Origin of the sequence: Salinibacter grassmerensis, assembly GCF_947077765.1 — a bacterium.
GTDB classification, from domain to species: Bacteria; Bacteroidota; Rhodothermia; order Rhodothermales; family Salinibacteraceae; genus Salinibacter; species Salinibacter grassmerensis.
In genome coordinates, this window is record NZ_CAMTTF010000002.1 from 1 (window position 1) to 752931 (window position 752931).

Annotated in this window: 593 protein-coding genes, 8 tRNA genes, 1 other RNA gene and 4 pseudogenes; 362 read left to right on the forward strand and 244 right to left on the reverse strand. The window is 64.9% G+C overall.

The features are described 5' to 3' along the window. The 18 genes and pseudogenes from OJB03_RS04280 to OJB03_RS04365 all read left to right on the forward strand — a co-directional run. Positions 1–228, forward strand: a pseudogene (locus OJB03_RS04280) (methyl-accepting chemotaxis protein); the annotation flags it as partial. A gap of 153 nt (positions 229–381) precedes the next feature. Further along, positions 382–1026, forward strand: coding sequence for a thioredoxin domain-containing protein (locus tag OJB03_RS04285; protein WP_263785538.1), 645 nt, complete (start codon positions 382–384; stop codon positions 1024–1026). 47 nt (positions 1027–1073) lie between these two features. After that, entirely contained in the window at positions 1074–3032 is a 1959-nt protein-coding gene (locus OJB03_RS04290) for a methyl-accepting chemotaxis protein (RefSeq protein ID WP_263785539.1), read from the forward strand. Between the two features lie 126 nt (positions 3033–3158). Then, the gene (locus OJB03_RS04295; RefSeq protein WP_263785540.1) at positions 3159–3980 is read left to right on the forward strand and encodes a motility protein A; all 822 of its coding nucleotides are present in this window, start codon (positions 3159–3161) and stop codon (positions 3978–3980) included. Between the two features lie 24 nt (positions 3981–4004). Next, positions 4005–4775 (forward strand): OmpA/MotB family protein, encoded by a 771-nt coding sequence (locus tag OJB03_RS04300; protein ID WP_263785541.1) that lies wholly within the window; start codon positions 4005–4007, stop codon positions 4773–4775. Further along, positions 4718–5329 (forward strand): flagellar basal body-associated FliL family protein, encoded by a 612-nt coding sequence (locus tag OJB03_RS04305; RefSeq protein WP_263785543.1) that lies wholly within the window; start codon positions 4718–4720, stop codon positions 5327–5329. Before OJB03_RS04300 ends, OJB03_RS04305 begins: the two co-directional genes overlap by 58 nt. A gap of 59 nt (positions 5330–5388) precedes the next feature. Beyond that, positions 5389–6507, forward strand: a complete 1119-nt coding sequence (gene fliM, locus OJB03_RS04310; protein ID WP_263785545.1) for a flagellar motor switch protein FliM — start codon at positions 5389–5391, stop codon at positions 6505–6507. Then, a complete protein-coding gene (gene fliN / locus OJB03_RS04315) occupies positions 6425–7360 on the forward strand; it encodes a flagellar motor switch protein FliN (protein WP_263785547.1) in 936 nt (311 codons plus the stop codon). The genes fliM and fliN overlap by 83 nt, the downstream gene beginning before the upstream one ends. Positions 7361–7488: 128 nt before the next feature. Next, complete coding sequence (locus OJB03_RS04320; protein WP_263785548.1) at positions 7489–8061, forward strand: FliO/MopB family protein; 573 nt, start codon at positions 7489–7491, stop codon at positions 8059–8061. 68 nt (positions 8062–8129) lie between these two features. Further along, the gene (fliP, locus tag OJB03_RS04325) at positions 8130–8912 is read left to right on the forward strand and encodes a flagellar type III secretion system pore protein FliP (protein ID WP_423816361.1); all 783 of its coding nucleotides are present in this window, start codon (positions 8130–8132) and stop codon (positions 8910–8912) included. 53 nt (positions 8913–8965) lie between these two features. Then, on the forward strand, positions 8966–9235 hold the full coding sequence (fliQ, locus tag OJB03_RS04330; RefSeq protein ID WP_011405299.1) for a flagellar biosynthesis protein FliQ: 270 nt from the start codon (positions 8966–8968) through the stop codon (positions 9233–9235). 71 nt (positions 9236–9306) lie between these two features. Next, a complete protein-coding gene (gene fliR / locus OJB03_RS04335) occupies positions 9307–10083 on the forward strand; it encodes a flagellar biosynthetic protein FliR (RefSeq protein WP_263785551.1) in 777 nt (258 codons plus the stop codon). 107 nt (positions 10084–10190) lie between these two features. Beyond that, a complete protein-coding gene (locus OJB03_RS04340; RefSeq protein WP_263785552.1) occupies positions 10191–11252 on the forward strand; it encodes an EscU/YscU/HrcU family type III secretion system export apparatus switch protein in 1062 nt (353 codons plus the stop codon). Between the two features lie 35 nt (positions 11253–11287). Further along, positions 11288–13450 carry a flagellar biosynthesis protein FlhA gene (gene flhA, locus OJB03_RS04345; RefSeq protein ID WP_263785553.1) on the forward strand — a complete coding sequence of 721 codons (2163 nt, stop codon included), beginning with the start codon at positions 11288–11290 and terminating at the stop codon, positions 13448–13450. Between the two features lie 27 nt (positions 13451–13477). After that, positions 13478–14812, forward strand: a complete 1335-nt coding sequence (locus OJB03_RS04350; RefSeq protein WP_263785554.1) for a flagellar biosynthesis protein FlhF — start codon at positions 13478–13480, stop codon at positions 14810–14812. A gap of 38 nt (positions 14813–14850) precedes the next feature. Next, positions 14851–15621 carry a nucleotide-binding protein gene (locus tag OJB03_RS04355; protein WP_272507114.1) on the forward strand — a complete coding sequence of 257 codons (771 nt, stop codon included), beginning with the start codon at positions 14851–14853 and terminating at the stop codon, positions 15619–15621. A 47-nt stretch (positions 15622–15668) separates the two neighbouring features. Beyond that, positions 15669–15992, forward strand: a complete 324-nt coding sequence (locus OJB03_RS04360) for a hypothetical protein (protein ID WP_263785556.1) — start codon at positions 15669–15671, stop codon at positions 15990–15992. Between the two features lie 40 nt (positions 15993–16032). Next, positions 16033–16779: a sigma-70 family RNA polymerase sigma factor gene (locus tag OJB03_RS04365; RefSeq protein WP_263785557.1), complete on the forward strand. Its 747-nt coding sequence runs from the start codon at positions 16033–16035 to the stop codon at positions 16777–16779. A 164-nt stretch (positions 16780–16943) separates the two neighbouring features. On the opposite strand, the gene OJB03_RS04370 is transcribed toward OJB03_RS04365, so the two are convergent. The 4 genes from OJB03_RS04370 to miaB all read right to left on the reverse strand — a co-directional run bounded on the left by OJB03_RS04370 (position 16944) and on the right by miaB (position 21280). Continuing rightward, a complete protein-coding gene (locus OJB03_RS04370) occupies positions 16944–17858 on the reverse strand; it encodes an HDOD domain-containing protein (RefSeq protein WP_263785558.1) in 915 nt (304 codons plus the stop codon). A gap of 198 nt (positions 17859–18056) precedes the next feature. Continuing rightward, positions 18057–18392 carry a DUF4286 family protein gene (locus OJB03_RS04375; RefSeq protein ID WP_263785559.1) on the reverse strand — a complete coding sequence of 112 codons (336 nt, stop codon included), beginning with the start codon at positions 18390–18392 and terminating at the stop codon, positions 18057–18059. Between the two features lie 120 nt (positions 18393–18512). Next, complete coding sequence (locus OJB03_RS04380; protein ID WP_263785560.1) at positions 18513–19445, reverse strand: CapA family protein; 933 nt, start codon at positions 19443–19445, stop codon at positions 18513–18515. 323 nt (positions 19446–19768) lie between these two features. Beyond that, entirely contained in the window at positions 19769–21280 is a 1512-nt protein-coding gene (gene miaB, locus OJB03_RS04385; protein WP_263785561.1) for a tRNA (N6-isopentenyl adenosine(37)-C2)-methylthiotransferase MiaB, read from the reverse strand. Positions 21281–21922: 642 nt separating this feature from the next. Between miaB and OJB03_RS04390 the strand changes: the two genes are divergently transcribed. The 11 genes from OJB03_RS04390 to OJB03_RS04440 all read left to right on the forward strand — a co-directional run bounded on the left by OJB03_RS04390 (position 21923) and on the right by OJB03_RS04440 (position 34247). Beyond that, positions 21923–24166, forward strand: a complete 2244-nt coding sequence (locus OJB03_RS04390) for a PAS domain-containing sensor histidine kinase (protein WP_263785562.1) — start codon at positions 21923–21925, stop codon at positions 24164–24166. A gap of 176 nt (positions 24167–24342) precedes the next feature. Then, positions 24343–25218: a DUF58 domain-containing protein gene (locus OJB03_RS04395; protein WP_263785563.1), complete on the forward strand. Its 876-nt coding sequence runs from the start codon at positions 24343–24345 to the stop codon at positions 25216–25218. Positions 25219–25256: 38 nt separating this feature from the next. After that, positions 25257–26255 (forward strand): hypothetical protein, encoded by a 999-nt coding sequence (locus OJB03_RS04400; RefSeq protein ID WP_263785564.1) that lies wholly within the window; start codon positions 25257–25259, stop codon positions 26253–26255. Between the two features lie 92 nt (positions 26256–26347). Continuing rightward, the gene (locus tag OJB03_RS04405; protein WP_263785565.1) at positions 26348–27106 is read left to right on the forward strand and encodes an SIR2 family NAD-dependent protein deacylase; all 759 of its coding nucleotides are present in this window, start codon (positions 26348–26350) and stop codon (positions 27104–27106) included. A 68-nt stretch (positions 27107–27174) separates the two neighbouring features. Further along, positions 27175–28152: a vWA domain-containing protein gene (locus OJB03_RS04410; RefSeq protein ID WP_263785566.1), complete on the forward strand. Its 978-nt coding sequence runs from the start codon at positions 27175–27177 to the stop codon at positions 28150–28152. A 66-nt stretch (positions 28153–28218) separates the two neighbouring features. Next, on the forward strand, positions 28219–29295 hold the full coding sequence (locus OJB03_RS04415) for a VWA domain-containing protein (protein ID WP_263785567.1): 1077 nt from the start codon (positions 28219–28221) through the stop codon (positions 29293–29295). Positions 29296–29366: 71 nt separating this feature from the next. Beyond that, complete coding sequence (locus OJB03_RS04420) at positions 29367–30008, forward strand: hypothetical protein (protein WP_263785569.1); 642 nt, start codon at positions 29367–29369, stop codon at positions 30006–30008. Further along, the gene (locus tag OJB03_RS04425; protein WP_263785570.1) at positions 30008–30610 is read left to right on the forward strand and encodes a hypothetical protein; all 603 of its coding nucleotides are present in this window, start codon (positions 30008–30010) and stop codon (positions 30608–30610) included. Before OJB03_RS04420 ends, OJB03_RS04425 begins: the two co-directional genes overlap by 1 nt. Before the next feature lie 84 nt (positions 30611–30694). Next, the gene (locus tag OJB03_RS04430) at positions 30695–32548 is read left to right on the forward strand and encodes a BatD family protein (protein WP_263785571.1); all 1854 of its coding nucleotides are present in this window, start codon (positions 30695–30697) and stop codon (positions 32546–32548) included. Positions 32549–32583: 35 nt separating this feature from the next. Then, positions 32584–33333, forward strand: a complete 750-nt coding sequence (locus tag OJB03_RS04435; protein WP_263785572.1) for an SH3 domain-containing protein — start codon at positions 32584–32586, stop codon at positions 33331–33333. 128 nt (positions 33334–33461) lie between these two features. Further along, the gene (locus tag OJB03_RS04440; protein ID WP_263785574.1) at positions 33462–34247 is read left to right on the forward strand and encodes a hypothetical protein; all 786 of its coding nucleotides are present in this window, start codon (positions 33462–33464) and stop codon (positions 34245–34247) included. A gap of 173 nt (positions 34248–34420) precedes the next feature. On the opposite strand, the gene OJB03_RS04445 is transcribed toward OJB03_RS04440, so the two are convergent. Next, positions 34421–35326 (reverse strand): LysR family transcriptional regulator, encoded by a 906-nt coding sequence (locus OJB03_RS04445; RefSeq protein WP_263785576.1) that lies wholly within the window; start codon positions 35324–35326, stop codon positions 34421–34423. A 240-nt stretch (positions 35327–35566) separates the two neighbouring features. On the opposite strand from OJB03_RS04445, the gene OJB03_RS04450 reads away from it, so the two are divergent. The 3 genes from OJB03_RS04450 (at position 35567) to OJB03_RS04460 (ending at position 38111) form a co-directional block, all read left to right on the forward strand. Continuing rightward, the gene (locus OJB03_RS04450; protein ID WP_263785578.1) at positions 35567–36163 is read left to right on the forward strand and encodes a MarC family protein; all 597 of its coding nucleotides are present in this window, start codon (positions 35567–35569) and stop codon (positions 36161–36163) included. 63 nt (positions 36164–36226) lie between these two features. Then, positions 36227–37429, forward strand: coding sequence for an MFS transporter (locus OJB03_RS04455; protein ID WP_263785579.1), 1203 nt, complete (start codon positions 36227–36229; stop codon positions 37427–37429). Positions 37430–37460: 31 nt separating this feature from the next. Next, complete coding sequence (locus OJB03_RS04460; RefSeq protein WP_263785580.1) at positions 37461–38111, forward strand: trimeric intracellular cation channel family protein; 651 nt, start codon at positions 37461–37463, stop codon at positions 38109–38111. Positions 38112–38146: 35 nt separating this feature from the next. Here the strand turns inward: OJB03_RS04460 and OJB03_RS04465 are convergent, their stop codons facing one another. Both OJB03_RS04465 and OJB03_RS04470 read right to left on the reverse strand, forming a co-directional pair. Then, positions 38147–39727 (reverse strand): ABC transporter permease, encoded by a 1581-nt coding sequence (locus OJB03_RS04465; RefSeq protein ID WP_263785581.1) that lies wholly within the window; start codon positions 39725–39727, stop codon positions 38147–38149. Next, complete coding sequence (locus tag OJB03_RS04470; RefSeq protein ID WP_263785582.1) at positions 39724–40605, reverse strand: ABC transporter ATP-binding protein; 882 nt, start codon at positions 40603–40605, stop codon at positions 39724–39726. The genes OJB03_RS04465 and OJB03_RS04470 overlap by 4 nt, the downstream gene beginning before the upstream one ends. A 297-nt stretch (positions 40606–40902) precedes the next feature. Between OJB03_RS04470 and OJB03_RS04475 the strand changes: the two genes are divergently transcribed. From OJB03_RS04475 to OJB03_RS04520, 10 genes are all read left to right on the forward strand, one after another. Continuing rightward, the gene (locus tag OJB03_RS04475) at positions 40903–41610 is read left to right on the forward strand and encodes a thymidine kinase (protein ID WP_263785583.1); all 708 of its coding nucleotides are present in this window, start codon (positions 40903–40905) and stop codon (positions 41608–41610) included. A gap of 80 nt (positions 41611–41690) precedes the next feature. Then, positions 41691–41900 (forward strand): hypothetical protein, encoded by a 210-nt coding sequence (locus OJB03_RS04480; protein WP_263785584.1) that lies wholly within the window; start codon positions 41691–41693, stop codon positions 41898–41900. A gap of 51 nt (positions 41901–41951) precedes the next feature. Further along, a complete protein-coding gene (locus OJB03_RS04485) occupies positions 41952–42428 on the forward strand; it encodes an RDD family protein (protein ID WP_263785586.1) in 477 nt (158 codons plus the stop codon). Between the two features lie 170 nt (positions 42429–42598). Then, on the forward strand, positions 42599–44764 hold the full coding sequence (gene dnaX, locus OJB03_RS04490; RefSeq protein ID WP_263785587.1) for a DNA polymerase III subunit gamma/tau: 2166 nt from the start codon (positions 42599–42601) through the stop codon (positions 44762–44764). A gap of 166 nt (positions 44765–44930) precedes the next feature. Continuing rightward, entirely contained in the window at positions 44931–45275 is a 345-nt protein-coding gene (locus OJB03_RS04495) for a YbaB/EbfC family nucleoid-associated protein (protein WP_263785589.1), read from the forward strand. A gap of 95 nt (positions 45276–45370) precedes the next feature. After that, on the forward strand, positions 45371–46084 hold the full coding sequence (locus tag OJB03_RS04500; protein WP_263785590.1) for a recombination mediator RecR: 714 nt from the start codon (positions 45371–45373) through the stop codon (positions 46082–46084). Positions 46085–46145: 61 nt separating this feature from the next. Further along, on the forward strand, positions 46146–47348 hold the full coding sequence (locus tag OJB03_RS04505) for a saccharopine dehydrogenase family protein (protein ID WP_263785591.1): 1203 nt from the start codon (positions 46146–46148) through the stop codon (positions 47346–47348). A gap of 361 nt (positions 47349–47709) precedes the next feature. Continuing rightward, positions 47710–55431, forward strand: a complete 7722-nt coding sequence (sov, locus tag OJB03_RS04510) for a T9SS outer membrane translocon Sov/SprA (RefSeq protein WP_263785593.1) — start codon at positions 47710–47712, stop codon at positions 55429–55431. Between the two features lie 81 nt (positions 55432–55512). Then, positions 55513–56283: a lipoyl(octanoyl) transferase LipB gene (gene lipB / locus OJB03_RS04515; RefSeq protein WP_263785594.1), complete on the forward strand. Its 771-nt coding sequence runs from the start codon at positions 55513–55515 to the stop codon at positions 56281–56283. 547 nt (positions 56284–56830) lie between these two features. Next, the gene (locus OJB03_RS04520) at positions 56831–57190 is read left to right on the forward strand and encodes a hypothetical protein (protein ID WP_263785595.1); all 360 of its coding nucleotides are present in this window, start codon (positions 56831–56833) and stop codon (positions 57188–57190) included. 36 nt (positions 57191–57226) lie between these two features. Here OJB03_RS04520 and OJB03_RS04525 read toward each other — a convergent pair whose 3' ends face one another. The 4 genes from OJB03_RS04525 to OJB03_RS04540 form a co-directional block, all read right to left on the reverse strand. Beyond that, positions 57227–57598 (reverse strand): DUF423 domain-containing protein, encoded by a 372-nt coding sequence (locus tag OJB03_RS04525; RefSeq protein WP_263785597.1) that lies wholly within the window; start codon positions 57596–57598, stop codon positions 57227–57229. 38 nt (positions 57599–57636) lie between these two features. After that, the gene (rsfS, locus tag OJB03_RS04530) at positions 57637–58104 is read right to left on the reverse strand and encodes a ribosome silencing factor (protein ID WP_263785598.1); all 468 of its coding nucleotides are present in this window, start codon (positions 58102–58104) and stop codon (positions 57637–57639) included. Between the two features lie 59 nt (positions 58105–58163). Then, entirely contained in the window at positions 58164–58631 is a 468-nt protein-coding gene (locus tag OJB03_RS04535; protein WP_263785599.1) for a LytR C-terminal domain-containing protein, read from the reverse strand. 87 nt (positions 58632–58718) lie between these two features. Next, positions 58719–59228, reverse strand: a complete 510-nt coding sequence (locus tag OJB03_RS04540; protein ID WP_263785600.1) for a hypothetical protein — start codon at positions 59226–59228, stop codon at positions 58719–58721. Positions 59229–59413: 185 nt separating this feature from the next. Between OJB03_RS04540 and tsaD the strand changes: the two genes are divergently transcribed. Both tsaD and mltG read left to right on the forward strand, forming a co-directional pair. Beyond that, a complete protein-coding gene (tsaD, locus tag OJB03_RS04545; RefSeq protein ID WP_263785601.1) occupies positions 59414–60418 on the forward strand; it encodes a tRNA (adenosine(37)-N6)-threonylcarbamoyltransferase complex transferase subunit TsaD in 1005 nt (334 codons plus the stop codon). Between the two features lie 116 nt (positions 60419–60534). Further along, positions 60535–61575 carry an endolytic transglycosylase MltG gene (gene mltG, locus OJB03_RS04550; protein ID WP_263785602.1) on the forward strand — a complete coding sequence of 347 codons (1041 nt, stop codon included), beginning with the start codon at positions 60535–60537 and terminating at the stop codon, positions 61573–61575. Positions 61576–61607: 32 nt separating this feature from the next. Here mltG and OJB03_RS04555 read toward each other — a convergent pair whose 3' ends face one another. Together OJB03_RS04555 and OJB03_RS04560 are read right to left on the reverse strand one after the other, a co-directional pair. Continuing rightward, complete coding sequence (locus tag OJB03_RS04555) at positions 61608–63206, reverse strand: OmpP1/FadL family transporter (RefSeq protein WP_263785605.1); 1599 nt, start codon at positions 63204–63206, stop codon at positions 61608–61610. Between the two features lie 83 nt (positions 63207–63289). Continuing rightward, a complete protein-coding gene (locus OJB03_RS04560; protein ID WP_263785607.1) occupies positions 63290–64684 on the reverse strand; it encodes a hypothetical protein in 1395 nt (464 codons plus the stop codon). A 455-nt stretch (positions 64685–65139) separates the two neighbouring features. On the opposite strand from OJB03_RS04560, the gene proS reads away from it, so the two are divergent. The 5 genes from proS to OJB03_RS04585 all read left to right on the forward strand — a co-directional run bounded on the left by proS (position 65140) and on the right by OJB03_RS04585 (position 71739). Continuing rightward, entirely contained in the window at positions 65140–66612 is a 1473-nt protein-coding gene (proS, locus tag OJB03_RS04565; RefSeq protein ID WP_263785609.1) for a proline--tRNA ligase, read from the forward strand. A gap of 150 nt (positions 66613–66762) precedes the next feature. Beyond that, the gene (locus tag OJB03_RS04570) at positions 66763–67974 is read left to right on the forward strand and encodes a DUF3667 domain-containing protein (protein ID WP_263785611.1); all 1212 of its coding nucleotides are present in this window, start codon (positions 66763–66765) and stop codon (positions 67972–67974) included. A gap of 36 nt (positions 67975–68010) precedes the next feature. Continuing rightward, positions 68011–68712: a hypothetical protein gene (locus OJB03_RS04575; RefSeq protein ID WP_263785614.1), complete on the forward strand. Its 702-nt coding sequence runs from the start codon at positions 68011–68013 to the stop codon at positions 68710–68712. A gap of 161 nt (positions 68713–68873) precedes the next feature. Further along, complete coding sequence (locus tag OJB03_RS04580; protein ID WP_263785616.1) at positions 68874–71384, forward strand: TonB-dependent receptor; 2511 nt, start codon at positions 68874–68876, stop codon at positions 71382–71384. A gap of 43 nt (positions 71385–71427) precedes the next feature. Then, on the forward strand, positions 71428–71739 hold the full coding sequence (locus OJB03_RS04585; RefSeq protein WP_263785618.1) for an ArsR/SmtB family transcription factor: 312 nt from the start codon (positions 71428–71430) through the stop codon (positions 71737–71739). A gap of 37 nt (positions 71740–71776) precedes the next feature. Here OJB03_RS04585 and OJB03_RS04590 read toward each other — a convergent pair whose 3' ends face one another. From OJB03_RS04590 to nagB, 6 genes are all read right to left on the reverse strand, one after another. Further along, a complete protein-coding gene (locus tag OJB03_RS04590; protein WP_263785620.1) occupies positions 71777–72781 on the reverse strand; it encodes a sugar phosphate isomerase/epimerase family protein in 1005 nt (334 codons plus the stop codon). Positions 72782–72831: 50 nt separating this feature from the next. After that, the gene (locus OJB03_RS04595; protein ID WP_263785622.1) at positions 72832–74244 is read right to left on the reverse strand and encodes a Gfo/Idh/MocA family protein; all 1413 of its coding nucleotides are present in this window, start codon (positions 74242–74244) and stop codon (positions 72832–72834) included. A gap of 104 nt (positions 74245–74348) precedes the next feature. Then, positions 74349–75104, reverse strand: a complete 756-nt coding sequence (locus OJB03_RS04600; protein WP_263785623.1) for a 3-keto-disaccharide hydrolase — start codon at positions 75102–75104, stop codon at positions 74349–74351. Positions 75105–75204: 100 nt separating this feature from the next. Next, entirely contained in the window at positions 75205–76512 is a 1308-nt protein-coding gene (locus OJB03_RS04605; protein WP_263785624.1) for a Gfo/Idh/MocA family protein, read from the reverse strand. Between the two features lie 224 nt (positions 76513–76736). After that, positions 76737–77720, reverse strand: coding sequence for a sugar phosphate isomerase/epimerase family protein (locus OJB03_RS04610; protein WP_263785625.1), 984 nt, complete (start codon positions 77718–77720; stop codon positions 76737–76739). Between the two features lie 130 nt (positions 77721–77850). Then, complete coding sequence (gene nagB / locus OJB03_RS04615) at positions 77851–79818, reverse strand: glucosamine-6-phosphate deaminase (protein ID WP_263785626.1); 1968 nt, start codon at positions 79816–79818, stop codon at positions 77851–77853. A 256-nt stretch (positions 79819–80074) separates the two neighbouring features. Between nagB and OJB03_RS04620 the strand changes: the two genes are divergently transcribed. Together OJB03_RS04620 and OJB03_RS04625 are read left to right on the forward strand one after the other, a co-directional pair. Then, entirely contained in the window at positions 80075–81808 is a 1734-nt protein-coding gene (locus OJB03_RS04620) for a GMC family oxidoreductase (RefSeq protein ID WP_263785627.1), read from the forward strand. Between the two features lie 99 nt (positions 81809–81907). Then, the gene (locus tag OJB03_RS04625) at positions 81908–82534 is read left to right on the forward strand and encodes a gluconate 2-dehydrogenase subunit 3 family protein (protein ID WP_263785628.1); all 627 of its coding nucleotides are present in this window, start codon (positions 81908–81910) and stop codon (positions 82532–82534) included. Positions 82535–82630: 96 nt separating this feature from the next. On the opposite strand, the gene OJB03_RS04630 is transcribed toward OJB03_RS04625, so the two are convergent. From OJB03_RS04630 to OJB03_RS04640, 3 genes are all read right to left on the reverse strand, one after another. Continuing rightward, entirely contained in the window at positions 82631–83980 is a 1350-nt protein-coding gene (locus tag OJB03_RS04630) for a hypothetical protein (protein ID WP_263785629.1), read from the reverse strand. Between the two features lie 126 nt (positions 83981–84106). After that, entirely contained in the window at positions 84107–84655 is a 549-nt protein-coding gene (locus OJB03_RS04635) for a hypothetical protein (protein WP_263785630.1), read from the reverse strand. Positions 84656–84711: 56 nt separating this feature from the next. Beyond that, entirely contained in the window at positions 84712–85221 is a 510-nt protein-coding gene (locus tag OJB03_RS04640; RefSeq protein WP_263785631.1) for an RNA polymerase sigma factor, read from the reverse strand. 235 nt (positions 85222–85456) lie between these two features. Between OJB03_RS04640 and OJB03_RS04645 the strand changes: the two genes are divergently transcribed. Beyond that, on the forward strand, positions 85457–86719 hold the full coding sequence (locus OJB03_RS04645) for a hypothetical protein (RefSeq protein WP_263785632.1): 1263 nt from the start codon (positions 85457–85459) through the stop codon (positions 86717–86719). Positions 86720–86790: 71 nt separating this feature from the next. Beyond that, on the forward strand, positions 86791–87447 hold the full coding sequence (locus tag OJB03_RS04650) for an ATP-binding cassette domain-containing protein (RefSeq protein ID WP_263785634.1): 657 nt from the start codon (positions 86791–86793) through the stop codon (positions 87445–87447). 26 nt (positions 87448–87473) lie between these two features. Here the strand turns inward: OJB03_RS04650 and OJB03_RS04655 are convergent, their stop codons facing one another. The 3 genes from OJB03_RS04655 to OJB03_RS04665 all read right to left on the reverse strand — a co-directional run bounded on the left by OJB03_RS04655 (position 87474) and on the right by OJB03_RS04665 (position 89911). Beyond that, complete coding sequence (locus tag OJB03_RS04655) at positions 87474–88757, reverse strand: alkaline phosphatase family protein (protein WP_263785635.1); 1284 nt, start codon at positions 88755–88757, stop codon at positions 87474–87476. A gap of 88 nt (positions 88758–88845) precedes the next feature. After that, a complete protein-coding gene (locus tag OJB03_RS04660) occupies positions 88846–89619 on the reverse strand; it encodes a hypothetical protein (protein WP_263785636.1) in 774 nt (257 codons plus the stop codon). A gap of 4 nt (positions 89620–89623) precedes the next feature. Then, positions 89624–89911 (reverse strand): PLDc N-terminal domain-containing protein, encoded by a 288-nt coding sequence (locus OJB03_RS04665; RefSeq protein WP_263785637.1) that lies wholly within the window; start codon positions 89909–89911, stop codon positions 89624–89626. Positions 89912–90136: 225 nt separating this feature from the next. On the opposite strand from OJB03_RS04665, the gene dusB reads away from it, so the two are divergent. Further along, positions 90137–91276, forward strand: coding sequence for a tRNA dihydrouridine synthase DusB (gene dusB / locus OJB03_RS04670; protein ID WP_263785638.1), 1140 nt, complete (start codon positions 90137–90139; stop codon positions 91274–91276). A 224-nt stretch (positions 91277–91500) separates the two neighbouring features. Here the strand turns inward: dusB and OJB03_RS04675 are convergent, their stop codons facing one another. Beyond that, positions 91501–91974, reverse strand: a complete 474-nt coding sequence (locus tag OJB03_RS04675) for a nucleoside deaminase (RefSeq protein ID WP_263785639.1) — start codon at positions 91972–91974, stop codon at positions 91501–91503. A 751-nt stretch (positions 91975–92725) separates the two neighbouring features. Between OJB03_RS04675 and OJB03_RS04680 the strand changes: the two genes are divergently transcribed. Both OJB03_RS04680 and OJB03_RS04685 read left to right on the forward strand, forming a co-directional pair. Next, positions 92726–94414: a hypothetical protein gene (locus OJB03_RS04680; RefSeq protein WP_263785640.1), complete on the forward strand. Its 1689-nt coding sequence runs from the start codon at positions 92726–92728 to the stop codon at positions 94412–94414. A gap of 60 nt (positions 94415–94474) precedes the next feature. Beyond that, positions 94475–95830, forward strand: a complete 1356-nt coding sequence (locus tag OJB03_RS04685; RefSeq protein ID WP_263785641.1) for an SPFH domain-containing protein — start codon at positions 94475–94477, stop codon at positions 95828–95830. Between the two features lie 83 nt (positions 95831–95913). Here the strand turns inward: OJB03_RS04685 and OJB03_RS04690 are convergent, their stop codons facing one another. After that, positions 95914–96747: an HDOD domain-containing protein gene (locus tag OJB03_RS04690; protein ID WP_263785642.1), complete on the reverse strand. Its 834-nt coding sequence runs from the start codon at positions 96745–96747 to the stop codon at positions 95914–95916. A 55-nt stretch (positions 96748–96802) separates the two neighbouring features. Continuing rightward, positions 96803–98572 (reverse strand): sensor histidine kinase, encoded by a 1770-nt coding sequence (locus tag OJB03_RS04695; protein WP_263786242.1) that lies wholly within the window; start codon positions 98570–98572, stop codon positions 96803–96805. 664 nt (positions 98573–99236) lie between these two features. On the opposite strand from OJB03_RS04695, the gene OJB03_RS04700 reads away from it, so the two are divergent. The 3 genes from OJB03_RS04700 (at position 99237) to OJB03_RS04710 (ending at position 104255) form a co-directional block, all read left to right on the forward strand. After that, on the forward strand, positions 99237–101531 hold the full coding sequence (locus OJB03_RS04700) for a sensor histidine kinase (RefSeq protein ID WP_263785643.1): 2295 nt from the start codon (positions 99237–99239) through the stop codon (positions 101529–101531). A gap of 386 nt (positions 101532–101917) precedes the next feature. Further along, on the forward strand, positions 101918–102637 hold the full coding sequence (locus OJB03_RS04705) for a bacteriorhodopsin (RefSeq protein ID WP_263785644.1): 720 nt from the start codon (positions 101918–101920) through the stop codon (positions 102635–102637). A gap of 61 nt (positions 102638–102698) precedes the next feature. Further along, positions 102699–104255, forward strand: coding sequence for a methyl-accepting chemotaxis protein (locus tag OJB03_RS04710; RefSeq protein WP_263785645.1), 1557 nt, complete (start codon positions 102699–102701; stop codon positions 104253–104255). A gap of 334 nt (positions 104256–104589) precedes the next feature. Here OJB03_RS04710 and OJB03_RS04715 read toward each other — a convergent pair whose 3' ends face one another. After that, a complete protein-coding gene (locus tag OJB03_RS04715; RefSeq protein ID WP_263785646.1) occupies positions 104590–107439 on the reverse strand; it encodes a PAS domain S-box protein in 2850 nt (949 codons plus the stop codon). Positions 107440–107942: 503 nt separating this feature from the next. Continuing rightward, positions 107943–108425 (reverse strand): CBS domain-containing protein, encoded by a 483-nt coding sequence (locus tag OJB03_RS04720; RefSeq protein ID WP_263785647.1) that lies wholly within the window; start codon positions 108423–108425, stop codon positions 107943–107945. A gap of 744 nt (positions 108426–109169) precedes the next feature. Between OJB03_RS04720 and OJB03_RS04725 the strand changes: the two genes are divergently transcribed. From OJB03_RS04725 to OJB03_RS04735, 3 genes are all read left to right on the forward strand, one after another. Beyond that, positions 109170–109487, forward strand: coding sequence for a hypothetical protein (locus tag OJB03_RS04725; RefSeq protein ID WP_263785648.1), 318 nt, complete (start codon positions 109170–109172; stop codon positions 109485–109487). Positions 109488–110075: 588 nt separating this feature from the next. Beyond that, on the forward strand, positions 110076–110519 hold the full coding sequence (locus OJB03_RS04730; RefSeq protein ID WP_263785649.1) for an SCP2 sterol-binding domain-containing protein: 444 nt from the start codon (positions 110076–110078) through the stop codon (positions 110517–110519). Between the two features lie 52 nt (positions 110520–110571). Then, positions 110572–111051 carry a phasin family protein gene (locus OJB03_RS04735; protein WP_263785650.1) on the forward strand — a complete coding sequence of 160 codons (480 nt, stop codon included), beginning with the start codon at positions 110572–110574 and terminating at the stop codon, positions 111049–111051. On the opposite strand, the gene OJB03_RS04740 is transcribed toward OJB03_RS04735, so the two are convergent. The 5 genes from OJB03_RS04740 to OJB03_RS04760 all read right to left on the reverse strand — a co-directional run bounded on the left by OJB03_RS04740 (position 111048) and on the right by OJB03_RS04760 (position 116351). Next, complete coding sequence (locus OJB03_RS04740; protein WP_263785651.1) at positions 111048–112457, reverse strand: WS/DGAT/MGAT family O-acyltransferase; 1410 nt, start codon at positions 112455–112457, stop codon at positions 111048–111050. The two genes, OJB03_RS04735 and OJB03_RS04740, sit on opposite strands and share 4 nt — an antisense overlap. 62 nt (positions 112458–112519) lie before the next feature. Continuing rightward, complete coding sequence (locus OJB03_RS04745) at positions 112520–113722, reverse strand: DUF445 domain-containing protein (RefSeq protein ID WP_263785652.1); 1203 nt, start codon at positions 113720–113722, stop codon at positions 112520–112522. Between the two features lie 48 nt (positions 113723–113770). Next, positions 113771–114703 carry an MlaD family protein gene (locus OJB03_RS04750; RefSeq protein ID WP_263785653.1) on the reverse strand — a complete coding sequence of 311 codons (933 nt, stop codon included), beginning with the start codon at positions 114701–114703 and terminating at the stop codon, positions 113771–113773. 55 nt (positions 114704–114758) lie between these two features. Beyond that, positions 114759–115529, reverse strand: coding sequence for an ABC transporter ATP-binding protein (locus tag OJB03_RS04755; RefSeq protein WP_263785654.1), 771 nt, complete (start codon positions 115527–115529; stop codon positions 114759–114761). A gap of 69 nt (positions 115530–115598) precedes the next feature. Further along, positions 115599–116351 carry an MlaE family ABC transporter permease gene (locus OJB03_RS04760; protein ID WP_263785655.1) on the reverse strand — a complete coding sequence of 251 codons (753 nt, stop codon included), beginning with the start codon at positions 116349–116351 and terminating at the stop codon, positions 115599–115601. 233 nt (positions 116352–116584) lie between these two features. Between OJB03_RS04760 and radA the strand changes: the two genes are divergently transcribed. The 6 genes from radA (at position 116585) to OJB03_RS04790 (ending at position 122198) form a co-directional block, all read left to right on the forward strand. After that, the gene (radA, locus tag OJB03_RS04765; protein ID WP_423816362.1) at positions 116585–117964 is read left to right on the forward strand and encodes a DNA repair protein RadA; all 1380 of its coding nucleotides are present in this window, start codon (positions 116585–116587) and stop codon (positions 117962–117964) included. Between the two features lie 141 nt (positions 117965–118105). After that, complete coding sequence (locus OJB03_RS04770) at positions 118106–118711, forward strand: RNA polymerase sigma factor (RefSeq protein WP_263785657.1); 606 nt, start codon at positions 118106–118108, stop codon at positions 118709–118711. A gap of 48 nt (positions 118712–118759) precedes the next feature. Next, positions 118760–119329 (forward strand): hypothetical protein, encoded by a 570-nt coding sequence (locus OJB03_RS04775; protein ID WP_263785658.1) that lies wholly within the window; start codon positions 118760–118762, stop codon positions 119327–119329. Positions 119330–119383: 54 nt separating this feature from the next. Continuing rightward, complete coding sequence (locus OJB03_RS04780) at positions 119384–120127, forward strand: hypothetical protein (protein ID WP_263785659.1); 744 nt, start codon at positions 119384–119386, stop codon at positions 120125–120127. A gap of 150 nt (positions 120128–120277) precedes the next feature. Continuing rightward, positions 120278–121564, forward strand: coding sequence for an N-acetylmuramoyl-L-alanine amidase family protein (locus OJB03_RS04785; RefSeq protein WP_263785660.1), 1287 nt, complete (start codon positions 120278–120280; stop codon positions 121562–121564). Between the two features lie 82 nt (positions 121565–121646). After that, entirely contained in the window at positions 121647–122198 is a 552-nt protein-coding gene (locus OJB03_RS04790) for a hypothetical protein (protein ID WP_263785661.1), read from the forward strand. A 16-nt stretch (positions 122199–122214) separates the two neighbouring features. On the opposite strand, the gene OJB03_RS04795 is transcribed toward OJB03_RS04790, so the two are convergent. Further along, positions 122215–122613 (reverse strand): RidA family protein, encoded by a 399-nt coding sequence (locus OJB03_RS04795; RefSeq protein ID WP_263785662.1) that lies wholly within the window; start codon positions 122611–122613, stop codon positions 122215–122217. A 243-nt stretch (positions 122614–122856) separates the two neighbouring features. On the opposite strand from OJB03_RS04795, the gene mnmA reads away from it, so the two are divergent. From mnmA to OJB03_RS04810, 3 genes are all read left to right on the forward strand, one after another. Then, on the forward strand, positions 122857–124008 hold the full coding sequence (gene mnmA, locus OJB03_RS04800) for a tRNA 2-thiouridine(34) synthase MnmA (RefSeq protein ID WP_272507211.1): 1152 nt from the start codon (positions 122857–122859) through the stop codon (positions 124006–124008). 224 nt (positions 124009–124232) lie between these two features. Next, positions 124233–125663, forward strand: a complete 1431-nt coding sequence (locus OJB03_RS04805) for an RtcB family protein (protein ID WP_263785664.1) — start codon at positions 124233–124235, stop codon at positions 125661–125663. A 240-nt stretch (positions 125664–125903) separates the two neighbouring features. Beyond that, positions 125904–126644 (forward strand): response regulator transcription factor, encoded by a 741-nt coding sequence (locus OJB03_RS04810; RefSeq protein ID WP_263785665.1) that lies wholly within the window; start codon positions 125904–125906, stop codon positions 126642–126644. A 30-nt stretch (positions 126645–126674) separates the two neighbouring features. Here OJB03_RS04810 and OJB03_RS04815 read toward each other — a convergent pair whose 3' ends face one another. After that, positions 126675–127385 carry a response regulator transcription factor gene (locus OJB03_RS04815; RefSeq protein WP_263785666.1) on the reverse strand — a complete coding sequence of 237 codons (711 nt, stop codon included), beginning with the start codon at positions 127383–127385 and terminating at the stop codon, positions 126675–126677. 245 nt (positions 127386–127630) lie between these two features. On the opposite strand from OJB03_RS04815, the gene OJB03_RS04820 reads away from it, so the two are divergent. Next, positions 127631–128701, forward strand: coding sequence for a M42 family metallopeptidase (locus OJB03_RS04820; protein WP_263785667.1), 1071 nt, complete (start codon positions 127631–127633; stop codon positions 128699–128701). A 16-nt stretch (positions 128702–128717) separates the two neighbouring features. On the opposite strand, the gene OJB03_RS04825 is transcribed toward OJB03_RS04820, so the two are convergent. After that, the gene (locus OJB03_RS04825) at positions 128718–130076 is read right to left on the reverse strand and encodes a class II 3-deoxy-7-phosphoheptulonate synthase (RefSeq protein WP_263785668.1); all 1359 of its coding nucleotides are present in this window, start codon (positions 130074–130076) and stop codon (positions 128718–128720) included. A 198-nt stretch (positions 130077–130274) separates the two neighbouring features. On the opposite strand from OJB03_RS04825, the gene OJB03_RS04830 reads away from it, so the two are divergent. From OJB03_RS04830 to OJB03_RS04840, 3 genes are all read left to right on the forward strand, one after another. After that, the gene (locus OJB03_RS04830) at positions 130275–131012 is read left to right on the forward strand and encodes a response regulator transcription factor (RefSeq protein WP_263785669.1); all 738 of its coding nucleotides are present in this window, start codon (positions 130275–130277) and stop codon (positions 131010–131012) included. A gap of 142 nt (positions 131013–131154) precedes the next feature. Beyond that, positions 131155–132627: a sensor histidine kinase gene (locus OJB03_RS04835; protein WP_263785670.1), complete on the forward strand. Its 1473-nt coding sequence runs from the start codon at positions 131155–131157 to the stop codon at positions 132625–132627. A gap of 207 nt (positions 132628–132834) precedes the next feature. Continuing rightward, positions 132835–134682: a spondin domain-containing protein gene (locus tag OJB03_RS04840; RefSeq protein WP_263785671.1), complete on the forward strand. Its 1848-nt coding sequence runs from the start codon at positions 132835–132837 to the stop codon at positions 134680–134682. Positions 134683–134785: 103 nt separating this feature from the next. On the opposite strand, the gene OJB03_RS04845 is transcribed toward OJB03_RS04840, so the two are convergent. Continuing rightward, complete coding sequence (locus OJB03_RS04845; RefSeq protein WP_263785672.1) at positions 134786–136291, reverse strand: carboxypeptidase M32; 1506 nt, start codon at positions 136289–136291, stop codon at positions 134786–134788. A 219-nt stretch (positions 136292–136510) separates the two neighbouring features. Between OJB03_RS04845 and OJB03_RS04850 the strand changes: the two genes are divergently transcribed. The 10 genes from OJB03_RS04850 (at position 136511) to OJB03_RS04895 (ending at position 148438) form a co-directional block, all read left to right on the forward strand. After that, entirely contained in the window at positions 136511–136807 is a 297-nt protein-coding gene (locus OJB03_RS04850) for a hypothetical protein (protein WP_263785673.1), read from the forward strand. 584 nt (positions 136808–137391) lie between these two features. Continuing rightward, complete coding sequence (locus OJB03_RS04855; protein ID WP_263785674.1) at positions 137392–138324, forward strand: CPBP family intramembrane glutamic endopeptidase; 933 nt, start codon at positions 137392–137394, stop codon at positions 138322–138324. 140 nt (positions 138325–138464) lie between these two features. Continuing rightward, positions 138465–140033 (forward strand): DUF5687 family protein, encoded by a 1569-nt coding sequence (locus tag OJB03_RS04860; RefSeq protein WP_263785675.1) that lies wholly within the window; start codon positions 138465–138467, stop codon positions 140031–140033. A 229-nt stretch (positions 140034–140262) separates the two neighbouring features. Beyond that, positions 140263–140793, forward strand: a complete 531-nt coding sequence (locus OJB03_RS04865; protein ID WP_263785676.1) for a hypothetical protein — start codon at positions 140263–140265, stop codon at positions 140791–140793. Between the two features lie 88 nt (positions 140794–140881). Beyond that, on the forward strand, positions 140882–142402 hold the full coding sequence (locus OJB03_RS04870) for a DUF5687 family protein (protein ID WP_263785677.1): 1521 nt from the start codon (positions 140882–140884) through the stop codon (positions 142400–142402). A gap of 203 nt (positions 142403–142605) precedes the next feature. Next, positions 142606–143328 (forward strand): ABC transporter ATP-binding protein, encoded by a 723-nt coding sequence (locus OJB03_RS04875; protein ID WP_263785678.1) that lies wholly within the window; start codon positions 142606–142608, stop codon positions 143326–143328. Positions 143329–143345: 17 nt separating this feature from the next. Next, a complete protein-coding gene (locus OJB03_RS04880) occupies positions 143346–144833 on the forward strand; it encodes a DUF5687 family protein (protein WP_263785679.1) in 1488 nt (495 codons plus the stop codon). 60 nt (positions 144834–144893) lie between these two features. After that, the gene (locus tag OJB03_RS04885; protein ID WP_263785680.1) at positions 144894–146402 is read left to right on the forward strand and encodes a DUF5687 family protein; all 1509 of its coding nucleotides are present in this window, start codon (positions 144894–144896) and stop codon (positions 146400–146402) included. Positions 146403–146461: 59 nt separating this feature from the next. After that, positions 146462–147961: a DUF5687 family protein gene (locus OJB03_RS04890; RefSeq protein WP_263785681.1), complete on the forward strand. Its 1500-nt coding sequence runs from the start codon at positions 146462–146464 to the stop codon at positions 147959–147961. Between the two features lie 48 nt (positions 147962–148009). Then, positions 148010–148438, forward strand: a complete 429-nt coding sequence (locus OJB03_RS04895) for a CHY zinc finger protein (protein ID WP_263785682.1) — start codon at positions 148010–148012, stop codon at positions 148436–148438. A gap of 11 nt (positions 148439–148449) precedes the next feature. Here OJB03_RS04895 and OJB03_RS04900 read toward each other — a convergent pair whose 3' ends face one another. After that, positions 148450–149973, reverse strand: coding sequence for an ABC transporter permease/substrate-binding protein (locus OJB03_RS04900; protein WP_263785683.1), 1524 nt, complete (start codon positions 149971–149973; stop codon positions 148450–148452). Positions 149974–149988: 15 nt separating this feature from the next. Beyond that, positions 149989–150744 carry an ATP-binding cassette domain-containing protein gene (locus tag OJB03_RS04905; RefSeq protein WP_263785684.1) on the reverse strand — a complete coding sequence of 252 codons (756 nt, stop codon included), beginning with the start codon at positions 150742–150744 and terminating at the stop codon, positions 149989–149991. 133 nt (positions 150745–150877) lie between these two features. Here OJB03_RS04905 and OJB03_RS04910 point away from each other — a divergent pair. Then, positions 150878–150950, forward strand: a tRNA-Thr gene (locus OJB03_RS04910). Positions 150951–151033: 83 nt separating this feature from the next. Here the strand turns inward: OJB03_RS04910 and OJB03_RS04915 are convergent. Both OJB03_RS04915 and OJB03_RS04920 read right to left on the reverse strand, forming a co-directional pair. After that, complete coding sequence (locus OJB03_RS04915; protein WP_263785685.1) at positions 151034–151255, reverse strand: helix-turn-helix domain-containing protein; 222 nt, start codon at positions 151253–151255, stop codon at positions 151034–151036. 30 nt (positions 151256–151285) lie between these two features. After that, positions 151286–151714, reverse strand: a complete 429-nt coding sequence (locus tag OJB03_RS04920) for a SpoIIAA family protein (protein WP_263785686.1) — start codon at positions 151712–151714, stop codon at positions 151286–151288. Positions 151715–151934: 220 nt separating this feature from the next. On the opposite strand from OJB03_RS04920, the gene OJB03_RS04925 reads away from it, so the two are divergent. The 3 genes from OJB03_RS04925 to OJB03_RS04935 are packed head-to-tail and all read left to right on the forward strand — an operon-like array spanning position 151935 to position 153646. Further along, a complete protein-coding gene (locus tag OJB03_RS04925; protein ID WP_263785687.1) occupies positions 151935–152159 on the forward strand; it encodes a hypothetical protein in 225 nt (74 codons plus the stop codon). Further along, positions 152110–152337, forward strand: a complete 228-nt coding sequence (locus OJB03_RS04930) for a DinB family protein (protein WP_263785688.1) — start codon at positions 152110–152112, stop codon at positions 152335–152337. The genes OJB03_RS04925 and OJB03_RS04930 overlap by 50 nt, the downstream gene beginning before the upstream one ends. 46 nt (positions 152338–152383) lie before the next feature. Continuing rightward, positions 152384–153646: a hypothetical protein gene (locus OJB03_RS04935; RefSeq protein ID WP_263785689.1), complete on the forward strand. Its 1263-nt coding sequence runs from the start codon at positions 152384–152386 to the stop codon at positions 153644–153646. Between the two features lie 37 nt (positions 153647–153683). Here the strand turns inward: OJB03_RS04935 and OJB03_RS04940 are convergent, their stop codons facing one another. The 4 genes from OJB03_RS04940 to OJB03_RS04955 all read right to left on the reverse strand — a co-directional run bounded on the left by OJB03_RS04940 (position 153684) and on the right by OJB03_RS04955 (position 156421). Continuing rightward, entirely contained in the window at positions 153684–154445 is a 762-nt protein-coding gene (locus OJB03_RS04940; protein WP_263785690.1) for a hypothetical protein, read from the reverse strand. Positions 154446–154643: 198 nt separating this feature from the next. Beyond that, positions 154644–154823, reverse strand: coding sequence for a YqaE/Pmp3 family membrane protein (locus tag OJB03_RS04945; protein WP_263785691.1), 180 nt, complete (start codon positions 154821–154823; stop codon positions 154644–154646). A gap of 89 nt (positions 154824–154912) precedes the next feature. After that, complete coding sequence (locus tag OJB03_RS04950; RefSeq protein WP_263785692.1) at positions 154913–155485, reverse strand: hypothetical protein; 573 nt, start codon at positions 155483–155485, stop codon at positions 154913–154915. A gap of 237 nt (positions 155486–155722) precedes the next feature. Then, positions 155723–156421, reverse strand: coding sequence for a hypothetical protein (locus OJB03_RS04955; RefSeq protein ID WP_263785693.1), 699 nt, complete (start codon positions 156419–156421; stop codon positions 155723–155725). Positions 156422–156704: 283 nt separating this feature from the next. On the opposite strand from OJB03_RS04955, the gene arsN2 reads away from it, so the two are divergent. The 8 genes from arsN2 to OJB03_RS04995 all read left to right on the forward strand — a co-directional run bounded on the left by arsN2 (position 156705) and on the right by OJB03_RS04995 (position 163546). Next, positions 156705–157157, forward strand: coding sequence for an arsenic resistance N-acetyltransferase ArsN2 (gene arsN2 / locus OJB03_RS04960; RefSeq protein ID WP_263785694.1), 453 nt, complete (start codon positions 156705–156707; stop codon positions 157155–157157). 226 nt (positions 157158–157383) lie between these two features. Beyond that, complete coding sequence (gene crcB / locus OJB03_RS04965; RefSeq protein WP_263785695.1) at positions 157384–157785, forward strand: fluoride efflux transporter CrcB; 402 nt, start codon at positions 157384–157386, stop codon at positions 157783–157785. 76 nt (positions 157786–157861) lie between these two features. Continuing rightward, a complete protein-coding gene (locus OJB03_RS04970) occupies positions 157862–158332 on the forward strand; it encodes a DoxX family protein (RefSeq protein WP_423816363.1) in 471 nt (156 codons plus the stop codon). Between the two features lie 63 nt (positions 158333–158395). After that, positions 158396–159076: an ABC transporter ATP-binding protein gene (locus OJB03_RS04975; RefSeq protein ID WP_263785697.1), complete on the forward strand. Its 681-nt coding sequence runs from the start codon at positions 158396–158398 to the stop codon at positions 159074–159076. Positions 159077–159100: 24 nt separating this feature from the next. Next, the gene (locus OJB03_RS04980; protein WP_263785698.1) at positions 159101–159907 is read left to right on the forward strand and encodes an ABC transporter permease; all 807 of its coding nucleotides are present in this window, start codon (positions 159101–159103) and stop codon (positions 159905–159907) included. A gap of 114 nt (positions 159908–160021) precedes the next feature. Continuing rightward, positions 160022–161503, forward strand: a complete 1482-nt coding sequence (locus tag OJB03_RS04985) for an alkaline phosphatase (RefSeq protein ID WP_263785699.1) — start codon at positions 160022–160024, stop codon at positions 161501–161503. A 203-nt stretch (positions 161504–161706) separates the two neighbouring features. Further along, entirely contained in the window at positions 161707–161934 is a 228-nt protein-coding gene (locus OJB03_RS04990) for a cold-shock protein (RefSeq protein WP_011405166.1), read from the forward strand. 190 nt (positions 161935–162124) lie between these two features. Beyond that, positions 162125–163546, forward strand: a complete 1422-nt coding sequence (locus OJB03_RS04995; protein ID WP_263785700.1) for an amidohydrolase family protein — start codon at positions 162125–162127, stop codon at positions 163544–163546. Positions 163547–163587: 41 nt separating this feature from the next. On the opposite strand, the gene OJB03_RS05000 is transcribed toward OJB03_RS04995, so the two are convergent. The 3 genes from OJB03_RS05000 to OJB03_RS05010 form a co-directional block, all read right to left on the reverse strand. Beyond that, positions 163588–164409 carry a DUF3108 domain-containing protein gene (locus OJB03_RS05000; protein WP_263785701.1) on the reverse strand — a complete coding sequence of 274 codons (822 nt, stop codon included), beginning with the start codon at positions 164407–164409 and terminating at the stop codon, positions 163588–163590. A 154-nt stretch (positions 164410–164563) separates the two neighbouring features. Continuing rightward, on the reverse strand, positions 164564–165616 hold the full coding sequence (locus tag OJB03_RS05005; protein ID WP_263785702.1) for a TlpA family protein disulfide reductase: 1053 nt from the start codon (positions 165614–165616) through the stop codon (positions 164564–164566). Positions 165617–165995: 379 nt separating this feature from the next. Continuing rightward, a complete protein-coding gene (locus OJB03_RS05010) occupies positions 165996–166214 on the reverse strand; it encodes a hypothetical protein (RefSeq protein ID WP_263785703.1) in 219 nt (72 codons plus the stop codon). A gap of 414 nt (positions 166215–166628) precedes the next feature. Here OJB03_RS05010 and OJB03_RS05015 point away from each other — a divergent pair, with 414 nt between their 5' ends. The 8 genes from OJB03_RS05015 to OJB03_RS05050 all read left to right on the forward strand — a co-directional run bounded on the left by OJB03_RS05015 (position 166629) and on the right by OJB03_RS05050 (position 175536). Further along, positions 166629–166982, forward strand: a complete 354-nt coding sequence (locus tag OJB03_RS05015; protein WP_263785704.1) for a hypothetical protein — start codon at positions 166629–166631, stop codon at positions 166980–166982. Between the two features lie 261 nt (positions 166983–167243). Next, complete coding sequence (locus OJB03_RS05020; protein ID WP_263785705.1) at positions 167244–168041, forward strand: metallophosphoesterase; 798 nt, start codon at positions 167244–167246, stop codon at positions 168039–168041. A 205-nt stretch (positions 168042–168246) separates the two neighbouring features. Next, positions 168247–169992 (forward strand): L-aspartate oxidase, encoded by a 1746-nt coding sequence (locus OJB03_RS05025; RefSeq protein WP_263785706.1) that lies wholly within the window; start codon positions 168247–168249, stop codon positions 169990–169992. Positions 169993–170000: 8 nt separating this feature from the next. Continuing rightward, positions 170001–170606, forward strand: coding sequence for a hypothetical protein (locus tag OJB03_RS05030; protein ID WP_263785707.1), 606 nt, complete (start codon positions 170001–170003; stop codon positions 170604–170606). A gap of 48 nt (positions 170607–170654) precedes the next feature. Then, positions 170655–172745 (forward strand): ATP-binding protein, encoded by a 2091-nt coding sequence (locus OJB03_RS05035; protein WP_263785708.1) that lies wholly within the window; start codon positions 170655–170657, stop codon positions 172743–172745. A 33-nt stretch (positions 172746–172778) separates the two neighbouring features. Next, complete coding sequence (locus OJB03_RS05040) at positions 172779–174155, forward strand: hypothetical protein (RefSeq protein ID WP_263785709.1); 1377 nt, start codon at positions 172779–172781, stop codon at positions 174153–174155. A 70-nt stretch (positions 174156–174225) separates the two neighbouring features. Beyond that, positions 174226–174555 carry a hypothetical protein gene (locus OJB03_RS05045; protein ID WP_263785710.1) on the forward strand — a complete coding sequence of 110 codons (330 nt, stop codon included), beginning with the start codon at positions 174226–174228 and terminating at the stop codon, positions 174553–174555. 48 nt (positions 174556–174603) lie between these two features. Beyond that, positions 174604–175536, forward strand: a complete 933-nt coding sequence (locus OJB03_RS05050; RefSeq protein WP_263785711.1) for an SDR family NAD(P)-dependent oxidoreductase — start codon at positions 174604–174606, stop codon at positions 175534–175536. Positions 175537–175609: 73 nt separating this feature from the next. Here the strand turns inward: OJB03_RS05050 and OJB03_RS05055 are convergent, their stop codons facing one another. Further along, entirely contained in the window at positions 175610–176104 is a 495-nt protein-coding gene (locus tag OJB03_RS05055; RefSeq protein ID WP_263785712.1) for a CBS domain-containing protein, read from the reverse strand. 587 nt (positions 176105–176691) lie between these two features. On the opposite strand from OJB03_RS05055, the gene OJB03_RS05060 reads away from it, so the two are divergent. Next, the gene (locus OJB03_RS05060) at positions 176692–177915 is read left to right on the forward strand and encodes an FAD-dependent oxidoreductase (RefSeq protein WP_263785713.1); all 1224 of its coding nucleotides are present in this window, start codon (positions 176692–176694) and stop codon (positions 177913–177915) included. A gap of 129 nt (positions 177916–178044) precedes the next feature. Here OJB03_RS05060 and OJB03_RS05065 read toward each other — a convergent pair whose 3' ends face one another. From OJB03_RS05065 to OJB03_RS05080, 4 genes are all read right to left on the reverse strand, one after another. After that, positions 178045–179733 (reverse strand): CCA tRNA nucleotidyltransferase, encoded by a 1689-nt coding sequence (locus OJB03_RS05065; protein WP_263785714.1) that lies wholly within the window; start codon positions 179731–179733, stop codon positions 178045–178047. Positions 179734–179902: 169 nt separating this feature from the next. After that, a complete protein-coding gene (locus tag OJB03_RS05070) occupies positions 179903–180622 on the reverse strand; it encodes a bactofilin family protein (RefSeq protein ID WP_263785715.1) in 720 nt (239 codons plus the stop codon). A 45-nt stretch (positions 180623–180667) separates the two neighbouring features. Next, a complete protein-coding gene (locus OJB03_RS05075; protein ID WP_263785716.1) occupies positions 180668–181696 on the reverse strand; it encodes a ParM/StbA family protein in 1029 nt (342 codons plus the stop codon). A 214-nt stretch (positions 181697–181910) separates the two neighbouring features. Then, complete coding sequence (locus tag OJB03_RS05080) at positions 181911–183077, reverse strand: D-TA family PLP-dependent enzyme (protein ID WP_263785717.1); 1167 nt, start codon at positions 183075–183077, stop codon at positions 181911–181913. A gap of 139 nt (positions 183078–183216) precedes the next feature. Between OJB03_RS05080 and OJB03_RS05085 the strand changes: the two genes are divergently transcribed. Further along, complete coding sequence (locus tag OJB03_RS05085) at positions 183217–183726, forward strand: thioredoxin family protein (RefSeq protein ID WP_263785718.1); 510 nt, start codon at positions 183217–183219, stop codon at positions 183724–183726. 43 nt (positions 183727–183769) lie between these two features. On the opposite strand, the gene OJB03_RS05090 is transcribed toward OJB03_RS05085, so the two are convergent. The 3 genes from OJB03_RS05090 to atpD form a co-directional block, all read right to left on the reverse strand. Next, positions 183770–185800: a peptidylprolyl isomerase gene (locus OJB03_RS05090; protein WP_263785719.1), complete on the reverse strand. Its 2031-nt coding sequence runs from the start codon at positions 185798–185800 to the stop codon at positions 183770–183772. Positions 185801–186120: 320 nt separating this feature from the next. Continuing rightward, positions 186121–186570, reverse strand: coding sequence for an ATP synthase F1 subunit epsilon (atpC, locus tag OJB03_RS05095; RefSeq protein ID WP_263785720.1), 450 nt, complete (start codon positions 186568–186570; stop codon positions 186121–186123). Between the two features lie 92 nt (positions 186571–186662). After that, complete coding sequence (gene atpD, locus OJB03_RS05100; RefSeq protein ID WP_263785721.1) at positions 186663–188165, reverse strand: F0F1 ATP synthase subunit beta; 1503 nt, start codon at positions 188163–188165, stop codon at positions 186663–186665. Between the two features lie 275 nt (positions 188166–188440). Between atpD and OJB03_RS05105 the strand changes: the two genes are divergently transcribed. Both OJB03_RS05105 and OJB03_RS05110 read left to right on the forward strand, forming a co-directional pair. Then, positions 188441–191029: a zinc-dependent metalloprotease gene (locus tag OJB03_RS05105; protein ID WP_263785722.1), complete on the forward strand. Its 2589-nt coding sequence runs from the start codon at positions 188441–188443 to the stop codon at positions 191027–191029. Between the two features lie 243 nt (positions 191030–191272). Beyond that, positions 191273–191644, forward strand: coding sequence for an Hpt domain-containing protein (locus OJB03_RS05110; protein WP_263785723.1), 372 nt, complete (start codon positions 191273–191275; stop codon positions 191642–191644). A gap of 164 nt (positions 191645–191808) precedes the next feature. Here OJB03_RS05110 and thiL read toward each other — a convergent pair whose 3' ends face one another. The 9 genes from thiL to porX all read right to left on the reverse strand — a co-directional run bounded on the left by thiL (position 191809) and on the right by porX (position 203405). Continuing rightward, positions 191809–192891: a thiamine-phosphate kinase gene (gene thiL / locus OJB03_RS05115; RefSeq protein WP_263785724.1), complete on the reverse strand. Its 1083-nt coding sequence runs from the start codon at positions 192889–192891 to the stop codon at positions 191809–191811. A 145-nt stretch (positions 192892–193036) separates the two neighbouring features. Next, on the reverse strand, positions 193037–194230 hold the full coding sequence (locus OJB03_RS05120) for an anhydro-N-acetylmuramic acid kinase (protein ID WP_263785725.1): 1194 nt from the start codon (positions 194228–194230) through the stop codon (positions 193037–193039). 78 nt (positions 194231–194308) lie between these two features. Next, positions 194309–195166 carry a tetratricopeptide repeat protein gene (locus OJB03_RS05125; protein ID WP_263785726.1) on the reverse strand — a complete coding sequence of 286 codons (858 nt, stop codon included), beginning with the start codon at positions 195164–195166 and terminating at the stop codon, positions 194309–194311. A gap of 118 nt (positions 195167–195284) precedes the next feature. Next, positions 195285–196817, reverse strand: coding sequence for a glycosyltransferase (locus OJB03_RS05130; protein ID WP_263785727.1), 1533 nt, complete (start codon positions 196815–196817; stop codon positions 195285–195287). 102 nt (positions 196818–196919) lie between these two features. Next, on the reverse strand, positions 196920–198464 hold the full coding sequence (locus OJB03_RS05135) for a hydroxymethylglutaryl-CoA reductase (protein WP_263785728.1): 1545 nt from the start codon (positions 198462–198464) through the stop codon (positions 196920–196922). A 144-nt stretch (positions 198465–198608) separates the two neighbouring features. Next, positions 198609–199838 carry an ArsA family ATPase gene (locus OJB03_RS05140; RefSeq protein ID WP_263785729.1) on the reverse strand — a complete coding sequence of 410 codons (1230 nt, stop codon included), beginning with the start codon at positions 199836–199838 and terminating at the stop codon, positions 198609–198611. Between the two features lie 38 nt (positions 199839–199876). Beyond that, on the reverse strand, positions 199877–201184 hold the full coding sequence (locus OJB03_RS05145; RefSeq protein ID WP_263785730.1) for a bifunctional folylpolyglutamate synthase/dihydrofolate synthase: 1308 nt from the start codon (positions 201182–201184) through the stop codon (positions 199877–199879). Between the two features lie 68 nt (positions 201185–201252). Further along, positions 201253–201735 carry a tRNA (adenosine(37)-N6)-threonylcarbamoyltransferase complex ATPase subunit type 1 TsaE gene (gene tsaE / locus OJB03_RS05150; protein ID WP_263785731.1) on the reverse strand — a complete coding sequence of 161 codons (483 nt, stop codon included), beginning with the start codon at positions 201733–201735 and terminating at the stop codon, positions 201253–201255. 107 nt (positions 201736–201842) lie between these two features. Continuing rightward, positions 201843–203405, reverse strand: coding sequence for a T9SS response regulator signal transducer PorX (gene porX, locus OJB03_RS05155; protein WP_263785732.1), 1563 nt, complete (start codon positions 203403–203405; stop codon positions 201843–201845). Positions 203406–203721: 316 nt separating this feature from the next. Between porX and OJB03_RS05160 the strand changes: the two genes are divergently transcribed. From OJB03_RS05160 to OJB03_RS05170, 3 genes are all read left to right on the forward strand, one after another. Beyond that, positions 203722–204567 carry a hypothetical protein gene (locus OJB03_RS05160; RefSeq protein ID WP_263785733.1) on the forward strand — a complete coding sequence of 282 codons (846 nt, stop codon included), beginning with the start codon at positions 203722–203724 and terminating at the stop codon, positions 204565–204567. A gap of 50 nt (positions 204568–204617) precedes the next feature. After that, the gene (locus OJB03_RS05165) at positions 204618–205430 is read left to right on the forward strand and encodes a hypothetical protein (RefSeq protein WP_263785734.1); all 813 of its coding nucleotides are present in this window, start codon (positions 204618–204620) and stop codon (positions 205428–205430) included. A 99-nt stretch (positions 205431–205529) separates the two neighbouring features. Continuing rightward, positions 205530–206192, forward strand: a complete 663-nt coding sequence (locus tag OJB03_RS05170) for an O-methyltransferase (protein WP_263785735.1) — start codon at positions 205530–205532, stop codon at positions 206190–206192. Positions 206193–206289: 97 nt separating this feature from the next. Here the strand turns inward: OJB03_RS05170 and OJB03_RS05175 are convergent, their stop codons facing one another. Then, the gene (locus OJB03_RS05175) at positions 206290–207579 is read right to left on the reverse strand and encodes a class II D-tagatose-bisphosphate aldolase non-catalytic subunit (protein WP_263785736.1); all 1290 of its coding nucleotides are present in this window, start codon (positions 207577–207579) and stop codon (positions 206290–206292) included. Between the two features lie 258 nt (positions 207580–207837). Here OJB03_RS05175 and OJB03_RS05180 point away from each other — a divergent pair, with 258 nt between their 5' ends. The 6 genes from OJB03_RS05180 to OJB03_RS05205 all read left to right on the forward strand — a co-directional run bounded on the left by OJB03_RS05180 (position 207838) and on the right by OJB03_RS05205 (position 216981). Then, positions 207838–210609, forward strand: a complete 2772-nt coding sequence (locus tag OJB03_RS05180; RefSeq protein WP_263785737.1) for a TonB-dependent receptor — start codon at positions 207838–207840, stop codon at positions 210607–210609. Between the two features lie 89 nt (positions 210610–210698). Further along, complete coding sequence (locus OJB03_RS05185; RefSeq protein WP_263785738.1) at positions 210699–211679, forward strand: fasciclin domain-containing protein; 981 nt, start codon at positions 210699–210701, stop codon at positions 211677–211679. Between the two features lie 180 nt (positions 211680–211859). Then, complete coding sequence (locus OJB03_RS05190) at positions 211860–213974, forward strand: BatA domain-containing protein (RefSeq protein ID WP_263785739.1); 2115 nt, start codon at positions 211860–211862, stop codon at positions 213972–213974. A gap of 217 nt (positions 213975–214191) precedes the next feature. Beyond that, positions 214192–215559, forward strand: coding sequence for a GTPase HflX (hflX, locus tag OJB03_RS05195; RefSeq protein WP_263785740.1), 1368 nt, complete (start codon positions 214192–214194; stop codon positions 215557–215559). A 140-nt stretch (positions 215560–215699) separates the two neighbouring features. After that, positions 215700–216359, forward strand: a complete 660-nt coding sequence (locus OJB03_RS05200; RefSeq protein ID WP_263785741.1) for a CBS domain-containing protein — start codon at positions 215700–215702, stop codon at positions 216357–216359. Positions 216360–216462: 103 nt separating this feature from the next. Continuing rightward, on the forward strand, positions 216463–216981 hold the full coding sequence (locus OJB03_RS05205) for a hypothetical protein (RefSeq protein ID WP_263785742.1): 519 nt from the start codon (positions 216463–216465) through the stop codon (positions 216979–216981). A gap of 17 nt (positions 216982–216998) precedes the next feature. Here OJB03_RS05205 and OJB03_RS05210 read toward each other — a convergent pair whose 3' ends face one another. Further along, positions 216999–218849: a glycoside hydrolase family 13 protein gene (locus tag OJB03_RS05210; protein ID WP_263785743.1), complete on the reverse strand. Its 1851-nt coding sequence runs from the start codon at positions 218847–218849 to the stop codon at positions 216999–217001. A gap of 278 nt (positions 218850–219127) precedes the next feature. Between OJB03_RS05210 and gyrB the strand changes: the two genes are divergently transcribed. Further along, positions 219128–221086: a DNA topoisomerase (ATP-hydrolyzing) subunit B gene (gyrB, locus tag OJB03_RS05215; protein WP_263785744.1), complete on the forward strand. Its 1959-nt coding sequence runs from the start codon at positions 219128–219130 to the stop codon at positions 221084–221086. Positions 221087–221188: 102 nt separating this feature from the next. After that, positions 221189–222202: a glycosyltransferase family 2 protein gene (locus tag OJB03_RS05220; RefSeq protein WP_263785745.1), complete on the forward strand. Its 1014-nt coding sequence runs from the start codon at positions 221189–221191 to the stop codon at positions 222200–222202. Positions 222203–222212: 10 nt separating this feature from the next. Here the strand turns inward: OJB03_RS05220 and OJB03_RS05225 are convergent, their stop codons facing one another. Continuing rightward, positions 222213–223121, reverse strand: coding sequence for a hydrogen peroxide-inducible genes activator (locus OJB03_RS05225; protein WP_263785746.1), 909 nt, complete (start codon positions 223119–223121; stop codon positions 222213–222215). 183 nt (positions 223122–223304) lie between these two features. On the opposite strand from OJB03_RS05225, the gene katG reads away from it, so the two are divergent. The 4 genes from katG (at position 223305) to OJB03_RS05245 (ending at position 228584) form a co-directional block, all read left to right on the forward strand. After that, entirely contained in the window at positions 223305–225494 is a 2190-nt protein-coding gene (gene katG / locus OJB03_RS05230; RefSeq protein ID WP_272507214.1) for a catalase/peroxidase HPI, read from the forward strand. Between the two features lie 135 nt (positions 225495–225629). Continuing rightward, on the forward strand, positions 225630–226181 hold the full coding sequence (locus OJB03_RS05235) for an ankyrin repeat domain-containing protein (protein ID WP_263785748.1): 552 nt from the start codon (positions 225630–225632) through the stop codon (positions 226179–226181). Between the two features lie 187 nt (positions 226182–226368). After that, on the forward strand, positions 226369–227349 hold the full coding sequence (locus OJB03_RS05240) for an aldo/keto reductase (RefSeq protein WP_263785749.1): 981 nt from the start codon (positions 226369–226371) through the stop codon (positions 227347–227349). A gap of 62 nt (positions 227350–227411) precedes the next feature. Then, a complete protein-coding gene (locus OJB03_RS05245; protein ID WP_263785750.1) occupies positions 227412–228584 on the forward strand; it encodes a glycosyltransferase family 4 protein in 1173 nt (390 codons plus the stop codon). A gap of 27 nt (positions 228585–228611) precedes the next feature. On the opposite strand, the gene OJB03_RS05250 is transcribed toward OJB03_RS05245, so the two are convergent. After that, positions 228612–230645 carry a S9 family peptidase gene (locus tag OJB03_RS05250; RefSeq protein WP_263785751.1) on the reverse strand — a complete coding sequence of 678 codons (2034 nt, stop codon included), beginning with the start codon at positions 230643–230645 and terminating at the stop codon, positions 228612–228614. 271 nt (positions 230646–230916) lie between these two features. Here OJB03_RS05250 and OJB03_RS05255 point away from each other — a divergent pair, with 271 nt between their 5' ends. The 4 genes from OJB03_RS05255 (at position 230917) to OJB03_RS05270 (ending at position 235517) form a co-directional block, all read left to right on the forward strand. Next, positions 230917–231999: an iron ABC transporter substrate-binding protein gene (locus OJB03_RS05255; protein WP_263785752.1), complete on the forward strand. Its 1083-nt coding sequence runs from the start codon at positions 230917–230919 to the stop codon at positions 231997–231999. A 38-nt stretch (positions 232000–232037) separates the two neighbouring features. Beyond that, complete coding sequence (locus tag OJB03_RS05260) at positions 232038–233717, forward strand: ABC transporter permease (protein ID WP_423816358.1); 1680 nt, start codon at positions 232038–232040, stop codon at positions 233715–233717. 74 nt (positions 233718–233791) lie between these two features. Continuing rightward, positions 233792–234883, forward strand: coding sequence for an ABC transporter ATP-binding protein (locus tag OJB03_RS05265; RefSeq protein ID WP_263785754.1), 1092 nt, complete (start codon positions 233792–233794; stop codon positions 234881–234883). Positions 234884–234998: 115 nt separating this feature from the next. Next, on the forward strand, positions 234999–235517 hold the full coding sequence (locus OJB03_RS05270) for a DUF1648 domain-containing protein (protein WP_263785755.1): 519 nt from the start codon (positions 234999–235001) through the stop codon (positions 235515–235517). A 55-nt stretch (positions 235518–235572) separates the two neighbouring features. Here OJB03_RS05270 and OJB03_RS05275 read toward each other — a convergent pair whose 3' ends face one another. From OJB03_RS05275 to OJB03_RS05290, 4 genes are all read right to left on the reverse strand, one after another. Beyond that, a complete protein-coding gene (locus tag OJB03_RS05275; protein WP_263785756.1) occupies positions 235573–236181 on the reverse strand; it encodes a CIA30 family protein in 609 nt (202 codons plus the stop codon). 141 nt (positions 236182–236322) lie between these two features. Beyond that, positions 236323–237003 carry a hypothetical protein gene (locus OJB03_RS05280; protein WP_263785757.1) on the reverse strand — a complete coding sequence of 227 codons (681 nt, stop codon included), beginning with the start codon at positions 237001–237003 and terminating at the stop codon, positions 236323–236325. A 185-nt stretch (positions 237004–237188) separates the two neighbouring features. Beyond that, a complete protein-coding gene (gene lepB, locus OJB03_RS05285) occupies positions 237189–238214 on the reverse strand; it encodes a signal peptidase I (protein WP_263785758.1) in 1026 nt (341 codons plus the stop codon). A 153-nt stretch (positions 238215–238367) separates the two neighbouring features. Further along, a complete protein-coding gene (locus tag OJB03_RS05290; protein ID WP_263785759.1) occupies positions 238368–238799 on the reverse strand; it encodes a hypothetical protein in 432 nt (143 codons plus the stop codon). Positions 238800–239485: 686 nt separating this feature from the next. Between OJB03_RS05290 and OJB03_RS05295 the strand changes: the two genes are divergently transcribed. From OJB03_RS05295 to OJB03_RS05305, 3 genes are all read left to right on the forward strand, one after another. Continuing rightward, positions 239486–240646, forward strand: a complete 1161-nt coding sequence (locus OJB03_RS05295; RefSeq protein WP_263785760.1) for a BtaA family protein — start codon at positions 239486–239488, stop codon at positions 240644–240646. 15 nt (positions 240647–240661) lie between these two features. Next, a complete protein-coding gene (locus OJB03_RS05300) occupies positions 240662–241375 on the forward strand; it encodes a class I SAM-dependent methyltransferase (RefSeq protein WP_263785761.1) in 714 nt (237 codons plus the stop codon). Between the two features lie 241 nt (positions 241376–241616). Then, the gene (locus OJB03_RS05305; RefSeq protein ID WP_423816364.1) at positions 241617–242282 is read left to right on the forward strand and encodes a UDP-2,3-diacylglucosamine diphosphatase; all 666 of its coding nucleotides are present in this window, start codon (positions 241617–241619) and stop codon (positions 242280–242282) included. 56 nt (positions 242283–242338) lie between these two features. Here OJB03_RS05305 and OJB03_RS05310 read toward each other — a convergent pair whose 3' ends face one another. Further along, the gene (locus OJB03_RS05310; protein ID WP_263785762.1) at positions 242339–244312 is read right to left on the reverse strand and encodes a PAS domain-containing sensor histidine kinase; all 1974 of its coding nucleotides are present in this window, start codon (positions 244310–244312) and stop codon (positions 242339–242341) included. A 310-nt stretch (positions 244313–244622) separates the two neighbouring features. On the opposite strand from OJB03_RS05310, the gene OJB03_RS05315 reads away from it, so the two are divergent. From OJB03_RS05315 to OJB03_RS05330, 4 genes are all read left to right on the forward strand, one after another. Then, entirely contained in the window at positions 244623–246089 is a 1467-nt protein-coding gene (locus OJB03_RS05315; protein ID WP_263785763.1) for a dihydrolipoyl dehydrogenase family protein, read from the forward strand. Between the two features lie 149 nt (positions 246090–246238). Next, the gene (locus OJB03_RS05320; RefSeq protein WP_263785764.1) at positions 246239–248206 is read left to right on the forward strand and encodes an Ig-like domain-containing protein; all 1968 of its coding nucleotides are present in this window, start codon (positions 246239–246241) and stop codon (positions 248204–248206) included. A gap of 82 nt (positions 248207–248288) precedes the next feature. Beyond that, positions 248289–249365: a YncE family protein gene (locus OJB03_RS05325; RefSeq protein ID WP_263785765.1), complete on the forward strand. Its 1077-nt coding sequence runs from the start codon at positions 248289–248291 to the stop codon at positions 249363–249365. Continuing rightward, entirely contained in the window at positions 249362–249823 is a 462-nt protein-coding gene (locus OJB03_RS05330; RefSeq protein WP_263785766.1) for a GIY-YIG nuclease family protein, read from the forward strand. Before OJB03_RS05325 ends, OJB03_RS05330 begins: the two co-directional genes overlap by 4 nt. Positions 249824–249830: 7 nt before the next feature. Here the strand turns inward: OJB03_RS05330 and OJB03_RS05335 are convergent, their stop codons facing one another. Continuing rightward, positions 249831–250661 carry a hypothetical protein gene (locus tag OJB03_RS05335; RefSeq protein ID WP_263785767.1) on the reverse strand — a complete coding sequence of 277 codons (831 nt, stop codon included), beginning with the start codon at positions 250659–250661 and terminating at the stop codon, positions 249831–249833. 119 nt (positions 250662–250780) lie between these two features. Between OJB03_RS05335 and OJB03_RS05340 the strand changes: the two genes are divergently transcribed. After that, a complete protein-coding gene (locus tag OJB03_RS05340; protein WP_263785768.1) occupies positions 250781–251203 on the forward strand; it encodes a YccF domain-containing protein in 423 nt (140 codons plus the stop codon). A gap of 91 nt (positions 251204–251294) precedes the next feature. Here OJB03_RS05340 and OJB03_RS05345 read toward each other — a convergent pair whose 3' ends face one another. Beyond that, a complete protein-coding gene (locus OJB03_RS05345) occupies positions 251295–254150 on the reverse strand; it encodes a glycosyltransferase family 117 protein (RefSeq protein ID WP_263785769.1) in 2856 nt (951 codons plus the stop codon). A 458-nt stretch (positions 254151–254608) separates the two neighbouring features. On the opposite strand from OJB03_RS05345, the gene OJB03_RS05350 reads away from it, so the two are divergent. Then, positions 254609–257659, forward strand: a complete 3051-nt coding sequence (locus OJB03_RS05350; protein WP_263785770.1) for an excinuclease ABC subunit UvrA — start codon at positions 254609–254611, stop codon at positions 257657–257659. A 194-nt stretch (positions 257660–257853) separates the two neighbouring features. Further along, a complete protein-coding gene (locus OJB03_RS05355; protein WP_263785771.1) occupies positions 257854–259227 on the forward strand; it encodes an ammonium transporter in 1374 nt (457 codons plus the stop codon). Positions 259228–259418: 191 nt separating this feature from the next. Here the strand turns inward: OJB03_RS05355 and rodA are convergent, their stop codons facing one another. Beyond that, entirely contained in the window at positions 259419–260681 is a 1263-nt protein-coding gene (rodA, locus tag OJB03_RS05360; RefSeq protein ID WP_263785772.1) for a rod shape-determining protein RodA, read from the reverse strand. Then, entirely contained in the window at positions 260678–262612 is a 1935-nt protein-coding gene (gene mrdA / locus OJB03_RS05365) for a penicillin-binding protein 2 (RefSeq protein ID WP_263785773.1), read from the reverse strand. The genes rodA and mrdA overlap by 4 nt, the downstream gene beginning before the upstream one ends. Positions 262613–263014: 402 nt before the next feature. Between mrdA and OJB03_RS05370 the strand changes: the two genes are divergently transcribed. Further along, positions 263015–266119, forward strand: a complete 3105-nt coding sequence (locus OJB03_RS05370) for a basic secretory protein-like protein (RefSeq protein ID WP_263785774.1) — start codon at positions 263015–263017, stop codon at positions 266117–266119. Between the two features lie 12 nt (positions 266120–266131). Here the strand turns inward: OJB03_RS05370 and OJB03_RS05375 are convergent, their stop codons facing one another. Continuing rightward, a complete protein-coding gene (locus OJB03_RS05375) occupies positions 266132–266944 on the reverse strand; it encodes a PhzF family phenazine biosynthesis protein (RefSeq protein WP_263785775.1) in 813 nt (270 codons plus the stop codon). Positions 266945–267068: 124 nt separating this feature from the next. On the opposite strand from OJB03_RS05375, the gene OJB03_RS05380 reads away from it, so the two are divergent. From OJB03_RS05380 to OJB03_RS05415, 8 genes are all read left to right on the forward strand, one after another. Beyond that, positions 267069–268169, forward strand: a complete 1101-nt coding sequence (locus tag OJB03_RS05380) for a quinone-dependent dihydroorotate dehydrogenase (RefSeq protein WP_263785776.1) — start codon at positions 267069–267071, stop codon at positions 268167–268169. 85 nt (positions 268170–268254) lie between these two features. Continuing rightward, a complete protein-coding gene (locus tag OJB03_RS05385; protein WP_263785777.1) occupies positions 268255–270153 on the forward strand; it encodes an AMP-dependent synthetase/ligase in 1899 nt (632 codons plus the stop codon). A gap of 207 nt (positions 270154–270360) precedes the next feature. Beyond that, positions 270361–270434, forward strand: a tRNA-Pro gene (locus OJB03_RS05390). A 283-nt stretch (positions 270435–270717) separates the two neighbouring features. Beyond that, positions 270718–271209, forward strand: coding sequence for a hypothetical protein (locus tag OJB03_RS05395; RefSeq protein ID WP_263785778.1), 492 nt, complete (start codon positions 270718–270720; stop codon positions 271207–271209). Positions 271210–271443: 234 nt separating this feature from the next. Then, positions 271444–272769, forward strand: coding sequence for a threonine synthase (gene thrC, locus OJB03_RS05400; protein WP_263785779.1), 1326 nt, complete (start codon positions 271444–271446; stop codon positions 272767–272769). Between the two features lie 78 nt (positions 272770–272847). Next, entirely contained in the window at positions 272848–273567 is a 720-nt protein-coding gene (locus tag OJB03_RS05405; RefSeq protein ID WP_263785780.1) for an MliC family protein, read from the forward strand. Between the two features lie 174 nt (positions 273568–273741). Beyond that, positions 273742–275379 (forward strand): adenine deaminase, encoded by a 1638-nt coding sequence (gene ade, locus OJB03_RS05410; RefSeq protein WP_263785781.1) that lies wholly within the window; start codon positions 273742–273744, stop codon positions 275377–275379. A 49-nt stretch (positions 275380–275428) separates the two neighbouring features. Beyond that, on the forward strand, positions 275429–276874 hold the full coding sequence (locus tag OJB03_RS05415) for a phytoene desaturase family protein (protein ID WP_263785782.1): 1446 nt from the start codon (positions 275429–275431) through the stop codon (positions 276872–276874). Positions 276875–276914: 40 nt separating this feature from the next. On the opposite strand, the gene pckA is transcribed toward OJB03_RS05415, so the two are convergent. Next, positions 276915–278507 (reverse strand): phosphoenolpyruvate carboxykinase (ATP), encoded by a 1593-nt coding sequence (gene pckA / locus OJB03_RS05420; protein ID WP_263785783.1) that lies wholly within the window; start codon positions 278505–278507, stop codon positions 276915–276917. Between the two features lie 221 nt (positions 278508–278728). Between pckA and OJB03_RS05425 the strand changes: the two genes are divergently transcribed. Beyond that, positions 278729–279331 carry a ribonuclease HII gene (locus OJB03_RS05425; protein ID WP_263785784.1) on the forward strand — a complete coding sequence of 201 codons (603 nt, stop codon included), beginning with the start codon at positions 278729–278731 and terminating at the stop codon, positions 279329–279331. Positions 279332–279370: 39 nt separating this feature from the next. Here OJB03_RS05425 and OJB03_RS05430 read toward each other — a convergent pair whose 3' ends face one another. From OJB03_RS05430 to OJB03_RS05445, 4 genes are all read right to left on the reverse strand, one after another. After that, on the reverse strand, positions 279371–280153 hold the full coding sequence (locus OJB03_RS05430; RefSeq protein ID WP_263785785.1) for an ABC transporter permease: 783 nt from the start codon (positions 280151–280153) through the stop codon (positions 279371–279373). 46 nt (positions 280154–280199) lie between these two features. Continuing rightward, a complete protein-coding gene (locus OJB03_RS05435; protein ID WP_263785786.1) occupies positions 280200–281165 on the reverse strand; it encodes an ABC transporter ATP-binding protein in 966 nt (321 codons plus the stop codon). 70 nt (positions 281166–281235) lie between these two features. Beyond that, the gene (cyoE, locus tag OJB03_RS05440) at positions 281236–282186 is read right to left on the reverse strand and encodes a heme o synthase (protein ID WP_263785787.1); all 951 of its coding nucleotides are present in this window, start codon (positions 282184–282186) and stop codon (positions 281236–281238) included. A gap of 53 nt (positions 282187–282239) precedes the next feature. After that, positions 282240–283232 carry a COX15/CtaA family protein gene (locus tag OJB03_RS05445; protein ID WP_263785788.1) on the reverse strand — a complete coding sequence of 331 codons (993 nt, stop codon included), beginning with the start codon at positions 283230–283232 and terminating at the stop codon, positions 282240–282242. A 224-nt stretch (positions 283233–283456) separates the two neighbouring features. On the opposite strand from OJB03_RS05445, the gene glmM reads away from it, so the two are divergent. From glmM to OJB03_RS05465, 4 genes are all read left to right on the forward strand, one after another. After that, entirely contained in the window at positions 283457–284866 is a 1410-nt protein-coding gene (glmM, locus tag OJB03_RS05450; RefSeq protein ID WP_263785789.1) for a phosphoglucosamine mutase, read from the forward strand. A 169-nt stretch (positions 284867–285035) separates the two neighbouring features. Continuing rightward, positions 285036–285329 (forward strand): hypothetical protein, encoded by a 294-nt coding sequence (locus tag OJB03_RS05455; RefSeq protein ID WP_263785790.1) that lies wholly within the window; start codon positions 285036–285038, stop codon positions 285327–285329. A 60-nt stretch (positions 285330–285389) separates the two neighbouring features. Continuing rightward, entirely contained in the window at positions 285390–286922 is a 1533-nt protein-coding gene (locus OJB03_RS05460) for an AMP-binding protein (RefSeq protein WP_263785791.1), read from the forward strand. A 69-nt stretch (positions 286923–286991) separates the two neighbouring features. Further along, complete coding sequence (locus OJB03_RS05465) at positions 286992–287483, forward strand: DUF427 domain-containing protein (RefSeq protein ID WP_263785792.1); 492 nt, start codon at positions 286992–286994, stop codon at positions 287481–287483. Positions 287484–287499: 16 nt separating this feature from the next. Here OJB03_RS05465 and OJB03_RS05470 read toward each other — a convergent pair whose 3' ends face one another. Together OJB03_RS05470 and OJB03_RS05475 are read right to left on the reverse strand one after the other, a co-directional pair. Further along, positions 287500–288702, reverse strand: coding sequence for a cystathionine gamma-synthase (locus OJB03_RS05470; protein ID WP_263785793.1), 1203 nt, complete (start codon positions 288700–288702; stop codon positions 287500–287502). A gap of 159 nt (positions 288703–288861) precedes the next feature. After that, the gene (locus OJB03_RS05475) at positions 288862–290406 is read right to left on the reverse strand and encodes a tetratricopeptide repeat protein (protein WP_263785794.1); all 1545 of its coding nucleotides are present in this window, start codon (positions 290404–290406) and stop codon (positions 288862–288864) included. 377 nt (positions 290407–290783) lie between these two features. Between OJB03_RS05475 and OJB03_RS05480 the strand changes: the two genes are divergently transcribed. From OJB03_RS05480 to OJB03_RS05495, 4 genes are all read left to right on the forward strand, one after another. Then, positions 290784–291788 carry a hypothetical protein gene (locus OJB03_RS05480; protein WP_263785795.1) on the forward strand — a complete coding sequence of 335 codons (1005 nt, stop codon included), beginning with the start codon at positions 290784–290786 and terminating at the stop codon, positions 291786–291788. A gap of 55 nt (positions 291789–291843) precedes the next feature. After that, entirely contained in the window at positions 291844–293133 is a 1290-nt protein-coding gene (gene fahA, locus OJB03_RS05485) for a fumarylacetoacetase (protein WP_263785796.1), read from the forward strand. Positions 293134–293431: 298 nt separating this feature from the next. Then, positions 293432–293878 (forward strand): Hsp20/alpha crystallin family protein, encoded by a 447-nt coding sequence (locus tag OJB03_RS05490; protein ID WP_263785798.1) that lies wholly within the window; start codon positions 293432–293434, stop codon positions 293876–293878. 248 nt (positions 293879–294126) lie between these two features. Further along, the gene (locus tag OJB03_RS05495; RefSeq protein ID WP_263785800.1) at positions 294127–294576 is read left to right on the forward strand and encodes a hypothetical protein; all 450 of its coding nucleotides are present in this window, start codon (positions 294127–294129) and stop codon (positions 294574–294576) included. Positions 294577–294678: 102 nt separating this feature from the next. Here the strand turns inward: OJB03_RS05495 and OJB03_RS05500 are convergent, their stop codons facing one another. Then, positions 294679–295914 carry an Lnb N-terminal periplasmic domain-containing protein gene (locus tag OJB03_RS05500; RefSeq protein WP_263785803.1) on the reverse strand — a complete coding sequence of 412 codons (1236 nt, stop codon included), beginning with the start codon at positions 295912–295914 and terminating at the stop codon, positions 294679–294681. A gap of 105 nt (positions 295915–296019) precedes the next feature. Here OJB03_RS05500 and nth point away from each other — a divergent pair, with 105 nt between their 5' ends. Beyond that, complete coding sequence (gene nth, locus OJB03_RS05505; RefSeq protein WP_263785805.1) at positions 296020–296868, forward strand: endonuclease III; 849 nt, start codon at positions 296020–296022, stop codon at positions 296866–296868. A 108-nt stretch (positions 296869–296976) separates the two neighbouring features. Continuing rightward, entirely contained in the window at positions 296977–298548 is a 1572-nt protein-coding gene (gene gpmI / locus OJB03_RS05510; protein ID WP_263785807.1) for a 2,3-bisphosphoglycerate-independent phosphoglycerate mutase, read from the forward strand. 35 nt (positions 298549–298583) lie between these two features. Here gpmI and sppA read toward each other — a convergent pair whose 3' ends face one another. Further along, positions 298584–300389 carry a signal peptide peptidase SppA gene (gene sppA, locus OJB03_RS05515; RefSeq protein ID WP_263785809.1) on the reverse strand — a complete coding sequence of 602 codons (1806 nt, stop codon included), beginning with the start codon at positions 300387–300389 and terminating at the stop codon, positions 298584–298586. 328 nt (positions 300390–300717) lie between these two features. Here sppA and hrcA point away from each other — a divergent pair, with 328 nt between their 5' ends. The 4 genes from hrcA (at position 300718) to OJB03_RS05535 (ending at position 304530) form a co-directional block, all read left to right on the forward strand. Further along, entirely contained in the window at positions 300718–301809 is a 1092-nt protein-coding gene (gene hrcA, locus OJB03_RS05520; protein WP_263785810.1) for a heat-inducible transcriptional repressor HrcA, read from the forward strand. Positions 301810–301921: 112 nt separating this feature from the next. Continuing rightward, entirely contained in the window at positions 301922–302581 is a 660-nt protein-coding gene (locus tag OJB03_RS05525) for a nucleotide exchange factor GrpE (RefSeq protein ID WP_263785811.1), read from the forward strand. Positions 302582–302680: 99 nt separating this feature from the next. Then, entirely contained in the window at positions 302681–303847 is a 1167-nt protein-coding gene (gene dnaJ, locus OJB03_RS05530) for a molecular chaperone DnaJ (RefSeq protein ID WP_263785813.1), read from the forward strand. Positions 303848–303987: 140 nt separating this feature from the next. After that, positions 303988–304530: a flavin reductase family protein gene (locus OJB03_RS05535; protein WP_263785815.1), complete on the forward strand. Its 543-nt coding sequence runs from the start codon at positions 303988–303990 to the stop codon at positions 304528–304530. Here OJB03_RS05535 and OJB03_RS05540 read toward each other — a convergent pair. Next, on the reverse strand, positions 304455–305297 hold the full coding sequence (locus tag OJB03_RS05540; protein WP_263785817.1) for a TIGR02757 family protein: 843 nt from the start codon (positions 305295–305297) through the stop codon (positions 304455–304457). The two genes, OJB03_RS05535 and OJB03_RS05540, sit on opposite strands and share 76 nt — an antisense overlap. 218 nt (positions 305298–305515) lie before the next feature. Between OJB03_RS05540 and OJB03_RS05545 the strand changes: the two genes are divergently transcribed. Then, entirely contained in the window at positions 305516–306523 is a 1008-nt protein-coding gene (locus OJB03_RS05545) for an acetyl-CoA carboxylase carboxyltransferase subunit alpha (RefSeq protein ID WP_263785819.1), read from the forward strand. A gap of 23 nt (positions 306524–306546) precedes the next feature. Beyond that, positions 306547–306963, forward strand: coding sequence for an acyl-CoA thioesterase (locus OJB03_RS05550; RefSeq protein ID WP_263785821.1), 417 nt, complete (start codon positions 306547–306549; stop codon positions 306961–306963). A gap of 35 nt (positions 306964–306998) precedes the next feature. Here the strand turns inward: OJB03_RS05550 and OJB03_RS05555 are convergent, their stop codons facing one another. Next, entirely contained in the window at positions 306999–308201 is a 1203-nt protein-coding gene (locus OJB03_RS05555) for a serpin family protein (protein ID WP_263786244.1), read from the reverse strand. 116 nt (positions 308202–308317) lie between these two features. On the opposite strand from OJB03_RS05555, the gene OJB03_RS05560 reads away from it, so the two are divergent. The 3 genes from OJB03_RS05560 to OJB03_RS05570 all read left to right on the forward strand — a co-directional run bounded on the left by OJB03_RS05560 (position 308318) and on the right by OJB03_RS05570 (position 311704). Next, entirely contained in the window at positions 308318–309454 is a 1137-nt protein-coding gene (locus tag OJB03_RS05560) for an acetoin utilization protein AcuC (RefSeq protein WP_263785823.1), read from the forward strand. Positions 309455–310266: 812 nt separating this feature from the next. Continuing rightward, positions 310267–310659 carry a VOC family protein gene (locus tag OJB03_RS05565; protein ID WP_263785825.1) on the forward strand — a complete coding sequence of 131 codons (393 nt, stop codon included), beginning with the start codon at positions 310267–310269 and terminating at the stop codon, positions 310657–310659. Positions 310660–311008: 349 nt separating this feature from the next. Next, positions 311009–311704, forward strand: coding sequence for a cell wall hydrolase (locus OJB03_RS05570; protein ID WP_263785826.1), 696 nt, complete (start codon positions 311009–311011; stop codon positions 311702–311704). Positions 311705–311718: 14 nt separating this feature from the next. Here the strand turns inward: OJB03_RS05570 and OJB03_RS05575 are convergent, their stop codons facing one another. Together OJB03_RS05575 and OJB03_RS05580 are read right to left on the reverse strand one after the other, a co-directional pair. Further along, positions 311719–313350: a UDP-N-acetylmuramoyl-tripeptide--D-alanyl-D-alanine ligase gene (locus OJB03_RS05575; protein ID WP_263785827.1), complete on the reverse strand. Its 1632-nt coding sequence runs from the start codon at positions 313348–313350 to the stop codon at positions 311719–311721. 107 nt (positions 313351–313457) lie between these two features. Beyond that, positions 313458–314234, reverse strand: a complete 777-nt coding sequence (locus OJB03_RS05580; RefSeq protein ID WP_263785828.1) for an alpha/beta fold hydrolase — start codon at positions 314232–314234, stop codon at positions 313458–313460. A 681-nt stretch (positions 314235–314915) separates the two neighbouring features. Here OJB03_RS05580 and rho (OJB03_RS05585) point away from each other — a divergent pair. From rho (OJB03_RS05585) to OJB03_RS05605, 5 genes are all read left to right on the forward strand, one after another. After that, on the forward strand, positions 314916–316037 hold the full coding sequence (gene rho / locus OJB03_RS05585; protein WP_263785829.1) for a transcription termination factor Rho: 1122 nt from the start codon (positions 314916–314918) through the stop codon (positions 316035–316037). A 130-nt stretch (positions 316038–316167) separates the two neighbouring features. Then, on the forward strand, positions 316168–316944 hold the full coding sequence (gene radC / locus OJB03_RS05590; protein ID WP_263785831.1) for a RadC family protein: 777 nt from the start codon (positions 316168–316170) through the stop codon (positions 316942–316944). A gap of 73 nt (positions 316945–317017) precedes the next feature. Next, on the forward strand, positions 317018–317206 hold the full coding sequence (locus OJB03_RS05595; protein ID WP_263785833.1) for a hypothetical protein: 189 nt from the start codon (positions 317018–317020) through the stop codon (positions 317204–317206). Position 317207: 1 nt separating this feature from the next. Next, entirely contained in the window at positions 317208–317405 is a 198-nt protein-coding gene (locus OJB03_RS05600) for a four helix bundle protein (RefSeq protein ID WP_263785835.1), read from the forward strand. A 92-nt stretch (positions 317406–317497) separates the two neighbouring features. Continuing rightward, positions 317498–318937, forward strand: coding sequence for a glycine--tRNA ligase (locus OJB03_RS05605; protein ID WP_263785837.1), 1440 nt, complete (start codon positions 317498–317500; stop codon positions 318935–318937). 25 nt (positions 318938–318962) lie between these two features. Here the strand turns inward: OJB03_RS05605 and OJB03_RS05610 are convergent, their stop codons facing one another. Continuing rightward, positions 318963–320150, reverse strand: coding sequence for a CaiB/BaiF CoA transferase family protein (locus OJB03_RS05610; RefSeq protein WP_263785840.1), 1188 nt, complete (start codon positions 320148–320150; stop codon positions 318963–318965). A 115-nt stretch (positions 320151–320265) separates the two neighbouring features. Here OJB03_RS05610 and OJB03_RS05615 point away from each other — a divergent pair, with 115 nt between their 5' ends. Then, positions 320266–320922, forward strand: a complete 657-nt coding sequence (locus OJB03_RS05615; RefSeq protein WP_263785842.1) for a class I SAM-dependent methyltransferase — start codon at positions 320266–320268, stop codon at positions 320920–320922. 211 nt (positions 320923–321133) lie between these two features. On the opposite strand, the gene OJB03_RS05620 is transcribed toward OJB03_RS05615, so the two are convergent. After that, positions 321134–321577 carry an Hsp20/alpha crystallin family protein gene (locus OJB03_RS05620; RefSeq protein ID WP_263785844.1) on the reverse strand — a complete coding sequence of 148 codons (444 nt, stop codon included), beginning with the start codon at positions 321575–321577 and terminating at the stop codon, positions 321134–321136. 374 nt (positions 321578–321951) lie between these two features. Here OJB03_RS05620 and OJB03_RS05625 point away from each other — a divergent pair, with 374 nt between their 5' ends. From OJB03_RS05625 to OJB03_RS05635, 3 genes are all read left to right on the forward strand, one after another. Further along, a complete protein-coding gene (locus OJB03_RS05625) occupies positions 321952–323433 on the forward strand; it encodes an FAD-binding domain-containing protein (RefSeq protein WP_263785846.1) in 1482 nt (493 codons plus the stop codon). Positions 323434–323720: 287 nt separating this feature from the next. After that, positions 323721–324668, forward strand: a complete 948-nt coding sequence (locus OJB03_RS05630; protein WP_263785848.1) for an ATP-grasp domain-containing protein — start codon at positions 323721–323723, stop codon at positions 324666–324668. A 53-nt stretch (positions 324669–324721) separates the two neighbouring features. Then, on the forward strand, positions 324722–325771 hold the full coding sequence (locus tag OJB03_RS05635) for an LLM class flavin-dependent oxidoreductase (protein WP_272507216.1): 1050 nt from the start codon (positions 324722–324724) through the stop codon (positions 325769–325771). Between the two features lie 165 nt (positions 325772–325936). Here OJB03_RS05635 and OJB03_RS05640 read toward each other — a convergent pair whose 3' ends face one another. The 3 genes from OJB03_RS05640 to OJB03_RS05650 form a co-directional block, all read right to left on the reverse strand. Next, positions 325937–326773 carry a LytR/AlgR family response regulator transcription factor gene (locus OJB03_RS05640; RefSeq protein WP_263785851.1) on the reverse strand — a complete coding sequence of 279 codons (837 nt, stop codon included), beginning with the start codon at positions 326771–326773 and terminating at the stop codon, positions 325937–325939. A 15-nt stretch (positions 326774–326788) separates the two neighbouring features. Then, the gene (locus tag OJB03_RS05645; protein ID WP_263785853.1) at positions 326789–327949 is read right to left on the reverse strand and encodes a sensor histidine kinase; all 1161 of its coding nucleotides are present in this window, start codon (positions 327947–327949) and stop codon (positions 326789–326791) included. Positions 327950–328108: 159 nt separating this feature from the next. Further along, positions 328109–330580 carry a TonB-dependent receptor domain-containing protein gene (locus OJB03_RS05650; protein ID WP_263785855.1) on the reverse strand — a complete coding sequence of 824 codons (2472 nt, stop codon included), beginning with the start codon at positions 330578–330580 and terminating at the stop codon, positions 328109–328111. Positions 330581–330921: 341 nt separating this feature from the next. Between OJB03_RS05650 and OJB03_RS05655 the strand changes: the two genes are divergently transcribed. Beyond that, entirely contained in the window at positions 330922–331968 is a 1047-nt protein-coding gene (locus OJB03_RS05655) for an NHL repeat-containing protein (RefSeq protein WP_263785858.1), read from the forward strand. 69 nt (positions 331969–332037) lie between these two features. On the opposite strand, the gene OJB03_RS05660 is transcribed toward OJB03_RS05655, so the two are convergent. Further along, the gene (locus OJB03_RS05660; RefSeq protein WP_263785860.1) at positions 332038–332511 is read right to left on the reverse strand and encodes a hypothetical protein; all 474 of its coding nucleotides are present in this window, start codon (positions 332509–332511) and stop codon (positions 332038–332040) included. Between the two features lie 577 nt (positions 332512–333088). On the opposite strand from OJB03_RS05660, the gene OJB03_RS05665 reads away from it, so the two are divergent. From OJB03_RS05665 to OJB03_RS05690, 6 genes are all read left to right on the forward strand, one after another. Then, positions 333089–333502, forward strand: a complete 414-nt coding sequence (locus OJB03_RS05665; protein ID WP_263785861.1) for a hypothetical protein — start codon at positions 333089–333091, stop codon at positions 333500–333502. A 24-nt stretch (positions 333503–333526) separates the two neighbouring features. Further along, positions 333527–334036 carry a hypothetical protein gene (locus tag OJB03_RS05670; RefSeq protein ID WP_263785864.1) on the forward strand — a complete coding sequence of 170 codons (510 nt, stop codon included), beginning with the start codon at positions 333527–333529 and terminating at the stop codon, positions 334034–334036. 254 nt (positions 334037–334290) lie between these two features. Continuing rightward, positions 334291–335847, forward strand: coding sequence for a magnesium chelatase ATPase subunit I (locus OJB03_RS05675; RefSeq protein ID WP_263785866.1), 1557 nt, complete (start codon positions 334291–334293; stop codon positions 335845–335847). A gap of 50 nt (positions 335848–335897) precedes the next feature. Continuing rightward, positions 335898–336407 (forward strand): GNAT family N-acetyltransferase, encoded by a 510-nt coding sequence (locus OJB03_RS05680; RefSeq protein WP_263785868.1) that lies wholly within the window; start codon positions 335898–335900, stop codon positions 336405–336407. A 69-nt stretch (positions 336408–336476) separates the two neighbouring features. Next, entirely contained in the window at positions 336477–337238 is a 762-nt protein-coding gene (locus tag OJB03_RS05685) for a glycosyltransferase family 2 protein (RefSeq protein WP_263785870.1), read from the forward strand. Between the two features lie 73 nt (positions 337239–337311). After that, positions 337312–338253, forward strand: coding sequence for a branched-chain amino acid transaminase (locus OJB03_RS05690; RefSeq protein ID WP_263785872.1), 942 nt, complete (start codon positions 337312–337314; stop codon positions 338251–338253). 76 nt (positions 338254–338329) lie between these two features. Here OJB03_RS05690 and OJB03_RS05695 read toward each other — a convergent pair whose 3' ends face one another. The 3 genes from OJB03_RS05695 to OJB03_RS05705 all read right to left on the reverse strand — a co-directional run bounded on the left by OJB03_RS05695 (position 338330) and on the right by OJB03_RS05705 (position 345377). Further along, the gene (locus OJB03_RS05695) at positions 338330–339112 is read right to left on the reverse strand and encodes a queuosine precursor transporter (protein WP_263785874.1); all 783 of its coding nucleotides are present in this window, start codon (positions 339110–339112) and stop codon (positions 338330–338332) included. A gap of 103 nt (positions 339113–339215) precedes the next feature. Further along, on the reverse strand, positions 339216–342473 hold the full coding sequence (locus OJB03_RS05700; protein ID WP_263785876.1) for a UvrD-helicase domain-containing protein: 3258 nt from the start codon (positions 342471–342473) through the stop codon (positions 339216–339218). Between the two features lie 63 nt (positions 342474–342536). Further along, positions 342537–345377: an alpha/beta hydrolase family protein gene (locus OJB03_RS05705; RefSeq protein ID WP_263785878.1), complete on the reverse strand. Its 2841-nt coding sequence runs from the start codon at positions 345375–345377 to the stop codon at positions 342537–342539. Between the two features lie 349 nt (positions 345378–345726). Between OJB03_RS05705 and OJB03_RS05710 the strand changes: the two genes are divergently transcribed. Further along, entirely contained in the window at positions 345727–348558 is a 2832-nt protein-coding gene (locus OJB03_RS05710; protein WP_263785880.1) for a TonB-dependent receptor, read from the forward strand. Between the two features lie 30 nt (positions 348559–348588). Here the strand turns inward: OJB03_RS05710 and OJB03_RS05715 are convergent, their stop codons facing one another. The 3 genes from OJB03_RS05715 to OJB03_RS05725 form a co-directional block, all read right to left on the reverse strand. Further along, positions 348589–349926 carry an APC family permease gene (locus tag OJB03_RS05715; protein ID WP_263785882.1) on the reverse strand — a complete coding sequence of 446 codons (1338 nt, stop codon included), beginning with the start codon at positions 349924–349926 and terminating at the stop codon, positions 348589–348591. Positions 349927–350063: 137 nt separating this feature from the next. Then, a tRNA-Leu gene (locus OJB03_RS05720) sits at positions 350064–350149 on the reverse strand. A gap of 91 nt (positions 350150–350240) precedes the next feature. Continuing rightward, positions 350241–350314: transfer RNA gene (locus tag OJB03_RS05725), tRNA-Lys, on the reverse strand. Positions 350315–350689: 375 nt separating this feature from the next. On the opposite strand from OJB03_RS05725, the pseudogene OJB03_RS05730 reads away from it, so the two are divergent. From OJB03_RS05730 to OJB03_RS05745, 4 genes and pseudogenes are all read left to right on the forward strand, one after another. After that, positions 350690–351498 (forward strand): annotated as a pseudogene (locus OJB03_RS05730) (SMP-30/gluconolactonase/LRE family protein). Positions 351499–351562: 64 nt separating this feature from the next. After that, a complete protein-coding gene (locus tag OJB03_RS05735) occupies positions 351563–352168 on the forward strand; it encodes a short chain dehydrogenase (RefSeq protein WP_263785886.1) in 606 nt (201 codons plus the stop codon). A 262-nt stretch (positions 352169–352430) separates the two neighbouring features. After that, positions 352431–353822: an alpha-amylase family glycosyl hydrolase gene (locus OJB03_RS05740; protein WP_263785888.1), complete on the forward strand. Its 1392-nt coding sequence runs from the start codon at positions 352431–352433 to the stop codon at positions 353820–353822. Between the two features lie 81 nt (positions 353823–353903). Next, positions 353904–355127, forward strand: a complete 1224-nt coding sequence (locus OJB03_RS05745) for an MFS transporter (protein ID WP_263785890.1) — start codon at positions 353904–353906, stop codon at positions 355125–355127. Between the two features lie 69 nt (positions 355128–355196). Here OJB03_RS05745 and OJB03_RS05750 read toward each other — a convergent pair whose 3' ends face one another. Then, positions 355197–356207 carry an alcohol dehydrogenase gene (locus OJB03_RS05750; protein ID WP_272507217.1) on the reverse strand — a complete coding sequence of 337 codons (1011 nt, stop codon included), beginning with the start codon at positions 356205–356207 and terminating at the stop codon, positions 355197–355199. A gap of 243 nt (positions 356208–356450) precedes the next feature. On the opposite strand from OJB03_RS05750, the gene OJB03_RS05755 reads away from it, so the two are divergent. The 3 genes from OJB03_RS05755 to OJB03_RS05765 all read left to right on the forward strand — a co-directional run bounded on the left by OJB03_RS05755 (position 356451) and on the right by OJB03_RS05765 (position 360119). Next, positions 356451–358085: a DUF2207 domain-containing protein gene (locus OJB03_RS05755; RefSeq protein ID WP_263785894.1), complete on the forward strand. Its 1635-nt coding sequence runs from the start codon at positions 356451–356453 to the stop codon at positions 358083–358085. Positions 358086–358279: 194 nt separating this feature from the next. After that, positions 358280–358903, forward strand: a complete 624-nt coding sequence (locus OJB03_RS05760) for a TetR/AcrR family transcriptional regulator (RefSeq protein WP_263785896.1) — start codon at positions 358280–358282, stop codon at positions 358901–358903. 76 nt (positions 358904–358979) lie between these two features. Further along, complete coding sequence (locus OJB03_RS05765) at positions 358980–360119, forward strand: major royal jelly family protein (protein ID WP_263785898.1); 1140 nt, start codon at positions 358980–358982, stop codon at positions 360117–360119. A 77-nt stretch (positions 360120–360196) separates the two neighbouring features. On the opposite strand, the gene OJB03_RS05770 is transcribed toward OJB03_RS05765, so the two are convergent. The 3 genes from OJB03_RS05770 to ribD form a co-directional block, all read right to left on the reverse strand. After that, positions 360197–360415: a DUF2007 domain-containing protein gene (locus OJB03_RS05770; RefSeq protein ID WP_263785900.1), complete on the reverse strand. Its 219-nt coding sequence runs from the start codon at positions 360413–360415 to the stop codon at positions 360197–360199. A gap of 42 nt (positions 360416–360457) precedes the next feature. Next, on the reverse strand, positions 360458–361111 hold the full coding sequence (locus OJB03_RS05775) for a riboflavin synthase (RefSeq protein ID WP_263785902.1): 654 nt from the start codon (positions 361109–361111) through the stop codon (positions 360458–360460). A gap of 61 nt (positions 361112–361172) precedes the next feature. Further along, positions 361173–362312, reverse strand: a complete 1140-nt coding sequence (gene ribD / locus OJB03_RS05780) for a bifunctional diaminohydroxyphosphoribosylaminopyrimidine deaminase/5-amino-6-(5-phosphoribosylamino)uracil reductase RibD (RefSeq protein ID WP_263785905.1) — start codon at positions 362310–362312, stop codon at positions 361173–361175. A gap of 700 nt (positions 362313–363012) precedes the next feature. On the opposite strand from ribD, the gene OJB03_RS05785 reads away from it, so the two are divergent. The 4 genes from OJB03_RS05785 (at position 363013) to OJB03_RS05800 (ending at position 373777) form a co-directional block, all read left to right on the forward strand. Continuing rightward, a complete protein-coding gene (locus OJB03_RS05785) occupies positions 363013–363903 on the forward strand; it encodes a lysophospholipid acyltransferase family protein (protein WP_263785907.1) in 891 nt (296 codons plus the stop codon). Between the two features lie 45 nt (positions 363904–363948). Continuing rightward, positions 363949–364021 (forward strand) — tRNA-Gln (locus tag OJB03_RS05790). Between the two features lie 882 nt (positions 364022–364903). Next, positions 364904–371962, forward strand: coding sequence for a S8 family serine peptidase (locus OJB03_RS05795; protein WP_263785909.1), 7059 nt, complete (start codon positions 364904–364906; stop codon positions 371960–371962). A gap of 558 nt (positions 371963–372520) precedes the next feature. Continuing rightward, positions 372521–373777: a T9SS type A sorting domain-containing protein gene (locus tag OJB03_RS05800; RefSeq protein ID WP_263785911.1), complete on the forward strand. Its 1257-nt coding sequence runs from the start codon at positions 372521–372523 to the stop codon at positions 373775–373777. Positions 373778–373794: 17 nt separating this feature from the next. Here the strand turns inward: OJB03_RS05800 and phoU are convergent, their stop codons facing one another. From phoU to OJB03_RS05830, 6 genes are all read right to left on the reverse strand, one after another. Then, positions 373795–374532 carry a phosphate signaling complex protein PhoU gene (phoU, locus tag OJB03_RS05805; RefSeq protein ID WP_263785913.1) on the reverse strand — a complete coding sequence of 246 codons (738 nt, stop codon included), beginning with the start codon at positions 374530–374532 and terminating at the stop codon, positions 373795–373797. Positions 374533–374579: 47 nt separating this feature from the next. Further along, entirely contained in the window at positions 374580–375461 is an 882-nt protein-coding gene (pstB, locus tag OJB03_RS05810) for a phosphate ABC transporter ATP-binding protein PstB (protein ID WP_272507123.1), read from the reverse strand. Between the two features lie 49 nt (positions 375462–375510). Further along, positions 375511–376398, reverse strand: a complete 888-nt coding sequence (gene pstA, locus OJB03_RS05815; RefSeq protein ID WP_263785914.1) for a phosphate ABC transporter permease PstA — start codon at positions 376396–376398, stop codon at positions 375511–375513. 82 nt (positions 376399–376480) lie between these two features. Further along, the gene (pstC, locus tag OJB03_RS05820; protein WP_263785915.1) at positions 376481–377443 is read right to left on the reverse strand and encodes a phosphate ABC transporter permease subunit PstC; all 963 of its coding nucleotides are present in this window, start codon (positions 377441–377443) and stop codon (positions 376481–376483) included. A gap of 42 nt (positions 377444–377485) precedes the next feature. Next, on the reverse strand, positions 377486–378553 hold the full coding sequence (locus tag OJB03_RS05825; RefSeq protein ID WP_263785916.1) for a PstS family phosphate ABC transporter substrate-binding protein: 1068 nt from the start codon (positions 378551–378553) through the stop codon (positions 377486–377488). A gap of 102 nt (positions 378554–378655) precedes the next feature. Continuing rightward, the gene (locus OJB03_RS05830; RefSeq protein WP_263785917.1) at positions 378656–379366 is read right to left on the reverse strand and encodes a response regulator; all 711 of its coding nucleotides are present in this window, start codon (positions 379364–379366) and stop codon (positions 378656–378658) included. Positions 379367–379932: 566 nt separating this feature from the next. On the opposite strand from OJB03_RS05830, the gene OJB03_RS05835 reads away from it, so the two are divergent. Further along, on the forward strand, positions 379933–381264 hold the full coding sequence (locus tag OJB03_RS05835) for an MATE family efflux transporter (protein WP_263785918.1): 1332 nt from the start codon (positions 379933–379935) through the stop codon (positions 381262–381264). Positions 381265–381280: 16 nt separating this feature from the next. Here OJB03_RS05835 and OJB03_RS05840 read toward each other — a convergent pair whose 3' ends face one another. From OJB03_RS05840 to ilvA, 4 genes are all read right to left on the reverse strand, one after another. Beyond that, positions 381281–382057, reverse strand: coding sequence for a porin family protein (locus OJB03_RS05840; RefSeq protein WP_263785919.1), 777 nt, complete (start codon positions 382055–382057; stop codon positions 381281–381283). Between the two features lie 99 nt (positions 382058–382156). Further along, a complete protein-coding gene (locus OJB03_RS05845; protein WP_263785920.1) occupies positions 382157–384463 on the reverse strand; it encodes a DEAD/DEAH box helicase family protein in 2307 nt (768 codons plus the stop codon). A gap of 62 nt (positions 384464–384525) precedes the next feature. Beyond that, the gene (locus OJB03_RS05850; protein WP_263785921.1) at positions 384526–384810 is read right to left on the reverse strand and encodes a hypothetical protein; all 285 of its coding nucleotides are present in this window, start codon (positions 384808–384810) and stop codon (positions 384526–384528) included. Positions 384811–385179: 369 nt separating this feature from the next. Beyond that, positions 385180–386394: a threonine ammonia-lyase gene (gene ilvA / locus OJB03_RS05855; protein ID WP_263785925.1), complete on the reverse strand. Its 1215-nt coding sequence runs from the start codon at positions 386392–386394 to the stop codon at positions 385180–385182. Between the two features lie 269 nt (positions 386395–386663). Here ilvA and OJB03_RS05860 point away from each other — a divergent pair, with 269 nt between their 5' ends. From OJB03_RS05860 to OJB03_RS05875, 4 genes are all read left to right on the forward strand, one after another. Beyond that, positions 386664–387263: a TetR/AcrR family transcriptional regulator gene (locus OJB03_RS05860; protein ID WP_263785927.1), complete on the forward strand. Its 600-nt coding sequence runs from the start codon at positions 386664–386666 to the stop codon at positions 387261–387263. A gap of 171 nt (positions 387264–387434) precedes the next feature. Beyond that, the gene (locus tag OJB03_RS05865; protein ID WP_263785929.1) at positions 387435–388079 is read left to right on the forward strand and encodes a nitroreductase family protein; all 645 of its coding nucleotides are present in this window, start codon (positions 387435–387437) and stop codon (positions 388077–388079) included. Between the two features lie 456 nt (positions 388080–388535). Beyond that, entirely contained in the window at positions 388536–388811 is a 276-nt protein-coding gene (locus OJB03_RS05870; RefSeq protein WP_263785931.1) for a hypothetical protein, read from the forward strand. A 105-nt stretch (positions 388812–388916) separates the two neighbouring features. Further along, positions 388917–390758 carry an ABC transporter ATP-binding protein gene (locus tag OJB03_RS05875; protein ID WP_263785932.1) on the forward strand — a complete coding sequence of 614 codons (1842 nt, stop codon included), beginning with the start codon at positions 388917–388919 and terminating at the stop codon, positions 390756–390758. 168 nt (positions 390759–390926) lie between these two features. Here OJB03_RS05875 and OJB03_RS05880 read toward each other — a convergent pair whose 3' ends face one another. Next, the gene (locus tag OJB03_RS05880) at positions 390927–391409 is read right to left on the reverse strand and encodes a CBS domain-containing protein (protein WP_263785934.1); all 483 of its coding nucleotides are present in this window, start codon (positions 391407–391409) and stop codon (positions 390927–390929) included. Positions 391410–391705: 296 nt separating this feature from the next. Here OJB03_RS05880 and OJB03_RS05885 point away from each other — a divergent pair, with 296 nt between their 5' ends. The 3 genes from OJB03_RS05885 to OJB03_RS05895 all read left to right on the forward strand — a co-directional run bounded on the left by OJB03_RS05885 (position 391706) and on the right by OJB03_RS05895 (position 393486). Further along, positions 391706–392410, forward strand: a complete 705-nt coding sequence (locus OJB03_RS05885) for an SDR family NAD(P)-dependent oxidoreductase (protein ID WP_263785936.1) — start codon at positions 391706–391708, stop codon at positions 392408–392410. A gap of 100 nt (positions 392411–392510) precedes the next feature. Beyond that, positions 392511–392954 carry a hypothetical protein gene (locus OJB03_RS05890; RefSeq protein WP_263785937.1) on the forward strand — a complete coding sequence of 148 codons (444 nt, stop codon included), beginning with the start codon at positions 392511–392513 and terminating at the stop codon, positions 392952–392954. Positions 392955–393063: 109 nt separating this feature from the next. Then, on the forward strand, positions 393064–393486 hold the full coding sequence (locus OJB03_RS05895) for an OsmC family protein (protein WP_263785939.1): 423 nt from the start codon (positions 393064–393066) through the stop codon (positions 393484–393486). 58 nt (positions 393487–393544) lie between these two features. Here OJB03_RS05895 and OJB03_RS05900 read toward each other — a convergent pair whose 3' ends face one another. The 7 genes from OJB03_RS05900 to trkA (OJB03_RS05930) form a co-directional block, all read right to left on the reverse strand. Further along, complete coding sequence (locus OJB03_RS05900; protein WP_263785941.1) at positions 393545–393931, reverse strand: hypothetical protein; 387 nt, start codon at positions 393929–393931, stop codon at positions 393545–393547. 166 nt (positions 393932–394097) lie between these two features. Beyond that, the gene (locus OJB03_RS05905) at positions 394098–394955 is read right to left on the reverse strand and encodes a shikimate dehydrogenase (protein WP_263786246.1); all 858 of its coding nucleotides are present in this window, start codon (positions 394953–394955) and stop codon (positions 394098–394100) included. 163 nt (positions 394956–395118) lie between these two features. Beyond that, positions 395119–398586 carry a PAS domain S-box protein gene (locus OJB03_RS05910; RefSeq protein WP_263785943.1) on the reverse strand — a complete coding sequence of 1156 codons (3468 nt, stop codon included), beginning with the start codon at positions 398584–398586 and terminating at the stop codon, positions 395119–395121. A gap of 493 nt (positions 398587–399079) precedes the next feature. Further along, positions 399080–401215: an amino acid permease gene (locus tag OJB03_RS05915; RefSeq protein WP_263785945.1), complete on the reverse strand. Its 2136-nt coding sequence runs from the start codon at positions 401213–401215 to the stop codon at positions 399080–399082. Positions 401216–401326: 111 nt separating this feature from the next. After that, positions 401327–401812, reverse strand: a complete 486-nt coding sequence (locus OJB03_RS05920) for a hypothetical protein (protein ID WP_263785947.1) — start codon at positions 401810–401812, stop codon at positions 401327–401329. A 39-nt stretch (positions 401813–401851) separates the two neighbouring features. Beyond that, entirely contained in the window at positions 401852–403351 is a 1500-nt protein-coding gene (locus OJB03_RS05925; RefSeq protein WP_263785949.1) for a TrkH family potassium uptake protein, read from the reverse strand. Further along, positions 403348–404688 (reverse strand): Trk system potassium transporter TrkA, encoded by a 1341-nt coding sequence (gene trkA / locus OJB03_RS05930; RefSeq protein ID WP_263785951.1) that lies wholly within the window; start codon positions 404686–404688, stop codon positions 403348–403350. The genes OJB03_RS05925 and trkA (OJB03_RS05930) overlap by 4 nt, the downstream gene beginning before the upstream one ends. A gap of 349 nt (positions 404689–405037) precedes the next feature. On the opposite strand from trkA (OJB03_RS05930), the gene OJB03_RS05935 reads away from it, so the two are divergent. The 5 genes from OJB03_RS05935 (at position 405038) to OJB03_RS05955 (ending at position 411502) form a co-directional block, all read left to right on the forward strand. Next, positions 405038–406465, forward strand: coding sequence for a TrkH family potassium uptake protein (locus OJB03_RS05935; RefSeq protein ID WP_263785953.1), 1428 nt, complete (start codon positions 405038–405040; stop codon positions 406463–406465). Positions 406466–406503: 38 nt separating this feature from the next. Then, positions 406504–407184, forward strand: a complete 681-nt coding sequence (locus OJB03_RS05940; RefSeq protein WP_263785955.1) for a potassium channel family protein — start codon at positions 406504–406506, stop codon at positions 407182–407184. A gap of 251 nt (positions 407185–407435) precedes the next feature. After that, complete coding sequence (locus OJB03_RS05945; RefSeq protein ID WP_263785957.1) at positions 407436–409070, forward strand: potassium channel family protein; 1635 nt, start codon at positions 407436–407438, stop codon at positions 409068–409070. A gap of 370 nt (positions 409071–409440) precedes the next feature. Continuing rightward, a complete protein-coding gene (locus OJB03_RS05950) occupies positions 409441–410802 on the forward strand; it encodes an APC family permease (protein ID WP_263785959.1) in 1362 nt (453 codons plus the stop codon). A gap of 37 nt (positions 410803–410839) precedes the next feature. After that, on the forward strand, positions 410840–411502 hold the full coding sequence (locus tag OJB03_RS05955; RefSeq protein WP_263785961.1) for a potassium channel family protein: 663 nt from the start codon (positions 410840–410842) through the stop codon (positions 411500–411502). 26 nt (positions 411503–411528) lie between these two features. On the opposite strand, the gene OJB03_RS05960 is transcribed toward OJB03_RS05955, so the two are convergent. The 7 genes from OJB03_RS05960 to OJB03_RS05990 all read right to left on the reverse strand — a co-directional run bounded on the left by OJB03_RS05960 (position 411529) and on the right by OJB03_RS05990 (position 424455). Beyond that, positions 411529–413019 (reverse strand): TrkH family potassium uptake protein, encoded by a 1491-nt coding sequence (locus tag OJB03_RS05960; RefSeq protein WP_263785963.1) that lies wholly within the window; start codon positions 413017–413019, stop codon positions 411529–411531. A gap of 59 nt (positions 413020–413078) precedes the next feature. Further along, positions 413079–414422 carry a Trk system potassium transporter TrkA gene (gene trkA / locus OJB03_RS05965; RefSeq protein ID WP_263785965.1) on the reverse strand — a complete coding sequence of 448 codons (1344 nt, stop codon included), beginning with the start codon at positions 414420–414422 and terminating at the stop codon, positions 413079–413081. A 69-nt stretch (positions 414423–414491) separates the two neighbouring features. After that, positions 414492–415259 (reverse strand): universal stress protein, encoded by a 768-nt coding sequence (locus OJB03_RS05970; protein ID WP_263785967.1) that lies wholly within the window; start codon positions 415257–415259, stop codon positions 414492–414494. After that, positions 415256–416617 (reverse strand): APC family permease, encoded by a 1362-nt coding sequence (locus tag OJB03_RS05975; protein ID WP_263785969.1) that lies wholly within the window; start codon positions 416615–416617, stop codon positions 415256–415258. The genes OJB03_RS05970 and OJB03_RS05975 overlap by 4 nt, the downstream gene beginning before the upstream one ends. Positions 416618–416705: 88 nt before the next feature. Continuing rightward, positions 416706–418976, reverse strand: a complete 2271-nt coding sequence (locus OJB03_RS05980; RefSeq protein ID WP_263785972.1) for an amino acid permease — start codon at positions 418974–418976, stop codon at positions 416706–416708. Between the two features lie 954 nt (positions 418977–419930). Further along, positions 419931–422234, reverse strand: a complete 2304-nt coding sequence (locus OJB03_RS05985; RefSeq protein WP_263785974.1) for an amino acid permease — start codon at positions 422232–422234, stop codon at positions 419931–419933. A gap of 247 nt (positions 422235–422481) precedes the next feature. Further along, complete coding sequence (locus OJB03_RS05990) at positions 422482–424455, reverse strand: cation:proton antiporter (protein WP_263785976.1); 1974 nt, start codon at positions 424453–424455, stop codon at positions 422482–422484. A gap of 360 nt (positions 424456–424815) precedes the next feature. Between OJB03_RS05990 and OJB03_RS05995 the strand changes: the two genes are divergently transcribed. Both OJB03_RS05995 and OJB03_RS06000 read left to right on the forward strand, forming a co-directional pair. Beyond that, on the forward strand, positions 424816–426276 hold the full coding sequence (locus tag OJB03_RS05995) for a Glu/Leu/Phe/Val family dehydrogenase (protein WP_263785978.1): 1461 nt from the start codon (positions 424816–424818) through the stop codon (positions 426274–426276). Between the two features lie 132 nt (positions 426277–426408). Beyond that, a complete protein-coding gene (locus OJB03_RS06000) occupies positions 426409–426912 on the forward strand; it encodes a hypothetical protein (RefSeq protein ID WP_263785980.1) in 504 nt (167 codons plus the stop codon). A gap of 19 nt (positions 426913–426931) precedes the next feature. Here OJB03_RS06000 and OJB03_RS06005 read toward each other — a convergent pair whose 3' ends face one another. Beyond that, positions 426932–427183: a hypothetical protein gene (locus OJB03_RS06005; RefSeq protein ID WP_263785982.1), complete on the reverse strand. Its 252-nt coding sequence runs from the start codon at positions 427181–427183 to the stop codon at positions 426932–426934. A gap of 543 nt (positions 427184–427726) precedes the next feature. Here OJB03_RS06005 and OJB03_RS06010 point away from each other — a divergent pair. The 3 genes from OJB03_RS06010 to OJB03_RS06020 all read left to right on the forward strand — a co-directional run bounded on the left by OJB03_RS06010 (position 427727) and on the right by OJB03_RS06020 (position 434612). After that, the gene (locus OJB03_RS06010; protein ID WP_263785984.1) at positions 427727–429853 is read left to right on the forward strand and encodes a glycoside hydrolase family 97 protein; all 2127 of its coding nucleotides are present in this window, start codon (positions 427727–427729) and stop codon (positions 429851–429853) included. 192 nt (positions 429854–430045) lie between these two features. Further along, positions 430046–431629: an acyl-CoA carboxylase subunit beta gene (locus OJB03_RS06015; RefSeq protein ID WP_263785987.1), complete on the forward strand. Its 1584-nt coding sequence runs from the start codon at positions 430046–430048 to the stop codon at positions 431627–431629. Between the two features lie 388 nt (positions 431630–432017). Continuing rightward, positions 432018–434612, forward strand: coding sequence for a TonB-dependent receptor (locus tag OJB03_RS06020; protein WP_263785989.1), 2595 nt, complete (start codon positions 432018–432020; stop codon positions 434610–434612). A gap of 44 nt (positions 434613–434656) precedes the next feature. Here the strand turns inward: OJB03_RS06020 and OJB03_RS06025 are convergent, their stop codons facing one another. Then, on the reverse strand, positions 434657–434953 hold the full coding sequence (locus OJB03_RS06025) for a GIY-YIG nuclease family protein (RefSeq protein ID WP_263785991.1): 297 nt from the start codon (positions 434951–434953) through the stop codon (positions 434657–434659). A gap of 110 nt (positions 434954–435063) precedes the next feature. Here OJB03_RS06025 and OJB03_RS06030 point away from each other — a divergent pair, with 110 nt between their 5' ends. Then, positions 435064–435342, forward strand: coding sequence for an Lrp/AsnC family transcriptional regulator (locus tag OJB03_RS06030; protein ID WP_263785993.1), 279 nt, complete (start codon positions 435064–435066; stop codon positions 435340–435342). Between the two features lie 40 nt (positions 435343–435382). On the opposite strand, the gene OJB03_RS06035 is transcribed toward OJB03_RS06030, so the two are convergent. Beyond that, positions 435383–437932: a M14 family metallopeptidase gene (locus tag OJB03_RS06035; RefSeq protein ID WP_263785995.1), complete on the reverse strand. Its 2550-nt coding sequence runs from the start codon at positions 437930–437932 to the stop codon at positions 435383–435385. 167 nt (positions 437933–438099) lie between these two features. On the opposite strand from OJB03_RS06035, the gene OJB03_RS06040 reads away from it, so the two are divergent. Continuing rightward, complete coding sequence (locus OJB03_RS06040; RefSeq protein ID WP_263785997.1) at positions 438100–438384, forward strand: polyhydroxyalkanoic acid system family protein; 285 nt, start codon at positions 438100–438102, stop codon at positions 438382–438384. A 9-nt stretch (positions 438385–438393) separates the two neighbouring features. Here the strand turns inward: OJB03_RS06040 and OJB03_RS06045 are convergent, their stop codons facing one another. After that, complete coding sequence (locus OJB03_RS06045) at positions 438394–438888, reverse strand: DinB family protein (RefSeq protein WP_263785998.1); 495 nt, start codon at positions 438886–438888, stop codon at positions 438394–438396. 186 nt (positions 438889–439074) lie between these two features. On the opposite strand from OJB03_RS06045, the gene OJB03_RS06050 reads away from it, so the two are divergent. Next, the gene (locus OJB03_RS06050; RefSeq protein ID WP_263785999.1) at positions 439075–439752 is read left to right on the forward strand and encodes a DUF2459 domain-containing protein; all 678 of its coding nucleotides are present in this window, start codon (positions 439075–439077) and stop codon (positions 439750–439752) included. Between the two features lie 36 nt (positions 439753–439788). On the opposite strand, the gene OJB03_RS06055 is transcribed toward OJB03_RS06050, so the two are convergent. Further along, on the reverse strand, positions 439789–441567 hold the full coding sequence (locus OJB03_RS06055; RefSeq protein ID WP_263786000.1) for a SulP family inorganic anion transporter: 1779 nt from the start codon (positions 441565–441567) through the stop codon (positions 439789–439791). A gap of 773 nt (positions 441568–442340) precedes the next feature. On the opposite strand from OJB03_RS06055, the gene OJB03_RS06060 reads away from it, so the two are divergent. Next, entirely contained in the window at positions 442341–442886 is a 546-nt protein-coding gene (locus OJB03_RS06060; protein WP_263786001.1) for an OmpA/MotB family protein, read from the forward strand. A 104-nt stretch (positions 442887–442990) separates the two neighbouring features. Here OJB03_RS06060 and OJB03_RS06065 read toward each other — a convergent pair whose 3' ends face one another. The 3 genes from OJB03_RS06065 to rho (OJB03_RS06075) all read right to left on the reverse strand — a co-directional run bounded on the left by OJB03_RS06065 (position 442991) and on the right by rho (OJB03_RS06075) (position 448667). Beyond that, complete coding sequence (locus OJB03_RS06065; RefSeq protein WP_263786002.1) at positions 442991–443737, reverse strand: HAD family hydrolase; 747 nt, start codon at positions 443735–443737, stop codon at positions 442991–442993. A 191-nt stretch (positions 443738–443928) separates the two neighbouring features. Further along, on the reverse strand, positions 443929–447171 hold the full coding sequence (locus OJB03_RS06070) for a S41 family peptidase (protein WP_263786003.1): 3243 nt from the start codon (positions 447169–447171) through the stop codon (positions 443929–443931). A gap of 89 nt (positions 447172–447260) precedes the next feature. Further along, entirely contained in the window at positions 447261–448667 is a 1407-nt protein-coding gene (gene rho / locus OJB03_RS06075; protein WP_263786004.1) for a transcription termination factor Rho, read from the reverse strand. Positions 448668–449250: 583 nt separating this feature from the next. Here rho (OJB03_RS06075) and recJ point away from each other — a divergent pair. Further along, on the forward strand, positions 449251–450999 hold the full coding sequence (gene recJ, locus OJB03_RS06080) for a single-stranded-DNA-specific exonuclease RecJ (RefSeq protein ID WP_263786005.1): 1749 nt from the start codon (positions 449251–449253) through the stop codon (positions 450997–450999). Positions 451000–451050: 51 nt separating this feature from the next. Here the strand turns inward: recJ and OJB03_RS06085 are convergent, their stop codons facing one another. Both OJB03_RS06085 and pgeF read right to left on the reverse strand, forming a co-directional pair. After that, positions 451051–452019, reverse strand: a complete 969-nt coding sequence (locus tag OJB03_RS06085) for a YheT family hydrolase (RefSeq protein WP_263786006.1) — start codon at positions 452017–452019, stop codon at positions 451051–451053. A gap of 81 nt (positions 452020–452100) precedes the next feature. Beyond that, the gene (pgeF, locus tag OJB03_RS06090) at positions 452101–452868 is read right to left on the reverse strand and encodes a peptidoglycan editing factor PgeF (RefSeq protein WP_263786007.1); all 768 of its coding nucleotides are present in this window, start codon (positions 452866–452868) and stop codon (positions 452101–452103) included. A 189-nt stretch (positions 452869–453057) separates the two neighbouring features. Between pgeF and OJB03_RS06095 the strand changes: the two genes are divergently transcribed. From OJB03_RS06095 to OJB03_RS06105, 3 genes are read left to right on the forward strand one after another with little or no spacing between them, the layout of a single operon-like run. After that, on the forward strand, positions 453058–453654 hold the full coding sequence (locus OJB03_RS06095; RefSeq protein ID WP_263786008.1) for an NfeD family protein: 597 nt from the start codon (positions 453058–453060) through the stop codon (positions 453652–453654). 42 nt (positions 453655–453696) lie between these two features. After that, positions 453697–454611 (forward strand): SPFH domain-containing protein, encoded by a 915-nt coding sequence (locus OJB03_RS06100; RefSeq protein ID WP_263786009.1) that lies wholly within the window; start codon positions 453697–453699, stop codon positions 454609–454611. A 47-nt stretch (positions 454612–454658) separates the two neighbouring features. Beyond that, on the forward strand, positions 454659–455669 hold the full coding sequence (locus tag OJB03_RS06105; RefSeq protein WP_263786010.1) for an SPFH domain-containing protein: 1011 nt from the start codon (positions 454659–454661) through the stop codon (positions 455667–455669). Positions 455670–455699: 30 nt separating this feature from the next. On the opposite strand, the gene OJB03_RS06110 is transcribed toward OJB03_RS06105, so the two are convergent. Further along, positions 455700–456476: a class I SAM-dependent methyltransferase gene (locus OJB03_RS06110; protein ID WP_263786011.1), complete on the reverse strand. Its 777-nt coding sequence runs from the start codon at positions 456474–456476 to the stop codon at positions 455700–455702. Positions 456477–456626: 150 nt separating this feature from the next. Then, positions 456627–456878, reverse strand: coding sequence for a hypothetical protein (locus OJB03_RS06115; RefSeq protein ID WP_263786012.1), 252 nt, complete (start codon positions 456876–456878; stop codon positions 456627–456629). Between the two features lie 542 nt (positions 456879–457420). Here OJB03_RS06115 and OJB03_RS06120 point away from each other — a divergent pair. Then, on the forward strand, positions 457421–460279 hold the full coding sequence (locus tag OJB03_RS06120; RefSeq protein WP_263786013.1) for a UPF0182 family membrane protein: 2859 nt from the start codon (positions 457421–457423) through the stop codon (positions 460277–460279). A gap of 11 nt (positions 460280–460290) precedes the next feature. Here the strand turns inward: OJB03_RS06120 and OJB03_RS06125 are convergent, their stop codons facing one another. Continuing rightward, on the reverse strand, positions 460291–460761 hold the full coding sequence (locus tag OJB03_RS06125) for a PAS domain-containing protein (protein ID WP_263786014.1): 471 nt from the start codon (positions 460759–460761) through the stop codon (positions 460291–460293). 359 nt (positions 460762–461120) lie between these two features. Here OJB03_RS06125 and OJB03_RS06130 point away from each other — a divergent pair, with 359 nt between their 5' ends. Both OJB03_RS06130 and OJB03_RS06135 read left to right on the forward strand, forming a co-directional pair. Next, positions 461121–461564 carry a hypothetical protein gene (locus tag OJB03_RS06130; protein ID WP_263786015.1) on the forward strand — a complete coding sequence of 148 codons (444 nt, stop codon included), beginning with the start codon at positions 461121–461123 and terminating at the stop codon, positions 461562–461564. Positions 461565–461754: 190 nt separating this feature from the next. Beyond that, positions 461755–462540 (forward strand): TerC family protein, encoded by a 786-nt coding sequence (locus tag OJB03_RS06135; protein ID WP_263786016.1) that lies wholly within the window; start codon positions 461755–461757, stop codon positions 462538–462540. A 31-nt stretch (positions 462541–462571) separates the two neighbouring features. Here OJB03_RS06135 and argH read toward each other — a convergent pair whose 3' ends face one another. The 10 genes from argH to OJB03_RS06185 form a co-directional block, all read right to left on the reverse strand. Further along, positions 462572–463891: an argininosuccinate lyase gene (argH, locus tag OJB03_RS06140; RefSeq protein WP_263786017.1), complete on the reverse strand. Its 1320-nt coding sequence runs from the start codon at positions 463889–463891 to the stop codon at positions 462572–462574. Between the two features lie 114 nt (positions 463892–464005). Further along, positions 464006–465106 carry a M20/M25/M40 family metallo-hydrolase gene (locus OJB03_RS06145; RefSeq protein WP_263786018.1) on the reverse strand — a complete coding sequence of 367 codons (1101 nt, stop codon included), beginning with the start codon at positions 465104–465106 and terminating at the stop codon, positions 464006–464008. A gap of 112 nt (positions 465107–465218) precedes the next feature. Further along, a complete protein-coding gene (gene argB, locus OJB03_RS06150) occupies positions 465219–466022 on the reverse strand; it encodes an acetylglutamate kinase (protein ID WP_263786019.1) in 804 nt (267 codons plus the stop codon). 113 nt (positions 466023–466135) lie between these two features. Beyond that, the gene (locus OJB03_RS06155) at positions 466136–467197 is read right to left on the reverse strand and encodes an N-acetylornithine carbamoyltransferase (protein WP_263786020.1); all 1062 of its coding nucleotides are present in this window, start codon (positions 467195–467197) and stop codon (positions 466136–466138) included. Between the two features lie 64 nt (positions 467198–467261). Continuing rightward, on the reverse strand, positions 467262–468449 hold the full coding sequence (locus OJB03_RS06160; protein ID WP_263786021.1) for an aspartate aminotransferase family protein: 1188 nt from the start codon (positions 468447–468449) through the stop codon (positions 467262–467264). Positions 468450–468541: 92 nt separating this feature from the next. After that, positions 468542–469573 (reverse strand): N-acetyl-gamma-glutamyl-phosphate reductase, encoded by a 1032-nt coding sequence (gene argC, locus OJB03_RS06165; protein WP_263786022.1) that lies wholly within the window; start codon positions 469571–469573, stop codon positions 468542–468544. 93 nt (positions 469574–469666) lie between these two features. Next, positions 469667–470809, reverse strand: a complete 1143-nt coding sequence (locus OJB03_RS06170; RefSeq protein ID WP_263786023.1) for a P-loop NTPase family protein — start codon at positions 470807–470809, stop codon at positions 469667–469669. 47 nt (positions 470810–470856) lie between these two features. After that, positions 470857–472098 carry an argininosuccinate synthase gene (locus OJB03_RS06175; RefSeq protein ID WP_263786024.1) on the reverse strand — a complete coding sequence of 414 codons (1242 nt, stop codon included), beginning with the start codon at positions 472096–472098 and terminating at the stop codon, positions 470857–470859. Positions 472099–472500: 402 nt separating this feature from the next. Continuing rightward, positions 472501–473022, reverse strand: coding sequence for a hypothetical protein (locus OJB03_RS06180; protein ID WP_263786025.1), 522 nt, complete (start codon positions 473020–473022; stop codon positions 472501–472503). A gap of 77 nt (positions 473023–473099) precedes the next feature. Next, positions 473100–474458, reverse strand: a complete 1359-nt coding sequence (locus tag OJB03_RS06185) for an NAD(P)/FAD-dependent oxidoreductase (protein ID WP_263786026.1) — start codon at positions 474456–474458, stop codon at positions 473100–473102. A gap of 689 nt (positions 474459–475147) precedes the next feature. Between OJB03_RS06185 and OJB03_RS06190 the strand changes: the two genes are divergently transcribed. Beyond that, positions 475148–476116, forward strand: a complete 969-nt coding sequence (locus OJB03_RS06190; protein WP_263786027.1) for a Brp/Blh family beta-carotene 15,15'-dioxygenase — start codon at positions 475148–475150, stop codon at positions 476114–476116. 67 nt (positions 476117–476183) lie between these two features. On the opposite strand, the gene OJB03_RS06195 is transcribed toward OJB03_RS06190, so the two are convergent. Then, the gene (locus tag OJB03_RS06195) at positions 476184–476723 is read right to left on the reverse strand and encodes a fasciclin domain-containing protein (protein ID WP_263786028.1); all 540 of its coding nucleotides are present in this window, start codon (positions 476721–476723) and stop codon (positions 476184–476186) included. 272 nt (positions 476724–476995) lie between these two features. On the opposite strand from OJB03_RS06195, the gene OJB03_RS06200 reads away from it, so the two are divergent. The 5 genes from OJB03_RS06200 to OJB03_RS06220 all read left to right on the forward strand — a co-directional run bounded on the left by OJB03_RS06200 (position 476996) and on the right by OJB03_RS06220 (position 482206). Beyond that, positions 476996–477481 carry an FKBP-type peptidyl-prolyl cis-trans isomerase gene (locus OJB03_RS06200; RefSeq protein ID WP_263786029.1) on the forward strand — a complete coding sequence of 162 codons (486 nt, stop codon included), beginning with the start codon at positions 476996–476998 and terminating at the stop codon, positions 477479–477481. Positions 477482–477834: 353 nt separating this feature from the next. Beyond that, positions 477835–478944, forward strand: coding sequence for a 3-phosphoserine/phosphohydroxythreonine transaminase (serC, locus tag OJB03_RS06205; RefSeq protein WP_263786030.1), 1110 nt, complete (start codon positions 477835–477837; stop codon positions 478942–478944). 97 nt (positions 478945–479041) lie between these two features. Then, complete coding sequence (locus OJB03_RS06210) at positions 479042–480199, forward strand: Re/Si-specific NAD(P)(+) transhydrogenase subunit alpha (protein ID WP_263786031.1); 1158 nt, start codon at positions 479042–479044, stop codon at positions 480197–480199. Between the two features lie 151 nt (positions 480200–480350). Further along, entirely contained in the window at positions 480351–480683 is a 333-nt protein-coding gene (locus OJB03_RS06215) for an NAD(P) transhydrogenase subunit alpha part 2 (RefSeq protein WP_263786032.1), read from the forward strand. 95 nt (positions 480684–480778) lie between these two features. Beyond that, positions 480779–482206 (forward strand): NAD(P)(+) transhydrogenase (Re/Si-specific) subunit beta, encoded by a 1428-nt coding sequence (locus OJB03_RS06220; protein ID WP_263786033.1) that lies wholly within the window; start codon positions 480779–480781, stop codon positions 482204–482206. Between the two features lie 45 nt (positions 482207–482251). Here the strand turns inward: OJB03_RS06220 and OJB03_RS06225 are convergent, their stop codons facing one another. Next, on the reverse strand, positions 482252–482983 hold the full coding sequence (locus OJB03_RS06225) for an arylesterase (RefSeq protein ID WP_263786034.1): 732 nt from the start codon (positions 482981–482983) through the stop codon (positions 482252–482254). Positions 482984–483120: 137 nt separating this feature from the next. On the opposite strand from OJB03_RS06225, the gene OJB03_RS06230 reads away from it, so the two are divergent. Further along, positions 483121–483828, forward strand: coding sequence for an ABC transporter ATP-binding protein (locus OJB03_RS06230; RefSeq protein WP_263786035.1), 708 nt, complete (start codon positions 483121–483123; stop codon positions 483826–483828). A 193-nt stretch (positions 483829–484021) separates the two neighbouring features. Here OJB03_RS06230 and OJB03_RS06235 read toward each other — a convergent pair whose 3' ends face one another. Then, positions 484022–485440 (reverse strand): phosphoglucomutase/phosphomannomutase family protein, encoded by a 1419-nt coding sequence (locus OJB03_RS06235; protein ID WP_263786036.1) that lies wholly within the window; start codon positions 485438–485440, stop codon positions 484022–484024. Positions 485441–485695: 255 nt separating this feature from the next. Here OJB03_RS06235 and OJB03_RS06240 point away from each other — a divergent pair, with 255 nt between their 5' ends. Together OJB03_RS06240 and OJB03_RS06245 are read left to right on the forward strand one after the other, a co-directional pair. After that, the gene (locus OJB03_RS06240) at positions 485696–486355 is read left to right on the forward strand and encodes an outer membrane protein (protein WP_263786037.1); all 660 of its coding nucleotides are present in this window, start codon (positions 485696–485698) and stop codon (positions 486353–486355) included. Between the two features lie 315 nt (positions 486356–486670). Beyond that, positions 486671–488128 carry a T9SS type A sorting domain-containing protein gene (locus tag OJB03_RS06245; RefSeq protein WP_263786038.1) on the forward strand — a complete coding sequence of 486 codons (1458 nt, stop codon included), beginning with the start codon at positions 486671–486673 and terminating at the stop codon, positions 488126–488128. A gap of 58 nt (positions 488129–488186) precedes the next feature. Here OJB03_RS06245 and gyrA read toward each other — a convergent pair whose 3' ends face one another. Continuing rightward, a complete protein-coding gene (gene gyrA, locus OJB03_RS06250) occupies positions 488187–490901 on the reverse strand; it encodes a DNA gyrase subunit A (RefSeq protein WP_263786039.1) in 2715 nt (904 codons plus the stop codon). Between the two features lie 238 nt (positions 490902–491139). Here gyrA and OJB03_RS06255 point away from each other — a divergent pair, with 238 nt between their 5' ends. The 6 genes from OJB03_RS06255 (at position 491140) to mgtE (ending at position 498874) form a co-directional block, all read left to right on the forward strand. Beyond that, on the forward strand, positions 491140–492432 hold the full coding sequence (locus OJB03_RS06255) for a dihydroorotase (RefSeq protein ID WP_263786040.1): 1293 nt from the start codon (positions 491140–491142) through the stop codon (positions 492430–492432). Positions 492433–492552: 120 nt separating this feature from the next. Beyond that, positions 492553–493806, forward strand: coding sequence for a D-alanine--D-alanine ligase family protein (locus tag OJB03_RS06260; RefSeq protein WP_263786041.1), 1254 nt, complete (start codon positions 492553–492555; stop codon positions 493804–493806). Positions 493807–494027: 221 nt separating this feature from the next. Next, complete coding sequence (locus OJB03_RS06265) at positions 494028–495266, forward strand: tetratricopeptide repeat protein (RefSeq protein ID WP_263786042.1); 1239 nt, start codon at positions 494028–494030, stop codon at positions 495264–495266. Between the two features lie 134 nt (positions 495267–495400). Then, complete coding sequence (locus OJB03_RS06270) at positions 495401–496507, forward strand: vWA domain-containing protein (RefSeq protein WP_263786043.1); 1107 nt, start codon at positions 495401–495403, stop codon at positions 496505–496507. A gap of 76 nt (positions 496508–496583) precedes the next feature. Beyond that, positions 496584–497387: a 16S rRNA (adenine(1518)-N(6)/adenine(1519)-N(6))-dimethyltransferase RsmA gene (rsmA, locus tag OJB03_RS06275; RefSeq protein WP_263786044.1), complete on the forward strand. Its 804-nt coding sequence runs from the start codon at positions 496584–496586 to the stop codon at positions 497385–497387. Between the two features lie 68 nt (positions 497388–497455). Beyond that, the gene (gene mgtE / locus OJB03_RS06280; RefSeq protein ID WP_263786045.1) at positions 497456–498874 is read left to right on the forward strand and encodes a magnesium transporter; all 1419 of its coding nucleotides are present in this window, start codon (positions 497456–497458) and stop codon (positions 498872–498874) included. 25 nt (positions 498875–498899) lie between these two features. Here the strand turns inward: mgtE and OJB03_RS06285 are convergent, their stop codons facing one another. The 5 genes from OJB03_RS06285 to OJB03_RS06305 form a co-directional block, all read right to left on the reverse strand. Beyond that, positions 498900–499286 carry a DUF1499 domain-containing protein gene (locus OJB03_RS06285; protein ID WP_263786046.1) on the reverse strand — a complete coding sequence of 129 codons (387 nt, stop codon included), beginning with the start codon at positions 499284–499286 and terminating at the stop codon, positions 498900–498902. A 62-nt stretch (positions 499287–499348) separates the two neighbouring features. Then, on the reverse strand, positions 499349–499780 hold the full coding sequence (locus tag OJB03_RS06290) for a cytochrome c maturation protein CcmE (RefSeq protein WP_263786047.1): 432 nt from the start codon (positions 499778–499780) through the stop codon (positions 499349–499351). Positions 499781–499806: 26 nt separating this feature from the next. Next, positions 499807–500088, reverse strand: coding sequence for a CcmD family protein (locus tag OJB03_RS06295; protein WP_263786048.1), 282 nt, complete (start codon positions 500086–500088; stop codon positions 499807–499809). A gap of 58 nt (positions 500089–500146) precedes the next feature. Further along, positions 500147–500899: a cytochrome c biogenesis protein gene (locus OJB03_RS06300; RefSeq protein ID WP_263786049.1), complete on the reverse strand. Its 753-nt coding sequence runs from the start codon at positions 500897–500899 to the stop codon at positions 500147–500149. Between the two features lie 179 nt (positions 500900–501078). Then, entirely contained in the window at positions 501079–501747 is a 669-nt protein-coding gene (locus tag OJB03_RS06305) for a heme exporter protein CcmB (protein WP_263786050.1), read from the reverse strand. Between the two features lie 153 nt (positions 501748–501900). On the opposite strand from OJB03_RS06305, the gene OJB03_RS06310 reads away from it, so the two are divergent. Further along, positions 501901–502878, forward strand: a complete 978-nt coding sequence (locus OJB03_RS06310; RefSeq protein WP_263786051.1) for an ADP-ribosylglycohydrolase family protein — start codon at positions 501901–501903, stop codon at positions 502876–502878. Between the two features lie 49 nt (positions 502879–502927). Here OJB03_RS06310 and murB read toward each other — a convergent pair whose 3' ends face one another. Beyond that, complete coding sequence (gene murB, locus OJB03_RS06315; RefSeq protein WP_263786052.1) at positions 502928–503959, reverse strand: UDP-N-acetylmuramate dehydrogenase; 1032 nt, start codon at positions 503957–503959, stop codon at positions 502928–502930. Positions 503960–504564: 605 nt separating this feature from the next. Here murB and OJB03_RS06320 point away from each other — a divergent pair. From OJB03_RS06320 to OJB03_RS06450, 27 genes are all read left to right on the forward strand, one after another. Beyond that, positions 504565–504903 (forward strand): MGMT family protein, encoded by a 339-nt coding sequence (locus OJB03_RS06320; protein WP_263786053.1) that lies wholly within the window; start codon positions 504565–504567, stop codon positions 504901–504903. 769 nt (positions 504904–505672) lie between these two features. After that, a complete protein-coding gene (locus tag OJB03_RS06325) occupies positions 505673–508708 on the forward strand; it encodes a SusC/RagA family TonB-linked outer membrane protein (protein WP_263786054.1) in 3036 nt (1011 codons plus the stop codon). A 160-nt stretch (positions 508709–508868) separates the two neighbouring features. Next, positions 508869–510302, forward strand: coding sequence for a RagB/SusD family nutrient uptake outer membrane protein (locus OJB03_RS06330; RefSeq protein WP_263786055.1), 1434 nt, complete (start codon positions 508869–508871; stop codon positions 510300–510302). A 169-nt stretch (positions 510303–510471) separates the two neighbouring features. Continuing rightward, positions 510472–511284, forward strand: a complete 813-nt coding sequence (locus OJB03_RS06335) for a hypothetical protein (RefSeq protein WP_263786056.1) — start codon at positions 510472–510474, stop codon at positions 511282–511284. A 1626-nt stretch (positions 511285–512910) separates the two neighbouring features. Beyond that, positions 512911–516042, forward strand: coding sequence for a SusC/RagA family TonB-linked outer membrane protein (locus OJB03_RS06340; RefSeq protein WP_263786057.1), 3132 nt, complete (start codon positions 512911–512913; stop codon positions 516040–516042). A gap of 105 nt (positions 516043–516147) precedes the next feature. Continuing rightward, entirely contained in the window at positions 516148–517962 is a 1815-nt protein-coding gene (locus tag OJB03_RS06345) for a RagB/SusD family nutrient uptake outer membrane protein (RefSeq protein WP_263786058.1), read from the forward strand. A 4311-nt stretch (positions 517963–522273) separates the two neighbouring features. Beyond that, complete coding sequence (locus OJB03_RS06350) at positions 522274–525555, forward strand: SusC/RagA family TonB-linked outer membrane protein (RefSeq protein WP_263786059.1); 3282 nt, start codon at positions 522274–522276, stop codon at positions 525553–525555. 99 nt (positions 525556–525654) lie between these two features. Beyond that, the gene (locus tag OJB03_RS06355) at positions 525655–527292 is read left to right on the forward strand and encodes a SusD/RagB family nutrient-binding outer membrane lipoprotein (RefSeq protein ID WP_263786060.1); all 1638 of its coding nucleotides are present in this window, start codon (positions 525655–525657) and stop codon (positions 527290–527292) included. Positions 527293–527403: 111 nt separating this feature from the next. Beyond that, entirely contained in the window at positions 527404–528657 is a 1254-nt protein-coding gene (locus OJB03_RS06360; RefSeq protein ID WP_263786061.1) for a fasciclin domain-containing protein, read from the forward strand. A gap of 451 nt (positions 528658–529108) precedes the next feature. Continuing rightward, complete coding sequence (locus OJB03_RS06365) at positions 529109–529570, forward strand: hypothetical protein (RefSeq protein ID WP_263786062.1); 462 nt, start codon at positions 529109–529111, stop codon at positions 529568–529570. 301 nt (positions 529571–529871) lie between these two features. After that, complete coding sequence (locus OJB03_RS06370) at positions 529872–532079, forward strand: TonB-dependent receptor (protein ID WP_263786063.1); 2208 nt, start codon at positions 529872–529874, stop codon at positions 532077–532079. A gap of 54 nt (positions 532080–532133) precedes the next feature. Then, complete coding sequence (locus OJB03_RS06375; RefSeq protein ID WP_263786064.1) at positions 532134–533045, forward strand: hypothetical protein; 912 nt, start codon at positions 532134–532136, stop codon at positions 533043–533045. Positions 533046–533287: 242 nt separating this feature from the next. Further along, positions 533288–533890 carry a CDP-alcohol phosphatidyltransferase family protein gene (locus tag OJB03_RS06380; protein ID WP_263786065.1) on the forward strand — a complete coding sequence of 201 codons (603 nt, stop codon included), beginning with the start codon at positions 533288–533290 and terminating at the stop codon, positions 533888–533890. 45 nt (positions 533891–533935) lie between these two features. Continuing rightward, on the forward strand, positions 533936–534910 hold the full coding sequence (ftsY, locus tag OJB03_RS06385) for a signal recognition particle-docking protein FtsY (RefSeq protein WP_263786066.1): 975 nt from the start codon (positions 533936–533938) through the stop codon (positions 534908–534910). 84 nt (positions 534911–534994) lie between these two features. Further along, on the forward strand, positions 534995–535918 hold the full coding sequence (gene fmt / locus OJB03_RS06390) for a methionyl-tRNA formyltransferase (RefSeq protein WP_263786067.1): 924 nt from the start codon (positions 534995–534997) through the stop codon (positions 535916–535918). Positions 535919–535962: 44 nt separating this feature from the next. Further along, a complete protein-coding gene (locus OJB03_RS06395; RefSeq protein WP_263786068.1) occupies positions 535963–536958 on the forward strand; it encodes an AAA family ATPase in 996 nt (331 codons plus the stop codon). Between the two features lie 37 nt (positions 536959–536995). After that, positions 536996–538012 (forward strand): HPr(Ser) kinase/phosphatase, encoded by a 1017-nt coding sequence (gene hprK / locus OJB03_RS06400; RefSeq protein ID WP_263786069.1) that lies wholly within the window; start codon positions 536996–536998, stop codon positions 538010–538012. Positions 538013–538359: 347 nt separating this feature from the next. Then, positions 538360–539367 (forward strand): M23 family metallopeptidase, encoded by a 1008-nt coding sequence (locus tag OJB03_RS06405; protein ID WP_263786070.1) that lies wholly within the window; start codon positions 538360–538362, stop codon positions 539365–539367. A gap of 180 nt (positions 539368–539547) precedes the next feature. Continuing rightward, entirely contained in the window at positions 539548–542127 is a 2580-nt protein-coding gene (locus tag OJB03_RS06410) for a BamA/TamA family outer membrane protein (RefSeq protein WP_263786071.1), read from the forward strand. Positions 542128–542249: 122 nt separating this feature from the next. Then, positions 542250–542849 carry a Crp/Fnr family transcriptional regulator gene (locus tag OJB03_RS06415; RefSeq protein ID WP_263786072.1) on the forward strand — a complete coding sequence of 200 codons (600 nt, stop codon included), beginning with the start codon at positions 542250–542252 and terminating at the stop codon, positions 542847–542849. 201 nt (positions 542850–543050) lie between these two features. Continuing rightward, the gene (locus OJB03_RS06420) at positions 543051–544850 is read left to right on the forward strand and encodes an ABC transporter ATP-binding protein (RefSeq protein WP_263786073.1); all 1800 of its coding nucleotides are present in this window, start codon (positions 543051–543053) and stop codon (positions 544848–544850) included. Between the two features lie 220 nt (positions 544851–545070). Then, entirely contained in the window at positions 545071–546039 is a 969-nt protein-coding gene (rnz, locus tag OJB03_RS06425) for a ribonuclease Z (protein ID WP_263786074.1), read from the forward strand. Positions 546040–546153: 114 nt separating this feature from the next. Next, positions 546154–548013, forward strand: coding sequence for an ABC transporter ATP-binding protein (locus tag OJB03_RS06430; protein WP_263786075.1), 1860 nt, complete (start codon positions 546154–546156; stop codon positions 548011–548013). Between the two features lie 244 nt (positions 548014–548257). Further along, positions 548258–548881, forward strand: a complete 624-nt coding sequence (locus tag OJB03_RS06435; RefSeq protein WP_263786076.1) for a DUF2064 domain-containing protein — start codon at positions 548258–548260, stop codon at positions 548879–548881. Between the two features lie 217 nt (positions 548882–549098). Further along, the gene (locus OJB03_RS06440; RefSeq protein ID WP_263786077.1) at positions 549099–552134 is read left to right on the forward strand and encodes a TonB-dependent receptor; all 3036 of its coding nucleotides are present in this window, start codon (positions 549099–549101) and stop codon (positions 552132–552134) included. Positions 552135–552200: 66 nt separating this feature from the next. Further along, positions 552201–552998: a phosphorylase family protein gene (locus OJB03_RS06445; RefSeq protein ID WP_263786078.1), complete on the forward strand. Its 798-nt coding sequence runs from the start codon at positions 552201–552203 to the stop codon at positions 552996–552998. Then, entirely contained in the window at positions 552991–554082 is a 1092-nt protein-coding gene (locus tag OJB03_RS06450) for a phosphotransferase family protein (RefSeq protein WP_263786079.1), read from the forward strand. The genes OJB03_RS06445 and OJB03_RS06450 overlap by 8 nt, the downstream gene beginning before the upstream one ends. Position 554083: 1 nt before the next feature. On the opposite strand, the gene OJB03_RS06455 is transcribed toward OJB03_RS06450, so the two are convergent. Continuing rightward, complete coding sequence (locus OJB03_RS06455; protein WP_263786080.1) at positions 554084–554500, reverse strand: acyl-CoA thioesterase; 417 nt, start codon at positions 554498–554500, stop codon at positions 554084–554086. A 30-nt stretch (positions 554501–554530) separates the two neighbouring features. Beyond that, positions 554531–555343 carry a tetratricopeptide repeat protein gene (locus OJB03_RS06460; protein ID WP_263786081.1) on the reverse strand — a complete coding sequence of 271 codons (813 nt, stop codon included), beginning with the start codon at positions 555341–555343 and terminating at the stop codon, positions 554531–554533. 178 nt (positions 555344–555521) lie between these two features. On the opposite strand from OJB03_RS06460, the gene OJB03_RS06465 reads away from it, so the two are divergent. Next, a complete protein-coding gene (locus OJB03_RS06465) occupies positions 555522–555812 on the forward strand; it encodes a DUF2470 domain-containing protein (protein ID WP_263786082.1) in 291 nt (96 codons plus the stop codon). 100 nt (positions 555813–555912) lie between these two features. Next, positions 555913–556386: a hypothetical protein gene (locus OJB03_RS06470; protein WP_263786083.1), complete on the forward strand. Its 474-nt coding sequence runs from the start codon at positions 555913–555915 to the stop codon at positions 556384–556386. A 2-nt stretch (positions 556387–556388) separates the two neighbouring features. On the opposite strand, the gene cimA is transcribed toward OJB03_RS06470, so the two are convergent. The 11 genes from cimA to OJB03_RS06525 form a co-directional block, all read right to left on the reverse strand. Next, on the reverse strand, positions 556389–557993 hold the full coding sequence (gene cimA, locus OJB03_RS06475) for a citramalate synthase (RefSeq protein ID WP_263786084.1): 1605 nt from the start codon (positions 557991–557993) through the stop codon (positions 556389–556391). A 60-nt stretch (positions 557994–558053) separates the two neighbouring features. After that, positions 558054–559766 (reverse strand): dihydroxy-acid dehydratase, encoded by a 1713-nt coding sequence (ilvD, locus tag OJB03_RS06480; protein ID WP_263786085.1) that lies wholly within the window; start codon positions 559764–559766, stop codon positions 558054–558056. 109 nt (positions 559767–559875) lie between these two features. Then, a complete protein-coding gene (leuD, locus tag OJB03_RS06485; RefSeq protein ID WP_263786086.1) occupies positions 559876–560499 on the reverse strand; it encodes a 3-isopropylmalate dehydratase small subunit in 624 nt (207 codons plus the stop codon). Positions 560500–560558: 59 nt separating this feature from the next. Beyond that, positions 560559–561968 carry a 3-isopropylmalate dehydratase large subunit gene (gene leuC, locus OJB03_RS06490; RefSeq protein WP_263786087.1) on the reverse strand — a complete coding sequence of 470 codons (1410 nt, stop codon included), beginning with the start codon at positions 561966–561968 and terminating at the stop codon, positions 560559–560561. Positions 561969–562061: 93 nt separating this feature from the next. Further along, positions 562062–563702, reverse strand: a complete 1641-nt coding sequence (locus tag OJB03_RS06495) for a 2-isopropylmalate synthase (RefSeq protein ID WP_263786088.1) — start codon at positions 563700–563702, stop codon at positions 562062–562064. A gap of 174 nt (positions 563703–563876) precedes the next feature. After that, the gene (leuB, locus tag OJB03_RS06500; RefSeq protein ID WP_263786089.1) at positions 563877–564974 is read right to left on the reverse strand and encodes a 3-isopropylmalate dehydrogenase; all 1098 of its coding nucleotides are present in this window, start codon (positions 564972–564974) and stop codon (positions 563877–563879) included. A 64-nt stretch (positions 564975–565038) separates the two neighbouring features. Continuing rightward, positions 565039–566085: a ketol-acid reductoisomerase gene (gene ilvC, locus OJB03_RS06505; protein WP_263786090.1), complete on the reverse strand. Its 1047-nt coding sequence runs from the start codon at positions 566083–566085 to the stop codon at positions 565039–565041. Between the two features lie 77 nt (positions 566086–566162). Beyond that, positions 566163–566810 carry an acetolactate synthase small subunit gene (gene ilvN / locus OJB03_RS06510; RefSeq protein ID WP_263786091.1) on the reverse strand — a complete coding sequence of 216 codons (648 nt, stop codon included), beginning with the start codon at positions 566808–566810 and terminating at the stop codon, positions 566163–566165. Positions 566811–566908: 98 nt separating this feature from the next. Continuing rightward, a complete protein-coding gene (gene ilvB, locus OJB03_RS06515; protein ID WP_263786092.1) occupies positions 566909–568699 on the reverse strand; it encodes a biosynthetic-type acetolactate synthase large subunit in 1791 nt (596 codons plus the stop codon). Positions 568700–569466: 767 nt separating this feature from the next. Further along, positions 569467–569901, reverse strand: coding sequence for an SRPBCC family protein (locus OJB03_RS06520; RefSeq protein ID WP_263786093.1), 435 nt, complete (start codon positions 569899–569901; stop codon positions 569467–569469). A 21-nt stretch (positions 569902–569922) separates the two neighbouring features. After that, complete coding sequence (locus OJB03_RS06525) at positions 569923–572427, reverse strand: heme lyase CcmF/NrfE family subunit (protein WP_263786094.1); 2505 nt, start codon at positions 572425–572427, stop codon at positions 569923–569925. Positions 572428–572713: 286 nt separating this feature from the next. Here OJB03_RS06525 and OJB03_RS06530 point away from each other — a divergent pair. Next, a pseudogene (locus OJB03_RS06530) lies at positions 572714–573127 on the forward strand (septal ring lytic transglycosylase RlpA family protein); the annotation flags it as partial. 206 nt (positions 573128–573333) lie between these two features. Here OJB03_RS06530 and OJB03_RS06535 read toward each other — a convergent pair. After that, entirely contained in the window at positions 573334–573618 is a 285-nt protein-coding gene (locus tag OJB03_RS06535) for a hypothetical protein (RefSeq protein ID WP_263786096.1), read from the reverse strand. Between the two features lie 292 nt (positions 573619–573910). On the opposite strand from OJB03_RS06535, the gene OJB03_RS06540 reads away from it, so the two are divergent. From OJB03_RS06540 to OJB03_RS06570, 7 genes are all read left to right on the forward strand, one after another. Further along, positions 573911–574465, forward strand: coding sequence for an RNA polymerase sigma factor (locus OJB03_RS06540; RefSeq protein WP_251979944.1), 555 nt, complete (start codon positions 573911–573913; stop codon positions 574463–574465). A 140-nt stretch (positions 574466–574605) separates the two neighbouring features. Further along, positions 574606–575808, forward strand: coding sequence for a FecR family protein (locus OJB03_RS06545; protein ID WP_263786097.1), 1203 nt, complete (start codon positions 574606–574608; stop codon positions 575806–575808). A gap of 135 nt (positions 575809–575943) precedes the next feature. Then, complete coding sequence (locus tag OJB03_RS06550) at positions 575944–578589, forward strand: TonB-dependent receptor (RefSeq protein ID WP_263786098.1); 2646 nt, start codon at positions 575944–575946, stop codon at positions 578587–578589. A 66-nt stretch (positions 578590–578655) separates the two neighbouring features. Beyond that, positions 578656–579603: a hypothetical protein gene (locus OJB03_RS06555; RefSeq protein WP_263786099.1), complete on the forward strand. Its 948-nt coding sequence runs from the start codon at positions 578656–578658 to the stop codon at positions 579601–579603. A 114-nt stretch (positions 579604–579717) separates the two neighbouring features. After that, complete coding sequence (locus OJB03_RS06560; RefSeq protein ID WP_263786100.1) at positions 579718–580386, forward strand: RecX family transcriptional regulator; 669 nt, start codon at positions 579718–579720, stop codon at positions 580384–580386. A gap of 82 nt (positions 580387–580468) precedes the next feature. After that, positions 580469–581710 (forward strand): AI-2E family transporter, encoded by a 1242-nt coding sequence (locus OJB03_RS06565; protein WP_263786101.1) that lies wholly within the window; start codon positions 580469–580471, stop codon positions 581708–581710. A gap of 93 nt (positions 581711–581803) precedes the next feature. Then, positions 581804–582673 (forward strand): purine-nucleoside phosphorylase, encoded by an 870-nt coding sequence (locus OJB03_RS06570; protein WP_263786102.1) that lies wholly within the window; start codon positions 581804–581806, stop codon positions 582671–582673. 48 nt (positions 582674–582721) lie between these two features. On the opposite strand, the gene OJB03_RS06575 is transcribed toward OJB03_RS06570, so the two are convergent. The 5 genes from OJB03_RS06575 to hisD form a co-directional block, all read right to left on the reverse strand. Beyond that, the gene (locus OJB03_RS06575; protein ID WP_263786103.1) at positions 582722–583387 is read right to left on the reverse strand and encodes an HD domain-containing protein; all 666 of its coding nucleotides are present in this window, start codon (positions 583385–583387) and stop codon (positions 582722–582724) included. Between the two features lie 62 nt (positions 583388–583449). Then, positions 583450–585093 (reverse strand): bacillithiol biosynthesis cysteine-adding enzyme BshC, encoded by a 1644-nt coding sequence (gene bshC, locus OJB03_RS06580; protein ID WP_263786104.1) that lies wholly within the window; start codon positions 585091–585093, stop codon positions 583450–583452. 169 nt (positions 585094–585262) lie between these two features. Continuing rightward, positions 585263–585865 (reverse strand): bifunctional nuclease family protein, encoded by a 603-nt coding sequence (locus OJB03_RS06585; RefSeq protein ID WP_263786105.1) that lies wholly within the window; start codon positions 585863–585865, stop codon positions 585263–585265. A gap of 81 nt (positions 585866–585946) precedes the next feature. Beyond that, positions 585947–587071 carry a histidinol-phosphate transaminase gene (gene hisC, locus OJB03_RS06590; protein ID WP_263786106.1) on the reverse strand — a complete coding sequence of 375 codons (1125 nt, stop codon included), beginning with the start codon at positions 587069–587071 and terminating at the stop codon, positions 585947–585949. A gap of 81 nt (positions 587072–587152) precedes the next feature. After that, positions 587153–588460 (reverse strand): histidinol dehydrogenase, encoded by a 1308-nt coding sequence (gene hisD, locus OJB03_RS06595; RefSeq protein ID WP_263786107.1) that lies wholly within the window; start codon positions 588458–588460, stop codon positions 587153–587155. Positions 588461–588642: 182 nt separating this feature from the next. Between hisD and rlmN the strand changes: the two genes are divergently transcribed. The 3 genes from rlmN to OJB03_RS06610 all read left to right on the forward strand — a co-directional run bounded on the left by rlmN (position 588643) and on the right by OJB03_RS06610 (position 591918). Next, entirely contained in the window at positions 588643–589749 is a 1107-nt protein-coding gene (rlmN, locus tag OJB03_RS06600; RefSeq protein ID WP_263786108.1) for a dual-specificity RNA methyltransferase RlmN, read from the forward strand. 127 nt (positions 589750–589876) lie between these two features. Beyond that, on the forward strand, positions 589877–590119 hold the full coding sequence (locus OJB03_RS06605) for a hypothetical protein (protein ID WP_263786109.1): 243 nt from the start codon (positions 589877–589879) through the stop codon (positions 590117–590119). A 113-nt stretch (positions 590120–590232) separates the two neighbouring features. After that, a complete protein-coding gene (locus OJB03_RS06610; RefSeq protein WP_263786110.1) occupies positions 590233–591918 on the forward strand; it encodes an ATP-binding protein in 1686 nt (561 codons plus the stop codon). Between the two features lie 187 nt (positions 591919–592105). Here OJB03_RS06610 and OJB03_RS06615 read toward each other — a convergent pair whose 3' ends face one another. After that, on the reverse strand, positions 592106–592318 hold the full coding sequence (locus OJB03_RS06615; RefSeq protein ID WP_263786111.1) for a hypothetical protein: 213 nt from the start codon (positions 592316–592318) through the stop codon (positions 592106–592108). 283 nt (positions 592319–592601) lie between these two features. Here OJB03_RS06615 and OJB03_RS06620 point away from each other — a divergent pair, with 283 nt between their 5' ends. Continuing rightward, positions 592602–595352, forward strand: a complete 2751-nt coding sequence (locus OJB03_RS06620) for a bifunctional acetate--CoA ligase family protein/GNAT family N-acetyltransferase (protein ID WP_263786112.1) — start codon at positions 592602–592604, stop codon at positions 595350–595352. A gap of 150 nt (positions 595353–595502) precedes the next feature. Here OJB03_RS06620 and groL read toward each other — a convergent pair whose 3' ends face one another. Both groL and groES read right to left on the reverse strand, forming a co-directional pair. Beyond that, positions 595503–597191 (reverse strand): chaperonin GroEL, encoded by a 1689-nt coding sequence (gene groL, locus OJB03_RS06625; RefSeq protein ID WP_263786113.1) that lies wholly within the window; start codon positions 597189–597191, stop codon positions 595503–595505. Between the two features lie 95 nt (positions 597192–597286). Next, entirely contained in the window at positions 597287–597577 is a 291-nt protein-coding gene (gene groES / locus OJB03_RS06630; RefSeq protein WP_263786114.1) for a co-chaperone GroES, read from the reverse strand. A 293-nt stretch (positions 597578–597870) separates the two neighbouring features. Here groES and OJB03_RS06635 point away from each other — a divergent pair, with 293 nt between their 5' ends. Together OJB03_RS06635 and OJB03_RS06640 are read left to right on the forward strand one after the other, a co-directional pair. Further along, a complete protein-coding gene (locus OJB03_RS06635) occupies positions 597871–598350 on the forward strand; it encodes a DUF2085 domain-containing protein (protein WP_263786115.1) in 480 nt (159 codons plus the stop codon). Between the two features lie 120 nt (positions 598351–598470). Beyond that, a complete protein-coding gene (locus OJB03_RS06640) occupies positions 598471–598992 on the forward strand; it encodes a hypothetical protein (RefSeq protein ID WP_263786116.1) in 522 nt (173 codons plus the stop codon). 11 nt (positions 598993–599003) lie between these two features. Here the strand turns inward: OJB03_RS06640 and mutY are convergent, their stop codons facing one another. Further along, entirely contained in the window at positions 599004–600068 is a 1065-nt protein-coding gene (gene mutY, locus OJB03_RS06645) for an A/G-specific adenine glycosylase (RefSeq protein WP_263786117.1), read from the reverse strand. A gap of 122 nt (positions 600069–600190) precedes the next feature. Continuing rightward, the gene (locus tag OJB03_RS06650) at positions 600191–600577 is read right to left on the reverse strand and encodes a hypothetical protein (RefSeq protein ID WP_263786118.1); all 387 of its coding nucleotides are present in this window, start codon (positions 600575–600577) and stop codon (positions 600191–600193) included. Between OJB03_RS06650 and OJB03_RS06655 the strand changes: the two genes are divergently transcribed. The 4 genes from OJB03_RS06655 (at position 600576) to secG (ending at position 604443) form a co-directional block, all read left to right on the forward strand. Further along, positions 600576–602405 (forward strand): BamA/OMP85 family outer membrane protein, encoded by a 1830-nt coding sequence (locus OJB03_RS06655; protein WP_263786119.1) that lies wholly within the window; start codon positions 600576–600578, stop codon positions 602403–602405. The genes OJB03_RS06650 and OJB03_RS06655 overlap by 2 nt on opposite strands. Before the next feature lie 105 nt (positions 602406–602510). After that, a complete protein-coding gene (locus OJB03_RS06660; protein WP_263786120.1) occupies positions 602511–603269 on the forward strand; it encodes an RsmE family RNA methyltransferase in 759 nt (252 codons plus the stop codon). 159 nt (positions 603270–603428) lie between these two features. Next, the gene (locus OJB03_RS06665) at positions 603429–603986 is read left to right on the forward strand and encodes an NUDIX domain-containing protein (RefSeq protein WP_263786121.1); all 558 of its coding nucleotides are present in this window, start codon (positions 603429–603431) and stop codon (positions 603984–603986) included. Between the two features lie 70 nt (positions 603987–604056). Beyond that, positions 604057–604443, forward strand: a complete 387-nt coding sequence (secG, locus tag OJB03_RS06670) for a preprotein translocase subunit SecG (protein ID WP_263786122.1) — start codon at positions 604057–604059, stop codon at positions 604441–604443. A gap of 141 nt (positions 604444–604584) precedes the next feature. Here the strand turns inward: secG and rnpB are convergent. The 4 genes from rnpB to OJB03_RS06690 all read right to left on the reverse strand — a co-directional run bounded on the left by rnpB (position 604585) and on the right by OJB03_RS06690 (position 608456). After that, positions 604585–605012: RNase P RNA component class A (gene rnpB, locus OJB03_RS06675), an RNA gene on the reverse strand. A 99-nt stretch (positions 605013–605111) separates the two neighbouring features. After that, positions 605112–605888 carry a zinc ribbon domain-containing protein gene (locus OJB03_RS06680; protein ID WP_263786123.1) on the reverse strand — a complete coding sequence of 259 codons (777 nt, stop codon included), beginning with the start codon at positions 605886–605888 and terminating at the stop codon, positions 605112–605114. A gap of 240 nt (positions 605889–606128) precedes the next feature. Continuing rightward, the gene (locus tag OJB03_RS06685; RefSeq protein WP_263786124.1) at positions 606129–607286 is read right to left on the reverse strand and encodes a Nif3-like dinuclear metal center hexameric protein; all 1158 of its coding nucleotides are present in this window, start codon (positions 607284–607286) and stop codon (positions 606129–606131) included. Between the two features lie 39 nt (positions 607287–607325). After that, positions 607326–608456 carry a 6-phosphofructokinase gene (locus OJB03_RS06690; protein WP_263786125.1) on the reverse strand — a complete coding sequence of 377 codons (1131 nt, stop codon included), beginning with the start codon at positions 608454–608456 and terminating at the stop codon, positions 607326–607328. Between the two features lie 289 nt (positions 608457–608745). On the opposite strand from OJB03_RS06690, the gene OJB03_RS06695 reads away from it, so the two are divergent. Beyond that, entirely contained in the window at positions 608746–609153 is a 408-nt protein-coding gene (locus OJB03_RS06695) for a DUF2237 family protein (RefSeq protein ID WP_263786126.1), read from the forward strand. 173 nt (positions 609154–609326) lie between these two features. On the opposite strand, the gene msrB is transcribed toward OJB03_RS06695, so the two are convergent. Continuing rightward, a complete protein-coding gene (gene msrB, locus OJB03_RS06700) occupies positions 609327–609884 on the reverse strand; it encodes a peptide-methionine (R)-S-oxide reductase MsrB (protein WP_263786127.1) in 558 nt (185 codons plus the stop codon). 710 nt (positions 609885–610594) lie between these two features. Here msrB and OJB03_RS06705 point away from each other — a divergent pair. Next, the gene (locus OJB03_RS06705; protein ID WP_263786128.1) at positions 610595–612976 is read left to right on the forward strand and encodes a TonB-dependent receptor; all 2382 of its coding nucleotides are present in this window, start codon (positions 610595–610597) and stop codon (positions 612974–612976) included. A gap of 357 nt (positions 612977–613333) precedes the next feature. On the opposite strand, the gene OJB03_RS06710 is transcribed toward OJB03_RS06705, so the two are convergent. Beyond that, complete coding sequence (locus OJB03_RS06710) at positions 613334–614446, reverse strand: hypothetical protein (protein ID WP_263786129.1); 1113 nt, start codon at positions 614444–614446, stop codon at positions 613334–613336. A gap of 643 nt (positions 614447–615089) precedes the next feature. On the opposite strand from OJB03_RS06710, the gene OJB03_RS06715 reads away from it, so the two are divergent. The 12 genes from OJB03_RS06715 to OJB03_RS06770 all read left to right on the forward strand — a co-directional run bounded on the left by OJB03_RS06715 (position 615090) and on the right by OJB03_RS06770 (position 629048). Beyond that, the gene (locus OJB03_RS06715) at positions 615090–615743 is read left to right on the forward strand and encodes a cytochrome c3 family protein (RefSeq protein ID WP_263786130.1); all 654 of its coding nucleotides are present in this window, start codon (positions 615090–615092) and stop codon (positions 615741–615743) included. A gap of 114 nt (positions 615744–615857) precedes the next feature. Continuing rightward, complete coding sequence (locus OJB03_RS06720) at positions 615858–619265, forward strand: 4Fe-4S dicluster domain-containing protein (RefSeq protein ID WP_263786131.1); 3408 nt, start codon at positions 615858–615860, stop codon at positions 619263–619265. 172 nt (positions 619266–619437) lie between these two features. After that, a complete protein-coding gene (nrfD, locus tag OJB03_RS06725; protein ID WP_423816365.1) occupies positions 619438–620835 on the forward strand; it encodes an NrfD/PsrC family molybdoenzyme membrane anchor subunit in 1398 nt (465 codons plus the stop codon). Between the two features lie 59 nt (positions 620836–620894). Further along, a complete protein-coding gene (locus OJB03_RS06730; RefSeq protein WP_263786133.1) occupies positions 620895–621500 on the forward strand; it encodes a DUF3341 domain-containing protein in 606 nt (201 codons plus the stop codon). 53 nt (positions 621501–621553) lie between these two features. Next, positions 621554–622204 carry a c-type cytochrome gene (locus OJB03_RS06735; RefSeq protein WP_263786134.1) on the forward strand — a complete coding sequence of 217 codons (651 nt, stop codon included), beginning with the start codon at positions 621554–621556 and terminating at the stop codon, positions 622202–622204. A 93-nt stretch (positions 622205–622297) separates the two neighbouring features. Beyond that, entirely contained in the window at positions 622298–623560 is a 1263-nt protein-coding gene (locus OJB03_RS06740; protein ID WP_263786135.1) for a hypothetical protein, read from the forward strand. Between the two features lie 133 nt (positions 623561–623693). Continuing rightward, the gene (locus tag OJB03_RS06745) at positions 623694–624440 is read left to right on the forward strand and encodes a hypothetical protein (RefSeq protein WP_263786136.1); all 747 of its coding nucleotides are present in this window, start codon (positions 623694–623696) and stop codon (positions 624438–624440) included. A 116-nt stretch (positions 624441–624556) separates the two neighbouring features. Next, positions 624557–625504: a cytochrome c oxidase subunit II gene (gene coxB, locus OJB03_RS06750; RefSeq protein ID WP_263786137.1), complete on the forward strand. Its 948-nt coding sequence runs from the start codon at positions 624557–624559 to the stop codon at positions 625502–625504. Positions 625505–625586: 82 nt separating this feature from the next. Next, positions 625587–627332, forward strand: a complete 1746-nt coding sequence (ctaD, locus tag OJB03_RS06755) for a cytochrome c oxidase subunit I (RefSeq protein WP_263786138.1) — start codon at positions 625587–625589, stop codon at positions 627330–627332. A gap of 40 nt (positions 627333–627372) precedes the next feature. Then, positions 627373–628074, forward strand: a complete 702-nt coding sequence (locus OJB03_RS06760) for a cytochrome c oxidase subunit 3 family protein (protein WP_263786139.1) — start codon at positions 627373–627375, stop codon at positions 628072–628074. A gap of 69 nt (positions 628075–628143) precedes the next feature. Continuing rightward, positions 628144–628593, forward strand: coding sequence for a cytochrome C oxidase subunit IV family protein (locus OJB03_RS06765; protein WP_263786140.1), 450 nt, complete (start codon positions 628144–628146; stop codon positions 628591–628593). Between the two features lie 155 nt (positions 628594–628748). After that, positions 628749–629048, forward strand: coding sequence for a hypothetical protein (locus OJB03_RS06770; RefSeq protein ID WP_263786141.1), 300 nt, complete (start codon positions 628749–628751; stop codon positions 629046–629048). 19 nt (positions 629049–629067) lie between these two features. On the opposite strand, the gene OJB03_RS06775 is transcribed toward OJB03_RS06770, so the two are convergent. Then, positions 629068–629679, reverse strand: a complete 612-nt coding sequence (locus tag OJB03_RS06775) for a nucleoside phosphorylase-I family protein (protein WP_263786142.1) — start codon at positions 629677–629679, stop codon at positions 629068–629070. 93 nt (positions 629680–629772) lie between these two features. On the opposite strand from OJB03_RS06775, the gene metF reads away from it, so the two are divergent. Beyond that, complete coding sequence (gene metF / locus OJB03_RS06780) at positions 629773–630732, forward strand: methylenetetrahydrofolate reductase [NAD(P)H] (protein WP_263786143.1); 960 nt, start codon at positions 629773–629775, stop codon at positions 630730–630732. Positions 630733–630817: 85 nt separating this feature from the next. Here metF and hpf read toward each other — a convergent pair whose 3' ends face one another. From hpf to OJB03_RS06815, 7 genes are all read right to left on the reverse strand, one after another. Continuing rightward, a complete protein-coding gene (gene hpf / locus OJB03_RS06785; protein WP_263786144.1) occupies positions 630818–631138 on the reverse strand; it encodes a ribosome hibernation-promoting factor, HPF/YfiA family in 321 nt (106 codons plus the stop codon). Positions 631139–631303: 165 nt separating this feature from the next. Then, positions 631304–631774, reverse strand: coding sequence for an rRNA maturation RNase YbeY (ybeY, locus tag OJB03_RS06790; protein ID WP_263786145.1), 471 nt, complete (start codon positions 631772–631774; stop codon positions 631304–631306). 39 nt (positions 631775–631813) lie between these two features. Next, positions 631814–632146: a cold-shock protein gene (locus OJB03_RS15740; RefSeq protein ID WP_272507193.1), complete on the reverse strand. Its 333-nt coding sequence runs from the start codon at positions 632144–632146 to the stop codon at positions 631814–631816. A 423-nt stretch (positions 632147–632569) separates the two neighbouring features. Then, positions 632570–635503, reverse strand: a complete 2934-nt coding sequence (locus tag OJB03_RS06800) for a glycosyltransferase family 117 protein (protein ID WP_263786146.1) — start codon at positions 635501–635503, stop codon at positions 632570–632572. A gap of 74 nt (positions 635504–635577) precedes the next feature. Beyond that, positions 635578–636219 carry a TlpA family protein disulfide reductase gene (locus OJB03_RS06805; RefSeq protein WP_263786147.1) on the reverse strand — a complete coding sequence of 214 codons (642 nt, stop codon included), beginning with the start codon at positions 636217–636219 and terminating at the stop codon, positions 635578–635580. Between the two features lie 92 nt (positions 636220–636311). Further along, positions 636312–636980, reverse strand: a complete 669-nt coding sequence (rsmI, locus tag OJB03_RS06810) for a 16S rRNA (cytidine(1402)-2'-O)-methyltransferase (protein ID WP_263786148.1) — start codon at positions 636978–636980, stop codon at positions 636312–636314. 47 nt (positions 636981–637027) lie between these two features. Further along, on the reverse strand, positions 637028–638461 hold the full coding sequence (locus OJB03_RS06815; RefSeq protein WP_263786149.1) for an LptF/LptG family permease: 1434 nt from the start codon (positions 638459–638461) through the stop codon (positions 637028–637030). 175 nt (positions 638462–638636) lie between these two features. Here OJB03_RS06815 and OJB03_RS06820 point away from each other — a divergent pair, with 175 nt between their 5' ends. Then, a complete protein-coding gene (locus OJB03_RS06820) occupies positions 638637–639287 on the forward strand; it encodes an MBL fold metallo-hydrolase (RefSeq protein WP_263786150.1) in 651 nt (216 codons plus the stop codon). A gap of 10 nt (positions 639288–639297) precedes the next feature. On the opposite strand, the gene bshA is transcribed toward OJB03_RS06820, so the two are convergent. After that, positions 639298–640446: an N-acetyl-alpha-D-glucosaminyl L-malate synthase BshA gene (gene bshA, locus OJB03_RS06825; RefSeq protein ID WP_263786151.1), complete on the reverse strand. Its 1149-nt coding sequence runs from the start codon at positions 640444–640446 to the stop codon at positions 639298–639300. A 368-nt stretch (positions 640447–640814) separates the two neighbouring features. On the opposite strand from bshA, the gene OJB03_RS06830 reads away from it, so the two are divergent. Continuing rightward, a complete protein-coding gene (locus OJB03_RS06830; RefSeq protein ID WP_263786152.1) occupies positions 640815–641453 on the forward strand; it encodes a porin family protein in 639 nt (212 codons plus the stop codon). Positions 641454–641547: 94 nt separating this feature from the next. Here the strand turns inward: OJB03_RS06830 and OJB03_RS06835 are convergent, their stop codons facing one another. Beyond that, positions 641548–642276: a cell wall hydrolase gene (locus OJB03_RS06835; RefSeq protein WP_263786153.1), complete on the reverse strand. Its 729-nt coding sequence runs from the start codon at positions 642274–642276 to the stop codon at positions 641548–641550. A gap of 347 nt (positions 642277–642623) precedes the next feature. On the opposite strand from OJB03_RS06835, the gene OJB03_RS06840 reads away from it, so the two are divergent. Further along, a complete protein-coding gene (locus OJB03_RS06840; RefSeq protein ID WP_263786154.1) occupies positions 642624–643802 on the forward strand; it encodes a 4-phosphoerythronate dehydrogenase in 1179 nt (392 codons plus the stop codon). 12 nt (positions 643803–643814) lie between these two features. On the opposite strand, the gene era is transcribed toward OJB03_RS06840, so the two are convergent. Further along, entirely contained in the window at positions 643815–644729 is a 915-nt protein-coding gene (gene era, locus OJB03_RS06845; RefSeq protein WP_263786155.1) for a GTPase Era, read from the reverse strand. Between the two features lie 39 nt (positions 644730–644768). Further along, positions 644769–645500, reverse strand: a complete 732-nt coding sequence (locus tag OJB03_RS06850; protein ID WP_263786156.1) for a pyridoxine 5'-phosphate synthase — start codon at positions 645498–645500, stop codon at positions 644769–644771. 217 nt (positions 645501–645717) lie between these two features. On the opposite strand from OJB03_RS06850, the gene OJB03_RS06855 reads away from it, so the two are divergent. The 14 genes from OJB03_RS06855 (at position 645718) to prmC (ending at position 657580) form a co-directional block, all read left to right on the forward strand. Then, complete coding sequence (locus OJB03_RS06855) at positions 645718–646179, forward strand: hypothetical protein (RefSeq protein ID WP_263786157.1); 462 nt, start codon at positions 645718–645720, stop codon at positions 646177–646179. An 84-nt stretch (positions 646180–646263) separates the two neighbouring features. Continuing rightward, positions 646264–647199: a hypothetical protein gene (locus tag OJB03_RS06860; RefSeq protein ID WP_263786158.1), complete on the forward strand. Its 936-nt coding sequence runs from the start codon at positions 646264–646266 to the stop codon at positions 647197–647199. 142 nt (positions 647200–647341) lie between these two features. Then, positions 647342–647950 carry an RsmD family RNA methyltransferase gene (locus tag OJB03_RS06865; RefSeq protein WP_263786159.1) on the forward strand — a complete coding sequence of 203 codons (609 nt, stop codon included), beginning with the start codon at positions 647342–647344 and terminating at the stop codon, positions 647948–647950. 36 nt (positions 647951–647986) lie between these two features. Next, positions 647987–648481 (forward strand): pantetheine-phosphate adenylyltransferase, encoded by a 495-nt coding sequence (coaD, locus tag OJB03_RS06870; RefSeq protein WP_263786160.1) that lies wholly within the window; start codon positions 647987–647989, stop codon positions 648479–648481. Positions 648482–648642: 161 nt separating this feature from the next. Continuing rightward, positions 648643–649017: a glycine cleavage system protein GcvH gene (gcvH, locus tag OJB03_RS06875; RefSeq protein WP_263786161.1), complete on the forward strand. Its 375-nt coding sequence runs from the start codon at positions 648643–648645 to the stop codon at positions 649015–649017. A 115-nt stretch (positions 649018–649132) separates the two neighbouring features. After that, positions 649133–650713 (forward strand): glutamine-hydrolyzing GMP synthase, encoded by a 1581-nt coding sequence (guaA, locus tag OJB03_RS06880; RefSeq protein ID WP_263786162.1) that lies wholly within the window; start codon positions 649133–649135, stop codon positions 650711–650713. An 83-nt stretch (positions 650714–650796) separates the two neighbouring features. Further along, the gene (locus OJB03_RS06885) at positions 650797–652491 is read left to right on the forward strand and encodes an ABC transporter substrate-binding protein (protein WP_263786163.1); all 1695 of its coding nucleotides are present in this window, start codon (positions 650797–650799) and stop codon (positions 652489–652491) included. Positions 652492–652659: 168 nt separating this feature from the next. Further along, on the forward strand, positions 652660–653514 hold the full coding sequence (locus tag OJB03_RS06890) for an outer membrane protein assembly factor BamD (RefSeq protein WP_263786164.1): 855 nt from the start codon (positions 652660–652662) through the stop codon (positions 653512–653514). Between the two features lie 29 nt (positions 653515–653543). After that, positions 653544–654131, forward strand: coding sequence for a nicotinate (nicotinamide) nucleotide adenylyltransferase (nadD, locus tag OJB03_RS06895; protein ID WP_263786165.1), 588 nt, complete (start codon positions 653544–653546; stop codon positions 654129–654131). A 144-nt stretch (positions 654132–654275) separates the two neighbouring features. Beyond that, a complete protein-coding gene (locus OJB03_RS06900) occupies positions 654276–654872 on the forward strand; it encodes a thioredoxin family protein (protein WP_263786166.1) in 597 nt (198 codons plus the stop codon). Between the two features lie 80 nt (positions 654873–654952). Further along, positions 654953–655165, forward strand: a complete 213-nt coding sequence (locus OJB03_RS06905) for an ABC transporter permease (protein WP_263786167.1) — start codon at positions 654953–654955, stop codon at positions 655163–655165. Positions 655166–655338: 173 nt separating this feature from the next. Then, complete coding sequence (locus OJB03_RS06910; protein ID WP_263786168.1) at positions 655339–656175, forward strand: phenylalanine 4-monooxygenase; 837 nt, start codon at positions 655339–655341, stop codon at positions 656173–656175. 166 nt (positions 656176–656341) lie between these two features. Next, positions 656342–656629 (forward strand): acylphosphatase, encoded by a 288-nt coding sequence (locus OJB03_RS06915; RefSeq protein ID WP_263786169.1) that lies wholly within the window; start codon positions 656342–656344, stop codon positions 656627–656629. A gap of 39 nt (positions 656630–656668) precedes the next feature. Further along, positions 656669–657580 carry a peptide chain release factor N(5)-glutamine methyltransferase gene (gene prmC / locus OJB03_RS06920; protein WP_263786170.1) on the forward strand — a complete coding sequence of 304 codons (912 nt, stop codon included), beginning with the start codon at positions 656669–656671 and terminating at the stop codon, positions 657578–657580. On the opposite strand, the gene OJB03_RS06925 is transcribed toward prmC, so the two are convergent. The 3 genes from OJB03_RS06925 to OJB03_RS06935 form a co-directional block, all read right to left on the reverse strand. Further along, positions 657573–658496 (reverse strand): histone deacetylase family protein, encoded by a 924-nt coding sequence (locus OJB03_RS06925; RefSeq protein ID WP_263786171.1) that lies wholly within the window; start codon positions 658494–658496, stop codon positions 657573–657575. The two genes, prmC and OJB03_RS06925, sit on opposite strands and share 8 nt — an antisense overlap. 321 nt (positions 658497–658817) lie before the next feature. Then, positions 658818–659036 carry a hypothetical protein gene (locus OJB03_RS06930; RefSeq protein WP_263786172.1) on the reverse strand — a complete coding sequence of 73 codons (219 nt, stop codon included), beginning with the start codon at positions 659034–659036 and terminating at the stop codon, positions 658818–658820. A 985-nt stretch (positions 659037–660021) separates the two neighbouring features. Next, positions 660022–660213 (reverse strand): hypothetical protein, encoded by a 192-nt coding sequence (locus OJB03_RS06935; protein ID WP_263786173.1) that lies wholly within the window; start codon positions 660211–660213, stop codon positions 660022–660024. Positions 660214–660903: 690 nt separating this feature from the next. Here OJB03_RS06935 and OJB03_RS06940 point away from each other — a divergent pair. The 14 genes from OJB03_RS06940 (at position 660904) to OJB03_RS07005 (ending at position 679373) form a co-directional block, all read left to right on the forward strand. After that, on the forward strand, positions 660904–662373 hold the full coding sequence (locus tag OJB03_RS06940; protein ID WP_263786174.1) for a sensor histidine kinase: 1470 nt from the start codon (positions 660904–660906) through the stop codon (positions 662371–662373). Positions 662374–662575: 202 nt separating this feature from the next. Next, complete coding sequence (locus OJB03_RS06945; RefSeq protein ID WP_263786175.1) at positions 662576–664120, forward strand: trypsin-like peptidase domain-containing protein; 1545 nt, start codon at positions 662576–662578, stop codon at positions 664118–664120. Between the two features lie 80 nt (positions 664121–664200). After that, the gene (gene aroC / locus OJB03_RS06950) at positions 664201–665415 is read left to right on the forward strand and encodes a chorismate synthase (RefSeq protein ID WP_263786176.1); all 1215 of its coding nucleotides are present in this window, start codon (positions 664201–664203) and stop codon (positions 665413–665415) included. 108 nt (positions 665416–665523) lie between these two features. After that, a complete protein-coding gene (locus OJB03_RS06955; RefSeq protein ID WP_263786177.1) occupies positions 665524–668352 on the forward strand; it encodes a hybrid sensor histidine kinase/response regulator in 2829 nt (942 codons plus the stop codon). Positions 668353–668598: 246 nt separating this feature from the next. Further along, positions 668599–669402, forward strand: a complete 804-nt coding sequence (locus tag OJB03_RS06960) for a T9SS type A sorting domain-containing protein (RefSeq protein ID WP_263786178.1) — start codon at positions 668599–668601, stop codon at positions 669400–669402. 206 nt (positions 669403–669608) lie between these two features. After that, positions 669609–671219 (forward strand): phytoene desaturase, encoded by a 1611-nt coding sequence (locus OJB03_RS06965; RefSeq protein WP_263786179.1) that lies wholly within the window; start codon positions 669609–669611, stop codon positions 671217–671219. A 9-nt stretch (positions 671220–671228) separates the two neighbouring features. Next, positions 671229–671999 carry a J domain-containing protein gene (locus OJB03_RS06970; RefSeq protein ID WP_263786180.1) on the forward strand — a complete coding sequence of 257 codons (771 nt, stop codon included), beginning with the start codon at positions 671229–671231 and terminating at the stop codon, positions 671997–671999. Between the two features lie 110 nt (positions 672000–672109). Then, positions 672110–672502 (forward strand): Na-translocating system protein MpsC family protein, encoded by a 393-nt coding sequence (locus tag OJB03_RS06975; RefSeq protein WP_263786181.1) that lies wholly within the window; start codon positions 672110–672112, stop codon positions 672500–672502. Positions 672503–672809: 307 nt separating this feature from the next. Continuing rightward, positions 672810–674249, forward strand: a complete 1440-nt coding sequence (locus OJB03_RS06980) for a proton-conducting transporter transmembrane domain-containing protein (RefSeq protein ID WP_263786182.1) — start codon at positions 672810–672812, stop codon at positions 674247–674249. Next, positions 674239–676728, forward strand: coding sequence for a DUF2309 domain-containing protein (locus tag OJB03_RS06985; protein ID WP_263786183.1), 2490 nt, complete (start codon positions 674239–674241; stop codon positions 676726–676728). The genes OJB03_RS06980 and OJB03_RS06985 overlap by 11 nt, the downstream gene beginning before the upstream one ends. A gap of 14 nt (positions 676729–676742) precedes the next feature. Next, entirely contained in the window at positions 676743–677099 is a 357-nt protein-coding gene (locus OJB03_RS06990; RefSeq protein ID WP_263786184.1) for a P-II family nitrogen regulator, read from the forward strand. 183 nt (positions 677100–677282) lie between these two features. Then, the gene (locus tag OJB03_RS06995; protein WP_263786185.1) at positions 677283–677840 is read left to right on the forward strand and encodes an iron transporter; all 558 of its coding nucleotides are present in this window, start codon (positions 677283–677285) and stop codon (positions 677838–677840) included. 87 nt (positions 677841–677927) lie between these two features. Further along, positions 677928–678731 (forward strand): VOC family protein, encoded by an 804-nt coding sequence (locus OJB03_RS07000; RefSeq protein ID WP_263786186.1) that lies wholly within the window; start codon positions 677928–677930, stop codon positions 678729–678731. Positions 678732–678794: 63 nt separating this feature from the next. Further along, positions 678795–679373 (forward strand): DUF2585 domain-containing protein, encoded by a 579-nt coding sequence (locus tag OJB03_RS07005; protein ID WP_263786187.1) that lies wholly within the window; start codon positions 678795–678797, stop codon positions 679371–679373. Positions 679374–679411: 38 nt separating this feature from the next. Here OJB03_RS07005 and OJB03_RS07010 read toward each other — a convergent pair whose 3' ends face one another. Next, entirely contained in the window at positions 679412–680020 is a 609-nt protein-coding gene (locus tag OJB03_RS07010; protein WP_263786188.1) for a YceI family protein, read from the reverse strand. 434 nt (positions 680021–680454) lie between these two features. Between OJB03_RS07010 and OJB03_RS07015 the strand changes: the two genes are divergently transcribed. The 3 genes from OJB03_RS07015 (at position 680455) to OJB03_RS07025 (ending at position 682300) form a co-directional block, all read left to right on the forward strand. Further along, positions 680455–681258: a hypothetical protein gene (locus OJB03_RS07015; RefSeq protein ID WP_263786189.1), complete on the forward strand. Its 804-nt coding sequence runs from the start codon at positions 680455–680457 to the stop codon at positions 681256–681258. A gap of 108 nt (positions 681259–681366) precedes the next feature. Then, positions 681367–681639 carry a hypothetical protein gene (locus tag OJB03_RS07020; protein WP_263786190.1) on the forward strand — a complete coding sequence of 91 codons (273 nt, stop codon included), beginning with the start codon at positions 681367–681369 and terminating at the stop codon, positions 681637–681639. A gap of 343 nt (positions 681640–681982) precedes the next feature. Then, positions 681983–682300, forward strand: coding sequence for a DUF971 domain-containing protein (locus OJB03_RS07025; RefSeq protein ID WP_263786191.1), 318 nt, complete (start codon positions 681983–681985; stop codon positions 682298–682300). A gap of 12 nt (positions 682301–682312) precedes the next feature. On the opposite strand, the gene OJB03_RS07030 is transcribed toward OJB03_RS07025, so the two are convergent. Then, the gene (locus OJB03_RS07030; protein WP_263786192.1) at positions 682313–683671 is read right to left on the reverse strand and encodes a putative manganese transporter; all 1359 of its coding nucleotides are present in this window, start codon (positions 683669–683671) and stop codon (positions 682313–682315) included. Between the two features lie 190 nt (positions 683672–683861). Beyond that, complete coding sequence (locus OJB03_RS07035; RefSeq protein ID WP_263786193.1) at positions 683862–684515, reverse strand: metal-dependent transcriptional regulator; 654 nt, start codon at positions 684513–684515, stop codon at positions 683862–683864. A 289-nt stretch (positions 684516–684804) separates the two neighbouring features. Here OJB03_RS07035 and OJB03_RS07040 point away from each other — a divergent pair, with 289 nt between their 5' ends. From OJB03_RS07040 to OJB03_RS07050, 3 genes are all read left to right on the forward strand, one after another. Then, positions 684805–687498: a valine--tRNA ligase gene (locus tag OJB03_RS07040; protein ID WP_263786194.1), complete on the forward strand. Its 2694-nt coding sequence runs from the start codon at positions 684805–684807 to the stop codon at positions 687496–687498. A 156-nt stretch (positions 687499–687654) separates the two neighbouring features. Continuing rightward, positions 687655–688029, forward strand: a complete 375-nt coding sequence (locus OJB03_RS07045) for an FxLYD domain-containing protein (RefSeq protein WP_263786195.1) — start codon at positions 687655–687657, stop codon at positions 688027–688029. Positions 688030–688422: 393 nt separating this feature from the next. Then, entirely contained in the window at positions 688423–689700 is a 1278-nt protein-coding gene (locus tag OJB03_RS07050; RefSeq protein WP_263786196.1) for a hypothetical protein, read from the forward strand. A gap of 229 nt (positions 689701–689929) precedes the next feature. On the opposite strand, the gene moeB is transcribed toward OJB03_RS07050, so the two are convergent. From moeB to OJB03_RS07095, 9 genes are all read right to left on the reverse strand, one after another. After that, entirely contained in the window at positions 689930–691147 is a 1218-nt protein-coding gene (gene moeB / locus OJB03_RS07055; protein WP_263786197.1) for a molybdopterin-synthase adenylyltransferase MoeB, read from the reverse strand. A 56-nt stretch (positions 691148–691203) separates the two neighbouring features. After that, a complete protein-coding gene (locus tag OJB03_RS07060) occupies positions 691204–691497 on the reverse strand; it encodes a ubiquitin-like small modifier protein 1 (protein ID WP_263786198.1) in 294 nt (97 codons plus the stop codon). 60 nt (positions 691498–691557) lie between these two features. Next, positions 691558–691995, reverse strand: a complete 438-nt coding sequence (locus OJB03_RS07065) for a M67 family metallopeptidase (RefSeq protein ID WP_263786199.1) — start codon at positions 691993–691995, stop codon at positions 691558–691560. A 74-nt stretch (positions 691996–692069) separates the two neighbouring features. Beyond that, positions 692070–693020: a PLP-dependent cysteine synthase family protein gene (locus OJB03_RS07070; protein WP_263786200.1), complete on the reverse strand. Its 951-nt coding sequence runs from the start codon at positions 693018–693020 to the stop codon at positions 692070–692072. A gap of 375 nt (positions 693021–693395) precedes the next feature. Continuing rightward, the gene (locus tag OJB03_RS07075) at positions 693396–694940 is read right to left on the reverse strand and encodes a cryptochrome/photolyase family protein (RefSeq protein WP_263786201.1); all 1545 of its coding nucleotides are present in this window, start codon (positions 694938–694940) and stop codon (positions 693396–693398) included. 117 nt (positions 694941–695057) lie between these two features. Further along, positions 695058–695816, reverse strand: a complete 759-nt coding sequence (locus tag OJB03_RS07080; protein WP_263786202.1) for an SDR family NAD(P)-dependent oxidoreductase — start codon at positions 695814–695816, stop codon at positions 695058–695060. Positions 695817–695934: 118 nt separating this feature from the next. After that, a complete protein-coding gene (locus OJB03_RS07085; RefSeq protein ID WP_263786203.1) occupies positions 695935–696516 on the reverse strand; it encodes a fasciclin domain-containing protein in 582 nt (193 codons plus the stop codon). A 257-nt stretch (positions 696517–696773) separates the two neighbouring features. Then, positions 696774–696845, reverse strand: a tRNA-Asn gene (locus OJB03_RS07090). Positions 696846–697057: 212 nt separating this feature from the next. Next, entirely contained in the window at positions 697058–699127 is a 2070-nt protein-coding gene (locus tag OJB03_RS07095; RefSeq protein WP_263786204.1) for an alpha/beta hydrolase family protein, read from the reverse strand. Positions 699128–699284: 157 nt separating this feature from the next. On the opposite strand from OJB03_RS07095, the gene OJB03_RS07100 reads away from it, so the two are divergent. Next, positions 699285–699372 (forward strand) — tRNA-Leu (locus tag OJB03_RS07100). Between the two features lie 138 nt (positions 699373–699510). Here OJB03_RS07100 and OJB03_RS15745 read toward each other — a convergent pair. Both OJB03_RS15745 and OJB03_RS07105 read right to left on the reverse strand, forming a co-directional pair. After that, on the reverse strand, positions 699511–699735 hold the full coding sequence (locus OJB03_RS15745; protein ID WP_423816359.1) for a tyrosine-type recombinase/integrase: 225 nt from the start codon (positions 699733–699735) through the stop codon (positions 699511–699513). Continuing rightward, a complete protein-coding gene (locus OJB03_RS07105; RefSeq protein WP_263786205.1) occupies positions 699732–700148 on the reverse strand; it encodes a helix-turn-helix domain-containing protein in 417 nt (138 codons plus the stop codon). The genes OJB03_RS15745 and OJB03_RS07105 overlap by 4 nt, the downstream gene beginning before the upstream one ends. A 465-nt stretch (positions 700149–700613) precedes the next feature. Between OJB03_RS07105 and OJB03_RS07110 the strand changes: the two genes are divergently transcribed. After that, positions 700614–702569 (forward strand): PAS domain-containing sensor histidine kinase, encoded by a 1956-nt coding sequence (locus OJB03_RS07110; RefSeq protein WP_263786206.1) that lies wholly within the window; start codon positions 700614–700616, stop codon positions 702567–702569. Between the two features lie 946 nt (positions 702570–703515). Here OJB03_RS07110 and OJB03_RS07115 read toward each other — a convergent pair. Continuing rightward, positions 703516–707253 (reverse strand): PAS domain S-box protein, encoded by a 3738-nt coding sequence (locus OJB03_RS07115; RefSeq protein ID WP_263786207.1) that lies wholly within the window; start codon positions 707251–707253, stop codon positions 703516–703518. A gap of 963 nt (positions 707254–708216) precedes the next feature. Here OJB03_RS07115 and OJB03_RS07120 point away from each other — a divergent pair. From OJB03_RS07120 to OJB03_RS07155, 8 genes are all read left to right on the forward strand, one after another. After that, the gene (locus OJB03_RS07120; protein WP_263786208.1) at positions 708217–709533 is read left to right on the forward strand and encodes a metallophosphoesterase family protein; all 1317 of its coding nucleotides are present in this window, start codon (positions 708217–708219) and stop codon (positions 709531–709533) included. Further along, positions 709530–713102 carry an AAA family ATPase gene (locus OJB03_RS07125; RefSeq protein ID WP_263786209.1) on the forward strand — a complete coding sequence of 1191 codons (3573 nt, stop codon included), beginning with the start codon at positions 709530–709532 and terminating at the stop codon, positions 713100–713102. Before OJB03_RS07120 ends, OJB03_RS07125 begins: the two co-directional genes overlap by 4 nt. Positions 713103–713146: 44 nt before the next feature. Further along, positions 713147–714259: an alpha/beta hydrolase gene (locus tag OJB03_RS07130; RefSeq protein WP_263786210.1), complete on the forward strand. Its 1113-nt coding sequence runs from the start codon at positions 713147–713149 to the stop codon at positions 714257–714259. Positions 714260–714445: 186 nt separating this feature from the next. Next, positions 714446–714787 (forward strand): hypothetical protein, encoded by a 342-nt coding sequence (locus OJB03_RS07135; protein WP_263786211.1) that lies wholly within the window; start codon positions 714446–714448, stop codon positions 714785–714787. Positions 714788–714923: 136 nt separating this feature from the next. Then, positions 714924–715775 carry an SDR family oxidoreductase gene (locus tag OJB03_RS07140; protein WP_263786212.1) on the forward strand — a complete coding sequence of 284 codons (852 nt, stop codon included), beginning with the start codon at positions 714924–714926 and terminating at the stop codon, positions 715773–715775. Positions 715776–715948: 173 nt separating this feature from the next. Further along, positions 715949–716935, forward strand: a complete 987-nt coding sequence (gene egtD / locus OJB03_RS07145) for an L-histidine N(alpha)-methyltransferase (RefSeq protein ID WP_263786213.1) — start codon at positions 715949–715951, stop codon at positions 716933–716935. A 113-nt stretch (positions 716936–717048) separates the two neighbouring features. Continuing rightward, positions 717049–717729, forward strand: a complete 681-nt coding sequence (locus tag OJB03_RS07150; protein ID WP_263786214.1) for a hypothetical protein — start codon at positions 717049–717051, stop codon at positions 717727–717729. A gap of 105 nt (positions 717730–717834) precedes the next feature. After that, positions 717835–718380, forward strand: a complete 546-nt coding sequence (locus OJB03_RS07155) for an inorganic diphosphatase (RefSeq protein ID WP_263786215.1) — start codon at positions 717835–717837, stop codon at positions 718378–718380. Between the two features lie 206 nt (positions 718381–718586). Here the strand turns inward: OJB03_RS07155 and OJB03_RS07160 are convergent, their stop codons facing one another. Beyond that, positions 718587–720005, reverse strand: coding sequence for an ATP-binding protein (locus tag OJB03_RS07160; protein ID WP_263786216.1), 1419 nt, complete (start codon positions 720003–720005; stop codon positions 718587–718589). 201 nt (positions 720006–720206) lie between these two features. Next, a complete protein-coding gene (locus OJB03_RS07165; protein ID WP_263786217.1) occupies positions 720207–720983 on the reverse strand; it encodes a response regulator transcription factor in 777 nt (258 codons plus the stop codon). 306 nt (positions 720984–721289) lie between these two features. Here OJB03_RS07165 and OJB03_RS07170 point away from each other — a divergent pair, with 306 nt between their 5' ends. The 4 genes from OJB03_RS07170 to OJB03_RS07185 all read left to right on the forward strand — a co-directional run bounded on the left by OJB03_RS07170 (position 721290) and on the right by OJB03_RS07185 (position 727844). Further along, complete coding sequence (locus OJB03_RS07170) at positions 721290–722633, forward strand: TolC family protein (protein WP_263786218.1); 1344 nt, start codon at positions 721290–721292, stop codon at positions 722631–722633. A gap of 47 nt (positions 722634–722680) precedes the next feature. Further along, positions 722681–722974 (forward strand): hypothetical protein, encoded by a 294-nt coding sequence (locus OJB03_RS07175; RefSeq protein ID WP_263786219.1) that lies wholly within the window; start codon positions 722681–722683, stop codon positions 722972–722974. Positions 722975–723025: 51 nt separating this feature from the next. After that, entirely contained in the window at positions 723026–724600 is a 1575-nt protein-coding gene (locus OJB03_RS07180) for an efflux RND transporter periplasmic adaptor subunit (protein WP_263786220.1), read from the forward strand. A 118-nt stretch (positions 724601–724718) separates the two neighbouring features. Next, positions 724719–727844 (forward strand): efflux RND transporter permease subunit, encoded by a 3126-nt coding sequence (locus OJB03_RS07185; protein WP_263786221.1) that lies wholly within the window; start codon positions 724719–724721, stop codon positions 727842–727844. A 173-nt stretch (positions 727845–728017) separates the two neighbouring features. On the opposite strand, the gene OJB03_RS07190 is transcribed toward OJB03_RS07185, so the two are convergent. From OJB03_RS07190 to OJB03_RS07210, 5 genes are all read right to left on the reverse strand, one after another. Next, positions 728018–729016: a DUF6588 family protein gene (locus tag OJB03_RS07190; RefSeq protein WP_263786222.1), complete on the reverse strand. Its 999-nt coding sequence runs from the start codon at positions 729014–729016 to the stop codon at positions 728018–728020. Between the two features lie 71 nt (positions 729017–729087). Further along, complete coding sequence (locus OJB03_RS07195) at positions 729088–730590, reverse strand: sodium:solute symporter family protein (RefSeq protein ID WP_263786223.1); 1503 nt, start codon at positions 730588–730590, stop codon at positions 729088–729090. Positions 730591–730629: 39 nt separating this feature from the next. Beyond that, on the reverse strand, positions 730630–730899 hold the full coding sequence (locus OJB03_RS07200) for a hypothetical protein (protein WP_263786224.1): 270 nt from the start codon (positions 730897–730899) through the stop codon (positions 730630–730632). Positions 730900–730938: 39 nt separating this feature from the next. Continuing rightward, complete coding sequence (locus tag OJB03_RS07205) at positions 730939–731172, reverse strand: hypothetical protein (RefSeq protein ID WP_263786225.1); 234 nt, start codon at positions 731170–731172, stop codon at positions 730939–730941. 49 nt (positions 731173–731221) lie between these two features. After that, positions 731222–733636, reverse strand: coding sequence for a DNA polymerase domain-containing protein (locus OJB03_RS07210; protein WP_263786226.1), 2415 nt, complete (start codon positions 733634–733636; stop codon positions 731222–731224). Between the two features lie 451 nt (positions 733637–734087). Between OJB03_RS07210 and OJB03_RS07215 the strand changes: the two genes are divergently transcribed. Then, positions 734088–734432 (forward strand): nucleotide pyrophosphohydrolase, encoded by a 345-nt coding sequence (locus OJB03_RS07215; protein WP_263786227.1) that lies wholly within the window; start codon positions 734088–734090, stop codon positions 734430–734432. A gap of 29 nt (positions 734433–734461) precedes the next feature. Here OJB03_RS07215 and OJB03_RS07220 read toward each other — a convergent pair whose 3' ends face one another. Beyond that, positions 734462–734800, reverse strand: a complete 339-nt coding sequence (locus OJB03_RS07220) for a DUF5067 domain-containing protein (RefSeq protein ID WP_263786228.1) — start codon at positions 734798–734800, stop codon at positions 734462–734464. A 483-nt stretch (positions 734801–735283) separates the two neighbouring features. Here OJB03_RS07220 and OJB03_RS07225 point away from each other — a divergent pair, with 483 nt between their 5' ends. Continuing rightward, positions 735284–735721 carry a PAS domain-containing protein gene (locus OJB03_RS07225; RefSeq protein ID WP_263786229.1) on the forward strand — a complete coding sequence of 146 codons (438 nt, stop codon included), beginning with the start codon at positions 735284–735286 and terminating at the stop codon, positions 735719–735721. 35 nt (positions 735722–735756) lie between these two features. Here OJB03_RS07225 and OJB03_RS07230 read toward each other — a convergent pair whose 3' ends face one another. Further along, positions 735757–736467 carry a hypothetical protein gene (locus tag OJB03_RS07230; RefSeq protein ID WP_263786230.1) on the reverse strand — a complete coding sequence of 237 codons (711 nt, stop codon included), beginning with the start codon at positions 736465–736467 and terminating at the stop codon, positions 735757–735759. A 247-nt stretch (positions 736468–736714) separates the two neighbouring features. Here OJB03_RS07230 and OJB03_RS07235 point away from each other — a divergent pair, with 247 nt between their 5' ends. The 4 genes and pseudogenes from OJB03_RS07235 (at position 736715) to OJB03_RS07245 (ending at position 738274) form a co-directional block, all read left to right on the forward strand. Beyond that, a complete protein-coding gene (locus tag OJB03_RS07235) occupies positions 736715–737233 on the forward strand; it encodes a hypothetical protein (RefSeq protein ID WP_263786231.1) in 519 nt (172 codons plus the stop codon). A gap of 26 nt (positions 737234–737259) precedes the next feature. Beyond that, positions 737260–737511, forward strand: coding sequence for a PH domain-containing protein (locus OJB03_RS07240; RefSeq protein ID WP_263786232.1), 252 nt, complete (start codon positions 737260–737262; stop codon positions 737509–737511). A 310-nt stretch (positions 737512–737821) separates the two neighbouring features. Next, positions 737822–738091: pseudogene (locus OJB03_RS15750) on the forward strand (Bor/Iss family lipoprotein); the annotation flags it as partial. 36 nt (positions 738092–738127) lie between these two features. Further along, positions 738128–738274, forward strand: coding sequence for a hypothetical protein (locus OJB03_RS07245; RefSeq protein ID WP_263786233.1), 147 nt, complete (start codon positions 738128–738130; stop codon positions 738272–738274). A gap of 679 nt (positions 738275–738953) precedes the next feature. Here the strand turns inward: OJB03_RS07245 and OJB03_RS07250 are convergent. Beyond that, positions 738954–739038, reverse strand: a tRNA-Leu gene (locus tag OJB03_RS07250). A 351-nt stretch (positions 739039–739389) separates the two neighbouring features. Next, positions 739390–740529, reverse strand: coding sequence for a tyrosine-type recombinase/integrase (locus tag OJB03_RS07255; protein ID WP_263786234.1), 1140 nt, complete (start codon positions 740527–740529; stop codon positions 739390–739392). 608 nt (positions 740530–741137) lie between these two features. Between OJB03_RS07255 and OJB03_RS07260 the strand changes: the two genes are divergently transcribed. Then, complete coding sequence (locus OJB03_RS07260) at positions 741138–741347, forward strand: helix-turn-helix domain-containing protein (RefSeq protein WP_263786235.1); 210 nt, start codon at positions 741138–741140, stop codon at positions 741345–741347. Positions 741348–741429: 82 nt separating this feature from the next. Here the strand turns inward: OJB03_RS07260 and cas3 are convergent, their stop codons facing one another. Continuing rightward, a complete protein-coding gene (gene cas3 / locus OJB03_RS07265) occupies positions 741430–743610 on the reverse strand; it encodes a CRISPR-associated helicase Cas3' (RefSeq protein WP_263786236.1) in 2181 nt (726 codons plus the stop codon). 2763 nt (positions 743611–746373) lie between these two features. On the opposite strand from cas3, the gene OJB03_RS15755 reads away from it, so the two are divergent. Continuing rightward, entirely contained in the window at positions 746374–746505 is a 132-nt protein-coding gene (locus OJB03_RS15755; protein ID WP_423816360.1) for a hypothetical protein, read from the forward strand. Between the two features lie 210 nt (positions 746506–746715). Here OJB03_RS15755 and OJB03_RS07270 read toward each other — a convergent pair whose 3' ends face one another. The 4 genes from OJB03_RS07270 to OJB03_RS07285 all read right to left on the reverse strand — a co-directional run bounded on the left by OJB03_RS07270 (position 746716) and on the right by OJB03_RS07285 (position 750705). Beyond that, the gene (locus tag OJB03_RS07270; RefSeq protein ID WP_263786237.1) at positions 746716–747672 is read right to left on the reverse strand and encodes a DevR family CRISPR-associated autoregulator; all 957 of its coding nucleotides are present in this window, start codon (positions 747670–747672) and stop codon (positions 746716–746718) included. Between the two features lie 77 nt (positions 747673–747749). Further along, a complete protein-coding gene (locus tag OJB03_RS07275; protein WP_263786238.1) occupies positions 747750–749297 on the reverse strand; it encodes a hypothetical protein in 1548 nt (515 codons plus the stop codon). A gap of 53 nt (positions 749298–749350) precedes the next feature. Beyond that, on the reverse strand, positions 749351–749992 hold the full coding sequence (locus OJB03_RS07280) for a hypothetical protein (protein ID WP_263786239.1): 642 nt from the start codon (positions 749990–749992) through the stop codon (positions 749351–749353). 41 nt (positions 749993–750033) lie between these two features. Then, complete coding sequence (locus OJB03_RS07285) at positions 750034–750705, reverse strand: CRISPR-associated endoribonuclease Cas6 (RefSeq protein ID WP_263786240.1); 672 nt, start codon at positions 750703–750705, stop codon at positions 750034–750036. A gap of 347 nt (positions 750706–751052) precedes the next feature. On the opposite strand from OJB03_RS07285, the gene OJB03_RS07290 reads away from it, so the two are divergent. Further along, positions 751053–752063 (forward strand): helix-turn-helix transcriptional regulator, encoded by a 1011-nt coding sequence (locus OJB03_RS07290; RefSeq protein ID WP_263786241.1) that lies wholly within the window; start codon positions 751053–751055, stop codon positions 752061–752063. Positions 752064–752931: the final 868 nt, after the last annotated feature.

The window sequence follows — 752931 nt, forward strand, 5'->3', positions numbered from 1 at the left end:
GAGTCGATCTCCGGCGTGGCGGACAGCGTGTCGGACTCGACGAACCAGTTGGCAGAGATGGCCGACGACATGTCCCGCCAGGCCGAAGACCTGGGCGATCTCATCGAGCAGTTCGATGTCTCGGCGGCCGGGAAGGGCGCCCGGGCGCGGCAGGGCGACGCGGCGCCGGAGCCGACCCCGAACGTGTCGGCGTCCGGCTCCAACGGGGCGGCGGTAGGGGCCGCCTAGCCGCGGGGCACGCACGCTGTCTTTGGGAGCCATTCAACCCTGACGGTCATTCCCGAACGGTGGGAGAAAGAAGAGGACTGGACACTTAAGGTCCGCTCCGGCGTGCCGATAATCATGGGTGCGCCGGATTTCTCTTTCCCGTCGTCTCGCATCATGCAGCGCCCTGCTTCCGACATCTGGACGACCCTCCCAGTGGGATGGATTGCTGTGATCCTCTGGGCGGCGGCGGTCGGGAGCGGATTCGTGCTGTTGACGAGCTACCAGAACGCGCCCGGGACGCCCGCCCAGCCCCCTTCCGAATGGCCGGCTGAGAGCCGCATCGAGCTGGCTGATCGAGGGGCGACGCTGCTCGTATTCGTCCATCCGCACTGTCCGTGCACCGACGCGACGATGGAGGAGCTGGCGCGCCTCATGCGCCATGTGCGGGACACCGTGCGGGCTCATGCCGTCTTTTTGCGGCCGGAGCAGGTCGAGCCGGGCTGGGTAACGACGTCCCTCTGGCGCCGGGCCGAGTCGGTAACCGGCGTTCGTCCGCGCCGGGACCCCGAAGGACGTGAGACCGACCGGTTTGGGGTGGAGACGTCGGGCCAGGTGTTGCTCTACGGGCCCGATGGCGCGCTCCGGTTTCAGGGCGGCATCACGGCGGGCCGAGGACACGAAGGCGACAATGCGGGACGTGCTGCCCTCCGGGCCCTCCTCACGGGCGACCGGCCGGCCGAGACCGAGACGTTTGTTTTCGGCTGTTCGATGCACGAAGACGGAACGACCGGATGCATCGGAGGGGTGTGCCTCCGGTGAGGATCCGTTCCGCCACCGTCTCATGAACGCGTAGCGCTCTATCTGCCATGCCTGCCTCTACAACAGTATCTTCGGAAGCGCCCAATTCGCCGCCCAGCGACGCTGAGGCGTCGGCCGAGACGGTCGCGCCGGATGAGGTCCACCGTCGCTTCATGGACTACGTGACGGAAAACTACCGCAACGTCGATTTCCGGTTCGCGGTGTTGATGACGGTGCAGTGGGCCGCGGCGATCGTTGCTGCTGTCCTCATCTCCCCGAACACATGGGCCGGGACCGAGAGCACGATGCACGTGCACGTCTACGCGGCCATCCTGCTGGGGGGGCTCATCAGTGCCCCACCGGCCATCCTGGCGTGGGCGCGGCCGGGGACGACCCTCACCCGCCACCTCATTGCCGGGGCTCAGCTGCTGATGTCGGGGCTGCTCATTCACCTGTCGGGCGGACGCATTGAGACGCACTTTCACATTTTTGCGTCGCTGGCCTTCCTCTCGTTGTACCACGACTGGCGGGTGCTCTTTACCGGTGCGGCGGTGACGGGGGTGGATCACGTCGCCCGGGGCATCATCTGGCCGGAGTCGATCTACGGCGTGCTCACGGCCAGTCCGTGGCGCACCGTCGAGCATGTTGCCTGGGTCGTGTTTTCTGTTTCCTTCCTGGCCGTGGGGTGTGTACAGGCCGTGCGGATGTACCGCCGGCGGGCGAAGCAGGAGGCCGAGGCGGCACAGAAAAACGACCGGCTGGACGCCCTTCTCCAAGACGTCAAGGCGGCCAAGACCGAGGCGGAGGAGAAGCGCGAACAGGCCGACCGGCTGGCCGACCAGTCGCGCGTCGTGCGGGACTACCTGGAGGGGGAGGTGGAGCGCATGCTCGGGGCGATGAATCGCCTGTCGGAGGGGGACCTGACGGTTGAGTTTGAGCCGAGCCGCGTTGAGGACACCCTCAACGAGGACCTCAGCGAAACGGAGGCCCTCGTGGACCGGCTCGGCGACGGGTTTAACCAGACGGTGGAGCAGATGCGTGAGACGCTCACGGAGGTCGATGCCGCCGTGAGTGAGACGGCCACGGCCACGCGGCAGGTCGGAGCGGTCACGGACCAGTTGGCCGACGGCGCCGATCGGCAGCACGCCCAGGCCGACGAGGCGGCCACCGCGGTGGAGGAGATGAGTCGGACCATCTCGTCGAATGCCGGCAGCGCCACCCGGGCGGCCGAGGCGGCTCAGCAAAACGGGCAGCAGGCCGAGACCGGCGCGGAGGTGGTCGGGGAGGCCGTGGAGAAAATGCACGAGATTGCCGATACGGTCCAGGACTCGGCCCAGACGGTCAAGGAGTTGGGAGCGTCCAGCGAAGAGATTGAGGAGGCCGTGTCCATCATCAACGACATCGCCGACCAGACGAACCTGCTGGCCCTCAACGCGGCCATCGAGGCGGCCCGGACCGGCGAAGAGGGACACGGCTTTGCGGTCGTGGCCGAGGAGGTCCGTGAACTGGCCGAGCGCACCGCCGAGGCGACCGACGACATTGCCGAGATGGTCGGTGAGATCCGCGACAAAGCGGACGAGGCGGTGTCGGCCATGCAGCAGGGAGAGGAGCAGGTGCAGGACGGCATGGCCCTCGCCGACGAAGCGGGGAAGGCTCTCGACAAGATCGTCGACGGGACGCAGGAGGCGGCCGACACTGTCAGTGAGATTGCATCGGCCACCGAAGAGCAGTCGGCCACCAGCGAACAGATCGCGAAGAGCGTACAGGGAATTTCGGAGGTATCGAGGGAGGCGGTCACGGGCATCCAGCAGATTGCAGATACCGTGGAGGACATGGAGGCGCGGACCGACCGCCTCAGGCGACTGGTCGGCCACTTTGCGCTCGAAGAGGCGCAGGCAGCGGAGCAGCGTCCAGGGGCGGTAGCGGCCCCGGACGATGCTCCACGTGGCCCGTCGACGCAGTCGCTGGATCAGGCCGAGAACCTGCCGTCGGACCCGTCGGCACTGGGAGACGGAGCGCCCGACTAAGGAGACTCGCACGCGGGGAGAGAGACAGAGCGGAAGTCGTGTGGGCGGCACGATTTTCCGTGGTGGCGCCCTGGGTTTTTTCCGGGCCGTCGTGTTTTCACCTTGTTATCCTGAATGGACGTAACCATGAGGAAATCGACCTCGATTGGCCTGATCAGTGGCTTTGCCCTCATCACCGGGGCCATCCTGCTGGGCAACACGTGGGGGAAGTTTTTCGACCCGGCCTCGCTGCTGATGGTGGTTGGGGGCACGGCGGCGGCCGTGGTGGTTAATTACTCCTTCGAGGACCTGAAGCGCGTGATCGAGATGACGCAGGACATCTTCACGTTCGACCCTCCATCGTTCCAGAGTCGCCTCGACCAGATTACCAACATGGCCCGCACCGCCCGCCGGGAAGGGGTGCTTGCCCTCGACCGACACATCGACGACGTCGACGATGACCTTCTGCAGTTTGGGCTCGAAATGGCCGTCGACGGGATGGGGGAGGACGAGATTGCCGAGATGCTCGACCAGCGGATCGCGGAGATGAAGAGCAAGCGCCAAGTCGTGGCGGACTTCTTTACCCAGGCGGGGACCTACGCCCCGGCGTTCGGCATGATTGGCACCCTCATCGGGCTCATTCAGATGCTGAACAACCTCAGCGACCCGAGCAAGATCGGTGCGGGCATGGCGACGGCCCTGGTGACCACCTTCTACGGGGCGCTGCTGGCCAACTTGGCGTTTCTCCCGCTGGGCGACCGGGCGCGAAAGCAGAACGAGCTCCGGGGAAAGGCCCGCTATATTACACGGGAGGGTATCCTCGCCATCGCCCGGGGGGACAGCCCGCGCATGATTGAGCAACGCCTCGGCTTCCTCGCAGAAGGAGAGGGGGAAGAAGAGCCGGAGGCTGCGGGGGCGGAGTCGACGGAAGACGCCACCGACGCCCAGCCCGCTACGGCCGCGGCATAGTCCCATCACTTGTTCTACACCCTTATGAGCAGCAACCAAGTGGGTCCCGATGCCGACGAGGACGACGGCGACGACATGCCGACGGCGCCGTTCTGGATGACGACCTACGGCGACATCATGACGCTGCTCGTCACCTTCTTCGTCCTCCTGATTTCCATGTCGGAGATTCGGATGAAGAAGTTCCGGGACGCGATCAGCAACTTTCAGCGGCAGCCCGGCATGTTTTCCGGGAGCAAGTCCGTCGTGCCCGCCGACTACTCGTCGGGCTCCAGTCAGTCTCGGGCGCGAAAGCGGGCCGAGCAGTACGAGGAGTTCCTCAAAAGGATTGAGGAGCGCGGGCTCGGCGACAAGATCCAGGCGGACCTGAAGAAGGAGGGCATCCACGTTGTCATCGCCGACTCGTTGATGTTTCGCACCGGACAGGCACGTCTCCTCGAGCCTTCTCAGACAGTGTTGCGCGAGCTGGCGAATCTGCTCAGCCGGGACGTCGGGTCGGTGGTCGTAGAGGGGCATACTGACAACCGCCCAATCGAGACCCGAAGATTCCCGTCGAACTGGGAGCTGTCGACCGCCCGGGCCGCGTCGTCGGTACGCTTTCTGCAGAATACGGCCCCTGAGTACGACTCCTCGCGCTTCAAGGCCGTGGGGCACGCCTCCACGGATCCGCGTGCCTCCAACAAGACGGACGAAGGGCGGGCCCGAAATCGTCGTGTAGAAATTATGTTCAACTGGCGCTCATGGAACAACAACAAGACGACATCGACCCGTCCGGAGTCGACGGCGACGGGGCCGTGACGGAGAGTGAAGAGCCGCTCGTCAAACGGCATTTTCTCCTGCTTCTATCCCTGGCGCTTGGCGTGGCGGGCGTGGCCGGGGTAGGGGTGACGTACGCGCAGTACGACCGGGTCGGAGAGACGATTCAGTCGATCCCGTACGTCGGGCAGATTGCCCAGAATCCCGGGAAGGTCCCGTATGCCAATCAGATTGCGGGGATGATTCCCTTTGTGGGGGGCGGCGACTCCGGTGAGGATGGCGAGTCCAACAAGGTCGGCTCTCTGTCGAAGATGGAGGGGCTCGTGGTCAATCCCGCAGGCTCCCGGGGCAACCGGTATCTGGCCGTCAGTGTCGCCTTCGAGATGGGGGCGCCCACGGTGAAGAAGGAGATGAAGAAAAAGAAGGTCATCGTCAAAGACGCCGTGCTGCGGCTCCTGTCGGAGCAGACGGTCGAAGAACTCTCCAATCCCAACCGACGCGACAGCCTGAAAGCATCCCTGCGCAACGAGGCGAACGGAATCCTCAGCAAGGGAGAGGTGGATCGGCTATACTTTACGGAATTCGTTTTGCAGTGACCAGGACCCGTGGGCGCGGGGACGTTCACTGATCTTCTCGACGGCATCGCAGCACTGGCATGTCGAAGCCCCTTAGTCAGGAGGAAATTGACGTCCTTCTCGGCGACGCCGAGGCGGAAGAACAGGACGAGCCTACCGGAAAAGCAGGCGACGAGCCAGACGCGCAGGCGGAGAAGGAAGCGCAGGCCCAGCCGTACAATTTCAAGCGGCCGCGCCTGTTCTCGCAGACACAGAAGCGCATCCTGAACCAGGTGCACGAGTCGTTCGCCCGCGACCTCTCGGTGTACCTGTCCGCCCAGCTCCGCACCATCGTCGACATTTCGCTGACGGCCGTCGACCAGGTGCTCTACTCGGAGTTCGTGATGTCGAGTGCTCCGCCCTCGGCCCTGTACGTTCTGCACGAGAACGAGCTCGAATACCGGTCGATTTTCGAAATCGACCCGCGGCTGGTGGTGTACACCATCGAAAAGCTCATGGGGGGCGACGGGCACCTAATGGACGATTCCCGCGAGGTGTCTCCGATCGAGCAGCGTATCATGAGCCGGGTGATGAAGCGGGCATACCGGAAGCTGGAAGAATCCTGGGAAAAGGCCTACGAGCTGTCGGTCGAGGAGGTCGCGTTCGAGTCGAACGCCGAATTTGTGCAGATCATCCCGGCGGCCGAGCCGGCGCTCGTGGCCTCGTTCGACGTGCGCGTCTACGACGAGCCGTCGTTTATCAACATCTGCTACCCGTACCTCATGCTGGAGCAGATGCTGGGGCGCGCCGGCATGGAGCAGTGGATTTCCAGCTCCACGACGGCTGTCGAGCCTGAGGTGCGGGACCGGTACGAGGACACCCTGCGAGAGACGGAGGTGAACCTGAGTGCCGAGCTGGGGCGCACCGTCCTGCCCGTGACCGAGCTGGCCCAGCTGCAGGAGGGCGACGTCATTCCCCTCGACCGCGAGACCGACGATCCCATTAAGGTATTTGTGAACGGCGAGCAGAAGTTTGAGGCCGTGCCGGGCCGTTCGGGACGGCAGCGTGCCCTACGGATTACGGCGGCGGAATCCCCTGAGAACGTCGAGTTCGATTCTCTGACCCCTTCCCCTGATCATGAACCAGAACACGCTCGAGACGCACATACAAACGGCACTAACGGCGCTGGAAGCACTGCTGGAGCAGCTGAGCGGGAATGAAATCCCGCTCAACACGTCGGCCCCGAAGAATATCGCCGACCGGTCGCCCACGGAGGCGCTCCAGAACGACTTGGAGGAGCGCTTCGTCCTGCACGCCGCCGACAAGGACACGATTGTGGCCCTGGACCCGGACTGGGTCCCCCTCTTCTCGGAGGCCATGTTCGGGGAAGAGATGGAACCCAATGCGGACGGGGCCCTCGACCTCATGCAGGAGATTTCTTCTCAGGGCTTCGGAACCGTACAGAGCACCCTCTCGGAGAAGGGCCTGACCCTCCCCGAGGTGCAGTTCGACACGGCCGCTCCGGGCCAGGCGCCTCCGTCCCCCGGCGGGGCCTCGTGGCTCGTGCCGTTCAAGGCGCAGGGGGGCGGGGGTGAACTGGACGGGCTTGTGCTCCTGCCGGACGGCGGCGAGGAGGCGTCGGACGAGTCGACCCAGACGGAGAGCGCTTCCCAGCAGGCTTCCACGGGGTCTGCTCAGCCGTCGGGCGCGTCGGGCGGCGGTGCACCGTCGTCGTCGGAGTCAGAAAGCGTCGAGGTGTCGCCCGCCGCCTTCAGCGAGCTGGGCGACGAGGAAATCAGCGGAGACGGGGGCTCGGGCACCTTCAAGCTGCTGGCGGACGTGGACCTGGAGGTGCGGGTGGAACTGGGCCGCCGCGAGTTGCCCCTCGCGGACGTGCTGAAGCTCACGACGGGGAGCGTGGTCGAACTGGAGAAAATGGTCGGGGAGCCGCTGTCGGTGTACGCCAACGGGCGCCTGATTGCCGAGGGGGAGGCCGTAGTGATTGACGAGCAGTTTGGGGTGCGTATCACAAATCTCGCCTCGGAAGGACATCGCGAGAAGGCATTTTTCTAACCCGGAACGGGACCCACGACGGGAGAGCCCCGGAGGATTTTCCGGCTGGCATCGTTTTCGCAAAACAAGAGAGCGAATATTGCGCCCTCTTGTTCTGCCGCTCTCATCCGTGTTGCCGTCTGCCGACCATGGTCCCCTCCGCCCCAGACTCGCCCGGAGTATCCACACGTCGCCTGGCCTGGTATGCGCTGTACGCGCTGGGGGCGCTGGTGGCCCTCTGGGTGCTGGTGCAGGCCGCCGCGCTGGTCCCGCCCGCCGAGGGGGCCGAGTCCGCCGACGGGGCCGAACGGGAGGCTCCCGCCTCTCCGTCCGTATCGTCGGACGCCGGTGTCGATCTCTTCACCTGGGGCAACCTGTCGGCCCTTCTGGTGCTCGTGGGGGGCGGAGGATACGCGCTCTACGTGCGCCGCCGTGTCTCGTCCGAGGAGGGCTCCGTCGCCCTCCGCCCAATCGGGCAGCTGGCCCTCGGGCAGTCGCAGCACCTCCGCCTTGTTGCGTGTGGGGACGAGGTGCTCCTGGTAGGGGCGACCGAAGAGACGGTCGAGCTCCTGAAGACATATCCCCGCGAGGCGTTTGACGAGTCGATTCTCGACGCGGCGGAGGGCGACGAGGCCCCGCCGGGCGGAAGCGGGCCCTCGCCCCAGTCGGCACACTTCGCCGACGTGCTGAAGCAGTTCGCCCGCCAAAACTCCCTGTCGTGACGCCGCACGCCGTGCCTACACGTCTCTCTACGCCGTGTCCCTCGCCCGTTCGACGGACCGGGGGACTCATCGTACTGGTTGTGCTTCTGCTGGCGAGTGGGCCCCTCGTGGGGTCGACCGCGTTTGCGCAGGAGGCCGGAGCGACGGCCGCGCAGGTCGATACGTCCGGGTCGTCGCTCGGGGGGCTCCCCCAGGTCGACCTGAACCCTTCGGAGGACGGGTACGAGCTGCCGATCCAGCTTCTCCTCCTGCTGACGGTCCTCACGCTCGCCCCGGCCATCATCATTCTGATGACCAGCTTCACGCGCCTGGTCGTCGTCTTCAGCATCCTACGCCGGGCGCTGGGGCTGCAGCAATCCCCGCCCCGTCAGGTCGTCATCGGCCTCTCGCTCTTTCTGTCCATCTTTATCATGCAGCCGGTGCTGGAGACGGTCCACCAGGACGCGCTCCGGCCGTACCTGGACAACGAGATTACCCAGCAGGAGGCATTCGACCGGGCGTCTACGCCGATGAAGCGGTTCATGCTCACTCACACGCGGGACAAGGACCTCATGCTCTTCATGGACATGGGGGAGATTGAGAGCTTCGAGAGCCCGGACGAGGCCCCGCTCTACGTGGTCGTGCCGTCGTTCGTCATCAGCGAGCTCCGGATTGCGTTCCAGATCGGCTTCATGATCTTCCTGCCGTTCCTCATCGTGGACCTCGTCGTGGCAAGCATCCTGATGAGCATGGGCATGATGATGCTGCCGCCCGTTATGATTTCGCTGCCCATCAAGCTGCTCCTCTTTGTGCTGACCGACGGCTGGTACCTCATCGTCGAGTCGCTCATGCAGGGCTATGCGGTGGGGTAGTGCCCCCCCGCAGGCCCCTTCGCAATCGCCGTACATCAACCGCCTCCCCCCCAATGAACGCAGATGTTGCTGTCTACTGGCTCAAAGAATCGCTCCGAACGGGATTTATGGTGCTCGGGCCCATGCTGGGCATGGCGCTGCTGGCTGGAATTGTCGTGAGCCTCTTCCAGGCCGTCACCTCCATGCAGGAGATGACGCTCAGCTTTATCCCCAAGCTCATCGCAATTGCCGTTGTCTTCTTCTTTATGATGCCGTGGATGATTCAGATGATGACCGACTTCACGGCCGAGATCTTCGCCGCCATCCCCAGCGTGTCGAAGTGACCGGCGGCCCGCGGCCGGACGTTCTTCTCCCATGCCCGTGACGACCGACGTCGTGACAGACGGCGTGTCCCATGTCGCTGCTCGATACCGAGTACATTTTGCGGGTGCTGCTCGTGTTTGTGCGGGTCAGTGGCCTGATGCTGGCGGCCCCGGTCTTCCAGCAGCAAACCATCCCCGTGCGGGTGCGGGTGCTAGCCAGCGTGGTGCTGGCCTACAGCCTGGCGGGGTTTGCCACGGGGCCCCTGCCCGACCACGTGACCCACGATGTCGGGTTTATACTGGTCGTGCTGGTGGAGGCGGGCACGGGGCTTGTCATGGGCTTTACGGCGCGCATCATCTTCTGGGCGGTGAGCTTCGCGGGAACGATCATGGGATATCAGATGGCGCTGAGCCTCGCGCAGACCTACAACCCGATCAGCGGCACGTCGAGCAACCCGCTCGGCCAGATTCTCTCGTACACGTTTCTCCTCGCGTTTCTCCTCGCCGACGGGCACCACTTCCTCCTGCGGGCACTCGCCCAGTCGTTTGAGGTGGTGCCGCTGGGCGGCGCCGAGCTGGCCGGGGCCGGGCCGTCGATGCTGGAGTGGATGGGGGACTTCTTCCGCCTCGCCGTCCGGCTGGCGGCGCCGTTCCTGGTGATCCTCTTCCTGACTGACATCGCGCTGGGCATCTTCGCGCGCCTCGTCCCCCAGGCCAACCTGTTCACGCTCAGCCTGCCCACAAAGCTGCTCGTGGGCATTGGAATCTTCCTTGTCTTTATACAGGGGGCCGTCCCGTTCTTCCCGTCGCTCTTTGGGCAGATTGAGCAGATGGTGCACGAGGTCCTCCGGATCATTGCGCCCGGGTAGCCGGCGACGGCGGGCCGGGAAAAGTTTTCCGTTGCGTCCCACGCAGTCCTTTCCCCGTGCTGGGACGCCGAGAATCTCGATCGCGTGATCACTTTCCAGTGCCACCGATGAGTGAGACGCAGGAAAAACAGTACGACCCAACGCCCCGGCGCCTCGAGAAAGCGCGCGAAGAGGGAAATGTGCTTCGGGCAACCGAGCCCGTCTCCGTGGGGCTCCTGCTGACGGCGATGGCGCTCTTTTCGGTGGGGGGCGCCTCGGCGTTTCAGTCCCTCCAGGACATGGCGGCGCGCATATTTCTCCGGTCGGCGCGCATGTCCCTCACCGTAAAGTCGATCCAGAGCCTCGTCGCGGAGATTGGGGTGCAGGTCGCCGAGATGCTAGCCCCCCTCTTCATCGTGCTCGTGGTCGCGGCGGTGGGACTCAACATGGTCCAGTCCGGATGGAACGTGTCGTTCACCCCCATCCAGCCGCAGCTCAGCCGCGTGAACCCGTTGGAGGGGCTGAAGCAGATCTTTTCCTCGGAGGGCGCCTTCGGCTTCGCGAAAACCCTCCTCAAGATCGGCGTGGTGGGGCCCATCGCGTATTTTGCCATGCGGCCGCTTATCCCGGAGATGGTGCAGGTCTACACGCTGCCGCTGCCAGCTCTGCTCGACCAGGCGGCCGACTGGTTCTTTGCACTGATGTGGCGGGTTCTGATGGGCCTCGTCGTGATTGCGGCGCTCGACTTTGCGTTCGAGCGTTGGAAGTACTACGAGGATCTCAAGATGAGCAAAAAAGAAATGGAGGACGAACAGAAAGAAACGGAGGGGGACCCGGAGTTTGAGGAGAAACGGCGGGAGAAGGCCAAAGAGCTGGCCGAGCAGCCGCGCATGGACCACGCCGTCATGAAGTCGGACGCGGTCGTTACAAATCCGACGCACTACGCCATTGCCCTGCGCTACGACCCCGACGAGGCGCCGGCTCCGCGGGTGTTGCTGAAGGGCGTTCGCAAGCGCGCGCTCCGCATCAAGGAGCTCGCCGCCGAATTTGACGTGCCCACGTTCGAAAATCGGTCCCTGGCACACGCCTTGTACGACAATGTGCCAGAGGAAGAGGAAATTCCGGAGGAACTCTACCCCGCCGTCGCCGCCATCCTCGCCGAAGTGTACGAACAGCGCGGCGACGTCTGATCCGTTGTGCTCTGTCATCCACCCCCGCAGGTGCTTTGTCCCGCGCTGCTGATTCCCGCACGTCGTCGTCGCCCACTGGGTCGCTGGGGGTTGGAGGGTTTGACAGCGAGATTGTCGTAGCCGGTGCCATCGTGGCGATTTTGTTCATGATGGTGGTGCCCCTGCCCAGCTACCTGCTGGACCTCTTCCTGGCCACGGACATCGCTCTGAGCCTTGGGGTGCTCCTGACGTCGTTCTACGCCGAGCGGCCCCTGGAATTTGCGATCTTTCCGGGCCTGCTACTCACGACGACTCTCTTCCGGCTCTCGCTGAACGTCGCGTCGACCCGGCTCATCCTGGGCAACGCGGAGGCCGGGGCCCTCATCAACGCGTTTGGGAGCTTCGTCGTGGCGGGCAACTACGTGGTGGGGGCCATCATTTTCCTCGTGCTCGTCATTATCAACTTCGTGGTCATCACGAAGGGCACCGAGCGCATCTCGGAGGTGGCCGCGCGGTTTACGCTCGACGCGATGCCGGGAAAGCAGATGGCCATCGACGCGGACCTCAACTCGGGCCTCATCGACGAGCGGGAGGCGCGCGAGCGGCGGGACGAGGTGACGGAGGAGGCCGATTTCTACGGCGCCATGGACGGTGCGACGAAGTTCGTGCGGGGCGAGGCCGTCGCGGGCATTCTCATCACGGCCATCAACGTCGTGGGGGGGCTGGTAATCGGCGTGACCCAGCAGGCGATGGGGGTTGGGGAGGCGGCGAGCACCTTTGCCCTGCTCTCGATCGGGGACGGGCTCGTGTCGCAAATCCCTGCGCTCATGGTGTCGACGGCGGCCGGCATCATTGTCTCGCGGGCCAGCGGAGAGGAGGGGTCGCTGGCCAGCGAAATGAAAGGTCAGCTCCTCGACAAGCCGCCCCCGCTGCTGATCACGGGGTGCTTCCTGGGGCTCATGGGCTTTGTGCCGGGGCTGCCCATCATTCCGTTCTGGCTGCTGAGCGCAGGGGTGCTCCTGTTGTGGTACCTACGCAGCAAAGAGAAGAAGGCGGAGGAGGAGGCAGAGGCGGAGCGCCAGCGCGAGGCGGAGGAGCAGCAGGCCGAGGAGGAGTCTGAAGAAGACCCCTCCGACCTGTTGCTGGTGGACCCGCTCGAATTGGAGATCGGCTACGGGCTCATCTCCCTGGTGGACCCGGACCAGGGCGGAGACCTTCTGGAGCGCGTCAAGATGCTGCGGAAGCAGCTGGCCGAGGAGATGGGGCTCGTCATCCCGCCGGTGCGCATCCGAGACAACGTCGACATGGACTCGAACAAATACGTGATTCGGCTCCGGGGGAATCCCATCGGAGAGGGGCAGGTGATGCCGGGCTACAAGCTCGCGCTGCTCCCCGACGACGTCGACGAGGCGCCGTCGGGCATCCGGGTGGAAGACCCCACGTTCGGGCTTCCGGCCGTCTGGGTGGCGGAGCGCAACCTGCCAGAAGCGGAGCAGATGGGGCTGACCGTCATCGAGTCGCCGGCCGTGATCTCGACCCACCTGCTGGAGGAGCTGCGGAAGAACGCCTATCGGCTCCTCGACCGGCAGGAGGTCCGGGAGATGCTGGACAAGGTCGAAGAATCGGCGCCGGCCCTGGTTGACGAACTGGTGCCGGATCTCCTCTCGCTGGGCAGCATCCGCAAGGTGCTCCAGCGGCTGCTGGAGGAGCGGATTCCGATCCGCGACCTCGTGACGATCCTTGAGACGCTGGCCGACCACGCGTCGCAGACGCAGACGGTGGAGGTGCTGACCGAACATTGCCGGGCGGCGCTGGCGCCCACCATCACCCGTGAGTTTTCGGGGCCCGAGGGGCGCATCAAGGCCTTCGTGATGGATCCAGCCCTGGAGCAGCACCTGCTCGAAAGGGCCGAGGCCGGGGGCCTCGACGCCAACACCCTCGGGCTCCAGCCCGAACGGGCCGACGCCCTCGTGAAGGCGATCGACGAGCAGGCGACCCAGCTCATCAGCAATGACCGGGCGCCGATCTTGCTGATCTCCCCCGTGCTGCGGGCGACGGTCTACCAGTTCCTAGACCCAATGGTCTCGGACATTACCGTCCTCTCCTACAACGACCTCACGCCCGACGCCCCGGTCGACATCGTCGATCAGGTCAGCATCCCGCAGGGATCGTCGTCCTCCGACCTGTCCGCCGCGACTGCCGGAATCTCCAACACATAACCTCACCCGTCTCACGCGCGCACCGCCATGGACGTCCAGACCTTTACCGATTCGAGCATTCAGGCGGCCCTCGAAAAGGCGCGGCACAAGCTGGGCGACCAGGTTGTGCTGGTCGAGTCGGAGCCGTCCACCGACGAGGCGCCCGCGCAGGTCACTGTGATGGTGGACGAGTCGGCTCAACAGACCGCCGCGCAGGGCGAGCAATCGTGGGGCCACGTGCCGAAGCCATCGGAAGCCCCCGTGTCGACGCCGAGCGCATCGCCCGCCCCGGACCGCGGGGGGGCGGACGACGAGACGTCCTTCGAATATGAGGGAAACGACGAGGCGGAATCGGCCGGGTCGGGAATGGCGTCGCGTTTCCAGTCGGAGTTGGAGGCACAGTCCTGGCCCGGCGGCGACGCGTCGCAGCAGAGACAGGGGCGGGGGCGGGTGTTTCCGTCCTCGGATTCGGAGGAAAACGCGTCCCCGACGACCGGGGACCACGAAGCCTGGGTCGAGTCGCGCCTGGAGGAGCTTCGCGCCCGCTCCGGAGACAGGCACGACCAGAACGCGCGCCTCGCCGGAACGGAGACCGGCGAGTGGGCGACCCATCCCCTCTACGGGCGGCTGCTGCAAGACGGCCTTCGTCCCAAGACCGCGACCGCCCTCTTCGGTGACCTGACGGAGCGGGGCGTGGACCCGAGGGAGAGTCCCCGAGACGAGCTGCACTGGGCCCTCGCGCAGGTGGTGTGTCGCCGCATCCAGACCGACCCCTTGGCCGCAGAGACGGGCGTGATTGCTCTGGTGGGGCCCAGCGGCGCCGGGAAGACGTCGCTCGCCCTCAAGCTCGCGGTCCACGACCGCATGCTCGCCGGACAGGACACCGCCGTGATTCATCTGCTTCCGGAGGAGGGGCGCAACGCGTCCTACCAGAACCCGACCGCCCTGTACCGGCGCTTCGGGCTGCCGGTGCGGAGCGTGCGCACGAGGGAAGACATGGCGAAGGCGCTCCGGTGCGTCGGCGACTTCGAGCAGGTGCTCATCGATACGCCACCGCTCCCCATGCCCCTGTCGGAGGCCCGCCCGGTTCTCCGGCGGTACCGGCGCCTCCTGCGCCCCCTGCCGCGGCCCGCCGTCCACTTCGTGGTCGACGCCACCCGGGCGCTGGGGGGAATCGACGAAGAGACGTTCGCCCGGCTGCCCCTTCGTCCCACGGCGGCCGCCGTTACCCACCTGGACGAGGTGCACGACTGGGGACAGGTAGCCGAGTGGCTGATCCACGTCGACCTGCCTGTACAGATCGTCTCGGAGGGGCCCGAGGTGCCGGACGGGGCCCGGGCTTTCTCCCTGCGGTGGTTTGTAGAAGACATCATGGACCTCTAACTGCCTTGCTTCCTCCCGCTGCCTGATCTTTTTGACCGATGGAAGTGACCTCCAACGTTTTAACATTTGCCAGTGGCAAGGGGGGCGTCGGAAAGAGCGTCGTGACGGCCAACCTCGCCGAGATGCTCGCGCGAGAGGGGCACCATGTCGCCCTCGTCGACGCGGACCTGGGCCAGAGCGACACGGCTGTGCTCCTCAATGAGGCCCCCGCCACGACGGTGCTGGACGCCGTGCAGGAGGACGCCGCGCTGCGTACGGTGCCGCACGAGACGGAGAGCGGGATGACCCTCGTGCAGGCCGCCAATCGCCCGACGTCCGGGGACTCGGGGGAGCGCGAGGCTCTGTACGCCGCCCTCGATACGCTGCTCGGACGCCTCCGCACGACCCACGATTACGTGCTCGTCGACGCGTCGGCCGGGACCGACGGGCCCGTGCAGTGGGCCCTGGACCGGGCCGACCTGGGGGTGCTCGTCGTCGTGGGCGAGCCCACCGCCGTTGCCGACGCCTACCGACTCGCCAAGCAGCTGTGGACCGCCGACCCCGATTACCCACTGGGCCTCGTCGTCAACTTCGCCGAGGACGAGGACGACGCCCGAAGCATTGCGGAACGGTTCAAGGCAGTCACGACCCGCTTCCTGGGACAGGCCCCGAAGACCCTCGGGTGGATTCCGTTCTCGCACGCCGTGCGCCGCTCGGTGTCGGACCAGACGCCGGTGGTGCGGAGTGAGGGACCTGCCCGGGACGCCTTCGCCGACCTGGCCGATACGACGGCTCGGGGGCAGTACGTCCTCTCGCCCGCCCTCTCGTGAGCCGCGTTCCGCCCGACCCACTACGCCCCACAATCATCCCCTCAATTATGCCGTCTTCCGACACTGCCTCTGTCTCCGTGTCTCTGTCCTACCACACAATCATTGCCGACGTGAGTGTGCTGTTCGGGACCGGCATTTTTCTGGCGCAGATGTGGGGCGGGGCGCCCCTGGAGCACACCGTCGTCACCGCGGCGGGAGGGGGAGTGGCGACCTACCTCATCCTGGCAGTCGGCTACGCGGCGGCCCGCAGAATCGTCCAAAACGGGGTGCCCTTCGAGGACGCCGGGGAGGATGGTGCGTCGGACGAAGAGGGATCCGCGGAGTCGGAGCCTGAGCCGTCCGAGAACGTTCCGGAAGCCCAGGCCGCCTAAATCCCCGCGACTCGTTGCGACGTCCTAACGCAGTAGTGCTATGTCCCGTGACCTACAGCCCCTTGTCGAACAGTACCTCGACGACCCCACCCCGTCGAACCGAGAGGCCGTCGTAATGGCGGCGCTCCCCCTCGTGCGCTCCATCATCGGCAAGATTAGTGTGCCCGATCACCTGCTTGCCTCGCATGAGGACCTAGAGAGCGTCGGGATTGTCGGGCTTCTTGAGGCCCTCGACAACTACGACCCGGAGCAGGCCCAGTTTGCGACCCACGCGTACCGGCGGGTCCGGGGCAACATCATCGACTACCTCCGCTCGATCGATGTGCTCTCGCGGGAGAAGCGCAAGAAGATGGGCGCGGTGCAGGAGGCGCTCTCCTCGCTCCGGCAGATGCTGGGGGAGGAGCCGTCGGACGAGGATGTATCCGACTACATGGGAATGTCCGTGGAGGAGTATCACGACCTCCTCCGGGACGCGCAGTGCCGTTTCTCCCTCTCGCTCTCGCGGCCCAGCGAGGACGACGACCATACGATGCTCGACGTGCTCCCAAGCGACGACGGGACGGAGGGGTTCGAGCGGTTCGAAAAGGCCTCTACGCAGAAGCACCTCGAGGACCTCATCCAGACCCTTCCGGAGCGCCAACAGACGATTCTGGGCCTGTACTACACGGAAGACCTGACCCTGCAAGAAATTGGGGAGGTGCTCGACCTCAGCGCCGCCCGCATCTCGCAGCTCCTCGGGAAGATTCAGCTCACCCTGCAGGCGAAGTTTGAAGAGCACGCGCACTGATGGCACCGTCTGCGGTATGCAGAGGGTGAAGGGATGCGTCTCTTCTGGGGGTTGTGGGGCTCGCTAGCGTATCGGGAGCCGAGAGCACCCGGTCAGGGCGCGAGAGGCACTCGGCCTGCCCTCCCGGATGAGCGGCTGGACGGGTCCGTGGGGCAGAAGATCCGTTAGAAGTGGCCCACCTCCGAGGCATATGTCGATGCGTCCTGGGCGACCGTCATCATGAGATCGTCGACCCTCGACGCAGAAGAGTCCTCAGAGGTCCCCAGCGACGCGGCGAAGTCTTCGGCGAGGTCCCGGCGGGCAAGGTCGCCCCCGTTCCGGATGGACACCCCAAGCATCTTGCTGGCCGACTCCGGCTCGTCATCCGGGTTGGCGGCGATCTGGAGCACCGAGCAAACCCGCTCCGGCAGTTCCCAGTGGTCGGCTGCCTGCGGGGCGAGGGTGCGGTAGTTCTCGCCGAAGGCGTGGGCCTCGGCCTCGGTGTCGGGAAGGGGCATCGTACCCGCCTCGGCCAGCGTTGCGTATCGGTCCGGCTGGACGTGGAGCAGGACGAGGCGCCCCATCGCGTGAATGAAACCGGCCGAGAAGGCAAGCCGGGTCCAGTCCTCCTCCACGTCCAGGGCTTTCGTAAGCCCCTGTGCGAACCGACCGGTGAAGACGGCCGAGTGGGCGATTTGGCGGAGCAGGGCGGAATGGGAGTCGAAGTGATCCCGGAGCTCCTCAACCCCCTCAATCATGACGATCGAGGAGACCTCGACGAACCCGAGGAGGCGAACCGCACGGTCGATGCTCTCGACCTCCCGGCGGAGGCCGTGGTACGGGGAGTTGACGCGCCGGAGCACGTTGAGGGAGACGGACGGATCGCGTTCCACGATGTCAATGAGTGGACCAGGGTCCGTCTGGCCAGAGGCGATGAATTCTTCCACCTTCGAAATGGTGGACGGGAGGGTCGGAAACGTGAGCGTAAGGCCCTGTTTTTGCACGGACTGAGTGCGGAATTGATGAACCGACTGGGCGGAAAGGAGCCTGTGGTGCCCATCCAGATCAGCCGCCGGCATGAGCGCGGATGGCGCCGGCATCTGGAGCAGATGGACGAAATAAAAGCTCCTTTGTAATCGGTTATCGACACGTGCCGGCCCATCTTAAACCTGCACTTCTAGGGTCTCAGATGAAGCGGCTTTCCGTGTCCGTGCAGTCGGCCGTGTGCCCCCTCCGTGCCGAATCCGAATCAGTGTGCCCCCACGATCAAGTCGTTGTACTGTAGAGCCGGGCATGCGTCATCCCTGAAAAAGACGCTTCTGCTCAAGCACGCGACGGTCGGCGGTCACGTGGTCGCCGTGTTCGGGGCCTGCCTCCTGCAACGCATCGGCATGCTCGTCAAAGTATGCCTGCAGGGCGTCGCGGTCGCGCACCTGATACTGTACGGTCCAGGCGCGCTCACCGGTCGGCTCGTCGGGGGCCGGCGCCGTGCTGCCGTCGTCGCTGGTGGCGTACCAGACGGCCGCCTCAAACCCGTCGAGCTCGAGCATCTCCCGAATGTGCTCGCGCAGCCACGAGCTGTAGCGTGGTGCGGTCTCGCCGTCGACGGTCAGGTTTACTTCGTAGAGGAGCATGGTGGGGGACGTGAGATGAAAGAAAACCAATTGGAAGTGGGGAGTGTCAGTGCTTTAACCTAAGGGCCAGGTGGGGAAATGGCAGGTGGATCGAGCACGAAGACGGGAGCAGAGCAAGGGTCAGGCTTCACTGTCGAGGGTGATGCGCTGGGGCGCTGGGGGCGCGGAATGATGGAGCGTAACGTGGCACGTCTGACGGTCGCGGTCGAGGGTAATTGCACGGAACTGGGCCTGCACGACCGTGGGGGGGGTTGTCCCGGAACGGGTGAGGTCCACCTTGAGGAGGGCGCCTTCGCCGAGAACGGGAAGCTGCTTGCCGGTAACGAAGTTGCCCAGCGAGTACGCCACCAGCCGCCCGTCGTCGCGGGCCTCGAGCGGCTGGGGGAGATGCGTATGGTGACCGGTCGTCAGCGTGTAGCCTGCGGGCGGCGTCTGCTCGGGACGAGGCTCTCGCTCGTGCTCGTAGCCCCAGTGCGGGAGGGCAATGTGAAGCCCCGGCGCGTCCGGCGCTCCGGGATCGGTGCGGGCCACCCCGTCGCCCTCGTGGTTGAGCCACCAGGTCCAGGCCGTCACCGTGAGGCCGTCTGCGATCTGGAGGCGGGGGCGGTCGGTGGTGCCAAGCCAGCGCAGGCCGTGATCTTCCAGCCGCTGACAAGTTCGCCGGAGGGCGTCCGGGCCGTAGTCGGTGGCGTGGTTGTTGGCGACCGAGACGACCCATCGATCGAGGGGGCAGAGCTGAGCCAGCGCCGGGAAGATGTCCGCCTCGTGCTTCATGAGGAACGGCTTCCAGGCGCGCTCCGAGAAAATGCCCTCGAAGTTGCCCACCACGATGTCACAGTCGCCCAGGAAGCCTTGCACACCTGCCCCGAAGCGCGCCTCGCGCCCAAACAGCGGGCAAATGTCGCCGACGAAGCCCAGCGTACAGTCCGAATCTCCCTCTCGAAGCCGCAGGTCCCGGTCGATGGACTCGGGGCGGGGCGACGGGCCGGTGAAGCGCCGCCACACCATCGGAAAAAATTCGCCCCAGGAGTACGGGCCGAAGGGATTGTCCATAAAGGGAGCGATCCGAGAAGAGAGGTGGATGTGCTTCTGGTTGCTGGTGGAGAACGCCAGCAGCAACGACGTGAGAGAGTACGCTGGGGGGCGGCCCGAAGAGGCCCGCGCCCCCGACCGTAGTCTCTACACCGGGGCGAGCGGATTACGTGGGGGGGTGGGCTCGCCCAGGCGACAGGCCGGTGTCCCGGCGTGGATATCGGTCTTCTAAGGCCGGTGGCGGTCGAACAGAGCCCGCCCGCTTGGCCGCGCGCTGGGGAGGGGGACTGGCCGGCACTGGTGAGGCGCCGGAGTGACGAGATTCGGGAGGCAACAGCCCCCGTCTACGCGACGGCCGGGGTCGTCGTGATCGAGTTGGTCCGCGCCGCTGCCTCCAGTGTGGTCGTTTCGAGGGCGGTGCCCAGGAGCGTGCTGGAGGTGCAGTCGTCGATGCGGACCTTCACATAGTCGCCCTTCTCATAGTCCTCGCGGTCGAAGACGACGCCCTTGTTCGTGTCCGCCCGCCCGAAGAACTGCTCGTCGCTCTTCTTGCTGGTGCCCTCCACGAGCACAGTGTGCACGCGCCCAATCTCCGCCTCGTTGCTCTCCTTCGCGTGCTGGTTCTGCAGCTCGATGATCTCCTCCAGGCGACGCTGCTTCGTGTCTTCGGGCACGTCGTCCTCGTACTTGCGCGCAGCGTAGGTCTGGGGCCGCTCGCTGTACTTGAACATGTAGGCGTGGTCGTAGCGCACCTGCTCCATCAGCGAGAGGGTGTCCTCGTGCTGCGCCTCCGTCTCGCCGCAGAAGCCGGCGATGAGGTCGGTCGAGAGGGAGACGCCGGGGCACAGCTCCTTCGCCCGCTCCGTGAGTGCCAGGTACTCCTCGCGGGTGTAGGTGCGGCGCATGCGATCGAGCACCTCCGTGTTGCCGTGCTGCACCGGCAGGTGGATGTAGTTGCAGACATTGGGACGGTCGCGGTGCACCCTCAGCAGCTCGTCGGTGCAGTCCTTCGGGTGGCTCGTGGAGTAGCGGACGCGCATCTCCGGCGAGACGCGGCTGACGCGGTCGACGAGCTCGGCGAAGCTGACGGACGTGCCGTCCTCGTCGGTGTAGTGGTAGGAGTTGACGTTCTGGCCGAGGAGCGTCACTTCCTTGTAGCCCTCTTCGACCAACTGAGCAACTTCGGAGAGGATGGTTGTCACTGGCCGGCTCTCCTCGCGGCCCCGCGTGAAGGGCACCACGCAGAAGGTGCACATGTTGTCGCAGCCGCGCATGATGGAGACGTAGGCGCTGACGCCGTTGGAGTCGTAGCGCACCGGCTGGATGTCCTCGTACGTCTCCTGCTTGGACAGCTCCACGTTGACGGCGGCCTGGCCGGTGGCGTCTGCCTCGTAGAGGAGCCGCGGCAGGTCGCGGTACGCGTCGGGGCCCACCACCACGTCCACCAGGTCCTCCTGCTCCAGCAGCTTCTCGCGGAGGCGCTCGGCCATGCAGCCGAGCACCCCCAGCATGAGTTCGTCGTCGCGCTTTTCCTTCTCCGAGCGCAACATGCTGAGGCGCGCGCGAATCTTCCGCTCGGCGTTTTCGCGGATGGCGCACGTGTTCAGCAGGACGACGTCCGCCGCCTCCTGGTCCCGCGTGAGGCCGTAGCCGCTGTCCTCCAGCACCGAGGCCACGATCCCGGAGTCGTTCACGTTCATCTGGCAGCCGTAGGTCTCGATGTAGACCTGCTTGTCGCCGGCGGTGGCGTCGTAGCCGTGCTTTACGCGATCGAGGTCCTCGTCGACCTCCCCGTCGGCCTCGCGCTGCCGCACGCGCTCCTCGTCGAGGACATCGAGGTCTTCAATCGGCTCCATGGGAAAACAGGGGTTGGTGGGCGAGTGGCCGAAAAAGGGAAGAATGTTGCATTCGGGGTCCGGGCGAACGTTCCCACGAATCATCCTCGCCGGGGGAGGTCGGCTCCCCGAGGCGAGCGTGAGTGGGACCGACGAGCACGGGAGGCCCCTCGACAGGGGCGGTCGCGATCCGCCACGGCACTGAGCCATCCGGGGCCTCGGACGAGCAGTGAGGTCTTGAGCGAGCAGCCAAGCTGGTTTTCAGTAGGCCCCTCGGGGATGCAACGCCGTCCGGCCCGGTTCACTCATGTTGGGATGTTATCGAATGGGAGACGCCCCGGACGGGAAAAAGACGAACGCGTCGGGTCGGACCTATCGTGCCGATGCGCGGAGCGTGCCGGGTTGGTAGGCTCGAATCAACGGTGTCGGACCTGCACCGCACTTGCACCGGAACGCCCCCTGGTCGCAACAATCTCGCACTGAGCTTCGCCCTGACCTGGGCTGGTGGGCCTCTGGAAGAGAATTTGCGTTGTCTCGTCCCGACCACGCCGCTTCGAACCGGTTGTTCGAGACACGGCGACTTCCCTTTAATCGACGTTAATAAGAAACCTACAGTCCCGCCATAAATTTCAGGAATATATTCTTATTGTACGATCTAATTTAATGTGTGTCATAGCTCTCCGGCTCTACGAGCTTTTTCGGCCCGAAGATGAGTTTTTCTCGCGGCGGCACAGGTCGCAGGTACAGATATACCGCCTGCTGTCCCTGCTCGGGCCGATATTGCTTCTCGTACACGGAGCGGTTCACCGGACCGCGAATCCGGGGACCCATGATCCCCTGTGGCTTCGGCTCTCCTTCGTGGGGGTCCTGCTCCTTCTTTTTTTCGCATCTACCTTCTCCGCGTCGGTCCGCCGCTGGTACGTCGAAGTGTCCTGGGGGGTATTGGGAACGGTCATGGCCTGGACCGTCACGCTTGCCACACTGAACCAATTCAGTGGGGAGTATTCACTGAGTGTCCTGTTCGTCTACGCTCTCTTCGGAGGGATCGTGATTCTCGGCGCCGACTCGATGGCCCCGGTCCTTTCGTTTCTGGCGGTGGGTCTTGCTCTGCTCGGCGCAGGGGTGTGGGCCGCACCCGTCCTCGAAACAAGCCCGCTCGTGCTGGGGAGCGGCATGGTCGACCTGGCCCTTTTCGAAACGGCGGCCCACTGGTGGGGGCTGTCGATGCGCGAGAGCCTCAAGACACAACAGGACGACCTGCGTCGGTCTCGGGATCAGCAGCGACAAATGATCGAGCAGCTCCCGATGGAAATGGCCATCTTCGACCCGGAGGCGCGGTTCCAGTACGTCAACGAGCAAGCCGTCGGGGACCCGGCGGTGCGAGAGCAGTTGGTCGGTCACACCAACGAGGAGTACTATCGTCGGCGCAACCTGGACGTGGAAGTGGGCCGGAAGCGGGACGAATCGATCCGGGAAGTGGTCCAGACCAAGGAGGTCGACCGGGTGCAGGAGACCATGCACACGGAACAGGGCCCCCGGCACTACCTCCGCATCCATGTCCCGATCACGGACTCGGACGGGGAGGTGAGAAAGGTTGTAGGGTGTGGCGTAGATATCACCGAGCGTAAAGAGCGGGAGCAGGCTTCCCGTAGGCGGCAAGAGAAGGTTCGGGCCCTCTACGAAGCCACTGGTCAGCTTCTCCGGTCTGGCTCTCAGAAAGAGGTCTCCGATCGGATCCACTGGGTGCTGAAAAAGGTCTTCGACTACCCGTTCGCCCATACCGGATTCTTGGAGGACGGAATGATCGTTCCGGAGCGCACGGAGTCTGCGTCGGGGCTGTCGCTACCGGTGCCCGAAGCCCGTTCGCCGAGTAGTAACATGGTGGCTGGGCGGGCCTTGCAGTCCGGAGAGGCCGTCGTCACTGAAAACATTCAGTCGCTGGAGAACCCCATTGACTACGGAGATCTGCGCTCGGCCGCATCTGTCCCGATTGGTGGACACGGGGCCATCGTGGTGGGGAAGGCGGAGGAGGCCACGTATGGCCAGTTTGACCTTCACCTTCTGGAGATGTTGGGCGGATACGCCGCACTCATTCTCGACCGGCTCCGTCGTGAGGCCGACCTTCGAGACACGAAGGAGGAGGCCGAAGAGGCCAGTCGGCTCAAGTCAACGATGCTGGCGAACATGAGCCACGAGATCCGCACTCCCCTCACGTCGATTATTGGATTCTCCGAGGCGATCGAAGAAAAGGCGGATCTTCTTGAGAGCAGCCCTCAAGACACAAATCTGTCTACCCTGAGCCGGTTTGCGTACCTCATCGGAAAGAACGGGCGTCGTCTCCTCAACACGCTGGACAGCGTCCTGAACCTCTCGAGGCTGGAGGCGGACCGGATGGATTTGGCTACGGAACGAGTTTCGCTGGACGAACTGGCGACGAGTCTCGTCGAGGAGCTTTATCCGCAGGCCGACGAGGCGGGGGTCCACTGTGAAGTAGAGGTGGCCTCCTGCCCTGTTGTTGCCCAGGTTGACCAGGGAGGAATGCAGGTTGCCCTGCAGAACCTGATTAGCAACGCCATCACGTACACGGAGGAAGGCGGTCGTGTGCGGGTCCGGTCCTACCGGGCAGAGGGCGACGCCGTGGTCGAGGTGGAAGATACCGGCATCGGGATGGACGAGGACACTGTTGAGCGCGTCTTCGAGCCGTTTCGGCAGGCCTCTGAAGGCCTCAACCGAGAGTACGAGGGCACCGGGCTCGGTCTTTCCATCACCAAGCAGATTGTCGAAAAAATGAGCGGGGACATTGAGGTAGATACAGAAGAGGACGCCGGAACATGTATCCGCCTACGGCTTCCCCAAGCGGACCCGGAGGAGGATGCCGCCGGCTCGCCCCCCGGCGATGGGCAGTAGCATTGTGGCGGTCGCGCTGGCCGGCCGCGCCCACGAGAGGCGTCTGAGCCGGGGTGAGGTGGGGGCGCCGCGAACGATTCTCGCGGGGAAAAGCTACAACAGAGTGTTGCTTGACGTCTCCCGGACGTGGCCTCGCCGCCCCGGCGTCGTGTGTGTCCCCTGACGTGCCCTCCGCCATGATTCCCGACGAGCTCTTTGAAAAGATCCGTCGCCTGGAGGTGCGCACCCGCGGCCGGGTCGAAAGCATTTTCCGGGGCGAGTACCAGTCGGCCTTTCAGGGACGTGGAATTGAGTTTGCGGAGGTGCGGCCCTACCAGGTGGGCGACGACATCCGCAACATCGACTGGAACGTGTCGGCCCGGATGGACGACACCTACGTGAAGGTGTACGAGGAGGAGCGGGAGCAGACCGTCATGTTGTGCGTCGACGTGTCGGGGTCGGAGAACTTCGGCTCGCACGGCAAACTGAAGCGGGAGGTGGCCGCAGAAATCTGCGCGGTGATTGCCTTCAGCGCCATCCAGAACAACGACACGGTGGGCCTGCTTCTGTTTTCCGACGAAACGGAGCGGTTTGTGCGGCCGGGGTCGGGGCGGCGTCACGTGCTTCGGTGCGTCCGCGAGCTGTTTACGGCCGAGCCGGCCTCCATCGGGACGGACATCGGCGGGGCCCTCCGGCGTGTGCTCCGCATTCTACAGCGCCGGTCGATCCTCGTACTGGTGAGCGACTTCTTTGACGCCGACTACGACTCGATGCTGCGGGCCGCCGGACAGCGCCACGATACCATCGGAATTGAGCTCCAGGACCCCCGCGAAGAGGAACTGCCCCCGGTGGGCTTAGTTGATCTGACCGACGCCGAGACCGGGGAGACGGTGACGGTAGACACCCGCGATCCGGCGGCGCGAAAGGCCATTGAGGCCTCGGCGCGGGCGCGCCGGGAGCGTACCCGCGAGATCCTTCGGCGGGCCGGGGTTGGGCACGTCATCGTGCAGACCGACGCCGACTACCTGGAGCCCCTTATCGCATTCTTTCGGGGGCGTGCCCGACGGGGATAGCAATGGGGCGCGCCCGTCCGTTGACCGACTCGGGACGTATGCAGCGACGGATGCGAGGGTGGACACGGACCGGGCCCCAGCTTCTTTTGCTTTTGAGTCTGCTCTGCGCGTGTGCGCGTTCCGTGGGGGCCCAGCCTGAGCCCCGCGTCGAGGTCCGCGTGTCGGCCGACAGCGTAAAAGTCGGCGAGCGATTCACGCTGACTCTGGCGGCCACGCGCGCCGCGGACCGTGACGTGACGTTTCCGAGCGTGGACGCCGGGCCGGCCGTCTTCGGAGACCTGCATCCGGTTCGACGGCAGGCGGTCCGGACGCGCCGCTCGTCGAGCGCCCGTCGGGTCGACAGCGTGGCCTACGAGGTGACCACCTTTGCCCTCAACTCGGCCCGCGTGCCCGTCCTGCCCGTTCGTCTTGTGTCGGGGGGCGACACGACGGTCGTCGGCAGCCCGCCCCGCACGGTGCCGGTCGTGTCGGTCGTGGGGCCCGACGCGAAGGCGCTGCGTACCCCGGCCGCGCTCGCACACTTTCCGCGGCCGGCCTGGGTGTGGGGGCTGCTTGGTCTCTTCACTGCGGCCGTCCTCGGCGGGGGGGCGTACGGATGGTGGCGCTGGCGAACCCAGGACGCGACTGGAACCGACGATCCCGAGCCGGAGCGTGCCTACGAGGCGGCGTCGGCGCAGCTCCGGCGTCTGGAGCGGCGCCACCCGTCCGGGCACGAGGCCGCCAAGGCCTTCTACGTGGACCTCACTGAGGCCCTGCGCGTCTATTTGGTGCGTCGCGTCGGCGTCCCGGCCCTGGAGCAAACCACCGCCGAGGTGGTGGCGGCGCTCCGCCGTCGGCCCGAGGTGCAAGAGGAAACCATTCAGCGCCTCCAGGCCGTGCTGGAGCAGGCCGACCTCGTCAAGTTCGCCGATGCCCAGCCCCCACCGGCGGAGAGCCGGTCCGTCCTCGGCGACGCGCAGGACGCGCTCGACGCCCTCGAAGCCACACGGCGTCGGGAAGAAGCGCGGGCAACAGACGACGCATCGTCCTCCGCGTAAGCGCCCGACGTGTCATTTCCGCGCGATGCCTACCCTTTGCTCGTGCGGAGCGCTCCCTGAGCTGGTTCTCTGCATTCCCCCTTGCGCCGCCCATGCCCGACTTTAGTGACACGCTCGTCAACCGACTCGCCGAGGCCGACCACGTGGCCGTGCTGACAGGGGCGGGGATCAGTGCCGAGAGCGGCATTCCCACCTTCCGCGACCCCGGTGGGCTCTGGGACGAGTTCGACCCGCAGGAGCTTGCGAACGTGGAGGCGTTCCTCGACAACCCCGAGTTGGTCCAGGGCTGGTACCGGCACCGCCGCGAGGTGGTGGTGGACGCCGAGCCCAACGCGGGCCACCACGCCCTGGCAGACCTGGAGGCGCATGTGCCGTCAATGGCCGTCATGACCCAAAACGTCGACGATCTGCACAACCGCGCCGAGAACAGCACCGTCATCGAGCTGCACGGCAACATCACGGACAACTACTGCATGGACTGTGAGCAGGCGGTCGGGGCGGAGGCCGTCGACGCCGCCATCCAGGACGGTGAGCCGGCCCGCTGTCCGGACTGCGAGGGACTCGTTCGCCCCGACGTGGTCTGGTTCGGGGAGATGCTTCCGCCCGACGCGATGGAGCAGGCGGATGCGACCACCGAGCACGCCGACGTGTTTCTGAGCGTGGGAACGAGCGCCGTCGTGTACCCGGCGGCGCGTCTCCCCGTCGCGGCGCGAGAGCAGGGCGCCTACGTGGCCGAGGTCAACCCGGACACGACCGGCGTCACCGACGACGTCCACGAAACGATCCGGGGGCCTGCCGGGGACGTGCTGCCCGCCCTCGTCGACGCCGTGGCCGTCCGGCAAACGGCGTAACGCCCGGTCGTGGCGCGCTCTTTGCCCCTGTGTGCTGAATCCGCTGGACCCGCCCGATCCGTCCCACCGTGAGCTTCGTCAATCCTCAATTGCTGTGGCTACTCCTCGCCGTGCCGGCGGTGGGGGCCTGGACGTGGTGGCGACGGCGGCGGACGACGGGGCTCCGCTACAGTGATGTGGGGCCGGTGCAGGGAGCGCCGATCGCGTGGACCGTGCGTCTCCGATGGCTTCCGGTAGGGCTCCGCATGGGGGCGCTCGCGCTTGGCGTTCTGGCTCTGGCCCGTCCCCAGACCGAAGAGACCACGCGGACCCGGACGGCCGAGGGCATCGACATCATGATGGTCCTCGACGCTTCCACGTCGATGCAGGCCGAGGACTTCCAGCCGACCCGCTTCGAGGCCGCACGTGAGGCAGCGGGGGCGTTCGTGGAGGGACGCGTGTCCGACCGGGTGGGTCTCATCGTGTTTGCTGCCGAGGCGTACACGCAGGCCCCCCTCACGCTCGATTATTCGTTCCTCCAGCGCATGCTGGATGACGTAGAGATTGGGGCCGTGGAGGACGGCACCGCCGTGGGAACGGCCCTGGCGACGGCTGTCAATCGGCTCAAGGACAGCGAAGCGGAGAGCAAGGTGGCCATTCTCCTTACCGACGGCCGCAACAACCGGGGCCAGATTGACCCCCGCACGGCGGCGGAGGTTGCCCAGACAATGGGTGTGCGGGTCTACGCGATCGGGGTCGGGTCGTCGGACGGCACGGACACCTCGGAAGAGCCGCTGTCTCGGGGCCCGCAAGACGAGTCGGCGGGCGTGGACGCGGAGATGCTCCGGTCCGTCTCCACGTCGACCGGAGGACAGTACTTCTCCGCGACGAACCGCGACGCACTGGAGCGCATCTACGCTGAGATCGACGCCATGGAGGCCACGCCGGTCGACGAGCGCGTCTACACGGACCGGACGGAGCGGTATCCGTGGTTCCTCCTGCCGGCCCTGGGACTCATCCTCCTGGAGGTCGGGCTCTCCGCGACCCTGTTTCGGCGTTTCCCGTAGCCCGCGTTGAGGGATCCGCGAGGCGCTCCCAAAGCCAGTGCTCCTTCCTGCAATTACACCCCAGACATGGATTGGCTCCACCCCGGATACATGTGGACGCTTCTCCTCGTCCCTTTGGCCGTGGGGATCTACGGCTGGGTGGTGCGTCGGCGCCGGGCGGACCGGGAGCGGTTTGGGCACCCGGCGACCGTGCAGCGGCTCGCGACGACCCTTCGCCCGCGCCGTCGGATGTGGAAGGCGGGCCTCGTGGTGGGGGCGCTACTTCTCGGGGCCGTCGCCCTGATGGGGCCGCGGTGGGGCACGGAGGTGCGCACGGTGGAGCGTCGAGGGCTCGATCTGGTCGTGGCGCTGGACGTCTCGGCGTCGATGCGGGCCCAAGACGTGCCCCCGAGCCGCCTCCGACGGGCGAAGAACGAGATCCGCACGCTGGTGGATGATCTGTCGGGCGACCGGGTTGGGCTCGTCCTCTTTGCCGGAAGCGGGTTCGTGCAGTCGCCCCTCACGACCGACTACGGCGCCTTCCGTCTCTTCCTCGACGCAGCGGCGCCCGACCAGATCTCGACGCCGGGCACCGACGTGAGCATGGCCGTCGACGCGGGCCTGCAGGCCTTCGGCGCGTCCCGTCCGGCGGACGACACGACGGCGGCGCCCGACGAGACACGCCCCCGCGCGCTGCTCGTCGTCTCGGACGGGGAGAACCACGCCGGCGATCTCGACGCCGCCCGCCAGCGAGCAGAAGAGGCCGGGGTGACGCTCCTGACCGCCGGCGTTGGCACCGAGGACGGCGCCCGGATTCCGGTCTACGAAAACGGGCGGCGTGTCAACTACAAGCGGAACCGGCAGGGCGAGGTCGTGCGGAGCCGTCTGCGCGAGGCCCCCCTGACGAGCCTGGCCCGGTCCGGGGCGTACTTTCGCGTCGGGGCGGCCTCTAGTGCCCTCTCGGACGTGCCGGCGGCGCTCCGGCAGGTCGGGGCCACGACATACGGTGCCGAACGGTTTGCCGACTACGAGGAGATGTACCAGTGGCCCCTGGCGGCGGCCCTGTTGCTGCTACTCGCCGCAAGCGTCCTCCCGACGCGGCGCCGGGACGCCTCGGCCCTGGGTTTTGAGGGGTGGCTCGGCGGGGCTCGGGATGGCGAGTAGTCGCGTCGGAATCGACAGACGAGACCACACGTACAGCACCACCATTGCACTTGCAATGAGACCCTAAACGCATGTTCGCCCGAGCGGCACTTATTTTGCTCCTCTTCGGTCTCCTCGGCGACAGCGGAGCGGGGCAGGGCCGAGACGGCAACGTCCTCTTCGAACAGGGACGGCACGTCGCCGCGGCGGAGACCTACCGGGCGGGCCTGGACGCCCTCGACGACACGACCGGCTCCGTGTACATGGGCCTCCAGAACAACCTGGGACTGGCCCTTCACCGCCAGGAGCGCTTCGGGGCCGCCCGAACCGCGCTCCGGAAGGCCCGTCGCGCCGCCACGACCGACGAGGAGCGTGTCCGGGTGCTCTTCAACGCCGCCACCGTCGCGGCCGAGATGAAGGATCGAACCGAGGCCCTGACTCACTACCGGACGGTGCTCCTCCTCGACCCCACGCACGAGGCCGCCCGGTTCAACTACGAGTACCTGAAGCGGCAGGCAGGCGAGGACTCCGGGGGCGAACCGCCTACCATCGAGCCCTCATCCTTCGCGCAAACGCTGAAGGAAAGGGCGGACGCCCTGGTGGCGCAGACCCAGTACACCACCGCCGCGGCCCTGCTGCGGGACGGGATGCAGAAAGACTCGACGGTTCGCGCGTACCGCGACTTTGTCACCCGCATCGAAGAAATTGCGCAAATAGCCCGCTCGGACTCGTAATGCTCATGCGTCTGTACGTGATTGGAGCCGTTTTGGGTCTACTGGTCGGGCTCGCGGGCACGCCGGCCCTGGGCCAATCCTCTGCCGACGCCCTGTTCCACGCCGCCGCGCAACGGTATGTGGCCGGCAATACAGAGGCCGCCCGGCGGGCGGTGGAAAAGGGGCTGGAAATGGCTCCGTCGGACCCCCGCTTGCGGGCCCTTCGGAAAAAACTGCAGCAGCAAGAGAAGCGGCGCGGGGGAGGACGACAGTCCCAGCAAGGCCAGCAGTCTCAGAGCCAGCGCGACCCTTCGAGGGGAAACGAGGGGGCGCAGGAGCAGTCCGACGCGGCGGAGCAGGCGTCTCGGTCCCAATCCGACGACCCGTCCCGTTCGGAGTCGTCCCGACCGGAGGGGGCGGACCCATCGTCGGCGGAATCGCCCGGGGAGAAGGCCCAGGGGCAACAGGGAGGCCGCCAAGCCGGCGCCCGCCGGTCGGCCCGTTCCCTGAGTCAGGCACAGGCGGCCCGCCTCCTCCAGGCCCTCGAAAACCAGGAGCAGAGGCTGTTGCGTGAGGTGCAGGGCGAGTCGGGGGAGCCCAACCGGGTCGAGAAAGACTGGTAACGACGCAGACGATGTGGCCCACTGCCGGACGGGAGGCTGGCACCCGGGGCCGGAACAGTTTTCTCCATCAGTGGCGCACTGCCCATGTGGACCGCACAGTCCATGCCTATCCGAATCGCGGTCTTCGTGTTCGTGTTGGGGGCGGCGTGTGCCGGGATAAGCCGGGCCCAGTCCAGCGGTTCGGTGCGGGTCACGGCTGAGGCTGACCCTACGGACGTGAGGGTCGGCGAAACGGTCCAGTTGACGGTGCGGGTCGATGGGGTTCCCGCTACCGTCGTGCGGACGCCGGATCCCCCCGCGACGACCAACCTTGCCCCCCGGCAGCGCACGCCCCGGACGAAACAGATCCGGGCATCGAGGGGCGGGCGGCTCCGTCAGGGGGTCGTCTTCTCGTGGCGGTTGCGCCCGCGGCAGCAGGGGGCCGCACTCATTCAGCCTCTCACCGTGGTGGTGCAGGGGAAAGAGTACACGACGGCCCCCATTCGCGTCCGAGTGTCCCCACGGACAGGAGAGCCCGATGCCCCAACGCTGACGCGCCCCGACGGCACGTCCCGGAATGAATCCCTGAACGCCCGGGATCTCTTCATCCGTGCATGGGCAACCAATGACTCGGCGTACCAGAATGAGCAGGTGGTTGTCGAGTACAGCCTGTTCTATCGCCCGGGCATCCGGCTCCGGCACAGCCGCCTGGCCGGCTCGTGGGACGCGCCGGGCTTCTGGCGCGAGGAGCTCAACGTGGCCGCCCGCCCCACCCCTCAGCGGCGGCGGGCCCACGGACAGGCGTACGAGACCGTGGTCCTAAAGCGGGTGGCCCTGTTTCCCACGCGCCCGGGCACCCTGCAGGTCGATCCCCTCCGCATCGAGACGGAAGCGCAGGGAACGATGCGCATGCGCGAGGGCGGCCCGTCCCTGCGAGGGCGCTTTGAGCCTGTGCAGCTTGCCTCCGAGGGGCTCTCGCTGGATGTGCGATCCCTTCCGTCGGGGGCGCCACCCGCCTTCGACGGGGCCGTGGGGCAGTTTTCGATGACGGCCAGGACCGACGCGGACAGCACATCGGTGGGGGAGCCGGTGACCCTGATGGTAGAGGTGGAAGGCGCAGGAAATCTGGCGACGCTCTCTCCACCGTCCGTGGAGCCGCCCCCGGACATGGAGGTCTACGATCCATCTGTCGAGACGGACATCGAGCGCAACGAGTCCCGAATCCGCGGTACCAAGACGTTTGCCTACACGCTCGTGCCTCAGTCCGCGGGGCGCTACGACCTTCCAGCCGTCACGCTCTCCTACTTCGATCCGGACGCGGGACAGTACGAGACGCGCCAGGCCACGCCCTCAGCGCTACAGGTGTCGGGGGAGGCAGCCCCGCGAGCGGTGGGCCGGACGGGAGACGGCCTGCCGGTGGGCGACGTGGCGGAGCCGATGGCGGCGAGCGAGGCACAGTGGGCACGAACAGACCGGCGCCCTCTCTACCGCAGTCCCTGGGCGTACCTTGCCCTCTTGGTGCCAGCCCTGGTCGTCGGCGCCGGCGTCGCCTACCGGCGCTGGAGGTCCGAGGCTGCGCCGTCGTCGGACGAAACGGCTGCCCTCGATGAAGAAACGAACCGCCTCCAGGTGGCGCGTCGCCGCCTGCAAGCGGGGCCCGACGCGGCGTTCTATGATGCCGTGACGCGTGCGCTCCGGGCCTTCCTCGCGGAACGGCTGGGGCGGGACGGTCCCAACGACGTAACCCGGACGATACTGGATCGCCACCTGCCCCGACACGACGTTCCGCCGGACCTTCAGGACGCCCTCTACGATGTGCTCGACCGCTGTGACGAGGCCCAGTACGCGCCCCGTGCCGGCTCCGCAGCGCCCGAAGACGTGCTGGCCAACGCCCACGCCGTGCTCCGGCGACTCGACACCACACTACCACGGTCGGAGTCCACGGCCTCTCGCTCGTAGCCCCACCGTCGTCCCTGGCTAAGACCGCCCCTCCCATGCGCCTTCTCGCGGTTGTTCTCGGCGGACTTGGATTGATCATCGTCTCCCCGGTCTGCGCGCAGCCGTCGTCTGTCTCCCAACAATTTGAGGCCGCCAACGAGGCCTACGCCCAGGGCCAGTACGAGGACGCCGTAGGGGAATACCGGGCCGTTCTCGACGCCGGTCACGAGAGCGCAGCGCTCTACCACAACTTGGGCAACGCCTTCGTGCGCCTCGACCGCACGGGGCCGGCCGTCTGGGCCTACGAACGAGGACGTCGCCTCCAGCCTAGGAACCCGCGCCTGCAGCATAACCTGGAATACGTCCGTCGGCGTGCCGAGCTTCCGCGGCGTGGGGGGACGTCCAGTGGCCTCGCGGCCCTCGTGGTGGGATGGTCGCCCCTGCTGCTGTTCAGCATTGGGGTGCTGGCCCTGTGTGCCGGAGGGCTCGGGGCCGTGGTGCGGTGGGGCACGAGCCGGGCGGGCGCATGGCGGGGCCCAGCCATAAGGGGGCTGATCGGGGGGGGAGTGCTGCTCGCCGCCATTGCGCTAGGCACTTCGTACGTGCAGGCTCAAGAGCGTCGGGCCGTCGTGGTGGATGAGGGGGCGGCGCTCCGCTCCGCTCCCGCCGACACGGCGGCCTCCGATTCGACCCTTCGTTCGGGGACGCTCGTGAAGCCCGAGGCCGAGCGAAATGGGTGGACCCGCGTACGGCTTGGGGAGCGAACCGAGGGCTGGATTGCGCCCGGTACGCTGGCGGAAATATAACACAAAGCGGGATCTGAAGCGGGGCCGACCCGTTCGTTTGGTAGATATAATTCGCACATGTGTCGGGCCCATCTTTTGGGCTTCGGACCGGGTCCGGCCGGCACTCCCCTGACCAGCGTTCTCACGCCATGCCGACGGGCCACTTTGCCATTGGCGACCTTTCTTTCTCGTTCGAGGGCTCCCTCGAGGAACTGGCGCACTGCCAGGAGATTGTCCGCGAAATCGAGCGCGCGGAGCATCGGCTTCGTCGGGCGTCGGGGGCGGAAGAGGTGGTCGTGATCTATGATCAGGACCTCGAAGGCGAGCGCGGCACGTTCGACAAGATGCGGCTCCGCGCGTACGACGACGAGCACAACTACACGCTCGACCTGGGGGTGACGGACACCAATCCGCTCGGCATTTACGTCGGGTACGATCAGAACATCGAGGTTTACAACCGGGACACCGGAGAGACGTGGCAGATTACCCCGGAGGGCGACCCGGTCAAATCGGATGAGGACGGGTCCGGGGCGGACCCGCGAGAGGAGCCGACCGCCCGAGATGCGGACACGTCGCGGCGGCCCTCTTCTTCCTCTACACGATCCACGGAGCCGGCATCGTCCGAGGGGCCGTCCCAGGCTGAAATTGACCGGGCCGCGGAGGTGCTTGTCAACCGCGTGCGACAACAGCCGCCCGAACAACGGGTGGGCGATACCACCATTCCGGATGGGCCGCTCGGGGAGAAGCTCATCGGGTTCGCCACGTACTGTGGGCGCGGCGAGGGGTACCTAAACCGCGTGCTCGACGTGAAGAGCGTCTCCGCGGTCGATGCGTTGACCGTGGGGCAGGTGCCGGACGTGCTCGCCATGATCAAGGACGAAGAGACGCTTCGCCAGAACGAGAGCTTCGAGCCGGATAATGACCTTCCCTTCTAAAAAGGAACGGTCAGGTGTCGTCCTGGGTCAGTCGTGGCCTTGACAGTGTGACCGGCGGGTCCTCGCCGTTTTCTCCTGCAGGCGGGGCCTGGCTGCTTCCCGCTGGGCCCTTCCACACGAAGACGCGTCTCGCACCGAGGCAGCCCCGACTGGGATCCACGAGCCAACCTCAGTTAGATTGGGCTCTGCTGGGTGAACGCGTCTTGCTCCTCCGTCACGGTCTCGAGAAACCGGTCGAGGAGCGGCGAGTCGTTGTCGGGGCGGTGGACGAGACCCAGGGTGAGGGGCACGGTCGGCTCCACGATCTTCGCGTACCGCACCCCGGGGCGCTGAATTTGTACGTTCGAGGCATGGGCGATGGACACCCCCAGCCCGGCCTCTACGAGCCCCAAAAAGCTCTCTCCCCGCTCAATCTCTTGAAGAATCTGCGGGGTGAACCCGGCCTCGTGGCAGGCGCGCACGTAGGCGTCATGAATGCGGGGCGCCCCGCTCCGTGCCCAGATCACGTGCGGCTCGCCCTCAAGTTCACGGAGGGGCACGGACGCCCGCTCGGCGAGGCGATGGCCTGCTGGCACCACCACCACCATCGGGGCCGTGAAGAGGGGCTGCACCCGCAGGCCACGCTCGTTAATCGGTAGAAACAGGAACCCGGCGTCCGTCTCCTCGCCCCGGAGGGCGTTCACCTGTTCGCGGGTCGTCTGCTCCACCAGGTCGAGCTCCCCGTGGGGGCGTTCGGACCGAAAGGTCTTGATAATGGCGGGGAGCCCGCTCCGCATTGCGGTCGCCTCGTAGGTGATGGTGAGCAGGCCCGCCAGTCCGTCCCGCGCCGCGCGTGCCACGGACTCTGCACGCCGCGCCTCGCGGAGCACCCGCTTCGCGTAGGGGAGGAAGGTGCGGCCTGCTTCGGTCAACTCCACGCCCCCGGAGGCCCGGTCGAAGAGGGCGACCCCGATCTCCTCCTCAAACGCCTTGATCTGCTGGCTCAGGGTGGACTGGGCGACGAAGACGGCGTCGGCGGCGCGGCCGAAGTGTAGTTCGTCGGCGAGGGCTGTGAAGTATCGCAGGTGACGAAGTTCCATTACGCAGGATCCCGGGGGAGCCGAGGGGAAAGTACGGGAGAGAGCTGGTCAAAAGGGCTCATACGAACGATCGATAGCGTCGATCGGTCCGAGCGAAAAACTCCATGAAACGGCATCAAGGAGGCGCTCCTATCACCTCATGGAGAAAAAAGAGACGGACCACTGCGCGTTACATTGCCGTAATCCGCTCTTTTCCACGTCTTCGCCGTTCTCCAAAACCCAATCGACCACCACGAATAGATGACGGTATTTTCGGCCGCCCTCTTGCTCTTTCTGGTCATGGATCCGTTCGGAAATGTCCCGGTGTTCCTCTCGGTCTTGCGTCCAGTGAAGCAGGGACGTCGACGGTGGGTCATCGCCCGAGAGTTGTTGATTGCACTGGGGTTCCTAGTGGTTTTTCTGTTCGGCGGCCAGTATTTACTCGCGGCCATTGGCATCTCGGAGTCGTCCGTGACGGTGGCGGGGGGCATCATCCTCTTTCTGATTGCGCTCCGCATGGTGTTTCCGTCGCCCGGCGGCGTGTTTGCGGAGGATGCGGAGCAGGCAAGTGACGCCCCGATCCTCGTGCCGCTCGCCGTCCCGCTCGTGGCGGGTCCGTCGGCTCTGGCGTCGGTGCTATTCATCATGAGCAAGGACCCGACACGTTGGCTGGAGTGGCTGGCCGCGCTCGTCGGGGCGTGGGCGGCCACCGGTGCTGTTCTGCTTCTGGCCCCCAATCTGTCGCGTCTCCTCGGCAACCGTGGGCTGGTGGCGACGGAGCGGCTCATGGGAATGGTGCTCACCGCGATTGCATCGAAAATGGTACTGGGCGGCGTCGCGGAGTTCTTTGGGATCTAGCCTCTGCTGTCCCACGCTCGTCTCCGCCCTCGTTCTGTTCTCCTCACTACTCCCCCTACGCCTGTGACACTGTGGTCACGTCAAGGAGCCGTCCTTGGGACGTGCACCCTGGCCTTCTTTGCGACGATGGTCGCGCGACTCGTCATCAGTCCGGTCGTTCCCTCCATCAGCGACGCATTTTCGGTGCCCAACGGCGCGATTGGGCTTGCCCTGACGGGGATGTGGCTGGGGTACGCCCTGTCGCAGTTTCCGAGTGGCCTGCTGGCCGACCGCTACGGGGAGCGGCGCATCATCCTCGTGGCGGTGGGTGGCACGGCAGTTGCGAGTACGCTTCTGGCCTTCGCCTCGTCCTACGCAATGTTTCTGCTGGGGACGGCCGTGCTGGGGACCGTGGCGGGGCTGCACTACAGCGTGGCCACGTCGCTCCTGACGCGCACCACCGATCAGATCGGGACGGCTATCGGCATTCACACGGCCGGGGCGCCCGTGGCGGGGGTGTTGGCGCCGGTGGCCGCCGGGGCCGTCGGTGCGTGGATGGGGTGGCGGTGGGCCGTCGCCCTGGGGACCGTGTTTGCCATTCCCGTCGTGGCCCTCGTGGTCTATGTGGTGCGGGCACGGCCACCGGTGCGTCCGGACCAGTCGGTGTGGAGCCGGTTCAAGATCGGCCCCCTCACTGAGCTTCTACGCCGTCCGCCAATTGGCCGCACGGTCATCCTCTCGGCCGTAGGCATGTTTGTGTGGCAGGCCACGGCGTCGTTCCTGCCCACATTCTTCGTGGCGTACCACGGCTACACGGAAGCAACCGCCGGGGCGCTCTTCTCGGCGTACTTTCTGGTCCAGGGCGCGACCCAGCCCGGCCTCGGGGCGTTGTCGGACCGCATCGGGCGGGACCCGGCCGCCAGTCTTGCCATCGGGGTGGGCATCGTGGGGTATGGACTCCTGGTCGTGGGGACGGGCCTGAGCATGGCCATCGTATCGGTGGTGTGTGCGGGGCTCTCGATGGGATGGGGGGCTGCCCTCATGCCCAAGTTCATGGATCACCTGGACGAGCACGAGCGCAGTGCTGGGTTTGGGCTCGTCCGAACCGTCTACATGGTGCTGGGGGCGAGCGGGAGCGTCGTGACGGGGTTCGTAGCCGACGTCTTTGGGTGGGGCGTCGCGTTTCTGGTCCTCGTGCTGATGCTGGTGGGGATGATGGGAGCGCTGGTCCGGTCCACATGGCGGAACCGGACGGCACGACGGGCTCAGGCCCACGCTACATCCTAGGATTTCTCAACGCGTCCCGCGTCCTCTTTCTATGGAGTCGCTGCGTCCGATTCCCGTTTCGCCCGGCACCATTCTGTATGTTCTGGATCTGTTTGGCACGGCGGTCTTCGCGGTGTCCGGGGCGCTGGCGGCCGGCCAGCGGCGCATGGATCTCTTCGGGGCCTTGGTGATTGCGGCGGTGACGGCCGTCGGGGGCGGCACGATTCGCGACTTGATTCTGGACCGACACCCGGTCTTCTGGATCCAGGACCTGCGGTACCTCGCGGTGATCGCCGGGGCGGGAGGGCTCACCTTCGCCTACACGTCCGTCTTCCGGCCCCCCCGGCAGTCGTTGGAGGTGGCCGACGCGTTCGGGCTGGCGGTGTTCTCGGTCGTTGGGGCCCGTGTTGCGCTCGGCGTGGGGGCGCCGCCGGTCGTGGTCGTGATCATGAGTGCCGTCACGGCCACGGTGGGCGGGATGGTGCGGGACGTGCTCTGCGACGAAACGCCCCTCATTCTGCGAGAAGAGATCTACGCGACGGCGGCCCTGTCCGGGGGCGTGCTCTATCTGGGCCTCCGGGCCGCGGCGCTTCCGGAGGCGGCGGTGGCGGGCCTCACGATCGTCACGGTGTCGGCCGTGCGCCTGGCCGCGCTCCGGTGGGAAGTGCACCTTCCCTCGTTTCGTGTGGAGGAGGCGGGGTAGGCCGGCATGAAGTCCCCCCGTGGCGGGGGGGCAGGTCAGTGTTTCTGGTAGCGGTTCGTCACTGCTCCCGCCAGCAGTCCTGCCGTAAGGAGGCCGTAGCCGAGAAGCGTTGCCGCTGAGGCCTGGGCTACGCCCCCGAAGTCGAGTACCGCCTGCTGGTTGGCCAACCCCACGTACCAGAGCACGAGGTAGACGACCTCAAAGAGACGAGGGGTTCCGGACAGGCGTCCGGCGGCCAGGCCGAGCGCCGGCACGAAGAGGACGCCCACGAGCGCCGCCCACTGCCCGCCCAGCAGGACGGGGCCGATCACCAGGGCGACGGCGGTTGCGGCCCCCACCGCCCATGCCGCGACGCGCTGGGCCCGCGGATAGACCGAGGTGGCCACCAGCGGCGCCACGCGACAGACCGTCTCGCGCACCCCGAGGTCCGACCATAGTGGCATGGGCCAGAGCCATGCGACCACGAGCAGGCCGGTGCTGGTGGGCCACCACAGCCCGGCGCCGACGAGGCCCAGCGCTCCTAGTTTCCAGGTCCACGACCGCCGCCGAAGGGCCCGTCGGCCCTCGGCGAGGAAAAGGCGGAGGGGCCGCAGTGAGCGGGCGGCCGAGAAGCGCCCGAGAGACGCGGAGCGAGGAGACGAGTCTGCGGTCGAGGGGGCCGGGGAAGCTGTCGGAGTGGAGGAGGGAGCCGTCCCCGTTGCGTTGGACGCATCCTCGTTTGGGTCGGGCAGGCCGGTGCCCATCTGTGCCCACCAGGCCGGGCTCGGGTCGAAGCGGCTGAACGGGAGGGCCGCTCCCGCAACGAGCACCGCGCTGCCCAGAATGAGCCCGGCGCGGTGGGCAACGAGGCGGGCGGTGGGGGCCACGCCGTCCCAGCGGAACGTTTTCAGCTGCTCGGCGGCATCCCGGTAGTACCCGAAGCTAAACATCGTCCCGATGTCGGCCTCCGGGTACTGCTCGAGCAGGGCCTGGGCCATGCTGTTATGGATTGTGCCCATGCCCAGCAGGTCTACTGGGGGGGAGCCAGAGAGGGGGGCAGTGACCGCCGCCATGGCGCCCATGAAGTAGAGAATGCCGCCGACGGTGCCCCGGAGGCCCGGCAGGCACTCAAACGCGAGGGCGAGAGCCGTTACGGCCGTCGCTGTAGGCACGACGAACAGGAAGAAGGGCGTCAGGAGCGGCCCGGGTGCCGGAAGGCCGTTGCCCCGTAGTACGAACAGAACCGCCAGGCTCAGGGCCATGCTGCCGGCCAAGAGCAGCAAAAACAACGTCCCGCTCGCCCACTTGCCGAGCAGAAACGTGACCGAGCGGACCGGGGCAGACGCCACGAGGGGCGCTGTACGAGCCTGTCGGTCGCGGGCGAGTGCACCTCGAACCAGGTAGAACCCGAAGAAGGTGAGCAGAAAGGCCGCGGTGAGGGCCAGCATCGTGCCCATCCAGGCGGCGTTCTCGACCCCGCGGTGCGAGCGGTCCGCGAGGGTGAGCTCGATCTGGCCGGTTAGGACCAAGTGGCCAATATAGATACAGGCCGCCACCATCATCAGAAGGCGGCGGTCCCGGAGGCGTGCCCGCAGGTCGGCCGCGGCGGTGTAGAGCCAGGCGCGTAGGATTGTCATCGGGGGGAGCCGGAGGCGTCGCTCAGAAGCGAGAGGTATGCGTCTTCCAGGGTGGGGGTGGCGGGCGATGCGTCCGCAGCGGGCTGGTGGTCCGCCACCGCGTGAACGCGGACGCCGTCCGGCTGGTGAGCCGCCTTCGTCACCGGATATTGATCCCGCACCGCTCCCAGTTCGCTCCGAGGCACGGCCCACTCCCAGACGTGATCGCGCACCCGGTCGATGAGGGCCTCCGGCGAAGAGGTAGCGGTCAGCCGCCCGTCGTTCATGATGGCGAGGCGCGTGGCCGTGGCCTCTACGTCCGACACGATGTGTGTGGACAGGAGCACGACCCGATCCTCGGCCAGGTCGGTGAGTAGGGTCCGGAAGCGCACGCGCTCCTCCGGGTCGAGGCCCACCGTCGGCTCGTCGGCCACCAGCAGGTCGGGGTCGTTCAGAAGAGCACAGGCGATGCCCACGCGCTGGGTCATCCCCCCTGAGAAGTCGCCGAGGGCCCGGTCGCGAGCGTCCTTCAGGCCCACGACTTCCACGAGCGTGTCGATCCGGGCCCGCGCCGCATCGCCCGGCAGTCCTTTGAGCGCCGCCATGTAATTCAAAAATTCCGTGGCGGTCAGTTCGGGGTATACCCCAAAATCCTGGGGGAGGTAGCCCAGGACGCGTCGCATCGCCGTGGGGTGTTTCGCGATGTCGGTCCCGTTCCAGTAAAGGGCCCCCGCCGTGGGCGTCGTGATGGTCGCGATAAGCTGCATAAGGGTCGACTTGCCCGCCCCGTTTGGACCAAGCAGCCCGATGAGACCCTCCGATACGGTCAGGGATACGTCCCGCACAGCCTGGGTGCCGTCGGCATAGGTTTTCGACACGTCGTCAATCTGGAGCTCCATCCGAAGGAGAGAGTAAGGCCCGAAAAAGACAAGTGGCGTAGCATCCGAAGTCCCCCACGGCTCTCTATATGATGAACCCCCGCGTGGGTTGGCTGGCACGCGACGAGCAGGAGGGCTCGTGCGATGGATGGAAGGTGCGGGCCCCCAAACTCCTGCCGGCCCCCTTCTTTTTCAGTCGCCGCGCGTGTCGGTCAGCGGCCTTCCCCGCTTCCATACAGAATCGGTCTGGACTTCCTCCTCGGAGTGCAGTTATTTTGGAGAGCCTAAGTACACCCTCGCACTGTGCAGGCCCCATTCATGTCCGCCCTGGAGCCCCACATTGTTGACCGCGACCGCACCACCGGCTGGATGGAGGTCATCTGCGGGTCGATGTTCAGCGGCAAGACCGAAGAGCTGATTCGTCGGCTACGCCGGGCCCGCATCGCGCGCCAGCACACCCGCGTCTTCAAACCGGCCCTCGACGAGCGCTACAGTGAGGACGAGGTGGTGTCGCACAACGAGAACTCCGTGACCACTACGCCAGTGGAGGGCCCGTCGCAGATCCGAGAGCTGGTTCAGGAGGCGGACGTCGTGGGCGTCGACGAGGCGCAATTCTTCGACGACGCCCTCGTGCCGACGTGTCAGTCGCTAGCCGAAGAAGGGCACCGCGTGATTGTGGTGGGGCTTGACACGGACTACCGCGCGGAGCCGTTCGACCCGATGCCCCAGCTTATGGCGGTGGCCGAGCATGTAACCAAGCTACACGCCGTCTGCGTGGTCTGTGGGGCGCCCGCCAACCACTCCCAGCGCATTGTGCCGGGTGAAGACCGGGTGCTGGTCGGCGCCACGGAGGCCTACGAGCCGCGGTGCCGGGCGTGCTTTGAGCCGGAGCCCGTCACGGTGACGCACCCCCGCCCCCACACGGAGGCGCTGCGGGAGGTGTCCACCGACGACGCGGAGGCGTTGACGAGCGAGGCGAGCCCGGAGGCAGTGGACGCGGCCTCGTCCGACGGAACGGCGGCCTGAGGAGCAGTGCCAACAACCGCCTGAGAGGCACGTATGAGTGCACCCTCAGTGTAATGCGGACGAACTCTGGCTTCGGTCCCATGCCCAACGCTCGCCCCCAGACGGTCCCGACCAATCCTCGTCGCCGCCGCACGCCGCAGCGCACCCCCCAACGGACCCCACAGCGCTCGCCCCAGCGGCAGCCCAAACAGCCGCCCAAGGTGCCGAGCCCGACGCGCCGAGAGCCGTCGACCCCGGACCCGCAGCGCCGGGAACCGAACTCCCCGGATCCGTCGTCGAACGTGGCCTAGCCGCCGCGGGCCGTGACCGGACCCGTTCCCTCTTTCTAGACACGCCTCCTCATGAACGGGTCCCCCGCAGACGCCTCTTCGCCTTCGCAACACGAACGGTTTGTTGCGGCCCTCCTCGACGGCATCATCGCGACGGGGCTGACTGCCCTGTTCGGGGGAGCCCCCTTGCTGGGCGGGCTCATGGGCGGACTCTATCTGGTCGCGCGGGATGGGTTCGAGGTTGGACCGCTGCGGTTCCGATCACCGGGAAAGTACGTGATGGGACTGGACCTCGTGCGCCTCGACGGGCGGCCGGTCTCCCTCGAAACGTCGGTCCAGCGCAACTGGATGCTTGGGCTCAGCTCTGTCGCCGGGGCATTCATCGTCATCCCCATCGTTGGTGGGGCCCTGGCGTCGCTCCTTTCGCTCGCGGGGCTCGGGCTCATCCTGCTCGAGGTCTACAACGTCTTTGCCGACCCCGTCGGCCGGCGGTGGGGCGACCGGCTGGGCAACACCAAGGTCGTGGCCGTCGGTGATGGGCTGGTGTGAGACGGGTCTCGCGGCGGTCGAGCAGCCCGTTTGCACGTCGACGTACAATTGACTTCCCCGAGGCAGCGCCGGTATATTAAGCGGGACGTCACCTGACGCCCGCGCTCCCTCTCAGGAAGAGGTCCGGTGCTGCTCCCCACTGTTTTTTCTTCATCCGTCCCCGCGTTCTTATGGACGAACAGCGATATCTGGTTACGGCGCGCAAGTATCGGCCCTCCCTCTTCAAGGAGGTCGTTGCGCAGGAGCACGTCACCGAGACGCTCAAGAACGCGATCCGGATGGAGCGGCTCGCACACGCCTACCTGTTTAGTGGCCCACGGGGGGTGGGAAAGACCACGGCGGCCCGTATTCTGGCAAAGGCCATCAACTGCGAGACCCCGAGAGAGGAACGCGAGGACGGCGCCGAGCCGTGTTGCGAGTGCGACTCGTGTGCATCGTTCGAGGAGGGCCGCAGCCTCAACGTCTTCGAGATGGACGCGGCCTCCAACAACAAGGTCGACGACATCCGCGAGCTGCGCGAGAAGGTCCGAATCCCCCCGCAGGGAGACCAGAAGAAGGTCTACATCCTCGACGAGGTGCACATGCTGTCGAAGCAGGCGTTCAACGCCCTGCTGAAGACGCTGGAGGAGCCGCCCGCCCACGCCCTCTTCATCTTCGCGACCACCGAGCCGCACAAGGTGCTGCCCACCATCCTCTCGCGGTGCCAGCGGTTCGACTTCCGCCGCATTCCGGTGCCGGAGATTGTACAGCGCCTGCGTGAGATCTGCGAGACGGAGGGTGTGGAGTCCGATGAGGAGAGCCTCATGCTGCTGGCCCGCAAGGGCAATGGGGCGCTCCGCGATGCCCTCTCGGCGTTCGACCAGGCCCTCTCGCTCTGTGGGGCCACGCTGGAGTACGGCGAGCTGACCCAGGCCCTCGGCGTGGTGGACCAGGACCTGTTCTTTCGCCTTACCGACCACGTCGCCGCGCAGGACACGGCGGGGATGATCGAGCTTGTGCGCCATGTGGTGCGCAGCGGGTACGACCTGCAAGAGATGCTGGTGGGGCTGGCCGAGCACCTGCGCAACCTACTGGTGGCCCACTCGCTGGGGGGAGAGGCGCTAGAGGAGGTTGCGGAGTCGACCCGCACCCGCTACGCCGACGAGGCCGAGCGTTTCGACGAGGCCGACCTGCTGCGCCTGCTCACCATGGCCGCGGACACGGAAGACGACATCAAGCAGAGCCCGCAGCCGCGCCTCACGCTGGAGACGACACTCCTCAAGATGGCACAGCTCCGCCGCTCGGCCGACCTCCGGGCGGTGCTCGAAAAGATCGACCGCCTGGAGCAGATGGCCGAGGACGGCGAGCTCCCCGAGGCCGTGCCGGGCGACGGGGCGACCGCGCCCGAAACGCCGTCGTCCCCGGCGGCGTCTCCTGAGTCCGCGGAGGCCGACGCGAGTGCGGAGGCCGAACGAGAGCAGTCCCCCGACGCGGCCGCCGAGCCCCTTCCCGACTACGGTCCCGATTCGGGAGACGCGACGGGCGTGTCGGACGACGCTTCCGCAGAGAACGAGACGTCCGGCGGTGCGCCGGCCGAAGATCATGAGGGGGAGGACGAGAGCTCGCGTGCGTCGGGGGAGGACGCCCCAAGCGAGGATGCTACGAGCGAGGATGCTACAAGCGAGGACGCCCCGGACTTCGGTGAGGAGGACCCCGACAACCAGGAGGACCCCGACGACCAGGACCAGCCGCCGTCTCCGGACGCCTCGTCCGGTGAGACGGGCGCGTCGGGGCCAGATCCGTCTGTCGAATACAACGACCTATTTGGCGCCCCGGCGCTGGGGGAAGGAGAGTCGTCGGACGGGGAAACGGCGTCGGGCACCACGGATGCTCAGGCCTCCACATCGGAGTCGATGTCGGGCGGGTCGGACGCCTCGCCCGCCGCGGTGGCGGAGCCGGCCGTGGCGTCCGGGGCCGGCGCCGATGGGGTGGCCACCGAGTGGCCCCAGGTCGTGCAGTCCGTGAAGGAAACCCACATCAGCCTCGGATCCTTGCTGGGCGAGGCCGAGCCCGTCGAGTACGTCGATGGCACGCTCACCGTCGCCGTCCCCCGAGCACTTCACCGCGACACCCTACGTGACCGGCGGCGCGTGCTGCTGCGCCACGTCACCGACACGGTGGCCCACACAGTTGACGACCTGCGGTTCGTCGTCGAGGCCACGAGCGAAGAGGACTCCACCGACACCGACGCGTCGGATGAGCCCCTCAGCCCCCGTGAACAGTTGACCCGGCTCCGCGACACCTACCCGGCGCTCGACGTGCTCTTCGGTGAGTTTGGGGCCGAGCCGGTCTGGTAGCGGCACGGCGCCCCAGCCCTCACCCAAAAAGAGGGTGCGTCCACGATCAGGGATCGGTTGCGATCGATGTCCGTTGCACCCCTTTGTACAGACTTGAGGTCGTTCCCACTTCCGGCGAACGGCCTTCCCTCCCCACGAGTCTTCGAATTGAGATTACCCCTTAGCTATGGCTAACCCAGGAGGAATGAACATGCAGGACATGTTCGGGAAGATGATGGAGATGCAGGAAAAGATGAACGCCGCGCAGGACGAACTCGCGGACAAGACGGTGACCGCAGAGGCCGGCGGTGGCATGGTGAAAGTGACCGCCAACGGCGCGCAGGAAATTACGGGCATCGAGATTGACCGGGAGGCCGTCGACCCGGACGATCTGGAGCTTCTGGAGGACCTCGTCATCGCGGGCGTCAACAAGGCCCTCGAAGACGCGTCCGACATGGCCCAGGAAGAGATGAAGGACTCCATGGGCGGCATGCTGCCGCAGGGCATGGACCTCAGCCAGCTTGGCCTCTAGGCAGGTGCGGATGGCGAGTTGCGGGTGTCGAGTGATCCTGAAAGACCCCGCCATCCATAGTCGAACCTCGACATTCGAAATTCGAGATTGTCGCGATGCAGTACACCTCGGAGTCCGTCGAAACCCTGGTGGAGCAGTTCACGAAGCTGCCCACGATCGGGAAGAAGACGGCACGGCGACTGGCCAACTACGTCCTGAAGATGCCTCAGGAAGAGGTTGAGACCATCGCGAACGCGCTGACGTCCGTGAAGGAGGATGTGCAACGCTGCTCGACCTGCTACGTCGTGGCGGACCAGGACCCGTGTCCCATCTGCGGCTCGGACAAGCGCGACGCCTCAACGATCTGTGTCGTAGAGGAGTCGAGCGACCTGACCGCCATCGAGCAGACGAACGAGTACCGGGGTGTGTACCACGTGCTCGGCGGGGTTATCTCGCCGCTCGACGGCGTCGGCCCCGACGACCTCCGGGTGCACGAACTGGCCACACGCATCGACCCGTCCTTCGAAGACACGGCGGCCAACGCGGCCCCGGACTCCGAAGCCACGTCCGACGACGAAGCGGACGCGGACGAGTCTCCCCCGGAAAACGGGCAGGCGGACGAGTCGGGGTCGTCGGTCGATGAGGTGATTCTCGCCGTCAATCCCAACGTCGAGGGCGACACGACGGCGTACTACATCTCCCAGCTCCTCGAGCCGTTCGACGTCCGTGTCACACGCATTGCGCGTGGGTTGCCCATCGGCGGGGATTTGGAGTACGCCGACGAGGCAACCCTCTCGCGGGCGCTGGAGGGGCGCGGGCACGTCGATTAGTGTTCCTGGGCCTGCCCGACGCGCTCGTACCGTCCGGACCCTGCCAAGCCGACGACTGCACATGACGATTACGGTTCTCGGTGCTGGATCAATCGGAGCCCCCGTCGTCCGCGAGCTCTGCGCCCGAAGCGGCGAGGTGGACCAGGTGCAGGTCTGCGACACCCGGTCGCAGGCGCTGGAGCGCCTCCACGAACAGGTCGACGCCGACCAGTTTCTTCGCTCCTTCCAGGTTGACGTGCGCGACACTGGCGTGCTGTCCCAGATTGTGCAGGGCAGCGACTGCGTCATTAGTTGTGTGCCGGCGGAGTTCAACCCCGAATTGGCGGAGCTATGCCTCGACGCGGGAGTGCACTTCTGTGATCTTGGGGGGGACGACACCCTCGTGGATAAAGAGTTGGCACTCGACGAGCAGGCCCGTGAGAAGGGCGTCTGGATCGTCCCCAACTGCGGACTGGCCCCCGGCCTCGTGAACGTCGTGTGTCTGCACGGCATCGATCAGCTCGACCGGGCCGAGGCGGCCCATCTCCGCGTGGGCGACGTTCCCCTGCACCCGGAGCCCCCCTTCAACTTTCGCATCTCGTGGTCGGCCGAGCGCATCCTCGCGGACTATACAAACCCGGCGCAGTTGATCGAGAACGGGCAGGTCGTGGAGGCGGACGCCCTCTCGCGTGAGGAGGAAATTCAGTTTGAGAAGCCCTTCGGCACGATGGAGGCGTTCTGCACGCAGGGCGGGCTTTCCACCCTCACCGACACGCTGGCCGGGCGCGTAGAGGCCCTCGACCACAAGACGATCCGGTGGCCGGGCCACGCCCATCAGATGCGCTTTGTGCTCGGCCTCGGGCTTGCCGAAGAGCGGAAGATTGGGGTGCGCACGCATCTCACCTACCGCGACCTCTTGGTGCGCCGCATGCGAAAGCGTCTCGGCGGCGACTACGAGGACGCGGTGCTCATGCGGGTGTTGCTGCGGGGCGAGCAGGAAGGACGGCCCACGACGCTCGTCTACGAGATGATGGAGAAGTACGACGCGAAGACGGAGCAGACGGCCGTGATGCGCTGTACGGCCATCCCGACGGTCGTCTCGGCCCTGTTCCTGGCCCGCGAGGAGGCCGTCTCCACCGGCGGGGCCGACGTGCCGGAAAATGTGATCCCGCGCGATCAGTTTCTGCGGAAGGTGGCCGATCGCGGGCTTAACATTCAGAAGGAGCGGCACGACGATTTCCGAGAGGTCACCGCCAAGCGCCCCCTCGACGGCCGGCGGGCCTGACAGGCAGACTGCCCCAAACGGGGCACAGGATTTGCGGCATGTCGTTGCCCAGGACGGGTGATCGGCTCCCGTGCTTGACGAAAAAAACAGCACATCTTACATTCGAAGTGAAGACCGGTCAAGGCGGCACTCGGTCGCACACATCCAGTCCGCTACTCTTGCTCCCAGACGCAACGTCGCGCATCGGTAGGAACCGCTACAAGTCCCTTCAGACACGCACCGGGGCCTTCGCCCGAGTTTGGCCGGAGCACCGGTGCATGCCGTAGCATCTTGGAGCGTTCCTGAACCTGTGCCGTTGATCTCGTCAATACTGCCGTCTCCGGTCCTCTGCGTGGGTGTGCTGAGGGAGGGGCGCGTGTGCATGCTGACGACGGTGCTCTTCCTGATCGGGGGTCTTTTTGGGGACGGGCCGTCGGCACGAGCGCAGGAGGGGCCGCCGCCCGACACGACGGCCCCCGATACGGCCCGCCGCGTCCCGGTCCTGGATTCGGAGCGGCCGTCCCCTCTGTCCGAAGACAGTACGACGACTCTGGATCGGGCGGGCGGTGTCCGGGGAACCGAGAGTAGGTCCCTCTCGGCACCGTCCCCACCCCCCGATACAGGCGTCGTCGGCCGGTACCTGCCGGCGCGGCGCGAGCGGTCCGTCCGCCTGTTTGCGCGGACGTCCCCGTTTTTGGGGCCGCGCGCCCCCACCGCCGACGCACGCTCCGTCACGCTTGATTCCACTCAAAACCGATATGTCCTCACGGGCAGCACACATCGCCCGGAAAGCGTGGGGATGGACGAAGACGCGTACCGGCGTGAGCGCTACCGTGCCAACCTGCGTGAGAACTGGCGCACGCTCGCTGAGCAGCGCCAGCAGGAGGACACACGCGGTGGGTTTGGGGTGAACATGGTGGTCCCCGGTGGGCGAGAGAGTGCCTTCTCCACCGTCTTCGGCAAGCCGCAGGTGGACCTTCGGGTAAATGGCCAGGCCGACATCAATGCCGGGTTTAAGTACCGCAAGAGCGACCAGCAGGTCAATGTCACGGGAAACGCCAGTCAACTCAACCCGGACTTTAAGCAGGACCTGCGGCTCGGCATCACGGGCACGATCGGCGACAAGCTCCAGATCAACGTCGACTGGGACACGCAGAGCCAGTTTGACTACCAGAATCAGGTCAAGCTCGACTATACCGGCTACGAGGACGAAATCCTCCAGAGCGTCGAGGCGGGCAACGTGTCGATGCAGACGCCGTCGCAGCTCATCAGCGGGGGACAGAGTCTCTTCGGTATCAAGAGCGAGTTTCAGTTTGGCAACCTGAGCCTTACGACGATTGCGAGTCAGCAAGAGGGCCAGTCCAACAGCCTCAGCATTGAAGGGGGGGCCCAAGAGACGGAGTTTGACCTCAAGCCCACGGACTACGACGAGAACCGCCATTTCTTCCTCGGCTACTACTTCCGCAACAATTGGAACCGGGCCCACGAGGACCCGACGACGATCCGGACATTTGAGGGGTTCGACGAGATTACCGAGGTGGAGGTGTGGAAAATTACGCAGCGGGTGGGGAGCCAGGCAAATACCCGGCAGGCGGTGGCGGTGGTTGACCTAGGAGAAAGCGCCCAGCTGGTGAGCCAGGCGAACGGGTACACGGAGACCCTACTGCCTGTACCGGACGAAGATCAGTACGGCGAGGCCGACCTGGAGGCCCTCCGTGATGGAGAGCAACGGGCCTCATCCTATCTGAGCGACCCCGCCGCCATGGAGCAGCCCTTAGACACCCAGCAAGACCTCCACTCGGGCGAGTTCAAGCGGCTTACGCGGGGACAAGACTACCGGATTGATAGTCGGCTGGGTTTCCTGTCCCTCCAGCAACGGCTGCGGCCCGACGAGGCCCTGGCGGTGGCGTTTCGGTACCGGACGAACGACGGGACTGTGCGCACGGTCGGGGACTTCACGCAGGGGGGAACGACGGGCGGCATCAACGCCGACCGCCTCGTGGTGAAGCTGCTCCGCCCCACTGATCCGGTCGCGCCGGGACAGGACGGGACCGTGAACCCCGCCGCCTGGTTCCTGCAGCTCCGGAACGTGTACGACCTCTCGGGGCGGGACTTCAGTCCTGAGAATTTCGAGCTCGACGTGGAGTACCAGGCCTCCGGGCAGGGGGCACGGACCACGCTGCCGGACGTGGCCGGGCAAACCACGCTGCTTCAGGTGCTCGGGTTGGACCGGGTGGACCAGAACGGCGCGCCCAGTCCGGACGATCAGTTCGACTTCCTCCCGCAGACGATCAATGCGGACCAGGGGCTCCTCTATTTTCCCTACCTCCAGCCGTTTGGGGGGCGCATCCTGGACGCCGCGTCCCAGAACGGGAGTCAGGCGGCCGGGGAGCCCTTTGCGTTCGAGAACCTCTACACCAAGAAAAAAGCAAACGCCCGGAAAGAGGACACTCAGAAAGACGTCTACCGGATTCGGGGCGCGTACACGGGGGGCGCACAGCAATTCTACGACCTGGAGGCCTTCACCGGGCTGGTGGAGGGTTCGGTCGAGGTCACCTCGGGCGGCCAGACCCTGCAGGAGGGCGTCGATTACCGGGTGGACTACCAGGGTGGGACGGTCAACATCACCAACGAGTCGTACCTCACCGCCGGGCGGGACATCAAGATTGACTACGAAGAGAACAGCCTCACCAACATTCAGAAGAAAACCCTGCTCGGTGCGCGGGCCGACTGGTCGATGCGGGATCAGTTTTCGCTCGGGGGCACCGTCATGCGGCTGAGCCAGCAATCGCCCGTCGATAAGTTTCGCATCGGGCAGGAGCCGATCCAGAACACCATCTGGGGCCTGAACGGCTCGATGGACCTGCAGCCGCAATGGATCACGGAGGCGGTCGACGCCCTGCCGCTCGTCCAGACGCGGGCCGAAAGCCAGCTTTCGGTCTCCGGTGAGTTCGCACAGCTCCGCCCCGGACACACCACCACCGACGCGTACGAGCGGACCGTAGACCGGGTGGAGGGCAGCGAGACGGATCAGTACGCGTCGGACGAGCGCAACGGGGTCTCCTACATTGACGACTTCGAGGGCTTCGAGAACACCTTCTCCCTCCGCGAGCAGCCGGGCGCCTGGCAGGTAAGCGCGGCGCCCGACTCGACGGCCGATGCCGCCCCGCTCGACGGCGAGGTGCCGGGAACCTACGAAGACAACCGGCGGCGCACCCACTGGCGGGGCCGCCTCGGATGGTACCGGCTCAACGAAAACGTGCTGGAGTCCATCGGCACGGCGGGCGGAGGAGAGGCCACCGAGCTCATCGACACCGACGAGGTCTTCGTGGGGCGCGACACGCGGGGGGAAGCAAACCCGACCCTCCGCACACTCGACCTCCACTTCAATCCCTGGCAGCGCGGGCCCTACAACTACACGGAGAGGCTGGCGGACTTCTTTCGGGAGCCACAGAAGGTGTGGGGGGGCATCACACGCTCGCTCCCGGAGGGCTACACCGACTTTTCGGTGCAGAACGTCGAGTTCGTCGAGCTCATCGTGAAGGTGTACCCGGAGAACGGCGAGGTGACCGATGGGGCGCGTCTGTTCGTCGACCTCGGGACGATCTCGGAGGACGTGGTGCCGAACCAGCGCATCGACATGGAGGACGGGCTCTCCCTCAACTTCAACGAGGCGGATCTTGGGGATCTGAGTCGCATCCCCAATGCCGAGCCGGGAGGAGGTATCGACCTCCGCGGACGCCGGACCCAGGACCTGGGGCTGGACGGGCTCGTCTCTTACACCGATGGCACCTACGACGAGCGCCTGCTCGAACGGAGCTTCTATGCGGGCTTCGTCGAGTACGCGGACAGCCTGCGGGGGAGCATCGGGCAGCTTGGCCTGACTCCCGCCCAGCGGCAACGCCTGCGGGCAGAGATTGCACGCACCGCCGAGGACCCCTCGGCCGACGACTACCACTTCTACGAGAACGACCGCTTCTTCGAGGCCTCGGAGTTTTTTCCGGACGGGGCCTCGGTGCAGCAGCGCCTGAGCTGGTACCAGTCAGGGCACGAGCTCAATGGCTTTGAGTCGCAGAATGAGCTGGCCGAGGACGCGAGCGTGAAGCGGGGTGTGTCCCGCTCCCCGGACCGGGAGGCCCTCGATGGCGTGGGCAGCCAGATCAACATCGACAACAACTACTTCCAGTACGCCGTCCCGCTCGGCAACCTCGACCAGCGTGCCAGCACCGACCAGGGGCCGACGGACTACGTGGTGAGTCGGGTCGGGCAGGAGGAGGACTGGTACAAGGTTCGGATTCCAGTGCAGGACTTCACGCGTCAGGTGGGCTCCATCGAGAACTTCGACGACATCAAGTCCATCCGCCTGTGGACGACCGGGCACAAGGCCCCCGTGACGATGCGGTTTGCGTCTCTGGAGCTGGTGGGCAGCCAGTGGCGCGCCTCAGAGCCGGTGGCACAGCAGCCCGTGCAGGAGAACAGTGTCGTGGATGCGGGCGCGGGCGAGCTTCGGGTGGCCAGCATCAACAACGAGGAGGACCTCAGCTACGAGCCGCCCGCCGGGGCCGTGGTGGGGCAGAACCGCACGTCCCGCGGCGTGCAGCAGCAAAACCGCGAGCAGGCCCTCCTGCTGAACGTGGATCAGCTGGCCCCCGGGCGGCAGCGGGGCGTTTTCAAGACGTTCGGGCAGGGCCTCGACCTGCTCAAGTACTCAAACCTGCGCATGTACACCCACCTGCACGGGTCGTCGAGCAGTGGGCAGGTGAAGGACCGGCTCCGCGAGCACCTGCGGCTGTTTGTGCGCCTCGGGTCCGGGGAGACGGGCAACTACTACGAGTACGAGCAGCCCCTGGACCCGGGGGACGTGCCAATGGCGGAAGGGTCCCAAAACCTGTGGCCGGAGGAGTTCGAGATGAACCTCGTCCTCGAACGACTCAACCGACTCAAGCTCCTCCGCGACCAGAGCGGCGTTGCGACGGACTCGTCGTTCTCGAGCAACGACGTGAATCTAGACGTTGGCGACTTTGCACCGCCGGAAACGGTGCTTCGGGTGCGGGGCACGCCCTCCCTGCAAAACGTACAAACGGTTGTCGTCGGCGTGCGGCATGCGACGGCCCCCGAAGAGAATCCGCCGGTGCTGCAGGATTTTGAGGTGTGGCTGAATGAGCTGCGCGTGAGCGGGTTCGACGAGCAGAAGGGGTGGGCCGCCAACGCCAGCGCGAGCCTCGACCTTGCGGACTTTGCCTCGGTCGAGGGCAGCTTCCAGCGCCGGACGGACGGGTTCGGGGCGTTGTCCAGCACGCTGAGCGAGCGGGAGCAGTCCGACAACACGAGTTGGAACGTCCGTGCCAACCTCAACCTCGACTCGTTTTTGCCCGCGGACCAGGGCTGGCGCATCCCGGTCACCATGCAGGTGCAGTCGAACCGCACCACCCCTCGCTTCGACCCCAACCGCGGAGACGTGGAGATCCAGAGCGTGGTCCGGCAGTTCGACGCCGTCCCGGACAGTACGCTGGAGAGTCGGTACAGCAGTCAGTACGGGGACCTTGGGACTGAAGAGATTCGCCGCCGGTTAAAGGACAGCGTGCGCACGGCGGCCGAGACGCGCAGCCTGCGCCGCACGATGACGGCCGACGTATCGAAACAGGGGTCCGATTCGTGGTGGCTCCAAAAGACCGTCGACGGCCTCTCGCTGAGCTTCTCCTACCTCGACCAGTCGCGGCGCAACCCGCAGAGTCAACTCAACGATCGGTGGAGCTGGACGGGAGACGTGCAGTACCAACTTAGCTTCGGGCAACCCCGGACCGTGGATCCCTTTGGCTTCCTCCCCGACGCGCCAGTGCTCGGCACGCTGGCGGGACTCTCGTTCAACTATGTGCCCCGGTCACTCTCGTTTTCGATGAGTGCGGATCGGGAGGCCCGGACGACCCGAAGCCGCCCGTCGGGCCTCCGGAGCACGCGCAGCCAGCCATATCGAATTGCCTATCCCCTTCGGGAGCAGCAGCAATTCGACCACCGTCGCAATTTCAGTCTCCAGTACGACCCCTTCGGCTTTCTGAGCCTGAGCTTCGACACCAACACGCGCCAGAACTTCGACGATGCCGCCTCGCGGAACCAGACGAACGTCATCATCAACGGCGAGAGTGTCCGGGACACGGTGCTCACCGACATTGGCATTCCCCGCGACAGCACCGCGGACTTCTTCGACAGTCTAGGGGACTACGGGCTGGACGGCCGCGACATCACCGCGGCCGATGAGGGCGAGACGGTGTTTTTCGAGAGCCGGCTGTTCCGCCGGTCGGAGCTCGACGTGTTTCGGGACCTGCTGGTGGGGCGGGTGAGTCCGCGCACGAACAACTACCAGCACCGGTTCTCGGCCACCCTGAGCATGGGATGGACCGACCGGCCGTGGCTCAACTGGGTCGACCTGCAGGACGTCTCCTACCAATCGTCGTTTCAGTGGTCGAACGGGCCGCAGGAAAGCCTGCAGGGCGCCAGCGTCCGGAACTCCCTCACGCTGCGCACGGGGGCGACCCTGCGGCCCAACCGGGTGTGGGAGCGGTTTGGGTTCTTTGAGCGGCTGAAGGAGGCGCAGCGCCAGTCGGGCCAAGATGATCGTGGGGACGGTGGCGATGGACGGTCCGCCGGGGCGAACGGGGACGAGCGGGACGAGGGAGGGGACGGAGAGGCGTCGGAGGACGACGGCCTAGATTGGGAGGACGTCCCCCTCCCGAGTCCCACGGGGGTACTGCGGGGACTGGCCCTCATGGTGCTCGATATCAACGACTTTAGCGTCAACTACAACGGCGACTGGAGCGCCCGCTCCTCCAACATAGGAAGCTTGAATTCGGACTCGACGGACGTAGATGTGCACTACCGCCTGTTTGACGCGGTGCGAGGAGACGGACCGTCGGTCGGCTACCGGCTCGGGCTCGAACGCTCCATCGGCCCGGGAGAGCGTGTGCTGGACTCGCGGTTTCAGGTGTCGGACGCCCTCAGCAACACCCACCGCTTGGAGGGGCGCACTGCCCTGAGCCCGAGCCCGTCCTTCCAGATCGACCTGAGCTGGAACGTGGAGTGGCGCACCCAGACCGATCGGACCTTCCGAACAGGCAACGGCGAAGACGGCGGCGGAGGGCAAGACGGGCCCTTCACGACCGAGAGCGGCGACAATTCGGCGTCGGTGTGGGGCTTCGGGTCCGTGGTGTCGCTTGTGGAAGAGCAGGCTCGTCGACTGTCGGAGGGGAGTGGATCCGGAGAGGCGCTCCCCGCCGACGAGGTGCCCCTTACCAACGCCTCCGTCGCGGATGACTTCAAATCGGCCTACCTGACCGGGGGCGGGAGCGTGGGGGCACACGGGTTCGCGCCGTTTCCCCTGCCCGGCTGGAATGTCCGCTACTCGGGGCTGGCCGACTGGCCCCTGCTCGGCCGCATTATGGAAAGCGCGTCCCTCCGCCACAGCTATAACGCGGAGTATCGATCCAGCTATTCGACCGACACGCGGGCCGGCGGCGAAGAAGAGGCCCCGAGTGGACAGACGTTTCTGAATCCGGAGTTCAAGGTCGGGTCGTCCCGCGTCAGTGAGCAGTTTCGGCCGCTCCTCGGGGTCAGCATCACCTGGCCCGGCAACCTGGAGACGAGCGTCGAGTGGAGCAAGCAGACCGAGACGTACCTTCGCACGGCGAACCTGAAGGTCGAAGAGGTGCAGACGAATCAGCTCTCCGGGAGCGTCTCCTACCGGAAGCAGGGGATACGCATTCCTGTACTCGGGCTTGGGCGCCTCGAAAACCAGATCCGGTTTTCGCTTACCGTGTCCCGGTCGGTCAACGACGAGCGGAGCTACAACCTGCGCGGGGCGCTCGCAGACGTTGACGCAGGGGGATCGGTCGATCCGAGCCAGGTGACCGATCCGACCAACGACTACGTTCAGGTCCGAAAGCAGACGACCCGCATCCAGGTGACCCCCGAGCTCACCTATAGGCTTAGCGACCGGGTCACGGGGGAGCTGCTGGTCGAGTACGAACGGTTCAACGGCGACAACCGGCAGCCCTCTTACACACGCGTCAATGGGGGCTTCAACGTTAGCGTAAGCATCTCACAAAACTAAGTCCCTCAACAAAACCAGGCCGGGTGTGCCAAGTACGGTTGGGGCCTACGAAGCGTCCCATATACTGCCCTGTCCGCAGAGATGTCGTCGTCCGCTCAGAACGAGATTGTTGCGTGCCACCTTGGCCGGGTCTCCTACGAGCAGGCGCAGGCCCTGCAGGGGCGGGTCCAAGAGCGCCTCATCGCGGCGAAACGGGCCGATCCGCCGGAGTCGGAGCCTCACGTGCTACTTCTGCTGGAGCATCCCCCGGTCTATACCCTCGGCAAGAGTGGGGAGGCAGAGAACCTGCTCGTGTCACAGGAACGGCTCGAAGAAGTCGGGGCCACGTTTCACCGCATCGGGCGTGGGGGCGATGTCACCTTCCACGGTCCCGGTCAGCTGGTGGGGTATCCACTGTTCGACCTCGATCGTTTCTTTACCGACCTGGGCCGGTACCTGCGTACGCTTGAGGAGGCGATCATCCGTACCTGTGCCGAGTATGGCGTGACGGGCACGCGAGTGGACGGGCGGACCGGGGTATGGGTTGGGCCCGACGAGCGGGGACTGGAGCGCAAAATCTGCGCGATGGGGGTCCGCTGCAGCCGGTGGGTAACGATGCACGGCTTCGCTCTCAACGTGACCACCGACCTCGACTACTTCGACCACATCGTGCCGTGTGGCATCGACGACCGCGGCGTCACGTCGCTGGCGGCGGAGACCGACGCGTCGGGGACGGTAGACGATGTGTGTGGACCCGTGACGGAGCATTTTTCTGCCCTGTTCGACGCGGAGGTGACGACGCGTCACGGTGCCGATGCCCGGTCGTTTCTGAGGGAGCTTACAGGAGAACGCGTCGAAGCACCTCGGCAGTAGGAGGTTATTCCACCGCAGAGGCCCCATCCACCGCCTGGGGCCCGTGTGGGGTCCCTCAGCCGCGCAGCTGCGACCCGCGATGTTCTCATTCCGTCGGGGCCGCCTCTTTGCCCTCGGTTATTGCGTCCACGTCTACGGGCGGCAGGTCGTGGTACCAGTCGTGGTGGGGGGACCACTCACCACATGCGTGGCATTGCGTTTCGCGCCACACCGTGCCGCACTCGGGGCACTGGCCCTGCGTGTCGAACGTGTGCCAGGAATGCCCACACTCACAGATCCACGTTGCACTCGACGGGGGCTCCCATTCGCACTTGGGGCAGTAAATCTCCATGGCGCGGGGGATGTGGAACGGAAATGAGGAAGCGGGTTCTGGTTGACAAGGCCGTCGCCGGTGAATACCCTACTGCCGATGTACGCCGTGAGCCGTGCGCTGTGAAGCGCCCTCAAGGGCGGCGTACTGCAGGGCGCACGCGTCGCTCCTCACGCGTCACGGTCCGCGGCGCACGCATCCATCGCCTTACTTCTCTCCTTGCTTCGCTCCTCCACCATGCCGATGTTTGATGCCGACAACTTCACCACGCGTCTTCTCGCCGAGTCGCTGTTCTACGATATCGAGTACGGCCTCGTGGGGAGCGTAAGCCTCGTCGATGCGGAGGCGGAGCGGGAGCTCTACCTTGCATCCTTCATGCCGGACGACGGGACGTACCTGGTGGAGGAGGCGACGGCGTGGGAGAGCGAGCCGACGCTGGACGAGGACACGGACGTGGCCTACGCCCTCGCCGTCGACAGCGACGTGCATGGGCGCTACGAGGTGCCGGAGGCCGCGGCGCAGTCGCTCCTGGAGCTGGCCCGTGAGCACGACCTCCTGCCGAGCGTCACCGTGCTGTTCGAAGACGAAGAACTGTGATGGTGGGCGGGCGCACGGATGCGGAGTTCAGTTCCGCTATCCCCCCGTGAGCGTCGCCCACGCCAGCAGGGTCCAGCCCATGATGAAGGCAACGCCCCCGAGCGGGGTAATTGCGCCGAGCCAGCCCGTGTCGCTGAGGACGAGCACGTACAGGCTGCCCGAGAAGACCACGATGCCGGCGACGAAGCAGTAGCCGGCCCAGTGTAGGGATGGCCCCCAGCCCTGCGCGGCGGCCCAGCCCACGAAGAGGAGGGCCAGGGCGTGGTACATCTGATACTGCACCCCCGTCCGGAAGGTCTCGATTCGCTCCGGCGACACCCGCCCTTCGAGGCCATGCGCACCGAAGGCCCCGAGAACAACGGCCATGCCGGCCGCGATGGCACCAAGTCCAAAAAACACACGGGGCATTGTCGATCGGGGCGTCACGGATGGACAGGATGGACAGGTTACGCCGGGTCCGAGGACTTCTGCAGAAGGTCTTGCAGGAGGTCGAGGTCCGAGGCGTCGCCGTCCTCGGGCACGATCTCCGAGTCGGCCTCCCCCCAGAGGCGATCGATGCGGTAGTGCTCCCGTTTCTCGGGGAGGAAGACGTGCGCGACCACGTCCACGTAATCGAGCACGACCCACTGGAGGTGATCCGTGCCTTCCCGCTTCCAGGGCCGCTCCCCACATGTTGCCTCCACCTGGTCTGCGATGCCGTTGGCGATGGCCTTCACCTGGAGGTCCGACTCGCCGGTGCCGAGGACGAAGAAATCCGCCATGCTACTCACCTCCCGCAGATCGATTACACTGATGTCCATCGCCCGCTTGTCGGCCATGGCGTCCACGATCCGTGCGGCGAGCACAGGGCTGGGGTTCTCGGGGGTTCGGCGGAGAGAGGGGTCTGCGGAGGATGTCTGGTCGGGGGAAGCCATATGGTCAGGACATTAGTGTAGGGAGTCGTGAGGGAAAACGGGTACACGCCGAATGCAGGCTAGGGCGTCTCCTGAAACGGACGAAGTTGTGCGTAGTCGCGGCCGAGGATCACAGAAGCATCGAGATAATATTCCGGCTTGATGTTCTGACGCACACGGGACGACGGAATACCAAGCGCCTCCGCCACGTTCCGTGCGGCCTCAGGGTTGCCGACCCGGTCGATCACGACCGACTGGTCCTGATCGAACGACGAGTGGTTGCCCACGTCGACCACGTCGAAGCCCTGGTCGCGGAGGTACTGCGTGGTCCGCTCGGCAAGGTGATCGACCCCGGCGCCGTTGCGCACCTCCACCTGAATGATCCGGCCCACCAATTGCGAGGTGTCGGAGGCGGGGCGCTCCGGGCTCGGGCCCGTAAAGACGGCTCGACTCGCAAAGGCGTACAGCAGGACCGCCGCGCCCAGTCCGGCCGCCACGAGCGCCGCGTTCAGCAGTCCGTTGGTGAAGCGGGAGGACCATTGGGCCATGAGCGCCGGGGCAACCAGGCCGATCCGGTGGGAGGCCTACGTGTAGGCCGCCGTGCGCACCGATCGGCACCGAGGGGAGAGTGTAGCTCAGTTCGGCAGCAGGGGAGCGGTAGAGGAAAAGGCGCTCCGCCGGTGCCGGTATCCGTACGGGCTTGCGTACCGTCCGTGCGGACTCTGCTGCACCTGGAAGTGGATTTTCATGTTGTCGGACGGCTTGTAGGCCACCTCCGCGTTGCGGAGAAAGACCTTCGCCTCCTGATTGCCAAAGGCATTGTTGCTGGCGAGCGGGTGGGACACGCCCACGTCCACTCGGGCGGCCAGATCGGAGTTGAACTGCCACATCATGGAGTTGGTGTACATGCCCGCCGAGGACGTATTGCCGCCAAACGAGGAGAACGACATCTGGTAGCTGTGGCTCATCCGGAAGTCCTCAGCCCCGAACAGGTTGCCAAGGGCATCGGTCGCGTCCGAGCCCGTGTCGTACAGCTGGGTGACGACCGAGGAGTTTTTCTGGGCCGTTTCGCGAAGCTGAGCGTGCGCCGGAGCGGTGGCGCTCAGCACAAACACGAGACACAAGAGGGGCAGAATCGTGCGCATGAGAACTTCGTCCGTCGGTGTGGAGACGTTGCGAAGGGTAGCTCGAAGATACCCATGTGTAGTACCTCAGGGCAGCCGGTTTGTTCGCGCTTCATTCTGGGGGAGGATCCAGGCCCAGGACGGTTCGTGCGAGGGAGACAGTCAAATGCCCATGTCGATTCGGTATTGAACCCCAAAACGGCCCCATGCTTGTGCTCGGGATTGAATCGTCGTGTGATGACACGGCCGCGGCCGTGTGGGACGATGGCACGGTGCGGTCAAACGTCGTGTCGTCGCAGGCGGACCTTCACGAGGACTATGGCGGTGTGGTGCCGGAGTTGGCCTCCCGCAACCACCAGCGGCTCATCGTGCCCGTCGTGCAGCGGGCCCTTGCCGAGGCGGACACGGACGCCGGTGCACTCGACGCCATTGCGGGCACCTACGGACCGGGACTGCCGGGCTCTCTTCTAGTGGGGCTCAGCTTTGCGAAGGCGTTTGCGCAGGGGCTCGACGTGCCCCTGATTGGGGTGAACCATCTGGAAGGGCACGTCCACTCGGTCGACCTGGGGCCGATCCCCCCGGACCGTCCGTTCTTGTGTCTGGTCGTATCCGGCGGCCACACCGAGCTCGTGCACGTCGGCGAGCCCTTTCAGTATGAGGTGCTCGGACGTACCCGGGATGATGCGGCCGGCGAGGCGTTTGACAAGGTCGCGCAGCTGTTTGGGCTTGGGTACCCCGGCGGCCCCGACATTGATCGGCACGCCGAGTCCGGAGACCCAGCCTTCCACGACTTTCCCCGGAGCCGGCTCGACGACTTTGACTTTTCGTTCAGCGGCCTGAAGACCTCGGTCCTCTACTACCTCCGCGACCGGTCCGACGCGGAGCGCGAGCGCCTGCTCGACGACCACCTTGATGACCTGTGCGCGTCGGTGCAGGCGGCGGTGGTGGATGTGCTCGTCGATGGCCTGCGGCGCGCCGTCGCGGAGACGGGGGTTGAGCACGTGGCCGTGGTGGGGGGCGTGGCGGCCAACGGGGCGCTGCGGCGGCGGGTGGAGGCGCTTGGGCGCGACGAGGGGGGCGATGTGTCAGTGCCCAGCCTGGCGTACTGCATGGACAACGCGGCCATGATCGCGCAGGCTGGGGCCCAGCGCCTTGCGGCCGGCCACACGAGCCCGCCAACGCTGGACGTGCAGTCGAGCCTCCAGCTGTAGCCGGGGGCGATTCGTCGGGCCCGAAACGAGGCGACGAAGGGGAAGTATCTCTGGTTTGCCACTGCTGCCCTGGACGGTGGATCCTCGTCTGATCTGTCATTTCCTCACTGTTTTCCGTGCACGCTCGTCGTCGCTTTGGGCTCATCGTCGCCGTCCTCTTTATCGGGGGGCTCGCCGTCGGTGTGGGGGGCGCACTGGTCTTTGGGCCCAACACGGGTGGGTACGACGCGCCCCGCAGCGTGTACATTGCGCGTGGGGCGACGCTCGACGCGGCCATCGATTCGCTGGAGCAGGCCGACGTGCTCGTCGTGCCCGCCGCGTTTCGTCTCGTTGCCCAGGCGACCGGATGGGGGCAGCAGATCAAGCCGGGACACTACCGCATCGCCCCCCGTCGCTCCAACTACGCCCTGCTCGACAAGCTGCGACGGGGCCTGCAGGATCCGGTGCGCATCACGATTCCGCCCGGCGTGCAGCCCGACGATCTCACGTCGGTGTTGGGCCGGCGGCTCGAACGAGACGCCGACGCGTTCCGCACGGCCCTTCGCGACACGAGTCTCGCGGAGGAGCTAGACAGCACCCCCGCGCGGCTGTTCGGGTACATGCTCCCCGAGACGTACGAATTCTATTGGCAGACGCCCCCCGAGGCCGTCATCCAGCGCGTCAAGAAGGGGTTTGATCGCTTCTATGAACGGGAGCTCGCCGCCCGGGCCGACAGCCTCGGCCTCACCAAACGGGAGGTCGTCACGCTCGCCTCCATTGTGGAGTGGGAGGCCCTCGTCGACGCCGAGAAGCCGGCGATTGCGGGGGTCTACCTGAATCGCCTCGACCGCGGGTGGCCCCTCCAGGCCGACCCGACGATCCAGTACGTTCTGCTCGACACGAAGGGGGATCGCGTGGGGCGGGTGCTCTACAAGCATCTCGAGATCGACCACCCGTACAACACCTATCAGGTTCAGGGCCTGCCCCCCGGGCCCATCACGAACCCGTCGCCCTCCAGCCTGCGGGCCGCGGCCCATCCCGAGCAGCACGAGTACCTCTACTTTGCGGCCGACGGGACCGGCGGGCACACCTTCAGCCGCACGCTGCGAGAGCACAACCGGGCGGCGGAGAAGTACCAGCGGATGCTCGACGAACGGCGGTCAGACGGCACACCGTAAACACGGCGTCTCGCACGGATGGCGTAGGGCGCTTAGAACGAATAGCGAAAGCCCACCCGAACTTGGTTCCGGATGACATCTTCGTCGATGAACGGAACGTCAATCGCTTCGGACTCGTCGGGGGGCGTCACGCTCGAGTAGGGGACAAACTGGTCCTTCGAGCGCTCCTGCATCCAGGCGGCATTTAGGGAAAGCCGCTCGCTCAACGGGACACCAGCCCCTGCCGATAAGAACAAGCGTGAACGATCGGTTTCTTCTCCACTGGCGAGGGTGAAGTCAAACCCACGAGCCCCCGGACGGTACGCGATCCCGGTCCGCAGGGAGAGGCCGTTTTCCGAACGGTACTCGATGCCGCCCCGCCAGTTAACCACGTAGTCGTATTCCTCAAGATTCTCGTTCGTCACGTCGAACTCCGTCTCGTCGGCATCGAGACTTGTCTGTGACCAGTCAACGAACTCTACGTCGGCCGAGATCAGAAACGGGTCGCGCGTGTAGCTCACGCCCGTGCTGAGGCGCCACGGAGTTTGCAACTCGTACTGAAATTCCCCCCGGGCGGCGTCTTCGTCGGAATCGTCGCCGTAGGTCAGCGACCCATTTCCGAACTCGGTACGAATAAACGCGTCCGTGAACGTCTCGTCAATGGAGTACCAGGTGGGGGTCTCTACCGTGAACCCGAGCCGAACGTGCTTGGCTGCACTAGCCGAGAGGCCGAGACGAAGGTTGAAGCCCGTAAGGTCGGAGGTGAATCGCTCTCGGAAGAGCATGCTCCGGAAGCCCTCCAGTAGTCTGTTGCCCACGACGACGGAGTACCCGTCGCTGGAGCCGGGATTGGTCGCCGTCTCCGTCAGTTCATTCTCGAAAACGTACGTGCCGTACGAGATATTGGCGGATCCTCCAATCATTACGTCTGGGGCTACTTCAGCAGCGCCGGCGAAGCTGAATTCGTTCATGGAACCGCCCCGTGTCACCGTCCCGTCTTGCTGGATGCTTCGGCCTGGGGCAACGGCCTGAAGAAATGGATACTGGTCGTTCTGAAATCGAGAGTTGAAAAATTCAATGGCCCCTGCTTGGAAGGCGACGAAGGGGATGACGGGAAAGACATCAATGTTGATGGTGCCGTTGTCCTCTGAGGCGTCGAATTCCTCTCCGAACGGCAGAAACGTATCTGTGATCGAGCTGGCAGAACTTTCGCCGCTGTACGTCAGCTCCCGGTCGAACGCAGATGTCCGGTTGAAGCCGAGCGCAAAGACGAGCGATCCCTGTTTCGTATCCACATTGTAGATTCCCGTGAGGTGGCCGAGCCGCGTAGTCGCATTATTGCCGGTGTTCTGGGAGGAAGGCTGATAGGTGGATTCATCTCGACTGAGCAGTCCGCTGAGGCTCCCACTGATCTCCGACGCCTGGTAGTATCCAAGGCCCGCCGGGTTGGTGTAGGGCGCACTCGGGTCGGCCCACCCGCCTACGCCGCCAGCGCCGCTCATCCCGGTCGCACGTGTGCCCACCGCCGGAAATCGATTTGAGAAGCGGTACGCATCATCCGCTGTTTGTGCGGCGGCGATCGACGGAAACCACCCGAGAACGCCAACGAGGAGGAGCAGGGAGAGTCGAGAGCAAAACGACCGCGAAGGCATAGAACGGGTGTTGCTGTGTGACAGGGTGGGTCTGAGAGCCAGAGAGATGAAAGGCGGCTTCCGTCCCGAATGCGACGTGAGCGCTACTGATCGTCCTCATCACTCCGGCTGTTGCGATCCGACCCTCCTCGATCCGACCGGGACGACCGCGAGCCCCGGGAGGCCGAAGACGAGCGGTCCGAGCGCGATGACTCCGCACGGGAGGAAGACCGCGACGACCGAGAGGTTGACTGTGAGCGCGAGCGGCTCGAGGAACGAGATCGCTCGAACGAGAAGGGATCGGTCCGATCGGCGAAACCAGCGGCCTCGGACTGGGAGTGTCTCCAGTTCAGGGTGCGACGGGACGCCCGCTGCTCCTGCCGAAGGCGTTTTCGCTGCTGCTCGTAGCGGTCGATATCGAGGCGATCCGGGGTATAACGATCCAGGAGAAGCCGCTCGCCGCCGTCCTCGTTGGAGCGGGAGCCGCGGCTTGACCGAGAGCCCTCATGGTCCGACTGCTGGCCCGACCGTGCTCGTCTGTCGTTTGAATCCGAAGACCGCCGTCGCGCCTGTCGACGAGCGTCTCGGTCTGAGGAGCGACTGGACCGCCGCACCTCCGAGTCGCCGGCCCGGCGGTTTCGCCGGGTGCCGCGTGAGCGCGATCGGTTTCGAAGGGGGCGGTTCACCACCGTGCGGTCTCGGTCCACGGTGCGGCGGCCGATGCGTCCGCTTGACGACCGGGGCCGTTCACTCCGTGCCGAGCGGGCGCGTCGGCTTCGGTCGGTGCGTCTCGACCTTGACCGCCGTGCTGCCTCGCGCCTGTCCGACGAGCGCGGACCAATACGCCCGTCCGATTCGGCCTGGCGGGTCGCCACCGCCCGGTTATCGCTTCGAGACCGTGTCCCACGACGGTCGCCATTCGGGACGCCTTGGCCCACCGTTCCACCCCGCGGGCGATAGTCCCGCCCTTGTGTCTCATCCTCTAGGGTTCCCACGTAATACGAACTGCCGTAGCCGAACCCGTAGGCGGACCCGACGGGAGAGACGACCCCATACCGGTACCCGTAAAGCGGTCGCCCGAACGGGTCAACGTAGAGGGACCGATGGTACCGCGGCCGTACGGAAACGTACGGCGTTCCGAAGCGGAAAGAGAACGAAAACTGTGAGCCGTACGGGCGGTGGTAGAACGGATCGTGAAAGAACGGGTCGTGAAAGAACGGGTCGTGAAAGAACGGATCGTAATCCAACCGGCTATACGTCACGCCCCGGTCGTAAAAGTGGTAGTTGTATTCGTGCTGCGCGGTCTTTTTCAGCTTGGTTTGCCGACGAGTCTCCCGGCGGTACTCGCGCCGATACTCGTCGGCGTACTCCTCAGCGTACGGCTCCTCAGATTTCTGCTGCTCCACCTGCCGGTCCGTAGACGTGTCGGCGACCTTCAGCTGGGTGTAACAGCCCGTGAGGCCAAAAGCCAAAGCGCCGAGGACGAGAATGAATCCCATGTAGCGTGGTGAGGAGGGGCGAAACCAGTCAACGTATGCCATAGTGGGACACCTTCAGCCGCAGGTAGTTGTTAGAGCATTTGGGACTAGTGACACGCCGCGGAATGCCAAAAGTTGCAGCGGTGCAGCGTGGTCGTACTACCGGATGGAAACATGGAACGCAGATGGTTCTGTCTACACCTTCTGATCTTTGTAGCCGCTGGAACCGACCCGAAAGTAACAAGAATGGCGAAGACAGGCCGGTGATATGGGAAGACGCATGGTCGACGGACGTTGAGTTGCTCGCTGGCCCGAAATGCGATCGCCGTGAACACCGCCCCGGCCCGTTGATATCTGCGGGATAGGATTCCTATATTCAAATTTGTGTCACTAAACCCCAAGGCGACGTCCAACGTGCGTTGCCTCAGGGCCTCGTCCCTCGCTCGCTTCTCATCGGTCCTCAACGCCCCGAAAACATGGCAGACGCAGTCACGCCCCGTGATGAAGACTACTCGCAGTGGTACCAGGACGTCGTGCGCAACGGCCAACTGGCCGAAAACTCCCCCGCCCGTGGGTGCATGATCATCAAGCCCAACGGCATGGCCCTCTGGGAGAACATGCGCGACCAGCTGGACCAGATGTTCAAGGACACGGGCCACGAAAACTACTACTTCCCGCTCTTCATCCCGGAGCGCTACATGGAACGGGAGGCCGAGCACGTGGAGGGGTTCGCGAAGGAGTGCGCCGTGGTGACCCACTCCCGCCTCACGGAGGACGAGGACGGCGACCTGATTCCCGACCCGGAGTCGGAGCTGGGCGAGAACTACATTGTGCGCCCCACCTCCGAGACCATCATCTGGGATACGTACTCGAAGTGGATCCAGTCGTACCGCGACCTGCCGCTCCTGTACAATCAGTGGGCCAATGTCGTCCGGTGGGAGATGCGGCCGCGCCTCTTCCTGCGCACCGCCGAGTTCCTGTGGCAGGAGGGGCACACCGCCCACGCCACGGAGACGGGGGCGGTCGAGGAGGCCGAGCGGATGCTCGACGTCTACACCACCTTCGCCGAAGAGTACATGGCGATGCCGGTGCTTCAGGGGCGGAAGACGGAGAGTGAGCGCTTTCCCGGGGCAGTGGACACCTACTGCATCGAGGCGATGATGCAGGACGGCAAGGCGCTACAGGCCGGCACGAGCCACTTTCTGGGCCAGAACTTCGCGAAGGCCTTCGATTGCACCTTCACCAACGAGAACAACGAGGAGGAGCACGTGTGGGCCACCTCGTGGGGCGTGTCGACCCGCCTGATCGGCGGCCTTATCATGACCCACTCCGATGATCAGGGCCTCGTCTTGCCCCCTAAGCTGGCGCCGCATCAGGTCGTGATCGTGCCCCTCTTCTTCGACGACGACCAGGAGGGGCCGGTGATGGAGAAGTGCGAGCGCCTGCAGGAGATGTTGGAGGACCACGGCATCCGCGTGAAGATGGACCAGAATCACACGCAGAGTCCGGGCTGGCGCTTCAGCGAACACGAACTGCGCGGCGTGCCGCTCCGTCTCGCCATCGGGCCGCGCGACCTGGAAAACGACAACGTGGAGATGGCCCGCCGCGACACGCAGGAGAAGGAGGTGGTGCCACAGGCCGGCATCGCGGAGCGCGTGTCCGACGCGCTCGACGACATTCAGCATTCCCTCTACGAACGGGCACAGGACCGACAGGCAGACAACACCCGCGTCGCTGAGGACTACGACGAGTTCCGGGAGGTCATTGGGCGTGGGGGCTTCGCGTGGGCCCACTGGGACGGCACGCCGGAGACCGAAGAGCGGATCCAGGAGGAGACCTCCGCGACCATCCGCCTCATTCCCTTCGACCGTGAGGACCACGAGGAGGGAGAAGACATGCTCACGGGCGAGCCCTCGGACGGCCGCGTGCTGTTCGCGCAGGCATACTAGCGGCGTCCTGATTGTGCACGGCGGAGGAGGGGAGCCCTCTGAGACGCTCCAGAAATATGCACCGCCGTAACATTTTCTGGTGCTGTGCGTGGTTGAAAGGGACGAAGGGAGCGCCCGTCCGTCAATCACCGCCTACTGCCTTCGGTCACGATGAGCACTCCGCCGCTCGGCTCTGAGTCCGGCCGCCCCGAAGACGATCCTTCGGGAGGTCTCGGCGACGAGGGCCCGTCTGGACAGTCTGCGTCGGACCCGGACGAGGCCCGGGCCGCGGCCGAGGACGCCCTGGCGCAGATTGAAGCGATGGCCGACCTCGACGAAGAGCCGGACGTCGAGGCCGAGGATGAGCGAGAGACACCGCCCTCCGATTCGTCGTCCGACCCGACTGACCCGGGCGCATCCTCCTCGTCGGGTCCCCTCGAAGACCAGTGCGAGAACTGCGGTGCACTCCTGCACGGGCCGTACTGTTCAAAGTGCGGGCAGCGGGCCGCCGAACGGGTCGTTCCCATCTGGCACATGCTTAATGAGGCACTGGAGGCCGTCATTGAGCTCGACATGCGGGTGCTCTGGACCCTGCCCAAGTTCCTGTTTCTGCCCGGTCGGCTCACGAAAGAGTACATCAACGGGCGGCGCAAGCGCTACATCCGGCCCTTCCGGCTGTACCTGTTTACGACATTCGTCCTGTTCACCGTTCTTGCCCTCACCGCCGGAGGGGGCTTCCAGGTGCCCTTCAACCCGCAGATGTCCCCTGCGCAGGCGGACACGCTCCAGGCGGGGACGGTAGCGGCCGGAATGGACACGACCGCAGTGGCCTCGGCGCCCTGGTTCATGGGCAATCCGGAGCAGCGAGAGCGATGGGCGCGGTCGTTTCGTCAGAACCCAGGCACAGTGGATGTGCTGTTTGGGGACTCGGAGACACAGGCACGCCTGGAGCCACTCCTCCGGGCGAAGATCGCCGACGCCATTCGGAACCCCCGAGACCTGATCGGAAGCATGATTGACCGGGGGCCCTACGTCATGTTCTTGATGCTGCCCGTCTTTGCCTTTCTGCTCAAGCTGCTCTACATCCGGCGGGGGCGTCTCTACGTGGAGCATCTTATCTTCAGCCTCCACCTGCACGCATTTGCCTTTTTCGCCTTTACCGTCGGAATTCTTCTCGGCGAGATTGAGGCCCCGTGGGTCCAGACCGCGGCGACCTGGGTTGAGTTGGCGCCCCTCTTGTACCTCGTCGTCGCGATGGGACACGTCTACGATCAGGGCCTTATCAAATCGACGATCAAGGCATTCCTCCTGCTGTTCGTGTACTCGATCATGCTGTTGATCGGGTTCATCGTGCTCGCCCTCGCGGCCGTGGTGCTGATGTAGCGCCCCGGCAGACTGGAATCCCGCCAATGTAGATCCATGGCGTTTCCCAACCTGTCCCCCGATCCCACTGTGTCCCAGACCGATGCGTCCGGCGGGGTTGGCCTGTGGGCGGCTGTGGCCGTGAGCTACGTGGTGAGTCCCCTCGCCCTGCCCCCGCTGGTGTACGGATTGGTGCTGGCCCATGTGGGGGCGCCCTGGGCCGACGTGGCGTGGGGGGCAGGAATTGGATTCGTGTTTCTGTCCGTCGTGCCGCTCGCATACGTGGGAGGGATGCGCCTGCAGGGGCGGATCGAGTCGCTGGAGATCCGGGACCGGACGAAGCGCACCGAGCCGTTCCTGGTGGCGCTCGGGGCCAGCGGGACGGCACTGGCCACGGTGCTGGGCGTCGACGTTGCGGGGCGTTGGCTACTGGCGGCGCTGGTGGCGTGCCACGCCCTCAACACGACTTTCCTCTTTCTCATTACCACCCGCTGGAAAATCTCGGTGCACTGTGCGTCGGTGGCCGGGGCCGTCTCAACCCTTGCCTTCGTCCAGGGGCACGTGCCCGGGCAGCTTCTCACGGCCGCCCCCGCAGGGCCTGCGGTGCTGGTCGGGGGGGTGGGGCTGGCCGGACTCATCCTCTGGGCGCGCGTTCGGAGCCGGGCGCACACCCTGGCCCAGGCCGTGGCGGGAACGGGGATGGGGCTCGTGGCGCCCTACCTGGAACTGGTTGCCGTGTCGGGCGTGATCGGGGTGTAAGCGGAAAAATGCAGGGAGTTGGATCACACTGCATTGTTTCGTTTCTTAACAAACGCGCCTACCGGCCCACGGCTCGTTCGTCGCTCTGTCCCATCATCTCCCCGTGCCCTCTGACGGACTGATACGGCACTCCCTAGATCACCGACCGTACTCCATCGCCCATGCGCCTGCACCGCGTTTTCATCCTTGCGGCCTGCTGTTGGCTCCTGGGGGCCACGCCCGTCCACGCCCAGACCTGGGGCACCGTCACGGGCACCGTCACGGACTCGGTACAGGGGGCGCCCCTGCCGAGCGTGACGGTTCTGGTAGAGGGCACCGACTTCGGCACGGCCACCGGGGCCAACGGCCGGTACCGCCTGGAGCTTCCCACGGGCCGCTACACGCTCCGCTTCTCGGCGATCGGCTTTGCCACGCGCGTCGACTCGGTGACGGTGGTGGAGGGGACGACGCGGCTCGACGCAACCTTGGCCTCCACCATCTTGAAAATGGACGAGCTGACGGTGACGGAGGGGGCCGTTCCCGATCGGCCCGGCGTGTACGAGGTGGATCCGGCCGATGTGCAGAACATGCCCACGCCCTTCAAGGATGGTTTCCGGGCCCTCAAGACCACACCAGGAGTGGCAACCAACAGCGAGCTGACCCAGCAGTATTCGGTGCGCGGCGGGGGGTACAACGAGAACCTCGTCTTTATCAACGGCTTCGAGATTTTCTTTCCCTTCCGGCCCCGGCAGGGTGAGCAGGAGGGGATGGGGCTGTTGAACCCGGCCCTCGCGTCGGACATCACGTTCTACACGGGCGGCTTTCCGCCCGAGTACGGGGGCAAGCTCTCCTCCGCACTGGACGTGCAGTATGCGCAGCCGAAGGCCGAGCCCCTGAGCGGGTCGGTCGACCTCTCCACGCTCGACGCCAGTGCGCATCTTCAGTCGTCGGCCTTGGGGGGCGACCTCGGGTGGGCCTTCGGGATGCGGCGGGCACAGCCCGGCCGGTTCTTTGGGACGCAGGACCTAAAGGGCGACTACAGCCCCCGCTTTACCGACCTGCAGGGCACGGTGTCCTACCGGTTCTCCGATCGCGTCTCGGTGGAGGCCCTTGGCATCTGGGCCGACAACACCTTTGAACTGGAGCCTGAGGAGCGGACCACCTACTTCGGGGTCATCAGTCTCGACCCGGAGCGGCCCTCCGACTTCAAGGCGCTTCGGGCCAGCCTAAACGGGGCCCGCACGGACGGGTACACCACCACGTTTGGGGGCGTGCGGCTCCACACGGACCTCTCCGACCGGCTCTCGATGGAGCACGACGTGGCCTACTTCGGGACGCGGGAGACTGAGGCCTTCAATATCCAAAGCCGGCGGCGGGTCTGTCAGGTCGATCCGACGGCGGGGGACAATCCGTCAAACTGTACCAGTGTGCTTCAAGGAGAGTCTACGGTGACCCGGTTTGCCGACAATTCCGTAGAGGTGCAGCGTCGAACCGGGCGGGGGCGTTACGAATGGGATCTCGACCGACAGACGCTGAAGGGCGGCTGGCACCTACGGGGCCTCCACTTCGACGACAACCTCAACGAGCGGACCACGATCGACGGGCGATTGGACGGTCAGGACTCCACGCTGGTCGACCAGCTCGACGACAGTGCGATATTCGACGAGCATCAGTTTGGGGCTCACCTTCAGGACGCCGTGGATGTGCTCCCCACCGACGGCCGGCTCACCGTTACGGGCGGAGTGCGGGCCGACTACTTCTCGTTCAACGACGAGTGGACCATCTCCCCACGTCTGTCGGGCCGCTTCGTAGCCACCGACCGTCTCACCCTCACGGGGGCGTGGGGGATTTATCACCAGAAGCCGACCTACCGGGAGCTTCGCGGCACCCCGTCGGACAGCTCGTCGATTCGGGACGCGCTGGACCAAAATCGGGACATCCGGTCGCAGCGGTCGGTGCAGTACGTATTTGGCGGGGAGTACTTCTTCCCCGATCGGCGGCTGTATCTGCGGGCCGAGGCGTACTACAAGGACCTCGACGACTTGATTTCCTACACCATTGAGGATGTGCGGGTGAACTATTCCGGGCAGAACGATACCTACGGGTACACCTACGGGCTGGACTTCCAGCTTCGGGGAGAGCTCGTGCCCGGCCTGGAGAGCTGGTTCAACTACAGCTATCTGGTATCCCGCGAGCGGTTCACGGACGCGGCGCTGGAGCGGTACGCGGCGCAGGCCCCGGGGGGCTTCTCCGAAGAGTTTCGGGGGAACCGAACGGGGCTCTTGCCCCGCCCCGCCGATCAGCGCCACACCTTCTCGGCGTTCGTGCAGGACTACGTGCCGGGGGATCAGTCCTGGAAGGTACACATGCGCCTGCTGTACGGCAGTGGACTGCCGTACACCCCCACCAGTCCGGGCCCAGAGACCCCGGGCGGGGCCGAAACCCGCATTCCGGGCGACCGGATGAGCGGGCGGCTCCCGGCCTACCGGCGCGTGGACGTGGGGGCGACGAAGCGCATCGAGCTCGCCCAAAGCGGAATCGGCGGGCCCGTCCACCTGGAGCTCACGCTCGAGGTCCTCAATCTCTTCGACATGGACAACACCGTCGACTACAGCTGGACGAACAACTTCCAGCGCGTCCCCAAGCGCCTTACCCCGCGGACCCTGAACGCGCGCCTCCACCTCACTTTTTAGCCCTCCGCCTGAGGCGCGTCCGTTGCGCCCCTGCACTCGCCCCATGGATCGTTCCTTGCTTCCGCCCGACGAGATTGAGGCCGTGGCGCGCCGTTTCGGCGTGCTCGGCGTGCCGGCTCGGCTCCGGTTGCTCAACGCGTTGCACGCAGAGGGAGAGCAGCCGGTTGGCGAGCTGGTGGAGGCGACCGGCATCCGGCAGTCCAACGTCAGCAAGCACCTCGGCCTGATGGCGGAGGAGGGGCTACTGACGCGGCGGCGCGACGGCGTGCACGTCTACTACGCGCTCGACGACCCCACGCTGGGGGCCCTTTGCATGCTCGTGTCCCGTCGCCTGCGTGACGAGGGCGAGAGGTAGCGCAGTGTGGCTGCCGCGTGGAGGGCCAGGCGGAGTGCTACTCCTCCCCGAACGCCGCCTCGAAGCCGGCGTCGGGGGGCGGAAAGTCGACGGCGCGGACCCGCCCGAGGGCGTCCGCGGCCCCGTGCTCCCGCTCCATGCCACTGTCTTCCCACTCGACGGAGAGGGGGCCGTCGTAGCCGATCCGGTTGAGGCGGCGGGTGATCGCCTCGAAGTCAATCTTGCCGCGGCCGATGGAGCGAAAGTCCCAGTAGCGATCCTCGTGTCCGAACGGCAGGTGGCCGCCGAAGACCCCGGCCTCCCGCCGCCCGTCGGCCCACCAGACGTCCTTCATGTGGACGTGGTCGATGCGGTCGGCAAACCGGTCCAGAAAGGCGAGGTAATCGACGCCCTGGTAGCCGAGGTGGCTGGGATCGTAGTTGAAGCCAAACGCCGAGTGCCCGTCAAGGGCGGCGAGGGTACGCTGGGCCGTGCTGAGATCGAACGCAATTTCGGTGGGGTGCACCTCCAGGGCGAACTGCACGCCCTCGTCCGCGAAGGCATCGAGGATGGGCATCCACTGGTCGGCGAACGCCTCGTACCCCTCGTCGATCATCGACTGCGGGGTGGGCGGAAAGGCGTACAGCAGGTGCCAGACGGGGGAGCCGGTGAAGCCGGTTACCACGTCGATCCCGAGCGTGCGCGCCGCGGTGGCGGTGCGCTTCAGTTCCTCGATGGCGCGCCGCGTTACGCCGTCGGGATCGCCGTCGCCCCACACGCGCTCCGGCAGTACGGCCTCGTGGCGCGCGTCGATGCGGTCGCTCACGGCCTGGCCCACCAGGTGCTGACTGAGGGCCCAGGCGTCCAGGTCGTGCGCCTCTAGTTGGTTGCGCTTGTTGCGGACGTAGCCGTCTTCGTTCACGGCCCGTGCGGCATCGAAGTGGTCGCCCGCGCAGGCCAGTTCCAGGCCGTCGTAGCCCCAGCCCGCAGCCTTTTCGGCGAGGGTGCGGAGGGGCAGGTCGGCCCACTGTCCGGTGAAGAGGGTGACGGGCCGGTAGGACATTGGGGCGGGGGCATGAGTGAGGACAAACGACGACAGAATTCGCCTGGGCGCTACAGCGACCACTCCCCACGGTAGTCCCGGCGCAGGTAATGCTCCGCCTCCGGCGCGTTGGGAATGCTCATGGAGCGCGGGTCGTACCGTACCGGGGTTCCGGCCTGGAGGGACACCACTCCCAGAAGGAGCGTCTCCGTCAGCGGGGCTGCGTAGTCGAAGGGACACGTCGCCTCGGCCTGCCCCTTGCAGGCCTCCACCCAGTTCATCTGATGGCCCGTGCCGACACGGGGAAGCTGCCGGGGGGCGGTGCTGTACTGGGCCTCCAGTTCCGTGGGGTAGAGGCGAGGGTTCCGGCCGTAGGTGTCGTGCATCAAAATGCCCTCGTCTCCCACCCAGATCGCGCCGCCCCAGGACGGCGGGGGCCCCTCCTCGTCCGCGCCGAGCTCCCGCACCAGGGGCACGTCGTTCGGGAGGGCCTGCGGGCGTGGCGGCAGCAGGCCGCCGTCGTACCAGGTCAGGTGGACTGGGTCCCGGCCGCCCCGGCCAAATGTGTAGTGCATCGTCTCGGCGGTGGGCCAGGAGACACGCTCATCCCCGTGCATGCCAAAGGCGTTCGACGAGCCCCATACCTCCGTCGGGGAGCCCAGGTCGAGGGCCCACATCGCGTGGTCGATGAGGTGCGCCCCCATGTCGCCCAGGGCGCCGGTGCCGTAGTCGACCCATCCACGCCAGTCGAACGGGTGGTAGGCCTCGTGGTAGGAGACCTCCGGGGCCGGGCCCAGGAAGAGGTCCCAGTTGACCGCGTCGGGGGGCGACATCGAGTCCTCCGGGCGGGAGACGCCCTGCGGCCACCACCTGGCCGGGCGGTCGGTCCAGGCGTGAATCTCCTGCACCGAGCCGATGGCTCCGTCCCACACCCACTCGATCGCGCGGCGCCCGTCGGGGTGGGTGTGGCCCTGATTGCCCATCTGGGTCACGACATCCATCTCGTCGGCCGTCTCCATCAGCGTCCGTGCTTCCCGAACGGTCCGGGTCAGTGGCTTCTCGACGTAGACGTGCAGCCCGCGCTGCATCGCCTCCTGCGCGGCGACGGCGTGGAGGTGGTCCGGGGTCGAGATGACGACCCCGTCGATCTCATCCCCCAGGTCGTCAAACATGCGGCGGTAGTCGGCGTAGCGCTCGGCCTGCTCGTACGCCTCGTGCAGGGCCTCAAGCCCGTCTGCAACATTGCCGTCTCCGTCGCGAAGCGACTGGTCGACGTGGTCGAAGTCGATGTCGCAGACGGCAACGATGTTCTCGCTCGTCATCGCGTTCATGTTGCTGGTGCCCCGCCCCCCAACGCCAATGCCGGCGATGTTGAGGGTGTCGCTCGGGGGCTGGTGGCCGGCGCCGCCCAGCACGTGGCGGGGCACCACGCTAAGGCCTGCGGCGGTCAGGGCGGACCCTTTCAAAAACGTGCGTCGATCCATCGTGTCGGTGTCTGTGATTGAACGGTCGCGGGAAGCGCAATACCGAAGCGCCGCAGCCGAGAAGGCAGACGGCAGGGCGCCACGTGCACACGGCCGCCGTGCGGCTAGAGCTCCTTGATCTTGATGTTGCGGAAGTGAGCCGTCGTTCCGTGGTCCTGAAGACCAATGTAGCCCTCGCGCGCATCTCCAAACTCCGGGTGGTCCCGGAACTTGCTGTCGCGAATCATCCGGTACCAGTCGGGGGTCCACGTCTCGTACGCCAGCACCTTCTGGCCGTTGAGCCAGTGCTCCACGTGGCTGCCCTCGACGACGATCATGACGTCCTGCCACTCGCCGTGGCCGGAGAACGGCTGGGGATCGGCCGGAATCAGATCGTAGAGCGACCCGGACTTTCGGTTGCCGTCCTCGCCCCGGGTCGCGTCCGGGTGGTTGGCGTTGTCTAGGACCTGCATCTCCGGGGCCGACCAGTAGATGGGCTGGTCCGGCTGTTCGATTGCGCGGTAGAAGATGCCGCTGTTGCCGCCCTCAGAGATCTTCCACTCCAGCTTGAGGACGAAGTCCTCGTACGTCTCGGTCGTGATAATATCGCCCCCCGATCCGCCCACGCCGCCGTCGGAGCCCTCGATGGTGAGGACGCCGTCCTCAACCCTCCATCCGGTCTCGGGGAAGGCCTCATCGTTGTATCCGCGCCATCCCTCGGTCGTCTCCCCATCGAACAACAGCGTCCAGCCGTCGGCCCGTTCCTCCGGCGTCAGTGTGTTGGGGGCGTCCATGTTCTGGGCGCTTGCGGGCGCAACCAGAAGCAGGGCGGACGAAAGTGCAACAAGAATCGTGGCCGCTAGCATCGTGTGTTTGGTCATGGTGGTACAGGGGGGTGACAAAGAAACCGTGTATGCGTTTGGGCGTCGATCCGTAACGGATGATCGACAGCCACAGGGATGTGATGCGGAACGAAAAGCGTCAGGCATGCGGGGCCGTGTAGGCGGCGTCGACCCAGGCCTCCTGCTCGCTGCTTTCGAGTGCGGTGTGGATGAAGTGGACGCCGGCGGCCCCGTCCTGCACCGTCGGGAAGTCTCGGGCCCACGGCTCAGGCTCCACGCCGGCCTCGTGGGCCGCGATGGCGTGAGCCGCGCTCCGGTAGATGTTGGCGAAGGCCTCAATGAAGCCTTCGGGGTGGCCCTGCGGGGTGCGGATGAACGGCTGCACCGAGTCGGCGAGGGAGGCGCGGCCGTGGCTGAAGATTTGTTGGGGGGCCTCGCCGTTGATGTCGGTGAGGAGGGTCAACCGATGCGGGTCCTCCTGGCGCCAGTCGAGCCCGGCCTCGGTTCCGTAGACGCGCAGGCGAAGGTTGTTTTCCTCCCCGGCCGAGATCTGTGAGAAGTGGAGGAGGCCGCGCACTCCCCCCTCGTAGCGGGCAAGGATGCTGGCATCGTCGTCGACGGGGCGCCCCTCCACGACCGTCCCCACGTCGGCACACATGCGCTCCAGGGACAGGCCCGTCACGTAGCGGGCCAGGTGCTCGGCGTGGGTGCCGATGTCGCCCAGCGCGCCGGCACCGGCCTTCTCCGGGTCGGTCCGCCACGAGGCCTGCTTGTTGCCCTCTTCCTCGAGTCGGCGGTTCAGCCAGCCCTGTGGGTACTCCACCACGATCTTGCGTAGGTCGCCGAGGCGGCCCTGTTCTACGAGTGCCCGGGCCTGCTTCACCAGCGGGTAGCCGGCGTAGTTGTGCGTGAGGCAGAAGACCACGTCCTGCTCGTCGACACGCCGGCACAGGTCTTCGGCGTCCTCGAGGGTGGTCGTCATCGGCTTGTCACAGATGACGTGAAAGCCCCGGTCGATGAAGGTGCGGGCCACGTCGTGGTGCAGGAAGTTGGGCGTGACGATGGAGACGACGTCGATGCCGTCGGGCCGCTCGGCCTCCGCGTCGGCCATCTCCTCGTAGGTGTCGTAAACCCGGTCGGGGTCGAGGTGCAGGCTGTCGCCCTGGTCCTGGGACTTCTCGGGATCGGAGGAGAAGGCCCCGGCGACGAGGTCCATCTCGCCGTCCAGGGCGGCGGCGGAGCGGTGCACGGCGCCAATGAAGGCCCCCGGCCCGCCCCCTACCATGCCGTAGCGAATTGTTCGGTCGAGCGCCATGAAGAGCTTTGGGGTGGGTGAAACGAGTGTTCGGAAGAAGAGGGCGAAAGGCCGGGTCGCGACGAGGAGACGAGAAACCGCTTCCAAAGCGCCCCCAAATAGGAACGCGAGCACCGAGGTGCGGATGGACATCTGCCGTGCAGTCAAACATCGTGCGCTGTCCCGTCGATCTCAAACGCCGGGTGCTTCTCGACGAGGCGGGGAGGTGTTGGGCGGACGGCCGGCACGGGGGCTGTCCCCTGCGCGAGCGACTGAAATCGGCCCACACGCGTGCCGTGAACGTCGATTATCAATCGTCGCCTCCCGCGGCTGTGCCCCCCGACCCACGGGGCCGGCGACTGGCCCGCCGGATTCCTCTACTCCTCAGTTGATCGGGCGTACTCACGCTCAAGTCGACTGCGCACGTCGACGAGGAGCTGCTTCGTGGCCCGGATGCCGGCCCGCTCGCTCAGGTCGTCGCCCTCGTACTCGATCCCCACGTGGCCCCGGTACCCTGCGTCGAGCACGACGCGCATCAGCTTCGTGTAGTCGAGGCCTGTCGCCCGCCCCTGGTCGTCGAAGGCATGCGTCTTCGCGCTGATGGCCTTCGCGTGGGGCATGAGGTCGCGGACACCCTCGTACGGGTCGTAGGATTCCCCCTCGCGGATCTGCCAGTTGCCGAAGTCCGGGAGCGTGCCGCAGTGCTTACGGTCCACCTCGTTCATGACGCCGGCGAGCCACTCGCCATCGGACGAGAGGCCGCCGTGGTTCTCCACGAGTACATTGATGTCCCGCTCGGCGGCAAACGCGGTGAGGCGACGAAGCCCATCGGCCGCCCGCTTCTGCTGCTCGGTGGGGGATCCCGCTTCCATCGTCCGGGCGTTCACGCGAACGGCGTGGCATCCCAGCGTCGCGGCCGCCTCGACCCACTTGTGGTGGTTCTCCACGGCGGTCGTTCGCTCCGCCGCGTCCGGGTGTCCGAGCGCGCCCTCCCCATCGCACATGATGAGCAGGCTCTGCACGCCCGCGTCCTCGGCACGCGTCTTCATTGTCTGTAGGTACTGTGCGTCCGTCGCCCGGTCCATGAAGAACTGGTTGACGTACTCGATGGCCCCGATGTCAAACTCCTCGCGGGCCGTGCGGGCGAAGTCGAGATTGTCGAGGTCGCCGTCGAAGAGGGCTCGATGAAGGGACCACTGCGCGAGGGAGATTCGGTAGAGGGGCGCATTTCCCGTGGCGCCCCCCTCGCTTCGGGCGGGGGCGGGGTTGTGATCGGAAGCATAGCCCCCCGCGGGAAAGGCGGTGCCGAGGGCAAGGGCGGCGGAGGTCTTCAGAAAAGTGCGTCGGGTCGAAGCAGGCATGGGGGCGCGATGATGATCGAAGTAGCACCGGGAGCGGCGTCGCCGCGCATGGTGGAAGGGCTGCGTGGTGTCCCTTCCTGGTCTCCTGGCTAGATGGCCGGGCTACCAGAGGCGTGTGGACTCAGGGGCATCAGGGCATGTCGTAGGTCGTTACGAACGCCTCGGCGGCGTAGAATTCCGGAAGCCCCAGGCCGTTCAGGGCGTCGGCGGTGTCGCGGTTTCGGTCGCGAGCCCGTTCCCAAAATTCACGGTCGTCGTAGGCCCCCGGAAACATCGCCCGGTCCTTCTGGCTCTCGTGCTTGAAGATGGCCTCGACCTTGCGGTCGAGATCCGCCTTGGAGAGTGGGGTGAACACGTCGGCCTCGTGGAGCGGCCACTCCTGCCAGGCCCCCCGGTAGAGCCACACGAGGGGTTGGGGACGGGCCGTCTCGTTCGTCGTGGAGGCCTCCCCGTTCGCGCCGGCCGGCACGGTGGCGTCGTCGTTGTACCGGTGGAGCGCCTCCTTGATGGCCTTATAGCACATCCGGTGCGTGCCGTGGGGGTCCGAGAGGTCGCCGGCGACGAAAATGTGGGTGGGCTCGACCTCCGTAAGCAGGTTGTGCACGACCTCCACGTCCGCCTCCGTAATGGGGTCCTTGCGCACGCGTCCGGTCTTGTAGAAGGGCATGTCCAGGAACTCGGCGTGGTCGGCGTCCAGGCCCATCACCTCGATCGCCGCGATGGCCTCGCCGTACCGGATGTGGGACTTGAGGGTTTGCACCTCCGGCGGATCCACCTCCGCCGGGTCCTTCTCGGCGAAAAAGGTCTCGATCTCCTCACGCCGGTCGCGGAAACCCGACAGATCCTCGGCGCTCATGTTGAGCGCATCGCTGCTGAGGCCGACGAAGCGGAGGTAGCGGCGCACATCGGCATCGAAGACGGCCACCGACCCGTTCGTCATGTACGAGACGGTGATGTCGTTGCCGTTCGACACGAGTTTGTCGAACATGCCCCCCATCGAGATTACGTCGTCGTCCGGGTGGGGGCTGAAGATGAGGACGCGCTCGTCGGAGAGGAGGTTTTCGCGGTACGTGATGCGCTGGCGTAGGTCCTCGAAGACCTCCCGGGCCAGATCGTCGACGTCGTCGTAGCGGTGAACCAGGCTATGAAGCTGATTCTGGTAGTAGTCGGACGCCTCGAGGCGAGGGATTGGGGTGTCGAGCGTCTCGGACAGCCAAATGACGGCGCGCTTGGCCTTCTGGTCGGTCCAGTCGACCTCGCGGACGCGCCACGGCATCTTTTCCCGCGTGAGCTCGCCCGCGGCCGCCCGGTCGAGATAAAAGGTGGCGTTGGGATGGTCCTGCAGGTAACTGGCCGTCACCTCGCGGGACGGGGGCTCCTCCACCGCCCGCTTCACGATGGGGGCCTTGTGCTCCCCCGTGGCCATGAGCACAATCTCGTCGCAGTCGAGAATGGTGCCCACGCCCATCGTGATCGCCTCCTGAGGCACGTTGGATTCCCCGAAAAAGTCGCTCGCAGCGTCCTTGCGCGTGATTTCGTCGAGGATGACCTGGCGGGTGCGCGTCTGGTGCCCGGAGCCCGGCTCGTTGAAGCCCACGTGGCCGGAGCGCCCGATGCCGAGCAGCATGAGATCGATCCCGCCGGCCTTCTCGATCTCGTGCTCGTACTCCACGCAGTGACGCTCCACGGCGTCCGGGGGAATGTCGCCGCGGGGAATGTGGATCTGGTCCGTCGGGATGTTGACGTGGTTGAAGAGGTTCTCCTGCATGAACCGGTGGTAGCTCTGCAGGCTATTCGGATCCATGGGGTAGTACTCGTCGAGGTTGAACGTCACCACGTTCGAGAGATCAAGCCCATCCTCCTGGTGCATCCGAACGAGCTCCTGGTATACGCCAATGGGGGTAGACCCGGTCGGCAGGCCCAAGACCGCCTGCTGGTCGACGGCCTGTCGCTCTTCGATCAGGGTGGCGATGCGCCGGGCCACGCGATGGGCCATCTCGGCCGGGTCATCAAAGATGAGGGTTTCGACCCGCTCGTGTTGTGTGTCGGGCCGGGTGGCGTGTTCGGAGGCGTTGGCCGGGGGGGAGTACGAGTCCATGGCTCGGGAGACGGCGGTGGTTTGGGGAGGGAGGAACGCGCAGTGAGACGCAGCGCTCGGATCCTGTATGATAGAAGACGGGGATCGCCGTAACAATATCGAGAGAAGTTCGGGACCGCTTCCAGATCGCAAAACACCCGGAACCGGTTCCAAATTTCGATGCACCGCTCTAAAACGGGGCATTTGGTTGCGTCTGAATCCACCCCGTAATTACCTTCTTTCAGATGCGCTACTTATCTCACGTCCCGTCCTCTACATGCCTTTTGTTCAGGAGACCCCCGACACCTACGATGTTTGCATTGTTGGCTCCGGCGCGGGGGGCAGCATGGCCGCGAAGGTGCTGGCGGAGGCCGGGGCCGATGTCGTGGTTCTGGAGGCCGGCCCGGAATGGAGCGTCGAGGAGGACGGGGCGATGTTCGACTGGAACTACTCCTCGCCCCGCCGGGGGGCGTCGACGAAGGCGCGGCCCTTCGGAGAGATGGACGCGTGTCTTGGGGGGTGGGACATCGAGGGAGAGCCGTACACGACCGCCGAGGACACCAGCTGGAACTGGTTCCGGGCTCGGATGCTGGGGGGGCGCACGCACCACTGGGGCCGCATTTCTCTCCGCTTCGGACCGGACGACTTCAACGGACGGAGCGTCGACGGCCACGGGCAGAACTGGCCCATCGACTACCAGGACCTGAAGCCCTACTACGACCGGGTCGACCGGCTGATTGGCCTCTTCGGGTCGGAGGAAGGATTTTACAACTCCCCCGACGGGATTTTTATGAAGCCGCCCGAGCCTCGCTGCTACGAGAAGTTCATCAAGCAAGGAGCGGAGGACGTCGGCGTGCCGGTCATTCCGTCCCGCCTCTCGATCCTCACCGAGCAACACAACGGACGGGCGCCCTGCCACTACTGCGCGCAGTGCAACCGGGGCTGCACGACGCACTCGAACTTCTCAGCGCCGCCGGTGCTGCTGGACCCGGCCCTCCAAACCGGCAATGTGACCCTGATCACCCACGCGATGGCCCGGGAGGTGACCACCGATCAGGAGGGGCAGGCCACCGGTGTTTCCTACGTCGACACCCAGAGCCGGCGGGAGCAGAAGGTAAAAGCCGACGTGGTGGTCCTAGCCGCCAGTGCGTGTGAGTCGGCCCGCCTCCTGCTAAACTCCACGTCCCGCCAGCACCCCAACGGCCTGGCCAACTCCAGCGGCGCGGTTGGGCGCTACCTGATGGACTCGACGGGGTCGACCGTTATGGGGGTGGCCCCGCAGCTGATGGACCAGCCGGCCCACAACTGCGATGGGGTCGGGGGCATGCACTCCTACATCCCGTGGTGGGCCCACGATCAGGACCTCGACTTTCCGCGGGGCTACCACTTCGAGCTGTGGGGCGGGCGTGGGATGCCGGGCTACGGCTTCGGAAGCGGCATTCAAAATCTCAACGGCATGTTTCCCGGCGACGAGGAGACCAAGACAAAGGGCGGGGGCGGCTACGGCCAACAGCTCAAGAACGACTACCGCCGCTTCTACGGGGCGACGGTCGGGATGTCCGGGCGGGGCGAGTCGATTGCCCGCCGGGACAACTACTGTGAGATCGATCCGGACGCCCGGGACGAGTACGGCATTCCGGTGCTGCGCTTCAACCACTCCTGGGGAGAGGAGGAGTACCTGCAGGTCAAGCACATGCAGGAGAAGGGACGAGAGATTCTGCGGTCGGCCGGGGCCGAGCCGCTCGGGTCGGTGCCGAGCAAGGAGGACGGCTATGGCATTACCATGCCGGGAGAGATCATCCACGAATCAGGGGTGACCCGGATGGGGGCCGATCCAGACACCTCGGTGCTCAATGCCCAGTGCCAGGCCCACGACGTGGACAACCTATTTGTGGCCGACGCCGGGCCGTTTACGTCGATGCCGCACAAGAACCCGACCTGGACGATCCTCGCCCTCTCGATGCGCACCTCCGAGTACATCATCGACCAGCGCAACAAGGGCAACATCTGAGCCGCCTGGGCCGCTGAGAAGCGAGGCGCGTCCGCCGCGCGTCCTTCGCCCCGAGCATCCTTGTCCGAACGTCTTTCCCTCAACGCCTCCCCGAGTTCCATGAGCGATCTCAACCGCCGAGACGCCCTCAAGATGCTAGGCCTGATGGCGGCCGCGCCGACCTTCAGCGTGGCCTGTTCCTCCGAAGAAGTGCAGCGGGCCCGCGAGCAGCAGGCCGAACAGGCCCCCACCCAGCCCGCGCCGCAGGACTACGACCATCAGCTCTTCACCGACCACGAGTTTGAGACCGTCCGCGTGCTCACCGACTGGATCATCCCGGCCGACGACCGCTCCGGCAGCGCTACGGATGCGGGTGTGCCGGCGTTTATCGATTTCATCCTGACCGACGAGCAGTTGCCGGACCGGGACGAGCAGCAGGCCGCCTTCCGTGGGGGCCTCGCGTGGGTCGACTACACGTGCCTCGACCGGCACGGCGCCCCGTTCGTCGAGTGCACCGAGGCTCAGCAGCAGGGGCTGCTCGACGACATCGCGTGGCCGGAGGACGCCGAGCCAGAGATGCAGCCCGGGGTAGAGTTTTTCAACAGCCTCCGCGACCTGACCGCGTCAGGGTTTTTCAGCTCGAAGATGGGGATGGAGGACCTGCAGTATCAGGGCAACCAGTTCGTGGCCGAGTGGACCGGCTGTCCCGACGAGGTGCTTCAGCACATCGGGGTGGAGACGGCATGAGAGTTGGCGGGCCGAGACCGTCAGCGGCCCAGGCGGCCAGAGAAGACAGTGCCCGAGAGAGCCCGCACTGGAGAGAACGAGGTGCGCCCATGAGTCTCAACGGAAGGTCGCCTCGATGGCGTTCGTGAAGTGAACCGCTGCGTCGCTGTAGATGTTGACCTGATAGGGCCGAAATACATCCCCCGAAATGATCTGGGAGGCGTCGCTCCAGCTGTCTGCCGTGCGCAGGCGCTTCAGCACGCGGCGGTAGGCGCTCTGGTCGCCATCGAAGAGGGCGTCTACGTACACCTCGCGCTTCGGCGTATGTGACGGCCCAAACACCTCTCGCTCCAGGGTCGACAGGTCATCGGGGTCGGAGACGGTCGACCGCTGGGCCGACGAGGAAGACGACGCTGTATTCGCAGACGAAGAGGAGGTGCTTGTTTCTTCGGATCCGTCCGAGGGGCGCTGCTGGAACTGGGCCCAGAGAGGCTGGGCGCCGTCCTCGGACGTGTCGGTCTCGGTGCGGCGCTGGGTGGCGTCCTGCTCGAACTGCTTCCACATCGGCGTGGCTTGTGGGGCGGCCTCCGACGACGAGTTCGAACCCGACGCGGACGTCTCGTCGGCTGGCTTGTGGAGGCTGGGGTCTAAAGGGGCGTCCGGGGCGTCGTGCTGCCCGGAGGGAGCGTCGGCGGAGGACCCCTGGGTGAGGGCGGCGTCGACCAGCCGACGCAGCGCATCGGGGGCGACGGTGTCGGCGTCCTCGGTCCGGCCGTAGGCAGTCAGGCGCTCGGTGAGGGTGTCGGCCTTCTTCTCCTCGAAGTACGTACGCAGGAGAGAGAGGGGGACCTGGGTACGGCCGGTGGCACAGCGGGCCGTGTCGAAGAGGGGATCGAGCAGGTCAAGCCAGCGATCCGCGTCGAAGTCCGCCGTCATGCGCTCGTCGACGCGTCGGAGGACGCGCTCGAAGGCGTCCGGCGTGAAGGCGTCCCGGTCCTGCTTGTCGGCGAAGGCCTGTACGGCATTCCGAAGGTAGGCGTACGGCCCGAAGAAGCGCATGCGCCACTGCACCTGTGGCACCGGCACCGCCCCGGTGGCGTCCTCAAAGACGAAGGCGCTCAGCGTCGGGACCGGGCGCACGAGGTAGTTCGTCGTGCGGCGGGCGGCCGTACGAAGCGTTTCGGCCCACTGGTCGCGCGGCACCTGCATGTGCTGATCCACCGCGTCGAGAAACGCGTGGGCGGCCTGCTCCATCTCCGGGTGGTCGTAGTTTACCCAGTCCGTCCGCGCCCGGCGCAGCTGGCGTGTCTCGCGCCGATGGTGGTGTCGCAGGAGGTGGGTCAGGTAGTGACGGAGGGGGGCTGGCATCGCGTCTGCCGCCCAGTCGGCTTCCGTGTAGGCTTGGTCGGGGGGGAAGGCGTCGAGCAGGCGCTCAGAGAGAGCGTCGGCGAGCGAACGCGTAGGCATGAGGAGCACAACGGGCGATGCAGGAAATGAAATGCGTCGTGGCGTGTACACGCATGACGGAGGAGAGGTTTTCGGAGAGGCCTAAAAGGCCGCCGCGCCCCGACGGCAGGAGGCCCGGTGTGCCGCTCAGGAGGCGCTCTCCTCTACCTTTTCGAGCAGGCGGGTCAGCCTCTCGTAGCGCGGCTCGTAGGTGCAACGCCGGCCCCGTTGGTTGAACAGGTAGACGGCTCCGGCGACGAGGAGCACCAGGACGGCCTGGATGAGGGCGCTCCAGGTCCACCCATTGCTCCCCACTACGATGAGGAGGGCGCCCAGCGTGATCGGGGCAAGGTACCACCCGAGAATGTTGTTGAGCAGCTGAATTTGTTCCTCCACTTTCGCCCGTTCGGTGCGGAGGACCTCCGCCACGGGACGATCCGGGGAGGGAGCGGCGTGCCGGGTGCGGGCCCGGCGTAGGCGCCAGAAGACGTACGCACTTCCCGCCATGAGCAGAAGGGCCCCGGAGCGGGTCCACCAGGATGGATCCCGGAGCAGAATCCAGCCGAAGAACAAGAAGGTCGCGACGGCGGCGATCGATTCCAAAAGGTCGCGTCGCCAGAGTCGCTGATTGAAGGCCTCGGCTTTTTCTTTGACGAGGCGCAGCAGTTCGTCGTCGGATAGAGAGCGTGCAGACATGGATGGGGTGTTGGAGTCTTGTTCTGAGGTCCAGAGTTCTTTGGCGTCGTCGAGGTTCATACCGGGGTCTCCTCCAGCCACGAGGCCAGTTTGTTCTTGACTCGGTGCAGTTTCACGCCGACGTGGGACTCGCTGAGGCCGAGCACATCGGCCATCTCTCGATAGCTCTTCTCGTCGAGGTACATCATCACGAGTGCCTTGTCGACGTCGTCGAGACGGTCGATAGCGACGTACAGCCGGTCGAGCTTCTCGTCCCGATCGAGGCGCTCGTCGGGGCGGCTCATGCCGTCCGTCCATACCGGATGATCGGTGTCGAGCGTCGCCTCGTCCCGTACCACCTTGGAGCGGTCGTGGCTCAGGGCCGTGTTGAGGGCCACGCGGTAGAGCCAGGTACTCGGCTCAGCGTCCCCCTCGAACGAGGAAAAAGACCGCCAGAGCTCCACGAGAATGTCCTGGTACAGGTCGTGATGCGCCTCCGCACCGTCCGCGTACACGCGGCAGATTTTGCGAAGACGCGCATCGTTCTCGCGCACCAGCTGTACAAACTCGTCGTCCCGATCGGGCATGACGCGGGCCTTGACGCATCCACGGAATTCTTTCACTACAATGAGTCCCTCGAGACACGCCGATCTTACAGACGGACTCCTGGTTTTGGTAAAACTTCACAAGAGTGGGCACGGGGACGAACGGGCGGCAGTTCGGGCACATTTGGTCTGATTTTCCCGGGGGCGAATGGACATGAAGGCCTGCTCGGCAATACGTTGCTTTAGCCGTTGATCATTGAAACTGTCCCGCACCGTCGTGCTGCCTCATTCCCTCACGGCCCCGATTCGCCACGTCCGCGGGTGGGCGACCCGGCTCGCCTACGGACTGCTCCTGGGGGTGCTCAGTACGGCGGCCCTGCTGCTCGCCGCCGGGGCCGATCCTGGGACGCGGGCCGCCGGGCTTCGGCTGTGGGCGTTGGCGGGTGCGGGCGTGTTCGCCGTGGCGCCGCCGAACGTGCTGTTCCCGGATCCGAACGTCTCGATGCTGCAGCGACTGAACTGGTCGCCCCCGCGGCTCCTGCGCTACCAGGCGCGCCGGCTGGGGCCGCTCGTGCTGCTGGCGGCGGTGCCGGCCGTTCTCGTGGCGTACGGGGATCCCGGCGGCCCCCTCCAACACCTTGGCGTGAAAACCATGGCCCTGGGGCAGGGGCTCCTCTTAATCGGAGGCACCGCGCTGGACAGCTTCGTCCACTTTGCGACCCTCGGGGCCCGCTCACAAGCCTGGCAGGAGGGACGGGCCGGACAGTGGTACGCCCGAGCCGTGGAGGAGCAGGGACAGGGAATCAGTCTCCCGCGTGGGCTTGTGCCGGCCCTCTTTGCCACCACCCGGTGCTTTGCGGTGGGGGTCGGTGTCGTCGTGGCCACCGCGGCGGCCGCGGCCAACGGGCTGTACGGGCTGGCGTGGGCGCCCGGGCTTTTCCTCACGGGCTGGGCGGGCGTGCGCCTGTGGCGATCGCGGTCCGCGTACGACCGGCATTTCTACCACACCACGGCCTTCTACGCAGAGGTGCTGGGTGGGGGCACGGTGGCGGCCACCGACCGTGAACCGGTGCCGTACGACGCGCTCTACTGGGTGCCCTCACGGTGGCGCCCGGCCACCTGGGCCAGCATCCGCCAGCTCGACCGCCGTCTCCCCCTCGGCCGCCTCGTGGCGGTTGCTCACCTTGGCCTCTGGCTTTTCTGCATCCGCGGGGGGGCTCCGGCCTTTGTCACTGGGTACCTGACGCTGATTTTCACCGGGCAGGTGGCCGCCTGTGCGGTGTTGGGCACCCCATCGGCGGCGCCCCGCTTGTTCCAGCGGGCCCTGCAGTCGGTGGGCGACTGGATCGGCACCCGCACCTTCGTCAACCTGCGCTGGTTTGGCCCGCATGTGGGGAGCCTCGCGCTCGTGGTGCTGTTCGGCAATACCTACGGATGGGCCTGGGTCGGGGCCTGGGCGGCCGTCCACATTGGGCTCTCAGTGGCGGCGGCCACGGCCGTGACCCTGGCCACGGAAGGAACGGTGCGCTCCGCCGCGTAGCCCGCAGCTGGCCCTCAGCCCCACCAGCGGGCCAATCGCCCACACGCTTTCTCTCCACATCGACTCGCGTCATGGCCGACACCCTCACCCTCGACGCCCTCTCCAAACGGTACGGCGACGGCCCTCCCATCCTGTCGGACCTCTCGCGGTCATTTGACCCGGGGACACTCACGCTCCTCGTGGGGCCCAATGGCGCGGGCAAGACCACACTCCTGCGCCTGCTGGCCGTGCAGGGCTACCCCACGGACGGGACGGTGCGCTACGGCGAGATCGACGTGCACGACGAGCCGTACCGGTATCTTCAGCGGGTGGGCCTCGTCCACGCGGGGCCTGAACTGCCGGAGCACCTCACTGCGGTGGAGCTGCTGGAGTGGATCCTGCGCAGCCGGGGACGCTGGACGGACGACGAGGGCCCGGCCCGCGTCGCGGCGGTGCTCGACCGCCTCCGGCTCGACGAGCGCCGCGAGAACCTGATCGGGACCTACTCGAGCGGCATGACGCAGAAGGCGCAGGTGGCCGCCGCGTTCGTGGCCGATCCGGCAGTCGTGCTCATGGACGAGCCCCTTCGCAGTCTCGACACTGCCACCACCGAGGCCACCGTCGATCTCCTGGACGAGTTTGTGGCGGACGGCGGGCTTGCCATTGTGGCCAGCCACCTCACGGACGCGCTGCGCCCGCTTGCCGACGAGGTGATGCGCCTGGGCGAGGAGTCGCCCGTGTCTGCCTAGAAGGGGGCGGCGAGGCGGTCGCTGGGCTACTCCGCTGTCCGGGCCACCGCGGGCACGAGGAGCGGCCGGGCCGCCTCCAGCCGCCCGTCGTTGGGGGCGGGCTCCACGTCGAGCAGCGCGCTCATCAGTTCGTAGAGGTGGAGCAGGGACAGTTGGTCGATCGTTGTGTTGCTCCGGAACCCAGGACCCCGGGCGGCGAGCAGCGTATGCATGTTCTCGGACCGAGGGTCGTAGCCGTGGGTGCCGCCGCCGGTCCAGTCCGGATTGTTTGCCATCCAGCGCCGGGTGCGGATGCTCCACCGGTCGTCGGCCACGGCGATCACGGATGGGATGCGGCGGTGGCCTTCAAAGTGGAGGGTGTCCGGCAGTGCGCCGCGCCGGTACGCTGAGAGGTGGGGGGCTTGCTCGAGTGCCGTCACCATCGAGTCGGTCGACACGCCGGACCGGGGCTCCATCATGGCCACCGGATTGCGGGCGGTGAGCCGCACATCGTCGGGGTCGATGTAGTCGTCGAGGACGATGGTGCGGTCTCGAGAGGTAGGGCTCATGCCGTGGTCGGAGGTCACCATCAGGTTGACCTCGCCCGTGAGGCCCCGTGCGTCGAGCCCGTCGAGCAGACGCTGGACGAAGCCGTCGACCTCGCGTAGGGCCGTGGCGACTGAGTCGGAGCGGGGGCCGTGCTCGTGTCCCTTCGTGTCGACGCGGCTGAAGTAAAGCGTGATGAGGTCGGGGCGCGTGTCCGTCGGGCGGTCGAGCCACTGCAGGGCCTGGTCGACGCGGGTGGTCCCGGGCACGCTGCCGTCGTACTCAAACCATTCGGTGGGCCGCGTGCCCTGGACGGGCGCCTCGGAGCCGGGCCAGAAGTACGTGGCCGCGGTGCGCCCCTGCTGCTCGGCCGTCACCCAGATGGGCTCGCCGCCCCACCAGTCCGGATTCATCACAGCCTCCCGGTCGCCCAGGCTGAACGAGGCATCCATCGCCGGGTCGTACATCGTGTTTGCGATGATGCCGTGGCTGGAGGGGTACAGCCCCGTGACCGCGCTGTAGTGATTGGGAAAGGTCTTGGTGGGGAAGACCGGCGTGAGGTGGTCGACGTGAGCCCCGCCCTCGGCGATCTTCGACAGGGCCGGCGCCTCGTGCAGGTCGAGGTAGTCCCAGCGGAGGCCGTCGATGGAAATCACGATCAGGGGCGCCGGCGCCTCCTCCGTTGCGGTGGTCGGTGAGACAGACGGCGCCGTCGACTGGCACCCGGTGCCAAGGGTCGGAAGGACGAGGAAAAGGGCGATCGTCAGCGAGTGTCGGGTCGGCATTGGGGGCGGGGTGGTGGAAACAGACAGTCACGTTCTTAGATGTGCACCCGACCATACGACCGTGCAACCCGCGAAGAAAAAATGCGGGTCACTCTGAGCTGTCGCAGTACGCAGCCGTCGAGTACGTGGCCCGGACGATTCCGGGCCGGCCGGGCCGTAGCACAAACTCGCTGGGCCCGACCTCGTCGGTCGATGGGTGCCAGTCGTAGGTGTAGCCGAGCCCCGTGAAGGGGTAGCCGTCCGGGCCGTAGGAGGTCTCTTTCAACTCCCGAAACCAGTCCCGGTGGGCGTTGCTGACCTGCGCGTGTGTCCGAGGGAGAGGCGATCGCAGTTCGCACTCGCGGTCCGTCACTTCTGGGTCCGGGCAGGGACGCACAAGGTCTCGGGGACGGACCCAGAGCTCCACGAAGCGGTCGTAGTCCGCGTCGGGCGGCAGGCCAAGGCGCTGTGCAAGGCGGAGCCGAAGGGCATCGTCGGTGCGGTCGGAGGCGCGGCAGAACTGTTTGAGGGCGGGGGCGGCGGTCACCCACACGTCCCGGTCGGCCGTCACCGTGTCGCTTGCCGCGGCGGTGGGGAGGGTGTCGGCCCCGGCCCAGGTCACCACGAGCACCTGCCGCGTTGAATCGGCCGTGGTGCGCCAGGCGAGCGAGTCGTTGTAGGGGGCGAGGGGCGTGAGTGTCGTCCTAATCTCCGAGGGCTCCGCCGTGCGGGCGTCCGCAATGGCGGCCTGATACTGGGCCTTCGGGGACGACTCCGCTGCGGGGCGCGTCCCACCACACGCCAGCAGAATGCCCGACAGGATCATGAGGGCGGCTCCACGGGCTACGGCGCCTCGCCTGGAGGTCCATACGCTTGTGTGCATACTGCTACTCGCGACCAAAGATAAAGTACAGGATCACCCCGAGCACTGGTGCAAAGACGATGAGGAGCGCCCAGACGACTGTGCTGGTCGTGCTCCGGCTGCCGTCCCCGAGCAGGTCGACCAGCGCCACGAGGTCGAGCACGATGATGACGGTTCCCCAGAAGCCCCAGCTGGCCGTCGAGATGCGTTCGAGGAGGTTCGGGCCGCCACAGCCGGTGAGCAGAACCGTAAGCGGCGCGAGCAGGGCGAGCGAGAGCGGGCGGAGGGGAGAAGAGCGGTGTTCGTCGGACATGAAGACCAGAAGGTCAAGGAGAAAGAGACCGTGCACTCAACCTACGGATGAGCGACCGGAATGGGTACAGTTTCGCCTATTGGTGGATGGGTAGGCTACCCGACAACCGTTCCAACGTTCGGTCGGCCATCCCGTCCCTGTCTCTTCCGGAACCACCACACGCGCCTGATACGTTTTTGCACGCCTAATGGCACACGTATTACCCCCTAAATCGTCCCTGTTTCGATGCGTATCGGCCACCTTGACTTCGACGACCGGCCCCTCTTCCTCGCGCCCATGGAGGACGTAAGCGATCCGCCGTTCCGCGTCCTCTGCAAGCGGTACGGGGCCGACATGATGTACACCGAGTTCGTCTCCTCCGCCGGCCTCCTCCGCGAGCAGGAGCACGAGCACCAGAAGCTGGAGATTTTCGACGAGGAGCGCCCCGTCGGCATCCAGGTGTGGGGCGGCGGGATCGACGAGGTCCGAAACGCGACGCCCATGGTCGACGCCGCCGGGCCGGACGTCATCGACATCAATTTCGGCTGTCCCGTCCGCAAGATCGTGCAGAAGGACGGCGGGGCCGGGGTGCTGCGCAACCTCGACAAGATGAAGCGCATCACGGCGGCGGTGATGGAGGAGGCCACCCGGCCGGTAACTGTCAAGACGCGCCTCGGCTGGGACGACGACTCGATTCACATCGTAGACGTGGCCCGCATGCTCGAAGACATGGGCGTCGCGGCGCTCACCGTGCACGCCCGCACCCGGGAACAGAAATACAAGGGCGACGCCCGGTGGGAGTGGCTCCGCAAGATCAAGGAAGAGGGCACCCGCGACATGCCGTTCATCGGGAACGGGGACGCGCTCGACCCGGAGGCCATCGAGGCAATGTTTGAGGAAACGGGCGTCGACGGCGTCATGCTCGGCCGCGGCGCGCTGGGCAACCCGTGGATTTTTGAGCGCGCGAAGACCTACATGGAGACCGGCGAGTTGCCCCCGCCGCCCGACTGGGAGGAGCGGGTGCAGGTGGTGGCCGAGCACCTGTCGCTCAAGTGCGAGTGGCTGGGGGAGCACACCGGCGTCATGGAGATGCGCAAGAACTACAGCAGCTACTTCAAGGGCTTCCGCAACGCCTCTACGCTGCGGCACGAGCTCATGCAGCCGGAGACGAAGGAGGGCGTGCTGGAGGTGATGCTCAACTTCAAGCCCGACGCGCCGGACATCCAGGTGCCCGCCGCCAAGCTTCCGGAGCAGACCGCCGACCCGGACGCGGTGGACACGAAGAAGCCCGACGTGCCGGACGACCTGCCGTCGCCGGGGGGCGACGGGGCGTCCGAAGAGGTGGGAACGAAGAAGGCCGAGCTGCCGGCGTCGATGGCCTCGTAGCTCGTGGATCGTGTAGGGACGATGCACGTCCGAGTCCGCGTCGAGTGTCCCCTTCGACGCCGAAAATGCACCAACCTGCCACCGTCGACGGGCGTGATGGGGCGCCGGACATCGACGTGCGGTTGTGGGGGGCGCCGGACGTCCTCTCTACCAGCCAGACGTGGACGCATGGCACATCGCGTTCGGGGATAGTTCAGGCGTCCATACCACAGGAGTCGAGGGCGCTAGAGATCAAATACCGCTGCCGCCTCGTCTTCCAGCACAGGGCCGATCACCTCGGCCTTATGGTTGCCCCGTGCAAGCACCTCCTCGCAGGGAAGGGCAAGCTGGCGTCCCGAATCCCCCTTCATCTCGTAGAGGCGCTCGGCGCGCAGCCCAAATACGACGCGCCCGATGCGGGCCCAGAAGATCGCCCCGGCGCACATTGCGCACGGCTCTGTGCTGGCGTAGAGGGTGGTCTTCTCGAGCCGCTCCGGCTCGTATTCTTGAGAGGCGACGCGGACGAGATTGGTCTCGGCGTGCCCCGTGCAGTCCCCCGTGTGGCCCTCCGTATTGCCGGCACGGTCCAGGACCGTCCCGGTCGGGCCCACCAGCACAGCGCCGAAAGGCGGGTTTCCGGCGTCTTGGGCCGAGGCGGCTTCGTCGATGGCGGCCCGGACGAACCGCTCGTGATCGAGGGCGTCGACGGCGTCGGACATAAAGCAGTTGAGATGTGCAAAAGAGAAAGAGGGGGGCTAGAAGTCCATTCCGAAGATCCAAGCCCGGTCCTGCATGGTGGGTGCCCGGTCCCGGTCGGTCCTGTGTCCAAACGTCCGCGGACCACAGGAACACCCGTGGCTTACGTGTACCCTTAAGACGCCGGATTGCCTTCTGCCCTCCCGGCCTGAAGATGGGGAGTAGTGTCCATCCATGCCACATACGCTCGGTATCCACCCATGGCGGCCAATGAAAGCAGAACCCCAGCCGAGAACAGGTCGGCCGGGGCACCCCCTGATGTGACCCCTACCCAAATTCCGAACACCACGAGCGTCGGGGTGAGGAGCAGGTTCGCATGATCTCTTGGCCGTAGGGCAGCGAGCCGCGTGCCAAACGAGAGGTCCGAAGTCTTGCCTGCTGGACTCATGCCGTTGGCGTGTACGGTTGTCGGGGGCGAAGCGGCGGAGGACCAGTGTTGGGGCCGATTCACATAAACCTGCACTGAACAGACCGTTCCTATCCCCAACAGATGAGGCCGTAGGGGTTCAAATGTGGAACGAGCACGGAATGACGAGCGGGACACCGGTCGGCGACGCAGGGTCTGTAACAACTCCGCCCGTTCCGTCGTGAGGAGGATGTGTGCAACCACAAAAATTCCGCAGAAGCCATTCCCCTGGCGCACAGACGGATTATGCCGGTCTGCGGCCCGGCGTTCGAAGGTACGCTTCTTTACAAGCACCACTCCCCTTCCCCATGGATTCTGTGATTGGGATCACCGAAACGCAGGGCAGTTATCAGGAAGCGCTCCGGCGGATCGGGCAGCAGGATGAGGACGGCCAGACCATCGGCATCGTCTACGTCGGGAGCGGGATGTTTAGCTTCTTCCCGACGTTCTTCCGGGCCCTTGGCCTCCTGTTCGTCCTCTCGGTATACTTCATAAGCCAGCCGCTCGGCTTCCTGCCGGAGGGAGTGCACTGGACGATCGATGCGCTCCACGGGTGGGAGGTGGTGTCGCTCGGGACGTGGCTGACCGCCGTCGTGCTCTATCTGGTCTATTTTGGGTTCTCGCTGGTGAAAAACAACCTCTACACCGGCCAGCCCGGGGCCGAAATCCACTTCATGAAGCACGAGAAGATCGTCAAGACGCTTCAGCCGGGGGAGTGGAGCTTCGTGCTCGACCCGCGGGTCCAGCCCTACGCGGTGGTGTCCTCGAAGCTGATTGTGCTCGAGATGCCGGAGATTGCCGGAAACACCAGCGAGAACATCACTCAGAAGTATCGCGGGGCCATCCGCATGCGAGTCACCGACACGTACCGCCTCCTCGAACGGGGCGGGTTCGAGAAATTCCTGCGCCAGCTCCGAGAGGTGTACGAGAGCATCATCAAGGACGCGGTGCTCAAGATCAGTGCCCGGGAGTTCAACCAGTTTATGGTCGAATCGGTGGCGGTGCCGGAGATTGAGGGGGAGAGCGTCACGGAGCGCCTCGACAACCTGGAGTCGAGCAATCTTTCGGTGGAGTACCTGACGGGCGCCTCCCAGATCGAGGAGATCGACATTTCGCAGTTCGACCTCGAAGAGTCCGACGACCCGGACCGGCGCCAGATTCTTGATCGGTTGCAGCGGCTCGGCTCGGACTACGGCATCGAAATCATCGACCACATCCCCGTCGGCAACCTCACGAGCGGGGACTACCTGCGCACGCTGGCCCTGCCGCTCGTGTCGTCGATCACGCGGCTGCGCCAGGCCACCGAGACGCTGCGCGAAATTACCGAGGAGGAGATCGACGAAGAGATCCAGGCGAAGGTGGCCGAGCTCAAGCTGGCGGTGCGGGAGACCGATCAGGTCCTCCGTGAGATCAAGTCCATGCGCCAGACGCTCAACGATGAGGAGAACAAGGAGGCCATCATGCAGGCCCGGGAGGCCACCATCGAGAACGCGGCACAGGAGGAAATCGCCCCGGCCATCTCGCTCATCGAGTCGCTGCAGGCGCAGATTCGGGCGAAGGAGATGAGCACGATTGGGGCGATCGAGCGGTTCAATTCGGAATGGGAGCAGATTCTGGACGAGCTCGAAACCAAGCTGCCGGAGTACGTCCCGCAGGTCGAATCCGTGGTCGTGAGCGGAGTGAACGAGGACATCATTCCTGGGGAGGATGTGGTCCAGCGCGTGCTGGAGGACACCGGGACGCTCCAGCAGCTCGAACGCCTCGTCGAGGAGGCCGGCGACTCCTACACCGAGGCGGAGATCGAGGCCATCATCCAGGAGATCGAGGAGAAGGCCGAAGACGTGAACGTCAGTGAGATCATGAATCGCCTCCAGGCGGCCCTCGACACGATCTCGTCCGAGTCGGAAATTTCGACCGAGCGGTTCTCGCTGGACAATGTCGAGTCGCGGCTCGACAAGATCTCCAAGAATGTCGAGGCGTCGCTGCAGGAGGGATAGCGCCCCCTGCTGGTTCTCCGCGGATCACTTCCCGTTGGCATCGACAAAGCCTACACAGCCATGGAAAGCGTAAAAGACGCGGCCGGCGACATCGCAAACGAGGTGGGCGACAAGGCCTCCGACGAGCTCCAGGCCTCAATCGAGGAGGGACGGAGGCAAGTTCAGGGGGAGATTGAGGACAAGCTTGGGGCGATGGTCGGAATGGTGACCGACTCGGCCCGAGAGACCCTCAAGGAGCAATTTCGAGGGATTGACGAGGAGGAGGTGCTCAAGTTCGTCCCCGACCAGCGTCGATTTGCGGGCATTGGCCCCCTGCTCATGGGGCTCTTTCTGCTGGTCCTTCTGCCCTCGATCCTCAACGTCGTCGCGTACCTGTTCTTCCTCGGCGGGGGTCTCGCGTTCGTGGCCCGGTACCTCCTCAACGCCAAGGTGGACGTGCCGGAGGGCTATGAAGGGGTGCTGTGCCGATTCGGCGAGCCATACGAGAATACGGAAACCCGCAACGGACGCAACTGGCTGTTTCGATTTTCCGACTACATCCCCTACCTCGTCTCGAAGCGGGACCAGGTGGTGGACATGCACAATGCGAACTTTACCGCCGACTACGCGAGTATCGGCATCTCCAGCCAGATCGTCTTCCAGGTGGTCGACTCAAAGAAGTTCATCGCGAACACGACCCCGGCGGGCATCATGAAGAGCCTGAACCTCTACGCGTCGTACATCGCGCTGCGCATCATCACGTCCGTGGAGGATGCCCGGGTGAAATTCAGCGGGCGCGACTCGCTCGACAACATTGTGGCGGCGCTGAACGACCACCTCTCAGACGACTTCGGCATCGAGGTGACGAACGTGAGCATGCCCTCGGCCAACAATCAGATCCTGGAGGACCTCGAAGGGATCCGCACGCTCCTCAAGGAGATCGACGCCATGAAGGAGAAGCGGCAGGTGCGGCTCGAGTCGGCCGTGAAGGCGGTGGAGTCCGAGCTCCGCACGAAGCGGAAGCAGGCTCGTCGCCTGACCCCGGAGCTACAACAGGCCAAGATCTCGCTGGACACCGACATCACCGAGCTCGTCAACGAGAAGCGCCAGGAAGTGCTCATCGGGGCGCGGCGGAAGCTGGAGGAGGGCGCGTCGGAGCTGGACCGGGACTTGGCCAACTTCCGGGCGCGGCTCAAGAAGGCCATCTCGCTACAGAACTCCCTCGAGGCGCTCAAGCGCAACTTCGAGCTCCGGACGTCGAAGCTCAAGCGCCGGGCCTTTAACCTCATCGGGCCGGATCAGGTAACGGTGCTCGGGGTGTCCGGTATTGGCACCGGCGTGGGGTTGGGCATGAGCAAGGATGTCGTCAAGAAGATTCTGAGCAACGGGTCCGGCCCGCTCGTCGAGCAGGACCAACCGACGCAGGCGGCAGAGTGACCTGGCAACTGATACGAGGCGCCCTAGGGAGATGCCGGCACTTCACGCGCCGGATCGTCGCGGGGACCGGGGCCCATCACACATCAAAAGACGCCCAGATTCGCGGCGTAGTCCGTTGCGTCATCGGCGGCGACAGCCACGAGCTCTTCCGACAGGGACGTTTCGGCGGTCGGCAGGCCCTCCGGGAGCGTGAGCGATTCACCAGTCAGGTCCTGCTGGGCCAGTGCGCTCCCCACCCGAACGGTCACCGCCACCGTCTGAGGCCGGCCCGTCGAGGGCCCTGACAGGTCGATGGCCCCGCGCAGCACCGAGCAGATGCGGTCGGAGAGGCTCCAGTGTTCGCCGGCGCGGTGGGCGAGACTGCGATGGCTCTCCCCGAAGAGGTGCCGTTCATCCTCCACCTCGGGAAGGGGGCTGTCCCGTTCATCGAACAGGGGGGCATACTGGTCCGGAGCGGAGTACAGAAGCACGAGGCGGCCCATCACGTGGAGGAGCCCCACCGAGAAGGCCAGGCGCACCCAGTCGCCGGCCAGGTCGAGTTGACGGGTTAGCTGTTGGGTAAACCGGCCGGTGAAGATGGAGGCATGCATGATGCGGTCGAGAAGGCCGGTGTGGTTTGTGAGCTGCTCCCGCATCTTGTTGGCGCCTTCGAGAACGACGATCGACGTCACTTCGACGAAGCCAAGGAGGCGCACCGCCTGCTCGACGCTCTCGACCTCGTGTCGCAGCCCGTAGTATGCGGAGTTTGCCCGCCGAAGGACGTTGAGGGACGTAGACGGACACTGCTTAACAATCTCGATCAACTTCTCGGGGGCGGTCTGTCCAGACCCGACTAATTCCTCAACCTCCTCGATCGTGGAGGGAAGTGTAGGGAATGAAACCTCCAGCATTTCGGTCTCCACGGCGTGTCTGCTCATGGTTGGGAGGAAGGGAAGGGTGATGTGAGGAACGTGGGGGCAGCTGTGTCCGGCTTCAGTGCGTCGTGGTCCTCTGGTGGTCCCCGCGCGGGTCAACGGGCTCTCCGGTGTGGTCAACGGGGCCGTCTTTGCAGTCTCGAGTGCCAGAGGCGGTCGTCGGAAGCCGGACGAGGAATCGGCTGCCCGCGTCCGGTTCCGTCTGTACCGTAATCGACCCGCCCATCTGCTCGGTCGCCTCTCTTGTCACCGCGAGTCCGACCCCGGCGCCCTCGTACTCGCGTCCCAGGCCTGTGGAGGCCTGTCGGAACGGTTCGAAGAGCTGATCGACCGTCGCCGGCTCCATTCCGGCGCCGTTGTCCTTTACCTCCAACACGGCCCACTCCGGCTCCAGACGGGTCCGCACCCACACGGTGCCCCCGTCTGCGGTATACTTAATCGCGTTGTCCAGTAGGTTCTGCACCACGACCTGCACCCCATTCTTGTTAGCGTGCGCCTGCACACTGGTGGCCTCCAGTCGAAGATCGATCTCTCTTTCCTGCGCGTTGGCTTGACACTCCTCGACGGCTCGGCGGGACTGCTCGGCGAGGTCGACCGTTTCGGGGTCGAGCTCCATTTGGCCCGCCTCCAGCTGCGAGAGGTCCAGCATGTCCTCAAAGGTCTCGAGCAGGCGCTTTCCGCTCTGTTCAATCAGGTCGGCGTAGCCGGTCAATGGAAGATTTTCGGGCAGATCCATTTCACTGGCATTCGTCCCGATCGCCTCGGCGAACCCGATGATTGCGGTCAGGGGCGTGCGGATTTCGTGGTTCATGTTGGCCAACAGGGCAGACTTCAGGCGATCGGCCTCTTCGGCCTCCTCCTCGGCCCGCCGAAGGGCCTGCTTCCGATGCTCCTGCTCGGTGACGTCCTCGAGGTGAAAGACAGACTCGCAAATCGTCCCGTCGGCCCCTCGCACCGGCGCGCCGCTTACCGAAAGCACACGCGGGGTGCCGTCCGGCCGCTCCACCGAGCACTCCAGATTGCGCACCACGCGTGTCGCTCGAAGGATCTGCGAAAGAGAGCGGCTTTCAGTCGCCGTCATATCTCCCTTGTCTCCGGAAGACGTTCCCGGTGAGGAATCAGGCGGACGGCTGAGGATCTCCTCTACATCGGTGCCGAGAATTTCTTCGGCCCGGCCGTTCGCGTCGATGGCCGTTCCGTTCCCGTCGATCCGAACAACCGCGTGGGGGCTTGTCTCCACGAGGCGGTTCAGGCGGTCGCGCTGCTCGTGGAGGGTTTGTGTTTGGGTCCGGAGGCGACCGCGCACCGACAGGGCCCACCGTACAGCCACCCCCTCGGCGATGGCCGTGACGGCCACGGCCCCGAACAGGGCCCAAGGACTCGTCTGAGGAGAGGTGGTCCAAATCAGAGCGCCCCCAATAAACAGCGCACCCGCGGCGAGAAACGATAAGACCGGTCGCATCGATGTGCTCCCAAGCACCACGACTCCCCCGAAGACGGCGTAGACGATCAGGACGCCCACCGCGTACTCGCCGGCGAACCCGTTGAGCGCAGCGAGGGCCACGGCCCATCCCATGATGGCGTAGAGGCCACCCCGTGTGATCGCTACGTGGCGACGACGAACCGTTTCGGACACGTAGGTGGCCCCGATGAGGGCCACGAGCAGTCCCGCTACGCCGGAGTGAATCCGGCCCACCCAGACAGGAGCGTCGGCGCCGTACAAGGGGGCGTAGAACGACACCAGAACGGCCCCTAATCCCAGTAGACACAGGAAGCGGGCGATCCGAACGTGGTCGTGGTCATCGACAAGAAGCGGCTCGCCGTCCATGCGAGACAAGAAGAAAAGTCTCAGTTCAGGTGCGTCGTGCAGCACCGGATGATACAGGCCTTTGTGCCCACCACGGGATGATCGGAAGCGGGTGCTCCGTACCTCTGCGCCCCGAAAGTCTTCGCGTCCACCGGACCGTAATAATCGGCTCAGCTGGGGAAGCATTAAATGCCTGAATTTGAAAAATACATTATGCGACGCGCTCTCCGACTGAGCGGCCTCGTTTTCAATATTCGACGACTACGGCTCCAGTGTGTGAAGCGAGTATGCGAAGTTCTGTTTGTCGAGAGAGGCACGAGGCGGGGGAGTAGGAGAAAGCTGTTTGTGATACCACACGGGTGAACCCCAACACAGGAAGCAGGATGCCGGGAGCAAATGAGTGCCTGGAGAACGCCGGGGTGAGAAAAACAAAGTCTGTCCCAGTACCACGGCGCGTCCACGTCGTAAAATTACCGGGGGTTGGTAGCTGTGAAAGCCCCTCCTGCGGCACTAAACGCCCAATGCCAGAGGCCCCTGAGGTAGAAAGTTTAACGGGGCTTGTGACGAGCCCTATCGAGTTTGACGAGTCCGATACGGATCAGCTTTTAGAGCAAGTACGGCGCTTTTATTGCTCCATAAACACGTACATTTGTTGTAGCGGACTCCCCTGTACAGCAATTCGATCATGATCGGAAGCCTGATTGAGGCATCCACACCCCTGACGTACTCCGGCTATCTTGTTGCCTTCGTTCTCGCAACCGCTGCCTGCTTGGGCGCTGCCTGGCGCGCCCAGTCGATCCCCTCCCCGGAGACGCGGCGGGCCCTGACGTGGTTCTTTCTCGGGAGTGCCGGCTGGGCCGGGGCCTACGTTGGTTTTCTGCTCGCCGGCTCGGCGCTGGGAAAGCACCTCTTCTACCAGGCGAGCCTGATTGTCGGCTTCGCCACCGTCTTCGCCTGGCTCTGGTTCTGCTCCGCCTACAGCGGGCGGCAGCTCCACCGCAACCGAACGGTCCAACAGTTTGCGGCCGTCGTGTACGTGGCCGTGACGGCCCTGAAGGTCACGAACCCGCTGCACGGCCTGTACTACGGGCTGGAACCGGCCGGAGGGGCCTTCGGCCTGGTCGTGACCCACGAGACGCTCTACTGGGTCGTGATGTCGGTGGCCTACGCCCTGTCGGCGGCCGGCTACCTGATGATCTTCGAGCTGTTTCTGAAGGCGGAGGCCCGGACCTGGCCGCTGGGGGTGCTCACCGGGCTGACGGCCCTGCCGGCGGCGTTCAACGTGATCGGTCACGTCGAGCCAGCGCTGCTGGACATTACCCACGAGCCGCTGGGGGTGGCGGTGTTTGCGGTGGGGCTCCTGTTTGCCTACGAGACGCAGTTCAGCGTCGTGCAGTTGACCGGGAACGTGGAGGACCCGAACCTGACGATCGGGAGCGACGGCCGGATCCGCGGGTTCGGGGGCGGGCTGGAGGAGATTGTGCCTGTGCTTGGAAAGGAAGCGCCTGACGAGGAAGCCCTTGAAAAGGAAGCGCTCGGGGAGCCGCTGGCGGAGGTGCTTCCGGGGCTGGCGGAGACGATCGAGGAGGGACGGGAGGTGTGGAAGGCTGGCTTTGACGAGGGGGAGGAGAAGTCGTGTCGGGACTCTCGGGACGAGGCAGCCCCTCGCCCGAGAGAGAGTGCCCAGCCGGAGGCGGATTGCCAGTACTTCCAGGTGGTACAGGCCGGTTTGAGTAGGGTGGGGAAGACCCAAACAGTGATCCTGTCGGACATCACCGACAGGAAGCGGCGGGAGCAGGAGCTACGGGAGAGCGAGCGGCGCTTTCAGGCGATGCTGAACGATCCGAACATCCTCGCGGGTGTGCTTTCGCCGGATGGCACATTTCAGAAAGTCAACGACACGGCCCTGGAGTATATCGAGGCCACTCGGGAGGACATTCTCGGTCAGCCCTTCTGGGACACACCCTGGTGGGAGACGGATGACAAGCCGGCCGTCCAGGAGAAGGTGAAGAGCGCGGCTGAGGGGGAGTACGTGAGCTTCGAGGCCGAGCACGTGACGCCTGATGGGGACGCACGAACCGTTACTGGATTCATTCGCCCGGCCACCAACGAGAATGGGAACGTCGTCTCCCTCTTTGTTTCGGCCCGAGACATCACCGAGCGGAAGCGGAAGGCCCGGCGGCTCAAGGAGGCGAAAGAGCAGGCCGAGTTTGCGAAGCTGGAGGCGGAGGAGGCTAGCCGAATGAAATCCGCGATGCTCGCGAACATGAGCCACGAGATCCGGACGCCGCTGACCGGGATTATTGGGTTCGCCGAAGCGATCGGGGATGAGATCGAGGGGGACGACGGAGTCGCTCACTTCGCAGGCCTTATTGAAGACAGTGGGCGGCGGCTGCTGGACACCCTGGATGCCGTGCTCAACCTCTCGAAACTGGAGGCCGGACAGATGACCCTGGAGTCCCAACCGGTCGATTTAGCGAACCAGGCCCGCCAGGTCGCCAGGGAGTTCGCGGCGGAGGCGGAAGAAAGCGGGCTCACGCTTGAGGTCGAGGCCGAGGAGGTGGGGGCCCGGGCCGACGAGGGCGGGCTGAAGATCGTGCTACAGAACCTCCTGTCCAACGCAATCAAGTATACCGAAGAGGGAACGGTCCGGGTGCGGACCTACCGAGAAGACGAGACGGCCGTACTGCAGATCGAGGATACCGGAATTGGAATGGACCCGGAGGTGGCCGAGTCACTGTTCGAGCCGTTCCGGCAGGGGTCTGAGGGGCTGTCCCGCGAGTACGAGGGAACCGGCATCGGACTGGCGGTGACAAAGAAAGCGACCGAGCAGATGGGGGGGGCGATCGATGTGGAAACGGCGAAGGGGGAGGGGAGCACGTTCACCGCCCGGCTGCCAGCGGCGGATAGAAAGAACAGGCGCCCGATAACGGACTCAGAAGAAAAGAGATCGCTTCGGCCGAACCGAGTCGGTGGATAAGACCCCCGGTCCAAGGGCCGTCTGTGGTCGTCGCACATCGACAACCCGAGGTGCGCGTTTCGGGCAAGGCACGCCCGACACATTCGTTTAGGCAACGAAGCCCCGCGTCTCCTTCATCCCACAGGGTATTTCGAGATCGTTCTATATATAAATGCGGAGGCAAACGGGACACCTCCGGCTTAAAAAGTCAGATATCACGTCCGATAAACCAAAATGGAAGGATACATTGATCTGTCGCGGAGCCTAGCGGCAGGCTTATGGAGGGAAGTGCCCATTACAAGCTTTACTGAGAAAATCGCCCACAGAGAAGATTCCTTTGCGAGAAGAGCTTCTCTTCTGGGAGGAAGCCCCAAACGTTCTGTCTGGACTCAGAGATGTGCATCCCTATGGACCCGATCACGGCCGTCTACATCATTGGAACCCTCGGAATGCTCGTTGGAATTCCCCCTGCGTTGTCGCTTGTCGGCGACGAGGTGGGACTCGACTTCGACTACGTTTGGGCTATACCCGGAATCGCTGCTCTGATGTATTCGCTTATGATATTCGACATCGGGTCGGTGCAATTTCAGGGGTACCACGTTCCTCTCCCCCGGTACATTGACTGGGCCCTCACCACGCCGCTTCTCGTGGGGTATACCGCCTACGTTGCCGGGGCCAGTCGAAGCATGATTGCCGGCACCGCCCTGGCCGACTTCATGATGATTGTGTTTGGGATGGGGGCTGTTGCGTTCGCGTCCACGGCCCAGTGGGTGTTCTTCGGGCTGTCCTCGCTCTGTCACGTGACCCTTCTCGCCTGCCTGTACGGGCCGGTGCGCAACTCGGCCTTTGGAGAACCGCCCTCCCACCGGCGGCTCGCGCGGCTTCTGCTAAACTACGTCGGGATGCTCTGGCTCGCATACCCGCTGGTGTGGCTGTTCGGGCCGGGACTGCAGTGGGTCGACGCAACAGGAATTGCGGTGATCATCAGCTACCTAGACGTCACCGCGAAAGTGCCTTTCGTCTACTTCATCTACCGGGCGCGGAAGAACTTCGTCAAGGTGACGGACGATGCCTCCGAGTCCGCATCTGTCCAGAGAGACGTTGCGACGGTCCCGTCTGCCGCCTAAATGCCGCGCTCTTGTTTTCTGCGTCTCCTCATTGCTCTGGATCCCAACGCCCTGATCTGCTATGAAACGCTTTCTGACGAAGTACATCTTCTGGTACTTGCTCACCGGTATCATGATCGTGACGACAGTCCTCGTCACACAGAGTCCCTTCGCGAGTGGTCTGGCAACATTTGTCGGCTTCCTCACGATCGGGTCCATCACGGGGACGATCACCATCACCACCCTCACGGACCTGCGCTACGTCACCTCGAAGCTTGCGGACGGGACCCTCGACAAGTCCATCCGCACCGGGCGCAGCGACGAGTTCGGCGATGTGTACCGGGCCGTTGACGACCTTCGGCAGTCTCTGCGCACCCGCATTGAGGAGGTTGAGAAGCGAAAGGCAGAGGCCGAAGAGACGAAGCGTGAGGCAGAGTCCCTTGCCAACAAGCGAGAGAATGAAAAAGAGGCCCTCTCCGAAGAGGTCGACCGCATGGTGGAGGCCATGGACCGCTTTGTCAGAGGAGACCTGACGGTCCAAATTGACGCCGAGACGGAGGACAGAGAGCTCGCGTCGAAGATGGAGGCCTCACAGGCCGAAGAGATCGGGCGGCTGCAGAGGAAGTTCAACCAGTCCGTCCAGAACATCCAGCAGGTCTTTCATCGTCTGTCCGGGGCGGTCGAGAAGACCGACGCGGTTGCCAACCAGCTTGCAAGCTCGGCCGACCAGCTCAACGCCGGGGTGCAGAAGCAGGCCCAGCAGGCCGATGAGGCCGCCGCCGCCATGGAGCAAATGGCCCGTACGATTGACGGCAACGCGGAAAACGCGACCGAGACGGCGAAGGCCGCCCGCAAGAATGGGGAGTTGGCCGAGGAGAACGGAGACGTGGTGCTGAAGGCGGTCAGCAAGATGGAAGAGATCGGGGATGTCGTGAAGCGTTCTGCCGAAACCGTCAGCGGACTGAAGGAGTCGAGCGAGGAGATCGGAAAGATCGTGGCGACGATCGACGAGATTGCCGATCAGACCAATCTGCTCGCCCTAAACGCAGCCATCGAGGCGGCCCGTGCGGGGGGCGAAGGCTCCGGAAAGACGGGCCAGGGATTCGCCGTCGTGGCCGAAGAGGTCCGCGAGCTGGCCGAGCGAACGTCAAAGGCCACCGACGAAATCGAGCAGATGGTCTCGTCCGTACAGGAGGACACCAGTGAGGCGGTGGGCGCCATCGAGCAGGGACAGGCTGAGGTGGACGCCGGAATTGAATTGGCTGGACAGGCGGCCGATGCCTTCGAGGAGATTGTCGACAGCACCGGAGGTATCACCGATCGGGTCGATAGCATCGCCACCGCGACCGAAGAGCAGGCCGCAACGGGAGACCAGATTTCCGAAAGCGTACAGTCGATCTCAGAGGTGTCTGACGAGTCGGCACGGGGCATTGAGGAGGTCGTGCAGGCGGCCTCCGAGCTGGAAGAGCTCACGGGCAGCCTCCGCGGGCTGGTCGAAGAATTTCACGTTGGCAGTCGGGGCGCCAACGGCCGTGCGGAAAGCCCACAGGTTTCTTCCAACGACACGGAGGGGAGCTTCGAGAGCACCACCGGAGATGGTGCGGCGGGCCGGACGGAGGCGCCGGAGATTGGGGCGTAGGCCGCAAGTGCACGTACGTACGTGCTAAGCATCGGGCCTAGGTGTCCGTTGGTCATTTGAAGACGCCCAGGATGTGGCGGTGTCGCCTCGAAGGGGAGAGCAGGTGGGGAGCGCCGATGGCCGAGGAAGATTGTCGTGCCGATTCGCGGCGACCATGTGATGCCTTTGGCTCATCCAGGAAGGCATCCAGGTCGAGTGGAAGACCTGGATGTCGTTTGGGCACGTCTTCGAAGACTAATGGGGAGGCAACGAGGCAAAAAGTCTTCGTGCGATGACCTTGCGGCTTCGTCGCATCCGTCTCTGCGAAGAAGGTCTATCGGTCGAAGTCTTTATCTTACGAGGCTGGAAGCTGGACGGTAAACTGGGTGCCTTCATCTTCTTCAGTGTCTACCTCGATGGATCCCTTCATCCGAGCAACAGCCTTGTTCGTGACTGCCAGGCCGACGCCGGTCCCCTCGTACTCGCGGTTCAGTCCCTCCGACGCCTGTCGAAACGGCTCAAAAAGGGACTCGGCCACCTCCGGGTTCATTCCAATTCCGTTGTCTTCGACCTCCAGTACCGCCCGGTCCTCGTCCTGAAACGACCGGACCCAGATGTGACCGCCCTGCCCAGTGTACTTGATCGCATTGGAAACTAGGTTTTGAACCACGATCTGGACGCCCCCTTCGTCGGCCTCAGCCATGACGGAATCGGTCTCGAGTTGAAGACGAACTCCCTTTTCCTCAGCCTTCGGCCGAAGCTCCTGGACAGCCCAGCGGACCTGCTTTGCCAGGTCGACCGGTTCCACTTCCATTTCCATCTGCCCGGACTGAAGCTTGGAGAGATTGAGCACACCCTCCAGCGTTTCGAGTAGCCGCTTTCCGCTTCGCTCGATCATGGTGGCGTATCCCGGCAGCGGACTCCCCGAGAGATCCAACTCGCTGGCCTCCGAGCCGATCAGTTCAGCGAAGCCGATAATTGAGGTCAGCGGCGTGCGGATCTCATGGCTGATGTTGGCGAGGAAGGCGCTTTTGAGGCGGCTGGCCTCCTCGGCCTCTTGGCGGGCCGCCTCCGCGTCGGTCTTGGCTGCGCGGAGGGCCTGCTCTCGCCTCTTTTGGTGGGTGATGTCCTGTATCGTCCCCCGAATCCGAACGGTCCGCCCGTTTTCCTGCTGCGGCTCCCCACGGGTGCGGATCCATTTCTTCTCGCCGGCTTGGGTGGTCAGGCGGGCCTCGACGTCGTAGGGCACCCCGTCTTCGGCGGCTCGGCGAAAGGCCTCTCTGGCCTCCCCCCGGTCATCGGGGTGGTACAGTCCGTGGCTGCGTTCCGGCGTCATCTCCGTCCCGGGCGAAACACCGTGGATGCGGTAGGCCTGGTCGGTGAGTGTGAGTGTGTCCGCATCTATGTCAAATTCCCATCCGCCGACACTGGCAATCTCTTGAGCCCGCTGGAACAGATCGTTCTTCCGCTCGAGTTCTTCTTTGCGGCGGCGCTCCTCGGTGATGTCCTGAGCGACCGCCATCCCGGCGATAACCGCTCCGGTCTCGTCTCGAACTGGAAGCGCTCGGTTAACGTACCGGCGCCCATCCATCGTCTGCTCGAAGGTGTTCTTCTCGCCGTCGAGCGCACGCCGGAAATACGCCTCGAGCTCCTCGGCCAGGGCGGCCGGAAATATGTCGTGCGGGCCCTCTCCGTTCACGTCCGACGGGGAGAGGCCGACGTTCCGGAGCTCTCGTCCACCCGCCAGTGTATATTCCAGGTCCTCGTTGAAGAGAAAAACGCCGCCCGGGAAGTTCTCGATGAGCGTCCGGTAACGCCCCTCCGCCGCCCGAAGGGCCTCCTCCCGCATCTTTCGTTCGGTGATGTCCCGGGCCGAGACGACCATTGAGACGATGTCGCCGTCGTCGTTGGGAACCGGCCGGATCGATCCGGTGACGGTGTAGGGCTCCCCGGACGGCGTTTCGAGATCTGCCTCGTACTCAACATACTCGCCCGAGGCGGCCCGATTGACCTTTTTCCGGATAAACGGCCGCGTCTCCTCGTCCCACCACGGCGTCTCCCAGAACAGTTGACCCGTCACGGCGTCGGGGGTAGCCTCCACATACGCCATTGCCGTCTCGTTCTGCTCGATCAGCGTGCCGTCCGGTGCGAGCACGCCGGCCAGAATGTTCGGGGCGTTGAGCATCGCCTGGAAGCGCCGCTCGCTCTCCCGCAGCTCCCGCTCCCGCCGTTTTCGCTCGGCAACGTTCCGGCCGACGCACACGATCTGGCGCTCCCCCTCCGGGTTCTTGACAGGGTTGCCCACGAACTCGTAGGGCACCGCCGCCCCGCCGTTGGCCACCAGGGGCACCTCCACCTGCCCGCTGCCGGTCTCAAACACCCTGCGAATGGCCTGCCTGGCCTGTTTTTCCCTCTCGGCCGGCACAAAGTGGTCCAGTGCGTCCACGCTTCTTACCTCTGCTTCGGACAGCCCGGTCGTCTCCAGCACGCGGTCGTTCCACCACTGGAACTGGCCCTTCTTGTCCAGGGCGAAGAACAGGTCGTCGGTCGCGTTGAGCAAACGGTTGGTGTACGCCCGATGGCCTTCCAGCCGGTCTCGCTGTTCCTGGAGCTCACGTGCCTGACTCGCAAGGCGCCTCCGCATGAGCAACGCCCATCGGGCAATCACCCCGACGAGGAGAGCCACAATGGCCATGCCCCCGCCCAGCACCAGGGGGCTTACCTGAACGGTAGGGGCCCACAGCAGTGCGGCCCCTACGAAGACCAAGCCCGCCGACAGAAACGACAGAACGGACCGCAGCAGCTCACTGCCGAACACCACGAGCGTGGCGGACACCGCATACACGACGAGTATGCCCACCACGTACTCCCCCGAAAACTGATTTGCCGCCGCCAGGGCCGTGGCCCAGGCCATCAAAAGGTAGAGCAATCCCCAGGCAATCCCAACGCAGTGGGTGCGAAATGCCCGGAAGGCGTAGGTGCCCGCCACGAACCCCCCCAAGACGGCCGCAATGCCGAGCCGGACCCACATCGGATCGGTTGCCTCGGGGCGTGCGGCTTCGTACAAGAGGCCGTAGAGTGGGATCAGAACGCTCCCAAGGAGACAGAGCAGCCGAACGACCTGTACCCGAGACTTTGCACTGGCAGAGAGGGTGTCGTCGCTCGGCCAGAATAGTGTGCTGGCGTCACGGGTAAGGGAAGGCATGAGCATATCCCGAGAGTGGCAGAAACCGACGGCCGTGAATTCAAGAAAGATGTGAGGGCCGTCTTCAGACTACAATGTTAACGTTGCATCACGGGATGTGGACGTGAGTTCCAGGGCAGAGGCGTGCAGGAGGGGAATTCCCTTGCCTTTACGTCGTGCCCGTGCTGGTGAAAAGGGAGGTAGACCGGATTCTATACCGCTTCCGGCAGGGTCCGCTACGAGGAGGTACTCTCTCAATCGTTCTGGGTCGCGGCCCGCCCGCTGGTTCCAATGAGTAGTTGAGGCGCCGTTGACTTTGTCCCTCATCAAGTCGAGGGATGGGCAATACGTCCAGAATACCAGTGATCCGTGACTCAGGACTCTGAGGATTCAGATGTCCTGTGGGGCGGGGCGGCACCAGGAATTACGCACCTGGACTAGACTCGGGCCACTCCCGGCGCGCACTGCACCCAGGCTCCCTCTAGTATTGTGAACGGTCTCTGACCCCTACGGGCCCGATGTTTCTACCGGGTGGAGTACTGGCCCGTCACGTAGTTCACCAACTGTGTCGCACCCGACTCCGCCGACTCGGCGACCTGCTCTGCACAGTCCCGCATCGAGATGATGTCGGCGAGGTTCCCCTCATCGTCGACCACAGGAAGGTGACGGCACTTCAGGTCGTTCATCCGGTCCAGGCAATCTCGAAGCTGATCCTCTGCCTCGGCGGTGACGACGTCTTCCGTCATGACCTCCTGCACCTCGGTCTCCGGGGAGGAGCGTCCTTTCAGGGCAATGTCGCGCATGTAGTCCCGCTCGGTGAAGATGCCGACCATCTCGTCGTCCTCAGTCACGACGATGGACCCGATGCCACGGTCCACCATGGCGTCAATACAGTCATAAACAGTGTCGGTGGGCGTGGCCGTGAGGACATCTCCGTTCTGCTGCAGGGTGCCCTTCGTTCGCAGCACGTCCCGGACTCGTGTCTCAACAAGTTCACGTTCGTCCATGGCAAGCAAAAGTATTTGAGGAAAGGTATGGGATATGAGATGAATCACGACTGCTGGTTCTTCTTTCTCTGTCGGGTGGTTCCCGCTTTCTCTGCATTGTAACGCGTTCACGATACCCTCTCCCAGTTGCGGGGCATACCACGTCTGATACACAGACCCCCACACCCGCAGGAGACTGCTTCCGTGAAGGGTCGAGGCCGCAGGCCCCATGGTGGATACTCTCAGGACCAGTTCCCACCGGCGTAAGACGGGTCGGCGACCGGAGCGCGATCCAGGTCCCCCAAAAAAGCGAGGCCTGATCTTGAGAAATCCCCGTTGCTTCCCATCTCTGACCCCAAGCCCTCTCCTCACAAACTGTAGGACCGGATGTCTGACTGGATGGGTTCTATGTGCAGCTCAGGGCAACACGGCCCCCCATTTCCCGTTGCGCGGGTCTTCCAAGCCACTTGGGGGAGACGTAACGGATTTCGATTGTATTTTGAGCCTCAGTGGAGGCATCGAGGCCTTCTCTGCGGACCTCCCACGCTCTCCGTTGGTTCCTCTATCGGGAACTCACTACACCCTGCGGCCCTGCACAGAGTTACTCGCTGCACAAAAATCTTCCGACGCCGTCACGGTGAAAGAGAGGACTACGGAGCGAAGTTTGCACGCTTACGTTGCAGGGACGCAGACGGAAATAACTCTGCGAGCCTGCCCCGTCACGCTTTGAGGGCAGGCTTTTTCTGTGCGTGAACATCCATCTTTATGAGCCACAGCGAAGACGAGACGATTTCTACCCCACTGGTTGGCGGCCTGCTGATCGAGGACCTGGTTCGGTCTGCATTCTTCGGGTTTGTGTTCGGGGCCATTCTCTTCGTGGTTTCCGATCAGACCGGTATGGTCCAGCGGGTACTATCCCAGATGGGGTTCGTCGGTGCCAGCAGGTACCTGGGCGTGAAGGAGCTCGCCATTTTCGGGATGGGCCTCGGCGTTACCCTGGGCATTGCCGGGCAACTCCTCAGTCGGGGATTCTCCTCCCTCGTCGCCGCCCCGGGTGAGGGCCCAGGCCCGATCGATTCTTAGGGCCGAGCATGCGCATCTCCGGAGGTGGGCTTCAGGCGTACTCGTGCGTGCTCGCATCCGCTCTGGTGGGAAAAGGCTGGTCCGGAGCCCCCACCCCAAGAACCAGGCACAGTTCGTTCCAGCCGCCCCCGCCGTCAAGACCCGATGGGTCGCTTTTCGTCGAAGGACCGGCCCCCGAGCGTTGTGAGACTGGTAGATCTCTCCTGGGTGTCCCGCAGAGCATGCAGGGATTCACGGGTCTGAATCAGGCGAGTCCGGTGCCCCGTCCTCGGTTCCGGTCTGCGGCCCCGATCTCCCACAGAAGGGTACGTTGCGGGTCACCCTGCCTACCTTGAAAGGTGTCCGCGTAACCAGTTGAGGGGTTGGCGCTGACCGGCGTGGTGTGGCCAGTACAGAGATGAGGGCGGAGACGCCCTGGCTGGGGCTTGCGGAGGGCATCCTCCAGTGGCACACGTGTCTCCTCCCGATCCTGTGGGGGACCGGTCGTGCTCCCCGTCTCGGTCCCGCGTGCGCTCCGTGTCGCTTGCCACTCTCCCCCCCGCACGGCTACACTACGGCGCGGTCTTCTGAAAAATCTCTTCCCCGATCATGAGCAACGACGCCCCCCGCTACTGGACGCCCGAGTACGTCGAACGCTTCGTCGAAGCGCTGAACCGCGACGACGAGTTTCAGGACACGGCGGGCTCCTTCTCCGAAACCATCGAACTGCGGTGCCTCGACACGCCCGACGCCGAGGACGTATCGGCCACCTACACGTTCGAGGAGGGCCAGGTGGTGGACGTGGACCTGTGGATCGACGACGCCCCCTCCGACCAGATGCGTGAGGAGGGGGTGGATACCGACGCCGTCATGGCGCGGGCCACGGCGCCGTACGACGTATGGACGAAGATGGACCGGGGCGAGATGGGGGCCACCGAGGCCATCGCGTCGCCGGACTACAAGATCGACGGCTCCATGATGCAGATCATGTCCAACATGGGCGTCTTCCGCGGCATGATGTCCGTCGCGGCCGAGGTGGAGAAAACGTACTAGTGCCGCGTTGAAGAGACAGAACGGGTCATTTCTCGCCGCCAAACGTAGACTCATGAGCGACAACGGACCCACAATTACCGTCACGCGTGGCACACGAACCGGGCGGTCCGGGCAGAAGCGCTCCGCGTCGGCCCGCTCGCGGTCGTCGGGGTGGGGCCTGCCGGGGCCCGGCTCGGTGGTATCGGGCCTGGTTCGAGGGGCGCGTGCGGCTTGGTGGGCCGGCCTCGGGGTCGTTGGGGCGGTGCAGGACGCCAGCACGCAGGTGTTCGACGCGCTCGTGGAGGAGGGCCGGTCGTGGGAGCGAGCCCGGCGCGAGCGCACGGAGGCGACGGCCCAGCGGGTGCGGCGGGTAACAGATGAATCCGATGCGATTCGGGCGGTGGGGGAACGCGCCCGGACGGAACTGAGCAGCATGCTCCGGCGGGTGGGCGTGCCGTCCCGCGATGACGTGGAGGAACTGCGCGAAAAGGTCGACGCCCTCGGCACCCAAATTGAGGCGCTCTCCCGCTCCGTCGAGGAGATGGATCCTTAATCTTGAGGGGACGACGTGGAGGGGCACCCGTCGTCCGCGGCGGGCAGCAGGTCGTTCGCGAGCCGGTCGAACTCGCGCTGAAAGCCCTCGATGATTGTGTCGGGATCGGGAATGAGGCCGGCGTCGCAGGCGATGCCGAGGCGCACCGTGCCGTCGTAGCTGAAGATGCTCACGCCCAGGCCCATGCGCCCCGCCCGCGGTACCCACGGCATCACGTGCTGCACGTGCCGCCCCTTCATGTGGAGCGGCTCCTGCGGCCCCGGCACATTCGTCATCACCGCACTGGCCCGGTTGCTGAAGTGGCGCACGGCGCGGTCCTCCACGCTCAGCGGCAGGTACCCGAGACTCTCCAGCACGCTGAGTGCGGCAACGGCCTCCGCCGAGCCCTTGAGCGCGTCCATGCGCTGCTTCACCGCCAGCATCCGCTCCAGGGGGTCGTCGAGGCCAACGGGCAGGTCCAGAAATACGAGCCCGAAGTGGTTGCCGAGCTCGAAGGCCTGCTCTCGCGGGCGCAGGTTGACCGGAATGAGGGCGCGCACCGTTTCCGTGTCGCTCGCCTCCGTGCGAGCGGCCAGGTAGTACCGCAGCGCGCCGGCCACCGCCCCGAGCAGCACGTCGTTCACCTTGGCGTCCACAATCCCTCCGATGCGCTTGACGCGGGCGAGGTCGAGGGGGGCGGACCACGTGGCGCGCTGCTTCACCCCCAGCTCGCCCTTGAGGAGGGTATCGTTGTCGTGGGGCAGCGAGAGAAACTTCGACAGGGACGCCCCGAAGCTCAAGCCCTGCTTCACACGCCGCAGGGCGCGGGACGGATTCGAGAGCGACTTTGCGCCTTCACGAAGCAGGCGTTGCCCGGTCCGGGCGGTGCCCCGGACGGTGTCGAGGGCGCTCTGCACCACGCCGGAGAGAAGGCCGCGGTCTTCCGTCGTTGGGAAGCGGCCCGGATCGAAATATTCGTCGGTCAGCGAGAGCAGCACCTCCAGCAGGGCCATGCCGTCGCCGATGCAGTGGTGCAGCCGCACGATGATGGCACTGCCGCCGAGGTAGTCTTCCACCAGTTCCATCTCCCAGAGCGGCTTGTCCCGGTCGAGAGGCACGCTCATGAGCTCACTCACCCGCTCTTTGAGTTCGTCGCGTCCGGCCGCGCCCGGCAGCGCCGTGCGGTGCACGTGCCGGTCGAGGTCGAAGTACGGGTCGGGCTCCCAGTAGGGAGAGCCCTCGGGGTCGCGCACCCGCTGCCGAAACCGGTCGAAGCCCAGGAAGCGCTCCTCCAGAAGCGTCTTGAACGTGTCGACGTCCATCGGGGCGTCGAGCACGAGCACGCCCGTGATGGTCATCAGGTTCGTCGGCTCGTCCATGCGCAGCCACGCCGCGTCGATGCCGGAAAGGGGCTCGTGGGGAGGCATGGCGATGAGGCGAGTCGTGAAAGAGAGCAAAGACGGCCGACCGGTGCGGGCGGTCTCGATCCTTACGAGGATGGCGTAGCATCTGTCCGGGCGCGGAAGAGGGTTTCGTCCACGGCGTAGATGGCAAGGCCGATCGTCGTGACTGCGACGAGCGCGGCTGCCGGCGCCCAGATGATGAAGCCGCCGATGATGCCGAGCGCCGCCCCGAGGTACTTGATGTAGTTGAGCTGCTCGTTGGTGGTGCGGCGCAGCAGCATTTCGAGCTGGCGCTCATCGTAAGCGCGGACGTTCTCGTAGATCATGCGCTCCAGGTCGAGCGTGTCTACGAGGCGGAGCACCACGCGCGTCAGCAGGGCCTCGATCTCGTCGCCGCGTCGCTCCAGTGCCGCGGGAAGGCGGTCGAGCACCGGGTCGAGTTCCTCGACCAGCGGGTCGACCGCGTCGGGCAGGCGCCGGACGGTCTCCCGCAACCGGGCCCGAAAGTCGTCCTCGCCGAAGTACCGGTAGGTGCGCAGCATCAGTCCCGAGAGGCCCTCCCCGGCCTGCGCCTCCACCTGCTCGGCCGTGAGGGCGACGATGCGTTTCTGCACCGACGGGGTGGAGAGCACGTCCCGCAGCACGCCACGGAGCAGGGCCTTCCCCTCCGTGCGCACCGCATCGTCGGTCGCCACGTCGCTGGCCGCCGCCACGAGCAGATCCCGGTACTTGGCGACGAGGCCGCTCTCCCGAATTTTCTCCTTGATGAGCGCCTTGTTGATGAGCTCGTCGCTCACCGCCTGGGCGAGGCGGTAGGCCACCCGCTCCCGCTGGGCGGGCACGAGGCCCTGGCCCACGAGGGGCCGCGGCTCGCGGGGCCGGAAGAGCATCGTGATGGCGAGCCAATTCGTGCCGAACCCGACGAGGCCGCTGACCGTGGTGAAGCGCAGCAGGCCCTCGAGCACAACGGGATACCCGGCCACGGTGAGGGTCACGCCGGGGAAGTCCCACACGAACGAGAGGGCAAAGAGTGCGCCCAGCACCCAGGGCAGGGCCTTCAGCACCGGCAGCCACCGGGCGTAGCTTCCCGTGCGCTTGGGGGGCGGGTCCACGGCCTCCTCGTCCGTGCCGGGGGCATCGGGCAGGTGGCGGCTCGCCGTGCGAAAGATCTGTCGCTGCAGGCGGGGCCACGACGCGTCGCGGCCAGCTGCACCGTTTTGGGACGAGGCACGCATCGCCGCCTCCGAGGCCTCCGGCTCGTCGTTCATGTTGGGGTCGGACGCAGCCACGAGCGAAGGGGCAGTTTCGTGCAGGAAATGGGTGTCGCGCGGCCCTTGCTAAAACACCTTCACGAGCGTCATGTCGTTCAGGTAGCGCCCCGGGTCGCGCTGGAAGTCCTGGAGAAGCGTGTTGGTGCGGGCCGCGGCCGAGTCCAGTCGCATGTAGAGGCTCGGGTCGTTGAGGAGGCGTCCGGCCGTGCCGTCGCCCTCGTTCAGCTTGGTGGCCACCGTGTCGAGCGTGGCGGACGTCTCCTCGAGGGAGGCGAGCCCCTGGTTGAGGCGATCGAGCGACTGGTTCAGACGCCGTACGGCCACATCCAACGAGTCGCCGTTTTCGCCCATGAACGTGTCGAGGTCGCTCGACACCGACTGCAGGTTCTGGAGGAGGGCGCGGATGGTTTTCTTCTCCGCCTCGGTGACCGATTCGAGGTCGCCCGTGATGTTTTTGGCCGAGGTGAGGGCCTGCCGCAGGTCGCTGCTCGGGTCCTGGAGCTGCGCGCTCAGGGCCGACATGGTCGTGTTTGTGCTCGTGAGCACACTGTCGGCCTTGTTTGCGAGCGCGGGGGCCTGGTCGGTGAGGCGGTCGAAGACACTTCCCTCAGGGGGCGCCGAGAGCATGGCGTCCGGCGGAAGCGGAGGGTTGTCCCTGGGACCTGGGATAATGCTAATGCGGACGCCCCCGATGCCACTGAAACCAGCCACCTTTGCGTGGGAGCCCTCCGGGATCCGAATGCCCTTCTCGATGCGGAGGCGGGCCCGCACGGTCTGGGTCTCTTGGTCGAGGCGGATCGACCCCACGGAGCCGACGTTGACGCCCTTCATGCGCACCGGGTTGCCCGCCGTGAGGCCGCTGGCCTCCTCGAATTCGGCCTTCACGGCGTACGTGTCCCCAAACAGTGGGAGGTCTTGAAGGAAGCGAACCCCAAAGATGGCCGCGATGACCGCGACGATGATGGCGATCCCAACCTTGATTTCGTTGCTGTATTCCATGTAGTGAGAAAGCGGCGTGCGAAAACGGCGAAGAGTCCGACACGAGCCGGAGGGGTCAGGCCGACGGCCCGGACAGGGCAGGGGGGGTGTCGCCCACCTGGTACTCGTTGGCTTTCACAAAGGAGTTGAGGTGCGGGTTCGAGCAGTCGTGAATCCCGGACACGGGCCCCACCCACTCAAGGCTGCGCTCGTGGAGAAAGGCGACCCGGTCGGCAATGGAGAGGACCGAGTGCATGTCGTGAGTCACGACAACACTCGTCACGTTAAGCTCCTCAGCGAGGTGGCTAATCAGGTCGTTGATGGTATTGGAGGTCTGGGGGTCGAGGCCACTCGTCGGCTCATCGTAGAGGATGTATTCCGGCTCGATGGCGATGGCCCGGGCGAGGGCGACCCGCTTCCGCATGCCCCCGGACAGGTCGGTCGGGCGCTGCGCCCCCGCTTCCGAGAGGCGAACGAGGTTGAGGCACTCCTGCACCCGATCCTGAATGCCCCCCTCGTCCAGCGACGAGAAGTAGCGGAGGGGGAAGGCAATGTTTTCGAACGTGGTCATCGAGTCGAACAGCGCGCCGCCCTGGAACAGGACGCCGAACCGGCGCCGGAGCCGGCGAAGGTCCTCGTAGGGAATTCCATCGATGTCCGTGTCGTCCACGAGCACACGCCCCGCGTCCGGTGTTAGCAGCCCCACGAAGTGCTTCATCAGCACGCTCTTCCCAGACCCGGACCGCCCGATGATCGCGAGCGTCTCGCCGTCGTGGATCTTGAGCGAGACGCCCTCGAGCACCTGGAGCGTTCCGAACCCCTTCGACAAGTTTTGGACCTCAATCATGGCGGGGAGGGAGGCACGTAACAGAAAGACGACCCGTGGCACGGGGCGGCGGGGGGCGCATCGGCCCCGTCACAGCAGCACCAGGGCGATGAGGAGGTCGGCGACGAGGATGAACACGCAACTTAGGACGGCGGCCTGAGTCGTGCTGTCGCCCACCCCCACGGCCCCGCTGCTCGTGTAGTAGCCCTTGTAGCAGGCGATGGAGGTGATGATAAACCCGAAGGTGAACGACTTGATGAGCCCGATGGTGGGGTCGAGCAGCTTGAAAAACTGGCGCGCGCCCTCCAGAAACTCGCCGGCGCTCAAGAACCCCCCAAAGTGCCCCACCCCGATGCCGGTCCCGATCCCGACGACGCAGGAGACGACGTACAGCACCGGAAACATGAGGACCCCGGCCAGCACGCGCGGAAGGATCAGGAACCCGACGGAGTTGAGCCCCATGACCTCCAGGGCGTCGATCTGCTCGGACACCCGCATCGTGCCCAGCTCCGCCGCGATCCGTGCGCCCACGCGCCCCGCCAGAATGAAGCCCGCGATGACGGCCCCCAGCTCCAGCATGATGGACGGCGCCACGATCGACCCGATGATCGTCTTCGGGATGAAGGGCGTCTCCAGTTGGTAAGCGGTCTGCACGGTAAACACCGCCCCCGTAAACGCTGCGGCGAGGGCGACGATGGGAATCGAGTCGATCCCCACGCGCACCATCTGGATGAAGAGGTTATTCCAGTAGGTGCCCACTTTGTCGATCGAGGCAAACGCCCGGCCCATGAGTGTTGCGTACCGGCCGAGGGCCCGAAACGGAGAGAGCAGAGCGTCGAGCAACGAGACAGAAGAGACGGAGAATGCGCAGGGCACGAACGGGACGGCCCGGAGCCGAGGAGGCTCCGAGCCATAGCCTGCATATGCACATCCAACTCGAGGAAGAGGTTCCTCTTCACCGCGACGCGGACGGATCCCTGGCGGGCCGGTGGCAGTGCACTACACACGCGCAGATGCCGCCGAATGGCGCGCCGCGTCCCCTTCAGTCGTCGACGCACGAATACACTGGTGTTTGCATGGCCAGCTCCGAGCCGCGATACGTATGTCAGGAATGTGGGCACGAGGCCCACAAGTGGATGGGCAAGTGCACCGGGTGCGGGTCCTGGAATACGCTCGTGAAGGAAGCCGAGAGTGCCGACGTGGAGGCCCAGGTCCCGGATCTCAGTCCGGACAATCAAAACGGAAGCGCGACGGCCCAGAACCAGCCGACCCAGCTGACGGAGGTGGAGATGGAGGGGGAGTCCCGTCTCCAAACCGGGGTCGACGAGTTCGACCGCGTCATGGGCGGCGGCATCATGCAGGGCTCGTTCAGCCTCATTGCCGGGGACCCTGGCATCGGCAAAAGCACGCTCATGACCGAGTTGGGCGGCTATCTGCCGGGCCGCAAGATCCTGTACGTGACCGGGGAGGAGTCGAAGCGGCAGGTCAAGTTACGCGCCCAGCGGCTCGGGGTCGACAGCGACGCCCTCTACCTGCTGGCCGAGACGAACGTGCAGGAGATCGCCAACGCCGTCGACAACGTAGAGCCCGACCTGCTCGTGGCCGACTCCATTCAGACGATCTACCGGCCCGACCTGACGAGCGCCCCCGGCTCGGTCAGCCAGGTGCGGGAGAGCACCGCCTCGCTCCTCAAGCTCACGAAGGAGCTGGAATTCTCGACCTTCCTCGTGGGGCACGTCACCAAGAAGGGCACCATCGCGGGGCCCCGAGTGCTGGAGCATATGGTGGACACGGTGTTGTACTTTGAGGGCGATCAGAACCACGCCTACCGCATCCTTCGCAGCGTGAAAAATCGCTTTGGGGCGGCCAACGAGATCGGGGTGTTTGAGATGCGGGAGGACGGGCTGCGGGAGGTGCCGAACCCGAGCGAGATCTTTCTGTCCGAGCGCGGCTATGGCGTGAGCGGATCCACGGTCGTGTGCTCCCTGGAGGGCACCCGCCCCATCCTGGTCGAGATCCAGGCACTCGTCACGCCCACCTCTTACAGCACCCCCCAGCGCACGGTTACCGGCTTCGCGTCGCAGCGGCTCCAGATGATCCTGGCGGTGCTGGAGAAGCGCGCCGGACTGGCCTTCAGCGACCATGACGTGTTCATCAACGTCGCGGGCGGGGTGCGTCTCGAAGAGCCGGCCGTGGACCTGGGCGTCGCCATCGCGGCGGCGTCCTCGTTCCGTGACATTCCCGCCGACACCGGCTCGGCCCTCATCGGCGAGGTGGGGCTCGGCGGCGAGATCCGCACCGTGAGCCGAGTCGAGCCGCGCCTCAAGGAGGCCGCCAAGCTGGGCTTCGACCGGGCGGTGGTGCCGGAGAACAACCTCGATCGCATTGCGGGAGACTACGACATCGACGTGACCGGGGCGCAGCAGTTGAAGGAAGTCGTGGACGTGGTCCTGTAACGGCGGACCGCTGCCACGGAACAGTCCTTGTAAACGTAGACCATTCGAGCGCATAGGGCATGTAATAATTGCGCTGGGACGCTCGTTTGAATCAGCACCATGCCCTTCCGTCCCGGCACTTGCCAATGATTGGGTTTCCGCATGCAGCCTACGGATGAGGAACTGGTATCGGCGTACCTGGACGAGAGCGACGAGCAGGCCTTTCGGCGGCTCGTCGAACGGCACCAGGACCGTATCTTTGGCTACCTGATGGGCATGGTGAAAGACCGGGCGGTGGCCAACGATCTCTTCCAGGAAACCTTCGAGCGCGTAGTGAAGGCCATGCATGGCGAACGCGGGTCGTACGACCGGCAGGGCCAGTGGCTGAGTTGGGTGATGAGCATTGCGCGCAACGCGGCGATCGACCACACGCGGAAGCAAAAGAAGTGGACGGACGTGCCGCAGGACGAGGACGACGGGCGGTCCTTCTGGGATACCCTTGAGGACGACTCGCCCTACGCCGACGAGCAGCTCCACCGCGCGGAGCAGCGCGAGTGGCTCGACGACCACATCGAACAGCTCGCGCCCGAGCAGAAAGAGGTGCTGCTCCTGCGGCAGGAGACGGATCTCACTTTTCGGGAGATCGCGGAGCTCCAGGACGTGTCCATCAACACCGCCCTTGGCCGCATGCGGTACGCCCTCAAGAACCTTCGCAAGATGATGGAGGCCTCCGACGAGACCGCGCTGGTCGGCACGATCGATACGTGAAGATTCCGGCGCGGTCCGGCCTGCTCCACAGAGCAACTCTTTTCTCCTATGGACGATCGGCTACGTCTCATTCGGTACCTGTACGACGAAGAGGTGGACGAGTCGGCGCTTGCGCGCCGGCTGTCCGGCGATGAGGACCTCTACCGCGAGTACGAAGAGCTGGCCGCGACGAAGCGGGCGCTCGACGACCGGCCCGCACGCCAGCCGGACGCGGCGGTCGTGGACCAGGTGGTGGACGAGGCCCGCACGGCTGCCCAATCGGCCGCCCCCCCAACCGAGGACCGCCCGGCGCGCGCCCCATCCCACTCCTGGACCCGCCGCCTGCAGCCGGCCAGCGCCGCGCTCGCCCTGCTGTTGGTCATCGGGCTGGGGTGGTGGCAGGGAGGCGGAACGTCCGGCGGCCCGGTCGCGGACTCCGCGACGCCCGGCGCGCCTCAAGATGAAGGAACGCCCCAGCGGGCCCCTGCGACCGCCGAGACCCAGACGCGTGACGCGGACGCCATTCCGGCGTGGGACGACGGGGAAGAGTTGATCCGCATACAGCGCCGCATCGACCGGCTGCAGGCACGGAGCGCGCCGGACCGGTGGGGCTCCCTCCAGCGGGTCAGCCGCCCCTAGAATCTTTCCCTTCCCAATACACCTCGCGCACCACCGTTTCCGTCTCGCTCCCCCATGATCGCTCTGCACCGCCTGCATTCTACCTGTCGTCGGCTCGTGGCTGGGCTCGCCCTGGGGCTTCTCCTGTGGGGCTCGCTTCTGCCCGCCGCGTCCGCCCAGCAGACCCACACGCTGAACATTCAGGACGGCACGGTCTACGTCGACGGACGGCCTCTATCGGCGGACCAGCTCCCGGACAGCTTAGACCTGCGAGGGGTGCGGGCCAACTACCGGTTCGTGGGCGTCCGGCGCCCCGTCATCGAGCTCAGGGGGCGTCTGTTCGTCGTGCAGGACGGGCTGAGGCCCATCACTGAAGAGGAGGTGCGACAGCAGCGCGCCTCCGTCGTGCTGGGAAACGGCGGGGTGCAGGCACGAGCCTCTTCGTCCTCTGACAGGGTCGGGGCCGCGAGTTCCCCCGAGGCGTCGCACCGGCAGTATCTCGATGCGGTGCAACGCTCCAGCCGGGAGCTCTACGAGCGGCTCCAGCGCGAGCGCCAGATGGAGCAGGACGCGCAGAACCTCGCGCGCACCGTTCGGTTGCTACCGAAGGGCGCTGAGCGACAGGCCCAGATCGACACGCTCCGCACCATGCTCGAAGATATCTTTGCGGTAAAGCAGGAAAACCGGCGCCGCGAGATTGAGCGCCTGCAGCGGCAGATCCGAGAACTGCAGGAAAACCTTCAGCGGCGAGCACAGATGCGGGACCGGATGATTGACCGGCACCTCCGCCAGCTCATCGACTCCACGCGCGGCCGCTGACGGTGCCGCGCAGGACCGCCCGCCGCCCGAAAGGTCCTCGTCGTCACCTCATCCTTTACTTTAAGTGGGCTGCGTCGCACCTTGTGGGGCAACGGTGGGACAAAATCACCGTCCGCACGTCGCTTTTCGTCAGGGGTGTCGCATTGATCTATGGATTGGTTCCCGGCCCACATCGCTCGTCGTGTCGACTACGGGCATGGATCTCGTCGGGGCCTGCTGTGGCTCGTGGTTGGGCTTCTGCTTCTAGCAGCGGGGCCGGCCCGGGCCGAAGTCCTCGTGACCGACGTGATCTTCTCTCCCCGATCCGACGGGCAGGGGTACGTCGTGCGCGTCCGGACGACGTCCTCCCCGGAAGCGTACATGCTGCAGCCGGACGAGGCGCGCGAACTAAAGTGGGTGCTCTACAACACGACCCTCCACGAGGACTACGAAAAGCGGGCGCCGGAAGGGCCGATTGAGGACTACACGGTGACGCAGCAAAACGGCCACCTCATCCTCCGGGTGAGTCTGGCTGCAGACCGGTCGGTCTCGCCCACGGCCTACCGTGATGGGGCGTCCGACGACCTGCTGCTAAACCTTGCGTACGACGACGCGACGCCGGTGGCCACGGAGGCCGCCTCGTCCCCGGCGTCGACTGCGTCTGCCTCGTCTTCATCCTCTGAGGACGAGCCCACGGCCCCTTCGGCAGAACGACGCCAGCGAGATCCGGTAGCGGCCCTCTCCCGTGAGCGCTCACGGCTCGACACGGTGGTAATCGACCCAGGGCATGGGGGCAAGGATCCGGGGGCCGTGGCCCATGGCCTGGAGGAGAAAGACATTGTGCTGGATGTGGCCCACAAGCTCGAAGATTATGTCGAGAACCGCCTCAACCTTGAAGTGATCTACACCCGGTCGGACGATCGCTTCATTGCCCTGGAGGAGCGTGGCCACCTCGCCAACCGGGCGGGCGGAGACCTTTTCATCTCGCTCCACGCCAACGCCTTTCAGTCCTCGTCCGTCCAGGGCACCGAGACGTACTTTCTGGGGCGCTCCAAGACGGACGCGGCACGGCGCGTGATGAAGCAGGAGAACAGCGTCGTGCGGGAGTACGAGGAGAATCCGGACCGCTACGACGAGTACGACGCGGAGGCCTTTGTGAAGGGAGAGCTCTTTCTTAGCGCCAGCATGCAGTTCAGCGAGGAGTTCGCCTCGATCGTGCAGAACCAGTTCAAAGAGCGGGTTCAGCGTCGCAGCCGTGGGGTGCACCAGGCCGGGTTCTACGTCCTGTGGAGCGCCTCGATGCCGTCGGTCCTCGTGGAGCTAGGGTACCTGACCAATCCCCAGGAGGCCCGCTTCCTCAACAGCGACCGGGGCCAGACCTATCTGGCGAGTGCCATTTTTCGGGCCGTGCGGAAGTATAAGAACCAGTACAACAAGGGCATCGTCTCCAGTGAGTAGCTGCCCGCGCACGGTGTTGGAATGAGCGGTCCTAAGCTTCTCTTACTGGTGCCCCACGTCTTCACAGCCGACCGCATGTGTCATGACTGTTGCCGAATGTATTCGGTCCCGAGGACCCTTGCTAATCGTGCTGCTGGCCGGTGTGGTATGGACCAGCTGTGACCTTGCGTCGGCGGGCAACACGGTCATCCTGAGTGCGAACTCGCCCCCATCCATCGAGCCGACCGTGCAGCACCGGTTCGAGTACGAAAAAGAGGCTGTTGTGGACGGGAGAGTGGCAGTCGAGTCGGAGATTCAGTTGGATTCTCTCGACAACATCTTGTCCCGTAACGGATTCGGTCGGAGCGATGTGGTCGACGCCCGGATTGATAGCGTAGAAGTTAACCGGGAATCTGCCCCGTCGCTGACAGATGCAGATGTGTTCCTAGGAACGAGCGCAGACGGCCCTCGCGTCGCCCAGGTTGCGTCTTTTCCAGACGGCGCGTCGTCTGTCGTTGATGACACGTCCACGCCCGTTCGCGAGGCGGTCCAAAACCGAATACGAACGCTCCACGGCCGGTTTGGGCTAGAGCGTCCTGATGACGGGGTGGTCCGGGCCAAAGTGTATTACCGTCTCAAGGTAGAGGGTGTGTAGGGGGCCTCCCAGAGCCCTACCGGATGGCAATGCAGGACACCTCGACCCGCGCGTTGCGGGGGAGCTCGGCTACCTGTACGGCCTGCCGGGCCGGCGGCTTCTCGTTGAAGTACCGCGCGTACACCTCGTTGATCTGCGCGTAGTCGTTCATGTCGGTCATGAAGACCTCGCACCGCACCACGTTCTCGAACGACATGCTCGCGGCCTTCAGGACGGCCCCAACGTTTTCGAGCACGCGCTCTGTTTCCGCCTCGATTGCCCCATCAACCATGCTGTCGGTGTCCGGGTCGATCGCGATTTGGCCCGAGACGTAAAGCCGGCCGTCAACGAGAACGCCCTGGCTGTACGGGCCGATGGCCGCGGGGGCGAGGGGGGTCGTGACGGTACTACGAGACGCAGAGGTCGACGTGGACATAGGGTTACGTATCGAAGGGATTTGGTAGAAAGCGACATCTCCAAACTTCTGTTTTCCGGGGATGTGGTACAAGCAAATATTTTCTGAAGACCATTCCTTGTCCGAATCGGTCGAACCGCAGGCTGTGGGAGTGGACACAGGCGTTTCTGTTTGGAAGGGCACCAGGGCGAATAGGAGGAACGCCCGTCCATGCGCGACGGTTTTATCTCTCTACAGTATTCTCTTCTACTCATCGTCTACACCATGAGCAAAAAGGGACGTGTGCTCGTCGCCATGAGCGGCGGTGTCGACTCCTCGGTGACGGCCGTGCTGCTCAAGGAACGCGGCTACGACGTAGTGGGCCTCACCATGAAAACCTGGGACTACTCCACCAGCGGGGGGCGCGACGGGAAAGAGGTGGGCTGTTGCTCCATCGAGTCGATGAACGACGCCCGCGTGGTGGCGACCAAGCACGGCTTTCCGCACTTCGTAGTGGACCTTCGAGAGGAGTTCGGGGACTGGGTGATTGAGCGCTTCACCGACGAGTACCTCTCGGGCCGCACGCCCAACCCCTGTGTGCTCTGCAACACCCACATCAAGTGGGATGCCCTGCTACAGCGGGCCGACGACCTGGACTGCGAGTACATCGCCACGGGGCACTATGCCAACGTGCGCTACGATGACGAGCGGGATCGACACCTCTTGAGCCGTGGGCTCGACCGCAACAAGGACCAGAGCTACGCGCTCTGGGGCCTGCCGCAGGAGCACCTCGCCCGGTCGATCTTCCCGCTCGGCGCCTACGAGAAGCCGGAGATTCGTGAGATGGCGGCGGAATTCGGCCTCGACAATGTGGCCGACAAGCCCGACTCCTACGAGATCTGCTTCATTCCGGACAACGATTACCCCCGCTTCCTGAAGGACCGTGTCGACGGGCTCGAGGACGAGGTGAGCGGCGGCAAGTTTGTGCTCAGCGACGGCACCGTAGTGGGCACGCACGACGGCTATCCCTTCTACACCATCGGCCAGCGTCGGGGGCTCGACCTTGCGCTCGGCGAGCGCGTCTACGTGACCGACATTGATCCCGAGACGAATACGATTACGGTGGGGCCGAAGGAGGAACTCATGGAGCAAACCCTGACGGCCCACGAGATCAACCTCGTAAAGTATCCCGAGTTTGAAGGAGAGCGCCCGGCCTGGGGCACCATCCGCTACAACGACGACGGGGCGGGATGCCTCGCCTGGCAGCCAGACGAGGATACCTTGAAGGTGGCCTTTGCCGAGCCGAAGCGCGCCATTACGCCGGGACAGAGCCTCGTGCTATACGAGGAAGACGACGTGCTCGGTGGGGGGTGGATTCGCGAGGTAGGCAGTGCCGAGGCCGAGACGGCGGAGCAGGCGGCCGAGGCGCCCGCGTGAGCCCGCCGAAGCCGACGTGCTGAGGGAGGGAGGAGTGGTGCCCGAATCACGCGCACCGCGCTTTCGGGGAAGGGAGGTGTGGCGCGGTGACGCGCGAAAATCGACCGGGAGGAACACTGAATTTCTCCCGATGGTTCAATTTCCACTCACTTACGTCTCAAAAATAACAAGACGCGGCGCTCTGGACGGCCGTTTGTCCAGGAGCGTGCGCGAGCCCCTAGCGTATGGAACGCACGGACCTGACGCGGATCGACGAGTTCACATGGGAAATTCCCCAGTCGTTCCAGGACGCAATGCGGGTGCCCGTGCGCATCCTCGCGAGTGAGAATCTCATCGACGAGATTCTCGAGCGAAAGGCCATTGATCAGGCCATTCGCACCTCGATGCTATCCGGGCTGGTGGGACACCTCGTGGTGATGCCCGATGTCTACAGTGGGCAGGGGGCACCGGTGGGCATCGTGGCCGTGTCGAAGTGGCCGGTGGGCACCATTGCGCCCGGTGCCATCGGGCACGACATCAACGCGGGCGTCCGGCTGCTGGGGTCGGACATCAAGGCGGAGGAGGCGGAGGGCAACTTCGACGCCCTCGCTGACGCCCTGAAGGATCACATCCCGAGCGGGACGGACGCAGAAGGGTCCATCTCACTCAACAAGAGCGAGGTCGACCACGTTGCCCAGTCTGGTGCCCAGTGGGCCCTGCGCAAAGACATGGCGCAGCAGGATGACCTCGTCCGCGCCGAGGAGGGGGGGCGCCTCAACGAGGCGGACCCGAAGAAGGTGAGTGAGGCGGCCCGGTCGATCGGAGCGCAGCAGCTTGGGACGCTCGGGGGCGGGGAGCACTTCATCGAGATTCACTCCGTGGAGGAGGTCTTCAACCGCGCGGCGGCCGTCACAATGGGACTCAAGGAGGGCACCCTTGTCGCCCAAATTCACTGCGGCTCCCGTGGGTACGGACGTCAGGTCTGTGCCGACTACATCGAGCGGTTCCAGGAGGTGGCGCCGTCGTACGACGTCGATCCGCCGGACCCGAATTTGGCGTCGGTGCCGCTCGACTCAGGGGAGGCCGAAGACTACATGGGGGCGATGCGGGCCGCGGCCAACTACGCCTACGCCAACCGCCAGGTGCTGGCCCACCGCGTCCGTGAGGTGTTCGACGACCTGCTTGACGGATCCGGTCAGCGGCTCAAGACGGTCTACGACGTGGCCCACAACCTAGGGCAGGTGGAGATGCATCAGGTCGACGGCAAGCACATGCGCTGCTACGTCCACCGCAAGGGGGCGGCGCGCGCCTTCGGCCCCGGCACGCCAGGCATCTCGCTTCCGTACCGCGCCCTGGGACAGCCGGTGCTGGTCCCTGGAAGCATGGGCGAGACCTCGTGGGTCATGCTGGCCACCCGCGACGCCATGCAGAAGAGCTTCGGGTCGGCCTGCCACGGCGCCGGACGGACCATGAGCCGCCACGAGGCAAACCACCAGGCCGAGCCGGTGCCGCTCGAGGGGGACGGAGATGGCGTCGCCGTCCGGTCCGGCGACGGATCAGCGTCCGCCGGCGTCCAGCTCAAGGAAAACATCGGCGGAGTCGTGGAGACGGTAGCCGGGTCGCGACTCGCCGGCAAGGTGGCGCGACTGGAGCCCCTCGCCGTCATGCACGGATAAATCCCTGGGCGTCTCCAGGCCACCGCTCCTTCTCTGTCTCGGCCGCGGGTCCCATGTGGGCTCGCCGTGGCAGGCAGGGCGTGCGAGTGGCCGAAGAGATGTGAACCTGTTGAACCAGTCCCTCTTTTTCCGAGAGGGTAATAGGACAGGGCCTCACATCGGAAGCGTACCGTGCTTGGTGTCGTATAGGCAACTCAGGTTTATTCCAGTTCTCCTCCCCACTTAACTCTTCCTGTTCCCATGTCTGACTCCGACCCTGAAGGCCCATCCCTCCTCGTCGTCGAGGATGACAGCGAGCTTAGCACGAGTCTTCTGCTCTACCTAGAATCCGAGGGCTACGAGGTGACGCTTGCCGAGACGGGGGAAACGGCCCTGGATGAGGCCACGCGGTTGCCGGGGTACGACCTCATCGTTCTCGATGCAAAACTGCCCGACCTCAGTGGCTTCGAGGTGCTCCGACAGTCCCGCGACGATGGCGTCCGCACGCCGGTGCTCATGCTCACGGGCCTCGGGGACCACGAGCACAAGATGCGGGGCTTTCAGGTGGGGGCCGACGACTACTTGACGAAGCCGTTCGAGACGGAGGAGCTGGTGGCACGGATCGACGTGCTGCTTCGTCGGGAGGCGGAGGCGACCGACGAAACCGGAACGTTTCAGGTCGGGGGGCTCCGCGTGGATCTCGAAGAAGACGATGTCTCGCGGGGCGGAGAACCCGTCGACCTCACAGATCTGGAGTACAAACTGCTCGCCTACCTGCTGCGTCGGCGCGGCCGCACGGCCACCCGGGAGCAAATTCTTCGCGACGTGTGGGACCTGCCCACTGAGGTGGAGACGCGCACCATCGACCGGCACGTCAACGCCCTCCGCGACGTCATGGACGGCGAGGAGGAGGACGAGTGGCCCATCCAGAGCGTATACGGGATCGGGTACAAGTTGGAGGGCGCCGAGCGGACGACGGAGTCCGAGCAGGAGACGGTGTAGGCAACCGTCCCGCTGGGCCGATCAGGTGGACTACTCGTCGTCGAACCGATAGCCAATGCCGTAGACCGTCTCGATGTAGGTAGGGTCGGACGGGTCCGGCTCAATCTTCTTGCGGACCGAGGCCATGTGGCGGTCAATCGTCCGTGTGATGATGTTTTCGTCGATGCCCCAGACGTCCCGCAGCAACTGCTTGCGCGTGACGGTACGGCCCTTGTGCTGGATGAGGTAGCGCAGAATGTCGAACTCCAGGGCCGTGAAGTTGAGCTCGTCGTCGTCTCGGTAGGCCTCGTGGGTCGAGAAATTCACCTCTACGTCCCCAATCTCGTAGACGTCCATCGGGGCCTCGGCGGGCGGCATGGTGCGCTGGAGGATGGCCTTCACCCGGGCCGCCAGCTCTTCTACATTGAACGGCTTGGTGACGTAGTCGTCCGCCCCGAGGCCGAACCCCTTCAACTTTGATTCCTGCTCGCCACGGCCCGTAATCATGAGAACGGGGGCGCTGAAGCCCATCTCCTGCGACTCCTTGAGCACCTCAAAGCCGTCCTTTCCGGGCAGCATTACGTCGAGCAGGACAACATCACACTTGTCCATGTCCTTCATTTTCTGAAGGGCCGCTTCCCCGTCCTCGGCTGTGTCTACCTCGTAGTCTTCGAGTTCGAAATACTCTTCGAGCCCCATGAGGATGTCGGTATCGTCCTCCACAATCAACATGTGGTAGGTGCGGTCCGTCGTCGTCGGCATGACTGGAAGGGTGGGTCGGGGAAGAGAGAAATCGCGAAGTGGGCGTCCGAGAAGTGATCATAACATAGCTCTGTCTTTTCGTTTTGGTCCCGCGGGGACCGGTGAGGCTGTGACGGTCGGGTTGGAAACCGTCGGGCCCGCCAAAATTTGGCGTGTGCTTTGGACACCGCGTGGGGACGCCCCGTATGAGAGAATGCTACTTGACCTAATCTCTGCGATCCCACTCACCCATCCTCTTTGCCTGCATGACCGACGACGCGCAATCGTTCTTCTTCGATCTTCTCGACACCCCGAGCCCCACCGGGTTCGAGGCCCCCGGTCAGCGCGTGTGGACCGAGTATGTGCGCGACCACGCCGACGCGGTGGAGACCGACGCATACGGGACGGCCTGGGCCCGACTGGAGGGCACGGCCGACGACGCCCCGAGCGTCATGCTCGACGCGCACGCCGACGAGATCGGGTTCATGGTGCGCCACATCACCGACGACGGCTTTATCTACATCAACCGCATCGGCGGGTCCGACCGCGCCATTGCGCGGGGACTGCGTGTGCGCATCCTGGGGGACGACGGACCGGTCACCGGCGTGGTGGGCAACACGGCCATCCACATCCGTGACACCAAGAACGAGAAGGTGCCCAAGGTGCACGAGCTGTTCGTGGACATCGGGGCCGAGGACGAGGAGGCGGTGCATGACCGCGGCATTCGGGTAGGGCACCCGATGGTGTTCGACGTGGGCCCGACCGAGTTGACCGACACCCGCATCACCGCTCGCGCCATCGACAACCGGCTCGGCGGCTTTATCCTCGCGCAGGCCGTGGCGCGACTTGCCGAGGATCGGCCGGCGTGGCAGGTGCAGGCCGCCAACTCGGTGCAGGAAGAGATCGGCGGACACGGGGCGAAGATGATCACGCACCGTCTCAATCCCGACGCCGCCGTTGCGTTCGACGTGACCCACGCCACGGACTCGCCGGGCATCAGCAGCACCAAGCACGGCGATGTTGAGCTCGGGGAGGGGCCGACCGTGACGCACGGCACGTCCAACCACCCGCAGCTCGTGGAGCGCGTCATCGAGGTGGCCGACGCCGAGGACATTCCGCTCCAGCACGAGCCCAGCAGCCGCCGCACCGGCACCGACACCGACTCCATCTTTAAGACCCGCAGCGGCGTGCCCAGCGTGCTTCTGTCTGTGCCGCTCCGCTACATGCACTCGACCGTCGAGGTGGTCGACACCGACGACATCGAGCACTGCGTGCAGCTCTACGCGGCGCTCGTGCGTTCCTTCGGGGCGGACGAAGAGTTTGGCGTCTCGCTGTAGGCGTCCGGCGGCGGGCCTACCCGTGCAGCTGGCGGTACTTGCGGACGATGCTGAAGGCCATTTCGAGAGACTGCTCGTAGTTGAGCCGCGGGTCGACGTGCGACTCGTAGGCCCGCCCGAGGTCGGCCTCGCTCAGCCCACGAGCCCCGCCGATGCACTCGGTCACGTCCCTGCCGGTGAGCTCGAAGTGCACGCCGCCCAGGTGCGACCCCTCGGCCGCGTGGACGTCGAGGGCCTGTTCCAGCTCGCCCAGGATGTTGTCGAAGTGGCGCGTCTTGGTGCCGTCGTCGGTCGTCTCGGTGTTGCCGTGCATCGGGTCCGCGATCCACAGGACCGACTGGCCGGTGGACTGGACGGCTTCAATAAGTCCCGGCAGCTTGTCGCCGATGGCATCGGCCCCCAGACGAGAGATGAGCGTGAGCTTGCCTGGCTCGTCCTCGGGGTCGAGCGTGCGGACCAGGGTTTTGAGCTTGGAGGGCGTCATGGCCGGCCCCACCTTGAGGCCCACAGGATTTTCGATGCCACGGGCGTACTCCACGTGGGCATTCTCGATCTGATTGGTGCGCTTGCCCACCCACGGCAGGTGCGTGCCGAGGTTGTAGATGCCGTCCTTGTGTGGAACGGAGCGGGAGAGGGCCTCCTCGTAGGCCAGCAGCAGCGCCTCGTGGCTCGTGTAGAACGTGACGCTTTCGAGGGAGTCGAGCTCCTGTTCGGTCACGGCCTCGACGAAGTCAATCGTATCCCCGATCGCGTCGACGAGGGCGTGGTACTCCTCCGCGAGCGGCGAGTGGTCCATGAAGTCGAGGTCCCAGTACTCCGGGTGCCGGAGGTCCGCGAAGCCCCCCTCGGCGAGGGCCCGCACGAGGTTGAGGGTGAGGGACGAGCTGGAGTAGGCCTCCACCATCCGTTGCGGGTCCGGATGGCGCGCCTCCGCCGAAAATTCGGGGCCATTGACGATGTCGCCCCGGTAGCTGGGCAGCGTCGTGCCGTCGCGCGTCTCGGTGTCCGAGGAGCGCGGCTTGGCGTACTGCCCCGCAAAGCGCCCGACCCGCACGATGCTCGTGTTGAGCCCGTAGGTGAGCACGAGGCTCATCTGCATCAGAATCTTGAGCCGGCCCGTGATAACGTCGGCCCGGCAGTTGCCGAACGACTCGGCACACTCGCCGCCCTGCAGCAGGAACCGGTTGCCCTGCGCGGCCCGGGCAATCTCCGCCTTGAGGTTCTCAACCTCCCACGATGTGACGAGTGGCGGGAGGGCCGAGACGTGGTCAAGCTTCTCCTCCAGCGCCGCCTCGTCGGGATAGGTGGGCTGCTGGAGGGCGTCTTTTTCGCGCCAGGAGTGAAGCGACCAGTCCTGAATGGCAGGCTCAGACATAGGCAAGAGGATGTTCGTACGACAGTGATTACATGCACAACGAACCCCGCCGCGCACACGTTTCTGAAAATGCGGGTGGCGACACAGGCCGGAGATGAGGGGAATAACCATTCGCGCCGCGTCCCTGTAACGATACGTACTACTTGACCGACGAACCTGAAGAAGAACCTGTTTCGCAAACCACCAACCAGTCTGCTCGTGACGACCACTGCTGAGAAACGCATTCTGCTCGTCGAAGACGACGACGACATCGCGGATCTGCTGGAGCTGCACCTCACCGACGAGGGGCACGCGGTCGAGGTGGTTGGGGACGGCGACGACGGGCTGGAGCGCGCGTTGAACGAGGCGTACGACCTGATTGTCCTCGACATCATGCTGCCCGGCACCGATGGCTTCGACATCTGCCGCCGGCTGCGGCAAGAGAAGTGCCCGACGCCCGTCCTCATGGTGACGGCCAAGACCGAAGAGGTGGACAAGGTGCTGGGACTGGAGCTCGGGGCCGACGATTACATCACCAAGCCGTTCAGCATCCGCGAGGTGCTGGCCCGAGTGAAGGCCATCTTTCGACGGGTAGAAGTCGATCAGGAAGTGCAGGCGGAGGACGAGGGGACTCCCATCGAGCTTGGGGAGGTCGTGGTTGAGCCAGAGAAGCGCAAGGTGACGGTCGGCGACGAGCCCGTTGACCTCACGAGCAAGGAGTTTGAGCTGCTGCTTCTTTTTGCTCAGCACCCGGGGCGTGCCTTCAGCCGCGACGAGCTGCTGGACGAGGTGTGGGGCTACCAGTATAGCGGCTACAGCCACACCGTGAACACCCACATCAACCGCCTCCGCAACAAGATTGAGCCGGACCCCTCCGAGCCCCGCTACGTGAAGACGGTGTGGGGCGTGGGCTACCGGTTTGCCGAGCCGGAAGAATTGACGGCGAGTGATGCGTAAGGAATGACGACCGGTACGTGAAAAGTGATGGGTGAGCGTCTCCGAACCCATGCTCTGATCCCCAGAACTACGCACGCTGTCGTCCTCGGCCCCCATTCGCTTCGGCACTCTCGTTTCACATCCCCACGCATCAGCCTTCCCCATGCTCAACAGCTTCTACGCCAAGCTGAGCGCCCTCTTCCTCGTGCTGATCGTGGGGCTCGGGGTCATCCTTGCCACCTTTGGGGTGCGGGCCGCCGGGCAATACGCCAACGAGGTGGAGCAGAAGCTCAACCGCACCCTGGCGGAGGAGATGGTCCCCCGCTTCGAGCCGCACCTGAAAGACAGCATCGACACGGAGGCGATCGAGGCGACCATCCAGGACATGACCGGCATCAACCGGCGCATCGAGATCTACCTGCTGGAGCGCGACGGGACCCTGAAGGCGTCGTTCGCGGTGCCCGACGCCCGGATCGAGCAGCGCCGCATCGACCTTGCGCCCGTGCGCCAGTTCATGGAGGGCGGGGACCTTCCCGTACTCGGCGACGACCCGATGGCCGCGGGGACGGGGAAGCCGTTCTCGGCCGCCCGCATCGAGATTATGGGCAATGCGGGCTGCTACCTCTACGTCATTCTGGGTAGTGAGCAGTACGCTTCGGTGGCCAGCATGGTGGGGGAGAGCTACATCCTGCAGACGGCCCTCTGGGGCCTCGGGCTCGTCATCCTCGTGACGGCCGGGGTGGGCCTGCTGCTGTTTCGGCGCCTGACGCAGCGCCTGCGGGCCATGCAGGACGCAGTGGCCGATTTTGAGGCGGGCGCGTACGGGCGCCGCGTGGACGTGGCCTCGAACGACGAGATCGGGCGGCTTGGCACGTGCTTCAACCGCATGGCCGACAACCTGGAAGAGACCATGGAGGAGTTGCAGCAGGCCGACCGCATGCGGCGTGAACTGGTCGCGAACGTGTCGCATGACCTGCGCAGTCCCATCGCGTCCATTCAGGGATACCTGGAGACCGTTCACATGAAGGACGGCGATCTCGCCTCGCAGGAGCGCCAGCGATACGTGAAGACGGCTCTCCGGAATACGAAACGCCTCAACACGCTCGTGAACGAGCTCTTTGAGCTGTCGAAGCTGGAGACGAAGCAGGTCGAGCCGACGATCGAGTCGTTCCCTATCGCCGAGCTCGTGCAGGACGTGGCGATGCAGTACGAGCCCCGGGCCGAGGGGCAGGCGGTCGACCTGCGCCACGACCTGCCGGAGCGCCACGCCCGTGTGGAGGCCGATATCGGTCTCGTGGAGCGGGCCCTGTCCAACCTCATCGACAACGCCATCCACTACACCCCCGAGGGAGGTGAGGTCCGCGTTCGGCTCGACAATGGGCAGGGAGAGGTCTGTGTGGAGGTGGAGGACACGGGGCCCGGCATTCCGCCGGACGACCTGCCGCACATCTTCGAGCGCTTCTACCGGGTCGACAAGAGCCGGGATCGGGACAAAGGGGGGGCGGGCCTCGGCCTCGCCATCGCGAAGACGATCCTGGAGCTCCACGAGCGCACCCTGGAAGTGGACAGTACAGTGGGAGAGGGGACTATTTTCCGGTTCCGTCTACCTGTAGAGGAAGATGTGCAACCGGCGTGACGCCCGGCCGGGGAAAGACGCGATCGCGAGGGTGCTTTTATAGAACTGTTAGACTTTGTGATGCGGACGTGAGAAGATCTGCGTCTTCCGTGACGATTTTCGTCCGGACGACGGGGAAATTAGGCATGTACTTTTAGGAGGAGGCCCCCAAAGGAAGCCTCCGCTCATTTCGCATGCTCTTCCTTCTTCCGATCCGCACTCAGCATCATGACTTTGCATTCGTCTCCAGCACGTCTCGTTTTTGCGCTCTTGTTGATTGCCGGGGTCGGGGGACTCCTCATTGGATGCGACTCGAATGGGGGCATGTCTGGCCCTGAGAATCAGTCGCCGTCCGCAGGCATCTCCCTTGACTCTCGCAGTGGACTGACCGCCGCCCTCAGCGGTGCGGGCAGCGTCGACGAGGACGGTGAAATCACATCCTATGAATGGACCTTTGGCGATGGGAGTAGCGGGTCCGGCGAAACGGTCGTCCACGAGTACGACAGCGATGGCACGTATACGGCTGAACTGATTGTCAGCGACGGCGAAGGAGCGGCGGACACCACGCAGATGGACGTGATGGTGAGCCGCACGCCGACGACCTTCGACGTGACGATTGAGAACGTCGGGGGCGTGACGCCGATCACCAAGAGCGGTGTGTTTACGCCCGCGGATGAGGCCACCGGCAACAACATGCCGCCGCTCACGCCGGGTGAGGCATTCGAGTTTTCCTTCGAGGTGGGGCAGAGCGAGCTTCCCCAGACCGGAATGGCTCTTTCCTTTGCGTCGATGTTCATCCAGTCAAACGACGCCTACTATGCCTTCGGCCCGGGCGGGTTGCCGCTCTTCAAGGAAGGTGACGACCCCAACACCGACCGCGACAACACCCCCATCGGCCTGAACGGCCCTGACAACGTGACTGATGAGGTGGGCCTGTACGACGCTGGGACGGAGGTCGATCAGCAGCCCGGTGCTGCGAGTAGCAACAACCAGGCACCGCGCCAGGACGCCTTCGACCAGGGCCCGAACGAGAACGGAACGGTCACGCTCATTGAGGACATCAACGAGGATGGTGATCTTGAGGATGACGCTAACGGCAACGGGCAGTTGGACACAGACAACAACGAGTTCAAATATCCGGCCACTGACGATGTGCTCGACGTGACAGTGAGCAGCCAGATGGACGACGAGACCGGAAGCATCCAGTTTACCGTCCGGATCGAGAACACCGGGGGCCCGACGACTGTCAACGGGGCGCCCTTCGTGATCTCCCCGGGCACCTTTGCTGCCCACTTCGACCAGACGCCGGGCGGCGACGAGGTGGCCTTCCCAGGGCACAACGCTGGCCAAGGCGCGGCCGCGGGACCGGGCATCGAGGCCATTGCCGAGGATGGGCGGCCGACGGGGAAGCTCGACTCGGATACGAAGCCCGGTGAGCCCGCCGGTAACCACTTCGCGACGCTGAGCGGCCTCACCGGCGTCACGGTGCCTCTCTCCCCGGGAGCATATGCCGCTCATACCGACGCCGTTCAAGCGTTTGCGACGGGGGAAAGCGCCTCCCCCGGCATCGAGGGCGTCGCAGAAGACGGCACGCCAGGGACCCTTGGGAGCGAGCTTGAGGCATCAGGAAGCGACGATATCCGGGACGCGGGTGTCTTCAACACGCCCGATGCCGCAGGGGAAGCAGGCCCGCTCGCACCGGGCAACAGCTACTCCTTCGAGGTCGACGCGCAGCCCGGCGAGCGCCTCTCATTCGCGACGATGTACATCCAGTCGAATGACCTCTTCTACGGCGTTCAGCCGGAGGGGCTGCCGCTCTTCTCCAACGACGCTCCGCTGAATGGTGCTATGACGGAGGAGGTGATCCTCTACGACGCGGGGACTGAGGGCGATGAGGAGCCGGGGACCGGTCTCAACCAAGCCCCGCGCCAGTCTGGTGCGGACACGGGGCCGGAGGGTGAGGGAAGCATCGTCGAGGTGACCAATACCGACAGCGATCGCTTCCTCGAAAACGATGGGTTCGCGTACGAGGAGACCGAGAACGTGGTGAAGGTGACGATCACGCCGCAGAACTGAGTGGAGGGGTCGGTCGACCAAGCAGGCACGATGTCCACATAGGTCCCCCTCTCCCGCCCGGTGGCTGTTTGGCCGCCGGGCGGGCGTGTTTGGGGCGGTCAGTTTATGACAGGCCGTACAGGCCCCCGAATTTCTCGTGGGCGTACTCCAGCCACGGATCGGCCGACAGGTTGTCTCCGGTGGCGCGCTCCAGGATGCCCGGCGCGGTGAGTTTGCGGCCGTGTCGGTGGACACGGGCGCGGAGCCAGTCGAGCAGCGGGGCAAAGTCGCCGTCGGCAATGTGCGCCGGCAGGCCCGGCAGGTCGTCCTCGATGGTGTCCATGAGTTGGGCCGCCGTGAGGGTCCCGAGCGTGTAGGTGGGGAAGTACCCGAAGGCGCCCTGCGACCAGTGCACGTCCTGCAGCACGCCGTTGGTGTCCGTGTCGGGCACCACGCCGAGGGAGGCGTCCATCGCCTCGTTCCACCGGCTGGGCAGGTCGTTGACGGAGAGGGCTCCGTCGATGAGGCCGCGTTCCAGCTCGAAGCGGAGCATGACGTGCAGGTGGTAGGTCACCTCGTCGGCCTCCACACGAATGAGGGACGGCTCCACCCGGTTGATGGCACGGTAGAACGGCTCCAGGGCCACGCCGCCGAGGGCGTCAGGGAAGTGGTCTTTCAGGGCTGGCAGGTAGTGGCGCCAGAACGGGCGGCTGCGGCCCACGTGGTTCTCCCAGAGGCGCGCCTGTGACTCGTGGATGCTGAGCGAGGTCCCGTCCCCCAGCGGCGTGCGGGCGAGCGACGGGTCGATGCCCTGTTCGTACAGGCCATGCCCGGCCTCGTGGATCGTGGAGAACAGGGCCGACCCCACGTTGTCCTCGTCGTAGCGTGTGGTAAGGCGCACGTCGTCCGGCGAGAAGGACATCGTGAACGGGTGGGCCGACACGTCCTGCCGCCCCCGGTCGAGGTCGTACCCGAAGTCCGCGATCACCGACCGCCCGAAAGCCCGCTGCTCGGACTGCGGGTAGGTGCCGCGAAGAATCTCATTATTGATCTGTGGCGCATTGTCGATGGTGTCGACGAGGGGGACGAGGGCGTCGCGCAAGGTATCGAATAGCGTCACGACCTCGGCGGTGGTGCGGCCCGGCTCGTACTCCGTCAGGAGGGCGTCGTACGGCTCATTCTCGTAGCCGATGGCTTCGGCCTTCTCCACGGACAAGTCCACGAGCGTTTCCAGGTGGGGAGCAAACCGCGAGAAGTCGTCGTTCTGCCGGGCTTGCTTCCACGCCTGTTGGGCCTGGGACTTGGCCTTCGACAGCTCCGCGACGAGCGACGACGGGACGCGCACGGCCCGTTCGTAGTCGCGGCGGGTGACGCGGATGAGCGCCGCGTCGGGATCGAGCGGATCGGTGTCGTCGACGGCGTCGGCCGCTTGGTCGAGCAATACGCCGGTCTGGTCGTCCACGAACCGCTCGTGGGCGGTGGACTGGAGGGTGGAGAGTTGCTGGGCCCGGGCCTCCGCGCCGCCGTCCGGCATGTGGGTCTCCTGGTCCCAGGTGAGCACCGCGGCGGCAGACTTCAGGTCTTCGATGGGGGCGAGGTGAGTGCGGAGATCCTCGACGGGGGTGGACATGGAGCGGCAGAATGGTTTACGGAACATGCTTGAAAACGAACGAAAGGGAACTGATCGGGTGCCGGTGCGGACCGGGGACACAGGTCGAATTGGATGGGCCTTCTCAAGAAGGGAGGGCTCTCAAAACGTCTTTTCCTATCGAAACATTCGGTGAAAGAGGAATTTCTCTTCTAGGACTTCGTCTCGTCCTCTCGCTAGAGCAAAGCGTGTCGGTCCCCGATGGCAGATTCGATCCCGGAATGGCACGAGATTGATTTCTGGAGTTCGTATCCGATCAACTGGCCGGCCCTCTGGGCCATCGGTGCACTGATGGCTGGCGTTGTCGGGATTTCTGTTTGGGGGGCCGACTACTGGGGCGCGGGAATGGTTTTGGGAATTGGGATTGGAAGCGGATGCTTCATGTGGGCCCAAATGCGGGAGCAATGGGGCGCCGAGGCCAGTGGGTGGCGCTACGCAGGGTTCGGGGCGTATGGACTCGTGACGCTGGTGCAAATCGTCCGGCTGATTCTGGTCTGAGGACGAGTCAGGGGCGGGTGCGTGCCGGAAGGAGTTCATGCTGATGCATCGTCACGCCAACGCGCAGGGTCGTTGCCCGAGACCCGGCCGTTCAAATTTGAACCGCTGTGCCTCGCTGGTCGGTGTTCCATCATTGCCTCCGGGTCTGCCGGGAAGCTAGTGCTGGCAGGCGTCTTCTTGAGCAGTGTCGTGCGGGAAGTGGCCCCGAAGCCGATCCATTCCTCCTAGTGGTAGAAGGCCTGCTCTCGTTCGGGCGGGCTCATGCCGCTGTATGGGTCGTGATGGGCCCCGCCCCGGACTCGGGATGGATCCGCGGCTCCGTCAGTCCCTGCGCTTTGGACGTACACGCTTCGGGAGGGGATGGCGGCAGTCACCGACGCCGCGTCGACGTTCCGGGGGCGGTCACGTGTCGTCTATTTCTGGGATGAGACCCGCTGCTCTGCTCGTCGCGGCGGTCGTGATCGAGGCGATCGACCCGAACGGCAGCCTCGTTCGAGAAAAGCCTCCCGGCGTTGAACCAGCATCAACGAGTTCTATATGTTTTGTCCCAGAAATTTTTCACACTCACTTCGCCGTGTTCCATCATGACGTTTCTGTCCGAAGGGAAATCCCTAGAAGGAGATGCGAACGAGCCCCCAGATGCAGATTTCGATTCCTCCTCGACGGCCCTGGCCCGCATTCGCGTGCGTCACCTTGCCCTCTGGGCCGCGTTCTCGCTTTTCGGGGTGGTGGGGCTGCTGATCGCATTCGGGCTTGAGCCTGGGGGGGACGTGTCGGAACGCATGTTGGGGATGGGTGTCATCGGGCTTATGACCGTCGGGTGGCTCAGTTATGCCCTTTGGAAACAGGAATTGGACTTGCGCGCGCTGTTTGGCCCGCTTCCGTCGTGGCCCTCGGCGTGGGGACTCGCTCTAGTCGGCGTTCTTGCGGTCGATCTTCTGAACAGCGCCGAGTTTCACCTGCTCGTTCCTTGGCTGGAGCAGGTCGCCCCCTGGCTGGCCGACCGGTACGTGATGAATGCCGTGGAGGCGCCCGCGGGAGCGAGTGCGTATCTTCGCCTGATTGCCTCGGTCGTGATTGCGGCCCCACTTCTGGAAGAGTTCCTCTTCCGAGGCGTGGTGTATCAGCGCTGGGCCTACGCCTGGGATCGCCCGGCCCTCGCGCTGGGGGCTGCCGCCGTGCCGTTCGCGTTGCTGCACGGCCACGTTCTCGGTGCATTTGTCTTCGCGGGGGTGACCACGCTTCTCTACCTTCACACTCGCAGCCTTTGGGTCCCCATTGGGATGCACGCCGTCGGGAACGCGAGTGCTCTACTCGGGGGGATTCCGACGGAAGCCGGATTCGAGTTCGTCACAGGTGGGGCGCGTACCGGGGCCTTCGGATGGGCCTGTCTGGCCGTGTCGGGACTCCTCCTGGCCTGGTTCCTCAGGCGGTGCGGCCCGGCGCTTTATGAGCCGCTTCCGTACGCCGCGCATGAGCGCGCTGCGAACCGGCCGCGCGCTGCCCAGAATCCGTAGTGCAACAGCACTGCCGTGGGCGTCTCCTCACGTGGACATCGACCACGTTCGCCGTTGGGGCTGTCGTGGAGCCCGCGGCACCGGGGGCATCGACGGTGCGCAAGCCCGTCCAATCGCTTTTCCCAAACAGGGGGTGACCGGTGAGCTATTTTTCCTTGCTCCGCCACCAGTGGCATGCCGTGGGTCCAAGAGCGTCTTCGGCACGAACGGCCCTGCAGATCGGAGGGGCGGTCTTCCTTTTGTTGCTTGTGGCGGGGGCGGGCGTGTGGGCCGAGGCGTGGATCCGAGCATTTCGGCCCGGCGCAAACCCAGTCCGGTGGGTAAGCTCGCTGGGGCTTCCGCTCGGGGCGCTCTATGTCGTCGGGCGCAGCTACCAGTCCCCGCTGGGACTGCGGCCGTATTTGCCTCTCCCCGTCCGGTCGACCCGGCTGGTCCGCTTCGCGCTGACATATGCCCTGCTCCACCCGATCAATGTCGTGCTTCTCGCGCTCGGTGTGGGGTTCTGGGCGCAAACCGTGATGCCGGCTCACGCCTGGGGGGCGAGTCTAGCGTACGGAGGGGGCGCGTTGCTCGGACTCGGAAGTGCCACTCATCTTGCTCGTCTGTTTGCGCGAGCCCTGGCGCGGCGTCCGCTCCGGGTCGCGCTGCTCGTGGCGGGCGGAGGACTGGTCGGGTGGGCGGGCGTGGCCACAGGAACGGTGCCTGTGCTTGCCTACTCCGAGTGGCTGTTTGTCGGGGGGCTGGAGTTTCGCCCAGTGCCGATAATGCTCCTCGCCGGGACGTACGGCGGCGCCCTGATGCTGCATCGGCGCCACGTGCGGCGGCGTCTCTCCCTGGACGATACACGAGGCGAGCGGAAGGCAGGCACGGACCCGGCTGGGGAAGAGGGCGACCCGCAGCCGACGGCGCCGGAGGTCGGAATGTTGAGTCGGGCCATAGACCGTCTACTGCCGCTCGGGAGTCAACGTGGCGTGGACAGAGGATTCAGAGATGCGAATTCCAAAATCTGGGCGCTCCTAGCGGTGGAGTGGCGCCTCGTAAGCCGCAACCGGCAGCCGCGACGCCTGGGTATATTACTGGCCTTCCCCCCGCTCGTCGCCCTCATTGGAGGCCTCGGGGCCGCCACCTCGGGAACGATGGCCTACGAAGGATCCACACTCTTCATCTGGGGCGTCACCGTTGGGGGCTGGGTGGTTGACTACGGAGGGCGGCTATTCGGGTGGGAAGGAGCGCGTCTGCAGGGAATTCTGACGCGGGAGGTCCAGGTTCGAGAGCTGCTAAGGGCGAAGGTGGCTGCGCTCGTGCTCGGCACGCTGGTGCTCTGGGTCATCCCGCTTCCGGTCTTCGCTCTGGTGAGCCCTGCGGCTCTGGGGCTCCACGCCGCATTTTTGGTCTACATCCTCGGCTGGGGCGTGCCTGTGATGGTCGTGACGGCCCCGTTGGCCCGGACTCCCATCGACCTCAATAGTCGCGGGGTCTTCAGCGGGACAGGCCTTGGGGGACGATACGTCAGCACGATCGCCCTCCTGTGCCTTCCGGCGGTCGGGCTCTTCGTGTGGGCCGACACCACGTTCCGTTTTGCTTTGGGCCTGGCGATTCTTGGCGGCATCTCGGGCCTCCTCACGCCCCTGTGGATGCGTGTGCTCCGGGTTGCATGGCGACGATACCGACACGACATGCTGGCTGCCTTTCGTGAGGCGGACAGGTAGGCTGTGTTCTACATCGTTATGGGGGCAGAGGACATCGGACACAGGGGCGAAGACTCTGTCTGCCGCTCTGCCCGAGGAAATGGGTCGAGATGATCCGGGGGCGGAGTGGAAAGTCCGTCTGTCTTGACCGAAACATTCAAGAGTCGAGAAAGATGAAGTTCTGGCGTTCAATTTGGAGATCCTGTGTAGGTGCAGACCCGCGCACTCCTGTCCCAGCAGCTTGTCCGTCATGAGTTCTCGCGCGAACGACCAGGGGGGCGAGGTGCCCAAACGTCCCCGTACCGAGGACGCAGAAGTATACCGCTACGGGAGGCCCTACCGGTGGCTGGCGTACAGCGCAGTAGGCGTCACTGCACTTTCCCTCTGTGCTGTTATCTGGGCGCTTTTCACGACTGGAGGGGCCGATGTGAACTGGGGAGCGTACGCGGGTCTCGCCGGTGGGCTAGGGGGGGCGGCCGCAACGGCCCCCGTACTTCTCTCGGAGCTGTACCTGACGGAGGATCGGCTTCGCAAAGAGTGGTCGCTCCGGCCGAACCGGGAGGTGTGCCTTCACGACGTGCGTCGCGTCTTTATCGGGGGAGTGAGTGTTGAGCTCTACGTCGACTCCGACCACGATCCAGACCTCACCTTCAACCGAAACGTGCAGGACGGCGACGATCTGATTGAGAAATTGGTCGGCCGTCTGCCGGCGAGTGCGCGGGTCGATCATCCTTCCGGTGAACTGAGCGAGCGGCTAGGGGAGCGGTGGACCGCGGCGTAGAGGCGCCACTCCATTCCCGCCGTGCCACCGGGGCGCTTCGTCGACTTCTGGGGACAGTCACGCATACCAGCCGCCTCCCATCACCCGTATGCCGCTCTGGAGAGTCCTTCGTCACCGCCTCTGCGCGTTCCGCCGCGTGCCATTTTTTGAGCGACGGGCCCTTTCGGTCATCCTGGGCGGGTTTATGGCCCTGTATCTGGGCGGGGGGCTGGTGCTTTTTGGGCTGTTTTTCGACGATCTGGTGCAGAGCGTAGCGCCAGGCCGCGATCCGCTGCTCGTGGCGAGCCGCGGGTTGCTGCCGCTGGGCCTCCTCTACGCCGCGGTGCGGGTGTTCATCGAGTCGGGGCTCGGGGTCGACGTGCGGCCGTACCTGGCGCTGCCGCTCCGACGGTCCGTTCTCGCGGGCGTCGGGACCGTGGTGGCCCTGTTCAGCCTGTGGAATGCGGTGCCGCTGGCCTTCATCGTGACGGTCGGCGTGGAGGCGGCAGTGGAAGGGGCCCTGGGGCCCGCATTGCGGTTTGGTCTCGTCAGTGTGGGCGTCCTGGCGGTGGTGACGTACGCGGTGCCGATGTTGCGACGGCTGGTTTCACGACATCCCTTATTTGCCGTCACGGGCGTGCTGCTCGTCGTGGGAAGCGTCGGCCTCGAAGCGGTTGACGCTGTAGCGGGAGCCGCCTCACTGCTCGATCTGTCGGGATGGATGCTGGGAGGAACCGTGGACGGACGCTTGGGGCCCACCGTCGCTACGATCCTCGTGCTGGGCGGGATTGGGGGCGGGTACGTTCGGTGGCTACGGACGGAAATGGACCTCGATCGGGGGACGCGAACGACATCGTCTCCCGGTCAGGCCAGTGATCGGCTCGGCCCTCTCACCGCGTACGGTCCGGCGGCGCGGGAGGCCGTGTTGGAATTGCGGCTCGTTCTGCGGAACTCGAAGCCCCGGCTCTCACTCTTTTCGACCCTACTCATTGCGGGAGCGGTTGCGTTTCTGGGCTACGTTGTCGGCAGCTGGGCGGGGCTGCGTGAGTTGCTCTCCGGCACCCAACTGCTGAACACGGCACTCTGGCAGGGGCTCTTTGGGACGGGCGCGTTCGTCCTCTTCCACGGAGTCAACGGGTTCAGTTGGGAGGGCGGACACTTCGAGGCAACAATGGCCCGTCCGGTATCGGTGCAGAACCGGATCGATGGGAAACTGCTCCTCCTCGGCGCGAGCGTCGTCTTGTGTTTCCTGGTTCCACTGCCGGTGTTCGTCGCCACGGGCAGCCCCGTCTGGGCGCTCCATGCCGCCTTCGGCCTCTACAACCTCGGCGTCCTGGTGCCCGCGGCGGTGGCCGGGGCTACGTTCAACCGAAAAGCCCTGGTGCTGGATAACAGCATGCTGATTGAGGCGAATGTCTCGGCGGGCCGTATTGCCATTGCGTTGCCCGTGATGGTTCTGCCCATTGGTCTTCTTGGGCTGCTTCCCGACGTCGGGGAGGCACTGATGCTCATCGGGGGGCTCGGGGGCGTCTCGCTGGTGGCCCTTCCGCTCTGGCGCCGCGGCCTCACAGCCCTCTACCGACGAAACCGGCACGCGATGGCGCGCGGCTTTCGGGCGTCGCGGGAGTAACGGGTGACTCGTAATCGTGATGCTTGAAGAAGGCGATATTCGTTTTTGAGAGATTGGATGATTCGCGAACGAAGGCTATCATGGCTTTGCGATTTGAAAAGAAAATAAACAGGAAAGAAAAGGCGTTTCCGGGCTCCCTCGCATCCGTGCACGGGACGTAGAGCACAACCGATGGCATTGTACTCAAAGATTCCGTATCGGAAATGGATCTAAAAACCGATTCCCTCACCAAGCGCTACGACGACTTCGAGCTGTCCATCCCCGATCTCACGATCGAGCCGGGGACGACGCTGGGACTGGTCGGCAACAACGGCGCGGGCAAAACGACCTTCCTCCGCCTCGTCCTCGACCTGATCCGCGCCGACGATGGGCAGGTCCGCCTCGGCGGCGACGTAGTGGCCGATACGTTCGACTGGAAGACGTGCACGGGCTCCTACCTCGGCCCCTCGTTCCTCATCGACTTCCTGACGCCGGACGAGTACTGGCACTTCGTGGGGCAGACCTACGACCTCGACGAGGCGACAATCGATGAACGGCTGTCCCGCTTCGAGGACTTCTACGTCGACGAGCCGGTCGGGGAGACGACGAAGTACATCCGCGACCTCTCCACGGGCAACAAAAACAAGGCGGGCCTCGTCGCGGCCCTCCTGCCGGAGCCGGACCTGTTGATCTTCGACGAGCCGTTCGCGAGCCTCGATCCCCGCTCGCAGATCCAGCTCAAGGAGCTTCTGCAAGAGCGACAGGACGACGCGACGATGCTTATTTCCAGCCACGACCTCGGCCACGTGACCGACGTGAGCGACCGGATCGCCCTCCTGGAGGCGGGCCAGATCGTGCGCGACGAGCCGACCGATCCGGACACGCTGGAGGACCTGACGACCTACTTTGCGGAGGCGATTCGCCCGAAGGAGCAAGAACCGGCGTAGCATAAGACGCACGTGCCATGACGCTTCTCGATGTGCTGCGCCACCGGTGGACGCGGTGGCGGCGCTCAACGACCCTGGGCCGCAGTCTCCTGACGACGGTCCTCGTTGTGCTGGCCGGGGTACACGTCGGGGGCTGGGCTGTGGCTCTCGGGTGGTTCTATCCGGACATCGTGGCGGAGGTATTTCCAGGCCGAGACCCGCTCCGTCTCCTAAACGAACACCTGTTGAGTGGGATGGCCGGTCTCGTTGGCGCTCGGTTCGTCCTACAACGGTTCGACGCGGGGGCGTGGCGTTCTCTGCTCTGCCTGCCGGTGCGTCGGGCAACGCTGGCACGTGCCATCCAGGTCACGTCGGCGATCAGCCTTCTTACCCTGGTTCCCCTCCTCGGCCTCGCGGCGCTCGCCGCGCGCACTGTCGCCTCGGGCACCTCTCCCCTCGGGGTGGCCCTCTGGACCGCCGCCGCGCTGCTAGCGGTGGGGATGACGCACTTTGCATGCGTGTGGCTCCGCGTGGCGTGGATCCGTCGGAGGTGGTCCGGGTTTCTCGGTGCGAGTGCCGTGGTCCTCGGACTGGTTGGGGGCGATTTTCTTGGGGCAACGGTGATCCAGGAGGCGTCGGCGTGGCTTTTTGGCGGGCCGTTGCGTGGAAGCATAGGGGCGCTCCTGGTGCTCGCCGTCGGGACGGTTACCTTGGCCGTCGTCTCCACGGCGGCCCTGCGCCGGTACACGTACGAGAGCGTAGGCGGGCCGGACCGTACCGACCGGCGCCGTCGCTTTTCGGTCGACATTGAAGGTCGAGAAGGGCTTTCGTCGCTCGTGTTCTTGGAAGGCGCTCTCATCTTCCGGAATCGCGGACCCCGCGAGCAACTTCTCATTGGGAGCGGCACACTTGCGTTCTTTGTCTACCTGATCGTGCGGGACGCTCTTTCCGTATTCTCGGTTGGGATGGCTCCGTTCCTGATCGGCCTGCTATTGTCGGTCGCGTACGGCCAGTTTGCGTTCGCCTGGCACGGAAAGCACTTCGATGGCCTGCTGGTGCGCGTGTCGCCGGGACGGCTCGTTCGGGGGACGCTCGTCGTGCTCACGGGACTCGCCGCGGGGCCGCTCATTCTCGCGATGCCGGTGGTGGCGTGGGCGGATCCGTTTCTCGCAGCACCGATGGCCGCCTTTGCGCTCTATCACGCGGGGATCACCGTCCCTACGATAGTGGGGACCGGCATTCTCTGGAATCGGAACTGGGTGAACCCGGAGCAAAGCCGATTTACGTTTTCGGGCGGTCCCATACGAGGAATGGTGCTCATGGCGCTGCTCAGCGTGCCGCCGGTCTTGCTGGGCCTTGGAGGCATTCCAGTCCTGCTTTCAGGCGTGGCCGTCCTCGGGGGGCTGGGCCTCGGCACCGTCTCGCTGTGGCGGCCCCGGCTGGAAGCGATGCTCCGGCGTCGCCGCCATGCGATGCTGCGGGGCTTTCGGGGCGGATGGCTCTCTCCGCACGAGTGGCACTGGTAGAGGGGAGGGAGGAGGAAGAAAACCAATCTTCGGTCGATTCCGCCGATCGTTTCGACTCCAATGCGCGCACTTCAGATTCTACTCCGCCACCGCGTCACGAGCTGGCGCCGAAACCCATCGTGGGGCACCGGCACGGTGGCGGGGCAACTTGTGCTGCTGGGCCTGCTCCTCGTGTTGCTGTTCCCGCTTGGACTTCTGAGCTACGTGTTGGGTGACGTGCTCCGCGAGGTGGTTCCTACGGCCGATCCCCTCGCGCTCATCAATGAGGGAATGCTGTATCTGGTGCCGGTGCTCCTGGTGAGCCGCTTCCTCCTGCAATCGCCGCCGTCGGAGCGCGTGGCGCTGTACGTCACGCTCCCCATCCCGACGACCGGACTCCTCAACGGGCAGACGCTGCTGTCGCTGCTGTCCCTCCATTCGTTGTTTGCCATGGTGCTGGTCGTACCAGTGTGGGCAGCGGAGATTGTGACGGCGTGGACGCCGCTCGGGGCCGCCGCGTGGCTTCTCATCGCGCTCTTATCAACCGTCGTACTGGCGAGCCACGGCGCGAACCTCCTGCACCTGCTGCTGGGGCGGCGGCCATGGGGGGTTGCCGGCGCACTGGCCGGGGTCACGCTGGCGTTCGTGGCCGATGCGGTTCTGGGGCCTGACCTCTTCCGCGGTCTCTCCCGTGTCGTGTTTGGCCGACCGGGCATTGGGCTGGTCGCAGCGGTCGGCGTCGTGGGCGCCACGCACGCCGCGCTGCTGCGGGTGATGCGGGAGCGGTTAGAGGTGGACCGGCGGACGGTGTCCCGGATCGGCGAGCCGTCTCGGTGGGGGACGCCGGTCTACCGATGGATCGAGCAGGCGCTGCCGGCGGGGCCCCTCGTGGCGCTGGAGCTGCGGCAGGTTGTGCGGACGCGGCGGCTGCGAGGTGCCACTGCGACGATACTCGGGCTGATGGTCTTCTTCTACGGATGGGCCGGCGTGCAACTCGTCATGGAAGGGACGGTCGAGTCAAATGTGCTTATGAACGTTGTGCTCTGGGGGATTGGTGGTCCTTTCTTTGCAACTGGGTATGCCATCTACGGAATCTCAGCCGGACACATCGATGGGTTGTTTGCACGTCCGACCTCCCTCTCGCACATCGCGACCTCGAAGCTCGCGCTGCTTTGGGCCGGTCTCGTTCCCGCCACACTGCTTCTCCCGACGTTATTTCCCTGGGTCCCGCTCCGGTACGCGATGCTCCTGGGAGGCTGCGCGTTTTACTGGTGGGGGGTAATGGTTCCCAGTACCGTCTACTTAGGCCCGCGCTTCCGGACCCCTGTCGACATGTCGGCTTCGCACTTCTCGATGAATCCGTCGGGATCTATGAGGGGATTGGTGCTTGTCCCTCCTCTTCTCGTCCTCCTTGCTGCACCGATTCTTGCAGCGACAACGAGCGCCTGGTGGATCGTCGGAGGGAGCCTGTGTGCGATCGGGCTCGTCGGGCTTGGGCTGGTCGCCTGGTGGCGGGGGCCATTCGCCCGGCAGCTCGATCGTCACAAGCATGGAATGCTGGAGGGATTTCGGGAGAATGAGCCAATCTGACACGGGAACGGAAACGAAGAGATGTGTATCGACGCTTCACGCTACAGAGCTGAATCACCATGACGCTGTTTGATATCCTCCGCCATCAGTGGCGCCGCTGGGTTCGCGCGCCGACCTTTGGGCGCAGCCTGATTGGGAGCCTGCTCCTTGTGCTTGCGGCGGCGTACTTCGGACTTCTCTTCGGGGCACTGGGCTGGTTCTATCCGCAAATGGTGGCGGAGGTGGCGCCGGGGCAGGAGCCGCTCCGGCTGCTCAACGAATTTCTGCTGTACGGCGCGGTGGGGCTCCTCCCGATGCGCTTCTTCCTCCAGCGCTCGGCGGGAAGCGACGTGCGGCCGTACTTGCATCTGCCCCTCCGACGCTCCCAGGTCGTTCGTGTCCTGCAGGTGGTGTCGTCCCTCAGCCTGCTCAACCTGCTGCCGGTCGTCGTCCTCGCGGCACTGTGGGGGAGCACGGTGCTGCCGGGGGCGTCCCCGCTGGGCGCAGCGCTCTGGGCCGCCGGGGCGCTCCTGGTGGTGGCGCTCACCCAGTTTGCAAACAGTCTCCTTCGCGTGGCCTGGGACCGGAACGCCGGGCTCGTGCTTGGCGCCGCGGGGGTTCTTGCGGTCGGCGTAGCGGGCGGTTTTTGGACCGGGGGCGGCCTGCTCCGACCCGCGTCCATGTGGCTCTTTGGTGGACTGGCAGCGGGTCATATCCTGCCCCTTCTGATGCTGATTGGGGGTGCAACCGGAATGGCCGTGGCGGCCCATCGGGCGCTCCGCGGTCGCCTCTACAGCGTGCTGGGGGAGACGGGACGGACACGCACGCACGTCGGGGCGATCCTTCAGGGGGAAGGCCGAGGATGGGGGCGCGTGGGGTCCCTGGCGCTGCTGGACCTGAAGCTCATTCTCCGCAATAAGCGTCCCCGGCAAATGATGCTTCTGGCGCTCCTGCTCCTCAGCATCTTTGTGTTCAACCTAGTGCTCATTGAAGAGACAGGAGGAGCGCTTGAAGGAATGAATCGTGCCATCTTTGGGTGCGTGCTGACCAGCATGATGGGGGTACAGTATGGCCAATTTGGACACGCCTGGCACGGTCGTCACTACGACCACCTTTTGCTCCGCACCCGCTCTCCTCGTGTGCTCGTCCGCACTCAGACGATCATCCTCACCGGGCTCTGCGCGGCCTCGTTTCTCGTCGTGTTGCCGGTTATTGCGCTCGTGAGACCATCGCTGGTCATTCCCCTGTGCGCGTTTCTGATCTACAACGTGGGCGTCACCGTCCCCGTCATGATCGGAGTAGGGGCATGGCGACGCAAGGCCATGACGCTCCAAGAGGGCGCCATGCTCAACTATCAGGGAACGTCCTCCGGAACGTTTGCTTCCGGGGTCGGCGTGGGGGCTTTGCTGATAGGCATCCCAGTTGGGCTTGTACTTGTCACCAGCCTCCAGACGACCCTCATTGTCGTTGCCGGCCTCGGTCTGCTCGGCGCCGGGGCGGCCCCTCTCTGGACACGGGGACTCGGCGCTTTCCTGTGGCAACAGCGCCACGCCATGGCGGCTGGCTTCCGGGAGGAGTAGGCAAAACGCGATTCGGCAGGCTTCTGCACCGTCTTTCCCCGCACGCGCATGAACAGTGACGAGTCACAACCCGGGCGAAAAACATCCCGCAATAAATCGGGTGCGCGGCCGGGCTCGCATTCGACCGTTCGTGCGCCGGCCACGGACGACCGGTTTGAGGTGCCCGTCCGCGGGGTGGACGTGGGGGTGGAGACGCGCTGTGCCCACTACCATGGCCCCCAAGACGTCATCGCTATCCGCTTCGTGTGTTGTGGCGTCTTCTACCCGTGCCATGCCTGCCACGAGGAGACGGCGGGCCACCCTCCCGAGCGGTGGCCCCGCGATCAGTTCGACGCGTCGGCCGTCCTGTGCGGGCAATGCAAGACGACGCTGACGATCGAGCAGTACCTGAAGGCGGAGCACACGTGCCCGGCGTGCGGCGCGGCGTTCAATCCGGGCTGCGAGCGCCACCACGACCGCTACTTTTGTGTCGACTGAGCCGCGAGGCGTCACGACTGCATCGACCGCGGCAGCAGGCCGCGCTCCAGCCCCTCCAGTAGCGCCAGCGCGAGGATCGTAAGCACCGCCGCCGGGACGGTGCCCTCCAGAATGAGGCCCAGGTTGGCCCGCCGGATGCCGGTGAGGATGGGCTGGCCGTAGCCGCCCGCCCCGATGAGCGCCCCGAGCGTGGCCGCCCCGATGTTGATGATGACGGCGATCTTGATGCCGGCCAGGATGGACCGGCCCGCCAGCGGCAGCTCCACCCGCCACAGCTTCGCCGCGCTCGACAGCCCCAGCGCGTCGGCCGACTCCCGCAGCGGCCCCGAAATGTCCTTCAGGCCCGTGTACGTGGTCCACACGATCGGGAGGAGGCTGTAGAGGGTGAGGGCCGTCACGGCGGGCACGCGTCCCAGGCCGAGTGGCGGCACCATCATGGCCAGCAGGGCGAGCGCCGGGATCGTGTAGATGACGCCCACGACGATCAGGACGCCCGGGCCGAGGATCCGGCGCTTCGCGGCCACGACGCCCAGCGGGACGCCGAACAGGATCGCGAGGCCGAGCGAGAGACCGACGAGCACGAGGTGGTCGGCCGTGTACCGGCCCAGGCGCTCGGTCCGCGTGTCGGTCTCGGCCGTGGCGTTGAGGTCGAGCGACTGATTGAGGAAGTCGGCCGCCACGGTTGCCTCGTTCGTCTGGTCGATGTTGGAGCGGGCGTTGAGCCGCTGCATCGTGTCGGCCGGGATTTGATCGGTGAGGCGCTTGAGGGCCGCAATGGCGGCGGGCGCCCGCGTCGCAAGGTCGCGCCGGTAGAGGAAAATGGCCTCGTAGGCGGGGAAGTGGTCCTTGTTGTCCTCCAAAACGCGGAGGTCGTACTGCTCGATCTTCGCGTCGGTCGAGTAGAGGTCGATCACGTCGATCTCCCCGTTGGCAAGGCCGCGGTAGGCGATGTCGTGGTCCAGCCCCCGCGCCGACTGCGGCAGATCGTAGGCCCGTCGCAGGGACGGCCAGCCGTCGGACCGGTCCATAAACTCGTTCGTGAAGCCAAGCCGAAGGTCGGGGTGGTCCTGCAAGTCGGCGATTGTCTCGATGCCGAGCGCCTCGGCCCGGTCGGCCCGCATGCCGAGGGCGTAGGTGTTGTTGAAGCCGAGCGGAGCGGTCATGGCGATGCCGTAGCGGGCCAGTGTGTCGGCCAGGGCGCCCGGGGCAACGTCCACGTCGGCCAGCAACTCCTGGCGGAGCGTCCCGGTATACTCAGGATACGCGTCGATGTCGCCACGCCGGAGGGCCTCCCACAGAAAGCGCGAACCGCCCAGTTCCTCGCGGTGCGTGGCGGTCAGCCCCTCGGCCCGAATCAGGTGCGTGCCCATCCACCCCAGGATGACGTTCTCGGTGAACTTCTTGGAGCCGAGGGCGAGGGTAGAGTCGGTCGCCTGTCCCTGGGCCGGAGCCACGACGAGAGACAGAACGACAAGGACAGAGAGGACGGCGGTGAGGGGAGAGGGTCGGGCGATGGGACTCGCGGTTCGGGGCATGGGGGCGTGCATTGCTTATTCGCGACCCTCGGTCCGCAAATGCTCCAACGGGGCGCGCTGGGCCTGGATGAAGTCCGTGACGAAGGGGGAGGCCGGGTCGTCGAGGAGTGTGGCCATGGCGCCGCTCTGTTCGATCTGACCCTGGCGGAGGAGTGCGATCTGGTCGCCGAAGAACGCCGCCTCGCCGATGTCGTGGGTGACGAAGACGACCGTCTTGCCGAGGCGCCGAAAGATGTCGCGCAGGTCGTCCTGCAGATCGGCCCGGATCATGGGGTCGAGGGCGCCGAGCGGCTCGTCGAGCAGGAGCACATCGGGGTCGAGCATGAGGGCGCGCATCAGGCTCACGCGCTGGCGCTGGCCGCCGGAGAGCTCCGTCGGGTACTGCGCGAGGCGGTCCGGGTCGAGCTGAACGAGCCGGGTCAATTCCTCGATGCGGGCGTCGATGCGATCCCGGGACCAGCCGAGGTGGTGGGCCATGAGAGCAGCGTTGGCCCGGCCCGTGAGGTGGGGGAAGAGGCCGCCCTCCTGAATCACGTAGCCCATGCGGCGGCGGAGGGACTTGGCGTTGGCCGGGGTGAGCCGGTCGCCCTCTACGGTGACCGTGCCTGTGTCCGGCGAGGTCAGACCCATCACGAGTCGGAGCAGGGTCGACTTGCCGCTGCCGGAAGGGCCGATGAGCAGGGTCGTCGCTTCGGACGCGGCGGTCAGGGTAATGTCCTGCACCGCGTAGGCATCGCCGTAGCGCTTCGTAACGCCGTCGAGTTGAATCATCGAGCGTAGGACCCAGTGTCGGGAAGCAGGCTGTTCCCCGGACCGTTAATCGACCGTGAAAGTGAGGGACGGCCGGGATCTTCGACTACGGGCCGTTCGTGACTATCCGTCGAGAAAACAATGCCAGCACGACGCCAACGTAGCTCAGCTGGTAGAGCAGTCCCCTCGTAAGGGACAGGTCACCGGTTCGAGTCCGGTCGTTGGCTCCTCTCATTCTCCTCGAGCCTCCGCCGAAGCCCCGTTCTGTGTAACGGGGCTTTTTCTATATTGGAGGCTCTCGGGAGGCAACCTACGAATGGGTGCGAACCCACTGATCGCCCGCGTTTGTGCAGCGTACGTGGCGCCCCGACGCGTGTACGAAATCGTGTCGGGCGAGGCGCCGCACGGCATCCTGCACCGCCCGTGGACCCACGCCCACCGCCCGGGCGAGGTCGTAAAGGTCGGCGGTGTCCTCGGACTGAACGGCCTGGAGCACGTCGGCCTCGGTGTCAGAGAGGTCAGGGGACGACATCGGGGGCAGGTGAGGTCAGTCCAAAGGCCGTTACTCGTCCTCGTCGGCGAAGGAGGCCTCCGGGTCGGACGAGCTGCCGGGGCCGACGCCGGGCACGTCCATGTCGCCCCGAATCCAGTCGAGTGCCTCCTCCTGGTCCGCCGCGTCGTAGGTTTGGATCGTCGACATCGGAAAGAGGACCTCGGTCTTCTCCAGCCAGCGTTCCCAGGGGTCGTCGCTCACGATGGCCACCTTGTCCACGTCGCTCAGGTGACGGACGTCGAACGCCAAGTCTTCCCAGCGCTCCTCCGGGGCCCAGTCGTCCACGTCCTCCATTACGAGCAGCACGCGGGTTGTGATGTGGGCCGCGAACTGGTCTTCGAGCGCCGAGGTGAATGCTTCATGGTCGTCCTCCGTCAGCGTGTCGCTCAGCGTGATGCCGACGAGGTTGGGGTCGGGAAGGTCATGAAAGTCGTGCATGGGCGGTCGGAGGCGTAAGTGATCAGTCGACGAGGAGGGTCGGGCCACACGGCACCGACGTAGCACATCGGGGTACGTCAGGCACGACGGACTGTTCAAGGACACTTGCAAAATCTCGGATTCTTTCGGGGCGTGCGTACCGAGAATGTCGTGGGCTTGAAATGGACCACGGAGGTGCATGTTAGCCGTACGCTCATCTCACGCCTAGTCAGTTCCGTTTATGTCTGTCCCCCAGTCCCCTGCAGCCGCCAACCTCCAGACCCTGTTCCAGTACACACGCTGGATCAACGCCCGGATGCTTGACGCGATGCAGGCGGCCGAGGCCGTGCCGGCGCGGGCCGTGAAGCTCCCCAGTCACCTTCTCCGCGTCCAGGACGTGTGGGCGTGTGGAAAGCATGGCCCGCTGGCAGTCGATGCTAGACGAGCGGTCCGACAATACGCTTGATCAACCCACGGTGTACACCAACTCCGAGGGCACTCGCTTCGAGACGCCCTTGCGGGACCTTTGTCGTCACGCCGTGAGCCACAGCACGCACCACCGCGTCCAAATCGCGCTCGTGTTTCGCGAGGCCGATATTGCTCCGCCGCCCACGGGCCACATCTTCTTCGCCCGGGACGCGTAATGAGCACGTAGACCGTCGCCTCGTTTCAGAGATTTCCTGCCGTTTCGTGACTCCACACACCCCCTTACTACCTCGACCGCTCCAACTTGGGGGGCTTCTGCTCGTTGGGATGCTGGTCGCGCTGGGCTGTCAGTCCACCCCCGACTCCTCCACTGCGACGTCGGCGTCCCCCGGTGCCGGCACGCGACTGGACAGCCCGGCCCCCGCCGGGAGCGGGCAGCCTCATCTTCACGCCGGGGAGGGAGGAACCATGTGGATGAGCTGGGTTGAGTCGATCGGAGAAGACCGGCACGCCCTCCGCTACGCCACGCTCGACGACACGAGCTGGGCGGAGCCGCGCACCGTGGCACGCGGGGGCGACTGGTTCGTGAACTGGGCCGACGTGCCGTCCCTCCGTCCACTGCCGAGCGGCCGCCTCGCCGCGCATTACCTCCAGAGCGCCGGCCCCGATCCCCTTGCCTACGCGGTGCAGATTGCGCAGACCGACGAGGCGGGCACGTGGCAGTCGGCGGTCAGGCCGCACGACGACGGGACGGCGACGGAGCACGGCTTCGTCTCGCTGCTGCCGTGGCCGGACGATCGCGTGCTGGCCGTCTGGCTGGACGGGCGCACCATGGAGGGGCGCGACGGACACGGGGGAGAGATGACCCTTCGCGGGGGCGTGCTCGGCGCGACCGGAGCGGTGGAGCAGCGGGCGCTGCTGGACGACCGCACCTGCGAGTGCTGCCCCACCGCGGCGGTGCGGACGGGCAAGGAGGCCCTCGTGGCGTACCGCGACCGGTCCGAAGACGAGACTCGCAACATCCGGCTCGTGCGGTTCGATGGCCAGTCGTGGTCCGACCCTGCCCTTCTGCATGATGACGGATGGCGAATCGAGGGCTGCCCGGTCAACGGCCCAGCGCTGGCGGCAGCGGGCGACCGGGTGGCCGCGGCGTGGTACACGGCGCCGGAGGGCACACCGCGCGTCAACGTGGCATTCTCGACGGACGGCGGGCGGCAGTTTGGCGCCCCGGTCGTCGTGGCCGAGCGCACGCCGACGGGCCGTGTGGACGTGGTGTGGTTGGAAGATGGACGTGCAGCCGTAAGTTGGCTTGGCAAGTCCGACGACGGCGCGCCGGCCCTTCGAGTGCGTGCCGTGGCGGCGGACGGGGCGTCTCAATCTGCTGTCCCGATGGCCACGCTTTCGTGCGCCTCACGGGGCGCAGGCATGCCGCGCCTCGTGCGGAGCGGAGCGGATCTCTACGCCGCGTGGACCCATCCGGAAGACGGGGTGCAGGTGGGCCGTCTGCCCGTCGAGGCCCTCCGATAGGTCGTGAGGGGCGGTTTCGGAGGCAGCCTCGAGAGCGCTAGTCGTCATCGTCCGGGCTGTCGATCCCGCCGATGGTGAGGCGGAGAAATGGCCCCTGCATCGAGGCGTCCGGCCCGCCGGCCAGGGAACTGTTCCCGAGCTGCCAGTCGGAGCTGAGGGCGGAGATCATATATCCGGCCCGCACGCCGAGCCGCGCGGTCCGCCCTTCGCCGGGGGTGCCGAACTGATACTCGAGCCCGCCCCCGAGGCTCACGAGAACGCTCGCCTGTCCCACCGAGGCACTGCGACTGGGGTCGTTCAGCACGTCGTCGAAGGTGTCCGCGGTCCCTTCATTCTTGATGTCCAGCTGGAGGCCGCCCGCGCCGAGCCCGAGCAGCGGATATACCCGCAGGCCGGACGCCGGCCGAAACAGGTAGCCCAGATTAAACAGGCCGTAGCCCCCGCCCACGGACACGTTGCGCCCCCGGAAGGAGCCGTCCGCGGTGAGGAGGCCGTGCCCCTCGCCCCCCAGCATGAGGCGGTTGGCCACGACGCCGTAGCCCCCGCCGCCGAGGGACACCATCTCCGACGCGAAGGTCGGGTACCCGGCGCCGCTGAGGCGATCGTTGAGGGGGGCGAGGTCGGTGAACTGCGTACCGACGGCGAAGAAGCCGGCGCCCGGTTCCTCCGCGACGGGTTCGTCGCTGGGGGCGTCCTCGTCGATGTCCTGGGCGCAGACGGTCGTGAGAGCCCCCAGGCCTAAGAACAGTAGACTCGCGAGAAAAAGCCGAAGAAGGGGAGCAGATCGTGGGGTCCGCATGGCTGTGTGCATTGGTTCGTACTGCGCGTTGACGCCGAGAGAAATGACAACGGCGCACCATCCTCGTCCGGATGAGCACTCGCGGAATGGTACGCGCACACAGCGAGTCGATCCGGGGCATTCGATGAGCCGCACCACGGGTCGACGAGTCGCCACCCGGTAGGCCGTGGCCCCACAGACCCGGGATGGAGAGCGGCACTACCGGCGGGCGATAATCCAGACGGCGTGGACGAGGCCGGGCAGGTACCCCATCAGGGTGAGAAGGAGGTTGATCCAGAACTGGGTGCCGATGCCCTCCTGAAGAAAGACGCCGAGGGGCGGCAACAGAACGGACACCAGAACGCGGAGTAGGTCGGCCGAACTGCCGGAGGAACTCATGGAGGCGGGCGGGTTGGTGAACGAGTTGTGGAGACCCGGCGCACGGGTCGTCGTGCCTCCGGTACGGGGCCGGGTCAGAGACGTTGCACCTACACAAGCCCGACCATGAGAAGTGCGAGCAGGGCGCCCGGCACGAGCAGTCCCGTGACGACGGTGGCCCCCACGACGAGGAGCAGAAAGCCCGGATTTACGAACCGGATCAGCGCGCCGTAGCGGACCAGCAGGGCCCGGTTCTCCAAAAGAACGCCGCGGAGGGCCCAGATCTGCTTCACGGTTCCCCACAGGCGGCCGAACAGGCCCGACGCCGAGGACCCCGAGGCCACTGCCGCGGTGGCCTCGGCGGACTGCTCGACGGTGCGGGCCGTCCGGTCGGCCAGCCGGTCCGGGAGGGCCTGAAGGTCGCGGAGGCCCAGGTAAAAAAGAGCGAGGATGGCAGACGGGCCCAACACCAGCACGAACGTGACCGCAGCCCCCGCCATGGACACCAGGCGGCTGCTCACGGGCCACCAGAGGAGGCCCCACAGCAGAAGCCCGGCCCCGGCCGAGGCGCCCGCCAGGATGCCGGCGCCCGTGGCGAGCCGAGCGGCCAAGGACGCAGCGGCACGAGCCGCCTGCATGAGCCGCCCCTCGCTGCCAGTCTCGGAGGAAGAAGAGGCAGGCATACGGATGCTGGGGGAATCTCTGATGGCGTAAACGCGAGTGGACCGGTGCTGCCACTCCAACGACTGTCCCTCCAGGCGCCAGTCCCGGCCCGCTCGGCCGCGTGCAGAATGTGTTTTACAGAAGCTGAAGAGAGCGTCGAGGGCACGCCCCCGAGACCATGGTGAGTCGGGGGTGGGGCGACGAGAAGACCCCGGAAGCCGGGGGGCTCCAAGGAGCCCCCGAGTGCGCGACCGGAGTCACTGGTACAGCGGCGCCGACATAAAGGTGAATCCGAGGGTGGCCCACGTGCTCCGCCCGTCCACCGACCCGCCACGTGTGACCGATACGTCCATTTCGATCCGGTCTGGCAGGAGCACGGTGCGCAGCACGGCCTGCAGCGAAGGATTTGAGCGCCCCTCCCCGTACACCTCTCCAATGAGGGTCACCCGATCGAGGGGAGACCAGTCGAGGCGGCCCCCCCACGTAAACTCGTGAGGACCGTTTTCCTCGTTCACCCACCCGACATTCTGGTAGGCCGTGAGGCCGGGCCCGAGGTCCTGGCTGACGATGCCGTACCCGTAGACACTGGCCGGCCGATCCCGGGGCACGCCGAGCTGGCGAATGCCCGCCCCGCCGACGGCCGCGACCCCAATCCGGTGCGTCGACCCTGGGCGGAGCAACAGCTTGCCCTCGGCGCTGTACTCGACGGTCCGCTGGTCCTCGACCCCGGTTGCGAGAAACGCGGCGCCCGTGGCCAGCTCCAGGTTCGGATGCACCCGCAGGGCCGGCGCCATCCAGGACTCTTCCACGCCGTGCCACGCCTCTAACTGCGCCGCGCCACGAGGAACGCTCGTCGGGTCGTCGACGAGCACCTGCTGGGCATGGAGAGGGGCCGGCGAGAGCACTAGGCCGAGTCCCCCGAGAAGAAGCAGAAAACGGAAGAAGCGCAGACCCATGGCCGATCGAAAAGGTGAGAAGTTTGCGAACTAGTGTATCGGTGAACACGCGTTTCCATTGCTCAATCGGGACAAAAAACGTCGCGAATCGTTCAGTTCCCTGTCCTGTTGCCGTTGGCATCACCGGCGCGGAAGGATGAGAACCACCCGCCATCTTTCTTCCTGAGGAAAAACAGGCAGCCTTCAGAGAGGTCCGCGACGCGCTGTCCGACTGGATCGACGCCGCGTTCGAGTGGGACTCGCTGAGGTGTTTCGCACCGTGACAACCGTTTGGTCAGCACTCATGGTCATCCGTCCGGCACAGCCCGATGATCTCGACGCGGTCCAGACGCTTCTGAACGCGTGTGGACTCCCAACTGCGGACCTGACGCCTGCCCATCTGGACCACTTTCTCGTGGCGTGGGACGGAGACGCCCTAAATGGCGTCGTCGGGCTAGAGCCGCGCGGTGACGTCGCCCTGCTGCGGTCGCTGGCCGTAGCGCCCGGCGCCCGACAGGAAGGAGTCGGGACCCGCCTGGTGCGCGCTGTTGAGCAGCGGGCCACGGACGACGAGGTCCGTGCGCTGTACCTGCTCACGACAACGGCGGCTGACTACTTCCGAGGCCACGGGTACGCGCAAATCGACCGTGGGACCCTGCCCGATCCGCTTCAACGGACCGAGGAGGCCGCCCGTCTTTGTCCGTCCACGGCCGTCTGTATGCGGAAAACACTGCGGGCGACGGCGCCCGGCGCCTGAGTGTTGCGCCCACGTCCCGGCCGGCGTCGACGCGACGGTCATGCTTCGTTCTCGACGACGAGAGCCGCACTGGAACCTGCTAGGTAAGAGGGGCTTGACTGGATTGTCAACCGACGATCGGCACCATCAACCACTCTTGTGCAGCGTTGCGGATTCCCGGGCGAGTGCGCGAGGGAAGGACGACGTCTGTCGGCTCTGTTCCAACCTGAGGTTCTTTTTGTCTCGTATGCTCAGGCTTCTCTGGGTCGCCCTTGGCGGAAGCCTCGGCGCGCTGTGTCGGTACGGCCTCTCTGCTCTCGCGCAATGGGGCCTGCCGCCGGAGTTTCCGTGGGGCACGCTCGCGGCCAACCTCGTGGGCTTTTTCCTCATCGGGGGGCTGTGGGTGCTTGCGGCCGAGTACTCGTTCTCGCAGGACGCCCGGCTGTTCGTCTTTACCGGCGGGATTGGGGCGCTGACGACGTTTTCCACCTACAGCCTCGAGAGCCTCATGCTACTTCGGGAGGGACGGGTGTGGGCCGGACTGGCCAACGTGCTGGTGAGCAATGTGCTCGGCCTCGTCCTGGTTGCGCTCGGCGCCGGATGTGCCCTTCTTCTGTTGGGTGAACCCGTTGCTGCGTTCGGCGCATAGTCTCATTGGGGCCGGTATCCAAGGCGAAAAGACTGACTGAGTGCTCGGCCCCTCCACCGCATCCACTCCTTGTCTGATCCACGCCATGGCACCCCCCCAATCCCGTTCGCCGTCCAGGGCCGCATGGTGGACGCTCCCCCTCGTTCGCCTCATGGTCGGGGCCGTCTTTCTGTCGGAGGGGATCCAGAAGTTTTTGTATCCGACCCTGCGCGGCCCCGGCCGGTTTGCCGACATGGGCTGGCCGGCGCCGGAGCTTGTCGCGAGCCTCGTGGGCGGGACGGAGGTCGTCTGCGGCGCGCTCATTCTGGTCGGCCTCTACACGCGGCTCGCCGCGGCGGGGACGGCCACGATCATGACGACGGCGATCGTCACGACGAAAATTCCGATCTGGCTGGGCGCGGGCTTCGGGCCGTTCGAGGTACGGACGCTGGGCGAGTACGGCTTCTGGAGCATGGCGCACGCGATGCGCACCGACTGGGCGATGCTGCTCGGCTCACTCGTGCTGGTGATCGCCGGTGCCGGGCCGTGGGCGGCCGATTCGGGATAAGGGGCGCCCCATGCCGGCCCCGACGCCGTCGTCTGGTTTTCCCAATCCTGATCTCGATTCCCAATGCCCGGTCCCTTGCCCCTTACCACGGAGCATCTGACCCGCGTCGTCGACGGCGAGTCGCTGGTCGCGGACGTCTCGGTGGAGGTGCGTGCGGAAGAGGTGTTCGTCGTCTTCGGGCCGTCCGGCTCGGGCAAGAGCTCGTTCCTGCGCCTCCTCAACCGCCTCGATGAGCCGACCGACGGCACCGTGTACCTCGACGGCACCGACTACCGCATGATCGATCCGCGCACGCTGCGGCGGCGGGTCGGGTGGGTGCCGCAGCGGCCCACGCTGATTGACGGCACGGTGGCGGAGAACGTGGCGTGGGGGCCGACGCTGCGGGACGAGGCGGTGGACGCGGACCGACTCGATGGGCTCCTCGACCGGCTCGGGCTCGCGGGCTTCGCGGACCGGGACGCCGACCGCCTGTCGGGGGGAGAGGCGCAGCGCGTGGCCATCGCCCGCACCCTCTTCAATGATCCCGACGTCGTGCTGCTCGACGAACCGGCCTCCAGCCTCGACGCCGAGGCGGCCGATCGCGTCGAGTCGCTCCTGGCGGACGTGATGGCGGCGTATGCCCTGACCGCCGTGCTTGTGACGCACGATGTGGACCGGGCGCGCCGACTGGGGCACCGCGGGGTGCGGCTGGAGGAAGGACGCGTCCAGGCCACAGGGGCACTCGATGCTGTGCTTCACACCTAATCCCCAACGCAACGCTTGGGCTCGATGCTTGAGGATGTCCTCACCCACATCCAGGATCCGGTCGTCCGACAGGGCGTGGCCCAGGTGGGGGCCGCGACCGTGCTGGCGGCGCTCGTCGTGCTTCTTTCCCGCCGGCGCGGCCTGGGGCTGGAGTCGGAGCTGAGCACCGCGTTTGCCCGCGGCTTTGTGCAGATCGTGGCCGTCGGGCTCGTCATTGGGGTGCTGCTGACGGTGCCTGTCGCTTGGAGCGCGCTCATCCTGCTGGGGATGGTGGGCGGGGCCACCTGGATCTCGCGGCAGCGGGGGAGGGGCCTGCCGGGCGTCACGCAGGTCTCGTTTCTGGCCATCACGGTGGGGGCGGGCCTCGTGATCGCGACGATGACGGGGGCCGGGGCCATCGAGCCCACGGTGCGCAGCCTCGTGCCGGTGGGCAGCCTTGTCATCGCCAACGCCATGAAAATCAACGGCCTTGCCCTGAATCGCCTCAAAGACGAGCTCCGCGACAAGCGAGACGAGATTGAGGTGGGTCTCGCGCTGGGAGCGCCGCCCGCGGCCGTGCTGGCCCGGCACCTGCGGACCGGCGTGCGGGCGTCGCTCATCCCCGTGGTCGACTCGCTGAAAAGCCTGGGGTGGGTGTGGATCCCTGGCGTCATGGCCGGAATGATTCTGGGGGGCGAAAATCCCGTCTACGCCGCGCTCTACCAGTTCGTCATCATGGCCATGATCTTCGCCGCGGGCGGCCTCACGAGCCTGCTCACGAGTCTCCTGATGGGCCGCCGCGTGATGACGGAGGCCGAGCAGTTGCGACGGGTCGGGGGCGATGGAGACTAGAGAAATCATCCTTTGGTAATGCGCCGCGATCAGCGGCGCAGGGATCTTTGCGGCCTCCATCGGTTTTCGTGTTGTGCCTGTTTGTCCTGTCAACCAACCCCCGCCGTTTCCGTTGTGAGTGACTCCTATCATGATCGCCTTGCCTCGTCGTCCGGCGAGGCGCCCTCCCGCCGCGACTTTCTGAAGACCGGGGCCCTCGGGGCGCTCGCCCTCGGCACCGGCGGCATGGCCGGTACGGCCCACGGGCAGCCCCGCACCGATGTCTCGAACGTTGAGGCCCCGGGCGACGCCAAGAACGTCATCTTTCTGGTGAGCGACGGCATGAGTGCCGGCACGCTCACGATGGCGGATCTGCACCTCCGGCGGCACGAAGGGCGGCGGTCGCACTGGCTCCGTCTCTACGAGGAAGGCCGCGTGCAGCACGGCCTCATGGACATGGCCGCCGCCAACTCGGTGGTCACCGGGTCCGCGGCGGGGGCCTCGTCGTGGGGCTCGGGCCACCGCGTGTTCAACGAGACGCTCAACATGAGTCAGGACGGGGAGAAGTACCGGACAATCCTCGAGATCTTCCGCGACGCCGGCCGGGGCACGGGCCTCGTCACCACCACCCGCATCACCCACGCCACCCCGGCGGGCTTCGGCATCAACATGCCCGAACGGTGGAGCGAAGACAAGATTGCGGAGCAGTACCTGGAGCGCGAGTACGACGTGCTTATGGGAGGCGGGGCCCGCCACTTCGATCCCGACCACCGCGGCGATGGGACGGACGTCCACCAGGGCTTCGAGGACAAGGGCTACACGGTGGCCCAGTCGAAGCAGGCCCTGAGCGACTGGGGCCACGAGGGGGCTTTCCTGGGCACGTTCTACGACACCCACCTCCCCTACGTCCTCGATCACCAGAACATCCCGTCGCACCAGCAGCAGGTGCCGCGCCTGCCCGAGATGACCGACGCGGCCCTCCAGCGCCTCGACCAGAACGACGACGGGTTCCTCCTCCAGATTGAGGGGGGACGCGTCGACCACGCGGCGCACGAGGACGACACCGGTGGTCTCATCTACGACCAGATCGAGTTTGACCACGCCATTGGGCGTGTGCTCGAGTTTGCCGAGGGGCGCGACGACACCCTCGTCATCATTACTACCGATCACGGGAACGCGAACCCGGGCGTCAACGCCGCTGGCGACCGCTATGGCCAGTCGAACCCGATGTTTGACCGGGTCGCGGACTTCCAGTACACCAACAGCTGGATCCTCTCGGAGCTCGATGCGAACAGCACCTACCGGCAGATTCAAGACCGGGTGGAGGAGGCGTGGCAGTTCCCCATTCGGCGCGACGAGGCGGAGCTCCTTCAGGACGCGCTGCGGGGCGAGTACCAGGCCGCCTACCGCGAAAAGAGCGATCCCGACCTGCTACTCGGGGCCATCCAGGCCAACTACACGTCTGTCAGCTGGCTGGGGGGCGATCATACGTCCGACTACGTGGAGCTGGCCGCCCTGGGCCCGGGCAGCGAAGTGATTGGCTCTTTCACCCGCAACACGGACCTGTTCGACCTAATGGTGGAGTCCGCCGGGGTGCGAGAGTACGCGAGCGGGTGAGCACGGAAGCGGCGGAAAAAGGCGACTCCGTGAATATGGCGCGCGGGCGCTCCTTAAAGGGAACTGCAGGTCGGCTAGCAGGTGTAGGTCTCACATTCAATACGCGTCACCACATAGTGTGGCTCTGCCGAGACGGAATTCCCCTCGCTGCCGGGTCGTCACCCAGAGGTGAGGCATTCCAAATACACATTAGGTATACCTACATGGAAAAGGGCAAGCTCAAGTTTTTCGATACCTCCCGCGGATTCGGCTTCATCGAGCCCCTCGACGGGAGCGAGGACGTTTTCCTCCACGCAAATAACATCTCGGGCATGACCTCCGGAGAAGACCTCCGAGAGGGACAGACCATTGAGTACGAGACGGAGCAGACGGAGAAGGGCCTCAGCGCCCTTAACGCTGCCCCGGCCGACGAGACCAGTGGTGCGCTTTAACGGCGCCCGAGGCGTCTCGACGATTTGAGACGTACTGCCATTTGGTAGCAGAAGTAGAGGCTCGCTCCGACCTGGAGCGGGCCTTTGCTGTTTGGGGGCACGCCGTCGCGTCCAGTCGGGGGAACGTTGATGCCGACGAGGTCCGTTCCGTAGCGTGCACGTCCCATTCTGCCCGTTGGTCTCTGCCCCTATGCCTCCAGTCCGCTTCCGCCCAGTTGTCACCGTTCTCTGTATTCTCTTGGCGGGCGGCGTCGGGTTGGACACCGCCCGATCCCAGCCCACGACCGTCCTCCGTGGCGGGCAGCTGTTCGACGCCACGGACACGACCCTCACGGACAATCCGGGAATCATCGTGCGGGCCGGCAAAATCGTGGACCGGGGCGCGACGTCCCTCGACACGACCGGGGCCCGGGTCGTACGGCTCGATCCCGGCCACGTCATCCTGCCGGGACTCGTCGACCTGCACGCGCACTACGCGGTTGACTTCTTCGGTGTGGGGCGCGTGGAGGAGACGGAGGGCTACCCGCTGCTATACCTTGCCAACGGGGCCACCACCACGTTTACCGCGGGGGAGATGCAACCCGAAAAGATGCGCCGCGTCCGCCAGGCCATCGGTCGGGGCGACCGCATCGGGCCGCGCATGCTCACGTCCGGCCCCTACTTCGGCAAGGCGCGCCCCGGATGGGACACGACCCGCACGCCCGCCAGCATCCGCCGGGAGGTGGACCGGTGGGCGGCCCGTGGGGTGGGGCACTTCAAGGCAAAGCGGCTACAGGGAGAGCTTCTCCGCGCCCTCATCGATCAGGCGCACCGGCACGGCGCCACCGTCACCGGCCACCTCGGGTCCGGCTACGGCCCGAGCGTAAACCCCCGGACCGCCATCGACATGGGCATCGACCGCATCGAGCACTTTCTGGGCGGTGCCCAGCTGCCCGACACCGTGGGGGCGTACGACTCCCTGCCCACCGCCACGCCCGACGAGCCGGCCTTCGCCCGAATCGCGCAGCACTTTCAAGAGCACAACGTCCACTTCGACGCCACCATTTCGGCGTACGGCTACTACGGCACGCGCGAGTCCGACGTCTATGGCGACTGGCCGGACGCCCAGCAGTACTTCACGCCGTATCTCCGGTCCGTCCTCGACGAGCAGGACTACCAGGAGCCTGTCCCGCGCTTCCAGCGGATTTTTGAGCTGAAGCTCGACCGAATCAAGGCGTTTTACGAGGCGGGGGGCGGAGACCTCATCACGCTGGGCACCGACCACCCGAGCTGGGGGGAGTACCTGGCGCCCTTTGGCGTGCACCGGGAGCTGCAGGCCCTTGTGCGGGCGGGCATCCCGGAGGCAGTGGCGCTCCGCATCGCCACCATCAACGGCGCCCGCGCCATGGGGCAGGGCGACCGGCTCGGCACAATTGAGGTCGGCAAGTGGGCGGACCTGTTCGTCGTGCGGGGCAACCCGCTGGAGGACATCCGGAATGCCCGAAATGTCGAGTGGGTGATGGCGCGTGGCGACTTGCACCGGGCGTCGGCCCTCCGCGAGACGGCCCGCGGTACAGTGGGGCCGGATGATGCGGCGGAGGCGGAGGCCTTCCGGCCGAATCGGGGACAGTAAGTCAGCAGGATCACGCTGCCGGGCTTGCCCCAGAGACCACGCTATTGTGCATCCGTCGACGCTTTTAACTCCATCGACGACAGGGTTTGACTGATCGTGCGGGTGCCCCGTCCCGCGGACACCTCCGTCTGCCACTTCACGTAGTAGCGAGGTGCCTCCTTGCGCAGGTGAACGGTGCCGGTGATCTGGCCCTCGCCGACGTTCAGGTCGACCACGTAGGTTTCAAACGACCCGGCGGGCGTTTCGACTGTCTCTGTGCCGGTCACTTCAAACTCGGCTCGTTTTACCGACTGGTCTTGAGGGGAAAAGACCCGAAGGGCCGCCCGGAAGTCCGGCCCCAGCGGCATCGCGCCGAAGGCAACGACGTCGTGAACGCCTCCCGCAAGGGTTGAGCCGTTCAGGCTCTTGCTAACCGGCCTCGACTGGCCCCGTCTCTTCATGGTGCCGGATACCTCCATCCCGCCGGCTGCGGACGGGCCGGTGTAGGTGAGGTCCATTTCAACTCGCCCGCGGAGGTGCCGCGAGATGGGAAGCAGCGACGAGCGATCCACGATCAGGGAGTCGGTACGGATCCCCCCAGGCGTCTCAATTTTGTTCACGAGTGTCCAGGTGTTGGCCCCGCCGGTGGAGGTCCGGGCATAGGTCTGCGTCGAGGAGAGGTCCCGGGACCGGCCGCCCATTTTCATCGTGGCGTCGTAGGAGAGCGTTGCGGGCGCCAGTCTCGTGCCGTCAATTTCCTCAAATCCGCTCGTGTCGCTCGACGGCCCGTCCGGCTCTTGGGCCGCCGTTGGGGCGGCCGTCGCCGCGGAAAAGAGAACCACGGAGAAGAGTGTGAGAATACATCGGGGAAGCAGTTGGCTCATGGCGAGTTGGGGATAAGGGTGAAACGAGTGACGGGCGTTTGGCGAGGCTACCGACGCAGAAACGGGTGAGAGAGACCTCCGAGGACACTACGAGCATATGTTATCGTCACATCTTTCTCGGGAACGCCTTTAGGGTCTTCCGAAAGAGTGGCCTTTACAGGGATGGGCTAGACCCCTGTGCATGGGGGGCTCCTGAACCGGTGTCTTCCAGAGGGGCTTCTTCCGGGTTGGGTTCTTGGGGGAGCACCTCCGAGACTGCCTGGGCCATTTCCTTCCCGCTTCCGACCCCCCGATGAACGCGCAGAATCTGCCCGTCGGGACCGACCAAGATGGTTGCCGGGAGCCCCCTGATGTCAAACCGGCCCCGTATCTTCTCCTGCAGGTTGCTTCCCTTTGGCACAAAGGCGTGGCTCCAGGGCATGTCCCACTTGTGGGCCCGGAATCGCTTTACGGCCTCCCGGGTGTCCCGCATCGCGACGCTGAGGATGGTGAAGTCCTCCCCGCCGTACTCGCGGTAGACCTCGTGGAGGTGCGGCATTGCTCGGATGCAGGGCCCGCACCATGTGCCCCAGACGTCAATCAGGAAGACTTGGCCCTCGAAGTCGCTCTTCGTATAGGTGTCCGTCGAGTCTGAGAGCTTCGGAATCTCAAATCCTGGAAGCGGCTTGCCGGCCTGGACTTGACTGCCGGGGGCAAAAAGGCGCCGGGCCTGTTTGGCGTAACGGGACCCCCCGTGTTCGCTGGTGAGACGCTCGTAGAATTGCTCCTGGCCCCGATCCCGCTCGGCGGAGGAGGCGACCTGAAGCCCCCCGAAGAGAAACTCCGCCCGCACCGCCGGGTCCGGGTGCCGGGTCCCTGCCTCTCGGAGAAACGTCAGCACCGAGTCGGACCAGGCGCGGGGGTAGGCCACGCGGGCAATCTGAAAGACGGTCTTGGCCGCCACGAAGCGTTGGGTGGAGTCCTGGAGCCGCGTCCAGCGGTGAGAGGTCGGTCCGAGATCCGCCCGAAGAAGCTGCCGTGCCGCCGCCGAATCGCTAGGGGCGAGTACAGTTTCGGCCACCCGAACCGTATCCTGGGGCTGAGCGAAAGCCGCGTGCGGACCTGCCGCCAGAAGCGCCAGGCCGACGGCCAGAAGCAGGGAGAGACGTATCGTGGAGACGAGGGCACCTGCGTGAAGAGCATCTGTGCCCGACCCGAAAAAACGCATGACAGGACCGGTCCATAAGTTCAAGAGAAGCTGCAGCTCAAGAGCGCCCACTGATCAGGTGCTCTTCGGAAGAATCCCCGTTGGAGCATTGGCTCAGATCGGCTGGTCGGCCTACGGATTCGGGTCCTGATACCAACTGGGCCCCCAGCGCGATGGGGCGCCAATGTCACGCGTTGAGTTGACACACAGGGGTTTTTTCTTCGCGGTGAAGCCGTGCTGCTTCTCGTCGAGAATCTCGACCCTGGTGGCGTCGGACGTTTTGCCTACCAGGTCGAGTCGCACTTCGCACACGTGCAGGCCAACCCCGGTGACGGCGCGCCTGTCTCATCGAAGGCGGGATGGGGCGCAGGATGGGTACATCGACGAGCCCAATAGCAGACTAGAGTGAGTCGGACCACTGTGAGATCGTCTCACTGGCGGGCGGGCCCCCGTCGTCTTCGCTGGAGTCGGCTTCGGCGGCCCGGTCTCTTCGCTCTCGACCGTGTTGCGTCGTGCGTCTGCGTCCGACGGAATTGAGGGACGAGCTGCCCCGCAGGACAATGAAGACGACACCGATGGCCACGAGCAGGCCCGCAGCAATACCAAGTTCGGTCAACATGGCCCCGGACAAAGTCGATTCTGGAGGCTCAGGGGTAACGGTACGCGCATTCTACAAAAGCAGGAACGCTCGCCGGGCGCTGAATGTGCCTTGGCGTGACTGTGCAGCCGCAGCGGTCCCCAGCACAGAGGGGGCCCGGGGTCACCCAGTGCACGACTCGGATCCGCAGCATTGGCACCACGAAGAAGGAACCACTGGCCCTGCACGCTCAAGACCGCGACCGTCGGCACGCGATTCCAAATCATGATGAGAGGGGCAGGCGTGTCCTTGTTGGGTTGGGAGGGAGGCCGCTACGCAGTTGAAAGCTGTTCAGACTCAATCTGCGCTGCCACGAACCGGCGGACACGCTGGCCCGGGGGGAGAACTGTTGGGGGAGAACTGTTGGTGTCCCGGAACCAACGCCGTTCGTGGCAAATGCTTTTTTCCACCCCCCAGACCCTCTATCGCTTCACCTATCGGTCCGTGATGTCTGAGGCCACGCTTTCCTCCCCCCTCAGTCTGAGAGGACGCACCTCATGGTTTGGCGAAATTGAGCTCTACGACGAGAAAATCGTGATCTCGGGTTGGGCGTGGGGCGGCCCCTTCCGCGAAGAGATTCCAATTCGAAGCATCACTGCATTCGAGACGTGGTCCCATCGGAAGGGGACCAACTTCCGATTGCGAATCGAGGATCAGGCGTCGGTGCGGGGGAAGATAAAGAAGGGACTGGGCCTGTGGCAGACCAAGCTAGAAACCGACGAGCGAATACACTTCAAGCGGCGACGCTGACGACGCAGTCCCGCTCATAAATTTCCTAAACGGGCGTCCGGTCGCCTGCGCTCCTCTACAGGATGGGGGCTTTCTACGGAAAGAGAAATGCGTCTCAGGCGAAAGCAACTGCACAGGCCCTGCCGAGGTTTTCGGTGTCGGCCCGCTGGGCACTTCTGCCCTCAGGATTCGTCAGTATGCAGTGGAGAGAGCTCACTCTCTTCGGCGTGCTTTCCACCATACGCCCCTGTTGAGATTTGCGCCCAGGCGCGTCCCTTGCCAATGCGGCTTCGCATCCTCAGTGACGTTCACATCCGGGATCACGGCCCGCCCGACCTGTGTCGCCGTGCCGCCCCACCCGCCGACGCCATTCTCATTGCGGGCGACACCCACCGGGGACCGGACGCCATTCGATGGATGCGGTCTGCATTTCCAGAGCGCCCGGTCGTGTGTGTGGCCGGAAACCACGAGCACTACGACGGCTGTCTCGACTCTACGCTTCACACGCTTCGACAGGCCACGGACGCCCCGTCCGCCGCGGCCGGTAGAGGAGCAGATCCGAACGGGGTGTATTTCCTCGAGCGGAACGAGATCGTCCTCGGGGACCTCCGGATCTTGGGGTGTACCTTCTGGACCGACTTTGCCCTGTTTGAGGGCCAGCGGGCCCGTGCGATGCGTGCCTGCCGGGCCAATGTGGACGACTACCGGCGCATCCACCTGCTCCGTGCACGCCGTGCACTCCGGCCTCGGGATACGGCGCGCACTCATCAGACGTCGGTCCGGTGGCTGCGAGACCGCTTCGGGGAAGCGCCTTCCGGCGTGTGCAAGACAGTCGTGCTCACCCACCACCCCCCGTCGCCCCGATCCGTGGATCCGCGGTACGCCGACAGCCTCACCAGTGCCGCTTTTGTGGCCCGTGAGGGGCCGCTCGTCGAAGCCTCCGGCGCAGCGCTCTGGGTCCACGGACACGTCCATGCCTCCTTTGACTATCGGCTCGGCGACACGCGGGTGCTGTCCAATCCGCAGGGGCACGGCGACGAGAATCCCGGCTTCCAGTCCGACTTGGTCGTCGAGGTGTAGGTCCCCGCGGGAATCTCCGGGGGGGAGGCGGAGACGGGAGTAGAACTGGGCAGCGCTCTGCCGTGCCACCGTTCCGGCAAATGATGTCACCACGGCTGTTACGTTCTTTCTATTCTTCATTTGTAGCAGAAAATGAAGAATATCGGCACCCCCCTCGTCCGTTGTGGCAGTGTTAGTAAGCAAATGCACGACCAGAGCACGCCCTATGAGTACCCCTTCCAATCCTGAAACCGTATCCACGAGTGTTCTCATTATCGGGGCCGGCGGGGCCGGGCTCCGCACCAGCATCGAATTAGCGAAGCAGGGAGTCGACTGCCTCGTGCTGGGCAAGCGCGCCCACGGAGACGCCCACACCATTTGGGCCGCAGGGGGCATCAACGCCTCCCTCGGCAGCCTCGACCCCGAAGACCGGTGGGAGATTCACGCCGCCGACACCCTCGATGAGGGACACTTCGTAAACGACCCCACGGCCGTCGAAACGCTCTGCAAGCGGGCGCCGGACCGCATCCGAGAGCTCGCCGAGTGGGGCATGGACTTCGACCGGACCGACGAGGGCAAGATCAACCAGCGCTACTTCGGCGCCCAGTCGTTCCGCCGCACCTGCTTCGTGGGGGACCGCACCGGGCAGGCCCTCATGGATACACTCGTCCAGAAGGCGATGGACCTGGAGATTCCGTACCGCGAGAACCTGTACATCACCGATTTGATGGTGGAGGACGGACAGGCTGCGGGGGCCGTCGGGTTCGACATGGATGGGGGACAGCCTGTGGCCTTCGACGCGGACGCCGTCGTGATCGCGGCGGGCGGCCATACCTCGTTGTACCGCCGCAGCTCTTCGCGCACCGACGAGAACACGGGCGATGCGCAGGCCCTGGCGTTCAACGCCGGTGTGCCGCTGCGCGACATGGAGTTTGTTCAGTTCCACCCCACTGGCAAAGTGAAGCCGGAAGCGGAGGCCGGGCACCTTGTCACCGAGGCGGTCCGTGGAGAGGGCGGGCGGCTTTACAACACGGAGGGAGAGCGCTTCATGGAGCGCTACTCGCCGACGCAGATGGAGCTGGACGCCCGCGACGTCGTGGCCCGTGCCAACGAGCAGGAGATCCGTGAGGGCCGGGGGACGGAGGACGATGCTGTGCTGCTCGACATTTCCCACCGCGACGACGACTACATTCACGACCGGCTTCCGCGCATGGTGGAGGAGTTTGCAGAGCACGGGATTGACATTACTGAGGAGCCGATGGAGGTGGCTCCGACGGCCCACTACGCAATGGGCGGCATCGAGGTCGACTTCGAGACGGCCCAGACGCAGGTCGATGGCCTGTACGCCGTCGGCGAATGCACGGCCGGCGTGCACGGAGCCAACCGGCTGGGCGGCAACTCGCTCATCGAGACCGTCGTCTTTGGTCAGGTGGCCGGAAACCACATTGCCGAAACGTTGGGGACACGCACGAGCCCGTCGCTCTCCGACGCGGCAGTGCGGGACCATGTCGCCACCCAGGACACGCTCGCAGCGGCTGAGGGAGGTCACACGCCCGCCGAGATCATGGATCGGCTCCGCGATCTGATGTGGCAGCACGCGGGCATCCTCCGTGACGAGGACGGTCTCCTGAACGGCCTCGGGAAGCTGCAGCGGCTCCGCGCCGACGCCGAGGACCTGCAGGTTCAGGCCGACCGTACGAGCTTCCGCTACGAGCGGGCACAAAACCTGCGCTTCATGTTCACCACGGCGGAGACGATCCTGCGGGGGGCACTGGAGCGCAAAGAGTCGCGGGGTGCCCACGCCCGCACCGACTACGAGGCGAAAGACCCCGACCTGCGGAAGAACATTCGGAGCCTTCCCACGGGCGATGGTGGAATGGAAATTGGCATGGAGGCGGCCGGACGGCCCTCTCGCCGCGTTCAGCAGGCCGTCGACGAAGACCATGAGCTCGACTATCACCACCTGGAGTAACCCCCCTGATGCCTCGCTTCCGGACGGGCCCACTCGCCGCCGCGTTGGGAATCCTGCTGCTAGGCAGTGCCGTGGCGCTGCCCCAGACCGCTGTCGCCCAGACGTCTGGCCCCGACCCGCTGGGGGCCGACGCACACTGGGCGGCATTCCGGAGTGACGTTCTGAGCCCCGGGTTTTTCTTTCGGAGCGTCGGGTCTGCCACCGGATCCCACCTTGACGATGATCCGGGCGCCTGGGGAGAAAACATCGGCGGGTATGCGGCCCGTGTCGGGTCCAGCACAGGCGAGTCGTTGCTCCAGACCGGCACGATGCACGGGCTGGCCGCCGCCCTGGACCTTGACATTCGTCCGTGCCTACGCCGCCACAGCGGCCTGGGCGCTCGGCTTCGGCACGCGGTGCTATCTCCGTTTATCGCCCGGACCCCCACCGACGCTCGCGTGCCGAACGTCCCGAATATTGCCGCGACCTACGGCGGCGCCCTTGCCCAGGCGCGCTGGGAGCGGGGGAGGTGGACGCCCGGCCGTGCCCTCCGAAGTACAGGCGTCTCCCTTGGAATCGACGTTGTGATCAACCTCTTTCGGGAGTTCTTGGGAACGCCGCTCAGCCGCGACTAGGCACCCGTCGCGACGCACTCTTCTGTAGTCTTTGTTTGTATGGCTCCGATGGCCGAATCCACTCCTGACACTCGGCCGTCCGATGCTCCGGACGACCCGGTCGAGGCCCTTACCGTCGACGCGCTCCACACGGCCCTGAACGATGCGGGGTACATCTGCTCCCGTGAGCGGGCGCGGAGCGTGCTGGCCGCCCTCATGACCGATCCCCTCGGGGGCTTCTTTGCGTTCGGACCGCCCGGCACCGGCAAGACATGGCTTCTGGAGGTGCTGGGAGACATCCTGAACATGGACACCTTCTTCAAGCAGGTGAGCCCCGGCAGTCGGGAGGAGGACCTGATCCTCGATCTGCTCCCCGACGAGGATGCGGAGAGTGGGATCAAGAAGCAGTGGGGCGAGCTGCCGAAGGCCGTCCGCGCCAGCCATGAAGGCAATACGCTCCTGATCCTCGACGAATGGGACAAGACGCGCCCCACCGCTGACGCCTTCCTCCTCGACTTCCTGCAGAACGGGCGGGTCAACTACGGCGACATTCAGGTGCAGGCGAACATGGACAATCTCTACGTCTGCATCACGCTCAACGACGAGCGTGACCTGTCCGGGCCGGCCCACCGGCGGATGCCGTACCTGCACTTCGAGCCGCTACACCCCTCGCTCGTGCGCGAGGCGCTGCGCCGGTCGCACGGCGGTCACCCTTATCTGGAGGCCGCTGTTAACCTCTACGTGCGGTGTGAGCTGTCGATGATGGAGAAAAGCTGCACGATCCAAGAGTTGCAGCAGCTGCTCGACGCGATCAGCATCCTCGGCCCCGACGACGCTGACTGGGACCAGCTCGTGCTCGACTACGTGACGAAGGACCGGGACAACCATCGGCTCCTGAAGAAGGCCGAGGACGTGGATACGTCCGACTGGGAGGACGCGGGATGGACGGAGGGGGCCGAGACAGACCCGCTGGACCCGTCCGCATACGCCCCGGTCGACCTTCCGGACCAGGCGCCGGCGCCCAACGGTGAGGGGGATGAAGAGGCCCGCCTGCCCCCCATGGCGGACGTGAAGGGATACACGCCCCCCCAAAACGACGAGGCCCCGGACCTCGCCACCGCGTTCGCCGCGCTGGAGGGAAGCGACTCCGTCTACGATGCCCTCACCCGTCAGGAGTCCCCGGCCGAGACGCCAGACCGCTTCGGGCGCGTGCAGGTGCAAGGGGACACCATCACCTTCGACGCCCCAGTGCCGCTTATGGAGCACGACGGGTACGCGGCCGAACTGTGGGGGCACCCGGGGGAGGTCGTGTTTGTGGAAGAGACTGCCACCCGTGCAGATCTGCGCCTGCTCCAGCAGGAGCGGGGACTGGAGTTCATCTCCTACGCCGACGATGAAATCATCGGGCGCTGCGACGGGCTACACCTCCGCTGGACACCGGACATGGGTGCCGAAGTCATCGCGCCCACCGCCCGGCGGGACGCGTTCGACGACCTGTTTCGGGGCACCTGGCTGAACGAGGCCGAGATCGCGGGGCCTGCCGACCTGCCCACACCCGTACTCGCCCGCCTGGGGACGCAACAGGCGGGTGTCGTGGAGGCGCGGCATGCCGACGAGCCCGTGGCGGACCCGTATTTCGCCGGCGTCTTTGACTACTGGACCCAGAGTGAGCAGGACACCGTCGAGACCGCCGAGGTCTCGGGGTACGATTCCTTCATGGACTACGCAGAGTCGCACGCCGACCCGCTGATTCTGGAGGGCGACGCCGTTTACGCCCTCTTCGACGGGCTGCTGATCGGCCTCGTCGGGGAGGAGAACGACTACCTGGTCGTGTCGGTGACCGGGCCGTTCGACCCTGCGCTCGAGTCGTACCTCCAGTACTGGCTGCCCAACGCCAAGCTTTCCCTGCGTCGGAAGGCGGCTGTTCAGGTTCCCGCCAAGACGCTGGTGCAGGACCACGGATTCGGCGTGGTCCGCCCCTCCGACGACCGCCCGAGTCCGGGCAAGAAGCTCGTGCGCGTCCAGGATGGAATCAGGAGCATTTACCGCGACGGGCACCTCACCGTGGGCACTCAGATGTCGGGTCGGCAGATCACGGCCCACCGCGCAGAGCTCCTCATTGGCAACATCGACCAGACGCTCAACGAGTTTACCGGGTAGCGCACCGCTCCGCACTGCACCCCTTCCCCTGCCATGCCTGACTCGGTCTCCGACAATGAGCCTCCGAACCCCGAAGCTGCAGGGGACGAGGAGCCGTCCCCCGCGGTAGAGCGCCGCTGGCGACCCGTAGCCGACGCGCCGTTCCGCACGCCCACCTCACCGGAGGGGGACGTACCGACCGATGCCCCTGAGTCGCCCCCCGATGCCCCCCCCGGCGACGAGGGGCCGGGGCAGGGCGATCAGGACGAGGGGGCCCCCGACCCGTCTGCGGACCGCCCCCCTGAGCCCGACCAGGGTCAGGGCGGATCGGCACCTCCGGGGCACACGGGAGCAGAGAGCCCCTCTCCGGCCGACGAGTCCGCGCCCCCGGCCGGGGGCAACGCCGTGCCGGATGAGCCGTCCCGGTCCGGAAGCGAGAGCGCTGGAGAGGCTATGCCCTCTGACATGGGCGCGCCCGACGCAAGTCCCCCCGACGTCAGCGATCTAGAGGGCAACCCATCCGATTCACCGCCCGCCCCTGCTGATTTAGATGGGCCAGAGGACACACTCCCGCCGCAGGCGCCCTCCGACGAAGAGAGAGAGGCCGCTCGCCAAGTCAACGACGAGGCCCTGACAGACGACTCCGACGACGGGTCGTGGATCGACCAGGCCCAAGATCCCCCTGAGGTCCCTCCCCTCGGTGAAGAACAGGAGGACGAAGAGGAGTTCTTTACCGATGAAAACCGCCGCGCGCATGGAGCCGAGCAGGTGGAGGAGGAGCTTCAAGAGTTCGCCTACGAAATCAACAAGGGCACCGCCGACACCGAGTGGACGCCTTCGGACCGGGAGGACCACCGAATTGCGTCGATGTTTGCCCGCCTCGTGAGTAAGGTAGCCGAAGACATGAGCTACCAGCAGGTCCCCGGGGATGAGTTCTGGGACCCGCGCAAAATCATGCGGCGGCAAATCGACCGTCGGCCCCTTCAGCACTGCAAGATGGACTACACGAAGCGCCGGCTGGCTCTGCTGGTCGATACCTCGCCCTCCTGCCGCGACGAGGCGGTGTTTTACTCGAAGGTTGCCACCGGCGCCCTTCTCCGCGACGACATCGACATCTTCCTGTGTCCCAACGGGCGCATTGACGCCCACTTTGATCCGGGTCCGATGCGGTTCGTCAGCGACGACCGGGGCTCTTCGTGGGGCCTGGGGGGGCGTGTGGTCCTCTACTTTACCGACTGGGACGGAACCGACGAGATTGTAGAGCACTCTCGGGACTGCACCCTTTATTGGTTCGACAACTGCCCCCCGTCAAACTACTGGGAGAGCACGCGGGATCGCCATCAGCGGGTTCGTCTCCAGTACCGAGGGCGGCACTTCCACTGTCCCGATACTGAGACGTTTGGCCGGCTCGCGCGCAAGATTCGGCCGTGAGGCCGCGACCGTTCACGCCCCTGCGGCCGCACGCGCTCCACCGATGCTCTTCCGGTAGCCCAACACGTCCATGCCCCATCAGACCCGCCTGTTCGCGTCGCCCGACGAGAAGCCTTCGGAACTCGTGCGGACGATGAAGCACCTCGCGGAAACCATACTTCCGGAAAAAGCCGCGTCGGGCGACTATCCGGTGCGGTTCGACCACTGCTTCAAGCGCATCGCGTACGACGTAGCGGTGGGCGCGAAGTGGGACACCGAGGTGACGCCGCCCTTCTACGCACACGCCACCCCAAAACAGATCCGTCGCGCCGTGGACGTGCTGCAAGAGATGGCGGAGGACCCGAACCGGGCCGCCGAGTACAACCGCCATTCCCTACGCTACCGCGACGCCGGCGCGTAGGGACCACTGCCCCGCTTTCTATTCTGATTCTCCATCCCCAGCCGTCCAATGAGTACACGCCCTGAATCGCTCGCCACCGTTACGGATATCGACTGCACCGGACGTACGGCCCTCGTCACCGGCTCCACCAGCGGCATTGGCCGTGTGGCGGCGCATGCGCTCGGCCGCCTCGGGGCGGAGGTAATCGTACACGGCCGCGACCGCGAGGCGGGGGAGGCGGTCGTTGAGGGCATCCGTGAAGAGGGAGGCGAAGCGACCTTTGTCGCGGCGGACTTCACGGACGCCGCTGCGGTGCGGGGGCTGGCAGAGACGGTCCGGGCACGCACAGACGGGCTCGACCTCCTGCTCAACAACGCTGGTGGGCTGTTTCGGGAGGGACGACTCGTGGAGGGCATCGAGCGCACGTTCTACGTGAACCATCTCGCCCCGTACCTGCTGACCGCCGACCTGCTTGACCATCTGCGCGAGGACGCTCGCGTCGTCACGACGGCCTCCGATGCTCACCGCGGGGCCCAGCTTGACCTAGACCGCGTGCGCACCGTCGACGGGTACTCTGGAATGGGGGCCTACGCCCACTCGAAGCTCGCAAACGTGCTGTTCGCGTCGGAGCTGGCCCGACGCCTGGACGCCACGGGCCGTTCCGTCGTGTCGAACAGCCTCCATCCCGGGTTCGTCCCCGGAAGCCAGTTCGGGCGGTTCCTGCCCGGTCCGCTCTCGGGCCTGTTCCGGATGCTGGGCGTGGTGCCGGGCACCTCGTCGGTGGCCGACGGGGCCGCCGAGATCCTGCACGTAGCCGTATCCCCCAACACGGCCGATGCCTCGGGGCGGTACTTCTCGGGACAGTCTCCTGCTACGCCGGCGACCGCGGCCCAAGATCAGGCGGCCGCCGAGCGCTTGTGGCACCGGAGTGCGGAGATGCTGGGCATGGACGCGCCATTGACCAACGTCGCGTCCGAGTCGACCACAACCGAAGCGTCGTAGCCTCCGTGTCGGCCAGTGTGGTTTTCCCTGGAGGCGTCGTGCCGCGGCCCCACCAATCGAGTACTGTCTCGAGCTATCCGTACTGGCGCACGACGTACTCTTCCTCCATGTGCTCGATCAACTGAAGGGCCTTGGACTTGGCCGCCTCCGAGAGCTGCCGCATGCAGTCGCGCATCGAAATGATGCCGCTGAGCTGCCCATCCGTGTCGACCACCGGGAGGTGGCGACACTGCAGGTCGCGCATCTGATCGAGGGCATCCTCTAGCGACTGGGCCGGCGTGACGGTTGCCACGTCCTCTGTCATGACGGTTCGTACCGCGGTGTCCTTGGGGGCGCGTCCCTTCAGCGACATCTTGCGCATGTGGTCGCGCTCCGTAAAGATGCCCGCGATGTCGCCGTCGGCCGTTACTACAATGGAGCCGACCCCAATCTCGGCCATCCGGTCGATGCAGTCGTAGACGCTGTCTTGAGGCGCGGCGGTGAGTACGCTGGTCGGGTCGTGAAGTGCGCCCTTCGCCTTGAGCACATCTTCGACGCTGGAGTTGGGAATCGTGGGTTCGTCTTTCATTGGAGGAGGGGGACGTGAGAAAGTCGGCTGGAGGGAGTGTCAGCCCGCGGGGTCAGCGAGGGCACGTAGGCGGGAGGGGCACACGGGTAGAAAAGACGGGCCGGATGGATTCTGTCGGGTCGGAGGGCAAGTGAGTGTCCACGCAGTCTCCGCTTTTCCCATCCCCGCCGCACCCGCTACTGGCTCGAAAAATGCCCTACCGGGGGAGTGATACGCAAGCAAGCGGCCATTTGGTCGGCCGGTACGGTGCGACCAAGTCTAGTGGATAACGAGGTACCGCCGAAAAAGGCATGTGCTGTCTGAATGCAGCTTTTATCTGCTCCGCTTCAGGAAGGTGCCCCCAATACCGGCCCAAACGTGACGACTCTGGGATCTAACCTTACGGGTGTGTTATCTCGGGGGGCCAGATCGCACTCGGCGCACCGCTTCCTTGAAGTCCCGACTCTCCTGTGGTAGCAGTAGCGGGCATGAGGTTGTAAAAGACATGTCTCATATCGCCAATGTCCGGAAAACTACACCCTGTGAGGTTTTCCATCTCTCGTGAAGGATACGGACACTTCAAACCTTTATACGCACTTCTGCCCTCGATGAGCGACTCTCCCGCGGTACTTGTGATTGGCGGTGGTGCTACGGGCACGGGCATTGCCCGGGACCTTGCATTGCGCGGCGTTGAGGTCCTTCTCGTGGAACGGGATGGGCTTTCCAGTGGGGCCTCCAGTCGTTCCCACGGACTGCTGCACAGTGGGGCCCGCTACGCTGAGGCCAACCGAGTAGGGGCGGAGGAGTGCATCGAAGAAAACCGCGTGCTCCGGTCCATCGCCGGGGCCTGCATCCGTGATACCGGTGGCCTGTTTGTCCAGTTGGCCGACGACGACCCGGAGTACTTTGAGGAGAAGCGGGCCGCCTGTGACGAGATTGGCATCGAGACGGACGTGCTTAGTGCGGCGGAGGCCCAGGCCCATGTCCCGGACCTTTCGGGCGAGGTGGAGCAGGCGATGTGGGTTCCCGATGGGGTGGTATATCCATCGCGCCTCAGTGCCGCAAACGCCGCCGACGCGGAGGCCCATGGCGCGCTTGTTCAGCCCCACGCTCCCCTCGAAGACCTAGTGGTGGAGGAGGGACAAGTCGTGAGAGCAATGATCGGGGGGGCGGTCGACGCGGCGGTTGAGCCCACGTACGTCGTGAACGCGACGGGGGCTTGGGCGGGGACGGTGGCATCGATGGCGGACGTCAACCTGGGGATGGCCCCCTCGCGGGGCGTGATGATCTCGGTGGAGTATGAGGGCCTCGGCCCGGCGCTCAACCGCTGCCGCGACCCGGACGACGGGGACATTGTTGTGCCGCACGACGACGAGGTGGTACTGGGGACCACGAGCGTGCCGGTGACGGACCCGGACGACTACGAGGAGGCTGAGTGGGAGGTCGAGACGTCCGTTCGGGAGTGTGCCGCCATGCTGCCCCCGGTGGCCGACGCCCCGACGGTCCGCACGTGGTGGGGCGTGCGGCCATTGTACGCCCCCGACGAGCAGGCGAGCAATCGGCGCGGCATCTCGCGGGGCTTTACCACCGTGGACCACGCCGCCGATGGGGTGGACAACTTCGCCAGCATTGTCGGCGGCAAACTGACGACCTATCGGCAGATGGCCGAGGCCGTGTCCGATCACGTCTGCAGCGAGCTCGGCGTGGACGCCGCGTGCGAGACGGCGACCCGCCCGCTGCCCGGCGCCGACGATCCCGATCGGCTCGACGAGTTCGTGGCGGCCTACGACGGCCAGGGACCCACCGATGCAGATGTCTCCGGCCAGGAATAACACTTCTGTCCACGGGCTCGCCCGGCGACAGGAGTAGGGCGAGGGCACGGCCCGCCGGAAACAGGATGCTCCCCCCCGTGACCCCCCGCTGTTGCACAGGCCGATCGATCCGTGCGTCAACGGGTGCGTCTACGTCTCCCCTTCGGGGGAGGACCCGTCTGACAGTGCCTCCTCTTTTACGGTGTTGAGGCGTGCCAGTGCAGCCTCACGGTCGTCCGGCAGGTCTGGGTCCTCGAAGACGACCTCCTTGATCGCCCCCAGCGCCCGGTTCTCCGGCCCTTCGAGCCGGTCCTGCATCGCTTCGAAGAGGGCGCCGCGGCGGAGGGCCTCGTCCTTGACCGCCATGAGGTAGTCGTAGGCCGCGTCGTGCTCGTTGGGAATCTCGCCGTCGAGGATGGCCTCGCGAATCCAGGTTTTGGCGATGCCCACGGCCACCCCCTCCTCGATCCCCAGTGTCTCCATGATTTCGTACCCGTCCACCGGCGGCTCAAAGTTGCGGAGGCGGTCCTTCTCTTCTACAGCCCGCATCTTCTTCTCCACGCGGTCGAAGGCCCGCTGGTAGCGGCGGCGCCGGTCCGGGTTGTTCGAGGTTACGTCCGACCGCACCAGTGTCATGAGGTCGTCCACATCGTCCCCGGCCTCGTAGAGCAGGCGGCGCACAGCGGAGTCGGTTACCTTCTCGTCCGCCAGCGCGATGGGGCGGAGGTGCAGGCGCACGAGGGTCTGCACGTAGTCCTGCCGCTCGTCGGTCGGCAGGCGCCACTTGCGGAAGAGGTCCGGAATCATGCGGGCGCCCACGTCCTCGTGGCCATGGAAGGTCCAGCCGTCCTCCGCGTCGAACCGCTTGGTCTTGGGCTTGGCGATGTCGTGAAGGAGGGCGGCCCACCGGAGCCAGCGCGTCTCCGTTCCGGGCCGGTCCGACGTTCGCTCGGCGACATTGTCGAGCACCTCGAGCGTGTGGTAGAAATTGTCCTTGTGGTCGCGCCCGTTTACGACGTCGACGCCCTTGAGGCGCTGAATCTCGGGCATGAAGTGCGACAGCACGCCGGAGGCCTCCAGAATCTTGAAGCCGATGGACGGCGTCCCGGCCTCCAGCATCTTGTGGAGCTCCTCGGTGATGCGCTCCTGACTCAGGATCTCGACGCGGTGGGCCTGTGTCCCCATCGCGTCGAACACACGGTCGGACACCCGAAATTCGAGCTGCGTGGCAAACCGGGCGGCCCGGATCATGCGGAGGGGGTCGTCCTCGAATGTATCCTCCGGGTCGAGGGGGGTCTCGATGGTCGTCCGTTCCAGGTCGCGCCGGCCGTCGAATGGATCGATGAGTTCGCCGAAGCGGTCCGGCGTGAGGTGGATGGCCATTGCGTTGACCGTAAAGTCGCGGCGGTACTGGTCGTCCTCCAGCGTGCCGGCCTCCACCTCCGGCTTCCGAGAGTCGGAGCGATAGCTCTCCTTCCGCGCGGCCACGAACTCCAGCACGAGCGCGTCGTCCGGGTGGTCGTCGGGGAGCGCGTCCTCGGCGGGGATGCGGATCGCGGCGGTGCCGAACTTGGGGTAGACGTGCGCGGTGTGGCCGCCCAGCTCGTCGCCTACCGCCTCGGCCAACGCGATGCCGGTCTCGGGCCCGACGGTCACGAAGTCGAGGTCCGTGGTGGAGCGGCCCAGGAGGACATCGCGCACCATCCCACCTACGGCGTATGCCTCAATGTCCTCTTGCTCGGCCACGCGCCCGATTGTGCGTAGGATCGACTCGTAGGGAACGTCCCGCAGCCGGTCGGACAGGGTGTGGATGTCAGCGTACGAGGAGGCCTCCGTCATGCCGTCGGGACGTGTTGAACACCAATTTCGCAGTGTGTATGGACGGCACAGGGCCCTGGTTCGTTCGGTGGACGGGTGGCTTTTCGCCGGCAATTTGGGAGATCGGGTGGTCAGGGCGGAAGCACGCAGGCCATTGTGCCCACCGACCGCCCACGGTACGACAGGAAAATCACCACTCAATCGTGGAGAGGGTGTCCACGTCGTCGGTGTCCTCGGCGTCCTGGCCGTCAGGCTCGGGGGCGGACTGCTCCGCGTCCGGTGCGGCCGACGACGAGGGCGACTCTGGAAGGCCGTCTCCTTCCTGAAGGGGGCGGACGGGTGCGGTGCCCTTCGTGGTGTTCCCGTCCGTGGTGTTCTCGGGGGAAGACGACGGCTCAATATCGAGCGTGACGGACCGATCGGCGGCCTCGGAGGGTTGGCCCGACGAGTCGGCCGGGGGCTCGTCGGGGGAGGACGAAAGGGCAGGAATTGCGTACGTCTCGGTCGAGAAGAAGGCCTCCTTCAAGGCCGGAATCCGATCCGCGGTATCGCACAGGCCCCCTTCGAAGTTGGCCTCGTCCTCAATCGTGAGCGCCTCGGCGCACAGGATGCCGTGCACCGATGCGGTTTCCATCACGACAAGGTCCGTCTGCGCATGCAGAACGCCCTCTGCGTCGCCGGCGATCCGAATGGAGCCGGCCTGAATTTCTCCGTGAATGGTGCCTTCCTTAGACACGTGTACGTGCCCCTCGGTGGTCACATCCCCGTCGAGCACCCCGTCGACCCGGAGGTCGTCCTCCTTCAGGTTAAACGTTCCTCGTGCGGTCGTGTCCTCTCCGAGAACCGAGAGGGCCGACGAGGGGCCGGAGGCGTCATCATCGTCGGTCGAGCGTTGAAAGAAGTCGAACATAGAAGCCGGAAATTGTTCGAACGGAACAGGCGATTGGCATCCGGGCTACGCGGGTTCTTGGTCGAACAGCGTGACGGAGGTATTGGCGTTGCCCAGATCGAGCCCGACGGCATGGTCCGGGCTCTTGCCGTTCACGCCGGCGGAGTGGAGCGCGAACCCTCGGCTCACATGCGTGGCCGGGTCCGGCACCACCTCCAGGGAAAGGACTTCCCCGAACTCATCCTCGAAGGCGTCCACGAGTTCTGTGTAGAGTGCGCCGCCCCCGGCGAGGTACATTTTGTGCGTCTGTCCGAAGTCGCTGTCGTCGAAGGCCTTCTTGAGGGACGGGGAAATGATGTCGTCGTAGTAGATGCGGAGCACCTTTTGCCGAAGCTCCGACAGGTCGTACTGCTGGCGGCCGGCCACGACGGTGCCCCGGCGCATCGCCATGTCGATCTGGTGCTCCGTGGGCATGTTCAGGTAGTGCTTCTCCCGAAGCCGCTCGGCCATCATCGACGTGGCGTAGCGGAGCCCGTGTCCGCTCGTCGCCGTTCGCTGGACGGGGCCGGAGGGGAGGCTCAAGACAGACTCGAACGTTCCGTACCCCAACGAGACGGCAAAGAACGGGTCGTTCTCTTCGAGGTCCCCCTCGCGGGTCGCCGTCACGTGGCCCTCGATTTCCGGAAGAACCTCGACGTTCGTAATGTCCACGCCCACGACCGAGTGCTCGCCCTGTCCAAACGGGCGCCCGTCGAACTCAATTTCCTGCTCGCCCTCAATCAGGTTGCCCGCGCTCCGGCGGTGGACCCGGTACGACGAGTAGGGGAAGCCGGTCGTCAGCGTCAGGGGCGTATTGGCCCCGCCGGCCTGGGCGATCAAAAGCCCAGCTCGCAGCAACAGCCGGTAGTCGAGGTCGGAAGGACCGTTGTTGATGCCCTTGTGAGGGGCCGTCCCCTCACGGAGGGCAAGGTCCCCGACGACGTACTGCTCATCGTCGACCTGGACCTTCAGGCCCTCGAGAAGGCCATCGGCCACGTCGACCAACTCGGTTGCGTTGGTTTCGAAGACACTCGGAAATGATTTCGTTTTCAGCATCGCGCTAAAAGTTTCAAGAGACCCGGACAGCGAAGTCGGCACGTTCTTAGACGGAGGAGCCGACTGGATCCTTTGTTATCGCCATGATTGTCGGCGTATTAAGCGCGAGCACGTTTGAAAAAGAAGAGACGACGAGTGCCTGGGCCCCGGTGGGACGAGAGAAAAGCACCCGGGCCCAGATGAGATGGCCCCGAAGAAGAAACGAGAAGCAGAATTACCACCCTCGGGCGTTGACCGACCACGCATCGACGACGGAGGGGCCGTCAACGACGTGGAGGGTGTCCTGGCTGGCGACGGTGACGCAGGCGTGGTTCGGAACGATACGGAGCCGGTCGCCCACCGTGAGGTCGGCGTCGCCGGCCATGGTCAGCCACCCGTGCTCTTCGGAGAGGTGGTCGACATGCAGGCCCGGGTGCGGACGCATCGCCGCGGCGTCGGCCAGCGCGATCCCGTATCCGTCCGTGCCGTGGCCGGTGTCCGTCGTGAACACCTTCTTCCCCGCGTCCACGAACGCGCGGGCTGCGTCGCCGGGCTTTGTCTGGGTGCTGATGACGGTCGTGAGCACGGTGAGCGCGCAGTCGTCGAGTGAGGCTGCCCCGAGGGCGACCTGCATCGCGTCGTGCATCACGTAGTTGCCGGGCCGAATCTCGGTCACGCGAAACCCGTCGCGCTCGGTGTTCTCGAAGGCGGCCATCGAAGGCGTCGAGCCGACGCTCACCTCGAACGTGTTCGGCGTGACGCCCGAGACGCCCGCCTCGCTCAGGGCAGAGGCCACGGACAGCATCCGGTCCCGTTCGTGCCGCGCTGCGCGATGCAGGGCCTTCTCCTCTGTCTCGTCGTCGGACGGGCCGCTGTACGCCTGCCCGGCGTGCGTGAGGAGGCCCGTGAGCCGGAGGCCCGGCAGCGACGCGATCCGGTGCCCCAGCGTGACGGCGGCCTCCGGGGCCGACCAGTGTACGCCGCAGCGCCCGTGGCCCACGTCCACCTCCATCAGCACGTCGACAGGGTCATCCGCGGCCTCATACACGGCCGACGCCTGCTCGGCGCCCGCCACGGTGTCCACCGTAAACGAAACCGTCGCGTCGCCGCGGAGCGTTTGCAGCCGCTTATGCTTATCGCGTCCGGTGACGGGGTAGGCCACGCGCACGTCGTCGAAGCCCGCCTCCACGAACGTTTCGGCCTCCCGCACGGTGGCTACGGTGAGGCCTTCGGCGCCGTGCTGCTGTTGTTGCCGGGCGAGGGCTACGGACTTGTGCGTCTTCACGTGGGGACGGAGCGTGACGTCGTTCGTATCCGCGAGGCCCTGCATCGATGCCAGGTTGTCCTGCAGGCGCGACTGCTCGACGAGGAGGGACGGGGTGGAGAGGTCCGTTAGAGTCATGGAAGAACGCTGGGGGGAATGAAGGAGCGACCGTGGAAGGCAGCGATTGGTGGGGAGACACAGGCGTTAAGAGAGGAACCTTCCGTTCCTCAATCCCATCGGACAAGAGCCTTTCCATGCCCACCGCCGCTTCGTCACAATGCGTCTGCCTCCTACGGTCCGATCGTTCGTTTTCGCGGCGGTCCTTGTTCTCGCAATGGGTGGGGGACGCGCCCACGCCCAGATGGAGATGCCGCCCCAATCGCTTGGCGCGGTGATCGAACAGGCCGAGGCGCAGGAGACGCCCATCTTGCTGGACATCTATGCGCCGTGGTGTCCTTACTGCCAGAAAATGCAGGAAACGGTCTACGCCGACTCGACGGTGCGCGCAACGCTGGAGCGCCAGTTCACCTACGCCCGCCTCAACCGCGACACCACGGCGGGGGCTCATCAGTTTGAGGGCCGCACGCTGTCGTCCAAACAATTGGGACTGGCCCTTGGGGCCCGGGGCGTGCCCACCACCGTCTTTATGACGCCGGACGGCACCCCGATCGGGCGACAGCCGGGTTATATCAAACGCCCCATCTTCCTGCAGATGCTCCGGTACTTCGGGTCCGGGGCCTACGAAGAGCAGAGCTTCGAGGCGTTCCGGAGCCAGGCGTCGGAGTGATGCTGGCGGAGCGCCGGGCGCACCGAGAGCGCATCGCTCAGCCCTATTCGTTTGTCGCCTCTACCTGGGCTGATTCAATCCGGTCGTAGGCGCGGAGTTGATCCACCACGTCCATCCCGTCCGTCACACGTCCGAACGCCGTGTAGCCGCCGTCCAGGTGGGGCTGCATGCTGTGCGAGACGAAGAACTGGCTGCCCTCCGTGTCTTTGCCGGCACTGGCCATGCCGATCGTGCCGCGGCGGTGGCCGATGCGCGTGGCCTCGGTACGGAGGAAGAATCCGGGCCCGCCGAAGCCGTCGCGCCGTGCAAAGTCGCCCCCCTGCACCACGAAGTTGGGCACCACGCGGTGGAACGGCACGCCGTTGTAGCGGCCCTCTCGGGCAAACTGCGTGATGGCCTGCGTCGTCTGCGGCGCCTGTTCGGCGTCAAGCTCGACCGTGACCGTGCCCCGGTCGGTCTCCAATACGAGACGCGGGTGCGGGCCGAGCTCCTGAAGGAATTCCCAGTCGATTGGGGGCGTATCGGGCAGGGGCTTCGGGGCGGCCGTCACCGTCGTGTCCGTCGCTTCGGAAAGCCCCTGCGCGGCAGCCCGGCGGACGGCATGGTGTGGGTGGTCGAGGGCGTCGCGGAGGACCGATTCGGCCGTCGTGCCGCCGAGACTGCCAAGGGCCTCCAGCGTGGCCGCCATGCCTTCCAGGTCGTCGGGCGTGGCGAGGGTGCGGTAGGTGGCCGCGAGCGTGTCGGCCGCGCCCACGGAGGCAAAAGCGGAGTCGGCGAGGGCGGGGGCGCCGTGGTAGAGGAGGGCCGGGTCGCCCCGGCGCACGGCAGCGGCCAGGCGCTCGAAGGTGATGTCCGCGCCGTCCGGTCGGGTGCGCTCCCAGCGAGACACGACGGCCTGCACCCCCGCGGCGGCCACGCGCACGTCGTCGCTGCGGAGGGCGGCCCCGATCAGCGAGTCGGCCCGGGGCGCATCGAGCGGGGCGAGGGCGGGCAGGGCCGCGGCGTAGGCGACCGGCGACCGTTCCGTGCGCCAGCGAGTGACGGTGTCGAGGACGCGCTCCGGGCGCTCGTTGCGGGCGAGGCCGCGGAGGAGGGGCGCCACCACGCGCCATTCGTTCGGATGCGCATCGAGCCAGGCCCCAATTGCGGCATTCCGGTCGGGCGACCAGTCGAGCCCGGCCAGCGTTTCGGCGGCGGTGCGTGCCACGAGGGGATGGCCGTCGTTGAGGGCACCGACGAGGGCGCTTCGTGGTTCGTCGGTGGGGGAGCCCGAAGAGAGCCCCCGGGCAGCCTCCACCCGCGTGCGCCAGTCAGGGGCCGTCCGGAGCCAATCTGCCAGGCGAGGGGCATCGGAGGAGTCGCCCGTTGTGCCCACTGCCCGAAGCAAGTGCATGGCGGCCGGGTCGTCGGGGGCCGTGTCGTTGAGCACGGCACGGATTGTATCGGCGCGGCCGGCGGCGAGGGCTTCCACCCGCCCCAGTGCGTACGCCGCGTTGCGGCGCGTCCACGGGTCGTCGGACCGTAGGTGGTCCAGAAGCCAGGTCGTGGCGGTCGAGTCGGTCACGCCGCGCATGCCGTAGCGAGCGATCGTCAGTGCCAGGTCGGAGTGGCGAGCCGGCGGGGGGCGAAGCTGGATGAGGCTGCGCAGAGACTGAGCGTCACCCGTCGTGCCGAGCGCCTCAATGAGCCGTCGCTGCACCGAGGGATCGCGCTCGACGCTCAGCGCCCGGAGCAGCGGGGCGTCTGGCACCCCCGACGGCATCTGGCCGAGGGCGAACGCGGCGTCGGTGCGGACGAGGGGGACGCTGTCGCGCAGCAGGTCGAGGAGCCCGGGAATGGCACTGGTGTCCTGGACGGAGGCGAGGGCGAGGGCGGACCGGCCCCGCACGTCGGCGTCGTCGGCCCCGATCTTTTTGCGCAGCAGGGTGCCGTTCCGATCGACCTGTGCCTCCACGACCGCCTGCAGCGCAGGGCGCGTCAGCAGGTCGTCGGACGGACGCTCAAGCATCGGCTGGGCGGCCACGCCCGTGAGGCTCCACAGGCAAACGAGAGGGAGTACAAGCCAAGTTCTCATGGGGGGGCGGGGCAGCCGAAAGGGATAGGAAGGAGCAAAAGCGAACGACACGGCGCGTGTTCGCACCCTTCCTGCTGAGTCCTCGCATGGCTTCATGCGCACTGCCCGACGGTCGGGTCTCCGCGATCCATTGCTGGTGCCGCCGCGGGGGAGGTGCTTCCCAACGGAAGTGCTGGGAAGACCTCTCGGGAGGGCCCAAGAGTAGATCGACTGGGGGGCAACCCGGGCAAAGGACGCCGGAGAAGTGGGAACGGCGTCCCGATTACGTCACAAAGACACTCGGAGCAAGGGGCACAGAAGTTTCCGGCGCACGATGCGATCTACGACTGTCGCGTGCCGACCTTGCCCATGGCGACCCGCAGACGATTCCGGGCCCGGTCGCGGGCAGCCTCGTGGGTCTCACGCTCCTCTTCCTGTACACCTTCCTCCAGGCGCCGCTTGGCGCGCTCCTGTGCGCTCTCGGCCCGCTCCACGTCAATTTCCGAGGCCGGCTCCACCGTCTCGGCCAGCACGGTGACCTTGTTGTCGATGATCTCCAGAAAGCCACCGCTCGTGGCGAAGATAATGCGGTCGTTGTGCATGTCGGCGTACTCGTGGGCCGCCTGCGTCTTCACGATGAGGGGCCCGATGCCGAACGCGGAAATCATGGGGGCGTGGTCCTTGCGGACCTCGAACGAGCCTTCAATGCCGGGGGCGCGGACGCCACTGGCCGGGCCCTGAAACGAGCGCTCGTCCGGCGTCACGATGTCAACGGTCAGTTCGTCGGCCATGGGGCGTCAAAGTCGGATTTCGGGGTGCGAAGCTCGAATGCGCGACGAGGGCACGGTCGGTGGACCCCTGCCGTCCGCGATTCGAACGTGGGTTATGCTTCCTCGGCCATCTCCTCGCCGGCCTCGATGACCTCGTCGATTGGGCCCTTGAGCAGGAAGGCCCGCTCGGGCAGGTGGTCGAGCTCGCCGTCGAGAATCATGCGGAAGCCGCGGATGGTCTCCTCGATGGGCACGTACTTGCCGGGCTGGCCGGTAAACTGCTCGGCGACGAAGAAGGGCTGGCTGAGGAACCGCTGCACGCGCCGGGCGCGGTTGACGGCCTGCTTGTCCTCGTCGCTCAGCTCGTCCATTCCGAGAATTGCAATGATGTCCTGAAGCTCCTCGTACCGCTGGAGGATCTCCTTCACGTCCTGTGCGGTCTCGTAGTGCTCGGAGCCGAGGGCCCGCTCGTTGAGCATCTGGCTCGAGGAGTCGAGCGGGTCGATGGCCGGGTAGATGCCCTGCGTGGACAGCTGGCGCGAGAGGACGGTCGTGCAGTCGAGGTGAGCAAATGTGGTGGCCGGCGCGGGGTCCGTCAGGTCGTCCGCGGGGACGTACACGGCCTGAAAGGAAGTAATGGAGCCCTCCTGCGTCGAGGTAATGCGCTCCTGGAGGTCGCCCATCTCGCTGGCGAGCGTCGGCTGGTAGCCAACGGCGCTCGGCATGCGTCCCATGAGGGCGGACATCTCCTGCCCCGCCTGTACAAAGCGGAAGATGTTGTCGAGGAAGAAGAGCACATCGCGCCCCCCGAGGTCGCGGAAGTACTCCGCGATTGTGAGCCCAGTCAGGCCCACGCGGGCGCGAGCGCCCGGGGGCTCGTTCATCTGGCCAAAGACGAGCGAGATGTTGCTCTCGCTGTTCATCGCGTCGAAGTCGACCTTGTCGAGGTCCCAGCCGCCGGACTCCATCGACTCGCGAAACTCCTCGCCGTAGGTCATCACGCCGGCCTCAATCATCTCGCGGAGCAGGTCGTTGCCCTCGCGGGTGCGCTCCCCAACGCCGGAGAAGACCGAGAGGCCCTCGTGGGCCTTGGCGATGTTGTTGATGAGCTCCATGATGAGAACCGTCTTGCCGACACCGGCCCCCCCGAAGAGGCCGACCTTGCCGCCCTTTGGCACGGGCTGGATCAGGTCCATCACCTTGATGCCGGTCTCCAGTACCTCCTGCGACCCGGTCAACTCGTTGTACTCGGGCGGGTCCTGGTGAATGGCCCGGCGCTCGTCGACGTCCGGCTCCGGCAGGCCGTCGATCGGTTGGCCGACGACATTGAAGAGGCGCCCCCGGATCTCTTCGCCGATGGGCACACTGATGGGCTGGTTCGTCGCCGCGATGGCCTGTCCGCGCTGCAGTCCGTCGGTCGAGTCCATCGCGATGGCCCGGACGCGCCGCTCGCCAAGGTGCTGCTGCACCTCCAAGATCAGGTCGCGGCCGTCATCCTGGTCAATCCGGAGGGCGTCCAGAATGTCGGGCACGCCATCGCGCGGGAACTCGGCGTCGACGACCGGACCGAGCACCTCGACAATTTTGCCCTTGACTTCGTTGCTTCCTACTTCCATGAGACAGGGTCAGTTATTCGATGAGAAGAGGGGCCAGACGCTGTAGAAAACGGCGACGCTCCGCCGAAGGATATCGGGCCAATTGTGGGGTGATCGCACTCGAAAACGTAACAGGCACCGACGGAAAATGCCTATGCGACGGATGAGAATTCCACGGTCGCGCCGCAAAGAATCCAGGAATTTTGTGTCGGTATGCATTTCGGTTTTCGTTGCTTGATTTCGTAGGTTCCGGACGGTGTCGCGTTCCATCCCTACATCAATCCGGTTCTGCACCCATGCGTTTTGGATCCTCGCACGCCTCGCCGCGTCTCCTGTGTCTTGTGCTCTTTCTGTTCGGGGCGATGGGACTCACCCCCCTCCCCCTCCTCGCGCAAGACACGGAAGATCCATCCTTCCCCACCATCGCTGAGAAGACCGAGGGGATGACGAAGATGGATGGGCACGTTCCGGTCTACTGGGACGAGACGACGGGCACGCTGTGGTTGGAGATTTCTCAGCTCGGTACCGAGATGCTTTACGTCAGCTCGCTCCCCACCGGGCTCGGGTCAAACCCCGTGGGCCTTGACCGCGGCCAGCTCGGCACGCAGCGGGTCGTCCGCTTCGAGCGGACGGGGCCGAAGGTGCTGCTCGTGGCGCCCAACCTGGACTACCGCGCCAACTCCGACAACGGGTACGAGCAGGACGCGGTGCGGGAGGCGTTCGCGCCGGGCGTCCTGCACGGCTTCACGGTGTCGGCCGAGAGCCCCGATGGCCGTGTGCTCGTCGACGCGACCGATTTCGTGGTGCGCGACGCCCACGGGGTGGTCCGTCGCCTCAAAAACAGCGGGCAGGGAGCGTACGCGCTCGCGGAGGAGCGCAGTGCGCCTGTTCTTGAACACGTGAAAGCCTTCCCGGAAAACACAGAGCTGGAGGCCCGACTTACCTTCACCACGGATGGCGATCCGGGGGCGTACGTAGAGCGGACGGCGGCCGCGCCCCGCGCCATCACGCTCCACGTGCGCCACTCGCTCGTCGAATTGCCCGACACGGCCGGATATACGCCGCGCCGCTTCGATCCGCGCTCCGGGCTCTTCTACGCGGACTACATGGACTTCGCGACGCCCATCGGGGAGTCCATGACGAAGCGGCTCGTCAACCGGCACCGGCTCACCTGCGCGGAGGCCCCCGGCGCGGACGGGCTGTGCTCGCCGGAGGAGCCCATCGTCTACTACCTCGACCCTGGCACCCCCGAGCCGGTGCGCAGCGCCCTGCTCAACGGCGCCCGGTGGTGGACGGAGGCTTTCAAGGCCGCGGGCTTCGAGGACGCCTACCGGGTCGAGGTGCTGCCGGACAGTGCCGACGCGATGGACGTGCGCTACAATGTCATTCAGTGGGTGCATCGCCGCACGCGCGGCTGGAGCTACGGCGCCTCCGTGACCGACCCGCGGACCGGCGAAATCCTGAAGGGGCATGTCACGCTCGGGTCCCAGCGCGTGCGGCAGGACTACCTGCTGGCCGAGGGCCTCCTGGCGCCGTACCAGGGCCCGCACGCCGGCGGCATCCCGGCCGCGGACGATCCGATGCTGGAGATGGCGCTCGCCCGCATCCGGCAACTGTCGGCGCACGAGGTGGGGCACACGCTGGGCCTCGCCCATAACTTTGCCGCGTCGGTGAACGACCGCGCCTCGGTGATGGACTATCCCGCCCCGTTGGCCCGCGTGGAAGGCGATTCCGTGTCCCTGGAGGGTGCTTACGACACCGGTGTGGAGCGGTGGGACAAGAAGGCCATCCAATACGCCTACGCCCGTCCGGGCCCTGATCAGACCGAGGCCGCGTTGCTCGACAGCCTCGTGCGGGCGGCGGAGCAGGAAGGGCTCCGGTACGTGACCGACGCCGACGCCCGTCCGGCCGGCGCCGCCCACCCGAAGGGCAACCTCTGGGACAATGGACGCAACATGGTCGACGCCCTCGACCGGGAGATGCGGGTGCGGGACGTGGCCCTCGACCGCTTCGGCGAGGCGGTCGTGAAGCGCGGGGAGCCGCTGGCTCAGATGGAAGAGGCGCTCGTGCCGCTCTACCTGCGCCACCGGTACCAGGTCGGGGCCACGGCAAAGCTGATCGGGGGAGAGACGTACGAGTACGCCATGCGTGGAGAATCGGAGGCGCGAAGGTCTGAGCGCGTGCCGGCCCAGCGCCAGGCGGCCGCCCTCGACGCCTTGCTGGCCACGATCACGCCCTCGGCGCTGGCGCTGCCGGCGGCCGCCCGGGACCGCATTCCGCCGCGCCCGCCCGGTCACCCGGACAACCGTGAGCTGTTCGAGGGACGTACGGACCCGACGTTCGACCCCTACGCCCCGGCCGAGGTGGCGGCCACCATGGTGCTCGACGCCCTCACTGTGCCGGAACGAGCCCTGCGCCTCATCGAGCAGCGGGATGCCAACCCCAATCTTCCGGGCCTGCAGGGCACCCTTGCAACCATTACCGATGCCGTCTGGAAGGCCGACCCGCCCGCCGACGGGTACCGGGCCGAGGTGCAGCGAACGGTGCAGCAGGTGTGGACGGACGTGTTGCTCGACCGCGCTGGCGCGGAGGACGGGGCGCCGGCGGTACAGGCCCGCCTCGAACAGCACCTGCGCACGCTCCGCGACTGGCTCGCGGGTCATCCGGGCGAGGGGGCAGAAGCAGAGGCCCACCGGACCGCCATCCGGGCGTCGATCGACCGGTACTTCGACCGGTCCCACGACGCAGCGTCCCCCCCGGCCACCGTGGACGCACCGCCCGGATCCCCCATCGGGCAGGCCCCAGGGTATCATCGGCGCCATGCCCAGCGACAGGCCTGGCTCGATCAGTGGACCCCGTCGGTCTGTTCGCGGCAGAGGCCGTAGAAGGGGCTCTCCATTTCTTGCATGTTTTTTGCGCGCACAATGGCCGTGCGAGCGCCCCCCCTCGGAGCACTCGTGCACGCGGGGGCTCGGCGGCATGAGGGAAGATTCTCCGCTTTGGTCCGCGCCGATGGGAAGATACGCCCTTTCCGTCGGGCCATGGACGGGAGCAACCCCGTCCCCTGCCGCGCCGGGCACGTGAGACGCCGAGGCAACCACTGGATCGACCTAGACGACTGGAGCCCCATGGCTACGCCTGCTGTTGACCGAGACGCCCTCGTCGAACTTCTAGACGGGAACCCAAGCGTCATCGTGACTCTCATCGACTCGTTCCTGAATGACTGTTCGGACTACATGAACGCCATCCGGAACGCGGTTGAGAACGAAGACGCCGAGGCGCTGGAACGGGAGGCCCACGGCCTCAAGGGGGCTGCGGGCAGCCTTCGGGCCTCTCCGTCCAGCGAGGCGGCCCAGGCGCTCGAAGAGATGGGTCACGCGGAGGACTTCACGGGCGCCGAGGCCGCCCTGGGTACGCTAGAGGCCGAAATTGATCGCCTCAAGGATGAGCTTCGCGCCCTCAAGAGGGCGTGTCAGGAGGCCACTGGAAGGGTAGACTGAAGGTCGATCTTGACTGTCCTGGGCTCCGTGCCGCCCTGATCGGGCGTGTGTCGGCCCTCAATCGGCTGAGAGGTTCACGACAGGCCCCGTTCCGGGTTCGATTTGCGCCCCCATTCGGTTCTGCTTTCGCCTCCCGGCCCAGAACAAAAGCAGGTCCTGAGAGGCTACGCCGGCGGGGCGGTTGCGGACGGGCCGTCGAAGTGGTCGAAGCCCCCGGGCTGAAGGGGGACATTTTCGCCGTGGGCGCGCTGAAGCTTGATCGGATGCTCGGGGTCGTCCGGCTCCACGATCTCGCCCACCACCGTATACGTTTGTGGATCGAGGGCGTCGAGTTCGTCTTCCGGAATCGTGAACACCAATTCGTAGTCCTCGCCGCCGAACAAGGCGTAGATCGTCACGTCCTCCCCGAAGTCGGTGGCCGTGTTTCGGGTCTCCGGGTCGATGGGCAGGGCCGGCTCGTAGAGCTGCGCGCCAATGTCCCCGGCCTCGCAGATGTGATGCACCTCGGCGGAGAGGCCGTCCGAAATGTCGATGAGGGCGTGGGGCTGGACCCCAGCGTCGCCCCACCCACGAACGGTCTTGAGCTGGGCCGGCGGGGCCAAGTGCCGTCGGATGACGTAGGAGTACGGGTCGAGGTCCGGCTCAAAGTCCTCCTCCTGCTCCTGAAGGCGCTCCCGGTTGCGCAGCAACACCTTCAGGCCCGCGTATGAGGAGCCGACGTCGCCCGTGACGCAGATCTTGTCGCCCACTTGGGCCCCCGTACGGTAGACCACGTCGTCTTCCGCCGCCGCCCCCACGACCGAGACCGAGAGGGATAGGCCATGGGACGCGTTCGTATCGCCCCCCACAATGTGCATGTCGTAGGCGTCGCAGGCCTGCTTCAGGCCCTCGTAGATCGTGGTAATCATCTCGACGGACACGTTCTGCGGAACGCCGATCGAGACAGTCGCGTAGCGCGGCGACGCGTTCATCGCGACCACGTCGCTCACGTTGACCGAAAGGGCCTTGAAGCCGAGGTGCTCCATCGGCATGAAGGCACGGTCGAAATGGACCCCTTCAATAAGGGTGTCGGTGGTCATGACGTGTACGCGATCGTCGTCCGTGCGATACACGGCCGCGTCGTCGGCGATGCCCGACACGATGGTGTCGTCGGTGGGCTCGCCGAGCGTGTCGCGCAGGAGGGCAATGAGGCCAAACTCACCAATTTCAGCGAGGGCCGTCTGATCGGACTGCTCCTGGGATTCCATGGGGGTTTTGGGTTTAGGAAAGGCGATGACTGCCAGCTGTTCTATATTCCGGCGGCAGGGGCGTGTTTGTGTTCCGGACGGGAGAGGTGGGCCTTTCGTCGGCTTTTTGCCAAGGCAGTGGGTCCTCGGCCCCCCAGTCAGGGCCCTACGAGCCCGGCACACTGAGGGAGCCGAGTCGAGTGCGCGCCGACGCCCCCGTCACCGACGGCAGGTTGGTGGGCGTCCCGTTGACGGCCTCGTGGGCGAGGACGGCGAAGCAGAGGGCCTCTTTCGCGTCCGGATCCACGCCGTAGTCCGATGTGGGACGAACCGGGATCGGGGTGAAGGCCTCCTCCAGCATCCGCAGGAGCGTGTCGTTGTGCACGCCGCCGCCGCTGACGATGAGGGTATCGATCGCCTGGTCGGAGCGTATGTACTGCGCGTAGGCCTGGTAGACGGACGCGGCGGTGAGAAGGGTCGCCGTGGCCATTGTGTCCTCGGGGGAGAGGTCGCGGGACTGGGCGGCACCGAGCAGGCGGTCCACGTAGCCGGGCCCAAAGTCGTCACGGCCCGTGGATTTGGGGGGCTCCCGGCGGAAGAAGTCGCCCTCCAGCAGGTCGGCGAGCAGGTCGTGGTCGGGTGTGCCGGCGTCGGCGTGCCGGCCATCCGGGTCGTGGGGAGCGCCGAAGAGGCGGGTGGCGAGGGCATCGATCACCATGTTGGCCGGGCCGGTATCGAAGGCACGGACCGCGTCCGGCGTCCCGCCGGCGGGCAGCACCGTAAGGTTAGCGATGCCGCCGAGGTTGAGCAGCCCGCGGGCCTCATCGGGGTCGGTGAAGGCCACATGGTCGAAGTACGGGACGAGCGGGGCGCCCTGTCCGCCCAGGGCGAGGTCCGCCGCGCGGAAATTTCCGACGACCGGCACGCCCAGCCGTGTCGCGAGGGTCGCCGGATTGCCGAGCTGGAGCGTGGCCCGCACGTCTTCGCCGGCACAGTCCGCCGGCTCAGGACGGTGGCACACGGTCTGGCCGTGGGCCCCCACGAGATCGAGCGCCCCGCGGTCCATGTCGGCCTCCGCCAGCACGCGATCGACGGCCACCGCGTACGCCTCCGCGATACGGGCATCGAGGCGCGTCACGTCCTGGATCGACGACGAGGCCGGATCCGTGTTTGTGCGAATGAGGTCCCGGAGGGCTGTGGGATAGGGGGCGTGCACGAACGCCTTGGACTCCATCGTCAGGTCCGGGCCGCTGCCGTCCAGCTGCACGAGGGCGGCGTCCACCCCGTCGAGCGAGGTGCCGGACATGAGTCCGACGACCGTGCGGGGCGACTGGCGGTGGAGGTTGAGAAGGGCGTCCATTCGGGACGACGATGGGTAATGAGAAAGCGGGGGCGATGGCATTGGGCCTCCACGCGCCACGAGCAGGGCTTCCGCACTTCAGGCCTCTTCGTCGGACTCGTCGGCCTTCAGACGCATCTCGTCGGCTTTTTCCTGAAACTCGTCGGCCCGGTCGGGCTCCTGCTCGGCCAGCGTGGCGTAGATGCGGGCGGCCTCTCGGTAGTCGTCCTGTCCCTCATGAATGCGGGCCAGCGTTTCCGAGACGATGTCCTCCGTGTCGTCGTCCTCGGCCGCCATTTCCGCCTCGTCGTCCGCCTCCGGGGGCGGGGCTTCGGCTTCGGGCTCCGCCTCCGGCTCGATGCGGGCTGATTGCAGTTCGTTGATGAGATGGTCGAGGTCGCCGGCGTCGCCCTCGTCCTCGAGCTCTTCGACCTGCTCTTCGGGCGTCGGCGGGTCCTCGTCCGGGGAGGACGGAAGATCGGACGACGGGGGCGCGTCGGACAGGCCGGGGCGGGCGCCGCCCTGCCGGGCCTCCCGTTCGGCCTGGCGCCGCAATTGGGCGAGGCCGGCGTCCTCGTCGTCCGGCGTGTCCTCCGGCTCGTCGGTCGGGGACGTGACGTCGCCGGCGTCGGTGTCCGCGTCGGCGTTGGAGGGGGACCTGAGGGACGGCGGAAAGGCAAAGGTGAACGAGGTTTCGTTGTGGTCCTCCAGGCGGCGGAGGACCCGCTGTGCGCCCGCCTCGGCGATGGGGCTGTTCGGCATTAGGAAGCGCGCCTCCGCCCACGCCTGCAGGGCCTCCTCCCAGCGCTTCTGGGTCTCGTACGCGTGGGCCAGCAGCACGTGCGCCCCCGGATGGGCCGGCAGAGCCGCCACCTTGTCGCTGAGCATCGCGATGGCGGCGTCGTAGTCCTTCTGCTCGAGCAAGGCGAGGGGCTCCTGAAGGTCGGGCACAGACATGACGGGCGGAGAAAGTGCGCTCGGGGCGAGAAAGAGGGGAGAGGCAATGAGGGGCGCCCACGGGGGTTCCCGGCGGCCCGTCTGGCAGGTATGCTCGTGCTGTCGGGACAGGCGAAGGTCAGGCGGCCGGCGACGAGGCCGGGGCGGAGGCCGTCGGGCTCTGCTGGGCCGTCAGGGCCTGCCGCAGGCTCGACGCGGTTACCAGCGCAAACCCGAGGGCGAACAGCGCCTGGAACGGGACGGCGGCCCACTCGCCGAGGCCGACCACGACGCCGAGGCCCACCGTCGAGTAGAGGGCCAGGGCCAGCTCGCCCCACACGACTCGCGGTACCTCGCGGATGGCGTAGCGGCTCTCCCACCAGCCGTCGCCGCTGGTGGCGCCGAACTTTGGCGTGCGGATGAACGCCGTGTCGGTGCCCCGGAGGGCCTGCCACACGGCGCTCGTGTTGCTGAGCGAGAGGCCCATGGTGCCGGCCATGAACGGCACGAAGAGGCGGAGGCGTCGTCGCCAGTCGGGATGCAGGGCCCGCTGCGCAAAGAGCTGGGCGAGGAAGAATCCGGCGAACCCGAACAGGCCGAACCCCATGATGGCGAAATAGACCTCCCCAGGCCCGTGCCCGATGCCCTTCAGCAGAAGAAGGGGGGCATGGGTCAGGGCGGCGAGCAAGATAAAGGGGAAGGCGAAGTGGGCAGTGAGGTGGAACGTCCCTTCCAGTTTCACCCGCCACGGCTGGGCCGAGCGCCAGAGGCGGCCCGTCAGCTTGAGGGCCGTTTCGGCGCCGCCCTTCGCCCACCGAAATTGCTGGGTGCGGAGCGCGTTCATGTCGGGCGGCAGCTCGGCCGGGGCCTCCGCGGTGGAAACGTACGTGAGGGCCCAGCCCCGGAGCTGTGCGCGGTAGCTGAGGTCGAGGTCTTCGGTGAGCGTGTCGTGGGCCCAGCCGCCGGCGTCTTCGATGCAGGCGCGACGCCAGACGCCGGCAGTGCCGTTGAAGTTCAGAAAGCAGCCCGCCAACTCGCGCACCCGCTGCTCGATCGCAAAGTGGGCGTCCAGCCCGAAGGCCTGCACCCTCGTCAGCAACGAATCGTCCCGGTTGAGATGGCCCCAGCGGGCCTGGACCATGCCCAGGTCGGGGGCGTCGAAAAAGCGCGGAACGAGGCGACGGAGGAACGACGAGCGCGGCACAAAGTCGGCGTCAAAAATCGCGATGAGGGCCCCGCGGGCATCCTCCAGTCCGTTGGCGAGGGCGCCGGCCTTGTAGCCGGTGCGGTCGTCGCGGTGGACGTGCGTGATGTTGACGCCCTCGGCCTGCCAGTGGTCGACGCGCTGGGCCACCCGCTCGGTCGTCTCGTCGGTCGAGTCGTCGAGGACCTGGATTTCGAGCTTGGAGCGGGGATAGTCGAGGTTCACGCAGGCGTCGATGAGGCGCTGGGCCACTTCGGCCTCGTTGTAGAGGGGAAGCTGCACGGTCACGACGGGCCAGTCGTCGTCGGGGACCGGCAGGTCGTCGGGGTCCGGCACGGGGCCGTCGCGCAGGCCTTCGGCGGTGGCGTGGACGAGGGCGAGCCACAGCAGGTTGCCGCCGTAGGCTGTAAGGGCCACGATGGCGACCGCGTAGAGTGCCGGAACGGCGACCTCAAGGGCTGCAATCATTCGCGTCGAGCGTTGAAACGTTGAAGATTGAACGGTGGGCCCTGGTGAGGGAGGACGCGTACTCGCTTTCTTCCTCCCGTGCCCCCACGCTCCCGTGTCCGATCACCGGTTGCGTCCGTAGGTCTCGTGGCTCGAGACCCAGTCGGAGGAGGAGATGGCGGCGCCCAGTGACAGCTCGCCGGCGAGGGTGGCCGCCGCCACGATCTCGGCAAACCTGTGGACCTTGCCTTTGCCGTAGCACCCCATCATCTCGAGGCACTCGCGCTGCGTAGGAAGGCCTGTGCCCCCGCCGTACGTGGCGACGATGAGGGACGGAATGGTGAGCGAGATGTAGAGGTCGCCGTCGTCGGTGATGTCGGTGTAGAGGACGCCCGCCGACGACTCGGAGACGTTGGCCACGTCCTGCCCGGTGGCGATGAAGAGCGCCGTGATGGCGTTGGGGGAGTGCGCCCCGTTGTTGTTGGCGCCGGAGAGAAAGGCCCCCACGGTCGACACGCTCCAGTGGCGGTGCAGGGCCTCAGGCTCCACCCGCATGTGCTGGGCAAGCGTATCCTGGTCGATGGTGGCCTCGGCCGTCACGCGCTTGCCGCGCGTCTGCATCACGTTCACCTGCGAGGCCTTCTTGTCCGTGGCGAAGTTTGACTCCAGGTAAAAGTGATCGATGGGGCCCGGGTACTGGTCCATGATCCAGCCGCAGGCGGCGAAGGTGGCGCGCCCCACCATGTTCTGCCCCGCCGCGTCGCCGGTGCGGTAGTTGAAGCGCAGGTACGCGAAGTGGTTCGACAAGTAGTGGTCGACGCAGAGCAGCTCCGCGACGCTGGAGGTCGACTCCGCCTCCTGTCGGATCGCGTCCATGTGGTCGTCCACCCAGTGGGTAAAGTCGCGGGCCCCCCGGGCGTTGTCGAAGATGAAGACCGGGGCGCGCTGCATGCAGTCGCGGGACACGGTGGCCTCTACGCCGCCGCTCAAGTTGCACACCTTGATGCCGCGGTTGTAGGAGGCCACGAGCGTGCCCTCGGACGTGGCGAGGGGGATCAGCACGTCGTCCTGCGCGTGCTCGCCGTCCACCGTGAGCGGCCCGGCAACGCCGAGCGGAATCTGGGCGACGCCGGTGAAGTTCTCAACGTTGCCCTCCGTGACCTCCGGGTCGAACGAGTAGTGGGGCACGTGGTCGAGCGAGGTGTCGCTGTAGTCCTCGATAAACCGCTGCCGCTCGTCGATGACGGCCTGACTGCAGTTGTCGTCCGGGTCGCGGGGAATGCGCGCCAGGGCCTCGTCCTGCTCGGAGATCGAGTCCTCGACGGAAAAGGTGAGCGTGCCGAACGGGTCGGCCCGGAAGGTCAGCTCGAGGGTGTGCGTGCCGGGCTCCAGCGCCGGCCGGTCGGCCCGCACATGAAGGGTGCGGCGGAGGGGAAAGTCGAGTGCATCCTCGTCGGAAATCTCGTGGGCCGCATGGGTCTCGCCCTCCCCCATAAAGAGATGCACCTGCTCCGGCGGCACCGTGTCGCCGTCGATTTTCATGTCGGGGAGCCCGGTGAGTGTGGCGTCCTTCAGGCGGTTCTTGAGCGCAAACTCGACGCCCCGATCGGTATTCTCGAGGCTGCCAAACGTGTAGAGCTGCTTCAGAAGGGCGTCGGGCACAGACATGAGAGGTTGAGAGGTCGGACGAGAGCGGCTCGGGCAAACGAGACACCGCCCCCAACGGAGAGGTCCCGGACGGGTTCGTGGAAGAGGCGTGGGGGTGGGGGGTGAGCGAAAGAAGTCGAAATCGGGGACAGTTTTGGTGCCGACTCACCCGGACGGAGACTCGGCATCCGGACGGAAGCGGACGCGGAGCCATTCCTCCTCCAGGGTTGCGCTCGTCATTTGGTAGTAGTTGAGGAAGTTGGGGAGGATCACGTTGGACCGCTGGTTGGCGACCTGTACGACGAGCTGATCCCCGAGCTGACGCACGTCGACGTCGTCCTCCGTGGCGAACGCGAGGCGGAGGCTCAGAACGTAGGCGTCTCCGTCCTCCTGCACCGTGAACGTGGGTTCGTCGTAGAACACGTCCGTCGGTTCCCGTTCCGAGTACATTGCGTCCCCGATGCGGCCCAGTCGCTCGGCCCCAAACACCTCTTCCCCTAGATGCGGCACCTGCAGGATGGGAAGGGGACGGAAGCTCTGCTCGATCTCCTCGAGATATTTGCGCTGGCTCTCCACGTAGCCCTCGAAGAACGAGTTGGGTGGCACCTCGTCTTCCGGAAGCACACGGTTCACGATGACACTGTCTACGCCGTAGCCGTACAGCTGCAAGTACGTAAACGCCCGCCGCGCTTCCTCAATCACCATCTTCTCGGGGTTCGTCACGAGCCGGATCGAGGTGGTCGATGGCGTGGCGAGCACCTGCTGGACGCGCTCCAGCTTCTCGAAGATGACCTCCAGCTCCTCATAGCCCTTGTCCAGCGGAATGCCGGTGGCCTTGCGGACGCCGAAGCCGAGCGACTTGACCGCCATCTTCTGGAAAGGGAACGCCTTCGCGAGCCACCACTGGGTGACCTGTGGCAGGGTGAGCAGGGTGAGCGTCTCGCCGGTGGGCGCACTGTCCACGACGATGAGGTCGTAGTCGGCCTCGCGGAGGGCCTCTTCGAGCCACAGCAGCACCGATCCCTCGTTCATGCCCGGCAGCGCGGCGAGCTCCTCGGCGGCAATCTGGTCGACCCCCTGCCAGCGGAAGACGGTAAGCATCAGCTCCCGCATGTTGCCCCAGTGCTTCTTCATCGAGTAGTAGAGGTCCACCTCCTGGGCGAAGAGGCGGTCGCGGACTTCCTGGGCCTCGGGGCCGAGCTCCTGGTCGAGCGCGTCGGCGAGGCTGTGGGCGGGGTCCGAAGAGAGGACAAGTGTCTTGTGGCCCTGCCGGGCCGCGTGCTGGGCCGTGGCGGCGGCACAGGTGGTCTTGCCGGTGCCGCCCTTCCCCGTGAACAGAAGGACGCGGGGGGCGTCGTCGAAGGGAACGTCGTCGTCGCCGGCGGGGAAGAGCATGGGCGGGGCACCTGGCAATGAAGGGCGGAGAACGACGGTCAGTCGCGGAGCCTGGGCGGGAGCACGTCCACGAGCTTGTGCGAGCCAGTGAGCAGCAGCCCGTCCGCGGGGGCGGCGCCCTGCTCAAACGCGTCGAGCGCGTCGGCGAGGGGCTGTGGGGCGTTGACGGTCACGCCCTGGGCACGGAGGCGCTCGGCGATCTCGTCGGGCGGGAGGGCGCGCTTCGTGTCGATGGGGATGGGGGTCACGACGGCGTCGTGGGTGGCGAGCAGCCGGGCCGTCTCGTCGAGCTGCTTGCCGCGCACCGCGTTGAGGCACACGTGCAGCGTGCCGCCGCGGTCGGCCACGACGGGGGCCACGGTGTCGAGGGTCGCGGCGATGGCCGGCGGGTTGTGGCCCACGTCGACCACGAGGAGAGGCGCTTCCCGGAGGACATCGAGCCGGCCGTGGAAGCCGGTGTGTCCCCGCACGTCGCCGAGCCCGTTGCGCACCGCGGCGTCCGCTGTTGCGTCGTCTGCGTCGGCGAGGACGGTGAGCTCCGCGGCCCGGACGGCCAGGGCGGCGTTGCGCTGCTGGTGAGGGCCGGCGAGCGACAGCGGCAGCCGGTCGTAGTGGCGTGCCGGGGTGTCGAGCGTGAACACGCTCCCGGTCAGGTCCGACCGGTGCGTCGTCCAGGTCGCCTCGTCGTCGAGCCGGTGGAGCGGCGCGTTCTGCTCGGCGGCGACCTCGGCGATGGCGGCCTGCGCCTCGTCCTCGGTTACGGCGCTGAGAGCAGGGGTCTCGGGCTTGATGATGCCCGCCTTCTCGCGGGCGATGGCGCCAAGGGTCTCCCCGAGCATGTCGGTGTGGTCGAGGCCGACGTGGGTGAGAACCGACAGGGCTGGGGAGAGCACGTTCGTCGAGTCGAGCCGCCCGCCCAGGCCCACCTCGATGGCCGCGAGGTCCACGCCCTGCTCGGCAAAGTACCGGAAGGTGAGGGCGACGGCGAGCTCGAAGAAGCTGGGCTGAACCTCTGCGATGAGGGCGCGGTGCGCATCGAGTGCATCGGCAAGCCAGTCTGTGGGGGCGGGCGTGCCGTCCACCCGCATCCGCTGGGCGACGTGCGTGAGGTGGGGGGAGGTGTGGAGGCCCGTGCGCAGGCCCGCCGCGGTGGCGATGGCGGCGGTCATCGCGGCGGTCGAGCCCTTTCCGTTCGTCCCGGCCACGTGCACGGCCCGGAGCGCCTCGTGCGGGGTGCCCATCTCGTCAACCAGTGCCCGCATCCGGTCCAGGCCGGGGGCGAACGCGTCGTCGGCGACGTTGGCGTACTGGGGGCGGTCCAAAAGAAGGTCGAGGGCGTCGGACATCCGGAGTGAGGGGAAGCGTAGGGGGCAGAGCGGTGTGGGAGTGCTCCCGTCAGGGCGTTTCGCTGGGGTCAGTGGGCGTTTTCCGACGGGGCATCGTCCGGGGCGCCGAGCGTGACGCGCCGTTTCGACGGGGCCACGTGATGGAACTGGAGGTGGACAGTGTCGGACGAGAGGAGGGTGCCGACCCGGTCGGCCCACTCGATGCACGTCAGGCCGTCGCCGTGCACGTACGTCTCGAAGCCGAGCTCTACGAACTCGTCGGGGGTCTGCACGCGGTAGGCGTCGAAGTGGTAAAGCGGGCCCCCGCCGCTGTCGTGGACGGAAAGAATCGTAAAGGTCGGACTGCGGACCTCGGCGGGGGGCAGCCCGAGCCCCTGCGCGACGCCTTTCACGAAGTGGGTCTTGCCCGAGCCCAGGTCGCCGTACAGCGCGACGACGGCACCCGAGGAAAGCGTCTTCGCGGTGCGGGCCCCAAGTGCCATGGTGTCCGCCACCGAGTCGGTCGTTCGGGGAAAGAGGTCCTGGACTGTGCTGCTTGTCGTGTCGGGCATGGGCGTGGGGCGTGAAGCGCGATGCGTGAAGAGAGGCCGGTGTGGTGGCCCTCGCGTTTCACACATCACGGAATCATCGAGTATGGATTCTTTGGACCGATTCAGGCCTATTCCTTCGGCCTAAGTGTCGCGACCGGCAGGATCATCTCCTGCATGGAGGCCCCGCCGTGCTGCAGGGTGTCCCGGTAGAGGTTCTCGTAGTGGTGAAAGTTGGTGGGATACACGAAGTAGTAGTCTTCCTTGGCCAGGAGGTAGGTCGTGTTCATCCCATAGCTGGGCAGCCCGAACTGCTCCGGCTCCCGGACGAAGATGGCGTCGTCCTCGTCGCACTTCAGGTTGCTCCCATACTTGTAGCGGAGGGCCGTGGAGGTCTCGCGGTCGCCGATCACCTTCGTCGACTGCAGGCTGCGAACGGCGCCGTGGTCGCTGGTGAGGACGACCGTGCAGTCTGTGTTGGACAGAGCCCGCAGCATGTCGAGAAGCCAGGAGTGCTCGAACCAGGTGCGCGTGAGGGCCCGGTAGGCCTCTTCGTCGGGGGCGAGCTCCTTCAGGACGTCCGACTCGGAGCGGCTGTGAGCGAGAATGTCGATGAAGTTGACGACGACGGCGCTGAGGTCGTGCTGCGTGAGGTTGGCCGCGTCCTGGGCCAACTGCTGTCCGTCCTCGCTCGTGATGAGCTTGTCGTAGCGGATGCTTAGGTCGTCGCGGTGGTGCTGATCGAGCTGGTGGCGGAGCAGGGCGTCCTCGTACTGGTTGCGGCTGTGCTCGCTCTCCTCTCCGGTCTGCCACGCCTTCGGGAAGCGATCGACGAGATCGATCGGCAGCATGCCGCCGAAGATGGCGTTGCGGGAGTAGGGGGTGGCCGTGGGCAGGATGCTCATGTAGAAGTCCGTGTCGACGGTGTAGTGCGGCCGGAGCAACTCGGCAATTTCGAGCCACTGGTCGTACCGCAGGCAGTCGATCACGAAAAAAACGACCGGCTCGTCGCCCGTTTCCGGCAGCACGAACTCGGGCACCACCTCGTGGGACAGGACGGGTCGGGTTGGGCCGGGCGCCTCGTCGACGCGCGCCATCCAGTCCGGGTAGTGCTCCTCAACGAACACCCCGAACTCGCGGTTTGCCTCCTCGAACTGATCCTGAAAGACCTGCCGGGCGCCCTCGTCGTCCGTCAACTCCAGGTCGTACTCCACCAGGGTTTGGTAGAGGTCGATCCACTCGTGGGGAGAGAGGGAGCCGCGGAGCTGCTGGGAGATCTGGTTGAACGACTGCAGGTACTGCTGGGAGAGGGCCTCCTTCCGAATCTGAGACTGCTCCAGCAGCCGCTTGCAGGTGAGGAGGATCTGGCTGGGGTTGACGGGCTTGGTGAGGTAGTCGCTGATCTGGTTGCCGAGGGCCGCCTCCATCAGGTCCTCCTCCTCACTCTTCGTCACGAGCACCACCGGCAGGTTGGGCCGCTCGTCTTTGATGGCGTCAAGGGTCTCCAGCCCCTCCATGCCCGGCATCTGCTCGTCAAGTAGCACCACGTCGAAGGGGCGCTGCTCCACCAGGTCGACCGCGTCGGCCCCGTTCGCCACGGTGGAGACCTCATAGTCCTTCTCCTCCAAAAACATCACATGCGAGCGGAGGAGGTCGATCTCGTCGTCGACCCAGAGAATTTGTGGACTGCTCATGGGGGCGAGGGGCAAGTGTCGAGCCCCGACCGAAGGGGGCCGGGCAGGAAGGATGTCGGCGTGCACTGGAGACCCGCAACAGGTGCAAATTTCTTGTACCCGGGTCTTCACGTCGCGTTCGGGACACAGAGCCCCTAATCCGAGAGGGCCCGCTCTGCCGGATTCGTTCCGTCTTCCCGCAAGAACGTGGTGTCACTAGCGGGAACGCCGGGAGGCGATGAGAAAGAAGCCCTAACGTTATGACGGGGCGGCCCTCCGTGTCTTTCCAACCCCGCAGCCAGTCGCCGGTCCGTTCACGAGTGTCCCGTCCGTCGCCATGCCCAAACCGGAGAACACATTTCGAGAGCTCGCGGGCGTGCCCGTCCACTACGACCGTGCTCCCAACGCCGGGTACGGCACCCGCGGCATCCCCTACACCTTCCACTGCACCGAGCCGTTCGAGGAAACCCTGCACGCGGCGTTCGAGGAGCTTTGGGCCGTCTGCCCGCTCGGGCCGGCGGAGGTCATCACCTCGGCCGGGGCCTACGTGGACAAGAGCGGACTGCACGGCGTGGGGCGGGCGTTCGACATCGACGGCATCTTCTGGGCCGACAGGACCTTCATTACGAATCAGTACCCGAGTGGTCCGTCTTTCTACCTGGCCGTCGAATCGGTGCTCCGAAAGCACCTCGGAACCGTGCTCAACTACAAATTTGACGCCGCCCATCAGGATCACTTCCACGTCTCCGGGCGAGGAGAGCCCGGGTTTGTCCCGGGGCACGAGTCGCGGGTCCTGTACTGGCAGATGGCACTGACCCACCTATTCGGTCGGCCCGTAACGGTGGACGGACTTACGGGGCCGGAAACCAACGGCACCTCCCGGGCGCTGCTCCGCGAACTCGGGATTGCAGACCGTGACGAGATGACCTCCGGCGCCGCACTGCACCGGATCCTCGATCGTGCCTGGGACGACCTCCTCGACGAGGCAGCAGGACGGGGATTTCGGGGCGTAGCGGACGAGACGGAGAAGACGCCGCTCCAACTTCTTGAGGCCCTCTACGCCACCATAACGGACGAGTTGACCGGGCGGGCGAGCCGAACGACCATCGAAAGCGCCGTGACCACGTTTGCCCAGCATCCCGAAACCGACGCCTGGCTTGACCAATTCCGCAACGAGTCGTGATTCGTATTCCGCCTCGCCGAGTTCGTAGGGGATGTGCGGGGCTCTTCGTCTTGCTCCTTGTCCTTGGGGCCGAGTGTCGGCCGGGGGCCCCACCGGGCGACGAGGCCTCGGGGACTGCGCGCGGGTCTCCGGTCGCCCCGATCGTGGATGTGGAAACGGGACAGTTGTTCGGCGCAAGCCGGGGCGGCGAATGGATCTCGGCCGAGAAAGCCGTTGAGTCGGTAGAGGCGGGCCAACGGTATCGGCGGGTCCGGCTGACCGACACACTGGGTTTGGGGACAGGCTCATCGCCCGGCCCGGCGACGGAAACCTGCGACAACCCAACGGTGCGGATCCAGCCCCGCCCGGAGCGTCCTCGGGACGTGATTGCCGTCGCGGGGTCCTGGCCCTTGCTCCCTCAAACCCCTCGGGTGCAGGATTCCACACAGGTCGTCTACAAGACAGCGGTGGCGGAGCATCTTCGCGGACAGGGGATCGAGATTGCGGCCGCGGCGGTGTCCCTCAACCAGGTCCTCCGTGTGGATTTGGACGGAGAGGGGGCGATGGAAGCCTTGATTGTGTCCCATCGGGCCCGGGGCTCGGCGACATCCGCGCGGGCCGACGACTACGGCCTCGTGCTCCTGCGAACGATCGTCGATGGGGAGGTGCGGCAGCGTGCGGTGGAGGAAGAGTACTACCAAGAGGCGTGTCTCGGGGAGTGTGCCCCGTCCACTTACCGCGTAGCGGCGGTGCTCGACGCGAACGGGGACGGCACGATGGAAGTGGTCACGGCAACATCGTATTTCGAGGGGGCGGGCAAGCGGATCCACGCGGTTGACCGTGGCGAGCCGGAGCGGGTTCTGTCGTGGCGGTGTGGGGTGTAAGGACGCCTGCACTGGCCCCCGACGAGATGGAATGGGGAACGTTGCCCTCGGCAAGCCATGCCGTCTACGCGATTATGCTCACTGCCACCCACCTCCATAATGTCCACTCAGTCGATCGGCCTGTCGGACGAGCTGCACGAGTATCTCCTGTCCGCATCCCTGCGTGAGCCCGAGGTGATGCAGCGTCTCCGGGCGGAGACGGCCGATCATCCCCAGTCAAACATGCAGATTGCCCCAGAGCAGGGGCAGTTCTTGCAGTTCCTCGTCCAGTTGATTGGGGCCCGTCGCACGATCGAAGTCGGCGTCTTTACCGGCTACAGCGCGCTTGCCGTAGCGTCGACCCTGCCCCCGACGGGCACCCTCGTTGCCTGCGACGTGAGCGAAGAGTACACGGAGGTGGCGCGTCGGTACTGGGGGGAGGCCGGCGTGGCCGATCGCATTGACCTGCGCATCGCCCCCGCCGAGGAGACGCTTGCGGCGCTGATCGACGATGGGCAGGACGGGACCTTCGACTTCGCGTTCATCGACGCGGACAAGAAGGGCTACGACACCTACTACGAGCAATCGCTAAAGCTGCTGCGGCCCGGCGGGGTCGTTGCGCTCGACAATGTGTTTCGCAGCGGACGGGTCACCGACCCCGATGTGGAGGACGAGAGCGTACGGGCCATTCAGCGCCTCAACGAGAAGATACACGATGACGAGCGCGTGGACCTGAGCATGCTCCCACTGGCCGACGGTGTGACCCTGGCGATGAAGCGGTGACTGCCTGCAGCGGGCACGGCGAGAATCGGCGTCTTCCCCACCCCCGAGTGCCCGTGTGGCGGCCAGCGCCAGGGGAAGACGGTATACCGCAGGGGCATCAGGACGGATCTTCGGGGAGGGCCTCTGCCAGTTGATCGGCAAGGCCGACGAGGTTGAAGGCGTGCATGTAGCGGAGGAGGGCCGTCTTGAGCCGCCACAGCACAAACGTGTCCGCGTCGCGGTACGGCGCCACGTGTTCGTAGAGGGCGGTGCGGGCGGCCCGCACGTCCGGGTCGGTCCACACGTAACGACTGCCCGTATTCACGAGCCAGCGCTGCCGGTCCGGGGAGAGGTCCGTAAAGGCGGTCCCCTGCTCGTCCGTCCGGAGCCACTTCGTCCAGCGTCCGCTCTCGACGACGGCCGCTCGGAGCGTGTCGACCATGCGAGAGTCATGGCCCAGCCTCGACTCCAACCCAGCGAGCGCCCGGACCGCCTTCGCCTCGACAGCCGAGAGGCCCGGGCCCACGTTGGCCCCGCCCACCCCGCTCAAAGGATAGTCGGAGAGCGGGGCTACGTCGTCGGTGTAGTGGCCCTTCACGAGCGTGCCGCTTTCCTCGGCGGCCGCCACGAAGCGCCGCGCCCGGTCCGCATCAAGATCGTCGGAGTCGAGCCGCGTGCCGAGGTTGCCCACGACAAAAGTAGGAGACGGCAGGCCGTGGGCATCAAGCGCCATGTGGAGGCGGCGGAGGAAGGTCCGCACCCGGTCAGCGGACTGCAGTCCCCCTCGGGCCTCATCGGTGCCTACCTCGTAGGCGAGGGGCGGTCGGTCGCTCTCCCGCCGCGTGGCCTCGGCGTGCCGGAGCAGGGTCGTCGTCCGGTCCACGAGCGTGTCGAGCGGGAGCGAGTCGCTGGGGGCACCGGGTGGGCCCGCGGCGGGGTCGAGGTGAAGCAGGTCGTACCCGGCCTTGATGCACGCCGTCACGGAGCGTTTGGCCTCCGTCATCGCCGCGTCGGGCGACAGTTCCGCGTTGGCGTGGGCGTCCTTGGCCCAGGGCCCGCCGTGGTCGAGACCGAGAAACACCGGAACCTCAACGCCGAGCCGATCGGCCTCGTCCCCCACGAAGTCCCTGAGCGAACCGGGCGTCCAGCCAGTGTAGCCCCCATCACGGTCCACTTGGTTGAGGGTGGCGGCGTAAAGGAGCGGCGTGTGGGCCTCTTGTGCGGCGAGCAGAGCGGCCCGGGTCACGGCCTTTGAACTGGGGCACACGGCCAGAAGGGTGTGGCGGGTGCCAGGCCGACTCGGATCGGAGAAAGGGCCGAGCAGCAGGCGGGCAAGTACCGCCGTGGGCGGCTTTCCCTCAGCGTGGGCGGCGGCACGGAGTGGGCCATCAGAGGCAGGCGCATGCATGGTCGACGATAGGCAGTGAAGACATCTTGCTGAGCACGCGGCCGGAGAGAGTTGGAACGTGCCTTTCCTGTAACTTCACACACTTTCGGATGAGAGCGCGTTTACATCGCCGTCGAAGCGTTTCCAAGACATTGACAGTGGTAGCTTCTGAGATTATATAATGGGATCCTCGTTGGCGACCCCCCACCAAGCCTGGCTTCCCGCTACGGCTCGCCAGGGGCTCTCCCGTTTGTCTTTTCGAAGCCATCTCCTCCACCCATGACGCTACGCTACGTTTCAACCCTTTTCCTTGCATGCCTCGCGTGGGGACTCGTCGCGGTGGGGCCGGCGCAGGCCCAGCAGGCCGCTACGCTCACCGGGAGCGTCGAAGACGCGAACGGGGCGCCCCTGCCGGGCGCCAACGTTGTGCTCCTCGACAGCGACTACGGGACGGCCACCGGTGCGACCGGAGAGTACACGATCACGGACATCGAGCCGGGGACGTACACTGTCCGTGTTACGTTCATTGGCTACCAGGCGGTCGAGCGTGGTCTCACTTTGAACGCCGGCACGCGGACGCGGAGCCGGTTTACACTGGAGCGCGCTCCCTTGCAGGGCGAGGGCGTAACCGTCACCGTGGGGTCCCGGGCCCGCGACATGGCCGCGGAGGACATGGCGGTGCCGGTAGATGTCTACGGGACGGAGGAAATTCAGCTTGCGGGTGCCTTTGAGACGGGCCGCATTCTAAAGCAGATTGCGCCGTCCGTCAGCTTTCCGCAGAACACCCTTTCCGACGGGATGGATGCGCTTCGGTCGTTTACGATGCGCGGTCTGAGTCCCGATCAGACGCTCGTCTTGATCAACGGGAAGCGTCGTCATAAGTCGGCGCTCGTGAACCGTCTTGGGGGTGGGGTGGCGGGGGGCTCCAGTCCAATTGACATCAATGCTATTCCGGCGAACGCCATCAAGCGAATGGAGGTTCTGCGAGACGGGGCCTCCTCGCAGTATGGCTCCGACGCGATCGCAGGTGTGGTCAACATCCGGCTGAAGAACGAACCGCTGGATCCGACGGTCGAGACTCGCCTTGGCGGATACGTCACCGATCCGTATCCGAACGACGGGACGATGTACAGCGTGCGTCCGTCCTTCGGTGTGGCGCTCGGCGACGAGGGCGGGTACCTTAACTTCTTCGGCGAGTACCGGCTACGGACCCCGACGAACCGCGCCGGTCCGTCGGGGACCAATCCGGACTTCAGCTTCCCGTGGCCCACCTCTGGGGCGACGGACGAGGTGGCCGACACCGACGACGACGGCTTCTACGAGGTCACGCAGAAGAACCGAACGGTCGGGCAGCCCAACTTCCACTGGGGCGACGGGCGCTCCGAAAACTATCTCCTTTGGGTTAACGGTGCCTACCCGGTGGCTAACCTCAATGCTGAGCAGCCCACGGAGGTCTACGCAACGGGCGGGTACAGCTACCGGAAGGGGAAAGGCCAGGGCTTTTACCGTCATGATTTGGACAACGGCAACTGGCAGCAAATTCACCCGGATGGGTTTCTGCCCAACTTCGAGAATCCGATCAACGACTACTCGGTATCGGTGGGCGTGCGCGGTGTGTTGAGTGGATGGAACTACGACCTGAATGTCCAGCGCGGCCTCAACGACTTTCAATATAACATTACCAACTCGATTAACGCGAGCTACGGGCCCCGCCAGTCGGGCAACCAGACCGACTTTTACGCCGGAGCAGTGAGCCTGGCACAGTCTCATGTGCAGTTGGACGTGGACCGTGGGTACGAGGTCGGGTTTGACTCGCCCTTGAACGTCGCTGCCGGGGCCGTCTTCCGGGGGGACACCTACCAGATTGAATCCGGAGAGGAAGCCTCATACGCCGGGTTTGAGGATGCTCCGTGGGAGATCAACCAGAACGGATCGGCCCCGCCCGCCGGCGCTCAGGTTTTTCCGGGCTTCCGGCCCTCACAGGAGGTCGGCGAGACGCGAACCAACATCGGTGCGTACGTGGATCTGGAGGCCAACGTGCTGGAGCCGCTCCTGATCAATGTGGCTGGACGTTTCGAAAACTACAGCGACTTCGGATCGACGTTTGACTGGAAGGTGGCCTCTCGGCTCGACGCGACCGACTGGCTGTCGCTCCGAGGGACGGCCCAGACGGGCTTCCGCGCCCCGAATCAAGCACAGAAGTTTTTCTCCAAGGTCTCTACGACCTTCATCAATAATCAGCCCTTCCAGACCGGTATTTTTCCGGTGAATAGCAACGTCGGGAATGCGCTCGGCATCCCCGATCTCAAGGAGGAGACGTCGTTCAACCTCAGTGGGGGAATCATTCTGGAGCCCATCGAGCGGCTCCAGATCTCTGCCGACTACTTCAACATCCAGATTGACGACCGAATCATTCTGTCCGACGATCTCGGGGCGGATAAAGTCGTCGAGATTCTCAGGAAGCAGAACACGGGGGCAGCCACGGCGAGCTTCTTCTCCAATTCCATTGACACGGAGACGCAAGGCATCGACCTCACGACCAAGTACGCCATGTTGCTTGCCGACGGGATTCAGCTTCAACTCCGTGGCGGATTCAACTGGACGGACACCGAGATTACGGGAGGGCCCCGAACCCCGAGAGAACTAGGACAAGAGTTCGGCGAGGAGATTCTTCCGCCGGAGAACCAGCGTGCGCTGACGGAGGGAAGCGTCCCCAACACCACGACGAAGCTTACGGCCCGGCTTGCGACCGAGTCCTTTAGCGTTTCGCTTCGCGGAAATCGGTACGGCGAGCAGCTCGTCGCGGACGATACGCCGAGTGACGAATACACGATGGGGCCAGAGTACATCTTTGGGGCGGAGGTCGGGTACAGTCCCTTTCAGAACGACCAGGTCAACCTCGCCGTGGGGGTAGACAACCTCTTCGATGTCTATCCGGACCGCGTGTCGACAGTCAACGATCCGTTTGACGTGATTCTCCCCTACCCGCGGAACTCACCGTTCGGCTTCAACGGCCGCTTCGTGTACAGTCGGCTCACGGTTTCTCTATAGCAAGCTCAAGGGGGGCAGGGGCCTCTTCTGCCCTCCAACCTGGACGGTCTGTTTCCCCACTGACTTCGAATGAACCTTCTGCCCTAGCGATGATCGACTTCGCCTCTCTTCTTCGTCGCGGACGCTTTGTCGGCGTTGGACTACTCGTGTTCACCTTCATCCTGACGGGGTGTGACGCCTTCACGGATCAGGATCTAGGCGACTCGAATCCCCAGTCGCCCACGATTGCGGAGTACATTCAGGAGGTGCGCGTTTTTGGCACCCTTGAGACGGCCGTGACGGAGGCGGGACTTACCGGCACACTGGAAAATGATGGAGTAACGGTTTTTGCGCCAACGGACGACGCGTTCGGCCCGATTGACACGGCCGACCTCTTGGCTGATGGGAACGACGACTTGCTGACTGAGGTGCTCACCTACCACGTCGTTCCGCAGGAGATTAAGGTCCGAGAGGGGGAGAATGCCCTCGGTGCGGGAGCCACCAGAACCTACGAAACCCTAGAGGGCGACAGTGTTACCGTGCGGGTCACCGAAAGCAGTGTAACGGTCAATGGAGTCGCGGTCTCGAACGCCGATGCGGATGCTTCCAACGGCGTGGTGCACGTGACGGAGGGTTTACTTTTGGAGACGGCCGACGCCGTGGACCGGGCCGAATTGACATCCCAGTTCCGCATCCTCAAGAAGTTGGTTGATCGGGCCGAGCTTGCGAGTACGCTCCGGGGGATGGGACCGAGCTCCAGTGATGGGTTGACGCTCTTTGCTCCTACGAATGAGGCGCTTCTGGGGGCACTCGATCAAAACGACAACGGACGCGTTGATGACGGCGAGATTCCCAGCAATGCGGCAGACATTCTGCAGTACCATGTTCTCGACGATGTTTTCTTCGTCGACGACGTGCCCACCTCGGCCACAGATGTGCCCACCCTGGAGGGATCGAATGTCACTGTCCAGCGACTTGAGCAGGACAGTGCTCCGGATTCTGTGACTGTGGACGGCAATCCGGTCACGCTTCCGGACGCAAAAGTGGAAAACGGGGTCATTCATGGGATTGAGACCGTCCTGATGCCTTGATTCCCTTGCTTCTTTCTCCATCTCGAAAAGCATGAGCGTCTCCCTCGCCCTCCTCAGCGGGGGAGACTTTTCTTTTTGAGCGGCCTAGCGGCAACTCAGCAGGAGAGAGGAACGCAGCCCCCGCTCACGTGGTAGCAGCGGATCCGGTCTCGTTCTCGTCCGCTCTCGAGTGTCCCTACTGTGTCGTTCCTCAACCCCCTTGCGCTCCTGGCGATGGCGGCGGTGGCGGTGCCGCTGTTCCTACACTTCTTCAACCTGCGCCAGCCGCGCACCGTGGAGTTTAGCTCGCTGGCGTTCGTGAAGGAACTGAAGGAGTCGGCGGTGCAGCGGGTCCGCATCAAGGAGTGGCTGTTGCTGGCCCTCCGCATGCTGGCCATTGCCTCCCTCGTGATGGCGTTTGCCCAGCCCACGCTCACGAGCACGATTGGGAGCATGGGGGCGTCGGCCCCCACCGCCCACGCGGTCGTCGTCGACAACTCGCTCTCGATGGCGACGGACGGGCCCGGCGGGGCGTACTTCGACCAGGCGGTCCAGAAGGCCCAGGGCGTGCTGGGGACCGTAGGGGAGGACGACGAGGTGCTCCTCTGGCCGACGGCCCGGAGCGACGCGCGGCCGCCGGAGCCGACGGCGAACACGGGCGTGGCGCGGCAGTCGCTCGCGGAACTGGAGCCGCAGGCCGGGGCGCGGTCGCTCGCACAGGCGGTGGGGCGGGCGGCCGAGGCGGTGGGCCAGGCGGACGCGCCGCGGGCGGTCGTCCACGTGGTGAGCGACCTGCAGGCCAGCACCCTCGGCGACTCGGTCGCGACGAATGTCCCCGACGGTGTTCAGGCACAGCTGATTCCCGTCGAGACGCGGGCGCAGGCCAACGTCGGCGTCACGGACGTCACCGTCACCAGCCGCATCGCCGAGGTGGGCCAGCCGGTACAACTGGAGGCGACGCTCACCAACCACGGGTCGGACCCGCTTACCGACTATGTGGCGAGCGTCTACCTCGCGGGCGACCGGGTGGCCCAGGCCACGACGACGCTAGAGCCGGGCCTGGAAAAGACGGTCTCGTTTACGGTCACGCCCCAAACGCGGGGCTGGCTGGACGGGGCGGTGGCGACGGAGGACGACGATTTCCCGGTCGACGACCGGCACCACTTCTCTCTACACGTGCCGGAGGAGCGGCGCGTACTGCTGGTGCGGGGGGAAGGACAAGACACACGCTACCTCGACCTCGCCCTTTCGTCCGAGATGGTGGCAGACCAGATTGCCTTCCGCACCACCGCAATTGACGAGGGCGAGTTGGCCTCGGCGGAGCTCGGCCGCTACGATACGGTGCTCCTCGCGGGGCCCCGGTCCCTGTCGAGCGGAGAGGTCGACGCCCTTACCCGCTTCGTTGATCGCGGGGGCGGCCTGCTCTTCTTTCCTAACGCCCAGGCCCGCCCCGAAGACTACAACGCTCTGCTTGGGGGGCTCAATGCCGGGTCGTTTCGGGGATTCAGCGGGGCCTTGTCGGAGGAGCAGACCGTGGCCTCGTTCGAACGGGTGGACCTGCGGCATCCGCTTTTTGAGGGTATCTTTCAGGAGCAGCGCCGGGAGGAGGCGTCTGTGGAGCGGCCGGACCTCCACTACGTCATGAACTTTCGTCCGTCGGGGCAGGCGGGGCAGACCCTCATTGAGTTGTCCAACGGCCGTCCATTTCTGCACGAGGTGCGCCACGGAAGCGGGCGACTGCTGCTGACGGCTGTGGCGCCCACCCGGGCGTGGAGCGACCTGCCCGTCCGCGGGCTCTTCGTGCCGCTTCTCTACCGGTCGGTGTATTACCTCTCCGCCACCACCTCTGTGGCGGGGGAGCAACTGGTGGCCGGCCGGCCGGCCGAACTGCGGGTGACAGGCGTTCCCCCCGAGGCATCGGTTCGCCTTCAAGGGCCCGATGGCATCGAAGTGACGCCCGACCAGCGCACCCTCTTCGGGGCGACGCTCGTGCAGGTAGGGGGTACCCTGACCGCGCCGGGCCTCTACGACGTGCAGGCTGGCTCGACGCGGGTCCGGCGGGTGGCCGTGAACGTCAACCCGTCCGAATCGAACCTCCAGGCAGCGACTCCGGAGGACGCCTCGGAACGGCTGGGAACCGCGACGGGGACATCGGTGCGGGCGGTGGCCGCGGCAGCCCCCGACGACCTCGAAGAGACCCTCCGCACCCGGCGGGCGGGCACGGAGCTCTGGAACGTGTTTTTGCTTCTGGCACTAGCCTTTCTCGCGGCGGAGATGCTCGTCGCCAGCCAGTGGGCCCCCGAGACGACGTCGTGATCCTGGCTTTGGCGTACCGGCCACGGTCCCCCTCGCCCTGCACCCTTGTGGGGACGGAGGGTCGAGAAAATTGTGTTCTCCCTGCGGGCTGCGTGCAACAACCGGACGCAAAGACAGGTACCACTGTGTGGAATTTGATTGAACCAAGGGCTAGTACATATCGCTTCCGCAAACTCCACTCGCGCATTCTTCCCTCGAAAAAGCCGCTTCCGCCGCATTGTTTACCCCTGAGCACAAGACCGAAGACGCTGAAACGGCCATCATCGCCGGGGTCATTACGCCCCAAGAGTCGCGCTGGGAAGTGCGCGACCACCTCAACGAGCTCGAACACCTCGCCCGCACGGCCGGGGCCGACGTGACGGACCGTCTGACGCAGTCGCTGAACAGCCCCAGCCCGGCCACCTTCATCGGCTCCGGAAAGGTGAAGGAGCTGGCGCGCCTCACGAAAGAGCGGGACTCGGACCTGGTCATTTTCGATGATGAGCTGTCGCCCGTTCAGGTCAAAAACATCGAGAAGAAGATTGACTGCAAGCTGCTCGACCGGACGGGGCTCATCCTCGATATTTTTGCCAGTCGGGCGCAGACGCGGGCGGCGAAGACGCAGGTAGAGCTTGCACAGCTCGGCTACCTTCGCTCCCGGCTTACACGACGCTGGACCCACCTCTCGCGGCAGGAAGGGGGAATCGGGACGAAGGGACCCGGCGAGAAGCAGATCGAGATGGACCGTCGCATCATCGACAAGCGCATGGCAAAGCTGCGCGAGAAGCTTGACGAGATCGATCAGCAGCGCACGACCCAGCGCAAGGGACGCGAAGGATACGCCACCGCCTCCCTCGTCGGCTACACGAACGCGGGCAAGTCCACCCTTCTCAACGCCCTGGCCGACGAGGATCTTGAGGCCGAAGATCGTCTCTTCGCTACGCTCGACGCGACGACCCGCACTGTGGAGCTGGACTCGAACAAGGAGGTCCTGATGTCCGACACGGTCGGGTTCATCCGGAAGCTGCCCCACCGCCTCATCGAGAGCTTCAGAAGCACCCTCGACGAGGTGCGCGAGAGCGATGTGCTCATCCACGTGGTGGACGTGACGCATCCAAACTATGAGGAGCAGATGCGGGTGGTGTCCGAGACCCTGGGCGAGCTGGAGGCCCGCGACAAGCCGACCCTCCTGGTGTTCAACAAGATCGACGCGATGGAGGATCGGACCCTGCTCCGCCGCCTGCGACGCAACCACCCGGACGCGGTGTTTGCGTCGGCCCTCCGCGGCATTGGTCTGGAAACGCTAAGGGAGGACCTCCTTGGTCTCATCGAGCAGGACTACGTGGAGCGGGTGGCGTACATTCCGGTGAGTGAGCCGGAGGTCATCGCGCAGGTGCATCGCCTCGGCGACGTTGTGGAGGAGAGCTACGAGTTTGCCGAAAATGGAGGATTGGAATCGTTAAACGGGGAGGTGGAAGGCGCCCAGGCCGTGGCCCGGATCCATTTCCGGGCCGCCCCACGCAATGATGCCCGTCTCCGGGAGGCGCTGGATCCCCTGGGAGCCCTCCGGCCGGCCGAGAATGAAGAGCCGGTTCTGGACGCCTAACCGGCCGAGATGCCCCCCTTGCGCGCCCTGCGATTTTGGCAGGAGCCGTTCCCGGCACGGCGCTTGTGGGAAGTCACACCGACGACGATCCCGCGTCCACGCCCTTCGCTGCGCGCCCTTTTTCTCAAGCCCCCTACGCCATGAAAGTACGAGAGGCTATCCACTCCGCCACGCCTGCTCTCCAGAGCTCCGACCCGGTGGAAAAGGCCCTGGGGCTGCTCATGGAGCACCACGTGCGTCACCTGCCGGTCGTGAACGAGGACGGACGACTGGCCGGCGTGATCGCCGAGAAGCGCCTGATGGACGCCGATGGGCCCGAGGCCTCAATCGGGTCGCTGCTCATCGGGCGGCCCGTGAGCGTGCTGCCGGACGCGCACATTTTTGACGCGGCACGCATGATGGTTGAGCACGACCTCAGCACCGTGCCGGTGGCCGATTCGGAGGACCAGTACCTCGGGCTTCTCCGCCGGCATGACATCTTCGACCAGTTTGCCCAGATGCTGTCGACTCGCGAACGAGGAGCCATCCTGGCCCTGGAGGTCGACCGGCGCGACTACGCCCTTTCCAAGCTCATCCACGTGATCGAGCAGAACGAGGCGAAGGTGCTGGCCGTGGCCTCGGAGCTGCCGGAGACCTCGACGGACGACATCCGAGTCACGCTCAAGCTTAACGTGAAGGACACCTCCCGCGTCCGTCACGTCCTTGAGCACAACGACTACCACGTTGTGGCGGCCTTCGGAGAAGAGGGCGAAGAGCTGGAGGAATTGGTCGATGAGTTCGTGCGGTACCTGGAGGTATAGGCTGAGGTGCGCGACTCGCAATGCGTGACGGGCATCCCTCCCACGTCCGTCACTCCTCGAACGTCTGCTGTGCCCTGACTCTCTTCCGTCCAAGCCCGTCTCTATGAGCGACGAGACCACCTCCGAAGGCCCGCCCGAATCCGCCGCGGTGCTTGAGTCCATGACGCTACTGGCCACCCTGTCAACCGCCGCGACGCTCCGTGAGTCGGTGGCCCAGCGCCGGGCGGGCCGCGACCCCTCGGCGCAGGAGCCGGCCGACCAGGCTACTGCCCGCCTCCAGAACACGGGGCAGACGCTCATGGACCTGCTCATGCAGATGGCCCTGAGCCGCGTGCCGCTGGAACAGCGTGAGGAGGAGCCGCTGCCGCACGCCGTGCGCCACTTCGACCTCCTCATGAAGATGCGCCGTGCCGAGCGCCTCACGCAGGCCATGCACCAGCACCTGCTTAGCCTTTACCCGGCGGTCTCGGAGGAACTGGTGGAGGAGGCGCGCCGGACGCACGATGAGATCGAGCAGTTCCTGGCCGACGCCCCGGCCGAGGATGCCGACGAGGGCCCGCACCTGTCGGACGTGCTGGAGCGGGGCATGAGTCTCATCGTGTGGGTCCGGCACGAAGTGTGATGCGCCGGGGGAGCCCGTCACTTCTGAAGCTCGAGCACCATCGGGGTCCGTGCGGGCACCGTGAGGGAGTCGCCGAGGGGCACGGTCGTTCCGCTGATCACGTCGCGGCCCGTCGTGTGATCCTGGATGCGCTCCTCGAAGCGATCGAGGTCTAGGGTGCGCGATTCCTCCGCGTCGTTGAGGACGACCATTACTGCATCATCGGCGTCGTACCGGAAGTAAACGTAGGTGTCGTCCTGCGGGATGTAGTGGGTAAGGCTGCCGTGGTGAACCACCTCGGCGTCCTCACGCCACGTCGTCAGGGCGGTCACGAAGTCGTGTGCCCGGTTCTCGCGGGCCGTGCGGCCCCCTTCGGTGAACACACTCCGCGTGTCGTTCGGCCAGCCGCCGGGCATGTCGGCCCGCTTGGCGCCGTCGCCCTCCACGTCCAACATCGGCTGCATTAATTCCGTGGCGTAGTAGACCTGCGGAATGCCGCGCGTCGTCATGAGGAACGTATACGCCAGCTTGAAGGCGGCCTCGTCCTCGTCCACGACGGAGAAAAACCGGCTGAGGTCGTGGTTGTCGAGGAAGGTCACGAGCTTGTTGGGCGCGGGATAGACGTGGTCCTGGGCGAGCGTCTGGTAGAGATCGTAGACGCTCCCGCCGTCGGGGGAGAAAGCCTCCTGCATTGCGAAGCTTAGCGGGAAGTCGGTGACGCTCGGCAGGTCCGAGTCGTAGTCGTCGGGGTGGGCCTGAAAGTCGTCCTGCCAGTAGGCCTCGTGGGGCACGGTCGGCACCCAGCTCTCGCCCACGATATTGAAGTCAGGGTACTCCGCACGCACGGCCGACGTCCAGCGCGTCATGTAGTCCTTATCGGCGTAGAAGTAGGTGTCCATCCGGATGCCGTCGATGCCGGTCGACTCGATCCACCAGAGCGTGTTCTGAATGAGATAGGTGGCCAAGAGCTCGTTGTCCTGGTTGAGGTCGGGCATCGAGGGGACGAACCAGGCGTCCGTCAGCTGCTCCCGGTCGTGCTCGGCGGCGTACGGGTCGATGGCGGCGGCGCCCTCATAGTTGGTGGTGCCGTGCGCGTCGAAGTCGTGGACCCAGTCGTCGGTCGGCGGGTCGTCCATCCACTCGTGCTGGTCGCCGATGTGGTTGTGGATCATGTCCATGATCACCTTCATGTCCCGTTCGTGGGCGCTCGCCACGAGCCGCCGGAACGTGTCGTTGCTTCCGAACCGCGGGTCCACCCGATACATATCGGTGGCGGCGTAGCCATGATAGGCGCCGTACTCGGGGGGCATGTCGTTCTCGAAGATGGGCGTCATCCAGAGCGCCGTCATGCCCAGGTCGTCGATGTAGTCGAGGTGCTCGCGGATGCCAGCGAAGTCCCCGCCGTGGCGCGCGTCAGGGTCGGAGCGGTCTACCCCCTCCAGGAAGCCAGGAATCGAATCGTTTTCGGGATTGCCGTTCGCGAACCGGTCCGGCATGAGGAGGTAGATCACGTCCTCGCTGGAGAAGCCCTGGGCGTAGGTGTCGGTGCGCCGCGGGCGGAGCTCAAAGTCGCGGGTGAGCGTCCCTGTGTCGTGTCGGAAGCGGAGCGGCACCGTGCCGGGCGTGGCCGCGTCGGCGATGCGGAGGCGAACGAAGAGGTAGTCGGGATTTTCGACCTCCGTGACCCGGTCCAGCGTCACGCCGGGGTGACGCCCGAGCCCCACCCGGGTTTCGGCGAGATTCTCGCCGTAGACCATCAGCTCCACGGTCGACCGTTCCATGTCGACCCACCAGAAGGGCGGATCGATGCGGTCGATCTCGGGCGCCTGTGCCAGAACGAGGGCGGGGCAGGCGAGAAGGAGCAGTACGGCGGCGAGGATGCGTCGCATGAGGCAGAGCTCGTTTGTGGAAAGAGCACGGGGGACGTCTCTCATTCGAAACGACCACGACGACGCATAACGTAGGGAACTGCCCGAGCGGTGTCCACCAGTCCCGAACGAATTGAGGACGACTCCATGCGACGAGCCCGTGCCCGGCAGTGGGGTACACCGGCGCGGCGCGCGGCCCGAACCATCAATCAATCGTTCCGTTGCATTTGGGCTGACTGAATGGCCGAAAAAAGCCCTACCAGCGCCTTCACCCCCTTTCGACTGGCTGTCTGTTTTTCATGAGCGAGACCACCGACCTTCCGGATCGCGCAATCAGCGACTACGCGGCGTCCAACATCCAGGTGCTAGAGGGCCTGGAGGCCGTGCGCAAGCGCCCCTCCATGTACATCGGCGACGTGGGCCTGCGGGGCCTGCACCACCTCGTCTACGAGGTCCTCGACAACTCGATCGACGAGGCGATGGCCGGCCACTGCGACGAGGTTGGGGTCGAGATCTACGAGGACGGCTCGGTGTCGATCGAGGACAACGGGCGCGGCATTCCCGTCGACCAGCACCCGGCGGAAGACCGGTCGGCCCTGGAGGTGGTCATGACTGTGCTTCATGCTGGGGGCAAGTTCGACAAGGACAGCTACCAGGTGTCCGGCGGGCTGCACGGCGTGGGCGTGTCGGTCGTGAACGCACTGGCGTCGCGCTTCGATGTGACCGTCTGGCGCGACGGCTCGGTCTGGGAGCAGAACTACCTGTGCGGGGTGCCGGAGGACCCGGTGCGCATGGTGCGCCCGATGGAGGCGGGGGAGGAGACCGGGACGCGCATCCGGTTTTGGCCGGACGGGGACATCTTTAAGACGACGGAGTTCCGGTTCGAGACGCTTTCGGATCGCCTGCGCGAGCTGGCCTTCCTCAACGCAGGGGTGCGCATTCGCGTCGAGGATCACCGCGAGGAGGACGAGGACTTGGCCCGAGAGACGTACCACTCGGAGGAGGGCATCATCGGGTTTGTGGACTACCTCGATGAGGCACGGGATTCCATTCTCGACGAGACGATCTACATCGCTGAGACGGACGGGGAGGTGCCGGTGGAGCTGGCCATGCAGTACAACGACGAGTACAACAAGAACGTCCTCTCCTTTGTCAACAACATCAACACGCACGAGGGCGGCACGCACGTCACAGGCTTCCGGCGCGCCCTGACGCGGACGCTGAAGCGCTACGCCCAGAAAAACGACATGCTGAGCGACCTCAAGTTTGACCTGTCGGGCGACGACTTCCGGGAGGGGCTCACGGCGGTGCTCTCGGTGAAGGTGTCGGAGCCGCAGTTCGAGGGCCAGACGAAGACGAAGCTCGGCAATTCGGAGGTGCAGGGCATCGTCGAGTCGCTCATTAACACCGAGCTGGGCCGCTGGCTGGAGGACCACCCCGACCAGGCGGAGCGCATTATCGAGAAGGTCATCCAGGCGGCGGAGGCGCGGGCGGCGGCCCGGAAGGCCCGCGAGCTGGTGCAGCGCAAGGACGCGTTCTCGGGGGGCAGTCTGCCCGGCAAGCTGGCGGATTGCTCCTCGCGCGACCCGGAAGAGGGAGAGCTCTATCTCGTGGAGGGCGACTCGGCGGGCGGCTCGGCCAAGCAGGCGCGGGACCGCCATTTCCAGGCCATTTTGCCCCTGCGTGGCAAGATCCTGAACGTGGAGAAGGCCCGCCTCGACCGCATCCTGGAGCACGACCAGATCCAGAACATCGTCACGGCGCTCGGGACGGGCCTCACGTCCACGGAGGAGGAGTTCAACATGAATGAAATGCGGTACCACAAGATTGTGATGATGACCGACGCGGACGTGGACGGGGCGCACATCCGGTCGTTGCTCCTCACCTTCTTCTACCGACAGCTGCGGCCCCTCATCGAGAAGGGCAACATCTACATCGCCCTGCCGCCGCTCTACCGAATCCAGAACGGCAGCCAGGAGATCTACTGCTGGTCCGACGAGGAGATGCAGACGCGGATGGCGGAGCTGCGGGCCGACGGCAACAGCCCCAGCATGCAGCGCTACAAGGGGCTCGGCGAGATGAACCCGGAGCAGCTCTGGACCACCACCATGAATCCGGAGACGCGCAAGATCCAGCAGGTGACCATTCAGGACGCCGCCGCGGCCGACCGGCTCTTTTCCACCCTCATGGGGGATTCGGTGGAGCCCCGGCGCGAGTTTATCGAGCGCAACGCCAAGTACGCGACGATCGATGCGTAGGGAGGGCGCACCGCGCAGCGTGGGGGATGCTCGTCGCCGAGGTCCGCTCACGCGAGGTCCGCGGCCCGAACTGCGCAGCCATCTGGACAGTGTCCCGTTCCCGTGGAGGCTTCCACAAGCGAATATTCTCCCTCCGCCCCTCAGGCGCCCGACCTGTCGGTCGTGGTTCCGGCCTACGAGGAGGCGAAATCCCTCCCCGAACTGGCCGAGGGCGTGCGGGCGGCGTGTGAGGAGGCCGGGCTCTCGTTCCGGCTGTGGATCATCGACGATGGGTCGCGGGACGAGACGTGGGAAGTCGTGCAGGAGCTCTGCGAAGACGCCCCCCAAGTTGCGGGTCTCCGCTTCCGGCGCAACTACGGCAAGTCCGCGGCGCTGGCCGTGGGATTCGATCGGGCACAGGGGCGCTACGTCGCGACCATGGACGCGGACCTGCAGGACGACCCGGACGAAATTCCGGCCCTGATCGACGTGCTGGAGGAGGGGGACTACGACCTCGTCAGCGGGTGGAAGAAAAATCGCAAGGATCCGCTTCGCAAAACCCTGCCCAGCCACTTCTTTAACTGGGTCACGCGCTTCTCCTCCGGCCTGCCGCTGCACGACTTCAACTGCGGCCTGAAGGTCTACCGCCGCCAGGTCGTGAAGAGCATCGACGTCTACGGCGAGCTGCACCGCTACATTCCGCTCCTCGCCAAGTGGGAGGGCTACGACCGAATCGCCGAGAAAGAGGTGCAGCACCACCCCCGCAAGTACGGCACCACCAAGTTTGGGGTCGAACGCTTCATCCAGGGGTTTCTCGACCTCATCACGGTTGTCTTTCTCACCCGCTACGCCGTACGGCCCATGCACTTCTTCGGGTCGATGGGCACCGTGGCGTTTGCGCTCGGCTTTCTGGTAAGCCTGTGGCTGTCGTTCGAGAAGCTTGTGCTCGGGGACCCCATCGGGGACCGCCCCCTGCTGCTGTTTGGGGTGCTGCTCATCCTGTTCGGGTCGCAGATGTTCACCACGGGCCTGCTGGGCGAGATGATCATCCGGCCGCGGATGAAGGACCCGTCGACGTACGAGGTGGCGGAGGCGACGGGCCTCGCTGACGAGACCGCCGAGGTGCTGGAGAGTTGAGGGGAGACTGCTAGGAGTGCTTGACGGTATCCGGCAGTGCGTCGTAGAGCGTGTTTACGACGGCGTCCACGAGGCGCTGCTTGTGCCGGCGCCGGGTGACGAGCCGCACGTTGCGGGTGGGCGCCGGGTCGGCGAAGGGAACGACGAACCTGGACCGCTCTGCCTCGGGCATCTGATGCGTGGCGAGCCGGGGCAGGAGCGTCATCCCGCCGCTGTTGCGGACCAGACGAACCAGTGTCTCCAGGGAACCGCTCTCGAACTGGGTAGCGGCCTGGGGGGCGGACGGAGCGCGGCCGCACACCTGAAGCACCTGGTCGCGAAAGCAGTGCCCCTCGCTCAGCAGCCACAGGTCTTCGATGGAGAGGGCCGTGGGCGCCAGTGCGTCGCGGTCGGCGAGGCGGTGGGAGGGGGCGACGTAGCCGACGAAGGGCTCTGTGAAGAGCACCCGGTCGTGCAGGTCCGGGCCCGCCTGGTCCGTGGCAATCAGGGCGGCGTCGAGCGCATCGGTGCGGAGGGCGTCGAGGATTTCGGTCGTGGGCCACTCGCGGAGAACGAGGGAGACGTCGGGGAAGGCCGTCTCCAGGGCCGGCAGAAGAACGGGAAGCAGGTAGGGCGACAGCGTGGGGAGCATGCCGAGACGGAGGGTGCCTGTGACGCGGTCCTTCACCTCCGTGGCGGTGGTCGTGAGCCGATCCCGGGCGGCGAGCACCTCCCGGGCTTCCTCTACAATGGGCTCCCCGGCGGCCGTGGGGACCACCGGCTGATGGCTTCGGTCGATCAACTGCACCCCCAACTCCTCCTCCAGCCGCTGTAGTTGCCCGCTGAGGGTGGGTTGGGTGACGTCGCACGCCGTGGCCGCCTCGCCAAAGTGGCGGTGCGTATCGAGGGCCACGAGATACTGAAGCTGCGCAAGCGTCATCGAGGAACCGGCTCTATGATAGGAGAAAGCTATCGAGAATATAGAGGTGATCGATTTGAATAATCAACTCCGGATGCGTACCTTCGGTAACGATGCGCTATTTCCCCAGCAACGCCCCCATTTCGATCTATGTCAGAAGAATATGCTACGGACAGCACGAACGGGACCAACGGGTGCCCGGTGATGCACAACGGGTCCAACGGGTCGGTGAAGCAGCGTGACAGCACGCCGGAGACGAGCCGCGAGTGGTGGCCCACTAGCCTAGACGTTGAGATTCTCGACCAGAACGCACAGGACGTCGGGCCCTGGAACGGAGACTTTGACTACGCGGAGGCCTTCGAGCAGATCGATTACGAGGCCTTGAAGGAGGACATCGAAGAGGTAATGACGACCTCGCAGGACTGGTGGCCGGCCGACTACGGACACTATGGGCCGCTCTTCATTCGGATGTCGTGGCACGCCGCGGGCACGTACCGCACCACCGACGGGCGCGGGGGCTCGTCCGGCGGCCGACAGCGTCTGGCCCCCCTCAACAGCTGGCCCGACAACGCGAACCTCGACAAGGCGCGGCGGCTGCTCTGGCCCGTCAAGCAGAAGTACGGGCGCAAGATCTCCTGGGCGGACCTGCTGGTGCTGGCTGGCAACGTCGCCATGGAATCGATGGGCTTCGAGACGTTTGGCTTCGGCGGCGGTCGTGAGGACGACTTTAAGCCCGACGCATCCATCGACTGGGGGCCCGAAGACGAGATGGAGACCTGGGGGCGGTTCAACGAGGAGGACGAGCTCGACAATCCGCTCGGGGCAACCGTGATGGGCCTCATCTACGTGAATCCGGAGGGGCCGGAGAGCACCCCGGACCCGGAGTGGTCGGCCCAGCGGATCCGCACGTCCTTCGGCCGGATGGCGATGAACGACCGGGAGACGGCCGCCCTCATCGCCGGCGGGCACACGTTCGGGAAGGTCCACGGCGCCGACAGCGACGAGCACCTCCAGGCCGAGCCCGAGGCCGCTTCCATTGAGCAGCAGGGCCTCGGCTGGAAAAACGAGCACGGCTCCGGCAAGGGGAGCGACACCATCACCAGTGGCATTGAGGGTCCCTGGACCGACGCACCGACCGAGTGGGACATGGGCTACCTCGACTTTCTGCTCGACTACGAGTGGGAGGTCCACAAGGGCCCCGGCGGAGCGTGGCAGTGGCGCCCCAAGAGCGACGAGCTGAAGGGAGTTGTGCCGGACGCCCACGACGCGTCGGAGACGGTGGATCCCATGATGCTCACGACAGACGTTGCCCTGAAGCGGGACCCGGACTACCGGGAAATCATCGAGGACTTCCGCGAAAACCCGGAGGGGTTCGAGGACGCGTTCGCACGGGCCTGGTTCAAGTTGCTTCACCGCGACATGGGCCCGAAGGAGCGATACCTCGGTCCGGAAGTCCCCGAAGAGGACCTGATCTGGCAGGACCCCGTGCCCGATGCCGACCACGATCTGATTGGAGACGAAGAGATCGCCGAGCTGAAGGAGTCGATCCTGAAGACCGATCTGTCCGTCTCTCGCCTGGTCAAAACCGCCTGGGCCTCGGCGTCGACCTACCGGGACAGCGACAAGCGCGGAGGAGCGAACGGGGCCCGCATTCGCCTCGAGCCGCACCGGAACTGGGAGGCGAACGAGCCGCACCAGCTGGCCCACGCTCTGGAGGTCCTGAAGGGCATCCAGAAAAACTTCAACGACTCGCGGTCCGACGACGTGCGGGTATCGCTGGCCGACCTGATTGTCCTGGGCGGCAGCGCCGCCATCGAAAAGGCCGCGGCGGACGCGGGCCACGATGTGGAGGTGCCCTTTACCCCCGGTCGCACCGACGCCACGCAGGAGCAGACCGACGTGGAGGCGTTTGAATACCTTGAGCCGAAGGCGGACGGCTTCCGCAACTACATCGCCGACGACCCGTGGCAGGACTGGACCCCGGAAGAATTTCTGGTGGACAAGGCCGATCTGCTGAACCTGACGCCCGCCGAGACGACGGTCCTCGTCGGTGGGATGCGTGCGCTGGACGCCACCCACGAGCAGGTTGACGGGTACGGCGTCTTCACCGACCGTCCGGAGACGCTGAACAACGACTACTTCGTGAACCTGCTCGACATGGACTACGACTGGGAGCCGGTTTCGGAGGACAAGGAGCACTTCGAGGTCCGAGACCGGGACACCGGCGAGGTCAAGTGGAAGGCCACCCGCGTGGACCTGATCTTCGGGTCCAACTCCCGGTTCCGGGCGCTGTCGCAGGTCTACGGGTCCAGTGACGCGGAAGAAAAGTTCGTCGACGACTTTGTGGACGCCTGGACGAAGGTGATGAACCTCGACCGGTTCGATCTCGAGTAGGAGCCCGTCTTCTGCCCGAGCGATGGTTTCTGTAACCTCGCTCACGGATCGACAGCCCGAGGAGGGGCGAACCCCGCGTTCGTCCCTCCTTCGTGTTTGGCACTCGCACACTTTTCGCACGACCCCCACGACCGCATGTCCAATTCTGATTCTCCCAAGTCCCACGGCCCGACCTCTGCCTCCGGCGACGATCACGACATCGATCCCGGGGCCGTTGACGCCCACGATGTTGCTCGCCGAGGCGACACCGAGGCCATGGAGGGGCTCCTGGAGCAGGGAGTGGATCCCGACCACACGAACGAGCACGGCCACAGCCTCCTCATGATTGCCGCCTACAGCGACCAGCCCGAGATGGTGGATCTGCTGATCCAGCACGGGGCCGATCCGAACCTGTCGGATCCCAGCGGCAGCACGCCCCTCATGGGCTGCTGCTTCAAGGGCTTTGCCGAGGTGGCCGAGGTTCTCATCGAGGCGGGCGCCGACGTAAACGCGACCGGCGCCAACGACGCGACGGCGCTCATGTACGCGGCCACGTACGGAGAGTCGGCGCTCGTGGACCTGTTGTTGGAGCGTGGGGCCAATCCCACGATGACAAACGAGCAGGGCCAGACGGCCGCCGAGCAGGCCACCGGGGAAGGGCATGACAAGATCGCCGAGCGGCTGCGGCAGGCCGTGGAGGCGGTGTGAGCACCACCGGGGAGGGAGGACACCGCGAATCGACCGTCGCGTGTCGCGGCCCGCTCCCCATTCGGCCTCGTTCGGCGTGCGCGGGGAAAGGCGTCGCCGAGCCGCGCAACAGCGAACAAGGGGAGGCGTTGGATCGCGTAGCCTCTCTTTCGACCACGCAATTCTGTTTCCCGACCCCACTCGCACTGTGAAGCAACGCACGCTCGGAACCAGCAATCTCACGGTCTCCTCGGTCGGCCTTGGCTGTATGGGCATGTCCGATTTCTACGGCACGCCCGACGAGAACCGGGCCATTAAGACGCTCCAGCGGGCCCTGGACCGCGGCCTCACCTTCTTCGATAGTGCTGACATATACGGCCCCTTCACCAACGAGAAGCTTCTGGGCCGCGTGCTGGACGCACACCGGCACCGGGTCACGATTGCCACTAAGTTCGGCATCGTGCGGGACGAGGCTGGAGAGATGCACGGTATTAACGGCCGCCCGAGCTACGTGAAGACGGCCTGCGAGGACTCCCTGCAGCGCCTCGGCGTCGACACCCTCGATCTGTACTACCTCCACCGGGTCGACCCGGAGGTGCCCATCGAGCACACGGTGGGGGCCATGGGCCGGCTCGTGGAAGAGGGAAAGGTGCGGCACCTGGGCCTGTCGGAGGCCGCCGCCGATACGCTCCGCCGCGCGAACGAGGAGCACTCCATCACGGCGCTCCAGACGGAGTATTCACTCTGGAGCCGCGACCCGGAGGACGAAATTCTGCCGACGTGTCGTGAGCTGGGCATCGGCTTTGTGCCGTACAGCCCACTCGGGCGTGGCTTCCTCACCGGCCGCTTCCAGTCGCCGGAGGACCTGCCGGAGGACGACTGGCGCCGCCACAACCCGCGCTTCCAGGGCGAGAACTTCCAGAAGAACCTGGACCTCGTGGCGGAGGTGAATCGGCTGGCCGACGAGAAGGACGTGACGCCCGCGCAGCTCGCCCTTGCCTGGGTACTGCACCAGGGCGACGACATCGTTCCGATCCCGGGCACGACCGATCCGGATCACCTCGACGAAAACATCGCGGCGCTCGACGTTTCTCTTTCCCAGGACGAGCTTGACCGCATCGATGAGATCGCGCCCCAGGGCGTGGCGGCGGGCGACCGCTACCCGGACATGAGCACCGTCAACGGGTAGATGCTCGACCGAGGGGCGGAGAGCTGATTCGTCGTGACCACACGAGACGCTGAGTGCAGGGCATGAGTCAATCGGGCAATGAAACGTGGCGGATCGGGGTGGTGGGCCCGATGCACCCGTACCGGGGCGGCATCGCGCACTTCACGGAGATGACGGTCACGGGGCTGGCTGAGCGTGGGCATGACGTGCGGCCGGTGACCTTCTCACGGCAGTACCCCGAACTCCTCTTCCCCGGCGAGACGCAGTACGAGCCGGACGACGACGCGCCCCCGTCCGTGCGGGGGGCCCCACGCCCGCTCGATTCCATCAACCCGGTCTCGTGGTTTCGGACGGGGTTTCACCTGCGGGATGCGGCCCCCGACGCCGTGGTCTTCCAGTACTGGATGCCGTTCTTCGCGCCCGCCTACGGCGTCGTGGCGCGGGGGCTTCGGCGGCACTACGGCATCCCGTCGTTTGCCGTTGTCCACAACGCCCTGCCCCACGAGCGGCACCTCGGCGACGCGCTCCTCAGCCGCTTCTTTCTGGATGCCTGCGCCGGGCATGTCGTGATGTCCGATGCGGTGGCCGCCGACACCCGTCGGCTGACCGGGCCCGGGGTGCAACGCGAGCAGATTGCCCACCCGGTCTACGAGCGCTTCGGGGAGCCCGTCCCGAACGCCGAGGCCCGTACGGCCCTCGACCTGCCGGACGACGCGCCGGTGTGCCTCTTCTTCGGCTTCGTGCGCGAGTACAAGGGCCTGCACGTCCTCCTGGAGGCGATGCCGGATGTGCTCGACGAGCACCCCGACCTGCACCTCGTCGTTGCGGGGGAGCCGTACGACGACCCGGAGCGCTACCGCCGCCTCATCCGCGAGCACGGCCTGGCCGATCGCGTCCACTGGCACGACGAGTACATCCCGTCCGGCGACGTGCCCACCTACTTCGGCGCCGCCGACCTCGTGGTGCAGCCCTACGTGTCGGCCACGCAGAGCGGGGTCGCCCAGATTGCCACCCATTTCGAGCGCCCCATGGTGGTGACCGACGTGGGTGGCCTCGCGGAGTCGATTCCGCACGAGGAGGCCGGGTTCGTCGTCCCGCCCGAGGCCCCGCCGGCCCTCGCCACCGCCATCACCCGCTTTTTTCGGGAGGACTGGGCCGGGCGGCTCACGGAAGGGGTGCGCGAGCGGAAGCGCGCCCAGCAGCCTGCGCGGCTGTTTGAGGCCATCGAACGGCTAGCGGCGAAGCACGCGGGCTGAGTGGGCGTCTGCTCGGTGCCTCGGGGGTTATTGTCGGTACCGGTCGAACCAGGCGAGCACGTGGTCGGCCTTCGTGATGAGTTGGCTGGGCCGGTACGCGATGCCGTGGGAGGCCCCCGGAATCTCGACGTAGGCCGCCTCCACGCCGCGCAGCTTCAGCCCGTTGTAGAGCTGCTTCGCCTGCCAGGGCGGTGTGCGGAGGTCGTCGCCCCCGACGATGACGACCGTCGGCGTACTCATGGAGCCGAGGAGCGAGACTGGAGACACGTCCCAGTACTCCATCGGGTTCTCCCACGGCTGGCCGGGGTACCGGTACTCGGCGTAGCCGTAGTAATTGTCCGCCGCCAGCGTCTTGCTGATCCAGTTGGTGACCGGCTTCTGCACGGCCGCGGCCCGAAACCGGTCGGTCTTGCCCGTGATCCAGGCGGCGGACGTGCCGCCCGCGCTCCCGCCCGTGACGTACAGGCTGTCGTCCGCCACGTAGTCCCGGTCGACGAGCCGGTTCACGCCGTCCATGATGTCCTGGTATTCCCCGCCCGAAAAGTCGTTGTAGAGCAGGTTGCCGAACTCCTCCCCGTAGCTGGTACTGCCCCGCGCGTTCGGGTAGAAGACGACGTACCCGGCCGCCGCATAGAGCTGAATCTCCGCTGAGAACCGGTCGCCGTAGTTGGAAATCGGGCCGCCGTGGATCTCTACCATGAGCGGATGGGCCCGGTCCGGATCAAAGTTGGGCGGGGTAACGACCCACCCGTGTAGCTCACGCCCGTCCTTCGAGGACGTATAGCGAATCTCCTCCACGCGGCCCAGGGCGCGGTCGTCGAGAAGGTCGCCGTTCAGGTCCGTGAGCCGACGGGGCATGTCGCGGTCTCGCTGCGTCACCGCCAGCTCGGCGGGATGGGCGGGCGAGGTCTGGTTGAAGGCGAGGCGCCCCGTTTGGGAGACGGAGAAGTCGCCCCCGCCGTACGGCCGCCCGATCGCCGTGCCGCCCAGATTTTCCGCGACGACCGAGGTCGAGCCGCCGAGGGTCGTGTGGCCCAGCTTCGTGGTGCCCTCGTCCTCGTACTGGAAATACAGGCCCTCGCCGTCCTCGTCCCAGGCGATGTCGTCGATCGAGCGGTCCAGGCCCAGGTCCACGGCCCGCCGGTCGGAGCCGTCCCGGTCCATCACGTAGAGCCGCGTTACCTGGTAGGTCTGGACCTCGTCGTCGTAGCCCAGGTAGGCGACGGTCTCGCCGTCCGGCGATACGCGGGGGGTGTGGTCGGGGCCGAAGCGGTCCGTCAGGGGCGTGCTCTCGCCCTCGTCCACCGGCACCGAATAGAGCTCCGTGTTGCGCCGCTCCCGCTCCCAGTTGTCGTGCCGGTTGGCCGAGTAGAGGAGCGCCTCGCCGTCGGGCGTCCAGACCGGGCGGCTGGAATGGGGATAGTCGCCCGAGGTGACCTGCCGGGCGCGGCCGCCCTCGGCGCGCACCACGAACAGGTGGTCGTGCCCGTAGTCCAGGACGCCCGTGCCGTCCGATTCGTGGTTGAGACGGGTCTCCACACGGGGCGGCTCTGCCCAGTCGGCACCCTCGGGGGCCTCCGGGGGCGACGCCAGCGTCGGCTCGGGGGCCGACACGTGCATGGAAAAGGCGAGGTGCGTTCCGTCCGGCGACCACGACAGGCCACTCGGGGCGTTCGGCAGCTGCGTGATGCGGGCGGTCTTGTTCTGCCCCACCCAGTGGACGTAAATCTCGGTGCCGTGCTCCTCGTCCGAGCTGGTGAACGCGATCTTCGAGCCGTCCGGGGACCAGCGAGGAGACGATTCGTCGGCCGTCCGATTGGTCAGCTTGGTATGCCTGGTGCCGTCCGCGTCGAGGGTCCAGAGCGCGGAGGTCCGCCGGTCCTCCATCACGTCCATGCCCCGCCGCTGGTATACGATCTGGTCGCCGTCGGGGGAGACCTGTGGGTTGGCCACCCACTCCAGGTCAAACACGTCCATGCGGGAGAAAGGGGGGTCCTGGGCGTGGGCGGGAAGGGAAAGGGCGAATGCAAAAAGCAGGGCGAGAACGACTCGGCGGGCCATCGGGGGAGCGAAGACGTTGCGTGAAGGGACGAACTGGGTATCCACGAAGAAAAGAGACCCAGGCCGGGAAGGCAATCAAGCCCGGCCTGCAGGGCCGGACCCGCAGAGCGGCGGCGAGGGAGGGGTGCAGATGAGGCCAACGGGCTTCCAATTCGTGTGGAGTTTCTGCGATTTAAGTGTGTGCCCCGGTACGCCCCGTGTCATCTTTCACCCGCCTTCTTTAAAATCAATCTAAACAAACCCAGTTTACTCGGACCCACGCGCACATCCCATGAAGCGACTTCTCAGCCTCAGCCTCGTCTTCGCCCTGGTCCTGTCCCTGCTCGGCTGCGGGGGGGAGGAGCAGGACGAGCTCGTCATCTATTCGGGGCGGAGCAAGGCCCTCGTTGACTCCCTCGTTCAGCAGTACCGACAGCAGGTGGACGTGCCGGTTCGCGTGCGGTACGGCACCGACTCGCAGCTCTTGGCCGCGCTCCAGGAGGAGGGCGACCAGTCTCCGGCCGACGTGTTCTGGGCAAACACGACCGGCGCCCTCGGCAACGCCGTGAACAACGACCTGCTTACCGAGCTGCCCGACTCGTTGGCGACTCGCGCGGCCCGCTTCACCCCGTCGAACCAGCGGTGGACCCCGGTCACGACCCGTTTCCGCGTACTGGCCTACAATAGCGACGCGGTGAGTCCGGAGGACCTTCCCGACTCGGTGCTCGACCTGCCGGAGTACGAAGAGTTTGAAGGCCGCATCGGATGGACGCCCGCCTACTCGAGCTTCCAGGACTTCGTGACCGCACTCCGCGTCACGGAGGGGGAGGAGACGGCCCGCACATGGCTGTCGGACATGCAGGCGCTGAGCCCGAACAGCTACACCTCCAACACGCCGATGGTGCGGGCACTGGAGGCCGGTGAGATTGACGTGGCGCTGACGAATCACTACTACGTCCTGCGCCTCAAGCACGGCGGGGCCGAGGGCGAGTACGAAGGGGAGGAGGAAGAGGGCGAAGAACACGAAGAGGAGGAAGAGGAGGAGTCTGCGCCCCGCGCCTCCGCGCCGGTCGAGATGTACCAGTTTGCCGACGGGGACCTTGGCAACCTCGCCCTCGTAACGGGGGCTGGAGTGCTGCAGACGAGCAACCAGTCTGACGCGGCGAACCGGTTTCTGCGGTTCCTGCTTTCGGAGAAGGCGCAGTCCTTTGCCGCAAACCGCGTGAACGAGTATCCCGTGGTGTCGGGCACGCCGGTGCCGGAGTACATGATGTCGGCGGACGAGGCCCTCAAGCTGAGCCCGCAGTTTGAGCTGCAGCGGCTGCAGGAGATGGACCCCACCCTCGAACTGCTCCGCGACGCCGGGGCGCTCTAGTGCCCTGATGTAATGGCACATGGGCGTTGTGATGGCGCATGAGCGTGCGGGGAACCGGGAGCGGCATCCTGAATGCGCCCACGCACCGGCCCATTCATCCTCACTCGCAGAACCGATCCCCTTTTCGCGTGCTGGATACGATCCGCCGCCGTTGGTACGTGACGATCCCCGTGGCGGTCGTCGTAGGGGGAGTACTCATCCCGCTCGTGTACCTGCTGCTCCGCGCCTTTCAGGCGGACCCGGAGACGCTGTGGGACCTGGTGGTGCGGGGGCGTACCCTTCGGCTTCTGTGGAACACGGTGGGGCTCACCGTGGGGGTGCTCGTGGGCACGAGCGTGCTGGCGCTCCCGCTGGCCTGGCTGACTACCCGCACGGCCCTCCCGGGCCGAAAGGCGCTTACGTTGCTGGGCGTGTTGCCGCTCGCGGTGCCCGGCTACGTGATGGCGTACGCCCTGCTGGCCACGACGGGCGAATACGGCACGCTCGCGCAGACGCTCGGCCTCGTGGTGCCCCGACTGAGTGGCTACACCGGGGCCTGGCTTGCGCTCAGCCTCTCGACGTTCCCGTATCTCTTTCTGAACCTCCGGACCGCCTTTTTGGGGCTGGATCCGTGCCTGGAGGAGTCGGCCCAGGCACTGGGGCGCGGCCGATGGCGGGTCTTTGTGCAGGTGGTGCTGCCACAGTTGCGCCCGGCCTTTCTGTCGGGCGGGCTCCTGGTGGCCCTCCACGTGCTGGGCGACTTCGGGGTCGTATCGCTGATGCGGTACGACACGTTCAGCTACGCGCTCTACATCCAGTACGCGGCCTCCTACGACCGCATCTACGCGGCCTGCCTCGCCCTCATGCTGCTGATCCTGACGGGCGCGATCCTGCTGTTGGAAGCGCGGTTGCTGAAGGGGCTTCTGTTTCACCAGACGGAGAGCGGGACGAGCCGCACGGCCGCCCGGCATAGGTTGGGGCGCTGGCGCTGGGCCGGGTACGCCTTCGCGCTGGGCGTGGCGGGGCTATCGGTGGTTCTTCCGGCGGGCACGGTGGGGTACTGGATGACCGACGCGGCGGCGGGCGGGGTGCCCTGGGCCGGTCTGGGGGCGGCCCTCTGGAACTCGGTGTCGGCCTCCGCCCCGGCCGCCGTGCTGGCGGCCCTGCTGGCGCTGCCGGTGGCGTACCTGGGCGTGCGGCATCCGTCCCCCTGGACGCGCGTCATCGAGCGTGTCGCCTACCTGGGCTACGCCACGCCGCCGCTGGCCTTCGCGCTCGCGCTCATCGTGTTTTCGCTCGGGGCCGTGCCATTCGCGTACCAGACGCTGGCCCTACTCGTGACGGCCTACGCGCTCCACTTCATGGCGGAGGCCGTCGGGCCCGTGCGGAGCGCGCTCTACCAGGCGCCGCCGCACCTGGAGGAGGCCGCCCAGTCGCTGGGCCGCTCGCCCCTCGGGGCGTTCGTGAGTGTCACCCTCCCGCTCGTGCGGCGCGGCCTGCTGGTGAGCATGGCGTTCGTCTTCCTCTCGGCCATGAAGGAGCTGCCCCTCACCTTCCTCCTGGCGCCGATCGGGTTCGAGACGCTCGCCCTCAACACGTGGAGCTACGCGGAGGAGGCGATGTTCGGGCAGGCCGCCCCCTACGCGCTCACCATCATGTTCGTCTCGGCGCTCTTCGTGGGCGCGCTGCTGCTCCGCGAGCAGGCAACCGAGCGCCCCGCCGCCGCGGAGCGCACGTAGACCCGTTCAATTGTGCCGTCGCCGGGCGACCCGTGGGGAACGACCCCGGCCGACGATGGGTGCCATTTTCTGTCATGAGCACCCCGATTCTCTCCGTTCAAAACCTGACCAAGCGGTTTGGGCCCGAGGCCCCGCCCGTCGTCCACGAGGTGTCGTTCGAGGTGGCGGACGGCGAAATTTTTTCGATCCTGGGCCCGAGCGGCTGCGGCAAGACGACGACGCTTCGCTGCGTGGCGGGCTTCGAGGAGGCCTCGGCGGGCACGATCGCGGTGCGGGGCCAGACCCTCTCGGGGCCCGACGTGCACATGTCGCCGGACGCACGGGACGTGGGCATTGTCTTCCAGAACTACGCCCTCTTTCCGCACCTCACGGTGCGCGAGAACGTGGCGTTTGGGCTCAACGAGGCGTCGGGGGCGGGGCGGTCCGCCCGTGCGCAGGAGGCGCTGGAGATGGTGGGGCTCGACGGCTTCGAGGACCGGCGGCCCCAGCACCTCTCGGGGGGGCAGCAGCAGCGGGTAGCCCTCGCGCGCACCCTCGCCCCGGAGCCGGACCTCATTCTGCTCGACGAGCCTTTTTCTAACCTCGATGCCCTGCTGCGACAGGAGACGCGCCAGGAGGTGCGGGAGCTTCTGAAGACCAAGGGCATGAGCGCCGTCTTCGTCACGCACAATCAGGAGGAGGCCCTCTCGTTTGCCGACCGCCTAGCCGTGATGCGGGGCGGGCAGCTCGACCAGATCGGCACGCCGGAGGACGTGTACTACCAGCCCCGCACGCTCTTCGTCGCCCAGTTTCTGGGCCGCACCAACCTGCTGCTCTCGCAGGCCGCCGGCACCGAGGCGGACACGCCGCTGGGCCGCGTGGGGCTCAACGAGGCGGCGGAGGGCACGGTGCTCGTGTCGATGCGGCCGGAGCACCTCGCACTGGAGGCGCCGGAGACCTCGGACGGCACGGTGGGGACCGTCGTGGGCCGGGCATTCAAGGGGCACGACATCACGTACCGGGTGTGTTGCGGGGGCAGTGAGTACCTCGTCCACACCGACAATCGACGGTTCTACGAGCCCGGCGAGACGGTGGCTGTCCGCCCCCTCGAACCGGCCGTCGTCCTGGAGAGTCAGTCAACCCCCGCCGAAGTGCCGAGTGGGGCGACCCCGGAGCCCGAACCGTAGTCGTCCCCGCTCTTTCCCCCACGTGTCGTTTCAAAAACTGACCTTCCTTCTGTGTCCTGGAAGGGAAACGGTGCAGCGCCTCTCGATTCCTTTGCGCTGACCTGTTCACACCGCGATGAGTCGCCTACTCCACGGTCTTAACGCGACCCTTTCGGTGCTCCTCGTTGGGGGAAGCCTGTGGATGTTTCCGAGGCTCCCCGCCCAGGTGCCGCGCCACTTTGGCCTTAGCGGCACGGCGGACGCCTACTGGGACGCGACGCTCCTCCACTGGATGGCCCTTCCGGCCATTGCGATCATCGTCGTGGTGGGCATCTACGGCGCCGCGTGGTGGGTGGGCACGACGCCCTCTGCCGTCAACATGCCGAATCAGCAGCGGTACGATGCTCTCAGTCCGGCAAACCAGCGTGCGATTGCGCGGCATGTGCAGGCCTTTCTGTACGGAACGGCCACGGCGATGCTGGTCTTGTTTTCGGCCGCGCAGTGGAGCACGTACCAGGTCGCCATGTCGGCCACGAACACGCTTTCCGGGGGTGGACGGGCACTCACCCTCGGCATCCCCGTGGTCCTCACGATCGCGACGGGCATCCTGGCGTGGTGGCTGCCGCGGCGCGTGCGGCGGCTTGCGGACGACTGAGGCTCGAGACCCGCAGAGCGGTGCATCGGCCATTCGCGGGCCCGATCCGGGCCGCCTACTCTGCCTCGCGGTACGCCCGGATCCAGTCCACTTCGAGCCGAAACGGGCCGTCCTGTCCGTCGATGATGTAGATCCCGATCGACTGCACGGCCGAGAGGTCGAGCGGGTCGACGCGCACGGGCTCACCGTATGCGCTCACCTCCCGCCCCTGGCTCCGGGTTCCGTCGTCGACGTCGAGTTCGAACGTGCGCCCCCCGCCGCGGACACGAAGCTCGATCCCGTCGTAGCCCGACAGGTCCGCCTGCGATGCCGCACGGACTGATGTGAATCCGCCGCCCTCCGTGACCACCTCTCCGGTGAACGTAAGCGTGCCGTCGGCGACTTCGACGAAGCCTTCTGAGCGCCCGCCCATCACGCCGTCGTTTTCGACGCGCCACGGGGCCGTGTCGGCACCGTCGAAGTTGAAGAGCATTTTGGGCGTTGGAGGGGAGACGGGGCCGAACGATACGAGGGGGTGAGGCCTGTCCGCGTCCGCCAGACAAGGGAGGAGGATGGCCGTCGCCTCGGCCGAGCCCGGCGCGGTGTGGGCGTCCGCAGCGAAATTGGCGTGTGCGGTGAGGCCGAGGGCCGCGGTGGCAACGGCGAGCACGAGAAGCCGAGGCATGTCGTTGGTCGGGAAAAAGGGGATGTTGGTGAGCGTGCGGAGCCGGGACGTCGTGGTCCCTGGTCTCCCGAATTACAGCGCGCCCCTAACTGTTGCGAAGGGGCAGAATCGAACGGACTTCTCCAGACTCACACTCAAACATCAAATTCCGCTGGGTTTTACGCCCTGGCAGCTTTCAGTCTTCTCGTAGACCTCCTCTTGCGTTCTTTCGTCTGAGGAGGAAGAACTCTGAGCCGCCATGATCGGCATGATTCCCAAGTGCCTCTGCATCGTTGTAATCCAGCATTCGTCGTATGCCGAGCAGTAGCACAGCACAAGATCGACGTCTCCATCCAAAATCTCCTGCGCCAAAGGCGGGAGTCCCTTTGGGTTTCGCTCACTGCTGTCCGACACCGCCGTGAAAATGACTTCGTCCTCACCGGGGGACAGCACTTGTCTATTGATCAAACCGAAATTTCGCGAGGCCCCGGGTTGGCCGACGCTCTCGAGCAGATCTTGCCAATTGGCTTTCTGCTTCCCTTCGTGCTCGATCCGGGCTGCGCGAATGCGAGCCGGACCGATCCCGCTGTTTCGAACTTTGATCTCGACAGTGTCACTCCGTGTATTCAGCGAAGGACCAACGGAAACCCGAGGCCACACTGACGCCCACTGCTCTTGCCGCATCAATCTGGTCTCGTAGATCGAGACAAACAGCCCACATAGACTGAGAAGCACCGCCGACAGGCCAATCATCGTCTGCGGCTCGGCAAGCCACTGCGAAAATGACTCGTCCGACCGAGTGTCTCCTTCGCTACGTTCTGAGGGGTCGCTCTCGCTGGTCATGTGTCAGGCTCCATCTCAAGAGGGTATTTGGTCTACGCGGCGTGATCGTTCAGCCGCGACGGGCTGCGTAGGATGTGAACAAGGACGAGGAGGTACCGACGTTCGGAAATAAAAGCAGCCCACCGCCGGCTGCGATAGAGGGTATACCCACTTCAAAGCTCGGGCCTTCACTGGATCGCTCTAAGCTAATCAAGGCCCTGAAAGGTCCGGCGTAGCCTGAAAAAGTTCTTCTCACTATCCCATGAGAAGAGGGTCAACACTGCTTCCCCATTCAGATGATCTTTCGGGACGTACCCCCAGAACCGACTGTCTAGCGAATTGTCGCGGTTGTCTCCCAGTACGAAGAAGTAGTCCTGTTCGAACGTGTATCGGCGCTTCCGCTGACCGTCGATTCGAAAAACACCGGTTCCAACACGCTCCGCCCTGTGCTCCTCATATTCTTGGATTACCGTTTTGAAGAGTGACCAAGTCGAGTCTGTGAGTTGAACGGTTTGGTTTTTCTCAGGGACAGGAACAGGGCCGTAGTCGTCACGGGTAAAGTCGCTGTCTTCCGGGAAGGACGGTCGGCGCTCAGGGGAGGCCGATGCTTTCAGCTCCACGTTTTGCACAAAAGAGTACGACTCCAGTGCGTCGGCGGCCTCCGAGGTAGCAGTAACGAGACGCCGATTGGGATCCGACGTCGGCCGTGCGGTCTGGATGCCCAACGGGCGGAGGTGACTGGGCGATAATCGCATGCGTGGGTCCTCCAGATGCACGTCCCACTGCTGCTGGACCGTCGGGACGGCCGTGAGGGGCTCCCCGTTGACCACGGCTCGGCCATTCTGTACCTCGACGGTGTCGCCGGGGAGTCCGACGAGCCGCTTTACATACGCGGTTTTTTGGTCGATTGGCTTGTTCTCGGGAGGATAGTGAAAAACCGCAATGTTGCCGCGTTCTGGCTCGCTAAATCCGGGGAGGCGGGCTGACGGGAGGCGCACGCCCGGAATGTACAGATCCCAAAACGGGAGGCCGACCGAGTGCGGCGTTCGGGGCCCGTAGTGGAGTTTCGACGCCAGAATGTAGTCCCCTGGCTTGATGGTCTTCGCCATCGACGACGTGGGGACGACGAAGGGCTGGAAGAGAAAGACGTGGACTCCCATCACGACCAGCAGTGCAAAAGAAAGGGACGTCAGCCACTCCGTCGCGGCATCCTTCCAAGACAGCGCATCCATCTCGCGGTTTCGTTGTATTATGTCGGTATGACAACCGTGTGTATAACGGCGTAGATCAGCTCGCGAAAAGTCGCGGTACGACTGCTGTTTCAAACGTAAAAACTGATCTGAAAAGGCAAAACGGTCCGAGCCTTTCGTCAGCTACGTCAGGTGTCATGCGACATCCCGTTCCTTCTCCTGACTTGCTTCCTCTTCATTGTAGGCGACCACCAGTTCACAGAGCAGCCGCTGCTTCTCCAACTTTATCCCCCTCCACATTCCACCCAGGGCTGCAATTCCCATGCAGAAAGCAAAGAAGAGCGGAAAGAAGAACTCTTCGAGGGTCCAGTCCAGCTCAATTCCAACCCCGGAAACACCCGTCAGCAGGGCCCCGAAGATCAGGAGCGCTGCTGCAACCCCCGCGTTCACCTTTGTCCAATAGATTCTACGCTTAAGCGTGGGCAGCTTCTCCTCTGCGATTTCGGCGTATTCGCCCCCCTTGATCCGCTGTCGATCCGTGTAGCTTAGATGGATGTCAGGATCCTCAATCGAGGACTTGGACTCCTCCGTAAACCGAGAAAACAGCTCCTCATGCATTGGGCTCATTGGCTTTACGTAAGAGGAGGAAAAAGTACCTTTGATGAGCGCATAAAACATTTAGTACCGATCGATTGCGCCATATTACATTGTGCCGAGGCGATCCGCATAAAGAGGCAATATCAATACTAATGTTATGCCGATTGGAATGTGCGTGTACGATATGGCTTTCTTCCGTGCACGTCAAATCAAACGACCAGTCCGCCCGGTCGCCCTCATTATGGGCGGCTCGTCGCCTACTGGGTCGTCTTCAAAGGACTCGTTTCCCTTCTTATATCGCGTCCGAGTGGCCGGTCGTTAAAAGGGATATGCCTACCGGACCGAGAAGACGTTCTTCCGTCGGGTCGTCCGCTGCGTCACCCATCACGGGACACCGAGTCCGCTGGGGGGAACCAGGACGAAAGCGACGTGGGGTTAGGACTGCGTTCCGGCACCGGTCCCCCGAAAGAATCCGGTGCTCCTCAACCGGTAGCTGCCGTCTTTGCATGAAGGCGGGGCAGGCCCATCGTCCCCAAGGGGGGCGTAGCCTTGATCTAAGAGTAAAGCCGGGGTAATTGTCGAATAACAGTTCACATCTATGTTCTTGTAGTCCAACAGCTGTCTTTCCGTCGCCTCCTACCTCCGTGGTTGGCTCTGCCGCTTCGCGTCTCAAACGCGCCGTGTTTCGTGACCGGGAGACATCGCGAGGGGCGCTGATGGATCGCCTCTTCGCACTGTGGTTTCGACGGCTCGTCTACACGCAGATTTGGGAGGACCCCCGGGTCGACGCCAGGGCCCTACGGCTCGACGATACGAGCCGGGTCCTCACCATCTCGTCGGCGGGGTGCAACGTGCTCAATTACCTGACCCATACGCCTCAACGCATCCTGGCCGTGGACCTCAACCGGTCTCACATGGCCTTGACGCGGCTTCGATATGCAGCCCTGGTTCACCTGCCGTCCCACGAAGCGTTTTTTCAGTTCTTCGGGGTAGGGGCTGGGCGGACGAACCTCGATGCCTACCGGCGTCATATTCGGCCCTCTCTCCGTGATGCCACCCGGGACTTCTGGGAGGCACGGCGGCTGTGCGGGGTGGGGCGTCCGCGCATCCGGGCCTTCGAGGACGGCTTCTACGAAAGCGGTTTGTTCGCCCGCTTCCGCGCCCTTGCGGGCACGATCGCTCGGGTGGTGCAGGGACACCGGCCCGCGGCCCTTCTTGAGGCTGAGACCCTAGCGGAGCAGCGGCAGTTCTTTGAAGACTGCGTCGCTCCCTTCTTCGATCACCCCGTCGTCCGCCGCCTGGCGCGGCACCCCACTGCGCTCTACAGCTTTGGCATCCCCCCGGCCCAGTATCGAAGCCTCTCGGCCACGGCCGACGGGTCGATCGTTGATCTGTACCGGGAGCGGCTTGAACGCCTCGTCTGTACATTTCCGCTGTCGGACAATTATTTCGCCTGGCAGGCCTTCGGCCAACAGTACGACACCGACCACCGGGAGGCCCTGCCCCCGTACCTGCGGGCCCGGCACTTTGAGGGGCTCCGGCACCACGCAGGCCGCGTGGAGGCTCGTCTCGCGTCCGTAGTCGAGGTTCTTCAAGACCAGCCGGACGGCAGCTTCGACAGCTTCGTGTTGCTGGACGCGATGGACTGGATGGACCCGGAGGCGATCGCGGCGTTGTGGGCCGAGCTGGCGCGTGTGGGGGAGTTGGGGGCCCGCATTATCTTCCGGACGGCGGGGCCGGGCTCCGTCGTCGAGTCGACCCTGCCCGACGGCCTCCGGGCCCGGTTCTCCTACAAACGGGCCCGCTCCGAAGAGCTGCACGCCCAAGACCGGTCGGCCGTCTACGGCATGTTTCACCTGTACGTGCTCACTGGTTAGTCCTGCCCCGTAACCATGTCCGACCCCGACGGATTCGCGTCCGCAGCGCCGGTCTCGCCCGTGCAGGAGTCGCCCGGGCAGAAGATGGACCAGATGTACCGGTGGACCCGCCATGTCTACGACCTGACGCGCCGCTACTACCTTCTGGGTCGGGATCAGCTGTTGAGCCGGATTGCGGACCGGCCCGCGGGACGCGTGCTCGAGGTCGGTTGTGGAACGGCCCGGAACCTACGACGCCTCCACCACCAGGCGCCCCGCCACTCCCTTTATGGCCTGGACGTTTCCCGGGCCATGCTCGCCACGGCGCGTCGAGCCCTCCGCCGGATGGGGTGTGCTCGGGCGGTCACGCTCCGCCTCGGGCGGGCTGAGTCCTGGCGTCCGGACGACCCGTTTGGAGGGACGGCCTTCGACGTGATCTTCTTCTCCTACGCCCTGTCGATGATTCCCGCGTGGCCCACGGCGCTGCGGACGGCGCTCACGCACCTCAGGCCCGGGGGGCGGCTCTACGTCGTGGACTTTTGGGATCAGGCGGGCCTTCCGGGCTGGGTGGCGCGGATCGTGCAGGGGTGGCTCTCCCTGTTTGATGTGTCCCCGCGGTGTTCGCTCGTCCCCAAGCTTCATGCCCTCGATGATCGGGGCAGGCTTGCCTGTACCGTGCGGCCCGTAGCGCGGCGGTATGCGTACCTGGTGAGTGTGGCCCCAACCGCGTCCCCCGGCACCCCCTGGTAAGCGCGGGCGGGGACAGTGAGGCCTCCGCGCCGAAGCCTACCGTCGACGGGGACGTCCGGACTTATCGTAGCCCTACCCGGTTTCTTCCTTCTCGATTATGCCGCACCAGTACCGCACCATCTGGATTTCGGATCTGCATCTGGGAATGCATGGGGCCAGGGCGGAGGCGCTCTTGGAATTTCTGGACCGGCACGAGGCAGAGCGGTACTAACTTGTTGGGGACATCGTAGACGGGTGGGTCCTGCGACGGTCTTGGTACTGGCCCGCGTCCCACAACGCGGTCCTGCGGGCCCTGCTCGAGCGGGCCCGGCGGGCGGACGTCGTTTATGTGCCCGGCAACCACGACGAGGCCGCCCGGCAGTTTCGGGGGCTTTGCCTCGGAGGCATTACGATTGAGACGGAGGTCGTGCACACCACCGCCGACGGACGTCGGCTGCTCGTGCTGCACGGAGACGAGTTTGACGGCGTGGTGCGCCACGCCCAGTGGGCTTCTAAGTTGGGCGGATGGGCCTACGAGCGGCTCCTCACGCTCAGCCGCTACGTCAACCGTGTGCGCTGGTGGATGGATCTTCCATACTGGTCCCTCGCCGCCGCGGCCAAGAAGAAGAGCAAGCGGGCGGTTCAGTACGTCGCGGACTTTGAGGAAGCCCTCGCCACGCAGGCCCGCGACCGAGGGATAGACGGGGTTGTGTGTGGGCACATCCATGTTCCCGCGCTGCGTCGGGTCCAGGGGGTGGCCTACGCCAACACTGGCGACTGGGTGGAGCACTGCACGGCCCTCGTCGAGGACATGGACGGAGCCCTGGCCCTACGCCGGTGGGCCGAGTGGTCGCCAGACAGGGCGAACGGGGAGCCTGAAAACGAGCACCCGGCCGGATCCCGCGCAGCCGAGCCGGTCGGGTGCTAGTGGCGGGCGACGGATGACCGACGAGTACGTCCCGGGCTCGTTTGGTTCGGTCTCCCTCACGGCCTGCTGGCTCGTTGGACCTCGGCCTTCTCGGCGCGTAGGAGCCGAACGACGAATCGACTGCCGACCCCCTTCTCGGTCTCGACGGAAACCGTTCCGTTCATGGCATCGGTGGCCTTCTTCGTTACGGCGAGGCCGATCCCCGTGCCTTCGTAGGTTCGGGCGCGTCCTTCGGAGGCTTGCCGAAACGCCTGGAAGAGGTCGTCCACCTTGTCGGGGTTCATGCCCACGCCCTTGTCCTCCACCTCCAAGACCGCCGCGTCCGCTTCCTCGTGGACGCGCACCCAGACGGGCGCTCCCTGCGCGCTGTACTTGATGGCATTCGAGATGAGGTTGCGCAGTATGACCTGAACCCCTCCCTCGTCCGCGTTCGAGAGGACCGGTCGGTCGGGGGTGTCCACGCGGAGATCGACGCCACTCGCCTCGGCCTTTCGGTGAAATTGTCGTGCACTGCTCCGGGCCTCCTGGGTCAGGTCGACCGGTTCGAACGAGAGGTCCATCTCCCCCGTCTCCAGCTTCGACAGGTTCAGTACCGCGTTGAGCGTGTTGAGGAGTCGGTGCCCACTGTCCTTGATGAGGCTCGCAAACTGCGCGACATTTCCCTCTGATTCTGCCCCGGCCTCGTCGCCGATGGTCTCGGCGAACCCGATGATGGACGTGAGGGGCGTTCGAATCTCGTGGCTCATGTTTGCAAGAAATACCGACTTCAGCCGGTTGGCGTCCTCGGCCTCCTGGCGGGCCGCCTCGGCCTGTTGCTTGGCCCGCCGGAGGTCCCGCTCCCGCTCCTTCCGCTCGGTCACGTCTACGCCCAGGCACAGCCGACGCCCGTCCTCAAGCTCGGTTCTCCACCACTCCGTCACAACCCGGTCTCCGTCTCGGGTTCGCGGGCGAGACTCAAAGTGCTGCCTCGACGCCCCATCGATCATCCCCAAGATCTTGTGCCGATTGTCGTCGTCCGGGTACAGGAGCGTCCACGCATCGTCCCGCGCCCGAAGCTCGTCCTCACTCCACCCCAGGACATCCTCAAACTGCTCGTTGATGCGCTCGAACTGGTGCTCTGCGTCGAGGAGCATGATCATCACGGGGGCATGTTCGAAAACGGATTCGAACAGCTTCCGCATCCGCTCGCTCTGGCGCTTGGCTTCTTCCAGTTGGCGCGTGCGACGGTCCACGGCTCCCTGCAGCACAATCCCCCAAATCACCGCCACTACCGCCAGGCCCCCGAGAATAATTAGGGCAATACGGATGTACTCCCAGGTCAGGCCGGTCTGCACGAGGTCGCCGCTGTCTCTGGGTTCGATCCGGTACTGGGACCCATGCTGGCTTACGATCCCGGTGGCCTCGACGATGTCTCCCGTCTCGAATCGATCCGTCCGGAACCGGTCCTGGTGCCGATCCGCGATAAAGAGGGGCAACCGGGCGGAGGAGGACCCATCCGGGCTTTCGAGCACGAGGGCCCGTCCGGCAGACGTGCGTCGCCTGTCGACGACTCGCCCTCGTGTCCGCGCGAGCCAGCCCTCGTAGTGTCCCTCAGTGGCGGTGGATACGGTGAGGGGGACGGGTTTGGGCACCCGGGTGGGCGCCGGGACAACGCGGTACTGCGCCACGTCGATTGCCGTTAGGCCGTTCTCCTCCAGAAGGCGTCCCCGAACAATGAGGCTGTCGCCCCGCTCGACCGACCCGTTCTCAGAGAGGCGAACGTGAATCCCGTGGGTGTCGTCCTGGAGAGCCGCCACGTTGAGCCGGCTGTGCGACAGGTGAGCCGGAGACGCGGTCACGCGCCCCCCAACGGCCAGGGTGTCGCCGAGTTGGTCCGGCTTGCCGTCCCCGTTCCCGTCCGCCAGCATGGCCGAAATCATCGGGGTTAGGCCCACCTGGAGGCTATCGAGCGGCACGGGGCCTGAGAGGGCAGAGGTGGGGGCACCAAGCAGGCACGCGCCGAGTAGGAAGAAAAAAACTGGTCGAGTCATCGAGCAATGGGGGAGAAAAGACAAGCCGAAGGGAGGCTCGCCAGCGCGCACCGCTGGTGGGAGCGGAGAGAACACCAGTTGACGAGCAGGGGGAATACCTCGTCCCCAATAATCGACCGTCGAGGGCATGAAGCCAAATTATGTTTTTCGAAACTGAGCCCCTGAACTGGCTCACCGCCGGTAAGCCCGGCCCAGCGTGAGAGCGATCCCTTGATCCGCATCGGATTGATTCGTCGTAACGACCGAGGGCCCGATCCGTACGATGACTGTGTATACCCACCTACCATTCTGCTTTCTCCGCCTCGAGCCCATGACGACCGACTGCGATGTCCTTGTGATTGGCGGCGGCGCCGGCGGCCTCTCCGCGGCCGGCATCGCCACCAACCTCGGCGCCAAGACCACCATGATCGAGCGCGACGCCCTTGGTGGCGACTGCACCTGGACCGGCTGCGTGCCGAGCAAGACGCTCCTCAAGGCGGCCAAGGTGGTCCACCAGGCCCGGACGGCCAGCCGATACGGCCTCACCGACCAGCCCGTCGACGTCGACTTCGCGGGCGTCATGGACCACGTCCGTCAGGTGCGGCAGGACGTGTACGAGGAGGCCGACGCGCCGGAAATCTTCGAGGACCTGGACATCGACGTGCGGCAGGGCGATGCGCACTTCATCGACAGCCACACCGTGGCGGTGAAGCGGGGGGACGGGCGTACCGAGCAGGTGACGGGCCGCCACGTGATCGTGGCCGCGGGGGCCAACCCGCTCGTTCCTCCCATCGACGGCCTGCAGGCGGTCGATTACCTGACGAACGAGACGCTGTTCGAGCTGGAGACGCAGCCGGAGCGGCTCGCGATCGTGGGGGCCGGGCCCATTGGGACCGAGATGGCGCAGGCCTTCGCGCGCCTTGGCACGGAGGTCGTCGTGCTCGACAGGGCCAACCGCATCCTCTCGAACGACGACGCCGAGCTGGCCGCCACGCTACGCGAGACGCTGGCGGGGGAGGGCGTGGAGTACGTGTTGGACGCACAGGTAGACCAGGTCTCTCAGGACGACGGCACGATCACGATTTCGGCGGGGGCCCAGGGCGCGGTGGAGGCCGATGCGCTCCTCCTCGCCACGGGCCGCACGGCCAACGTCGACGGCCTCCGCCTCGACGCCGCGGGCATCGACTACACCCGCCAGGGCATCACCGTCGACGACCGGTGCCGCACCAGTCAAGGGCACGTCTACGCCGTGGGCGACGTGACGGGCCGCTACCAGTTTACGCACATGAGCAACCACATGGCCAAGGTGGCGGTCACGAACGCGCTCCTGAAGGTGCCGTCCACGATCGACAGCGACCATGTGCCGTGGGTCACCTACACGGAGCCGGAGCTGGCACACGTGGGCGCCCACGCCGCCGACCTTGACGACCAGGGCGTCTCGTACGAGACCTACCGCTTTCCCTACGACCAGCTCGACCGCGCCATTACCGAAAGCGAAACGACCGGCCAGATCAAGGTGCACGCCAAGTCGCTCACCGGGAAAATTTTGGGCGCGAGCGTACTCGGCGAGCGGGCGGGCGAGCTCATCACGGCGTTCACCATCGCCATGCGCAACGGCGTCACGCTCCGCAACATCGGCGACACGATCCATCCGTACCCGGCCTACGGCGAAGGAGTGCGCCGCGTGGCCGACCAGTGGTACGTGCAGAAGCAGTCGTCCACCGTCACAAAGGTACTCCAAACGGTCTTTGGCTACCGCGGGCCCGTGCTCAAGTACGGACCGGACGAGATCGTGTAGTGTGGGGACGCGAAGGGATGGGGCTGGAATGGCGTGGAGCCGACGAGGGCGCGCCGGCAAAAGAAACCTCGAGAGAGACGGCTGGTGGAAAGGACGTGTGAAAGAGTGCCTCTCTACGTCCCCGTTTTCCACTTCGTCCCTGCACGCCCATGTCTATTCGCCTCGTGCTCGCGACGGGACTTGTCGCCGTCGCGTCTACGCTCCTCCTTGTCCCGCCCGCCCACGGCCAGTCGCTGGTTGTTGAGCCGGCCCGTCCCACCCTCCAGGTCGGCCAGAACCAGCAGTTGGAGGCCTATTACGTAAGCGCTGATGGGGAGCGCACGCGCGATACGACCGTCGCCTTCTACGCCCGGGGCGACGGCGCGCTCACGTCTCGCGACGGACGAGTGACCGCGGAGGCCCCCGGCACCCACGAGATCATCGCCCTGCGCCCCGGCACCGACACCCAAGACCGCATCGTACAGCGCGTATCGGTGACGGTCGCCCAGCCCCCGGTCGGCGAGGTGGCGTTCGCCGAGGCGCCGGCGCGAATCTACGCGGGCACGAATGTGCCCCTCTCCGTGGAGGCGCGGGCGACGAACGGACAGGCCCGCGATGATGTGACGGTCGAGGTGGAGAGCCAGAATCCGGAGGTGGCCACGGTGGACCGTCTGCACCGCGTCCACGGCGCCTCGCCCGGCACCGTCACGCTGACGGCCCGGGCCGAGGGACAGACGGCCACTACGACCGTCGAGGTCGTTGAGAACCCGGTCGCGTCTCTCGACCTGAGCGGCGGGGCCGACTCGGCCCGCACCGGCGACGTGCTTGACTTTGGGGCGACGGCCCGCACGGCGGCGGGCACGGCCGTGGGCGACGCGCCGATCCACTACGCCGTCCGCACCGACCACACCGAAGAGATTGCGCCGGGCGCCACCGCCGAGATTGGATCCGATGGGCGCTTCGTGGCGGAGGACGCTGGGCAGTACACCGTCGTGGCCACGAGCGGGGCGCACACCGCCACGCACACCGTCTCCGTGACGCCCCGCGACCTGGAGGGCTCGATTGAGGTCGTGGGCCGGGGGCGCGTCTCCAACGTGCACACCTCGGACCTCTGGGTGTGGGAGGCCCCCGACGGCCGCGACTACGCCATCACCGGCACGTGGGGCGGTGACGGGGAGGCCTATTTTTGGGACGTCACGGAGCCCTCCAACATCACCCCTGTCGACACGGTCACCGTGGACGCCCGCACGGTCAACGACGTGAAGGTGAGCGACGACGGGCGCACCTGTATCATCAGCCGCGAGGGGGCGTCTGACCGAAAGAACGGCATGGTTGTTCTCGACTGTTCGGACCCGACCGACGTGTCGATCGTCACCGAGTACACGAACCGCCTCACCGGCGGCGTCCACAACCTGTTCATCTACGAGGACCACGTCTACGCCCTTAGCAACGGCCGCCGCTACGAAATTATCAACATCGAGGATCGGGCGAATCCGACCCGGGTGACCGACTTCGAGCTCGAGACGCCCGGCCATTCCATTCACGACGTGTGGGTGGAGGACGGCATTGCCTACTCGTCGAACTGGGACGACGGGGTCGTGATGGTGGACGTGGGCAACGGCGTGAGGGGCGGCTCGCCCTCGAACCCGGTGGAGATCGGGCGCTACGCCTACCCGAGCGGCTGGAACCACGCCGCGTTTCCGTACGACGATGGGGAGACGGGCAAGGACTGGGTCGTCGCGGGCGACGAGGCCTTCCCCAACGGCCTGAACACCGAGAACGAGCCCACCATTCCGGCCGGCTGGCTCCACTTCGTCGACGTCACCAACCCCGACAATCCGTCTGAGGAGGCGCGGTACCGCGTGCCCGAGGCCGGCTCGCACAACTACTGGGTGGACGGCGACACCCTGTACGTCGCCTACTACAACGCCGGACTGCGCGTGGTGGACCTGTCCGGGGACCTGAAGGGGAACCTCTACGAGCAGGGCCGCGAGATTGCGCACCTCAAGTCCCCCGACCCCGAGGGCCGCATCCCCAACGCCACGATGGCGTGGGGGCCGCAGCCGTACAAGGGCCATGTCTTCTTCTCCGACTGGAATTCGGGCCTCTGGGCCGTCGAGTTGACGAGTGGAGAGTAAGGCGTGGAGGGAGACCCGCGGATTTCGGGTCCTCTCGGTCCCCACAACCGTCAGCGTTTTCCCCTGCAACGTACCTCCTGCTATGCGCACGCTCCGGGCTGTCCTAGCTGTCCTACTCGCGTTCTGTCTTCTCGGGCTGGTCCAGGCGCCGGCCTTCGGCCAGGACTACTACGCCTACGTCGCGTCTGAGTCGGCCGACGAGGTGGCCCTGGTGCGGTTCAATGCGGAGACCGAATCGGCGACCGTTGAGGAAACCGTCGCCGTCGGCTACATCGCGCCCGAGACGGAGGGGGCGCACGGCATGACGGTGGCGCCGAACGGGGAGCACTGGTTCGTCTCCATCGCCCACGGCAAGCCCTACGGCCGCGTTGCCAAGTACGAGACGGGGACGAACGCAAAGGTCGACACCGCCCACGTCGGCATGTTTCCGGCCACGATGGAGATCTCCTCCGTGACGGGCCTGCTTTACGTCGCGAACTTCAACCTCCACGGCGAGCCGGAGCCGGGCACCGTCTCCGCCGTCGACCCCGAGGCGATGACGGAGGTGGACCAGATCGAGACGGGCATCATGCCGCATGGCTCCCGCTTCGCGCCGGACGGGCGCACGCACTACTCGGTGAGCATGATGGACGGCACGCTCCACGAAATCGACGCGCTGACGGGTCAGGTGACGCGCACCCTCACGACTGGCGAGGGCACCCCGAAGCCGACCTGGGCCGATCCGCATCCGTCTGAGCCGTTCGTGTACGTGGCCCACAACGGGGCCGACGAGGTGGCCGTGGTCGACCGGGACGACTGGACGGTCACGCAGCGGCTGCGGACGGGCGAGGGGACCGCGCCGTACAACCTAGAGGTGGCGCCGGACGGGTCGACGCTCGTGGTGTCCTACAAAGGCACTGGCGAGACCGGCATCTGGAACCTGGAGACGGGCGAGCGTGCGGCCCGTTTGTCGAATACGCAGTCCGTCACGCACGGTGTGGTCGTTGCGCCGGACAGCCGCTACGCGTTCGTCTCGGCGGAAGGGCGGGGCGACGACCCGGGCGCCGTGGACGTGGTGGACCTTGGCACGAACGAGCGGGTCGCCTCGGTGGAGGTCGGGCCCCAAGCCGGGGGCATTGCGTTCTGGAAGGTGGAGAAGACCACCACCTCCGCCCGATGACGGACGCGCCCGGAACGTACGCGCTTCTCCTGCGGGCCGACGAGGCCAGCGAGATTGAGGTGGGGGCACTCGGGAAGATGGAGGTGCGCCCCAGCGCATACGTCTACGTGGGGAGTGCCTTCGGGCCCGGCGGCCTTCAGGCGCGGGTGGCGCGGCACGCCCGGGGCGACGGGGCGCTGCACTGGCACGTCGACTACCTGCGCGCCGTCACGACCCTCGAGGCGGTCTGGTACACCCACGATCCGGAGCGCCGCGAGTGCACCTGGGCGGAAGTCCTCCGAGCACGTCCCGGGGCCACCGTCCCGCTCGACGGCTTCGGGGCGTCGGACTGTGACTGCCCAGCTCACCTGGTCCGGTTCGATCCGTCGCCCCTTTTCCATACCTTCCGAGAGTTCGTTCAGGCGGTGTATCCCGATCACAAACCCATCCGCCAACGGACGCCCGCCGAAGAGATGTAGGGAGGTCTCAGGGGCGAGCGTCGAGAATGGATTGCAGGTGCCGCCGGGTGCTGTCGGCCACGACGGGCGTGAGCGCCGAAGCGTCCCGGTCGACGCGATAGAGGCGCGTAGGCTCGGTCTGTCCCTCGAAGGTCCCGTTGCCGTCGTGGTCGATCCCGACCGTGACGAACAACGCCTGGTCCCGAGCTCGGTAGCTGAGATCGCGAATGTGCCGACTGCTATCGGTGAGGACCCGCCGCGTCCCCGTTTCGAAGCGGTACTCGACGAGGATGCGACGGTCGTCGGGCAACAGCACGCCGTCGCCATTCGTGTCGGAAGGGGCGAGGAGGACGAACAGCGAGTACGAGGTGGGGTCGTCCACGACGAGGTACCGAGTGACTCCAGTGCGCTCGTCGAAAAGCACGGTCGTCTTGCCCGTCCTGCCCCGGTAGAGAACGAGGTTGTTGAACGGGCCGGCTCCCCCGGCGACCCGGTAGGATTGCCATTTCGGAGAAGAGGCGTCTCTGCGCCGAGGACGCCGAACTTGTGTCATGTTGACGGTTTCTGCCCGACGGATGCTCTCCGGCTCGCGAAGTTGCTTCTGAGAAATGGGTACGAGGTAGAGCGAGCGCGACGGGTCGAGAAGTTTTGCGTGAGAGGTGGACACGACGTTCAGGCGTTTGTTTTGCCCCGCGAGGTCCTCCGCGCGATTTGTCGATACAATCTCGTTTCCTGAGGGCGCAGTCCATCGGTTGTAGGCCCGCTCGGCCCAGTTGACCAGAACGGCTGTACCGAGGAGGAGACCGACACTGGCGAGAGCGAGGAAGAGGACGTGGTTCGTTTTCTGGAGCCGCGTCATGGGTGGAGAGGGACACTCGTGAATGGGAGAGTGACAGGCCGTACGATGGGAGAACCCGGACCGCGTTGCATTTGTTATGAGGAAAAAGAATTCCGTTTCTCTTGCATTGCGGCAACGTCATGCGCACCCTCGGCAACCTCCTCTGGCTTCTGCTCGGCGGCATCTACATGGGTCTCGGCTGGTGGCTGGCCGGGCTGCTGATGTACGTCTCCATCGTGGGCATCCCGTTCGGGCGGTCCTGCTTCGAGATCGGCACGTTCACCTTTCTGCCGTTCGGCCGTGAGGCGGTGCGGCGCGACCTGCTCACGGGCGAAGGCGACGTCGGGACGAGCCCGCTTGGGACATTCGGCAACGTGCTCTGGTTTGTGCTCTGCGGCTGGTGGCTCGCGCTGGGGCACCTCGTTACGGCCGCGGCCCTCATCGTGACGATCATCGGCATCCCGTTCGGCATCCAGCACGTCAAGATCGCGGGCCTGACCCTCTCGCCCATCGGCAAAGCGGTGGTGCGGGAGGAGGTCGCGCAGGCGGCACGGGGTCGTTGAGTTGTCCCTGTGCTCGTCGTCCCGCGGAAGAATGCGAAGGGCGCTGGGAGGCGTCGCCTGTCTCCACGACTGAGGACGGCTTGGGCTTCGATTAGGAGGGGGAGGACGGCAATCCGAGTCGGCGACGGACGTTCTGCGGAAGCGAGACCGGAAGACCATCGAGCACCGGGCTCAGTCTCTCGTCGAACTGGTTAAGGGCAGGTTGGGCCCCGGCGGTGCGATACAGCCCCCGGAGGCGTCCGGCCTGGCGCAGGGCCTGGTTCAGTGCTCGCTTGCCGGTGGCAGTGCGGAGGTCATCCAGGACCAGGGGCTCGGTCGACGAGGCCGTGGCGCACGCCCGGTCGGGGGCGTCGGCCGCCCGGTAGGCATGCGCAATCTGGAGCCGCCACGACGTGTCGGCAGGAATCACGTCGAAGGGGACCTTGTCCGTGAACCGGTTCAGAAGGCGCCGCGCCCGCTTTTTGTGCCCCTTCTCGGCGAGACGCCGTGCCGTGAGGGAGGGCCAGATCCGATAGTGCAGGCCGATTGTGCCTCGGGCCGTTCCCCCATAGTGCACCGACGGATCGGCGAGGTTTGTGAGACGAAAATCATCGAAGGGGGCGTCGGAGAAGCCCGGCACGACGCGGCTCTGGGACTGATCGTGACGGATGGGGGCGACCCGGTGCGCGAGCCCTTCGAGGTGGAGGTGCGACTCCAGGTTGAGACGACTGCTTCGCGGCGTCGTGACCGCGAAGTAGACCGGCCGCTCCCAACCTTGGTTTGCGTTGGCCCGGAGGATGTCGTAGACCACCTGGTCCGCCACGCTGAGCATCCGTCGGTCCTGGCCGCCCGGGCGCCCCTGGATCCGCCACGACATCATCGGCTGCTCGACCGACTGCGACGTGCCGAGAGCCTTGGTAAGGGCGGGCTGGTTGGACAGCAGTGCGTCTTTCTGGACCGGAATCTGGACCGTCTTCGGCGACCAACGCATGTACCGGAGCTGCTCGATCTCGTCCCGCGAGAAGGAGAGCGGGACGGGGGCGGACGCGTTTTCCCGACGCTTGAGCTGCTTGATGTACCAGGGCGTGCCGAGCAGGGACAGGTTGACCACCCGCACATCGGGCCGCACCCCCTCCACGTTCTGTAGATACCAGAGGGGGTACGTGTCGTTGTCCCCGTACGTGAAGAGAATCGAGTCCTTCTCCACGCTCGTCAGCATGTTGCGGGCGAAGTCTCGGGCGGCCTGCCGGCCGGAGCGGTCGTGGTCTCCGTAGTTCTCGCGCAGCATCTGCCCGGGCACGACGAGGAGGAGCAGGACCATCCCGGTTCCGCAGGCGGCCTGGACGGACGGGCCTCGGATCCGAAGTCGATTCAAGCCCTGCCGAAGTGACGCGAGAAGGCCCGAGGCCCCGAGCCCCACCCAGAGGCTGAACGCAAAGAAATTCCCGACGAACGAGTAGTCTCGTGGGCGCGGCTGCATCGGGGTTTGGTTGAGATACACGACGATGCCGAGCCCGGTCGTCAGAAACAGGGCGAGGACCGCCAGGGCCCGTTGTTCGTCCCACGCGAAGTGGTACACCGCCCCGAAGAGCCCGAGCAGAAGGGGAAAGGCGTAGTACGCGTTTCGGCTCTCCCTCTCGCTTGGGGTGCGGAGGGCCCCGTTGGCCGGCTGAACCGACGCATCGACCGTCGGGATTCCCGTCCAGACCGGGGCGTTCTGCGTGTCGCTGCTCTTGCCCGCGAAGTTCCAGCCCAGGTAGCGGAGGTACATGTGCCCCACCTGGTACTCCCAGAAGTACGACCAGTCGGACGCGTACTGCTCGTAGATCCGCCAGTGCTGTGGGTCCGGGGAGTGGCGGCGGGGGAAGAGGCGCGTCTCGCCGCGCTGAGAGACGCGCCCGGTCTGGTCGTTGAAGCTGGGGCCCGAAAAGAGCGGCGTCGACCCGTACTGCGCGCGGTTGAGGTACGACACCAGTGCCTCCGTCGTCTCCGGGTCGTTGATGTCGATGGGCGGGTCGGTGGCACTGCGGAGTGGCACGAGGGCGTAGACGGAGTATCCCACAAGGACGGCCGCCACGCACAGGATCGCCAGGTGGGTGCGAGCCCATCCGCGGCGTCGCGTTACGTAGAGAACGGTGCCGATGGCGCCGGACAGCCCCACGAGGACGAGGAGGGGCGCCCCGCTCGCGTCGATTAGCTGAGGCACTCCCTGCACGATGCCGGGGTAGAGAACGAGGAATCCCGCCCCGATGGCCCCTGCCGCCCCGGCGCGACCAAGCCAGCGCGTCCGAGAGTCCCACGCGTCCCGTTCCACCGCGGTGCCGTACACCACCACGCCCACGAACACGAAGGCGAGCAGGCTGAGCAGATGCACGCCGATCGCCAGGCCAAAGACGAGCCCGATGAGGATCAGGTAGCGGTGGGCCGAAAGGGCGGCCCAGGCGCCGTGGTCCTGAAGCGCATCCTCGTCTACGCGAGCACTCCACCGAAGCGCCAGCCAACACGCCAGGGCGGTCAGGAACGCGGCCAGGGCGTACACCTCGGCCTCGACGGCGTTGAACCAGAACGAATCCGCCGCGGCGAGCGTGAAGGCGCCTACCCCCCCGCCGCCGAGGGTGGGCAGATCGCGGGCCCGGTCTGACGGCCCCGTCTCGGGGGAGGACCACCGCTCCGTCAGCCGGACGATGATGAGGTGGGTCAGCGTCACCGTGAGGGCACTACACACCACCGACACCGAGTTGACGGCGAGTGCGACGTACTCGGCCGGCACCAGTAGCGAGGCGAGGTGTCCGATGAGCAGGTAGAGGGGCGCCCCGGGTGGGTGGTTGACCTGAAGGGTGTGCGCGCTGGCGATAAACTCGCCGGTGTCCCAGAAGGCGGTGGTTGGGGTGACGGTGGTGCCGTAGAGCAGCAGGGCGACGCCGAAGATGAGCGTGGCGACGCAGCGGTGCAGGACGCGTCGAGACATGGAGGGAAGCGGGGCGCGTACAAGAGAAAAAAGCGTCTTCGTACCCAGCACAATGTGTACGACGCCCCTCTATAGATTATTGTCCTCACAAAGATTGCACGACCCGGCAGGGGCGGGAGAGGCACTGAGACTCCCGGATTTCCGCTGCTCGGATGAGGTGCCTGAGACGAGCAACTCGTGGATGCATCTCCACCGTACGACACAAGTCGGCGCGGTCCTGCTCTGATCGCGGGCCGCGTCCGTCGGTTCGATTTCTCCATTTTTGGCGGTGCGGTGCAACGTGTCATTGCCGTAACACCCCCGCTCCAACGAGAAACGCGCGTTTGTCCCGGCGGTGTAACTTCTCATATGCCAATTGACGCCGCCAAAGCGATACGGGTCACGTAAGCGCCATGCACCACACGAACTGGCGGTGTCGCTAGCCCCATGCCTCTCCCTCACGACCACTGTCGTCCCGCATGCCCGAGCACATCACCCTCCGCGGCGCGCGCGAGAACAACCTCCAGGCCGTCGACCTCGACATTCCCCGCAACCGGCTCGTCGTGGTGACCGGCGTGTCGGGGTCCGGCAAGTCGAGCCTCGCGTTCGACACGATCTTCGCCGAGGGGCAGCGGCGCTACATGGAGAGCCTGAGCGCCTACGCCCGCCAGTTCCTGGAGATGATGGAGCGGCCCGAGATCGACTACGTCGACGGCCTTTCGCCCGTCATTTCCATCGAGCAGAAGACCGTCTCGGGCAACCCGCGCTCCACGGTCGGCACCGTCACGGAGGTGTACGACTTCCTGCGCCTGCTCTATGCCCGGGCCGCCACGGCCTACTCCTACGAGACGGGCAACAAGATGCGGCAGCAGAGCGACGACGAGATCGTGGATGGCCTCCTCGACTTTCCCGAGGGCACGCGCCTCCAGATCCTGGCGCCGGTGGTGCGGGGGCGCAAGGGCCACTACCGCGAGCTTTTTGAGCAGACCTCCGCGCAGGGCTTCGAGCGGTTCCGGGTGAACGGCGAGATGCGGACCTACGAGGAGGGCATGAAGCTGGAGCGCTACGAGACGCACGACGTGGAGGTGGTGATCGACCGCCTCGCCATCAAAGACGGCATCCGCTCGCGGGTGAGCCAGTCCGTCGAGACGGCGCTGGAGATGGGGGGCGGCACCCTCATCGCGGACGTGGTGGACGGGCCCGACGGCGTGGAGGCGGGCGACCACCTCTTCAGCCGCGACCTCGTGGACCCGGAGACGGGCCTCTCCTACGAGGAGCCCTCGCCCAACATGTTCTCGTTCAACACGCCGTACGGCGCGTGTACGGAATGCGAGGGGTTGGGCACCGCCAAGCAACTTGCGCCGGAGCTCGTCGTCCCCCACCCGGAGAAGACGATCAACGAGGGGGCGCTGGCCCCGCTCGGCGAGCCGCGCGACATCTGGATCTTCAACCAGCTGGAGGCGGTCGCAGAGGCCTACGGATTTGACTTCGACACGCCGATCGAGGCCCTGAGCGACGAGCAGCTGGCGGTGATCCTGGAGGGGGCCGGCGACGAGCAGTTCGAGATCGAGTACGGCTACAAGGGGCGCGAGGTGCAGTACAAGCACCGCTTCGATGGCCTCTACGACCACATTTGGCACACCTACGAGGAGACGAGTTCGTCGAAGAAGCGGCGGCGGGCCGAGTCGTTCATGCGCGAGATGGACTGCCCCGCGTGCGGCGGCGGGCGCCTCAAGGAGGAGAGCCTCCACTATCGCATCGGCGACCGGTCGATTGCCGACCTGGCGCAGATGGACCTCACCCAGCTCCGCGACTTCGTGGCGGACGTCCCGTTCGACACGGGGCGACAGACGCGCATCGGGGAGCCGATCGTGAAAGAGGTGCGCGAGCGGCTCGACTTCCTGATTGGGGTGGGCGTGGGCTACCTCACGCTCGACCGCTCGGCCCGCACCCTCAGCGGGGGCGAGAGCCAGCGGATCCGCCTCGCCACCCAGGTGGGCACGCAGCTGACCGGTGTCCTCTATGTCCTCGACGAGCCGACCATTGGCCTGCACCCGCGCGACAACGACCGCCTCATCGAGAGCCTCGAAAGCCTGCGCGACCTCGGCAACTCGGTCGTCGTGGTGGAGCACGACCGCGACATGATCGAGTCCGCCGACCACGTCGTCGACCTCGGCCCGGGGGCTGGCATCCACGGGGGGCACGTCATCACGACGGGCCCGCCGTCTGTGCTGACGGTCGATCCGGTGGAGCAGGCCAATGGAACGGTGGCCAACGGCACGGCCGAGCACGAGATCGAAGACAACGGCGTGGCGCGGCAGCAGGTGGCCGAGCGCGCCGCGGACTACGACAGCGACCACTACGACTTCGAGAGCTTCACCGCCGCCTACCTGCAGGGCGAGCGTGTCATCCCACTGCCCGACGAGCGCCGCGACGGCACCGGCGAGGCGATCACGCTGAAGGGGGCCACGGGCCACAACCTGAAGGGGGAGACCGTGGACGTCCCGCTGGGGAAGCTGATCTGCGTCACCGGGGTCAGCGGCTCCGGCAAGTCGACCCTCGTCAACCAGACGCTCTTCCCGATCCTGCACCGGCACCACCACAACGCCAAGACGGTGCCGCTGCCCTACGACCGCGTCGAGGGCATCGACCACGTCGACAAGGTCATCGAGATCGACCAGCAGCCCATCGGCCGCACGCCGCGCTCCAATGCGGCCACCTACACAAAGCTGATGGACTACCTGCGCGACCTCTTTGCCCAGCTGCCGGAGGCCGAGATCCGCGGCTACACCAAGAGCCGCTTCAGCTTCAACACGGACCCGGGCCGCTGCGACAAGTGCGGGGGCACCGGCAAGGTCACGCTGGAGATGAACTTCCTTCCGGACGTGGACGTCACCTGCGACGCGTGCGACGGCCGGCGCTACGGGCCCGAGACGCTGGAGGTGGAATACAAGGGCAAGAACATCGCCGAGGTGCTGGACATGACCGTGGCGGAGGCGGTCGACTTCTTCGAAAATCAGCCGCGCCTCGTCCGCACGCTCAAGACGCTCGACGCGGTGGGCCTCGGGTACCTCACCCTTGGCCAGTCGTCCACCACGCTCAGTGGCGGGGAGGCGCAGCGCGTGAAGCTCTCGAAGGAGCTCTCCCGCCCCGGCACCGGCGACACGCTCTATATTCTCGACGAGCCGACCACCGGCATGCACTTCGAGGACGTGCGCCACCTCCTCAACGTCCTGCACGGGCTCGTCGACGAGGGCAACACCGTGATGGTCATCGAGCACAACATGGACGTCATCAAGCAGGCCGACCACGTGATCGACCTCGGCCCGGAGGGGGGGCGCGAGGGCGGCGAGATCCTGTTCGAGGGCCGGCCCGACGCCCTGGCCGAGGCCGACACGCACACGTCGGCCTACCTGCGGGAGGAGTTGGAGCGGACCCGAACCGCGCAGACCGACGCAGAAAAGACGGCCCCCGTCGGCGAATCGGGCGACGGCATCTCGTCGGGACAGCCGGAGCCAGCAGCAGAGTGACGACGTTGGAGCGCCGGTCTCGCCTGCACAGGAGATTCTGAAATGTGGTGATCATGTTAAAAGAGCGGCCGGAAGCGGTTCCGGCCCCATTGGGAGCGCTTCTATGCGACTAGACTTTTTGTGGTTTTCAGGGAGCTTTGCTAGAGTAAGTGGCGTGATTGTCGCTCCCACCACGAAAAATAGTCGCTCTTGGAATGCGGATACGCACCTTTCTTCTTTCCGTCGCTGGTCTTTTGCTGGTTCCCATTGGGGTTGACGCCATGCCGGCGTCGGACCCCACGAATGTCGCCGAGGCGCTGCAGTCGGCGGAGCAGGCGCAGACGAACCTGGATTACGTCTGGACGATCCTCGCCGCGGCGCTGGTCTTCTTCATGCAGGCGGGCTTTGCGCTGCTGGAGTCCGGCTTCTCGCGGGCGAAAAACGCGGTGAACATCATCATGAAGAACGTGATGGACGCCTCGGCCGGGGCGTTGGTCTTCTTCGCGGTCGGCTTTGGGCTGATGTTCGGCACCTCCTGGGGCGGCCTCATTGGCACCGACGGCTTCTTCCTCACCGGCACGGGCGATCAGCCGCAGACTTGGGTCTACGCCTTTTACTTCTTCCAGGCGGTTTTTGCGGCCACGGCGGCCACCATTGTCTCCGGCGCGGTCGCCGAGCGCATCAAGTTTAGCGGCTACCTGATCTTTTCCGTCACCATCACGGGGCTCATCTATCCGGTGTTTGGAGCGTGGGCGTGGGGCGGCCTGTTCAACGGAAGCGGCTGGTTGGAGGCGCTCGGCTTCATCGACTTTGCCGGATCGACGGTCGTGCACAGCGTTGGTGGCTGGGCGGCGCTGGCCGGGGCGCTGGTCGTGGGGCCCCGCGTGGGCAAGTACGCGGACGACGGCACGCCCCGCAATATCCCGGGGCACAGTCTGCCCCTGGCGGCGCTCGGCGTATTCATCCTGTGGCTCGGGTGGTTCGGCTTCAACGCGGGCTCCACGACGGCCGGGTCCACCGCGATCGCCAAGATTGCCATGAACACGTTCGTCGCGGCGGGGGCTGGGGCGGTGGCGGCCATGGCCATCACCTGGATCGACGGTGGCACGCCGGACGCCACGATGACGCTGAACGGCGTGCTGGGCGGGCTGGTCGGCATCACCGCGGGGTGCGCAGCCCTCACGCCGCCCTACGCCATCCTCACGGGGGCCATCGCGGGTGTTGTGGTGGTCTATGGCACCCGCGCACTAGAATGGTACGTCGACGATCCGGTAGGAGCCATCGCCGTGCACGGGCTGGCCGGTGCCTGGGGGACCATCGCCGCGGGCTTGTTCAACTCCGCCGGCTTCAGCCTGTCGCAGGTGGGCGTGCAGTTCGTAGGGGTGGCGGCAGCGTTCCTGTGGACCTTCCCCATCAGCTACCTCATCTTCTCGATCATTGACGCCGCGATTGGCATTCGCCTCAACGGCAAGAAAGAGACGGTCGGGCTCGACCGCATGGAGCACGACGTCGAGGCGTATCCGGAGTTCACGATGGACGGGGACCGTCAGGCCCCGGCGCCCGAGACGGACGAGGTCGTCGCCCGGTAGCGGCGCGGCCCCTCCACAATTTCCTTCTGCCTGGGAGAGAGTGAACGGTGTTCTTCTCAAAGGGAGAGAAAAAACCATTTGAGGACGGGGATGCAAGTCCCCGACGACCGACAAACGCGACGGCCGCAGGGATGGGCCCGGTGGGAGCCTGGCCCCTGCGGCCGTTCGTGTGTGGGAGGCGCACAGGGCCGTCAGTACCCGTAGATCGAGAGGTCCTCGCGCCGCATGTGTGTGTTGAGGACGATCGCCAGCAGGGCCGTATTGGCGAGCATGGCCGAGCCGCCGTACGAAAGAAACGGAAGGGGGAGCCCGATCACGGGCAGCATGCCGGTGACCATGCCGATGTTGATGAAGATGTGGATCAGGTAGACGCCCACGGCCCCCGCGGCGACGATGCTGCCGAACGGGTGCTTGACGTCGGCCCCCAGCTTGATGAGCCGAAGGAGGAGGGCGGCCAATAGGCCCAGCACGAGGAGCGACCCCACGAGGCCGAACTCTTCGGCGACGACGCTGAAGATGAAGTCGGTCGTCTGCTCCGGCACGTAAGCGCCCTGCGTCTGGGGCCCCTGCATGAAGCCCGTCCCCCAGATTCCGCCGGAATGGAGGGCTGCCTTCGACTGCACCAGGTGGAAGCCCACGCCCTGCCGAAATTGCTCGGCCCCCGGGTTTGTGAATGAGAGCAGGCGGTCGACCTGGTAGGGCTGGAGGAGCTCGCGGAGCACGAATGAGACGACGGCCGTCACGCCGGCGGTAAAGGTGGCCGCCAGGGCGGCGACGGAGCGTCGGCCGGAGTACACCCAGAGCCCGCCGGTGAACAGGACGGCGAACCCGAGGGCGGCCGGAATGGACACCAGGGCGAGGTAGCCCGCGATGGCGGGCGAGACCATGAGCAGGAGGACCGAGAGGGACAGCCCGCTCCAGAAGAGCATGATGGGCACGAGGCCGAAGAAGACGAGGGCGGTGCCCAGGTCGTTCTGCAGGACGACGAGGATGGCCGGCGCGACGATCAGACCCGCGGCCTTTAGAGCAAAACTCAGGTCCTGCCCTGTTCGGGTGTGGCGCTCGGACAGGAGCTGCGCCACGGCGAGGACCGTCCCTACCTTGGCCAGCTCCGACACCTGCAGCCGCAGCGGGCCGAGGGCGAGCCATGCGCGGGTGCCATGCACCTCCACCCCCATCACGAGGGACAACACGAGGAGGACGAGCGTCGCGGCGTAGGCCGGGTAGGCCGCGTACCGCAGGAACCGGACGGGCAGCAGGAGGGTCCCCGCAATGCCCACGGCCGACACTCCGACCCAAAGAAACTGGCGGGCAAAGTTGCTTTGGACGCCCTGGCCGACGTACTCGGCCGCCGGGCCGTGCGTGGTGCTGTACAGGGCCACGAGGCTCACGGCCACGAGCCCCAGCCAGAGCAGCAGTGTCCAGGGATCTATCTTCCGGGTCGGGGTCTTCATGGGCGATCGGTTGGCGACAAGCCATCGGGGCGGGACGAGTCCGGCGGCGCCGGGGCGGCGGGTTGCGTGGTGGCCTGCACGGCGGGCGTCGTCTGCGGAGACGTGGAGGGCGCGGGCTCCTCCTCCGGGGCGCTGCGCTCCTCTTCCCGGAGACGCCGCTTCCAGTAGCGCCGCTCCCACGTGTCTGCAATTGAGCCCGTCAGGTACTTTTCGGCCATCAGGCTCGCGATGGGGGCCGCGGTGGTGGCCCCGTAGCCCGCATTCTCGACGACCACTGCGAGGGCGATTTCGGGGTCGTCGTACGGCGCGAACATGATAAACAGCGAGTGGTCCTCGCCGTGGGGGTTCTGGGCCGTGCCCGTCTTGCCGGCACTGGGAATGTCGGGAATCTGGACCCATTGGCCGGTGCCGTTGGTCATGACGCGGTGCATGCCCTCCTGCACGACGTCAAAGTGGGAGGGATCGACCGGGATCGGATTCGGGGGGGGCAGCTTGGGGCGTTGGACCGCATCGGTCTCGGGGTGGACCGCCTTGCGGATGAGGTGGGGCGTGGGAAGACGGCCGCCGTTGCCCAGAGCCGCCGCGTACCGGGCCATCTGGAGGGGGGTGACGGACATGTCGCCCTGTCCGATGCCGAGGTTGATGGTGTAGCCGTCCGTCCAGCGGCCGTACACGCGGTCGAAGTAGGACGAGTCCGGAATCAGGCCCGATCCCTGCCGAAATCCCTCGAGAGGCACCTCCTGGCCGAACCCGAATTCCAGGGCCCAGTCGTGCCAGGTGGCCAGGCTCATGTCCTCCATCACCTGGTAGAAAAAGGTGTTGCACGACACCTCCAGAGCCTTCGCCACCGTGATGCGCCCCTCGTCCTGCTCGTCGTGGTTTTTGAAGGCCCGGCGCCCGATCTGGTAGCTTGACGGGCAGTCCATGCGTTCCGAGGCGGTGAGCATCCCGGTCTCGAGGGCGACGAGGGACATGAACGGCTTCCAGGTAGAGCCCGGGGGGTAGCCGCTCTGGGTGGCGCGGTTGTAGAGCGGATCGCTCGGGTCCGAGCGGAGGCTGTCCCACGCCGACGTGGTGACCGGCCGGGCAAACAGAGACGGGTCGAAGTCCGGCGTGCTGACGAGGGAAAGGATGCCGCCGGTGTCGGGGTCGAGGGCGACGGCCGCGCCGCGCTTCCCCACGAAGAGCGATTCAGCGAGGGCCTGCACCTCGTGGTCGAGGGTCAGGTGAAGGTCGTGCCCGCCGACCGGCGGGGTGTCCATGGCGCCGTTCTGGTACTTTCGCACCTCCGTCCCGTGTATGTTGACGAGCACCATTTCGCGCCCCCGGTCCCCCCGAAGGATCGACTCGTAGGCGTTCTCCAAGCCCGTGCGGCCGATGCGGTCGCCGGCCCGGTAGCTCGCAGGCATGCGGGACAGGGCTTGCTCGTCAATTTCGTGGACGTAGCCGAGGGCATGTGCCGCTCGGGCGGCCGTGTGGTAGCGCCGCCGCAGTTCCACGTCGTACGACACGCCGGGAAGTTCGTAGAGGTGCTCCTGCACGCGGCTGAACGTATCAAATGGGATCTCCCGAAACGAAGGCGTCGGGCGGAAGGCGTTCCGCTCGCGTGCCTCCCGCAACCGGTGGCGCACCGTCGAGTCGGCCACGCCCAGCAGATTGGCCAGCAGCGGCGCCTTCGACGCGTCGAAGTACCGGGGCGTGATCAGGATCGTGTAGGTGGGCCGATTGTCGACCAGGAGCGTGCTGTCCCGGGCGTACATGGCCCCCCGCGCGGGCTCCACCGATTGCTCCCGCACGGCGCTTCCGGGCGGCGTGCCGTCCCCGGACGTGCCATTGAAGCCTTGGAGTTGCACCAGACGAAGTCCAAGGAGGAGGAAGAGGAAGACGACGACCCCGGCGTAGATTCGGACGCGGGTGCGATACTCATCCATGCGGGCGCGGTCGGGACGACAAGTGTGTGCGGGACAGTGACAATAGGGGCTTCAACTTGCCGTCTGAAATCGTTGGCCAAACGGCGGGGGGTGTAAGATGGGTCCTGAACCGTCGCAAGAGCAAACAGTCTTGTTCCATCCGCGGCGAACCCTCAATCCCGTCAAGAAGTTTTAGTTTTCGGAGAAGGCGGACTGTGTGTCTCCTGCTTTCTGGACACGCATCCCAACCGAAACCATGGGTATTGCCAACGGGATGTATGTCTAGGAAGCGCAAGTTCTGTTCCGAGCATGCTTCCATCTGGTGGAGCGTAACAGTTGAACCCTTTCCCACCCCAACCAATACACCTAGAGTCACACTCCGGGTGTAGGTTTCGTAAAGCCTCGTTGATGTCCTTGGCCGCCATGCAGCGATCTCCTGTACGTCTTGCTTTCGCCCTTTTTGCGCTTTCGGTCGCCTCGATGATTGGGGCCGTATGGCCGGCGTCGGCCCAGTACTTTGGGCAGAATAAGGTCCAGTACGAGCAGTTTGATTTCCAATCGTTCGAGACGGACCAGTTTGACATCTACTTCTATCCCGAGGAGAAGCAGGCCGTTGAGGATGCGGCCCGGATGGCGGAGCGGTGGTACGACCGCCACTCCCGCACCTTCCTCCGAGAGTTCCAGAAGAAGAAGCCGCTGATCTTCTACGCCAACAGCCCTGACTTTCAGCAGACCAACGCCGTGCGCGGGCAGTTGGGACAGGGCACCGGGGGCGTAACGGAGAGCATCAAGGAGCGCGTCATCATGCCGCTTGCGGGAAGCTACGGGGAGACCGACCACGTGCTCGGCCACGAGCTGGTCCACTCGTTTCAGTACGATATCGCCCTGCGCAAAGACAACGAAGGGTTCTCGCTGCGCAACATGCCGCTGTGGTTTATTGAAGGAATGGCCGAGTATCTGTCGGTTGGGCGTCAGGACTCACACACCGCCATGTGGATGCGGGATGCGGCCGTGCGCGAGGACCTGCCCACAATTCGGCAGCTCACGCGCGACCAGCAGTCCTACTTTCCCTACCGCTACGGCCAGGCATACATGGCCTACATCGGCGGCAAGTACGGCGACGCCACCGTCACGGACCTCTACAAAATGAGCGGGCGGGTGGGGCTCGACTCCGCCTTCGTCTACACCCTCGGCATCACGGCGGATTCGCTGTCGAAGGAGTGGAAGCAGTCCACCCGCGACGCCTTTCTGCCGAGCACCAAGGACCGGACGCCCGTGGACTCGGTGGGCACGGCGGTGATTGGGGATCCGGGGGCCGACAACCAGCTCAACATCTCCCCGGCCGTGAGCCCGGACGGGCGCTACGTGGCCTTCATTTCGCGCCGCAACCTCTTCAACACAAACCTCTTCGTCGCGGACGCGGAGACGGGGGAGATTGTGCAGGAGCTGGAGGGCACTCGGTCGAATCCGCACTTCGACGCGCTCCGGTTTATCAACTCGGCGGGGGCGTGGTCGCCCGACGGGCGGCGGTTCGCATTCATCACATTCGCGGACGGCCGCAACGAGATCAACACGTTTAACGTCCAGACGGGCGAGATCCGGACGCGCACGGCCGTGGAGGGCGTGGGGGCGATTCACAACCTGGCCTGGTCGCCGGACGGGCAGTCCATTGCGTTTTCGGGGCTGGAGGGCGGCCTGAGCGACCTGTACGTCTACGACCTGGAGGAGAAGAACGTGCGCCAGCTCACCAACGACCGGTACGCGGCCCTGCAACCGACGTGGTCGCCCGACGGGGAAACCCTCGCGTTTACGACGGACCGCGGGCCGGACGGGACGAACTTCGAGACACTGGAGTACGGCGAAGAGCGCATCGGCCTGATCGACGTCGAGTCCGGCGAGATTCGCACGATTCGGCCCTTCTCGACGGGCATGCAGCACAACCCGCAGTTCAGTCCGGACGGGCGCAGCATCTACTTCGTCGCCGACCAGGACGGCTTCAAGGACGTGTACCGCTACGACCTGGACGAGGAGGCCACCTATCGCGTGACGGAGCTTCAGACCGGCGTGAGCGGCATCACGGCCCTCTCCCCAGCCCTGTCGGTGGCCCGGCGGAGCGGACGGATGATGTTCTCGGTCTTCTCGAACGGGGGGTACTCCATCGTGGGGCTCTCGCCGGAGGAGACGAAGGGCGAGCGGATGACGCCGAAGGAAGACCCCAACACCGCCGCCCTACTCCCCCCGGCGCAGCCGAAGGGAGAAGGACTCGTGGGCAGCTACCTGGAGGATCCGACGACGGGGTTGAAGGACATGGATTCGACCAAAACGACGAAGGCCAGCAATCGGCTCTACCTCGACCGCATCGTGCCGCCCTCAGTGGGGGCCTCGGTGGGAGGGCCTGTGGGCACGCAGGTGGCAGGGGGCATCGGGTTCAAGTTCAGCGACATCCTCGGCCACCGGGACCTAAGCGTCTTCGTGCAGGCCAACGGGACGATCAAGGACATCGGAGGCGGGGTCTTCTACTCCAACCAGGAGAACCGATACAACTACGGCGTGGGCATCTCCCACCAGCCGTCGGCCTTCGGGCGTGTGGGGCGTACGAGGAACGGGCAGTTCGTGCAAGTTGTCAACCGGATCTTTCGCACCCAGGTGGGCGCACAGACGAGCTACCCATTCTCCCAGACGAACCGACTTGAACTTGGGCTCGGAGGAACGCGCTATGGATTCAGCCAGACCGTCCGTGCCTTCAATCGGTTTGGACAGTCTCAGGAGATCAACGCTGGCACGACCCGTGAGCCCATTTACTTTGCACGCACGAGCCTTGCGTACGTGGGCGACTACTCGAGTTCTGGGCTGACCTCCCCCCTGCAGGGCGGGCGCTACCGCTTCCAGGTCACGCCGCAGTTCGGCTCCCGGAACTTCGTGTCGGTCCTGGCCGACTACCGACGGTACCTCCGCCGCGAGCCCGTCACGCTCGCGATACGGGGACTCCACCGTGGGAACTACGGGGCGAACGAGTTTAGCGGAGAACTGACGGATAACTTCATCAGCGAGACGCTCGGTAGTCCCTACCAGGCGGGATTCGTGCGGGGGTACAGCGTCAACTCGATTCTCGAAGAACCGAAATGCCGGCGACGACGCGTCTGCAACACCGGCCGGCTGTATGGCACGCGCATGGCGCTCGGGAGCGTTGAGCTTCGCCTCCCGCTCCTCGGGCCGGAGGTGCTGAGTCTCGCGGCCTTCGAGTACCTGCCGACCGACCTGGTGGCCTTCGCCGACGCTGGCGTGACATGGACCAGCGAGGACCTGACGGAGCTCTCCTTCTCCTCCAGTACGATTGGGGCCGACGCGATCAGACCCGTGGGCACCAGCGGTACGGAGAGCACTGTGGCGGCACAGCCGGTGACGAGCGCCGGCATCTCGGCACGCGTGAACGTGCTGGGCGCAATCGTGATGGAGGCGTTCTACGCCCGCACGTTCCAACGCACCAAGAACTGGGACTTCGGGCTCATCCTGCGGCCCGGATGGTAGGAGGGCGAGCGGCTATGCGTCGAGATGTCCATCGATGACGGTGACGGCCCGTCCGCCAAGCGCGACCCGGTCCGCATCGGGCGTGTCGAGGTGCACGCGGACGGTGCCGCCCCGCGCCGACACCTGCCGGCCAGTGAGTGTAGTGCGTCCCATCTGGGCGGCCCAGTAGGGACCGAGGGCGCAGTGGGCGGAGCCGGTCACGGGATCTTCGGGAACCCCCACGCGCGGAGCGAAGAATCGGGACACAAAGTCGATGTCGTCGGCCTCGGCCGGGGCGGTCACGATTACTCCCCGCGCCTTATCGAGGGTGCCCAGGTGCGAGAGAATCGGCTGCAGGGCACGCACGGCGTTCGCGTCCTGCAGGCGAACGAGGTAGTCGCGCCCACTCCAGCCAACCGCCTCCGGCGTCGCCCCGTCGAGGGCACTGAGAAGCGGGGCGGGGGGATCGGTCGGGGCCACCGGATCGGCCGGGAAATCCATCCAGATCCACCCGTCGTCGCGCCGGGCCGTAAGGCGCCCACTTGCGGTCTCGAAGTGAAGGGGCGTCTGGACTGCTACATGGTCGTTCGCCCAGAGGGCGTGTGCGCTGGCGAGTGTCGCGTGGCCGCAGAGGGCTACCTCGTCGGTTGGGGTGAACCAGCGCAACCGGTAGGTTGCCTCCTCATCCCGAGGGCGCAGAAAGGCCGTCTCCGACAAGTTCATCTCGGCGGCCACCTGCTGCATCCAGTCGGAATCGCGGCGGTCCTGGAGCAGGCACACGGCGGCGGGGTTTCCGGCGAACGGGGTGGTGGCAAACGCGTCGACCTGATAGAGGGAGATGGGCATAAGACCGATGCGGGAGCTGATCGAAAGGTTGCAAGCTATGGAGAAACGAAGCGTCCCGGGTGCGGGTCCAATGGGAAGAGCAACCAGCCCGCCTTCCCCCTTTGCCCGACGATACTGAGTCCGCATGTACCATTTTCTTCGGCCGTTGCTGTTTCGGTTGGATCCCGAATGGGCGCACACGGCAACCTTGTGGGCGGCACAGGCAGCACAGCGCACGGTCCTGCCACTCGTAGCGTCGCAATATCAGTTTGAAGACGAGCGACTCAAGCAGCGCCTCTGGGGCAACACCTTTCCCAACCCGGTGGGACTGGCCGCGGGCGCCGACAAAAATGCCCAGGCGGTGCCGTTCTGGGAGGCCATTGGGTTCGGGTTTGTGGAGGTGGGGTCTGTGAGCGCCCAGCCGGCCCCGGGCAACCCGACGCCGCGTGCGTTCCGGCTGCCGAAGGACCAGGCCCTGATCAACCGCCTCGGCCTCAACAACGACGGGGCGGAAGCGGTCGCGGAACGGCTCGAGCACGGCCGGCCGGACCGGGCGCGCCCGCTGGGCATCAACCTGGCCAAAACCCATGACCCCGACATCATGGGGGACGCGGCCCTGGAGGACTTCCGGACCAGTTTTCGGCGGCTGGTGGGGCAGGCGAGCTATGTGACACTCAATGTCTCGTGCCCGAATACACCGGACGGTGGGACCTTCGAGGATCCGGCGGCCCTCGACGCCCTTCTTGACGTTATCATGGCGGAGCAGAAGGCGCCGGGGCTGGCGGTGCCTGTGGTGATCAAGCTGAGCCCGCCTCTCAGCGACCGTGTCCTGTTCGACACGCGGCTGGAAGACATTCTTGCGGTGGCGATGGACCACGACGTGGACGGCTTTATCGCGTCGAACACGGCCCCGGACCGCAAGGGCGTTCGGACGTCTGACGACCGGCTCGAGGAGATCGGGGCGGGCGGGCTTAGTGGGCCGCCCCTGGAGGCGCGGGCGACACGCCTCGTGCAGTACCTGTACCGGGGGACCGACGGCGAAATTCCCATCATCGGCGTTGGAGGGGTGCACGACGCAGAGTCGGCCTACGCAAAGATCCGGGCGGGGGCCTCACTGGTGCAAATCTACACGGCGCTCGTCTACGAGGGGCCCGGGCTGGTGCAGCGAATTAAGGAAGGCCTCGTGGCGCGGCTCCGCGACGACGGGTATGCGTCCCTCGAAAATGTCGTGGGGGTGGACGCGTGACCGAAGACAAGCCCCCGGAAACAGCCCTCAGGCTCGCAGGTAGGGGCTGCGTGCTCGCATTCTTCGCACTGGTCTTTTCCCGCTCATGCCCGCGCAGGTCGAGTTCGACACCATCCCCGAGATGTTTTTTCGCCTCTGCGAGCGGTACCGGGGGCGGGAACGGCCGGTCCTGCGGCACAAGGTCCGGGGCGAGGGGTGGCACGAGATTACCTGGGAGGGCTTCCAGAGTCGGGTGCAGGGCCTAGCGGGCCACCTGCACCAGCAGGGGGTGCGCAAGGGAGATCGGGTGGCCGTGCTCTCAGAAAATCGCCCGGAGTGGGCCGTCAGTGACCTGGGAATCCAGTCCGTTGGGGCGGCGAACGTCTCGATCTACACGTCCCTTCCCCCCTCAAAAGTGGCGTACATTCTCCGCGACGCGGGGGCCAAGGTGTGCATTGTGTCCGTCCCCGTCCAGCGCAAGAAGATCGAGGAGGTTGCGGACGCGTGCCCCGACCTCGAAGAGGTCATTGTGATGAGCGAGACGGCGGACGAGCCGCCCGTCCCCATGACGCACTGGGACGATGCCCTGGCGGCGGGCCGCGATTACTGGGCCGGGCACGAAGATGAGCTTACCGGCATCGCGGAGTCCATCACGCCGGAGGACACCAGTGCCCTCATTTACACGAGTGGCACCACCGGCCAGCCGAAGGGGGTTGTGCTGACGCACCGCAACTTCTGTTCGAACGTGAAGGGCGCCCTGCAGCGCATTCCCATCGGCGAAGACGATCATCACCTCTCGTTCCTGCCTCTCTCGCACGCCTTCGAGCGGACGGCGGGCCACATGGCCGTGCTCGCAGCCGGGGCCACCATCAGCTACGCGGAGAGCATCGAGGCGGTGAGCCAGAACCTCCAGGAGGTGCAGCCGACCCTCATGATCTCGGTGCCGCGCATGTTCGAGAAGGTGTACACGCGTGTGACGAGGCAGGCTGATGAGGGCGGCGCCCTTAAGCAAAAGCTCTTCGACTGGGCCGTGGGGGTGGGGGAACGGCACGCCGAGGCCCAACAGGAAAATGGCACGGGGCCGGGTCTGCTTCTTCGCGGACAGCGGGCCGTGGCCCGCCGGCTCGTCTTTTCCAAGCTGCACGAGAAGCTCGGCGGGAACCTCCGGTTCGCCGCCTCCGGAGGGGCGGCGCTGCCCGAGGAGATTGGCACCTTCTTCCAGGCCGCGGGCGTGACCATCATTGAGGGCTACGGCCTTACGGAGACGGCCCCCGTCCTCACGATCAATCCCCTGGACGCCCCCCGCTACGGCACCGTGGGTCACGTCATGCCTGGGGTGACAGTTGCCATTCAGCCGTTGGAAGAGAGCGAGCCGGTCGGGGCGGTGAGTGGCAGCGACTACCCCACGTCCCTCTCCACGTCCGAAGGGGAGATTCTGGTGAAGGGCCCCAACGTGATGAGGGAATACTGGAACCAGCCCGAAGAGACGCGGGCGGCCTTCGACCCGAACGGCTGGTACCACACCGGCGACGTGGGGCGCTTCGAGGAGGGCTATCTCAAGATCACGGACCGGATCAAGCACATGATTGTCACGGAGGGCGGAAAGAACGTCTACCCCGGCCCGATCGAGGAGACGTTCAAGACCAAGGGCTGGATCAACCAGATCGTCGTGGTTGGGGAGGGGCGCCCGTTTCTCGCGGCCCTGGTGGTGCCCGACTTCGACGCCCTCCGGATGCGGGCACGGGACGAGGGGATTGACGAGTCCACCTGCGGCGACGCGGAGCTGCTGCGTCACGACGCGGCGCAGGCCCTGTTCCAGGACATCTTCACGGCCTACAACCAGGACGCGGCGGCCCACGAGAAAATCCGCAACTTCCGCCTCCTGGGCGAGCCGTTCACCGTTGAGGAGGGGACGCTCACCCCTACGCTCAAGCTCCGTCGCAGCGTCATCCGGGAGCGCCACGCGGATCTCATCGACGAGATGTACGAGGAGTTCGGGCGGTGACGGAGTGCGTGTCGAACCCTGACGGGCGGCCGCCGGGATGCCCTCCGCAGTCGCTCCCCCGCGTCCGCTTCTGGGCCCATGGACCGGGAGGCCCTGTGTGGATAACCGTTGAACTCCCCTTCAGGCGGCCGTCCGCCCCGATGGCTGGGGCGGTCGTTCCGGATCTCGACTCCGCATCGGCCCTATAAGACACTTGAACATTTTTCTCGGGGCATGGCGCAGTCCGGTAGCGCGCGTCGTTCGGGACGACGAGGTCGCCGGTTCAAATCCGGCTGCCCCGACCCTCCGAAAGCGGCCTTCACGGTTGGTGGAGGCCGCTTTTGCTTTGCTGAGCCCTTCGCGTCGATCCCTGAAGGGCTTTCCGGGGGCTTCAAGAATAATCCCACCCGCACGACCGTTTACAACGCGTAGCTTGGTTAGGGACAGGGCCAAGAAAACCTCCCGGCCCACGAAACACTCTGATCGATCTTCGTATTCTCGGACGTATATTCGCGGGCTTCGCTAGTCGGGGGTGTCCCCGGTTCAACCTCTTTCCTCCACGTTTTTCCACCACGATCCACTCTTATGCTACAACGTTTGTTCAAGTCGTCCTGCCTCGGCCTGATCGCCCTTGCCTTCGCCTTCACCGCCCCCGCGTTCGGCCAGATGCCCCAGCAGCCGGACACGACCACCCTCTCGGCCTCCGATGTAAGCCAGGAGCAAGTTGACAAGGCGGCCCGCATCGCCGCGGCCGTGCAGTCTTCCATGCGCGCGCAGCAGATGAAGATGCGCAAGCAGATGAAGGAGAAGTACGGCAACCCGCAAGAGATGGACTCCACCCAGAAAGCCAACGCGCGGCGGGAGATGAAGCGCCAGCAGATGCGGATGCGCAAGCAGCAAATGCAGATGATGCAGCAGGAGTCGCAGAAGGAGAACATGGACCCTCAGATGTTCCGGCGCATCATGCGGTCGGCGCAGCAGGACTCCACGCTGAAGAAGCAGATTCAGCAGGCCATGAAGGCGCAAATGAAGCAGCAGCAGTCACAGATGCAGCAAAACCCGAACTCGCAGAACTAGTCGCGATGTTCGTGGGGCCTCGCCGACAAGGGCGAGCGTTCTTGTACATTGTGTCCGATTGGAAAGCGGCCCTTGCCCTGCGGCAACGGCCGCTTTCTTGTTGGGACCTATCCGGGCCCATCGAAGCGGGGATCGGGACCTGACCGGGTGCTGTCCGTAATTAGGACCCGCCCCTATTCTGGGGAGGCAAAGAACCGAACTGTCGCCCGTATTTCTCCTTCACGCTCCCGTGCCGTGCAGTATTTGAGTACCCGCACACCCGAGTATCGCGTTTCCCTCTCCACGGCGCTGCAAGACGGCCTGGCGCCGAACGGAGGACTGTACGTCCCTGAACGGTTTCCAGACCTCGGCCCTGGGGCGTTCGAGGGCTGCGCCACGATCGAAGACGTGGCGGAGCGGCTTTTGCGCCCGTTTGCAGAGGGAGACGACCTGGCGGATGTGCTACCGGGGATCTGTGAGGCGATGTTCGGTTTCCCGGTGCCGCTGCGTGAGATCGGCCGGGGGACGAGCGTCCTCGAACTCTTCCACGGCCCCACGGCGGCGTTTAAGGACGTGGGGGCGCGCTTCCTCGCCGACAGCCTTGCTCGTCTCAATAAAGGAGCCGAGCAGCCGCTCACCATCCTCGTGGCCACCTCGGGCGATACTGGGGCGGCCGTGGCGGCGGCCTTCTGGAAGAAGCCCAACGTCGAGGTCGTCGTCCTCTACCCGAAGGGCAAGGTGTCCGCCCGGCAGGAGAAGCAGCTCACCGGGTGGAGCGACAACGTGCAGACCGTGGCCGTCCGCGGCGTGTTTGACGACTGCCAGACGCTCGTGAAGGAGGCCTTTCAGGAGGAGGCATGGCAGGAGCGCCTGCGCCTCTCCTCTGCCAACAGCATTAACATCGGGCGCCTGCTGCCGCAAATGACATACTACGCCTACGCCAGCCTCCGGCACTGGCGCGCCCACGGCACCCGTCCGAACGTGATCGTGCCGTCCGGCAACCTGGGCAACGGGCTCGCCTGCCTCTACGCCCGCGAGTGCGGACTGCCGATCGGGGAGGTTATCTTTGCGACGAACGAAAACCGCCCCGTCACGCACTACCTGAAGACCGGTGAGTACGAGGCGTTTGAGACGAAAGAAACCCTCGCGACGGCGATGGACGTGGGCAACCCCAGCAACATGGAACGCCTGCGTTACCACTATTCCGGCAGCGGTCGGGGCGAGGCGCTGCGCGACGCCATCGGCGCCGAGCGCGTACCCGACGAGCAGATCGAACGGCACATTCGCCAAGGGCCCGAGGCCTGGGACACGGTGTGGGACCCCCACACGGCCACTGCGGTTGAGGCCCGCGAGCACCTTGACCCCGACGACGAGCGCGAGTGGATCCTGGTGGCCACCGCGCATCCGGCCAAGTTTCCAGAGGTGGTGGAGCCGCTCGTGGGGCATGAGGTTGACGTGCCCGAGCCACTGGCCGAGGTGATGGCACGGTCGCATCCTGTCCCCGAGGTGGACCCGACGCTCTCGGCGGTGGCGGACGTGGTGTTCGAGAACCGCAGGCCCGACGCGACGGAGCACGCGTAGAGAGATTCTCACCCGTTGGTTCCTCCCCCGGTCGTGCGCTCGATGCACCGTCTTCGCTGCATCTCTGAAGGGAAAAACATGAACGGCAGACAGGCAGGTCTGCGGTACATCGTGGGGGGCGTGCTGCTGGGGGTGGCCCTGCTGCTCGGCGGCGGGTGTGGGGGAGAACCTCAGAGCGGCCGAGAGGCCTCCGAGACGACGCGGAGGACAAAAAACGGATCGCCAGCGCGGAGGCAGGCCGTGCAGTGCAGGCGTCCAGAGGGAGACATTGTGACGTTTCGAGCGCTCGTCCGTCCCGACTCGCTCGTGCTGCGGGTGCCCGCATCGTTTGGGGGCGGCACGCGCCACCTTGCGTCGGCACGGGCCGCCAGCGGGGCCAAGTACGAAGGCGACGCCGCGATGGTCTGGAGCAAGGGGAGCAGCGCCACCGTCAACATCGATGGCCGGCGCCTCGAGACGTGCACCATTGCGCCCCAAGTGGAGCGACAAGACGAGCATCCCCCCGGCCTGCAGTTTCGGGCGATAGGGCAAGAACCCGGATGGATCGTGGAGGTGACCGACGATAGCCTCCGGTTTGCCTGGGCCTACGGGCAGCGTGAGGTCACCACCTCGCAGTTCAGCATGGACGCGGACGACGAGCGCATTCTCTACGAGGCCGATACGGATCGTGACGCCCTGCGTGTCGTGGCCCGACCCCACTACTGCACGGATCCGATGAACGGGGGGCTGTTTAGCCACACGGTGACGGTTACGCTCGCCGGCGATTCCCATACCGGGTGTGGGCACCCGGTGCGGTAGTTTGACACTGGCGCCTATCGCCCGCAGACCCGTTCCAGTGAGGCGGAGGCCCTCAGTGCCCTTCTGCGGGAGGACGGCGCGGGCGCTCGTCGGGGCGAAGCTCTTCGATGCTCTGCCGCATGATTCGTATATTGATGCCGTCGCCATATTGCCTCGGTGGATCCCCTTGGCACCATGCCCTCGTCTTTTTCGATCGCCGGTCGCCTTGTCGACTTGCACGCCCGCGAGATTCGGCCGGCCACCGTGCACGTCCGGGGCGGCGTGATTGAGCGCATCGAGCCGACCGAGACGGTGCCGGAGCGATATCTGCTGCCGGGGTTCGTCGACGCGCACGTTCACGTCGAGAGCGCGATGCTGCCGCCGTCGGAATTTGCACGGGCGGCGGTAAGGCACGGGACCGTGGGCACGGTGAGCGACCCGCACGAGATTGCCAACGTGCTTGGCGTGGAGGGGGTTGAGTACATGATTGCGGACGGTCGCCCGGTGCCGTTCCACTTTGCGTTTGGCGCCCCGTCGTGCGTGCCGGCCACCCCCTTCGAGACGAGCGGGGCGGAGCTCGGGCCGGACGCGGTGTCGGAGCTGCTGGACCGCGACGACGTGCCCTACCTCAGTGAGATGATGGACTACCCCGGCGCCATCGATGGGGCCCCGGACGTGCTGGCGAAGATTCGGGCCGCCCAGGTGCGCGACAAGCCGGTGGACGGCCATGCGCCCGGTGTACGGGGGGACGACGTGGCCCGATACGCGGCTGCGGGCATCGGGACGGACCACGAGAGCGTCTCGATTGAGGAGGCCCGCGAGAAGTTGGAGGCGGGCATGAAAATCGCGATCCGGGAGGGCTCGGCCGCTAAGAACTTCGACGAACTAATTCCGCTGATGGACGAGGCGCCGGACCGCCTCATGTTTTGCAGTGATGACCGCCACCCGGATGCCCTCGCGGAGGGCCACATCGACGCCCTTGTCCGCCGCGCCCTCAACCGCGGATACGACCGGTTTGATACGCTCCGTACCGCCTGCGTGCATCCGGTTGAGCACTACGGGCTGGACGTGGGGCTGCTGCGCGAAGGAGATCCGGCGGACTTCATTGTGGTGGACGACCTGGACGCGCTACATGTGCAACGGACGTACGTTGAGGGGACGCTCGTCGCCGAGGAGGGAGAGACGCACATCGAGCGCGTTGCGTCCGATGTCGCCAATCGATTCGAGGCGGGGCCGGTCGCACCGGCGGATTTTCGGGTGCCAGCGGGTGGCGATCAGGTCCGTGCGATCACCGCCGTCGACAACCAGTTGGTAACCGGGGAGGAAGTCGTGGCGACGCCGATCGAGGACGGATGCGCCGTGGCGGACCCGGACCGGGACGTGCTCAAGCTTGCCGTGGTGAATCGGTACACGGAAGAGAGCGCACCGGCCGTCGCCTTCGTCTGGGGCTTTGGGCTCGACAGGGGCGCCCTTGCCTCCAGCGTGGCCCACGACTCCCACAACGTGGTGGCCGTGGGGGCCAGTGACGATGCCCTGGCCCAGGCCGTGAACGCGGTCGTGCGGGTGGAGGGCGGGATCAGCGCGGCGGCGGACGACACACAGGTCCTGCCGCTTCCCATCGCTGGGCTCATGAGCGATGAGCCGTACGACGTGGTGGCCCGGCGCTATACGCGTCTCAACAACCACGTCCGAGCGGAGCTGGGCAGCTCGATGGACGCGCCGTTCATGACGCTTTCATTCCTGGCGCTGCTCGTCATTCCGCGGCTTAAGCTCAGTGACCAGGGCCTCTTCGACGGAGCGGCGTTCGAGTTCGTAGACCGGTTCGTCGATTGACTGAACGTAGGGGGGAGCGCATGCTGCTTCTTGCAATCAACCATTTCCTATGTCCAACGCTGACGCCATTGTTGTAGGCTCGGGCCCGAACGGGCTCGGTGCCGCCGTCGTGCTCGCCCGGGCCGGGTGGGACGTGCACGTAATCGAACAGGCCGATGCCGTCGGCGGCGCGGCGCGATCGGAAGAAGTGACGCGTCCGGGCTTCGTCCACGATCTCGGCTCCGCCATCCATCCGCTCGCCGCGGCGTCGCCCCTGTTTCGGCGGCTCCCCCTCGACGAGTATGGCCTATCGTGGGTGCAGCCGGACCTGCCGCTCGCCCATCCGCTGGACGGGGGGCGGGCCGTGGCGATGCACCAGTCCCTGGAGAAGACGGCCCTCGGGCTCGGAAGCGACGCGGGGCGCTACCGATGGCTAAACGGACCGATTGCGGATCGGTGGCGGGACGTCCTCGACGAAGTGCTCCAGCCGGTGCTTCACCTGCCGCGCGCCCCGCTGCTCCTGGCGCAATTCGGCCTGCGGGCGATCTGGCCCGCGCAGCTTCTGGGGAAGGGCCTTTTCCGGACGGAGGAGGCGCGGGCTCTGCTCGCGGGACTGGCCGCCCACTCCAACCTGCCGCTGTCGGCGCTCGGGTCGACGGCCTTCGGCCTCGTCCTCGGAATGGCCGGGCACGCGGTGGGGTGGCCGTTTCCGAAGGGGGGCGCGGGGGCCGTCACACAGGCGCTGGCGGACTACCTCCGCGACCTGGGCGGCACCATCGAGACGGGCCGCCGCGTGCACTCCGTCGACGATCTGCCCACATCCCGGACGGTAGTGCTCAACCTGACGCCCCGGCAGGTGCTGCGCGTCGCCCGGCCGCGGCTGCCCGCCCGCTACGAAGCGCAGTTGACACAGTACCGCTACGGCGCGGCAGCCTTTAAGGTCGACTACGCCCTCAGCGATCCGATTCCGTGGGCTGCGGAGGCCTGTGGACGAGCCGGAACCGTGCACGTAGGCGGCACGCTGAATGAAATTGCCGCGTCGGAGCGGGCCGTGGCACAGGGGCGTGTGCCCGAGCGCCCGTACGTGCTCCTTGCCCAGCACAGTCGCTTCGACGAGACCCGTGCCCCTGGCGACCAGCACACCGCGTGGGCCTACTGCCACGTCCCCAACGGGGCGAGCGGAGACGCGACGGCCCAGATTGAACGGCAGATCGAGCGGTTTGCGCCCGGCTTCCGGGACACCATTCTGGAGCGGCACGTCATGGGCCCGCAGGCGCTGGAGGCCTGGAATCCGAACCTCGTGGGCGGGGACATCAACGGGGGCGCCCTGGATCTGGGGCAACTGATCGCACGGCCGGCCCTTCGGTGGAGTCCCTACCGCATTCCGGGCCGGACGGCCCGCGGGGCGCAGCTGTACATGGCCTCCGCGTCGACGCCGCCCGGCGGGGGGGTGCACGGCATGGCGGGCCGGCACGCCGCCCACACCGTGCTCGCGGACGCGAGTCAGGGCGTGTAACTCGTCGGTGGGGGCCGCCGAGCGCCCCCGCTTCTGGCAACTACGCTGCCTGCAGTTGAGGGCCGGCCTTCGCAATCTCCGGGGCGGCGTCGTCCTCGTATTTCTCAAAGTGGTCGTGGAAAAGGCCCACGAGGTGCTCGGCCTTCTCGTCGTAGGCCTGCGGGTCGTCCCACGTCTCACGCGGCATCAGAATATCGTTGGGAACGTCGGGGCACTCGGTCGGCACGTCGAGGCCAAAGACCGGCTCCGTTTCCTTCGGGGCGTCGCGCAGCGAGCCGTCGTGGATGGCGTCGATCATAGCGCGGGTGTGCTTGAGCGGCACGCGGTGGCCCACGCCGTACGGTCCGCCGGTGATGCCCGTGTTCACGAGCCAGGCCTCGGCGTCGTGCGTGCGGATTTTTTTGGCCAGCATTTCGGCGTACTTGTCCGGCGGCCACACGAGGAACGCGGCGCCAAAGCAGGCGCTGAACGTGGCCTGCGGCTCGTCGACGCCCATCTCCGTGCCGGCCACCTTCGCCGTGTACCCGCTTATGAAGTGGTACATGGCCTGCTCGGGCGTGAGCTTGCTTACCGGCGGCATCACCCCGAACGCGTCGTACGTGAGGAAGATGATGTTGTCTGGGTGCCCCCCCATCCCCGGAATCTTGGCCCGGTCGATGTAGTCGAGCGGATAGGAGGCGCGGGTGTTTTGGGTGACGGAGGTATCGTCGTAGTCGATCTCCCGGGTGTCCTCGTCGTAGACCATGTTTTCGAGCACGGTGCCGTAGCGAATAGCATTGTAAATTTCCGGCTCGTCCTCTTCGGACAGCCCCACCGCCTTGGCGTAGCAGCCCCCTTCGATGTTGAAGACGCCGTCGTCGCTCCAGCAGTGCTCGTCGTCCCCGATGAGCTTACGGTTCGGGTCGGCGGACAGGGTCGTCTTGCCGGTGCCGCTGAGGCCGAAGAAGAGCGAGACGTCCCCCTCGTCGCCCTCGTTCGCCGAGCAGTGCATCGAGAGCACATCCTTCTTCGGCATCAGGTAGTGCATCACCGTGAAGACGCCCTTCTTCATCTCCCCGGCGTACTCGGTGCCGAGGATGACCATCTCCTGGTTCTCAAACGACAGATCCACGCTCGTCTTCGAGCTCATGTGTTTGGTCTGCCGGTTGGCCGGAAATTCGCCCGCGTTGTAGATCACGAAGTCCGGCTCCCCAAAGGCCTCCAACTCCTCCTGGGAGGGCCGGATCAGCATGTTGTGCATGAAAAGGGCGTGATACGGGCGGGAGCAAATGATGCGCACCTTGAGGCGGTGCGTCGGGTCCCAGCCGGCGAACCCGTCCATTACGTAGATGCGCTGACGGGTATTCAGGTAGTCCTGCGCCCGCTCCTTGTTGATGTCAAAGGTATGGTCGTCGATCTCCATGTTGATCGGCCCCCACCAGATGTCGTCCTCGCTGTCGGGGTGCCGCACGATGCGCTTGTCGGCGGGACTGCGGCCGGTCTTGTCGCCCGAGCGGATGGTGAGGGCGCCGCTGTGGGCGATGGCGGCCGTGGGGTCGTAGTGGATGGCCTCCTCATAGAGGCGCGCGGGATCCGCGTTGCGGAGAATGGTGTCGGGACTGATGCCGTACCGGGACAGGTCGATATCGGACATGACGGTCGGGGAAACGTATGCAAGATGAGATGGGCGGAACGATTGTCAACCTACAAAAAGACACGCCCGAATGTGTAGTCGGCCAGGCGGATCGATGTGGGGCGCCGTCCTGTATCCAGTGTCGGGCGTAGCCCCGCAGCAAGCCCACGCGCCCGCTGGTCGGGGCTGCGCCCTGCCCGGTCGTCGCGACGTGTTCTCTTCATTTTTTGGAGGATCCCTGTATGCTTTCCCACGAACGTCGGCTCTGGGCCGACGGCTACGAACGTGTGGCCGGGCTCGACGAGGCCGGGCGAGGGTGCCTGGCCGGTCCGGTCGTCGCCGCCGCCGTCATCATGCCGCCACGGGTCGAGATCACGACCATCCAGGACAGCAAAGCGCTCTCTGAAGGGCAGCGCCTCGACGCCCGGGCCACGATCGAAGAAGAGGCCGTGGCCGCGGCCATTGCCCGCTGCTCCCCGACGGAGATTGACGACCGCAACATCCTGCAGGCCGCCCTCGAAGCCATGCGCCGGGCCGCGTCCGATTGCCGACCCCCTCCGGACTTCGTGCTCGTGGACGGCAACCAGTGGGACCGGAACCTCGTCGACGCGCCGTGGCCCCACGAGACGGTTGTGAAGGGGGACGCGAAGAGCCAATCCATCGCCGCCGCGTCCATTCTTGCGAAGACCGAGCGGGACGCCCTCATGCGCGACCTGCACGAAGAACATCCCGAGTACGACTGGGCGTCGAACGTCGGCTACCCCACCCAACAGCATTACGATGCGCTCCGAGAGCACGGCGCGACGTCCCACCACCGACAGTCGTTCACGCTTTTCCGGGACTAAGGCGCTCGGGAGGACATGGCGAGCGCCGCCCCGGTCTCGTTACGTCTGAAAGAAGGGCCGGCGCACCTGCCACACCGCGAGCCCTGTCATCAGCACCGCGAAGGCGCCGGTCACGGCCAGGCACACGCCCGGCCCCGCGAGCGCGGCAGGCGTGCCAGAAAACCCGTGGAAGCCGTGTCGCAGGCCGCTGACGGCGTAGGAGACCGGGTTGCCCCACATCACGACCTGGAGCACCGGGGCCGCCCCGTCCACCGGAAACATGGCTCCCGAGAGAAACCAGAGCGGGAGCAGGAACAGGTTCATGACCGCGTGGAAGCCGCGCGTGGTCTCCATGCGCCACGCGATGGCGAAGCCGAGGGCGGTGAAGGCCAGGCCCGTGAGGAGGCACACGGCCACGATCATGCTCACCCCTGCCACGCCGGGAGCAAGATCGATGAGCGGCAGGGCGCCTAGAAACAGCAGGGCCTGTACCGTGGCCAGCAGGGTGCCGCCCAGGGTGGTGCCGAAGACGAGGGCGGTGCGCGGCGTGGGGGCGACCAGGACGGCCTGAAGAAAGCCCGACGTGCGCTCCTCGACGATGGAGATGGTGGAGAAGATGGCGGTGAAGAGAAGCACCAGGGCGAGAATCCCTGGAAGGAGAAATGCCCCGTAACTTCCCCCCACGCTGCCCTGCGGGGGCTGAAAGGTGTTCTGAAACCCCAGCCCGAGCAGCAGCCAGAGGGCCAGCGGCTGTGCAAGGGCGCCCAGCACGCGGCTCCGGTCGCGGACAAACTTCAATACTTCGCGGGCCGTGAGGGCCCCGATGGTGCGCAGTGCACTCATTCTGCGAGAGGGGAAAGACTAAAAGGCAGAAGACAGTGGAAGACGCCTAATCGCCCGACCCGTCCCCGCGGGCAAGAACGCGCTCAGGGGACTTCGTGGGGGAGACGCCAGCGTGGACCATGAATACGTCCTCCAGGGTAGGTGTCCGGATCGTAGCGCTCTGGATGTGGTCGCTCAGGGCTTCGTAGAGCGACGACAGGAACGCGGGTGGATCGGACGGGGCCACCTGCACGGTCGCGCCCACGATTCGGGTCGGCACGCCGAACTGCGCTTCGATTCGGTCGCGCAGGGCAGTGGGGGCGTCGGCCTCCAGCCAGATGGTTTCGTCGCCCAGGTCGGCCTTAAGGGTGTTCGGCCTGCCGTCGGCCACGAGGGTGCCGTCCGAGAGAATGCCGACTCGGTCACAGCGCTCCGCCTCGTCCATGAGGTGGGTTGCCAGCAGTAGGGTGGTCCCCTCGTCCGACCGTAGTTGCTGCACGGCCGACCAGAAGGTGCGTCGGGCGGCAGGGTCGAGGCCCGAGGTCGGTTCGTCGAGCAGCAGCAGGTCCGGGCGGTGCAGCAGGCCGCGGGCGAGGTCTACGCGGCGCCGGAGCCCGCCCGACAGGTCGCCAACCGGGTCGGTGGCCCGGTCGGCCACGCCGAGGCGCCGCAGCAGCTCTTCGGTGCGCTCGCGGCGCTCCGCGCCGTGCAGGCCATAAAGGGCGCCTTGAAACCGCAGGTTCTCGCGGACGGTCAACGCCTCGTCGAGGGCCTCGTCCTGGAACACCGTCCCGATTCGTCGCCGCACGGCACCGGACTCCCGGGCCGTGTCGAGCCCGAAGACGTGCGCCTGGCCCTCCGAGGGCGGCATTAGCGTGGAGAGGATCCGAAAAAGTGTTGTTTTGCCGCTGCCGTTGGGACCAAGCAGGCCGTAGAGCGTGCCCGGGTCTACCTGGAGGGTGACGTCCCGCAGGGCTTGGTGTGACCCGTAGCTGTGGTTCACCTTCTGAATGTCGACGGCAGGGGCGGGCATGAATGCGTTGTAGGTGGGCGGTCAAGCAGGGAGGCGTTGGGGGACACGGCGGCACGCCGTCCGTCGGGACTCAGAGGAACCAGTCCACGAGCAGGAGGGCCACGAGGGCCGGAATGTAAAACACCGACGCTTTCAGGACGCGCCTGGCCTTTTGGCCCGTCCGCTCCCCGTGGAAGACAATCGTCGTCCACAGGAACCACAGGCCAAGCGGCACCACGCCGACGCCGTAAATCCACCCGGCGGTCTCTGTGAGGACGGGCAGGACGCTCAGGGGCACGAGCAGCGCAGCGAAGCCGATCATCTGGGCCGCGGTGGAGTTGCCGTCCGGTTCCACGACCGGCAGCATGGCGTAGTCACCCCGCGCATAGTCCTTCCGGTACATCCAGGCCAGGGACAAAAAGTGGGGCATCTGCCACGTCGCGAGGATGCCGAAGGTGGCCCATCCACCCGCCTCGAGGTGCCCAGTCGCGGCCGTGTAGCCGCCCAGGGCCGGAAGCGCCCCCGGCACCGTCCCGACCAGTGTGTTCCACTTCGTCGTCCGCTTGAGTGGCGTGTAGACAAACAGGTACAGCACGGCCGTGAGCGCCGCCAGGACGGCGGTGAGGACGTTGACGAGCGGACACAAGAGGCCAACGGCGAGACAGATCAAGAGGATGCCCACGCGCCGGGCCATGTCGGGGTCGGCGCGCCCAGCGGGGAGGGGGCGCTGCGCCGTCCGCTTCATCTGCGCGTCGTACTGCCGCTCCAAAACGTGGTTGAGTGTGCCGACGCCCCCGGCGCAGAGGGCCGTGCCGAGCATGGTCCAGAGCAGCGTGCCGCCATCCAGCCCGCCTGGGGACCCGATCAAAAAACCCGCAAACGCCGACAGGGTGACCACCGACGAAATTTCGGGCTTCGCCAGTATGAGGTAGTCCCAGAGCACGTCCCCGAGGGAGCGCCCGGAGGCCTGTGCGTCGGCCGTGGAGGGGGCAGCCGTGACGGCTACGGGGGAGTCTGACGACCCGTCGGGTGGGGACTCCATGAACGAGAGTGATCAGGCAGGAAGAGCGGCGAAGGGAGCGGGCGGTGCGGGAGCTACGGCTCGGCCCTCGCGAGGGGCCGCTCGGAGGCATGTCGCGCCGCGCCATTGGTGGGCTCAGGACGCGTCGTGTGTTGGGGGCGACGCGACGCCAGCAGGCTCATCACAACCGATGACCCGAGCAGCACGGCGCCGACCACGAGGTGGGCCACCGTGAGCACCACGTACGCGACCACGCCGGCCTGACCGGCTGGCTCGTACAGGGTGAGGAGCAGGGACGCGAGGCCAAGGGCAAACTGAAGCCCCATGGTTCCGAACAGGACCCAGGCCGTGCGGCGCACCGCCGGGACCGAGTCAAAGTGCTTCTCCGCGACCACGAAGGCCCCGATGATGACCCCGACGACCGCAAAAGACCCGGTCACGTGCAGTGTCGTGTAGCCCCCCGACATCCCCGCACCGGGATGCCGCAGCAGGGCCCCCAGCACAATCTGTAGGTAGACGAACACGGCGGCGGTGTACGACCACCGGCGCAGATGACGGGCGGTATCGGTCCGGGGCAGCACGCCGTCCCGGCGGCGCCACGTGTCGGTGACGAACAGCGTCATGGCCACGAGGGTCGCGAAGAAGAGCTGGGCGACACAGGCGTGTACCATCGCGAGATCCAGCGAGACCCAGAGGACTCGCAGGCCCCCGAGGACGCCCTGAAGGACGACCAGCGCGACGGCCGCGAGGCTCAGCTTCCGCATCCAGGCACGTGGGTCCTCCCACCAGGTCCAGGCCGCCAGCGCCACCGTAAAGGCGCCGACGAGACTCGCGATGAGGCGGTGTCCGTGCTCCGCGAGGTAGGCCGGCACCAGCCACCACTCCTCGACGGGGTTGATGAGGTTGTAGGAGCCGAGCGACGTGGGCCAGTCCGGGAACGCCATGCCGGCGCCGATACTGGTCACCACCCCGCCCCAGGACAGAAGGAAGACGGTCAAGAGGACCGTGCACGCCGAAAATCGGCGGCGCCAGGTCCAGTCGGAGGCACGAGAACGAGAAGGAGACATGGCTGCAGGGAAGCCATCAACACTGAAACAAAAACAAAGGTTTTTCCGGGATCTTTAGGCCCAACGGTCCCACCAAGAGGGGGGCGTCCCGGTTCCGTAAAGAGGCCGCAAACGGGAACCATTGGTGGGGTCTTTCCTACGCCTTTTCGGCCTTTTCCCATCTCCCGTGCCGTCCATCTGGCTCGCCTGCACGATCAACTCTGGTTCCAAAACCTTCTTGCCCCATGGCTACGAACGATACCCTGATCGCGTCCATTTCCGGCATCCGCGGCATCGTTGGGCAGGGCCTTGACCCCTCCGTTCTGGTGCGGTATACCGGAGCCTTCGGCACATGGTGCCGTGAACGGGCCGACGCCGCGGACCGCCCGTCCCGTGTCGTCGTGGGGCGCGATGCTCGTCCGTCCGGGGACGCCTACGCCCAGATCGTCATCGGGACGCTACGCGGGATGGGATGCGACGTGGTAGACCTCGGGATGGCCTCCACCCCCACCGTTGAGATGGCCGTGCTACAGGAGCAAGCCGCCGGCGGCATCGTGATGAGCGCCTCGCACAATCCGGAAGAGTGGAATGCCCTCAAGCTGCTCAACGAGGCGGGAGAGTTTTTGACGCCAGCACAGGGGGAGGCCGTGATTGAACGCGCCGAGGCCGGAGAGGCCGCCCCTGCAACCCACGCTGATCTCGGGGAGTATCGCTCGCGCAACGCGCTCCCCGAGCACATCGACGAGATCCTGGCGCTTGACCTCATCGACCCGGAGCAGATTGCCGCGCAGAACCTGAGCGTGGTCGTTGACGGCATCAACTCCGTGGGGGGGGTCGCCCTGCCGCGTCTTCTCCACTGCCTGGGTGTGGCCGAAGAGAACGTCCACTGCCTTCACTGCGAGCCGACCGGCACGTTCGCCCACCCCGCCGAGCCCCGTCCCGATCACCTCACTGAACTCACGGCGGCGGTGCCCGAGCACGGGGCCGACCTCGGGCTGGCGGTGGATCCCGACGCCGACCGCCTCGCCCTGGTCGACGAGCAGGGACGCTTTATGCTTGAGGAGCTCACGCAGGTCCTGGCGGCGGACTTCTTGTGGCGGCACCGCGAGGGGCCCTTCGTGACCAACCTGTCTTCGTCCCGAGCCATCGACGACGTGGCGGCCCAGCACGGCCAGCCGGTCTACCGCTCTGCCGTCGGTGAGATCAACGTGGTGCAGCGCATGAAGGAGGCCGACGCCGTGCTGGGGGGAGAGGGGAATGGCGGGGTCATTCTCCCGGACTTGCACTACGGTCGAGATGCCCTCGTCGGGACGGCCCTCGTCCTCCAGCACCTGGCCGACTCAGGGCGGTCCCTGGGGGCGCTCCACGACGACCTGCCGCACTACGCCATGGCGAAGGACAACCTGCCGCTCCCCGACGTGACGCCCGACCGGCTTCTCGCGGCGCTGGCCGACAAGTACGATGGCACGGATCAGTCGACCCTCGATGGACTCAAAATCAACTTCGATGAGTCCTGGGTGCACATGCGGCCGTCCAACACCGAACCCATTCTTCGGGTCTACACGGAGGCCCCGACCCAAGAGGACGCGCAGGCCCTCGCGGACCGCTTCTGCGGGGAATTGCGAGAGCAGGTTGATGCGCTTGGAGCGGCATAGAGTACGAGAATCCTTTTCGGGATCGTTGTCCTGTGAAAAGGAACCGCTCATCGAAGGCTCAAATTCAACTTCTTCCGCGCGAAAGACTCCTACCGACTCAGGAGCGCCTGCTTCCAGAAGCGAGTGGAGGAGGACTCGTTTCAGCCTTGCGTCCAAGATCAACAGTCCAATGAACAACGATCACGACCTCGCCTGGTACCAGGCACAGTGGGACGAGCTGGTCGACGTGCTTTCGGTCGAAGATTCCGATGCCGTCGTGTCCGAAGTGCGGCGCCTGCGGAAGCAGGCAGAGGCCCTATCGGTTCAGCACGAGGCCCTTGCGGAGGCCGGGGTCGAGAATCCCGAGAAGGCGCTCCGCATGATCGACAACATGGCGGATCAGCTCGAAGAGTTGTACGCGGAGCGCGACCACCCCGAGCTGCCCGTCAAGCCGGAGGAAGAGACGGACGGGGCGGCCGAGTAACGGCTCGGTCACTGTCCACCGGTTCCGTTTTGTCCTACAGTTCTCCTTGCCCGATCCCTCATGCAGGCAACAGCTCCCCCATCTCGATCGGGCAGCGCGGCGCGGCCCTCTCCAGCAGCCCCCACCGGGGTGGTTGCGGACCTGCAGGCTGCGCTCGCGCAGTGTCCGGCCGACGGGATGGCCACGGACGAGAATCCATGGCAGGAGCTCTTCTACGAGCATCTGCGAGACGAGGGGCTGCCCGCCTTCGTAAAAAACGACGCCGTAACCCCGGCAGGATCGCTGTGGACGGGCGCCCGGCGGTGGACAGAATCGTTCCGCGAGGCGTCGCTTCAGGCTGGAGACCGACTTGTCGTGTCCCTTCCGCCGTCGACGGCCTTCATCCAGGTGCTCATCGCGGCACTGTGGGAGGGCCTCACCATTGCGGTGGTTCCGCCGGACGAAGACATCAACGGGGTTGGTTCGGCCCTGGACGCCCGCGGTGCGATCGCTTCTGAGCCTGGATCGTACCGCTGGACGGCGAATCCGTACGCGGGGCCGGCCTCCGGGCCGGATGCGCTCCGGCCGGCGGAGACGCCTCCAACCCCTGACGTTCGCTTTCTTCTACGCACCTCCGGCACCACGCAGTTGGCCCGATGGATTGCACTGTCGGACCGCAATGTGCTGTCGGTGCTGGCGAGTCATCTTCCACACCTGACCCTGCGACGAGCGCGGGTGCTGTCCGTCCTCCCCTGGTCGCACGTCTTCGGGCTGGTGCTGGACCTGCTGCCGGCGCTCCTGGCCGGCGCCGAGATCATCCGGGATCCGGACGGGGGACGCGACCCAGCGTCCCTGGCGTCCCTGGGCGAAGCCTGGGGGGCCACGCATCTCTCGGCCGTGCCGCTCACGATTCAGCGCCTGCTGGACACCGACCAGGGCCCCGCACTGCTTCGCCGCCTGCATGGGGGCATTGTGGGGGGCGCCCCGGTATCGGGGCCGCTCGCGGATCGCCTGGCGGAGACGCAGCTTCGTGCAGGCTACGGGCAGACGGAGGCCGCGCCCGGCATTGCGCTGGGGGCGCCGGGAGAGTGGGCCGCTCACTACCTGGGACGCCCCCTCGGATGCCAGGTGCGGGTGGCAGAAGACGGCGAGCTCTTGTTTGAGGGGCCGAATGCCCATGTGGGCGTGTGGCGACGGCACGAGGGACTTGAGCGACGGGCCCCAGCCCGGACCGTCCGTACAGGCGACCTCGTCCGCCGGGAGGGGGAGGATTTCTTCTTTGAAGGACGCAAAGATACGGCATTCAAGTTGTCGAACGGGCGCTTCGTGCAGGCGGGGACGTGGGAGGCGCGCCTCAAGAGCGAGTTCCCAGGCCTCCACGACGCCCTGCTGTTTACGCCGGCCGGGACGGACATTGCGGTCGCCCTCTGCGTCGACCCGTCCGCCTCAAAAGAGCCTTCCGAGGCGGCAATCCGGGATGTCCTCGGACGTCTGGGGCACCGGCTTGCCGGATGCATCCAGGTTGCTCCCCAGAATTGGTCACAGGGGAACAAGGGCACGGTCGATCGAGATGAGATGACCCGTCGACTCCGGGCGTCTCATTTTCGGGACTAGGACGGGTGTCTCCAGCGGCACGACCCTTCTCCTTTCTCACTATGTTTCTCTCCACTGTACGCTCCCACCATGCCGACTCCCACTACGCCCGGTCCCGATCAAGAATCTGTTTGGGACTACCCACGCCCCCCAGCTCTCGAATCGGAAGACCGGCGCATCCGGGTCGTCTTCAATGAGGCCACCATCGCCGACACGACCGACGCGCTGCGGGTCCTCGAAACGAGCCATCCCCCGGTGTACTACGTGCCCCCGGAGGACATCGCCACCGAGCACCTGGAGCGCGAGCAGCAGACCACGATGTGCGAGTTTAAGGGGCGCGCCGTGTACTACACCCTTACGGTCGGTGACCGCTCCTCGCGGAGTGCGGCCTGGGGCTATCCGGATCCGACGGCCCGATTTGCCGAACTGCAGAACTACGTTACGTTCTACGCCAGCAAGGTAGACGAGTGCTACGTTGGTGACGAAGAGGCCCGTGCCCAGGAGGGGGACTTCTACGGCGGCTGGATTACCGACGATGTCGTCGGGCCCTTCAAGGGCGGGCCCGGCACGATGGGGTGGTAGCCCGCCCAGACATGAGCTACACGCGGGACAGTGCACGATCAAGGTCGTCCCGCAGGTCCTCGAACGACTCCACCCCTACGCTCAAGCGGATCAGCGAGTCCGTGAGCCCGATCTTTTCACGCTCCTCGGCGGGGATGGAGGCGTGGGTCATGGAGGCCGGGTGTTCGATGAGACTTTCCACCCCGCCGAGGCTCTCGGCGAGGGTGAAAACCTCAGCGGCGTCCAGAATGGCGAGGGCCTTGTTCATTTCGTCGTCGGCCAGCTCGAACGAGATCATGCCGCCGTAATCCGACATCTGCTTCTGTGCCAGCGCGTGGCCGGGATGAGAGGGCAGGCCGGGGTACCGCACGTGCCCCACCTTGTCGTGCGCATTAAGCATCTGAGCCAGCCGCCGGGCACTGGAGCAGTGCTGCTCCATGCGCAGGTGAAGGGTTTTGGTCCCCCGGAGTGTCAGGAAGCAGTCCATGGGCCCGGGAGAAGCGCCGGTGCTCTTGATCTGAAAGCGCAGTTTCTCCGCCCATTCGTCCGAGTCCGTGCACACGGCCCCGAGGATAAGGTCGGAGTGGCCGCCCAAGTACTTTGTGGCGGAGTGGAGGACAAGGTCGGCGCCGTGAGCGAGGGGCTGCTGGAGATACGGGGTGGCGAAGGTGTTGTCGACCGCCACGGTGATGTCGTGGGCGTGGGCCCGCTCGGCAAGCGCCTCGATGTCGACCAATCGCATGAGCGGGTTGGTGGGCGTCTCGACCCAGAGCAGCGCCGTATCCTCGGTGAACGCGTTCGTCACCGCGTCCGGATCGCTCATGTCCACGAAGGAGGTCTGGATGTTGAGGGGTTCGAAGACCTCCCGCAGCAGTCGGTAGGTGCCGCCGTACAGGTCGTCCGTCGCCACGACATGGTCGCCGGGGCGCAGGCTCTTGACAATCGCATCAATGCCGGCCACGCCGGAGCTGAACGCGATGCCGTGCTCGGCCCCCTCCAGGGAGGCCAGGTTGCCCTCTAGGGCCGTGCGGGTGGGATTCGACACTCGTGAGTACTCGTGTCCCTTGTGCTCGCCCGGGGCGGCCTGTGCGTACGTGGAGGTCTGGTAGATGGGCGTCATGACCGCGCCGGTGGAGGGATCGGGCTGTTGCCCGGCGTGCACGGCCCGGGTCCCAAACCCGTCGGCCTCGAGGGACGCGTTGTCGTGGGGGAGAGTATCGTACGGGGGAGAGTCGGGCATCCGTCAAAATATGGGTTGTGAGGAGAAAAAGACGTACGGCGCTAGGCCGAGGAACTCGGGCGTGCCTCCGTCAGAGGCCCGCAAAACAGCAAGCCCCGAGCCTCCTGTGAGAGACCCGGGGCGAGCGTCGAACCGAGATGGGGCTCACGTGGGAAGTCGCTAGTTTGTGCTGCTTCCGCCGCCTGTGCCCGCACTGGCACACTGCTTGACCCCTTCGGCCTTGTCCGTCTGCTCGGTCTGCACGTATGCCTGGAGGAGGGCCGAGCATGCGTTCTGTCGGTACTGGCCATTTGGGCCGGCCAGTTGTCGGGCCCGCTCCAGGGGCGGGATGGCGTTCTGGAAGAACTGGAGGCGCTGCTCGTCCAGATTCTTGATCGTCTGCGCCTCCTCTTGCGTCGGCTTGCGGTTCTGGGCCATCACGGAGTCGCGGACGGACACCAGGCTGTCCTGAAGGACTACGCCCTTGTTCAGGTACGCGGCACCGAGGTTGTACTGCTTTTTGGGGTCGTCGGCGTCAAGCTCCACGGCTTCGGCGAGCTGCTCAATCGCCTCGTCGTACCGGTCCGAGTTTAGCAGGAGGGAGCCGTAATTATACCGGTAGCGCGCATTCTCCGGGTTGTTCTCAATTTGCTCCCGGTAGGCCTGCATGGCTTCCTCGGTGTTTCCGAGGTTATTGAGCGCACTCAGGCGCTGGTTTTGAAGTTCCGCGAGGGGCGTCACGCTGGAGAGGTCTTCCGAGATCGTGATCTCTTCCAGTGCGGTGGTTTGGCTGTTGGCCACCTGGGTGCCCTGCGTATACAGGCCGACCTGTAGGCGTCCCTTTGTTTGCTTGCGGCCGCCGTCCTGCTTCTGAAAGGCTCCGGAGACCATGCCGTCGCTGGTCGAGAGTTCAATCCGGTCGGGCGTGGTGCCTTCCACCTGCCGGGAGGAGCCTCCGGTCTCGATGGTCCCGGTATAACTCAGCCCGCGAGTGCCCTGGACCCGAAAGTGAGTGGGACGATTCGAGAGGTCGTCGAGGGCCCGCTCGGTTACCTCGAGGGCCTTTTCTGACTGGTCATTCTGGCGGTACAACTGGGCAAGAATGTTGTACACGTCCTTCGTGGGCTCCGCCTCCTTCTCAAGGTAACGCTCCAGAATGGGAATCACGCTGGACATTTCCTGCATGCCCTGGTCCCCTCCCTCAAGACGAGCAGCCTGCAGGCGGGCAAACGCCTCGTTCCGGATGGGCCCCGTTGAGTCCGGCTGAATCGCGCCCGCGGCGCCGAAGTACGCCGCCGCACGCAGGTAGTCGGACTTCTGGCTTGATTGCTGGGCCCGGTTGAAGGCATCGGCGCCCTTCTGAAACTCCTGGATGAACGCGAGCTCACGCTGGTTCTTGACGTCGCTTCGTCGTCCCGGGTCAAACTCGATGGCCTTCTCTTCGGCCTCCCGGGCCTGGCGGTAGCGCTGCTTGTATTCCTCGGGCGGCGCCGTGCTGTCGGCCATCTGGCGCAGGATTCGGGCCTTCATTGCATAGGCCTGGGCGTTGGCCGAGTCTTGGGCAATGGCCGAGTCGACGTTGGCGAGGGCCCGGTCGTAGCTCTCCTGCTCCATGGCGTCCTCGGCGGCGCTCATGTTCGGATTTCCGGCCGAGCACCCTGAAAGGGCCACGAGCCCGAAGCTTCCCAGGACGAGTGCAAAGAGCGCTGATTGTCGGATCGTCATGGTGGCAAAGTCGTGATCAGTGGAGTTCAGGTGAGGATGCGGCATCCGAATTCCGACGGCCGAACGAGGCGATCTGGTAACCCTGGGCCGGATTGAGAGAATGTTGAAGAGCGGAATCCATATGCTATTCTATGATAGCAGGAATGTGGAGCTCATTCAATACGTTTCGGCGTCAGCGCCGTGAACTTCCGATTCATCGAGGAGAACTGGCGCGTTGTAACTGCTCGTCTGCTTTCCTTTCTTAGGGATGCGCTGGCGGCGACGGTTCCTCGTGGAACGGTCGTCGGGGTGGGGGCACTCCGGCACGGCGCTGTGCGATAGCGCGGCAGCTCGCCGATGCTGATCTTCGCCGTCTTTCCCAGTCCGTTCCGATTCCCATGGAAGCCCCCGACCGGTCCGACTCCCTCATCACGCCCAGCCTCCGGGCCTTTCTCCACGACGTGATCGATTACGCCGGCCTGTTCCCGCCGGCGGATTTGTCCCTCCATCGCGCGTTCCAGAGCTACGCGGAGTACCGGCACGAGGAGGAGGCCTGGATGTTGTCGCGCTTCGTGCTCCCGGTGCGGCGCCTCTCCGATCTGAAGGCCAAGCGTCCCCTGCTGAAGGAGGGCGCGCGGTACGACCTCTCGGTGCTGGGAACGGGGGGCGATACGGTCGACACGTTCCTGCAGGCGTTCGAGCGGGACCTGCAGGCCATCGAAGATTTTGGCGACGGCATCGCGGAGCGGGCCCAGGTCGACGTCATGGAGGTGCCCCTCCCCGAGGCACTGGTGGGCGCCTCGCAGGAAGAGGGGATTGAGTTTCTGGAGTCCATCACCCGTACCCTCGTCACGACCGGGACGCCCAAGCTCGACCTGTTCTTCGAAGTGCCCCTGCGGCGGGACGCCGTTGCCGGCCTCCCGGCACTGTGTGCCGCGGTGGCCGAGCACAATAGTCAGCAGGCCGTGCCGGCCCGCACCATTGCCGGACTGAAGGTGCGCTGCGGGGGGGCAGAGCCGACCGACGTCCCCTCGGTGGAAAACGTAGCGGCCCTCATCGTGGCCTGTCGAGACGCCGGGATCCCGTTCAAGGCCACCGCGGGACTACACCACCCGGTGCGCCACTACGACGATGGGTTGGACACGGACATGCACGGCTTCCTCAATGTCTTTGCCGCTGCGGTCCTGGCGGCCGAGCACAACCTCGACTCCCCGGAGGTGCAGGCCGTTCTCTCGGAGGGAAACGCGGACAACTTTCGGTTCCTCAAAGACGCCTTCGCGTGGCGGGACCTGACTGTCTCGATCGACGACGTTCAGTACGCCCGCGAGAACCTGGCCCTCTCATTTGGCAGTTGTAGCTTCGAAGAGCCCGTCGATCACCTGCGCGATCTGGAGTGGCTCTGATCCGCCCGCGCCCCCTTCACTTCTGCCTTCCACATCCTCAATTCTTCCTCGCTGCATGACCGACTCGATGCCCGATTCGTCCCTCACGTCCTTCCTGGAGGTAGCGGCCGACCATCCGTTTCCCATCCAAAACCTTCCGTACGGCGTCTTCATCCCTCCCGAGACGACTGTGCCCCGGGTGGGGGCAGCCATCGGAGACCAGGTGCTTGACCTCGCCACGCTCAACAACGAAGGGGTGTTCGGTGTCCCTGAACTGCAGAACGAGCGTCCCTTCGCGCAGTCCACGCTGAACGAGTTCATGTCCCTCGGGCCCTCCGCCTGGTCGGCCGTCCGGAGTCGCCTGCAGGCACTCCTCCGGGCCGACACGGCGGAACTACGCGACGACGCGTCCCTCCGGAACCGGGTGCTCCACCCTCAGGCCGACGTATCGCTTCGGCTGCCGGTCGACATTGGGGACTACACGGACTTCTACTCCTCGAAACAGCACGCAACCAACGTCGGGACGATGTTTCGGGGAGCCGAGAATGCGCTGAAGGACAACTGGGTTCACCTGCCGGTGGGCTACCACGGACGGGCCAGCTCCGTCCTGCTGAGTGGCCGCGACGTGCAGCGGCCCTGTGGCCAGACCCGGCCCGACGCGGATGCGCCGCCGGTCTACGGACCGACCCAGCTGCTCGACTTCGAGCTCGAAACGGGCTTTTTCGTGGGGGAGGGCAATGAACTCGGCACGCCCATCTCGATCGACGAGGCGGACGACCAGATCTTTGGCATGGTGCTGGTCAACGACTGGAGCGCGCGGGACATTCAGGGATGGGAGTACGAACCCCTCGGTCCCTTTCTGGGCAAGAGCTTCGCCACCACCATTTCGCCGTGGGTCGTGCCGATGGCGGCCCTCGAGCCGTTCCGGGTGGCCGGCCCCACGCAGGACCCCGAGCCGCTCGACTACCTGCAGTCCGACGGCGATGCGGCCTACGACGTGACCCTGGAGGTGGACCTCGAAACGCCGTCGATGACGAGTCCGCACACGGTGTGCCGCAGCAACACCAAGCACCTGTACTGGACGATGCGCCAGCAGCTCGCCCACCACACCGTCAACGGCTGCAATGCCCGCCCGGGAGATCTTTTGGCGTCGGGCACCATCAGCGGGCCCACGGAGGACAGCTACGGCAGCATGTTGGAGCTGTCGTGGCGCGGGGAGGAGCCGGTGCCGCTGCCGGGAGACGAAACGCGCTCGTTCCTTGAGGACGGCGACCGGGTGACCATGCGGGCCTACGCGCAGGGGGACGACTACCGGGTCGGGTTCGGCACGGCAGACAGTCGGGTGCTCCCGGCGTCCTGTGCGTGATCCGCAGGGCTGTGCAGGTGGGACCGTGCAGGGCACAGACGAATTGGCAGGGTAGAGTCCGGGCGGTTGCCGCCGTGGCAGAGCCGCCGGCGCGACCGTTGTCACAATTGCGGGTCCCTGCGTCTGGGCTGCCACCTCGTCCGGCGGGCCCGTCGAAGTGGCAGGGCATTTCGGGGCATATCTGGGGTGGTACACGAGTTGCTTCTGTGTGTGAGTGGAATTCGACGCGAGAGGTCAGTCCACAGGACTGGCCCCGAGCGTCCTCACAGACTTTGCAACCGAACCCCCTTACTTAGCTATGACTCGCTTGACCCGCACCCGAAACCGAAACCTGAACGGCCTCCAGAACGAGATCGACCGCGTGTTCGACCGCTTCTTCCCGTCCCGAGACGAGAATGAGGAGAACACGTCCCCGCAGGCCGTGTGGCGCCCACGCATGGACCTCGTTGAGACGGAGGATGCCTACCGCCTTCACCTCGACATGCCGGGCATGAGCACGGACGACTTGACGATCAGCTACAAGAACGACGAGCTGGTCATTAGCGGCGAGCGCGAGAGCAGCCGCACCGACGAGAACGAAGAGTTCGTGCGTGTGGAGCGCTCCTTTGGGCACTTCCGCCGCGCCTTCACCCTGCCCCAGACCGTGGACGCCGACAACATCGACGCGACGTACGACAACGGCGTGTTGACAATCCGCGTGCCGAAGACCGAGGCGGTGAAGCCGCGCCAGATTGAGATCCAGTAGGGGAATCGCCCCGAACGTTCCAGAGACTGTCTCCCTCGGTCTCTTGCCGAGAGAGAACGGTCGTCAATACAAGCCCCTGTCCGGAGGATCCCGGGCAGGGGTTTTTTGCTGGCAGGGCAGGGTGTCTGGGAAATGCGGGGGGATCTGCAACGAGTTTCACGATTTTGGGCGGTGGTAGAGAAACCTCTGCCGGCGGAGAATCCTTCGACCCGGTGACTTCAACCCTTCTACACCGACGCCTTTTGCCGATGCGACGCACCACGCTCATCGACGAGAACGGGCATCTCGTGACGGTGAAGGCGCCGGACGAGCAGCCGACCAACGACCCGAAGGAGGACTCCCACCACGACTTCCTGACGGACCATTGGATGGACGTGGCCGCGGCGTCGTACCTGGGCTTCAAGCGCCACGGCATCGGCACCGTCGTGGTGACGCAGCGCGATCCGGCCTCGAGTCCCATCCACGAGAGCATCGGCACCCACAAGTTGCTGTACAGCCCTGCGAGCGGCGGATGGCTGAAGCACCACGAAGAGCGACTCCCCGCGGAGTGGCTCGACACGCGCTTCCAGTCCTACAACCCGAACGAGTCGGCGGTCGTCGTCATGTCCGACGACGATGGCTCGCTCCGTGTCTACGCCGTGGAAGGCACGCCGGCCCCGCCGCGGAGCTACGAACTGGTGCAGGCCCGGCAAAACTAGTCCTGCGCGGCCCCGTCCTTTTCCGAGAAGAGGGCATCTACCTCCGGACAGTCGCGGTGCACGAGGCGCGACGCATACGTTCTTCGTCAACCAAGAATCGTCTCACCTCTCACGCACTCCGGCGTCACGCGGCCCCGCCCCGCCGATCGCCCGCCACCCCGTCCGAATTCCCACCGTCAGCACGACGGGGAAAACCGCTGCGTGCAGGTCTTGCGGCCACCACGTCCAGCCGAGGGTCACGACCGTCGCACTCACGGCCGTTGCGGCCAGGTACATCCGGAGCCCCGTCGCCGAGGGGCGCCACAGCAACACTGTGGCCGCAATCAGGTGCGTGGGCCATGCCCAGAGCAGATTCCAATTGTGCTCGGTCACCGCGTAGGTCGACACGAACCAGAGGAAGCACGCGAGCAGTCCCGTGACGCCGACCGCGGCGAGCAGCAGCGCGTCGCCGTACCCGTCGGGCCGGCGACCGGTCGTGGCCTGCCAGCCGGTCCAGCCCAACGTGAGGAAGAGGATCGTCCACCCCGCCGCGAGGGGCCAGGGGAAGGCCGCAGGGGTTGCCTCGTAGCCGTCGATCCACTGCGTCGTGTCGGTTTGGGCGACCAGCGCGCGGGTCGTGTCGCCCGACTGAACGGTGGCGTGGGCGAACGCCTCGAACAGGTAGTCGGGCAGGAAGTGCGCCTCCCGCGGCGTCGCGCGGCGGTCGGCTGGCGTGCCCAGGGCAAGGTCGAAGCTCAGATCGACGAGCGGCAGGTTCGCCGCGTAGGGGTCAAGCATGTGCCGGAAGGTCGCGTCCGGGCGGGGCTGCTCCCCAAACTGCACGGCGTCGCCCAGGGCCTGCTCCAGCACATCCCGCACCCGGGTGGAGCAGTTGTCGAAGAAGAAGACGTACTGGTAGTAGCGGTTCTCGGGACGGGCGTTCACCTGCAGCCCCCGGAAGAGCGCCGTTCGCTGCGCACGGGTCAGGTTGAGCGTCTGTTCGAGGACCGGCCGCCGCTGCTGCTCATAGGCCCGCAGCGCCCGCTGATAGGGCACCACACTCAGAAAGTAGCGGAGGTGTCCGTACGCAAACTTGGGAATGAAAAGCGGGTCGCTAAAATCGAAGGTGCCGTAGTTGTAGAGCCGGTCGATGTTCTGGACTGGGTCGTGGACGCGCAGGGCGCTGTGCCCGAACATGGAGTATACCGGATCGCCGGGCAGAATGGTCACCATCGACACCTCCGATTCTGCCGAGAGCCGGGTGGGCTGGGCCGAGAGCGGAGTGGCCTCACTTCCGAGTAGTAGCGTGATCCCGATCACGCACAGAAGAAGGGGTCGGGTGGAGAAGGAGGAGGCCATGGAGCACGACGTGAAGCACTGGGCAAATTGGTCTCGCCTCGAACGTTCCCCCGCCCTATGGGTTCAACGCGCGGATGTCATTTTTGAACCAGCGCACCCTTCACTGTGGGACGATCTGACCGTGCCGACGTTGTCCTCGAGGCACTCCGCGAGCGCATCGACCGCCCGACGACCGAACTCCAATACGACACCCCGTATCAACTCCTCGTCGCGGTCATCCTGTCGGCCCAATGCACCGACGAGCGGGTCAACAAGGCCACCCCCGATCTCTTCGATGCGTACCCGACGGTTGAGGCCCTCGCGAAGGCCACGCCCGACGACATTCATCCCTACATCCAGTCCATCACGTTTCCCAACAACAAGTCCGGCTACCTGGCCAAGATGGCCCGACAGGTCGTCGACAATTTTGACGGCCAGGTGCCCGAGACCATCGACGACCTGGAGACCCTCACGGGCGTGGGCCGCAAGACGGCTCGTGTCGTGGCGCAGGTGGCCCACGACGCCGACGCGCTGCCGGTAGACACCCACGTCTTCCGTGTTGCCAATCGCATCGGGCTCGTCAAGGAGGACGCCACGACGCCCAAAAAGGTGGAGCAGCAGCTGAAGCGCGTGATCCCCAAGGCGGAGTGGGGCGAAGCGCATCACCTGCTGATCCTGCACGGCCGCTATACCTGCACGGCCCGCTCGCCGGACTGCCACGACTGTCCGATCCATGAGGAGTGCAAACACTTCGATCGCCTCCAGCGCCTACCGGGCCCCATCGATGGGCTGGATGCGTCGGCGGGAACCTACTACTGCACCACCAGCGACCACTACTTCGACGACCCGGAGACGCACGTGGATCGCTACGACCTCGAACAGGTCGCGTGTCCCCGCTGTGGCTCCATGCAGGTCGTCCGCACCTCGACCGGCGAGCCGGCCAAGCAGGTCAAAGATTACCGGGTAAATGGGTGACGGCCCTGGAGGGCCATACCTCCCTCAATCTCGACTTCGAGCGTGAACGAATGCCCATCTCTTCTCCCGACACTTCTCAATCGGCCCTAACCAGTCCCCCCTATCCCGATGGACGCCTCAAAACGCCACCTCCTTCTCATTCTTGACGGCTGGGGCCTGGCCGACGACCCCTCGGTCAGTGCCATCGAGCAGGCGGATACGCCCTTCGTGGACCACCTCTACGACGAATACCCCCACGGCGTCCTGAAGGCGTCGGGGCCCGAGGTGGGGCTGCCCGAGGGGCAAATGGGCAACTCGGAGGTCGGGCACACCAACCTGGGGGCGGGCCGGGTCGTGTACCAGGAGATCCTGCGCATCTCGAAGGCCATCGAGGACGGGTCTTTCTTCGAGAACGAAGCGCTGGTCCGGGCCGCCCGGCACGCAAACGCCAACGACCAGAAGCTTCACCTGATGGGCTGCTTCTCCGACGGGGGCGTGCACAGCCACCTCGAGCACCTGTACGGGCTGCTGGAGTTGGCCCGGCGTGAGGGGCTCGCCCCGGCACAGGTGAACGTGCACGCGTTCACTGACGGGCGCGACACCGATCCGCATGGCGGCGTCGACTACGTGGAGCAGTTTCAGAAGAAGGCCGATGAGATTGGAGTGGGGCGTCTCGCTTCGATTGTGGGGCGCTACTACGCGATGGACCGCGACAAGCGGTGGGGCCGCATCGAGCGGGCCTATCGGCTCCTCACGGACGAGGCGGGGACAGCCTTCGACGACCCCGTCGCGGCGTTGAAGGCGAGCTACGACGACGAGGTGACCGACGAGTTTGTGGAGCCCCGCCGCATTCGGGCCGAAGACGAGGACGCGTTTGGGGACCACGGCACCCGCATCGAAGACGGCGACGCGGTGGTCTACTACAACTTCCGCTCGGACCGCGCCCGGCAGCTCACGCGGGCCTTCACCGGGGCCGACTTCGATGGCTTCGGGCGCGAGCAACTCGACGACCTCCTGTTCGTGACGATGTCGCCCTACGACGACGAATTTGACCTGCCAGTGGCCTTCGAGAAGCTCAACCTAGAGGAGACGCTCGGCGAGGTGCTCAGTGCGCGGGGCGGGCGTCAGTTGCGGGCCGCCGAGACGGAGAAGTACGCCCACGTGACTTACTTCTTCAGTGGCGGGCGTGAGGAGCCGTTTGAAGGGGAAGATCGCGTCCTCGTGCCGTCGCCGAAGGTGGACACCTACGACCAACAGCCCGAAATGAGCGCGCCGGAACTGGCCGATCGCGTCTCGCAGTCCCTCCGCGGGGAGGACTACAACCTCGCCGTCCTGAACTTCGCCAATCCCGACATGGTGGGCCACACCGGGGACGTCGAGGCGGCCGTGTCGGCCTGCGAGGCCGTAGATCGTAGCGCCCGGCAGGTAGTAGAGGCCGCCCGCGATCAGGGCTACTCGGTGAGCATCATCGCGGACCACGGCAACGCCGACAAGTTGAAGAACCCGGACGGATCCCCTCACACGGCGCATACCACCGCCCTCGTTCCCCACATCATTCTCAAAGATGGGATCGAGGGGCCGGTGCGGGACGGAAAGCTCGGCGACGTAGCGCCCACCATCCTGGCGCTGCTCGGCGAAGACGTGCCCGACGTCATGGACGGTGAGGTCCTCGTGCCTTCCGAACGCTCCGCCGCCTCGTAGCAGAACGGTTCGGGGCGCCGCGCCGCTCCCCGGATCTACTCGATTTTGGGCTCAAACGGAAGCCGGGCCTGGATCGAACCGTGCGTGCCCACCATGCGGTCGAACATCTGCTTCTGGCGCCAGAGCTTGCGCTCGAGGACATTCGTCGTGGCGGACCGCCACGTCTGCCGCGCCTGAGCGGCGAACTGCTCGCTGAAGCGCTGCACGATGGTTTTCGGCTGGGGGAGGGCGCGCGTCCGGTAGGGGCCATCCCCGAGGTCCGCGGCCGTGCCCGCCATCGCCACGGCATCCGCGAGCGTCCCGGTCGTGTCGACGAGGCCAACCTCCTTGGCGTCCCGCCCCGACCACACGCGGCCCTGCGCCACCTCATCGACCGCCTCTACGTCCATGTTTCGGGCGTCGGCCACGCGCTGGAGGAAGGTGTCGTACGTCTGGTCGATGGAGCCGCCCACGAGCCGCCGCTCGTCCGGGCTCAGGGGCTTCGTGGTGGAGTAGAGGTCGGCGTAGGGGCCGGTGCGCACGCCGTCGAAGGTGACGCCGAGCTTTTCCTCAAAGAGCCCCTCCGCGTTGAAGAGTATGCCAAACACCCCGATGGATCCAGTCGTGGTGGTGGGGTCCGCCATGATGGAGTCCGCGCCCGCAGCGAGGTAGTATCCCCCTGAGGCGGCCACGTCCCCCATCGACACGATGACCGGCTTTTCGTCGGCGGTGCGTTTCACGGCGCGCCACATTGCCTCCGACGCCGCGGCGCTGCCGCCCGGCGAGTTGACCCGGACCACGACGGCCTTCGTGCGAGAGCTGGTCCGTGCGGTCTCCAGCGCCTCCGTCAGGGTCGTGGAGCCCAACGCCTGGGAGCCCCCGATGGGGGACTGGCCGTCCGGGTCTCCGACGACGATATTGCCCTCCGCGTACACGATGTCGACCTGCCCATTTCCGGTGTACGACTGTCCCGCACTCTCGGCCGATACCCCTTGGTAATCGTCGATGGACACGGTGGGCACGTCGCCCGACAGCGGGGCATCCACGAGGTCGCGGAGCTGGTCCCGCACTTCATCCTCGTAGCGGAGCCCATCAACGAGATTCTCATCCAGGGCGGCCGAGGAGCTGAGAAGAGCATCCTCCTCGGCGAGGCGGTTGAGGGCCTCGGTCGAGAGCCCCCGTGCCTCTGAGACGGCCGTCATGAACCGCTCGTTCGTCGTTTCCAGCAGGGCGGTAAGCTGCTCGCGGTTCGGCTCCGACAGGTCTGAGCGTACGAAGGGCTCCCCGGCGCTCTTGTATTTCCCGGCCCGGATGAGTTGCGGCTCCACCTCGAGGCGCTGCAGGGCGCCGTCGAAGAAGGTCACCGTCGTCCCGAAGCCGTTGTACTGGAATGCGGATTGTGGGGCCGTAAAGACACTATCGGCGGCGCTGGCCAGAAAGTAGTCCTTCTCCGTCATGCCGAACTCATCGCTGGACGCGAGAACCGGGAGGCCGTTCTCACGGGCGTGCACGACGGCCTGCCGCGCCTCTTCGAGCGTGGCCCAGTCGGCACTGATCCCCTGTGTTCGCAGCCAGACGGCCTCGACGCGGGAGTCGGTGCTGGCCTTCCGGAGCGCGGTCTGAAGGGCGCGGAGGTCAAAACTCGGCCCGCTCCCGAAAGCCTTCTGAAAGGGATCGTTGGTCACACGCTCCGGGATGTCGCCGGACAGGGGCACCGTGAGGACGGAGCCGGGCTGGACGGTCGGCGTCTGGTTGGCCGAGAGGGAAACGGCAAAAAAGAAGAAGACAAAAAAGAAGACGATGAGCCCCAGCGCAACGAGGGTCCCGATCACACTGGCGGCGAGGGTGGACAAGAAGCGCATGAAGAACGGCGGGGTAGAGTGGGAGATCGGTGACGGTCGGGCGAAGCAGACACACGACCAATTCACGTGTATTCGGTGGCGGGGCTGCCGTTTCGATGAGGCCCGTCACCCCGCCGGGGGCCGTGCGTGAGGGAAACTCGCGCCCCGACGTGAAGTACATTAGATGATCAATCCTGTCTTTCCACCCGGGGCTGTGTCCCACCTACGGATCCGTCGGCATTGACGGGCGGATCCTGCTGGGGAAATCTCCTCAGCAACGTCGGGTTGGAGGACAGACCAATCTGCACAACGGCCTGGACACCCGTTTGAGAAACTCCTTCACGCCCCTGTGAGCCCTGTTGACGCGAACGACGACCGGCCGTCCCTCAGCGAGCGTGAGCGCGACATCCTCCGCCTCGTCATTGAGCAATTCGTCGACACGGCGGGGCCTGTGGGGTCGCGGTCGCTGGCCAAGGACGCGAACGTAGAGCTGAGCCCCGCCTCCATCCGCAACACCATGGCGGACCTGGAGGACATGGGCTACCTGGACCACCCGTACACCTCTGCCGGCCGCGTGCCCACCCGACTCGGGTACCGCACGTTTGTCGACGAGCTTATGGACACGCCGGCCCTTTCGGAAGTGGAGCGGGAGGTGCTCAAGGTCAAATTGGCCCGTCTCGTCAGCGATACCGACGAACTACTGAGTGAGAGCACCCGTCTGCTGAGCAAGCTCACCAACCTGCTCGGGATCGCCCTCACGCCCCGTCTCTCCACCGCCATGCTGGACCGGCTCGACATTGTCCCGCTGTCCGGTTCGCGCCTCATGTTTGTGTTGAGCGTGCAGGGGGGGCTCGTGAAGACAGTCGTCCTCAGCTTTGAGCCGGACCTGCAGCGGGCCAAGATAGACCGCATCGTGTCGACCCTGAACGAGCGCCTCGCCGGCCTAACCCTGCACGAGATCCGCGACACCTACGAGGAGCGCCTTGAGGATCTGCCCGACGAGACAGGGCTCATCGCCCTCGTTCTCGACGAGGCGTCGATCCTCTTCAGTGAGCCGGATGAAGGTCGCCTGCAGTTTGACGGCACGCAGAACATTCTGTCTCAGCCCGAATTCCAGGAGCCTGATGAAATGCGGCACCTCATCGAAACCATTGAAGATGAGGACCGCGTTGTGCAAGTGATTGAGAACCTATTTGAGGCCAATCCCGACGCCGTGGGACAGGCTGTCGTCCGCATCGGGAGCGAGACCGATCGGGAGGAGATGGACGCCTACTCCATCGTTATGTCCCCGTACCAGCTCGGTGACACGGTGGGCTCCCTCGGCGTCATCGGGCCCAAACGAATGGACTACGGCCGCGCCGTGGCCCTCGTCGAAAACATGGCCGCCGTCGTAAATCGGCCTGGGGACGACGAGGCGACGGACTCTTCCGTTCCGTCCTAGCCCGCTCAGGCCCCGGAGCCACGCCCGAATGCCGTTAGCGGTCGCTGGCGAACGCCGGCGACCGTTCGTGTTGTCTGTCCTGTGTCTTGTCCCACGAACCCTCTTGTTGACTGTGAGTGCAGACCCGAACGACGGTCGTCCGATGACGAACGACTCGTCCCCAAACGCCGACGACTCCTCCTCCGCCGACCCTGCCGACGAGGAGACCCCCGCCTCCGATCCGCCCGATGACATCGAGGCCCTCACGGGCGAGGTAGAGGCCCTCCGCGACGAGGTGGAGGGGCTGAAGGAGGAACGCGACGAACTGAACGAGCGCCTGCTCCGGAAAGCGGCGGAGCTCGAAAATGTGCGTCGCCGCATGGACCGGGAGAAGAAGCGCCGCCACGTGGCCGGAAAGGAGACGGTGCTCGAATCGATGCTCGAGGTGCTCGATGACTTTGAACGCTCCCTCGATGCAGCTCAGGACCTTGACGTGTCCGACGATCCGGAATCGGCCTACGAGACGCTCAAGGGAGGGGTGGAGATGGTGTACCGCAAGTTTCAGGACCAGCTTCAGTCCCTCGGTGTGGAACCGATTGAGGCGGAGGGGCAGCCGTTCGACGAGCAGCTGCACGAGGCGATGATGCGGCAGCCGTCCGACGACGTCGAGCCGGGCAACGTCCTGCAAGAGGTGCAGAAGGGCTACACGATGGGGGACCGTGTGCTCCGTCACAGCCGGGTTGTCGTGGCCGCCGAGCCGTCAGAAAGCAGCAGTGCGGCCAACTCCGCATAGCGAGGTCCCCGCCAGCCCCCTTGGCTGGTTCTCACTGTCATTGCACGCCGACGCAGCGGCCCAAGGCCGCACTCTTCCGAACGAGAACTGCTCCTGCACATGCCGCGCGACTATTACGACATCCTCGAGGTCGACGAAGACGCCTCCGACAAAGAGATCAAGAAGGCCTACCGGAAGAAGGCGATGGAGTACCACCCGGATCGCAATCCGGACGATCCGGAGGCCGAGCAGAAGTTCAAGGAGGCATCGGAGGCGTATGAGGTCCTGTCGGACTCGGAGAAGCGCCAGCGCTACGACCAGTTCGGCCATGATGGGGTCGACAGTGGGGCGAGCGGCGGCCGGCGAGGCCGTGGGCGCGGCTTCCACGACATTGAAGACATTTTCGATGCCTTCAGTGACATCTTTGGCGGGGCCCAGGGGGGAGGCCGCGGGCGCGGTCGGTCGGAGCGAGGACGAGGACGCCCGGGCAGCGACCTCCGCGTGTCGCTCTCACTGACTCTCGAGGAGATTGCGGAGGGCACCGAAAAGAACCTCCGGCTTCAGAAGTACCTGGAGTGTGAGTCGTGTGATGGCACTGGCGCCGAAGGGGGCATGGGCGGGCAGAATTTCTCGATGTGCCCGAAGTGTGACGGCACCGGCGAAATCCGTCAGGTCTCCCGCTCCGTGTTCGGGCAGGTCGTCAACGTGCAGCCGTGTCCCCGGTGCGAGGGGGAGGGGCGCATCATCGACAACCTGTGTGACGACTGCGGCGGCGAAGGGCGCGTGCAGGGCGAAGAGTCGATTTCGATCAATGTGCCGCCGGGCGTGATGGAGGGCAACTACCTCACCCTGGGCGACGCGGGCAATGCAGGCCTCCGCGGCGGACCCAGTGGCGACCTCCGGATTGAGATTGAGGAGGAGCCCCACGAGCACTTCGAGCGGGACGGGCTCGACATCTATTACGACCTTCACCTGTCTTTCCCGGAGGCCGCGCTCGGCACCGAGGTGGACGTTCCCACCCTGGAGGGCGAGGCCCGACTGGAGGTCGAGTCCGGCGTGCAGGCCGGCAAGATCCTCCGCATGCGAGACCGGGGCCTGCCGGACCTGGAAGGGAGCGGGCAGGGCGATGAGATGATCCGCGTGCACGTCTGGACACCGCAGGATCTCACCGAAGAAGAGAAGGAACTCCTCGACCAGCTCCAGGAGCACGACAACTTTCAGCCCCAGCCCCCGGAGGAGGATACCCAGAAGTCGTTCTTCCGCCGCGTCTCTGACGTCTTCTCGTGATGAACACAGTCTCGTAACGGACGGCGCTCGGGGCGAACGGGCTTCCCGTCGCCTCATTGGAGGATTCCTCTTCCAGCAGGGAATCCCGAGAGCATGCACCGCGGGACGCGCGCCACTCCTTTTCTGCACCATTCCGTTTCATGGCCGAAGACGAACCAAGCACATTTCGGGCGTCGATGGGCCGGGTGCCGTCGCCCGTTGTCGTGGTGACGGCCCGGGGGGCCGAAGAAGCCCGCGGCATCACGATCGGGTCCTTTTCAAGCGTTGCGCTCGACCCGCCGCTCGTGAGCTTCAACGTGGGCCGCGACTCGAGCATGTTTGAGGTGATGGAGCACTGTGATCGGTTTGCGGTGCACATGCTCGGAGAAGACCAGGCGCACCTTGCGAAGCAGTTTGCCATCCCCGGCCTCAGCGGCCCCGAGCAGTTTGAGGCGGTGCCCCACGAGCGCGACGCGCATGGCACGCCGATTCTTGAAGGCGGCTCAGGCGTCCTCCACTGCCGCCCACACGACTCAATCTCGGCCGGCGACCACTACCTGTACGTCGGGCGCGTTGTGGAGGTGGAGGAGCGTCCGGATCAGGGAGCAGTGCTGTACTACAAGAGTGACTACCGGGGCGTGGGCAAGGAGCTCCCGTCGACCCGGTTGGCCCCCGTGAAGCGCGCGTCCAACGACTCGTCCTGAGCCCCCACCCCGAAGAACGCGAAGTCGTATCGGGCGGGGTCCGGCGCGCAGAAGTGCCGGCAGATGGCCGTGAGGCGCCGAACTGCCGTCCAGTCGTTACTTTTCCGCTCCAGCAGCCCGAGCGCCCGAGCCTGTCGCCCCACGTGCACGTCCACCGGCAGCATCAGATCGGACGGATCCAGCACCGACCACAGGTTGAGGTCGACGGGGCCCGGCCGTACCATCCAGCGGAGATACATGTTGAGCCGCTTGCAGGCGCTGCCGGCCTCGGGCCGGGCTAGGTGCTTACGGAGACGCCGCGGGGTGTCGTTGTCGATCGTGAGGAGGGTGGTGCTCACGCCCTGTAGCATCGTCGCCACAGGTGACTCGTCCGGGTCGTCGGGACGGTGGGCCGCGAACAGGCCCTCAATGGTCTCGTGTTGGTCGAGGGCGGTGCTCAGGTTGGTGGTCAACCAGACCGCATCGATGGGTTGAAAGGTGCGGTGGACGAACCCATCGAGGGCCTCCGCGTCGGTCTCCGGGTCAAACGTTCGCACGAAGCGGTAGGGAGCGTGGCCCATCCGTTCGCACAACTCTTCGAGCTTGCGAAGCATCACGTCGCGGCGGCCCCAGGCCAGCAACGCCGCGTAGAGCCCGATTACCTCCTGGTCACGGGGGGCGTCGAAGGCGTGGGGAATAGAAATCGGGTCGTCGTCGATAAAGGCAGGGCGCTCGTGCTGATCGACGAGCGTGTCGAGGTACTCGCGGAGGGCGTCGAGGGTGGCCACGTGGGCGGCTCAAAACTGATTCGGGAACGGTGCGCCGTACCCGGACGGGCACTGTGGGGGCGCGTTCCGGGGGAGAGCGCCGCGGTCCCCGGCTTCACCTTCTGGAAAACTTCGTGTGTCCACGCGCCGTCGCTCCCCGACGTATTGCCATTCCCGTCGCCAGACGGCTTATTTATGCCACCCTAAAAGAATGTGTCCCAAACCAACCTGTCCCCGCCATGGCCGACGACGAACATCTGCTCGACTTCGAGAAGCCGCTCGTCGAGCTCGAGGACAAGCTTACCGAGATGCGGGAGCTTAACGCGGAGACGCAGGACGATCTTTCCAACGAGATCGAGGCGTTGGAAGAACGGGTGGAGCAGCTCCGGACCTCCATCTACCGCAACCTGACGCGGTGGCAGCGGGTGCAGATTGCTCGCCATCCGCAGCGCCCCTACACGTTGGATCACATCGAGGCGCTGACGGACGACTTCACGGAGCTGCGCGGGGATCGGAAGTTTGGTGACGACCGATCGATCGTTGGGGGGCTGGCGCAGTTTGCGGGGGGGCGTTTTGGCTACCGCGACCGCACCGTGATGATCATGGGGCACCAGAAGGGGCGGGACACCAAAGAACGGAAGTACCGCCGCTTCGGCATGCCCAACCCGGAGGGCTACCGCAAGGCGGAGCGGCTGATGAAAATGGCCGCCAAGTTTGGGAAACCGGTCGTCGTGCTCCTCGACACGCCCGGCGCATACCCGGGCATGGGGGCCGAAGAGCGCGGACAGGCCGAGGCCATCGCGCACAATCTCTTTGAGATGGCGCGCCTGGAGACGCCGGTAGTGGTCGTCGTCATCGGGGAGGGGGCCTCCGGGGGCGCCCTGGGCGTCGGGCTGGGCGACCGCACCTTGATGCTCGAAAACGCCTGGTACTCGGTGATCGCGCCGGAGAGCTGCTCGCAAATCCTGTGGCGCTCGTGGGACCACAAGGAGGATGCGGCACAGGCCCTCAAGCTCACGGCCACGGACCTGACGGAGGTGGACATCGTCGATGAGATTGTCCCTGAGCCCGTCGGCGGGGCGCACCGCGACCCGGCGAAGACCTACCAGGCCGTCGGGGCGGCCGTCGCTGACGCCCTTGATGAACTCGAAGACCTCGATCCGCAGGCGCTGCTCGACCAGCGGCTCGAAAAATTCGACGCCCTGGGCGCCTACGAGTCGGCCGAGCCCATGACCGCCTCCGCGTAGTCTTCTAGTGTTTCCGATCCGGCATGGCCTATACGTACTCGCATGCCCACCGCGTCCGGTACCGAGAGTGTGACCCGATGGGGGTGGTGTACCATACGCACTACCTCGACTACTTTGAGGTCGCCCGGACGGAGGCCCTCCGCCACGCGGGGATCCGCTACCGGGACCTCGAGGCCGACGGCATCATCATGCCGGTTGTGCACGTGGAGGTTGACTACCACGGCCCGGCCCACTACGACGACCAGCTCATCATAGAGGCCCACTTCGAACAGATGCCCACCGTGCGCGTCCCCATCGGCTACACGGTGCATCGCGATGGAGAGGACGACGCACTCGTGACCGGGCACACCACGCTCTGCTTCACGGACGCGGAAGCAGGGGAGCCCGTTCGCGCTCCGGCGGCGGTCCGGGACGCCTTTGCACCGCTCCTTGAGGACTAGCCCCGGAGATTGCGGGCACTACGGGCGTCTGTCGCTCACTCCGCGGTCGGATCCATAACAGTGCCGAGGAAGAGAATTGTACCGGAGTGGTTTTCTCGAATGGCAACTACGAAGGGCCGGTCTACGACGAACGAGGGCGGAGCGGACGTAACCTCGATCCCGACCGACGTGGCCGCGCTCGCCTCCGTGCCCGCCTCGTCGACGCGGAGAAACGTCTTGTGCTTCACCTCGCTGATTGCGAGTGCCGTGTCGGCGATGTCGCGGAAGTTGGCCGCGTTTGTAAAGGCGACGCCCATGCCAAGATCGGTGAGGACATCATTGAGGGCCTTCTCGTAGCGGAGCGTGAACGTCGGCATCTCTAGCCGACGGAGTGACCGTGGAGACAGCCCCTCGGTCACCTGGGCCCATGTCTCTGTATCGAGGCTGTTGACGACCCCTTCGACCGAGGCGTCGTCGCGGGGGAGCAGGATTGTCATGCTGTAGAGGCTGTCGCCGTACGCGATGTCTAAGGCCCGAAACTGATCGGCCGTGTACGTAGGGTGTACCACCTCCTCCATTTTCTCCATCATCGGCACCGTCACAGTGGAGCCGTCGGTCCGACGAAAGGCGCCCGGCTCGGTGTTCGACGGATCAAATTGGTCACGCCACGGGCCCTCGAAGTACGTGGCGTTGATGAGATACATCACGATTTCGGGCGGGATGGGATCGAGAACGATTTTCGGGATGTTTCCGCGCGTCTCGTCGTTCACCCATCCGTTAATCCGGTCGGCGGCGGAGGGGGCGGCAAAGTCGAGTGCGGCCACCTCGGCGTCGAAGTGGGTCCGGTTCGTGTCGATGAAGGCCTCCTCCACCGGGAGGCCCTCGCAGTACCAGATCGAGTTGGCAAGCGCGACGTCCACGTCCGGATCGAGCCCTTTCAGCAGGTCGATAAGCCCGCGGTAGGCGTCGTTGAGCTCGGCGGGCGACAGGTCCTGCTTCTCCAGCGCCGTCTCCATGGCCGCACGGGTCTCGCCGCGCGCTCCGTTCAGGGTCATGCCGAGAACCATCGACACGCTGAGGAGAGAGAGGAATACGTTCTTCGATGGGTCCTCCGCATCCACAGTGGACCGGAGAAGCGTGAGCCCGAATGCGTTGTCGGTGTCGACGACATTCTGCTCGGTGGCCGTGAGGGGCCGCGGCGGCGGTGCGTCTTCCGGGTCGGTGGGGCCGGTCGAGTCGCAGCCGACTCCAATGACCAGACCGGCGGGCGGTCCATTGACGGACTGGCCCGGTGGTGTCTACCTTTTGGTAGCCCCACGGCTTTGCCTTCGAGGCTGAACCCCACGACTCCCCGTCCCACCGTTGCGCTCCGAACATGGCCACGTTCCTCTTCCACGACCGCTACCTCGACTACCATTTCGGGCCCCAGCACCCTTTCAGCCCCGTCCGACAGGAGATGACGATGGACCTCTTGGAGACGCTCGGGGTCCCCTTGGACCCGGTGGCCCCCCCGGTAGCGACCCGCGAAGAGGTGCGGCGGGTCCACGGCGAGCGGTTCGTGGAGAAGGTCGAGGCCGCGTCGGACGGCACGCCCCCCCCACAGGCGCGGTCCTTTGGCCTGAACACGGGCGACGTGCCGGTCTTCGAAAACATGGACGCCGCGGCCCGTGGCCTGGTGGGCGGGACGCTCCATGCAGGCCGGCTGATCGCCGAGGGGGACGCGACCCGCGTGCTCCAGTTTGGCGGCGGCCTTCACCACGCCCACCGGGCCCGGGCCTCCGGGTTTTGCGTATACAACGACCTGTCGGTGGCCATCGACGCGCTGCGCGAGCAGGGGCTTCGCGTTGCCTACGTGGACGTGGACGTGCACCACGGGGATGGCGTCCAGCATCTGCACGACGAAGACCCCGGGGTGCTCACGGTTAGCCTCCACGAAACGGGCCGGTCTCTTTTCCCGGGCACCGGACACGTTGAAGAGATTGGCGAGGGGGCCGGCCGGGGCTTCTCGCTGAACGTCCCGCTGGCCCCGTATACCGAGACGGACAGCTACCTGGACGCCTTCGAGCACGTGGTGCCCTACGCCCTGCAGCATTTCCAGCCGGACGTGATCGTAGCGCAGTGCGGGGCCGATGCCCACTTCGAGGACCCGCTGGCCGACCTCCTTCTCACCACGCAGGCCTACGAAACGATCTTTCGCCGCCTCCTGGCCCTGTCCGACGACCACGCGGAGGGGCGGCTTCTCTGCACCCTCGGCGGCGGATACCGGCTCGACGCGGTCTCCCGCATCTGGGCCCTCCTCGCGCTGACCATGATGGACCGTGAATTGCCGGAGACGCTGCCCGACGCATGGTGTGAGCGGTGGCAGGCGCGTCTCGACGATCCGCTCACGCCCACCCTCCACGATCCCGACCGCGACTTCAACGTAGAGCGGCGGTCTTCGATCGAGGACCGCAACCGCCGCACGAGCGAGCAGGCCCTGGAGCAGGTGGCGTCGTGCTGGAACTACGCGTAGCGGGCTCTTTCCTCCGCGAGGCCCCGTGACGCGCTGCTACGAGACCGTGTGTGCGGGTTTTGGGCGCCCAACATCTACGACGGGGACGAAATGGGCGAGCCGTTTGGGTTTAGCTCCGGAAGCACGGAGCGACACAAATCAGGGGGCTCTCCGAAGAAGCCTCTCGGCCCCGGGCCTGGGAGAGACGAGTTCTGCGGAAAGCGGCGGGGGAGTCTCGCCGCCTCATTGCCGACAGACGCGGTTCAGGCCTCTGCGTTAGGGAGAGAGATGGAGGGGAAAATCTCCAGGGCCTTGAGGTGCGCGTGCCGTCGGCGTACCGTGCAGACAAAAAAAGCCCACCGTCAGCGCGGAGGGCGGGGGAGGGTAGCGCTGCGGTGGGCAAACTTTCTTTCAATACTCTACCCACTAACATAGCAAAATCAGTCCCCGGGGTGTCAAGGCCTAAGTGTAACCAAGCACAAACCTTTCGTGAAGTTTTAGGGGGTCGCCCTTCGAACGTACGATGTTACCCCGCAAGGCTGCGCCGCAGATATGACGCGATGTGGCCCGCAAGGTCGGCCCAGGCGCGAATCGTGCCGATTCGTTCTTAGCCGGTAAGGCGTATTGACGCGCGGAGTGGGCAGGGACTGCTTTGGAGAAGTCCCTCGGCCTGTCAGAACTGGAGAGCATGCGTCGTTCCGAAGAACAGATACCCGGTCCCGGTGCGGTCACGGTGGAGATTCCCGAGATTGGACTTAACTACTTTTTGAGGCACTGAGGCGACGGAAGTCCGTGCGAAGCGGGCGTGTTTTTCCTCAGTACTTCTCTTCACGATGGCACAGATCGAACACGCTGCCCTCTGGACCTCCGATCTCGACCGAGCCCGCGAATTTTACGAGACCTATTTCGACGCCGAGGCCGGGGCGAGGTACCGGAACGAGCAGAAGGACTTCACCTCGTATTTCCTCTCGTTCGACTCGGGGGCTCGCCTTGAACTCATGCACACCTCAGACCTGGAGGAGGCCTCCGCGTCCGAAGGGGCTGAGCTGGAGGGATACGACCACATCGCCCTGTCCGTCGGCTCGGAGGCCGAGGTAGACCGGCGGACGAGTACATTGCGGCGCGCCGGATACGAGGTGGTGGGGGAACCCCGGCGAACCGGGGACGGCTATTACGAGAGCGTCGTACTCGACCCAGATGGGAACCGAGTCGAGATCACGGTCTAGCGTTCTGGGAGTGTGCCCCTTCACACCGACGTGTCCTCGTGCGCGCCATCATCTCTTTGCGGGCGGCCTACTGGGCCCCACCGTTCTACCGACAAGGTCCGGTGCCCCCACGATGCAGTGCGTTTTGAGGCCAGTTGGCCCAAAATCCAGCAGGAGGCGATCACCGGGCCTGCGTAGAATCCTGTCCCGGGGCTGAGCCGCTTGCTTTCGTCCAGGTGGTGTGAAAGAGCACGTCGGGGCGTTACGTCTTTTGTGTCTACGTGTCTACAAAAGAGACGAACTGGGAGAATGCCGGCACTTGTGCCCGCCCAGGGGCCGCCCGTTCTCTGGCCAAGGCACCGCGCCCGGCATGAATGCGCGCAGGATGCTCCTCAGCGCTTCCATCGGCGTTCTTTTGCTCGCCCCCGCGCCTGCTCCGGAGCCAGGGGGAGCCAACGCCGGGGAGGCACCGCCGAGCCGAGGAGCGTCTGCGTCCGCCCCTTGTGCCGTACAGCGAGACCTTTCCCGCACGGCGCCGGCCCCCGCCGCCCGCCTGAGTGCCGCGTACGCACCGAGAGCGATGGGGACGACCGACACCGCCCGGGTCGCTCCCCCGACCGACCTGGAGGAGCCGACCGTGTGGCTGGCCCGGGCCATCTACTCCGAAACGAAATTGCCCCACGAGCAGGAACTGGTCGCCTGGGTCGTGCGCAACCGCGTGGAAACTGCCTACCGCGGCCGCCGGTCCTACCGGGAGGTGGTGCTGGACCCCTACCAGTTTAGCGCCTTCAACCCCGGGACCGAAAAGCGTTCGTTTTACCGCCGGCTGCGCCCGGAGGCCCCGCTGCCGCGCTGGCGGCAGGCCCTGTGGGTGGCACGCTACGTGCGGCACGCAGCGCCGGCCTACCGCCCGTTTTCGATCGAGACGCGACACTTCTACAGCGAGCGCTCGATGCGGGACCGGACGGTGCCCTACTGGGCGGACGGCGCCGGGTTTGTGGCCCCGGACCGCAGTCGCTACGTCGTCGACGAACGGCGCTTCCAGTTCTTTAAGCGGGCGTCGTAGCCGACGGGCGACCGTCACACTTCGTACTGGTCGGGGAGGTCGTTCTCGTAGAGCACCACGTCGCCCGGCTTCAGCTGTCGCTTGAGAAACGCCTGCGCCTCGCTGAGCGACGGGACGACGTGGACGCGCTCCTGCGGAAAGTCGGCCTCCGAGAGCCCTTCCTGAATGGGGGCCGTCTGGTCGGCCCCAACGAGCACCACAAGGTCGAGGTCGTGCCCGGCGAGAACGGTGCCGAACTCCTTGTTCTCGCGCCACTGCCGGTCGCCGAGCTCCACCATTCCCGGCGTCACGATTGCACGCTGCCCGTCGCCCATCTTGCTCAGAATCTCGACGGCGTTTCGCGCCCCGACGGGGTTGGAATTGAAGGCGTCGTCGATGATCGTGACGTCGCCCCGGGTGCGGAGCTGAAGCCGGTGCTCGACGGGCTCCACCCGCCGGGCCGCGTGGGCCATTTGGCGGAGCCGCAGTCCCATTGAGCGGCCCACCGCCACGGCCAGGAGCACGTTGAGCACATTGTGCCGGCCCAGCAGCTGGGTCTCGAATGCTACGGTGGTGCCCGTGTCGTCCGTCACCTCGAAGGCGGTGCCGGTGGTGTCGTACTGAATGCTGCCGGCGGTAATATCGGCGTCGGGGTGCCCCTCGGTCGAGATCCGCCAGACCGGTCCGGAGGCCCGCTCGGCCATGGCGGCCACGCGCTCGTCATCTACATTAAGGACCACGGGGCCGTCCGGCGCCGTCTGCTCCACGAGCACGCTTTTCTCCGCCGCGATATTGTCCTGGGTGCCCATCGTTTCGAGATGAGCCACCCCTATGGTGGTCACGACCGACGCGTCCGGCTCGGCAATGTCGCAGAGCTCGTCCATATCGCCGGGGTAGCGAATGCCGTACTCCAGCACCAGCACCTGATGCTGAGGCTTCAGGTGCTCGTTGACGGCGAGACAGAGCCCCATGGGGGTGTTGTAGGAGCTCGGCGTGGCGTACACGCTGTACTTCTGTCGAAGGAGCTCGGCGACGATAAATTTCGTGCTCGTCTTGCCGTACGAGCCCGTAATGCCGACCACGGAGAGGTCTGAGCGCGCCTGGAGCCGGCGTCGGGCCTGCCGTTTGAAGCCCTTCTGGATGGCCGTTTCGACGGGGTGCATCAGGGCAGCCCCCAGGGCCACCCACAAGGGCGCCCCCAGGTCGGCCACGAGGAGACCGCCCAGGTACCACAGCACGCCCGGCGGAGAACCGAGCGTCCATCCGTACAGCCCGCCGCAGGCGACGGGGAGGAGGGCCAAGAGGGCCGTGGGGGTGATGAGGCGCACCATGCGGTCCGTGAACGCAAGGGGCTTCTTCTCCCGGTCGCTCCGGTAGCGGCGTGACGAAATGAACGCCATCGGCCACACCAGGAGGACGACGAGCACGCCCCAACCCGCATCGATGATGGGCGGGGCGAGCCCGCCTCCCGCGAGTGCGGCGGCCCCCACGCCATGGGAAGGACGGACAACCAGCGACGACACGCGGTCGGCCAACCAGCGCCCGTACCGGCTAAACTTATACGTCTCCAGCTGGAAGATGTGGAGGAAAAACCGGACGCGGCGCCCAGCCCGCCACCCGGCGAACAGGGTGGCGACGACGCCGAAAAAAATGAGCGCGCTCGTCATGCTGCCGAGAACGAGTGGGAAGAACGGTTGGCCCCGCGGAAGCGTCGGGGACTTGAGTGCAACATGAGGTGCATGGTGCGTCCGTGCAAGGCGCTCTGGCGACGGGCCTACGAGTTTTCCAGGAAATGACGGAGCCCGGCCCGGACCGTTTCCGGCTGGTCGAGGTGTCCAAAGTGGCCGGCGCCGTCGAGCTCCACGAGCCCGCAGTCGTCGATCTTCGTCGTCATCACCCCCATCTGCCGCCGTGAGACCGCGTCGTCCTCGGTCCCCCAGAACAAAAGCGTCGGGACCTGAATGCGCTGCAGCTCGTCGTCGAGGTGGTCGTTCACGGTCTTGACGAACGTCTCGCGCATGACCCCTTCCTGGGCATTGTAGTCGGCGGAGCCGAGCAGGCGCCAGACGAGCGAATGGCGAAGCCAATCCTCGGCGGGGGCCTGGAGGGGCGATGGAAGGGCCTGTACGGGGGCCTTCAGGGCCGTGGCCAGTCCCGACCGCATGTGGTAAGCCCACGACCGCTCGGGCGCAACCCCGGAGGGACTGATGAGCGCGAGCCGATTGGTAGCGGACGCGTGTGCCGACGTGCCGGCCATGTACAGCGCGATGCGTCCTCCATTCGAGTGCCCCACCACCGTGACGCTTGATTGAATCTCCGTTCGGATGTAGTCGTGGAGCAGACGTGCGTGTTCGGGGACTCCCCAAGGCTCCGGGGGCGGGGGCGAGGCGCCGTGCCCGGGCAGGTCCACGGCGTGCGTCCAATAGGCGTCGGAGAGGTCTCGAGTCAGGGGACGTAGGTCCTCCAGGCTGCGGCCCCAGCCGTGCAACAGAAGAACAGAGGGATTTTCGGGGTGCCCCCGAACCTCGACGTTCAAATTGGAATCCGTCACAAAAACGCCGAACGTCGCATGAAGAGAACCGCGAGGCAGTCCTCCGGGAAACCATCTGTATATGGCGGCGTTCCGGCTTCTGAATGCCACCTTGTCTTCCTGGCTTCCCGCCAAGTCTCCTCCCGTGCCTGGTCCACTCACGGACCGAAGGCAGCGGGAATGGTTCTCACCAGCGTGGAGATGCGCTACGTCCTCACGTCGATTCACAAACGCCGACGGCCGTTGGCCCCTGTGTGCATCGTATCAGTCTGAGAAGAGCACCGAGGAGCAGAAGACGGTTCGCCCCCAATTCTGCAGGCTGACGACGCGTTATCGACCGTACGGGCTCCGCGGGAAAACTGTCGTGGACAGGGAGCATCCGTTTCGATGTTGGTCCCACTGCTGACTTCTAACCTTGCAACTCAGCGGGACGGCTTCGAGCATCCTCCTCCCTGGAGGTTCTCACCCAGTCCGTTTGCGAGGCGCGTGCCCGTGTGCTGAACTAGCGTTTGGCCCCGTGGCAGAGTAGGGCGTTCCGAGGTTGAACTGCTGCCTCGTACGCCCCGAGTAGAGAAGGCCTACCGAGTTTGTAGGGTGCCTGGTGTTCAGGGGCGGCATACTGCCGCCTCCGCATTGCGTATTGGCAGGCACGCTCCGTCGGAGCGGGGCTTGTCGGCTTCATCACTCATCGAAGAATCGACTATGTCAGAAAACGATAACGAATCATTTCGGAGACTCCTTGAGCTTATCGGCGAAAAGAAGTACGGCTTCATGCGCGAGCTGCGGCCGGACCTGCCGAAAGACGAGGATGATCCTTTCATGCCGCCACCGCTCATTGGCAAGTTCAATCTCCGCGACGGGGTCATCATCGAAGGCGACCTGAAGCCGGGCCGCAAAGGCGGGATGCAGGTGGGCTGGATCGACTCCGTGATGGGGCTTCCCCCCAAAGAGTGGGCGCAGCTCAAGGACTTTGACCAGGGGGCAAGTGTGTACCCGGACGAGAAGCTGGACCTGATTACCGGGACCGACGACGAGTCGATGCGGGTGCTTGACCTCGTTGCGCCACTGGGGAAGGGACAGCGTGCCCTGATCGTGTCCCCGCCCCGAGCCGGCAAGACGGTTCTGCTGAAGGACATCGCCGCGGGCGTCACGGAAAACCACCCGGAGGTTGAGCTCGTCTCGTTGCTCGTCGACGAACGTCCCGAAGAGGTGACCGACTTCCGTCGGACGACCGAGGCGCAGGTGTTTGCCTCCTCCAACGACCGCGGTGAGGACAACCACGTCCGGGTCTCAACCCTGGCGATGGAGCACGCCAAGCGGCTCGTGGAGACGGGAAAGGACGTTGTGGTTCTGCTCGACTCCCTTACCCGTCTCGGACGGACCTTCAACCTGTGGGTCGACGGCAGCGGCCGGACGCTGTCCGGCGGCCTGGACGCGGAGGCGCTGAAGGTGCCGCGCCAGATCTTCGGGTCGGCGCGCAACATCGAGGGCGGCGGCTCGCTGACGATCATCGCCACTGCGCTGGTCGACACCGGAAGCCGGATGGACGAGGTCATCTTCGAGGAGTTCAAGGGCACAGGAAACTCCGAGATCGTGCTCGACCGTGAGATGGCCGACAAGCGCATCTTCCCGGCCGTCAACCTCCGCGAGAGTGGAACCCGGAATGAGGAGCGCCTCCTCGGCGAGGTGCGGCGCAAGAAGCACAACCAGCTGTTCCGGGCGCTCAACTCGCGGGCCCCAATCGAGGCGATGCAGGCCCTGCTTCGGCACCTGCGCAACAGCCCGTCCAACGCGCACCTGCTGAACGAGCTCGTTCCCGAGTAGGCGGGAGGACTGCGGGCGGGCCAAGAACAGGGCCGGTCCGCCGGCGGGGGCAAAACATGTTATGTTATAAGTGCCGGGGAAAACGTGTCTGGGGAGTGTACGGACTCTCTCCCTGCTCTCCCTCTCCGTAATGCCTCCTGATTCTGCGCCCGACGCCTCCGCCGAAGACCCGTCGTCACCCGAGGGATCGGAAGAGCCTGCCCTGCTGTATCGCGTTCCGATCCACGAGTGGGACGAATCTGATCAGCCGCGCGAGAAGCTGCTGGCGCACGGCCCCACCGTTCTCTCCGACGCGGAAGTGCTGGCGCTCCTGCTCGGGTCCGGCACCCGCACCAGCGACGGCCCCGTCTCCGCCGTCGAGCTCGGCCGCTCCCTGCTTCAGTCGTACGGCTCGTTGCACGAGGTCTCGCAGCGCAAACCCAAGGAGCTGACGCGTATGCGGGGCGTAGGGCCGGCGAAGGCCACCAAGCTCGCCGCCGCGTTTGAGGCCGGTCGTCGCGTCGAGTCGCAGCGGCAGCAGGACGAGCGTGTGCAGGTCACGTGCCCCGCCGACGTGGCGGACGTCTACGGCCCGCTCCTGCGCGACCTCGACAAAGAGGTGTTCAAGGTCGTGCACCTCAACACGGCCAACGTCATCATTGGTGACTACACCGTGAGTGAGGGCGGCCTCTCATCGAGCGTCGTGGAGCCGCGCGCTGTCTTCGAGCAGGCCATTCTCGACGACGCAGCCGCGGTCCTCTGTCTCCACAACCATCCCTCCGGCAACCCCGAGCCCAGCCGCGAGGACGTTCGGATCACCCGGCAGCTCGTCGACGCCGGTGGCACGATGGGCATCCCGGTGCACGACCACCTTATCATTGCCGGTACCGAGCACACGTCCCTGGCCGAGCGCGGCGTGATTGACTGACTTCGGTCTCTCATTTTGGCATTTTTTATTTCGGCACCTTGAGTGCCAAAGTGAGAAAATGAACCAGTGAAAAATGTCTCTGGAAGAACGGGAGGATCGCCTGATTGACTTTGCGATGCGGGTCGGAGGCGTCGTGGATGCGCCGCCGGAGGACCCCTTGGGACAGCACATTGCCAATCAGATCCTGTGCAGCGGTCCGTCGCCGGCGCTGAACTACCTGGAGACCTGTGCCGCGGAGAGCCAACGCGACGTTGCTCACTGAGTTGAGCATCAGTCTGAAAGAGCTGCGCGAAACCAAGACGTGGCTCCGCATCACTCGCAGGGACGACCCGCACTCCGCCGAGCGGCTCCACGAGCTCACTGACGAGACGGGCCAGCTTTGCGCGGTTCTCTCCCAGTCCGCTCATATGGCGGAGGGGGAAGGTGGAGGCCGGTGGAAGAAGCTTGCCAATGCTCAATGAACAATAGGGACTTCCCGTTGCATCCAGCACACGCGCTTGATACACTCTAGTATTGCGTCCGCAATCCTTCTTCACTACGGTTCCCAGCGTCCATGAGCGACGACCTGTTCGACACCATTGTCTCCCTGTCCAAGCAGCGCGGCTTCATCGTCCAGTCGTCCGAGATCTACGGCGGCCTGAGCGCCACCTACGACTACGGCCCGATGGGGGTGGAGCTGAAGCGCAACGTGAAGGAGAAGTGGTGGCAGTCGATGGTGTACCAGAACGACGACATCGTGGGGCTGGACGCCTCCATCATGATGCACCCGAAGACGTGGGACGCGTCGGGGCACACGGAGGCGTTCAACGACCCCCTCATCGACGACAAGGCCTCCGGGAATCGTTACCGGGCCGACGAACTGATCGAGGACTACATCCGCGACCTCCAAGAGGACGGAGCGGAGGAGCACGCCGAGGAGGTCCACGAACGGCTGGTGGAGGCGCTGAACGCGGGCGACGACATGAACGATGCGCTCCACGCGATCATCATGGACGAGGAGATTCCGGCGCCGGAGTCCGGCGCGTTCGACTGGACGGACGTGCGCCAGTTCAATCTCATGTTCGAGACGCAGATGGGGCCGGTGGATGGGCAAAAGGTGTTTCTGCGGCCCGAGACGGCCCAGGGCATCTTCGTCAATTTCCACAACGCCCGGGAGCCGGCCCGTCTGCACGTGCCATTCGGCGTGGCACAGATTGGCAAGGCGTTCCGCAATGAGATCGTGGCCCGGCAGTTCGTCTTCCGCACGCGGGAGTTTGAGCAGATGGAGATGCAGTACTTCGTGAAGCCGGGCACCGAGCTCGACTGGTACGAGCAATGGAAGGAGCGCCGAATGGCGTGGCACGAGAGCCTCGGCATCGACCCGTCGAACCTCCGCTTCCACGAGCACGACCAGCTTTCGCACTACGCCAACGCGGCGGTCGACATCCAGTACAACTTCCCAATCGGCTGGAAGGAGCTGGAGGGCATCCACTCCCGGACCGACTATGACCTGAGCCGGCACGAAGAGTACTCCGGCAAGAAGATGTCGTACTACGACCCGTGGGAGGAGGAGCGCTACACGCCGTACGTCGTGGAGACCTCCACGGGCCTCGACCGGACGCTCTTCATGGTGCTCTGCGACGCGTACTACGAGGAAGAGGTGAAGGGGGACACACGCTCGGTGCTTCGGTTTGACCCCGAGGTGGCACCCGTCCGCGCCGGCATCTTCCCGCTCACGGACAAAGAGGGCCTGCCGGACATTGCCCGCGAGATTGAGGACGACCTGAATCAGCACTTCAACGTCCGCTACGACGACCGCGGCTCGATGGGCAAGCGCTACCGCCGGCAGGACGAGGCAGGCACGCCCTTCTGCATCACCGTCGACTTCGATACGCTCGACGACCAGACGGTGACGGTCCGCGACCGCGACACGATGGAGCAGGACCGCGTCGCCATCGACCAGCTGGCCACCTACATCTTCGATCAGACGGCCAACTGGGAGGCGTCGGCGTAGGACGGGAAGGGGAAGCCCGCAGAGGCTACCGGATAATCACGTCGTCCTGCGCCAGCACATCCACCCGGTCGGGCGAGCACCCGAGGCGTTCGTGCAGAATCGCGGCCGTGTGCTCGGCGTATCGCGGCGGGGGGCGGAGCGCCCGGGCAGCCTCTTCCGGGTGCGGGAAGGCCGTCTGCCGGATCCCTGCCGGCGCGTCTGCCCAATCCAGAATCGTCTTCTCCACCGCGGGCTGTTCGAAGACGGTGGGGACGTCGCGCACGGTCCCGACTGGCACACCGTGTTCGTGGAGGTCCGCCAGCAGGGCATCGTGGTCGAACTGTCGAATCCGGTCCGCCAGAACGGCGTGTAGCACGTCGCGGTGGGCCACGCGCTCGGCGTTCGTGGCGAACCGTGGATCGTCGGCCAGGCCGGGCCGCCCCAGCACGTCACAGAGGGCCGCGAACTGGGGGTCGGTGCCCACAGCAAGGACGATCGACTGGTCGTCGGCCGTGGAGTAGGGGGTGCCGTACGGGGCGATGTTGGGATGGGCCGAGCCCATGCGCTGCGGGCTGTGACCGGCCACGAGCCAGTTGGTCGCCTGGTTGGCGAGGCCGCTCACGGCCGACTGGAGCAGGGAGACGGGGACGTACGCTCCGCCGCTGCCCTGCCCCCGTCGCAGCAGGGCCACGAGAAGTCCCTCTTTCAGCTGGTGCGCCGCCAGCACGTCCATCAGGGCCACCGGTAATTTCGTCGGCGGGCCGTCCGCGGGGCCGTTCATGTGCATGAAGCCGCTCTCTGCCTGGATGACGGCGTCATAGCCCGCCCGCTCGCGGTCGGGGCCGTAGCCGGTGACGTGTCCGTAGATCAGGTCGGGGTTGACGGCGGACAGCGTCTCGTAGTCGGCGCCCAGTGCCTCCGCCGTGCCGGGACGGTAGCTGGCGAGCACCACGTCGGCGTCCTCCGCCAGCTCGTGCAGGAGCGCCTGTCCCGCCTCCGTGGACAGGTTGAGGGCGATTGACTGCTTCCCATGGTTGCAGCAGCAAAAGTAGGCCGACCGGTCCTCGTGCCCGTCGCCGTCGACATCCGGCGCGTGCCACTGGCGGGTCACGTCGCCGTTCGTCCGGGGATTTTCGACCTTGAGCACCGTCGCCCCGAGCTCGGCGAAAAACTGGCCGACGCTGGGGCCGGCGAGGACGGAGGCAAGTTCCAGGACGACCAGATCATCGAGCACGAGGGAAATGCGTCTTGGAAGAAGTGTGGTCGGACGATACGGTGAACAATCGATTCACCTTGAATTGAAAGTGCCCGGATGAGTTCGACCAAGCTAGCACGACGCGCTCCGCAACATGCCCACTGACCCCACGGCCTCTCCCCCGCCGCCCCAAACGTGGGCACGCTGGTGGAATCGGACCCGGTATCGGCTCTATGCGCCGGTCTACGACACGCTTGCGTGGCCGATGGAGCGTGGGCGGCAGCGCACTCTCCGGTGGCTCGACCCGGCCCCGGACGCCCGAATTTTGCTTTCGGGGTGCGGCACTGGGCTGGACCTGAAGTATCTCCCCTCCGAGACGCAGATCACGGCCCTCGACGCGGTGCCGGCGATGGTGCGCCGTGCGAAGGCACGGGCACGGACGCTCGGACTGGCGATCGACGCCCACGTCGGGGACGCCCATGCGCTCCCCTTCGAGGACGATTCGTTCGACGTTGTTCTGCTCCATCTGCTTCTGTCGGTGCTCCCGGATCCGGAGATGCTCCTGGCCGAGGCGGCGCGCGTACTAGCCCCAGGCGGACGCATCTCGATCTACGACAAATTTCTACCGCCGGACACGTCGCCCTCGCTGCCCCGTCGAGTCCTCAATCCGGTAGCCCGAGTGCTTGTCTCGGACTTCAACCGGCGGCTGTGGCCAATGCTTGCGGGAACGCGGCTCCGCATCACGGCACACCGCGACGCTGGGCTCTGGGGGCTGTACACCGCCTCCGTCGCGCGCCAGAGCGCTGGGTGACCTGGGGGACGAGAGGCCCGAGAACGCGGACGGACGGTCCACGAGAGGCCGAGGGAGGTGTCAGGGAGGAATTTCGCCAAATAGAAAGCCCCCGGCCGGACTAAGAGAGTCCGACCGGGGGACGGAGCCGCACCCGATCACAACTCGCCGCTGATGCGGGCCCCAAGCGCTCCGAGAAGCCCGCAGGGATCGGACGCGTGGTGCCACTTGGCTACTGGATCTCAATCTGGCGACGCGTGCTCTCTTTCGTCTTCGGAACATGGATCGTCAGCACGCCGCCGTCGTAGGTCGCCTCAATGTTATCGGCGTCCACGGCGTTCGGGAGCGTGAACGTGCGGTGGAAGGTGCCAAAAGCACGCTCCACGCGGACGGCGTCTTCCCCCTCTTCTGTCCGCTCGCTGGTGCGCTCGCCGCTCACCGTGAGCGTGCGATTTTGGAGGTTGATGCTGATGTCGTCTGCGCTCATGCCCGGCACGTCTAGGCGCAGGCGGTAGTCGTCGTCCGTCTCCGTCAGGTCGGTGCTCGGCGACCACACCGCGGACGTGTCGCGGTCCCCGCCGTCGGTGCGGCCGAAGAACTGGTCGAAGAGGCCGTCCACCTCGCGCTGCAGGGTGCGAAGGGTACGGTTCGGCGTTTGGCGCGTCAACCGTGTCATAAGTATCACCTTGTGCAACCGTCTTGTTCAACAGTTTGGCGAACAGGTTCGCAGCGGTATGAACAAGTCTCAGGGGCGGGCACTGGCCGTGCCCGCGTCGTCAACAAATCCACCCAAGTGCACAATCAACGTGCGTGCCATCCCGCCGAGCGCCCGGGACAGTCCGAAAACCCGACAGGCGGCTCTGTCGCCCCGACAGAGCATGGCTGTAGATCTGACACGCACCTCTGCCGTCCTGAGTAGGAATCCGTTCTCCGCATGATGTTCTCGGGAGACCGCCGGCAGATCTTGCAGAATGGAAAGAGTTTCGGGGAATCGGAGGGGGGCGAGAGCAGTACATTAATTGCGTTCAGCCCAGTCTTTTCGCCCTGTCCATGCCGTCACGCACGCAGATCGTCTGGTACAAGCGGGACCTGCGGGTCGGCGATCATCGCCCTCTCGCCGAGGCCGCCGACCGAGGGCCGGTGCTGCCCCTCTACGTGGCGGAGCCGTCCATTGCGGCGGGGGCAGACTATCATCCGCGCCACTGGACGCTGATTCGGGAGGCGCTCATTGAACTGCGGGCCCGCCTCGCAAAGCGGGGACAGCCTCTGGTCGTGCGCTGCGGCGAAATGCGGGGGATCCTCGACTCGTTGCGGGCAACCGCCGGTCCGCTCCGTCTTTGGGCCCACGAACAAACCGGCAACCAGCGCATGCTCGAGCGGGACCAGCGCGTCCGCGACTGGGCCCGCGCCCACGAGATCCCGTTTACGGAGGTGCCGAGCCGAGGGGTCGTGCGCGGGCCGCACGACCGCGATGAATGGGCGGACCAGTGGGAGGCGTTCATGGACCGGCCGCTCGTGCATCCCCCCGACGCGCTCCAACCGGTCGAAGCCGTAGAACCCGGGCCGATGCCATCCCACGCCGACCTGGGCCTCCGGCCGTCGACCGCCGCCCTTCAGCAAATTGGAGAGGCGGAGGCCCACCGGACCCTCGACTCGTTCTTCCGCGAACGGGGGCGCACCTACCGCCGGGCCATGTCGCGACCCGCCCCTGCGCAGACGGAATGCTCGCGGATATCGGTGCACCTAGCCTACGGCACGATCAGTCTGCGGCGGGTGGTCTACGAGCTGCGACGGCGACAGGAAGAGCTTCGGGGGAAGAGCGGCCCGGACGCCGCGGCCCGCCGCAAGGCGCTGAGCAGCTTCGACAGCCGCCTGCACTGGCACAGCCACTTTACGCAGAAGCTGGAGGACGCGCCCCGCATTGAAACAGAGAGCTACATCCCCGCCTTCGATGATCTCCGTGCCGACGATTGGGACCCGTCTCTCTACGACGCATGGCTCTACGGCCGGACCGGCTTTCCCATGGTCGACGCGTGCATGCGGCACCTACGAGCCACCGGCTGGCTCAACTTTCGGATGCGGGCGATGCTCTGCTCGTTTGCGGCCTACGACTGCTGGCTCGACTGGCGCCGGTTCGCGCCCACCTACGGCGGCCTCATGGCCGACTACGTGCCCGGCATCCATTACCCGCAGGTGCAGATGCAGTCCGGCACGACCGGCATCAACCGCGTTCGCATCTACAATCCGATAAAGCAGGGCAAGGAGCAGGATCCCGACGGCACGTACATCCGGCGGTGGGTCCCCGAACTGTCGCACCTCGACACGACCGCGTACGTCCACGAGCCCTGGCGCATGTCCCCCATCGAGCAGCGCGCCGCCGGCTGCGTGATTGGAGAGGACTACCCCGAGCGCGTGGTGGACCACAACGACGCGTACCACCACGCCCAGGACACCATTCACGAGTGTCGGCAACGCCCCGAGGTCCAGGCACAGGCCGACACCGTGCTGGAGCAGCACGGCAGCCGGGCCTGAGCCATGGTTGAGAAAGACGGCTCCGCTGAAAACCGGCGCCTCGCCGGGGGGCGAGAAGCTGAAGTCCGTGTAACAGGAGGAACCCAAACGGACCCGAAAGATACCGGAAACAGCTTATGAATGATGAAGTCCTCACGATGACTGCTCCCTCGCACACATACTGTTGTTGCTGTCCGTGCACTCGTGCATGAACCGCGTGGTGAACGGCCGGCCCTACTGCCTCCGCCCACCGGTTCCGCCGGGGGCTTTTTTAGTTTCCCTCCCTTCGACGAGCCATCGCCCACGTCATGAATGCCTACATCATCTACGAGAATGAAGACTGGATGCCGCCCCTCCGGTCGGCGCTCGACGCGGCGGACGTGCCCTACGAAGAGTGGTTCGTGAACGATGGGCACTTCGACGTCACGGGCACGCCGCCCGAGGGCGTCTTCCTGAACCGCATGAGCGCGTCCTCCCACACGCGTGGCCATGGCCCGGCCGTCGAGCACACGCGCCAGCTGATCGCCTGGCTGGAGCGACACGGGCGGCGCGTCGTCAATGGCTCCCGCGCCTTCGAACTGGAAATCAGCAAGGTGCAGCAGCACGCCGCCCTGGAGCAGTCCGGGCTGCGGACCCCGGCCACGCGGGCCGTTGCGGGCGGGCCGGAGGCGCTGTTGGAGGCCGCGCAGGACGTGCCCACCCCGTTTGTGACGAAGCACAACCGCGGCGGGAAAGGGCTCGGGGTGCAGCTCTTCCGCACCCACGAAGCGTTCGAGGAAGCGGTGCACGCCGGCGACATTCCCACGCCGCCGGCCCACATCACCCTCCTGCAGCAGTTCGTGGAGGCGGCGGAGCCGTTCATCACGCGCTGCGAGTTCGTGGACGGCGAGTTCCTGTACGCCATCACGTCCGATACCAGCGACGGCTTCGAGCTCTGCCCGGCCGACGCCTGCCGCACCGACGAGGACCGCTGTGCCGTAGACGGGGACGACTCGCTCTTTGCCCTCCGCGAGGACGTGCCCGCGGCCCTCATCGACCGCTACAAGGCCTTTCTCGACCGTGAGCAGATCGACGTTGCGGGCATCGAGTTTATTGAAGACACCGATGGGCAAATCTGGACCTACGACATCAACGGCACCACCAACTACTCGCCCGAGGTCGAAGACGAGCACGACCTGAGCGGCATGGCCGCCGTTGCCGACCTCCTGAAGCGGGAACTCGAGGCAGCGGCCACTGGCGAGGGCATTCCCTCCTGACTCTGCTTTCCATCCCTCACCCTTCTTCTCCCCGACGCCCAACATCTCTGATGATCGACCTTGGCATCTGGCTTCCCATCTTTGGCGGCTGGCTCCGCAACGTGGACGACGAGGGCATGCCGCCCACGTTCGAGTACAACCGGAAGGTGGCACAGGCCGCCGACGACGCCGGCTTCTCGACGATGCTCATCGCCGAGCTCAACCTGAACGACATCAACGGCCCGTCGCACCCGGCCCTGGAATGCTGGACCACGGCCTCGGCCCTCGCCCCGGTGACGGACGACATCCGCATCATGGCCGCCATCCGCCCCGGCTTCCGCGAGCCGGCCGTGACCGCCAAGATGGCCTCCAACATCGATCACATCTCCGACGGGCGGTTCGAGATCAACCTCGTATCGGCCTGGTGGGAGGAGGAGATGAAAATGTACGTCGGTGACTGGCTCGACCACAGCGATCGCTACGACCGCTCCACCGAGTTTGTGCAGATCCTGAAGGGGCTCTGGTCGCAGGAGCGCTTCTCATTCGACGGCGATTTCTATACCATCGAGGACACGATCCTGCAGCCCAAGCCCGTCCAGCCCGGCGGTGTGCCCGTCTACGCGGGCGGCGGCTCCGAGGAGGGACGCAACATGATTGCCACCCACTGCGACCACTACCTCATGCACGGCGGCACGGTCGACAAGATTGCCGGCGACATTGAGGACCTACGCGAGCGCCGCGCCGAGAAGGGCCACGACCCCGACGCGATGAAGTTCGGTATGGCGGCGTACATGATCTGCCGCGACAGTGAGCAGGAGGCCCGCGAGGAGCTCGACCGCATCACCTCGGTCGACTACGAGGCCGAGGGCTTCGACAGCTACGACGACTTCGTGGAGCACTCCGAGCTCGACTCGGAGGTCGACCTCAAAGACTATTCGGTCTCGAACCGTGGCCTGCGGCCCGACCTGGTGGGGACACCGGATCAGATCGTGGAAAAGCTGAATGCGTACGCCGACGTGGGGCTCGACCTCGTGCTGCTTCAGTGCAGCCCAATGCTGGAGGAGGTGCAGCGGATTGGGCGCGAGGTCATTCCGCGACTGAAGTCGGCCCCGGTACAGGGGTAGTGCCGCAGCGGGCCGTCGTCGAGTCGAGAGGTTTGCGGGTGCCGGCGGGCCGGGGCTTGGAGAGCGACAGCGGCGGGGCCCTTCGGCCCGCGGGCCCCACGCCAAGCATTGGACGAGACCAGAGGACAGTGGCCCGGTGACGGAGAAGACGGCCGGGGTCGTGTGCTACGAACCGTCCGTGTCGTCGCGCTGAAGCACGTCTACGCCGAGGCGGTCCTGCAACTCGTCGACCCGGCTGCGACTCACGCTGACCCGCGTGCCGTTTTTGAGGCGCACGGCGTAGTTGCCACCGCCCCCACGCAGGACCAGTTCAATCTCGTCAAGCCGGACAATGGCCGACCGGTGCACCCGGACGAATGTATCGGGGTCGAGGCGGGACGCGAGGGTCTTCATGCGCTCGCGGATGACATAGGTGTCCTCGTCCGTGTGCAGCTCCGCGTAGGAGCCGTCGGCGGTGATGTGGGTCAGATCGTCGACGGGCACGATGCGGGCCTTGCCGCGCCCCTGCACGGCGATTCGTTCCAGGTATGGCTCGTTGCGGGGACTCTCCTCCTCCAGAAGGGACGGGTCTCGTTCCTGCAGAAGCCGCAGGAGCCGATCGGAAACGGCCTCGCCCTCCCGGTTGGCAATCTGCTCGCGGGCGCGCCGCAGGGCCTCCTCGAACCGCTCGTCGTCGAACGGCTTCAGCAAATAGTCCACCGCGGCGAGGTCGAACGCCTTGATGGCGTACTGGTCGTAGGCGGTCACGAACACGGTGACGGGCATGTCCCCCGTTCCAATCTCCTCAATCACGTCGATGCCGTTCATCCCGGGCATCTGCACGTCCAGGAAGACAAGGTCGGGGGCCTGTTCGTGGATGGCATCGACGGCCTCGAAACCGTCTTCGGCCGTATCGGCCACGGTGACCGCCGAGGCATCCGTCAGAAGTTCGTGCAGGCGCTCGCGGGCCAGCGGCTCGTCGTCCACGATGAGGGCGCGAATGGGGGCGGCGTCAGGAGCCATGGCGGGGGCGAGCAGTCAGTCGAGATCCATTTCGTTCGCGGTGAGGGCAGAGGTCCCCGACGCAGTGTACAACGACGCGCTCGTGTGGTGGGGCAGTTCGAGCACGGCCCGCGTGCCCGCGTCCGGCACCGTTTCCATGTGGAGGGCCTGGTCATCGCCGTAGAGCCCTTCGAGCCGGGCCCGGACGTTGCGGAGGCCCAGCCCGTCCTTTTGGGACTCGGGCAGGCCCGGCCCATTGTCCACCACCGTTAGCACGAGCCTGTCCGCTTCGCGGCGGCCGCGCACCTCGATGCGCCCGACGCCGCGCACCTGGCTGGCCCCGTGCTTGATGGCATTCTCAACAATGGGTTGCAGGATGAGGTTGGGCACCTGCGCGTCATACAAGTCGGACGGGATGTCAACGTCCGTGTCCAGACGACCCTGAAAGCGGATCGACTGAATCTCGAAGTAGTCGTCGAGGAACTCGAGCTCCTGAGAGAGAGGGACCTCCTGGGGGGCCTCCTCGTCCAGCACATGCCGCAGCAGCTCGCTAAGGCGCGCAATCATGCGGCGCACGCCGGCAGGGTCCCGGTCGACGAGCGTGCTCACCGCGTGCAAGGTGTTAAACAAGAAATGCGGGTTGAGTTGCATGCGGAGGGCCTCCAGCCGCGCCTCCGTCAGCTGAGCCTCAAGGGCCTCGGCGCGCTCCTCCAGACGCTCGGCCTCTTCCTGTTGCGCTTTCTTCTGAAAATAGTAGCTCCGCGCGAAGCCGGCCATCAGGATGACGAGGTAGAAGATCAACTCGTCGGTGAACCAGAATTGACTCAGCGACTGAACGAAAGCGAGGGGGCGCTCCCCCAATCCCGCCTCGACGGCATCTTCGCTCAAGTCGACCGCGATGGACGTGGCGAGGACGACGGCCACATGCAGCCCCACATTCCGGACCACCGTTGCCTGCTTCGTGTCGGTCGGTTCCACGACCGGAAGGGTCTTCGCGAGCCAAAAGATGATCGGGGTGAGGAGGCCCCAGAGGGTATATTCGACCAGTCCCGCCACCGTGCGTCCCCAGTGCACCTCGCTGGAGGCGTCTCCGAGAAGGGTTTGGCCGACCGAGAGGAAGGCCACGGTCGCCCAGAACGCGGCGATGAGGCCCCACTCGACCCGGCTCGGAGAATGGAAGACCGACCGGTCACTCATGGAAGAAGAGGATTCGTGGGGGAGGGACGATCAAAAGAGTGCTACGAAGTTACCCGATAGACGGTGGGCGGGCACTGTTTCCGGCAGGGCAAAATGGAGAGACGGGAACGGCATCTCCGCGCCTCCGGTGTCCGTTGTGTAATGGGGGATGGAGGGGGATCATCGGTAGTCCCGATCGCGCCGCCCGCGGTCGTCGTTGGAACCAGACCCGAAGTTGTACTGGAACGAGAGCGATACCTCGCGGGCGCCCCACTGGGACGTCGATTCCTGATAAAGGTCTTGGTCCCGATACCACGTGTTCACATCCGTGTCGTTGAGAAGGTCGTCGACCCGGAGGGTCAGATTGCCGTCGCCCCCGAGCAGCTTCTGCTGGAGGGCCAGCTCGGTGCTGGTAAACCGATCGATGCGTCCCTGCGGGGGAATGTCGCGGGCCGGCCGGTAGAACTGGCTGAGCTCCAGCTGCAGGCCGTCCCGCAGTCTTGCCTGGACGCTGCCCCGGCCCGAGAACAGGATCGCGTCCTGGCTGAGGTCGGTGGTCACGTTGGAGCCGTCCGTGACCGAGCGGTAGAGGTTGCCGCTGAGGGTGCCCTCCAGACGATCGCCAACGTTGAACGTCGTCACCAGCTCTGTGCCATAGGACGTGCTGGTGGACAGGTTCTGGGCCTGACGGACGATAACCGAACGCCCGTTGATGTTTTCCTCAAACCGCACTTCCTCAATCTCATTGACGGTGTGCCGAAGATACGGGGTCACGGAGACGGACCCGATGCCCCACCGCTGGGTTAGGCTCAGCTCGAAGGAGTGAATGTATTCAGGATCGAGTCCAGGGTTGCCCCGCTCCTGGAAGGTCGGGTTCTCATTGTCCTCAATCGGGTTGATGTCCCAGAGGCCGGGCCGGTCCACGCGCTTGCTGTAGGAGAGGCGGGCCTGCCGCTTCGGGCTCGGCTTATAGGTGAGGAAGGCGCTGGGGTAGAGGCTCACGTAGGAGCTGTTCGTCACTTCGTTCTCGCTGGAAAGGTCGAAGGTCGTATTCACCGTCTCGGCGCGGAGCCCGGCCTCCAGCTGAAAGTCCCCGATCCCTCGGCTTAGCGTGCCGTACGCCGCATGGATGAACTCGTCGAACGTGAAGACGGTCGTTCGGTCCTCGTAGGTCTGGTCGCTGTCGAGCCGGCGCAGGGTGCCCTTGTAGCCAGTCTCCAATGCGAAGGCGCCGAGCGGCCGTGAGTAGTCGATCTCCAGGGAGCCGTCCTGCTCGTCCTCGTTGACCACGTCGAGCTCGCGGTTCCGGCGTGCGTCCCGGCGCGCTCCGTCCACGATGCCGTACACGTCGTACGTGCCGTCTTCGCCCTCCAGGTCGCGGTCGTATCGCACCTGCGCGCTCAGGCTGTGGTCCTGGGAGAAGTCGTGGCTGAAGTCGAGGCGCCCGTCGACGCTCTCATCGGAGGAACTGTTGTCCAGGAGACGGACGTACCGGTCCGTCGCGTTGGCCCTGGTGGGGGTGTCCCCGGCGTACTCCCAATACTCCGAGCGCCCGCTCTCGTCGTCGCGGCGAAGGCTGACGCTCGTTTCCAAGCCGAGGGACGTGCTTTCGGCAAGGTTGTAGTCAACCTCGGTCCGGAAGGAGTGCGAGCGGTCCTGCTCCTCTTCGCGCCCGGTCTGGTCCACCCATGTGTTGGAACTACCCTCGTTGAACTGTTCAACGAGGCGGGCATCGGTATCCTCTTCGTTGTCGCGACGGTGAGAGTAGGTGCCCACGACGCGCCAGCCGCCGGCCTGAAAGCCCACGTTCGCCGAGCCGTTGCCACCGTACCGGTCGTTGGCGTCGCGCTCGCCCCCGAGCGTGATTCCTCCGTTCCACTTCGCCTCCAAATCGCGGCTCAGTACGATGTTGATGATGCCCGACATGCCCTCTGGCTCGTACTTGGCCGAAGGATTCGGGATGACCTCCACGCGCTCCACGGCGTCTGCCGATAGGCTTTCGAGGTAGCCGACGAGGCTCTGGCCCTGTAGCGAGGCCGGCTCGCCGTTAATCTGGAGCGAGACGCTCTCGTTGCCGCGGTAGCTGATGCTCCCGTCTATGTCGATCCGGATGGACGGCAGGTCCTCGAGTACCGTCCGGGCCGAGCCCCCAGCGCTCAGGGCGCGCTCGGAGGTGTTGTAGACGTTCCGGTCCGTCTCAATCCGGGCCGCAGGGCGGTCGGCCGTGACCTCCACCTCCTGCTGTTGGGTGGTCTTGCGGGCCAACGAGACCGTGCCGAGGTCGGCCGCGTCGGGGGACGGGGCCGGCTGCGTGCTGGGGAAGCGTTGCGTGGTGTACCCGACGAAGCTGATGCGGAGGGTGTACGAATCAAGGGGCACGTCCTTGATCGTGAACCGGCCCTCTGACCCTGTGACGGTCCCCCGAACGAGCGTCGAGTCGCCCTCGGTGTTCGTCCAGAGCGCGACGGTTGCGTCCTGCAAGGGGGCGTCCGACTCCGCGTCCACCACCTGACCAGTGAGAACGCCGGTCGGGCCATCTTGGGCGAGAACCGGAGACGGCGAAAGACTCCCCAAGAAGAGTGCGAGGAGTGCTGCCCCAATCGTTCCGACGGGCCGGGGCCCGAAAAAAGCCCCGAAGTGAGTCGTGTGCATGGTGGGCGACAGGGTGGGTCCGTGGGCAGTTTGGGCAAGCGATGCAGTATGTGCGATGAGGAGCCGGGACTGCAGGGTTCGGCTCGTTCTACGAAGTGCACCTGTGCGCCGCGGTTCGCACGGTATGGGCCGCCCTGCAGACGAATCGCACGCCACCCGCACGAGTCGCATGGCCGGCCGGGCCCCGATCGCATGCGCAAGAGTGGACTGAACCCTCTGTGCGGCGTACATGTCGGCGAAACGTACGTCGGCGCGTCCGTTCAACGGGGACCGGATTGTGCGGCCCCACCCGTCCCATCCGCGAGCGTCTGCGTTGACTGCCCACAGCCCCGGATCCCTTCATGGACACCTCGGCCCTCGGCCGGAGACTCGTAGTGTTTCTTTGCGTCGGCCTCTGGTTGCCCGGCTGTCTGCCGTACAGCTGTCAGCCGCAGCCCAATGAGGCCCTCTATCCGAGCGACTCCCTCTCCCGCCAGGTGGCGGAGGACACCCCCACGGACACCCTCCGCCGGCGCTGGCAGACGACGGGGCCGGAGGCCCGTGCCCTCATTCATCCGCGGACAGTTCGATTCGTGGAGGGGGGCGGGCTGGCTGTGAGCGACGTGGAGCGCAATAGCGTATTTCGCTTCGAGGCCGACGGGCGACTGGTGCGCGAGGTGGGGGACGCCGGCTTCCGCACGCCGTACCTAATCGGGACGCGTGGGGACACGCTGATGGTCTTCAACGCCGAATCCAACCGAATCGACCGGCTGGTCGACGGCCGGCGGGTTGGCCCCGCCGTTTCGTACGAGCGCCCCGCCCCGGAGACGCTCGTCTACATGCTGGCGACCGACACGACAATGTACGCGAAGGTCGTCGGGCAGAATACGGACTCGTTCGTGGCCCGGCTTGAGGCCGACGCCCAGCCCCGGAGCCGGGCGCCGCTACAGGGGCCGCACTGGCGCTACGCCGGATTTCTCCGAGCCTGGGGCGACACGCTGGTGAGCCTGTCGGGCTTCCGACCCGTGGTGGATGTGCTCCCGCGCGACTTCCGAGATGAAACGCCGCCCGACAGCCTCGCGCTGGTGGGCTTCGACTCGCCGATGCTGGAGCGCCGCTACGCCTTCGGGCAGGGCGACGTGACGGAGGCCCCACTCCTGAGTCCCGCCGCGGCACCGGTTGGCGACACGCTCTTCGTGCTCAACCTGCGCCCCGGCTGGATCCAGATCGACGCCTACGACCGGCGTGGGCGCCTGCAGCGTCGCCTCGTGGGACGGAACGACGAGACCAACCCCAACTTCTACCCGCTCGACCTCGACGCGCGCCGCACCGAGGACGGCTACGTCTTCGCCGTCACGATGCGGTCGCCGGAGCCCCGCCTGAAGGTCCTGGAGTGGCGTCCGCGCTAGGCAGGACCAATGGGGCGAGAACGGCGGGGCCGGGCACGTCCGTGTGGCGACTCGTCCGTTCGACCTGTCTCAGAAGTAGTAGCGGAGCCCGAGTCCGCCGCCGATATTGGGTTCCGTCTCGCGGACGAGCTCGAAGCGGGGAGTGGCTTGGATGTAGAGCTCAAACCGCTCGTCTATGAGAATGTCGAGGCCGATCGTGCCGCTGACGCCCAGGCCCGCCTCTGACTGAGCATTGTCGTAAATGCCCACGTAGGCGCCCGGGCCAATGAACCAGTGGACCGGTTGCTCGACGTTCTGGGTCGAGAGGCGGTGCTCGAAGAGAGCGTGGGCGTTCAGGAAAAGAAAGTCGTCGAAGCTCCAGGCGGCGAGAAAGTCGTAGGAGGGGGCGTCGGCGTTGTACACCTTGAGTGTAACGCCCGACGGCTCGCCAGCCTGCACCCCAAGCCCGGCGGCCCCGGAGGTCCGCTGGGCCTGGGCCGGCAGTGCGCCCATGCACAGTCCAACGAGCAGGGCGGTGAGAATCGTACGGGGGAGCGAGCGCATGCGAGGATGTGTGGTCAATGAGACGAGCGTAAAGCAGAGGCGAGGGCGTTGACTCCTTTTCGTCGTTCGCGCCCGAGGGGGTAAAAATGACTACTGGAAAGCACGCCGGTTTCGGCGAAAAGGATCCGCGGGGTGGGCCGTCTCGTCCGAAGGTTCATTCGCCAGAGGGTACGCAAGTCCTTCGCGGCCAGCCGGGGGCGGGAGGAAGCTCTGCCGGGCCATCCGTGAGGATGAGGATCTGCGTCACCTGCCGATCCTTCTGCTGACGGCCGGGCCGGATGGGGAACGCCCCGGCAACTCCCTGGAGGTGGGGCGTGACGCGTGCGCGTCGAAGCCGTTCGCCCCGTCCGAACTGCGGGCTCGTGTGGAAAACCTGATCGGCATCCGGCAGATCGTACAGGGTCGTGTTCGGCTGCCCGACTGGATGGCCGGTTTTGGGGCACAGGACGGCGTCTGTGTGGACCCGTCGCTGCGTGATTGTGACGACAGTGCGATTGGTCGCGGCCAAAAAGTTGGTCGCGCCCAAATAAACGCAGTACCACACCGCCGTTTTCCCACGACATCATACATGAACGCCATGCCTCGATCTCTCTTCCCAGACACGACGCAATCCGACGCTTGCTTCTGGCCCGGTCGGTCCGCCCGGCGGGCGGGCATTGTCCTGCTCCTAATACTCGGGGGTGTGTCGCTCGGCCTGCCCGGAGTCCTCCACGCACAGGAGACAGAGCCTCAAGAACCGAAGCATCGCGTGGAGACGACCGGTGGGGAGGTCGTAATTGGCACGCTCGTATCCGAACGTGAGCAGGAAGTGGTCCTTGATACGCGGGAGTTGGGGGAGGTGACCATCCAGCGCCAAAACATCGAACGCATGGAGGAAATTCCGCCGGAGCGCTTCCGGAATGGGGAATACTGGTTCCAGAATCCACAGTCCACGCGGTACTTCTTTGCCCCAAATGCCATTGGGATTCCGCAGGGACAGGGCTACTACTAAAACACCTGGGTTTTCCTCAACAGCGTGAACTACGGGGCCACCGAGAATTTCTCCATCGGGGCCGGGACGGTGCCGGTCTTCTTGTTTGGGGCGGAGGCGCTCCCGATCTGGGTGCTGCCCAAGGTGTCCATCTCAACGCCCCAGGACAATCTGCACCTTGCCGGTGGGGCTGTATTCGGGGGTGTTCTGGGGGCGGGTGACAGTGAGGGAGCCGGTCTCCTTTACGGATCCGCTACGGTGGGCAACCGGAACCACAATGTTACGGTGGGGCTTGGATACGGATACGCGGACGGTGGACTTGCGAGTCGGCCCGCGATCAATGTCAGTGGCATGACGCGCCTGGGACAGAAGACCTACCTCATCTCCGAAAACTACTTCTTCCCGGGGATCGATGACGCGAATCTCATCTCGCTGGGAATCCGATGGGCCCCCCAAAATTTTGCGGTTGACTTTGGTCTGGTGCGTCCCCTGACGGGTGCGGATGGCTTCGTCGGATTTCCCTGGTTAGGGGTCACACTTCCCTTCGGGACGTAGTCAGAGGCGAAAGGGACGCGTCATCGGCAATCCCGACGGACTGACGTCAGGCCGTGGCGATTGGCTCTCTCGCTCGTATTGACCATCGCGTCCGGGCGTGTGTGATCGGGCCACAGGCCGCCGTCCACTCGTTACAGGATCGGGGAGGAATTCGCGTGTTGCCCGGCCCGTGAGAGGAACAGCGGAGGGGCTGTTGCGGTGCCATTCTCGCCTTAACTCGGTCGCTGCTCCTCCCTACAAACCGCCGTCTCTCCATGGCCCTCACCGACCTTACGACGCTTGGCGAACTCAAAGAGGCCGACTACCAGGTCCGCTCCGTGAAGGACGAACTGCGGGCCAATCTGACGCAGAAGCTCCGCGCCGGCGAGGAGGTCTTTCCTGGCATCCTCGGGTACGACGAGACCGTCATCCCGCGGATTCAAAACGCGATCCTCGCCAAGCACGACCTCATCCTGCTCGGGCTGCGCGGACAGGCCAAGAGCCGTCTCATCCGGATGCTGCCGCGGCTCCTGGACGACTGCATTCCCGTGATTGAGGACACGCCTCTCAATGAGGATCCCTTCAACCCGATCACCAAGCAGGGGCGCGAACTCGTGGAGGAGCGGGGCGACGACACGCCGATCGAATGGCTCCCCCGAGAGGCGCGCTACGGCGAGAAGCTGGCGACTCCGGACACCACGATCGCCGACCTCATCGGCGACATCGACCCCATCAAGGCGGCCAACGAGCGTCTCACGTACGCCGACGAAGAGGTCATCCACTTCGGCATCGTCCCGCGTACCAACCGCGGCATCTTCGCCATCAACGAGCTGCCGGACCTCCAGCCGCGCATCCAGGTGGGCCTCTTCAACATCATGGAGGAGCAGGACATCCAGATCCGTGGCTTCAACGTGCGGTTTCCGCTCGACGTGATGATGGTCTTCTCCGCCAACCCGGAGGATTACACGAGTCGCGGCAACCTCGTAACGCCGCTCAAGGACCGCATCGACAGCCAGATCACGACCCACTACCCGAAGACGATCGAGACGGGCATGAGCATCACCGAGCAGGAGGCGTGGCAGGACCGCGCCGACGGGGAGGCGGCGGTGGACGTGCACATCCCGCGCTTCTTCCGCGAAATTGTCGAGCAGGTGGCGTTCGAGGCTCGTGAGAGCGAATACATCGACCAGACCTCCGGCGTCTCGGTCCGCGTGACGCGGGCGGCGCTAGAGGCGCTCATCTCCGCGGCCGAGCGGCGGGCGCTCCTGAACGGCGAGGACGAGACGACCGTCCGCGTCAGCGACCTGATGCACGTGGCCCCGGCCATCACCGGCAAGGTGGAGCTCGTCTACGAGGGCGAGCAGGAGGGGGCTGAAGAGGTGGCCCTCACGCTCATCGGTCGGGCCGTCCGGGCGCTCTTCGAACAGCACTTCCCGGACCCGAGCGACAAGGAAGACGGGCGCCCCAAGTACAAGGACGTGCTGAACTGGTTCTCCCAGGGCAACACCGTCGACCTCGACCAGGACATGAGCGACGACGCCTACGCGAAGACGCTCGGAGAGGTCGACGGCCTGCAGGCGCTCACGGAGGAGTACCTCTCGCCGGACACGACCGGTGAGACCCACGCGGGCATGGAGTTCGTCGTCGAGTCGCTCCACCAGCACTCGCTCGTGGGCAAGGAGATCAGCGACGGCGGGCAGACCTACGACGACATCATGGGCTCGATGCTCTCTTCCATCGGCGACGGTGGGATGCCGGACGACGACTTCGACGAGAGCGACTTCGACGACGATGACGACGACAGCGACGACCCGCTGAGCCGGTACCGGTAGCGTCGAGGCAAAATCGCCTGTCGATTCCCCACCCCACTCCGCCGCCCCCGATGGAAAGCTCACCGCACGTGTCAATTCGTAAGGCCACGCCCGACGACGCGAAAACGCTCGTGGACCTTATTCTGGAGCTGGCCACCTACGAGAACCTGCTCGATGAGGCCGAGCCGAGCGTCGAACTCCTGGAGGAGCACCTGTCGGCGGAGGCGCTCACGGGCTGCGAGGCGCTCCTCGCCGAAACCGAGCGCGATACGGCAGTGGGCTTTGCGCTCTTTTTCCACAACTACTCGACCTTCCAGACCAACGCGGGCCTCTACATCGAGGACCTATTCGTGCGGTCTACGTACCGGGAGGAAGGCATTGGGCTCGCGCTGTTTCGACGCCTGGCACAGATTGCGGAACAGCGCGGGTGCCGCCGCATCGATTGGGCTGTGCTGGACTGGAATACGGAGGCGATCGAGTTCTACGATGAGTTGGGCGCCGAGCCGCTCGATGACTGGACGACCATGCGCCTGGACGAGGAGGCCATCGAGGAAATTGCGACGGCGGACGCGGCGGTGTAACGCCTGGGGGGCGGCCCCGCTCTGAACTGTGACTCATTTCGCTACCCCCGCCTGCCTACGTCCTGCTCCGTGACGACGATCGTCATCATCCCCGCGTTCAACGAAGCACAGGCCATCGGCCCGGTTCTCGGTGACATTCCCGATGGGCTGGTCGACGAAGTGGTGGTTGTCAACAACGCCTCGACCGACGCAACGAAGGCCAACGCTCGTGCCGCCGGGGCCACCGTCGTCGACGAACCGCGACAGGGCTACGGGGCCGCCTGCCTGCGCGGCATCGCGTACGCGGAGACGAAGCAGCCGGATGTCGTCGTTTTTCTGGATGGCGACTACAGCGATCACCCGGACGAGATGCCCCGCCTCGTCGAACCCATTGCCGCCGACGAGGCCGACTTCGTGGTGGGCTCGCGCATTCGGGGAGACGCCGAGCCGGGTGCCCTGCTCCCGCAGGCACAGGTGGGCAACCGGTTCGCCTGTTCGCTCATGGCGCGCTTCTGGGGGGCGGACTACACCGACCTCGGTCCTTTTCGGGCCATTCGGTTCCGTGCCCTGCAGGCCCTCGACATGCAAGACGAGACCTTCGGCTGGACGATCGAGATGCAGATCAGGGCCCTCGAGGCCGGGCTCCGCGTCGAGGAGGTTCCGGTTTCGTACCGGCGTGGCATCGGCCCCTCCAAAATCACGGGCACGCTCTCGGGCACCGTGAAGGCCTCCGCCAAGATTCTCTGGACCATCGGTCGCATGGCCGCGACGAGACACCGCCGCGCGCCCCGGCTTCGAGAACAGGTCGACCAGGTTCGGACCGCCGCCCCGACGCCCGAACCCGAAGACTGAACCTTTCCCCCAGGGCGTCGTTTTTTTTCTCGGTTCGTCTTGTTATCCACCGACCACCTGCCCCGTAGCCGCCATGGAGCCCGACATCTGGTACAACGGAGAATTTATTGACCACGAGGACGCCGAGATCCACGTCCTTTCCCACGTCATCCACTACGGGTCCTCTGTTTTCGAGGGGATCCGCTGCTACGACACCGACCAGGGATCGGCCGTCTTCCGGTTGGAAGAGCATATGCAGCGCCTGATCGACTCGGCCAAGGTGTACCGGATGGACATTTCCTACGACCTCGACGAGCTCGTCGAGGCCGTCGTGGACACCATCGAACGGAGCGGCCTGCGCGGGTGCTACATCCGGCCCGTCGTGCTCCGGGGCGAGGGCCCGATGGGCGTGAACCCGCTCGACAATCCGGTAGAGACCTTCATCGCCGTCTGGGAGTGGGGCGAGTACCTCGGCGAAGAGGCCCTCGAAAAGGGCGTGGATGTGGAGGTGGCCAGCTGGAACCGCATGGCGCCCAACACCTTCCCGGCGATGGCGAAGGCGGGCGGGAATTATCTGAACGCCTCCCTCGTGAAGATGAACGCCATCAAGAACGACAAGATGGAGGGCATTATGCTGAGCACGGACGGCTACGTGGCCGAGGGGAGCGGCGAGAACCTCTTCGTGGTCAAGGACGGCACGCTTTACACCGCGCCGACGGGACTGTCCATCCTGCCCGGCATCACGCGGGCCTCCATCATTGCCCTGGCCGAGGAGCGTGGCTACGAGGTGGAAGAGAAGAAAATTCCCCGGGAGGCGCTTTACACGGCCGACGAGCTCTTCTTCACCGGCACGGCCGCCGAGGTGACGCCCATCCGCACGGTTGACGACTACACGATTGGCTCTGGCTCGCGTGGGCCCATCACGAAGGAGATTCAGGACGCGTTCTTCGACGTGGTGCAAAAGGGGCACGACCCGCACGGCTGGCTCACGCCCGTGGATGTGCCGGCGGCGGACGAACCGGAGATGACGGCCTAGAGCCCCCAACGGATTAGACGATTGAACGCTCGCGGGCCCATCCTCTCCAGGACGGGCCTGTTTCGTTTGGGGCGTGCTAGTCCATCACGCCGTCCGTCTCCATCACCCGCGGGTCGGCCTGGATCCAGTTCGTGAGGTAGTGGGTGGCGACGTAAAAGAGAGGCGTATCGAGGGCCGCGATGCCGAGTTTAAACACGTACTGGCCGAAGACGATGCCCTGCCACGTCTCGAACGCGAGGGGCGTCGTGGCCGCATTGCCGTCCACCTCCGGCCAGATCACGAGTGCAATGGTGACCACCATGATCGTGTCGACGAGCTGGCTGAAGAAGGTGGACCCGTTGTTGCGGAGCCACATGTACTTTCCGTCTGTGAGCCGGCGCCAGAATTCGAAGAGCTGCACGTCGATGAACTGGGAGGCGAGGTAAGCGACCATCGATCCCAGTACGATGCCGGGCAGGAGGCCGAACACCGAGTTGAACGCCTCGGCGGTGACGGGCGACTGCTCGTAGGTGGGGGCCACGTTCGCGATCCATACCACGATCGTGATGAAGACGCTCACCACGAACCCGGCCCCGACGACCGTGTTGGCGCGCTTCCGCCCGTAAATTTCGGAGATGAGGTCCGTCGCCAAGAACGTCACCGGGTACGCGATAATGCCGCACGAGAGCTCCTGCCCGAAGAGGACGAAGAACTTGCTCGCGACGGCGTTCGTGATGACGAGCGCCCCGATGAAGATGCCGGCCAGGATGGTGAAGGCACGCTCGGCCCGCGACGGGTCGGCGTTCCGCAGGTGGTCGAGGTCCTGGCCGGGGAGGGTCGCCTCGCGTCGTGTGGTGGGGGGAGAATCGGAGGGAGGCACGCGGCGGAAGGGGGCTGTGAAAAAGTATGTTTTTGTCTGCAAACCCGAGCGTGCGCGTTCGTTTCCCGGTTGAGTAATCGTAACGAACGCCGGAGACCCGGCGTCAGTCCGAGTCGGCGTCTGCGGCCCGCAGAAGTGCGTCCGGGGCGGCGTCGAGGAAGGAGGTGGGCCGCCGGTCGTAGCCGCGCTCCCGCTTCGGATAGGTGAGCACGAGGTGGCGCTCGGCCCGCGTCATGCCCACGTACAGAAGGCGGCGACTCTCGCGGCGCTCCTCCGGGTCGCGTGCAAAGTATGGCGGGAAAGCGTTGTCGTGCACGTCCATGCAGACGACGCGCTCGAACTCGAGCCCCTTGGCGCTGTGGTAGGTAGAGAGGGTAATCACATCCTCGCCCTGCGGGGTCGTGTCTTCGCCCCAGAGGGCGAGGTGTGTGAGAAGGTCCGCCAGCGCCTCGCTCCGGAGCGGCCGATCGGCGTAGGGGGCGAAGAGGGCCGCTAGGCGGCGGGCAAGGCCGGGTTGGAGGCCGGCAGAGACCGTGAGCAGTGCCTCCTCGTCGATCAGCGTGTAGAGGGCGTGCTGGCGCAGGCGATCCGGCAGGGCGCGGGGCAAGAGCGAGCGCAGGTCGTCGCCGGCGGGGGAGGCGTCGCGCAGGGCCCACGTGTGCCCCACCTGCAGAAAGACCTGGGCGTCGTTCGATAAGGCCTCGGGGGCGGGGGATTCGTAGGTGAGGGCGGCCACGAGGAGTGGCAGGAGCGGCTCGTGGGCCAGAAGGCGGTGCTGTCGCGCGCGCTCCTCCTGCATCCGCTCCAGAATGCACTGCTGATCCTCGCAGTCGGCCAGGGCGCGATGAGCGGTGTCCGCGTCGTCGTTCAGGAGGGTCTCGCGGAGGTGCGCGGCGTCGTAGCGACGGAGGTCGGGAAACAACTCGTGCGCCGCGGGCAGCAGGTCGTACGTCGCGGCCCAGTGGGCATCGGCCGCGTGGGTGTTGGCGAGGCGGCGCAGGACGCGGAAGTCGTAGCGCTGGCCGTTGTGGGCGACAAGGGGAACCCCGTCCACAAAGTCACAGAAGTCGGCCCAGACCGCCGCCTCGGGCCGGGCCTCGCCGAAGTCAGACGCCGGGTCCAGCCCGCAGACCGTGCGGAGCGTCTCGTGCTCGTCGGGCGTCAGGTCCTCGGGCAACTGCACGAGTTCGGAGAAGCGGTCCACTACAGCCCCGTCTCGGACCTTGAGGGCCCCGATCTCGGCGACGCGGCAGTGGCGCGGGTCGGTGCTGGTGGCCTCGAGGTCGACCATCACGTACTCCGGAAAGAGCGGCTCGGGGGCGGACGGGCCGCTGGTCATCTGCAGGAGCTTGACCAGCCGGACGGAGGGACTGTGGAAGGCGGATTCGGGGTCCACGACGTGCACGTCGTCCGGGTCGACGCCGAGCAGCATCTTCTGGTCGGACGGCAGGGAGCCGTCGGGGGAGAGTAATAGAATCTGGGGCGTATCGGTCGATCCCGAAAAGGCCCCGGTCCGCTCGGCCCAGCGGAGGAGCGCCTCCAGGTCGTTCGTGAGGACCACGTCGTCGGCCCCGAGCGGCGGAACGCCCTCGTCGGCGGGGCGGGCAAACAAGGCCTCCTGCATCTCGGGCAGCGGCGCAGGGGGATCCGTTTCGAGGTCGAGGGCCCGCCGCACCAGCTGGCGCCAGAGCCGCGTGATCTGGGGCGTGCGGTGGTGCAGGAGGAGGCGGGGCGGGTCTATTGCGCGCGCGTCGCGGGCCTGCGCCCGACGCCACCGCCCGAGGACCGTGCCGGCCTGACGGACGGAGGGGAGGGAGGCCGGATCGGTCAAGGTGTTGGTGTCGCCGCGGAGCAGTTGGAGCGGATCCCCGAGCTGCCGAAGGGCGGTGCGGGTGAAGGCCCCAATGGTGAGGTCGTCCTCCTGCGTGTTCTGTAAGAGATTGGTGACCGTGGCGTAGGCCTGGTCGAGGCGGTCTGTGGCCGAGTCGAGGCCGGCACTCCGGCGGGCCTGCTCGTTGGAGACGACGGTCTGGAAGACGGCCCAGAGGCCCGAGTCCGGCATGCTCCGCTCGCCGAAGTCGCGCAGCCGCGCCATCGTGTCGTCCGGTAGCAAATGGGACAGCAGCTCCGCCATGGGGGCGTCGAGCGGCCGCCCGCGACGGCGAGCATCGACGACACGGAGCAGGGCGTGCAGCTTCTGTGCCGGGGGGGTGTCCAAGAGCGCCTCGCTCTGGCTCGTCTCACAGGCAAGGCCGGCCCGGAGGCACGCCCGTTCCAGGGCCGCGAGGCGGCGGTTCCAGCGGGTAAGAACGGCGAGGTCGCTCCGGGCGGCCCCGTCGTCGATCCAGTCCTGCAGTTGCCGGAGCACGTGGGTCCGCTCGGCCTCGGGATCGTCGCACGCGACAAGCTGCACCGGCTGTGTGCCGGCGTCCGACGTGCGAATGTCGCCGCGCTGTTTGAGCCGCCCCTTCCCGTCCAGTACCGCCTCGGCCACCGCGTAGATGGAGCGATTTGAGCGGTAGTTGGTGGTGAGGACGTGTCGCGTGCCCCGGTCTGCACTGCAGTCGAAGCGGTCGATGTAGCGGCGGAGGTTTTCGGGCCGGGCCCCGCGGAAGCGGTAGACGGACTGGTCGTCGTCGGCCACGCAGTAGAGGTGGGCGCCCGCCTCGCCGAGGCGACGGATGATGTCGAACTGCACCGGGTCGGTGTCCTGAAACTCATCGACGAGCACCGCCCGCGTCTCGTCCACGAGGTCGGCCCGCACGTCCGGATGGTTGCGCAGCAGGTCGCGCGTCTTTACGAGCAGGTCGTCGAAGTCGAGCGCGCCCCGGTCCGCGAGCATCTTGCCGTAGGCCCGCAGGCCCTCGGTGAGCCGCCCCGATACCGTGTCGATCCCGAGCTTAATGCGGCTGACGTGGGTCTTGACCTGGCGGTAGCTGTGGAGGTCGTTCGCCTCGCACCAGCGCTCGTGTGCCTCGTACCAGCGCTGCCAGAAGGCGTCCGTCACCGTGTCGTCGACCACGATAAAGTCGTCGGGCACGTCCGCCGGGGCCGGATAGGCGCGGAGGGTTCTGTAGCAGAAGTGGTGAATGGTGCCCGCCCGGACGTGCTGCGCCTCGGGGCCCACGAGGGTAGCGAGGCGGCTCGTGAGCTGCTGGGCGGCGCGCCGCGTGAACGTGACAAGGACGAGGTGGGACGGCGTCACGGCCTCGCGCTCGATGAGGTAGGCGGCCCGGCACACGAGGACGCGCGTCTTGCCGGTCCCTGGGCCCGCCACCACGAGCTGCGGGTCCATCGACGCCGTCACGGCGGCCCGCTGGTCGGGGTTGAGGTCAGGCCAGTCGGTGGGCGAGGCGGGCACGGAGGCGACGGGGAACGAGGGAGGGAGTGTCTACGGGGGGAGTAGGCGGCTGCGACGCCCCGACTACTCTGACGTGCCCGTTACGGGCTCTAGGCCGAGCGAGCGCCCCTGGTCGACGGCCGGAACGCCCTCCTTCAGCCATACCGGCGCAGGGGCCCCCTTCAGGTAGTGATCGAAGAACTGCTGCATGCGGGTCGTCCAGTCGCGCATTTCCGCGAGATCGGTGGGCCAGTGCACCTCACCGGTGTAGTTGAGAAGCCACGCCGGTTTGTTGAGGCGCCGGAGCGCGACGAACAGCTCGATGCCCTGCTCCCAGGGCACGGCCGAGTCCTCGTCGTTGTGCATCATCATCAGCGGGGTGTCGATGCGGTCGGCCTGGAAGATGGGCGAGTTGTTGATGTAGCGCATCGGCATGTCCCACAGGCTGCCGCCGATGCGGCTCTGGGTCTCCTCGTACTGGAACATCCGGCTCATGCCCGTGCCCCACCGAATGCCGCCGTACGCGCTGATCATGTTGGAGACGGGTGCCCCGGCCTCGGCCGCCGCGAACAGGTCCGTCTTCGTCACCATGTGGGCGATCTGGTAGCCGCCCCAGCTGTGTCCCTGCACGCCGATGCGGTCGTCGTCCACGTAGTCCCGATTGGCGAGCATCGTGACGCCCGGCATCACGGACTGCATCGCGCTCTCGCCCGGGTAGCCCTCCTCGTAGTGAATGTCGGGGACAAACACGAGGTACTCGCGGCTGGCGTAGAAGGTGAAGTTGATGATCGACCGGTGCGCCTCCGGCGCGTAGTGCTCGTGCAGGTCGTCGCTGTACTGCTCGTAGAAGTACGTCATCATCGGGTACTCCTTGTCTGGATCGAAGTCCTCCGGCTTGTAGAGGAGGCCCTCCAGCTGCTCGCCGTTGGCCGAGGTCCACTCCATGAGCTCGACGGTGGCCCAGCGGTATTCGTCCTGCTGCGGGTTGACGTCGCTGAGCTTTTGTGGATCGCTGAACGAGCGGTCTGTCACCCGCAGGTCGGGGAATTCCCGGACGCTCTCGCGGGTGTAGAGCAGCCGGTCGGCGTCGTCGGCCGTCTCGGGCGAGGAGAACGACCGGTCCATCATGCGGAGCTCCGTCGGGCGCTCCCCACTGCCGATTCGGTCGTGGTAGAAGCCGTTGGCCTTCGTCTCGACATTGAAGGCCGAGAGAAGCAGCGTGTCCGACACCACGGTGGGTGGGCTGACGGGGTTCGGCCAGTCGCCCCACGCGGCGGGAGTGCGGTCGTCGTCGAGCGAGACGTGACGGAGACGCAGGTTGTTGTCACGGCCCACCTCGTCGGTCACGGCCTGTGCGTCGCCGGGCCGATCGGGGTCAACGGCCCACACGTCGTGGCGGTCGTAGAGAAGCACTTGCGCGTCGTCCTCGGTCCAGCCCGCGAGGCCGTACGGCCCCGCCGGATAGGGCACGTCGTGTCGGTGGTCGTGGACGGCGTGCGGGATCGACGCAGAGAGTGTCATCCGTTCCCCCGTGCCCGTATTGAGGCCCTTCCAGTCGCGCGCCTCGCGGTCCCACCAGGTCAGGTAGGCACCCGTTGGGGAGAGTTGGGGGACAGCCTGCAGGTCCCGAAGGACGCGCTCCCGCTCCCCGTTCCGCAGGTCGATGAGGTAGGCGTCGTACGCCGGGGGCCAGTCCCACGAGAGTGCCCGCCGGTACGGCCGGTTGGTGACCCCGAGCGCCACGTCGGCGGTGCCCTCGTCCGCGACGGTGACGGCGGGCACCGCCTCGGTGGCGAGCTGCAGGGTCCGCTCCTCCTTCAAGAAGTGAACGGCCCGGTACGCCTGCTCCGTCTTGCCCTCGGCCCGTTCCTTCTGCATCGGCTTCAGGTATGGATCCTGCCAGTGCCAGACATCGACCTCGACCTGCTCTTTGTCCAGCAGGCTGTCCGTCTCGACAGGAGCGGGCGGTGGGGGGGCGGTGCCAAAGAACACGCGGGATCCGTCCGCCGAAAACGAAAGGTCGGCCTGCTCGCTGATGAGCCACTCGTTCGGGAGGGCTGCCGCGCCCGGCTGCACGACGGGCGTGGGGGCCGCGTCACCCGTCGTCCAGTGGTACAGGGTGTTGTCGTGGTGGGGGACGTCGGTGCTGTCGGGGCCGTTCAGGAACGCGACCTGCGTGCCCGCACCGTCTACTGCCATTTGGGGATATGTCTGCGTGCCGGAATGGAGCGTCGTCGCCTGGGGGGCCTCTTCGTCGAGCCGAAGGGCGTGGAGGCTGCCGCCAGTCGTATCGGCGGCCGTGTAGGTGAGCAGGGGGCCTTCCTCGGCGACGGCGTAATCGGTCACGTGCTCGTAGCGCCACGTCTCGCCGCTGTCCAGGCGCCGGAGCGTGAGCGGCGCGCCGTCCGGCTCGTCGCCGTTTTTCTCGTCCGCATCGCTGCTGTCGGGACGCGGCGGCTCGTGGTGGTAGACAATCCAGGTGCGTCCCTCGTTGGGCAACTTATAGGACTGCACACGGTCGACGCGGGTCGTGTCGCCGGAGGCCAGGTCGAGCAGGCCGAGGTCGGTCGTCGGGCGCCTTGGCGGGGGCACGTCGTCGAGCTGGGCTTGTCGAGTGGAGTCGTGCGGCGGCGCGATCATGAAGGGCACGAATTGCGCGTCCGCCGTGAACCGGGCCCGCTCGCCGCGGGGAATCGTGTGGGTGCGCCGGGGCTCCACGCGCTTCACCTGCAGGGTGTCGTCGCCCTTTGGCGGGCTCGTCCGGTATAGCACCCATTTGCCGTCGTCTGAAATCGACTGGGCCTCAATTTCTTCCCACCGGTCGTAGTCGTCGTGGGTGAGCGGCCGGTTCTGGGCATGGGCCGTAGGGCTTGCGGGTAGCCCCAGAGCGATGACAAGGAGCGCGGCGGTAAGGAAGCGACGCATGCAGAGGCGATAGGAATCTGTAGCATGAGGAAGCAGGCCCAAGATATGTGACGCGGGTCCCAACAAAAAGTGAGGAGGACGTGCGGGAGAAAGGGGAGAAACGGCCCGCACGGTGAGGGGCGACCGAGACCCGATCCGCATCGGTCTTCAAGATGGAGGGGGCACGAACCGGTGGCACGGCACGGAGCACGTGGCGCCGAGCCCCGTCGCCAAGTACGAGGGAAGCGCTTCCGCCGTGAAGTTTTCTTCGAGGCGGGCACTCTCTACAAGATTCCCACATCATCTCTCGGGTACGCTGCTTACTTAAGCTGCGTCTCGAATTCCAATTATCGACAGTCCACTTCCCTCCATGCGCTCTTTCGCATCGCTGGTTCTCGCCTCTCCTCTACAAAAACTCCTCGTCGGATTGGCCGCCGTGTGTGGGGCCTGCGTGATGCTGGGGCCCACCCCTAGTGCAGCGCAGTCCACGGCCACTGTTCAAGGCCAGGTGATCGACGCTGAGACGGGCAATCCGCTTGTTGGGGCCAATGTGCAGGTCTTGGGCACGCAACGCGGCACCAGTGCCGACACCGACGGGCAGTACAGCGTCCGAGTTGCGCCGGGAGACCTCCGCCTGCGGGCCAGCTTCGTCGGCTACTCGGCGGGAACCGAGCAGTTGCGTGTGGAGGCAGGTGAGACGTACACGCTCAACTTTGAGCTGGCGCCCGGGTCGACGCTCGACGACGTGGTGGTCGTCGGCAGCCGGGGCGAGAGCCGGTCGGCCCTCCAGTCGGCCGTCCCGGTCGATGCGCTCCCGGTGGATGAACTGACGGCCCAGTCGCCGCAGACGAATCTCAACCGGCTGCTTACCTACTCGGCGCCCTCCTTTCAGGCCAATCGACAGTCGGCGGCCGACGCCACCGAGTTTATTGACCCGGCCTCGTTGCGTGGCCTTCCGCCCGATCAGGTGCTCGTGCTCGTCAATGGCAAGCGACGCCACAAAAGCTCGCTCATCAACACCCTGCAGACCGCGGGCAACGGTGCGGCGGGCACTGACCTGAACGCTATCCCCACGGCTGCCGTCGAGCAGATTGAGGTGCTCCGCAACGGGGCTGCCGCCCAGTACGGCTCTGACGCGATCGCCGGCGTCCTTAACGTGCAGCTGAAAGAGGACACCGACCGGCTGACGGCAAACGTAACGAGTGGAATTCACCAGGAGGGCGACGGAGAACTCTTGAAGGTAGAGGCCAACTACGGCTTTGGCCTGGGCGAGGACGGCTTCGTGAACGTCACAGGCACGTACCGAAACCGAGCCCGAACCAACCGGTCTGACGGGAATCAACTCGTGCTCTTTGACCAGTCGCGCTACCTGAGCGGCGGCTACGAGGCCGGCGTTTTTGCCTACCCGCTCACCGGGAACCCCGAGCAGGCGCGCCAGAACGACCAGGCTATCCTGGATCAGCTCGGAATGGAGCGCAAGGACTTCAACTTCCGGGTGGGCCAGTCGGCCATTGAGCAGGGAGCCGTCTTCCTGAACTCGGAGGTCGGGCTCAACGACGACGCCACGTTCTATGCGTTCGGCGGCCTCTCTTACAAGAACGGGGTGGGGGCGCCCTTTCGTCGTCTGCCCTACGAAACGGCCAATATGCCGTACCGCCCCGATGCGGCTAACCCCGCATTTGAGTTTGGCTTCCAGCCGGAAATGAACTCCGACGTGATCGACCAGTCGCTCACCTTAGGCGTGAAGGGCACGATTGCGGGATGGACCTGGGACCTGGCCAACAGCTTTGGCCGCAACAGCCTGGACTACCAGATGGACAATACGGCCAACGCGTCGTTGCTTCAGGCCACCCCCAGCAGCATCTACGCGGGCAAGCACGCCTTTAGCCAGAACACGTCCACGCTCGACGTGTCGCGCTTCTTCGACGACGCGCTGGCAGGCGTCAACGTGGCCTTTGGTGGGGCCTACCGCGTCGACCACTACCAAATCTTTGCGGGGGAGGAGGCGTCCTACCGCAACTACGGTCGGACACAGATGATCGACAACAGTGGCCCGGAGCCGCAGTTGGTGACGCGTGACACGCTCGGGAAGGCAGGGGGCGCGCAGGGTTTCGTTGGGTTTCGGCCCGAGAATGAGGTCGACCGCACCCGTAGCAATGTCGCCGCCTACCTAGACACAGAGGTGAACCTGACGGACGAGCTTCTCGTGACGGCCGCCGGGCGCTTCGAAGAGTACAGCGACTTCGGCAACACCCTTACCGGCAAGCTGGCGGCCCGCTGGAGCCTGTTTGAGGAGCAGCTTAACCTGCGCGGCTCGGTAAGCAACGGTTTCCGTGCGCCCTCGCTCCACCAGCTCTACTTCAACCAAGTGCGCACCGACTTCAACGACGCGGGGCGCCTCGTAAACGTCGGCACCTTTAGCAACGACAGTGAGGTGGCGCGCGTCCTCGGCGTGCCGCGGCTTGATGAAGAGCGCTCCCGCAGCGCGAGTGTCGGGTTCACGGCCAGCCCTACCGAGAACTTCGATCTCACGGTGGATGGCTACCGCATCCGTGTGGACGACCGGATCGTACTGACGGGAGAGTTTTCCAGTGGCGTAGAGGGCCTGCTGGACGAGGCGGGAGCGTCGAGTGCACAGTTTTTCGCCAACGCGGTGGACACCGAGACGATCGGCCTTGACGTGGTGGCGACCTACCGGCTGCAAACGGCCTACGGCACGGTCGACCTCTCGGCAGCGGGGAACTACAACCGCACGGAGGCCGACGACGAGCTCAACATCCCGTCGACACTCCGCAACACCTTTGACGGCACGGCGGAAGAGCTCCGCAACACCTTCTTCAGCCCCAAAGAACGGGCACTCTTGGAAACGAGCAGCCCGCGGACGAAGCTGAATCTGTCGGCGGACTACAGCGTCGGGCCGGTGTCGCTCTTCCTGCGGACTGTGCGCTTCGGCGAAGTGACGCGCAACGAGTTCCCGTTCGGGAGCGAGCAGGTGCACAGCCCGCAGTGGGTGACGGACGCGACGGTGTCCTACCAGATGATGGACGCCGCGACGGTCAGCGTCGGTGCCAACAACCTGTTCGATAACTACCCCGACGAGCAAGTCCCCGAAAACTCGTACTACGGAGTCTTTGACTACGCGCCGGTGCAACAAGGTTTCAATGGGGCCTTCTACTTCGCTCGCCTCAACGTCCAGCTGTAACGGTTCCCTGTTGAGACGTGGGGCGGAACGCTACGGGCGAGGTTCGGAGGCTGGGGCCTCGTCCGGGGCGCCCCACTGACTGGCGAAATAGAGGGCCGCTCCTACGGCCACGATGCTGAGTCCGATCAGCGACTCGGTGGGGCGGTCGAGAAACACGTACACGAGGATCCAGGCGTTCGCCGCCAGGAAGAGGAGCGGCGTCACCGGGTAGCCCCACGTCTTGTACGGGCGATCAATCTCGGGCCGGCGCCAGCGGAGGACGAACACCCCGGCAACCGTCACCATCGTCGACAGGATGAGCGTAAAGCCGGCGTACACGAGCACCTGGTCGAAGGTGGACGTGTAGATGAAGAGGAGGGCGAGGCCCAGCTGGAACAGAATGGAATTGACGGGAATCCCCCGGTCGTTGGTGACCGCGAGCCAGCGGAGCGCGGGGGCGTCCTCGCCCATGGCCTGGGTGACGCGCGGCCCCAGGTAGACGAGGGCGCTCACGGTGGAGACCAGAAGCAGGGCGATAAACAGCGACATCACCTCCCCCCCTGCAGTCCCGAAGATGACGGAGCCGGCGAGAAAGCCCACCTCCACCTCCCCGGCCATCTCCTGCGCGGGCACCGTGTAGAGGAAGACAAAATTGAGCAGCACGTACAGAACGGTTACCAGCGCGGTGCCCAGCACCAGCGAGAGCGGCAGGTTGCGCTGGGGATCCCGGATTTCCCCGACGATGTAGATGGCAGCGTTCCACCCGGCGTAGGCGTACGACACGAACACCAGCGACACGGCGAAGCCGGAGCTCACGAGTTCGTTCAGGCCGTTTCCGTCGGGGGCAACCGTGATGCTGTGCGTGGGGTCGGCCTGGACGGCGGCGCCCACGAAGACGAGGATGAGCAGCACTTTCAGGGCCGTAAACACATTCTGGAACCAGCTGCCCCATGTAATGCTGGTGGCGTGGATGGCCGAGCAGAGGAGCACGATGCCCGCCGCCAGGTGGGTGGACGACAGGCTCGGGAAGACGGCGGTGGTGTAGTCCCCGAAGGCAATGGCGGCGAGCGCGGTGGGCCCCGCAAACCCGAGGGTGGACGATATCCATCCCGCGATGAAACCGAGCGAGGGATGGTACAACTCCGAGATGAGATGGTACTCGCCCCCGGAGCGGGGGAGGGCGGCGCCCAATTCTCCGTAGGTGAGTGCACCACAGAGCGAGATGATGCCGCCTACCGCCCAGAGCATGAGGAGCGCAAAGGGGGAGTCCAGGTACTCCACCTGAAACCCAACGCTGGTGAAAATGCCGGTGCCTACCATGTTGGCCACCACGAGCGAGGCGGCGGTCAGTAGGCCCACTTTGACGGGCGAACGGTCGGGAGTGGTCATTCGCAAGGGTAGGGTGGGGGAACGAGACGCGGGGCCGCGAGCCGTGGACTGTAAGTACGCGTCACGGACGTTGGAGCCCGGGAAAACTCCCTTCCAAACGAAAACCCCCTGGCTGCGGACTGCAACCAGGGGGGCAGTGCCCGAGAGAGGACTCGAACCTCCACGGCCTATAACGGCCACATGGCCCTCAACCATGCGCGTCTACCAATTCCGCCACTCGGGCAGGCCGACTTCAAATTGCAAATCTGGAATAGCGAGCGTGAGGTGCTTGTTTCAGCATTTCTTCTCCACCGCTCGACGCTTGCTGTATGCGGTGACCCCGGCAGGATTTGAACCTGCGACTCACGGATTAAAAGTCCGTTGCTCTGCCAAGCTGAGCTACGAGGTCAAAATGTCAAAGATACACCCCTGTATATGCTGGTCCGTCCCATCTGTTCGTCGTTCAGGGCGTGAAGCGTTCGTGAGGCCTGGCCGGAGGGGCCTCCGGGTCGGCCCTCCGATCGTCGAGGGCGTCGCGTCTTAGTCCAGCTCGCAGGATGGCTTCTCATTTTCCATCCGCTTTTGTGTGATGGTCGGACCGCCACACGCATGCGTCTAGGCACACTTTCCATGTCGCTGTGATGCATTCTCGTCTCCGCACTCACCCCCCAGAATCTCATCCGGTCCGTCGTGCGAAACGAACGGGGGACTGATCCTCGTGCTCGTTTTTGGTCTTCTGGGCGGCATGGGCGCCGGGGCATCGACGCAGGCCTAGCCCTCCCCCGTGCCCGATGGCGCGGCGGCCGAAGAGATTGTCAGCGGCCTTGCGTTCACCGAGGGGCCGCTCTGGTACGAGGGTCGGCTGGTCTTCACCGACATCCCGGCCAACACGGTTTATGAGTGGACCCCGGACGAGGGGCGCAGTGTCCTTCTGAAGCCGTCCGGACACGCCAATGGGCTCGCGGTAGACGCGGAGGGGCGACTGCTGCTGGCCCAGCACGACGGGCACGTGGGGCGCCGCACGGCGGACGGGACGGTGGCGTCGCTGGTACAGGCGTATCAGGGTCGGCGGCTCAACAGCCCGAACGATCTGACCGTGGCCGACGACGGGTCGCTCTACTTCACCGACCCGCCCTACGGCGTGGACGAGGAGGACCGCGAACTCGACTTTTCGGGCGTCTACCATTTGGCGCTGGACGGTGGTCTGACGCTCCTGACGGATCGCTTTTCGCGCCCCAACGGCATCGTTCTCTCGCCCGACGAGTCGACCCTGTACGTCAATGACTCTGAGGACACAGTCATCTGGGCCTACGATGTGGCCGGGGACGGGGGGATCGAAAACGGCCGGCGGTTCGCGGCGCTCGAGGCCGAGGCTAGCGGATCTACGGACGGCATGACGGTGGACGCGGACGGCAACCTGTACAACCGGGCGGTGTGTGGGTGCACGCCCCCAGTGGCGAGTTGCTCGGCCGCATCGACGTGCCGGTGCCTTCCACCAACCTTGCCTTCGGCGGGCCGGAGCACCAGACGCTTTACGTGACGGCCCGGGCCACTGTGTACCGTCTCCCCGTCTTGATGCCCGGGGCGGAGTAAGGCGAAAATGCGGTGGGCCCAACGTTTCACGTCCCTCCTTCCCACGAAATCTCTTCGATGCACCATGGATGTTCTTGTTGTCGGCGGGACCGGAATGATCGGCAGCGCCGTCGTTGACACGCTCTTGCCCCGACATGACGTGACGGTGGTGGGACACACGAGCGGCGAGCTGCAGGTGGATCTGGCCGATCCCGAGTCGATTGATCGGCTCTACGACGCTGTGGGCCCGCAGGACGCCGTCCTGTCGTGTGCGGGCGAGGCGGTCTTCGGCGAGCTCACCGAGCTGACGAACGACGACTTCTCCCTCAGCCTGTCGAACAAGCTCATGGGGCAGGTAAACCTCGTCCGGCACGGGCTCGATGCAGTTCGGGATGGGGGCGTGTTCACGCTCACGAGCGGCGTACTCAGCCAGGAGCCGATGCCAGGCAGTGCGGCCATCAGCCTCGTCAACGCCGGCGTCGAGGGTTTTGTGCGGGCGGCCGCCCTGGAGGTGCCGCGCGACATTCGGGTCAACGTGGTGAGTCCGCCCTGGGTGTCGGAGACGCTGGACGAGATGGGCGAAGATCCCAGCGACGGCCTGCCGGCGGCGACCGTGGCGGAGGCGTACCGGACGAGTCTGGAGGGGGACATGACGGGCGAGACCCTCGATGCCCGTGACAGGGCGTGGTGACCTCCCAAGCACCGGTGGGGCAGACGTACGGGCGGCGGGGGCTGCCCGTTATGCATTCTCACCATCGTCTGTGCTGGCGGCTGGGGGGCGCGTGTGGCAGGAGTCCCTCTGTCGGGTGTCCCCGGCACACCAGGCGACGGCTGGAGGGGGCGGCATGACTTGGGGACGTTCGGCCTATTTCCTATACTGTATCTCCGTCGCCGCGCGGTGTCCCCGTGGAGCGACGGGCACAGTCGTTTCTTGTCCAGCCGTCGCCCTCGCCATGCTCCGTCGTCTCGTTCTGCTTGTGCTCGCGTCCGCACTCACGATCGGTTTCTTCGGGTGTGGGGGCCCGTCCGACGAGTCCGCGCCCAGCTCCATTGACGGGGTGGGCGAGCCGGCCTGGGTGCAGGACGCCACCGTCTACGAGGTGTTTGTCCCCGACGCCTCCACGGAGGGCACCTTCCAGGGGCTTACCGAACGGCTCGACGAGATTCAAGAGATGGGCGTCAATACGCTCTGGCTCATGCCCATTCATCCGATTGGTAAAGAGCGGCGCAAGAGCGACATCGGGGCGCTCGGGTCCCCGTACTCGATTCGCGACTACTACGACGTGAATCCGGACTACGGGACGAAAGCAGACTTCCGGGCGCTCGTAGATTCGGCACACGCCCGAGACATGCACATCATCATCGACCTCGTAGCCAACCACACCGCCTGGGACCATCCGTGGGTGGAAGAACACCCGGACATGTACAGCGACGGGCCCATTGACGGTTTTACGGTGCCGGTCCTGAACGGCGACACCACAGACTGGACGGACGTGGTGGAACTCAACTTTGAAAATCCGCGGACGCGACAGGAGATGATCGATGTCATGCAGTACTGGGTCCGCGAGTTCGGTGTTGACGGCTACCGGGCCGACGTGGCCCACGCGGTGCCGCTCGACTTCTGGGAGAACGCGATTGACTCGGTGGAGGCCCACAAGGAGGTGCTGATGCTGGCCGAGGCGGCGGAGCCGGAGATGCATGAGGTAGGCTTCGACCAGACGTACGCCTGGCCGTTCTACGGCGCGCTGAAGCGGGTGTGGGAGGAGGGCGCCCCCGTCCGCACCCTTGCCACGCAGGTCGACACGACACGCGCCAGCCTGCCAGGGGCGGCCCGGCGGCTGCGCTTCACCACGAACCACGACGAGACGATGTGGGATGCTCCCCCGCCCGCCCTCTTTGACGGACTGGAAGGCTCGAAGGCCGCGTTCGTGCTGACGGCGAGCATGCCCGGGGCGCCGCTGGTCTACAACGGCCAGGAACTGGGCGTGACTGATTCGGTCTCGTTCTTTGCCCGCACGCCGTACGACTGGTCGCAGTCCCCCGACGTCCGACGCTTTTACCAAGAGTACCTTGCGCTGTACGGCGACAGCCCGGCCCTACGAACCGGGACGCTGACGATGCACACCCCAGACGCCGAGGACGTGCTGGTGTACGAGCGGGCCACAGACGCGGACAGCCTGCTCTTTGCGGTGAACGTCCGCGACGCTTCACACGAAGTGTCTCTGCCGGACGGCTACGCCGACGCCTCCCTCACCGATGCCCTGACGGGGGCGTCCGTCGAAGGCGCGACGATGACCCTAGGGGCCTACGACTACCGCGTTCTCCGGCGGGCGACTGCGGAATGACCGAAAAACGAGGACCTCAACAACGCAGGGCGCCTGTGCTCGGACTCGCGAAGTCTTGCTCACGTCTCATTCGTATCGTTTATGGCACCCGACGATGACGCCGAGGGCTCCTCTCGTTTCCCGAGTGCGTCGTCGGACTCTTCGCCCCTCGCCGACCTCGACATCTGGCTGCTCTTTGCCGTCACGCTAGTCGGTGTCGGCAACGTGTCCGGGGTGTCTCCTGCCTTCCCCCAGGTGGTCGAAGTGCTCGACATTTCTCGCGTCCAGGTGGGCTGGGTCGTGACGGCCTATTCGCTTCCGGGCCTTCTGAGTGCGCCCCTTGCGGGCATCGGCGCTGATCGCCTGGGGCGAAAGCGGGTGCTGGTGCCCACGCTGTTTGTGTTCGGAATTGCCGGCGGGGCATGCGCCCTGGCCCGTTCGTTTCCCGTGCTTCTCGGCCTGCGGGCCGTGCAGGGGTTCGCCGCGGCCCCGTTGGTCGGGCTTGCCATTACCATCATCGGCGACCGGTACGAAGGCGCGACGCGGGCCGCGGTGGTCGGCTACAACGCCACGGCCCTCAACGTGGGGACGGCGGCCTTTCCGGCCGTGGGGGGAATGCTGGCGGCCATTGCGTGGTACGTGCCGTTCGCCCTTCCGCTTCTCGCCCTTCCCGTGGGAACGGCGGTGGCGTGGAAGCTGGAGGCCCCGGCGGTCGACGGGCGGTCGAGTGCGGAGGGCTTTCGGGGCTACCTGCGGACGGTGGGGGAGCGCCTGCGGGATCGCCGCGTCTTCGGCCTGCTTGCCGTGAACCTCGGCATCTTCGTCCTCATCTTCGGCGCCTTCCTCACCTACGTGCCGGAGCTTGTTGAGACCCGCTTCGGCGCCTCGTCCGTCGTGTCGGGGGTCGTGCTGGCCGCGGCGTCGGTGTCGAGTGCTCTGGTGGCGACCCAGATCGGGCGTCTGGCAACCTGGATCGCGCCCCGACGCCTCATCCAGGGATCGATCGTAATCGATGGGGTGGCGCTCGTCCTGATGCCCCTCGTGCCGGGCGTGTGGGGGGTCGGGATGGCCTCGCTGTTTTACGGCGTGGCGCAGGGCCTGAACCAGCCGGCCCTGCAGACGCGCCTCACCGAGCTGTCGTCGGAGGCGTCCCGCGGCGTGATTCTGTCCCTCAATGGCACAATCCTGCGCCTCGGGCAGGCCGGGGGACCGCTTCTGATGGGCCTCGCGCTCGCCCTTGGTGGCATCGAGGCGGTCTTCTACGCGGCCGGGGGCGTGGCCTTCGTGGTGGGAATCGCGGCGCTGTGGCTCCTAGGCGCGGAGTGAGGAGAGCTGGCTGAGAGGTATTCCCTCTCGTATCGGTTGCGGTGGCGGCATCCCCTCTCCGTGCCGTCCCTAGTGGTCCATCGTGAGGACCGCGCGGAAGCGGGCCTCATTGTTGATCATGCGGTCGTAGGCAGCGCCGGCCTCCCCCAGGGAGAAGGTCTCGATCTCGGGCAGCGCCCCGGCCTGCGCGCTGAACGCGAGTGTCTGCTCCGAGTCCTGTGCGTCGCCGCTGGGCCAGCCGGAGATCGACTTGCGGCCCTGAATGAGCGCCATCGGCGCTACCTCCACCGCTTCTCCCGTCGCGGCCACGATCACGAGGTCCCCGTCGCGGCCGAGCCCGCCGACAACCGACGTGATGGCGTCCACGTTCGGCGCGGTGGCCAGGATGAGATCGGCCCCGCCCCGACCCTGGAGTGCCTCGGCCGGATCGGTGCTCGACACGTCCACAAAGTGGGAGGCCCCGAGGTCGTGGGCCAGCTCCTCCTTGTCGGCACTCGTGGAGAGGGCGACCACCTCTAGCCCCATCGCCGCGGCGTACTGCACGCCTAGGTGGCCCAGTCCACCGATGCCCTGTACGGCGACAAGATCGCCCGGCTGGAGGTCGTGGTTGCGGAGTGCGTTGAAGGTGGTGATGCCGGCGCAGAGCAGGGGCGCGGCGTCCTCGGCGGCCAGGTCCCCTGGCATCTTCGCCACGGCCTCGGCGGGAGCAGTCATGTACTCGGCGTAGCCGCCGTCGTAATGGATGCCGGTGACGAGGCCATTTTCGCAGTTGACGAAGTCGCCCTCACGGCAGGCGTCACAGGTGAAGCAGTGGCCGCCGTGCCAGCCGACCCCCACGCGGTCGCCCTCCGACCACTGGGTGACGTCCGCCCCCACGGCGTCGACCACCCCGGCGACCTCGTGGCCGGGCACGCGAGGGTACTCAAGGCCGGGAAACGTGCCTTCCTTCACGAACGCGTCGCTGTGACAGATGCCACACGCCTCCACCCGAATACGCACCTCGTGGTCGTCAGGATCGGGCACAGGGAGGTCAACGATTTCGAAATCGGCGCCCGCACTGGGAACCCGGGCGGCTTGCATGGTCGACATGAGAGCAGAAGGGGTTGGTACGTAGGCGATGCGGAAGGATATCTCAGACGAGATACTGCCCTAGGAGACACCCAAAAGTCCAACTGACGGTACCGATCGAACCTCGCTGCGTTTCCAAATGAGAAATGCACAGCGCGAAGCCTCATCGGATTGTCAAGGGGGGCGCAGTGCTGTAACGTCTGGGAAGAGAGGTTCGTAGAGAGATAAGAGTTCGCTCACAGATCCATGGCCCTCATGTCCGACTCCGTTCTTCGCATTTTGGTTTTCGCATTGCTTCTTGCCGCCGGTCCCGCCGCGGCTCAAGAACAGCAGTACGCATTGTCGAAGACGGACATCACTGTCCATGTGCGGCCCGATGGCGGCTACGAGGTTGAGGAGTCGATCACGTACGACTTTCAAAAGGGATCTTTTTCGCGGGCGTACCGATCGGTGGTGCGGGAAGATGCGGGTGCCCTGCGGGCCGTGGAGGTGACCAGTCCGGAGACGTCCGTCGACTCGATCCGGGTGAGGGAGACAGAGGGTGTGCGTCAGGTCTGGTGGTCGTTCCCGGACCGCTCTGCGCCGGCCCGGTTCGATGTTCAGTACGTCCTGGAGAAGGCGCTCTACGAACGCGGTGACCGCAACGTAGTCCAGCTTGACGTGATGGCCGACGGGGCCGTCGTGCCCACCCGAAACGTAGAGGTAGAGGTGATTCTGCCGACGGCCTTCGACCTGCAGCGAGACGACGTCACGTTCAGCCCGGACGCAGGAACGGTGCGACGAGAGGCCGGCCGGATTGTGGCGTCGGTCCACCGAGACCTTGTAGGGGAAGGAGAAGACTTATCGGTCGAGATGTCGTTTCCCGAGCAGGTGGCCGGCGAGTATCTGCCGACGGCCACAGATCTGCTCTTCGGGCTGTTTCTCGTGGTCGTGGGCGGTGCCGCAGGAGGCGTAGCTTCGTGGCGCTGGCGCGGCCCGCGTCCGGAGGCAACGGCCCGCCGCCCGCCCGCTGACCTCGACCGGCCGACGGCCGTGGCGCTACTCGGGAATCGGGACGGACAGGCATTCCTCGCAACGCTGTTCGATCTTGCTCGGCGCGGTCACGTCACCCTCCGCCACGACCAGGAGGATAAGCTCGTCGGGGCCACTGACGTGGTCCGTCTGGAGACGCACCCCACCCCGGACGACCTCTCGGACTTCGAGCGTCGCTTCGTGGACGAGCTCGGGGAATACGAGACCCTCGACGACTTCTGGTCGGACACCAGATCATTCCGCCGCGACGTCCTGCGTGACGTTCGGGACGCGCTGTTCGAGCGTGGATGGATGGAGAATCATACCACGCGTTCCGGGCTGCTTTTGGGTGGGGCCCTCGTGGCGCTTCTCGGCGGGTTCGCCGCCGTCATTACGGGTGGCAGCGCCCTCCGCCTCTACCTCCTCTCCGCAGGAATGGGCGTAGGACTAGGGGGGGTCATCGCTGCGGTGCGCCGTTACACCTGGACCGAAGACGGCGCGCGCCGGGCCGCGGCCCTCCGCGGATACCTCGACTACGAGAAGTCCAACATTGAGCGGCTTCGGGATACAAGCCCGGCGCAAGCCGCCGAACGGCTCGTGGACGTGCTCCCGTGGCTACTCCTTCACGACGAGGTATCGAGGGCCTGGATTGAGAAGACAAAAGAGGCGCTCGATGCGGCGGATGAGGTGCCGGAACTCCCGGATGGGTTCGTCAGCCTCGTGGGTCCGGAGGAGACGGCGAGCGCTCCTGCCACGGCCTTCTTGCCGGTCGTGACGGTGATGGGGGCGGTCGAGTCGTCGTCGGCCGGGGCGGCTGGGGCCGCCGGGGCCGGGGGAGCAGCGGGGGGCGGTGGGGCCGGTGCCGCGGGCGCTGCGTGACGAGGCACGGGGGACTTCCGGGCGCGTCGTCCCCAATCGGGTCCTGTCGTCCCTTTCCGACGCCCTCTTTCCCACAGTCTTTCCGGAACGCGTATACTTACATGTATGTAAGCACTGCGCGTTACGATAAAACAAGCGATGCCTCGCGGTGTCCCCGTGCAGTGCTTCTCCACACGAGTAATGATGCCTCATCAATGAGTGAAACACGACACCAAATTTTGAAGGAGGCTGAGAAACAGCTAATCGAGGGAGGGTACTCGAGGCTCAATTTCGGCGACATCGCCGAGACGCTCAACGTGACACGCCAGACGGTCTACCACCACTTTGGAGATAAACACGATCTGGCAGAGGCTGCACTCAACCACTACCGGCGTGAGGACATGCGCTTTCTACATGAGCACGCCCGGCGGCACGCCAAAAATTTCCCGGCGCTATTCCGCACGGTCCTGCGAGGACTCCGGAGTGACCTCTCCGACCACAACTTCCGCGGGTTCTGTGCCTGCGTCGAGGTTGGCACGCAAGCCGAGGTGTCCCCAAGCGACCTCCGCGAGGACGCGGATGCTCACCAGCGGGAGACGCTGAGTCTGTACGCCGAACTGATTCGCAATTCCCAGGAGGCCGGAACCATTCGCTCCGATTTGGAGGCCGAGCGTCTGGCCCGTGAGGCGCTGGCCCTTCAGATGGGAATTGGGCAAATGATGCGCATCATTGAGACCGAACGCCCGGTAGATTCTTCCGCCCGCGGCCTGGCCGAGCAATGGTTGGCCCGGATTGAAGGCCCTGACGCTTCGTCCGAATCCTCGGAAACCGATGCGTAGCGCCTCTCTCGCCGTCCCCCCCTGATCCAGAACGCACCGCCCCTACTCGTCTCTCCCCCAAAGATCGACGCCGCCGATGACTTCTCGTCCCTCCCGACTCGTCTCGTACTTCAGCGTGCTTCTTGTACTCGCCGTCCTGATGGGCTGCGTGGATGAGGGCGCGCAGGACGCATCGCCATCTTCATCGGCCCCCGAGCAGCCGGAGCTGCAGACTGTTGCGGCCAGTGACGGGGTACAGCTCACGGGTCTCACCGTCACGGAGGACGAACGGACCTTCGTGAGTTTTCCGCGCTGGCGCGACATTCCCTACTCGGTGGCGGAGGTCACGAGCGACGGCCGGTTCGTGCCATACCCCGGCGACGCGTGGAACGGCTGGACGGCCGGAGCAGGAGACACGACGTTCGTGGCCGTCCAAAGCGTGGTGGCGGCCGATGGGGCCCTGTGGGTGCTCGATCCAGCCTCGCCCCAAATGGCGGGGGTCGTAGACAGCGGCGCCAAACTGGTCAAGATTGACCTGGAGACCGACCGGGTCGAGCGCATCTACCGGCTGGATTCCGACGTGGCGCCGGAGGGAAGCTACATGAACGACGTTCGCATTGACAGCGAACACCAGTACGCCTACGTGACCGACTCCGGCCTCGGCGCGCTGGTGGCGATTGACCTGGACACCGGGGCGCATCACCGGGTCCTCGACGAGCACGCGTCGACGAAGGCCGAGGACCTAGTGCTGGAGATCGGGGGCGAGCCGCTTCGGTTCACCGACGGCAGCGCACCGGCGATTCACGCCGACGGCATTGCCCTGGACGCGGAGGCCGACTCGCTCTACTACCACGCCCTGACGGGCTACCACCTATACCGGATGCCCACGGAGGTGCTACGCGACCCGAGCCTGGAGCCGAGCGACCATCGTGCAGCCGTGACGGACCTTGGGGCCACTCCGGCGCCGGACGGCATGCTGTTCGGCCCGGACGAACGCCTGTACATGGCGGACCTCGAACACAACGCGGTGGTGTATCGCCGGCCGGGCGGGGCGGTCGACACGCTTATTCGGGACCCGGACATTCGGTGGGCGGATACCTTCAGCTTTGGGCCCGACGGGGCGCTGTACTTCACGGATTCCCGCCTTCAGGAGACGGAGTGGTTCGCAGAGGGCGCGGACGTGAGCGAGATGCAGTTTCCGATTTACCGAGTTGCGGCCTCCCGGCAGGCTGAGTGAAGAATGACGGGTCGTGAAGGAGGCTACGGGTCTACTGTGGCCGGGGCGCCGCGAGAGCGGAATGGTGCGCTGCGGGGTCAATCTCGTCCCAGCACAGCCCGGGCCGCGTCCGCCTTATCGGCGGGCACCTTTACCTGAACGCCCCCCTCGGTAGCGTCGAACATGGTGGAGAGGCCGGACTGATCCGCGTTCGCGAGCATGCAGGGAATGTCGGCGTCCTCCAACCTGGTTTTGGCGAGATGGGCGCCGCCCTGCATGTCGTAGCGGGCGACGGTGACGAGGGACGTGTCCGACACGGCACACAGAAGGAGGTGTAGGAGGAGGGAAATGCGTGGAGGCTAGTCTTCCATCCACGTCTTTGCCAGTGCCTCCGGGTCGGGCGTCTCACCGCTCGCGGTAAAGCTACGGGCCACGTACTTTCCGATCAGATCGAACTCTAGGTTGACCGCCGCCCCTTCCGTCCACGTCTCCGCCACGTTCGTGACCTCGTGGGTGTGCGGAATGATCGCGACGGTCAGCGTGTCCTCGTCGAGGCGGGCCACCGTGAGGCTGATGCCGTCTACGGAGACGGAGCCGACCGGGATCAAGTACGCGGCGTACTGCGGGTCAAACTGAATCGTGTAGAGCCAGTCGGTCTCCTCCCGCTCCACGTTCGTGATGGTGCCGGTGGCGTCGACGTGGCCCTGCACGAAGTGGCCGTCGAGCCGATCGCCGGCCTGCAGGGCCCGCTCCAGATTGACCGGGGCGCCCGCCTCCAAGTCGCTGAAGGTCGTCTTGCGCAGGGTCTCCTCAATGCTGTCGACGGCGAAGGTGGAGGCGTCCGGGTCAACGTCGACGACGGTCTGGCACGCGCCGTCGATCGACACGCTCTGATCCACGTGCAGCTCGGGGGCGATGTCGGTTTCGATCGTAAGCCGCTTGCCCGCGCGGTCGCTGCCGAGGGACTCGACTGCCGCGAGGGTGCCCACGTCTTCGATAATGCCGGTAAACATTTCGTTGAGAGGGGTTGGGAAAAATAACCTCTGAGCCAGAGGATGTGAGCAAGTGAGGGACCTACACGGCCCGCCGGTAGCCGCGCAGAAGCATGTCCCTCCCCACGGTTTGCCACTCCTGCTCGGCGAACGTGAGGGCCTCGTCCATCTCCGTGATGCCAAGGTCGCGGAGCACGGGCCGTCCGTCGCCCAGAACCTTCGGGGCCACGAAGCAGAAGAAGCGGTCCACGAGGTCCTGTTGGAAGAGGGCGGTGGCGAGGCCGGGCCCGGCTTCCACGAGGAGCGACTGGAGGGGCTCCGCGTCGCGACCGGCGTCGGTGCCAAGGCGCTGGAGGAGGGCGTGGAGGTTGAGGTGGCCGCCGTCCGTCTCGGGAGTGTGCAAGAGCGTCCCCCCACGGTCGGTCAGTGCGTCGGCGTAATCGGGGCGGGGGCGGTCGTCGCCCATGACGGCGACCGTGTCGCTGGCGTGGGCGTCGGTGAAGAGGGTCCGGTCGGGAGAGAGCGTGCCCGTTCGGTCGAGGACGATCCGGAGCGGCTGGGGCCCGTCCACGTGACGCACCGTGAGGCGGGGGTCGTCGCTCGCAGCGGTGCCGCGGCCCACGAAAACCCCGTCCAGTTCAGCCCTCCACTCGTGCACGAGAGTGCGCGCATCCTCGCTCGTGATCCACTGGCTGTCGCCCGTGCGGGTGGCAATGCGCCCGTCCAGCGTCTGGGCCGTCTTGAGCGTGACGAGCGGCCGTCCGGTCTCGACGTGGTGAAAGAAGGCCTCGTTGAGGCGACGGCAGGCGTGCTCGTGGACCCCTACCTCTACCTCCACCCCCTGCCCCCGCAACTGCCGAATGCCACGGCCCTGGGCCTGCGGAAACGGGTCCACCGTTCCCACCACGACGCGCGGGACTCCCTTTTCAACGACTAGGTCAGTGCAGGGCGGCGTCTTCCCGTGGTGGCGACAGGGCTCGAGGTTGACGTAGAGGGTGGCGTTCCGAAGAGCGGCGGGGCTGTGTTGCTGCTCGGCCGCCTGCAGGGCGCGGGCCTCGGCGTGGGGCCCGCCGTAGGTCCGGTGTGCGCCTTCGCCCAGTACGGTCCCGTCCGGGGCCACCAGGACGGCGCCGACCATGGGGTTTGGGCTCACCGCGCCCGCTCCCTTGCGGGCCAGGTCCAGGCATCGTTCCATCCAGGGCACGTGTCCAGTGTCGTCCACAGGCGGAACGCTTCCTTGGTGTAAATCGGGGGCGGCGAGTCCGTCGGTTGCCATTTGTCGAAATAGAACTTGGATTCAGAACGGGCCTCCTGCTGAGGAAGGACGAATCGGCGGAGCTCCTCATCAGGGGCCCCAAACCGCCGCCACGAGCCGATCCACATCGTGAAGGGGGAAAGAAGCCCGAGCCGTGTCTGTTGCAGGTCGATCCTGGGACACAGACAGCACGGGGACTTCCGAGTACCCACTACAGGACCCCGGCGGCACGGCGCGGTGCCCTACCTGCCACGGCGGTGGTCCGTTCCGCTACGACCAGGGCATCGGCCGACACGCCTTTCCCCCCACGACCGACCGGCAACATCGAACAGCGGCGCTACGCCGCTAGGATTCCCACCGGGCGGGACGGTTTTTCAGAAATACGGACACCTCGTAGAAATATTTGAGGATGTTGATAAGGTCGGCCCAGAGGAGAACGATGGTTATCTTGTTGGCATCGCTTGGTTTTAGTCTTTATGCACAACAGAGTGGCACGATGCCGGTCGAAACAGATTCACGAGATTCTACCCCTGTATGCATTCAGATCGCACGCGGAATGTCGTCCGTGTTGTGTCCATGTGCTCGCAGGATCTGCTTTGAACCAAACGCCCTCGGCCCGGCATAGGCTCCCTCTCGTTGCTTACGTTTTATCAATCTCGCCTGTACGATGCGTTCGGTGCTCACGTCCATTTGGGTGTGGTTTGCCATCGGGACCCTGATTGTCCTCTGGGTGCCCGTCATGCTTGTGGCGCGCGTTGTGGATCGTGACCCGGCGCACTACTACACAGGATATACTCTCCGCATCGTAGGGCGCCTGTTTACCTACGTAAATCCCTTTTGGGACGTCACCCTCGAAGGGCCGTTCCCGGAAAATCCGCGGCGTCCCTACGTTGTGGTGTGCAATCACTTCTCGCAGGCCGACCCCCCCATCATTTCCCGTGTGCCCTGGGAGATGAAGTGGGTGGCGAAGAAACAGCTCTTTGACCTGCCGGTGGCCGGGTGGCTGCTGCACCTAAGCGGCGACATCTCGGTCGACCGGCGGCGCAAGAAGAGTCGGGCACAGGTGCTCACGACGGCCCGTGACTACATTGCGAAGCAGTGCAGCGTCATGTTCTTCCCGGAGGGCACACGCTCCCGCGACGGTCGTGTGCACCGGTTCTCCGACGGGGCCTTCCGGCTCGCCATCGAGGAAGGGGTGCCGATTCTGCCCCTTGCCATCGATGGCACCCACGAGGCGTTGCCCAAGAATTCGATCTGGTTTGAGCCCGATCCGGAGCCGATCCGCGTGCGGGTACTAGAGCCGGTGGAGACCGACGGGTATTCGCCGGATCAGGCCCGGGCCCTGCAGCGGCACGTGCGGGCCCGCATCGTGCGACAGGTCGCGGACTGGCGCGGAGCCGATCTCGACACGGTCGACGGACGTAACGGGACGGACGCCGCCGCCGTCCGGTGGATCGACGATGGCCCAGACCCCTCGGCCGAACCCGTGGAGAAGTCCTCTGGTGAAGCGTCCGTCAAACCCTCCAGTCCATCCGGCGCGTCGGAACCGGGCCGCTAGAGGACTCATTCTGTGTACTGCTTTATGTAAAGCTTAGAACCCGTCTGCCCAGTAGCTCAATCGGCAGAGCGTCCGGCTCTGGACCGGGAGGCTGGTGGTTCGAATCCACCCTGGGCAACTGATTGCATTTCCTTCCCCTGCGGTGCCGCCGGCGCCGCAGGGGTTTTCTGTTGTGGGGTGTGTGTTGTAGAGCTTGTCCGGAAAGGCCCGACGCGGTGCCCTGGTGGAAATGGTTTGCGTGTAGGGCTACTTCAAGAAGAGCTCTTCGTGGAGAGCCGTCCCGATCACAAGAACCTGGAGAAGAAGGAGTAGGACGGCATGCCCCACCCAGTTCTGGAGGCAAAACCTGAGACGTTTCCTTAACCCGACACGAGGATGGACGAGAATCGCGTCGCTCGCCAACGAAGTGGGGACAGTAAAAATTATCGGAAGGAATAAAGCTCTCCTACACGAGTGACCAGAAGATTAAAACCGGCACCATTTTTTCCTGACTTGGCCCAGAGCTGTATTTTCGCTTAACATGAATATGTATTTAAGACAGCTGAGAGGGGCGGGGCGATAAGAGGAAAGGTCGGGCCGACGCAGGAGAAAAGCGGGCCTGAAATCAGAGCAAGTGAGGCTGAGGCGCAAATTCTACACTTCTCTTCAGACCAGGATAACTGTGCTTTTGGATGATCGTTGCTGTCATGTCGACTGGCCGAAAATGCACAACTTCATTCGTCTTGACAATAAAATTTTCTATAGGTACAATTCGTGTGCCACGAAAAAAAGACAATGAAAGTCGCCTCACGAAGGTTGGTGCGAGAAAGGCATACTTCTTCGCACGCCTTTGAGTACCACATTTTGCCAAAACACACTGAAGCCCCGCGCCGGGCTGGTCTTTGGAAGGGACGGCCGACGCGGGGCGCCCACAGCTACCGCTGCAAGCCCAATGGATACAACGGTACAAAGGAAAGGTTCTGCGGCGCGCTCATGGACATCGATCCTGGGCGCTGCCCTCATGCTTTTTGTCGCTGCGTCGTTCTTTGCTGGGGCGGCGCTCGGTCAGGGAGCCGACCCCCCGGATACGTCTCTCGAGCAGGAGGGGGAAGGCACCTGGCACGATGATGTGCTTCGCATTAAGGTGGCCCCGGATGTCGCCAACCAGGCGACGCCCATGAAGCAGAATGGGGTTGCGATGCTTGGGGTCGAATCGATTGACGCGCTCAATCAAGAGTTCGACGCCGTCTCGGTTGAGCCCCTGTTTGACGTTGGGGGCGAGTACGAAGAGCGCCACCGCGAATACGGGCTTCATCGGTGGTACGAAATTCGCCTCGCCGACGGAAAGGCGTCGGCGGACACGGAGGTGGAGGCGGCCACGAGTGCCTACTCGAACGCATCGGCTGTCTCTGTCGCCGAAGGGAAGGCCCGAACCCAGCAGCACGTCGTCGAGGACCCGCGGGCGTCGATTGCGCCGCTGCTCGACCCCCTGCCCGGCACGCCCGACGATCCGCTATACGGAGACCAGTATGGGTTCCAAAACATCGAGGCGGAAGGGGGGTGGTCGACCCGAACTGGGGACACCACCGTTGTCGTGAGCATCCACGACTCCGGAATCAGCGGGAGCTTCGATGGGACCGAGACAACTGTCAACCATCCAGACCTTGAGCCAAATGTCTGGTACGGTGGAGATCCGAGCGACGGGAGCGTTCACGGGAAGAATTTCGGGGGTGGAGACCCGGCGGACCTTACTGACAACAACGGCCACGGGACGCACGTCACCGGAACAGTTGCTGCCCTCACCAACAATTCCTTCGGCGTGGCGGGCACCGCGGGGGGGAACGGAGAGTTTGCGAACGGTCGCGGTACCGGTGTTCGATACATGGTGACCACGCCAATCGGGGAAGAAGACTCCTACGTGTATGCTGCCGATAACGGGGCGGTCATCTCACAGAACAGTTGGGGTTACACGAGTCCGGGGGTCTTCCCGCAGGCTCTGCAGGATGCCATTGACTACTTCATCGACAACGGAGGGGGCGATCATCTCGATGGGGGCATTGTCGTGTTCTCCGCCGGAAACGACGCCGACAATGGGGACTGGTTCCCGGCGGCGTACGACCCAATCGTTTCGGTGGCCTCCACCGATCAAGGCGACAACGTGTCCACGTTCTCAAACTACGGGGAATGGGTCGACATTGCCGCGCCCGGCACTGGGATCCTGAGCACCTGGATCGCGGGGCAGGGAAACGTCGAGGATAACTTCCAATTTCTGAGTGGGACCTCGATGGCCTCTCCGCACGTCTCGGGTGCTGCCGCACTAGTGGTGTCCGAGTTCTCGGATGTCAGTAGCCCCGATCAGGTGGAGTCGATCCTGGAGGAGTCCGCCGACGACGTTGGGGCGACACTCGACATTGGGGCCGGTCGCCTGAACCTGGCCCAGGCGCTGCAAGAGGACGACGGTAACGCGCCGGCGGCGATTACTGATCTGTCGGTGAACGACGTAGCGTCGGCGCATGTCGATCTGCAGTGGACCGTTCCGGATGGAGAGCCGACAGTCTACGACATTCGCTACTCCACCGACCCAATCGAGAACGATCAGGACTTCCAGAGTGCCACGCAGGTGGCCGATCCTCCGTCTCCGTCTGCCCCGGGTGAAACCGACGCCGCAACAGTCGAAGGCCTAACGCCGGGTACGGAGTACTTCTTCGCAATCAAGTCGTCGGACACGTTCGGCAACACGTCCGACCTGTCCAACGTGACGTCCGCGACCACCGAGAATGCGCCGGCGATTGCTGTGAATCCGGAGTCGGTGTCCCAGACGCTCAGCACAGGCGAGTCCGGCTCTGACAACTTTGCGATTTCAAACGTCGGAGAGGACACACTTTCGTTCGCCCTACAGGCCGGCACGGGTGGATCTGACATCGCCGATCCGATCGGCGAGCCAACGCAGCTTCGCAGCTTGACCGGTGCGCTTCCAGAGCGCCTCGAGCAGATGGAGGCGAACCAGCCACAAGACCGCTTCTCGTCGAGTGAGACCACCTACAAGGCCGAGCAAGGAGCTGTGCAACAGCAATCCGTTGAGGTCGAAGGGCGGCCTCTTGCCAAGCTTCTCGATGAGGTGGGAACGACCGGATTCGGAAATGACATCTTCAACTCGGAGTTCGAAATCTACTCCTTTGATCTCGGCGTTCCCTCTGACCTCACACTGGTGGACGATGGCGTGGACTCGTACGCCGGAAACTTCATTCAAGGGAATAACGAGGAACTCTACTGGATCGACAACGCGGACAATAACCTGAAGACGTATGCCCTCGACGACGGCACCGTCGAGACGATTGGGGAACTGAACCCGCAGTCCAGCGATCCGGGATGGACCGATCTAGAGACAGATTACTCTACCGGAACGACGTACGTCACGACCACCGATGCGCTTTACGAGCTCGATCCCCAGAACGCAGAGCTGACGCTCGTCGGTGAATTTTCCGGAGGCCTATTGCCTGTTGCCTTCGCGGTTGACGATGAGGGGCAAGGATACCTCCATGACATCAGTGGTGACAACATCCTGACGGTTGATCTGCAGACGGCAGAGACGGAGGTGCTCGGGTCCACGGGCATCGACGCCAACTATGCCCAGAGCATGACCTACGACCACGCGACCGACCAGTTGCTCATGGCGGCCTACAAGGGCTCCACGGCGTCCGTCCCGGCCGAACTCCGAGAGGTGAATATGGAGACCGGCAACACGGAGCTTATTGCTCCGATCGGGCCGGAAGGCGAGGCCAACGAGCTTGGATGGTTCGCCACGCCGGGGCCGAGCTTTCAGTGGTTGACGGCCGCGCCGACCGAAGGCGAGGTCGCCGCCGGGGAGCCCGGAGAGGACATTACGCTCACCTTCGAGACGGTCGCGGACGATGAAGACGCGAACGATCTCATCGGGGGGCTTGCGTATTCCGGAAGTGTCCAGATCGAGAGCAACGATCCGGGCACGCCGGTGGAGGAGGTCCCGGTCACGCTAACCGTGGAGGGGAATCCGGCGATCTCCGTGGACGAGAGCCTCGGCTTCGGTGAGGTCTTTGCCGGCACGACGGGACGGGACACGCTGACCGTCACGAACACAAGTGACGACGCCATCCTACAGGTGGCCTCCATCGATCTCGCCGGGGACGATACCCCGTTCTCGGTGGCGGACGCTTCCCCATTCGTCCTCAACCCCGGACAGAGCGGAAGCATTCCCCTCACGTTCGAGCCGACGGAGAACGGCTCGTTCGAGACGACCCTTTCATTCGAGAACTCGGCGACCGGCACGCAGGAGGTCACGATCACTGGTCAAGGGTCGCCGTTCGTCTCGATTGAGCCGAGCTCACTGGAGCAGGAGATCGACCTGACGTCCGGCGACTCCACGGCGACGCAGACGTTTACGATCACCAACGAGTTCAGTGAGAGCCTTCCGTTCTCGGTGGTCGTTGAAGCCCTCGAGGGCGGAGGGGCCATGGACCTCACGCCGAAGTTGGCGGACAAGGAGCTCCGGCGCTGGCGCCAGCTGCAGCAGACACCCGCGCAGTTGAACTCGGACGCGGAGCCCGCAGAGCCGTCGCTGGGGCCGTCGCCCGACGATGGAGCGACGACGAGCTCCGCCGCAGCGCGCCTTCTGGATGGCACCCAGGTGCTGGACGAAACCGGCGTGACGGCCTACGGCGCGGAGGTGATTGCCCCCGAACTCGTGGCCTTCGATACGGGGCTGCCGGGCGAGTTCACGGTCGTCGATGAGGGCGTGGACTCGTACGCCGGGAACTTTACATTCGGCAACAATGAGGAGGTGTACTGGATCGACAACACGGATAACACCCTCAAGACGTACGCCCTTGAGGATGGGTCTGTCGAAACGATCGGTGAGCTCAATCCGGAGGGATCGGATGTAACCTGGTCGGACATGGAGACCGATCCGACGGACGGCACGACATACGTGACCGCAGGCGAAGGCAACACCAACCGGCTCTATGAGCTAGACGTGGAGAACGCCGAGCTCGACCTGGTCGGAGAGTACGCGAGCGGAAACCTCGTTGTGGCCCTTGCGATCGACGGCGAAGGAAACGCCTACGCCCACGAGATCTCCAACGACGAGATTCTGAGTATCGATCTCGAGACGGCCGAGACGGAGGTTGTTGGTCCCACGGGCATCGATGCCAACTTTGCCCAGAGCATGACTTACGATGCGGAGACGGGCCAGGTCCTCATGGCGGCCCTTCACAACTGTAGCTTCATTGGCTGTAGTGATGGGACGCTCCGCCAGGTGGACCGCGAGACCGGCAACACGACGCTGATCGGATCCTTCCCGGAAGGCGGGAACGATGAACTTGGCTGGATGGCTACGCCGGGCCAGGGCATCCCGTGGCTCGCGACGAACCTGGAGCAGGGCACGGTCCCGGCCGGCGCCACGCTGCAGCTAGAGGCGCAGTACGATGCTACGCAGGTCGAAGAGGGCGACTACGAGGGCCAAATCAGCATCGTCGGCGACGAGTTGCAGGGTGAGCCCAGTGAGTCGGTTCCTGTAAACCTCTCGGTGGAGGCGGCACCGGTGGCGTTCGTCTCAAAGGACTCGCTTGGATACGGTCAGCTCTTCGAGCAGGATACGTCGAGTACGCAAATGGTTACGCTCCGAAACGATGGGGCAGCCGATATGACGATTACCGACGTGTCCATTGATTCAGAGAACTTCTTCTTCGATGGAGAGAGCGAGTTCACGCTCAAGCCGGGCGACGCGAGGATCTTCGACGTCGCCTTCACCCCGCAGAGTGTCGGGGAATTCTCGGCCACCATGTCCATCACTGGAGAAGAGGTGTCGGGAGAGGTCACTTTGACCGGAGAGGGCACCCCGGCGCCCGAATTGGCGCTTGCGCCCACAAGCTTCGAGAAGCAGGCCTACGTCGGCCAGACGCAGGACGAGGCCGTGGAGGTGACCAACACGGGTGGAAACCCGCTGGAATACGACCTCTCGGTCCTGCCGTCGAGTCCGCCGATTCAGCAGCTGCTCGTCGAAGAAGGGTTTGGCGGTGAGGAATTCCCGCCGGGAGACTGGTTCCGCGCCGGTGCCAACGGCGGCCAGAACTGGACGACGGTCGGTGAAGGGTGCTCCTTCTACTTCGATGATCCGCAGCAGGCGTGCTTCTACTGGTCCCCCTCTACCGAGGGCACACAGCGCCTGATCACGCCTCAGATCAACACGGAGGACGTTGCACAGGTGTTCGTCCAGTTCTCCCACATCATTGATGCCTTCAGCGCGGGCGAGTTCACAGTCCGTCTGGAGACGACCGGGGACGGTGGTGAGAGCTGGACCACGGTGGCCGAATTCCCAGCCCAGGATGTCGGCCCGATCGACGAATCGTTCGCAATCACCAATGAGGACGTGGGCTCCGACGAGTTCCACGTGGCCTGGACGTTCGAGGGGGACTCCTTCAACATCAATGGTTGGGCCGTCGATGATGTGCAGGTGTTCGCTGGAGGCGAGTGGTTGGCTGTCGATCAGACGTCCGGGACCATTGCGCCGAGCGAGTCGGACACCCTCAACCTGACCGTCGACACGAACGTGCCCGGCATCCAAGAGGAGACGTATCAGTCCGGCCTCGGCTTCGTGACCAATGCGCCGCTCGCGGAGACCGCGGAGCTGCCGTTTACGCTGAGTGTCATCGAGGCCCTCTCCGTCACCGCCGAGCACTCTGAGGGCGACGGGGAGGTGTACCCGAACGAAGAGTTCACGCTGGACATGAACGCCGAGAGCCTCGACGACTTGGAGGTCTTCTCCTACCAGATGGAAATGGGCTTCAACACCGACCGCATGCAGGTCCAAGAGGTGACGACTGAGGGCACGCTCAGCGAAGGCCTTACCCTCACTTCGAACATCGACAACGAGGCGGGCGTCGTGACCATCGCCGCGGCCGACGACGGGCTGAATAGCAGCAGCACCGGGAGCGGTGAGTCCGACGGCGACGATGGAGCCGCTCTCTTCGACATCGAAGGCGAGGGCGTCCTCGTCTCGATCGAGGCGACTGGCCAGCCCGACCACGGAGAAATGGTCATGGACATGCAGAACATGGTGTTCAATGAAGGACAGCCGCCGGCCACCGCGGTAAACGACACCATGGAGGTCATCCCACTCTACGGCGACACTGACCTCAACCTTGGAATCGGCGCCGGAGACGCAGGAGATGCTCTCGACTTCGTGGTTGGATCTACCGACCTCATCGAGGCGCAGCAGACGCACGCCGACGTTTCGGGGGACGATGAAGTCAGTGCCTTCGACGCGTCCCTGATCCTGCAGCGCACGGTGGGAGGCATCTCTTGCTTCCCGGTCGAATCCGGCTGTGAGGAAGCGACAGAGGCGCTGGCTGCGACCTCGAAGGCGTCCGGCGACGCAAACACGTCCTTTGCCTGGGGCGAAGTGACCGAGCCGAAACAGGCCACCAGCGCTGAGAGCAAGAAGATGCAGCTGCCGCTGGTTCTCAACCAGTCCAGTCAGTCGGTGCAGGCCATCGACGTAACCACGAAGATTGATCCGGACAAGGTTGCCGTGAACGACATGACGGCCCAGCTTCCGGATGACTGGCGGGCGGTCCACCACGTGTCCGACGACGGGACCCTGAAGATCTCGATGGCGGGCACCACGCCGATCTCCAACGCTGGAAAGGTTGCGACCCTTACGCTGAAGCGGGAGGATTCCGACGCAACCCTGGAGATGGGTGGCAACGTGACCGTCAACGAAGGTGGCGTCCAGAAGCTCGAGACCAAGTCCATCGTGTCTATTCCGGACGAGTTTGCTCTGGAGGGGGCCTACCCGAACCCCTTCCGGCAGACCGCGACGCTGGAGATGGACCTACCCCAGAAGGCGAATGTGACCGTCGAGGTCTACGACCTGCTGGGCCGCAAGGTGCAGACTGCGCACCGTGGCGAGATGTCGGCTGGATCGGGCCGTACGGTCCGAATCAGCGGCTCTGATCTCTCTTCGGGCACGTACTTCTATCGCGCCCGGGTGGAGATGGACGAGAATCGCGTCACCGAGACCGGGAAAATGACGGTTGTCCGGTAGTCGCGGCGCGCTCCCCTAAGACGGGATCTCCTTAAGATGATCAAGGGGTTCGAGGAGTTCATCTCCTCGAACCCCTTTGGTCCTTAGGGGCAAGATCGCTGTAATTGTACTCAGCCTTCATCCTTCATGATCACGATGAGCGACCGATTCCTGATCGCGCCACTGGGTTTGATCCTCGTCTTCCTCGCCGGGATCGCGCCTTTACAGTCATGGGCACAGTCAGGCATTTCTGTGACCGTTCCTGAGGTGAATCCAGCTCCGGGGCAGGTTACCACTCTCAGCATTGAGGCGGATCTTGACGGAAAGAGTGTGGAAGAATACTCGAACATGAAGTTTGCATTTGATGATGATGTACTCGAAATAGAAGAGGTTGAAGATGGTCGTGAACTTAGTTTTGGGTCAAGTAATCTTACAGCCAACAATTCTAAGGAGGATACTCTACGGGTCTCAAACGTATCAAGCGGATCAGTGTCGGGAAGTGGAGAATTTCTTCAGGTAGACGTAAAGCTAAAAACTGGTTCTCAAAGTCCAGGAACTTTTTTCAGGCTTACTCCGAGTGTGAAAGAGATAGGAGAGCCCTTTGTGGGCACATTCGGAGAGGCGGGTTCTGGGTCGGTGTTTGAAGTTGAGACCATCGATCAGGGGAAAGTCGGCGATCTTACGGTTCAGAATGGTCGTCAGGAAGGATTCGGCAACACGGCGACGGTGACGGGCACCGTCACGCGAGCGTATGGCTCGTACGTGCGATTTCAGGACGACACCGGTCCTACGGGGGTAAGCGGTTTGACCGTCGGTCCCGTGAGCGGGGACATTCAACAGGACATTGCCGACGGCAACATCGAGAAGGGGACTCGGCTTTACGTGCGAGGAACGCTCTCGGACACCGACGAGCTCCTTCGAATCGATAACACGGGCCTTGAAAACTACGTCATTCTGGACCAGGGGATACTGCCGGCTCCTCAAGAGGTCTCCCTGAGCACACTGCAGTCCGGCGGTGAAGACTACGAAAGCGAACTCCTTCGTGTGGACGGACTCTCATTCTCAAACACGAGCGGGACGTTCAATGCGAACACGACGTACACGGTTGGAGACGAGACCGCGAGCCTCAACTACCGCGTCGAGTCGAGCAATCAGACTGAGCTCATGGGCGAGCCCATCCCCATCGGGACGTTTACCTATGAGGGCGTGCTTGGAGAGTCGGGCACGGAATACCAGTTGGTTCCTATTCGCCCGGCGACGGCCTTACCCGTCGACTTGACGCGCCTCACGGCGGTCCAGAGTGAGGAGGTTGTGGTGCTGACCTGGCGGACCGCCAGCGAAACCAACAATGCGGGTTTCCGCGTCCAGTACGAGCAGAACGCCGGCTGGCAAGAGCTCGGTTTCGTCTCGAGCAAGGTGGAGGACGGGACCACCGGTGAGGCCCAGTCCTATCGCTTTACGGTCGACCGACGGCTCGGGCCGGGCACCCATCGCTTTCGGCTCGAGCAGGTCGACCTCGACCGGACGACAGCCCTCAGCGATACGGTGCAGGTGGAGGTTGGCATGGACGGGGCGCTGCACCTGAGCGCGCCGGCCCCGAACCCGGCGTCCACCCGGGCGACTCTTTCCTTTGCGGTGCAGGAGAGGACGAGGGCGGAAGTCGCGATGTACAACGTGCTGGGTCAACGGGTGCGGACCCTGTACGAGGGACGGCCGCCAGGAGAAGAGGGGCGACGGCTGACGGTGGAGACGGAGACGTTGTCCAGCGGAGTATACGTGGTGCGGCTCCGGGCCGGGGGGCGGACGAAGACCCGGCGTCTTACCGTCGTGCGGTAGGAAGACCGACCTGAGCGCTACACCTCTTCGCTGAACGACTCGCCCGCCGCCGATTCGTCGAGGGGGGGGAGGTCCGGGGCATCGGGATCGTCTTGAAGGCCCCGATGCCGGAGATCCCGACCCTCCACCATAAAGACGATGCTCTGGGCGATGTTCTTTGCGTGGTCGGAGATGCGCTCCAGTGCTTTGCTCACCGTTAGCAGGTGGGCAATGATCTCGGACTGTTCGTGCCCGTCCTCGCACATTTCCACGAGGGTCGCGAAGGTCTCCTCGTGCAGCCGGTTCACCTGGAGGTCCCGAGCGATCACCTTGCGTGCCTTCAGCCGGTCGTTCTCCAGAAACGCCATCTCGGCCTCCCGCAGCATCGTGCGGGACATGTCGGCCATCTTGGGCAGGCGCGTGTCGGCGAGCAGGCCGGGGGCGTCGGCCAGGTAGCGGGCGTTGCGGGACAGGTTGCGGCAGTGGTCCCCGATGCGCTCGAAGTCGGTATTGATCTTCACCGCCATGATGAGCATGCGCAGGTCGACCGCCACGGGCGAGTGGAGGGCGAGGATGCGTTCACACTGCTCGTCGATGCGTAACTCCAGGGCGTCGACGGCGTCGTCCCCGGCCACGACCTCCTCCGCGAGGTCCATGTCCCCCTGCAGAAGGGCATTCATCGCGTTCGCGAATTGCTCGTCGACGCGGTTCGCCATGTCGGCGATCAGGCCGCGCAGGGATGCCAGCTCTTGGTCGAGGGACGAACGGTTGGGCATGTCCGAAGAGGGGAAGAACGGCAGTGGGAGATGAAGGGCGCCCGATGCTACCCGAAGCGTCCGGTCACGTACGCCTCGGTGCGGTCCTTCTCGGGGCGGGTGAAGAGCTGATCGGTCGGGCTCATTTCGATGAGCCGGCCCATGTAGAGGAAGGCCGTCTCGTCACTGATTCGGGAGGCCTGCTGCATGTTGTGGGTAACGATCACAATCGTATAGTCCTTTTTCAGCTCCGTGATCGTTTCCTCGATTTTCGATGTCGCGATGGGGTCCAGGGCACTGGCCGGCTCGTCCATGAGCACCACGTCGGGTTGGACGGCGAGCGTCCGGGCGATGCAGAGGCGCTGTTGCTGGCCCCCGCTCAGATCGAGCGCACTGCTGTGCAGCTGGTCCTTCACCTCGTCCCATAGGGCAGCTTGTCGTAGAGAACGCTCCACGAGTGCATCGAGGTCCCCGGTGTAGCCGTTGATTTCGGCGCCCCACGCCACATTTTTGTAAATGGTCTTCGGGAAGGGATTCGGCTTCTGAAAGACCATTCCGACGCGCCGGCGCACCATGACCGGGTCGGTGTCCTCCGCGTACACGTCCTGGCCGTCCACGTGGATGGTCCCTTCGAGCGTCGTGCCCTGAATCAGCTCGTTCATCCGGTTCAGGCACCGGAGCAGTGTGGACTTCCCGCAGCCGGAGGGCCCGATCAGGGCCGTCACCCGGTTGGGCTGAACGTCCATGCTGATGCCCTGGAGGGCATGGTTTTCATCGTACCAGAAGTGCAGGTCTTCAATCTGTAGCTTCGGCTGCACCGACGGAGCGGCAGACGTAGACGAGGATGCTTCCGCCTGTGGCTCGGGGGAGCCCGGACGGCCGTTGGGCGTCGGCGCGTCGGGGGAGGCGGGCGAGGTGGGGGTGTCGTCGGTGGATTCGTCGGTAGGCATGGGGGGGCACAATCGGTCGTGCGAGCAGGGCGGGAGCGTGGCGGCGGACTTAGGAGCCGGCACGACGCTCTTCGAAGTAGTTGCGTAGCAGGATGGCCGTCAGGTTCATCGTGAACAAGAGAATCATAAGCACCACGATGGCGGCGGCCGCCAGGCCCTCAAACTCGGCCTGGGGGCGGGCCGTCCAGTTAAAGATCTGAATCGGAAGCGCGGTGAACTGATCCAGGGCCCCGCGGGGAAGGAACGGAACGAAGGTGAGTGCCCCGATGAGGATGAGGGGCGCCGTTTCCCCGATGGCCCGGCTGAGCGCGAGAATGACCCCGGTGAAGATGCCGGGGGCGGCCATCGGCAGGACGTGGCTCCAGATGACCTGCGAGCGCGTGGCACCGAGGGCATAGGCATTCTCGCGGATGCCGCTCGGAATGCTTCGGAGGGCCTCCTGGGTGCTGATAATGATGATGGGCAGGATGAGCAGGCTAAGCGTCAGGGCCCCGGCCAGGAGGCTCTGTTCCAGCGCCGCGAAACGCACGAAGAGGGCGAGTCCCAGAATGCCGTATACCACCGAGGGGACCCCGGCGAGGTTGGCAATGTTGATCTGAATCAGGCGCAGAAGCCAGCCGTCCCGCGCGTATTCTTCGAGGTACACGGCGGAGGCCACCCCCAGCGGTACCGAAATGAGAGCGGTAAGCCCCATCAGCCAGAGCGAGCCGACCAGGGCAGACTTGATGCCCGCCTCCTGCGCCTTTCGGGACGGAAAGCTACTGAGAAACTGCACGTCGAGCCAGGGCACGCCCGAGGTGACGACGTCCACCAGAAGCGTCACGAGCACGACCACGCCGAAGATCGTGGCCAGGAAGAGGACGCCGGCCAGGATGATCCCGATGCGCTTGCGGCGAGAACGGTGGGTCTGAAATGATCCGTCTTCGGAAGGCTCCATCGAGGTGCGCGGATTGGATGCTCGGGTGTTCGAACGGGTAGCAGCGAGGGCGTGTGTGGTCGACGCCCACAAGCACAACGCCTCAGTACTCCTCCTGGTAGTGAAGGGTGATGCGGTTGGCAAAGATGTTTAGGGCAAGGGTGATCAGGAAGAGCATCAGGCCGACGGCAAAGATGCTCTGGTAGACGATCGTCCCCTGTGGCGTGTCCCCCTTGCTCACCTGCACGATAAAGGCTGTCATGGTCTGAATGGACTGCGTAGGGTCGAGGGTCGCCTTCGGGGTCGCTCCCGCCGCCAGGGTCACGATCATGGTCTCCCCGATGGCTCGGCTTACCGCCAGAATAAAGCTCGCCATGATGCCGCTGAAGGCAGCAGGCACGTTCACGCGCACCACCGTCTCGTACTTCGTGGCCCCGAGGGCGTAGGCCGCCTGCGAGAGGCTATCGGGGACGGCCTGAAGGGCATCTTCGCTGAGGGAGGCCACCATCGGAATAATCATAATTCCGACGACAACGCCTGCGCTGAGAGCGTTATAGACGCCGAGGCCTGGAACGACCGTCTGCAGGAGTGGGGTGACGAAGGTGAGGGCAAAGTACCCGTACACGACGGTCGGCACGCCGGCCAGCAACTCCAGGCTCGGCTTCAGAACCTTCCGGACCCATTTGGAGGCGTATTCCGAAATGAAGATGGCACTGGCAAGGCCCACGGGAAGGGCCACCACCGCCGAAATTACGGTTACGAGCAACGTGCCTGCCAGCAGGGCCCAGATGCCGAAGTGCTTCTCCGAAAACTGAGGCGTCCATTGGGTGTCCCCAAAGAATTCCGTCAGGGCCACCGTCTGGAAAAATGGAATCGACTCGATGACCAGGACGGCCGCAATCCCGAGCGTCGTGAGCACACTGACGAGGGCGCACGCCCCGAGCACGTACTCAATGAGCTTTTCTTTCGGGCTATCGTAGACCTGCTGGCGCAGATCCTGGGCCGGCCGGTCGGCCGTCGTCTCGTCGTTCGCGGGTTTTGGGGGGGAAGAAGTGGGCGTGCTCATAGAGGCAAAGCCTGTTCAGGATGCTCGCGACCGGGCAGGGACTTACTCGGCGGCCATCGTGTCGGATGGTGCTGTGCCTTCAGCTGCCTTACGGAGCATCTCCTCCACCTGCGTGCCCGTCGCGTCCACGCCCTCCGCCCCGAAGACCGTTCCGCTCGTTCGGTCCTGAAAGCGCTGGAGGGCCAGGTCGTACGCGTCGTCGGGCATCGACACGTAGCCCACGTCGGAGGCCAGCTCGCCGGCGTTCTGTAGGTAGAACGTGACGAACTTCTCGACGGTCGGGGTGACCTTCGCGGGGTTGACGTAGATGAAGAGTGGACGTGAGAGCGGACGGTAATTCCCGTTCTTGACGGTCTCCGCACTCGGAGACACACAGGACGTCCCGCCGTCCCGGTCGTCCGGATCGATGCCCAGGGCCTTCAGCTGGTCGGCGTTGTTTTCGTAGTAGGCCAGCCCGAAGTATCCGAGTGCCGTTTCCGTGCCCGTGATGCCCTGAACGAGCACGTTGTCGTCCTCACTTGCCGTGAAGTCGGAGCGGCTGGCCTCCGCCTCCCCCACGATTGCCTCCGTAAAGTAGTCGTAGGTGCCACTGGCCGTGCCGGGCCCGTACAGCTCTATGGGCCGGTCCGGATAGGAGTCGCGAATCTGGTTCCAGCGGTCGATCGAACTGTTTGGCTTCCAAATCTCGCGAAGCTCGCCGGCGGTCAGGCAGCTGGCCCAATCGTTTTCGGGGTGCACCACGACGGCCAGCCCGTCGTAGGCGACCGGGATTTCAATGAACTCGATGCCGTTCGCCTCCGCCTTCTCAATCTCGTTTGGGGCAATGGGGCGGGAGGCATCGTTGATGGCCGTCTCCCCCCGCAGAAATTTTGAGAACCCGCCGCCGGTGCCGCTCACCCCCACGTTCACCCGGGCGCCCTGACTATCTTCCATGAACTCCTCCGCGACGGCCTCCGTGAGGGGGAAGACGGTGCTGGAGCCGTCGATGCTTACCGAGTCAACCGACGAGCCGCCACAGCCAACGAGCACGACTGCCAGCACAATGATTCCGGTCAGGGCCGATGCGGAGGCCGGAGAGCATCGCGAGAGAAGAAGTTGCAACCTAGGCATTGTAGCAGAGAAGACGTAAAGAAGAGGACGACGGTGGGTGTGTCGAATCAATCATAATGCTCATTCGGGCCAAGAGAAAGCCCTGTTCGTCGCGCTGAGCCCCTATTCCTTCATCCGGTACCCAACGCCCTTGACGGTTTCAATGTATTCGCTGCCGATCTTCTCACGGATTTTGCGGATGTGGACATCCACGGTCCGGTCAACGACGTAGACGTCGCGTCCCCACACCTCATCGAGGATCTCTTGGCGGGAGAACACGCGGCCGGGATGTGAGGCCAGAAAGTAGAGCAGCTCGAACTCTTTTCGGGGAAAGCGCATCTCCGTCTCGCCGTCTCCGTTCTCCTGGTAGACGAGGTAACGGTCCCGATCCACCCGCAGATTGTGTACCTCAATTTGATCGGGAGGGTCCTCGTAGCGGTGGGCGCTGCGCAGTAGGGCCCTGGTCTGGCTGACGATGACGGAGACAGAGACCGGCTTTCCGAGGTAGATATCGGCGCCCACGTCGAGCCCCTGCACCTTGTCGTCCTCCTCATTGCGGGCGGTCAGCATCATGATCGGGATGGTACGGAGGTGGGCATCTTTGCGGAGCTTTTCGCACACCTCAATGCCGTCCATCTTGGGCATCATGATGTCGAGAATGATGAGGTCCGGGTCATGCTCGCGTGCCTGTTCAAGTGCCTCTACCCCATCTCGGGCGAGCACGACGCCAAAACCCTCCTGATCCAGATTGTACTCCACGAGGCTAAGCAAGTCTTCCTCGTCGTCGACGACGAGGATAGTGGACTCTTTCGTTCCGAGCTGCTGTTCCGTCACAGTGTATGAAGCCAATCATCCTGAAGACTGTGAGACGTTCGATCCTACCTTCAGGTCCGCGTCGCTGTTGTTATCGAACTATTATCATCCGCCCCCAGCCTCCCCTTTCGCCGGTTTTTCGAAGGTGGCGAGGCTCGCAGCGCAGCAAAATGGCCCTGGTGCAAAATAAAAGCGCTCTCCACTGGACGAAAGAGGCCGGGGGCGGAAAGCTTTCGGACTGAAACCAAATGTGGGGGCTCTGGACAGGTGGCCGGACCTGACCCGAAAAAGCCATCCTGCATACGCAGAATCGAAGTAAGCACGTCCGGCATACCGAAAGCGCTCTCGAGTGTATTTCTTTCGATGAGGCCCCAGCGCCTTTCCCGTGCAACCCGTCCGGGCTACAAAAAACGCCGTACATCACTTCTGGTCAAAGCGCCTCGTGCCTGTCGGATGTCTCTGGCACAGTGGAGACTGTATAGCCCCTCAGTGAATTCCGAGGGACGGGCGAGGGCCCGGGGCACGAATGAATCTATCGGCGGTGGGAGTTGAAGAACAGTGTGGCTTCGTCGTCCAGTCGAACGTGTGTGAGGTCGGTACACTTGGTCCTTTCGAGTCCGTACGATCGTGATATTTTGGACCTAGCGGTGCCGGCCCTCGCAGGGCTCGCTGCCGGACCGCTCGTCTCGCTGGTCGACACCGCGTTCGTGGGACAGCTGGGACGCGTCCCCCTGGGGGCCCTCGGGGTGAACACGTCGATCTTTTCGATGACGTTCGTCGTCTTCAATTTCCTCGCGTACGGCACCACGCCGCGCGTGGGCCGGGCCGTGGGCAACGACGAGCGAGAAGAGGCGGGGCGGGTGGTCGTTCGGGCGCTCGTGCTTGCCGTCGCGGTCGGCATCGTGGCCCTCATCGCCCTGCAGGCCCTGGCCCGTCCCATCTTGACCGTAATGGGGGCGAGCGAGGAATTGATGGCCCCGGCCCTGTCCTACCTGCGCATTCGCGCCCTGGCCGGTCCGGCGGTGCTCCTCATTACGGCCAGCCATGGGGCCTTTCGGGGGTACCAGGACACCCGCACCCCCATGGTGGTGACGCTCGGCTTCAACGTCGTGAATGGGGGGCTCGACCCGGTCCTCATTTTCGTCTTCGACTGGGGGCTGGCGGGGGCTGCGGCGGCGACGGCCATTGGGCAGTGGGTGGGCGCACTTACGTTTCTGTACCTGCTCCTCTACACGCGGCGAGACGAACTCGGGATCACGCTGCGGTGGCCGGCCCCCCACACGCTCGTGCCATTCTTGAAGGTGGGGCGCGACCTGTTCCTGCGTACGGCCTCGCTCGTGGGCACCATGACGCTGGCGACGGCCATGGCGGCCCGCGTGGGCGTGACGGCCGTGGCGGCGCATCAAGTTGCGGCTCAACTCTGGACCTTCCTCGCCCTTCTGGTCGACGCACTGGCCGTGGCGGCACAGGCCCTCGTATCGAAGCACCTCGGCTCGGATGACCCGGAATCGGCTCGCGAGGTCGCCAACCGGCTGGTGCAGTGGGGGCTGGCCGTGGGCGTGGGGCTTGGGCTCGGGTTCTGGGCCCTGCGGCCCATCCTGCCCACCTTTTTCACCGACGACCCCGATACAGTCGCGGCGCTTCTCGACGTGTACTTCTTCGTGGTGGTGCTCCAGCCCCTGAACGGCCTCGTCTTCGTCGGGGACGGCATCTACATGGGGGCGGAGGCGTTTCCGTACCTGGCCAAGGCCATGATTGGAACGGCCCTGGCGGCGGCCGTCGTGCTGCTTCTGGTGAACCCGATGGGCTGGGGCCTCGTCGGGGTGTGGTGGGGCATCACGACGCTGATGGTGGGCCGCATCCTTACACTGGCGGGGCCGTACGTGCGAGGAACCCTGCTCGCGCCCGAGTCCGAGTAGGGCGGCGCCGGCCCTGCTAAAAGAGTTGCAGGGGCACGGTGTACGTGAGGCTGGCGGTGACCACGTCGTGACGGAGCGTGGACGGGGGGGAGGACAGCGGAAATGCCTCCGCGTCCGTCGAGGGGCCCAAAGCATCTTCGGACCCGGCAAAAACCGAGCGGAGGCCTGGGTTGTACCGGAGCTCAAGGCCCAGGCGCCCAGTGGCACCAATGCCGTACCCGAACCCTGCCCCCACGACAATCCCCACGTCCCAGCGTCGAAGATCGTCGTCGGCGAGGAGGTCGATACGGTCTTCGAAGACTCCCCGGGCGGAGCGCGCATTGCGCTGCACGGTGCCCCCGAGTGCCACGTCTACGGAGAGCCCCGCCACGGCGTGAGCGGACAGACGGCCCCGAACCGGGAGGGCGCGCCGCCCGAGCATCGAGCCCTGGATGTACGATAGGCGGTACCGCTCCACGGAGTACCGCTCAGACAAAGGCTCAGAGAAGTGGCCGCCCTTCCGGATGTAAAGCAGTTCCGGCTGGAGCGCGTAGGAGTCGGTGAGCGGGGCGACCAGGAAGGCCCCGGCATGCAGGTCGAGCCGCGGGTTTGCATTGGTTGTGCGCCGTCCCCCGGTGAAGGGGACTTTGCCGTCGCTCAGAAACCCGAAGGTGGGCCCTGTGCGGAGGCCCACCCGTACATCCTGTGCCGCTGCGCCGGGGACCATGCCTCCCTCAACCGTAAGGCACGCTCCAACCAAGAGGACGACAAAGAGGGTCTGTGCGGGGGACCGAAACGAAGAGGATGGCAGCATCCGCGCTACGGGGCGGAATGAAACGAGTGACGGTCTTCGACGAGGGGGCGTGGAGCAGTGCTCCCGCGAGCGCAGAAGGACGGCCGGCGCCGTCCAGGGTTAGGACGAGAAGGGATCGCCCCAGTCTACGTCGTCGGCCCTCCACGCATCCTCCGAGGACTCCTCGCTTGTCTGGTTGGGGTTCGGAGAGGATGCAGTGTCCGGGTCTTCCGGGGCATCGCTCCCAATGGCATCGCCGATGTGCGCGAGCACGGCGTCCCGGATTTCGGGGACGTTCTCCTTTGCCGTCTTCAGGGCGGCCAGGGGCCACGCGTTGCGGCCTTTTGCCTCGTCGTCGCGGCCCACCGCGGCGTTCACGCGCCGGTGCAGCATGCGAATCACAACCTCGACGTTGTTCTCCTCGTCGCCCTGGCCCACGACACCGACGAGGGCCTCGTCCGAAGACGGGTTGAGCCGATGCAAGACGGTGCCCGCGGCGCTGCGAATGGCGTGATTCAACATCGTGCGGTAGGCGTGCCGCTCGCGGGCCGGGCGGTTGGGCGGGGGCGGCAGGTCTTCGTCGCCGAGCGGATGATTGCGGTCTACGATCTCCTGTTTGATCTCGTCGGCGTCCGGCACGTTGAGCCCTTGCTCTTCGAGGGCGTCGAGGGCCTGTTCCACATCGTCGAGGTGCTCTCGGGTGGCCTCGGCCTCGGGCCCGTCCACGGGGAGATAGGCGTCCACGTCGAAGCCCTCAATCTCCTCGCTTTTTACCTCCGCGGGGTCGCTCGCGCCTCGGCTTTGAGACTCGTCCGCGTCCGTCCCCTGGGTCTCGTCTTCGTCGTCGTGGGCCCGGGCCCAATCGTCGAGGTCGGCCAGCACCTGTGCCTCCTCGGTTTCATGCTTAAAGTACTGCCAGTGATCGTCCTGGTTGAGGCCCGTGTGGGCCACCACGTGCGCGAGGTTGTCGGTGTCGTTGCCGTCGGGCAGGGCGCGGAGGGCCCGGCCCACGAACTGGGTGTAGGGGGCGACAGAACGAAATGGACGGAAAAGGGCCGCGACGGAGATGTTTTTGTTATCGTAGCCCTCCCCCAGAATGCCGACGTGGACCATGGCGTCAAGGTCGCCGTGCTCGTAGGCGCGGAGGCGGCGTTCACGCTCCTCGGTCGTCATGCCGCGGCTTGCTACGAAGGAGGCTTTGGCGCCGCGGCTCTGGTAGAGGGCCGCTACCTGCTCGGCGTGGCGAATGGAGCAGGCCGCGGCGAGAATCTGGTGCTGCTCGGTGCCGCGCCGGTTCTTGGCCTGGAGGAGCTGCACGCTGCGGTCCACGATCGTCTCGTTGCAAATGTCCGACAGCGCCACGCCCCGCGAAAACCACGTCTCCTCGCGCAGGTCCATGATCTCCTGGCGGGTGAACGACTGTTCGTCGCCCTCCACGGTAAATGTCATTTCGGACGCCACCGCGTCGACCCGGACGATGTTTTTGACGTACCCGGCGTTGATGGCGTCGGCCAGGGAGTAGCGATAGACTGGCTCGGCACGGATGGGACGCTCGTCGCTCCGAAATGGGGTGGCCGTGCAGTAGATCTTCTTTGCGTCGGGGAACGCCTGATTGACGTTCTGCCACGAGTCGGCAGGGGCGTGGTGCGCCTCGTCCACCAGAACGAGGTCGAAGAAATCGGAGGGGAAAAGAGGCAGCCAGCCCTGCAGCTGTTGCACGTTCGCCACGATCACGTCCGCCCGGCGGCAGTCTTCCTCGTTCACGCGGCCCCGCTCCAACGCCACCACGCGGGGCAGGCGTGCATCTGGTGGCAGTACGTCGCAGAAATGGTAGAAGCTGCCGGCGCCGCCGAAGGTGCCTTCCGCCAGGCCGTCTTTGATCGTCAGGTTCGGCGCGACCACCAGGACGCGACCCTCCGCGATCCCGAATGGAGCGCAGGCGATAAGGCCCGACTTCCCACAGCCCGTGGGCAAGACGACCATGGCCGGAGGCTGCGTCGCGCATTCCGCACCGAAGTGATCGCGCAGCGCCAGGTACCCTTCTTCCTGTGGCGTTCGCAGTTGGTTGTTGCCCACGATGTGGGCATCGGTGTCCTGGAAGTACTCCTGGATTTTCGCGCGCTCCCGGTCGTGCTGTGCTCGGAGGGCCCTCGTCCGTTCGGTTGGTTCGTCCCCCTTTGCCCGGTTGCACTCGTGGCACAGCGGGTCGAGGTTGAAAACGGCGTGCTCCCCGCCGTCCGAGAAGGCCTCCCGGTGGTCGAGGTGCTTCCGCAGAGACGCGCCATCGATCGTGCGTCCGCACTCCCGACACGTCTGCCCGTCGAAGTACTCGACTCGTCGCCGAACGGCCTCGGGGATGTGGCGGGGGCGGCTCATGATGGGCAGGGTCGGATCGACAGGTCCATCGGCGGTACGCACAAACAACATGGCCGCCCGGACAATGGGTTCGGGGCCGGGACAGGGGGCACGAGGGCGTCCCGGGCGAGGAGCTACATCCCGATGGGCTCGGCTTCTCCTCCGTCGCCGTCCTCATCGTGGCTGCCGTCGGAGGCAGGGGTGCGGTCGCCCACGGACAGCGGCTCGGTGTGGAGGTTTGACTCGTCCTCAATGTCGGCGGAGCGTACGTGGACGCGCCCGTCGGTCTGGTCGACTGAGTAGGTCTCAAAGTGTTCGTCGGACCAGTCAAGAATGCGGTAGATCTCGTGGCCGAGCTGATCGGCGTCGAGCACAAACCCGACCACCTGATTCTGGGGATCCTGTAGGCAGTAGTGCATAGAGGGAAGAGCTTGTTCAGAAAGCAATGGCAAACGACAATCCGTGTGTTCGGCAACATCTACACCAGCCGTGCACAACTGGACCAGGGGCTGTCACTTCGGCATAGGCCGTCGAGAGCGTGGAAGAGCCTGACACCATCCAGGCAAGTCCGGAAGGACGGCCCGACAATCCGTCGCATTCGGCCTTCACCGTGAGAGGTTGCCTTAGAACCGGAGGACACGGTATATGGGGCGCCTCAGAGCAGTGTGTTCCCGGAGCGAGTAAGGCGCCATGGTATGAATGCGTACTCTGGTTAGGTCAGTCAAGGGTCTATTGCTACTCGATCGCGCCCGAGGCGTTTTTACGAACGAAAAACAAGTGAGCGTCGGTTAGTTGACTCGTTCTACCTCGTAGCCGTCGTCCTCGATGGTCGCGATGGTGTTTTCGGCCTGGCCCCGACCGCTGGTAATGACCTCGAACACGAGATACGCCTCCCCCACGTCAAGGCCGTGTACCGCTCGTTCGTGGCGCACATGCCGGATGTTTGCGCCCTGACCGGCGATGCGCTGGGAAATATCGGCCATCTTCCCCGGCTGGTCGTCGATGCGAACCCGAAGACGGAGGAGTTGGATGCGGTCGGCCATGGCGTGGTCCAGGACCTCCTGCAGTCGCGCCGGATCGATGTTGCCGCCACACAGGAGGGGGACGACCGTCTCGCCCGTCACGTCAAGCTTGTCGGACAACAGTGCGGCCACCGGAGCGGCCCCTGCGCCTTCCACCAACTGCTTCGCCCGTTCGAGCAACAGCAGGATGGCGCCCGCAATTTCGCCGTCGGTGACGGTGAGAACCTCGTCGACGTGATTGTCAATGAGGTCCAGGGTGAGCTCGGACACCCCGCCAGTGGCGATGCCGTCCGCAATGGTATCGGGGTGGTCGATGGGCACCGGAACGCCCTTCGCGAGGCTTTGAGGAACGGTTGCGGCGCCCTCGGCCTGAACGCCCACCACCCGCACGTCCGGGGCAATGTCCGCGAGAGCCGTGCTGATGCCGCCGATGAGCCCCCCGCCCCCGATCGGCGCAATTACAGTATCGACGTCGGGCACCTGTTCGTGGAGTTCGAACCCGAGAGTGCCCTGCCCCGCGACGATGTCCGGGTCGTCGTACGCGTGGACGAAGAGCACGTCGTCGCCCTGGGCCAACTGCCGAGCGCGGGTCATCGCCTCCTGAAACGTGTCGCCCGTCAGCTCCACGTCCGCCCCGTAGCTGCGCGTCGCGTCAACCTTTGCCTGGGGCGCATTCCGGGGCATGACGATGGTCGACGGCAGATCGACTGTCGTCGCCGCCAGGGCAACCCCCTGGGCATGGTTGCCGGCACTGGCGGCCACTACCCGCTCGACGGTCCCCGATGCCACCTGTGCGAGCTTGTTGTAGGCCCCTCGCGTCTTGAACGACCCCGTACGCTGCAGGTGCTCCATCTTGAGGATGGCAACGGCCCCGGACAGCTCCGAGAGCGAGTGACAGGAGTCGATCGGCGTCTTGCGGACGACAGACGGATCGTCCAGGCGCTCACGGGCAGCACGAACGTCGTCGATGGTGACGGACATGGACGGAATTGAAGAGATGGAAAAGGGTGAGTCCTGAAGAGGAGAGAGTCGCCCGTTCGGAATCTCGGCGCCAGCGAACGACCAAAAAAAGAATTTCGCCGAGAATGATGTAGGCAATACCAAAACAAAGATAGGAGTCGGGGGCCGTTCGTCCAAACGCCCCAGGCAGGCCCTCAACACCTCGGCCCCCAAAGGCCCTGCTGAACATCTAGTTGAAACGACCGTTTCATAAAATAGAATTTACTCTCCATCATGGCTCTACCCTCCTCATGCCCCGATCCCCGACGTTCGACCGCGACGCTAAGGTTGAGCAGGCGATGCAGCTCTTCTGGGAAAAGGGGTACGAATCGACCAGCGTCCAGGACCTGGTCGATCACCTAGGCCTCAACCGCAGTAGTCTGTACAATGCCTTCGGGGGCAAGCATGACCTGTACCTCGAGGCACTTGACCGCTACCGCCAGGAGGACATTGAGTGGCTGCAAGGGCAGCTTCAAGAGGCGCCCACGGCGGTAGAGGGCATTCGGCAGGCCTTCGTGGCGGTGGCGGAGCGGGCGACGGAGAGCTGCTGCGGGTGCTTTACGACCAACGCGGCGGTGGAGTGTGCCCCGCGCGACGCGTCGACCCAGGAGCGGGCGCAGAAAAGCTTTGCGAAAATGCGCTCCCTGTTCCGGACGGCCGTAGAGCAGGCCCAGGCGGAGGGGGCGATCGACTCGTCCCGAGACGCAGAGGCGCTTGGCTGCCATCTCACAAACGTCTACAACGGCATCCATCTGACCGCCAAGACGGACCCACCCGATGAGGTTGTGCAGGACATCGTTGAGGAGACCCTCCGGGGACTGACGTGTTCGTCGCCCAATTCGACGCCGTGACCCCCAGCGGCCTTGCCCAGATTAGACTGCGTCACAAGAACGTGATGACCGAATCTGGAACACTCGTTCCAAAAAGGGTTTTGAGGCAGCGAGGTTGAAACAGACGGTCCAGAACGACGGGCTACTCGTCCACACCGATTTTCACTATCCCACGCTCGCCCACTCGATTCCATGGCACCCTCTTCGACCGCGCAGCATCCGAAGACGGCCGATCCCGACCACGACATCCTCCCTCTCTTCCGCGAGCGGTGGAGTCCCCGTGCGTTCGCCGATCAACGTGTGGAGCCGGAGAAGATCCGGCGCATGTTGGAGGCGGCGCGGTGGACGATGTCCTCCTACAACGAGCAGCCGTGGCGGTACGTCATTGCGTCGCAACATGACGATCCGGAGGCGCACGAACGGCTCCTCGACTGCCTCATCGACGCAAATCAGGCCTGGGCCCAGGATGCGCCGGTGCTGATGATGTCCTTCTACAGGGAGACGTTTGCGGGGAACGGCCGCCCAAACCGGTGCGCGCCCCACGACGTGGGTGCTGCCTCCGCCGCGCTCACATTTCAGGCGACGGAGATGGACCTCTACGTTCACCAGATGGCTGGCATTCACAAGGACGTGGCCCGCGAGACCTACGACGTGCCGGACGACTTCGAGCCGATGGCGGGCCTTGCGGTGGGATACCTGGGGGATCCCGAGACGCTGAGCGAGGACAAGCAGACGACCGAACAGTCGCCCCGCTCCCGCCGGTCGCTCGACGAGTTCGTGTTCGAGGATGAGTGGGAGACCTCGGCGGATATCGTCGCGAACGGGTCGTCCGACTAAGTGGAGGCTTTTGGCCAGGTGCGCACAAAGTGCCTCTACTGGGGATCCACTGGGCTCGTGGATCCCGTCATGGCCGTCTCGAGAACACTCTGCCTCGTCACCGACGGCACGGCGGCCATGCTCGGTCGGCTTGGCTTTCTCGATCACCTCCGGGTTGAACCTGGAGTGGCTGTGCTCGCGAGCGCGAACGTACTGGTCACCCCGCCGCCGCGCGCCCTGAAAGGATCGGGCTCACGCCGGCTTCACGATTAGCTTTGTTTCTGCCGTCGTCGCACACGCAGCGCTTGGAGATCTTTTGTCCGACCTCATCCTGCCAGCGGCGGCATTTGCGCTTCTGATGACCTCATACGTACTCTACCACCGGCAATACCGAACCGAAGAGGCTCCCGGTAAGGCGTGAGAGCCCCACGGCCGCTGAGTTGACATATGCCGTCCCCAAAACCGACCTTCAAGTCCATGACTGTTCAGTCTCCCCTTCGCGACTTTTTTGAGCAAGAGCTCGGTGCCTCCAATCAGGGGCGTCGTTTTGGAACGGGGGTGCAGGTGTCCACCGAGCATCTCGTTAGCCACCTGGTGGAGCAGACGGCACACCGCGCCGCGCTGGACGCCGCCACGCACCGGCAGGAGTCTGCGACGTCCTCGGGGGAGACGGCCGGGGTGTCCTGGAAGCACGTGCTGATGGTGGCCGCTCTGACCGAATTGCGGCCCGTGAAACTCCTATCGAAAAACTGAATCGCCCGGAGAGCGTCAGAACGCTGACAAGCACAGGGCCCTACGTCACGTGCCGGATCGCCGCTGACCCACCTACACCTTTGTCTTTTCTTCCGTTGTACGTCTATGGCTACTCCTGACCGCGACGACCGCGAGTCTACCCTCGCCATCCTGAGCCGCCTCTGGGGAGTACTGTCCCCGTACAAGGCCCGCGTAATTGGGGTTGCGTTGCTAATTAGCTTCTCGGCGGCGCTGGAGGCGGCGGGGCCCCAGTTTGTGCGCTACGCGTTCGACGTGGTGATTCCCGGTGGACGCAGTACACTGTTTCTGTGGTTTGGGCTTGCCTTCGCCGGGTTCTACCTCTTTCGGGCGATTGTGGAGTACGGGGGCATGTACTGGAGCTTTGCCCTCACGCAGCAGGTGGTGAGCGACGTGCGCATGCAGGCCTATGATCACCTGCTGACGCTCCCAGTCTCTCGTTTCTCGAGTGAGCAGTCCGGCTCCCTCAGTTCGCGCGTCGTGAGCGACCCGAACGCGTTAAAGGGGATGATCCAGGCGGCCGCGTCTCGCCTCTCCGGTCAGCTCGTGGCCATTCTGGTGGTGGCCGGCCTTCTGGTGTGGATGAACTGGAAGCTGGCCCTGGTGAACCTAGTGGTTCTGCCCATTTTGGCCTTCGTCACCTACTACTACCAGGAGCCCCTCCGCACCGCCTCCCGCAGCATCCGCGAGACGGTCGCACGCCTCACGGCAACCTCCACCGAGGCGATCTCCAACATCCGGGTCGTGAAGGCCTTCGTCGGGGAGGGGCAGGAGCGCGAGCGCTTCGGCAAGCACAATCAGAGGTACGTCGACATCAACCTCGACCGCCGTAAGGATGTCGGCAAGATGGAAGGCCTCATCAACATCACGTCCAACTACGGGACCGGGGCCCTCCTGCTCGTCGGGGGCTGGATGGTGGTGACCGGCAGCCTCTCGCTCGGTGAACTCACGGCCTTCATCATGTACCAGCGCCAGCTCCAGGGGCCGGTGCAGTCGGTCATGTTCTTCAACGACAAACTGCAGGCCGGCATGGCGGCCCTGGAGCGGCTCTCTGAACTCGTCGATACCGATCCTGAGACCGGGGGCGACCGTGAGGAGGTGCCCGTGGGGCCGGTGGAGCTGGAGGAGGTGCGCTTCTCGTACCCGGATGCCGAGGAGCCGGCGCTTCGGGATCTTTCGCTGCGCATTGAGCCGGGGGAGACAGCGGCGCTCGTGGGATCGTCCGGGGCCGGCAAAAGCACAGTGGCCAACCTCATCGGTCGCTTCTGGGACCCACAGGAGGGGCGCGTGACCGTCGACGGCATTGACCTTCGGTCGTTCGACCTGCAAACGCTTCGGGAGCAGGTGGCTCTCGTGCCCCAAGACCCGACCCTCTTCTCGGGCACAGTGGCGGACAACATTCGGTACGCCGAGCCTGACGCCTCCGACGAAGCGGTCCGCCGCGCCGCGCAGATGGCGAACGCGCACGGCTTTATCGAGCAGTTGGTCGAGGGCTACGACACGCAAATTGGAGAGCGGGGGGTGCGACTGTCCGGTGGGCAGAAGCAGCGCGTCGCCATTGCCCGTGCCATTCTCACCGATGCCCGCATCCTCCTGCTCGACGAGGCAACCTCCGACCTCGACAGCGAGTCCGAGGCGGTCATTCAGGACGCCCTCGATGGGCTTTTTGCGCGCGGCGATCGGCTCACGTCCATCGTCATCGCGCACCGTCTCAGCACCATCGAGAACGCAGACACGATTTACGTGATGGAAGACGGGGGACTGGTGGAACAGGGCCCGCACGACGAGCTGCTGGCCGAAGGGGGGCGCTACGCGGAGCTCTGGGCGCTGCAGCGACGGGACGCGGATCGACCCGCTCAGCCCAATGTTGTGGAGCCGCCGGCCATGACGTCCTCTCCCGTGGATGAGCCGTCGTCGACACGCTCGTAGCCCCTCCGGCACGGGGCTCCAGTTCCTCTGGGCCCCGACGCCGGCACGGCCGATCTGCATTGACCCGGAATGCCCGCAGCAGGACTGGTAGTGGGGGGGCACCTTCGATCCCCTGTTAGCGGGCTTCGACTCTGCATCGGCGGGGTTGACGTGGGTCCCAGGAAGGTGCTATTCAGCGTACGTCCCCGTGACGTACTGGCGAAGCCGGCTGGTCTCTCTCTGGGCCGTCTCGATAATCTGCTTTACGCCGTCCCCGATCGAGACAATGCCGATTAGATCCCCGTCCTCGTCAACCACCGGAAGGTGGCGGCATCGGAGCTTGGTCATCAGACGCAAGCATTCCTCGAGCGGCATGTCGGGACGGACGATCGCTACGTCCTCGGTCATTACCTCCCGGACCTCTGTCTCGTCTGAACTCCGGCCTTCCAGAGCGATGCTCTGCATGTAATTTCGCTCGGTGAAGAGGCCGGCGATGATGTCGTCTTCCATCACCACGATGGATCCAACGTCGCGGTCGACCATCCGACCGATGCACTCGAACACTGTCGACGAAGGGCTCGTGGTGAGGACGTTGCCGTCGTCGGCCAGGGCGGACTTGGACTGAATAATGTCTTTCACTCGGGTGTCAAGAAGGCCATCTCGTGGGTTCATGGTACCGGTGTGGGCTGGTTTCGGGGAGCGGTGAAAGACGTGCGTTGGGGCCGCTGGCTCACCAACGCTTAACATAAGTTTTGTTTAATGGGCGTAAAGTTCGTCGTGACCCGCGAGTCCGTTCCCCGATTCTCGAAAATATAACACTTTATGCAAAATTAAAGGGATCGGTCCCATACATAGAGAGGTGGACTTTCTGTCTTTGCGCCGAGGACGCAAGAAGTCTCCCGAACGTGGGTTCTTGCGTCCCATTCGTACCGGACACGTTTTCTGCAACTCAACACGCTTTTGACCAGATGGATACCAGCCGAACGGCCCTCGTCACGGGGGGCAACCGGGGAATTGGGCTCGCGATCTGCGAAGGCCTTGCCGACCGGGGCCTGCGCGTTGTCATGGGTTCCCGCGATGAGAAGGAGGGGGAGGACGCCGCGGCCCCTATTCGGGAGCGCGGCGGATCGGTGCGTGTGGAGCAGCTCGACGTGATTGAGACCGCCTCGATCGAGGCCTGCAAGGAGCGTTTGGACGCGGACGACGTGGCGGTCGACGTGCTCGTCAACAATGCGGGCGTCTACCTGGACGGCGACGCGCTGGAGGTCTCGATTGACCAGCTCGACCAGGCGTGGACGGTCAATACGCGCGGTCCATGGTTGCTGGTGAAGGCCTTCGTGCCCGACATGATCGAGCGGGGCTACGGCCGCGTCGTGAACGTGTCGTCCGGATCGGGGTCCTTCGGGGAGGGGCTCGACACGAATCACGCCGCCTACTCGGCCGCAAAGGCGGGCCTAAACGCCCTGACGATGACCCTCGACGACACGCTGCCCGACGGGCCCGACGTCAAGGTCAATTCGATGGGGCCGGGATGGGTGCACACCCGCATGGGCGGCGAGGCGGCCCCGCGGACGCCCGAGGAAGGGGCCGACACGGCCCTCTGGCTGGCGACGCTTTCGGCAGACGGCCCGAGCGGGGGCTTTTTCCGCGACCGGGAGCGCATTCCGTGGTAGGGGCGCGGCCGCACGTTACAATTGCAGGGGGGCACGTGTCTGGCAAATGAGGACTGTTTGTCTCATCCGTCGTCTCGTCCTCATGGCCTTCCTACGCCGAATGTCTGTCCTCGGGCTCCTCGGCCTGTTGGTGCTCCGGCCGACCGCCGCGCAGCCGCAGACCGACACGACCCTCACGTGGCGCAGCTACAGCCGGACCGGGACGGTGCAGGTGCGGGTCTATCCCGGCCCGCCGGACGACGAGGAAGAGCACACCATCGTGCTTCGGGAACTGGCGGAGAACGAGGGGCCGTCGACGGTCAACGACCTTCAGTATCTGGCCGACCTCCTGGGGCGTCAACTTGGCGTGGACCCTACACGGGCCTACTGGGTGCTCCACTGGGGCGGCTTTTCGTTTCGGGGAGCGGACCCCGACGCCGACAAGACCCTTTTCCTCCGCGCCACCTTCAACCGCACGGAAAGCGACAACCTGAGCAGCCCGTACTGGAGCGTGATTTCGGAAACGGACGTGCGCGAACTCACCGATCGGCGGTGGCAAGAATAGAAGTGGGGGGAGCGGAGCGCCGGCCGCGATGAATCCGACGCGAGTGCTCTCCGTTTCGGGCGTGTCTCTGTTGGCTCCCTCAATCATCCAACCAGCTCACTGCGACCCGATGGTTCAAATCAACACAGACTACGTTGGCGACTTGCGCTCCGAGGCCGAGCATGGGCCGTCCGGCGTGACTCTCACCACCGACGCGCCGGAAGACAACCACGGCGAGGGACGCTCCTTCTCGCCGACCGACCTCGTGGCCACGGCGCTGGGGACCTGCATTGCGACCATTCTTGGCATCCAGGCCGACAAACATGACCTGGACCTCGAAGGCATCGAGATTTCCGTCGAGAAAGAGATGGCGTCCAATCCGCGTCGCATCGCGTCGCTCCGGACCGACGTGACGATGCCGGTCGCCCTCGATGAGCAAACCCGCGAGCGTGTAGAGCGGGCCGCCCGCCATTGTCCGGTTGACGAGAGCATTCACTCAGACATCGATGTCCCGATCACCTTCCACTGGCCGAGTGAAGCCCCGGCGTCCTGAAACCGAACAGAACGGTGGTGCCTCTCATGGTGCGAGCGGAGGCGGGCAGAACGAGAAACTAGGATGAAGCTGCGTCACGGTTCACCTCAAGGCCGACGTGGTCGGGCCGGTCGCTCAGGTAGTTGCGCATCGCGCTGAGGAAGGCGTCGAGAAGGTCGGCCCGGTCGTCGGGGGACAGCGGCGTGTCCGCGTCGGGGCGGTCCAGCACGGCCAGTTGCACCGTGTCGGGCGCAGTCTCCACGAATCCCAGATCGACGTAGTGGGAGCGGTCGGCGCGGTGGCGGAGGATGAGGCCTGGGGTGTCCTTCAAGTCCGAGTAGTACTGTGAGTCCTCTTCCAGGTAGCTCCAGCTGGTCTGCACGTCCGCGAAGTCGCGGAGTACTTCCAGCGGGACCACCTTCGCGTCGTCGGCGGGGCGGAGAGAGAGACGAATGGCGGTACCCATAGGAGAGAAGCATTTTCGAGAGAAAAAACGGGCAGAGTAGAGCCACCGGACCACAAGCGGAAGGCGGTCCCACTCGTGCAGAAAGCGCTGGGGTGCGTCGACCAGAGGAGGGCCTTATTGCCCGAGAGAGACAAAGGCGGCGGACCGGTGGTAGAGCCGCTCCGCTCTAATCGGCACGAAGCGCGTCGTGCACCGCCGGCCGGGGCATATCGCGAGTAGTCCACTGCCGATAGGCCGCGGCGGCCTGCTCCACGAGCATGTCCAGTCCCGCAATGGGAGTCGCCCCTTCGGCGGCAGCCTCGCGCAAGAGCCGGGTCTCCCTGGGGGTGTACACGAGGTCGTAGACGACATGATCGGCACTGAAGTCCACGGGGTTCGGCCACGGGGTTTGCTCGCGGCGGTCCGGGGCCATGCCCAGTGGGGTGGCGTTCACGACGAGCCGGCTCGTCCGGACCGACAGCGCCGCCTCCTCGAACGAAGATACGCGGAGAGCCTCGTCGGGATCATGGTCGGCCAGATCGGCGGCCAGCCCCTCGGCCTGTTCGGGGCGGCGGGCCACGATCGTAAGGCGTTCCGGGCCGTAGTGACTCAAGAGCCCGTAGACGACCGCCCGGGCGGCGCCACCGGCCCCGAACACAAGCATCGATGCGCCCTCAAGTGCGTCATCCCCGCGGTCCGTCAGGGGGTGCAGGAAGCCCGCAACGTCCGTGTTGTCGCCGTGCAGGCGGTCGTCCTCCCGGACGATCGTATTGACGGCCCCCAGGGCCCGCGCGCGCTCCGTCACCTCGTCGAGGAAGGGAAGCACGGCCTCTTTGTGGGGCGTTGTCACGTTGGCCCCAAGAAACTGAAGCGCCCGGAGGCCGGCCACGGCGTCTTCGAGGGCCTCCGGCCGCACTGGCGTGGCGACGTAAGCGGCGTTTACGTCCTGCGCCCGGAAGGCCGTATTGTGGATGCGGGGCGAGAGGGAGTGCTCGACTGGGTGGCCGAGTAGGGTTACGAGTTGGGTCGTGGCGTCGAGGGGCACGGAGAGGGCCGGTTGATTCAAGGCACAGAGGGCAGAGGCCGGTCGCGATGAGGGCGGTAGGTTCTGAAGAATGCGCATTTGGACGGAAAAGTCAATCCGGCGGGCGTCCGGTCTTCGCAGAAGCCGCAGACGCTCCTCCTCCAACGAGCCGCGTCCGATCGGGTCAGGAAGACAGATTGGAGGGAGGGTGTGCAGTCGGAAAGCGGACAACGAAAAGCGTGCCGGCGCCCTCTTCCGTCTCCACATCGATGGAGCCGTTCATGTGATCGACCGCCTGTTTGGTGACGGCGAGTCCCAGGCCCGTACCCTCGTATTCGCGGCCGAGTCCCTCGGAGGCCTGTCGGAATGCCTTGAACAGGTCCGTGACCTGCTCGGGGTGCATGCCGATGCCGGTGTCCTCTACCGCCAGCACGGCCGCCTCTGCGGCGTCGCGCACTCGTACCTCCACGTCGCCTCCCTCGTTGGTGTACTTGATGGCGTTGGAAATGAGGTTGCGCAGCACGATGTGCACCGCCCCCTCGTCGGCCCGAGCCCACACCGGAGTGTCGTCGATGTCCGTGTGGAGGGAAATTCCGGAATTCTGGGCCTGCGGGGCAAACTGATCGGCGGTCTCCTCGGCCTGCGCGGTGAGGTTGACGGGCTCGATCGTGAGGTCCATCTCGTCCGCCTCGAGCTTCGAGAGGTTGAGGACCCCGTCGAGGGTCTCGAGCAACCGGTTCCCGCTTTTCTCGATGAGCTGCGCAAACCGCAGGACCGGCCCCGCCGCTCCGTCCCCGAGTTCGTCCCCGATGGCCTCTGCGAAGCCAATGATCGAGGTGAGGGGCGTCCGGATCTCGTGGCTCATGTTGGCCAGGAAGACGGACTTCATTCGGTTTGCGTTCTCCGCCTCCTCCTTGGCCGCCAGCATCTCCTTCTCCGCCGTCTTTCGCTGGAGGGCGTTGGAGATGGCGTCGGCGAGCACGCGAAGCAGCATCACCGTGTCCGCGTCCCAGTCGCGTTGCCGCTGCACGGCGTCGAACCCGACGAAGCCGACCAGGTCCTGGTCGTTCTGCATCGGCAGCACGAGCAGGGACTGCACGTTCCCGGCCTCCAGGCGCTGCTGCAAGCCGGAGGCCTTGGGGGGAAGGTCGTCGATCCGCGGCACCCGCAGGGGCCCCTCCCGGCGGCGCATGCGGTCCATGAACCAGGGCGTCTCCGTGTACGGAATGTTTTGGAGGCGGGACTGCGTGGAGGCCGTCGACTCGGTCCGCCACTCGTGGGTGTTGCTCATGGTGGCCGCTTCGTCATCGAACAGGAAGACATAGCTCCGGTCGGCGTCCACGAAGGCGCCGATGGCCTGAAGGGCGGCCTCAATCTCCCGGTCCAGGTCGTCGATGGGCGTATTGATGAAGCGGGTGGAGATGTCGACAATCTTGCTCTCGAGGTCGGAGCGGTAGGTGAGAGTCTCCTCCAGTCGGGTCCGCTCAGTGATGTCGGTGTAGATGGCGTGGATCTCCGGCGGAGCGTCCCCGCGGGTCCGTCCGGTCGCCTGGAGCTGAAAGTCACGAGGGCCGTCGTCGGTGAGACGGCGCACTTCCGTCTTCAGTGCCCCCTCCTGCACCGCGCGGCGATTGAGAGCGTTGGCCCCGTGCTCGGCGTCCTCTGGTATGATGGCGGCGTCGATATTCGCGCCCTCCACCGCTTCGGTGTCCACGCCAAAGGTGTCCGCAAAGGCCTCGTTGATCGTCGATACGTAGCTCGTGCCGTCCTCCACCGTGCAGCGCATGATGGGCGTGGGCAGGCTCTCAAAGAGACTCTGGAAGCGGTCACGCTCGTCCCGGAGCGCGCGCTCGGCCGCCTTGCGCTCGGTGATGTCGATCATGACACCGTTGAACACGAGCTCTCCATTCCGCCGTTCAGGGGTGGCGGTGTCGAGGAGCCAGATGCGGTCGCCGGAGGGCCGGTCGAACGGCAGTTCGATCCGCCAGGGAATCTCCTGCTCGATGGCGTTCTCGATCTCATTCTGCGAGCGGACCCGGTGAGGCGTGGGGATGCGCTCGTCGAACTGTTCGTAGAATGCCTCCGGATCGGCGGGAAGCCCGAGTACGTCCTCGGCGTGTTCGCTGATAAAGTGACACCCCCGTGTCCCATCCGGGCGGGCATAGAACTGGTAGGTGACGCCGGGGATGCTGTTAGCCATTCCTCGCAGGCGGCTCCGTTGCTCGCGGAGGCGCTCCTCCATCTCGCGTCGATCCGTGACGTCCCGCTGAATGGAGGCGCGGTACTCGACCTCCGCCTCCTTAGCCTGCACGGAGGTCGTGTTCCAGTGGGCGACATACGGCGTGCCGTCCTTCTGGTAGTTGACCGTCTCCCCCTCCCATGCCCGCTCTTCCCTGTCGGCGTCCTGGAGGGCACCGATAACTGACGGATCGGTCTCGGGGCCCTTCAGCATCTCGACGGTGCGCCCGAGCAACTCCTCCTCCCGGTAGCCAGTCATCTTCTCGAACGCCTGGTTGGCGTACACGATGGGCGGGTTCGCATCGTCCCCCGAGGATCCGTTTTTTTGGACGAGGGCGTCGGGCTTGCCGTTGGCGAAGGCGAGGTCCCCAAACGTTGGGGTTCCATTTTTGGGCAGGGCGGTCACCATAATCCCGTCGTCGGCCTGTTCCACGACCTCCGACAACACGCGGAGCCGCCGCTCGCGCTGCTTTCGCTCGGTGATGTCCGTGACGGCCCCGTCGTAATACTGCGGCTTCCCGTCCGCGTCACGCACCACGGTGCTGCTGACGAGCCCGATGAATGGCGTTCCGTCCTTTCGACAGAATCGAATCTCCATCTGATCGAGCCCGTCGGTCTTGTGCTCTTCCTCCAGCAGGCGCTGGCGGTCGGACGGGTTGGCGTAAAACGACGCAGAGTCGGCCTGCAGGATGGCCTCGGGACTCTCGTACCCGAATAGCTCCGCAAACGCCTGGTTGGCGTAAACGAGCCCATCCTCGGGGGTTGACCGGTAGATGCCTTCCGAGACATTGCCGGTAATGACGTGGAGTTGTTTCTCCCGGTTGCGCAGGGCCTGCCGTGTTGAGAGCAGCCGATGGATGGCAACGCCTTCCGCGAGGGAGATGCCCGCTATGCCCGCCAACAGAATAAGCGGACTGATTTTGGGGCCGGGGCCCGTGACGTAAGACACGCCGACACCACCCGCCACCAGAAGGAGGCTGAACGCCGAGAACCAGGCGACCGGTCGCCCGGACTGTGCGCTTATCCCCACGAAGGCAACGATGATCGTGTACCCCAGCAGAAGGCCAACGGCAAACTCCGCGGCGAAGTGGTTGAGGGTGGTGGTGGCCACCAGCCAGACCATCACGGCGAAGAGAGCCCCGCGCAGCCACTGGGCAAAATGGTGACGCACAGAACGAGACAGGGCGGAGGTCAGAACGAGTCCCCCTAGTAGTCCAGAGACCCCGAGACGGGCCCACAGCGGGTCGATAGCCCCCGGGTTGGTGGCCGCGTAGAGCGGGCCGAAGAGGAGCACGAAAATAGCTCCGAGGAGGGTCAGCAGGCGGAAGTCCTGGATCCGGGATCGTTCATTCTGAGAGAGGCCTGTATCGTCGACACGAAAGACGGAAGCAACCTGTTGCCAGAGGTCATCCACGGGAAACGCGAATCGAAATCAAAGAATCAGTCTCTACCCAACGATGTCGTATGGCGCCAGAAGCCTCCGCCGTCTCCCCATCCCAAGCCCGTCGGTGGACCCAGGGGACCACAGACCATGCTGGAGGCGAGTGGGCATGGAGCGGGCGGACTTAGGCTGGCATCCAAAAGATTCAAAATCTCCTTTATGACTGGACCAGCAACACGATCAAAAAATGTGCCTGGTGAATCAAGCCGGAACTTAACGAAAATGTCGAACCTGAAGGAAGAGAGGCGTACCGCCGTTCTATACCACATTCTTCATCATTGTGTACAAAAGAAATTGGAGGAAAACACGGGCATTGGCGACGGGAGGTGTGGAGAAAGATCAGCGCCCGAGAGAAGATGGTCTACGAGCGATCCTACGCACACCCCCGAGTGGGTCCAGGCAGGACTGCACGCACGCAGACGAGAATCCCGAGGCCCCTGCTCAGCCGCGAGGCCGAGGCTGACGACTACTGGACGACGCCTTCCTGCTCGCCCGCACGGTACAGCTCATAGAGCCGGTCGATGCCGGCCGGATTGCCGATAATGGTCACGCGGTCCCCTTCCTCCAGGCGCGTGGTGCCGGAGGGCACGGTAATCTGTCCGTCACGCCGCACAAGAGCCACCAGCACGCCCGCTGGTAGATTCAGGTCGGCCACGGTCCGGCCGATGAACTCGTCCGTGTTGGTCCCGGAAAGGAGGTTGAGCGTGAGGTAGCGCTCGTGGTGGAGCAGGCTCTCCTTGACCTCCTGCTCGTCGGTTGCCGCGCGCCACTCCACGAGAAATTGCTCCTCGTCGGTCCGGTTGGCGAGGGTGGCCAGCGTACGAAGGTGCTCGCCCTCGTCGTCCTTCGGGCTGACGAGGAAGAAGAAGGCGTACACCGGCTCGGAGCGGTCCAGCTCCTCGATCTCGTCCTCCAGGTCGACGCAGATTCCGGACTGGCAGTGTACCATCACCATCTTCGACTCGCTGATCCCGTCGAGGCGACAGTACGGCAGGGCGGCCCCGTGAGAGACGGAAACGGCACTGTAAGGGGCTCCTTCCAAAAACCCATGTTCAAGGGTTGCGGTGGAGACGCCAAGCTCCTCAGCGAGTCGGTTCGACACGTCCTCCACCACGCCCGAGTAGGGGACCGGGTCGTCGAGGTGAATAACGTCCGACTCGGCCACGAGCCGGTCAAACTCGGTGTCGTGCCCCACGCCCTTCTCTTCGAGAATGGTCTGCAGCTCCCGGTCGAGGCCGTCGTAGCGCTGCTTGCCGAGGCGGGCAAAGAGGTGAAAGATCGCGCCCTCACGGGGGACGTCGGAGGCATAGTAGAAGTACCAGCCCACGCCGACGAGCACCACCGCGCCCGTGAAGAGGATGGCCAGCGTTCCCATCTCCGAGATGAGGAAGAAGGGAATGGCGATGCCCGCCACCTGCATCCACGGGTAGAACGGCGACCGGTAGCCCGGCGCATAGGACGGGATTTCGCTCTCCCGCATCACGATGACCGCGAAGTTGAGGAGCGCAAAGATCAGGAGCTGGAATGCACTGGCCAGCTTGGCCACGCCCTGTTCAGAGAGCGCGAAGATAATGATGAGCATCAGCCCCACCGTCACCACGACCGAGCGGGTGGGCGTGTTGAAACGACCGATCCGGGCGAAGCCGTCGGGCAGCAGGCGATCGCGGGCCATGGCCAGTGGGTAGCGCGAGGCCGACATGATGCCGGCGTTGCCGGTGGAGGCGAACGCCGCGACGGCCGCGACGACGATCAGGATCGGCCCCAGGGTGTACGGGAGCCAGTTGAAGAAGACCTCACCGGAGGTGTACACGGGCGTCAGGTCGGCCTGAAGGTCCGTGGCCGGCAGGATGGCTACCATAATCGCCACGCCCACCACGTAAATGCCCGTGGCTGTGAGTAGCGACAGGCCCATGCCCAGGGGAATGTTGCGGTCCGGATTCTTGACCTCTTCGGCCACGCTGGCCACCTTCGTAAGGCCGGCGTACGAGACGAAGACGATCCCGATGGTGGCGAGAAAGCCGCGCGCCCCGTCCGTAAAGAAGGGCGTGAACTCGCCGGCCGCGCCGCCGACCGCACTCTGCCCGCCCCAGACCGACAGGACGCCCTGCGCGGCGTAGAACCCAAGCACGGCCACCAGTATTGTCACCAGCACCCGCTGCAGCAGGCTGCTTTCCTTGGCCCCAACCACGTTGAGCACCCCGAAGGCCAGCGTGAGCGCCGCCGCCAGGGGCTTGATGGGCACGTCTGCGTAGATCGCAAGGTAGGCGCCCATTCCAATCAGGGCGAACGCGCTCTTGAAGACGAGCGCGAGCCAGGTGCCCAGGCCGCCCACCGTGCCCGCGAGGGGGCCGAGGGCCCGGTCGAGAAAGTAGTACGTGCCCCCCGCCTTGGGCATGGCCGTGGACAGCTCCGCCATGCTGTACATGGATGGCAGGATGAGCAGGCCCGCCACCAGGTACGCGAGGATTACCGAAGGCCCCGTCTCCGCCGCCGCGATGCCGGGCAGCAGAAAGAACCCGGAGCTAAACATCGCCCCTGTACTGATCGAGTAGACGTCATAGAGAGACAGGGTTTTCTGAAGGTCCGAGGAGCCCGAAGCCATATTTTAGTAGCGGGCAAATCAGGGGAAAATGAATAAGTATAAAGGAGCGAGACGGGGGGCACGGTTCCCCGCCTCCTCAAAACTTGACGAGTCTCTCCCAAGGGCGCCTGTTCACGATCCCGCGATGGAGGCCCCGCCGAAGGCGCCCACAATGCGCTGCGGTTCCCGACGGCCCAGGAGGCGTGCTCGCCAGGCCTCGTCGCTCTCGACGACGACAAGGTCGGCGGAGCAGCAGTGGCGCGAGATCCAGTTCAGGTCGCGCTCGTCCAGCCAGGGTTGGTCGGCGAAGAGGGCCCGCCCCAGCACCAGAAGGGCCACCTCGTGGTGCCGGACAAAGTTGACCACCGCGAGGCGTGCGTCGTGGCTGACGACCCGCCCGTACTCGAACGGCCCGTCGACCGACGCCCCAAAGCGATCCATCCGGGTCTCGAAGTCTACGTCGTCCGGCGATTGCACCTCGGCGGTGGAGTCGAGCGGCAACTGGTCGAGCACCGCATCGAAGCACACCGGGACCTCGCCGCCGAGGCTGCTGCCCACGAACCACGCCGTGGCTGCCGGTAGCACCAGCACCCCGGCCACGGGAGGAACTGCACGCATCGGTTTGGGCAGCAGCAGCGGCCGTGTGCCGGTCCCGGGCTATCCGCGCCAGTAACTGGGACTCAGGACCACCAGGAACGTCATCACCTCCAGCCGGCCCGCCACCATGAGGAGGCACATGAAGAGCTTTGTCGGAACCGGCAGGGCCTCGAACCCGCCCATGGGCCCGACGGCGCCGAAGCCCGGGCCGATGTTGCCCAGCACCACCAGCGTGCCGGAAAAGGCCTCGTTCAGGGCAAGGTCGATCCCCACCCGGTGGGCATCCACGGCAATAAAGCCGGTGCCGCCGACCACCAGGAGGAGATACGTTAGGATCACGATGAGAATGCCCCGCACCACCGGCTCCTTCACCGCGCGGCGCCCCAGCCACATCGGGCGGACGGACGACGGATGAATCATCTGGAAGAGTTCGCGGCCGATCACCTTGAAGCCGACGGTCCACCGCATGAGCTTGAGGCCGCCGGACGTGCTGCCGACACACCCGCTGGCAAACATGAGGAGGAGCAGGACCACGAGAATCTCCTCGCTCCATACCGCAAAGTCAGTGCTTGCGTAGCCCGTGGTGGTAAGCAGGGTTGCCGTCTGGAAGGTGCCGTGCCGGAGCGTTTCTTCGAGGCCCCCGAACTGTCCGTTGCTCCACAGCATGGTGCTCACCAGGAGGCTTCCGACGGCAAAGACCGAGAGGTAGACCCGAAACTCCGCGTCGCGGGCGGGGGCCGTCGGGTCGGATATGATCGCCTGCCAGAGCAGCGTAAAATTCATCGCCGCCACGAACATGAACGGGATGATGATCCACTGCACCGTGGGGGCGAAGGCCTCGACGCTCCGGGCCTGCGGCGAGAAGCCGCCGGAGGGAATCGTGGTAAAGACGTGTGCGAGGGCCTGGTACGGCGTCATGCGGGGGGCGAGCCCGGCGTAGTGCACGGCGAGGAGCAGCGCCAGGAGCACCACCGAACACCCAATGTACAGCAGCCACAGGCGCCGGGCCGTCTCGGCGATGTGTGGGGTCAGCCGCTCTAGGCGCGGGCCGGGCACCTCCGCGTCAAGAAACTGGGCGCCCCCGGCCGACAGGCGTGGCAGAACGGCGACCGCCAGCGCGAGAATGCCCATGCCGGCAATCCACTGCGTGAGCTGGCGCCACATCATGAGCGCCGCCCCGTGCTTCGCGATCGAGATGTCGAGCAGGACCGTCGACCCGGTCGCCGAAAAGCCGCTGAAGCTCTCGAAGACGGCGTTGATGGGCGTGGCGAAGCTGCCCGTGCCGCTGAGGAGGTAGGGAATGCTCCCGAGGAGCGAGACCAGAATCCAGGTGAGGGTCACGAGCAGGAAGCCGTCCTGGACCGTGAGCTCGCTGTCGCCCCCAATCCATTCCGCGAGGGCGCCCGTTCCGAACGAGACCCCGAGCGGCACTAGGAAGGGCACCACGGTGGTGTCGTGGTACAGAGCCACGGCGACCGGCACCAGAAAAACAGCCGAGAACCATTTGAGGACCGGCCCCAACACACTGCTAACCCGACGGAGTCGACGACCTACAATCATAATGCCTCCAACACTTCAGCCGAAACGTCGGTCTCGACGAACATCACGAGGTGATCCCGGGACTTCAGAACGGTCTGGCCCCGCGGGATGAGGACCTCCCCGTCCCGGATGACCGCCCCCAACACGAAGTTGTGGGGCACCGTCTCAACCGCCTCCTCAATCGGGTGCCCCACGAGAGGGCTCTCCGCCGTGAGCTCCACCTCGACGACCTCTCCGCGATCGCGCTCGACGAACGTGATCTTCTCGATGCCGCGCACGCGAGTGTGCCGCAGGATTTCCTCGATGACTTCCCGGCGCGGGTTGACCGTGGTGTCGATGCCGCTGCTCGTGAAGACCGACTCATACACGTCGCGATGGACCACGGACAGCACCCGACCGGCCCCGAGGTCGCGGCTCAGGGTCGATGTGAGGAGGTTTCGCTCGTCGGGCGTGAGGGCCGAGACCACGAGGTCGGTGTCCGCCACCCCTTGCCGGCGCAAAAACTTCGGGTCTGTCGCGTCGTCCTGGAGGACGAGTGTGTCCGGCAGCTCCTGAGCCAAGGCGTGAGCCCGGTCGGGGTCTTTCTCGACGAGGCGCGGCTGAAGGCCGCGCTGTTCAAGCATCCGGGCCGTCTGGTACCCGATCTCGCCCCCGCCCAGAATCATGATCCGGCGTGCCGACTGCACGCTGGTCTTTGGGGTTAGGGTGCCTGCGAACTCCTCAACTTGGCGCGGCCGCCCAATTACCAGCAGGCGAATGCCGGGCCGGAGGCAGGTGGTCCCCCGTACAATCTCCATGTGCTCGTCGTCGAACACCGCCACGAAGTTGACCCCATCGGTGAGGCGAAGGTCCTCTACGGTTTTCCCGGCGATCGGGCTCGCCTCCGGCACAGTGAATTCGGCCATGACGACCCGGCCCTGCCCGAAATGCTCGACGTTGCGGGCCGTAGGGAGCCCCACGACCTCGACAATGTTGCGGGCCGTGAGGTGGTCGGCCCCCACCATGAAATCGACGTTGAAGGCCTCTCGAAGCTGCGACCAGGTGGCAAGGTACTCTGTTTCGGCCACACGGGCGATGGTGAAGGCGCCCCTGTTCATCGCGCGGGCCGTGCTGCAGATCAGGATGTTGCTCCGGTCGTCGCTCGTGCTCCCAATCACCAGATCGGCGTCCTGTACCTCCGCGGATTCGAGCACATCTACCCGAGCCCCATTGCCCTCGTACGTAAGTACATCGGTTTCAGACCGGATTTTCTCGAGGCGGTCGGCGTTCTTGTCGACCGCGATCACCTCGTGCTCTCCGGCCAGCGCGTGGGCCACGCTGCTACCAACCTGTCCGACGCCGATGACGACGACCTTCATGAGATGAGGGAAGGTCCTTCTTGAGAGTTTATTTGAGACCGGGACGTCACGCGGAAGAAGGGTCTGGGACGGCGGAGGTCCATGGTTTGTTTTTGGCGATTTATTTTTGGCCAGCTGAGGGCGCCCCAAATGTGACTACTAAGCAGAGCAATCGCAACAGTACGGTCGTCCTGCCCGTGGAGGCTCGCAGGCACCGTCCCCCACGAGAGAATGGGGTTATGGCGAAGGGATGACCAAAGACCGCCCGGACGCACATTGGATTTCCGTTGGCGCGTTCCCGAACTCTCACAGTCAGGGCGTGTTGTTCGGTCTCGAAGTACAGACCAAATCGTCAAGGTCGGTTCCACCTGTGAACACATCATACCAACAACAGCCTCCGTCCGGTCGCAGGGGCGTCCTGTGGCGGCTCTGGTCGTGGTGGCGGTCGCTGAGTCCGCCCCAGCTGTTCGTGGGGGCCTTCCTCACGCTGATTGTGGCGGGCACGGTCGGGTTCATGACCCTGCCGGGCCTCTACACCGGGCCGCCACTGAACTGGGTCGACGCTCTTTTCACCGCCACGAGCGCGGTCTGTGTGACCGGGCTCATCGTGGTCGACACCGCCGAGTATTTTACCACATGGGGCCAGGCCTACATCCTGCTGCTCATTCAACTTGGCGGGTTGGGCATTATCTCGTTCACGTCCGTCATCCTGGCCGCTCTCGGGCAGCGCCTGTCTCTGCGGCAGGAACAAATGGCCGTAAGCGGGGCGAATCTCGTGGACGACATCGATTACCGGGAGCTCACGTGGGCGATCCTCCGGTTCACGTTCGTGGCCGAGCTGGCCGGGGGCGTTCTCCTCTACGCGTCCTGGGTGCCCCGATTTGGGTGGGGCGGGGCCGTGTGGCACTCCGTCTTCCACACGGTGAGTGCGTTCTGCAACGCCGGGTTTTCGACGTTCACGACCTCGCTGGAGGCCTTCCAGGGCAATCTGCCGCTCCTGACGGCCGTGATGGGGCTCGTCGTGGTGGGCGGGCTCGGTTTTCTGACCCTGGAGGAGCTGAACGTGTGGCGGCGGACGCGCCGAGCCGAAGGCCGTTTCCGCCTGTCCGTGCACTCCCAGATCGTGCTGGGCACCACGGCGTTTCTGATTGTGGCCGGCTGGGTGGCCTTTACGGCGTTCGAGTGGCACAACACGCTGGCGGGGATGTCCATCGGGGAGCGCCTCGTCAATGGCCTCTTCGCCAGCATTACCCCGCGCACCGCGGGGTTCAACACCATCGACTACGCGCAGGTGGAAACGGAGACGAATTTTCTCACGATCGTCTTTATGATGGTCGGCGGCTCGCCCGGCTCCACGGCGGGGGGCATCAAGACGACCACGTTTGCGCTGCTCGGCCTCCTGGCCTGGTCGCGCCTGCAGGGCAGCCCCACCACGAGCGTCTCCGGCCGCACCATTCCGGAGGCAACCCTTCAGAAGGCCATGAGCCTCTTCGTCGTGGCCTTCGGCATCGTGACGGTCGGCATCTTCGTCTTCAGCGTGACCGAGTTCGGGAACGGCGTGGCGGCCTCGGCCGCCCCCTTCCTCAGCTACATGTTTGAAGCGTTCAGTGCCTTTAACACAGTGGGGCTCTCGATGGGCGCCACGGGCGACTTGACCACGCCCGGGCGCCTCTGCACCATTGTTCTGATGTTCATCGGCCGCGTGGGTACACTCACGTTTGTGGCGGCGATGGCCCGCGAGCCGACACGCATTAAGGGCGGCTTCCGGTACGCCTACGAAGACGTGTCGATCGGGTAGCTCCCCCTTCTACATATACATCCAATCCCAACACTCTTATGCATCGATTTGTCATTGTAGGACTCGGCAACTTCGGGTCCAGCGTCGCGGAGGCGCTCTACAGTCACGGGCACGACGTTATTGCCGTGGACGTCGACGAGCAGGCCGTGGACGACATTGCCCCCCATTGCTCCCGGGCGGCGGTGGGCGACGGGCGAGAGGCCGCCATGCTGGAGGAGATTGGGGCGGAGGACGCGGACGCCGCGGTCGTGAGCACCGGCGACGACATTACCGCGAGTATCCTGGCCACGATGGCGTTGCAGGATCTGGGCGTCGAGACCGTTTATGTGAAGGTCATTTCGGACAACCACGCCCGCATTATGCGGCAGCTCGGCGCAACCGAGGCGGTCTTTCCCGAGCGTGACTCGGGCTTCAACCTGGCCAGTCGCATTTCGGAGAAGGGGGTCGTCAACTACGTGCGGATGGGGCGCAACCTGAGCATCCAAGAGTTGGTAGTGCCGGAGGAGTGGCGGGGCCACACGCTCCGCGAACTCAATGTGCGGGCCGAGTACGACGTATCGGTCGTGGGCCTCCACGAGACGACGATTGACGATATGGTCGTCCCCCCCGATCCCGACGATACGCTTCAGCACACCGACACCCTCATTCTAGCGGGGACGGATGAGGCCATTGAGAAGGTCGCCGAACTGGCCAGTGCAACGGCGGAGGAGGCGGAATAGTCTGGGGGCGCTTGCATACAACAACGGGCACGGCATCCGGAATAGAGACACGCTCCAATCGTCGTCGGGCTTCGAATCGACCGGGCTGCATCACGAGCCGGGCCGATCAAGGGGCGTAGAGGCGTCTGGGGCGTCACGGTCTCACGTCCCCGCCGGAGCCGGCTGGCCGTCCCGCCTACGCGGCGCCCCTCATCTTTTCCCCCGCTGGTTCGCAGGCGCACCGTGGGGCCCAACGTTATTTCGACGAACACATGAACGACTGGCAGCGACGTGTTACGGGGACGATCGGCATTGTGGTGACGACGCTCCTGTCCTACGCCCTCATCTACCAGTGGGGCATGCAGGCGTATGAGAACGAGTCGGTGCTCTACGTTCAGGCGCTACAGGTGGTGATTGAGGCGATCACCACGGCGGGGTTCGGGGGACATGCGCCCTGGTCCAGCCCGCAGATGAACGCAATGGTTCTCTTCATGAATCTGACGGGTGTGCTGTTTGTCTTTCTCGCCGTGCCCCTGTTTGCCGTCCCGGTGCTTCGAGACGCCTTCGAACAGCGTCCCCCGGAGTCTTTCTCAGGGGAGGGCCACATCGTGCTTGCGCCCCACACCTCGCGGGTGGAGGCCCTCATCGGTGAGCTCGAGGCACAGGACCGGCCGTACGTGATCCTCGAGCCGGATCGGGATCGGGCCAAGGCCCTCTACATGGACGGCTACCCGGTCGTCCACGGCGATCCGGAGTCGGTCTCCGCCCTCCGCGGGGTGGGCCTCGAGGCCGCCTCCGCACTGGTGGTCGACGGGCGGGACGAGGTGGACACGAGCGTGATCCTCTCGGCGCGCGAAATCAGCGACGAGATCAAAACCGTGGCCGTCATCGAAGACAGGGCGCTCGCACCCTACCACCGGATGGCCGGAACCGACCACGTCCTCTCTCCACGCCAGCTGCTTGGCGAGGGGCTGGCCGGAGAAATTCCGTTTCTTCTCCGGATGGCCGAGGACGCAACGATCGGCATCGGGGAAGACCTGGAGGTCGCCGAGCTCGACGTCGAGCCCGGAAGCCCGCTCTGTGACCAGACGATCGGGCACCTCCGGCTGCGCGAGCGCTTCGGAATTGACGTGATCGGGGCCTGGTTCGACGGCACGTTCGAGAGCCCCGTCGGTCCGGAGACGACTGTCGATTGTCGGGCGCGGCTTCTCGTGTCCGGGGCGCCCGAACGCATTCAGGCGCTGCGGCGTGAGGACAGCTCGACGCTTCAGATGCGGAAGCGCCAGCGGGTCATCGTCGTCGGGTACGGCCAATCCGGACAGGCGGCGGTCGACGTGCTCGCCGATACGGAAGCGCAGTTGACCATCATCGACGCGAAGGATCTCCCGAACGTCGATGTCGTGGGCGACGCGCGGGACCCCAGTGTGTATGAGGAGGCCGACGTGGGGGCCGCGGATGCCATTGTCATAGACCTTGATGACGACACGACGACACTGCTTGCGACGCTCATCGCGCGGGACGCCAATCCCGAGGCGCACATTGTCGCCCGCGCAAACAAAGAGGAAAACGAGCGGAAGATCTATCGAGCCGGTGCGGACTACGTACAGTCACTCGCGACCATCAGCGGGCGCATGATGGCCGCGACCGTCCTCGACAGGGAAGAGGTGCTTTCGTTCCGGACGAAGATCGACGTGGTACGGTTTAAGGCGGAGGGGCTTGCCGGACGCACGCTCGCAGGGGCCGACGTTCGGGCCGAGACCGGCTGCACCGTGGTGGCGGCGGTCCGCAACGGCGATGTGGTCACGTCACTCGATCCGGAGGCGTTTACGTTTCGGGACGACGACCAGCTCGTCGTGGTGGGCACCGACGAGGGAGTCCACCGCTTCGAAGACTCCTTCCTTCGGTAAAGGGGCCGGCTACTCCCGAATGGGTGTCTGTGCGTTCTCTTGGGGTGTTTGGGGAGTGGCCCCGCGGATGCTTCGGAACGGGCGTAGTGTTGTCTCTCGCACTCCCTAACTCATCGACGACGGCCCCCGGACGGACTGTGTCGAGGCCTGCGCCCACAAGACGATCCTGGAAGAAGGTGGCCGCAAGACCTCCTCCATTCTTCGCCGTCAACGATCGTTCGTGGGCAACGACCGAGAGTTCGCGGGGGGGCTGGCCTCGGTGGTCACCGGAATGACGATCCCGTTACGGGCGCACGGTGTGCAGGCCAAACCGCTCCGGCGTGCCGCCGTTGGCCAAAGTCCATTCTACAGTGCAAAACAAGCATCAACCATGGCCCAGGCAGGAGATCGATCTCCAGCCGCACGCCTCGGCCTCCTCGACGCCACCATGGTCGGCATGGGGGCAATGATCGGGGCCGGTATTTTCGTCCTCACGGGACTGGCCGCAGAGATTGCCGGCCCGGCGGCCATCCTGGTCTTTGCGCTCAACGGAGTCGTGACGGTGCTCACCGGCATCTCGTACGCGGAGCTTGCGAGTGCCATCCCGAAAAGCGGAGGCGGGTATGTGTTTGTGCGGGAGGTGTTTTCGGGGCCGACCTCCTTCCTCATGGGATGGATGCTGTCGTTCGCCTACATGATTGCGGGGGCGCTCTACGCGCTCGGGTTCTCGTCGAACTTCGTCGAGTTTGTCCACCTCTACTGGGCAGGCCTGCCCACCGGGCCGGTGTGGCACATCCTATACGCCCTGACGGTGGTGGGCCTCTTTGCCCTGCTCAACGCCGTCTCCACGGAGGCAAGTGGTGGGGCGGAGACCGTCGTCACGATCATCAAGATTATCATCCTGCTCATCTTCGCCGGGTTTGGCGCCTTTGCCGTGCAGGGCAGCAACTTTGAGCCGTTCTTCGCGAAGGAGGGCTCCTCCGTCGCGATACTGAAGGCGATGGGGCTCACGTTTATCGCCTTTGAGGGATACGACCTCATTGCCACCGTGACCGAAGAGGTCGAAAACCCTCGGGAAAACATTCCGAAGGCCATCTTTATCAGCCTCATCGCGACCGTGGCCATTTACCTGATCGTCGTGTGGGTGGCCATCGGCACGCTCGGGGCCGAGAAGCTTGGGCAGGCCGGCGAGACGGGCATTGCGGAGGCCGCGACGAGCTTCATGCCGACGATCCCGCTGCTGGGGGAGGGCGCCGCGCTCATCGTCTTCGGTGCCGTGTTTTCGACGGTGAGTGCCCTCAACGCCGTTGTCATTGCGTCCAGTCGGGTCGTATTCGCAATGGGGCGTGAGGACCAGCTCCCGAACCCCCTTGGCCAGATCAGCGCACGGTTCGGCACGCCCCTGGCGGCCGTCATGGTGAGCGCCGCCGTCATGCTTGGGAGCGTGGTTCTCCTGCCCATCGAGCAGGTCGGGCGCGTATCCAGTCTCTTCTTTCTCGTCTCGTTCGTGGTGGTCAACTGGAGCGTCATTCGCCTGCGCAACCGGCGCCCCAACATGCGCCGTCCCTTCGAGATGCCGTTCTACCCGGCCATCCCCCTCCTCGCCATCGCGTTGAACCTCGTGCTCGCCTATTTCCTGCTCCGCGACGACCCGTACACGCTGGTGCTGGGGCTCGGGTGGATCGCCATCGGCGGTCTCGTGTACGCGGGACTGCAGTGGCGCCGATCGAGCCCGGAACCGGCCGAGGCGTGACGCTTCACCTCTGCTCTCATCGATTCTCACCTGTCCCATGAGCGTTTCCGGAAAGGACCTTCGCATCATCATTGCCGGCGGCGGCCAGGTCGGCTTCCGCACGGCGGAATTTCTCGACGAGCGCGGCCACGACGTCGTCGTCATCGAACGCGACCCCGACCGGTGCCAAGAAATTGCCGACGAGTACGTGGCGACGATCATCGAGGGCGACGCGACGCTGCCCGACGTTTTCCAACAGGCCGGGCCGGAACGGGCCGACGTGCTGGCGGCGATGTCGGACAACCCGCTGACCAACCTCGCCGTGTGCATGATTGGTCAACGGATGAACCCGGACCTCCACACCGTGATGCGGACCGACGCCGAGACGGGCGACGCCCACGCGGAGCTCGTCGACGCGGTGGTCTATCCGCGGCGCGCCAGCGCGCTGCTGGCGGTCAACGCCATTCTGTCCGGCAGTGTGCGGTCGCTGGAGCACGCCATGGGGGCGCTTGACATCGCGGAGGTGCGCATCGGGCAGGACGCTCCGGTGGTAGGGAAGGTGCTGGACGAGATTAGTTTTCCGGAGGGCAGTCTCGTGGTGAGCGACGTGGACGGCGCGCGGGTGGCCCGGGCCGATACGGTGATGAAGGCGGGGCAGCGGTACATCGTGGCCGCCGAGCCGGAGGTTATCGAGGAGGTGATGCAGCTGCTCCGGGGCTGAAGGAAGAGCGGCGCCCTCGCTCTCGTTCAGGAGGTCCAGTACGCCGGCGTGAGAAGGATCAGTACGGTGAAAATCTCTAGGCGCCCGGCCCACATGAGCAGCGCCAAGAGCACGGTGGTGGGGTTGGAATAGGCGAGGTAGTTTTCCATCGGCCCGATCTGGTGGAAGCCGGGCCCAATGTTGCCGATCGAGGCCGCGACGGTGCTGAGCACGCTGAGCGTGTCGGTTTCGAGCCCGATCCGGACGTTTTCGGCCTCGATGACGGCGGTGCTCGTCAGCGTGAGGAAGAAGTAGGCGACGATCATCAAGACGATCTGGCGGACGACGCGGTTCTCAACGACGTGCTGGCCCACGTGAATGGGGCGCACGGCGCTCGGGTGGATGCTCACGAAGAGCTCGCGGAGGACGGCCTTCGTGCTCACGATCCAGCGCATCACCTTGATGCCCCCGCCGGTGCTCCCCGTAGATCCCCCGATGAACATGGCCACGAACAGGACGGTGGTGGCGATGCCGAGCCACGTGTCGAAGTCGGTCGACGCGTAGCCGGTGGTTGTGATCATCGTGAGGGCCTGAAAGAGCGCGTGGCGGGCGGTCTCCTCGATGGAGCCGGTGGTCTGCTCGAAGACGAGCGCGGCGCTCAGAAGAAGCGTTACGGCCCCGATGGCGAGGGCGTACGTCCGAAACTCCTCGTCGGCCTGCGGGCGACGGACCGCACCGGTCACGACGCGCCACGTGAGGGCGAAGCTCGTGCCGGCCAGAAACATGAACGGAATGATGGTCCACTGCACGAGGGGCACGAAGGCCTCGATACTGCGCGCCTCCGGCGAAAAGCCGCCCGTGGGCATGGTTGTGAGGCCGTGGGCGACCGCGTTGTACAGCGTCATGTTGGGGGCCCAGCCGGCAAGGTGCCACCCGTAGAGCAGCACGATCTCCAGGACCGTCAGGCCCGCGTACAGGATCCAGAGCCGGCGGGCGGTGTCGGTGATGCGGGGGACGAGACGGCTGAACCGGGGCCCGGGGGCCTCCGCTTCTAGCAGCTGGGCCCCGCCCACGGCGAGCCGGGGCAGGATGGCCACGGCGAGCACGATGATGCCCATCCCGCCGAGCCACTGCGTGAGCTGCCGCCACATCATGAGGGCGGGCGAATGGAAATCCACCGAGATGTTCTTCATAACGGTGGCGCCGGTGGTGGTGAACCCGCTCATGCTTTCGAAGAAGGCGTTCACCGGCATCGCCACGGTGCCGCGTCCGGCGAGCACATAAGGCATGGCCCCAACCAGGGCGGCCAGCAGCCACGTGAGGGCGACCAGCAGAAATCCCTCCCGCGTCCCGAGGTCCGGGTCGGACTTCAGTTGTTCGAGGGCCCATCCCCCGACCAGTGCAGCGCCCATGGTCGCCGCAAAGATGCCCAGATCCTGCCCGTCGACGAGGGCGATGAAGAGCGGCACCAGAAGGGGCACCGCGAGCCACTTTACGATGGTGCCGGCCAGGCTGGAGGCACTTCGCCAATCCGTCATACGGTCAGAAACGCGGCAGAATCAGAGACGAACGGTCCAAATCAGAGTGGGAAACAACCTCAGAGCCCATCGGCGATGGCCTCGGCGTGCTCCGCCCGGGCAATCACGACGACCCGATCCCCCTCCCGAAGGTGTGTCTCGCCGCGGGGAACGAGGACCCGCCCCTGCCGCACGGCGGCCCCGACGACGCAGGGCCCTGGCAGGTCGGCGATGGCCTCTTCGATTCGGTGATCGGTGAGGCGTCCCTCCGCCGTCAGCGTCATCTCGAATACCTCGGCCCGCTCGTGTTCGATGCGGGCCACCGCGTCGGCGTAGCTCTCCTGCACGTGCTGGCTGACGTAGGCGGCCGTTTCCTCCCGTGGATGCACCACCCCGTCGAGGGCGCTCATCTCGCCGAGGTCGACGTACTGCTCCTCCCGGATCACCCCGAAGACGCGCGGCACGCCGAGCTGTTTGGCGAGCAGGCCGGCCAGCAGCACGCGCTCGTCGGGCTGGAGGGCCACGAGACAGAGATCCGACTGGTGGAGCCGCTCGGCCTCCCAGAAGGCGCGGTCGGTCGCGTCGGCCTGAAGGACCAGTGTCTCGGGGAGGGCCTCGGCAATGCGCTCGGCCCGAACGGGGTCCTGCTCCACGAGTTGCACGGAGAGCCCCCGCTGCCGGAGCAGGCGTGCGGCCTGTACCCCAATTTCGCCGCCGCCGAGAACCGCAATCCGACGAATGTCTTCGCCGGCCGTCGACGGGTTCAGTTGAACCCCGAAGGCCTTCACGTCGTCCGGATTGCCGACGGCGACGAGGCGGTCATTCGCCCGCAGACGGGTCGGTCCCTGAGGAATGATCATGTCCTCGTCGCGGAGGAGGATCGCGAAGGTGATGCCCCCGAACCGATCGGCCTGCTCAACGGTCTCGCCCGCCAGCGGGCTGTTACGCTCCACTTCAAACTCTGCCATTTCGATGCGCCCATCGGCAAAAAAGCGCTCTTCGAACGCCGTCTCCTCAGCTGACTGGAACCCGACGAGACGCGCGATGGACCGGGCCGTTAGGGCCGAGCGCCCGACCATCAAATCGACGCCAAAGGCTTTCCGCGAGTGATGCCACGTGTCCAAGAACTGCGTATGGGCCACCCGCGCAATCGCAAAGGGATCGGCCTCCAGCTTGGCCGTGCTACAGGTCAGGATGTTGGTGCGGTCGTCGTCGGTGCAGGCGATGAGGACGTCCGCCTCATCGAGGCCTGCCTCCTGTAGGACGCCCAGTTGCACGCCGTCGCCCTGAACGACGCGGACGGTCCCGGGCATCTGTTCGAGGGCGTTGTAGCGCCGGTCGACGGCCGCGACGGTGTGATCGGGGGTCAGTTCCTGGGCGACGGTTTGTCCGACCTGCCCGGCCCCGACGATAAGAGTCTTCATCAAAATTCAGTCCTTGATGGAAAAATCCGGGGCCCCGATTCGAGAAATAGGGGTGAACGCGAAGACGAATCAGGCGGCCTGGGTGGCCCTTTCGGCGGCATCGACGTCTTCGTCTTCGTGGCGGACGACGATCACGGGAATGTTGACGCTCGTCACGATCCGCTCCGGCATCGTGCCGAGGAGAACCTCCCGCACCGACGGCTTGCTCTCGCCCAGGACGGCGAGGTCGTGCTCCCCGGCCCACTCGACGATGGTGTCGGCCGGGTCGTCGGCGGCGATCGACTCAAGCTCGATCAGGCCGGCCTCAATGCCGTGATCGCGCATCATCTCTGCGGCCGGTTCGAGCACGTCCTCCCGCGAGGACGCGACCGTTTCCTCGTCCTCGAGAATGTGGAGGAGCGTCACGTCGGCCGTGCCGTCCTGACAGAGATCGGCGACGAAGGGCGCGATTTCCCGGACGTTCTGGATGCCGCGCAGCGGCACGAGGACGCGGCGCAGCTGCTCTACGGGGCCGGGGATCAGCACAGCGTCGCAGGACTCCTCCATGCTCACCCGACTCATGGTGTCGAGCTCATCGCCCGTAAACACGAGGCGCGTGGTGACGTCGGCCCCGGCCTCTTCAAACCGCCGGGCGGCCGCGTCGAGCATGTCCTCGGCCTCGGCGCCGAACTGGTCGCGGGCCTGGGCCGGGCTCGTCTGCTCCGGCACCGAAAACCACCCGAGGAGCACCACCCGGAGTGAGGACAAGACGCGGACGAGCGCTGACGGCAGCGGCTCGGGGTCCGGCAGCTCGATGTCGACGAGAATGGACGAGGGGGCCGAGGAGGAGTCCATCATGACGTGATTTCGGAAATCGTGACGGTGCGTGCGTAGTAGAAGTACCATCCCGCGGTGGCGAGCAGGATCCCCCCGCCGATCACAATCGAAAGCAGATTCATGAAGGCCACGAGCCCGAAGCTGGTAAGGGCCCCAAGGAGGGGGACGACCGGGTAGCCGGGGCATCGGAAGGTCGGCTGGTACCCGTCGGGGGGCGACTGCCGAAGGACGAGAAGGGCCACGCAGATGAGGCCGTACATGAAGAGGTGCAGCAGCGAGGCCACCTCGGCCAGCACCTCGACGCGCCCGAAGAGGATGAGCGCCACGATGGGGCCGCCGGCGAGCAGGAGGGCGACGTGGGGCGTGCGGTACCGCGTGTTGATCCGCTCCACCTGAGGGGGCACGAGGTCGTCCCGACTCAGGGCGTAGATGGACCGGGAGGCGCTCAGGATCGACGCGTTGGCGCTGGAGAGTGTCGCGAGCAGCCCGCCCCCCAGCAGGGCGGCGGCGCCAAACGTGCCGGCGATGCTACGCCCCACGTTTACGACGGCCGTCTCGCCCAGCTCGGAAAGCTGGGTGCTGCCCAGCAGGCTGGTGCTAATAAAGATTGTAAGCACGTAGAGGGTCCCCACCAGCAGCACGCTTCCGATCATGGATCGGGGCAGGTTCCGGCTCGGCGACTTGATCTCCCCCGCCACGGTGGCGATCTGCACGAAGCCAAGATAGGAGGTAAAGACCAGCGCCGCGGTCGTAAAGACCGGCATCGTGCCGTACGGGAAGAATGCCTCTGGGGTCTGTTGGCGCCCGAGGAATCCCATCGCGTCCAGCCCGCCGTGGCCGAGGAAGCCCGCGAGGATGGTCAGGAGGCTTCCCACGATCCAGTTCTGCAGGTCGCCCGTGTTCTCCGTGCCCGTGACGCTGATCCCTGTGAGAAGGATGGCCATGCCGAGGGCGAGCCCCACGACCGAGACGGGCAGGCCGATCCCGAGCTCACGGACGAGATCCGACAGGTAGTGCCCGAAGCCCACCAGGTAGAACGCCGAGGCAAAGACGAGGCCCAGCCACTGCCCGATGCCCACCATGCAGCCGAGGAGGGTGCCGAGGGCGCGCGAGACGAAGAAATATCCGCCCCCACTTTCGGGCATGGCCGTGGCGAGCTCGGAGGTCGGCAGGGCCACGAGCAGGGCGATGACGGCCCCAATGGCGAACGAGAGCATGGCCGCGGGGCCGGCCTTGCCGGCCGCCAGCCCCGGGAAGACGAAGATGCCTGCTCCCACCATGGTCCCGGTGCCGATGGCCAGCGCCGGAAGAAGGCCGAGCGTCCGCTCAAGCTCTTGGGGGTCCGTCTCCGTCACGGAAGAAGAACTGGGTGTGCTCATTCTACTTGCAATTGGGAGATATATACCTGAGCCGACGTGAAGTGCGCACCGGCGGAGAGTGGGCCTCGGTTCCCGGAGTAGGGATGGGCTACGTGGACAAGACATCCACCACCCCCTGCGTGACGGACCGGGGCTTGTAGAGCGCCCCGCGGGCGAGGGCCACGGTGCCCTCACTCTTCTCGCCGATCTCCTCCGGCACCGACCCGAAGAGTGCCTGGGCCACGGCCGTGCTCCGGGTGGCGCCCACGCAGATGGTGTCGTAGTCCTGTACCGCGTTGAGCAGGGTCTCCCGCACGTCGCCGTCCGTGACGATCACCTCTTCCGTGTGGTCCTGCTCGATCCCGGCCTCCTTGACCACGGACTCGATCAGCGCGCGCCCCTCTTCCTCCGGATCGTACTCGCCGTTCTCCGACGGGCCCTGCACGTTGAGGAGGGTGAGGTCGGACTCTGGATCGCTCTGCGCAAACTCGCTCGCCCGCTGTGCCCCCAGCCGGGTGTACGGCCCCTCCCCCACGAGGGCGACGACATCCCCGACCGTCTCTTCCGGGCCCTTCTTGACGAGCGTGAGCTCGCAGGCGGTCTCCTCGACGATCGGGTCAATGTTGGTCCCCAAAATGTGCTCGACGCGCTTGCGCTGGCCGCTCCACCCGAGCACGACGTGGGAGGCCCGTTCCTCCTGGACCACGTTTAGCACCGCGTCGCCGACGCTGCGCCCGACGATGGCGCGGGTGCGGATGCCCACGCCCAGGTCCTCGGCCATCGTCCGGGCGTTCTCGAGCAGTTCCCGCTGGCGCTCCACGCGCTCCTCCTCAAACTGGATGCCCTGCTGCAGGGACGTTTGCTGCGGGACCTCAATGACGCTGACGGCGATGAGCTCGGCTTCCTGCCCGTTCTTGTCGGCGTGCCCGGACGCAATGGCGGCGCCGAGCCGAAGTAGGAACCGCTCGGTGTTGGGGTTGGCCACCGGAATGACCACGCGGTAGCGGCCGCTCGGCGGCGCCCGGCGCCCCCCCTCCGCCGCGATCGCCTCGCCCACGAGGCTGGGCTTTTCGGCACGAGTGCGGGCGTACGCCAGGTACCACACGACGCCGATGAGGACAATCACGCCCCCGATCATGAGCACGAGCGGGCGCATCTGGGCGACGATGACGATGCACGAGATGAACCCGAGGATCGGGATGATGGGATAGGCGAGGCCCGGAAGCCGGAAGTCCGGGTCGTACCCCTCGGGCTCGGCGCGCCGCATCACGAAGACGGACACGTGGACGAGGGCGTACGTGACTAGGTAGGCAAAGCTCGCCACGTCGGCGAGCGTCTCGATCCCGACGCCGAGGGCGATGAGCCCGAGAATGACGGCCCCGGTCACGAGAATGGCCCGGTAGGGCGTACGGTAGTCCGGGTGGATGTTGTTGAGCCAGGGCGTGAGGATCTTGTCCCGGCCCATCGCGAAGTTGACGCGGGCCGCCGACAGGATGGAGGCATTCGCGCTGGAGACGGTTGCCAGGACGGCCCCTACCACCATCATGAGGGCGCCAAACGTGCCCAGGTACGTGCCGGCCACGTCCGACACCGGAATGTAGGAGTTGGCCAATTCCGGCACGGGCAGGACGCCGGTGGAGATCAGCATCACGAGCACGTAGAAGACCGTCGGCGTGAGCACCGACGCGATCATCGAGAGAGGAAGGTTGCGCCCTGGGTTCTTGATCTCTTCGGCACTGGTGGCGATCACCTCGAAGCCGATGAAGGTGACGTACACCGTCGCGGCGGTCGAGGCCACGGCGCCCCAGCCCTGCGGGTTGAAAGGGCGGAAGGTGTCCCAGTCGATGTTAAACACGCCGAACGCCAGGAAGACCAGGATAAACCCGATCAGTAGAATCACGATCAGGTTTTGAAGGGAGCCGGTCTCCTTGACCCCGCGGTAGTTGACCCCCACGAGCAGGGCCGCCATGATGAGGGCGGCGATGGCGACCCCGGTGCTCCCGAGGGGCATGAAGTAAGTAAGGTACTGCCCGAAGCCGAGCATGTAGAAGGCCGTGGCGAACATGAGGCCGCCCCACATGCTCCAGCCCACCACGCTGCCGAAGAAGCTGCCGAGGGCCGTGTTGACGTAGTAGTAGCTGCCGCCTGCCTTCGGCATGCCGGTGGCCAGCTCCGACAGGGACAGGGCTGTAAGCAGCGACACCGCCCCGCCGATGAGAAACGAAATCATGCCGGCGGGCCCGGCGTTCTCGGCGACGATGCCGGGGAGGACAAAGATGCCCGCTCCAATCATGGTCCCGACGCCGATGGTGTAGGCCTCCAAGAACCCGAGATCCCGGGCAAGTTCTTGTTCGGGGGCGGCAGAAGAATCGTCGGCCATAGGTAGGGAAAAGAGATCGGGACGAAAATAGAGGCGAATGGCAGGGGAGAGCACAGACCAGATCACGGGTGTTCTCCCTCAGATCCAAGTCGTATGCTCGTCCGTGCCTCACGCTGGATGCGTCTCAGGGCCTGGAGACGACGGGGCCGTGGTGAGAGAAGGCGACTGGAAAACGGACGATGTGCCGAAAACGGCACGGGCCCACTCGAACACGGAAGCGTCTCCAGACAGAAATTTTAGGGCCCGAGTTGTGACCATTAACAACGCATGAGTGTGGTCGCGGGGTTCTCGTATCTTCCACAGGGCATGAGACACAAGCATACGAGACAGTGCGACTGCCATCAACCGAATTTGCGCACGAACGCCGGCCGTTCGAGACAGCCCGAAGCTGCTGAAGTCCGCCTGTGGAGCGCCAGCCACGTGCTTTTCAAAATTGCCTGCTTCGGTTGCGATCCCCGATCCGTCATGTGGGCCAAGTCGGGGCCCCGGTCGCTGATCCAGACGTTGATCTGTTCGCGCGGGCCGATGCACATGCCGGGCAACACAGGGGACGATGCCCATCCGTTCTCCCAAGAAATCGGAGAGGACAGTTCGGTAGTCTCGATCCCGCTCCGCGGTGTCGGGCGGGGTCAGAAAGAGCACGCTTGGTCGAAAGACGGCGCCGCCCTCCACAACCGTCGAGGGGGCAAAGACGCCCCGTTTTCGAAAGGTCCGAGGCTCTTGGTTTGGTCGCCAGGGTGCTCCAGAGGGCGGCCGGGGGACTTCATTCGCTTCACTGAGCCCTTCGAGACCGCGGTGCCTCGGAGGGGGGCACGCAGACAAGGTCGTGCATGAAAAGATGTGGCAGGGAGCCCTCCTCCGCCAGCACCTCTGTGCGCCCACAGAGGACGAGGGCCACGATGAAGCCGCCAGCCAGGAGGGGAAGGAGGCAGGCCGCTTCAAGCTACGGGCCGCTTATGCCAATGCCGACTCCCGCCCCGAGTCGCGCACGAACATGCACGTAGAGTCCGTCTGGTCGACGAGGCGGCGGATGGTGTCGAAGTCCGGTTCGGGCTGAAGGCCGAAGATGTTCAGGTCGGCCTGAGGCGCCGACGTGATGTACGTGTTGAACGGCTCGGTGCCCACCACCGCGGTGCTGTTCGGAAAGCGCCCCAGGTCGATCATCTTCTCCAAGAAGTCTTGTGCCTTGGCCTGCTGCTCGGGGTCCCCAACGGCGGTGACGAGCCGCATCTGTGCGTCCCAGTTCTGCGACAGCTTATAGCCCGTAAGCAGGGCAAGATCGAGGTTTCCAATCTCCATCGAGATGCGCCAGTCCGGGCTCCGGTCGCGGATCCAGACGTTGATGGTCTGGCGCTGGCCCAGCGCGGCCCGCGGGTGTGGCGCGTAGAGGAGTGTGCCCACGTTCTCGCGATCCGCCTCCGCAATGACGTGTCGGTAGTCCTTCTCCCGGTCCGGCGAGTCGGGCATTCGGAGGAATACGATGTTTGGATGGAAGAAGGCCCCGCGCAAGGCCTGCATCCCCGCTCGCAGCCCCTCGGCAAAGCCGCCCGCATCGATGATCGTGGCGGAGGCAAAGATGTCCCGCTCCCGAAAGGCCGCCGTCAGCGTGTCGAGCTGTTCGTTTAGCACATCGGGGCGTCCGTTTGGGCTCAAGCCCACAATCTTGACCGAGCCCTGCGGTGCGGTGAGGTCCTCGATAGTGAGAAAAGAGCCGCGAAGGTCGCTGCTTTGCTCCACCGGAATCAGCAGGTTGGGCTTCCAGGCCCGCTCCTGCATGGTGGGCAGCTCGGTCACCTTCTTGGCCGCCCACTCCGCGAGCGCCACGAACATGCCGCTACGCACGTCCTCGAAGGGAGCGTCCAGCTGCCGACGCGCCAGAATCACGTAGAAGCCGAGGGTCACGACCAGCGCGACGAAGCTCACCGTAGGGTTGATGATGAACATGGCCAGCAAGGAGCCGGCGAGGCCGAGGAAAGATACCCAGATGGGGATGCGGAGGCGCGGACGAAAGCTCACGAGGCCGAGGCTCTGTTCGATAAGCACCGCCGCGCAGATCATGGCGTAGGTGACCAGGAAGAACATCGTAATGAGCGGCGCGATGGCGTTCAGGTCGCGCACCATGAGGGAGGCAAAGATGATGCCCCCCGTCACCATCATCGCGTGGCGCGGCTCGCCGTCGGGCGCGAGATGGGCGAGCCAGTCCGACTTGGGCACGACCTGGTGCGCGCCCATGGCCTGCAGGATGCGCCCCGCCCCCACCAGGGAGGCGAGGGCCGAGGAGAACGTCGCCCCCAGCAGCCCCCCCAGCACCGCCGGCGGCCAATAGGCTTTGTCCACCATGACCGCGTAATTGCTCACCATCTCCTCGGGCGTGGCCGACATGGCGAGCCAGATGGCCAGCAGGACGTAGATCACGAACGACACGGCGATGGCCGCCAGGGTGCCCACGGGGATGCTCCGCTTTGGGTCTTTGAGGTCCCCGCTCATGTTGGCCCCGGCCATGATGCCCGTCGTGGCGGGGAAGAAGACCGCGAAGACGACCCAGAACGAATTCGGCTGTGTGGGGGCCTCGGGGGCGCCCACGAAGTCGCCCCAGAGCTGGATCTCGCCGAGGCCGTACTGCATCGAGCCGGTGGCGGCCGCCGCGGCGATGGAGACGAGCGAGGCGCCGATGAGCGCCATGATGAGATACTGCACGCGGATGGCAAAGTCGGCGCTTACGTAGGCGATGCCGTATAGGACCGCAAACGTAGCAATGTCGACCAGGAGGGCCGGATGACTCGGAAAGACGAACAGCCAGCCCTCGCGGAAGCCGAAAATGTACATCGTCACCGCGAGGGCCTGGGAGAGGTAGCGCGGGATGCCCACGCTGCCGCCCACCTCCAGCCCCAGCGACTGGGCAATCACCGCGTACGCCCCGCCCGCCCCGATGCGGATGTTCGTCGTGATCGACGACATGGCGAGGGCAGTGCAGAGGGTGATCGCAAATCCGACCGTGATGATCAGCAGCCCACCCAGCAGCCCCGCGTTGCCGATGATCCATCCTTCTCGGAGGTACATGATGACCCCGAGGATCGTGAGCACCGTGGGGGTAAAGACGCCGCCGAACGTGCCGAACTGCTTGCGTCCCGAGATGGGAGCCTCCTCCGGCGTCATACTCACGTCCATCTCGGCGGTGTCTTCGAGGGCCGGTTGAGCATCCGGGTCGGACGGAGCGGTGGGCTTTTTTTTACCGTTTTCCGGCTGGGGGGCGGTCATGGCTGTGGCGGCGATCGGCTGGTTCGCAAAACAATGACGCCGGGCGGCGTCCCGTGTCCCCATCGCGAATTGCGCTCATCGGGCCGACAGTTACCGGAAGAGGGCGAAGCCGGGAGGAGCGCCCCAGTATTCGCATGAGGCCAAGGAAGCACAGGGAGCGGCAAGGGGCGGTCCGGGACCCACGCTGGTTGTCCCCGGAGAGTCAGGTGCCGCCGCACACAGGTGCCGGAACCGTTCCCGGTCTCCGTCAGCCCGTCTCCGGCGTGTCGGTGGTTTCCTCATCGGGCGTCTCCGGGGACGTCTCCTCGACCTCCAGAAGTCCATCCCCTTCCGCCTGCTTGACCTCCGGGGTCTTGTGCTCCTGATCCCGCGTGTCCATGCCTGCTCCGACGAGGGCAACGAACTGGTCTTCGGGCCGCAGCCGAAACTGGTTCATCTCCGACACAATCTCCAACGTGTCGTTGTCGCGCAGGATGAAGAGCGGAATAACGGTTTCGTTCTCGTATTCCTTCGATAGGTCCTCGTAGCTGTAATACTCCTGCGTCTCGTCCGACGCGTCGTCGTTCACCGAGAGCACCTTAATGGTGTCGCCCCGCTTCAGGTGGGCCTTCAGCGACTGGTAGCTGGTGTCCTCCCCGAAGAGGGGGCGGCCGCGAAGGTGGCCGGGCATTACGCCCTCCCCTCCGTGCCGGCTGTCGGGCTGGGCGGCGAGCTGGAAGATGTTGGTGGTCTCGAAGATTTCGGAGAAGTGGAGGGCCGTCAGAGAGGCGACCTCATCGTTTGGGATCGTGATGAGCAGGTCCCCAATGCCGCTGAGGGTGATCTCGTCGAGAATGTTCTCCGACAGCGCGTTGCCCCGGTGCGCCGTCAGGCCCTCCTCGCGGGCCGACCGGACGTGAACCGGGTTGTTATCGAGCAGGGCAACGGAGTAGCCCAACTCCTGGACGTGCTGGGCCACCGTGCGCACCCAGGGTGCCGCCCCCACGAAGAGGAGGCCATTCGGGTTTGGCTCGGCCAGGTCGAGCCAGCGGGCGAGGGGGGCCAGCGTGAGGCCGTAGATGGCCACCGTGCCAACGATCACGGCAAAAATGACCGGCACCATCCCGTCCACCGCTCCAGGATAGATGGGGCGCAGCTGGTACGCAAAGAGGGAGGCGACGGCCGCGGCCACGATACCGCGCGGGGCCAGCCACGACAGGAACGCCTTTTCCTCCCACTCCAGGTTCGACCCGAACGAGGACACAAAGACGGCGAGGGGCCGCACGATCACGACCAGAATGCCCAGGAAAATGAGCACCCGCAGGTCAATGTATTCCAGGGCGCTCATCTCCAGGCGGGCGCTCAGGAGCACGAAGAGCGACCCGATGAGCAGCACCTGAAGGTTCTCCTTAAACTCGATGATGCGCTGTACCGACACGTACGGCTGGTTCGCCAGGGCGATGCCCATGAGCGTCGTGGCGAGCAGGCCGGACTCGTGCTGGAGCACATTGGCGACGACAAAAGCCACGACCACCACCATCAAGGTGACCGGATTTCGGAGAAAATCGGGGACCATGCGCCGCCGCAGGATGACCACGAGCAGTATGGTGGCCACCACGCTGATGCCCAGGGCCACGAAGATCTCGAGGCCCAGCCCGATGGCGACGTGCTCGGCGGCGGCCGAGGTCCCGACGCCCGCCCGTGCCGGGTCGTTCAGCAGAATCAAGGTCTCGAGAACCAGTACGGCCAGGATGGCCCCCACCGGATCGATCGTGATGCCCTCCCACTTGGCGATGGTGCTGACGCGGCCCTTCGGCCGAACGTGGCGTAGAAGGGGAATGACGACGGTCGGCCCCGTCACCGTCAGGATTGCGCCGATAAGCACGGCCAGTCCCACATCGAACTCGAGGATGTAGTAGGCCCCGGCCGCCCCGAGGCCCCATGTGAGCAGAACCCCGATCGTGATGAGGTTGAAGACCGTACTCCCCACCTCCCGCAGCTCAGAAAGCCGGAGGCTCAGCCCTCCCTCGAACAAAATGATCCCGATGGACAGGGAGACGAAGGCGAACAGCCAGTCCCCACGGAGGGACTGCGGGTCGAGCACCCCTAAAACCGGACCGGCGAGGAAGCCCACCAGAAGGAGCAGGAGAATGGAGGGCAGCCGAAACCGCCACGCGGCCCACTGCGCCCCGATGCCCAACATGACGACGACGGTGATGTTGAGAAGAATAGATTCAGGCACGGCCTGGAGAGCGTCGGCGAGAAAAACACGAGCCCGGAATGGCCGGGAGAGAGAGTCTAATGAATCCCATTGATCAGTCGTCCCCCGATGCCCCGACCGTCCGGATCAGAACGTTGAGGGTGGTCGCTGACTTGGCGCCAGTGGCTTGACGGGAATAAAAAGGATGGACATACTCATTACTGACGAGACGCGAGTGTGTCCCGTCCGCTGGCCGTCTGTTAGGGAAACGCCGGGGCAAACGCCACAGAGCCTCCGAAGAAATTTCGCAGCGAACGGACGTGGAAGCGCTTGCGGTTCGGTGTGGTGCCCGCTTTCATGAGCGTACCGCGTCCCTTTTTACAAGCTGTCTCTTCTTTTCCCATGGAAGGCTCGAACTCAACCCCGCAGCCGAATGGTCAGGCCGAATCGTCCGACGGCTTCTTCGGTGAGGTCAACCAGATGTTTGACGAAGCCGCGGCTCAGACGGACCACGCACGCGGCGTTCTCCACCAGATTCGGGCCTGTGACAACATTATCCGGTTCGAGTTTCCGATCGAGCGGGATGACGGCAGCATTCAGGTCATCCGCGGCTACCGGGGGGAGCACAGCCACCACATGCAGCCCACGAAGGGGGGCATCCGCTACGCCCCGAGTGTAAACGTGGACGAGGTGATGGCCCTCTCGGCGCTCATGAGCTACAAGTGCGCCATCGTGGACGTCCCGTTTGGGGGGGCCAAAGGTGGGGTGTGCATTGATGCACGCAATTATTCGACGACGGAGCTGAAGCGCATCACGCGCCGGTACACCTTCGAACTCGAGCGAAAGGACTTCATCGGTCCCGGGACGGACGTGCCGGCCCCCGACTACGGCACGGGCCCGCAGGAAATGGCGTGGATCATGGACACGTACAACCAGATCGGCGACGAGGACCTCAACGCCCTGGCGTGCGTCACCGGGAAGCCGGTGGGGCAGGGCGGCGTGCGGGGCCGCACGGAGGCGACTGGCCGCGGCGTCTACTACGGCATCCGAGAGGCGTGCGGCTACCCGAAGGACATGGAGCGCCTCGGCCTGGAGCCGGGCCTGGCGGGAAAAAGCGTCGTCATCCAGGGGCTTGGCAACGTCGGGTACTACGCCGCGAAGTTCCTGGAGGAGGGGGGAGCCAACATCGTGGGCATCGCCGAAATTGAGGGGGCGATTCACGATCCCGATGGCCTCGACGTAGACGACGTGGTGGACCACCGCGAGGAGACGGGGTCGATCCTGGGCTTCGCCGACGCCGAGAATGTCGAGACCTCCGCGAAGGCGCTCGAACTGCCCTGCGACATCCTCATTCCGGCGGCGCTGGAGGGCGTGATTACCGCCGACAACGCCTCGGACATCCAGGCGAGCATCATTGCGGAGGCGGCCAACGGGCCCGTCACCTCGAAGGCCGACGAGATTCTCCAGGAGAAGAACGCCATGATCATTCCGGACGTCTACCTCAACGCGGGCGGTGTCACGGTGTCGTACTTCGAGTGGCTCCGAAATCTCTCTCACGTCCGGCATGGGCGCATGAGCCGTCGGTTTGAAGAGCGCAACGCTGAGCGCATCCTCCGGGCCGTCGATGAACTGACCGCGGAGGACTTCAATGAGGACCTTCTGGAGTTGCTCATCGAGCAGGTCGGCTTCGGGGCCGGCGAGCGGGACCTCGTGCACTCGGGGCTCGAAGACACCATGAGCCACGCCTACGACGAGATTCGGGCCATCCGCGAGAAGAAGGGGGTCGACATGCGCACGGCGGCCTTCGTGAGCGCCATCGATAAGATAGCGGGCTCCTACGAGCAGATGGGAATCTTTCCGTAGCGGGGGTCTCGACCCCCTCCACTGCGCCGACGAGGGGCATTGAGTTAAGGTTTGGTTGATAAACAATGACAATCGCGTTACATTGGCAAAACACTCCCGCAACGGCCTTCCGAACCTACGGAGTCTTTTGCCATGCACACGGTTCAGCGTCTCGTCGGTCTCCTCGTCGCAGTCGTGCTTGTCGGTGCAACCGGGGCCTGGGCCCAGCTCCCGTCCAACGAGCTGGAGGGCACGTGGAGAATGGTGTCGCAGGAGCTGGTCTACCCCGACTCGGTCGTTGATCAGAGCGACAGCTGGGGGGCCAACGTCAAGATCATAAACTCGACGCACTTCGCCTGGGGGCGAGAGATGGAAGATGGCGAGTCGGTACTCGCAGGGGGTGGGCGCTACGAGTATTACCCGGAGCGGGACGTGTACATCGAGCACATTCAGTACCACTCGGACCCCTCAATGAACGGGGTGACGCTTCGCTTTGAGGCCCGGATCGAGGACGACACATGGTACCACATCGGAGAAGTGGGCGACTACAAGCTCCGCGAGGTGTGGAAGCGGGTCGATCCGGAGCAGGTCCAGGCCGAGCTTCAGAACGGCACGATGACGGGTGAGCGCCAGGCCGACAGCTCTGAGAATCCGTAGGACAGGGACGCTACGCCGTTCAGATTGGGGCGTGCACCTCGATGCGCAAGACGGCCGTGCCCACGTCGTCCGTGAGCGTGAGGCGGTTTTCACAGCACCGAGCCTCATCCGTTGCGACGAAGAAGTCGGTCCGTATCAGGCGTTGGGCCAGCCGGGCCACCTGTCGGTAGGGGGCGGCATCGCGTTCGAGCTGATGGCCGCCCATGGTGCCGACCAGGCGTCGATCGGCCTTCGCATCGGTAGACAAGAGGCCGCACTCGTAGCCGTCCATCGGTTCGGCGGGGGGTAAAGCGAATACCGGTGGGGGCGAGAGGACACTCCGAGGAAGCGGAGAAGGATCATCCCGTCACCCACCACTCTTGCGGATGTTGGTGTTCGGTGGCTCCGGAGAGGTCGTGTCGGAAGCAGGCGTCCTCGGCCGACACGGGAATCAGGGCGGTCTCGACGTTCGTGGGGGTCAGGTCAACGTCCTGTGGCGGTGTTTCGCGGAGAGGGGTCCCGCTCGACGTGCTGCGGGAAGGTCTCTGCGGACTCAGGTTCCGCGAGGTTGTGAGGGCAGCAGCCGTACGTGGGCCGAGGGGCAGAACAGGGAAGAACGGGTGGATTCCTCGTTGCCCAGGTGAGTTGGGCGTCACAGGACGTCACGTCTCTGGAGGGCGCCGCGGTGGAGAGGCGCCCCGAAAAAGCACACGGGACGGGCCTTTGGGGTTTTCTCTTCGCGGGCTGTATCCTGCGAAGCATATGCTAGAAAAATAAAGGGCTATTGGGGGTATAGGGGGCGTCCACGTACTCCACGCCACTTTTAACCGTTGTGATGTCCATCCGATTTGCGTCCAGTTTCGTCGTCGCGCTCGTCCTGTCCCTGACTGCCTGCTCGCCCGACGCGTCCATGACCACCACCTCTCCCGACGGCGCCCTCACCATTGGCGTCGAGCTGCAAGACGGGCGTCCTCACTACCACGTGGAGGCCGGCGGCGAATCTCTCGTTGCCCCGTCGCCCCTCGGCTTCGAATTGGAGGGCGGCCCGCCCCTGCGCGATGGGTTTGAGGTGGTGAAGACGGCCCAGCGAACGGTGGACACCTCGTGGACGCCCGTGTGGGGCACTCAGGATGCCGTGCGCAACCACTTCTCCGAGCGCACGATCCGGCTTCAAGAGACGGACGGGCGGGAGCGGCAACTCGATCTCGTCCTGCGGGCGTACAACGACGGAGTGGCGTTCCGCTACCGCTGGCCCGAGCAGGCTAACCTCGACACGCTCCGCATCGCGTCGGAGGATACGCAGTTTCGTCTCACGGCGGACCACACTGCCTGGTGGATTCCCGACGACTACGACAACTACGAGTGGGTCTACCGCGAGACGCCGCTCAGTGCCATCCGCGACAGTGCCGCCGCGATCAGCTATAACTCGTATCTCGAAGAGGTGGACGGGGGGGCGCCCGACACGAGCGAGAAGGAGGCCGCCCCCGGCACCGTCAACCCGCCGCTTACGCTGCGCAGCCCGGGCCAGGAGCGGTATCTCGCCCTCCACGAGGCCGCCCTGACCGACTATTCGAGCATGACGCTGCGGGCCGATCCGAAGACGGCCACCACGCTCCATACCAACCTTGTGCCCTGGCCCGACGGTGTGAAGGTGAAGGCCCGCGTGCCCCACGAGACGCCCTGGCGCGTGGTTCAAGTCGCGGACCGGCCCGGTGGGCTCATCGAGTCGCACATCCTGCAGAACCTCAACGAGCCGTCGAAGATCGAGGACCCCTCCTGGATCGAGCCGATGACCTACGTCGGCATCTGGTGGGGCATGCACATCGACAAGTACACGTGGGACCAGAGCGGCACGCACGGCGCCACCACCGAGCGCACGAAGCGCTACATGGACTTCGCGGCGGAGCACGACATTGACGGCGTGCTGGTGGAAGGGTGGAACGAGGGCTGGTCGACGTGGCTGTCCGGCGATAGCTTTTCGTTCACGGAGTCGTACCCGGACTTCGACCTTCAAGAGGTCGTGGAGTACGGACGGGAGAAGGGCGTGGCGCTCGTCGGGCACCACGAGACCGGAGGCGACATTCCCGCCTACGAGCGTCAACTGGACGACGCCTTCGCGCTATACGACTCGGTGGGCGTGCCTGCCATCAAGACCGGCTACGCGGGTCCCATCCGCCCCGAGGGCGTGCATCACCACGGCCAGCAGATGGTCAACCACTACCGACGGGTCGTGAAAAAAGCCGCCGAGCATGACATCGTGCTGGACGTGCACGAGCCGGTCATGGGAACGGGCATCGAACGCACCTGGCCCAACATGATGACGCGGGAGGGCGTGCGTGGAATGGAGTACAACGCGTGGGCCGAGCCGAATCCGCCGTCGCACACCGTGACCCTGCCGTTTACGCGCATGCTGGCCGGCCCGCTCGACTACACACCCGGCGTCTTCAACCTCACGCCGGAGGAGACGATGCCGGACCACCGCGTGCTCACCACGCTGTCGAAGCAACTGGCCAACATGGTCGTGCTTTACAGCCCGGTCCAGATGGCGGCCGACCTCGTCGAGAACTACGAGGGCGAAGCGGCCGTCGAGTTTATTGAGCGTGTCCCCGCAGACTGGGCGGAGAGCCATGTCCTCGACGCCCGCATTGGCGAGTACATTTCCATCGCCCGCCGGGTGGCGGAGGGGGAGGCCTGGTACATTGGAACGACCACGGACGAGAAGGCACGAACTGTCGAGATCCCGCTCGATGTCCTCGAGGACGGACGGACCTACGTCGCCCACATTTTCGAGGACACGCCCGACACGGACTACCGCGACGCCCCTCATGCCTACCGCATCCGCCGCGGCCTCGTGACGGCGTCCGACACGATCGAGGCCAGTCTGGCGCGGAGCGGGGGGCAGGCGGCAATTCTGGAGCCCGCCACCGCGGCCGACGAGGAGAACCACGCGGCGCTGAAGTAGAAGACATGTGACCCGTCTGCGGGTCGTGATCGTCTCGTGTCCCCGCCGCCCCCGAGCACGAACGGCCGGGGCCGCGCCCACAAAACCCAGGGACGATCCTCGGGAACGATCGTTGATGTGCTCGGCCGCAGGTCCTACTTTTTCTGCCCTCTCCCTTTCCGCCCACACTTCTGCACGAGCCTCTCTCCGTCAATGAGCAATTCCGATGACCCCGCCGACGCGCCTTCCGGCGAGAGCCGCTACGAAGACCTGGAGCGTCGCCGCGAAGAGGCCGCGAAAGGGGGCGGGGAGGAGCGCATCGAGCGCCAGCACGACAAGGACAAGTTGACGGCCCGCGAGCGGCTCGATATTCTTCTCGACGACGACTCGTTTGAGGAGCTCGGCACGTTCGTGCGCCACCAGGAGACCAACTTTGGCCTCGACGAGGACCGCCCGCCGGGCGACGGGGTCGTCACCGGCTACGGCACCATCCACGGCCGCCTCGTTTACGTTTTCAGCCAAGACTTTACCGTCTACGGCGGGTCGCTGGGCCGGGCCCACGCGGACAAGATCGTGAACGTGATGGAGAAGGCACTGGAGAACGGGGCGCCCGTCATCGGCCTCAACGACTCCGGCGGTGCGCGCATCCAGGAGGGCGTGAAGAGCCTCGGGGGGTACGCGGACATTTTTAAGCTCAACACCGAGGCCTCGGGGGTCGTCCCGCAGATTTCGGCGATCATGGGGCCGTGTGCTGGGGGGGCGGTCTACAGCCCGGCCATCACCGATTTTACGATCATGGTGGAGGACACTAGCTACATGTTCGTGACGGGGCCCAACGTGGTGAAAACCGTTACGCAGGAGGAGGTGACGGCGGCCGACCTGGGCGGGGCCCGCACGCACGCGACCAAGAGTGGGGTGAGCCACCTTACGTGTAGCAACGACGTGGACTGCCTCCGCCGCATCCGCGAACTGGTGGGCTACCTCCCCCAGAACTGCGAGGAGGACCCGCCGCGCGTGCCGCGGGAGGAGGTAGCAGACGCCCACGACGGCGACGAGCTCGATGCCCTGGTGCCGGAGGACCCGAACCAGCCCTACGACATGCGCGACGTGATCCGGCACCTCGTCGACGCGGAGGATTTCTTCGAAATCCAGCCCGACTTCGGCGAGAACCTCCTCACCGGCTTCTCGCGCATTGGCGGGCGCCCGGTCGGGATCGTGGCGAATCAGCCGGCGGTGCTGGCCGGCACACTCGACATCGACGCGTCGATCAAGGGCGCCCGCTTCGTCCGGACCTGCGACGCGTTCAACGTGCCGCTGCTCGTGATGGAGGATGTGCCCGGCTTCCTGCCCGGCACCGACCAGGAGTGGAACGGCATCATCAAGCACGGGGCCAAACTGCTCTACGCCTTTTGTGAGGCGACCGTCCCCCGCATCACCGTCATCACGCGCAAGGCATACGGCGGGGCCTACGACGTCATGAACTCGAAGCACATCGGCGGCGACCTCAACTTTGCCTGGCCCACCGCCGAGGTGGCCGTGATGGGGCCGAAGAGTGCCGTCGAGATCATCTACCGCGACGAATTGGACGCGGCGGAGGACCCGGCGGCGGCAAAGGACGACTTCGTGGAGCAGTACCGGGACCGCTTCGCCACGCCCTACGTGGCGGCCGAGTACGGCTACGTCGACGATGTCATCAAGCCCCGTGAGACCCGCGAGCGCCTCATTCGTGGGTTTGACATGCTGGAGGACAAGGTGGTGAACAATCCGCGTAAGAAGCACGGCAACATGCCGCTCTAGCCTTCCGGGTCGGTCTCCATCCGGAACGGGCACGCCCTCACGACCGCCCCGTCCGGCCCGGGAGGCCCTCATTCGTCTCGTGAAGGGCGGAGACGGGGCGCGACATCTCTGAAACAAGATTTTTGCATTCGGATAGGACCCCGCACATATCAGACACCCAACCTGCTGGGGGCGTCCCGGCACGGCTTATTGCCGCGCCGGGGCTGAGACTGTACCCTTTGAACCTGACCCGGTTCACACCGGCGTAGGAATGGCCCGATACCGGCGACCCTCCGTGGCCGCCCGTGTATAGCTTGTGCCGCCTCCATCAGCACCGATGGGGGCGGCTTTTTTGTGGCCCCCATCAGTGCTCACCGCCCGTTCCCACAAAGATTCGGCCCGTTCACTGATGGCTCGTGCTCCACGTGTGCTTTCCTGTGCGACTCTCGTTTTGAGTGTGCTTCTGTGTGGAGGGGGGCTCTCTCCATTACAAGCCCAATCCGACTCCACCGCAACCGTCTCGGGACGCGTGATGCAGGCAGCGACGGGCGGCCCGCTGCCCGGGGCCAACGTCGTTCTTCGTGATTCGGAAACCGGGGCCCGACGCTACGGCACCGCCGCCGACTCGGCAGGGGCCTTCAGCCTGCGTGACGTTGTTTCCGGCCGGTACCGGCTCGTGGTGAGCTTTGTGGGGCACGCGCGGCACACCGAATCCCTTTTGCTGTCGGCCGGGACCATGATCCGCGACACGGTTCGGCTCCGGGAGCGCGCGCTCTCGCAGAACGAGGTGCTCGTCACCACGCGACGTGCCCGTTCGCGGGTCGAGCCGGTAACGGTGAGCAACGTGACGGCAGCGGAGGTGGACCAGCGGCTGGGCGTCAAGGACCTGCCCTCGCTGCTGTCGGAGACTCCGTCTGTCACGTTTCACTCGCAGAACGGGAATGGCATTGGGTACTCCACGCTCCGGCTTCGGGGCTTCAACCAGCGGCGCCTCGCCGTCTCGATCGATGGCGTGCCGCAAAACGATCCGGAGGACTTCAACGTCTTCTGGGTCAATCTCTACGGCATGGAGCCGTCCGTGGAGGACATACAGGTTCAGCGTGGGGCCGGCTCGTCCCAGTATGGGTCCGTCGGCATCGGCGGGGCCATCAACATCGTCACCGATCCCTTCGAGACAGAGCCCTATGCCCGGGTGCGGACCGGCGTCGGCTCGTTCGACACGCGCCGGTTTTCTGTGACGGCCAACAGTGGCCTCCTCGGCGGGCGCTACGTCGTCAATGCCCGCCTCTCCCGGGCCACGTCGGACGGCTACCGGAAGAATTCGTGGACCGAGTTCACCCGGTTCTTCGGCGGCCTCGTCCGCTATGGCGACCGCTCGACGCTCAAGCTGCAGGCGTTCGGTGGCATTCAAAAAGACGGGCTCGCCTTTCGCGGTATTCCCAAGTCCGCCAACGACGATGAGGAGGCCCGTCGTCAGAACCCCAGTGCCGTCTCGGACGCCAACGAGCGCTTCAATCCACCGCAGGTGCACCTCTCGCACGAGTGGCGGTTGTCGCCGACGTGGACCCTCGACCAGACTGCGTTTTGGATTAAGGGCGAAGGGCACTTCGACTTCGGCGCCGCTTTTCGGACCGCCGACTTTCTCCGGCTGCCCGACGACTTCGCCCCCAACGGCGACGCGCTCACGGAGGCGGAGCGGACGCGACCACTGTTCACGTTGGGCCTTTCGCCCGACGATGTTGTCGTGCGGAGCGCACTCGACCAGAACCAGTATGGGTGGATTCCAACCCTCGTCTACGAGGACGGCACCACCAAGACGACGCTGGGCCTGGAGGCGCGCCTGCACCGGTCGCTACGGTGGGGCCGCATTCAAGAGGCGGGATCGCAGATCCCGGACGCCGTGGTAGGGGCGGATCCCGACCGTCGCCTCTGGCAGTTCCGAAACGAAAAGATCATCGCGTCGGCCTTCGGCTCGCACCTGTTCCGGCCCCTCGATCGCCTGGCCGTCGAGGCCGACCTGCAGCTTACGTGGCGTCGATACCGCTTTTACGACGAGGAGACGTTCGACCGGGAGGGCGTGCGGGCGCACGACTTTACGAAGCCGTACGTCTTCGCAAATCCCCGACTTGGGGCCACCCTCAACCCCGACCGGCCGTGGAGCGCGTACGCGAGTGTGGCGTGGGCCCATCGCGAGCCGCGACGCACCCAGCTATACGAGGGACAGGAAGGCCCTGCGGGGGCGGTGCCTCAGTTCGCGACCCGGCCGGACGGCACCGTCGATTACGACGCGCCGCTCATCGAGTCTGAACAACTCCTTGACCTGGAGATGGGAGGCTCGCTCGAGCGCTCCCGGTATCGTGTCTCTGCCAATCTCTTCTGGATGGCGTTCTGGGACGAAATTGTGCCCAGTGGAGACGTCAACCAGTTCGGCGCCCCCCGTACCGGCAACGCCGACCGCACGCGGCATGTGGGGCTAGAGGTGGAGGGGGCTGTGCAGCTGCTGCCGGACTGGGCCCTCTCGGGCAACGCCATGCTGGCCCGGACGCGCTTCGCGGACTTCTCCGAGTTTCAGGCGGTCGGCGACACGACGGTGAAGCTGGACCGGGACGGCAACCCGATTGCGTCCTCCCCTGAGCAGCTGGCCAACCTGCGCACGTCGTACGAGTGGCGAGGGCTTACGGCGTCGCTCACGACACAGGTGGTGGGGCGGCAGTACGTCGACAATTCGGAGGGCACGACCGCTACGCTAAGCAGCGACGGAACGGTCGATCTCGAGGAAAACGACGCCCTCACGGTCGACCCGTACGCGCTGCTCGATGCGTCGATTTCGTATGAGGCCCCGCCCCGTTCGGCGCTGGGCGGCCTCCGGGTTCAGGTGAAAGCCAACAACCTGCTCGACGCCCGTGTGCTCCAGCACGGATTCCTAAACGCTGGGGGGGCGGCGCGGTTTTACCCTGCGGCCACGCGAAATGTCTTCGTCGAGTTGCAGTACTCGATTCGCTGAGAAAGCATCGTGCCGCGGGGGAGGCGCACCCGGGGCACTTTTCGTCACGCTCCCGCTGGGTCATCGCCGTCGATGAGCTGCTCCTTCTGTGCCCGACGGAGTTGCTTGATCGCGTACTCCCGCTGCATGGCCGTGGACTGGTTGTCGAACGTCTCCGTGTGGACCAGGGTCACCGGCCGCCGCCCGCGGGTGTACTTGGCCGCCGTGCCGTCGTTGTGCTCCGTGACCCGCCGGTCCACATCTGTGGTGTAGCCGGTGTAGTAGGTGCCGTCGCGGCACTCAACGATGTATACGTGATGACCCCCGGAGGGGGCAGTATTGGTCGGGGGGGATGAACTCATGGAAGAGCCCTGTGATCTCGTAGGGAGCGCTTGGCTGTCTGGACGTTTGGGTGTATGTTAACTCTGTATATCTTAACGTCCCCTCGCCCTACACAACACGTTTACGCAATATGGTAACCGCAATCGTTCTGCTCGACACCAAGCGCGGCAAGGTCAACGACGTAGCCGACGCGCTCGCGGCCCTCGACGGCATCACGGAGGTTCATTCCGTGGCGGGGCGCGTCGATCTCGTCGCCATGTTGCGCGTCGCCGAAAACGAAGCACTCGCCGACCTCGTCACCAACGAGATCCGTCAGGTGGAGGGCATCACGGACACCGAGACGCTCATCGGCTTTCGTGTGCACTCCAGCCACGATCTGGAGAACATGTTCGGGGTGGGTATGGACTGATGCCCCCCGGAAGGGGCAGAGGGAGCGATGCGCCGCTCCACTACCCGTTTCCGACGAAGAAGACGGCGTTGCTGAAGAGAACCTGCCCGTTGTACCAGAATCCCCGAAAGAGGGGATTGTCGACGAAGTAAGTCACCTGGCCGTCCCCGAGTGACTGCGTCCCGAAGAGGAACGTGTCGTCGACCGCCCGCTGCGCCTCGTGGCCCATGAAGCCGCCGACGGGCGTCGGGGTCTCTAGGGCACCCACGGTCTGCCCGTCGTCAAGGTAGGCAAATGCGTCGTCATTGCGCTTGAGCGTGAAGTACGGCGGCTCGACGCCGAAGCCGAGCGGATGAGAGTCGTCAAGCTGCACACGATGAATGCTACCCGGCGTGGCCCCGGACAAGCGCTGTCGTGTCTGGGCGCCATAGGACGTGAGTGCATCGTCCTCATCCGTCTCCGAGGCATCGGAGGTCTCCCGCGTGAGGGCATAGGACGGACGGTCCGCTAAGGCGTCATTGGCGGCGCCCATGGAGATGAGGCGCCCGCCCTGGCGCACCCAGTCCGTGAGGGCTTCGGCCCGCGCATCTGTGAGCCACTCGGCGTATTCCCCATCCGGAAGCACGAGCACGTCCACGTCGTCTAGCATTGAGGCCTCAAAATCGTCGGCCGGCAGGAGCGTGACCGGGTAGTCGAGCTGCCGGTCGAAGAAGTGCCAGACCTCCCCGGCCCGGGACGGGCTCGTTGGGGGCCCCGAAAGGGCGGCCACGTGCGGGGCCTCCACGAACCCGACATTGTCGGACCCGAAGTCCGGTCCCTGTGCGGTAAATCCGGTCGAGGCACCGTGGAGCGACTGGTCGTGGGCCTCGGCCAGCCGGCGCACCGTCGCGTCGAAGCGGCCGGTCCGGGTCGCATTTCCGGCGCGTGTGAGGACAAGGGCCCCTGGCTCAAACGACCGGTCGTCCACCGTAAACGACTCTGTGGCGAAGCGGAGGCGAAGTCCTGCGTCCAGCAGCGCCGCCGCGAAGCGGGCGTCGGCCCGGCTCGTCCAGGGAGTGACGTAGGCGTAGGGCGCGTCCGTGTCGCCGGTCATGGCGCCGGTCGAGCCCGGAGCGGCGTTGGTGTCGGGAGCCACCGACTCGGAGAGGGCGTAGGCCTCCAGGCCGTAGGCGTGCGGCAGGCTCCAGGCCGTGATGTCGTACGTCAGGGAGTCGACGATGGTCGTCTTCGGTTCCAGGAGCACTTTTGCGAGACGGGCCTTTGGCTGGGCCGCGTTCACGAGGAGGTCCCCCTCCCGGAGGCGTGCCTGCTCGGACTCGCCGCTGCGGTAGCTGCGTCCGCGCACCGTCCGCGGCTCGGTCACGTAGCCGTGGCGAATCTCTTGGCGGTCCAGGTGGTCGGCGAGGGCCGCGAGGCGGTGTCCCTGTGCGTCCCGTCGCACGACGTAGGTTCGGTACTTGCCGGGCGGGCTCTCCTGAGCCGACGCGTAGTAGTCCGCAAACTGCTGCACTACCCGCTCGTGGTGCTCGGCCGTGGCCTCCACGGTGGAGAGGCCGGTGGTGTGGTGGCGGCGGAGCCGGTCGAGCAGGGTGAGCGTATCGCCCTCGGCAGTGACGATGGCACGTCCGGCCCGCCCCGAGCCGCCCTGTTCGTAGGTCATGCCAATGGCGCCGTTGAAGAGGGGCCACGTATCCCCGTAGCCGGGGTAGAACAGGTCGAAGACCTCCTCGGTGAAGTAGAGCCAGCCGTTCTCGTCGAAGTAGTCGGCGTTGTTGCGGCCGATGGTGAACTGAAAGTCACGCTGCCACTCGGTCAGGTTCTCGTGGAACGGCTCGGCGCCGGGGGCGAAGTAGTAGGGCTCGTTCACGCCCATCTCGTGGAAGTCGACGTGGACGTGCGGCATCCACCGATGGTAGGCCGCCAGGCGCTGCCGCGTCTCCGGCTGGACGCCCCAGGCCCAGTCGCGGTTGAGGTCGAAGTAGTAGTGGTTCGTGCGGCCGCCGGGCCAGGGCTCGTGGTGCTCGCGGGCCGCCGGCCGGGCGTTGGGCTGGTCCCCGGTCGTGCGCTTGTACCACTGCACGTAGCGCTCGCGGCCGTCGGGGTTTAGGAGGGGATCGAGCAGCACCACCGTGTCGCCGAGGCAGTCGCCCGTTCGCTCGTTTTGGGGATTTCCGAGGGCGTGGAGGGTGCGGAGTGCCGCCTCGGTGGAGACGGATTCGTTGCCGTGTACCCCGTAGCTCAGCCAAACGATGGCGGTGGGCTCGGCCTGAGGAGACCCGTCGGCCAGACCGGTCCGCTTCCGGTTGTCCCGCCGGATCGTCTCGATGCGGTCGTGGTTGCTCGGGGCGGTCACGGTGGCGAGGAGGAGCGGACGGCCCTCCACCGATGTGCCGTACTGGCGGTGTGCAACGCGCGGGGAGTGTTCGGCCACGTGTCGCACGTAGTCTACGACCCGGTGGTGCGGCGTAAACTGCTCGCCGAGCTCGTAGCCCAGGAAGGTGGCGGGGGACTGCAGGGGCTCCGGCTCCGACGGCTGGGCCGGGGCCGTGAGGGGCAGAACCAGGAGGGCGAGGACCACGAGGCCAAAGCGGGGGAAGCGGGCGGTGCGCATGGTGGGGGCGGCGATGAGAAGAGCGGATAATGCGCCTCCACAACAAACGACGGCCGCAGGGCACTTACAAGGAACGGACACGAACGAATCGCGACCGGAGCGAACGGACCCCGTGGCTCCGCGTACCTCCCTTGCTGATTTCACCCTTCGAAAAAACAATTCCGACAATGGCCGACATCGACATCACCCGCTCGCATTCTCTGGGGCTCGACGACGGCCGGGCGGCCGTTGGGCGCGTCGCCGAAAAGCTCGAAACGGAGCTCGGGGTTGACGCCGAATGGGCGGGCGACACGCTGCAGTTCAGCGGACAGGGGGCAGACGGGCACATTGAGGTGGAGGCCGACGCGGTGCATGTCGCGATCAACCTCAGTGCTTTCCTGCAGCCGATGCGCGGACGAGTGCAGGCGGAGGCCGAGGACTACCTGGACGAGTCCCTTCAGTCGCAGTCGTAGGGGCCGCAATTACGCGGCGTCCCCACTCGGGGGCCAGAGGCCGAGCTCGCGGCGCACGGCCACGATCTGACCGAGGTGGTAGGCGGTGTGGTCGGCCACGAGCATCACTTCGCGGAGGTACGTGTGCTCGTCGCTAGAGGGAACCGTTGCGTAGAGATCGATCGTCTCGTCGGTGACGAGTTCGCACAGGGCCTCCTGGTCCTCCTGAAATTGAGCCACGGACTCGTCCCATGCTGTAGGGGAGGACGGGGCGGGTGCATCAGGCCAGTAGTCGTGCGGCCAGTCGTGCCCCTCGTAGTCGGGGGACTGGCAGTAGTCGAGGATGTCGCGCTGGGCCCGCCGGATGTGCTCGACGAGTTCCCACACCGAGTACGGCAGGGACTCAGGACGCTCGCCGCGACGATCCCGGGGCATGTGGGCCGTGATGTCCGCAAGTGTGGAGTGGGCCTGCCGGGCGGTGAGAAGGTCCGTAAGGTGGGAGCGGAGGGCGGCGTTCGGATCCATAAAAGAGGGACTATTCGCTGATTCTGGAAGCGTCGTGCGGCCTCAGCATAGTCACTGAACCGCACGGATGCAGGTGGCGGGAGGCGAAGCCGCGGCGGAATGGGACGGGGGCATCCCGGACCTTGAGAACGGGGTCGCTGATTGAACAAAGTCCCCGTTGGTTTCCCGTCTCGCGTGTCCGAGTGCATGCAGTGGTGGCGTGGTCTTCTCTTCGGCGCAGTGGCCGCGTGGCTCGTCGTGCTGGCAGCCCGCTGTCACCTGCCGCGTCAAACGGTCTCGTCCGCGGAGGGGCAGGAGAACACGAGTGCCATCTACGTTGTCCAGCACGGCTGGCACGCAGGCATTGCCATCCGCCGGGCCGATGTCTCCGACGGTCGATGGTCCGTCCTCAACGACTTTGCCAGCGCGCGGTACGTGGAGGTGGGTTGGGGGGAGGCACAGTACTACCCCGGCGCGTCGCGGGGCGTGTGGGGCGTGCTCCGGGCCGGCGCCTGGCCCACGGGCAGCGTGGTGCACGTCGTGCCTATCGACCGGCCGGTCCCCGACCGGTTTTCAGGCCGGACCGTCGTGCGAGTGCTGGTGTCGCCCGCCGAACTGGACGCCCTCACCGCGTTCGTGGCAGAGTCGTTCGCCGTTGACTCCACGGGACGGGCGTCCACCGCAGCACCAGGGTATTACGCCGGCAGTCGGTTCTACGCGTCGCCGCTCGCGTACCACGTCTTCAACAACTGCAACCACTGGGCCGCGGCCGCGCTCGAGGCAGCCGGGTGTGACGTGTCCCCGCGCTGGGTCTTCACGGTGGGACAGGTTGTGCGGCAGGCGAAGGCGTGCGGGGCACTTGTCCAGAGCGGCGGGCAGGAGTAGCGTGTGGTCCCGAGCACGCCGCGGTCACCGCCCGCGCTACGACGCCGCGGGCGTGGCCTCTGTCTCCTCCGACTCCGCCATGTTGAAGTAGTGCGTGACGCGGTCGGTCCCCTCCGCGGCATCCCAGCGTTCCAGCACGCTCACGACGGCCTGGTGCGGATCGAGGTGAAACTTGTTCTCGCCGAGCAGGGCGTGAAGCCCCGAGCGCCGCACCACCTCGCGCACCGGGCCGATGAGCCCGGTCAGGTGGAGCTCGATGCCTTCCTCCTCCAGCGACTCGGTCACCGAAAACAGGGCGTCGATGGCCGTGGTGTCCAGGCCGTTGATGCTGCTGCCGTCTACGACCACGACCTTCACGGGACGCCCCTCGCGCTCGCTTTTCTCCAGGATGAAGTCCTTGAAGTACTCGGCGTTTGCGAACGAGAAGGCCGCGTCCACCCGCAGGACCATGATGTCCCGCAGGCGGGCGGCCTGCTCGAACCGGTCTAGGTCGCGGAAGAGGCGGGTGCCGGGGACGTGCCCGAGCTCGGCCACGTTGGGCCGGCTGATGCGGTAGAGCATGGCGACGACGGACGTCCCGATGCCGAGCAGGATGCCCTCCTGAATGCCGATGAAAAGGGTGCAGGCCGCCGTGAAGAGGGCGATGTACCCGTCCCGCCGCCGCGCCTTGAATAGGCTGCGCAGCTCCCGAAGATCAAACAGCCCGAAGCCCGACACGATAATGATGGCGGCGAGCACCGGCGTGGGGAGGTGGTAGAACAGCGGCGTGAGGAACAGCAGGGTGAGTGCGATCACCCCGGCCGCAAAGACATTGGCGAGGGCCGTCTGGGCCCCGGACTGCTCGTTCACGGCCGACCGGGAGAAGCTTCCCGACGCGGGAATGCTCTGGAACAGGCTGCCAAAGAAATTGCCGGCCCCAACCCCGATGAGCTCCCGGTTGGCGTCGATCGTGTAGCCGTGCCGGGCCGCAAAGATGCGGTCCAGCGAAATGTCCTTCATGAACTGCACGAGCGCGAGGGTGATGGCCGCCGGCAAGAGCGTGTTGAGGTCCGAGAAGCTGAGCGCCCACAGTTCAGGGGCGGGGAGGCCCTGAGGGATGGACCCGACGACCGACACCCCCTTTTCGCGGAGCCCAAAGCCCCATCCGCCGAGCGTGCCGGCGACGACCACAATCAGGGCCTCGGGGACTTTGGGGAGCCAGCGGGGGAGGCCCATGAGCAGCACGATGCTCATGGTTCCGATTCCCAGTGTGAGTAGGTGGGTGTTGCCCGCATTCTGAACGGCCTCGATCAGCAGCACGTGAATGTACTGAGACCGCCCCAGCTCGACCCCGAGCAGGCTTCCAATCTGACTGAAGGCGATAATGAACGAGGCGGCCGTCGTGAGGCCAGCGATGACCGGCCTCGACAATAGGTTGGCCACGAACCCGAGCTTCATGGCCCCCATTGACATCTGCAGCAGCCCCACCATGGCGGTGAGAAGGATGGCGAGGGCCACGTAGCGCTCCGTCCCGGCCTGGGCGATCGCCCCCACGCCCGCCGCGATGATGAGCATGTCGATCGACACGGGCCCGAGCGCAAGGTGCCGCGAGCTCCCGATCAACGGGTAGACGAGCAGCGGCACGAGGCCGGCGTAGAGGCCGTAGATCGGCGGGACCCCTGCGATGACGGCGTAGGCCATGCCCTGCGGAATGAGCATGACGCCCACCGTGAGTCCCGCCGTCGCGTCCCCGCGCAGTGCCTCCGTCGTGTAGTCCGGAAGCCACTGAAACAGCGGAAGCGTACCGCGAAGCCACGCCCAGGCTTGATTCCACATGGTGTGTGCCTTACGGGCGACCTGGTCTCAGAAGGAAGCGAGTGTGGCCGGACGGGCCCGGTTGAGAACCGGAAAGAGTACAGGCCACCGGAAAGAGGCGCGGCGGCTGTTGATCCGGACCGATTGTGAAGTGAGTACAAGAATACAGCTTCCTTACGCGGCAAACCGCATGCCTGCTGGCACCGAGGAGGGGGCTCGCGCACCCATACAGGAGAGAAATAGGGGAAATGGCGACGGAATTCGTGCGCAGGGCCAAACAAAGCCACAGGCATTCGTCCGCCTGCCGCCAAATCAGATTTGGGTCCCGTACGCCCGGGTGTCTTTGCACACGGCACTGGAAGGGTGCAGCGGGAGGAACGGCACGATGATTCAGCGTGCGTTGCGCAGGTAATCTTGTCAGTGCCCGCCCCGGCCCACGACGCCCTGTTTTCCACTGTGGCGGAGCGTGGGCCTTTCCCTCCCAGCGAGGGGGGCGACTGTGGAGAATGCCTGGGGCGGTGCTCAACGAAACGAATTCTGTGCTCGTGGCGGACCCGCTGGGTGCCACGTGAGATGTCCGCTCCGAACGATGCGACGCTTCTGGTCATCTTTCGGCGCGACGTGTGGAACCTGCAGACGGGCACGCAGCCTCCGCTCTCCTCGGGAGGGGAAGCATGCGGACGCATAAAACCTCGGGCCTGTCTGGCGGTCGTGGTTTGCGTGTTGCATTCGACCTGATCAGTGGGCACTTTAGAGAAAACTCATCATTCCATGCCCAATGTCTCGTCGGGTCCATGCGCTTCTTTTTCGGGCTTCTTTTGGCAATCGTCCTCGTGGGGTGCCAGCAAGGCAATCAGGGCACCGGGCAGCAGGAGCTGCAGGGACGGATCGACTCCGTCCAGACAGCCAACCAGGACCTAAAGCGTCAGGTGCAGGCGCTCCGCGACTCGATGCGGGCGCGGGAGGAGGGCACCACGCTTCAACCGCCGATCTATTTTCCCTCGGGCAGCGCCTGGATTCCGGACCGTGGGCGCCAGCGGCTCGACGAACACGCCGCGACGATCAAGGACGAATTCCCGAACGCAGGCTTTCGTATACAGGGGTACACCGACCCCGTGCCCATCGGGCCCAGTCTGCAGGATACGTACCCGAGCAACTGGTACCTATCCGCTCAGCGGGCGGCGGCGGTGGCCCACTACCTCGATACAAACCACGACATCCGGACCGGAAGCCTTGAGATCGAGGCGTTCGGGCCGCGAACGGCGGTCGGGCCGGACGAAACGCCAGAGCGGCGCCGTGAAGACCGCCGGGTGGAGATTGTTGTAGAGGACGGCTCATAGTTGAGCCTGAGGGTGCGGGGGCGTGCAACAAAAATGGCAGACTCGGGTCCATCCCGAGCCTGCCAAAACTGTGCGGGCCTGAGCCCCGCGAACGTGAACAGGTCCTACCGCGTCGATCGGGCGGGCGTGCGCTCCCCCAGGGTAGACAGCACGTCGGGCAGTGTATTGAGGTCGTCGATGACGACGTGTGCCCCGTGCTCCTCCAGCAGTGGCTTGTGCTCCTCGGTCTCTACGTACGGGGGGACGACCCCGATGCGCCACATGCCGGCTTCCTGCGCCGCGTCCATGTCGTCGACCGAGTCGCCGACGTACACGGCCTCCTCCGGGTCCATGGGGCAGCCGGCAGCGGCCAGCATGGTGAGGGAGTGTTCAAGGGGAAAGGGATTGGGCTTTGCGCGGTCGCCCTGCTTCTCCTTGCCCACGAGAAGGGGAAAGTAGTCCGTCCAGCTCTGATGGTCGAGGGTCCACTGGGCCTCCTCCTCGGGCCGCCCGGTCACGATGCCCAGGATGTGGTCGTGGTTGAGCTGGTCGAGGGTCGAGTCGTCGATCAGCGGGGGCTCTTCCGTGATGAAGCCATCCCAGTCGTCCCCGCGATAGCGGTCCTGAAACTCGTCGATCACGCGGCTGATCGGCACCTCCATCGCCGTGTCGGTGACGATGGCGTGGGTCAGCTTCCAGTCGTCCTCGAAGCCGCCGTAGTTCTTGTACCGCTGGATGGCATTCTCACCGATTTGGCGACCGGTGAAGTGCTCGACGGTCTCCTCGATCGCGCGCCGGTACGAGCGGGAGACGTCCACCAGGACGCCATCCATGTCGAAAAGCAACGCACTGAGGTCTACGTTCTCGGGCATGGGGCGGAATTATGGGTGTGGATAAGCAATTGCGGACATTCTCCCTACACAGTGAGCTTGTCGTCCAGTTCCGGGATCTTTCCTCAGGGCGGGCAGCGGCGACGCAGAGACGGGCGGGGCGAGCATCGCACCCTGGAGGAGGCCCCCCGGCATGCTGCCTGTCGGAAAGAAACGGGACGGGGCCCGTCGTCCTACTCGCTGTTCTCGTTCAGAAGGGCCTCCACGGAGCGGCGCAGTTGAGGGTCTTCGCCCTCCGCCTTAATGCCCGGTGGGTTCTCGACCCGAATGTCCGGCCGGGCGGGGCCGTGCTCCATGTTCTTGTCGGTCTGATGGACGTACCACCCCCGGAAGGGCATGCGCACGTAGGAGCCGTCGAGCAGGCCCGCACCGCCGGTCGAGATGACGGCCCCGAAGGTGGGCTGGCCCACGAGCGTTCCGTGGTCGAGGTTCTTGAAGGCGTGGGAGAAGATCTCGGCGTTGGAGTAGCTGTTTTCGTTGGCGAGGGCGGCCACCGGTTTCGTCCAGGCCGCGTAGGGGAGCCGCTCGCCGAACGGATAGTGCCCGCGGAACTGCTCGTGGTTCTGATCGAGGTCGTCCGTGGCCCCGCGGGGCACGGTGTAAGCGTGCCGTCGCACGTTGAGTACCGTCATGAGGTAGTCGGTCGTCCAGCCGCCGCCGTTGTAGCGCACGTCGATGATGAGGCCCTCCTTGTCGTGGCCGCTGGCGTACAGCTCCCGCTCGAAGTGCTCGAAGCTCTCCCAGTTCATCCCCTCGACATGCACGTAACCGAGCCGCCCGTCGGAATACTCTTCGACGAGCTCTTTACGGTCCTCCACCCACTCGCGGTAGAGCGCGTCGTCGAGGCTTTCGGTGGGACGGATCCGCACTGTGCGCTCCTCTCCGTCGGGGCCCGCGACGCCCAGAAGGACTTTCTCTTCAACGGTCCCTTCCAGTAACCGGTAGAAGTTGTCGGCCTCCGCCACAGACCGGCCGTCCACGGTGGTGATGACGTCGCCCTCCCGGAGCGTGCTGACCTCCCGGTCGGCAGGGGAACGGGGCACCACCCGCTGCACCTCTACGCCGGTCTCGACCGGATCAAGCTCCACCCCGAGCCGGCCGGTGCGCTCGTCCTGCGTCTCGGCCCGGTTGCCGGCGTAGTACCCCATGTGGCTGGCGTTGAGCTCGCCGAGCATGCGGTTCACGACGGCCTGAAAGTCTTGGGCGGTCGAGGCCTCCAGGGCCCGCGGACGGTATTCCTCAAGCAGTGCGTCCCAGTCGTCGCCGTGGAAGTCGGGGTCGTAGAAGCCCTGGCTCAGGGCCCGGCCGACCTCGTCGAAGATCTGGGTCCGTTCCGCCTCGTGGTCCACCGTCATGGAGGCGGTGAAGGAGAGACGCTCCAGCTCGTTTTGCGCAACGGGCACACGCGCCAGCTGGCCGCCGGAGTGGGTGAAGAGAATCTGGGAGTCGTCCGGCGAGAGGCGAACGGCAGAGGGACCGACGTCGCGCTCCGTGACGCGCGTCCGCTCGGAGCCGTCCCACTGGATGCTGTACAGGTCGACCTCGGAATCGTAGTCGGCGGGGCCGGCGTCCTGTCCGCCCACGAAGTAAAAGGTGTCGCCGTCCTCGGCGATGACCGGGTCGGCCTCGCCGCCGGGCAGGGCCGTGACGCGCTCGAGGCGGTCGTGAATGTTTGCGAGGTCGATGTTCACCTCGGGCGACGCGTCGTCCTCGGAGTCTTCCGCGTCGGACTCGTCCTCGTCCTCAATTGCCTCCCAGTCGCGCTTCGTCTTTTCCCAGTCCTCCTCCTGGAGCCACACGAACCAGACGTCCGCGTCGTTGCCGCTGCGGTCGGAGACGAAGCCCAGCTTCGAGCCGTCGGGGCTCCACACCGGCTCGCCGTCGCTCTTGGGGTGCTGGCTCACGTTGACCGGCCCGGTCGAGCCGTCGGCGGCGTGGACGTAGACGTCGGAGTTAAAGTTGAGATTGTTCTGGCTGTAGGCAAGCCAGTCGCCGTCGGGGCTCCAGGCCACGTCCGTGGGGGCGTTCCAGCCCTCTGCGAGCACGGTCTCGTCCTCGATCGTGCCGTCCGCGACGGCGGCCGTCAGAAGCTGGCCGGCCCCGTAGGGCGTCATGGCGCCTCGGCGAAGGGCTACGTGTGAGCGATCGGGGTCCATCGCCAGCACACGCTCATCCTCCGGCGTGTCCGTGAGCTGGGTGACGCGGTGCCGCAGGGCGTCGTACAGGTCGCCCGGGTGTTCAGGGTCGGCGGACTCGAGCGTGTACAGGTCGTACTGGTTCCCCCCACGGTCCGAAGAAAAGACGAGGGTTGAGTCGCTCATCCAGGCCACCTCGCGATCGCGATGGGCATGGTCGGTGAGCCGCGTGGTGCGCGGCTCGCCCGGTTCGTTCTGCATGAGGAAGATCTCCCCACGGAGCACGAGAGCCACCTGCTCGCCGTCGGGCGAGACGGCGTAGTCGCGGAGGCCGTCGGTCATCTGCATTTTTTCGGTGGGGTCGAACCGGTAGTCGGCCGGAACGGTGACGTCGAGCGGGCGCGGCTCGCCGCCGTTCTCAATCAGGTAGACGTCGGTCTCCCGCTGGACGGCCACGACCGACCCATCCCGGCTCGCGCTGAGGCTCCGCACATCGTGATTGTCGAACGTGGTGACGGCCTCGGGCGCCCCGTCGGCCGCCCCCTGGTCGGTGAGAGCGAGTCGGTGGACATTGTAGGTGCCGCTTTGCTCACTCACGTAGAGCAGCGTGCGCGGGCCGGTCCAGACCGGCGTGTGGTCGTTGCCCGCGTAGGTGGTCACCTGCGTGTACGTGTCGGCCTCCGTGTCGTAGACCCAGACGTTGCGGTCGGCGGGGCCCTCGTAGCCCTTCTTGGTGACGTCGTTGTACCCGCGTTCGAAGGCAATGAAGCGGCCGTCGGGCGACATGCGGGGGGCGCTGCCCACGGCGTCGAGTCGTCGGTCGGGTGTGCCGCCGTCCCCGTTCACCGCGTAGATCTCGTCCGACCACTCGGCTTGTGCGTAGGTGCGACTCGTGGTGAAGAGGAGCTGCCCGTCCGGCGTCCAGCCCCCGATGGCGTCGCCCGTGGAGTGGTGGGTAAGGCGCGTCGGCGTGCTGCCGGCGGCGTCCATCACGTAAAGGTCGTCGTTGCCGAAGCGGTCGCTCGTGAAGGCGATGCGGTCGCCGTCTGGGCCCCACCGGGGCGCGCCCTCGTAGGCCTCGTGGATCGTGAGGCGCTCGGGCGCACCGCCGTCGACGGGGACGGTCCAGAGGTCGCCCTGGTAGGAAAAGGCGATCCGGTCGCCGTCCGGGTGGACCGCGGGGTGGCGCACGAACGGATCAGCATCCTGGGCCGAGGCCGGGACGGCGACGAGGAAAAGCGTGAGGAGCGAGAGTCCTAGTGTGCGCAGGGCGGTTCGCATGGTGGCGCAGGGGGGGCTACTGGAAATGCGAAGACGTGCAGAGGTGAGAGGACCACGTTCGGCAAAAAAGAGAAGGCCGAACAGAATTCCTAATTCATCATCTCCAAGAACTCCTCGTTGTCCTCCGTATCCCTCATCTTATCGAGGAGAAACTCCATGGCCTCAATCGGCTCCATATCGGCCAGAATTTTGCGCATCACCCACACGCGCTTCAGCATCGGCTTGGGCAGAAGCTCCTCTTCCCGACGAGTGCCGGACAAGATGAGGTCGATGGCCGGATAGAGGCGCCGGTCGGCCATCTCGCGGTCCAGGACGAGCTCCATGTTGCCGGTGCCCTTGAACTCCTCGAAGATGACCTGATCCATGCGGCTGCCCGTGTCGATGAGGGCGGTGCCGATGATGGTGAGGGACCCACTCTCCTCAACGTTGCGGGCCGCCCCGAAGAATCGCTTCGGGCCGCGCAGCGCCCCGGCCTCGATGCCGCCGGACAGCGTGCGCCCCTTTTCCGGCGTCACGGCGTTGTGGGCCCGGGCCAGGCGGGTGATCGAGTCGAGCAGCACGCACACGTCCTCCCCCGATTCCACGAGGCGCCGAACCTTCAGAAGCACCGTGTCCGCCACCTCCACGTGGCGCTCCGGCTCCTTGTCGAAGGTAGAGGCAACGACCTCCCCCTCCACGGTCCGGTCCATATCGGTGACCTCCTCCGGACGCTCGTCAATGAGAAGGGTCAGAAGGTGGGTGTCGGGGTGGTTGGTCGCGATGCCGTGGGCAATCTTCTGCAACAGCACTGTCTTGCCCGCCTTCGGGGGCGAGACGATGAGGCCACGCTGCCCCTTCCCGATGGGGGCGAACAGGTCGAGAATGCGTGGGCCGTAGCTGTCCGACTCCGCTTCGAGCGTAAAGCGCTCGTCGGGGAAGATTGGGGTTAAGAACTCGAAGTCGGACCGTTCGTCGAGTTCGCTTGGGTCGCAGCCGTTGATCGACGCGACCTGGATGAGGGCGAAGAACTTTTCGCCTTCTTTCGGGGGACGCACGCGCCCCTTGACGGTGTCCCCTTCTTGCAGGCCAAAGCGCTTGATCTGGGATGGCGAGACGTAAATGTCGTCGGGGCTCGACTGGTAGCTGTACTCGTCGGAGCGGAGGAACCCGTAGCCGTCCGGGAGAACTTCGAGCACCCCAGCCTTCTCGATCATGCCCCGAAGCTCCGTCTGGTTGGGGTCGTACCGGCGCATGTAGTCCGGCTTTCCGGAGCTCCGACTCCCATATTCTTCAGAGGACGTGCGGTCGGCGTCTTCGGCGCCATTGTCCGGCGTGGAGGCCGCCTCCGTCTCGTTGAGGTCAGGCTCCTCTCCTGACGCGGCCCCTTCGGCCTGCGCCTCCAGGATGCGGTAGATAAGGTCCTGTTTTCGCAGGTCGGTGTAGCCGGTGAGGTCCAACTCCCGCGCGATCTCGCGGAGTTCATCGAGCTTCTTGTCCTGCAAGGTGGAGATCTTCATTGAGTTACTCACGGGTCAAAAGGGCCGCTCGGGCCCGATGGGTTATCGAAGGGACCGAGGTGAAAACGACCTGCCGGAGAGAAAGACGGAGCGACAAGTTGGTCGCTCGGGGTGCCGGCAATGGCAAGGGCCGTCGTAGGGGAGAGGCATGGTGGCGGGAACACTAGATCGGTCGGGCCCGGTGTAGAACAGACAATCCGGGCCATCAACGCTCGGACGAAGAGTGGGAACCCCGTCCGTTGAAAACGATGCGACCGAGGCCTCGATAGGTAGAAGGCTCTTGCCCGAGGCGTCGTGTGTGGCGAATCGGACTCGCTGCTACGGGCTGATCTCCCAGTTGATTCACGGGAGTGTAGGGTTCGGAATGGGGGAATGTAGAATGGTTCACGGGTCGTTCTGGGCAGGGAAGACTGTTGTCTAGCTCTCGAGGGCCACCCAGAACGTAGCGCTGATCGGCACAATTCTCCCATGTTCAGTTATCTTTAAGAGGAATCAGTCCGTCGCGTTACAACGGGGACTCTAGTGTGTCTTATATATTCCAACCCCGTTACGCGTCTCATTTGGCCATTTTGCTCTGCTGTTGATGACCCACCGATGGATCCCGCGCTCCCTCGACGAGCCCGACGTAGTGCCTCGTCTGCAGCGCGACCTCAACGATTTGCCCGAGTCGCTCGCTCGTGCCCTCGCCCTGCGCGGGGTGAAAACCCTCGAGGAGGCGAAGCACTTCTTTCGGGCCGACCGGTCGGCCCTGCACGACCCGTTCGAGATGGCGGGGATGGACGCGGCGGCGGCCCGCCTGTCCGATGCCATCGACAACGAGGGGACTGTGCTGGTGTATGGCGACTACGACGTGGACGGGACGACAGGCACGGCGCTCTTTACGGACTTTCTGCGCGACCGGGGCGTGGACGTGTCCTTCTTCATCCCGGACCGCTACGAAGATGGGTACGGGCTCTGCCGGCGGGGCCTCGACGCGGCGGCCGAGCGCGGGGCCTCACTGGTCGTGGCCCTCGACTGTGGCATCACTGCCCACGAGGAAGCGGCCTACGCCCAAGAGTTGGGGCTCGACCTCGTCATTGCGGACCACCACACGCCAAAGGAGACGCTGCCTGAGGCGCTGGCCGTGCTCGATCCGAAGCGGCCGGACGACGACTATCCGTTCGACGAGTTGCCCGGGTGTGGGCTGGCCTTCAAACTCGTCCAGGCGGTCCTCGCGTACCGCGACGAGTCCCCCGACGCGGCCTACGAGTACCTCGACCTTCTGGCCCTTTCCACGGCGAGCGACATCGTTCCGCTCTACGGCGAAAACCGGGTCCTCATGGCCGAGGGGCTGGAGGCCCTACAACAGAGCACGCGTCCGGGCGTCCGGGCCCTGGCGGAAGCCGCTGACCTCGACCTGCAGACCGTCACCTCTACCGGCAACATCGTCTTTACCCTCGGCCCCCGCATCAACGCCGCGGGACGCATGGAGCACGCCTCCTCGGCGGTCGATCTGCTCCTCGCTCAGAGCCACGAGGAGGCCGAGCCCCACGCCGCCGAGCTGGAGCAGTTGAACCGTGAGCGCCGCCGCGTCGACGACACCATCGAAGAGGAGGCCATCGAACGGGCGGAGCGCCAGATCACGGCCCGCAGTCCGCACGCGCTGGTGCTGTACGACCCCGACTGGCACCTCGGCGTGATCGGCATCGTGGCCAGCAGCATCGTTGAGCGCTTTCACAAGCCGACCATCCTGCTCACCCACAACGGAGAGGCGGTCAAGGGCTCGGCCCGCTCCATCGAGGGCATCAACATCTACGAGGCCCTCGCAGACTGCGAGGACGTACTTACGCAGTTTGGCGGACACGACCACGCGGCGGGCATGTCGCTGGAGGCCGACGACATCGATGCCTTCCGCGATCGCCTCGACGCCGCCGTGGGCGAGCGGGTGACGCCGGAGCTTCTTACCCCGTCGATCAAGGTGGACGCGCCGGTCGACCTCGATACGATCGGATCGGTCGCGGATCGCTTCTGGGCGGTGCTCAAGCAGTTCGGCCCGTTTGGCCCCGCCAACCCGACGCCCGTCTTCCACGCTGAGGACCTGGACGTGGTCTCCGCCCGCACGGTCGGGAGTAACGACTCACACCTCAAGTTTGAGGTCCGGCAGCGGGGCGCCTCGGCCGGCGGGACGTACGACGCAATCGGGTTTGGGATGGGCGAGAAGCTGTCGGTGCTCCGGGAGAGCCAGAACACCGGAACGCCGGTGGAGCTGCTCTTCTCCCTGGAGGAGAACACCTGGAACGGGCGTACGACCCTGCAACTGAAGGCGCGAGACGTGCGCCTGGACGAGGAGTAAGCGGGGGGCCGGAGCGCGGGCGAAGAGGGACCGCGGGGGGATCGTCCACAATCATGACGGGGACAGGAACGACGCGGCGCGGCGCTCGGACCAGTATTCGCCGGAGTCGTTGAAGGAGACGAAGCCGACGTGGCCTCCACTTCGCGGGACCTCCAGAACCAGTTGGTCATGGGGCCGGGCGATGGAGTGCGGATAGCACGAGGGCGGCAGGAACGGATCGTTGGCGGCGTTGAGAAGGAGCGTCGGCACGGCAAGTGCGGAGAGCGACGGCTTGCTGCTGGCGCGCCGGTAGTAGTCGGCGGCCCCGTCGAAGCCGTGGAGGGGGGCAGTGTAGGCGTCGTCAAATTCCCGGAGAGAGCGGATGTTACCGAGCGGGGCGGCGGATACGCGGGCTGGATGCTGCTCGGCCTTCACGCGCATCTTGTGCCGGAGCGACCGGAGGAAGTACTGAACGTAGTGCCAGTTCGACCATCGGTCGATCCGGTCGGCGGAGGCGTCGAGGTCAACGGGGGTGGAGAGGGCGACGGCGCCCCGAATGCGGTCGTCGACCTGCGAGCCGCGCTCACCGAGGTATTTGAGCGTGAGGTTGCCGCCGAGACTGAAGCCGATCAGGGCCACGGACGTATACCCCTGATCGAGCACATGGTCGACGACGAGGGCGAGGTCGTCGGTCTTACCGCTGTGGTAGGTGGCCACCTGTCGGTTCGGCGTGCCGCTGCAGCCGCGCAGGTTGAGGGCACAGGCGTCCCACCCACGCCGGACGAAGGCCTGGGCCATGCCCCGCATGTATCCGCGTCCGGCACTTCCCTCCAGTCCATGCGTCAGGACGACGGCACGATCCGAGGGAGACGCGCCGGCCCGGGCCCAGTCGAGGTCGAGAAAGTCGTCGTCCGGGGTGTCGAGGCGCTCGCGGCGGTCGTATTCGAGGTCGACGCGCCGCACCAACGACGCATACAGGGTTTGTCGGTGCCCGCCGTCGAGCCACGGCGGAGGAGCGTACGTCGAGTCGGCGATTGGCACAGGACGAGGAACGGTCCGGTGGAACGAAAGAAGGGACTGCGAAACGTCAGCACCGCGCTGGGACGCCGGGGTGGGGAGGCGTCAGTGTCGAAGCACGACGGCCCCGAGCATGCGTCCGGTGGGGCCGTCAGCAGCGCGATACGAGAAGAAGTCGTTCGTGTCCCGCAGTGTGCAGCGGGGAGACACTTCAATGGCGTCGCTCGGCACGCCCCCTGTTTCGAGTTGGCGGCGGAGAGCAGCCTTGAGGTCGACGTGCGGGCGGTCGGCGTCCTCGGGACGCGACACGACGGCGTCGTCGAATTCGGACGCGACCTCTGGCCCCACCTCGAAGGCCTCCCGAGACAGACACGGCCCCACGTATGCTCGAATCTGCGCCGGGTCCGCGCCGCAGTCCGTCATGGCCGTGACCGTCTTGGCGGCGACCCGGCGGGTCGTGCCCCGCCACCCGGCGTGGCAGGCCCCCACGACGTCGTGCCCCGGATCGGCCAGGAGCACGGGTGCGCAGTCGGCCACGGCGATGGCGAGAAGCAGCCCGGGCGTGGTGGTGACGAGTCCGTCGCAGAAGGGCTCGTGTCGCGGCGCGTCGATCACGCGAACCGTAGACCCGTGCACCTGTCCGGCCGTTGCCAGCCAGGCGGGATCGGTTTGAAGAGAGGCACAGAACCGGCGTCGGTTCTCCTCTACACAGCTGGCCGTGTCTCCTACGTGACGCCCCAGGTTGAGGGTGTCGTAGGGCGGGCCGCTCACGCCCCCGTGTCGGGTGCTCATGCCGGCCGTCACGGATGGCACATGTGCAAAAATGCGGGGACGAAGGAGGGGCGACCGGTCGGTACCAGGGGCCGTGGGCACGATGAAGGACAACGAGTGAGGAAAAACCCGACGGGTCAAACCAACAGGAAGCGCAGGAATCGGTTCACGGGACGCGGCTATAGAGCAGGAGGGGACCCCCCGATGCAACCTCTGTTGCCTTCACGCGTGCTAAAAATACCCCAAAAGCTTCAAAGAGCGAGTGCTCACAGACACGGTTCTCCTTCCCTCATGGACCTAGATCCGACCCTCCTCACCTGGGCCTTCGTCGTTGGCGGAGCGCTCCTCATGCTGATCGAGGCCGTGGTGCCGGGCGGCATCGCGTTTTTTCTCGGCATCGGCGGCGTGGTGGTGGGGGGGCTTCGTGCGCTGGGCCTCCTGGTCGACCCCTTGTCGTCGGTCGTAACGTGGGTCTTCCTGTCGACCGGCCTCACGATTGCACTGCGGCCCCTCATGCTGCGCTTTGTTCAGGGCGACGTTTCGCTGGCCATGACCGACGAGGACGCGGAAGCCATGGGGGAGACCGTGGCGGTTCTCGAGCCGGTGGGCCCAGAAAGCCCGGGGCGCATTCGCTTTCGGGGGGCCACCTGGGACGCCCGCACGCTCGAGGGGCAGTTGCCGGAAGGCGCCGAGGCCCAACTGCTCTACCGCGATAACCTGACGTGGGTCGTGGAGCCCACCGACCACGCCGACCTCGACGCGGAGCTGTCGGCGGCGATCGGCTCCGACGTGTCCGAAGGGGATGCAGACCGGTCCCCGAGCACCAACGATACGACATCGGAGAATTCAGGGCTGGGCTACGACCCGTCGGCACGTCCGTCCAGCTAGTCCGCCACCTGCTTGCTTCTTCTACCAGCTCTTCCTGTTCCCATGTGGACGCTTCTGCTCGCCCTCATTGTCCTCGGGCTGTTTATTTTCTACAACACGTTCGTGATCGTCGAGATGCGCGAGGAGGTCATCTTGGAGCGCTTCGGCAAGTACCACGACACGCTGCACCCCGGGCTTCACTTTACCATCCCGCTGGTCGACCGCGTGGCCTACCGGCAGGAGACCCGCGAGCAGGTGCTCGACGTCCCGCACCAGAAGTGCATCACGCAGGACAACATTGAGGTGGACGTGGACGGCATCGTCTACCTGAAGGTGATGGACGCCTACAAGGCCAGCTACGGCATCAACGACTACCGGCTGGCCGCCGTCAACCTGGCGCAGACGACCATGCGGAGTGAGGTGGGCAAAATCACGCTCGACGACACCTTCAGCGAACGGGACTCGATGAACGAGGCCATCGTAGAAGAGCTGGACAAGGCCTCCGACCCGTGGGGCGTGAAAGTGATGCGCTACGAGTTGAAGGACATCCAGCCGTCGCAGGACATTGTGCTCACGATGGAGAAGCAGATGGAGGCCGAGCGCGAGAAGCGAGCCGAGATCACGGAGTCGAGCGGGGAGCGGGACGCCCGGATCAACGTGTCGGAGGGAAACCGGCAGAAGTCCATTCTGATGTCGGAGGGCCAGCGGGAGGCCCGTGTCAACGAGGCGGAGGGGGAGGCCCGCGAGATGGAGCTCATTGCGGAGGCGACGGCCCACGGCATCGAGCGCATTGCGGACGCCATCGCCCAGCCCGGTGGCTCCCTCGCCGTCAAGATGCGGCTCACCGAGCAGTTCATCGATCGCCTCGGCGAGATTGTGGACGGTGCCAACGTGAGCGTGCTTCCGATGGAGGCCGCCAATCTGAAGTCGTTCTTCGAAGGCGCATCCGAAGTTACGAATCCGATCCAGAATAAGTAGCCGCCTTTTCTGCCCACGCGCTCATCACGCCAAGTTCCCTGAATTCCATGGATGCCTCCCCCTTCGAATTCCTCAACACCCTCAGCCTCGGCATTTTGTCGATACTGGCCCTCTACGTGGCCTATAAGTTCCTGCGGGCGATCCGGTTTGTGCCGCAGCAAAACGCCTACGTGGTGGAGCGGCTCGGCAACTACCACAAGACCCTGCGCGCCGGCTTTCACGCGATGGTGCCGTTCATTGATCGGGTCGCCTACACGCTCGACCTCCGCGAGCAGGCCATTCCGGTGGAGCCGCAGGAGTGCTTCACGGAAGACAACGTGCGGGTAGAAGTGGATGGCATTATCTACCTGAGCGTGACCAATCCCGAAAATGCGGCCTACGGGGTCACCGATTACCGCCGTGGGGCCATTCAGCTGGCGCAGACCACCACCCGATCGGTGATTGGGCGCATGGAACTGGACACCACCTTCCAGGAGCGAGCGGCCATCAGTCAGGCGGTCGTGGAGGTGCTCAGCGAGGTGGAGCAGACGTGGGGCATCAAGGTGCACCGCTACGAAATCAAAAACATCGACACGCCGCGCACGGTGCAGCAGGCGATGGAGCGGCAGATGACGGCGGAACGGGAGCGCCGCGCCACCGTGGCGCGGTCCGAAGGGAATCAGCAATCCACGGTCAACGACGCGGAGGGCGAGAAGCAAGAGCTCATCAACCAGTCGGAGGGCGAGAAGCAGCGCCGCATCAACGAGGCCGAGGGACGCGCGAAGGAGATTGAGGCCCTCGCCGAAGCGACGGCGGAAGCGATCGAGCGGGTGGCTGCCTCTGTCTCTGCCCCGGGCGGCGAGGAGGCCGTCAAGCTGCAACTCGCGGAGCAATACCTCGACACGATCGCCAAGCTGGGCAAGGAGGAAAACGAGGTGCTTCTTCCGGCCGACCTGACGAAGTACGAGTCCGTGATCGACGGCCTCTCGCTCGACGAGTTCACGCTGCGGTCGGACGACGAGACGCCGCGACCGTCCGGCGACGGGGCCGCAGGGGAGAGCAGATCGCAGAGTGATTAAGGTTGTGCCGCCACCGAAAGGGAACGCCGACTACTCCACCGGCTTCCGAAAAATCATGAAGTGCTGGCGGGGGAGCATGTCTTTGGTCTCCATCCACTCCAGGCCCACCGCCCGCATTTCCTTCTTGGCCTGGGCCTCCGTCATCTTGTGTAGCGTCTTGATGGGGATGCTGGGGTCTTCCCGGGGATATTCGACGAGGACGACGCGTCCGCCCGGCGTTAAATCCTCCACGAGCGCCGTCATCATCTCGTAGGGATGAGAGAATTCGTGGTAGGCGTCCACCATGTAGGCAAGGTCGACGGAGTCGGCCGGAAGCTGCGGGTTCGTGACTGTGCCGCGGACCGGGACGACATTGTCCACGCCTCGTTCATCGATGCGCTCCCGCATCATGTTTAGCATTTCCGGCTGAATGTCGACTGCGAGAATGTTGCCCCGTGGCACCCGCGGGGCTACGCGGAACGACAGGTATCCTGTCCCGGCGCCGATATCGGCCACAGTGTCGGAGGGGTCGAGCGGCAGGCTATCGACGAGCAGATCAGGGCGTTCCTTTTTCTCTCGCGCGGGGCGTTCCAACCAATTTGCCCCGCGGTGGCCCATCACCTTCGAAATTTCGCGGCCCATGTACATCTTGCCGATGCCGTTCCGGCTCGGGGAGCGCTGGGCGTAGACCCCTGAGGTGTCGATGGTGTCCGGCGGGGCGGGAGCTGCCTGGGCGCGTCGTTCGTCCGGGCCGAGCGAGTACAACAGTCCCCCGGCCGCGAGCAACAGCGCAAGGCCGGTGGTTCCGAGAGCCAAGTACCTGGACATGGGAAAACGCCACAACGATGATGAGAAACCGTGGACCCGCCCGAATGCAAATGGCCGCTGGGGGTTTGTCCCCACAGCGGCCAGATGGATGGGCGTATCAGTCTTCTTACAATGTTGCTCCGGTCTGCCGAGGGCAGCACCGGGCGGGATCTACCCAATCAGCTTCTTGCGGTCTGTTCGGGCAAACCGCTGCTTGGACGCCCACGCGGCCCGGTAGGCCGTCCCGACGCGTTCCCGAAGCACACCGCCCGTCGCGGAAAGCACGAACGAGACGGGAGCGAGCAGCGTGTTGAGAATCAGAAACCCAATGATGTGCGGACGCGACTGGGGGCGTCCAAAAATGTACGTCTCGAGCCCGACGTATGCAGTCCAAAGAAAGGCGAGTGTAAGATATACAGCCATGTGAAGCTTGTATAATTTGATTAGAAAGTATAGTTTTTCTAGGCCGGTTTGCATCGCTTCGTCCTTTTAAAACCGACACGGATCGTACGAGGGGAAGACACGTCAGTTTTGTGCTAGACAGATCTTTACGACGACGAGCATCAGATGAAGGAATTAGTCCATATTGTTGCGGGTAGATGAAGAAGTGTGTGCAAAAGTGTATGAGCCCTACCTCGCATGGACAGTGCTCTCTGGGTCTGCAGCAACCGGCCGTCGACGTTGAGGCCGGAATTTAAAAACAGCGTCCGTTGCGGCCCCCAAGGGGAAAACCGAATTGTGAGTGTGCCCCACGTGTGGTTCGCGCATGTCAGCGAATCCGATCAACATCGTCCTTTTGAGCCGCCGACGCCGAGGCGGACGAAATGCGGAGACCAGATGGATCTGGGGCGCAAAATCGAACCCCACTTGTCTGCATGCATTGCACTTGAATCCATTCATGTCGTCGGTCGAAGAATCTTGTGTCGACTCAGGCATCTGCGTTCTTCATACTCCCCTGTCGCCTTATGTCGATTCTCCGGTCGAGTCGTCTCCTCCAGATTCTGCTCGGCATCACTGGGGTCGTGTTCACCGTGCTGCTCGTAACCCCAGAGCTGGTCGTCGAGTACTTCTGGTTGAGTGAACTGGATTACTCGAGCGTGTTCTGGACGATTCGGGGCGCGCAGGTGCTGCTGTTTGTGCTCGTGTTTTTGGTTGCGGGATTGTATTTCGGAGGCAACTTCCGGGCCTTAATCGGCAACATCCCGCCCCTCTGGGCCTCGCAATGGGCCCAGGAAGGAGAAGCGCCCGAGGTCGGGGGCAAGCCGCTCACCCGCGACCGGCTGCAGCGCCTGGGCTACGTCGTCGCGGGCGTGCTCAGCCTGCTCTTCGCCGCCGGGTTCTCGGGGCGGTGGAATGACCTGCTCCGGTTCTGGTACGCGGGATCTTATGGACAGAGCGATCCCGTCTACGGGGTGGACCTGGCGTTTTACATGCTGGAGCTGCCGTTTCTGCAGGCCCTCCAGAGCGCCGTCGTCGGGTTGGCCTTTCTCGGCCTCCTGGCACTCGTGACCGGATACGTCATCGCCGGGCAGATCGGCATCCAAGACGGTGGGTTTGAAGCGGATTCTGGAGCCCTACGGCATCTGGGGGCGAACCTCATCTTCCTCCTGTTGGGCTGGGCGTGGGGCTTTTACCTGGACCTGTACGAGCTTCTTCAAGAGGGCGGCGGCGCCGTCTACGGGGCCGGCTATACGGACGTCAACCTCATGATCCCGGCCCTGTATGTGATGGTCGCGGCCACGATCGTGCTCGCGGGACTGGTCGGCCTCAACCTGTACCGGCGGCGCCTCCGCCTCTTGGGCATTGGCGGGGTCGGGTACCTCGTCCTGCTGGTCGGCGGGCTCGTGCTGGCGCCGTCACTCGTGACGCAGCTCACCGTGCTGCCCAGCGAACTGCAGGTGGAGCGTCCCTACCTCAAGAATAACATCGACATGACCCGCGAGGCGTACGCGCTCGGGGACTTCAAGGAGCGCTCGTACCCGGCCCAGCCGGACCTGCCGGCCGACGCCGTGGAGCAAAACGAGGAGACCATCGACAACGTGCGGCTCTGGGACCCCCGCCTGCTGATTGACACCTACCGGCAGCTCCAAGAGATTCGCCTCTACTACGAGTTCTACAGCGTGGACGTCGACCGGTACATGCTTGACGGCGACTACCGGCAGGTGATGGTGTCGCCCCGCGAGCTTACCCAGCAGCTGCCGGAGGACACCTGGGACAACCGGCACGTCCGCTTCACGCACGGGTACGGGTCGGTGTCCAACCTCGTGGCGCGAGAGGGATCGGAAGGGAGCCCGGAGTTTCTCACGCAGGACATTCCGCCCCAGTCGAAGTACGAATCCCTCGACGTAGACAACCCGGCGCTCTACTACGGGGAGCGCACGCCCACCTACCGGGTTGTCCCCGCGGGCGTGCCGGGCGACTCTTTGGAACTGGACTATCCCCGCTCCGGCGAAAACAAGTACACCCGGTACGGCGGGGAGGGGGGCGTACCTGTGGGGAGCTTCTGGAAGCAGTTGCTCTTCTCCTACTACATGGGCGACTTCAACATTCTCCTCACCGACTACATCCAGGATGACAGTCAGATCCAGTTCTGGAACCAGGTGGAAGAGCGAGTGCGTCACGTCGCGCCCTTCCTGAGGCTCGACAAGGATCCCTACTTGGTTCACGGCGACGACCGTCACTACTACATCGTGGACGCCTACACGGCCAGCAACTCGTTTCCCTACTCGGAGCCCATTCGGGGTCAGCAGGGCTACGAGGGCACACGCTACATCCGAAACTCGGTGAAGGTGGTAGTGGATGCGTACAACGGGGACGTTTCCCTGTACGTATCGAACTCGGACGATCCAATCATTCAGACGTACCAGCGGATCTTCCCGGACCTCTTTCAGCCGCTCGACGCGATGCCGGAGCTGCTGCAGAACCACATTCGGTACCCGCAGGACTTCTTCGAGATCCAGATGGAACGGTACCGGCGCTACCACCAGACGCAGCCGCAGGTCTTCTACAACAATGAGGACCTCTGGACACGGCCGCAGGAGCAATACGCGAACCAGCAGCGCAAGATGGAGCCGTATTACATCCTTACGGACCTGCCGGGAAAGGACGATGCCGGGCTGGAGTTCATGCTCATGCTGCCGATGACGCCCGATGGGCGCGACAACATGATCGGATGGGTGGCGGCCCGGTCCGACCCGTCAAACTACGGGGAGGTTGTCGTTTACGAGCTCCCGAAGGACCGACTCATTCGCGGGCCCAATCAGATTGAGTCACGCATCGACCAGGACACTGAGATCTCCCAGCAGCTGTCGCTGTGGGACCAACGAGGATCGAGTGTCATCCGCGGCAACTTGATTGTGGTGCCCATTGAGGAATCGTTCCTCTACGTCGAGCCGATCTACTTGATCGCCGACGAGATCCAGATTCCGGAGATGCAGCGCGTGATCGCGGCGACCGATCAGGATGTCGCGATGAAACGGACCCTGCGCCAGTCGCTCAACAGCGTGCTGGGGGAGCAGGTCGTGGAAACGCGTGACCAGGCGCTGGCCCAGATGCAACAGGCCGCACAGTCGGCACAGGCCGCGTCGCCAGAGCAGGTAGAGGGGCTGGAGCGGGCCAAAGAGCTGATTCAGGAGGCGCGAGACGCCCTCCAGGGCGGCGACTTTGCCACCTTCGGCAATCGGTTCGACGAGCTGCAACAGGTGCTCAACGACGTGCCGCTTCCCGACACCACCGGCACCGCTCCGCCCCCGACGTCCTCCGACACGACCGGCACCATGACGGTCCCGACCGGAGACGTGTCGGAGGTGAGCGGAGGGTCGTGAGGCCCCCGGCCTCACCGCTTCTGAATCAGAATCCAGTTGTTCGCCGCCGCGTCGCGGTAGAGCCGCACGTCCACGAGGGTGGGACGCATCTGGTACGTAAATGTGTACGTGAAGTACTCGTCGAGGCCGCCCTCCCGGACCCCATCCTTGAAGCGGCCGAAGAACAGCGGGTTGTTGCTACACGGGGCCAGTTCGGTGAAGAAGTTGGACCCGACAGCATCTGCGGGATCGATGCCGCTCAGGTTTGACTCGTAGCGGTTGTAGAACTGCACGATGCCCCCATCGTCAATCTGAATAATGCCGAACGGGGCCGTATCCAGTTCGTCCTCGTCGGCGTGCCGCAATTCCTCTCCTACGCCTTCGTCGTCGAACTCGAGGTCCGTCGTCGGAAGCTCGGGCTCGTCGGCGTTGCCAGAGTCGCCGGAGGGCGACTCCGAGCCGTCTTCGCGCAGGTACGAGTATGGGTCCTGAGAGTCAGCCATGAGGGCAGACACAGTGAAGAGGCTGGCGAGCGGGGCGCGATCGCATCACAGCCGCGCGCGTGAGCAATCGAGGGACGGAGTCCCCAAAGTTCGGGTCCTCCGCTTCAGTGTAATACTCTCGTATCCGTCGTGCGAGGCATCGATCCATCATCCCGGCCGTCACGCCCGGTTCCGAGAGAGAAATCGGATGTAACCAAGTCGCTATGACCAAGGACGAGAATAAACGCCAGGAATCCTCGGTTAATGCCCCCAATACTATTTCACTAGACATCCCAACTTATGCACTGAATACGACTTTTCGAAGTCGCCACTGAGTTGGGGCTGTGCAATGACTGTCGTCGAATCCGAGGCAGAGCCGAATGGAACAGGATGTAGGTGAGTCGACGAGTGTCGACTCCGCGTTTGAAGGACTTAAACAGCGCGTTGAGACAGCCCTGCGCGATCCATTGGAAGAGCAATGGGACGAAGTGCTGGGGCAGTGGAAAGAGGCGTCTTCTTCCGAGCGTCAGGCCGTGCGTCAGTACGCGACCGAACTCCGCGACCGTATACTCGACAGTCTGCTGGCCGCCGACACCGCCGATGAGCTCAGGCGGGGCCTTGCCCTCGGGTACGCCGAGATGAAGTGCCACTGGACGATGCTCAACACGCGCATACAGCACCAGACTGCACAAACCGGTCGTCCAGAAGAGCCGCTCATCTATCGGGCGACCTGCGTGAGCCTTATTGTGCAGACCCTGGAGCCACTGCTCAGCCGAGAGCACGTGGAGGACCTTGCGTCCTTTCTGGCCGAGCCGCTCAGTTAACCAGGCCGGTCGTCCCGTCGACTCCATCGAAGAGTCTGGAAGAAGCCGGTTCAAGTCTGCTCCGTTGAGGGGGCGCCCGTTGCAAGGCGGGGGCGCCCTTTTCTACATTCTGTGCCACCGGCAGTGCTCGCGGCACCCCGGCGGGCGAACTTGAGCCCTCGACACGGACCTCACACAATGCCTCAGTCCCATGGAGTGGATCGCCTCCCCCGAAGCGTGGATCGCGCTCGGTGCGCTGACGGTCCTTGAGATCGTCTTGGGCATCGACAACATCGTATTTATCTCGATCCTGTCGAACAAGCTGCCCGCGAAGCAGCAGCCCCTCGCGCGGCGGGTTGGACTGGGATTGGCCCTTGCCGGGCGCGTCGTGCTTCTGCTCTCGATCAGCTGGGTGATGTCCCTCACCGCACCGCTCTTCTCGGTGCTGGCGCACGCCTTCAGTGGGCGCGACTTGATTTTGCTGATCGGCGGATTCTTTCTCATCGGCAAGGCGACGACGGAGATCCACGACAAATTGGAAGGGGAGGACGGGGCGACGGAGGCCCGGGCCGAGGTGACCTTCACGAGCGTCATTGCCCAAATCTTTCTGCTCGATCTCGTCTTCTCCCTGGATTCCGTGATTACGGCGGTGGGGATGGCCGAGCACGTCGAGGTCATGATCGCCGCCGTCACCATCGCCATCTTCATCATGATGGCGTCGGCGGAGACCATCTCGTCCTTCATCGAGGCGCACCCCACCCTGAAGATGTTGGCGCTGAGCTTTCTTCTCCTGATCGGGGTTACGCTCGTGGCGGAGGGGCTGGGGCAGCACATCCCGAAGGGCTACATCTACTCCGCGATGGCGTTCTCGGTGCTGGTGGAGGTGCTCAACCTGAGTGCTGTACGGGAGGACGAAGCGGCGGCGGAAGAACCGGTCCACCTGCACCGGCCCCGGCTGCGGCGGGCGGTGGAGCGCGCCGTGGAAGAAGAGCGTTGACTGTGCGAGGACGCCTGGCGAAACCGATGGTTTAGAAGGCGGCGGTCCAGTCGCTGTGGGTGTCGATCTGGCTCCGCACGAGGTCGGGACGCTCCTGGCCGGGGGTGCCGTCGGTCTCGTACGCGTCGAGGACGGCATCGGGATCGATGGGGCCCGGGGCAGTATCCTCGGCCGCAGCCTGCTGGTAGGCGGACCGGAAGGGCACGCCCTCCGCGACCTGCGCCAGCGCCCGCTGGGTAGCGAGGAGGGCTGGGGTGCACGCGGCCCGCGTCTGGTTGGGATTGAACGTGACGCCGCGAGCCACCTCGGTCAGCGCGGTGAGCACGTCGGAGGTCATCTCTACGCTGCGCATGGCCGCCGCTTTCGTGAGCTGGAGGTCGCGGTGGTACCCGCCGGGTAGGTTCGAGGGGCCGGTCGCGAGGTGTTGCATCTCGGCGGCGAGGCGGGGGTGATAGGCCCGCGCCAACTCCAGCACGTCCGGATTCTGCTTCTGCGGCATGATGCTGCTGCCGGTGCAGTGCTCCGGCGGCAGGTCCACGAAGTCGAACTCGGCGGTAGCGAAGAGGACGAGGTCGGACGCTAGCCGGTTGCAGGTGGCGCCGACCTGCGTGCAGGCGTGGCTAACGGCGAGTTCGTGCTTGCCCCGGCTCAGCTGCACGGCCGTGGCGTGGGTCTGCACGGTGCGGAAGCCGAGGCGGTCGGCCACGGCCGTGCGTGGCAGGTCGATTACGGGCACGCCGTAGCCCGCGGCGCTGCCGAGGGGGGAGACGTTGATCCGGCGGCGGGCGTGGCGGAGCGCATCGAGGTCGCCCGCCAGCGTCTCCGCGTACCCCAGTGCCCAGAGGGCGGCGGTAGACGGCATGGCCCGCTGCAGGTGGGTGTAGCCCGGCATGAGAACGTCCGGATGCCGGTCTGCGAGCTCGCACAGCACGTCGGCGAGGGCGGCGGCCTGGCCCCCGATTGTGGCGAGGGCGTCGCGGAGATAGAGCCGGAGTGCGGCGAGCACCTGGTCGTTGCGCGAGCGCCCCGTGTGCAGCTTCTCGCCGGCCGTCCCGGCGTGCTCGGTCACGAACCGCTCGATCACGGTGTGGCAGTCCTCGTCCTCGGGCGTGACGGTCACCTCTCCGTCGTCGAACGCGTCGAGGAGGGCGTCCAGCGCGCCGCCGATCCGCGTCCACTCCGTCTCCGAAAGCACGTCGATCTGGCGGAGGCCCCAGGCGTGGGCGCGGCTCGCCCGTACGTCATAGGGCAGCAGCAGGCGGTCCCATTCATAATCGTCTCCGACCGTAAACCGGTGGACCCAGTCCTCGGTGGGCGTCGTCGTGTCGTGGTCCCAGATCGGTGTGCTCATGGCATGCGTCTGTCCGGAGAAAGGAAAGTGGAGAGAATGCGTGCGCAGAGGGAGGAGACCGGCGGAGGAACGCCACCAGTAGGGTGTGGCGCTGTCGATCTCGTCGGTGTGCTCTCACGGGTGATCACGGGTGGTCGAAAAGTAGGCCCGGATCAAATCCCGGTAGACGACGACGGCCCGTCTCACCTCGTCCACCTCGATGCGCTCCGTGGCGGTGTGCGAGCGGGTGCTCGGGCCCGGTCCCATCTTGACCGTGGGCACGTCGTGAAGGAAGACCCAATCCGACGAGGTAGGAGACCCGAAGGGCTGGGCGTTGGGCCGGGCAGACTGGGCGGCCTGGGCGATCCGCGCGTCTCTGGGCGTGGCGCAGGGCACGAGGCGGTCGCTGTAGACCTCCACCTCCGCGTCCACCGCCTCGGACACCTGATCCGCAATCTCGTCGTGCGTGTAGGCGGGCGTGGTGCGGAGGTCGACGGTGAAGACGCAGTGCTCGGGCACCACGTTGTGTGCGTCGCCGCCCTCGATGGTGGTGACCGTCGCGGTTGGCGCACCGAGGTGCGGGGCCTCCCGGTTCAGGGGAAGGGCCTCGAGCTGCTGGATCGCCGCCAGGGCCGCCGGAATCGCGTTTTCGCCGAGATGCGACCGGCCGGCGTGCGCGGCCGTTCCTCGGGCGTGGATCTTGAGGATGAGCAGGCCCTTCTGCGCGACGCAGGGGCGAAGTGTGGTGGGTTCGCCTACGACGGCGGCGGAAAGGGACGGAAGTTCGGGACGGAGGTCCTGCAGCCCGTTTCTGACGCCGCCGGACTCCTCGTGCGTGGTGAGGCCGACGAGGAGCTGTCCATCGCTTGGGGCCCACCCCTCCGCCGCCAGGGAGAGCAGCGCCATCGTCATCGCGGCGCCGCTGGCCTTCGCGTCTACACTGCCCCGGCCGTAGAGGACGCCGTCGGTCTCGACCGGCTCGAACGGCTCGTACGGGTGGTCGCTCGACGGCGGCACGACGTCGAGGTGCGAGTTCAGCAGAAGCGTGTCCTCACCTGCGCCGACGCCGAAGGCGATGTTGTCGTCGTGCCGCAGCACGTCGACCCCGGCGCGCCGGACGTGGGCCTCCACGAAGTCGGCAATTGCCGCCTCCTCTCCGCTGAGGGAGGGGAAGCGGATGAGCTCCTTTAGAAGGTCAACGGCGTCGGTGGTGCTCGAAGAAGAGGAGGAGTGCATTGTATCAACCGGTTGGGACGATGGCTCGCGTTACTGGTGTCCCCGGCCCTCTCGTGGTTTGCAGGGCGAGACGAAGCCGGGGCAACGTCCGCCAGGCCGAACGATCCGTGGGTCACGATCGGCGCACGATTTCTGTTGCTCGGGACCGGGACAGAAGGTCGTCCGGACCGCAGATGTGAACCTCGCCGACGGGGCCGTCGAGGGCGTCGAGTGCCGTTTCGACCTTCACGCGCATGCCCCCATCGATCCAGCCGTCCGCGATTCCTTGCCTGGCGGTGGCCGGGGTGCAGGCGTTAAGGCGGGACTCGGGATTCCCGGCGTCCCGGCGCACGGCTCCCGCCTCGGTGACGTAGAGCAACTGCTCGGCCGCCAGGGCCTCAGCCAGCGCACGGGCAACCGTGTCGGCGTTCACGTTGTAGACCTGCCCCCCGTCGTCGATGCCGAGGGGGGCCACGACGGGAACCAGTGACCGATCCAGAAGCCCGTTCAGGAGCGACGGGTCCACGTGCTCGATGTCGCCGACCCATCCAAAATCGACGGTCTTTCCATTGACGTCCCACGCCGGACGCTTCGAGACCTGGACCAGGGCGGCGTCGGCCCCGGAGATCCCCACCGCGGTGAGGTCGTGCTGCTGTGCTTCTGAGACGAGGGTCGTGTTGAGCGAGCCCCGCATGGCCCACTGCGCAATCTTAAGGTCGAGGTCGGTCGTGATGCGGCGGCCCTGGACCCGCTCCGGCGTGTGGCCGAGTCGATCCGCGAGGGCGGTCATCTGCGTGCCGCCGCCGTGAACGAGCACCACCGGGGCGTCCTCGTGCAGCGCCTGCACGCCGGGCCACAGCCCTGTGGGTGCGCTCGCCTCATCGAGAAGCGATCCGCTAATCTTGATGACGGTCGGGGAGGGCTTTTGCGGAGGCATTGTCGCTGCGGTAGAGTCGCTTCGTTCGAAAACAGAGAGGAGGGCGTGGGGGAAGGCATTGCTGAGGGAGCCCCCAGTTGCCTCCACTCACTCCTCATTCTGCGGCCCCGTGATCAGAGGCTCCAGACGTACTCAAGCAGTGCTTTCTGCGCGTGAAGGCGATACTCGGCCTGGTCGAGGTGGGCGGCACGCGGACCGTCGAGCACCGCGTCGTCCACCACCACGTTGCGGCGCACGGGCAGGCAGTGCATGAAGAGGCCCTCCCGGCTGTGCGCCATCAGGTCCGCGGTGATGCGCCAGTCGGAGCGTGCCGCCCGGGCCTCGGACTCGGCCTCCGGGTTCTCGTACATGAGCGGGCCGCCCCACGACTTGGCGTAGACCACGTCGGCGTTCTCCGCCGCGGCCGCCTGGTCGCTTGTCGCCGAGACCGACCCGCCCTGCCCCTTGGCCAGCGCCTCCGCCTCGGCCATCACTTTCGGGGCCAGGGCGTGCGTGTCGGGGCGGGCCACGGTCACGTCCATGCCACAACGGGCCGCCGTGCGGAGTGCTGTGTTCGGCACGGCCATTGGCAGGGGCTTCGGGTGGGGGGCCCACGAGAGGACGAAGGTTTTGTCCGCGAGGTCCTCCCCGAACCGCTCGGTGAGCAGGGCCGCGTCGGAGAGGCCCTGGCACGGGTGCGCCCCGGCCGACTCCAGGTTGATGACTGGCACCGTCGCGTGCTCGGCGATGGTGCGGATGAGCGTGTCCTGCTCGTCCGCGGCGTAGTCGGTGCCGGAGGCGAAGACGCGGACGCCCAGGGCATCATGGTAGCGCGACAGCACGCCGATCGCGTCCCGGACGTGCTCGGCCGGGCCCCCATCCATCACGGCCCCCTCCGTCCACTCCAGATCCCAGCTCCCATTGCCCGGCACCAGGGTGGTATGGTGGGCCCCGAGGTGGGCGGCGGCCCCTTCCATCGAGGTGCGCGTGCGGAGCGAGGGGTTCATGAAGATAAGCCCGAGCGACGAGCCCGAAGCGGCCCCGGCGTGTAGGGTGTCGTCGTGTCGATGCTGCACGGCAGCGTGACGGAGGGCGTCCCAGGTCGCGTCCGAAAACGCGTCGACGCGGAGGACGTGCTGCAGATCGTCGTCCGTGTCGGAGGACGACGAGGTCGGCGTGGGTGGGGAGGTTGGCATTGGGGAAAAGCTTGTTGGCAGGTAGACGGTAGGAAAATCGGCGGCTTGCTGCGCCTCGGGGACGTCAGTGCGCTCCGGTAGTGACCGTGGTGGCGTCGAGGGCCGCGTGGAGCGCGTCCGCAAAGGCGGCCACGTCGTCGTCCGAGACGATGAGCGGGGGCATCAGGCGCATCACGTGCGGGTCCGACGAGCCACCGACGAGCACACCCTGATCGCGAAGCGCATCGATCACGGGCTCGACCGGCCGATCCAGATGGAGCCCCATCAGGCAACCGCGCCCGCGCACCTCCTCGACGACCGGCCCCACAGCCCCAGCCACCTGCTCGTGGATGTCGGTAGCCCGGGCCATCAGGTCGTCCTCGACCAGCGTCGTGAGGGTGGCCTCCACAGCCGCCATCGCGAGCATCCCCCCGCCGAACGTGGAGCCCTGGTCGCCGGTCTCGACGGTCGCGGCCACGGCGTCGTCCACGAGCACGGCGCTCACGGGCATTCCCGCGCCGAGGCTCTTGGCGAGCGCGACGAGGTCGGGCGTCGCCCCCAGTTGCTCACTCATGGAAAACGTGCCGGTCCGTCCCACGCCCGTCTGCACCTCGTCGAAAATCAGAAGCGTACCGTACTTGTCGCAGAGCGTGCGGAGGCCCTGCACGTAATCGGCGGGCATCGTCCGCATGCCGGCGATGCTCTGGATTGGCTCTAGGAGCACGGCCGCGATGTCCTCGGTGGCCAGCACTGCCTCCGCGGCGTCGAGGTCTCCCACCGGGACCCAGGTCGTCTCCGGGAGCACGTCCGCGTACGGCGCACGGTCCTTCTCGTCGTGCGTGGTGGCGAGGCTGCCGAGGGTACGTCCGTGCCAGCCCTGCTCCATCGCTACGATGCCGGACCGCCCCGTGTATTTCCGGGCCAGCTTCAGGGCCGTCTCGTTGGCCTCCGAGCCGGAGTTGGCGAAGAAGACGTTGCCGAGGCCGCTGGGAGCGAGTCCCGCCAGTCGCTGGGCGGCCCGGGCGCGGACCGGGCTGTGTGCGACGTTCGAGTAGAACATGAGCGTGTCCGCCTGGGCCTGCAGGGCCTCCACGACGGTTGGGGGGCAGTGGCCGAGCAGCGACACGCAGTGCCCCCCGTAAAAGTCGAGATACCGGGTGCCCTCGTCGTCCCATACGTAGGGTCCCTCCCCGCGCACGAGCGCCATGGGCATCTTGTCGTACGTCGGGATTTCGAGTTCCTGCTCCAGGTTGATCGTGTCTGTTGGGGGCATGGGGGCTGTTGGTATGTAGGTGTGAGGGAGCGTAGGAAAGCGGAAGCACGAGCGAGCGTGGAGAGGCACGTCTCCACCCGCTGCGTACGCATTCAAAGCGCGGGAGCGGAGCGCGGGGTAGGCACGAGGCCGGCGGTTTCGGGGAGGTCGAGCGTACGATTCAAGTTCTGCAGCGCCTGACTTGCAGCCCCCTTCAGGAGGTTGTCGAGGGCGAAGCCGACGATGAGGGTGGAGCCGTCTGTCTTCCAGCCGAGGTCGCAGAACGGGGTGCCCACCGTGGGCTGAAGCGCGGGCAATCCGTCCGGCGTGTGGCGGACGCAGGAGGCCTCGTCGTAGGCGGCGTCGTACTCCGCGGCTACGGCCCCTGGCTCGACGGGGGCGTCCCACTCGATATGGGCCGTGCCCCAGATTCCCCGTGTCCAAGGGCCGGAAGCGGGCACGAAGTCGAGCGACACGTGGTCGCCGAGCGTCTGCCGGATTTCGGGGCCGTGCTGGTGGCTCATCACCTTGTAGGGGCGCACGTTGCCGTCGCGGTCAGGAAAGTGAGTGGCCGAAGAGGGCCTGGCGCCCGAGCCGGACGCGCCCGTGAGGGCAGTCACGTGGGCGGTGAACGGAATTTCTTTCTGAGAAAGGGGGGCAAGCGCCAGCGTGATGCCGGTGGCGTAGCAGCCGGGATTGGCCACGAGCGACGCTCCCGTGATGTCGTCGCTCCACTCCGGCAGCCCGTATACGGCATCGGCCAGCAGGCCCGGGGCCGGATGCGTCGCGTCGAACCACTCGGGGTAGACCGCCGGGTTGCGGAAGCGAAAGTCGGCGCTCAGGTCCACGATGGGGCCGCCGAATCCGTGCTCCAACAGCGGGGGAATGACCTCCATACTCCGGCCGTGCTCCCCGGCCACGAGAAGTGCGTCGAGCGGCGAGGGGTCCAGGTCCTCCGGTGCGACGAAGACCTGATCGACCTGTTCACGCAGGGATGGATGCGCCGCGCCGACGGCCTGGCCGGCAAACGTCCGGCTGGTCACCGTGTGGAGTGCGGCGGCAGGGTGGCCGGCCAGCAGGCGGATGAGTTCCCCCCCCACGTAGCCGGCGCCGTGGAGGAGGCCGATGTGGGCAGTGTCGTTCATGGGTGCGGGGACGGGGCGAGCAGATTTCATGATGACTGAGATACGTGTTGGAAAGTGCCGCGTGGGCACAGGAGGCACCGGGCGGCTTGCACATCACGCCTCATGGTTCTTCACCGCCATGGCGAGGTTGCTGTCGGGTGCCGGCATGGAAGCAGCGGGCGTCCCCGGGCCGTCCGGCGCGACGGAGGCTGGAAGGGCTCGCACGACTGCATTCACGAGTCCGGTGCTTTGCTGCAGGGCGTTGAGGGCCGTCACGCCGAGCCGCTGCGTGATGTAGCGGCGCCCCACGTCGTTGTCGGTCACCGGTCCAGTCATTGCGGTGATGTCGGCGTGGTACCGCTCGCGGAAGGTGCGCTCGGCGGCCCACGCCCCGGCCAGGTCGGTGGCCGCCACCACGTGCGTTTCGATAAAGGACTGCAGTTCCATGTCTGTCAGGAGGTCGTCGACGCCGTAGTAGCCGACGAATCCGTCGCCCATTTCCGCCACAATCACGTCCAGGTCCTTCGTCTCATTGAGGTGGTGGATCACGCCCTTTGCGATGGGGGTGATCGCGTCTTCCACGGTGCAGGCAATGCCCGCGTCGGTGAAAGTGGACACGGCCGCGGCCCCGTGCTCCCGCATCCGGCGCACATCGCGCATGAGCGACGCCCCGGTGAGCTTGGCGGCGCCCACCCGGAGTCCGCGTTCCGAGAGCCCCTCGACAATCCGGCAGGCCGCCTCGGTCTTGCCCGTCTCCATGGCCGTGCCGCTGACCGTGACGAGGGGGACCGATCTCTCCAGGCGGTGCCGCATCTCCAGGGCGTCCTCCTGAATCCGGGCGTGTGTCCACTGGTCGTTCCGCCTCACCATCGCGGCCCCGAGCACCTCCACCGGCAGGGCCGGCCCGAGCTCCGGGTGCGCCGCGGTGCACTCGCCGATGAGCCCGCCCAGGTTGAGCACGTTCAGCGTATCGCCCGGGGCAATGTGGCGGGGGACCCGTCCGCTGTATCCCTTGAGTGCCTGCCGTCCGCCAAGGGTGCCCACGAGCACGTCGCCCTCTCGGACGTGCCGGAAGCTCCCATCCCTGCACTCGACTTCGTCGTACTGGTCTTTTTCGGCGAGCGCGCGGCCCACAATCACGTAGCCGTGCTGGGCCACGACGTACGGGGAGAGCGTGATGGGCGACTCGATGTCACAGTGGGCGGTGCTGGAGGCAATTTTGTCGACGGGTCCGGTCCGGAAGGCGTCGTCGGTCATGGGGGAGGAGCGTGGGTGTCTGAGAGTGTGGGGGCGGTGGAGATGCGCTATCCCGTGGTCGATTCGGCGAGCGGTGCTTCGGAGTGCGAAGAATCCGTGCCGGCGCGGGCCTTTTTGGCGAGAAGGGACGGAACGGCGGCGAGCGTGGTGTATCCCTCCGCGTCCCGTCCGTCCCACAGCGCATTTTCTTCGCCGTAGGTGGCCGTGCCGGCGTCGAACAACGAGTGTGGACTGTCGACGCCCTGCACCGTGGCCCGGCCCTTGAAGAGCTTTACCGTCACGGTGCCGGAGACGACGTCCTGACTGTGGTCGAGAAACGCCTCCACGTCCCGCATCACCGGATCGAAATACTGTCCCTCGTGGAGCAGGCGGCCGTACACGTCGCCGAGGGTGTGCTTCTGGACCTGCTGCTGCTCCGAGAGCACCACCTTCTCGAGCTCACGATGGGCCGCAATGAGGATCTGAGCCGCCGGCGCTTCGAATCCAACCCGTCCCTTGATGCCGAGGATGGTATCCCCCACGTGGACGTCGCGCCCGACCCCGTGGGCCCCGCCGATCTCGTTGAGCGTCTCGACGATCTCGACCCCCGAGCGAGACGTCCCGTCGACGGCGGCGGGAAGCCCATTCTCGAACGTGACCGTGAGGGTATGCGGCGTGTCCGGTGCCTGTGCAGGGGACGTCGTGTCCGGATAAGCGTCCTCCGGCAGCGGGGTCGTCGCCGTGAGGGTCTCCTTTCCGCCGATCGTGGTCCCCCAGAGCCCCCGGTTGATGGAGTAGTCGGTCGTGTCGGCCGGAACCGAAAAGCCGCGCTCCTCGAGATAGGCCGTCGACTCGTCGCGGGTAAGCCCACGGCTGCGGATGGGTGCGATCACGTCCGGGTCGTCGCCCACCAGCTGCAGGGCCACGTCGAACCGAACCTGATCGTTGCCGGCGCCGGTGGAGCCGTGGGCGACAGTCGAAGCGCCAACCGCCTGCGCGACCTCCGCCACGGCCCGTGCCTGCACGATGCGCTCCGGCCCCACGCACAGCGGATAGACGCCGCCCTTCAGGACGTTGCCCTTGATCAAGTAGCTTAGGTGGTCGTCGTAGAGCGGAGTCCGCCCGTCGACGAGGTGATGATGGTCCGCCCCGAGGTGCTGGGATCGGGCCTCGATTGCCGAACGGTCGTCGTCGGTGAGGCCGCCGGTGTCGACCGTCACGGTGTGGACCGGGGCGTCATGGGTTTCTTGCAGGTACGGAACGCAGAAGGAGGTATCGAGCCCTCCACTGAAGGCGAGAACGATGGGCATAGGGACAAAATTCGGTGTGAAACATAAAAAAGGCGCTGGCTCGTGAGAACCAGCGCCTTTGCAGGGAAGGCGGCGATGCCGCGTCAAATGGAGGATCAAGCCTTACTCATCTGACGACCGGACGCCGGTTCGAGCCGTGGAGGTGGGGTGCAGTCGTCGCACACGTCGGGCTCGGCGTCGGGTCGTTGTCGCAATGAGAGTCGGTTGGCGTGTCATAGTAGCTTCCACGATAGCGGGCGCCGCTGGGACTATCAAGCCGGCCGAGGCCCGATTCGATGACGAAGTTATGAAGGGAAGCGCTTTCAAGATCGCGTGATCGTCTGAGGTGGAGGCTGTCACCCCGTGTCGTGGGCGGGGTGGAGAGCGTTCAGATGGTGTTCAGAAGCCCGGCGCTGACGATCGCTACGGCGCCGTGGCCCGGAGCGTCCCCGTCACCCGCACCGTTCGGGAAGTCGTCAGGGAAGAGGCCTGCTCTGTCATTTCAAGGTCGAATGTCCCGCCTACGGCCTCCTTCTCGGCGTGGGTGACCGAGAAGTGCCCCTCTGTGGCCTCGAATCTATCGTTGGGCAGGGACAAGAACGCGACAAGTCCTGGAAGGCTGTCGGTCCGGGGGGCGTTGAGCAGGGAGGCCCGCACCACGTCGTAGCGGCCCGTTTCCACGTCGGGGGCCTCTCCCGTTCGGTGAGGCGCGAGTTCAATCGAGAGGCCGGGTTTGTCGCGGGCGCCCAGCTCAAGTCCCACGCGGGAATCGCGCGCCGAGCGAAGAACGGCGGGACCCGTGAGCGTGTCGGCAACGGCCCCACGCACCTGCAGGCGGTACCGTCCCGCGGCCACGTCGAGGTCGGAAGCATCGCCGCAGCCGGAGATCAGGAGGCCAAGGCAAAGGCCGGCGAGCGAGAGCGGCAGAGCGAGGCAGCGAGGCATAGGTTGGTGCTAGCAGAGGAACGGTGCTGAGTCGAAGCGAAGCCCTGACTCGGCGTGGTAGGCTCCTCGACAGCGGGCTACTGCGGTTGGGTCTCCATCGTCTGGAGGCGTTCCTTGGACTGCTCGTCCGCCGCGTCCACGTCCATGGGCGCGTCGTCGGAGATGGGGACCGCGTCGAGGATAAGGCGCGCGCTGCGGTTGTACGTGAAGTAGTTGTAGGCCCAGTTGACGAGGGCGCTGAGGCGATTGCGGAAGCCCACCAGCTTGGCAATGTGGATGACGACCCAGAGGAACCAGGCCATGAATCCCCGGAACGCGATGCCGCCCGCAAACTCGGCCACCGCCGCGTTCCGGCCGATTGTGGCCATCTGGCCGAGGTCCCAGTATTCGAACCGCTCTGAGTTTCCGTCACGGAGGCGGCGCTGAATCTGGTCCGCGGCGTGCCGTCCGCTCTGTATGGCGACCTGGGCGAGCTGGGGCTCGTACCCGTCCTCGCCCTCGATGGCGGCCATGTCGCCCACGACGTACACGTTCGGATGCTCGGGCACAGTCAGGTCCGGGCTCACAATGACCCGATCGCCTCGATCCTGCTCAGCGTCGAGCAAATTGGCCACCGGGCTCGCCTTCACACCGGCCGCCCAGACCAGCGTCTGCGTCGGAATCACTTGTCCGTCGGCGAGGTGAACCCGGTTGGGGTCGACGCGCTCGACGGCCGTGTTGGTTCGGACATCCACGCCGCGGGCCTCAAGGACCTGTCGGGTGTAGGCCCGCTGGGGGGCCTCGTAGGGAGGGAGTAGGTCCTCCTCCATCTCCAGGAGGAGGCAGCGGGCCTCCTCGCGTGTGTCAAACTGGGAGAAGTCGTCGTTGAGCGTGTCGAAGAGCTCCACGAACGCGCCCGCCATCTCGACGCCCGTCGGCCCCCCGCCCACCACGACGAAGGTGAGGGCGCCCTCTCCGGTGGCTTCCCGCTGCCGGTCGTACCGCTCGAACTGCCGCAGTACGCGATTGCGCAGGTTGACGGCGTCGGGCACATTCTTGAGGGGGTAGGCATGCTCCTCCACACCGGGGATCCCAAAGTCGGTCGACACGGCGCCCGCGGCCAGGATCAAGTGGTCGTACGAGAGCGACTCGCTGCCGTGCAGGCGCACCTGCTGACGAGAGGGATCGATATCCACCACAGTACCCAGGCGGAAGTTCACCGTCTCGTTGCCCTGGAAGATGTTGCGCACGTTGTGCGCGATGTCGTCCGGCTCCAGCCCCGCCATCGCCACCTCGTAGAGCAGTGGCTGAAACTTATGGTAGTTGTTGCGGTCGACGAGCGTGACGCGGACCGGAGCGTCGCGCAGCGTCTTGGCGGCCTCCAGGCCCGCAAATCCGGCCCCGACAATAACAATGTGGGGACGTTCGGACGTGGATGATGGTGTATCAAACGGCATAGAGGAAGGAGGAAGCGTGGAATAACACGTCTATCCGGAGCTGTACCGAGCAAGTTAGACGCCACACGCTCATTGCCTTTCCCTCGTCTCATCATCCAGTGCAAATTTCCCATTATCGTCACACTGGACAGGGGGCGAGCGAACGCGCTCGGTTTTCGGTGGATGCGTCGCTACGCGGAGTGGTCCCGGCCACACCTCCCCCGATCTTGTGGGCATGGATCGGGGGACGGCCTGTCAGAACAATTACTGATTTGAGGGCGGGACGGCGCGCATCCGCTCTTGATCACAGGCAGGGGTAGTGTGTCGCCCATTTCTCACGTGGTACGTTCAGGCAGTCGTACACCACCGACGCGCCCTCACAGGCTGCCCGGGCCTCTCGCTGTGGATTACGGGCCGTACCGAGCGGCCACGGTCAACAAGCTCGTTGATGACAGCCCGGCCTGTCCATGAACGTGGGTGTCTCGGCAATGGCGCCACGGCCTGAGAACTGTTTGGAAGGCCCAATGATCGCCCCGTAGAGAGAACCAGTGTGGGAGAACTGCCAGGGGTGTGGCAGTGGACCGGTCGTCTATATGCAACAAAATTGTTGGGAACTCCCCGTGCCTGTGGGGGCGATCGTGGACCTCCCCTGGCTTTCTGATTATACTTGCATCTGCGGGTTTTCCCTACGAAGTCGTTCTGTTCTCGTCATGCACAACCCGGTTACCCTTCGCTCGCCGCGCATCTACGTGAGCGTGCTTGCTTTCACCCTGTTGGCCGTCGCGGTAGGGGCGTGGAGCGGCGTATCCCTGGGGCCCTGGGCGCTGGGGGTCCTGTTTGTCGCCGTCGTTCTGACGGGCATGCCGCACGGGGCCATCGACCACCTCGTGGCGGCCCGGCTGTGGGGGCTCGACCAGACGTGGGCTGACCAGGCAAAATTTTATGGTGGATACCTCGCCTTGATGGCGCTTTACGGAGTGCTCTGGATTGTGACCCCGGCCTGGAGCCTCGGCCTCTTTCTGGTCATGACCATGTATCACTTCGGGCAGGCCGACCTGGCCTACTGGCGGCTTCCGCCGCTGTCCGCACGTCTTCTGTACCTGTCGCGCGGCCTGTTTCTTCTCGGCCTGCCCATCGTGGCCTTTCCGGAAATTGTCGCGCCCATTTTCGAAGCGATGGGGGACGTGCGCCTACTCAGCTGGCCGTTGGTGACGACGGCCCCGGGCGCGCTCTTCGCGGGCCTCGTCCTGCAGCACGCGGGGGCACTCGGAATGGGCCGGCTGTGGGCGGATCCGAGTGTAGACTGGGCCCTCGGACGGGAGGCGATCAACGTCGCGGTGCTCGCGACCCTGTTCGGGCTCGTCCACCCGCTCGTGGCCTTTGCCGTCTTCTTCGGGGGGTGGCACGCGCTGGGGCACATCCTGGAGCTTCTTCGCTTCTTCCAGCGGCGTGGAGACGTCATGTCGATGGCCCAGTTCTACCGCGAGGCGTTCCTCTTCACGGTGATTCCCTTTGTGGGGCTGGCGGGCCTCTACGCTGCCACGCAGTCGTTTGGGATGGAGGATCAGATGATTGCGCTTCTCTTTATTCTCATCGCCATCGTGACCCTCCCCCACATGGTGGTCGTTGAGAAGATGTACCGGGAGCGGGAAAAAGGCGCACCCCGGGCCGCCTCCTGATCCCACACAAATAAAAAAGGGCGTGGCAGTCGGCCACGCCCTTGGGGAGAAGAGAAGAGGGAGAAGGTTACATGCCTCCGTCGTTGGCCTCCGGGGGAAGCAGAACGCTATCGATGACGTGGATGACCCCGTTTGAGGCTTCGAGGTCGGTCTGGACAACGGTGGCGGTGTTCTGGCCCATCAGCTGAACGGTGCCGTCGTCGACCTGAACTTGAATAGAGCGCCCTTCAAAGGTCGGTACGGCGTCCGCGCCGGTGACGTCCGATGCCATGACCGCGCCACTCACGACGTGGTACCGCAGAATGGCCTGGAGCTGCTCCTTGTTTTCGGGCTGCAGGAGGGATTCGAGCTGACCGTCGGGCAGCGCATCAAACGCGGCGTCGGTGGGGGCGAAGACGGTGAACGGCCCCTCGCCCTTTAGGTCCTCCACGAGATCGGCCGCCTCTAGGGCCTGAGCTAGGGTGTTGAAGTCATCGGCCTGCACGGCCGTGTCGATGACGTCCGGCTGGTCGGCGCCCATGTCGTCCTGCTGGGCGACGGCCGGGCTGGCAAGAAGTGCGAGGCCGAGACCGAGAAGAAAGGCGAAGCGAGATGCGTAGGTATACATTGGCTGTTTGGGGTAGTTGAAAGAATTCATGGATATAGCCTAATCCCTAACCCGCAGAAATATTCCCCCTGACCGACGGGCCGACGCTATTGTTACAGCCAATGCTCGCCCTCACGGGTTCGTCGTGCCTCGGAGGTGGGACCGGCGCCGCCGCAGCCGCGCAGGTAAAGAACCTACGATCTGTCAGGACTCCCGAACACTGGTTTGCACGGCGCGTTACACCGCTGCAATGAGTATTGTTCATCCCCATCGCAACAGATCAATACAGCGTCGTGGCACAAGTGAATGAAGGAGACGAGGTCCAGGTCCACTACACGGGCAAACTGGAAGACGGCACAACGTTCGACGAGTCAGAGGAAGAGCCCCTGAGCTTTACTGTGGGGGAGAATCGTGTCATTCCGGGTTTTGAGGAGGCCGTGACGGGCATGGAGCCGGGCGACGAGAAGACCGTGGAGGTGGAGCCGGAGCAGGCCTACGGGGAGCACCGTGAAGACATGGTCATGGAAATGGACCACGACCAGATTCCCGACGAGGTGGAGCCGGAGGTCGGGCAGCAGCTTCAGCTGCGACTCGAAAACGGCCAAACCGTCCCGGTGCTTATCACGGCCCTCGGGGAAGACTCGGTAACCATCGACGCGAACCATCCGCTGGCGGGGCGCACGCTCATCTTCGACATTGAGGTGATAGACGTCGCTGAAGGCAGTGGCTCGCCCGACGGTGGAGGAGGCGACGGCGGCGGCAACATTGTGACGCCGTAGCCTCGAAGGACGGTCCGGACACGCTGGACATCGTCCCATTTCGGTACTTTCCGTGCCCCTGCATGGTTGATCTGTGCAGGGGCATTGCTGTGGGGAGCAGTTGGACAAGCGGCGGCGCAAGGGCCGAGCAATGTTCGTGTAACGGTGAGCGAGATGGACTCGGCACGAGAATCTTTCTCGCACGCCCGTTCCTACCTTAGTCCGGGAAAAACGTCACGGAGGTCCAGGTGATGAGGCCTCATTGCGCAGCGTTCGCGTGTTGTCTACCTTGTCGCGTTGCGTCGCCGTAAGAAGACAGGGGCCTTCGTTTTCCACCCGCTGCGCTTCTCATCTGTCGATTCAACCCCTTGATCATGTCTGCTCCCGATGCCGCGGCTCCCGCCGACCGCAGCCAGCGCCAGTACAACTTCTCGGCCGGGCCGGCCACACTTCCCGTAGAGGCGCTACGGGAGGTAGAAGACGAACTCCCCGTGTACAACCATGTGGGGGCTTCGGTGATGGAAATTAGCCACCGTTCGCCCGCGTACGACGAGGTTGAGGCGTCGGCCCGCGAGCACCTCCGCGCCCTGCTCGATCTGGATGACGACTGGCACATCCTCTTTCTGCAGGGCGGGGCCCGGATGCAATTCTACCAGGTGCCCCTCAACTTCCTACCCGAGGACGGCGTGGCCGACTACGTCGTGTCGGGGCGGTGGGGCGTGAAGGCAGTCGCGGAGGCCGAGCGGGTGGGCGGGGTGAACGTCGCGGCCTCCAGCGAGGACGCGGACTTTTCGTACGTGCCGGACGTAGCGGAATGGGATCTCACCCCGGACGCGGCGTACGTCCACACCACGACCAACGAAACGGTCAACGGCAACCAGATGACCGACGACCCGGTCCTCGACGTGCCCGTTGTCACTGACGCGTCGAGCGAGTTCCTGAGCCGCCCGATGGACCTGGAGGGCTATGGGCTCATCTATGCTGGGGCGCAGAAGAACGTTGGGCCGGCGGGCGTCACCGTTGTCCTGGTGCACGATGACTTCCTTCAGCGCCGCAAGCAGCCGTTGCCGACGATGCTCGACTATGGCACCCACGCGGAGCGCCGCTACAACACGCCGCCGGTCTTTGCCATCTACATGGTGGAGAAGGTGTGCCGCTGGCTTCGCAATCAGGGAGGCATCGACGCCATCCACGCCATCAACCGGCGGAAGGCGCGTATGCTCTACGACGCGATCGACGGGACCGATTTCTACCAGGGCACCGTCGAACCGGAGGACCGATCGACAATGAACGCCACGTTTCGGCTTCACGACCCGGACCTGGAGCCGGTCTTCCTGCAGAAGGCCGAGCAGCAGGGCCTACTCAGCCTGTCCGGGCACCGCTCCGTAGGTGGGGTTCGCGCCTCCATGTACAACGCCATGCCCGAGGAAGGCGTCCGGCGGCTCGTGCAGTTCATGGATGAGTTCGAGCGCACACACGGGTAGGGCCGAAACGGTGGGAGAGGGAAACAGGATGAGCACCCGGGTCCCTTGGGGAGCGGGGACGGTACGAGACTGTCTTTGAATCAACGACCACGGCGCAATGGCTCTCACGATTGGCGTCCCGCGCGAAACTGAACCGGGCGAAACCCGCGTCGCTCTGATCCCCGACGTGGCCGACCGCCTGTTGGCGACGGTGGACGGCCTGGAGATCCACGTAGAGGAGGGCGCTGGGCATGGGGCGCACCACACCGATGCCGACTACGACGCGGCGGGATGTTTGGTCGGGGGGCGGGACGAGACGTTCGACGCCGACATCATCGCGAAAGTGGCCCCCCCGTCCGACGACGAGGTGGAGCGGCTCGGCGACGAGCAGGTCCTCGTCGGGTTTCTTAGCCCGCTCGAACGCCCGGAGACCGCACGGGCGCTGGCGGACCAGGGCGTGACGACGCTGGCGATGGAGCTTGTGCCCCGCATCTCGCGGGCGCAGAAGCTCGACGCGCTCTCCGCCATGAGTTCGATTGGGGGGTACCGAGCGGCGATCGGGGCGGCCGAGCGACTGCCCAAGTTTTTCCCGCTTCTTACCACCGCCGCCGGCACGGTGCGCCCGGCCCGGGTGCTCGTGTTGGGGGCCGGCGTGGCGGGCCTACAGGCCATCGCCACCGCCAAGCGCCTGGGGGCGAAGGTCTTCGGGTACGACATCCGTGAGCCGACCCGGGAGGAGGTGGAAAGCCTCGGCGCGTCCTTCGTGGAGCTGGAGGTGGACATCGAGGCCGACCAGGACGAGAGCGGGTACGCGGAGCAGATGGAGAAGGAGAAGCAGGAGCGACAGCCCGAGCTCCTTCAGCCCCACCTCGCCGACGCCGACGTGGTGATTTCGACGGCCCTTATTCCCGGCAAGCCTGCCCCCTTGCTCATCAACGAGGAGGCCGTAGCGGCCATGGATCCGGGGTCGGTGATCGTCGACTTGGCCGCGCCCAACGGGGGCAACTGTGCCTTCACGGAGGCCGGGGAGGAAATCGTGGAGCACAACGTACAGATCCTGGGGCCCACCAACTTGCCCGCCGAAATGCCGGTCCACGCGAGCGAGCTCTACGCCAAGACCGTAGCGGCCATGATTGAGGAGGGACTGGAGGAGGACACGTTCGCGCCGGACTTCGGTGACGAGATCTTCGCAGAGTCATGCCTTACGCGTGACGGGACGGTACAGAATGATCGTGTCCGGGGGCTTCTGGAGACGGCGGACGAGGCGAAGGCGTGATCGCCAGCCCCGCAGTTCGCAGCGGGTGCCCGACCGGGGCGGACGCCTTCCCGTCCTGCGGTTTGTACCTCTACCCCGCCCGCCGGGCGCTGCCTCCCCTCGACGAACGCACTTGCTTTTCGACGAACGAATCCCAGCCGCCTCAGACACCATGCTCAACAACCTGATTATCTTTGTCCTCGCGGCGTTCCTGGGCACGGAAGTGCTGACCAAAGTGCCGCAGACCCTCCACACCCCACTCATGTCGGGTGCCAACGCGATCAGCGGCATTACGGTCGTGGGGGCGCTCGTGGCGGCGGGCATGACGACCGGGCCGTGGTCGACCTGGATCGGCTTCGGGGCGCTCGTGGTGGCTACCATCAATGTCGTCGGTGGCTTCCTAGTGACCGACCGCATGCTGAAGATGTTTGGCAAGAAGGAGGCGTCCCCTGCTCAGGTCGACGCCTCTGGGGCCGCCCCGCGGACCGACGGTGCGGCCGGATGACCCGCCCCTCGTGATGAGGGGCACCAAGTGAGGCCCGCATCACGACCCTGTGCCACGACGCTCAACGTCTTTCTTCCAATGCTTCAACGCCCCCTATGAAGACCGCGATCATCGACCTCGCGTACCTGCTCTCGGCGGTGCTCTTTGTGTTCGGGCTCAAGCGCATGCAGTCTCCCGTCACCGCCCGTACGGGCAACGCGCTGGCCTCCCTCGGCATGCTCGTCGCCGTCGTCGCGACCCTCTTTCTGCAAGAGATTCTGTCGTGGCCCATGATTCTGGGCGGCCTTGCATTGGGGGGGATGATCGGCGTGGCGCTGGCGCGGACGGTCGAGATGACGGCCATGCCGGAGCTGGTGGCCGTGTTCAACGGGTTCGGGGGGCTCGCCTCCGCGCTCGTGTCGGGGGCGGAGCTGTCTCAGTACGTGAGTGGGGACGTGTACGGGTTCGGGGCCGTCACGGCGGTGACCATCGCGCTCTCGATCCTAATTGGGACCGTCACCTTCTCGGGGAGCATTATCGCCAACGGCAAGCTGAGCGGCTGGATCACAGGCAGTCCCATTTCCTTCCCCGGCCTGCGGGTGCTGACGGGCCTTCTGCTCGTGGGGGCGGGCGTGGCGTTCGGCGTGATGGTGGCGTACGCGGAGGCCTTTCCCACGCTCGCCCGTCCTATGATCCTCGCGGCCCTCGGCCTGGGGGCTGCGGCCCTCTTGCTCGGCGTCCTGCTGGTCATTCCCATCGGCGGGGCCGATATGCCGGTGGTCGTGTCGCTTCTGAACTCGTATTCCGGCCTCGCGGCCGCCGCGGCCGGGTTTGTGCTGGACAACACGGCCCTCATCGTGAGCGGGACGCTCGTCGGGGCGGCGGGCATGATTCTGACCGTCCTCATGTGCGAGGCGATGAACCGCTCCCTGGCGAACGTCATGCTCGGCGGCTTCGGCGGGGGCGACGGGCCCGCGGCGGGGCTCGACGTGCCGGAGGGCAAGACGGTCAACGAGACGTCGCCGGACGACACGGCCATCCTGGCCCGCTACGCCGACAAGGTGGTCATCGCACCGGGCTACGGGCTGGCCGTGGCACAGGCGCAGCACGAGGTGCGTGAGCTGGCCGACCAGCTTGAAGCACAGGGCATCGAGGTGAGCTACGCGATCCACCCGGTAGCGGGGCGCATGCCGGGGCACATGAACGTGCTTCTCGCGGAGGCCAATGTCTCCTACGAGAAGCTCTTCGAGCTGGAGGACATCAACCCCGAGTTCTCGACGACGGACCTCGCCATCGTTGTGGGGGCCAACGACGTCGTCAACCCTGCGGCCCGTGACGATGAGGGCAGCCCGATCTACGGCATGCCGATCCTGAACGTCGACGACGCGGACACGGTCGTCATGATCAAGCGCAGCCTCAGCCCTGGCTACTCCGGCGTGCCCAACGAGCTATTCTACGCGGACGGCACGAAGATGCTCTTCAGCGATGCGAAGGAGGCGGTCGCCGAGATCACCGACGCGGTGAAGGAGATGGAGGAGGCGTAACGGGAGAGGTACAAACGTGCGACGTCGCCCGCCCCGAGCCCGCCTCTACACCGGGTCCTGAGAGCGCCTTGTTTCCAATAGGGGCTGCAGATCCCCCCAGACCTCGTCCGCGATGATGCGGTGGCCGGCCGCGGTGGGATGGATGCCGTCGTCCTGCATCAGAGAGTCGGACCCCGCGATGTCATTGAGGATGAACGGAATCAGCGTGACGCGGTCGTACGCCTCGGCGATCGTCGGATAGACCTGGCGGAACTGTCGCACGTACTCCTGCCCGAGGTTGGGAGGAACCTGCATGCCCGTCAGGAGGACGTGTGCCTCCGGGTACGTGCTTAGGGTCGTGTCGATGATGCTTCGTAGGTTCTCGCGGGTGACGCCCGGATCGATGCCGCGTAGGCCGTCATTGCCGCCTAGCTCCAGCACGAGCACGTCCACGGGCCTCTGCAACACCCATCCGATGCGTTGCAGGCCCCCCGCCGTGGTTTCTCCGCTCACGCCCGCGTTCTGAACCTGTACGTTCCACCCGAGGGAGTCGACCTCCCGCTGGAGAAGGGCGGGGAAGGCCTCCTGGGACGACACGCCGGACCCGGCGGCAATGCTGTTGCCGAGGACGAGCACACGCGCTTCCGCGTCGGTCGTGTCCGCCGCGTCCGATGCCGTGGTAGACTCGGTTGTGTCGGCCGACGAGGTGGCGGGCGCCGAAGTGGAACGATCTTGCCCGCAGGCCACCAGGCCCAGAACCCCTACGAGCAGAAACAGGTATATGCGGACGCTTGACATGAGCGAGGCGGGGCAGAGTGGCAAGAGCGAAGAGCGAGTTCGGCCCGCCGAACCGAAACCGATGCAGCAGGGTTTCCGGGACGTCGCGGTCGAGAACGCACACTCATCTTTTTCGCACCGATCTTTCCTTCGCGCCCATGAGCGAGACATCCGTTCTCCAGGTCGAGTCTCTGACAAAGACCTTCCCCAGCGGGGGGCGTACCCTGACGGTGATTGACGACGTAGGCTTTTCGGTGAATGAGGGCGATACCTGCTCCATCGTCGGCCCGTCGGGGAGTGGAAAGACGACCCTCTTGGGGCTTTGCGCCGGGCTCGACCAGCCGACGAGTGGCCGCGTGGAGCTTTGTGGAGTCGACCTCACCCCCCTCGACGAAGATGAGCGTGCCGAGGTACGCAACCGAAACGTCGGATTCGTCTTCCAGACCTTCCGCCTGCTCCCGACGCTCACGGCGCTGGAAAACGTCATGGTGCCGGCGGAGCTGCGGGGCGACGCCGACCCGCGTGCACGCGCCGCCGATTTGCTGGATGAGGTGGGGCTGGGCGATCGCCTCGACCACTACCCGTCGCAGCTCTCGGGCGGCGAGCGCCAGCGAGTGGCTATGGCCCGGGCCTTCATCAACCGCCCGCGCGTGCTGTTTGCCGACGAGCCGACGGGCAACCTCGACGCCGAGACGGCCGGCCGGATCGAAGATCTTCTCTTCGAACTGAACGAGACGGCCGGAACGACGCTGGTCCTGGTGTCCCACGACCAGGAGCTGGCCGCCCGTACAGAACGTATTCTGCACCTCCGCGGCGGCGAAGTCGTCGACGACGAGCGAGCCCCGGAACCGGCTGGTGTCGCCTAGCGGGCCACCTTCCGACCGGGCGTCTATCCCTGACAGCCGGAACGGAAGAAGGGGCCCAACGGACGAGGATAGCCGCCGGCGCCCCAGCAAGGAGCGGCCCCCGGGATCCACAGAGGGGCACCCTTCCTGGTCATGTTCGGCGCACGAGACCGCGAGGCTTGAAAGTAGACCCCTCAGAGAAGGGAGGAGGTTACTAGTTGAGTCCCAGCTGTGTCGATGCGTCCTTCACCAGCGCCTCGGCGGCCTCGATCGACTCCGCCTCCGAGTACACGCGCAGCACCGGTTCGGTGCCGGACGGGCGGATAAGCAGCCAGCCGCGGTCTGTGACGTGCTTGAAGCCGTCGAGCGTCTGCACCTCCTCAACGGCGTGGCCGTCCACCGAATCCAGGCCGCCCTGATTCTCGAGCTGGTCCAGCACGTCCGCCTTCTGGTCCTCGCGGATGTGGATGTCGTCGCGGTAGTTGTAGTGTGGGCCAAACTCCTCCAGCAACTCGTCTACGAGGGCGGAGAGGGTCATGCCGCGCTCCACCATCATTTCTACGATCAGGAGGCCGATGTAGACGCCGTCGCGCTCCGGGATGTGGCCGGCCGCTGCGATGCCGCCCGACTCCTCGCCGCCCACGAGCACGTCGCCCTCGGCCATCTTCGGGGCGATGTGCTTGAACCCAATCGGGGTCGTCTCTACGTCGAGCCCGTAGCGCTCGCCCATCTTGTCGAGCAGGTGGGTGGTGGAGAAGGTCTTCACGATCGAGCCGGTGAGGCCGCGCTCTTCATGGAGGTACTTCACGAGCAGGGCGAGGATGCGATGCGAACTGACGAAGTTACCGTCCTCGTCGACCATCCCGATCCGGTCGCCGTCGCCGTCGTTGGCGAGGCCGACCTCGGCGTCGCTACCGGCGACGGTGTCGGACAGCTCGCCCAGCCGGTCTGCGATCGGCTCCGGGGCCGTGCCGTGGAAGCCCGGGTTGAGGTCGTGGCGGAGAGACACCACGCCGTCCCCGAGGAGCGCCTCCACGAGTCCCTGTGCCGCGCCGAACATGGCGTCGTGGGCGATCGTGAGGTCGGCGTCCTGGATCGACGAGATGTTGAGTGCATCGCGCAGCGCGTCGAGGTACCCGCCCCGCACGTCATCGGTCTGAATCGTGCCGTCGGCGGCGAGGGTGCCGAACGGGGAAAGGGACGTGCCGTCTAGGTCGTGGTCCGGCACGGCCGCCTCCACGGACGCGATCATGTCCGGGGGCGCGGGGCCGCCGAAGTGCGCCTTAATTTTGTAGCCGTTGTAGGCGGGCGGGTTGTGGCTGGCCGTAATCACCACGCCGGCGTCGTGCCCGGCCGCCTGGGTGGCCCAGCTGACGGCCGGGGTGGAGACGATCGAGTCGGCCAGGGTGACCTCCACCCCTGCGTCCGCGAGCACGCGAGCCGTCCGTTCGGCAAATTCGGACCCGAGAAAACGGGTGTCGTGCCCGAGGACGATCGACGGCGAGTCGCCGTAGTCCTCATGCAGCCAGTTCGCGGTGGCCTGGGCCACGCGTTCGAGGTTGGCGAAGGTGTAGTCGTCGGCGATGACGGCCCGCCAGCCGTCGGTGCCGAATTCGATCGGCGTGTTGGCCATACTGGAAGGGAGGTCGGTGCGAGAAATGGCGATTGAAGATGTCGTCGGTGTCAAGGCAACATCCCTAAGAAAAGAAGCCGTCGGGGAAAAAGCCACCCTCCGTGTTTGCAGCTGGTGCGGGGACGGGACGTGAGGACGGGCGTACGAATGGACGTTGAAGGAAAAGCAAATCTCAGGAGAACGCACCGGAGAATTCTGCGTTGGGGTCGGCGGTATAGATTCGGCATCCTGTCCCACAGTCGCTCAGTTTCCTCTATGCGCGTCCGTTCATCCACCGCAGCGTCCCTGTTGGTCATCGTGGTCGTATTGTTCGGGGGCGGGCGGGCCGAGGCGCAAACCGTGCGGGTGGAGGCCGGGGGGGGCTGGGCAATCCCGTCGACGGAGGTAAACGTGTCGGTTCAGGGGCGAGACCGCCCCGCAGAAATCGACCCCGGATCCGGGCCGAGCGCGTACGCCGCGGTGGGCCTGATGCGGACGCTCACGGACAATTTGTCGTTGGACGTGCGGGTCCGTGCCCAGCAGTCGCAGCTGCGTGTGGGAAGCGATGACATTTCGCCCACGATTGATCGCTGTATCGGCTCGTGTCCAGAGGGTCGCCTGCGGGCCTTGTCGTTTGAGGGCCAGCTACACCTCACGTCGGTCGGGCGCATCACTCCGTACTTCCTGGTGGGCCTCGGCGTGGCACAGACCACTATCGACGCGACCCGCATCGAGGCAGGAGGAAATGAGTTTCAGCTCTCGGAGACCGACGTGACGGATGCGGGGGGAAACGTGGGCTTCGGGGCGGCCCTGGGGCTGGGGAGGGGGCTCTCACTCACGGCGGAGACGCGCGTGACGGGCAGCCTGCCGGGGGCACAGGACAGCGCCGTCACGACGTTTCCATTCACGTTAGGGATTGCCTACCGCTTTCAGTAGAGAGGATAAAGTAGGTGAAGACATCTTGAGAAAACGGGAAGATATATTGGGCACGTTTCTTCAATACACATAGATTTACACCGTTCTATGCTTCCGTCACGCACCCCACTTCTTTGTGGTGTGAGCACTGGGCTCTGTATCGCCCTGCTTCTGCTTCTAGTACCGCCAACATCTGCACAGGAGCGATCAATACAGGATGAGTCAGCAAATGCTCCGTCTGTCATGTCCTACGAACAGGCCTTGTCTCGCTATCGGGACTGTGGACTCAGGAAGCTAGACGTGAATGCGTTCAAGAGCCGACGGCCAGGCTCAAAAATGCTCCGCAAGCAGGCATCGGCCACGATCCAGGTGAACTACAGCCGTAATTTCCCGTCGGAGGCGAGATCAGCCTTCGAGCGTGCTGTAGGTATCTGGGAACGGCACATTTCGTCGTCCGTCCCGATCGTCATTGAGGCAAATTGGGAGAGTTTGGGAGAAAGAGTTCTGGGATCGGCCGGTCCACTTCTTGCCTCCGTCGACGCAGACAATGACGGCGTCATCGACACGTTTCGCGGTCTTCCTTTGCATGATGCGATCACGGGACAGAATCAGTTTGAGAATCAGGTCGACATTGACATCGTGGCCCAATTCAACAGCGACCGGAGTGATTGGCACTTTGGAGAAGAGCCAGCACCTGCAGAGACAATTGATTTTACGTCAACGGTCCTCCACGAGATTGGTCACGGCCTCAACTACACGAGTGTCCTGAATTATGACACAGGATCAGGGGGGTACGGTTTTGACATCGACGGCAATGGACAGATTGACGAAACTGAACGAGTGCCAGGTCCTTTTGCGAGAAGAATAATTGAGAGACAAGACAATGGGGATCTGTTGTCCTTAGTGAATGAGAGTGAATTCCCCAATCCATCGACAAAACTTGGGGATGCGCTGGTGGACAGCTCACTCTTCTTTACCGGGAGTCGATCCGAAGAGGCCGCCGGACAGGGAAGTGGACCCCCCCGGCCGAAAATATATGCACCGACTGAGTACAACCAGGGATCAAGTATTGCCCATCTTGATGAGGGTACATACCCCTTCGAGTCAACCAATGCACTTATGACGCCGTTCGCTGCACAGGCGGAAACAAATCGGGTACCAGGTCCGATCGTTTGCGGTCAGCTTCTTGACATGGGATGGACGGCTGGTCCGGGCTGTGCGTTCGACGAAGTGTCCATCAGATCGGTCAATGCGGACGCAGAAACGAGTCAGTCAAACCAGGGATCTGCCAATCTGGAATGGACCCTTTCCGGAGCGGCTACGGTCGAAGAATTCGTAATTGAGCGTATTTACTTTGGGGAGAAGAAAGAAGAGAAAATGGTAGAGGCTGATAGACCAGGCGATTACAGTATCTCCTTCAACGAGCTGGATGTCGGCAGACACACGTTCCGCGTAAACTACGTGACAGCAGATGGGAACAGGGTGCAGTCTGGTGGCACGCCTTCGATAGAGGTTGCCGCCAATGTGTCGGACGTGTCCGTCTATCCCAACCCGTTCGATGAACGTCTGAACGTATCATTCACCCTTCCAGAGACACAAGACGTGTCGGTTGAAGTGTTCGATGTCTTAGGTCGACGTGTGGCCACGTTTCGCCGGAGTGGGGTGAGTGCCAATGACCCTCGTCCTGTTCAAATTAGGGCCTCCGATTTGGGGTCGCGTAGCAGCGGGGTCTACTTCGTCCAAGTGGATGGCGAGACCTTCGAGAAGACGGTGAAAGCCGTACGAGTGCGGTAGTGCAGCATGTGGACTTCTGATTGACGGGACTTTGGACAAGTGGAACCAGGGATGCCGATTATCCCCCCGTCTCCTCCACGGCGTCGCTGGCCGCGTTGTCGTCCATCTCCCCGTTCGCGGCGGCCGCGGCGTCTGCGTCGGCCGTCTCATCGTCGGCCTCTGGCTCCTCGGTGTCGGCCACCCGGGTGACGTCGGCAATCGCGTCGCCGTCCTTCAGGTTGATGACCTGCACGCCCTGCGTGTTGCGGCCCATCGTGCTGATCTCCTCAACCCGGGTGCGAATCATGATGCCGCCCTCGGTGATGACCATCAGATCCTCGTCGCCGAGCACGCCCTTGATCGAGACGAGGTCGCCCGTGCGGTCGGTGCGGTTGAGCGTGATAAGGCCCTTGCCGCCCCGGCCCTGCACGCGGTAGTCGGACAGGGCTGTGCGCTTGCCGTAGCCGTGCTCCGCGATCGCCAGCACGTCGAGGTCGTCGTGCATCCCCGGGGGCACCGAGATCATGCCCACCAGCTCCTGGTCGCCGGGCAGCTCCATGCCGCGTACGCCCCGCGTGTTGCGGCCCATGGGGCGCGCGTCACTCTCGTCGAAGTGGACGGCCCGGCCGCCGGAGGAGGCCACCACGACGGTGTTGTCGCCGCCGGTGAGGGACGCCTCGATAAGCTGGTCGCCCTCGTCGATCTTGATGCCGATAATGCCGTTGGTGCGCGGGCGGCTGTATGCTTCGAGCGCGGTCTTTTTGACCTGCCCCTGCCGCGTGGCCGCGAGGACGTAGTGGTTGTTGAGGAAGTCCTCGTCCTCGAAGTCCTCCTTACCCACGCTGATGACGGCCCGCACGCGGTCGTCCGGGTCGATGTCGACGAGTTGCCGGATCGATCGGCCCTTTGCCGTCCGGCCGCCCTCCGGAATTTCGAAGGGGCGGAGCCAGAAGCACTGGCCCTTGTCGGTAAACAGGAGCAGGACGTCGTGGGAGTGGCAGACGTAGAGGTGCTCGATGAAGTCGTCCTCGCGCTTGCCCGTGCCCCGCATGCCGACCCCGCCCCGGCCCTGCGTACGGTACGTATCGATGGGCGTCCGCTTCGTGAGGCCCTGGTTCGTGATCGTAACGACGACGTGTCGGCGCTCAATCAGGTCCTCGATGATGATGTCGTCGCCGCCGGTGTAGTCGATCTCGGTGCGGCGCTCGTCGTCGAAGCGGTCCTTGACCGTCAGTAGCTCCTCCTTGATGAGCTCCATCCGGCGGTCGCGACTGTTCAGGATGTCCTGGTACTCCCGAATTTGCTCGATGATGTCCTCGTACTCGCCGATAATCTTCTCGCGCTCCAGCCCCGTCAGGCGGCTCAGGCGTAGGCGCAGGATGGCGTTGGCCTGGGCCTCGGTCAGCCAGTGGCCCTCCTCCGGTTGCTGCACCAGCTCCTCGTACTCGTCGCCCAGAAGCGCCTGCACGGTGTCCTGCTCCTCCTCGGCTTCCGCCGGCGGGGTGAGGGGCACGTTGATTTCCCGGAGGTCGTCGTCCGACAGGCCGTCCGGGTAGCGGCCCTCGCGGAGGTTCTGGCGGGCCGTGCCGGTGTCGGGGGAGTGGCGGATGATGGCGATGACGGCGTCGAGGTGGTCGAGCGCCAGGGTGAGCCCTTCCAGGATGTGGGCGCGGTCCTGGGCCTGCTCCAGGTCGTACTCCGTGCGGCGGACGACGATCTCGTGGCGGTGGTCCACGTAGTGCCGAATCGCGTCCTTCAGGGTCACCACCTGGGGGCGCCCGTCGACCAGCGCCACCATGTTGACGCCGAACGTGTCCTGCAGGCGCGAGTGCTTGTAGACCTGGTTCTTGACGATCTCGGCGTTGGCCCCCTGCTTCAGCTCAATCACGATGCGGAGGCCGTTCCGGTCGCTCTCGTCGCGCAGGTCGGCAATGCCCTCGATGCGCTCCTGGCGCACGCGGTCGGCGATGCGCTCCACCTCGCGGCTCTTGTTCACCTGGTACGGCAGCTCGGTGACGATGAGGGCGTCGCGCCCGCTGCGCACCTCCTCTTCGTGCATCTTGGCGCGCATGACGACGCGGCCCCGGCCCGTGTGGTAGGCCTCGTAGACGCCCGCGTAGCCGTAGATGATGCCGCCGGTCGGAAAGTCCGGCGCCGGGACGTGCTCCATCAGGTCGTCGATCTCGATCTCCGGATCGTCGATGTAGGCCACTGTCGCGTCGATCGTCTCGCCCAGGTTGTGGGGCGGGATCTTCGTGGCCATGCCCACGGCGATGCCGTCGGCCCCGTTCACGAGCATATTGGGGAACGCGGCGGGAAGCACCGTCGGCTCCTCCATCGTCCCGTCGAAGTTTTCCTGCGTGTCGACCGTCTCCTTGCCGATGTCGGTCAGCATCTGCTCGGCGATCCGCGTCATGCGGGCCTCCGTGTACCGCATGGCCGCCGCCGAGTCGCCGTCGACGGAGCCGAAGTTGCCCTGCCCGTCGGCCAGGGGGTACCGCATGGAGAAGTGCTGGGCCATCCGCACGAGCGTGTCGTAGACCGACGAGTCGCCGTGCGGGTGGTACTTTCCGAGCACCTCCCCCACGATGCGGGCGCTCTTCTTGTAGTTGGCACCCTGAGTGAGGCCGAGCTCGTGCATGCCGTACAGGACGCGGCGGTGCACTGGCTTCAGCCCGTCGCGCACGTCCGGAAGCGCGCGGCTCACGATCACCGACATCGAGTAGTCGATGTAGGAGGACTTCATCTCCTCCTCGATGTTAATCGGGATCACGCGGCTGTCGTCGGCTTCCATGGTGTGGGAGGACGGCTGGTACGAAAACGGTGACGAAAACGAATGCCTGAAACAGAGGCTCAAACGATGGAGCCTCAAGCCATAAAACATACGGAATTACGGGCAGAAGTGCCACCAGCATGCCCCTCAGAAACCACCTCCACCGGCTTTTGACAGGAACGAGGGGGCCGTTGACGGAAGGAGGCTGAGATCGTACTTTAGGACGGATCAACCCTCTCCACGACGCACCTCTTTCCGCATGACGCCTCATCTTCTCCTCCGCGGCGGCACGCTTCTCCGGCCCGAGCCCGAAACGACCCAGGACGCCGATCTGCTCATCCGGAACGGCACGATCGCAGCGATCGGAAGCGACCTCGACGCAGGAGACGACGTGTCGGTGTACGACGCGTCGGGCCTGTTCATCTCGCCGGGGTGGATGGACATGCACGTCCACTTCCGAGAGCCCGGCTACGAGCACAAAGAAACCATCGCCACCGGAAGCCGGGCGGCCCTCGCGGGTGGGTTCACGGACGTGGCCTGCATGCCCAACACCGATCCGCCCCTCCACACGCGTGATGTGGTCGAGTTTGTACGGGAGCGGGCCGAGGACACGCCGGTGGGCGTGCACCCCATCGCGTGCGTTTCGAAGGAGCGGGCCGGCGACGAGATTGCCGAGATGGCCGACCTGCGGGCGGGCGGGGCCGTTGCCTTTAGCGACGACGGGGCACCCGTGCCGACGGCGGGGCTGATGCGGCGGGCGCTGGAGTACAGCAGCATGCTCGACCGCCCGATCATCAACCACATGGAGGAGGAGACCCTCAATCCGAGCGGGCAGATGCATGAGGGCGCGGTGTCGGCGCGGCTTGGGCTCGACGGCATTCCGGCCGCGTCCGAAGACGTGATGATTGCCCGCGACATTGAGCTGGCGGCCCTCACCGGGGGCGCCCTTCACGTGGCGCACATCTCGACCGCCCGGGGCGTGGAACTCGTGCGGCGGGCCAAGGCCCACGGCGTGTCCGTCACAGCCGAGGTGTGCACCCATCACCTGACGCTCACGGACGGAGCGGTGGAGGCGTCTCAGTTCGACACGAACACGAAGATGCATCCGCCCCTCCGCTCACCGGCGGACGTGGCGGCCCTGAAGGACGGCCTGGCCGACGGCACCATTGACGCGATCTGCACCGACCACGCCCCCCACGCATCCTACGAGAAGCAGGTTGAGTTCGCCCACGCTCCCTTCGGCATCCTCGGCCTCGAAACAGCGTGGGGCCTCATCGGGCGCGAACTGATCGAACCGGGCGTGCTCTCCGTGGAGGAGGCGGTGCGGAAGCTGACCGTGGCCCCGCGCCGCATCCTGCGCCTCGACGGGTTGGGCCTCGCAGAGGGCGTCCCGGCGCGGCTCACGGTTTTCGACGCGTCGACCGAGTGGACCTTCACGGAGGACGACATCCGGTCGAAGAGCGAAAACACCCCGTTCACGGACGCCGAGATGGTGGGGCGGCCCTGGGCGGTCTACAGCGATGGGCAGTTCGTGGAGTGTGGGGGGACGTAGTGGCACGGTTCTGCCGGGCATGAGCAGGGCGCCACTTCTAAAGGATCGTCCGGGCGCTCGTCTTCGTATCGGGTTCTTGTCTTCGCATCGTTCTGTTTTTCGTCCGTCTCCGGCCCCACTGTGTCTTCCGAGTCTCTACAGGTTGGCGTCGTCCTCGGCGGGGTGGCGCCCGAGCACGAGGTGTCGGTCATCACGGCGCTGCAGGCCGCCGCGGCCCTCGACCGCGACCACTACACCCCCGTTCCCATTTACGTGGCGAAGGACGGCACGTGGTACACCGGGGACGCCCTGCTGGAGGTCGAGTCGTACCGCAACCTGGACGCCCTCCGCGAAGAGGCGCTGCCCGTGGCGCTCGCACCGACGCCCCACGGGTCCCTCGAACTGCTCGAAGACCGTGGACCGGGCGCCCTAAAGCACCTCCAGCGGCCCGCGCTGCGGCGTCGGATCGACGTCATGCTGCTGGGACTGCACGGCGGCCCCGGCGAGAATGGAGGGGTGCAGGGCCTCTGCGAGGCATTCAACGTGCCCTACACCAGCGCCGGTGTGTTTGGCTCCGCCCTCGGCATGGACAAGGTCATGTCGAAGCGGGTGTGCCGACAGGCCGGCATCCCCGTGGTCGACTTCGTGGCGCTCCGCGAGGGCGAGTGGGCCTACCAGGAAGGGGCGGCCCTGGACGACTGTGAGGCTGCGCTCGATTACCCGCTCGTGGTCAAGCCGGCCCGCTGCGGGTCGTCCATCGGCATTTCGCAGGTGGAGACCCGCGCAGGGCTCGACGCGGCCATCGAGGACGCGTTTCGGTACGACGACAAGGTAGTCGTTGAGGAGGCGGTGGAGGCGCTGCGCGAGATCAACTGCTCGGTGCTGGGGGACGGCCACGAGGCCACGCCCAGCGTGCTGGAGGAGCCGGTGCCGTCGGAGGATGACGAGGTGCTCACCTTCCAGGACAAGTACATGCGGGAGGACGGGGAGGCGACGAAGGCAGGGGGCACCAAGAGTACCGAGTCCGGCCCGGAGGGCATGGCCGCACAGGACCGCATCGTGCCGGCGAACCTCTCCGACGAGCGCACCGAGGCGATTCAGGAAATGGCCGTCCGCATCTTCCACCAGTTCGAGTGCGCCGGCGTCGTCCGCATCGACTTTATGATCGACGAGTCCACCGGACGGCTCTACTTCAATGAAATAAACACCATCCCGGGCTCGTTCTCATTTTACCTGTGGGAGCCGTCTGGCGTGTCGTTCGACGAGCTGGTGGACCGGCTGGTGACCATCGCCCGCCGCCGGCACCGCGACCAGAACGGGCGGGTTCAAACCTACGACGTGAATCTGCTCGCCGAAAAAAGCCTGCAGGGCTTTAAGGCGAGTGAGTCCTCCTAGGATCGTGATCAAAACTGGTTGCGACGGTGGGAGATTCCCCCTGCGTCATCGCTCCAGAAACCGATGGAATTGAGGTCGGACGTTGATCTGAGGGCCTTCCAGCTGCGTGGTGAGGCCGTAGTAATCGTCGGATGGGCTCTGAGTCAAGCCCCGAGCGACGACGGAATAGGTCGGCCAACGGCTTTTGGGAAATGAGCCCCACTTATTTTCCTTTCTCCAATATGACCCGTACGCCGCTTCATAGCGTATTGCCGATCCGAACGGTCGGCGCAGTGCTCGCGGCCCTACTCCTGATGAGCACAGTGCACGCCCACGGCCAGGCGCGCCGGGCCACGGCGGCCGCTGAGACCACCGCCGTGGCGCAGACCTCCTCGGTACTCACCGACGAGTTTGTCCGGACGACGGGCACCGAGGGGCTCGACCTGCTCTACGGCATGCAGTTCGAGGCGGCGAAGGCCCGCTTCGAAGCGATCGATGCGCGCTACCCCGATCATCCCATTGGGCCGTTCCTGCAAGGGCTCAATCTATGGTGGACCATCATGCTCGACCTCACGGACACCTCCCACGACGAGGCGTTCGCCGAGCAGATGAACACCGTGATTGACCGGTGTGACGCGCTTTTGGCGGAGGACCCGGACCACTTCGACGCGGCCCTCTTCAAGGCGGCGGCCCACGGCTTTCTGTCCCGCCTCCACTCCAACCGCTATCACTGGTGGAAGACGATCCGGAATGCCCAGACGGCCGTCAGCTACGTCCAGACGGTCGAAGAGGTGGCGCCGGAGCGTGGCGACTACGTCTTCGGCTCGGGCATGTACGACTACTACGCGGACATCCTGCCGGAGGAGTATTCGCTGTCGAAGGCCATCATGTGGATGTTGCCCAATGGCAACAAGAAGCGGGGGCTGAAGCTGCTCCGCGAGACGGCCACGAACGGCCACTACGTGCAGACAGAGGCGATCTACTTCCTTGCGAAGGTCCACTACCTGTACGAGGATGATTTTCGAGAGACCCGGAAGTGGGCCGAGCAGCTCCGCGAGCGCCACCCGGACAATCCCTTCTTCCACACCTTCGAGGGACGGGTCTACGCCCGGTGGGGGCGCTGGGGACAGGCGCGCCGTGTCTTCGAGACGGTCGTGGAGCGCGCAGAGGCCGGGCGGACCGGCTACAACACTCACATGGAGGAAATTGCGCAGTTGTACCTGGCCCGTGATCGGCTCTACCAGGACGCCTACCGGGAGGCGCTGCAGCACCTAGCGGAGCTGGAGCAACTGACTTCCCGGGAGAACATCGAGGACACGCGCTACCGGGTGCTTGGCTATCTGTATCAGGGCATGGTGTACGACGCCCTCGGCCGCCGCGAGATGGCCGTGAACCGCTACCGGACGGTGCTCAACATGGAGGATGCGTCCGGAGCGCATGAGCGTGCGCACGACTACCTCGATGAGGCCTACTCAGGATGACCGGAAGTCCAGGAGAGGCGCGCGAATGTCCCATCCGTGTAAGGATGGGCGGAGGGCGTCCATGAAGAACAAACAAACAGAAGAGGTCCGACGTATTCCCATTGCAGTATTATTCCCAGACCAGCCACTTCGCCATGCGTTTTCGGTATACCGAATGGGACTCCGTTCGCCACGGCAGCCAGCAGCCACTCTTCGAAGAGCTCCTCGACCTCTTCCAGGAGCTGCTTGAACACACGGCCGGGGACGCCGAGGAGGCCCTCGACTGGATGGAGCAACTCGACGACAAGTACGACCTCACTGAAGGCTCGGACAAGGATCTCGACGACTTCATTGAGGAGCTGAAGAAACGCGGCTACCTCGAGGACGGCGAAGACGGTGAGACGGTCGAGATCACCGCCCGCACCGAGCGCTCGCTCCGCCAGTCGGCCCTGGAGGAGATCTTTAACGACCTCAAGAAGGGGGGCATGGGCGGCCACCGGACCCCCTACACGGGACAGGGCGACGAGCGGCTGCCCGAAACGAAGGACTGGCAGTTCGGGGACGACCTGTCGAACCTCGACGTGACCGGCACCCTCTCCAACTCGTTCAAGCGCTCCGGCGTGGGGGACGACTGGAACCTCGCGGAGGACGACTTTCAGGTCCACAAGACGGACCACCACGCCTCCATGGCGACGGTGCTCATGATCGACCTCTCCCACTCGATGGTGCTCTACGGGGAAGACCGAATCACGCCGGCCCGGCGCGTGGCACTGGCCCTCTCGGAGCTCATCATGACCCAGTACCCGAAGGATTCTCTCGACATCGTGGCCTTCGGCAATGACGCCTGGGAGGTGGACGTGGAGGACCTGCCGTACCTCGACGTGGGGCCGTACTATACGAACACGCGGGCGGGACTACGGCGGGCGCGCGACATTCTACACCGCCGCAACAACCGCAACAAGCAGATCTTCATGATCACCGACGGCAAGCCCAGCTGTCACATCGAAGACGGAGAAATGTACCGCAACGCCTACGGGCTCGACCGCAAGGTCGTCAACAAGGTGCTCGATGAGGCCACGGTCTGTCGCCGCGAGGACATCACGATCACGACCTTCATGATTGCCCGCGATCCGGGCCTGCGCGACTTCGTCCGCGAGCTGACGGAGGCCAACCAGGGCCGCGCCTACTACTCGGAGCTCGACGACCTCGGCTCCTTCCTGTTCGAAGACTACGTCCGAAACCGGCGGAAGCATCTGGGCTAACGGCGACCACGCTGAACGTTGAGGGTTGAGAGGCGTGTGCACAACCTTCACCCGTTCAACTTTCCCCGCGAGTCCTGTGAGCATTCCGTTCCGTCCGAAGCAGAGCCTCGGCCAAAATTTTCTGCACGACCCCAACATGGCCGAGAAGATTGTGGGGACGCTGACGGCCCCGCCGGAGGCGCATGTCGTGGAGGTGGGGGCTGGCACTGGCGTGCTCACCAAACGACTGGCTGAGCGCTACGACCGCCTCACCGCCCTGGAGATCGACGAGCGGGCCGTCGAGGTCCTCCGCGAACGCGTTCCCGGGGTGGACGTGCGGGAGGTAGACGTGCGCGAGACAGACTGGGCCGCCCTCGCCGACGAAAAGGGCGAGCCGCTTCACATCATCAGCAACACGCCGTACTACCTCACGAGCCCGATCCTCTTCTCCCTACTGGGGCAGCGGCAGCACCTCGCCGAGGCGGTCCTCACGATGCAGAAAGAGGTGGCCGAGCGAATTGTCGCGGAGCCGAGCACAAAGGCGTACGGCATCCTCAGTGTCCTACTGCAGCTCTTCGCCGAGCCGGACCTCCGCTTCACGGTGCCCCCGCAGGTCTTCTCTCCGCAGCCCGATGTCACGAGCGCGGTGGTCCGTTTCCGGTTTGGGGACGACGCAGCGCCCGACGCGCCTCCATTCGACGACGTGCGCCGGTACGTACGGGCGGCCTTCAACCAGCGCCGCAAGATGCTCCGTAACAGCCTGAGCGCCTGGACGAAAGAACAGGACGTCGACTTTCCGAACGATTGGGGCCGCAAGCGGGCCGAGGCGCTCACGCCTGGAGAGTTTGCGACGCTCGCGCGTCATTTGAACGCCCACGCCGACCCGGTCTCCGAAGCATAGTGCACCTCTGGGGGCAACCCGTCCACCGAATGGACCGGATCTGAATCCCGCCTAGTCCTCGTCGCTCCATGTCCCCCTCCGACGCGTCTCCCTCGTCGTCCTCGCGATCGCCGGCGGCCTCCGAGGGGCCGCCCTACAGCGGCCTGCTGGAGGTGGACGAGTCGGTCGTGGACGACATCGTGGCCCTGCTGATGGAGCGTCAGCGCGGGATGGTCCTCAACCTCGTCGCCGATCTCTACCCGGCCGACGTGGCCCTGCTGCTTCGCCGCCTGCCGGACGCGGAGGCCGGTCGCCTCTTCCGGTGGCTCCCGCCGGAGACGGGCGCCGACGTGCTCGCGGAGATGGAGGACGCGGTGCGGGCGGCGCTGCTGAAAGACCTGCCGCCGGGCACGCTCACCGCCCTGATCGACGCGCTCGACACCGACGACGCGGCGGACGTGCTCGCCGACCTGCCGGACGATATGGCCCTGCAGGTGCTGCCCGACCTCGACGACACGGAGGACCTGACCGAACTGCTGGAGTACGGGGAGGAGACGGCCGGCGGGCTCATGGCCCGTGAGTACGTGGTCATCTCTCCAGAGCAGACTCTACAGGAGGCCACCGAGGCGGTCCGGCGCAGCGCCGCGGACATCGACGACGTGTATACCGCCTACGTCGTCGACGAGGAGGGGATGCTCCTCGGAACCCTCTCGCTCAAGCAGTTGCTGCTGTCCGCGGGATCGGTGAAGGTCCGTGACGTCATGGACGCCGACTTTATCTCGATTGCGCCTCAGGTGGACCAGGAGGAGGTAAGCCGTGTTGTGCAGCGGTACGACCTCGTGTCCGTGCCGGTGGTCAACGAGTCCGGCCGGATGATGGGCCGCATCACGATCGACGACGTGGTGGACGTCATCCGCGACGAGGCGGAGGAGGACATGCAGCTCATGAGCGGCCTCACCGGGGAGGAGGAAACCGTCGATTCGGCGGTGCGCGTGAGCCGGGGGCGCCTTCCGTGGCTGATCGTGGGGCTCGTGGGCTCCGGGCTCTCCGGCACCGTCATTGGGGCCTTCGAGGCCACCCTCCAGCAGGCCGTGGTCCTCGCCACGTTCATCCCCGTCGTGACGGCCATGGGGGGGAACGCCGCGGTCCAGAGTGCAGCCATCGCCGTTCAGGGGCTCGGCTCGGGAGAGCTCTGGCTGTCCGATGCCTCGAAGCGCATCGGGAAGGAGATGCTCGTGGCCCTGCTCAACGGAATCGTCGTGGCGGGGCTGCTCTGCGGAACGGTGGCCCTGCTCGGGATGGGGAACGTGCCGATGCTCGTGGCGACCCTCAGCCTCACGATGCTGTCCGTGAGCCTGGTCGCGACCACCAATGGGGCGCTCATCCCGTTTCTGCTGACGTGGCTGGGAGTCGACCCGGCCAGTGCGATGGGGCCATTCGTCACGACCCTCAACGACATCATGGGGCTGGCCATCTACTTCCTGATCGCGACGGCACTCTACCTGTAGTCATCCCGGACGCGGCGACCCTTCGCTACGACGAGGACGACGCGTCGCGGAGGGCGTCCCTGACCGCCTCCAAGAATCGGTTGACGCGGCGCCGGTTCACACCGAGGTCGTTCTGCCCCACCCGGCTGGCGCTGCGGACGTACAGGGCGCTTCCGCCTTCGTCCCGTGCCCGGACGGCCACGTCCACGTCGTCCTTGAAAATGAGGGCCACCCGGTACACCGCCTCCAGTCGACGGGCGGAGGACTGGTTGGGGCGACGGAGCGTGACGGGGCCCAGTGCCTCGAGGGCCCGCTCGGCGGCCCCGTACAGCGTGTCGGGGGGAACGTCGTACCCTCGCGCCACGCGCTCACAGTTGGGCGTGTCGGGACAGGGGGAAAGGGGGGTATCGGGCAGCGACTGGGCCTCGGCCACGATCGGGAGCGCTAGGGCAAGCAGAGCAATGCCGAGTCTGGACGGGAGCCGCAGAGGGGCGACTACTGCGGCGTAGAAGACGCGGACGGTGTCCCTTGAGACGAGCGGCTCGCCTTCTGCTTCAGGCCCTGCGCGTCGTTGTATTTCGAGGGGCATTTCACGAGGATGTTTTCGGCTACAAACGTGCCGTCTTGATTCCGCCCCTCCACGACCACCTGCTCGGCCTCCTCAAAGTTGGCCGGCTTCGGGTTGTTGTACCGCACCTTCCGTACCGTCCCGTCCTCATCACGCATGTAAAAGGTGAAGACGTTCTGCGCGCGGCTGTAGCTCGTGGGACGGTTTTCCGCCCATGTGCCGACCACGTGGGCCGTGGCTCCCGTGCGGGTGGCCTGCTCAAAGTTCATGTACCCGCCTACCTGACTGCCAAAGTTGACGAACAGCAGGGCGCCAAAGCCAATCATGGCGGCCAGGCCAAGAACGGTTTTCCACTTCATAGAGGCACAGGGAGGAAGGTGAAAAACTACTCATCGTCTGAAATGGACCGGTCGACGCGCCGTTCCAGGCGCTCAATCCGACGGTCGGTCCGGACGAGGAGGGTGACCACCCCGATCCAGATCAGAAGCACGACGGCGAGCACAACGTAAATCTTGCCGTCCTGGCCCATGATGCGGTCCAATCCCTCTGGGGCAGGGGCGTCGGGCTGCTCCGTCCACGTGCTGTCGTAGGCCGCGGTCGTATCCGGGCGCTCCTGGTCCGGCCGGAGCGCGGGCGGGTCGGAGGGCCGCAAGGGATGGATCGTCATGACGCAGCGGAGACGGAAGGAGGGGTCGGCGAGCAGGGACGCGGCACGGCCGTGGGCGTCAGCGATCAACGCCCCCGTTGCCGTGGGCGTCTCCGAGGGCCTTCTGCCGCAGGACCTCTTGGAGCCAGGCCAGGCGGACCCGCTGGGTGTACAGAAGCCAGCAGAGCCCCAGGAAGGCCAGGACGGAGGGGTAGAAGACCCAGCGCATGGCCGGGGCGAGGTCCGTCTGGCTGAAGGCCGGACTGCCCTCGCCGCCGGGGTGAAGGCTCGGCATCTGGCGGGGCAGGATGTAGAGCAGGAAGGGCATCGTTACGACCGCAAACAGGTTGTAGACCGCCGCGATGCGTCCCCGCGTCCGCGGGGCATCGATGGCGTCGCGCAGGACGAAGTACCCGCCGTAGATGAGCAGGAGGACCGCCGCCATCGATTGCTTCGGATCAAAATTCCACCACACGCCGGTGCCCTCGTACCACGTGAAGCGGGCCCACACCATGCCCGTCACGATACCGAGCCCACCAAAAATGAGGCCGAGTCGGGCTGCCTCACGGGCGCGGAGATCGCGAATGCGGTCCCCACTCCGAAGATACTGGGCCGAATGATACGCCGAGACGATCGTGGCCGCCATCAGCGTAAACCACATCGGCACGTGGAAATACAGGTTGCGCGCCGACTGTTCGAGGATGTCCAACTGCGGGATCTCGCCCAGAAAGCCGGCGGCGAGGATCCCAGTCAGCGTCACCACCACGACGGCTCGCACCGCGCGGTACAGTCGGCGGCCGACGGGAAACGGGGTCTGTGCTTGGGAAGGCATGGCGCAGTAGAAGAGCCCAAAAAGCCAATCTCGTTTTCTGGTACGCCGTCCAAAGTGGGGACTTCCCAGGGCGCCTCTGAATTCGCTCAACGTTCAAAGCGGCGGACTATCATATTAGGTCATATTGGCTGGAACGCGAGAAGGGCCTGTAGGACTCCCGGCTTTGGCCGGGGGAGAAGTCAATCGTCCCACACGTAGTCGAACAGCACCACGGCCGCGGAGATGGTCGCCCCGGCGAAGCCCACGAGGGTGAGGAGCTCGTCCTGCGCCGATACCCACTGCTGGCCAAGCAATGCCTTGCGCGTGGCCCCGACCCCCGACACCAGCACCGGCACCAGCACCGGAAGGAGGAGGACCGGCAGGAGCGGTCCGCCGCGGGAGGCGCGGGCCACGAGGGCCGACAGCAGCGTCGTAGCGCCGGTGAGGCCGAGCGCCCCGAGCGCAAGTGTGCCCGCGAACAGGCCGGGCGTCCCGACGGAGACGCCGAGCAGCAGCAGGAAGACGCCGGTGGCGACGAGCGTGAGAAGCGCCACGAGGCCAAAGTTGAACAGCAGCTTGCCGGCGAACACCATGCTCGCCCGCGTGTGGAGTCGGAGTAGAAGCGCGGTGCCGCCTTCGTACTCCGCCACGAACGACCGCCCGAGCCCGATGGAGGCCGCGAAAAGGAGGACGATCCATAGGAGCGCGGCCCGCACCCGGGCGCTCATCGGCTGGGGGCCCACGGCGAAGGCCACGAGAAGCAGGGCCGCAAGGGCAAACAGCAGGAGGGTGTTCGCCGCGTACCGGCTGCGTAGCTCGATGCGCAGGTCCTTCCGAAACACCGACCAGGCCCCGGCGAGCCAATCCATACGACGAAAAGAAGGCGGGGAGTGGAACGCGACCGTGTCCCCTCGTTTCGAAGGGAGCAACGAAAATAGCGACGCGGGCACGGAAAATCGACTGCCCCTCCGCCATTCTCATAGCTTCGTCCGGTTCTACTCACGGATTGCGCTGCCCGTCTGATGAGCACTCCGTCTCCCTCCTCCGATTCGATTGCCGGGGCGCTCCTCGGCACCGCCGTCGGCGACGCGTTGGGCATGCCCGTCGAGGGCCTCAGCCACGCCAACGTGCGCACCTATTATAAAGGCATCAAGGAGTACCGGGACGATGACCAGCGGGGGGACCTGGACGCTGGGCAGTGGACGGACGACACGCAGATGACGTTCGCACTCGTGCGGGCCCTTGCCGACCATCCCGTGTCGCCGGATGCGTGGCCGGCCGCCGTCGCGGACGAGTACGTTTCCCTTCGGCCCGAGGCCCGGCGCTGGGGGGAAACGACCACGGCCGCCGTCGACCGACTGGCGGACGGCACCGCGCCCGCCGAGTCGGGCGGGCCCGATCGCCCGACCGATGGCGCCGCTATGCGGGCGGCTCCCCTCGGCGTGTGGTGGGCGGCTCAGGACCTCGACCGCGGGGCGGCCTTCGAGGCCGTCCGTACGGTGCTGGCCGTTACCCACCGCCATCCCGCGGCGCTGGCGGCCGGATGGGGACAGGCGGTGGCCGTCCACACGCTGCTGGACTGGACGCCCGATGCGTTCGACCGCGGGGCGTTCTGGGAGCGGCTGGTCGACGCGACGGCGTGGGCGGAGGGGCGACTCGACGGCGACAACCGCGTGTCGGGGCGCCTGGAGGCCCTCGCGGACCAGCTCGACGCCTTTCCCCTCAACCTCGGGGACGCGTGCGACGGGGTAGGGGTTCGGGCGGACGAGGCGTGGCCGTTTGCCTGTGCAATGGTCGCGCGCCGCGCCCACCTCCTCGAAAACACACTGCTTTCCGGGATCAACGTAGGGGGCGATGCCGACACCACCGGGGCCATGATGGGGGCGATGCTGGGCGCGCTGCACGGCTGGTCGGCCTTTCCCGACGAGTGGGTGGAGGGGCTGGAGGCCGCCGACCGCCTCCGCAACGAGGCGCACGCGTTTGGCAAAGCGGTCCGGTAGAGGGACCCACGGCAGTCCGCGGGGGCACGAGATGGGGCTCCTCCCCTGACTACGACGCCTTTGCCCGGTCGGCGGCGGTTACGAGGTCGGGATCCTTCGGGACGAACGTCGGCTCCGCATCGGTCGGCGGAGCAAACTCGCCGATGAAGTCGATCTCCGTCTCCAGTTGGTAGCCGGTCTCGCGCTCCACAGTGTCCCGGGCCAGGTCGATCAGGGCGCAGACGTCCGCGGCCCGTGCCCCGTCGACATTGACAAAGATGTTGGCGTGGCGGTGCGTAATCATTGCGCCCCCGATCCGTGCGCCCTTCAGCCCGCACTCGTCGATGAGGCGCCCGGCGCCGACCCCCTCAATCTTTTTGAAGATCGATCCCACGCTCGGCTCGGTGTCCAGCGGCGGGTGCCGCTCGGCGCGCCACTGCAAGTTGGCGTCCATAACCGTGCGCATCCGCTCCGGGTCGCCGGGCTCGAGCTGGGAGGTGGTCGCCAGCACCACGTCATCCCGGTCGTGGAGAATCGAGTAGTCATAGCCGAAGTCGAAGTAGTCGGCGCCCACGGTCCGTCGCTCTCCCTCCTCGGTGAGAATGTCGGCGGAGTGGACGACCTCTTCCCAAAACACCGTCCGGTCCCGGTCGGGGGGCGGCGACAGAAAGTGTAGGTTTTGCCAGAGCGCCCCGCCCACGGTGGACGGAATGCCCACGTAGTGCTCCAGCCCCGAGAGGCCCGCCGAAACGGCGTGCTCGATGAGATCGGGATACACGACGGCCCCGCTCTCGGCCCAGACGCGATTCGTGTCGTGATCCACCTGGAGGTCGCGAGCCCGGTTGTGAACGACGAGGCCCCGGTATCCGTGGTCGCCCACAATCACGTTGGCCCCGGTGCCGAGCAGAAAGAAGGGGAGGTCGTGCGTCCGCGCCGTCCGCGTGACCGCGGCCAACTCGTCGGCCGAGCGCACGTCGGCGTACCAGTCGGCCGCCCCTCCGAGCTGGAAGGTGGTGAACGGGGCGAGGGAGACATCCCGGCGCAGCCGGTCGGGGCCGAGAATTTCCCGCAGAACGTTTGCCGGTGGGGAAGAAGAGGTCACAGAGGAAGGAAGAACGGTGGCTGAAAAATATAGTCCCCGTATGCCGAGGCAATGATACCTAAGGCCACTCAATAGATCCATCTCTGGGGCCCGGTGCCTGAGAAGTTTTCCAAACGTCCACCCACGCCCGGCAAATTATCGCCCGGATGCGTCTCGTCCTAGCCTGTTCGCTCGAAGGCTGAGGCGCGAGCTTCACGCTCGAACAAAGAGATTGCTTCCGGGGCGCGTTCTCCGGCGATAAGGCGACTGCCCATCTTCTACATGTCCGCCGCCCCGATTGGTGTCTAGGGGATTCGGGAGATGCGCGGTGTAGTATCGGGCCACACACTAGTCGGTCCGCGGCCCTCCGAGAGGTTATGCGCCATTGGGGAATCGGGTGCGGTCTAGTGATTGTCAGAAGCGGGTCTTCCAGAGCCTGGTGGAGGCTTCGCAGGCCCCCTGGTCGGCACACGCTATCACTTGGAGCAGCTAGGCTCGGACGGAAGAACGGCACGCTGGGCCCTGTGTACGTCACCAGTGACCTCGATAAAAACTGTCGATGCCTCGCCAGTCCCCTTCGTGGTCAATCCCAGTGGCAGCATGCTGTTGACATTCCCGTCTGTACCATGGATAAGCATTCCAACTTGGAGAAGTCGTTCTTTGAACGCGTCTGGGCCGTTGTTGAAGAGATTCCGGTGGGCCGCGTCACCACCTACGGCGACATTGCCGAACACCTCGGGCGCCGGGGGGCGGCCCGGATCGTCGGCTGGGCGCTGAAGGACGCAGTGGGGGGCGACCTGCCCTGCCACCGCGTGGTGAACCGCAATGGGGTCCTGACGGGCCGGCGCCACTTCGAAGCGCCCCACGTCATGGAGGAGCGGTTGCGCAGCGAAGGGGTCACGTTCGTGGCCGAGGATCAGGTGGATCTCGATGCGCACCGCTGGCGGCCCGAAGAGATGAGGTAGAACGCATGGAAGACCGTCTGCCCACGTCCCCGTCGCAGTCCTCGGGTTGACAAGAAAGTTTCGGGGAGACGGGTCTCCGTTCCGCTCGTGTCTTCTAGGGACTGCGCACAGAACGTTTGGAGGAGGAAAGGTCGAAATCGCTGTGTAGCGGATCCGTGTTCGTGTATGCCAGGGCCTGGTGGGTCGCGTAGGTACACCCTAGAAGGAACAGCGACGAGGCACTCCGGCTCAGCCGATCAACATTCTGGTCCACAATAATTTCATGCTTATGCTCCCATATATTTAAAATATAAGCTAGTAAATATGAAGAAATAGTGTTGTCAGGTAAGAGAGAACCGCCGGACTTATCCATCAGTCAGTGGGGCCGAAAATCAGGCCCTACTGCATTCATCAAATTAATAAAAACTCAAATTTGTTCACCATTTTTAGCAAAAAATATATATATGTTGCCGAAAGACGAGCATGAGTCGGGAACTGAGACGGAAGCCCCCCGCGATGAGGCCCTCCAAACCCCGTTGGGAGGGCATTCTACCTTTTGACATTCTCTCCATGGCGATTAACATTGGGTTATCGCTGAGCGATAGACGCTGGAAGTTCTACTTGAAAAAGTGTTAAGAACCGTGTAGTAGTCTCTGCACATTACTTCTTCACGTTTTCTGGCATGGCGTGCCTTCAAGCCGCTGCATGGTTCGTGTGAAGCGAAACGCCATGCGCTCTAATCTCCTCGCTTAGGACCCCCAGATAGATTACTCACAGACAGCCCAAAACGATGAAGCGACTGATACCAAGCGTTGTTTTCGGCCTCGCCCTCCTGCTCCTTCCGGGGCTGGCGTGGGCCCAGCAGGGAACCATCACCGGAACGGTGACAGAGGCGGAAACCGGCAACTCCTTGCCCGGGGCGACCATCCAGATTGTGGGCGAAAATACTGGTGCGGCCTCCGATGTTGACGGTCAGTATCAGATCACGGGAGTTCCTGCTGGCGAGCAGACCCTTCGGGTATCGTTTGTTGGGTATCAGGGGCAGGAACGCACTGTGAATGTACCGGCCGACGGTACAGTTCGGGCGAACTTCCAGCTCCGGACGAGCCAGGCTCAGATGGAAGAGATCGTCGTGTCAAGTTACGCTGTTGAAGAGGATGTGCGCGTCACGGGTGCCTCCGAGGCGGTGAGCGGGGCCGACATTGAATCGCAGAACGTACAGAACGTCTCTGGCGCCCTGCAGGGACGGGCGTCAGGAATCCGAATTACGTCTCAAAGTGGCGCTCCGGGATCGGCCTTTGACGTCCAGGTGCGCGGCCAAGCAAGCATCAGTGGAGGACAGCAACCTCTGTATATCATCGACGGGATTCAGGTTGGTCCCGAGAACATCTCCAACGAGGGCAACCTGAGTCCCCTTGCTGGCCTTAGTCCCTCCGACGTAGAGTCGGTGCAGGTATTGAAAGACGCATCGGCCACGGCTATTTACGGCGCACGAGCGGCCAACGGAGTGGTCATAATCCAGACCAAGGGAGGCGGTGGAGAGACGCGAGTGAACTTCAGCTCCCAGGTCGGGGCGGTCAGTCCACTCGAGGAATATAACATCCTTTCGGCCAGCGAGTGGGTAGAACACGAGTTTTTGAAAGCCCGAAATGCAGGCGATTCGCCCGCGGACGTTGCTGATGATTTCGGAATTCCTAGCACCAACCCCGATGAGGTTACCGGGCCTGACTGGTACGATCAGTCCACGCGCACTGGCATCACGCAATCGTATCAACTCTCCGTGAGCGGAGGTGGTGAACGGACCAATTTCCGCCTCTCTGGCTCCTTTGAGCGAGACAAGGGGCAGGTCATTGAGTCTTTCCTGAACCAGACAGGACTCCGGGCCAATGTTCAGCACGATGCCACGGATTACCTCTCTCTGTCGAGCAAGGTAAATCTCGTGCAGAACAAGTCTCGTGGGACGATCGGAGGTGGAGCCTTCGTCAACAGTCCCTTCTGGGCGTCCTACCTGATCCGTCCTCACCTTGACGTCCGAAACGAGGAGGGGGATTACAACTTGCCTCTGTCAGGAGGGGGAGCATTCAACAGAAATATTGTTGCGCAAGAAGACTTTAACTCCCAGAGCACAGATGGCGTTCAGATTCTTGGGAATGTCTCAGCAACACTGAGTCTCACTGACTGGCTCAGTGCCCGTACCGTCTTTGGCCTGGACTTCAACGACCTGTCAGAGAAGGATCGTCGAGACCCCCGTCTGCCAAACAATGCAGATATCGGCGGAAGTGCCTTCGTAAGCGACACTCGTGAAGTGGGTCTGAATGTGAGCCAGACGCTCAACTATGATCTCTCGCCGGGCGAGCGCCATGACGTCTCTGGACTTTTTGGTGCCGAGTACCGCCGCCAGAGAGAAGCGTTTAACGGGTCTGACGGAGAGGGCTTCCCTCTGTTCGAATTTCAGAATCTCGACAACGCGGCCAACCCGGTCGGAGTCGACGAGTTTGAGACCGAGTCGCGGTTCCTAGGCTTCTTCGGGGATGCAGAGTATACGTACGACGACCGGTACACCGGAAGCCTGACGCTTCGTTACGACGGGTCCTCCCGGTTTGGTGAAGACTCCCGGTACGGCCTCTTCGGGTCGGTCGGCGGGTCCTGGACAATCTCTGAGGAAGCGTTCATGGAAGACGTAGGGTTTGTAGAGGATCTGGAGCTACGTGGAAGCTATGGCGTACTGGGGAATAGCGACTTCCAGGCTGCCTTTGGCAACTTCGCTGCCCGACAGCTCTACGGGGGAGGTGGAGAGTATTCGGGAGTTGCCGGAATTGAACCCGCATCTCTGGGCCGATCAGATCTTACCTGGGAGGAGTCAACTCAGATTAACATCGGGCTTGACTACTCAGTCTTCGGTGGGCGCCTCTCGGGGTCGGTTGACGCCTTCCGTAACGACACCGACCAGCTTCTGCTTGGACGTGACCTTCCTGCCGACAGTGGCTTTGATACTGTCCTCGACAACGTCGGAGAAATTCGAAATGAGGGGCTTGAGTTCTCCTTCAACACTGTCAACATCGACCGGGGCGATTTTCGGTGGGACACGGAGTTCAACATCACCTTCCAGCGGAGCGAGGTTCTTTCCCTCTTCGATGGGCGCGAGGAAATCCGGAATGACCAACAGCCTGGTGGTGAACTTTACCGCGTAGGCGAGCCCTTGGGCCAATATGAGCAAGTGCCATGGGCTGGAGTCAACCCGGCTAACGGGCGCCCGCTGTACGAAGACGAAAACGGGAACCTCACTTACTTCGTCGGTGGTCAGTCCGCCGAACAGACGTACGGGAACAGCCAGTCGGACTTTTACGGAGGATTCGGAAATACATTCTCGTACGCTGGGCTGACGCTGGATGTCTTCTTTCAGTATGACTACGGCCGGAATACATTCAACAACGACCGTTACTTCATCGACGGAAACTTCAGCTTCAATCACACCGAGAACGTGACGGAAGACTACTGGGAAGAGCCCGGTGACGTCAGTGAGCGTCCCCTTCCGTGGGCCGGAAACCGCCCTGGGGGATCTGGTTACAACTCGGGATTCTTTAGCTCCTCAGTGTACATGGAGGACGCCTCCTACATCCGACTGAAGCAGGTGCGCCTCAGTTACTCGTTGCCCTCCTCCCTTCTCGAAGGGGTGGGAATCCAGGGCATCACTGTGTACGTCAACGGAAGTAACCTGCTTACCTTCACAAACTACACTGGACTGGATCCGGAAATCGTGGGTACAGCTCTTGCCCAATACCCGAACAACCAGCGTATCAGTGGAGGCATTGACTTGACGCTGTAGGCGCTCACCACTCCAGTATGAGCTACCTCCTGATCTCCTGTGTTCCGTCCTGTCCTCTCAAGAGACAGGGGGCAGGGCGGAACGGAAGAGGGGCAGGCCACAGTCCCGTCTTCCACTCGCCCCCTTCGCACGCATTTCGTACTCACTCTTTCCAGATTCTATGAGGATACCGCAACTCACCCCCCGAATTCTGTTGGTAGGCATGGTCGGGGTCGCCCTCAGCCTTACTCTTTCATCTTGTGATAATCTGCTGGATGTCGAGCCGCAGCAGGATGTCCAGCCGGAGGCGGCTTTTTCCTCTGAGGGAGGATTCGAGTCGACCCTCAGCTCCACCTACGATGACCTCCAAGATGTTGGTTATTACGGGCAATTCTACATGTTGTACCCGGAGGCGCTGGCCGACAATGCGATCAACCTCTCGGGGGTAGCCCGCTACGACGGCCCACCCCAGAACGCTGCTCGTGAGCACCTGAACAGATGGGGGGGGCACTACACGAGCATCAACAAGGCGAATACGCTCATCGCCGAGAGTCAGAATTTCGACGAAGCCGACGAGGCATTCAAAGAAAGGATACGAGGAGAGGCGCTTTTTCTTCGGGCCCTCAATTACTTTGACCTCATCCGCACAAAAGCGTACGAGCCGGGGGAGGAGGTGAATGGGTTCACGCAGGGAGTCATCCTGCGCACGGAGCCCACCAGGTCGGCAGAAGTGGCTTCCGAGCGTCTGCCTCGTGCGCCCACCAGTGAGGTTTACGACCAGATCGAGACGGATCTACAGAATGCCCGTAGCCTCCTAGCTGGAACGAAAAATGGCAGATTCAAGGCCAACGAGGCGGCGGCGCAGGCTTTGCTTGCACAGGTACGCCTCTACCGAAAAGACTTTGAGGGTGCTGCCACCACGGCAACTGCTGCTCTGGAGACTGCCAGAGACAGTCTGGATGCCGATCTCCTTACCGAAGACGAGTACGTTGAGGCTCACGTAGGAGAGACGATGTCCAGCGCCCTCTTTTCCATCAACATGAACCCTGATTTCGATGGTGACGCGACCAGCGTGAATGAATCCCTCTCGTCACTTACTCACGATCCAGGGTCGTTCAACTTCCAGCTTCTTCCTACCCAAGACCTCATTGATGCTCACGCGGACGGCGATGTCCGTGCGGAGCTTTACGAGACCCTACCCTCAGGGGACACGCGCATCAACAAGTATACCCAGGCCGTGGGGAGCTACACCGATAACATTCCCGTCATCCGGGCCGCGGAGGTGCTTCTGATCCGCGCGGAGGCGCGATTCGAGAATGGTAACGAAAGTGGTGCCCTCGAAGATGTGAATACACTGCGCTCCGCCCGTGGGCTAGAGAAGGTCTCGCTCAGTGGTGAAAGCCTCATTGACGAGATTCTGAAACAGAAGCGCTTAGAATTGGCCTTCGAAGGAGAGCGTTTCTTCGATCTCAAGCGGCGGGGCATGGATATCCCGAAGCCACAGGTTGCCACCCCCGACGTGTCCTTGGCTTACGAGGACCGACGCGTCTTAGCACCGATTCCCTCAGGCGAGGTCCAGCTCAACGGTCAGCTTGACCAGAATCCCGGCTATTAACCACCAGGGTAAAAGCGCGTCGTCGTGACGAGGAGCGAATAGGATCATCCCGGTGCGGGGCTGGCACTGGGATGATCGTCTGCTCTTCGCCGTTTTGGAAGGCTGCTTTCCTCCGCCTCCCCCTGTCCACTACAGACTATCTTGTAAATAAGGTCGAATCCATAGACACATGAACACCGCTAAACGTTGCTTCGCGCTTACCCTGGTCGTGCTCGTTTCAGTAAGCATGATGGGGTGCTTTGACCAAGTCGTCGAGCCCGAGTACGATGGCCCCCCCAAGGTCCAGTTTGATCCAACGAGTAATTCTGTTCCTGATGGTGCGGGAGCCCAGGAACTCAATATCCAGCTCATTGCGCCGCAACAGTCCAGTGACAGCCAGTTCCCGGTGACCGTTGTCGACACGGGAGACATCGCGACGACTCTGCCATCGGACGAGTACGAATTGGTTTCTGAAACCGCTACAATTCCTGCTGGCAGCAGCTTTGGAACGGTACAGGTGCGTGTCGACTCGTCTGGAATCCCACCGGGGGAAACACAGCTCTTGACGCTGGCCCTGGAAGAAAGTTCGAACAGTGACATCGTCCCGGCGACCAACTTTCAGTTCTTTGAGCTCACGGTCGCCGGGCGCTCAGCGGACGTTCGTCCAGAACCTGCCTCTCTTTCCTTTGACACCATAGAGGCTGGTTCTACGGCCCGGGACACACTTGCGGTTGTCAACGAGGGGACTGCGCCCTCCGACGTCAGCAACCTAGCCGTTTCGGGCATGGATGCGGGCCGCTTTAGCATCGAAGCACCGGCGGGAGATTCGTTTACCCTCCCTCCTGGAGAAAGCCAGGAGGTCGTTGTCGATTTCGCGCCCGAGGGCACCCTGTCCGATACGACCGACTACGCGGGCTCGGTTGACTTCCAGTTCACGAACGTTCCGGACGGCCCGGGAGAAGCTAGTGCGGAGCTGACAGGAACCGGGATCCCACAACCCTGATCTGACCCCGAGCGTTCAGCTGATTCCTGACGTCTTTCAAAGCGGCGGTGCTCCGATCGGGGCACCGCCGCTTTTTATTTGTGATGGATGTCGTTCGTGACGGATAAATCCTGTGCGGCCCGCAGGGAATATGCGCACTGCACCCCCAAACGCCTGCTTCCGACAATAAAGCTGCTCTGGCGCGACAGGTCGGCTCGATGCCGGGCCGGTCCGTGTGCGGTCTCGTCACCAGAAAAGGTTCAGGGCCACAGCCCTGCGCACGTGCGTCCCGCGCGATAGGCGAGCGAGCTCTTCATCCCCTCAGATCTCTTGACCTGCTTGAAGGGGTTGCTTCTGCGGGTCTCCATTACCGCCTGCGACAACATTGCCGGTTCGTTCGAGCAGTGGAAAGTGGGACTACAGTCCCGTCGGCCATTGGTCCTGGTCAACGCAACTGAGACTGACGTGGCCCGCTCCACGACCCTCTTTGTACACAACACCTCAGGCATTGACTCGACCTGAAGGTTGATGGTGTTCCACGGAAGAGGGCCGCTGCTGCCTGCAGTGGTCCTTTTTGTGCGCTGATGTGCGTCGCATTCCGTCACGACCACACCCACGACCACACCGTGCCCCCATCAGAAAATCCGGCACGTGAGTTTCCAATCTCCAATTAACGCCCCGAGTCCAACTGGCAGCAAGCCGCCCGGCCACCGCGTGGTGGGCCGTAATAGGGTCCTGACGGGCCGGCGCCACTTCGAAACGCCCCCCGTCATGGGGAAGCGTCTGCGCAGTAAAGGGGGTACGTTCGTGGCGGAAGACCGGGTGGGTCTCGACGCGCACCAATGGCGGCCCGAGGAAACGAAGTGAAACGCACGAACAGGGGGCGACTACCCCGTGCCGTGGTCGTTGGAACCGTGGAGAGAGAAGTGTAAGGCAGGTGCATCTCCGCGCCGTTCGTATCTTCCAAGAACTTCGCCCAAGACGTTTGAGGAGAGGAAGCTGAACTGGCGCGTGGTGAGAGCCTGTGTCTGTGCATGTCAGGCCCCAATGCACTGCGGAGATGCATCTTGGGAGGAAAAGCGATCGAGCATTCCGGCTCAGCCTCAATTTCCTCGGTCCCCAGAGCCTGTACCGCTGCACTTTATTCGTTCGTAGACACGGCGATGTGAAATACAAAGCTTTTGGAAGATTACCCACCCTACGCAGTGTAGAGTCGCCGGGTTCGTCCGTCTGTGAAACCAAAACTGGTCTCTATTATGTTCATTAAGTCAAGAAAAAGTTAATTTAAACTGCCGCGTTCTGGTCTTGAACGCAAGTGAAATGCTAGAAGACAAGCGTGAGTCGGGAATTTGAATGGGGAACTCCCGGAACGAGCCCATCCAGGCTTCGTCGAGGCTTCTTGCGGTCTCTTGACATTCTCTCCATGGCGATTAACATTGGGTTATCGTCAGATAAGAAAAACCGAAAATCTTGTTTTAGGCAGCGTTAAAATAAATTTGCTGGTTCTGTAATCCTAACATTCTTTTTCCTACCTAGGGTGGAGGGGGCCCCGGTTCAGCGCACGATCCGATGACGGTAGGATGTTACGCGGCCTAGAAGATTTTACTCAAGAGCCTCAAATAGATTACTCATACACAGCCCAAAACGATGAAGCGACTGATACCAAGCGTTGTTTTTGGCCTCGCTCTCTTGCTCCTTCCGGGGCTGGCGCGAGCCCAGCAGGGCACTGTCACAGGAACAATTACGGAGGCGGAAACAGGCAATCCCCTGCCCGGAGCCACTGTCCAGGTTCAGGCCGAGGGCACAGGTACCGCTAGTGGCTCTGACGGCCAGTACCGTATCCCCGGTGTTCCGGCTGGAGAGCAGACCATCCGGGTGACCTTCGTCGGATACCAGGCGCAGGAACGCTCCGTGAATGTGCCGGACGGAGGTACCGTTCGGGTGAATTTCCAACTCCAGGCGGGTCAGGCTGAACTTGATGAGGTCGTCGTGACGGGAGTTTCGCAGGGGACCGAGACCGCAAAGCTGGGGTTTTCCGTCGAAAAGGTTGACGGTGAAGATCTAAATCGGGTGCCGAGCACTGACCCTGCGAACGCACTCCGTGGACGAATATCAGGAGCTGAAATTGTTCGGCCTTCCGGAGAGCCTGGATCTTCTCCGAATATCCGGCTCCGCGGCACGACAACCCTTCAGGGGTCACAGTCGCCACTCATCGTGGTAGATGGCGCGATCACGCAGGGGTCCCTGGAAGACATTGACATGCAGAACGTAGAGTCGATAGAGGTCATCAAGGGGGCCGCGGCCGCCTCACTTTACGGGTCGCTTGCTGCTAACGGAGTAGTTCAGATTATCACCAAGCAGGGAAGCGGAGACGTTGGGGATACACGCGTTACGGTTCGGAGCGAACTGGGAACGAACCAGCTTGCCAACAAAGTCCCTACTGCAGACCACCACCGTCGGCAAGGCGCATATCGCCCGTTGGCATCGGAGAGCTCCACCTGTGATTTCAATCCGTGCGGCGCGAATCCGCTGGCCGAAGACGGTGTGATCGATAATGATTATCAGGGGGATACCTTCGATAACCAGGAGCGACTCTTCGGGGGCAATACGTTCTCGACGAACTACGTTGAACTGGCCTCTACCCAAGAGAATCTGCGGTATACTCTCTCTTTCGAAAACCTTCAGCAGGGAGGAATCGTCAAGGAGGTTGACAACTACACACGTCGAAACTTTCGGGTGAACCTCGGAAACGACATTCGAGAGTGGGCAACCGTGCAACTCTCGGGGCTCTACTCCAGGCGAAACGGGCCTGACGTGACGGAGCAGGGGCAGGGTGGGAATCCCTTCTACAGTACCCTTATTGCACCTGATGACCTCAACCTGTCGGCACCTCCGCCTGACTCGGCCAACATCGACGCAAAGTATAATCCCTTTACCAATTCCGGAAATGCCGGAAACCCGCTGTACGAACTGGCCACGAACAACGACGAACTTGATGAGGAGCGCCTGTTCGGAAATGTTCGTCTCAATCTGGAGCCGACGGACTGGCTAACAGTAAATGGCCAGTTCAGCTACGACCGTGAGGAAAATGACTTCAATACGTTCACGGCGGCGGGAACGCAGCCCGCTTCCCCGACGGGAACGCCCAGCACGGGTTCTATCTTTGAGTCGGACGGCTTTGAACGCCTCTACATCGCCGAAGGGAGCTTTACGCTGGAAGAAGAGGTGGCCAACCTCAGGGCTCAATTCACCGGCCGATACAACTACGAGAACAGGGAAGGGAGAAACATAAGTAGCTTCGGCGAAAACTTTCAGGCCCGCGGAGTACCTCAGTTTGGGAACACGGATCCGGAGAACCTCAGCGTGAACTCAAGCGAGTTTACCGTGAAGGCTGAAAACCAGATTGGAAACCTCGTCCTGGACTACGACGACACCTACATCCTGGATGGTGTCCTGAGACGAGAGGGCGTTTCGCTGTTCGGAGCCAAAGACAGATACAAGACATACTTCCGAGTCGCGGGAACCTATCGCCTCACGCAGGACCTTGATATTCCGAGTGTCGGTCAGCTCAAGCTCCGAGGGTCCTACGGGACATCAGGCCAGCGCCCGCCCTTCTCGGCACAGTACGAGACGTTCAATGTGACATCAGCGGGAATCAACAAGCAGCAGCTCGGAAACGAAGATCTGCAGCCCTCCACCGTCTTCGAGACCGCGGTTGGAATAGACGTTGCCTTTCTTGAGCGCTTTAACTTCAGTGGCACGTTTTCCGATCAGAGCGCGGAAGACCAAGTACTTTCCGTACCGCTGTCATCTGCACTCGGATTTACTTCTCAGTTCCAGAACGCCGGAACCGTCGAGTCTACTACATGGGAGTTCAGTCTGGGTGGACGCGCATACCAAGGAGACAGCTTCACAGCTGATTTCAATCTGACCTGGGACCGTACCCGGCAGGAGGTAACGGAACTCAATCGCTCAACCTTCATCCGGAGCGCCGGATCGGCGGCCTCAATCTACCGGATTGGAGAGGGCATCAGCTTGGGGTCTATCTTCACGAACAAGATTGCCCGTTCGGTCGATCAGGTTAACTTTGACGAGAATGGTGAGGTTATCGGACGGCAGGGCCCTGATGGAAATGCGCTTACGGAAGATGACCTCACGATCAACGACCAAGGGTTCGTTATCGTGGACGGAACGCAGTACACTTCCAACGAGGCTCCAGTCTTCATCCGAGAAGACAACGGAAATAAGAAGACGTTGAAGACTGGAAATGCCATCCCGGACTTTAGCATGGGACTGAGCACGACCCTCAGCTACGACAACTTCACCCTTTATGCACTGGCCGACTGGCAGCAAGGGGGAGACGTCTACAACTATACCCGACAGCTGCTCACCTTCAACGAACAGAGCGCTCTCGTCGACCAGGCCGATAGGCCTGAGGGGCAGCGTCACACCTTCGGGTACTTCGAAAGTGGGGTCTACAATACTTCAAACCCGTCCGCTTTCTGGGTCGAAGATGGAAGCTACCTAAAGATCCGAGAGATTTCTCTGTCCTATAGGATTGGCACAGGTCTTCTGCAACGAGCAGGCATCGGAAATGTGCTCCAGGGTGCAGAAATTTCTCTCTCTGGGCGAAATCTCTTCACGTTTACCGATTACACGGGGTACGACCCAGAGGTGTCGGTGCAAGGGGGAGACAACCAGCCCACTAACTTCCGGGTCGATGACTACGCATACCCCAACTTTCGAACATACACTGCCCAGGTTGAGCTGACGTTTTAAGCCCTCCTTCTTCCTTGCAGGGCTGGCGGGCATGATCCGCCAGCCCCTGAAGGGAAAAGCGCACGGTATCTCGGTATATTCTGTACCTGCACAACTCCAAACGCTATGATAAATCGACAGTTACGAAGAATCGTATTCCCCTTGCTCTTCCTCGCAGGAGCGGTGTTTCTTGTCTCCTGCGACGGAGTGGCGGACCTGGACGTTGAGAACAAAAATGCTCCTGACCGTGAGCAGGCGGTCACAGATCCCGGAGATGTTCAGTCGATTCTTCAAGGAGCCTACCGAAGCTTTTACGTAGGAATATACAGTTCGGGTAACTTCCCGGGTCCTCACTTGGACATGATGGGTGGGGCAGTCACCACGACGAACGCTTTCGATGAATTTATTAGCTTCTCTGTCAAGCCGATGGGGCAGGTTCAAAACACCAGCGGATACTCCGGTGCTGGTGTCATGGAGGTTCCATGGAATAACCTCAACGCAGCCCTCTCCTCATCAAACGATGTGCTTACCTCAATCGAGGTGGACGATCTCGAGATTACTATCGACGGCAACGACCAGACAGCGCGGACTCGCGCGGGAGCGTACCTGGTTCGGGGGCTCTCCCACGGATACATTGCCAATCTCTTCAACCAGGGATACGTCCAGACCTTGGATTTTCCCCAGAACGCGAGCCAGCCAGCATTGAGTGGATACGGGACAGTTGTAGACCAGGCCATCAGTGACCTGCAACAAGCCCGAACGATCGCCGAAAACAATTCCTTTGACCTTGCCGGATTGCTTCCCTGGCAGTCTCCCCCCTCCTCACCGCAGGTGGCGAGCATTGCAAACACCATGTCTGCGCGTTTTCTGGTCCAAAATAGCCGTACTCTCGACGAAAACACCAGCAGCACGATCGGTGGGTCTGAAGAGTACGGGTGGAATGACGTTTTGGGCTGGACCCAGAATGGCATCGATGAGGACATTGATCTGCAGCTTTCTACAAATCCATACGAAGATAGTTACGCGGGCCTGAGTACCGTTGTAAACTGGTATTACCGGGCTGACCATCGCATTATCAACCTCATGGACCCAGACTACCCGGCCCGCTACCCGGTAGGCCGGGCCGAGGCCGCTGAGGCGATCCCTTCCTCTGAGAACCTGGGCTCCCCCCCAGCAGACGATCGAATCTGTGAAGAGCCGAAATCACTGGATACGGACGGTGGCTTTGGCCATATCGACGGCGCTGGCCGAAAACCTGAAGGGTGCTTTTACATCTACACCAATGACTTTCAGGCCGGGTTTGACGCAGGGAGAGATGCGTCCTCGTTCAGTACCTACTTCTGGGCGCCGCAGTGGGCAACCACTATCGGCAATGAGACGCCGTACGGAGGAGGCCCGAGGCCCCTCTTTTTGGTGAACGAAAATCGCACCCTTCAGGCCGAAGCGGAGATTCGAGCTCCAAATGGAGGTGGAGTCTCTGCGGCCGAGGCAATTATTAACGATGGAAGCCGCACCAATATCGGAGGGCTTCCTGACCTCAACGGCTCCACCGAGAATGAGGCCCTAAGGGCGATCTACTACGAGCGAGCCGTGCAACTGCAGCGCACCGTGCCTGCGCTGGCCTGGACGGACCTGCGACGGCGGGATGCGCTTTTCGAGGGCACCCCCAAGCACCTCCCCGTTCCTGCGGAGGAGCTTAACACCGTCCAGCGTGACCTGTACACCTTCGGTGGAGGCGGGAATGCAGGCCAACCGGGGACTGCATCTGGCGAGTCGGCCTGGTGCACTGGTGACAATCCGCTTGTCGGCAACACGGTCCCCTCCTCTGGATGCGATCCCTCCGGATACAGCGCTCCTGCGGCATCAAACAGCAGCCTAGACGGTTCCAAGGGCGTGGAGAGTTCTTCATCACGCTCATCTGCACGCACACCACAGCAGTAGGCCTTTTCTAATCCTTCCGATTAGGTCTTTCCATGGCCGGAGCCCATGCAGGGCTCCGGCTATTTTTATTTCCTAGAAAACAGTTTTCGGTCCAATCGACCCATCGGGCGCGTTTTCTCTCAGCGCAACGGACTAGGGAAGAAAAGGGAATGGTCTCCTCTGAGACTGTCGGTCGTGCAAGTGTCCTTGTGACGAGCTCCTGCAGGTGGTAATCTGAGCGACAATGACGTCCGTCCTGAAACCCTGTGTGTGTCTCTGTTCGTTGGAGTCGCTGCATCCGGACAGCCTGAAGAAACCGTCTGCGACCTAGTCATCCCTGAGGCTAGGTTTTTATTCTGCAGAGTACGAACGTCCTCCTCACTGTTCTCGATACGGACGTTCGATGGCGATCACTACCGCCATCCAGGGATGCCACGACCACCAAGACCAAGTCCCCTTGGTGGGGCATCATCGCTTCTCTGTCCGCTTCGCTGCGTTCAGCATGCACGAAGCGCCCCTTTTGTCTTATCTAGCGAGATCTGCGTCCCAGAATTGTCCACATCCTGAAGTAACATAAATCCGGAGAGTTCTGCGTGGAAGAAGGGAAACAACACTGCGGTGAGTCCTTCGCCGGTAGGCTGATGGATAAGCACTTGAATCTTGAACCTGAGGCCTGCTCCTAAACAATTGTTAAAAGCCCTATCTTCTCCCAGACGTTCTCTCGATCATGCCGAGTGGGCTGGCAGAACGGAAGCGGCAACGAACTGGCCACGTCAGGACGACAAAATACTGAAAGTTCTGTTGTTCAAATAACTGGCCTGCTGCTTCCCTTTTTAAGCAGGGCGAAAGGACTACAGGTGTTTTCTAAGAATGGGGTCCCGCTAATCATTCTCCTCTTCTGGATCGTCCTCTTTCGCCTGGTGGCGGGTAATAACGTAAATGGCTCCTTCCTCGTGTCCGAGTCCATGTCGGCTCAGTGCCTTATCGGCCTCCAAGCGGTTAACCCGCTGGACGCGGGACAGAGATATGCTGGAGAGGGCGGAAGACCCTTCCCCATACCGTTGACCATCCACGTACACTACGAATCCCTTCCTTCGTGTACCGCGGGCGTACGAGTTGTAGTCGCGGTCGGATTGGTGAAGCCAACTCGGCCGATGTTGCTGAATTAGTCTGAAGGCAGTGCGGGCAGAGCTTCCGTGGATTTCCTGGATCCCGATCTGAGATCGGGTCGTATTCCGTGTCGTCCCACTGGCGGTACACCCAAGAAGAGTGACGACAGTCAAGACGAAAAAGGGGAGAGACAATCGCATAGCGATTGGAGATTGGGTACACCCTCGGCGTAATCGTGGCGACAGCGGGACCGGAAACTGTTCTTGATGTGTAGGGGACCTAAACTTTCCCTGGCCGACTGATAGGAACTCTCCCTCACGCCTCCTGAACTCGACGAATTCAAGTGAGTTGTGGCCGATATTACCTAAATTCAGGTCCTGATGCTGATTTCCGTTTTTTCCTAGGCGGAAGCATTAATAAAAGTCCAGTAATCGATCATCGACGCCACTCGTGGCAAGAGCGTAAAGTATGCAAAATTTTTCATCTTAGATCCGATAATGCAAGCGTTTTCGGCGAGGCAAGTTTCATCTCTTTGTCAGCTCCGCACGTAAATTAACATGCGAGCGTATGAGGACAGACATATGTTCGTAATCATTCCCTCGTGTCCAGATCCGAACTGACTTACAATCGTTTCTCCCGTGCACACAGGTTTTTTCTCCCTCTTTGAACAGTTGAACCTTAGAGCATTCGTCCTTCTTCGATCAGTCTCAAGGTTCGATGTATGATCGATCTAGGTGGTTGACAGTAAAGTCCGACCCAGCCGCGAGCAGTTTGAGGAAGTTACCCCGAATGAAATTTGCAAACTTCCGTTCAGCTTCAATGCAAGGAGGAGCTACCGATAGCAGATATATCCGCCTCTTGTCTCGTCAAATTTGGAAGGTCGCCGCGGAGATTCCGAAGGGAAGTGTTGCCGCAACAGGTGAGGTTTCCGACCCTTCTCCACACCGAAGAGTTTTCCAGAGTATCTGCCGGGCGGTGAAAGACGCGGTGAGAGCCTCGGCCCCCCCGTCACCGTGCTGGCGGTCTATGATACGGTATCGATGGGCGGGCCCTATCTCGAAACGCTCCACGTTACAAAGAAGCAGGTACGCAGTGAAGGAGATACGTTCGTCACACTAGGTCAATTCTGCCGAGCACAACTAGCAGCTCGGCGAAACGAAGTGGAGTGCACGAGACACCAGTTTAGCATCTTGCTACTGCACTATTCTTAATCACCGCGCTGTGTTTGGTCGACCAAGCTGCGTCTGATAATTATTGTCTGAGGTATTTCTCGACGAACGCCCACGGCAACACGGCTGTGGAGCTTTTGCCCTGGAGTGGATCGCTTTCTTTTCGTATTGGATTATTAGGCGTCGCCGCTCCTTGAGGTGACCAACACAGTGTTCGACGGTATTTCGGTCACGGTACTTTTGGTCATCACACGTCGGCCGGCGCCGAAGGCCGTCTCGGATGTTTCGGCGAGCAGGAATGCCGGCCCCGATGTCTTCGTCGGCGAGCCAGCGTCGGACTCAGGCCGCATCGTACCCGCGGTCGCCAGCGGAAGGCCCTGCTGGCCGACAGGCAGATGAACCGTGGTGAAGACCCCACCTCACAGAACCGACAAGTTCGTACCCAGGAGCGGGTCCTGTGCCTTCGTCTCGCCAAGTTCGAGTTCCTTCTTATCGTCGTTCGGACCGCCTGCGGCGGAGGATTGCGCTACGCGCATCCAACTGTCTCCAGTCGATGTGCCCTTCAGAATCGAGTTCACCCTGTAGATGACGTACGGTCGAATCAAGGGGCCGCCAGTGGCCCAGCGGTGAAACCGGTCGCACACCGTCTTCCGATTGCCCCTGCCGCTCAGGAGCATCCCGCCGGGGAGCCCTAGAGCGCTCTGGTCCAGAAGAATACCGCACGTGACCTTCCGGTGGTGGTCGCACAGACAGCCGCGGCTCCCCACTTCCGGCAGCAGGCATTCGATATGCTCGTACTGCCGATATGCTCATACTGCTTATCGGTGAGCTGATAGCGGCGTCGAAGCATGATAGAACGCCCTATTTGGTCCCAAAGCCTATGCAAACCGTTCATGCAGCTTTTTCATCAGACAGTGCCTTACAAACACGGATCGGACGCATGCTCGGACGCGCGGAAGGCCTGCTTCGGACGTACTCCTATCAGTGTGTTCGCGAAGAAGTCTGGGGACAAGTAAGCCGGCTGTGCGAGAATACTACATGCCTGGACCACACGATTCGGTATATGCGCTCCAGCGGGCCGTGACATCGACGGTGAAGGTGGTTCATTATCCACTCGGTATGAGATTGAACGGATCCCGGATCCGAGTGGAAGAGAAAGAGAGAGGGCCTTCCCGACTTCCGGCGATCCGAGAAGAACTCTACGCCCTCTCCCTAACGCGCACTTATCGCATAAAGGCAAGTCCGCACGAACGGACCTGAGTGTCGTGCTATTCGGATACCTGCCCTTGGCCTCCGAGGAATGTGCGCCAAAATAGACTTCATATTTGAGAATAGAATAGCGGAGTGATGATCCCGAAGCACGAATTTGGAGGCCCAAACGTACTGATGGCTGGTGTGGATGGGAAAGTCCCATGACGAGTTCAATCAGAAGGCCTGGAGAGTACTCCGCCTCTCAACATTCTACCCACGGCGACTGCCACTGTAGTATTGCTAAAAAGGACCGCTAAAAGTTTTGCATTAGGTGGTGTCAGGGTCCGTGTACTGGTTCCTCCACCTCAGTTTGCTTGTTCTTACCCTCCGACGATATTCGGGCCGGTGCATGATCCAGGCAGGACGATGCTCAGACATTCCAGAAGAGTCACCCAGGAGTCCAGGTAGATTTTCCATGGACGGGCCGAAACGACGTAGCGACTGATGCCAAGCGCTGTGTCTGGTCTCGTCCCCTTGCTCCCTCCGGAGCCGGCGTGGGGGCATCAAGGGACGACCCTAGAAAGCCCTTAGCCTTCAGCGGGAAATTAATTCACGCTTTCGGTCTGTAACCATTGTTACGGCATGATTTGCAAATTGGGAATCTCTTGACATTCTGACTCAAGGGGCTCACATTGGGTAGCGTAATCCTGAGGTCACACGCTCTACGAGGAATCTTCGCCTGAAAACGGTGAGAACGTAGCAGGGGGAACTGTCCCAAACGACGTGGTGAGAAAAGTGATACCCCTGCTATTTCTGGTTGACCCTTGCGCACTCCGCTGTTCATCCATCCCCAAGCCGACTTATGTTTCGAAAGCTACTATCCGTGCTTGCAGGTGTGCTACTGCTCCTCCCGGCGACTGTGCTGGGCCAGGACACGGGCACGGTCGCAGGCACTGTCGTCGATAGCACTACCTCCGAAACCCTGCCGGGCGTCAACGTGACGGTTCAGGGCCTCACTGTTGGGGCTGCTACTGGTCCGAACGGGCAGTTTGAAATCTCCGGTGTGCCGGCCGGAGAGCAGGTCCTCCAGGCGTCCTTCGTCGGGTACACCCGAAAAAGCATCCCGGTAGAGGTTGAGGCCGGCGAAACGACGAATGTGAACGTCCGCCTGGCGCCCCAGGCGGTTGGCCTCGAGGACGTCGTAGTGACGGCCCTCGGCGTTGAGCGCGAGGAGCGCGCCGTGTCAACGTCTGTGCAACAGGTAGACGGGGCGGACCTTGACGCCACAGACAACGCCAACTTTGTTAACTCTCTGCGCGGAAAGGTGTCGGGGGCAAACATCCGGTCGTCCAGCACGATGGGAGGGTCCTCGAACATCGTGTTGCGCGGCTACAGCTCGATCAGTGGCGACAACCAGCCGCTGATCGTGATCGACGGCATTGTTGTCTCCAACCGGTCGCGTCAGAGCGGTGGGGGGACCGTTGAGGGAAACGGCGGGTTTGACTTCGGAAATGCCGCCTCGTCCCTAGATCCGAGCAACGTGAAATCCGTATCGGTGCTGAAGGGACCGTCCGCCTCCGCGCTGTACGGATCCCGGGGGGCAAACGGGGTGATTCAGATCACCACGAAGGACGGGTCCAATCTGGACGACGAGATTGGGGTCTCCTTCTCCTCCAGTGTCTCAATGAGCCAGCCGTACGAGTTCGTCGACTACCAAAACCAGTATGGTGGCGGCGCGCCCGGCTCTTCGTTCTCGACCCTGGATGGAGACTTCAAAAAGCCGGAGGGCGACCAGTACGTCGTGCAGTACGCCGTGGACGAGTCGTGGGGACCGCGCCTGGATGGGCGCCCAGTCCGGCAGTGGTACAGCTTTGACGACGTGAACGGGCTGGAGGGAGAAGCGACCCCTTGGGAAGCTCACCCGGATGCCGTGAAGGACTTTATGGATACCGGAGCGGTGTTTACCAACAACGTCTCCCTCTCGCAGCAGACCGAGTCGCTCAACTACCGGCTTGGGCTGACGAGCCGAAACCAGGGCAGTGTGATGCCGAACGGCTCGATGGACCGCTACCAGGTGAACTTCAACGGGTCGGTTGATCTGAGCGACGACGTTCGGGCGACGACCTTCGCGAAGTATAGCTACCAGGACGTGAAGGCGCGGTCCGGGATGGGATACGGATTTGAGGAAAATCCCTTCGCCGCGTTCAACACCTTCACGCAGCGACAGCTTGATTACGGTTCGGACAGTTACATGCGCGACTACCAGCGCCCGAACGGTCAACAGCGGGGCTGGAATTACGCAGGCGTGTCCGGGGCACAGGGATCCCAGACTTCGTTCCAGTACACCGATAACCCGTACGTGAATCGGTACGCGAACTTTCAAGAAGACGATGAGCAGCGTCTGCTTGGAAAGGCGGAAGTGGAGTATGACATCATCCCGGACCTGACCGGGACAGCGATGGTCACGACCGACTTCCGAACCCACCGGTTCCAGGATCGCCGCTCAGACATTTCCACTGGTGCCCCGGGCTCCTACAGTGAAGACGTGATTGAAGAGCAGGAAACGAGTTCCGAGCTCCGGTTCGATTATTCGCAGACCCTGACGGAGAATGTTGACTTAAACTCCTTCGTAGCCGGTCGAATCCGCTACGAGACGTACGAGGAAAATCTGGGGGCGACCCAGAATGGCCTCTCGTCTCCAGGGGTGTATACGCTTCAAAATTCCATCGGTCGGCCGGACGTGGAAGAGACCTTCGAGGAAAAGATGGTCTACAGTACCTACGGGCTCGTCAGTCTGGGCTACCAGGACATCGTGTTCCTGGAGGGCACGCTCCGGAATGACTGGTCCTCGACGCTCCCGGCCGACAACAACTCGTATCTCTATCCGTCGATCTCGGCGAACCTCATCTTCACCGGTCTGGATGCCCTCCAGGGACAAGACATCCTGTCGTTCGGGAAGGTGCGAGCGAGCTGGGCCCGCGTGGGACAGGACACCGATCCGTACCGCCTCGGGGTCACTTATCCGGGCAGTACCCCGTTCCAAGGGCAACCCCTGCAGAACGTCCAGCGGTCGGCCAACAACCCGACTCTGAAGCCCGAGCGAACGACGGGTATCGAGTTCGGAGCAGACCTACGCTTCTTCAACGAGCGGGTGAACCTCAGCACGACGTACTACCGCGACGTGACGAGAGATCAGATTCTCGCCGTCGACGTTTCGAGCGCCTCCGGCATCAACTCGTCCCTAATCAACGCTGGAGAGGTATCGAACCGAGGGTTGGAGGCCAGCCTGACGGTGACGCCGGTCCTCCGAGAAGACCTGCAGTGGGACGTGACGGCCAACTTCAATAAGAATGTGAACAAGGTCGTCGATCTGGCCGAAGGACTGGACACGTACAACTTGACGGCTGGTGGTGTGATCTTCGGTCCGACAATCCAGGCCCGGGAGGGCGAGGCGTACGGCGCGATGGTGCAGCCGTCCTTACGCCGCGACGCCAACGGAGATGTCGTCTTTCAGCGGAATGGCGTGCCCCGAACGACGTCCAGTCCACAGGTCGTGGGGAATTTCCAGCCGGACTGGACCGGTGGGTTCTCCACCACTGTGTCTTACAAAGGGCTGACGGTTAGCGCCCTTGTTGACGGTCAGCTGGGCGGAGACGTGTACTCCCTCTCCAACAAGTTTGGTACCTACAGTGGGCTCGTTCAGTCGACTGTCGCTGGCAACCAGCGTGAAACTGGCGTCATTCCTGAGGGCGTCGTGGTGCCGGAAGGGACCACCCCGAATGAGAATGGCAACTACGACATTGAGGGTACGGACTTCGGTGAAGCTGAGGGCCGCATTCCGGCGGCGAGCTACTGGAAAAACTGGTTCTCTGCCGGCGGCGGAGATCAGTTCATCTACGACGCGACGCACGCCAAGCTGCAGGAGCTGGCGATCACCTATAGCCTCCCGCAGCGCTGGTTCAACGACTTCGCGCTCCGGCGGGCCAGTGTCTCCCTCACAGGAAGTAACCTGATGTTCCTCTACAAGGAGGCGCCCAACATCGACCCCTCGGTGACGCTTGGGGCCGGGAATGTCCAGGGTGTCGAGTCGGCGCAAATTCCGCCCCAGCGTCGGTACACCTTCCGTGTAAACCTGAGTTTCTGACCATTGGGACGCGTGCTCTTCGCCCCCGGTGGCCGTGTCCGGGGGCGGAGAAGATTCTGGACTCGCAATCGTTTTCCAACAGTTGATCGATTCTCCGACATGAGACACCACGCTACGCTGACGCTTCTCCTGGCTGGAGGGCTATCACTTCTTCTGGCACTGGGGGGATGTGACAATCTCACGAGCTACAATGAGAACCCCAACGAGTCGACCTCGGCCAATCCAAATAACCTCCTCGCCAACGCCCAGCGAAACCTGGCGGGCGAGGTGTATGCCGGGACCAACATGATGCGTCGCTCCAACGTGTGGGCGCAGTACACTACCCAAAACTTTTATCCGTCGGAAAGCCGCTACTCCCCTGTAGACTACCCGTTTGGCGACTTCTACACCCGTCTGACGGACCTCGAAACCGCCAAGCAGATTGCGAAGGAGCGGCCGGGCACGGTCCAAAACCAGGGCAACTTCCAAGCGGTCGCCACGATCATGCAAGCGTGGGGGTTCCAGATCTTGACCGACGCCTACGGAGACATTCCGTTCGGAGAGGCTCTCCAGCAGCGTGAGAATCAGTCCCCCGCCTACACGGCTCAATCAGAGATCTACCCGGCACTCGTGGATAGCCTAAACACGGCGCTGGAGCAGATCAGCACGGGTGCGGCTGGGCCATCCGGAGACCTGATAAACGGGGGAAGTATGGCGATGTGGCAGAAGTTTGCAAACGGCCTAAAAATGCGGATCGCCCTGAGAGGCTACGAGCTTGAGGCAGACTGGGGGGAGCTTGGGGGGCCGGGCACCATTATTTCAAACGCTGTGGACCCGAACGTGAACGGGGAACCGCTCACCAGAAACGCCGACAACGTGTACTTCCAGTTTGGCACGAGTGCGGTCCACCGAAATGACTACTACGAGAACCGAGAGGTCGACTTTCGAGACGACTTTGACGGGTCGGCCCGGTTCATTGACTTTATGGAAACGAAGTATGGCGCGGCCGATCCGCGCCTGGATGCCTACTTCGAGCAGACGTCCAGCTCCGGGCGTCCCTGCGAAGATGGAAGTGGCGAGTACGAAGGATTTCCCTTCGCTCTCGAGCAAGGCGATGCGCAGGGACTGTATGGTGCGAATCCGACCTGTGGGTTCTCCCGGCCGGAGGCCTGGTTCCCGAACGGGCCTAGCGGAAACGGCGATGCGTTTGCCCCACTGATGTACTACGACGAAGTGCTCCTGACGAGAGCATGGGCCGCCAATGAGGGCCTCATCAGCGGCGACGCAAACAGCCTAATTGGAGAAGCAATCGAGGCGTCCGTCGACTTTTACGGAAATCAGACCGATGCCGACATCTCGGGCTCTAGCAGTTCGACACAGAGCTACATCTCTCAGGTGCAGAGCGACTTCGGGTCGGACCCCGAGCAGGTGATCGGGGAGCAGCGCTACATTTCCTTCTACATGCACAACATTCAGGGCTGGTCGACCTGGCGACGGTTTGACTTCGAGGGCGTGCTTGGCGCCCCCGAAGGCGGTGTGGCCGGTGGGTTCGACTCCTACGCCCCGCTGCGGGTGCCATACCCGGCCTCCGAGGCCAACCTGAATGGCGAGAACTACACCGATGCAGCCAACAAGTGTAGTGGAGACTTCCAGGGGTCGTCTGGCTCCGAGAGTGGTGCGCAGAACGAGGACGAAGACTGCCGGGTTGCCTGGGACGTAGACGGTCCCCCCTCGGGTAACGCATACAGTGCTGACTAATTGAGGCCCGTCAGCCATTCGTCCCTCCGGGATTGCCTCCGGGGGGACGCTTTTGAACGGTTCTGCTCTACCGCTTACATCACGAGACACTTCGAAATGGTTACGGTACTTATGAGACATCGATATCAAACACTTCTTCTTCTGTTTGCAGGTGCTGCACTGGCGCTTGCGGGCTGCGACCAGAGCTCGCAGAAGGCGAGCCCGGAGTACCCAAATCGATACATTATCACTCAGAACAACTCGGCCTCCGGGGACGCGGCCACTGGGTCACTCTCCGACGCAAACGCAGTGAACGTGCCCGACACGGTGGACTACTACATGCAGGGGTACACCGTCAATAAAGACTACACCTGGACCGTGAACGAGTCCTCGGACCTTCCCACCGCGGCAAGCTCCAATCAGACCTACGAGTGGCAGAGCCGTGGAGGAGAATTTATCACGGTGGTGTATGGACCAGGCGATCCCCTCGCGACCACGTCGGGCATGAGTGCAAGCACCAACTCGATTCAGGTAGACGCAAGCAACGATGACATTGACGCCGAGACGATTGAAGTGTCTGCGGCGGTGACCGACAGCATCAGCGGGCAGATCGGCCGCTTCGGGGCCTTCGCAACCCTCACGAGCCTGGCCTCGTCCTCCGGCATTGCGGACACGCTTAGTCAGGAAGGTCCGTCCTTCACGCTATTCGCGCCCTCCAGCGCTGCGTTTGCGGCCGATATCGAAGGAGACGACGAACTTGAGGCGGCGGGGGCCATCGGTGGCATGCCGACGCAGGCCGTGGACGACGATGAAGACGCCACTTCAAGCGTTCGCGCCGGCATTCTGAAGTACCACGCCATCCAAGGCGATAGCCTCACGGCGAGTGACCTGCCCGCAAACGATGTGGAGACCCTGCTCGGCAGTGAGACGGTCTCTGTGACCGCCGACATGGTCTCACAGGCCAACATCCCGGCGACAAACGGCGTGATTCACAAGCTCAACGAACCGCTTCTTCCGCCGACGGCCCTGGTGGACTTCACGGACCGTACGTTGCCGGACACGACCGTTGTACAGGACAGTACCGTCACGGTGGACGGATCCTACTTTCCTGACGGAGGCGGATACATCGTGCTGCATGAGGGGAGTGCCGGAGGGCCCGTCGTCGGGAACTCGGAGTACATCGAGGGCCCGGGGATTAGCAATGAGGTGGAGGTGCCCCTCACCGAAGACTACAGCGGGCGCAGCAGCGTCACCCTGGTTGCGATGCCGCACAAAGAGACCAATGGCAATGAGTCTTTCGACTTTCCTGGCAACGACACGCCCTACATGCTCGGTGGTAACCCCGTAACGGATGAGGCCGATATCACAGTGGAGTCCACCGATTAGCCGGTGTTCTGAAGGACAGCTACTTGCCGTATTTGAATGTGAGGAGCCGGTTGTCCTTGCTAGGGCAGTCGGCTTCTCCCATTTTGGGAAGGGCCGATGGAGTTGTGAGCTCTGCCCCCTGACGTATCTCCGGCCATTACACAAAATAGAAAGAGATCTTTTACTCTGTCCCAAAGACTCCTTATCAATAAGCAACTGAGGACCGTTGCCTCAGCGCTCCTAGGACGTCGTGAGATGTGCATTTTCGTACTGCGTCCGCAAGGGGAGAGGTAGTAGGAGTACACCTTAGGCAACCGTCTTGCACACTTGCACAACAGTTAAAAAGACACTGGTCACCATGAATGTACATGTAGGTACAGCATGGCTCTCTTTCCTCATCGTGTTCTTGATTGCCGGGTGTGGCACGTCCTCCCCGCCTGTCCAGGTCACTCAGGATGCAGCGTCCGGTCAAATGACCTACCAAACCCGTCAAATGCGGTTGTCCGGGATCGAGATGACGCAGGGACTTGAGGCGGGGAATCGGTTTTACATGCAGGTTGTGGGGACGTGCACCAGCCAAGACTGTGTGCCCCGATCCTACGACCTACACTTCGTCAAGGAGGGCATGCAGTCCGTTCAGATTGAGGGGCGGGGGGTGAGTTTAACCATTGGGACGGAAACTCTCTCCTGGAAAGACCCTCAGAACCGCTCGGTGAACCGGACCTCGACCATCCGGAGCGGGACGTTCGCTCGCGTCGAGGTAACGAGCGAGCAATTGTCCACCATCGGAGGCGTAGATGAAGTCAGCGGAACGGTTGGGGGGGAGGGGTTCTCCATCTCCCACGAGGCACGCGCCCCCATCCGCCAGTTGTTGAGGCGGTTGGAGGAAGGGACCAACGAGTCTCCTCAGGCGTCGTCTTCGCAAGGGAATTAGCGGATGCCCGCGCTGATGCCGGGGAGCGGGACACGCGAAATGGAGGGCAAAAATGCCTGCCCGCTGGCGGTCCGTCGGTACGTGCAGGACGACCGATGGGCCCTAGGGAAAGAGACTGCACGCCAGAGGCGGGCGCCCTTCCGCTCGGCCTGGACGCACTACACCTCCATAGAGTTGGACGTTGCGGATGCACACGTGCAAGCGCCCTCACCATCGACACTCGTTCTCCAAGCGCTGGGGGTTCTGGGGGTGGGGCCTTCTGATACTCGTGTATGTTGGCTTGGTGGGACCGGCGCCCGCCATGGCGCAGCCGGACGCGGAGGAGGCCGTCCTGCGTGGATTTGTGCGGAACGAGGCCGGGGGACGGCCCTTGGAAGGAGCAAATGTGGTTGTGCGTCGAATGTCGGGGGCGATTGAGGCGGCCGGGGCCGCCGCCGGTCGTGGCTTTTACCAGCTCTCGCGGATCCCCCCGGGCCGCTATCGCCTCCAGATTAGTTTTGTCGGCTACCGGGCCTACCGCGATACGCTTCGGCTTGCTCCGGGGGCCCGTCGGACGCTCTCGGTGGAGCTGGCGGCGGCGCCCCGCCAGATGGAAGAGGTGACGGTTGAAGGGGGACAAGGGGTTGAGGACGCCGAGGCAGGGCTCCGCAAGATCCAGCCCGCCGACGTGGAGAACATTCCCACTCCGGGCCCGGGAAGCGATCTTGCCTCCTACCTGCGCTCTCTCCCCGAGGTGGCGACGACCGGGGATCGGGGCGGGCGCCTGTACATTCGAGGCGGGACCCCGTCTCAGAATCTCGTCCTGGTGGACGGCACGCCGATCTACAAACCGTTTCACATCATTGGGTTCTACTCGGCCTTTCCGGGCCGGCTCGTGTCGAGCACCAACTTTCATGCGGGGGGGTTTGGGGCGGAGCACACCGGGCGCATATCGTCCGTCATGGACGTGCAGCTCCGTCCGGGAAACACGAAACAGTACCAGGGCAGTTTGGGCACCGGTCCGTTTTTGGCCTCGGCACACCTGGAGGGCCCCCTGCAACGCGGTCGAAAGTCCTTCCTGGTGCATGCCCGGCATTCCCTCATCGAGCAGGCGGGCCCCACCTTCCTGGGCCAGGACGCGCCCTATAAGTTCTACGACGTAACCGCGAAGGTACACACCCAGGGTGCCTCCAGCCAGTGCTCGTTTACCGGCGTGCGCACTTACGATCGGGGACGCATTGATCCCGACACGAACGCTTCCTTCCGCTGGGACAATACTTCCGTCGGGGGAGAGTGCCTCTTGTTTAGCGCCCAGTCGGCCCAGACGCTGCACCTGAGTTTTGGCACGACGCACTTCAACAATCGCGTGCGGTCGCCCGACGGCACGGTTCGGACTGCGGGGACATGGAAGGTCCGGACGAAATTTGACCTTACGCAACCGGCCCCCTGGGACGGTGAACTGCGGTGGGGCGGGAAGGTGCAGGTGGACGACTACGAGTTCGGATTGGACGAGCCGTTCTTGGGGTTCACCAGCGAGGACGAATTTCTGCTCAGTGCGTCCCTGTATGGGGACCTTGAATGGAAGGTAAACGAGTCGCTCATGGTCAACCCGAGTGTCGGGGCCCAGTCGCTTTTCGAATGGGGAAGCGTGTCCGTTGACCCCCGCGTGCAGGTGGCGTACCAACCGTGGACGGAGCGGTCGGCTACGCTCACCGCGGCCCTCGGCGTCTATCAGCAGATCCCGACCACCGTGACTGACGAGCGGGATGTGGGCTCCACGTTTCGCGCCTGGACCCCCAGCCCATTCGAGAATCGCCCCCTCCGGGCCGACCATGCCCTCCTCGGATGGGATCAACAGCTCCTGTCCGATGTCCGCCTCTCGGTCGAAGGGTGGTACCGGCGATTCCAAGATCTTCCCGTGCCGCGGTGGACGCCCCTCGTCCGATTCAACACCAACCTGGTCCGGGCGGACGGCACCGGGTACGGGGTGGATCTGTCCCTGCGATACGACCGGGACCCGCTCCGGATCGACGTTACATATGGGTATGGGCGGGTCGAGTACCGGGCCTCCCGAGACCAGCTCGGGGCATGGGTCGGCGACTCCGTGCTGGAATACTCGCCCCCGCACGACCGGCGGCACAAGGTGGGCATTGTCACGTCCCTGGATGCGGGCTGGGGCACGGCCTCCGTGCGGTGGCAGTACGGGTCCGGACGCCCGTTCACGCAGGTGTACGGATACGACACGTTGCTCGAAGTGAGGGGGCTTCGGGACACGCCGTCCGACGCCGTGGGGGTGCCCCGGGCCCTCTTCGACCGGCCGTACCGGGCACGCCTGCCAAGCTACCACCGGCTCGACGTGTCGCTAGGACGCTCATTTGACCTGGGCCCGGACTTGGGCCTGTCGGCCGAAGCAGGGGCCATGAACGCGTACAACCGGTCCAACGTGTTCTACATTGACCTCTTTACACTCGACCGAGTCGACCAGCTCCCCATTATTCCGTACCTGTCCCTCCAGGTCGACATCCGGTAAAGCAGGAGAGTGCCGGTGTCCCCCCAGTTGTTTTCCGACTGCCCGTCTCATTCGATGCGACAGCTCGTCCCTTCATTCCGGCTGTTTTGTGCACCCGGGGCCGCGGCCATCCTCGCGGCCATCCTAATACTGGGAGGGTGCGATCCCTCCGTGTCGGTTCTGAATCCCTCCGATCAGTATCGGTTCTCGCTGTTCGGCACTCTGAATGTGGCGGCCGACACGCAGGTGATTCGCGTAGACCCGCTGGGGGACACGAGCCGGGTGGGCAGCCAGAAAGCCCTCGCCGCAACCGTCCGCCTTGAGAATGTGGAGACCGGAACGCAGGTGACGCTCGCCGACTCCTTCGAGACCATCGGCGAAGGATCCGCCCGCTTTCACAACCTCAAGACGACCCATCCCATCCGGCCCGATACGCGGTACCGCGTGTCGGTACGTGTGGAGGGGACGCCCGTAACGACGGCGACCACGACGACGCCGGCCCGTCCGCCCACCCTCCGGCACGAGACCACTTCGACGGACGACAAGCCGTTTCTCCTCCCGTGCCTCACGAGAGATCGCGAACTCGTGGAGTCGGAGAATACGTTCACGCTTCGGGCCAGCGCTGTTGAGTCGCTTGCGGCCGTCCAGGTGATCTACCCGATTGAAGGAGCATTCAGCCAGGTGGACCACTACGACGACGCCGAGTATAGAGAAAACAATGACCTGTATCGGATCTCCGTGTATTACGGAGCAGACATCCGAGTCGGAACTCTTGGGGGAGAAAGCTGCACCGATCGGTCTCAGTTTGTCCGGCCGCATGCGCGGGTGGCCGTTGCCGCGGGCGGGCCGGACTGGCCGGATTGGCGGGGCGTGTCACTCAACGACATTGCCCGCCCGGACACCTTTACGAACGTGGAGGGGGGGCACGGCTTTGTGGGCGGGGTCTACTCGGATACGATTCGGATCCCGATCCGGCAGCGAGAGTAGCTGTTCGGTTGGGGGGCCGTCGGCCCGGTCTCAAAACGACGAGGGCGATACAGGAACGGCGAGGACGGTTCGTCTTTGCCCTCGGGGGGTACGGATCCATCCAGGGAACCCTCCGAATCCGGCCCCGCAAAATCCCCGTGGATTCACGAAATGGAGCGGGCGGGGGGCGCGTCGCCACAGACCATCCGCCGCGGCTCCCCGTTGGGCATCGCCTCGTTGTCTCGCGGAAACAGACGCGCCCCATGTCGTTCGTTCCGTCCCTCCCCAACCTGGGCCGCTTTTGGACGGCCGCCAACGTGTTGAGCCTGTTCCGGCTGGCGTTGGTGGTGCCCATTGCGGTCTTTTTGTGGCGGGACGGGCCCCTGGGCTGGCTGCTCGGGCTCGTCATCCTGGTGATCCTCACCGACTGGTTTGACGGGCGCATTGCGCGGTGGACCCACTCCGTATCGGACTGGGGGAAGGTGATTGATCCAGTGGCCGACAAAACTGCGGCCATCATGACCGTGACGGCCCTCACGTTTCGCCCGGCGGATCCCCACCTGCCGCTCTGGTTCTTCGGGCTCGTGGTGGGCCGGGACGTCGCCATCCTGCTCGGCGGGATGGCGATCGCGCGGCGCTCGGGGCAGATCGTGATGAGCGCCTGGGCGGGGAAAGCCGCCTCGCTCTGGCTGGCCCTGACAATCCTGAGCGTGATCCTGAGGGCCGATCCGCCGGTCTTCCGCGTCTGCCTCTGGATGGCAACCGGCCTGTTTGTGTTTTCCTTTCTCCTGTACGTCGTCCGCTACCTGCAGGCCACGCGGAACGCCGAGGGGGCGACGCCCGATTCTGTTCCCCAAGGCCCCTAACGGCCGCCGGACCGCAGTGCTTTTTTTGGACTTGTCTCATGCGCTATGGGCTTTCTCGACACGTTTACGAACTGGAACGACGACGATGAGCAGGAGAAGCTTGAGGAAGGGCTCGACAAGACCCGCGACAGCTTCTTCGGCAAGCTCGACCGCATGGTGCGGGGCAAGGACACGGTCGACGCCGAGGTCCTCGACGAGCTCGAAGAGGTCCTGATCACCAGCGACGTGGGCGTGGACACCACGCTCGACATTATCGACCACGTGGAGGCCCGCGTGGAGCAGGACCAGTACGTGTCGGCCCAGGAGCTGAACGGGCTGATCCGGGACGAAATCGCGAAGCTCATGCTGGAGGGCACGAAGGAGCGCCCGGCCGACTTCGACGCGCCGCTCCCCAATCAGCCCCACGTCATCATGGTGGTGGGCGTGAATGGGGTCGGCAAGACGACCACCATCGGCAAGATGGCCCACAAGTACCGCCAGGCGGGCAAGAGTGTGCTGATGGGGGCCGGCGACACCTTTCGGGCCGCCGCCATCGAGCAGCTTGAGATCTGGGCCGACCGGGCAGATGTGCCCCTCATCAAGCAGAAGCACGGGGCGGATCCGGCGGCGGTGGCCTACGATACCATCGAGGCCGCCGAGGCGCGAGACGCGGATGTGGCGATCGTCGACACGGCGGGACGCCTCCACACGAAGGGCGGACTCATGGATGAGCTCGCCAAGATGAAGCGGGTGATGGGGCGCAAGATTCCGGACGCGCCGCACGAGGTGCTGCTCGTGCTCGACGCATCGACTGGGCAAAATGCTCTTCGTCAGGCCGAGGAGTTCATCGACAGCGTGGACGTGACGGACCTGGCACTGACCAAGCTCGATGGCACGGCAAAGGGGGGCGTCGTGATTGGGGTCTCGCACCAGTTCCAGGTGCCGGTCAAATACATTGGGGTGGGCGAAGGCATCGACGACCTGCAGGTCTTCGACCGTAAGGGGTTCGTGGAGGGGCTGTTCAAGGGAGTCGAAAGTTAGAATGGTGGGGAACCAGACGCTCTTTCTCCCGTCGATCGGCCGACCCGTTTCCGCATCTCAGCGCACCAACGCCTCAACGCAAGCATGAACGTCGTTTTCATGGGCACGCCGGAGTTTGCGGTGCCCTCGCTCACTGCCCTCGTTGACGCCGGGTACTCTCCTGCGGCCGTTGCCACCGGGCCCGACCGGCCGCGGGGGCGTGGCCAGGAGGTGACCCCGACGCCGGTCAAAGAAGCGGCACAGGCGGGGGGCATCGACCGCATCCTCCAGCCGGAAGACGTGACGGACCCGGGGTTCGCCGAGGCCGTGGCGGAGTTAGAGCCGGATGTGATCGCGGTGGTGGCCTACAAGATTCTTCCGCCCGAGGTCTTTACGACTGCGGGCGAGGGGGCCTTCAACCTGCACGGGTCGCTTCTGCCCAGGTACCGCGGGGCCGCGCCCATTAACCACGCCGTCATGGCGGGGGAGAGCAAAACGGGCGTCACGACGTTCTTCTTGGAGCCGTCCGTCGACACCGGCGACATTATCCTACAGAAGGAGATGGCGGTCGGCCCCAACGAGACGGCCGGCGAGGTGCACGATCGGATGGCCGAGCTCGGGGCCGAGGCGGTGGTGGAGACGGTCCAGCAGATCGACAACGGCACCGTCGAGACGCGCCCCCAGGACGACGAGAAGGCGACTCCCGCCCCCAAGATCCACGACGAAGACGGCGAGATCTCGTGGGACGCGCCGGCCGCAGAGGTGCACAACCATATCCGCGGGCTGTCGCCCTATCCCGGGGCATGGACCCTGCACGACGACACGCGCCTGAAGCTGTACCGCACGCGGCGGGCGGAAGGCACGGGGACGCCCGGCGAGGTGCTCGACGCCGACGGGCGCCTGCTCGTGGCCTGCGGCTCCGGGGCCGTGGAGGTGGTCGTCCTGCAGCAGCCCGGGCGGAAGCGACTCGATGCTACCGACTTCCTGAACGGCTATTCCCTCTCCGAAGGCGACCGCCTCGGCGAGTAGGGACCGCTCGCCGTCCGTACGCTCTCTCCCGATCCATCCGCCCCATGTCCGAGCACAACCTCTCCGAGCTTGAGGACCGCATCGCCACCGAGAGCGCGTTCGTCGACGACTTGCTGGAGGAGATTGGCCGTGTGGTCGTGGGGCAGCGATACATGATCGAGCGCCTCCTCATCGGCCTCTTGGCCGATGGGCACGTCCTGCTGGAGGGCGTCCCGGGCCTCGCGAAGACCCTTACCGTGCGCACCCTCTCCGACGCCATCGGGACAGACTTTCAGCGCATCCAGTTTACGCCGGACCTGCTCCCCGCCGACCTCCTTGGCACGCAGATCTACAACCAGAAGACCGGCGCCTTCTCCATCAAGAAGGGGCCGATCTTTACCAACGTCATCCTGGCCGACGAGATCAACCGCTCGCCCGCCAAAGTGCAGAGTGCGCTTTTGGAAAGCATGCAGGAGCGGCAGGTCACCCTCGGCGAGAAGACGTTTCCGCTCGACGATCTCTTTCTGGTGCTGGCCACCCAGAATCCGATCGAGCAGGAGGGCACCTACCCCCTTCCCGAGGCGCAGGTGGACCGGTTCATGCTGAAGATCGACGTCACGTACCCGACGGGGGAGGAGGAGTTGGAAATTATGCGGCGCATGGCACGGACCGACGAGTCGTCCTCCGTGGACGCCGTCGCCAGCCCGCAGCAAATCCTTCGAGCCCGCGAGGTGATCAACGACCTCTACGTCGACGAACGGGTGGAGCAGTACATCGTCAACCTTGTTCTGGCTTCCCGCGACCCGGACGCGTACGGACTCGGGGAGCTGGAGCCCCTCCTGGAGTACGGCGCGTCGCCACGGGCCAGCATTAACCTGAACCTGGCCGCGCGGGCCCACGCGTTCCTGCGTCACCGGGCCTACGTGACGCCCGAGGACGTGCGGGCGGTGGCGCAAGACGTGATGCAGCACCGGCTCGTCATTACGTACGAGGCGGAGGCCGAGCAGGTGGAGGCTGCGGACCTCGTCGATCGCATCCTGAGCAGCGTGGAAGTGCCCTAGCGCGGCTCTCTTTCTCGACTGGCCTGTCTGTCCCGCTATGGACCGCCCCAAGACCTTTCAAAAGGAGTCGATCACAGTAGCCTTCATGGTCCGCCAGTTGCGCGAGACCGTGGGCGTAGAAGTGATGCCGGTGAACGATGAGGTGGACGCCGCCGAGCGGGCGGTGACCGAGAGCACGCTCCACCGCCCGGGCCTTGCCCTCGCGGGGTACGTCGACCTGTTCACCCACCAGCGCGTCCAGATTCTGGGCAACACCGAGACGCGGTACCTGCATCAGCTCGACGACGCCGATCGGCGGGACGCGCTTGGACACCTGACGCAATTTTCGGTGCCCTGCATCGTGCTGACCGACGACAACGAGATCGACGCCTCGCTCGTGGACATGGCGACGGACGCGAACATTCCGGTGTACCGCACCCCGCTGCCCACGGTGCAGTTCATGTCGTCGCTCCGCAACTTCCTGGCCGACCAGTTTGCGCTCCAGCGGGCCGTCCACGGCTCCCTCGTCGACGTCTACGGCATCGGGCTCCTCCTGATCGGCAAGCCCGGGATTGGAAAGAGCGAGGTGGCCCTGGACCTGGTCGAACGGGGGCACCGCCTCGTGGCGGACGACGTGGTCATCGCGACCCAGCGGGATGAGTCGATTTTGATGGGGGCGGGCACCGACCTGGTGCAGCACTTCATGGAAGTGCGGGGGCTCGGCCTCGTGGACATTCGCTCCATGTTCGGCATCCGGGCGATCCGCTTCCAGAAGCGCATCGAGATTGTCGTCAATATGGAGCTCTGGGATGAGGATAAGGAGTACACCCGGATTAACATGGTAAAAGATACCCATGAAGTTCTGGGAGTCGACCTGCCGATGGTACGGGTGCCCATCACGCCGGGCAAAAACATTACGGTGATCTGCGAGGTGATCGCCATGAATTACCTGCTTCGCCACTACGGGCACGACCCAGCGGAGGTCTTTACCGAGCGGCTCCGAACGCGCATTCAGCAAGATGGCCCACCCGCCCCCCGCCGGGGCATTGAGTACTTTGAGCAGGACTACGAGTAGACGTACAGGAGCGCCAGGAGCTCCTCTGGAAGAGAAATCGGCATGGCCATTGTGCCTACATTGCCCCCGGCGTCGTCGCGGGGAAAACCGATTCTTTTTTACAGTTCTGAGAACAGATCCCGACAAGAACGAAGCATTCAATGGGTCGAGTCAAGATACGATGGGCCCGCCGACTCCGGTTGACAGGCATACTTCATCCCACTATTTTTGCCGATGGCTATAGCGAAATGTACAGAAAACTCTCTTTGCTTTGAGCGCGCCCGCGCCTCAGCGGTGCGCACGGGCCGGACGTCTCCTTGCCGTCCTGGCACACGCTTCCCCACCGGACTCGAATAAGCGCCGTTGCCATGGACCGAGACCAAACGTACATTTACGATCCCGAGACCTGCTCCTTCAAGGAGGTCGAGGCGACCTGGACCGACTGGGCAGCCCGCGCGGGACAGATCGTGGGGCTCGCCGTCATCCTCACGGGTCTTCTCTTCTGGGGAATTGATCAGCAGTGGATTGCCTCGCCCAGTGAGAAGACACTTCGGGTCGAAAACACGGCTCTTGAACAGCAGCTCGATCAGGTGAACGGGCGAATGACGACCCTATCGTCCCGGCTCGACACGCTGGCGAAAAAGGACCGCACGCTGTACCGCCGGCTGTTCCAGATGAAGCCGATCTCCGAGGACGTGCGGCAGGTTGGGGTCGGGGGCGCCGACCCGTACCGACAGTTTGACGATCTGGGAGCGGACACCGAGGCACTCCTGAAAAAGACGGCCCAGCGGCTCGACAAGCTCGAGCGTCAGATGAGCCTGCAAAAGTCGAGCTACCAGGAGCTTTACGACGTGGCGAAGCAGCGTCAAGATCGGCTTCGTCAGCTCCCGGCCATCCGTCCGGCCAACGGGCGCATCGTCTCGAACTACGGAATGCGGGATCATCCCATCCTGAAGGTCCGGAAGATGCACGAAGGGATTGACTTCTTGCTGAGGCGGGGCACCCCTGTCATGGCGACGGCCCGGGGGGTCGTGCAGCGGGCCGAGCAGAATCCGGGCTACGGAAAGGTCATTGAAATCAAACACCCGGAGTCGGAGTACATGACCCGGTACGCGCACCTGTCCGAGATCCCGGACAAGATCTACCGCGGGGCCGAGGTCCAACGCGGGGACACCATCGGGTACAGTGGCAATACGGGGCTGTCGACCGGCCCGCACCTTCACTACGAAGTCCACCGGCTCGGTGGGTCGGCCCTGAACCCCATGCAGTTCTTGATGCCGGACATGAGTCCGGAAAGCTACCGTACGCTTGAGCGCCGAACTCAGGAGTACCGGGCGAGTGTGGACAGGAGCGCGTCCCCCGCGTCGGCACGCTGATCCCGATCTAGGGGATTGGCGCCGGACAGGGCGCTGTGCACGTGGGGGGAGACGCCTGCGTGCGTGCGATCGTCTTGATTCAGGCAAGGGGGCAAACGCATCCGGCACTGTCTGCAGACTGAAGCGTTGGCCCTGATCCACACGCAGGCACTTTCCTGGATCTGCCGACCGCCGCGCTCCATGGTGACGCATCCTTCATCGACTGCTCGGACCCCCGTCCGGCCGGGCGAGAGCGTCGCGAAAAGACTGCTGGTGGTGGGGACTGTGCTTCTGGTCGGCATGATCCAGACCACGCAAGCATCTCAGTCGGAAGGCGGGGCACGGGCGGCGGCCGACACCACCGCCCCAATCGTCCGCACGGTCGACATTCAAGGCAATCGCCAGTTCTCGGCGGGGACGCTGAAGGAAAACATTCGCACTCGGCCCAACCGACGCGTCCTGGGCATTCCGGGCCTCACATGGTGGCGCTGGGTCCACCAGTTGGGAAGTGCCGACTGGATGTGGGAGCGCCTGGGCACGGCCCTCCGGTCAGGGGGCGAGCCACCCGCCTACATCGACTCGACCACGGTGGGGGGCGACGCCGAGCGCCTGGAGCTGTTCTACCGCCAGCGCGGATTTCAGGACGCCGCGGTGTCGTACCGGGTCGAGCCCCGAGAGGAAGACAATCGGGTGCGGGTGGTCTTCGAAATCGAACCAGGATCGGCCACCTATCTTCGGCGGGTCCAGTACGCGGGGCTTGATTCGTTGCGGACCGGACAGAAGCAGCGCCTCGTCCAAGGGACGGTCTTTGAGGCCGGGTCCGTCTCGCTGAAAGATACACTGAGTGTGCGGGTGCAGGAGCAGCGCTACCGGGAGCCGATGCTCCTCGAAGAGCGCCGGCGCATCCTGACCTTTCTGCAAAACGAGGGATACGCCGCGGTAAGCCGCGACTCGGTCCGGGCGGTGGTGTATCGGGTGGCGCCCGACTCGTTTGATGTGACGCTCCGCGTACAAACGGGACCCCGGTATCGGTTTGGGGACGTGCGTTTCGAGGTGACGGGGCCGGAGGACGCGCCGCCCCGCTCCGACACGGTCGACCTGACCGCGGATACGACCGGAGGGGAAGCGCCCCGGGTTGTCTCCCGAATTGTGGACGAGCGCCACCTCGATCCCACCATTGTGCGTCGCAGTCTTCGGTTTACGCCGGGAGCGTACTACGACCAGTCGGCGGTCCAGGCTACGAAGCGCCGCCTCGACGGCACGGGCGTGTTTGCCTTCACCAATCTGTCTCCGCAGTACGACGACGCCGTACTGAACGACACGACGGGAACGCCCTATCTGCCCCTTCAGATTAACGCGCAGACCCGGCAGCGACATCGTCTACAGGCAGAGACCTTTGCGCTGCAGCGCGAGTCGGTGGGGGCGAGCGAGGCGGGGGTGCGGCTCAACGAATTTGGGGTGGGGCTGAGCGGCACGTACGAGAACGTGAACGCCTTTGGGGGCGGCGAGACGTTTCGGCTCCGCACGTCGGCCTCCGTGGCCACGGGCCTCGACTCCCTGCTCATCAGCTCGAATCAGTTTGAGGGCAGTGCCTCCCTCGTGCTCCCGTACCTCATTCGTCCGTTCCAGTCCCTCGACCGGGCGTTTGACCTGTCGAACGCCCGCACACGCATCTCACTCACGGGCCTGACGGCCCTGCGCAGTGACCTTGGGCTGCGGATCCGAAGCCGCCTGAACGCGCGCCTGCGTCTGGAGATGGACCACACGCCGACCCAGTCCTCGCTGGTCGACGTCATGGACCTGAGCCTGAGCAACCCGGACACCCTCGACCAGTTCAGCAAAAAGTTCCTCCGGCGCGTATTCGGGCGCGGGGGAGAAAACGTGCAGGATCCGGTGCAACGGCAGCAGATTCTGGAGGACTACACGCAGCCGCAGGTGAATACGGCCCTCCGGTACACGTTTCGGGACGCCACGGCGGGCCCGATGCGGCGGCGGAGCGGGCACATCTACGAGGTGTCCGGGGAGGTGGGGAATACGCTTCCCCTCCTGGTTGATCGGTTCGTGTCCACGCCCGGGAGCCTGGACTACTCGCTGCCCAGTCTCTTCGGGGGGGCTGGGGGGCTCACAGGGCGGCTCCTCTACCGCCCGTACCTCCGGACGTCGGTGGACCTGCGCCGGTACGTGCCCCTAGGGGCGGGCACGACGCTTGGGCTCAAGTTCTTCGGGGGATGGGCACATCCCACGGCGGGGCCGACGGTGGTGCCGTTCGACCGCCGCTTCTTCAGTGGAGGGGCGAACAGCGTGCGGGGGTGGCGCCTGCGGGAGCTGGGGCCGGGGGAGGGCCTCCCGGCAGACACGACGGCGGCGGTGCCGGAGAGCCCCTCGAACATTTTGGGCGGTGACGTGAAGCTTGAGTCGAGCATCGAGCTGCGAACGACGCTCCTGCAAAGCGTGCTGGCGGCCCGATGGATCGGGGCGACGTTTCTGGACGTGGGGAACGTGTGGTTCGGCCCGCGCAACCGTGGGTTTGGGCGTGTGGACGAGGACCGCGACGACACGAATGTCCGGCGCGATGGCCGAGACGGGCGATTTGATGGACCGGAGGCGCTGCTTGATGTTGGGGTCGGGAGCGGAGCGGGGCTGCGCCTGGAGTGGCCATACCTCATCGTCCGCCTTGATCTTGCCTATCGCCTGCACGACCCCTCGCCCCGAAACGACGATGTGTTCGGGGAGAACTTCAGTGGCCCGCTTCTTCACTTTGGCATCGGCCACTCCTTCTGAGCCCGATGCGTTTTGAGTACGATGCGCCGATATGCTTGAGAACGAGCGCCCTTGCCGATGGGGCGAACGGTCCCGCACTTCCGCCTGTTAGCCACGCTTCTCGCTCGACTCGCAGCTGGGTCATGTCCCTCTTTCGTCCGCTTTTTCGGGCCGTCACGCGACTGTACCGCCGAGTCTTCCGGCGCCGGCTGGATTCCCGCACCCGCGAAATTGCGGAGCGCTTGCGGAACGTGCCGGCCTTCAACCACCTCTCGTCGAGTGCCCTGTACGCCATGGCCGACGTGACACACCGGCGTAGGTATCGCCGCGGGGAGTCGCTGTACTACGAAGGCGATCCCGGGCTCGGGCTGTATGTCGTGGAGTCGGGGCGGGTGCGCCTCGTGACGGACCGGGTGCCGGAGGCGCCCCACGAGCTCCGGGCGATCGAAACGGGCGGGATGATCGGGGGGCTGTCCCTGCTCGGTGACTTCCGGCGGCTCGAAACAGCCGAGACCACCACGGAGACGCAGGTACTGGGCTTCTTTCGGCCCGACCTCAAGAACGTCATGCGCCGCAATCCGAAGGCCGGAATGGAAATCACAATGGCACTGGCCCGGCACCTAGCGGCCCAGCACGTAGGGCTCATCCGACGGTATGAAGAGCAGGCGGACGCCCGGACGGCGCTCCGGGCCTACGCCGAGGCGGCCGAGTCGGTCGGGGACGAGGTGCTGGCCGACGTGTGATGCGACATATACTGCTGTCTTGGCCGCAATGGCCTTCGTGGCCAGCCGCGATCCGCTGTGGGCGGGCGGTCTGTAATGATCGTGTCGTCCATATCCCAAGCCGTTCCGACGGCGACGCTCCGGGGGACATGCGGGGATCAGCCGTTCTGTCCTCTGCGTTGATGTCCACAAGCATTGTTTGTCCAAACTCCTGTCTCCGAGATGGGCCCACTTGCCCGCCTCAACCACTTTTTCTGGCGATATAAGTACCTGTTCGTGCCGGGGCTCCTCTTCACAATGATCTCGGCCGGCTTTCAGATCACGGTGCCGATGGTGGTGCGACAGGTCGTAGACAGCATCCCCCGGTTCGTGCGGCTGTACACGCTGTACGGCGACACGCCGGCGCAGGCGGAGCTCTACGCCTACTTCTTTGTCGCCCTGGTGCTGTTCGCGCTCGTGATTATTGCCCTGTCTGGGACGAGCGGCCTCTTCATGTTTCTGATGCGGCAGACCGTCGTGGTCGCGTCTCGCCACATCGAGTACGATCTGCGCAACGACCTCTACGACCACCTGCAGCGGCTGTCTTCCACGTTTTATCAGGAGTACTCGACCGGGGACGTCATCACGCGGGCCACCGACGACATCGAAAAGGTGCGGCGCTACATCGGCCCGGCCATCATGTACGTGACGCGCTCCCTCGTGATGGTGCTGGTGGCGGCGTCGGTCATGTTCGTCATCTCACCCACCCTGACGCTCTACGCACTCACGCCGCTGCCGGTGCTGGCGGTGGCGGTGTTTTTCATGGCCCGCATGGTGCACCACCGCAGCGATCGGCTGCAGCAGCAGTACTCGACGCTGACCAGTCGTGTGCAGGAGGCGCTATCGGGGATTCGGGTGCTGAAGGCCTACACGCGGGAGGCTGCGGAGGCGGAGGCCTTCGACGACGAAAGCCAGGAGTACCGGGCGCGCAACCTGAACCTGGCGCTCGTGGAGTCGGCGTGGCGGCCCTCCTTTCTGCTGCTCGTGGGCGTGTCGACGGTGATCGTGGTGTGGATGGGCGGGCAGCTCGTGGCGGAGGGGACCATCACCATCGGGAATATCGCCGAGTACATCATTTACATCAACATGATGACGTGGCCGGTGGCCTCGCTGGGCTTCGTGATTACGATGATCCAGCGGGCCTCCGCGTCGGTCATGCGGCTGCAGAAGATCATGGACCGGGAGCCGGACATCGACGATGGGCCGCAGACCAATCCGGCGATTCAGAGCCTGGAGGGACGCATTACGTTCCGCGACGTGTGGTACAAGTACGAGGACGAAGACGAGCCGGCCCTGCGGGGGGTAAGCTTCGACCTCCCGGCCGACCAAACCCTCGCCATTGTCGGGCGCACGGGGTCCGGCAAAAGCACCCTCGTCCGCATGATCCCGCGCCTTCTGGAGCCGGACGCCGGCACCGTTGCCGTCGACGGGTACGAGATCGACACCATCCCGCTGCGGACGCTGCGCGAGCACATGGGGTACGTGCCGCAGGATGTGTTTCTGTTTAGCGACACGGTCGGCAACAACATCGCGTTCGGCGACCTCGACGCCGGGCATGAAGAGATCCGGGCGGCGGCCGCGGAGGCGGACCTCGTAGAGAACGTGGAGAACTTTGCGGACGGCTTTGACACGTACGTGGGCGAGCGGGGCATCACACTGTCGGGGGGGCAGAAGCAGCGGACCTCGATCGCCCGAGCCCTCATCCGCGACCCCCGAGTGCTGATCTTCGACGACGCGCTCTCGGCCGTCGACACGGCGACGGAGCGCAACATCCTTCGGTCGTTGCGGGAGCGCCAGGGCAACCACACGCTCGTCATTGTGAGTCACCGTCTCAGCACCGTGCAGGAGGCCGATCTCATTCTCGTGATGGAGCAGGGAAAAGTGGTGCAGCGCGGGACTCACGAGGCGCTCGTGGGCGAGGAGGGCCTCTACGCGGACCTCTATGAGAAGCAGTTGCTGGAGGAGGAAATCGAGGCGCTGTGATGCAGCAGCGCGCTCTGAGACCGCAGGGCCCTGTTGTACAGAACGCCCAGGACTCTCAGTGAGAGCGGGGTGCGGAGGGCTCCACCCCTGTGCAAGGAAAGTTGCAGACTGCTCCTTTCCGTGCGTGTCCCGATCCATTTTCCGCGTCCTGCCCTCCCACGCGGCCCCTACGCAGCGAGCGTGGACGTGCAACGAAACATCCATCCTTTCGTCGCAAGTCATGACGACCAATGTAATCCCCCTCGGAACGGCCTCCGCGGTGCCGACGGATGAGCGTCACCTCTCGGCGCTAGCGGTTGAGCGGAAGGGGCAGGTGTTGCTCTTCGACTGCGGGGAGGGGACGCAGTACCGCCTGCGAGAGGCTGGGCTCAGCTGGGCACGCGTCGAGGCCATCTTTGTGACACACCTGCACGGGGATCACTGCTACGGGCTGCCGGGCCTGCTCTCCACGATGGAACTGCAGCAGCGGACCGATCCGGTGACGCTCGTCCTCCCCCCCGGTGGGCCGGCCATGCTGCGGGCCGTGCCCGGCGCCACGCCGGAGCGCCTGTCGTTTCCGGTACACATGGTCGAGGTGGATGCGGCGCTGGACCAGGGCGCAGTGTACGAGACCGACGAGGTTGCCGTGAAGGCCCGGCGGCTGGACCACCGTGAAGAGCGAACGACGGGCTTCCGTGTGGAGGAGCGAACGCGGCCCGGTCGGTTTGACCCCGAGGAGGCCCGAGCACTGGGCGTGCCGGAGGGGCCGGCGTTCGGGCAGCTGCAGAACGGGAGCCCGGTGACAACCCCGGACGGAACGACGGTGCGTCCGGAGCAGGTGCTGGGCCCGCCGCGCCCGGGTGTCGTGGTGGCCTACGTGACCGACACGCGGCCCTGCGCCGGCGGGCGTGCCCTCGCTCAGGAGGCCGATCTGCTCTACCACGACGCCACCTTTGCGGACGACCACGCAGAGCGGGCCGACCAGACCGGGCACTCGACGGCCCGGCAGGCGGCGACGGTTGCCCGTGAGGCCGGGGCCAACCGGCTGCTTCTGGGACACCTCAGTGCCCGCTACCCGGATCCCGCACCGCTGGAGCAGGAGGCGCGCTCGGTATTCTCCGCGGCCGAGGCGGCTGAGGAGCTGCGCCGCTACGAGTTGGACCCCCGCGAGAAAGAGCCCGGCCCGGCGGGCTCGGCGAGCGAATCGTAACACACCGGCGACCAATGCCACATTGTCGTTCTGGAGGACGCAACACTGCGTGTGTCCTCCAAGTTGCTTGATTGTTGTTTTGTCGATTCCCTTCACCCATCCGCTCCATCTCACTTGGCTGACGACGCGTCCGACGACCAATTTGAACCGGAAGACACTGTCGATGAGGTGAACACCTTCGACGGGCGCCTCATCCGTCGCCTGGGGCAGTACCTGACCCCCTACGCCGGGTACATCGTCCTGGCGCTGTTCATTACACTCGGGGCGTCCTTCCTCGGCCCACTGCGCCCGTGGCTCGTGCAGAAGGGCATCGACAACTACATCGTGGTGGGGGACCTGGAGGGCCTGCAGTACATCATCCTGTACCTGATGCTTGCGCTAGTGGGGGAGGGCATCCTCTCCTTCGGCGAGAACTACCTCACGCAATGGATCGGGCAGCAGGCCATCTACGACCTGCGCACGACGCTCTTCCGGCACGTCGAGGGGCAGTCCCTCTCGTACTTCGACCGGACGCCCGTCGGGCGCGTCATCACCCGGACCACCAGCGACGTGGAGGCCCTCAGCGATGCCCTCTCGTCGGGGCTCGTGTCGGTATTGGGGGACCTGTTCAAGCTCGTCTTCATCGCCTACTTCATGTTCACCCTCAACTGGATGCTGGCGGTGGTCACGCTGCTGGTGATGCCGCTGATGGTGTGGGTGACGTTCTGGTTTCGGCGCAATGTGCGGGATCAGTACCGCGAGACGCGCAAGCAGATGGCCCGGATCAACTCCTTCATCCAGGAGCACGTGACGGGCATGCACATCGTCCAGCTCTTCAACCGGGAGGCGGAAGAGGAAGACCGGTTTGAGGGAATCAACGATAAGCATCGGGCGGCGCACCTCCACACCATCTTCTACTACGCCATCTTCTGGCCGTCCATCGAGTTCATCTCGAACCTGGCACTGGCGGGGGTGCTTTGGTTTGGCGGCTTTCGGGCCCTGGGCGGGTCGGCCCTCACGCTCGGCGTGCTCGTGGCGTTCATCCAGTACGCGCGCCAGTTTTTCCGGCCCATTCGCGACCTGTCCAACCAGTACGACACCCTGCAGAAGGCGATGGCGGGGGCCGAGCGCGTCTTCAGTCTGCTCGACACCGACGAGAGCATCGAGGCGTCCCGTGCGCCGGTTGAGCTCGACGCGGTCGAGGGGACGATCGAGTTCGAGAACGTGTGGTTCGCCTACGAGGAGGACGACGAGGGCACTCCCGACTGGGTGCTCGAGGACGTGTCGTTCCGGGTAGAGCCCGGCGAAATGGCGGCACTGGTGGGGGCCACCGGCGCGGGCAAGTCCACAGTGATGAACCTGCTGCTGCGCTTCTACGAGATCCAGCGTGGCCAAATCCGGGTGGACGGACACGACATTCGTGACCTGCGGCTCCGCGACCTGCGCGAGCACATCGGCCTCATCCCTCAAGATGTGTTTCTGTTCAGCGGGTCGGTGCGGCGCAACCTGACACTCGATGACCCGAGCATCGACGAGGAGATGATGCGACGCGCCGCCAAGACGGTGCAGGCCGATCAGCTCATCGAGCGGCTGCCAGACGGGTACGACCAGGACGTGAAGGAGCGTGGCTCTTCGCTCTCGCGCGGCCAGCGACAGCTGCTGGCGTTCGTGCGGGCGCTCCTGTACGACCCAGATGTGATGGTGCTCGACGAGGCCACCTCCAGCGTCGATACGGAGACGGAGGCCCTCATCCAACAGGCCCTGGAGCGGGTGACGGAGGGACGCACCACGCTCGCCATCGCGCACCGCCTCTCCACCATTCAGGACGCGGACAAGATCCTGGTGATGCACAAGGGCGAACTCCGCGAGCGGGGCACCCACCAGGAGCTGTTGGCGATGGATGGCCTTTACCGAAAGCTGTACGATCTGCAATATGCCGATCAGGTGGCGCCACGAGGGGACGGAGCGCGGACGGATCAGCGTGTACAGACGTAGGGCGGGAGGACGATTGGGGAACACGGGACGGTTTGCGAAATGCTCACATCTGGCCACGTAACAGTCCTGCTCTTGAGTCCATCCCATCGGACAGGGCACGGCTGCTTGCAGTCGGCGTCGGTTTCTTTCACTCCTGCAGTACATCGTTCCTGCACGCCGAATCGCCATTGGTACCCCCGATACAGACACCGCCATTCTGTTTTTCAGCCGCCGCCCAGAGCGGGAGGGGCTGAGCAAGCGGCTCGTGGGACAGAACTACGCCCAAAATCGACGGGTGGCCACGGCGTTTTACGACCATGCCCGGCGGGCGGTGGTGGACAGTGGACTGCCCGTGCTGGAGGTCAATGGTGCGCAACAGCGCGGGCATGATTTCGGCGCGCGGCTCGCCAACGCCATCGCCGACGCGTTTGCGGCGGGGTACGAGCACGTCATCGCCGTGGGGAACGACTGTCCGACCCTGCATGAGGTTGACTGGGCCGCGGTCACCGAGCAGTTGGAAGCGGGGCGACCGGTGCTCGGGCCTACGTCGGACCACGACGGGGCCTACCTGATCGGGCTGTCCCGCGATCAGTTTGGGCGCGAGGCGTTTGCGGCGCTCCCCTGGACCACCGATACTCTGTTTTCGGCCCTGCACCGTCACCTTGCGGCCACGTCCGGGGCCGCGCCGGCCTGTCTTGCCGTGCGCGACGATGTAAACCGCCCCGTGGAGCTTCGCGCGCTGCTACGCCGGAACCGCGCTGAAAGCCTTGTGGCGCGTCTTCGTCGGGTGCTCGGAGTGACCCATCGCACCTCTCGTCCCCCGAATCGAGGCACGACGCGTCCGGTCTTGGAGCGTCGGTCCCGGGCACCTCCCTACAGTTCGTCCTGAAGTCGCCGCTGAAGGGCCTGACGGTCCTCATCGTCACGCGGCGACTCACTGAAGACGGGCGTCGGTCCCGTCTGCTTCTGTTCACCCAGGGTATACTACGGATCTCCTGTGGGAGGACTGTATGCCACGAACGGCTGATGTGCCTCCCGGCTCGTGTGCCCGCGGTGAACGTCGTCTACGAGCTGTAGGTCTTTCGTGTCCAGCCTTGATGTATCCCATGACTCTACGCAATACCCCCACGCTGTCTCCGCAAGTCCGAAGTGCGTTGTGGACCGCGTGTCTGTTTCTTCTGCTTGCCGGCCTCACTGCGCCGAAATCCCACGGCCAGGCGGCCCTGGAGGTGCACGCGTTCGACGTTGGCGCAAACGAGTCGGTGTCCGGCGCGGCTGTTCACCTCGTGAATGAGGGCATCGGCTTTGAGGCGACCCGCCGAACCGACGACCAGGGCACCACGCAATGGGGCGGACTCTCCACGGCGGGGACCTATTCGGTGTTCATCGAAGAAAACGATCAGTTTTATGAGGCGCGCGTGTCCGGCATCGAGCTGCGGGCGAACGCGACCCGGAGCGTGACCCTTGTCCTTCGGCCCGTGGCCGAGTACGCGCTCGACGAGGTCGTGGTGGAAGGGGGACGGAGTGTGGCGGAGGTGAACCGGGTGAACGGAGAAGTGTCGTCGAGCCTCGACGCCGCGGCGCTAGAGGACCTGCCGGTGGAGGGTCGCAACTTCACGCAGAGCCTCTACCGCCTGCCCAATGTGACCCCGTCGACGGGCTTCTTTGCCGAGGCGCCCAACGTGAGCATTAACGGCGCCAACGGCCTCTACACGAACTACCTCATCGACGGCATGGACAACAACGAGCAGTTCCTAGGCGGCCCGCAGTTCGACGTGCCGACGGGCGTGGTAAAGGACGTGACGGTGCTTACCAGTACGTACTCCGCCGAGTACGGGCGTACCGGAAACGGCATCTTCAATGTCACCACGAAGTCTGGGAGCAACGAGTACGAGGGGGAGGCCTTTTACCTCACCCGTCCCGGCCAGCCGCTCGACGGGGAGTTCGGCGAGGACACCCCGACGCAACGCGACCTGTCGGGCAACACGGTTAAGAGTGGCTTCCAGCGTCAGCAGGGCGGCTTTGCCCTCGGCGGTCCGATCGTGGCGGATCAGACCTTCTTCCATGTAAGTCTGGAGCATACGACCGACTTCAAAGACAACCTGCTGGACGCGCCGGGGGTGCGGGAGACCATCGACGGCCGGAACCAACTCACGTACGCCTCGGCCCGGGTGGACCACCGCTGGAATGACCAGTGGCGCTCCACGGCACGGCTGAACGCCAACCGGGTTCATCTCGACAACCAGGGCGGTCGGCTCACCGGCGGCGTCAGGTTCGCCAGCGCGGCCAACACGGAGGAGCGCGACGGGGTCCACGCGGCCCTCCAAAACACGTACACCGGCGATCAACTCGTGTACGAGAGCAACTTCCAGTACAGCTGGTTCAATTGGGACGCCGGAAACCCGAGCAACCCGAACAGCCCGCGGGTGACGGTGCAGGATACGAGCGGTCTTACCATCGCCGCCCTCGGCCACCCGGGCTTCCAGTTCGATAGCGTGGAAAACACGTTTCAGACGCAGCAGAAGCTCACGTATCAACTCGGCAGTCATACCCTGAGGGCCGGGCTCGATGTTCTTACGTCCGGCCACCGCCTGGCGGGAGGCGGAAATCCGAACGGAAACTATGCTGTACGGCTCGACTCTGCGCAGACGGAAGCCTTCGCCGACGCGCGCCTTTCCCCCTCGCTGACGCCCTCGGAGCTGCCGGGTGCGCTCGGGGTAAATCGGCAGGCGCTCAATGTCACCAGTTACACTGTGGAGCAGCGGCCCTCTACGTTCGGGCGGCGGCAAAACCTGATTGGGGTGTACGTGGAGGATCAGTTCACGCCGCTGCCCAACCTGACAGTGACGACGGGCCTGCGGTACGACTACGACAGCCTCACAGAGGGGGGCGGTGGGGCCGATGAGGCCGACTACAACAACCTCGCCCCACGCCTCAGCTTCAACTACGCACTCGACGAGCGCACAACCCTACGCGGCGGCTACGGCATCTTCTACGATAAGATTGTCTACGCCGTTACCAGCGACGCGCTGGAGAGCAATTCGAATGACCCGGCGTTCCAAAATGAAGTCCGCACGCTCGTCGAAGAGGGCATTCTACCGGGCGACACCGACATCGATGAGGTCACCTTCAACGGCACACGGTCGGCACAGCGCGACAGTGCCGGGTATCTTCAACGCCCGTCCGACGTGACGCCCCTGGGAGGTGGGCGACGCATCCTCAACCCCAACGGCTATGAGAATCCCCAGACGCACCAATTCTCGCTCGGCGTTCAGCGGCAGTTTGGGAACGAGTGGCTCGCGTACGTCGACCTCATCCACACCCGTTCCTACGACCTCTTCCGGATCCGAGAGCTCAACGCCCCGGAAGCGTACGACATCTCCGCGACGGAGCTGGCGGCGGCCCGCCAGGACCCGAACCGCGATCCGGCGGACCTCGTGCGGTCCCCCGCGGCGGCCGACGCGACGCGGCCCATCCCCAGCGGGCGGAGCATCACCATGACGGAGACCGAAGGAGAAGCCCGCTACTGGGCCGCCAATTTCAATCTGGTCAAGGATCGGGGGGACGACTGGTACTCGGGTCGCCTCAGCTACACGCTCTCCCGCCTCCGCAACAACACCGACGACATTAACTTCCGGGCGGAGACGGGAAACCAGTACGAGGCGGAGTGGGGGCCCTCGGTGAACGACCGCCGGCACGTGATCAGTGCCATCGGCACGGCGTACCCGACGGATCGGCTCCGTGTGACGCTGGCGAGCCTCATTCAAAGCGGCCAGCCCGTCAACTGGGTGCCGGACGCCTCGATTTTCGGTACACGCGACCTGAATGGGGACGGGCGCGAGTACGGGGCGCAGTACGTGGGCAACAGCGACCGCTGGCCCGGGGCGGAGCGCAACAGCGGCCGCCTGCCGTGGTCCTACCGATTGGATCTGAGCGCGCAGTACGCCTGGCCGGTGGCCGATGGGCGGGTAGTGGCCCGCGCCGACGTGTTCAACGTGCTCAACACGAAGAACCTGAGCGGCTACGCCAACAATGCCACGCAGAGCAATCAGATTCAGGTGGGGCCGCCGGGGTCGGACATCGAGGAGAAAAATGCCGGACCGCCCCGCCAATTCCAGTTCGGCCTACGGTACGAGTTTTAGAATCCCGCGGCCATGCCGCGTGGCGCATCAAACCGTCCGTCTCTTTTCCGACACCCTCCCCGCGATATGTCTGCTGTGGCCGCCATTCTTGGGAGTGCCTTCGCCGACTCCTTCCCAGAAGAGCTTGACCTGGAGCCGGAGACGGTGGCAACAGAGTGGGGGACGCAAACGCTTCATCGGGTCGGCGGCCTTGACCGACCGGCCTACGTGCTGTTTCGGCACGGCCTGCCGCACCGGCTGCTGCCCAACCAGATCAACTATCGCGCCCAGGCCGCGGCGCTCCAGACGGTAGGGTGCGGGGCGCTGCTCGTGACGAGCTCGGTCGGCGTGCTGGACCCTGACGTGCCACTCTACCGGCCGTTGCTGGTGGACGATCTGCTCATGCCCGACAATCGCCTGCCGGACGGAAGTGCCTGCACCATGTTCACGGAGCCGTCGGAGGCCCACGGGCACCTCGTCCTCGACGACGGCCTCTTCGCGACGCGGCTCTCCGCGCAGGTGCAGGACCTGGCCGAAGGGGCAAAAGTGCCGATCGGGGAGGCGGTTACGTTCGCCTACGTGCAGGGGCCCCGCTCCAAGACCGCGGCGGAGAACCGCATGTGGCCCCGGATGGGGGCGCAGGTCAATTCCATGACGCTGGGGCCGGAAATCGTCCTGGCCAATGAACTGGAGATTCCGTGTGCTGGGCTGGTGGTGGGGCACAAGTACTCGATCCCCGATCGCGACCCGCCAGAGGATGGCGCCCTCACCTCCACCCTGGATCGCTCCCGTGAAGAGCAGGAACGCATCGTCACGGCCTTTCTACGCCGGGCCGAGTCCGTCGCTTTCCCGAACACCATCTACCGCTTCGGCACCGATGAGTGAGACTGACGCCGCTCCTCGCCTACATACCGCCGAGGGGGCCCGGGCCTACGTACAAGACCGGCTGGGCCATTTTGAGGCTGCGGGAACGCCCACGCGCCTGCCGGAGGGCAACTTGAACGTCGTGTGGCGCGTGCCGGGCACGGAGCGCTCCCTGATCGTCAAATACGCGCCGCCGTACATTGCGGCCAATCCGGAGACGCCGCTCGACCCGTCCCGGCTGCTGGTGGAGGCCCGGTGCCTGCGTGCGCTGGGGCGGGGCGGGCACCTGCACCAGTCTATGGAGGGGACGGTGCGTGCCCCTGAGCTGCGCGACCAAAACTCCGAGATCCCTGTCCTCATCATGGAGGACATCGGCCCTGTGCCGTCGTTTGGGCGGTGGCTCCAAGAGACGGAAGCCCAAGACCTCACGGCGACGGCCGCGGCGCAGGGACGGCGGCTGGGGGAGTTTTTGGGCCGCCTTCACGCAGCGACGTACGACGACGACCACTGTGCGGACGTGTTCGACAACCGGCCCATGCAGGAAACCCGCCACGCCGTGCAGTACCAGGGAGTGGCCGACATGCTACGGGAGGCGGGCGTCCATGACGCGGACGCGCTCGGCACACGTGCCGCGGCGGTGGGCCGGAGCCTGCTGGAGCCGGGCCGCTGCCTCACGATGGGCGACCTCTGGCCGCCCTCCGTGTTGATTGCGTCCAGCAACCACCTGCGGATTATTGACTGGGAACTGGCCCACTACGGGCGCCCGCTCCAGGACGTGGCGCATTGGTGTGCGCACCTGTGGATGCAGGTCCAGCGCGCCCCGTCTGAGGCCGTCGCCCGGGCCGTTGCGGGTCACCGTGACGCATTCCTGGAGGCCTACGAGAACGCCCTGGGCGATACGAAAGAGGCTCTTTGGGACCCGGCAGAGCGGCGCGACGCTGCGATTCACGTCGGGGCCGAAATCCTCGTCCGGGCCGTGGGGCCGTTTCAGGACGGCTACGTCTACGCCGGCCTCGGCGCCGAGCACCCGGCGGTACAGACCGCAGTGGCGACGGCGGCGGAGCACATCCGGGCCCCGGACACCGCTGGCGTGCTTGAGCGGTAGCTCACCGCAGGCCCAGGTCGGGCATCGGCACCGGATCGCCGGTCTCCGCACTTACCCACACGAGGACGGCGGTGCCGGAGGCCGCCGTGTCGCCGGACGCATCGAGGCGGGCGGCGTAGTGGGTCGTGAGGCTCGACCGCCCTGGGGGCTCGGCGTACACGTCGAGGTGAAGGGTCGCGGGGTGGCGCACCGGGCGCTCGAAGTCGCACGACGCGTGGGCCAGCACCGGGCCGCTCTCCGTGAACATTGTAGCGTCGAGCGTGGCCTTGAGCCACTCCACCCGCGCCTCCTCGAAGTAGGAGAAGAAGCGGCTGTTGTTGACGTGGCCCACGGCGTCCATGTCGCCCCACCGGACTGCGAGGTCGGCCGTGTGTACGTGCTGAGTGCCGTCGGGAAGAGCATCCGGAACGTCGGGCATCGAAAAAAAGCGATTGGAAAAGGACTACGCCTAATACAGCGCCATGTCGAACGTGCGGCGGTGCTCCTGGGTGGTGGGGTGCTGCTCCCCGAGTAGCGTAAAGAGGGCAATGCACGCCTTTCGTGCGCCGTCGTCGTCGTAGTCGCGGTTGGTGCGCACGACGTCGATGAACTGATCCAGCGCCGCGTCAAAGTCCTGGTCGGACAGCGCGTTGAGGGCCGCGACGTACGTGTCCTTGGCTCCGTTCTCGGGGAGGGCAGACGGGTCCTCGGCAAGCTCCAGGAGACGGGCAATGGTCTCCACACCGTCACGCATCTGACGGAGGGTCGGATCGGCCACCTCGGCTTCTTGGGCCAGTACCTGTGCCCGGTTCGGGTCCTTGAACGCCAGGGCGCGCGCCATGAGCACCTGTGCCTCGTCGTGGTCGGGGTTGTCCTCCAACACGGGCCAGAGAAGGTGCTCGGCTTCCTGATGGTTGCCCGAGTCGAGGGCCTCGCTCGCCTCTTCAATCCGGCTCTTTTCTTCGCTTGGGAGGTGCTCGTCCAGCCAGCTTTTGAGCTGGGGCTTGGGCTTTATGCCGGCAAACTCGGCCTCAATGTCCCCGTCCACGAACAGCTTCACCGCCGGAATGCCGCGCACGCCGTACTCTTGTGCCGCGGACGGATGGTCGTCCACGTTTACCTTCACCAATGTCCAGTCGTCGGCCGCTTCCGCGAGCGACTCAAGCACCGGACTGAGCTGTTGACACGGGCCGCACCACGGGGCCCAGAAGTCGACCAGGACGGGCGCATCCGCACTTGCGTCGAGTACATCGGTCTCGAAGTCGTTGACCTCGTAGGACATGGGGGAAAGGCAACTATGCAGGAGAGTATGCAACGCAGTGCATTCCACGAACATCGCCGGGAAATGCTTCCGGCCTCCACGAGAGTTTCGAACACCAAGTCCCCATAACACCCCCGACGGAGATCCGTAGAGACCCTATCGAAACGCCGTAGCTCCATTCTATCAAACACGTCCGACCATGGCAGATCACGTGTTTTCCCCCGAAGATGTGAGTCGTATCGTAGGGCATATGAACGACGCCCACTCCGAGGATTTAGTCCGCTACGCGGAGGCGTACGGGGACGTGACGGAGGTAGAGGGGGTACGCATGACGGGCATCGACGTGGAGGGCTTCGACCTCGAGGTAGAGCAGAAGAGCGCCACGGTGCCGGTGCGCATCGACTTCGACGCGCCCCTCGACACGGTCGACGAGGCCCGGGCTGCGCTCGTGGAGATGGCGATGGCGGCCCAGGACGCCGCGGAACGATAACGTGATCTCCCCGCCGGGGTCTCGTCAGAGGGGATCCCCGTAGTCGGGGGCTGGTACGCTTCCATACATTATACTGCAGTCCAAATACATCCCGACTGCCATGTACGCACTCATTGAGCGGCTCCAAAATTGGTGGCAGGCCCGTCGCACCCGACGCATCACGGAGGACCGCGTGCAGGAGCGGGTAGATCGGGGGGCAACGTACCTCGACGAGGTAGATCCAGGATGGCATCGTCGGGTGAGTGCCGAAACGCTGGAGCTGGAGGATGGAGAGCAGTGCGTGCTCGGCCAGCTCCACGGCGGGTTCCGGCTTGGCCTCGGCCGCTCGCAGGTATTGAGTCTGTCGAGCGCCCCGCGGGCGAGCCTCTCGCCGGTGGCCTACGGGTTTAAGTGTGTGGAAGGGGTGTCCGATGCGTGGCAGGCACGGGACTACGAGTTGCTGACGGCAGCCTGGCGCGGGGCCGTCCGGACACGGACCGTCGCGGACCACCGCGGCGACGGCCACGTGAGCGAGGCCGTTCCCGAACTGGCCGTCGGGGGCACGGAGGAGACTTCCGAACCCGTGTCGGCGTAGCGTCACGCCGAGGCCGCGGGGCTCGGAACCTGCTTGGTGTCTGAGGTAGGGGCCGCGTGGAAGAGGGCGTACCGCATGCCGTCGGCCAGGGCCTGCCAGCTCGCATCGAGGATGTTCTCGGAGACCCCCACGGTGTTCCAGGTGCTCGTGCCGTCGCCGTGTTCGATGAGCACGCGGACCGTCGCGGCCGTGCCGTCCTGAGGCGTAAGCACCCGGACCTTGTAGTCGGAGAGGCGCACATCGTCGAGCGAGGGGTAGAACGAGAGAAGCCCCTCCCGCATGGCGTTTGAAAGGGCATCGACGGGCCCGTTCCCCTCCGCGACGGCCAGGGTGCGCTCGTCCCGTACGGTGAGGGCGAGGGAGGCCTCGACGGTTTGCTCATCGTCGTCCTGTCCGCTCCACACGCGCATTCGGTCGAGGCCAAAAAAGTCGGGCACTTCATCCTGAAGGGTGCGCAGAAGAAGCTCAAACGAGGCCTCGGCCCCCTGAAACTCGTAGCCGAGATGCTCCAGGTCCTTGATGCGCTCGACGGCCCGCGCGGCGGCATCCGAGCCGAGATCGATGCCCATCTCTTCGGCCTTGTACTGGATGTTGCTGCGGCCCGAGAGATCGGAGACGAGGGCCCGTCGGCGGTTGCCAACCACCTCTGGCTCCACGTGCTCGTAGGTGCTGGGCTCCTCCATAACGGCCGAGACGTGCACGCCGCCCTTGTGGGTGAACGCGCTGCGGCCCACGTATGGCGCGCCGTCGTTGGGGTCAAGGTTGGCCACCTCGTTGGTAAACCGGGAGAGGTCAACCAGATCGTCGAGCCGGCCCGGGGCGACGCACTCGAGGCCCATCTTAAGCTGCAGGTCGGGAATGGCGGTGCAGAGGTCGGCGTTGCCGCAGCGCTCGCCGAGGCCGTTGATGGTGCCCTGCACGTGCCGCGCTCCCGCCCGCACGGCGGCGAGGCTGTTGGCCACGGCGCACCCCCCGTCGTTGTGGGCGTGGATGCCGAGGGACGCGTCAACGTCGTCGGCGACGGTCGCCGTGATGCGGTGGATGTCGTGGGGAAGGGAGCCTCCGTTCGTGTCGCAGAGGACGAGTGTGTCCGCTCCGGCCTCAGCGGCCGCCCGGAGCGTGCGGAGGGCATACTCGGGGTTGTCGGCGAAGCCGTCGAAGAAGTGTTCGGCGTCGTAGATCACCCGCTTTCCGTGCCTGTGGAGAAAGGCGACGGAGGACCGAATCAACTCCAGGTTGGTCTTTGGCGAGACCCCGAGTGCCTGCTCCACGTGCAGGGTCCACGACTTGCCAAAAATTGAGACCACGTCGGTCGCGGCCTCGACCAGGGCCTGCAGGTTGGCGTCCTCCGACGGGGCATTGGACGCGTGCCGGGTGGAGCCGAACGCGCAGATCGATGTCTGCGCCCAGGCCTCCCCGTGGCGGGCCTTTTCGAAGAAGGCCTGGTCCTTCGGGTTGGAGCCGGGCCAGCCGCCCTCGATCACGTCAATTCCGAACGCGTCTAAGCGACGGGCAATCCGCATCTTGTCGCGGGCCGAGAGGGTGACGTGCTCGCCCTGTGTGCCGTCGCGGAGCGTCGTATCAAAGAGTTCAACCGAGTCTGCCATGATCGTCTGCGTCTGGGCGTGGGGGCGTCGGAAGCGCGTGGAACCGCGGGCGGCGGCACGTCACGAGTCCGGACGCACATGGCTGACTGCCCCGTCCGCGGCGGAGCCGAAGAGGGCGGCGTACTTGGCGAGAACGCCGGTCGTGTACTGCGGATCGGGGGAGGACCAATCCTCGAGGCGCTTCTCCAATTCGGCATCGGATAGGTCGACTGCTAGGCGACGCTCCGACACGTCGATGATGATCGGGTCTCCGTCCTGGATCGCGGCGATGGGCCCGCCGGCCGCGGCCTCGGGCGCAACGTGGCCGATGGAGAGGCCGCGGGTGGCCCCGGAGAAGCGCCCGTCGGTGATGAGGGCCACGTCCTCGGCGTGTCCCTGCCCGTCGCGGGCGGCGGTTACCCCAAGCATCTCGCGCATGCCAGGGCCACCCTTCGGGCCCTCGTTCCGGATGATGATGGCGTCGCCCGACTCGATGCGGCCATTCTGGACGTAGGCCGTCGCGTCCTCTTCGCTCTCGAAGACACGAGCCGTGCCGTTGAACTGCCAGTCGTCGGCGTCGGTGATCTTCAGAACGGCGCCATCGGGCGCAAGGTTGCCGGTGAGAATGCGAATGGCCCCCTCTTCGTTTTTCGGGGCGTCGACGGGGTAGAGGTAGTCGACATCGAGGTCCGCGATGGCGGGCGGGTCGACGCGGTCGAGGGCCTCGGCGATGGTCTCGCCCGTCACGGTCTGGGCCTCGCCGTGCAGCAGGCCCGCATCGAGAAGCTCTTTCAGTACCACCGGCACGCCGCCCACCTCGTGCAGGTCGTTCATCACGCGGGAGCCGCCGGGCTGAAAGTCGCCGATCTTGGGCGTCCGCCGGCTGATCTCGTCGAACTCCTCAATCGAGAGGTCGATGTCCGCCTCCGCCGCCATCGCGAGCAGGTGGAGCACGCCGTTTGTGGACCCGCCCACGGCCACCTGGAGGGCGATGGCGTTCTCGAAGGACTTCTTGCCGAGGAACTCGGAGGGCCGACGCCGTTCCTCGATTGCATCGACGGTCAGCCGTCCGGCCTCCTGGGCGACGGCATTGCGCGCCTCCGTCTCGGCAGGAGGGCTTGCGCTGCCCAGCGGCGCAAAGCCAATCGCCTCGCTGATGGAGGCCATCGTATTGGCCGTGAACATGCCGCCGCAGGACCCGGCGCCGGGACAGGCGTGGCGCTCCATCTCGTCGAGCTCTTCTTCGGTCATCTGGCCGGTGGCGACGGCCCCGCACGCCTCGAACACGTTCTGGATCGTGACCTCCTGCCCGCGGTGGTGCCCCGGCATGATGGACCCGCCATAGAGGAAGACGCTTGGAAGATCGGCCCGGATGGCCGCCATCATCATGCCCGGCATGTTCTTGTCGCAGCCGCCCATGATGACGAGGCCGTCGAGCCGCTCGGCGAAGGCCACGAGCTCCACCGAGTCGGCAATCACCTCGCGGGAGATGAGCGAGCCCTTCATGCCCTCCGTGCCCATCGAGATGCCGTCGCTCACCGTGATGGTCCCAAACTCGATGGGGGTCCCGCCAGCCTCGGCGAGCCCCTCGCGTGCGGCGTCGGCAAGGCCGTCGAGGTGCACGTTGCAGGGCGTCACGTCCGCCGCCGGGTTGGCGATGCCGATGAGGGGCTGGTCGAGGTCGGCGTCGTCGTAGCCCATCGCCCGAAACATCGCGCGGGCCGGCGCCTGGTCGAGGCCCTCGGTGACGTCTTGGCTCTGGATTTTGGAGGAGTGGCCGTTGGTGGAGGACATTGGCAGGGGAGGAGAGTGGAAAAGAAAGGTCGTGCTGCTTCCATTGAACGTCGTGATGCGTAAAACGCGAGGCTTTTGTCCCCTCACGTCTTCCCGCATCACTTGACGCTTAGCAGCCGGCAAAATCGTTTAGGTAGGACAGAGAACCGGCGGTCGCCTCCACCTCATCCATGTAGCTCTTCATGAGGGCGGTGGTGTCCCAGACGCCCTGCAGGAGCGCCTCGCGCTGCGCGTCGCTGATGGTTACGTCGGTCGTCTCGTCGCCGACGGTGACGGTTTCCTCTTCCACGTCGATGGTGAGTTCGAGCGCGGGGTCGGCCGTCACCTGGGCCATGATCCACTCCACGGTCTCGTGGCCCGCGGTGGCGGTGGGCAGGCCGAGGGCCTGGCAGTTGCCGGCAAAGATCTCGGCGAAGGACTCGCCGATGAGGCCGTCGATGCCCCATCGCATGAGGGCCTGCGGGGCATGCTCCCGCGAGGAGCCACAGCCAAAGTTCTCGTTCACCACCAGGATGTTGGCGTTCGGGTAGCGGTTAAACGGGTGGTCATTGCGGGTGCCGTCGTCGCCGCGCCGCACGTCGTAAAAGGCATACTCGCCCATGTTGTCGAACGTGACCTCCTTGAGGAAGCGGGCGGGGACAATCTGGTCGGTGTCGATGTCGTTGCCGCGGACGGGGACGGCGGGGCCGGTGACGGACGAAACCGCTTTGGACTCGTCGGCAGTAGCGGGCATGGCTGTTGGAAGTTTGAGGACAGAGAATTCGGGATTTGCGGGGGCTCGTTCGTAGGCATCTACAGCAGCGTCCGCACGTCGGTGACCTCGCCTTCCACCGCCGCCGCTACGACCATGGCGGGGCTCATCAGCACCGTGCGGCCGTCCTTGCTTCCCTGGCGGCCGATGAAGTTGCGGTTGGAAGAGGAGGCGCAGAGCTCGCGGCCCTCGAGCTGATCCTGGTTCATGCCGAGGCACATCGAGCAGCCGGCGCCGCGCCAGTCGAAGCCTGCGTTGCGGAAAATGTCGGCCAGGCCTTCGTCCTCCGCCTGCTGCTTCACGCCCTGCGAGCCGGGGACGACCATCGCCCGCACATCGTTGGCCACCGGGCGGTCCAGTCGCTCCAGGAGCGAGGCGGCCTCGCGAAGGTCGGCGATGCGGGCGTTGGTGCAGGAGCCGAGGAACACGACGTCCACGTTGACCCCCTCCATCGTGCGACCGGGCCGCAGGTCCATGTGATCGAGCGCCTTCTCGGCCGTGGCCCGGTCCCCCGAGTCCATCCGGGCCGGATCCGGAATGGGCTCCGAGATGCCGAGGGCCTGGCCGGGCGTGATGCCCCAGGTCACCATCGGCTCGATGGCCGAGCCGTCGAACGTCACCGTGTCGTCGTAGGTGGCATCCGGATCGGAGTGGATGTCCTGCCAGCAATCGACGGCCCGCTCCCAGGCCGCCCCGGTCGGGGCGTGCGGCCGGCCCTTCATGTACTCGAACGTCGTGAGGTCGGGGTTGACGTAGCCCGCGCGAGCACCTCCCTCCACGCTCATGTTGCAGATGGACATCCGGCCCTCCATGCTGAGCTCCTCGATGGCGGGGCCGCCGTACTCGTAGACGTATCCGATGCCGCCCTCCACCCCTAGTTCGCCAATGATCTTAAGAATGATGTCCTTGGCGTAGACCCCCTCGTCGAGGGCCCCATTGACCTGGATGCGCCGCACGTCTTGCTTCTCCATCGCGATGCACTGGGTCGCCAGCACGTCGCGGATCTGACTCGTGCCAATGCCGAACCCGAGGTTGCCGAAGGCGCCGTGCGTGCTCGTGTGTGAGTCCCCGCAGACGATGGTCATCCCGGGCTGGGTGAGGCCCTGCTCCGGTCCCACAACATGCACGATGCCCTGCGCCCCGGATGTTGGGTCGAAGAACGTGATGTCGTACTTCTCGGTGTTCGTCTCCAGTACCTGCAGCATCGTCTCGGCCTGGTCGTCGCCGAAGGGGCGCTCCAGGTCGGCCGTGGGGATGATGTGGTCGGTGGTGGCGTAGGTGCGGTCGGGGAACGCCACCGATAGGTCACGCTCTTCGAGCATGCCAAACGCCTGCGGGCTCGTCACCTCGTGAATCAGGTGCAGGCCCACAAACAACTGGGTCTCGCCGGTGGGCAGTTCGCGGACGGTGTGCTGGTTCCAAACCTTGTCGTAGAGGGTGCCGCTGGACATTGAAGGGGGAAGTCGATCTGAAGGGAGACGCTGGAGTTTGGGGCGGACGCGACACGCGAGGCTGCCATTCTTGCCCGCAGCGCGTTTCACGCATCATTCCTTGTACGTGTGCATGATGCCGTTTTGCACGAATTCGACGGACTCGGCGTGCTCGCGGGCGGCGACGAGGCGGTTCAGGGCGTCGACGTACGCCTCGGCGGAGGCCCGAATGACGTCCGTGTTGCGGGCCGTGCCGGCGAACTGATTTTCGCCGTAGCGGATGGTGACCTCGACCTCGCCCTGCGCGTCGGCCCCCTCGCTGATGGAGCGGATCGAGTAGTCGACCAGTGTGTGGGGGGCGTCCACGGCGTGATCGAGGGCGCGGTAGAGCGCGTCCACCGGGCCCTCCCCCGTGGTCTGCTCTTCACGGATCGAGCCGTCGTCGCGCTGTAGACGCACCGAGACCTGCGCCTCGTCGTCCGAGCCGAGGTGTACGGAGAAATGGTCGAGCCGGTAGGCGGGCGTGCTGCCGTTGGGGGCGGCCCCGCTGTCGGGGAGGCCCTTCGCCGTCGCGACCGCGTCGTCGCCGAAGTCGTCCATCATCTGCTCAAGGTCTTCCTCGAACACCTCCTTTTTGCGGTCGGCCAGGTCGAGGAACCGATCGTAGATCTCATCGCGGTGGCCGTCGGGGACCGTGTGCCCCATGGCCTCCAAGCGGTTGAAGAGGCCGTGGCGGCCGGAATGGCGGCCCAGCCGGATCTGCTCGGCGTCCTGCCCCACATCCTCGGCGGACATGATTTCGTAGGTGGTTCGCTCCTCGAGCACGCCGTGCTGATGGATGCCGGCCTCGTGGCTGAACGCGTTGCTGCCCACGATGGCTTTGTTGGGCTGCACCGGGAAGCCCGTGGCCGCCGAGACCACCTGGCTGGTCGGCGTCAGGTGCTTGGTGTGCACGTCCGCGTTCACGTCGAACTCGTCTGCCCGCACGGTCAGTGCCATGACGATCTCTTCCAGTGCGGCGTTGCCGGCACGCTCGCCGATGCCGTTAATCGTGCATTCGACCTGTCGGGCGCCCGCCCGGATGCCCGCGAGCGTGTTGGCCGTGGCAAGGCCGAGGTCGTCGTGGCAGTGGGTGGAAAGGGTCACTGCGTTTGGGCTGGGCAGGCAGTCGACCACCGTTGTCAAAAGGTCCGCGTACTCCGACGGGGCGCAGTACCCGGTTGTGTCTGGAATGTTGATGGTCGTGGCGCCGGCCTCGGCCGCGGCCTGCACAATTTCGCAGAGAAAGGCCGGATCGGTGCGCCCGGCGTCCTCGGCGCTAAACTCCACATTGTCGGTGTAGGTGAGGGCCTGCTCGATGGCGCGCACGGCGCGCTGAATGATGGCCTCCCGCTTCTCGGTCATCGTGTCCCCGAGGGCGTCGAACTTGGCCCCGATATGAACATCGCTCGTCGCGATGAAGGTGTGGAGGCGCGTGTCGCTCCCGTTGGCCAGGGCCTCCCCGGCGGCGTCGATGTCGTCCTCCTTCGTTCGGGCGAGGGCACAGGCGACCGGGCCGTCCACCTCGGTCGCGATGCGGGCCACGGCCTCGGTCTGGGCGGGGGACGAAATGGGAAAGCCGGCCTCAATAACGTCCACGTTTAGATCCGCCAGCCGGTGGGCGATGCGGACCTTCTCCGGGACGGTCATCGAGGCGCCGGGCGCCTGCTCGCCGTCGCGCAAGGTCGTGTCGAAAATTGTAATGGAGTCACTCATCGGTTGTGGAGACGCTGAATGTGGTTCGTGGGGAGGCAGCCTGGGGGGCGGAGACGCGCCCGGACGCCGCGTCGGTCGTCACGTCCGGACGCTCGATAAGGAGTAGGCGCATGCGGCCACGGAGGGGACGGCCCTCTGGAACAGGCGGCGCCCACTCATGGGGAGCAAAAAAGGTCATGGCGTAGGGGCATTTTGGGGCGTGTAGTCGGCGGCGTGGCGAGCGACTGCTCGCCCGAAGACGGCGGTCGAGGCGGGCTCCTCTCTGTCCGGCGCAAGGTCGGCGGTACGGTGTCCGGTCTCCAGGGCCGCGTCGATGCCGTGTCGGATCGCGTCGGCGGCCGCTGTCTCACCGAATTCGTCGAGCAGGAGGGCAGCGCTTAGAATGGCCGCGGTGGGGTTTGCAGCGCCCTGGCCAGCAATGTCGGGGGCGCTGCCGTGGACCGGTTCGAAGAGGCCCACTGTGCCCCCGACGCTGGCGGAGGGCAGAAGCCCCAGCGAGCCGGGGAGGGCCGCCGCGAGGTCCGAGAGAATGTCGCCAAAGAGATTGCTGGTGAGTACCACGTCGAACTGGCGCGGGTCTCGGACCACCTGCATCGCGGCGTTGTCGACGTACAGGTGGCGAAGGGTCACGTCAGGGTATTCGTCGTGGACCTTGGTCACGACCTCGCGCCACAGCCCCGACACCTCCAGCACGTTCGCCTTGTCGACGGACGTCACTTCTCTGTCGCGCCGCCGGGCACGCTGAAAGGCGACGTGGGCGATGCGCTCGATCTCGTCGTTCGAGTACTCCATCGTGCTCCGGGCGCCGTCGTCGGTGCGGCCCTCGGGCGTGCCGAAGTAGATGCCGCCGGTCAGTTCGCGGACGAACAGGAGGTCCGTGCCGCCTACACGGCCGGGGCGAAGGGGCGAGGCGTCGGTTAGGGCCTCTGGCACGCGGACCGGACGCAGATTCGCGTAGACGCCCAGGGCCTCGCGCAGGGCGAGGAGGCCGCTCTCGGGACGCCGGTCGCCGGTCGTGTCGGCCCACTGCAGGCCTCCGACCGCGCCGAGCAAGACGGCGTCACTTTCCAGGCATGCGTCGCGGGTGGAGGCAGGAAACGGCGCTCCCGTCTCGTCGAGTGCCGCGCCTCCGATCCGGTACTCCGTGGCCGTTACGGAAAATCCGTGGGCCGAGCCCACCGCCTCCAGTACGCGGAGTGCTTCCCGCGTCACCTCCGGGCCGACGCCGTCACCGGGAAGCCAGGCAATGTCGTACGATCGTGTGTCGTCCATTCTAGACTGTGAGCGTGCGGGTGAATTGCGTTGAGGCCAGTGTCTGAGGCGTCGGCGCGTGCGGTCAGTTCGACGGGGCCGGGGTCTGCTCCGCCGCGCCGGGGGCGCTCTCGTCTTCCGACGCCTCGTCGCCGTCCAGCCAGGGCATCATGCCGCGGAGTTTCTGGCCGACCTGCTCGATCGGGTGCTCCGTGAGGGCCGTGCGTTCGTCCTGGAGCTGCGGCGCGCCCTGCTCGTATTCCTCGATCCACTCGTCGGCAAATTCGCCGGACTGCACCTCCTCAAGGATCGTTTGCATCTCCTCCCGCACCGTGTCGTCAATCACGCGGGGACCGCGCGTATGGCCGCCGTACTCGGCGGTATCGCTTACCGAGTGGTTCATGCACTCGAGGCCGCCTTCGTAGTAGAGGTCCACGATCAGCTTTAGCTCGTGGAGGCACTCGAAGTAGGCTAGTTCTTCGGGGTAGCCCGCGTCGACGAGCGTCTCGAAGCCCGCCTGGATCAGGGCCTGTGAGCCGCCGCAGAGCACGGCCTGCTCGCCGAACAGATCGGTTTCGGTTTCGTCCTTGAAGGTCGTCTCGATGACGCCCGCATGGGTGCCGCCGATGGCATCGGCGTAGCTGAGGGCGAGGGCCATTGCGCCGCCGGACGAATCCTGGTCGACCGCCGCGAGGCACGGCACACCGCTGCCGTCCGCGTAGGTGCGGCGGACAAGGTGGCCGGGCGATTTGGGCGCTACCATGAAGACATCGACTGCCTCGGGCGGCTCAATGCGGTCGTAGTGGATGTTGAAGCCGTGTCCGAAGCCGAGGGCCGTGCCGGGCGTCATGTGCTCCGCAATCTTCGCCTCGTAGACGTCCTTCTGGTGCTGATCGGGAATGAGGAGCATCACCACGTCCCCCCACGCGGCCGCCTCGCCGACGTCCATTACCGTGAGACCCTGCTGTTCGGCCTTCGGACGAGAGGAGGAGCCCGGGCGCAGCCCGACAGCCACGTCGACCCCGCTGTCGTGTAGATTCAAGGCGTGGGCGTGGCCCTGGCTGCCGTAGCCGATGACGGCGACCTGCTTGTCGTGGATGAGAGAGGGATCAGCGTCGTAGTGGACGTCCATATCGGGAGTACGGATTGAGAGAGGGAAGGAAATGGATAGGGGGCGGCGCTCACCGGCAGTGGGCCCCACAGGTGGGGCTACTCGCCGTCCGAAGAGGCGCCGTTGGTGGAGGGCTCAGCGTCGGCGGAGGCAAGGGGGTTGGGCGCCTCGTACTCCAGAGCGCGGTGCATCGCCACCTGCCCGCTGCGCGCGACCTCCTCGATCCCGTGCTCCTCCATCATGCCGACGAAGGCAGTGACCTTCTTCGTTGGGCCGGTGACCTCCAGTACCATTGTCTCCGGCGTCACGTTGACGACGCGCCCGCGGAAGATGTCTTTGATGTCGAGCACCTCCGACCGGGTCTCAGACGTGTACTGGACCTTGAGCAGGCAGAGCTCGCGCTCCACGTGCTCCGCGTCGGTCAGATCGGTGACGTCGTAGGTGTTGACGAGGTTGTCGAGCTGGCGCGTAATCTGAGCCACGATGCGGTCGTTGCCCACCGTGACGAGCGTAAGGCGGGCGACGGAGGGCTCGTCGGTCTCCCCCACGGCGACGCTCTCCAGGTTGAAGCCCCGCGCCGAGAAGAGATTCGTAACGCGGTTGAGCGCGCCAATCGTATTGTCGAGCGTGACGGCGATGATGTGCCGGTGCTCCTGGTCGGTCTCGTCCTCTTCTTCCGGCAAGAGGGGCTCGCCAAACTTGCGCTTCCGGCGGATCTGTTGGCGGGTGAGGGGCTCTTCGGACATCGGCATCGGGGGGCTTATTCGAAGTAGGGAATCTTCCGATCAGGGGGGATGCGTGAGGCGTGGGGCGGGCTCCGCCCCCACACCACGGGCTGCGCGCGTCAGGTGTCGGCCATCGCGTCCTTGTCGAACATCTCGGTGAGCATGTCGTCGCTGGCGGCGCCGGCGGGGACCATGGGAAAGACCATCTCCTCCTTCGGCACCCGAAATTCCATCACGACGGGCCGATCATCGACCGTCCAGGCCTCGTCAATCACCTCGCCTACCTCACTGGGCGAGGTGGCGCGCAGGCCGACGCAGTGGTGCGCCTCCGCGAGCTTCACGAAGTCGGGGTTTGTCGGGCGCAGGTTCGTGTGGCTGAAGCGGTCCTCATGGAAGAGGGACTGCCACTGCCGCACCATGCCGAGGTAGTTGTTGTTCAGGACGGCGATCTTGAGGGGCAGGCCGTGCCGGGCCGCCACGCTCAGCTCCTGCGCGTTCATCACGAAGCCGCCGTCGCCGCTCACGCAGATGACGTCCAGGTCGCGCCCCTCGCGCATGCCGAAGGCCGCGCCCATCGCCGCGGGCAGGCCGAAGCCCATGGTGCCGAGGCCGCCCGAGCTGATGTGGGAGCGCGTTCGCCCAAACTTGTAGTACTGGCAGACCCACATCTGATGCTGTCCCACGTCGGACACCATCACCGCGTCTCCCTGGGTCTTCTCGTACAGGGCGTCCACGACGGACTCCGGTGCGATCTCGTCGTCCTCGGGACTCTCGTATTCGTAGGGCGGACACTCGCCCCGCCATTCGTCGATCTGAGTGAGCCAGTCGGACGTGTCCTTCGGCTCGATCTTCGGCTGGAGTTGCTCCAGGACCGTCTGGGCGTCGCCGATGAGGGCACAGTCGGCGTACACGTTTTTGGAGATGCAGGAGGGGTCGATGTCGACGTGAATGATCTCCGCGTTGGGCGCCCACGCGTCCACGTCGCCGGTAACGCGGTCGTCGAACCGGGCCCCGATGGCGATGATGAGGTCTGCGTTCTGCACGGCCATGTTGGTGTGGTAAAAGCCGTGCATGCCGAGCCAGCCGAGCGCGAGGTCGTCGGTCTCCGGAAATGCACCGAGTCCGTGCAGGGTAGTGGTGACCGGAATGTTGGCCGTGCGGGCGAGCTCAGTGAGAACCTCCGGGGCGTCGGCGTTGATCGTCCCGCCCCCCACGTACAGAAGTGGCTTCTCGGCCTCCTCAATCATCGCTGCCGCCCGGTCCACCTGTGTGGGAGCCGCGGCGCCGGGGACAGAATAGCCATCCAGGCCCGGCTCCTCGGGGTAGATGAATGGGGCGTCATCCATCTGCACGTCTTTCGGAATATCCACGACGACGGGCCCTGGACGGCCCGTGCGGGCAATGTGGTAGGCCTGCTTAACCGTAGAGGCCAGCTCGTTCACGTCCCGCACCAGAAAGTTGTGCTTTGTGATGCTGCGGGTGACGCCCGTCGTGTCGGTTTCCTGAAAGCTGTCGTTGCCGATCAGATGGGTAGGCACCTGGCCGGTGAAGACGACGATGGGAACCGAGTCGAGGTAGGCATCCGCGATGCCCGTCACGGTGTTGGTGGCCCCGGGCCCGCTGGTGGCGAGCATGGTGCCCACCCGACCGGTGGCTTTGGCGTAGCCCTCGGCGGCGTGGGTGCCGCCCTGTTCGTGTCGGACGAGTACGTGGTCGTACGACGGCTGGATGCGCTCCATCGCGTCGTAGATCTTGATGACGGCCCCGCCCGGATGGCCGAAGATGCGGTCCACGCCTTCTTCTTCGAGGGCGCGGACGAAAATCTCGGAGCCTTTCAGAGTGGGCGCGTCCGAAGCGCCGTTCAAAGCGGGAACGTCTGAATTGGGAGACTGCACGGTATCGGTCGGCATCGGTCGTGGTGGCCTAGTGTAAAGAAAACGTCGCGGGGAAAGAGGGCACGCGAGAGGGTTTCGAACAACCTGGTAGAAGCCCCGATGCCGTAGGGGTCGCCGAGACGTCGGACGGGCGTACAGCGGTCCCGGAAGAAGACCAGGGGTTGAACGCGATGACGCTGGACATGGGCTCAGGCATCGGGGGTGAGGGGGGCGAGGGTCAACCCCTCGGCACCGCACGATACCTGATGTCATCGCTGGGAAGGGATTGACCGTCGGTTTTTAGTCCGCAAGAATCGCAATAAGAAGGAGGACACGTGCCGAACGCCGAAGCGCGGTGGGCACGGGTCCCGTCACGGCAATCCCTTTGGGTGTGATCGAACGACCCATGGAGGCCCAGTCTCCCTGAACAGAGGGAGAACTCGGATTGGACGCCAAGAAGGTGGGTTGCGAGGAAGACGTCATCGGTACGGATAGGCCGTCCTTTGAAGGTAGACCCCAACTAGAGGGACACGCAGTGCCGTGTCAAGGATAGAAGGAAAACTAGGCACTATGTTCAGGACGGGAAATCCTCCGATACGAAGCGCTTCCGATACGAAGAAAGTTGAATAGGCGTCACCAGGCGGCGAATGTATTTACCTGATTCTCCAATAGGCCTCAAAAATTTGTTTATCGGAAGTGCAAGAAGAATTTAAGTTCACGTCGTATTCATGGTATTGGGGTCCGGGAGGGGTGAGACCAGGTGCCCAAGTCAAGACGAGAGGACGTGCTTGGGAGCTTTGGGGCTACGACGTCACCTGTGCCTCCAGATTACGCAGAAGGGCCTGAACTTCGCGTTCGTTGTAGCGCCGGATGAGGGGCCGGGCGAGTGGGTGCAACAGGCTCGGCCCTGGGACCTGATACGTCGCTGCATAGGTGAAGTGACACCCGCCGTCAAGGGGCTCGAAGTACCATCGAAGGGTGCCTTGAAGGTCGCCCGTCATGCTCCAGACGATGCGCTCGTTCGGCACGTAATTGGTCGCACGGACCTCGCCGGAAAAGGACAATCCGAGGATTCGGTAGGCGTAGCGGGCCCGAGATCCGCCGTTTGGCAGTCGCTCGAGAAGCGTAGATTCCGACAGGCTCGGCGTGATCTGGGCCTGGCGGGTGGGGGCATCCATGAAGTCGAACACCCGGTCCACCGGCACAGTGAGATCGATGTGATCGCGAACGTTCACCATGAGGAGGGCCGACTGAAAAGATTAGCGGCGGAGCCGGATGTCCTGCACGCGGCGCCCGATGGAGACGACGAAGCCGAGCGTGAGCACGATGATACCGGCCCAGAGGACGCTGATGAATGGCTTCGTATAGGCCTGTACCACCACCCAGTTTTCCGGCATCACGTCGACGCCCTCCACGGCGAAGGTCGCCTCGCCGTTGTTTGCATCCATCTCGGTAAAGCTCATTCGGAGGTCCCAGTCCGCGATCCGGTTCTCGATGTACTGCTGCGAGTTGTCGTTCATCACGAGGTAGATGGGCATGAGCGACCGGGTCTCTCGGGTGTCGATGTTGGTAACCCGAAGGCGGGCCCCCACGGCCATCTGCGCGTCGTCCGGCACGCGCTCGTCCGTCGCCGTCGTCTCCATGGCCCCGTCCGGTCCCTTCAAGACCTCGAATCCGTGGAAGGCGACCGCGTACTCTCGGTCCCCGAGGGTGGTCGAGTCACCGTCCGCGAGTTGGAACTCGCCGCCGGGCGGACCGTCGTCCTGGGCGACGCCCGTTGCCTCCTTGGGCGTCACGGCGACGAAGAGGTCTTTCTCCAAAAAGGCCTTCACGTCCGGATGCTTAAACCACTGGTCATTGCTGCCCTGGTATGCCACCGGTGTGAAGGTGTGGGCGCGTCCCTGCGGATCGCGCACGTCCAGGATGTACTGGCCGCGGCCCCGGTCGGTAGTCGTCTCGCCTTCGTAGGTGACCCGGTACCCGTTTACGACGCGCGTCTGGCCCTTCGCCACCACGAAGTTCTCGCGCGGCATCTTGTCCTCGTCCGCGGCCGTGGGCTCGCCGATGCGGGGCAGGGCCTGATCAAAGCCGTTGGACGCGATGATGCCCAGGATCACGAGGGCGAAGCCGACGTGCGAGAGCGCCCCACCGGCCATCCGGGGGTTGCCCCGAAGAATCCGCCAGAGCACGGCCCCATTGCCGAACAGCGAGAAGAAGCCCACAAAGAGCAGGAGCAGCATCTGAAGGGCTTGTCCGTACGCCGCCCAGAAGTCGGCCAGGCTTCCCGTCAAGCTGGCCGAGGCCGTCTGGGGGGCAGCCCCGGTGCCCGCCGGGATGACAAGGGCCTGCTCCGCGAACGGCGTCAGGATGAGCACGGCGATGGTGCTCGCGGTGGCCAGGGCGAGCGGCTTCAGGAGAACCCGGTTCACCGTCGCCACGTCCATCTTCTTCCACCAGAAGAGCTGGCCAAGCCCGGCGAGAAACACGAAGCCGAGCGCCAGGGGCAGGGTCCACTGGTTGTAGAACGACTGCGGAACGGCCGACGGGTTGTCCCGGAAGATCTGGCCGAAGATGGGGGCGCTGGTGCCAAGGATGATGACGGCGGCCGTCGCCGTGAGGAGGACCGCGCCGCAAAGGATCATGAACTCGCGGGAGAGGGTGCGCGGCTCCTGGTCGGGTACGGGCAGCTCGCCGTACCGGTACGTAAACAGCCCGATGCCCAGAACGCCCAGGGTGGCGATCCAGAGCAGCAGCTGATTGTAGAGGCCGAGGCTCACGAATGAGTGCACCGACACGTCCCCCAAGATCCCGCTTCGCGTGAGGAACGTGGAGTAGATGACGAACAGGTACGCGGCGATGGAAAGGAGGAGCGAGGCCTTTTGGCTCGATCCGCTCTTCTTCTGCACCAGCATCGTATGAAAGGCCGCCACGCCCAAGAGCCAGGGGACGAGCGACGAGTTTTCAACTGGGTCCCACGCCCAGTACCCGCCGAACGAGAGCGTGACGTACGCCCAGTATCCGCCCATTGAGATGGCCACGCCCAGCGCCATGACGGCGAAGAGCGTCCACGGCAGGGCCGGACGCACCCACTGCGTGTAGCGCTTCTTCCACAGCGCCGCGAGGGCGAAGGCAAAGGGCACCACCATCGCCGAGAAGCCCAGAAAGAGAATTGGCGGGTGGATCGTCATCCAGGGGTTCTGAAGCAGGTCGTTGAGCCCCTGCCCGTCCGCCGGCACGAAGCCCGGGTTCTGCTGAAAGATGGGCGCATCGGCAAACTTCTCCGGCAGGGTCATGAACGGCGAGGAGCCGATCTCGACAGGGCCGAACTGCAGGCCCATGATCATCGACAGCAGGAAGATCTGGCAGAGGCCCACGACGGCCATCACCGGTGTCTCGTACTCCCGCTGGACGTAGGCAATGAGGAGCCCCCCCACGACGCACATCATGAGGGCCCAGAAGAGGAACGAGCCTTCCTGCCCGGCCCAAAACGTGGAGAAGAGATAGTGCCCCGGGAGGTCGTTTGACGATTGCTGGTAGACGTAGGCGTACTGGTACTGGTGGGTCAGAATCATGTACCAGAGCACCCCGGACGCGGCCCCCACGGCCGTGCTCATAGCCCCCCAGGCCCAGCGGCCCGCCCGCTTCCATGTCTTTGCCGTATGCGTGTCTCCGTCGGCCTGGGCTGCCCAAAAGAAGGTAATGGCCGACACGCCACACGCCACAAAGGCGCTCAAGAGAAGAAGCTCGCCGATTGTACCGAGCATGTGGGAAGACAATTAAACCAGGTCAGAAAGCGGAGATTCTTGAAAATACGGCGCCGGGCTCGGTTCCGTCTCAGACGGTGTCAGAAGAGGGATGTTGAATTAGTACGCGAACGTTTCAACGAATGTGCGGTGCCGGGGGCGGGGGGGCGATTCCATAGGGACCCGGTGTGCCGAACGCCGTGCAGTCCGGCTCGGCTGATCGCTGGGCTCAGCGGGGAACCTTGAAGTCAAGATTGCTTTCCGGGAGACGACAATCCGTCCCAATATTCCACCGTCCCGCAGCCCCGTGAAGGTACGATCGCACCCGACAGAGCGAAGTGCACGCCCCGGTTGCCGCTGGGCGTTGCTCCTGCTGTGCGGGGTGCTGGCGGGGTGTGGGTCGACACAGCACATTGGGGAGCGGGGTCTTCCCGCCGCCGAAGGAATCGCCAGCTACTACGCGGACAAGTTCGTGGGCCGGACGACGGCCAACGGAGAGATTTACGACCACGAGGGGCTCACGGCCGCCCACCGCACCCTGCCATTCGGCACGCGTGTCCGCACCACCCGAATCGATGCGCCCACGCAACCGTCCGTGGTCGTGCGCATCAACGACCGAGGGCCGTTCAAGGATGGACGCATCATCGACCTTTCGAAGACGGCGGCCGGGCGCCTGAATATGATTCGCGACGGGCTCGCGGAGGTGCGACTGGAGATCGTCTCGTATCCGGCGGGCACGGCCTCCATGACCACGGCGCCATCAGCGACGAAGCCGTCGCCCCCGGAATCGTCGAACGCAGGATGGTAGCGTTTGCCCGAAGGGCAGGGCGACCGGCAAAACGAGGACCCGGAAGCCACAGAAAAGGAGGTCGCCCCGACGAACAGGTGCGACCCCCTCACTGAGCACAAAACGCGACGGACACGGCGCTATGGCTTCTCCGTGGCCACGAAGTCGGCCCGCTCGCCGGACGGGGTGCTCACCACATCCGTAATCTCAACCGAGAAGCTCTTCTCGCGCTCACGACTTCGGTCGTAGAGGATGCCCTCAAAGTTGGCATCTTCCTCCTCAGTGGCGAGGTCCTCAATCTGTTCTTCGTCCTCCCCGAAGAAGACGCCCTTGTAGGCCTTGCCGTAGACGGTCTTCTCTGAGTAGGCGAACCCCTCTCCTTCCATGTCGTTAAGCGTTGCGTCGTGCAGGTCGTACAGGCTCATAGTCGTACAGAGAGATTAGGTGGGACAGTGTGTGCGAGGCAGACGACGTGGGGATTGTCCGCCGGATGTGAGTGGCCTCCAGACGAGACTGAAACGGAGGACACGACCGGGCAATCAGCATTTTGTAAACATTGAGGCATGCACTTCGGAATGAAGGCACCCACAACCCCGGTAAAATCACCGCTTATACGACGCGGAAGTCCATCGGTTCGCCGAGGCAGCTCCGTCTTGCCTGGAGGAAGGAGGGGGCTCTGCCGTCGTTCCTGCTCGTCCGCCGTGTCGGCCCTCGGTTATGCCTGAGTCTGCGTTCGATCCGGATCGTGTTCGAGATGCCCAGAACGGGGATGAGCAGGCCCGAAACGGGCTTCTGCGCCGTCTAGAGCCTATTCTGCGGGGCTACTTCATCAAGCGCATCGGGGCTGAAACCGACGTTGATGATTTAGTGCAGAATACGTTGGTGCGCATCCACGAAAGCCTCGATGACCTTGAAAAGCCGGGCAGCCTGAAGTCGTTCGCCATGAAGGCGGCCCTGTTCGAGCTACAGGACTACTACCGTGGGCGCTACGACATGAAGGAGCACCTGCGCGACCCCGATCTGCCCTTGGGACAGTCGACGGACCCGGAAGACCGGAGCGCACAGGTGGATGTGGAAAAGGCCCTTGACGCCCTCACGCCCAAGGCACAGCGCATCATGGAGCTGCGGGAATATGGGTATCTCTACCGGGAGATTGCCCAGATGCTCGACACGACGGAAGCGGCGGTCAAGATGCAGGTGAAGCGTGCCTTCGAGACCATGAAAGACGCGCTGACGGCCCTGCTTCTTCTCGCCTGGTTTTTTGGAATGTAATCAAATTTCCGGGACTGTTACTTTCCCCGCGCCGGGGGCGGCTAACTCCCTGCCTGGATCAATCCGGGGGCGTGGAGCGCCACACGGGCCCCCTGGCCTCGGAGTCGGTTCTTTTCCTGACGGATGCGATTATTCGGACCATGGACGACGCGTACGAGCCCCTTCTGTTTGAGAATGACCTTTCTCCTGAGCAGCGGGCGAAGTTGCGGGAGCGGCTCGATCAAAATCCGGCGCTGGCCGATGGCTGGGCGCGCTGGGAGCGGGTGCGCACTCGGCTGCGCGAGCGCCTGCAGGAGCACCTCCCCGACCGGCGCCTCCTCGTCTTGTACGCACTGGCCGAAGAGGGCCGGGAGGACCTTCTGACGTCCGAAGAGGCCGATGCCCTTGACGCGGCGCGCCACGACATTGCCGAGGCCCTCGATGCTGTTCCGGCCCTCCAGCGCGTGGTGGAACGGGTCCAGGACGAACGGGCCGATTTCGAAACGGTGTGGGCCCAGCACCGCGAGGAGATCCGTGCCGCGGGGAACAAGACGAATCGTCGGTCGCAGTCGGACCGAAACGAGCGGGCCCCTCAGCGCTCCGCGAGTGCCCGGGGGGAGGCATCCGGGCACCGGTGGGCGTGGCGCCTCACCGTTGCGGCCCTTCTACTTGGTGCTGCGGTCCTCGCTGTGTTCTACGGGCCGCAAGGGGCGGAGCGGACGACGGTCACGGCGGAGGCGGGCGAGCAGCGGCAGGTGGAGTTTGAGGATGGCTCGACAGTCCGGCTCGTGGGAGCGTCCACCCTGTCCTACACACCCGGGATGGACGCGGCCGAGGAGCGACGCGTCACGCTGGCGCGCGGCCGGGCCTACTTCGACGTCACCGCCCGGAACGATGTGCCGTTCGTCGTGACGACGCCCGCGGCCCGTACCGAGGTGCTCGGGACGCAATTTGGGATTGCGGCCAGCAACGACACCACGGAGGTTGTGCTCGTGGACGGACAGGTGCGCGTGGGGCCGGGCGAGAACAACAAAACTGAGCCGGTGGTGCTGGCCCCCGGCGAGCGCAGCACAGTCCGAAGTGGAGCCCCCCCCACGTCCCCCGCGCCCGTAGACCTCACCGCGACGCTGAACTGGACCGGGCTCTTTGTCTTCCGGGCCGCCCCCACACGCGCCATCGCGGAACGGCTGCGCGACCACTACGGGGTGTCTATTTCCGTGGCGCCCGGCCTTGCCGAGGAACCCGTCACCGGAACCTTCGAGCGGGATCAGTCAGTGGGGCAGGTGCTCAATACAATTGCCCGCACGTTGGGGGCAGATGTGCGGAGGGAAGGGGACACCTATCGACTCGACCCTGCGTCCTGAGCGGCTTTCGGGTAGGCGTGCACGTGGATCCGCTGCTTCTAGCACGTGCAGGGAATTTGGCATTCGCTGAACGAGGGCCCGTGTCGAGAGTAAAATAGTGCTCGTCTACCTTCCGGGCCTACACCAGCGAGGACCGTGCCGCGCTTTCTCTGTGTCATCGTTTTCCTGATAGGAGGAGCCGTCTCGGGGGGAGCGGAGGCCCGAGCGCAGGCGCCCATCAACATCCGCGTCGCTGAGGCCCCGCTGACGGACGCCCTGGAAGAGGTGCGTGCCCAAACGGACCTCGATCTCGTCTACGCCGAGCGGCTCGTCCGGGACCGCACGACGAGCTGCTCGTATACAGGGGGCAATCGGGAGGCCGCCCTTGAGTGTGTGTTGAAGGGCACGGGCGTCCAGGCCGAGCGAGTACGGCGCGGGCAGTACGTGCTCGTGGCGACTTCGGAGGAGGAGAACAACAGTACGGAGGCTGCCCCGCGCACCTCGCTCAAAGGATACGTGCGCGATGCGGAGACGGGCGAGCGGCTGCCGGGCGCACACGTCTACCTCACACAACTGAAGGCCGGGACGACGACAAATCAGGACGGCTACTTTGTGCTGTCCGGCCTGCCCCCGGAGACATACGCGGTGCGCATTTCATACCTGGGGTACCAGCGCATAGACACCACGATTACGGCCGGGGGCGAGCCTGCTCGCATCTCGCTGACCGGCACGTCCATCCAGTCGGAAGGGGTCGTCGTAGAAGCGGGATCCACGGGCCTTGAGGATAACGAGCGCCTTCCGGGCATGAGCTCAGTCGCACTGAACCGGCTCGGCCAACTGCCTACATTCGGAGAGCCGGATCTCTTCCGTGCCCTCCAGTGGACGCCCGGCGTCCGAAAATCGGGCGTGACGAGTGGGGGCCTCAGCGTGCGAGGGGGCAACCCCGACCAGAACCTCTACCTCCTCGACGGCGCTCCGGTCTACCATCCGTGGCACGCCTTCAGCCTCATCTCGACGTTCCAGACCCAGACGCTCCGCTCCACGGATCTCTATCGGGGGACCTTTCCCGTCGAGCACGGGGGGCGCCTGTCGGCGGTGCTCGACGCGCAGATGAAAGATGGAAGCCGACGCGCGCCGAAAGCCGTGGCGGGGCTCAGCGTGTTCAGCGGGCGGTTTCGGGTCGAGTCGCCCCTCACGGAGTCCACGTCGTTCATGGTGTCGGGGCGGCGCTCGTACCTCGACAAGCTCATCGGGCGGCGCCACCCGGTGACGGGGGACAACGGGCGCCGCGACACCCTCCGGACGGGCTATTACTTCTTCGACACCAGTGCGAAGCTCACGCATCGCTTCGGGCCGAACCACCGGCTCTCGCTCAGCTACTACCACGGGGGGGACGACCTGGACCTCCGCCTTCCGTTTGATCTGTCCCTAGATTTCTCGTCCTGGCTGCGCCCGGCCGATCTCCTGTTTGAGGTGGCCCAGAATTGGGACAATCGGGTCGTCAGTGGCCAGCACCGCTACCTCGCCGGTGACGACCTGTTTCTCACCACGACAGGGTATTACTCCGGGTATCGAGCCCAGGAGGCATCGTTTGTGCAACCGACCACGACCGCGTCGCTCACGTCCGACTACCGGGTCCAGCTCTCCGACGCAGGGGTGAAGGTGCAGGCCGACTATCACCACTCGGTGAGTCACGAGTGGACCGGCGGGCTGGAAGTCTCTACACTTCAGTTCGAGAGCACGCTCGACAGCGACCTGCAGCGGTCGAGCGGGACGTCCACCCGGCGCGTTCAGGACAGTCGCGTTTCCGCCGCGAAGGTGGCGGGGTATCTGCAAGACACGTGGACCCCCACCCCCCGATGGACGGTGGAGTCGGGGGTGCGGGCGAGTTATTTCAGCGGGGGCGATTACGTGCACCTCGCGCCCCGACTCAGCGCGCAGCACGTGGTGCATCCGCGGTGGCTCGTCGTGGAGGGGAGCGTCGGCCTGCACGTGCAGCACCTGCAGCGCCTCCGGGATCGGTATTCGCTGGCGTACGACCTGGTGTCGAGCCGATGGATTCCGGCGAGTGACCGCGTCCGGCCCGCCACCGGGGGGCAGTTGGGGCTCGGGACGTACACGCAGCTACGGCCCGGATGGAGCCTGGAGCTCGACGCGTACGCCCGAGAAACCCGCCGCACCCTCGTGCCGGCCGACGTATTTCAAGAGAAGGACGGTATTGAGGGCCCGGGGATTGAGGTTGGGGCATTGCTCGGCCAGTATGTGACCGGAGCCGAGCGGGCGTTTGGCCTTGAGCTTAGCACGCGCTACGAGCAGGGTTCGTGGCGGGCACGGTTCGGACTGAGTACGGGCCGCACGTTTATCCAGGCCCCTGCCCGATCGGGCCTTCGCTGGCGCCCGTCGGGTCTGGACGTGCCCGTATCGGTTCGCAGCACGCTCGGGTGGCAGGGGGCACACTGGCGGGCCACAGTGGGCGCGGAGGTGCGCAGTGGCTATCCCGTTACGGTGCCGGAGGCCCGCTACCAGTTGGGCGACCCCACGGCGGCTGAACCGACGACCTACCTATACCGCCCGCAGGTTCACAACGGGCGACTTCCGCCCTACCTCCGGGTGGACCTGACCGTGGGCTACCAGTTCCAACTGCTCTCCGCGAACTGGACGGCCACGGTGGACATCTCCAACGTCACCAACCGCGACAACATTCTGGATCAGACGTACCGGCCCACCGAGACGGGCATCGCCGTCAACCGTCAGCGGGGACTGCCGATTCTCCCCCTGGTGGAGTTGGAGATGGAGTTATAGGGGGGCCGGGCGCCAGAAGATCGAGTATAGAACCGGTTGACCGTTCGCTCGCAGACACAACACCGAATGCACCGAGAGACGGCGCGACACACGTTTCGAGCTCTTGCGGGCGTGCTCCTGATGGCCGGGCTCATCCTGGCCCTGGGGCGATGCGACCTGGCGGACCCCACAGAGCCGCAGTCGCTCGTGGTGGAGGCGTTCTTTGCGACCGACCGTCCGCTTCTTCCGATCACCCTTCGGCGGACACGCCCGCTCAACGCGCCCGGCAGTCGGGATGAGAACGCGGCGGACGGGGCGGCCATCGAGTTCGTTTTGGACGGAGAGCCCGTTCCGTACGAGGAGCATGATTCACGGCCAGGGCTGTACGTCCCTGGAGAAGACCTCGGGACGGTGCCGGCAGGCGTTCCGTGGGCCCTTACGGTTGAGTGGCAGGGCGAGGTCGCACAGGCCCGGGGGCGAACTCCGCCCCCCATCGACCTGGGCGAGGTCTGTGTCGAGGTGCCGGATGCTCCGGTGCAGGCCGTCCGCGTCGACTCGCTGCGTCGCGACTCGCTCGACCTCCCTGCGGAGCAAGGGTACCTCTATCCGGTGAACGTGTCGGTGGAGTGGCCGGTGGGGGCACTTCCAGCGGGAGCGGACACGACCCACTGGGTGCGGCCGCAGCTCCGGCCCGACACCGCTGAGTTCTCGTCCCGGGTTGTCAACTTCTTCCTGGAGCCGGTGGACGTGCGGCGCGAAGACCAGTTTCGGGCTCGGAACGGCCACCGGGCGTGGCGGGGCGTCTACGCGGTGCCCGTCGCGGGCAGCACCTCGGCGCTTCCCGGGCACGACCTCACCGTGACGCTTACTCGCGGCGACACCGCGTTCGCGGCGTTTGCCCGAAGCCGCGACGATCCAGAGCGGCGCGAGCCGGTGTCGAACGTGGAGGGGGGGCTCGGCATCGCCACGGGAATCGCGATCGATTCGTTGCGTCGCGTGGTGGAGGAAACGGGGGAAAAGTGCTACGTCCCGTGAAAGGCACGGTCCGCGGAGAATCCAGCGCGGAGGCTAGGCATAAAACAGCCGCAATAGTACACGGCGGCAATCGCCACTCGACGTGCATACTCCATTGCAGATCCACTGAGCCACATGTCCGAGGAGACGCCGGAGGGAACGATTACGCGCCTTGACCCCCAGGTCAACAACGAGAACCGGGTGTCGGTCTTCATCGATGAAGAGTTTGCGTTTGGGGTGCACGAGGACCTCGTGGTCAAGCACGGGCTGACGGTCGGGATGACCCTTACGGCTGAAGACATGCGCGAGGTCGAGGCCGACGAGCAGTACGTGGAGGCCAAGCAGGCGGCACTCGACTACCTCGCGCACAAGCCGCGCACAGAGACGGAGGTGCGCCGAAAACTCAAGCGGAACGACATGCCGGCGTTCGTGATCGACGACGTCATTGCCCGCCTGTACGAACTGGAATACCTTGACGACGAGGCCTACGCGCACGATTATGCCCACAACCGCTTTTCCAGCAAGAGGTACGGCCCCGTACGCATCCGACGCGAGTTAGAAGAGCGGGGCATCGACCGGCACCTGGCCGATGTGGCGGTCGACACGCTCTTCGAAGACAAAGACCCAACTGCGGCGGCCTGGGAGCACGCCGAATCCCGATGGCCGCGTCTGGCCGACGAGGACGACCCGCGTCGTCGCCGGCAGAAAATGTACCGGTACCTCCGCCGTCGCGGCTTCACGTCCGAAACCATTCGCCCCATTCTCGACGAGTTGGAGCGCGAGGGGGGGCGCTCCCCTGCGTAGGCAGACGCGAACACGACGCGTCGTTCCGCGCCCGACCAACGACGCCCTTCTGTCACCCCTTTCATCCGTCACGATCGTCCGCATGCCCGACGGCTCCGATCCGTCTTCCTCCAGTCCCGGCGAGCCCCCGGCCCCCGACGACGGAGACCCGTCGCCCTCGGAGAAGGCGCCGGCACTCCAGAACCGGACGAGCACGGCCCCTCGGCGGAACCAGGCCCGGGAGCAGATGCCCCGTCTCCCCGATGGATCCCCCAGCACATTCACGTTCGACCGGGTCGTTCGCTTTCTGCTCGGGGCCGCGGCTGTCGTGTCCGTCGGGTGGACGCTGTGGTACTTTGCCGGCATTGTGTTGTATCTGATTGTCGGGGGCCTACTCGCATACTTGCTCCGGCCCCCTGTCGACTACATTCAAGGGCTTGGCATTGGGCGAGTCCCGGCCATCCTGGTGGCGTTTGCGGTCTTTCTGGGGGTGATCGTGGTGGTCGTGACGTCGGTGGTGCCATTCATCACGCGCCAGGTCCAGGACTTGTCGCAACTTATTACCGTCGACACGGCCGCGTACGTCGCCAACCTCATCCAGGCGCAGGTCCAGGGCGTCATTCCGCTGGAGCAAGGCGTCCTAGAGGAGAATGTCCGCCAGGCGGCCGAGTCGCTCATGCGGGGGGATCTGGTGGAGGGCCAACAGGTGGCCGAGACGGTGAGCTCCGTCGTGAGCGTCTTCACGAACATCGTGTACGCCGTCGTTATCGTGCCCTTCGTCACGTTTTTCCTGCTCAAAGACGAGCTCAGGATCCGGCGGAGCCTCCTGCACCTCGTGCCCAACCGGTATTTCGAAGTAACGCTATCCATCCTTGCGAAGGTGGAGCTAAATATTGGCCGCTACTTCCGGGCCCTGCTCGTGCAGGGGACGACCATCGCGGTCATCGCGTCCACGCTCCTGTGGATTGTGGGCCTGCGGGGCGCCATCGCCATCGGGATCTTTACCGGCCTGGCCAACACGATCCCGTACTTTGGGCCTTTTCTGGGCTTCCTGGCGGGCACGCTCGTGGGCATCGCCCAGACGGGGGACGTGTCATTGGTGCCAGGGGTGGCCCTCGCCATGGCCCTCACGCAACTGGCCGACAACGTACTGCTCCAGCCCCTCATCTTCTCGCGGGCCGCACAGACCCATCCGCTCGTCATTCTCTTCGTGGTGCTGGCGGGCGCCCAGTTGGGGGGCATCCTGGGGATGCTGATGGCGATTCCCCTGACCACGACGCTGCGCGTGATTGTGGGGCAACTGCTCTGGAGTCTTCGCAACTACCGGATTCTGCGGGCGGGGTAGATCTCCCGAGACGGCCTGTCGAGGATCGAAGATTCCCCCGAGACGTTTTTCGGACTCTCGCTTTTCCCTTCCTCCCCACTCACCGCTTCCGTTATGCCCCGCTCGACCGCCGTGCCCACGCGCTCTGATCCCGCTGTGTACGACGACGAAGACCTTGATGCTGCGGTGGCGGCCGTCCGGGAGCACGTCGGCTGGGCCCCCGAGATGGCGCTTATTTTGGGATCGGGGCTCGGGCGCCTGGCGGAGGCGGCGGACGAGACGACGGTCGTGCCCGCCGCCGAGATTCCGGGCTACCCCGAGTCGACCGTAGAGGGGCACAGCGGGACACTCGTGTTTGGGGCCCTGGAGGATACCCGCGTGGTCTTTGTACAGGGGCGGGTGCACCTCTACGAGGGGTACCCGGTGCAGCAGATCGCGATGCCGGTGCGGCTCGTGCACGCCCTGGGGGCCGATCGCATGCTCGTCACCAACTCGGCCGGCGGCATCAACCGCACCTTCGACCCAGGCACGCTCATGTTCATCACGGGCCACCTCAACATGGCGTTCGCCAGTCCGGGGGTCGGGGCAGGGGCGGCGCCGGCACGTCAGCGACCGGAGGAGGATCGGGTTCCCTTCTACGACCAGGGGTGGACAAACCGGGCCGAGAAAGTGGCCCTCGATCTGGAACTGGATGCGCGGCGAGGCACTTACGCCTGGACCCTGGGGCCGAGCTACGAGACGAAGGCGGAGGTGCGGGCGCTGGAGCACCTAGGCGCCGACGCAGTGGGGATGAGCACGGTGCCGGAGGTGATTCAGGCGCACCAGCTGGGGATGACGGTCCTCGGCCTGTCGACGATCACGAACCCGGCCGCGGGCCTGGCCGCCGGGGCGCTCGACCACGACGAGGTGCTGGAGGTCAGTGAGCGCGTGCGAGGGGATCTCATGAAACTGGTCCGGGGCATCGTGCGCGTGGCAGATGTGTAGAGACGTCCCCATGGCTGGCGTCCCGCTTGCCCGAATTGGAACCGCCTCTTATGCTGGGGGGCGGAGGGCTGCCTCGTACCGATCGAGCTCCGTCTGAAGCCGTTCACGCATTGCCGGGAGGCGTGGATCGTCGTGGTGGGTAGACGCCTCCAGGACGGCCGCGTGAAACCACTGTTGTGCCTCGGCGTCGCCGCTGAGGGCCGAGAAGATATCCTCGTCCGCCTCCAGGCTCTGCGTGATGGACCACAGGTTGTGGATCTTGTCGGCCAGGCTGATGGCGGCGGCCTCTGGGCGGCCCGTGCGGATGCCATCGAGATAGTCTTCCTTGCGGGTGCGCCAGGGCCGCATCTGCCCGTCGTCGTCCAGCTTCTGCTCGGAGACCTGAACCACGAGCCGGGCGACGTCCGCCCCCACGGCGTCACGAAGCTGCTTGCGGCGCAGCCGCTGGCCGTGCTGGTTCATATCCTCAATTGCGTCGTGCAGGTAGGCGGCGGCCACGGTCGCTTCGCCCCATCCCGCCCGGCGCACAATCGAGGCCACGGCAGCGAGGTGCGCAATGACGGGGATTTGAATGTCCTCGCCCTCGGGCACCTCGAACGCTGGCTCGCGCCAGACGCCCTTTCGGTAGGTGCCGTCGTGCCACTGGGCTGAGAGCTCGATGGCGTGTTCGATGAGCGGGCTGAAGAGAACCTCTGGGGACGGGCTGTCCTCCATGACAGGGCTCAGCGGGCATTTTTGATGTAGTCGACGGACGTCCGCGATGGACGCTAAGTCCTCTACAGTTCCACGACCTGATGGGCAGAGGTGTCGGTATGAAGCGCGTGCCGCAGGTCGTCGAGCAAGGTGGGACTGTACTTGTTGAGGTAGTACAGCACGTTGATCGTGCGTTCCTGAAGCGCCCCGTTTGGACGGAGGTTCGTGTGGGCCTTTTTGAGCTGCGACCGAACCTCATCCTGCTGGCGTTTCTCGGCCCGGACGACCTTTTGCTTCAGCGACTCCATCTCGTCCATGATTGCCGACCGTGCCGCCTCGGTCGAGGCGCCGAGCGTCCGGTCCACAGCCTCCACTTCGGGCTTTAGGGCATTGAGGGTCTGGTGAAGCTGTGGCAGGGCCTCCGAGAAGAGGGCGTCCACGTCGACCTCCATCGTGTCGATGACCACGTCCTGAAAGAGCGGCTCCAGGTCGTCGTGGAAGTCCGACACCGACAGGCCGTACTTGTCGAGGACCTTCTGCACCTTGCCCTCTACCAGGGACACGCTCGCCCGCGGGTGAATGAGGGGCATGTCGAGGTCCGCCCACTCGTAGACCCCGCCGTACTGAGCGAAGTAGGACACCTCGCCCGGACCCGCAACGTACGCGGCGGTGGGCAAGAGGTGGTCCTGCATCAGCGGACGCAGGACGACGTTGGGACTGAAGCGTTCGGGCGTCTCGTCCAGACGACTAATCAGCTCGGAGCGCGAGAATGTCCGGTCCGTGCCGCGGAGCCGAAAGGTGTTTTCGTCCTCTAGGTCGATTGCCCAGCGGCTGTCGTCGCCGAGCCAGAAGAGGTTGGTCGGGCGGGCGTTGACCTGTGCGTGGTAGCCCCGATCCTGGAGCGCCCGGCTGGCCGCGTCCACCTGGGCGACGGAGGCCTGCGGGTCTTCCAGTTCGCGACGGAAGAGGGGGCGAGTCAGCGCCTTGAGGCGTGCATCGTCGGGATTCATGAACACGAGCCCGTCGTCCTCGAAGAAGGAGCAGATCAGCCGGGTGAAGGCATCCTCGAGGCGGGTGCCGGGCCTGTAGGCGGCCCGCACATGCTCCATCACGGCCGGCTTGAAGTCGGAGGGCGGCAGGGCCTCATCGAGCTGGTCGACCACCTCGTGAACCTCGTCGGTCAGGGCGAGTCGCCCGACCGCGCCGGGATTGGCGTCTATGTCGGGTTGGTAGGAGAGGGGATCAACCTTGTTGCGCCGGAGGACGTGCGCCGTGGCAATCTCCTCAAAGTCGTGGTCTTCGCCCTCCACCCAGAAGACCGGGACGACGGGGCGCCCCGTCTGGTCGGCCCACTCCTCAATCAACTGGAGCGTAGTGATGGTTTTGTAGATGGTGTAGAGCGGCCCCGTAAACAGCCCCACCTGCTGGCCCGTCACCACGGCGATGCTGTCCGGGTCCCGCAGGGTCTCGATGTGGGAGCGGGTGCTTTCGTCGAGGCCCCAGCGCTCGTTCTGGTCGAGCAGCGTGTCGGCGAGCACGTCGCGGTCGGCAGGGCGCTCGGCCGCCGTCGTGGCCGCCGCCTGGCGGGCCGTTCGGGATTGCCAGTCGCCCGGATAAAAGTCCGCCACCGCGTCGAAATCGGTGCAGTAGTCGATGAATAGGTCGGGGAAGGCGCCGAGGGCAGCGGGCGAGGTGCGGTGCGCAGCGCTCTCGGTGAGGGACGTCATGCGGGCAGTAGGAAGTGGTGGAAAGAGTGAGGCAGCCCGTTGGGGGTATGGGACCGTCGCGGTGATTTGGGGAACCCCGAGACAGACGGCAACGGACAATAAAAAAGGCGAAGCCGCGGGCACGAGTCCCGCAAGGCTTCGCCAGGATCGAGAGTCCGATCAAGAGCCGCTAGTTCTGATTCTGCTGCTGCTCCTGCTCCAGGCGCTGGATTTCGTCGCGGAGCTCGGCGGCCCGTTCGTAGTCCTCCTCCTTCACGGCCTCCTCAAGCTGTTTCTGCATCTGTTCGAGTTCAGTCCCCTCTTCCTCCTCCGAAGCAGATGTCTCTTCGGCCTGCTCGGCGAGCGAAGAAATGTCCGACTCGTCTTCGGCGACGATGCCGGCCTCGTCCAGTACCGCGGGGGCGACGAAAATGGGTGCGTCTACGCGCACGGCGAGCGCCACGGCGTCGCTGGGGCGGGAGTCAAGCTGGTGTTCTTCTCCGTCGTGGCGGTATCGGATCTTGGCGAAGAAGGTGCCTTCGCGAAGTTCGTCGATCACGACCTCGTCCACGTCTACGTCTACAGCCTCAAACGTGTCGCGCAGCAGGTCGTGTGTCATGGGGCGCGGCGGCTGAATCTTCTCCAGCTCCAGTGCGATCGCCTGGGCCTCAAACGCACCAATGATGATTGGCAGACGGCGGTTGCCCTCAACCTCTCCGAGCACGAGCGCATAGGCCCCTCCGCTGGAAGGGCTCGTGGAGAGACCAATGATATCTACCCGAGTAAAATCCATCGCGAGCTCAGTGAATTCAGAGAAAGTGCTCAATGCCCGAGAGTGAAGCGGCGGTCCTTCTCGTCGACCAGCAGAACGAAGTTACTTTCCAGATACAGCACCCACCTCTTTAAGCGAGACATCCAACGCGTCCAGAAACGCGTTGTTCTCCTCCTCGGTCCCTGCACTGACGCGCAGATACCCCTCCAGCTCCGGATACCCGCCCATGTTGCGGACGAGAACGCCGCGGTCTGCCAGGCGATCCTGCAGCGTGTCGGCCGGCACCGGAGTGGTGAAGACGACAAAATTCGCCTGTGACGGCACCACCTCGACCGTGTCCATGGCCTGCAGGGCCTCGGTGAGCATCGTAATCGAGGCCTCGATGCGCGACACGCGATCCTCAATCAAGTCTGGCCGCCGGAGCACCGCCAGGGCCGTCTGCTCGGCAAACCGATCCACCATGAAGGGCAGACGCGCCTTCATGAGCTCCGTCACTACGGTGGGATGGGCGAGAAGATACCCGAGGCGCGCGCCCGCCAACCCGAACCCCTTCGAGAGGGTGCGGAGAATCAGCACGTTGGGGTGCCGCTCGAGTAGTTCGATGGCGGTGCCTTCTGGGTTGAACTCGACGTACGCCTCGTCGATCACCACGAACCCGGAGCTTGCCGTGACGACCCGCTCAAGCTCGTCGAGCGTCATGGCCAGCCCCGTGGGGTTGTTGGGGGTGGTGAGAATCGTCAGAACGGCGTCGGTCTCTGCCGCGGCCGTGGCGAGGGCGTCCGTGTCGAACCCGAAGTCGTCCTGGGGCGGCACGATGGTAAGGTCGGCCTCCTGCAGGCGCATCACCTTCTCGTAGAGAGAGAACATCGGACGGGGCAAAACCACCGGGTCGCCCGGGTCCAGGAAGGCGAGGCCGAAGGTGTAGGTGATTTCGTTGGAGCCGTTGCCGATGAGAACCTGATCGGGATCGACGCCGTCGTACTCGGCGAGCGCGTGGCGCAGCTCCTCCGGCTGTTCAGAGGGATACCGGTTCATCTCTACCTGCGCGTGCGCGTCCAGGAGCTCCTGCTTGAGGCCCTCCGGCAGGTCGAACGGGCTCTCATTCTGGTTGAGCTTTACGTCAATCCCCTCCGGCATGTCCACAATGTACTCGCTCCGTTCCCGCACGGCGGGCCGGATGTGTTGGAGCACGTCGTCGAGAGGGGGAGAGTCGGTGTCAACGGCCATGGGCCCGGCGGGGCGTATCGAAGGGAAAAGTCGAGTAGTGTACACGAAAGGTACCAGCGGGCGAACACAATGTCTCCGGGGTCACGGCTTTTTCGAACCCGATCCGTCGTTGCGATCGAGCCGTGCCCGGATCGCCTCGGCGTGGGCCTGCAGGTCTTCGGCCTCCGCGATGGTCGCGATCTTCGGTCCGGTCTCGTCCAGTCGGTCCTTGGTGTAGGAAAGGACGGACTGCGTGCGCACGAAGTCGTCGACCCCAAGGGCGGAAGCATGGCGGGCCGTGCCGCCCGTGGGCAGCACGTGGTTGGGTCCCGCAAAATAGTCGCCCACGGGCTCGGACGAGTACTCGCCCAGAAAAATGGCCCCGGCGTGGCGGATGTGGGTCATGGTCTGCCAGGGGTCGTCCACGTGCAGCTCCAGGTGCTCCACGGCGAGGTCGTTCATCAGGTCAATGGCCGCGTCCATCGTGTCGGGCACGACGCACGCCCCGTAGTCGGTCAGGGCCTGCTCAATCACGTCGGCGCGGTGGAGGCCGGGCACCATCGCCTCTACGTGGTCCTGCACCGCCTCGGCCAGGGGCCGGTGGGGCGTGATGAGGACTGCGGAGGCCCGCTCGTCGTGCTCGGCCTGGGAGAGCAGGTCGGCGGCCACGAATTCCGGGTCGGCCGTGGCGTCGGCCAGCACGCCGATCTCACTGGGGCCGGCCACCGAGTCGATCCCTACGCGCCCAAACACCTTCTTTTTCGCGGCGGCCACGTACGCGTTGCCCGGGCCCACGATCGTGTCGACCGCCGGCACCGACTTGGTCCCGTACGCGAGTGCCCCGACGGCCTGTGCGCCTCCAACGGCGTAGATGTGGTCCAGGCCGAGAAGGGCGGCGGTGGCGAGGACGAGCGGGTGAGGCCGCCCATCGTCCTGCGGGGGGGAGACGAGGTGGATCTCGTTGACGCCCGCGACCTGTGCAGGGAGTGCATTCATGAGCAGACTCGACGGATAGAAGGCCGTGCCGCCCGGCACGTACAGCCCGGCCCGCTCCATCGGCACCACACGCTGTCCCAAGATCACCCCGTCCCCGTCGTCGGTGAACCAGGACTCGTCCAGCTGCTTGTCGTGGAAGTGGCGAATGTTGGCCGCGGCCTCCTCAAGCGCGTCGCGCAGGTCGTCGTCGAGCGCGTCGACCGCACCGTCGAGCACCGAGGCCGGAACCTTGACCGGGTCGGGGCGCACCCCGTCGTACTTTTCGGTCAGCTCGATGAGCGCGTCGTCGCCCTCCGCACGAATCCGCGCCAGGATGTCCTCGACGGTGGCGTCCACCGCGTCGCTGAAGGTGCCGCCCCGGCTCACGATGGCGTCGAGGCGAGCGGTGTCGTCGGGCGTGATTAGGGGAATCATAGACGTGGAGATGCACGAAGTAAACGAGATAGGACGGATAGATCTATTTTCGAACCGGGGGAATGTTTTGGGGCGGACGTTGAAAGGTTGGAACGCCCGCAGCGGAGGCATGCATCGAGGGGGAGTCAATGCCCCAGCGGAACCGAAACGTCCGGTGCACGCGCAGCGTTTGCCAGTGTGATATGCCCGATGTTAAAACTGCCTCCCATACCGTTGGCACCGCCGAAGACCGCGTGGACCTCAAGACGATGGGCCGTGCGGGGCTGAAGGACTTCGTGGCCGACCACGGCGTGCCTCCCTACCGCGGCGACCAGCTCTTCAACTGGATCTACGGGAAGGGGGTCTCCGACTTCGAGCGGATGTCGAACCTCCCCAAGCGGATGCGCCGCGGCCTGCAGCGAGACGCGACGGTCGAAGACATTGAGATCGTGGAGCAGCAGCAGGCGGCCGATCAGACCGTGAAGGCCCTCTTCGAGCTGCCCTCGGGGCGGGAGGCCGAGACGGTGCTCATCCCTGCCATCGACGAGCGGGGCGAGGCGCGGCGCCTCACGGTGTGTGTGTCGAGCGAGGTCGGCTGCGCGATGGGGTGCGAGTTCTGCGCCACCGGCCTGATGGGCTTCCGCGAGAACCTCACGCCCGGGGCCATCTTCGACCAGGTGTGGCACATGAACGAGGTCGCCCACGAACGCTTCGGGCGGCCCGTGACCAACATCGTATTCATGGGGATGGGAGAGCCGCTCCTCAACTACGACGCGGTGCTCGACAGCATTTCCATTCTGACCGACGAGGACAGCCTCAACCTCTCGGCCCAGAAGATTACAGTGTCCACCGTCGGCCTCGCGCGCCGCATCAAGGACCTGGCCGACGACCAGCTGCGCACCAACCTAGCCGTCTCCCTGCACGCGCCGGACAACGAAACGCGCAGCACCATCATGCCGGTGAACGAGGCGGAGAAGACAAGCCTCCCGGCGTTGAAGGAGGCGCTCCAGTACTACTCTGAGACGACTGGTCGCCAGATCACGTACGAGTACTGCCTCTTCAGGGGCGTAAACGACAGTGAGGAGGACGCGCGAAACCTCGCCGAAATTACGCGCTGGGCCCCGAGCAAGGTGAACCTGCTCATGTACAACCCGGTCGAGGGCCTCAACTTCGAGCGCACCTCCGAGGAGCAGCTCGACCGGTTCGTGCAGGTGCTGGTGCAGGAGGGCGTGACCGTGACGGTGCGGCGCAGCCGAGGGCAGGACATCGACGCTGCGTGCGGGCAGCTCGCCAATGAAGAGGACGCGTAAGGGGAACGAGGAAGAGAATCGTCCCCGGATGAGTCTGTATCCCGACGACAGGCGCGCGCCCCTCGTGCTCTGATTGCCGTCGGCGGGCGTGCACCAATCATCCGTTTGCTTATGCCTGTCTCTGATTATGGCCTATTCCTCTTCTGATGCCCCCGACTGGCTCACCCGTCTCGTCCAGGGGCTCCTCGGCATCCTCGGCTTCTACGCCGCCGTCCGACTCTTGCCGCGTGTGCTGAAGAGCATGACGCGCCGCTTCCTGTTCGGGCTCGTCGGGGAAATCCTGCTCGTGGCCCTCGGCCTCTTCCTCACCCGCCGGGCCACAGACCGCCCCGATTCCCAAGACCCCGTCCCCGCGGAAAAGCGAAAGTGAGCTAGACCGTGGGGAAGAGACACGTCCCGCGACGGAGACGCTGCTTCGCGACGGACCGATCTGTGGGGGAGACCCGCCCTCCGAACAATCATCCATTGATTCCGCCACCGCCCATGTTTGAAGAAACGGGCTTTCGATCTGATCAGCTCGGCGTCATCACGCACGGGTCGCTGAATGAGGGCATCGAAATGAAGCTCGACTCGGCGGAGTCCGTGGAGGACGTGGTGGCCGGAACGTTCGTCGTGATTCAGGGGGCGAAGCACGACTTCTTCTGCATGATCACGGACATCGAGATTGAGGCGGCCAACGAGCAGATTCTGCTTAACCCGCCCGGCCCGTCCGACGACCTGCTGCGCGAGGTGATGCAGGGGTCTGGCACCTACGTGACCGTGCAGCTGAAGCCGATGCTCATGATGCCGAATACCGACCATCCGGAGCTGACGGACGAGGAACCGGCGTCGGTGAAAACCATCCCCACGCACTTCTCGCCGGTGGCGCCGGCGGAGGCCGACGACGTGGCCCGCGTCTTCGGGGACGAGACGTGGGAAGGGGGCGACACGTACTTTCACGTGGGCCACCCCATCGGGATGGAGGAGACCCCGGTGTGCATCGACCTCGCAAAGTTTGCTGAGCGCTCGAATGCCATCTTCGGCAAGACGGGCACCGGAAAGACCTTCCTCACGCGGTTGCTGCTGGCGGGAACGATCGTGACGGGGCGGGCCGTCAACCTGGTGTTCGATATGCACTCCGAGTACGGCTACGGCAGTCAGGCGGAGGGGGCGGACGGACAAGGACAGTTCGTAAAAGGACTGCGCGATCTTTTCCCGAGTAAAGTGAGCCTCTTCTCACTTGACCCCTCCACCACCCGCCAGCGGGGGCACACGCCGGACTACGAGGTGCACCTGCACGCCGATCAGATTCAGCCAGCCGACATCCTGCCGCTGCGCGATACCCTTAACCTCAACGCCACCGCCGCCGAGAGCAGCTATCTCCTCAAAAATCAGTACGGCGACCGGTGGCTCACGACACTTCTGGAGGCGCAGAGCGGCGACGACTTCGAGCAGCTGGCCGACGAGACCGGCGCTCACAAAAGCTCGATTGAGGCGCTGCGGCGCAAACTCGCGCCCTTCCAGGAGTATGACTTCTTCACCACCGAGCCCTCGCCGGAAGACTACGATGTCCTCGATGCCCTTCTCGAAACTCTAGATTCGGGCACGTCGGTGGTTCTCGAGTTTGGGCAGTACGACGATCTGCGCGTCTATCTGCTGGTCGCCAACGCCCTCACGCGCCGCATCCGGCGGGCCTACGAGGAGAAAACAAATCGCTACCGCCAGACGCAGAACGAGGGGGACAAGCCGCAGCCCCTCATGATCACGATCGAGGAGGCGCACAAATTCCTCTCGCCGGACATTGCGCACGAGACGCCGTTCGGCAAGATTGCGCGCGAGATGCGGAAGTTCTTCGTGAGCCTGCTGGTGGTGGACCAGCGGCCCAGCGCGATCGACGAAGAGGTGCTCAGCCAAATTGGCACCAAGATGGTTGCCAAACTGAGCGACGACAAGGACATTGGCGCGGCCCTCGTGGGCACGAGCGATGCGTCGTCCCTCCGCGAAATCCTCGCTTCGCTCGACGCCAAGCAGCAGGCTCTCCTGTTGGGGCACGCGGTGCCCATGCCGATCGTCGTCAAGACGCGAACATACGACCAGGACTTCTACGACGCGCTCCGCAGCCACCCCGCAGCGAGCAGCGTCGACGGGGCGGCCGACCCGGATGAAGAAATGGAAGACCTGTTTTACTAAATCCCACCTCACCGGCTTGGGCTCTGCGCCATACCACCGACACCGCGTCCGCACGCCACGCGTTGGAGATGACGCCCACGGTGGGCCCCGAAAAGCGTCAGGGAGGCGATGTGCTCCCTGACGAGTGGCAGTCGAATGGAGAAAAGGCGCGATGTGTGTCCCGGGTCCGGACCGCCGTCGAACAGGTCTACGCCTGCGTCACCGCCGTGAACGATGTGCCGGAGGGACGAAGGTGGGGGCGGGGCGGAACCCCGCCGTCTCCAGGGTCCTGCGAATCTCCGTCGGAGAGGGCGTCGTTGATCGCATCCTGAACGTTCTGCAACAGAAGGGCGGCGTAGAGGCTGCGGTATGGATTCCGCTCTCGAGCCTCAATGGGCAGGGATGGCAGACGGTCGTTCATGGCGAGAAAAGGGGCAGGTCAGAAGGAACGAAAAGGCACCAGGGGTAGCGTTTTACAGAAAACTTGTTCTACAATTAATTTGCATCAAACAGTGTGCCAAGACCGTGAGGGTCGGATGAGACATGCTGAACGAGCAGGGAGGGACCGGTCGGGATGCAGAGTTTGGGCAAAATCGAGCCGGGCGCACATCCTGGTTTGAAACGACCGGGTCGTGCTCGTACGTTCGGTAGTGTCAGTCTTCCCAACGTGGGAGAATGTCTCACCCAACGATGCCCCTCGTCCCATGCCCGACTCGTCTGAGGTCTCCCCCGGCGCCACCCCCACCAGCGACCCGTCGTACGACCTGATCGGCTCCCGCCGGCAGCCGCTCGACGCCATTTTCGAACCGAAAAACGTGGCGGTGATCGGAGCGAGTGAATCGCCCGGCAGTGTAGGGCGGACCCTGCTCTGGAACCTCGTGAGCAATCCGTTTGGGGGCACTGTTTTTCCGGTTAACCCGAAGCGAGACAGTGTGCTCGGCATTGAGGCGTATGAGGGCGTCGCGGAGGTGGAAGCGGACGTGGATCTGGCCGTCGTTGCCACCCCCGCGCCGACCGTGCCTGACATCGTGGAGCAGTGTGGGGACGCAGGCGTCGAGGGGCTCGTCATCGTGTCCGCCGGATTTCGGGAAGTGGGAGAGGAGGGGGCCGAGCTCGAGCGCGAGATCAAAGAGATTGCTCGGCGGCACGGCATCCGCATCGTCGGGCCCAATTGCCTCGGGGTCATGCGGCCGCCCAACGGCCTGAATGCGACCTTTGCCGGGTCGATGGCCAACGAGGGCGACGTGGCGTTCGTGAGTCAGAGTGGCGCGCTCCTCACCTCGATTCTCGACTGGAGCTTCCGCGAGAACGTGGGCTTTAGCTCGTTCGTCTCCATCGGGTCGATGCTCGACGTCGACTGGGGCGACATGATTGAGTACCTAGGCGACGACCCGAAGACCGAGAGCATCGTGCTCTACATGGAGTCCATCGGGAACGCACGGTCGTTCCTCTCGGCGGCGCGGGACGTGGCACAGAGCAAGCCCATCATCGTCATCAAGGCGGGGCGCACCGACGCGGCGGCCGAGGCGGCGGCGTCCCACACCGGCACCCTCACCGGCAGCGACGCTGTGTTAAATGCGGCCTTCCGTCGCAGCGGCGTGCTGCGGGTCGACGACATCAACGACCTCTTTTACATGGCCGAGGTGCTTAGCAAGCAGCCCCGGCCGGAGGGGCGCAACCTCACCATCCTCACGAATGCAGGTGGGCCCGGTGTGCTGGCGACCGACGCCCTGATCGGGGGCGGCGGTGAGCTGACGCCGATCTCCGGGGACGCAATGGACGACTTCGATGACATCCTGCCGGGGGCGTGGAGCCATGGCAATCCCGTCGACATTCTGGGGGACGCCGATCCGGAGCGCTACGCGGAGTCCCTGGAGGTGGCGGCCAACGACGAAAACAGTGACGGGCTGCTGGTCGTCCTGACGCCCCAGGCCATGACCGAGCCCACGAAAACGGCCGAGCATCTTCGGCCCTACGCCCGCGACAACGACAAGCCCATCCTGGCCAGCTGGATGGGGGGCGACGCGGTGGCCTCCGGTGAAAGCATTCTCAACAAGTCCGGCCTGCCCACCTTTGCGTATCCGGACACCGCGGCGCGTGTGTTCAATCACATGTGGCGCTACAGCTACAACCTGCGCGCCCTCTACGAGACGCCGAGCCTGCCGGAGGACGAGCCGGGCCTCCCCGACCGCGAGGCGGCCGCCGGCATCGTGCAGGACACCCACGAGTCCGGTCGCGTGCTGATGACCGAGCACGCGTCCAAGGAGCTGCTCTCGGCCTACGGCATCCCCACTGTCGAGTCGCCGGTGGCGGAGACCGCCGAGGAGGCGGTTGCGGCGGCGCGGGAGATTGGGTACCCGGTGGTGGTGAAGCTCCACTCCACCTCCATCACGCACAAGTCGGACGTGGGGGGCGTGCACCTGGGCCTCACGAGCGACGCGGACGTCGAGTCTGCCTTCGCCGAGGTCGAGAATAACGTGGCGGAGGGGTTCGACGGGGTGACGGTGCAGCCCATGATCGACCGGAGCGACGGGTATGAGCTCATCATCGGCAGCAGCATGGACGAGCAGTTCGGGCCCGTGCTGCTCTTCGGCTCCGGGGGGCAGCTGGTGGAGGTCTATCAGGACCGCGCCCTCGGCCTGCCCCCGCTCAACCGCACCCTGGCCCGCCGCATGATGGAGCAGACCCAGATCTACGAGGCCCTCCAGGGCGTACGGGGGCGTGAGCCGGTGGACCTCGACGCGCTGGAGACGCTGTTGGTGCGGTTCAGCCAGCTAGTGGTGGAGCAGCCGCGCGTGAAAGAGATCGACGTCAACCCCCTACTGGCCCGGCCGGGCGACGATGGTCTTCTGGCCCTTGACGCCCGGGTGGTACTGCACCCGTACACGAAAGACGACGACGAGCTGCCGACACCCGCGATCCGGCCCTACCCGCGGCAGTATGTTGGCACGCACGCGATGGCCGACAGCGAAGAGGTGACCATTCGTCCCATCCGGCCCGAGGATGAGCCCAAGCTGGTTACCTTCCACGAGCGCCTGTCCGAGCGGAGCGTGTACCTGCGCTATGCCAACCTGATGAAGCTGGAGCAGCGGGTGGCCCATGATCGACTCGCCCGCATCTGCTTCATCGACTACGACCGCGAGATGGCGCTAGTCGCCGAGCGCCCCACGGACGACGGGGAGAATCGAATCATTGGAGTGGGGCGCCTCACCCAGCAGCCCGGGCGCAACGAGGCGGAGTTTGCGATGCTCGTGATTGACGAGTACCAGGGCGAGGGCATCGGCACTGAGCTGCTGCGCCGCCTCGTGGAGGTGGGCGAAAATGAGGGGCTGGACCGCATCACGGCCGACATCCTGCAGCAGAACCACGCCATGCAGCGGGTCTGCGAGAAGCTCGGGTTCGAAGTCGTGCGGGGTGACGGGCGAGAGATGGTACAGGCCGTAAAGACCCTCTGACGGCAGCTCCTGGTGACGATGGAGCAGAACACTTGGGCGATTATTGGAGGCGACAAATAAAAAAGGCTGCCCCTTCCCAAACCGGGAAGGAGCAGCCTTTTGGTTTTCGGTTGCAAGCGCGCGCCGAGTGGGCGCGAGCGTGCAGGGGTGTTACATCATGCCACCCATGCCGCCCATGCCACCCATGCCGCCCATGCCTCCGGCACCGCCAGCAGGCATGCCGCCGCCGGCACCGCCGCCGCCACCGCCGTCGTCGTCGTCCTCATCTTCGAGGTCGGCGACCGCGGCCTCGGTGGTCAGCAGAATGCCACCCACGGACGCAGCGTTCTCGAGCGCGGAGCGCGTGACCTTCGTCGGGTCAAGCACGCCCTCGTCGAGGAGATCACCGTACTCCTCGGTGCGAGCGTTGAAGCCAAAGTCGTCGTCGCCCTCCTTTACCTTCTGGACAACGATCGAGCCTTCATGACCCGTGTTCTCGGCGATCTGGCGCAGCGGGGCCTCAAGGGCCTCACGCACAATCGAGACGCCGATCTCCTGGTCCTCGTTCTCAACCTCAACCTCTTCGATGGACTCAAGGGCACGGAGGTACGCGACACCGCCACCCGGAAGCACGCCTTCGTCGACGGCCGCGCGGGTTGCGCTGAGTGCGTCCTCTACGAGTGCCTTCTGGGCCTTCATCTCCGGCTCGGTTGCGGCGCCCACGTTCAGCACCGCCACACCGCCGGCGAGCTTCGCGAGACGCTCCTGCAGCTTCTCCTGATCGTAGTCGGAGGTGGAGTTGGAGATCTGCTGCCGGATCTGGTTGACCCGGGCCTCGATCTCCTCTTCGGAGCCTTCGCCGCCAACGATCGTGGTGTTGTCCTGATCGATGGTGACGCGGTTGGCCTGCCCGAGGTAGTCGAGCGTGGCGTTCTCGAGGCGGTAGCCCTTCTCCTCGCTAATGACCGTGCCGCCGGTCAGAACAGCGATGTCTTCGAGCATCGACTGACGGCGATCGCCGAATCCAGGCGCCTTCACGGCAGACACCTTCAACGTGCCGCGCATCTTGTTCACCACGAGCGTGGCCAGGGCCTCCCCCTCCACGTCCTCGGCGATGATCAGCAGCGGGTTGTTCGTCTGGCTGACCTTCTCGAGGATCGGCAGCAGGTCCTGCATGTTGCCGATCTCGTCGTCGTAGATGAGGATGTATGCATCCTCAAGCACCGCCTCCATCTCCTCCGAGTCGGTCACGAAGTACGGGGAGAGGTAGCCACGGTCGAACTGCATGCCCTCGACCACGTCGAGGTACGTCTCGATGCCGCGGGCCTCCTCAACGGTAATCACACCGTCCTGCCCAACACGCTCAAACGCGTCGGCGATAAGGTCGCCAATCGCGTCGTCGTTGTTGGCCGAGATCGTAGCGACCTGTGAGATGCGGTCCTTGCCCTCGACCGGGTCGCTCTGGTTGCGAAGGTGCTCCACGACCTCTTCGGCCGCCGCGGTAATGCCACGCTTCACGTCCATCGGGTTGGCGCCGGACGTGACGCTCTTCATACCGGCGTTGATGACGGACTGGGCCAGCACGGTTGCCGTCGTCGTGCCGTCGCCAGCGTCGTCGTTGGTCTTCGAGGCGGCTTCCTTCAGCACCTGGGCGCCGATGTTGGGAAGGCGCTCCTCCAGTTCAATTTCTTTTGCGACTGTGACGCCGTCCTTCGTAATCGTCGGGGCGCCAAAGGATTTCTCAAGCACGACGTTCCGACCCTTCGGGCCGAGCGTGACCTTGACAGCTCTCGCTATCTGGTCGACGCCCTCCTGAAGAGCGTTTCGCGCTTCAGAGTCGAATTTAATCTGCTTCGCCATGGTTGCGTGTAAAGGGTTTCGTTCGGGGAATTCGTTCGGGAGTGGGAGTCGGTCGTACAACCGCGGCGCCGAGCGCCACGGGGACGGCCGGGTCGTTACCCTTCAACGACGCCGAAGATGTCGCTCTCGCGCATGATGAGATACTCATCACCGTCGAGCGTCACCTCAGTGCCGGCGTACTTGCCGTAGAGGACATCATCGTCCTCCTCCACCGTCATCTCGATCCGGGTGCCATCTTCGACGCGGCCCGGACCGGTCGCGACGACCGTTCCCTCTTGGGGCTTCTCCTTCGCCGATTCCGGAATATAAAGACCGCTTTCGGTCTTCTCTTCGGCCGGTTTCGGCCGGACGACGACGCGGTCGCCGAGAGGTTTGATGCTCGTCATGATCTGTTCGGAATGCCTTGTGAGGGATATGTGGATGAGGCGTCAGAGACTGTTATCACTCACCGATAGCGAGTGATAACAACTCCACGCTAAAGAACATCAGGGTCCGTTCTCTGTTCCCGATTGCCGCGAGACTCAGGGTGAAGATCCTCTAGCGACGCTTCGTATCGTGTCTCGCCGGTGTTCGGGAACGGTGAGGCAGTCTCGATGTGTGGGCCGAAACAGGCTTGGGCCCTGACCTCTGTCTGGTTCAACCCGTCTGGCTAGAAGTGATGCCAATCTCCTCCCGACACATGATGAACGGACGCAGCGTACGCCTCGTCTGGTACGGCCTGCTGGCGATCACGAGCGGGGTCTTCGCCCTGGCAATGCTTCCCCCGATCCTGCCGGCGTCGCTCCAGGCCGTGGTGCGGGAGGGTTTCGCACCGGTATGTCACCAATTGCCGGGGCGTTCGCTTCACTTCAGGGGCGTCCCGGTGGCACTTTGTGACCGCTGCAGTGGAATTTACGTTGGGCTGGTCGTGGGCGTGGCGGGGACGGGTTGGGGGGCCAACCTGTGGGCCACGCTCGGATCGTACGGCCGGTACGCACTGCTCGGGGCGCTCGTCCCGATGGGACTCGACTGGGCCGGGCCCCTGTTGCATCTCTGGGGGAACGGACCCGAGAGCCGCATTCTGACTGGGCTTCTCTTCGGAAGTGTAGCGGCCAGTTACGTCACGGCTCGACTTCTCCACCGCAAGGCACGGGCCTCCGGCATGGGTGGTCCCGAGTAGGCACGCTTCCCTTTCGGTTGACGGTGCTCATGCTTAATTTCGTGCGACCTTTCTCCGGGGCATGCAATGTCTTCGCAGGGCTCCGCTCGTTCATCCGCACAACACGTCTTCCGCACATCCATGACTCCCCGACAGCAGTCCATCCTGGTCGGCGCCGTCGTCACCGGCATTCTCAGTACGTCCTATCTGAACTTTATCAATACGATCTGTTGCCTCGGCGTCATCGTGGGAGGAATCGTCGCGACGCAGCAATTCACGAGCCGCACCGATCAGGCCATCGAGGCCGGCGAGGGTGCCGTGGTTGGTGCACTCGCCGGCGCCGGCGGGGCAATCCTTGGCTCCATCTTCGACGCGATGCTCCGCCCACTTGGCCTCGACTCGGACTCCATTTCGCGAGACGCAATGAAGCAGTTTATGCAGAGGATGGAGGGTCAGCAGGGCATGTCCCCCGAGATGATGCAGCAGTTTCAGAGCGAAGGAGGGGGGATCATGATGTTTCTCGTTGGTCTCGGCTTTAGCATCGTCCTCTACGCCATCTTCGGGGCGATCGGAGGTGCTCTCGGCACTGCCTTCTTTGGCGAAGATGACGCTGGCGGGTCGGGAATGGAGCAGGCCGTGGAGGCCGAGGTGATTGACGAGTAGGCTCGTTCCGCTCAGTCGAAGAGCGAAGGCTCGGTCTGACGCCGCTCCAGCTCCTCGATCAACCGCCGGTTGGCCCGGGGAAAAGCGTGATCGTCCAGTTCGTCGACCGTGACCCACCGAAACGGCTGGTCCTCTCGGGCTTCGGGCGGGCCGTCGTCGAGTCGGCCGCGGAAGGCATGAAGGGTGATTTTAAAATGGGAATAGGCGTGGGAGAGGGTGTAGAAGGGCTCCACGTCTCGCATTCCGACGCCGAGCTCCTCCTGCACCTCCCGCCGACACGCCGCCTCCATCGACTCGTCGCCCTCCTGCTTCCCGCCTGGAAATTCCCAGAGCCCGCCGAGCAGTCCCTCGTCGGGGCGGCGCTGAATGAGGAGCCGGTCGTCATCGTCGAACACGAGGCCCACGGCGATGTCTTCGTGGGGCACTGGTTCCGACTCGGGGGTGATGGGGTAGTCTTCCTCCGTTCCGGCGTCGTGGGCGCGGCACACTGCGCTGATTGGGCATCGGTCGCAGTGGGGCGTGCTGGGGGTGCAGACGAGCGCGCCGAGCTCCATCATGGCCTGGTTAAAGTCGCCGGGGCGGTCGGGGAGGAGGAGTTCGTTGGCGAGGTCGCGGAGGTGCCCTTCGGCGGAGCTCGTGGTGGCGTCCTCGTCCACCGCAAATACGCGGCTCAGCACGCGCGTCACGTTGCCGTCGAGGACGGCGTGGGACTTCCGGTGCGCGATCGAGAGCACCGCGGCGGCGGTATACGGACCCACGCCCTTCAGGTCCTTGATGGCGTCCATCGTGTCGGGGACGGCGCCGTCGTGCTCGTCGACGACGCGTTGGGCCGCCTCGTGGAGGTGGCGGGCCCGGGCATAGAACCCGAGGCCCTCCCAGTGTTTGAGGACGGCGTCGCGGTCGGCGCTCGCGAGGGCCTCAACCGTGGGGAAGGTCTCCAGGAAGCGATGATAGTAGTCGCGCACAGTGTCGACTCGCGTCTGTTGGAGCATGATCTCCGAGACCCAAATGCGGTACGGGTCGTCCGCCTCGCGCCAGGGCATCGACCGCTTGTGCTCGTCGTACCAGTCGAGCAAGTCGGTCCGGAAGGCCTGGCGCTGGCGGTCGGTGGGGGACAGGGGAAGTGTAGGAATGGGAACGTGGGAGGCAGCGTATGCGAGAGAACGGTTGGGTGGGAGCTCGGACCTGAGGGGTAGACCTATGGCCGAAAACGGATTTGGACGACGAGAGTGTCGGGCGGGGCGTCTTCGGATTCGGCCCGAAGAAGGGCGCGGTGTACGCCGGGAGCGGCACCCTTCGGGATCCAGGTGAAGGAGCGGCCGGCGACGCCGCTCAGAGCAGGGCCGCGGAGGAGCGCGTAATGGGTCACCGAGCGCCCGCTCAGGGACTCCGGGAGCGTAAGGATGAGCGGTGTGCCTGCGTCGGCTGATGCGCGCACCGTGTCGGGCGGACGAAAGAGAACCGATGCAACCCGTGAACTGCCGCCGGATTCAAAAGGTGTTGGTGGCGAGTCAGTCTGGAATCCCATCACGCCCAGCAGGCCGGCCGCGAGAGCGGGGAGGAAGGCGCGACGCAGGAGCGTCATGATTCAAAACCTCACAGTGAGCAGTCACCGGCGACACGTCATATACCCGACCGTCGGGACGGTGTTGCTCGTCCTGGGGGGACTGTTGTGCATCGGCGGGCAGCGGGCCGTGCGCGCCCAGTCATCGGTGTCCAGCCCCGACACGCGAGTGGAGCAGTGGCGGCTGGTGCTAGACGGAGAGCGCGTGGAGTGGCCGGACACGGTTGCGACTGCATCGCCCAACCGGGTGCGTGCGGTCGGCCAGCGTGTGCTGCGCCACCTCCGTCGGACGGGACACTACTACGCTACGCTCGATTCGGTGTCCGTCGACACGAGCAGCGCCGGGCCCGATGTCCGATTCTATGCCCGCCGTGGGCCGCGGGTGCGGGTGGGAGCCCTTCGTCTCCGAGGGGACAGCGCCGTGCCGGCGCCCGAATTGCGCATGCTCATGGAGACCGAAGAAGGTGCTCCGCTCCGGCCTGGCCAGTTGGAGGCAGACATTCAACGGCTTCTTGATCGATATGAGGAGGCCGGCCGCCCGCTCGCCCAGATTCGTGTGGTGGAGACGACGCCCTCTGCGGCCGGGACGGCCACCATCCGAGTTACTCTTCAGATCGACGAGGGGCCTGCGCTGTGGCTCCGGCGTGTTGAGGCATCAAACGACGCTCGGGCCACCCCGGAGCTTCTGGCGTACCTGGCGGGGCTGGAGAAGGACGAATCCCTGCGCGGCTATGACCCGGACGCCATCCAGCGTCGCCTCCGAGAGCACGATCTTTTCCGGACGGTGGGAGCGCCCCAACTGCGAGTTGCGAACGACGGGGGCGCCGTTCTCCGCATCCCGATTGAGGAAGCCCCCCCGGGAGCGTTCGACGCCGTGCTTGGCTACCTGCCCCCATCCCCGACCCGCAATTCGGGACAGCTCGTCGGCAGTGGGCATCTGGTCCTGAAGCACCTGTTCGGTGGGGGACGACGGGCCGAATTTGCCCTCGACCGGCGGCCCGGACAGGCGAGTGTTGTCGATGTCTCCGTCGCGGATCCGTACCTGTTCGGGCGTCCGGTGCGGGTGTCCGGCCGGTTTCGGGGAGAGCAGCGGGACTCAACGTACGGGGAGCGGATCTACGAGCTTGAGGGAGGGTACCGGCTGGGCAACGGACTGGAACTGACGGCCACCCTCAGCCGCGAGGCGGTGCGCCCCGGCCCCGCCGGGACGCAGGTTCGCGGCCCCCGCCAGTCGATCCCTCGGGCCACGACCTTGTTCTACGGTGTGGGCGTGCGTTACCGACAGCTCGACCGTTCCCGAAATCCGCGGCGCGGCGTCTCCCTTAACGTCCAGCTTTCGCAGGGCCGCAAGGAGCGCCAGTTCCGCCGCGTTGTGGCCTCTGGCGACACGACCCAGGGTTCCGACTCTTTTCGGCAGGAGCGCCTCCAGGGGCGCGTGCGGATGTACCTTCCGCTCTTCGACCGGCAGGTCGTTGTCGCAGGGGGCGACGGCTCCGTGCTCCTTAGCCGAGACTACGATCGGAGTGACCTGTTCCGGCTCGGCGGGGCCACGTCGCTCCGGGGCTACGACGAGGACCGGTTCGTGGGGAATATTGCGGCACGGGGCCTCGTCGAGTACCGCCTGCAACTCGACCGGGCCTCGTACGCCCACGCCTTCTTCGACCTCGGATACGTCGTGCGTCCCGAACTGGGCGCCACGACGGCCACGCGGGGCTGGCACCCTGGCTACGGCCTCGGGATGCGCCTGCAGACGGCCCTCGGGCGCATCTCGGCCAGCTATGCGCTCAACCCGCAGGTGCAGAGTCCGGCCAACGGGCGTGTGCACCTTGGGCTTTCTGTTGGGCTCTGAGAGTTGCCATTCTGAGCAATGGGGCTTGCCAACGGACCGTTTTTCGATGCACTGCATTCGTTGGGGCAGCACAGAGTCACCACTCCGGTAGCACCCGCACCCGCGATGACCACGAACTTCTACGCCCCGCCCTCCGCCATTCGGGCCAGCCGCGTCGTGCTGCCGGAAGAGGAGGCGCGGCACCTGCGAACCGTGCTGCGAGGCGGAGAGGGCGATAAAATGACCGTGGTCGACGGAGACGGCGGCTGGTATCGTGCACGGATCGATCACGTGGGGCCCGACCAAGTGGTGGGGACAATCACGGAGCAACGGGAAAACGTCGGCGAACCCACGATCGACGTGACGGTGTGCCTGGGTATTTTGAAGAAGCGGTCGCGCTTCGAGACGTTCGTGGAGAAGGCGGTGGAGCTGGGGGCCCGGCGCATCGTGCCGCTGCGGACACGGCGTACGGAGCGCGAGTCGATCCGGGACGAGCGGCTCCGGAACGTCATGGTGGCCGCGATGAAGCAGTGTCGCCGCAGCTATCTTCCGGCCCTCGCGGCCCCGCAGTCGATCGGGTCCCTACTCACCGAGGAGGCGGAGGAGATGCGGCTCGTGTGTCATGCGGGGGAGAAATCCGTTCCGGTCCAGCAGGCGGTTACGGACACGCGACCGGCCACGTCGGCCCTCGTACTCGTGGGCCCCGAGGGGGGCTTCACGCCATCGGAGGTTGAGGCGGCCGTCGAGGCAGCGGCCACGCCGGTGTCGCTCGGGGCGCGCCGGCTCCGGGCGGAGACGGCGGGGCTCGCAGTGTTGCAGTCTGTGGTTGGGGCACACCCGGGCGAAGTAGAAGCAGCCCCGAGACCGCACGGGCAAAACGGATGAAAAACGGGGCGGCGAGGAGCACGGCACTCAATGGCTCGTACCCCGAGTAAATTTCGCAGTTGCCTTGGACACTGAGGAGGCAGGCAACTCATCACCGTACGCCAACTTCAACAACTTCAATAGGCACACGGCTGCTCCTGTCCCCACGCTGCACATCCGATGAGTGATCTTACCGAACGCCGACTCTCCTCCGAGCAACTCGTTGACGGGGTGCTACTGAAGGCGTTCCGCGACGAGGTGCGTCTGCCCAACGAGCAGACGTCGGTTCGCGAGTGGATCGACCACCCGGGTGCGTCGGCCATCGTCCCGGTGTTCGAGGATGGGCGAACGCTCCTGGTGCGCCAGTTTCGCTACCCGCCCCGACGTGCTTTCCTGGAGGTGCCGGCCGGCAAGATTGACGAACCGAGCGAGGCCCCCGTAGACGTGGCGGCGCGAGAACTGGAGGAGGAGACAGGGTGGCAGGCGGGACGGTTCGAGCACGTCGGGGCGGCCTATCCGTGCATTGGCTACAGCAACGAGCAGATCCACGTGTTTACCGCGCACGACCTGGACCGCGGGACGCAGGCCCTTGCAGATGGGGAGTTTGTGGAAGTCGTCGAGATGGGCCTCGAAGAGGCACTGGCCCGGGCCCGCAGCGGAGACCTTCAAGACATGAAGACGGTCACTGCACTCGTCTACGCCGCGGCGCACCTGAACGAATCATCCGCGGCCCCGTAGCGTAGACCGTTGTTGAAATATATAAGCACTTCCGCCATCGACTTCTCTCTGACAAAGCGGACGGGTTGACATGTTTTCATTCATGGTCGTCCTCATCGCCCTCATTGCGGCTGTTCTCGTCCTGGTGATCCTCATGCAGAGCGGCCAGGGGCAGGGCCTCTCGGGCATCGCCTCCGGCGGCGCCACCCGCCAGGTGCTCGGCACGCGACAAGCTCCCGACATGCTTGAGAAAGCGACATGGACCCTCGCGGCGGTGTTTATCTCCCTGTGCGTCATCACCAACTTCTTTATCGACACGGGGGAGCAGGAAAGTGTCATCCAGCAGCGGGCTCAGGACAACCCGTCTCAGCAGGGACAGACGCCTCCGGGTCAGGGGAATGGCGCCGCCCCGCTTCCCGGCCAGGGTGGAGGGAGCGGCCCGAGTGGGAGCGGCCCGAGTGGAGGCGGCGGAAACTAGGGGTAGGCGCTCAGCGGCGCCCCACAGAGTTGCGTAGCGCAGATGGCGAGGTGCTTTTCAGGCATCTCGCCATTTCTTTTTCTGGCGGAGAAACGCAAAAAAGCGGCAGCCCCGGCTCGGGACTGCCGCTCGTATTCGGGCGGATCATGCAAATCTGTAAGCCGAATTTGGTCCGTTCGCCCCGGCGCCGCGCCGGACGACGAAGGGACCATCATCTATCTGGGACGACCGTCGCCGATCGTCTCGAGCGGCCTACCTGCACCGAAAAGGCGGGCAGCCTTTCCCCAGATGATCACCGGGGCCGGTGCTACTTGGCCTTACACCCCGTAGGGTTTGCCGGGCCGCCCCGGTCGCCCGGAACGCCGGTGCGCTCTTACCGCACCCTTGCACCCCTTACCCCGACGGCTGTCGGGGCGGGACTGCTCTCTGTTGCACAAGCCGTCGCGCCGAGGATGCTCGGCACGCCTTCCCGTTAGGAAGTACGGTGCCCTGTGGTGTTCGGACTTTCCTCACCGCCGACCCGACTGCGTACAGACGGGATGCGACGGAGCGATGGTCCGATTTGCACGTCCCTCTTATGTACCGTGCCGGTGGAAAAAAGGTCCTGCTTGTGCCTGCGGCTAGGGGCACGCAAAAAAGCGCAGCGGCCTCGGCGGGCGGCTGCGCTTTTAAAGGTCGAGTGTCTCCTTCATTTCGTCGACCGTCTCGTTGTAGAGGTCCTGGTCGACGATGATGCGTCCGGTGTGCTCGCAGGCGACGACGGTCTTTCGCTTCCGGATTTCGACCTGTCGCTGCGGCGGGACGGCGAAGCCGGCGGCGGCGCCTCGCTTGAGCGGCACGACGGCCCGGCCGTCGCGGAGGCGATCGCGGAGCTTCGAGTAGGCCTTGAGGTAGCGGCTGTCCACCTTCTCGGATGCCTCGTCCCGGAGATCCTCGAGAGTCTTCTCCTCGTCCTCCGTGTCGTCGACGACCTCTTCGAGCTCGTCCTGCTTCTCGTCGAGTACCTTCTCGAGCTCGTCGAGGCGTTCCTGCGTTTCCTCAATGGACCCCTCGTTCGACTCGATGGTCTCCTCGGCCTCCTCGATGGTCTCTTCGGCCTCGGCGATGCGCTCCTCCTGACTTTCAATCTCCTTCGTGAGCGCGTCGAACTCGCGGTTGTTGCGGACTTCGAGCTGCTGCTCCTCGTACTTGTCAATGAGGCCCTCAGCCTCCTTGATGTCGAGCTCGGCCTGCCGCTTGGCCACCTTTTGCTCCTGGACCTCTTCGTCGTAGTTGTCGAGGCGTGTCTCGAGGCCCGCCTTCTCGTCCTCCAGATCGCGAATTTCGGCGGGGAGGTCGCCGCGGAGCTTCTGGATCTGGTCGATCCGGTTGTCAATATGTTGGAGCCGGACCAGGGCACGGAGCTGATCCTCCACATCCGTCTTTTTCTTTCGGGCAGTCGGCATAGACTAGCTGTTTTTGATCATTTGAGCGCGGATGAACACCACCCAACATGTACATTCACACTGGACGGAGGTTCATACCTCCATATGGGACTTCTTTCATTTCGTGCAAAAACATTGGGGCAGGCCGGGAGGTCAGCCCGTCTGAGCGACCGTCTCGGGGCAACGACGGTACACACCGGTCGTGCGTAGGGGGCATCCAATCACACCGAGAATGTTGGACGTCCGTCTCTGGAGATGTTCCTACGAGTGGTTGCTCGAGGAGTCGCTCGTCGGGACGAACGTGCGCATGGGGCTGGTGGTAGTGGCCGTCCGGTGCCAGTCGACTCGGGGAAACTGCCCCTGGAGCCGGTCGCGGAGCAGGGCCTCAGTGAGGGCTTCGGTTTCGTAGTGGCCGGGGTCGACGAGGGCCATCTGAGGGGTGCCGTCGCGGTTGAGCACGTCGAAGAACTCGTGGTACTTGACGTCCGCGGTGACGTAGGCGTCGGCCCCGGCGCCCCGGGCCGTGCCGATGAAGTCGCTCCCGGCGCCGCCGCAGACGGCGACGCGCTCGACGGTCACGTCGGGGTCGCCTGCGTAGCGCAGGCTGCCGGCGTCGAGGCGCGTCGCCACGCGCTCGAGAAACGCGGAAAGCGGCATCGGTTCCTCCAGGTGCCCCAGGGCGCCGAGCCCGGTCTGCGAGTTTTTTTGCTTCACGGGATAGAGGTCGTGGGCCACCTCCTCGTAGGGGTGAGCCTCCTGCAGGGCCGCCATCACGGTGCCCAGGTTCCAGCGGGCCACCTCCACCTCGAGCTTGCGCTCGTGTGCGGACTCCACCGCGCCCCCAGCCGTCCCGATGTGGGGGTCGGCGCTGGCGCCGGGCTTGAAGAAGCCGGTGCCTTCCGACGCGAACGCGCAGGCCTCGTAGTCGCCGATCCGGCCGGCGCCCGCGTCGGCGAGGGCCTCCCGCACCCCGTCGAATGCGTCCTCCGGCACAAAGACAGCTAGTTTGTAGAGCGTGTCTTCAAAGCCGTCGAGGAAGCCGACGTCGGTCAGCCCCAGTCGGTCGGCGAGGGCAAACGAGACGCCCTCCGGCGCCGCGTCGAGGTTCGTGTGGATGCTGTAGAGCCCGACGCCCGCCTCCGCGAACTGGAGGGCCAAGTTGGACACATAGTCGTCGGCCGTCACGCCGTCGAGCGGCCGGAAGAGGAGAGGGTGGTGGGTGATCACGAGCTCGGCGCCCTGGTCCTTCGCCTCCGCCAGCACCTCTGGCGTCGCGTCGAGCGCCAGCACCGCAGACGTTACGGGTCGGGATGCATCGCCCACCTGCAGGCCGACGTTGTCGTAGTCCTGCGCGGACCCGGGCGGGGCCCAGGCTTCGAGGGCGGAGGTGATGTCGGCGATGGCGGGCGCGTCACTCATAAAACACGTGTTGCGGAATCAGGAGCAGTGCGGTGGTCGCTACGGGTGGATGGGAGAGGCGGGCTCGGCGCGAGGAGACACCTCTGACGTCGGGACCCCGAACGAAGTGCCCACATCCAGCCCGGAGGCAATGAGCGGATCGTTTAGGGGCACGGTTCGGGTTTTGCCGGCGATCTCGTCGAGTGGAACCTGTGTGAAGGCATCGTTCTGGACCGCAACCATGACGCCCGTGGTGGCCTCCGCGACCAGGGCCGCCGCGCGGGTGCCCAGGGCCGTGGCGAGGGTTCGATCGTACGCCGTAGGAGACCCGCCCCGCTGCATGTGGCCGAGGACGGTGGTCCGGATGCTGGTGTCGAGGTGCTCCCGCAGTTGGTCGGCGAGGACGCGGCTGATGCCGCCGAGGCGGATGGAGTCGGTGTATTCTTCGCCCCGCTCCTGCACCACGTAGTCCTCCTTCTTCCCCCGAGCTCCCTCGGCCACCGCGATGATTGTGAAGCGCTGGCCACTCCGCTCGCGGTCCCTGCACACGTCCGCAACGTTTTCCACCTCGTACTCGATCTCCGGCAGGAGAATCACGTCGGTTCCACTGGCGACCCCTGCGTGAAGGGCAATCCAGCCCGAGTACCGGCCCATCGTCTCGACGATCATCACCCGGTGGTGGCTCTGTGCCGTCGTGTGGATGCGGTCGATCGCGTCGGTTGCGGTGCTGACGGCCGTGTCGAACCCGACCGTGCGGTCGGTGCCCACCAGGTCGTTGTCGATCGTCTTAGGCACGCCCACGATGTCGACGCCGAGGTCGGTAAGTCGATTGGCGATGGACATGGTCCCGTCACCGCCAATCGCCACCAGGGCGTCTAGGTCGAGGTTGCGGTAGGTCTTCATCACCTGGGCAGACACGTCGGCGCCCCCCCGGGGAAGGTAGTTGAAGGGGTCGGCCTTATTGCTGGCCCCGAGGATGGTGCCGCCCCGGGTGAGGATGCCGCTCACGTCGCGGTAGTGGAGGGGGTCGACGTTGCGGTTGACGACGCCGCGGAACCCGTCCCGGAAGCCGAGCACCTCCGCATCGTGCTGGAGAGTAAGGCTCTTCGTTACGGCACGGAGCGCAGCGTTGATGCCGGGGCAGTCGCCCCCGCCGGTCAGAACGCCGACGCGAAGAGAGTCACTGGCCATGGGGCGGCGCAGGAATTTGAAAGAAGAACCGAAACGGACACGAGCCCGGGACTAAAATTTTAGTTGGTGGTCTTATGAGCGGAGGCCCGGAAGTGTGCAAGGGGAATGCGAAAAAAGGATTCGTTCGGAGGAACGCAAGCGCTCCTGCCTCTGCACGGGGGGGTAGAAGGGTGCTGAGAGCGGTTCGGACCATCACGGGTCGCCGAAAAACTCCGGCTCCGCCAGCGCGTTGAAATCGCGCAGGTGATCATAGATGACTCACTGACGTGCTCCAAAATCAACCCGTCTCATGAAGGTTCAGCAGTCGAGAAATGTTCTCGGCGGGGTCCTCCGCGCGTGCTCGATGGATCCAGAGACCGGATTCTACCGGGACGGCCACTGCCGAACGGGTCCCCGCGACACAGGCAGTCACGTGGTGTGTGCCGAGATGACGGAGGCGTTTCTGGAGTATACGAAGCGCCAGGGCAATGACCTTATGACGCCACGTCCAGAGATGGACTTTCCAGGGCTGGAGCCTGGGGATCAGTGGTGCCTCTGTGCGGCGCGGTGGCGGGAGGCCGTGGAGGCCGGCGCGGCCCCGCCCGTCGTGCTGGCGGCCACTAGCGAGGCGGCCCTCAAGGCCGTGGATCTGGAGATGCTGAAGGCTCACGCCGTCGATGCGCCGTCGTCGGACGACGACGCGGCCCAGGACGCGTGAGTGCTCAGTGTCGGTACCAGATGTCAGGTCCCCCGAAGAGACCTAGGGGATGCAAGCACACCCCCACGAGCATTGGCGATACAGAAGAGGGTCGGGGGGCGTCTCGCAGAGTCTCTAGGCACCAACGACCCGGACGCTAGAGGCCCTCACCGCGTCGGGATGATCAGAGTGCATCAGGTGCGGAGGTCGGGCAGGGGGGCATCGGCCGGGACGAAGGAGAGGGCAAGGCCATTGTTGCAGTAGCGGAGGCCGGTGGGGTCCGGTCCGTCCTCGAAGATGTGGCCCTGATGGCCGCCGCAGCGGGCGCAGTGGTACTCAGTGCGGGTATAGCCCAGCTTCGTATCCTTCTTCGTGTCGACCTGACCGTCGAGCGAGGCCCAGAAGCTTGGCCAGCCCGTCCCGCTCTCGTACTTAGTCTTCGACGAGAACAGCGGCAGACGGCAGGCGGCGCAGATGTAGGTGCCGGTCCGGGTCTCGTTGAGCAGTGGACTCGACCTGCGCGGCTCGGTTCCCGCCTCAAAAAGAATCTGGTATTCGTCTTCCGTCAGAAGGCGCCGCCACTCTTCCTCAGACGCATCCAGTGGAGGAAAATCCTCGGGGAGGGAGTGCACGCCGAGTGTGTCGGGGGCGGAAGTGGACGCTGGGGTTGATCGGCCCGGGTTGCACGCAGTCAGCGCTAGGGGCGCCACGGCAGCCCACCCCAGATGCTTGAGAAATGTTTTGCGGTCCATTGGGATGTCGGGATTAAATACAACGGCAGTGTCAGGGTATGGGGGACTGGCCCCCGAAATGTTTCAGTTTCCCCTCAGCTCCGCGAAAATACACTAAATGACACGAAAATGAGGGGGGTAGGTTGATCTGCGGGCGTAGTAAGACGTAACAATCATTACTCATTTCTAACCCCCTCCTCCGCTATGCCTGCAGGCTTGGGTGCATTCCGGCTTCCTCGATGGGGGCGGACCCTGTCCGTCCTGCTCGTCGGGGCTTTGCTGATGCAGGGACCCGTCCAGGGCCTTATGCAGGCGGCCTACGAGGCGCTGGGGGCCCATCAACAGTGTGCGCATGCTCAGCACGACGTGTGCCCGCGCAGTCCGGACGGACCCTGCACCTGCGCCCACACCAATCCCGACACTGAGTCGGAGGGCCCGGTCATGCGAGCGTGCCACAGCGGATCGCGGGTCCTAGCGGTTGTGACGGTGCCCAGATGGCAGACCCCGAGTGCCCCGACTGCTGTACCAGGCCCGCTTGTATCCGAAACAACGCTTCTACCTCTGTCGCCGCTCCCCCCACCGCAGCGCCTCGGCGACGACATCTTTCGTCCTCCCCGAACGACGCTCCTGCGCGCCTGAGTTGACCGGCGGGTGTGCTCCTGTACTCGCGTCGTTCGGATGCCCGCACGGATGAGGTCGTCCGTGCACCCCTAAATACCTGGAGGACTCTTATGGATCGCTACGTCGTTTTTGCATGCATCTCTTTCATTGCTCTCACTTTCATTCCCGCCGCCGCGGCCCAGTCGTCCGGGACCGTCACCGGTCAAGTCACCGATGGAGAGACGGGGCGCCCCTTACCCAGCGTCAACGTAATTGTCGAAGGATCCGGTGATGATGCCAGGCCGCGCGGCACGAGTACCGGGCCACATGGGCGTTTCACCGTTGATGGGCTCGTCGCTGGAGTCTACACCGTACGGGCGCGCTTCGTCGGCTTCGCGTCCCGTTCGCGTGAGGTCGAGGTGTCCGCCGCCGAAACCGTCGGTGTCCGGTTTGCTCTTTCTCCACGGACAGTCGGCCTCGATGCTGTCGAGGTGACGGCCGCACCCACTGCTTCCGAACCTGCCGAGCAACTCCAGAAGGCTGACATTCGGGAGGCCAATCCGCGTGATGGCGGTGAGCTTCTGCGCACGATGTCGGGGGTGAGCGCGGTGCGACGGGGCCCCGTCGGTCTCGATCCGGTTGTGCGAGGGCTACGCTCGGGGCAGGTGGGCGTCTACGTGGACGGGATGCGCACCTTCCCGGCCGGTCCAGCGCGCATGGACTCGCCGCTGAGTCACACGGGTCCCTCGACCATGCAGAGCATCGAAGTTGCCAAGGGCCCGTACGCGCTCACCTGGGGCGGCGGCCAGCTCAGCGCCATTCGCGTGGAGACCAACAGCCTTTTCAACGTGGCCCGCGGTGAGCGCCTGAGCGGACAGCTGCAAACCGGTTACGACAGCAACTTTGGCTCCTACGACGTGGCGGGCACGGCCAGTGGGCGAAGCGACGCTTTCGCCTACCGCGTTGACGGGGCCTACAGAACGGGCAACGACTACGAGACCGGAGACGGGACGTCGGTGCCCGCCGACTTTCTGAACCGCGAGCTCCGCGCGAAGATCGGCTACAAACTCGGTGAGAATCAGCGCCTGACCGCTGGGGGCGGCTACCAGCGACAGGATGATGTCGATTACCCCGGCCGCCTGCTCAACGCCCAGTTTTTCAAAACCGGGCGCGCCCGCCTCGGGTACGAGTATGCTCCGGGCAACGGCCTGGTGCGTTCGGTTGAGGCGAAGGCGTATGGCTACCAGACCCTGCATACGATGAACAACGACGGGAAGGTGACCTACGCCTCGGAGAATTTTCCGGGACCGCCGCTGCGCGTTGCCGTCAATGCCGACATCACAACACTCGGCGGGCGCGTGGTCACAAAGTTGGCGCCCTCGCAGAACCTGCGGCTCAAGATCGGTGCCGACGGGTACCGCGCCCACCGCGATGCCGAGCGGCCTTTCGAGGTTATCATGATGGGGAGGCGAGTCCCCGCATCTGAGGCGGGGGCAATCGACCGGTACAGCAAACAGATCTGGCCGGGAGTTTCCACCGCTGACGCGGGCGTCTTCGCGCAAGCCACGCGCCTGCTTGGGACTGTTGAGGCCACCGGCACTGTCCGCGCGGACATGGTCTGGGCCGGGGCCGACGATGAACAGGTGACCGACGTGTATCTCGACATTGCCAAGCCGGGCAGCGGGTCGCTGGATGCAGATGCGCTCGACCAGCGGGAATTCAACGTGAGCGGTGCACTGATGCTCACAGCGCCGCTCTCGGAGGCCTGGACGCTCTCGGCCGGAGGCGGGACGGCGGTGCGCTCCGCTAGTGCCCTGGAGCGCTATGCAGACCGTTTTCCGTCGAATAAAGCGCAAACGAGTGCCGAGTTTATCGGCAATCCGCGGCTGGACCCGGAACGGTCCTGGCAGGCTGACCTCGAACTGGAGGCCCGCTACGACCGGGTCTCGTTCACGGCGGGCGGCTTTGCGCGGCGCATCTCCAACTACATCACGCTCCAAGATGCGCCGGACGTGGAGCCCATGCTGCCACTGCCCATCTTCGCGGAAGGGCCGTTTCGCTACGCCAACGGGACGGCCACCTTCTACGGCGGTGAGATGTCGGCGTCGGTGGCGGTGCTCCGATCGATCACAGCAAGCGTGAGCGGAAGTTACCTCTGGGGGGAAAACCTGGAAACCGGCCAGCCGGCGCTGGGTGTTGCGCCTCTGAGCGGGGACATTGGGGTCCGCTATGAGCCGCCCCAGGGTCGCTTCTACGTGGAGAGCACGCTCGGAGGAGCCGTGGAGCAAGACCGGGTGGCGGCGGTGCTTGGCGAGACCTCCACTGAGGGATACGTCACCCTTGACCTCAAAGGCGGCCTTACGGTGGGACGCGGCATCTCCGTCGAGGGAGGTGTGACCAATGTCACCAATGTTGATCACGTCAACCATCTGAATGCAAAGAACCCATACTCCGGAATACCTATACCGGAGGCGGGCCGAATCTTCTTTGCGGGTATCAACTACGACTTCTGATCTGGGCGAAGCTCCTCATTCCCTGACTGGTGGTGTGAAAACCGTGAGCTGGACGGGTCGATGGCAACGCGTCTTCCAATGGTGGAGCGGTTGGGTGCTTGGCTTGAGCGGAGGAGTGTCAGTCGACGACGGGAGACGAATTGGGCCCGGCGTCGGGAATGGGCTCGTCCCAGGCCCAGATCGAGTCGTCGCGGAATAGATGGTGAGAAGGGAGAGTCCCGGTTTGTGGTCGTCAGCACGAGACGCAGGCCCACCGGTTGGTACAGAACCGCACGTTCCTCGTGGGGACGACCCGCACGAGTGGGCGCGTGATACAGGCCGGCGGCTCGTGTGGACGAAGCGCGGGCGGAGAAGAGACTACAGGCGGGTGTTCACGACGTTGTTGTATATCGACCCAAAGGTGTACGAGAGGCCAACTGAGCCACTGAGCTCGTAACTGGTGGCCCGCTCCTGACGGCTCAGAAGCACCTCCTCCTCCGACAGGTCGCCTGCAGGAAGAGAAAGCTGGTCTTGGGTCCGGCTGGCATCGAGACTGAGGCGCAGTGAAAGCCCCTGGATCAGCTGAACGTCAAGAAAGCTCCGAAAATCGATGCTGTTTTTCGAGAGGTCGTGGAAGTAATTCGACCACTCCACCCCTGCGAAGACAAACCCCCAGGTTTGATTGAGTCGCAGGTTGACCTCGGCGGACTGTTGAAGAAGGGTCTCCCGTCGCTTGCCAAAAACGGTCACCTCCCGATACGTTCGGTACTCCGGGCCGATTCGGTATGTAAAGGTAACTCGCTTTTGGTCGGAGACAGAGTAGGGAAACAGGTTGTACTCGGCAGCGGCCCGGAGGCGCGTGGCGATCTGGATGTTGGTGAAGGTGCGTGAGAACACCCCACCAGAAACCCCTGCCCCAGAGTTCGACCCGAGGGTCTTGACGACCTCCGTGTCGAAATTGTAGTCCTCCGAGGTGCTACGGATATCCGTCGTGTCCTCGCGCTCAAACACATCGACCTCCTGCTCACCGTCGAGTTGAACGTCCACTTTCCAGGCCTCTGTCACGCGCTCTGCGTTGAGGTTTCCCTCCGCCTCGTAATTGTACTCGCGCTCCTGCACGTCGGCACTGCCAGAAACTCCAACGTCAAACACCCACTGATTCCACGGGTCCGTTTGGGGGGCGGAGGTACTGTCGTTCTCGTTCGGGGGATCGTATGTGACCTCTAGGTGATCTGCGTTCGGGGTGCGATTCACGAAAGGAACGAGTCCCAGACGCAGCCGGTCGGCCAGTTCCTGTCGCAACTCGTCACGGGTTAGAGTGGACCGTGCGTCGTAGGTGAGCTCGTACCGCCGGCCTTCGAATGCCCGGCGGCCGATAAATTCTAGTCGGTAGGAGGCCCCGCCTCCGCTTGGCCGACGCGTCCCGAGCACGTGAACGTCCGCCTGCTTGCGGTCGCGGACGTAATCAACGAACGTGAGGTTGCGTCGCATGTATGACTCAAAGCATCGCTCACAATCAAGATACACCCGAACAGAACGATCGAGCGATCCAGAGGGGGCATCCGGCGTCGCAGACGGCGTCTGGGCACGAAGGGACGAGAAGCTTCCCAGGCCGAAGAGGATCAAGTAGGAGACGAACAGGACGAATCTGGGATGCTGAACCTGGCAACCAGTAGACACTGGGCGTGCGGGAGAGTGATGGGGAATTGTGAGAACGGGTTGAGAAGGGATTCCTCCAAAAGCCTTCCGGAGGCGATTTTGGCCTGCCAGCGGCGCACGGACTCAACTCGGACAGGGATCCGGGGCCTGACGGGTCTGTGTTGTTTCTTCAACCATTCGCTTTCCGCGGGGATGGGGAGGAAGAGCAGCGTGAATACGTTCTAAATTGTTCACATTCTCTGATCGCACCCTCAGAATATCAGTACACCGTTCCTACCGAGTGTCTTCTCACCAAAGACGTTAAGGTTTGGCATAGATCTGGTAGGATTCAGTGGAAAGCCGCCGGGGCCCTTGGCTCGTTGACCACTGCGTCATATATTTCCTTCGAGTCTAAAGGCAAGAATTCTGATGGGTCCTTTTGCTCGGACGGGAGAACAGCGGTGCCCGACTGCTCACTGTCGAACGATTCGCTAGTATGCCGCAATTCTTTCCCAAGAAGGCCAATACGCTGCCCGTTCTTTCCCTAGGGGCTTCGGTCCTCGGGGGCGTTCTTCTGGTGTTTTTGGTCTGGTACTACTTCTCGCCCGAGTTTAAAGTGGTGGGCTATCAACCGGAGCAGCCGGTGCCCTACAGCCACAACACCCACGTTGAGAAGCTGGGCATGGACTGCCAGTACTGCCACACCAACGTGGCCAACTCGAAGCACGCCAACGTGCCCTCGACGCAGACCTGCATGACGTGCCACAGCCAGGTGAAAACCAACTCGCCGAAGCTGCTGACGGTGCGTGAGAGCTGGGCGAACAACGAGCCCATCGAGTGGACCAAGGTGCATCACCTGCCGGACTATGCGCACTTCAGCCACGCGTCTCACGTGAACAAGGGGGTTGGGTGTGAGACGTGTCACGGCCGCATCGACCAGATGGGCGCGGACGGAGTGTACCAGGCCGAGCCCTTATCGATGGGGTGGTGCCTCGATTGTCACCGGCAGCCGGAGAAGTACCTCCGGCCCAACGACCAAATCACGACGATGGGGTACACCCAGCCGGCCAGCTTTGTCGAGCGCAACCTAGAGCGCATCGAGGAGCAGGGCATTCAGCCGCCTACCAACTGCTCCGCCTGCCACTACTAATTGCTTAGGGACGTGTCGTACGGTCCGCCGAGAGCGGCGAGTCGTGCGCAACGCCGGCCCCCGAGCGCTCGGGGGCCGGTGCCAATCCCTCAACCCGCAACGTCACAGCGTAGTATGATCGAACTAGACGTTATAGATTCGGAGACGGCCGCCCGTGACGAAGAGTCGGGCGCTCAGGATGAGTCGTCGGGGCCGACCTTCTGGCGCCACTGGTCCGAGTCGGACGCCGACGAGGACGGCGACGACCTCACGGAGTTTGTGCCGGGGGACAGTGAGCCCCCGAGTGGCGCGTCGCGCCGGCAATTTCTGCAGTTGATGGGGGCGGCCATGGCCATGGCCGGGCTGGCCGGCTGTCGGCGACCGGAGGAGAAAATTCTGCCGTACGCCCGCGAGCCGGAGGCGGTGACGCCCGGCATTGCGGACCACTACGCCACGAGCATGCCGTTCCGGGGCGTGCTGCGCCCGGTCGTGGCCCAGAGCCACGAGGGACGCCCGACCAAGATCAAGGGCAACAGCGACCATCCGGCGGGGCAGAGCGGCACCAGCCCGTACGAGCAGGCCTCGGTGCTCAACCTATACGATCCCGATCGCTCCCGATCCGTCCGCCAGGAGGGACGCACCGCCTCGTGGAGCGACTTCGTGTCGTTCTGTCGCCAGCTCGGCAACGAGGCCGACCAGCGTCGGGTGGCGGTCCTGGCGGAGGAGACCTCGTCCCCGACCGTGCAGGCCATGCGCCAGCGCATGGCGGATCGTTTTCCAAATCTGCAGTGGGTGTCGTACGCCCCAACGGGCACCGATCCGCGGCGACTGGGCACGCAGCAGGCCTTTGGGCGCCCCCTGCGACCGCGCTTCGAGCTCGACGAGGCGGAGGTCATCGTGAGCCTCGACGCCAACTTCCTCGACGGGCGCACCTACGACTTTGGGTACCACACGCAGGGGTTTGCGGAGGGCCGGCGCCTGGACGATGTGGAGGACACCATGAGCCGGCTTTACACGGTGGAGAGTCGCTACTCGACCACGGGCGGCAGCTCGGATCACCGGCTCGGGATGCGGGCCGGGCGCATTCCCGCCTTCGCGGCGGCCCTCGCGGCGGAGCTGGGCGTGGGGACGGCGCCGGACGCAGACTGGAGTGAGAGAGAGCGTTTGCACGTCCGGGAGATGGCCCGCGACCTCCGAGAGGCGGGTGAGCACGGCGTAGTGATGGCGGGAGAGGGACAGCCGCCCGAGGTGCACGCCCTCGCGATGGCAGTCAACCAGGCCCTTGGGGGCCTTGGTACCACCGTCACGCTCTTCGACACCGGAGACGATGAGATTCAGCCGCAGGGCGAGGCCCTGGCCGACCTGACCGCGTCGATGCAGGCGGGCGAGGTGGACACCCTGTTCATGCTGGGAGTCAATCCGGTCTATGACGCCCCGTCTGAGCTGAACTTCGCAGAGGCCCTGTCGAACGTGCGCGACACAGTGCACCTGGGCCGCCTCCGAAACGAAACGGCCCAGGCGTCCCGCTGGCACCTGCCCCGCACCCACTACCTGGAACAGTGGGGCGACGGTCGGGCCTACGACGGCACAAAGTCGATCGTCCAGCCGCTGATCCGGCCGCTCTACGACGATGCACACTCGCTCATTGAGGTGCTGAACCTGGCGGCGACGGGCGTAGACGCCAGCGGCCACGACTTGGTCCGCGAGCAGTGGCGCGGCGAGATCCCGGCGCCGTTCCGCGATCGGTGGCGTCGAGCGCTACACGACGGGTATCTGGAGGGGTCCGGGTACGACACGGCGTCGGTGGGCACGGCGACCGTGCCCTCCATCGATGCCCCGGCGTCCGACCCGGACGAGATTGAGGTCGTGTTCCGCACGGACTCGAAGTTGCTGGCGGGGCGATTCTCCAACAATCCGTGGATGCAAGAGCTGCCGGATTCCATCTCGAAAATTGTGTGGGACAATGTCGCCGTCATGAGTCGGGCGACGGCGGATGAGCTGGGAGTGGATGTCCAGCGCCGCGAGGGCAGCTTTTACGCCGACCGGGTGGAGCTAACCCTTGACGGCCAGTCCGTCGAGCTGCCCGTGTGGGTGCAGCCGGGCTACCCGGACGGCTCCATCGGGGTGTCGATGGGCTACGGGCGCACCATCGCCTCCACCCGCGAATCGGAAAGCACGCCGTTCTGGGACACCAGCGATCAGACAAACATCTACAACGGCAGTCCCATCGCGGGCGGAATCGACTCGTCCGGAGAACCGGTGGACGTGGTGGGGGGCAATGTGGCGCCCATGCGCCCGAACGGAGGCCGCGTGGCCACCGGGGCCGACGTCACGAAGGTCGGCAGTGGGTACCTCCTCGCGACGACGCAGGAGGAGGGGAGCATGCAGGGGCGTCCGATCGTGCGGTGGGCCACCCTGGACGAGTTCAAGGAGAACCCGGAGTTCGTCAACGAGTCGCAGCCGCCCGTGCCGGACCTGGGTCACGAGGGCGAGGGGCACGGCGACGGGGAGAGTCACGGTAGTGGGAACGGGCACAGTGGCGACGGGGCGGCCCACGACGTATCGGGCAATGGTCTGCAGGCGGGCCCGGGCGCGGACGCCCACGGCGCGGCCGAGATGCCCGAGCAGGCCGCTCACGGGGGCGATGGCGCCGGTCAGCACAGTGGGGCCAGTTCCGACGAGCCAGGGCCCGTGGAGAAGCAGCAAGAGTACCCCATGGCCTGGGAGGAAAACCATCCGAAGGATCAGGCGGCATTCAAGAACAACCCCTACTACCAGAACCAGTGGGGCATGACCGTGGACCTTAACACGTGCACGGGCTGCAACGCCTGTGTGGTGGCCTGCACGAGCGAGAACAACGTGCAGGTGGTGGGGAAAGAAGAGGTAAGCAATGGGCGGCACATGTACTGGATTCGGAACGACCGGTACTACGTGAGTGAGGAGGAGGGGGACGACAACCCCGAGATGCTCACGCAGCCGGTCATGTGTCAGCACTGCGAGAACGCGCCGTGTGAGTCCGTGTGTCCGGTGGCGGCGACGGTCCACTCGCCGGACGGCACGAACCAGATGGTTTACAACCGCTGCATCGGGACGCGTTACTGCCAAAACAACTGTCCCTACAAGGTCCGGCGGTTCAACTTTTACGACTGGACCAAGACGCTGCCGACGGAGGTGCAAATGGCGCAGAATCCCGACGTGACTGTACGCAACCGGGGCGTCATGGAGAAGTGCACATGGTGCGTCCAGCGCATCCGGAAGCACCAGCAGGAGGCCGACAACGAAGATCGCGATCTCCGCCCCAACGAGGTCGAGACGGCCTGTCAGGAGGCGTGCCCCACGGACGCTATCACGTTTGGCGACCTCAACAATCCCGAGAGCGACGTGGTGGAGGAGAAGAAGAACCCGCGCCGCTACGAGCTGCTGTCCTACCTAAACACGAAGCCCCGCCTTTCCTACCTCGGGCGTGTGCGCAACACGAACTCCCGCCTGGAAGAGGCCCTTTCGGACTCCGAGGCGGAGGAGGAGGCGCCCGTCGAGGCCTAGCCTCGGGGCCGTCGCCTACACGAACTCGTCGAATTGATCTGATCCATTCGTGGAGTCATCTAAGAAGCTTCCAACGGACCCGTCCGAGTCGCCCCCATCCCCCGCAGGAGACGGGGCGGCCGACCCGGAGCGTCTCGTCAGGGGCAACCTGTCGTTTCACGACATCACGGAGATGGTGTCGCGGCACGCGGAGAAGAAGGCGCCGCTGGCGTGGTACGTGGCGTTTGCCGTGTCCCTGTCCGGGGCGATGCTTCTGATCGGGCTGCTTGCCTACGTCGTGTGGAACGGCATCGGGGTGTGGGGCAATAACCAGCCCGTCGGGTGGGGCTGGCCGATTGTCAACTTCGTATTCTGGGTCGGAATCGGCCACGCCGGGACGCTCATCTCCGCCATCCTCTACCTCTTCCGGCAGCACTGGCGGACGGCGATCAACCGGGCCGCGGAGGCCATGACGATCTTCGCGGTAATCTGTGCCCTCATCTGGCCAACCTTTCACGTTGGGCGCGTCTGGGCCATCTACTGGACGCTCCCCATCCCGAACCAGATGGCGATGTGGCCGCAGTTCAAGAGCCCGCTGCTCTGGGACGTGTTTGCGGTGTCGAGCTACTTCATCGTCTCGACCCTCTTCTGGTACGTGGGGCTCGTCCCCGACCTCGCCACGCTCCGCGACCGGGCCAAAAACTTCTGGCGGCAGCGCATTCTGGCTTTCTTCTCGCTGGGATGGACGGGCTCGAACCGCCATTGGCGCAACTACGAAAAGGCATACCTGTTGCTCGCGGGCCTCGCCACGCCGCTCGTGCTGTCGGTGCACTCGGTCGTGTCGTTTGACTTTGCGGTGTCGGTCATCCCGGGATGGCACACGACGATCTTCCCCCCCTACTTCGTGGCCGGAGCCATCTTTTCCGGCTTCGCCATGGTGGTCACGCTCATGGTGATTACCCGGGAGATCTACGGCCTAAAGAACCTGATTACGATCGACCACCTGGAGAAGATGAACATCATCATCCTCCTGACCGGGTCGATCGTGGGCTTCGCCTACATCACGGAGTTCTTCATGGCCTGGTACTCGGGGGTCGAGTACGAGCAGTACGCCTTCATTAACCGGGCCTTCGGGCCGTACGCCTGGGCGTACTGGATCATGATGACCTGCAACCTTGTCACCCCGCAGCTCTTCTGGTCGAAGCGGCTGCGGCGGTCCATCCCGGTCATGTTCGCCCTGTCGATCGTGGTGAACATCGGGATGTGGTTCGAGCGGTTCGTGATTACGATCACGTCGCTCCACCGCGACTTCCTGCCGAGCTCGTGGGGCTACTTCACGGCCACGTGGGTCGACATCGGCACGTTCGTGGGGTCGTTCGGGCTCTTCTTTACCCTCTTCCTGCTCTTCCTCCGGTTCGTGCCGATGGTGGCGATGGCGGAGGTGAAGGGCGTGATGCCGGAGGCCAATCCGCACCACTACGACCACGGGGGCGACGGGCACGCCGAGGGGGATGGCGAGCCCTACATCAAGCCGGCAGAGCCGGCCCTGGCCGAGGCGTACCGGAACGGCGAGGCCGACGCCTCCGGGTAGACGGGGCCGCCTCGACGTCCTCACTCATCGCTGCTTTCCACTGAGCACCGCGCGACATCATGTCTACGCTGACCCAAGACCTGAAGGCTCAGGCCGGAATCTTTGAGAGTGATGCCGACCAGGTCCACGGCCTGCTCGCCGAGTTTCCGGACCCGGGCGCGCTGCTGCACGCCGCCGAGGCGGTTCGGGAGGAGGGATACCGCCACTTCGACACGCACAGCCCGTTTCCGATCCACGGAATGGATGAGGCGATGGGGCTGGGCAACGCGACCAGCGTCGGCGTGCTCACGTTTTTTGGGGGGATTACAGGGTGCGTGGCTGCGTATCTCCTGCAGTGGTGGACGGCCGCGGTGGACTACCCGCTCAACATCAGCGGCAAGCCGTTCTTTGCCGTGGAGCCCTCGGTGCCCATCATGTTCGAGTTGACGATCCTATTCGCGGCGTTCGGAGCCGTGGCGGGCATGTTTGCGTTGAACGGGCTGCCGCGGCCCTACAATCCCTTGTTCTACTCCGATCGCTTCAAGGGGGCGACGGACGATCGGTTTTTCCTGCACATTGCGGCCAGCGACGATGAGTTCGACGTGGAGGACAGCGCCGCGATGCTTCAGGGACTCGGGGCGCGCCACCTTGAGCTCGTCAAAGATGACGGCACGGTCGATGCGTAGCGCCGCGTCGGCCCGTTCCGCCCGCACTCTCCTTCGATTTTCCCGCACCACCGATGCGACGCCTGTTTGTTACCGGCTTGATGCTCGTCGCCCTGCTCTTGGCCGGGTGCCGGGGCACCCAGTCGGACAATCCGCCCTTCCACATGAACCTGGACATGGACTTCCAGCCCAAGTTCGGGCCGCAGGAGGCAAATCCATTCTTTGAGGACCGGGCTGCCATGCGGGCGCCGGTCTCGGGCACGGTGCCACGGGGCGAGCTCCGCGACAGCTCTGTCCTCTACAAGGGCCGCACGGCGGACGGCGACTACGTGGACCAGATCCCAATTGCCGTCAACCGGAAGGTCCTGGAGCGGGGACGAGAGCGGTATGAAATTCAATGCACGGTGTGTCACGGGAAAACCGGAGACGGAAACGGGGTCATCATGCGGGGCGACTACGGGTACACCCCAGCCCCAAGCTATCACGTCGATCGACTTCGCGGGTCGCCGGACGGCTACCTCTACGACGTGATCGCGAACGGCGTGCGCAGCATGCCGGCCTACGGGCAGAAGGTGTCCGTGATGGACCGCTGGGCGATCGTTGCGTACATCCGCGCCCTCCAGCGCAGCCAAAGCGCCACCCCCGAGGACTTGCCGCCGGGTGAACGGGCCGCACTGGGCGTTCAGGACGAGAGCGGCCCGACGGCGCAGGCCAGCACGGAGTAGCGCCGGGCCCTGCGGCCCCCGGCTTCGCTGCTCCGGATCTCCGAACCACCTTTTCGAAGGGCCCTTGCGGCTCCGAACTGACGTTTCAATGCCATGCCCGACTCCATCAACCGCAGTTCCTTTTTACAGTGGCTGGTCGATCCGGTCCAGTCGACGAGCGACGTCGCGAAACAGACCTACCGGTTCGCCGGGGACCGGCGCGCCTGGATCGTGCCGATGGCGCTGGGGATCGCGCTCCTAACGATCAGCCTCCTGGGACTTTGGGAGAGTCCGGACGATTTCTTCTTCGCCTACCTGGTGGGGTGGTCGTTCCTCTTGACTACGGCCCTGGGCGGGCTCTTCTTCCTTGTGTTTAACCACCTCACGCGAGCGAACTGGAGCGTGGTCGTGAACCGCATCAATGAGGCCCTGGTGTGGGCGTTTCCGTTGCTGTTCCTGCTGGGGCTGCCGTTGTTGTTTGGGATGCACGACCTGTACCACTGGACGCACGCCGAACTCTACGACCCGAGCAGTCCCCAGTACGACGAGATCCTGGCGGGGAAGCGTGCATACCTGAACACGCCGTTCTGGTCGGCCCGAATGGTGGTATACTTTGCGGTGTGGACGTTCATTTCGTACCGCTTCTACACCCTCTCACTCCGCCAGGACGTGAGTGCGGATCCTGAGATTCCAGCGGCGCTGCGGAGCACCAGTGCCTGGGGACTTCCGCTCTTGGCCGTGACCACCGCCTTCGCGAGCTACGACATCTTGATGTCCACCGACCCCCATTGGTTTTCGACCATCTTCGGGGTCTACTTCTTCGCGGGGGGCGCCCTGGGGGCCGTCGCCGCGATCACGCTCGTCTCGCTCCTGCTCCAGCGGAGTAGCGGGGTGCTTCAAGGCGTCATCACGCCAGAGCACTACCACGACCTCGGCAAGTACCTCTTCGGCTTTGTCATCTTCTGGGCGTACATCGCGTTCAGTCAGTACATGCTGTACTGGTACGGAGGGATTCCGGAAGAGACGGTGTGGTTTCAGCATCGGCTGCAGGGGGGCTGGGCCTGGCACAGTGCCGCCCTCGTGATCTTTCATTTCCTGCTCCCGTTCCTGATCCTGCTCCCGCAGGCGACGAAACGGGCCGGGACGGTGATGGCCGTGCTGTCCGTGTGGCTGCTTGGCATGCACTGGTTTGATCTGCACTGGGTGGTGCTCCCGGTGCTTCGAGAGAGTGGGGGCTTTCACTGGCTCGACTTTACGTGCTGGTTGGGACTAACGGGAATCTTCGCCGGGGGGTTGATGTACCGCCTGGGTCGGCATCCCCTGGTGCCCCAAAACCATCCGTCCCTGCGCGACTCACTTCAGTTCGAAAACATGTAGTGGGCACGACTCGCCTCAACAGGGGGAAGGCGGAACGAACAGGCTTTTCCGGTGATTTCACCCGGTGTGGTGACCCTCTTCCGCCCCCCCTGCGTTCAGAGGGACACACTGAAATCAACCTGATACGCAATATATGGCTTCTGACGACGCCCCTTCGCCATCGCCAATCACGCCTGTCGACGCCATTTCGGCGGACGGGAGTGAGGTGACGTTCGTCTGGTCTTCCGTTGAGGGAGTCGAGGCGTATCGCCTGCAAGTGGCCGAGACGGCGCGCTTTGACGCGCCGGTTGTAGACGCCGAAGTAGGAGATCAGACGGCAGTCACGGTGGGCAACCAACTGCCCACGGATGGGGGGACGTTCTTCTGGCGGGTGCTCGTCGAGAAAGAGGGCGACTGGGGACATCCGAGTCCCGTGGAGAGCTTCGTCGCAACCACGGAGGCGGAGGCCGAGCAGGGGCGTGCCGAGGCCTCGGATGAGGAGCCCGTGACGGAGCTTGCGCGCGCCGCTCGTGAGCAGAAGATCACCACCGAAACCTTCGACTTTGAGGATCAGATCGAGAAGGAAAAAGAGCGCGGCGTCGCGTACGAAGGGGTCGCCGCGACCCAAATTATGGGCGTTTCGGCCTCCATCATCACCGTCATCCTTATCGCCATCGCCATTCTCTTCGGCTGGTTCGGACAGGTGAGCCAGAGCGAGGAGCAGGCGGCCGCCGAGCGGATGCAGTACCGCGACATCAAGGAGGCGGAGATGGACGCCGCGCAAGAGCTGCAGCAGTACGAGGTTGTAGACGAGGAGGAAGGCACCTACCGGATTCCGATCGACCGCGCCATGGACCTCATCGCGACGGAAGAGTACCAGAAGCGACAGCCTTCGGAATAGAAGAACTGGACAACGGCATGGGACTTGATGGTCACGTTCGTGTGGCCGTAGAGAGACTCACCGATTGCTCCTTATAATGAGACAGCAATTCGTCTCCACCAACGATTGATCACGACATGGGTGATTTTTGGCTTCCCGAGGCGGCGTCCACCGCGGCGTCGTCCGTCGACAGTCTCTTCAACTTCGTAACCGTCGTCAGCACGGTTCTACTCGTAGGGGTTGTGGGGGCGATGCTCTGGTTCATGTACCGGTATCGCCGACAGGATCCTGCCGAGCGTCCCAGTCCCGTCAAGGAGAGCAAGCTGCTCGAAATCTCCTGGATTGTGATTCCCACGATCCTCGTCCTACTCGTTTTCAACTGGGGGTTCAAGTCGTTCGTGGCGCAGAAGACGATCCCGGACAACGCGTACGAGGTTCAGGTTCAGGCCCGGTCCTGGGGATGGTCGTTCGAGTACCCAAACGGCGTTACGACGGACACCCTGTACGTGCCGGCCGACGAGCCGGTGAAGACCACCATGAGCAGCCAGGACGTGATCCACAGCTTCTACGTCCCGGCGTTTCGGGTAAAGCAGGACGTGTTGCCCAACCGCTACACATCGGTGTGGTTTGAGGCAACCCAGAAGGGGACGTACGACCTGTTCTGCACCGAGTACTGTGGCCGAAACCACTCCGAGATGGACGCAGAGGTGAAGGTCGTCTCGCGCACCCGGTTTGACGAGTGGTTGGAAAGCGCCGAGATGCCGGACGACATTCCGTTGCCGAAGTTGGGTGAGAAGCTTTACACGCAGCAGGGCTGTCAGGGATGTCACAGCCTGGACGGCTCCGAGATGGTCGGGCCTTCCTGGAAGGGGCTCTACGGGAAGAAAGACCACCAAATGGCCGATGGGTCGATGGTAACGGCCGACGCGAATTACCTTCGGGAGTCCATCCTGCAGTCGGGGGCGAAGGTGGTGGAGGGATACCAGAATGTGATGCCCTCGTACGCCAATCTCTCGGAGCGTGAGCTATCCGGCCTTGTTGAGTTTATCAAGACGAAAAGCGACAAAGAACTATCCGAAGAGTAGCGGTGAGAGCCTGTTGGGGGACGTCGGGCCCCGATGATGCCTTCCTGCCGTGCACGCCTGTCACACACCAGATCGAGACGCTATGAGCACGACCACACGAAACGCCCCGGTCGAACAGGGAGAGCCCCACGAGGAGGAGACCAACTACCTCAACCACGAGACGAGCATTTGGTCGTGGCTGTCGACCAAGGACCACAAGCGCATTGGGGTTCTCTACTGCGTTTCCCTCGCCGTGGTCTTCCTTGCGGCAGGGGTGCTGGCGCTTCTCATGCGGGCCGAGCTATCGGGCCCCGATCAAACCCTGATGGCCAACGACACCTACAACCAGGTGTTTACGATGCACGGCATCCTGATGGTTTTCCTCTTCCTGGTGCCGTCTATCCCGGCGATTCTGGGCAACTTCGTGTTGCCCCTCCAAATTGGGGCGAAGGACGTGGCCTTCCCTCGGCTCAACCTCGCCTCCTGGTACGTCTATCTGGCTGGGGCGGCCCTCACGATCACGGCCCTGCTGACGGGCGGGGTGGACACCGGATGGACGTTCTACACGCCGTACTCTTCATCCACGGGCGGCGGGGTGCTCTGGATGACGGCGGCCATCTTCGTCGCCGGCTTCGCCAGCATCTTCACGGGGCTGAACTTCATCGTAACGATCCACAAGATGCGGGCGCCGGGCATGACATGGAACCGGCTGCCCCTCTTCGTCTGGGGAATGTACGCCACGAGCATCGTGCAGGTGCTCGCCACGCCCGTTATCGGCATCACGATGACGCTCCTCATTCTGGAGCAGACGCTTCAGATCGGCATCTTTGACCCGGCGCTCGGGGGAGATCCGGTGCTGTTTCAGCACTTCTTCTGGTTCTACAGCCACCCGGCGGTCTACATCATGATTCTGCCGGCCTTCGGCATCCTGTCGGAGCTGATCGCGACTTTCTCCCGCTCGCGAATCTTTGGGTACCGGGCCATCGCCCTCTCGTCGGTCGCGATTGCGATGCTCGGCTTTCTGGTCTGGGGCCACCACATGTTCGTGAGCGGCCAGTCCGCCATCTCGTCCATCGTCTTCTCGCTCATCACCTACCTCATCGGGATTCCGTCCGGCATCAAGGTCTTCAACTGGGTGGCCACCTTATACAAGGGCTCCATCTGGCTCCAGACCCCGATGCTGTACGCATTGGGCTTCCTGTTCATGTTCACGATCGGGGGCTTCACAGGAATCATGGTGGGCGTGCTCTCGGTGGACGTGCACCTGCACGATACCTACTACGTCGTGGGGCACTTCCACTACGTGATGATGGGCGGGTCCGTGGTCGCTCTCCTGGGAGGGATGCACTACTGGTGGCCGAAGATTACGGGCCGCATGTACAACGAGACGCTCGGCAAAATCGGGGCTGCCCTCGTCTTCATTGGGTTCAACCTCACCTTCTTCCCGCAGTTGGTGCTGGGCTCGCGCGGGATGCCCCGCCGCTACGCAAACTACGCGGACCGCTTCGCGGGGCTGCACCAGCTCTCGACCTACGGGTCCTGGGTGCTGGGGGCGGGCCTCTTCCTGATCCTGGGGTACGCCCTCTGGTCGCTCGCGTACGGGGAGAAGGCCCCGGCCAACCCCTGGGGCGCGACCACGCTCGAGTGGACCAATACCGCGGCCGTCCCGATCCATCACAACTTTGAGCGGACCCCCCTCGTGACGCGAGGGCCGTACGACTTCCACCTCGCCGATGAGGTGTTTGGGGGCGGGGACGGGAAGGCCCTCGGCAACGACGTGCCTCAGATTCCCGAACCGGCGCCCTCGGCCCCGTCCGAGAAAGACACCGCGGAATCGGCCAGTGCGTAGGCAGCGGCTCCACTCCTTGTCTCACGAGATCTCCTGACCCATGGCAACGGAAACAGCCCCGGCCCCTACCGAGACGGAGGCCGAGCACGACGACCATCATCCGGATCACCTGGAGCATCACTTTGTCTCGTCGGAGCAGCAGTTCGACTCGGCGAAGCTTGGGATGTGGGTGTTTCTCATCACCGAGGTGCTTCTCTTCAGCGGCATGTTCGTCGCATACGCCGTCTTCCGACAGTGGAACCCGGAGGTGTTCGTGGCGGCCAGCGGGACGCTGAACCAAATGATGGGGGCGCTCAACACCGTCGTGCTCCTAACTTCGTCCCTGACGGTCGCCCTGTCCATCCACGCCATCAAACAGGACAAGGTGAAACAGTGCATCTACTACCTACTGGGGACGCTCGGGCTGGCGGGCGGATTCATGGTGGTCAAGTACTTCGAGTACATGGCGAAGTTTGAGCATGGGGTCTTCCCCGGTGCGGCGTTCGACCCGCACGGGGCCCACTACGAACACCTGGCGGAGATGACCGCGGCGCCCCAATTCTTCAGTATCTATTTTGTCATGACGGGCATCCACGGGGTGCACGTGATCGTCGGAATGCTCGTCATTGGCGTGCTTGCGGTCATGGCCTGGCGTGGCTCATTCAGTAGCGAGTGGTACACGCCCGTGGAACTCACGGGCCTCTACTGGCACCTCGTCGACATCGTCTGGATCTTTCTGTTCCCGCTGCTCTACCTCATCTAGAGGGGGCGATGCACGCCCGCGGTCGCCACGCTGATTCCATCGAGTTTTCCCGAAGCCTGTCTCGTATCCATGGCGCACGACGGCCCACACATCGTTCCCAAGTCCATCCTGCTAAGGGTGTTTGGGGCGCTCATCGTCTTGACCGGCCTGACGGTAGGAGTTGCCTACGTCCCCCTTGGGCCCCTGACCGTTCCCGTGGCCCTCGGGCTTGCGGGGACGAAGGCCACGCTCGTGGTGCTCTTCTTTATGCACCTGAAGTACGACAACCCGGTCAACGCCCTAACCTTTACCATCGGGACGATCTTCGTCGTCGTGTTCGTCACCATCACGCTTCTGGATACGGCGTTCCGGGGCGACCTGGGGAACGTGACCGCCCAGACAGTGCAAGAGATCCAGGCCGAAGAAGAGCGCGCTCAGCAACGCCAGGACGCGATTCCATCGGACTCGCTGCGGATTGCCCCGTCGGACTATCCGGATCAGAACCGAGGGGCGAGCATGCAGTCCGACGGCGGCTCGTAGGTGCGGCATCGCCCGTTCCAAGGCGAAACATGTGACACGAGGAACACGAACTTCTTCGGCCCACTGAGGTATCAGAAAGTGGTGACCCGAGAAAAGGGGATGATCCGCTGAGGCTTCGGTTTCGTTTTGATTACACGGGGCTGCCGCCGCTGCCCATGGCTGTCTTGTTCGCTGGACTTGTTGGGGTCACGTTCTTTGCGCTGCTGGTGTGGGCCGGCACCATGGTGTACCGGCTTTACAACCCCGAACACCCTCGTCCCTTCGATGAGCATCCTGTCGTTCAGCGAGAGCGAGCCACCGCGGAGGGAAACCGTGTGTCGGTAGGAGTCCGTGAGATCCGAGCCGATCGCCGCCGGGCATGCCGGGACGGAGAGGACCACCGCGAGTACGTCTGGGGGCGATCAGAAGACATCCCAGATGCCTGGCGCGAAGATTTGTGGACCCGCCGCAATTGAACCAGTTGAGGTGGAAGCGCTACGATTCGGAAGAGTCGGCGTCCACGTGTCGCTGTAGGAACGCAGCCACGGCCCGGTGGGCATCCCGTCGATCCGCGGTCGAACCGGCCTCCTCGTCGGCCCGGCCGGTAATGCCCTTCGCAATGTGGCACGAAGTCCCATGCTGGGCGGCCACGTACGCCACGGCGTATCCGGTTGCGTCTCGCATGTCCGCGATGCGCTCCCAGTAGCTCGGCTCGTCTGCGCCCTCGCGCACATGGTCCTGAGAGACGAGCGTGGCTTCGGTGTCCAGGTCGAAGGGGCATTCGAGCGGCATGCGAGGATAGTCCGGGGCCTCCAACTCCACGCGGTCGCCTTCCAGAACGAACGATGCGCCCACCACGGCTCCGACCTCGAGCTCGTCGGTGAGTGCGACGGCCCCGCCCGCATGCACGAGCGTGTCGACGTCGTGCTCGTGGAGAAGCCGCTCGGTTCCGAGGGTAGCTTTGATTTTGCCGGGGCCAACCACGGTAGCGACCAGCGACTCGGTTTGTAGATGCGTGCCTTCTTCCAGCCCCCCGAGCCGGTCTCCGGCGTACTGCTCAACGAAAGGAGTGGCCTCATTAGGTGTGGAAAATATAACTCCGAGCATCGAACACCCCGGGTTTTTGAAGGTATGACGGATGGTGTTTTGATAACACCTGCTCATAAACAAACAAATCCGTAAACGAATATCACGGATCGCATGAAGGTTACCGAGCATTTTGATCGCGCATCGGAGCCACCGATTTCCTACGAGATTATTCCTCCCAAGCGAGGTGGGTCGGCGGACCAAATTTTGGGGGTCGTGGAGGAGCTGATGCCCTACGACCCGCCGTTCATCGACGTCACCAGTCACTCGGCGGAGGTGGAGTACAAGCAGAAGGACGACGGAACCTGGACGCGTTGCGTGAAGCGGAAGCGGCCCGGAACGATTGGCCTCTGTGCCGCAATCGAGGCGCGCTTCGATATCGATACCGTTCCGCACATCCTCTGCAAGGGGTTCACGCGGGAGGAGACGGAAGACGCCCTCATTGAGCTCAACTACCTCGGCGTCGAAAATGTGCTGGCCATTCGGGGAGACGACAACGGCTACGAGAAGTCCATTTCCGACGACCGGTCGCGCAACGAGTACGCGGTCGATCTCGTGCAGCAGGTCCAGGACATGAACGGGGGGACGTACCTGGAGGACCTCATGGACGCCGAGCCGACAGATTTCTGTGTGGGCGTGGGGGGCTATCCGGAATCCCACTTCGAAGCTCCGAACCTAGCCTGGGACATCATGCGGCTCAAGGAGCAGGTGGACGCCGGGGCCGACTACATCGTGACGCAGATGTTCTTCGACAACGAGTACTTCTTCAATTTCGTCGACAAGTGCCGGGAGGTAGGAATCGAGGTGCCCATCGTGCCCGGACTGAAGATCCTGAAACGGAAGCGCCACCTGCGTCTCCTGCCAAAGTACTTCCACACAGAGATTCCGGAAGAGCTTGCCGCGGAGGTCGACGCGGCCGATCCCGATGACGTGGAACGGATAGGTGTCAACTGGGCGATCCGCCAGGCCCAAGAACTGATGGAGGCCGGGGTTCCCGGGATCCACTTCTACATTATGTCCAGTGCGGACACGGTCAAGAAGGTCGTGGAGCCCATGCACGAAGAGATGGCGTGAACGAGTCCACGGGGGGCGAGGGCCCGGAAATAAAAAACGGGCTCAGCAGCCGGAGACCGGTGCCGAGCCCGTCGGGGGAGTGCTCTTATCGGTGAGCGTCCTTGTCTTTACTGCGGAGCTTGGCCTTGTATTTTTCAAGCTGTCGGCGCAGGTGATCGACGCACAGGTTGATTGCCTCCTCGTGGCTGCTCGCCGCGTCCTCGGCCGAGAGACGCTTCTGATACACGTCGATGTTGATGGAGGCGGTCTTGTTTTCGGCGGGGGAGTTGTCCTTCCCAAGGATGACGTGCGCGCCGGTGATCCCGTCGTAGAACTGCTCCAGCTTGGCGGTGCGGTCCCGGGCGTACTCCCGGACGCGATCGCTCACGTCGACATGACGGGTCGTGACTTGGGTCTGAAAAGCCATAAGGCGGTCCCTCTGTTGTGAGTGAGTAGACGAGGCAGCTCCCCGCCGCTTCCCTCTGTGCCTGAGGGGACATTTTCACATTCTAGGACGCGGGAAATGGTTCCACGAGCACGATGGATGCTGGGTCACGAGACGCCCCCGAATGACGCCCCCCCACGGGCCCTATCAGGAGGAGGGTGCCGACAGCACGGCATCCAGGTACTGGTCCTCCTTCTCGCGCATTTTGGCCTGTCCCGACGGCTGTGCGTCGTCGTACCCGATGAGGTGCAGAAGGCCGTGTACAACGTATCGGTAGGCCTCCCGCTCAAACGATGTGTCGAACTCATCGTGGCGCTCGGCCGCCGTGTCCAAATCCACGTACACCTCTCCTTCAACCCCCTCTTCTGAGTCCTCGGAGGGAGCAGGTCCTTCTCGGAGTGAGAAGGAGAGCACGTCCGTATCGTAGTCGTGGTCGAGGTACGACTGATTCAGGCGGCGAACCGTGTCGTGATCGGTGAGCACTAGGCTCAAGTGGGCCAGTGACGCTTCTTCCGCGTCCACCACATGACGGATCACGTGCCGGAGAAGCTCCGCGTCGAGTTCACGGGAGGGGTGGTCCTGCTCAATCGAAAGAGGTTCCGGGTATTCGGGGGGCACGGCGCCGGATGACAAGAATGGAGGGAACGCGCGATGGGATTACCACGACGAATCCGAAGAGGATTCGCTGCCGGACGGTGACGGGTCGACGGTGGCGGTAGGATCGACATCCGCGGGCGTGAGTTCCGGCTCGCTGTCGGCGTCCGCAGAAGAGGCCTCCTCGTCGTCCAGGGGGGATACCTCCAGGGCGTGAAGGCCCTTCGGGCCATCGTTCATCTCGAAGCGAACGTGCTGGTCACTCTTTAGGGTTTTGAAATCGTCGTCCGACTGAATATTCGAGTAGTGGACAAAGACGTCCTCACCATCGCCGGGATGATGGATGAATCCGTACCCTTTGTTGGCGTCGAACCACTTGACCGTACTTGTCTTCATAATATCGATTCAATCACAGTGACTGGATCGTCCTGAAAGATGCGTCCACGCGGGGGAAGAAGTTATCCGGAGAACTACCGGTGCACACGAGGTCCCCGGGCGGATATCTAAGGTGGTGTGAGATGAATCCCAGAAAGATCAGGAAACGGCCACACGCAACATCACGCGCGTGGTACCTTGCGAAATGCAGCAAGGTATGATGCGACGTGATAACTGCCGCTAAATATAGTTTGGGTCGGTCCCTCTGTCAAGGGAAAGAAAAATTCCGTGGACGTGCACAGCATCCACAGAAGATATTGCCTCTAGGCCTGTAGCCGAATCCGCCCCCCACGGACGGCTTCGATATCAGTGGTGGGGACAGCGCTAAGTGTCCGGTCCGTAGGGGGGCGGGGAAGAAGTAGAGACGCCGACGCCTCCCGGCGCCTACTCATTCGAGGGGGAGGAGGGCTGCTGAGGCGGGGTGCTCGGTGGAGCGCCTGGCATGGCAGGCATCTGGGACGGCTCTCGTGCCGAGTCGCTGGCGAGGCCGTACGCATCACGCACCCGAGCGGGGACCTGAAACGACGCGTCGGCCAGCACCTGTTCGAGTTTCTGATCGAAGGACTGAACGGCATCGGCCTGGTTGGCCTTGAGGTATGAAGACCGAACCCGCCCCGCGTACTGGAGAGCCCGGCTGAACCGGCGGCGCGAGCTTGCCGACCGAAGTTGAGCGAGCACCATGGGCTCGGCGTCGGCCAGAAGGTCAGCCACCTTGTCGGTTCTGCCCAGGCTCTGATAGGCTTGGGCGGTAAAGAAGAGCGTCTGCATGTCGGCCGGAATCGTGGAAAATGGAACGGCCTCCGTGAAGTCCGTCAGAAGCCGTTCGGCGGTCTCCGAGTGGCCCTTCTGGCCCAACTGCTCGGCCGTGTGGGAGTAGTGCAGACGATATCCGTCGACCATCCGCCGTGCGTTCTCGTTGTAGTAGACGGTTGAGTCACTGAGGTTGGTGAACCGAAAGTTCGACATGCGCTCGTCGGTGAGTCCCGGAATGACCCGCCCGAGGGGCTTGTTGTGCCTGATAGGCAGCACGCGGTAGGACTGCCCTTCCAGCTGAAAGTAGTTGCTGAGGTTGAGCTGGCCGGAGCGGGCCACCGTCACGGCAAAGTGCAGGGGCCGGGTCCACCCGTTTTGCGCGTTGGTCCGCAGCATGTCGTAGGTGACCACGTCGGCGGTCTGCAGGATGCGCGTGTCCTGTCGGAACGGGCGTCCCTTCAACTCCCACGTCATCGGGCTTTCGAGGCGCGAGGCGGCGGCCGAGTCGGGCAGGTAGGCGGAAAGTTCGGACTGGAGGGCGTCGGTGTCCACCGGTAGCTTCATCTGTTTGGGCTTCCAGCGCTGGTAGCCCAACTGGTCGATCCGGTCCTCCGACAGAGAGATGGGCAGGGGCTCCGATTCGTAGGCGGCCTCGTTCTTGAGCTGGCGCACGTACCACTTCGTGTTCAGCAGCGACAGGTTCACCACCCGTACGTCCTTCCGCACCCCCTCGACGGTCTGCAGGTACCACAGCGGGTAGGTATCGTTGTCGCCGTTGGTGAACAGAATGCCGTTCTCCTCGACGCTGGTCAGCATGTTGTGCGCGTAGTCGCGCGGCACGTAGTTCTCGGAGCGGTCGTGGTCCCCGTAGTTCTCCAGCGTCATCCAGCCGGGCACGGCCATAAAGATGAGGAGTCCGACCCCGAGGGCGGGCATCAGCCGGGCGACCCCTGAGAGCGAGTCGCGGACGGACTCGTAGGCCATCTGCATCAGCCCCCCCGCCCCAATCCCGATCCACAGGCTAAAGGCGAAGAAGCTTCCGACGTACGAGTAGTGCCGCTCACGCGGCTGCATCGGCGTCTGGTTCAGGTAGATAATGATGCCGATGCCCGTAATAAAGAACAGCACGAAGACGCTAAAGGCCCGTCGCCAGTCGCGGCCGAAGTGGTAGAAGGCGCCGAACAGCCCCAGCAGGAGCGGCAGGGCGAAGTATACGTTCCGCGACTCTTTCTCACTCGGCGTCTCCAAAGATTGAGTGTTGGCGTGCTGGTCGAGCCCAGGAATGCCTGTGATCCAGGGAGCGCCCTGCACGTCGCTCGCGCGCCCCGAGAAGTTCCAGAGGAAGTACCGGACGTACATGTATCCCACCTGGTAATCGAGGAAGAACTCCAGGTCGGAGTCGTAGCGCTCGTAGACGTTCCAGTGTTTGGGGTCTACGGAGTGGCGCCGGGGAAAGAGCGTCGATTCGCCGTCGCGTCGGCTGACTTGGCCGCTTTCGTCGTCGAACGTCACGCCCTGCAGAAGCGGCGTGTTGCCGTACTGCTCCCGCTCCAGGTAGGAGATGAACTTCTCGATGGTGTCCGGGTCGTTCATGTCGATCGGCGGATCAGTCGCGCTCCGCACGAAGACGAGTGCGTACGACGCGTAGCCGATGAAGATAACCGTGACGCACATGAAGGCCAGGTTCGCCAGGGGCATCCGCCGCCGGTGGGTCGTGTATACGCCGTAGGCGAAGATGAGGGCCAGCACAGTCGCCGTGAGGAACGGCGCCCCGACGGAGGCGAAAAGGCTGGGCAGTCCCACGATCAGGCCCGGGTAGACGGCGAAGAACAGGACGGAAGCGACAGCCCCAGCCCCTACGATGCGGAGCCAGCGCTGGCGGGAGGTCCAGTGCTCGCGGTCAAACTCCGTAAAGAAGACGATGAAGGCGACGAAGAAGAACGCCAGCAGGCTCAAGAGATGGACCCCGGTGGCCATGCCGAAGAGGAAGGCGATAACGACGAGGTAGCGGTTGGCGTTGAGCTGGAATGGCTGTCGGCTGCCGCCGCGCCGCGCCTCCTCGGCGCGGGCCGCGCCGCTCCACCGCAGTACGAGCCACACGACCAGCGCGGTGAAGAACGTAGAGAGGGCGTAGACCTCGGCGATCCCCGCGTTGAACCAGAAGGAGTCGCTCACCGAAAAGGCCACGGCCCCGACGACCCCGCTGGCGAGGGAGATGGCGTAGGGGCCGGTGTCCAGCTCGCTCCGGTCGCCCTGCCATCGCCGCACGAGGCGGACGATGACAAGGTGCGCGAGCAGGACCGTCCCGGCGCTGGCCAGAACCGAGAGCAGGTTGACCGCCAAGGCGACCGTTTCCTGCGACGGGGCCAGCATGGAGAAAAGCCGGCCCAGCAGCAGATAAAACGGCGCTCCCGGCGGGTGCATCACCTGAAGGGTGTAGACACTCGCGATGCGCTCCCCGGGGTCCCAAAACGAGACAGTTGGCGCAACGGTCGCCACGTACAGGCCGAGCGCCCAGAGAAAGACGAGCCCGGCAGTAAGACGGTCGATCCTCTTCCGATTCATCCTAACGGGAAGGCATTGGTGTCGAGAAACGCGAGAATATTGAGAAGCGGGGGAGAGGGACCCACGGCCGAGCGCTACCAGTCCGCGCTCGTCGCGTCGAGGAGTCGTTGAACAGTCTCCATCTCCATTTCGCCGTAGTTCATGGCGAAGGCGAGCTCCCCATTGCTATGGAAAATCCAGGTAGAGGGGATCCAGGTGACGGGAAGCCCAAGAAAAGAGTATCGACGGTTGGCCTCCTCATCGCTGGGGCCGAGGTCTGGCTGGGTGACCTCGACGACCCGACCCGGAAGGTTGTAGTCGTTCAACGTCGCGGTTCCGCTCTTGTCGTCGTTCCACACAGTGACGAACGTGAACGTGACGTTCGGGTTGTCGGCGACGAGGCCGGCCCAGCCGTTGCCCAGCTCGTTCCGGGAGTTGGAACACCAGGGGGCCCAGAAGTGGACCACGTGGAGGCCGTCCTTTTCAATACGATCCTGCACGAAAGACTCCGCCTCCGTCGCGGGAGACACCGACACGGCGGGGCGTGGCTCGGTGACGGCGGCCCGCGTGGTCGGCATGGCGGACGAGTCGGTACGCCCGTTTGTGGACGCGGTAGACGAGGACGAGCTAGCCATTTCCAGTTGGCCGACTGTACACTCCTCCGACTCCTCCTGGGCATGGGCGGGGGCGACCGCCACGAGGGCAAGACTCAGGAGAACGAGGACAGACGATCTCACGGGAGAATCAAAACCGGTACATGAGGGTGTCGAGAACGGAGAGCGGGGCCTCGGGGAGACGTCCGGGACAGGTGATTGGGTGGTTAACGGAATCAGGACGCCCCGTCGACGACAACAACGCACTCGCCCCGCACTTTCTTATACTCTGCAAAATACGACCGCACTTCTTCGAGCGTTCCTCGTTCGACTTCTTCGTATTTTTTTGTGAGCTCCCGGCCCACGGCGGCCATGCGATCGCCCCCAAAGTACTCGGTGAGATCCCTGAGGGTGCGCAGCAGCCGGTGGGGCGACTCGTAGAGGACTATGGTGCGCGGCTCGTCGGACAGCGTTTTCAGGCGGGTCTGGCGCCCCTGCTTCTTGGGCAGGAAGCCCTCAAAGACAAAGCGGTGGCTGGGAAGGGCGCTGGCGGTGAGCGCCGGGACGAGGGCCGTGGGGCCGGGGAGGGCCTGCACCTCGATGTCCTCCTCCCAGCAGGCGCGGGCAATGTAGAAGCCCGGGTCCGAGATGCCCGGCGAGCCGGCGTCGCTGATGAGGGCGACGTCGTGCCCGACACGCATGCGAGCAAGCAGCTCGGGCGTCTTGTCGCGCTCGTTGTGTTCGTGGTAACTCGTGGTGGGGGTGTCCACGTCGTGGTGGTCCAGAAGGTGGCCGGAGGTCCGGGTGTCCTCACAGGCAATCAGGTCCACCGCCCGAAGCACCTGGAGGGCACGCAACGTGATGTCGTCCAGGTTTCCGATTGGGGTGGGCACCAGGTAGAGCATGGGCGGGGGGAGTGGGGATGAGAGAGAGCACCGCGTCGCGAGAGGGCCTACGACCGCAGCGAGCGCAGCCAGTCCCACAGGCGCCGGCGCAGCGGCGGGGTGGCACCGAGGTCGAGGACGACGTACAGGATCAGCCAGAGGCCCGCGCCGGACATGAGGACATTGGCGATCCACATGCCCAGCCACGGCGGGAAGAAGCCCCGCTCGGCCAGCTTCTCGCCCTGCACGAGCGTGATCCAGTAAAACATAAAGATCCCGAGCGCGACGGCCCCAATCGTGGCGAGCCCGCCCCGACGCAGCGCAAGGCCCAGCGGCGCCCCCACAACCATGAAGATGAGACAGGCCAGGGCGATCGAGAACTTTTTGTAGAACTCGACCTGGTAGCTCCGAATGCGCTGGGTCTGCCACTTCGTGTCCCGCCGGATGTTCTGAATGGCGGACTGCGCAGACCGTGCGCTCTGAACCGCCGGCGACACCACCGAGCGACGCAGGTCGGTGTCGAGGTCGGCGAGGGCCAGATAGGACGCCGAATGTGATGGGGCAACGGGGGGCGGGGCTGACGTGTCCGCGGCGGCCGAATCAGAGATTGACGGGGATAGTTCGCCCTGCGTCCGCTCGTAGAGGGTCTGGTACCTCGAGTCTCGCTTCCCCTTCAGGGAATCGAGCGTTTCGAGCAGCTGTGGGGTGCGCATGGTGCGGGTGGAGCGGGAAACCTTCCCCGATTCCGACCGCCGGAAGACGGCATTCGAGAGGGTAAACTGGATGCGGTGGCGGTCAAACGTGAGGCGCTCGTACCGCTCCGAGCGGTTGTTCGCATCTGCGGGCAGGGGCCGGTGCATCTCCCCGTCCCGTAGAGTGAGGGTGAGGCGCGCCCCCCCGTCCTCCGACTCAATGACGCCCCGTTCGGCCTTGATGACTGCCTGTTGGTCCCGTCCCTGGGTGTAGTCGTAGATGGTCACGTCAATCAGTTCGTTGGTGCCCGGCGGACGGTCCTGAACCAGAATGCTGTAGTCCTCCATGTCCTCGTAGAAGATGCCCGGCCGGAGCTCAAAGCCGGGGCGCTTGCCCCGGATGTCGCTCCAGAGCTGACGAGCCCGGTGGTTGGCCTCCGGCAGCATGACGTTGTTGAAATAGAGCATGCCCCCCATGAGGAGGGCGGCCACCACGAGCGTCGGCCACACGATCTGGCCGAAAGAGATGCCGGTGCTCTTGATGACAGTATAGTACTGCGACTCGGCCAGCTCCCCAAATGCCATCAGTGCGGCCAGCAGCACCGACATCGGCACCGCCAGCACCACCATGTACGCCAGGTTGTAAGCAATCAACTCAATAATTACGAGGGGTGGAATCCCCTTTCCCGCAATCTCGGGCAGCCACCGAATCAAAAACTGCATCAGCAGCAGAAACATGAGCGTGCCGAGCCACCCGAAGAAGGGGCCCGGCAGCCGACGCAGTATGATCCAGTGAAGGCGGCGCAGCATGCAGATGTACCGTCGTGGAAGTCCTCGTCTAGAGAAGCGTACAAACGCCCGGCGCAAATTGCATGTTCGGGGGTGGCCCTCGATGGGTCTTGGCTGGAAGCCGTTGGATCTTCAGGGGGCGGTAGGAATTGAGGACACTTGCTCAGTTTTCCTCCAACATCTCCCCGCAATCCGGATGCAGGTCGAGCCGTTTACGTTTAGCTCCTTTATGACGAACGCCTATCTCTGCCACGATCAAGGAGAGGCGGTGCTCGTCGACGCGAGCTGTGAGACCGAGGCCGAATGCGACCAGGTGATGACCCTCATCGAAGAACAGGGCCTTGACGTGCGGCACTTGCTCCTCACCCATGCGCATGTGGACCACATCTTCGGGTGCACGTTCTTTGAGGAGAAATTCGGGCAGCGCTTCAAGGCGCACGAGGCCGCGGTGCCGTTCATCGAGCGGGCGGAGGAGCAGGCTACGGCGTTCGGGGTGGAGGTCGAGCCGCCGTCCGTGCCCACGACTCACCTCGCGGATGGGGACACCATCTCGTTCGGCGACGCCACCCTTGAGGTCCTACACACGCCGGGCCATTCCCCCGACTCGATCTCCTTTATCCACGGTCCGAGTCGACAGGCCCTTACGGGCGACGTCCTGTTCCAAAACTCGATCGGCCGCACCCAGGGCCTTCCGGAAACGTCCCGCGCGCAGCTTCTAAACTCAATCACCGAGAAGCTGCTCCCCCTCGGCGACGATGTCACGATCTACCCTGGTCACGGCCCCTCGACGACCATCGGCCAGGAGCGTGCGCAGAATCCCTTCGTGCAGGAAGCCCTCCGGGCATAGTCGACGTGATTTAGGCGCCGGTGTGAACGGTGCCCGACCGGACGTGCTCGTAGTAGTCCTCGTACAGCGGCACTACGTGGTCAATATCGAAGGTCTCGACCGCTCGCGTCCGCGCCGCCGCGGCCATCTCGGCGTGCTGGTCCTCGTCGTGGAGGAGCGTCCGGGTGTGTTCGGTGAACGCGTCGACGTCATCGAGCGGGCAGAGGAACCCGGTCTCGCCGTGCACAATCAGCTCCGGCAGCCCGCCGACGTCGCTCGCCACGACGGGCACCTCGCAGGCCATCGCCTCCAGGGCGGCCAGGCCGAAGGTCTCCGAGCCGCTCGGCATCAGGAAGACATCGGCAATCGACAAAATCTCTTCGATCGGGTCCTGCTTGCCGAGGAAGCGGATGTCGTCGTAGACCCCGAGCTCCCGCGCCTTGCGCTCCGTGGGCACGCGGTCCGGTCCGTCGCCTACCAGCAGCAGCTTCACGTTTGACGTCCCGTTCTGTAAGCGGTGGAAAACCTCAACCACCTGGTCGGTGTTTTTGACGGGTCGGAAATTGGAGACGTGCACAATCACCTTCTCCCCATTGGGACAGAGCGCCTGCTTGAAGTGCTCCTTGTCTTGACGCACGAAGCGGTCGGTGTCGATGAAGTTGGGGATCACCTCGATGTCCTGTGAGACCTCGAAGTGGTCGTAGGTCTCCTGGCGAAGGTAGTCGGAGACAGCGGTCACCCCGTCGGACTCGTTGATCGACCACGTGACGACCGGGGCAAACGAGGGGTCCCGTCCGATGAGTGTGATGTCGGTGCCGTGGAGGGTGGTAACGATGGGGAGGTCCAGGTCCTCCGAGTCCAAAATCTGCTGGGCCATCACGGCGCTCGACGCGTGGGGCAGTGCGTAGTGGACGTGCAGGAGGTCCAGCCCCACGTGCTTGGCAATGTCCACCATCTTGCTGGTGAGCGAGAGGGTGTACGGGGGATAGTCGAAGAGCGGGTAGCTCTGGACATTTACCTCGTGGAAGAAGATGTTGCCGGCCACGTGAGAGAGCCGGAAGGGAAGATCCGAGGCGATAAAGTGGATTTCGTGGTCCCGCTCGGCGAGGCCCTTGCCGAGTTCGGTGGCCACGACCCCACTACCGCCGTAGGTGGGATAGCAAGTGATGCCAATTTTCATGGGAGGCTACAGCGGAGGCTTTCTCGACAAAAAGGTGGGAGGAAGCGTCGGGGCTTCAGCAAATCAGTGGTCCCTACTCGCTCTCCGGAGGGAGGTTGCAGGTCCCGCGGCCCACAGTCCTTTCTGCGGCAAATCGTAACAGCACGGGACCTCCGCGGCCTGCACCCGCAGGGCTTGGTTGGGGAAAAAGCCCTCGGTCGTGTCCTCAAGCATGGATAGACGGATCGGCCGAGACGGGTGGGAACTCTGCGTCGGGGGCGTTACTTTCTGAACCCGAGGCGCGTCCTTCCTGGTAGAGGATCAGAGGCCCGATGCCGATGGTCCACGGCACATACACACATTTCCTGTTGGACAGACCGATTCTTTTTATGCACACCTCCACGAAACAGACCGCGTACTCTGCCTTCTTCGCCCTCTTTCTACTCGGGCTCGTCGTCACGCCGGCGCAGGCTCAGTTGGGCGTATCAGGCGGGCTCAACTTCGAGTCGGCGGGCGACATCGAAACGAGCAGGACTGGCAATGCCACCCTCGATAACTCGACCGGATACCACGTCGGTCTGGTCTACGAATTGGGGCTCGGAGCCGCCACGATCCGCCCCGGCTTCTTTTACCGACGGGTGGGCACCTTCGAGTTTTCCGGCGATGTGCTGCAGGGAGAGACCCAATTTGACGTATCGTCCTGGCAGGTGCCGGTGGATGTTCGATTTACGGTACTGCCCACGCCGCTCGTCAAACCATACGTTCTGGCGGGGCCAATGGCCACCTTTCCACGAGGGGAGGGCGACTTCGGCGACGCGACGGAGGACATCTCGTATTCCCTCAACGTAGGAATCGGCGCGAACATTTCGATTCCGACCGTCTCCCTGAAGATTCAGCCCGAGCTGCGGTACGAGTTCGGAGCGAGCAAATTCATCAAAGACGACTTTGAAATTGGGGGCACCTCGTTTCAGCCTCAGGACAGCCCGAGTTTCAGTGCGTTCGGGCTACGCGTGAACGTGATCTTCTAGGCTGAAACCGGAAGCTCACAGTAGAGATGCTTTCTGGCCCGCTGCCCGTATTACAGGGCAGTGGGCCAAGCTATACAGGAGTCGTCCGCGGATCCTACGAGATTTGCTTAAAGAACCGGAAGCGCCGTTCGTCGACTGCGTACCGGCTGCGCTCCGGCGCCACGAATCCCCCTCGCTCCGCCCAGTAGGGCGCCGCTCGTCCCCGCATCGACCGCTCGCTGTAGAAGTGCCGCGTCTCGATCGAAAACGGGCGGTAGGCCGGCGCTGCTTGCCGCACGTAGCGTGCCACCCACAGGGCCTGGCGCCACCGCGGGAGCGGGGCCTCCGGCTGGAGCCGCCGGTAGAGGGCCCGCTTCGAGGAGCCGGGGTTGAAGGCGCTAAACTGGTAGGGGTCCAGCACGACCGCCCGGTAGGTGCGGCGGCCCCGGTAGGCGGTTTCCACGCGGTTGCGCACCACCCAGGCGACCAGTTCCTGCTCGTGGGGCAGCTTCGTCTCCGAGTAGATGGCCCGGGCGAGCCACAGGGTTGACTCTTCGAGGTTGGCCGGGGTGGGGAGCAGCGCGGACGATTCTTCCTGGGGCGAGTCGGCCTCCGACCGTGGGGCTGGCCCCGAGGCATGTGGCGTGGAGGGGGCGTATGCGGCGGAAAGCTGCTGGAGTGAGGGGGCCTCGCCGCCGCTGTCCCCCGCAGGGCTCGTCTCAGAGACCGATGCGTGCTGAGAAGCGTCGAGGCCGAGTTCGGGTCCAGAGTTCGGGGACACCGACCCCGCCGAAAAGACAAGAGTGCCAACGGATGCGCAAAGAAGAATCGTACGTTTGCTCATATACCGGTGTATGCTATTCGAAGGCCATCGGAGGCAGCGTTCGGGCCGGGAGGCCCTGCGACGCTCCAGGAAATGTATGCGACGAAGGTGCATTTTCGTACGATCATTTCGTCGCTCCGCAGTGAAAAACCATGGGGGGTCGATATAGGTTTCCGGTAGGCTATCTCCGTAACTTCCTGGAAAAGCAAATACTTATGACGGTAATTTTCTTCTTCATGCCCGGTTGTTTGTGTGTTGACAGTTCGTTCTTTTTCGCTTAATCTGCCCTCGGCGTGTTCTTAACAAAAGCGCTTTTCGTGGGCGTGTCCTCTACAATGTACTCGTGAACTTACTTTGTTCTTGCACCTGTGACCAGCCTGCAAATTCTTGCGGACGCCAATATTCCTCGTGTCGAAGACGCCTTCGAGCAATTCGGGACAGTGCGCCGGATGCCCGGCCGAGAGATGACGACATCGGACGTTGCGGCCGCGGACGTGCTCCTCGTACGGAGCGTAACGCCCGTCGGGCCGGAGCTGCTGAGGGGGACGACCCTGCAGTTTGTCGGGTCGGCGACCATTGGGACGGATCACATCGACCGGGCGTACCTGCGGGCGCAGGGCATTCCGTTCGCGCATGCCCCAGGCTCAAACGCCGACTCGGTTGCCGATTACGTAGTGGCGGCGGTGCTTGGGCTGGCCCGTCGCCGTGGCGTTCCGTTGGGAGAGCGAACGGTCGGCATCGTAGGGTGCGGCAACATCGGCGGTCGTCTCGCCCGTCGCCTCCCGGCGCTGGGGATGGACGTTCTCCGAAACGATCCGCCCCGGGCCCGGGCCGCCGAGGCCGACGGAGAGGCCCATTCATTCGTGCCCCTCGACACAGTGCTCGGGGCGGCCGACGTCGTGACGCTGCACGTTCCGCTGAAGGAGTCGGGGCCTGATCCGACCCATCACCTAGTGGATGCGGCGTTCTTGGATCGGCTCGGCGACAGGGCGTGGCTCCTGAACACCTCGCGCGGCGCGGTCGTGGACGGGGAGGCGCTGCTCGCGGCCCGGAGGCAAGGAGCAGTGGGGGCGGCGGTGCTGGACGTGTGGGAGAATGAACCCTCGCCCGCCCCGGCGCTCATCGAAGCCGCGGACCTGGCGACGCCCCACATTGCGGGGTATGCCTACGACGGAAAGGTGCGGGGCACGGAGATGCTGTACGAGGCGCTCTGCGAGGCACTGGGGGCGGAGGCGATGTGGACGGGAACGGATGCCATTCGTCCCGCCTCGGCGGACGCGCTGCGATGCCGGGCCCCGGATCCCCGGCTGTCCGCCGTGGAGTGGCGCTTCGAGCTCGCGCGGCAGGCGTACGACCCCGCGGTCGACGACGCGTCCCTCCGAGATCTGGTCGAATTGGGACCGGACGCACGGGGCGAGGCGTTCGCGCAGCTCCGGGCTGACTACCGCCAGCGGCGTGAGATGCAACAGCACACGGTGCCGGCGACGGCCGTTCCCGCCGAGCACAAGCGGGCCGTCATGGAGGGACTGGCGATGCAACTCGACTGAGTCCGTTCGGCGCTACGCCCGGTAGCCGTAGGAGCGGAGGACGTTCTTCCGGTCGCGCCAGTTCTCCTGCACCTTCACGTGCAGATTCAGGTACACAGAGCTCTTGACGAACGCCTCAATGTCCTCTCGGGCCGTCATTCCCACCTTCTTGAGGGCCTTGCCCCCCTCGCCGATCAGGATGCCCTTGTGCGACTCCTCCATGACGACGATCTCGGCGTCGATGTAGTCCTTCGTTCCCTCGGGCCGTTCCTCGTAGGCCACGACGTTGACCTGCACAGAGTAGGGAATTTCCTGGTGGTAGTGCTTGTACACCTTCTCCCGAATCATCTCGGCGACGAAGAAGCGCTCCGGGTGCTCGCTGATCCGATCCTTTGGGTAGAAGGGCGGGCCCTCCGGCAGGGTGTCGAGCACGAGGTGAAGGAGGGTCTGAAGGTTGAAGCCTTCCTTGGCCGAGGTCGGCACCACCTCGTCGAAGGCCCGGAGGTCCTCGTAGGACTCCACGAGGGGGAGGGTCTCCTGCTTCGGAATCAGGTCCATCTTGGTGAGGACCAGAAACGCCGGCGTATCGCCAATTTTCTTTAGGCTCTGGGTGTCCGGCTCGTCCTGAGTGGCCTCGTGGAGGAAGAGCAGAAGGTCGGCGTCCCGAATGGCCCCCTGCACCTGCCCCATCATGGTCTCGTGCAGGGCGTAGCGCGGCTCGATGATGCCCGGCGTGTCCAGAAAGATGGCCTGGTGCTCCGGCCCCGAGTGAATGCCAAGGACGCGGTTGCGGGTGGTCTGCGGCTTTTTGGTGACGATCGACAGCTTTTCGCCGAGTAGGGCATTCATCAACGTACTCTTGCCCACGTTGGGCTTGCCCACGATGGCGACGTAGCCGCTGGTGTGGTCGTCGGAGATGTCGTCGAAGAGGGGCTCGGAGTGCTCCATAAAGAAAAGGGTAGAAGAGGTGATCAAGAACAGGGGCTCCTACGGCTGGGCGTTCGCTACAGTCGTACGCATGTCGCGAACGGCCCGGTCCATGCCCACGAGAATTGCACGGGCCATCACGGCAAAGCCGATTGAAACCTCGGCGACATGGGGGACCGTCTCTCGGAAGAGAGAAAAGTTTTTGTAGTTCAGTCCATGTCCGGCGTGCACCCGGAGGCCCGCCTCGTGGGCTTCTTCGGCGGCCGCGGCCAACCGCTCGGCCTCCTCGCGCTGGGCGGCTTCCGTAGAGGCCTCGGCAAAGTCGCCGGTGTGGAGCTCGACGCAGTTGGCGCCCACCGCGGCGGCGGCGTCGAGTTGGGCCGGGGCCGGGTCGACGAAGAGGCTCACCTGGTCCACGCCGGCGTCGTAGAGGCGGTCCGTGACGGCGTCGAGGCGGGAGCGGTTCGCCGTGACGTCGAGCCCGCCCTCCGTAGTGATCTCTTCCCGCCGCTCGGGCACTAGCGTGGCCAGGTCCGGCACCACGTCGCAGCAGATGGAGACCACCTCTTCCTCAGTGGACAGCTCGAAGTCGAGTTTGCCGTTCACTGTCTCGGCGAAGAGCCGCACGTCTCGCTCTGTAATGTGACGACGGTCCTCACGAAGGTGAAAGACAATTCCATCCGCCCCGGCCTGCTCACAGCGCGCGGCGGCGTGCACAGGATCGGGGAAGGTCTCCTCGCGGGCGTTGCGGAGGGTGCCAACGTGGTCAACGTTAATGAGCAGGTTTGTCACGCGGGAAATACGGCTGATTTGAGGGTCGGGAGTTCGTTCGCTCTAACATCGGGGGAGGTCCTCTTGTTTTTTGAAGGGCGTGCAGGGAATTGCATTTCGCAGAGGAGCCCCCTATTTTCGGATCTGTCATCACATTTCTGCCTTGCCGTGCTCCTCACTTCGCGCGGGGCGGAAAACTCACCCGGTCATTTTTTGCCAACACGAACGAACGGCTCTCATGGCTACGAGCAGCGGAACGATCCAGACTGCCATTCAGGCCCTCCTGGTGGTTGTAATTGTCGGGCTTGCCTATTTCTTGTACCAGTCGGTCACCGAGCCCTACGAGCGCATCGAGCGGGAGCAGCGACTGACAGAGCAGACCCGCCAGCGCATGACGAACGTTCGAACGGCGCTCGTCGACTACGAGCGAGACAGCGCATCGTACCCGGACTCGCTGAATATTTTGCTCCAGCACGTTCGCGGGGATTCGATCCTCTCGACCCGACAGGACAGCGTGTTCGGACGCTCAGTCTCCCTCGATTCCCTGTTGTTCTCTCCCCGAACCGGCAACCGGTTCCAGTACGCCGTGAGCGACACTGGACGGGTTGAAACCTACCTGCTCGAAGACCCGGACACCGACGATCAGATTGGCACCCTGACCGGCGATCCCACGCAGGCGAACGCAGCCAGCTGGGAGTAGGCCCGTGGTTGGCAGGCCCATGGAACGCGGCAGACCAAGGCCCTGACGATGCAGGGCGCGCAATGTAGGCAGGAGTGAAAAACTATGCAGTCGATCTCGGCCGCGGTTCACATTCAGGGTCCGACGGTGCGGTACGCGGAAGTAGAACGAGACGGCTCGGACGTGGATCTCCGGCGGTTTGGGGAAGAGACCTTCGAGGTGGACATTGCGCGCGTCCTGTGGGGAGACACAAGCCCTGCGCCCCTCGACACGATTACGACCGCCCTGTCCCGCATTTTTGACGACACCGACGCATCGGACGTGGGACTGGTGCTCCATCCGGTGGATGCGTACAGCGTTCTCATGCCCCTCCCCGGAGGACTTTCGGCGGAGGAGCGCGACCGACGTGTGGCGTATCAGGCGGCCCTGGTTACGAACACCCGGTCGCCCGGAGCGCTCCATACCGTGTCGAAATCCGTGCGCACGACCGTGGAGGATGGCGAGACGGTCGAGTGGGTGCACGTTTTGGCCGTGCCCGAGCAGGTGGAGGCGCGCATGGAGGCCCTGTTCGCCGAGGTGTCCGGAGTGGACACGACAGGGCGCATCCTCAGCGCGGAGGCGGCGGCCCATCTAATGGGACTGTCGGAGGAGGGGGGGGCGCTGGCAACGGCGGCAGACGACGAGACGTATCAGCTCGGGATTGGGCAGTACGCAGGGCACACCGAATATGCCCTGACGCGGAACGGTAGTTGGCACCATGCCCACGCGGCCGAGAACGCCCCGACGGCCGAAGACCAAGTCTATTACGCCGTAGGAATGCTCAACCGGATTGGGATGGTGCCGGACGCGCTCGACGCTCTCGTCGTGTATGGGTCGGAGGTAGACGCCGTGGCCGGCGGTCCGTTCGAATCGGTATTCGAGAGCGCCCCTACTCTTCTCGACCCATTCGGGCGGCTGCACCGCATCTGGGAGCCGGATGCGGAGCAGCCCGGAGAGTACGTGCCATGCATCGGCGGGGCCCTGGCTCTGTCTGCGGAGTGAAAGGGACACGAGGAAAGAGGCACGTCCCCGTGCGACACCCCCATTGGGGATCTCTACCCCCGACAGGCGTTTATCACTTTCGAGGCTCGTCGGCTGTAGGGCCTCGTCGCAGCATCTGCTCATTTGGCAACCCTGATCCACTATGAAACTCATTGCCGGCCGGTTTGGCGGCCACGGCCTCAAAACGCCCTCTGGCCACGAGACACGCCCCTCCACGGCCCGGACGCGTGAGGCCCTGTTCGGGCTCATCGACGCCCGCATTTACCTTGAGGGCGCAGAGGTGCTTGACCTCTTTTCCGGCACGGGCGCACTCGGCCTGGAGGCCATCAGCCGAGGGGCGGAGCTCGTGACGTTCGTAGAGCAGAAACGCGAGGTCATCAACTACGCCCGAGAAAACGCCGAAAAGATTGGGGTGGAGGACAAATGTATCTTCATACAGGGGGACGCCGTGGAGTACCTGCGGACCTACCAGGGGCCGGCGCTCGACCTTATCATGGCGGATCCGCCCTACAAGCTGGACACCATGCAGGAGATGCCCGACCTGGCGGTGCCCCACCTCGACACCGATGGCGTTTTCACGCTCGAACACAGCTCGCACGACTGGTTCGATGAGCACCCCCGGCTGATGACGAGTCGGTCCTACGGGCGCACCATCGTGAGTCTATTTCGCCCCCCGCTTCCGCCCGAGGCAACGGACGACGTGACGAGCGACGCAGAGTCGGCCACGGAGTCCTCCCCGAAGACGTCTTAACCTGCTGCGCGCTTAGCTTGGACCCCTCGCCCCTGCATGGACCAGAATTTTGCCCTGTATCCCGGCACGTTCGATCCCTTCACGTTCGGCCACCGGGACGTTTTGGAGCGGGCCCTCCGCGTCTTCGACCGTGTGGAAGTGACCGTGGGCGTCAACCTCGAAAAAGAGACCCTCTTTTCGACCCAGGAGCGCACGACACTCGTGCGTCGATGCACCGAAGACCTGGACGGCGTGGAGGTGCAGGCCCACCAGGGGCTCATCGTGGATCGCGCGCAGGAGGTCGGCGCGGCGGCCCTGGTGCGAGGGCTCCGTCAGGTGAGTGACTTCGACGCGGAGTTCCGCATGGCCTTTGCCAACCGGAAGCTGGCCCCGGAGCTGGAGACCGTGTTCTTCATGACCTCCGAGGAGTACGCCCTCATCAGTTCCTCGATGGTGCGGGATGCTCATCGATGGGACGGGGACGTCTCGAAGTTCGTGCCGCCTCCGGTCGTGGAGGCGCTGGAGCAGAAGGGCGTGCCGGCCCGGTCGTAACAGCGCCTGGCCCGCGTATTGAGGCAAATGGTTCTCCTCAACGTCTCCCGCGTTGTTGGGCAGTCTGGACCGTGCACGGCCGGACGCGAGGCCTTTTGATTCGCCGCCGCGTCCTGTATCTTCACCGACACACATATCCCTCACTTACCCTTACGTGACGAATGGACACGCCGGACGACCTTTACTACACAGACGATCACGAATGGCTGCGCGTCGAGAACGGCACGGCCACCGTGGGCATCACAGACTTTGCACAGAGCGAACTCGGCGACATTGTTTTTGTCGAGCTAGAGCCGGAGGGGACGGAGCTTGGGCAGGACGACATCTTCGGGACTGTTGAGGCGGTCAAGACGGTGTCGGAGCTGTACATGCCCGCGGGGGGCACCATCACGGCGATCAACGAGGAGCTTGAGCTCGCGCCGGAGGTCGTAAACGAAGATCCGTACGGGGACGGATGGATGATTGAGATTGAACTCGCAGCGCCCGACGAGGCGGAGGAGCTGATGGGGGCTGACGCGTACGCGGAGGTCACGTGATCTCCCTTGCGCACGCTCCGTGCGCGCCGCTCGCGGGTCTGTCGAGAACAGGACCGCACGAAACGACTGGTTGCCATTGCACTCTGACATTCGCCCCTTCCCACCCCCCGTGTCGATGCACGACAGGATCGTTGTTCTGGACTTTGGTTCGCAGTACACGCAACTCATCGCGCGTCGGGTGCGTGAGACCGGAGTGTACTCGGAGATTCGCCCCTGCACCGTTGGGGCGGACGAAATCGACGCCCTGAACCCGAATGGCGTCATCCTCTCTGGGGGGCCCTGTTCGGTCTACGACGAGGAAGGGCCGACACTCGACCCGGCCCTGCTCAACCTGGAGCGGCCCGATGGCACTCCGGTGCCGCTGCTGGGCATCTGCTACGGCCTGCAGGCGATGGCACACCAGTTTGGGGGCGAGGTGGCGCGGGCCGACCGGCGCGAGTTTGGGCGGGCGCAGCTGCAGGTGCCCCCGGACGGGCAGGAGAAATCGCTTCTCTTCGAAGGCGTGCCGAGCGGCTCCACCGTCTGGATGAGCCACAGCGACCACCTGACGGACCTCCCCAGTGGCTACGAGGTGATTGCCCGGACCGACAATGCCCCGGTGGCCGCTGTGCGTGACACAGACGGGCCCTATTACGGCGTGCAGTTTCACCCGGAGGTAGTGCACACGGACTACGGCCGCCAGATTCTGGAGAACTTTGCGCACGAGATTTGCGAGTGCAGTGGGGACTGGACGCCTGCCTCGTTCGTGGAGGAGCAGACCGAAGAGATCCGGGCTCGAGTGGGCGACCGCCACGTCATCTTGGGCCTGTCCGGGGGCGTCGACTCGTCCGTCGCCGCAGCCCTTCTGCAGCGGGCCCTGGGCGATCAGCTCCACTGCATCTTCGTCAACAACGGCCTCCTGCGGAAGGGGGAGTGGGACCAGGTTCAAGATACGTTCCGGGGCCACTTCGAGATGGACCTGCGCACCACCGACGCTACGGACCGCTTTCTGGATCGGCTCGACGGGGTAACGGACCCGGAGGAGAAGCGGACCATCGTCGGCAATACGTTCATCGAGGTCTTCGAGGAGCAGACCGAGGCCATTGCTGCTGACCTGGGACACCGACCCACCTACCTCGCCCAGGGCACGCTCTACCCCGATCTGATTGAGAGCGTCTCATTCAAGGGGCCCTCCGTCACCATCAAGACCCACCACAACGTCGGTGGGCTGCCCGACGAGCTCGACTTCGATCTCATCGAACCCTTCCGGGAGCTGTTCAAAGACGAGGTGCGCGAGATCGGGCGTCTGCTGGACGTGCCGGACCCCATTGTGGGGCGCCATCCCTTCCCCGGGCCCGGCCTCGCCATCCGCATTCTCGGACAGATCACGCGGGAGCGGCTGGCCCTGCTGCGAGAGGCCGACGCCATTTTCATTGAGGAGCTGCGCGCCAACGACCTCTACGATGAGGTGTGGCAGGCATTCGCGGTCCTTCTTCCGGTGCAGGCGGTGGGCGTGATGGGGGACGAGCGCACCTACGAAAACGTGTGCGCCCTGCGCGCCGTGACCAGCGTGGACGGCATGACAGCCGACTGGGCGCATCTCCCCCACGACTTTCTCGGGCACGTCTCGAACCGCATCGTCAACGAAGTGCCCGGCATCAACCGGATTGTCTACGACGTGAGCTCCAAGCCGCCGGCAACCATCGAGTGGGAATAATAATGCTGCGAGGGAATGCTGCGTTGGGATGGGGAAGAGACAAGTTTCTTGGCGTCAATTCTTCAACATCGTCTCCCGTCTCCATGGTGACTCACCGCTTCAGGCCGGCCTGTGTGCTTGGGCTCCTTCTGCTTCTGAGTGTCGGGGCGTCGGCGACGCCGGGCCATGCTCAGGAGGCGGTGGCCGTTCCCGAAGTTGAGAATGCGGAGCTGCTGTTTGAGGAAGGAGTTGCGGCATTTGAGCGGGGCGAGTACAAGACGGCGCACGAGCGCTTTCGGTTGGTGAGCGAGTACGAGCTCAACCGAAAAACGACGGCCGCTCTGCTCATGGACGGCAAGGCCCTCGTTCAACTGCGCCGCTACCGGGACGCCATCGACCGGCTTGAGGCTCTTCTCAACCAATATCCGGAGACGACGTACCGGGACGAGGCAGAGCGGCTCCTTGAGCGGGCCCGGAGCCGGCTCCGAGAAGAGACGCAGGCCCCGGATACGCTCCGCGTCGGCGTGACGCTTCCGATGGGGGCCGCGGAGGTGTCCCTGTCCCAGGCCCTGTTCAACGGTGTTCGGCTGGCGGTCGACGAGCACAATGGCTTACGACGGCGGTTCATCCGTCCGCCCGGTCTGCGGACGGAGGCCGACACCTTTGAGGTCTACGACACGGCCCGCCGTGCGGGAGACAGCCTCGCGGCCGCGGACGGAGAAACCACCGTGGCTGCGCCGGCCGACACCGTTCGCGTCGACTCGCTGCGGGTCGTCGCGGAGCAGGTCGAGCGCCCGGACTGGGTCGCGAAGATGCACTTCCGTCGGACAGGCCCCCGGCCCAAGGCTGCACGGGCGGCGGTCGACTCACTCGTGCGCCTCGACGATGTGGACGTGATTCTTGGGCCCATCCGGAGCCGCGTGGCGCGGCCGGCGGGCGAGCGGGCCGAGGCTGCCCGCGTGCCTCTGGTGGCCCCGATGGCTACCGATGAGAGTGTGTCTGAAGGGAAGAACTACGTCTTCCAGGCCAATCCCACGATCCCGGACCGTGGGCGGGTCATGGCGCGGACCGCAAAAAATGGGCTCCTCATTGACCGCGTCGGGGTCATCTACGAGGAGGGCAATGGCCTGAGCGCGCGCATGGCCGAGGGCTTTCGGGCGGAGGCCCGCCGGCAGGACCTGACGGTGCCCCTGAGCATTCCGCTGCAGGGGGCACGGGACTGGTCGCAGCTGCCGACCCTCCTCGAAGACTCGACCCTCATCGAGACCGACTCCCTTCGCGCCCGGCGAGATTCGGCCGCCACCGATTCGCTGCTGGCCGAGACGGAGGCGCTTTATCTCCCCGTGTCGGGCCGTGGCACTGCGGGCAAGATTCAGGGGGCCCTCACGGGCCTTCGGCAAATTCTCCCCGGGAAGCGGGTGCTCGGCAACGCCGAGTGGCACGACCTTCCCTTCAAGGAGTCGGCCAGCACGGCCACCGCCACGTACACGAACGGCTTCTACGTGCAGACGGATCGGCCGGCCGTGCAACGGTTCGTCCGCCGATACCGCCTGCTTACGGGCAGCCCCCCGGACGAACTTTCCACCAACGGCCGCCGCCTAGCCTACGTGGGCTACGACGTGGCCCGCTTTCTGCTGACCACCCTCTCGCCGTCCGGCACAGGGCCCACGCCCCGGGCGCTCCGCACCGCTCCGACGTATGAGGGCCTTGGAATGAACATCGGCTTTCAGGGAGAAAATGGGAATCAGGCGCTGTTTATCCATCGCTACCGCGACCAACGGACGGAGCTTCTCCGGTAGAGACAAAGACCCTGCGGAGGAGGGGCGATCCATCTGGGCTTAAAGCTGCGGAGAGGAACAGACCCTCCCCCCTGTCGTTTCGGCCCGCGTTATCGCTTCCGCCCCAACTGTCACACCGAAAGCAGGGGCGGCCCTCTCGTCGACTGCCTTCATCGTAGTGGTCCCTTCATGCGTACGTCGGCTCTCGTTCCTGTTCTGCTGTTTGCGCTTCTCGGGGCCCTCGTCGGATGCTCGGGAGGCACCGAGCTTACCTACAGTGGGCCGGAAGAAGCGTACAAGAAGGGGGTTGCCGAGATGGAGGAAGGCGATCATCAGCAGGCCATTCGCTTCTTTCGGGCCGTGTTTGAATACGGGCGGGGGAACGAGTGGGCCCCCGATGCGCGCTTCAAGCTCGCCATGGCGCAGCGCGGGCTGAACAAGCATCTGGTGGCCGCGAACGAATTCCAGCGCTTCACGCAGCTCTACCGCAACGACGATCTCCTTCCTCGGGCCGAGTTTGAACGCGCCAACTCGTACTACCTCCGGTCGCCCTCGTACCGTCTCGACCAGTCGGACTCGGAGGAGGCCATCTCTCTCTTTCGTCTTTTCATTGACCGGCACCCGAACCACGAACTCGTGCCGAAGGCCGAAGAGAAAATCAATGAGCTCCGCGCGAAACTTGCACGGAAGAAGTACGAGGCGGGCCAGCTCTACGAGCAGCGCGACATGTGGCAGGCCGCCACGACAGTCTACGAACGTGCCTTTGATCAGTACCCAGACACACGCTGGGCCGACAACGCGCTTCTTGGTGCAGTACGGACGTACGTTCGGTACGCGGACCGAAGCGTGGAGAGCAAGCAGGCCGAGCGCTACCAGAAAGCGATCGAGAATTACAACCGGCTCACGCAACTCTTCCCCGAGAGCACTCTTCTTGGGCGGGCGGAGAACCTGTACAGCGAGGCCCGAGAAAAGCTCGATCGCGTGCAGGCCCGAGAGGGTGAGCAGTCGCTGGCGCAGGAGGATGCGTCGGGCGGCTCCAACTGACGAAGGGACTCTGTAGGCCCACCGTGCCCATGAATGTTGGTCTTTTTGGAGGGTCCTTCAACCCGCCCCACGTCGCCCATCTCATCGTCGCGGAGGTCGTCCGCGACCAGTTCGGGCTCGACGAGGTGTGGTGGATTCCCAACGCTACTCCGCCCCACAAGCCGGACGACGAGTTGGTGGCCGTGCAGCACCGGCTGGCGATGACCGAGCGCATGGTGGCGGACAACCCGGCCTTTCGCGTGTGCGGAATTGAGGTGGAACGGGAAGGCGTGTCGTACACGGTCGAGACGCTCCGTGTCTTGCAGGACCAGCATCCCGATACGGACTTTGCCCTCATCCTCGGCAGTGACAGCCTCGACCACTTTGCCGACTGGCACCGGCCCGACGAGATCGCTGAGCGCGTGCCGTTTATCGTGTACAAACGCCCCGGGGCCATCGAGTCGGTCGCCGATCCCCGCTTCGCGAACGATGTCCGGTACGCGGCTGCGCCCGTCCTGGAAATCTCGGGGACCGAGGTCCGCGCCCGGCGCCGGGCCGGCCGCTCCATCCGGTACCTCGTGCCGGAGGGGGTGCGCTCCTACATCGACACCCACGACCTCTACCGCGTACGAGACTGACGAGCGGATGGCACGCGTCCAGGGTCGTTGCGTCGGCGCCTGAACTTTGCGTTGTCCGACATCGTTTTTAGATCCCGACACGAGCTTGGCCTGAACGCCAGCCCCAAATGCCGTCACGCTTTCTGAACTGACACCCCAATGCCCATGGCGCTTACCGAATCGACGATGATGGAACTGGGCCACCCGGCCCCCGACTTTTCACTGCCCGCGGCCAATCCCGAGGTGGACGACCGGGGCGACGCACAGCGTTCGCTCGCGGACTACGACGAGGCCGAGGCACTCGTTGTCGTCTTCATGTGCAACCACTGCCCGTACGTGCAGCACATCGAGGGTGCCCTCCTCGACGCGGCGCGGGAGTATCAGGACGAGGGCGTACAGTTTGTGGGCATTTGTTCGAACGATCCGGAGCGCTATCCGGACGACTCGTTCGACAACATGGCCGAGCGGGCTCGGGAGAAGGACTACCCGTTCCCGTACCTGCAGGACGAGACGCAGGAGGTGGCCACGGCCTACAAGGCGGCCTGCACCCCAGACATCTACGTCTTCGACGACGACCGCACGCTCGCCTACCGCGGGCGCTTCGACGACACGCGTCCCGACGGGGACGAGGCACACGGGGACGACCTGCGCCAGGCCCTCGACGAGCTTCTCGCCGACGGCACTGTGACGATGGAGCAGGCCCCCTCCATGGGATGCAACATCAAGTGGAAGCCCGATGCGACCCCGGCCCACGCGGCGTAGGAGACCGGGCGCCAGGACGCGAGGCCGACCACGGGGGACGAGGCGGCCTCTCGCACCCCCAGTGTCATTTCTGGATGGTCATGTTTAGTGGACGCGCATTTCGGACCTGGACACACGTCGTTGCCGGGGCCTGCGGCATCGCTGCCCTCTTCCTAGGCGTGATGGTGATGGCCGAAGAGGTGATTGGCGATAGGGCGCGGGTCACGCGGGCGGCCCTCGTGATGAGTGCAGCGGCATTCCTCGGGTACATCGGGGTCGCCTGGCTCATCCGCCGCGACGAGGCCCACCCGTGAGAGTGCTTGCACAGGACGTCCTCCAGGAGAGCGAGAATCATGAGTGGAGTCCGTTTCGTTGGAGTGTATATCCGGACCTGATTCCATCTCTCCTAGATCTGGGAGCGCTTCCGGTTTATAAGAGCACGGTTCTGAGCCTTCATCTACACGCATTCAACCCCTGAGGTGATATCATGAGCAGCGACGCCGTCGAGAGTACCCCGGAGGAGGAGCGATCAGCCTTCGAAACGGCCCAGGAAGGGCAGGAGGACGTTGATCCGCGCACCATTCCGCAGACGCTGGAGGAGCCGCCCCCCGTGGGGGACGAGATCGAGTACCCGGGCTATCCAGAAGAGGACCACGAGACATGGCAAATTCTCGTGGAGCGTCAGATGGAGCAGCTCCCGGGCCGTGCCTGCGAGGCGTACATGCGGGGGCAGGACGTGCTGGGGCTGGAGGGAGACCGGATTCCGGATCTGGCGGACCTGAGTCGACGCCTCAACGAGGAGACCGGATGGGAGGTGGCCAATGTGCCGGGCCTGATCCACGAGAAGAACTTCTTCTCGCTGCTGTCGCAGCGCAAGTTTCCCTCCACGAACTACGTCCGTGGGCGGGAGGAGCTCGACTACACCCCGGCCCCGGACTGCTTCCACGACATCTTCGGGCACATGCCGATGCTCACACAGCCGGAGTTTGCTGACTTCTACCAGCTGTACGGCCAGGCAGCCCAGAACGCGGAGGGGGCCGACCGTCCCCGCCTGGAGCGATTTCACTGGTTCACAGTGGAGTTCGGGTTGATCCAGGAGCAGGGCGAGAAGCGAATCTTTGGGGCGGGCATCGTGTCCTCCAACGAGGAGGTGACGCATGCCCTCTCTGATGAGGTGACCCTTCATCCGTTCGATCCCGAGCACATCGTCGAAAAAGACGACTACGAAGTGTATAACCTGCAGGATGAGCTCTTCGTCCTCGACTCCTTCGAGCAGCTCGTGGACGGCTTCCGCGACTGGACGTCGAAGAACGGATTGCTGTAGGCGTCTCGTCCCACGCCCATTTGAAAGGCCAGTGCTGCGCCCCGTCCCGCCGGACCCCCGGCGGCGGGGCGCTTCCGTATGGATGCCGGGTCCCATGGAAAACATCCGTGGGGCCGTCGGTTGAAAACCCGTATTGAGCTTTCAAATTAGCCTCTCATGGGTTCTCATGGAGACAGAGACGGAGAAGCGGGTATCCGCGCGAATTACGGGGCGCGTGCAGGGCGTCGGATTTCGCAACTTTACGCAGCGGCGGGCCCGGCGGCTGGGGGTCACCGGCTGGGTGCGCAACGAGCCCGACGGGTCGGTCCGGTTGGAGGCGGAGGGGCCCACCGATGCGCTCGAGTCGCTCGTCGAAGCTGTTCACCAGGGCCCGCGCATGGCGCGCGTCCAGGAGGTCGACGCGGACTGGTCCGACGCCGACGATGAGTTCGAGGTCTTTCAGGTACGTCGCTGAGGCCGGAGAACGACCACGAATCCACTAGGAGAGATCGCCATGGGGCATTCATCAGGGCACGACGAGGAGACCGCTGGGGCGTCCCCGACGCAACTTGAACTGATCGACCACGCGGCCCAGCGTCTGGGGACGGCGGACCGCTCGGCCCCGCGACGAACGGCAGAGTGGCTGCTGACAGAGCTGCTGGACTGCGATCGAGCACATCTGTACGCCCATCCAGACCGGGCGGTCGCCTCGTCGGTGGCGCAGCAGTTCCGTGAGATGGTGGAGCGCCGCGTGCAGGGGGAGCCCCTGCAGCACATCCTCGGGTACGCTTCTTTTTACGGGCTGCGGCTGCGGGTGTCCCCGGACGTGATGGTGCCGCGCCCCGAGACCGAGGCGGTCGTGGACCGGGCATTGGCCTGTATCGAACACGTCTCGACACCCTGGGTGCTCGACGTCGGCACAGGGAGTGGATGCATTGCCCTTGCCCTCAAGCACGAACGGCCCGATGCGGCGGTGCAGGCCTGTGACGTCAGCACGGACGCTCTCGCCGTGGCCCGGGCGAATGCTCAAGACCTAGACCTCGACGTTCAGTTTCTTGAGGGTGATCTACGTACGGAGGCCCCGGACGCGACGCCACGAGGTGTGGACCTTCTGGTCTCCAATCCGCCCTACATTCCCGACGCGGAGGCCGAGTCTCTACCGCCCGTCGTGCGGGAGTACGACCCCGACCGTTCGCTCTTTGCCGGTCGCGATCCGCTTCGTTTTTACCGCGATCTCGTTGATTGGGCCCGGGAGTGCTGTGCGTCGGGGGCCTCATTCGTCCTAGAGGTGCATGCCGAGTACGCCGCCGAGGTGGCGGAATTGTTCGGGGGGGAAGGGATCGTGGAGGCGGTCCACACCGAAGAGGACCTGAGCGGGCGGCCGCGGGTCGTGTGGGGGCGAATCGAGCGGGCAGAGGCTAGTTGACGGCGGAGGAGCGTGGCGTCTCGAAGACGCGGGCGGCCTCCTGGTACATGATGGCGTGGAGGTCGGCGGTGGTCTCGGGGGTGTCGGCGTATCCTCCCGAGAGGAGGAGTGCCACCGGATGATTGTGGGCCTGAATCTGCTCCAGCACGTACCGATCGCGAGCGTGAAGGCCCGCGCGGGTGAGGGAGAGACGCCCAAACCGGTCGTCCGTCGCCACGTCAATCCCCCCGAGGTAGAACACGAGGTCCGGCTGCACCGCGTCTAGGGTCTGGGGAAGGTACGATTCCAGCGTGTCGAGGTACGACTGGTCGCCGGTCGCATCCTCAAGGGGGACGTCGAGGGAGGAGGGGGGCTTCTCGAACGGGTAGTTCTTCCCCCCGTGCATCGAAAAGGTAAAGACCGACTCGTCGTCCGCGAAGACGGCCGCGTTGGCGTTGCCCTGGTGCACGTCGAGGTCTATGATCAGGACGCGCTGAACCCAGCATGCCGCCTGCAGCACGCGGACGGCGATGGCCACGTCGTTGAGCACGCAGAAGCCCTCGCCGTGGCCGGGGAAGGCGTGGTGGGTGCCGCCCGCAAGGTTGGCGGCGACGCCGTCTGTGAGCGCCATGAGGGCCGCGTTAATAGTGCCCTGCACGGCCAGCCGGGACCGGTAAACGAGGCGCTCCGACCAGGGAAGCCCCATGCGCCGCTCGGCATGGTCGGACAGGCTGCCCTCGGCAAGCTGCGTCAGGTAGTCGGAGGTGTGAACGCGTCGCAGGTCCGTCCAGTCGGCCTGCCGGGGGGTGACCACGTCGGTCGGGTGGATGAGCTCCTCGTCCAGAAGCCGCTGGTGGAGGGCCGGGAACTTGGCCATCGGAAACGGATGCCCCTCGGGGAGGGGGACGTAATAGCCGTCACAGTAGCTGACGCGCATCGAGCTCAGAAGCCTGCGGCTTGATAGAGGAGTGGCGTATAGGAAGAACGATGCGCTGTACGCAAATGCGCGAAGCCAAGGTCCGAACTGTGCTCGGAGAAAAATGAAAAGCAGGGCACATAAAAAACGCCAGGAAGGCCGTCTGGCCCTCCTGGCGCCGTAATGCTCGTCTTTTCGTTTCGCTAGCAACCCTAGAAGTCGCGGAACTCTAGGAGCTGTTTCAGAGACCGTTCCTCGCTCCCGAACACTGTATGTTTTCTATGAGGTGGTCAGTCAGATGCGAGACGAAAAGTGTTGCGTGTAAAGAGCCCTAGTGAGTCTTTAATCATTCGGATTGGTGTTGTGCGGCTCCGGAGGATTGGTCGTCCCCCCATCTTCATGCATTGTGTTGTGATCCTGTCCCTGTCGGACCTCAACTGGTTCCTCCTCAGATACCTGGGGGCCGCTTACGGTGTTGGTGCACCCACCGAGAAGAAAAGCCCCGGCGAAAGCAAAGGTAGCAAGGTATGATGTGACGGTCGTGTAGAGCGAGCGCTTCATGACTACAGGGTGTGTTGGCATGATTTTAGCGACGAAGATTCATCGTTTACATTATACACCTCTTGGGTAAATTGCAACCATATTGCAGCCAATTTCGGTAACTATGGATCATCTATACGTAAAATGTTCCGGAGTGACCGTTCTCCTTGTAAGTCTTCTACTTGGGTCCTGTGCCGCGAGTGGCCAGCCGGCTTCTCCTCTAAAGCTCTCCTTATCGCAGGAGCGGCCGCCCGTTCAAGATTCGGTGTCGCAGGACGCCCCTTCCGAGCGTGGACTCCCGTTTCCGAGTCAACTCCATTCCCCACTCGACCGCTCCACCCAAACCTGGAGCATTGCCCAAGACAGGCGGGACCTCATCTATGTCGCCAGTAACCATGGGGTCCTCCAGTACGATGGTGAAGAGTGGGACCGGATACCTACGACCCCTGCGACCTCTGAAACTCCCACTCGCTCCGTAGCCGCCGACAGTCTGGTCTATGTCGGTACCCGAGGAGACTTTGGGTATCTCCGGCCCGATTCAATAGGGACTCTGAAGTACAAATCCCTTCTGCACCACGTCCCTACAGAGAAGCGGGATTTCGCGGACGTATGGAATACACACGTTATCGGTAAGGATGCGTATTTTCAGTCTGGGGAATACCTTTTCCGATGGGATGGAGAGGGAATCACTTCATGGAGAGCGAAAGGAAAATTCCACACGTCTTTCGTAGTGAATCAGACGCTGTACGTGAAAGATGTGAATCAAGGCTTATTTCGCCTCAAAGGTGACTCTCTTCGGATGGCTCAAGGTGGTGAGGCATTGGACGAAACACCGATATACATGATGGATGCTCGTCCCGACGGAAGCTTGATTCTCGCGACACAGAACCGCGGTCTTCTCGTCCAGGATGACGAATCGTTTCGGTCTCTTACGCCGGAACTGACATCCTTTCTGAGTCAGAACGATCTCTACCACGGGACGTCTCTTTCGGGAGGTCGCTATGCACTAGCGACGATCAGGGCCGGGGTGGTGATCGTCAACTCGAACGGGGAGGTGGTGCGCGTCCTGGACGACTCGTCCGGACTCCCCGTCAATGTTGTAAATCACGTATTTGCGGGCCGGGAGGGACAGCTCTGGATGGCCCTCAATAATGGCCAGGTGCTTCAGTCCAACCTGAATGCCCCGCTTACTATCCATGATGAGCAGACGTCCCTGGGTGGGGGCATCCGAGAGATTCACAAGCACGAGGACACCACCTACGTGTCCACGACGACTGGCCTCCACGTTCTCAAGCCGACTGAGAGCCAATCGCCAGGAGAACGGAGTGCCCGGTTTGAATCCTGGGGGGGCGACCTCCCGGTTGTGAAAGATATGGAAACAGTCCAGAGAGACCTTCTTGCAGCCACCAAGGAAGTTGGACTGTACCACCTGGAGGGCCGCTCGAAGCGACAGATTGGGAGTTGGGAGCGAACCTGGGGTCTCACCGAAGCTTCAGAAGGAGATTTCCTGTATGCGGCTACAACCGATGGGGTGAAAGGAGTCGCCCGCCGGAATGGCCGGTGGTCGGCTTCATCGATTTCCGGTCTCGACAAGGAAGTTCGAAGTGTTGCTTCAATGGGGGATGGTATTCTCTGGGTTTCAACGTTCGATGATATGGTCATTCGTGTCTCTCTTTCTCCCGACCGCCAAAGCATAACCGATACGACGAGTTACGGCACCGAAGCAGGGCTACCGGAAGGATACAAGGGGGTACATCTTATCGACTCAACCCTGACTATTGCGTCCTCGAAGGGTCTCTATCAGGTTGAAAGCTCGTCCTCGCGGCCCGGGAGGCGCACATTCACCCGTCAGGACTCTCTTCTTCCCGAGGTCGACGGGAAAAGCCCGATGGTAAAGTCCTTCTACTACAAAAAGGATCGGCTGTGGCTCGTCCTTGGGAATCGAGTCTTTGTTGGTGAAGTCCAGGGCCAGAGTGTCACCAACTGGGATGAGATTGCTCCACTTCACTTCCCGAAGTCAGAATCCACCTCTCTTTTCGTAGACGACGCCGGCACGCTCTGGCTCGGTGACCAACTGCGCCTCTTCCGCTACGCAGCACAGGCAGAGGATGTCTCGGATTCCTCGAGCCCAGGCTTTGCGCCGCTGGTCCGGCAGCTCACCGCCCCGAAGGACAATCGTGTCCTGTATGGAGGCACGCCCCACCGCGAGTACACCGGGGCCCCGCTTCCGGTCCGGTACGGCGAGGACCTCAGGGTGCGGGTCGCCTCCCCGCAGTACAGCACCACGACCCCTCCGGAATACCGCTACAGGCTTCTGGGCCGAGACGGAGAGTGGAGCGACTGGTCCTCTACCCCGACCCGGCGCTTCAATGATTTTTGGGAGGGGACGTATCGCCTCCAGGTGCAGGCCCGCAACGAGCGCGGGCAACTGAGTAGCATCACGTCTTTCCCCCTCGAAATCGCGTCTCCCTGGTACCGGTCGATCTGGGCCTATCTGGCGTACGGCCTCGGATTCCTCGGGCTGGCCTACAGCGCTCGGCGGTTCTATATCGTCAAGGAAGAAAAGCGCCAGGCCCGCCGCCGGGTCCAGAAGTTGGAGCGAGAGCGCGTTGTCGCAGGGCGGCTCAAAAAGGCCAACGACCGGCTGCGGGAGGCCAATCGCCTTAAGGAAGACTTCCTTGCCACCACTTCGCATGAGCTGCGCACGCCGCTCACCAATATCCTCGGTTCCCTGGAGGTCCTCCGGGGCATGATGGAGGGCGAGGAGACCGAGTTCCTGGACATGATTGAGGAGAACGGGCAGCGGCTCAAGCGAACCCTGAATGCCCTTCTCGACCTGTCGATGCTGCGCTCCGGGGAGGAGGACGTGGAGCTCACGCCGACGCCGCTCGGCGAGTGCACAGAGCGTGTGGCGTCGGACCTCCGGGCGGACGCGGAAGAGAAGGGCCTCTCGTTCCGTGTCAACCTCTCGGATGCGTCCACGTGGGCCGAGCTCGACGAGCAGTACCTGGAACAGATCCTCCGGAACCTGATCAAGAACGCCATCAAGTACACCGAGGAAGGAGCCGTGGCGGTGTCGACGGGCACCGTCGATGATCGCGTCTACGTGGAGGTGGAAGACACAGGCATCGGCATTGACGAGGAGTTCTTGCCGGACCTCTTTGACGAGTTCAAACAGGAGTCACGGGGGCGCTCGCGCACGTATGAAGGGAACGGCCTCGGCCTCGCCATCTCGGCGCGCTTGGCGGACCAGATGGACGGCACCATCCGGGTCGAGACAGAAAAAAACAAGGGCAGCCGGTTCCGGGTGGAGTTTCCGCGCTCGTCGGAACCGGTGGATGCCAGGGGGGAAGAGTGAGGGGCAGGATGGACCACACCCCGCGGAGCAACGCGGGCCGTCGGTGCCGATGGGCGCTCCAGAAATCGTCGCAGTCGCTTTACACGTCTAGGCGGCATTGAGGCCGAATGCATGGGGCTCTGGGCGACTCAGGAGAAACAATTTTGTGCACTTAGGGTGGACTTCTAAACCTATATTATCTCACTCTCTGCATCCACCCCCAATGGCCTCTTCTGTGGGACGTCCTGCGCGACTGTTTGCCGGAATTGGGCTCGTGCTGGTGGGGCTGCTGGCCGGCGTCCTCGTGATGATGCTGTCGGAGGAAGAGTCGGACACGGCTCAGGTGGCCCGCATCGTAGAGCGTGTAGAAACGGCAGAAGAGGCCGGCACGACCCGAACGGCCTCGGCTCCGCGCGACTGGCAGACGGATGGGCCGCCGCCCGCCGCACTCAACCGGCTCTTCCGCGACGTTGCTCGGGGCGTGACCGAAGGGGTGGTGTCAATCCGGGTTGCGTCCGGCGCGGATGGAGAGGGGGAGAACCCGCTCGGGCAGCCGGCACAGAATCTCGGGAGCGGGGTGGTGATCAGTCCGGAGGGCTATATCGTCACGAACGGTCACGTGGTGGAGGGAGCGGAGCGCATCCAGGTCCGACTGACCGACAAACGCCAGTTTGAGGCCCGGGTGGTGGGCACGGACGCGTCCACCGACCTTGCGGTCATCAAGGTGGACGGGGAGGACTTTCCGGTGGTGCCGTTTGGCGACTCGGATCAGGTGCAGGTGGGTGACTGGGTGGTGGCGGTCGGCAATCCCCTCCAGCTCACCTCGACCGTCACGGCCGGCATCGTAAGCGCGCTGGGCCGCCAGCTTCGGATTATTGAGGACCAGTTCCGAATCGAGAACTTCATTCAGACCGACGCGGCCATCAACCCGGGCAATTCGGGCGGGGCCCTCGTCAACCTGGAGGGGGAACTCGTCGGCATCAACACCGCCATCGCCAGTCGGAGCCGGCGCACGGAGGGCTACGGCTTCGCGATTCCCTCGGCCCTTGTGGAGCGAGTGATCACCGACCTCATCGCGTACGGGGAGGTGCGGCGCGGGTACATGGGGGTTAGCATTCTTCCGGTGGACGCGGATCGGGCGGAGGAAATCGGCCTGCGCGACATCCGGGGGGTGTATCTTGAAGAGGTGCAGTCGGGCAGTGCGGCCGACCGGGCCGGCCTGGAGGGGGGCGACGTGGTAACCGCCATCATGGGAGAGCCGGTGAATGCGCCCAATGACCTTCAGAGCCTGATTGCCCGCCAGCGCCCGGGCGATACAGTTGACGTGGAGGTGTGGCGGGAGGGCACGGCACGCACGTTCGGCGTGGAGCTGATGGGCGAAGACACGCCGGTGTATCAGGAGTGGTTGAGCGACCTCCAGTCGGGGGCCTCCCCGGACGCGGATCCGCCGGCGTACCAGCCCCCCGACGATGGGGAGGAAGATGCGAGCGTGACCGAGGTGGACGGGTGGGACATAGGACTGCGTCCGCTGTCGGACACGGAGGCCTCCGCCTTCGACGCGGACGCCGGTGCGTACGTGGCGTACGTGGAGAGCGGGGGACGAGCGGCGGCCGCCGGCCTACCTCGCAATGTTGTGATGACCCACCTCGATGAGACCCGCATCGAGTCGCCCGCCGATGTCGTCCAGCATCTGTCGGAGGCCACCGGGACGGTGTTAGTGGAGGTGCAGCGCCGCGACGGCACGCCGGCCTTCTACGAAATTGAGTAGCGATCTTGGAGCGCCCTTCTCCAGAAGGGCGTGTTCTTGTCCTGTCCCCTATTTCTATTCCGATGTTCAACGACCACAGTATGCTCCGATACCTGACCGCCGGTGAGTCGCACGGCGAGGCCATTATTGGCGTCCTCGAAGGCGCTCCGGCCCAGTTGCCGCTTACGCCCGACGATATCAACGAGCACCTCGCCCGGCGCTGGCTCGGCTACGGGCGTGGGGGGCGGTCGAAAATTGAGAACGATAAGGTGTACATCTATTCGGGTGTGCGCTTTGGCGAGACGCTCGGAAGTCCCATCTCCTTCCGCATCGACAACGGGGCCTATGAGAAGGACAAGGCCGGCTGGCCCGAGAAAATGGCGATCGAGGGCGAGCCGCCGGAGGACATGGAGAAGGTGACGATGCCCCGTCCCGGCCACGCCGACTTGGCGGGCAAGCAAAAGTACGAGCACGATGACATGCGACCTGTAATCGACCGGTCGAGCGCCCGCGAGACGGCCATGCGGGTGGCCTGCTGCTCGGTGGCGCGGCGCCTGCTGAACGAGTTTGGCATTGAGGTGGGCAGCCACGTGGTGCGCATCGGGGATGTAGGGTTCGACGAGCCCGAAGAATGGGCCGATCGGCGCAATGCGCTTGTCGAAGAGGGCGGCGGGGCAAGTGCCCTCTACGAGACGGCCGACGAGAGCGCCACGCGAATGATCGACGACGACATGACGGAGCGCTGCGTGGAGCACATCGACCAGACGAAGAAGGATCGCGATTCACTCGGGGGGGTCTACGAGGTGGTCGTCACGGGCGTGCCGCCCGGCCTCGGGTCGTACGTGCACTGGGACCGCCGGCTCGACGGCCAGCTCGTGCAGGCCATCTGCTCGATTCAGGCCCAGAAGGCCGCCGAGGTTGGCGACGGCTTCTTCAACGCCCACCGTCCCGGCTCGCAGGTGCACGACCCCATCGAGCCCCGAGAGAACGGCGACCAGGCCTATCCGCGCCGCACTAATCACGCGGGCGGTACCGAGGGGGGCACGACGACTGGCATGCCACTCGTCGTGCGGGGCTACATGAAGCCGATTCCTACCCTCATCAAGCCGCTCGACTCGGTTGACACGGCGACGGGCGAGCCCGAGCCCACCCGTTACGAGCGGAGCGACATCACGAGCGTGCCGGCCGCGTCCACCGTGGCCGAGGCCACCGTGGCCTACACCGTTGCCAACGCGTTCCTCCGGAAGTACGGGGGCGACTCCGTGCCCGCCATTCGGCGCCACGTTGAGGCCGACCGCGAAGCCCCAAACGAATAGCACGGTGCCCTGAACGGCCCGTCTGCGCTGGCGAGGCCGAACACCGAATCACATGAGTGAGTAGAGGATATTCCACCAAAATGTCGACACTTTGAGATAAGGTCGCCCATGCCTCCTGATTCTCTGTCCGACGTGGAGAAGTGCTCCACAGGCCCCCTTGTTGAGCGACCCGACGCGCTGAAAGAATTCGTGGAAGCCACGCCGGCCCCGGTCGCCATGCTCGATGACGACTGGCGCATCATCACGCACAGCCGGGCGTGGTTGGAGGTTTTTCAGAACGAGGGAGACGAAACCCGCAACCCTATTGCCCTCGACCGAATTGAGACCAGCGGCCACGCAGCGCCCGCCCGCGAGGCCCTCCCTGCCCCGACGGATCAGCGGACGTTCTTCGAGGTGTTTGCCGACCCCGATGACGAGTGGCGGTCTGCGTTTTTGCGCAGCCTTGAGGAGAAGAGCAGCCAGCGTGGCCACGAACAACGGCTCTCCCAGCCAGACGGGCCCACGTACCGGATGGACTGGGAGGTGCGACCATGGCAGACCAAGAACGGCTCGGAGCGGGGCGTACTCCTCTCCGTTATTGATCGGACGGAGGAGCGGCACGCCAAGGGCCTGCGGCGCCAGGTGGATCACCGCTTCGACAAGCTCGTCGGCACGATCAGTGAGGGGGTGCTCCTCATGGACGACAACGGGGTGTTTCGGGACGGAAACGAGGCCGCCCAGAACATTCTTGGCCGGCCCCTTGACGAAATCATCGGCAGCCGGTTCGACGACGACATCTGGAACGGGCTGCGGGAGGACGGCAGCCCGCTCCCCAACGTCGAGTTTCCGTTCTGGCGGGCCTACGTCGAGCGGGAGCCGGTGCAGGAGGAGGTGATGGGCGTGTATCCCCCCGACGCGCCACCGCGATGGATCCGGGTGAACGCCCAGCCGCTGTTCCGAAGCGGCCAGGAGGCCCCGTACGCCGTGCTCGTCTCGTTCGACGACATCACCGACGAACGGCTCAAGGAAGAGGCGCTGCAAACTTCTCGCGACCTCCTGTCGAGCGTCCTCAGCAGCTCGCTTGACGGGATCATTGTCTTCTCGGCGATCCGGAACGCGGGCGACACCATCGCCGACTTCGAATGTGTGCTGGTCAACCCTCAGGCGGAGAAGCTCTTCGAGAGCACGGCCGAGGACATTGTCGGCATGCGACTGCGAGAAGACATGCCCCAGCAGGAAGACAAGGGGCTGTTCGACGCGTACCGCGAGGTCGTCGAGACCGGCGAGCCGGCCGAGATGGAAGTCCACTACGACGCCGATGGGCAGGATGTCTGGTTTCAGGTGATGGCCGTCAAGGTGGAAAACGGTGTGGCCGTCACCTACCGCGACATCACCGACCGGAAGGAGGCCGAACGCCAAATCCGCGAGCAGGCCCAACTTCTCGACAAGGCCCGCGACGCAATCCTGGCCCACGACCTAGACGGCCGGATCGTCTACTGGAACAAAAGTGCCGAGCGCCTCACCGGCTGGTCGAAGGACGAGGTTCTGGGCGCGCACGCCCACGACTGCCTCTATGCCCCCAACGAGGAGGACAAGCTTCAGCAGTGCCACGAGACGATGATGGCGGAGGGGGAATGGACCGGGGAGCTCCACATGCGCACGGACGACGACGAGGAGCGCATCGTCGAGAGCCGATGGTCGCTTGTGCGCGACAACACCGGAGAGCCGAAGCACGTGCTCGTCATCAACACCGACATCACTGAGCGGAAGCGTCTGGAGTCGCAGTTCCTGCGGTCCCAGCGCATGGAGAGCCTCGGGCGGCTCGTGGGCGGGATTGCGCACGACCTGGGCAACCTGCTGGTGCCCATTACCCTCGGGGTGAAGGTGCTCAAACGCCGCGTGGGCGACACCGACGACAAGGTAGACCAGACGCTCTCGATGATTCAGAAGAGCGCTGATCGCGGCTCCGATATGGTCGAGCAGGTGCTGGCCTTTGCTCGCGGCGTGGAGGGGGAGCGGGTGGCCCTCCAGCCGGAATTGATTGTGGAGGAGGTGGAGGAAATGACGGAGGAGACCTTCCCGGAGGACGTGGAGGTGCGTACCCGAACGGACGCAGACCTGTGCCCGGTCGTGGGAGACGCGACGCAGATCCAGCAGGTGCTCATGAACCTGTGCGTCAATGCGCGGGACGCCATGCCCGACGGCGGTACGCTCACCGTTGACGCCCGCAACATCGACTTCACCGAGCGAGAGGCCCGTCGCAACATCGAGGCGGAACCGGGCGACTACGTTCGCATTGCGGTGCACGACACCGGCACTGGCATGCCCGACGACGTGGCCGACAAGATCTTCGAGCCCTTCTTCACGACGAAGGAGGAGGGCGAGGGCACCGGGCTGGGGCTGTCCACGGCCTACAGCATCATCCAGAGTCACGACGGGTTCATGGACGTGGAGAGTGAAGAGGGAGAGGGCACGACCTTCTGGATTTATCTGCCCGCCGCCGACGAGGATGTGACCGTAGAGACCGCGTCTACGACCAATGGGGAGGCGGAGCACGAGCGTCCATCGTTCGACGGGGAGGGAACGCAGGTGCTGGTGGTGGACGACGAGGAGTTCGTGCTGGAGTCGGCGCAGCAGACGCTGGAGGTGGCCGGGTACGAGGTCCAGACGGCCCTCGACGCGGCGGCGGCCCTACGGGTCATGCAGAAAGAGGCCATCGACCTCGTCATCACTGATCTCCGCATGCCGGAGATGAGCGGACTGGATCTGATTCGGCGGCTCCAGGAGCAGCACCCGGACTTGCCGATCGTGGCCGCCAGCGGGGTGGCCGACGGGCGTACCGAAGAGGCCCTTGAGGCCGGGGCGCAGACCTTCCTCGCCAAGCCTTTCACCGCGGAGAAGCTCGAAGCAGCCCTGCAGGAGGCCCTCCAGACCTCCGAGGAAGCCGCGGCGCGATAGGAATAGCGTCCGGGCACCAACCTGATGAGGAGGGAACGACTACGATTCGAACCTTCTGGTCGACCGACGCAGGACTGGGGGAACGCCAAGGAAAGAGCACAGAGGACGTGGTGCAGACCTCCCGACTCCCCAACACCATCTCAACGGGCGCACAGTGCTCGAGAACACCGACCGTCCCTCGATTCTATCCACCAGGAGCGCTTCCGCTGAGGGGGGGCGTCCGGAAATCCTGAACAGGGCGTCTAGATGATCCCAAGTCACCCATCCACTGGTTTTGCCTCGGGGCTGCGGCGTGCCCTGAAGAAGGGCATTGTCACCAGTATCCTCGTGGTGGGGGGACTCCTGCTCTTGTGTGCCCGAGGCTGGGCACAGCCTGCCTCCTGCACCGCGGCGATCGACAACGCGACCGTCGTCATCCCGGATACCGTATCGGTCGTAGGGGAAGGGGCCCCCTTCTTCCGCCCCGACTCCGTTGCCGTCCTCACGCCGGCCGACACGTGTGTTGGGGCCGCGCGGTGGCGAAAAGCGGGGCGCACGACGATGGCCGTGGCGGGACGCGGGCCCTTCGAAGAGGCCGGGTTGAGTGACGAGGGGGCGTTTCGCTTCCGTCTCTATGGCGCGCAGGGGGAGCAGCACCGAGACGGAACGGCAACGTTCGTGGCCTGCAGGCGGGTCGCGGAGGGGCTCAGGGCCTTTTGCCGCGACGACGGACGCTACCAGGACGATGCGATTTACATTTTGCGCACGCTGCGCCTTGTGCCCCCATCTCCGAATGAGGGGGCCCGCGTGCAAACCCTTCGGCTTCGGGCCCCGGCGCCGAATCCCGTACGGGGCCCGGTGCGCATCCGCTTCGCGACGCCCGAGCGACAAACGGCCAGCCTGAGGCTATACGACATGCTGGGGCGGGTCGTCCGCACCTTCGGAGGCGGAAGGGTGAAGGGCCGTCAGGAGGTGCGCGCCGACCTCTCGGGGCTGGCCAGCGGCGCCTACTTCTTGCGGCTGCGGTCCGAGGGGGACACCCGGACTCGTCGGATTACCGTCGTGCGGTAATCGCATGTCTGTCTTCGTCGTGCCGGGCCCTGGGCGCCCTCATCGACGCCCGCTGACGCCGTCGCTGGGCCGCGTGGACCGCCCGGAGCGCCGACATCTGCACGAAAACCCACACGTAACCAAACTGTGGTGATGGGGAGCGAACCCCCGTCGCCAGAGGACCGTTTTGCTCTCCCGTTTTTCTATTGCTCCGTCGATCCAAACGCATGAGTTGGCTCACCCGCCTTGCCCACCGCGACGACGCCACCCTGAACACACGCACCGAGCCGGCCCCGGCCGGCCCCGACGCGCCCCACGCCGTTGTCGTCGGCGCCGGGATGGGCGGACTTGCCTCTGCCGTCCGGCTGCGGGCGCGCGGCTTTCGCGTGACGCTCCTCGACCGCCTCGACCAACCTGGTGGTCGGGCGCGCGTGTTCGAACAAGACGGCTTCACGTTCGACGCCGGGCCCACCGTCATCACCGCGCCGTTTCTGTTCGAGGAGCTCTGGTCCCTCTGCGGACGTGACCTCGAGGACGACGTGGAGCTCGTGCCCGTCGACCCCTTCTACCGCATTCGCTTCAACGACGGGACGGCTTTCAACTACACGGGCGACACGGAGGAAATGGTGGAGGAAATTCGCCGCTTCGCGCCGGAGGACGTGGACGGATACCGTCGCTTCCTGGAAAAGAGCGAAGAAATCTTTGAGGTTGGCTTCGAGGAACTCGGGCATGTGCCGTTCGACAACATCTCGGACATGCTCCGCATCGTGCCGGCGATGATGAAGTTGCAGAGCCACCGCACGGTGCACAGCCTCGTCTCCAAGTACATCTCTCATCCCAAGATCCGGAAGGTGCTGTCCTTCCACCCGCTGCTGGTGGGCGGGAATCCGTTCAGCACGACGTCCATCTACACGCTTATTGCTCATCTGGAGCGCAAGTGGGGCGTGTGGTACGCCATGGGAGGCACCGGCTCGCTCGTGCAGGGCCTGTCGGATCTCCTCGCGGACCTCGACGTCACGCAGCGCTATGGTGCGGAGGTCGATCAGATCCTCGTGGAGAACGAGACGGCGAGTGGGGTGCGCCTCTCCTCGGGCGAGGAAATTCCCGCCGACCTCGTGGTGTCCAACGCCGACGTGGGCTGGACCTACCGTCATCTCGTGGCGTCCGAGCACCGCGACACGTGGACGGACAGCAAGGTGGAAGACATGGACTACTCCATGAGCCTGTTCGTCTGGTACTTCGGGACAGACCGCACCTACGAGGATGTAGAGCACCACTCCATCCTGCTGGGGCCGCGGTACAAGGGCCTGCTCGACGATATCTTCGACCACAAGGAGTTGGCCGACGACTTTAGTCTCTACCTGCACCGCCCCACGAAGACAGATCCGTCGATGGCGCCCGACGGCCACGACGCGTTCTATGTCCTTTCGCCGGTGCCGCACCTGGAAAGCGGGGTGGACTGGCGCCAGCAGGCCGAGCCCTACCGGCAGGCCGTGGAGGAGTACCTGGCCGACACGGTGCTGCCGGACCTTGGGGACCATCTCGTCACGAGTCGCATGCTCACGCCCCGTGAGTTTAAGACGGACTACAAGTCGCTCAAGGGCGCGGCGTTTAGCATGGAGCCGAAACTCACGCAGAGTGCCTGGTTCCGGCCCCACAACCAAAGCGAAGACGTGGAGCACCTCTACTTCGCCGGGGCTGGTACCCATCCTGGGGCCGGCCTGCCGGGTGTGCTCTCATCGGCCCGTGTGCTGGATACGATCGTGCCGGATCCCGACGCGTTCGACGTGTCCGTCCCGCAGAACGGAGCTGGAGCACGCGCGGAGGCGGTCGCGTAACAGGGTCCCATGTCCCGCTCCGACGACGCATCGCCGCCCGACTACTACGCGCGGCTTGGCGTGCAGCCCTCGGCCTCGGCCGACGAGATACGTGCAGCCTACCGCGAAAAGGCGCACGAAACGCATCCGGACCACAACCCAGATGACCCGAAGGCCGCCGAGCGGTTTCAGACGGTCAGAGAGGCGTACCAAGTGTTGCGCGATCCGGATCGCCGCGAATCCTACGATCGCGCCCGAAGGTCCCCGCAGGTGCCGGAAGTGCTCCGGATCACCCAGCAGGCCCCGGCGGGCTGTGGCGGGTACCTCTGGCGGGTCTTCGCGGGCCTCGCCGCGGTCGGCGTCTTCTTCGTGCTCGAAGCCCTGGGCGTATGGGCGGCCGACGTATGGACCCTCTCGCTGGCCGTGGGGGGCGGGGCGCTCGTGGCGGGCCTCATTACGGCCCTCGTCGCACGCCGCTTTCCGGACGAGGCCACGGACGTCTCGTTTCGCCTCGATGCCCAGCATCTTCAGATGCGGGCCGACGGACGGACCGTACTCCGCGTGGGATGGGACCGCGTAGACCGGGTGGAAGTCCGGGACGGGGGACAGATGGTGATGCGGGTGGCCCCGGCGGCCGCACAGGGGTTGCGCCCGGTGCCGCCGGTCCTGATGGCCGTCGACGACCGTAGCGACGGCGCGCTGCTTCGATTTGATCTTTCGGAGACCGACGTCCCACAGCACGTCCTTGCCTCATTTCTTCGGGCCACCGACCCGATTCCGGCGTCGCCGGCGGACAAATAGACTGGTTCTGAGAGCGCCCGGGGCGCGCCGGGGGTGGACAAACTCAGAGGCAGCCCGTATCCTTCGGGTAGATCTCGTCGTGCTCCGTTCCATCGTCGCCGCCCGGTCCGATGGCGCATCCGTCCGTTCCGTCCGACAAAACGAAAGGCCAAATCGAGGCCGCGGTTACCGAGGCCATCACGCAGTTTGAGCGGGACTATTTAGGCCGGGGGCCGAAGCAGGCGAAATCCTTTGTCGTCGAGAACCTGGTCATCGTCAAGCTGCAGGGCATTCTGAGCCCGGCGGAGCGCCAGTTGAGTCACGAGAACGGAGGGGTGGAGCTCATCAAGAAGATGCGCACGCGACTGATTGAGAGCTCCAGCGAGGATCTATCCGACCTCGTGGCGGACGAGACGGGGATCGACGTCGTCAGCATGCACACCGACATCAGCGCCCGGACCGGCGAGCGCGTCTTTGTCTTTAGCCTCGACGCGGACCTGGAAACCGCCCTGCAAAACCGATAAGAACCCCCCGTAAAGTTTCGGTGAGAGTGGGGAGGAGCCCTTGTTCCGTTCACAGACGGGGCATATGTTTGCGTTTGGCTGATGAAACGGAGCGCCCATGGGGCGGGCCGGCTCTTCAGCCTCCTTATTCTGCTCCGGCACGCAAGCCGCGCACACGCTCGACCCGGGCGGGTGCAACGACTGTAGGCCGACATTCAGCGCTCTGGTAGCGCTGCGTGTCGGTCTTTTTTGTTTGTGGGGCGCCTTCGGGCCCAGGTGCACGGAGCAGTCGCCAAACGACATTGTGCGCATTGACCCTCGACACTGGATGTCCCGATCCACCTCCTCGGCTCTGCCGCTCGTGTGTACGCGTCTCGCGTGGGGCCTCTTTGCCCTCAGCCTTAGCCTGCTCGTCTGGGCCCCGGATCCGGAGTGGGCCGGTGACGCCTTCCTACGGGCCGATGGCCTCACCCGAGTGATGGCGCTCGTGACGACGTTTGTGAGTGGCATCGTGCACAGCTTTTCGCGCCGGTACATGGCGGGGGCGAAGCGCCTGGACGCCTTCTATATCCGCCTCTTCGGGCTCACGCTGATCGTGCTGGTGTTGACGGCGGCCAACCACCTCGTTTTGTTTGCGGGGGCGTGGGCGGCGATGGGCTGGGTGCTGGCCGATCTGATTGGACACGTCCGGGGCTGGCCGCAGGCGCGGGCGGCCTCGCGGTACGCCCGGCAGCATTTCCTCGGGGGCAGCGCCCTGCTGGCGGGCGCGCTCGGGCTGCTGGGGGGGAGCGCGGGAGCGTGGACCATTAGCGGCGTACTGGCGGCCACGGGGACGCTCCCGACGCTCGTCGTGGCGGGGGCTGCCGGCCTGCTGCTCCTCGCCGCGATGGTGCAGTCGGCCCTGGTGCCGTTTCACCGGTGGCTGCTCTCGTCGATGACGGCCCCGACTCCGGTCTCCGGGTTCATGCACGCGGGCCTCGTGAACGCGGGTGGGGTGCTCCTTGCGCGGTTTGCGCCCGTCGTGTTCGAGCTGCCCGCCGTGATGTGGGCCATCGTTCTTGTGGGGGGCGTCAGTGCGCTGCTGGGGCAGGCCTGGATGCTCGTGCAGACCGACGTGAAGCGGCAACTAGGCTCCTCTACGGTGGCCCAGATGGGGTTCATGGTGCTGCAGTGCGGGCTGGGCTTCGTGCCCGCCGCCATTGCCCACCTGATCCTGCACGGGTTCTACAAGGCCTATCTCTTCCTCGCGGCCGGGTCGGCGGTGGAGCACACCACGCCGGAGCGCCCCGAGGCCCCGAGCACGGGGGTGACTGGGGGGCTCGTCACGGCGGCCACGGCAGTCGGAGGGGGCGCCCTGTTTGCCGTGCTTACGGGCAAGTCGCTGACTGCCCTCAACAGTGGGACCGTGCTCGTGCTCTTCGTGGTGCTGGCGGTTCTGCACGCCACCCGCACGCTCGTGCGGCGCACATCGCTCCCCCGATCTGTGCGCACCTGGCTCATCCCAGTCGTCCTGTTGCCCACCCTGGTGCTGTATGCTGGTGTCTACAAGGGTGTGGGGGCGCTCTTTTCGGACGTGCCCTCGGCCGTAACCCCCACCGGCCTCACGCCGCTGCACGGAGCGCTCCTGGCGGTCTTCGGGGTGGCTTACATCGCCATGGAGCGCGGGTGGCACCGGGCCAGCACGCGCCTCTACGTGACGCTTCGCAATACGGCCCAGCCCCTCTCGACTACGCTTCTCAACAACCGCGACCAGTACAATGCCCATTGACCGATCGGTGGTGCGGGCCCGCATCGAGAACGCCGCCGAATACGTGGGGCCGCTCTGGCCCCTGAAGACCTTCAACGCGGCCAATCCGCTCCTGGGCTTTGAGGACCAGCCGTTCGACCGGGCGGTCCAGAAGGCCGGGCAGCTCTTCGGGGGGCGGGGCTACCCGGGCCCGAAGGCGTTTCGTCAGGCGTGGGAGAACGGCGAGATTGACGCCGACGTGTTGACACGCCACCTCGCCGAGCATGGCATCACGGAGCGCCCCGAGGTCCTGTTGGACAGGATGGACGCCGACGCTGAGAACCGCGATGTGGCGCCTGCCGACCAGCCGCTCGACCGCGTGCTGACGAAGTGGCTCGCGGCCTTTCTGGATCAGGGGCAGGCCGCCTGGTCCATGCCGAACCGGGAGGACGGCTTCTACGCAGCATGGCGGACGGTGGCCCCCTACGACGGGAACATCCCCGGCGTCGACCGCCCCTCGGACCTGCCCGGCACCGTGGTCGAGGCGTTCGAGTCGGTCCTGGAGAGCTACCCGGAGGCGCGCTGGGAGCCGATTTTCGTGCACCACCTGACGGCACTGCCGGGGTGGACGGGCTTCATCAAGTGGCGGTCGCGGCGTGCCGACACGGCGTGGCAGGCCGCCCACCCCATCACACTTGCCGAGTACCTGGCGGTGCGCCTTGCCCTCGCTGACCGGATGGGGGCGGCCATCGCGCCGGACCGGACCGACGAGCTGCCGACGAACGGCACCGACCGGCCCGTCCTGCCCCGCATCTGGCTGCGGGCCTGGGAGGAGAGCTACCGCACACGCCTGCTGGACGACCTGCGGCAGACGCAACAGACGCAGTCGTCGGCGTCGGACGCGGGGCGCCCGGACGCCCAGCTGGTGTTCTGCATCGACACGCGGTCGGAGGTCATCCGGCGCCACATCGAGCAGCAGGGCTCGTACGAGACCCATGGCTACGCGGGCTTCTTCGGGGTCCCCATGCAGCATCAGCCCTACGGCACGGAGGAGCGGGTGAAGTCCTGCCCGCCGATCGTGGACCCGAAGCACCGGATTGTGGAGCGGCCCGCCGAGCAGCATCGAGGCCAGGCCGACCGGTACGACTGGTGGACCCGATTGGGGAAGGCGGGGACCACGCTCCTGAAGACGCTCAAGAAAAACGTCGCGGCAGTGTTTGGCTTCGTAGAGGGGAGTGGGGGCGTCTTCGGGGCGGCAATGGCGGCGCGGACCCTTGCCCCGTCTGGGCTGTCCCGCCTGGCCCAATCCCTGAACGACTGGCTGCCGGGCCCGGAGTCGTTCTGCGAGCCGACCGTGGACCGAACCTCTGTCATCGACGCGGACACGGAGGACGGCCTGCCCGTGGGACTCTCCGACGAGGCGAAGGTGCTCTACGCCGAGGCCGCCTTCCGCCTCATGGGCTGGACGGACACCTTTGCGCCGGTCGTCGTGTTCACCGGGCACGGCAGCCAAACCCCCAACAACCCGTACAAGGCCAGCCTCGACTGCGGGGCATGCGCCGGCAATCCGGGCGGGCCCAACGCCCGCGTGCTGGCCGCAATCTGCAACGAGGACGCCGTGCAGGAGGCCCTGCGGGAGCGCGGCATCGACATTCCGGACGACACTGTTTTTCTCGCCGGACAGCACAACACGACGACCGACGAGATTGCCCTTTTCGTGGACGCGGACGATCCGCCCGTCGCCCCCGAGGTGCTCGATCGCCTGCGGGGCGACCTGCGCGCGGCCCAGGCCGACGCGGCCACCGAGCGGGTCCGCACCCTGAACACGACCGTCGACGAGGGGCGCCCGGCGGCGGCCGTGCGGGAGACGGAGCGCCGAGCGGCCGACTGGGCAGAAACGCGGCCGGAGTGGGGGCTGGCCGGCAACGCCGCCTTCATCGTGGGCCCCCGCGAGCTGACCCGCGGGATCGACCTCGACGGGCGGTGCTTCCTGCACTCCTACGACTGGGCGACGGACGACGACGGCACGGCCCTGGAGAACATCATGACCGGCCCGCTGGTGGTGGGGGAGTGGATTAACACGCAGTACTACTTTTCCACGATTGACAACGCCGCCTACGGCAGTGGGTCGAAGGTGACCCAGAACGTGGTGGGCAAGTTGGGCGTGGTGCAGGGCAATGGGGGAGACCTCATGAGCGGCCTGCCCCTGCAATCGTTAAAGGCCGACGACGAGCATGTCTACCACCGGCCGCTCCGCCTCATGGCCCTCATCCAGGCGCCCACGGACCGCGTCGAGGCCATCCTCGACCGCCACGCCGCCCTGGCCCACCTCTTCGACCACGAGTGGATGCACCTCACGGTCATGGACCCGGAGCAGGACGACGCGTTCGTGCGCTACCAGCCCGGTGGGGAATGGCACGTACAACCCGCCCCCGACGCGTCAACAGTAACGAAGGCGCCGGCATCCGCCGGGGGGCGTCCTGAGGCGAGAGGACCCACATCGCACCCTGAGTCGAATTGAGACCGTACATTTCCATGAGCGACGACACGAACCACGAGGACACGCAGCACACGCTGCACCCGCTCAAAAAAATCGAGATCATCGTGCGGGGCGAGAAAGAGCCCTTCGTGAAAGACCTCCTCGATGAGTCGACGGTGAGCGGGTACACGATCCACCACAACGTGACCGGTCGCGGCGAGCACGGCTTCCACGAAGGCCGCCTGCTCTTCAACGACCGGGACGGCCTGGTCATGTTCTTTGCCGTCGGCCAGGAGGAGGCCATCCAGACCATCGTGGACGGCCTCACGCCCCTCTTCGAGAAGAGCTCGGGCGTGATGTTCGTCTCCGATACCCAGGTCGTCCGGCTCGATAAATTCCAGCAGGAGGACTGAGCGTGTCCGGACTGGACACGGGAGGGACAACTTTTGACCGATCTTCGCTCGCCGCCCCTTGATGCAGGGCGACCTATGGGGTACTCTTTCCTTGTAATTTAGAACTGTTATAAATTAGGAAAGCTCCTCGCCGGCGGTTTGCCGGACGCATTGAGTCCATGCCACCAACCTGTTCGTTCCGCCATGACGTCCCTTCGTGTTCTGCTGTCGCTCGTTGTTGTTGGTCTCCTGATGCAGGCATCCCCCGCCCAGGCCCAGGAGCAGGTCTTTGGTGAGGAGGTGCTTGGTCCCGGGGTGAAGATCACCTTCCTTGTCGCGCCGGCCGGGGACGTGGAGCCGGCGGCCCAAAACCTGTCGGAGTCGCGCTCGGACCTGCACCTGGAGGTGCTGTCGGGCTGGACCGAGGAGGCGAGCGAGGAGGTGGGGGCGCCTGCGGGCGGCTTTGTGCCGTACCTCCGCCTCTTCGCGACCGTCACGAACGAGGAAACAGGAGAGGTCAAGAAGTCAACGCTCGTGCCTCACGTCAACCAGACGGACAACTTCCACTATGCCCGCAACATTGCGCTCCCCGGCGCCCCCGACGACCCCTACACGGTGGTCTTTGAGGTGCACCCTCCGCAGGCGCTTGAGCTGGCCACCCACAGCGACTGGCGCACAGCCTACGGCAACCAGCTCTTCGCGCCCGCCACGGTAACGTACAACAATCTCCAACTCGGAGAGATTGCGCGGGCAACGCGATAGGTCGGTGGGCGTTCGAAAAAAGTGATGCATTGAGAGAAACCCGCCGTCCCTCTGCGCCCACGCACAGCCCCACGCCGTAGACGAGAGATGCCGAACCCGCCCCGCCTCGCCCTCGAAACGAGCCTCTACGCCGACGACCTGGCGGCCGCCGAGCAGTTCTACGGCGATGTGCTGGGGCTGGACGTGATGCTCCGCACGGAGGGCAATCACATCACCTTCCGGTGCGGCCCGGGCGTGGTCCACGTCTTTGACCCGGCCGCCAGCCGGACCCAAGACTCGCTGCCGGCCCACGGCGCCGAGGGCCCTGTGCACGTCGCCTTCGGCGTGCCGACCGACCAGTTGGCCACGTGGCGACGCCACTTCAACCGGCACGACGTAGCGGTGGAGGACACGACGCAGTGGGGCGACGGGCAGCGGTCCATCTACGTCCGCGACCCGGCCGAAAACAGTGTGGAGCTGGTGAGCAGCACGCTCTGGAGCACCACCGCCCGGGCGGAGCGCTTGCGACGGGTCCGGCCCGTGCTCGACCTCGATACCGCCGAGTCGCGGCCGGTCGAGCAGTTCCAGAATGAGACGCTACGCCCCATCCTGAAGCTGCTGAACCCGACCATCCTGCGCCTCGTCGCCGAGCGGCTGGCGCGCTACGGCGTCGGCTTCGGGGCGATGGACCAGGTTGACCAGCGCGACCGCCTCCGCAACCTGATGAAGGAGGACGGCCGCCTCAAGCGGACTCTTCTGGGCATGGTGGTGGGGCACCTCACACAGGACGAACTGGAAACCTACCTCGCGCACAAGGACGAGGTCCGCCGGCGCACCGTGCCAATGCTCCTGGCCCGTGCACAGGATCAGATCGACACGATTGTCAAGTTAATTGAGGAGATTTCAGCGTAGCGTGCAGCCTGTGTACCTCCGAGAGCACTGCTAGGGAGAGATCGCTAAGATCCGCATTCCAACATGGATAGCGATCAAGAGTGCCTCCACTGGCGCCGCGTGGGGGAGTTCGGGATTGGGGGCACCGCCGTCGTTGCTCTTGTCCTTAGCTTGTTGGGGCGCACCCTGTGGGGAGCGGGGGGAAGTCTTATGTTCTGGACGGGAGACATCCACGGCCCACTCAATTCCCAATGCCTCGCCGACCCGTTTACGCTCGTCCACTTCACACACGGCCTCGTGCTTTTCTTAAGCCTCTCGTGGGCAGCCCAGAAGAGATCGCCCACGACGCGCTTCGGTGCGGCTTATGCCCTCGAAGCGATTTGGGAAATCGCCGAGAACACCACGTTCGCGATCGAGGCGTTCCGCCGGCAGGGGATGCAGCAGGGCTATTATGGCGATAGCATCCTCAACGCCGTGGGAGACCTTGTCACCGCTGGAATCGGGGTAGGAGTGGCGACGATACTGGCGGCCCGTACTTCGTGGAAGGTAGTCGTGGGGCTCATCGCCATGCTGGAGGTGTTGGCGTGGCTCTGGATTCGGGAGGGAGTGTTCTTGATTCTAGGCCGGCTGCTCTTGACCGTCGGAAAACGGGTGGGCGGATAACACGCCATCCTCCGGAAATGAATGCCCCGAGAGGCTTTTTACCGCGCGGAGAGTGTGTCCGGCGCGATGGAACCGGCAAGTTGGGCGTCGATGCGAATCGTGTCGCCGACGGTAAAGCCCATGAAGCCGGGCCGCTCGACGTCGAACCGGGACAGGGAGACGTCAAACTCAGCCCGGGCCCGCACCGTGTCGCCGGTCACCTCCACCGACACTGTGTCGCTCAGCGGATGGGTGCGGCCGTGAAAGGTGAGCTCCCCCGAAACGGACCACCCGCCCCGATAGCCTGAGGCGCCGCGGCCCCAGGTCACCGGCGAGAAGTCCGTGCCCCGAAAGGTGACGAACGGGTACTCGTCCGCCTCGGTGACGTCGCGCATGCCGCTGTCCCGCCGGCCGTTGCCACTGTCGAAGGTGGCTACGGGGATGCGGATAACGGCGCGGCTGCTGTCGGGACGGCTGGGCCGCAGGATGAACTCCCCTCCGACGCTTCGGCTCGTGCCCCGCCAGCTGTGCAGGGGGGCCGTGCCGGTGTAGTGAACGACGCTCGCGGTCGAGTCGACGCTCGCGGCGACCTGCTGGGCGTGGGCCGGGGTGTCGTTCGGGCAGACCAGGAGGCCGGCCAGCATTGAGAGCACAACAGGGACGCGCATTGTGGAGGGCATGGTTACGGAAGACCTATGGGGATAGTCTGGAGATCCATTCACGAGGGGGGCTAGGAGCCGGTCCAGAAAAATGAAGGATGCAGGAAGGCATAACTCGGTTTTTACCTCGGCGGCCGGCCGCCATGCCCATCCAATGAGCGCGCTTCTTGTGTTGAACGATGCGCTCGGCGCCGCTGCAACAGAGGAGAGTGTTGGCGGGAGAGATGGGGGAAGTGGTCAATTCAGAACCCATCGCCACCCATGAAGTGTACTCCCATGCTGACCTGGGTCTTTTCTCAGCCTGGTGGCCCACACAGCAGGGGAACGTACTTCAAGAGTTTCCCATGTGCAGAACGCGTCTTGGTTGCCTTCCATAAAAATCGAACGACATCGGTAGCCCCCGATGCTGTGCATGCAACTCTTCTACGACCCGTCTCAATTCTATGAGCGACGAGACTCACCGAAACGCCGACAACTACGAGACTGTCTTCCGGACCGTCAGTGGGCTTGATGGCAAGAGCATGATCCACGAACATGAAATTCAGAAGGTCACCTCCTCAAAGGTCTACGTGCATCAGAAGCCCCAAAGTGGGGATGTGATGGGATTTTATAAGACCCGGCAAGGGGGGAGGTACGTACTGAATCGCCGAGAACTGGAGGAGGACGGGCGGTACCGTACGGAGTACGGAGCCACGCAGACCTCCTTTTACCTGGAACGCTCGGACGTGCAGGAGGAGGTCGAAACGCCCGGCCCGGAGAAGAGCGAAGAGAAGGATGAGGAAGAAGAGCGCCGCTCGTCGGAGCCGGAGCTGCGCCCCGTCCCCGTAGACACGCTGGAGGGCACGGCCGTGGACTATTTCGAACAGATTGCCTCGGACCTCAACAACCGCTATGACGGGGAGCTGTCCCACAGGCTCCTTTTCGAAACGTCGCTACGGCAGTCGCTGATGGATTTCCATATGCACGGCAAGGACAGCCCCCTCATGCAACAACTCGACTCCATCTCGATGGCCAGGAACGCCGCACCGGCGGATCCGGACCTGCGGTCGCTCCCAGTGGACCGGATGCATGCCGATCTGGTCCGGTACCTGAACAAGGCCATCGCTGCTCTGGATGCCCGTTACGAGAAAGGATTCCCGAAGCGACGCCTCATCGAGGTGGCGCTCCGGCAGGTGTTCACCGACTTGCGGATGTATCAGCAGGAATCCGTTATGATTCGGTGGCTCGACGCGCTTCTGTTGGAGTAAGGGCCCCTTACCGGCTGGAGGAGGCATCCGTGCTAGACCACGGCGCCTTCCGTTTCGGATGAGGGAATGTCCGAACGCCCCGGCCCGATCGTGCAGAATTGACCCTCCATGGTGTCCTCCGTACTTGACCTCCTCCCCCGCCTCCGTCCCCGAGCCGGCCAATTTCCCGAAGAAGCGCGGTCACAAGTACAGGGGCACCGCCTGTTGAGCCTGCTCGGCGCGGGCCTCGTGATGGGCTTCGCCTCGCTCTACGCCGTCGCCTCGCCCAGCGCCGTCGATCTGCTGTGGGCGCGCGTGGGGATTGCCGGGGTATGCTTGCACTCTTCGCCCTGTCGTATCGCTCCGTCCGCGTCCGGGACGCCTACGATGCCGTGCGTGTGAGACGTGGTGTACGTCATCGCGGAATGGTTTGCTGTTATTGCCGCGCTCAACCAATTTTCTGGGGAGCACGCCGTGGGGCTATTGCTCGTTTACGCAGTGCTGACCGGGACCGTCGACGTGGAGACAGAGCCGGAAGCGGGGACGTGCGTGACGGTGGTCCTTCCGAGAACGGAGACAGCGAACGGAACGCCTTCGTCGGAGAGGGGGTAGCCCGGGTCTGAGGATCATCCCAGGCACACGTCTGTGGATTTTCTCCGGAGCTGGGCACGTTCGCATCTGGAATACTGGCGCCGCAGTGTCCGTTCCGGCGTGTCGCGTGCTTCTGAACCCCCAGGGTCCCGCCGTGGACATCCCGCCTCCCGAACGCGTCTCGCTCGACGTCAAGATGCAGCGGCTCAACATCGAGTGGGCCGACGGGCACGCCTCCGTCTTCCCGCTCGATGGGCTGCGCCAGGCCTGTCCGTGTGCCGAGTGCGAGGGGCAGAAGGTGGAGCGGATTCCCAAGCCGGGCTTCTTTCAGATTTTCCGCCAGACCAACCGATGGAAGCACGTCGACATTGAGAAGGCGGGAAGCGTGGGGCTGCGGATCACCTGGGACGACGGCCACAGCGGCGGCATCTACCGGTGGGACCGGCTCCGCGAACTGCAGCCGGCGGAGTGATGCGGGCGTGCTTCACCCCAGCACGCCGAAGCCGAAGCGGGCGAACGGCCAGAGATAGTACACGAGAGCCCCGACGACCAGTGCCGGGATGGTCGTGTAGATGGTCGCGATGAGCGCCGCCTTCATGTCGATGGCCATGAGCGGAAACAGTGCGTCTCCGTCTTGGCTGATGGCGTTGGCCGCCAGTGCGGAAAACGGAATCACCTCCTCCACGGCGTAGAGCTGGGCAAAAATGATCTGAGGGGTGCAGCCGGGCACGAGCCCGAGGGCCGCCCCCGCCGCCGGCGCGAACACGCCGGCCGTCGTGGACAGGGCCTTGAGGTCGAGGGCAAAGATGCCCATGGTGTATTCGTAGAGGAGATAGCCCGCGAGCACCCACACCGTGACCATGGACGTCTCCATGGCGGCGTGCTGGAACGTCTCGTACGCGCTCCCGAAGCGGCTGCGGATGCGGCCGCCCCCCGCGTCGTCCATGTAGTGCCGACCGACGAAGTAAAGGTAGAACGAGAGCACCGTGCCCGTGACCCCGGCGACGGTGAAAAGCCCGAAGAAGGTCGGGGCGACCTCGACGGCCACCTCCGGGGCCCCCCGGACCAGGTACATCACGCCCGCTACGAGCCCCGCGAGTGCTACCCCCCACCAGAGTAGATGCACGGCGTGGCTGATGGTGGTCAGTACGCCGGCCGACCCATCTGCAGTAGGAGCGGTGTCGGATGCCGGGGCGTTGGACGGGGAGGGGCAGGAGGTATCTGTGCCGGCGGGAGAGGCCCCGACGGTAGAGGAAGTGCCGTCGAGGCGGCCCGGACCGGACGAGGCAATCGCCGCCGACGAGTTGGTGTCACCGGGGCGGGTCTCCTGCGAGGGGGCGGTCGCTACGCTGCGCCCGCCAGCGGCCACGCTGGAGGTAGCGACGTCCCCCGGGCGCAGCGCAGCCGCAACGTGCTCGACGGCCTCGTCGATGCGGCGGACGCCCAGTCCCCAGTGGTCGATGGCGTACCCGAACGCCACGCTCGCAGTGAAGGCCAACCCGTAGGCGTAGACCCCCGCCCCGGGCGCAATGGCGAGAATCACGAAGGCCGAGTCCCCGGCGGTGGCGCCGAGGGTCGCCACGACGGACCCGAAGCTGATGGTGCCGCGGATGTAGAGCGGCATCGCTACGATGGCCCCCCCACAGCCTGGGGTCAGGCCCAGCAGCGCCCCGGCGATGGGCTGCATGCGCCGATGATTTCGGAGAAAGGTGACGATGCGGCCGCTGGTCCGGTACTGAAGGTAGCTGAACAACAGCACGGTAACCGCGACGAACGCGCTCACCTGCACAAATCCGTCCCGAATCGAGACGATCAGGATGTCGAGGGCGTCTGAGGGGGCCATGAGGCGGTCGGAGGCAAATGGGTCGGCGGCACACACCGCGGTTCGTGTGCGAGTGAGTCGGCTCCGAGTTGTCGGAGACAACATGATTATTTAGCCGTGGCTAAATCGTTCCGCGTGTCCTTCGGCAGGCGCCGAGGTCGCCGTCGCGCCGCGGCTGGCCCCCGCTCACGTGAGGGTCCATTACGGTGATCTACGCCTCCACCACGACCTTCTGCGCGACCGGCCGGCCAATGAGCTGTTCGGCCCCGTCGACCGCCACGACGAGCAGGCCGTCGAGCGGGCGTACGTCGGTGACCTCGACGGTGGCGCCGGGGAGGAGGCCGCGCTGTTCGAGCAGGTCCAGCAGCTCGCCGTCCTCGTCGGCGACGTGGTCGATGGAGGCGGCGTCGCCCTCCGGAAGATCGGCGAGCGACCGGGTGGGAAGGGCGTCCACGGAGCCGTCCCGGGCCGGGATGGGATGCCCGTGGGGATCGCGCTTGGGGTGGTCCAGCATTTCCTCAATGCGGTCCTCGAACCGTTCGGAGATGTGGTGCTCCAGGGTTTCGGCCTCCTCGTGGATCTCGTCCCACGAAAAGCCCATGACCTCCTTCAGGTAGAGTTCGAGCAGGCGGTGGTGGCGAAGCACCTCCAGTGCCACGGTGTGCCCCGGGTCGGTAAGCGTGGCCCCCTCGTAGGCCTCGTACGTCAAGAAATCGAGGTCGTCGAGACGCTTGATCATGTTCGACGCCGAGGCCGACGACACGTCCATCGCCTCCGCGAGGGCACCGGTCGATACGGGAGATCCGTCTTTGTCCTCGAGCTTGTAGAGTGCTTTGAGATAGTCCTCGATGGAGGGGCTCCGCATGGGAGGATCGGTATCGACACAGGGACAGAAACGTAGAAGAAGATACGCTCGGAGAGAAGAGATGTTACCGGAGAATTGGGCGTCAGAAATCGACAGGAGTGGATCCGACGGTGCTCTCCCAAATTCAATGAAATACCCGAAAGACGTCCGGCATCCCTCGCCCCAGCCCCCTACGTTGCCTAATATAATTGTGGCATACCCCGCCACGGGCAACGGCTCGACCGCAGCGCTGCGGCGTGGCGACTGCCCGGCCATGCGCGTTTGCTGATTCACGTGTTTGCACTCCACTATGCCCGACGACGCCCCGTCCCTGGCTTCGATGAGCAAAGCCTACGACCCGTCCGACATCGAAGACAAGTGGTACGACTACTGGGAGGACCGTGGCTTCTTTGAGGCCGACGCCGACGGCGACGCCGAGTCGCACGTCATCATGATGCCGCCGCCCAATGTCACCGGGCGGCTCCACATCGGCCACGCGCTGCAGGACTCCATCCAGGACGCCCTCACGCGCATCCACCGCATGAAGGGCGACGAGACCCTGTGGATGCCGGGCCTCGACCACGCGGGCATCGCCACGCAGAACGCCGTGGAGAAGGATCTCCGTGAGGAGGAGGGCAAGACGCGCCACGACCTCGGCCGCGAGGCGTTCGTGGAGCGGGTGCGGGCCTGGAAGGAGGAGTACGGCGACCTCATTCTGGATCAGAAGCGCACGCTCGGCGACTCGTGCGACTGGGGCCGCCAGCGCTTCACGATGGACGAGGGCTTCACGCGGGCCGTGCAGGAGGTCTTCGTGGAGCTCCACGAAGAGGGGCTCATCTACCGCGGCGACTACCTGGTCAACTGGGACCCCGAGAACGAAACGGCCCTCTCCGACGAGGAGGTCGAGAATGAAGAGCGGGAGGGCCACCTGTGGTCCATCCAGTACCCGCTTGCGGACGCGGAGGACGAGTCCCTGACGATCGCTACGACCCGCCCCGAGACGATGCTCGGCGACACGGCCATTGCCGTGCACCCCGACGACGAGCGCTACGAAGACCTCGTGGGCGAGACGGCGCTCCTGCCGCTCCTGGGGCGCGAGATTCCCATCATCGCCGACGACCGGATTGACAGCGACTTCGGCACGGGGGCGCTCAAGGTTACCCCGGCCCACGACGAGACCGACTTCGAGATCGGCGAGGACCACGACCTCGACAAGATTACCATCATGAGCCCGACGGGGGCCATCAACGAGAACGGCGGGCCCTACGAAGGCATGGATCGGTTCGACGCCCGCGACCAGATCGTCGAGGACCTGGAGGACGAGGGGCTGCTGGTGGAGGTGGAGGACTACATGATGAACGTCCCTCTGTCCGAGCGCTCCGAGGCGGTGATCGAGCCGCTCATCTCGCGGCAGTGGTTCGTGGAGATGGAGCCCCTGGCCGAGCCGGCCATCGAGGCGGTGCGCGAGGGCGAGATCGAGTTCTTCCCCGACCGCTGGGCGAACGAATACTTCCGCTGGATGGAAAACATCCGCGACTGGTGCATCAGCCGGCAGCTCTGGTGGGGCCACCGCATTCCGGTCTGGTACTACACCGATGCGAACGGCGAGCCGGACCCCGAGCAGGGCTACGTGGTGAGCATTGACCAGCCGGAGGCGGGCATGGTGCAGGAGACCGACGTGCTCGACACCTGGTTCTCCTCCTGGCTCTGGCCCTTCGCCACGCTCGGCTGGCCGGAGGACACCGATGCCCTGGAGAAGTTCTACCCGACCGACGTCCTCGTCAGCGGCTACGACATTCTCTTCTTCTGGATTGCCCGCATGATCATGGCGGGGTACGAGTTTACCGGCCAGCCGCCGTTCAAGAACGTCTTCATCACCGGCATGGTGAAGGACGAGCAGGGGCGCTGGATGTCGAAGAGCCTCGGCAACGGCATCGACCCGCTGGAGATGGTGGACCAGTACGGGGCCGACGCCACCCGCTTTACCCTCACGCTGCTCTGCGCGCAGGGGCAGGACATCAAGCTCGCCCCCTCGAAGTTCGAGATGGGCCGCAACTTCGCCAACAAGATCTGGAACGCGTTCAACGTGTTCGGGCAGTTCATGGACCGGGACGACGCCGGCGTGCCCACCCGCGACTACCAGCGCGAGCGCTCCTTCGAGGAGCTGGAGCTGGTGGAACAGTGGATGCTGCACCGCCTCAACACGGCCATTCAGGACGTGGAGGACTCGCTCGACCGCTACCGCCTCAATGAGATCGCCGAGCGCATCTACGACGTGTTCTGGCGCGACTACTGCGACTGGTACCTGGAGCTGATCAAGCCGCCGTACGGGGAGGAGATGCAGGCGGACAAGATTGCCCTGGCGGCCGAAATCTACGAGACACTGCTCGCGCTCCTGCACCCGCTGATGCCGTTCATCACCGAGGAGCTGTGGTGGAAGGTGCGGCCGCGCGGGGAGGGGGAGGCCTGCATCGCTGCGGACTGGCCGGCGGCCGACGCCGCGCAGATGGACGCGGACGCCGCCGAGACGTTCGAGCTTATCCAGGAGATGATCTCCGGGGTGCGCGGCATCAAGAGCGACTACGGCGTGGGGCTGGGGCAGGAGATCGAGGCGACAGTGAGTGTGCCCGTCGGCGACGAGGCGCGTGCGGACGCCGTGCGGCAGTACGCCGACTACTTCGACAAGCTGGCGAGCGTGACGGACCTGACGGTGGAGGTCGGGGCCGAGAAGCCCACGGCGAGCGCCTCGGTCGTCGTGGGGCGGTGCGAGGTGTTCGTGCCGCTGGCCGGCATGATCGACCTGGAGCAGGAGCGCGAGCGGCTCCGGGGCGAGATTGCGGAGAAGGAGGACTTTCTGGAGGGCGTGGAGCAGAAGCTCAACAATCCCCAGTTCGTCAACAAGGCGCCGGACGAGGTCGTGGAGCGCGAGCGCCAGAAAAAGAAGGACGCTACCGCCGAGCTGGAGCGGCTGCAGGACAACCTCGCCGACCTGGAGGCTGTGTAGCAGTAAAATGATTGTTTTGTAAACCCCACGGCCGACGGACGGGCGCGAGGATCCGTGGGGCGTTGCGCGATTTCCTTCTGTAGTCATTTCCGGTCGCGGTCACTTCTGCCCCGGCCGCCCTTGCTCGACGCGTCCTCCAATCGGCCCGCCGTCCTCATGTCTCCGGCCCCTGGCCCACCCGTGCGTTCGCTGCTGCTGTTTGCCGTCGCTGTAGCGGGAGCGGCCCTCCTCGGGGCGTGCGGCGGCGGGGATGAAGGAGAGCGTGCCGACGCGACCGTTGCCGAGCCCCGCCTTCTGCAGACCGAGACCGGCGAGCGGATCTTTGCGGGCACGCTCGTCAACCAGGGCAGCTCCACCATCGGCATCGCGGAGGTGGAGGTGGCGCTCTACGACGGCCAGGGGTCCCGCATCGAGACGATGCGCATTCAGGTGCAGGACGTGTCGCCGGGCGACTCGGCCGCGTTTAACCAGACCATCGACTCGAACCGGCCCATTCAGCAGGCGCAGGTGCAAAGCATTCTCAGCCCGTAGCCCTTAGGGACTGCCTGTATGAAGAAACGGAGGGCCTTAACAGTTGCGGGCGACGATGGGGATGGGCTCAGATCGGGGCGACATCCCGAAAAGAAAAGGTCTCCCCAATTCTCCGGGTACTGCCCAAGAAAGAAACGGCCCGACCGGGGCAGATCCGACAATGTGAAGCGGTGTTTGTAGTATACATTTGCTGCCCGTCGGTCCTGTATACATTTCCCTGCTGGCCACCTCCATTAGTACCACCTCTTGGGAATACGCGTGTGAGGCGGGAAAAGCGCAGGGGCGAAAGTGCCTTGAATTTCTTTCTATTCTCCGAACAAGGGTAAATTTACTTCAATGAAGCATATCTCCATACGACTGGTTTCGATTGCTCTTTTCGGGGTGGCAGCTATTATGGTAAACGGTTGTGACTCGAACGGGGGCAGCCCGAACAACAGTGTCATCACCGACTCCATGCAGATCGCAAATGTGACGCCCGAGGTGGGGGCTGATGTCGAGTCCACGGACGCGTCCATTACAGTTACTTTTACCGATCCGGTCGTCGAAAACGAGTACACCCGGACCGACGTGGAGGCGAGGGGCGGTAACCGTCACCTCATCGATAAGATCGGGGTGTACCCCGACCGGGCGAAAGATCTGAGCCCGAACGGGTCGCTCCCGATTTCGCTCTCGTTCAACGACGACCGGACCCGGCTGACCATCACGCCGGAGCGCGGCCTTCAAGACGGATTTATCTACACACTTTACGTCGGGGATGTCGAGAATTCGAATGGCGTCTACGATCCCCGCTTCAAGAGCGAAGACGGGGCCCGGTTTGCTCCGAATCCGAATTTCCCGCCCGAAGAGTTTGAGTTCTCCGTTGGGCTCAGCGAGGAGCCACCGGTCGTTCCGTCCGTCTCCTTCGACTCGGAATCCGCCGACGTGACCAATGGACGCATTGAGGACGGAACTTTCAACTATGACGACAGCAGAGTGACCATCCCTCTTCAGATAGACGACATTGACGACAGCGCCGTCGAGGTAAAGGGTTACGAGGTCTATTACCGAAGCCAGAACCAGGTGGGCCGGTTCGGTAACGACGACCAGTTTACGAAAGCGTCCGCGGTTAGGCCTCAGGCCAGTTCCTCAGATTTCGAGGACGCCTCGGGCATTGTGCCGACCCGTGCCGTAGAAGCAGACGGTGATCTCGACTTTACCGCGACGGTGAGGGACTACCCCTTCGCCGGGAATGGGGGAGCGTACGGCCCGATTGAGTGGAAAGTGCGCGCCGTGAGCATCAACAACGTGCGGGGAGACTTCTCCGATGTGGTGACGACCGAAGACAACACACAACCGGATCTTGAATCCGCCTCGTACCGATACGGCGACCGTCCCGACAACCGTAGCATAGAGGTTGAATTCAGTGAGCCACTTGACGGCGAGACCGTCTCGCCCCGCGCCTTCAAGGTAACGGAGGACAACGGGACTCCGGTGAGACTCAGTGGCACCAACCTCGAAAACGCGGAACTGGGCCGTAGAGACGGGGCGACGGTTGAGATCACGCTTGTCAACCCCATTCCTCGGCGTGATCTTCGAGACGTCGAGGTGAATGACGCCGGAACTAGCAGTCCGGTCACGGATCTTGCCGGCAACGAAGTGAATCCGAGCACGGCCCGCGCCACTATCCGATAGGGGCGGGCTCCACGGTCAAAGAATCGACCTCTCTCATTCCCTCGGCCAGGGCGCCCGCACTATGGCGGACGTCCTGGCTTTTTTGTGGATCGTACCCACCGCGCTCAGAGAGGGCGGCATCCATCCGCAACGTCGCGCCGCGGACAAACAAGAATCCCCTGTCGGCTGAAGGAACCGACAGGGGAAACATTGTGGGCGTACCGGAATGGGGGGCGGAAGCAGCGCTGGTTCAGTATTGCGGCACGCTGTCGTCAATCTCGTCGCTCCACGCGAGCACGCCGCCCTCCAAGTTCGAGGCATCGTAGCCCTTCTCGCGCAGAAACTCGGTTGCCTTCGCCGAGCGGCCGCCCGAGCGGCAGTGCACGACGATCTCCTCGTCCGGGTCGGCGTCGAGCTCGTCGAGGCGCTCCTCCAGCTCGTCGACCGGGATGAGTTGGTCGGCGTCGATGCTCGCGATTTCGGCCTCGTAGGGCTCGCGCACGTCGAGCACGAACGGGTCATCGCCCGCGTCGCGGCGCTGCTTGAGGTCGTGGACGGAGGTTTCGGGGAGGGCGTCGTCGGCGTCAGACACGTCGGCGTCGGCGGTTCCGTTGGAGGAGGACTCGTCGCTTTGCGGAATTCCGCAAAAGGCCTCGTAGTCGATCAGTTCCGTGACCGTCGGGTCGTCGCCGCAGACGGGGCAGTCCGGGTTCGTGGGCACGTTGACGGTGCGGAAGTCCATGTTCAGCGCGTCGGACATCAGCAGGCGCCCAATCAGCGGCTCGCCGACACCGGTTAGCAGCTTGATGACCTCGGTGGCCTGCAGCGTGCCGACGAAGCCGGGCAGGATGCCGAGCACACCGCCCTCGGCGCAGGAGGGGACGAGGCCGGGCGGGGGCGGCTCCTCGTAGAGGCAGCGGTAGCAGGGGCCGTCCTCGGTGGCAAAGACCGACACCTGCCCCTCGAAGCGGAAGATAGACGCGTACACGTTGGGCGTCCCCGTCATCACGCAGGCGTCATTGACGAGGTAGCGGGTGGGAAAGTTGTCGGTCCCGTCGGCCACCACGTCGTACTCGTCGATGATGCCGAGCGCGTTGTCGCTCGTGAGACGGACCTCGTGGTGGTCGATCTCGACGTGTGGGTTGAGGTCCTCCAGGCGCTCGGACGCGGCGTCCAGCTTCGGACGGCCCACGTCGCTGGTGCCGTAAAGGATTTGGCGCTGGAGGTTGGAGGCCTCCACGGTATCGAAGTCGACGAGGCCGATGCGGCCGACGCCTGCCGCGGCGAGGTAGGTCGCGGCCGGCGAGCCGAGACCGCCCGCCCCGACGAGCAGGACAGACGCATTCTTGAGCGCCTCCTGCCCCTCACGCCCAAACTCGGGGAGCGTGAGGTGGCGGCTGTAGCGCTGCAGTTCATCCGGCGAAAGATCGGCCTGTTGCGTGTCCGGCTCTGCTGTGGTCGTAGACATACTGGGGCTGTTGGTGGGTGCGTATTCGAGGCGTCGTTTCTGCCAGTGCCGCGCGGTCAGCCGCCGGCGATGGAGGGGACGATGGAGACCTCGTCGCCCGGCTCCAGGGCGGTCTCCACGCCGTCGCCGAACCGCACATCGTCGTCGCCGACGTAGATGTTCACGAACTGCCGCAGTTCGTCGTCCTCGTCGTAGAGGTTGTCGGCGAGATCGGGGTGCTGGTCCACGAGCGTGCGGAGGGCCGCGTCGACCGTCTCCGCCTCCACCTCAACGGCTGCCTGCCCGTCGGTGGCGGAGCGAAGGGGGGTCGGAATGCGGAGCGTGACGGTTGTGGTGTCGGTGGTGGGCATAGGGAGATGGGGAAAGGTTGGAAGGTGGAACGGGGGTAAGGAACGTGTGTGTGCCACGCGTCAGGTCGTTTCGGGAGCGAATGTGGCAATCTCCTCACGGTGAAATTCCGAGCGGTCCGGGGCGAGGGCCCAGGCGGTCAGGGCCTCCGGGACGCCGTCGTGGACGGAGACGATGACGTAGGTGAAGCCGGGAAAGGTGGCCTCCTCCAGGTCCGTCTCCGAGGGCCGCGCCGGGTGGTCGGGGTGGGAATGGTACACGCCCACCACGTCGAGGCCCTGCTCCTGCGCGGCCGCGTCCGCCTTACGGTAGTCGTCGGCCGTGAGCTCGTAGCGCCGGGTCCGCTGCTCGGAGCGGCGGTTGGTGGCGTGGTGAAGGGCCGTCACGCGGTTGTCGCCGTCGTCCGCGACGGTGCCGAGCAAAAAGCCACACCCCTCTTCGGGGTAGGCGTCGGCGCCATGCCGGCGGATGTCGTCGAGGATTGATGTCGTCGTTTCCATTGGGGGCAGCGTTGGTGAAAGAAGCCAGCCGATGCGCGGGACGCGATGCCTAGAGGCACGTCATTCCTCACGCGTCACTCCTCGTCCCAGAAATCGTCGCTCAGGTAGCGCGTGCCGGTGTCGCAGAGAATCGTGACGACGGTGCCGGCGTCGAGCGACCGGGCCACGTCGAGGGCGGCGGCCACGTTCGCCCCCGCCGACGGGCCGACCAGCAGCCCCTCTTCCTGCGCCAGTCGACGCGTCATGTCGACGGCCGCTTCGGTGGTACACGTGCGGTGAGCGTCGGCGAGGTCCGGGGCGTAGATGCCGGGCACGATCGCCGTCTCCATGTGCTTCAGGCCCTCCAGGCCGTGCAGGGCCGTCTCCGGCTCCACGGCGACGCACTGAATTGACGTGTCGTGTGCCTTCAGGCGGCGCGTGACGCCTGTGAAGGTGCCGGTGGTGCCGAGGCCCGTCACGAAGTGGGACACATGTCCGTCCGTCTGGTCCAGAATTTCTGCGCCGGTGCCGTCGTAGTGTGCCCGCCAGTTGGCGTCGTTGTTGTACTGGTCGGGGTAGAAGTAGCGGTCCGGCTGGGCATCGACAATTTCTTTCACGCGTCGCTGAGCACCGTCCGTTCCCTCCATTGGGTCGGTCAGAATGAGTTCGGCCCCGTAGGCGCGCAGCACCTTCTTGCGCTCCGCGGAGGCGTTCTCGGGGAGGGCGAGGGCCACGTCCAGCCCCTTCGCTGCACCAATCATTGCGTAGGCGATGCCCGTGTTGCCGCTCGTCGCGTCGATAAGCGTCTGGTCGCGACGGAACGCGCCGGCGTCGAGCCCCGCCTCGACCATCCGGAGGGCGGGGCGGTCCTTCACCGAGCCGCCGGGGTTAAGGTGCTCCGCCTTGCCGTAGACCGCCACGGACTCCGGCAGATCATCGGCCACGCGGTCGAGCCGCAGGAGGGGGGTCTGGCCGATGTCGTCGACCAAGGACGACGCGGGCGGGGCGGCCGTCGACACGGATGGGGAGGCAGAAACCGTACTCATTGGCGTGGGGGAGGGGGCAAAAAGAAAACGCCTCTCGCGGCGGGGCCGGAGAGGCGATGGGCGCTAGCAATGTGTCGGGCGCAGGCTACCGTCCGGAGTCACAGACGGAGTGCGGGGCGCCGACAGGACGCGGCCTCTCCGGGAGAGAACAACATCGACACCAACAACGACACCGAACAGCCTCGGGGGCTGTCGTTGCACACGCCGCGATGGGACGACTGTGTTGGTGCATGGTGGGTACTTCCCGAAAGATGGACGAGTCTAGAATCTGAGGGCTGATACATCAAAAACCACACGGGCGTTCCGGACTGGGGCCGCTCGGCCCGCATCGTCACATTTTCCGGGCGGCCGCGGCCCCGAACGAGCCTCCCAAACTCAAATTTCGCCGGCCTTGGTGAGGGTCCGGACCTCCTCCACCCGCTCGGCGATGTCCTGCAGCTCCGCGTCGGACTTCCGTCGGACGTTGGCAAGCTGAAAGTTCATGCGCCGGTTGCCCGAGAAGGTCTCCTGGTGCCGATCCAGGAAGTTCCAGTAGAGCGACGTAAAGGGACAGGCCTCGTCCCCGACGGCCTTGTCCGGGTCGTAACGGCAGTGCGAGCAGTAGTTGCTCATCCGGTTGATGTACTTCCCGGACGCCGTGTACGGCTTGGTCCCCACGGTGCCCCCATCGGCGTAGAGGGCCATGCCAACCATATTGGGGGTGGAGACCCACTCCCAGGCGTCGACGTACATCGCCTCGTGCCATTCGTTCATCTGCTGCGGGTCGATGCCATAGAGCAGCCCGAACAGCCCCATCACCATGAGGCGCGGAATGTGGTGGGCGTATCCGTGCTCGCGGACCTGTCCTGTACACTCGCTCAGGCAGCGCATGTCGGTGTCGCCGGTCCAGTAGAACTCGGGGAGGTCTTCGGACGCCTCCAGGGCGTTGCGGTCTACGTACTCGGGGGCGTGCAGCCAGTAGACGCCCCGCACGAATTCGCGCCAGCCGAGAATCTGACGCACGAAGCCCTCCACCGCGTTCAGGGGGGCGTGGTCGTCGTGGTACGCCTCCTCGGCGGCCCGGACCGCGGTCATCGGGTCGAGCAGCTTGAGGTTTAGGGCACACGAGAGGCGCGAGTGGTAGAGAAAAGCCCGGCCCGTCCACATTGCATCCTGGTACGTGCCGAAGTTCGGCAGCCGATGCTCCACGAAGTCCGCGAGGGCGGCGCGGGCCTGGGCGGGCGTGACCGGCCACCGAAACTCGTCGAGTGCCCCCGGTGCGTCGGCAAACTGAGTGCGGACCAGGTCAAGCACGTCTTCGGTGATGGCGTCGCGCTCGAACGTGGGGCCCTCCGGCACCATCCCCGGCCCGTCCGACCCGAAGCTCTCCTGGTTGTCGTCGTCAAAGTTCCAGTCGCCCCCCACCGGGTCGCCGTCGTCGGTGACGAGGACATCGTATTCGCGTCGCCGCTCGCGGTAGAAGTACTCCAGCGTCAGCTCCTTGCGCTCATCGGCCCACTGCTCGAAGGTGTCGTGGGTGGCCAGAAAGTGGTCGTCGGCGTGAACATGGAGCGGGACGCCCATGTCCTCGCACACGGCCTCAATGGCGTCCAGGAGCTCCTGGCGCCCCGGCTCGGTGATGGCGACGCGCTCGGGCTGGTGCTCGGCAAGTTGCTGCCGCAGGAAGTCCGGGGCGTCCTCGGCCACGGACGAGGCGTCGGCCGGCTGGTAGTGGACAGTCCAGTCGTCCTCCCGCAGGTCCTCCCGGTAGTGACGCATCGCCGCGAGGCCGAGGGCCAGGCGCTGCTTGTGCTCGGCGTATCGGTTCCGGTTCATGTCCGCCTCCGTCATCGCCACGGCGTCGCGGTCCGGGTCGCCCTCGTGCAGGACGGTCGCGTCGCGGTCGAGCTGGTCCCGGAGGACAAAAATCAGGGTACGCATGGGAACGCTGGAGAATGGAGGGAAGCACAGGGAAGTAGCCGGACGAGCCCAATCCCGGAGAGGAGCAACCGCCCGTGGGGCGATCCTGCGTGGGGGCGGGCGGAGCGTGCTCTCGCCTTATCCGGGCCGCACAGTGCCGAGTCCCCCGTCCACGCCGATGACCTGTCCGGTGACCCAGTTGGTTTCGGGATCGAGGAGCCACGTGACGGCCGGGGCCACGTCCTCGGGCGTGCCCACGCGGCCCAGGGCGTGCATCTTCTCGGACTGCTTCCGGCCCGCCTCGGAGCTGAGGATCTGTTCCGACATCTGGCTCGCGAAGTTCTCACCGCCGCCGATGAGGCCCGGGGCCACGGCGTTTACACGGATGCCCCGGCCGGAGTAGGTGGCGGCCGCGGCTCGCATGAGGCCCGTGACGCCGCCCTTCGCCGCGGCGATCGCCTCGTGGTTCTTGAGGCCCGTGCGCGAAACGGCCGATGCCATGAGCACGATGGATCCGCCGCTGCGCATCATGGGACGACCGGCCGCCTTTACGGTGTTGAAGGCCGTGTCGAGATTCTTTTCGATCTGCGTCCGGTACTCGTCGATACTGGTGAGATGGGCGGGCTTGAGCAGGACCGAGCCGACGAAGTTGACGACCCCGTCGAGGCCCCCGTAGGTGTCGGTGGCGTGTGACACAGCGGCCTGCACCTGTTCGAACTCGGTGGCATCGAGGGGCATGGCGTCGCCGCCGGTGGCGGCCGCCAGGTCGTCTAGGTCGTCTTCCGACCGGGCCCCGAGGACAAGCTGTGCGCCGTCGTCGGCGAGCCGATGGGCCACCTCGGACCCGATGCCGCCGGTTGCGCCGAGAAGAAGATAGACGGGAGAATCAGAAGCCATGGGACAGAAGGGAAGCTGTGAGGAGACGAACACCTCCTCCAAATCCGATTCCCCGTCCAGGTTCGACGGGACGAATACATATTCGTGGATCGTTACGGCCCCGGATGGAGAAGCCCCTTTAGGGCGCGTCGGACGCAGGAGCCCGAAGCACCGCGTCGACGACGTGGAGAAGCCCATTTCCCGCCTCGATATTGCCGTCGAGAATAGGAGTCCCGTCCACCAGGACGCCGCTGGAGACGGGGCGAAGCGAAAGCGTGTCGCCGCTCGCTGTGACCAGTGAACGAGGCCCCGAGCGTCCGTCCACCGCAATGCGGCCCTCCACGATGTGGCGGCCAAGGAGGGCGCGGAGCTGCTCTTGATCTTCCGCCAGGAAATTCTCAGTCGGCCCGGTGAGGCCTGCCGCGAAGGCGTCGTTCGGCGGGGCGAAGAGGGTGAAGGGACCGACGGTGGCCAACACAGAATCGAGGCGGGTGGAGTCGAGCGCCGCGCGCAGGACCGAAAACCGATCGTCGGTCGCCAGCATCCGTGGGATGGTCGTGCTGTCGGCCACGGGGGAACGGGAGGAAGCAGGGGGCGAGGGGGGCGAGCCATTGTCGGCGTCCGGGCCACACGCTACGAGTCCCAGAGAAAGCGCGACGACCACGACGACTGGGGCCGACCGCGCGTCCCGATGCCACATCCGCTTCAGTGCAGGGCGCATTGGGGGCCTGGACAAACATCTGAGATGCATGACAACCCTCATATAAAACGGACCACGCGTTGGCGAACCTGGGGGCGGCCCTTACACATTGATGGCCGGACGAGACGGCTGAAGGAGGCGGCCGGCGCCGGGAGGGCTCGACGGGTGAGGCGGTGCCGACCACGCTCGCCGGATCCGGGGACGCGGGCGAAGTGACCTGCGCCCTGTCCAACGTGACAAAGAAAAAGCCTGATCGGAAGTCCCGATCAGGCTTTCGGCTCCCCGGGCTGGATTCGAACCAGCGACCGTGCGGTTAACAGCCGCATGCTCTGCCACTGAGCTACCGAGGAATCGAGCAAAATGTGGGGAAGAAGCAGGAGTGGCTGCCTCCCAAAATATCTGATTCGCGAAACGGCATGGTGCCGACCCGAGTTCCGATGGGTCCGGGTGCCGCCCGGGCCCTTCTTCCCGGCATAGCCCCTTGCACCGACGGATTGATTCTCTTTTCACGGGGTAGTCACCAGGGGCTGTGGCGAGCGGGCAGTGCAGGCCCCGCCCGGCCTTACTCTTCGAGCGAAGGTCCCCCGTGGCGACGGAACCACTCCAGCACGTGGGCGGCCTTGGCGGCCAGGTGACTCGGGCGGGCGGCGATGCTGTGCGAGGCGCCCGGGACGCGGACGAGTGCCGTTTCGACCTCGCGCAGCTTCAGCGCCTGATAGAACTGCTCCGACTCCGACATGGGCGTGCGGTAGTCGTTGGTGCCGGTCAGAAGCATGGTAGGCGTCGTCACGTTGTCGACGTACGAGAGGGGAGAGCGGTCCATGTAGTGCTCCTCATGGTTCCACGGCAGGCCGGGAAACCAGTACTTGACGCCGTAGGGGTACGAGTCGGCCGTCAGCGCCCAGCTGTACCAGTTAATCACCGGCTTCGCGGCCACGGCGGCGCGGAAGCGATCGGTGTGCCCCACGATCCAGGACGTCAGGACACCGCCCCCACTCCCACCGGTCACATAAAGCCGGTCCGCGTCGACGTAGTCGCGCTCCAGCACGGCGTCCACACCGGACATCAGGTCGTCGTAGTCGTGCCCGGGGTAGTCGTGGTGGATGGCGTTGCCGAAGTCCTGCCCGTAGCTGGTCGAGCCCCGAGGGTTGGTGTAGAGCACCACGTAGCCGGCAGCGGCGTAGAGCTGCACCTCCGCGGAGAAATAGGGGCCGTACGAGGCGAAGGGGCCGCCGTGAATTTCCAGGATGAGCGGATGCTCCTCCGACGCGTCGAAGCCCGGCGGCGTGACGATCCAGCCCTCGATCGTGCGGCCGTCGTGCGAGGATTCGTACGTAATCTGCTCGACGGAGCCGAGGGGGAGTTGGTCGAACAGGTCGTCGTTCAGGGAGGTGAGGACCCGTGTCTCTCGTCCGGCCTGTGCCACCGCCACGTCGGCGGGGCGCTGGGGCGTGGCGTGCGTGAAGGCCACCCGGCCGTTCGACGCGAGGCTGAAGGAGCCGCTCGTGTAGGGCCGGCCGATGGAGGTGCCGCCCACGTTCGCCGCCACGGCGCGCCGGCCCCCGTCGAGCGCCACGCTGCCGATTTTGGTTGACCCCTCGTCCACGTACTGAAAGACGATGCGCTCGCCGTTGGCCGTGAACGTTGGGTTTTGAACGTCCCGGTCGAAGCCCTCGGTTAAGAGGCGGGCATTGGTGCCGTCGCGGTCCATGACGTACAGCTTGGTCACCTGGTAGCCCTGCTCGCGGTCGTCGAAGCCGGTGTAGGCGATCGTGGAGCCGTCCGGGGAGAGGGCGACGTCGCCGTCGGGGCCCTGCCGGGTGGTAAGGGCCGTGACCGCGCCGCTCGTCACGTCCACGGCGTACACCTCCGTGTTGAGCGGATCCAGGCGCCGGTCCTCGTGCCGGTTGGCGCTAATCACGAGCGTCTCGCCGTCGGGCGTCCAGGTGGGGGTGCCGCCGTGGTCGTAGGGCCCGGTTGTGATCTGTCGCGGCGTGCCGCCCGATGCCGACACCGTGAAGAGCTGCGTGTGGCCCCTCTCGGTGTACCCGCCGCCGTCGGAGCGGTAGTAGGTCTGGTCGATGTAGTCGGGCCGTTCGGCCCAGTCGGCGCCCTCTGGTGGGCTTGGCATTCGGGCGAAGGGCTCCGGCGTCGCCGGCACGAACATGGAAAAGGCCAGCCGATCCCCCTCTGGGCTCCAGGAGAGCCCGCCCGGCGACTCGTCAAGCTGCGTGATCCGGGCGGTCTGGCCGGTGTCCATCCACCGCACGAAGACCTCGGCCCCATCGCCCTCCGTGGAGGCCACGTAGGCGACCCGATCCCCGCTGGGGGACCACCGGGGCTGGGACGCGTTTGTCTCGGGGGCGGTGATCGGGCGGTGGCCCGAGCCGTCCGCGTTCACGACCCAGAGCCGGGAGGCGCGGCGGTCGTCCATTCTGTCCATGAAGGTGCGGGCGTACACCACCCGGTCGCCGCTCGGCGAAATCTGCGGGTCCGACGCGTACTCCAGGTCAAAGACGTGCTCCAGGTCGAAGGCGAGCGAGTCCTGGGCGTACTGGGCCTGTGCGGGACGGCCAATCAGCGCGAGGCCCCCAAGGACGAGACCGACGACGAGAAGGCGTACACCACGCATGAGAAGCAGAGACGGTTTTGAGGCAAGGACGAGTGCTCGTAACGTACGAACTGGGGGTGGCGAGTGCGAGTCTCCGCCCTGGGGGGCGGTCGGGTGTGTGGTAATTTCAAGGAACATTTCAGGAGGCCCAGGGCGTTGAGTAACTCCACATTTTGATGCCCGAGTGGCGGAATTGGTAGACGCGCGTGATTCAGGGTCACGTGGCCTTTACGGCCGTGGAGGTTCGAGTCCTCTCTCGGGCACCAAGAAAAACGCCCCCCAGCGCCTCTGAACGGCGACCTGAGGGGCGTTTTCTGTTTGGGGTGTCTCCGCTGATCTTATGAGGACCCGAAAGCAACTATGGGGAATAGCTTAGGAACATGACGAGATCGGTTCCCACGTGACTATCCGTGCCCAAAGGTTTCTTTGATTGCCCGATCCATCACTTCCGGGCTGAGGTGGCTATACATCTCCGTGACTTGAGAATTGGGGTGCCCAAGAATCTCTGAAATCACGCGGAGCGGCACGCCCTGCATCGAAAGCCACGAGCCGGCCGCGTGGGGGCACGAATGGAGACGCAATTCCGCTCGTTCACGGATCAGGGGGCGACCGGTGCCCACGTTCGTCACGTGTCAGCCACCCGGTCCTGGTACGTCTTGAGCGTGTCGCCCACGTGCTTCCGGAACGTCTTGATGAAGTGGCTCACGCTGTCGAACCCGAGGTCGTACGACACCGCCGTCACCGTCCGGCCTGGGTCCCGCAACAGCTCCTGTGCCCGCTCCATGCGCGCCTCCGTCTGCAACATGCGTACCACGAACTCGGACACGTTGAGGTCGATGAGGGCATCTCGGTGGCGGTCCGCACCGGCGAAGAGCCCCACGAGCGTGCGCAATAGCTGCTCGAGGCCCGGCGGGTTGCTCACGCGCACCGGGGTGTCCGGCCGCGTCCACTCGTCCGGATGGGAGATCTGCTGTTTGCGCGTCGTCTGCAGTGGGCTAGGCGTGATGCTCAGCGTCCCGACCAGCAGTTGCGAGGATCCCACGGGTCCCTCGCGCAACGCGCCATTGCGGGACTGCGATCAGTCGCTCGACCGGCAGCGGGTGCTGTTGAGCCGCTCCGCACTGCTCCTTTGCACCGTCGGCCGCTGCCGGGCCAGTGTCCTTCCGATACCGAGGCATAACTACCACTTGGTGGGCTGGGCAGCCACATGGCGTTCTGTCCGGACGGGGATGGTGGATCGATCGTCCCCCTGCGCGGCGGTGGCGAGGCGCCCTCTTCCCGGTCTGCGCCCGTTCGGCCTCGTCTCTGCCACAAAAAGTCAGCACCGAGACACTTCTGGCACTAATATTGCCCTTTCTCACTCCGCCTGTGCAAAGTCTGCGCGGCGTCCGGATCGTGGCCCTGAGCATACCGCAGCACAAATTTGTCATGCGATGGAGGAAGGCCCCCGGTGGCCACCCGGGGGAAAGCGTCTTGCCTCCGCTTTTCTCTCCAGCTCCCCACCGCAATGTCCACCAGTGAAACTCACGGAAGTCGTCCGCCCGAGGACCGTGCGGGTCCGGATTCTCCACCGGCTCTTTCCGAGCACCCCGGCTTCGCGGACACGGTACTCGCGGCCATGCCCGACCCGATTTTTGTGTTTGGCCCTCAGAACACGCTTGCGTGGAGCAATGACCCCCTTCAGCAGGTCACCGGGCATTCGGCCCAGGTTCTCCGCGGAAAGAGCTTGACTGCGCTGTTTGGAGAGGAGGGCGCCGCGAGCGTCGGGCAGACCGTCGACGCCGCACGGACGAAATGTGAGGCCACGACGACGGAGGTGGCACTCCACACCCGAGACGGCCCGCCCCGCCCGTGCACCCTCACCGCTCGTCCATTTTCCAATGATGCGGGCCCGCCGCGCTGTGTGGTTGGCGTCGCGCGGATGGACCCGGCCGCCGGGGCCCACGACGAAACGATCCGCCTCGAGCGCGACCAGTTGACGGCGTTGTACATGGGCCTGCCGACTCCGGTAGCGCACTACGAGGTACAGGACGGAACCGCCATCGCACACGGTGTTAACGTGGCGTTCGAGAAGGCCTTCGGCGTATCGCGCAGCGAAATCATTGACTGCGACCTCGACGCCCTTCTTGTTCCCGACGAGCACCTCTCTGAGGCCGAGGCCCTGACGCGGCAGGCCGTCGAGAAGGGGCCAGTAGAAGCCGAAGTCGTCCGTGAGGCGGACGAGGGCCCCCAGCACTTCCGGCTCAACTCGGTGCTCTTTTCCGACAGTGAGACACCGAAAGGGTACGCGATCTACACCGACATCACCGAGCAGAAGGAACGGGAGCAGACGCTCCGTGCCGAGCAGGAGGCCCTGCGGTCGATGTACCGCATCACCGCCGACCAGGAATCCTCCTTCGAGAACAAGATGGACCGGATCATCGAGCTCGGGTGCGAATACCTGGACGTCCCATACGGAATTTTGACCCGTATCACAGATGGCACGCAGCGCATCCTCCAGGCGACAGGCGACCACCCGGCGCTCCAACCGGGCGAGTCGTGTCCTCTCTCCGACTCGTACTGCCGAAAGACCGTGAAGAAGGAGAGCCTGCTCGCCATTCGGGATGCGGCCGCCATGGACTGGGCAGGTGATCCACCCCACGAGAGAACCGGGATAAGGACCTACATCGGCTCGCAAATCCTGGTCGATGGGGGCCTCTACGGCACGCTGTGCTTCGCGGACTCGGCCATCCGCGATGCCGAGTTCACGGGACGGGAGCGGACGTTCGTCGAGCTGATGACCCGCTGGGCCAGCTATGAACTTGAGCAGCGCCGCGCCACGGAGCAGCTTGAGCGCCAGAACGAACGGCTCGACAACTTCGCGGGCCTCGTGGCCCACGACCTCCGAAACCCGCTCAACGTGGCGAAGGGCCGCCTCGAGCTCGCTGCAGACACGGAGGACCTGAGCCACCTGCCGGCCATTGGCCGTGCCCTGGGCCGGATGGACGAAATCATCGAAGACCTGCTGGCGATTACCTGGGGAGGGCAAAAGCTCAGCGACGCGGACCTGGGCGACTGTGACCTCGCTTCCCTAATTGCGTCGTGCTGGGAGCGCGTCGACGTGCCGGAGGCCCAGCTCGTGGTGGAGGATCCTCCTTCCTGCGTGTACGCCGACGAGAGCCGCCTCCAGCGACTTCTGGAAAATCTGTTCCGCAACGCCATCGAGCACGGAGGCGACGACGTGACCCTCCGAGTGGGTGCGCTCGACGACGGCTTTTTCGTGGAAGACAACGGCCCGGGGATCCCCTCCGAACGGCAAGAGGATGTACTCAAGGCCGGCTACTCGTCGGCTGAGGAAGGCACGGGACTCGGCCTGAGCATCGTGAAGACCATCGTGGACGCTCACGGATGGTCTCTTGGACTGACGGAGGGGCGCGACGGCGGGGCGCGCTTCGAGATTCACGAGGGCGAGACAGACAGATAACGGGGGGCGATTCCGAGCAGGTCCGTTCCTGATGTCAGCCGGAAGAGATGCTTGCCCCTGAGACTCATTGCCAAGGGGCACGTCGGTATTTCCAACGTGCTGGGTCTCCGAACCTGCACTGAGGCCAACTGCGGTCGCACCCCGCTGGTCTCGTCGCTGCCTTCCAATCCGCATTTCCTGTCCCACACGTCCACGTGATGGGGTTTGGGCGGCCATCGCTCCGGAGACGGGCGATCGGCCCCGGGTGGCTCACAAATCGCGGAAGTCTCATTCTTGCCAGCACTGCGGAACGCCTCCGCCCAGTGGCTCAGGTACTACGACGAGGAGCGACGACGATTCGGCGCCTGCGGTCCGGAGTCAGGATTCCGTGGCGTCAGGTGCCCCGACAGCCGGTTGGGCTGCTGGAGGTCGGTTCTCGTGGCAAGAGATTCACTGCCGAGTGCCGAGGAGGAGGGGACCACAATCGATTCGCGCGAACTTTTCTTCGGCAGAGCGACTGCCAGGGTCGCCATTGCGTTGATCTTCCTCGGCTGTACGGTCGGCCTCGCCGGGTTTCCCGACACCTTCTCTCTGACTACGCCGCTGTGCGCGAACGGGTGCACGCCCGAAGCGGTGGGTCAGCCGAGCAGCCCCTGGCGGCGCCCGTCTCAAGGGGATGCCCCAGCCTGGTTTGGGCAGATCGTGGATTCGGGGCAAACATCCAACCGCCGAAACGAGACCCCAAGCGGTACAAATTGATCGCCTCCAACGGCGACAGGGGCCCAAAGGCCGACACTTCTCGGGGCTTCCTGACGGTCGCGTCCCACCCGGATTCATCTCGGGCCCCTACGGAACCCTCCCCGAGTGCCCGTAGGCGGAGATGTCGTCCGTGCTTTGCTTCGAAGAGACGGCTCTCGGGACAACAAGACGAGGAGGCGATTCTTCGGCCGTGGGCCCAGATTTGCCCCTATTTCTCTTCCTCGGCCCGTGGGAACCGCACCGTAAATCGGCTTCCTTCGTCCTCCTCGGTCTCCACCTCAATGGAGCCGCCCATCTGGTCCAGGACCTCTTTGGTCACGGTCAGGCCCAGCCCGGTGCCTTCGTATGCTCGTCCGATTCCTTCGGAGGCCTGCTTGAACGCCTCAAAAAGCATGTCGGCCGTTTGCGGGTCCATCCCGATTCCGGTGTCCTCCACCTCCAGCACGGGCGCCTGCTCCGCGTCGGTTCGGACCCGGACCCACACCTGTCCGCCCTCTTCTGTGTACTTGATCGCGTTGGACAGCAGGTTGCGGAGCACAATCTGCAGCCCCCCCTGGTCGGCGCGGGCCCAGACGGCATCCTCGGCGCCTTGCGTCGTCAGGTCGACACCGGCATCTCGGACCCGCGTCACGAACTCGTCGGCGGCCGCTTGGGCCTCGGCGACCAGGTTGACTGGTTCAAGGCGAAGGTCCATCTCCCCGGCCTGTAGTTTCGAGAGGTTCAGGACGCCGGTGAGGGTGTCCATCAGTCGCTGCCCGCTCTGTTCGATCAGCGACGAGAACTTCGCAAGCGACGTAAGGTCGACCTCCGCCACCTGACGGGCGCCCTCTACCTCCTCGCCGATCGCCTCCGCAAAGCCCAGGATTGACGTCAAGGGCGTACGGATCTCGTGGCTTATGTTGGCGAGAAAGGCGGACTTGAGACGGTTCATGTTCTCGGCCGTCTCCTTGGCGTCCACCAGCTCCTGCTCGTGTTCGACGCGGCGGAGCACACTTTCGGCGTTCTGGGCCAGGAGGTCGAGCAGGCGCACGTCGAAGGGGGAAATGGCGTCGGCCTCGGTCATGCCGAGGGACAGGGTGCCGTACGGGCCGAGCGGCACGTACGCGACGCTCTGCACTCGGTCGGACGCATCGACCAGGCCGCCCTCCGCGGCATCGTCGTAGTGCAACGTGGTGCCGGCCCGAAAGGCCTTGGCGACCGCCCGCGGGCCGTCAACGGCGTAGGGCTCACGCGATCCCAAGACCTCCTGGTAGGCGGATGAGGCGACCGCCGGGACGAGGCGGCCATCCTCGGCGTAGCGGACCGCGCAGATGGGATAGCCCAGCGTATCAGTGACCAAATTGAGGAGCACCTCGGCCAGTTCGTTGGGGGTCTCGGACTGTGCAAGGGTGCTCATGGCGTCGTAAAGCGCCTCTACGCGCTGCTCGCGGCCGCGCAGCGCTTCGGCGGTGCGGTGGCGCTCAATGGCGATGCCGGCCAGGGACCGGGCCTGATCGATGAGCGTCCGCTCCCTTTCGGTGGGGGCGGTGGGCCCCTCGTGGTAGAGCGCAAACGTCCCCAGAACGTCGTCGCCCGAGTCAAAGATGGGAACCGACCAGCAGGCACGGAGCCCGTGCGACAGGGCGAGGTCCCGGTAGTCGGCCCAGCGCGGGTCGCTCGCGATGTCCTCGGCGATCACGGGGGCGCCTTCGTGCATGGCCGTTCCACAGGATCCGGCGGCCGGGCCGATTCCCACGCCGTCAATGGCTTCGTTGTACGCGTCGGGCAGGTGGGGCGCCACGCCGTGCCGGATGCGTCCCTGGGCGCGATCACAGAACAGGACCGACCCGATCATGCCGGGACACTGTGCTTCGATGGCCGTGATGAGATCCCGCAGGATAGTTTCGAGGGGGGTGCCCGTGGCCACCTGCCGGAGCGTGTCCAACTGGAGGCGGAGTTGCTGCTCGGCTTCCTTGCGCTCGGTGATGTCTGTCGCCACGCCGGCGATCCGGGACGGAGAGCCGTCTTCCTCGATAATGTCGAGTCGTGACTCGACCCAGAGGCGTCCGCGCTCCGGATGCTGGACGCGGAATTCCTGCTGGACCGGCCAGTCGATCGCCTCCTCCTGTTGGCGTTCCGCGTCGGCCAGCAGTTCCTCTTTGTCGTCGGGATGGATGTGCGTGAGCCAGGCCGTGGGCTCCTCGCGGAGCTTCTCGGCCGAGACGCCGTAGATCCGCTCAGCGGTCGGGTTTATGTACTCGATTTCCGAGTAGTCCGTGGGCACCAGGAAAAGCGCGTCCTGCACGTTTTCCGCAAACTGCTCAAGGCGGCGACGGACCGTCCGGAGTTCCTGCTCGCGCTCCTTGCGCTCGGTGATGTCCACGTGCGTGCCCACCATGCGGAGCGGCGTTCCGTCCTCGGCCCGCTCTACGATCCGGCCCCGGTCGAGCACCCACCGCCACGAGCCGTCCTTGTGACGCATCCGAATCTCCTGGTCGAGATAGGGGATCTCGCCGCGGGCGTGGCGTTCGATGTCGTCGTGGACACGCTTGAGGTCGTCAGGATGGGTGTGGCGCTCGAAGAACGACCTGTCAGATTCAACCTCGTCGAGTGTGTAGCCGAGAATGGCCGCCCAGCGCTCGTCGTAGACCGTGTCGCCCGTCTGCATGTTCAAGTCCCACATGCCGGCGCCCCCGCCAATCAGGGCCATCTCCAGGCGCTCGCGTTGCTCCTTGATTGCCTCCCGCCGCTCGTACGCGTCGGTCACGTCGCGGAAGACCATGACCACCCCCAGCAGGTCGCCGTTGTCGGTACGGATGGGGGCTGCGCTGTCGGCAATCTGGTGCTCGGTGCCGTCGCGGGCGGTGAGGACCGTGTGGTTGGCGAGCCCCACCGTCCGGCCCTCGCGCAGTACCTTGTGGACTGGGCTCTCCACTGGTTCGTCCGTCTTGGTATTGTGAATGTGGAAGATCTCCTCCAGAGGGCGCCCTTCGACCTCCGTGTGGGACCACCCGGTGAGGCGCTCGGCGACGGCGTTCATCTCGGTGATGTGGCCGTCGCGGTCGGTAGCGATGACGGCGTCGCCGATGGAAGAGAGCGTGACCGACAGGTACTCTTCGCGCTCCTGAAGTGCCTGCTCCCGCTCCTTGCGCGCCGTAATGTCGTTGAAGTAAACCGACAGGCCGCCGTCGAACGGATAGGCATTGACGCTGAACCAGACCTCAAACGGCGGAGAATACGCCTCGAAGTGGACGGGCTCGCCCGTTTCTACGGCGCGGTGGTATTCCTCGTAGTTTGGAAGCTCCTTCGTCTCGGGGAACGCCTCCCAGATCGTTTCGCCCAGTATCTCCTCCCGAGAACACTTGAGAAGTGCCTCGGCCTGCTGGTTGACATAGGTAAACCGCCACTCCTCGTCCAGCGCGTAGAATGCGTCGGTAATGCTTTCGAGGATCTCTTCACGGTGGCGAGGCTGCGCGCGGTGCTCCAGTTCATCCATGACGATGTCGGCCAGCTCGCGGAGCGTTTGACGATCGTCCTCGGAGAGGCCCTCGGGTCGCGGCGTCGAGTCGAGCACGCAAAGCCGCCCGAGCGCATGGCCCTCAGGCGTTGTGATGGCGGCGCCGGCGTAGAAGCGAACGGTTGGCTCGCCAGCCACGAGCGGGTGGTCTTGAAAGCGCGGCTTGTCGGTTGCGTCCTCAACGACGAAGAGCTCCTCGGTGCCGAGCTTCCGGGCGGAGAGCGACACGTCAAGGTCCACCTGCTGAGCATCGTGGCCCACCTGTGCCTCGGCCCATCGGGAGTGGTCGTCGACGAAATGGACACCGGCCATGGACGCGTCAAGGAGGCGCGCCGCTAGATTGGCAACGCGACTGAATGCCTCTTCGGTGGGGCTACCGGAGACGTCGTAGCGACCCAGGGCGGCGAGCCGGTCGGGGTCTGAGAGGGAGCCAGGGTCGACATCGTCCATCGTGCGCAGAATAGTGTTATGGATTCAATGGGGCGTCCAGTCCGCTACGCCCACGGCAGGCAGATGGAGGGGGAGAAAAAAGCAGGAGTAAGTGCAGCACTAAGTTGATATTGATAAGCATAAGAGTTGCAAGGGTCTTCAAAAAGCCTTACCACTGAATGTTAGAGCGAGGCCGACCCATCGCAGCGAGTGTATGCGAATGGTTACAAGAGTAGTGCCGGACCAACGGGATCGCGGCGTCCGAGAGGGGCGAAACCCACGAGGCACCGGGCTCAGAGGCGAAAATGACACCTGTGGCGCACGCCAGGGCGGCCTGCGATCGTCGTGGTCGTGCGCTGTGTGAAAGGGAAAAGGAATTCAAGGTCCTCCCCGACAGAGTTGAATCCGTGGCTTCGGGTGAAGACCGGCCTGCCCTTCAGGTCAGGTTGAGGGGGCACGTCCAGGACTTCTCCCAGGTCCTACAGTCTTGTATTCTACAGTCTCATAGACATGCGCCTCGTCGCCTGACGGCAACGATCTGAGGAGACATTCCAGACAATCTCAGCAACTGGAAAGAATTCGCTTCAGCGCCGGGCGGGGGCGTGCACAGATGCACGAGAGAGAGCCCGTCGAAGTCCCTCTGGGGCGGACTCCCACTGAGCGTCGCGAGTCAGTCGCCCGACGCACAGTCGATATACAAAAGCCCCACGCCGGATTGGTCTCTGGAAGGGACTCCCGACGCGGGGCGCCCACAGCTACGTGGGCAAGATCTAAAAACCGTTTTGGATCTGCTTTCGTCGTGGATACACTCAGGTCGCCACCAACACACAGCCCAGTCGTTCTGGGGACGACGACCGTTACGATGCGAATGATGGGTTGGAGAAGGACGCAGGCTTTCTTACGTTGGCAATGCTCTGATCATTGTCCCGAATAAATTCGCGGGACAAGCGTGCCGTTCTCGTTTTCACAATTCTGTACGTCCGCGTGGCCGACGCACCGTGTCGGATTTTGTGTACTGGGGATCTTCATCTCGGGCGCTACCCGTCCCGCACCCAGTCGCGCGACCGGACGTGGGCGGTCGATCACGTGTGGGAGGACACGGTGTCGTACGCCGTACAGCAGGCGGTGGACGTGGTGGTGCTGACGGGGGACGTCGTTGACGAGCAGAACAAGCGGTACGAGGCACTGGGCCCGATCCAGCGGGGCCTCCGCCGGCTCGAAGAGGCTGGAATTCCGGTCGTGGCGGTGGCCGGGAATCACGACTTCGATGCGCTTCCCCGCCTGGCCGAGATGGTTGAGGCGGAGCACTTCCACCTTCTGGGGCGTGGCGGAGAGTGGAGCACCACCACTGTGACGCCGGAGGGGCGTTCGCCTGTCCAATTTGTGGGGTGGTCGTTCCGGAAGGCACACGCACAGGACTCCCCGGTCGAGTCGTTTCCGGAGGAGCACCTCCGCGACGACGGCCCGACGGTGGGGGTGTTGCACGCCGACCTGAATGCCCCCGAGAGCGTCTACGCCCCAGTGTCGCTCGACGCCCTGCGCCAGTGCCCCGTATCGGCGTGGCTCCTGGGCCACATCCATGCGCCCTCGCTGCGAGACGACCGATCGCCCCCCGTGCTGTACCCCGGCTCGCTCCAGCCGCTGGACCCGTCAGAGACGGGCCCCCACGGTCCCTGGCGTGTAGAGGTAGCCCCGGACGGGGACGGTACGGCGACACAGGCGACACAACTGCCCCGCGCCACCCTCCGCTACGAGCACCTCAACGTGAGTGTGGACGCGATAAAAGAGGAAGGGGCCGTCGAGGCCGCGGTGACGGACGCGATGCGCGACCGACTCCGAACGGCCTGCGAGGAAGGCCCCACGCCGCAGCGGCTCGTCTGTCGCCTCACGCTCACGGGCCGCACGTCCGCCCACCGTGCGGTGTGCGACCTGGCGGAGACGTGGCCGGGCAAGCTCGAGGTGCCGGTTGCGGAGTCGACCGCTGTCGTGGAGGCGGCCACCGCCCGAACGCGCCCGGCCCTCGACCTGGAGCGCATTGCGGAGGGCACCGATCCGCCGGCCGTGCTCGCCCAGCTTCTTCTGGCGGTGCGGGACGGGGAGGAGGACGAGCACGCCCAGGACGCCTGGGCCGCGATCAAGGAGGCGTGCTCGGCGGTCCAGAACTCGCCTGCCTACGACCCGCTCCCCGACGCGGACGCCCTGTCGCCGGATCAGGAGACGCTCGCCGACATGGTCCAGCGTCAGGGACTCCTGCTCCTCGACGAACTGCGCTCTCAGACCGACGCTGTGCCCCACGAATGACGGATGTCCCCCCCGATACGCCAACCGCGACGGTCGACGCTGCACTCCACGTCCGCCGCCTCGCTGTGCAACGGATGTACGGCCGGCCGTTCGGGCTCGACCTGGAGGGACTCGACTCGGGCGTCAATGTCATCGCGGGGCCGAACGGCTCCGGCAAGACCACCCTCGCACGGGCCATGGCGGTGCTCCTGTGGCCGGAGGCCCACGACGGGTGGGGGCGGCCCCTCCTCGAGGGGACGTTTCGCCTGAACGGCGAGCTGTGGCGGGGCGACGTGGAGGGAAGCCGTGTGCAGTACCAGAAGGGGGGTGCCCCGGCGAGCCCGCCGTCGATGCCGCCGCCCAGTCACCGGGATCGCTACCACGTGTCCCTGCACGATCTGCTCGCCGCGACCGAGGACTCGGAGCGGGCCCTGGCCGACGCCATCCTGCAGGAGGCCCAGGGCGGGTACGACGTGCCGGGCGCCGCCGGGACGCTTGGCTTTGGCGAGTACGCGAAGGGAGCGCTGAAGGAGACGCGCGCGGTCGAAGAGGCACGGGGGCGTGTGGAGGAGGCCCGGTCGCTGCACCGGGACCTGGAGCGCAAAGAGCGGTCGTTGCGGCGCCTCCGTCGCGAGCGGGACGAGGCCCGGGCGGCGGCCCGGCGACGAGAGGCCCTCGCGCAGGCCCTGGCGGTGGTGCAGGCGGAGCAGGAGCGCCGGGAGGCCGAACGGGCATTCAACGCGTTTCCGGAGGGCATGCAGGCCCTTCAAGGAGACGAGGCCGAGCGCCTCGAACGCCTCCGGGCCGACCGGGCGGACGCAGTCGAGAAACAGACGAACGCCACCGAGCAGCGGGCGGAGGCGGAGACGCGCATTGCCGAAAGCCGGCTGCCGGCGGAGGGACTCCCGGACGACGCCCTCGACACGCTCCGGACGGCCCTGCAGGAATGGGACGAGGCGCGGACGACCGTCGAGCAGGCGAAGCGCGAACGAGCCCGGGCGGCAGAGACGGAGGCGGCGGAGTGGGAACGCCTGTCGGGGGACGACAAAGAGGCGGCCGCCCAGGTCGACGGGCCGGAGGTCGACGCGGTCCAGTCGCTGGCCGAGGCCCGCCTGGAGGTGCGGGGGCGCGAGGAGGCGCTCGGCGCCCTGGAGCGGCAGTTTGGGGAAGCCGACCCCGAGACCAACCCGGAGCAGATTCGCCGTGGCGTTGAGCAGCTTGCGGAGTGGCTGCGAGAGCCGGCATCGGCTCCCGCTGAGGCGGGACGAGGGTGGATTCTGCGCTATGTGGTCCTTGCAGGGGCCATCGCCGTGGTTGCGCTGGGCGCCGTGCTCGGACTTGGTGGGGCGCTCCTGGGCTGGATCGTGGCCGGGGCGGGCGTCGTCGTGGCCGTCTCTGCGTACCTCGCCACCCGCTCGGCCGGCCCTGCGCCGGAGACCCGCCGGCCGGATCTGGAGCAACGCTTCGAGCGGCTCGACCTGCCCACGCCCCCAAGCTGGTCGGTTGATGCGGTTCACGCCCACCTCGACTCGCTCCTTCAAGACTGGACGGACGCGCGGCTGGAGGCGGCAAAGGCGCAGGAGTGGATGCGCCACGCCGACGAGGCGAGTACCATTGAGGATAAACAGGCGGAGTTGGAAGACCGCGAGGCCGAGCTCGTGGATCGGCTCCACGTAGACCCCGGCCTCGAGGCTCATTCGCTTCTTTGGTTCGTTCAGCGGCTGGGGGCCTGGCAGGAGGCGTGGACGAAGGTCACGGGGGCGGAGGAGAAGATTCGGGAGGCCGAGCGCCAGGCAGAGACGTGGCGGGACAAGGTGCAAGCGGTCGTTGAGCCGTACGAGGACGAAGACGTGGCGGACATCAGCGACGGCCAGGCGGCCCTGGAGCAACTTCGAGAGGACCAACGGGCCCTCGAGGCGGCCCATACCGACCGAGAAAACGCGCAGCAACGCCTCGACCAGGCGACGGCACAGGTTGAACGGATCGACGACGAGATCGAGACGCTGTTTGATCGGCTCGGGCTGGACGAGGGGAGCGACGAGACGGTTGGGGAGTGGTGCGCTCAGTTCGACGAGTACGAGGCCGCCGACGAGGCCCTGAGCCGGGCCGAGCGGTCCGTTGAGCTCGAGCGTGAGCGCCTCCACGAACTAGAGGGCTTCGAGGAATCAATGCTCGGGGCGACGGCCGATGAGCTGGAGCGGCGGAAGGACGAGGCGGACCGGCAGGCCGAGCAGGTTGACGACCTCTCCGACCAGATCAGCCGTATTCAACAGCAGGTCGAGGATGCGAAGACGGACCATGACCTTGAAGAGGCGCTCGCGGAGCACCAGTCGGCCCGCCAGGTGCTGCGGCGTCGGGGCCGTCGGGATCTGCGGCGGGTCGTCGGGCAGGCCCTGGCGGACGTCGTCCACGAACGCACCCGAAATCAGGACCTGCCGGCCGTCTTTTCCCGCGCCGACGAGCTCTTCCGGCAAATCACGAGCGACCGCTACCGCCTGGACCTGGACCGGGCGCAGAGCACGTTCCGCGTGGTGACGGACGCCGGGCGTGGGCTTGCGCTCCAGGAACTGTCGGGGGGCACCAAGGTCCAGCTTCTGCTCGCCGTCCGGATGGCCTTCGTCGAGACCCAAGAGCAGGGCATCCGGCCGCCCCTGGTGCTCGACGAGGCCCTGGCCAACAGCGACGACGGGAAGGCCGCCGCCATTATCGAGGCCGTCCACACGATCGCCGCCGAGGGGCGGCAGGTGTTCTACCTGACGGCACAGTCCGACGAGGTCGCAAAGTGGCGACGGCAGCTCGACGAAACCAAGACGGCACTTTCGATCCACACGCTGTCCGGGGCCGACGGGGGCGGCGCTGCGGTTAGGGACGTGAGTGGGGACGGTGCCCTCCGGCCGGGCCGGTCCACGTCGTCGGCGCTCCCGCCCCCCGACGAGCGCAGCCACGAGGCCCTTGAGCGTCACCTCGACGTCCCGGCCTGGCCCCCCCGGAATGACGTTGCGGAGCTGCACCTGTGGCACCTGACCGACGATGTGGATCTGCTGTGCCGTGCTGTGGACGCCTCCTATCGGCGGTGGGGACAGCTCGCCGGCCTCGCCGAGCGGGACGCCCTTTCGCTCATCGATCTGGATCCGGCACACTACCGGCGTCTAGAGGCGCTGGCCTGCGCGGTAGAGCACTGGGCCGCCGCGTGGCGCGTGGGACGCGGGACCCCCGTGGGGCGGCCCGCCCTGGAGGCGACGGACGCGGTGTCCGACACCTTCATCGACGAGGTCACCGTGCTGGCGGAGCGCGTCGGCGGGGAGGCCGCACGTATTCTCGACGGGTTGAGAAATGGTGCGGTCAAGCGCTTTCGCTCCGGCAAGGTGGACGAGCTGGAGGCCTATTTCCGGGCGGAGGGCCACCTGACGTCGGAGACGCAGCTGCCCCCGGAAGCATGGTGGCGCCGGGCCCTGGAGGCGGTGAGCGAAGACCTGGAGGCCGGTCGCATCCAGCGGGACGAGGTCGAGGCCGTGCTCCGTCGAATCTGTGATCGTGCGCCGACCCTCGAGGATGGGCCGCCTACGGAAACGAAAGGCGGGTCGAACTGACGACGTCCCCTGCATTCTCTCACGCTAAATGTACACGTATCTCGATGAATGACTCGACGTTCTCTGTCTCTTTGCTCCGTGGAACGACGGCGTTTCGCAGAGGCTTGCTCATGCTGGGCGTTCTGGCCGCGGCCGTCCTGCCTGCGGCGAGCATTGCGCAGGACGCCCCGCAGCCGGTCACCCCCCTGGACGGCACCCTCGAACGCGTAACGGTGCACGGGGCGAGCCTTGAGGGCAATCTGGTGGGGGACAGCCCCGATCGCCCGGTGTCGGTGTACCTGCCGCCGAGCTACGATACGTCGCCGGAGCGACAATACCCGGTGGTGTACGTGCTCCACGGCTTCACGAATTCCGACCGGGGCTGGTTTGGGTGGGAGGAGCACTTTGTAAACGTGCCCGCGGCGCTGGAGCGGGGCATGCAGGCCGGCACGGCGCGCGAAATGATTCTGGTCGTGCCCAACGCCTTTACGGCCTACGAGGGCAGCATGTACTCCAGCTCCGCCACGACGGGGGATTGGGAGACGTTCGTCGCGGAGGAGCTCGTCGACTACGTGGACCAGAACTATCGAACCCTCCCGGACCGAGACAGCCGGGGACTGGCCGGCCACTCGATGGGCGGGTACGGGACCCTCCGGATCGGGATGAAGCGGCCGGACGTGTTTTCGAGCCTATACGCCATGAGCCCGTGTTGCCTGCAGGCGCGCCTGGAGCCGGACAGTGCCGTCGTGGCCAAGGCCCGGGCCATCACGCACCCCGATCAGGTGCCGGAGGCCGACTTCCTGACGAAGATTGTCCTGGCATGGGCGGCGGCCTGGTCGCCGGACCCCAAAGACCCGCCCCTCTACCTCGACCTGCCGAGGGAGGACGGAGCCCTGCGGCCGGATGTGGTGGCCGAGTGGGCCGCCAACGCGCCCCTCGCGCTGATGCACCAGCACGTCCCGGAGCTGCGGCGGCTCACGGCCATCGGCCTAGATGCGGGCGCACAGGATCAGCCCATCGCCTCAAATACCCAGGCGTTTGCGGAGGGACTCGCGGAGTACGGCGTCGACCACACCGTCGAGATTTACGATCCGGGGACGCACGTCAGCCGGATCGACGCGCGGGTGGAGAACCACGCCCTTCCGTTTTTCTCGGATCGGCTCGCCTTTTCGGAGTAGCCCGTCCAGTCGATCGTCGGGAGTTCTGAATGGGTGTGTCTTTGGGGGGCGTCCCCGAAGAGTCCGGGCGCGCATCTCAGGGTGCCGTTCGCACTGCAGGCCGCCCTTGACGGTCGGGAGAACGTTCCGATTGTGTCTCTAGGGGCCAGAGAAGAGTGTCGTTGGTAGCGTATTTGAAAAATAAGGATGGCCCTTGCCGTTCACGTTCCGGGTGCCCCTGCTCGCATGGACCTCGCCGACCGACTCTCGATCCTTCAGGCCCGGGCCGATGGGCAGCATGCCGCCCTCGATTGCCAGAAAGAGACCGAAACCACGCTCCTCCTTTCCTTTTTCGACGCGCTCGGCCGGTTTTGCCCGGTGGTGCAGAACGTCCTGGACGAATTGATCGGAGAGGCCGAAGACGGGAGGGAGCCCCCCGCGGCCCGAGAGGAATCGCCGGCGCCACCGGACGGGACGGACGCGAATGAACGAAGGACATCCGGGGTCTTCGAGAAGGATATTGTGAAACGCGCCTTTGACGACCGTTAGGGGCCGGATCACGGTCCGAGACGGACCGAGGCGCGGCCGGCGAGGAAACAGCCCTCTCTGTATGGGCGTCCGAGGCCTTCCATTATGACAAACACTGGAAGGAGACGCTACTCGAACGAATCAGACCCTGCCCCGAATGATCGACTCGGACGTTAGTGTTCTTGGCTGCGGCTGGCTCGGCCGGCCGTTGGCCCAGCACCTCGTGGCCCAGGATGTGCGTGTACGCGGCTCGACCACCACTTCCGAGAAAGTCGACGCCCTGCGTGACGACGGCGTTGAGCCGTATCTCCTGACCCTCACCCCGGACCTCACCGGTGAAGACACGTCGGCGTTTTTTGAGTCCCCAATCCTTGTTCTCAACGTCCCCCCGTCCCGGACGGCCGACGACGCGGAAGCGTACTATCGTCGCCAGATCGATGCGGTGCGCGAGGCGGCCGCCGACGGGGCGGTCGAGTGGATCCTCTTTGCGAGTTCGACTGGGGTGTACCCGAACGTAGAACGGACGGTCACGGAGGCGGATCAGCCGCCGGGTCGGCCGGACGCGCTGCCGGGGGGACGGCGTTCGACGGGGCGCGCCGTGCTGGCCGCCGAGGAGAGCCTGATGAACGACCCGGCGTTCGCCACCACGATCGTGCGGTTCGGGGGGCTCTACGGGGGCGATCGGCACCCGGGGCGCTTTCTCGCAGGGCGGTCCGGTATCGGGCGGCCGGAGGCCCCGGTAAACCTGATCCACCAGGACGACTGCGTGGCCCTGCTCGCGACCCTCCTCGACCAGGACGTCCGGGGCGAGGTCTTCAACGCCTGTGCGGACGCCCACCCGACCCGCCAGGTCATCTATACCCGTGCGGCAGAAGCGCTTGGCCTTGAGCCCCCGACCTTCGACGAGTCGGACTCCACCACCGGAAAGCGCGTCGACAACCAGAAGGTCAAGGATCGGTGCGACTATCAGTTTCGTCACCCGGACCCCTTGGCCGATCTGGAGGCGTAGATCGGGGGCCAATGTGCCGCCTGTAACGATTCCACCACGCCTTCGGGCACAACCGTGCGAAGTTGATTTCGAGGCGGGGGCCCTGTTGTTTAAAGCTGATCTCAAAATCCCGGCAGAACGCCTTTTCGAGCCGGGCTGTCATCTTTTCTTCTCGCCACCGACACCCCAGGTGTATGCCTACCTCAACCAGCATCCACCCCATCCTCGACCAGGCGCCCGCCACCGAGTCATTCCGGAAGGCGACCCTGCACGGACTCCGAAAAGACCAGAAGCACATTCCTGCCAAGTTCCTCTACGACGAGCGAGGGTCGAAGCTCTTCGATAAGATCTGCGAGCTCGACGAGTACTATCCCACCCGCACGGAGATTGGGATCATGCGGGACCACGTGTCTGCCATGGCCGAGGCCATCGGGCCGGCGGCGCACCTCGTGGAGTACGGCAGCGGTAGCAGCCTGAAGACCCGCATCCTGCTGGAGCAGATGGGGGAGGACCTAGCGGCGTACGTACCGGTCGATATCTCGAAGAGCCACCTCCTCGAAAGTGCCGAGGCGCTCGCCGAAGACTACCCGGGAATCCCCATTCAGCCGGTGTGCGCGGACTACACGACCTCCTTCGAGCTTCCCGAGCCGCCGCGGTCGGCGCGTCGGACCGTGGGCTACTACCCGGGCTCCACGATCGGAAACTTTCCCCGGGATCAGGCCCGCGCATTTCTCGAACAGATCGCCGACACGGTCGGGCCCGAGGGCGGGCTGCTGATTGGCGTGGACCTGAAGAAGGACGTGGATGTGATGACGGCCGCCTACGACGACGCCGAGGGGGTGACGGCGGCCTTCAGCAAGAATCTGCTCCGCCGCATGAACCGGGAACTGGACGCCACCTTCGACCTGGATGCCTTCGAGCACCAGGTCCTCTGGAATGAGGAGCGCGGCTGTGTTGAGAGCCACCTCCGAAGCACAACTGCGCAGTCCGTAACCGTGGCCGACGAGTCGTTCACGTTCGACGAGGGTGAGACCATCCACACTGAAGACTCGCACAAGTACACGCTCGACGGCTTTGCGAGCCTTGCGGCCGAGACTGGGTTCGAAGTCGAGACGGTGTGGACGGACGACCGCTCGTACTTCAGTGTGCAGTACTGCACCACCCGCTCCGGCTCGGCGTGAATTTACGGGGCATCGGGGGGGCGTTGCCTTCGGGAACGGAACGAGTGGGCGGTGCGGCTCATCCGTATGGGCCCGGTCTGCCGCACTTCTGTTCACTCATCTCTCCGCCCGCCATGGCCCACGCATTTTTTCTAGGCGTCGACGTCACCCCCGCCGACGGGGACGGCGCCCCGGACGTTACCCACGCGCTGTTTGAGAAGTCGAAAGAGGACTCCGACGAGCCGGCAGCCTATCGGCTCAACCACATCCGTCACCACGCCGATGTGGAGTCGGCCGATGACCTTGCCGACCGCCTCCAGGGACTCGTGGCCGACCAGCCCTACATCGGCCGTACGAGTCTGATTGTTAACCGGGGGCCCGACTTCGGTGCGGCACTCGTGGAAGCCCTCGAAGACCGGGGACTCGATCCCGTCGCCGCGACCCTCACGGACGACGGCGGTGTGGCGGACGGGGCCCCCGATGAGATCGGGGTCCATCTCAAAGGCGGAGATGTCCTGCGTCGATTTGTGAACCTTCACCGCGAAGGGCGGCTCCACCTCGAGAATCATGCCACTGAGGCGGCGTCCCGGCTGGCCCGAGACGTGCAGTCCCTGTCCGAGCGGCTCGACGAGATCGACGGCGACATGGAGGCGCTCGGCGAGACGCAGACCGACGGCCTGTCGTTTGACCCAGGGGCCACGCACATCACGAGTGCTGTCCTTGCGGTGTGGCTCGGGTCGGAGCGGTCGTTCGATCCGTCCCAGCGCTTAAAAACCTCCCCCCAAACGGATGCCTCGTCGGACGCTGGGGCCTAGCACGAACCTCCATCCAGGCGTACAACTGGGAGGTTGTGCGTGCCCCCAATTCGCTTCCGCAGGAATCCTGTCCATCCACTTCCGTCCACTGCCCGTCTATCGCCCATGAGTCATCCCTGGCACGACATTTCTGTGGGGGAAGAAGCCCCCGACATGTTCAGTTGCATCATCGAAATCCCGCAGGGCTGCAAGGTCAAGTACGAACTGGACAAAGAGAGCGGGCTGCTTCGGGTGGACCGGATGCTCCACTCCTCGGTCGTCTATCCGGCCAACTACGGCTTCATCCCGCGCACCTACGCGGACGACGGAGACCCGCTCGACATGCTCGTGCTGGCACAGGAGAGCGTCGACCCGCTCAGCATCCTGCGTGCCCGTCCCATCGGGCTCATGAACATGCTCGATGACGACGAGGAGGACGCGAAGATCATCTGCATCCACCTGGACGACCCGGCCTTCAACGACTACTGGCACATCAAGGAGCTTCCCGACCATCGCCTGCGGGAGCTGCGCCGGTTCTTTCAGGACTACAAGGCCCTGGAGGACAAGACCGTGCAGGTAAAAGACTTCTTCGGGCCGGATCGGGCCAAAGGAGTGATCGACGGGGCGCTCAAACGATACGAGGACGAGATCGCCCCGAAGCGGAAAGAGTAATCCGCAAACGTTCGCGCGAGTCTGCAGGGCGCAAGGCCCTGTAAACATCGTCTGGCTGTGAGACGATGCGGGCTGGTCCTTTCTGATCCCGGTGGCGTCGGGGGGAGGGGGGGGCTGTTCAGGAGGCCCCTCAACGACGGCCGCATCGGCCTGCACTGTGGGGGCGACACGACCGGCGCGCCTCGTTTAGCGTGCTCAAGGGGGCACTAAGCGTCCTCAGATAGGCTGTGAGGGTGGAGGGGAAGCCGTACCTCGAAGACGCTTCCCGATTCGGGGCCAGGGCTACGGGCCGATACGGACCCCCCGTAGCGCTCCGCGATCGCGTTCACGATCGGAAGCCCCAGTCCCCCGCCGTCCGCGGTGTGCTCTGCCGCACTTGTCCGATAAAACCGGTCGAAGAGCCGTCTGGCGTCCTCGCCGTCGAATCCGATCCCGGAATCGGACACTCGAAGAATGCCCTCGCCGTCATCCTGGTCGATACACACCGAGACGACGCCTCCCGCTGGGGTATACTTCAGGGCGTTATCGAGGAGATGGTCGAGGATCAGGTCAAGATCCTCCGAGGACACCGGTGCTTCGACATCGGTCTTCCCGTGCCACTCAAGTTCGACGTCCTGCGCGTCCGCTTGGGAACGAGCGCGGTGGACCCGGGCCCGAGTGTGCTCCGTCACATTGAGGGGGGAGGGAGACGGGCGGCCGTCCCGGGCCTCGATGCGAGAGAGCGTCATCAGTTCATCGAGCAGCGATGAGAGGGTTTCGGTGTGCTGCTGAACGGTACGCAGTGCCGCCCGGTACTCGTCCTTTGAGCGTGGGCTGCGGAGGGTGACGTCGAGCTCGCTCTGGATGGCGGTGAGGGGGGTGAACATGTTATGGGCAGCGTCGGCCCGAAACCGACGCTCCCGCTGAAGAGCACTACGGAGCCGTTGCAGGAGCCCGTTCAGCGTCTCGGCCAGGTCGCTGAGTTCATCCTGCACGCCGAAATCTGTGGGGAGCGTACCGGTGGGCTGATCTTGCATCTCCCGTGCGGCCGCCGTCATTGACGCCACGGGCCGCAGGGCGCGTCGGGCGAGGCCGTATCCCGCAAGCATGGCAACGGCCACGCCGCCCCCGATTCCAAAAACGAGGAGCCACCGAAGGGTGTGCAGCTGGCGGTGAATGGGGGACTGGAGCTTGGTCACCTCCATCCAGGCGACGGGCGCCCCCACCCGAAGCGGTACGTACAGCGATCGCGCAGAGACATCTCCCCACCTGCGCGTTTCCAGGGTGGATGCAGACGTAGACGGCACCGAGGCGGGAAGGGACGGGCGCGCCCGGAACGACGCACTTGTCCGAATCACATCCCCGTCCTGGTCAAGCAATCGAACGTACGTCCCGCCGGTTGCCTGGAGCTCGTGCCTGGACGGCGACGGAAAGGGTGTCGTCTGATCCCCGTGGGCCTGGAGGTGAGTCCGGATTGCGTCGGCCTCCTCGCGGAGCCGCGCCTCCAGGTCCCGGTGCAGGCCCACGTGCACGCTCGTGTACAGCACCGCGACGACGAGGCCCAGCAGGACCAGCAGGCTCAGGCCGAACCAGAGGGTGAGCCGCGTGGAGATCGATAATCTAGAGAAAAGCGAGCGGATCACCATAGAAGCCTGTCGGGACTGCTGGGTTTGTCACGGACTCGGGGACGTTCTCGAGGTAGATCCCTGCTGGAGCGGACTCTTCATGTCATTGGGCGATGCTCGCCTGGGCTCATCGGTCACTTTATTCGTGCAGGGCCGAGAATGCGTACGGCGGCTGCCAGGCCGGGGGCGAGCAGGGAGGACTGAAACAGCCGGGCGGGCCCACTACGTGGAGTTACGAGCCGGGGGCGATTCGGCCGAGGAGGGCGTTATCTCCAGTCGATATCCGACCCCTCGTTCGGTCTCGATGTGTACGCGGGCGAGGGATTCGGCCGTGAGGTCTGCATCCTGGAGTGCCCGCCGGAGGCTCGAGATCGTCACGTCGATCGCGTTGGCCGTGACGTCGTGAAGGGACCCCCAGACCCGCTCGGCGATCGTCGATCGGGTAACCACTGTTTCCTTCTGCCGGAGCAGGAGCTCGAGCAACCGAAAGGCCTTCGGCCGTAGATCCAGGGGCTCTGCGCCGTAGCGGACGGTGCGACGGGCCGTATCCATGGTCAGCGCCCCGGCCTTCAGGTGCGTTTGCTGCGTGGTGGGCGAGGTCTCTTCCTGTTTGGCCCGGCGCGCGAGGGCACGGAGGCGGGCCAGCAGTTCCTCGAAGGAGAAGGGCTTCGTCAAGTAGTCGTCGGCGCCGGCATCCAGGCCGGCGACACGGTGGTCGATGTCTTGAAGGGCGGTGAGGAGAAGGACCGGCGTAGGGTCGCCCTCGCGTCGGAGCCGTTCGACGAGCGTGCGCCCGTCCATGCCGGGCAGCCGCCAGTCGACAATGAGCACGTCGTAGGGGCCAGCAAGGGCCTCGGTCAGGCCGCTCTCGCCGTTCGTCGTCCAATCGACAAGGTACCCTTCTTCTTCCAGGCCCCGCTTGATGGGACCCGCCACGTCCGCCTCGTCCTCGACGAACAGGAGCCGGTTGGAGGAGGGAGAGCCGCTTGGGGAAGACATACAACGTGTCGACAGAACGCCTTTGAGATTTTTCAGGTTGGCGACGATCTCCTAACAGCCGCCGATGCGTATGCTACAAATAGATTCAGCGGCTCTTTGGTTGAGTTCCTCCACTTGCTGAACGGATCCCCGCGCCTAGGCGGACGCTCCGGAGTGTTGTTCGTCCGCGGAAGGCAGGCTCAGGTCGGGTCGTCCTCTGCGCTCCGGTCTAGAGATACACGGCGAGGAACGCCGTCCGCCCACCGCGGAGGGAAGGCCCCGTGATCAATCGATCCGCGATTCCTCCATCACAGTGCCATTGCACCCGTGCGCCGCTCCGTTTTCACGTTGTCTGGAGTCGTCCTGGGGCTCCTCGTGGGGGCTGTTGCCGTGCTGCCGGCGTGGTCGCAGCCGACGGACGCCGGCTCGCGTGTGAAGCGCGTGGCGAGCACGCTCGACGGCGGACCATCTGTCAGAGAGGTGGTGTCGGAACCGCCGCCGGACTCGCTCCGGACCGTCAGCCTGTATGAGGCGCTGCGTCTCTTCCAGAAAAACAACCTGTCACTGCGGCGGGCGCAGTCTGAGGCGCGAGTGCTTCGGGGCACAGCCCGGCAGGCGAAGGCCTACCCGAATCCGGTCCTCCAGGCCACGTACGAGCCCGTCTGGCGAGACGGCACGCGCCAGTCGGAAACGTACCTTAATCTCAACCAGCAGCTTGAGTGGAGCGGCCGCTCCGCCCGGATCGCCGCCGCGCAGAAGCGGGCGGCGGCCGCTCGAGCCCGGGCCGCAACGGACAGTGCTCGGCTGGCCCTGCAGGTGACGCAGGCGTACGTGAAGGCCGCCACCGCGGAGACGCGCGTCCGGCGGCTGCGGCAGGTGACGCGTGTCTTCCGGCGGGCTGACTCCAGCATGGCCGAGCGGGAAATGGGGGGAGACGCATCCGGCTACGCCGTGCGCCGGGTCCGCCTCGAGCGGGCGCGGTACGAGCAGCGCCTGGCCGCGGCCCGTCTCGACGTCGAAAGCGCACACCGACAACTCGCCCTCCTCATTCTTCCGAGCAGTGCGCCTGCGGTGGCGGCCGCGTCGCTTCCCACATCGGTCCCGCCCCCTGTGTCTGAACGGAAGGCCCTCCGCACGGCACAGCGGCAGCGCCCCGAATTGCGCCGCCGCCGCTCCGAGATTGACGCCCAGAAGGCCGCCCGCCGGGCTGCCCGACGGGAAGTGTGGCCGGACCCGTCCGTGACGGCCGGGTACAAACGGCAGTCCGACGGTTTCGAGGGCGTATTCCTGGGCGTCGGGGTCCCCCTTCCCCTTTTTGATCGCAACCGGGGCGCCGCCGAGGCCGAGTCTGCCCGGTTGGAAACGGCCCGCACCCAGAAGACCCTTGCCCGCCGTGAGATTCGAACCGAGGTGCGCCGGGCCCATGACGCGTACGCCTCTGCCCGTCGCCAATTTCAGCTCGTCGGGGGAGATCTGCTGACGGGGGGCGACGACCTGCTCCGCATCGCCCAAACCAGCTACGACGAGGGCGAGATGTCCCTCGTCGAGCTCCTCGACGCCGCGAGTGCCTACCGCGATGCCCGCCTGAAAACCATCGACCTTCGGAAAGCGCTCTGGGCCCGCTACTTCACGCTTCTTCGCGCGATGGGACGGCCCCTCGCGCTGCCGTAATTGGCTCTTTCCCCAACGTCCTTCTTCAACCACGACCACTCGACGCCATGGATCGCCGCTGGACCTCCTCGCTCTTCACTGCCCTTCTGGCCCTGCTGCTCATCCTCACGCTTCCCGCCTGTGGGGGGGACAGTGAGAGCGGCCACTCGCACGGCGAGGACTCCCACACGCACGCCGAGGGGAACGAGCAGAGCCACGAAGGGGGCAGCCACGCCGACACTGCCGAGACTCGCCTCGATACGTCCGGCATGGATGCCGACAGCACACAGGGACAAGAGGGCGACCACGGGCACGGGGATGGCAGTCACTCCCACGGCGACGAGGACCACTCCCACGAATAGAGGTGCGACTGCACCATGCCGATGCTCTCTGTCCGCAACTGTTTTCAGTCCATGCCTCCTGCTTCCCGCCTGGCGCTTGTCGTCCTGCTCGGCACCGGCGCGCTCCTTCTCGGCTGCGGAGATGACTCCCCCGGCGGCCATTCGCATGGTGGGGACGCACCCGGCCACTCCGCGGCGCAGTCTGCGGAGGGGCACGATCACGGAAGCGGGATCACCACGACCGTATGGTCGGAGGCGGTCGAGATTTTTGCCGAGTACCCCACGATGGTAGCGGGCGAGACGAGCGCCCCCTGGGCCGTTCACGTGACGGGGCTCGATGGCTACCGTCCGCTTACGGAAGGCACCCTGACCTTGCGCTTCCGCCGGCCGGACGGGGCGGCGTACGTGCACGAGGCCGATGCACCGTCGGACCCCGGCATCTTCGCACCCCAGCCCACGATTCCGGAGGCCGGGACGTTTCGCCTCTTTCTGATTGTGGACGGACCGCAGATGCAGGACACGGTCGAGGTTGGCGACGTGACGGTCTACGAGCGTGCGTCGGACGCTCCCGCCCCGGACGAACGTACGGCGGAAATTTCGTACCTCAAAGAGCAGCAATGGGACACGGCGTTTGGCGTTGCGCAGGCCCAGAAGCGGTCGCTCCAGCGATCCATTGAGGCGTCGGGGACGGTCGAGCCGGTGCCCGGACAGTACGCAAAGGTATCGGCTCCGGTCAGTGGCCTCACGCCGGCGGCGGCCAACCTGGAGATGCCGGCCCCGGGCGATCGGGTCCGCGAGGGAGAGCGACTCGCGCTCCTGAGCCCGTCGGGGGGCGAGGGCTCCTACGCCGACCTGAAGGGCCGGGTCGAGCGACTGGAGCGGGAAGTGCGCCGGACCGAGCGGCTCGTGGCGGCGGAGGCCATCCCTGAAAAACGGCTCGTCGAGGCGCGGCACGACCTGGAGCGGGTCCGGGCCGCCCTCGAATCCATGGGAGAGCCCGGCGGCGCACGGGCCGCACGGGCGTCCTCCTCGTCTGGGGCGGACGCAAGCTTTGACTACCGACTGCGCGCCCCAATCGAGGGGCGGGTCCACGAGCGGCACCTGGCCCCTGGGAGCCGCGTGGCGGTGGGAGAGGTCCTGTACACCATCGTCGACCTCAGCCGCGTCTGGGTGCGCGTCCGGGTCCCTGCCGAGCACGCCTCAGACCTCCAGCGCGTCTCCGGGGGCCTCTTCACCGCTGGGGGCGGCGAGACGACCCACCGGGCACGCCGGGTCGTCTCTACCGGTGCCGCCATTGACCCAGACACGCGGACCCTGCCGGTTCGCCTGGAGGCCCGAAATCCGGACGGCCGGCTCAAAATTGGCATGATGGCCAACGCCCGTCTTCTACTCGACGACCGCGAGACCGGCGTCACGATTCCGAACGAGGCGATTCAAACCGAAGACGGTGCGCCGGTGGCCTACGTGCAAACCGGCGGCGAGTCGTTTGAGCGCCGGTCCCTGCGACTCGGCCCCACGGACGGGACGCACACGCACGTGGGGCGAGGTGTCCAGGAAGGGGAGCACGTCGTGACGGCGGGCGCCTATCAGGTGTACCTGGCGTCGCTGGGCAGCAGCGAGACCGCCGGGCACGGGCACGCGCACTAGGTCTGGAAGACTGAACGCTTGACGGGCAGGGAGGAGCGGGCACCCGGACCGAGGGTGAATTCCTCTACTCCCGTCCGAGCGCCCACCCATCTACCCCTTCCACACACGCAGACGCAGAATGCTCGATCGCACGATCCAGTGGGCGCTCACCAACCGGCTGACGACGCTCGTCGTGGCTGCGCTGCTGCTCGTGGCGGGCGGGTACGCGGCCCTCACGATGCCGGTGGACGTGTTTCCGGACCTGACGGCCCCGCAGGTGACGGTGGTCACCGAGTCGCACGGCATGGCCCCGGAGGAGGTCGAAACGCTGGTGACCCGTCCGGTCGAGTCGGTGGTAAACGGAGCGGCCCGTGTGCGGCGTGTGCGGTCGAGTTCGGCGCAGGGGTACTCGATCGTGCGGGTCGAGTTCGAGTGGGGGACCGACATCTACCAGGCCCGCCAGATCGTCAGTGAGAAGCTCCAACTCGTCGGCGGGCAGCTTCCGGACGGTGTGGACGCGCCGGTGATGGCCCCCATCACGTCCATCATGGGCGAAATTCTGCTCGTTGGCCTCACCAGCGACGAGCACTCGATGCGCGAGGTCCGCGCCGCGGCGGATCAGACTCTTCGCCGGCGACTGCTCGCCGTCGATGGGGTGGCCCAGGTGATTCCGCACGGCGGCGAGGTCAAAGCCTACCAGGTGATCATCGACCAGGAGCGGATGCGCACGCTCGATGTTTCCCTTGCGGAGGTGCGGGCGGCGGCGGAGGGGGGCAATGAAAATGCGGCTGGAGGGGTCTATCAGCAGGATGGCCGCGAGGTGCTGATTCGGGGCATCGGGCGGACCAACGAGGTACAAGAGATCAGGGCCACCGTCGTTGCGAGCCGCGACGGCGCCCCCATTCGTCTTCGTGACGTCGCCGAGGTAAGGGTGGGAACGCAGCGTCCGATCCTCGGCACGGGATCGGTCAACGGCGAGCCGGCCGTTGTTGTCTCGATCCAGAAGCAGCCCGGCGCCAACACCCTGGACCTGACCGAGCGCGTGTCCGGTGAGCTGGACCAAATTCAGGGCCAACTCCCCTCGGGCATGGAGGTCAACCGGTCGATCTTCCGGCAGGCGGATTTCATTGCCCTGGCCGTGGGCAACGTCATTGAGGCGCTTCGGGACGGGGCCTTGCTCGTGATTCTCGTCCTGTTCCTGTTTCTCTGGAACGTGCGCACGACGGCCATCTCGGTGCTCGCCATTCCGCTGTCCCTGTCGGTCGCGCTGCTGGTGATGTACGGCCTCGGCATCACCATCAACACCATGACGCTCGGGGGGCTGGCCATTGCGATCGGGGCGCTCGTCGACGACGCGATCATCGACGTGGAGAACGTCTTCCGGCGGCTGAAGGAGAATGCCCAACGGCCAGACGAAGAGACGCGGCCCGTGCTCCGGGTGGTCTACGAGGCGTCGATGGAGGTTCGGGGGCCCATCCTGAACGCCACGCTCATTATCAGTGTCGTCTTCGTCCCGCTCTTCTTTCTTTCAGGAATCCAGGGACGGCTCCTCCAGCCCCTCGGCCTGGCCTACATCGTTGCGATTCTCGCCTCCCTCTTCGTGGCGGTCACGGTCACGCCCGTGCTGTGCTACTTCCTCCTTCCGACGTCCTCGACGGTGCAGGATGGGGAGGACACGTGGCTCGTCCAACGCCTTCATCGTACCTACCGCAGGACGCTGGACTGGGCACTGGGCCATTCCCGAATCGTGATTGGCGGCGCCGTGCTGCTTCTGGTCGCCACGCTCGCTACGCTTCCCCTCCTGGGGCGCGGCTTCCTGCCGGACTTTCAAGAGGGGACGCTCGTGATCAGCGCGGTGACGGCGCCGGGCACGGGCCTGCAGGCCTCGACCGACATCGCCCGAGGGATCGAAGGGCGTCTCTTGGAGCACCCGGCGGTCACGGCAACCTCTCGTCGGACCGGACGGGCCGAGCTCAGTGCCCACGCACAGGGCGCCAACGGGTCGGAGATTGACGTCCAGGTGGATCTCTCGGTGATGGAAATGAGCGAGGTGACCGCCGACGTGCGCGCGGCGCTGGCCTCCATCCCGGGCACCAACATCACGATCGGCCAGCCCATCGGGCACCGCATCGACCACATGCTGTCGGGCACCCGCACGGACATTGCCCTCAAGATCTTTGGGCCGGATCTCTATGAGCTTCGGGACCTCGCGGAGCGGGTGCGCACGGCCGTTCAGGGCACGCCGGGGCTCGCGGACCTCTCGGTCGAGCAGCAGGCCGACGTGTCTCAGCTTCGCATCTACCCGAAGCGTCAAGAGATGGCTGCGTACGGCGTCACGCCCGGTCGGCTCAACCACACCCTCGAATCCCTTCTGGGGGGCGAGACGGTCTCTCAGATCCGCGAGGGGCAGCAGACCTTCGGCCTCACCCTGCGCCTTGATTCGGCCCGGCGAGCAGGGGCCGGGTCCATCCGAAATGTCCTCGTCAATACGCCGGCAGGGCCGCGGGTGCCGGTTTCCCGTCTGGCCACGGTGCGGCATGAGCGGGGGCCAAACACCATCAGCCGGGAGGACGTGCAGCGCACGATCGTCGTTTCGGCCAACACGAGCGGGCGGGACGTGGGGAGTGTCGTGGGCGACCTGCGGCAGCGCATCGAAGGGCAGGTCGAGATGCCCGACCGCTACTACTACGAAATTGGCGGGCAGTACGAGAGCGCCCAGCAGGCATCCCGGACGATCGGGGGGCTTTCACTGGCCGTGCTCCTGGTTGTGTTTCTGCTGCTCTACCAGGAGTTTGGGAGCGCCCGGGCCGCCGGGCTCGTGCTGGTCAACCTGCCCCTTGCCCTCACCGGGGGCGTCGCCGCGCTCTTTCTGTTCCTGGACGGGACCCTCGACATCGCGGCGATGGTGGGGTTCGTGACGCTCTTCGGCATCGCGGTGCGAAACGGCATTCTTCTCGTGAGCCACTACCTCAATCTCCTCACGGACGACGCGTCGCTCCGAAAGGCCGTGGTCCAGGGCTCGATGGAACGGCTCAATCCCATCCTTATGACTGCGCTCACGGCGGGCCTTGCCTTGATTCCGCTTGCGCTGGGGGGCGGGGAGCCAGGGAAAGAGATTCAGACTCCCCTCGCGATCGTGACGATCGGCGGGCTCCTCACCTCGACGGTCCTCAACATGTTCGTCGTGCCCGTGCTCTTTGACCAGTTTGGCAGCCGGGACGCGTTTCGGGCCGAAGGCGAGGAGGCCTCCCTCGGCCCGGAGTGAGAAGCCGTCTGTTCTCTTTGAAGCGCGAAATGCCAGGAGGGAATTTGAGCGTGATCGGAACGCTCGTCCCGATGTTTGGGCCGACCCGGATCCCGGTCTCCGCCAGACGTTCATGCCGCGCCAGGCCGCGCCGGTGCGGAGGGCTGGCTGAGAGCCCCGGCACGGCGGAGCGCCTACAGCGCAATGCCCACGCCTGCACTCACGGTGTTGTTGCTGGCCAGGGCGTAGTCGACGTTGAGCTGAATGACGGCGAGGGTGACGGACACGCCCGCCAGGGCCCGGACGCTGTTCGAGGCGTCCTGGTCGAACGACACGGTAGACGTGCCGGCGTCCGTCTCGAACGTGTAGCCCACGTCGACCCCGAACTGCTCGTATTGCAGGCCGCCGTAGAACGTGATGGGGGCGACGGGGACGCTTTTGCTCACCTGCGCGTTGAGGGCCCAGCCGGAGGCGTCCACAATCTCGCCGGGGTTGGCGCTGTCGTCGGCGCCGGAGAGGGACAGGCTCTGCCACGTGCCCTGCACGGCGAGGTTCACGGGCGAGAGGGGGATGTACTGGCTGAGGCTGTGCCGCACGGAGAGGCCGAAGAGGGAGACGGAGCCGTAGTCGCTGATGCTCGTCTCCGGAAGGAAGCGGACCTGGGCGTCCGTTCCCAAGACCGTGCCGGCGCCAATCTGGGGCACCGCGAGGGGGGCGATGGGAGTGTCCAACAGTCCAGAGGGAAGGGAGGCAGATCCCACCTTCTGTCCGTCCTCATTAAGAATTTCCGCTTCCCCGGAGAAATTCTTGTCACCAAAGACCGTGGGAAGATCCGTATTTTCTGGATAGTCGATTGTGAAGGTATTCCCACCGGATTTGAACTCGTCGTCCTCCTGGCTTTGAAACGAGTCTTGCAGTCCAGAGGTGAGGGCGCCCGTGCCGGCCACGCCGACGTAGACGTCAATCACGGGGATGATGCCCTCGCCGCCGACCTCCGCGGTGCGGAAGAGCCCGGCGTTCAGGTTGGCCCCGAGGGCGTCGGTGACCGGCTGCGTATAGCTGTCGGCGTACTGCTGGCCGATGCTGCTTAGGGCATTGCCGAGCTCGTCTGTGTCCTGGGCCTGGCTCGGCGGGACGATCAGGAACGCGAGGGCGATCAGGAGCGGAAGGAGGCGGATGTGGAGGCTGTGCATAGGAGGAGAGGGATTGAGAACAAGAAGCGCGTTGCAGAAAGAAATATTGAAGCAAGCGCCATGCCGCGGGACTACGATGCCGCCGTCTCCCGGTCGGAGAGTTGGTCGGAATGTGTGTAGGCCCTAAGGCGGTCTCGGTCGTGGGGCGGGGTGAGCATGCTCACCGCGACAAAGACGACCACGTTCGCGACGAGTCCGTAGATGCCTTCGTGCAGGGGGAAGGGGCGAAGGGAGGGGGCCACGAGGAAGACGGTGTTCACCCCGATGCCCGTCAGCAGGCCCGCCAGCGCGCCAGCGCCGGTGGCGCGGGGCCAGTAGAAGGCCGCGAAGATGAGCGGGAAGATCTGCGCGACCCCCCCGTAGGCCCCAAGCAGGAGCGCCACGATGCCGACCTCTGAGAAGACCGCGAAGTAGTAGGCCGTGGCGCTCGTGGCGACGACGAGCCCGCGAATCCACTGGCGCTGCCGGGTGTCGCTCATGGGGGCGGAGAGCATCGGCTTGATGCCATCGCGCAGCCCAATGGAGGCGGCGGCGTGCAGGATTGCGTCCCCCGACGACATGGAGGCGGCCAGCGCCCCCGCACACACGAGCCCCACCAGGACGGGCGACAGCTCGATCTGAGTGAGCAGGTGCGGGACGATCGTATCGGGCGGCGCGACCCCCGGAAACGCCAGCACGCCCGCGAACCCGATCAGCAGGATGGGCACGAGGAACAGCTGGAAGGTGGGGTACAGGACCACCGTCAGCTTGAGGGTGCGGTCGCTCTTGGCCGTGAAGGCGCGCATGAAGAGGTGCGGCCACATCGAGAAGCCGACGGCCGATACGATGACGGCCGAGCTGTAGCCCGCCCAGCTCCAGGGCGACCCGTCCGCCGCGAGGCCTGGGACATTGAGCATGGCCGCCTTGTCGCTCGCCGCGATCGCCTCAAACATGGGCTGGATGCCCCCGTGCAGCGTCTCCGGCAGGTAGAGGCCCAAGAACCAGGCGACGGCCATCATGAAGAGGCCCTGCACCGTGTTCGTCCACCCAATCGCCATCATGCCGCTGGCGAAGACGTAGACCAGCACCACGCCGTAGGCCACGAGCGCCCCGAGCCACCGGGGCACGACCCCGTCGGAGATGGTCGACAACAGCAGTCCCGCCCCCTTCATTTGGAGGGTCAGGTAGGGCACGAACGCGACGACGCTGAGCGCAGCCAGCACCACCGAGAGCGTGCGGCTGTCGTACCGGTGGGCCAGCATCTCGGCCTGGGTGACGAACCCGAACGCCTCGCCAACCTGCCGGGCCCGTGGCCCGAGAAAGTAGAAGGGCACCATGCCCACCGTGCCGTAGGCGATGATGTAGAAGGCCGCCGCGCCCCGCGAGTAGGCCCAGCCAGGGGCGCCCAGAAACGCAAACGAGGAGAAGACCGAGGCCCCGAGCACGAAGTAGAGCACAACCACGCCCAGCGTCCGGTCGCCCGCCACGTACCCGTCTACGCTGGCAGAGACCGTGCGCCCCGACCAGACGCCGAGGCCCAGTACCAGGACGAGGTAGAGGCCACAGATGGAGAGAATGATGGCCCACTCGGGCATGACGGGGGGCGGCAAAAACCAGAGGGACGCGTGCGGACCTTAGTCCGCCGGACCGGGCTCGTCGGTACGGTACAGGAGCACTAGGGCGACGAACATAACGACGAGCCAGCCCACCGTCCAGGCGAACGAGAAGGGGAGGCCGAAGAGGTAGGGCGTCAGGTCTACCGCCAGCGGGTAGACGGGCCAGACGAGGGACAGTCCCGAGAGGACGCTCACGACGAGAAACGCCCACAGGGCGGAACGCCGGGACTCATCTGCGAGGCCAGGAATCACAAGTCCCTGGGGCATGTCGTCGGTCCGGTCCTCCATGGGCCTCGGTGGGATGCCGCGAGTGTGGACAACAGGGAGTCAGCGCCGGTCGGAAACGACGGCGTCTCCGTCAGGGGAGAGTCGGGCAGAGGCCCGGTGGGCAGATGGGGTGGAGCGGGCATCCTCCGTAGGCGGCGCCGTGAAGCCGGCGTCGGACCGCTCGTGGTGCGGGTCGCCCCCACCCCGGCAGGAGTAGACGACGGAGGCGAGGAGCAGAAGAGAGACGGCACCGATGGCGAGGCTAAAGACCCCGGCGGCGAGTGTGCGCTTCATGGGCGAGCGAGGCGGTGAACGAAAACGGCGGTGACGAACGGGAGGCCCATCAGAATGGCACTTCATCCTGACTGTCCTCGTACTCAGACTCGTGCCTAGTGGTCTGGATGTCAATGCCCTCCGCTGAAAAGCCGAAGAGGTCTTCCGGGGCGAAGACGAGACGGAAGTCGTGCTCGTCGAAAAACGGCTCGAACTTGCTCGCAAACTCGTCGAGTCGTTTCAGGTAGTAGGCAGTGTTTTCGTCCGGGTCCTCGGGGTCCCACTCCTCGGCCCGCCTGCAGTGCTTGAAGGCCGTGACGTTGGCGTCATCGCCGGTGATGTAGTATGTGATGCGGTCGCCCTTCTTCACGGGTTTGTCCGTGTGACTCTGCTTCTTTCTTGCGAGTTCGTAGGTGGCGGCCCGTGGGCGTTGGCCCTCGTTCACGTCGGCCTCGTACTGCTCCAGGGTGTCCTTCAGTGTCTCGGTGCGGGCGAAGCTCTCCACGCTCTCCCAGTCGCTGTTGACGATTTTGTCGCGAGTATCCACGTAGAGCTCGTGCAGCCCCTCCACGTCGTGGTTGAGGAGGCGGCGGATGGCCTTCCGGACGAAGTCACGCCCGAACGGCTCATTGGAGCGAGAGATGAGGGAGGAGCCCTTAAACTTCAACTCGTCGTCGTAGGTGAAGAGGGCGTAGTTTTTCTTCTTGTACGAGAGCATCTTCTTGTACCGCCCGTCGAACCCGACGCGGATGCCCTGCGGCATGGCCTCCGTCAGGTTCACGGTGTAGTCGATCTCGGCCTGCTCCCCCCGCACGTCCTCGGGGGGCACGAACAGGACCCCGTCCGTGTCGACCTCGATCACGGTGCCGCCGCGCTCCTGAATCTCGTCGATCAACTGCCGCAGAATCTTCTGCCCCGTGCGCGCCACGCGATCGGCCTCTTCGAAGTCGTTGAAGGCCGAGAGCCCGAAGCCGAGAAGGCCGTAGAAGCTGTTGATGAGAACCTTGTAGGAGGACTGCCGCGCGTCGAGCTCGCTGCGCACCTCCTCCTCCTCGGCGTTGCGCATGTCCTCCTTCGTCTCCAGGCGCAGGTCCGTGAGCCGCTCCAGGAGCTGCGGAAAGAGGTCCAGCGTGTCGCCGGACGGCTGCACGTCGTAGTTGAGCATGATGGACGGGTACAGGCTCTCCACGTCGGCGTAAACGATGGGGCCCATGACGCCCGTGATGAAAATGTCGGTGTAGCCGCCCATCGACTGGCTGCCCCATTCGCTGCGGGGGAGGGCGTGGTGCTGACGCAGGTACTCCCGGACGAAGAGGCTCTCGATCTTGCCCGCGGGGCCGCGCCGTGCCGACGAGCCGTAAGTCATCGGGAGCATTTGGGCGAGGTAGAAGGTGGAGCCGGAGAGGTGGCCGGCCAGCCGTTTCGTCTCGGTCACGTCGTCGAGCGCGTACTCCAGTAGCGTCGCCCGGTCGGTGCGCCAAGCCGTCGAGATCTCGGCCCCTTCGATGTAGGTGCGTTCCTCGGGGGCGAGGCCGAAGTAGCGGGCGGCCGTTTTGAGGCTGTAGTCCGGGAGGTCGCGGCTGAACACGTCGAACGACATCACCTGGAAGTAGGTGTCGATGACGTGGCGCCCCACGATGTCGACGGCCGGGTAGTCCACCGTCCGCTCCGCGAAGCGCATGCTAGAGTCGTATGTGCGGGGGACCGACCCGTCGCGCCCGATGGCAAAGTCAACGCCGTGCAGGGCGCACCGATCGAGGAGGTAGGCGAGGTCAAACTCGAAGATGTTGTGGCCCTCGATCACGTCCGGATTCCGCTCCTGGACGACGTAGACGAGCTCCTGGAGCAGCTGCTCCTCCCCGATCCCGTCGCGGAGGTGCAGCACCTCGTCCCAGCCCCGGTTGTCGGAGAGGGCAACGATAATCACCTTGTCGTCGGGGCGGTCGGCGTTCGGGAAACTGTCCTCGGAGTACACCTCAATGTCGAGCTGTAGGCGGTGCAGGTCGTCCAGCGTCATACCGAGGAGGCACGACCGCCCGGTCTGCATGAGGTACTGCTGGGCGGGAGACCCGACCCGGTAGAGCTCGTCGGGCTGCTGCTGATCGCTGTCCGACCGATTCTCGACCTGCCGGATGGCGTCCCAGTAGTCGCTCCACGTCTCGAAGGTGAGCAGGTACTGATAAAAATTGTCGCCGCTCAGCGGGGTGGCCGTGTGGACGTCCCCGCCCCGGTACCGATCCGCGAGCAGCGAGAAGTCGGAGAGGAAGAAAAACGGGAAGAAGGTGTCCTCCTGCTCGTGGATCGTGGCAAAGTCCTCTGATCGCTGGTAGACGCGCACCCGAGCGGGCTCGTCCGACGGACGGTCCATCATCGGATGGACGTCCACGAGGCGAGGCATCGGGTCCTTTCCAAACAGGGCCGTGTCCGCCGCCGACTGGGTCGCGTCGACGGGGGCAGGAGTGGTAACGTCCGGCGGAGGCGGCATCGGACCGTGGACGTTCTGTCGTGGAGTGTATGAGAAGTCGGGCTGTGGGCCCGAGAACATTGTCTGGTTCAAGGGCCAAAGGGAAACTGGGGGCGGCTGGCAAATGCCCTAGACCCTTGACGAGACTAGCGTCTCCTTCGTGAACAGGTAGAAGTCACGTAAAGGAATACCGTAGTCTGCACGGGACATCGTCTGTCTAGATCCCAAATATTCCGGCGAGGTTTCGAGAACGTATCCCGCCGGCCGTTCCGGAAGAACTTCGGAGAGCGCCGAGAGCCTACTCTCGCGCGGCACGTCGGCCGTGTTCGCAAGGGGAGTGTCGGATTTCCCGTTGCCCCGCCGTGGTCCGCGGTTCTCGGAGGAAGAATTCGTTACGGAAGCGCGCGATCAAGTGAAGGGGCGGTCTGTACCTCTTCAGGCATCCGGCTCTTTGCCAATAGAAGAGGTCCTCATGCCTGACTCCCCCGCGCCCCCGGCCTCCATCGCCGAGGCCATCGCCCGAGTCACCCGTTTCCGCGAGGCTCGTGACTGGGACAAGTACCACACGCCACGGCACCTCTCACGGGCCGTGTCGGTGGAGGCCAGTGAACTGGAGGAGGAGTTTCTGTGGAAGGACGCCAGTGACGTCGCGGAGCATCTCCGGTCCGACGAGGGCCGGGAGGCGGTTAAGGACGAGGTGGGGGATGTGCTGATCTCAATTCTCCTCTTCTGCGAGCGGACGGGAATCGACCCGCTGGAGGCGCTCGGGTCGAAATTGGAGAAGACAAAGGAGAAGTACCCGGTGGAAGATGCCTAACTGCAGGCCGTCACCCGCGGGGCTGTGTCCTACGTGGTGCCGAATCCCTTCCGAATCTCGTCGAAGGTCTTTTCGATGATGCGCTCGTCGATGCCGTCGTAGATCGCGCTCATGAGCTGAATGGTGTTCTGGGCAGCGTCCTCGAACACGAACCGCGGCGCGGCGAAGTCGCACCGCACGAAGTGAGGAGGGCTCCCGCCCCCGTACACAAGGGTACAGGTGTCGAAGGTGCAGTCCTCAAAACGCTTCCCGTCGAGCACGACACGTTCACTCGCAAAGCTCTGGCCGACCACGTCCTCGCGGCCCGATCCTTCACGGTCCGGCTGGGACTGATCTTGAGACCTGTCGTGTCCATTTTGCTTTGCCATGGTGGCGGTGCGTCTGACCTAAAGTGATCGCGGTACACCCCTGCACGTTCTTTCCGGTGTTTGAGTTCGGACCCCGGCCCGTCGGCCGCCCTGGTGCTGGTGGGGTTAGTGCCAGCGGGGGGAAGTGGTTGCCCGCCGGCTGTGCACGACGCCACGATTGCGGGCGACACGTCGGTCAGGGTCAGGGACCGCCCAGATCGAAAGCACTGACCGGAACGGCAGGGCCACCGAAGTAGAGGTGTCCTGCTTCGTGCGGCCGCACTCGTCTCCACCTGGCCGACGACCGTCCAAACGCACCGTCGAGCCCCGCTCCCTGCCTCGCGGGACCAACATCCACGAATCTTCCGATACGGTAAATCCGTCGCGAGAGTCCTACTGCGGGAAACTGTACGGACGACGCTGCGTGGCGGAATGCCCCTCAAAAATTAGTCTCCGACTCTCTTTGTCGGTCTGATTCCCATCAACCCCATCCCGCTTCCCTACATGCTTGACCCCAGTCTTCCCGACGCATTCGCCCGCCACCTCCTGACGACCGTGGCCGACCACTCCTTCAATGCCCTCACCATTACCCGCGCGTCCGGTGCGGAGGAGCCCGGCGAGATCGTGTACGTCAATGACGCCTTCGTCGACCTGACGGGCTACGAGGCCGAAGAAGTGATTGGCGAGACCCCTGGGGTGCTGCAGGGGCCGAAAACCGAGCAGGAGGTCCTGGACCGCCTCGGCCAGAAACTTGGGGCTGGGGAGGTTTTTCACGGTCGGGCGACCAACTACCGGAAGGACGGCTCCGAGTTTACGATGGAGTGGAAGGTCATTCCCGTCACCGAGAGTGAGGTGGACGCGGACGAAGAGAGCACCGATGAGACCCTGGACGGCGATTCCATCTATCACGTCGCGGTGCAGCGTGAGGCGCCGAGCACCTAGGACGGCCGCACAGCCTGGCCAGTGCTGGGAAGGGGTTACTCCTCGTACCGCTGGCGCACAGAGTCGGCGCTCAGGACTGTCAAGACGGCTTCCTGCACCCTTGCACGCCCGACTGCCGTTTCCAAGTCCGCGACGGTCGGCCCGGCGCCGGAGGTGTCCCGGTCATGATCGATCGGGTCCCGCCGGTCGGCGTGGGCCGCGAACCAGTAGGTCACCGCTCCCTGGAGCTTCGGAATCGGAATGCACGTTTCCTCCTCGCCGTCTCGGATGTAGGCGAGGTCGTAGTACCCGTCGGTCATGTTTCCCTTCGGGGTCTTTGGGCGCTCTCGAATCGAAAGCGAGCACGTGACGCTCGGAAAGTATTCGTGGAGCGCGAGGGCGAAGGCCGCGTTGGCCGCGGCGTAGTTGCCCCCATTTTTGGCTTTCTCGGCGAAGGCGATCAGGTCCTCCGCGCCACGGGGAACCGGCATCGCGGCCGGCTCCGACATCAGGGAAGCGTGGCCCTGCAGGCGCGCCTCGTCCCGACGCTCAACGGCAATGAGGCGATCCCGCGGCTCGCGGAGGCCGTCCAGGACGTAGATCGTCTCGGGCGTTTCGATGCCCGGCCGGGTGTCGGTGCGCTGGTGGGTGGAGACGCCGCCCTCCACCTCCCGGTCGAGGTACTGCAGTCGCCGGTGGAGCTTTTCGGGAGCGATTCTGAACAGGGTCCCGTGGTTGCGGTGCCGGAGTGTGTAGTTGACGTCCATGACGGTGGGGGAGTGCGATGCGCGGTGTCATGCGTGCTGAGAAAGGCGACGGGCCGGGCACGGGCCGTCCCGTGGAGCGCTCTCAAACCCACGCGCCCTGTGTCAGATTCAGAAAGCGCCCCGTCGCCGCGAGTTCTACGTTGTTTTCCCGTTTCGGGCTTTGCCTCGCACTCCCTGTTCCGCGTGGCGTTACCCCCCGCGAGCCTGTTTCTCTCACAACCGATGTCTCCCAACGAGGCGTCTCCCCATGCCGATGGATCTCCCAACCTCTACGTTTCGCGTGTGCAAAGGCCCCCGGTTCCCCCAGAAGGGCCGCCCAGTGGCCGTCGTGACCGGGCGGGCCGAAGACGGCCTGCCGCCGGACCCACTGGTTCATCTGGAGTACTTCGTGTTCTTTACCCGCGACTCCGACCCCTTGATCGCCCGTGCCTTCCGGGCCCTGGGAACCGTCCCCGAGGCGGTCGACCTGAAGGAGGAAGACCTCGACCTGTCCTACTTTCTCGGGCTGGGCCGGGAGGACGCGGAGGCAAGGGTCAGCGAGCACCTTGAGTCGTTCTACGACGATCCGGTGCAGGTTTTGGGTAGGCAGGCGGCCCGTCTTGAATGGACCGACCCGTCGTACCTGGCCGACCTGTATTTCCGCGTGGTGGGCCTGGGGGCGTTCCGGCGGATCGCCGGGACGACCAGTTCGCCCGAACTGGAGCGCTATCTCGATGACCTTGACGACAACGGGGCGATTCTTGACCGGCAGGGCATCTCCGCCTGAGAGCTTCCCGCACGCGGGCTCCCGAGATGAATTTGACTGACGATTGTGCGGTCGGGAAGACTGAACTCGTCGCCCGAGACTCCCTCGAAATGAGGAACGATTCCGTGTCCGGAGTCGCAGTGAGTCAATCGATTCTAGGAAGAATCTTGAGCTACGGCACCATCGAAGTCCGTGGAGAGGAAGCTGATGGTGTAAGATTTGGATACATCAAGAAACCAGAGGAACTGAGAAACACCATGCAGAAATATCTGGCGGATGTAGCAGATGAAGCCCAGTAGCCTCAGTGGGAATCGCTGGGGAGGTGCAGAGAGTCAAAGAGCGACGAGCGATGATCTCCTCGTCCACTTTGGCCTTCGTGTCGGGTTTTCGGAGTTTGAGATCGTCCCTCCCCGAAAACCCTGTAGCACTCGGTCTAGAATTAAGCTGTAGGCCTGCGAGCCGCACCAATGTTTTAAGCGGCTTCTTTGACAATCTCGGCCCCCTTAGCGCCACCAGCTTGTTTCTTCCAGACAGCTTGTTTTTCTCAGATCCTCTTCCAAACTTGCGTCTGATTAAAACTACATGCCATCTCAAAACCCTGACCTAACTATGCGTAAATTCGTACTCCCATGTCTCATTGCTTTCGCACTGGTTCTTTCGGGTTGTTACAGTGCTCAAGTAACGACCGAGAAGGAGCCAGGTGGGGAAACAATTGAAATGCGCAAGACCGGATTTGTCAACGGTCTAGTGATGCAAGGTATGCCTGTAGATGGAGCCAGGATGTGTCCTAATGGTGTGGCCTCTGTGTCGACGGAGCTCACATTCTTGGACCAGTTCCTTGGGGCACTCACAGGCGGAATCTACTCTCCGATGACCGTCACCCTTAACTGCGCATCTGGCGAGATGTCTGGCGGAATGTCCAAGCTTGTGCCAGCGCCGGACATCGACTTCAAGCTTCCGGAAGAGACCAAGCAGACGGAGGTTGAAAAGACCATCAGTGCTGCGGCTCAGAAGTCGGCGACCATGGACCGTCCCGTTCAGGTGAAGTTCACCAGCCAGTAGGGCGTCTACTCTTCCCGGTCTGTTCGATACGTATTAAAGAAGAGTAGGGACGGGCGATGGGCAAGAGGCGTTCTACCCTTCGCTCATGAAAGCTAGTGTTTTCAACGCTCAGTTGCTCGCCTCTCCGGTCTGTCGACCCGGGGAGGCGGGCGTTTTTGTTCGTCCCCACTGGGCGCGGGACGAAGGCAATGTGCTCAGCGCCTCCACGCATGTCTGTGCCAGATTGTGCCGCGACTGACGTTTCCGCGGGTTTTAAGTAAGACGACGGCCGCTGGGCTGCCCGGTTTTTGTGTCTTAGACAGCTGGATCCCCACATTCCTCTGCTCCGTTACGCCGAAGAATTGATTGGCGAGGGGCTGATTCACCCTGCTAGCGGTGAGCGCGCACTGACAATTTTGAAAGCCCCTCTGCCAACTCTCCCGGCTCGGACGTTTTCTTTTTGCACCAAAGCCTTCCAGTAGGTCTCAGAGTCTCCCCCTCCTGCCTGCACTTCGACATCGGGTTACTTCTGCACCCACACCCGCGTCGAAAGGGCCGATGGCCATCGACGGACGGCACGTCCTCCGAGTGATTTCGGAGATTCTGGGACACCCCAGTCCCCAGGTCACGAGATGCACTTGCCAAATAGAAAACGCCCCTCAAATCGCCGCTTGAAGGCGTTGAGGGGCGCTTAAGGCGGTGCGAAAGGGGGGACTCGAACCCCCACGGGGCTAGGCCCCACGAGATCCTAAGTCTCGCGCGTCTACCAATTCCGCCACTTTCGCGTGCGGAAGAGGGGTCTCAGAGCGCCATTTCGGGGGATTTTTGCCCCGATTCCGGCATTCTGTACACACCTCTGGTCACAGCTGGGTAATTTTGATGTGTACAATTTTTGTACACAGGCAGGATGTCTTGGTGCCCAGTTCATAGAATATCGGGGAGCACATACGGCACTTCCGAAGTCTGGTTCAGTGCCGGTCGCAAGAAGCCGTATAGAAAAGTGAGGAAGATGGCATCCGGGAGTCCCCCGGAAGGGTGCTTGGTGGACAGAGCCCGTCACACGGGGTGCCCCGCGAGCGTACACGGCTCGCTATGCAAGCGCCCCCCCGGATGACTGCCGCCGTCCCGCACTCCTCCTACCCGACCGAATGGGCAGGAGGGAAGAACCCCAGCTCAGTGGTGGCTTCGGCAAACTCTTCGTGGAAGGCAGAGGGCTCCTGCTGGAGCTCCTCCAGCGACGGTGCAAGACGGGCGTACGGCTCCGTGGACTTCACCGACGAGTAGCCGAAAAGCTGCATCAGATCCCTCGACGTGTACCCCAGGAGCATCAGCCACGAGGCGCAGGTGTGCCGCGTGCAGTTCGTGAAGTTGAGCTCCTCATCGAGCCCAGTCTTCCGCACGTACCGCTTCACGGTGCGCGAGAGGCGCCGTGTGTCAATCTGCTCCGACCGTGCCCCACCGAAGAGGAAGTCGGAATCCGCATTGCCTTCGGCAGCCCCCTTCGCTACCTCCAGGGCCATTGAACACAGCGGGATTTTTCGGTCGTAGTCGTCTCCTTCGTAGTCGAAGTGAGCCGGGTTGGGCTCCTTATTGGGGGCAGGGACCTGGAGCGTCTCCTCATCGAAGTCGACATGCCGGACCCGCACGTGCTTCAGCTCCCCGGGGCGGAGGCCCGTCGCCGTGGCAAACTTCAAGGGCGGGAGCACCCAGATCAACTCGTTCTCCTTGATCCCCTTCCGACCCTCCATCTGGGAACGCCTCTCGTAGTCCGCTTCGATGGCGTAGGTGAGCTCGGCAAACTCTTGGGGGGAGAGGTAGGGGCGCTCCACTGCGGGCGGCTCCGGGCGCTCTACGTCCTGCATGGGGTTCTGCCCAGGGCGGATGTGCTCCTCGCCCACGAGCCACTCGTAGAAGGCGTTTAGCCGAGAGTACATGCTCACCCTGTAGGCGTCAGATATGGAGGGGCGCCCCAGGTACTCGCGGATGGTTTCTGGGCGCACGTCCTCCGGTGTGTCTACGAGCAGGGGCGTGTGATCCTGGAAGAAGGTCCCGAGCGTTCCACGAAGCGTGCGACGGGTATTGTCCGTGAGCCCCTGACGGTTGATGTACCGACCGGCAGCTTCCTTCCAGGGGATCCCTCCAGCTCCGTTGTCCTCGTCTGCCTCGTCACGTGCGCCTCTGCCCGCGTCGTCACCTCCTTGTGGGGAGCTCCCTGTGTTCTCTGTCTCGTCCGTGTTGCCTGTGTCGTTGGAGTCTGTATCGCTGGGGTACGTCATGTGGGCCTCTCATGTGTGAGTGAAAAAGTGGATCCGCATGGACACAAGGGGTGTCCTGCTCGCGAGATGTTTGTCGCGGCGCGGCACTCACCATGGTAGGCAGAGGTCAAGCCAAGTGAATGAACCAGGCATGATTTAAAGTAGGCCCGAAAATAGCAATAAAGTGCAGGTCATAAGTATGGCTTACCTGTCATGGCGCGTGATGAAAGCCTCTGTTTAACGGAGCTGAAGGGCATTATTAAGTCCAAATGCTCTGTATTTTCGGTGCATAGAACCCCGGGGTCAAAATCATCAAAGGGGGGGTGGGTTCGGCGTTGTCTAATGTGCTCAGAGACTAACTTCAATACGTCAGTTTCGGGCCTATATTAACGATCATCTAAACATATTATGTGAGAGTTTTTTTCGTCGGTAAAAATCTGTTGGACCAGTTATCCTATTCTTTGCAATTCATGTCATCAACATCCGGTTGCGGTCGCAGATGTAGAAGGTATGTTGGGGCTACCTGATCGCGGGACCACGGCTTCGGTCACTTGCTACTTCACCTATTTCCGGCACACGCAGAGATCATGATAGACGCACCCCCAGGCGCACGTTATGAGACACCCTCCATGACCCCGTCAGATTTGGCGGAGCGGGCACGCAATCTCCGGGAAGAGTCGGGCCTCACGCAGCGGGATCTTGCAGACAAGATCGAGTGCTCCCCCTCGACGATCTCGAAGGCGGAAAACTACCACAAGGGCGACGGGATGATCAGCGCCCGCATCACCATCATAGAGACGCTGACCGATGAGAAAGTGGAAGGGCCCTTTTACGGGTAATGGGACAAAACCCTCCGGCGAAATGCGCCCACGCCATTCCGAAGCAGGGAAAATCCGGGGGTGTTTGGTTTATACGGACCCGTTACCCCTGGAAGATCAGTCCTGTCTCGTCGTCGTACGGGCTCGGCTCGGTTAGCGCCACTACCTGCTCGACGTTATCGGTCCCTACCTCGACTTCTTGGGTGACGAAGCGATCCGAGTACTGATCGTAGCGGTAGCTGGGGACGGAAACGGTGTGTTGCGTGGTCGCCTGCTGGAAGGCCCGGTAGCCCTCGTACTGGTCTTGCACGTCATCTTCGGAGACGAACACCTCAACCTGTGGGCCAATGATCCGGCTTTGCCAGCGGGCAGTGTCGGTCTCGTCCTCGTCCTGCGCAGTTTGTGGACGAATGAGCCAGTGCTGCCGAAACTCCTGGCGAAGGGACTCCTGGTTGCGCTCTGCCTGATCGGAAAAGCTCAGCGGCTCGCTGTAGACGGCGTTTGTGCGCTCCTTGAGGTCGAGCTTCGTCAGGCGCTGTCCCTCTTGTAGCTCTTCGTCGGTTTGGAGCAGGGCATCGGAGGCTCGCCACCCTTCTCCAGGCGAGAGGGTGCCGTAGGGAGCCGGGTACAGGGTGCCGTCGCGAAGAGGACGAATGAGGTGCAGGGTGCCGTCCGAGTCGCCAAAACGGCTTAGGCGCCCAGTGCGCTGCGCGAGGCGGTCGATGGGGCACAACTCGCTGACCATCACCGGGGCGCTGACGTTGAGGCTCATCTCGCCGATCTGTGTCATCACCGCGACCCCTTCGTTACTGCCGTCACTGCCGCCGTCCCCAAGCATTGCCCGGATCGCCTGCTCTTTGCTAGCTTTGTGGGGTTCGGTGAAGCGGCTGTGGTAGAGCACGAGGTCGTCTCGGTGCCGCGCAAGGAGGCGGTAGTACGCCGCTGCCCGAGCCACGGTGTTGGCGTAGACGATCAGCCTTGGCGCCTCACGGGCAGTGTCAATGAGCCACTGCATATCCTCAGGTTCTGCTCCATCCTGATCGGGCTCCTCCACACCGTGAACGGACACAATCTCCACGGTGGTGTCGGCGGTAGTTGTATCGAGCGGGGAAGGAGGGTCCTCGCGGTCGGGAAAGTAGACGCTCAGGTGCTCGTCAGGCAGGGTGGCACTCATGACCAGCACGGGGACTTCTAACTCCCGCAAGACCGCCATCATCGTCTCGATGTTGGCCTGCACCACGTCGTCGTAGAAGTCACACTCGTCGATGATGAGGGCGCTGTGGGCGAGGTTGGCGAAGCGGAGATGGTCTTCCTCACGTCGCCCGGTGAGGCAGGCAAGCACCTGATCGATAGTGGTGACGGTCAGTGGGTACAGAAACTGACGCGCCATTGACAGCCGCTCGAAGAGCCGATCTGCGCCATCGAGGTGCTGCCACGCGCTAGAGTGATAGAGCCCGCTTGTGACATGCGATTCGGTGTCTGCGGCGAGCGAGGAGGCGGTGAACCGGGTGGGCAGAGCGATGATGGCACGGCGGGCCCGCTGACTGCGGACCTGCTCACGGGCCCAGAGGAGTGACGCAGCGGTCTTGCCGGAGCCGGTCTCTGAGCGCAGCGCAAGTGTCGGCTTGTCGGCGTGCTCCAACGCTGCCTCCTGCACCGGACGGTAGTGCGGCGTGCCGTCTTCGCCTGTGTAAGGGAAGTGGTACCGGAAGGGGCGCAGGGGAAGCGGGTCGGGAGCGTCCGGGGCCTCGATTTGGCTTGCGCGGCGGTCGGCGAGCTGAAGAAGCGCCCGAACCACGTCGTATTCGTAGCGCTGACGCACCAGCGCGGAGAAGTCTTTGTGGCGCCCGTTACGCTGCTGCTGGCGCATCTCCTGCCAGTACCTCGTGTGGTCGTCGTAGCCAGAACCTCCGGTGGTCCAGCGGTCCTCGTGGGCCCATGAGAGCTTGTTGTGGTGAGCGCCGATGGCGACCCGAGACGGGTCATCGAGCGTTGCGCTCTCGTCGCCGTCGATGGTGCGCAGAGAGGCGAGCTCGTGCCGCAGCCCGACCTTCCGAAGCCGATCCTCCTCTGCGCATCGCTGCCAGCGGTCGTGGGCCTTGCCCCGGTCGTGGTGGACGGCGGCTTGGAGCAGTCGCTCTCGCAAGTCTGCGCCGGTCAAACGATGATACTTTACGTGGTACCGCAGACGAGCGAGGATGGACTCTGCCTCCGCCACCACGTCTTCCGTGTGCTCTTGAAGCGTAAGGGGCGGATCTGTCTTGGCAAGCGCGTAATCATTCATTCGACAGCTGCATGATTATCTGCGGGATGAGGTTGACACCACAAAGGGACGATTCAAACGGAGGCGACACGCGCAAGGCGCTACGCTGCTACAACGACTTTCAACACCTAAAGGGTACGATTTAAGCACGTATTGAGATCGATCTCCCACCCGAACCGCTCACCTTTCGACACCAAGACGGTACGATTTAGACCGCATTTTTTGCAGAATGTCTGTCCGGTACTCCTCCTTTCTACACCTGAACAGTGCGATTCAAACTCGCCGTCCCCTTTCGCTCCGCGTCCTGGTACGTCATCTTTCAACACCATAACGGTACGATTAAAACGACCTTGCCCGCAGCGTCCAGGATCTTCTGCTGCGCCTTTCAACACCACAAAGGTACGATTTAGACTGAACCGTGAATCAGCGCGGTTCAACGTGGTGGCGTGCTTTCAACACCTCAACGGTATGATTTAAACCCGTCGCGGCAAAGCGCGTCTTCCCGCATCCTTCCTTTCAACACCTCAAAGGTACGGTTCAAGAGTCTAGGAGGTAGTTTGTCACCACGATATCGATGTTCTTTCAACACCTCAACGGGACGATTCAAACTACGAGGCGCTGGCAAACGGCAGGGCGCCCAATGGTCTTTCAACACCTCAACGGTACGATTCAAACGCCGTTCTCGCTACGACCGACTCGATCCTGTACCGCTTTCAACACCACAAAGGGACGATTCAGACCTTTGAGATAGCCGCTACGCGCTGCTCCTCCGAGCGCTTTCAACACCTCAATGGTACGATTCAAACGCGTTACGGACACAGTACACTGGCCCGTGCCGTCCTTTCAACACCTCAACGGTACGATTCAGACCGTACTGGAACGCCTCGGCGTCCACGTAATCGGCGATCTTTCGACACCTTAATAGTACGATTCAAACGCGACGGCTGCGACAGCCGCAACGACTGCCGTAACCTTTCAACACCATGAAGGGGCGATTCAGACTCCATCCAAGTGCGACTCTACCAGACAATCAAGCTCTTTCAACACCTTGACAGTACGATTTAGGCTTCTCCACGAGAATGGGTATATCAAAATCTTCGCCCTTTCAACACCGCAAGGGGACGATTTAGACTCTTCGGCGTGCAGGCTTCCTCGTCGTCAAACTCCATCTTTCAACACCTCAATGGGGCGATTCAAATCGTTGAGCACGTTCTGATCCCGCTCAGGATACTAAAATTTTCAACACCAAAATGGTGCGATTCAGGTCTCCGTCGAGGACTGGGTAAAGCTGTCCGTACAGCATCTTTCAACACCAAAAGGGTACGATTCAAACCGTGATGATCGACGTGCTCAAGAACCTGCAAGGCGTCTTTCAACACCTCGACGGTACGATTCAAACTGGATCATGCCTTGGGGGACCTTCAGGGCTTCCTGCTTTCAACACCTCAACGGTACGATTCAAACGATCGTAACACACGAGATCGGACATGTCCTGGGAATCTTTCAACACCTCAAAGGGACGATTCAGACCCTGTGGCGCCCATGGGTCGTACGAGCCCCGCATGTACTTTCAACACCTCAACGGTACGATTCAAACGGTCCCTACGAGAAGCAGGGCACCGACTACCTGTACTTTCAACGCCTCAATGGGACGATTCAAACCGGCTGAAGGCAGCGGCGAAGCGAAAGCAGAAGATCAACTTTCAACACCTCAATGGGACGATTCAAACAATCTGCCGCTCGATCTTTCGAAGGTCCTCGGTGGCCTTTCAACACCTCAATGGGACGATTCAAACCTGCTTCACCAGGTCGAGAGCGTGGCGGTCGTGGACCTTTCAACACCTCAATGGGACGATTCAAACCCTACCAGTTCGTCTCAGAAGCCGATTTTCTGGAGGCTTATCAGGCATCTGAGGGTTGTAGACGGAATATCTGGTCATAACACAGGAAAATTGTCGTCACCCTCCCGCGGTTTTTACGCCACCGGAGGGGGACGAGGTTGTGCGGTAAGCATACGAGGTGCTACTCTGCCTCTGTGAAATGCTCCACGTTGCCCAGCGCGTCTCGTTGCAAGTAGATCAAGGGAGTTTATGAGCTAAATTCTATCCTTGAAATAAGCAGTTCTGCGAGATTCGAGCGCTCCTTTGATCGCCCGATGGTACGATTCATGCATTCCATAGGACATCCAGCTCGTCGCGATACGCCTCGTTTCAACGCCACAAAGGGACGATTCAAGCCATTGAGCACGTTCTGCTCCCGTTCAGGATAGTAGAACTTTCAACACCACAAAGGGACGATTCAGACTTGGGCATAGGCTCAAGGGCTTGGTCAAAAGGGCGCTTTCAACACCTCAACGGTACGATTCAGACTGATGCCGGGAGCTTCGTCCATGACAAATAGCATGTGCTTTCGACACCTCAAGGGTACGATTCACGCGACGGACAACCTGTCCCGGAGCTGGTGGGGCAACTACTTTCAACACCTCATCGGGACGATTTAGACGAGGACTGGGTGGTCCATGTCACCGACCTGCACGCCTTTCAACACCTCAAGGGGATAATTCAAACTGCTGACGCAGTAATGACGAACGAGTTCGCGCAGTTCTTCCAACACCTCGAAGGTACGATTCAGACGATCTTCGTGCCGGGTCGGTGTTCGGGTTTAGCCATCTTTCAACGCCTCAAAGGTACGATTCAGACCTGAGGCCCGAAAAGAGGCGTTTAAGGCAGTAGGCCCTTTCAACACCTCAAAGGGACGATTCAGATGAGAAAAGATTGAATAAACGTGGTCTTTCCGCAGCCCTTTCAACACCTCAAAGGGACGATTCAGATCAAGGCGATCCGCGACCAGCGCGTCGGCCACGACCACTTTCAACACCTCAAAGGGACGATTCAGATTGCGCTCCCGCCCCGCTGAGATCGGACTCGTAAGCCGCTTTCAACACCTCAAAGGGACGATTCAGATCCTGCCAGTTCGCCTCAAAAGCCGATTTTTTGGAGGCTTATCAGGCACCTGAGGGTTGTAGGCGCAATATCTGGTCATAACTCGGGGAAATCGTCGTCACCCTCCCCGGGGCTTTTGCGCCACCGGAGGGGGACGAGATTTTGAGGGCTGGGCAGTGAGCTTTTACTCTACCTCTGCAAAGTCCTCCAGATCGTTCAGTGCCTCGAACGTCTCGGCGTAGTCCATGGTCTGTTCGGCACGGTCGATGATTCCCTCGTCGCTGAGGGTGTTGAGTGCACCTTCGTAGGCGGACCGGACGCTGGGGGCCTCGTCCGCCGTGTCGTCCCCCTCGAAGTATGCGGCATCGCGCTCATCGAGCTCCGACTTGAGCCGATCCTGTTCGGTGTCGCCCATGGCGAAGTAGCGGGCTCCCTTCCGGGAGAGTCGCGTGTCGAGCACAATGAACACCTTCTGCGGCTCGCCCGTCGTCGCGTTGCGGGCCTGACTGGCGTAGGCGTTGAGGTACCGGGTCGCCTCCACGAAGAGACGTGCCCGCCGTTCTCGCTCCTCCAGAGGCGCGTGCCGCACCGTCTCCGTGCCTACGTGCAGGCCCCGTTCTCCGTCGCCGGTGGGCTTGTATTCGTAGCGCTCGGAGGTCGAGAGCGAGCCGCAGTCCAGGTGAAATGCCGCCCGCATGTGGTCCTCCTGGCTCAGCTCCATCGTGGCGATGTTTTGTGAGTCGTCCTGGGTACTGAGGCGGAGCAGGAGGTCGCGCACCGTGTCGCTGGGCTCTAGGGCGACAGCGGGCGTGGCGGAGATCGGTGCCGTGCGGCGCCCCGGCTCGCCCGCGATGTCGGTAATCATAAAGCCCCCCAGGTCCGCCCGCAGGTCCTTCTCGACCATAAAGGTGGTCGCGTCCCCGTTGCTAACGTACGTGTCGTCGGGCGCCTCCGGGTCGGTTTCGTTGAGGCGACCGATGGCTTCGAAGAGCGCGTGGCGCTGCATCTGCCCGGAGATGTAGACCCGGCCATCGGGGCGGCGCTTGATCGCGCTGGCGTTCCCGAGCTCATTTTGCCCGCTGTTGGCGCGGTGCATCTCCATGGGGGCCACGCTTGCTACAAGGATGGACTCAATCGTCATAGGCTTGAGAGAGTACTGGTGTAAATGAAGCGTAAGTGCGTGCCTACCGGGCCGTGTCGCCGGACAGGCTCCATCGGTTACGGAAGGTCGGAGATCGCGTCGTCGAGGTCAGTCGGAGAACTGGCGTCTTCTTGCGGCGGTACATCCGAGGGGTCGGTCTCTCCCGCTTCGGCTGTGGTATCGGGGGCGCCCTGTTCAGGGGCAGGTTCCTCGCCGCTGGCTTGCGGCTTGCCTTCAGTTGCAGTTGCTTGGTCGTCACTGGTGGTGCCTCGAAGGCGCATGTAGGCCACCAGCAGGTTGCGGGCCTCGCGCAGCGTGAGCTCCCCAGCGGTGGTCTGGTCGAAGAACTCTCGGGCTCCAGGTGGGAAGTCCGACCCGGTGAGGCGACCCACCTGCACGCTAATGCGGGCGATCAGCTCCGGGCCATCGTCGCAGTCGTACAGGGTGCTTTCAAGGCTGGAGAGGATGGTCTGCTTGTTCTGCCGCTTGGTGTCCCCGGTGCCGTCGGCGGCGTGGTACGCCTGCGTGTTGATGTGCTGCGCCGCCGCACGGGCGGAGTGCACGAGCGAGGAGTCGTAGTCGGGCATAAAGTACGCGTCGAAGAGTGGCGAGAAAGAGCGTGGGTAGGTCGCGCGAAGGGAGATAAAGTCCCTGAAGTAAGCAGGGTTGAACCGGAGTAGCCAGCGGCGGAGGACGCGCTGAACATCTTCCTCGTTGGCGTTCGTTTGGATCTTCCAGGCATTCTCCAGGGCAGGGCGAAGAATTCCCTTGCGGGCGAGCGTGGCGACGTGAGAACCCGCCGTTTCACTGCGGTTCGTCCCCGACGTGTCTATGACGTACACCCGCCGGTTTGCAAGGGCCTCCAGGACCGGTTTTGCGTCGTCGAAGAAGCCATTCTTCCGGGCCCAGCTGCCGATTCCCGCCACGACGCCGAGGGTGCCGAACGTCCATCCGGGGGGTGGGTCGGGGAACGTCCCCTCATTTTGCAGGAGAAATGGCTTGCCGTCGTCGTTTGTATTTGCCTGCGTTGGGCCTGGGAGGCTGGGCTGGAGATCCAGGTACAGATCCAGATACGAGAGCAACTCGGGAAGCGGAAGGTCGGGAATAACCGCCCCCCGATCAGATTCACCAGTCCGGCGTGCTGCCTTCAGGGGCGTGAGCGTGGTTACAGTGCAGGCAAGCGTAAAGAGGCGCGTCTTCTTGACGTTGCTTGCGCTCGCCTTTCCAATGGAGAGCCTAGTGGCGGGTGGGTAGTACCGCTGAATGATTTCCTTCCCGGGCAGGGGGTTGTTGATGAATCCGTACCGCTGTCCGTTCAGTTGACCGTCCCCGAGCAGGACGTGGGGGCGCACGAAATAGCCGTTCGCCCCAACCTGCTCGCCGGGCGTGCCATCGAGCTCCTGAACCAGATGCCCTTCAACCTCGCTATTCGGGGGGTATTCCGGGTTGGGAAAGTGAATGCGGATCTCGCCCATGAGCTGGCGGATGCGTGCCTCAAGGGCCTCCTCCAAGTCGTGGCCCTGTATGGCAGCCTCCGCCTCTTCCGCAGTTTGGGCGCCAAACTGAGTGAGGAGCGTCTCCGCCAGCCCGTAGCGCGAGAAGTAGTAGGATCGAACTCCGTCCACCGTTCGAGGAGGGGTTAGTGAAGAAGTTGATTCAGGCGAGTGGCAGCGCTGGGTTACTCGCTGGTAAAGTGGAAATGGACATCGACCCAGCCATCGCTGGTCCCGAGGTAGAGTGGCCCCCTAGGTGCCTTCAGGGCTGCTCGTAGAGCGTTGCCTGCCGCTTTCGTTGTGTCCACGTCGTAGACCCAGGGCCCGTCTGTGACCACGTACTCCCGCTTCACAGGCGTCTTGCCGTACCCGTAGTTGCCAGCTTCGTCCTGAACCCCGCGCCAGTCCTGATTGCTTGCAGAGGCGCGGATCCGAGCAGTGTCGCGCCACTTGTGCAGCCACTGCGTATCGTCGTAGGTCTCTGTGCCTGGGGCCTCCGTCAGCTCAAGCTCGTAATAGGGGGCAAGGAGCGGCTGGTAGTCCCGACTTCGCCTGCCGCTGATGCTCACGTCTGCTTCTGCTTCGTCGGCGAGGGTCTGCTTTAGTTTGTACCCGAAGGCGCCCTTGTCCCAGCCGAAGTGAAGCCCGAAGGCGTTCTCGATCATGCCGTACAGCTGACGCTTCGGAGGCGTGGTCTCGGTCTGAAAGTGCTTGCCCGGCACGCTCGTGTTCATCGACAGTGGCACGAGGGGCTCGACGGTCAGGGTGCCTGTGGCGTCGGCGCCCAAGGGGTCCTCCAGAAGAAAAGAGAGATCAATGTCAGGCATCGCTGGATCGTTGGTTGCGGTGGCAGTTGGGCCTTGCGGGCCTACGAGCGAGCGTACGACATGGGAATAATCGAACCCATTCCCATTCCGGTCAGTCCCCCTAGACCGACACTCATCACAAGTCCGTGCAGGTCGGGTAGCGGGGCTGTCACCTCGACGGGACAGAGGTTGCCTCGAAACTCCAAGTCACCCACCTGCACTACCTTGGTGCTTGGATTGCGCTCCTCAGAAAATGACACCTCGACTTCCTGGGCTGCTTCTTCGGGAATGCCGAGCGCGTCAAGCTTTGAGCGGGTGGTTGTGGTCACGTACTCGTCTGCCTGGGGGGCGTCGTAGCGCAGGTGGTCGCCGTCATCCCGCACCAGAATCGGGCTCTCGGCGAAGTAAGTCGCTGTGCCAGTAGGGGGCTCCACGACCGTGACGCTATCGATGGCGATGCCTTCCAGGATTTCAGCGTTCTCGTCGACAGATGCCAGAAATTCTTCAAGGGGTTCGCGCTCGGCGACCCCGAGGCTCCACGTAGCAGGCTCACTGAAGACAAATCCGTGTCGTGTCACATCTGCCTGCCCCTGAATCCACCCAATGGAGTGCAGGCTGAGCCCATCATGATGGGCGTAAGAGGGAGCCCGGTCGTAGAAGGCCCGACCCAAGAGCTCCCCATAGTTGAACGGGTGCAGCCGAGGCTCAATGTCGAGGTCAAATTGGACTTTCATCGTCTGAGAGAGGACACCTTGTGGACGAACGTGGACGTGCTCAACGGAGAAGAAATAGCCTGGTAGGGAGCGTCCCGCAGGCGCTGCCAACATAGGGTCTGTTTGGGTCGAATTAAACTTTCTGTAGGCGTTGGGAGCTCGGACCACTGTCGGCTCGTGGCCCCCTGGTCAATGCCGACCGCTCACACAATACAAAGGCAGGACCTGCACATCGGAACCGAAAGTTCCGATGTGGTCTTTGCATTGCGTACATTGGCGTGTCACCATTGGCATGTCCCACCTTCACCCGCATGGCTGGGATACAGTCAGCGCGCTCAGTATATTATGTACCCGTATCGTTCTAGCTTATGGCTGCCACCGACCATCCGCCGTCTTCGTACGACCCCGATCCTCCAACCCGAGTCCAGCTACACAAAGCCTTATCTCGTGGACGACAGATTACGCAATCGGAAGCGTCCGACGAACTTGGGGTGTCGAAGCGACGCGTGCGGGATGTCGTCAAAACGCTTCGTGAGGAAGGCGTGCCCGTGCAGGAAGCTTTCGAGGATCGTCGGCGCGTGTACTACCTGAAGCCGGGCGACTGGCACTCCGAGGCTATCACTCTCAATATCCCCGAGCGTCAGCTCCTTACCCTGCTTGTTGCTACGCAGGCAGCACGCCCGACCCTTTCTCCCACGCCTCTCGCAGAGGACCTTGACGCTGCCTCTGCGTCGCTCGAAGAAGCACTAGGGGGAAGGGTTGTGTCTTTCATTCCAGCCTTTGAGTCGGAGCGGTGGCACTTCAGCCGAGCCACGTCGGTTGGCATCAATCCCGACGTGTTCTGGGCCTTGAAGCGGGCCATTGCGGACCGGCATCCCGTGTACATCGACTACTACTCTGCCTCCCGAGGGGCCTGGAGTCGGGATCGGAAGATCGATCCGCTAATGTTTGCGGTGCGCCGGGGGGCCTGGCTCTGCGTGGCGTACTGTCACAAGCGGGACGCCACCATCGACTTTAATCAAGTTGGGATCGAGCAGGTAGAGGTGGCAGAGGAGGAGCACTTCGCTCCGCCGTACGACTTTGACCGAGGCGAACACTTTGAGGGACGTTTCGGAGCGCTAGCAGGAGGAGACGCCCACGAGGTCGTCCTGTGGGTTGACGATGAGCATCAATCGTATTTTGAGCGGAAGCTTTACCACCCGACGCAGGACGTGTCCTCCACGGAAGAAGGAATCGAGGTTACGTTTCGAGTTCAGGGCCTCGACGAGATTGCGTCGTTCATTCTGTCGTGGGGGTCGGGCGTTGAAGTACGCAGCCCCGAAGCGTTGAAGGATCGTCTTGTGCAAGAAGCGAAGGCGGTCGCAGATCAGTACGCGTGAAGGGACTTGCGAGGTGAAATCAGGGTGTTGGCTGGCAAAAAGCTGGCATGACTGGTTGCCAATGCCTGCTCACCGCGTGCCCTTGTGCGCCTGTAGCGATCTGCACGCACCACCTACGGAAAATCTACGTCCCTGTATAGGCCCTCCACATGAGCGTGTAAGAGGACCGGGAGATGGTTGGGGGAGATGTACAGATTTGCCATGATCGCCCGAGAGGAGGCACGTAGAGCGATGATGGGCGCTCTCCCATCCATCATTGCCTGTGCATTACGTCTTGTGGGAGCCTTTGGCCTGTGACTGCCCTTTTCATCAGGACAGGATTCGGTTCAGCGCTGGATTCTGCCTCTCCGGGCAGGTGGGTATGGCAAAGAGATGTGGTATGACGGGCAAAAATACTAAGCAGGTAGTATTTAGCTTGTTCACGATGTCTCACGGGTTTTGCTAACGACTTTGTTGTCGGTTGGTACCCGGAGTTGTATCCCGTCACCCGCCTGCGTACCTTCGCTGAATAGACCGCAGAAAGACTTCAGTCTATCCTGGTTGGGGCTTTTACTACCGTCGAACTCTTCTTCCCTCCAAGTAATCAGCATAGGGTAATGTACGTTTTGGTGGTGAAATAGGAGGAAGAGTCAACAATCTTCAGTTAGCCAAGCCCCCCCTTAAATTTCGTTTTCGACGGAGTTGGGTGGTCCAAGTCCCTTAGACAAGGTGGGCTACGCTAATGTGAGTAAGAGGTATCGTACTCGAAGGTTTAATTTGACATCAAAAAAGTAACAAAAGAATACATAATAAATACGTAATTGTATGTAAAAAAACACATATAATACACACACCCAAGCCAAAGACAACAAACACCCCACCCCCCCAC

Bases quoted from the DNA above. Each gene is read 5' to 3' on its own strand.
- OJB03_RS06440 (WP_263786077.1), top strand. From the start codon at position 549,099: ATGACTCTACGCAATACCCCCACGCTGTCTCCGCAAGTCCGAAGTGCG.
- OJB03_RS05315 (WP_263785763.1), top strand. From the start codon at position 244,623: ATGACGACCGACTGCGATGTCCTTGTGATTGGCGGCGGCGCCGGCGGC.
- OJB03_RS05985 (WP_263785974.1), bottom strand. From the start codon at position 422,234: ATGACCGCCCCCCAGCCGGAAAACGGTAAAAAAAAGCCCACCGCTCCG.
- OJB03_RS05480 (WP_263785795.1), top strand. From the start codon at position 290,784: ATGGAAGCCCCCGACCGGTCCGACTCCCTCATCACGCCCAGCCTCCGG.
- OJB03_RS06305 (WP_263786050.1), bottom strand. From the start codon at position 501,747: ATGGATTGGCTCGCCGGGGCCTGGTCGGTGTTTCGGAAGGACCTGCGC.
- OJB03_RS05845 (WP_263785920.1), bottom strand. From the start codon at position 384,463: ATGTTGTTTGTGCGTACCGCCGATGGACCTGTCGATCCGACCCTGCCC.
- OJB03_RS07130 (WP_263786210.1), top strand. From the start codon at position 713,147: ATGAATGACTCGACGTTCTCTGTCTCTTTGCTCCGTGGAACGACGGCG.
- OJB03_RS04945 (WP_263785691.1), bottom strand. From the start codon at position 154,823: ATGAGTTCCTCCGGCAGTTCGGCCGACCTACTCCGCGTTCTGGTGTCC.
- OJB03_RS06040 (WP_263785997.1), top strand. From the start codon at position 438,100: ATGGCCGACATCGACATCACCCGCTCGCATTCTCTGGGGCTCGACGAC.
- OJB03_RS06940 (WP_263786174.1), top strand. From the start codon at position 660,904: ATGGTAAAGTCCTTCTACTACAAAAAGGATCGGCTGTGGCTCGTCCTT.
- OJB03_RS06330 (WP_263786055.1), top strand. From the start codon at position 508,869: ATGAGGATACCGCAACTCACCCCCCGAATTCTGTTGGTAGGCATGGTC.
- OJB03_RS06495 (WP_263786088.1), bottom strand. From the start codon at position 563,702: ATGAGTGACTCCATTACAATTTTCGACACGACCTTGCGCGACGGCGAG.
- cimA (WP_263786084.1), bottom strand. From the start codon at position 557,993: ATGGCAGACTCGGTTGAACTCTTTGATACGACGCTCCGCGACGGCACA.
- OJB03_RS07020 (WP_263786190.1), top strand. From the start codon at position 681,367: ATGGTGTCCTCCGTACTTGACCTCCTCCCCCGCCTCCGTCCCCGAGCC.
- porX (WP_263785732.1), bottom strand. From the start codon at position 203,405: ATGAGCAGTCCACAAATTCTCTGGGTCGACGACGAGATCGACCTCCTC.
- OJB03_RS06025 (WP_263785991.1), bottom strand. From the start codon at position 434,953: ATGAGTTCATCCCCCCCGACCAATACTGCCCCCTCCGGGGGTCATCAC.
- leuB (WP_263786089.1), bottom strand. From the start codon at position 564,974: ATGGACGACACACGATCGTACGACATTGCCTGGCTTCCCGGTGACGGC.
- ade (WP_263785781.1), top strand. From the start codon at position 273,742: ATGCCCTCGTCTTTTTCGATCGCCGGTCGCCTTGTCGACTTGCACGCC.
- OJB03_RS04995 (WP_263785700.1), top strand. From the start codon at position 162,125: ATGCCTCCAGTCCGCTTCCGCCCAGTTGTCACCGTTCTCTGTATTCTC.
- OJB03_RS06350 (WP_263786059.1), top strand. From the start codon at position 522,274: ATGTTTCGAAAGCTACTATCCGTGCTTGCAGGTGTGCTACTGCTCCTC.
- tsaE (WP_263785731.1), bottom strand. From the start codon at position 201,735: ATGCCCGACACGACAAGCAGCACAGTCCAGGACCTCTTTCCCCGAACG.
- OJB03_RS05675 (WP_263785866.1), top strand. From the start codon at position 334,291: ATGGCCCTCACCGACCTTACGACGCTTGGCGAACTCAAAGAGGCCGAC.
- OJB03_RS04300 (WP_263785541.1), top strand. From the start codon at position 4,005: ATGAGCAGCAACCAAGTGGGTCCCGATGCCGACGAGGACGACGGCGAC.
- OJB03_RS04755 (WP_263785654.1), bottom strand. From the start codon at position 115,529: ATGATTGAGGTCCAAAACTTGTCGAAGGGGTTCGGAACGCTCCAGGTG.
- OJB03_RS04740 (WP_263785651.1), bottom strand. From the start codon at position 112,457: ATGCCTCCCCACGAGCCCCTTTCCGGCATCGACGCGGCGTGGCTGCGC.
- OJB03_RS04710 (WP_263785645.1), top strand. From the start codon at position 102,699: ATGAAACGCTTTCTGACGAAGTACATCTTCTGGTACTTGCTCACCGGT.
- OJB03_RS04305 (WP_263785543.1), top strand. From the start codon at position 4,718: ATGGAACAACAACAAGACGACATCGACCCGTCCGGAGTCGACGGCGAC.
- OJB03_RS06660 (WP_263786120.1), top strand. From the start codon at position 602,511: ATGACCACGAACTTCTACGCCCCGCCCTCCGCCATTCGGGCCAGCCGC.
- ilvA (WP_263785925.1), bottom strand. From the start codon at position 386,394: ATGTCCGTCACCATCGACGACGTTCGTGCTGCCCGTGAGCGCCTGGAC.
- OJB03_RS06105 (WP_263786010.1), top strand. From the start codon at position 454,659: ATGGATGCCTCCCCCTTCGAATTCCTCAACACCCTCAGCCTCGGCATT.
- dnaJ (WP_263785813.1), top strand. From the start codon at position 302,681: ATGCCGCGCGACTATTACGACATCCTCGAGGTCGACGAAGACGCCTCC.
- OJB03_RS05445 (WP_263785788.1), bottom strand. From the start codon at position 283,232: ATGTCTCCTTCTCGTTCTCGTGCCTCCGACTGGACCTGGCGCCGCCGA.
- OJB03_RS04435 (WP_263785572.1), top strand. From the start codon at position 32,584: ATGCGCCTTCTCGCGGTTGTTCTCGGCGGACTTGGATTGATCATCGTC.
- OJB03_RS06185 (WP_263786026.1), bottom strand. From the start codon at position 474,458: ATGCCGTTTGATACACCATCATCCACGTCCGAACGTCCCCACATTGTT.
- OJB03_RS06930 (WP_263786172.1), bottom strand. From the start codon at position 659,036: ATGAAGCGCTCGCTCTACACGACCGTCACATCATACCTTGCTACCTTT.
- OJB03_RS07005 (WP_263786187.1), top strand. From the start codon at position 678,795: ATGGATAGCGATCAAGAGTGCCTCCACTGGCGCCGCGTGGGGGAGTTC.
- msrB (WP_263786127.1), bottom strand. From the start codon at position 609,884: ATGGACCGCAAAACATTTCTCAAGCATCTGGGGTGGGCTGCCGTGGCG.
- OJB03_RS06715 (WP_263786130.1), top strand. From the start codon at position 615,090: ATGCCGCAATTCTTTCCCAAGAAGGCCAATACGCTGCCCGTTCTTTCC.
- OJB03_RS06685 (WP_263786124.1), bottom strand. From the start codon at position 607,286: ATGAGTGACGCGCCCGCCATCGCCGACATCACCTCCGCCCTCGAAGCC.
- OJB03_RS06235 (WP_263786036.1), bottom strand. From the start codon at position 485,440: ATGGCCAACACGCCGATCGAATTCGGCACCGACGGCTGGCGGGCCGTC.
- OJB03_RS06220 (WP_263786033.1), top strand. From the start codon at position 480,779: ATGAAGACCGCGATCATCGACCTCGCGTACCTGCTCTCGGCGGTGCTC.
- OJB03_RS05105 (WP_263785722.1), top strand. From the start codon at position 188,441: ATGCGTTTTGGATCCTCGCACGCCTCGCCGCGTCTCCTGTGTCTTGTG.
- OJB03_RS06960 (WP_263786178.1), top strand. From the start codon at position 668,599: ATGATCCCAAGTCACCCATCCACTGGTTTTGCCTCGGGGCTGCGGCGT.
- OJB03_RS06695 (WP_263786126.1), top strand. From the start codon at position 608,746: ATGAAGGTTCAGCAGTCGAGAAATGTTCTCGGCGGGGTCCTCCGCGCG.
- OJB03_RS04475 (WP_263785583.1), top strand. From the start codon at position 40,903: ATGTCCGCCCTGGAGCCCCACATTGTTGACCGCGACCGCACCACCGGC.
- OJB03_RS04810 (WP_263785665.1), top strand. From the start codon at position 125,904: ATGTCTGACTCCGACCCTGAAGGCCCATCCCTCCTCGTCGTCGAGGAT.
- OJB03_RS05050 (WP_263785711.1), top strand. From the start codon at position 174,604: ATGAGTACACGCCCTGAATCGCTCGCCACCGTTACGGATATCGACTGC.
- OJB03_RS06335 (WP_263786056.1), top strand. From the start codon at position 510,472: ATGAACACCGCTAAACGTTGCTTCGCGCTTACCCTGGTCGTGCTCGTT.
- OJB03_RS06055 (WP_263786000.1), bottom strand. From the start codon at position 441,567: ATGTGGAATCAAGCCTGGGCGTGGCTTCGCGGTACGCTTCCGCTGTTT.
- OJB03_RS06050 (WP_263785999.1), top strand. From the start codon at position 439,075: ATGCAGTGGTGGCGTGGTCTTCTCTTCGGCGCAGTGGCCGCGTGGCTC.
- OJB03_RS05225 (WP_263785746.1), bottom strand. From the start codon at position 223,121: ATGACGCTTGCGCAGCTTCAGTATCTCGTGGCCCTCGATACGCACCGC.
- OJB03_RS07080 (WP_263786202.1), bottom strand. From the start codon at position 695,816: ATGGCTTCTGATTCTCCCGTCTATCTTCTTCTCGGCGCAACCGGCGGC.
- fmt (WP_263786067.1), top strand. From the start codon at position 534,995: ATGAACGTCGTTTTCATGGGCACGCCGGAGTTTGCGGTGCCCTCGCTC.
- atpC (WP_263785720.1), bottom strand. From the start codon at position 186,570: ATGGCCGACGAACTGACCGTTGACATCGTGACGCCGGACGAGCGCTCG.
- trkA (WP_263785951.1), bottom strand. From the start codon at position 404,688: ATGAAGGTCGTCGTCATCGGCGTCGGACAGGTTGGTAGCAGCGTGGCC.
- OJB03_RS07260 (WP_263786235.1), top strand. From the start codon at position 741,138: ATGACCCCGTCAGATTTGGCGGAGCGGGCACGCAATCTCCGGGAAGAG.
- OJB03_RS06545 (WP_263786097.1), top strand. From the start codon at position 574,606: ATGGACGACGCGTACGAGCCCCTTCTGTTTGAGAATGACCTTTCTCCT.
- OJB03_RS06980 (WP_263786182.1), top strand. From the start codon at position 672,810: ATGTCCCGATCCACCTCCTCGGCTCTGCCGCTCGTGTGTACGCGTCTC.
- OJB03_RS05645 (WP_263785853.1), bottom strand. From the start codon at position 327,949: ATGAGTGACCGGTCGGTCTTCCATTCTCCGAGCCGGGTCGAGTGGGGC.
- OJB03_RS06145 (WP_263786018.1), bottom strand. From the start codon at position 465,106: ATGCACTCCTCCTCTTCTTCGAGCACCACCGACGCCGTTGACCTTCTA.
- OJB03_RS05430 (WP_263785785.1), bottom strand. From the start codon at position 280,153: ATGAGTGCACTGCGCACCATCGGGGCCCTCACGGCCCGCGAAGTATTG.
- OJB03_RS06320 (WP_263786053.1), top strand. From the start codon at position 504,565: ATGGATAAGCATTCCAACTTGGAGAAGTCGTTCTTTGAACGCGTCTGG.
- OJB03_RS06910 (WP_263786168.1), top strand. From the start codon at position 655,339: ATGAGCAGCGACGCCGTCGAGAGTACCCCGGAGGAGGAGCGATCAGCC.
- OJB03_RS06865 (WP_263786159.1), top strand. From the start codon at position 647,342: ATGAAACTCATTGCCGGCCGGTTTGGCGGCCACGGCCTCAAAACGCCC.
- katG (WP_272507214.1), top strand. From the start codon at position 223,305: ATGCACAACGGGTCCAACGGGTCGGTGAAGCAGCGTGACAGCACGCCG.
- OJB03_RS06860 (WP_263786158.1), top strand. From the start codon at position 646,264: ATGCAGTCGATCTCGGCCGCGGTTCACATTCAGGGTCCGACGGTGCGG.
- OJB03_RS06255 (WP_263786040.1), top strand. From the start codon at position 491,140: ATGACGCCTCATCTTCTCCTCCGCGGCGGCACGCTTCTCCGGCCCGAG.
- OJB03_RS04375 (WP_263785559.1), bottom strand. From the start codon at position 18,392: ATGCTCCTCTACGAAGTAAACCTGACCGTCGACGGCGAGACCGCACCA.
- OJB03_RS06540 (WP_251979944.1), top strand. From the start codon at position 573,911: ATGCCTGAGTCTGCGTTCGATCCGGATCGTGTTCGAGATGCCCAGAAC.
- OJB03_RS05265 (WP_263785754.1), top strand. From the start codon at position 233,792: ATGAGCACCCCGATTCTCTCCGTTCAAAACCTGACCAAGCGGTTTGGG.
- OJB03_RS05345 (WP_263785769.1), bottom strand. From the start codon at position 254,150: ATGTCTCGACGCGTCCTGCACCGCTGCGTCGCCACGCTCATCTTCGGC.
- OJB03_RS04365 (WP_263785557.1), top strand. From the start codon at position 16,033: ATGTCCCGTGACCTACAGCCCCTTGTCGAACAGTACCTCGACGACCCC.
- cas3 (WP_263786236.1), bottom strand. From the start codon at position 743,610: ATGAATGATTACGCGCTTGCCAAGACAGATCCGCCCCTTACGCTTCAA.
- ctaD (WP_263786138.1), top strand. From the start codon at position 625,587: ATGAGCACGACCACACGAAACGCCCCGGTCGAACAGGGAGAGCCCCAC.
- hisC (WP_263786106.1), bottom strand. From the start codon at position 587,071: ATGGCCGTTGACACCGACTCTCCCCCTCTCGACGACGTGCTCCAACAC.
- OJB03_RS05750 (WP_272507217.1), bottom strand. From the start codon at position 356,207: ATGCAAGCCGCCCGGGTTCCCAGTGCGGGCGCCGATTTCGAAATCGTT.
- ftsY (WP_263786066.1), top strand. From the start codon at position 533,936: ATGGGCTTTCTCGACACGTTTACGAACTGGAACGACGACGATGAGCAG.
- OJB03_RS05070 (WP_263785715.1), bottom strand. From the start codon at position 180,622: ATGTTCGACTTCTTTCAACGCTCGACCGACGATGATGACGCCTCCGGC.
- OJB03_RS05035 (WP_263785708.1), top strand. From the start codon at position 170,655: ATGGCCGAATCCACTCCTGACACTCGGCCGTCCGATGCTCCGGACGAC.
- OJB03_RS06445 (WP_263786078.1), top strand. From the start codon at position 552,201: ATGTCTGCTGTGGCCGCCATTCTTGGGAGTGCCTTCGCCGACTCCTTC.
- OJB03_RS05295 (WP_263785760.1), top strand. From the start codon at position 239,486: ATGGATCGCCTCTTCGCACTGTGGTTTCGACGGCTCGTCTACACGCAG.
- pstB (WP_272507123.1), bottom strand. From the start codon at position 375,461: ATGCCTACCGACGAATCCACCGACGACACCCCCACCTCGCCCGCCTCC.
- OJB03_RS06130 (WP_263786015.1), top strand. From the start codon at position 461,121: ATGGAACAGGATGTAGGTGAGTCGACGAGTGTCGACTCCGCGTTTGAA.
- OJB03_RS05870 (WP_263785931.1), top strand. From the start codon at position 388,536: ATGACTGTTCAGTCTCCCCTTCGCGACTTTTTTGAGCAAGAGCTCGGT.
- OJB03_RS05920 (WP_263785947.1), bottom strand. From the start codon at position 401,812: ATGCGTGCAGTTCCTCCCGTGGCCGGGGTGCTGGTGCTACCGGCAGCC.
- OJB03_RS04600 (WP_263785623.1), bottom strand. From the start codon at position 75,104: ATGACCAAACACACGATGCTAGCGGCCACGATTCTTGTTGCACTTTCG.
- OJB03_RS06565 (WP_263786101.1), top strand. From the start codon at position 580,469: ATGCCCGACGGCTCCGATCCGTCTTCCTCCAGTCCCGGCGAGCCCCCG.
- argB (WP_263786019.1), bottom strand. From the start codon at position 466,022: ATGCCTCCGCAAAAGCCCTCCCCGACCGTCATCAAGATTAGCGGATCG.
- cyoE (WP_263785787.1), bottom strand. From the start codon at position 282,186: ATGGAGTCCCCACCCGACGGGTCGTCAGACTCCCCCGTAGCCGTCACG.
- OJB03_RS04295 (WP_263785540.1), top strand. From the start codon at position 3,159: ATGAGGAAATCGACCTCGATTGGCCTGATCAGTGGCTTTGCCCTCATC.
- rho (WP_263786004.1), bottom strand. From the start codon at position 448,667: ATGAAGATCTCCACCTTGCAGGACAAGAAGCTCGATGAACTCCGCGAG.
- OJB03_RS05320 (WP_263785764.1), top strand. From the start codon at position 246,239: ATGTCTATTCGCCTCGTGCTCGCGACGGGACTTGTCGCCGTCGCGTCT.
- OJB03_RS04925 (WP_263785687.1), top strand. From the start codon at position 151,935: ATGTCTGTCCCCCAGTCCCCTGCAGCCGCCAACCTCCAGACCCTGTTC.
- OJB03_RS04470 (WP_263785582.1), bottom strand. From the start codon at position 40,605: ATGGAGCTCCAGATTGACGACGTGTCGAAAACCTATGCCGACGGCACC.
- OJB03_RS05065 (WP_263785714.1), bottom strand. From the start codon at position 179,733: ATGACGGAGGCCTCCTCGTACGCTGACATCCACACCCTGTCCGACCGG.
- OJB03_RS06195 (WP_263786028.1), bottom strand. From the start codon at position 476,723: ATGTATACCTACGCATCTCGCTTCGCCTTTCTTCTCGGTCTCGGCCTC.
- OJB03_RS07165 (WP_263786217.1), bottom strand. From the start codon at position 720,983: ATGTCTTCCCCAAGCGGCTCTCCCTCCTCCAACCGGCTCCTGTTCGTC.
- rlmN (WP_263786108.1), top strand. From the start codon at position 588,643: ATGCCCGATGTTAAAACTGCCTCCCATACCGTTGGCACCGCCGAAGAC.
- OJB03_RS05710 (WP_263785880.1), top strand. From the start codon at position 345,727: ATGCGCTCTTTCGCATCGCTGGTTCTCGCCTCTCCTCTACAAAAACTC.
- OJB03_RS05495 (WP_263785800.1), top strand. From the start codon at position 294,127: ATGCGACGCACCACGCTCATCGACGAGAACGGGCATCTCGTGACGGTG.
- OJB03_RS05500 (WP_263785803.1), bottom strand. From the start codon at position 295,914: ATGGCCTCCTCCTTCTCCACCCGACCCCTTCTTCTGTGCGTGATCGGG.
- OJB03_RS06650 (WP_263786118.1), bottom strand. From the start codon at position 600,577: ATGACGCTCCTGCGTCGCGCCTTCCTCCCCGCTCTCGCGGCCGGCCTG.
- OJB03_RS05415 (WP_263785782.1), top strand. From the start codon at position 275,429: ATGTCCAACGCTGACGCCATTGTTGTAGGCTCGGGCCCGAACGGGCTC.
- OJB03_RS06325 (WP_263786054.1), top strand. From the start codon at position 505,673: ATGAAGCGACTGATACCAAGCGTTGTTTTCGGCCTCGCCCTCCTGCTC.
- OJB03_RS05435 (WP_263785786.1), bottom strand. From the start codon at position 281,165: ATGCCCGCCCCTGCCGTCGACATTCAGAAGGTGAACCACAGCTACGGG.
- OJB03_RS05680 (WP_263785868.1), top strand. From the start codon at position 335,898: ATGGAAAGCTCACCGCACGTGTCAATTCGTAAGGCCACGCCCGACGAC.
- OJB03_RS04825 (WP_263785668.1), bottom strand. From the start codon at position 130,076: ATGTCTGAGCCTGCCATTCAGGACTGGTCGCTTCACTCCTGGCGCGAA.
- OJB03_RS04900 (WP_263785683.1), bottom strand. From the start codon at position 149,973: ATGCCCCGAACCGCGAGTCCCATCGCCCGACCCTCTCCCCTCACCGCC.
- OJB03_RS06395 (WP_263786068.1), top strand. From the start codon at position 535,963: ATGTCCGAGCACAACCTCTCCGAGCTTGAGGACCGCATCGCCACCGAG.
- OJB03_RS06560 (WP_263786100.1), top strand. From the start codon at position 579,718: ATGTCCGAGGAGACGCCGGAGGGAACGATTACGCGCCTTGACCCCCAG.
- OJB03_RS05270 (WP_263785755.1), top strand. From the start codon at position 234,999: ATGAGTCGCCTACTCCACGGTCTTAACGCGACCCTTTCGGTGCTCCTC.
- OJB03_RS04430 (WP_263785571.1), top strand. From the start codon at position 30,695: ATGTGGACCGCACAGTCCATGCCTATCCGAATCGCGGTCTTCGTGTTC.
- leuC (WP_263786087.1), bottom strand. From the start codon at position 561,968: ATGTCCAGCGGCACCCTCTACGACAAGGTTTGGAACCAGCACACCGTC.
- OJB03_RS04890 (WP_263785681.1), top strand. From the start codon at position 146,462: ATGACGCTGTTTGATATCCTCCGCCATCAGTGGCGCCGCTGGGTTCGC.
- OJB03_RS06155 (WP_263786020.1), bottom strand. From the start codon at position 467,197: ATGCCAACCTCCCCACCCACGCCGACCTCGTCGTCCTCCGACACGGAC.
- OJB03_RS07255 (WP_263786234.1), bottom strand. From the start codon at position 740,529: ATGACGTACCCCAGCGATACAGACTCCAACGACACAGGCAACACGGAC.
- mnmA (WP_272507211.1), top strand. From the start codon at position 122,857: ATGAGCAAAAAGGGACGTGTGCTCGTCGCCATGAGCGGCGGTGTCGAC.
- OJB03_RS05950 (WP_263785959.1), top strand. From the start codon at position 409,441: ATGGCCCAGGCAGGAGATCGATCTCCAGCCGCACGCCTCGGCCTCCTC.
- OJB03_RS06575 (WP_263786103.1), bottom strand. From the start codon at position 583,387: ATGGAGGACAGCCCGTCCCCAGAGGTTCTCTTCAGCCCGCTCATCGAA.
- OJB03_RS04480 (WP_263785584.1), top strand. From the start codon at position 41,691: ATGCCCAACGCTCGCCCCCAGACGGTCCCGACCAATCCTCGTCGCCGC.
- OJB03_RS06460 (WP_263786081.1), bottom strand. From the start codon at position 555,343: ATGTCCTACGAGGTCAACGACTTCGAGACCGATGTACTCGACGCAAGT.
- OJB03_RS05110 (WP_263785723.1), top strand. From the start codon at position 191,273: ATGGCTACGCCTGCTGTTGACCGAGACGCCCTCGTCGAACTTCTAGAC.
- OJB03_RS04655 (WP_263785635.1), bottom strand. From the start codon at position 88,757: ATGCCGACCCGACACTCGCTGACGATCGCCCTTTTCCTCGTCCTTCCG.
- OJB03_RS05310 (WP_263785762.1), bottom strand. From the start codon at position 244,312: ATGACTCGACCAGTTTTTTTCTTCCTACTCGGCGCGTGCCTGCTTGGT.
- OJB03_RS04680 (WP_263785640.1), top strand. From the start codon at position 92,726: ATGGATTCTGTGATTGGGATCACCGAAACGCAGGGCAGTTATCAGGAA.
- OJB03_RS04450 (WP_263785578.1), top strand. From the start codon at position 35,567: ATGACGGTATTTTCGGCCGCCCTCTTGCTCTTTCTGGTCATGGATCCG.
- OJB03_RS06765 (WP_263786140.1), top strand. From the start codon at position 628,144: ATGGCGCACGACGGCCCACACATCGTTCCCAAGTCCATCCTGCTAAGG.
- OJB03_RS04775 (WP_263785658.1), top strand. From the start codon at position 118,760: ATGGACGATCGGCTACGTCTCATTCGGTACCTGTACGACGAAGAGGTG.
- OJB03_RS04520 (WP_263785595.1), top strand. From the start codon at position 56,831: ATGCCGATGTTTGATGCCGACAACTTCACCACGCGTCTTCTCGCCGAG.
- OJB03_RS06065 (WP_263786002.1), bottom strand. From the start codon at position 443,737: ATGCCCGAGAACGTAGACCTCAGTGCGTTGCTTTTCGACATGGATGGC.
- OJB03_RS07045 (WP_263786195.1), top strand. From the start codon at position 687,655: ATGTCTCCGGCCCCTGGCCCACCCGTGCGTTCGCTGCTGCTGTTTGCC.
- OJB03_RS04940 (WP_263785690.1), bottom strand. From the start codon at position 154,445: ATGCGGACCCCACGATCTGCTCCCCTTCTTCGGCTTTTTCTCGCGAGT.
- OJB03_RS05330 (WP_263785766.1), top strand. From the start codon at position 249,362: ATGACGGACGCGCCCGGAACGTACGCGCTTCTCCTGCGGGCCGACGAG.
- nrfD (WP_423816365.1), top strand. From the start codon at position 619,438: ATGGTGTCGCGGCACGCGGAGAAGAAGGCGCCGCTGGCGTGGTACGTG.
- OJB03_RS05975 (WP_263785969.1), bottom strand. From the start codon at position 416,617: ATGAGCACACCCAGTTCTTCTTCCGTGACGGAGACGGACCCCCAAGAG.
- OJB03_RS05900 (WP_263785941.1), bottom strand. From the start codon at position 393,931: ATGGGTACCGCCATTCGTCTCTCTCTCCGCCCCGCCGACGACGCGAAG.
- OJB03_RS07015 (WP_263786189.1), top strand. From the start codon at position 680,455: ATGAGCGACGAGACTCACCGAAACGCCGACAACTACGAGACTGTCTTC.
- OJB03_RS05890 (WP_263785937.1), top strand. From the start codon at position 392,511: ATGTCTGTCCTCGGGCTCCTCGGCCTGTTGGTGCTCCGGCCGACCGCC.
- OJB03_RS06985 (WP_263786183.1), top strand. From the start codon at position 674,239: ATGCCCATTGACCGATCGGTGGTGCGGGCCCGCATCGAGAACGCCGCC.
- OJB03_RS05925 (WP_263785949.1), bottom strand. From the start codon at position 403,351: ATGATTGTAGGTCGTCGACTCCGTCGGGTTAGCAGTGTGTTGGGGCCG.
- OJB03_RS05465 (WP_263785792.1), top strand. From the start codon at position 286,992: ATGCCGACTCCCACTACGCCCGGTCCCGATCAAGAATCTGTTTGGGAC.
- OJB03_RS04795 (WP_263785662.1), bottom strand. From the start codon at position 122,613: ATGTCCACGTCGACCTCTGCGTCTCGTAGTACCGTCACGACCCCCCTC.
- OJB03_RS05300 (WP_263785761.1), top strand. From the start codon at position 240,662: ATGTCCGACCCCGACGGATTCGCGTCCGCAGCGCCGGTCTCGCCCGTG.
- OJB03_RS05895 (WP_263785939.1), top strand. From the start codon at position 393,064: ATGGTTCAAATCAACACAGACTACGTTGGCGACTTGCGCTCCGAGGCC.
- OJB03_RS07060 (WP_263786198.1), bottom strand. From the start codon at position 691,497: ATGCCCACCACCGACACCACAACCGTCACGCTCCGCATTCCGACCCCC.
- radC (WP_263785831.1), top strand. From the start codon at position 316,168: ATGCCTCCTGATTCTGCGCCCGACGCCTCCGCCGAAGACCCGTCGTCA.
- argC (WP_263786022.1), bottom strand. From the start codon at position 469,573: ATGAACGACACTGCCCACATCGGCCTCCTCCACGGCGCCGGCTACGTG.
- OJB03_RS07115 (WP_263786207.1), bottom strand. From the start codon at position 707,253: ATGGACGATGTCGACCCTGGCTCCCTCTCAGACCCCGACCGGCTCGCC.
- lipB (WP_263785594.1), top strand. From the start codon at position 55,513: ATGTCGTCGTCCGCTCAGAACGAGATTGTTGCGTGCCACCTTGGCCGG.
- OJB03_RS05475 (WP_263785794.1), bottom strand. From the start codon at position 290,406: ATGACGATCCGACAATCAGCGCTCTTTGCACTCGTCCTGGGAAGCTTC.
- hpf (WP_263786144.1), bottom strand. From the start codon at position 631,138: ATGGCTTTTCAGACCCAAGTCACGACCCGTCATGTCGACGTGAGCGAT.
- OJB03_RS06710 (WP_263786129.1), bottom strand. From the start codon at position 614,446: ATGCGACGCAACCTCACGTTCGTTGATTACGTCCGCGACCGCAAGCAG.
- OJB03_RS05375 (WP_263785775.1), bottom strand. From the start codon at position 266,944: ATGCCCATCTCCCTCTATCAGGTCGACGCGTTTGCCACCACCCCGTTC.
- OJB03_RS05245 (WP_263785750.1), top strand. From the start codon at position 227,412: ATGAGTCAATCGGGCAATGAAACGTGGCGGATCGGGGTGGTGGGCCCG.
- OJB03_RS04630 (WP_263785629.1), bottom strand. From the start codon at position 83,980: ATGCCTACGCGTTCGCTCGCCGACGCTCTCTCTGAGCGCCTGCTCGAC.
- OJB03_RS05145 (WP_263785730.1), bottom strand. From the start codon at position 201,184: ATGTCCGACGCCCTCGACCTTCTTTTGGACCGCCCCCAGTACGCCAAC.
- OJB03_RS04845 (WP_263785672.1), bottom strand. From the start codon at position 136,291: ATGTCCACCCCCGTCGAGGATCTCCGCACTCACCTCGCCCCCATCGAA.
- leuD (WP_263786086.1), bottom strand. From the start codon at position 560,499: ATGCCCGCTACTGCCGACGAGTCCAAAGCGGTTTCGTCCGTCACCGGC.
- OJB03_RS04440 (WP_263785574.1), top strand. From the start codon at position 33,462: ATGCCGACGGGCCACTTTGCCATTGGCGACCTTTCTTTCTCGTTCGAG.
- prmC (WP_263786170.1), top strand. From the start codon at position 656,669: ATGGGGCATTCATCAGGGCACGACGAGGAGACCGCTGGGGCGTCCCCG.
- rsmI (WP_263786148.1), bottom strand. From the start codon at position 636,980: ATGCTCTACCTGGTGCCCACCCCAATCGGAAACCTGGACGACATCACG.
- OJB03_RS05075 (WP_263785716.1), bottom strand. From the start codon at position 181,696: ATGCTGAAAACGAAATCATTTCCGAGTGTCTTCGAAACCAACGCAACC.
- OJB03_RS04690 (WP_263785642.1), bottom strand. From the start codon at position 96,747: ATGAGCAGACACGCCGTGGAGACCGAAATGCTGGAGGTTTCATTCCCT.
- OJB03_RS05550 (WP_263785821.1), top strand. From the start codon at position 306,547: ATGGCCTATACGTACTCGCATGCCCACCGCGTCCGGTACCGAGAGTGT.
- OJB03_RS05960 (WP_263785963.1), bottom strand. From the start codon at position 413,019: ATGACGGATTGGCGAAGTGCCTCCAGCCTGGCCGGCACCATCGTAAAG.
- OJB03_RS05180 (WP_263785737.1), top strand. From the start codon at position 207,838: ATGACGCTACGCTACGTTTCAACCCTTTTCCTTGCATGCCTCGCGTGG.
- OJB03_RS05185 (WP_263785738.1), top strand. From the start codon at position 210,699: ATGATCGACTTCGCCTCTCTTCTTCGTCGCGGACGCTTTGTCGGCGTT.
- OJB03_RS04580 (WP_263785616.1), top strand. From the start codon at position 68,874: ATGCGCCTGCACCGCGTTTTCATCCTTGCGGCCTGCTGTTGGCTCCTG.
- OJB03_RS07190 (WP_263786222.1), bottom strand. From the start codon at position 729,016: ATGCACAGCCTCCACATCCGCCTCCTTCCGCTCCTGATCGCCCTCGCG.
- OJB03_RS06635 (WP_263786115.1), top strand. From the start codon at position 597,871: ATGATGAACGGACGCAGCGTACGCCTCGTCTGGTACGGCCTGCTGGCG.
- OJB03_RS05205 (WP_263785742.1), top strand. From the start codon at position 216,463: ATGAGCGACGAGACCACCTCCGAAGGCCCGCCCGAATCCGCCGCGGTG.
- OJB03_RS05570 (WP_263785826.1), top strand. From the start codon at position 311,009: ATGAATGCGCGCAGGATGCTCCTCAGCGCTTCCATCGGCGTTCTTTTG.
- OJB03_RS07070 (WP_263786200.1), bottom strand. From the start codon at position 693,020: ATGAGTACGGTTTCTGCCTCCCCATCCGTGTCGACGGCCGCCCCGCCC.
- OJB03_RS04465 (WP_263785581.1), bottom strand. From the start codon at position 39,727: ATGACAATCCTACGCGCCTGGCTCTACACCGCCGCGGCCGACCTGCGG.
- OJB03_RS06835 (WP_263786153.1), bottom strand. From the start codon at position 642,276: ATGAGCAAACGTACGATTCTTCTTTGCGCATCCGTTGGCACTCTTGTC.
- OJB03_RS04350 (WP_263785554.1), top strand. From the start codon at position 13,478: ATGGACGTCCAGACCTTTACCGATTCGAGCATTCAGGCGGCCCTCGAA.
- OJB03_RS06605 (WP_263786109.1), top strand. From the start codon at position 589,877: ATGGCCTATTCCTCTTCTGATGCCCCCGACTGGCTCACCCGTCTCGTC.
- OJB03_RS06005 (WP_263785982.1), bottom strand. From the start codon at position 427,183: ATGGACGGCTACGAGTGCGGCCTCTTGTCTACCGATGCGAAGGCCGAT.
- OJB03_RS05260 (WP_423816358.1), top strand. From the start codon at position 232,038: ATGAGCGTGCGGGGAACCGGGAGCGGCATCCTGAATGCGCCCACGCAC.
- OJB03_RS05605 (WP_263785837.1), top strand. From the start codon at position 317,498: ATGAGCGACGACCTGTTCGACACCATTGTCTCCCTGTCCAAGCAGCGC.
- OJB03_RS05970 (WP_263785967.1), bottom strand. From the start codon at position 415,259: ATGATGGACTCCTCCTCGGCCCCCTCGTCCATTCTCGTCGACATCGAG.
- OJB03_RS04340 (WP_263785552.1), top strand. From the start codon at position 10,191: ATGAGTGAGACGCAGGAAAAACAGTACGACCCAACGCCCCGGCGCCTC.
- OJB03_RS05795 (WP_263785909.1), top strand. From the start codon at position 364,904: ATGCTTTTTGTCGCTGCGTCGTTCTTTGCTGGGGCGGCGCTCGGTCAG.
- OJB03_RS06900 (WP_263786166.1), top strand. From the start codon at position 654,276: ATGGCGCTTACCGAATCGACGATGATGGAACTGGGCCACCCGGCCCCC.
- OJB03_RS06070 (WP_263786003.1), bottom strand. From the start codon at position 447,171: ATGCGAACCGCCCTGCGCACACTAGGACTCTCGCTCCTCACGCTTTTC.
- OJB03_RS05130 (WP_263785727.1), bottom strand. From the start codon at position 196,817: ATGATTGCAGCCCTTGAGGTCGCCGTTCCGGCACTCTACGCGGTCGCC.
- OJB03_RS05045 (WP_263785710.1), top strand. From the start codon at position 174,226: ATGCCCCATCAGACCCGCCTGTTCGCGTCGCCCGACGAGAAGCCTTCG.
- OJB03_RS05470 (WP_263785793.1), bottom strand. From the start codon at position 288,702: ATGCCCGACTCTCCCCCGTACGATACTCTCCCCCACGACAACGCGTCC.
- OJB03_RS05690 (WP_263785872.1), top strand. From the start codon at position 337,312: ATGGAGCCCGACATCTGGTACAACGGAGAATTTATTGACCACGAGGAC.
- OJB03_RS05275 (WP_263785756.1), bottom strand. From the start codon at position 236,181: ATGCCTCGGCTTCTCGTGCTCGCCGTTGCCACCGCGGCCCTCGGCCTC.
- OJB03_RS04460 (WP_263785580.1), top strand. From the start codon at position 37,461: ATGGAGTCGCTGCGTCCGATTCCCGTTTCGCCCGGCACCATTCTGTAT.
- OJB03_RS04770 (WP_263785657.1), top strand. From the start codon at position 118,106: ATGCAGCCTACGGATGAGGAACTGGTATCGGCGTACCTGGACGAGAGC.
- OJB03_RS05655 (WP_263785858.1), top strand. From the start codon at position 330,922: ATGGACACCTCGGCCCTCGGCCGGAGACTCGTAGTGTTTCTTTGCGTC.
- OJB03_RS05995 (WP_263785978.1), top strand. From the start codon at position 424,816: ATGGAAGGCTCGAACTCAACCCCGCAGCCGAATGGTCAGGCCGAATCG.
- OJB03_RS04540 (WP_263785600.1), bottom strand. From the start codon at position 59,228: ATGCGCACGATTCTGCCCCTCTTGTGTCTCGTGTTTGTGCTGAGCGCC.
- bshC (WP_263786104.1), bottom strand. From the start codon at position 585,093: ATGACGTCCCTCACCGAGAGCGCTGCGCACCGCACCTCGCCCGCTGCC.
- hprK (WP_263786069.1), top strand. From the start codon at position 536,996: ATGGACCGCCCCAAGACCTTTCAAAAGGAGTCGATCACAGTAGCCTTC.
- OJB03_RS06890 (WP_263786164.1), top strand. From the start codon at position 652,660: ATGCGTACGTCGGCTCTCGTTCCTGTTCTGCTGTTTGCGCTTCTCGGG.
- OJB03_RS05090 (WP_263785719.1), bottom strand. From the start codon at position 185,800: ATGAGAACTTGGCTTGTACTCCCTCTCGTTTGCCTGTGGAGCCTCACG.
- gyrB (WP_263785744.1), top strand. From the start codon at position 219,128: ATGAGCGAGACCACCGACCTTCCGGATCGCGCAATCAGCGACTACGCG.
- bshA (WP_263786151.1), bottom strand. From the start codon at position 640,446: ATGAAAATTGGCATCACTTGCTATCCCACCTACGGCGGTAGTGGGGTC.
- OJB03_RS06615 (WP_263786111.1), bottom strand. From the start codon at position 592,318: ATGAACGACCGTCTGCCATCCCTGCCCATTGAGGCTCGAGAGCGGAAT.
- OJB03_RS04865 (WP_263785676.1), top strand. From the start codon at position 140,263: ATGAGTTCTCGCGCGAACGACCAGGGGGGCGAGGTGCCCAAACGTCCC.
- OJB03_RS04835 (WP_263785670.1), top strand. From the start codon at position 131,155: ATGCTCAACAGCTTCTACGCCAAGCTGAGCGCCCTCTTCCTCGTGCTG.
- OJB03_RS06215 (WP_263786032.1), top strand. From the start codon at position 480,351: ATGCTCAACAACCTGATTATCTTTGTCCTCGCGGCGTTCCTGGGCACG.
- lepB (WP_263785758.1), bottom strand. From the start codon at position 238,214: ATGGATGCGCTGTCTTGGAAGGATGCCGCGACGGAGTGGCTGACGTCC.
- OJB03_RS06360 (WP_263786061.1), top strand. From the start codon at position 527,404: ATGAGACATCGATATCAAACACTTCTTCTTCTGTTTGCAGGTGCTGCA.
- OJB03_RS04290 (WP_263785539.1), top strand. From the start codon at position 1,074: ATGCCTGCCTCTACAACAGTATCTTCGGAAGCGCCCAATTCGCCGCCC.
- OJB03_RS04585 (WP_263785618.1), top strand. From the start codon at position 71,428: ATGGATCGTTCCTTGCTTCCGCCCGACGAGATTGAGGCCGTGGCGCGC.
- OJB03_RS07245 (WP_263786233.1), top strand. From the start codon at position 738,128: ATGTCCAAGCTTGTGCCAGCGCCGGACATCGACTTCAAGCTTCCGGAA.
- OJB03_RS04595 (WP_263785622.1), bottom strand. From the start codon at position 74,244: ATGGATCGACGCACGTTTTTGAAAGGGTCCGCCCTGACCGCCGCAGGC.
- OJB03_RS07215 (WP_263786227.1), top strand. From the start codon at position 734,088: ATGCCTGACTCCCCCGCGCCCCCGGCCTCCATCGCCGAGGCCATCGCC.
- OJB03_RS06230 (WP_263786035.1), top strand. From the start codon at position 483,121: ATGAGCGAGACATCCGTTCTCCAGGTCGAGTCTCTGACAAAGACCTTC.
- OJB03_RS05015 (WP_263785704.1), top strand. From the start codon at position 166,629: ATGCTTTTTTCCACCCCCCAGACCCTCTATCGCTTCACCTATCGGTCC.
- OJB03_RS06990 (WP_263786184.1), top strand. From the start codon at position 676,743: ATGAGCGACGACACGAACCACGAGGACACGCAGCACACGCTGCACCCG.
- OJB03_RS05380 (WP_263785776.1), top strand. From the start codon at position 267,069: ATGTACCATTTTCTTCGGCCGTTGCTGTTTCGGTTGGATCCCGAATGG.
- mrdA (WP_263785773.1), bottom strand. From the start codon at position 262,612: ATGGATGAGTATCGCACCCGCGTCCGAATCTACGCCGGGGTCGTCGTC.
- OJB03_RS06295 (WP_263786048.1), bottom strand. From the start codon at position 500,088: ATGACGATCCATCCCTTGCGGCCCTCCGACCCGCCCGCGCTCCGGCCG.
- OJB03_RS06815 (WP_263786149.1), bottom strand. From the start codon at position 638,461: ATGCTGCGCCGCCTTCACTGGATCATACTGCGTCGGCTGCCGGGCCCC.
- OJB03_RS06355 (WP_263786060.1), top strand. From the start codon at position 525,655: ATGAGACACCACGCTACGCTGACGCTTCTCCTGGCTGGAGGGCTATCA.
- OJB03_RS06115 (WP_263786012.1), bottom strand. From the start codon at position 456,878: ATGGCTGTATATCTTACACTCGCCTTTCTTTGGACTGCATACGTCGGG.
- OJB03_RS05880 (WP_263785934.1), bottom strand. From the start codon at position 391,409: ATGAACCCACGAGATGGCCTTCTTGACACCCGAGTGAAAGACATTATT.
- OJB03_RS06905 (WP_263786167.1), top strand. From the start codon at position 654,953: ATGTTTAGTGGACGCGCATTTCGGACCTGGACACACGTCGTTGCCGGG.
- coxB (WP_263786137.1), top strand. From the start codon at position 624,557: ATGGGTGATTTTTGGCTTCCCGAGGCGGCGTCCACCGCGGCGTCGTCC.
- OJB03_RS06415 (WP_263786072.1), top strand. From the start codon at position 542,250: ATGTCCCTCTTTCGTCCGCTTTTTCGGGCCGTCACGCGACTGTACCGC.
- OJB03_RS04850 (WP_263785673.1), top strand. From the start codon at position 136,511: ATGGCAGATTCGATCCCGGAATGGCACGAGATTGATTTCTGGAGTTCG.
- OJB03_RS04415 (WP_263785567.1), top strand. From the start codon at position 28,219: ATGGATTGGCTCCACCCCGGATACATGTGGACGCTTCTCCTCGTCCCT.
- OJB03_RS04355 (WP_272507114.1), top strand. From the start codon at position 14,851: ATGGAAGTGACCTCCAACGTTTTAACATTTGCCAGTGGCAAGGGGGGC.
- OJB03_RS06000 (WP_263785980.1), top strand. From the start codon at position 426,409: ATGCACACGGTTCAGCGTCTCGTCGGTCTCCTCGTCGCAGTCGTGCTT.
- OJB03_RS04990 (WP_011405166.1), top strand. From the start codon at position 161,707: ATGGAAAAGGGCAAGCTCAAGTTTTTCGATACCTCCCGCGGATTCGGC.
- OJB03_RS05040 (WP_263785709.1), top strand. From the start codon at position 172,779: ATGCCTGACTCGGTCTCCGACAATGAGCCTCCGAACCCCGAAGCTGCA.
- gyrA (WP_263786039.1), bottom strand. From the start codon at position 490,901: ATGGAAGCCGACGACAGCCGCGTGATCCCGATTAACATCGAGGAGGAG.
- OJB03_RS04855 (WP_263785674.1), top strand. From the start codon at position 137,392: ATGACGTTTCTGTCCGAAGGGAAATCCCTAGAAGGAGATGCGAACGAG.
- nadD (WP_263786165.1), top strand. From the start codon at position 653,544: ATGAATGTTGGTCTTTTTGGAGGGTCCTTCAACCCGCCCCACGTCGCC.
- OJB03_RS07000 (WP_263786186.1), top strand. From the start codon at position 677,928: ATGCCGAACCCGCCCCGCCTCGCCCTCGAAACGAGCCTCTACGCCGAC.
- OJB03_RS05025 (WP_263785706.1), top strand. From the start codon at position 168,247: ATGAGTACCCCTTCCAATCCTGAAACCGTATCCACGAGTGTTCTCATT.
- dusB (WP_263785638.1), top strand. From the start codon at position 90,137: ATGCGTATCGGCCACCTTGACTTCGACGACCGGCCCCTCTTCCTCGCG.
- OJB03_RS07230 (WP_263786230.1), bottom strand. From the start codon at position 736,467: ATGGACGTCAACTACACACTCCGGCACCGCAACCACGGGACCCTGTTC.
- OJB03_RS06760 (WP_263786139.1), top strand. From the start codon at position 627,373: ATGGCAACGGAAACAGCCCCGGCCCCTACCGAGACGGAGGCCGAGCAC.
- fliQ (WP_011405299.1), top strand. From the start codon at position 8,966: ATGAACGCAGATGTTGCTGTCTACTGGCTCAAAGAATCGCTCCGAACG.
- OJB03_RS05860 (WP_263785927.1), top strand. From the start codon at position 386,664: ATGCCCCGATCCCCGACGTTCGACCGCGACGCTAAGGTTGAGCAGGCG.
- OJB03_RS07270 (WP_263786237.1), bottom strand. From the start codon at position 747,672: ATGACGATTGAGTCCATCCTTGTAGCAAGCGTGGCCCCCATGGAGATG.
- OJB03_RS06465 (WP_263786082.1), top strand. From the start codon at position 555,522: ATGGCAGATCACGTGTTTTCCCCCGAAGATGTGAGTCGTATCGTAGGG.
- OJB03_RS06735 (WP_263786134.1), top strand. From the start codon at position 621,554: ATGCGACGCCTGTTTGTTACCGGCTTGATGCTCGTCGCCCTGCTCTTG.
- OJB03_RS06160 (WP_263786021.1), bottom strand. From the start codon at position 468,449: ATGCCCCCAACAGACACGATCAACCTGGAGCAGGAACTCGAAATCCCG.
- OJB03_RS06555 (WP_263786099.1), top strand. From the start codon at position 578,656: ATGCACCGAGAGACGGCGCGACACACGTTTCGAGCTCTTGCGGGCGTG.
- OJB03_RS07110 (WP_263786206.1), top strand. From the start codon at position 700,614: ATGTCCACCAGTGAAACTCACGGAAGTCGTCCGCCCGAGGACCGTGCG.
- OJB03_RS05825 (WP_263785916.1), bottom strand. From the start codon at position 378,553: ATGCCTAGGTTGCAACTTCTTCTCTCGCGATGCTCTCCGGCCTCCGCA.
- OJB03_RS04720 (WP_263785647.1), bottom strand. From the start codon at position 108,425: ATGGACGAACGTGAACTTGTTGAGACACGAGTCCGGGACGTGCTGCGA.
- OJB03_RS04750 (WP_263785653.1), bottom strand. From the start codon at position 114,703: ATGGAATACAGCAACGAAATCAAGGTTGGGATCGCCATCATCGTCGCG.
- OJB03_RS06620 (WP_263786112.1), top strand. From the start codon at position 592,602: ATGCCCGACTCGTCTGAGGTCTCCCCCGGCGCCACCCCCACCAGCGAC.
- OJB03_RS07185 (WP_263786221.1), top strand. From the start codon at position 724,719: ATGCTCGATCGCACGATCCAGTGGGCGCTCACCAACCGGCTGACGACG.
- OJB03_RS06535 (WP_263786096.1), bottom strand. From the start codon at position 573,618: ATGAGCCTGTACGACCTGCACGACGCAACGCTTAACGACATGGAAGGA.
- OJB03_RS06375 (WP_263786064.1), top strand. From the start codon at position 532,134: ATGCGACAGCTCGTCCCTTCATTCCGGCTGTTTTGTGCACCCGGGGCC.
- OJB03_RS04815 (WP_263785666.1), bottom strand. From the start codon at position 127,385: ATGCCGACGACGACGGACCGCACCTACCACATGTTGATTGTGGAGGAC.
- OJB03_RS06820 (WP_263786150.1), top strand. From the start codon at position 638,637: ATGCAGGTCGAGCCGTTTACGTTTAGCTCCTTTATGACGAACGCCTAT.
- OJB03_RS04590 (WP_263785620.1), bottom strand. From the start codon at position 72,781: ATGTCCTACCGGCCCGTCACCCTCTTCACCGGACAGTGGGCCGACCTG.
- OJB03_RS06410 (WP_263786071.1), top strand. From the start codon at position 539,548: ATGGTGACGCATCCTTCATCGACTGCTCGGACCCCCGTCCGGCCGGGC.
- groES (WP_263786114.1), bottom strand. From the start codon at position 597,577: ATGACGAGCATCAAACCTCTCGGCGACCGCGTCGTCGTCCGGCCGAAA.
- OJB03_RS07010 (WP_263786188.1), bottom strand. From the start codon at position 680,020: ATGCGCGTCCCTGTTGTGCTCTCAATGCTGGCCGGCCTCCTGGTCTGC.
- sov (WP_263785593.1), top strand. From the start codon at position 47,710: ATGCTGACGACGGTGCTCTTCCTGATCGGGGGTCTTTTTGGGGACGGG.
- fliM (WP_263785545.1), top strand. From the start codon at position 5,389: ATGTCGAAGCCCCTTAGTCAGGAGGAAATTGACGTCCTTCTCGGCGAC.
- OJB03_RS04730 (WP_263785649.1), top strand. From the start codon at position 110,076: ATGAGCAACGACGCCCCCCGCTACTGGACGCCCGAGTACGTCGAACGC.
- OJB03_RS06300 (WP_263786049.1), bottom strand. From the start codon at position 500,899: ATGCCTTCCCAAGCACAGACCCCGTTTCCCGTCGGCCGCCGACTGTAC.
- OJB03_RS06365 (WP_263786062.1), top strand. From the start codon at position 529,109: ATGACCTACCAAACCCGTCAAATGCGGTTGTCCGGGATCGAGATGACG.
- OJB03_RS05335 (WP_263785767.1), bottom strand. From the start codon at position 250,661: ATGACGCGGCTCCAGAAAACGAACCACGTCCTCTTCCTCGCTCTCGCC.
- OJB03_RS05200 (WP_263785741.1), top strand. From the start codon at position 215,700: ATGAAAGTACGAGAGGCTATCCACTCCGCCACGCCTGCTCTCCAGAGC.
- OJB03_RS07160 (WP_263786216.1), bottom strand. From the start codon at position 720,005: ATGGTGATCCGCTCGCTTTTCTCTAGATTATCGATCTCCACGCGGCTC.
- OJB03_RS05785 (WP_263785907.1), top strand. From the start codon at position 363,013: ATGCGTTCGGTGCTCACGTCCATTTGGGTGTGGTTTGCCATCGGGACC.
- guaA (WP_263786162.1), top strand. From the start codon at position 649,133: ATGCACGACAGGATCGTTGTTCTGGACTTTGGTTCGCAGTACACGCAA.
- OJB03_RS05615 (WP_263785842.1), top strand. From the start codon at position 320,266: ATGCCCACTGACCCCACGGCCTCTCCCCCGCCGCCCCAAACGTGGGCA.
- OJB03_RS05350 (WP_263785770.1), top strand. From the start codon at position 254,609: ATGCCCGAGCACATCACCCTCCGCGGCGCGCGCGAGAACAACCTCCAG.
- fahA (WP_263785796.1), top strand. From the start codon at position 291,844: ATGACCGACTCGATGCCCGATTCGTCCCTCACGTCCTTCCTGGAGGTA.
- OJB03_RS07085 (WP_263786203.1), bottom strand. From the start codon at position 696,516: ATGCGCCCTGCACTGAAGCGGATGTGGCATCGGGACGCGCGGTCGGCC.
- OJB03_RS06120 (WP_263786013.1), top strand. From the start codon at position 457,421: ATGTCGATTCTCCGGTCGAGTCGTCTCCTCCAGATTCTGCTCGGCATC.
- OJB03_RS06035 (WP_263785995.1), bottom strand. From the start codon at position 437,932: ATGCGCACCGCCCGCTTCCCCCGCTTTGGCCTCGTGGTCCTCGCCCTC.
- OJB03_RS04320 (WP_263785548.1), top strand. From the start codon at position 7,489: ATGGTCCCCTCCGCCCCAGACTCGCCCGGAGTATCCACACGTCGCCTG.
- OJB03_RS05280 (WP_263785757.1), bottom strand. From the start codon at position 237,003: ATGACCAGCGAGAGCGACCCCTCAGAACGTAGCGAAGGAGACACTCGG.
- coaD (WP_263786160.1), top strand. From the start codon at position 647,987: ATGGACCAGAATTTTGCCCTGTATCCCGGCACGTTCGATCCCTTCACG.
- OJB03_RS05385 (WP_263785777.1), top strand. From the start codon at position 268,255: ATGCCCGCGCAGGTCGAGTTCGACACCATCCCCGAGATGTTTTTTCGC.
- OJB03_RS05120 (WP_263785725.1), bottom strand. From the start codon at position 194,230: ATGGACGCCCTTCTCAACCTCCACCGCCAGTCGCCCCGCACGGTCGTC.
- OJB03_RS05460 (WP_263785791.1), top strand. From the start codon at position 285,390: ATGCAGGCAACAGCTCCCCCATCTCGATCGGGCAGCGCGGCGCGGCCC.
- OJB03_RS04905 (WP_263785684.1), bottom strand. From the start codon at position 150,744: ATGATTCAACTCGACGGCGTTACGAAGCGCTACGGCGATGCCTACGCG.
- era (WP_263786155.1), bottom strand. From the start codon at position 644,729: ATGGAGCACTCCGAGCCCCTCTTCGACGACATCTCCGACGACCACACC.
- OJB03_RS04660 (WP_263785636.1), bottom strand. From the start codon at position 89,619: ATGCACACAAGCGTATGGACCTCCAGGCGAGGCGCCGTAGCCCGTGGA.
- pckA (WP_263785783.1), bottom strand. From the start codon at position 278,507: ATGTCCGATATCGACCTGTCCCGGTACGGCATCAGTCCCGACACCATT.
- OJB03_RS06125 (WP_263786014.1), bottom strand. From the start codon at position 460,761: ATGGCTGACTCTCAGGACCCATACTCGTACCTGCGCGAAGACGGCTCG.
- OJB03_RS04950 (WP_263785692.1), bottom strand. From the start codon at position 155,485: ATGCCTGCCTCTTCTTCCTCCGAGACTGGCAGCGAGGGGCGGCTCATG.
- OJB03_RS06180 (WP_263786025.1), bottom strand. From the start codon at position 473,022: ATGCCTCGCTGCCTCGCTCTGCCGCTCTCGCTCGCCGGCCTTTGCCTT.
- OJB03_RS05395 (WP_263785778.1), top strand. From the start codon at position 270,718: ATGCTACAACGTTTGTTCAAGTCGTCCTGCCTCGGCCTGATCGCCCTT.
- OJB03_RS05755 (WP_263785894.1), top strand. From the start codon at position 356,451: ATGTCCGACTCCGTTCTTCGCATTTTGGTTTTCGCATTGCTTCTTGCC.
- OJB03_RS04920 (WP_263785686.1), bottom strand. From the start codon at position 151,714: ATGCACGACTTTCATGACCTTCCCGACCCCAACCTCGTCGGCATCACG.
- OJB03_RS06100 (WP_263786009.1), top strand. From the start codon at position 453,697: ATGTGGACGCTTCTGCTCGCCCTCATTGTCCTCGGGCTGTTTATTTTC.
- OJB03_RS06935 (WP_263786173.1), bottom strand. From the start codon at position 660,213: ATGGATAGTAAGCGGGGCATTCAGGTTGGACTGAAGCACCTGGCCATT.
- aroC (WP_263786176.1), top strand. From the start codon at position 664,201: ATGCTCCGATACCTGACCGCCGGTGAGTCGCACGGCGAGGCCATTATT.
- OJB03_RS07180 (WP_263786220.1), top strand. From the start codon at position 723,026: ATGCCTCCTGCTTCCCGCCTGGCGCTTGTCGTCCTGCTCGGCACCGGC.
- OJB03_RS06310 (WP_263786051.1), top strand. From the start codon at position 501,901: ATGAGCACTCCGTCTCCCTCCTCCGATTCGATTGCCGGGGCGCTCCTC.
- OJB03_RS05060 (WP_263785713.1), top strand. From the start codon at position 176,692: ATGAGCGACTCTCCCGCGGTACTTGTGATTGGCGGTGGTGCTACGGGC.
- OJB03_RS06955 (WP_263786177.1), top strand. From the start codon at position 665,524: ATGCCTCCTGATTCTCTGTCCGACGTGGAGAAGTGCTCCACAGGCCCC.
- OJB03_RS06745 (WP_263786136.1), top strand. From the start codon at position 623,694: ATGGCTTCTGACGACGCCCCTTCGCCATCGCCAATCACGCCTGTCGAC.
- OJB03_RS05665 (WP_263785861.1), top strand. From the start codon at position 333,089: ATGCCTCGATCTCTCTTCCCAGACACGACGCAATCCGACGCTTGCTTC.
- OJB03_RS07030 (WP_263786192.1), bottom strand. From the start codon at position 683,671: ATGGCCCCCTCAGACGCCCTCGACATCCTGATCGTCTCGATTCGGGAC.
- OJB03_RS05640 (WP_263785851.1), bottom strand. From the start codon at position 326,773: ATGGCTCCTGACGCCGCCCCCATTCGCGCCCTCATCGTGGACGACGAG.
- pstA (WP_263785914.1), bottom strand. From the start codon at position 376,398: ATGGAGCCTTCCGAAGACGGATCATTTCAGACCCACCGTTCTCGCCGC.
- thiL (WP_263785724.1), bottom strand. From the start codon at position 192,891: ATGGAATCCCAGGAGCAGTCCGATCAGACGGCCCTCGCTGAAATTGGT.
- OJB03_RS05160 (WP_263785733.1), top strand. From the start codon at position 203,722: ATGCCCAAACCGGAGAACACATTTCGAGAGCTCGCGGGCGTGCCCGTC.
- mgtE (WP_263786045.1), top strand. From the start codon at position 497,456: ATGTCCCCCTCCGACGCGTCTCCCTCGTCGTCCTCGCGATCGCCGGCG.
- OJB03_RS05250 (WP_263785751.1), bottom strand. From the start codon at position 230,645: ATGGCCCGCCGAGTCGTTCTCGCCCTGCTTTTTGCATTCGCCCTTTCC.
- groL (WP_263786113.1), bottom strand. From the start codon at position 597,191: ATGGCGAAGCAGATTAAATTCGACTCTGAAGCGCGAAACGCTCTTCAG.
- OJB03_RS05595 (WP_263785833.1), top strand. From the start codon at position 317,018: ATGTCTCTGGAAGAACGGGAGGATCGCCTGATTGACTTTGCGATGCGG.
- OJB03_RS05085 (WP_263785718.1), top strand. From the start codon at position 183,217: ATGCGTCTGCCTCCTACGGTCCGATCGTTCGTTTTCGCGGCGGTCCTT.
- OJB03_RS06690 (WP_263786125.1), bottom strand. From the start codon at position 608,456: ATGGCCAGTGACTCTCTTCGCGTCGGCGTTCTGACCGGCGGGGGCGAC.
- OJB03_RS04620 (WP_263785627.1), top strand. From the start codon at position 80,075: ATGCCTTTTGTTCAGGAGACCCCCGACACCTACGATGTTTGCATTGTT.
- OJB03_RS06190 (WP_263786027.1), top strand. From the start codon at position 475,148: ATGCACAACCCGGTTACCCTTCGCTCGCCGCGCATCTACGTGAGCGTG.
- OJB03_RS05955 (WP_263785961.1), top strand. From the start codon at position 410,840: ATGAGCGTTTCCGGAAAGGACCTTCGCATCATCATTGCCGGCGGCGGC.
- OJB03_RS05210 (WP_263785743.1), bottom strand. From the start codon at position 218,849: ATGCGACGCATCCTCGCCGCCGTACTGCTCCTTCTCGCCTGCCCCGCC.
- OJB03_RS06010 (WP_263785984.1), top strand. From the start codon at position 427,727: ATGTCCATCCGATTTGCGTCCAGTTTCGTCGTCGCGCTCGTCCTGTCC.
- OJB03_RS05775 (WP_263785902.1), bottom strand. From the start codon at position 361,111: ATGTTTACCGGCATTATCGAAGACGTGGGCACCCTCGCGGCAGTCGAG.
- OJB03_RS07140 (WP_263786212.1), top strand. From the start codon at position 714,924: ATGATCGACTCGGACGTTAGTGTTCTTGGCTGCGGCTGGCTCGGCCGG.
- OJB03_RS07125 (WP_263786209.1), top strand. From the start codon at position 709,530: ATGACGGATGTCCCCCCCGATACGCCAACCGCGACGGTCGACGCTGCA.
- OJB03_RS06455 (WP_263786080.1), bottom strand. From the start codon at position 554,500: ATGCCCGACGTTCCGGATGCTCTTCCCGACGGCACTCAGCACGTACAC.
- OJB03_RS04495 (WP_263785589.1), top strand. From the start codon at position 44,931: ATGGCTAACCCAGGAGGAATGAACATGCAGGACATGTTCGGGAAGATG.
- OJB03_RS04675 (WP_263785639.1), bottom strand. From the start codon at position 91,974: ATGTCCGACGCCGTCGACGCCCTCGATCACGAGCGGTTCGTCCGGGCC.
- OJB03_RS07285 (WP_263786240.1), bottom strand. From the start codon at position 750,705: ATGAAAGTCCAATTTGACCTCGACATTGAGCCTCGGCTGCACCCGTTC.
- gcvH (WP_263786161.1), top strand. From the start codon at position 648,643: ATGGACACGCCGGACGACCTTTACTACACAGACGATCACGAATGGCTG.
- OJB03_RS06925 (WP_263786171.1), bottom strand. From the start codon at position 658,496: ATGCGCGTCAGCTACTGTGACGGCTATTACGTCCCCCTCCCCGAGGGG.
- OJB03_RS04785 (WP_263785660.1), top strand. From the start codon at position 120,278: ATGGATTGGTTCCCGGCCCACATCGCTCGTCGTGTCGACTACGGGCAT.
- OJB03_RS06585 (WP_263786105.1), bottom strand. From the start codon at position 585,865: ATGGATTTTACTCGGGTAGATATCATTGGTCTCTCCACGAGCCCTTCC.
- rho (WP_263785829.1), top strand. From the start codon at position 314,916: ATGTCAGAAAACGATAACGAATCATTTCGGAGACTCCTTGAGCTTATC.
- OJB03_RS07050 (WP_263786196.1), top strand. From the start codon at position 688,423: ATGGTAAACGGTTGTGACTCGAACGGGGGCAGCCCGAACAACAGTGTC.
- OJB03_RS06225 (WP_263786034.1), bottom strand. From the start codon at position 482,983: ATGTCAAGCGTCCGCATATACCTGTTTCTGCTCGTAGGGGTTCTGGGC.
- metF (WP_263786143.1), top strand. From the start codon at position 629,773: ATGAAGGTTACCGAGCATTTTGATCGCGCATCGGAGCCACCGATTTCC.
- OJB03_RS06720 (WP_263786131.1), top strand. From the start codon at position 615,858: ATGATCGAACTAGACGTTATAGATTCGGAGACGGCCGCCCGTGACGAA.
- OJB03_RS04705 (WP_263785644.1), top strand. From the start codon at position 101,918: ATGGACCCGATCACGGCCGTCTACATCATTGGAACCCTCGGAATGCTC.
- OJB03_RS05355 (WP_263785771.1), top strand. From the start codon at position 257,854: ATGCGGATACGCACCTTTCTTCTTTCCGTCGCTGGTCTTTTGCTGGTT.
- serC (WP_263786030.1), top strand. From the start codon at position 477,835: ATGTCTGCTCCCGATGCCGCGGCTCCCGCCGACCGCAGCCAGCGCCAG.
- OJB03_RS05575 (WP_263785827.1), bottom strand. From the start codon at position 313,350: ATGACGAGCGCGCTCATTTTTTTCGGCGTCGTCGCCACCCTGTTCGCC.
- rnz (WP_263786074.1), top strand. From the start codon at position 545,071: ATGACGACCAATGTAATCCCCCTCGGAACGGCCTCCGCGGTGCCGACG.
- ilvB (WP_263786092.1), bottom strand. From the start codon at position 568,699: ATGCCGACCGATACCGTGCAGTCTCCCAATTCAGACGTTCCCGCTTTG.
- OJB03_RS04360 (WP_263785556.1), top strand. From the start codon at position 15,669: ATGCCGTCTTCCGACACTGCCTCTGTCTCCGTGTCTCTGTCCTACCAC.
- OJB03_RS06170 (WP_263786023.1), bottom strand. From the start codon at position 470,809: ATGACCGACGACGCCTTCCGGACCGGACCCGTCGACAAAATTGCCTCC.
- trkA (WP_263785965.1), bottom strand. From the start codon at position 414,422: ATGAAGACTCTTATCGTCGGGGCCGGGCAGGTCGGACAAACCGTCGCC.
- OJB03_RS06015 (WP_263785987.1), top strand. From the start codon at position 430,046: ATGAGCAATTCCGATGACCCCGCCGACGCGCCTTCCGGCGAGAGCCGC.
- secG (WP_263786122.1), top strand. From the start codon at position 604,057: ATGTTTTCATTCATGGTCGTCCTCATCGCCCTCATTGCGGCTGTTCTC.
- OJB03_RS04930 (WP_263785688.1), top strand. From the start codon at position 152,110: ATGGCCCGCTGGCAGTCGATGCTAGACGAGCGGTCCGACAATACGCTT.
- OJB03_RS05915 (WP_263785945.1), bottom strand. From the start codon at position 401,215: ATGGCTTCGGGCTCCTCGGACCTTCAGAAAACCCTGTCTCTCTATGAC.
- fliN (WP_263785547.1), top strand. From the start codon at position 6,425: ATGAACCAGAACACGCTCGAGACGCACATACAAACGGCACTAACGGCG.
- OJB03_RS06970 (WP_263786180.1), top strand. From the start codon at position 671,229: ATGTCCCGCTCCGACGACGCATCGCCGCCCGACTACTACGCGCGGCTT.
- OJB03_RS06730 (WP_263786133.1), top strand. From the start codon at position 620,895: ATGTCTACGCTGACCCAAGACCTGAAGGCTCAGGCCGGAATCTTTGAG.
- OJB03_RS04635 (WP_263785630.1), bottom strand. From the start codon at position 84,655: ATGTCTGCACGCTCTCTATCCGACGACGAACTGCTGCGCCTCGTCAAA.
- OJB03_RS06570 (WP_263786102.1), top strand. From the start codon at position 581,804: ATGCCCCGCTCGACCGCCGTGCCCACGCGCTCTGATCCCGCTGTGTAC.
- OJB03_RS06340 (WP_263786057.1), top strand. From the start codon at position 512,911: ATGAAGCGACTGATACCAAGCGTTGTTTTTGGCCTCGCTCTCTTGCTC.
- OJB03_RS05660 (WP_263785860.1), bottom strand. From the start codon at position 332,511: ATGCGCTCGCTCCCCCGTACGATTCTCACCGCCCTGCTCGTTGGACTG.
- OJB03_RS06370 (WP_263786063.1), top strand. From the start codon at position 529,872: ATGGCGCAGCCGGACGCGGAGGAGGCCGTCCTGCGTGGATTTGTGCGG.
- OJB03_RS05140 (WP_263785729.1), bottom strand. From the start codon at position 199,838: ATGCTCTTCCCCGCCGGCGACGACGACGTTCCCTTCGACGACGCCCCC.
- OJB03_RS05030 (WP_263785707.1), top strand. From the start codon at position 170,001: ATGCCTCGCTTCCGGACGGGCCCACTCGCCGCCGCGTTGGGAATCCTG.
- OJB03_RS04685 (WP_263785641.1), top strand. From the start codon at position 94,475: ATGGAAAGCGTAAAAGACGCGGCCGGCGACATCGCAAACGAGGTGGGC.
- gpmI (WP_263785807.1), top strand. From the start codon at position 296,977: ATGGACGCCTCAAAACGCCACCTCCTTCTCATTCTTGACGGCTGGGGC.
- OJB03_RS07290 (WP_263786241.1), top strand. From the start codon at position 751,053: ATGGCTGCCACCGACCATCCGCCGTCTTCGTACGACCCCGATCCTCCA.
- OJB03_RS05630 (WP_263785848.1), top strand. From the start codon at position 323,721: ATGAATGCCTACATCATCTACGAGAATGAAGACTGGATGCCGCCCCTC.
- OJB03_RS07280 (WP_263786239.1), bottom strand. From the start codon at position 749,992: ATGCCTGACATTGATCTCTCTTTTCTTCTGGAGGACCCCTTGGGCGCC.
- atpD (WP_263785721.1), bottom strand. From the start codon at position 188,165: ATGGAAGTAGGAAGCAACGAAGTCAAGGGCAAAATTGTCGAGGTGCTC.
- OJB03_RS05020 (WP_263785705.1), top strand. From the start codon at position 167,244: ATGCGGCTTCGCATCCTCAGTGACGTTCACATCCGGGATCACGGCCCG.
- OJB03_RS05740 (WP_263785888.1), top strand. From the start codon at position 352,431: ATGCTCCGTCGTCTCGTTCTGCTTGTGCTCGCGTCCGCACTCACGATC.
- ilvC (WP_263786090.1), bottom strand. From the start codon at position 566,085: ATGGACGTCCACTACGACGCTGATCCCTCTCTCATCCACGACAAGCAG.
- OJB03_RS07075 (WP_263786201.1), bottom strand. From the start codon at position 694,940: ATGCGTACCCTGATTTTTGTCCTCCGGGACCAGCTCGACCGCGACGCG.
- OJB03_RS05850 (WP_263785921.1), bottom strand. From the start codon at position 384,810: ATGCACTACTGCCTACAGGATCCCCAGAATCAGGTGGTCGGGTTTGTG.
- OJB03_RS07225 (WP_263786229.1), top strand. From the start codon at position 735,284: ATGCTTGACCCCAGTCTTCCCGACGCATTCGCCCGCCACCTCCTGACG.
- OJB03_RS05125 (WP_263785726.1), bottom strand. From the start codon at position 195,166: ATGTCTGTGCCCGACCTTCAGGAGCCCCTCGCCTTGCTCGAGCAGAAG.
- OJB03_RS06775 (WP_263786142.1), bottom strand. From the start codon at position 629,679: ATGCTCGGAGTTATATTTTCCACACCTAATGAGGCCACTCCTTTCGTT.
- OJB03_RS05080 (WP_263785717.1), bottom strand. From the start codon at position 183,077: ATGACTCTAACGGACCTCTCCACCCCGTCCCTCCTCGTCGAGCAGTCG.
- OJB03_RS05490 (WP_263785798.1), top strand. From the start codon at position 293,432: ATGACTCGCTTGACCCGCACCCGAAACCGAAACCTGAACGGCCTCCAG.
- OJB03_RS06405 (WP_263786070.1), top strand. From the start codon at position 538,360: ATGGACCGAGACCAAACGTACATTTACGATCCCGAGACCTGCTCCTTC.
- OJB03_RS06095 (WP_263786008.1), top strand. From the start codon at position 453,058: ATGGACCTAGATCCGACCCTCCTCACCTGGGCCTTCGTCGTTGGCGGA.
- OJB03_RS04370 (WP_263785558.1), bottom strand. From the start codon at position 17,858: ATGCCGGCGCCATCCGCGCTCATGCCGGCGGCTGATCTGGATGGGCAC.
- OJB03_RS06450 (WP_263786079.1), top strand. From the start codon at position 552,991: ATGAGTGAGACTGACGCCGCTCCTCGCCTACATACCGCCGAGGGGGCC.
- OJB03_RS05865 (WP_263785929.1), top strand. From the start codon at position 387,435: ATGGCACCCTCTTCGACCGCGCAGCATCCGAAGACGGCCGATCCCGAC.
- OJB03_RS04575 (WP_263785614.1), top strand. From the start codon at position 68,011: ATGGCGTTTCCCAACCTGTCCCCCGATCCCACTGTGTCCCAGACCGAT.
- OJB03_RS05455 (WP_263785790.1), top strand. From the start codon at position 285,036: ATGAACAACGATCACGACCTCGCCTGGTACCAGGCACAGTGGGACGAG.
- OJB03_RS06345 (WP_263786058.1), top strand. From the start codon at position 516,148: ATGATAAATCGACAGTTACGAAGAATCGTATTCCCCTTGCTCTTCCTC.
- OJB03_RS06470 (WP_263786083.1), top strand. From the start codon at position 555,913: ATGTACGCACTCATTGAGCGGCTCCAAAATTGGTGGCAGGCCCGTCGC.
- ilvN (WP_263786091.1), bottom strand. From the start codon at position 566,810: ATGTCCGAAGAGCCCCTCACCCGCCAACAGATCCGCCGGAAGCGCAAG.
- OJB03_RS04425 (WP_263785570.1), top strand. From the start codon at position 30,008: ATGCTCATGCGTCTGTACGTGATTGGAGCCGTTTTGGGTCTACTGGTC.
- OJB03_RS05175 (WP_263785736.1), bottom strand. From the start codon at position 207,579: ATGCATGCGCCTGCCTCTGATGGCCCACTCCGTGCCGCCGCCCACGCT.
- OJB03_RS07210 (WP_263786226.1), bottom strand. From the start codon at position 733,636: ATGCCGCCTCCGCCGGACGTTACCACTCCTGCCCCCGTCGACGCGACC.
- OJB03_RS04955 (WP_263785693.1), bottom strand. From the start codon at position 156,421: ATGGGTCTGCGCTTCTTCCGTTTTCTGCTTCTTCTCGGGGGACTCGGC.
- OJB03_RS05980 (WP_263785972.1), bottom strand. From the start codon at position 418,976: ATGGCCGACGATTCTTCTGCCGCCCCCGAACAAGAACTTGCCCGGGAT.
- OJB03_RS04485 (WP_263785586.1), top strand. From the start codon at position 41,952: ATGAACGGGTCCCCCGCAGACGCCTCTTCGCCTTCGCAACACGAACGG.
- argH (WP_263786017.1), bottom strand. From the start codon at position 463,891: ATGAGCACACCGATCTGGGACCACGACACGACGACGCCCACCGAGGAC.
- OJB03_RS06135 (WP_263786016.1), top strand. From the start codon at position 461,755: ATGGAGTGGATCGCCTCCCCCGAAGCGTGGATCGCGCTCGGTGCGCTG.
- OJB03_RS05055 (WP_263785712.1), bottom strand. From the start codon at position 176,104: ATGAAAGACGAACCCACGATTCCCAACTCCAGCGTCGAAGATGTGCTC.
- OJB03_RS06290 (WP_263786047.1), bottom strand. From the start codon at position 499,780: ATGAAGTGGAAAACCGTTCTTGGCCTGGCCGCCATGATTGGCTTTGGC.
- fliR (WP_263785551.1), top strand. From the start codon at position 9,307: ATGTCGCTGCTCGATACCGAGTACATTTTGCGGGTGCTGCTCGTGTTT.
- crcB (WP_263785695.1), top strand. From the start codon at position 157,384: ATGCTCAGGCTTCTCTGGGTCGCCCTTGGCGGAAGCCTCGGCGCGCTG.
- OJB03_RS05650 (WP_263785855.1), bottom strand. From the start codon at position 330,580: ATGCACACGACTCACTTCGGGGCTTTTTTCGGGCCCCGGCCCGTCGGA.
- OJB03_RS06110 (WP_263786011.1), bottom strand. From the start codon at position 456,476: ATGTCCAGGTACTTGGCTCTCGGAACCACCGGCCTTGCGCTGTTGCTC.
- OJB03_RS07175 (WP_263786219.1), top strand. From the start codon at position 722,681: ATGGATCGCCGCTGGACCTCCTCGCTCTTCACTGCCCTTCTGGCCCTG.
- OJB03_RS04980 (WP_263785698.1), top strand. From the start codon at position 159,101: ATGCTTGAGGATGTCCTCACCCACATCCAGGATCCGGTCGTCCGACAG.
- OJB03_RS06885 (WP_263786163.1), top strand. From the start codon at position 650,797: ATGGTGACTCACCGCTTCAGGCCGGCCTGTGTGCTTGGGCTCCTTCTG.
- OJB03_RS05235 (WP_263785748.1), top strand. From the start codon at position 225,630: ATGTCCAATTCTGATTCTCCCAAGTCCCACGGCCCGACCTCTGCCTCC.
- OJB03_RS06020 (WP_263785989.1), top strand. From the start codon at position 432,018: ATGGCTCGTGCTCCACGTGTGCTTTCCTGTGCGACTCTCGTTTTGAGT.
- OJB03_RS07135 (WP_263786211.1), top strand. From the start codon at position 714,446: ATGGCCCTTGCCGTTCACGTTCCGGGTGCCCCTGCTCGCATGGACCTC.
- OJB03_RS06610 (WP_263786110.1), top strand. From the start codon at position 590,233: ATGTTTGAAGAAACGGGCTTTCGATCTGATCAGCTCGGCGTCATCACG.
- OJB03_RS06965 (WP_263786179.1), top strand. From the start codon at position 669,609: ATGAGTTGGCTCACCCGCCTTGCCCACCGCGACGACGCCACCCTGAAC.
- rsfS (WP_263785598.1), bottom strand. From the start codon at position 58,104: ATGGCTTCCCCCGACCAGACATCCTCCGCAGACCCCTCTCTCCGCCGA.
- OJB03_RS04570 (WP_263785611.1), top strand. From the start codon at position 66,763: ATGAGCACTCCGCCGCTCGGCTCTGAGTCCGGCCGCCCCGAAGACGAT.
- OJB03_RS05760 (WP_263785896.1), top strand. From the start codon at position 358,280: ATGAGTGAAACACGACACCAAATTTTGAAGGAGGCTGAGAAACAGCTA.
- OJB03_RS06380 (WP_263786065.1), top strand. From the start codon at position 533,288: ATGTCGTTCGTTCCGTCCCTCCCCAACCTGGGCCGCTTTTGGACGGCC.
- OJB03_RS04405 (WP_263785565.1), top strand. From the start codon at position 26,348: ATGCCCGACTTTAGTGACACGCTCGTCAACCGACTCGCCGAGGCCGAC.
- OJB03_RS06945 (WP_263786175.1), top strand. From the start codon at position 662,576: ATGGCCTCTTCTGTGGGACGTCCTGCGCGACTGTTTGCCGGAATTGGG.
- OJB03_RS07205 (WP_263786225.1), bottom strand. From the start codon at position 731,172: ATGAAGCGCACACTCGCCGCCGGGGTCTTTAGCCTCGCCATCGGTGCC.
- OJB03_RS05255 (WP_263785752.1), top strand. From the start codon at position 230,917: ATGAAGCGACTTCTCAGCCTCAGCCTCGTCTTCGCCCTGGTCCTGTCC.
- OJB03_RS04500 (WP_263785590.1), top strand. From the start codon at position 45,371: ATGCAGTACACCTCGGAGTCCGTCGAAACCCTGGTGGAGCAGTTCACG.
- OJB03_RS04525 (WP_263785597.1), bottom strand. From the start codon at position 57,598: ATGCCCCGTGTGTTTTTTGGACTTGGTGCCATCGCGGCCGGCATGGCC.
- OJB03_RS05565 (WP_263785825.1), top strand. From the start codon at position 310,267: ATGGCACAGATCGAACACGCTGCCCTCTGGACCTCCGATCTCGACCGA.
- hisD (WP_263786107.1), bottom strand. From the start codon at position 588,460: ATGATTCCCCTAATCACGCCCGACGACACCGCTCGCCTCGACGCCATC.
- OJB03_RS05325 (WP_263785765.1), top strand. From the start codon at position 248,289: ATGCGCACGCTCCGGGCTGTCCTAGCTGTCCTACTCGCGTTCTGTCTT.
- OJB03_RS06045 (WP_263785998.1), bottom strand. From the start codon at position 438,888: ATGGATCCGAACGCCGCCCTCCGCTCCCACCTTACGGACCTTCTCACC.
- OJB03_RS15740 (WP_272507193.1), bottom strand. From the start codon at position 632,146: ATGAAGACAAGTACGGTCAAGTGGTTCGACGCCAACAAAGGGTACGGA.
- OJB03_RS05135 (WP_263785728.1), bottom strand. From the start codon at position 198,464: ATGTCTGTGCCCGACGCCCTTCTGAAGCAGCTCTACACGTTTGGCAGC.
- arsN2 (WP_263785694.1), top strand. From the start codon at position 156,705: ATGGTCATCCGTCCGGCACAGCCCGATGATCTCGACGCGGTCCAGACG.
- OJB03_RS04790 (WP_263785661.1), top strand. From the start codon at position 121,647: ATGACTGTTGCCGAATGTATTCGGTCCCGAGGACCCTTGCTAATCGTG.
- OJB03_RS07150 (WP_263786214.1), top strand. From the start codon at position 717,049: ATGGCCCACGCATTTTTTCTAGGCGTCGACGTCACCCCCGCCGACGGG.
- OJB03_RS04875 (WP_263785678.1), top strand. From the start codon at position 142,606: ATGGATCTAAAAACCGATTCCCTCACCAAGCGCTACGACGACTTCGAG.
- OJB03_RS04725 (WP_263785648.1), top strand. From the start codon at position 109,170: ATGAGCCACAGCGAAGACGAGACGATTTCTACCCCACTGGTTGGCGGC.
- OJB03_RS06770 (WP_263786141.1), top strand. From the start codon at position 628,749: ATGGCTGTCTTGTTCGCTGGACTTGTTGGGGTCACGTTCTTTGCGCTG.
- OJB03_RS07065 (WP_263786199.1), bottom strand. From the start codon at position 691,995: ATGGAAACGACGACATCAATCCTCGACGACATCCGCCGGCATGGCGCC.
- OJB03_RS05545 (WP_263785819.1), top strand. From the start codon at position 305,516: ATGGCCGACGACGAACATCTGCTCGACTTCGAGAAGCCGCTCGTCGAG.
- OJB03_RS06855 (WP_263786157.1), top strand. From the start codon at position 645,718: ATGGCTACGAGCAGCGGAACGATCCAGACTGCCATTCAGGCCCTCCTG.
- OJB03_RS05940 (WP_263785955.1), top strand. From the start codon at position 406,504: ATGCATCGATTTGTCATTGTAGGACTCGGCAACTTCGGGTCCAGCGTC.
- OJB03_RS04805 (WP_263785664.1), top strand. From the start codon at position 124,233: ATGGAACGCACGGACCTGACGCGGATCGACGAGTTCACATGGGAAATT.
- OJB03_RS07195 (WP_263786223.1), bottom strand. From the start codon at position 730,590: ATGCCCGAGTGGGCCATCATTCTCTCCATCTGTGGCCTCTACCTCGTC.
- OJB03_RS04885 (WP_263785680.1), top strand. From the start codon at position 144,894: ATGCGCGCACTTCAGATTCTACTCCGCCACCGCGTCACGAGCTGGCGC.
- OJB03_RS04380 (WP_263785560.1), bottom strand. From the start codon at position 19,445: ATGGACAATCCCTTCGGCCCGTACTCCTGGGGCGAATTTTTTCCGATG.
- OJB03_RS05620 (WP_263785844.1), bottom strand. From the start codon at position 321,577: ATGACACGGTTGACGCGCCAAACGCCGAACCGTACCCTTCGCACCCTG.
- OJB03_RS05560 (WP_263785823.1), top strand. From the start codon at position 308,318: ATGGCCACGTTCCTCTTCCACGACCGCTACCTCGACTACCATTTCGGG.
- OJB03_RS06030 (WP_263785993.1), top strand. From the start codon at position 435,064: ATGGTAACCGCAATCGTTCTGCTCGACACCAAGCGCGGCAAGGTCAAC.
- OJB03_RS07240 (WP_263786232.1), top strand. From the start codon at position 737,260: ATGAATTTGACTGACGATTGTGCGGTCGGGAAGACTGAACTCGTCGCC.
- OJB03_RS06705 (WP_263786128.1), top strand. From the start codon at position 610,595: ATGGATCGCTACGTCGTTTTTGCATGCATCTCTTTCATTGCTCTCACT.
- recJ (WP_263786005.1), top strand. From the start codon at position 449,251: ATGACCCACCGATGGATCCCGCGCTCCCTCGACGAGCCCGACGTAGTG.
- OJB03_RS04880 (WP_263785679.1), top strand. From the start codon at position 143,346: ATGACGCTTCTCGATGTGCTGCGCCACCGGTGGACGCGGTGGCGGCGC.
- OJB03_RS05170 (WP_263785735.1), top strand. From the start codon at position 205,530: ATGTCCACTCAGTCGATCGGCCTGTCGGACGAGCTGCACGAGTATCTC.
- OJB03_RS06680 (WP_263786123.1), bottom strand. From the start codon at position 605,888: ATGCCGACTGCCCGAAAGAAAAAGACGGATGTGGAGGATCAGCTCCGT.
- OJB03_RS06265 (WP_263786042.1), top strand. From the start codon at position 494,028: ATGACCCGTACGCCGCTTCATAGCGTATTGCCGATCCGAACGGTCGGC.
- OJB03_RS06245 (WP_263786038.1), top strand. From the start codon at position 486,671: ATGCTCCGCAAGCAGGCATCGGCCACGATCCAGGTGAACTACAGCCGT.
- nagB (WP_263785626.1), bottom strand. From the start codon at position 79,818: ATGGACTCGTACTCCCCCCCGGCCAACGCCTCCGAACACGCCACCCGG.
- OJB03_RS06975 (WP_263786181.1), top strand. From the start codon at position 672,110: ATGGCGCATCCGTCCGTTCCGTCCGACAAAACGAAAGGCCAAATCGAG.
- OJB03_RS05425 (WP_263785784.1), top strand. From the start codon at position 278,729: ATGCTTTCCCACGAACGTCGGCTCTGGGCCGACGGCTACGAACGTGTG.
- OJB03_RS05010 (WP_263785703.1), bottom strand. From the start codon at position 166,214: ATGTTGACCGAACTTGGTATTGCTGCGGGCCTGCTCGTGGCCATCGGT.
- OJB03_RS04735 (WP_263785650.1), top strand. From the start codon at position 110,572: ATGAGCGACAACGGACCCACAATTACCGTCACGCGTGGCACACGAACC.
- OJB03_RS04895 (WP_263785682.1), top strand. From the start codon at position 148,010: ATGAACAGTGACGAGTCACAACCCGGGCGAAAAACATCCCGCAATAAA.
- OJB03_RS06915 (WP_263786169.1), top strand. From the start codon at position 656,342: ATGGAGACAGAGACGGAGAAGCGGGTATCCGCGCGAATTACGGGGCGC.
- OJB03_RS07235 (WP_263786231.1), top strand. From the start codon at position 736,715: ATGCCGATGGATCTCCCAACCTCTACGTTTCGCGTGTGCAAAGGCCCC.
- OJB03_RS04840 (WP_263785671.1), top strand. From the start codon at position 132,835: ATGACTTTGCATTCGTCTCCAGCACGTCTCGTTTTTGCGCTCTTGTTG.
- OJB03_RS07095 (WP_263786204.1), bottom strand. From the start codon at position 699,127: ATGCGTGGTGTACGCCTTCTCGTCGTCGGTCTCGTCCTTGGGGGCCTC.
- OJB03_RS05945 (WP_263785957.1), top strand. From the start codon at position 407,436: ATGAACGACTGGCAGCGACGTGTTACGGGGACGATCGGCATTGTGGTG.
- OJB03_RS04650 (WP_263785634.1), top strand. From the start codon at position 86,791: ATGGCCGACACCCTCACCCTCGACGCCCTCTCCAAACGGTACGGCGAC.
- OJB03_RS04665 (WP_263785637.1), bottom strand. From the start codon at position 89,911: ATGTCCGACGAACACCGCTCTTCTCCCCTCCGCCCGCTCTCGCTCGCC.
- ilvD (WP_263786085.1), bottom strand. From the start codon at position 559,766: ATGTCCTCCACCAACGGCCACTCCTCCAAAATCCAGAGCCAAGACGTC.
- dnaX (WP_263785587.1), top strand. From the start codon at position 42,599: ATGGACGAACAGCGATATCTGGTTACGGCGCGCAAGTATCGGCCCTCC.
- OJB03_RS04870 (WP_263785677.1), top strand. From the start codon at position 140,882: ATGCCGCTCTGGAGAGTCCTTCGTCACCGCCTCTGCGCGTTCCGCCGC.
- egtD (WP_263786213.1), top strand. From the start codon at position 715,949: ATGCCTACCTCAACCAGCATCCACCCCATCCTCGACCAGGCGCCCGCC.
- OJB03_RS05370 (WP_263785774.1), top strand. From the start codon at position 263,015: ATGCAGCGATCTCCTGTACGTCTTGCTTTCGCCCTTTTTGCGCTTTCG.
- OJB03_RS05705 (WP_263785878.1), bottom strand. From the start codon at position 345,377: ATGCGTCGCTTCCTTACCGCCGCGCTCCTTGTCATCGCTCTGGGGCTA.
- OJB03_RS04625 (WP_263785628.1), top strand. From the start codon at position 81,908: ATGAGCGATCTCAACCGCCGAGACGCCCTCAAGATGCTAGGCCTGATG.
- OJB03_RS05000 (WP_263785701.1), bottom strand. From the start codon at position 164,409: ATGAGCCAACTGCTTCCCCGATGTATTCTCACACTCTTCTCCGTGGTT.
- OJB03_RS06270 (WP_263786043.1), top strand. From the start codon at position 495,401: ATGCGTTTTCGGTATACCGAATGGGACTCCGTTCGCCACGGCAGCCAG.
- OJB03_RS06520 (WP_263786093.1), bottom strand. From the start codon at position 569,901: ATGGTGAACGTTCGCGATCACATCGATCTCACTGTGCCGGTGGACCGG.
- OJB03_RS04700 (WP_263785643.1), top strand. From the start codon at position 99,237: ATGATCGGAAGCCTGATTGAGGCATCCACACCCCTGACGTACTCCGGC.
- OJB03_RS06740 (WP_263786135.1), top strand. From the start codon at position 622,298: ATGCCCGACTCCATCAACCGCAGTTCCTTTTTACAGTGGCTGGTCGAT.
- OJB03_RS05625 (WP_263785846.1), top strand. From the start codon at position 321,952: ATGCCGTCACGCACGCAGATCGTCTGGTACAAGCGGGACCTGCGGGTC.
- OJB03_RS07155 (WP_263786215.1), top strand. From the start codon at position 717,835: ATGAGTCATCCCTGGCACGACATTTCTGTGGGGGAAGAAGCCCCCGAC.
- OJB03_RS04610 (WP_263785625.1), bottom strand. From the start codon at position 77,720: ATGCCTGCTTCGACCCGACGCACTTTTCTGAAGACCTCCGCCGCCCTT.
- phoU (WP_263785913.1), bottom strand. From the start codon at position 374,532: ATGCCCAACCGTTCGTCCCTCGACCAAGAGCTGGCATCCCTGCGCGGC.
- OJB03_RS04555 (WP_263785605.1), bottom strand. From the start codon at position 63,206: ATGCCTTCGCGGTCGTTTTGCTCTCGACTCTCCCTGCTCCTCCTCGTT.
- OJB03_RS04535 (WP_263785599.1), bottom strand. From the start codon at position 58,631: ATGGCCCAATGGTCCTCCCGCTTCACCAACGGACTGCTGAACGCGGCG.
- OJB03_RS05290 (WP_263785759.1), bottom strand. From the start codon at position 238,799: ATGAGCCCAATGCATGAGGAGCTGTTTTCTCGGTTTACGGAGGAGTCC.
- proS (WP_263785609.1), top strand. From the start codon at position 65,140: ATGGCAGACGCAGTCACGCCCCGTGATGAAGACTACTCGCAGTGGTAC.
- OJB03_RS06655 (WP_263786119.1), top strand. From the start codon at position 600,576: ATGATTCAAAACCTCACAGTGAGCAGTCACCGGCGACACGTCATATAC.
- OJB03_RS04605 (WP_263785624.1), bottom strand. From the start codon at position 76,512: ATGTCCATCCGCACCTCGGTGCTCGCGTTCCTATTTGGGGGCGCTTTG.
- OJB03_RS04400 (WP_263785564.1), top strand. From the start codon at position 25,257: ATGCAGCGACGGATGCGAGGGTGGACACGGACCGGGCCCCAGCTTCTT.
- OJB03_RS07220 (WP_263786228.1), bottom strand. From the start codon at position 734,800: ATGGCAAAGCAAAATGGACACGACAGGTCTCAAGATCAGTCCCAGCCG.
- OJB03_RS05745 (WP_263785890.1), top strand. From the start codon at position 353,904: ATGGCACCCGACGATGACGCCGAGGGCTCCTCTCGTTTCCCGAGTGCG.
- OJB03_RS06525 (WP_263786094.1), bottom strand. From the start codon at position 572,427: ATGCTCGGTACAATCGGCGAGCTTCTTCTCTTGAGCGCCTTTGTGGCG.
- OJB03_RS06060 (WP_263786001.1), top strand. From the start codon at position 442,341: ATGCGCTTCTTTTTCGGGCTTCTTTTGGCAATCGTCCTCGTGGGGTGC.
- OJB03_RS04640 (WP_263785631.1), bottom strand. From the start codon at position 85,221: ATGCCCGATCGGGACGACGAGTTTGTACAGCTGGTGCGCGAGAACGAT.
- OJB03_RS04975 (WP_263785697.1), top strand. From the start codon at position 158,396: ATGCCCGGTCCCTTGCCCCTTACCACGGAGCATCTGACCCGCGTCGTC.
- OJB03_RS06210 (WP_263786031.1), top strand. From the start codon at position 479,042: ATGGCTCTCACGATTGGCGTCCCGCGCGAAACTGAACCGGGCGAAACC.
- OJB03_RS04395 (WP_263785563.1), top strand. From the start codon at position 24,343: ATGATTCCCGACGAGCTCTTTGAAAAGATCCGTCGCCTGGAGGTGCGC.
- OJB03_RS04445 (WP_263785576.1), bottom strand. From the start codon at position 35,326: ATGGAACTTCGTCACCTGCGATACTTCACAGCCCTCGCCGACGAACTA.
- OJB03_RS06420 (WP_263786073.1), top strand. From the start codon at position 543,051: ATGGGCCCACTTGCCCGCCTCAACCACTTTTTCTGGCGATATAAGTAC.
- OJB03_RS06995 (WP_263786185.1), top strand. From the start codon at position 677,283: ATGACGTCCCTTCGTGTTCTGCTGTCGCTCGTTGTTGTTGGTCTCCTG.
- OJB03_RS06665 (WP_263786121.1), top strand. From the start codon at position 603,429: ATGAGTGATCTTACCGAACGCCGACTCTCCTCCGAGCAACTCGTTGAC.
- OJB03_RS05535 (WP_263785815.1), top strand. From the start codon at position 303,988: ATGGCCGAAGACGAACCAAGCACATTTCGGGCGTCGATGGGCCGGGTG.
- OJB03_RS04560 (WP_263785607.1), bottom strand. From the start codon at position 64,684: ATGGGATTCATTCTCGTCCTCGGCGCTTTGGCTTTTGGCCTCACGGGC.
- OJB03_RS05405 (WP_263785780.1), top strand. From the start codon at position 272,848: ATGAACGGCAGACAGGCAGGTCTGCGGTACATCGTGGGGGGCGTGCTG.
- OJB03_RS04390 (WP_263785562.1), top strand. From the start codon at position 21,923: ATGTGTGTCATAGCTCTCCGGCTCTACGAGCTTTTTCGGCCCGAAGAT.
- OJB03_RS05735 (WP_263785886.1), top strand. From the start codon at position 351,563: ATGGATGTTCTTGTTGTCGGCGGGACCGGAATGATCGGCAGCGCCGTC.
- OJB03_RS04820 (WP_263785667.1), top strand. From the start codon at position 127,631: ATGACCGACGACGCGCAATCGTTCTTCTTCGATCTTCTCGACACCCCG.
- OJB03_RS07200 (WP_263786224.1), bottom strand. From the start codon at position 730,899: ATGGAGGACCGGACCGACGACATGCCCCAGGGACTTGTGATTCCTGGC.
- OJB03_RS05840 (WP_263785919.1), bottom strand. From the start codon at position 382,057: ATGCTGCCATCCTCTTCGTTTCGGTCCCCCGCACAGACCCTCTTTGTC.
- OJB03_RS04285 (WP_263785538.1), top strand. From the start codon at position 382: ATGCAGCGCCCTGCTTCCGACATCTGGACGACCCTCCCAGTGGGATGG.
- OJB03_RS06830 (WP_263786152.1), top strand. From the start codon at position 640,815: ATGCACACCTCCACGAAACAGACCGCGTACTCTGCCTTCTTCGCCCTC.
- OJB03_RS06175 (WP_263786024.1), bottom strand. From the start codon at position 472,098: ATGCCCATCGTTCTCGCCTTCAGTGGAGGGCTCGATACCTCCTTCTGC.
- OJB03_RS04695 (WP_263786242.1), bottom strand. From the start codon at position 98,572: ATGGACGGCGAGCCGCTTCTTGTCGATGACCACGACCACGTTCGGATC.
- OJB03_RS05005 (WP_263785702.1), bottom strand. From the start codon at position 165,616: ATGCGTTTTTTCGGGTCGGGCACAGATGCTCTTCACGCAGGTGCCCTC.
- OJB03_RS05875 (WP_263785932.1), top strand. From the start codon at position 388,917: ATGGCTACTCCTGACCGCGACGACCGCGAGTCTACCCTCGCCATCCTG.
- OJB03_RS07035 (WP_263786193.1), bottom strand. From the start codon at position 684,515: ATGCGGAGCCCCTCCATCGAGGACTATCTCAAAGCACTCTACAAGCTC.
- OJB03_RS04715 (WP_263785646.1), bottom strand. From the start codon at position 107,439: ATGCCTTCCCTTACCCGTGACGCCAGCACACTATTCTGGCCGAGCGAC.
- OJB03_RS04420 (WP_263785569.1), top strand. From the start codon at position 29,367: ATGTTCGCCCGAGCGGCACTTATTTTGCTCCTCTTCGGTCTCCTCGGC.
- OJB03_RS04915 (WP_263785685.1), bottom strand. From the start codon at position 151,255: ATGTCGTCCCCTGACCTCTCTGACACCGAGGCCGACGTGCTCCAGGCC.
- tsaD (WP_263785601.1), top strand. From the start codon at position 59,414: ATGCTTGTGCTCGGGATTGAATCGTCGTGTGATGACACGGCCGCGGCC.
- sppA (WP_263785809.1), bottom strand. From the start codon at position 300,389: ATGCGCTTCTTGTCCACCCTCGCCGCCAGTGTGATCGGGACCCTCGTT.
- miaB (WP_263785561.1), bottom strand. From the start codon at position 21,280: ATGGAGCCGATTGAAGACCTCGATGTCCTCGACGAGGAGCGCGTGCGG.
- OJB03_RS05885 (WP_263785936.1), top strand. From the start codon at position 391,706: ATGGATACCAGCCGAACGGCCCTCGTCACGGGGGGCAACCGGGGAATT.
- OJB03_RS06800 (WP_263786146.1), bottom strand. From the start codon at position 635,503: ATGAATCGGAAGAGGATCGACCGTCTTACTGCCGGGCTCGTCTTTCTC.
- OJB03_RS05715 (WP_263785882.1), bottom strand. From the start codon at position 349,926: ATGACCACTCCCGACCGTTCGCCCGTCAAAGTGGGCCTACTGACCGCC.
- OJB03_RS04505 (WP_263785591.1), top strand. From the start codon at position 46,146: ATGACGATTACGGTTCTCGGTGCTGGATCAATCGGAGCCCCCGTCGTC.
- rodA (WP_263785772.1), bottom strand. From the start codon at position 260,681: ATGAAGACCCCGACCCGGAAGATAGATCCCTGGACACTGCTGCTCTGG.
- OJB03_RS05340 (WP_263785768.1), top strand. From the start codon at position 250,781: ATGCGCACCCTCGGCAACCTCCTCTGGCTTCTGCTCGGCGGCATCTAC.
- glmM (WP_263785789.1), top strand. From the start codon at position 283,457: ATGGCTACGAACGATACCCTGATCGCGTCCATTTCCGGCATCCGCGGC.
- OJB03_RS07040 (WP_263786194.1), top strand. From the start codon at position 684,805: ATGCCCGACGACGCCCCGTCCCTGGCTTCGATGAGCAAAGCCTACGAC.
- OJB03_RS05765 (WP_263785898.1), top strand. From the start codon at position 358,980: ATGACTTCTCGTCCCTCCCGACTCGTCTCGTACTTCAGCGTGCTTCTT.
- OJB03_RS04780 (WP_263785659.1), top strand. From the start codon at position 119,384: ATGATCGCTCTGCACCGCCTGCATTCTACCTGTCGTCGGCTCGTGGCT.
- moeB (WP_263786197.1), bottom strand. From the start codon at position 691,147: ATGTCTACGACCACAGCAGAGCCGGACACGCAACAGGCCGATCTTTCG.
- OJB03_RS06640 (WP_263786116.1), top strand. From the start codon at position 598,471: ATGACTCCCCGACAGCAGTCCATCCTGGTCGGCGCCGTCGTCACCGGC.
- radA (WP_423816362.1), top strand. From the start codon at position 116,585: ATGGCCAGCTCCGAGCCGCGATACGTATGTCAGGAATGTGGGCACGAG.
- OJB03_RS06240 (WP_263786037.1), top strand. From the start codon at position 485,696: ATGCGCGTCCGTTCATCCACCGCAGCGTCCCTGTTGGTCATCGTGGTC.
- pstC (WP_263785915.1), bottom strand. From the start codon at position 377,443: ATGAGCACGCCCACTTCTTCCCCCCCAAAACCCGCGAACGACGAGACG.